Raw genomic sequence first — 890029 nt, 5'->3', positions numbered from 1 at the left:
CATGATCAAACTCTTCAGTTCAATACTGCTTGGGTTTTTAAGAAACCCTAAACTTGGCTCAGCAATCTCAAATGACTATGTGATTTCTCGCATGGTCACTTGTGATGCTGATAATCTTTGTGACTATCAGTCCGTACTCACAAGCACCCACACGAATTGCTTGATTCGATTTGTTAAAGAGCGTTTGGTTAAGAGCTTTTCGTCTCAACCGAGGCGCGCATTCTACGCTTTCCTCATTTGCTGTCAAGCGTTTATTTTGAAGTTTTTTGCGAGAAACTCGTTTAGCTTCAAACACTTGGCAACGCTGCGATCTCTCGTAGCGGGAGGCGAATCATACAGCGTTTAGAAGCGCTGTCAACCACCATCTTAACCGCTATCGATCATTCGATCGAAGCACCTCCAGTACTACCTGGCTCGATTAACTCTTTGAATCTCAAGGAGTTTCTCGTTCCGACTACGCTGGAAGTGGGGCGCATTATAAGGGGATTCGAGAACCGGTCAAGGGTTAATTTCATTTATTTGAAATATCCTGGGCGAAGACCGTTTCGAAGCCGCTTAGTGCATGCCACGACATCTACTGCCCCCCTGAGATCTGGTGTACACCCTTGCCCCTACCCCAGCAATTGCGCACTATAGTGCACACCCGCCCTACCCTCCTCAAGGATTGCCTCCCGCAAATGAACACCCAGCCTCGCAGCCTGGCCACAACGCTATTCCCCATCGGCCTGCTGCTCATCGCCATGGCATCCATACAGTCCGGCGCCTCATTGGCCAAAAGCATGTTCCCGATCGTTGGCGCACAAGGCACTACGACCCTGCGCCTGGTTTTCGCCAGCATTATCATGCTGATGATCCTGCGCCCATGGCGTGTACGCATGACGGCAACCACACTGCGCAATGTGGTCATCTACGGCATGGCCCTGGGGGGAATGAACTTCCTCTTCTATATGGCCCTGCAGACCACGCCACTGGGTATCGCCGTGGCCTTGGAGTTCACCGGACCGTTGGCCGTGGCGCTTTTCGCCTCGCGTCGCGTGCTCGATTTCCTGTGGATTGCACTCGCAGTTGCTGGCCTGCTGCTGCTCATTCCCGTCGGTCAAACTGGCCAATCCCTCGACCTGGTTGGCGTGGGCTATGCGCTGGGGGCCGGTGTCTGCTGGGCACTGTACATTCTATTCGGCCAGCGCGCCGGCGCGGAGCACGGTATTCAAAGCGCTGCGCTGGGTGTCGTGGTGGCCGCCCTGTTCGTGGCGCCCATTGGTATCGTTCATGCCGGCAGCGCATTGCTCACACCTGCGCTCATCCCGATGGCGCTCGGTGTTGCCATTCTCTCGACAGCATTACCCTACAGCCTGGAAATGGTTGCCCTGACCCGCATGCCGGCACGCACCTTCGGCACATTGATGAGCATCGAACCTGCAATTGGTGCACTTTCAGGGTTGCTGTTCCTCGGCGAAGTACTGACTACGACACAATGGCTGGCGATTCTCGCCATCATCGCGGCTTCGGCAGGCGCCACGCTTTCAATGGGCCGCGACAGCAACCCAGCCGTTGCTGCCGACTGAGTTGAGAAATATTTCCATTTGCCGCAGGATTAACCATTGTGGCGACTCGCCCCGCTGATTAAGCTGTCACACAAGCATCATCTTCACGCTATCTACTTGATGCACATGGATGCCGGGGAATATTCAGGTAGCACCGAAGCGATAACGACAGGGTAAGGCGTGTGCTCCGCCCTGCAATTAAGGACAGGAATGAAACGTATTTTGCTCATCCTGGCGGTCCTGGTCATTGCTGGATGTGCCGCTACGGCCAAGACCGAGGTCAAAAAAGGAAAAAAGGGCCTGCATATCAATTGCTCGGGCCTGTCCTCGTCGTGGGACAAGTGCTACAGCAAGGCTACCGCGGCCTGCAGCACACGGGGCTACAAGGTCATCGCGCGCTCTGGGGATACTGACGAAGAGCCGGGCGACTACCTGTTCGGCATCAACCCGGCCGGTTATACCAGCCGTAGCATGATCATCATCTGTAAGTAACAAGAAGGGCAGCCTGTGAGCTGCCCTTCTTTCATTCCATTCCCGCTACGCCCTTCACAGCGGTGCTGTGCGAACTTGCAGCCATTCCAGTGCAGCACCTTCAAGTAATGGCGCGAGGCGCTCGCGCACGGTCGCGTGATAACGATTGAGCCAGTCGCGCTCTTCCTGTGCCAGCAACTCCGGCACCAGACAGCGAGTATCGATAGGACACAGCGTCAAGGTCTCGAAACTCAGGAAGTCGCCGAACGCCGTTGTACCGGCCTCACGGTTCACTACCAGGTTCTCTATACGCACGCCCCAGGCGCCTGGTCGGTAAGTGCCTGGCTCGATCGAGCTGATCATCCCGGCCTGCATAGCTGTCTGAGGAGTGGCTGCCGCCTGGTAGGCGATCACCTGCGGCCCTTCATGCACGTTCATGAAGTAGCCCACGCCATGCCCGGTACCGTGGCCATAGTCGACCTGATCCGCCCAAATCGGCGCACGCGCAATGGCATCGAGCAGCGGAGAGAGGATCCCGCGAGGAAACGTGGCACGCGACAGTGCGATCATCCCTTTCAACACTCGCGTGCAATCCTGCTTCTGCTCAAGGGTCGGCGCACCCACCGGAATCATCCGGGTGATATCAGTGGTCCCGCCCAGGTACTGCCCTCCCGAATCGATCAACAGCAGGCCGTTACCTTCGATCACCGCGTGGGACTGCTCGGTTGCCCGGTAATGCGGCATCGCGCCGTTTCCGTTGAAGGCGGCAATGGTGGAGAAACTCAACGAAACGAAATCAGGTCGACGGGCCCGCGCAGCACTCAATTGCTCATCGACGGTCAGCTCGGTAATGACCTGCTCGCCCAGATGCGCTTCGAACCAGGCGAAGAACTCGCACAGCGCTGCGCCATCCTGCTCCATGACCCGGCGGATATGCACCAGCTCTTCTTCGGTTTTACGTGATTTACTCAGCGTGGTCGGGTTCAGCCCCTCGACCAGCTGCACCTGGGCATCCAGGTTTTTCAGCAAACCGTAGGTCACCCGCGCGGGGTCGACCAGCAAACGGCTGGCCGGCGACAAGGCTGCGAGTGCCTGGTTAACCTGTGAGTAATCACGCACTTCAATGCCGTCGGCCTGAAGCACATGACGCAAGTGCTCATCGAGCTTATCCGCCCCGACGAACAAAATGGCCTGCGCCTGGCCGATCAGCGCGAAGGAAACGAACACTGGGTTGTAGGAAACATCGCTGCCGCGCACGTTGAACAGCCAAGCGATGTCATCAAGGGTCGCGAGGAAGTGCCAATCGGCCCCCTTCTCCTTCAAGGTGCTGCGCAACTGGGCGAGCTTTTCCGCCCGACTGACCGTGGCGTAGGGCGCAAGGTGCTGGTAGACCGGGTTACCTGGCAGTGCCGGACGCCCCTCCCAGACCTTGGCCAACACGTCGTTGTCAGTCACCAGGCGGATGCCACGAACGGCCAAGCGCTCTTCGAGCTGACGCGCCGAGGCCAGGGCCATGACCGCGCCATCCACCGCAACGGTGCCCTGGGTGACGACATTATCGCCCAACCATTCCAGTGCACCCGGCTTGCCTGGCTGCAGCTTCATGAGCTCGATACCACTGCCAGCCAGCTCTTTCTCGGCTTGCTCCCAGTAGCGGCTGTCGGCCCACAGACCGGCAAAGTCGGCAGTGACCACCAGGGTCCCCACCGAACCATGGAACCCGGACAACCAGCGGCGCCCCTGCCAGTAGCCCGGCAGGTACTCGGACAGATGGGGGTCGGCCGAGGGCACCAGCAGGGCATCGATGCCCTCCTCGGCCATCACTTGGCGCACACGCGCCAGGCGCTCCGGCACACTCTGCTGAATCGTGGTCTGAACGTTCATGCGCACTCCTGCGGATAAATCGTGGTTAATCCAGGATGACGATAATGGAACAGCCACCCCAGCGCTGCAATCGTGGCGACCTGGGCACGGCCCGCAAAGCCTGGACGCACCTGCAAATAGGATCATTCCTACAGGTACACCGATACCTTCGATCGACTTCAGCTGAACTTCCCGCCAACCCAAGCTTCACAACCAGTACATTCCTTGCAGACAGGTCGATGCCCATGCCCAGCGCTTGCGACCCGAAGAATGCTGTCGTTCTCCTTGATACCCGCGAGCACACCCCGGAACACGAGCACGCGGTTCATCTCAAGCTCGCTGCCGGCCTCGCGCAATTGCTGGGTTGCGCAGTCGTGCAACCCGCGCAACCACCCAGCAGTGCGGACAACTACTATTACCTGCCTACTGAAACATTGATCGGCCCGGACCGCCATGCCGCGATGGGGATCCGCACCGAACAGGACTTGTTCGGCGGCCTCGTCAGTCATCCGTATATGGCCACCAAAGCGATCTCCCACCCCTTGCCGGCTAATGCCAGCTTCCCGCCAGGCTGGACCGACGCCTTCGCGCTGCAAGCCAGTGATGCCCTGCTGCGTGGCTACACCGTGTTCAGTAAAGCCGATGCCCGCCGCGCGGCGCAGTTACTGCTGCTCGAAGGGCCACTGCGGCTCAAACCCGTGCTGGCCTGTGCCGGGCGCGGGCAGCAGGTGCTCACCCAACTCGATGAGCTGGAACCCCTACTGGCCAACATCGATGACCAGGAACTGGCGCTCTGGGGCCTGGTGCTGGAGGAGGACCTGAGCGATGTACAGACGTTCAGTGTCGGCCAGGTCAGTGTCGCCGGGCTGACGTGCAGCTACCACGGCACCCAGCAATTGACCCACGACCATCAGGGTATCGAAGTCTACGGCGGCTCCGAGCTGGTGGTGGTACGCGGCGGTTACCAAGACTTGCTGCAGCTTGCGCTGGAGGACCACCTGCGCCTGGCGATCAACCAGGCCATCACCTACGAGCAGGCAGCAGAGCAGCACTTTCCTGGCTTCATCGCATCCCGGCGCAACTATGACATCGCGCGTGGCAACAACCCGCAGGGCCATCTGCGCAGTGGCGTGCTCGAACAGTCCTGGCGCCTGGGCGGGGCGAGCAGTGCAGAACTCCTGGCCCTGCAGGCATTTGCCGCAGACCCCGCCTTGCAGCGGGTACGTGCGTCCACCCACGAGGTCTTCGGCACACCCGATCTACCCGCTGACGCCACCCTCTTCTACCAAGGAAACGACAGTGAACTCGGACAACTCAGCAAATTCGCGCGGATTCGCGAGCATGACCATTCAGAGTGAAACCGTAGAACTGCAAGTGGAAAACGACAGCATCGTCGGCACGCTGGTCAGCCCCGGCAGCAAGATGCCAGGCATTCTGTTCGTCCACGGCTGGGGCGGCAGCCAGCAGCGTGACCTGGCCCGTGCCCGGCATATTACCGGGCTGGGATGCGTATGCATGACCTTCGACCTGCGCGGCCACGAGAAAACTGAAAGCCAACGGCTGACCGTCACCCGCGAGCAGAACCTCAATGACCTGCTTGCTGCCTACGACTGCCTGGCCAACCACCCCTCGGTGGACAGCACCGCCATCGCCATCATCGGCAGCAGCTATGGCGGTTACCTGGCCACCCTGCTGACCCTCCAACGACCGGTGAAATGGCTGGCCATGCGGGTACCGGCAATGTATTGGGATGAGGAATGGGACACCCCCAAGCAGACCCTCGACCGCCAGCGCCTCAATGCCTACCGCCAGCGCCAGCTCTGCCCGGCCGATAACCGAGCGCTTGCGGCCTGCGCGGAATTCACTGGCGATGTGCTGCTGGTAGAGTCCGAGCAGGACGACTATGTGCCGCACACCACGCTGATGAGCTATCGCTCTGCATTCGTCAGTGCCCACTCGCTCACCCACCGTATCGTCGATGGTGCAGACCATGCGCTCTCCAGCGAAGAAAGCCAGAAATCCTACAGCTCAATTCTGGCTGCATGGATCAGCGAGATGGTGATTGGCGCGCGCCTGGATCGCTACCCGCACTACGCGCCGTGGTACGCCTGAAGCTCGCCGACCTGGCAATGCAAGCCGCCATCGACGTCGCGCACCAGGCTGCGTAGCGCCTGATAGGCGGTAAAGTTCACGCTGCGCGCCTGATGCCGGCTGAGCAAGTCGAGAAAAGGTTCATCGGCAAAGATTTGCGCCGCCGTTGCCCACGCCTGGCGCGACTGCCACTGCAAGTACTGCAGCACCCGACTGCCGTCATCACTGGCCTGGACACTGACCCCTTGCAGCCCCTCGCAACGCAAGGCCAGTTCTTCGCTGCGCGTGACCAGAGCCTCGGCCAACGCCGCCTGGCGAGAAACCGGTACCTCATATTCGATCATCTGGGTAAACCACAGGGAATGCGGCGTGGCCGTCATGGTCAGTCTCCTTGCTCTGAACGCTTGCAGCGCGATGGCCAGCAGGGTAAAACCTCGAGTTAACTCAAGGTCAAGAGCTTTTTCCACATGCCACGCAAATCGACCGAAGCGCAGGAAAAGCAGCTCAGCGTCGGCCAGTTGGCCGCACGCAGCGGCGTGGCCGTCACTGCCCTGCACTTTTATGAAACCAAAGGACTGATCCACAGCAGCCGCAATACCGGTAACCAGCGCCGGTACCCGAGAGCGATGCTGCGGCGGGTGGCGGTCATCAAGATGGCCCAGCGCCTGGGTATCCCGCTGGTGGATATCGCCACCGCGCTGGCCACGTTGCCGAGCGACCACACGCCTACTGCCGAGGATTGGCAACGATTGTCAGCGCGCTGGCGTGAAGACCTTAGCCGCCGCATCGAAGAGATGACCCTCCTGCGCGACCAGCTGGATGGCTGCATTGGCTGTGGCTGCTTGTCACTGAAGGAGTGCCCACTGCGCAACCGCCAGGATCATCTGGCCCAAGTGGGACCTGGGCCACATCCGCCAGCGCATCCAGAGCCGCTGTGAAGGTGCGATTACTTTGCGGCAGCGCGGCTGTGAAGCGCCTATAACTAGCGTCTAGCCACAACAATTGCCTCAGGAGGCGACATGAGCAAGCAGGCGTTGATCATCATCGACATCCAGAATGACTATTTCCCAGGCGGCAAATGGACCCTCGACGGTGCCGAGCAGGCAGCCGACAATGCCGCACGACTGCTGGCGGCAGCCCGCCAGCGGGGCGACCTGGTGGTGCATGTGCGGCATGAATTCGAAAGCGCCGACGCACCGTTCTTCGCCCCCGAATCGCAAGGCGCGGCCATTCACAGCAAAGTCTTACCGCTGGACGGCGAACCCGTGGTACTCAAGCACAAGGTCAATGCGTTTCGCGATACCCCACTCAAGAGCACCCTGGAGCAACACGGCATCCAGGTGCTGACCATCGTTGGCAGCATGAGCCATATGTGCATCGACGCAGCCACGCGAGCCGCCGCCGATTATGGTTATGACGTCACCGTCGCACATGACGCGTGTGCCACGCTGCCGCTGGACTTCGACGGCAAGCAAGTACCGGCGGCTGATGTGCATGCCTCGGCAATGGCCGCACTGGCGTTTGCCTATGCCAAAGTTGTGAAGACTGACGAGTTGCTGGGCCTCTGAACGCGAGTATCGTCCGTGCCGCCCCTTCACCGGCATGCCCGCGAAGCGGTCGGCACAGAGTCGCGCTCAAATCACCACGTTACGCACGAAGCGCGTGATCACTGCACCATCGTTGCGGTAAGCGTAGTGACAGTCGCTGGGAAACACGTGGAACTGGCCAACCTGCAGACAACGCTCGACCCCTTCGATGATCAAAGTAAGCTGCCCTTCGGCCACGTAGATCTGCTCGCTCCAGCCCTCGGCATCGGCCTCGCTGACATAGCACTCCCCAGGAGCCAGGGTCCATTCCCAGATTTCCACTTCCCGCCGGGCCGCGCTACTGGCCAGCAGCACAGCCTTGCTCTGCGGATGCTCTCCAGCCCAGGCCAACTCGTCGATGCGACCGGGGTCACGCTGGTCGGGCGCCTGGATCAGCGTGCTGAAGGCTACACCGAGGGCTTCGGCAATCAGGTCAAGGGTCGTCAGGCTGACATTCTTCTCACCAGCCTCGATCGCCACCAGCATGCGCCGGCTGACTCCTGAGCGCTCCGCCAGGGTTGTCTGGCTCATCGAAGCGGCGTTGCGCAGGCTACGGACATTGAAGCTGACATGCTGCAGCACCGACGCGCGATGCATGGAATCTTTGTGCACTATATTGCTCACTTACCCAGGTTGCGCAGTATACTGCCCACTTTGCGCCGATTGTGCGCCGCCCCCTTCGAGTGTGCAAGTGCATGAACCAGCCGACCAGCAGCCCAAAGACCTCCCTGTCCTTTCGCCTGAGCAAGGCCGAGATGGTGCTGGTATTCATCACCATGCTGTGGGGCGGCACCTTCTTGCTGGTGCACAACGTCATGACCGTCAGCGGCCCGATGTTCTTCGTCGGCCTGCGTTTTGCCGCAGCGACATTGTTCGTGGGCCTGGTGTCGGCGCGCTCGCTGCCTGGGCTGACCTTCACCGAACTGAAGGCCGGTGTGCTGATCGGCATCACCATCATGCTCGGTTACGGCTTGCAGACCATGGGCCTGCAGACCATCAGCAGCAGCCAGTCGGCGTTCATCACCGCGCTCTATGTGCCGTTCGTGCCGCTGCTGCAGTGGCTGGTGCTGGGTCGACGCCCAGGGTTGATGCCGAGCATCGGCATCTGCCTGGCGTTCATCGGCCTGATGCTGCTGGCCGGTCCCGAGGGGGGTGCACTGCACTTCAGTGAAGGCGAAGTGGTAACGCTGGTAAGTGCCGTGGCCATCGCCGGCGAAATCATCCTGATCAGTCGCTACGCCGGCCAGGTCGATGTCCGCCGGGTCACCGTGGTGCAACTGGCCACCGCCTCGTTGCTGTCTTTCCTGATGATCGTTCCAACCCAGGAGCGTCTCCCAGATTTCTCGTGGCTGCTGCTGCTCAGTGCCCTCGGCCTAGGCGCGATGAGCGCGGTGATCCAGGTAGCGATGAACTGGGCCCAGCAATCGGTTTCGCCTACCCGGGCCACGTTGATCTACGCCGGTGAACCGGTATGGGCCGGGGTCGTCGGGCGCATCGCCGGCGAGCGCCTGCCAGGGGTGGCGCTGCTGGGCGGGCTGTTGATCGTGATGGCCGTTGTGGTGAGCGAACTGAAAATCCGACGCAGTCGTGAGACTGCCGAAGAAATCGAAATCGCACATGACCGAGAACGCGAACCCGGTCTGTAAACCGCGCAACTGCAGCTATGCTTCGTAAAAAACTGTTATAAAAAAGCTGCTTGTCACACCCTGTTTGTATGATTCTGCGACAGCTTGCGTGTTGGTGATCAACTGCTCGGCACGTATGATCCTTGCAAACCTCTCCAGAATAGAACGCTATGTCATTGATAGTGCTACTGCTTCTGCCGTTCGTGGGCAGTTGCCTGGCAGCCGTGCTGCCGCACAACGCACGTAACGCCGAGTCCATCCTCGCAGGGCTCGTGGCCCTGGTCGGCACGGTCCAGGTAGCACTGCTGTACCCCCAGATCGCCCATGGCGGGGTCATCCGCGAAGAATTTCTCTGGTTGCCCAGCCTGGGGTTGAACCTTGTGCTGCGCATGGACGGCTTCGCTTGGTTGTTCTCGCTGCTGGTGCTGGGCATCGGCGCACTGGTGTCACTGTATGCGCGCTACTACATGTCGCCACAGGACCCGGTACCGCGCTTCTTCGCATTCTTCCTGGCGTTCATGGGGGCGATGCTCGGCCTGGTGATTTCCGGCAACCTGATCCAGCTGGTGTTCTTCTGGGAACTGACCAGCCTGTTCTCGTTCCTGCTGATTGGCTACTGGCACCACCGCGCTGACGCCCGCCGCGGGGCCTACATGGCCCTCATGGTTACCGGCGCCGGCGGGTTGTGCCTGCTGGTGGGCGCCTTGCTGCTTGGGCATGTGGTCGGCAGCTACGACCTGGACAAGGTCCTGGTCGCCGGCGAGACCGTCCGCCAGCACGCGTTGTATCCGGTGTTGCTGCCTTTGATTCTGATCGGCGCGCTCAGCAAGAGTGCGCAGTTTCCCTTCCAGTTCTGGCTGCCCCACGCCATGGCGGCGCCGACACCGGTTTCTGCCTATTTGCACTCGGCGACCATGGTCAAGGCCGGGGTATTCTTGCTGGCGCGGCTGTGGCCAGTGCTTTCCGGCAGCGAAGAGTGGTTCTGGATCGTCGGTGGTGCCGGCGCGCTGACGCTATTGCTGGGCGCCTTCGCGGCCATGTTCCAGAACGACCTCAAAGGCCTGCTGGCTTACTCCACCATCAGCCACCTCGGCCTGATTACCCTGCTGCTGGGCCTCAACAGCCCGCTGGCAGCCGTGGCCGCGGTGTTCCACATCCTCAACCATGCCACGTTCAAGGCCTCGCTGTTCATGGCCGCCGGCATCATCGACCACGAAAGCGGCACCCGCGACATTCGCCGCCTGAGCGGCCTGATCCGACTGGTTCCGTACACCGCGACGCTGGCCATGGTGGCCAGTGCCTCGATGGCGGGAGTGCCACTGATGAACGGTTTCCTGTCCAAGGAAATGTTCTTTGCCGAAACCGTGTTCATCTCCTCCACTGCCTGGGTCGAAGCCACGCTTCCAGTCATCGCCACCCTTGCCGGCACCTTCAGCGTCGCCTACGCCCTGCGCTTTACCGTCGATGTGTTCTTCGGCCCTACCGCGCAAGATCTGCCGCACACACCCCATGAACCGCCACGCTGGATGCGCGCCCCCGTCGAACTGCTGGTGCTCACCTGTCTGGTGGTGGGTATTTTTCCTGCCCAGTCGGTCGGCCCGCTGCTGGCTGCCGCCGCATTGCCCGTGGTAGGCGGCACGCTGCCGGAATACAGCCTGGCCATCTGGCATGGCTGGAACGCCCCGCTGATCATGAGTCTGGTGGCCATGAGCGGTGGTGTCGTGCTGTACCTGCTGCTGCGCAACCAGCTGCGCCTCGGTCGCTTCCCCTACCCGCCGCTGATCGAGCGCTTCAATGGCAAGCGCCTGTTCGAACACGGCCAGGCGCGCCTGATGCTGTTGGCCCGACGGGCCGAGAGGCTGCTGACCAGCCGCCGGCTGCAATCGCAGCTGTTCATGCTGGTACTGGCAGCGTTTCTCGCCGGGCTCACGCCCATGCTGTACAGCGGCCTTAGCTGGGGGGATCGACCGAAAATTCCTGGCTCCGGCGTGTTCGTCGCGCTGTGGCTGATCGCCATTGCCTGCGCCATCGGGGCCGCCTACCAGGCCAAGTACCACCGCCTGGCCGCCTTGATCATGGTCGGCGTCTGCGGCCTGATGACCTGCATCACCTTCGTGTGGTTCTCGGCGCCCGACCTGGCGCTGACCCAACTGGTGGTGGAAGTGGTCACCACGGTGCTGATCCTGCTCGGCCTGCGGTGGCTGCCACGCCGTATCGAAGGCGTCTCGCCCCTGCCAGGCAGCCTGGACCGTGCGCGCATTCGGCGCCTGCGCGACCTGTTGCTCGCCGTGCTGGTCGGCACCGGCATGGCCGTACTGTCCTACGCTATGCTGACGCGACCGACACCCAACGATATTTCCTCGTTCTATCTGAGCCGGGCCCTGCCCCAAGGCGGCGGCACCAACGTGGTCAACGTGATGCTCGTTGACTTCCGTGGCTTCGATACCCTCGGTGAGATCACTGTGCTGGTAGCCGTGGCGATCACCGTATTCGCCTTGCTGCGCCGCTTCCGCCCTCCCAAGGAGAGCATGCAGCTGCCAGCCCAGCAGCGTCTGCTGGCACCCGACGTGGTAACCGACCTGATCAACCCGCGGCATGCCAGCGACACCGCGCTGGGCTTCATGATGGTGCCCGCGGTGCTGGTGCGCTTGCTGCTGCCGATAGCCCTGCTGGTTTCGATGTACCTGTTCATGCGTGGCCACAACCAACCAGGCGGTGGTTTCGTCGCCGGCCTGGTCATGTCGGTGGCGTTCATTCTGCAGTACATGGTCGCCGGCACCCAGTGGGTCGAGGCCCAGATGAGCCTGCGGCCGCTGCGCTGGATGGGCACCGGCCTGCTGTGCGCCACTCTGACCGGGGTGGGCGCCATGCTGCTGGGCTACCCGTTCCTCACCACCCACACCGCCCACCTGCACCTGCCGTTGCTGGGCGATGTTCACGTGGCCAGTGCGCTGTTCTTCGACATCGGCGTGTACACCGTGGTGGTCGGCTCGACCCTGCTGATCCTCACTGCCCTGGCGCACCAATCGGTACGCGCCTATCGCCCGGGCAATCCGTCGAAAACCAGTCAAGCAGGAGCCGCCTGATGGAAGAAGTCATCGCAGTCGCCATCGGCGTACTGGCCGCCTCGGGGGTGTGGTTGATCCTGCGCCCACGAACCTACCAGGTGATCATGGGCCTGTGCCTGCTGTCGTATGGAGTCAACTTGTTCATCTTCAGCATGGGCAGCCTGTTCATCGGCAAGGAACCGATCATCAAGGACGGGGTGACCCAGGACCTGCTGCATTACACCGACCCGTTGCCCCAGGCGCTGGTACTGACCGCGATCGTCATCAGCTTCGCCATGACCGCCCTGTTCCTGGTGGTGCTGCTGGCATCGCGCGGCCTGACCGGTACCGACCACGTGGATGGCCGGGAGCGTGACGAATGACAGGCATGGGTCAACTGATCGTCGCCCCCATACTGCTGCCGCTGCTGACTGCGGCGCTGATGCTGTTGCTAGGCGAGAAGCATCGCCAGCTCAAGGGGCGCCTCAACCTGCTGTCCACCTTCACCGGCCTTGTCATTGCAGTCTGCCTGCTGTTGTGGGTACGCACCCAGGGCCAGGCGGAATCGATCGGCGTCTACCTGCCCGGCAACTGGCCGGCGCCGTTTGGCATCGTGCTGGTGCTTGATCACCTTTCGGCACTGTTGCTGACCCTGACCGGGGTCATCGGTGTCTGCGCGCTGCTGTTCGCACGCGTCCGCTGGGCCAGTGCCGGCGCGAGCTTTCATGCCTTGTTCCAGATCCAACTGATGGGCCTGTACGGCGCCTTCCTCACCGCCGACCTGTTCAACCTGTTCGTGTTCTTCGAAGTGCTTCTGGCGGCCTCATACGGCCTGCTGCTGCATGGGTCGGGCCGAGCGAGGGTGCGGGCAGGTCTGCATTACATTGCCATCAACCTGTTTGCCTCGTCGCTGTTCCTGATTGGCGCAGCCATGCTCTATGGCGTTACCGGCACCCTCAACATGGCCGACCTGGCCCTGAAGATTCCGCTGGTACCGGAAGCCGACCGCGGCCTCCTGCACGCTGGGGCGGCGGTGCTGGCCATGGCGTTCCTGGTGAAGGCCGGGATCTGGCCGCTGAACTTCTGGCTGGTCCCCGCCTACGCCTCGGCCAGCGCGCCGGTGGCAGCGCTGTTCGCCATCATGACCAAGGTCGGCCTGTATGCCGTACTGCGCTTGTGGACCTTGCTGTTCTCCGGGCAAGCAGGTGCATCGGCACATTTTGGCGGGCAATGGCTGGTCTACGGTGGCCTGGCCACCCTGGCCGTAGCGGCAGTGTCGATACTGGCAGCCCAGCGGCTGGAGCGAATGGCCGCGCTGAGCATCCTGGTCTCCGCAGGCACGCTGCTCGGGGCTGTCGGCTTCGCCCAACCGGCCCTGACAGGCGCGGCGCTGTTCTACCTGGTGAACTCAACCCTGGCGTTGTGCGCACTGTTCCTGCTCGCCGAACTGGTCGAGCGCTCGCGCTCGGCCAATGAAGCACCGCTGGATGAAGAAGAGGACGCCATTCCATCGCCACTCGAGTCATTGCACCCACCCAAGGGCATCAACCTCGACGACGACCAGAAGGTTGTGATCGGCCAAATCATCCCCTGGACCATGGCCTTCCTCGGCCTCAGTTTCATCGCCTGCGCCCTGCTGATCATCGGCATGCCGCCACTGTCCGGCTTCGTCGGCAAACTCAACCTGATGAGCGCGCTGTTCAATCCGCTTGGGCTGGGTGTTCCAGCCGATAAGCCGCTGTCCGCGGCCGGCTGGGGGTTGGTTTCCTTGCTCGTTTTGTCGGGCATGGCTTCGCTGATCGCATTCGGCCGCGTGGGCATCCAGCGCTTCTGGAAACCCGAAGAGCGCCCTTCGCCTGTGCTGCATCGCAATGAATGCCTGCCGATCGTCATTCTGCTGGGCCTGTGCATCATTCTCAGTTTCAAGGCCGAGCCGTTGCTGCGCTACACCCAGGACACCGCCGCCAGCCTGCAAACGCCGGATCGCTACATAGAAGCGGTGATGGCGGCGCGTCCCATTCCCGGCCCGACCACACTCGACGAACAGGTGCAGCCATGAGCCGATTGTTCCCCGCTCCGCTGCTGTCCATCTCGTTGTTCTTCTTGTGGTTGCTGCTGAACCTGTCGGTCAGCCCTGGCAACCTGCTGCTCGCTGCCGCACTGGCAGTGCTTGCCCCACAACTGATGGCGCCACTGCGCCCGCAGCACGCCCATGTGCGCCGGCCGCTGGTGATCGCAAAGCTGATAGGGCGGGTAGGGCTAGACGTGATCCAGTCCAATCTTATGGTGGCACGTGGCGTACTGCGTGCTGGCCAGCAACCGCCGCGTTCGGCCTTCGTTCACATCCCGCTGAACCTGCGCGATGCCCACGGCCTGGCGGCGCTGTCGATGATCACCACCGTGGTACCGGGTACGGTCTGGTCGGAATTGGCTCTGGATCGCAGTGTGCTACTGCTGCACGTATTCGACCTGAAGGACGAAGTGGCCTTCATCGAGCATTTCAAACACACCTATGAACGCCCGCTGATGGAGATTTTCGAATGACAGGGCTGCTCGCCAATGCCGTTCTCGCCAGCCTGTTCATCTTCGCCCTGGCCATGGGGCTGACGCTGATACGGCTGTTTCGCGGCCCATCCGCCCAGGACCGGGTACTGGCGCTGGACTACCTGTACATCCTGGGCATGCTGATGATGCTGGTGCTGGGTATTCGCTATGCCAGTGACACGTACTTCGAAGGCGCCTTGCTGATTGCCCTGTTCGGCTTCGTCGGCTCGTTCGCCCTGGCCAAGTTCCTGCTGCGTGGCGAGGTGATCGAATGAACCAAACCCTTGAACTACCGTTCTGGCTGGAACTGGTCACCGCCGTACTGTTGCTACTTGGCAGCCTGTTCGCCTTGATCGGTGCGGTCGGCCTGCTGCGGCTCAAAGATTATTTCCAGCGTATGCACCCGCCAGCGCTGGCCTCGACCCTTGGCACCTGGTGTGTATCGCTGGCTTCGATCATCTATTTTTCTTGGCTCAAGCAAAGCCCGGTGCTGCATGCCTGGCTTATCCCCATTCTGCTGTCCATCACCGTCCCGGTCACTACGCTGCTGCTTGCCCGGGCAGCGCTGTTTCGCAAGCGCATGGCCAAAGAAACGGTGCCGGAAGAAATCAGCAGCGGTAAACATCGCGGCAAGTGAGTGGCACCCGCCTCACTGCTGGGTGAGGCGCTGCAATTCTCGCCGCACCATGGCGGCATAAGGTGGTGGGCTGAGCTGGTACAGTTGAGCCGCCACCCAGTTCAACCAGGCACCCTGCATCGTTTCACGCCGGGCCAACAGGGATTCGGCCAGGGCTGTTGCCCCCGCCTGATGCTGCTGATGGAACGCGGCGCGAGTGCCCGGTTCCTCGCCTCGTTCACTCATTCACTGGCCTTGAACGTGGTCAGTTCGCCCTTGCGCCATTTCGCGACCTTGCCAGTGACAGCCTTCAGCAATTTACCCAGGCCTTCCTGCACTTGCTGTTGAGCCGCGAAAACCAGCATGACGCCCTGCCCGTCTCGGAACACGATGCCTTCGCCTTCCGGCACCGAAACGAATGCGTAGTCGCCCACGCCATAGACATTGAGCTTGATTTCACGAAAACGCATTTCCAGCTTGCCACCTTCCCGGCTGGGCAAGACGGCCGCGCGAAAATGATCGCCCACCTTCAACTCAAGGCGCTGCTTGTCATCGACTACCAAGGCACTCTCGGTGTCGATTTCGGCCATGTACAGGCCTTCGGGGTTTTGTTCGGTGACATAAACGAAACGACCTTGAAACAGCTTGGCCAACTTACCGCGCAAATCGCCAAGTGCAAACAAGGCGTGGGTATCAAGTGTACTGACTGCCAATGAAGTAATCCTCAGATCGGTGACATCCGCCCCCACTCGACCTTGGTGAGGTGCGGCCATTGTTCAATTCGATAGGCAAAAAGAGTAATAAAGCGATGCGCGAAACGTCTGTGCCTGCTGGCGATGCAGCACGCAGGAAACTTTACACGAGCTTGTCAGACCCGGCCGTTATGAGGCCGCTCGACATGATCCCTGAACGGGAAGCGTTTGCCTGACAAATACATCCGCCAGAAAGATGCGATAGATAACTGCAGACCCCTCGGCAGATCGGGCGCAGGCATCAAGTAGCGCATTACCGGGGATTAAATATGCACGAAAACACCGAAATCCGTCGAGCGCTAAAAAGCATTTCTTGCTCCGCACTCAAGCGGCCAGGCCCTTCTGCAACTGCTGCAACCAGGCTGACTGGCACTCTAGCGCCTCCTCACGGGTGGCGAATGCCGTACCACGGCGCTCACCGTTGACCAACACTACCCAGCAAATGCGCTTGCCCAACGCCTGCAGCGCTGCTGGCACACCTGTACCGATCATCACGGCTACATCGACTCGGCTATTCATCATTCCCTCCGGAATATAATTAGCACCCTAACGATATAGCCATGATACCCCCGCCAGCCGGGGAGAAACAGCGCATTGCGGTACAGCAGCGTTACACCACGAGCAACAAATGCCGTACACACGTATCCCGCAAGAAACGCAAAAAGCCCCAAGGACTGCTCCATGGGGCTTGGCACACACCGCGCGGTCAGATCTGCCGCTGGTGGCGATCGAGCTGCTCGTGGCGCTCCTGGGCTTCGATGCAGTATTTGGTGGTCGGGCTGATCAGCAGACGCTTCAGACCAATCGGCTCACCACTGTCATCGCACCAGCCGAAGCTCTCGTCGGTAATCCGATCCAGGGCCATTTCCAGCTGCGGCAACAAGCGCTGGTCGCGGTCAATGGCATTGACCAACCAGCTACGCTCTTCCTCGACCGAAGCCACATCGGCAGGGTCCGACGGGGTGTCCAGGCCCTCGATGGTGGCGCGGCTCAGCTCGATGCGTTCATGGGTTTCGACTTTCATCGCCTGCAGCAGGGCAGTGAAGAATGCCAGCTGTTCAGCGTTCATGTAGTCATCGGCCGACATGGCCAGCAACTGTTCCTTGGTCATCGATTTCTCTATGAAAAAATGTGCATTTGGGCGATTCGGGTGCCGCCGAGGCCTGAGCCTGGGCAGCGGAATTCTTCAAGCGCCAACCGGCACTCTTTTACAGGGGGCGGCAGTCTAAGGCGCCGCGTCGTCAGGGGCAACACCAATGACGGAGGAATTGACCGAAATGACGTGGAATCCGCCTGCCGGCCGTCATTTCCCGATCAGCCGCCATGCGGCAGTAGACCTGTAATACCCCGAGCCACTGCGCTGGCGGCCCAATGGCGGGGTTTTCATGACCTGAGTTCGCCGCCATGCCCACCTCCCGAAGACTCCCCCGCAGTGCGCTGCTGCCTTGCGATACCGCCAGAAGATTCAGCAACCGCCCAACCCTGTTCGAAGTCGCCGCAAGCCTGCTGCTGGAGCAGTGGCCAATCTACGGGCTCGACACCAGCCTCGACCCCCTTGACCTGCACCTGGCCAGTTTCGGCCCCGTAGACGGACTGGCCTATGTACGCCCGCTGTACCACCTGCTGGTCGAGCGCTTCTGCCTGCGCACTTCGCTCAACATGACCCCTGGCCAGGACGTCGTCTGCCGCGAACAGCGCGTCGAGCCCGAGCAACCTGTGCCGGTCGACCTGGCGCAGCTCGAAGCATTGATCAACGATTGCGGCCCACTGTTGCTCGACAGCTTCAGCCAAGCCCTTGTCGACTTCTGGTGCGAAGCCGACAGCAAAGGTGAAACGCCCTGGTCGTGGTTCGCCAGCCACCTTCAAGCATTGCTGGGCATCGCCCTGGCCCAAGCCGATGCAAGCGGTCAAGCAGCAGACGCCAAAGCCTTGCTGCAAGCCTTGTCAGAGGGGCCCGCCGAACTCGACGACTTGCTCGAACTGAATACGACCCAAGGCATCACCGTGCAGACGCTGGTCTCGAATTTCTCCGCCGATTGGCAACTGGATCCGTACCTGGCCAGCGCACTGTTGATCGAGCGCGGTGAAGCACCTGGCAGAGCGCCTTTCACCCTCTTGTTCACCCCCGTGGGTCGATTGTTGTCGTTCCCTTCCCGAGAGCGCTTGCTGGAGAGCATCACGCAACATTGGCCCGCCCTGCTGGCCAAATCGCCCCCCAGCGTGAAACTGGGCACCCCAGACCGCCAATTGTTCCAGGCCCAGGCCGTCAACTTGCTGATGCAGCAGCTCGAAGGCATCGAGATCGCCGCGACCGCCTTCCACACCCAGGGCAGCGCACAACAACTTGCCGATGCCCTGGACCACCTGACGTCCCTGACTCACCTGTGCAGCGTCGATGACCAGGCCAGCCACGCATCGCTGTCCGAGCAGTTACCGTCGTGGGTACGCCAAGGCGAACCCACGGCACTGATCGTGTACAGCTCGATGCTCACCGAAGTGGCCCGCAGTTCGTCCGATGCCGATGGCAGGAGTTGGCTGGACGGTGTGCCGAGCGCACAGGTGTTTGCCTGCGAGCGCCTTACCAGCCTGATCCACCGTGACCACCCGCAATCGACCCTGGACCCTGCGTCGATACGGGTCATCAACCACCAGACCACGGCAACTGCAATACCCTCTGCAGGCCAGGTGATCAGCGAGGGCACCACGATACCGGTGACGTTCACCCTGCCTCAACTGGCCATCGCCAACCTGGGCCTGCTCAAACCGGGTCGCGTGTCGCTGGAAAGCGTCGACGGCCAACCCATTGCGGCCTGGTTCGACACCTCGACCCTGCGCAGCCTCATCACCGAAGCGGACATCGGCGCGACTTATCCCAAACGCCTGCGCGCACTGCTGCTCGATGATCCCCTGGCGCGCGCCAACCGCGAACGGCTACTGGCCGACCAGTTGCACAGCCAACTGCCCGCGCAGGTCATGAACAGTTACCTGAAAGATGAGCAACCCTCCCTGCAAGCGATCGTCGCCCTCGAACACGTATTCGCGCCCATGGCCGACGAGCACGGCAACTGGGTGCTGCGGCCACTGGGGTTGTTGCGAACGATGGATGCAACGCCCGATCATCCACTCAATGCCTGGCTGATCGAGAACGATGGCTCGACTGGCGCCAGCTGCCTGCTGTATCGCCCCCTGCACCGTGAACCGATCGTGGAGTTCGCCGATCGTCTGGCCCTGCTGGTGGCAATCAGTGAGCCCGGCGACCTGCAAAACGACATACTCCACCGGCTGGCGCAGGAAGACCGACGCATCTATGACCACGGAGGCTTCAAGGAGCCGCACCTGTTCCACCCGCTGGACGACGACTGGGCAGTTCCACTGTTTACGCCAGCCCCCGTGACCCTGTCACGCGAGGCGGCGATCAGCGACCCGGTCCAGGCCATCTACAAGGCCTGTGTCGAGGAAACCGTGAGCAATTTCAAAGCGCAATCCACCAGCAGCGAGGCAACCCGTTGGCAACGCTGGGAAGAACTGGGCTGGTTGCTGCTCAACAGTGTCTTGCCATTCGTCGAAGGACCGTTCGCCGAGGCCGCCTGGTTGGTACAGATGGAAACCGCCTTCGCCCGCCTGGTGGACGCCAAGGAGCAAGCGCAGCCGGGCGACCGTACCGGTGACTGGATCGAGTTGTTAATCAATGTCGCCTTCCTGATTTTCAACCACGCGATGCAGCGCCTGGAGCTGGAGCATCCGCTGGACGCCGCGGTTCCCCGGGGCCCAAAGCCCCCCTTGGAACCCGCCCCGGTGGTGATCACAAGCACAGCCGAGGCGCAGATCGATTTCAGTTGGTCCCAACCCTCGCTGAAGCTCGACAAACCGCAGACCGAAGCCCTCGCAGCCCTGCAGGCACCCCTTTCGCCAGCCGCCCTCGGTTTCCCCATCCCGGCGGGGCCGATTGGCGGCTTGTACCTGAGCGCGGACCTGCTTTGGGCGGTGATCGAGGGCAAGGTATTCAAAGTGCAACTCGATACGCTGACCGATCAAGTGCGCATTGTTGACGCCGCGGATGATCGAACGCCAGGCCCCTGGCTCAGGCGCGACGAGGCTGGGCGCTGGCAGCTCGATCTCCGGCTGCGCCTGCGCGGCGGCATGCCCCCCTCGAAGCGAATCGCCCAGTTGCAGGAGGAGCGCAAGAAGAACACCGAGGCGCTGTTCAATCGTGTGATGGACGACTCGAAAAGCATCGTCGAACAGATTCCCGGCATCAAGAAGATATGCACGCTGGGCCAGCGCTCCGACGATACGCGCGTAATGCGCAGTTGCCTGGAAAAGCTGCAGGCATTCGAGGCGTTCGTCGCCGAGCATATCCAGCGGCTGCACGACCTGAATGTGCAGACACCCATAAACGACTACAAGACCAAACGCGCCGGCACACTGTTCCAGCAACTCGATTGCCAGCTGCACATCCGCGAGCTGTTGATGCGCCTGTTCAAACCCGAACGCGTTCATCTTCTGCAGATGGTCGAACATCAGGCCGAGCCGACGCTCCAGGACGAAGCTATTCTCGCCAGGCGCCTGAGCACCTTGACGACGCTGGTCGATAGCCTGTTCGACAATGCCAGCGCGTTCGAACAGAGTTTGGAGCAACTGCGCAAACTGGCCAGCCCCTCCCTGCCGAAAACCATGGAGATGCTGGACAAGGTCGAACGGCAAAAAGGCAGCTGGACGCCCCTGTACTGGCGCTTCATGCGTATCGAGACCTCGGTCAACCGCATGACCCTGGTGCAGATGGACGAAAGCGCAGTTTTCTGGCTTGACCGTACTTGGGACAGCATCGAGCTGGCCATAGGCCAACGGCTGCAGCTGGGCAAACGGGCGAATGCCAGCGACGAAGTCAAACGGCGCTTGCTGGAAAACATCGCGCAGCACCTGGCAACCGCCCAGCGCCGTTTGCTGACCCTGCACCAGTGCTTCGAACCCGCCGCGGTGCCCGCCCCGCTCAAGCAACTGCGCACCGACATCAACGACATGAGCACGGGCGTTGCCGGCGAACTGGCGGAATACCCGGACCTGCCCCAGCGCAGCACGGTGACGCAATTGAGCCGGCAATTACCAGGGCTGATCGAAACCCGCGAAGACGGCCTGCTTCTTGGCCAGCCGCGTGCGGACGATGCCAGCATCGTCGATATACCAGGGGCTCAGGAGGGCTCGGTCACCCGCAGCTACAAGCGCGAACACGAGCGCTGGGTAGCGGTCGAGGTCCAGTCCGCTAAAACAGCCTCACAGTCCCCAGGCAAGTTCAAGGCACTGCTCAAGGAAAGCACTCGCCTGTTGGCCAGCGCACGCAAGGATCTGGGGTTGATGCAGAGCGCCAGGGCCAACAGCTACCTGCCCGTCGATATCGAAGACATCCTGCTCCAGCACCGTGCTGGCCTTGAGCGTCATCGGGCCGCCATCGAGCTACGCCTGACCCGCGACAATGAAACCGATGAAGGTACCGCCGAGGGCGATGCAGCCTTGAACATCAAGGCGATAGAGGACATGTCAGCGACATTGGCCGGGCAGGCGATCGAACAGCGTGCGCGGGTCGCGCTGCTGCAAAAACCCAGGATGGGCGAACTGTCCGTCCTGCTCGACAACCAACAAGTGGCCATTCACTCGACCGGCCCGCGTCGGCCGCTGGCAAAAATCGCCGGGCGTACCGACGACTACCTGGAAGAATTCGCCATCTGCCATGCAGGTACCGACCTGTGGTACGCCCATTTCCATTATTCCAGCAGGGATGCGGCGCAAACCGCCTATACCGCAGGCCATCTGAAAACCGCCGAACAGCGCTATGCCCAAGGGCAATTCAGCAGGGACGCCGCCGGGCATGAGGTGGCGGTTCATCGCAGCCCCATCGACCTGGCCTCGGCGAAGCAATACTTCTTCGCCAGCTGAGTCGACAGGGCAACGAGGCTCAGCGGTCTTTGAACTGCGCTTCGCGCTTGGCGATGAAGGCCGCCATGCCTTCCTTCTGGTCTTCGGTGGAAAACGCCGCATGGAACACCCGGCGTTCGAAGCGCACACCTTCGCTGAGGGTGACTTCGAACGCACGGTTGACGCTTTCCTTGACCATCATGCTCACCGGGATCGACTTGCTGGCGATGGTCGCCGCCACTTTCAGGGCTTCCTCGACCAGCTCGGCCTGCGGCACCACACGGGCCACCAGCCCGGCACGCTCGGCTTCCTCGGCGCCCATCAGGCGGCCGGTCAGGCACAGTTCCATGGCCTTGGCCTTGCCCACCGCACGGGTCAGCCGCTGGGTACCGCCCATGCCCGGCAGCACGCCGAGGTTGATCTCGGGCTGGCCGAACTTGGCGTTGTCGCCCGCGAGGATGAAGTCGCACATCATGGCCAGCTCACAACCACCACCGAGCGCGAAGCCGGACACGGCAGCGATGATCGGCTTGCGCCGGTTGGCGATGCGGTCGGAGTCGCTGAACAGATCGTCGACGTAGATCTGCGGATACTTGAGTTCGGCCATTTCCTTGATATCGGCCCCCGCCGCGAAGGCCTTGGCGGAACCGGTCAGCACCACGCAGCCGATGTTCGGGTCCCTTTCCAGCTGGTCCAGGGCCTGGTTGATCTCCGCGATGATCTGCGCGTTGAGCGCGTTGAGCGCCTGGGGCCGATTGAGGGTGATCAGGCCGACCTTGCCGTGGATGTCCAACAGGATGGTTTCGAATGCCATGCAGACTGCTCCTTCAAAGATTACGCGCAATGACCATGCGCTGAATGTCGCTGGTGCCTTCGTAGATCTGGCAGACACGCACGTCGCGGTAGATCCGCTCCAGCGGGAAGTCGCTCAGATAGCCATAACCGCCGAGCGTCTGCAAGGCATCCGAACAGACCTTTTCGGCCATTTCCGAGGCGAAAAGCTTGGCCATCGATGCTTCCACCAGGGCCGGGCGCCCGGCATCGCGCAGCGCCGCGGCGTGCAGCACCATCTGCCGGGCCACGGCAATTTTCGTCGCCATGTCGGCCAGACGGAAGGCCACGGCCTGGTGTTCGATCAAGGGTTTGCCGAAGCTCTGCCGCTCTTTGGCATAGTCGCGCGCCACCTCGAACGCGGCGCGGGCCATCCCTACCGACTGCGAGGCGATGCCGATGCGGCCGCCTTCGAGGTTGGCCAGGGCGATCTTGTAGCCCTGCCCCTCTTCACCCAGGCGGTAGGCCACCGGCACACGCACATTGTCGAAGACGATCTGGCAGGTATCGGAGGCATGCTGGCCAAGCTTGTCCTCGACCCGCGCCACCTGGTAGCCCGGCGTATCGGTGGGCACGATGAAGGCCGTGATGCCGCGTTTGCCAGCGTCCGGGTCGGTGACGGCAAAGACGATCACCACCCCGGCGTTCTGCCCGGAGGTGATGAACTGCTTGCTGCCGTTGAGCACGTAATGGTCACCGTCCAGGCGTGCACGGGTCTTCAGGCTGCTGGCGTCGGAACCGGCCTGGGGTTCGGTGAGGGCAAAGGCGCCGAGCATCGCGCCACTGGCCAACGGGGCGAGGAACTGCTGCTTCTGCTGCTCGCTGCCGAACTTGAGGATCGGCACGCAACCCACCGAGTTGTGCACGCTCATGATCGTCGAGCAGGCACCGTCGCCGGCCGCGATCTCCTCCAGCGCCATGGCATAGGCCACGTAGCCTGTGTCGCTACCGCCGTACTGCTCCGGTACCAGCATCCCGAACAGGCCCAGGCCGGCCATCTCCTCGATGGCTTCTTTCGGGAAGCGATGGTCCTTGTCCCATTGCTCTGCGAACGGCTTGAGCCGCGCTTGGGCAAAGCCACGGACGGCGTCGGCGATCTGTTGTTGCTCGTCAGTTACCAGCATGGTTCACCTCAGTACAGGCATTCGACAGCCATGGCCGTGGCCTCGCCACCGCCGATGCAGATGGCCGCCACGCCACGGCGCAGGTTGTTCTGGCGCAGGGCCGACAGCAGGGTCACCAGGATGCGCGCGCCCGAGGCGCCGATCGGGTGGCCCAGGGCGCAGGCGCCGCCGTGGATATTGACCTTGTCATGGGGCAGGTCGAGGTGCTTCATGGCGGCCAGGGTGACCACGGCGAAGGCTTCGTTGATCTCGAACAGATCGACCTCGGACAGGCTCCAGCCTGTGCGCTTCATCAGCTTGTCGATGGCACCGATCGGGGCGGTGGGGAACAGTGCCGGGGCATCGGCGAACGCGGCATGGCCATGGATCACGGCCAGGGGCTTCAAGCCACGTTTTTCGGCTTCAGAGCGGCGCATCAACACCAGTGCCGCAGCGCCATCGGAGATCGAGCTGGCGTTTGCCGCAGTCACCGTGCCGCCTTCACGGAAGGCCGGCTTGAGCTGCGGGATCTTGTCCAGGCGCGCCTTGGGCGGCTGCTCGTCGTCCTTGACCAGGCGCTTTTCCTTACCTTCGGTTACTTCCACCGGGACGATCTCGGCGCTGAAGCGGCCGTTGCTGATCGCCTCCTGGGCGCGGGTCAGCGAGGTGATGGCGAACTGGTCCTGGGTTTCGCGGCTGAAGCTGCCGGCCTGGGCACAGTCCTCGGCGAAGGTGCCCATCAGGCGGCCCTTGTCGTAGGCGTCTTCGAGGCCGTCCATGAACATGTGGTCGATGATCTTGCCATGGCCCATGCGGTAGCCACCGCGCGCCTTGTCCAGCAAGTAAGGGGCGTTGGTCATGCTTTCCATGCCGCCGGCGACGATGACATCGGCGCTGCCGGCCAGCAGTTGGTCGTGGGCCATGATCGCGGCCTGCATGCCCGAGCCGCACATCTTGTTCAGCGTGGTGCAGGTGGTGTGTTTGCCCAGGCCCGCGCCCAGCGCTGCCTGGCGTGCCGGTGCCTGACCGATGCCAGCCGGCAGGACACAGCCGAACAGCACCTGCTCGACGCTGGCGGCATCGATACCGGCACGCTCGACGGCGGCGCGTATCGCCGCGGCACCCAGCTGTGGCGCGGTCAGGCTCTTGAGGTCACCCTGCAGCCCGCCCATGGGCGTGCGCACGGCGCTGACGATGACGATTGGATCGTTGGCAAGGGTCATGTTCGTTTCTCCTTACTTGGCAGCCATGCGCAGCGCACCGTCGAGGCGGATCACCTCGCCGTTGAGCATGCTGTTCTCGATAATGTGACGAGCCAGCGCCGCGTACTCGACGGGGCGGCCCAGGCGTGGCGGGAACGGCACGCCGGCGGCCAGCGAGTCGCGTACTTCCTGGGTCATGCCGGCCATCATCGGGGTTTCGAAAATGCCTGGGGCGATGGTCATCACCCGAATACCGAAGCGCGCCAGCTCCCGAGCAGTGGGCAAGGTCAGGCTGGCGATGGCGCCCTTGGAAGCGGCGTAGGCGGCTTGACCGATCTGCCCGTCGTAGGCGGCAATCGACGCGGTGTTGATGATCACCCCCCGCTCGCCCTCGGCGTTGGCTGCGCCTTCGGCCATGGCCGCGGCGGCCAGACGCAGCAGGTTGAAGCTGCCGATCAGGTTGACGTTGATGACCTTGGCGAAGCTGGCCAGCCCGTGCGGGCCTTGTTTGCCCAGCACCTTCTCGGCCCCGACGATACCCGCGCAATTGATCAGCCCGTGCAGGCTGCCGAAGGCGGCCACGGCAGCATCCACGGCAGCCTTGGCCGCCTGTTCGTCGCTGATGTCGGCGACTGCGAACCGCGCATTGTCACCCAGTTCGCGCGCCTTGGCCTCGACGGCCTGTGCATTGAGGTCGACCAGCATGACCTTGGCGCCGGCTTCGACCAGCATCTGCGCAGTGGCGGCACCCAGGCCCGAGGCCGCGCCGCTGACGATGAAATTGCTGTTGGCTATCTGCATGATGGGTTCCTTCAGGCGCTGGCGCGGTTGGCCAGCGCAGCTTGTTGTAGGGCGATTTCCTGATTGCGCAGGATGAAGCGTTGCAGCTTGCCGCTCGGCGTCTTGGGCAGCTCGCTGACGAATTCGATTTCCCGGGGGTAGGCATGGGCGTAGAGGCGCTGGCGCACATGCTGGCGCAGCGTCTCTTCAAGCTCCGGGGTGCCACTCACACCCGCGGCCAGCACGACGAAGGCCTTGATCAGCTCGGTACGCTCAGGGTCCGGCTTGCCGATCACCGCCGCCTCGATCACTGCAGGGTGCTCGATCAGTGCGCTTTCCACATCGAACGGGCCTACCCGGTAGCCGGAAGTGGTAATCACATCGTCACTGCGACCGACGAAGCTGATGCTGCCATCCGGGTTGAGCTCGACGGTGTCGCCGCTGAGGTAGTACTTGCCGACGAAGCTCTTGGTTGGCAGGCCGTGGTAACCGGCAAACCAGCACAGGGGCGACTGCTCGCGATCCACCGCGAGAATGCCTGGCTGGCCCGCCGGCAGCTCGGCACCCTGCTCGTCGAGCACGACGATGCGGTGACCCGGGATGGCAAAGCCTGCCGAACCAAGATGAACCGGGTGCTGCAGGCCATGATGATTGCACAGCACCATGCCCAGCTCGGTCTGGCCGTAATGGTCATGGATGGTCACGCCCAGCTCGTCGGCGAACCAGCGAATGACTTCGGGGTTGAGCGGCTCGCCGGCGCTGCTGACCACCCGCAGGCGGCCCTGAATCGGCGCCGAGAATTCGCGCCCGGCAGCGATCAGCAAGCGGTACGCCGTCGGCGAGCCCGCCAGATTGGTGATGCCGAGCTTGTCGATGACCCGCGCGCAGCTCTCGACGCTGAAAGGGCCGTCGTAGAAGGTGGTGGCGTGGCCCAGCGACAGCGGGCCCGTAACGGCATAGTAGAGCCCGTAGGCCCAACCCGGGTCGGCCAGGTTCCAGAAGTTGTCTTCAGGGCGCAGGTCGATGGCTTCGCGCATGTAGCCCTGAAACGCAACGATCGCCCGCAGCGGCACTTCCAATGGTTTGGCCGGGCCGGTGGTGCCCGAGGTGAACATCAGCAGGAAGGGGTCGTCGCCGCCGCGCAAGACCGGCTCGCAGGCGGGCAATGCCGCATCGAGCAAGCGCTGGAAGTCCAGCTCGCCTTCGCCAGCGTTGACGGTGATGGTGACCGGGCACGCAGCCAGGTCATCGAGTTTGGGACGGTTGCCCCGGTCGGTGACCACGACCTTGGCCCCGGACTGTTCCAGGCGGTGTTCGATGGCCTTGGGGCCGAAGGCGGTGAACAGTGGCTGATACACCGCCCCCAGGCGCCAGGTGGCGAGAATGGTCACCAGCAGTTCGGGGGTGCGCGGCAACAGGCCGGCAACCCTGTCGCCCGGGCCTACGCCCTGATCCTTGAGGGCATTGGCGAAACGGCTGGCCAGGGCTTGCAACTGCTCGAAACTGAAGCGTTTGCCGTTGCCGTCGCGATCTTCCCAGACCAGGGCTGTCTTGCCCTCGCCCACATGGCGATCACAGCATTCGACACAGGCATTGAGGCCCTTGAGGTTGCCCTCCAGCGCCGTGCTCACGGCATTGGCATAGGCGAACGAACGGACGGCCTCGGCGTAATCGCGCATCGTCAGACTCCTGGTTTTTTATTGTTGGAATCGCACCATAGGTCTGACGATGGTCACGCCAAGGCCGCGCGCGGACAATGGCCAAAGCTGTCAATCTGGATGAGCGGTTTGGCCGCTGGCAGCGAATGCGGCAGGCCTGTGGGCCTTAGCCTTCCTCTGCCGCCAGTTCCAACGCCTCCCGTGTCAGCATCAGTTCAAGCGCCTGCTCTGCGCTGTCGCGCTCGCATTTGAGTTCATTCCAGCGCTGGGTGTAGACGTCGCTGGTCAAGGTATCGACAATCTCATCGAGCGCCTCGCCGCGTGCGTCGAAATCGCTGGCGATTACGGCGAAGGGCTCGGGGTGCTGGCGACGCAGGTAGGTGGTCCAGAATTCCTGGCGGGCAATGCTTTGTACGACCGCCTCTGGCGTTTCAGCCGCACATACGGCGTTCAGCGCCTCCTGGGCGCGCTCGACGGTGATGTCGGCCAGGCTACGGAAGCGCATGGTCTGGGGCTGGCAAGGCAGGTCGAGCACCTGCGCCAGGCTGATGCGGTAGCCCAGCACGATCTCCAGGTCATCCAGATCAGGGTCCTCCAGCCGCCGCACTTCTACAGCCTCAAAGGCAAAGCGGTCGAGCGCTTCGAGGCGAAACAGCCGACGCCCCAGCGCCAGCAGTGCCGGCCCTGCGTCGGCTTCGGCACTGCGCTGGGTGGCTTGATGCACCAGCACCTGAATCTGCAGCCGGCTGAACCGCTCCGCCGAGCTGTCCACACAGCCCATGGGCTCGCGGGCACTGTCGAAGATCTGCGTGCGCAAGGCTTCATCCTGATCGATGGCGGTCAGCAACCCCCACACCTGATCACTCAGGTAACTTCTCGCGCTGCTGAAGTCAGCTCCCTCCGTCAGGTGCTGTAGCAGCTGATACAGCTCGGCGCTGTTTGCATCCCCGTGCAGCCGCCGCCACAACTCGGTGCGTGCCAGCTGCCGCGCTTCTGGCTGGTCACCCAGCCAAGGCGCCAGCTGCGCGTCGGTGATGACAGGCAAGTGCAGCTCTCCACCGTGGCGTTGATGGGCCAGCCCGTATAACCGTTGACGCTCGGCGGTGGACAGCGGATTACGGTTCAGATTGAGCCGCGCTCGGAAGCTCCAGGGCATGCGCACCAGTTCGGGAGGGATCGTCTCGATCTGGTTGTCGCTCAGGTCAGCGAAGTCGAGGAAGCCGCAGCGCTCCAGGCCGGTCGGCATTGCCTGCAGGCGGCAATGGCCCAGCCGCAGGGTGCGCAGTTCCGGCAGCTCGGTGAAACGCAGGTCCAGCGTGCGCAAGGGGTTGTGGCTCAAGTCCAGGGTATGCAGATAGGACATCGTTCGCAGCAGCTCCTGGCTCTGGCCGTCGATGCGAATACGGTTGGCCATCAACCGCAGGGTACGCAGCTCTGTCAGGTAGGAAAGGCCGAAGGGCAGCGCCGTGAGGCGATTGTTGGTGAGCACCAGCGTATGCACGTGGGGGAAGCAGCGCAGGAAGCCGGCCGGTACCTCGTCCAGGTTCATACCCGCCAACATCAATTCGCCGACCAGGCTCATGTCGACCTCGGCAGGCAGCGAAGGCAGCCGCCCGATGCGCCAGCCGCTGAGGTTTATCCGCAAGCGCCCATCCGCCGATTCATAGTCGACCTCCCCCACACCTCGCCAGGCTCCGCGTAGCTGGTTGGCAAAATGCTGCCGCTGGTTGGCCATGGCGGGATCGGTGGAGCGGGCAGTCCATTGGGTGAGCGTCTGATCGAGCTGTGCATAGTTGTGCTCGTGCTCGAGCAGATCATCGAATGGCGAGCCGCCGGCCAGCATCAACTGATCGAAGAAATCCCGCACCCGTTGCTCGTTGAAGTTCGGGTACAAGGCGCGGATACGGTCGAGCAGGGTTCTCGTGGAGTATTCCCGGGATGAGTGGCGACCGCCCAGGGTGTAACCCACTCGGCCATCCGCCAGCCGCGTGCCAGGGTTGAACCAGGGCGCCTGGTTGCGCCAGCCCAGCAGGTTGAAGACGCCTTGACGCTGCGACGGTATGGCGGCGGCCAGTTGATCGCGCAGTTGTTGGGCCGCGTCTTGTTCCGACAAGCCAAGCGCCGCAAGCTGGGGCGTATCGAGCATGGCCACCAGTGCATCGAAGATGCTGGCCGGTTCGGCGATGTCCAGGTCTCGTTGCAAGCCTTCGTTGTCGTACAGTTGGAAACGGCCTTGGCGAAAGACCATGACCGTGCGCAGCCGGTCCTCACCCTGTGGGTCCAGTACGGCCAACAAGCGTCCGCTCTCAGTACTCTTGCGCAATTCCAGGTTGAGGTTGCGCGGCCAACCCGGCAGTTTACGCAGCAACGCGAACACCAGTTCACCACCGTCATCGCTGTAGGCACTTGGCAAGTACAGAACCTCAAGTGCGCGATTGACCCGGGCCAGTTGCAACAACGAACGCACTTTTGTTGCCAAGGGCAGAGGAATGCGCTGCTCCTGCACCGCCACGTTACGCACGGTCGGGTCCAGATCGAGCAACGCCTCCCGTGCATAGGCATCCGGCAGGCCAGGGAAATCGCGCTTGAGCAGGGACAGCACGGCATCCTCCTGCGGGGCCAGCGCGGCAAGGTGCTCCAGCAACCGGCCACGCCACAGCAGCTCATCATCGAGCAATTCGCTACCGATCTCTGTGTCGGCCAGACGTTGCAGGTCAGGATGCGCCTTGCACCAGGCGAGAACATCGGCATCGATGAACGCCGCCGGTGTCCGGCGCAAGGCATCGAGCAGCCGAGTGATGCGTTGATCGGCCTCGAAGCGGCGCAATGTATCGCGCAAGTTGACCGGCAATTGGCGGTTTTCTACCAGCAGCCCGCGTAACTCATCTTTGTCGACACCCGATACCTGCAGAATCTGCGCTACCTGCGCCTCACTGCGCGCAGGCTCGCTCGGCCACAGGCGCTCCAGCATCCGCGCACTGTCGTCCCACTCCAATGGGCGCTCCAGACGCAGCCGCCAGCCGCGCTCACCATTGCTCACCAGGGCAGGCTCGAAGGCGTCGGTGCGCGACGGGTGGCGCAGCCGCCACGGCCCGTGCTGTTGTGGTCGGTGCACCTCGTAGTAGCGCGAATCGATGCGTACCAGGCGGCGAGTGCCCTCGCGGTACAGGCCATCCTCCTCCAACACCGCCATGCCCCGGGTCACCTCGTACGGGCTCAGGTCGTGGTTCCACAAGCGCGCCTCTTGCTCATCGATGCTCACCGGCTCCAGGGCATCGACGAACTCACTGCGCGTAAAGCCCCTGATCACCATCCCCGTGCCGACCACGGTCAGCGCCGTGAAGGCGACCATCTCCGCCACACCCAGCAATTGTTCCGCCGCGTCATGCTGATGGCCCTGGGCCCAGTCGCTGATGCCATCGTAGGTTTCCCCGGTAACCTGCGCCGCCAGCTGCGCGAGCAGCAAGGCCCCCAGTTCCGGGACGAACAGGCCGGCAATGCCCAATGCCCCCATGCCGATGCCCTCCCAGCGGGCCAAGCGCTCACTGGCTTCGCCCTTGTCTGCATCAGCCGTGGTCACCAGAAGCATCCTGGCGTCGTCCCGCAACCGCTGCACATGTACATCGGCCAGATGGGCGAATACATCGCCGTCGATGGTCGTGCCTTGCGGCTGCAGATCGGTCACGTCGTCGAGGACGCGCTTCTCCAAGGTTTTCTTGAATTCGGCACGGGCGTGCAGTGGCACCCATGTGTAGAACAGCGACCGTGTTTCCGGTGTCTTCAGTTCCTCGGCCAATGCCTGATTCAGCTTTTCCAGCCCGTCGAAATGGCGCAACGCATGCTGCGGATCGGCCGGCAGGTACAACACCACGCCACCCTCCCCGCCCTGGCTGTCACGCAGCTGGATCAGCAAGGCATCGTGAACGGGGCACTCCAGAACTTTCAACTGGCCCGTGTAGGCACGCGGCAGTTTTTCTCCGTGCTCACCCGTCAACACGGCGCGCAGGGCCGCTTGCTGGACCCCATCAACCTGCCCTTTCAGCGCTGCCAGTTCCAGCGCCAGGGTGAAGCCGGTGCGCTTGTGCTCTGCCAGCCGCGTGCGCGTGGTATCGGTGATCGTGCGGCTGAGCATTTCCTGGTACTGGCGCCCTGCGTCCAGTTGCCGGCACTGACGGGAGAATGCGTTCACGTCTTCTTCCAGCACCGTCATCTGCCCTTTGGCCACCAGACCGCTGCCGGTGTAGAACGGATCGCCTCCCGGGAAGTTCTGCATCAGCCTCATCAGGGCCGGGGTGCGCAGGTAAGTGATTTCTTCCTCGGGCAGGGTGATGCCGGGCTTTACCGTGAAGCGACGGCGCACTTCGATCCATTCGAGTTCATCCAGGCCCAGCGCCGCCGCAGCCTTGCCCAACTGGGCGGTGAAGAGCTTGCGGGCGAAGGCTTGCGGTGTCACCAGGTCAGCGAGTTTCTTGTTCAGTTCAACATGGCTCTGGCGATGGGCCTTGTAGCTGTCGCGCAGCTTGTTGATCTGCCCCTGGGAAGCCTGCTTGAGCCACTGGGGCAGACGTTTTGCAAGAAACTTGTCGCCATGATCGTCGAGTTGAGTGACTTTTTCTGGATTTTGCTGCATGGGTTGCACCTCCTCGGGTCGAAAAGCCGACACAGTGAGGCAGGCCAGCCCGCCACCGCAGAGGGAACAACATCAAGGGCGATCAACCTCGCCCGCGCTCCAGCCCATGGAGAAACTGCCGGGTCAACTCCTGCATCAACAGCTGCAATTCCGCCGTCTGCTGTTCGGCCAGCGCCTCCCGCTGCCCCTCCAGTGCATCTGCGGGCAACGGCGGTACCTGCGCCGTCAGTTGCTCGATCCGCTCGGCATAGGTCTGTTCGATGGCCGCGAAAGCAGCGTCATGGCGATTGCGCAGATAGCGTTGCCAGAACCCTCGCTGGCACAGGTCGCGCGCCATTGCCTGAGGTGTCTCGGCGTCCTGCACCGTTGCCAGCGCCTGGGCGATGCGTGTGGGTGAAACATCGGCGGCGTCGACATGCCGCATCGTGTGAGGCTGCCCCGGCAAGCTCAGTTGCTGGCGCAATCGCACCCGATACAACAGGCTGACCGCGTCACGGTCCACAGGCAGGCGGGCTTCGACCCGCAAGCGGATATCGTTCAGGGCAAACCGCTCCAGACGCTGCAAGCGGAACAGCCCACGCCCCAATGCCAGCAGCTCGTTTGCGCGCTGGCCGACCTCGGCGACCTGTTCCGCCCGCGCCACCGCCAGCCGGACCTGCAATGCACTGAACCGGTCCGCGATGCTGTTTTCGCACGTGGTGGACTGCCCCGCCAGTTCATGAACCTGCTGACGCAGCCCGGCATCCTGCTCGATGGCCCCGAGCAAGTCCCACACCCGCGCCGTGAGGCTGGCACGGGCCTGGGCGAAGTCGCTGGTGTGCTCCAGCAGACCGAGCAAGCGGAACAATCCCGCGCTGTCGGGTATCGCCCGCAAGCTGTCCCACATCTGCCCTTGCGCAGCACTGTTGGTCGCCGTCACCCACAAGCCGCGCGTTCGCAAGGGATCGATCACATGCACCGCTTCAGGGCTGTGCAGATGCTCCTGGATCGAGTCCAGGGCGAACAGGCGCATCACCTCCATCCTCGGCAGGGGGTTGCCATCGACCAGGAATAGCCGGCGAAACGCATGGGGCATCTGCAGGATAGCCGCAGGCACAGTGGTGAGCTGGTTACTGCGCAGATCGGCCCATTGCAGGAATCCGCACAACTCGACCCCCGTTGGCCAGGCCCCCAGGCCACAGTGGCGCAGGTTCAACTCGACCAGATGCGACAGCTGGTTGAAACGCAGTTGCAGCGCCCCGATGGGGTTGTGGCTGAGATCCAGGTGGCTGAGTTTGGGCAGGCCGATCAACGTTGCCATGGCCTGGCTGTCCAGGCGGATGCGGTTGTGCCCCAGGCGCAGGTTCTGCAGGTTGACCAGGTAGCCGATCTCGACCGGCACCCGCAGCAGCTGGTTGTTGGCCAGGTTCAGCTCGCGCAGGGCTTCAAAGCAGCGCAGGAAATCCCCGGGGATGGCGCTGATGGGTGTGTCATTGAGCACCAGCTCTGTGACATGGGGGAAACCGACCTGCCCAGGCAACTCCGGCAAGGTCCGCACCGGCAGGTTGGTCAGGTTCAGCCGCTGCCCATCATTGCCCCGCGCCGGCTCGCCTTGCCGGCGCCAGGCTCGGCGAACGGCGGCGGAAAATCGCTGGCGAATCACCTGGCGGCTTTCCTGCAGGTCGGCGCCGACCCACTGCTGCAGTTGACGTTCCAGTTGCTGGTAGTCGTCCTCGCGTTCGAGCAGGCGTGCGAAGGTCGGGCCCTCTTCAGCCAGCAGTGTTTGCAGCTCCTGTTCGAGTTCGGCATCGGCCATGCCGGGATACAGGGCACGCAGGCGGTCGAGCAGGGTCTGCCTGGCGCCAAGCTGGCCCGGTGCCCTGCCACTGAGGGGGTAGCCTATCCGGCCATCCGGCATACGCCGGCCTGGGTTGAACCAGCCCGTCTGCTCGCGCCAACCGAGCAGTTGCAACCGCTGCGTGGTGCTCTCTGGCAGCGCTTGGCGCAGCAGTTCACGCAAGTGGCCAGCCGGTTGCGTGTCGCCCAGGGAAAGCGCCTTTCGCTGCGCGGACGACAGCAATGCAGTGATGGCCTCGAACAGACCGGCCGGGGCATCGATCTCGGTTTCGAGGGCAAGCCCTTGGCTGTCATACGGCTGGTACTGACCTTGGCTGCGGACCAGAACCGTAGTGGATGCCGCTTCGGCCTGAGGATCGATCACCGCCAGGCGGCGACCGAATGGTGAGCCTTCGTGCAAGGCCAGGTTGACGGTGGCCGGCCAGCGCGGCAAGCGCGCCAGCAATGCAAGCGTCAGTGCGGCGGTTTCATCACCGCAGCCACTGCGCGAGTAAAGCCCTTCGACACTGCGGTTCAAGCGGGCCATCTGCAACAGCGAGCGGGCCTTGTCGGCGACCGACAGCGGCAACTTCGATTCAGCGATCGCCAATCGGCGTTGAATGTTGCTGACTTCAGGCAGCAGCTCGACGGCATAAGCCTCGGGTAGACCGGGGAAGTCCCCGACGCAGCAGCTTGAGCAAGGGGTCATGGTTTTCAGGCGGCCGTACAAGGTGTTCGAGCAACGGCTCACGCAAGCTGGCTTCAGCGGCCAGCAGCCCAGGCCCCACCTGCGCTTCATCGAGGCCCTTGATACCCTCCTGCTGCATGCACCATGCCTGGATCTCGCTGTCTTGCGCAGTGGCCGCATCCTGCTCGAGATTGCGGAAGAAGCGCTCGATCCGCGCATCCGCTGCCAGGCGCCGCAGGGATTCACGCAGGTTGACCGGCAGCATGCGGTTCTCCACCAGCACACCGCGCAGTTCATCCTGGCTCATGCCGGCCACGCGCAAGGCCTGGTCGGCCTGCTGCGCATCCAGCGCAGGCTGCTGCGGCCACAGGCTGTCGAGCATCTGTGCGTTGTCCTGCCATTCCAGCGGGCGCGTCTGGCGTAGCCGCCAGCCACGCTCGACATTGCTTTCGACGATGGGGCCATAGGCCTCGACTCGCCGTGGGTGCCGCAAGCGCCACGGGCCGTTCGGCTCAGGCCGGTGCAACTGGTAGCATCGGCCGCCCAGCCGCAGCCAGGGACGGGTCTGCTGGCCAACCACGCCGTCCGACAGCTCACCGACAGCCGGCAGCCCTTCATAAAAGCTCAGGTCATTGCACCACAGCCGCTTGCGTCCACCCACGATGACTGGCTCCAGGGCTTCGACAAAATGGCTGCGAGCAAAGCCCGAGGCCACCACGCTGGCGCCACCCGCCACTGCGGCATTCACGGCCAGTACTTCGGCGACCCCGAGCATGTGCTCCAGGGCCTCGTGCTGATGCCCTTGATGCCAGTCGCTGAGCCCTTCGTACACCTGCACCGTGGTCTGGGCGACCAGTTGCCCCAGCAACAGCTCGCCCACAACGGGAATGAACAGGCCTGCCAGGTTGGCCAAGGTCATGCCGGCGGCCTGCCAAGCCTGCAAACGCTGCCTGGTCGCATGCTGGTCCGCATCGGCGGTGGGCACCAACAGCAAGCGCGCATCGTCCTTTATCCGTTGCACCTGATGTTGCACCAGCGCGGCGAAGATATCGCCCTGCACAATGACCTGTTCAATCGCGAGATCAGGCTGGTCATCCTTCAGCCGCTTGGCCAAGGTATCGATGAACGTGCTGCGCTCACCGATCGCGATCAACTGGCTGAAGAACTGCCGGTAACCTTCGGCCCGGAGTTCACTCACCAGGCCCTGCTTCAGGGTTGCCCAGCTGTGGTACCAGCGTAGGGCCGTTGTGGGCGCGCTTGGCAGGTAAAGCATCACGCCTTTGTCCGCCCCCTGGTTGTCGCGCAGTTGCACGACCATGGCATCGGCAACGGCGCAGCCCAGTACCTTGAGGGTTTTCACCGAGCTGCGCAGCCCTTCCTCGGCCAGCGCCTGATGTGCGTCCGCCACCTCACGCAGGGCGATCTGCTCGAAAGCCTTCAGATGGCCTTGCAAGGTGGCAATCTCGATGGCCAGCTTCAGGCCTGCACGCTTGTCCTCGGCCAGCAATGCGCGTGTCGAGGCATCGAATACCTTGTCGAGCAGTGCCTGGTAGCGCCTGCCGGCATCGCGTTCACGCCAGGCGGCGACCAGGGAGGCGGTATCGCCCGACAGCACCCGATAGCCCCCGGCAATTACCAGGCCCGTGCCCTCGTAGAACGAAACACCTTCGGCGAAGTTCTGCATCAGGCGCAGGATGCCGTGCTGGCGTTTGTAGGCTGGCTGGTAGATCGGCCACAACGAGCCGGGCATACGCTCGAAGCGTGGCATGACTTCAAGCCATTGCAACTGCTCAAGGGAGACGCCGTCGGCTAGCCGCTCGGCGAGCAGGCTGCCGAGTTCCTCCAGGGCAAAGCGTTGCAGCGGAATCAGCTCGAGGGTGGCCTTGCGCACCAGGTCCTGGCTGGCCTGGTGCGCCTTGAACCGTTCGCGCAGGCCGCGAAGCTGGGCAGGCGACGCCTGCCGTATCCAGGTGGGTAGAAGATGGCCGATGAAATCATCGGTGGCCGTGGCGGTGGTTTGCGGCATGGGCTGGGCTCCAGTGGGCTGAAAGCGCCCAACCCTGAGCCGTGAGGTGCCCGACTTGCATCCGGAAAGTGTCGCCCCTCAGGCCGCCCCGTCTCCCTGCAACACCAGCGTGCGGTAGTGCCCTGGGTTGCAGCCGAACCACTTGCGAAACGCCTTGTAGAATGAGCTGCTGTCGGCGAACCCGAGGCGCTCGGCGACCTGCCCGAGGCCAAGCTCGGCGTCGGCCAGCCAACGAATCGCCAGCTCCCGGCGCACGCTGTCCTTCAGGCCCTGGTAAGTCTGCCCCTCCTCCGCCAGCCGGCGACGCAGGGTGGATGCCGACATGCACAGCTCCAGCGCCAGGCGCTCTGCGTCTGGCCAGCCGGCCGGGTCATGCTGGCGCAGGTCATGGCGAATGCGCCGGGCCAGGCTGTCCGGGTCGCGGTACTTGACCAGGATGTTACCGGGCGCCTCTGCCAGAAAGCGTTGCAGGTCTTCGGCCGTGCGCCTGGGCGTCAGCGCCAGGCAATCGGCGGCAATGATCATGCGCGTGCGCGGGCGGCCGAACTGCAGGTTTTCGGAGAACATCACCCGGTAATCGTCGCAGAACGGCGGCTCTTCGCAGCGCAGGTCGATGGCCAGGATCGGGATGCGTCGCCCGGCCAGCCAGCAGGCCACGCCGTGCACGATCATCCAGAAGGTGAAGTAGGTGAAGGCCCGTCGCGGCTGTTCGCGAGGCTCGCCGATGACGATCTCGGCCAGGCTGTCCTGGCGCACCAGCACCGGCTGCAGGTCTTCGAGCATCAGGCCAAGGAAGCCCAGGGCCACGTCCAGCGCTTCGCCCAGGCTGGGCTGGGCCATGGCTGCGCGGGCCAGCAGGGCCAGGCTGCCACCGCGCAGGCCGCGCGGGTCCATGGCGAAGAATTCGTCATTGCAGCGCTGCGACAACAGCCGCCACAAACGGGCGTAGGCACCGGCAGCCACCCGTGCATCGGCCTGTTCGAGCAGGCTGGCGTCGATCCCGGCGCGCCGCAGCAGGGCGCCGGCTGCGTCCCGGTCAGGGCAACTCTGCAGCAGTGCTTCACGCACCAGCTGCATGGAAATCGTGTCTTTCTCGCTCATCGGCCATCCGGCGCCAGGTTGCTCTCTGGCGGCCATCTTACGGCAAGCGGGCCCGGCCTCACAGGCTTGCCGCCAGGCCGAGGAAGGCCTGGATCAGGCGCAGTTCGCGGCGCCGCTCCAGGCAGCCGATCATGTGCTGGTTGCGCAGACCCTGCCCGGCCAGCGGCCGCGCCACCACGCGCGGGTCATGGGCCACCTCGGTCGACGAGACCACGCCAATGCCCAGCTCCGACGCCACGGCCTCGGTCACTGCCTCACGGCTGTCCAGTTCCAGCAACACCCGTGGCTGCACCTGTGCCTGGGCGCAGGCCTTGTCGAAGGTGCGCCGGGTAGTCGAGCTCGGTTCGCGCAGCACCATGATCTGCTGATGCAGCGCCGCCAGCGGCAGGTCACCCTCGCCTCGGGTCCAGTCGTGCCCAACCGGCAACAGCGCGCACAAGCGCGACTCACACAGGTTCTGCAGGTGCAAGCCCTTGCGTGGCTCGATCTCGGTCAGCACGGCCACGTCAGCATGCTCCGACAGCAGCGCGGCCAGGGTTTCCTGGGCGTTGCCCAGGCGCAGGTTGACGGTGATGCCCGGGTAGCGCTCGCGCAGCAGGGCGAGCATGGGCATGACCCGGTGCGGCCCGTCGGCCGCCACTTCCAGGCGCCCGGTGAGCAACTGGCGGTTGGCCTCGAGCATGGCCTGGGCTTCTTCGGCCAGGCCGAACATGGCCCGGGTGATGGCGGCCAGACGCGTGCCCTCCTCGGTCAGCTCTACGCGCCGGGCGGTACGCCGCAACAGCGTGATCTGGTAGTGCTCCTCGAGCGCCTTGACGTGCCCGGTGACCGCCGGCTGGCTGATGAACAGCCGCTCGGCGGCACGGGTGAAGCTGCCCTCCCGGGCGACGGCATCGAAAGCACGAAGCTGGAACAAATTCATTTTGTATCGGCCTGACTTATGGCTGGCATAACAACAAACAATTTGATTGATAGCTCAGCGAATTGCAACCTAGGCCCCGTAGTTTCAGCGCCCACCCAACCGGCGAAACCTGCAGCTTGAGAGGAACCACGGAATGAGCAACGCCCCGATTCTGCTGACCCCCGGCCCACTGACCACATCCCTGCGCACCCGCCAAGCCATGCTGGTGGACTGGGGTTCCTGGGACCGCGATTTCAACCAACTGACCGCCAGCGTCTGCGAGCAACTGCTGGCGATCATCGACGGCAGCGCCAGCCACCACTGCGTGCCTCTGCAAGGCAGCGGCACCTTCGCCGTTGAAGCCGCGATCGGCACCCTGGTGCCGCGTGATGGCAAGGTCCTGGTACTGATCAACGGCGCCTACGGGCAACGCCTGGCGAAGATCTGCAAAGTGCTGGGTCGCACCTACAGCACCTTCGAAACCGCCGAAGACCAGCCGACCACCGCCGCCGACGTCGACCGCCTGCTGGCCGCCGACCCGGCCGTGACCCACGTGGCACTGATCCACTGCGAAACCAGCACCGGCATCCTCAACCCGCTGCCAGAGATCGCCCAGGTGGTCAAAGGCCACGGCAAACGCCTGATCATCGACGCCATGAGCTCGTTCGGCGCACTGCCGATCGATGCCCGCGAAGTGCCTTTCGAGGCGCTGATCGCCGCCTCCGGCAAGTGCCTGGAAGGCGTACCGGGCATGGGTTTCGTGTTCGCCGAGAAAACCGCCCTGGCCGCCGCTGCAGGCAATGCCCACTCGCTGGCCATGGACCTGCACGACCAGCACGCGTACATGGCCAAGACCGGCCAATGGCGCTTCACCCCGCCCACCCACGTGGTCGCCGCCCTGCACGAAGCGCTGCAGCAGTACAGCGAGGAAGGCGGCCTGCCCGCGCGTCACCAGCGCTATGCCGACAACTGCAAGACCCTGCTCGATGGCATGGCCGCCATTGGCCTGCGCAGCTTCCTGCCGGCCGAGATCCAGGCGCCGATCATCGTCACCTTCCACGCACCGGATGATGCCCGCTACCAGTTCAAGGACTTCTACGAGCGGGTCAAGGCCAAGGGTTTCATCCTCTACCCGGGCAAGCTGACCCAGGTCGAGACCTTCCGCGTCGGCTGCATCGGCGTGGTCGGAGCCGATGGCATGCAAGCCGCTGTGAATGCCGTGGCCGAAGTGCTGCGGGAAATGGAAGTGCTGGACATCTGACCCTCTGCCCAACCAATTTCAGGAAAACGCGCACATGAACTACAGCAATCCTACCCAGCTGCAAGCCGCCATCCTCGACTGGGCCGGCACCGTGGTCGATTTCGGCTCCTTCGCCCCAACCCAGATCTTCGTCGAAGCCTTCGCCGAGTTCGACGTGCAGGTATCGATCGAGGAAGCCCGCGGCCCGATGGGCATGGGTAAGTGGGACCACATCCGCACCCTGTGCGACGTACCGGAAATCGCCGAGCGCTACCGCAAGGTGTTCGGCCGCACCCCGACCGACGACGATGTCACTGCCATCTACAACCGCTTCATGCCGCTGCAGATCGAGAAGATCGCCGTGCATTCGGCCCTGATCCCCGGTGCCCTGGACACCCTCACCGGCTTGCGCCAGGACGGTTTGAAGATCGGCTCGTGCTCGGGCTACCCGAAAGTGGTGATGGACAAGGTCGTAGAGCTGGCGGCGCAGAACGGCTATGTCGCCGACCATGTGGTGGCGACCGATGAAACCCCGAATGGCCGCCCATGGCCGGCCCAGGCGCTGGCCAACGTGATTGCCCTGGGCATTGATGATGTGGCGGCGTGCGTCAAGGTCGACGACACCGTGCCGGGTATTCTCGAAGGGCGCCGTGCGGGTATGTGGACCGTGGCGCTGGTGTGCTCGGGTAATGCCCTGGGGCTGACCTGGGAAGGCTACCAGGCACTGAGCGTGGAAAAACTGGAAAGCGAGCGCAAGCGTATTCACACGCTGTTCGAAGCGTCGCGCCCGCACTACCTGATCGACACCATCAATGATTTGCCCGAGGTGATTGCCGACATCAACCGTCGCTTGGCCAAGGGTGAGATGCCGCAGGCCTTCTGACAGACCTGAGTTGCAGCTATCGCCGGCAAGCCGGCTCCCACAGGTACAGGCAGGCTTCAAGGCCTGCGCCGTACCTGTGGGAGCCGGCTTGCCGGCGATAAGGCCGCCTCAGACAGCCCGGTTCAGCTTCACCCAGGACGCAAACTTGTCGATGAACCCCTGCAGGAACGGCCGAGTCTTGTCGCTGAGCTTGCCACTGTCTTCAAACAGGTTCGCCGCCCCACCCAGATAAGCCTCGGGCATCTGCATGCAGGGCATGTCGAGGAACACCAGCGACTGGCGCACGGCATGGTTGGCACCAAACCCGCCAATCGCCCCCGGCGATACACTCACCACCGCGGCCGGTTTGCCACTCCAGGCACTCTGCCCATAGGGCCGCGAGCCGACGTCGATAGCGTTTTTCAGGCCGCCCGGCACCGAGCGGTTGTACTCAGGGGTGACGAACAGCACCGCGTCACTGCGACGGATTTCGTCGCGAAAGCGCTTCCACGACTCGGGCACACCAGCGGCCTCGACGTCTTCGTTGTACAGCGGCAGGTCGCCGATCTCGACAATCTTCAGGGCAAGACTGGACGGTGCCAGCTCTGAAAGTGCGCGGGCGACCTTGCGGTTGTAGGAATCCTTGCGCAAGCTGCCGACGACAACCGCTACCGAATACACCTGGCTCATGGCGATTTCCAACCTTTGCTGGCTTAAGAGACGTTCTAGTTATAGATGACCGTTCCTCGGCCCCAAGGTTTTTTTTGCCGGCAACGTAAACTCCGGCCTTGTTGTACGGTCTATCGGTCCAGACAATTCCTACGTATTTCAGAGGTTTTCACCTAAATGGCAGCAGTAATGGTCGGCCAGTTCCACGCCCGAGACGCCGAAGGCCGCATCTACCCCGTTCACGAATTCCAAGAGTCGACCCTGCAGACCGACGGCAGCGTCATAGGCGCGCCGATCACCACCTATCGCCTGGCCATTGGCGACCGCGTCAATCACCTGGGTGCGGACCGTTTCGAGCTGGCGCGCACCGGCGTCGAGATCATTCGTATTCCTTGATGCAGTCCACGGTGTACTGGCCGCTTTCGTTCTGCAGGCCGTGTACATCGGCCACAAAGCCCGGAAAGCCACTGTTGAAGGCGCGGGCGAACGCCAGGTAGTCGAGAATCGAGCGGGTCGCTTCGGTGAACCGCTCGCCCGGCATGATCAACGGAATGCCCGGTGGGTAGGGCACCAGCATGACCCCTGCGACCCGCCCCAGCAGCGCCTCGATCGGTACCGCCTCCACTTCGCCGCGCACCATCAGGTCGTAGGCCCGCGCCGGGGTCATGGCCACCTGAGGCAGACGCGTGAACAGCCGCTTGAGCTGCTTGGCCGTGGCATTGGTGCGGTAGCAGGCGTGCAGTTGGTCACACAGGTCGCGCAGGCCCATGCCCTGATAGCGTGACGCGTCGACCGCGACGATGCTGGGCAGGCTGGTGCCGAGCGAAGTATTGCCGTCATAGTGGCGCTTGAATTCCAGCAATTCGGTCAGCAGCGTGCTCCACTTGCCCTTGGTGATGCCCATCGAGAACAGCACCAGGAAGCTGTAAAGGCCGGTCTTCTCCACTACCAGGCCTCGCTCCCAGAGGAACTTGCTGACCACCGCCGCCGGTATGCCGTGCTCACCCAGTACGCCACCGGCGCTCAAGCCAGGCATCACCAACGTCACCTTCAAGGGGTCGAGCAGTACGTAGTCGTCGGCCACCTCGCCAAAGCCATGCCACTCGGCGCGTGGCTGCAACAGCCAATCCTGGGCATCGAGGCGCTGGATACCCTCCGCGGCCGGCGGCTGCCAGATGCTGAACCACCAATCATCGGCCGCGATATGCTCGCGCAGGTTGGCCAGGGCACGGCGAAAGCTCAAGGCCTCGTCGAACATCTCCTGCAACAGCGAACGCCCCGCCGGCCCCTCCATCATCGCCGACGCCACATCCAGCGAGGCGAGGATGCTGTATTGCGGCGAGGTGGAGATGTGCATCATGAACGCTTCATTGAACCGGTCGCGGTCCAGCTGCCGTTGCGCGCCATCCTGCACATGAATCATCGACGCCTGGCTGAAGGCGGCGAGCAGCTTGTGGGTGGAATGGGTGCTGAACACCAGCGGGCTTTGCGCGTTGCACAGGGTGCCCATGGCGTAGCGCTCGGCGAAAAAGTCGTGGAAGGCCGCGTAGGCGAACCAGGCCTCGTCAAAATGCAGTACTTCGACACTGGGCCCCAGCACCTGTTTGATCAGGCCTGCGTGATAGCACAGGCCGTCGTAGGTCGAGTTGGTCACCACCGCCAGCTTGATTCGTGGCTCACGCCCCTGCGCCAGGGGGTTGGCGTGTATTTTTGCCTGGATCGCCTCGGGGGTGAATTCGCTGAGCGGGATCGGCCCAATAATGCCCAGCTCGTTACGCTCGGGGCAAAGATAGAGGGGGATGGCGCCGGTCATGATGATGGCGTGCACCACCGACTTGTGGCAGTTGCGGTCCACCAGCACCAGGTCGTCACGGCCGACCATCGCATGCCAGACGATCTTGTTGGCGGTGGAGGTGCCATTGATCACGAAAAACGTATGGTCGGCGCCGAAGTTGCGCGCTGCCCGGGCTTCGGCCTGGGCCAGCGGGCCAGTATGGTCGAGCAGAGAGCCCAGCTCCGGCACCGATACGGACAAGTCCGAGCGCAGGGTGTTTTCCCCGAAGAACTGGTGAAACGCCTGGCCCACCGGGCTTTTGCGGTAGGCCACGCCACCGCCGTGGCCGGGGGTATGCCAGGAATAGTTGGACTGCGCGGTGTGCTGCACCAGGGCTTTGAAGAACGGTGGCAACAGGCCGTCGAGGTAATTGTGCGCTGCACGCGCCACCTGACGGGCGAGAAAGGGCACGGTGTCTTCGAACAGGTAGAGAATGCCGCGCAACTGGTTGAGCTCGCCCATGGCTTCGGCGGGAGCGTTCTCCAGGGTGACCTGCTCGCCAAGGGCGAAGATCGGCAGGTTGGGCGCACGAGCACGGGCCAGGCGGATCAGTTCGGCGATGTTTTCCAGCAGGTGTGTATTGGCACCGACGCCTTCGGCAGCAATCAACATGCAGGCCAAACCGTGGTGGGTGGCGGCGACCAGGCGCGCTTCGGCGTGGTCGGCGGCGGCGAGGATGTCGAAGCCGTCCTGGCGCAGTTCCTCGGCGATGCCACGGATGCGCTCGCCGGCGACGCTGTCGGCCTTGATGGCGCGGTGGACGATGAGGATGGGGAACTTGAGGTCCTTGTACATCAGGCGGCTACCTCCGAAGGACGGATCGTCCCTCTCAGGGTAGTAGAGCCTGATGGTTACAGTACCGCCCCCATCGCCGGCAAGCCGGCTCTCACAGGAGGTAAGCGGTGAACCTTGTGGGAGCCGGCTTGCCGGCGATAGGGCCGGTACAGACGAAGAATCAGCCAGCCGGCGTCTCGGTCAACGCCTGCCACATCGAAGGCCCACCCGCCGACTTGGCAATCGCCGCCAAGCGTTCGGCATGCGCCTCAAGCTCCTCGGCACTGGCCACGATCACCCGCCCCGGCGCACGCCCGGTAATCCGGCGGATCTCGCTGCCACTGCCCTGCCCTTCGCTGTCACCATCAGCCCCGTGCCCAGCCAGCGACAAGCTGGTCTGGCCTCCGGTCATCGCCAGGTAGACGTCGGCCAGCAGTTCCGAGTCAAGCAACGCGCCGTGCAGCTCACGGCCCGAGTTGTCGATGTCGTAGCGTTTGCACAACGCATCGAGGCTGTTGCGCTGCCCCGGGTGGCGGGCGCGGGCCAGCAACAGGGTATCGAGGATGGTGCAGTGGTTCGAGATATCGGCGCGGTCGCCCTGACCCAGCAACGCGAACTCGTTGTTGATGAAGCCAACGTCGAACGCCGCGTTGTGGATGACCAGCGTGGCGCCCTGGATGAATTCGAAGAATTCCTCGGCAACCTCTGCGAAACGCGGCTTGCCGACCAGGAAGGCATCGGTGATGCCGTGGACGTTGATGGCGCCCTCGTCACTCTCGCGGTCAGGTTGCAGGTAGACGTGGAAATGTCGCCCGGTCAGGCGTCGGCCAATGACCTCGACGCAGCCGATCTCGATGATCCGGTGGCCTTCGCTGACCGGCATGCCCGTGGTTTCGGTATCGAGAATGACCAGGCGTTTATCTTGCTGCTGCTCCACGCGGGGCGCTCCAACTTGCATCAATTACTGAGCCGCGGATTGTACCCCAGCTCAACGCTTGGCGCGCACTTCCTCGACGCCGCGGTTGGCCAACTGGTCGGCGCGTTCGTTGCCAGGATGGCCGATATGGCCGCGCACCCACTTCCAGGTGACCTTGTGGCGGTTGACCTGCTCATCCAGCAGCTGCCACAGGTCGGCATTCTTCACCGGCTCTTTCGCGGCGGTTTTCCAGCCGCGTTTCTTCCAGTTGACCATCCATTCGTTGATGCCCTTCATCACGTACTGCGAGTCGGTGGTCAGCACCACCTCGCATTCACGCTTGAGGGCCATCAGCCCCTGGATCGCCGCCATCAGTTCCATGCGATTGTTGGTGGTTTCGCGCTCGCCCCCCCACAGTTCCTTCTCGACGCCCTTGTAGATCAGCAGGACGCCCCAGCCGCCCGGGCCAGGATTGCCCTTGCAGGCACCATCGGTATACAGCTCGACGCTATCGCTCATGTACCACTCATGTTCAGTGCTTTTCGGTATCGGGATTGACGGCGGTGCGGTTGACCTTGGCCAACGGCAATGGCAGCAGCTTGCCCATCGGCTCGCGACGCTCCGGGCGCAACGGCCGAAGGCCCACCACCATCTTGCGCGCCACCAGCAGGTAGACCCCGCCGCCGGAACCCTGCCAGCCACCCGCCAGCCGTTCCCAGCCCGCCAGGCGTTGTTGCCAGGCCGGCGAGGCAAGCGGCGGACGATAGCACCCGAAGCGGCGTTTCTCCAGCGCGAAGCCCAGCAGATTCAACCAGTCGCCGACACGTGACGGCGGAATGCAACGGGCCTTGCGCAGCGCGCCATGGCTGAAGAAATGGCGCATGCCCCAGCTGCTCCAGGGATTGATGCCGACGATCAGCAAGTGCCCGCCCGGACGCACGGCACTGGCGGCCTCGCGCAGCAAGCCATGGGGCGACAGGCTGAAATCCAGGCCGTGCTGCAGTACCACCACGTCGGCGGCATGCTCGCTGAGCGGCCAGGCCTGTTCCTCGCAGACGATCTCCACCCCTGGCAACGGCGCGCCGAGACGCACGTTGCGCTGCACCTGGGGGGCGCTGGGCGGTGCTTCGGCGCAGGGGCCGTAGTGCACCAGGTAACCACCGAAGAAGCGCCCGAGCTCTTCTTCCAGCAGTTTTTCCTCTTCCTTGAGCATCAACTGGCCAAGAGGGCCGTTGAACCATTCACGTGCCAGGCAGATCAGCTCGACCCAGTCGGGGTCGGCCTGGGCGAAGGCTTGGTCGGTCATTGCGCTCTCCCTCGAAGGTTCTCGCACCGCGCCATCGCGGCTAAGATGCCCTCATGTGCCACGCTAGGCGAATCGGATCCGCACCATGATACAGATCGATGCTCTCCCCGCTTTCTCCGACAACTACATCTGGTTGTTACAGGATACTGCCAAACGCCGTTGTGCGGTGGTCGATCCCGGCGACGCCAGCCCGGTGGAGGCCTGGTTGGCCGCCAACCCCGGCTGGGTACTCGCGGACATCCTGGTCACCCACCACCACAACGACCATGTCGGTGGCGTCGAACGCCTCAAGCAGTTGACCGCTGCCCGGGTCTGCGGCCCGGCCAACGAGCGCATTCCCTGCCGCGACCTGGCGCTGGACGACGGCGACGAGGTGACGGTGCTGGGCGTGACTTTCAAGGTGATGGCCGTGCCCGGCCATACCCTGGGCCATATCGCCTACTTCAGCGATCAGCCCGCGACACCGCTGCTGTTCAGTGGCGACACCCTGTTCGCCGCCGGCTGCGGGCGCATGTTCGAAGGCACACCGGCGCAGATGCAGCCCGCCCTTGCCCGTCTGGCGGCGCTTCCCGAGCAGACCGAAGTCTATTGCGCCCACGAATACACCCTGAGCAACCTGCGTTTTGCCAAGGCCGTGGAGCCCACTAATCTGCACGTTCAGCAACGGTTCGAAGACGTTACCCGGTTACGCGCCGACAATCGCATCACTTTGCCATCAACCATCGGCCTGGAACGCCTCACCAACCCCTTTTTGCGTACCTCTGAAACATTAGTTAAACAAAAAGCAGACGAATGGAAGGGACATTCAAACGATACGCAGGTCACTGTTTTTGCTGCCTTGAGGTCTTGGAAGGACACATTTTGATAACCTCAAGATATATCGCAGCGGGGTAACAACGGTTGACCAGTCGGGTAGCGGTTTCTAGAATCGCCGAAATTTTTCGCCCGGAAACCTGTCCCCGCCGATGTCTTCCCGTAGCCGCAGAACCGCTCATTCAGTCGCCCTGAGGCGCCTGGCCCAGATCAGTGCACTGGCGCTGGCCGCCACCCTGGTCGGCTGCCAGAGCACCCGTCAGCTCGACGATGCCGAAAGCGTTCGCGCGCACAACTATCAGGCGCGCCTCAAGCACAAGCCTGCCCCGCTCGTGGTCAAACCCGTCGAGCAGGCGCCGCAGGATGTGTGGGAACGCATGCGCCTGGGCTTCGCCTTGCAGGACAGCATCGACGTCAACCCGCGCATCGAGCAGCAGCGCCTGTGGTTCGCCAGCAACCCGTCGTTCCTCGAGAACGCCGGCGAGCGCGGCAGCCTCTACCTGCACTACATCGTCGAACGCCTCGAAGAACGCGACATGCCGCTGGAGCTGGCCCTGCTGCCGGCGATCGAGAGCGCCTACAACCCGATGGCCTACTCGCGCGCCCATGCCGCCGGCATGTGGCAGTTCATCCCGTCCACCGGGCGCCACTTCAACCTGCGTCAGACCAACTTCTACGACGGCCGCCGCGACATCACCGCTTCGACCAACGCCGCGCTGGACTACCTGACCCGCCTGCACGACATGTTCAACGGCGACTGGCTGCTGGCCCTGGCCGCCTACAACGCCGGCGAAGGCACCGTCAGCCGGGCGATCGAGCGCAACGAAAGGCTGGGTCTGCCGACCGATTACTGGAACCTGCCACTGCCGCAGGAAACCCGCGACTACGTGCCCAAGCTGCTGGCCCTGTCGCAGGTGGTCTCGACCCCCGAGGCTTATGGCGTGAACCTCAACCCGATTGCCAACGAGCCCTACTTCGAAGCGGTCGCCATCAACGAGCGCCTCGACCTGTCGCGGGTTGCCGCCTTCGCCAACATCGACGAAGACGAGCTGATCCAGCTCAACCCGGCATTCAAGAAGCGCATGACCGTGGACGGCCCCAAGCAACTGCTGGTGCCGACTGCCAAGGCGCAGTTGCTGACCGACCTCAAGCCTGAGCAGATTGTCAGCCTGCAGCCGAACAAGGCCGTGTTCGACCGCGCCCTGGCCGAAGCCAAGGCGCCGGCAACGGCACGCAGCTATCGGGTCAAGCGTGGCGACAACCTGAGCGCCATCGCCAAGGCCAACCGGGTGTCGGTCAAGGACATCCAGCGCTGGAACAAGCTGTCGGGCAACCGGGTGAAGGCCGGCCAGGTACTGGCACTGCGGGGCGGGAACGCGCCGAGTGCAGCGGGCAACCGGGTGGCGGCATCCGGGAAGCGTTCGACCCAGTACAAGGTGCGCAAGGGTGATTCGCTGTATTTGGTTGCCAAACGTTTCAATGTCGAGATGCAGCACCTCAAGCGCTGGAACCCGCGCAGCGGGCATGCGCTCAAGCCAGGGCAGACGCTGACGGTTTACCTATCGCATTGATGCGCCGTGTGCAGGCACAAGGCAGATGCGCCTGCACATAAACTGAGTTTGACGAAAGTACTTGCACTATCTGAATACCACCGCCCCCGTTTTCGACAGGCAGAACATTCAGCCTCGATCACTGCGACGAGGTATTGAAAAGTGACTGATGCAAATACAATTTTCACACTCGAACGATCAGATTACGGGCACCGTGCCGACGGCAGCTTGGATCTTGACCTGTATAGGTTACGCTTCAAGGATCTCAGCCTGCGCATAGTGAAAACAACTGAACACCTATTGGGCTCCAATGGTTCGCCCCCTCGCCCACAGACAGGGAAGCCTTTTCATGCAACCAGTACCGAATACCGTCCTGCTAGGCTTCCCAGGTGGTACTGTCACTATATTCTTTACGCTTTCCCTGCGGGGCCGCAAACCACCCTCTCGCTTCATAATGTAGAAGTTACTGTCAACACGCAGCCCGGCCAGATGTATGCGTTGCGCGCATCACTCAATTCGGGGTCGCGTATAAACATAAAGAATGTCGAAACTTATTGGATCATCACCGACCAAAACAACAAGGAATACAAAATCAGGTTAGTGCCTGCAGATAAGGGCAATACTATCCAACTGGCCAGCTACCCTTAGCAACTCCAGAGAGCGCCCTCCGAGGCGCTCTTTTTCCTTTCCCTGCAAGCTGTTACTGTACCCCGACCAAAGCCCAACGCCTCTGGATCGGATGCCGACTTGATACGTCCCCTCCTGCTGTCACTCAGCCTGGCCTTGAGCTTTCCCGCAGCCGCGATGGTGAGCGAAAGCCACGGATACGCGCAGTTCGGCACGCTCAAGTACCCAGCCACCTTCACCCACTTCGACTGGGTCAACCCGCAAGCGCCCAAGGGCGGCACCTTGCGGGCCATGGCATTCGGCACCTTCGACACGCTCAACCCCTATACCTTCAAGGGCAGCAGCCCGGTGACCACGCCGAACTTCCTGCAGTACGGCGTCAGCGAGCTGAACGAAACCTTGATGGTCGGCACGGGCCAGTACGACCCGTCGGGCGACGAAGCCACTTCCAGCTACGGCCTGATCGCCCGTACGGTCGAGTACAGCGAGGACCGCAGCTGGGTGGTGTTCAACCTGCGCCCGGAGGCGCGCTGGCATGACGGCAAGCCCATTACCTCGGCAGATGTGGCGTTTTCCTACCGCACGCTGCTCAAGGAAGGCCATCCGATCTACCGCACCAACCTGCAGGAAGTTCAGCGCGTCGATGTGCTCGGCCCGCTGCGCATCCGCTTCGTCTTCAAGCGCGCCGGCAACCCGCTGCTGATCCTGCGCCTGGGCGAAATGCCGGTGCTGCCCAAGCACTATTGGCAAGGCCGAGACTTCAAGGCCACCACCTTCGAGCCGCCGCTGGGCAGCGGCCCCTACCGCATCACCCAGGTACAACCGGGCCGGCGCCTGGTGTTCGAGCGGGTGAAGGACTACTGGGGCAAGGACCTGGCGGTAAACCGCGGCAAGTACAACTTCAAGCGCGTCGAGTACGAGTTCTACCGCGACGCCACAGTGGCCTTCGAAGCCTTCAAGGCTGGCGAGTTCGACATCTATATCGAGCACCAGGCGAAGAACTGGGCCAACGGCTACACCTTCCCGGCCGTGCGCCGTGGCGAGGTGATCAAGGCGCAGATCCCGCACCGCATCCCGACCCAGACCCAAGGCCTGTTCATGAACAGCCGCCGCGCATCCTTCAGCGATGCCCGGGTGCGCCAGGCGCTGGGCCTGATGCTCGACTTCGAGTGGACCAACCGCGCCCTGTTCAGCAGCGCCTACCGCCGCGCGACCAGCTACTACCCCAACAGCGAGTTCGCTGCCAGAGGTACGCCCACCGGCAAGGAATGGCTGCTGCTCGCGCCGTTTCGCGACCAACTGCCGGAAAAACTGTTCACCCAGCCCTACCAGGTCAGCCACACCGACGGGCGCGGCATCAGCCGCCAGACCCTGCGCCAGGCCCTGACCCTGCTCGGCCAGGCCGGCTGGAAACTCGACGGCCAACGCCTGGTGGACAAGAAGGGCCAGCAACTGCGCATGGAGTTGCTGCTGGTGAACCCCAACCTGGAACGTATCCTGCAGCCCTATGTCGAAAACCTGGCGAGCATCGGTATCGATGCTCACCTGCGCACTGTGGACCGCGCCCAGTACAAGCAGCGCTTGGACCAGTTCGACTTCGACATGATCCTGATGACCCTCAACCAGACCTTGAGCCCCGGCCTCGAACAGTGGCTGTACTTCCATTCAAGCCAGGCCTCGACCAAGGGCAGCAAGAACTATGCTGGGGTCAAGGACCCGGTGGTCGACCACCTGCTCGACACCTTGCTCGCCGCGCGCACCCGCGACGACCAGGTCGCCGCCGCCCGCGCCCTGGACCGGGTGCTCTCATGGCAGTACTACATGATCCCCAACTGGTACCTCGACAATCACCGTCTGGCCTACCGCAACCGGTTCGCCTTCGTCACCACGCCGCCCTACACCCTCGGGCTGAACAGCTGGTGGATAAAGCCTTCGGAGAAAGCCCAATGATGCCCATGCCCCGCCTGCGCCAGCTGGCCGGCAGCCTGTTGCTCGCCTGCCTGAGCCTGCCGGCCCTGGCCGCGCCGCAGCACGCGCTGACCCTGTACGACGAGGCGCCGAAATACCCGGCCGACTTCAAGCACTTCGACTTCGTCAACCCGGACGCGCCCAAGGGCGGCACCTTCCGCCAGTCCAGCTTCGGCGGCTTCGACAGCCTCAACCCGTTCATCAACAAGGGCGTGCCGGCCGAAAACGTCAGCATCATCTACGACACCCTGATGCGCCAGAGCCTGGACGAGCCCTTCACCGAGTACGGCCTGGTGGCCGGCAAGATCGAGAAGGCCCCGGACAACAGCTGGGTGCGTTTCTACCTGCGTCCCGAGGCACGCTTCCACGACGGCCATCCGATGCGCGCCGATGACGTGGTGTTCACCTTCAATGCCCTGATCAAGGACGGTGCGCCGCTGTACCGCCAGTACTACGCCGACGTCGCCGAAGTGGTCGCCGAAGACCCGCTGCGCGTCTTGTTCAAGTTCAAGCACAAGAACAACCGCGAACTGCCGCTGATCCTCGGCCAGCTCCCCGTGCTGCCCAAACACTGGTACGAAGGGCGCGACTTCAACCGTGGCAACCTGGAAATCCCGCTGGGGAGCGGCCCCTACAAGATCGCCGAGGTCAAGGCCGGTCGCTCGATCCGCTATGAGCGGGTCAAGGACTACTGGGCCAAGGACCTGCCGATCAACCGCGGCTTCTACAACTTCCACGCCATGACCTTCGACTCCTACCGCGACAACACCGTCGCCCTCGAAGCGCTCAAGGCTGGCCAGTTCGACTATGGCCTGGAGACCAGTGCGAAGAACTGGGCCACCGCCTACAACGTGCCCGCGGTCCGCGACGGCCGCCTGATCAAGGAAGAGTTGCCCAACGGTAACCCCACCGGTATGCAGGGCTTCATCTTCAACCTGCGCAAGCCGGTATTCCAGGACGTACGCGTGCGTGAGGCGCTGAGCCTGCTGCTGGATTTCGAATGGACCAACAAGCAGCTGTTCAATGGTGCCTACACCCGCACCGGCAGTTATTTCGAGAACTCCGATATGGCGGCCAAGGGCCTGCCTACGCCAGGCGAGCTGAAAGTCCTCGAACCGCTACGCGGCAAGGTGCCTGAGCAGGTCTTCGGCGAGGCCTTCCATAACCCGGTCACCGACGGCAGCGGCATGATCCGCGAGCAGCAACGCCAGGCCTACAAGCTGCTGCAAGCGGCCGGCTGGAAGATCGTCGATGACAAGATGGTCGACAAGGACGGCAAGCCGGTGTCCATCGAGTTCCTGCTGGCGCAGACCGAGTTCGAGCGCATCCTGCTGCCATTCAAGCGCAACCTGGCGGACCTCGGCATCGAGCTGAACATCCGCCGTGTCGACGTCTCGCAATACATCACTCGCCTGCGTTCACGCGACTTCGACATGATCGTCAGTGGCTTCTCGCAGTCCAACTCGCCCGGCAACGAGCAGCGCGAATACTGGACCAGCACCGCCGCCGACAACCCCGGCAGCCGCAACTTCATCGGCTTGCGCGACCCGGCCATCGATCAACTGGTGGAACAGCTGATCAACGCCGATTCCCGGCAAAGCCTGATCGACCACACCCGCGCACTCGACCGCGTGCTGCTGTGGGGTTACTACGTGATTCCCAACTGGCACATCAAGACCTGGCGCGTGGCCTACTGGAACCACATCGGCCACCCCGAGGTGTCGCCCAAGTACGATATCGGCATCGACACCTGGTGGATCAAGCCCGGCGTCACCCCGGCGGTGACCGAAGCGCCTGCGCAAGAGGCCCACTGACATGCTGGCCTATATCCTGCGGCGCCTGCTGCTGATCATCCCCACCCTGCTCGGCATCCTGGTCATCAACTTCATCATCGTCCAGGCCGCCCCCGGCGGGCCGGTGGAACAGATGATCGCCAAGCTCGAAGGCTTCGAGGGCGCCACCAGCCGCATTGCCGGTGGCGGTGCCGAAGTGTCGGTGGCCGGCTCCAACTACCGTGGCGCCCAGGGCCTGGACCCAGCACTGATCGCCGAGATCGAGCGCATGTACGGCTTCGACAAGTCGGCGCCCGAGCGTCTGTGGATCATGGTCAAGAACTACGCCCAGCTGGACTTCGGCGACAGCTTCTTCCGTGACGCCAAGGTCATCGACCTGATCGTCGAGAAGATGCCGGTATCGATCTCGCTGGGGCTGTGGAGCACACTGATCATGTACCTGGTGTCGATCCCGCTGGGCATCGCCAAGGCGGTGCGCCACGGCAGCCACTTCGACGTGTGGACCAGCTCGGCAATCATCGTCGGCTACGCCATCCCCGCGTTCCTGTTCGCCATCCTGCTGATCGTGCTATTCGCCGGCGGCAGCTACTTCGACTGGTTCCCGCTGCGCGGACTGACCTCGAACAACTTCGACGAGCTGTCCACCACCGGCAAGGTGCTCGACTACTTCTGGCACCTGGTACTGCCGATCACCGCGCTGGTGATCGGCAACTTCGCCACCATGACCCTGCTGACCAAGAACAGCTTCCTCGACGAGATCAACAAACAGTACGTGGTCACCGCCAAGGCCAAGGGCCTCAGCCGTCCGCGAGTGTTGTACGGGCACGTGTTCCGCAACGCCATGCTGCTGGTGATCGCCGGGTTCCCGTCGGCATTCATCGGTATCTTCTTCACCGGCTCCCTGCTGATCGAGGTGATCTTCTCCCTCGACGGCCTGGGCCTGATGAGCTTCGAAGCGGCGATCAACCGCGACTACCCGGTGGTCTTCGGCACCCTGTTCATCTTCACCCTGCTGGGGCTTGTGGTGAAACTGATCGGCGACCTGACCTACACCCTGGTCGATCCACGCATCGACTTCGCCAGCCGGGAGCACTGACATGGCCTTGTCCCCTCTCAACCGTCGGCGCTTCGAGCGCTTCAAGGCCAACCGCCGTGGCTGGTGGTCGCTGTGGCTGTTCCTCATCCTGTTCGGCCTGAGCCTGGGCGCCGAGCTGATCGCCAACGACAAGCCGATTGCCGTGCGTTACGACGGCGAATGGTACTTCCCGGCGTTCAAGCGCTATCCGGAAACCACCTTCGGCGGTGAGTTCCCGCTGGAGGCCAACTACAAGAGCCCGTACATCCGCGAGCTGCTGGCCAAGAAGGACAGCTTCGTGCTGTGGGCGCCAATCCCGTTCAGCTACCAGAGCATCAACTACGACCTGCGCGTACCCGCCCCCGCGCCGCCGTCGACGGACAACTGGCTGGGCACCGACGACCAGGGCCGCGACGTACTCGCACGGGTGATCTACGGCTTCCGCATTTCGGTGCTGTTCGCCCTGACCCTGACCATCCTCAGTTCCATCGTCGGCGTCATCGCCGGCGCCCTGCAGGGCTTCTACGGCGGTTGGGTCGACCTTGCCGGCCAGCGCTTCCTGGAGATCTGGTCCGGCTTGCCGGTGCTGTACCTGCTGATCATCCTGGCCAGCTTCGTGCAGCCCAACTTCTGGTGGCTGCTGGGGATCATGCTGCTGTTCTCGTGGATGAGCCTGGTGGACGTGGTGCGCGCCGAGTTCCTGCGCGGGCGCAACCTCGAATACGTGCGCGCGGCACGGGCACTGGGCATGCGCAATGGCGCGATCATGTACCGGCACATCCTGCCCAACGCGATGATCTCGACCATGACCTTCATGCCATTCATCCTCACGGGCGCCATTGGCACCCTGACTGCGCTGGACTTCCTCGGCTTCGGCCTGCCGCCCGGCGCACCGTCGCTGGGTGAGCTGGTGGCCCAGGGCAAGTCCAACCTGCAGGCGCCATGGCTGGGCATCAGTGCCTTTGCCGTGCTGGCGATCATGCTGAGCTTGCTGGTGTTCATCGGCGAGTCCGCCCGCGATGCCTTCGACCCGAGGAAGTGAAATGACCGAACAGAATCTGATCGAAGTGCGCGACCTGGCCGTGGAATTCGTCACCGGCGAGCAGGTCAACCGCGTGGTCGACGGCGTCAGCTTCGACATCCGCAAGGGCGAAACCCTGGCGCTGGTCGGCGAAAGCGGCTCGGGCAAGTCCGTCACTGCCCACTCGATCCTGCGCCTGCTGCCCTACCCCCTGGCCCGCCACCCCAGCGGCAGCATCCGCTTCGAAGGCAAGGATTTGCTGCAACAGAACGAAAAGGCCATGCAGCGCATCCGCGGCAACCGCATTGCGATGATCTTCCAGGAGCCGATGACCTCGCTGAACCCGCTGCACTGCATCGAGAAGCAGATCAACGAGATCTTGCTGATCCATAAGGGCCTGACCGGTAAAGAGGCCACCGCACGCACGCTGGAACTGCTGGAACTGGTGGGTATTCCCGAGCCACGCAAGCGCCTGAAGGCCCTGCCCCATGAACTCTCCGGTGGCCAGCGCCAGCGGGTGATGATTGCCATGGCCCTGGCCAACGAGCCGGACCTGCTGATTGCCGACGAGCCGACCACGGCGCTCGACGTGACCGTGCAGTTGAAGATTCTCGACCTGCTCAAGGAGCTGCAGGCGCGGTTGGGCATGGCGTTGTTGCTGATCAGCCATGACCTCAACCTGGTGCGACGCATCGCCCACCGGGTGTGCGTGATGCAGCGCGGACAGATCGTCGAGCAAGCCGATTGCGCGACGCTGTTCAGCGCACCGCAGCATCACTACACGCAGATGCTGATCAATGCCGAGCCCAGTGGCTTGCCGGCGCATAACCCGGTGGGCGCGCCACTGTTGGAAGTGAACGACCTCAAGGTCTGGTTCCCGATCAAGAAAGGCCTGCTGCGACGCACCGTCGACCATGTGAAGGCGGTGGACGGCATCAATTTCAGCCTGCCCCAGGGGCAGACGCTGGGGATCGTCGGCGAGTCCGGGTCGGGCAAGTCCACCCTCGGGCTGGCGATCTTACGGCTGATTTCGAGTCGGGGCGGCATTCGCTTCCACGGGCAATCGCTGGAAGGCATGAACCAGAAGGAAGTGCGGCCACTGCGCAGGGAGATGCAGGTGGTGTTCCAGGACCCGTTCGGCAGCCTCAGCCCGCGCATGTGCGTGGCGGATATCGTCGGCGAAGGCTTGCGGATTCACCGCATCGGCACGCCTGCCGAACAGGAAGCCGCGATCATTGCAGCGCTTGAGGAAGTGGGGCTGGACCCGCGCACGCGCCATCGCTATCCCCACGAGTTTTCCGGAGGGCAACGCCAGCGCATTGCGATTGCCCGGGCGTTGGTACTCAAGCCTGCGCTGATTCTGCTGGATGAACCGACTTCGGCGCTGGACCGCACGGTGCAGCGGCAGGTGGTGGAGCTGCTGAGGAATCTGCAGCAGAAGTACAACCTGACCTACCTGTTCATCAGCCATGACCTGGCGGTGGTCAAGGCGCTGAGCCATCAGCTGATGGTGATCAAGCATGGGCATGTGGTGGAACAGGGGGATGCGCAGTCGATCTTCCATGCGCCGCAACATGCCTACACGCAGCAGTTGCTGGAGGCGGCGTTCTTGCAGCCGAATGGGGAAAAGAATCAGTTTTAAGCTCTATCTTGTAGGACATTTCCCAAAGATACTCTTACCGCCATTTTTCCGTTGCGGTCGTTCTGGCAGGGCCCTAGGCTCGGTGTGTCGTTGCAAATCAACGATACAGCTTTGACAGGCTGTGACGGGTAAATAGTGTATGGCTTGTCGCTATGGCGGCTGTACGTGCGGGCACGCTTGCGTGCGCCGGAATTTTGCTATTTTCCGCCGGTCTGTCAACCCACGTACAGCTGCCACCCTTCTGTTTGACAGCAGAGAGGTGGCGGCACCATAACGGTAAAATAGCCATGTTAAAGATTGTCCCCGATCCCCCGCACCACCACTCCCTCGAAGACACCCTCATCCAGGCCACGGACTACGCCCTGTGCGCGCAGACCGTGATCCATCAGGCACTCCTGCTGCAGCCCAAGTCACCGGCTTCGATTCTGATCATGGCGTCGATGCATGAAATGGAGGCGCTGCGCGTCATGCTCGAATCCATGTTGATCCAAGTGCAGGTGCCGACTGAGCCGCGGACGTTGCATTAGGCCATAGTGATGTGTTGCCTGTTCTGGCCCTTCGCGGATGAATCCGCTCCTACAGGATCGCGCCGCCTTGTAGGAGCGGATTCATCCGCGAAGGGCCGGCCCAGGCTGCGAAAATTTCAGGGAGATTGACCAATGACCAGAGACGACACCCATTTCACCGTCGGCAAGACCACCTTCTTCCAAGGCGAAAACCACACCCACCCCCTGTTCCGCATCGAACCCGGCATCCCCTGCCAGGACGCCCGCGAGCAAGCCTCGGAGCTGATGGGCTACGTCCGCGACATGACCATCGCCGGCCTGATGGACGACAACCCCCAGTTGATCTGGGCCTCGCACTACTTGAGCGCACTGGCCAAGGCCCTCATGGATGATGCCGAACTGGGAATGATGCACTGAATCTCGTACTGCGGGCTTGTGGGAGCGGGCTTGCCCCGCGAACCAGGGCGTAGCCCTGGCCATACACCGCTGGTGCCAGGGCTGACCTCTTCGCGGGGCAAGCCCACTCCCACAGAGGTTTTCCCGGCTCAGGCAGCTCAGCCGGCTGGTGCCACCAGCCTGTAACCGACCCCTGCCTCGGTAATGATGAAACGCGGTGCCGTAGGGTCGTCCCCAAGCTTCTGCCGCAGATGCCCGACCACGATCCGCAGATAATGGGTGTTCTCCACATGGCTTGGCCCCCAGATGTCCTTGAGCAGTTGCTGCTGGGTAATCACCCGCCCCGGATGCCCGGCCAACAGCGCCAGCAGCGCATACTCCTTGCGGGTCAGCGCCACCTCCACGCCCTCCAGGGTCACCTTGCGAAAGGCAAAGTCGACGGTCAGCGGCCCGAAGCTCGCCGCCACTTCTCCCCCGCCGGATTGCGGCACCTGGCGCAACAGCGCGCGCACCCGTGCGAGGAATTCCTGGATGCCGAACGGCTTGGTCACATAATCATTGGCCCCACCATCCAGCGCATCGACCTTCTGCACTTCACTGGCCCGCACCGACAGCACCATCACCGGCACCGAACTCCACTCGCGCAACTCACGCAGCACCTGCTGGCCGTCCATGTCCGGCAGGCCCAGGTCAAGCACCACCAGGTCGGGCTTGGCCAATGCAGCCTGGGTGAGCCCTTCACCGCCGGTGGCCGCCTCGATCACCTTGTAGCCCTGGGAAGTCAGGCTGATACGCAGAAACTTGCGGATCTGCGGTTCGTCGTCGATGACCAGGAGGGTGGCGGAATGGCTCATGGGGCTTCGCTTTCGTCTTCGGGTTGCTGGGGCAGCGGCAAGCATAGAGTGATGCAGGTGCCCTGGCCATCGATGCCTTCGCTGACCAGGATCTGCCCGCCGTGGGCGCCGATCATGCCCTGGCAGATCGCCAGGCCCAGGCCAGTGCCCTGCCCGCCTCGGTCGCCCCGGGCAGCGGTGTAGAACATGTCGAAGATCTTCTCGCGCTCAAGCACCGGAATGCCGGGGCCTTGGTCGCTGACGGCAAACCGCAGCTGCTCGTCGCGCACCGACACCTGCAATTCCAGGCGGCCTTGGGCGGGGGAAAAGCGTGCGGCGTTTTCCAGTACGTTGATCAGTGCCTGCTCGATCAGGGCGGCATGCACGAACAGCAGTGGCAATTCGGCGGGCACGTCGGTGTGCACGCGCAACGGCGCCAGCACCACCCGCAGGCGGTTCAGGGCACTGCCGACGATATCGGCCGGGGCAACCCAGTCGCGGGCGAGCTTGAGGCCACCGTGGCCGAGGCGGGTCATGTCGAGCAGGTTCTGGATGTAGCGGTCGAGGCGCTCGGCTTCGTCGCGAGTGCCTTCCAGCAGCTCGCGACGGTCTTCGGCGGGGATGGCTTCGCCCAGCGCCAAGAGGCTGTCGATGCTGCCGCGCATGGCAGTCAGCGGGGTGCGCAGGTCGTGGGACACCGACGCCAGCAAAGCGCTGCGCAGTTGCTCGGTTTCACCATGCAGGCGCGCGGCCTCCAGTTGCTCGGCCAGGCGGGCGCGGGCCAGCGCCTGGGCCAGCGGTTGGCCGAGGGCCTGGAGCAGGCGCCGGCGCTGGGCGCTGAGGGGTTCGCCGGATTGCGGACGCACGCCGAGCAGCGCCAAGGGGTGGTCGTCGACGGCCAGCGGCCACCACCACCAGCGGCCATTGGGCAAGGTGTCGCTGCCATGCCCGGCGGCCTGACCGTGCTGCCAGGCCCATTCGGCGGCGGCGCGTTCGTTGTCGCCCAGGACGTGGGCTTCGCCGCTGGCCAGGTGCAGCAGGCCTTCGGCGTTGCGTTCGAGCAGGCACACTTGCACGTCCTGCCAGCCGTTGAGGTGCTGGCCGGCAGCGTCGAATACCGCCTGGCGGTCGGTGGCGACGGTCAGGCGGCGTGACAGGTCCAGCAGTTGGCTGGTCTGCGCCTGGGTCTCTCGCAGGGCCTGTAGCTGGCTGCGCTGGCGGGCGGCCAGGTTGCCGGTGAGGGCGGCCATGAGCAGGAAAAACACCAACGTCAGCACGTCTTCTTCGCGCTGGATGCTGAACGAGAAATTCGGTGGGATGAACAGGAAGTCGTAGGTCAGGAACGACATGGCCGCGCAGGCCAGCGCCGGGCCCAGGCTGCTGCGCACCGCCACCAGCAGCACGGCGGCGAGAAACACCAGGGAGATATTGGGCAGTGCCAGCACGCTCGACACGGCCCATGCCAGCCCTGCCGCCAGCACGGTCGCGAGCAGTGCGAGCAGGTAGTGACGCCACACCCACACCCGCTGCACGGCGGCCTTGGCAGGCACCGGCTGAACGTCGCGGTCGAGCACGTTGATTTCCAGGCCATGGCTTTCACGCAGCAGCCGCGCCGCCACCCCGGCGCCGAACAAACGCCGACGCAGTCGGTCACGGGACTGCCCCACCAGCACCAGGCTGGCGCGGCGCTCGGTGGCGTGCTGGATCAGCGTGCGCGCCACTTCGCCGGCACGCAGCACCACCACTTCGCCCCCGAGCCGCTCGGCCAGCTGTTGCGCAGCCTGCAGGCGATGGCGGGCGGTTTCGTCACGCAGTCGGCCGTTGTCCACGTGGACCAGGCTCCAGGGCAGATGGCGCCGCTGCGCTACCCGGCTGGCATGGCGCACCAAGCGCTCGGCCTGGTCGTCACCGTCGACGCCGACCAACAGCCGCCCCCGCAGGGCAGGCGCTTCCTGGCCCCGCTGGCGGTAGCCATGGGCCAGATCGGCGTCGACCTGGGCCGCGGCCGTCTGCATGGCCAGCTCTCTCAGGGCAGTGAGGTTGGTTTGCGAGAAGTACGCATCGATGGCCGCCCTCGCCTGCTCGGGGACATACACCTTGCCTTCGCGCAGGCGTTCGAGCAGTTCACGCGGCGGCAGGTCGATCAGCACCAGCTCGAAGGCTTCCTGCAGCACCCAGTCCGGCAGGGTTTCGCGTACTTGTACGCCGGTGATGTCGCGGACCTTGTCGTTGAGGCTTTCCAGGTGCTGGACGTTGACCGTGGTGTACACGTCGATGCCGGCAGAAAGCAGTTCCTGAACGTCCTGCCAGCGCTTGGCGTGGCGGCTGCCGGGGGCGTTGGTGTGGGCCAGTTCGTCGACCAGGGCCAGGGTGGGCGCGGCCTTGAGCAGGCCGTCGAGGTCCATTTCTTCAAGGGTGACACCGCGGTACTCGCTGCGCAGCGGCGGCTGCTGGAGCAGGCCGCCGAGCAAGACTTCGGTTTCGGCGCGGCCGTGGGTTTCGACCACCCCGGCGAGCACGTGCACGCCTTGGCGTTGCTGGGCATGGGCGGCCTGGAGCATGGCGTAGGTCTTGCCGACGCCGGGGGCAGCGCCGAGGAAGACCTTGAGCCTGCCACGGCCTTCGCGCGGGAGGTTGGCCAACAGCGCGTCGGCGCGGGCTGCGTTACTCATGTTTCATCCTTCAGTTGTGCAGCAATCTGCAACATGGCGCGACCACTGTAGGAGCGGCCTTGTGTCGCGAAAGGGCTGCAGAGCAGCCCCAGGGTTGCGCGGCGCCTCGAAAATTGCCGGGGCCGCTTTGCGGCCCTTTTGCGACACAAGGCCGCTCCTACAATCAGCGCGGTGCCAGGCGCTCCACGGACTGATTCAACGCCAGCACGTTGACCACAGGCGGCCCGATCAATGGGTGGAGGGTGGCCTCTTCGAGCAAGGCTTGCAACCTCTCCACCGGCACTTGCCGCGCCGCGGCCACGCGGGGGATCTGATAGGCCACGGCCTGCGGCGGCAAATGCGGGTCCAGACCGCTGCCAGAAGTGGTCAGCAAAGCCTGCGGCACCGGCCCCTGCCCAGCCTGATACAGCTTCGCAGCATCACCGGCCACTCGCTCGGCCAATGCCGGGTTACTCGGCGCCAGGTTGCTGGCACTGCTGGCCACGGTGGCATAAGCCCCCGCCGAAGGCCGCGAATGGAACCAGCCATCACCCTGGAAATCCTGGGCGATCAGCGCAGAGCCACGCACCTCCCCCTTCTCATCGCGCACCAGGCTGCCATTGGCCTGTTCCGGGAAGGCCACCTGAGCGATCCCGGTCACCGCCAGCGGATAAAGCGCACCGGTGACCACGGTCATCAGCAGGATCAGGCTCAGCGCCGGACGTACATAAGTGTTCATGGTTGGCCTCCTCAGACCAGGTGCAGGGCGTTGAGCAGCAGGTCGATCAACTTGATCCCGGCGAACGGCACGACGATGCCGCCCAACCCGTAGATCAGCAGGTTGCGCCGCAGCAGGTGCGCCGCGCTCGCCGCTTGCACGCGCACGCCGCGCAGGGCCAGGGGGATCAGCACGATGATGATCAGCGCGTTGAACACGATCGCCGAGAGGATCGCGCTCTGCGGGCTGGCCAGCTGCATCAGGTTGAGCACACCGAGCTGCGGGTAGATGGCGGCGAACAGCGCCGGCAGGATGGCGAAGTACTTGGCCACGTCGTTGGCGATGGAAAACGTGGTCAGCGCGCCACGGGTGACCAGCAGCTCCTTGCCGACCTGCACTACATCCAGCAGCTTGGTCGGGTCGCTGTCCAGGTCGACCATGTTGGCCGCTTCGCGCGCGGCCTGGGTGCCGTCGTTCATGGCCATGCCGACGTCAGCCTGGGCCAGCGCCGGCGCGTCGTTGGCGCCGTCGCCACACATGGCCACCAGGCGGCCGTCGTTCTGCTCCTGGCGGATGCGCGCCAGTTTTTTCTCCGGGGTGGCTTCGGCGAGCACGTCATCCACACCGGCTTCGGCGGCGATGGCCGCAGCGGTCAGCGGGTTGTCGCCGGTCACCATCACGGTGCGGATGCCCAGCTTGCGCAGTTCGGCGAAGCGTTCGCGGATGCCTGGCTTGACCACGTCCTTGAGGTGAATCACGCCAAGCAGGCGCTTGTCGACGCAGACCAGCAGCGGCGTGCCACCGCTCTGGGCGATGCGCTCGACTTCGCGGGCCAGCGCGGCCGGCATTTCCAGGCGTTGCATGCCAACGAAGGCCAGCACCGCGTCGACCGCCCCTTTGCGGTAACGATGTTGCTGGAAGTCGATGCCCGACAGGCGCGTCTCGGCGCTGAAGGCAATGGCTTCAAATTGCTCGGCGGACGGTTCGACGAAGTCGTGCAACTGGCGCAGGTACTCGACGATCGACTTGCCTTCGGCGGTGTCATCGGCCAGCGACGCGAGCAAGGCGCCCTCGCCCAGCTCCTTGGCGGTGACACCGGTGGCGGCATGCAGCGCACTGCAGCGGCGGTTGCCGAAGGTGATGGTGCCGGTCTTGTCGAGCATCAGGGTGTGCACGTCACCGGCCGCTTCCACCGCGCGGCCGGAGCGGGCGATCACGTTCAGGCGCACTAGCCGGTCCATGCCGGCGATACCGATGGCCGACAGCAGACCACCGATGGTGGTCGGAATCAGCGTCACCAGCAGCGCGGCGAGGAAGATCAGCGGCAGGCTGCCACCGGCGAAGTGGGCGAACGGCTGCAGGGTCACCACCACGATCAGGAAGATCAGGGTCAGGCCGATGAGCAGGATGTCGAGGGCGATCTCATTGGGGGTCTTCTGCCGCTTGGCGCCCTCGACCAGGGCGATCATGCGGTCCAGGGTCGACTCGCCGGGGTTGCTGGTGACCCGAATCAACAGCCAGTCGGAGACCAGCCGGGTGTTGCCGGTCACCGCCGAGCGATCACCGCCGGACTCACGAATCACCGGCGCAGATTCACCCGTGATGGCCGACTCGTTGACCGCCGCGATGCCTTCGAGCACTTCGCCGTCCGCAGGGATCATCTCGCCCGACACGACCCGCACAACGTCGTCCTTGCGCAGCTGGGCAGCGGCGACGGTTTCGAACGAACCATCACCCCGGCGGCGCTGCGCGGTGAGGCCTTGGCTACCGGCCTTGAGGCTGTCGGCGCGGGCCTTGCCGCGCCCTTCGGCCAGGGCTTCGGCGAAGTTGGCGAACAGTACGGTAAACCACAGCCACAGCGCGATCTGCACGGCAACCGCCGTGCTCACGCCATTGCCGGGAGCGAAGCACAGCACGGTGGTCAACACGGCCGTCAGGGCCACCACCAGCATCACCGGCGAACGCTTGAGCTGGCGCGGGTCGAGCTTGACGAAGGCTTGCACCAGCGCCGGGCGCCAGAGTGCGGCGAAGCGCGTCTGGTCCTTGGCGCTGTGCTGGGCGTTCACTTCAGGAATGGGCATGTTCATGGTCGGATCCTCAGAAACCCAGGCTCAGGTGTTCGGCGATTGGCCCCAGGGCCAGGGTCGGCAGGAAGGTCAGTCCACCGACCAGCAGGATGGTCATTAGCAGCAGGCCAGTGAACAGCGGGCCGTGGGTGGGGAAACTGTTCAGCCCCTGGGGCGCGCTTTTCTTCGCCGCCAGGCTGCCGGCCAAGGCCAGGATCGGCAGGATGTAGCCGAAGCGGCCAATGAGCATGGCCAAGCCGATCATCAGGTTGTGGAACACCGTGTTGGCACCGAAACCGGCGAACGCCGAACCGTTGTTGGCGGTGCCTGAGGTGTAGGCGTACAGCAACTGGCTGAAGCCATGGGCGCCCGGGTTGCTCACCGCACCCGCCGGGCCAGGCAGGCTGGCGGCGATGGCGCCAAGCACCAGCACGCCGACCGGCATCACCAGCAAGGTAGCCACCAGCAACTGCACCTCTCGCGCCTGCAGTTTCTTGCCCAGGTATTCCGGGGTGCGGCCGATCATCAAGCCCGCCAGGAACACCGCGATCAGCACGAACAGCAGCATGCCGTAGAGCCCGGCACCCACGCCGCCGAAGATCACCTCGCCAACCATCATGTTGACCATCGCCACCATCCCGGTCAGCGGGTTCAGGCTGTCATGCATGGCATTGACCGAACCGTTGGACGCGGCGGTGGTAGTCACCGTCCACAGCGCCGAACCGGTGGTGCCGAAGCGGCTCTCCTTGCCTTCCATGGGCGCCTCCTGCTGAACCTGAGCACTCTGCAGAGCCGGATTTGGCTGGTACTCCGACCACAGTGCAGTGGCACCGCCCATCAGGAACAGGCCCAGCATGCAGGCCAGGATCGCCCGGCTCTGGCGCAGGTCCTTGACGTAATGGCCGAAGGTGAACACCAGCGCGACCGGGATCAGGATGATCGAAGCGACTTCGAAGAGATTGCTCCAGGCCGTGGGGTTCTCGAACGGGTGCGCCGAGTTGACGCCGAAGAAGCCACCGCCGTTGGTGCCCAGTTGCTTGATGGCGATCTGGCTGGCGGCCGGGCCGAGCGGGATGCTCTGTTCGGCGCCTTGCAGGGTCACGGCATGGGCGTAGTCGGCGAAGGTTTGCGGCACGCCCTGCCACACCAGCAGCAACGCCAGCACCAGGCACAACGGCAACAGGCCGTAGAGGGTGGCGCGGGTCATGTCTACCCAGAAGTTGCCAAGGCTTGTGGTCGAGCGGCGGGCGATGCCACGGCACAGGGCCACCAGCACGGCCAAGCCGGTGGCGGCGCTGACGAAGTTCTGCACGGTCATGCCCAGCATCTGGCTCAGGTAACTGACCGAGGCCTCGCCGCTGTAGGCCTGCCAGTTAGTGTTGGTGACGAAGCTCACGGCGGTGTTGAAGGCCAGTGACCATTCCTGGCCCGGCAGGTGTTGCGGGTTCAGGGGCAGGTAGCCTTGCAACAGCAGGACAGCGAACAGCAGGAGGAAGCCGGCCAGGTTGAAGGCCAGCAGCGCCAGGGCGTACTGCTTCCAGTTCTGTTCCTGTTCGGCGCGGACCCCGGCAAGCCGGTAACAGCCTTGTTCGACGGGGCCGAGCAGTGGCGTCAACCAGGTACGCTGACCCTCCATGACCTTGTAGTAGAACCGTCCGAGCCAAGGTGCCGGCAGCAGCACGATGGCGAAGAACGCCAACAGCAAAGCGAAGTCGTAACTGTGCATGGCCACTCCCTAGCTGCGATCGGCGCGCAGCAGCGCCACCAGCAGGTAAATCGCCAATGCCACTGCCAGAAGCAGTGACAGCCCGTCGAGCATGTGCATGAGTGGAACTCCCCGTGTGGCGGCTTGGGCCGCTTTGGGGAAATTGTCCGTGGGAGGGGCGTAAAGGGGCGAGATCGAGGGAGGGGGATGAGGATAAAGAAAGCGTAAAGATTGGGCTTCTGAGGTGGCAGTACCGGCCCTTTCGCGGGGCAAGCCCGCGAAGGGGCCGGCACAGAATTAACGCTGCGGCGTCTGCTGCCCCGCGTTGCGGCTCCAGTCCAGCAGCAGGCTGTACCCCACCGCCAGCAAGGTCGGCCCGATGAACAGGCCAATGAAGCCAAAGGCAATCAACCCACCGAATACACCCAGCAGCACGATCACCAACGGCAAGTTGCCGCCCCGGCTGATCAGGTAAGGCTTGAGCACGTTGTCCACGCCACTGATGACGAAGGTGCCCCACAGGCCCAGGAACACGGCCATGCCGTACTCACCCTTCCACACCAGCCAGCCGGTCGCCGGTACCCAGGCCAGCGGCGGCCCCATGGGGATCAGACTGAGCATGAAGGTGACCAGGCCCAGCACGATGGCCCCCGGCACCCCGGCGATCAGGAAGCCGATCAGCGCCAGCAGCGCCTGGGCCGCGGCAGTGCCGATCACGCCGTTGACCACCCGTTGCACGGTACCGGCCACCAGCTCCAGGTAGTATTCGGCGCGCTCACCCGCCAGCCGTTGCAGCAGGCGCAGGACGAACGCCGCCAGGCGCGGGCCGTCTCGATAGAAGAAGAACACGAAGACCAGGCTCAAGGACAGCTCCAGCATCCCGCTGCCGATCTGTGCACTGCGTGCCAGCAGCCAGTTACCGACCTGGCCGAGGTGAGGCTTGATCGAGGCAATCAGCGCAGCGCCCTGCTGATCCATGGATTGCCACCAGCGCACCAGACGCTCGCCGACCAGGGGTATGCCCCCCAGCCAGTCCGGCGCCTCAGGCAGGCCACCGACCTGCACGTCACGCACGAAGGCGGTGGCATCGCGTATATGGTCCGCCAGGTTGAAACCCAGCCATACCAGGGGCAGTGCCACGATCAGGATCCAGGCCAGGGTCAGCAGGCTCGCGGCAAGGGTTTCACGCCCGCCCAGCACCCGCGTCAGCAAGCGCATCAACGGCCAGCTGGCAAAGGCCAGGATGGCGCCCCACAACAAGGCTGAAATGAAGGGGGCCATCACCCAAAGTGCAGCGCCGAGCAAGGCCAGCAGGACGATCTGGATCAACAGGCGGTCATTGTTGGCCATGGTGGCACTCGTTCAACGGATCAGTTCCAGGTGCAGGCCATCGGTTGGGGTGCTGCCGACTTCGAGCCGATTGCTGCGCACCCCGGCCTTGACCAATTGCTCGCGCCAGGCCTCGGCCTGGGCGCCGCTGAGGCTGGCGCGCAAGGTGCTGTCCAGGTTCAGGCTGCGGCTGAGCAACGCCACCCAGGTCGGCTGTGGGACGCTCAGGTCAGGGTAGTCGAGCTTGCCGGTGTCGCGCATTTCGCGCAGCACCGTGGCGGCCGTGGGCAGCAGGTCACCGAGCGGGCTGCCGGCGACGAACTCCTCCACGTGCAGGTAGGCGCGGCGGTTGCCACGGGTGACGCTGTACAGCGCGACCAGGGTGTCGGCCTCCTCGGCGGAGCGGCGCAGCAGGATGAAGGCCTGCTGCTCGTCCCCGCCGTTGAGTCGGGCGTTGCCGAACACATCGTTCGCCCACAGGCTGGCTTCGCCACAGTCGCGACCCTGGCACCAGAACAGCGGGTAGCCACCGGCGTGCTGCAGTTCTTCGCGAGCACTGGTGAACGCTTCGCGCGCGGTGCGCTCGACGGGCAGTTCATAGGTCACCGAACTGACCTGGCCACGGCTTTCGACCTTGTCGTCGACGCGCAGGCGGCCGCTGATCTTGCGCAGCGGGCCCATGGGGTAGATGCGTTCCTGCTCCACGGCAGGGCGTTGGTCGACGACCTTGCCATCCACCGGAACGGGCAGGCTGCCGGCCCACAGCAACGGGCTGGCCAGCCCCAGGCAGCCGGCGATGAGAACTCGAATGCTCATCGGCCACCCATGCCGCACGCGGCGCCGGTGAAAAGTTGATGGATGTCTGGCATGTACATGGTTGTCTCCCTGTTCAACCCGCCAAGCCTCGACACTTGTCCGATGCAAGTCAAGCAAAGCCAAAGAAGCGATTGAAACAGTCTGCAACAAGGGTCGCGCCCTGTTCATCGTTCAAGTGCAGGTGATGCCCGCCGGGCAACACGGTCTGCGCAAAGGGTAGCTGCTCCAGCAACTCGGTGTGGCGCGCCAGCATGCCATCGGCGGCCACCACCAGGCTGGCCGGGCAGCTCACCCGGCGCACATAGGCCATCGCCTGGGCCTGGCTCAGGCGCAGCGGGGATGGCAAGGTCAGGCGGCTGTCGCTGCGCCAGCTGTAACCGCCAGGCACCGGCATCAGCCCACGCTGGGCCAGCAGCTCGGCAGCCTCACGGCTGACGGCGACCATGCCTTTCATGCGCGCCTGCACGCCCTCTTCCAGGGTCTGGTAGACCGACTTGCGCTTGCCATCCAGGCGCAACTGGGCCTGCAAGGCCATGCCCAGCCGTTCGCCGGCATCCTGCTCGGCACCGGTCGGCGGAATGACCCCGTCGATCAAAGCCAGATGGCTGACCCGCTCGGGCAGCGCGGCGGCCAGTTGCACCGAAATGATCGCCCCCAGCGAATGGCCGAGCAGTGCAAAACGCTGCCAACCCAGCTGTTCGGCAACCCGCAGCACGTCGTGGGCGTAGTCGGCCAAGGCATAACCGGCCCCCGGCGGCCGGTGTTCGGAGTAACCATGCCCGGCCAGATCGATGGCAACGATGCGCAGGCCCTTCAGTTGCGGTGCCAGGCGGGCGAAACTGTTGGCGTTGTCCAGCCAGCCGTGCAGGGCGATCACCGGCAGGCCGTTCTCGGGGCCGAACAGGTGAGCGGCCAGCTCGATATGACCAAGGCTGAGGCGGATTTCCTCGACCTGCGCGCTCATGCCTGGTTCCAGCGGTCGAACAGGCCTTTGATCAGGCTGGCGGTGTCGGTCGGCCGCTCCAGGGGGAACATGTGGCCACCGGACACGCTGTGGTATTCGCCCTTGGGCATGCCACGCACGGCCAGCGTGTGATGGCGGCGAATCACCTTGCTGCGATCGCCATGCACCATCGCCAGCGGCACCTGCAACTGCCGCGCGGGAGCGGGGCTTGCGTGGGGAATGCTGCGGTAGATGCTGATTTCGGTGGCCGGATCGAAGCGCAGTCGCAGCCCCTGCTCCGCCTCCTCCAGGCCATGCTGCAAATACGCTTCGAGGCAGTCGGGGTCGAAATGGCGGAACAGGCGCTTGCTGGCGAAGTAGTCGCGCGCACTGTCGCGGTCGGTGAAGACCTCACGCCGCCCCAGGGTACGCCCTGCCGCGGTGATGCGGTCGATGAAGCCGAAACGCTTGGCGGTGCGCAGCAACCATTGGTCGGCACGGGTCAGCACCGGCGAATCCAGCATCACTACACCCCGGTAATACTGCGGGCAGCGCAAGGCCGCATGCAGGTGCAGCACGCCCCCCAGGGAGTGGCCCACACCCCACACCGGCGCATCCTGCCGGGCCAGGTGGTGCAGGAGTTCATCCACCAGGTTCTGCCAGTTCTCGTTCACCGGGAAGCGTGGGTCATGGGCATGCTGGGCCAGGTATCCGACCTCGTAGTCCGGCGCCAGGGCAGCGAACAGCTTGCCGTAGGTGGCCGAGGGAAAACCGTTGGCGTGGGCGAAGAAGATCTGCTGCGACATGGCGCCTGGTCCGGACCGAGAAATGTTGGCCCATTGTCGGCATCCTGCCGCCACTCGGCAACGTCCGGAAAGGTCATCGCCAAGGGTGATAAGGTCAGGTACTGCTGTCGAAACTGGCCAGTGAGCGCCGCAAACAGGCCTGCATGTAGGCCAGTTGGCTCTCCAAGGCCTCGCGAGCCAGGCGCTGGTCCTGATGGTCCAGTTGCAGGCCTCGCAACGCCAGGCAGCTGACCTGCAACAGGTGGGTGACACGTAGACAGGCATCCTGCAGCTTGCGCAGGTTCTCTTCGCCTTGCCGGTTGCTCGCCTCAGCCTGCTGGCTGGCGCTGCACACCTTGGCCAGCAGGTGATACAGCTTGGCGTCTGCCGACTCGCGCAGCAGGCTGTACTCGACAAAGTCCAGTACCGCACCTTCGCCGATCTTTTCCACCATGGGCTGCAGGTCCAGCGAACGCAACAGCTCTGGCATCAGACCACTCATCAAAGACTCCCTGCCAGGTTCAGCGACTGATTGACCTGAGGGCAACGCTAGCAAGGGTACCGATGCGGCGACAACTGACAAAAATGCCAGTGGCCGCCGATCAGGCTGGCGAACTGACCGCGCGCAGGGTCATCAGCCCGGCCAATGGCCAGTCGCCCTCAAGCTCCGCCAGGCTGGCGGTGCTCATGGGCGGTGATTGCTGACCGTGGCCATGCTCGAGCATGCCGACCAGCGTACTCACCAGTGGCTGGTGACTGACCAACAGCACCTGGTCCAGGCCCAGCCGCTCGATCTCTGCGATCACCTTTTGCACATCGCTGTCAGGCGTCAGCCAGGGCACGGTGCGCACGGGCTCGGCAAAGCCCAAGGTGTCATGCACCAGCGCCGCGGTCTGCTGGGCACGCACGTAAGGGCTGGCGATGATCGCTTGCAACGGTTGGCCGAGCAGCCGCGCGGCACTGTGCAGCACCTGTTCGCGGCCGTGGGCCGTCAGCCGCCGCTCGGCGTCGGTGTTGGCACGCGGCTCCGCTTCACCATGGCGCAAAATCCACAGCTTCACAGCTTCGGTTCCTCATCGCGCACCGGATGCGGTGCAGGGGCCACGGCGTGCGGTGCTTCACCTTCAGGCGCACGCGGGGCCGGCCAATCGGCGAACGGCCAGGGCTTGATATCGGTGTGGAAAGTGCCAAAACGGCCGATCTGCGCCAGGTACTGGCTAAGGCTGTCGCCGAAGTTCATCAGGCTGGCGCTCGGTGCGCCATAAATCAGCCGGTAGATGAGCTGGACCAGCACCAGGCCGCCCAGCAGCAGCTCGGCCAGTTGCCAGACCACCAGAAACACCAGCATCCACAACACGCGCAAGATGATCGATTCGCGCTGCGCGCGCTCGGGGGTATCGTTCATGTATCGCTCCTTGGCTGAAGGCAACTCAATGCGCTGCAGGCTCAGTTGAAACCGCTGGTGGAAATGAAGTCGACGTCGGTCTTGGGTTCGGCGCGCATCAGGTGTTCGATCACCTGGTTCAGTGTACGACCCTCGAACAGGATGGCGTGCAGGCCGGCTACCAGCGGCATGTAGACCTGCATCTCCTGGGCCTTGGCCTTGAGTACCTTGATCGTGTTGACCCCTTCGGCCACCTCGCCCAGACGATTGACCGCCTGCTCCAGGCTCAGCCCCTGACCCAGGGCATGGCCGACCTGGTAGTTGCGACTCTTGGGCGAGGAACAGGTGACGATCAGGTCGCCGACCCCGGCCAGGCCGAGGAACGTCATGGGGTTGGCACCCTGACTCACGGCAAAGCGGGTCATTTCGGCCAACGCGCGGGTAATCAGCATGCTCTTGGTGTTCTCGCCCATGCCCAACGCCACGGCCATGCCAGCGATGATGGCGTAGACGTTCTTCAGCGCGCCGCCAAGCTCCACGCCAAAGCGATCGCTGCTGGCATAGACCCGGAAGGTGCGCCCGTGCAATACGTCCTGAACGCGCTGGCAGAGCGCTTCGTCCTCGCTGGCGACCACGGTGGCAGTCAGCGCATGCTCGGCGATCTCGCGGGCCAGGTTCGGCCCTGACAGCACGCCGATGCGCGCCTGGGGCGCGATCTCTTCGAGAATCTGGCTCATCAGCTTGAAACTCTGCGCTTCGATACCCTTGGTCAGGCTGACCAGGCATTTGCCACGCAGCAACTCGGCGTGCGGTGCCAGCACGCTGCGCAGGGCGCTGGAGGGCAAGGCAACGAAGATCAGGTCACTGACCTTCACGGTAGCCAGCAGGTCGTTGACCGGCTCGACCCCGTCGTGCAGACGGATGCCTTTAAGGTAGCGTGGGTTCTCGCGATTGACGCGCATCGCCTCGGCTTGCTCAGGGTCGCGCATCCATTGGCGCACCGGCACACCGTTCTCGGCCAGCAAGTTCGCCACGGCGGTGCCGAAGCTGCCGCCTCCCAGAACTGCAACAGGTTGCTGTTCAGTCATATTCAATCCGTTAAAGCCATAAGTTAAGTGGCGACCTGGCCATTATACGGCGCGCCTGCGTCAGAACCAGTAGCAGCGCCGACCCTTTCACAGAACGGTGATTTGCCGCACTGGCAAAACCCCCATGGTCAGTTAACATGCCTGTTTCAACTCTGAGACAAGGCCGTACCGTGGTCCCTGGCACGCCCCCCTACCCTCGCCTGCTGCTGCTGACCGCCCTGCTCGGCGGCCAGGCAGCAGCCAACGACCTGTTCATCGACAACGCCGATCTGCCTCAGGTTCTGACCGCCACGCGACTGAAACAATCCCCGGCAGCGGTGCCGGGCAGCATGACCGTGCTGGACAGCGAACTGATCCGCGCCAGCGGTGCCCGCGACATCCCTGACCTGCTGCGCCTGGTGCCCGGCATGATGATCGGCTACGGCGCTGGCAACCAGCCAACCGTCAACTACCACGGCACCAACGTCAACGAAGCACGGCGCATGCAAGTGCTGATCGATGGCCGCTCGGTGTATCGCGCGGGCCTGGCCACGGTGGACTGGAGCGACATCCCGGTGGCGCTGGAAGATATCGAGCGCATCGAGGTGTTCCGCGGCCCCAACACCGTCAGCTACGGCGCCAATGCGCTGATGGCGGTGGTCAACATCCTGACCCGCAACCCGGCCGACAGCCACGGCACACGTATAAAGCTGACCCGCGGTGAGAATGGCATCGACGACTACTACCTCAGCCACGGCCTGGGCTGGGACGGCGGCGACCTGCGCCTTTCGGTGTCGGGGCAGAAGGACGACGGTTTCGATGAAAACCAGTTCGGCCAGGACTACCGTGACAGCCGCCGTCTGAACCGCTTCAACCTCAGCGTCAGCCATACCCTGGCGCCGAACCAGACCCTGGAATGGCAACTGGCGGCAAAGGAAGGCAGCAACCAGCGCCCCTACACCTACCAACCCGTGTTCGGCCGCTATGCAGCGGGCAACGACGCCGATGTCAACGCCAAGGATTACGCCGGCTCAGTGCGCTGGAACGTCGACTTCAATCCAGAGCACAGCCTGTACATCCAGGGCTCGGCCCAGCACTTTGACCGCCAGCAGGTCTGGCGGGCCTGCGATGCCCTGATGGCGTTCAGCCCGGCATTGACGCAGCTCTGGCAGCTGAACCCGGACTTCGCCGAAAAAGTGGCACGCAATCTGTCGACAGGCAATTTGCCAACCACTACCGACCCCCGGCTCGGCGCACTCCTGACACAGGCAAAGGCGCAATGGAGCCAAGGCGGCAGTGATACCGTTTGCGGCGATGTCGACCAGAGCACCCGGGAAACCCGCTACGACCTGGAGATCCAGGACACCCTGAGCCTCACCGACAGCCTGCGCCTGCTCAGCGGCATGAACTTTCGCTATGATCGCGCCGATTCGCAGACCTACTTCAATGGCAGCCTCGACGACCAGACCTGGCGCCTGTTCGGCCAGCTCGAATGGCGCGCCGACGAGCACTGGATCCTGCAGGGCGGCGCGATGCTCGAAGACTCGAAGTTGTCTGGCAGCTCCCTGACCCCGCGCATGGCGGTGAACTACTTGATCACCCCGCGCCACGGTTTGCGCGCGGTGTACTCCGAGGCGGTGCGTTCGCCTGACATGTTCGAGAACAACGTCAACTGGAGCTACACGGTCAAGAACCTGACCCCCAATCGCTTCGGCGAGCAGCATGGCGAATACTTCGTCAAGACCCGTGGCCCTGGCGACCTCGACCAGGAGCGCATGCGTTCTCGCGAGCTGGGCTACAACGGCCAGTTCACTGAACTGGACCTGAGCATGGATGTGAAGCTGTTCTACGACGAAATCACCGGAATGATCAGCGAGCCCTTGCGCAACAACCAGTACATTGCCAGCAACGCCAACAAGGCCCGGTTCAGCGGCAGCGAAGCCCAGCTGGACTGGCGTGCGACCCGCCGCGACCGCCTGCGTTTCACCTATGCCTACGTCGACGCCTGGGCCAGCAACCCCGCTGACAGCGCCAACACCGCCCGCAACAGCGGCTCGGCCGGCTGGATGCGCGAATGGGGCGAGGGCTGGTCGAGCGCGCTGTTCTACTATGGCGACGATGCCCTCAATCAGTACCGCTACGAGCGCCTCGACCTTCGCCTGGCCAAACGGTTTCGCATCCAGAGCAGCAACCTGGAGCTGGCCGCCCTGTGGCAGCAACGCCTGGACGATGAGCCGACCACCACCGAGCAGAACCTCTACGACAGCCGCCACCGCCTGAGCGTGAGCGTGGAGCTGGAGTTCTGATGGCCCGCCTGCTGTGCCTGCTGCTGTTCTGCCTGTGGCCACTGGGTTCGCTGTCCGCCAGCGAGATCCTGGTGGTCGGTGGCGAGGATCAGCCTGGCATACGCAGCTTCGCCACAGCCCTTGAAAGTCGTCGCAGCCATGACAAGGTGAGGTTCCAGACCGTCGCCGAGCTGCCCCGCCCCAGTCAGCTGAAGCCCGACCTGCGCCTGGTGCTGCTCGACAGCGCCGCGCTGGAGTGGCGCCTTGGTGAAGCCGCCGGCCCCCCCGCCCTGGCCATGCGTATCAGCCGGGTACAGGCTCATCAGCGCCTGGGAAAGTCGCGTCCCGCCTACCTGACCCTGCTCTGGAGTGACCCGCCCCTGGCCCGGCAACTGCGCCTGGCCCGCTACCTACTGCCCCAGGCCCAGCGCATTGGCGTCCTGTATGGCGAGCAGAGCCATTTCCTCCTCGACGAGCTGCGCTTGGCGGCGCGCCCGCTCGGCCTGGAGATCGTCGCCCAGGACTGGCCGGACCAGCGCGACAGCAGGCCACTGCAGCATCTGCTGGGCAGCAGCGATGTGCTGCTTGGCCTTGACGACGCTGGCTTGTACAACTCCAAGACCGCGAAAAACCTGCTGCTCAGCAGTTACGGCCGGCAGATGGCGCTGATCGGCCCGAACGCGGGCTTCGTCCGCGCCGGCGCCCTGGCCAGCACCTACAGCGATCAGGAAGACTGGCTGAGGGTGCTCGACCAGTTGCTTGACCTTGCGCCCGCACGCTGGCCGCGCGGCCTCTACCCGGCACATTTCAGGGTCAGCGGCAACCAACAGGTAGCCCGTGCCCTGGGCCTTGAACCGATCGATCAGAAGGCCACTGCCAAGGCCCTGGCAGAAGGAGAACCCAACCCATGAGCAAACGCCTGAGCTGGGACATCCATACCCGCACCCAGATCATCAGCCTGGGCCCTGCACTGCTGTTGACCCTGCTGCTGATCAGCTTCTTCACCTTCGTGCGCATTCAGGATTTGCGCCAGGAGCTCAACCACACCGGGCAACTGATCGCCAACCAGCTGGCGCCCGCCTCCGAGTACGGGGTGATCTCCGGCAACAATGAGGTGCTCGAAGGCCTGATGCGCGCCACCTTGAGCATTCCCCATGTGCGCTTCCTGGAAGTGCAGGACGGCCGCAACCACATCCTGGTGTACGTCGAGCAGTCCGATGAAAGCAACAATCGGGCGCAGCGGGTGGAAGTGTTCCAAGCGCCGATCCGGCTGCAGCAGATCCGCCTCGACAACGACTTCCTGCAGCAAGGCAAGACACCGCCAACGTCCATCGGTGACGACTACCTGGGGCGGGTCATCGTCGGCATGTCGGATGACGCGTTCAGCCAGCGCCAGCAGGAAATCGTGATCAAGGCCGGGATCCTGGCCCTGTTCGCCCTGCTGTTCACCTTCCTGCTTGCCCGCCGCCTGGCACTGAGCCTGGCCAAGCCGATCAGCGACATGGGGCACGCGGTCAAGGCCATCCAGCAGGGTGAATACGATGCGCCGCTGCCGGTGGTCGACGACAGCGAGCTGGGCCACCTGGCCCGCCACATCAACAACCTGGCCAGCGCCCTTGAGCAGGCCAGCATCGAACAGAAGCAGGCAATTGCCCAACTGATCCAGGCCCGCGAGGAGGCCGAGCAGGCCAACGGCGCCAAGTCGGAATTCCTGGCAATGATGAGCCACGAGCTGCGCACGCCCATGAACGGCGTGCTGGGCATGCTGCAACTGCTGGAAACCACCCAGTTGACCAGCGAACAGGCCGACTACACGGCAGTCGCCAGCGAATCCACCGGGCACCTGCTGAAGGTGATCAACGACATCCTCGATTTTTCGCGTATCGAGCGCACCAACCTGGAGCTGGAACACATCGACTTCAACCTGGGCGAGCTGATCGCCAGCAGCGTGCAGTCGTTCCAGCACAGCGCGCAGCAGCGCGGCCTGGCGTTGCACCTGCAATTGCCTGCCGACGCCGAGCGGCTGCAGGTGGTTGGCGACCCGACCCGGATACGTCAGGTGCTCCTCAACCTGGTCGGCAATGCCTTGAAGTTCACCGAACGCGGCCAGATCATGGTTGAAGCACGCTGGCAAATGCTCGACCGCCAGCAACTGTGGTTTACCTGCAGCGTGCGCGACACCGGCATCGGTATCGACAACGAACGCCTGGAAATGATGTTCATCGCCTTCCAGCAGGCCGACAGTTCGATTTCTCGCCGCTATGGCGGTACCGGTCTGGGCCTGTCGATCGCCCGTACCCTGGCCGAACGCATGGGCGGCAAGCTGCGCGGTGAAAGCCGCGAAGGCTTGGGGTCGACCTTTACCCTGGAAATGCCACTGACCCTGGCCAGCGCCACGCCGGCGACCTTGTCAGGCAGTGCGCTGGAATTGGAGCCGATGGCAGAGGGCGAACGCATCCTGCTGGTGGAGGACAATCCGGTCAATCAAAGTGTCATCGAGGCCATGTTGCGCAGCCTGGGCCTGGAAGTCAGCGTGGCCCATGACGGCATACAGGCGGTCGACCAGGTCAGCCAGCAGCGCTTTTCCGCCGTGCTGATGGACTGCCGCCTGCCCCAGGTGGACGGCTATGAGGCCACCCGACGCATCCGTCTGCTGCCCGGCACGGCCCAGCTACCGATCATCGCCCTGACCGCCAACGCGTTGCAGGGCGACCGAGAGCGCTGCCTGGCCGCCGGCATGAACGATTACCTGAGCAAACCGTTCCGCCGCACTGACCTGCAGCGGGTATTGCAGCGCTGGTTAACCCGGCCAGACAGCCGCGACTGGCGATAAATGCTAAAGTGCGGCAGTCTTAAGGACTGGACAGGACCCTCGTCGGCCCTGAAAATAGACGTTTCAGTGCACACCTGTACTTCTTTCGCCAGGTGCGCTGTGACTTTCACCACAACGCAATAGTCTACCTGTAGGCTGCCGCCCGGAGAGATGCCGGGTTGGCCGGGAAGATTCATCCCCTGCCACAGGGGGTTATTGAGGAGCTCGCATGACCAAACAACACGCCTTTACTCGGGAAGACCTGCTGCGCTGCAGTCGCGGTGAGCTGTTCGGCCCAGGTAATGCGCAACTGCCCGCGCCGAACATGCTGATGGTCGATCGCATCACCCATATCAGCGAAGAAGGTGGCAAGTACGGCAAGGGTGAATTGGTCGCCGAGCTGGATATCACCCCGGACCTGTGGTTCTTTGCCTGCCACTTCGAAGGTGACCCGGTGATGCCAGGCTGCCTGGGCCTCGATGCCATGTGGCAGCTGGTCGGCTTCTTCCTCGGCTGGCAGGGTCTGCCAGGCCGCGGTCGCGCGCTGGGTTCGGGCGAAGTGAAGTTCTTCGGCCAGGTCTTGCCTACTGCCAAGAAAGTCACCTACAACATTCACATCAAGCGCGTCCTGAAGGGCAAGCTGAACATGGCCATCGCCGATGGCTCGGTCAGCGTTGACGGCCGCGAGATCTACACTGCCGAAGGCCTGCGGGTCGGCGTGTTCACCTCCACTGACAATTTCTAAGGGTTATTCGCATGCGCCGCGTCGTTATCACTGGTCTGGGCATCGTATCGTGCCTGGGCAATGACAAAGCTACCGTCACCGAAAACCTGCGCAACAGCCGTCCGGGTATCCGTTACAACCCGGAATACAAGGAACAGGGGCTGCGTAGCCAGGTTTCCGGCTCCATCGACCTCAACCTCGAAGAACTGATCGACCGCAAGGTCTTCCGCTTCGTCGGCCACGCTGCTGCCTACGCCTACCTGGCGATGCAGGACGCGATCAAGGACGCCGGTCTGACCGAAGAGCAGGTTTCCAACCCGCGTACCGGCCTGGTGGCTGGCTCCGGCGGCGCCTCGACCCTGAATCAGATGGAAGCGCTGGACACCCTGCGCGAGAAAGGCGTCAAGCGCGTCGGCCCCTACCGCGTCACCCGTACCATGGGTAGCACCGTGTCGGCGTGCCTGGCCACTCCGTTCAAGATCAAGGGCCTGAACTACTCGATCTCGTCGGCCTGCGCTACCTCGGCACACTGCATCGGTACCGCGCTGGAGCAGATCCAGTGGGGCAAGCAGGACATCGTCTTCGCCGGCGGCGGTGAAGAAGAGCACTGGAGCCAGTCGTTCCTGTTCGATGCCATGGGCGCCCTGTCGACCAAGCGCAACGACACCCCGGAACTGGCCTCGCGCGCCTACGACGCTGACCGTGATGGCTTCGTCATCGCTGGCGGTGGCGGCATGGTGGTGGTCGAGGAGCTGGAGCACGCTCTGGCCCGTGGCGCCAAGATCTACGCCGAAATCGTTGGCTACGGTGCCACTTCCGACGGCTACGACATGGTCGCCCCGAGCGGCGAAGGCGCCATCCGCTGCATGCAGCAGGCGCTGGCCACCGTCGACACCCCGATCGACTACCTGAACACCCACGGCACCTCGACTCCGGTCGGTGACGTTGCCGAGATCAAGGGTGTTCGCGCGGTATTCGGCGACAAAGCGCCGAAGATCAGCTCGACCAAGAGCCTGTCCGGTCACTCGCTGGGCGCCGCTGGCGTGCACGAGGCGATCTACTGCCTGCTGATGATGGAGAACAACTTCATCGCCGGCTCCGCCAACATTGACGAGCTGGACCCGGAGGTCGCCGACCTGCCGATCCTGCGCAAGACCGAAGAGAACGCGAAGATCGACACGGTCATGAGCAACAGCTTCGGCTTTGGCGGCACCAATGCCACCCTGGTGCTCAAGCGCTGGGAAGGCAAGTAAGGCCTTGATGCAGTAAATGAAAACGCCCCGACTGGTTCGGGGCGTTTTTTTTGCACTGACTGCACCGGCCCTGTCGCCTGCTTGCCGGCGACAGGGCCCGCACAGGCAGCCTCTACCTCTGCTTGGGCAACACCGCCAGAAAGTTATCCCGCGCCACCTTCTTCGCCACGGCTTCCGGCAACGCATCCAGAAACGGCCTGAACCCGTGCATCTGCTCCTTCAGACTGTCAAACCGCCCAACCACATCCGACCCCAACATGAACCGCTCCGGGTACTTCACCACCAGCTCGACCCACCCCTTGCGCGGCACGCCCTGCTCATCCAGCAGATAAGGCTCCAGCACACTCCACGACAAGTCGACATACAGGTTCGGGTAATCCCCGAGCAAGCGCGTCAGCACCGGCAGCAGAAAGTCCATCTGCGTCTGGTGCCGGTGAATCTCCACGCTGCTGCCCGCGTGGGCCCAGATGAACCGGGTGTGCGGGTGGTTGCGCAGCGGCTCCTCGATCTCGGCCAGGTACAGCGGGTTGCGTTCACGCTTGGAGGTGATGTTGGAATGCAGCAACACCGGCATATCGCGCTCGGCCGCCAGGTGATAGATCCGCGCCATCGCCTCGTTGTTCGCCCGCGGCGTATCGCCAGTGGTCAGGGCGGTTAGGTCGTCGTGGCGGGTGAAGACTTCGCCAATGCCCTGCCAGAGTCCGGGATAGAGATCGAGCATGCGCTCGATATGGCTGACCGCGTTCTTGTCCACCGGATTGAAGCCGGTGAGAAACGGATGAAAGCGCTTGCGCTGGTCTGCGGGCAGCTGCAGCAGAGCCGCCGCCACGTAGGTATCGGTGGCGCTGTACCAGTAGGCATCGGCATCGTCACCCGCGTAGTAACGGGGGCGCTTGGGTTCGTCCTCGTGCCATTTCTTGGCCACTGGGATACCCGAAATCATCGATTGCTCGACGCCGGCGTCGTCCATGGCCTTGAGCAACACCTGCATGCCTTCGGTTTCCTGGAAAAAGTCCACATAGTGCAGGTGGGCGTCACTGTAGCGGTAGTCACGCGCCTGCGCCGCCTGGCACAGCCATCCGGACAACAGCACGCAAGCGAGCGCTTTGACGATCATGGGCAGCTTCCTTTTGCGAATACCAGCAAGGTAGACCGGCCGCCTGGCAAGGCGGTTCAGCTCTGCCCGCCGAACCGCTATGCTGGGGGGACTTACTCCCCCCTGGAGCCCACCATGAGCAGCCCCCTGGTCATCCGCCCGCGCGCCGAATCGGTCGAGGGCCAACCGATCCTGCGCCCGCTACCTTCGGCCCAGTGCCGCAGCGTCGGCCCGTTCGTGTTCTTCGACCACATGCTCGAAACCGACTACGCGCCGGGACATGGGATGGATATTCGCCAACACCCGCATATCGGGCTGTCGACCCTGACCTACCTGTTCGAAGGGGCCATCTTGCACAAGGACAGCCTGGGCTCGGAGCAGCGCGTGCTGCCCGGTGACGTCAGCTGGATGACCGCCGGCAGCGGCGTGGCGCATGTCGAACGCACGCCTGCGGACGCCATGGCCCACGGTTCGCGCCTGCACGGGCTGCAGGTATGGCTGGCTTCGCCGCGCGAGCTCGAGCAGGGTGCGCCAAGCTACAGCCATCACCCGGCGGCAAGCCTGCCGGTCAGCGACAGCCTGGGGGTACGCATCTGCATGATTGCCGGTAGCGGGTTCTGCCTGGAATCTCCGGTGCCGGTACTCTCCCCCACCCTCTATGCACAGGTTCGAATGCAGCCGGCGACCACGTTGCTGGTACCCAACGAGCATGATCAGCGGGCGCTGTATCTGCTCGACGGCGAGCTGATGATCAATGGCGAGGAGGAAGTGGAAGCCTGCAGCCTGCTGGTGTTACCGGAGGGCGAAGAGATCACCTTGTATGCCGAAGGTGAATGCCATCTGGTGCTGATCGGCGGGGCGCCGCTGGATGGGCCGCGGCGGATGAACTGGAACTTTGTCGCCAGTGACCCGGAATTGATCGAGCAGGCCAGGGCGAAGTGGGCTGCGGGGGATTGGCCGGTGGTACCGGGAGAGATCTCGCGGATCGAGTTGCCCCGCTGAGTGGGGCCGCTTTGCGGCCCTTTCGCGACACAAGGCCGCTCCTACTGTGGATCGCGCCCTGCCTGTAGGAGCGGCCTTGTGTCGCGAAAGGGCTGCGCAGCAGCCCCCTGCACCATCAGTGCTGGAACACTTCGGTGAACAGATTGTGCATCGAGCGGAACGCCCGCTCCGCGGTGCGGCGGTCATACTGCATCTTGCCCGGCACGTTGGCATTCGGGTCGGTGAACGAATGCACCGCGCCACCGTAGCTCAGCAACTGCCAGTCGACCTTGGCCGCGTTCATCTCCTCCTCGAACGCCGGCAACTGCTCCTTCGGCACCAGCGGATCGGCGGCACCGTGCAACACCAGCACCGAGCCCTTGATGCGCTTGGCATCTTCCGGGTTCGGGGTATCCAGCGTCCCGTGGAACGACACTGCCGCCTTCAGGTCGGCACCGGTGCGGGCCAACTCCAGGGCGCAGCAACCGCCAAAGCAGAAGCCGAAGGTGGCCACCTTGCCTGGCTCCAGCAATGCCTTGGACTGCCCCAGCAGTTGCGCCAGGGCCTCCTGCATGCGTTTGCGCAGCTCGGCCCGATCATTCTTCAATGGCATCATCGCCGCCCCCGCCTCATCGGCATTGGACGGGCGTACCGATTGCCCGTACAGGTCGGCAATCAGCACCACATACCCTTTTTCAGCCACTTCCTTGGCAATGCGCTCGGCGCCTTCGCCAATACCCATCCAGTTCGGCGCCATGACCAGGCCAGGCCGGCCCAACGCACCTGGCTCGTAGACCAGGCGGCTTTCATAGGCTTTGCCGGAGAGGTGATAGACCAACGATTCGACGATTACCTTGCTCATCAAGCACTCCTTAGCTACTGACCATTAAAAAAGCCCGCCGAAGCGGGCTTTCTGTGCATCAACTCAAGCAGACAGCTCGACCAGCAGCTTGTTCAGGCGACGAACGTAAGCCGCCGGGTCCTTCAAGCTGTCACCGGCCGCCAGGGCCGCCTGATCGAAGAGGATGTGCGACAGCTCGGCGAAGCGGTCTTCGCTCTGCTCGTGGTCGAGCTTCTCGATCAGCGGGTGGGTCGGGTTGAATTCGAAGATTGGCTTCGAATCCGGCACTTTCTGCCCACTGGCTTCGAGAATCTGGCGCATCTGCAGGCCCAGGTCCTGTTCGCCGATGGCGAGAATCGCCGGCGAGTCGGTCAGGCGGTGCGAAACGCGTACCTCGGCGACGCTGTCACCCAGCGCACCCTTCAGGCGTTCGACCAGGCCTTCTTTTTCCTTGGCCACTTCTTCCTGGGCTTTCTTGTCCTCTTCGGAGTCCAGCTTGCCCAGGTCCAGGTCGCCACGGGCGACGTCGACGAAGGCCTTGCCGTCGAATTCGTTGAGGTAGCTCATCAGCCACTCGTCGATACGGTCGGTCAGCAGCAGCACTTCGATGCCTTTCTTGCGGAAGACTTCCAGGTGCGGGCTGTTCTTGACCTGCGCGTAGGTCTCACCGGTGAGGTAGTAGATCTTGTCCTGACCTTCCTTGGCGCGCGCCAGGTATTCGGCCAGGGCAACGCTCTGCTCGCCACTGTCGTCATGGGTAGAGGCGAAGCGCAGCAGGCCAGCGATCTTCTCCTTGTTGGCGAAGTCTTCGGCCGGGCCTTCCTTCAGCACCTGGCCGAAGTTCTTCCAGAAGCCTTTGTATTGCTCAGGCTCGTTCTTCGCCAGCTTCTCCAGCATGTCCAGCACGCGCTTGGTCAGCGCGGTCTTCATCGAATCGATGATCGGATCCTTCTGCAGGATCTCGCGGGAGACGTTCAGCGACAGGTCGTTGGAGTCGACCACACCTTTGATGAAACGCAGGTACAGCGGCAGGAACGACTCGGCCTGGTCCATGATGAATACGCGCTGCACATACAGCTTCAGGCCGCGTGGCGCTTCGCGCTGGTACAGGTCGAACGGCGCACGGGCTGGCACGTACAGCAGCGAGCTGTACTCGAGCTTGCCTTCGACCTTGTTGTGGCTCCAGGCCAGCGGGTTCTCGAAGTCATGGCCGATGTGCTTGTAGAACTCCTGGTATTCCTCGTCCTTGATCTCGGTACGCGGACGGGTCCACAGGGCGCTGGCGCGGTTGACGGTTTCCCATTCTTCGGCTGGCTGCGCTTCGCCTTCGGCGGCAGCCTGCTCTTTCGGCAGCTGGATCGGCAGGGCAATGTGGTCGGAGTACTTCTTGACCACGTTGCGCAGGCGCCAGCCATCGGCGAACTCCTGCTCGTCCTTCTTCAGGTGCAGGACGATGCGGGTGCCGCGCTCAGGTTTTTCGATGGTAGCGACTTCGAACTCGCCTTCGCCCTTGGACGACCAGTGCACGCCTTCGGCGGCCGGCTGGCCGGCGCGACGGCTGTAGACGTCGACCTTGTCGGCGACGATGAACGCCGAGTAGAAGCCCACGCCGAACTGGCCGATCAGGTGCGAGTCTTTCTTCTGGTCACCGGTGAGGTTCTTCATGAAGTCGGCGGTGCCGGACTTGGCGATGGTGCCCAGGTGGGCGATGACGTCTTCCCGGCTCATGCCGATGCCGTTGTCCTCGAGGGTCACGGTCCCGGCGTCCTTGTCGAAGCTCAGGCGGATCTTCAGATCGGCATCGCCCTCGAACAGCTCTGGCTTGGCCAAGGCTTCGAAGCGCAGCTTGTCGGCGGCGTCGGAGGCGTTGGAGATCAGCTCACGCAGGAAGATCTCTTTGTTCGAATACAGCGAATGAATCATGAGGTGCAGCAGTTGCTTCACCTCGGTCTGGAAGCCCAGGGTTTCCTTTTGTGTTTCCACACTCATGGTCTTCAAAACTCCGATCTGATGGCAGGTGGCGCCTGGCGGCCGATTCGGCCCGCGTTTACGGCGGATGTCATGCAGATGGGGGCTGCCCGGGTGATTTCAAGGGCTTTTCCGGTTCGATCTTGAAATGCGCACGTGCGGTGGCGATCGGTGACTGCCTGTCACCCTGCCAGGCGGTGATCGCCACGTTGGTCACCCGCCGGCCCTGACGCCACAGCTGGCACTGGGCGTAAGTGTCGCGGTAGTGCCCGGCGCGCAGGTAGTCGATGGAGAAATCGATGATCTTCGGGATGCTCGCGCTCTCGCTGTAGATCAACAGGTAAAGCGCCGCCGAAAGCTCCATGAAGCCCGCGATGACACCCCCATGGATGGCCGGAAGCAACGGGTTGCCGATGTTGTCCTGGTTGGCTGGCAGGAGGAACAGCAGGTCATCGCCCTGACGCTCGCAGGTGATGCCGATCAGGGACGCATAGGGAATCAGCGCCAGCAATGGCTGGTAGTCGCCAACGGCATGGGCTGCATTGAGGCGTTGACGCACGTCTTGGGGGATCATGCACCGCCCTCCTTCAGGGTGTTGCCGAAGCGAATGCCGCCCTTGATCTCTTGCCCCAGGCGCATGAACGTGCCCACCACCTGGCAGATCGGCTGGTTGGGGTCATCCTGGTAAGCCGTGCCTCGGGTGAAGATGACATCACGGGTAACCCGGTAGCACTGGGCATGGCCGTAGATGGCCTTGCCTGCTTCAGCCGGGTGCATGTAGTCGATCCGCAGGTCCAGGGTTGGGCAGACCTCGAAACGCGGTAGCACACACAGCGTGGCCATGCCGCAGGTGGTGTCCATCAGCGTGGTCAAGGCCCCGCCATGCACCGCGCCGGTCTGCGGGTTGCCAACAATGGCGGGTGACCAGGGCAGCATCAGTGTCATACCTTCGGCATCGGCATGGGCCACGCGCATCTGCAACACCTGGCAATGTTTAAGCGCCGACAAGAAGCGTTCGGCCATGGCCACCAAGCTGGAATCGCTCATCCGTACTTCCCCTGATAACAGTCGCGCCGGCATAAAATCGGTAAAAAGTCTATATAGATCGGGGCTTTATATATGTGCAAACTCTGCGGAACTTATCCGCTGTGGATGAACTCGAAGGAACAAGTCACTTATTCCACCAAGGAGATACACCCCCATGCGTAAACCTTTTGCTTTTGCTCTGATGCTGGCTGCTGCCATGGGCCTGGCTGCTTGCGATAAAGCGAGCGAAGACAAAGCCCAAGACGCACAGCAACACGCCGAGCAAGCCCAGGAAAAGATGGGCGAAGCTCAGGATAAGATGAACGAAGCCGCCAAGGAAAACGCCGAAGCCGCCAAAGATCAGGCCGAAGCCGAGAAGAAGGCTGCCGAAGAAGCCGCTCCGGCAACTCCGGCGCCGGAAACTGCTCCAGCCGAGCCTGCCAAGCAGTAATCGAGCCGCACAAAAAAACCCGACAACTGTCGGGTTTTTTTGTGCCTGTAACTTCGGATTAAACGTTTCAGGTACTAGCAATAGTTTCTTTGCCGGCCTCGGTAGGCGCACTCTCGGTTGGCGTGAATACCATGACTTCGAGCACATCGGAATGAAACTCGCGGCGGTACAGCACCAGCACAACCCCCACACTCACGACCATGAACAGCCAAGGGCTGATGAACCAGGTGAGCATGGCCATGCCGAAATAATAAGAACGCAGGCCGAAGTTGAACTGGTTGGCCGCCAGCGACAATACCCGTGCCGCTCTTGAAGCAAAGGCCTTGCGCTCCAACTCATTGACCAGGCGTTCACCAATCATGGGGGCCGAACCCACCAACACGGCAGCGAAGTTGTATTGGCGCATGCACCAGCTAAAGGTGAAGAAGGCATAGACGAACACCATCGCCAGACACAGCAACTTGATTTCCGACATGCCCTGGGATGCCTGCTGTACCAACGGCAGATCAGCCAGCAATGACAGTGCACGGTCCGAAGCCCCCAGCACAGTGAGAATGCCGGCCAGGATGATCAGGGTACTGGAGGCGAAGAACGACGCATTACGCTCCAGGTTACCGATCACGCTGGCATCGGCGATACGGTTGTCGCGCAGCAACATGCGTCGCATCCAGTCTTCGCGGTACATGTGCAACACGCTGGCCAGGCACGCGGTGTCGCGCCCCTTCCAGATGGCGTAGCGGGTGTAACCACCCCAGCAGAGTGCGAACCAGCAGACGGCCAGCAAGTTGTGGAAGTTGTTTTGGATGAAGTTCATGCAGGTTTCCCGAAGGCAAGGTGCATAAAGAATAGGAACCGGATTTCGACGTCGGCAAGTCGGTAAAGACACACATTCGGCACAAAATGTTCCTTGCCTGATCCGGCTTGCCGGCGATGAGGCCCGTGCAGACAAACAAAAACCCCGCATCCTTGCGAATGCGGGGTTTTCTGGTCTCCACCTGCGGCGTGCACCCTACGGCTTGTGGCCGGTGCCGCCCCCAGGCTTCAACGCATCAGGCCAACGCTTCGCGCGGCTTGCCGAGCATGCGGTCGCAGGCCACGGCGCCAACCAGCGTCACCACCGAAGGCACCAGCCAAGCCAGGCCCTGGTCGCTCAGCGGCAGGTGCGCCATGAAGTCTGGCAGCACGTGGGCAATGGTGCTGCCCTTGATCGCGTCGATCACGCCGAACAGCAGCGACACCGCCATTACCGGTGCCAGGATTCGGGTCGGCGAATGCCACAGCTCCTTCACGAAGCTCAGCCCCACCACCACGATGCAAGGCGGATAGATGGCGGTCAGCACCGGAATCGAGAACATGATCAGCTTGGTCAGACCCAGGTTGGAGATCACCAGCGAGAAGCCCGCCAGGATCACCACCAGCGCACGGTACGACAGCGGCAGGATCTGGCTGAAGTACTCGGCGCAGGCGCAGGTCAGGCCAACAGCGGTCACCAGGCAGGCCAAGGCGATCAGCACCGCCAGGAAACCGCTGCCCAGCGAGCCGAAGGTGTGCTGCACATAAGCATGCAATACCGCCGCACCGTTGGTGGCATCCGCGGCGATCTCGTGGCTGCTGGCCCCAAGACGGAACAGGCTGACGTACACCAGCGCAAGGCCGACGCCGGCGATCAGGCCAGCGATGATGGCATAGCGGGTGATCAGCTTTGGCGACTCGACACCGCGCGAGCGGATGGCGTTGACGATGACGATACCGAAGACCAGGGCGCCAAGCGTATCCATGGTCAGGTAGCCATCGGAGAAGCCCTTGGAGAATGCGGCGGCGGCATAGGCCGGCTGCGCTTCACCAATGGTCCCTGCTGGCAGCGCGAACGCTGCAATGCCGAGCACGGCCAGGGCGATGATCTTCAGCGGCGCGAGGAAGCGACCCACGGTATCGAGCAACTTGCCCGGATACATGGACACTGCCAGCACTACGAGGAAGTACACCAGGCTGTAGATGAACAGCGCCAGCGGGCTTTCGCCGGTCAGCGGTGCCACACCGACTTCGAACGACACGGTCGCGGTCCGCGGGGTAGCGAACAGCGGGCCGACCGACAGATAGCACACGGCCGCCAACAGGCCACCGAAGAACTTGCCGATAGGACTGCTCAGGGCATCCATACCGCCACCGACCTTGGCCAGCGCGACCACGGTGATGACCGGGAGGCCTACCGCGGTTACCAGGAAGCCCAGGGCAGCCATCCATACGTGTGGACCGGATTGCAGGCCAACGATAGGCGGGAAGATGATATTGCCGGCGCCCACGAAAAGCGCAAACGTCATAAAGCCAAGTGCCAGGATATCCTGGCCTTTTAAAACTTTCATTTAGGGTAGTACCACACTGCTGAAATCGGGATTCGAGAAGGGATTTCCCCATGGATGAGGGAAATGCTGCCCGGCTTGATAGGCCAGACCCGTTTAGCGTGTCGTTCCCTTTTGGGGTACGGGCACAGAGTGAACGCGTAGATTAACCGTTTTACCGGGTAAACGCACTGCAACGGTACTGCTTGTCCGATGTGCGTACATGTTTGTCGTCTGCGTGACCGATGACAGTAGGAATTATCCCAGACATGGGAAATTCGTCTGTGTGAAAAAACCTATCAAACCTATCGAAAAATCGTTGCTGTCTGCGCCGGCGATAGGGCCAGTGCAGGCAATACTAATCCCAGAAACGACAGAGGCCACCCGAAGGTGGCCTCTGTGCGCGTGGGGGTACTGCGTGTTACTTACTTCTTGACTTCCCAGCCAGTCAGCTCGGCCAGGGCCTTGCCGATGTCAGCCAGGGAACGCACGGTCTTCACACCAGCGTCCTGCAGGGCGGCGAACTTCTCGTCCGCAGTGCCCTTGCCGCCGGAAATGATGGCGCCAGCGTGGCCCATGCGCTTGCCCGCAGGTGCGGTAACACCCGCGATGTAGGAAACGACCGGCTTGGTCACGTTGGCCTTGATGTAGGCCGCGGCTTCTTCTTCAGCCGAACCGCCGATCTCACCGATCATGACGATCGCTTCGGTCTTCGGGTCTTCCTGGAACAGCTTCAGGATGTCGATGAAGTTGGAGCCCGGGATCGGGTCACCACCGATGCCGACGCAGGTCGACTGGCCGAAGCCGGCGTCGGTGGTCTGCTTCACGGCTTCATAGGTCAGGGTACCGGAACGCGAAACGATACCGACCTTGCCTGGCAGGTGGATGTGACCTGGCATGATGCCGATCTTGCACTCGCCCGGCGTGATCACGCCTGGGCAGTTAGGGCCGATCAGGGTAACGCCCAGCTCGTCGCACTTGACTTTGGCGTCCAGCATGTCCAGGGTCGGAATGCCTTCGGTGATGCAGACGATCAGCTTGATGCCGCCGAAGGCCGCTTCCAGGATCGAGTCCTTGCAGAACGGAGCCGGAACGTAGATGACCGAAGCATCAGCGCCGGTAGCTTCCACGGCTTCCTTGACGGTGTTGAACACCGGCAGGCCCAGGTGGGTGGTGCCACCCTTGCCTGGGGTTACGCCGCCGACCATCTTGGTGCCGTAGGCGATGGCTTGTTCGGAGTGGAAAGTACCCTGCGAGCCGGTGAAGCCCTGGCAGATGACTTTGGTATCTTTATTGATCAGGACGCTCATTACTTGCCCTCCGCAGCTTTGACAACTTGTTGAGCAGCGTCGGTCAGGCTGGTTGCCGCAATGATGTTCAAACCGCTTTCTGCCAGTACTTTAGCGCCCAGTTCGGCGTTGTTGCCTTCAAGGCGAACGACGACCGGAACCTTGACGCCGACTTCTTTCACTGCACCGATGATGCCTTCGGCAATCATGTCGCAGCGAACGATGCCGCCGAAGATGTTGACCAGAACGGCCGCGACATTGCTGTCGGACAGAATGATCTTGAACGCTTCGGTAACGCGCTCTTTGGTGGCACCGCCGCCTACGTCGAGGAAGTTGGCTGGCTTGCCGCCGTGCAGGTTGACGATGTCCATGGTACCCATGGCCAGGCCAGCACCGTTGACCATGCAGCCGATGTTGCCTTCCAGGGCCACGTAGTTCAGCTCGAAGCTGGCAGCGTGGGCTTCACGAGGATCGTCCTGCGACGGGTCGTGGAAGGTTTTCAGCTTAGGCTGACGGTACATGGCGTTTGCGTCGATGTTGATCTTCGCATCCAGGCAGTGCAGGTCGCCGTCGGCCTTGATGACCAGCGGGTTCACTTCCAGCAGGGCCAGGTCGTGCTCTTTGAAGAGCTTGGCCAGGCCTACGAAAATCTTGGCGAACTGTGCAACTTGCTTGCCTTCCAGACCCAGCTGGAATGCCAGTTCACGACCCTGGAACGGCTGAGCGCCGACCAGCGGATCGATAGTAGCCTTGATGATCTTCTCAGGAGTTTCGTGAGCGACTTTCTCGATGTCCACGCCACCTTCGGTGGAAGCCATGAACACGATACGGCGGCTCGAGCGATCGACTACAGCGCCCAGGTACAGCTCTTTGGCGATGTCAGTGCAGGATTCGACCAGGATCTTGGTCACTGGCTGACCGTTGGCGTCGGTCTGGTAGGTCACCAGGCGCTTGCCCAACCATTGCGCAGCGAACGCCTTGGCGTCTTCCTTGCTGCGAACCAGCTTGACGCCGCCCGCTTTACCGCGACCACCTGCGTGAACCTGGGCTTTTACAACCCATTCGGAACCGCCGATCTTGTCGCAGGCTTCTGCTGCGGCTTCAGGGGTGTCGACTGCGAAACCCTTGGAAACTGGCAGGCCGTATTCAGCGAACAGCTGCTTACCCTGATACTCGTGAAGATTCATGCTTTTTACCGTCTTCGTTAGGTACTGCGCTTCGGCGCTGCGCCATTGCTGGCGCCGCACCACCTGTGACCGTTGTTAACCCCGGGTTTTCCCGTGTGATTCGGTCCGGCGGACGTTCCGCGGTGAGTCATGCACGCAAGACTCACGACGGGCAGCCCGCCGTGGTTTCTTATAATTAACGCTTCTTACGGTTGGCCACGTGAATGGCGCCGCCATTCACTGCCAGCGCTGCTTCATGCAACGCTTCGGACAGGGTTGGATGGCTGAAGACCATCATGCCCAGATCCTCGGCACTGGTGCCGAATTCCATTGCGATTGCGCCCTGCTGTACCAGTTCGGCAGCCGATGGGCCAATCACGTGCACACCCAGTACGCGGTCGGTCTTGGCATCGGCGATGACCTTGACGAAACCACCGGTGTCGTTGGCTGCCATCGCACGGCCGCTGGCCGCGAACGGGAAGGTGCCTACGTTAACCTCAACACCCTCGGCCTTCAAGGCTTGTTCGGTCTTGCCGACCCACGCGATTTCCGGGTGGGTGTAGATAACCGACGGGATCAGGTCGTAGTTCATCTGGGCTTTGTGGCCCTTGATGCGCTCGACGACCATGATGCCCTCTTCCGAGGCCTTGTGCGCCAGCATCATGCCACGCACCACGTCACCGATGGCGTAGACGCCCGGTACGCTGGTAGCGCAGTGATCATCGACGAAGATGTAGCCACGCTCGTCGATGGTCACGCCGCTGTCGGCGGCCAGCAGGTCAGTGGTCACCGGGCGACGGCCGACCGCGACGATCAGCTTGTCGAAGGTGATCTTCTGCTCGCCGTTGGCGTCGGTGTAGGTCACTTCGACTTCGTTGCCGTTGACTTTCGAGCCGGTGACGCGAGCGCCCAGCTTGATGTCCAGGCCTTGCTTGGTCAGGGTCTTCTGGGCTTCTTTCGACACGGCGGTGTCGGCAGCCATCAGGAAGGTGTCCAGGGCTTCCAGGACGGTGACCTGGGCACCCAGGCGCGACCATACCGAACCCAGCTCCAGGCCGATGACGCCAGCGCCGATCACGCCCAGGCGTTGTGGCACGGTCTGGAATTCCAGGGCGCCGGTGGAGTCGACGATGACGTTCTGGTCGACCGGAGCCGGCGGAATGTCGATCGGACGCGAACCGGAGGCCAGGATCACGTTCTCGGCTTCGATGACTTCGGTGGTGCCGTCAGCCTTGGTGACTTCGACTTTCTTGCCAGCCAGCAGTTTGCCGTGGCCTTGGATCGAAGTGACGCCGTTGGCCTTGAACAGCGTGGCAACGCCACCGGTCAGGTTCTTGACGATGCCAGCCTTGCGGCCAACCATCGCGGCGACGTCCATCTTCACTTCGCCAGTGGAGATACCGTGGACGTTGAAGCTCTCTTTGGCTTCCTTGTACTTCCAGGAGCTGTCCAGCAGCGCCTTGGACGGAATGCAGCCTACGTTCAGGCAGGTGCCGCCCAGGGCCAGCTTGCCCTCGGCGTCGGTGTACTTCTCGATACAGGCAGTCTTCAGACCAAGTTGGGCAGCCTTGATGGCAGCCACATAGCCGCCAGGACCTGCACCAATCACCACTACGTCGAATTTCTGGGTCATAAAAGATTCCTTATCAGCTACAAGCTACAAGCCGCGAACCGCGCGGCCCCGCTTCTTTCGAAGGCAGGGGCCGAACGGTACGCAGCCAGAGGGTTAGATGTCCAGCAGCAGGCGAGACGGATCTTCCAGCAGGTTCTTGATGGTGACCAGGAAGGTTACCGCTTCCTTGCCGTCGATCAGGCGGTGATCGTACGACAGCGCCAGGTACATCATCGGGCGGATTACCACTTGGCCATTGATGGCCATCGGACGCTGGATGATGTTGTGCATGCCGAGAATGGCAGCCTGCGGCGGGTTGACGATCGGGGTCGACATCATCGAACCGAAGGTACCACCGTTGGTGATGGTGAAGGTGCCGCCGGTCATTTCTTCGATCGACAGCTTGCCGTCACGGGCCTTCTTGCCGAAGGTCGCAATGCCGTTCTCGATTTCAGCCAGGCTCATCGACTCGGCGTTACGCAGAACCGGTACCACCAGGCCACGGTCGCTGGAGACGGCAACGCCGACGTCGGCGAAGCCGTGGTAGACGATGTCGTTGCCGTCGATCGAGGCGTTGACTGCCGGGAAGCGCTTCAGTGCTTCGGTGGCGGCCTTGACGAAGAACGACATGAAGCCCAGGCGCACGCCGTTGTGGGTCTTCTCGAACAGGTCCTTGTACTTCGAACGCAGGGCCATGACTTCGGTCATGTCGACTTCGTTGAAGGTGGTCAGCATCGCCATGTTGGACTGGGCTTCGACCAGACGCTCGGCGATCTTGGCACGCAGACGGGTCATCGGCACGCGCTTCTCGGTGCGGTCGCCAGCGGCGGTCACAACCGGAGCAGCGGCGGCAGCGGCAGGCTTGGCAGCAGGCGCCGATTTCTTGTTGGCCACTGCAGCGACCACGTCTTCCTTGGTCACGCGACCGCCTTTGCCGGTACCGGCAACGGTGGCCAGGTCGATGCCGTTCTCTTCAGCCAGCTTGCGCGCGGCTGGAGCGGCGACCGGGTCGTCTTCGCCAGCGTCGGCAGCAGCGGCAGCCGGAGCAGCAGCGGCCGGGGCAGCGGCTGGAGCGGCAGCAGCGCCGCCTTCAACGATCGAACCCAGCACTTCGTCGGACAGGACGGTTTCGCCCTCGCCCTTGACGATGTCACCCAGCACGCCATCGGCGGTAGCCAGCACTTCCAGGACGACCTTGTCGGTCTCGATGTCGACGATCAGTTCGTCACGCTTGATGGCTTCGCCCGGCTTCTTGTACCAGGTGGCAACGGTGCCGTCGGCGACCGATTCCGGGAAGGTTGGGGCTTTGATCTCGATAGCCATTATCAGTATTTCCTTAAATTCGGTTTCAGGTGCGCGAAGGCGTTAGACAGTGAAGGCGTCTTGCAGCAGTTTTTCCTGCTGTTCGGCGTGCTTCGATGCGTAACCACAAGCTGGCGCGGCAGAAGCGTCGCGACCGGCGTATTCCAGGACCAGCGCCTTGTTGTGGCGGCCCAGGATACGGCGCATGTGGTGCTGACTGCTGTACCAGGCGCCCTGGTTCATCGGCTCTTCCTGACACCAGACTGCATGCTTGAGGTTGCTGTACTGCGCCAGGATTTCGACCAGGTCGTCCTCGGGGAACGGATACAGCTGCTCGATACGCAGGATCGCGATGTCTTCGCGGCCTTCGGCACGGCGTTTTTCCAGCAGGTCGTAGTAGACCTTGCCGCTGCACAGGACCAGGCGCTCGACTTTGGCCGGGTCGATTGCATCGACTTCCGGGATCACGGTCTGGAACGAACCTTCTGCCAGGTCTTCCAGGGTCGAGATGGCCAGCTTGTGGCGCAGCAGCGACTTCGGCGTCAGGACTACCAGCGGCTTACGCAGCGGGCGGATGACCTGACGACGCAGCAGGTGGTAGATCTGTGCCGGGGTGGTCGGTACGCAGACCTGGATGTTGTGCTCGGCGCACAGCTGCAGGTAACGCTCCAGACGCGCGGAGGAGTGCTCCGGGCCCTGCCCTTCATAGCCATGTGGCAGCAGCATGGTCAGACCGCACAGACGGCCCCACTTGTGCTCACCGCTGGTGATGAACTGGTCGATCACCACTTGCGCACCGTTGGCGAAGTCGCCGAACTGGGCTTCCCAGATCACCAGCGCGTTCGGCGTGGTGGTCGAGTAACCGTATTCGAAGGCCAGTACCGCTTCTTCCGAGAGGAAGGAGTCGTACAGGTCGAAGCGCGGCTGGCCCGGGAACAGGTTCTGCAGCGGTACGTAGGTGCTGGCGTCCTTCTGGTTGTGCAACACCGCGTGGCGGTGCGAGAAGGTGCCACGGCCGATGTCCTGGCCGGTCATGCGGATCGGGTGACCTTCGAACTGCAAGGTGGCGTAGGCCATGGTCTCTGCATAACCCCAGTTGATCGGCAAGCCACCGGCCTGCATCTTCTGACGGTCTTCGTAGATCTTCGACACCTGACGCTGGACGACGAAGCCTTCCGGCAGTTCCAGCAGCTTGGCCGACAGTTCCTGCAGGGTCTTGAGGTCGAAGCGGGTGTCGTGACGCGCGGTCCAGGCATGACCCAGGTACGGACGCCAGTCGACGAACAGCTCGCGGTTCGGCTCCTTGACCAGGCTCTTGACCACGTGCAGACCGTTGTCCAGCGCGTTGCGGTACTCGTCGATCTTGGCCTGGGCGCGCTCGGCGTCGATGCGACCGGCCTGGATCAGCGACTCGGCGTACAGCTCGCGGGTGGTGCGCTGCTTGCTGATCTGCTGGTACATCAGAGGCTGAGTACCGTTCGGCTCGTCAGCCTCGTTGTGGCCGCGACGGCGGTAGCAGACCAGGTCGATGACCACGTCACGCTTGAACTGCATGCGGTAATCGATGGCCAGCTGGGTCACGAACAGCACCGCTTCCGGGTCATCGCCGTTCACGTGCAGGATCGGCGCCTGGATCATCTTGGCGACGTCGGTAGCGTACTCGGTGGAACGCGAGTCCAGCGGGTTGCTGATGGTGAAACCAACCTGGTTGTTGATCACGATGTGCACAGTACCGCCGGTCTTGAAACCGCGGGTCTGCGACATCTGGAAGGTTTCCATGACCACGCCCTGGCCGGCGAACGCAGCGTCACCGTGGATCGAGATCGGCAGCACCTTGTCACCCACGGTATCGTTGCGACGGTCCTGACGGGCGCGCACCGAACCTTCCACCACTGGCGAGACAATTTCCAGGTGGGACGGGTTGAACGCCATGGCCAGGTGAACTTCGCCACCAGGGGTCATGACGTTGGAGGAGAAGCCCTGGTGATACTTCACGTCACCGGAGCCCAGCTCGTTCATCTTCTTGCCTTCGAACTCGTCGAACAGCTCGCGCGGGTTCTTGCCGAAGGTGTTCACCAGCACGTTCAGACGGCCGCGGTGGGCCATGCCGATGACAACTTCCTTGGTGCCGTAGGAGCCGGAGCGCTGGATCATTTCGTCCAGCATCGGGATCAGGCTTTCACCACCCTCCAGGCCGAAGCGCTTGGTGCCTGGGTACTTGGTGCCCAGGTACTTCTCAAGGCCTTCACCGGCGGTCACGCGCTCGAGCAGGTGAGCCTGCACGTCGGCGGAAAACTCCGGACGGCCGCGCACGCTTTCCAGGCGTTGCTGGAACCAGCTGCGCTGCTCGGAATCGGTGATGTGGGTGAATTCGGCGCCAATGGTGCGACAATATGTCTTCTGGAGTGCCTCGAAGATGTCGCGTAGGCTCGCTTCCTCTTTGCCGATGAACAGGTCGCCGGCACGGAAGGTCGTATCAAGATCGGCATTGGTCAAGCCGTAGTGATTGATCGACAGGTCTACGGGCGCAGGGCGCTGCCACAACCCCAACGGGTCGAGCTTGGCAGCCTGATGGCCGCGCATACGATAGGCCTGGATCAGTCGCAGTACTTCAACCTGCTTCTTCTCGTGTTCTGTGCTCACGCTCCCGGCGGATACCGGTTGGGCGCGGCGCTGGTTCTTTGCCAGCAGTACGAAATGGTCGCGGATCGTCGAGTGCGATACATCGGTAGCGGTGCTGCCATCAGCAGGCAACTTCTGGAAGTAAGTGCGCCACTCTTCTGGCACAGCGTTAGGGTCGTGCAGGTAGAGCTCGTAGAGCTCTTCCACATATGCAGCGTTACCACCTGAAAGGTGGGCGCTTTCCCACATGCGCTGCATCACGCTTTCTTGCATGCTTGGTCACCCTCGGTTAGGGGACTGATCGGCGAGAGCCAGAGCAAACCTGGAAAAGTCCGAACACAGCGACTGAACCACGCCACTTGGATCCTGCTGATTTTCCGGGTACCAGCCCGGAAAGCCCCTGCTGGTCTCATATCTTCATAGGTATCGAGCGCAGGCTTTGTAGGCCCTTGCTCAGGTTTTACCTCAGTGCGGGCTCACCACCCGCACCTCGGCTTACTGCAGTTACAACGCTTTGAATCAGGTGCCGCTTTGCAGCAGCATGTTACGTACGTGGCCGATTGCCTTGGTCGGGTTCAGACCCTTCGGGCAAACGTTCACGCAGTTCATGATCCCGCGGCAGCGGAATACGCTGAACGGGTCATCCAGGGACGCCAGGCGCTCCTGGGTCTTGGTGTCACGGCTGTCGGCCAGGAAGCGATAGGCCTGCAGCAGGGCGGCGGGGCCCAGGAACTTGTCCGGGTTCCACCAGAACGACGGGCAGGAGGTCGAGCAGCAGGCGCACAGGATGCACTCGTACAGACCGTCCAGCTTGTCGCGATCTTCCGGCGACTGCAGACGCTCGATAGCCGGAGCCGGCGTATCGTTCTGCAGGAATGGCTTCACCTTCTCGTACTGCTTGTAGAAGATGCTCATGTCGACCACCAGGTCACGAATGACCGGCAGGCCTGGCAGCGGACGCAGAACCAGCTTGTTGCCCTTCACCACACCCGACAGCGGGGTGATGCAGGCCAGGCCGTTCTTGCCGTTCATGTTCATGCCATCGGAACCGCACACGCCTTCACGGCAAGAACGACGGTACGAGAAACCCTCGTCCTTTTCCTTGATCAGCGCCAATACATCCAGAACCATCAGGTCCTTGCCGCCGGTATCGACGTCGAACGACTCCATCTTGGGCGCCGAGTCGGTGTCCGGGTTGTAACGATAAACTTCGACTTTCAACATAGCAGCCACCCTTAGTAAGTCCGGACTTTTGGTTCGAAGGCTGGAACAGTCTTCGGCGCAAAGTTGACGCCACGCTTGGCAACGCGCTTCTCACCCGGGTAGTACAGGGTGTGGCACAGCCAGTTTTCGTCGTCACGGTCTTCGAAGTCTTCACGGGCGTGAGCGCCGCGGGACTCTTTACGGGCTTCGGCCGCAATGGCGGTCGCTTCGGCAACTTCCAGCAGGTTCTGCAGCTCCAGCGCTTCGATACGCGCGGTGTTGAAGGCCTGGGACTTGTCGTTGATCTTGACGTTGGCGATACGCTCGCGCAGGCCAGCCAACTGCTCGATACCCTTCAGCATGTATTCGCCGGTACGGAATACACCGAAGTAGTTCTGCATGCAGCTCTGCAGCTCGCGCTTGAGGCTGGCAACGTCTTCGCCAGTGGAGCGCTCGTTGAGCTTGTTCAGGCGGCTCAGGGCAACATCGATATCGGTGTCGCTGGCGTCGAGATGCTCGATGCCGTCGCTCAGCGCCTTCTCCAGGTGCAGGCCGGCAGCACGGCCGAACACCACCAGGTCGAGCAGCGAGTTGCCGCCCAGGCGGTTGGCACCGTGAACCGATACGCACGCCACTTCACCTACGGCGAACAGGCCAGGGATGATGTGATCCTTGCCTTCGTCGTCCATGGTGATGGCCTGGCCATGAATGTTGGTGGCAACACCACCCATCATGTAGTGGCAGGTTGGAACGACCGGGACCGGCGCGACGACTGGGTCGACGTGAGCGAAGGTCTTGGACAGTTCGCAGATACCTGGCAGGCGGCTGTGCAGCACTTCCTCGCCCAGGTGGTCCAGCTTCAGCAATACGTGGTCCTTGTTCGGGCCCACGCCGTTGCCGGCGATGATTTCCTTGACCATGGAACGGGCGACAACGTCGCGGCCGGCCAGGTCTTTCGCGTTCGGCGCGTAACGCTCCATGAAGCGCTCGCCGTGGGCGTTGATCAGGTAGCCACCTTCACCGCGGCAACCTTCGGTGACCAGTACACCGGCGCCGGCGATGCCGGTCGGGTGGAACTGCCACATCTCGATGTCCTGCACCGGTACGCCTGCACGCAGGGCCATGCCGATACCGTCACCGGTGTTGATCAGGGCGTTGGTGGTCGAGGCGTAGATACGGCCCGCACCGCCAGTGGCCAGCACGGTGGCCTTGGACTTGATGTACATGGTTTCGCCGGTTTCGATGCAGATCGCGATCACACCGACGAAAGCGCCTTCCTGGTTCTTCACCAGGTCGACAGCGTAGTACTCATTAAGGAAGGTGGTGCCGGCTTTCAGGTTGCCCTGATAGAGGGTGTGCAGCAGCGCGTGACCAGTACGGTCGGAAGCGGCGCAGGTACGGGCAGCCTGGCCACCCTTGCCGAAGTCCTTGGACTGACCACCGAACGGACGCTGGTAGATACGGCCGGTTTCGGTACGCGAGAACGGCAGGCCCATGTGGTCCAGCTCGAAGACCGCGGCCGGGCCTTCCTGACACATGTATTCGATAGCGTCCTGGTCACCGATGTAGTCGGAACCTTTGACGGTATCGTACATGTGCCAGCGCCAGTCATCGTTCGGGTCGGCCGAAGCGATGGCGCAGGTGATGCCGCCCTGGGCGGAAACAGTGTGCGAACGGGTCGGGAAGACCTTGGTGACCACAGCGGTCTTGTGGCCGCCCTGGGCCAGCTGCAGCGCTGCGCGCATGCCGGCGCCGCCGCCACCAATGATGATGGCGTCGAAAGAAATGGTTGGAATGCTAGCCATGGATCAGATACCCCAGAGAATCTGCACACCCCAGACGAAGTAAGCGAACATCGCAACGCCGCATACCGCCTGGAACAGGAAACGAATCGCAGTCGCCGACTTGCCGAACGACATCGGCGTCAGGTAGTCGGTGGCGATGGTCCACATGCCGACCCAGGCGTGAGCGCCCAGGGCAACGAGGGCCAGCAGACTGAAGATCCGCATCGCGTTGTTGGAGAACAGACCGTGCCACTGGGTGTAGTCGATGCCTGGGTGGGCGACCACGTAGCCGATCAGGAAGATGAAGTAAGCCGCGAGAACGACCGCCGAGACGCGCTGCGCCATCCAGTCATAGAGGCCCGAACGCGACAGGTTCGTGACATTGGTTACCATACCCAAACTCCCACCAGAACGATCAGCACCACGGAGATGACGATCACGATTTTCGAGCCCAGCTTGCCGCCTTCCAGCGTCTCACCGATGCCCATGTCCATGATCAGGTGGCGTACACCTGCCACGAGGTGATAAAGCAGGGCGGATAGCAGGCCCCAGGTCACGAACTTGGCCAGCGGGCTGGTCAGACACGCCTTCACCTCGCCGAAGCCTTCCTCGGAACCCAGCGACTTGCCCAATGCGTAAAGCATGATGGCAAGGCCGATGAACAGGATGACGCCGGAGATACGGTGCAGGATGGACGTGTACGCAGTGACAGGGAGCTTGATGGTCCTTAGGTCTAGGTTTACAGGTCGTTGGCTTTTCACGGCTTTTTTCACACTGAAGAGCCCCTAGCGAATCAGGGCAAAGTTGTTGGTAAGTGTACTGGTCAGGTACCCACCACCCAGGGAACGGCGACCCCCAGCAGTTCGGGCTTGCAAGCCCCTGGCGGTCGGGTGCCGAGTATAGACAGTTAGGCTGCTTATGACAACGTGAGGGGGTAGCCCAAATAGCGCATTGCCTTTAGCGAGCAAAAGGCGTAAATGGGCGAGAATTTCGTGAAAAATCAGGCCTGCAGGCCGCTTTCAAGCAGCCTTTAGGCAAATTGACATTCGAATTTACTTCTCTATAGTGGTGCGGGCCCTGCGTGGGGGGTCTGTCTGATGATTTCAAGCATTAATAGGAGGCCACATGGCTGACAAAAAAGCGCAGTTGGTCATCGAGGGCGCTGCCCCCGTCGAGCTGCCCATTTTAACCGGCACCGTTGGTCCTGATGTAATCGACGTCCGCGGGTTGGGGGCCACTGGTCACTTCACCTTCGACCCCGGTTTCATGGCGACTGCCTCGTGCGAGTCGAAGATCACCTACATTGACGGCGACAAGGGCGTGCTGCTGCACCGCGGCTACCCGATCGAACAGCTCGCCGAGCAATCGGACTACCTGGAAACTTGCTATCTGCTGCTCAACGGCGAACTGCCGAATGCCGAGCAGAAGGCTCAGTTCGTCAGCACCGTGAAGAACCACACCATGGTTCACGAGCAGCTGAAGTCGTTCTTCAACGGTTTCCGCCGCGACGCTCACCCGATGGCGGTGATGTGCGGTGTGGTCGGCGCCCTGTCGGCGTTCTACCACGACTCCCTGGACATCAATAACCCGCAACACCGCGAAATCTCCGCGGTGCGCCTGGTCGCCAAGATGCCGACCCTGGCCGCGATGGTTTACAAGTACTCCATGGGCCAGCCGATGATGTACCCGCGCAACGACCTGTCGTACGCGGAAAACTTCCTGCACATGATGTTCAACACCCCGTGCGAGATCAAACCGATCAGCCCGGTGCTGGCCAAGGCAATGGACAAGATCTTCATCCTCCATGCCGACCATGAGCAGAACGCCTCCACCTCCACCGTGCGCCTGGCTGGGTCTTCGGGTGCCAACCCGTTCGCCTGTATCGCCGCCGGTATCGCTGCTCTGTGGGGCCCTGCCCACGGCGGTGCGAACGAAGCCGTATTGACCATGCTCGATGAAATTGGCGATGTCTCGAACATCGACAAGTACATCGCCAAGGCCAAGGACAAGAACGACCCGTTCAAACTCATGGGCTTCGGTCACCGCGTGTACAAGAACCGCGACCCGCGCGCCACCGTGATGAAAAAGACCTGCGACGAAGTCCTGGGCGAGTTGGGCATCAAGAACGACCCGCAGCTGGAACTGGCCATGCGCCTGGAAGAGATCGCCCTGACCGATCCTTACTTCATCGAGCGCTCGCTGTACCCGAACGTCGACTTCTACTCGGGTATCATCCTGAAGGCGATCGGTATTCCGACCAGCATGTTCACCGTGATCTTCGCCCTGGCACGTACCGTGGGCTGGATCTCGCACTGGAAAGAAATGCTCTCCAGCCCGTACAAGATTGGCCGTCCGCGCCAGCTGTACACCGGCGAGCTGCAGCGCGACATCGTCGACCTGAAAGACCGCAAGTAAGCTCACCGAGCCGAACGCAAAAAGGCTGCCCTCGGGCAGCCTTTTTTATTGATCTACAAGCCTGCTCTACCTTCCTTTCTGTAGGAGCGGCCTTGTGTCGCGAAAGGGCCGCAACGCGGCCCCAACAATCCATGCCTCGCCGCTACATTCCTGGGGCCGCGTTGCGGCCCTTTCGCGACACAAGGCCGCTCCTACAGAAACGCAAATTGGTAATCCGGGCTTCAGTTCTTCTCAGCCCGCTCGCGCAACCCCTTCAGGGTATTGAACGGCGCATCCACCACGAACTTGTTGGCCACCATCGCCGGCACACTACCACCCGGCTCGGTGTGCACCTGATAGGTCACTTCCGTACTGTCCCCCTTGGGCACCAACTTCCAGAAGCCTTCGACTTTCGCCACCCGTACAAACCCCTTCTCTTCCGGAATGTAGGTCGGCTCTTCCTGCAAGTTTCGCGTCAGGCTGCCATCAGCATCCTTGACCGTGGTGATATGCAGCACCGAGTCCCGCGGCGTCACCGGCCACGGCGTATTGAACTGGGTGTAGGTCCAGCTCTGGTCACCCTCGTGCTTGAGCAGCTTCTGCGATTTGCACTCATGCACCCAGGCGCATGCCCCAGCCACATCTTCCTGCAGCGCCTGGACCTTGGCCAAGGGCGCCTTGATCAGAGTCACGCCACGGTAGGCCTTGTACTTGGAGCCCGGCACTTCGCTGAGGGAGATCTTGATCCCCTCCGCTTCCTTGGCCACTTGCCAGTTTTCCGCCCAGGCCATCGGCGACAGCAGAACACCCACGCCACACAGCAGTGCAATACGCTTGAACGATCTCATCATATTTATCCTTGTTGTCGAAGATCCAGCCTTGTCACGCCGCCGTCATCTGCTCCCACCAACCGAGAATCCTGATCGCCTCTTCACGGTCACTGCCGCACACCTCGACATCCGCCTGGAACCCCCCACACACCGCCGGCCGCTCGGGCTTGCCGAACAGGTCGCAGAGGTTGTCGACGGTCAGGTGCAGGCAGCGCTCACCGGCCGGCTTGCCCTCAGGCATGCGCGGCATCGCCGAGCTGATGGATGGGGCGATGCAGCAGGCACCGCAACCCTCACGACACTTCATGGAAACAGGACTCCCTGGAACAAAACGGGACGAGCGTCCCTGGATAGTAACCGCTCAAACATACGTTTGAAATTGCTGGCCCGATGAAATCCGCCATGACTCGACAGTCAGTTCGACCGGGCTATTGGCGGAACTCGAATTCGATGGCTGCGCCTTCCACTTCGCGGCGACTGTCGTTACGCAACTGCAGCTGCATCTCGTTGTTGATCAGGCGACCATTGAGCTGAAACGGGCTGTCGTCCGTTTCCGGCTTTTCGGTGAACATGGGCGGCAGCAAAGGTTTGCGTCGTGTCGTGGAGCTACCAACATTGGGCTCCAGCTCCCTCACCATGTCGACAGGCAAGCTCAGATCCAGCTTGGCCTTAGGTAGTGGCTGGCGCACCTCCTGACTGACCGGTTTGTGCGCAGGCTTGGCCTTGCGCTTGACGGGCTTGGCCGGTTGCTTAGCTGCAGACTTGGCCGTCTTGCCCTGCTCCTGAGCGGCAGGTTGCGCAGCCTGGGCCACACCAGCCGGCAGGCACAGCGGCGCAAGACAAACGATCAGGGCAAAACTACGCAACAGGTTCATCGACATCGGCAGGCAGACCGGAAAGGTGCGTATGCTCACCGTTCCGCGGGCGCCTGGCAAGCCTCACTAAAATGCGGTTACAGACTCTCTGCACAATTGCTGAGCCAACAAGCCCAAGGTGATCACCGCCCGCTCAGCTTCCTTGTTCCAGGGAATTCCACAATTGAGGCGAATGCAGTGGTTGAACTGCTCGGTATTGCTGAAGATCAGCCCCGGCGCAATGCTGATCCCCTGCTCCAGCGCGCGCACGTGCAGCTCCTGGGTATTGACCCGCCCCGGCAGGCTCACCCAAAGAATGAAACCACCGGTAGGCCGGGTCATCTGCGTGCCTTCGGGGAAGTGCTGCTGCACCGCCAGCTGGTAGGCACTGAGGTTCTTACGGTATTCCTGGCGAATGTAGCGCAGGTGGCGGTCGTAACCGCCGTTTTCCAGATAGGCCGCCACACCCATCTGCGTCACGCTGCAGGCCGAATGGGTGGTGAACGTCTGCAGACGCTGGATTTCTTCCTGGTAGCGTCCCGCCACCATCCAGCCGACCCGCACACCGGGCGACAGGGTCTTGGAGAAACTCGAGCAATAGATGACCCGATCGAGCCGATCGAATGCCTTGAGCGCTTTGGTCTTGCCCTGCTCGAACATCAGCTCGCCATAGATGTCGTCTTCGACAATCTGGATGTCGAAGTCCGAGGCCAGGCGCAAAAGCTGTTTCTGCCGCTCTTCAGGGATGGTGCCACCCAGCGGATTGCTCAGGCGCGCGGTCAGCACCAGCGCCTTGATCGACCACTGGTTGGCCGCCAGCTGCAAGGCTTCGAGGCTGATACCCGTGGAGGGATCGCTGGGGATCTCGATGACTTTCAGCCCAAGCAAGTCCGCCAACTGCAGCAAGCCATAATAGGTCGGCGACTCGGCGGCAATCAGATCCCCAGGACGGGTCAGCACCCGCAGCGACATCTGCAGCGCGTCGACGCAACCATGGGTGACGATCACCTCGCGCGGATCGACCAGCACACCGGCATCGCGCATGCGGATCGCGATCTGGCGCCGCAGCGGCTCGAAGCCAGGGCTGAACATGTAACTGAAGGCACGCGGGCTGTGGAACCGGGTGACCTTGGCAATCTGCTGATGCAGGGCGCGCACCGGCAAGTAGTCGACGTGGGGCACGGCAGCCCCGAAGGGGAACACACCGTCACGCCGCGCCTCGGTCAGCACTTGCTGGATGATGCTCGCGCGGGTGACCAGGCCAGGGCGTTCTACCCGGGCGATGTCCGGCGTCTGCGCGGTCAGTGCCGGGGTCTGGTGGACGTAGTAACCCGATTGCGGCCGGGCACGGATCAGCCCCTGGTCTTCAAGGTTGGCATAGGCCTGCAGCACCGTGGCATGGCTGACATTGAGCTGGGCGCTCATCTTGCGCACGGACGGTACGCGCTCGCCTGGCTGGTAGACACCACGGCGGATGTCATCGGCCAGTTGCTGGGCGATACGCTGGTACAGCAGCAGGTTGGTCATGGCGGACGGCTCATTGTTCTTGTGCGACTCACTGTCGGCAGAGGATACCGTAACAGTTGCAAAGTGTACTGGGACAGATTGCAGAATAGTCGACATTACAGTTGTGTGGCACCTGTCCAGGCGCTATCGCCGGCAAGCTGGCTCCCACAGGTACAGCGCAGCGTTCAGAATCTGCGCAGCACCTGTGGGAGCCGGCTTGCCGGCGATAGGGCCGGGGGAGTCAGCGCGCCGGCGCGAGCTTGCCCTTTTCGTCGGAAAAGACGATTTCCACCCGGCGATTCTGTGCCCTGCCCCGTTCCGAAGCATTGGCCTCGACCGGGTACTGGTCACCATAGCCCTCGACCTGCATGCGCTTTTCGTCGATACCGAGATCGACCAGCATGTCAGCCACCGCCTGGGCACGATCACGCGACAGCTTGAGGTTATCCTCAGGCGCTCCCGTGCTGTCGGTATAACCCTCGATACGCACCACCCGGCGTGGGTTGAGCTGGAGGAACTGCACCAGCTTGAGCACCGTGCGACTGGCCGAGCTCCTCAGGTCGGCACGGCCGGTGTCGAACAGCACATCGCCCAGGGTCATCACCAGACCACGATCGGCCTGCTCCGAAGCCATCGCGGCAATCTGCGTTTCGACCCACTTGCCCTGCTGCTGCACGCTGGCAAGCTTCGCCTCACGCAAAGCCAACTGCAGGCGTTGGCGCTCGAGTTCGAGCTTGGCCACGCGCTCCTGATTCAGCGCCAACTTGGCGTGCTCACTGGCGATTTCGCTGTAGCGCTGGCTGAGGTAGGCATAGTGGCGTACATCACTGCCGGTGCCGATGTAGCTCGACAGCCGATCGGCACGGGCCAGCGACTCACCTGCACGGATCACGTCACGCGGCGCACTGCGCAGCACATTGGAATCGTCCTTCACTTTCTGGAACGCCACCGTGGCATCGTCCAGTGCCGCCGTACTGCGCTGGCTGGCACACCCCTGCAATCCCGCCACCAGTGCCAGCAAGGTCAATGCGGCCATCGGTTTACTGCGCATCATGGCTGCACCTCCAGTTGCTTGCGCAGGCGATTGACCCGCGACTGCAACTGTTCGAGCTGCTCGTCACTCTTCTGGTTCAGCACCTGCGCTTCGGCCAGGCGCGCATCCAGCTCGGCCTGTTCGGCACGCATGCGGGCGTCCCGGTAGTCCTCGGTCAGCATGTTGGTCTTGGCCCGAGCGAACTTGCCTTCGGCCAGCTTCAGCGCCTCGACCTGGTCGGTGGCACCGACCGCCTTGGCCTGTTCCAGCGCCTGCTCGGAAATACGCATCTGCTCATTGGGCGCCGGGTCGTTGGCGCAACCGGCCAGGCCGAGCACAGCCACGGCAAGGATCAGTGATTGGGTCTTCACGCACTCTTCCTACTGTTTGGGGGCGTCCGCCTGCAAATGTACCTGCGCTTTCCAGCGCTCGACATTACGCTGCAGCACGGCTTCGGACGCACCGGAGATCGGCAATTCTGTCAGTTTTTTCGCCAGTTGCCCACGCAGCCAGGCGTCATTGCAGGCTGAGTTGTGCGAGACGGCCAGATACAGGCCTGGTCGATCCACCGGCAGGCCGCGGGCGATCAGGTGGCTGTTCATGCCCAGGCTCTGCGTGATGGCCATGCCCGAGTAGCGCCCGGCCAGCACGTAATCGACCTGCCCCAGCACCAGCTTCTGGAAGGCCTGGGTCAGGTTCTGCGCCGGCTCCAGCTTTAGCTGCGCCTCGGCGAAGGCACTGAACGCCGGGGTCAGGCGGGCACGCTCCGACAGGCTGCCACGGTACTTGGCCAAGTCCGCCGGGCCGTCAAACACCAATTCCGCGTCATGGCGCGTCCACACCAGGTACTCATTGAGCTGCAAGGGTGGGTGAATGTAATCCAGCGCGGTCAGTTGCTCCACTTGCATCGGCGTGTCGAGCAGCAGGTCGATACGTCCGCTGCGCACTTCTTCCAGCGCCTGGTCGCGTCGGCCGGCATTCAGCACTTCCACCTGCACACCGAGCTCGCCGGCCACCTGCCTGAGCAAGTCGACATTGGCGCCGATCAGGTGCTTGGGGTCTTTCGGATCCTGCCATGAATAAGGGGGAGCATCCGGGCTACCGGTCGCCACCAGGCGCTCGCACTTGCCCGCCGCCATGACCAGCGGCGAGAACATTGCCACCGTGCACGCCAGCACCCTGCTCGCTTTGCGAAACGCCATCCATCACTCCTTGCCCGGCAAAAAAAAGCCCGGCCCTCAGTGCGAGGGCCGGGCTTCTTTATAAGTGAAGCAGGCGGATCAGACCAGCTTTTCCAGCTCCGGAACCGCTTCGAACAGGTCAGCGACCAGGCCGTAGTCAGCCACCTGGAAGATCGGCGCTTCTTCGTCCTTGTTGATCGCAACGATCACCTTGGAGTCTTTCATACCCGCCAAATGCTGGATCGCGCCGGAGATACCGACGGCGATGTACAGCTGTGGCGCAACGATCTTGCCGGTCTGGCCGACCTGCATGTCGTTGGGCACGAAGCCTGCGTCGACCGCAGCGCGCGAGGCACCGACGGCAGCGCCGAGCTTGTCGGCCAGGCTGTACAGGTGCTTGAAGTTGTCACCGTTACCCATGCCACGGCCGCCGGAAACGACGATCTTGGCAGCAGTCAACTCTGGGCGGTCGGACTTGGCCAGCTCTTCGCCAACGAAGGCAGAGATACCGGCGTTGTGCGCGGCAGCAACCGCTTCAACGGCAGCGGAACCACCCTCGGCGGCAACGGCGTCGAAACCGGTGGTACGCACGGTGATGACCTTGACCGCAGCGCTCGATTGCACGGTGGCAATGGCGTTACCGGCATAGATCGGGCGCTTGAAGGTGTCAGCCGATTCTACCGAGATGATCTCGGAGAGCTGGTCGACGTCCAGCAGCGCAGCAACGCGCGGCAGGATGTTCTTGCCGTTGGTGGTGGCCGGGGCCAGCACGTGGCTGTAACCGCTAGCCAGCTCGACGATCAGCGGCGCGACGTTTTCCGGCAGGACGTGGGCGTAGGCGGCGTTATCGGCCACCAGCACCTTGGCCACACCCGCGATCTTGGCAGCGGATTCAGCGACGCCACCGACGTTCTGGCCTGCGACCAGCACGTGCACATCACCACCGATCTTGGCGGCTGCGGCGACAGTGTTCAGGGTAGCCGGGGCAACGGCACCGTTTTCGTATTCAGCGACAACCAGGATAGTCATTTAGATTACCTTCGCTTCGTTCTTCAGCTTCTCGACCAGTTCGGCCACCGACTTGACCTTGATGCCCGCGCTGCGAGCAGCCGGTGCTTCGACTTTCAGGGTCTTGTTGGTGGAGGCGAGCGATACGCCCAGCGCGTCTGGAGTAAAGGTCTCCAGCGGCTTCTTCTTGGCCTTCATGATGTTCGGCAGCGACGCGTAGCGCGGCTCGTTCAGGCGCAGGTCGGTGGTGACGATCGCCGGCAGGTTCAGCGAAACGGTCTGCAGGCCGCCATCGATTTCACGGGTGACGTTCAGCTTGTCGCCAGCAACGATGACCTTGGAGGCGAAGGTGCCTTGGGCGTAGCCGGTCAGCGCGGCCAGCATCTGGCCGGTCTGGTTGTTGTCACTGTCGATGGCCTGCTTGCCGAGGATGACCAGCTGCGGCTGCTCTTTATCGACAACGGCTTTCAGCGCCTTGGCCACGGCCAGGGAATTCAGCTCATCGGCGGCTTCGACCAGGATGGCGCGATCAGCACCCAGCGCCAGTGCGGTACGCAGCTGTTCCTGGGCAGTGGCCGGACCGACGGAGACGACCACGATCTCGCTCGCAACGCCCTTCTCTTTCAGGCGCACGGCTTCTTCCACGGCGATTTCGCAGAAGGGGTTCATGGACATCTTGACGTTTGCAAGGTCGACGCCGGAGTTGTCCGCCTTGACGCGAACCTTGACGTTGTAGTCGACCACTCGTTTGACAGCTACAAGAACCTTCATGGATTCCTCGTTACTCTCCGGTGAATAGATAGTCGCCTGGGCTAAGCCCTGCGATGCGCGTGGGTACAAGGGCACCTCTAAAAACGTACCGGGAAGCGCAATCTTCACAGTGACCAAGCAGTCCTGTTCAGAAGCTTTAACGGCAAAACCCGCGAGTCATTTTCTGTCGTGGCGTGTAGACTCCACTACAAAATCGGGTCTGGCCCGAAAACCCTGCGCTACGCCTGGTTTTTAGGGGTGCACCTGCGCCCGACGGTCAGGCTACGGCGAACGTAAAACCGCTCGTATCTTGACCGTAACACCCAATCCGGTCAATACGGCAAATCGGTCACCCTTCAGCCGCGTTCCTGTGAGTTTACTGGCCTGCGGCAAATTCAAACAAACGTTTGTATTGGACCCGCCGAGTGGTGTAGATATAATGCGCGGCCAAGACAAAACGGTGTAGTCCATCCTTTGCGTAGCTACAGGTTCGCTCCCGTGACGATCCGCTGCACGCAAGCACCCCAATAAGACCAAGCAACAGCACGAGCCTTGATGAGTAGGAGAGAACCAGTGGAACGCGAATACATGGAATTCGACGTGGTCATCGTCGGCGCCGGCCCGGCGGGCCTGTCCGCCGCCTGCCGCCTGAAGCAGAAGGCCGCCGAAGCCGGTAGCGAGATCAGCGTCTGCGTGGTCGAAAAAGGCTCTGAAGTCGGCGCCCACATCCTCTCCGGCGCCGTGTTCGAACCGCGCGCCCTGAACGAACTGTTCCCCGACTGGAAAGAACTCGGCGCGCCGCTCAACACCGAGGTCAAGCGCGACGATATCTACGTGCTCAAGGATGCTGGCAGCTCGACCAAGGTCCCCGACCTGTTCGTGCCCAAGACCATGCACAACCACGGCAACTACATCATCTCCCTGGGCAACCTGTGCCGCTGGCTGGCCCAGCAGGCGGAAAACCTCGGCGTTGAAATCTACCCAGGCTTTGCCGCGCAAGAAGCGCTGTTCGACGAAAACGGTGTGGTGCGCGGCATCATCACCGGCGACCTGGGTGTCGACCGGGAAGGCAACCCGAAGGACGGCCTGTACACCCCGGGCATGGAACTGCGCGCCAAATACACCCTGTTCGCCGAAGGCTGCCGTGGCCACATCGGCAAGCAGCTGATCAAGCGCTTCAACCTCGACAGCGAGTCCGACGTCCAGCACTACGGCATCGGCCTCAAGGAAATCTGGGAAATCGACCCGTCCAAGCACGAGCAAGGCCTGGTGGTGCACACCGCCGGTTGGCCGCTGGACGTGATGAGCCCCGACAACACCGGCGGCTCGTTCCTCTACCACCTGGAAAACAACCAGGTAGTGGTTGGCCTGATCGTCGACCTGTCCTACGCCAACCCGTACCTGTCGCCGTTCGACGAGTTCCAGCGCCTCAAGCACCACCCGGTGATGAAGCAGTACCTCGAAGGCGGCAAGCGCATCAGCTACGGTGCCCGCGCCATCTGTAAGGGTGGACTGAACTCGCTGCCGAAGATGGTCTTCAACGGCGGCGCGCTGATCGGTTGCGACCTGGGCACCCTGAACTTCTCCAAGATCAAGGGCAGCCACACGGCAATGAAGTCCGGCATGCTCGCAGCCGACGCCGTGGCCGACGCACTGATCGCCGGTAGCGAGGGCGGCGATGCCCTGAACACCTACGTCGAAGCCTTCAAGGCCAGCTGGCTGCATGAAGAGCTGTTCGCCAGCCGCAACTTCGGCCCGGCCCTGCACAAGTTCGGCCCGCTGATCGGTGGTGCGTTCAACTACATCGACCAGAACTGGTTCGGCGGCAAGCTGCCGTTCACCCTGCACGACACCAAGCCGGACTACGCCTGCCTGAAGCTTGCCGCCGACTCGAAGAAGATCGACTACCCGAAACCGGACGGCAAGCTCAGCTTCGACAAGCTCAGCTCGGTATTCCTCTCCAGCACCAACCATGAAGAGGAACAACCCTGCCACCTGAAGCTGACCGACCCGAACGTGCCGATCGCCAGCAACCTGCCGCTGTACGACGAGCCGGCTCAGCGTTACTGCCCGGCAGGCGTTTATGAAGTGGTCACTCAGGAAGACGGCAACAAGCGCTTCCAGATCAACGCGCAGAACTGCGTGCACTGCAAGACCTGCGACATCAAGGATCCGGCCCAGAACATCACTTGGGTCACCCCTGAAGGCGCGGGCGGGCCGAACTACCCGAACATGTAAGCCCCTGCCCTTGCGGTAAAGAAAAGCCCCCTGGCCTCACGGCCCGGGGGCTTTTTCGTATGCTGGGATATCAGGCAGTCCTGACTTCCTCGAACAGTTCCGGATGTCGATCCAGCAGCTTGAACAGCTTGACCAGCGCCACGGGCGGCCGAGTTTTACCATTCTCGTAGCGGGAGAAGGCATTGACGCCGCCACCGAAGATTTCGCCGGCCTCACGCTGGTCGAGGTCGAACTTCTTGCGCACCGAGGTGATGAAGCCGGGATCGACTACCGCCGCGTTGACCTGTCGATTGAAGACCGACATCAGCTCGCTGATGCGTATGGCTTCATCATGGCTCAATACAGACTCACCACACACCGAGCAATAATCGCCTTTGACATCAGCAATTACAGTCGACTCACCTTTGTAGGTATACGGCATATCCTGCATGTCTGGCGCTAGCTCAGCTCCACCGCAAATTGGGCATCTCATGGTCACAACTCCTTGAACGACACGATGAGCATGTCATCTACAACGGACAGCTTCAGGTAAACGTAACCCACTGCCGTGATTGGGCGATATACATCCTGCCAGATGCGGTGATCGACGTGACTGGTCATGCTTTTGTAGAAATCACTGCGCTACAAACTCATGATGACTTCGAGCATGCCGAAGTAATCCATCCCAAGCGCTTGAGCGCCCCGTAAAGCGATACCTGTGGGGCTTACACGCCCCGCCGCAATCAATGCCCTTACCCGCTCCAGCGGACAATGCGGCGTTCTCTTTTCCATGAGAAATTAACCTTCTAGGTTAAATTTGGCTAATAGGTTATTCCAATAGCCTCCAACCTGAAGTCTGCCTCACCGCCCTCAGCCACTATCGGCTCATTTGTCACCACACATGATCGGCATCGGCTCCGCCGCGAACGCCAGCGGCTCGCGGCGCCCGTAGTAAAGTGCCGTCAGCAGCCCGACCGTGCCCATGATCAGACAGAACCCGACACACACCCACGGGCTCCAGGGCATCAGCGCGATCAACGCCAGCGGTGTGGTACTGGCCCACAGGGCATAAGCGATGTTGTAGGTGAAGGAAATCCCCGACACGCGGATCTCGGCCGGGAACAACCCGACCATCACCGACGGCACCACACCCACCACGCCGCAGCTCAACCCCGCCAGCGCATAAGCCAGCCACGTCATGCCCCACTCCCCGACCAGGCTCGCATACAGCGCACCGATGCCCAGCGGCAGCAGCAGGCTGTAGATCATCAAGGTGCGCCAGGCGCCCAGACGATCGACCAGCAGCCCCGCCAGCACACAGCCGATATTGAGGAAGACGATGCCCACACTGCTCAGGGCGAAGGTGTGCCCGGCACTCATGCCGAAGCGTTGCTGCATCACCGTCGGAGTGATGACGACCAGCACCACCACCGCCGAGGTCAGCACGCAGGTCAGCAGCGCCGCCGGGATCAACGCCGAACGATGCTCGCCCAGCACCCGCCGCAGTGGGTACTTCACCGGCTGTTCCTGACGCTCGCGCAAGGCCAGGAAAACCGGGGTTTCACTGAGCCAGCGGCGCAGCCATACACCGATCACGCCGAACACCCCACCGAGCAGGAACGGATAACGCCAGGCGTAGTCGAGAATCTCCTGCGCCGTGAACACTTGCGCCAGCACCGTCGCGGTCAGCGCACCGAGCAGGTAACCGAAGGTCAACCCCGCCTGCAGGAAACCCAGTGCATAGCCGCGCCGTCCAGGTGGCGCGTGCTCGGCGACGAAGGTCCAGGCGCTCGGCACCTCGCCGCCCACTGCGGCCCCCTGCAGGATGCGCAGCGCCAGCAGGATCAACGGCGCGGCATAGCCGATGTCGGCATAGGTCGGCATCACCCCGATCAGCAGGCACGGCAGGGCCATCATCAGGATACTCAGGCTGAACACCCGCTTGCGCCCCAGGTGGTCGGCGAAGTGGGCCATCAGGATGCCGCCCAGCGGCCGCGCCAGATAGCCGGTGACGAAGATGCCGAAACTCTGCAGCAGGCGCAGCCACTCAGGCATTTCTGGCGGGAAGAACAACTGGCTGAGGGTCAGGGCAAAGAACACGAAGATGATGAAATCGTAGATTTCCAACGCGCCGCCCAGTGCCGCCAGGCCCAGGGTCCGATGGTCGCCGCGGCTGAACCGGGGCGGGCGAGCGGTATCGATGGCAGTCATGGCAGGAGTCCGCAGATCGGCAAAGGGCAAGAGGATAGCAAATCCCCGCCCGGCCCTGCCCTCCCCGGTTAGCGGTTGAACACCGTGTGCGCGAAGTTCCTGCGTGGCGGGGCCTGCTTGCCACCCGCGCGCATCCCTGGCGGCAGCTCCAGTTTGCCGATGACCACCGGTGCATCGATGATCGCCATGAATGAGAGCAGCGCGTCGTTATCCGGCACCTGAGGCAAGCTGACGTTCACCGCCTGCCGCTCGGCCTGGGGCACCGCAGGCACTTTCAGATGTTGGGAGTGGTACAGCAGAGCATGCTGAATTTGCGCGCTGACCCGACAGAAGCGCGCCAGGTCGACGCCGGCGTGGCTGCCCAGTTCGTAGTTGCCAAGCAGCAGATTGAACGGCTCCAGTGCGCAATGCACCAGGCGCTGCAATTCGTCGAAGCTTTCCACCGGGGCGATCCGGTAATAGCCCAGGCCATTGAGCAATTTCTCCAGCTGCAGGCGCTGGCACGGATGCTCGTCGGCAATCAGGATGCGCAGGGTCTTGTTGGTCATTATCGGACCTGGGCAGTCGGGTGAATTGGGACACGCTCCCTGACCAAACTACGCCAGTGACAGGCGACCGCCAGGAAATTCCTGGAGGGGTCAATTTAGATAGTTGTCGGGAAACAGTGAGAAATCAAGTTGCCAGCACATAGAATTTTCACCGGCTTACGACGACTTTTTCAGGATTCCCATTGGCGCATGCGCACCCGGCAGTGCTTCATGGCATTGACGATGTGCTTTTCCACCAGGCTGCGGGAGATGCCCAGGCGCTCGGCGATCTGCTGATGCGACAGGCCCTCCAGCTTGCGCAACAGGAAGCTGTCGCGGCAGGGCTTGCTCAATTCGTCCAGGGCTTTGCGCATCAGCGCCAGGCGTTGGTCGAGCTGCAGGTTCAGGGTAGGCGCCGCCGTGTGCCAGCGCTCGTCCTCGTCCAGCACCTCCAGCGGCTCGGACTGGCGCAGCAGGTGGCGCCGATGACGGTCGATCACCAGATTCAGCGCGGTGCGGTAAAGGAAAGCGCGGGGGTGCTCGATCGGCTGCGTGTCGGTACGTTCCAGCACCCGCAGGTAGGCATCGTGTGCAATGTCCTCGGCCGCCTGGCGATTGCCCAGGCGGGCAGAAAGGAAGCTCACCAATTCACGATAGTAGTGTTCCACGACGGCACCTGGGGTCGTCCTGACAGGCCGGGACAGGGTCTGAGTGATATCAGCGTGGGATATTACAAATTATAATTATTCTCAGCAACACTCCGCTGGGCCCCGATCTAAATCCGCCGCGCCTGCCTTCGTCTTACTGGCACCTCCCTGCGCGCCCCGCTCTGGCCGCGTGTGGCCCACCCTTGGCTGGAAGTCCGCATGAGACGCTTACCCAACACCCGCCGCCGCATGATCCTAGGCAGCCTTGGCCTGTTCGCCCTGGGCAGCCTGCTGGCCTGGAAAGCGCTGCCCTTCGGCGCCCTGCCGGTCAGCACCGTTGCCGTCGCCCGTGGCGACATCGAAAGCAGTGTCACCGCCCTCGGCACCCTGCAGCCGCGCCGCTATGTCGATGTGGGTGCCCAGGCCTCCGGGCAGATCCGCACCTTGCACGTGGAAGCCGGCGATGAAGTTCGCAAAGGGCAGCTGCTGGTGGAGATCGACCCGTCGACCCAGCAGGCCAGGCTCGACGCCGGGCGTTTCTCGATCGACAACCTCAAGGCCCAGCTGGCCGAGCAACAGGCCCAGTACCTGCTGGCCCAGCAACAGAACCGACGCCAGCGCGAACTCGCCGCCGCGGGCGCCACGCGCGCAGAAGACCTGCAGGCCGCCGACGCCCAGCTCAAGGTGACCCAGGCCCGCATCGACATGTACCAGGCGCAGATCCGCCAGGCCCAGGCCAACCTGCGCAGCGACGAAGCCGAGCTTGGCTATACCCGCATCTACGCGCCCATGGACGGCACCGTGGTGGCCGTGGATGCCCGCGAAGGCCAGACCCTCAACGCCCAGCAGCAGACGCCACTGATCCTGCGCATCGCCAGACTGTCGCCCATGACCGTCTGGGCCCAGGTCTCCGAAGCCGACATCGGCAAGGTCAAGCCGGGCATGACCGCCTATTTCACCACCCTGTCCGGCGGCAAGCGCCGCTGGCACAGCACGGTGCGCCAGATTCTGCCGATCCCGCCCAAACCCCTGGCACACGCAAGCCAGGGCGGCGGCAGCCCGATCAGCGCCGGTTCCGGCGTCAGCCAGGTGGTGCAGTACACCGTGCTGCTGGACGTCGACAACCCCGATGGGGCGCTGATGGCCGACATGACCACCCAGGTGTTTTTCGTCGCAGGCCACGCCAGCCAGGTGCTGACCGCACCGCTGGCCGCCCTGGACGAGGGGGCCGGCGAAGGCCTGCGCCTGGCTCAAGTACTGGGCAAGGATGGCAAGGTCGAACAGCGCCAGGTGCGCATCGGCCTCAGCGACCGCCTGCGCGTACAGGTCCTCGACGGCCTCGACGAAGGCGAGCGCCTGGTCATCGGCGCGCCAGCTGCCAGCGGAGGTTGAATGTCCATTCCCCTGATCGAGCTGCGGGACATCCGCAAATCCTATGGCGGCCACGACACACCCAAGGTCGAGGTGCTGCGCGGCATCAGCCTGAGCATCCAGCCGGGCGAGTTCATCGCCATCGTCGGCGCCTCGGGTTCGGGCAAGTCGACCCTGATGAACATCCTCGGCTGCCTCGACCGCCCCACCTCCGGCAGCTACCTGTTCGCCGGCAAGGACGTTGCCCAGCTCGACGGTGACCAACTGGCCTGGCTGCGCCGCGAGGCCTTCGGCTTCGTGTTCCAGGGCTATCACTTGATCCCCTCCGGCTCCGCCCAGGAAAACGTCGAGATGCCCGCGATCTATGCCGGCACCCCGGCCGCCGAACGCCATGCCCGCGCCGCCGCCCTGCTCACGCGCCTGGGCCTGGCCAGCCGCCTGGGCAACCGCCCGCATCAGTTGTCCGGCGGCCAGCAGCAGCGCGTGTCGATTGCCCGGGCCTTGATGAACGGCGGCCACATCATTCTCGCCGACGAGCCGACCGGCGCCCTCGACAGCCACAGCGGCCGTGAAGTCATGGCCCTGCTCGACGAGCTGGCCAGCCAGGGCCATGTGATCATCCTGATTACCCATGACCGTGCAGTAGCGGCACGCGCCCGGCGGGTGGTGGAAATCCGCGACGGCCTGATGATCAGCGACTCCGCCGCCGACCAGGCGCCCGAGGCCCAGAATCAGAGCCTGCAGGCCGACGAGCTGCGCCAGCGCCTGGACCGTGGCGCCACCCAGCACGGTGCCTGGCAAGGCGAACTGCTCGAAGCCCTGCAGGCCGCCTGGCGGGTGATGTGGATCAACCGCTTCCGCACTGCGCTGACCCTGCTCGGGATCGTCATCGGCGTGGCCTCGGTGGTGGTCATGCTGGCCGTGGGCGAAGGCAGCAAACGCCAGGTGATGGCACAGATGGCCGCGTTCGGCTCCAACATCCTCTACCTCAACGGCCGCGAGCCGACCCTGCGCGATCCGGGCGGGATCGTCACCCTCGATGACGTTGCGGCCATCGCCGAGCTGCCCCAGGTGCAACGCGTGATGCCGGTGATCGGCAGCGACATGATGGTGCGCCACGGCAACAACAACCAGAAGTTCTATGTCGGCGGCAACAACGTCGAGTTCCCGCACATCCTCAACTGGCCCGTGGTCGAAGGCAGCTTCTTCAGCGAGGCCGACGCGCTCAGTGGCGCCGCCGTGGCGGTCATCGGCCAGAAGGTCAGCGACAAGCTGCTCGGCCCCGGCAGCAACGCGCTGGGCGAGTTCCTGCTGATCGGCAACGTGCCGTTCCAGGTGGTCGGCGTGCTCGCCGGCAAGGGCGCCAGCTCCGGCGACCAGAAGAGCGACGAGCGCATCGTCGTGCCCTACTCCGCCGCCGCCACGCGCTTGTTCGGCAGCCATGACCCGGAATACGTGATCATCGCCGCCGCCGACTCGACCCGCGTCGCCGACAGCGAAGCGGCGATCGAACGGCTGATGCGCAAGCGCCACCAGGGCAAGGCCGACTTCGAGCTGACCAACGACGCAGCGCTGATCCAGGCCGAGGCGCGCACCCAGAACAGCCTGTCGCTGATGCTCGGGGCGATTGCCGCCATCTCGCTGCTGGTCGGCGGTATCGGGGTGATGAACATCATGCTCATGACCGTGCGCGAACGTACCCGCGAAATCGGCATTCGCATGGCCACCGGCGCGCGCCAGCGCGACATCCAGCGCCAGTTCATCAGCGAAGCGGTGATGCTGTCGATGGTCGGTGGGGTCACCGGCATCGTCCTGGCCCTGGCGATCGGCGCTGCGCTGGCCCTGGCGCAGGTGGCCGTGGCCTTCGCCCTGCCCGCCATCCTCGGCGCGTTCACCTGCGCCGTCGTCACCGGCATCGTGTTCGGCTTCATGCCGGCCCGCAAAGCCTCCCGACTCGACCCGGTCAAGGCCCTTACCAGCGAATAACCCATGACATTGCCAAGCCGCATCAGCCTGTTGACCCTGTGCCTGGGCCTTGCCGCCTGCAGCACGCCGCCCCCGCCCGCCAGTGGCATCGCGCCGCCGCCACGCTGGCAGGGTGATACCGCCTCCTCCACGCTCGACCTGCCGTCGGCTGGGTGGTGGCAGGCCTTCGCCAGCCCCGAGCTGGACCAGTTGATCGAACGTGCCCTGCGCAATGCCCACGACCTGGCCGCGGCCACGGCGCGGGTTCGCCAGGCCCAGGCCCGCGCCGTGATCGCCGGCGCCCCGCTGCTGCCCGAAGTGCAGGTGGGCGGTGACGGCAGCCGCCAGCGCCTGCTGCACGGCGAAGGCTCCGACCAGCTGGACGTCAGCCGCAGCGAGCCGACCTATACCGCGTTCGGCACCCAGCTCAGTGCCCGCTACGAGCTGGACTTCTGGGGTGGCCTGCGCGCAGCCCGGGCCAGCGCCCTGCACGGCCTCGATGCCAGCCGCTTCGACCGCCAGACGGTGGAACTGACCCTGGTCGCCGCCGTGGCCGACAGCTACTTGCAAGGCCTGGCCCTGGCGGAACAACGGCGTATCGCCCAGCTCAACCTGAGCAATGCCCAAGGCGTGTTGCACCTGGTCGAAACCCGTGAGCGCGCAGGCTCCGCCACGCGCCTGGAGCTTGCCCAGCAACGCAGCCTGGTGGCCGCCCAGCAGCGCCAGCTGCCGCTGCTCGAACAACAGCTGCAAGACAGCCGCGTAACCCTGGCCACCTTGCTCGGCGACCCGGTCCAGACGCTGCCCGCCAGCCGCCAATCGATCACCCGCGTGCTGTGGCCTGCCATTGGCAGCGGCGTGCCCAGCGAACTGCTGACCCGGCGCCCGGACATTGCCGCCGCCGAAGCCCGCCTGGCCGCCGCCAGCGCCAACGTGCAAGTGGCCAGGGCGGCGATGCTGCCGAAACTGACCCTCGGCGCCAACCTGGGCACCGGCGCGAATACCTTCGCCGAGGTTTTCGACAGTTCCTACTACACGCTGACCGCAGGCCTGGTCGCGCCGGTGTTCAACAACGGACGGCTGCGCGCTTCGAAGCAACTGGCCGAAGCCGAGCAGGACGAGTTGCTGGAGAGCTACCGCAGCAGCATCCTGGCGGGCTTCGCCGATGTCGAAAAGGCCCTCAACGCCATCCACGGCGTGGACCGCCAACGGCAATGGCAGGATGAGGAGGTGTTGCAGGCGCGTCAGGCGTTCGATCTGGCGCAGCAGCGCTATGGCGCTGGCGCCGAGACCCTGTTGAGCGTGCTCGAAACCCAGCGCACCCTGTACCTGGCCCAGGACCAGCAGGCGCAGCTGCGCCTGGCCCGGTTGCAAGGCAGCGTGGCGTTATACAAGGCGCTGGGAGGTGGTTGGCGGGTCGGGCAGTGAAGGGGGTTGTCACAACATCTTTAGTGTTGATGAGATCGAGCGCCGCCCGCGCGGCGCATCGCGGATAAATCCGCGATGCGCCGCGCGGGCGGCGCTCGATCTACCAGGCGCCACATTCGTCCCGCCAAACACTCAAATCCCCCGCTGCACCACCTTCAGATTGCGTGCATACCACGGCCGCTGGGGCACTTTCGGCTTCAACTTTGCAAACAAATCGTCATCACCAAAAACAATACGCAACGCCAACTTCATCGTTTCCGGATCCATCTCCACACTGCGCCCCGGCCGCAGCCCTGGCACCGTCGAGCAGCCATGGGTATCCGGCCCCAGCCACGGGTCGGCCACCTCGACCCAGGGCCCCTGCGCGAACCACGGCACGCCGTTGACTTCGGTGCGCTGCACCTGGCCTGGGTGCATGCGCTCGTGGGCCCGAAACCAGTCCTCGATTCGGTCATCGATCCACCCGTGAAAATGCCAGAACACCGGGTTCACATGGGACGAGAACGGGTCGCCGAGAAAATCGTTCTGCGCCTCGAACCAGCGCGCGGCAAAGTCTTCCGGTGCACGTGCGAACGGCACCGGCATGCCATTGGACGGGTCACGCGGCACCGAGGCCCAGCGCATGTGCAGCCAGTCGTGCAGGCCCAGTTCCATTTCCGAGCCGAACTGCCCAAGCGTGAGCGTGCTCAGGTAGTGCGGGTCGCTGTAGCGCGACTCCCAGACCTGGAAGTTGCCGTGGTAGGTGTCAGGCGTCTTGATGTCGCGCACCCACTGGGTGTACTGCGCATCGCTCGGCGCCAGCCAGGTGGGCGGCAAGGCATTGCCATCCTGGTTGTCGAAATAGCGCACGAAACCGGCCCGGTCGCGTTCCAGCTCCGGCTGCGGCAGCGGAAAGCGCGGCCACGCCGGCAGGTCCTGCACGGCACGGGCGGCGCGCAGCATGTGCCGGTGCATGAAGAAGAAGTCGATACCCGAACCGTTGCGATCCTTGTGCCGGCCGCGTGCATCACGCTCCAGGTCACGCGGTCCTGGCTGCCAGCCCAGGCCCCGCAGTGCCGCCTGCTTGTCCTTGTCCAGCTTGTGCCACTTGTCGCGCGAGGCATGCCACAGCTGGTGGAACAAGCGGTGCTCCGGCGCGACCAACATGGCCAGCAAGGCCGGTGACAACGGAGTGCGCTCGCGGGGCTCGGGGAAGGTGCGCTTGACCGCCAGAAACTGGTTGTCCTGCACGGGCAGGGTCAGGGCCCGATCGAGCCGGGCGATGCGCCCACTGAGGCTGGCCGGCCCGGCATTGCCGAGCCCGCCCCAGACTTCGTCGAGCACCACCAGGCATTCGTAGTGCGCCTGCGAGTCGCCTGACTGGGTGGAAAACAGCCGCCAGCGCAACGTCCCCGGTTTTTCCGCCAACAGGTCGCCCAGCACCCGATAGCGCGGCTCTCGCTCACCACGCAGGCGCTCGGGCGTGTCCAGGAAGCCGCGCAAGCCACGGCCACTCGGGGCGACGTCGAGCAACAGCTCCAGTTCGCCCTTGGGCAATCCGTGCACGCCGGCATCCTCGCCATGCGAGGTCCAGCGCCAGATGCCACGCAGGGTATCGCCCAACTGCTGCAGCGTTGCATCGGCCAGTTCGACCACCGCCTCGCCCGGGGTTTCCGGGAACTGCTCGTCGAACTGCTGGCGCTGCACATGCCGCGCATACAGCGCACCGGGTACTACCACCCCCGTCAATGCCACACCGGCGATGAACCCGCGTCGTGAAATCGTCATTGCCACTACCTGAGCATTCGTTGCGGCCATGGAGCACGGCCTGTCCAAGGCTAGAACGTTGCTCACGGGTTGAAATTTAGCGCCCCGGCCCGCTGCAGCGGCGGCGATAAATTTGCCCCGCCGTCGTTCGTCCAACCTGATACCCAAGCCCTGGCCGCGCCACAGCCGCTGCAGCGCAAGGCCCACCCGATCAACGCGCAACGAGATGGCAATGACCAAGACCCGCTCCCGCAAAGCCCTGTACATCGGCCTACCCCTGGCCCTGACGGTCGCCCTGGGGAGTGCCGCCGGCTACTTCTACTGGCGGCACCTGCACGCAGGCTACCCGCTGAAGATCGTCCAGCAGGCCGACGCGCTGCACGATCACATGCTCTCGTTCGACAGCCACCTCACCGTGCCGCTGGCGCTGGGCAGCGCCGGCCATGAAGCGGACAAGGACGGCCCCGGCCAGTTCGACCTGGTCAAGGCCAACCGCGGTCGCCTCTCGGGCGCGGCGCTGACGGTGTTCGGCTGGCCGGAAATCTGGAACGGCCCGAACGCCCCACACCGCCCAACGCCGGGCTTCGTGGACGCCGCCCGACAAGAGCAGGAGGCGCGTTACAAGATCATCACCGGCATGGTCCGCGACTTCCCCAACCAGGTCGGCATCGCCTACACACCCGACGACTTCCGGCGCCTCAACGGCGAAGGCAAGTTCGCCATCTTCATCAGCATGCTCAACGCCTACCCGCTGGGCCACGACCTGTCGCAGCTCGACCTGTGGGCCGCGCGCGGCATGCGCATGTTCGGCTTCAGCTATGTGGGTAACAACGACTGGGCCGATTCCTCGCGGCCGCTGCCGTTCTTCAACGACAGCGCCGATGCCCTCGGCGGCCTGTCACCGATAGGCGAACAGGCCGTGAAGCGTTTGAACGACCTGGGCGTGATCATCGACGTCTCGCAGATGTCCACCCTGGCGCTGGAAGACGTCGCCCGCCTGTCGCGCGCGCCGCTGGTCGCCTCGCACTCGGCGCCACGGGCATTGGTGGACATCCCGCGCAACCTCTCGGACAAGGAAATGCAGCTGATCAAGGACAGCGGCGGGGTGATCCAGGTGGTCGGCTTCGGCCAGTACCTCAAGCCCCTGACCCAGCCCGTGGTGAACAAGCTCGACGCCCTGCGCGCGCGCTTCGACCTGCAGCCCCTGCAGGGTCTGGCCAATGCCCTGATGCCGGGCGATGCGGTGATTGCCATCTGGCCGGAAGCGCGCTTCGGCGAGTACGCCAGCGCCCTCTACAGCATCCTCGACGAAGAGCCCAAGGCCACCCTCAAGCAGTATGTCGACGCCATCGACTACACGGTCAAGAAGGTCGGCATCGACCACGTCGGCATCGCCTCGGACTTCAACGACGGCGGCGGCCTGGACGGCTGGAAGGACGTCAGCGAAATCCGCAACGTCACCGCCGAGCTGCTCACCCGTGGCTACAGCGAAGCCGACATCGCCAAGCTCTGGGCCGGCAACTTCCTGCGCGCCTGGGCCCAGGTGCAAAAAGCCGCCCTCCCCGTCGCCACCCGTTGAAGCGAGCCCGTCCCACCATGAGCAACCGCCGCACCTTTCTCAAGCAGGCCGGCCTGCTGGCCGCCAGCCTGCCCCTGCTGCCCGAGGCCCTGGCCAGCACCGACACGCCGCTCACGGGCGCGGACAAATGGCGCAACCTGCGCACGCTGTTCCCGCTCGACCCGCAGATCGCGCATTTCGCCAACTTCCTGGTCACCGCCCACCCGCGCCCGGTGCAGGCGGCCATCGACCGCCACCGCGCCGACCTCGACCGCAACCCCGCCGCCCTGATGGACTGGGAAAGTCAGTACGAATGGAAACGCGAAGACGAAGTGCGCGAATGGGCCGGCCGCTACCTGCAAGTGCAGCCACGCCAGATCGCCCTGACCGGCAGCACCACCGAAGGCCTGGCGATGATCTATGGCGGCCTCAAGGTAGGCGCCGACCAGGAGATCCTGGTCACCGAGCATGAGCACTACTCCGCCCACAAGGCACTGGCCTTCCGCACCCAGCGCCAAGGCACCAAGGTGCGCAAGATCCGCCTGTTCGACGACCCGTGGACGGTTTCCACCGACCAGGTGCTGAGCACCCTGGACAAGGCCATCGGCCCGCAGACCCGCGTACTGGGCATGACCTGGGTGCACTCGGGCAGTGGCGTCAAGCTGCCGGTGGGCGAGATCGGCGCGCTGGTGCGCCAGCACAACCGCAACCGCAGCGAAGCCGAGCGCCTCCTCTACGTGGTCGATGGCGTGCACGGTTTCGGCGTGGAGAACGCGCGCTTCGCCGACTTCAACTGCGACTACTTCATCGCCGGCACCCACAAGTGGATGTTCGGCCCGCGCGGCACCGGCATCATCTGCGCCGCCTCCACCGGCATGGAGCACCTCACGCCGACCTTCGCCACCTTCTCCCGCGACGAAGACTTCGCCACCATCATGACCCCTGGCGGCTACCACGCCTTCGAGCACCGCTGGGCAGCCGGCGAAGCCTTCAAGCTGCACCTGGCGCTGGGCAAGGCCGAGGTGCAGCAACGCATCCACCAGCTCAACAGCCTGCTCAAGGAGCGGCTCGCCGAGCACCGCCAGATCCAGCTGGTGACCCCGCGCAGCGAGCGCTACTCGGCGGGCTTCACCTTCTTCCGTATCAAGGACCGCGACGCCGACGCCATCGCCGCCCACCTCACCGCCAACAAGGTGATGTGCGACGCCGTGTACCGCGACGTCGGCCCGGTGATCCGCCTGGCCCCCAGCCTGCTCAACGACGAGCAGCAGATCGATCGGGCCATGGCCCTGATCACTCGAAACCTGTGAACAAGGCATGCCCATGACCGCTTCCCTGTACCGCCTGACCCTGGCCGCCCTGCTGGCCACCTGCAGCCTGCCGGCCCTGGCCGCGCCCGGCGCCGACACTCCCGGCACGGTGTTCCGTGACTGCGACACGCTCTGCCCGGAAATGGTGGTGCTGCCCGCCGGCACCTACACCATGGGCACCCCGGCCGACGAAACGGGCCGCCAGGACGACGAAGGCCCGCAGCACCCGGTCACCTTCTCCAAGCCCTTCGCCATCAGCCGCTTCCAGGTCACCGCCGGCGAATGGGATGCCTACCTCAAGGCCACCGGCACGCGCATCGAAGATGGCGACGACCGCCCCGGCCGCCGCTGCACCGCCAGCAAGCCCAGCTACAAGCAAGGCCCTCGGCAACCGGCGGTGTGCATGAGCTACCACGATGTCCAGGACTACGTGGCCTGGCTGTCGAAGAAGACCGGCAAGCACTACCGCATGGTCAGCGAAGCCGAGCGCGAGTACGCCGCCCGTGGCGGCAGCACGGGCATGTTCCCCTTCCCCGTCGATCCGGACACCACCCTGGAAATCAGCCGGCACGCCAACGTCTACGGCCCCAAGGACGGCTTCAGCTTCAGCTCGCCGGTGGGCAGCTACACGGCCAATGCCTTCGGCGTGTACGACATGCACGGCAACGTCTACGAATGGGTCGCCGACTGCTACCACGACAGCTACCAGGGCGCGCCTGCCGACGGCAGCGCCTGGGGCCAGGCCAGTCGTGCCGGCGACAGCTGCAAGGTGGTGAGCATCCGCGGCAACGACTGGGGCGAGGCGCCGGTGTTCTCCCGCTCGGGCAACCGCAACACCAACACCCCGGGCCGCCTGGGCGACTGGCTGGGCTTCCGGGTGGTCCGCGAGCTGTAGGGCTAGCCCTTAAATTGCCTTTCGGGCCACTCGTCCTATCGGTGTACTCACGCCTCTGATCCAGGAATCCAACATGACCTCCAAACCCCGCGGGGCCCTGAGCGAGCTGTTCACCCTGCTCAAACCCTTCTGGCCGATCGTCACCCTGTCGATTGTCATGGGCATGGTCGGTGGCCTCAGCGTCACCGCGCTGCTGGCCACCATCAACAGCGGCCTGCACGCCGACGGTGGCCTGAGCAACAGCGTGGTGCTGGGCTTTGCCGGGCTGTGCGCGCTGGCCCTGGCCAGCGCGATCTGCTCGGACATCGGCACCAACTATGTCGGCCAGCACATCATCGCCAAGCTGCGCAAAGCCCTGGGCGAGAAAGTGCTGTCGGCGCCCATCGAGCAGATCGAACGCTTTCGCAGCCACCGCCTGATCCCGGTGCTGACCCACGACGTCGACACCATCAGCGACTTCGCCTTCGCCTTCGCGCCCCTGGCCATCTCGCTGACCGTGACCCTCGGCTGCCTGGGCTACCTGGCCACGCTGTCGCTGCCGATGTTCCTGATGATGCTGCTGGCGATCGGGATCGGCAGCGTCATCCAGTTCATTGCCCGCGGCCGTGGCATCAAGGGCTTCATGGCCGCGCGCGATGCCGAAGACCGCCTGCAGAAGCACTACCATGCCGTGGCCGAAGGCGCCAAGGAACTGCGCATCCACCGCCCACGTCGCCAGCGCATGTTCCGCCAGGGCATCCAGGACACCGCCGACGAGATCTGCGCCACCCAGGTGCGCTCGATCAACACCTTCGTGATCGCCAAGAGTTTCGGCTCGATGCTGTTCTTCGTGGTCATCGGCCTGGGCCTGACCCTGCAGTTCCTCTGGCCGAGCGCCGACCCCAAGGCGATCAGCGGTTTCGTCCTGGTGCTGCTGTACATGAAAGGCCCGCTAGAGCACCTGATCGGCACCCTGCCGGTGGTCAGCCGCGCGCAGATCGCCTTTCGCCGCATCGCCGAGCTGTCCGAGCAGTTCTCCTCGCCCGAGCCGCACCTGCTGCTGGAAGACCACGGCAGCAAGCCGGTGGCGGTCGACAGCCTGGAGCTGCGTGAGGTGAGCTACGCCTACCAGCCAAGCCCCGGCGCCCAGCCGTTCCAGGTAGGGCCGGTGAACCTGCGCATCGCCCAAGGGGATATCGTCTTCGTGGTCGGTGAGAACGGCTGCGGCAAGACCACCCTGATCAAGCTGTTGCTCGGTCTGTACCCACCGCAGCACGGGCAGATCCTGCTCAATGGCCAGGCCATCGACGCCGCCGTGCGCGACGACTACCGCCAGCTGTTCACCACGGTGTTCGCCGACTACTACCTGTTCGATGACGTGGTGCAGGGCGACACGCACATCCCGGAGGATGCCAACCGCTACCTCGAACGCCTGGAGATCGCCCACAAGGTCAAGGTGCAGGACGGCGCCTTCAGCACCACCGACCTGTCCACCGGCCAGCGCAAGCGCCTGGCGCTGATCAACGCCTGGCTGGAAGAGCGCCCGGTGCTGGTGTTCGACGAATGGGCCGCCGACCAGGACCCGACCTTCCGGCGCATCTTCTACACCGAGCTGTTGCCCGACCTCAAGCGCCTGGGCAAGACCATCATCGTCATCTCCCACGACGACCGTTACTTCGACGTCGCCGACCAGTTGGTACGCCTGCAGGCTGGCAAAGTGCTGGTCGAAGCCGCTCCCGCCCTCGCCTGATACCCACCTGGCGCGCCCCTGTGCGCGCCAGGTGCGGCTGTTGCACCGCCCGCCTAAATCACCCCCGTGCCCTTTCGTCTCTCTCAGTACGCTTAATTCTCCAGTGATGGCGAGACCGAGATGACATCCCACGATCAATCCACCGATGACGCGCTGCTGGCCCTGCTCTGCGAGCTCGACGAGCCCACCGCCACCCCCGCCGGCATCGTTGCCCAGGGCGAAGGCGACGCCCCACTGTCCTTCGCCCAGGAGCAGCTGTGGCTGCTCGCCCAGCTCGACCCCGACGCCGCCACCTACAACCAGCCGCGTGCCTTCCTGCTGCACGGCGCGTTGCGCGCCGCCGACCTGCAGCAGGCGCTGGACCGGGTCATCGATCGGCATGACATCCTGCGTTCGCGCATCACCGAAGTGCAGGGCCAGCCCCGCCTGCTGATCGAGCACGAGGCGCGCCTGAACCTGCGCAGCGTCGACTTGCGCGGCCAGCCGCAAAACGTGCTGCAAGCCGCCCTGGATGCAGACGCCACCACCCCGTTCGATCTCGCCCAGGCACCGCTGCTGCGCGCCTGCCTGTACCAACTGGACAGCCACCGCCACGTACTGACGCTGACCAGCCACCACAGCATCAGCGACGCCTGGTCCAACCCGCTGCTGCTGCGCGACCTGGCGCAGGCCTACGCCAGCGGGCAAAGCCTGCCGCGCCCGGCCGTGCAGTACCACGACTACGCCCATTGGCAGCGCGGCGCTTACCTGACCAGCCCGGCGCAGGCCCAGGCAGCGGCTTACTGGCGCGAGTATCTGCAAGGCGGCATTACCCTGCTCGAAATGCCCACCGACCACCCGCGCGACAGCCGCCCGCCCGTGGCCGCCGGGGCCTGTGAATTGACCGTCGAGCCGGCCCTGTTCGAGCAGCTGCAGGCCGCCTGCCGCACCCATGGCCTGACCCCGTTCATGGTGCTGCTGGCCGCCTGGCAAGTGGTGCTCGGCCGCCACAGCGGCCAAAGCGACTTCATCCTCGGCGTGCCCAACGCCGGGCGCAACCAGGCCCAGGTCCAGGACCTGATCGGCTACTTCGTCAACAGCCAGATCCACCGCGCCCGCCTCGACCCACGACAGACCGTCGCCGGCCTGCTCGATCAGGTTCGTCGCCATGCCCTGGCCTGCCTGGAGCACGCCGACCATCCGCTGGAGCAGGTGCTTGGCGAGCAGCGCCAGGGCGCCAGCGGCGCGCTGTTCCACTGCCTGTTCAACTGGACCAGCGACAACGCCGAGCAGGCCGCACCTGGCTTCGCCGGCCTGCGCATCGAGCCGCTGCCCAGCGCGCCCGCCAACGCCAAGTTCGACCTCAGCCTCAACGTCCAGGCTGGGCGCGAGCAATTGCGCATCACCCTGGAGTACGACGCCGCACTGTTCGAAGCCACCAGCGCCCAACGCCTGGGCCAGGACTGGCTGGCGCTGCTGCAGGCCATGCTCGACCACCCACACTGCGCGCTCGGCGAACTGCAACTGCGATCCACCGCCCAGTGCCAGCAGCTGCAGGCGCGCTGGAACGCCACCGCCCACGCCTACCCCGCCGCGCCGTCGATCCACGCCCTGGTCGAGGCCCAGGCACGCAGCACCCCCGACGCCACCGCGCTGCTGCTCGGCGAAGCCACGCTGACCTACGCCCAGCTCAACCGCCAGGCAAATCAGTTGGCCCATAGCCTGATCGCCCAGGGCGTGCGCCAGGACACCCCGGTCGGCATCGCCGCCGAGCGCAGCCTGGAGCTGGTGGTCGGCCTGCTGGCGATTCTCAAGGCCGGCGGCGCCTATGTGCCGCTGGACCCTGAATACCCTGCCGAACGCCTGAGCTACATGTTCGAGGACAGCGGCATCGGCCTGCTGCTAACCCAGTCGCACCTGCTTGAACGCCTGCCGCTGCCGGCGGGCCTGGCGGTGCACCTGCTCGACCAGGCACCGGCCGCGCAGCCCGAGCACGACCCGCAACTGCCGAGTACGCCCGAGCAGTTGGCCTACGTCATCTACACCTCCGGCTCCACCGGCCGCCCCAAGGGCGCCGGCAACAGCCACCAGGCCCTAGCCAACCGCCTGCAGTGGATGCAGGCAACCTACGGCCTGGACGCCAGCGACACGGTGCTGCAGAAGACTCCGTTCAGCTTCGATGTATCGGTGTGGGAGTTCTTCTGGCCGCTGATGACCGGCGCCCGCCTGGCCATCGCCGCGCCCGGCGACCACCGCGACCCGGCGCGCCTGGTGCAGCTGATCGAACGGCACCAGGTCACCACCCTGCACTTCGTGCCCTCGATGCTGCAGGCGTTCCTGCTCGACGACCAGCTGGCTCGCTGCAGCAGCCTGCAGCGCATCGTCTGCAGCGGCGAAGCCCTGCCGGTGGACGCCCAGCAGCAGGTATTCGAGCGCCTGCCACAGGCGCGACTGTACAACCTCTATGGCCCCACCGAGGCGGCCATCGACGTCACCCACTGGACCTGCCGCGACGAAGGCAAAACCCACGTGCCGATTGGTACGCCCATCGCCAACCTGGCCTGCTGGGTCCTCGATGCCGGCCTGCAGCCGCAAGCGGCCGGGGTGATCGGTGAGCTGTACCTCAGCGGCGTGGGCCTGGCCCGCGGCTACCACCAGCGCCCGGCGCTGACCGCCGAACGCTTCGTCGCCTGCCCGTTCCAGCCCGGTGCGCGCATGTACCGCACCGGCGACCTGGCGCGCTATCGCGCCGACGGGGTGATCGAATACTGCGGGCGCATCGACCACCAGGTGAAGATCCGCGGCCTGCGCATCGAGCTCGGCGAAATCGAGGCGCGCCTGATGGAGCATCCGTCCATCCACGAAGCCGCCGTGCTGGCGGTGGACAACCAGCTGGTCGCCTACCTGGTGGCCAAGGCCGGCGAACCGGCGCCACAGCGCCAGCAACTGAGCCAGGCGCTGCTGGCCCAGCTGCCCGACTACATGGTGCCCAACCACTGGCTGTTCCTCGACGCCATGCCGCTGAGCCCCAACGGCAAGCTCGACCGCAAGGCCCTGCCGCCGGTGGGCGAGCCGATTCAGCAGGCCGAGTACCTGGCGCCGACCAGCGCCCTGCAACAGCATGTCGCGGCCACCTGGGCCGAGCTGCTCAAGGCCGAGCGAGTGGGCCTGGCGGACGACTTCTTCGCCCTCGGCGGTCACTCGCTGCTGGTAGCCCGGGTGGTCTCGCGCCTGCGCCACGAGCTGGCCCTGGAGTTTCCCCTGCGCCTGCTGTTCGACCAGCCCTGCCTGGGCGATTTCTGCCAGGCGCTGGCCAACCTGCAAAGCGCCAGGCCCAGCGCCATCCAGGCTCAGGCTTCGCGCGAGCACCTGCCGTTGTCCTTCGCCCAGGAGCGCCAGTGGCTGTTGTGGAAGCTCGACCCGAGCAGCAGCGCCTACCACATCCCCAGCGTGCTGCGCCTGCATGGCCCGCTGGACGTCGCCGCGCTGAACCAGGCCTTCGACCAACTGATCGCCCGCCACGAAACCCTGCGCACCGTCTTCACCCTCGACGGCGAGCAGCCACGCCAGCAGATCGTCGCCCCATGGTCGCTGAACCTGCAGGCACAGAACCTGGATGAAGCCGCGCGCGAGGCCTTCGTCAGCGGCCTGCTCGGTCAGCCCTTCGACCTGGCCAGCGGCCGCCTGCTGCGTGTGGGCCTGGTGCGCGTGGCCGCCGATGAACACCTGCTGGTGCTGGTGCAGCACCACATCGTCTCCGACGCCTGGTCGATGCAGGTGATGGTTGCCGAATTGAGCGCGCTCTACCGGGGACAGGCCCTGCCGCCACTGACGCTGCAATACGCCGACTTCGCCGCCTGGCAACGCGGCTGGCTCGAAGCCGGCGAGCGCGAGCGCCAGCTGGCCTACTGGCGCACGCGCCTGGCCGGCGAGCAGCCGGTGCTTGAGCTGCCTTATGACCACTCGCGCCGCGACGGCTCGCAACGCCTGGCCGGGCGCCTGCAACTGGCCTTGCCGACAGCGCTGGGCGAATCTCTGCAGCGCTTCGCCAGTGACCGCCAAGCGACATTGCCGATGATCCTGCTGGCCGCCTGGCAAGCCGTGCTGCACCGCTACACCGGCCAGGCGGACATCCGCATCGGCGTGCCGGTGGCCAACCGCAACCGCCTGGAAACCGAGCAGTTGATCGGCTTCTTCGTCAACACCCTGGTGCTGCGCGCCGATTGCAGCGCCGACCTGTCCTTCGCCGGGCTGCTGGCACAAACCCGACAGGCGATGATCGAGGCCCAGGACCACCAGGACCTGCCCTACGAGCAACTGCTCGAAGCGCTGCTGCCCCAGCGTGGCGCGCAGCAGTCGCTGTTCCAGGTGCTGTACAACCACCATCAGGCAACTGACGCCGCCGAGCTCGGCGCCTTGCGCCTGGAAGCCGTCGACAGCCAGCCGCAGCAGGCCCAGTTCGACCTGGCCCTGAGCACAGCCCAGGGTGAGCACGGCCTCAGCGCCGCCTTCACCTACGACCGTGACCTGTTCGACGCCGCCACCCTGCAACGCCTGGCCCAACACTGGCTGAACGTGCTCGAACAGGCTTTGGCGCACCCCGAGCTGCCACTCGCCCGCCTGGCCATACTGGACCCGACCGAGCGTCTGCAGGCCCAGCAAGCGTGGAATGGCGAACCTGTCTCGCACCCACAAACGCAGCCCCTGGCCGCCCGCATCGAAGCCCAGGCACAGCGCCTGCCACAGGCCACTGCCTTGCGTTATCAAGGGCAGTCCCTCAGCTACGCCGAGCTCAACCTGCGCGCCAACCGCCTGGCCCATCGTCTGATCGCCGCAGGTGTAGGCGCCGATGTGCCGGTGGGCCTGGCGGCCGAGCGCGGCTTCGAGATGATCGTCGGCCTGCTGGCGATCCTCAAGGCCGGAGGCGCCTACGTCCCGCTCGACCCAGCGCACCCGGCCGAGCGCCTGGCCTTCGTGGTGGCCGACAGCGGCATCCCGGTGCTGCTTGCCCAGCCCGGCCTGCTGGCCGAGCTGCCAGGCCACGATGGCCTGCTGCGCCTGGACCTCGACGCCCCCTACGCCGACCTGCCTGAGCACAACCCGCCGACGCGAAGCGGCATCGACAACCTCGCCTACATCATCTACACCTCCGGCTCCACCGGCCTGCCCAAGGGCACCCTGCTCAGCCAGCGCAACGTGCTGCGGCTGTTCACCGCCTGCGACCGCTGGTTCCGCTTCGACCATCAGGATGTCTGGACCCTGTTCCACTCCTTCGCCTTCGATTTCTCGGTGTGGGAAATCTTCGGCGCCCTGCTGCATGGAGGCCGTCTGGTGATCGTCCCGCAAACCCTCAGCCGCGACCCCCAGAGCTTCCTGCAACTGTTGGTGGACGAACGCGTCAGCGTGCTCAACCAGACGCCTTCGGCGTTCAAGCCACTGACCCAGGTCGCCTGCGCCAGCGCCTCGCCCGACCTCGCCCTGCGATTAGTGATCTTTGGCGGTGAAGCCCTCGACGTGGCAGCCCTGCGCCCCTGGTTCGAGCGCTTTGGCGACCAGCGCCCGCAGCTGGTGAACATGTACGGCATCACCGAAACCACCGTGCACGTCACCTACCGCCCGATCGGCCTTGACGACCTCACACGCAGCGTCAGCCCGATTGGCGAACTGATCGACGACCTCAGCGGCTACCTGCTCGACGGCGAACTCGAACCGGTGCCACTCGGCTGCGTCGGCGAGCTGTACATCGGCCAGGCGGGCCTGGCCCGTGGCTACCTCAACCGCGCCGGGCTCAGCGCCACACGCTTCATCGCCAACCCGTTCGCCAGCGAACCCGGCAGCCGCCTGTACCGCACCGGCGACCTGGCGCGCCGGCGCGGGGACGGCACCCTCGAATACATCGGACGGATCGACCAGCAGGTGAAGATCCGCGGCTTCCGTATCGAGCTCGGCGAAATCGAGGCCCGGCTGCTGGCGCAACCGGCGGTGGCCCAGGCGGTGGTGATCGCCGACCAGGGCCCGGCCGGCACCCGCCTGCTGGCGTATCTGGTGGCCCACCCCGGCCAGGCCCAGGACAGCGCAGCCCTGCGTATTGCGCTCAAGGCGCAGATGCCCGACTACATGGTCCCGGCGCAGTGCGTATGGCTCGACCAGCTGCCGCTGACCGTCAACGGCAAGCTCGACCGCAAGGCCCTGCCGGCACCGCCCGACAGCAATGCCGAACGCCCCTTCCGCGCCCCGCAGACGCCACTGCAACAGCAGTTGGCAGGTGTCTGGCAGCAGGTGCTGGGGGTTCAGGCCGTTGGCCTGGACGACGACTTCTTCGAGCTGGGCGGCCACTCGCTCTTGGTGATCAACGCCGTCTCGCGCATCCAGCTGGAGCTGGGCCGGGAACTCACCCCGCAGGCCCTGTTCCAGCACCCGACCCTCGAAGCGCTGGCGCTTCATCTGGACACCACGACAACCGCGGTCGATGAAAACAAGCTCGACACCCTCGAAGCCTGGCTCGACGAAATGGAGGAACACTGATGGACAGCACTACCGCTTCGAGGATTGCCAAGCGCTTCGTGCTGCTACCGCTGGAAAAGCGCCGGCAGTACCTGTTGAAAATGCGCGAGGAAGGCCTGTCGCTGGCCAGCCTGCCCATCCCGCGGGTGCGCGAGGAATTCGTGCGCCTGCCCTTGTCCTTTGCCCAGCAGCGCCAGTGGTTCCTGTGGCAGTTCGACCGCCAGTCCAGCGCCTACCACATTCCCTGCGCCCTGCGCCTGCGCGGCAGGTTGGATCAGGCCGCCTTGCAGGCCAGCCTGGAACAACTGGTGCGCCGCCATGACAGCCTGCGCACCCGCTTCGTCGAGGATGAACTGGGTGTCGCGCAACAGGTTGCAGCAGCAGAACACCTGCCGTTGAAGGTGACCACGCTCGACGAGGCGGCCCTGCAGGGCTACATTCAGGACCGCGTGCGCGAACCCTTCGACTTGGCCAGCGGCGCCTTGCTACGGACCGAACTGCTGCAACTGGGCAGCGACGACCATGTCCTGCTGCTGGTGCAGCACCACATCGTCAGCGATGGCCGCTCGATGCAAGTGATGGTCAAGGAACTGACCCACGGCTACGCCCACTTCAGCAAGGGCCTGCCCAGCCCGTTGGCCGAACTGCCACTGCAGTACACCGACTACGCCATCTGGCAGCGCCACTGGATGGAAGCAGGCGAACAGGAGCGCCAGCTCGACTACTGGCGCCAGCGCCTGGGCAACGAAGTGCCTGTGCTGGAGCTGCCGTTGGACCGCCCGCGCCCCAGCGTGCAACGTTTCGAAGGGGCGCGCCTGCCACTGGCCATCTCGCCTGCCCTGGCCCAGGCCGTGCGCCAGCTCGCCCAGGCGCGCCAGGCCACGCCGTTCATGGTGCTGCTGGCCTCATTCATGGCCTTGTTGCACCGCTATACGCGCCAGCAGGACATCCGCATCGGCGTGCCCAGCGCCAACCGCAACCGGGTCGAAGTCGAAGACCTGATCGGTTACTTCGTCAACACGCTGGTCATCGATGGCCAGTGCCAGCCGACCCTGTCGTTCAACCAGCTGCTCGACCAGGTCAAGGCCACCACCCTGCAGGCCCAGGCGCACCAGGACCTGCCGTTCGAGCAACTGGTCGAGGCGCTGCAACCGGAGCGCAACCTCAGCCACAACCCGCTGTTCCAGGTGATGTTCAACCACCAGGTGGGGGCGCCCCAACAACAGGCGCCGAGCGACCACGGCCTGGACATCGAGCCGTTGACACTCGCCGGCGAAACCGCGCAACTGGACCTGACCCTCAACACCCACGAGGATGCACAGGGGCTTGGCGCCAGCCTCACCTACGCCACCGCGCTGTTCGACCACGCCACCGTCGAGCGCCTGGGCCAGCACTGGCTGCGGCTGCTGGAGCACCTGGTCACGGCGCCCGACCAGGCCATTGGCGAAGCCGACCTGCTGGCCACCGACGAACGCCAGCAACTGCTCGAACAATGGAACGACACCGCCCACAACTACCCGCAAACGCCTTCGATCCATGCCCTGTTCGAAGCGCAGGCCCGCCGCTCGCCAGACGCCCCCGCGCTGCTGTTCGGCGAGGCCACGCTGACCTACGCCCAGCTCAACCGCCAGGCAAATCAGTTGGCCCATAGCCTGATCGCCCAGGGCGTGCGCCAGGACACCCCGGTCGGCATCGCCGCCGAGCGCAGCCTGGAGCTGGTGGTTGGCCTGCTGGCCATTCTCAAGGCCGGCGGCGCCTATGTGCCGCTGGACCCGGAATACCCTGCCGAGCGCCTGAGCTACATGTTCGAGGACAGCGGCATCGGCCTGCTGCTGACCCAGTCACACCTGCTTGAACGCCTGCCGCTGCCGGTGGGTCTGGCGGTGCACCTGCTCGACCAGACGCCAGCCGCGCAGCCCGAACACAACCCACAACTGCCCTGCACGCCCGAGCAACTGGCCTACGTCATCTACACCTCCGGTTCCACCGGTCGGCCCAAGGGCGCCGGCAACAGCCACCATGCGCTGACCAACCGTCTGCAGTGGATGCAGGCGGCCTACGGCCTGGATGCCAGCGATACGGTGCTGCAGAAGACTCCGTTCAGCTTCGACGTGTCGGTGTGGGAGTTCTTCTGGCCGCTGATGACCGGCGCCCGCCTGGCCATCGCCGCACCGGGTGACCATCGCGACCCGGCGCGCCTGGTGCGGTTGATCCACCAGCATCGGGTGACCACGCTGCACTTCGTGCCCTCGATGCTGCAGGCCTTTTTGCTCGACGATCAGGTCGCCAGTTGCAGCAGCCTGCAACGCATCGTCTGCAGTGGCGAAGCCCTGCCGGTGGAAGCCCAGCAACAGGTGTTCGCACGCCTGCCAAGGGCAAGCCTGTACAACCTCTACGGCCCCACCGAAGCGGCCATCGACGTCACCCACTGGACCTGCCGCGACGAGGGCGCGACAGCGGTGCCGATCGGCACGCCGATTGCCAACCTGGCCTGCTGGATCCTCGACGCTGGCCTGCAGCCACAGCCCGCCGGGGTCATTGGTGAGCTGTACCTGGGCGGCGATGGCCTGGCCCGCGGCTACCACCAGCGTCCGGCGCTGACCGCCGAGCGCTTCGTGGCCTGCCCGTTCCAGCCCGGTGCGCGCATGTACCGCACCGGCGACCTGGCGCGCTACCGCGCCGACGGCGTGATCGAATACTGCGGGCGCATCGACCACCAGGTGAAGATCCGCGGCCTGCGTATCGAGCTGGGCGAAATCGAGGCACGGCTGATGGAGCAGCCAGCCGTTCACGAAGCGGCGGTGCTGGCCGTGGACAACCAGCTGGTCGCCTACCTGGTGGCCAAGGCTGGCCAGCCAGCGCCGCAGCGTCAGCAACTGACTCAGGCACTGCTGGCCCACCTGCCCGACTACATGGTGCCCAACCACTGGGTGTTCCTCGACAGCATGCCGCTGAGCCCCAACGGCAAGCTGGATCGCAAGGCCCTGCCCAAGCCCGGCATGGCCCAGTCCCAGACCCGCTACAGTGCCGCCGAGAATGAATTGCAGGCGCGCCTGGTACAGCTCTGGCAGCGGGTGCTCAAGCGTGACCGGGTCGGTATCGACGACAACTTCTTCGAACTGGGTGGCGACTCGATCGTGTCCATCCAGCTGGTCAGCCAGGGGCGCCGTGACGGCCTGCACTTCAGCCCCAAGGACCTGTTCAGCCACCAGACCGTGCGCACCCTGGCGCAGGTTGCGCAAACCCAGGTGCAGCAGGCCCAGGCCACGCACCTGCCCGCCCGTGGCAACAGCCTGCTGCTGCCGATGCAGCAGCAGTTCTTCGCCCAGGCCATGCCCGAGGCGCAGCGCTGGAACCAGTCGGTGATGCTCAAGGCCAACCTGGCGCCGGAGCCGGCCCACCTTCGCCGCGCACTGCATGCCCTGGTAGCGGCCCACGATGCCCTGCGCCTGCGTTTCCAGGCGGCACAAGGTGCGTGTCAGGCGCACTTCGACGAGCAGGCGCCGGGAGGCGATCTGCTCTGGCAATTCGATGCCCGCCAGGGGGAAACCTGGCAGGCACTGTGCGACCGCGCCCAGGGCAGCCTCGACCTGGCCCACGGCCCCCTGCTGCGTGCAGTCCAGGGTGAGGTCGAGGGCGAACAGCGCCTGCTGCTGGTGATTCACCACCTGGCAGTGGACGGCGTGTCCTGGCGCATCCTCCTCGAAGACCTGCACACCGCCTACACCCAGGCCAGTGCCGGCCAGGCCTGCGAGCTGCCGGCACGCACCCTGTCGGTGCAGGACTGGGCCCTGCGCCTGCAGGCCCACGCGCAGAGCCCGGCGGGCGAGCAGGAAGCCGCGTTCTGGCAAGGCCAGAGCAGCGGTATCGATACCACCCTGCCCGCACGCGACAGCCGCGCGCCGCTGCGCGTGCGTGACAGCCAGAGCGTGGCCACCCACCTGGATGCCGACACCACCGCGCGCCTGCTCAAGGACTGCCCGGCAGCCTACCGCACGCAGATCAACGACCTGCTGCTGGCCGCACTGGCCCGCGTGCTGCAACGCTGGACCGGTGCCCGCGACCACCTGGTCGAACTCGAAGGCCACGGCCGCGAAGCCTTCGCCGACGACGAAGCCGACCTGACCCGCACGGTCGGTTGGCTGACCAGCCTCTACCCCGCACGTATCAGTGCCGGCGACTCGCTGGCCGAAGCGATCATGCTGACCAAGGAGCACCTGCGCGATCTGCCCGCCAAGGGCGCGTTCTTCGGTGCCCTGCGCAGCTACGCCAGCCCGGCGCTGCGCGAGGCCCTGGCCGCGCTGCCCACGGCCCGCATCACCTTCAACTACCTGGGCCAGTTCGACAGCGGCAATGGCGATGACGCCGCGCTGTTCCGACCGGCCCCGGCAGACAAAGGCCGTGAGCACAGCCCGGACGCACCGCTGCAGAACTGGCTGGCCCTCAACGGCCAGGTGTTCGACGGCGAGCTACGTCTGAACTGGAGTTTCAGCCCATTGATGTTCGAGCCGGTGCAGCTGCAGCAACTGGCCGACGACTACGCCCGCGAGCTGCGCGCCGTGGTCGCCCTGTGCGGCCAGGGCACACGCCGTGGCCTGACCCCGTCGGACGTGCCCCTGGCGCGGCTGACCCAGGCCCAGCTGGCCTTGCTGCCCTTCCCCTGTGAGCAGGTCGAGGACATCTACCCGCTGTCCACCGTGCAGCAGGGCATGCTGTTCCACACCCAGGACAATGGCGGTGGCGACTTCTACATCAACCAGACCAGCGTCGAGGTCCAGGGCCTGCAGGCATCGCGCTTCATCGCCGCCTGGGGCCAGCTGGTGCAGCGCCACGAGATGCTGCGCAGCGCCTTCTGGCAGGCACCGCAACTGCGCGAACCGCTGCAGGTGGTGCTGCGCCAGGGCCAGCTCGATGCCCGTGAACAGGACTGGCGCGGCCAGGCCGTCGACCCGGCGCGCCTGGCGGCGGCCGCCGAGGGCGAACGGCGCCGGCCCTTCGACCTGCTCGCCCCGCCCTTGCTGCGCCTGCTGCTGGTGCGCCTGGACGATGAGCGCCACCAGCTGATCCTGACCAGCCACCATATCCTCATGGACGGCTGGAGCCAGTCGCGCCTGCTCGGCGAGTTGTTCCAGTGCTATGCCGGCCAGCCACTGCCGCCCCAGCAGGGCCGCTACAGCGATTACATCCGCTGGCTGCAGGCCCCGGCCCAGCAAACCAGCGAAGCTTTCTGGCGGCCACGCCTGGCCGAGCTGCAGGGACCAACGCAACTGGCCGGTGCCACCGGCACCCGCAATGCGTCAGGCGCGCAAGGCCACGACGCGCTGTACCTGCACTGGGACGAGCAGCGCACCACCTGGCTGCGCGAACAGGCCCAGCGCCTGCGGGTCACCCCCAACACCCTGGTGCAAGCGGCCTGGGTACTGTTGTTGCAGCGCTACACCGGGCAGCCGACCGTGTGCTTCGGCGCCACGGTGTCCGGGCGCCCGGCGAGCCTGGCGGGTGCCGACAGCCTGCTGGGGCTGTTCATCAACACCTTGCCGATCATCCAGGCCCCGCACCCGGCGCAACCGGTACAGGCCTGGCTGCAGCAGCTGCAGACCTGCAACCTGGAAGTGCGCGACCACGAGCACACGCCGCTGGTGGACATCCAGCGCTGGGCCGAAAGCAACGGCCAGGCGTTGTTCGACAGCATCATCGTGTTCGAGAACTACCCGATCGATGAACGCCTGCAGAGCGCCGGCACCGCCGGCCTGCAATTCGGCGAAGCGCAGCTGCGCGACGTCACCAACTACCCGATGGACCTGGCCGTGCACCTGAACACGCGCCTGCGCATCGAGTTCCTGTACCGCCTGGACCACTTCCAGGCGCACCAGGTCGAAGCCATTCGCAGCCACTTCGAGGCCCTGCTGGAGCGCTTGCTGGACAACCCCGAAGCCGCTGTCGGCACGCTCGGCCTGCCGGTGGACGCTGCCCGGCCGTTGCCGCCAGAGACTGCCGAACAGCCCGACCTGGCCGCCCTGATCGGCCGCCACGCCGAACAGCGCCCGGACCAGGTCGCGGTACGCTGCGACGGTCGCCAGCTGACCTACGCCGAGCTGGAGCAGCAGGCCAACCGCCTGGCCTGGAGCCTGATCGAGCGCGGCATCGGCCGCGAGGACCGGGTGGGCATCGCCCTGGGCCGTTCGGTGGACACCCTCGTCGCCTTCTACGCCGTGATGAAGGCCGGTGCCGCCTACGTCCCGCTGGACATCGACTACCCCGCCGAACGCCTGCAATGGATCATCGGCGACGCCGACGTGGCCCTGCTGCTGACCGAGCAGGCCATCGGCGAGCGCCTGGGCGTGGCCCCGGCGCGCCGCCTGGACCTGGACCACTGCGCGCTGTCCTTGAAGGACCACGACCCAGGCCGCCAGGCGCTGGACGATCAGCTCAGCTACATGATCTACACCTCCGGCTCCACCGGTAACCCCAAGGGCGTCGCCGTGGCGCGCGGCCCGCTGCGCATGCACTGCCAGGCGATCATCGAACGCTACGAGATGAACCCATCGACCCGCGAACTGCTGTTCATGTCGTTCGCCTTCGACGGTGCCCAGGAGCGCTGGTTGTCGACCCTGATCAGCGGCGGCCAACTGGTGATCCGCGGCAACACCCTGTGGACCCCGCAGGAAACCTGGGACGTGCTGCACGCCGAGGCGATCAGCATCGCCTGCTTCCCACCGGCCTACCTGCAGCAACTGGCGGAGTATGGCCAAGGCCAGCCGACCCCACCGCCGGTGCGCATCTACTGCTTCGGCGGCGATGCGGTGGCTGACGCCAACTTCGAGCTGGTCAAGCAGGTGCTCAAGCCCCAGTACCTCACCAACGGCTATGGCCCAACCGAGACAGTGGTCACCCCGCTGCTGTGGAAGGCCCCCGTCAGTGCACACTGCGACGCGGTGTATGCGCCCATTGGCGAGGCCGTGGGCAATCGCACCCTGTACGTGCTCGACGATTGCCTCAACCCACTGCCGGTTGGCTTTGCCGGGGAGCTGTACATCGGCGCAGAAGGCCTGGCCCGTGGTTACCACAACCGCCCTGACCTGAGCGCCGAGCGCTTCGTTGCCGACCCGTTCAGCACCTGCGGCGGGCGGCTGTACCGCACCGGCGACCTGGTGCGCCAGCGCCCGGACGGCGTATTCGACTACCTGGGCCGCCTGGACAACCAGGTGAAGATCCGTGGTTTCCGTATCGAGCTGGGCGAAATCGAAGCGCGCCTGCGCGATGTCCCCGGCGTGCTCGATGCGGTGGTGGTGGCGCGCGAAGCGGCCACTGGCAAGCAACTGGTGGGCTATGTGGTGCGCAGTGAGGGCGAGCGTGCCACTGCGCCGCTGCTCGACCACCTGCGCCAGGTGCTGCCGGACTACATGGTGCCGGCTCAATTGATGGTGCTCGATGCCCTGCCCCTGACCCCCAACGGCAAAGTCGACCGCCGCGCGCTGCCCGAGCCGCGTCTGGCCGAGCGCAGCTATCAGGCCCCCGCCGATGAACGCCAGCACGCGCTTGCCGCCATCTGGGCCGATGTCCTGGGCCTGGAGCAGGTCGGCGTGACCGACCACTTCTTCGAACTCGGTGGCGATTCGCTGGGTGTGCTGAAGGTGCTGTCGCGCCTGCGCAACCAGCCCGAGCTGGGCCTGAACCTGAAGCTGCGCGACCTGATCGCACGCCCGACCATCGCCGAGCTGTGCCCGGCCAGCGACCAGCCGCAAGCCGCGCTCGACCCGCTGCTGTTGCTCAACCGCAAGGTCGAGCAACAGGCGCCGCTGTTCTGCCTCCATGCCGGGTTCGGCACGGTGTTCGACTACCGCCCACTGGCCCAGCGGCTGGACGGCCTGTGCAGCGTCTACGGCCTGCAAAACCGCATGCTGCTCGACCGCCAGTGGCAGGACGAATCGCTGGAGGCCATGGCCATCGACTACGCCCAGTACATCCGCCAGAAGCAACCGCAGGGGCCGTATCGCCTGTTGGGCTGGTCGCTGGGCGGGACGCTGGCGATGCTGGTCAGCCGCGAACTGGAAAGCCAGGGGCAACAGGTCGAGCTGCTGGGCCTGGTGGACACCTACCTGCCGGGCGAAGCCGGCGAGGCACTGGAAGACGACTGCGGCGGCGACTTGCGGGCTTTCCTCGCGGTGGTCAGCGGCAGACCTGCGGCCAGCCTGCCGTTGTTGTCGGCACCGGCAGAGGCCGAGGCGGCACGGTTGCAGAAGCTGATCGAACAGAGCCTGGCCGGTGTGCAGGCAAGCAGCCTGCCGTCGAGCGAAGAACTGGCTCGCACCTTCTCTGCGGCCATGACCCTCAAGCGCCTCTCGCTGAAGTTGCACGCCTTGCCCGCCGTGGCCGCGCGCCTCGACTGCTGGTGGGCCGACAGTGGCGATGCCGGCCCTGCCCAGGCCTTCGAGGCGAACCGCGCGGTTCGCTCCAGCCAGCGCCTGGATGCAGACCACTACGCCATCGTCAGCCATGCCGCACTGCTCGACGCGCTGCATGAGCGCCTGCACAGGGTGACCGCGCCAGCCGTCTGAACCGACGCCCGGCCACGCTCTGCGGCCGGGCCTTTCTCATCGATTTGCAAGGAATACCTGAATGTCCCTGGACTGCGATCTGGAAGCGTTCCTGGAATTGGCCGAACTCGGCCGCCTGACCGGCAAGAGCCTGCCCATGCATCAGCTGAGCGTCGCCCAGGCACGCGCGGAGTTCGAAAATGCCTCACGCCTGCTCGACCCCGACCCACCCGCACAGATCGAGGTGAGCGCGCTGCAGTTCGACACCCGCGAAGGCGCGCAATTACCCGCCCGCCTGTACCGCCGCCCGGGTATCACACCCAAGGCCACGCTGGTGTACCTGCATGGCGGTGGCTATGTGGTCGGCAGCCTCGATTCGCACGATTGCGTCTGCCGTCGCCTGGCCTGCCTGGGTGACTACGCGGTGTTCGCACCGGAGTACCGACTGGCGCCGGAGCGACCGTTCCCGACCGCCCTGCACGACTGCGAGGATGCTGTCCAATGGCTGCAGCGCAACGCCGGCGTGCTCGGATTGCAGGCGACGGACCTGGTGCTGGCCGGCGACAGCGCCGGGGCGACGCTGGCCACGGTGTTGGCGATCGCGGCGGCAGAACGACCGCAGGCCATGGCGGTGAAGGCGCAGTTGCTGTTTTATCCGGTAGCGGAAAGCAATACCCGACGCAGCTCGCACCAGCGGTATGCGGAAGGTTACCTGCTGGAAAGTGCGACGTTGGACTGGTTCTACGCACACTACCTGGGCAGCACCCAGGCACACGGCGACTGGCGCGCCTCGCCGCTGCTGCATCCGGCGCTGCCGGCCATGGCACCGGCGTACGTCAATTTGGCCCAGTACGATCCGCTGTTCGATGAAGGGCTGGAGTATGCGGGCAAGCTGGAAGCCAGCGGCACGCCGACCACGCTGCGCATCGAGGCGGGGTTGACCCATGACTTCTTGCGGATGTCGGGGATTACGGGGGCTAGCGCCGAGGTTTATGCGGCAGCTGGGCAGTGGTTGGAGGAGGTTTTGGATTAGGCAGGTGCCTGCTTCATTGCCTGAACCGGCCCCATCGCTGGCAAGCCAGCTCCCACAGGGACTCCACCGCTCTTGAGACTGGTGGTGTACCTGTGGTGCTCCCACAGGGCCTCCACTGTTCTTAAGACTGGTGGTGTACCTGTGGGAGCCGGCTTGCCGGCGATAGGGCCCTTGAGGTCAATGCAACCGGTTCTTGGCCATCTCGATATCGTTCATCAATGCCTTGGCCAAGGCGCTCAAGTAGTCTGCTGCACCGAGCAACTTGTGGTCATCCTCCATGTCGCCCTCGCGCACCAGGTGCTTGATGTAGCCCAGCAGTATCGAAACCTGCTCATAGGCATCATCGATCGGAATGCCCGGCTGTACCCGCAGCAGATCTACCGGCGGGTTGCCGACATCGAGGAATGTCTCCACGCCGGCTGTGGTGAGAATCTTGGATTCATCCGCCATGTCATCACCTCTGAGCCTGTTGGCCATACAGCCGAGCGTGCACATGCTCCACCAACGCAAACGCGATCTCGCTGGCATGCATCGCATTGCCCAGCATGCTCAGGCCGTGTTCACCAGCGCGGGCGCGGCAGTGTTCGTCGAGGGTTTCGATGACGCCACGTAGCAGCTCGCTGACGTGAGCCAGGGCGTCGGGTGGGTACATGTCGGATTGGACGGTGAAGAAAGGGGTAGTGAGAGGCTTACGGCGGGGAGGATCGGGGACGATCTTCTTCATGGTGATTTCCCTTCGCTTACTTAAAGGAACCACCACCTGAACCTTCTCACGAGTTTAGGTGGCAGCCGTACGCGGGGTGAGAAACCGAGGAAGCAAAGGAAAACTCGGCCAGACCGAAGTCTGCCCGCGCACGGCCGCCATGACAGCTGGCCGAAATTGCTTATCGTCGGGTTCTCACGCCCGGTCGCCGGAACGACTCGAGAACGTTATCCGTGAGGCATTTCCCCGACAACAGCGAAACTTCAGCAGCGCTCGTAGGATAATTCCCAAACTAGCGAATCCTGAAGCATTTGGTTTCAGATTCAGAAATGTCTTACACCTGACCTGCGGAGCACTAGAGCTGAGCCAACCGTTTTCTCAAAAAACCGACAAAGCCTTACACGGCCCTCGTCACATGCCGTCCCTCCTCCAATTGCATCAGGCGCAGGCTAACCGATTGCGAGTCAAGTGCCAGCGGTTAGGCGGCGATGCGACAGGCAGTCACAGAATTCAAAGTGCATTTGCAGTGAGTCAGTCCTGAGAAAACCCGCCTAGGCGGGTTTCCTATTTGGGTAGTGGCCCACATGCTTCGATAGATTTACCGTCAGTGCGGCTATCGACAGCACCATCTGCCCCGATGTAAACATCGGTATTCGGCCACTTCGGCTTAACCCGAATGCAGTGCGATTTCCCCCTGTTGTTCCAATCGAACTCCATGAAGAACTGATCTTTCGGAAAAATGTGCCCTGCACCACCCGTGGCTCCACCTGGGTAGATCTCACCTTTTGAGATATCGTGCTGAACATTCAAAATGTACCCGAGGCGCCCTTGTCCTTTGTCAGAGAAATGGAAACTCACTTGGGGTGTGGCGACATACCAAAAGATGATGGGCGCGAGTAATAGCGCCGTCATCCAATGCCAGAAATGCCGTTTCGGCTTATTTGCAGACGTGGTCACGTATGCCATCTCCCCAGCTTGAACGAGGCAATGCTAAAACTTCGTCCATGAGTATCTTTGCCGTAATCCCGCCGTTAGGGTGCTTTTTGTACAGGTTGACACCAATGCTGATAGCGATTCGGTCACCTATATCATCCCAAGCCCTCAGCCCTTCGATGTCTGTGGAGCGCTGTGGCCCTTTTCGCTCGTCCCACTTTTGAACTTTCCGAATGGAGTCTGATGCAATCTGTTCAAGCCCCGCGCCGTCCAGAAGGGCGCTTTCAGATAGGCCGCCAGCGCGCCCTACGTAGCCATAGTGGATGTTCGACCAGATATCGTAGAAGTAGTCGACCTGGCCTTGCTTCTGCCAAGGCCCACCGAACTGTTGTCCAATCGTCATCTTATGGTCCCAGGGCCTATTTTGACCCACCCTCTCAGCCCAAAGGGCCATTGCAGCAGCAGTATTGCCAAGCGCCATTGCTTGGAACTTAGGAGGTAAAAGGCGTGCATACCAAGGTAGCTTTTGAAACTTTGCATTTTCTTCTGCCGCGTCAAAGCTGATTAGCTTCTTCATTTTCAGTACGGATGGGTGAGTGATATTGCGGTTCATTTCACCGGCAATATAGATGGCCACCTGTTCCATCAAGTCAGGGTCTTTGCAAGTGACAGGTTTCGATTTCTTTTCTGCTAGCGTAGGTTTGATGGGGCGGGTAAAGCTGGCCTGACCTGTTGTTGCCGCCTGGCTCGCCGGCCCTGTAGCTGAGGGGCTTGCCACATCGCCAGGCCCGCCCATGGCCAGAACCCGGTTTCTCCCCGCTGGGCATTTGCACGCCACCAACGCCCCATCAACCACCGCCGGGCGGCCTTGGATCACGAAGTTTTGTACGCCCTCCACGAGCGTTCCGACTTCACCACAGACAGGGCAAGGGGTGGTCTTGTCCTGCACCCGTAATGCCTCACGCCCATGCCCTTTGAATCCGGTGCCGCTGGCCAGACATACGGCCCCTGTAGTGGTGCGGTCCCCATTCAAGGCCTGGTTCCTGCCTTGGATCCTGAAACGTGCCATGCGCTATCTCCTCGAGTGAAAGCCGGGAAACTAGCACCCACCAAGAGCCAGAAAATCACCCCAAAACACAGCAAGAGCGATCCTACAAAGCACGCTGAAATTTCCTACACGCCTGTTCTCAAATAGTCACTTTCAAAGAGACAGTCGCTCACCAAGCCACAGATTTTTAACGCCCAAGCTGACAGTTAAACGTCTCCCATCAACAGCCCAAAAGCCTTCCAGACCGCGGCGTTGCCGGGGATGCCTTGATCTGAGTTGTGGATGTAAAGGTCCCATCGCTTGCAAGCCAGCTTCTCTGGTGCCCTTAAGATCGAGCGCCGCCCGCGCGGCGCATCGCGGATGAATCCGCTCCTACATTTGTTGCAACGTGCCGCAGTCTGTCAGGCCATGGTTGTCCGCCCTTGGCGCCCAGCGAACATTCGGGTGGGCATCCGCGCCAACCCAATAATCACGTCGTACCAACAAGGCAGGCAACCATGGCCCATCAGACATAGGCACGTTGCAACAAATGTAGGAGCGGATTCATCCGCGATGCGCCGCGCGGGCGGCGCTCGATCTCAAGGGCGCCAGAAAACCCACGACAAGCACAAAAAAACCGGAGCAAGCTCCGGTTCTCTTGTTCACACCCTCAGCACTTCAGTACGTAGCCCGCACTGTCAGCATGAAGTTGCGCGGATCGCCATAGTAGTTGCCATAGGTCGAGGTACCCACCGTCTGGTAGTACTTCTTGTCGAACAGGTTGTTGCCATTGAGCGCCACGTTCCAGTGCTCGTCGATGCGGTAGTCGACCATCGCGTTCCAGATCGCGTAGCCGCTCTGCTCGTACTCGAACGGTACGTTGGCTTGCACCACATTACCCTGGCCGTCGAAGGTCGCCGCGGTACCGCTGACCTTGGTCGCGCTCTGGATATCCACACCACCGCCAACGCGGAAGTCATTCAGCACGCCCGGCAGGCGGTAGGTGGTGAACACCTTGGCCATGTGCTTGGGCGTGACGGTACTCAGCGCCGAGTCGGTGTCGCGGTTCTTGTTCAGGTTGAGGGTGTAGCTGGCCATCATCATCCAGTCCGGCAGGATCTCGCCGGAGATCTCCATGTCGACGCCCTTGCTGATCGTCTCGCCACCGTTGACGTAGCAGCAGTTGCCACCGAACGCGACCTGGGTCGGCGGATAATTCGCGTCCTGCACGGCCTGGTCTTCACGCTTGGTGTAGTACAGCGCGATGCTGGTGTTTACCGCTCCCCCGAACAGCTCGCCCTTGATACCGGTTTCGTAGGTCTTGCCGGTCATCGGGTCCAGCGTGCTGCCCGAGTTGGGCGGGCCGGCCATCAGGTTCTGCTGCGGTTTGTAGATTTCTGCGTAGCTGGCATAGGCCGCCCACTCGTCTGTCAGGTCGTAGACGATGCCGCCGAACGGGGTGACCTTGGTCGGCTCGTGCATGTCGACGCGCGACTGCTGGGTCCAGACGCCCGCTGCGTTGGCAGTCTGGTAAGTCTGTTCGAACTTGTAACGCTGTACCCGGGCACCGAGGATGACGTGCAGCGGCTCGGCCACCTGCAGGCGCAGGCTCGAGTACAGGCCGTACTGGGTCTGGCTGTTGGGCTTGTAGTCACGGCTGATGGGCGGGCGCGCGCCTGGATCGTCCCAAGGCGTGGAATCAGGGTCGAAGACGTTGACCGGGCCACCGGCGGTGGTGAAGCGGCCGGTACCTTGCCAACGGCTGTCGATCTCCTGGTAATCGCCACCGACCACCAGACGGTGATTCAGGCCGAACATGCTGAAGTCGCCCGAGATGTTGGCGTCATACAGGTTCTGCTCGCTCCACTGGGTGACCCAGGTACCGTAGCGGGTCACTCCGGTGCCGGTGATCGGGTTGACCGAGCCCAGGGTGGTGGCGTTGTTGGTATCGATGGTGTCGTAGATGTTGGTGTAGCTGAGGTTGAGCTTCCAGTCGTCGTTCAGGCGATGGTCGACCTTGGCGAAGTACTCGCGGGAATAGCCGTCGGCATAAGCCCAAGTGGTGGACAGGCCGGTGTGGCGCGGTAGCCCCAGGTCGGCACCGTCGCTGTAGCGCGGTACGGCCGAGGCGGTACCGGTTTCATGCACCTTGTTGAAGCGCATGCCGCCGGTGAGCATGGTGTCGTCGGTCACATCGGCTTCGAGCACACCGTAGAAGAACGGCTTGTCGGTGGCGCGGTTGTCGACGAAGTACTGACGATCCTGGTAAGCCACCACCGCCCGGCCACGCAGCTTGCCATCGAAGCCCAGCGGGCCGGTCACGTCCAGCTCGCTGCGGTAGTTGTCCCAGCTGCCCGCGGAGGCGGTGAACTTGAGCTGGTAGAAGTCCAGCGGGCGCTTGCGCACCAGGTTGATGATGCCGCCCGGGTCGCCGGTGCCGCCGAACAACGCACTGGAGCCGCGCAGCACTTCGACGTGGTCGAATTCGGCGATGTCGTAGATGTTCGATGAATAGAAGCTGCCTGCAGTGGTGCCCAGGGCCATGGGCGCTGCACCGTCGAGCTGGATGTTCTGGATCGGGAAGCCGCGCGAGTAGAAGTCCTGGATGCGGAACGTGGAGCTCTGCACGGTCACGCCCGGCACGGCCTTCATCGCATCGTTGATGTCGGTGATCTGGCGGTCTTCGATCAGCTGGCGGGTGACGACCGACACCGACTGCGGGGTTTCCTTCAGCGAGGTCGGGCTCTTGGAGCCGACGCTGGTCAACCCCGGCGTGTAGGAGCCGGTGTTCTCGGTGGCCTGGCCCATCCCCTGGCCCATGATGGTGGTTTCGCCAATGACCATGGCGCCGGCACCGATGTCGCTGCTGTCAGTGCTGATCAGCATCACCGAGTTGTTCTCGATGCGGTAGGTCAGGCCAGCGCCGTCCAGCAGTTGCGCCAGGGCCTGGTCGGGCTCCATGGTGCCGCTGACCTTGGGCGCACGCTTGCCGGTGACCAGGTCGGGCGAATAGACCATCTGCAGGCCGGTCTGCTTGCCAAGGGCAACCAGCGCCTGGTCCAGCGGCTGGGCCGGAATGTCCACGGCAACCGGCTTGGCGTGCGCATGCGCCATGGCCAGGCTCAGCACCAGAGCCGAAGCCCGCAGGCTCCACTTCGCTGGACCGGCGGCCAAGGCTGCCCCCTTGTTTCGCATACGTTTGGACTTCATGTGCGCAACTGACTCCGAATGATCTATGAGTGTTTGGTTGACGGTCTCTGGGGGCCGTTTCAAGTGAGAACCACGCGGATGGAACAACGCGTTTGGTGAGGCTCACTAGTAAGACGCACGAACGTAAAAAAAACTGATAACTTTTTTCATTAACGTTTCCGAATGGTCTACGCGGCCATGAAAAAAGCAGCCCGAGGGCTGCCTTCTTCACCTGCCGTGTCGCCGCGCTAGGCCGTGGCGTTGTTGGCCTTGGCCAGCAGCCGGGCCTTTTCTTCCGGGCTCATGCGCTCCAGTTGCAGGCGTGCCTGGGCGATCTTCTGCAACTGCCCCTTGTTCACCTCGGCGGCCTGCAACGCGGCCGCCAGCCCCGCCACCGTGGGGTGCTCGAACACCAGCGCGGGGGCCATCTCGCAGTTGAGCAACTTGCGGATGCCGGCCACCAGCTTGATGATCAGCAGCGAATGGCCGCCGGCGGCGAAGAAATCGGTGTGGATACCGATGCGCGCTCGCCCGAGCAACTGCGCCATGCGCTGGGTCAGCAGTTGCTGCAAGGCATCCTGCGGCGCGTCCTGCTCATCGCCCTGCCCAGCCTGTGCCGGCAGCTGCGCCAGGGCACGGCGGTCGACCTTGCCGTTGGCCAGGCGCGGCAGGCTCGACAGCTGGCGCAGCTGCGCCGGCACCATGGCCGCTGGCAGGCTGACGCCCAGGCGTGCGCGCAGCGCCGCTTCATCGAGGCCCTGGGCATCCGCGTGCACGCTGTAACAGGCCAGCAGCTCCAGCTGGCCGGGCTGCGTTTCGAGTGCCACCACCGCCCCTTGGGCAACCCCGTCGATTTCCAGCAGGCGCGCTTCCACTTCGGCCAGCTCGATGCGGAAACCACGGATCTTCACCTGATGGTCCTGGCGGCCCTGCAGCAGGATGCTGCCGTCGGGCTGATAGCGCCCCAGGTCACCGGTGCGATAAAGCCGCTCGCCGGGCTGCAGCGGGTTGTCGATGAAGCGCGTCTCGCCGCCATCCCCGCCCAGGTAGCCGCGGCACAGCTGGCGTCCGCCCAGGTGCAGCTCGGCCAGCTCGCCGACGGCGGCCAGTCGACCCGCGGCAGTCAGCAGGTACACACGGTTGCCGGCCAGCACCCGGCCGAGGCTCAGCTGCGGCGCCGGGGCTTGCAGCGGTTGAACCAACACGCCGACGGTGGCTTCGGTGGGGCCATAGTGGTTGAACACCCGCGCCTGCGGCGCTACCCGCTGAATGCGTTCGAGCAATGGCCCTGACGGGGCTTCGCCGCCCAGCACCACGGTGGACGGCAGGCACGCCTCGGCACCGTCGAGCAGCGCGGCCAGGTGCGACGGCACGATCTTCAGGCAGTCGATAGCGTTATCGCGCATGAACGCAGCGAAGGCCGCTGGATCTTGCATCTGCGCATCGCTGGCCACATGCAGGGTGGCACCGACCTGCACGGCGCCGAACAGGCTGGTATGGCCCAGATCAGCCGCCACCGTGGCACTGAAGGCGAAGTGTTTGCACGCCGCCAGGCCAAGCGCCTGCTCCGCTGCCTGCAGATAGCTGGCGAGCTGGCCATGCTCGATGACCACGCCCTTGGGCTCGCCGGTCGAGCCCGAGGTGAACAGCACGTAGGCCGCGGTATCGGCCGTCAGCGGTCGCGCCTCGAAGGGCTGCGAAGTGCCTTCGAGGCGTTCGATCAGCGCCCCATCGATCTGCACCTGCACCCCGGCCAGGCGACTGACCTGCTCGCGTCGCGCGGTAGGCCAGGCGGGGTCCAGCGGCAGGTAGGCGGCTGCACACTTCCAGCAGGCCAGCACGGCCGCCAGCCAGTGCGCCGAGCGCGGCAACAGCAGGCCGACCACGCTGCCACTGCCCACGTCCTGGGCCTGCAGCTGTGCGGCCAGGGTACTGGAAAGTTGATCGAGCTGTTGCCAGCTCCAGCCCTGCCCCTGGTCGACGATCGCCAGTGCCTGCGGTTGTTCACGCAGCCAGCGCGCGACCTGTGCCGGCAACAGTGGTCCAAGTGCAGGCGCTTCGACATTGCCCGCCAGCACCAGGCGTCGCTGCTGCTCGCCCAGCAGGCCGAGGCTGGCGAGGCTGGCATCAGGGGTAGCGGCGATGCTGGCCAGCAGCGTGAGGTACTGTTCGAGCAGCACCTGCGCCAGTGCCGGGCTGTGCAGCGATGCCCAGTGCTGCAACGTCACCTGTGGCCCTGCCGGGTCGCAATCGACCTGCAGCGCCAGCTCGGCAGCGGACGCTGGCGCCTGATGCGTCAGGATTTGCCACCCACCCGCCAGTGCCGGCCGTGCCGGCGCCAGGCTGAAGCCGATGGCGGCGGGCTGCAGTGCCGGGGTCAGCTCGGGCGTGTAGTACTCCTGCCAGGCCGCATGCTGCTCCAGCTGCGCGGCCAGCGCCTGCAGCCAGACGCGCAGTGGCTGTTCGGCCTGATAGCCGATGAGCAGCGGCAGCTGCTTGTGATAGACGCCCGCGCTGTCTGCGAAATACGCATAGTCAACACGGCTGTCATGCCACCAGTTCACCACCTGCGCCGGCTGGCCATCGAGCCGCGCCAGCAGCAACCACCAGGCGGCCTGCAACACCATGGGCAATGGCGAGCCAAGCTCGCCGAGGCGTTGCACGACGACAGGGTCGAGCGCCGCGCGGGTGTGTTGGCGATCGCAGCGTGCGCTGCCGGGCAACGCCCGCCAGGGCAATTGCTGGGCGCTCGCGGCCTGGCCGTTGCACGCGCTCCAGTAGGCACGGGCGGTGGCGGCGTCCTCATCGACCAGCACTTCGCTGCGCCAGTGCAGGTACTGATCGAAGTCACCCTCGCCGGCATCGGCCAGCTGGCCGTGGAAGATCTTCGCCAGGCTCGCCGCCAGCAGCGGCAGGCTGGCTTCGTCGGCCACCGCTGCCAGCACGCCCAGCACCAGCTGGCAGCGGCCTTCGGCCTGTTCGCAGAGCAGCACGGCCACGGGTGCGTCGGCCTGCACGTCGACCAAACGTTCGAACCAGGCTTCACGGCCGGCCTCGTCGCCCACGCCCAGCGGGGTCACTGGCACGGCCGCGCCTTCGGCCTCGACGAACTGGCGCAGGCCGCGATAACCCGGCGCCTGGCCAATGCGCAGGCGCAGCACAGCGTGCTGTGCCTGCCACTGCTGCAAGGCGGACTGCAGAGCGCCGGGTGCCGGCACGCTGCTCAGTTGCACGCCGATGCAACGCGCCACCTCGCGCCAAGGCGCCGGCTGCGCGGGCAGCGCGAGCGCTTGCAGGGGCAACAGCGGCAGGCCGCTGGCTTCGACGGTCATGTTCATGCTTGCTCTCCGGTACGGTTCAAGGTCAGGGCTTCGAGGTCGTCGCGGGTCATCATGTCGCCCATGGCGACGACGATCTTGCGGGGGCCCTGGAACGGGTCGCGGGCGTGGGCGGCGAGCATGTTGTCGAGCAGGATCACGTCACCCGCCTGCCAGTCGAAGCGCACCGCGCAGGCCTCGTACAGTTCGCCGATCAGGGCCATGTCGGCATCCTCGATCGGGCTGCCATCGCCGTAGTACACATGGCGCGGCATGCGCTCCAGGCCGTAGAGCGCCAACAGGTCCTCGCGCACGTCGGCATCCAGGCAGAACACATGGTGCAGCTGCACCTGGTTGAAGAAGCTCTTCTGGCCGCTGACCGGGTGCTCGATCACTGCCGGGCACGGCGTGCGGATCTGCAGCTCGTCGTTGTCCAGCCAGCGCCACTGGATACCCGACGCCTGGCAACGGCGCTCGACCTCGGCACGCGACTCGGTCTTGAAGAAGTGCTGCCAGGACACGTCCAGCTTGTCGGTGAAGGTGCGCACGTACAACAGGCCCTTGTCTTCGAAGCGCTGGCGCAAACCCTCGGGCAGGCGCTGGTACATCAGCCGGCAATCCACCACCGGCGTGGCACCACCGACCGGCGACGGCAGCTCGCAGAAGAACAGCTGCTTGCGCGGCCAGCGGTCCTGGTGGGCGCTTTCGTTGTGGAACAGGATCATCTTCTGCTCCGGGTACGGCGTTGAGCGGTAGGTGTTCTTGCCGCCCTCCTTCTTCGGCAGGTCGCCGTACTGGCCATACAGGCCCGGCTGCACCGCCTCGGCAAAGGCCTCGAAGTCCTGCGGGGTCTGCAGCCCGAAGCCACGGAACAGGAGGCCGCCATGGCTGACCAGCTTGCGCTCGACCTCGGCGCGGTTGGCCACCACCCAGTCGGTCAGGCTGATACCCGGGTCGACCGGTTCGACCAGCAGCGGGAAGGCCTGGCCCGGCACCATCGCCTGCTCGCGCACCACGCTGGCGGGCTTGACCGCCGGCGCCGCTGCGCCACGCTTGAGGAAACTGCCCAGCTTGTCCTTGCGCGGCAGCGCGCTGCCCGCTGCAGGCGCCGCGACGATTTCACTGTGAACCGACATAGTGATCTCTCTCAGTTGGATATGTGGGTTGCCCAGTACCTGGTCGAGGATGTCCAGCCAGCCACGCAGCAGGGCCTGAATCCGTTCTGCCTTGAACAGCGCGGTGGCGTACTGCCAGGTGACGCGCCAGCCGGCCGCGACCGGGTCGATGAACAGCGCCATGTCGAATTTCGAATAGCCGCCCGCCTGGGGCAGCACCTGCACCTGCAGGTCGGCCAGGTCGCTGTGCGAAAGCGGCATGTCGTTCATCACGAACAAGACCTGCACCAGCGGGTTCATGCCGGGATGGCGCGGCGTGGCGGCGGCCTCGACGATCAGGTCGAACGGCAGCGCCTGCTGGGCGCTGGCATCGAGCAAGGTAGTGCGGGTACGCGCCAGCCAGGCGGCGAAGTCCAGTTGCTCGTCCAGTTGCGAACGCAGCGGCAGGACGTTGACGAAGAAGCCGATCAGCGCCTCCAGGTCAGGGTGCTCGCGGCCGGCGACGTCGGCGCCGAGCAGCAGGTCGTGCTGGCCGCTGGCGCGGTGCATCAGCAACTGGAACGCCGCCAGCAACAGCATGTAGGGCGTTACGCCCAACTGCGCGGCGCGGGCGCGCACCCGCTCGACCGTGGCCTGCGGCAGGTCGAAGTTGAGGTTTTCGCCGGCCTGCGAAGCCTGGGCCGGACGCGGCAGGTCGGTGGGTAGCGCCAGCCGCCCGCTGCTGCCGTGCAACGCCGTGCGCCACCACTGCGCCGGTGCCTGCAGCAGCCCGGCACGCTCGCATTCGGCCTGCCACAGTGCGTAGTCCGAGTACTGCAGCGGCAAGGGTGCCAGCGCAGGCGCCTGCCCCTGGGCGAAGGCGCTGTAGCTGGCGATCAGCTCGTTGACCATCAGCGCCATGGACCAGCCATCGGAGATGATGTGGTGCATGTTCAGCAGCAGCACATGGGCCTCGCCGGACAAGCGCAGCAGGCCGGCACGCAGCATCGGTGCCTGGTCCAGCGGGATCGCCTGGCGCACATTGGCCAGTTGCGCCTCCAGCACGTGCAGCTGCTGTTCGGCGGCGCCAAGCCGGGACAGGTCCTCACACGGCAGCGCGATGCTCACCGCCGAGTGGATCAGCAGCAGCGGTTCGCCCTCGTCGTCACACTCGACCGCGCTGCGCAGCACCTCGTGACGTTGCACCAGTGCCTGCAGTGCCTGGTGCAGGCACTCGACCTGCAGCGGGCCCGCCAGGCGCAGGGCCAGCGGCATGCCGTAGGCCCCGCTGCCCTGGCTGAACTGCTCGGCGATCCACAGCCGGCGCTGGGCCAACGACAGCGGCGCGCTGACCTTGTCGCCCAGGGCCCGCAACTGCGGCCCGGTGACGGCAGCCGGCTGCGCCTGGCGCAGGCAGTCGGCGAAATCGCACAGGCGCGGGTGGCTGAACAGCTCGCGCACGCCAATGCTGGTGTGGCCGGCACGGTGCAGCCGCGCCACCACCTGGGTGGCCAGCAACGAATGGCCACCGGCCTCGAAGAAATGCTCGAAACGCCCGACCTCGGCCATGCCCAGCACCTCGGCCCAGGCTTGGGCGACTTCCTGTTCGAGGGCGTCCACCGGCGCACTGAAGGCCGCAGCGCTTTCGTCGGTGATTTCTGGCAGTGCCTTGCGGTCGACCTTGCCGTTGGGGTTCAGCGGCAGCCGGTCGAGCAACTGCAGGCGTGCCGGCACCATGTAAGCCGGCAGGCTGGCACGCAGGTCGTCTAGGATGCGCTGGCGCAGGCCACTGTCGTTGACCAGATCCTCGGCCGGCACCAGCCAGGCCGCCAGGTGCAGGTCGGCGCCCTGCCCGCGCGGCATCACCACTGCCTCGCGCACATCGGCGCGGGCCAGCAGGCAGGCTTCGACCTCGCCGGGTTCGACGCGGAAGCCACGGATCTTCAGCTGATGGTCGAGGCGGCCAAGGAACTCCAGCTCGCCATCGGCCTGCTGGCGTACCAGATCGCCGCTGCGATACAGCCGCCCGCCGCCGACCGGGTCGAACGGATCGGGCACGAAGCGCTCGGCGGTCAGCGCCGCCTGGCCGAAGTAGCCACGGGCCAGGCATGGGCCGCCGATGTACAGCTCACCGGCGTTGCCGGCATCCAGCAGCTGCAGGGCGGGATCGAGCAGGTAGGCACTGCGCCCCGGCACCGGCGTACCGATGGGCGCGTAGCCGGTGTCGATGCGGGTATCGCCATCGGCCTGCCACAGCAGCGGCGTGATCACCGTTTCGGTAGGGCCGTAGCCGTTGACGATACGCTGCGGCCGTACATGCGCCTGGAGCCGCTCGAAGCCTTCGCGCGGCAGTGCTTCACCCGCCACGTTCAGGCAGCGCACCGGCAGTTGCCGGCCTTCCTGACGGGCCCATTCGGCCAGCTGGCAGGCGTACTGGGTAGGGAAATAGACCACGCTGGCGCGTTCGCGCTCGATCACCTCGAACGCCTGGGCGGCGGTCCAGATCTGGTCGCCGCGCAGGATGCAGCAGGCGCCCTGGCTCAGTGGCAGCAGCCACTGCTCGGTGCCCCAGTCGAAGTTGATCGAGGCGAAGTGCACGAAGCGGTCCTGCGCCGTGACCTGGTATTGCTCGGCCATGGTCTGCAGGTGCGCGGCGATGACCCCGTGGCTCAGGGCCACGCCTTTTGGCCGGCCGGTGGAACCGGAGGTGTAGATCAGCGCCAGCAGGTTGTCAGCGGATGCACGTGGAGCTGGGTTGTCGGCCAGCGGCGCCTGCGGCTGGTCCAGCCACAGCCAGTCGGCAGCGGTCAGTTGCAGCGGCTGGGCGGCAGCACGGGTAGCCAGTACGAGTTTCACCGCGCTGTCGTCGAGGATGTCCTGCAGGCGTTGGCGTGGGTACTGGGGGTCCAGCGGCACGTAACCGGCACCTGCCTTGAGGATCGCCAACAGGCCAACGACCATGGCCAGGCCGCGCTCGCTGCACAGCCCCACCAGGTCATCCGGCCCGACACCTCGGGCGATCAGCTGCTGCGCCCAGGTATTGGCCAGGCCATTGAGCTGGCCGTAATCGAGCGTGCCGTCCTCGGCGATCAGCGCCGTGGCCCGTGGGTTGCGCGCCGCCTGGGCTTCGATCTGCTGGTGCACGGCCAGCGTTGCCACAGGGGCCCTATCGGCCTGCCACTGCTGTTGGCAGCGCAGCCGCGCGCCGGCATCGAGCAAGCCCAGTTCACCGAGGCATGGGTTGCCCGGTGTGGCGATGGCCTGCAGCAGATGACCGAACTGCACAGCCAGGCGCTGCACGTCGGCCGGCGCGAAGGCGTCGTGGCGGAACCGATAGTCGACCTGCAGGGCATCGCCCATGCCCACCGACAAGGTCAGCGCATAGTGCGGTTGCTCGTGGCTCTCCGGCACGCCGAAACGCGGGCCGTCGCCAGCGGCCTGCAGCACCTCGGCCACCGGGTAGTTCTCGAACGCCAGCAAGGTATCGAACAGCGCCTCGCCGGCCCTGCCGGCCCAGCGCTGGATGTCGGCCAGCGGGGTGTACTCGTGCTCGCGGATGGCCAGGTTGCTGGCCTGCAACTGCGCCAGCCAGTCGTCCAGGTGCTGTTCCAGACGCGGCGCGGCAACCACCGGCACGGTGTTGATGAACAGCCCCAGCTGCGCCTCGATGCCCGGCAGCTGCGCAGGTCGCCCGGCGACCGAGACGCCCAGGCACACCACGTCCTGTCGGCAGTGGCGTTGCAGCAGCAACAGCCAGGCGGCCTGAACCAAGGTATTGACCGTGACCTTGCGCGCCCGCGCCGAGGCCTTGATCTGCGCCGATGCCTCGGCGCTCAAGCGCTGTTGCCAGAGCCCCTGCCCGGCCGACTCGACGCTGCGGCGTTGGCGGGCGAGTAGCGAAGGCGCCTGCAGACCTTGCAGTTGGGTCTGCCAGAACTGTTGATCCAGCTGCTGATCACGGGCCTGCAGCCAGGCCAGGTAAGTGCGTGGGTGGGCCACCGCCTGACGCGGCAGCTGGCCGCGATAGCGCTGCATCACCTCGGCAAGCAGTTGCGCATGGCTCCAGCCGTCGAGCAGCAAATGGTGATGGGTGTAGATCAGGTGCCAGCGTTGCTCGCCCAAACGTACCAGGGCAATGCCGAGCAATGGCGCCCGGCCGGTCGCGGACAGCGCCAGGCGTTGCTGCTCGGCCAGGGTCTGCAGGCGCGCCTCGTGCGCCGAATCGTCGCGCCAGTCGTGCAGGGTGAACGGCAGTTGCAGTTGGCGGTGAATCACTTGCAGCGGCTGCTGCGCACCGGCCGGCCAGTGGAAGCTGGCACGCAGGCCCGGGTGGGCATCCAGCGCGGCCTGCCAGGCAGCCACGAAGCGCTGTGGCTCCAGCCCGTCGATGTCCAGGCGCAGCTGGTTGATGTAGTCGCCGGCCTCGGCCACGTGCAGGCAGTGGAACAGCAGCCCCTGCTGCAGCGGCGACAGCGGCAGGATGTCTTCGACCGTGCCCAGGTTCAGTTCCAATGCGGCCAAACCGGTGCTGTCCAGGCCGCTCAACGGGAAGTCCGACGGCGTGGCGCTGGCCACGCCCGGTTGCACGCAGTGTTCGACCAGCGTACGCAACTGGTGGGCGAAATTAGCGGCCAGGGCCTCGATGGTAGTGGTGTCGTACATGGCCTGGCTGAAGCCGAAGCTGATGCCCAGCTCGCCCTGGTAGACCTGCCCTTCGATGCTCAGCCAGTTGGCCAGCGGCGCGTCGTCGTCCTGGCCCTGGCCGGCACCTTGCGGGTCAGGCTGCCACAGCGCGCCGGCGTCGAACTGGCTGTCGAACTGGCCCAGGTAGTTGAAGGTGACCCGCGGTTGCGGCAGGCGCGCCAGTTGCTCGCGCACAGCTGTAGGGCCCAGGTAGCGCAGTACGCCATACCCCAGGCCACGGGCCGGCACGGCGCGCAACTGTTCCTTGACTGCTGCGATGCAGGCGCCAGGCTCGGTTTGCGGACGCAGGGCGACCGGGTACATGCTGGTGAACCAGCCCACGGTACGGGTCAGATCGATGTCCTCGAACAACGCTTCGCGGCCATGCCCTTCGAGCTGCACCAGCACCTGGCGCTGGCCGCTCCAGTCGCACAAGGCACGGGCCAGGGCCGCCAGCAGCAGGTCGTTGACCTGGGTGCGGTAGGCGCTGGGCGCCTGTTGCAACAGGGCCTGGGTAAGGGCCGGCGGGAAGCTGACGCTGACCTTGTGCTCATCGGCTACGCGGGTTTGCGTCACCGCACGGTCACGCGGCAGCGCTGCGACCTCACCTACCGCTTGCCAGTGTTCGAGCTGCGCCATGCAGGCATCGGCATGCCCGGCCAGGCGCTCGGCCCAGGCTTGGTAGCTGCTGGTTCTGGCCGGCAGCGGCTGGCCCAGGCAAGCCTGTTGCAAATCTTCGAGCAGGATGCGCCAGGACACGCCATCGACCACCAGATGGTGGATCACCAGCAACAGCCGCTGGCTGCCATCGGCCATGGCCACCAGTACCGCCGCCAGCAAAGGACCTTGGTCGAGGCTGAGGCTGCGCTGGGCTTCATCGCACACGGCGGCGAGCGCTTCGTCGCTTTCGGCCTGGCGCTGCCACAGCACTGGCGCGGCCTGTGGCGCATGGGCCTGCTGCCATTGACCATCGGCCTGGGTGAAGCGCAGGCGCAGGGCGTCATGCTGCGCCACCACCTGGACCAAGGCTTGCTCCAGTTGCTCGGCTTGCAACGGTTGGCGCGGCACCAGCAGCAAGGCCTGGTTCCAGTGCTGACGCTGCGGCATGGGTGTTTCGAAGAACTGCTGTTGTACGGGGGTCAGCAGTGCCGGTCCTTCGGCTGGGCGCTGGTCAATCTGCACACTGCTCACGCTGCCGGCGGCCTGCGCCAGGGAGCGCAGGGTCTGGTGCTGGAACAGGTCACGCGGGTTGAGTGCCAGACCGGCCTGACGGGCGCGGCTGACCACCTGGATGGCGATGATCGAGTCGCCGCCCAAGGTGAAGAAGTTGTCGTCCAACCCCACCTGGGCCACGCCCAGTACCTCGCTCCAGATCTGCGCCAGCTGGCGCTCGGCGTCGCTTTCCGGGGCCATGTAGGCTGACTGCGCCGTGGCCTCGGGCTGCGGCAGGGCCTTGCGGTCGAGCTTGCCGTTGGGGGTCAGCGGCAGGCTGTCGAGGGCCATGAGGTGGCTGGGCACCATGAACTCGGGCAGGGTCTGCAGCAGCCAGTCCTTGAGCGTGCCCTGCCAGCCCTCGGGCTGCGCGTTGAGCACCAGGTAGGCCACCAGTAGTCGGCCATCGAGGGCCAGCACCACGCACTCGCGAACGCATTCATGCTCGGCCAGGCGCGCCTCGATCTCGCCCAGTTCGATACGCAGGCCACGGATCTTTACCTGATGGTCGAAGCGGCCGAGGTATTCGATGACGCCGTCGGCGCGCTGGCGCACGCGGTCGCCGGTGCGGTACAGGCGGCCACCTTCGCCGAACGGGTCGGCGACGAAGCGCTCGGCCGTCAGCCCTGGCCGGCGATGGTAGCCACGGGCCAGGCCGATGCCGCCCAGGTACAGCTCCCCAGAAACGCCCGGGGCGACCGGCTGCAGTCCGGCGTCAAGCACATAAGTGCGGATGTTGGCGATCGGCTGGCCGATCGGCACGCTGTCCTTGCCTTCCTCCACACAGGTCCAGTGGGTCACATCAATGGCGGCCTCGGTGGGGCCATACAGGTTGTACAGGCCAGCACCCGGCAGCCGGGCAAACACCTGACGCTGGGCATCCACCGGCAGCGCCTCGCCGCTGCAGACGATGCGCGTCAGTGTGCGGCAGGCTTCGACGCCCGGTTCGTGGATGAACGCCTGCAACATCGAAGGCACGAAGTGCAAGGTGGTGACGCCATGGCGCTGGATGCGGGCGATCAACCGCTGCGGATCGCGGTGCTCGCCGGGTGCCGCCACGGCCAGGCAGGCGCCGGTCATCAGCGGCCAGAAGAATTCCCACACCGACACATCGAAGCTGAAGGGGGTCTTCTGCAGCACCGTGTCGCTGGCATCCAGCCCGTAGGCCTGTTGCATCCAGCACAGGCGATTGGTCAGGGCCTGATGGCTGTTGCCGGCGCCCTTGGGGCGACCGGTGGAGCCAGAGGTGTAGATGACATAGGCCAGTTGCGCAGGTTCCAGCGCCAGCGCAGGCGAGCTGGCGGGCTGGTCGTCGAGGGCCAGGGTGTCGAGGGCCACGCATTGCACGCCGGCCGGCAGCGGCAGGCTGCCAAGCAGCATCTGCTGGGTCAGCAGCAGGCGAATGCCGCTGTCCTCGATCATGTAGGCCAGGCGCTCCTCGGGGTACTCCGGGTCCAGCGGCACGTAGGCGCCACCGGCCTTGAGAATCGCCAGCAAGGCGACGACCATCTCGACACTGCGCTGGGCCGAGACGCCGACCAGGGTGTCGGTGGTCACGCCCTGGCCACGCAGGTAATGGGCCAGGCGATTGGCGCGCTCATCCAGCTCGGCGTAGCTCAAGGTGCTGTCGCCAAAGCGCAGCGCAGGTGCTTGCGGGGTGCGCTGCGCCTGGGCTTCGAACATCTGGTGCACGCCCTGGTGCAACGGGTAGCCAGTGGCTGTGGCATTCCATTCATGAAGCTGGGTGCGAAGGCTTGCCGGGTCGAGCATGGGCAGTTGCCACAGCGGCCGCGTCGCGTCCGCCACCAGCTCGCGGAGCAAGGTGAACCAGTGCTCGGCCATGCGCTCGACAGTGGCCGCATCGAACAGGTCGACCGCGAAGGTAAAGGCAGCGCGCAGCACACCGCCCTGCTCATAGGTGTCCAGGCTCAGGTCGAACTGGGTGGTGCGGCTGCGCCACGCCAGTGCCGACAGCTCCAGGCCCGAGGCCAGGGTCACCGCCGAAAGGTCGGCCACCTGTGGCTGGTGGTTGTACATCACCTGGAACAGGGGCGCGTGGCTGAGGTTGCGCTCGACCTTCAAGGCATCGACCAGGCGTTCGAACGGCAGGTCCTGGTGGGCCTGGGCGCCCAGTACGGTCTGCCGCACGGCCTGCAGATAGCTCAGTGCATCACGCTGGGCATCGGGCTGCAGGCGCAGCACCTGGGTGTTGACGAACAGGCCGATCAGCCCTTCGATATCGGCGCGGTTGCGGTTGGCCACCGGGCTGCCGATGCGCAGGTCGGACTGGCCGGTATAGCGCTGCAGCAACAGCCCGAAGGCGCCAAGCAGGAGCATGAACAGGGTCAGGTTGTGGCGCGCGGCGAAACTGCGCAGTTGCTGGGCCAGCTCGCTGTCCACCTGCAGCTCCAGGCGCTCGCCGCTGAAACTCGGGCTGGCCGGCCGTGGGCGGTCCAGCGGCAACTCCAGCACCGGCTGCTCGTCGCCCAGGGTGGCCTGCCAGTAGGCCAGCTGGCGCTCCAGTTCGCCGGCTTCGAGCCAGCGGCGCTGCCACAGGGCGTAGTCGACGTACTGGATCGGCAAGGCCGGCAACTGCGGCTGCGCCCCGGCGGCGAAGGCGTCGTAGCAACGGCTGAATTCGTCGATCAGCACATTCATCGACCAGCCATCGGAAACGATGTGGTGCAGTGTGAGCAGCAGCACGTGCTCCTGCTCGGCCAGTTGCAGCAGGCGAATGCGCAGCAGCGGGCCGTGTTCCAGGTCGAACGGGCACAGCGACTCGGACTCGACCTCAGCCTGCACCCGTGCCTCGCGGGTTGCTTCGCTCAGCGTGCGCAGGTCCAGGCGCTGGATCTGCGGCGGCGCTGGGCGGTGTATCTGGTGCAGGCGCTCGTCGGCCTGCTGCTGGAACACGCAGGCCAGGCTTTGGTGGCGTTCGAGCAGGCACTCGAACGCCTGCTGCAGGGCCGCCTGGTCGAGCGTGCCCTTGAGCCGCACCGCGCCCGGCAGGTTGTAAGCACCGCCTTGCGGGTCCAGCTGCCACAGCACCCACATGCGTTGCTGGGCGTAGGACGGCGCCAGGCGGTCTTCGGCCGCAACATCGACGGGGATCGGGAACTGGGAAAAGTCGATGCCCTCGCGGGTCAGGGTCTCAAGGAACAGGCGGCGCTTGTCCAGCGGCAATTCAATGAAACGGCGGGCCAGTTGCAGGGACTTTTCGGGATTCATCGGCTTGCTTTCCGTACGAGTGAGGTACCACGGGCAGTGCCCGGCTATCCCTACGAAACGGATACAACCAGGAAAAAATTAACGCTGGCGGATGGGGGGGATCGAGGTGAGCGGACGGTCGCGCAGGGATGAGAGGCGGCACGTGTGCCGCCTCTGCAAGGAAGGATTCGAAGAGGGCCGCGACGCGGCCCCGAGGGATCAGACTGCAGCAGCCAGCGCCTCGGCGAAGCGCTGGGCCACCTCATCGACCTGCGGTGCGGTGATGATCAGCGGCGGCAGGAAGCGCACCACCGCGCCGTGACGGCCACCCAGTTCGAGGATAAGCCCGCGCTTGAGGCATTCGCGCTGCACCTTCGGCGCCAGCTCGCGGTTGGCCGGCGGGTGCCCCTGTGCATCGAGCGGGCCATTCGGGTCGACCAGCTCCCCCCCCAGCATCAGGCCGCGGCCACGGATGTCACCCAGCTGTGGGTACTGGCGCTGCAGGCTCAGCAGGTGCCCGCGCAGGCGCTGGCCCATGGCTTCGGCATGCTCGGCCAGGCGATGCTCGACCAGGTAGTTGATCACGGCGGAGCCTGCGGCCATGGCCATCTGGTTGCCACGGAAGGTGCCGGCGTGAGCACCTGGCTTCCAGGTATCGAGCCAGTCGCGGTAGACCACCACCGCCAGCGGCAGGCTGCCGCCAATGGCCTTGGACAGGGTGACCACGTCCGGCACGATGCCGGCGTGCTCGAAGGCGAACATCCGCCCGGTGCGGGCGAAGCCGCTCTGGATCTCGTCGACGATCAGCGCCACACCGGCCTGTTCGGTGATGCGCCGCACGCCTTGCAGCCAGGCGATGTCGGCGGGAATTACACCGCCTTCGCCCTGCACCACTTCGAGGATGACTGCCGCCGGCAACGGCACCCCGCCTTCCGGGTCGAGCAGCAGGTTTTCCAGGTAATGCAGGCTGGCCTTGACCCCGGCTTCGCCGCCCAGGCCGAACGGGCAACGGTAATCGTAGGGGTACGGCATGAACTGCACGCCATTGCCGAGCAACGCGCCCAGCGGTTGCTTGGGCGCGTGGCTGCCCATCAGGCTCAGCGCACCCTGGCTCATGCCGTGGTAGGCGCCCTGGAAGGCCAGCACGGTGCTGCGCCCGGTGGCGCTGCGCACTAGCTTGAGCGCCGCTTCCACGGCATCGGTGCCGGTCGGACCGCAGAACTGCACCTTGGCCTCGCGGCGCAGCGCCTCGGGCAGTACGCCGAACAGGTCCTGGACGAAGCGGTCCTTCACCGGCGTGGTCAGGTCCAGGGTATGCAGGGGCAATTCGTCGGCCAGCACGCGCTGGATCGCCTCGATCACCACCGGGTGGTTGTGGCCCAGGGCCAGGGTGCCGGCGCCGGCCAGGCAGTCGATGAACTGGCGACCCTCGACGTCCTCGACATGGATGCCACGGGCGCGCTTGAGCGCCAGCGGGATGCGCCGGGGGTAGCTGCGGGCGTTGGATTCCTGTTGTTGCTGGCGTTGCAGCAAGGGTGAGTCGGTGAACTCGTACAGCGGTTGCGGCGCGCTGGCCGGCAGGGCCTGGGCAAGGCTGGAAGCGATCGACATGGGTGAATCCTCGCAAGCAAGCGAATGTGCGGGTAGTGGTCGCTTGGGAAACGCTTGGGTGGGGGGAGGATTTAGCGCTTGCTGTGGGATTTTTTGGGGGCTGTGGTGGCCCTTTCTTGGGCTAGCCCGCGTTCACGGGTGGCTTGAGAACGTCAAACCACGGGCTTCGAGAAAGCCCGCCAGGTAGTCGATGAACGCCTGTACCTTGCGCGTCGCTCGGCGATGGCTGGGGTAAACGGCGAGGATCAGCGGGCCGAAAGCGTCCGGGTCGAAGTCGTACGCGTTCATTACCTGCAGCAACTGGCCGCTCTCAAGGTAAGGCTGCACGCTCCACAACGGACACGCGTGCAGGCCCAGGCCCAGTAGGGTATTGGCCAGCAGCAGGTCGTAATTGTCGCTCAGCAGGCGCGCCTGCGGTTGCGGGACACGCATGCGCACCCCAGCCAGGGATACCCACCAGTAGCTCGGGTCCAGGGCCGGATGGCGGTAGATCAGCCACTGGTGACGGTCGAAGGTTTCCGGGCTCACCGTCAGCGGATGGGCCGCCAGGTACGCCGGGCTGGCACACAGGACGATGCGGTTTTCTCCCAAGGGTTTGACGATCAGCCCTGGCAGGTCGCTTCGCCCTTCACGCAGGGCCAGGTCATAGCTCCCATCGCCAAGGTCGACGAAGGTATCGCTGAGGTCTACGCGCAGCTTGATCTGCGGATGGGCGACGAGAAAGCCCGCACAGGCCTGATCGAGAAAGGCCCGTCCAAAGGCCAGCGGCGCGGTCAGCCTGAGGTTGCCGTGCAGACCGTGCTGCAACTGGCCAATCTCCTCACCCGCCTCATGCAGGCGCTGCAATACCTGGCGGGCGGTTTCCAGGTAGAGCCGGCCAGCCTCGGTCAGCACGGTGCGCCGGGTGCTGCGCTCGAACAGCTTTGCGCCAAGGTCGGCCTCCAGGTGGCTGACCGCCTTGGTCAGTGCCGAGGGCGTCTTGCCCAACTGCTCGGCCGCCCGACTGAAACTGCCGTGCTCGGCGGTGGCGACGAACATGCTCAGGGCGCTGAGCGTATCCATGCAGTTTTTCCTGTTTGGCAAAAAGGTTTTGCTTGCCGGCGATATTCTGCCCGCCTGCGCCATTCGTTAGTCTCGCGTGGAGTCCAATAAAAACTAAAGGCCGCCTCGATGCAACGATTTATCCCGAACGTTTTGATCAGCGCCATGGCTTTTGCCTCAATGGAAGCCATGGCCGCACCCGATCTGCTGTTTTTCAATGGCAAGGTGTTCACTGCAGAGCCTGGTCAAGCACTGGCGCAGGCCGTCGCCGTGGAAAACGGCAAAATCCTCAAAGTGGGGAGCGATGCCGAGATCAAGGCCCTCGCAGGCACCTCGACCGAGGTTGTCGACCTGGGCGGCAAGGTGCTGATGCCGGGCATGATCGACGGTCACAGCCATCCGATCATGGCCGCCCTCGATAGCCTGGGCTCGAACCTGCTCGACGAAGTCAAACCGTTACCTGAACTTGAACAGTGGATCATTGCCGAGGACAAGGCCGGGCGTGCCCGTCGCGCCGACGTGATCAGCATTGCCGGCGTCAGCTCGGCCTACTGGGAGCAGGACCAGGCGCTCGGGCAGCGCTTCAACCAAGGCCGCTGGGCCGAACAGCCACTGGTTCTGAACGGTATCGACGGGCACACCGGCTGGGCCAACCAGGCCATGCTCAAACGCCTGAAAATCGACGCTGCCCTGGTCAAAGGCCTGCCGGAGAAGGAGCGCAACTACATTGCCCATGAGGCCGATTTCACGCCCACGGGTTACCTCGCCGAAAACGGCTGGGACCGCGTGCGCAGTCAGCTGCCCGAGCACAGCGAAGACATGATGCTGGAGGCTACCCGCCAAGCGGTGAAGATCAACAACCAATATGGCGTTACCGCCTGGATGGACGCGGCCTCCAATGCCGGTGCCGGCGACTCGCTGTTCGAACTGCGCCCGACCGAGCAGAACGTCGGCGTGCTACCGCTCTACCGTAAGCTGTCGGAGCTGGGCGAACTGAATGCCCACGTTGCCGCCCTGCTGATTGCCTACCCAAAAAGCAAGCCCGGAGAGCTCGAGGCGTTGGCCAAGGTCATGCGGCAGTTTCAAGGTGTGCCGAACCTGACTTTCCCCGGCCTGAAGGTCTTCGCGGACGGCATCCTGGAATTCCCGGGCCAGAGCGCCGCGGTGCTTGAGCCCTACAAGAACAGTCAGAAAAAGGGTGAACTGCTGATCGACCCGGCGAACTTCGGCACATTGGTCGCAGCCGCAGAAAAGCACGACTGGATCGTGCATGTGCATGCCGTCGGCGACCGTGCCGTGCGTGAAGCACTCAATGGCTTCGCGTATGCCCGCAAGCTCAACCCCACCCCGCCGCCGCACAGCATTGGCCACATTCAGCTGATTGACCCAAAGGACTTCCCACGCTTCAATCAGCTCGGGGTGATTGCCGACATGCAACTGCTCTGGGCCACTGCCGAGTCCTATACCGAGGAACTGGTGAAGCCCTATATCAGCGACTGGGCCTACCGCTACATGTACCCCGCCCAGTCCTTGCACAAAGCTGGCGCCGTGATTGCCGGTGGCAGCGACTGGCCGGTATCGAGCCCCAACCCGTGGAACGCCATCGCCCAGGCCAGCACCCGCAAAGGCCCGCTTGGGGTGCTCAACAGCAGCGAAAGCCTCGACCGCGAAACCATGTTCTACGCCTACACCCTCAACGCCGCCAAAGCCCTGCGCCTGGACCGGCAGATCGGCTCCCTGGCGCCCGGCAAGCAAGCTGACCTGATTGTTCTGGACCGCGATGTGTTCAAGGTCAGCGACGAAGAACTGTTCGACACCCAAGTGCTGAAGACCTACTTCGCGGGTAAGCAGGTATACGCCCCCGAATCCTGATACGACGGGTACCAGCGCCCGGCTCCGTGCATTGCACGGGGCTCGGCGCAGCATTGCCGCATCTGCCAACACCCATAAGAACAGGAAGATCCGTATGCGCACGTTACCCGCCCTGCTCATGGCTGGCCTTGTGCTGGTGCCGCTGAGCCGTATTCAGGCGTTCGAGCTGAATGATCAGTTTCGCCTCGATGTGACGCCCACGCTGGTCAGCGATTACCGCTCCAGTGGCCTTTCGCAAACCCTCGGCGACCCCGCCGCGCAGTTGAATATCGTGCTCAGCCACGCCAGCGGCCTGTACGCCGGTGTGTGGACCTCGAATGTCGACTTCGGTCACGACACCCGCACTCGCCAGGAAATCGAGTACTACGCGGGTTACTTCTGGCAAATGACGGACAACATCAGCCTTGACACGTACTACACAAAATACGACTACCCCCGCGAAAGCGACTTCAACCAGAGCGACGTGCAGGCACTGCTGGATGTCTACGGCGTACTGGTCGGTGCCAAATATGTCCGTAACGCTTTGGGGCCGGAGGTCTGGGACGAAGCTGAAGAGCACCTCATTCACCCCGCAGGCAAAGACGAGGACCTGGCCTCGTTCCTGATCGGCTATCGCACCCTGTTGCCGGCAGAGGTCGGTTTCGAAGCCCGCTACGAATACGTCGACTACAAGGATGATGTCTTTTTCAGTAACGATGGCAGCGGCCGCTCCAGTTACCGCAACTGGGAGATCAAGCTGAGCCGTGATCTGGTCGGGGTGACATGGGGGCTTGGCTACGTTGATACCGATTTGTCCAAGACCGAGTGCCAGAGCTTTACCGGTTACGACGACTTGTGTGGACCTGCTGTAGTTGCCAGTGCCAGCAAGACATTCTAGGTAGGGTGCGGGGAACGGGCTTGTCCCGCGAATTGGCTTCAGGTTTAGAAGTTTCTTATGGCTACTGGCCCTATCGCTGGCAAGCCAGCGATAGGGCCCTTGAGGTCAATGCAATCGGTTCTTGGCCATCTCGATATCGTTCATCAATGCTTTGGCCAAGGCACTCAGGTAGTCCGCTGCACCGAGCAACTTGTGGTCATCCTCCATGTCGCCCTCGCGCACCAGGTGCTTTATGTAGCCCAGCAGTATCGAAACTTGCTCGTAGGCATCATCGATCGGAATGCCTGGCTGTACCCGCAGCAGATCTACCGGCGGGTTGCCGACATCAAGGAACGTCTCCACGCCGGCGGTGGTGAGGACTTTGGGTTCATCCGCCATGTCATCACCTCTGAGCCTGTTGGCCATAAAGTCGAGCGTGCACATGCTCCACCAACGCATAAGCAATCTCGCTGGCATGCATGGCATTGCCCAGCATGCTCAGGCCAGATTCGCCAGCGCGGGCGCGGCAGTGTTCGTCGAGGGTTTCGATGACGCCGCGTAGCAGCTCACTGACGTGGGCCAGGGCGTCGGGCGGGTACATGTCGGATTGGACGGTGAAGAAAGGGGTAGTGATAGGTTTACGGCGAGGGGGATCGGGGACGATCTTCTTCATGATGAAACTCCATTTCTCGAGAACAGGAGCTACCACCTGAATCTTTCTCACGGATTGGGTGGCAGCCGTACGTGGGGTGAGAAAACCGAGGAGAAATTGGTAAAGACTCGGCCAGGCAGAAGCCTGCCCACGTACGGCCACCATAGAGGCGCTACCAAAATCTACCTTTCAGGTTCTCACACCCGGTCGCCGGAGCGACTCGAGAACGTTATCCGTGAGACATTTCCCCGACAACAGCGAAACTTCAGCAGCGCTCGTAGGATAATTCCCAAACTAGCGAAGCCTGAAGCATTTGGTTTCAAGTTCAGAAATATCTTACGGCTGATGGCCCTATCGCGGATAAATCCGCTCCTACAGGGACCGCGCCGAACCTGTAGGAGCGGATTTATCCGCGATAGGGCCAGTGCAGGCGAAGAAAATCAGTGACCCGACCGCGCCGGCACCTGCAACAACACCCGCAACCCATCACTGCGGCTGTCGAACTTCAAACTACCCGCACAGCGCTGCACAATCGCCTGCACAATCGCCAACCCCAACCCGCACCCACCACTCTGCCCATGGCGCCAGAATCGCTCGGTCAGGTGCTGCAGATCCCCTTCGGCAATCCCCGGCCCATGGTCGCGGACCATGAAACCCACCTGCCCCGCCGCCATCTGCACCTCCAGCTCCACCTCACTGTCACCGCCATGGCGCAAGGCGTTGTCCAGAAGGTTGCGCAAGGCCGCCACCGCCAGCGGTGCGGGCATGCCCAGGTAGATCTGCGTGGCCTCTTCCGGCAAGCGCAGCACGATGCGACGGTTGTCGCCGCCACCGGCATCCTGCACCGCCTGCCGCGCAACCTGCTCGGCGCTGCACTGCACGCCGTCTTCGAACGACAGGCTGCCTTCGACCCGCGCCAGCATCAGCAACTGCTCCAGCGTACGGTGCATGCGGTCGGCGCCCTGCTCGGCATGCTCCAGCGCCTGCTCGCGCACCGCGCCGTCGGTCATGCGGGCCACCTGCAGGTGGGTCTTGATCGCCGTCAGCGGGCTGCGCAGTTCGTGTGCGGCATCGTCGGTCAGGCGCCGCTCGCGCTCCAACGCCTGGCCGATGCGCAGGAACAGCTGGTTCTGGGTTTCGAGCAAAGGCTGCAATTCACTCGGCAGGCCGGACACCTGCAGGGGCTCGACGCTGTCGGCCCGCCGTCGTCGCAGGGCGTCGCGCATGCGGTTGAGCGGCTCCAGGCCTTTGCCCAAACCAATCCAAACCAGCCCCAGGCTGCCCAGCAAGGCCATTAGCACCGGCGCCGAGGCCGCCAGCAGAATGGACTGGTTGAGCGCCTCGCGCTCCATGTGGCGGTCGGCGGTGGTGATGCGCACATCGCCGTGGTTGTAGGTGAAGGTGCGCCACAGCGCGCCGTCGATGGTCTGGTCGCGAAAGCCGCTCTGCTGGTCGTCCATGGCGCCGTCATGCTTGTGGTTGCTGGCCAGGATCTCGCCGCGCAGCGAGGTGACCTGGCAGGCCATGCCATCGGGCACGCTGAACTGGTCGGCCGAGAAATGCGCTTCTTCGCCCTTGGCGGTCAGCGGCGGCAACTGGTCGATCAGCCCGGCGACCATCCGCGCCGAGGCCACCAGGCGCTGGTCGAGGGAGAACATCATCTGCTGGCGCAGGTCGCGCAGCATCCAGGCGGCAGCCAGCACCCAGATGATGATGAAGGCGCTGCCCAGGATCAGGCTCAGGCGTACCCGCAGGCTCATGATGCGCTGTCCTCCGGCGCCTGCGCCGGCCCCAGGCGGTAGCCCAGGCCACGCACGGTCTCGACGATGCTGTTGCCGAGCTTGCGGCGCAGGTGGTGGATATGGACGTTCAAAGCGTTGCTCTCGACCTCGTCGCTAAAGCCATACACGCAGTCCTTGAGCTGCTCGCTGGACAGCACCCGGCCAGGGTTCTGCAGCAGGGCCTGGAGCAAGGCCTGCTCGCGCCGCGACAGGTCGACCGACTGGCCGGCCAAGGTCGCTTCGCAGCTGCTGGGGTCATAGCGCAGCGGGCCATGCTCGATCACGTTCACCGCCCGCCCGGCGACACGCCGCAGCAAGGTGTGCAGGCGCGCGGCCAGCTCGCGCAGGTCGAAGGGCTTGAGCAGGTAGTCGTCGGCGCCGGCCTGCAGGCCGTCGACCCGGTCGGTCACCGCATCGCGGGCGGTGAGCACCAGCACCGGCAGGTCGATGCCCTGCTGGCGCAGGCGGCGCAGCAGCTTGAGGCCGTCTTCGTCGGGCAGGCCGAGGTCGAGGATCATCACATCGAACTGCGCCGCCTGAAGCATGGCCCGGGCAGCGCCGGCGTTGGCCACGCGGTCGACGGTCAGGCCCTGGGCGGTAAGGCCGGCGCAGATGCCGCTGGCGATCAGGTCGTCGTCCTCGCAGAGCAGAACGTGCATGGTCAAGAGCTCCCGGAATGGTGTGCGTGGCATTGCACTATGGAGGGATTAACTGAGGATTATGGGCCTTGTTCACCGGTTGGTGTGAGATCTTCGCCCTGGGCATTGAGTGAAAAGCCATCACCTCATGATCGAAGCGTTTCAGCGTTTTTCGGCGAACTTTGGGAAATTTCCTACATGCTTTAGGGAAATTTCTTTGATTCATATGTGGTGAGATTTCCCCCTGTACGCGATGTCAGGGAGACACCACATGAATCTGGATTACCTCGTGCCCTCGTGGTTCGAGATCGAATCACGCGTTACCGATCACATGGGCTATCAAGGAGGCGCCCATTTTCGAACCTACAGCAACGAACCGGTTGCCTCACTGGCCCTCAACCTGCGCCGCGTGGACAGCGTGCGCAAAGCCTTTATCCACGCCGAATGGCAAGCGGCGCACCTGCTGCGGCAACGCTTTGCCGAGCTCGACATCAACAGCATCGTCGATGAGCTGATCGACGTTGTGAAGCAGATGGCGATGATCGTCGCCGGCAGCGCCATTACCGGCGGCTTGCTGGGCGCGGGGATCGGCGCCTTTGGCGGTGGCGCTGGCGCCTTCCCCCTCGGGGCTGCAGGGGCGGCGATGGGGCTCAAGGTCAGCGGCTGGATCCTTGGTGTGCTGGGGCTGTCGTCTATCGCCGAGTTCTTTATCGACGGATTGCCACGGATTGGCGAGTACTACCTCGATGGCATCCGCATTGCCTGGGAGGGCACGCGGGACGAGGGATTTAACCCGTTCGGTCGGGACGATCCGCATGCTATTTCCAGTGCTGCCCATCATATTGCCTTGGGCCATGTGGAAGTCGTGGTGCTGCTGTTGGGGGCGATCGTTTCGTACCTCACCCGCGGGCGCGGCGATGCCCGGGTGCTGGCGCAGGAGATGGCGGCTAGCAGCAAGGGGGCACGGCTGGGGCAGTGGATGCTCAAGCATGAGGAGAGGTTGAAGAAACGGCCGGATTTACAGGTGCCGGAGCGGCGTAAGGGCGTATTCGATGATCAACAGCCTGTGCAACCGGGCCGACCGGACAACAAAGACAGAGTACCCACTAAAGGTAAAGCCGGCATTATGGCTTTGCACAATGTAGAGTGTTTCAAAACAGGTAAGCTACCCACATCAAAATTTGGAGAGTTCGAGCGGCAACTGGGAGGCCAGGAAAAGGGGATGAACCGTTTAACTGTCGACGAATTCTTAAAGAATATTGCTGACCCCGTTTTAAGAAACCCGGCAAACGCCAAGCAGGCCCGGAGAGATCAAGAAGACGCTTTCATAAATCGTTTTCTCGAAGAGCTTTTGGAAGACTACGACTTCATTGAGGCTGAGGACATTGCTATCAAAAAAGCCAAGTCAGAGATGTCAACCATTGCAGCCTTACACAATCCCGATCTGGTTGCCGGCGGCAAAGACGCTATCACTGACTTTGGCGACAGGCAGGTAAACTCCACCATTGGCCCCCAGTGGAAAAGCAAGATTCACAACCTCGCCATCGCCGCTGAATCAGTGCCTGAATCAATGCGAAGCACAACATTTATGAATGTGAAATTACACAAATGCTAACCAATCAAGGAGATAATGATGGACAGATTATTTAGCAGATTCATTGAGAAACTCGGAACACCCACCTGCCAACTACCGGTTGCAGATCCGAGCATTGACCTCTACACAGGGAGATTACCCCACCAACTTCTTGATTACTGGTCTCAACATGGCTGGTGTGGTTTTGGCAAAGGTATTTTCTGGCTGGTCAACCCCCAAGAGTACGACTGCGTCGTCAACGCCTGGTTAGAAAACACAAAATTCGCGAAATATGACAATTATCATCTCATTGCACGCAGCGCTTTTGGCGACCTCTACTTCTGGGGAGAAAAAACCGGGGCCTCACTTAAAATAAGTAGCATTCTTTCGCGATATGTAACCCGCACATCCATGTACACCGGCGACCAGCTTGATAAAGGCTTTCCTGCTTTTCTTTTATCCATAAGCACAGACTCTAACAATTACGGTGACTTGTTCGAACCAGCCTATCAAAGGCTTGGCCCTCTCGCACCGGACGAAATGTACGGCTTTGTCCCAGCCATAATGCTGGGCGGCCCTAACACACTTGAACATCTTGCGAAACTTAAGGCCGTAGAGCACCTGATCTTACTATCTCAATTAGCAAGCCTTCAGGGTTACGACCAATGAAATCTTAAAACACATACAGGCCTGAAAAACCAACTGCCCCGAGACATGCAATGGATAATTTTTTCACTAGATTCGTTGAAGCCTTCGGCCCACCAATCGACAGCCGAGAAGTACCCGCCTCAACAATTGAGCGATACAGAGATACGCTCCCTCCCAAATTATTGGAGTATTGGTCAGAGCATGGGTGGGCTGGCTATGGAAATGGCATATTCTGGCTGGTCAATCCACAAGAATACGATGCCGTGGTTTCATACTGGCTAGAAAATACCAATCTCAGTTCGCACGACACCTACCACTTGATTGCACGAAGTGCCTTCGGAGACCTGTACCTGTGGGGTGAAAATACGGGTTTCTCCTTGAAGATAACAAGCGTTGCCTCCCGATTCGTATTTCACAATAAGCACTTCACAAAGGAACAGCTCAACACCGAAGTTCAAGGCTTTATCCTATCAAGAAAAGTCGACTCGAACGATTTTAACGACCTATTCGAATCCGCACGAGAAAAGCTTGGCAATCTCAACCATGACGAGATGTACGGCTTTTTCCCGGCCCTCATGCTAGGTGGTTCCGACTCTCTGGAACACCTCAAAAAGGTCAGCGCCGTTGAGCATTTGGTCTTCTTGGCACAGCTGACAGACCTTGAACCCTACCCCTTCTCCGCCAGACCGGCCTAGTGCCGCTGCTTTTTTGACATATACCCAACAACTAAAAAGGAATTAACCAATGAACGTAGTCTTCTCCATCTTCCTCGAAACCTTCGGCAACCCCATCGGCCACCAACCCGTCCCGGAGTCCGCCCTCGAATATTACAAAGACAAACTCCCCAACCAACTCCTCGACTACTGGAAAGAACACGGCTGGTGCGGCTACGGCGGCGGTCTTTTCTGGCTGGTCAACCCAGGTGAATACGAATCCGTAGTCGATTCCTGGCTCGGCGGCACCGCCCACGACACCTATCACCTCATCGCCCGCAGCGCGTTCGGCGAGTTGTACCTGTGGGGTGAGAACACCGGCTCGATGCTGACCATTGCGGCCTACCACTCCCGGTACTTCTTGAGTGCCCCAAGCGCCAACAGCGAAGAACGGGACAACAAGATCCAGAGCCTGCTCATGTGGGCCATGACCGAAAACATCGGTCTGGGTCTTTTCGACGAGGCCCGGGAAACATTGGGCGATTTGCAAGCCAACGAGATGTACGGTTTCGTGCCCGCCCTGGTGCTGGGAGGCTCTGCCACGCTGGATCGTCTTCAGCGACTCGATGCCGAAGTGCATTTGGTTCTGCTCTCGCAGATGGCTGAACTTGAACCGTATGAACTCGATGATGAGGAAGAAGAAGCTGAATAGGCAGAACGAACGCCCTCAGCGGTAAACCGCTTCAGGCCGATCCACATCCTGCAATATCCCGGCGTCCTGCACTTCAAGCCTGATGCAACTCGCCGGGTGCGCCTTCACTACCGACCTTGCCCCTTCATCACCCGTGAGGCGTGAAAGCGCCGACCAGAAATCGCGCCCGAACAAAACGGGATGCCCCTGCTGCCCGTCATGCTGTGGCAAGACGATGGTGGATGCACCCGCAGCCGACACCAGCTGGCCAAAAGTGGCCGGTGCGATCCAAGGCATATCGCCCAACAGAATCGCCACCGCCTGTGCATCACTGTCGATCAACGAAGCCGCCCCAGCCGCCAGGCTATGCCCCATCCCCAACCCGGCATCCGGGCTGGCAATGATCCGGCATTCACCCGGCAACCCGAGATCTTCGCCCCGCTCGCCATCACGCAGTACCACGCGCACATCGCTGAACACCGAGCAGGCTCGCTCGACGCTATGCACCAGCAAGCTGCGCCCGTCGTCCAGCGTGGCCCGGCGCTTATCGCCGCCGAAGCGCACGCTGCTGCCGGCCGCCAGCACCAACGCCACCACCCTCACAGAGCTGCCCGCTCGATGCCGTTGCGCTGGCGTAGGATATCGGCGAGCACCGCCAGGGCGATCTCCGCCGGTGTCTTGCTGCCCAGGTTCAGGCCGATCGGTGCATGGATACGGGCCAGCTCGTCGGCGCCCAGGCCGCCAATCCGGTGCAGGCGTTCGCGACGCTTGTCGGAGGTGGCCCGGGAACCCATCACACCGATGTAGAACGCTTCGGTGCGCACGGCTTCGAGCATGGCCAGATCGTCGATCTTCGGGTCATGGGTCAGCGCCACCACGGCCGTGTCGGCATGGCAACCGCCGTTGGCGATGAATTCCGACGGCAGCTCCCGGCGCACTTCGATGCCGTTCAGCACCACGCCGTCGAGCACCTCTTCGCGCGGGTCGCACAGGATGACCTCGAAGCCCATGCCCTTGCCGAACTCGGCGCAGTAATGGGCGACGCTGGAATACCCTGCCAGCAGCAGACGCTGGGCAGCACCGATCCGCAAGTACACACGACTGGCTTCACGCACGACCCGTGGGCCTTGAGCCGTGTCGTCGCTGAGCCGGCGATCGCCTTGCGGCAAACTCACCTCGCGCAGCAAACGACGCTGGCCCTGCAAGGCGCTTTCCAGCGCACGCAAATGCGCCTGCACCTCGCAGTCGGACGACAGGTTTTCTACCAGCACCTCGAGCACGCCGCCACACGGCAGGCGAATGTTCGAGCGCCGGTCGCTGCCGTCGCCATAGCGCACGATGGCCACCGGCTCGGGGAACTCGCCCAAGGCCACGCGTTCGAGAAAATCATCTTCCACGCAGCCGCCCGACAGCGAGCCAACCCACTGCCCGCTGTCGTTCACCGCCAGCAACGAGCCCGGCGCGCGGGGCGCCGAGCCGTAGGTGGCAAGCACCGTGCACAACCAGACCCGCTGGCCGTTGCAGGACCACTGCAACGCCTGGCGTATGACCTGTAGATCGAGATGCTGCACCGTTTACTCCGCCTTCAGCTCGGCGAGCTGCTGCACGCTCAGGTCACCGGGCAATCCACCCCAGGCCTGGCGCAGGTAGTTGACCATGTCCGTCAGTTTCTGGTCATCGAGCTTGTCGGCAAAGCCTGGCATCGGCTGCATGCGCTCGAAGCCAGTGAACTGCTGCTCGCGGATGCCGTCAACAATCGCCTTGACCAGGTTGCGTGAGTCACCCTGGCGCAGCACGGTGTTGCCCTGCATGGCTACCGCGATGTGCGGCTTGCCCTCGCCGTCGACGCCGTGGCAACCGGCGCAGACGTTGAGGTACTGCTGGCGGCCGCGCTTGGCGCTGTCGCTGAGCTGCTCCAGCGGCACTTCCTTGATGACCTTGGCCGCTGGCGGCTGTTCGCCCAGCAGGTAAGTGGCCATGGCCGCGAGGTCAGCGTCTTCCAGGTGCTGGGTGCTGTGGTGCACCACCGGGAACATCTCGTTGAACATGCTGCCCTGGGCACTGATGCCGTGCTTGAGGAAGGTGGTCAGGTCCGGCTGGGTCCAGCCTCGGTCGGCCAGGTCCTGGGCCAGCAGGCTCGGCGCCAGGTAGCCGTTTAGCAGGCCTCCGGTCAGGCGCTTGTCCTGCTGCAATGCACCGATCGGGTTGCGCGGGGTGTGGCATTCGCCGCAGTGGCCCATGACTTCGACCATGTACTGACCGCGCTGCCAGGCCGGGCTCTTGCCCTCGGCAGGCTGCAGCTGGACGCTCTTGCCATAGAGCATGTTCCAGCCGGACAGGCCCGTGCGCACGTTGAACGGGAAGCTCAGCTTGGTCTCCGGCGCCGGGCGGTTGATCGGCGGGATGGTCATCAGGTACGCCAGGATCGCGTCGGAGTCTTCCCGACTGATCAGGTGGTACGAGGTGTACGGCATGGCCGGGTACAGGTTGGCGCCATCCTTGCGCTTGCCTTCGGTAACGGCCGCGAAGAATTCGTCGGCGCTGTAGTTGCCGATGCCGTACTGCTTGTCCGGGGTGATGTTGCTGCCGTAGATGGTGCCGAACGGCGAATGGATCGGCAGACCACCCGCATACGGTGCGCCGCCCTCGGCGGTGTGGCACGCCATGCAATCGGCGGCGCGGGCCAGGTATTCACCACGCTTGACCTGCGCGTCATCGGACGCCTGGGCAGCCAGCGAGATGGCAAGACCCAGCGCCAGCGCCAGGCCGGAACGAACGAAGCCCATGCTCAACCCTCCTTGACCAGGCCAAGATCATTGAGCACCGTGCGCGTGGCGTCGTAGTAACGCACGTAACCGGTACAACGGCAGATGTGGTGACCCAGGCTTGCCTCGATGCTGTCTTCCACTTCGCTTTTCTTCAGGGGCTGACGCTGGGCCTTTTCCACCAGCACGGTGGCGGCGTTGACGAAGCCCGGTGCGCAGTAGCTGCACTGGAAGGCGAACAGGTCGACGAACTTCTGCTGGATCGGGTTCAGCGTCATGTTGCCGGCCTCGTCCTGCTTGGCGTGACCTTCGATGGTGCGCACTTTCTTGCCGGCGAAATAATGGACGCCGGTGATGCAGGTGCGCACCTCTTCGCTGGTGCCGTCGGGGTTGTCGACGATCACCACGCAGGCGTGGCAGATGCCCTGGCCGCAACCCAGGCGGGAACCGGTGAGGTTCTGGTGTTCGTGCAGGTAGTCGTTCATCGACAGGTCATCGGGGACCTCGACCGGGCCGACCGGTTGACCGTTGAGGGTCAGTTGAAGCGAACGGTTAGCCATTGAGGGCCTCCTTGATACGGGCTGGAGTAATCGGAAGATCGCGTACACGTTTGCCAATGGCATGGGCCACGGCGTTGCCGATGGCACCGACCACCGGGATCATCACCACCTCGGCGATGCCTTTGGACGGGTCGGTCGGCGACAGCGGCGGCAGGATTTCGGACGTCTGCTGCCAGACCGCCACATCCTTGGCGAACGGTAAGCGATACCGGTTGAAGTTCCAGTCGCCCTCCCCTGGGCCACCTTCATGCAGGGGCATCTCTTCGGTCAGCGCATGGCCGATGCCCATGGCGATACCACCTTCGAGCTGGCCCTTGACCAGTTCCGGCACCAGCACGCGACCACATTCGACCCAGCTGTGGTGGTTGAGCACCTGCACTTCACGAGTGCCTTTGTTGACTTTCACCTCGACGATGGTCGCCACCGGACTGTAGTAGGTGACCATGGCGTTGTTCAGCTGGGTCGCCGGGTAACCGGCGTTCTGTCGGTCGAGCAGGTGGTAGCCGTCGCTGCTCATCTGGGCTTTCTTGGCGTTGGGCGCGCCGTCGCCATACTTCACCGCCATGGCATCGAGCGGGAAGCGCTCGCGCACGCCGTCGATGACGAAGTCGGCCTCAGCCCAGCTCCAGCGGTTGAAACCGTGCACGCTGACGCCAGTCACCAGGCCCATTTCGTGGGCTTTCTTCGCCAATTCGGCGAACGGGATAGGCGACAGGCCGTTGCCGGTCAGCTCGCCGTTGACCCACACCGCGTTCTCGCGGCGCACCACCAGCGGGTTGGCCTGGCCACCGAACGGGCCTTTGCTCCACAGCGCCATGGCGGCAGGCCACAGGCCGTGGTTGAACAGCACGCGCGCCGCTTCCCGGGTGGCGTGGCTGAAGTAGAAGGCCGAGTTGGTCGCCGACGAAGGCGAGGCCAGCTTGGCGACCCAGCGCGGGTTGCGCAGCGCGGCGTCTTGTTCGGCCTGGCTGATCAGGTACGGGTTGCCGCTGGTACTCAGCTGCAGTTCCGGCCATTCGGTGACGGCGGTTTTGACCTCATCGGCCGAGCGGCCGAGGAAGTCGCTGACCACCAGGGCCTGGGAGGTGGACATGCCAGTACCCAGCTCGGTGCCGATATGGCGCAGGCTGATGCGGCCATCCGGGGTGAATTCGATGCTGGCCATCGGCGCTTCGGCGCCGGTGCCGAAGTCTTTCTGGGTGATGGCAAAACCTACGCCGTACCAGTGATCCGGGTCCTTGGCGTCCATCGCCTGCTTGCGCGCGGCGCGGTTGCGCCACCACTCGTGGGCGGCGGCCTTGTCGAGGATCTCGTACAGGCGCAAGGCGCCGGCCGGCACCGCGCCCTGGGTGTTCTTCATGCCCGACTTCAACGCGTTAGCGCGGCGAAGTTCGATGGCATCGACGCCCAGGCGGTCGGCGATCTCGTCGACCATCATCTCGGTGGCAGCCATGCTCTGCAGGGTGCCGTAGCCGCGCATGGAGCCGGCCTCGACGCCACGCGAGTGGTAGGCGGTGACGGACAGATCGTTCTGCGGCATGTAGTAGATCGACTGGGCCGCCGTTGCACCCACTGCAGCCACCGACGGGCTGTAGTTGATCCGGCCACCGCCGTCACAGCTCATGTCGGCGCGGAAGATCTTGAAGGTGTTGTCCTTCTTGTCCACGGCCAGTTGGTAGCGGATGTCGAAGGCGTGGCGCTTGATGCCGCTCTGGAACTGCTCGTAGCGGTCGTTGGCCAGGCGAATCGGCACACCGGCGCCATACAACGCGGCAACCGCGGCGTAGAACACGAAGATGTTGTTGTCCTTGGAGCCGTAACCCACGGTGTAGCCAGGGTGCATGTTCAGGTGCTGCAGGCCGAAGCGTGACGGCTTGATCATGTGCACGCATTCCTGCGCCGCTTCGAACGGGCACTGGGTAGCGACCACGAAGTGCAGCGTACCGCTGGTCGGGTCGTACCAGCCGTTGCCGTTGTCCGGCTCCAGCGCCGCCGGCTCGATGGACGGGGTCTTGTAGCGCTCGTCGAACACCAGCCAGTCCTGCGGCGGGTTGTCCAGCTGCTCGCCCATGCGCTTGGCGTAGAACAGGCCCTGCTCGGTCAGGTCGCCGTGCTGGTTGGGCTCCTTCGACCACACCGGTTTGCGGTTGAGGATGGTCGGGAACAGCATCGAGTTCTTCAGGCTGGAGAACTCGTCGTCGTCGAACGGCGTGGCGCCGCCGACACGCACGAAGCGGAAGCTGCCATAGGGGTCGCGCTGGTACAGCGGCGCCTGGGCGCCGTAGCGGATCGCCTTGTCGTTGAACTGCAGCTGGCGCTTGGCCTGGCGGTAGCGCTCGAAGTCGTGCCAGATCAGGATCGCCACTGGGTGGCCGATGAACATCGGCACCTTGCCCGGGGGCAACAGCGGGTCGGGCGAGTGGGCTTCAGGCCAGGCGATGCCATCCTTTTGCAGGTCGGCGGCCGTGACGATGCGGTCCGGCTGCAGGTCGGCGCCCAGCCAGTCGAGGTCGTAGCCTGCGTAGATGCGGTCGGCCTTGGTGATCTTGAGCAACATTGCGTGGCCTTGCTGGGCGGGCCAGCCGGGCATGTCCTTGGCGCGGATGTCGCGGGCGAAGACCTTGTTGCCACACACCTTGGACAAGGCGTCGTTACGGAAACGCGCCTTGCCGTCGTGGTTCATCCACTTCTGCGGCGAGGTGGTGACACGGTCTTCCATCAGGGCGGCAAAAGCCTGGCTGCCAAGCGGCGCCATGGTCACGCCGACACCGGCGATCAACCCACCTTGCAGGAAGGAGCGCCGGGATATATCACGGTTGGACATGCTGGATCCTCTGGGCAGAAATAGAGGTCTGCCCATCTTTTGATTTCTTGATTCTAGATGCAGGGAAAATCGGGAAGGGGGAAAAGCCTGAAAGCTGACTATAAAGTCAGTTTTATATCAGGAAAAAGCCGCTTTGGCAAAGTCAAGCGGACAGTATGTCGCGGTATGTCTGAATCGACCGGCGCCATTTGTAGGAAGCGGGTTAACCTTGGGTTAATCGACCCACGCCAGCATGGCCCCACTTCACGTACTGCCAAGGCGAAGACATGCGCGTCCTTCTACTCTTCCTGACATTGCTGCTGGCCGGCCCACTGCAAGCCAACCCCTTCGACGTCAAACCCGACTTCCTGCCGGTGGACCAGGCCTTCGTGCTGACCCACGACCGCCAGGCCGACGGCCAGATGCGCCTGTTCTTCCAGATCAAGCAGGGGTACTACCTGTACCAGAAGCGCCTGAAGTTCGACGGCCTGTCCGCCGACCAGCAGCCGCAACTGCCGACTGCCCTGAACCACCACGACGAGTACTTCGGCGACAGCGCGGTGTACCGCGACCAGCTCGAACTGCTGCTGCCGGCCAACGCCCAGGGCCAGCTGCGCCTGGGTTGGCAGGGTTGCGCCGACGCGGGCCTGTGCTACCCGCCGCAGACCACCGTGATCGAGCTGGGTGGCAAAGCCCTCCCCGCCACCCTCCCCGCCAGCGACCAGGCCAGCGACCAGGCCCTGGCCAGCGGCTTGCAGAGCGCCAGCCTGGCCTGGAGCCTGCTGGCGTTCTTCGGCCTTGGCCTGCTGCTGGCGTTCACCCCCTGCTCGCTGCCGATGCTGCCGATCCTCGCCGGCATCGTCCTGGGCAACGGCGCCAGCGCGCGGCGTGGCTGGGTGCTGGCGGGTGTCTACGTCCTGAGCATGGCACTGGTATACGCGGCACTGGGCGTGGTCGCCGCCCTGCTGGGCGCGAGCCTTCAGGCCTGGCTGCAACAACCTTGGCTGCTGGGCAGCCTGGCGGCATTGTTCGTGCTGCTGGCCTTGCCGATGTTTGGCGCTTTCGAGCTGCAACTGCCTGCCGCCTTGCGCGACCGCCTGGACCGTGCCGGGCAAGGCACCCAGGGCGGCAACCTGTTTGGCGCCGCGTTGCTGGGCGCGTTGTCCGGGTTGCTGATGGGCCCGTGCATGACCGCGCCGCTGGCCGGTGCGCTGCTGTATATCGCCCAGAGCGGTGATGTGCTGCAGGGTGGGCTGGTGCTGCTCAGCCTGGGCCTGGGCATGGGCGTGCCGCTGCTGTTGCTGGTGACCCTGGGCAACCGTTACCTGCCGCGCCCTGGCGCCTGGATGAACCGCGTCAAAGGGGTGTTCGGCTTCGTGTTCCTGGCCATGGCCCTGTACACCGTGCGCGGCCTGCTGAGCGCCCCGCTGCTGCTGGCCTTGAGCGGCGCCTGGCTGATCGCCCTGGGCTGGGCCACCTGGCCTGCCCTGCAGCGTTTGCCTGCGCTGCGCGCGGTGCCACTGCTGGGTGCACTGTGGGGTGGCTTGCTGCTGGTCGGCGCCGCAGCCGGTGGCGATGACCTGTGGCAACCGTTGCGGCCATTCGCTGGCAGCGGCGCCGCGCCGGCTGCCGCGCAGCACGGCGAAGACGCATTCGTGACGGTCAGCAGCCCGCAAGACCTGCAACGCGAACTGGACGCTGCCAAGGCCCGCGGCCAGTGGGTGATGCTGGACTACTATGCCGACTGGTGCGTGTCGTGCAAGGTCATGGAAAAGCAGGTGTTCGCCCGCAACGAGGTGCAGGCCAGCCTGGCCGACGTACACCTGTTGCGCCTGGACGTGACCGCCGACGCGCCGGCCAGCCGCGAGCTGCTGCAGCGCTACCAGGTACCCGGCCCGCCGAGCATCATCTGGCTCGGCCCGGAAGGCGAGGAACGCCGTGCGCGGCGCATCACCGGTGAAGTGGACGCCGCCGCGTTCCTGCAACACTGGACCCAGACCAGGAGCCAAGGCTGATGCTGACCGTCACGCTGGGGCCATTGACCATGGCCCTCAACCACCTGTTGATGCTCGCCGCCCTGGGCGTGGCCAGCCTGGTCGGATGGTGGGCCGCCCGGCGTGGCGGTGAAAGCCCGGAGTCGGCGCTGTTCAACCTGTTCCTGATCGGCTTGCTGTGCGCCCGCCTGGGCTTCGTCGTGGCCTACTGGCCGATGTACCGTGACGACCTGCTGCAGGTGATCGATATCCGCGATGGCGGTTTCCTGTTCTGGTCGGGGCTGGTCGGCATCGTCCTCGCCGCCCTCTGGCAAGGCTGGCGCCATCCCGGGCTGCGCCGCCCATTGGGCTGGGCGTTGTTCAGTGGCGCGCTGTTCTGGGGCCTGGCCAGCCTGGGCGGCCACCTGTACAGCAAGGGCACCGAGCTGCCCGAGCTGAGCCTGCGCAATGCTGGTGGCCAGTCGGTGGCCCTGCACAGCTACCGCGGCAAGCCGCTGGTGATCAATATCTGGGCCACCTGGTGCCCGCCGTGCCGGCGCGAGATGCCGGTGTTGCAGCAAGCCCAAGGCGAATACCCTCACGTGACCTTCCTGTTCGTCAACCAAGGCGAAACGCCGGAGAACGTCAGCACCTTCCTCGCCACCACCGGCCTGAGCCTGACCCATGTGCTGTTCGATGGCACCGGTGTGCTGGCCCAGCGGGTCGGCTCGATGGCGTTGCCGACCACCTTGTTCTACGACGCTGACGGCCGCCTGATCGGCAGCCACCTCGGCGAGCTGTCCCGGGCCAGCCTGCGTCATGCCCTGGAACCCTTCCAACGGGCCGCCGCGCCCGCCCCTGCCGCACAAGGAAATTGACATGCGATTGACTGCACTGCTGCCCCTCTCCCTGGCCCTGCTGGCCGCCCCACTGGCGCAAGCCGAAGAGTTGCCGAAGGCGATCCAGCAACTGCAAGCCAAAGGTGCCGTGATCAAGGGCAGCTTCGATGCACCCGACGGCCTGCGCGGCTACGCCGCCGAATACCAGAACAACGGCATCGCCTTCTACCTCACGCCGGATGGCAAGCACGTGCTGGTCGGCAGCCTGTTCGACGAACAGGGCAACGACATGAGTGCCGAGCCACTGGAAAAGCTGGTGTACGGGCCGATGTCCAAGGCCATCTGGGCGAAGCTTGAAAACACCAGCTGGATCGCCGATGGCAAGGCCGATGCACCGCGCAAGGTGTACCTGTTCAGCGACCCGAACTGCCCGTACTGCAACATGTTCTGGCAGCAGGCGCGGCCGTGGGTGGAGTCGGGCAAGGTGCAGCTGCGGCATATCATGGTTGGCATCATCCGCGAGGACAGCCCGGGCAAGTCGGCGGCGCTGCTGGCCGCGAAAGACCCGGCCAAGGCGCTGCAGCAGCATGAGAAAGCTGGCAAGGCGAGCACGCTGAAGGCGTTGGACAAGGTGCCGGAAGCGGTGCAGAAGAAGCTTGAGGCGAATCTGGCGTTGATGGATGAGATGGGGTTGCAGGCGACGCCGGCGATTTTCTATCAGGATGAGCAGGGGAACCTGCAGAGCCAGCAAGGGGCGCCGCGGCCGGAGCTGCTGGGGCAGATTCTCGGCAAGCGTTGAGGATTCGGTAGTCTGTACCGGCCCTATCGCCGGCAAGCCGGCTCCCACAGGTATGGCGCAAGGCTTGAAGCCAGCGCTGTCCATCTGGGAGCAACTGTCTTGCTCAACTTCTAGAAGTTGATGCGATTCCTGTGGGAGCGGGCTTGTCCCGCGAACACCGGCGAAGCCGGTGCCATACTCCGCGCTGCCTGTTTCGCAGGGCAAGCCGGCTCCCACAGGTATGGCGCAAGGCTTGAAGCCAGCGCTGTCCATGTGGGAGCCGGCTCGCCGGCGATTGGGGCGCAAAGCGCCCCCACCCGCTACAGCCCCTTCGCCTTGACCACCGCCTCGCAGCGAATCGGGAAATTGACCGAGTTGGCGATGAAGCACTCATGATGGGCCTCGTCATGCAGCCGCATGGCCAGCTCCACATCGGAATCGGCAGTCACCACAACCTGAGGCCGCAGGACGGCATCGACGAAATGCCCTTTGCGCTGGCCCTCGCCTTCGACCATGCGCCCCTCTGCACCATCGACGTATTCCGCGACGGTCACATTGTTCACTGCACAAAGGTGCAGGTACCACAGCTTGTGGCAGGCCGAGATCGAGGCGAGCAGCAGGTCTTCTGGGTTCCAGCGGCCAGGGTCGCCACGGAATGCAGGGTCGGCCGAGCCGAGCAGCTGTGGTTTGCCCTGGGTCTGGACGGTGAAATCGCGCTTGTAAGCCTGGTACCCGGAAGTCCCCTCTCCGGTGTTACCTGTCCAAACCACTTTGACCGCGTATGTATGTGCCTTCATGCCAGCTCCTCGGCTGCCGGTTTTTGTAGGCCCTACAGCATAGGTGAAGGGGCTGCGCGTCCCACTGAATTACTGAGTTTGCGTACTGCCCTATCGCCGGCAAGCCGGTTCCCACAGGTATGGCGCAAGGCTTGAAGCCAGCGCTGTCCATGTGGGAGCCGGCTTGCCGGCGATTGCTTTTACATGTTCTGAAGCAGTTTTATTGGACATGAAGACCTAGACACTTCCGATTCAAAAAAGAGAAAACTCTTACGCACAACCGGAAGTAGCACAATGAAATTACTATCCTGCAACAGCACTCCTACAGAACTTTCCTACACAACAGCTTCTTATCTAAACACAGCAAGACTTCAATTCACCCACCCGAAATATCGACTAGTTGACAAACCTTCCATCCAGCATTAGACCTCCAGTCACTCCGTTCACCGGCGCATCAAACAAAAAGAAGGAGGCATCTATGAAAACTCAATTTCAAATCACACCAATGCAAACAATTTATAAGCAGACGCCCCGCAATCTTCTGGGGGCACCCGCACCACTGCGAAGGTGTCGAGATGAAATACTTAAGAACTTACAACTACGAAATACTCAACTTCCACATCGAACCAATGGCCACCACAACGATTCGAGAACCCATAGAGCCTGAGGGTGCAAGTCTTGAGTTTTGTAGTGCGGCGCAAATCGAGCGCCGCCCGCGCGGCGCATCGCGAGCAAGCTCGCTCCTACATTTGTTGCAACGTGCCACGGTCTGTCAGGCCATGGTTGTTCGCCTTTGGCGCATGGCGATAAATGGGGATAGGCGCCAGCGCCAACTCTAAAACCGAGCTGTAGGAGCGGATTTATCCGCGATGCTTCACCGGCCTCTTCGAGGGACAAGCCCGCACCCACAGACACCCCACTGTTCTTGCGGGCGGTGTTTACCTGTGGGAGCGGGCTTGTCCCGCGAATGGGGCGCAAAGCGCCCCCGCCAATCACAACCCCTCCAACTCCGCCATCAAATCACTCAGCCGATCCACCTTCTCCTCATCCAGCGCACTGTCCTGCAACCCGCGCACATACGCCGCCAACGCCTCCACCGTGCTGCACTCGAACATCGCCCGCAGCGGCACATTAAGCTGCAACTGCTTCTGTACCCGCGACGCAATCTGCGTAGCCAGCAACGAATGCCCGCCCAGCTCAAAGAAGTTGTCGTGCACCCCTACCCGCTCGGCCTTGAGCACATCGGCCCAGATGCCGGCGAGCACCTCTTCCAGCTCATCACGCGGCGCCAGGTAGGCCTGGCTGTGCTGCCCGCCGATATCGATGACCGGCAGGGCCTTGCGGTCGAGCTTGCCGTTGGCGTTGTGCGGCAGGCTGTCGAACCAGCCCCAGTGCAGCGGTACCATGTATTCCGGCAATTCGGCGCGCAGGCGTTGCTTGACCTGCTCAAGCAGGGCGGCATCGGCGCTGACACCTTGGTGAGCCACCAGGTAGCCAACCAGATGCTTGCCATTGACGCCTTCCTGCACGCCAACGGCCGCATCACGCAGTTCGGGCTGCTCATGCAGACGGGCCTCGATCTCGCCCAGTTCGATGCGGTAACCGCGAATCTTCACCTGATGGTCGATACGCCCGACATACTCCAAGACTCCGTCCGGCCGCTGCCGCGCCAGGTCACCGGTGCGGTACAGCCGCTCGCCCGGTGCACCGTGCGGATGCGGGATAAAGGCCAGCGCAGTACGCACCGGGTCACCGACATAGCCACGCCCGACGCCGGTACCCGCAACGCACAGTTCGCCCACGGCACCCAGCGGCACCAGGGCCTGGTCCTCGCCGTACAGGTACAGGCGGTTGTTGTCGGTCGGTGTGCCGATCGGCAGGTAGCTGCCGCGGGTCGACTCGCGGTCGACACGGAAGAACGCCACATCGTCCGAGCACTCCGCCGGGCCGTAGGCGTTCACCAGGCCAATCCCCGGGTAACGCTGCAGCCATTGCGCCGCCAGCTCCGGTGGCATGGCCTCACCGGTCGGCAACATCCAGCGCAGGCCGTCCAGGGCCTGGTGGTCGTTGGCCAGCATGCCCTGGATCAGCGACGGCACGCTTTCCAGCACGGTAATGCCGGTGGCCTGCACATGGGCCAGCAGGCCCTGCGGGTCGTGGGCGATGGCGTTCGGCACGATCTCGACCTTGGCGCCGAACAGCGGTGCGGCAAGGAACTGCCATACCGAAATATCGAAGCTCTGCGAGGCGGTCTGGGCGATCACGTCATGCTCGCTCAAGGCCAGGTACGGCACCTTGCTCAGCTGATTGTTGAGCATGCCGCGCTGTTCGACCATCACGCCCTTGGGCAGGCCGGTGGAGCCGGAGGTATAGATCACATAGGCAAGGTTGTCAGGCCCACTGTGAATGCCGGGGTTGTGGCTGGCGATGTGGCTGCTCTGGACCTCTTCCCACACCAGCAGCTGCGGCCGGGCCACGCCCGCCAGTTCGTCCAGTAGCTGACGCGCCTGTTCGGCACAGGCCGCGCTGCACACCAGCACCGGGGTGCGGCTGAGCTCGACGATGCGCTGAAGGCGCGCCGAGGGCAGGCCCGGGTCCAGCGGCAAGTAGCCGGCCCCGGCCTTGAAACTGCCGACGATCATGCCCAGCAGCGGCAACCCACGCTCGGCCAGCAACGCGACCGGCTGGTCGATGGCCACACCGGCCGCGACCAGGGCATGGCCCAGACGGTTGGCCGCGAGGTTCAGCCCGGCGTAGTCATAGGACGCCTCCAGGCAACGGGCGACCGTGCGCTCGGGGTGCGCGGCGACCTGCGCTTCGAACAGCGCGACATAACTCTGCTCCAGGGCATAGGCCTGCTCAGTGCGGTTGCAGTCGTCGAGCAGGAAGCGCTGTTCCTCATTGCCGAGCAGCGGCAGCTCGCTCACCTCGCCGTCGAAGCCTTGCACCAGCGCCAACAGCAGGCGCTTGAACTCGGCCAGCAGACGTTCGATGGTCGGGAAGTCGAAATAGCGCTGGTCGAACGACAGGTGCAGGCCCAGGTCGTCACCCGGGTAGCACACCGCCGTCAGCGGGAAGTTGGTGTGGGTACGGCCCGAGTCGGAGCTGGCGTTCAGGTGCTGGGCATGGTCGAGCACCGCGCTTTCCACCGGCGCGTTTTCGAACACGAACAGGCTGTTGAACAGTGGCTGGCCCTTGGGCAGTTCGCTGCACGCCTGAATCGCCACCAACGGCAGGTACTCGTACTCGCGCAATTCCATGTTGCGCTCCAGCAGGCTTTGCAGCCACTGGCGCACACTGCGCCGCTGGCCCGGCTCGGGCAGCTGCACGCGCAGGGCGATGCTGTTGATGAACAGGCCGACCGTGCGCTGCATCTGCGGCAGGCTCACCGGGCGCCCAGCCACGGTTACGCCGAAGGCCACGTCGCGGTCGCCGCTGTAGCGTGCCAGCACCAGTGCCCAGGCCGCCTGGGCGAAGGTGTTGATGGTCAGCTGGTGGGCCTGGGCCAGTTCGCGCAGGCGCACGCCGTCGCAGGCCTCCAGACGGGTGTAGCAGTCGCCGACGACCATGCCTTCGCCGGTGTGGTCATTGCGCAGCGGGCGGTCGCTGGGGATGGCCGTGGCGCGTTCGAAGCCGGCCAGGTTGGCCTGCCACCAGCCACGTGCCTCGTCCAGGTCCTGGCGTTGCAGCCAGCCGATGTAGTCACGGTAGCGCGGCGGCACCGGCAGCTGCGCCTGGCGGCCTTCGCCGAGGGCCTGGTAGAGCGCGAAGAAGTCGTTCATCAGCAACGAACGGCACCAGGCATCGATGAGGATGTGGTGATTGCTCATCATGAACCAGTAGCGCTCGTCGTCGACCCGCACCAGGCGCAGGTGGAACGGCGCCTCGCGCAGCAACTCGAAGCCGGCCTCGCGTTCTTCTTTGTGCAAGGCTTGCAGGCGCTGTTCCTGGGCCGCCGCGTCGAGGCCGCGCCAGTCCTGGTAATCGACCGGCGTATTGCCCGGCTTGTGGATGATCTGCAGCATCGCTTCGCCGGCGTTCCAGCTGAACGACGCTCGCAGGGCTTCGTGACGCGCCACCACAGCCTGCCAGGCCTGGGCGAAACGCTGCGGGTCGAGCGCGCTGTTGATCCGGTAGCGATCCTGCATGTAGTAGATGCCGGTGCCCGGCTCCAGCAGGGTATGCAACAGCAGGCCTTCCTGCATCGGTGTTAGCGGGTAGACGTCCTCGATCTCGGCAGCCGGGATCGGCAGCGCGTCGATCTGCTCCTGAGTCAGGTGCGCCAGCGGGAAGTCCGACGGCGTGAAACTGCCGTTGCCATCGGCCAGGCAATGCTCGACCAGGGCCAGTAGCTCCTGGCGATAAGCCTCCGCCAGTTGCGCGATGGTCTGCTCGTGGTATCGCTCGCGGCTGTAGGTCCAGCGCAGTTGCAAGGCACCGCCATAGACCTGGCCGTCGACGCTGAGCCAGTTCGGCAGTGGCGCATCGAGGTCGTGGGCCAGGCCCGCCGGAGCATCCAGCGGCTGGAACAGCGCGCCAGCATCGAACTGCTGGTCGAACTGGCCCAGGTAGTTGAAGGTGATCCGCGCCTGTGGCAGCGCCGCCATGCTTTCCCGCGCGGCGTCGTCGGCCAGGTAGCGCAGCACCCCATAACCCTGGCCTTTGTGCGGCACCTGGCGCAGTTGCTCCTTGATCCGCTTGATCGACGCGGCGCGCGCGGCATCGTCCTCGCCGGCCTGAGGGTCGAAGCGCAGCGGGTAGGCGTTGGTGAACCAGCCGACGCTGCGGGTCAGGTCCATGTCTTCGAACAGGCCGTCACGGCCATGGCCTTCGAGCTGCACCAGCACTTCCTGATCGCCAGTCCAGCGGCACAGGGTGCGGGCCAGGGCAGTCAGCAGCAGGTCGTTGACCTGGGTGTGATAGGCCGCCGGGGCCTGCTGCAGCAACTGCCGGGTCTGCTCGACATCCAGGCCGATGGCAACGGTGTCGGCGTGGCGATGCAGGTTGCCGCCCTGCGGGTGATCGCACGGCAGTTCATGGCGCACGCTGGCCAGTTGGCCTTGCCACCAGCCGAGCTCGTCACGCAGCGAGTCGCTGCCGGCGTAGCTGCCCAGGCGCGCGGCCCAGTCGGCCATGGCGTGGGACTTGGCCGCCAGCGGCTGGCCACGGTACAGCGCCTGCAGGTCTTCGAGCAGTACGCGCCAGGACACACCGTCGACCACCAGGTGGTGGATCGCCAGCAGCAGACGCTGGGCGCCCTGCCCGTCCGTTACCAGCAATGCGCGCAGCAAGGGGCCTTGCTCAAGATCGAGGCTGCGTTGCACGTCGCTGTACAGCGACTGGCAGTCGTCGAAGTCGGCCACCGTGGCGGTCCACAGCAGTTGCACATTGGCAGGCGCGGCGAACTCGCCCTGCCAGCGACCATTGGCCTGGGTGAAGCGCAGGCGAAGGCTGTCGTGGTGCTCCAGCAGCGCCATCAGTGCCTGTTCGAGCTGAGCCTTGTCCAACGTCTGGCGCACGTGCAGCAACACCGCCTGGTTCCAGTGCTGGGGCTGGACCACCTCGCTGTCGAAGAACCAGTGCTGGATCGGCGTCAGTCCGGTCTTGCCCTGCCGCGCCCCCTGCTCGATGCCGCTGGCCACTTCGCTGTGGGTGACCACGGCGGCAAGCGTCTGAATGGTCTGGTGCTGAAACAGGTCGCGCGGCGTGAACTGCAGCCCCAGTTGGCGGGCACGACTGACCACCTGGATGGACAGGATCGAATCGCCGCCCAGTTCGAAGAAGTTGTCCTGCACACCCACGCGGGACACGTTGAGCACATCACGCCAGATCTGCGCCAGTTGCGCTTCCAGCACGTTGGCCGGCGCCTGGTACTGCTGGCCCGTCTGCTCCAGATCAGGCAAGGGCAAGGCCCGGCGGTCGAGCTTGCCGTTGCCCATCAGTGGCAGGCTGCCCAGCAGCACCAAGTGCGCCGGCACCATGTAATCCGGCAGGTGCAGGCGGGCATCGGCCTTGACCGCTTCACGCAGTAAGGCCTGGGCGTCGCTGTCGGCGCTGGCCTGCTTGCACACCAGGTAACCTACCAGCTGTTTGCCACCCGGCAGGTCGAGTGCCAGGACCACGGCCTCGTCGACATCGGCATGTTCCTGCAGGCGACTTTCGATTTCGCCAAGCTCGATGCGAAAGCCTCGGATTTTCACCTGCTGATCGGCACGGCCGACATACTCCACCAAGCCATCGGCGCGCAGGCGCACCAGGTCGCCGGTGCGATACAGGCGCCCGCCGTCAGTGCTGAACGGGTCGGCGACAAAGCGCTCGGCGCTCAACCCTGGGCGGTCGTGGTAGCCCTGGGCGAGGCCAGCGCCGCCGACGTACAGCTCGCCGATGCCCCCTTGGGGCAGCAACGCCAGGTCTTCATCGAGGATATAGGCGCTGCGGGCGCCGATTACCCGGCCGATCGGCACACTGCCGGCGTCGGTAGGCAGGGTGTCGGGCGCCAGGCACGCCAGCGGCATGACCACCGTCTCGGTCGGGCCGTAGGCGTTGAAGAACTGCTGCGGCGCGAAGGCCTGGCGGATGCGCTGCAGGTGCTCGCCGGTCAGCGCTTCGCCGCCGGTGATCACCAGGCGCACCGGCAACTGCTCGCCCTGCCCGGCCAGGTACTGGGCCAGCTGGCTGCCGTAGCTCGGGGTGAAACCGAGAATGCTCACCTGCTGCTCGCGCACCAGCTGGCAGATGTCCTCGGCGCCCCACTGGCCCTGGGCCCGCAGTACCACGCGCGCACCACACAGCAGCGGCACCAACAGGCGTTCGCTGGCGGCGTCGAAGTTGATCGAATAGAAGTGCAGCTCGCAGTCGTCGCTGCGCATGCCGAAGGCTTCGATCACCGCCTGGCAGTGCATGGCGATTTCACCGTGGCTGACCACCACGCCCTTGGGCTTGCCGGTGGAGCCGGAGGTGTAGATCAGGTAGGCCTGGTGCTGCGGCAGGTTGAGGTTGTCCAGCGCTGCATCGCTGTAGGCGGACAGGCTGGCGGCGTCGTCTTCCAGACTCCAGCGCTGCACGCCGGGCGGCAGCTCGCCGAGGGTTTCGAGCAGGCTGCGCTGGCTCAGCAGCAGGCCGATACGGCTGTCCTCGATCATGTAGCGCAGGCGGTCGAGCGGGTATTCCGGGTCCAGCGGCACATAGGCGCCACCGGCCTTGAGGATGGCCAGCAGGCCGACCACCATTTCCAGCGAGCGCTCCAGGGCCAGACCGACACGTACCTGCGGGCCGACACCGCGTTCGCGCAGCGCACGGGCCAGGCGGTTGGCCTGCTGGTCCAGCTCGGCGTAGCTCAGGTGTTCGCCTGCGAACGTCAGCGCGCCGGCTTGCGGCGTGCGTGCAGCCTGGGCGGCGAACAGGCCATGGATCGTCTGGTCGAGCGCAGGGTGGTGCTCGCCCTGCAACTGGCTGATCAATACCTGCTGCTCGGCGTCCGCCAGCATCGGCAGTTCGCACAGGCGCTGCTGTGGGTCGTCGAGCAGGCCGGCCAGCAGCTGCTGCCAGTGTTCGGCCATGCGCGCGATGCGCGGTGCGTCGAACAGGTCGCGGCTGTAGGTCAGGCAGCAGCCCAGGCGGCCATCGAGGTCAGTGACTTCCAGGTACAGGTCGAACTTGGTGGCACTGGCGTCGTTGACCAGGTAGTCCACCTGCATGCCGGCCAGCTCACGGCTTTGCTGGAAGGCCCAGCGCTGCACGTTGCACATCACCTGGAACAGCGGGTTGTAGGCGCTGCTGCGCGGCGGTTGCAGGGCTTCTACCAGTTGCTCGAACGGCAGGTCCTGGTGCGACTGGCCTTCGATGGCGGCCTGGCGCACCTGGTCGAGCAAGGCGGCGGCGCTCATCTGCCCGTCCAGCTCGCAGCGCAGCACCTGGGTGTTGAGGAAGGCGCCGATCAGGCCTTCGCTCTCGGGGCGAATGCGGTTGGCCACCGGCGCACCGATGCGCAGGTCGCGCTGGCCGCTGTAGCGGTGCAGCAAGGCGGCCAGGGTGGCGGTCATGGTCATGAACAGGGTCAAGCCGCGCTGGCTGTTGAAGGCGTGCACGCGGGCGACCAGCGCCGGGTCGAGGTCGAAGCGGTACAGCTCGCCACGGTGGCTCTGCACCGCCGGGCGTGGTCGGTCGGCGGGCAGCGCCAGCACGGGGTGTTCATCGCCCAGGCGAGTTTTCCAGTAGGCCAGCTGGCGGGCGCCCTCGCCGCTTTCCAGCCATTGCCGTTGCCACACGCTGTAGTCCAGATACTGCACCGGCAGCGGCGCCAGGGGCGACTCGCGGTCATCGACGAAGGCTTCGTACAGCTCGCCCAGTTCGCGGGCGAAGATGTCCATGGCCCAGCCTTCGGTGACGATGTGGTGCAGGGTCAGCACGAAGTAATGTTCGCGATCTTCGGCCTTCACCAGGCAAGCGCGCAGCAGCGGGCCACGCTCCAGGTCGAACGGCTGGTGCGCCTGCTCGTCGGCCAGTTGCTGCAGACGCTGCTGACGGGTGGCGTCGGGCAAGGCGCTGAAGTCCTGCCAGTCCAGTTGCAGCTGGCCGTCCTGGGCAACGCACTGGTAGGGCACGCCGTCGATGGCCGGGAAGGTCGTGCGCAAGGTTTCGTGGCGCACGATCAGCGCCTGCAGGGCACGCTCGAAGGCATCGACATGCAGCGTGCCGCGCAGGCGCGCCATGCCGCCAACGTTGTACGCCGGGCTGTGCGGTTCCATCTGCCAGAGGAACCACATGCGCTGCTGGGAGTACGACAACGGCACGGCCTGGCGGCGGTCGACGCGGGCGATCTCACCCTGCAGGTTGTGCTCGCCGGCTTCCTGGATGCGCGCGATCTGCGCGCAGAAGGCGCCTAGCTCGCTGGCCTCGAACAGCACTTTCAGCGGCAGCTCGACATCGCAGGCCTGGCGGGTGCGCGAGACGATCTGGGTGGCCAGCAGGGAATGGCCACCCAGGGCGAAGAAGTCGTCGTGCAAGCCGATGCGTGGCAGGTTCAGCACCTCGCGCCAGATCGCCGCGACCTGCTGCTGCAGCGCGGTCTGCGGCTCGACATGTTCACGCAGCTGCCAGACCGGCGCAGGCAGGGCCTTGCGATCAACCTTGCCGCTGGGGCCCAACGGCATGTGTTCAAGGGCGATCAGCTGCACCGGCACCATATAAGCAGGCAGGCGCTCGGCCAAATTGGCCAGCAGCGCATCCGCCGCTGCTGTGCCGCTGTAATAGCCGACCAACTGCGCGCCAACCGCGTCCTGGTGGATCAGCACCAGTGCCTGTTCGACCCCTGGCTGGCCTAGCAGGCACGCCTGCACTTCTTCAGGTTCGACGCGGAAACCTCGTACCTTCACCTGCTGGTCGAGGCGGCCAAGGTATTCCAGGGCTTCGGCCTGCACCTGCCAGCGGGCACGGTCGCCACTGCGGTACAAACGCGTACCGTCGCCATCGGCCTGGGGCACGAAGCGCTCGGCTGTCAGACCTGGGCGACCGAGGTAACCGCGGGCCAGTCCCGCACCGCCCAGGTACAGCTCGCCCGGTACGCCCGGGGCAGCCAGTTGCAGCTCATCATCCAGCACGCGGCAGAGCACGTTGCCCAGCGGCCGGCCAATCGGCGAGCGGGCGCCATCCTCGGCCCGGCAGTGCCAGTGGATGACGTTGATGGCGGTTTCAGTCGGACCGTAGCGGTTGTGCAATTGCACCTGCGGCAGCAGTTGCAGCACGCGGTCGCGCAGGCTCGCCGACAGTGCCTCGCCACCGGAGAATAGCCGGCGCAGGCTGGTGCAGCCCGCCGCCAGGGGTTCCTGGACGAACACTTGCAGCAGCGGCGGCACGAAGTGCAGCGTAGTGACGCCATGCTGCTGCACCAGCGCGGCGATACGCTGCGGGTCGCGGTGCTCACCAGGGCCGGCCAGCACCAGCTTGCAGCCGGTGATCAGCGGCCAGAAGCATTCCCACACCGACACGTCGAAACTGATCGGCGCCTTCTGCATCAGCACGTCGCTGTCGTCCAGCGCGTAGGTGGCCTGCATCCACTGCAGGCGCTCGGCCAGCGCCGCATGGGAGTTGCCTACGCCCTTGGGCTGGCCGGTGGAGCCAGAGGTGTAGATCACGTAGGCGAGGTTGTCGCCGTGCAGGTGCAGGCCCGGCGCGTGGCTTGGCCAGCTGTCCAGGTGCAGCTGGTCGAGGGCGATGGCGCTGACCCCGTCGACCTGCGGCAAGGTGGCGAGCATGCCGCTGTGGCTGAGCAGCAGGCTGGCCTTGCAGTCGCGCAGCATGTAGGCCAGGCGCTCGGCCGGGTAGTCGACGTCCAGCGGCACATAGGCACCGCCGGCCTTGAGGATGGCCAGCAAACCGATCAGCAGTTGCGGCGAACGCTCGACGGCGATGGCCACGCAGGTGTCGGGGCCGACGCCTTTGTCGCGCAGGTAATGGGCCAGGCGGTTGGCCTGCTGGTGCAGCTCGGCGTAGTCGAGGCTGCCACCTTCCCAGGCCAGCGCCGTGCGCTGCGGGGTCTGGCGCGCCTGCTCGTTGAGCTGCTCGACCACCAGGTTCTCGGGCGCGGGCGCAGGCGCCTGGCCCCAGGCAAGCAGTTGCTGGCGGCCTGGCTCATCGAGGAGGTCGACATCACCCAGGGCCAGCTGCGGTTGCGCGCACACTTGCGCCAGCAGTGCCAGCAGGTGCTGGGCCAGACGCTCCACGGTGCCGTGTTCGAACAGCTCGGCCGCGTAGTCGAAGGCCAGGCTCAGGCGACCCTGATGGTCTTCTTCGCTGTGCAGTTGCAAGTCGAACTTGGCTTCGCGGCTGTGCCACGGCAGCTCTTCGGCCAACAGGCCCGGCAGGCGGCGCAGGGCCGACAGGTCGCGCTGCTGATGGTTGAACATGATCTGGAACAGGCCTTGCTCACGGGCTTCGGGCAGGGCTTCGAGCAGCTGCTCGAACGGCAGGTCCTGGTGGGCCTGGGCGTCGAGGGTGGTTTGGCGTACTTGCGCCAGCAGCTGGGCGAAGGGTTGGCGGCTGTCCAGTTGCGCGCGCAGCACCTGGGTGTTGATGAAGAAGCCGACCATGCCCTGAGTTTCCTGGCGCGGGCGGTTGGCATTGGGCACGCCGATGCGGATGTCGGCCTGTCCGGTGTAGCGGTGCAGCAGGCCTTGCCAGGCCGCCAGCAAGACCATGAACAGGCTGGCCTGTTGCTCGCGGGCCAGGCCTTTGAGGGCCTCGGTCAGCTTGGCCGGCACTTTCAGGTTCAGGCGTGCGGCGCGGTTGGTGTGCTGGCTGGAACGCGGCTGGTCAGGGTAAAGGTCGAGAACCGGCAATGCATCGCCCAGCCGGGCCTTCCAGTATTCCAGTTGACGCGCGCTTTCGCCTTCGGCCAACCACTGGCGCTGCCAGTTGCCATAGTCGGCGTACCCCAGCGACAGCGGGGCCAACGAGGCTTCAAGGCCTTGGCAGCGGGCGGCATAGAGCTTGGCGAACTCGTCGAGCAGGATGTTCAGCGACCAGCCATCGGCAACGATGTGGTGCAAGGTCACCCACAGTTGATGGTCTTCGTCGTCCAGTCGCGCCAGGGTCACGCGCAGCAGCGGGCCTTGGCCCAGGTCGAACGGTTGCTGCGCTTGCGCTTCGCGGCGCTCGGTTACGGCTGCGGCATCCAGCCCTTGCAGGTCGAGGCGGCGAAGCTTGAACGGCTGCTCGGGCAGGATCCGCTGCAGGGCCTGACCGTCTGCTTCGCAGAACACCGTGCGCAGCGCCTCGTGACGCGCTACCAGCGCCTGGAACGCTGCCTCCAGCGCGGCCTCGTCCAGTTCGCCGCGCAGGTGCAGGCCGGCGGGGATGTTGTAGGCGGCCGATTGCGGTTCGAGCTGCCACAGCAACCACAGGCGGTTCTGCGCCAGCGACTGTGGCAGCGCCAGGCCACGGTTCAGGGATGCAATGGCCGTGTTTACGCCACCCCCCTCTTTGATGATTGCCGCCACGGCCGCGCTGTATTCGGCAAGGGTCGGCGCTTCGAACAAGGCGCGCAGGTTCAGTTGAATACCGAGCTCATCGGCCAGGCGCGCGGTGACCTGGGTGGCGGCGATGGAGTTGCCTCCCAGCAGCAGGAAGTGATCGTCGGCGGCTACCGACTCGACCTTGAGGATCTCGCACCAGACACCGGCGATGCGTGCCTGCAGGCCATCGCCGGCTGCGGTGGCCTCGGTCGATTCGGTAGCGGCCGGGAAACGGGCGTAGATATCGAGGCTGCCGTCATCCATGCGCAGGCGGCAGGCCGAACGCTGCAGCTTGCCGCTGGAGGTCTTGGGCAGTGCGCCCGGGTTGAGCAGCAGGACCACGGCCGGCGCCTGGCGACAGGCATCGGCGATGACCTGGCGCAGGGTCTTGATCAGCGTCTCGGGCTGCATGGCCTTCTGCACATTGCGGCTGATTTCCACCGCTACGCCGATCCCCTCCTCGCCCTGATCGTCCACGGCGAACACGGCCACACGGCCTTTGCGCAGCTGCTCGACCTCACGTTCCAGGGTCTTTTCCAGATCCTGCGGGTAGAGGTTCTGGCCGCGCACGATCAGCATGTCCTTCAGGCGCCCGGTGACGAACACTTCGCCTTGGCGCATGAAGCCGAGGTCGCCGGTGCGCAGCCAGGTCTGTCCGTCCATTTCCACGAAGGTGCGGGCGGTGGCCTCGGGGTTGCGCCAGTAACCCAAGGCGATACTCGGGCCAGCGGCCCAGACCTCACCCACCTGGTCGTCCTCCAGCCTTTGCTGGTGTTGAGGCTCGACGATGCGCACGGCGTGCCCCGGCTGCGGGTAACCACAGCTCATCAGCACGCTGCCCTGCCCGGCTTGGGCGTGGTTGGCGGCCAAGGCCTCGGCATCCAGCTCCAGTGCCGGGATGCCCTGCCCACGGCGGCTGCCGCTGACGAACAGGGTGGCCTCGGCCAGGCCGTAGCTGGCGAAGAAACTGCTCGGCTGGAAGCCACAGGCGGCGAACTTCTCGGCGAAGGTGTCGAGGCTGTCCTGGCGGATGGGCTCGGAGCCGGAATAGGCCACGCGCCAGCGGCTCAGGTCGAGGCCGGCCAGGGCCGCTTCGCTGACCCGCTCGCTGCACAGACGGTAGGCGAAGTCCGGCCCGCCACTGATGGTGCCGCCGTATTCGCTGATCGCCTGCAGCCAGCGCAGCGGTCGGGCCAGGAAGTAGCCCGGCGACATCAGCACACAAGGCACGCCGCTGAAGATCGGCTGCAGCAGGCCGCCGATCAGGCCCATGTCGTGGTACAGCGGCAGCCAGCTGACGATCACGTCGTCGGGGTTCAGGTCGATGCCAAAGCCGTGGCGGATCAACTGCTCGTTGGCCACCAGGTTGCCGTGGCTGACCTGCACGCCCTTGGGCAGCGCCGTGGAGCCGGAGGTGTACTGGAGGAAGGCGATGTCGTCGCCGGTCAGCGTCGGCTCGCGCCAGGCCTCCGCCAAGCTCGGGCCCAGGGTGTCCACCGCCAGCAGTGCGGGGGCGTTGTCACCAGCCAGGGCTTCGAGGCCCTGCAAGCTGTCGTGCAGCGCCGCCACGGTCAGCAGCAGACGCGGCTCGGCGTCGTCGATGATCGACAGCAGGCGCTCCTGATGGTGACGGCGCGACGACTCCGGCGGATAGGCCGGCACGGCGATGACACCGGCATACAGGCAGCCGAAGAACGCCGCGACATAGTCCGGGCCGCTGGGGAACAACAGCACGGCGCGGTCGGCGAACCCCGCTTGGGCCTGCAAGGCGGCGGCAATGGTGCGCGCGCGACGGTCCAGCTCGCGGTAACTGAGCACGGCCTGCTCGCCGGGGGCGTCGGCCAGAAAGCGCAGGGCTATGCGGTCCGGGGTGTGCGCGGCACGTTGCGCCAGTGCCTGGACCAGCGAGAGCGGGAGTTCGAAGGCGTCCGTCATGGGGTGTTCCTGCCAGTGTCTGGGTAAGTCGGGCCGGCTGCCTCGCGCAAGGGCGGCGGGCAGCATGCGGCGGCCGGATGTACACAGGGGAACGGATGGGCAACGGAAGAAATTAACGGCGAAACGCGGTGCCGGAAGGAGCAGAAAGTGAACTGCATCACGCCTGTCGGCTTAGAACCGAAACTAATGGATACTGATTAACTTTCGTATTTGACAATCATTATCATTCTGAATAGTTTGTCGCACGTCGCAGGAAGCTTCCCCGCCAGGGGGGCTCCCTTTCCCTTCCGAGACAAGGTGATTTCCATGGCGGAACAGCTATCCACAAGTAAGTGCGATTCACCATTACTCCAGGCGTTCGTCGACAACCGCAGCATTCTGGTGAAGATCGCGGCACGCATCACCGGTTGCCGCTCGCGCGCCGAAGACGTGGTGCAGGACGCTTTCTTCCGGCTCGGTTCCGCCCCCCACATCACCTCGTCGTTCAAGGCCCAGCTCAGCTACCTGTTCCAGATCGTGCGCAACCTGGCCATCGATCACTACCGCAAGCAGGCGATGGAGCTGAAGTACTCCGGCAGTGAAGAGGAAGGCCTCAACGTCGTCGTGCTCAACGCCTCGCCGGAAGCCACTCATATCAATCTTGCCGCCCTGGAGCACATTGCCGAGGCGCTCAACGAACTGCCCCCGCGCACCCGCTATGCGTTCGAGATGTACCGCCTGCATGGCGTGCCGCAGAAGGACATCGCCAAGGAGCTGGGGGTGTCGCCGACCTTGGTCAACTTCATGATTCGCGATGCGCTGGTGCATTGCCGCAAGACCGCTAACCGGCAGGGTTGAGGTTCGGCGTCGCCTTCATCGCGGATAAATCCGCTCCTACAAGATCGCCGCAGGCCTGTAGGAGCGGATTTATCCGCGATGAAGACAACTCGGTCTCAGACCAGCTTGCAACGCTCGAAGAACCGCTCCCGCCCCAGAATCATCAGCGCTGCCCGCTTGTGCGGGAAATCGAACTCTTTCTCGCAATGGAAGCACTGGTCGTGCATGTAGCCGATCATCTTGCCATTGTCGGCACGCGGCTCGGCCACCACCCGCTGGGTGCGCGGGTCATCGAGGAACAGGTAGTGCACCAGCGCCGACAGCCAGCTGGCGACCTTGTGCGGCCCGCGGTGGCTCTCCTCGCCCACCAGCATGTGCACGCCACGGTCGTAGTCGTCGGTCGGGTAGAACGGTGCAATGCGGTCTTCCTTGGCCCAGTAGGCCTCGAAGTAGGCGAACGGCTGGTCGTCGAAGCTGCCGATCAGGGTCAGGGTGTGCGGGTCGGCTTCGAGCTTGGCCAGATACTCCCTGTGCTGCTCCAGCGAGCCGCCTTCCTTCCAGAACTTCTCCACCCGCGGGTTGTTCTGCCAGCGGTTGAATCGCGCCAGGTCCTGGTCGATTTCCAGCGTCCGCAACGACACCCAGCTGCCCAGCCGGGCATCGAAACGGCGATAGACCTCGCCACGCGGCTTGGGCGCCCGGCGAGGGTGACGCTTGCCATCGCTCAGCTGCATCTGCTGTGGGTAGGCGGTGGTCGACGTGTGACCCAGCCAGGGATGCGGCAACTGCCAGAACAGTGTGCGCTCGCACCGGTACACGCCTGGCCTCTCGCCCATCACCAGCAGCCCGCTGGCCAGCGCCTCGGGTTGCGGTTGCGGCAGGTGCCAGGCCAGGCGCTGGCAGGCCGGGTCGCGTGACAGCAGCCAGTAGCAGGCGGCCCACAACGCTTGCTGGGGGCGCTCGGGGCAAAGGCTTTCAATATGGACCTCAAGGGTTTCGCCCGGCACCAGGCGCACCTGGATCAGGGGACGGTCCTCCAGCGTCAGGCTCAGCCAGCGGTCGCCTTGGTCGGCGCTGAGGCTGTGCCAGCGAGGCAGTGACAACGGCTGCGAAGCGGCATCGAACGGCATGGTCTTGGCTCACGGTGAGTGAAAGAAAGGCTCACGGGTGAAACGTGGCCGCGACCTCGGAATTTACTCGGCGGGCGCCGCGACGGTGATCCGATAGGGTTGGAAGATCCGCGTCAGTTCGCCGGTCTCGCGCAGGTAGCGCAGCAGCGCGGAGAACTGCTCGGCGCTGATGGGAGCGCCTGGACGCAGCAAGGCGTAGTGGTGGTAGACCTGGTCGATACGCTCGGAAGCCATCAGCGTGTCCAGGCTGGTGGGGTTGCGCACCAGGAAATCGCTGAGGTAGGAGCGCGTGACCAAGGCGATGTCGGCGCGCCCGGCCTGGACCATCAGCAGGTTGCTGTCATGGGAATAGGTCAGGGTCGCGTTGTAGGTCTCGCGCAGGTGGTCAGGGTCGGGGTCGAAGCGGGCGAAGGCGTAGTGATAGCCATTGAACAGCGCCAGGCGCTTGCCCTGCAGGTCAGCGAAGTAGTGCTGGTCACGGCCGACGACCTTTTTCGCGACGAACACCTCGGCATCTTCCAGGCCCATGTCCACGGTCTGGTGCGGAATCTGCTGCCACCCCCAGGCAGGGTTCTCGAAGATCGCCATGTCGGTACGGCCTTGCTGCAAGTCGCCGAAGCGCCGCTGAATGGACGTGGGCACCAGCACAAAGCGGTAATCCGCCTGCAAGTCGTTCAAGGCCTGGACCAGTTGCGGCAACAGCCCGCTGTCAGCCCCCTGCTCCGGGCGCACGGTATAGGGCGGGAAATGTGCGGCACCGATCTTCACTTCGATGGCGTCGACAGCCCATGTCGGTGCTGCCAGCCCGGCAACGGCCAACAGCAACAGGGTGGCAAAAACCTTCAGGCCGGGTGCAGGAGTCAAGACGGGCACTCATCACGGTTCATACCTGGTTGCGCTTAAGCTAGGCGTTTTCAAAAAACGGCACAACCGCTGGAAACGCCAAAATGAGGGCATTTTGCCAGAGGGTGCCATGAGGCCAGACATTGGCTACGCTGCTCTAGCAAGTATGGCGAGGGAGCCTGGTATGGGCCACTGGTTGGTGATCGACCTGGAAGCCACCACCGATGACGGTGGCTGGCCGGTCACGGAGATGGAAATCATTGAAATTGGCGCCAGCCTGGTGACCCGCGAGGGCCGCGAGGTGGACCATTTCCAGCGCTTCGTGCGGCCGCGTCGGCGGCCCCAGCTGACGCCGTTCTGCCGCCAGCTGACCAAAATCAGCCAGGCCAGCGTCGACAGCGCTGCGGCGTTTCCGGAGGTGTGGGCGCGCTTCGAGCGCTGGCTGGGGCACCATCGCGGGCAGTTGCAGGCCTGGGTCAGTTGGGGTGACTACGACCGCCAGCAATTGTTGCAGGAATGGCAGCAGCATGAGCTCGACAGCCTGTTGCGCAACCTGCCGCACATCAACCTCAAGCAGCGCTTCGCCAAGGCCCGCCACCTGCAACGCCCGACCGGGCTCAACGGTGCCCTGCACCTGGCCGGCATGCACTTCAGCGGCCAGCAGCACCGGGCGCTGGAGGATGCGCGCAATACGGCACGGTTGCTGCCCTTGAGCCTGCCGGGCCTTTGACGGCGGAGGCGCCTGAAAGCAGATGACGGCGTGAATGGGCTTGGGCATACTGGCCAGCCCTTTTTCATCCCCCCTCTCTTTTCAGGAGTCGCCCCATGTTCAAGGTCAACGAGTACTTCGATGGCACCGTCAAGTCGATCGCCTTCGAAGGTGCTGAAGGTCAGGCCACCGTCGGCGTGATGGCCCCGGGCGAATACGAGTTCGGCACTGCCAAGCGTGAAATCATGCACGTGGTTTCCGGTGCGCTGACCGTGAAGCTGCCGGGTAGCGACAACTGGGAAACCTTCAACGCTGGCGACAAGTTCAATGTGGCTGCCGACAGCAAGTTCCAGTTGAAGGTGGCGGTGGATACCGCTTACCTGTGCGAGTACCGCGACTGATCGTTGCTGCACACGGTCGCTTGTAGGAGCGGCCTTGTGTCGCGAAAGGGCTGCGAAGCGGCCCCAAAATCGATGCACCCCAAAGAATGCTGGGGCCTCTACGAGGCCCTTTCGCGACACAAGGCCGCTCCTACAGGCGTCAGCCTCTCAGGAAATTAGCCACCTTCTCGGCCGCCGCCTGCATATGCTGCGCATGGCTGAACCCCGACGCCTTCAGCGGCTTCAGGTCATGATCCCCCGCCACCAGCCAGCTCACCTCGATCGACGGTGACAGCGCATACCCCTGCACCGCCTCCCGGTTTCCCAACGCATCCCGCTCGCCCTGCACGATCAACGTCGGCGTCTTCAATTGCGCCAGGTGCTCCACGCGCGGCTTCTCGGGCTTGCCCACCGCATAGAACGGATACCCCAGGCACACCAGCGCATCGGCACCCAGCTCGTCAGCCAGCAGGCTGGCCATACGCCCGCCCATGGACTTGCCGCCAATCGCCAGCTTTCCCGTGACCAAAGGTCGCACCTGCCGGTACACCTCGCGCCAGCATTCAAGCAGCACCTTCTGCGGATTGGGCGGCCGTTTGCCGCCCCCGCCCCTGCGCTCGGCCATGTAGGGGAACTCGAAGCGCACCACGCCAACCCCAAGCGCCGCCAGCCTTTGCGCCATTTCGTTCATGAAGTCGCTGTCCATTGGCGCCCCTGCGCCGTGGGCCAGGATCAGGCACCCCGCAGGTGCGCTATGTCCCTGATTCGATGGGGAATCGCAGCGCAAGCCTGGGACATTTCCGATCTTCGCCCATTGATCCCCGTCAATACAGGCACTTTGCCCATTAATCATGCTTGCCTCGCTATAAAGCCTGCCAAATAACCGTGGATGGGAACCCATACATGAACACAACCAGCAGTACCGCCTATAACTACAAGGTGGTCCGCCAATTCGCCATCATGACGGTGGTGTGGGGAATCGTCGGGATGGGGCTCGGCGTCTTCATTGCCGCCCAGCTCGCCTGGCCTTCCCTGAACTTCGACCTCCCCTGGACCAGCTTCGGCCGCCTGCGTCCCCTGCATACCAATGCGGTGATCTTCGCCTTCGGCGGCTGCGCGCTGTTCGCCACCTCCTATTATTCGGTGCAACGTACCTGCCAGACCACCCTGTTCGCACCTAAGCTTGCCGCGTTCACCTTCTGGGGCTGGCAGCTGGTCATCCTGCTGGCAGCCATCACCCTGCCGCTGGGCTACACCAGCTCCAAGGAATACGCCGAGCTGGAATGGCCGATCGACATCCTGATCACCATCGTCTGGGTGTGCTACGCCATCGTGTTCTTCGGCACGATGATGAAGCGCAACACCAAGCACATCTATGTCGGCAACTGGTTCTTCGGCGCCTTCATCCTCACCGTGGCGATGCTGCACATCATCAACAACCTGGAGTTGCCGGTCAGCCTGACCAAGTCGTACTCGGTGTATGCCGGCGCGACCGATGCCATGGTGCAATGGTGGTATGGCCACAACGCGGTGGGCTTCTTCCTGACCGCAGGCTTCCTGGGGATGATGTACTACTACGTACCCAAGCAGGCCGAACGCCCGGTGTATTCCTATCGCCTGTCGATCGTCCACTTCTGGGCGCTGATCACCCTGTACATCTGGGCCGGTCCACACCACCTGCACTACACCGCGCTGCCCGACTGGGCGCAGTCGCTGGGCATGGTGATGTCGCTGATCCTGCTGGCCCCGAGCTGGGGCGGCATGATCAACGGCATGATGACCCTCTCCGGTGCCTGGCATAAGCTGCGCAGCGACCCGATCCTGCGCTTTTTGGTCGTGTCCCTGGCGTTCTACGGCATGTCCACCTTCGAAGGCCCGATGATGGCCATCAAGACGGTCAACGCCCTGTCCCACTACACCGACTGGACCATCGGCCACGTACACGCCGGTGCCCTTGGCTGGGTAGCAATGATCTCGATCGGTGCGCTGTACCACACCATCCCGAAAGTGTTCGGCAAAGAGCAGATGCACAGCATCGGCCTGATCAACGCGCACTTCTGGCTGGCGACCATCGGCACTGTGCTGTACATCGCCTCGATGTGGGTCAACGGCATTGCCCAGGGCCTGATGTGGCGGGCGGTGAACAGCGACGGCACGCTCACCTACTCGTTCGTCGAAACCCTGGTGGCCAGCCACCCTGGCTTCATCGTGCGCTTCGTCGGTGGTGCGATCTTCCTCAGCGGCATGTTCCTGATGGCCTGGAACACCTGGCGCACCGTGCGAGCCCCGGCCGCCGTCGCCGCCCCTGCCAACGCGCAACTGGCCTGAGGAGACCTGCCTGATGAAACATGAAGTGATCGAGAAGAACGTCGGCCTGCTGGCCTTGCTGATGGTGTTCGCCGTCAGCATCGGCGGCCTGACCCAGATCGTCCCGCTGTTCTTCCAGGACGTGACCAACAAGCCGGTCGAAGGCATGAAGCCCTACACCGCGCTGCAGCTGGAAGGCCGCGATATCTACATCCGCGAAGGCTGCGTCGGCTGCCACTCGCAGATGATCCGCCCGTTCCGCGCCGAAACCGAGCGTTACGGCCACTACTCGGTGGCCGGTGAAAGCGTGTGGGACCACCCGTTCCTGTGGGGCTCCAAGCGTACCGGTCCGGACCTGGCCCGGGTCGGTGGCCGCTACTCGGACGACTGGCACCGTGCGCACCTGTACAACCCGCGCAACGTGGTGCCGGAGTCGAAAATGCCGTCCTACCCGTGGCTGGTCGCCCAGCAGGTCGACAACAGCCACACCGACACCAAGATGCGCACCCTGCGCACCCTCGGCGTACCGTACAGCGACGACGACATTGCCGGTGCCCGCGAGGCGGTCAAGGGCAAGACCGAGATGGATGCCCTGGTCGCCTACCTGCAGGTGCTGGGCACCTCGATCAAGAACAAGAGGTGAGTGCGATGGAAATGGACATCGGCATGATCCGTGGCTTGGGCACCCTGGTGGTGATGATCGCCTTCATCGGCCTGACGCTGTGGGTGTTCAACCGCCGCCGTGACCGTGATTTCGCCGAAGCGCGCCTGCTGCCCTTCGTCGACGACCGCCTGCCCCCCGCCGGGCAGGAACCTGCTGCCATGACTGCTGCGATGAGGAGTAAAGGGCAATGACCACCTTCTGGAGTACGTACATCAGCGTACTGACCATCGGCAGCCTGATCGGCCTGGCGTGGCTGTTGCTTTCGACCCGCAAGGGCCAGAGCAAGAACACCACCGACCAGACCATGGGGCACAGCTTCGATGGCATCGAGGAATACGACAACCCGCTGCCCAAGTGGTGGTTCTGGTTGTTCGTCGGCACCCTGGTATTCGGCGCCGGCTACCTGGTGCTCTACCCGGGCCTGGGCAACTGGAAAGGCATCCTGCCCGGTTACGAGAACGGCTGGACCGGCGTCAATGAGTGGCAGAAGGAAATGGACAAGGCCGACGCCAAGTTCGGCCCGATCTTCGCCAAGTACGCCGCCATGCCCATCGAGGAAGTGGCCAAGGACCCGCAGGCACTGAAGATGGGCAGCCGCCTGTTCGCCTCCAACTGCTCGGTGTGCCACGGCTCGGACGCCAAGGGTGCCTATGGTTTCCCCAACCTGACCGACAAGGACTGGCGCTGGGGTGGCGAGGCGCAAACCATCAAGGCCTCGATCATGAATGGCCGCCACGGCGTGATGCCGGCCTGGTCTGAAGTGATCGGCGAACAGGGCGTGGCTGATGTGTCCGCCTATGTACTGACCAACCTCGATGGCCGCAGCCTGCCGGAAGGGATCAAGGCTGACGCGGCGAAGGGCAAGGAGATCTTCGCGGCCAACTGCGTGGCTTGCCACGGACCTGAGGGCAATGGCACCCCGGCCATGGGGGCGCCGAACCTGAACCATCCGCAGGCGTTCATCTATGGGTCGAGCTTTGCCCAGCTGCAGCAGACCATTCGCTATGGCCGCCAGGGGCAGATGCCGGCCCAGGCGGAGATTCAGGGGAATGACAAGGTGCATTTGCTGGCGGCTTATGTGTACAGCCTGTCGCAAGGGGACGCTGCTGAGGTCGTGACTGCTCAGTGAGTTCGACGTAAGAGATATTTCGTCTGTGGGATCGAGCGCCGCGCGGGCGGCGCTCGATCTACGCCACACCATCAATATCAAGCCACCCCCCCGCCTTGCACCACCCCCCAACCGAACTAAGCTTGTTGCCTCAGTGGGCTTCGCTGCCAATCCAGCGAAGCAGACGCGGCGCATAGCCTGACGCCGCCCGCAGAAAAAGCTTGACCGATCGATCAGAAAAAGGCGAAAAACGGTACACATTACAAATATTTATTTGTGTACAATCGTCCGCACCTTGTTGCCGCGGGACATCGGCAACAGGGTCCGGACACGGGTCGGCGCAGGTGTCCTTGCGTTGCCATAACCCTGGTGGTTAACGATACTGGCGCCGATTTTCCAACCAACAAGAACACCAAAACCGTGGAACCTTAGCAATGAGCACAGCAATCAGTCCGACTGCTTATAACTACAAGGTCGTCCGCCAGTTCGCCATCATGACGGTGGTCTGGGGGATCCTTGGCATGGGCCTCGGCGTCTTCATCGCCTCGCAGCTGGTGTGGCCACAACTGAACCTGGACCTGCCCTGGACCAGCTTCGGCCGCCTGCGTCCGCTGCACACCAACCTGGTTATCTTCGCCTTCGGCGGCTGTGCGTTGTTCGGCACCAGCTACTACGTGGTGCAGCGAACCTGCCAGACCCGGCTGATCTCCGACAGCATGGCCGCCTTCACCTTCTGGGGCTGGCAGGCGGTGATCCTCGGCGCGCTGATCACCCTGCCGATGGGCTACACCACCACCAAGGAATACGCCGAGCTGGAATGGCCGATCGCAATCCTCCTGGCCGTGGTCTGGGTGACCTACGCCCTGGTGTTCTTCGGCACCATCGTCAAGCGCAAGACCAAGCACATCTATGTCGGCAACTGGTTCTACGGCGCCTTCATCGTGGTCACCGCGATGCTGCACATCGTCAACCACATCTCGCTGCCGGTGAGCCTGTTCAAGTCGTACTCGGCCTACTCCGGCGCCACCGACGCGATGATCCAGTGGTGGTACGGCCACAACGCCGTGGGCTTCTTCCTCACCACCGGCTTCCTGGGGATGATGTACTACTTCGTGCCCAAGCAGGCCGAGCGGCCGATCTACTCGTATCGCCTGTCGATCGTGCACTTCTGGGCGCTGATCACCCTGTACATCTGGGCAGGCCCCCACCACCTGCACTACACCGCCCTGCCTGACTGGGCGCAGTCGCTGGGCATGGTGATGTCGATCATCCTCCTGGCACCGAGCTGGGGCGGCATGATCAACGGCATGATGACCCTGTCCGGCGCCTGGCACAAACTGCGCACCGACCCGATCCTGCGGTTCCTGGTGGTGTCCCTGGCGTTCTATGGCATGTCCACCTTCGAAGGCCCGATGATGGCCATCAAGACCGTGAACTCGCTGTCGCACTACACCGACTGGACCATCGGCCACGTCCACGCCGGCGCCCTCGGCTGGGTAGCGATGATTTCCATCGGCGCGGTGTACCACATGATCCCGAAACTCTACGGCCGCGAGCAGATGCACAGCGTCGGCCTGATCAACGCGCACTTCTGGCTGGCCACCATCGGCACCGTGCTGTACATCGCCTCGATGTGGGTCAACGGCATCACCCAGGGCCTGATGTGGCGCGCCATCAACGATGACGGCACGCTGACCTACTCCTTCGTCGAAGCCCTGCAGGCCAGTCACCCAGGCTTTATCGTCCGGGCCCTGGGCGGCGCGTTCTTCGCCTCCGGCATGCTGCTGATGGCCTACAACGTGTTCCGCACTGTACGCGCCGCCAACCCGGCGCAGGCTGAAGAAGCCGCCAAGATCGTCGTCGTGGGAGCGCACTGATGAAGCATGAAGCCGTCGAGAAGAACATAGGCCTGCTGGCCTTCTTCATGGTCATCGCCGTGAGCATCGGGGGGCTGACCCAGATCGTCCCGCTGTTCTTCCAGGACGTGACCAACAAACCCGTCGAAGGCATGAAGCCGCGCACCGCGCTGGAGCTTGAAGGCCGTGACATCTACATCCGTGAAGGCTGCGTCGGTTGCCACTCGCAGATGATCCGCCCGTTCCGTGCCGAAACCGAGCGCTACGGCCACTACTCGGTAGCCGGCGAAAGCGTCTGGGACCACCCGTTCCTGTGGGGCTCCAAGCGTACCGGTCCGGACCTGGCGCGCGTCGGCGGCCGCTACTCCGACGACTGGCACCGCGCGCACCTGTACAACCCGCGCAACGTGGTACCGGAATCGAAGATGCCGTCCTACCCGTGGCTGGTCGAGCACAAGCTCGACGGCAAGGACACCGCGAAGAAGATGGAGGTGCTGCGCACACTCGGTGTGCCATACACCGACGCCGACATCGCCGGCGCCCACGACGCGGTCAAGGGCAAGACCGAAATGGACGCCATCGTTGCGTACCTGCAAGGTCTTGGCACCATCATCAAAAGCAAACGGTGACGCTGATGGATATCGGGATGATTCGCGGCCTGGGCACCGTGGTGGTGATGGTGGCCTTCGTCGGCCTTGCGCTGTGGGTGTTCAACCCACGGCGCAAGCGGGAATTCGACGAAGCCACGCAACTGCCCTTCGCGGATGATCCCGAGGCCAAAAAGCACGTCGAGCAAGCGCAAGCAAAAGCTGCTGGGAGCAAACAACAATGACAACCTTCTGGAGTCTGTACGTCACCGTCCTGACCCTGGGCACCATCTTCTCGTTGACCTGGCTGCTGCTGTCGACCCGCAAGGGCCAGCGCGAAGAGGTCACCGACGAAACCGTCGGGCATGCCTTCGATGGCATCGAGGAATACGACAACCCGCTGCCCAAATGGTGGTTCTGGCTGTTCGTCGGCACCATTATCTTCGCCCTCGGCTACCTGGTGCTGTACCCGGGCCTGGGCAACTGGAAAGGCATCCTGCCGGGCTATTCGTACCTGGATACCGAAAAGCAGACCGAGTTCAGCAATGGCCAGCCAGGCTGGACCGGCGTGCACGAGTGGGAAAAGGAAATGGCCAAGGCCGACGCTCGCTTCGGGCCGATCTTCGCCAAGTTCGCGGCCATGCCCATCGAAGAGGTGGCCAAGGACCCGCAAGCACTGAAGATGGGCGCGCGGCTGTTCGCCTCCAACTGCTCGGTGTGCCACGGCTCCGACGCCAGGGGTGCCTACGGCTTCCCTAACCTGACCGACAAGGACTGGCGCTGGGGCGGCGAGCCGGAAACCATCAAGACCACCATCATGGGGGGGCGCCATGGGGTGATGCCGGCCTGGTCGGAAGTGATCGGCGAGCAAGGGGTGGCCGATGTCGCGGCCTTCGTGGTCAGCAAGCTCGATGGCCGCAGCCTGCCGGAAGGCGCCAAGGCCGACGCCGAGAACGGGCAGAAGATCTTCGCTGCCAACTGCGTGGCCTGCCACGGACCGGAGGGCAAGGGCACGCCGGCGATGGGTGCGCCTGACCTGACCCACCCGCAGGCGTTCATCTACGGTTCGAGCTTTGCCCAACTGCAGCAGACCATTCGCTATGGTCGCCAGGGGCAGATGCCGGCGCAGGAACAGCTGCAGGGCAATGACAAGGTGCATTTGCTGGCGGCTTATGTGTACAGCCTGTCGAACCAGGCTGAGCCGGCCAAGGCTGAGTAAGGCAGGCCTGGCACTATCGCCGGCAAGCCGGCTCCCACAGATGCCTCCCTGTGTTGTGGAGACCTTGTGGGAGCCGGCTTGCCGGCGATGAGGCCAGTGAATCCACCCGCTTCATGACCTGCATCAATTGACACCCGCCATATCACGATTCCTATCGTGAACCCAATGCGACAAAAGGTCGCAATGCGACCCCAGTGTGCCATCACCGGCGTATCATGGATCGCAGCGCGCCAGCAGACGGCGCGAGACTGCGGTCGGCACGCACTGGCCGCGGCGTTTCTCCACTGCCGTGGGACTTGATGATGAGCAAGCAAATTCCGGTACATGACGTCACCCCGCCTGCCAGCAAAGGGAAGGACTCCGTCGACCTCTACGCCTCTCGCGAGAAAATCTACACCCGCGCCTTCACCGGCGTGTTCCGCAGGCTGCGCATCGCCGGCGGGGCGCTGTTGTTTCTGCTGTACTTCGGCACCGTGTGGCTGAACTGGGGTGGCCACCAGGCCGTGTGGTGGAACCTGCCCGAACGCAAGTTCTATATCTTCGGCGCCACCATCTGGCCGCAGGATTTCATCCTGCTTTCGGGCATCCTCATCGTCGCCGCCTTCGGCCTGTTCTTCATCACCGTTTTCGCCGGCCGCGTCTGGTGCGGCTACACCTGCCCGCAGAGCGTGTGGACGTGGATCTTCATGTGGTGCGAAAAAGTCACCGAGGGTGACCGCAACCAGCGCATGAAGCTCGACCGGGCCCCCATGAGCGGCAACAAGTTCCTGCGCAAGTTCGCCAAGCACAGCCTGTGGCTGCTGATCGGCTTCGTTACCGGCATGACCTTCGTCGGCTATTTCTCACCGATTCGTGAACTGGTCATCGAATTCTTCACCGGCCAAGCCGATGGCTGGGCGTATTTCTGGGTCGGCTTCTTCACCCTCGCCACCTATGGCAATGCCGGCTGGCTGCGTGAGCAGGTGTGCGTGTACATGTGCCCCTATGCGCGCTTCCAGAGCGTGATGTTCGACAAGGACACCCTGATTGTCTCCTACGACCCGCGCCGCGGCGAAACCCGTGGCCCGCGCAAGAAAGACCTGGACTACAAGGCCAAGGGCCTGGGCGACTGCATCGACTGCACCATGTGCGTGCAGGTGTGCCCGACCGGCATCGACATCCGCGACGGCCTGCAGATCGAATGCATCGGCTGCGCCGCCTGCATCGACGCCTGCGACAGCATCATGGAGAAGATGAACTACCCCAAAGGCCTGATCAGCTACACCACCGAGCACAACCTGTCGGGGCAGAAAACCCACATGGCACGCCCACGCCTGATCGGCTACGCGGTGGTGCTGCTGGTGATGATCGGCGCCCTGGCCACCGCCTTCGCCACCCGTTCGCTGGTGGGCTTCGACGTCAGCAAGGACCGCGTGCTGTACCGCGAGAACGCCCAGGGGCGAATCGAGAACGTGTACAGCCTCAAGGTCATGAACAAGGACCAGCGCGACCACGTCTACGTGCTGGACGCCACCGGCCTGCCCGACCTGCGCCTCGAAGGCCAGCGGGAAATCCGCGTGGCCGCCGGCGATATCGTCAGCCTGCCGGTGCAATTGTCGGTCGCCCCGGAAAAACTGCCCTCGACCACCAACGAAATCACCTTCATCCTCAAGAGCGCCGATGACAGCGCCTCCGAGGTCAATGCCAAGAGCCGTTTCATCGGCCCACAGATCCGCTGAGAGAGAACACTGACAATGCCCGCCACCGCCGCCAGCCCCTGGTACAAGCACCTCTGGCCCTGGATCATCATCGGCATCCTCACCACCTCGGTGTGCCTGAGCCTGACCATGGTCAGCATCGCCGTGAACAACCCGGACAACCTGGTCAACGACAACTATTACGAAGCGGGCAAGGGCATCAACCGCTCGCTCGATCGCGAGCTGCTGGCACAGACCCTCAACCTCAAGGCCACCGTGCACCTCGACGAGCTGACCGGCGAAGTGGACGTGCGCCTGACCGGCGAAAGCGACCCACAGAGCCTGGAACTGAACCTGATCTCGCCGACCCAGCCGGACAAGGACCGCAAGGTGTTGCTCAGCCGGGCCGAGGCGGGGCGCTATGTGGGACAGCTGAATGACAAGGTCGAGGGGCGGCGCTTCGTCGAGCTGCTGGGCAGTCAGGATGGACATGTGTGGCGGTTGTTCGAGGAGGAGAAGGTGGCGCATGGGGTGACCCTGGCATTGGGCGATGAGGCGCTTCAAGGGGCCGAGCATCAACAATGAATTCACGCACCTTGGGGGGCGCTTTGCGCCCCTTTCGCGACACAAGGCCGCTCCTACAGGTGATCGCGTACGCCTGTAGGAGCGGCCTTGTGTCGCGAAAGGGCTGCAAAGCAGCCCCGGCAATCCCTCGACATAAGATTGTTCCAACATGACCCAACCCACCCCCTGCTACCACTGCGCCCTGCCCGTCCCGGCTGGCAGCCGCTTCACTGCCGTGGTCCTCGGCGAGCCCCGGCAATTCTGCTGCCCGGGCTGCCAGGCAGTGGCCGAATCGATCGTCGCCGGCGGCCTGGAGCACTACTACCAGCACCGCAGCGACAGCAGCGCCAACCCCGAGGCCCTGCCCAGGCAACTGCAGGACGAACTGGCCCTGTACGATCGCAGCGACGTGCAGCAGACCTTCGTCCGCCATGCCGACGAACGCGCCGAGGCCACACTGATGGTCGAGGGCATCAGCTGCGCCGCCTGCGGCTGGCTGATCGAAAAGCACTTGCGCAACATCCCCGGTGTCGCCGAGGCCCGCCTGAACCTGTCCAACCACCGCCTGCTGCTCAACTGGGACGACCAGCAACTGCCGCTGTCCAGGCTGCTGGCCGAGCTGCGCCAGATCGGCTATGCCGCCCACCCCTACCAGCCCGACCAGGCTGCCGAGCAATTGGCCCGGGAAAACCGCAGCGCCCTGCGCCGCCTGGGCGTGGCGGGACTGCTGTGGTTCCAGGCGATGATGGCGACCATGGCCACCTGGCCGGAATTCAACATCGACCTGTCGCCCGAGATGCACACCATCCTGCGTTGGGTCGCACTGTTTCTCACCATTCCGATCGTGTTCTACAGCTGCGCGCCATTTTTCAAGGGCGCCGCCCGCGACCTGCGTACCCGACACCTGACCATGGACGTGTCGGTCTCGCTGGCCATCGCCCTGGCCTTCGGCGCCGGAATCTGGACCGCCGTCACCGGCAGCGGCGAACTGTACTTCGACACCGTGGGCATGTTCGCCCTGTTCCTGCTCACCGGCCGCTACCTGGAGCGCCGCGCCCGCGAACGCACGGCGGCGGCCACCGCACAGCTGGTCAACCTGCTGCCGGCCTCGTGCCTGCGCCTGGACGCGTTCGGCCAGACCGTGCGCATCCTGCTCGGCGAGCTGCAACGCGGCGACACCGTGCAGGTGCTGCCAGGGGCAGTGATCCCGGCCGACGGGCGTATCGTCGAGGGCCGCTCCAGCGTCGACGAGTCGCTGCTGACCGGCGAGTACCTGCCACAGCCTCGACAGACTGGCGAGCGGGTCACCGGCGGCACGCTGAACGTAGAAAGCACCCTAAATGTGCAGGTCGAAGCCTTGGGCCACGACTCACGCCTGTCGGCCATCGTTCGCCTGCTGGAGCGCGCGCAGAGCGAAAAACCGCGCCTGGCGGAAATCGCCGACCGCGCCTCGCAGTGGTTTCTGCTGTTCAGCCTGGTGGCGGCGCTGGCCATCGGCCTGTGGTGGTGGTACCTGGACCCGGCGCGGGCGTTCTGGATCGTCCTGGCCATGCTGGTGGCGACCTGCCCGTGCGCCTTGTCGCTGGCCACCCCCACCGCCCTGACCGCCGCCACCGGCACCTTGCACAAGCTCGGCCTGCTGATTACCCGCGGCCATGTGCTGGAAGGCCTGAACCAGATCGACACGGTCATCTTCGACAAGACCGGCACCCTCACCGAAGGCCGCCTGGCCCTGCGCAGCATTCGCCCGCTCGGCACGCTGCCCGCCGACCGCTGCCTGGCCCTGGCTGCCGCCCTCGAAAACCGCTCCGAACACCCCATCGCTCGCGCCTTCGGTCGCACCGCCAGCGCCGCCGAAGACGTGCAAAGCGTGCCTGGCCTGGGCCTGGAGGGCCAGGTCGAAGGCCAGCGCCTGCGCATCGGCCAGGCCACCTTCGTGTGCGCCTTGAGCGGTGCCGAAATCCCCAGCGTGCCGGAACCGCGCGGCCAATGGCTGCTGCTCGGCGACCGCCAGGGCCCGCTGGCCTGGTTCGGCCTCGACGACCGCCTGCGCGAGGACGCTCCTGCCCTGCTCGCTGCCTGCAAGGCACGCGGCTGGCGCACGCTGCTGCTGTCGGGTGACAGCTCGCCGATGGTCGCCGAGGTGGCCGCGCAGCTGGGCATCGACCAGGCCATTGGAGGCCTGCGCCCGGACGACAAACTGGACCGGCTCAAGGCGCTGCAAGCGGCTGGGCGCAAGGTGCTGATGCTGGGCGATGGGGTCAACGATGTACCGGTGCTGGCCGCCGCCGACATCAGCATCGCCATGGGCAGCGCCACCGACCTTGCCAAGACCAGTGCCGACGCGGTGCTGCTCAGCAACCGCCTGCAGGCACTGGTGCAGGCGTTCGACCTGGCCCGCCGCACCCGCCGCAACATCCTCGAAAACCTGCTCTGGGCAACGCTGTATAATGGCCTGATGTTGCCGTTCGCTGCGCTCGGCTGGATCACTCCGGTGTGGGCAGCCATCGGCATGTCGGTCAGTTCGCTGATCGTGGTGCTCAACGCCTTGCGCCTGACCCGCCTGCCTGCCGGCGCGGGCCTGCCGGCGAGCGGCGTTGCACAAACCGAAAGGAAATCAGCATGCCCGCCCTCTATGTCATGATCCCGGCTGCCCTGCTGCTCGTCGGGGTTGCCGTCTACATCTTCTTTTGGGCGGTAGACAGCGGCCAGTACGACGACCTCGACAGCCCCGCCCACAGCATCCTGTTCGATGACCAGGACCCACGCCACCAGGCTGCCGTGAAAGACGACCCAGCCAACCCCGAAGACAAGGAAACACCGCCCCGTGCCTGACCTGCTTGCCCTGCTTGGCTCGGCACTGATCCTTGGCCTGCTCGGCGGCGGCCATTGCCTGGGCATGTGTGGCGGGCTGATGGGCGCGCTGACCCTGGCCATCCCACCCGAACAACGCGCCAGGCGCGCGCAACTGTTGCTGGCCTACAACCTTGGACGCATCCTCAGTTATGCCTGCGCAGGCCTGCTGCTGGGCCTGGCCGGCTGGGCCGTGGCCAGCAGCCCGGCCGCCTTGGCGTTACGGGTAGTGGCCGCGCTTTTGCTGATTGCCATGGGCCTGTACCTGGCGGGCTGGTGGAGCGGCTTGACCCGCATCGAGGTGCTGGGCAGGGGCTTGTGGCGGCATATCCAGCCGGTGGCTTCGCGCCTGTTGCCGGTTTCCAGCCTGCCGCGGGCCCTGCTGCTGGGGGCGTTGTGGGGTTGGTTGCCGTGCGGGCTGGTGTACAGCACCTTGCTATGGGCGGCCAGCCAGGGCAATGCGGGGTATAGCGCAGCGTTGATGCTGGCGTTCGGCTTGGGGACCTGGCCAGTGCTACTGGCCACGGGGCTGGCGGCGGAGCGGGTGAACAGCCTGTTGCGTCGGCGTAGTGTGCGGATGGCGGGCGGCTTGCTGGTGATCCTGTTTGGCCTTTGGACGATGCCCGGCCCTCATCAGCATTGGCTGATGGGGCATTGAGGGGGCTGCTACGCAGCCCCAATGCCTTTTGATACAAATCAAAAAACAGCTTCCTGGCCCGCACAGCGGCCCCGATGCCTTTTGATACAAATCAAAACAGCCCCTTCCAGACTGCCATAGACTCCGGACACTGCTGCTCATTCCGGGGACCGCCCACATGCTCGAAGATCTACGCTGGGATGCCGACCTGATCCGCCGCTACGATCTGGCCGGCCCGCGCTACACCTCCTACCCCACTGCCGTGCAACTGCACAGCGAAGTGGGCTCGTTCGACCTGCTCCACGCCCTGCGCGAAAGCCGTCGGGCCGTACGCCCGCTGTCCTTGTACGTGCACGTGCCGTTCTGCGCCAACATCTGCTACTACTGCGCCTGCAACAAAGTCATCACCAAGGACCGTGGCCGCGCCGCGCCTTACCTGCAGCGCCTGGAGCAGGAAATCCAGCTGATCGCCTGCCACCTGGACCCGAAACAACGGGTCGAGCAGCTGCATTTCGGTGGCGGCACGCCCACCTTCCTCAGCCATGTCGAACTGCGCCAACTGATGGCCACCCTGCGCCAACACTTCAACCTGCTGGACGATGACTCCGGCGACTACGGCATCGAGATCGACCCGCGCGAAGCCGACTGGTCGACCATGGGCCTGCTCCGCGAACTGGGCTTCAACCGCGTCAGCCTCGGTGTGCAGGACCTGGACCCGGCGGTGCAACGCGCGGTCAACCGCCTGCAGAGCCTGGAACAGACCCGCACCCTGATCGAAGCGGCGCGCACCCTGCAATTCCGCTCGGTCAACCTCGACCTGATCTATGGCCTGCCCAAGCAGACCCCGGAAGGTTTCGCGCGCACGGTGGAAGAAGTGATCCGCCTGCAGCCCGACCGCCTGTCGGTGTTCAACTACGCTCACCTGCCCGAACGTTTCATGCCCCAACGGCGCATCGACAGCAACGACCTGCCAGGACCTGGGGCGAAGCTCGAGATGCTGCGCAAAACCATCGAGCAACTCACCGCTGCCGGCTACCGCTACATCGGCATGGACCACTTCGCCCTGCCCGACGACGAACTGGCCGTCGCCCAGGAGGAAGGCACACTGCAGCGCAACTTCCAGGGCTACACCACGCACGGTCATTGCGACTTGATCGGCCTCGGGGTGTCGGCGATCAGCCAGATCGGCGACCTCTACTGCCAGAACAGCAGCGACCTGAACACCTACCAGGACAGCCTCTCCAACGCCCAGCTGGCGACCCAGCGCGGGCTGCTGTGCAACCAGGATGACCGGATACGGCGGGCGGTGATCCAGCAGTTGATCTGCCATTTCGAGCTGGACTTCGAATCGATCGAGGAGGCCTTCACCCTCGATTTTCGCGGTTACTTCAACGAACTCTGGCCGGAACTGCAGACCCTGCAGCGCGACGGCCTGATCAGCCTCGACGACAAAGGCATCCGCATCCTGCCGGCCGGGCGCCTGCTGGCCCGCTCGGTGTGCATGCTGTTCGATGCCTACCTGGCGATGCACAACCGTCAGCGCTTCTCGCGAGTGATCTAGCTGCACGAGTCGTTTGACCGCATGGACAAGCGGCCTTCTCAGGCACACTATGGGCAAGCACGAACCCCCGGCATCATGCAGCTGGGGTTCGGCCAGGGCGCACCACAAAAGCGCACGCTGGCCTACACCCTATGCCGTAGGTTACCCTTACGACTTATGTGTGCTTTCCGAGAAGGATCGATTCAAAATGTCCGAGCCAGTCAAACTGCGCCAACATAACCAGGCCCATTGCAAGGATTGCAGCCTGGCGCCTCTGTGCCTGCCTCTTTCACTCAACCTGGAAGACATGGACGCACTGGACGACATCGTCAAACGCGGACGCCCGCTGAAGAAAGGCGAATTCCTGTTCCGCCAGGGTGACAATTTCGGTTCGGTCTACGCCGTGCGCTCCGGCGCCCTCAAGACCTTCAGCCTGAGCGACAGCGGTGAGGAACAGATCACCGGCTTCCACCTGCCGAGCGAACTGGTCGGCCTGTCCGGCATGGATACCGAAGCCTACCCGGTCTCGGCCCAGGCCCAGGAAACCACGTCGGTGTGCGAGATCCCGTTCGAACGCCTCGATGAGCTCTCGGTGCAATTGCCGCAGCTGCGCCGCCAGCTGATGCGGGTGATGAGCCGTGAAATTCGTGACGACCAGCAGATGATGCTGCTGCTGTCGAAAAAGACCGCCGACGAGCGCATCGCCACGTTCCTGGTCAACCTGTCCGCGCGATTCCGTGCCCGTGGCTACTCGGCCAACCAGTTCCGCCTGAGCATGTCGCGCAACGAAATCGGCAACTACCTCGGCCTGGCGGTGGAAACCGTGTCGCGAGTGTTCACCCGTTTCCAGCAAAATGGCCTGATTCGCGCCGAAGGCAAGGAAGTTCACATCCTCGACCCGATCCAGCTGTGTGCGCTGGCCGGTGGTGCGATCGAGGTCTGAAAGCTGCGCTAAGAAGGTATACTGGCGCAATCGTTTTCCCCAGGATACCCGCAATGATGCACAGCGACGCTTTCGACCTCAAAGCCCTGATCCGTCCGGTAGTGGACTTTCCCAAACCGGGCGTGATCTTCCGCGACATTACCCCGCTATTCCAGTCGCCACGCGGGCTGCGCTATGTGGCCGACCAGTTCATCGAGCGTTACGTGGAGGCTGAATTCAGCCACATCGGCGCCATGGACGCGCGGGGCTTCCTGATCGGCTCGATCATCGCCCACCAGTTGAACAAGCCCCTGATCCTGTTCCGCAAGCAGGGCAAGCTGCCGGCCGATGTGTTGTCGGAGGGGTACCAGACCGAGTACGGCGAGGCCTTCCTGGAAGTGCATGCCGACAGTCTGTGCGAGGGGGATTCGGTGCTGATCTTCGATGACCTGATTGCCACTGGCGGTACGTTGCTGGCTGCGGCGAATCTGGTGCGTCGCACTGGGGCTCAGGTGTTCGAGGCGGCGGCGATCATTGATCTGCCCGAGCTGGATGGGTCGCGCCGGCTGCAGGCGGCGGGGGTGCCGACCTTCTGTCTGACCGAGTTCTCGCTGAGCGAATATTGAGTGATGCCGGGGGGCGCTTTGCGCCCCTTTCGCGACACAAGGCCGCTCCTACAGGGGTTCGTTCGCATATACCTGTAGGAGCGGCCTTGTGTCGCGAATGGGCCGCAAAGCGGCCCCCAAATGCTCAAATCACAACGAAATCGGCCTACGCCCGGCAAAGGCATGCGCCAACGTCCCACCATCGACCAGCTCCAGCTCGCCGCCCAACGGCACACCATGGGCAATCCGCGAAGCCACCAAGCCTTTCTCGGCCAGCAACTGCGCAATGTAGTGCGCCGTCGCCTCCCCTTCCACCGTCGGGTTGGTCGCCAGGATCACCTCGGTGAAGCTGCCCTGCTCTTCGATCCGCGCCATCAGCTGCGGCACACCGATTGCCTCCGGCCCCAGGCCGTCCAGCGGCGATAGATGCCCCTTGAGCACGAAATAGCGGCCGCGATAGCCCGTCTGCTCCACCGCATACACATCCATAGGCCCTTCCACCACACACAGCTGCGTGTCGTCACGGCGTGGGTCGGCACACTGCGGGCACAGCTCCTGCTCGGTCAGGGTACGGCACTGACGGCAATGGCCAACCCCTTCCATGGCCTGGCTCAGCGCCTGGGCCAGGCGCAGGCCACCACTGCGGTCACGCTCAAGCAGCTGCAAGGCCATGCGCTGGGCGGTTTTCTGACCAACACCCGGGAGGGTGCGCAAGGCGTCGATCAGTTGGCGGATCAGAGGGCTGAAGCTCATGTAGGCAGGCCTGCAAGTCAGGGGAACAGAATGAACAAGGGAGCAACGACCTTAAGGCCATTGCTCCCCATTTGACACAAAAGATCAATCAGAACGGCATTTTGAAACCCGGCGGCAGCTGCATGCCAGCCGTCATGCCACCCATTTTCTCCTGGCTGCTCTGCTCGACCTTGCGCACGGCGTCGTTGAGCGCGGCGGCGATCAGGTCTTCCAGCACTTCCTTGTCGTCTTCGTCGGTCGACATCAGGCTCTGGTCGATGCTGACGCGCTTGACGTCATGACGGCCGGTCATTACCACGCTGACCAGGCCACCGCCGGATTGGCCGGTCACTTCGGCGTTGGCCAGCTCTTCCTGCATCTTGGCCATTTTTTCCTGCATCTGCTGGGCCTGCTTCATCAGGCCGGCCATGCCACCTTTCATCATGGGGGTATACCTCGATTGGGTCATGTGATGCGGCCTGGCAAAGGGCCGGCCGCACGGTTATCCGTTACTGCTCCTGGCTGACCAGGGCGTCTACAGGCTCAATAGTATCCTGCCGCACCGTTGCACCGAACTGCTTGATCATCTGTTGGATCAACGGATCCTGCTCGATTGCACTCACGGCATCCTGCTGGCGTTCGGCCCGCTTGCGTGCCGCGGCCTGGGCCGGGGTTTCCTGCTCGGGGCGGATCAGCTCGATTCGCAGGTTCAACGTGCGCCCCAGGTGCTGGTTGAGCGCTTCGTTCAGGCGACGTTGCTGGGTGGCGTTGAACAGTGCGCCCTGGCCGGGGTCCAGGTGCAGCAGCCAGTCGTCGCCGTCGACGGCCATCAACGTACAGTTTGCGGCGATGTTGCCTGTCATCCCGGATACAGGCAACTGTGGGAATAATTCCAGCCATTGCAGGGCCAGCCCGGTCGCCGGCATGGCGGCAGGCATAGGCTCGGGCGCGACGACAGGCGCCTCTTCCTGTACGTGCTCGGCCAGCTCATCGAGGTAGCTGAAACCGACCGGGTCGCTGTCGCCGACGTAGTAGTCTTCGTCCATCGGCGGTTCGTCATCGCGATCCATGCCGGCCGGGGCGTAGGCAGACGGGTCGAACGGCGGCTGGTCGAAGGCCGGTTCGGGGGCTGGCGCCGGGGCGGGCGCAGGCGCTACCGCTGGCGCAGCAGGTTCGGGCTCCACACTGACAGGCATGGGCGCGGCGGCGGGCTCCTCCCAGGGCAGGTCGGTCACCTCCTCTGCTACCGGCGCGGGTTCGACGACCTCGGGCTCAGGCGCATGCACCGGCGCGGGAACAGGCGCTGCCTGCACCACAGGGGCAACGGCAGCAACGACAGGCGCCACAACCGCTGGCGCTGCCACTGGGGTTGCTGGATCAGCTGTGGCCTGGCTGATCCCCACCGGCTTTAGTACCGGCTTCGGCGCATCGTCAGCGTCGGCCGGACGGAAGGCCAACATGCGCAGCAGGACCATTTCGAAGCCACCCCGCGGATCCGGCGCCAACGGCAGGTCGCGACGGCCGATCAGGCCCATCTGGTAATAGAACTGGACGTCTTCGGCTGGCAAGGCCGAGGCCAGCGCCAGCACCCGGTCGCGGTCGCCCTGGCCGTTGTCGACCGCTTCCGGCAGGGCTTGAGCGATGGCCACCCGGTGCAGCACATTGAGCATTTCCGCCAGCACGCCACTCCAGTCCGGCCCCTGTTCGGCGAGGTTGCGCACCGCTTCCAGCAGCGCCCGCGCATCGCCTTCGAGCAGCGCCTGCAGCACGCCATAGACCTGGCCGTGATCGAGACTGCCAAGCATGGCGCGCACGTCGGCGGCCAGCACCTTGCCCTCGCCGAAGGCGATGGCCTGGTCGGTCAGGCTCATGGCATCGCGCATCGAACCATCGGCGGCGCGGCCGAGCAGCCACAGGGCATCCGGCTCGAACGGCACGTTCTCTGCCTGCAGCACATGGCTCAGGTGCTCGACCACCCGCTCCGGGCTCATGTTCTTCAGCGAGAACTGCAGGCAGCGCGAAAGAATGGTGGCCGGCAGCTTCTGCGGGTCGGTGGTGGCGAGGATGAACTTGACGTAGGGCGGCGGCTCTTCCAGCGTCTTGAGCAAGGCGTTGAACGAGTGGGTGGAGAGCATGTGCACTTCGTCGATCAGGTAGACCTTGAAGCGCCCACGGCTCGGCGCGTACTGCACGTTATCGAGCAGCTCGCGGGTGTCCTCGACCTTGGTGCGGCTGGCGGCGTCGATCTCGATCAGATCGACGAAACGGCCCTCATCGATCTCGCGGCAGACCGAACAGGTGCCGCAGGGCGTCGAGGTGATGCCGGTTTCGCAGTTCAGGCATTTGGCGATGATCCGCGCGATGGTAGTCTTGCCCACGCCGCGCGTGCCGGTGAACAGATAGGCGTGGTGCAGGCGCTGGTTGTCCAAGGCATTGATCAAGGCCTTGAGCACATGGGCCTGGCCGACCATTTCGCGGAACGAGCGCGGACGCCATTTACGTGCAAGAACCTGATAACTCATCGAAAAACCATCGCAGCCTGATCGAGCGGAAGATCGCTAATGCTAGCGGAGCGGGGCCGAAATTGCACCCTGCGTGGTTCGTCTAAGCTTAGGAACTGGCACGCCGTTCAAGGAGGATGTGTATTGCGAAGACTGCTGGCCCTCATGCTGCTCTGGTCCACCCACAGCCTGGCAGACCCGCCGGTGCTGCGTTTTTCCGTGGTCGAGAGCTGGAGCATGCCGCTGGTGCGGGTCGAGGGCGACCAGCCGGTGGAAGGCTTGATGTTCGACCTGATGCAAGCCATGGCCCGCGAAGCCGGCGCCCGTCCTGAGTACCACGTGCTGGCCCGGCTGCGCATGCAACAGGCGATGGACGATGGCGAAATCGATGTGCGTTGCTATGTGAGCACCCAGTGGTTCAATGACCGGCCGGGGAATTTCGTCTGGAGCATTCCGTTGTTTCGCCAGCGCGATGTGCTGGTCGGGCGGGCGAGCGACAATGGGCCTACCCGCCCGGAGCAGTTGCCACAGCAGGCCATTGGCACCGTGCTGGGGTATGCCTATGGCACGCTGGAGCCGTTGTTCGCGCGGGGGCAGTTGCGCCGAGAGGACAGCCGCAGCCAGGAACTGGCGCTGCAGAAGCTGCAGATTGGGCGTTATCGGCATGCGGTGAGCAATGAGCTGTCGCTGCACTGGTTCAATCAGCGATTGCCTGCCGAGCAGCGTTTGCAGGTGCTGGCGGTGCTGGAGGAACAGGCCTTGGGGTGCATGGTGCGTGATGACCCGGCGATACCGACGCAGGGGGTGTTGCGGGCGTTGGTGAGGATGAAGGAGTCGGGGGAGATCGAGCGGATTGTGCAGCGGTATGGGGCGACTGGGTATTCGGAGAAGGTCTCGGCGGCTCGGCCGTGAGGTTGTGGCGTTTGTGGGTGTTCGCCTTGAGGGGGTGGTCGTGTTCAAGATCGAGCGCCGCCCGCGCGGCGCCTCGCGGATAAATCCGCTCCTACATTTGTTGCAACGCGCCATGGCCTGTCAGGCCATGGTTGTCCGCCTTTGGCGCACGGCGAAATATCGCGGCACGCCACCCGCACCAACCCAAAAATCACGTCGCGCCCACAAGGCAGGCAACCATGGCCTATCAGACATAGGCACGTTGCAACAAATGTAGGAGCGGATTTATCCGCGATGCGCCGCGCGGGCGGCGCTCGATTCAATGGCCGCCACAACCCTTAAGGCGAGCCCCCGCCCTACCGCTGCCGCTCCACCGCCAATGTCACAGCATCCGCCTGCCCCCAGGCAATCTGCAGAGCCCGCAGCCCATGCTGCAGCTGCTGCCGTGCCTCTTCATCCTCGATACGCTCAAGCGCCCGCCGGCTGTCGCTATAGGCGAACATCAGGTAGTGCGAGACATTCATCAATACGAACTCCATCGGGACGATGCCTTCGCTGATGGCTCGGGAGAGGGTTTTTCCTGGAGGAAGGTCGAAGGTATAGGGTGGATCGGGAACAATTTTTTTCATGACAACTCCGTGCTGGCTGAGCTGCGCCCTTTCTGCTTCCACGCATTAGGGTGGCAGCTGTACGCGGGGTGGAAGACCAGGTGCACGGTAACCCCGGCAGGTACGAATACCTCCCGCGCGCAGCTGCCATAACTGACGTCTGCCCTGTGCACCTCGCGGGCTTCCACACCCGATCGCTGAACCGACAGCGACCGCAAAAGCCTAAAGGGCGGGGTTTCCAGGGACAATCAGACGGGTGTCGACAGGATGCGTAGGATATTTCGTCAGCCTTAACTTTGTTGTAGGACGTTTCCTAAATTCAAGTAGGACCACACCAACTGAAGCTTCGCAGCCCGCGCAAATCGAGGTCTCCAAGTCGATCGACCTACAGCCGCATCTGAAGTGAACGATTTCCACCGAAGGCTCAACGGCGCACACTACCTGCAATCAAAACCCAGCTACCGCCAGCGGAAAGGATCCCGATGCGTCAAGACGATCGACACAACCTGGAACTCGACCAACTCCAGCTTGAAAATCGAAAGCTTACTGCGGAAGCGAGCAAGTTCACCGCTGAGGCACGCAAGCTCAGACACGAAGCGCTTTGCTACCCCATGATTGTCGGGTCAGCCTTCGTCACAGCCGTTGCCGCCATCATCAACCTTCTGCTCAAACCTTGAACTGCAATCTAGACAAGAGGGAACGTCATGCGCCGCATCACTCAAGAGAGTGCTGAGCAATTCCAGCGCGAACTAAAGGAGCTGGATGAAGAGATACGCAAGGCCAGAACATTTTCAGCCTGGGAAACTCTGCTACCACTGGGATTGGGTGCCGGATTTGCCTTGCTAGTGATGGTCGCCTGCACCCTGATACTACGAATGGGCTGAGCCCAAGTCTTCGGCTTGTCCAATGACCGTTGCGCTTTCCCAATGCCTATACAGCCGCGATCAGCGCTGCGCTCAAGAACAGCCCCACCCCAAACACTAAGTGCGTAACCACGCTCTTCAGACAGTTACGCACAGGCGTCGGCGTTCTCGATGCAAAGAATCCTGCCCCCATCGCTGGCTGCATGAAGCACAACGGCGCCACGACCGTACCCATGCCGATAACAACCGCAGGCCACAAGGTGGGGGCCTGCAACCAACCCTCCCCTACAATTACCACCAGCAGCATCGCGAACAGCACGCCGATGCCGTAGTGAATTACCCCCCCCACACACGCTCATGCCGAACCGGCTCGGCCTTGGCAATCGCCTGGTGCCGCATACGCCCCTGAAACAAATGCCCCGCCCAACGCCCGACCATGGCGAAGTTCAGCGTGGCAACACCCAACCGCCTCAGCAGCAGCCCCCACAGGTCCATGACTCCCGTGGCACCAACACCTATCGGCAACGCAGCTATAAACATCGCGGTAAACGTCATTGAACAGGCCCTCGAAGATTGACGATCATCACCCTGCCGCGCAGCATAGAAGTTGAAGTCAACTTCAAGTCAAGGGCCCGAAATGGACATTGCCGATGTCGCCAAACGCACAGGTGTACCCGCATCGACACTGCGTTACTACGAGAAGAAAGGTTTGCTCAAATCACTCGCCGGGCGCGGCCAGCGGCGGCAGTTTGCAGCCGATGTGGCAGACAGGCTGGCACTGATCGCCTTGGGGCAGGCGGCGGGATTTTCGCTTGATGAAGTAGGAGCGATGCTGGTGGACCAGCAAGTCGACCGGCAGCTGCTGCTGGCCAAGGCGGATGAACTGGATGCGCGGATCAGGCGGTTGCAGGCGATGAGCAAAGGATTGCGACATGCGGCGCAGTGCCCTGAGGAGGATCATCTGGCCTGCCCGAAATTCCGACGACTGATGAAGGTGTCGGCGGCAGGACATGGAAAAAACAGGACAGGTTTTTGAGCGAGAATTCCTTGAGAGCTCAAGGACTGGCGTAATGGAGGCGGCCCCACCAGCCACACCCCGGCACTCGATGTTCCCGCTATGGCTGCTCCCTTCCGGGCCTGACCAGGTTAACGGGTAATCAATGCGGGGGGACCGATGGGGCCACCACTACACGGCTCGCTGAGCAGCGAGTGGCGCCATTGTACCGGTCTTGGGAGTAGATACAACCTCTGCGGGAGAAAAAGTCATCATTTCTCAATGACTTGTCCGGGGGTGAGGGTGTTCGGGAGGGCCTCATCGCCGGCAAGCCGGCTCCCACAGGCTCACCACAAGCATTGTATGCAGTGATGCCCCGGTGGGAGCCGGCTTGCCGACGATGAGGCCAGCGCAGTCAGACGGCGATGCCCTGCTCACCCAGAAACACGACAAACGCATCCTCATCCAGCACCTTGACCCCCAGCTCACTGGCCTTGGCCAGCTTGGAGCCCGCACCAGGGCCGGCCACCACGCAGTAGGTCTTGCCCGATACCGAACCGGCCACTTTGGCACCCAGGCTCTCCAGCTTCTCTTTGGCAAGGTCGCGGCTCATGCGCTCCAGCGTGCCAGTCAGCACCCAGGTCTGCCCAGCCAGGGGCAAGCCTTCGGCAACTTTCTTCTCGCTGCTCCAGTGCATGCCGAACGCCTGCAACTGAGCCTCGATGTCGCGGGCCAGCTGCTGGTTCGCCTCGTCCTTGAAGAATTCCCGCACCGCCTCGGCCTGCTTCGCCGCCAGCGCCTGGCGCAGATCGATACCGTCTGCCTCGATGATCTTCTCCAAGCTGCCCAGCTTGGCCACCAACTTTTCCGCCCCGGTCGGTCCGACCGAAGCGATATCGAGCTTGGCAATCAGTCCGGCCAAGGTAGTGCTGGCAGCGAACTCGGCCGCCAGCTCACCCTCGTCCTGCAACTGCATGCCACAGGCCAGCAACTGCTCGATCACCTTGCGGTTGTGATCGTCTTCGAAGAAGTTGTGGATTTCATGGGCCACTTCCAGCCCGATGTCCGGCAGGTAGGTCAGTACCTGCGGCAGTGCCTGCTGCACGCGCGCCAAGCTGCCCAGCGAGCGGGCCAGCACCTTGGCGGTCTCCTCGCCCACATCCGGGATGCCCAGCGCGTAGATGAAGCGCGCCAAGGTCGGGCGCTTGCTGGCTTCGATGGCATCCAGCAGCTTCTTGCTCGATACCTCGGCGAAGCCTTCCAGCCCGACGATCTGGTCGAATTCCAGCTTGTACAGGTCTGCCGGCGAGCCGATCAGTCCTTCGTCCACCAACTGCTCGACACTCTTCTCGCCCAGGCCATCGATGTCCATGGCGCGGCGCGATACATAGTGAATGATCGCCTGCTTGAGCTGAGCACCACAGGCCAGGCGGCCTACGCAGCGGTACACCGCACCTTCGCTGGTGACTTCCTTGCCCTTGCTGCGTTTGATCAACTGGGTACGCTCGACCTGCGAGCCGCACACCGGACACTCGCTCGGTACCTCTACCGGACGCGCATCCTCGGGACGCCGCTCGAGCACCACCTGCATGACCTGCGGGATAACGTCGCCAGCACGGCGGATGATCACCGTGTCACCGATGCGCAGCCCCAGTCGGGCGATTTCGTCCATGTTGTGCAGGGTGGCGTTGGACACCGTCACACCGGCCACCTTGACCGGCTTGAGGCGTGCCACCGGCGTTACCGCGCCGGTACGGCCAACCTGGAACTCCACGTCCAGCACTTCGGTGAGCTCCTCCATGGCCGGGAACTTGTGGGCGATGGCCCAGCGCGGCTCACGGGCGCGGAAACCCAGCTCGCGCTGGGCCGCTAGGCTGTTGACCTTGAACACCACGCCGTCGATCTCGTAGGGCAGGCTGTTGCGCCGCTCGCCGATGTCGCGGTAGTAGGCCAGACACTCCTCGATCCCCGCCGCATGCTTGAGCTCGCGGCTGATCGGCAGGCCCCACTGTTTGAGTTGTTCGAGAATGCCGATATGGCTCTCGCCGATGCTGGCAGACACCTGCCCCACGCCGTAGCAACAGAATTCCAGCGGTCGGCTGGCGGTGATCTTCGAGTCCAGCTGGCGCAGGCTGCCGGCAGCGGCGTTACGCGGGTTGGCGAAGGTCTTGCCACCGGCCTGGGCCTGAGCGGCGTTGAGGCGGTCGAAACCGGCCTTGCTCATGAACACCTCGCCGCGCACTTCGAGCACAGCAGGCCAACCCTCGCCTTGCAGCTTCAGTGGAATATTGCGCACGGTGCGCACGTTGGCGCTGATGTCCTCGCCGGTAGTGCCGTCGCCACGGGTGGCGCCTTGCACCAGCTGGCCATCACGATACAGCAGGCTGACCGCCAGGCCGTCGAGCTTGGGTTCGCAGCTGAAGTCGACCGCACCGGGCTGGTCGAGGCCATCCACCACACGACGCCCGAATTCACGCAGGTCAGCTTCTTCGAAGGCGTTGCCCAGGCTGAGCATGGGCACTTCGTGGCGCACCTGGCTGAACGCCGCCAGGGCTGCACCGCCGACGCGCTGGGTGGGCGAGTCAGGGGTCACCAGGTGCGGGTGCTCGGCCTCCAGCGCCTTGAGTTCGTTGAACAGGCGGTCGTATTCGGCGTCGGGCACGCTTGGTTCATCGAGCACGTAGTAGCGGTAGTTGTGCTGGTCGAGTTCGGCGCGCAGTGCGTGGATTCGGGATTCGGCGTTCATATTTCAGGCTCTCTTGCAAAGCAAAAGAGCAGCCCTTGGCTGCTCTTGCGCTTGTAACGGGGCGAGCAGGACCCAGACAAGGTCCGCTCGCTAAACTCCATCAACGTTTCTGGGTCAGCGCACGGCGCTCGAACTCGACGATGCGCTGGCGGTAATGCTCGATGGTCTGGGCGGTCAGCACGCTGCGCTGGTCATCCTTCAGCTCACCATTGAGCTCGTGTGCCAGCTTGCGCGCCGCGGCCACCATCACGTCGAAGGCCTGCTTCGGATGACGCGGGCCCGGCAGGCCAAGGAAGAAGCTCACCGCACGGGTGCTGAAGTGGTCGATGTCGTCCAGGTCGAAAATGCCGGGCTTGACCGCGTTGGCCATGGAGAACAGCACCTCGCCGTGGCCGGCCATGCTTTCGTGGCGGTGGAAGATGTCCATTTCGCCAAAACGCAGCCCGCTTTCGAGAATATTCTGCAGCAGCGCCGGGCCCTTGAAGCCGCCTTCGTCACGGGAGATCACGCTGATGACCAGCACTTCTTCCACGGGCGGCAGGTCCTTGGCGGCAGCATTGCCGGTCGCCGTGAAACCGTTGCTACGGTTGTTGTCGGCGGCGAAATCGTCGTCGGCATCGGCGAACAGGTCCGACTCACGCGGCTCGGCGGCCAGGTTGAGGTCACCCTGTGCCTGCACGGGGGCTTCGGCGACACGCTTGCCGCGCTTGCTGGCCTTGGCCGGCTTCGGCTCACGCTCGCGCTCTCGCGCAGGGGCGCTCATCGAAGGCAGGTCGCTTTCGTCCAGCTCCGGCTCTTTATGGGTATCCAGCACCCGCGGCGGGCCCAGCACTTCAGCGCCGCCCTCCTCGTCCGGGACGTTGGAGTAACTGCGATCCAGACGGAATTTCAACTTGCCTTTTCCGCCGCGCATGCGGCGCCAGCCGTCGAAAAGAATACCGGCGATGACAATGATGCCGATGAGGATCAGCCACTCGCGCAGACCGATTTCCATGTAATCCCGTGCCTCTATAAAAATATGCTTGAAAACAAAGGCTTCAAAGCCCTTTAACACGTGGCGCCAACTCTATGTTCTGACAGGCGTTTTACCCACGCAAAAAACGAGTGACATTAAGCTAGCACGACCAAAGACAACTTTACACCGTCTGTCGCACGTGGCGGGGGGCATTTACCTACAGAATGCGCCGCATCTTCGCTAATCAGGCCTCAACCATGGCTAGCGCTTCCTCCACGTCGACTGCCACAAGACGTGAACAACCGGGTTCATGCATGGTCACCCCCATCAATTGGTCCGCCATTTCCATGGCAATCTTGTTGTGGGTGATGTAGATGAACTGCACGCTTTCACTCATTTCCTTTACCAGCCGGGCGTATCGCCCGACGTTGGCGTCGTCCAGCGGCGCATCGACCTCGTCGAGCATGCAGAACGGTGCGGGGTTCAGCTTGAAGATGGCAAATACCAGCGCCAGCGCGGTCAGTGCCTTCTCGCCACCGGACAGCAGATGGATGGTGCTGTTCTTCTTGCCCGGTGGTCGCGCCATGATCGTCACCCCTGTATCGAGTAGATCTTCGCCCGTCAGTTCCAGATAAGCGCTGCCGCCACCGAAAACTTTTGGGAAAAGTGCCTGTAATCCGGCATTTATCTGATCAAAGGTATCCTTGAAACGGTTGCGGGTTTCTTTGTCGATCTTGCGGATGACGTTTTCCAGGGTCTCCAGCGCCTCGACCAAATCGGCATCCTGGGCGTCCAGGTAGCGCTTGCGCTCGGACTGCTGCTCGTATTCCTCGATGGCCGCCAGGTTGATCGCGCCCAGGCGCTGGATGCGCCCCTCGACCTGCTCCAGCTCCTGCTCGGTCCCCTGCTCGCTGGCATCGGCCTCGACAGTGGCGAGCACGCCCTGCAGGTCGTAGCCATCGGCCAACAACTGTTCCTGCAAGGTCTTGCGACGCACATCCAGGCCCTGGCATTCCAGGCGCAGCTGCTCCAGCTGGCCGCGCAGCAGCTGTGCCTGTTGCTCGGCCTGGGTCCGGCGCTTCTCGGCATCGCGCAAGGCACGGTCGGCTTCGTCCATGTGCAAACGGGCAAGGCGCATTTCCTCGTCGACGCTCATGCGCCGCTCCAGCAGTTCTTCGAGCTTCAGACGCAGCTCTTCCTGCGGCGCCTCGCCCTCCTCCAGGTTCAGGCTCAGTTGCTCCTGACGCTCGCTGAGGCGCGCAGCCTGCTGCTCCAGGCGTTCCAGGGCCTGGCGGGTGGAATCGTGCTGGGCCCGCAACGAGCCCAGGCGCACCGCCAACTGGTGGCCATGGTCCTTGTGCTGGCGGGCCTCCTGGCGGATGCGGTCGAGGCCTTCGCGCAAGGTATCGCGACGGGCCATCAGTTGCTCGCGCTGCTCGGTGTCCTGGGCCATCAGCTCAAGGGCTTCCTGCAGCAACAGCCGCGCCTCGCCCAGTTGCTCATGCTCCAGGGCGTGCTGCTCCTGGAGTTCGCTCAATTCTTCCTGGAGGCGCCGGCGACGCAATTCGACCTGCTCGGCGCGGGCGCGTCCAGCGCTGAGGCTGGCGTTCAGCTCGCCATGCTGGCGGTTTTCTTCCTGGGTACGGCGGCGTAGCTGTTCACGCTGTTCTTCCAGGCCCAACTGCTGTTCACGCAGCTCATGCAGCTGCTGATCCAACTGTTCCCGCGCGGCTTCCTGCTGCAGCTGTTCCTCGCCGAGGCGCTCGATTTCCTGGCCACGGGCCAGCACACCGCCCTGGGCCTCTCCTCCCCGGCTGACACGCAGGAAATGCCGGCCGACCCAATAACCATCGCGACTGACCAGGCTTTGCCCTTCGCCAAGCGCGGCACGCTGTGCCAAGGCCTGGGCGAGGTCTTCGACCGGCTTCACCTGGCCCAGCCAAGGCACCAGGTCGGTGCGTCCCTGGACCTTGTCGAGCAGGCTGCCGGGTTGGCGCGGTGCTTCGTCGGCCGCCAGCAGCAAGCGCAGTTCACCTTGCTCCAGGGCGCTGAAATCAAGGCTCGCGAACTCATCCACCAACACCGCCTGCAAGTCGGCGCCCAGCACGGTTTCCACCGCCAGCTCCCAACCCGAGTCAACGCGCAGCCCTTCAGCGAGGCGTGGTCGCTGCTCAAGGCCCTGGCCGCGCAGCCAGTCTGCGGCGCCAGCACCCGGTTCCAGCGCCGCCTGCTGCAGCGCTTCCAGGGAGGCCAGACGGCCGCCGAGGCGCTGCAGCTCGCCCTGTTGTTGCTGCTGCGCCTGGGTTGCCTGCTGCAGTTGCTCGCGGACGGCCTCCAACTGCTCGACCATCTGCCCTTCCGACAGCTGCAGCGCTTCCAGCAGCATTTCACTGCTGGCCAGTTGCTCTGCCAGCTCGATCATCGCGGCATCTTGCGGATCGGCACCGAGCTGGTCACGTTCCTCCGCCATTTTGCGCTGGCGCTCGGCCTGACGCTCCAGGCTCGCCTCCAGTTGCTGCAGGCGCGCCTGCTGCACCTCGGCCTGGCGCCGTGGTTCGGCAGAGCGGGTGTTGAAACTGTCCCATTGCTCCTGCCAGCCGTGCATGCCCAGCTCGGCTTCTTCGAGGGCCGCAGCGGCTTCCTCGGCAGCGGCCAGGGTCATTTCCTGTTCGGGCTCGAGCATGGCCAGCTCTTCGCCCAGAGTGGCCAGCAAGGTGCGATCGTGGCCCAGGTGCGACTCGGTTTCCTGGCGCGTGCGCTCGGCTTCCTTGAGGTCGTCCTGGAGCTGGCGCAAGCGCTGCTGGCCGTGCTGGATGCTCTGCTCGACCCGGGCAATATCGCCGGCCACCGAGTAAAAGCGGCCCTGTACCTGATTGAAGCGTTCGGACAGCTCATGGTGGCCATCGCGCAGGTGCTCGATGCTGGCATCGGCGTTGCGCTGCTCGGCGACCAAGGCCTCGTGGGCCACGCCCTGGTCACCGATCACCGCCTCGCGCTGGCGCACCCGTTCATCCAGGTCGCGCCAGCGCAGGGCCGACAGGCGCGCCTTGAGCTGACGCTCCTGGGCCTTGTATTCCCGGTATTTCTCGGCAGCCTGGGCCTGGCGGTGCAGGCGTTCGAGCTGGCGCTCCAGCTCTTCGCGCAGGTCGGTCAGCCGCGCCAGGTTCTCCTGGGTGCGGCGGATGCGGCTCTCGGTCTCGCGGCGGCGCTCCTTGTACTTGGAGATGCCTGCCGCTTCTTCGATGAAGTTGCGCAGTTCCTCGGGCTTGGCCTCGATCAGCTTCGAGATCATGCCCTGCTCGATGATCGAGTAACTGCGCGGACCCAGCCCGGTGCCGAGGAAGATGTCGGTGATATCACGCCGCCGGCATTTGGTGCCGTTGAGGTAATAGGTGTTCTGCCCGTCGCGGGTGACCTTGCGGCGGATGGAAATCTCGGCGTAGGCGGCATACTCGCCCAGCAGCGTGGTTTCGCTGTTGTCGAAGATCAGCTCGATGCTGGCCTGGCTCACCGGTTTGCGGCTTGTGGAGCCGTTGAAGATGACGTCGGTCATCGACTCGCCGCGCAGGTTCTTCGCCGAGCTTTCGCCCATCACCCAGCGCACCGCATCGATGATGTTGGACTTGCCACAGCCATTGGGGCCGACCACGGCCGCCATATTGCTGGGGAAGTTGACCGTGGTCGGGTCGACGAACGACTTGAACCCGGCCAGGCGAATGCACTTCAGGCGCATCGGTCAGCCTCGGGCCAGCGCCGCCAGCACCAGTTCGCAGCTGCGCTGGCAGTAGGCGGTGAGCACCTCGCGAATGCGCGGCAGGTCGCGAGCGACCACGGCGTCGAGCAGGCGGGCGAACAGGTCCAGGTAGTCGAGCATGTTGGCCTGGCGCTGATCCAGGGCCAGGTAATAGGCACGGCTCATGGCCGGCTGCAGGTTTTCCACGGTTTCCTGCAGGTACGGGTTGTCGGCGAACGGATAGGCGGCGCGCATCACCGCGAAGCTTTCGGCCACGAAGGACTTGATGTCCTGCTGCTCGCGCGCCTGCTGCAAGCGCTGCTGGATCTCCAGGAACGGGCGCAGATCGGCGTCCGTGCGCCATTTTTGTGCAACGGCATTGCCCAGCAGGATGTAGAACTCACCCATCAAGGCGCACAGGCTGCGCACGCTGCGCTCGTCGAGCCGGGTCACATGGGCGCCGCGACGCGGCAGGATCGCCACCAGATGGCGACGTTCGAGGATCAACAGCGCTTCGCGCACCGAACCACGGCTGACATTCAGTGCCTGGGTGACCTTCTGCTCCTGGATGCGCTCGCCGGGCGCGAGTTCGCCGCGAATGATGCGCTCGGCCAGGTAGTCGGCAATTTGCTCGGAGAGGCTGTCCGGCGCCTTGAACGTCATGGTTTTCCTTCAAAATCATTGAGCTTACACAAGTGGCGGATTGTAGCGCACTTGCCCAGCCCTCGCGCAGAGGGGCACGGCGCTTTATTTGGGCCTTCAGGCAACCTGCCACGCGGCGCGATCTATGCTTGATATATCGGCAGAGTGTTCGGTCGGGCGTAGGCGCGTGCATTTTCCTGACCTCAAAGTCAGAAAAATATTGACCAGTTCGTCAGGTCTGCTTATTGTCCGCTCAACAACAATAAAACCATTGCGAGGCCTTCCCCGTGATCCAGTTTCTCGTCAACCAGGAGCTGCGTAGTGAGCACGCCCTGGACCCGAACATGACGGTGCTGCAATACCTGCGCGAGCACCTGGGCAAACCCGGCACCAAGGAGGGCTGCGCCAGTGGCGACTGCGGTGCCTGCACCGTGGTGGTCGGTGAGCTGACCCAGGATGAACAAGGCCAGGAGAGCCTGCGCTACCGCAGCCTCAACGCGTGCCTGACGTTCGTCTCGTCCCTGCACGGCAAGCAACTGATCAGCGTCGAAGGGCTCAAGCACCAAGGTGAGCTGCACAGCGTGCAACAGGCCATGGCCGACTGCCACGGCTCGCAATGCGGCTTCTGCACCCCTGGTTTCGTCATGTCGCTGTTCGCCTTGCAGAAGAACACCCAGGGCCATGACCTGCACAAGGCTCAGGAGGCCCTCGCCGGCAACCTGTGCCGCTGCACCGGCTACCGGCCGATCCTCGATGCCGCCGAGCAGAGCTGCCGCCAACCCTGCCGCGACCAGTTCGATGCGCAGCAGGCGCAAACCATCAGCCGCCTCAAGGCCATCGCCCCGACCCAGACCGGCGAACTCAACAGCGGCGACAAGCGCTGCCTGGTGCCACTGACCGTGGCCGACCTTGCCGACCTGTACAGCTCGCACCCCGAGGCACGCCTGCTGGCCGGCGGCACCGACCTGGCGCTGGAAGTCACCCAGTTCCACAAGACCCTGCCCGTGATGATCTACGTTGGCCACGTCGCCGAGCTCAAGCGTATCGAAAAGACCGCCAGCCACCTGGAAATCGGCGCTGCCACCCCGCTGACCGACTGCTACGGCGCGCTCAACGAGGAATACCCCGATTTCGGCGAGCTGCTGCACCGTTTCGCCTCGCTGCAGATCCGCAACCAGGGCACGCTCGGCGGCAACATCGGCAACGCCTCGCCGATCGGCGACTCTCCACCCCTGCTGATCGCCCTGGATGCGCAGATCGTCCTGCGCCAGGGCGAGCGCCAGCGCAGCATGGCGCTGGAAGACTACTTCATCGACTACCGCATCACGGCCCGTCAGGACAGTGAGTTCATCGAGAAGATCATCGTGCCACGTGCCAGCAGCGACTGGGCCTTCCGTGCCTATAAAGTGTCCAAGCGCCTGGACGACGACATCTCGGCGGTGTGCGCCGCCTTCAACCTGAGCATCGAAGACGGCGTGGTCAGCGGTGTACGGATTGCCTTCGGTGGCATGGCCGCGATTCCCAAGCGCGCCCGCGCCTGCGAGGCGGCCCTGCGCGGCAAGCCCTGGAACCAGGCCAGCATCGAACGCGCCTGCCAGGCCCTGGCCGAAGACTTCACCCCACTCAGCGACTTCCGCGCCAGCAAGGAATACCGCCTGCTGACCGCGCAGAACCTGCTGCGCAAGTACTTCATCGAACTGCAAACGCCGTACATCGAAACCCGGGTGACCGACTATGTCTAACCATCACGCCGTCAAGAGCCAGGCCGAGATGGCCGAACTGTTCAGCCAGGACCTGACCACCGGGGTCGGTCGCAGCGTCAAGCACGACAGCGCCGACAAGCACGTGGCCGGGGAAGCTGTGTACATCGACGACCGCCTGGAATTCCCCAATCAGCTGCACGTCTATGCGCGCACCGCCGACCGTGCCCATGCACGCATCCTGCGCATCGACACCACGCCGTGCTATGCCTTCGAAGGTGTGCGCATCGCCATCACCCACGAAGACATTCCTGGCCTCAAGGACATCGGCCCGGTGGTCGCCGGCGACCCGCTGCTGGCCATCGACAAGGTCGAGTTCTTCGGTCAGCCGGTGCTCGCCGTCGCTGCCCGCGACCTGGACACTGCCCGCCGCGCGGCCATGGCCGCGATCGTCGAGTACGAGGACCTGGAGCCGGTGCTGGACGTGGTCGAGGCGTTTCGCAAGAAGCACTTCGTGCTCGACAGCCACACCCACCAGCGCGGCGATTCGACCACGGCCCTGGCCAGCGCCCCGCACCGCCTGCAGGGTACGCTGCACATCGGCGGCCAGGAGCACTTCTACCTGGAAACGCAGATCTCGTCGGTAATGCCGACTGAAGACGGCGGCATGATCGTCTTCTGCTCCACGCAAAACCCCACCGAAGTACAGAAGCTGGTCGCCGAAGTGCTCGACGTGCCGATGAACAAGGTGGTGCTCGACATGCGCCGCATGGGCGGCGGCTTCGGCGGCAAGGAAACCCAGGCCGCCAGCCCCGCCTGCCTGTGCGCGGTGATCGCGCGCCTGACCGGCCAGCCGACCAAGATGCGCCTGCCGCGTGTCGAAGACATGATGATGACCGGCAAGCGCCACCCGTTCTACGTCGAATACGACGTGGGCTTCGATGACAACGGCCGCCTGCACGGCATCAACTTCGACCTGGCCGGCAACTGCGGTTACTCGCCGGACCTGTCCGGCTCGATCGTCGACCGCGCCATGTTCCACTCCGACAACGCCTATTACCTGGGCGATGCCACCGTGCATGGCCACCGCTGCAAGACCAACACCGCCTCCAACACCGCCTACCGCGGCTTTGGCGGCCCGCAGGGCATGGTCGCCATCGAGCAGGTGATGGACCACATCGCCCGCCACCTGGGCCGCGACCCGCTGGCGGTGCGCAAGGCCAACTACTACGGCAAGACCGAGCGCAACGTCACCCATTATTACCAGACTGTCGAGCACAACATGCTCGAAGAGATGACCGCAGAGCTTGAGGCCAGCAGCGATTACGCCGAGCGTCGCGAGTCGATCCGCCGCTTCAATGCCAACAGCCCGATCCTCAAGAAAGGCCTGGCGCTGACCCCGGTGAAGTTCGGCATCTCGTTCACCGCCACCTTCCTCAACCAGGCCGGTGCGCTGATCCACATCTATACCGACGGCAGTATTCACCTGAACCACGGCGGTACCGAGATGGGTCAAGGCCTGAACACCAAGGTGGCGCAGGTGGTGGCGCAGATCTTCCAGGTCGACTTCAGCCGCATCCAGATCACCGCCACCAACACCGACAAGGTGCCCAACACCTCGCCGACCGCGGCCTCCAGCGGCGCCGACCTGAACGGCAAGGCGGCGCAGAATGCCGCCGAGATCCTCAAGAAGCGCCTCACCGAGTTCGCCGCGCGGCACTACCAGGTGACCGAGGAAGACGTGGAGTTCCGCAACGGCCATGTGCGCGTGCGCGACCAGATCGTCAGCTTCGAACAGCTTGTGCAGCAGGCCTACTTCGCCCAGGTGTCGTTGTCCACTACGGGCTTCTATCGCACGCCGAAGATCTTCTACGACCGCAGCCAGGCGCGCGGTCGACCGTTCTACTACTACGCCTTCGGCGCCGCCTGCGTCGAAGTGATCGTCGACACCCTGACCGGCGAATACAAGATGCTGCGCGCCGACATCCTGCACGACGTGGGCGATTCGCTGAACCCGGCCATCGACATCGGCCAGGTGGAAGGCGGCTTCATCCAGGGCATGGGCTGGCTGACCACCGAAGAACTGGTGTGGAACGCCAAGGGCAAGCTGATGACCAACGGCCCGGCCAGCTACAAGATCCCGGCGGTGGCCGACATGCCGCTGGATTTGCGGGTGAAGCTGGTGGAAAACCGCAAGAACCCGGAAGACACGGTGTTCCACTCCAAGGCCGTGGGCGAACCGCCGTTCATGCTCGGCATCGCCGCCTGGTGTGCGATCAAGGATGCCGTGGCCAGCATGGCCGACTACAAGGTGCAGCCGAACATCGATGCGCCGGCGACGCCGGAGCGGGTGCTGTGGGGCTGCGAGCAGATGCGCCAGGCGGTGGCTCGACAGCAAGCCGCCGACCAGGAACTGGAAACCGTGACTCACTGACATCGCAGGGCCCTTGTAGGAGCGGCCTTGTGTCGCGAAAGGGTCGCAAAGCGGCCCCAGGATCTCGAGTGCTACATGCATTTTGGGGCTGCTGCGCAGCCCTTTCGCGACACAAGGCCGCTCCTACAACGGACCACGTCGATCCTTAAAGAGGTTGAATCATGCACCAATGGATCAACGCCCTCGCCGACCACCAGTCCCGTGGCGAAGCCTGCGTACTGGTGACCATCATCGAGGAACGCGGCTCGACGCCGCGCAACGCTGGCTCGAAGATGGTCGTCAGCGCCACCGGCCTGTACGACACCATCGGCGGCGGCCACCTGGAATACAAGGCGCTGCACATCGCCCGGCAGATGCTCGAAGAGCACCGCACCACCCCGCACCTGGAGCGCTTCAGCCTCGGTGCCAGCCTGGGCCAGTGCTGCGGCGGCGCCACCGTGCTGCTGTTCGAGCCGATGGCCGCCGTGCAAGCCGAGATCGCCGTATTCGGCGCGGGCCATGTCGGCCGTGCTCTGGTACCCTTGCTCGCCGCGCTGCCCTGCCGGGTGCGCTGGATCGATTCGCGTGAACAGGAATTCCCCGAACTCATCCCCAACGGGGTGACCAAGGTGGTCAGCGAGGAACCGGTCGACGAAGTGGCCGAGCTGCCCGCCGGGTGCTACTGCATCGTCATGACCCACAACCACCAGCTCGACCTGGAGCTGACCGCCGCCATCCTCAAGCGCAACGATTTCACCTGGTTCGGCCTGATCGGCTCTAAGACCAAACGGGTCAAGTTCGAGCACCGCCTGCGCGAGCGCGGCTTCGATGACGCCGTGATGGCGCGCATGCGCTGCCCAATGGGCCTTGCCGAGGTCAAGGGCAAGCTGCCGATCGAGATCGCCGTGTCCATCGCCGGCGAAATCATTGCCACCTACAACGCCTGCTTCGGCCAGCACGACGCTGCCGTCAACGCCGGCCCCATTGCCCAACTGCTGCCGCCTTCCCGGCGCAGCCAAGCCCTTTGACGAGTGTGTTATGACCCTTACCCGCAAAGCCTACCGTGCCGCCATCCTGCACAGCATCGCCGACCCGGCCGAGGTGGGCCTGGAAGCCTCCCATGAATACTTCGAGGACGGCCTGCTGGTGATCGACGATGGCCGCATCAGCGCCCTTGGCCATGCCAGCGAGCTACTGCCGACCCTGGATGCCGACATCGAAGTGGTGCATTACCAGGACGCGCTGATCACCCCTGGCTTCATCGACACCCACATCCACTTCCCGCAGACCGGCATGATCGGCTCCTACGGCGAACAGTTGCTGGACTGGCTCAACACTTACACCTTCCCGTGCGAAAAACAGTTCGCCGACAAGGCGCACGCCGACAAAGTGGCGAAGATCTTCCTCCAGGAGCTGTTGCGCAACGGCACCACCACCGCCCTGGTGTTCGGCAGCGTGCACCCCGAGTCGGTCAATGCCCTGTTCGAAGAAGCCGAGCGCCTCGACCTGCGCCTGATCGCCGGCAAGGTGATGATGGACCGCAACGCCCCGGACTACCTGACCGACACCGCCGAAACCAGCTACACCCAGAGCAAGGCATTGATCGAGCGCTGGCATGGCAAGGGCCGCCTGCACTATGCGGTGACCCCACGCTTCGCCCCGACCAGCACCCCCGAACAGCTGTCGGTGGCCGGCCAGTTGCTCAAGGAGCACCCGAGCGTTTACCTGCACACCCACCTGTCCGAGAACCTGAAGGAAATCGACTGGGTCAAGTCGCTGTTCCCGGAACAGAAGGGCTACCTGGACGTCTACGACCACTTCGAGCTGCTCGGCGAGCGTTCGGTGTTCGCCCATGGCGTGCACCTGTGCGACGAAGAGTGTCAGCGCCTGTCGGAAACCGGTTCGGCCATCGCCTTCTGCCCGACCTCCAACCTGTTCCTGGGCAGCGGCCTGTTCAACCTGCCGCAAGCGGAGAAGTTCAAGGTCAACGTGGGCCTGGGCACCGATGTCGGCGCCGGCACCAGCTTCTCGCTGCTCAACACCCTGAACGAGGCGTACAAGGTCATGCAGCTGCAAGACGTGCGCCTGCACCCTTACAAGTCGCTGTACCTGGCCACCCTCGGCGGTGCCAGGGCACTGCGCCTGGACGACCGTATCGGCAGCCTGCGCCCCGGCAATGATGCCGACTTCGTGGTGCTCGACTACAAGGCCACGCCGCTGCTGGACTACCGCATCCAGCAGTCCGGCAGCATCGAAGAGACCCTGTTCGTGCTCACTACCCTAGGCGACGACCGCACCGTGCGCGAAACCTACGCCGCAGGGCGTTGCGTGCACCAGCGCTAAGGTGCTTTCGCCAGGCCCCGATAGAGTGCGCCGCCGATCGCAGCCCCGATCAGCGGCGCCAACCAGAACAGCCACAGCTGCTGCAGCGCCCAGCCACCGACGAACAGCGCCGGCCCCGTACTACGTGCGGGGTTGACCGAAGTATTGGTCACCGGGATCGAGATCAGGTGGATCAAGGTCAGGGCCAGGCCGATGGCGATGGGGGCGAAGCCTGCCGGTGCGCGCGAATCGGTGGCGCCCATGATGATCACCAGGAACATGGCGGTCATCACCACTTCACTGACGAACCCCGCCGCCAGCGAATAGCCACCCGGCGAATGCTCGGCATAGCCGTTGGAGGCCAGGCCCGACGACAGCTCGAAACCGGCCTTGCCGCTGGCGATGAAGTAGATCACCGCCGCCGCCAGAATGGCCCCTATCACCTGGGCGATCACGTAGGGCAGCAACTCTTTGGCCGGAAAGCGCCCACCCACCACCAGGCCGAACGACACGGCAGGGTTGAGGTGGCAACCGGAAATGTGGCCGATGGCGAATGCCATCGTCAGGACTGTCAGGCCGAACGCGAAGGCGACCCCCAGCACGCCGATGCCGAGGGGGGAGCTGGCAGCCAGTACCGCACTGCCACATCCGCCCAGGACCAACCAGAAGGTACCGACCAGCTCGGCACCCATACGCACACCCAAAGACGTCGTCATTGACCTTTCCTCAGTAGTTGAACGCAGTTAATGCGCAAGCCCAACTACTTTGAAAGGGGTTTGCAAGTAGCAAATTTATCAGGGATTTGGCGAAAGGCCAGTAAACGCAAGCCCGCTCCCACCAGCCCAGGCAAACGATCAACCCTTGGCGGACGCCTTGGGCTTCTTCAGCAGGTGGGAAAACACCGCATGCAAGTCGTCCGAGGCGCTTTCCTCGTCGAGGTTCAACTTGCTGTCGATATGGTCCATGTGGTGCATCATCAGGCTTACCGCCTGCTCGGCGTCACGCGCCTCGATGGCATCGATCAGTTGCATGTGCTCATCGTAGGAGCAGTGCGAACGGTTGCCGCTTTCGTACTGGGCGATGATCAGCGACGTCTGCGACACCAGGCTGCGCTGGAAGCTGACCAGCGGGGCATTACCGGCCGCCTCGGCCAGCTTGAGGTGAAATTCACCGGAAAGACGGATGCCAGCGCCGCGATCGCCACGGGAGAAGCTGTCGCGTTCTTCGCGCACCATCTGCCGCAACTCGTTGAGTTGCTCCAGGGTGGCATGCTGCACGGCCAGTTCGGTGATCGCACGCTCGACCATGCGCCGCGAGAAGAACACCTGGCGCGCCTCTTCCACCGTTGGGCTGGCCACCACTGCGCCGCGGTTGGGCCGCAGCAGCACCACGCTTTCATGGGCCAGGCGCGACAGTGCGCGGCGGATGATGGTGCGGCTTACGCCAAAGATCTCGCCCAGCGCTTCCTCGCTCAACTTGGTGCCCGGCGCCAGTCGCTGTTCGAGGATCGCCTCGAAGATATGCGCGTAGACGATGTCGTCCTGGGTACCACTGCGGCCAGCCTTGCCGGCACGTGCAGGTTTCTTCAGAGGTTGCAGCTGTTCGTTCATGAGCTCTCGAAGCACGAAGGAAAGTATGGCGCCATTGTACACAGGCTGAGCCGTTTCTGCAGGTAGGCATTTACCTATATAGCCGTTGCACGGCGGATTGTGCGCACAAAATATAAAACATTATTTGCATTCTTTGTACACAAAAGCATAATCCATCGGGCGACATCTTGACCCGCGAGTCAACAAACCGGTCAGACGTCTGCCATCCCCTCGCGGAGCCACCAAGTGCATTGCGCAGGTCACTGGCTCCAAGAACAACAAGAAAGACTTGAGGAGTACTCGCTGTGGAAAGCCGCAAATCCGACGCACCTACGCTGGATCTCGCTCCACCGCTCGAAACGAGTTGGCTGGAACGGATTTTCAAACTCAAGCAACACGGCAGCACTGTCAGAACCGAGATGATCGCCGGGGTGACCACGTTCATCACCATGGCCTACATCATCTTCGTCAACCCCAACATCATGGCCGACGCCGGCATCGACCACGGTGCGGCGTTCGTCGCCACCTGCATCGCCGCCGCCCTCGGCTGCCTGTTGATGGGCCTGTACGCCAACTGGCCAGTGGGCCTGGCACCGGGCATGGGGCTTAACGCCTTCTTCACCTACACCGTGGTCGGCACCATGGGCTACAACTGGGAAACCGCGCTGGGGGCGGTGTTCGTCTCGGGTGTGCTGTTCATGTTCCTGACCTTGTCCAAGGTCCGCGAGTGGCTGCTCAACAGCATCCCGGTGAGCCTTCGGCACGCCATGGGCGCCGGCGTCGGATTGTTTCTCGGACTGATCGGCCTTAAAACTGCGGGCATCATCGTCGACAGCCCGGCCACCCTGATCAAGCTGGGCTCGCTGCATGAGCCAGGCCCTCTGCTGGCGGCAATCTGCTTCCTGCTGATCGCCATCCTCAGCTACAAGCGCGTGTTCGGCGCGATCCTGATCAGCATCATCGGCGTGACCCTGGCTGGCTGGGGCCTGGGCCTGGTCAAGTTCGGCGGGGTGATGTCGATGCCGCCGAGCCTGGCACCGACCTGGATGGCCATGGATGTGGCGGGCGTGTTCAACGTCAGCATGATCAGCGTGGTGCTGGCGTTCCTCTTCGTGCACATGTTCGACACCGCCGGCACCCTGATGGGCGTGGCGCAGCGGGCCAACCTTGTGGCACCTGACGGGCGTATCGAGAACCTGTCGCGGGCGCTGAAGGCCGACAGTGCTTCCAGCGTATTCGGTGCCGTGGTCGGCGTGCCGCCGGTCACCAGCTATGTGGAAAGTGCTGCGGGTGTAGCGGCGGGCGGTCGTACTGGCCTGACGGCAGTGGTGGTCGGCCTGCTGTTCATCGCCGCGATGTTCTTCGCCCCGCTGGCCGGGATGATTCCAGCCTACGCAACGGCCGGTGCGCTGATCTACGTGGCGATGCTGATGATGGGCAGCATGGCGCACATCCACTGGGACGAAGCCACCGACAGCATTCCGGCGATTGTCACAGTCATCATGATGCCGCTGACCTTCTCGGTAGCGGATGGTATTGCCCTGGGCTTCATCAGCTATGTGGCATTGAAGGCGGGTACCGGCAAATACAGGGAAATCTCTGCCAGTCTGTGGGTCCTGTGCGCAATCTTCATTGCGAAGTTCGTCTTCCTCTGACGCCTAGCCTCCGCAAGGGGCGCTTAGGCGCCCCTTGCCAGAACTCAGTGTGCATCGATCACTGCGCGGGCAAGGCGCTTGATGCGCAACCCGCGCCTAATGAAGTGTCAAGAGCCAAAAGCTCGGATGAACTTCGCATCAACACCGAGCTTTTCCAAGACATCATTCAATTCATACAGGTTCTCGAAGCGGGGCTGAAAGTGGCCAGAATGATTATTGAAAGAAATTTGACCACCGTCACCGATGACGATATAGCCTGCGCTGATCACACTCTCGCCAAGACCTTTCGTACCAAACCCACGCCCAGAAAATTCAGCGAGGCTGCCGTGACTTGGCATCGTGAGGTCATCCTTGCTGCTGAACACGACCAACCTGTTCTCTTTGGTGAGTGCAAATTTGTGGTTCCACCCCGGCTCGAGCTGCTCGAAGCCGTTTTTGCTGGTTATCTCCCTGAATAATGTCGTGCTCTGTTTTATTTGCTTATTCGCATAGCCCATCTCTTCGCCCATATTCCGGTATTGATTGTTCGTGAGCCCCTCTTCCCAGGTAAGGGCTTTATAACGACTGGCTGCCTGCTCAACAAAACCCAAAATCTTTCTAGCGGCATGCCTGAAAATGCCATTTTTTCCACTGGGATCCTGCCCGTTGACAGGATCATTCAGGCAGTAGGCATAGGCGTTGATTCCGCCCTTGTTAAAAGGGCTCAAGCCGTCCGGGCTGATAAATCGCATGAGGCGAGGGTTGTATACGCGGTGACCATTTCCGAGCGCATAGCCTTCCAGTGCAGACTGAAAAAACTGACCATTGAAGCCTAATGCGTCGGTCGACGCCGTTTTAGCGCTTCGATAACCATAAGGCGAATACACGTTGCTTGTGCTCATCGGAAGAGCCCTCAGGCGCCACACGAAGTCCAATCTTTCCAAATGAGCCCATGAATGGCTACTGGCAAAAATGTCAGTCGAAGGGCTGATTTCAAATGAAAATACAAAAACACCAGACGAAAAAAAGCCCGCCAGTGTGAGAGCGGGCCAAGGACCTACGAAGATTCTTCTAGCGACCAACTAGCTCCCGCGATAGGTCGAATAGCTGTACGGCGAGATCAGCAGCGGCACGTGGTAGTGCTCCTGCTGCTCGTCGATGCCAAAGCGCAGCACGACAACATCCAGAAACGCCGTATCCGGCAGCTGTACGCCGCGAGCACGGTAATAAGCGCCAGCGCTGAACTGCAGCTGGTAGACGCCAGTACGGTAGTCGTCACCCTGCAGCAGCGGGGCGTCGACGCGGCCATCGCTGTTGGTCAGGGCGGTGTTCACCAGCTCCAGCTGCTGGCCTTCGACGCGATACAGCTCGACCTTGATCGAGCTGCCCGGGCAGCCGTGAGCGGCATCCAGTACGTGTGTGGTCAAACGTCCCATTGCTTGTCGCCTCTTGTTCAATCTGTGGGCAAAAAATACACAGCCATCACCACGGCAAAGGGCCTGCGATGGGCGGGAATGGCGTTATTAAGACATTTAAGCCGCAGATTGTACACAATTTTTTGAGCCCACCCGTCGCAGCCCCTCGCTCACTGCTTTCTGTCGCGAAATCAGGCCCTGTGCAGACCCTCCTGGGATTAGCTGACCAATCAGGCAGGTTTCTTGCAACCCATTCTCAGGCGACAAAAGGGAAGAAATGCGGAAAAACAGGCTTACAAAAGATTTCAGAAGTTGTATACAATCAGCCCATCCGGTGGTGCGACATACCGACGCGGCCCGCCCACCCCGCACTAACACACAAGAAGGAAGACTGCAGTGAGCGCTGACTACCCTCGCGACCTGATCGGTTACGGCAACAACCCTCCTCACCCGCAATGGCCGGGCAACGCTCGCATCGCGCTGTCTTTCGTCCTCAACTACGAAGAAGGCGGCGAACGCAACATCCTGCACGGTGACAAAGAGTCCGAAGCCTTCCTGTCCGAGATGGTCGCTGCCCAGCCACTGCAGGGCCAGCGCAACATGAGCATGGAATCGCTCTACGAATACGGCAGCCGCGCCGGTGTATGGCGCCTGCTCAAGCTGTTCAAGGACAGCGGCGTACCGCTGACCGTGTTCGCCGTGGCCATGGCCGCCCAGCGCCACCCCGACGTAATCCGCGCCATGGTCGAAGCCGGCCACGAGATCTGCAGCCACGGCTACCGCTGGATCGACTACCAGAACATGGACGAGGCCCAGGAGCGCGAGCACATGCTCGAAGCCATCCGCATCCTCACCGAACTGACCGGCGAGCGCCCGCTGGGCTGGTACACCGGCCGCACCGGCCCGAACACCCGCCGCCTGGTGATGGAGGAAGGCAACTTCCTGTATGACAGCGACACCTACGACGACGACCTGCCGTACTGGGAGCCCAACAACCCGACCGGCAAGCCGCACCTGGTGATCCCCTACACCCTGGACACCAACGACATGCGCTTCACCCAGGTCCAGGGCTTCAACTGCGGCGAGCAGTTCTTCCAGTACCTCAAGGACGCTTTCGACGTGCTCTACGCCGAAGGTGCCGAGGCACCGAAAATGCTCTCCATCGGCCTGCACTGCCGCCTGGTCGGCCGCCCGGCCCGTCTGGCCGCTCTCAAGCGCTTCGTCGATTACGCCAAGAGCCACGACCAGGTCTGGTTCGCCCGTCGCGTGGACATCGCCCGCCACTGGCACACCACCCACCCGTACAAGAAAGAGAACGCCTGATGACCGCCTTCAAGTCCCTCAAGCCATCCGCCCTGGACCGTGACGCCTTCGTCAAGGCCTTCGCCGACATCTACGAGCACTCGCCGTGGGTCGCCGAAAAAGCCTATGACCTGGGCCAGCTGGGTGAACTGGACGAGATCGAGGCGCTGCACCAGCGCATGAGCGACATCCTGCTCAGCGCCAACCACGCAGACCAGCTGGCACTGATCAATGCTCACCCGGACCTGGCCGGCAAGGCCGCCATCCAGGGCGAGCTGACCGAATCGAGCACCAACGAGCAGGCCGGCGCCGGTATCCACCAGTGCACCGCCGAAGAGTTCGCCCGTTTCACCGAACTGAACGACGCCTACAAGGCCAAGTTCCAGTTCCCGTTCATCATGGCGGTCAAGGGCAGCAACCGGCACCAGATCCTCGCCGCCTTCGAAAAACGCATCCACAACGACGCCGATGCCGAATTCAAGGAAGCCCTGGCGCAGATCAACCTGATCGCCCTGTTCCGCCTGCTGCAGCTGTAAGCAACAGCCGAACCTTTATCAGTACAACGAACATATAAGAGAGACCCGCATGCGCACCCTGATGATCGAGCCCCTGACCAAAGAAGCCTTCGCCCAATTCGGAGACGTGATCGAAACCGACGGCAGCGATCACTTCATGATCAACAACGGCTCGACCATGCGCTTCCACAAGCTCGCCGCGGTCGAGACCGCCGAGCCTGAGGACAAGGCGATCATCAGCATCTTCCGCGCCGACGCGCAGGACATGCCGCTGACCGTGCGCATGCTGGAACGCCATCCGCTGGGCAGCCAGGCTTTCATCCCGCTGCTCGGCAACCCCTTTCTGATCGTGGTCGCGCCAGTTGGCGATGCACCTGTATCAGGCTTGGTCCGTGCCTTCCGTAGTAATGGCAGGCAGGGCGTCAATTACCATCGCGGCGTCTGGCACCACCCGGTGCTGACGATCGAAAAGCGGGATGATTTCCTGGTGGTTGATCGCAGTGGTTCTGGCAACAACTGCGATGAGCATTACTTCACCGAGGAACAGATGCTGATCCTCAATCCCCACCAATAAGAAAAGGTCAGTCATCTAACGGTGACTGGCAGAGGTACATACTGTGGAAGCACACCTTCACGAATGGCTGAACCTGAGCATTCGCTGGGTTCACATGATCACCGGTGTCGCCTGGATCGGTGCATCGTTCTACTTCGTCTGGCTGGAGAACCACCTGAACCGAAGCAACCCGCGCGATGGGTTGTCGGGTGATCTCTGGGCAATTCACGGCGGTGGTATCTACCACCTGGAGAAATACAAACTCGCACCCCCGAAAATGCCCGAGAACCTGCACTGGTTCAAATGGGAAGCCTACTTCACCTGGATGTCCGGTATCGCCCTGCTGTGCGTGGTGTTCTACTGGAACCCGGCCCTGTACCTGCTGGCACCTGGCAGCACCCTGAGCGGTGCCGAAGGCGTGGCCATCGGTATCGGCTCGCTGATCGCCGGCTGGTTCATCTACGACTTCCTGTGCGACTCGCCCCTGGGCAAGAAGCCAGCGCTGCTCGGCGGTGTACTGTTCGTGCTGATCATCGCCGCCTGCTGGGGCTTCAGCCTAGTGTTCAGCGGCCGTGGTGCGTACCTGCACACTGGCGCGATCATCGGCACCATCATGGTCGGTAACGTGTTCCGCATCATCATGCCGGCCCAGCGCCAGCTGGTGGCGGCGATCGAGAACAACCAGACGCCCGACCCGGTACTGCCGGCCAAAGGCCTGCTGCGCTCGCGTCACAACAACTACTTCACCCTGCCGGTGCTGTTCATCATGATCAGCAACCACTTCCCGAGCACCTACGGTAGCCAGTACAACTGGCTGATCCTGGCCGGTATCGCAGTAGCCGCGGTTCTGATCCGCCACTACTTCAACACCCGCCACGACAGCAACAAGTACGCCTGGACCTTGCCTGTCGGCGCTCTGGCAATGATCTGCCTGGCTTATGTCACCGGCCCCAAGCCGATGGCTGTTGCGCCTGAGCAGGCTGCGGCGAAGGTCGAGTACCAACCGCTGCCGGCAACCGCAGTGGGTGGCAAGACCGCTGCCGAGCAGCGTGCCGAAGACGCCGCCAAGGCCGCCGAAGCGCCTGCCGCACCGGCAGAAGCACCGGCCCAGGCCACTGCGCAAGCAGCTGGCGGCGCCTTCGACAAGATCCACACCGTCATCCAGGAACGCTGCACCGTGTGCCACTCGCAGAAGCCGACCAGCCCACTGTTCAGCGCCGCCCCTGCCGGCGTGATGTTCGACACCCCGCAGCAGATCCAGGCCCAGGCCGCGCGCATTCAAGCGCAAGCGGTCGCCAGCCAGATCATGCCGCTGGGCAACATCACCCAGATGACCGCCGAAGAGCGCAAGCTGGTCGGTGACTGGATCGCCAAAGGCGCGCAGGTCAACTGATACACCTCTCCCACCGGGGCGTCCGCGCGTCCCTGTGGGAGCGGCCTTGCGCCGCGAATGGGCCGGCACTGCCGGCCCAAGTTACAAGAAACACGCAACAAGCAAGCATCGAGCGACCAGGCCTGAGCCTGGCGCTTGGATCCGAGAATAAAAACAAAACTCGAGGTGCTGCATGTCCGAGTCACGCAAGGCGTACATTCCCGTTGCGCCGCCGCGAGAGCCTCTGCCCCTGTTCCAACTGATCCTGGTAGGCCTGCAACACGTTCTGCTGATGTACGGAGGTGCGATTGCCGTGCCTTTGATCATTGGCCAGGCGGCCGGATTGTCCCGTGAAGAAGTCGCTTTCCTGATCAACGCCGACCTGCTGGTCGCCGGCGTCGCCACCATCATCCAGTCGTTCGGTATCGGCCCGGTAGGGATCCGCATGCCGGTGATGATGGGCGCCAGTTTCGCTGCCGTCGGCAGCATGGTGGCCATGGCCGGCATGCCCGGCGTAGGCCTGCAGGGGATCTTCGGCGCGACCATCGCTGCCGGGTTCTTCGGCATGCTGATCGCGCCGTTCATGTCCAAGGTGGTGCGCTTCTTCCCACCGCTGGTCACCGGTACCGTCATCACCTCGATCGGCCTGTCGCTGTTCCCGGTCGCGGTCAACTGGGCCGGCGGCGGGCATGAGGCCGAAGCCTTCGGCTCGCCGATCTACCTGATGGTGGCTGGCCTGGTGCTGGCGGTGATCCTGCTGATCAACCGCTTCATGCGCGGTTTCTGGGTCAACGTCTCGGTGTTGGTGGGCATGGGCCTGGGCTACATCCTGGCCGGCTCCATCGGCATGGTCGACCTGTCTGGCCTGAATGAAGCACCGTGGCTGCAAGTGGTGACCCCACTGCACTTCGGCATGCCGACCTTCAGCCTGGCGCCGATCCTGTCGATGTGCCTGGTGGTGGTGATCATCTTCGTCGAGTCCACAGGCATGTTCCTCGCCTTGGGCAAGGTGACTGATCGTGAAGTGACACCCGGGATGCTGCGTCGTGGCCTGCTGTGCGATGCCGGTGCGTCGTTCATCGCCGGTTTCTTCAACACGTTCACCCACTCCTCCTTTGCCCAGAACATCGGCCTGGTGCAGATGACCGGGGTACGCTGCCGCTTCGTCACCATCGTGGCCGGCGCGCTGCTGATCCTGCTCAGCCTGCTGCCCAAGGCGGCCTTCCTGATCGCCTCGATCCCGCCCGCGGTACTGGGCGGCGCGTCCATCGCCATGTTCGGCATGGTCACCGCCACCGGGATCAAGATCCTCCAGGAAGCCGACATTGGCGACCGTCGCAACCAGCTGCTGGTTGCGGTCAGCGTCGGCTTTGGCCTGATCCCCGTGGTCCGGCCGGAGTTCTTCGCGCAGATGCCGCAGTGGATGGAACCCATCACCCACAGCGGCATCGCCATGGCCACGGTCAGTGCCCTGGTCCTGAACGTGCTGTTCAACATCCTCGGTGGTGCCGACCGCGCCGCACACAACGACGCCTGTCACCAGCATTGAGCCCGACGGGGCGGCACAGGTTGCCGCCCCTGCTCATACCCGAAAACGCTGCACCGTCGGCCCGCCGGAATGGGCCGCCCGGGGCGCCTGCGCGCCAAAAAAACCGCCAACAAAAACAATAAGTCCGGGAATCACAACATGAAGCGCATCGCATCAAGCCTGCTGTTGGGCAGCAGCCTGCTGGCCACCCTCCCCGCCCACGCAGGCGAATGGCTGCTGTGGCATGGCGAAAGCCTGACCTATCTGTACGGCAAAGACTTCAAGGTCAACCCCGACATCCAGCAGACCATCACCTTCGAGCACGCCAACAAATGGAAGTACGGCGACACGTTCATGTTCGTCGACAAGATCTTCTACAACGGCAAGCCCGACCGCAACAAAGGCGTGACCACCTACTACGGTGAGTTCAGCCCGCGCCTTTCGTTCGGCAAGATCCTCGACCAGAAGCTGTCCTTCGGCCCGATCAAGGACGTGCTGCTGGCCATGACCTACGAAAGCGGCGAAGGCGACAACGAGGCCTACCTGATCGGCCCCGGCTTCGACCTGGACATTCCCGGCTTCAACTACTTCACCCTCAATTTCTATGTACGCAACACCGAAGGCAGCCGCCCAGGCGACAACGTCTGGCAGATCACCCCCGGCTGGTCGTACACCCTCCCGGTGGGCAAATCCGACATTCTGATCGACGGTTACATGGACTGGGTGACCGACAACGACGAAACCCGTCGCGGCACCTACCACGCCAACCTGCACTTCAACCCGCAGGTCAAGTACGACCTGGGCAAGGCCCTGAACCTGGGCGCCAAGCAGCTCTACGTGGGCTTTGAGTACAGCTATTGGAAGGACAAGTACGGCATCGACAGCCGCGGCAACCTGGAAAGCAATCAGAGCGTGGCCAGTGCGCTGATCAAGGTGCATTTCTAAAAATCTGACCGATTGCACAAGTTTGATCTACCCTGCTCCAGGATGGAGCACTTGAGGCCGGGCGCGCAAGCCAGTAATCTGCGCGCCCCCTCGATCAGGGCAGGACGGATTCTGCCTGCGTTTACTGACCGCTCAGTCAATGAATTCGGGCGGTTGGCCAACGTGTTGCCAGCCTGAAATACCCATTTTCATCCGTTCAGAACGAGTCGAGCAGGACCGTTGTAGCCAGCCCGGAAAAGTTGGCGCAACTCTTGCCAAACAGCTGTGGCCTATCGAAAAAAGCTGACTCAAAAGACAAGAACAGCGCCTTTACGAGCGCTGACAACAGATCAAAACAAGGGAGCGACTCTCGCAATGCGTACCATCAACAGCCTGATTCTCGCGGGCGGCCTGTTGGCCTGCGGCACCACCTTCGCCGGCGACCTGCTGCAGTGGCAGAACAACAGCCTGACCTACCTCTGGGGCAAGAACTTCAAGGTCAACCCCGAGATCCAGCAGACGGTCACCTTCGAGCACGCCGATGGCTGGAAGTACGGCGACAACTTCTTCTTCGTCGACAAGATCTTCTACAACGGCCAGAAGGACTTCAACAACGGCGACAACACCTACTACGGTGAATTCAGCCCGCGCCTGTCGTTCGGCAAGATCTTCGACCAGAAGCTGGAGTTCGGCCCGGTCAAGGACGTGCTGCTGGCCATGACCTACGAGTTCGGCGAGGGTGACACCGAGTCCTACCTGATCGGCCCTGGCTTCGACCTGGCCATCCCGGGCTTCGACTACTTCCAGCTGAACTTCTACAATCGCACCACCGACGGCAGCCGCGCGGGCGACAACGTCTGGCAGATCACCCCGGTGTGGTCCTACACCATTCCTGTGGGGTCGTCCGACATCCTCATCGACGGTTTCATGGACTGGGTAGTCGACAACGACGAGAACAGCCGCGGTGAATACCACGCCAACCTGCACTTCAACCCGCAGGTCAAGTACGACCTGGGCAAGGCGTTGCACCTGGGCGAGAAGCAGCTGTACGTCGGTTTCGAATACGACTACTGGAAGAACAAGTATGGGATCAAGGATTCCGATGCGTTCACCACCGACCAGAACACTGCAAGCTTCCTGGTCAAGGTTCACTTCTGATCTTTTGGGGCCGCTTTGCGGCCCATCGCCGGCAAGCCGGCTCCCACAGCTATTGCGCAATGCGAGGTACATGTGGGAGCCGGCTTGCCGGCGATCCGGGGCCTCGCCCCGGCCATTCACATCAGGTTGCAGGCTTTACAGCCCGCCACAGCTTCCCAGCCACCGCCACGACCGCCAACACCACGGCACCCGCGACAATCCCCACGCCACCATTGAGCAACGCCCCGGTCAGCGCCCCGCCCCGCCCTGCGCTGAATGCCTCGATGGCGTGATGCAACGGCTCGATCCCGTGCACCAGAATCCCGCCACCGACCAGAAACATCGCCGCGGTGCCGATCACCGACAGGCTCTTCATCATGTACGGCGCTGCACGCAGGATGCCATTACCTACCGCCTGGGCAACTTTCGAAGCCTTCTGGGTCATCCACAACCCCAGGTCATCGAGCTTGACGATGCCCCCCACCAGCCCGTAAACGCCGACGGTCATGATGATGGCGATCCCCGACAGCACGATGATCTGCTGGCTCAGCGGCGCATCCGCCACCGTGCCCAGGGTAATGGCGATGATCTCTGCCGACAGAATGAAGTCGGTGCGCACCGCGCCCTTGATCTTGGTCTTCTCAAAGGCCACCAGGTCGACATTCGGATCGGCCACGGCCTCGGCCCGCACGCTGTGCTCCGCCGCCTCCTCTTGCTTGCTGTGCAAGAACTTGTGCGCCAGCTTCTCAAAGCCTTCGAAGCACAGGTAGGCACCGCCGATCATCAGCAACGGCGTCACCGCCCAGGGGATGAACGCGCTGATCAGCAGCGCTGCCGGTACCAGGATCGCCTTGTTGATGAACGAGCCCTTGGCCACCGCCCAGACCACGGGGATCTCGCGCTCCGCGCGCACGCCGGTGACCTGCTGGGCATTGAGCGCCAGGTCGTCGCCGAGCACGCCTGCGGTCTTCTTCGCCGCCATTTTGGTCATCAGCGAGACGTCGTCGAGTACCGTAGCGATGTCATCGATCAGTACCAGTAGACTGCTGCCTGCCATGTTTGTCGCTTCCCGTTGAATGAATGGGCCGGAGTCTAGCCGAAAGTCGCTGCCTTGAGCGCTTGTCGAAGGCGGTGCTACCATGGCCGGTCACCTTAGAGGTGGCCAGACACGAGGAAGATCCCCGACCATGAGCACCATTCGCGAGCGCAACAAGGAACTGATCCTGCGCGCGGCCAGCGAGGAATTCGCCGACAAGGGCTTCGCTGCCACCAAGACCAGCGATATCGCCGCCAAGGCCGGCCTGCCCAAGCCGAACGTGTACTACTACTTCAAATCCAAGGACAACCTCTACCGCGAGGTCCTGGAGAGCATCATCGCGCCGATCATGCAGGCGTCGACGCCGTTCAATGCCGACGGTGATCCGAAGGAAGTACTGAGTTCCTACATCCGCTCGAAGATCCGCATCTCGCGCGATCTGCCGCATGCCTCGAAGGTGTTCGCCAGCGAGATCATGCATGGTGCGCCGCATTTGTCGCCCAATCAGGTCGAGCAGCTCAACGAACAGGCACGCCACAACATCGAGTGCATCCAGCGCTGGATCGAGCGTGGGCAGATCGCCCATGTCGACCCGCATCACCTGATGTTCAGCATCTGGGCGGCGACCCAGACCTATGCCGATTTCGATTGGCAGATTTCGGTGATCACCGGCAAGGCCAAGTTGGCCGACAGTGATTATGAAGCGGCGGCGGAAACCATCATTCGCCTGGTGCTCAAAGGGTGTGAGCCTGAGGCGGCCTGATAGGGCCTAGGCGCCCTCATCGCCGGCAAGCCGGCTCCCACAGGAGGGCAGTGGTGTCCCTGTGGGAGCCGGCTTGCCGGCGATGAGGCCAGTACAGCCAAAAGCTTTAGGCAGCCACCCCCGCATCCGCCTTCAACCCCACCTCCTCGATCGCACTGATCGCGCACTGCTCGTCAATATCCGACGTATCACCGCTGATCCCCAGCGCACCCAGCACCTTGCCGTCCTGATCACGAATCAGCACGCCACCTGGCGCCGGCACCACCGGCCGTTCACCCAGACCATTCAACGCCGCGAAAAACGCCGGCCGCTGCTGGGCATCCAACGCCAGCAGGCGCGAGCCCTTGCCCAGGGCAATTGCCCCCCAGGCCTTGCCCGTGGCCACTTCCGGCCGAATCAGGCTGGCCCCATCCTCGCGCTGCAGCGCCAGCAGGTGCCCGCCGGCATCCAGCACCGCCACCGTCAACGGTGCGGCGTTGATCTTGCGGCCCGCCGCCAGCGCGGCATTGACCAGGCTGACAGCGACTTTCAGGTTCAAAGCGTTCATGGAAAGGTCCTCTTCTTGTTGTGAGAAGCCCTGAGGGCAGGTGAAAAATCGATTGCACAAATAGAACACAACGCGGAATATTTTTGTATACAATATTTTGAAACGATCGTGCACGATCAGACGAAGCGCAGTTCTTACGGGCGCTCCGACGAAAGCCACCTCCCCCGATGAAAATCCATTGACCTAGCCCGCCAGCCGTGAATACACTCTGGCACAAAGCAAGTTGTATACAATTACAAAATCGATGAGGCACAACCCATGAGCAAAATGAGAGCAATCGATGCAGCCGTTCTGGTCATGCGCCGTGAAGGTGTAGATACCGCGTTCGGCATCCCGGGGGCTGCAATCAACCCGTTGTACTCGGCCCTGAAGAAAGTCGGTGGCATCGATCACGTCCTCGCTCGCCACGTCGAAGGTGCCTCGCACATGGCCGAGGGCTACACCCGCGCCAACCCGGGCAACATCGGCGTGTGCATCGGCACTTCCGGCCCTGCCGGCACCGACATGGTCACCGGCCTGTACAGTGCGTCGGCCGACTCCATTCCAATTCTCTGCATCACTGGCCAAGCCCCGCGTGCCCGCCTGCACAAGGAAGACTTCCAGGCCGTCGACATCACCAGCATCGTCAAGCCGGTCACCAAGTGGGCCACCACGGTTCTGGAACCCGGCCAGGTGCCGTATGCCTTCCAGAAAGCCTTCTATGAAATGCGCACCGGCCGTCCAGGCCCTGTGCTGATCGACCTGCCGTTCGACGTGCAGATGGCCGAGATCGAATTCGACATCGACGCCTACGAGCCGCTGGCGGTGAACAAGCCGTCCGCCACCCGCGTACAGGCCGAAAAAGCCCTGGCCCTGCTCAATGACGCCGAGCGCCCACTGCTGGTAGCCGGTGGCGGCATCATCAACGCCGACGCCAGCGACAAGCTGGTGGAGTTCGCCGAACTGACCGGCGTGCCTGTGATCCCGACCCTGATGGGCTGGGGCACCATCCCTGACGACCACGAGCAAATGGTCGGCATGGTCGGCCTGCAGACCTCGCACCGCTACGGCAACGCCACCCTGCTCAAATCCGACCTGGTGTTCGGTATCGGCAACCGCTGGGCCAACCGCCACACCGGTTCTGTCGATGTCTACACCGAAGGCCGCAAGTTCGTGCACGTCGATATCGAACCGACCCAGATCGGCCGTGTGTTCACCCCGGACCTGGGTATCGTTTCCGATGCCGGCAAGGCGCTGGACGTGTTCCTCGAAGTGGCCCGCGAGTGGAAAGCCGCTGGCAAGCTGAAGTGCCGCAAGGCCTGGCTGGAAGAGTGCCAAGAGCGCAAGGCTACCCTGCAGCGCAAGACCCACTTCGACAACGTGCCGGTCAAGCCGCAGCGCGTGTACGAAGAGATGAACCAGGTCTTCGGCAAGGACACCTGCTACGTCAGCACCATCGGCCTGTCGCAGATCGCCGGCGCGCAGTTCCTGCACGTGTACAAGCCACGTCACTGGATCAACTGCGGCCAGGCCGGCCCGCTGGGCTGGACCATCCCTGCCGCGCTGGGCGTGGTCAAGGCCGACCCGAAACGCAAAGTGGTCGCGCTGTCGGGTGACTACGACTTCCAGTTCATGATCGAAGAGCTGGCGGTGGGCGCGCAGTTCAACCTGCCTTACGTCCACGTGCTGGTGAACAACGCCTACCTGGGCCTGATTCGCCAGGCGCAGCGTGGCTTCGACATGGATTACTGTGTACAACTGGCGTTCGAGAACATCAACTCCACCGATGCCGCCACCTACGGTGTCGACCACGTCGCCGTGGTCGAAGGCCTGGGCTGCAAGGCCATCCGCGTGTTCGAGCCGAACGATATCGCCCCTGCCCTGCTCAAGGCGCAGAAAATGGCCGAAGAGTTCCGCGTACCGGTGGTGGTCGAGGTGATTCTCGAGCGTGTGACCAACATTTCCATGGGCACCGAGATCAACGCGGTCAACGAGTTCGAAGACCTCGCCCTGGTCGGAAACGACGCGCCAACCGCCATCTCGCTGCTCGACTGATCGCCTGACGCCCCCAGGGCTGCTCTGGGGGCCTTCATCGCAAGGAGACAACTCATGCCTCGCTTCGCTGCCAACCTGTCCATGCTGTTCACCGAACAGGACTTCCTGGCCCGCTTCAAGGCTGCTGCCGACGCCGGTTTCAGCGGTGTCGAATACCTGTTCCCCTACGACTTCAGCGCAGCTGAAATCAAGGCCCAGCTCGACGCCCACGGCCTGACCCAGGTGCTGTTCAACCTGCCTGCCGGTGATTGGGCCAAAGGTGAGCGTGGCATCACCTGCCACCCCGACCGCGTCGAAGAGTTCCGCGCCGGTGTCGACAAGGCCATCGAGTACGCCAAGGTGCTGGGCAACACCCAGATCAACGCACTGGCCGGCATTCGCCCGCAAGGCCCGGATTGCGCCACCGTGCGCAAGACCTTTGTCGAGAACCTGCGTTACGCCGCCGACAAGCTGAAGGCTGCCGGTATTCGCCTGGTCATGGAAATGATCAACACCCGCGACATCCCGGGCTTCTACCTGAACACCACCCAGCAGGCCCTGGACATCCAGGCCGAAGTGGGCAGCGACAACCTGTTCCTGCAGTACGACATCTACCACATGCAGATCATGGAAGGTGACCTGGCTCGCACCATGGAAGCCAACCTGAACCTGATCAACCACATCCAGCTGGCCGACAACCCAGGCCGCAACGAGCCAGGCACCGGTGAGATCAACTACCGCTTCCTGTTCGAACACCTGGACCGCATCGGTTACCAGGGTTGGGTGGGCGCGGAGTACAAGCCGCTGACCACTACTGAAGCGGGCCTTGGCTGGCTGAAGACTCATAACGCAATTTAAGAACCCGCGCTGAACCTGTTGTAGGAGCGGCCTTGTGTCGCGAAAGGGCTGCGCAGCAGCCCCGGCAATATTCCAGCGTGGCTGAGATCGTGGGGCCGCTGCGCGCCCCTTTCGCGACGCAAGGCCGCTCCTACAGAGGCCAAGTCGCCTGTTCATACAATTACAAAGAGGTAAGTTCTCATGGCTAAAATCGGATTCCTCGGCACCGGCATCATGGGCAAGCCCATGGCTCAGAACCTGCAGAAAGCAGGTCACAGCATCTTCGTTTCCACCCACCACGACGCCGCCCCGGCTGACCTGATCGCCGCTGGCGCCGTGGCCCTGGCCAACCCGAAAGAGGTTGCCCAGGAAGCCGAATTCATCATCGTCATGGTCCCGGACACCCCGCAGGTCGAAAGCGTGCTGTTCGGTGAGAACGGCGTCGCCGAAGGCGTCGGCCCGAACAAGGTGGTGATCGACATGAGCTCGATCTCGCCGACCGCCACCAAGGCCTTCGCCGAGAAGATCAAGGCCACCGGCGCCGCCTACCTGGACGCCCCGGTGTCCGGTGGCGAAGTCGGTGCCAAGGCCGCGACCCTGAGCATCATGGTCGGTGGCTGCCCGAAAGCCTTCGAGCGCACCCTGCCGCTGTTCGAAGCCATGGGCAAGAACATCACCCGCGTGGGTGGCAACGGCGACGGCCAGACCGCCAAGGTCGCCAACCAGATCATCGTCGCCCTGAACATCCAGGCCGTCGCCGAAGCCCTGCTGTTCGCCGCCAAGAACGGCGCCGACCCGGCCAAGGTACGTGAAGCACTGATGGGCGGCTTCGCCTCGTCGAAGATCCTCGAAGTGCACGCCGAGCGCATGATCAAGGGCACCTTCGACCCAGGCTTCCGCATCAACCTGCACCAGAAGGACCTGAACCTGGCCCTGCAAGGCGCCAAGGAACTGGGCATCAACCTGCCCAACACCTCCAACGCCCAGCAAGTGTTCAACACCTGCCAGGCCCTGGGCGGCGGCAACTGGGACCACTCGGCGCTGATCAAAGGCCTGGAGCACATGGCCAACTTCTCGATCCGCGACGACAAGTGATTTGAAGCATGGGGCTGCTTTGCAGCCCCATCGCCGGCAAGCCGGCTCCCACAAGGACTGCACACCCTCCCCTGTGGGAGCCGGCTTGCCGGCGATGAATTGCACACCGATGAACCTGCGACCACAGGTCCATGGGTGACACCGAGCAACACCCGCCCCTGGTTCGGCCTGCACGGAGGCAGTTCCAGGGGCGTTTTCGATTTTGAGAACAACAAGAATTCTGGGAGCCTGCCATGTCGGTCGATCCGCAAAAACTTCTGGGCGAGCTGTTCGACACAGCCATCGCCGCCGCCCACCCGCGCCAAGTCCTCGAACCCTACCTGCCCGCCGACCGTAGCGGCCGGGTCATCGTCATCGGTGCCGGCAAGGCCGCTGCCGCCATGGCCGAAGTGGTCGAGAAGAGCTGGCAAGGCGAAGTCTCCGGGCTGGTCGTGACCCGCTACGGCCACGGCGCCAACTGCCAGAAGATCGAGGTGGTCGAAGCCGCCCACCCGGTCCCCGATGCCGCCGGCCTGGCCGTGGCCAAGCGCGTGCTGGAGCTGGTCAGCAACCTCGATGAAGACGACCGCGTCATCTTCCTGCTCTCCGGCGGCGGTTCCGCCCTGCTGGCCCTGCCGGCCGAAGGCCTGACCCTGGCCGACAAGCAGCAGATCAACAAGGCCCTGCTCAAGTCCGGCGCCACCATCGGCGAGATGAACTGCGTGCGCAAGCACCTCTCGGCGATCAAGGGCGGGCGCCTGGCCAAGGCCTGCTGGCCGGCCACCGTCTACACCTATGCGATTTCCGATGTCCCGGGCGACCTGGCCACGGTCATCGCCTCCGGCCCCACCGTGGCCGACCCAAGCACTTCGGCCGATGCCCTGGCGATCCTCAAGCGCTACAACATCGAAGCCCCCAAAGCCGTCATCGACTGGCTGAACAACCCCGCCTCGGAAACCGTCAAGCCCAACGACCCGGCCCTGGCCCGCAGCCACTTCCAACTGATCGCCAAGCCCCAGCAGTCGCTTGAGGCCGCGGCCGTCAAGGCGCGCCAGGCAGGCTTCAGCCCACTGATCCTCGGTGACCTGGAAGGCGAATCGCGCGAAGTGGCCAAGGTGCATGCCGGTATCGCCCGGCAGATCGTCCAGCACGGCCAGCCGCTGAAAGCGCCGTGCGTGATCCTGTCCGGTGGCGAAACCACCGTGACCGTGCGCGGCAATGGCCGTGGCGGGCGCAATGCCGAGTTCCTGCTCAGCCTCACCGAAAGCCTCAAGGGCCTGCCGGGCGTGTACGCCCTGGCCGGTGACACCGACGGCATCGACGGCTCGGAAGAGAACGCCGGCGCCTTCATGACGCCAGACAGTTACGCCCGCGCCGAGGCCCTGGGCCTGTCGGCCAGCGACGAGCTGGACAACAACAACGGCTACGGCTACTTCGCAGCGCTCGACGCGCTGATCGTCACCGAACCGACCCGTACCAACGTCAACGACTTCCGCGCCATCCTGATCCTCGAGACTGCCCAATCATGACGCCTGATAAAAAAGTCAAAATCCTCGCGACCCTCGGCCCTGCGATCAACGGCATCGACGACATTCGCCAACTGGTCGAAGCCGGGGTGAACATCTTCCGCCTCAACTTCAGCCACGGCGAGCACGCCGACCACGCCCTGCGCTACCAGTGGATCCGCGAAGTCGAGCAGCAGCTGAACTACCCGCTGGGCATCCTCATGGACCTGCAGGGCCCGAAACTGCGCGTGGGCCGCTTTGCCGAAGGCAAGGTCCAGCTGCAACGCGGCCAGGCCCTGCGCCTGGACCTGGACAAGACCCCGGGCGACAGCCGTCGGGTCAACCTGCCGCATCCGGAAATCATCGCCGCGCTTGAACCCGGCATGGACCTGCTGCTGGACGATGGCAAGCTGCGCCTGCGGGTCACCGCCAAGCACAGCGACGCCATCGACACCGAAGTGCTGGCGGGCGGTGAGCTGTCCGACCGCAAGGGCGTCAACGTGCCCCAGGCGGTACTCGACCTGTCGCCGCTCACTGAAAAAGACCGCCGCGACCTGGCCTTCGGCCTGGAACTGGGCGTGGACTGGGTGGCGCTGTCGTTCGTGCAGCGCCCCGAAGACATCACCGAGGCCCGCCAGCTGATCGGCGACCGCGCCTACCTGATGGCCAAGATCGAGAAGCCATCGGCCGTCGAGCAGCTGCAGGCCATCGCCGAGCTGTCCGACGCGATCATGGTCGCCCGTGGCGACCTGGGCGTGGAAGTGCCGGCCGAAAGCGTGCCGCAGATCCAGAAGCGCATCATCGGCACCTGCCGCCAGCTGGGCAAACCGGTGGTGGTGGCCACGCAGATGCTTGAATCCATGCGTTTCTCGCCAGCGCCGACCCGCGCCGAAGTCACCGACGTGGCCAATGCCGTGGCCGAAGGTGCCGATGCGGTGATGCTGTCGGCCGAGACGGCCTCGGGTGACTATCCGCTGGAAGCGGTGCAGATGATGAGCAAGATCATCCGCCAGGTGGAGAATGGCCCGGATTACCAGGCCCAGCTCGAGGTGGGCCGGCCGAAGGCCGAAGCCACCGTGTCCGATGCCATCAGCTGCGCGATCCGCCGTATCAGCGGCATTCTGCCGGTGGCGGTGCTGGTCAACTACAGCGAGTCGGGCGCCTCGACCCTGCGTGCTGCGCGTGAGCGGCCACGGGCACCGATCCTCAACCTGACGCCGAACCTGAATACCGCTCGCCGCCTGAGTGTGGCCTGGGGTGTGCACTCGGTGGTCAACGACCGCCTGCGCCAGGTGGATGAGGTTGTCTCCACGGCGCTGGAGATCGCCCAGGCCCAGGGCATGGCCAGCCGTGGCGACACGCTGCTGATCACCGCCGGCGTGCCTTTCGGCAAGCCAGGTTCGACTAATACGCTGCGGATCGAGACATTGATCTGAAATCGCCGGGGGCGCTTTGCGCCCCTTTCGCGACACAAGGCCGCTCCTACAGGCGACCGCAAAACCCTGTAGGAGCGGCCTTGTGCCGCGAAAGGAGGGCAAAGCCCTCCCCTTGCACCAATGTAGAAAAGCTGCGGAAAACCCGAGGCCCAAAGAGGCCCACCGCGCCCCCATCAACCTAACCGACTGCCCATGTACACCAAAAATTTCGTCAACCCGTGCCCCGACTGGGCCACGGCCTTGCTCAACGGCTTCAGCCAGGTGCTGCTGCTGCGCAGCCCCCTGTGCGGCTTGTGTTGCCTGCTGGCCATCCTGCTGACTGCCCCCAACCTGGTCGGCGGCGCTTTGCTCGGCGCGCTCGCCGGCCTGCTCACCGCCCAGCGCCGCGGCTATGACCGCGCCGACCGCCAGGCCGGGCTGTACTCCTACAACGGCGTACTGATCGGCATCCTGATCAGCGCCGTGCTGCCCTGGTCGGCGATCATGCCGCCCCTGATCATCGCCGCCGGCGGCCTGTCCAGCATCATCACCCACCAGTGGCGCAAGCGCGGCGGCAAATTGCTGATCGCCTACACCGCGCCCTTCGTACTGCTGGGCTGGGCCACCCTGCTGCTGGCCACACCTTCGCCCAGCGGCTTCGTCGAAGCCGAACCGCTGTACGCACTGGCGCGCGGTGTGGGGCAGATCTTCCTGCTCGACCAGCCATTGGCCGGGTTGCTGATCATCGCCGGCATGTTCATTGCCAACCCTTACGCGGCCATGTGGGCCGTGATCGGCTCGGCCATCGGCGGTGGCGTGGCGCTGCTGGCAGACCAGGCCCAAGCCGCTTGGTTGGGGTTGTATGGTTTCAATGCGGCCTTGGCCGCGCTGGCCTTCAGCCGCCAGGGCGAACGCCCCTGGGTGACACTGCTGGCGATCGCCCTGGCCTTGCTGTTGCAGCCGCTGTTCAAGCTGCTGCCGGTGGCCGGGCTGACCGCGCCCTTCGTCGTCGCCTGCTGGCTGATGCACTTGGGCAACCACCTGACGCAACTCAACCAGCGCAGCAACGCCAGCCGCTTGCACAGCTGAAAGCCAGCCCCTAGGCTCAGGCCATCGCCCAATGGAACGAGCCCATGAACAACCCTGCGAGCCTGCGCGAGCGGCTCTACGTCATCGTCTTCCAGACCGACACCGTGGCTGGAAGACGCTTCGACAAGATCCTCTTGCTGATCATCCTCGCCAGCCTGGTCACGGTGATCCTCGACAGCATCGACGAGGTGCACCGCAGTTATGCGGGCCTGTTGGCCGGCATCGAGTGGGGCTTCACCGCGATCTTCCTGGTCGAGTACCTGGCCCGCCTGTACTGCTCGCCCAAGCCCTTGCGCTATGCCTTCAGCTTCTACGGCCTGGTCGACCTGCTGGCGATCGTGCCGGGGGTCATCGCCCTGTACTACAGCGACGCCCAGTACCTGCTGATCATCCGGGTGATCCGGATGCTGCGGATCTTCCGCGTGCTCAAGCTCAGCCCCTACCTCAAGCAGGCCCACTACCTGATGGAGGCGCTGCGCGGCAGCAAGCAGAAGATCATCGTGTTCCTGGTCAGCGTATCGACCCTGGTCACCGTGTTCGGCACCCTGATGTATGTGGTCGAAGGCCCGGAGCATGGCTTTACCAGCATCCCCAAAGGTATCTACTGGGCCATCGTCACCCTGACCACCGTGGGCTTCGGCGACATCGTCCCGAAGACGCCACTGGGCCAGGTGCTGTCGTCGCTGGTGATGATCACCGGTTACTCGATCATCGCCGTGCCCACCGGCATCTTCACCGCCGAACTGGCCAACGCCATGCGCGGCGAGCAGTTGCAGCACGACTGCCCGACGTGCCGCAAAGCCAGCCATGAGCACGGCGCGGCTTTCTGCTCGCGCTGTGGCAATGCGCTGTTCAGGAAGAGCGACTGACCGCCGCCAATGCCTCGCGGGTCATCTCCAGGAGCAAGGCGTGCCGGGCCGCCTGGCGCTCGCTATTGATTGCCCCGACCCGGGCCAGGTACTCGGCTTCAGGGACTGAACCGGCACCCTCCAGGAGTGCCTGCAAACGTTCGTGGAACGGCGCATCGGCCGCTTCCAGGCGGGCTGCCTGGGTGCGCTCCAGATGGTCCTGCCAGAACTCGCGCTGAGCCAGCGAGGCCGCCACCTGCTCATCGGTCTCGGCACGCTGCACACGCTCGCGAGCCTGTTCGAGGCGTGTGTCATCGACGCCGGACACCACGGCGAAAAACATGTCACCCGGCTGCGCCGGCAGATCGAGCGACTCGCGCAGCCCCAGTCGATAAGCCAACCCGACCTCGATCTCATCAGGGTTCGCACCTTGGGCGCGGCGCGTGCGGATATCGTCCAGGGCAATGCGATCGACCTCGTCCAGCCGCCACAGCTGCCGGCCCAGGTGCAACAACGCACTCTGCTGGCCATCCGCGCCCGCATCGACCCGCGCACGCCACACCAGCATGCGCAGCTCCAGGTCGCTGAAGCACAAGGCCACGCTGTCCTGGCAGGTCAATTGCCGAGTGACCTGGCTGAACAACTCTTCCCGCAGGCCGGCATGGTCACGCATTGCCTGCAGCATGACGAACACCCTGTCCGCCAGGGCCTCGCCACGCTGGGTGAAGTCCGCGGTTTCCAGCAGGCGACCGAGCAGGTGGAAGAAGTCCTCGCTGCCGGGCTCCATCTCCACTTCCTGCCAGCTCGACGACAACGCGTCACGCCCCAGGCTGCTGACGCTGTCGAGCCAGCGTTGGCGGACGTAGGTCGCGCCCTGTTCCACGGGCTGCCCCATGCCCAGTTGCGGCAGCGGCGCTTGCAGGTTCTGCAGGTCACTCGCACTCAGCGGGTTACCCCACAGCATGATCATGCGCCGGGTCCACACCGGGGCCTGGTGGTAACTGGCCGGCAACGCGGAGATCTGGTTGTCGCGCAGGTCGACCTGCAGCAGATCCGGGCAGGTCAGCAGGGCTGCCGGCAGGTTGCGCTGCTGGGTACTGCGCATGTACAACCGGCGCAAATGGGTCAGGCGCTGCAGATCAAAACCGCGCCCCAGCGGGTTGAACGACAGGTTGAGGTATTCCAGCGATTCGCAACTGGCCAGTACCTCGGCCTGCTCTGCGTCCAGCACGATGCGGTTGTTGAACACGTCCAGCTCACGCAAGGATTCCATCTGCGCGATGGCCGCAGGTATTCGTGTCAGGCGGTTGCCATTGAGTTCAAGGATGCGCAGGTTCGGGAACGCCCAGAGAAATGCGGTGGGTATGTCTTCCAGTTCCATACCCAGCAAGGCCAGCTCGAAAACATGGGCAAAACTGACCTGCGCCGGCAGCTCGGGCAGGTTGCCCGGCGCGGCGGCAAAAATGGCAAAGCGATAGTTCTGCGGCGCTGGCACAGGGGCGGTCGCCACTGTAGCCCTGCGCTGCCAGCACTGGATCAAGCTGCGCCTGAAGTAACGCCGCTCATCGCGCAGCTCGCCGCGCGGTGCCTGGTGCACCCACTGCCCCAGGCGCTGGTCGAGTGCTGTCAGTTCGCTGCCGAGCCGGCTGATCTCGGCCTGCACATCGACGCCGCTGTCGCGCAGGTCCTCGACCCAGGCCAGCACCTGGGCATCGGAAAAGGTCGGATACAGTGCGCGCACCATGGCGAACAAGCCCATGGGCCGTTGACGGCCGGCGCCTGCGCCTTGGCCTCGGCCGCTCAACGGATAGCCGAGCCGACCATCGAGCAGGCGTTGCGGTGGGCGGAACCAGCCAGCGGCAGCGCGCTGCCCCAACACCTCTGCCATCTGTTCGCGCTGCTCCGCCGCCAGACGCGTGAGCAGCACCCGCAGGTTGTGGGCAAAGGGTTCTCCCACGCCCAGGGCAACGCGCTGGTGATCGTCGTAGGCACCGGCGATGACGTCGAACAGCTCGCCGGCTTCGCCCTGCGCGTTACCTTCAGCATCCAGCAGGTGAAACTGGCCGTCCTGGTAGCGCAGCCCATATCGAGATGCGCCACCCTCACCCGTCACCAGCAGCGGCGCCAGGGCGTCGCCGTCGTACAGCGACCAGCGCACCTGCGCGCCAGAAGGCAAGTGTTCGAGCATGGCCAGCGCGACACGGGCAAGGTCTGCATGCTGGGGCGTCACCAGGTAGAATGCCTCGAACACGCGTGCCTGGCGGATACGCATGGCCTGGAGGCGCGCCGCTTCGGCCACCCGCAGCGGCACCCGCCCGGTCTCGGCTAACTGATGGCGGTCGCTAACCCGCGCATCGCGCAGCAAGGCAAGCGCGGCAGGTTCATGCAAACTCGGGAAAGCCCGGCGCAATGCTGCGCTCTCGGTACTCGACGGCCTTTGCATGGCATCGTAGGCACGCTGGAACAGCAACCGACGATGGCCGGACGCCCACTCGGCCAACTGCTGATCCGAAAGCCCCTGCGCGCCAGGCAGGTTGCGGGCCTGCTGCAGCACCAGGGCATCATCGCGCTGTTCGCCGGCGCGCAGGCTCTCGATCAGATCACCGATGCGTCGGTCCAGGCGGAACCGCTCGACGCTGTCGGCCAGGGCCGCCTCCGGCGCACGCCCCTCGACATGCCACGCACGCATTGGGTCGGCGCTCAGGCCGTGAGCGACCAAGGCCTGGTCGATCTGCTCGTCATCCAATTCACGGAATGTCCCGCCAAAACGCCGGAACAGGTAGTAGTCATCCTCCCACTGCGCGGGCTGTTCGTACCACAGTCGCCAACCGCCGCCGGCATCGTTGCTGCACAGCCTCGGGCCGTATTCGGCACGCGGTCGCAGTTGCCACTGGCCGCCTTCGGCACCTTGCGTCACCGGGTAGTAATGCCCGTCCATTGCGACCCACGCCTGGTCTTCGAGGCGATACACACCCTCCTCGTCTACCTGCGCCTGCGCCGGGGGCGGCGCACTGCGATAATCGGCTGGCACCGGGTTGCACAGCCGGATGCTGCCCTCTTCCAGCTGTTCCGGCACCAGGCTGTCGACAAAGGCCGAGCGTTGCCATGCACGCTGGGCAACGCCAACGCCGACAGCGGTCGCTCCCATCAAGGCCAGGTCGGTGGCGACATTACTCAGGTGATCGAGCGCTTCACGGCTGTCGCCCAGGCGCCAGGCCTCGACGCCGTGATACACCTCGCCGAGCAGCTCCCAGGCAGTGACCGCCAACAGGCCGGCCCCCACTACCGGAATGAACAGGCCTGCCAGGTTGAGCAATGCCCAGCCCTCTGCGGCGAGCCGCCGGTCATGGGCCTGCTGCAGCTCACGGTCGAGCTCCGCGGTGGGCACGGCGATCATCGCCGCATCATCCTTGATCTGCCTGATGCGCGCATGGCCGAGCACCTCGAACAGCGGGCGTCGGTAGCCGATCACATGTTCTTCGAGGTCGTAGTTGGCCCAGATCGCCAGGTCGGCATACGCCTCGCTGACGATGGTGAAGAACGGTTGGCTGTCGCGGCGTCGCACGAAACGGCTGAAAAAACGTTGGTAGTCGCGCTTGCGCATGCGCCGCCCCAGGTCATTGGCCAGCCGCCTCAGGCTGCTGAACACACTCCACGGCCCGGTGGGGTCGCCCGGTACGTACGCCAGCACCCGGCGGGTGGTGTTGCGCAACAGCCCTTCCTCGATCACATCCAGCACCACGATCTGTTCGAGGTTGCAGCCCAGCAGGCGCAGTTGCCTGGCCACCACCGGGTACCCCTGCAGGCGGGGTAGCACACCGTCGCGGCACAGGCCGACGATCAGTTGCAGCTCCTCCTCGTCGAGCACACCGGTGTAACGGGCCTTGCAGGCGTCGAGCAGCATCTGCTGGCGTTGTGCATCGCCCAGCAGGACGGCCACGTTGTCGGTCAGTACGCTGTCGAGGTGGCGCTGGTACTGCCCACCCAGGTCCAGTTGGCGGCAGAGGCTGGCGAAGTCGAGCGCCGAGGGCGGCTTGATCGCGCCCTGGCGGGCGCTGGTCAGGCGATTGCCACGCGGCTGGCCGCCGGGTTCGGTCTGCTCGGGGGTGAAATTGCGCAAGGCTGCTTCCAGCAGCGGCATGTCGGCATACACCACCTCGGTGAGGTGAGCCCCCACCGGCTGACTGTTGATTACCGGCTCCCGACGCCCCGCGATGAACGACCACTGCCTGACGTTGAAAGTCGCGTCGCAACGCGCCTCCAGCGCCTGCTCCAGCCTTGTGTGAGCAAAGCTCTCGACCCCCTCGATACGCGCCAGCACCGCACTGAGCTGATGGCGAATACTCAAGCTCTGGTGCAGCGCCTCGGCCATCGACGAGAGGTGTTGCGCGCTGGCTTGACGCAGCCACGGTGGCAGGCGCCCGGAGATGAACCGGTCCTGGAATGCCTGCTCAAGGTGGGGGTGGTATGCCTCGTCGGCGTTCAGGTTGCGTGTGGTATCCATGGTCGGCTCGTCCTCCGGTAATGAAGGCGCGAGCTTAAGTAGCCCGGTGCGCTGGCAGTGGCTAGATACCTAATGCCGATGGGTGCAAAAAGCAGCCCATGCAAAGCGCATAAGCAAAGAGCCATTCGGTCTTTAAGCGGCGCATAGCGAAACGCTATAGTCGCTGGCAAATGGCCAAACCTTTGAACCAGAACAAGGAATGCTTCGTGAAAAAGCTCTTCAGCGCCTCGCTGCTGGCCGCAGGCCTGGCCCTGGGCAACCTCGCCCAGGCCGCCCCGACCCTGCTCAACGTGTCCTACGACGTGATGCGCGACTTCTACAAGGACTACAACTCGGCCTTCCAGAAGCACTGGGAAGCCGAGCACAAAGAGAAGGTCAATGTGCAGATGTCCTTCGGCGGTTCGAGCAAGCAAGCGCGCGCGGTGATCGATGGCCTGCCGGCCGATGTCATCACCATGAACATGGCCACCGACATCAATGCCCTGGCCGACAACGGCAAGCTGGTGCCGGACAACTGGGTAACGCGCCTGCCGAACAACAGCGCACCGTTCACCTCGGCCACCGTGTTCATCGTGCGCAAGGGCAACCCGAAAGCGCTGAAGGACTGGCCAGACCTGCTCAAGGACGGCGTGCAGGTGATCGTGCCCAACCCCAAGACTTCGGGTAACGGCCGCTACACCTACCTGTCGGCCTGGGGCTACGTGCTCAAGCAAGGCGGCGACGAAACCAAGGCCCGCGACTTCGTCGGCAAGCTGTTCAAGCAGGCACCGGTGCTCGATACCGGTGGCCGCGCCGCCACCACGACCTTCATGACCAACCAGATCGGCGACGTGCTGGTGACCTTCGAGAACGAAGCCGAGATGATCGCCCGCGAGTTCGGTCGCGATCAGTTCGAGGTGGTGTACCCGAGCGTCTCGGCCGAAGCCGAGCCGCCGGTGAGCGTGGTCGACAAGGTAGTGGCCAGGAAAGGCACGCAGGCCGTGGCCGAGGAGTACCTGAAGTACCTGTGGTCGCCGCAGGCCCAGGAAATCGCTGCGCAGAACTACCTGCGCCCGCGTGATGCGACGGTGCTGGCCAAGTACACCGACCGCTTCCCGAAAGTCGACTTCCTGTCGGTGGAGAAGACCTTTGGTGACTGGCGCACCGTGCAGAAGACCCACTTCAATGACGGTGGCGTGTTCGACCAGATTTATACCAACCAGTAAATGATGCAGGTCGTACCGGCCTGATCGCCGGCAAGCCGGCTCCCACAGGGACGCCACCGACTTCGAGACGTGTGCAATACCTGTGGGAGCCGGCTTGCCGGCGATAGGGCCTGAGAATTCCATCGAACTTTCCCCGCCCAACGCCCATCAGTTCCTTGAGTAACCCTGCCCCGCTCACCCCGGCCCAAGGAGTACTCCAGTGCTGCGCTACTTCACCACCCTGCTGCTCGGCTGCCTGCTGAGCACCCACCTGCTCGCCGCAGACCCTGCCCCCAGCGAAGAACAACCCGCCGACCCCGAGCCCATGCTCCAGGGCGGCCTGCTGGGTGCCCTGGCCGACGGCCTGGACAGCGCCGCCCAGGAGCTCGACCTCGACGCCCACCTGATCGACGCCTGGCGCCTGCGTACCGACCGCGCCAGCAAGGAAGTGGTACGCCTGGTCGATCGCCACAACGCCGACGATACGCTGCAACTGGCCGGCAACTTCCTGCTGCTGACCCTCGCCTGGGCCGTCAGCTTCACCGTGCTCACCCGCGGTGGCCGCTGGCTGGCCAAACGCAGTGCAAACGGGGCTTGGCTGCGCCAGCGCAAACGCGCCAGCAGCCTGCTTGGGTATCTGTTGCCGTACACGTTGCCCGCCCTGGCCAGCTTGCCAGTCACCCTTTACGTCAGCCGCTTTCTCGACCCGTCGGTGGCCCGCGCGCTGGGCCTGAGCCTGGCCTACGCCACCAGCAGCGGCCTGTTCTCGACCTCGATCATTCTGTGTCTGGTCACCCTGTTCGATGCCGGCCACAAACGTGCTGCCGTGGCGGTGATCAAACGCCTGGCTCCGCGCCCGCTGTTTCTGATCGGCTTTCTCGCCGCCTGGAGCGATGCCCTGACCAGTCCGCAGATCGCCCGCCAGCTGGGCGGCAACATCACCGCCAGCATCGCCGTGGCCACCGGCCTGGTTGCCACCTTCATCTTCGCCAGCCTGGTGATCCGCCTGCGCCGCCCGGTCGCCCACCTGATCCGCAACCGCGCCCTCCAGGACCGTCAGCAACACCGCGCCGTGCAGGAGACCCTGCGAATCTTTTCGGTGCTGTGGTACCTGCCGATCCTGCTGATGATCCTGGTGTCGGCCATCCACCTCATCGGTGCCGGCGAAGAAAGCCAGAAAGCCTTGCAGAAGGCGCTGCTGACGACCGTGCTGCTGGTCTCGACGGTGTTCCTCAGCACCTTGCTGCAACATCTGCTGGCCGCCGGCCAAGTGGATGCCATGCAACGGGTGCGGCCCTACAAGGAACTGTTGCGCAGCCTCGCCCACGCGTTGCTGCGCATTGTCATGGCCGTGGCCTTCATCGAACTGCTTGGGCGTATCTGGGGCTTCTCGGTGATCGACTTCGCCCTGAGCAACAGACTGGGCCAGGCGATCAGCAACTCGCTGTCGAGCATCGGCCTGATCCTGCTGGTGACCTGGCTTCTGTGGGTGGTGCTCGACACTGCCATCCAGGAAGCGCTCAAGCCGGCGGTCGGCCGCCGCGCGGCACGCCAGCCCAGCACAAGGGTACGGACCATCCTGCCCATGCTGCGCAACGCCATCAAGGTGGTGCTGGTCATCATCTGCACCATCACCACCATGGCCAACCTGGGTATCAATGTGGCGCCGTTGCTGGCCGGTGCCGGGGTGATCGGCCTGGCCATCGGTTTTGGTTCGCAACAGCTGGTGCAGGATGTGATCACCGGTCTGTTCATCCTGATCGAAGACACCATTTCAATCGGTGACTGGGTGGTGCTCGACTCCGGCCACGCCGGCACGGTCGAGAGCCTGACCATCCGCACCCTGCGCCTGCGCGATGGCAAGGGCTTCGTGCACTCGGTGCCGTTCGGCCAGATCAAGGCCGTCACCAACCAGTCGCGGCAGTTCGCCTATGCGTTCTTCTCGGTGCAGTTCACCTACGACAGCGATGTGGATGAATCGCTGGCGTTGATCCATCAGGTGGGCCAGTCGATCAGTGACGACCCGCTGCTGCGCATCAACCTACAGGGGCCGCTGCAGGTGTTTGGGGTCGATCGGATGGATTTGAACGGGTTTGTGCTTACGGCGCAGTTCCGCACCATTTCCGGGGGGCAGTATGCGGTGAGTCGGGCGTTCAACGAGCGGCTGAAGAAGCGTGTGGACCAGACCGAGAATGTGAGTTTTGCCCAGGTGTACCCGATGGCGGTGCGTGGGATCTCAGCTTGATGTGATCAGTACTGGCCCTATCGCCGGCAAGCCGGCGATAGGGCCAGTACTAACAACATCAACCCTGGCGGAATACCAAAGCCTTCAAGCCCCCCGCCGGATCGGCATCAGGAAACTCCGGCGGGTTCTCCAACCGCTCGACAAAGGCCAGCGAAGGCGCCTGCTCAGCCATCCCCTCGATCAGAAACGCCGGCCCAATCCCCGGGTCGTTCACACACGCCAGCACAGTCCCCCCCGCGCTCAGCAACTCTGGCAAACGCCGCAGGATCTTCGCGTAGTCCTGAGTCAGCACGAAACTGCCCTTCTGGAACGTCGGCGGATCGATGATGATCAAGTCATACGGCCCGTACTTGCGCACCTTGCCCCACGACTTGAACAGCTCATGCCCCAGGTACGCCACCCGCGACGCATCGTGGCCATTGAGCCGATGGTTATCGCGGCCACGCGACAGCGCCGACTTGGCCATGTCCAGGTTGACCACCTGCTCGGCACCGCCGGCAATCGCCGCCACCGAGAAGCCACAGGTGTAGGCGAACAGGTTGAGCACCCGCTTGCCTGCGGCCTGTTCGCGCACCCAGCGCCGGCCATAGCGCATGTCGAGGAACAGGCCATTGTTCTGCCGCACGCCGAGGTCGAGCAGGTAGCTCAGGCCGTCCTCGACCACTTCCCGTTGCTGGCACGGCTCGCCCCACACCCATTGGCCTGGGCTGTCGGGCAAGTAACGGTGCTGGATCAGCATGGCCTGGCCGGCCCATAGCGGGTGCGCTGCAAGGCGGCCGAGCATGGCTTCGAGCTCCGCCAGTTGGCCTGGCAGCGGCTCGCGAAACAGCGCCACCGACAGCACGCCCTGCAGCCAGTCGACCGTTACCTGTTCCAACCCCGGCCAGCAACGGCCGCGGCCATGGAACAGGCGGCGGGTTTCCTGCGGGGCGGGGTCGAGGGCAGTGAGCAGGAACTGTTCGAGGGTCTGGATCGGCGAAGTCATGGCGGGTCGCAAGCAAGTAAAAGAGGGCATTCTACCCTTTGGCTACCACCTGCGCCGAACGGAACCACCAACCCTGCTGCATGCCCGCCGCCGCCACCAGGATCAACGCCACGCCCAGCCACTGCAACGGCGCCAAGCGGTGCCCGAACGCCAACCAGTCGACCAGGATCGCCGCGATCGGGTAGACGAACGACAAGGCCCCGGTCAGCGCCGTGGGCAACCGCTGGATGGCGCTGTACAACAGCACGTACATCAACCCCGTGTGCACCATGCCCAGGGTCACCAGGCTGGCCAGTGCCGAGGGCTCGCCAGGCAGCCCGCCCAGCTTGACCCAAGGCGCCAGCAGCAGCACGCCGGTGACCACCTGGATCAAGGCGATCAGGTGCGGTGGCGTGCCTTTCAGGCGCTTGATGATCAGCGCGGCGATGGCATACAGAAACGCCGCCCCCAGGGCCAGGGCAATACCCAGCAGGTACTCGTCGCCACTGGACTGCCCGGCACCATGGGCGCTGACGATGGCCAGCATGCCGAGGAAGGCCACACTGAGCCAGGTGACCTTGGGCAGGGTGATCTTCTCGCCGAGGAACAGCGCCGCCAGCCCCACCAGCATGAATGGCTGGACGTTGTACACCGCCGTGCCAATGGCGATGGACGCCCGCGAATAGGAAGCGAACAGCAATACCCAATTGCCGACGATGGCCACGCCGCTGAGAATCGCCAGGAGCAAGGCGCTGCGGCTGATGACGCCAGGCTTGAGGAAACCGAGCGTTGCGCAGATCACCAGCAAGGTGCCGGCGCCGAACACGCAGCGCCAGAACACCACCTCCAGCACCGGTTGGCCCGAGACCAGCACGAACCAGCCGATGGTCCCGGAAATCAGCATGGCGGCGACCATTTCCAGCGAGCCACGGCGCAATGAACTGTCCATCTCACACCTCCCGTTGACGATGGGCCTAGTATGCGGAGGGTAGCGGCTTGCCTTCCAGCGGATAACCAAGGCCATGTGACTCGTTCGCCTTTACTATCAAGGCAAATCCGCAATCACGCCTAACGAGGTGCCCATGACCGATGCCATTGACCAACTGCTGATCAATGCCCTGATGGAAGACTCACGCCGTTCGCTCAAGGCACTGGCGCAAATCAGCGGCCTGTCGGCCCCCAGCGTGAGCGAACGGCTGCGGCGCCTGGAAGAGCGAGGCGTGCTGCGGGGCTACACGGTCGATGTCGACCCGCGCAGTTTCGGTTACCAGTTGCAGGCCATCGTGCGTGTCCGCCCGCTGCCAGGGCAACTGCAGGAGGTGGAACGGCAGATCATCGCCATCCCGGAGTTCACCGAGTGCGACAAGGTCACGGGTGAAGATTGCTTCATTGCCCGGCTGCATGTGCGGTCGATGGAACAGCTGGACACCTTGCTGGACCGGATCAATGTGCTGGCCGAGACCAACACGGCGATCATCAAGAAGTCGCCGGTGAAACGGCGGTTGCCGCCGATGGATTGAGGTTTTCTGCACCGGCCCTATCGCTGGCAAGCCAGCGATAGGGCCAGCACAGAAAAAAGCCGACCAATCTTTGTACACAAGAATGTCACCATAGGTGCCATTTTTGTGTGCACTTCCCCAAGTAACGCCCCAATCCGTTACACATTTCGTTTAACTAATTCTGACCAATCGATCAACTAAATCACCCACTAAAAAATTAAACCTGTTCACTTGGTCAGTTTATATTTCCGCCATTTCATTAACTTAACTTTCAACTAGATAGATTCAGAATAATGGCCACCCGCAGGCCGTTTTCCGCCTGGCACGGAACTCGCTTTTGTGTGTTCGTGTTTTGTATACAAGTTTTGCAAAACATAAATACACAATAACTCGCGACGCTGACCCAAAAGTCAGCCGTCGCGCCCAGAACCCAGTGATGCCAACGCTGCACCGACGAGATGGCGAGCCCGTGCGCATGCCCGCTCATCGCAGTCCACGTGCATCAGGAGCCTGCCGGAATGAGTACCAGCCTCGACCTTGCCCCTGAACTATCCGTCGCCAGCACCACCCCCTCTTCCACCCTCGTCGGTGAACTTCCGTTACTTGAACTGAGCCCACGCCTGCATAACCGCGACCTCGCGCCAACCCGTATCAAAGGCCGCCGCTGGGGGCGCTACAGCATCTTCGCGCTGTGGACCAACGATGTGCACAACATCGCCAACTACTCCTTCGCCATGGGTCTGTTCGCCCTCGGCCTGGGTGGCTGGCAGATCCTCCTGTCGCTGGCGATCGGTGCAGCGCTGGTGTACTTCTTCATGAACCTGTCCGGCTACATGGGCCAGAAGACCGGCGTGCCGTTTCCGGTGATCAGCCGCATCGCCTTTGGCATCCACGGCGCGCAAATCCCGGCGCTGATCCGCGCAGTCATCGCCATCGCCTGGTTCGGTATTCAGACCTACCTGGCCTCGGTGGTGCTGCGCGTGCTGCTCACGGCCGTGTGGCCGCCACTGGCAAGCTTCGACCACGACAGCCTGCTGGGCCTTTCGAGCCTGGGCTGGGTGTGCTTTGTGGCGATCTGGCTGGTGCAGCTGGTAATCCTTGCCTACGGCATGGAGATGGTGCGCCGCTATGAGGCCTTCGCGGGTCCGGTGATCCTGCTGACCGTGGCCAGCCTGGCGCTGTTCATGTACTTCAAGGCCGATGCACGCATCGCCTGGTCGGTGACCGAGCCACTGACCGGTGCCGAGATGTGGCGCAACATCTTTGCCGGCGGCGCCCTGTGGCTGGCGATCTACGGCACCTTGGTGCTGAACTTCTGCGACTTCGCCCGCTCCTCGCCGTGCCGCAAGACCATCCGCGTCGGCAACTTCTGGGGCCTGCCGGTGAACATCCTGGTGTTCGCCATGATCACCGTGGTGCTGTGCGGTGCGCAGTTCCAGATCAACGGCCAGATCATCGACAGCCCAACCCAGATCGTCGCCAGCATCACCAGCACACCGTTCCTGGTACTGGGTTGCCTGGCCTTCCTGATCGTCACCGTGGCGGTCAACATCATGGCCAACTTCGTCGCCCCGGCGTTCGTGCTCAGCAACCTGGCGCCGCGCCACCTGAACTTCCGCCGCGCGGGGCTGATCAGCGCCACCCTGGCCGTGCTCATCCTGCCGTGGAACCTGTACAACAGCCCGCTGGTGATCGTGTACTTCCTGTCCGGCCTGGGCGCCCTGCTTGGCCCGCTGTACGGGGTGATCATGGCCGACTACTGGTTGCTGCGAAAAGGCTGCATCAACGTGCCGGAGCTGTACAGCGAGCACCCGGCCGGCGCCTACCACTACAGCAAGGGGATCAACCTGCGCGCCGTGTCCGCCTTCGTGCCGGCCGCCCTGCTGGCCATCGTCCTGGCCCTGGTGCCCAACTTCCATGCCATTGCGCCGTTTTCCTGGCTGATCGGTGCCGGCATCGCCGCCGCGCTGTACCTGCTGATCGCCCCGCGCAACCGCCAATACCTCGATGTCAGCGGCGAATGCATTGCCGTCGACCACAGCAGCCACTGAATCAGGGAGGAATGTCCATGCGTATTCTGATCGCCAACGTCAACACCACCGCTGCCATCACCGAGGCCATCGCCGAACAGGCGCGTAGCGTGGCGTCGCCCGGTACTGAAATCATCGGCCTGACCCCGTGGTTCGGGGCCGAGTCGGTGGAGGGCAACTTCGAGAGCTACCTGGCCGCCATTGCCGTGATGGACCGTGTACTGGCCTATGAAGGCCCCTACGATGCGGTGATCCAGGCCGGCTACGGCGAGCATGGCCGCGAAGGCCTGCAGGAGCTGCTCGACGTGCCGGTAGTGGACATCACCGATGCCGCCGCCAGCACGGCGATGTACCTGGGCCATGCCTATTCGGTGGTGACTACCCTGGACCGCACCGTGCCATTGATCGAGGACCGCCTGAAACTGTCCGGCCTGTATGACCGCTGCGCCTCGGTACGCGCCAGTGGCCTGGCCGTGCTGGAACTGGAGGCCGACCCGCAACGTGCGGTTGAGGCGATCGTCGAGCAGGCTGAACGGGCGGTGCGCGATGACAAGGCCGAAGTGATTTGCCTGGGTTGCGGCGGCATGGCCGGGCTGGATGAACAGATTCGCCAGCGCACCGGGGTGCCGGTGGTGGATGGCGTGAGCGCGGCGGTGACCATTGCCGAGTCGCTGGTGCGCATGGGGTTGAGTACCTCCAAGGTGCGCACTTATGCCACGCCACGGGTGAAGAAGGTGGTGGGCTGGCCGATGCGGTTCGGGCGGTAAGGTTTTTGTAGGCTTTGCTGGCCCTATCGCCGGCAAGCCGGCTCCCACAGGAATGGCGCAATGCTTAAGGGCTGTGCTGTAACTGTGGGAGCCGGCTTGCCGGCGATAGGGCCGGTACAGTCAACGCAGCAGCCGGGCCAACCGCTCTGCACTGCCACAGGCCAGGGTAAATCCCAAAGCCCCATGCCCCAGATTCACCCAAAGATTCCGATAAGCCGTAGCCCCAATGATCGGCACGCCCGTCGGCGTCGCTGGCCGCATCCCCGCCCACTCCACCGCCTGCCCGTAATCCGCCGCATTGGGCAGTGTCTCCAGCGCCAGCCGGCGCATGCTTTCCAGCCGGCGCGCATCCACCGATTCGTCGAAGCCAACGATATCCACCATCGCCGCGACCCGCAGCTGCTGATCGAGCCGTGCATAGACGATCTTGCGTTCATAATCGGTAATGCTGACTTCCGGCGCCCGCTGCGCCGTGCCGATCGGCGCGGTCAGGCTGTAGCCTTTGAGCGGATAGACCGGCAGCCTCAACCCCGGCAACGCCATCCCGGCGCTACGGTGCCCGGCGCACAGTACCAGACGCTGCACTTCGCGCTGCGCTTGCCCCACCTGCAGCGCAACCACCTGGTCATTGCGGCTGAGCAGGCGCGTGACCGATTTGCCGAGCAACCATTGGCATTGCCCAGAGGCGCGCAAACGCTCAGCCAGGCGCTCGCAGAAGCGGTAACAGTCGGCCACCTCTTCTGCCGCCGTGAAAACCCCGCCAATGAAAGGCGCCTCGGTCAGCGCGGGCTCCAGCGCTTTCAGTTCGAATGTGTCGAGCACTTGCTGATGCGCAGGGTCGAGCAGCTGTTCACGGCCATGGGCAAAGGCGCGCTCACTGCGAAATGCGACCAGCTTGCCATTGCGCCGCCAGGCGAAATCCGACAGGCCGTCTTCTTCGCGCCAGCGCGCCAAGGTGGCCTGGCTGTGCAGCGCCAACTCCAGCAACTGGGCGCCATTGCGGCGATTGACGCTTTTCCGGCAGGCCAGCAGGAAGCCCAACAACCAACGCCACTGCGCCGGGTCCAGGCGCAAGCGCAGCCGCAGCGGCGAATCCCCCTGCAGCAACCAGCCAAGCGCCTGCCAAGGCACGCCCGCGTCCGCCAACGGCGCCACATAGCGATATGACAGCTGTCCGCCATTGGCAAAGCTGGTGGCTGACGCCACGCTGTCGCGCGCGTCGATCAGGTCCACCGAAAGCCCCTCGCGCACCAGTGCATAGGCCGTGGTCAGGCCGATCACTCCCGCGCCAATTACCGTTACCCGTTGTTTCATGCTGCTTCCCTGTCACGGCTTCCTGGCCAAGACAGTAGCAGCCGATCAGGTCGGGCAGCTATGGGCTCCGCCGTTCAGGCCCTGTCGCACGCTGCGGCTGAGCAGGCTGGCCTTGCCGTCTTGCCAGGTCAGGGTCAGGACGTAGAGGCTATCGAAATCATCACCGCTCCAGTCCTCGGTAATGACACGCTCCTCACCCAGGGCCTTGCCGGCCACCGCGTTGATCAGCTCCGGCAGGTAACCGTGGGACCAGGCCGTATAGACCGTGGCGTTGCGGTACTTGTCGCTGAGCAGTTCTTCGGCAAGTTCGTCGGTGTCATTGGCAGCGAAATCGATGTTCACCGGCAACCCCAGGCGAATGGCGCTGGGGGTGATGGTCATCAACGGGCGGATATAGCTGTAGCTCTGGTCCTGGCTACCTTCCTCGACTTCCCGCGTAGGGTTGGCCGCGAACACGTAGTCCGCATTGCCGAAGCGTTCTGGCAGCAGCGTGGCCAGGTCCAGCGCGCGATTGAGGCCCTGGCAGTTCAACTGCCCGAGGCCCTCGCCCGGTTTTTCGGCATGGCGCAGGAAGACCAGGGTCTGGGTACCGTTGACCGGCTGCGCCCGGCTTTCGACCACATCCAGCGCCAGGGGCACCGCGGCGGCGACCAAGGCCAGGCACGTCAGCAGGAGGCGACGACGCCGAAGGAAAGATGGCAACTTCATGAAAAGGCGGGCTCTTGTGGCAAAAAGTATCGGATTGACTCGCCACATTGCCCAACGGCACAAGGCCAAGGCGTCCGTGTAGTGGATGCCGTCCCTGGCAACGAGTAGGGCTCAGAGTGCCATCGCCCCGTTTGGTTCCTTCCTGAGTGTGGATGCCGTTCCCTAGGCAAGGATTATCATAAGGGAATTTTGTTGCTGGATTATTTCCTGTGCGGCCAGGACTCATGGCGATGAGGGCCGTTCCTCTGCACCGCCTGCAGCAATCGAGTCGATTATGCGTATATCGAAAACCTGTTCGATCACCTGTTTCGGACCTTGATTCAGGCTCCATGTGAAGAACACAAGAAATCCGAGCAAGAAGACGAAAAGGACTGACCCAACCAGGCTCTGTGCCACACCAAGCCAGAATCCCGGCTTGGCATTTCTGATCTCACTACTGGCCTTGTCTGAGTAATATTGCTCAAGCTCTATCGCCTGCGCAGAGATCGAGGCATCGAGAAAGCCTTGAACCAATTGGCTCGCTTGGTTTCGATAGATTTCGAGCTGTGTGGGGCTGTTGCTCACATCGTGGAAAGGCGCCAGGTCTTCATCCTTGGGCTCCCTCTCATGCTTGGTTTTGAACGCCTTGATGAATTCGATTTTTTGCCTTTTGTATAGCGAATAAGCAATGATCCCGAGAGTATCCTGCTCATTTTCCACAAGTATCGAGTAAATATGGTTGTAGCAGCCATCGGCCATCAGACAGTTATTCCTTGCGTAACTGGCAATAGGCCGATTCGAATGCTGCTTTCAACTCCGAACGCGTCTTTCTGGTACTTGTGACCACCCCCGCCAACTCACGCGGCAAGGGTATTTCCATTCGAGCACCTGACGCGACCAGCAAAGCGTTTGCTTCACGAACCACGCGAGAGGAAAAATAGGATTTCGGGGACATATGGCCTTCCTCGTTCAAAACAGCTGGAAGGTTAACCGCTTGGATTATCGGTCTCAATCAGACGGTAACCGACTCGATGCGTAGTCCAATTCCAACCAGTTGTAGGACTCGGACTACTCAATCATCCCGCGTCAACACTTCCAGCACCTCGATTTCGAACGTCAGGTCCGAATTCGGCGGAATCGCGCCAACGCTGCGTTCGCCATACCCTAGGTGCGCCGGGACCTGCAGCTTGCGCTTGCCGCCGACGCGCATGCCCATCAGGCCCTGATCCCAACCTTTGATCACGCGACCCGTGCCAATCACGCACTGGAAGGGTCTGCCCCGCGACCAGGATGAATCGAACTCGCTGCCGTCCGCCAGCCAGCCGGTGTATTGGGTAGTGATCAAAGCGCCCTTGACGACGGCTTTGCCGTCGCCTTCGACGAGGTCGGTGATTTGCAGTTCGCGGCTCAAAGGCATGCTCCAACGCTGAATTTCAAGACCGCCCTTTTCGCAGGAATGCATGGGTTTGGCAAGCCAGTTAGGTCAACCCAGTTGCTCGAAGGCCTGCTGGCCGGTCAGTTCCTTGGTCTGGTTGGCGAAGCAGTACCAGGCAGGTTTCTGCTCGACGAAGATCTGCAAGTCGAAGGCCCAGGCTTCGTCGCCGTCGAGCAGACCCACCGGCACCGCGCAGAAGTCTTTGGCCTTGAGCCGATAGTAGAGGTGCGTGCCGCACTTGCCGCAAAAGCCGCGCTGGGCCCAATCGGACGAGTCGTAGACACTGGGCTCACGCCCCTCGAAGACGGGAGGCTGGCTGCAATCCACTACCAGCAGCGGACCGCCGGTCCATTTGCGGCACATGCTGCAATGGCAGGCGCTGATATGGGTGTTGTCGACAGTGACGCGCAGTTGAGTTTCGCCACACAGGCAGCTGCCGCGTTTTTCCAGGGTCATGGTGGGGCTCCTTGCGAGGGGTGGGTGCTCAAGTATAGAACGGGCCCCAGCAAGGGCCCGCCGACCCACCCGCAGGCTCAGATGAAGACGCTACCGCGCAGGTACAACGCCGCCCGTCCGCTGATGATGACCCGGCCATTGTCCGGCACCTGGCAGTGCAGCTGGCCCTTTCGTGCACCGCCCTGCTCGCAACTCAGCGCGTGCTTGCCCAGTCGCTCCGCCCACAAAGGCGCCAGGGAGGTATGAGCGGAACCTGTGACAGGGTCTTCGTTGACGCCCACCCGAGGGCCGAACCAACGGGTAACGAAATCGTGACCGCGGCCCGGCGCCGTCACCGCGATACCGCGCACATCGAAGGCGGACAGGGCAACGAAGTCGGGCTTGAGCGGGTCGAGCAAGGTGGCGTCGTCGATCATCACCACATAGTCGTCCGAGCGGTAGACAGCGCTGGCAGCACGCAAGCCCAGTGCCTCCAGCAAGCCTGCCGGCGTCTCCACGGCAACCGGCTGCTTGGCCGGGAAGTCCATGGCCAGCAGTCCGTGCGCGTCTCGGCTGACCCGCAGTTCGCCGCTGCGGGTGTTGAAACGCAGCACGGCCGCCTGCTCACCCAGTTGCTCGAACAGCACATAGGCCGACGCCAGGGTGGCATGGCCGCACAGGTCGACTTCCACCGTCGGGGTGAACCAGCGCAGGTCGAAGGTTTCGCCGTTGCGCACGAAATAGGCGGTTTCGGAGAGGTTGTTCTCTTCGGCAATGCGCTGCAGCACGGCATCCGGCAGCCAGTGTTCAAGGGGGATAACCGCCGCGGGATTGCCACCGAACGGCTCGGCGGAAAAGGCATCGACCTGGAAGATCTCGAGTTGCATGCACACTCTCCTTGAGGCCCGACCAGCGCCGGGCAGTATTGAAAGCGAAAGTTACCCGCGAACCGGAGTCAGCACCGGTTCGCCGGCAAAAAAAGCCTGCAGGTTGCGCAGTACCAGGGTCACCGTGTCTCGCGCAGCCTCAGGCGACTGGCCAGCCACATGGGGGGTGAGCACGGTGTTGCCAAGAGCCTTGAGGGCTTCTGGAACGGCGGGTTCATCGTCGAACACGTCAAGCGCCGCGCCCGCGATCCGACCCTGCTGCAACGCTGCGACCAGCGCCTGGGTATCCACCACGCTGGCGCGGGCGATATTCACCAGGTAGCCCTCGGCGCCCAGCGCTTCGAGCACCTGGGCGTCGACCAGGTGACGGGTGTGGCTACCGCCGGGGGTGGCCACTACCAGGATGTCGACCGCATCGGCCAGCTGCTGCGGGGTGTCGTACCAGGTGTAGGGCACGTCCTGGCGCGGGGTGCGGCTGTGGTAGCTGACGCTCATGTCAAAACCGAGGCCGGCACGTTTGGCGATCGCCTGGCCGACTGCACCCAGGCCGAGGATGCCCAGGCGTTTGCCGCTGACCGAAGGGCTGATGACCCGATTCCACTCGCCACGGCGGGTGCTGGCATCGGCGCGGGGGATATCGCGCAGCAGCGCCAGCAGCATGGCCAGGGTGTGGTCGGCAACGGCGGCGGCGTTGGCACCAGCGCCGTTGGTGACGGTGATACCGCGGGCAGCGGCGGCGGGCAGATCGACCTGCTCGTAACCGGCGCCGATCACGCAGATGATCTGCAGCGCCGGCAGTGCCTGGATTTCGGCAGCGGTCAGGCCCAGGGGGCCGCGGGTCAGCACCGCGTCGATCTCGGTGGCATGGCGCTGGATCGCGTCTGCGCGCAGCTGTGGGGTCGGCGCGCGAATCAGGTGATAACCGGCCTGTTCGAGCAGTGGCAGGTAATCGTCGACGGTTTCCACCAGCACCAGGACTGTCTTGCGCATGCCACCTCCTTGAATATCAGGGGGGCATTATGCGGAGTCAGTGGGCGGCACAGTCAATCGCAAATACAGGGTCGAACTGTACTGCATGGGTGTTCAGGGATTTGTTTGTCTGTATTGGCCTCTTCGCGGGACAAGCCCGCTCCCACAAACTCATTGCTGCACTCAAAGGGGGTAGTGAAGCTGTGGGAGCGGGCTTGTCCCGCGAAGAGGCCGGTACAGGCGCTTCGCAAATTACTGGGCGAAAGCCCGCCCCAGACCGCCCGGCACGCCACTGCTGTCAGTCTCCTGCCATGGCCCATCCGGGTTCAGCGACCAGCTCCAGCCATTGTCATACCGGTAGTAGGTACGCTGCCGATAGAACGTGTTGGGCTGCTTCTCCAGCACGTAGACGCCAAGCTTGGGGTCCCAGTGGCTGGCACCGCCCGGTGGCGGCGCGAAGCTGGCGGAAGTACGCGGCATCGGTTTGGGGATCGCCGCCGGCTTGCTCGGTTGCGTCGATGGCTGACCACCCGGCAAGGGCTTGACCACCGGCCCTGGATGCGACGGAACCGTTTCGATCGGCGGCGAGGGCTGCTCATACGGCTCACGCACTGTACACGCGGATAAACCCAGGGCCAGGGTGATCAAGGTGAGGCGAACGGTACTGTGCATGGCAGGGTTCTCTTACGGGTCGGGGCTGTCGATGATCAGCTGCTGGGTGGCCTGGGTCGAAGTGGCCAAGGGTGCGCCCTTGCCGATCCACTCACCTTGGGTGGGCTTGCCGGCGCGGGACACACGTGCAACCAGTTGGACTTCGGCAAAGTCCGACAGTTTCATCTGCGGCATCATCGCATCGGCGTCGGACAGCTCGACTTCCAGCGGCAACTGCGCCACGGTCACCCGCTTGGCCGCCAGCGGCATGGGCGGCCCATTGCTGGCCCGGGCGAAGATGAACACGGTGTCGTCGGGCTTGACCTTGTCCTTGAGCGCCGCCGCCAGCTCCACCCGCACCTTCAGGCGCGCGGCGGCAGGTTTGCTGACGTTCCCGCCCAGGCGCTCTGCGGCGCGGTCGATGCCACCTTGCAGGGCCGCGCGCGAGGCATCGCCTTCAGGCAGCTGCGTCAGCAGGCGCGTCCAGTAATCAATCGCTTCCTGGTAGCGCTCGCCTTCGAACGCGGCGATACCCCGCAGGCCAAGGCTGGTGACCTCATTGGGATCAGCCTTGAGTGCCTCGTCGGTCAGCGCCTGCACCTGCGCGTTCCATTGCTTGTTGGCAGCGAAGTACAGCGCCTGCGCCCACTGCCCGAGCAACTCGGGCTGGCGACCGGCCAGCGCCACGGCGCGCTCGTAGGTGCGTGCGGCATCCGCCGGACGCTCCTCGGCCATGTAGGCGCGACCGAGGAAGTACAAGCCTTCGGCGGAATCGGGCTGGGCTTCGACCGCTCGCTCCAGGCGCTGGGTCATTTCTTCCAGGGTTTTCGGTGCATAGCCGAATTCCTGGGTCAGCTGAACCTGGTCGGCCGCACCAAAGTGCAGGTACATGCCCAGCCCCAGCGCCGGCACCAGCACCGCTGCCAGCAAAGGCAGGGCTTTGCCCAGGTGCCCCTGGCGCGAGGTGTCGGCACCTTCGGTGTCGGCCAGCAGTTCCCGCGCGGCCTCGTCGCGACCCACGGCCAACTGCGCGTCGTCGAGCACGCCGGCGGCCTGCTGGGCCGCCAACTCAGCGACACGCTCCTGGTACAGGGCCACGTTCAAGGCCGTACGGTCTTCTTCCTGCTGCTGGCGACGGCCACGCAGGATCGGGATCAGCAGAAAGCCGAGGGCAGCGAGCAACAGCAGGCCCGCGCTAAGCCAGAATTCAGTCATGGTTCTGTTCTTTTTCCAGCAGTTTGGCGAGACGCTCGCGTTGTTCCACGGACAAGTGCTCCGCGCCCTGGGCAATCGGTGCCCGGCGCCGGCGAACGATCACCGCCAACACCGTGAAGCCACCTACCAGCAAGATCCCCGGGCCGAACCACAGCAGCCAGGTACGCCCACTGAGCGCCGGCTTGTAGCGCACGAAGTCACCATAGCGGTCGACCATGAAGTCGACGATCTGCTGGTTGCTTTTGCCCTCGCCAAGCATGCGGAAGATCTCCCGGCGCAGGTCGGCGGCGATCGGTGCATTGGAGTCGGCGATGTCCTGGTTCTGGCATTTGGGGCAGCGCAGTTCCTTGGTCAGTTGCTGATAACGCTCACGCTCGGCGTCATCACGGAACTGATAGGTATCGATGGCCGCCTTGGCCACGCCGGCCAGGCTCATGCCCAGCACGGCGGCTGCAAGCCAGCGCTTCATGGCCGGGCCTCGTCGACCAGGCCCTGGTACAGCGGCGCCAGCTGCTCGCGCCAGACCGTGGCATCGACCACGCCTACGTGCTTGTAGCGGATGACGCCCTTGGCATCGATCAGGAAGGTTTCCGGCGCGCCGTACACGCCCAGGTTCAGCCCCAGGCTGCCCTGCTCGTCGCGGATATCCAGCTGGTACGGGTTGTGGAACTCGGCCAGCCACTTCAAGGCAGCGGCATTGTCGTCCTTGTAGTTGATGCCGTAGATCACCACGCCCTGCCCGGCCAACTGGTTGAGGTACGGGTGTTCGACCTTGCACGACGGGCACCAGGTGGCCCAGACGTTGACCAACGCCGGACGGCCCTGCAGGTCGGCCTCGGTGAGGGTGCGATCACCTTGGGTCGAGGCCAGGGAAAATGCCGGGAATGGCTTGCCGATCATTGCCGAGGGCAGCTCGTCGGGCTTGAGGAACAGTCCTTTGTACAGAAAGACCGCCAGCAGCAGGAACACTGCCAAGGGCACCACCATGATCCAACGCTTCATGCAGCTGCTCCAGACACGCCCAGGACATCACGCACCCGGGTCTTGACCTTGACGCGGTAGCGCCGGTCGAGGGCCGCCAGCAAACCACCCAGGCCGGTCAGCAGACCGCCCAGCCAGATCCAGCGAACGTAAGGCTTGATATGCACCCGCACCGCCCAGGCGCCGTTTTCCAGCGGCTCGCCAAGGGCTACGTACAGGTCGCGAGTGAAGCCGGCATCGATACCCGCCTCGGTCATCATCGACTGCTGCACGGTGTACAGGCGTTTTTCCGGGTGCAGGGTGGTCACTTCACGGCCGTCGCGGCTGACCACGACGGTGCCCTTGTCGGAGATGAAGTTAGGCCCTTCGAAGTGCTTGGCGCCCTGGAACAGGAAGTGATACCCGCCAAGCTCCACGCTTTCGCCGGGTGCCATGCGCAGGTCGCGCTCGGCACTGTTGTTGCTCGACAGCACCACGCCCAGGGCGCACACCGCCAGGCCCAGGTGCGCCAGCTGCATGCCCCAGTAGCTGCGGGTCAGGCCGCGCACGCCTTTGGCCAGGCCCTTGTGGCGGGTCTTGTCGAGAATGTCGCGCAGCCCGCTGAGCACCACCCAGGCAGCCAGTGCGAAGGCCGTCAGGGTCGGCCAGTCGAAGTCGTCGACGATGAAGCCGGCCAGCGGTGCCAACACGGCGCTGCCGATCAGGACCGGGGTCATCATGCTCGCCAGCCACTTGCCTGGGGTGTCTTTCCAGCGCACCACCACGCCAATGCCGAGCACCACCATCAGCAGCGCCATCAGAGGCAGGAACAGGGCGTCGAAGTAAGGCGGCCCGACCGACAGCTTGGCCCCGGTCAGGGCATCGAGCACCAGCGGGTAAAGGGTGCCGAGCAGGATCATCGAGGCAGCCACCACCAGCACCAGGTTGTTGGCCAGCAGCAGTGTCTCGCGCGACCACAGGGCAAAGCCCACCTGGCTCTTGACCACCGGCGCGCGCAGGGCGAACAGGGTCAGCGAGCCGCCGACCACGAACAGCAGGAAAATCAGGATGAACACGCCGCGCGCCGGGTCGGAGGCAAACGCGTGCACCGAGGTCAGCACACCGGAACGCACCAGGAAGGTGCCCAGCAGGCTCAGGGAGAACGCGGCGATCGCCAGCAGCACCGTCCAGCTCTTGAACACCCCGCGCTTTTCGGTCACCGCCAGCGAGTGGATCAGCGCCGTGCCCACCAGCCACGGCATGAACGAGGCGTTTTCCACCGGGTCCCAGAACCACCAGCCGCCCCAACCGAGCTCGTAGTAGGCCCACCAGGAGCCCAGGGTGATGCCCACCCCGAGAAACGCCCAGGCGACGATGGTCCATGGCCGCGACCAGCGCGCCCAGGCGGCATCCAGGCGCCCGCCGAGCAGTGCGGCGATGGCGAAGGCGAAGGCCACCGAAAAGCCCACATAGCCCATGTACAGCATCGGAGGGTGAACGATCAGGCCAAAATCCTGCAGCAGCGGATTGAGGTCGCGACCGTCCATCGGCACTTGCGGCAGCAGGCGCTCGAAGGGGTTGGAGGTAACGATCAGGAAGCTCAGGAAGCCCACGCTGATCATGCCCATCACCGCCAGCACCCGGGCCAGCATCACTTGCGGCAACTGCCGCGAGAACACCGACACGGCGAAGGTCCAGCCCCCGAGGATCAAGGCCCAGAGCAGCAGCGAGCCTTCGTGCGCGCCCCACACGGCACTGAACTTGTAGTACCAGGGCAAGGCGCTGTTGGAGTTGCTGGCCACATAGGCCACCGAGAAGTTGTCGGTCATGAAGGCATGGCTGAGGCAGGCGAAGGCAAAGGCCAGGAAGGCGAACTGCCCCCAGGCTGCCGGGCGCGCCAGGCCCATCCACAGGCTGTCGCCGCGCCAGGCGCCGAGCAGCGGCACGGTGGCCTGCACGGCGGCGAAGCAGATCGCCAGGATCATCGCCAACTGGCCGAGTTCGGGGATCACCAGGGCCGCGTTCATGGCTTGGCCTCCGCCTGGCCGCTTTCCTTCAAGGCCTTGGTGACTTCAGGCGGCATGTACTTCTCGTCGTGCTTGGCCAGCACCTCGTCGGCCACCACCACGCCTTCGCCATTGACCTTGCCCAGGGCGACGATGCCCTGTCCTTCACGGAACAGGTCCGGGAGGATGCCGCGGTAGGTGATCGGCACCGACTTGTTGAAGTCGGTGACCACGAAGCGCACGTCGAGCGAGTCGGCCGAGCGCTGCACCGAGCCCTTCTCGACCATGCCGCCCGCGCGAATGCGTGTGTCCTGCGGTGCCTCGCCATTGGCGATCTGGGTGGGGGTGTAGAACAGGTTGATGTTCTGCTGCAGGGCGCTCAAGGCAAAGCCGACGGCCACCGCGACCCCGGCCAGCAGGCCGAGGATCAGGAACAGGCGTTTCTTGCGCTGCGGATTCACAGGTTGTTCTCCCGGCGCAGACGGCGCGCCTCTTCTTGCAGGTAGCGACGGCGGGCCAGCATGGGCGCTGCGACATTGACCGCCAGCACCGTCAGGCAGATGCCATAGGCCGACCAGACGTACAGGCCATGGTGGCCCATGGCGAGAAAATCGCCGAATGAAGAAAAGCTCATCACGCGGCCCTCCGACCCAGGCTGTTCAACACTTCATCCTTGACCCAACTGGTACGCGCCTCGCGCTTGAGCACTTCAAGGCGCATGCGCAGCAACAGCACCGCGCCGAAGAAGCAATAGAAGCCCAGTGCCGTGCACAGCAGCGGCAGCCACATTTCGACTGGCATGGCGGGCTTTTCGGTGAGGGTGAAGGTGGCCCCCTGGTGCAGGGTGTTCCACCACTCCACCGAGTACTTGATGATCGGAATGTTGATCACACCGACGATGGCCAGCACCGCGCAGGCCTTGGCCGCGCTGTCACGGTTGGTGATGGCCTGGCCCAGGGCAATGATGCCGAAATACAGGAACAACAGGATCAGCATCGAGGTCAGGCGTGCATCCCAGACCCACCAGCTGCCCCAGGTCGGTTTGCCCCAGATCGCCCCGGTAACCAGTGCCACAGCGGTCATCCAGGCGCCGATGGGGGCCGCGCATTGCAGGGCGACGTCGGCCAGCTTCATCTTCCATACCAGCCCGACCACCCCGGCCACCGCCAGCAGCACGTAGCACGATTGGGCGAGCATGGCCGCCGGCACGTGGATGTAGATGATGCGGAAACTGTTGCCTTGCTGATAGTCCTCTGGGGCGAAGGCCAGGCCCCAGATCACGCCGGTGGCCAGCAGCAGGATGGCGGAGACGGTCAGCCACGGCAGCATGCGGCCGCTGATGGCATAGAACCATTTGGGGGAACCCAGTTTGTGGAACCACGTCCAGCTCATTTTCATCAGGGTACATCCAGGGTATTAGCCGGGCTTGAAAGCCCGGGACTCGTTATTCGCCGACGCTGATCTTCAGGCCGGCCGCTATCGCAAAGGGTGCCAGGGTTACCGCCAAGGCAGTCAGGCTCGCCAGCCACAGCAGATGGCCGGTAGCCGGCATATTCTGCAACGCCGCCTGCAACGCACCACTGCCCAGGATCAATACAGGGATATACAACGGCAGAATCAGCAACGCCAGCAGCAAACCACCGCGCTTGAGACCGACCGTCAGCGCCGCGCCGACCGCGCCCAGCAGGCTCAACACCGGCGTACCCAGCAACAGTGAGCCAAGCAACACCGGCAGGCAATGGCTCGGCAAGCCCAGCATCAGCGCCAGCAGTGGCGCCAACAATACCAGTGCCAGGCCAGAAAAGATCCAGTGCGCCAACACCTTGGCCAGCACCAGCATGGCCAAGGGGTGTGGCGACAGCACCCACTGCTCCAGCGAGCCATCCTCGAAATCGCTGCGAAACAGGCCATCGAGCGACAGCAGCACGGCCAGCAGCGCCGCGACCCAGACCAGTCCCGGTGACAAGGTTTGCAACAATTGGCTTTCTGGGCCTACCGCCAACGGGAACAACGCCACGACGATGGCGAAGAATACCAACGGGTTGGCCAGCTCGGCCGGGCGGCGGAACAGCAGGCGCGCTTCGCGGCGCAACAACAGGATGAATACGCTCATGCTGCCCATTGCCCCAGGTTGAGTTCACGGTAACCGGAGGGCTTGCGTTCCAGGGTGTGGTGGGTGGTCAGCACCACCGTACCGCCCTGCTCGCAATGGGCCGCCAGGTGCGCTTCGAGCTGCGCCACGCCTTGCTTGTCGAGCGCAGTGAAGGGTTCATCGAGGATCCACAGCGGCGGGCTGGCCAGGTGCAGACGGGCCAGCGCCACGCGGCGCTGCTGGCCGGCCGACAAGGTATGGCAAGGTACATCTTCGAAACCGCGCAGGCCAACGGCTTCAAGCGCCGACCAGATTGCATCGCGGCTGGCCGGCTGGTGCAGGGCACAGAGCCAGGTGAGGTTCTCCTCGGCAGTGAGCAGGTCCTTGATGCCCGCCGCGTGGCCGATCCACAGCAGGATGCTGGCCAGCGCATGGCGCTGCTCGGCCAAGGGCTGGCCGCCCAGCAGGATCTGCCCGGCAGTGGGTTGCATCAGCCCGGCCAGCAGGCGCAGCAGGCTGGTCTTGCCGCTGCCGTTGGGGCCGCTGATCTGCAGCATGTCGCCGGGCCGCAGTTCGAAATGCAGGTGCTCGAACAGCAGGCGCCAGTCGCGCTCGCAGGCCAGGCCCACGGCTTGGAGGTGAAAGGTCACGGTTTCGCCTTATGCAGTGTCTCAAGTCGCCCGGCTCGCTGCCGTTACAGTGGCAATGGCGGACGGCCGGCATTATTACATGCGCGGCCTCGCTGCCAAGAGGGCGGGCTCGACAGGTTGTATACAATCATGACTGAAATCAATAGTCTCGGCGCACAAACCGCGGTCAATTCCCAGGCGATCAAGGCGGCGATGACTGGCGAGCTGCTCAACCTGACCCAGGCGCAGCCCGGCCTGCTCAAGCCAGGCGAGACCGCGCAGGCCGAGGTGTTGACGCTGAAACAGAGCGGCAGCGAGTTCCAGCTGGTGCTGCGGCTTCTCCAGGCCAACGGCAACCAGGCCCAGGTGCAGGCCAGTGCCAGCCAACCGCTTGCCCCCGGCAGCCAGGTCACGGTCAGCCAGCCGCAAAGCAATCGCCTGGCCGTGATGGTGCAACAGGCCAATGCCAGCAACGTCGCCACCCTGACCCAGCTCGATACCGGCAAAGTCCCGGTCGGCACCCTGCTCCAGGGCAAGGTGCTGACCAGCCAGTGGCTGCAGAACCCAGGCGCAGCGGCCACCTATCGCTCGCTGGTCAGCCTGCTCAACACCGCCCTGGCCGGCGCGACCCTGACCCTCGACAGCCCTCGCCCCTTGGCCGTCGGCAGCCTGCTCAGCGCCTTGGTGCAGGGTGATCAATCGCTACGTTTCGTGCCCTTGAGCGGGCGCCAGGAGCAACTGAACATCACCCAGCAACTGGCCAGCCAACAGGGGCGACAAGCTTCCCTCACGGGGCTGCTCGATGCGCTGCAGCAGTTGGCCCGCAGCGGCGATGGCGAATTGCGCGGCAGCGCCGAACGCCTGCTGGCCAGCCTGCCGGATGCCCGTCAACTGGGGGATGCCAAGGGCCTCGCCCAGGCGCTGAACAACAGTGGTGCGTTTCTCGAAGCCAAGTTGCTGGGCGGGCTGGCGACGGGCGCGGACATCAAAGCCCAGTTGCTGCGTCTAGTGGGGCAAGCGTCAGGGAATGGCGCGCCAGCCTTCAACAATCTTTCGACCCTGGCCCAGGTCATGCCAGCCATGGCCCGCAGCGCCTTGGGCATGCTCAAGCGCGCTACTCCACTGCAACCACCTGGCGCCTTTCCGCTACCCTCGCGGCTGCTGCAGGCGATGGAAAACGAAGGCGACCTGCAACAACTGCTGCGCCTGGCCGCTGCTGCTGTGTCGCGCCTGCAAAGCCACGCACTGAGCAGCCTGCAACAGACCGGCACGCTGGAAAACGGCAACCTGCAGACCACCTGGCAAACCGAAATTCCGGTTCGTCACGGCCAGGAGTTCATCCCGCTGCAAGCCAAACTGCAGCGCGAAGAGACTCCGGAGCAGCAAGCCGACCCCAGGCGCGAACAACGCGACCCGCTGGAATCGCTGTGGCGCATCGAACTGGCCTTCGACCTGCCACCGCTGGGGCCGCTGCAGGTCCAGGCACAGTTGAGCCAGGGCCGCCTCAGCGGCCAGCTATGGGCAGAAATCCCCAACACCGCGCGCCTGATCGACAGCCAATTGGGCACCTTGCGCGAACGCCTGCTGGCCCGGGGCCTGGAGGTCGGCGACCTGGCCTGCCACCCTGGCACGCCGCCACAAGGCCCGCGCACTCGCCTCGAACAACGCTGGGTGGACGAAACCGCATGACCGACAGTCTCCCCCGCCAGGCGATTGCCCTGACCTACGACGGCCAACAGGCCCCCACCTTGAGCGCCAAGGGCGACGACGCGCTGGCCGAGGCCATACTCGCCATTGCCCGCGAACACGAAGTGCCGATCTACGAAAACGCCGAGCTGGTGCGCCTGCTGGCGCGCCTGGAACTGGGCGAGCAGATACCCGAGGCGCTGTACCTGACCATCGCCGAAATCATTGCCTTCGCCTGGCACTTGCGCGGCAAGGTGCCCGCCGGCTTCAACGATCAGGCCAGTGACCCGCGTGACATCACGCCGCCACTGCTGCGCCTGCCGCCCAGCTCTAGCACTATGTAGCACCTGGCTCTGGGGTTGGCACTGAACCCTTGCGTTCCCTTTACGCAACAGGTGAATCCCATGCCAACGACTTATGTCAACGCAGCCGGTGTGCAATTGGTGCGCGACCTGCTCGCCCATGTTCCCAGGCCCGACCGCGAAGCCAGCCGCCGCATCGGCGAGTGGGCCCGCAGCACCCAGGGGCTGGAGCTCGACCCCGACAAGACCGATGTGGTCACGCTGCACTACCGTGGCCAGCAGGCGGTTGTCGCAAGCAAGATGTCGCTGACCCAGGCCATGCTCTCGAACTGGCAAGGCGAATCGAACAACAATCTGATCGGTGGATTGATCGGCGCACCCTGGGCCGGCTATTTCCCAGAAGGACAGCTGCAGATCGTCGATGCCCTGCCGCCTGCCGACCGGTTGTCCAATGGCGCTGCGTATTCAGTCTTCAATGGCCTGTTCCGCAGGACCGACCCCCTCGTCTACGACGCCAGCACCCACCTGCCGATTCGCGCAGAAGCCTTGCAGCAGTTCATCTGGAAGCTGGATTTCCACACCGGCTTCAAAACCATGCTCGATGACTACTGGGGCCAGCACCTGGCCGATCACCGCCTGGCCGCGAAAATCAGCTTCGTCGCGGCTTGCAACAAGCAAGTCGGCCAAGGCTCGCTCAGCGAAGCGGGACGCGAGCTGGCCTGGCAGGCCGCAGGGCTGTCGAAACGCTCGCCGGGGCTGAAAATCCGCCCACTGAACATCTATGGCTACGTCGCCACCGATGTGCTGTGTATCGCTGACCGCACAGGGCCAACGGTGCTGTTGTATCTGCCGGGCAATGCCTCGCCGCTGCACGCGTTCGACGGCATGGGCGCGATGAAGGACTGGGTAGCCCAGCAATGCCGAAGCGCCGACACACGTGAAGCGCTACGCAGCCACTTCCGCCTCGCCGACATCCCTGACGGCCTGGATTTCAGCGGCCTGGACACCGCGCTGGATGGCCTGGCGGCCTACCCCGGCATTCACCATCGCTCGCCCAACCGGCCTGGCTTCACCACCGATGGCCGCTGGGCGCCTGCCGACTACGTGAACTACCGCGTCGACAAGTACAGCCCATCCGTTCGCGGTGACCTGTTCCAGGCGATGAGCGAGTACCAGCGCCAACGCAGTCATGACGACGCCGATTTCATCATCACCAGCGACAGCGAGGTGACCAAAGCGAAGTGGAAAGGCTACGTGGCAACCTCCCTCAATCTGCTTGCGCCACTGGCCCTGCTGGTGCCCGAGCTGGCCCCTTTGTTCGCCATCGGCGGCATCGCCCAGTTCGGCCTTGGCCTCGACCAGGCCATCCATGGCAAATCGCTGGATGCCAAGGTCGAGGGTGTGAACACCCTGGAATTCGGTCTGCTCAATGCCTTGCCGCTGGCAGTGGCCAGCGGGCTGAAGGCGAGCGAGCTGTTCACCCTCAAGCGCGACGGTTTCGTCTTCCCCCGATGGATCAACGAGCAATGGGGCTACCCGCTGAGTCCGGTATCGCCCCCGCATTTACCCGAACTGGAGATCGCCGACTACTTCATCGCGGATGACAGCATCAGGCCATTGCCCGGTGGCGACCCAGCCGTTGCGGCATCGATCATCCGCCAGCCACAGTTCAACGGTGAAGCGGATCAATTGATCGCCTCCAGCGGTGGTTATGGCTTCAACGTGATCTATGACCTTGAGCGCGATGCCTTCATCGCCGAAGACGACATCAACGCCGTAAGCCCAACGTTCTACATTGCGATGGAGGGCCGAAAGGATCTGGTTGCCATCGACGCCATGGCACGCCCGGTCACCCATCAGATGCGCATGAACACCTTGCGTTCACTGGGCGTCGATCTGCCATTGCCGTTGGAAATACCCGTGCTGGACAGCGCACAGTTGCGGCCGATCCCGAAAAAGATCTCCTCGATCTGGGTAGGCGACAAGGTGATCGATGCCAAGCTCGTGGATAACCTCGCCGCCAATGCGCGGCGCCTGGCCAACAGCGAGTACCGCTACCGTCTGTTCCTGTCCAAGGCATCGCCCTCGGCGTTCGAGGCCAACAGCCGCTTGCTGGCCGAGCAGGCACCAGGCCTGGAAGTGCTCACGCTGGAGGAGCAACCGTTCTATCATTCATTCAAGGAAAGCCCGTATTTCGCACAGTACCGGCATGCGATCGACGGCAATGGTGGCGTTGCCTGCAATTTCTCGTCGGCATCCGATGTACTGCGCTATCCATTGCTGGACCATGAAGGCGGGCTTTACATGGATACCGATGACACCTTGCTCAGTGCCCATGAGGATCCCCTGCGCGACCCCGAGCAGCAGACACCCGAGGACGTGGCGGCAATTGATACCCTGGTGCTGACCACCACACCCGAAGGCCTGCTGCTGCCCCCGCCCATGAGCAACCAGCGCCTGGACATGCAATGGGAATACAACACCAGCCTGATCGGCAGCCATCCTGATAATCCGACCCTGCGGGTGATTTCCGAGGAAATGCGCACACGCTACCTGGCTGATCCTGAGTTCTATGACAGCAGGCCAAGCTTCAGGGACGACCCTGCAGGCTCCAATCGCTATTCAGCGCGACTGAATCGAATGACCGGCCCCCAAGTACTGACTTCTGTGGTCGACCAGCGCCTGCCCAATCTGCGAACGTTGCGCCAGGTCTTCAACCTGTATGCGATGAAACGGCTGAACAGCTGGATGTTCGTGCCCCAGGATACCTTCCAGCAAGCCTGGCGCAGCCAGCTGCCATTGGGGCGCATCGCCAGGACGGGCGGCAACAACTCCTGGGCCAACACCTGAGGCATCGTCCGGGCCGCCGCGCGTCCCGGACACCGACCTCAATCGCTACGGTGCAGCTTGCTCATCAACTCCGCCTCGGCCCGGGTCAGCCCACAGGTTTCGGTCAGCTCCGACACGCTCGCGCCCATGCCCACCAGCCGGGCGGCCTGGGTGAAGGTGACATTGCTCGGGTCGCGCTGCTCCAGCCGTTCCAGGCGGTCAGGCAGGGTCGCCAGCGTCGTGCGCAATTCATGGATGGCCTCGCCCATGCGCACCGTGCCGTTCTGGTAGTCTTCCAGGCTTTTTGCCAGGTCCTTGATGCGCTGGTCACGCAGCGCATCACCGATCGCCTGCTGGGCAGCCAATTCTCGTTGGCGCTTGCTGTAGTTGAGGAAGAACCACAGGCTCAGCGCCCACAGCAGCGCCAGTAAGATGACAGCAACCTCGAAAATCAACTCAGATGTTCTCCAGCTCGGACCACTCTTCCTCGGTCATCATCTTGTCCAGCTCGACCAGGATCAGCAGCTCGCCGTTCTTGTTGCACACGCCCTGGATGAACTTGGCCGACTCATCGTTGCCGACGTTCGGTGCGGTTTCGATCTCCGACTGGCGCAGGTAGACCACCTCGGCCACGCTGTCGACCAGGATACCGACCACCTGCTTGTCCGCCTCGATGATGACGATGCGGGTGTTGTCGGTCACATCCGAAGGCATCAGACCAAAGCGCTGGCGGGTGTCGATCACCGTCACCACATTGCCGCGCAGGTTGATGATGCCCAGCACGTAGCTTGGCGCGCCCGGAACCGGGGCGATCTCGGTGTAGCGCAGCACCTCCTGCACCTGCATGACGTTGATGCCGTAGGACTCGTTGTCCAGACGGAAGGTTACCCATTGCAGGATCGGATCTTCGGAACCTTGTGCAGACGACTTTTTCATTCCCCTAGCCCTCAAATGCCGCCATTGGCGGTGTGTTCGCAGTTATTGGTGTTTGCCATGCATCTGCTTGACCGCGCCGCTGGCGATCAGCTCGGCCAGTTCGGCAACGTCCAGCAGTGCACACATGTGTTCGATGACCGTGCCGGCCAGCCACGGGCGCTGGCCACGCTGGCTGCGCCATTTGATCTCCGACGGGTCCAGGCGCAGCGAGCGGCTGACCTGGTGCACGGCCAGCCCCCATTCGTAGCCCTGCACCGAAATCACGTAGTTCAGGCCCTGGCGGAAGTCGTCGCGGTAGCGGTCGGGCATGACCCAGCGCGCGGTGTCCAGTACCTTGAGGTTGCCCGCCTGGCAGGTGAGGATGCCGAGAAACCAGTCCGGCTGGCCGAACAACGGCGTCAGTTCCTGCCCCTCCAGGCTGTAGATCGAGCCCAGGCACACCAGCGGCACCGCCAGGGTCAACCCGGCGACGTCGAACAGCAGGCACTCGAAGGGCTCGGTAGCCCAGGCCGGACGACCCTCCACCGTGGCAGGCGGCGACGGTACGTCCGCCGCCGGCAGGTGGACTTCGACCAGCGGCGCGACCGGCTCTGGCGCTTGCACCTCGGTCAGTACCGGGATGCTGGCTTCGGCCACCACTACCTGGGCCTCGACCACGGCCACCACCGGCTCTTCGACGGGCAGCACGGTCGGCAATACCCTCACGTGTGGCTCGGCGAAAGGCTTGGGCGCGATGCTCGCCACAGGTGCCGACGGCTGGGCGTCACGGGCCTGCTCCTCGCGCACGGCAGCGGCGAATTCGTCGCCCGGCGGCAGCTCAAGCACATCGTCGGCTTCGGTGGCTTCCTGCAGCAGGCCGTCCAGGTAAGACTGCAAGGCCATCTGTGGCCGGGTGCCGCTCTTCAAGGTCATGACACCACCTGCACTGCGCTCTTGTAGGTAAGCAGGTGCTTGAGCAGCGCCCGGTAGGCAATCACGCCACGGCTCTTGCCATCGAACTGCGACGGCGTGAGGCCGTTGCGGCTGGCATCGCGCAGGCGCGTATCGACCGGGATATAGCCCTGCCAAACCTGCTGTTCATAGGCATCGCGCAGCACCTTGAGCGTGCCCAGGGAGGCCTGGGTACGGCGATCGAACAAGGTCGGCACGATTTGATAAGGCAAGGCCTGCTTGCGCGAGCGGTTGATCATGGCCAGGGTGCCGATCATGCGTTCCAGGCCCTTGACCGCCAGGAACTCGGTCTGCACAGGGATCACCAGCTGCTGGCTGGCCGCCAGGGCATTGACCATCAGCACGCCGAGCAGCGGCGGGCTGTCGATCAAGGCGAAGTCGAAATCCTGCCAAAGCTGCGCCAGACTCTTGGCGATCACCAGGCCCAGGCCACTTTGCCCCGGCGACTGGCGCTCCAGCACCGCCAGTGCGGTGCTCGACGGCAGCAGCGAGATACGTTCGTCGCTGGTGGGCAGCAACAGCTGCCCGGGCAAGCCCTGCGGCACCTGCCCCTTGTGCAGGAACAGGTCGTAGCAGCTGTGCTCCAGGGTATCGGGGTTGTGCCCGAAGTAGCTGGTCATCGAGCCATGCGGGTCGAGGTCGACGACGACCACGCGCTTGCCCGCCTCGGCCAGCAAACCGGCCAGGGCGATGGTGGTGGTGGTCTTGCCGACCCCGCCTTTTTGATTGGCTACTGCCCAGACTCTCATAAGGACAACTCTTGACTCATTGATTTAGCGCCGACCCTTGTGGGAGCGGGCTTGTCCCGCGAACACGGGCATAGCCCGTGCCATCCACAGAGGTCCCTGCTTCGCGGGGCAAGCCCGCTCCCACAGGGACCGCGCTCTTCCAAGCAAGACAGTATGCGGTGACAGAGAATTGACGAGTTATTGCCCCGCCCCCGTTGCTGGCGTTGCCGGTGCACTTTGTGTGCCAGCACGCCGCAGGGCGGCGTCCGGGCTGGCGTTGGCACTGCCGGTTGCGGTCAGGCTGCGGCGCACTTCAAGGTTGCGTGAGATCACCAGCACCACCCGACGGTTACGGGCGCGGCCTTCGGCGGTGTCGTTGCCGGCCACCGGCTGGTACTCGCCATAGCCCACCGAGGCCATGCGCGCCGGGCTCACCCCGTTCATGGCCAGCAGGCGGACGATGCTCGCCGCACGTGCCGACGACAGCTCCCAGTTGGTCGGGTACTGCGCCGTGCGAATCGGCAGGTTGTCGGTGAAGCCTTCGACGTGCACCGGGTTGGCGAACGGCTTGAGGATGTGCGCCACCTTCTCGATGATGGCGAACGCCTTGTCGCTGGGCATGGCGTCACCGCTGCCGAACAGCAACGATGAGTTGAGTTCGATCTCGACCCACAGCTCGTTGCCGCGCACGGTCATCTGGTCGGACTTGATCAAGTCGCCAAAGGCGTCGCGCACGTCGTCGCTGATGGACTTGAGCGGGTCGACGCTGGTTTGCGAAAGGCCCGCGTCGGTCTGCTCGCTGTCCTTGATCAGCGGGTCGGCCGGTTTGACGCTGAGCGGCTGTTCATCGCCGATGGGGATCGGCTTCATGCTCCGCTCGGGGTCGTTGAATACCCCCAGCAGCGCTTGCGAGATGACCTTGTACTTGCCCTCGTTGATCGAGGAAATCGAGTACATGACCACGAAAAAGGCGAACAGCAAGGTGATGAAGTCGGCATACGACACCAGCCAGCGCTCATGATTCTCGTGTTCCTCGGTGTGACGACGGCGACGCATGGGTTACTCCATGAAGCCTTGCAGCTTCAGCTCGATCGAGCGCGGGTTCTCGCCTTCGGCAATCGACAGCAGGCCTTCGAGCAGCATTTCTCGGTAGCGCGACTGGCGCAGCACGATGGCCTTGAGCTTGTTGGCGATCGGCAGCAGGATCAGGTTGGCGCTGGCCACGCCGTAGATGGTGGCGACGAAGGCCACGGCGATGCCGTTGCCCAGCTGCGACGGGTCGGCCAGGTTGCCCATCACATGGATCAGGCCCATCACCGCGCCGATGATGCCGATGGTCGGCGCATAGCCGCCCATGCTCTCGAACACCTTGGCGGCTTGGATATCGCGGCCTTCCTGGGTCAGGAAGTCGACTTCGAGGATGCTGCGGATCGACTCCGGCTCGGCGCCATCGACCAGCAGCTGCAGGCCCTTGCGCGCATACGGGTCAGGCTCGGCATCGGCCACGCCTTCAAGGCCCAGAAGGCCTTCCTTGCGCGCCGTCAGGCTCCAGTTCACCACCCGGTCGATACCACCGGCCAGGTCCACCCGGGGCGGGAAGATGATCCAGCGCAGAATCTGCAGGGCGCGCTTGAACGACGACAGCGGCGCCTGCAGCAAGGCCGCCGCCAGGGTGCCGCCGAGCACGATCAACGCCGCCGGGCCATTGAGCAGCGCACCGACGTGGCCACCTTCGAGGAAATTGCCGCCGACGATGGCGACGAAGGCCAGGATCAGGCCAATCAGGCTAAGGACATCCATCAGACACAGGCCTCTACCAGGTGCTTGCCGATTTCGTCCAGGCTGTACACCGCATCGGCCAGGTTGGCCTTGACGATGGCCATGGGCATGCCATAGATCACGCAGCTGGCTTCATCCTGGGCCCACACGGTGCTGCCGCCCTGCTTGAGCAGGCGCGCGCCTTCACGGCCATCGGCGCCCATGCCGGTGAGCACCACCGAGAGCACCTTGTCGCCATACGACTTGGCCGCCGAACCGAAGGTGATGTCCACGCAGGGCTTGTAGTTGAGGCGCTCGTCGCCGGGCAGGATCTTCACCGTGCCGCGGCCGTCGACCATCATCTGCTTGCCACCGGGGGCCAGCAGCGCCAGGCCTGGGCGCAGCACATCGCCGTCCTCGGCTTCCTTGACGTTGATCCTGCACAGCTTGTCGAGGCGCTCGGCGAAGGCCTTGGTGAATGCCGCCGGCATGTGCTGGATCAGCACGATCGGTGCCGGGAAGTTGGCCGGCAGCTGGGTCAGCACCCGCTGCAGGGCCACCGGGCCGCCCGTGGAGGTGCCGATGGCCACCAGTTTGTAGGGCTTGCGCTTGGGGGCTGGCGAGTGAGCCTGCGCCGGTGCCGCCGCACGCGCAGGCAATGGCGCGCGCGCAGGTGCCGGGCTGGCCAGGCTGCTGGCCGGTGCAGGGGCGGCAGGTGCTGGCGGGGCGACCGGTGCGGGGCTTGCATAGCTGCCAAAGCGGCGGTTGCTGCGCGAAAGCGTGTGCACCTTCTCGCACAGCAACTGCTTGACCTTGTCCGGGTTGCGCGAGATGTCCTCGAAGTTCTTCGGCAGGTAATCCACCGCACCGGCGTCCAGCGCGTCGAGGGTGACCCGGGCGCCTTCGTGGGTCAGCGAAGAGAACATCAATACGGGCGTCGGGCAGCGCTGCATGATGTGCCGCACCGCGGTGATGCCATCCATCATGGGCATTTCGTAGTCCATGGTGATGACATCGGGCTTGAGCGCCAGTGCCTGGTCGATCGCTTCCCTGCCGTTGGTCGCGGTACCCACGACCTGGATCGTCGGATCCGCCGAGAGGATTTCCGAGACGCGGCGGCGGAAGAAACCGGAATCATCCACCACCAGGACCTTGACTGCCATAAACACTCCATTAGGCAGCGCAGCCCGCCAGGGTGCGCCACCGAAAATCAAATACGCCGTGCCGCGTAACGCTTGAGCATGCTCGGCACGTCGAGGATCAGCGCGATGCGACCGTCGCCGGTGATGGTGGCGCCGGACATGCCCGGGGTGCCCTGCAGCATCTTGCCCAGCGGCTTGATCACCACCTCTTCCTGGCCGACCAGCTGGTCGACCACGAAGCCGATGCGCTGGGTGCCCACCGACAGGATCACCACATGCCCCTCGCGCTGCTCTTCGTGCACCTGGCCCTGGACCAGCCAGCGCTTGAGGTAGAACAGCGGCAGCGCCTTGTCGCGCACGATCACCACTTCCTGGCCATCGACCACGTTGGTGCGCGACAGGTCGAGGTGGAAGATCTCGTTGACGTTGACCAGCGGGAAGGCGAACGCCTGGTTGCCCAGCATCACCATCAGGGTCGGCATGATCGCCAGGGTCAGCGGCACCTTGATGACGATCTTCGAACCCTGGCCTTTGGCCGAGAAGATGTTGATCGAACCGTTGAGCTGAGCAATCTTGGTCTTGACCACGTCCATGCCGACGCCACGGCCGGACACGTCGGAGATTTCGGTCTTGGTCGAGAAGCCCGGGGCGAAGATCAGGTTGTAGCAGTCCGACTCGCTCAGGCGCTCGGCGGCGTCCTTGTCCATCAGGCCTTTTTCCACCGCCTTGGCACGCAGGATATTGGGGTCCATACCCTTGCCGTCGTCGGAGATCGACAGCAGGATGTGATCGCCTTCCTGCTCGGCCGACAGCACCACGCGGCCGGTGCGGGCCTTGCCGGCGGCTTCGCGCTCATCGGGCATTTCCACGCCGTGGTCGACGGCGTTGCGCACCAGGTGCACCAGCGGGTCGGCCAAGGCCTCGACCAGGTTCTTGTCGAGGTCGGTCTCTTCGCCGACCAGCTCCAGGTTGATCTCTTTCTTGAGCTGGCGGGCCAGGTCGCGGACCAGGCGCGGGAAGCGGCCGAAGACTTTCTTGATCGGCTGCATGCGGGTCTTCATCACCGCGGTCTGCAGGTCGGCGGTGACCACGTCGAGGTTGGACACCGCCTTGGACATGGCTTCATCGCCGCTGTTCAGGCCCAGGCGTACCAGGCGGTTACGCACCAGCACCAGTTCGCCGACCATATTCATGATCTCGTCCAGGCGTGCGGTATCGACGCGCACTGTGGTTTCCGCTTCGCTGACCGCGTGCTTTTCGGCCGCAGGCGCAGCCGGACGGGGCGCTGCGGCAGGTTTGGCAGCGGCCGCAGGGGCAGCAGGCGTCGGAACCGGCTTGGCCACGGGCTGGCTTTCGGCCTTGGCAGCGACCGGTGCGGCAAGCGCAGCAGGCGCCTGGGCAGCGACGCTGTCACCGGAGAACTTGCCCTTGCCATGCAACTGGTCGAGCAGCGCCTCGAACTCGTGGTCGCTGATTTCGTCGCTGCTGGCTGGGGTCTCGCTGGCCACCGCCGCGACGCCAGGCAGCGCATCGGCCTGGAAGGTGCCCTTGCCATGCAGCTGATCGAGCAGCGACTCGAATTCCTCGTCGGTGATCTCGTCGCTCACCGGCGCACTGGCGGTGGCAACCTGCGGCTCGGCAGCGGCGACTTCGGGCGAAAACTGGCCCTTGCCGTGCAACTGGTCGAGCAGCGATTCGAACTCGGCGTCGGTGATTTCGTCGCCCGATCCACTGAGGGCCTCGCCTTGCAGTTGCTCGGCGGCAGCCTCGGCCTCGGCCTTGACCGCGTCGAGCGAGTCGAGCAGCTGCTCGAACTCACTGTCGGTGATGTCCGCCTCGGCAACGGGCGCCTCGACCACCGGCGCGGCCACGGCCGCTGGCGCCTCGACCCCGGCCGGCTCGGCCAGCCGCGACAGGGCCGCCAGCAGTTCTGGCGTGGCCGGGGTCACGTCATTGCGCTCGCGCACTTGGCCGAACATGCTGTTGACCGTATCCAGGGCCTCGAGCACCACATCCATCAGTTCCGCATCGACCCGGCGCTCACCTTTGCGCAGGATGTCGAACACGTTCTCGGCGATATGGCAGCACTCCACCAGCTCATTGAGCTGAAGGAAGCCGGCGCCCCCTTTTACAGTGTGGAAACCGCGAAAGATCGCATTGAGCAGGTCGGCATCGTCGGGCCGGCTTTCCAGCTCGACCAGTTGCTCGGACAGTTGCTCAAGAATTTCGCCGGCTTCTACCAGGAAATCCTGGAGGATTTCTTCATCGGCGCCGAAGCTCATCAAACGTGCTCCTTAAAAACCCAGGCTGGACAGCAGATCATCGACATCGTCCTGACCGGACACGACGTCTTCACGCTTATCGGCATGAATCTGCGGACCTTCACCCCGAGTCGGATGTTTTTCTTGATCTTTTTCAGCGCGCAGCTGCTGGTGGTCGTGTTCGATGCCGGCAAAACGGTCGACTTGACTGGCCATCAGCACGAGCTTGAGCAGATTGCTTTCGACTTCGGTCACCAGCGCGGTCACGCGCTTGATCACCTGGCCGGTCAGGTCTTGGTAGTCCTGGGCCAGCAGAATGTCGTTGAGGTAGCCGGAGACCTTGCGGTTACCCTCGGCGCTGTGCGTCAGGAAACTGTCGACGCGCTTGACCAGCTCGCGGAATTCCGGCGCGGCGACTTCGCGGCGCATGAATCGCTGCCAATCCACGCTCAGGCCCTGCGCCTCGGCCGCCAGGTCATTGAGCACGGGCGTGCTCTGTTCCACCAGGTCCATGGTGCGGTTGGCGGCGCCTTCGGTGAGTTTGACCACGTAGGACAGGCGCTCGGTGGCGTCGGTGATCTGCGAGACCTCCTCGGCCTGCGGCATGCTCGGGTCGATCTGGAAGCTGACGATCGCGCTGTGCAGCTCACGGGTGAGCTTGCCGACCTCCTGGTACAGGCCACGGTCGCGGGTCTGGTTGAGCTGATGAATCAGCTGCACCGCCTCGCCGAAACGCCCCCGCTCCAGGCTTTCGACCAGCTCCTGGGCATGCTTCTTCAGGGTCGATTCGAACTCCCCCAAAGATGTTTGTGTTGATTCCATGGCGCCCCCTGACGTGACTCAGCCGTTGACGCGTTCGAAGATCTTCTCGATCTTTTCTTTGAGCACCTGGGCGGTGAACGGCTTGACCACGTATCCATTGACGCCGGCCTGGGCCGCTTCGATGATCTGGTCGCGCTTGGCTTCGGCGGTCACCATCAGCACCGGCATACCCTTCAGGCGCTCGTGGGCGCGCACCTTGCGCAGCAGGTCGATGCCGGACATGCCAGGCATGTTCCAGTCGGTCACCAGGAAGTCGTAATGGCCGTTCTCGAGCATCGGCAGCGCCGTGGTGCCGTCGTCGGCCTCGTCGGTGTTGGTGAAGCCAAGGTCACGCAACAGATTCTTGATGATCCGCCGCATCGTCGAAAAATCGTCAACGATGAGGATTTTCATGTCTTTGTTCAATTAGACCTCCAAGCAGTCTCAAACGCGCTCGGCCCCGAGCGCGCATTCAATCAATTCAGTGCAACATGGAAAACGCACGTGGAAAACGACTGCAACGACCCCAGGCTCAGCGAGCCCGCCATTCTCCCAGGCGGCTGCGCAGGCGCGCGGCACACTGGCTGTGCAGCTGGCTGACACGCGATTCGCTGACCCCCAGCACCTCACCGATTTCCTTGAGGTTCAGCTCTTCGTCGTAGTACAGCGCCAGCACCAGCCGCTCACGCTCCGGCAAGTTGGCAATGGCATCGGTCAGGGCGACCTGGAAGCGCTCGTCTTCCAGGTCGCGCGATGGCTCGACCTGGCCACTGGCGCCGTCCTCGTGCAGCCCTTCGTGCTCGCCGTCCTGCAACAGGTCGTCGAAACTGAACAGGCGGCTGCCCAGGGTATCGTTCAAGATCCCGTAGTAATCATCGAGACTCAATTGGAGTTCGGCAGCAACTTCATGATCTTTAGCGTCGCGGCCGGTTCTGGCTTCAACGGCGCGCATCGCGTCGCTGACCATGCGGGTGTTGCGGTGCACCGAACGCGGCGCCCAATCGCCTTTGCGCACCTCGTCGAGCATGGCGCCGCGGATGCGGATACCGGCGTAGGTTTCGAAGCTGGCGCCCTTGCTGGCGTCGTACTTGTTGGCGACTTCCAGCAGGCCGATCATGCCGGCCTGGATCAGATCTTCGACCTGCACATTGGCAGGCAAACGCGCCAGCAGGTGATAGGCAATGCGCTTGACCAACGGGGCGTAGCGTTCGATCAATTCGTACTGGGCGTCCTTGGACGCCTTGCTGTACATCTTGAAACCGCTCGCGTTCATAGCACAGGCCCTGCACTGGTGGGTTGCACCAGGCGCTCGACGAAGAACTCCAGGTGACCGCGCGGGTTGGCCGGCAGCGGCCAGCTGTCGACCTTCTGGGCGATAGCCTTGAAGGCCAGCGCACACTTGGAGCGCGGGAAGGCTTCATACACGGCCCGCTGCTTCTGCACCGCCTTGCGCACGCACTCGTCGTAAGGCACGGCACCCACGTATTGCAGGGCGACGTCGAGGAAACGGTCGGTGACCTTGGTCAGCTTGGCGAACAGGTTGCGCCCTTCCTGCGGGCTCTGCGCCATGTTGGCCAGCACGCGGAAACGGTTCATCCCGTAGTCGCGGTTGAGCAGTTTGATCAGCGCGTAGGCGTCGGTGATGGAGGTCGGTTCGTCGCAGACCACCAGCAACACTTCCTGGGCGGCACGAACGAAACTGACTACCGACTCACCAATACCGGCGGCGGTGTCGATCACCAGCACGTCGAGGTTGTCGCCAATCTCGCTGAACGCCTGGATCAGCCCGGCATGCTGGGCTGGCGCCAGGTGCACCATGCTCTGGGTGCCCGAGGCCGCCGGCACGATACGCACACCGCCCGGCCCCTGCAGCAGCACGTCGCGCAGCTCGCAGCGGCCTTCGATCACATCGGCCAAGGTGCGTTTCGGGGTCAAGCCCAGCAACACGTCGACATTGGCCAGGCCCAGGTCGGCGTCCAGCAGCATGACCCGGCGGCCGAGTTCGGCCAGCGCCAGGGACAGGTTCACTGAAACGTTAGTTTTGCCGACGCCACCTTTACCACCGGTCACGGCGATCACCTGTACGGGATGCATGCTACCCATGTTTGTTGTTTACCTTGTCTCGCTTGGACCCAAGCCACACGAGGGGCATTACAGCAGCCCCTTTGGTGTAGGTATTTTGCACACGCTTCATCATCTTCAACCCGCTCGCCGTGGGTTGTGATAGAGATCAGCGAACATGTCGGCCATGGCCTCTTCGCTGGGCTCGTCCTGCAGCTGCACATTCACGGCGCGGGTCACCAGCTGGTGCGGGCGCGGCAAATGCAGGTCGTCAGGAATGCGCGGGCCGTCTGTGAGGTAGGCCACGGGCAGTTCATGACTGATGGCCAGGCTCAGCACATCGCCGAGGCTCGCCGTTTCATCGAGTTTGGTCAGGATGCAACCGGCCAGGCCGCAGCGCTTGTAGCTGTGGTAGGCGGCCGTCAGCACCTGCTTCTGGCTGGTGGTGGCCAGCACCAGGTAGTTCTTCGAGGCGATACCGCGCCCGGCCAGGGTTTCCAGCTGCATGCGCAAGGCCGGGTCGCTGGCCTGCAGGCCGGCGGTATCGATCAGCACCACGCGCTTGCGCAGCAGCGGCTCCAGCGCCTGGGCCAGCGACTGGCCTGGGTCGACGTAGGTCACCGGTACATTGAGAATGCGGCCAAGGGTCTTGAGCTGCTCCTGGGCGCCGATACGGAAGCTGTCCATGCTCACCAGGGCCAGGCTCTGCGGGCCGTACTTGAGCACGTAGCGCGCCGCCAGCTTGGCCAGGGTGGTGGTCTTGCCCATGCCGGCCGGGCCCACCATGGCGATCACCCCGCCCTCCTCGATTGGCTCGACCTCGGGTACTTCGATCATCCGCGCCAGGTGTGCCAGCAGCATGCGCCAGGCATGGCGCGGCTCTTCGATCTCGCCGGTGAGGTCGAGCAGTTCGCGGGCGATCGGCCCGGACAAGCCGATACGCTGCAGACGACGCCACACGTTGGCCTGCGCCGGCTTGCTGCCCTGCAGCTGGTTCCAGGCCAGCGAACCGAGCTGCACTTCAAGCAGCTCGCGCAGGCCCGTGAGCTCCGAGCGCATGGCATCGAACAGGCGTTGGTCGACCGCTGCCGGCGCAGGCGCGGCAGCAGCGGCGGGCGCCTCCACGTGCGGCTCGATCAGAGGCTCCGAGGCAGTCAGCGACTGGCCGGCGAACAATTGGCGGTTGCCTTCGCTGGCATCTTCGCGGTTGTCCAGCTCGGCCTGGGCGGTGGCGATGCGCGTCTGGGTCTTGCGCAGCTCTTCTTCGAGCTCGACGTTGGGCACACGCGGGGCCAGCGCGGACAGCTTGTAGTCCAGCGCCGCCGTCAGTTCGACACCGCCGGCGATGCGGCGGTTACCGATGATGGCGGCATCGGCGCCCAGCTCATCACGGACCAGCTTCATGGCCTGACGCATATCGGCGGCGAAAAAACGCTTAACTTGCATAACCCACTACCTCAGCCATTGGGGCCCACGGTGGCAACGATGGTGACTTGCTTGTTGTCAGGTATTTCCTGATACGCCAGAACATGCAAATTCGGTACAGCCAGGCGACCGAAGCGCGACAGCATGGCGCGGATCGGGCCGGCGACCAGAAGGATGGCCGGCTGCCCTTGCACCTCCTGGCGCTGGGCCGCTTCGATCAACGAACGCTGCAGCTTTTCGGCCATGCTCGGTTCCAGAAGAACACCGTCTTCCTGACCTTGCCCGGCCCTTTGCAGACTATTGAGCAAAATCTGTTCCAACCTTGGCTCAAGGGTGATGACAGGCAGCTCGGACTCAACGCCGACAATGCTTTGCACGATGGCGCGACACAATCCGACGCGCACTGCCGCCACCAGCGCGGCGGTATCTTGACTCTTGCCGGCATTGTTCGCGATGGCCTCGGCAATGCTGCGAATATCACGCACCGGTACTTGCTCGGCGAGCAACGCTTGCAGGACCTTGAGCAGCCCTGACAAGGAAATGACACCCGGCACCAACTCCTCGGCAAGTTTAGGCGAAGCTTTGGACAATACCTGCAGCAATTGCTGGACTTCCTCGTGACCGATCAGTTCGTGACAGTGCTTCTGCAGGATCTGGTTGAGGTGGGTGGCAACCACGGTACTGGCATCGACCACGGTATAGCCCAGCGACTGCGCCTGGGCACGCTGGCCGACATCGATCCACACCGCCTCCAGGCCGAACGCTGGGTCGCACGCAGCGATGCCGTTGAGGGTGCCGAACACCTGGCCCGGGTTGATCGCGAGTTCCCGGTCCGGGTAGATCTCGGCTTCGGCCAGGATCACCCCCATCAGTGTCAGGCGGTAGGCGCTCGGCTGCAGGTCGAGGTTGTCACGGATATGCACGGTGGGCATGAGGAATCCCAGGTCCTGGGACAACTTCTTGCGCACGCCCTTGATCCGCGCCAGCAACTGGCCGCCCTGGTTGCGGTCGACCAGCGGAATCAGCCGGTAGCCGACCTCCAGGCCGATCATGTCGATGGGCGTCACGTCGTCCCAACCCAACTCTTTGGTTTCCAGGGCACGTTGCGGCGAGGGCAGCAGGTCTTGCTGGCGCTGCACCTCCTGCTGCGCCGCCAGCTTGGCCTTCTGTTGTTTCTTCCACACAAGGTAAGCGCCGCCACCGGCCAACAGGCCAAGGCTGAGGAAGGCGATATGCGGCATCCCCGGCACCAGGCCCATGACGATCATCAGCGCGCCGGAAACAGCCAGGGCCCGGGGCGAATCGAACATCTGCCGGTTGATCAGCTTGCCCATGTCTTCGGAGCCCGAGGCACGGGTGACCATGATCGCAGCGGCGGTGGACAGCAGCAGTGATGGCAATTGCGCCACCAAACCGTCACCGATGGTCAGCAGGGCATAGACCTTGCCGGCGTCGCCGAAGCTCATGCCGTGTTGCAGCATGCCGATGAGCATGCCGCCGATCAGGTTGATGAACAGGATCAGCAAGCCGGCGATGGCGTCACCACGGACGAACTTGCTGGCACCGTCCATCGAGCCATAGAACTCGGCCTCCTGGGCCACCTCGGCGCGGCGCGACTTGGCCTGGGCCTGGTCGATCAGGCCGGCGTTGAGGTCGGCGTCGATGGCCATCTGCTTGCCGGGCATGGCGTCGAGGGTGAAACGCGCGCTCACTTCGGAGATACGCCCGGCGCCCTTGGTCACCACCACGAAGTTGATGATCATGAGGATGGCGAACACCACCGCACCCACGACATAGTTACCGCCGATGACCACTTCACCGAAGGCCTGGATCACCTTGCCCGCGGCGCCATGGCCTTCCTGGCCGTGGAGCATGACCACGCGCGTGGAGGCGACGTTCAGGGCCAGGCGCAACAGCGTGGCGACCAGCAGGATGGTGGGGAACGCGGCGAAATCCAGCGGGCGCAGGGCGTACACGCAAACCAGCAGGACCACGATCGACAGGGCGATGTTGAAGGTGAAGAACACGTCGAGCAGGAACGGCGGTATCGGCAACATCATCATTGCCAACATCACCAGCAGCAGCAGCGGCACCCCCAGGTTGCCCCGGCCGAGACCGGCCAGGTTGTGGCGGGCGTTGCTGATTAACTGAGTGCGATCCACCGCGAGTCCTCTTCATGCAAAACTTTGACGCCCAAGGGGCGCTTGGGCGTGGCTCTGCAAGAAGCCTTCCAACTTTGGATGTGTGGGGGTTTTGAGATCGAGCGCCGCCCGCGCGGCGCATCGCGGATAAATCCGCTCCTACATTTATTGCAACGTACCTATGCCTGATAGGCCATGGTTGCCAGCCTTGGGGGCACGACTCGATATCTCGGCGGACGCTAAAGGCGAACAACCATGGCCTGACAGACCGTGGCTCGTTGCAACAAATGTAGGAGCGGATTTATCCGCGATGCGCCGCGCGGGCGGCGCTCGATCTCACGGCCAACACACCTCTAACGCCAAGCCCATGGCAGCCAACCCCACTCAACTGTCGCGGCGCAGGTCCGGCGGAATCGGCAGGTCTTCCTTCAACGGCTCCGGCCGCTTGCCCTTGCCAGAACGGTACTGGCGAATCTGGAACACATAAGCCAGCACCTGCGCCACCGCCAGGTACAACCCCGCCGGGATCTCCTGCTCGACTTCGGTGGAGTAGTAGATCGCCCGCGCCAGGGCCGGCGATTCCAGAATCTGCACCTTGTGCTCCACGCCGATCTCGCGAATCTTCAAGGCGATGAAATCAGTCCCCTTGGCCAGCAGCAACGGCGCCGCCCCGCCCTTCTCCGGGTCGTACTGCAACGCCACTGCATAATGCGTCGGGTTGGTGATGATCACATCGGCCTGGGGCACCGCCGCCATCATGCGCCGCTGTGAAACCTCGCGCTGCAGCTGGCGGATCCGTTGCTTGACCTCAGGTTTACCCTCGCTGTCCTTGTACTCGTCCTTGATCTCCTGCTTGGTCATCTTCAGCTTCTTGTGCGTCTGGTACAGCTGGAACGGCACGTCCGCCGCCGCGATGATCAACAGCCCAGCTGCCATCCACAGGGCACTCCAACCCACCACCTGGACACTGTGGATGATCGCCTGCTCCAACGGCTCGTTGGCGATGGCCAGCAGCGCTTGGCGGTCATTGCCGAGCACCACCAGCGCCACGATCAGGATCATGAAGAACTTGGCCAGCGCCTTGAGCAGCTCGGTCAGCGAATTCAGCGAAAACATGCGCTTGATGCCCGACAATGGGTTCATGCGACTGAACTTGGGCTGCAGCAGGCTCCCGGAAAAGATGAACCCGCCCAACGCGATGGGCGAGACGAGCGCGATCACGAATAGCAGCACCAAGATCGGCTGGGTCGCCCAGATGGCCATCTTGCCCGAGGCCAGCAGGAACAACCCCATGGAGCGCTCATCGATCAGGACCTCGCGTGACAGCGAGAAATTCAGGCGCATCAGCGCCATCAATGTCTCGGCCAGGTTGCCGCCAAAGGCCAGCAAGGCCCCGGCACCGGCCAGGGTCACCGCCACCGTGTTCAGCTCCTTGGAACGGGCGATCTCACCCTTTTCGCGCGCGTCGCGCTTGCGCTTGTCGGTGGGCTCTTCTGTCTTGTCCTGACCGCTCTCGCTCTCCGCCATGCTCAGCGCGCCCTTGCCAGTTCACGCAGCCATTGCAGCGCTTCGCTGGCCAATGCCTGGTAGTGGGAAAGAATATCGGCCAGGCCGACCCAGAAGATGCCGATCCCCAGCACCAGGGTCAGCGGAAAACCGATGGAGAAGATATTGAGCTGCGGCGCCGCACGGGTCATCACGCCGAAGGCGATGTTCACCACCAGCAGCGCGGCGATGGCCGGCAGGATCAGCAACAGCCCGGCGCCGAACACCCAGCTCAGGCGCCCGGCCATTTCCCAGAAGTGGTTGACCACCAGCGCATTGCCCACCGGCAAGGTGGTGAAGCTCTCGGTCAATACCTCGAAGACCACCAGATGGCCGTTCATCACCAGGAACAGCACGCTCACCAGCATGGTCATGAACTGGCTGACCACCGCCACGTTGACGCCGTTGGCCGGGTCGACCATCGAGGCAAAGGCCATGCCCATCTGCACCGCGACGATCTGCCCGGCGATGACGAAGGCCTGGAACAGCATCTGCAGGGAAAACCCGAACAACGCGCCGACGATCACCTGTTCACCGCACAGCAGCAGGCCGCGCAAGCTCAGCGGGTCGAACTCGGGCAGCGGCGGCAGCGCCGGCACGATCACCACGGTGATCGCCACCGCCACGTACAGGCGGATACGCGCCGGCAGCATGCGCGTACCGAAAATCGGCATGGTCATGAGCACTGCCGTCACCCGAAACAGCGGCAGGATGAAGGTGGCGACCCAGGTGCCGATCTGCGCGTCGGTCAGCTCCAGCATGGCGGCTTCAACCGATCAGCTGCGGGATGCTGGTGTACAGCCCGGTGATGTACTCCATGAACTTCTGCACCAGCCAGGGGCCGGCGACGATCAGCGTCACCAGCATCACCAGCAGGCGCGGCAGGAAGCTCAGGGTCTGTTCGTTGATCTGCGTAGCGGCCTGGAACATCGCCACGATCAGGCCCACCAGCAGGCTCGGCACTACCAGGATGGCGACCATCAGCGTGGTCAGCCACAAGGCATCGCGGAACAGGTCGACTGCAACTTCAGGGGTCATGCAGGGCTCTCCTTGACGGCGTCAGACGCCGCCGAAACTGCCGGCCAGGGTGCCCATGATCAGCGCCCAGCCATCGACCAGTACGAACAGCATGATCTTGAACGGCAGCGAGATGATCAGCGGCGACAGCATCATCATGCCCATGGCCATCAGTACACTGGCCACCACCATGTCGATGATCAGGAACGGGATGAAGATCATGAAGCCGATCTGGAACGCGGTCTTGAGCTCGGAAGTGACGAACGCCGGCACCAGGATGGTCAGCGGCACCTGATCGGGGCCGGCGATGTCGGTGCGCTTGGACAGGCGCATGAACAGGTCCAGGTCGCTCTGCCGGGTCTGCGCCAGCATGAAGTCCTTGAGCGGCCCCTGGGCCTTGTCGATGGCTTGCTGGGCGGTCATCTGCTCCTTCAGGTACGGCTGCACGGCGTCCTGGTTCACCCGGTCGAACACCGGGGCCATGATGAACAGAGTCAGGAACAGCGCCATGCCGGTCAGCACCTGGTTCGACGGCGTCTGCTGCAGGCCCAGGGCCTGGCGCAGGATCGAGAACACGATGATGATGCGGGTGAAGCTGGTCATCAGGATGACGAACGCCGGAATGAAGCTCAGCGCGGTCATGATCAGCAGGATCTGCAGGCTGACCGAGTATTCCTGCTGGCCGTCCGGGCCGTTGGACAGGGTGATGGCCGGGATCGACAGCGGGTCGGCGGCCAGGGCCAGTGGCGCGGCCAGCAGCAGCGCGACTGGCAACAAGGTGCTCAACAAAATGCGCAGGGCGCCGCTCATCACTTCTTGTCCTTCTGATCCTTGCCCATCAGCTCCATCAGCCGCTGGGCGAATTCCGGCGTCGCCTGGCGGGCACTGGCGGGCACCTCGACAGGCTCGGCCAGCACATGCAGGGCCTCGATGCTGCCGGGGGTGTGGCCGATCAGGATCTGCTCCTTGCCCACCTGCACCAGCAGCAGCCGGTCACGCGGGCCGATGGCGCGGCTGCCGACGACCTCTATCACCTGGCCGCCCTTGGGCGCCGCGCCTTGCATGCGGCGCAGCGCCCAGGCGAGGAAGAAGATCAGCCCGACCACCAACAGCAGGCCGAGCACCATCTGCACCAGCTGCCCGCCCAGGCTGCCGGGTGCGGCGGCGGGCGGCGTGGCCGGTGCGACGGTGGCCGCGGCAATCGCCACCTCACTGGCCAGCAGCGTGGCCAGGGCCGTCATGGCCCGCATCGTGCCCCTCACTCAGCGCAGCTTCTTGATGCGTTCGCTGGGGCTGATCACATCGGTCAGGCGGATGCCGAACTTCTCGTTGACCACGACCACTTCGCCATGGGCGATCAACGTGCCGTTGACCAGCACGTCGAGCGGCTCGCCCGCCAGGCGGTCGAGTTCGATCACCGAGCCCTGGTTGAGCTGCAACAGGTTGCGGATGTTGATTTCGGTGCTGCCGACTTCCATGGAGATGTTCACGGGAATATCCAGGATCACGTCCAGGTTCGGGCCTTCGAGGCTGACGTTTTCCTTCGGCCTTGGGGAGCTTGCGAATTCCTCCATCGGCAGACGGCCAGTGCCGGCGCTGCCGACGTCGCCGCCCAGCAGCGCGTCGATGTCGGCCTGGCCGGCGTCACCGGTTTCTTCCAGTGCCGCGGCCCACTCGTCGGCCAGGGCCTGGTCCTCGGGGGAGGTGATCTCGTTTTCGTTAGCCATGATGTCCTCGACAGGCATTCAATTCGTAGTGAGCGACCGGCACGCCTTCAGCGGCGTTCGATCGGGTCGATGATCTGCAGGGCCAGGTTGCCCTTGTGCGAGCCCAGGCGCGCCTTGAACGACGGTACGCCATTGGCGCGCAGCACCAGGTGCTCGGGCAGCTCCACCGGGATCACGTCGCCGGCCTGCATGTGCAGGATGTCGCGCAGCTTCAGCTGGCGGCGGGCGACCGTGGCGGTCAGCGGCACGGAGACATCCAGCACGTCCTCGCGCAGGGCCTTGACCCAACGCTCGTCCTGATCGTCCAGGTCGGACTGAAAGCCCGCGTCGAGCATTTCCCGCACGGGCTCGATCATCGAGTACGGCATGGTCACGTGCAGGTCGCCGCCACCGCCGTCCAGCTCGATGTGGAAGGTCGACACCACCACCGCCTCGCTCGGGCCGACGATGTTGGCCATGGCCGGGTTGACCTCCGAGTTCATGTACTCGAAGTTGACCGGCATGATCGCCTGCCAGGCTTCCTTGAGGTCGACGAAGCACTGGTCCAGCACCATGCGCACCACGCGCAGCTCGGTCGGGGTGAATTCACGGCCTTCGATCTTGGCGTGACGGCCGTCTCCGCCGAAGAAGTTGTCCACCAGCTTGAACACCAGCTTGGCGTCGAGGATGAACAGCGAGGTGCCGCGCAGCGGCTTGATCTTGACCAGGTTGAGGCTGGTCGGCACGTACAGCGAATGCACGTACTCACCGAACTTCATCACCTGTACGCCGCCAACCGCCACGTCGGCCGAGCGGCGCAGCAGGTTGAACATGCTGATGCGGGTGTAGCGAGCGAAGCGCTCGTTGATCATTTCCAGGGTCGGCATGCGACCCCGCACGATACGGTCCTGGCTGGTCAGGTCGTAGCTTTTGATGCTGCCGGGCTCGGCAGCGCTCTCGGTCTGTACCAGCCCATCGTCGACGCCGTGCAACAGGGCGTCGATCTCATCCTGGGACAGCAGGTCCTGTACGGCCATGACGGACTCCTACTGCAATACGAAATTGGTGAACAGCAACTGGTCGACCACCGGCTTGCCGACTTCTTTCTGCGCCACTTCCTGCACCACCGCGGTGGCTTTCTGACGCAGCATCTCCTGCCCCACCGGACTGCCGGCCAGGGTGTCGAAGCCCTGCCCGGAGAACATCATCACCAGGTTGTTGCGGATCACCGGCATGTGCACCTTGAGGGCGTCCAGGTCGGCCTGGTTACGGCCTTGCAGGGTGATGCTCACCTGCATGTAGCGCTGGCGGCCGTTCTGGTTGAAGTTGACCACGAAGGCGGGGGTCAGGGGCTCGTAGAGCGCCGCCGGCTTGACGTTGGCCGCCGCCGGGTCGGCAGCCGGGGCCGCATCGCTCTTGTGCATGATGAACCAGGTGGCGCCCACCGACAGGCCGACTGCCAGCAGCAGGGCCAGCACCAGCAGCAGGATCAGCTTGAGTTTGCCTTTAGCGGCGGGGTCTTTCACTGCGTCGCTCTTCGCCATGCCAATAATCCGTCGTCCCGCGGGGTTTCAAAGAAGGATGACGTGGCTTGAGCAAGTGTTATGCCAGGTTTTGGGGAGGTATGGCGTGAGTATTGTTGTGGGGTTGAGATCGAGCGCCGCCCGCGCGGCGCATCGCGGATGAATCCGCTCCTACATTTGTTGCAACGTGCCTATGCCTGATAGGCCACGGTTGCCAGCCTTGTTGGCTCGACGCAATGTTTCGGCGGGCGCCAAAGGCGGAAAACCATGGCCTGACAGACCGTGGCACGTTGCAACAAATGTAGGAGCGGATTCATCCGCGATGCGCCGCGCGGGCGGCGCTCGATTTCAACCCCAACATAAATCTCAAGCGTAAAAATCAACCGCACTATCACCAATGACCACCTGCCGCTCCACCGGCCGGGAAGCATCGGCAAGCTCACCCGGCTCCACCCCTCCCCCATCCTGCCCACGCCGCGCCGCCACCCCGGACAACTGTGCCCCCTCCTGCTGCGCCTGCTGCTGCTGCCCGCGCGACTGGTCGGCGACGTTGACGTCCGGCTGCGCCAGCCCCTGCTGGGCGAACAGTTCGCGCAGGCGGTGCACCTGGCTGTCCAGCGCGTCACGCACACCCGCATGGCCACTGATGAAGGTGACCTGGGTCGACTGGTCCGCCGCCAGGTTGACGCGAATGTCCAGGCGCCCCAGTTCGGCCGGTTCCAGCTGGATATCCGCCGACTTGAGGTTCTGGCTGGACAGGTACATGACCCGATTGACCAAACCTTCGGCCCAGGCGTTCTGGTTCATGGCCAGCGGCTGGTGCAAGGGGCTGGCAGTCACCGGCACGGCGTTGGCGGTCTTGGCCGTGGCGGCCTGGGTCAGACTGGCAAGGCGGTCGGCGAAGTCGTCGATGCGGGTATCGCCAGCGGCGCCCTTGGTGTCTTTGAGGCCCTCTTCGAGCAATGCACCGAAGGCCTTGTCACCCGCCTGCGACTGACCGGCCTCGCCCTCGACGTTGTCGATCAGGTTCGCCAATGGATTGACGGTAACTGGGCCGTCCTCAGCCTGCTGCGAAGCATCGGCCGCATGTGCCGAAGTCGTGCCTTTGGCCTGGGCGCTTTGCTCCAATGCCAGGCGCAGCGTCGGCATATTGGCCAGCGGGTCGGCATTGGGGTCGAAGGTTTCGTCCGGGGCTGTCTCAGGCAAAACCTGCTGCGCCGCTGCCTGCAACACCGGCGACACCGTCTGGGCCTGAGCCTGCAGCAATTGGGCGCCCGGCTGCGCATCGGTGACCTGACCCGCCACCAGATTGGAATCTACCGAGTTCGACGCAGCGTCGCTGCTGTCTTGCGCCTGATCGGCGTTAGGCAATTCGTTGCCGTCATCGGCAACGGCCGGCTTGTCGGCTGCCTCCTGCTTGCCGCTCGAAGGCGCGTCTGGCTTGTCCTTGGGCTTGATCTTGTCGTCGTGCATCGACGGCTTCTCGCGCCCCTGGCTGGCCATGAGCTGATCGAAGCCGCCGCCCTGCCCGCCCGCCGCCTGCAGCGGCTTGTCCACCCGCGCGAAAGCCGCGCTCGACGGCTTGCTCGGGGTGTTGGCTTGCATCAAAGGATTGGGTGCGACAGGCATTGAAAGGTCTCCGCGCCAGAAACATGAATATCGTTCTGGCACAGACAGGCAAGACTCGCGCCAACCTGTCGGTCAGCTGGCAGACACCCGTTCACGTTCACTGTGATAGAAGCGCTGCACCACCAGGTATTCCTGATCGATCCGGTGGATCAGCTCCTCGATGCCGTAGGGCGACCGCTCCTTTATCCGCTCTTCCAGTTGCTGGCAAAGCTGGGCCAGGCCGACAGCGCCCATGTTGCCGCTGCTGCCCTTGAAGCTGTGCGCGGCCATACCGAGCTCGTTGGCGGTCCTGGCACCGTGCAACTGACTCAGGCGCTGCTCGGAGTCTTCGAGAAAGGTTTCCAGCAATTGCAGATAACCTTCCTCCATGACCTCCTGCAGGTCCCTGAGCACGCTGTGATCGATATGCATGTCTGTCACTTGTTCACTCCTTGATCAAGCCGGATTATGCCCGAGCCTTCAGGCGGCTCACCATTCAAACTGCACCTGCGCACAACGCCCGCCCTCATGCCATTGGGCACTGCTGCCAAGCCGCCGCACCAGACTCAGACCTCGACCGCTCAGACCCTGATCCTCCGGGGGGCGCGAGAGCACCTTGTGCACATCGAAGCCCGCGCCACTGTCACGGACCTCGATCGTCAGACGCCCGCCAGCAGCCAGCGGTTCCACTTTCAGGTCGATACGCACGAAGCCATCGACCAATTCACTCAGCCGCCGGGCGCGCTCCTGATAGTAATGGGCAAAGCCCTGCACATCACGCTTGATCCAGGAATCCAGACCCAGCACCCCATGCTCCAGGGCATTGGAATACAGCTCGCTGAGCACGCTGTGCAAGGCGCCAGTCAGCGACCGCAAGCCCTGGATCTCTTGCAGCAACTGCACCAGGTAAGGCACCGGGTTGAAACGCTTGAGGCTTTCACCGCGCAATTCATAGCCTAGCGACCAATCCAGCGCACTGGAGCGCCCGCTGTCGGAGTAGAGGGTCGGTGCCGGAACCCGCTCTTCGGGCGCGAACATGCGGATATCACACAAGCTGATGTCATCCCGCGGGCGCCCGCCAAAACGCTCCAGGGCCTGCATGACCTCACCGAACAACTGCGCCGGGTCGCGGTTGGCCGTCAGCACGTCATGCAAGCGTTCGACGCCGAACAAACGCTCTTGCTCGTCGGCCGTATCGACCACGCCATCGGACAGCAGCAACAGCCGCTCTCCCGCCGCCAGCGGCAACACCTCGGTACTGTCGTCGAAACGCTCGGCGCTGAGGACACCCAGCGGCAAGTGGCGCGAGGCCAGGGGCGAGAGCACCTGGCCCGAGGTCGACAGCAAGTAGCCGTCCGGCATACCGCCATTCCACACCTCCACCGTGCCGCGCTGCATGTTCAGGTTGAGCAGCAGCGCGCAGCAGAACATGTCGACCGGCAGTATGCGTTTGAGCTTGGCGTTCATCTCGCGCAGCATCTGCGCCAGGTCGTAGCCCTTGGCGGTCATGCCGTAGAACACTTCGGCCAGGGGCATGGCGCCGACGGCTGCGGGCAAGCCATGCCCGGTGAAATCGCCGAGCAGCACATGCATGTCGCCCGACGGCGTGAACGCCGCCAGCAGCAGGTCGCCGTTGAACAACGCGTAGGGCGACTGCAGGTAGCGGATGTTCGGCGCCGTGATGCAACCGGAATGGGCGACCTTGTCGAACACCGCCTTGGCCACCCGCTGCTCGTTGAGCAAGTGATGGTGATGCCGGGTAATCTCGTCGCGCTGTTCGAGCACGGTCGCCTGCAAACGGCGCAGGCGGTCCATGGCGCGGATCTTGGCGCCGAGGATCACCGCACTGTAGGGCTTGGCCATGAAGTCGTCGCCCCCGGCCTCCAGGCAGCGCACCAGGGCACCCTCCTCGTTCAGCGAGGTCAGGAAAATGATCGGCACCAGCGCCTCGCCGGCCAGTGCCTTGATTTGCCGCGCCGCTTCGAAACCGTCCATCAACGGCATCAGGGCATCGAGCAACACCAGTTGCGGGCGCTTTTCGGCAAACAGCGCCACGGCCTGCTCACCGTTCTCGGCGGTGAACACCTCGTGCCCCTGACGGCGGACGATCTGCGCCAGCAACAGGCGATCGGTGGCGCTGTCTTCGGCCACCAGCACGGTCAACGTCAGTTCGGCCGGCATCTGGGCAGTCAACTGATGTCGAACAGCTTTTCGAAATTGGAAATCGCCAGGATCTTGCGCACGTCGGAGCTGGCATGTACCACACGCACGTCCGAGTCGTCGCCGCCCGCGTGATCGCGCAGCAACAGCAGCATGCCGAGCGCGGAGCTGTCCAGGTAGGTGGTGTCCTTCAGGTCGACTACCACCGAGTCGGGCCGCTTGGAATGGCGCTCGTAGGCATCGCGAAACTCCTGATGCTTGCCGAAATCGAAACGCCCCTTGATCTTGATCGTGAGTTTTTTCCCGTCCTGCGAAAAATCAGTCTCGACTGCCATGCTAGCGATTCCTTCGATGATGGCGGATGCAACTGTTCAAGGTTTAGCAGGCGGGGGCAGTGGGCGCAAATTGATACCAATGTAGGAGCGGCCTTGCGTCGCGAAAGGGCTGCAGAGCAGCCGCAGGATTTCAGCTTCGCAGTAAAGATGGCCGGGGCCGCTTTGCGGCCCTTTCGCGACACAAGGCCGCTCCTACAGATGCCCCTGCCTGGGCAACCGCTGGGACAGTTCATCCAACAAGCGCTGCTCGCGCTTGTCTTCGGCACGCCGCGCTTCGTCCATGTACCGCTGCACCAGCTTGCGCAGCCCCTCGACCCTGGCATAGGCCTGCTGCCAGGTGCCACGGGCATTCTTCAAATTGTTCTGGTGCCAGGTCAGGCTCTGCCGCTGCTGGGTCATGGCCGTCTCCAGCTGACCCAGGAAGCGCTGGTAGTTGACCAGCCAGCTGCCATTGACCCCCTGGCCGCCGCGGTCGATCCATTGCGCCTGGTAACCTTCGCGAAACGACTCCAGTTCGCTCAGCTTGGCCTGGGCCTGGGCCACCTGCTGCTGGAAATGCCCCACACGCTGCGCGGCCTTGCGCTCGGCCTCCTCGGCCATGTTCACCACCGGCGCCAGGCGCGCGGCACGGCTGGGCATGCTCATGGCCTATCGACCATTGCTGGGGGGCACGAAGATCGCCCCCAGCTGCTGGCGACTCTGGCCCATGCCGACATTCTCGTCCAACCCCTGGCGCAGGAAATCCACCAGCTTGGGCTGCAGGGCAATGGCCAGGTCGGTTTCCGGGTCACCGCCGGCGACATAGGCACCGACGCTGATCAGGTCGCGGCTTTGCGACAGGCGCGACCACAGCTGCTTGAACTTCTGCGCCTGGCGCAGGTGGTCGGCATCGACCACCTGGGGCATGACCCGGCTGATCGAGGCCTCGATGTCGATGGCCGGGTAATGGCCTTCTTCGGCCAGGCGCCGGGACAGCACGAAGTGGCCGTCGAGCACGCCGCGTGCCGAGTCGGCGATCGGGTCCTGCTGGTCGTCGCCTTCGGACAGCACGGTGTAGAACGCAGTGATCGAACCACCCCCTGGCTCGCCGTTGCCGGCGCGCTCCACCAGCTTCGGCAGCTTGGCAAACACCGACGGTGGATAGCCACGGGTGGCCGGCGGCTCACCAATGGCCAGGGCAATTTCACGCTGGGCCTGGGCAAAGCGAGTCAGCGAGTCCATCAACAACAGCACGTTCTTGCCCTTGTCGCGAAAGTACTCGGCGATACGCGTGCAATACATGGCCGCACGCAGGCGCATCAGCGGCGCATCGTCGGCAGGGGATGCGACCACCACGGAGCGCTTGAGGCCTTCTTCGCCCAGGATGTGCTCGATGAACTCCTTGACCTCCCGACCCCGCTCGCCAATCAGCCCGACCACGATGATCTCGGCCTCGGTAAAACGGGTCATCATGCCCAGCAGCACCGATTTACCCACACCGGTACCGGCGAACAGGCCCAGACGCTGGCCACGCCCGACGGTCAACAGGCCGTTGATGCTGCGGATGCCCACATCCAAGGGCTGGCTGATCGGGTCGCGGTTGAGCGGGTTGATGATCGGGCCATCCATCGGCACCCAATCCTCGGCCTTCATGCCGCCCTTGCCGTCGAGGGCGCGACCGGCGCCATCGAGCACCCGACCGAGCATGCTCATGCCCATGGGCAAGCGACCGCTGTCATCCAGCGGCACCACGCGCGCGCCGGGGGCGATGCCGGCGATGCTGCCGACCGGCATGAGAAACACCTTGTTCCCGGAAAAGCCCATGACCTCGGCCTCGACCTGCACCGGGTGGTAACTGTCGTCGTTGATCACCAGGCAGCGCCCGCCTACCGCAGCACGCAGGCCCTCGGCTTCGAGGGTGAGGCCGACCATGCGCAGCAGCCGACCTTCGACCACCGGCTGCACGGGCAGCTCGATCGCCTCGGCGTAGCCGCCCAGGCGCTTGCCGAAGCTGGTGCGATCAAGGCGCATGGTTGCCGTCCAGCTCGACCGCGATGTCCGGCGCCGCCGGGTGCAGGGCCTGGTCGTGCAACTGGTCGAACAGCTGGGCGACGGCCTTCTCGATGCGGGTTTCCATGGTCGCGTCGATGCGGCTGTGCAAGGTCTCGATACGGCAACCACCGGGCAACAGCGCCTCATCTTCGAGCAGCTTCCAGTGCTCTTCGTGGCGTTCGCGCAGGGCCTTGGCCAGTTCGAAGTCCTGGGGATTGAGGTGAATGCGGATATTGTCGGCGCCCATGGGCAGCAGCTTCAGGGCTTCGCGCAGTACCTGGGTGATCTGGCTGGAATCGCTACGCAGCTCGCGGCCGATGACCTGACGGGCCATGTGCGAAACCAGGTGCACCAGGGTCTTTTCGATCTGGGTGTCCTGCTCGGCGATCGGCTCGAGCAAATGCCCCATCAGCTGCTCCAGGCTGGCCAGTTTGGCTGCGAGCGCCTCCTCGGCCTCCTGGCGCACCTTGAGCTGGGTGCTGTGAAAGCCCTCGCGCTCGCCGGTGGCAAAACCTTCGTTGTAGGCTTCTTCGCGGATCGCCTCGAGCTCTTCGAGGGTCAGCGGCTGGACTTCCTCCAGCGGCACCTCTTCGACTTCTTCCTCGACGACTTCAGGTTCCGGCTCAGGCTCAGGTTCCGGCGCGGGGTCGAAGCTGGGCAATGCCCACACGTCGACGCCCACGAGGTCGCGGGCGCGGATCAGGTCACTGGGGTGGGATTCTTTAGTGGGCATGTTCTCAGGTACTCAAAAACCCTGTTCGACCAATGCGCCCCCTGTAGGAGCGGCCTTGTGTCGCGAAAGGGCTGCGAAGCGGCCCCGGCAATTTATGCAGCAACATTGAAATTCTGGGGCTGCTTCGCAGCCCTTTCGCGACACAAGGCCGCTCCTACAGGCCTGCGCCGTTGACAGGATCAGATCATTTCCTCGGCACCCTTGCCACCGAGCACGATCTCGCCGGCCTCGGCCATGCGGCGGGCGATGGTGAGGATTTCCTTCTGCGCGGTTTCGACGTCGCTGACGCGCACCGGGCCCTTGGCTTCCAGGTCGTCGCGCAGCAGTTCCGAGGCACGCTTGGACATGTTCTTGAAGATCTTGTCCTTGACCCGCTCGTCGGCGCCCTTGAGCGACACTACCAGCACGTCGGAGGACACCTCGCGCAGCAGCGCCTGGATACCGCGGTCGTCGACATCGGCCAGGTTGTTGAAGACGAACATCAAGTCCTCGATCTGCTCCGACAGGTCGTTGTCGACCTCGCGGATCGAATCCATCAGTGCGCCTTCCACGGAACTGTCGAGGAAGTTCATGATATCGGCGGCACGCTTGATGCCACCCAGGGTGGTGCGCGCGGCATTGGAATTGCCCGAGAACTGCTTCTCGAGAATCTGGTTCAGCTCCTTGAGCGCCGCCGGCTGCACGGTATTGAGCGACGACACGCGCAGGATGATGTCCAGGCGCACCTTGTGGTCGAAGTTGCTCAGCACTTCGCCCGCCTGGTCGGGGTCGAGGTAGGCGACCACGATGGCCTGGATCTGCGGGTGCTCGTAGCGGATCACGTCGGCCACCGCGCGCGGTTCCATCCACTTGAGGCTGTCCAGGCCGCTGGTGTTGCCACCGAGCAGGATGCGGTCGATCAGGCCATTGGCCTTGTCTTCGCCCAAGGCCTGATTGAGCATCTTGCGGATATAGCCATCGGAGCCCACGCCCAGGCTGGTCTGGTCGCCGACGATCTCGACGAATTCGCTCATGACCTGCTCGACCTGCTCACGGTGCACGTTGCCCATCTGCGCCATGGCCACACCGACCCGCTGCACTTCTTTCGGGCCCATGTGTCGCAGCACTTGCGCAGCATCGGTCTCACCGAGCGACAGCAGCAGGATCGCTGCCTTGTCGACGCGGCTGAGCTTGGCGGTAATGGCTCGATTGTCACTCATCGGCGTTGATCCACTCTTTCACGACCTGGGCCACGCGACCCGGGTCTTCGGCCACCAGGCCTTTGATTGCGTTGAGCTGCGCCTCGTAACCCTCGTTCGGGCTTGGCAACAGAATGCTTGTCGGGCCACCCAGACTGACGCGGTCGTTGGCCAGTTCGCCATCCAGACCGATCATGCCGCCCAGCTCCATGTCGCCATCCGTCGCAGCAGCTTGCTTGCCGCCGCCAGTAATATTGTTGAGCACCGGGCGCAACACGCCGAACACCAGCACCAGGATGAACAGCACGCCCAGCACCTGCTTGACGACATCCCAGAACCAGGGCTGCTGGTAGAAGGCGATGTCGGCGATCTCTTCGCCACGGTCGGCGGCGAACGGCACGTTGATCACCGTCACGCTGTCGCCGCGGCTCGCATCGAAGCCCACGGCGTCCTGCACCAGGCGGGTGAAGCGTGCCAGATCTTCGGCAGCCCAGGGCGCACGGGTAGTCTCGCCGTTGGCGCCGACCTTGGCCTGGTCATCGACCACCACTGCGACCGACAGACGGGTCAGGCGGCCCTGCTGTTGGCGGGTGTGGCTGATGGAGCGGTCCAGCTCGAAGTTCTTGGTGGTTTGCAGGCGCTTGTCCGCTGGGTACGGTGCGAGCATCGGCTGGCCAGTGGCCGGGTCCATGATCTGCTGGCCGTTGGCATCCACCAGCGGCTGGCCCGGCTGGATAGCGCCGGCGGGCGCTGCGCTGCCACCGGTCGTCTGCGGCGCCGAGGCTGGGCCCGGCGGCTGATTGCTCAAGGCACCCGGCACACCTTGCGGGCCTTGGCTACTGGCGCGCTGCTCGTTGACCGACTGCTCGCTGCGCAGCGCCGGCTGGTCCGGGTTGAACTGCTCGGAAGTCGACTCCACGGCGCTGAAGTCAAGGTCAGCGGACACTTCCGCCTTGTAACGGTCGTTGCCCAGCACCGGCTGCAGGATGTTGTGCACACGCTGGGTGAGCATGCCTTCCATGCGGCGGCTGTAGTCGAACTGCTTGCCGGCCATGGTCAGCGCAGTGTCCTGCAACTGTTCGGAGAGCAGGTTGCCCTTCTGGTCGACCACGGTGACCTGCGACTTGTCCAGCTCCGGCACGCTGGTGGCGACCAGGTTGACGATGGCCATCACCTGGCCCGCTTCCAGCGCGCGGCCCGGGTACAGCTCGACCAGTACCGAGGCGCTGGGTTTGCGCTCATCGCGCACGAACACCGAACTTTTCGGGATGGCCAGGTGCACGCGCGCGGCCTTGACGTTGTTCAGGCTGGAGACGGTACGCGCCAGCTCGCCTTCGAGGCTGCGACGGTAACGGGTGGCTTCCATGAACTGGCTGGTGCCCAGGCCCTGCTCCTTGTCGAGCAGTTCGAAACCGACGTTGCCGTCGCTTGGCGCCACGCCAGCGGCTGCCAGTTTGAGGCGCGCCCGGGAGAGGTCGTCGGCCTTGACCAGCAGAGCGCCAGAATTGGGCTCGACGTTGTAGGGAATATCGGCAGCGGCCAGGGTATCCATGACCTGCTTGGTGTCCATCCCTGCCAGGCTGCCATACAGCGGGCGGTAATCCGGCTGCTGCGACCACAGCACCACGGCAAAACCGATCGCCACGCTCGCGGCCAGCCCGACCAGCAGGCCAACCTGGCGCAGCATGGGCATCTGCGAGATGTTTTCCAGAAACGCCATGCCGAACAGCGGCGGTTTGCTCGCGGGCGAACCGCTCTTGGCGGGGGCGTTTTCGACGACTGCTTCAGCCATGACTCACTTCCGTCCTCAAACCGGCATCTGCATGATGTCCTGGTACGCCTGGACCAGCTTGTTGCGTACCTGGGTCAAGGCCTGCATGGACACGCTGGCTTTCTGCGAGGCGATCATCACGTCAGTCAGGTCGACACCGCTCTTGCCGATCTCGAAGGCATTGGCCAGCTGGGTGGACGCCTGCTGGGTTTCATGCACCTTGCCAATGGCCTGGCCGAGCATGTCGGCAAAGCTGCTCTGCCCAGGCGCCAGCTCCGGCGCGGCAGTGGCCTTGGACGCAGACATGGCTTCTGCCTGCATGGCCCGCATGTCCAACATCAGACGATTGAATTCAACACCTTGGCTCATGAACTTCTCTCTCCGGCGGCCGCATTTTTTTGACACTCATGCGGCGGATAGCCCAGAACTAGCAACAAAAGTGCCAGCCCGCTGCGCAACTTTGCAAAAGCCTGCTTCAGCCGAACAGACTGGCTTCCACGTCGAGCCCGGCATCACGCATCTGCGCCAGCTTGTAGCGCAGCGTGCGCGGGCTGATGCCGAGCCGTTCGGCCGCTTCCTTGCGGCGCCCACGTTCGGCGCGCAAGGTGTCGATGATCAACTGGAATTCGAGGCGGCGCATGTCGTCGCCCAGGCCGCCGGGGTCGTCCACGGCAACCACTGGCACTGGCGCGGCCGACACGGCGCTCGACAGGGGAATGGCGCCCGCCAGACAGAAATCCGCCGCCTCGATGACCCCGCCTTGCTGCAGGATCAATGCCCGCTGCAAGGCGTTGTCGAGCTCCCGGACGTTGCCCGGCCAGGCATGAGCCTGCAGGCAGGCCCGGGCCTCGGCAGAGAGGCGCACCGGCGCATGCTTCATCTTCGCCACATGCCGCGCCAGCAAACGCTCGGCCAACGGCAGGATGTCACCCGGGCGCTCGCGCAGCGGCTGCCAGGCCAAGGGGAACACCGACAACCGGTAGAACAGGTCTTCACGGAAACGCCCTGCCGCCACCTCGCCCGCCATGTCGCGGTTGCTCGTGGCCAGCACGCGGATATCCAGCGCAATCGGCTTGCGCCCACCCACCCGCTCCACTTCACGCTCCTGCAGCACACGCAACAACTTCGCCTGCAGCCCGAGGGGCATCTCGGAGATCTCGTCGAGCAGCAACGTGCCCCCTTCGGCCTGCTCGAACTTGCCGGGCTGGGCGGCGATGGCGCCGGTGAACGCGCCCTTTTCGTGGCCGAACAGGGTGGCTTCGAGCATGTTGTCCGGGATTGCCGCGCAGTTGATCGCGACGAATGGCTGCGCCGAGCGCGGCGACTGCTGGTGGATGTAGCGTGCAAGCACTTCCTTGCCAGTCCCCGACTCGCCGGAGATGAGCACGGTGGAATCGCTACGCGCGACACGCGCGGCCAGCTCCAGCAGTTGTCGGCTGGCGACCTCGCAGGCCACTGGCCCCTCATCTGCAGCCAGCCGCCCGGCCGCATGGCGTTCGACCAGGCTCAGCAGCGCCTTGGGCTCGAACGGCTTGACCAGGTAATCCACCGCCCCTTGGCGCATGGCCTCGACGGCACGTTCAACGGCCGCGTGGGCGGTCATCAGCAGCACGGGCAGCTGCGGTTGATGGCGGCGCAATTGCGCCAGCAACTGGTGGCCGTCCATGCCCGGCATGTTCACATCACTGACCACCAGGCTGAACGCATCGCCCACCACCGCCTCCAGCGCCTCTTCGGCACTGCCTACGGCCTGGTAGGCGAAGCCGCCGATTTCCAGGGTATCGCCCAACGCTTGGCGCAGGGCGCGGTCGTCCTCGACCAGCAGCACCTTGATAGGCATCACACCACCTCCACAGACTGACCGTCGATCAACGGCAGCACCACGCTTACGCAGGTGCCACGGCCAACCTTGGAGCGCAGCTGAAAGCTGCCCTGGTGCGCACGCACCACAGCCTTGACCACCGCCAGCCCCAGCCCGGTGCCGGTGGCCTTGGTGGTGAGGAAGGGCTCGCCCAGGCGCCCCAGCAGCTCTGGCTGGATGCCAGTGCCGGCATCGCTGATGCACAAGTGCAGGCTGTACTGACGACGGAACAGGTGCACCTTGAGGCGCGCAGGGCTTTCGCTGGCCTGCAGGGCGTTTTCGATCAGGTTGAGCAAGGCGCCGACCAGGGTATCGCGATTGCACAGCAACTCCCCCAGGTGGGTGTCGCACTGCCAGCGCACGGCATGCCCCTGGGCATGCACCTGGGCCGCCTGCTGCAGGGCCTGGAACAAGCCCTTGGGGGTCAGCCGGTCAGTCAACGGCAGCTCGCCACGGGCAAACACCAGCATGTCACGCACCTGATGCTCCAGCTCGTGCAGGCGCTCCTTGAGGCTACCGGCAAAACGTTGACGGGTCTCTGGCGCGAGCTCGCGCTCGCCATCGGCCAGGTGGCTGGCATACAGCATGGCCGCCGACAGCGGCGTGCGAATCTGGTGGGCCAGCGAGGCCACCATGCGCCCCAGCGCCGACAGCCGCTCATGGCGCGCCAGCTGGTCTTGCAGGCGACGGGTCTCAGTCAGGTCGTTGAGCAGCACCAGCTGGCCGGGTTCGGCGTCCAGCGAGCGGGTGGCGATGGACAGGCGGCGACCGTCACGCAGCGACACCTCGTGGCCGTCATCCTTGCGCGGGGCGAAGCTACGGGCGATCACCTGGCGCCACAGCTGGCCGAGCAAGGGCTCGCCCAGCAGCTCGCGGGCTGCCGGGTTGGCTTCGCGCACCAAGCCCTGGTCGTCGATCACCACCACCCCGCCGGGCAGCAGGTCGAGCAGGTTCTGCAGGCGGTTGGCCAGGCGCTCTTTCTCGTTCAGTTCAGCCATGCGCTGGGCACCGACCACGGCCAGCTCACCCTTGAGCTCGCTGACGCGGGCCTCGAGCATGCTGTAGGACTGGTTGAGCTGGGTGGATACCTGATTGAACAGGGCGAATGCCTGCTCCAGCCCCTCTCGACTCTCCTGTTCGACCGGGGAACGCCCCTGCGGATCAAGGGCTCGGGGAAAGTGGGCGGCTTGGGGCATCGTGCTCTCTCGCGTGGCGGACCGTCATAAAAACGGTGTGGTGCCTGCGGTGTAGCAATAGCCGTGCCGGGGATAGGGTTTTGTGCTTGGCAGGTCCGGCCCTATCGCCGGCAAGCCGGCTCCCACAGGTACTGCACATGACTTGAATACTGTGCAGTACCCTGTGGGAGCCGGCTTGCAGGCGATAGGGCCGGAACGGGCAAATCAGTCTTCGGCCTGTTCCTCGCCGCCCTGGCGGCTCATGCCGTACTTGCGCATCTTCTCCACCAAGGTGGTACGGCGAATGCGCAAACGCTCGGCCGCCCGCGCCACGATACCGTTGGCATCGTCCAGCGCCTGCTGGATCAAGCCCTGTTCCAGGCTGCCCAGGTAGTCTTTCAGGTCCAGCCCTTCTGGCGGCAACATGGCCTGGCTGGCGAAGTTCGGTACATGCCCATTGATCGCCACGCGCTCTTCGAGGTCGCTGCGCAGGGTGTCGACCAGGTGCTCGTCCTCGTCGTCGATGTAGCGGAATTTCTTCGGCAACTCCGACACGCCGATCACCCCGTAGGGGTGCATGATGGCCATGCGCTCGACCAGATTGGCCAGCTCGCGAACGTTGCCTGGCCAGCCGTGACGGCACAGCGACATGATGGCTGCGGAGTTGAAGCGGATCGAGCCGCGCTTTTCGTGCTCCATGCGCGAGATCAGCTCGTTCATCAGCAGCGGAATATCTTCCACCCGCTCACGCAACGGCGCCATCTCGATGGGGAACACATTGAGGCGGTAGTACAGGTCTTCGCGGAACGTCCCTTCCTCGATCATGGTCTCGAGGTTCTTGTGGGTCGCGGCGATGATGCGCACATCGATGCTCTGGGTCTTGTTGCTGCCCACCCGCTCGAACGTCCGCTCCTGCAGCACGCGCAGCAGCTTGACCTGCATCGGCAGCGGCATGTCGCCGATTTCGTCGAGGAACAAGGTACCGCCGTTGGCCAGCTCGAAGCGCCCGGCGCGGCTGGTGATAGCCCCGGTGAACGCGCCCTTTTCGTGGCCGAACAATTCACTTTCAAGCAGCTCGGCCGGAATCGCACCGCAATTGACCGGCACGAACGGCGCTTCGCGGCGCTTGGAGTGATAGTGCAGGTTACGCGCGACGACTTCCTTGCCAGTGCCTGACTCACCCAGGATCAGCACACTGGCGTCGGTATCGGCCACCTGTTGCATCATTTGCCGCACATGCTGGATGGCACGGCTGGTGCCCACCAAGCTGCGGAACAGATTCGGCTCGCGCTGGCGACCGCGCTCGCGGGCCTGGTCGTACATCTCGCGATAGACCTGGGCACGGTGCAGCGAATCGAGCAATTGGCTGTAGCTGGGCGGCATTTCCAGGTTGAACAGCACGCGACGGCGAAGCTCTTCCGGGTAGTCCGCAGAAGAAATTTCACCAATCAGCAAAATCGGAAGGAACTCATCCCACCCTGCCACTGTCTTAAGCAGCCCAAGCACCCCGCCTGGAGCATTCACAGTACCGAGCAGCACGCAGAGCACTTCACGACTGGAAGACAATGACGCTACCCCCTGCTCCCAGTCCTGGCTGGAGCACGAGAGGTTTTCTTCACCGAGAAAGTTCAGGACCACCGCCAGATCGCGGCGGCGGGCGCTGTCGTCATCGATCAGGAGAATCTTGGTTTCACGCCACATGCAATAGCAACTTCCCTAGTCATATCGGCGCCCGAAGGCTTGCACGACATCATTCCGACTGAATGGTCAGTGTTCGGACGTCTGAAATTCGAAAACAGCCACTAGTAAAGTCAAAAAAACGCATACAGTCAAATTAATGGCGCACGGCTTTTTGCACATCTGTGGTCAACTGAACAGATGGTATACCTTGGCCGCGTTTTTCGCCTGACGGATTTGCGTCATCTCGTCGACTATTGATTGACGCTCGCCACTTGCAACCTCAATCAATTGCCGATAGACCTGCAGGAGCTGCTCCAGGCTATCGCGCACGCCAGCTTCATTGCCACGCGCCTCCGTGAGCACATCGTCGATGCGCAGGCGGCATTGCAGATCGAGCTCTCCCACCGTATCCCAGTCGCGACTGGCCAGCGCGGCCAGCAGCAACTCGCGGGTCTGTTCGATTCGGGCGATAACCTCACTCATGTCCTGCTCCTCGATCAGGAAGCCGACGACGGGTCGCCGATCGCATCCCAACCTTCTTTGACGGTAATGAGCAAGCGCGCCACTTCGTCGATGATCGCGGGATCGCTCTTCACGTTGGCCTCGACCAGGCGGCGGCTCATGTAGGTATACAGACTGTCCAGCTCGGCCAGGCTTTCAGCATGGTTTTCCAGGTCCAGACCTTCACGCAGGCCACCGATGATGTCGATGGCCTTGCCAATGAGAATGCCCTTCTGAGCGATGTCATTCCGCGCAATAGCGCCCTTGGCCTGGGCCATGCGGTCAAGGCCACCTTGCATGAGCATCTGTACCAGCCGGTGCGGACTGGCCTCTGATGTCTGCGCCACGCCATTGACTTTCTGGTATTGCCGAAGGGCCAACATCGGGTTCATGGATCTACCTCGTTGCTGCGAAAAAGGTTGCTTGTACCTTGTGTATCGCCGGGACGTCAAAAAACTTTAGGGGAAAAGCAAAAAGCCCGGAGTGTCAACTGGACACTGCCGGGCTTTTGGCACACTCAGACGATCAGGAGTTCTTGGCCTGCGCGTTGATTGCGTCGAAAATCGAAGTGATCTGGTCGGCTTGCGCTCTCATCTTGCCCAGCGCAGTGTCCAGAGCCACATATTTCTTGGTCAGCGACTCGGTCAGCGATTCAGTACGACGATCAAGAGCAGCCTGCTGCTCAGCCAGATTCTTAGCGACCTTGTCCAGTGCAGTACTGCGACTAGCCAAGCTACCATCAGTTGCATTGTAGGGCTCGATCGCTTTGTTCATTCGCTCGAAAATGCCATTGGTGCCGGTGAACAACTCCTGCACTTCCGCCCCCAGCTTCTTGTCATTCAACGCCGCCGTGAATTTGGTGGTGTTGAACTCCAGCGTACCGTCCTTCTGGGTGTTGATCCCCAGCTGGCTCAAGCTGGTCAAGCGATCGCCCGCGCCAACTTCCGACAACACTTTCCGAATGTCACCGAGCAGAGAGCGCGTCGTCGGGTCGTTGGTCAGCGAGCCCAAGACGGTATTGCCATCATCATCGGTGCTGGTGCTGGTGAGATTGGTAATCGCTTTCTGCAAGGTATTGTAGGCGTCGACGAAGCTTTGCACCGAGGTCTTCAGGCCGTCGTTGTTACCCGTCACAGTCACCTTCGTCGCCGCATCGGTGGCACTCTTAGCGGTTAGCTCCAGCGTGATACCACTGATCGCATCCTGAATGCTATTGGAGGCACTGGTGACGTCAAGGCCGTCGATCTTGACCAACGCATCCTGAGCGGGCGCCTCGATGTAACCAGCACCTTCGGTGGCCATCGATTTCGTGCCATCGATCTTCAGGTCGTCAATCCCACTGACCGAAATGTCGCTAAGCGCCCCTGTCGTGGTGGAGCCCAACACCAAGCGCGCACCATCCTTGCCATTGATGATGTTGGCAGAGATGCCGCTCTCAGCCAGCTCGTCGTTGATCTGGTCGCGCACGGTTTGCAGCGTGGCATCATCACCTACGGTGATCTTGTATTCCTTACCGCCTTGAGAGATGGTCAACTCACCTGCGGCGATGGACTTGCTCGGGCCTTCTTCAAAGGCTTGGCTCGCCACTTTCGAACTGGTGGCAAGGTTCTTCACCTCGACACTATAAGTGCCCGGCACTGCGGTATTACTGGCCGTGGCCTTGACCACACCGTCGTTCGCCGAGGTCGCCGCATAGGCCTTGAAAGACGGCGAGGTTTTGTCATTCAGCTTGCTCATAGCGGTAGTAAAAGCAGTGAGCGCACTGCGCAGTGCACCAACCCCAGAAATGTAGGCGGCATTGTTACTGGTCTGCCGCGTGATTTGCGCTTTTTTGGCCGCGGTATCGGAGCTGACCAACGCATTGACGATCTCGGTGATGTTAAGACCGGATCCAAGGCCTGTACTGGAAGTAATTGGACTCGCCATGCTGCTCACCTCTCTTCATTGCGCCAAAGATCGCTCCTGCGAACCAGGCCTGCACTACATCGTATTATTCTCGGCCCATCATACCTTGGCGTCGAACAGAAGACTGTTTACATCGCTCAGACTATTGGCGATTCGCAATGCTTCCTCGGAAGGCAGTTGTCGAATCAACTCGCCGGTTTCGCTGACGATGACTTTCACTACAATCCTGCCCGATTGCTCGTCGGTAGAGAATTGCAGATTGCGCTTGGTCGAATTCAGGAACTTTTCGATTTCAGACACCGCATCCTTGACCTTGTCGGCATCTTCTGCAGCTGATTCGGTCCTGGGTCCGCTGACAGGATTTGCCTCTACCGAATGGACAAGCAACTTTTCGGCATCGGACTTTTCAACACTGTGCTCAGTCACACGTGGAGCCGGGTAGGACAAATTAAGCTTTACACTCATGTCCATTTCCACCACCTCTCTATGAAAAGACGGGAGAGCGCTTTAGAGCACTCCCCCGCTGGCAACTACACAGAGCGATTAGCCCAGCAGTTTCAGAACAGACGATGGCAGCTGGTTGGCTTGAGCCAGAACCGAAGTCGAAGCTTGCTGGAGGGTCTGCTGCTTGGTCAGCTGAGCAGTTTCAGCAGCGAAGTCAGTGTCCTGCACACGGCCGCGAGCAGCTTCGGCGTTCTCGTTGATGTTCTGCAGGTTGTTAACGGTGCTGGTCAGACGGTTTTGCGCGGCACCCAGGTCAGCACGGGTGGTGTTGATGCTCTGCAGCGCCTTGTCGATGTTATCGACAGCTTTTTCGAAGTTGGTCTTGTTCGCGGCATCGTCGGCGCCCGAAATTGCGATGGTGGCGCTGTCGACGGACAAGGTAGTGGCCTTGAGGTCTTTCAGTTTGATGTCGATCTGGTTTTCGGTACCCGTGTTGGAGCCGACCTGGAAGGTCATGGTGACGCCGGAGTTCAGCAGGTTCTTGCCGTTCAGCTGGGTGCTGTTGGCAATACGGGTCAGTTCGTCGGACATCGCCGCGAATTCGGTGTTCAGCGCGTCACGGTCGTCTTTGCTGTTCGAGCTGTTGCGCGACTGGATGGCCAATTCACGCATACGCTGCAGAATGTTGGTCTGCTCCTGCATCGCGCCTTCAGCGGTCTGAGCAACCGAGATACCGTCGTTGGCGTTTTTGATCGCCATGGTCTGACCACGAATCTGCGAAGTCATGCGGGTGGCGATTTGCAGGCCAGCAGCGTCGTCTTTGGCGCTGTTGATTTTCAGGCCGGAAGACAGACGGGTCATGGAGGTGGCCAGTGCGTCGGAAGCGCGGTTCAGGTTTTTCTGAACGCCCAGCGAAGTGGTATTGGTGTTTACAGTCAAAGCCATGACGAATTCCTCGTTGGATTGGATACTACGGCTTCCGGCCCTGGCATCCGCCGGGTGTGGCCTAGAGAACCTTCGTAATAGTTATCGTCGGCGCCGCCAGTTGCTTTAGGGCATCTGCAAAAAAAATTACTGGCATCCTGCTATCCCATGAAAATCAGTGGATTGGCCGCTAACCATCACGGCGCCAACCATGCCTTGGCCCATGCTGCGAGGCTGGTTTCGTCAAAAATCCACTCGTGAATGACCTGTTCGCGCAGCCTCGCGGCTTGTCGAAGAGAAGCATTCGGGGCGTCGAGATGGCTGCTGATCGCCTCAACCCAACGCGCAGGTGTATTGGCCACCCGGGTGACGTCCAGATCATTCTGATAAGCAGGGGTATCGCTGCAGATCACCGGGAACCCACAGGCACCGAACTGTAGAAGCGGCAAAGGGGACCGGCAACCATCCAGCCCACTGACGCCTAGAGGCGCTAGTGCCAGATCCAGACGCAATGCAAGCAATTGCTGCGGGTTATTTTGCAGCGCACCGTCATGCACTTCACACGCCAGGCCATGTAAAGGTACAGAAACATCACCCCACAGCACCCAATCAACGCGGTCCGCAAAGTGCTCAACCAGCGTGACCAACAGCTGCGGGTCAAGGCTGGTGGAGGCTTCCACAGCGCAGCCGACACGCACCCGCTGCTGCCGAACGGCGCAGCTTGGCAAATCGCGCCATGCCTTGCCCAAGCGGGTCTCCAGCACCTGGATATCCGAGTGCAAAGGCGCGAAAGCGTCGGCCAGGGCACGGGTAGGAACCACCACACGATCCGCCAGACTGGCCGCCTCGCTCAAGTGTTGCCAGCGCTGCTGCGGGTCAAGCTGGGCAGCCTCTGGCGAGTGGCCAAGAAAAGCCTGCACTTCCAGGACGACAAAGGCGTCGGACAAGGCTCTGACCTGACGCATCGAGTCCAACGGGAAATTGAACAGGTCATCCTGGTATACCACGACCTGAGGATCGAGGCGCCGCACTTCAGCGGGATTGAGCACGTCATGGCTCCATGCTCCGTCAAGCATTCCCGCCTCCTGCAAAGCCTGGAAAGGCGTGATGATACGCGTGCCGGCCTGCTCCTCGGAACCCAGTGGAAGCGCCAGCACAACTGGAAGCGGCCGCCATTTCAGCGGCATCCAGTTCAGCCAAACGCGAGGCTCCAACTCGAATGCGGCACCGCGCAGCGAACAGTTGGGGTTGTAGGATGGATCATTGGCCAGCACGTCGAGCCAGCGCGCAAAAAAAAGGTCGCTTTCTACAAGTTTCGAAGGCAGATCGTGCGCAATGTCCTGCAACAGCATCGCGTGTGGCGTCCAGACCGCCAGGTAGCCTAGCCGAGCAACCCGAAGGCAGAAATCAGCCGCCCCCAGCTGCCCGACTTGCAGCGCGGCATCGAACCCTTCCACCTCCTGATAAATGCTTTTGCGCACGAGCATGCACGCACTGGGCAGGGTGCTGAAGTTCTGATCGACGGTCAGCCGCTGCATGTATCCCAACTGGTTGATCTTCACCGTATCAAACGCCGGCCCGACTGCCCCTCGTAGCCCACCAATCAAGCCTGTGTGACGAATACTGCGGTCAGCACCCACCAAACTACCTGCAACGATGGCAACTTCATCACGCAGGCCATGATTGAGCAATTGATCGAGCCAATCATCCTGAATGACCACTGCGCTGCTATCGAGCAAGACAAGGTAATCACCCTGCGCCTGAGCGACGGCATGATTGACGGCGTCCGCCAGCGTCACGCAAGCCTGCGCCTGTATCACACGCAGCTTGGCCCCCATGTCACGCAAGCTTCGCAGCCAGCTGCGCACGGAGCTATCAGCGGGTTGATGATCAATGATCAGGATTTCAAAAAAGGGATAGCGCGTAAGGGCCAGCACACTTTCCACACAGCGGTGCAGTAAATGCTGTGGGTAACAAGCTGACAGGATGATCGAAACGACCGGCTGCTTCGCATGCGCGAAGCTGATGCGATAGCGCCTGCTGGCCTCCTGCGTAACGTATGCATCCTGATAACCGCGACGCCGCAGATGGCGTGTGATACTTGCGACTTCGTCAGGGTTATCGGTCCAATCCTGGGCATCGCGAACAAGCAGCGGTTCAGCCAAGTGACTGATCACCTGCAGCCCCTGAGCTTCGATCGAACGAAGAATCAGATCCAATTCGATAGCGCCGGGCAAACTGGCATCAAACCCCCCGCCATTGTTGATGCACTCCCGGTGCATTAGCCAATGGCCAGCCATCAACGCCGGAAGGCTCAAGAGATAGTCATAATTTGGCTCGGGGCGCAGCATGATCTCAAGGTCATGCCTCGTCCGGCAGAACTCATCGCAATAAATCAACCGCATGCCGCCAGAGTTGGCAAGCGCCTGATCCAGCATCCAGGCACCGCTGGGCAGCACAACGTCTCCCGCCCGAAGAATCAATACCCAATCGGCCTCACTACGGGCGACGATCTCGTTCAGACGCACCACCCAACTGCTATCAGCACCAACATTCGTGATGGTGTGCTGCTCGATGCCTGTGGTGTGATTTGCCGCCCAATCCTGCAGGCTGGCACAGGTAGCATCCAGTTCAGATTGCCCCAGGCAGTCGAGCACAATCACCGCCACGCATGCCCGGCCGGCGATGTTCGCCCGGTGCTGCTCGACCAGGCGCTGCTGCACAGGCGTCAATACACGCTGTGCCAGCCAGTCTTTCACCGGTGTAAGTTTTGCACTGGGGTGAGCCCACGCCTGCAGGCTATCGTTACCCATGGGAAGCACACCACCCGATACGAAATAATCACCCAGGTGAAGGTCGTGGAAGCGCTGCGGCTCAACAAGCGTTGCTACTTTGACAGTACCATTGCGAGCATCAGGCCGAGCCCAGCCCAACGCCTTGATTGCCGCGCGGAAGCGCGCGTAGGGCTCGTTCGCGACATGCGGCGTCTCGCGAGCAAGCTGGCTGGTTTGTATGGTAGATACGCGAAAACAGCCCAAGGTGTCGCGGAGCATGACCAAGTCGCCTTGCTGCAGCAACTTGACGTAGAGCGCCAGATCACCAACCCACTCCATCAGCGTGCCGTCAAGGTCCATGATGCCCGCGCCTAACGCCAACGCATCGGCTCGACGACACATGACGGATGAGGGTTCACCGATAAAGTTGTAAATGTACTGCCCAAGGAACGACGCCAACTCCCTCCCATCGATGATGACATCGTGCCTGAAAGGAAAAATGGTCAGAAGGCTTTCGCCGTAAGGCTTGTCGTCTTCGTCAATGACCCGCCTCCTCGCAGTTGCAAGACTGGCACCTGGGTATTGCTGCAGTGCTTGCAACAAAAGACGAACCGCATCCGGCATCAACAAGTCGTCATCATAGAGAAACTTGACGAACTCACCACTCGCCTCACGCACGCCGCGGGCCAAGTTACCTGGCTCCATCAAAGGCATTTCATTGCGGAAATAGCGGATCGGAAATTGGCTATTTTTCTGAACACGCTCAACAATTGCGGCGATTGCATCCGTGCGGCAATCGTCACATACCACAATTTCGACATTTTCATAATCTTGCAGCATCGCGCTGATCAACGCTTTCTCGAAGAATTGCGGCTTGTAAGCCGGAATTACAATACTGACCAGTGTCGCGTTGCTCATGATTTGACCTGAGGAAAAGGATGTTGTGGCACGACCGTGTCGAACACACGCTGCACGCATCGGTCGTCATCTATCGACGCTGTCGTGGAAGTAGCCCCTCGCGCCGTCAACGCGATGTCGATAATCCGCTGCTGCAGTGCAGCATCCAGATGCGGATAAATAGGCAAGCACAAGACTTGCCGGGAAATGCGTAATGCATGGGGTTGAGCCCCAAGCACGGCACTGGGCAAGCCGCGATACATCGGAAACTCAGTGATCAGCGGGTAGAAATAGCGACGCACCAGTATCCCTTGCTCGCGGTACAACTCGTACAGATGATCGCGACTGCATCCCAACGCTTGCTCATCGATCAAAATGGGGCAATAAGCATAATTCCAATCCAGGCCGGCTGGCGGCTCGAGCAGGCTGATACCCTTGACCCCACTTAGCGCCTGGTGATATCGGAAAAAAACCGCTTGCCGACGGGCCAGTGCACCGTCGATATGGCGTAACTGCAATAAACCGAATGCAGCCTGGACTTCATTCATCTTGCCGTTGATGCCAGGCGCCATGACTGTCGTTTCGTCCGCGAAACCGAAGTTCTTCAAGTAATCAATGCGCTGCTTGATCTTGGCATCGGGGCAAATGATGGCGCCCCCTTCGAAGGTGTTGAACACTTTGGTCGCATGGAAGCTTATGATCGACAAGTCACCACGATTCAAAATGCTCTGCCCGCCCTGACGAACGCCGAAGGCGTGGGCAGCATCGTAAATGACCTTCAGGCCATAAGTGTCCGCCACCCGCTGAATTCCTTCGATATCACAAGGCACTCCATAGCAATGCACCGGCAGAATCGCTGTCGTTGCAGGTGTGATTGCTTCTTCGATACGCCTAGGGTCAAGGTTATTGCTCACAGGGTCGATGTCGACAAACACCGGCTTTAGATTATTCCAGAGCAATGAATGCGCGGTGGCGACGAACGAGTACGGTGTGGTGATGACTTCGCCTGTGATGCGCAACGCCTGGAGGGCGGCGACCAACGCCAGGGTGCCATTACAGAACAACGAAAGATGCTGCACGCCCAGGTAATCAGCCAGTTCCCGCTCCAACCGCTCATGGAAGGGCCCACCATTGGTCAGACGCTTGCTCTCCCAAATCTCCTCGAGATAAGGCAAGAACTCTTCAAGAGGCGGCAGTAATGGACTGGTGACAGGGACGAATTCGGCCATGCGGTGGGTCGCTCGTGATTGCTGAGAGATGACAGGTGTGGACGATCAGCGTCATGAACCTGACGAATCACAGAAGCGAGCAAAAAACCGGCCAACATTCTCCAGCGAGGGAGGGCTAGGGATAAGACTCGCCCTCAATCCCCCCATTACAACCGCACTGCGCGATGAACTGCTGCTCCACCGCTAAAAGAGTGCGCTGTCGCTCCTTGATACGCCTGACTGGCACCCCAGAGTAGATGCCAAATGCAGAACAGCGTTTGGCTACCAAGCTCAATGCCCCAACCGCTACTCCCTCCTCCAGCACAGCACCGGGTAGCAAGACACTTCCGGAGCCGACGATGACATGCCTGCCTATGCATACATCGGCACTGGCTACGGACTTGAATTGATCTGGAATTGTCGGGTTGGTCAGGCTAGCGCCACTGTAGTCGTCGCTGCTGCTGTAAACAGACACCCGAGAAGACAATCCGCTGAAATCACCCAGCACAATCTTTCCCGCGCCTGTTAAAAGACTGAACACTGCTATATGGACATGGCTCTGGATTTCGATGCCGCCTAGCCCTGCCGACAACACGCAAAAATCATCGATACGAACGTTGTCACCAATGGCAATATTCGCGCAGTTGTAAAAAGAGGCCTTATCAGAAAGCAGAGGGTTCTTGCCCACTCGGGCAAAACCCAGGGTTTCGATTTGCGCTCGACTCAAAAAAGCCATTCCCATCTCCCGCTCATCTTCCAGAATGGAGTCCGGACGCTGCTCGCGACCTTTAGTTACAAAGATCCCGCCATAAAAATAGCGCGCGACAGGGCGCTACACGGACGGTCACTCAGCTTGAGCAAGGTATAGCCCACCGCCTCGCTCTGATCGATCAGGGCCCGCCCCCTACTCAGAGCCGTTGCAGCACATAACTGTTCTCAAAGCCCGCTATCGTGCCCAATATACTGAAGCCCTTGAAGTACCCCATAGCGCGCAACAGATCGACGGCCGGGCCAACTTCGGGAGAATACTGGTGGTCACCATAATCGTCGAAGACAACGAAACCACCGGGCACCACACTTGGCGAATACAACAGGAAGTCCAGCAGCACATTGCGCCCAGCGTGACCACCATCGATATGCAACAGGGCAACCTTCGGCGCCAGGGCATGGAAACGCTCGATACAAAGCTCCGAATACCCCCGCAGGATATGCGCGTCAGGCAGCAGTAACGACTGGTAGTGACTGAACTCTTCAAACTGATTGGGCAGCTCGAACGGATCGATGCCTATCACCCGGCGCTCGCGATTGCACACTTCGTTCATCAGCACCAGCGACTTGCCCTTCCAGACGCCGATTTCCACAACGTCACCCGGTACGTCGTCAAGCAACAGGGCCAGGTAACCCAGCAATTTCACATGGTCATGGAACGACAGCTCAGAGCGGCTCATCGCCTGCTCCGGCGGCAGCGCCCGCTGCGCCTGCTCGTAGTGTTGCCCAATCAGCGCCCAAACCTGGGAAATGCTGCAGACCAGATCTGGATTACTGATGAAACTCTTTAGATCCTGGAGGGAAATCATACGGGCTGAAAGTCCTTGGCAGATACCGATCCAACGGTAATTGAAAGTCTGCGGTCACGAATCCACGCCCGAACCGCATTCAATATTGTTGTATCGGCCGTATCACATCATTCTTAAGGGAATCCTGTCACAGTCGCGCTAAGCGCCCCGAACAAAAAAGCCGCCATATGAATGGCGGCTTTTAAACACTGGACGAGGCCTCAGCCCTTTCGCTGCAAGATCGCAGACCCCCAGGACAACCCCACACCAAATCCACTGACCGCCACTCGCTTGAACGTGGAATCGAGCACATGCTTTTCCAACAGCAGTGGAATGCTCGACGACACCGTGTTGCCGGTCTCGAGCATATCCTTGATGAACTTCTCCGGGTCAGCCTGCTCAAAACGTCGCGCCACCGCATCGACGATCGCAGCACTACCCTGATGAATGCAGAAAGCATCCACGTCATCCGCCTTCAAGCCGGACGCCTCCAACAGTTCCTGCAAGTGCGCAGGCACCTTCAGCAGCGCAAAGTTGAAGACCTGACGTCCATTCATGAAAAATTTCTTGCCTGCAACTTTCAGGTGGGCCGCACCAGAACCGTCCGTGCCAAAGCTGGCTTTGCCCAGCTGCCATTCAGCCCCCTCACCCATCCAGGTCGCGGTCGCAGCATCACCGAACAACATGGCCGTGTTGCGATCTTCGATGTCGATGATCTTGGAGTAGGGGTCGGCGGTGATCAACAGGCCGTTCTTCAACCCGGCAGCTTCCATGAACCCCTTGAGCGCATACAGGCCATAGACATAACCCGAACACCCCAGAGAAACATCGAATGCCGCCACGCGGGTCGTCAACCCGAGTTTCTCCTGCACGATGGCAGCCGTGTGAGGCAGGCCTTCTTCGTCACCGTTCTGAGTCACCACGATCAACGCGTCGACTGACTCTCGCGATAGCTGTGGATTGGCCATGAACAGGGCGTTTGCAGCCGCGACACACAGGTCAGAGGTTTCCTGATTATCATCTTTGCGCGGCAAGAATGCCGAACCGATCTTGCCCAGAATGAATTCTTCGTCCTTGCCGAAGCGTGCACCCTGTGCGTAATTATCCATGCCTTGTGATGGCACGTAGCTCGAAATGCTCTTGATGCCAATCATTATGGCTTCCCAATAAAATTAGCTGCTCTATAACACTGTCCGGGATCGAGCATGTCACATGCGACATGCCCATCAGCAAACAGGGGCGGGAGCCGACCGACAACACGGACCAGCCGGACCCCCTGATAATGGTATAGAGATGCACCGAGTGACTTCAAAGTCACGCCTTTGGCCTAAGATCGCATATTTCATTGGGCGACGCATCTCCCAAGTGCCTTCGCAACCGCACACCGGAGGCGCTCCTTTAGTGCTAAGCAAGGCACGCTGCCAAGATCGCAGCAGGCCTTTCTCGCAGCCCACCCTGCTCCGACGACGACCGCTTGGTCGAACCGACAAATTCAAGCGGCGCCGGCACCACATGGATATCAGCATGCAAACCGGCAAGCGCCTGAGCGGCAGACTCGTCAGCTACCAGCACACGATCTACCAGTCGTATCGTTTGGGTTATGTGATCCGGCAGGCCATCGCCCTGCTCCCAACCCAACTGGTCGAGGGCGCAGAGGTCAAGGATCTTGAGCCCAGGGAAATAGCGCTGATAGTGACCCAACGTTTGCGAATCCAACTGACACATCGCACCAGGTATCACCAATACATCGGGTGCTGTGCGCAACAGGTCGGCAATCTGCAAGCGCTGATGCACCACTGCAACGCAGGCCTCGCGACCCAGGGCTTCCCATGCTTGAGCCAGCTCAACGCGCTGTCCGGGTAGAGCGACCATAAGCACCAAGGGGCGATCACGCAGATCGGCCTCGATCAAGGGCTTGTCATCAATTTCAAAGCCGTTACCGCTCAACGACAAATTGCGGTTATAGGCGGGATCGTTGATCAGAATCGGCATCCAGCGCGCATAGAATGCGTCCTGCTCCCCGACGAAACGCAAGCGTTTGGCACTCACACTAAGCGGATCGACGGTTGCCTGGCTGACACTGCCTTCATGCATGACGACCGAGCGCGATGCCCAGACGTTGAGGTAGCCTGCCTGGCCGACTTTCAAACACAGGTCGACATCATTATAGGAAACCGCAAACGCCACCTCATCGAGCCCATCGACCTGTTCATATACCTTCTTGCGAATCATCAGGCACGCCGCAGTCACGGCACTGAAGTTCTGATCAAGCTGGCTACGCCCCATGTAGCTAGGCGCCTGTGGCGCTCGACGCAACCACGGGTGCTCTGCGGGCCCACGTAACCCCAGCACCACACCGGCATGCTGCAGCGTCCCGTCAGGGTAATGCAAGCGCGCACCGACAATGCCAACTTCCGGGCGCTGCGCATGATTGAGCAATTCATCCAACCAATTGTCGTCGATGACAGCAGTGTCGTTATTCATCAACACCAGGTACTCACCGCGCGCCTCTGCGACAGCCAGATTATTCATGGCCGAATAATTGAACGGGTGTGGATAACGCAGCACGCGCAGCTTGTCGTCAGCCATCGACTCGATAGCATCAAGCCAACCCTTGGCATCCTCCGCCTCGCTGAGGTTATCGACAAGAATGATCTCGTAATGCTTGTAGCGGGTGCGTTGGATTATTGTTTCGACGCAGCGCGAGACCAGCCCGAACTGATCACGGGTTGGAATGATGATGGACACCAGCGGCCGTTCGGCATGCACGTAACGCACGTGATAGGCACGGGGTCGATTCTGCAACACCGTGGCCCGCTCGTACCCCCGTACATTCAAATGGCGACGCAGGGTGTTGAGCTCGTCTTGATTGTGTTCAGCACGATCTTCATCACAGACCAACAGCAGCTCATCGATATGGCCAATGCCCGACATTGCGCCACACTCGATCATGCGCAAGATCAGGTCGAACTCCATGGCCTGCGAATAGTGCGCGTCATACCCACCCAAACTCAGGAACACATCACGGCGCACCAGCCAGTGGCATGCCATGGTGACAGGGGAGGACAACAACAGGTCCAGATTGAAGGAAGGCCGGAACAGCGATGTTAGAGTCCCCGACGGCAACCGTTGTAGCTCATCGCAATACACGGCACGACACTCGCCGGCATCCAGCAACTGCAGGGCCACTTTCAACAAACCGGATGGGCTGAGACAAACACCCACTTCAATCCGCAACATCCAGTCCCAATTAGCCCGTGCCATCAGCTCACTGAGTAGTTTCGTCCACCCCACCCGTTGAACGTGTACAAAGTGCAGTCGGTCGCTTTCGCGAGTCACCACCGGAGGGCGTGCGGTCGTAAGCACAACAATCTGATAACGGGTGTAGTAACTCTCCAGAATGCTGTCCAGGGTCAACTGCAACTTGTCGAGATCGTCGTCCAGGTCCAGCACTACCAACCCGATCACGGGACCGCCTTGATGCGCTTTGAATGTTTCGGCAATCGAATTCTGCTGCGAAGGGGTCGGGTTCCAAGCATGAAAACGCGCGTGAAGCCGCCCACTCAACGTATCTTGCAGCGCACTCACCCACCCTTCTGGCTGCACCTGCTCCAAGCGCTGAATCCACAACTGCAACTGAGCGACATACTGCTGCTCGGGCTGCTCAAGCAGATGGGCGAGCAATCGGCGAGCCAGCTCGACATTGAAAGGATGCGCCTCGAACGCTTGCTGGACGCGCCAGTATCCGTCGTCCTCAGTTTCAGCCCTTCGTACGCGCGCGAGCTCTTGCTGATTTAGCAAGATCGGCTCAAGCGATTGCAGATGCGCTCTATCGGCGGGCAACGACTGCAGCAGAAAACCGATCCGCTCCAAAATGGTGAAAAATGCCTCGTTGTAGAACGGCATCTCGACGAACTGAGTGGGGCTGAAGCTGAATTGCACACCTTCTCGCCAGTCATAATGCGCGCTGACGATCCGCTCATGCGCCAGTGACACCCGATCACGCAAACAGCCCTCGATGTTGTTCAGCACACGTTGCAGGCATTCATTGCGAGAGGCCAGTACAGGCCCCAGCCCAGGTAGAACCTCTGCCATCTGCTGGACGAACGCGTTCCGCTCATCTTTGTCAGCTTGCGTGTCTCTCGCCAGTTTCACCTGGATACCGGCTTCAGGCTCATTGTCTGGATAATAGGATTTGCGTGCACCATAGGCTACCGGGAGCACGCGCGCCTTCGCATTGGCGAGTAGATAGATGGTATGGCCGAGCGTTGCGAACTCGGGGCCCATGTTGGGCGCCACCTGCTGCCAGCGCTGCAGTAAATCGGTCCGGGTGACTGCGTGGAATGCCGGCAGGAAGTGCGAGGCTAGCTCATCCAGACGCGTTTCGGCATCGTCACTGCCGAAGTCTTGCTGACCTTTGCGATCGCGGTAGGCGTACTCGACCATCGCGCCTCTGGCGCTATACATCAAGCCGTATCCCTGGCAGTAGCCGTAGTCCAGGTTCTGCTCAAGGAACGCCAAGCATCGCTCAAGCGCCTCCAACGCCAAAAAATCTCCGTCGGTTACAAACACGACGTAGGGCGTGCCCACGCTAGCCGCAGCATAGGCCAGCTTCTGCGAGGCGAAGTTACCCGCCACGCCGGGCAAATGGCGGTAATCGACCTGGGCTTCTTGCTCAACGAGCCCTTTTGACGGTTGTGCCGATGAGTCCAGTACGAGAATGTCGAAGGGGTGACTGCGGTAGAAAGCCAATGCACGGCGCAGCGCAGCAGGCTGATCATGAGTGAGTAGCACCAACGTCAAGCGCGGGTCACGCATGGAATACCCGGAATGGTCTTGCATAGATTAAGTTCACCCCTTCAGAAATGACGCCAGCCCTTTCGATCGCCAGGCGCTGGAATACAACAATGTTTGCCGACTACCACGGTCTAGCGCAGGGTGGGTTTTATGGCGGCTGACGCCACTTATTGCAGGATCCGCGCCAGCCCCTGCGCTCGATTTCAAGCCAACCAACCCCACACCCACTGCTGAAGATGACGATCACGCAGCACATAATCGCGCAACACCGCCTCACGTAGCGCATCGCCCATGCGATAGCTGGCGGCTGGATCGCTCAGATGCATGCGAATCGCGGCCAGCCACTCTTCGGTGCTGTTGCTGTAAACCCGGGTACAAGGCAAATTGCCGCGATAGGCTTCGGTGTCGGTGCAGACGACGGGATATCCACAGGCGCCATACTCCAACAACCGCAGATTGCTCTTGCAGTCGTTGAAGATGTGGAACTCCAATGGTGCAAGCGCAAGGTCCAGGTTAAGACTGGCCAATTTCCCGGGGTAATGTTGCAGGCCGATCACCGGGTGGAACTCATGTATGTATGGCTTGAGCTTCTCCGGGCACATGCCGAAAAACACCCACTCCACCTCGTCTGCCAACTCACGCACCACATCCGCGATTATTTCCAGGTCACCGCTGTGGCTGGTGCCCCCGCCCCAGCCCACGCGGGGCTTGCTCGAAACGCCACGGCGGCTTTGCAGCCCCAGCCACAAGTCCGCTGCCAGCATGTTCGGCACCACACGGATATCGCGATGCATGTCAGAAAGAGCATTAGCCAGCGCATGCGTGGTTACCACGACACGATCACATTGAGCGATGCTCTTGCGCAGATGCAGCTCGATATCGGCCGGTTTGTTACGTGCGTGGGTGTTTTTGAGAGGTGCGCTAAGCACATAATCATCAATCTCGAAAATGCGTCGCGCATTGGAGAAGCACGACATACGCTCGATATCTGCTGCAGCCCCTGCACTGTGGCGCAGCTGCAACACGATGGCATCTGGATCCATGCGCGCCAGTTGCACAACCGTGGGGGTTTCAAAGGCCAGACGCCCTACCACCATGCCTGCGGACTCCAACTCATGGAATGGCTGCGTCACACGATAATGGCCCACGGCAGAGGCATTGATGGGCAAACCCAGTACGGATGGCAGGGATCGGGCACACATCGGATTCCAACCGCCAAGCAGGCCGGCGTCGAGGCTGAAGTTGGCGGTGATCAAGCTGAGGTTCGGGTTGTAGGCCGGGTCACGAATGACGCTGGGCAGCCAGCGCTGGCAAAACGACTGTTCCTGCAAGGGCGAATGTACCCTGCGTTCTTTCAGAGAAGCACGATCCACGCAAAGATTGGCATACGGCGTCCAAACCACCAGGTAACCCGCGGCACGCGCCTTCAAGCAAAGGTCTAATTCGCTCAGCCCCCAAGCAAACTGCTGTGTATCGAGGCCACCCAACTCATCGAACACCTGCTTGCGAACCATCAGGCAATCGCCCGATACCGCACTCCAATTCTGAGTGACCTGTAAGCGCTGCAGGTAACCACGCGCTTGCGCATCCTCACCGGCACAAACGGCGCCTGCGGCATTATCCACACCCAATACCAGCCCAGCGTGAACGATCTTGCCAAGTTCGTTGACCACCCTGGCTCCAACCACGGCAACCTCAGGCCGCTGAGCATGCAACATCAACTCATCCAGCCACTGCCGATCGAACGCCTTGACCCTGGCCGACAAAAGAAGCAGATATTCACCGGCGGCCTGGGCGGCGGCCAAATTGATCAACTCAGCCGTATCACGCACATGCGACAGCGTGATGATTTTGAGTGTCTCGCCAACCAGATCCGCAATCGCTTCGATCCAGTTGCGTGTCGCTGTATCACACTCCCCGCCTTCGACCAACAACAGTTGATAGTTGCCGTGGCGAGTATGCTCCATGACACTCAACACGCATTGCTGCAGCACCTCCAGCGGCGCATCACAGACAATCACGATGGATACCGATGCCTGATGCGGGTGAAGGTACTCAACTCGATTGAGCACCGGCAGCTCCCCCCGATGGACACGGTGCGCCACCCCAAGCCGATTCAGGTGTGCGGCGACAACCCGCTCACTTTGCTCGACCACGGCATCGACGGAAAGCCATTGAGCGAAATGGCCATGCGACTGTAACTGGATCTCGGCGATATGCTCAATGACCTGCGGGCCTTGCGATTCCACCAAGCGCCAGAGCAGGTCATGGGGTGCCAGCTCACCAAAGGACGCGTCGAACCCTCCTGCCGCATTCACGGCCTGACAATCGAATGCCAGCGAACGGCCCACGTAGGGGTAACTGCGCATGAGGTCGATATTGAAGTCAGGCTTGAATACCGGATCCACTGGCTCGCCATCGATCAGAGCCCCCTCGTCGCTATATACGCAGGCAAGCCCGGGCAATACCGCAACCCGCTCAGCCAGCAACAGCAGAGCGGACTCGCCAAGACAATCACCTGCCCTAAGCAGATAGATCCAATCAGCCTCTGCAAGCCCCCCTACCAAGCGATTCACCTGAACGACCCAGTCGCTTTCCACATCAAACTGATCGGCCGCCAATGTTGTGCCGATCTTGACACTGGACAGCACTATGCTGCGATGAGCGGGGTAAAGCTGCGCCGCCAAACTGTGCAATGTTTGCTCAAGCCCCTGCGTATCGCCCTCAAGATCAAGAACGATGGGTACGATGCGCGGCTGGCTGGGCCAACGGTTGATCGTCTGAGGCAACAAACGACGCTGAACGGCACTCAGGCGACGTACGCCCAACCATTGCTGATAGAGTTCGCCGTAACTTTCGCAATCAGTGCCAACCCGACCAACCATGCAGGTTTGCCAGTTGCTCAAGATCAACACCAAACTCAGTTCCTGCCATACTCGTGGAACATCTTTCGCCTGATCCAGTGCTACATGGCGCACCCAACCATTTGCAGGTGCCTCATCCCCACCCCGTTGCGCAAGCATTTGCTGAAGCCAACGCCACTCCTGCTCCGCCGCTTGAACCACGACAGGTTGTTTGCTCATCTGCTGCGGATGGAACCGTTCGATCACCGATACGTCACTTAGCATCACCAGATTTCCAAAGCGCATCAGGCAAAGGAACAAAGCTTGATCGAGCAATGCAACGAAGCGCTGCTCGGCCTGGGTCAAAGCGCGCAGGAAGCCCAGCGCCTGTTCCCGACGCATCAGCGCAGCCGAAAAGTTGCCCAGGAAACTGAACGGCCGCCCATCCAGGACCGAGAGAATGTCGTCACCCTTGAACAGGGCGTCCACTTCTACGAAACGCGCATTGGAAAGGCGCATTGGCAGAATGTAGTTGTCGGCGTCGGCAAAAACCCTTTGTGTCAGCACCAGGCTGACATCGCCGTGCTCCAGCAACACATCCGCCTGCTGCTCGATGCAAAGAGGTAATAGCCGATCATCATCACAAAGCACCTTTACCAGATCGCTCGAAGCGAGGGTCATGCATTGCACGAGGTTGCTTACGAACCCCAGCCGCTGATCATTGCGAACGTACCGGACTGTGCGATTGGCTTGTTTTTCCAGATCACGGACAAGGGTCTCGATTTCGTCGCCTTCGCTGTCATCGCATACCAGAATCTCCAGCGCCTGGTAACTCTGGTTCAAAGCGCTTTGCAGTGCCAGGGCAAAGAAATTCGGGTTATAGGCAGGGATGACAATGCTGACAAGCGGCTTCTGGTTCACGATAACGACCTTAACAAGTGCGCCATGCCCGAGGGTAACGACGCACATTCACCTTGCATGAAGACGATCAGATGTAATTGACCAACGACAACCCAGCTACCTTGGCATAAGCCTGCAACGACGCCTGCAACATGTTGGTCTGCATCTGCAGACGCAACATCACCTCAGCCGGATCGCTCTCGCGGATCGAGCTCTGGGTCTTGGCGTTCTCGGTGCTCAGCGCCTCGTTGGTTTCGGTCTGAACGTCAAGGGCCTGGCCCCGACCACCGACGGCGCTGACCGACGAAGACACTTGGTTGATGGCACTGCCGATGTTACCGACTGCCGAATCCAACGAAGCCAGTAAGTTCTGCCGCGCAGCCTGGTCACCATCGACCGGGGCAGTCAATGCCGTGCGCAACTTGCTGATGGTGTCGAGCACGTTCTGGGTCTGGTGCGTATCCACCTTGACCGCAAACGTATCACCCGCGTTCGGTGCCCCCGAGAGCTCAAAGCTGACACCCGCAGCAGTGGCGGTAGTGCCGTTGGGCCCACCTAGCGCACCTGAGGCGACCGGACGGCTATCGGCGGTCACCGGTGTTGCATACAGCTCGAACGCATTGGTACCGGTGAACTTGAGCAGCGCACCACCCGCGGGGAACGCGGCCTTGTAGGCGGCCTGGTCGGTGATGGTTGCGCCAGTGATCTGTTCGGAAGAGCCATTGCCTGGGCTTCGCGTACCCGACACCGAATCTGCCTTGGAGCTCAAGCTGAAGCTATGCCCAGCGATGACAGCGTCTTCGTTGCCCTTGTCGCCATCCTTTAACGTGATGTCCAGACGCAGGTCGACGCCACGGAAGCTGATCGTGCCATTCTCGGCATTCGGGTCGAACTTGCCGCCCTGACTGGCCTCCAACGTGACATCCTGGCCGCTGGCATCCAGGATCTTGTATTCAGTGCTGCTGGTGAACTCGATGCTGTAAGGCTCGCCACTGCGGAAGCGGTCGTTATAGGTCGAGCTGCCCGACACCTGGCCATTGGACAGGCTCACACGCCCATCGTCCGTAGCCGGTGCGGTCATCTTGGTCTCACTGCGGCTGGTATTGAGTGCCTGCTCGAAAGCGTCAAAGCCCGTCTCGTTGGCCGCCAGGCTGAGCATATCCCCTACCTGCAGGTCCAACTTGCCCTGGTCGCCCTGGTAGCTGTAGGTACCATCGGCGTTACGCACATAGGGCGCAGTATCTCCCTTGGAGCCCGAGAACAGGTACTTGCCGTTCTCGTCCTTGCTGTTCATCAGCGAAAACAGCTGGTCTTCGAGCGATGCCAGCTCATCCGCGTTGGCCTTGCGATCGGAGTCGGTGAAGGCGCCGTTGCCCGAGCTCACCGCCAGCTCGTTGACCCGCTGCAAGATATTGCCGATCGAGGTCAAGGTGCTTTCGGCAGTGCCCAGCGCATTGCGCACGTTCACGGTGTTTCTGCTGTACTGCTCCAGCATGTTCTGCTGCTGCTCCAACTGCAGCAGGCGCGCAGCCCCGACCGGGTCGTCCTTGGCCGAGCGCACGCGGATACCATCGCTGGCCTCCTGCTGAGCCTTCACGGCGTTGGCGAAGTTGCGCTGATAGTTGGCCTGGTTGGTGTTGTAGAACTGCGAAGTAGAGATGCGTACGCTCACGATCTACGGCTCCTTAAAGACTGCTGATCAGGGTGGCGAAGGTTTCCTGGGCCGCCTTGATGATCTGCGACGACGCGGTGTAGTACTGCTGGAACTTGATCAGGTTGCCGGTCTCTTCGTCGATCGACACACCCGAGAGGTTGTTGCGGCTTTCCAGGGCCGAGGTGTGCAGCGCCGTGGTGGCATCGCTGTCCATCTGCGCCTGGCCGGCCTTGCCGCCGACGTTGGATACCAGCTTGGCGTAGGCGTCGGTGAAGCTGATGCCCTTGCCGTCGGCGCCGACCTCGACGGTGGATTTGGTCTGCAGGTCGATCACCGACTGGGCGTTACGGTTGTCGGCGGAGCCGGCAGCGGTCATGCCGACGGTGAAGGTGTCGCCGTTCTTCGGTGCACCGGAGACGTTCATCTCGAAGGTGAAGCTGCTGCCCAGCGAGTTGCCGCTGGCATCGACCATCGGCACCGACAGCTGCAGGGTATTGTCCTGGCCCGGCACGATGGTGCCGCTGCCGATCTCGGTGCCCTTGGCGTCGTACATCTTGTAGGCCTGGGGCGAGCTGGTGTCGTCGCCGAACACCAGCTTGACCGGGGTGGAGTACTTCAGGCCGGTCTGCAGCTGCGCGCGCTGGGCCGAATCGTAAATGTCCAGCTTCGACGTCAGGTTCGGCTGGGTGATGGTGCCGGTGCCTTTGTTGCCCGAGCCGCTGGTACCGGTCAACGGCGCCGCCATGGCCAGACGCTTGGGGTCGGTCAGGGTGGTTTCGATGTTGGCCGCGGCATTGCGCGTCGGGGTGATCTTGAAGCTGTCACCGGCACTCAGGCCACCGCCGTTGAGCGACAGAGTGAAACCATCGATGACCGGCGGCGGCGTATCGCTGAGGTCGAAGCTGCCCATGTCGGTGCCTTCGGGCAACTTGCGCACGCTGTAGCCGGTGGCGCTGGTGAAGGTCACCTGGTAGTCGCTGGCGCTCAGCTTGCCGGTGTCCTTGATGGTCACGTCGAGGTTGCCGGAGCCGGCACTGTTGCTGCTCTTGGCAATGCTGCGCTCGCTGATGGCCTTGGCGCTGTTGATGTCGCCGAACAGCGCGGCGCCGAATTCACCGTTCTTGTCGATGCCCTGGGCCAACTGGCTGTTGATCGCGTCGGCCACCACCAGGGCTACGCGGCCCAGCTCGTTGAGCGCAGGGTCGAGGGTTTCGCTGCGATAGCGAATCAGGCCGCCCAGCTCGCCACCGGTGGCGCTGCTGGTGATGTCCATCTTGGTCGAGCCGCGGTTGAGGATCAGGCTCATGCGCGTGGGATCGGTCGCGCTCGGAGCGACGCCCAGGGTCTGGGTGGTCTTGCCCAGCACCAGGGACTGGCCGTTCTTCAGGTAGATGTCGTAGTTGCCGTCGCGCTCGACCACGTCGGTGCCGATCAGCTTGTTCAACTCGCGCACCGCGCCATCGCGCTGGTCGAGCAGGTCGTTGGGCTGGCCGGTCACGGTGCTGACCCGGGAGATCTGGTCGTTGAGCTCGGCGATGGTCTTGGTCAGGTTGTTCACCTGATCAGCCAGCGCGGTCATGTTGCTGTTGATGTTGCTGTTCTGCTGGTTGAGCTGCGCCGACAGGGTATTGAAACGCTTGCTCAGGGACTGGGCGCTGGTCAACAGCAGCTGGCGCGAAGCGTCCTCGGTGGGCTTGGCCGCGGCGTCCTGCATGGCGCTGAAGAAGCTCTGCAGCGCGGCGGTGATGCCGGTGTCGCTGCCAGACAGGGCGGTATCCAGCGGCGTGATCTGCTCCAGGTACGAGGACGCGTCGCTGCTCAGCGAGGTCGTGGTGCGCAACTGGTTCTCGAGGAACGCGTTGTACACCCGGCGCACATCGGCCAGCGTGGTGCCGCTGCCCATGAAGACCTGGCCGACCTGCTGGCCGCCCTTGGTCTTCTGCACGTTCTGCTGGCGCGAGTAGCTCTCGACGTCGGCGTTGGCGATGTTGTTGCCGAGGGTGTACATCCCCGACTGCGCGGCGCCAAGCCCCGACATGCCAATGTTGATCAGACTCGCCATGGTTCCATACCCTTAAAGTTTCGTTGTGGTACCGAGCGCTGCGTATTGCTCGTACGACTTCATCTGTCTTGCGATCTGCGAGATCTTGCTGGCGTAATTCGGGTCAGTGGCGTACCCAGCCTTTTGCAACTCTTGCACGAACTGTTCTGGTTTATCGGCCGACTTCACCGCATCTTGATAGCGGGCGTTGTTCTGCAGCAGGCTGACCAGGTCGTGGAAACTGTCCTGATAGGAAGCGTAGGAACGGAACGCCGCCGTCTCTTTGACGAACTGGCCGTCGCGAAACTCGCTGGTGATCGCCCGCGCCGAATCGCCTTCCCAGTTGCCGGTGGCCTTGATGCCGAACAGGTTGTGGCTGCTGCTGCCATCGCTGTTGCGCATGACCGACTTGCCCCAACCGGTTTCCAGCGCCGCCTGGGCCACCAGGTAGCGCGGGTCGACGCCGATGCGCTTGGCGGCCTGTTCGGCCATTGGCAGCATGGTGGCCACGAACGCGTCGCTGTCGGCGAAGGCTTTGTTCGGCGCCAGCGGCGGCTGGGCCACGGCGCGGCCGGTGATACGCAGACCGCGCTCTGGCACGGCAAAGGTTTTCGCCACTTGCTGACCGTCGCGGACCGGCACGGCGGCGCTGTTGGTGGCCGCTGCCGGGTTACCCGCCGACGGCACGATGCCGGCCAGCAAGCGGTCGGTGAGCTTGCTCGGCAAGGCCAGGCGCCGCGAATTGAGCGCGGCCACGTCGTTGCGCGAGGCCGACTGCGCGGCATGCACCGGCTCGGCCACCTTGTTGCCCCACAGCGTCGGGGCATTGCCCTCGATCCGCGGGAACGGGCTGGTATTGACCGGGGCGCTCTTGTTCTTCGACAGCTGGCGTACCAGCACGTCCTGCAGGCCGATACCGCCGCCCTCGCGGGACATGCTCACGGCCAGCTGCTGGTCATACATGTCGCGGTACTGCTTGACCGTCGCGCTGTTCATCGGGTTGTCGTCGGCCAGCACATCGCTGGCCTTGCGCGAGGCCTTGAGCATCTCGCTGATGAACAGCGACTCGAACTCCTGGGCCACCTTGCGCACATTGGCATCGCTGTCGCGATCGCCGTGCTTGAGCGAGCTCAGGCGATTGAGGTCGGTATAGGCGCCGCTGTCGGCAGTGCTGGATACCAGGCTCTTGGAGTTCATCGGCAACGTCCTCAGATCACGATCAGGTCGGCTTGCAAGGCGCCGGCCTGCTTCAGGGCTTCGAGGATGGCCATCAGGTCGCTCGGCGCGGCGCCGACCTGGTTCACCGCGCGGACGATCTCATCCAGCGTGGTGCCGGGGCCGAACTTGAACATGGGCTTGGCTTCCTGTTCGGCATTGACCCGCGAGCGTGGCACCACGGCGGTCTGGCTGTTGGAGAACGGCCCCGGCTGGCTGACGATAGGGTCTTCGGTGATGGTCACGGTCAAGCTGCCGTGGGTCACCGCCGCCGGCGAGACCTTGACGTTCTGGCCAATCACGATGGTGCCGGTGCGCGAGTTGATGATGACCTTGGCGACCGCCTGGCCCGGGTCGATCTCCAGGTTTTCCAGGATCGACAGGTAGTCGACGCGCTGGCTCGGGTCCATCGGCGCGCTGACCCGTACCGAGCCACCGTCCACGGCCTGTGCCACACCAGGGCCGAGCAGGTCGTTGACCTTGTCGACGATGCGCTTGGCGGTGGTGAAGTCCGGGCGGTTCAAGTTCAGGGTCAGGGTATTGCCCTGGTTGAAACCGCTCGGCACCGCGCGTTCGACCGAAGCACCGCCAGGAATGCGGCCGGCCGACGGAACGTTGACGGTGATCTTGGAACCATCGCGACCCTCGGCGTCGAAGCCACCGACCACCAGGTTGCCCTGGGCGATGGCATAGACGTTGCCGTCGATACCCTTGAGCGGCGTCATCAGCAGGCTGCCGCCACGCAGGCTCTTGGAGTTGCCGATCGACGAGACGGTGATGTCCACCACCTGGCCCGGCTTGGCGAAGGGCGGCAGGTCGGCATGCACCGACACCGCGGCGACGTTCTTCAGCTGCACGTTGCCCGAGCCCGGCGGCACCTTGATGCCGAACTGCGACAGCATGTTGTTGAAGGTCTGCAGGGTGAACGGCGTCTGGGTGGTCTGGTCACCCGTGCCGTTGAGCCCCACCACCAGGCCGTAACCGATCAACTGGTTGGAACGCACGCCAGAAATGCTGGCGATGTCCTTCAGGCGCTCGGCATGGGCGCCGAACGCGCAGGACAGGAGCAAGGTTGCGGCAATCAGCTGCCTTAGGTTGAACATGTTCATCCGTACTCAGAAAGGCCAGAGCGGGCTGATGAAGAAGCGGTCCAGCCAGCCCGGCTGGCTGGCGTCGGCGAACGAGCCGGTGCCCGAATAAGTGATGCGTGCATCGGCCACCCGGGTCGAGGGCACGGTGTTGTCGGTGGCGATGTCGTCGGCCCGCACCATGCCGGCAATGCGCACCAGCTCTTCGCCGGTGTTCAGGGTCAACCATTTTTCGCCGCGCACGGCGATGATGCCGTTGGGCAGCACCTCGGCGACGGTGACGGTGATCGAGCCGGTCAGAGTGTTGCCCTGGGTCGCCTTGCTGTCGCCCTTGGTGGCGCGGTCACCGCTGTAGCCGGCTTCGAGGCTCAGGTCACCACTGCCGAACGGGTTGTTGGTGCTCGGGGTGGTGCCGAACAGCGAGGTCAGGCCGATGTCGGCCTTGCTGTTCTTCTGGATCTGCGAGCCGGCATTCTTGCTCGCCGAGGTCTTCTCGTTGAGCGTGATGGTGATGATGTCACCGACCCGGAAAGCCTTGCGGTCGGTGTACAGGCTCTGCTCGAAACCGGCCTGGTAGATCGAACCGTTGTTGGCCGCCGCCGGCAACGGGGTGCGCGGCAGAACCGGCGCATAGTACGGGTCGTTGGGCTTGGGCGTCGGCGCGACGCAACCAGCCAGCAACACCGCCCCCCCCAGGGCGAAGACGGACAACGAACACTTCATGACACTTACCTCACGGTGTAACAGGGACTAGGGCCTTGGGCTTACAGCTGCTGGGTGACGAACGACAGCATCTGGTCGGCGGTGGAGATGACCTTGGAGTTCATCTCGTAGGCACGCTGAGTGGTGATCATGTTCACCAGCTCCTCGACGGTGCTGACGTTGGAGTTTTCCAGGGTCTGCTGCAGGGTGGTGCCGAAGCCGTTCAGGCCCGGGGTACCGACCTGGGGTGCGCCGCTGGCGGCGGTTTCCAGGAACAGGTTGTCGCCGATCGCCTGCAGGCCGGCCGGGTTGATGAAGTCGGCGGTCTGCAGGTTGCCAATCACTTGCGCGGCCGGGTTGCCGGCGGTGGTGATCGACACGGTGCCGTCCTGGCCGACGGTGAAGGTCTGGGCGTCGTTCGGCACCACGATCGCCGGCTCAAGGGCAAAGCCGTTGGCAGTGACGATCTGGCCGTCGGAGTTCAGGTGGAAGGTACCGTCACGGGTGTACGAGACGGTGCCGTCCGGCTGCAGCACCTGGAAGAAGCCACGGCCGTTGACGGCCATGTCCAGGGGGTTTTCGGTGGTCTGCAGGCTGCCGGTCTGGAAGTTTTTCTGGGTGCCGACGATGCGCACACCGGTACCGACCTGCAGGCCCGAGGGCAGCTCGCTGTCCTGGGTGGACTGGGCGCCTGGCTGACGCTTGATCTGGTACAGAAGGTCCTGGAATTCGGCGCGATCACGCTTGAAGCCGGTGGTCGAAACGTTGGCCAGGTTGTTGGAAATGACCGTGAGGTTGGTGTCCTGGGCGGACAGGCCGGTTTTAGCGACCCAAAGAGCCGGAAGCATCAGTTTTCTCCTCGTGCGCCTGTTTTACGGCACCCGTTCAAATGTGGTTAGCCGAGCTGCAAGACACGCGCCATGGCTTCGTCGCCTTCCTTGGCCGCGTTCATCATCTTGACGTGCAGTTCGAATTGGCGGGACAGCGCCAGCACCGAGCTCATCTCTTCCACGGCGTTGACGTTGCTGCCCTCCAGGAAGCCCGAGACCACCCGCACGTTGACGTCGGCAGCGGCCGGCTGGCCATCCTCGGTGTGGATCAGCCCGTCCAGGCCCTTGTTCAGGCCCTTGATGTCGGGATTGACCAGCTTGATGCGGTCGACTTCGGCCATCACCCGCGGGTCTTCGCCCATGGAGCGGATGCTGATGGTGCCATCGGCGCCGACCTCGACTTTCTGCTCCGGCGGAATGGCGATCGGGCCGCCGTTGCCGATCACCGGCATGCCGTTGCCGGCGCGCAGTACGCCGAGGGCATCGATGTTCAGGCTGCCGGTACGCACATAGGCTTCGCTGCCATCGGGTGCCTGCACGGCGATGAAGCCCTGTCCGGCCACGGCCACATCCAGTTCACGCCCGGTCTCGACCATCGGGCCTTCGCTGAAGTCGGTGGCCGGGCGCTCGGTCATGGCGAACGCACGTGACGGAAAGCTGTCACCAAACACCGGCATCGAGCGCGCCTGTTCCAGGTCGCGCTGGAAGCCGTTGGTGGAAATGTTCGCCAGGTTGTTGGCGTGGGCCTTCTGCGCCAGCGCGTTCTGGCTGGCGCCGGTCATGGCCACGTAAAGCATCTTGTCCACAGTCATCCTCCGCTGCACTGGCGAGCGTTTGCCGCTTGCCGTTGCTATGCAGGCACTAAAGCAAGTTCCGAACCAACTTCTTGAATGCGAGAAAAAGCCCGTGAATACGGGCTTTTGGGGGTTTTGGCCGAGAAACGAACGCCGGTTATCCGGCGCCGACTTGCCGGTATCGGCAATACACTGCACCGGCCTCTTCGCGGGACAAGCCCGCGAAGAGGCCGGCACTGAAAGTCACCGGTCGCGACAGCCACCATTGTCGTAAGGCCCGGCGAAGCGCTTCCAGCCCTCCCCCGGCGGCCATTGCGAGCACACCAGCCGCCCATCCACCTGGCTCTCCCAGCGCCACCACGGCGCAGTCCCGGCCTGGGCCTGGTACAGGCAAAACGCGGCGAGCAATGCGACAAGCAGCTTTTTCATGTGTCCTCCGGCAAAAACGACGAACCCCTTCACGACAAAGGGGTTCGCCCACACGCCATCAGCCAGCGACCATCAAGCCATCTGGATGATGGTCTGCATGACGGTACTTTCGGTGGAGATGGTCTTGGCGTTCGCCTGGTAGTTGCTCTGCGCCTTGATCAGCTCGACCAGCTCCTGGGTCAGGTTGACGTTGGAGCCTTCCAGCGCATTGGACTCGACGCCACCCAAGGTGCCGGTCTTCGGCGCATCGATGCCCGGAATGCCCGAGGTGTAGGTCTCGGTCCAGCGCGTACCGCCAATCTGCTGCAAGCCCTGCTCGTTGGCAAAGCTGGCCAGGGCCACCTGGCCGATGGCGCGCGACTGCTGGTTGCTGAAGCTGGCGAACATCACGCCGGTCGAGTCGATGCTCAGGTTCGACAGGATGCCGGTGGCATAACCATCCTGGGACTGTGACATGCGCGCGGTCTCGGTGTTGTAGGAGGTGGTGCTGCTCATCGACAGCTTCATGCCCTCGGCGTTGCCAGCAGCACCGTTGCCCGCCCAGTTACCCGAAGAATCTTCCACCGCAGGCACCCAGCCAGTCATGGTGAACGTGCTGTCTTTCACCGTGAACGACGCACCCGGCGGCAGGCCGGTGTTATTAGCCGTCATGCTGGCAACCGAGCCATCGCTGTTGAAGCTGATGGTACCGCTGAGCGGGGTGGTCGATGACGGGTCGAACGGGTTGCGCCCATCGATCAGGGTGTACGAGGTCCACTCGTTGGTACCGGTCTTGCGGTAGTACTGCTCCATGGTGTGCTCGTTGCCCTGACTGTCGTACACCTTGGTCGGGAACGATTTGGTATAGGTGGATTCGTCAGACGGGTCGAATGCCTTGTTCGGCACCATGTTGCCGGTGCCATCGTCGACCAGCAACGGGATGTCGGCGGCCGAGGAGTTCAGGTTGATGCCCTGGTCGATCAGGGTGGTGGCCTTGGGCTGCAGCGCGGAGGTGTCGATCTTCAGGTCGGTCAGCACGCCTTTCTGGATCTTGCCGCTGGAATCGGCGGCATAGCCTTGCAGGCGCAGGCCGTCCGAGGTGACGACGAAATTGTCCTTGTCGGCCTGGAAGGCACCGGCACGGGTATAGACACGCGAACCGTTGTCCGACAGGACGAAGAAGCCTTGCCCCTGGATGCCCATGTCCAGCACGTTGCCGGTGGTGTTCACATCACCCTGGGTGAACTGCTGGGAAATAGCGGCCAGGCGCACCCCGGCGCCCACCTGGTTCTTGCCTACGCCAAGGCGGTTGGCGCCGGCGTAGACGTCGGCGAACTCGGCGCGCGACGACTTGAAACCGGTGGTGTTGACGTTGGCAATGTTGTTGCCGGTAACGTCCAGTTGTTTTTCTGCTGCGTACAGACCGCTAAGGCCGACGTTGAAAGACATGAATTCGCTCCTGTGCCGCGCTAGCGGGCCTTAGATACCGATGGTTTGTACGTCGGAGAGGGAAACCTTGCCGACACCTGCGAGGTTGAGCACCATTTCGCCGGTGGCGTTGAAGCTGACGCTGGTCACCTTGGCCGGCAGCAGGGTGTTCATCTGTACCGCCTGGCCATCGACGGTGGTGCTGGCGGTGAAGGTATAAGTGCCTGGGTCGACTTTCTCGCCGCTGGCATTGGTGCCGTCCCAGATGAAGTCGGCATAACCGGCTTTCTGTTCGCCCATTTCGATGGTCTTGACGGTGTTGCCGTCCTTGTCCTTGATGGTGATCTTCGCTTCGCTGATCGCCTGCGGCACGATGAACTGGCCGTTGAAGCTTTCAGCGGTATCGACCACTGCCTTGTCGTTCTGCACGATCACCGAACGGCCCACCAGCGACGAGGCTTGCAGGGCCTGGGACGACGCCATCGCATTGGTGATGCTGGTGACCGAGTCGTTCAGGTTGGTGATGCCTTCAAGGCTGCTGAACTGCGCCAACTGGGCGACGAACTCGCTGTTGTCCTGGGGATCGAGCGGGTTCTGGTTCTGCATCTGGGTAACCAGCAACTGCAGGAACGCGTCCTTGCCGAGCGTGTCGGAACCGGTCTTGGAAACGGTATCGGTGGTCTTCTTGGTGGGCGTACCGACACCCGATGCCGTGAGGACTTCGTTGAGGTTTACACCGCTAGTGCTATCGACTGCCATGGTCTGGATTCCTTATCACTGACCCAGGGTCAGGACTTTCTGCATCATGTTCTTGGCGGTGTTCATCAGCTCGGCGTTGGTCTGGAACGCGCGGCTGGCGGAGATCATGTCGGCCATCTCCTCGACCACGTTGACGTTCGGGTAGTAGACGTAGCCGTCCTTGTTCGCCGCCGGGTGGTTCGGCTCGTAGCGCGCTTCGAGGTTGCTCTGGTCTTCGACGATGCCTTTGACCTGCACGCCCTGCCCGGCCTCGCCCTGGTCTTCGAACAGCGACTGGCTGCTGCCAGCCTGGGCGTCCTGGAAGGTGGTGGCGAACACCGGGTGACGGGCGCGATAGGTCTGGTCGATGCTCGACGACACGGTCTCGGCGTTGGCAATGTTGGAGGCCACGGTATTGAGGCGGGTGTTCTGCGCACTCATGCCGCTACCGGCGATGTTGAAGACACTGGCAAGGGACATGGTCATTCTCCGCGCAGGGCCGAAACCAGCCCTTTGAATTTACTGTTGAGCAAGGTGAAGCTGGCCTGGAAACCGATGGCGTTTTCGGTGTAGTTCGATTGCTCGATGTGCGCGTCCACGGTGTTCTGGTCGATCGACGGCTGCGTCGGGGTGCGGTACTGCAGGGTCTCGTCGTTCATCGCCAGGCCTTCGGCCTCGATGTGGCGGCTGTTGGTACGCTCCATGGCGAAGCGGCCACCGCTTTGCTGCTTCTGGCTTTCGGCGGCGAGCACCGAGGAGAAGTCCATGTCACGCGCCTTGTAGTTGGGCGTGTCGGCGTTGGCGATGTTGTTGGCCAGTACCTCGGCACGCTGGGCGCGAAAGCCCAGGGCTTTTTCGTGGATACCAAGTGCCTTGTCGAAACTGATGCTCATGTCGGGGAAACCTTCGAAGGTTGACCGGAATGTCGTTGGCGAAGGTATAGCAAGGGCTGTGCCAAGGTTTTGAAAGCCCGTGAATGCGGGGCCGTGGGGGCGGTGTGAGCGAGGGTCATGCCAGAAAAGCGGCAAAGTGCTTCCGCCTGGCCATGGGAAAGCGGCAAATGGCGGGTGGCAAAAGCGGCAAAACAAAAAATTGACGGCAGTTGTGGTGCATGCCGCGAGGTTGATGGTGGGGCGAATACCGAGCGCCGCGCGGGCGGCGCTCGATCTCAAGGCCGCCGCAACACTGCCGCCATGCGCCACAGGCCCAATCACTTGCCATGACAATGCCCCATTCACAATCGACGACTTTCAGCCTGAATAGGCGAAATTTGGGAAATTTCCTACATGCTTTAGGGAAATTTCTTTGATTCATATGTGGTGAGATTTCCCCCCTGTACGCGATGTCAGGGAGACACCCCATGAATCTGGATTACCTCGTACCCTCGTGGCTCGAGATTGAATCACGCGTCACCGATCAGATGGGCTATCAGGGAGGCGCCCATTTTCGTAACCACCTCAACGAACCGGTCGCCTCACTGGCCCTCAACCTGCGCCGCCTGAAAAGCGTGCGCAAAGCCTTCTGCCACGCCGAATGGCAAGCGGCGCACCTGCTCCGGCAACGCTTCGCCGAGCTCGACATCAACAGCATCGTCGATGAGCTGATCGACGTTGTGAAGCAGATGGCGATGATCGTCGCCGGCAGCACCATCTCCGGTGGCTTGCTGGGCGCGGGCATCGGCGCCTTTGGCGGTGGCGCTGGCGCCCTCCCCCTTGGCGCTGCAGGGGCGGCGATGGGGCTCAAAGTCAGCGGCTGGATACTGAGTGTACTGGGACTTGCCTCCATTGCCGAGTTCTTCATCGAAGGCCTGCCCCGCATCGGCGAGTACTACATCGATGGCATAAGCATCGCCTGGGAGGGTACGCGGGACGAGGGCCTTAACCCATTTGGGCGGGACGATCCGCATGCGGTTTCCAGAGCTGCCCACCATATCGCCTTGGGTCATGTGGAAGTCGTGGTGCTGCTGTTGGGGGCGATCGTCTCGTACCTCACCCGCGGGCGCGGCGATGCCCGGGTGCTGGCGCAGGAGATGGCGGCCAGCAGCAAGGGGGCGCGGCTCGGGCAGTGGATGCTCAAGCATGAGGCGGGCTTGAAGAAACGACCGGACTTGCAGGTGCCGGAGCGACGCAAGGAGGCGGTGCATGATCAGCAGCCCGTTCAGCCGAATCGGCCCGCAGATAAGGACAAGGAGCCTTCTACCGGCAAGCCCGGTAGCATGCCGCTGCATACGGTAGCGTGCTTCAAGGCGGACAAACTGCCGAACTCCAAGCATGGTGAGTTTGAACGGCAGCTAAAAGGGCAGCAAGATGGCCTGAACCGGCTGACAGTTAAAGAGTTTTTGGAGAATGTCGCCAATCCGGTAAAGCGCGATCCGAGTGTTGCGCGCAAGGCCCGCAGGGAACTGCAAAAGGATCTGGAGGAGAGAATTCAGGAAGAGCTTTCGAGCGTAATGAGCCCTGCCAAGGCAAAGAAAGAGGCTATAAAACAAGCAAAAGAGACAATGGCAACCATCGCAGCGCTGCACAATCCGGACCTGCGCGCCGGCGGCAGGGATGTCATATCGGACTTTGGCGATAGGCAAGTCAACTCCACTATCGGCCCTCAGTGGAAGAGCAAAATTGATGCAATGAAGAACGCCGCCGAGCGGGTGGCCTCGGACAATGACTCAGCCTTTATGAACGTCAAACTACACAAATGTTGATTTAAGGTAGGAATTCTTGATGGACGAAGCATTCTCCATATTCATCGAATCAATGGGACAGCCCGTATATCGACAGGAAGTCCCCACATCAAGCCTTGACCGCTACAAGGGTAGAGTGCCAGGTCAGCTCCTTGAATATTGGGCAGAGCATGGCTGGTGCGGGTATGCAGATGGATTATTTTGGACTGTTAACCCCCAAGAGTATGAAGGAGTTGTAGCTGCATGGATCGAGGGCACCCAGCTTGCCGCCCGAGACACATACCATTTGATTGCCCGAAGCGCTTTTGGTGACCTTTATTTTTTTGGAGAACAAACAGGATTCTCGTTAAAAATTATTGGCCAGCTATCTTGCTATGTAGGAAAGGAAAGGAAAATCGCCAACATGGACAGGCATGTACAGAACTTCTTTACGATGCGAGATCGGGAAACCGATGATTTTGAGGATCTGTTTGAGCCTATCAAGAATAGCTTAGGCGTATTGAAGCACGATGAGATGTATGCCTTTGTCCCCGCCTTGCCGTTTGGGGGAACCGCTACGCTTGACCATGTCGAAAAGGTAAAAGCTATAGAGCACCTTGTTTTTCTATCCCAGATAGCACCTCTTGAGCCTTATAGCTTTTCGGATTTTTAGTTTAGGCATGCTTTAGAACGACCAGGGATTTACTGCGGGGGCTGCATAGCAGCCCCCGGTCATTTAAAAAATTTCTCTACTTGGCCTGGTAGATGATCCCCGGGCTGCACTGCACCATCTGATAATGGTCCGGCAACCCGTTGAGCGCCTCGGACGCCCCGAGGAACAGATACCCCCCCGGTTTCAGCGTGCTGTGAATCCGCAACAGAATGTCCTTCTTCACCTGCGCCGAGAAGTAGATCAGCACATTGCGGCAGAACACGATGTCGAACTTGCCCAGGGCCGCGTAGCTGTCGAGCAGGTTGAACGAGCGGAACTCGACCCGACTGCGAATCGCCGGCTTCACCGCCCAGCGCCCCGGCCCCTTGGTGTCGAAGTAGCGCTGCAAGCGCTCCTGGGACAAGCCGCGGGCAATCGCCAGGCTGTCGTACTCACCGGTCTTGCAGTTGTTCAACATCGAACCGGAGAGGTCGGTAGCGACGATCTGCGCGCCCATCTTCAACTGGCCCAGGTTGCTGCGCTCGAACTCATCGATGGCCATCGAAATGGAATACGGCTCCTGGCCCGACGAGCAGGCCGCCGACCACATGCGCAGGCGCTGGCCGGGATTGTTCCTGATGAACTCGGGGATGACCTTGTTCTTCAGCACTTCGAACGGGTAGCTGTCGCGAAACCACAGGGTCTCGTTGGTGGTCATGGCGTCGACCACCTGCTCGCGCAAGCCGCCACGCGGCTGGGTCTGGATGCGCTGCACCAGTTCGCCCAGGCTCTTGATACCCTGTTGTTCCATCAGCTTGTTGAGACGGCTGGAAACCAAGTACTGCTTATTCTCCCCCAGCAGGATGCCACAGGCTTTCTCCAGGAAGACCCGGAACTGTTCGAACTCCAAATTACCCGTAGACACTACTGCCGCCTCTTTTCAATCTCTGGTGCCGGGAGCGCGCCCCCGGCTGCTTCAATGCGCCGCCTTGATCCGGTCGACCACGCGTTGGGCCAGGTCGTCCGGCTTGAACTTGGCCAGGAAGTCATCGGCACCGACCTTCTTGACCATCGCCTGGTTGAATACCCCGGACAGGGAAGTATGCAGGCAGATGTGCAATTTTTGCATGCGCGGATCGTTGCGGATCTCCGCGGTCAGCGTATAGCCGTCCATTTCTGGCATTTCAATGTCCGAGATCATCATCAGGAACTCTTCTTCCGGCCGCTTGCCCTCGTCCGCCAGCTTGCGCAGGTAGTTCAGTGCCTGGCGACCGTCGTTGAGCGCCACCACTTCCACGCCCACCGTCTGCAGGCAGCGACTCACCTGCTTGCGTGCCACCGACGAATCGTCGACGGTCAGCACCCGCAACAGCACGGCCTTGTCCTGAACCTCGGCATCCACCACACCCGCAGACACCTGCTCGGAAGACGGCGCCACCTCGGCCAGCACCTTCTCCACGTCGATGATCTCGACCATGCGGTTGTCCACGCGAGTGACCGCCGTCAGGTAGTGGTCGCGGCCGGTGCCCTTGGGTGGCGGATGGATCTCTTCCCAGTTCATGTTGACGATGCGCTCGACTGAATGCACCAGAAAGCCCTGGGTCTTGGTGTTGTACTCGGTGATGATCACGAAACTGTTGCGCGTTTCTTCCTGCAGCCCTGGCAGGCCGGTGGCCATCGACAGGTCAAGGATCGGAATGGTCGCCCCGCGAATGTTGGCCACGCCGCGCACCACCGGGTGCGATTTGGGCAGCACGGTCAGGGCCGGACACTGCAGCACTTCGCGAACCTTGAACACGTTGATGCCGTAGAGCTGCTGGCCATTGAGGCGGAACAACAGCAATTCCAGGCGATTCTGCCCAACCAGCTGCGTGCGCTGGTTGACTGAATCCATTACCCCCGCCATGCCTGACTCCTTCTGTTTTCTGCCTGTTGGTTAGCGACTCGATCAGCGAGTCGGCACGGGCTTTGCTTTTTTGAGCGCCATGTACATGAAAACGACAATTTTCCGACGACTGACGCCGCTACTGAGCGGTGCGCTGGCCGCATTGTGCCTGCTGGCACCCGGCGTTCGCACGCTGGCGGACGCGGTTACCTTGCCTGAACAGCTTATCGGCGTCACCCAAGGGTTTCTTGAATTCGCCGTCGAGGACTACCTGGCCACCACCCAGACGGCCGGACGCTACGAAATCCAGGTCAGCCCGCTCGACCCACGCCTGCGCATGCCGCTGTGCAGCCAGCAGTTGGACGCCTCGCTGGAAAGCCCGTCGCAACCGGTGGGCCGCGTGACCGTGCGGGTGCGTTGCGATGGCGCCGCCCCCTGGACACTGTTCGTACCGGCGACGGTGCGGCTGTTTCGCGATGTGGTCGTGGTTACCCGCCCGCTCAAGCGTGACAACGTGATCGGCGAAGGCGACGTGGCCCTGCGCGAACGCGATGTGGGCACCTTGACCCAGGGCTTTCTCAACGACCTCGACCAGGCGGTGGGCATGAAGATGGTGCGCTCCACGGTGATCGACCAGGTGCTCACCCCTCAGCACCTGGAGCAGGCCGAGGTGGTGCGCAAGGGCGATCATGTGGTCATCACCGCCCACAGCGGCAGCCTCAGCGTGCGCATGCCGGGCGAGGCGCTGGCCAAGGGTGGCCAGGGCGAGCAGATTCGGGTGCGCAATCTCAATTCGAAACGGGTGGTCAAGGCACGCGTCACCGGCCCCGGCCAGGTCGAGGTGGCCATGTAAATGGGCTGGCGGTGCGCGGGCGGTTTTCCTAAACTGTGTCGGAAACGGGTACACGGGCTTGCCGACAGGCGGCTGTGCATTTGTGCCTAAAGTTTTATTCGGGTTGGCCGAAAACAAGGCAAGCGTCCAAATACCCAGAGGTTTCTGATCATGGTCATCGACTTCAGTCGTTTGAATAACTCTCCGTCGGTCACCGGCGGCGTTCGCGGCAATGCCGCGCCGGGCACTGCCGACAAGGCGGGCGAGCCGGTCGAAGCACCGAAAAGCGCCAGCGGAGAAGCGGTACACCTCAGTCAAGAGGCCCAGCAGTTGCAGAAGATCAGCGACAAGCTGCGCGACCAGCCCGTTGTCGACAGTGCCCGCGTGGCGCAGTTGAAGCAGGCGATCGCCGATGGCAGCTACAAGGTCGATGCCGGCCGGGTCGCCAGCAAACTGCTCGATTTCGAAGCTCAGCGCTGACCGTTCGGCGCGCTGACTTCACGGACGCTATAAAAGCCAAGAGTTAGCCATGCACGACATCACTTTGCTGCAACTGATCGAAGACGACCTCGCCCCGACCCAGGAACTGCTCGACCTCCTGCAAAAAGAGGCCGTGGCCCTGCACAGTCGTGACCTGGCGCCGCTGGAAGGCATCCTCGCCCGCAAGCAGTCGCTGATCGTTCTGCTCGAGCAGCAAGGCCTGCGCCGCAACAATCTGCTCGCCAGCCTCGGCCTCAGCGCCGATCGCGCCGGGGTGCAAGCGGTGGCCGCGCAGTCGCCGAACGGCGACGTGATCATGCAACAGCTCAATGTGCTCACCCAGCTGATGGATGCCTGCCAGAAGGTCAACGAGACCAATGGCCGGATCATCCAGGTGCAACAGCACGTCACGGCCAACCAGGTCAGAATCCTCATGGGCGGCGATTCTCCGTCGCTCTACGACAACCGTGGCACCACCTCGCCACTGGCCAAGCCCCGGGCGCTAAGCCAAGTTTGATTATTCCTATTCAAGGCACAGAACATACTGGCAAAATGCCGTTACTTGCGTGTGTCGTTTTTTGCCTGGAGATTGATAACCCGTGTTCAATGAAACCGATGCTCCGCAGCCGCCCAAGGTGCTGAACACTCCTATGGAGATCGCCGCCAACCTGCGCCAACTGCAGGAGAGCCATGATCCCTTGATCATCACTTTCCACGAGCGCAGCCAGCGATTCCAGAGCTATGTGGTGCACGTGGACCGCGAGAGCAACACCCTGGCGCTGGACGAAATGATTCCGCGCGATGGTGAAAAATTCATCGAAAACGGTGAAGCGTTCCGTGTCGAAGGCTTCCACGATGGCGTGCGCATCGCCTGGGAATGCAACCACGAACTGAAGATCACCGAGGTCGACGGCCACCGCTCGTACCGGGGTGCCCTACCGGAAGAAGTGACCTACCACCAGCGCCGCAATGCCTTCCGCGCCGCGCTGAAGCTGTCACAACTGGTCGACATCATTCTCGACGGCAGCCACCTCAAGGGCAACGGCGCCCTGCGTGGCAAGCTGCTGGACATCTCCGCCACCGGCTGCAAACTGCGCTTCGAAGGCAATGTCGAAGAACGCCTGCAGCTGGGCCAGGTGTATGAACGCTTCAAGGCGGGTAACCCGCTGGGCCTGGTGGACTGCATGGTCGAGTTGCGCCACCTGCATTACGAAGAGCGCATCAACACCACCTTCGCTGGCGTGCGTTTTCACAACCTCAGCGGCCAGGCGCAACGCAAGATCGAGAGCTTCGTGTACCAGCTGCAGCGTGAAGCGCGGCGGTTCGATAAAGACGATTATTGATCGCCTGCTGGATGTAAAAAAAACGCCACCCATTGGGTGGCGTTCTTGTTTGTGTCTGTTACGGCCCTATCACCGGCAAGCCGGCGATAGGGCCGGTACAGGCAACCCTAGTTTCTATTCAGCTCGACCGACTCTGCAGCCTCTGCCGGCTCAGCCTTCTCTTCCACCTCGGTATCCTCGGCCGCCACCGGCGTCTGCATCACATCCTGCACGGTCTGCTCATCCACCCGAGGGTCAAGCGCCGCCGACAAAGGCGAACCCGCCGCCGGCATCGCCACGTGTCCCAACGGCGCGTCCTGCACCTGATGAAGCCCGGTAACCGCCTTCGGCCGAATGCGCCACACCAGCACCAGGGCGAAGAACGCGAAGAAGGCATAGAGCATCTGTGCGCCCAGCACCTTCATCAACACCCCTGCCGCCAGCGGCCCGATACAGGCGCCCACACCATAGGTCACCAGCAACATGGCGGTCAGCGAAACCCGTCGCTCGCTTTCCACATGGTCATTGGAAAACGCCACCGCCAGCGGATACAGGCAGAACTGCAGCAACGAAACCAGGAAGCCCATGCCGAACAGCAACTCCAGCGGCACGTTGGGCAGGAATGCCAGCGGTGCGGAGGCCAGCGCCAGCCCCACCGCCACACTGCGGATCAACACCGCCCGATCGTAGCGATCGGACAGCCAGCCCAGCGGCCACTGCACCACCAGGCCGGCGAAGATGCAGCAGCCCATGAACAGACCGATCTGCTCGGTGGTCAACCCTTGGCTGGTGGCATACAGCGGCGCCAGGCCGTAGAACGAACCGACGATCAACCCCGAACCCAGCACCGTACTGAGCGACTGCGGCACCCGCTTGATGAAGAACTTCGGCTCCATCGGTGCCGGGCGCAACGGTGCCGGGTGGATGCGCCGGGTCATCGCCACCGGCACCAGGCACAGGGCAAAGCACATGGCGACCAGCATCAGCAACTCAGGCCCCAGCTGCGGATGCACCACCAGGATCAACTGGCCGAGCACCAGCCCCAGGTAGGAGGCGATCATGTAGCCACTGAACACCGCGCCACGGTGCTTGGCATCGGCCTGCTCGTTCAGCCAGCTCTCGATGACCATGTACTGGCACATCATCCCCAGGCCGACGATCATCCGCAGCCCGACCCAGGCCGGTAGCCAGCTGGTCAGGCCATGGCCAAGCACCGCCGCGCCGACGATACCGGCGCAGGTGGCATAGGCGCGGATGTGCCCTACCCGCCCGATGAGCCGGTGGCCGACCTTGCCGCCTACGGCAAGACCGAAATAGTTGGCCGCCATCAACGCACCGACCCACAGGCTGTCGACATGGTCGGCCGCCAGGCGCAGTGCCAGATAGGTACTGAGCAGGCCCGAGCCGATCAGCATCATCAAGGCCGCGAAATACAGCGACTGAAAGGGCTTCCAGATGTTTCGCATACGTCCCCTTGGGCTCCCTGGTCAGGTGGCGTTGACCTGGCAAGCATAAAAGCAAATGCGCCGTGGCGCAGGCCCCCCATGGCGAAATACTTGGCCAGGGGCGCGTCCAGTAGCGCTCGTGTCGCGATCAGGCTTGTGCCGCCAGCACCCGACGCTCCCAAGGTGTGATCTCGTCGAAGAAGTCGGACAGTTCCATTGTCTTGCTGGCCACGTAACCTTCGATGAATTCGCTGCCGAACAGTTGCTGCGCCAGTGTGCTGCGTTTCAGGCGCTCCAGCGCAGCGTGCAGCGTGCAAGGCAGGCTTAGATCCTCCGGCACCTCGAACTCGCCCTGAATGGCCGGCGCCGGCTGCAGGCGCTGCTCGATACCGTGCAGGCCAGCTGCCAGGCTGGCGGCAATGGCCAGGTAGGGGTTGGCGTCGGCACCAGGCAGCCGGTTTTCCACGCGCCGCGCCACCGGGGCGCTGGCCGGAATGCGCAAGCCCGCGGCACGGTTGTCATGGGACCAGCAGGCATTGTTCGGCGAGGCATAGGGATGGCACAGGCGCTGGTACGAGTTGACGTTGGGGGCGAACAACGCGGTGAAATCGGCCAGGCAGGCCTGCAGGCCGCCAATGAAATGATGGAAGGTCTCGGTCGCTTGCCCGTGTTCGTCGTTGAACACATTTCGCCCGCTGGCCGTATCGACCAGGCTCTGGTGAATGTGCATGGAACTGCCGGGCGTGTGCGCCAGCGGCTTGGCCATGCACACCACGATCAGGCCATGCTTGAGCGCCACTTCCTTGAGCAGGTGCTTGAACAGGAAGGTCTGGTCGGCCAGCAGCAGCGGGTCGCCATGCAGCAGGTTGATCTCGAACTGGCTGACGCCCATCTCGTGCATGAAGGTATCGCGCGGCAGGCCCAGTGCGGCCATGCACTGGTAGACCTCCTGGAAGAACGGGCGCAGGCCATTGTTGGAGCTGACGCTGAAGGCCGAGTGACCAAGCTCGCGGCGGCCGTCCTTGCCGAGCGGCGGCTGGAACGGTTGTTGCGGGTCGCTGTTGGGCGCGAAGACGAAGAACTCAAGCTCCGTCGCCACCACCGGCGCCAGGCCAAGGGCCGCGTACCGGGCGATCACCGCCTTGAGCTGGCCGCGGGTGGACAACGCCGAAGGCCTGCCATCGAGTTCGACGGCATCGCAGATGGCCAGGGCCAAGCCCTCTTCGCTCCACGGCAACCGGTGGATTTGCGCGGGCTCTGCCACCAGCGCCAGGTCGCCATCATCGCTGCCGTAGAAGCGCGCCGGCGGGTAGCCGCCCATGATGCATTGCAGCAGAACGCCGCGGGCCATCTGCAGGCGCCGGCCTTCGAGGAAGCCTTCGGCGGTCATCACCTTGCCGCGGGGCACGCCGTTGAGGTCGGGGGTGATGCATTCGATCTGGTCGATGCCCTTGAGGTACTCGGCGAGGGGGCGTTGGGCGGCGCTGGTCATGACACTTGTCCTTGTTGTTATCAGCTGGCAACAACATAGGCTGGGGGTGTTTAAAATATCAAGCAGCCTGCACTGGCCCTATCGCCGGCAAGCCGGCTCCCACAGGGACCGGGGACACCACAGATCCAGTGCGGGAGCCGGCTGCCACCCGCTATTCCCGCAACGTCATCCCGTTCGAAGGCAACGGCAGCGCCGTCTTGTACCGCACCTGCTTCAAGGCAAAACTCGAACGAATATTGGCCACCCCCGGCAACCGCGTCAGGTAGTCGAGAAACCGCTCCAGCGCCTGAATGCTCGGCAGCAGCACCCGCAGCAAGTAGTCCGGGTCGCCCGTCATCAAGTAGCACTCCATCACTTCCGGCCGCTCGGCAATCTCTTCCTCGAAGCGGTGCAGCGCCTGCTCCACCTGCTTCTCCAGGCTGACATGGATGAACACATTGACATCCAGCCCCAGCACTTCTGGCGACAGCAAGGTCACCTGCTGGCGAATCACGCCCAACTCCTCCATGGCCTTGACCCGGTTGAAACAGGGCGTGGGCGACAGGTTCACCGAACGCGCCAGCTCCGCGTTGGTGATGCGAGCGTTGTCCTGCAGGCTGTTGAGAATGCCGATATCGGTACGATCCAGTTTGCGCATGAGACAAATTCACCGGTTTTTTGTGTTTATTCAGAATGTTTATCTGCAGTGCGCATCAAAGGCAATCAACTTGAGAGAAAAATTCTCCCGGGCTGTCACTACTATGTAACTGACGCTGACCTACCAGTCACAAGCCGGTACTCAGCGGCGACCGCTTCAGAGCTCACAAAAACAACACCCGAGCGAGCGTAAAAAGCATGAACGAGTACGCCCCCCTGCGTTTGCATGTGCCCGAGCCTACCGGCCGGCCAGGCTGCCAGACCGATTTCTCCTACCTGCGTCTGAACGATGCGGGTCAAGTCCGTAAACCCCCGATCGATGTCGACGCTGCCGACACCGCCGACCTGTCCAAGAGCCTGGTCCGCGTGCTCGACGAGCAAGGCAATGCCCTGGGCCCCTGGGCCGAAGACATCGACCCGCAAATCCTGCGCCAAGGCATGCGAGCCATGCTCAAGACGCGCATCTTCGACAGCCGCATGGTGGTCGCCCAGCGCCAGAAGAAAATGTCCTTCTACATGCAGAGCCTGGGCGAAGAAGCCATCGGCAGCGCCCAGGCGCTGGCGCTCAACCGCACCGACATGTGCTTCCCCACCTACCGCCAGCAGAGCATCCTGATGGCCCGCGACGTGTCGCTGGTGGAGATGATCTGCCAGTTGCTGTCCAACGAGCGCGACCCGCTCAAGGGCCGCCAGCTGCCGATCATGTATTCGGTGCGCGAGGCCGGCTTCTTCACCATCAGCGGCAACCTGGCGACCCAGTTCGTGCAGGCGGTCGGCTGGGCCATGGCCTCGGCGATCAAGGGCGATACCAAGATCGCCTCGGCCTGGATCGGCGATGGCGCCACTGCGGAATCCGACTTCCACACCGCCCTGACCTTCGCCCACGTGTACCGCGCGCCGGTGATCCTCAACGTGGTCAACAACCAGTGGGCGATCTCCACCTTCCAGGCCATCGCCGGCGGTGAGTCGACCACCTTCGCCGGGCGTGGCGTGGGCTGTGGCATCGCCTCGCTGCGCGTCGACGGCAACGACTTCGTCGCCGTGTACGCCGCCTCGCGCTGGGCCGCCGAACGCGCCCGCCGTGGCCTGGGGCCATGCCTGATCGAGTGGGTCACCTACCGCGCCGGCCCGCACTCGACCTCCGACGACCCGTCCAAGTACCGCCCAGCCGATGACTGGAGCCACTTCCCGCTGGGCGACCCGATCGCCCGCCTGAAGCAGCACCTGATCAACATCGGCCACTGGTCCGAGGAAGAACACCAGGCGGTCAGCGCCGAGTTCGAGGCCGCGGTCATTGCCGCGCAGAAGGAAGCCGAACAATACGGCACCCTGGCCAACGGCCACATCCCGAGCGCGGCCTCGATGTTCGAGGACGTGTACAAGGACATGCCCGACCACCTGCGCCGTCAGCGCCAGGAACTGGGGGTTTGAGATGAACGACCACAACAACAGCATCAAACCGGAAACCGCCATGGCCACCACCACCATGACCATGATCCAGGCCCTGCGCTCGGCCATGGATGTCATGCTTGAGCGCGACGACGACGTGGTGATCTACGGCCAGGACGTCGGCTACTTCGGCGGCGTGTTCCGCTGCACCGAAGGTCTGCAGAACAAGTACGGCAAGTCGCGCGTGTTCGACGCCCCGATCTCCGAGAGCGGCATCGTCGGCACCGCGGTGGGCATGGGCGCCTATGGCCTGCGGCCGGTGGTGGAAATCCAGTTCGCCGACTACTTCTACCCGGCCTCCGACCAGATCGTCTCGGAGATGGCCCGCCTGCGCTATCGCTCGGCTGGCGAGTTCATCGCCCCGCTGACCCTGCGCATGCCTTGTGGCGGCGGCATCTACGGCGGCCAGACCCACAGCCAGAGCCCGGAAGCGATGTTCACCCAGGTCTGCGGCCTGCGCACGGTGATGCCGTCCAACCCGTATGACGCCAAGGGCCTGCTGATCGCCTCGATCGAATGCGACGACCCGGTGATCTTCCTGGAGCCCAAGCGCCTGTACAACGGCCCGTTCGATGGCCACCACGACCGCCCGGTGACCCCGTGGTCCAAGCACCCGCAAAGCGCAGTGCCGGACGGCTACTACACCGTACCGCTGGACAAGGCGGCGATTACCCGCCCCGGCAACGATGTCACCGTGCTGACCTACGGCACCACGGTCTACGTGGCCCAGGTGGCTGCCGAGGAAACCGGTGTCGATGCCGAAGTGATCGACCTGCGCAGCCTCTGGCCGCTGGACCTGGAAACCATCGTCGAGTCGGTGAAGAAGACCGGCCGCTGCGTGGTGGTGCATGAAGCCACGCGCACCTGCGGCTTCGGTGCCGAACTGGTGTCGCTGGTGCAGGAGCATTGCTTCCATCACCTCGAAGCACCGATCGAGCGCGTCACCGGCTGGGACACCCCTTACCCGCATGCACAGGAATGGGCGTATTTCCCAGGCCCATCGCGGGTAGGCGCGGCATTGAAACGGGTCATGGAGGTCTGAATGGGCACGCACGTCATCAAGATGCCGGACATTGGCGAAGGCATCGCGCAAGTCGAGCTGGTGGAGTGGTTCGTCAAGGTCGGCGATGTGATCGCCGAAGACCAGGTGGTGGCCGATGTCATGACCGACAAGGCCACGGTGGAAATCCCTTCGCCGGTCAGCGGCAAGGTGCTGGCCCTGGGCGGCCAGCCAGGTGAAGTGATGGCGGTCGGCAGCGAGCTGATCCGCATCGAAGTGGAAGGCAGCGGCAACCATGTGGATGTGCCGCAGGCCAAGCCGGTGGAACCGCAGGCGGCCCCCATCACTGCCCAACCGGAACCGCGTGTCGAAGCGCAACCGGCGGCCAGCCAGCCAGCCGCGGCTTGCAGCGCAGCGCCCATCGTGCCGCGCCAGGCCAACGAAAAACCACTGGCCTCCCCCGCCGTGCGCAAGCGCGCCCTGGATGCCGGTATCGAGCTGCGCTACGTGCATGGCAGCGGCCCGGCCGGGCGCATCCAGCACGAAGACCTCGATGCCTTCATGAGCAAGCCGCAGAGCACTGCAGGTCAAGCGCCTGGCGGATACGCCAAACGCACGGACAGCGAGCAGGTGCAAGTGATCGGCCTGCGCCGCAAGATCGCCCAGCGCATGCAGGATGCCAAACGCCGCGTGGCGCACTTCAGCTATGTCGAGGAAATCGACGTCACCGCGCTGGAGGCCCTGCGCCAGCAGCTCAACAGCAAGCACGGCGACAACCGTGGCAAGCTCACCCTGCTGCCGTTCCTGGTCCGCGCACTGGTCGTGGCCTTGCGCGACTTCCCGCAGATCAACGCCACCTATGACGACGAAGCCCAGGTCATCACCCGCCACGGCGCGGTGCACGTGGGCATCGCCACCCAGGGTGACAACGGCCTGATGGTGCCGGTGCTGCGCCACGCCGAAGCCGGCAGCCTGTGGGGCAACGCCAGCGAGATTTCCCGCCTGGCGACGGCCGCGCGCAACAACAAGGCCAGCCGCGAAGAGCTGTCCGGTTCGACCATCACGCTCACCAGCCTGGGCGCCCTCGGTGGGATCGTCAGCACACCGGTGGTCAACACCCCGGAAGTGGCGATCGTCGGTGTAAACCGCATGGTCGAGCGGCCGATGGTGATCGATGGCCAGATCGTGATTCGCAAGATGATGAACCTGTCCAGCTCGTTCGACCACCGGGTGGTCGATGGCATGGATGCCGCGCTGTTCATCCAGGCCGTGCGTGGCCTGCTCGAACAACCCGCCTGCCTGTTCGTGGAGTGAGCATGGACCAGACTATCGAAACCACCCTGCTGATCATCGGTGGCGGCCCTGGCGGCTACGTGGCCGCCATCCGCGCCGGGCAGCTGGGCATTCCCACCGTGCTGGTCGAAGGCCAGGCCCTGGGCGGCACCTGCCTGAACATCGGCTGCATTCCGTCCAAGGCACTGATCCACGTGGCCGAACAGTTCCACCAGACCTCGCGCTACAGCGGCGAGTCCGACCTGGGCATCAGCGTCTCTTCGCCGCGCCTGGACATCGGCCGCAGCGTGGCCTGGAAGGACGGCATCGTCGACCGCCTGACCACGGGTGTGGCGGCCCTGTTGAAAAAACATGGGGTCAAGGTCATCCATGGTTGGGCGAAGATCCTCGACGGCAAGCAGGTCGAGGTCGACGGCCAGCGCATCCGCTGCGAGCACCTGTTGCTGGCCACTGGTTCGAACAGCGTGACGCTGCCGATGCTGCCGTTGGGCGGGCCGATCATCTCGTCCACCGAGGCCCTGGCACCCAAGGCCCTGCCCAAGCACCTGGTGGTGGTGGGCGGCGGTTATATCGGCCTGGAGCTGGGCATTGCCTACCGCAAGCTAGGTGCTCAAGTCAGCGTGGTGGAAGCGCGCGAGCGCATCCTGCCCACCTATGACAGCGAGCTTACCGCGCCGGTGGCCGACGCGTTGAAGAAGCTGGGCATCGCCCTGCACCTGGGGCACAGCGTCGAAGGTTATGCCGACGGTTGCCTGCTGGCCCGCGATGGCCAGGGTGCACAGTTGCGCCTGGAAGCCGACCAGGTGCTGGTGGCCGTGGGCCGCCGACCGCGTACCCAGGGCTTCAACCTGGAATGCCTGGATCTGAAAATGAACGGCGCCGCCATCGCCATCGACCCGCGCTGCCAGACCAGCATGCGCAACGTCTGGGCGATCGGCGACGTCGCCGGAGAGCCGATGCTGGCCCACCGGGCCATGGCACAAGGCGAGATGGTCGCTGAAATCATTGCCGGCAAGACCCGGCGCTTCGAGCCGAGCGCCATTGCGGCGGTGTGCTTTACCGACCCCGAGGTGGTGGTGGTTGGCCAGACACCGGAGCAGGCCAGCCAACAAGGCCTGGACTGCATCGTTGCGCAGTTCCCGTTCGCCGCCAATGGCCGGGCCATGAGCCTGGAGTCGAAAAGCGGCTTCGTGCGGGTGGTGGCACGGCGGGATAACCACTTGATCGTGGGCTGGCAGGCGGTGGGCGTGGCGGTTTCGGAACTGTCCACGGCCTTTGCCCAGTCACTGGAAATGGGCGCGCGGCTGGAAGATGTGGCCGGCACCATCCACGCCCATCCGACTTTGGGCGAGGCGGTACAGGAAGCGGCACTGCGCGCGTTGGGACACGCTTTGCATATCTGACACTGAAGCGGCTGTGGCCGATTTTGGCCCGCGTTGCCTGTCCGGCATCGCGGGTCTTTTTTTAGCCTTCGTTTGCCTGCTCCGGCCTCATCGCCGGCAAGCCGGCGATTGGGGCCGAACAGCCCCCACAAAGCGCCAGTCGACTCACTCGCTGATGGCGTCCTTGCCTGCCCCCTTGGCCCGGTACAACGCCTCGTCCGCGCGCACCAGCAGTTCATGCTGGGACTCCCCATCCTGTCGTATGACCACCCCATAGCTGAGGGACAGCGCGTATTCCTCCACAGGCTCGACCTGCGCCATCGCCCGTCGCAGCTGTGCCGCCACTTCGAGTGCCTCGGCCAGCGAGGTGTGCGGCAGGACCATGACGAACTCGTCCCCGCCCCAACGCGCCAGCAGGTCCTGCTCACGCAGGCAGCCACGCAGCGTTTCCACCACCTGGATCAACGCTGCATCCCCTCGGACATGACCATAGCGATCATTGATCGGCTTGAAGTCATCCACATCCATGGCAATCAGGGCCAAGGGCTGGCGAAAACGCTGGGCGCGCTCGCATGCTTGCTTCAGGGCCTGCTCCAGACGGTAGCGGTTAGCGACCCGAGTCAGCGCATCGCGCTCGGCCAGCGCGCGGTTTTCGTCGAGCTGGCACTGCAACTGCTGATTGACCCACGACAGCTCGCGGGTGTGTTCGGCCACCAGGGTTTCCAGCGACTGGTTCTTCAGTTGAAGCTCGGCCACCAGGCGTTTGCCGGCGTCGATATTGCGGTGGGCGCCGAGCATGCGGGCCACGGAGCCATCATCGTTACGGGCGATGATGTAGCCACGGTCCTCGACCCAAAGGTAGCTCCCGTCCTGGCACAGGCAGCGGTATTCGACGAGATAGCGCTCGGCGCGCTGGTCGATGTAGGCCTCGAAGTGCTCCATCACCCGGGGGTAGTCTTCCGGGTGGATGACGCCCTCCCAGGTCAGCACGGTGTTGGCCATGGAATGGCTGGCGTAGCCAAGCATGCTGTACCAGCCTGGATTGCGATAGACGTAGCCAGTATTGGCGTTCCAGTCCCAGATGCCGTCGCTGATCAGCTCGAACAGCATGTGCAGCTGTTCTTCGCTGAAGCTGGCAGGTATCGGCCTTGATTCCTCACTCATCGGACGCTCTCCCTAGTGTCCAGGATCTGCGCTACGTTCGGGTAGCGCGGGTATTCGTCGCAGGCGGCAGGGTTGCACCCCGGCCTGGCAAGCATATGCCTGGCAGCCCTTCACGCCAACTGCATCAGCGCGTCTTCCACTGCAGCCACGCGTGAATTGCGCAAGGGGCGCAACGATTGAGGCACTGCATACTGTAAGCGCATGACTTGAAGTTCGTGGGACGTTTCTTCATTCACCACCGCTAGGCCGTATAATCGCGCGCCCACCCCTTCGATGATGTTTTCTCATGAAGAAACTGCTGTACGTCGTAACCCTCGCCCTCGCCGCCATACCCAGCGCCTTCGCCACTCCCCCCGCGACTTTTACCGAAGCCAAAGTCATCGCCAAGCAGAAGGTCTACCTCGACCAGGCCAACAGTGCCATGGGCGACCTGTACTGTGGTTGCAAGTGGACCTGGGTCGGCAAGTCCGGTGGCCGCGTCGACCTCAAGTCCTGCGGCTACGAAACCCGCAAGCTGCAGACACGTGCCGAACGCACGGAATGGGAACACATCGTGCCGGCCTGGACGTTCGGCCACCAGCGCCAATGCTGGCAGAGCGGCGGGCGCGAACACTGTGTCGACACCGACCCTACCTTCCGCGCCATGGAAGCCGACCTGTTCAACCTGTACCCCTCCGTGGGCGAAGTGAACGGCGATCGCAGCAACTTCAACTATGGCATGGTCTCGGGTGTTGCCCCCCAATACGGCCAATGCACGACCAAGGTCGATTTCCAGCAGAAAGCCGCAGAGCCGCGTGACGAAGTGAAGGGGCTGGTGGCGCGCACCACGTTCTACATGTTCGACCGCTACCGACTGAGCATGTCTCGCCAGCAGCAACAGTTGCTCATGGCCTGGGACAAGCAGCACCCGGTGTCTGCCTGGGAAAAAGAGCGTGACCAGCGCATTGCCAGGATCATGGGGCACTCCAACCCGTTCGTCACGGGCGAACGTAACTGGACACTCGGCTACAAGCCTGCGGGCGCTGCTGACGTAGCCACCACCGCAAGCCCGAAATCGGCAGCCAAGCCAGTGCCTCAACCTACCCTGGCGAGCGCATCGACCGAGGGTGCGATCATCGGCAACCGCAACAGCCATGTGTATCACCTTGCCAGTGGCTGCCCCGGATACAGCCAGGTGTCGCAAAAGAACCAGGTAACCTTTGACAGCGAAGCGCAAGCGCTGTCTGCCGGGTATCGCAAGGCTGGGAACTGCAAGTAACCCAGCGGCCCGGCGGCCACCGCCCCACATGGGCGGTGGCTTTCGGTGGTTCAGCGAAATTCAGAAAGATCCAGACCCTGACCCGGCGCGCGCGCTCAAACCCACGTCGTGTATTCGAACCACACATACCAATCGACATGATGTGCGATCGGCCATAGGGCGACTCGTCGCGATGCTATGGCAGCTAGAGGCAACGATGAGCAGAAATGTACTTGAAAGAGTGGCGTCCCAGGGCAGGTTCGAACTGCCAACCTTCCCCTTAGGAGGGGGATGCTCTATCCAATTGAGCTACTGAGACACAAGAACCGGCAGCGAACGCTGCACGGTAGGACGGCGAGCATGTTAACCAGCGGGCTGCCGTTTGTCAGCCTTAATCGGGCCTTTTGCACGTAGGTTTTTTCTGCGCCTCAACCGATCAGCTTTTCCTCACGCAGAAGCTGGAGCAGCCCTTCCACCGCAGTAGCCAACGATCCCGAGTTGTCCAACAGGTGTACCGTCGAATCCTGGTCAAGCCGCATCCCGGCACTGCGCGCCAGGCGTTCGTCGATTTCCTGCAGCGTCTCCCGCCCTCTTGCGAGCAGGCGTTCGCGCAGTACCTCGGGCTTCACCACCAGGCACACGGCCAGCAAGTCAGGGTAACGCAGGCGCGCCTGGGGTAGATAAGCACGCGAACCATTGACCAGCACCGAATGCCCTTGCGCCAGCCACTGGTCCACCTGCGCCGGAATGCCGTATTCCAATCCATTGGCCCGCCAATGCATGGCAAATTCGCCGGCTGCACGCATCGCTTCGAAGCGCTCGGGGGTGACGCCATGGGCGGCTTCACCCTTGGCTTCGGCAGAACGGGTAATCACCCGACGGGCAATTTCCACCCCCGCTGCGGCCAGTGGCTCACGCGATTGTTCGATCAAGGAATCTTTTCCCGATCCGGAAGGTCCTATCAGAAATATCAGGCGGCCTGAGGCTTTGCCTTGGGCGCTTGCGTCATGTTGCATAGCCACTATGCTCTATGGAAGGAAACCCGCGCATTTTAGGGGTTTTCTCTACCCTTTGCTGTGTTTTACGGGTTTTTGACGGCAAGGGGCTGACGCAAGGCTGAGCCGGAATATGTAAAACTTTTCAAACCAGTACTCATTTCTGATAATTGGTACTGGCAAAAAGCCTGTATCCGGCCCACTATTTGTCACAGAATTGACGCCAAGGAAACGGCGACCATGGGCAAAAATGAGCACCAAATTTTCCTGTCGGTTGAACATTTTGTCGTCGCCACGGTCGTACCACCATCCCGTGCGGCCAATTTGCGAACCGCTTCCCCTGAACCAAAAACCGGTCAATTTATATGCGCCCAATGAAACAGGCTATTTATTCGAGCCGTACCGCTGACAAGTTCGTCGTCCGCCTGCCAGACGGGATGCGTGAGCGCATTGCCGAAGTAGCGCGCAACCATCACCGCAGCATGAACTCCGAGATCATCGCACGCCTGGAGCAGAGCCTTATCCAGGAAGGCGCGCTGGGTGACGAGCTGAGCATGCGCCTGGACAGCCCTGAGCTATCGCTGCACGAACGCGAGTTGCTGCAGCGCTTCCGACAGTTGTCACATCGACAGCAGAACGCACTGGTGGCCCTCATCGCTCACGATGTGGAGATGGCTGCCGACGCCTCCTGAGGCTAACTCACGGCCAGCACATCCAAGGCCCTGCCCTGCAGCAGGCCTTCGAAAGAAACGCCCGGTGCCCCGCATCGGGCGTTTCTTTTTCCAGCACCCGTAACCCTGCACCACATTGCCTTTTCTCTCGGCAGCAGAATGGACGACTCGTTCGCACAGTTGCTCAGGAGAAACAGCATGCAGAACCTACAGAAAGACGCTTCGACCCTCGCCAGGGAAAAGGAAATTCTCGATGCTCTACAGCATCTCGTTGGCACTGAATACAGCACTGGGGTAAAGGACACCGTTGCGGCCGTCAGCCACTTCGAAATCGACAATGTCATTGGTCCTGACGACGCTGCAGCAATGACTTATCAGTTGTATATCCACACCGATAAAGACCGCATGATTACTGGATTTGGCTTTACCCAGTGACTGCGGACGCAAAAAAGCCAGCGTAAGCTGGCTGTTTTGTCTGTTCCGACCCTATCGCCGGCAAGCCGGCTCCCACAGTGATTGCAGGGGCCTTGAAACCTGTGGGAGCTGGCTTGCCAGCGATAAGGGCTGCGCAGCAGCCCCTGGCTTTGCCTGGCTTACAGCAGGAACACCGTTGCCAATCCCAGGAAGATGAAGAAGCCGCCACTGTCGGTCACTGCCGTGATCATCACGCTGGAACCCATCGCCGGGTCGCGCCCTAGCCGCGTCAGGGTCATCGGGATCAACACGCCCATCAATGCTGCCAACAGCAGGTTCAAGGTCATCGCAGCCGTCATCACCAGGCCCAGCGACCAGCTGCCATACAACCAGAACGCCACCGCACCGATCACACCGCCCCAGATCAGGCCATTGAGCAGCGACACCGCCAGCTCCTTGCGCATCAGGCGGCTGGTATTGCCCGGCGAGACCTGGTCCAGCGCCATGGCGCGAACGATCATGGTGATGGTCTGGTTGCCGGAGTTGCCGCCAATTCCTGCAACGATCGGCATCAGCGCCGCCAGTGCCACCAATTTCTCGATCGAGCCCTCGAACAGGCCAATCACCCGCGATGCGACGAAGGCCGTGATCAGGTTGATGGCAAGCCAGGCCCAACGGTTGCGCAGCGAACGCCAGACCGAGGCGAAGATATCTTCCTCTTCGCGCAGACCGGCCATGTTGAGGACTTCGCTCTCGCTTTCCTCACGGATCAGGTCGACCATCTCGTCGATGGTCAGACGACCGATCAGGCGATCGCTCTTGTCCACCACCGGCGCCGAGACCAGGTCGTAACGCTCGAAGGCCTGGGCAGCGTCGTAGGCATCTTCCTCGGGGTGGAAGGACACAGGGTCAGTCGCCATGACCTCCGCTACCTTCTTCTCCGGGTCGTTGACCAGCAGACGCTTGATCGGCAACACACCCTTGAGAATGCCGTCATAGTCGACCACGAACAGTTTGTCGGTATGGTTGGGCAGCTCTTTCAGGCGGCGCAGGTAGCGCAACACCACTTCCAGGCTGACGTCTTCGCGGATGGTGACCATCTCGAAGTCCATCAGCGCACCCACCTGCTCCTCGTCGTAGCTCAACGCCGAGCGAACACGCTCACGCTGCTGGGCGTCGAGGCTCTCCATGAGCTCGTGAACCACATCGCGTGGCAGCTCAGGCGCCAGGTCGGCCAGTTCGTCGGCGTCCATTTCCTTCGCCGCAGCGAGGATTTCGTGATCGTCCATGTCGGCGATCAGCGATTGGCGAACGGCGTCGGATACTTCAAGGAGAATGTCGCCGTCACGATCCGAGCGCACCAGCTGCCAGACCGTCAAGCGGTCTTCCAGGGGCAAGGCTTCGAGGATGTAGGCGATGTCTGCAGGGTGCAGGTCGTCGAGCTTGCGTTGCAGCTCGACCAGATTCTGGCGGTGGACGAGGTTTTCCACCAGGTCATGGTGATGACCTTCCTGACGGTGGGTCAGGTCCTCTACCACGCGCTGGCGCTGCAGCAGTTCGACCACCTGGGCCAGGCGATCCTGCAGGCTCTCTTGCGCTTTCTTTACTTCTACTTCGGTCATAGGCGAACTCCACTCCCAGCAGCGGAGCACGCCGGGAGAATCAATCGGTCAGATCAATCTGTATGTAGCTTGTTAAGGAGTAACTACTGGGTAAGTCCATGGTGGTATTCCACAAGCCCCGGCGGGGCTGACGGGCGCAATCATACACTGCCTAAGCTGTCAGATCGCTTAAAATTTTGGCCAGAACAATCGTTTGCGCGATAAAGCTAGGACAACGCTCGAAGCCATCAGTGCGACGGCGGGCGCGGAACAAAGAACACATCCGCCGCACAAAAGAATGTCGGACCGGTTTCTTTGCAGTCTAGTCAGGCATCACCGACAAAGCGGTGAAAACAGAAAACAAAAAGCCCGCTCAAATGAGCGGGCTTCTTGATGTATGGCGGACTCAGCAGGATTCGAACCTGCGACCGCTCGGTTCGTAGCCGAGTACTCTATCCAGCTGAGCTATGAGTCCGTGGTTGGTAGTTTTAGACCAGATTACCACTGGCTTGTTGAAGTGCCTTTGCAAGCAGAGCCACTTCAAAAGTGGCGGACTCAGGAGGATTCGAACCTCCGACCGCTCGGTTCGTAGCCGAGTACTCTATCCAGCTGAGCTATGAGTCCGTAGTTGGTAGTTTTAGACCAGGTTACCACTGGTTGGTTTGAAGCAGCTTCTTAAGCAAAGCCACTTCAAAAGTGGCGGACTCAGGAGGATTCGAACCTCCGACCGCTCGGTTCGTAGCCGAGTACTCTATCCAGCTGAGCTATGAGTCCGTGTCTTGCCGCGCATTATAGGTCGCTAAATCATTTTAGCAAGAACTTTTTTCGTTTAATTTCAACGACTTAGCGTTCTTACCGATTACAGCGCCCTAAGCGAATAATGGCGGTGAAGGGGGGATTCGAACCCCCGATACCCTTATGAGGTATACTCCCTTAGCAGGGGAGCGCCTTCGGCCACTCGGCCACCTCACCGCAACACGAGGCGAATATTAAACAGGCTCTTCCTCGTTTGCAACCCTTTTTTTTAAAAAACTTCAAAAAAATTAAAGGCTTGGCTCTTCATCCTTCTCTTTCTTGATCCGCAGGTAGATTTCCTCGCGGTGAACGGCCACTTCCTTGGGCGCGCTGACGCCAATACGCACCTGGTTGCCTTTTACACCGAGCACCGTCACGGTGATCTCGCCGTCTCCAATGATCAGGCTCTCGGCGCACCGACGAGTCAGAATCAACATAGCTTTCTCCTTACGCAAAACAATTCAGGGATAACAGTCTGGGAATGCCAGGCCATGGCCGCGGACAACCGCACAAGGCCTGGATGATCGCCACGCCGACAGGACAGGGCCTGCGTGGCGAGCAGAAACGCGAAGGGCGCGGCTTAGCCGCGCCCTTCAGGCAAAGCCTTACTCACCCTGTCGGGCAGGCGCATCGAGCTCGAACGCGGTGTGCAGCGCGCGAACGGCCAGCTCCAGGTACTTCTCTTCGATCACTACCGAAACCTTGATCTCGGAAGTGGAGATCATCTGGATATTGATGCTCTCCTTGGCCAGGGCTTCGAACATGCGGCTGGCAACACCTGCGTGGGAGCGCATGCCAACGCCGACGATCGACACCTTGGCGATCTTGATGTCGCCGACCACTTCGCGGGCACCGATTTCACGTGCAGTGTTTTCCAGCACGGTGTGGGCCTTCTCGTACTCGTTGCGGTGTACGGTGAAGGTGAAGTCGGTGGTGTTATCGTGCGAAACGTTCTGCACGATCATGTCCACTTCGATGTTCGAAGCGCTGATCGGGCCGAGGATCTTGAAAGCGACGCCCGGGGTGTCCGGCACGCCACGAATGGTCAGCTTGGCTTCATCACGGTTGAAGGCGATACCGGAAATGATCGGCTGTTCCATGGATTCCTCTTCATCAATGGTAATGAGGGTACCCGGACCCTCCTTGAAGCTGTGCAGCACGCGCAGCGGAACGTTGTACTTGCCGGCGAACTCCACCGAACGGATCTGCAGCACCTTGGAACCGAGGCTGGCCATTTCCAGCATCTCTTCGAAGGTGATCTTCTCCAGGCGGCGCGCCTGCGGCACGACACGCGGGTCGGTGGTGTAGACGCCATCGACGTCGGTATAGATCTGGCACTCGTCAGCCTTGAGCGCGGCCGCCAGGGCCACACCGGTGGTGTCGGAGCCACCACGACCGAGGGTGGTGATGCTGCCGTGCTCGTCGACGCCCTGGAAACCTGCGACCACCACCACGCGCCCGGCCTTCAGGTCGGCGCGAATTTTCTGGTCGTCGATCTGCAGGATGCGCGCCTTGTTGTGCGAGCTGTCGGTGAGAATGCGCACCTGGTTGCCGGTGTAGGACACCGCCGGCACGCCACGCTTGATCAAGGCCATGGCCAGCAAGGCAATGGTGACCTGCTCGCCGGTGGACACGATCACGTCCAGCTCACGTGGAACCGGCTGGTCGGTAATCTGCTTGGCCAGGTCGATCAGGCGATTGGTTTCTCCGCTCATGGCCGACAGCACAACCACCAGGTCGTCGCCCGCCTCACGGTGTTTCTTGACCTTGTCGGCAACCTGCTCGATCCGCTCGATGGAACCGACAGAGGTACCGCCAAATTTCTGTACGATCAACGCCATTTCAATGGTGCCTCAGCCCATACAGGGCCCCAAAAAAACCATCCAACATGAAGGGGCGACGACTAGACCGCCGCCCCCTCATCTCAAAGTCCCTGCTCAGCGAACGGCACAGCCAGCGCCAGGGCCTGGTCCAGCGCAGCGACGTCGACGCCACCACCCTGGGCCATGTCCGGACGGCCACCGCCCTTGCCACCCACTTTTGCCGCGGCTTGTTTCATCAGGTCGCCAGCCTTGAGTTGGCTGGAGAGGTCTTTGGTCACGCCGGCCACCAGCACGACCTTGCCCTCATGCTCACTGCCCAGCAGGATCACTGCGTGGCCGAGCTTGTTCTTCAGCTGATCGACGAGGGCCAGCAGTGCCTTGCCATCCTGCCCATCCAGGCGGGCGGCAAGCACCTTGGCACCCTTGACCTCAACAGCCGCGTTGGAGAGATCATCCCCGGCGGCGCTGGCGGCCTTGGCCTGCAGCTGTTCCAGCTGCTTCTCCAGCTGACGGTTGCGCTCGAGCACCGCCGACAGCTTGTCGATCAGGTTGTCACGATTGCCCTTGACCAGCTGCGCGGCTTCCTTGACCTGCTCTTCGGCAGCGTTCAGGTAGGCCAGCGCGGCGGCACCGGTAACCGCTTCGATGCGGCGCACGCCCGAGGCCACGCCACCTTCGCTGATGATCTTGAACAGGCTGATATCGCCGGTGCGCTTGGCGTGGATACCGCCGCACAGCTCGACGGAGAAATCGCCACCCATGCTCAGCACGCGCACGGTGTCACCGTACTTCTCGCCGAACAGGGCCATGGCGCCCTTGCGCTTGGCGGTTTCGATATCGGTCAGTTCGGTTTCGACCGGGGTGTTCTTGCGCACTTCGCGGTTGACGATGTCTTCCAGGGCCTTGATCTGCGCAGGCGTCACCGCTTCGAAGTGGCTGAAGTCGAAGCGCAGGCGCTGGCTATCGACCAACGAGCCCTTCTGCTGCACGTGATCGCCCAGCACCTGACGCAGCGCTTCGTGCAGCAGGTGGGTGGCGGAGTGGTTCAGCGAAGTGGCGTGCTGCACCTCGGCATCGACCTTGGCTTCAACGGGCGCGCCAATGACCAGTGCGCCGCTGGCGACCACGCCGTGGTGCAGGAAGGCACCGCCGGTCTTGGTGGTGTCGCGCACGTCGAAACGCACGGCACCGGACTGCAGGTAGCCGGTGTCACCGACCTGACCACCGGACTCGGCGTAGAACGGGGTGCGATCGAGGACCACGACGCCCTGCTCGCCTTCACCCAGTTGGTCGACCGACTGACCATCCTTGTACAAGGCGATGACCTTGCCCTGGCCTTCGGTGGCGTCGTAGCCAAGGAAGTCGGTCGCGGTGTCGACCTTGACCAGGCTGTTGTAGTCCATGCCGAAGGCGCTGGCGGAACGGGCACGCTCACGCTGGGCGTCCATCTCGCGCTCGAAGCCGGCTTCGTCGATGGTCAGCTCGCGCTCGCGGGCGATGTCGGCGGTCAGGTCCATCGGGAACCCGTAGGTGTCGTACAGCTTGAACACCACGTCGCCCGGCACCACGTCGCCTTGCAGCTGCGCCAGGTCCTGCTCGAGGATGCGCAGGCCCTGCTCCAGGGTCTTGGCGAACTGCTCTTCTTCGGCCTTGAGCACGCGCTCGATGTGCGCCTGCTGGCCCTTCAGCTCAGGGAAGGCCTCGCCCATTTCGGCTGCCAGGGCCGCGACGATCTGATAGAAGAAGCTGCCCTTGGCGCCGAGCTTGTTGCCGTGACGGCAGGCGCGACGAATGATGCGACGCAGCACGTAGCCACGGCCTTCGTTGGACGGCAGCACGCCGTCGGCGATCAGGAAGCCGCAGGAACGGATATGGTCGGCGACTACTTTCAGCGAAGCCTGGCCGTCGTTGCTGCAACCGATGGCCTTGGCCGCGGCAGTCAGCAGGTTCTGGAACAGGTCGATCTCGTAGTTCGAGTGCACGTGCTGCATCACCGCACTGATGCGCTCCAGGCCCATGCCGGTGTCCACCGACGGCGCTGGCAGCGGGTGCAGCACGCCATCGGCCGTGCGGTTGAACTGCATGAAGACGTTGTTCCAGATCTCGATGTAGCGGTCGCCGTCTTCTTCCGGCGAGCCGGGTGGGCCGCCCCAGATGTCGGCGCCGTGGTCGTAGAAGATTTCGGTGCACGGGCCGCACGGGCCGGTGTCGCCCATGGTCCAGAAGTTGTCGGAGGCGTACGGGGCGCCTTTGTTGTCACCGATGCGCACCATGCGCTCGGCCGGCACGCCGACTTCCTTGGTCCAGATGTCGTAGGCTTCGTCGTCGCTGGCGTAGACGGTGACCCAGAGCTTTTCCTTGGGCAGGTTCAGCCACTGGTCGGAGGTCAGGAAGTTCCAGGCGAAGGTGATCGCATCGCGCTTGAAATAGTCGCCGAAGCTGAAGTTGCCCAGCATTTCGAAGAAGGTGTGGTGACGCGCGGTGTAACCGACGTTTTCCAGGTCGTTGTGCTTGCCGCCGGCGCGCACGCATTTCTGGCTGCTGACGGCGCGCGTGTAGGCACGCTTCTCTGCACCGAGGAAGCAGTCCTTGAACTGGTTCATGCCTGCGTTGGTGAACAGCAGGGTCGGGTCGTTGTTCGGGATCAGCGAACTGGAGGCGACTCGGGTGTGTCCCTGCTCTTCGAAGAAGCGAAGGAAGGCTTCACGGATTTCTGCGCTTTTCATAGGTTCTTCCACGGAAACGGCGGCCCTTGGGGCAAACGCGTCGACGAAACGACGGCAAAGGGCCGCATTATATCGGTCCTGCAGTCTCGGTGCAGTGTGTTTATGCGATAGAAAGCGTCGAACGGATGGCTTTTCAGCTCATGCAAACGAAAAAGACATTACCGGATGCTAAATGCTGGCTTTTGCCGCTGGCAAGCCAATTACCGCCCAAGGGAAGGGAAAATGGAACAGACGGTGAATTCAGTTCGCTCAAGGGGTGGATTGGGATCCAATTGTGCCTGTTCGGGCCCTATCGCCGGCAAGCCGGCTCCCACAGGGAGAGTGCAGAGCCTGAGGGCGGTGCTGTACCTGTGGGAGCCGGCTTGCCGGCGATAGGGCCCCAGAAATCAACCCAGCCGCTGGCCCGAGTCCGGCACGATGAGAATCCCGGCGCGCAGCCCATTCTTGACCCGGGGATTGGGGAAGATGATCCGCGCCCCCTCCTCCTCGACCACCCAGCGCATTTCCGCCAGGTCCTCGGCCAGCAGGTAGCCCTTGCTCAGCTCGGAGAAGTTCTCGATATCCGCCGGCAGGTGCAGGTGGAAGCTGTCACTGTGCTTGATGATCTCGCGGGCGACACTGAACAGCTTCAGCCCCTCCAGCGATTCATCGATCTCGGGCTCGGTGTCCTCGATGATGCGGATCAGCCGCTCTTCGAGCTTGTCGAGGTTGACCTGCTCGTTCTGCCCGAACGGTCGCGCCTTGCCCAGCTCCAGGGTAAACGCCTCGGCATCGAGCTGTTCATAGGTGAAGGCACTGAAGGTGATCGACGACTTGCTCTGCAGCAGCACCGCCTCCATGCCGGCCGCCGCCAGGCGAGCCAGCTCGCGGCGAGAATGCTTGCGCCCCTCTTTATAGGGGTACAGGGCGAACTGCTCGATCTTCGAACCACGAATCGCGGTATGCAGGTCGTAATGCAGGCGGGTGCGCTCAGGCTTGCTGAAGAACACCCGGGCGAACTGTTCCAGCTCCGCCGCCCTCAATGCCTCGAAACCACTGGACAGCTCATGGCGGCCGTTGAACAGGCGGTTGATGTCCTGCTCGATGAAGCGCTCGCCCTTGCGGATCGCCACCGGGTTGCCGAACAGAAACAGAAGCCGCGCACGCGGCTTGATCTTGCCGTTTGCCACACCGTGCAGCAGCCGTTCGAGCAGTTCGATCGGCGCTGTCTCGTTACCATGGATACCGGCCGAGAGCAGCAGGTCCAGCCCGCAATCCTCGCCTTCCGGAGGGCGCACTTCCAGTGCGCCCTCGCCCAGCCAGCGCAAACGCACGCCCTTGGGTGTCACTTGGGTCTTCTCGGCCGGCTCGTGATCGGTCAGGGTCAGCTCAAGCAGTTTGCCAAGGGCAAGCATAGGCACTTCCTTAGTGGTGGTGGCCGCAATCGGGGCCATGGACGTGATCGTCGCCTTCCTCGACCTCCGCCGGTTCCATTTCCAGCTGCAGGCTGACCAGGTTGGTGGCCATTGGGCGCAGCAGCAGGTTGGCGTACTCGGCGGCGTCTTCCTCGACGTCCACGCCGATCAGCAGCTGGCCGCGGCCATCCTGCTGAATCCACACTTCCTTGCCTTGCCAGACCACGGCAAAGCGGGTGCAGGAGGTTTCCAGCTGGGTGCCGTCGGTGTCTTCGAGGATCAGGCGCATGGCGTCGGTCATTACAGGTTCTCTCTTCAAGGTTGGCGTTGGAACGGATAGACCGAACCCAACTTCAGGATCTGGGTCAACTCATCCAGCGCGGTACGGCACTCCACCAGCAACTGCGGATCAGCAAGGTCCGCTTCGCCAAGGCGGTCGCGGTAGTGCTTGTCGACCCACTGCAGCAGCGTGTCGTACAACGGGGCGGTCATGATAACGCCTGGATTGACCGCTGCCAGTTCCGATTCCTTCAAAGCCACGCGCAAGCGCAGGCAAGCCGGGCCACCGCCGTTCTGCATGCTCTGCTTGAGGTCGAATACCTTGACCTCCTGTACTGCGCCCCCCTGGGCGGTCAACTGGTTCAGGTACGTCCAGACCCGCTCGTTGTTGCGGCACTCTTCCGGGACCACCAGCAGCATGGAGCCGTCATCGCGGCTGAGCAGCTGGCTGTTGAACAGGTAGGAACGCACTGCATCCTCTACCGTCACTGCCGCGCGTGGCACGCGGACGGCCTGGAAACGGCCGCCCTTGCTGGCCAGTTTAGCTTGTAGTTGGCCAAGCACCGCGTCGGTCTCGAGGAAGGCATCTTCGTGGTAGAACAGCACCTCGCCGTTGCCCACCGCAATCACATCGTTATGGAACACACCCTGGTCGATCACCGCCGGATTCTGTTGAGCGTAGACCACACCGTCGTCGCTCAGGCCATGCAGCCGCGCTACGGCCTGGGAGGCTTCCAGGGTCTGGCGTGCCGGGTATTTCTGTGGCGCGGGGTAGCGGCTGTCGAAGGCGCTGCGGCCATAGACGAAGAACTCGACGCCCGCCTCGCCATAGCGGCGGCAGAAGCGCGTGTGGTTGGCGGCGCCCTCGTCGCCGAACTGCGCCACGGCCGGCAGTGCCGGGTGATGGGCAAAGTGCTTGTCGTCGTTGAACATGGCCGCCAGCACGCGACTGGTGGTCGGGTGCTCGATGCTGCGGTGGTACTTGCAGTTGAGGTTGGCGGCAGTGAAATGCACGCGGCCATCGGCGGTGTCGGCGCTGGGGCTGACGGTGGCCGCATTGGCCACCCACATGCTCGACGCCGAGCAGCTGGCGACCAGCAGGGGCATGGCCTCCTTGGCCGCACGCTGGATCACTTCGGCATCGCTTCCACCAAAGCCCAAGCGGCGCAGCGCAGCCACGTCCGGGCGCTCCTGGGGTGCCAGCACGCCCTGCTGGAAGCCCATGTCGGCCAGCGCTTTCATCTTCGCCAAGCCCTGACGCGCCGCTTCACGCGGGTTGGAGGCCTGCTGGCTGTTGCTCTGCGAAGCCACGTTACCGTAGGACAGGCCGCCGTAGTTGTGGGTAGGCCCCACCAGGCCATCAAAATTCACTTCATAGGATTTCATCGGCAAGGCTCCGTGACCTGTTGTTATAGGGTGACGCCCGGCGTCAGGGACGCCGGCAAGGCAAGGCTGGCGGTCTCCAGCGAAGCCACGGGGTAAGCGCAGTAATCGGCCGCGTAGTAGGCACTTGCCCGATGATTGCCGCTGGCGCCCACGCCACCGAACGGCGCGCTGCTGGCGGCACCGGTCAGTTGCTTGTTCCAGTTGACGATGCCGGCGCGGCTGCGCAGCCAGAAGTACTGGTAGCGGGCACGGGAATCGGACAGCAGGCCAGCGGCCAGGCCGTACTGGGTGTTGTTGGCTTCGTCGATGGCGGCGTCGAAGTCGGCGTAGCGGATCACCTGCAACAGCGGGCCGAAGAACTCTTCATCGCGGCGCTCGGCCACGCCAGTGACATCGAGGATGCCGGGGGTCAGCAGCGCAGCATTCGCCTGCGGCTGGGTCAGCGGCAACAACGCCACTGCGCCCTTGTCGAGCAGTTCGGTCTGGGCCGCCACCAACGCCTGCGCGGCCTGCAGCGAGATCACCGCTCCCATGAATGGTGCAGGCTGCTGATCGAATGCACCGACAGTGAGGCTTTTGCTCACCTCGACCAGTCGCGCGATCAGCGCATCACCCCAGGCACCGTCGGGTACCAGCAGCCGCCGGGCGCAGGTGCAGCGCTGGCCAGCGGAGATGAAAGCCGACTGGATGATGGTGTACACCGCGGCGTCGAGGTCTTTGACCTCATCGACCACCAGCGGATTGTTGCCGCCCATTTCCAGGGCCAGAATTTTGTCCGGGCGTCCGGCGAACTGCTGGTGCAACAGGTTGCCGGTACGGCTGGAGCCGGTGAAGAACAACCCATCGATACCGGGATTGGCAGCCAGTGCCACGCCGGTTTCGCGGGCGCCCTGAACCAGGTTCAGCACACCGGCCGGCAGGCCGGCGGCGATCCAGCAATTGACGGTCAGCTCGGCGACCTTTGGGGTCATTTCGCTGGGTTTGAACACCACGCAGTTACCCGCCAGCAGCGCGGGCACGATATGGCCGTTGGGAAGATGGCCGGGGAAGTTGTAGGGGCCGAATACGGCCACCACACCATGAGGCTTGTGGCGCAACACCGCCGTGGCATCGGCCAGCGGGCCGCTTTTTTCACCCGTGCGCTCGCGATAGCTCTGCACCGAGATCGCCACCTTGTTGACCATGCTGGCGACTTCGGTAGCCGACTCCCACAGTGGCTTGCCGGTTTCCTCACCAATGCAATGGGCCAACGCTTCGGCGTGTTGCTTGAGCTGTTCGGCGAACTTTTCCAGCACGTCGATACGCGCTTCCAGGCTCAACTGCGCCCAGGCCGGGAAGGCCTGGCGAGCCGCCTGCACGGCGGCCTCGACCTGATTGGCAGCGGCGCCCTGCCCTTGCCAGATGACGGCTTGGGTGACCGGGTTGAGTGACTGCAGGGGTTCGCCCTGGCCGGCCTGCCAAGTGCCGGCAATGTAATGCGTGGTCATTTACTGGGCCTCCCGTTTGCCGACAGCGGCACGGCGCGCACGTTGTCGCCTGCGCCCATGCGCAGGCGCTTGGCAGTCAACGGGTCGACCACCAGGGTGCCGGCGGCCAGGCGCGCGGGCGCGGCGGTGATGCGGCAGTCGTCGCGCTTGCGGTTATGGATGATGTAAGGGGTAGCGTCATCGCCTGGCGTGCCGACGGCCAGCACCAGGGTCTGGCTCTCACGCACGGCGCGAATCTTCGAGGTTTCGCATTCGATGGCAGGGCCGGCGTCGAAGATGTCGACGTACCCCTGGTAGCTGAAGCCTTCCTGCTTGAGCATGGCCAGCGCAGGCTCGGTGTCGGTGTGCACACGGCCGATGACACTGCGCGCCGCCTCCGAGAGGAAGCAGGTGTACAACGGGAACTTGGGCATCAGCTCGGCAATGAACGACTTGTTGCCCACGCCGGTGAGGTAGTCGGCCTGGCTGAACTCCATCTTGAAGAAGTGCCGACCGAGGCTTTCCCAGAACGGCGAGTGCCCATGTTCGTCGGACATGCCGCGCATCTCGGCGATGATCTTGTTGCCGAACAGTTCAGGGAACTCGGCAATGAACAGCATGCGCGCCCGCGACAGCAGACGGCCATTGAGGCCGGAACGATGATCGCCGCGCAGGAACAGCGAGCACAGCTCGGAGTTGCCGGTGAGGTCGTTGGCCAGGAACAGGGTCGGAATCTCGCGGTAGATGCCCAGCTCCTGGGAAGCGCTGACCGTCAGGCCGACCCGGTAGTTGTACCAAGGCTCGCGCAGGCCGACAGCGCCGGCGATGGCACTGATACCGACCACCAGGCCTTCGTCGTTCTCCATCACGAACAGGTAGTCGGTGTCGCCACGCTCGGCTTCGCCACGGAAGCTCTTCTCGGCCCAGCCGACGCGATGCCCGAGGCGTTCCTCGTTGGCCGGCAAGGTGGTCAGCCCGGTGGTGCCGGTGCTGCGAGCCAATTCGATCAGCGCGGGTAAATCGCTGCTGCGTACAGGACGAACGATCATGCTATCTCCTTGTGCGGCAGCGAGCGCTGCCGCAAAACTCTGTTCCCAGGCTTCAGACCGCGACCAGGCGCACGCTGGCGCCCTCGCCCACACCCAGCGCATCGGCCGCTTCGGCGCTCAGGCCGACCGGCTTGCCCGGCGCCCAGTCCAGCTCCAGCAGCACCGCGCGGTAGTCCTGCAGCTGGCCGTTGCACACCAGGTACTGACGCCCGCCCTTGGCCGGCGCCTCTTCAAGCTTGACCGGCACCACTCGGCTCTGGGCGATCGAGCGAATACCCGAAGCCCGTGCGTGCAAAGTCGGCCCGCCATCGAAGATGTCGATGTAGTGCTCGGTCTCGAAACCTTCGCGCATGAGAATGTCGAAGGTGATCTGCGCGCGCGGATGGACCTGGCCCATGGCCTCCTGCGCGGCATCGGGCAACAGTGGCACGTAGATCGGGTAGTGCGGCATCAGCTCGGCGAGGAAAGTGCGGCTCTTCAGGCCGCACAGGCGCTCGGCGTGGGCGTAGTTGAGGTCGAAGAAGTTGCGGCCAATGGCGTCCCAGAATGGCGACTCGCCCTGCTCGTCGCTGTAGCCGACGATCTCGGTGACCACCGACTCGGCAAAGCGCTCCGGGTGCGAAGCCATGAACAGCAGGCGTCCGCGCGAGTTGAGCTCGGCCCAGCCGCTGTCGACCAACTCTGGCAGCACGTAGAAGCTGGTCAGCAGGCTGTTGCCGGTGAGGTCGTGGCACAGCGACAGGACGTGGATCTTGTTATGGATCTTCAGCTCGCGCGAGGCGTGCACGAAGGTTTCGTTACGGAAGCTGTAGAACGGCTCGGAATAGCCGGCCGAGGCGACGATGGCCGAGCAACCGGCGAGTTTGCCGGTGGCGCTGTCCTCGAGCACGAAGAAGTAGCTCTCCTCGCCGTTGAAGCTGACTTCGGCAGCGAACGATGTTTCCGAGGCGGCGATCTTGTCGCCCAGACGGGCAGCGTCGTCCGGCAGCGAGGTGACACCAACGGGGCTGTCCGCAGCCATGCGCTGCACTTCGTTCAGATCAGCCATTTGCGCGGGGCGCATCACCAGCATGGTGTCACTCCTTTGGAAAAACTGGCCGTGCACGACGGCGCGAAAAAACGGCGAGCGCCTGCAAGCACGCACCCGCTGTGGAAATCGGGGTTCGCCGGCGCCACCAGGCGCCGGCGAGGATCGCAGGCGAATCAGCCCTTGATCAGGTTGCCCACGGCACGCTCGAAGCGGTCCAGGCCTTCATCGATGTCGGCGTCTTCGACCACCAGGCTCGGTGCGAAGCGCACCACGTCCGGGCCTGCCTGCAGCACCATCACACCTTCTTTTTCGGCGGCGTTGAGGATGTCCTTGGCCTTGCCCTTCCAGGCATCGCTCAGTACACAACCAATCAGCAGGCCGACACCGCGTACCTGGGTGAACAGGCCGGTCTGCTGGCCGATCTTCTCCAGGCGGGTCTTGAAGCGTTCGTGCTTGGCCTTGATACCGGCCAGGGTCTCTGGGGTGTTGATCACGTCCAGTACGGCGCAAGCCACGGCGCAGCCCAGCGGGTTGCCACCATAGGTGGTGCCGTGGGTGCCGACGGCCAGGTGCTTGGCGATTTCACTGGTGGTGAGCATGGCACCGATCGGGAAACCACCGCCCAGGCTCTTGGCGCTGGTGAGGATGTCCGGGGTCACGCCATAGTGCTGGTAGGCATACAGCGAGCCGGTACGGCCGACGCCGGTCTGCACTTCGTCGAAGATCAGCAGTGCATTGTGTTCGTCACACAGCTTGCGCGCGCCTTCCAGGTAGGCCTTGTCGGCCGGCACCACGCCGCTCTCGCCCTGGATTGGCTCGATCACCACGGCGCAGGTCTTGTCGGAAATCTGCGCTTTCAGCGCTTCCAGGTCGTTGTACGGCACATGGCTGATACCGGTGATCTTCGGGCCGAAACCGTCGGAGTACTTCGGTTGGCCACCGACGCTGACGGTGAACAGGGTGCGGCCGTGGAAGCTGTTCACGGTAGCGATGATTTCGTGCTTGTCCGGGCCGAAGCGGTCATGGGCCACGCGACGGGCCAGCTTGAAGGCGGCCTCGTTGGATTCGGCGCCGGAGTTGCAGAAGAAGGCACGCTCGGCAAAGGTGGCGTCGACCAGCTTGTGCGCCAGACGCAGGGCCGGCTCGTTGGTGAAGACGTTGGATACGTGCCAGAGGGTATTGGCCTGTTCGGTCAGGGCCTTGACCAGCGCCGGGTGGCAGTGGCCCAGGGCGTTCACCGCGATGCCGCCGGCAAAGTCGATGAGCTCACGCCCCGACTGGTCCCACACGCGGGAGCCCTCGCCTCGCACAGGAATGAAGGCCGCCGGAGAATAGTTGGGAACCATGACCTGGTCGAAATCGGCACGTTGCACCGGGGCTTGCTCAACGGACATCTGAGTCTCCTGAAGAGGAACGCTGGCCTGAAAATGGCGAGCGATGGGGGGATTGTAAGGACTGATCCGCGCCTGTCCTTGCGGCCAAGCGACAACTTGTTACAGCGCAAAACCCAGTTTTAGCCAGGCTTTCGGCAATGCGACAAACACTGTCGCAATCGCGCAGTGTAACGGCAGCGGGGGGCTGGGTGAACGGGTGTTCACATAAGAAAGGACGGTGGCTGTACCGGCCCTGTCGCCGGCAAGCCGGCTCCCACAGGAACCTGCGGCACCGCGATCATTGTGGGAGCCGGCTTGCCGGCGATAGGGCCCGACTGGACAGCCGAAGTTTCAGCCCTTCTCCGCAGGCGCCGAGCTCAGCTCGAACGGGCTGCTGCTACGCCGCTGGTTGCGGTCTTCGCGCGGTGTGGCGCCAAAGAAGTTGCGATAGGCACTGGAGAAATGCGGCCCCGAGGAGAATCCGCAAGACAAGCCAATCTGGATGATCGACTTGCTGGTCTGCATCAGCATCTGCCGTGCCTTGTTCAGGCGCAGCTCCAGGTAATACTGGCTTGGCACGCGATTGAGGTACTGCTTGAAGATCCGCTCAAGCTGGCGCCGCGAAACGCACACATGCTGGGCGATTTCGTCGGTGGTCAGCGGCTCTTCGATGTTGGCTTCCATCAACAGCACCGCCTGGGTCAGCTTCGGGTGGCTCGAACCCAGCCGATTCTGCAGGGGAATACGCTGGCGCTCGCCGCCCTCGCGAATGCGCTCGACTACCAGCTCCTCGGACACCGCACCCGCCAGCTCCGCGCCGTGGTCGCGGGCCAGCACCGCCAACAGCAGGTCGGTAACCGCCATGCCGCCACAGGCGGTGAGGCGATCGCGGTCCCAGTCGAACAGGTGGCTGGTGGCAATGACCTTGGGGAAGCGCTCGGCAAAGTCGTCCTGCCAACGCCAGTGCACGGCGGCACGGTAGCCATCGAGCAGGCCCAGCATGGCCAGCGGGTATACGCCGGCAGACAAGCCGCCAATCATGCAGCCGCTGCGCGCCACTTGCTTGAGCGCCGTCGACAGCGTCGAACCCACGGACTGTGGCAGCTCATCGGCCAGCAGAAACAGCTTGTGGCACCCTTCCAGGCGGCCAGTCCAGGGCTCGCCTGGAAGGCGCCAGGCACCTTCTTGAGCAGGCTCGGCCTGAAGGAAGACCAGTTCGTAGGCCACATCCGGATGCACCCGCTGGGCCACCTGCAATACCTCTTCCGCCAGCGCCAAGGTCAATGGCTTGGTGCAAGGCCAGATGAGAAAACCGATTCGCTGGGTGGTCATAGGGTAAGGTCCGAAACCTGAGGTCGTTCGCGTCTGTGGCGCCGGGGGCAAGCCGCGCTCGCTGCGCAGCATGCCCTATTCTGGTGCAAAGATGCAGCCTTTACTTCAAGCTGCCCGAGAGAAACTGCTTGAGCCGCTCGGATTGCGGATTGGCCAGCACTTCGCGTGGGCAACCGGTTTCTTCGACCAGGCCTTTGTGCAGGAACACCAGCTGGTTGGACACTTCGCGGGCAAAGCCCATCTCGTGGGTCACCACCACCATGGTGCGGCCTTCCTGGGCCAGGGCCTGCATGACCTTGAGCACATCACCCACCAGCTCCGGGTCGAGCGCCGAGGTCGGCTCGTCGAACAGCATCACCTCGGGCTCCATGGCCAGGGCCCGGGCAATCGCCACGCGCTGCTGCTCGCCACCGGACATGTGCCCGGGGAAGGCGTCCTTGCGGTGCGCGACACCGACCTTGGCCAGGTAGTGTTCGGCCTTCTCCAGGGCTTCCTTCTTGCTCACGCCGAGCACATGCACCGGGGCTTCGATGATGTTCTCGAGCGCGGTCATGTGCGACCACAGGTTGAAGTGCTGGAACACCATCGACAGGCGCGAACGCATGCGCTGCAGCTGGCGCGGGTCGGCCGCCTTGAGCGCGCCATCCTTGCCGGCGACCATCTTCAGCTCTTCGTTGTTGAGCAGGATCTTGCCCGCGTGCGGCTGCTCGAGCAGGTTGATGCAGCGCAGGAAGGTCGACTTGCCCGAACCGCTGGAGCCGATGATGCTGATCACATCGCCTGCCTTGGCCGCCAGGGAGACGCCCTTGAGCACCTCATGGCTGCCATAGCGCTTGTGCAGGTCTTGGACTTCGAGTTTGTACATGCTGTCGGTTCTCACAGAGCGTTCAGTGCTTGCGCGGCGCCAGGTAGCCGAGCCAACGGCGTTCGGCCAGCTTGAACAGGCGCACCAGGATGAAGGTCAGGCACAGGTAGAACACGCCCGCCGTGATGTAGGCCTCGAAAGGCAGGTAGTACTGGGCATTGACCGTGCGCGCCGCACCGGTGATGTCGATCAGGGTCACGATCGACGCCAGGCTGGTGGTCTGCAGCATCATGATCACTTCGTTGCTGTACTGCGGCAACGCCCGACGCAAGGCCGAAGGCAGCAGGATGCGGCGGTACATTTTCATGCGTGACATGCCCATGGCCTTGGCCGCCTCGATCTCGCCATGGGGCGTAGCCTTGAGGCTGCCGGCGATGATCTCGGCGGTGTAGGCGCTGGTGTTGACGGCGAAGGCCAGGCACGCACAGAAGGTCGCGCTGGACAGCCATGGCCAGAAGATACTCTCGCGCACCGCCTCGAACTGGGCCAGACCGTAGTAGATCAGGAACAGCTGCACCAGCATCGGCGTGCCGCGGATGACGTAGGTGTACAGCCAGGCGCTGATGTTCACCAGCGGATGCTTGGACACGCGCATCAGCCCCAGCGGCACAGCCGCCAGCAGGCCGAACAGCAGCGACAGCGCCAGCAGCTTGAGGGTGGTGAACAGGCCGCCAATGTACAGCGGCATGGCCTCCCAGATGACGTTGTAGTCGAAGATCATAGTTCAGCCACCTTGACTCCCACCGAGTAGCGCCGTTCGAGATACTTCAGGGCCAGCAGCGAGACGCTGGTGATCACCAGGTACAGTGCCGCCACCGCCAGGAAGAAGGTGAAGGGTTCGCGCGTGGCGTCCGCCGCCTGTTTGGCCTTGAACATCATGTCCTGCAGGCCGACTACCGAGATCAGCGCCGTGGCCTTGGTCAACACCAGCCAGTTGTTGGTGAAGCCCGGGATCGCCAGACGGATCATTTGCGGCACCAGGACGCGGAAGAACACCTGGCGGTTGCTCATGCCATAGGCCACGCCGGCTTCGGCCTGGCCCTTGGGAATACCGAGGAATGCACCGCGGAAGGTTTCCGACAGGTAGGCACCAAAGATGAAGCCCAGCGTACCGATACCCGCGACCAGCGGATTGAGGTCGACGTAATCGTCATAGCCGACCAGCGGCGCCAAGCGGTTGATGATGTCCTGCCCGCCGTAGAAGATCAGCAGGATCAATACCAAATCCGGAATACCACGGATCACCGTGGCATACATATCGCCCAACCAGGCCAGCCAGCGCACAGGCGACAAGCGCAATGCCACGCCAATCAGGCCGAGCACGATGGCCAGGGCCATCGACGACAGGGCGAGCTGCAGCGTCAGCCACGCCCCGTCGAGGATGACTGCCCCGTAGCCTTTCAACATGATGAGGTCCTCGACCTAGAGAATGAAAAATGGTGCAAACCTCAGAGCCTCTGCTGTTTGCACCATTGAACAGGTGAAACTCGACGTCTTACTTCGAGTCTGGACCGTAGATGTCAAAGTTGAAGTACTTGGCTTCAATTTGCTTGTACTTGCCGTTGGCACGGATGGCGTCGATGGCCGCGTTGATGCGGTCGGCGTTGGCCTTGTCACCTTTGCGCACAGCGATGCCCACGCCATCACCAAAGTACTTCACGTCGGTGAACGATGGACCCACGAAGGCGAAGCCCTTGCCGGCGTCGGTCTTCAGGAAGCCATCTTCGAGCAGGGTGGCATCGGCCACGGTGCCGTCCAGGCGGCCGGCGGCGACGTCCAGGTAGATTTCGTTCTGGGTACCGTAAGGCACGACGGTGGCACCTTTGGGCGCCAGTACTTCCTTGGCGAAACGGTCATGGATCGAGCCGCGCTGCACACCGATCTTCTTGCCCTTCAGCTCATCCAGGCTTTCGCTGACGGTGCTGCCTTCCTTCATGACCAGGCGCGCCGGGGTCAGGTAATAGCGCTTGGTGAAGTCGACCGACTTCTTGCGGTCTTCGGTGATCGACATGGACGACAGGATGGCGTCGATCTTGCGCACTTTCAGCGCCGGGATCAGGCCGTCGAATTCCTGCTCGACCCAGGTGCACTTGGCTTTCATTTCTTCACACAGGGCGTTGCCGATGTCGTAGTCGAAACCGGCGATGCTGCCGTCGGGCTGCTTGAAGGCGAAGGGTGGGTAGGCGGCTTCGATACCGATCTTCAACGGCTTTACATCATCGGCCTGCGACACCAGGGAAAACACGGAAAGCGCCAGGGCGCCAAGCAGTGCGAGCTTCTTCATCAGGTAACTCCATCGGTACGGGGCATTACAAGGCAGGGTAACAACTGCCCGATATGCGAATGGGTACAACGCGAGCCGCGCAGGGTTCGACCAAGGTCGCAGACCACGAGCGAGTGAGTGGCATTTTAACGACAGCCCGGTAGTCGATATTTCTTCAAAGCGACAACTACTTACAGAAGCGCCTGAAACCGCTGCGGGCGATGTTGACAGCCATTGCAAGATATGCAAGAGCGCAAGAAATAGAACCCATAGGACTAGCAATTACTGGGCCTATTATTGGCAAACCCTTGTGCTACGGCAAGTGCAGCGTGCTGCGTCGCACAAAACACCCACATGAACGCATCGAAATGGGGCATGAAATGTTTCCCTGCGCCTCGTTTTCGTGCGAAGCCGGTGACAGAAGAGTTACCGATGAATGTCGGGTAACAGTAAAGCAAAAACCCCGCCGGTTGCCTGGACGGGGTTTTCTTTGTTTAGAGAGGGGCTGCTTTGCAGCCCCAAAAGCCTCAAGCAGTCGCCAGGCTCATCGCCTTGTGCGTGTCGATCAGGTGCTGCACCACCCCCGGGTCGGCCAGGGTCGAAATATCACCCAGCGCACCGTATTCCCCCGTGGCGATCTTGCGCAGAATCCGCCGCATGATCTTGCCCGAGCGGGTTTTCGGCAGACCCGGCGCCCACTGGATCACATCCGGCGAGGCGATCGGACCGATCTCCTTGCGCACCCAGTTCTTCAGCTCCAGGCGCAACTGCTCGCTCGGCTCCACCCCAGCATTGAGGGTGACATAGACATAGATGCCCTGCCCCTTGATGTCGTGCGGCACGCCCACCACTGCCGCCTCGGCCACTTTGGCGTGGGCGACCATGGCACTTTCGATTTCGGCGGTGCCCATGCGGTGGCCGGACACGTTGAGCACGTCATCCACGCGGCCGGTGATCCAGTAGTAGCCATCCTCGTCGCGGCGAGCACCGTCACCGGTGAAGTACATGCCGCGGAAGGTCTTGAAGTAGGTATCGACGAAGCGGTCATGGTCGCCGTACAGCGAACGCGACTGACCTGGCCAGGAATCGAGAATCACCAGGTTGCCTTCGGCAGCGCCCTCGATCAAGTTGCCCAGGTTGTCCACCAGGGCTGGCACCACACCGAAGAACGGACGGGTCGCCGAGCCTGGCTTGAGGGCCGTGGCACCCGGCAGCGGGCTGATCAGCACGCCGCCGGTCTCGGTCTGCCACCAGGTGTCGACGATCGGGCAGCGCTCCTTGCCCACGGTCTTGTAGTACCAGTTCCAGGCTTCGGGGTTGATCGGCTCGCCCACCGATCCAAGCAACCGCAGGCTGGAACCATCAGCACCGGCCACGGCGGCCTCGCCCTCGGCCATCATCGCGCGGATGGCGGTCGGGGCCGTGTAGAGGATGTTGACCTTGTGCTTGTCGACGATCTTCGACACCCGGGTGATGTCCGGGTAGTTCGGCACGCCTTCGAACAGCAACGTGGTCGCGCCGTTGGCCAGCGGGCCGTAGACGATGTAGCTGTGGCCGGTCACCCAGCCGACGTCGGCGGTGCACCAGTAGACTTCGCCCGGGCGGTAGTCGAACACCCGCTCATGAGTCAGCGCGGCGTACACCAGGTAACCGCCAGTGGTGTGCAGCACGCCCTTGGGCTTGCCGGTGGAACCGGAGGTATAAAGGATGAACAGTGCTTCCTCGGCGCCCATCTCTTTCGGCGCGCAGTGGCTGGACGCGACTTTCATCAGGTCTTCGTACCAGATGTCACGGTGCTGGTGCCAGGCGATGTCGCCGCCAGTGCGCTTGCACACGATGATCTTTTGCACGCTGTTGGTTTCAGGGTTGGTCAGCGCCAGGTCGACGTTGGCCTTGAGCGGGGTACGACGGCCACCGCGCACACCTTCGTCGGCGGTGATCACCACCTTGGAGCGGCAGTCGATGATGCGTCCGGCCAGCGCTTCCGGCGAGAAGCCGCCGAAGACCACCGAGTGAATGGCACCGATGCGGGCACAGGCCAGCATGGCTACCACCGCTTCCGGGATCATCGGCATGTAGATGGTGACCACGTCACCACGGTGCACATCCTGGCCGCGCAGGGCGTTTGCAAATTTGCAGACCTGCTCGTGGAGTTCGCGGTAGGTGATGTTGCGGTGCTCTGAGGGGTCGTCGCCCTCCCAGATGATTGCCAGCTGGTCGCCGCGGGTTTCGAGGTGGCGGTCCAGGCAGTTGGAGGAAACGTTCAGAGTGCCATCGGCAAACCACTTGATATCGACATGGTGATCGTCGAAGGAAGTCTGCTTGACCTTGGTGAATGGCTTGATCCAGTCGAGACGCTGGGCCTGCTCGCGCCAGAAGCCGTCCGGGTTGATCACCGATTGCTGGTACATGGCCTTGTAGGTGGCCTCGTCGGTCAGGGTAGTGGCCGCAACCTCGGGACGAACGGGATACAGTGGAGCCGCACTCATCTGTGTTACCTCGGTGTAATTGTTTTTGTATGGAATCGTTTGTAACTGTACCAGAGCGGCAAAAGCCATTCGACGATGGTAGTAGCGCGACGGGAAAAATCTTCGGGGTTTGGGGGGGACAGCTCTAGCCCGCGGCCGGCGGCCCGGCGAGGTAAAAATGAGGAGGAGCTTGCCGGGGATTGTTACAGATTCTGTCAAAAGGCAAAAAAACTTTATCAAAACACTATCTGTTTCCCTTAGTTGCCGAGGCATAAGATTCACCTCGCCAGCAACGGCAAGGCGATTAACTACCGGCAACAGCCCCCACGAAGGCACACGTTAATCCCTCTCTAATCCCGAAAGTTAAAACTTGGCTGTACTCGCGGCGTCACAAGCGCCGCGTGCCCCCTCACGACCTTAGACAGGTAAATTGAAGATGAAAGCTTTACTGGTATTGGTACTTGGCGGTCTTTGCAGCGCGGCAATCGCCGGCGAGGCAAATGATGTCGAGCAGATTCCGGTTGAACAGTACAGTTACTCGCAGCACCTGGACATCGCTCGCGTCATTTCCATGAGCGAAGTGCCAAATGTCTGCGAAGTCGTGCCCGCTCGGATGACCTACGAGGACTCCCAGGGCCAGAAGCACATTCTTGAATACCGCGTGATGGGGAACGGTTGCTCCAACGGCTGAGGCTTGCAATCTAGCAGGTTGCGCCCTGTGGGAGCGGGCTTGCCCCGCGAACCAGGGCGAAGCCCTGGCCATACACCTTTATTGCCCTGGCCGACCCTTTCGCGGGACAAGCCCGCTCCCACAGAGTATTTTGAAACTCTCAGCTAACAGGCTGTAACTTTACTCACCCGACTTGCCAAGGGAATAGTCCCGCAACTTATTGGCAATGGTCGTGTGCGAAACACCCAATCTTTTGCCCAACGCACGGCTACTTGGGTATTCACCCATCAAACTTTCCAACACCGCCTTTTCAAATCGTCCGACAATCTGTGAAAGATCCCCGTCCAGGGAAAATTCGCCCAAAGGTTGCCGCACGCCATAATCCGGCAAACGGATGTGCTCGCTTTTAACCACCCCGCCTTCACAGAGCGATACCGCCTGGAACAATACGTTTTCCAGTTGCCGCACATTGCCCGGCCAATGATATTGCGCCAGTTTGTCCATCGCCGCCGGTGCCAGGCGCGGCATGGCGCAGCCGATTTGCCGGCTGGCCTGGTCGAGAAAGTGCTGCACCAACCCTTCGAGCCCGTCCATGCACTCACGCAGCGGCGGAATATGCAGCGACAGCACGTTGAGGCGGTGGTACAGGTCCTGGCGAAACTCGCCGCGGGCGCACAGCTCGGACAGGTCCACCTGAGTGGCGCAGATCACTCGAACATCGAGGTACACCTCTTCATCGCTACCGACTCGACGAAAGCAGCCGTCCTGCAGAAAACGCAGCAGTTTCACCTGCAGGCGCGGGCTCATCTCGCCGACCCCGTCGAGGAACAACGTGCCGCCGGCGGTCAGCTCCAGCAGCCCTAGCTTGCCTTCGGCGCGTGCGCCCTCGAATGCCCCAGGGCCGTAACCGAACAGCTCGGTCTCGGCCATGGATTCCGGCAGCCCGGCACAGTTGAGCGCCATCAGCGGTGCCTGCCCGCGCGGGCTGGCCAGGTGGCAAGCACGGGCCAGCAGCTCCTTGCCCGTACCGGTTTCGCCTTCGATCAGCAGCGGTGCATCCAGTGGCGCCATGCGCCGCGCCTCACGCACGACTGCAGCCATGACCCGTGAACTCTGGAAGATGCTGTCGAAGCCCCGCAGCTCCTGCTTGCGCACGTTATAGATGCGCTCGCCAATGCGATCGGCGCGATGCAGGGTAAGTACCGCACCCGCCAGGGCCTCACTGTCATCGTGCTCGGACTGCAACGGTGCGATGTCAGCCAGGAACACATCACCCTTGACCTTGATGCGCAGGCCATTGATCCGTGACTTGTTGGCCCGGACCAGCTCCGGCAGATCGAAATCCTCCACATAGCGCGCCAATGGCATACCTGGCACTTCGTCGACGCGCACGCCGAGCAACTGCGCAGCGGTGCGGTTGGCGGCGACGATACTGCCGCCCATGTCCACCGACAGCACCGGGAAGTCCAGGGCACCCAGCAGTGCATTGAGCTCCATGTGCCGCCGCTCGCTGGGCATCAGACCGACACGCTTGACCCCGAACACCCCGGCGATCGACTCGAACTTGGGCCGCAATGCCTGGAACTGCAAGTTGATGAGATTCGGGCAGTGCAGGTAGATGGCATTGCCATGGTCCCCTCCCACCTCGCCGCGCAGCACGTTGATACCGTATTCCACCAGCAGGTTGAGGATGTCGCGGAGGATGCCGATGCGGTTCTGGCAATGCACTTTGATACGCATGATTGCTCTCGAAGCGGCGAAGTATTTCAACCTCGCCTGGAAAATTCGTAAAGATAAGCTGACAAAATTGAAGCTTTCATCAGCGCGATGTGCCGAATTTTCCGGCATGCTGCCTACTTTGTAAAATAATCGTTACGAAATGAAGATCGGCGGGCCCGCTGCGCTACCTGCCAACCCCGTGCAAATCATACGGATGCGGGATATTTCTGGTGTATGTCGTGGACATAACAAGAATGCCCTCACCAGGAGAGCCACATGAAACAGACGCAATACGTGGCACGCGAGCCCGATGCGCATGGTTTTATCGACTACCCGCAGCAAGAGCATGCGGTGTGGAACACGCTGATCACCCGCCAGCTTAAGGTCATCGAAGGCCGCGCGTGCCAGGAGTACCTGGACGGCATCGACCAGCTCAAGCTGCCCCATGACCGTATCCCGCAACTGGGCGAGATCAACAAGGTGCTGGGCGCCACCACCGGCTGGCAGGTTGCCCGGGTACCGGCACTGATCCCCTTCCAGACCTTCTTCGAATTGCTGGCCAGCAAACGCTTCCCGGTCGCCACCTTCATCCGTACACCAGAAGAACTGGACTACCTGCAGGAACCGGACATCTTCCACGAGATCTTCGGCCACTGCCCGCTGCTGACCAACCCTTGGTTCGCCGAATTCACCCACACCTACGGCAAGCTGGGCCTGGCCGCGACCAAGGAGCAACGCGTGTACCTGGCGCGGCTGTACTGGATGACCATCGAATTCGGCCTGATGGAAACCCCGCAAGGTCGCAAGATCTACGGCGGTGGCATCCTCTCCTCGCCCAAGGAGACCGTCTACAGTCTGTCAGGCGAGCCGGAGCACCAGGCTTTCGACCCGATCGAAGCCATGCGCACCCCGTACCGCATCGACATCCTGCAGCCGCTGTACTTCGTGCTGCCAAACCTCAAGCGGCTGTTCGACCTGGCCCACGAAGACATCATGGGCATGGTTCAACAAGCCATGAAGCTGGGGCTGCATGCGCCGAAGTTTCCACCCAAGCAGGCTGCCTGAGCCCTCTCGATAACAACTCGAACCGGAAAAGTACCCATGAATGCCTTGAACCAAGCCCATTGCGAAGCCTGCCGCGCCGATGCGCCGAAAGTCACCGACGACGAGCTGGCCGAGCTGATCCGCGAGATCCCGGACTGGAACATCGAAGTACGCGACGGCCACATGGAGCTGGAGCGCGTGTTCCTGTTCAAGAACTTCAAGCACGCCCTGGCCTTCACCAATGCCGTGGGCGAGATCGCTGAAGCCGAAGGCCACCACCCAGGCCTGCTGACCGAGTGGGGCAAGGTCACCGTGACCTGGTGGAGCCACTCGATCAAAGGCCTGCACCGCAACGACTTCATCATGTGCGCACGCACAGACAAGGTTGCCGAAACGGCTGAAGGCCGTAAGTAACCTGAAAAAGGGCCGCACAGCGGCCCTTTTTCATTGGGAACAATGTCCGGTATCCGCACGCAAAACCGACAAGCGACCGGGAATTAATTACAAACTGTCATCCAGACTTGTGTATCCTGCCCCAGCTTTCCGAAGCTCGAACCGCGCCTGCCGCAGACTTTTCACTCACACTTGCGAGGAACGACGAGATGCATGAGATCCCGAATTTTCCCTTCCCAAGCCTGAACCCCGAAGAGCCAACCGTTGCCGCCCACTCCGAACCGACGCCTGCCGTCGAGGATGGCGACGAACAATCCAGCGCTGATCAGGAATAACTGCGCACTCCCATCGGCTGTGTGAAAACGGCTGACCTGCGGGCCTCCCCCGTCATCTAAGTTTTCACACCGTCCAGCCTCGACCAGCAGCCTGCTGGCACAGGCATTCTTCATGCAAGCCCCTCCCACAGATCATCCCTGGGTAGTTATCATCGCAGGGTTCACGCCTGCCTATTGTCCATTGGATTCTTCATGTCCGCGCCTGCCCCCTCCCAGCTTGCGATCACCGCGCAAGTCGTTTCCATCGTGCTGTTCACCTTCATCGGCTACCTGAACATCGGCATCCCCTTGGCCGTGCTGCCGGGTTATGTGCACAACGAGCTGGGCTTCAGCGCCGTGGTCGCGGGCCTCGTGATCAGCGTCCAGTACCTGGCGACCCTGCTCAGCCGCCCTACCGCCAGCCGCATCATCGACAACCTGGGCAGCAAGAAGGCAGTCATGTACGGGCTGTTCGGCTGCGGCTTGAGCGGCGTGTTCATGCTGGCCTGCGCCTTTCTGACCCACTTGCCCTGGGTGAGCCTGGCCTGCCTGCTGGTGGGCCGCCTGGTGCTGGGCAGCGCCGAGAGCCTGGTGGGCTCTGGCTCGATTGGCTGGGGTATCGGCCGGGTCGGCGCCGAGAACACCGCCAAGGTCATTTCCTGGAACGGCATCGCCAGCTATGGCGCACTGGCCGTCGGCGCGCCACTGGGCGTGCTGATGGTCAAGAGCCTGGGCCTGTGGAGCATGGGCGCGAGCATCATCCTGCTGGGTGTGGTCGGCCTGCTGCTGGCCTGGCCCAAGCGCGCTGCACCGGTCGTCAGTGGCGTGCGCCTGCCGTTCCTGCGGGTGCTGGGCAAGGTGTTCCCGCATGGATCGGGGCTGGCCCTGGGCTCGATCGGCTTCGGCACCATCGCCACGTTCATCACCCTGTACTACGCCAGCCGCGACTGGGGCAACGCCGCCCTGACCCTGAGCCTGTTCGGCGCCAGCTTCATCAGTGCGCGGTTGCTGTTCGGCAACCTGATCAACCGGATTGGCGGGTTTCGCGTGGCCATTGTCTGCCTGGCGGTGGAAACACTGGGGCTGCTGATGCTGTGGCTCGCGCCCAGCGCAGAGATGGCGCTGGCCGGTGCGGCGCTGAGCGGGTTTGGTTTCTCGTTGGTGTTCCCGGCGCTGGGGGTGGAGGCGGTGAACCAGGTTTCGGCGGCCAACCGCGGGGCGGCGGTGGGGGCGTATTCCCTGTTCATCGACTTGTCGCTGGGGATTACCGGGCCGCTGGTGGGGGCGGTGGCGTCGGGGTTCGGGTTTGCTTCGATGTTTCTGTTCGCGGCGGCGGCGGCCTGTTGCGGGTTGGTGTTGAGCTTGTATCTGTACAGGCAGGCGCGGAGGCAGCGGGAGCGTTAGAAGCTGGGGGCGCTTTGCGCCCCTTTCGCGACACAAGGCCGCTCCTACAGAAGCACGGGGCCTCTTGTAGGAGCGGCCTCGTGTCGCGAAAGGGCTGCAAAGCAGCCCCCAGGGCCCTGAAGGTCAGCGCTGCGCGTACTGCAACACCACTTCCAGCGGGTGACGCATCTGCCGTTCGGTCATGCGCTTGACCTGGCTGCGGCACGAATAACCGGTCGCCAGTGCCTCACCCTCCTTGTCCAGCTTGGTCGCCCACGACTGCTCGAAGATCGTCCGCGAGGTATCCTGGTTGCGCGCCTCGTGCCCATAGGTGCCGGACATGCCGCAGCACCCCGTGGCCTCGGTCACCAGCTTCAGGCCCAAGCGGGCGAACACCTGCTCCCATTGCTTGGTACTGGCCGGCACGTTGGTCTTCTCGGTGCAGTGCGCCATCAGGCGGAAGTTGCCTGGCGCGGTCGGTGCCTGCTCTGGCAGAACGTCCATCAGCCATTCCTGTGGTAGCAGCACGTTCGGGCTGCCCTCAAGCCCCGGCACCTTCTGGTATTCCTGGCGGTAGACCAGGGTCATCGCCGGATCCAGGCCCACCAGCGGCACGCCGCAGTCGGCCAAGGCCTTGAGCTGGGTGGCGTTGCGGATGGCGGCCTTGGCGAAGGCACCGAGGAAGCCCTGCACATGCAGCGGCTTGCCGTTGGCGCTGTAAGGCGCCAGGAACACCCGGTGACCAAGGCGGTGGGCCAGCTCGATGAACGCAGCCAGCAGCGGCGTCTCGAAGTAGCGAGTGAAGGCGTCCTGCACCAGCACGATGCTGCGCTCGCGCTGGGCTGGCGTCAGTTCGCGCAGCGCTGGCACGCTGGCCACGCCGACCCGGCAACGGGTCAGGGTGGACTGGAAGTTGAAGCGGCTGATCAGTGGGCTGTCGACCATGCCGACCTGCTCCGCCAACAGCCTGCTCACCCACTTCGAACCCATCACCGCGTTGTAGAGCCCCGGCGCATGGGCCAGGTAAGGGATGGTGAATTCCAGCGAGCCGATCAGGTAGTCACGCAGCGGGCGCTGGTAGCGGCCGTGGTACAGCTCGAGGAAACGCGAGCGGAAGTCCGGCACGTTGACCTTGATCGGGCACTGCCCCGCGCACGATTTGCACGCCAGGCAGCCAGCCATGGCGTCGTACACTTCATGGGAGAAGTCTTCCTGCCCCTGGCTGCGCGCGCGGTTATTGCGCAGACGCGCCGGCAGGCCCTTGAGCCACGACACCTTGTTGCGCGCCGCGGCGAGCACGTCGATGTTCGCTTCGCCTTGCAGGCGCAGCCACTCGCGCATCAACGAGGCACGGCCCTTGGGCGAATGCTGACGTTCACGGGTGGCCTTCCACGACGGGCACATGGCGTCGTTGGGGTCGTAGTTGTAGCAGGCGCCGTTGCCGTTGCAGTGCACGGCACTGGGGAAGTCCTGCCACACACGCTCGTCGATGGTGCGGTCGAGATCACCGCGCAGGGTCACGCCGTCAACCTTGGTCAGGCCCTCGGCACTGTCCGGCGGAGTGCAGATCTTGCCGGGGTTGAGCTGGTTGTGCGGGTCGAATGCACCTTTCAGGCGCTGCAGTGCGGGGTACAGCTCGCCGAAGTATTCCGGCACGTACTCTGAACGCAGGCCCTTGCCATGCTCGCCCCAGAGCAGGCCGCCATAGCTTTTGGTCAACGCCGCCACGGCATCGGAGATCGGCTTGACCAGCGCGGCCTGGGCCGGGTCTTTCATGTCCAGCGCCGGGCGTACGTGCAACACGCCGGCATCGACGTGGCCGAACATGCCGTAGGCCAGGCCGTAGCCGTCGAGCAGCGCACGGAAGTCGGCGATGTAATCGGCCAGTTGCTCCGGCGGCACGGCGGTGTCTTCGACAAACGGCTGCGGCCGCACTTCGCCCTCGACGTTGCCGAGCAGGCCCACCGAGCGCTTGCGCATGGTGTAGACGCGGGTCACCGCCTCGGCACCTTCGGCCAGGGTATGGCCCAGGCGCTCGACGCCGGTATCGCGCTGCAGGTGCTCGATGAAGGCGTCGACCCGGGCATTGACCTCGGCCGGCTCGTCACCGCAGAACTCCACCAGGTTGATACCCAGGGTCGGGCGCTCGGGGTCGGCCGGGAAGTATTCGGCAACGCTGTGCCAGACGATGTCCTTCATCGCCAGCATCAGCACCTTGGAGTCCACCGTCTCGATCGACAATGGCTTGTGCGCCATCAGCGCATTGGCATCGCGCAGGGCGTCCATGAAGCTTGCGTAGCGGACGTTCACCAGCACCGCGTACTTGGGAATCGGCAGCACGTTGAGCTTGGCTTCCACCACGTAGCCCAACGAGCCTTCGGCACCGCACAGCACGCTGTTGAGGTTGAACCGGCCCTGTTCGTCGCGCAGGTGCGCCAGGTCATAACCGGTCAGGCAACGGTTGAGCTTGGGGAAGGTGCTCTCGATCAGCTCGGCCTGGGTTTCCTGGATTTCCCGGGCCATGCGGTACACCTCGCCGACCCGGCCGCTGGCGGCACAAGCCTGTTCCAGCGCGGCATCATCGATCGGCAGGCTATGCAGGCGCTCGCCACCGAGCAGCACGCTGTGCAGTTCGAGCACGTGATCGCGGGTCTTGCCGTAGGTGCAACTGCCCTGGCCGCTGGCGTCAGTGTTGATCATGCCACCGACGGTGGCGCGGTTGGAGGTGGACAGCTCGGGCGCGAAGAACAGCCCGTGCGGCTTGAGCGCGGCATTGAGCTGGTCCTTGACCGTACCCGCCTCGACCCGCACCCAGCGTTCCTCGACGTTGATTTCGAGGATCTTGTTCATGTGCCGCGACAGGTCGACGATGATGCCGTCGGTCAGCGACTGGCCGTTGGTACCGGTGCCACCGCCACGCGGGGTCAGCTTGACCTGCTGGAAACGCGGCTCGCCCATCAGCGTGGCGACCCGCGCCACGTCGTCGGCGTCCAGCGGGAACACTGCTGCCTGGGGCAGGCGCTGATAGATCGAGTTGTCGGTGGCCAGCACGGTACGGGTGCCGTAGTCGGCACTGATCTGGCCACGGAAGCCGCTGTTGCGCAGGGCTTCGAGGAATTCGGGGTAAGCGGCGGTCGGCGCAAGGGTCGGCAGCTGGGCGATCATCGAAGGATGGCCTCTTGATATGGGCTAATTCACGGGAATCCTGTCATCCCGGCATAGGTCGATGCAGGCAGGGATGACGTATAGGCCAATGTTCCTGTAGTTTCGCCTCAGGGGCAAACGGATAATCCTGCCGCTATCGATGACTTTTGTGAATGAATTACCGCCACCTGACACCGTCCATGTCACTGCTGCTGGCTTTCGAGGCCGCTGCCCGGCATGAAAGCTACACCCGTGCCGCCGCCGAACTGTCCCTGACCCAGAGCGCGGTCAGTCGCCAGGTGCAGGCGCTGGAGCAGCAACTGGGGCTGACCCTGTTCCGTCGCGAAGGCCGGCAGGTGCAACTGACTGATGTCGGCCGGCTGTACCAGCGCGAGCTGAGCGAAGCATTGGGGCGCATCCGCAGCGCCACGCTGCAGGCCCTGGCTTATCAGTCCGGGGTCGGCACCCTGCGCCTGGCCACTTTGCCCACCTTCGGTTCCAAGTGGCTGCTGCCGCGCCTGCACGCGTTCTACAGCGCCCACCCGGGGATGCTGGTGCATATTCATTCACGGATCGAAGCCATCAACTTCGACACCAGCGAGATCGATGCTGCCATTGGCGTGGCCAGCCATGACCTGCCCGGATTGATCTGCCATCGCCTGCACGCCGAGGAACTGGTGGTGATCCTGCCCCCGCAAGCTGGCGCGCAAGCCCAGGACTGGCCGCCCGTGCGGATCAGCGAAGAGGTATTGCTCAACGTCGCCAACAACCCGCATGCGTGGGGCGAATGGTTCTCGCATCATGGCTTGCCGCACCGGGCGATGCGCCTGGGGCCAAGTTTCGAATTGACCTCGCATTTGATCCAGGCAGTGCGGGCCGGGATCGGGATCGGGTTGGTACCGCGGATTCTGGTGGAGGAGGAACTGGCCAAGGGTGAGCTGTTCAACCCCGGGGCGGCGTTTGCCAGCCAGCGCAGTTATTACCTGATCTACCCGCCGAGGAATGAGGCGCTGCCTTCGTTGCGAGCGTTTCGTAGCTGGTTGCTCGAACAGATCTGAATGCTTCATTGCCAGATCCGGCCCTTTCGCGGGACAAGCCCGCCCCCACAAGTACTCCACTGCTCTTGGGTTCAGTGGAGTACTTGTGGGGGCGGGCTTGTCCCGCGAAAGGGCCAGTGCAGGCAACAAAAAACCCGATGCCAGTCACCTGACATCGGGTTTCGTCTACTGCCCGCAGCCTTTACTTGGCCGCAGTACCAGCCGTTGTGCCATTGACCTGCGGCCGGCGCTTGGACTTGACGGCATACGCCAGGAACATCACCAGCAGCCACACCGGAATCGCATACACCGACACCTGGATACCCGGGATCAGCAGCATGATGCCCAGAATCAGCACCACGAAGGCCAGGCAGATGTAGTTGCCGTACGGGTACCACAGCGCTTTGAACAGCGGCTTCTGGCCAGTGCGATCAAGGTGCTGGCGGAACTTCAGGTGCGAGTAGCTGATCATCGCCCAGTTGATCACCAGGGTCGCGACCACCAGCGACATCAGCAGCTCCAGCGCATTCTGCGGGATGAAGTAGTTCAGCAGCACCGCAATCAGGGTCACGGCTGCCGACACCAGGATCGAGCGCACCGGCACACCGCGCTTGTCGACCTTGGCCAGGGCCGCCGGGGCGTCACCCTGCTCGGCCATGCCCAGCAGCATGCGCGCATTGCAATAGGTGCCGCTGTTGTACACCGACAGCGCCGCAGTCAAGACCACGAAGTTCAGCAGGTGCGCCGCCACATCGCTGCCCAGCAGCGAGAACACCTGCACGAACGGGCTGCTGCCGTAGCTGCCGCCGGACGCGTCGATGCTGGCGACCAGGTTGTCCCATGGGGTCAGCGACAACAGCACCACCAGCGCACCGATGTAGAAGATCAGGATGCGGTAGATGACCTGATTGATCGCCTTGGGGATCACGGTTTTCGGCTTGTCGGCCTCGGCTGCGGTGAAGCCGAGCATTTCCAGGCCGCCGAAGGAGAACATGATGAACGCCAAGGCCATGACCAGGCCGCTGACGCCATGCGGGAAGAAGCCGCCATGGGCCCACAGGTTGGTCACCGAAGCTTCGGGGCCGCCGCTGCCGCTGGTCAGCAGGTAGGCACCCAGGCCGATCATGCCGACGATGGCTGCCACCTTGATGATGGCGAACCAGAACTCGGCTTCGCCGAAGACCTTCACGTTCATCAGGTTGATGGCGTTGATCAGCAGGAAGAAACCGGCCGCCGTCACCCAGGTCGGGATTTCCGGCCACCAGTAGTGAATGTACTTGCCAACCGCCGTGAGCTCCGACATGCCCACCAGGATGTACAGCACCCAGCAGTTCCAACCCGACAGGAAGCCGGCGAAACCGCCCCAGTACTTGTGGGCGAAGTGGCTGAACGAACCGGCCACCGGCTCTTCGACGATCATCTCGCCAAGCTGGCGCATGATCATGAAGGCGATGAAGCCGCAGATGGCGTAGCCGAGGATCATCGACGGGCCGGCGGATTTCATCACGCCTGCCGAGCCGAGGAACAGGCCGGTACCAATCGCGCCGCCAAGGGCGATCAACTGGATATGGCGGTTCTTCAGGCCCCGCTTGAGCTCGCCTGAATGCATGTTTTGTTCACTCATGAACGAAGTCACCTGCATTGTTTTTATCTGTGACGGAATCGGACCCACCGCGCTCGTGGCGCAGCGGAATGGGCAAGGTGGTTACCTTGGGTTTCTTGCACACAGGCGCCGCCAGGGCGGATCAACCGGGTGTGAGCAAGAGTGCGCGGTACGCAAAAGGGTCACAGGTAAAACGCGGCGCACTGTATACCCCTGCGAGCGCGCAGGCGTCAACGCGTTGCGTCAATTCCCGGGGGAAAAACGCAGCGGTCCTGTGGTGGATGCCTTCAAAGGCGAGGTGATCGGCGTACATGGCGCCTCCATTTGTTGTTCTATGTGCCCGACTCTGTGGACGGGCTTGTGCACATGGCAATGGACGCTATAACAGCGTGGGGACGGGGGTTTGAGCAATAGGGGGAGGGACTTAGGCGCAGGCTTTTGAGGGTGGGCGCGGCAAGATCTGTTTACAGAAAACCAGACCGACCAAGGAAAGCTGGGGAATTTGTACAAATTTCTTTACAGGGCGGTTTGAAAACTTGCCAGTCGTCCGAAAAATTGTTTTTTCTCAATATCTTGGGCCGCTTTGCGGCCAATCGCCGGCAAGCCGGCTCCCACAGGGACCGCAGGTGTCCCTGGAAAACAGGCACAAAAAAGCCAGCCCGAAGGCTGGCTTTTGATCATGGCCGATGCAGATCAGCCGCGCGGCTTGCCGCGACCGCGACCTGCTGGCTTGCCACCATCAGGCTTGGCTGGGCGCTTGCGCATGTCGCTCGGGCGCTCGGCAACGGCGCTGCCACGGCTCTTGCGTGGCGCTTCTTCACGCGGCTGGCGTGCAGGGCGCTCGGCAGGAGCAGCAGCACCGGCTTCATGCGACGGGCGCAGGTTGCGCACGCGCTCGCCACGGCCCAATGGACGGCTCGACTTGCGCTGCAGGCGCTCCATCTTGTCCTTGGCCTTGAGGTTCATGGCAGGCAGCGCCACCGGCTGCAGGCCCACTTCGGCGGCCAGGATGTCGATCTCGCCCTGGCTCATTTCACGCCAGCGGCCCATCGGCAGGTCGGAGTTGAGGAACACCGGGCCGAAGCGCACGCGCTTGAGGCGGCTGACCACCATGCCCTGGGATTCCCACAGGCGACGGACTTCGCGGTTGCGGCCTTCCATCACCACGCAGTGGTACCAGTGGTTGAAGCCTTCGCCGCCCGGCGCCTTCTGGATGTCGGTGAACTTGGCCGGGCCGTCTTCGAGCATCACGCCCGCTTTCAGGCGCTCGATCATCTCGTCGTCGACCTCGCCACGCACACGCACCGCGTACTCGCGGTCCATCTCGTAGGACGGGTGCATCAGGCGGTTGGCCAGCTCACCGTCGGTGGTGAACAGCAGCAGGCCGGTGGTGTTGATGTCCAGGCGGCCGATGTTGATCCAGCGGCCTTCTTTCGGGCGCGGCAGGCGGTCGAACACGGTCGGACGGCCTTCCGGGTCGTCACGGGTGCAGATCTCGCCATCGGGCTTGTTGTACATGATCACCCGGCGGGTGGCCTCGGCGGCCTCCTCACGCTTGATCAGCTTGCCGTCGACGGCGATGGCGTCATGCAGGTCGACGCGCTGGCCGAGGGTGGCCTCGACGCCGTTGACCTTGATGCGGCCCTGGCTGATCCAGGCCTCGACGTCACGGCGCGAGCCCACGCCGATACGCGCCAGCACTTTCTGCAGCTTTTCGCCGGCTGGCGGGGTGATTTCGGTATTTTGCAGGTCTTGCTCACTCATCTGGGCACCTCCCGGTGTAGGAATGAAAAATCAGGTTCTGGCGACGGACGCGCCAAAAGGCCGCGCATCATACGCGGTTCGGTGGGGGAACGCACTGGAGGGTAGTGGGTTTTGTCAGGGTGGGCGTGATTATCTGCCCAGTGGTTTGCGGAGCCAGTACCGGCCTCTTCGCGGGACAAGCCCGCTCCCACAGGGCAACGGAGAACCTGTGGGAGCGGGCTTGCCCCGCGAAAGGGCCGGCGATGACAACAGAAAGCTCAGGGCTGCAACTTGCCCTCGTCCTCCACCCAGGCCTCGGGCTCTTCTTCGCGTAAATCATCGAAATCGGTCTTCAGCCCCTCTTCCATGGCATCCAGTTCCACCAGCAGGCTGCGGAAACTGGTCTCCTCCTTCGGCTCCTCACCCCCCTCATCTTCACCCAGGCTGGCATCGGCCAGCGCCTGCAGGTGCGCTGGCACCGGCGCGTCATCCGGGTCGAGCAGCGGCTCCGGCTCCATCTCTCGCAGCTCTGCCAATGCCGGCAACTCCTCAAGGCTCTTGAGGTTGAAGTGATCGAGAAACGCCTTGGTGGTGGCGAACATCGCCGGCCGACCCGGCACTTCACGGTGACCGACCACGCGAATCCACTCGCGCTCCATCAGGGTCTTGATGATATTGCTGTTGACCGCCACGCCACGCACATCCTCGATCTCACCGCGGGTGATCGGCTGACGGTAGGCAATCAAGGCCATGGTCTCCAGCAGCGCACGGGAGTAACGCTGTGGACGCTCCTCCCACAAGCGGCCTACCCAGGGCGCGAAATTTTCACGGATCTGCAGCCGATAGCCGCTGGCCACTTCCTTGAGCTCGAACGCACGGCCAGCGCAGGACTTGCCCAGCACTTCCAGGGCCTTCTTGAAGACTTTCGGCTCGGGGCGCTCGCCCTCCTCGAACAACTCGTACAGGCGCTCGAGGGATTGCGGCTTGCCCGAGGCGAGCAGAAAAGCCTCGATCAGCGACGCCAGGTCGCGGGGGTCATTCAGGTTCATCGGTTTCTTCGACAGACTCGGCGCGCAGCCGCACATGGATGGGCGCAAAAGGCTCATTCTGCACCAGTTCGATCAGCGACTCCTTGACCAGTTCGAGGATCGCCATGAAGGTCACCACCACGCCCAGCTTGCCCTCCTCGGCGCCGAACAGTTCGACGAAGGGCACAAAACCTCCACCCTTGAGGCGCTCCAGCACATCACTCATGCGCTCGCGGGTGGACAGGGTCTCGCGGGTGATCTGGTGGCTTTCGAACAGGTCGTTGCGGCGCATGACCTCGGCCATGGACACCAGCAGCTCCTCCAGGCTGACCTGCGGCAACAGCTTGCGCACCTTGGCCTGGGGTGCTTCAAGACGCGGCACGACGACATCGCGGCCGACCCGGGGCAGCTCGTCGAGGCCCTCGGCGGCGGCCTTGAAGCGCTCGTACTCCTGCAGCCGACGGATCAGTTCGGCGCGCGGGTCGCCCTCTTCTTCCTCGATCGCGGTCGAGCGCGGCAGGAGCATGCGCGACTTGATTTCGGCCAGCATAGCGGCCATCACCAGGTATTCGGCGGCCAGCTCCAGGCGCACGCTCTTCATCAACTCGACGTAACCCATGTACTGGCGGGTGATCTCCGCCACGGGGATGTCGAGGATGTCGATGTTCTGCTTGCGGATCAGGTACAGCAGCAAATCGAGCGGGCCCTCGAAGGCTTCGAGGATGACTTCCAGGGCGTCCGGCGGGATGTACAGGTCCACCGGCATCTCGGTCAGCGCTTCGCCGTAGACCAGGGCCAACTGTAACTGCTGCGGCGATTCGGCTTCGATGCCAGGTGCCTCAGGGGTGTCCAGCTGGCTCACGCGCTGACCAGGAACGGCGTGGGGTCGCCGCAGCCTTCGCGAATCAATGCAGGCTCATCGCCGGTCAGGTCGATGATGGTGGAGGCCTTGAGATCACCGAAGCCGCCATCGATGATCAGGTCGACATGGTGCTCCAGGCGCTGACGGATCTCGTAGGGATCGGTCATGGGTTCTTCGTCGCCCGGCAAGATCAGGCTCACGCTCATCAACGGCTCGCCCAGTTCTTCGAGCAGCGCCAGGACTATCGGATTGGACGGTACGCGCAGGCCGATGGTACGGCGCTTCTCGTGCATCAGCAGCCGTGGTACTTCCCGGGTGGCATTGAGGATGAAGGTATAGGGCCCAGGAACATGCGCCTTGAGCAGGCGGAAGGTGGAGGTATCGATCTTGGCGAACAGCCCCATTTGCGACAGGTCGCAGCACAACAGGGTGAAATTGTGTTGCTTGTCCAGTTGGCGCAAGCGGCGAACCCGTTCGATCGCGTTCTTGTCGCCAATCTGGCAGCCCAAGGCGTATGCCGAGTCGGTGGGATACACCACCACGCCGCCCTTGCGAATGATTTCGACGGCCTGTTTTATCAGGCGCGCCTGCGGGTTCTCCGCATGAATCTGGAAAAATTGGCTCACGTAGTCGTCCTGTTCATACCGCCAAAGGCTGTTCATGGCTAAATCGGCGCCACAGAGGTGGCAGGTCCTCGGGCAATGGCCGGTAGGCACCGATCTCGCCCCAGGTGCCGGGGCCGTGGAAATCGCTGCCAGCGCTTGCCAGCAGGCCGAACTCACGGGTGAGGATGGACATCGTGCCCACCTGCTCGGCCGGCATCATCCCATTGACCACCTCAAGCGCCTGCCCGCCTGCCTGAATATAGTCGGCAATCAGCCGCCTGCGCTTGCTGCGGGTCAGATCGTAGTGCATGGGATGGGCCAGGCTCACCCAGGCATTCGACTGGCGCAGGGTGGCAACAGTTTCTTCAAGGGTCGGCCAGTGCAGCTTGACGTCGCCGAGCTTGCCCGCCCCCAGCCACTTGCGGAAGGCTTCACCACGGTCCTTGACGTGCCCGGCACGCACCAGGAACTCGGCGAAATGTGGCCGCGCAGGCGCGTTGCCGCTGTCGCCCAGCTCCTGCTGCACGGCGCGCGCGCCGTCGAGGGCACCCGGCATGCCTTTGGCGGACAGCCGTTTGTCGATTTCTTCGGCGCGCAGCCAGCGACCACGGTGCAAAGCCGTGATGGCATCGAGCAACGGTGGGGCGTCGAGCGGGAAGTCATAGCCCAGCACATGGATGGTCGCGCCACCCCAGGTGCACGACAATTCCACGCCACTGACCCAGCGCATGCCCAGCTCGGCACACGCCTGGCGCGCCTCTGGCAGGCCTTCGAGGGTGTCATGGTCGGTCAGGGACAAGGTCTGCACCCCGTGCTCATGGGCCCGGGCGACCAGGACCGCAGGCGACAGGGCGCCATCGGAGGCCGTGCTGTGACAGTGCAGATCAACATTCATGGAGGAGCGCTTTCGCTGGAATCGATGTTTGTTATTATGCCGTCACATCCTGATTCTGGCTGCCATTGTGAAACAATTCATCGATTTCATCCCGCTGCTGCTGTTCTTCATCGTCTACAAGCTCGACCCGCGCCCGATGGAAGTCGCTGGCCACAGCTTCGAGTTCGGCGGCATCTACAGCGCCACGGCGATGCTGATCGCCAGCTCGCTGCTGGTGTACGGCGCGCTGTTCCTGCGCCAACGCAAGCTTGAGAAGGGCCAGTGGCTGACGCTGATCGCCTGCCTGGTGTTTGGCGGCCTGACCCTGACCTTCCACAGCGAAACCTTCCTCAAGTGGAAGGCGCCGGTGGTCAACTGGCTGTTCGCCCTGGGCTTTGCCGGCAGCCATTTCATCGGCGACCGGGTGCTGATCAAGCGCATCATGGGCCATGCCCTGACCCTGCCCGACGCCGTGTGGACACGCCTGAACCTGGCCTGGATCGCCTTCTTCCTGTTCTGCGGCGCGGCGAACCTGTTCGTCGCCTTCACCTTCCAGGACTTCTGGGTCGACTTCAAGGTATTCGGCAGCCTGGGCATGACCGTGATCTTCCTGGTGGCGCAGGGTGTGTACCTGTCGCGCCACCTGCACGACGACCCTTCCACCTCCAAGACCAAGGATTGACATGCTCTACGCCATCATCGCCAGCGACGTCGCGAACTCCCTGGAAAAACGCCTGGCCGCGCGCCCGGCGCACATCGAGCGCCTGCAGCAGCTCAAGGCAGAAGGCCGCGTGGTGCTGGCCGGCCCGCACCCGGCCATCGACAGCAACGACCCAGGTGTTGCCGGTTTCAGCGGCAGCCTGATCGTCGCCGAGTTCGATTCGCTCGCCGCCGCCCAGGCCTGGGCCGATGCCGACCCGTACATTGCCGCCGGCGTATATGACAACGTCATCGTCAAGCCATTCAAGCAAGTCTTGCCATAACCGAAGAATTGGCGGCGCCTGCTGTATCTTTGCCACTGGCGCATACGTCAGACGCCGTCGATTTGAATTGAGTGAGTCATGAGCGAGCTGTTACTGATTGATGACGACCAGGAACTCTGCGAGCTGCTCGGCAGCTGGCTGACCCAGGAAGGCTTTACCGTGCGTGCCTGCCACGACGGCCAGAGCGCACGCAAGGCCCTGGCCGAGCACGAACCCGCGGCCGTGGTGCTGGATGTGATGCTGCCCGACGGCAGTGGCCTGGAGCTGCTCAAGCAGCTACGCAGCGAGCATGCCGAGTTGCCAGTGCTGATGCTTTCGGCCCGTGGCGAGCCGCTGGACCGTATTCTCGGCCTGGAACTGGGTGCCGACGATTACCTGGCCAAACCTTGCGACCCCCGTGAACTCACCGCACGCCTGCGGGCCGTGCTGCGCCGCAGCCACCCGACGGCCGCCACCACGCAACTGGAGATCGGTGACCTGGCCTTCAGCCCGGTACGTGGCGTGGTCAGCATCGACGGCCGGGAGATGAGCCTCACCCTGTCCGAAAGCCGTATTCTCGAAGCTCTGCTGCGCCAACCCGGCGAGCCGCTGGACAAGCAGGAACTCGCGCAAATCGGCCTGGGCCGCAAGTTGACACTGTATGACCGCAGCCTGGACATGCACGTGAGCAACCTGCGCAAGAAGATCGGCCCGCACGCCGACGGCCGCCCGCGCATCGTGGCCCTGCGCAGCCGTGGCTATTACTACAGCCTCTGACCTGCGCATCTTTACCGAGCCTTTACCCTTCCCTGACCGCGCTTGACCTTGATCTCCCTAGACTGAGCTCATCCGGTAACCACCGGCCTATGAAAGGAGAGACACCATGCGCAAGACCCTTATCGCCCTGATGTTCGCCGCCGCCCTGCCGACCGTGGCCATGGCCATGCCTGAAGGCGGCTCGCGCCACGACGGCCCGCATCATCGCGGTGATGCGCCTTTCGCCCAACTGGACCTGAGCCGCGAGCAGCGCCAGGAAATCCGCAAGCTGATGGGCGAGCAGATGAAAAACCGCCACGACATCACCGAACGCTACATGGCCAAACTGCCAGCCGCCGAACAGAAAGCCATGAAGGACGAGCTCAAGGCCAGCCACGACAAGACCGAAAGCCAGGTCCGCGCGCTGCTCAAGCCAGACCAGCAGAAGAAGTTCGACGAACTGCAGAAAGCGCGTGAAGCACGCAAGGCTGAATGGAAGGAATTCCAGGCCTGGAAAGCTGAAAAAGGCAACAAGGCCCAGTAAGCTGCCCCACCGACGCCCGGCCCGCGCCCTCGCGGGCCGGGCTTTTCCCGTTTACAGGAGGTGCTCTTGCGTTCTCTGTTCTGGCGCATCCTGGCCAGCTTCTGGCTGGCCATCACCCTCGTCGCTGGCTTGTCGATCCTGCTGGGCCATATGCTCAACCAGGACGCCTGGATCCTCAGCCGCCACCCAGGCCTCAACACCCTGGCCAGCCACTGGGCCAAGCACTACGAACAGGAAGGCGAAGCGTCTGCGCAGATGTTTCTGGAACGACGCAGAGAACGTTTCAAGATCGACGTGCAGGTGCTCGATGACAGTGGCGAGGCGGTGGTGCCCGGAACATTCCCGCGCCGTGCTGCAGCGTTCGAGGCGCGCCAGCACAATGACCAGCGCCGCCTGCCGTGGCGCCGCCTGACCGAGGAATACACCAGCCCCGAGAGCGGTGAAACCTACCTGCTGATCTACCGTATCCCGCACCCTGAACTGGACGCCTGGCACCGCGAGAGCCTGCTCTGGCCACTGAGCGCCCTGGGCATTGCCCTGGTGGTGTTGACCCTGTTCAGCCTGCTGGTGACCCTGTCCATCACCCGTCCACTGAGCCGCCTGCGCGGCGCCGTGCACGACCTCGGCCAGGCCAGCTACCAGCAGAACAGCCTGGCCCGCCTGGCGGCCCGGCGCGATGAGTTCGGCGTGCTGGCCAAGGACTTCAACAAGATGGGGGCCCGTCTGCAGAGCCTGATCGGCAGCCAGCGCCAGTTGCTGCGGGATGTTTCCCACGAACTGCGCTCCCCCCTGGCCCGCCTGCGCATCGCCCTGGCCTTGGCCGAACGGGCCGAGGCCGATCAACGCCAGGCGCTGTGGCCACGCCTGACCCGCGAGTGCGACCGCCTGGAAGACCTGATCAGCGAGATCCTGACCTTGGCCCGGGTCGATGCCGAACAGGCGCATGCCGAGCCCGTCGACCTGAATGCCTTGCTCGGCAGCGTGCGCAAGGATGCCCAGCTCAGCGCACCGGAGCAGGAGGTGAAGCTGGAGGCGCAGCCAGGGCTGACCCTGCAGGGCTGGCCGACCTTGATCGAGCGGGCCGTGGACAACCTGCTGCGCAACGCCTTGCGCTTCAATCCGCCGGGGCAGCCGATCGAGGTTCGCGCCGAGCGTGAGCAGGATCGGATCGTGGTGAGCGTGCGCGACCATGGACCGGGGGTGGCTGCGGAGCATCTGGCGCAGTTGGGTGAGCCGTTCTTCCGCGCGCCGGGGCAGGATGCGGCGGGACATGGGTTGGGATTGGCGATTGCGCGCAAGGCGGTAGAGCGCCATGGCGGCAGCCTGGTGCTGGAGAATCATCCGCAGGGTGGGTTCCTGGCCCAGCTGGAATTGCCGCTAGCAGTGGAGATTGGCAGCTGAATTGATGCCAGGTTTTCCGGCCTCTTCGCGGGACAAGCCCGCTCCCACAAGTACCCTGCTGACCTCAAGCTCAGTGGAAAACCTGTGGGAGCGGGCTTGTCCCGCGAAGCAGTCAGCACATCACTCGCCCCAGGCGCTGACGAACGCTGCAGTCTCCAGCACCGGCGCCGTGCGCGGCTCGGCCAGCGGCGTACCGACATACAGGTAACCGATCACCTCCTCGTTCTCGGCCATCCCCAGTCCCTTGTGCACAAAGGCATCGAAGGCCATGTCGCCGGTGCGCCACACCGCGCCGATGCCCTGGGCATGGGCGGCGATCAGGATGCCATGAGCCGCACAGCCCGCCGCCAGGCGCTGCTCGGACTTGGGTACCTTGAAGTGGTCCTGCAACTTGGCGATCACCACGATCAGCAACGGCGCACGCAACGGCATGGCACGTGCCTTGTCCAGCGCAGCCTGGCTCGCTTCGCCCTTGTTCTGCAGCGCCTGGGCGAACAGCTCACCGAGTTTCTCGCGGCCCTGACCCTCGATGGTCAGGAAGCGCCACGGCCGCAGTTGACCGTGGTCTGGCGCCCGCAGCGCCGCCTGGAACAGCGCCTCGCGCTGGGCAGCATTGGGCGCAGGTTCGGTCAGGCGTGGCACGGAAACACGGTTGAGCAATGCGTCGAGAGCCTCCATCGGCTACCCTCCTGGCTGGTAAATGTGCGGCCATTCTAGCGTTTACATCACCAGACCCATAGGTAGAATGGCGCCCTTCCGTTCAGAGTCAGAGCAGATCACATGGCCTTGCCGACCTTAAGGATCATTGGTTTCATCATCGGCATCTTCCTCATCACCCTGGCAGTCAGCATGGTCGTACCCATGGCGACCCTGGTGATCTTCGAGCGCACCGGCGACATGCCGTCGTTCCTCTGGTCGAGCCTGATCACCTTCGTCGCCGGCCTGGCGATGGTCGTGCAGGGCCGACCGGAACATGTGCACCTGCGCCCGCGCGACATGTACCTGCTCACCGTCAGTAGTTGGCTGGTGGTGTGCGTGTTCGCTGCCCTGCCCTTCCTGCTGACCCAGCACATCAGCTACACCGATGCCTTCTTCGAGAGCATGTCCGGCATCACCGCCACCGGCGCGACAGTGCTCAGCGGGCTGGACACCATGTCGCCGGGTATCCTGATGTGGCGCTCGATGCTGCACTGGCTCGGCGGCATCGGCTTCATCGCCATGGCCGTGGCGATCCTGCCGCTGCTGCGCATCGGTGGCATGCGCCTGTTCCAGACCGAGTCCTCCGACCGCTCGGAAAAGGTCATGCCGCGCTCGCACATGGTCGCCAAGTCGATCGTCGGGGTCTACGTCGGTTTTTCGGTGCTCGGCGCCGTGGCCTTCTGGTGGGCCGGCATGAAACCGTTCGATGCGATCAACCACGCCATGTCGGCGATCTCCACCGGTGGGTTCTCCACCTCGGACCAATCCCTGGCGAAATGGGACATCCCGGCGGTGCACTGGGTCGCCGTGGTGGTCATGATCCTCGGCAGCATGCCGTTCACCCTTTACGTGGCCACCCTGCGCGGCAACCGCAAGGCGCTGATCCGCGACCAGCAGGTCCAGGGGCTGCTCGGCATGCTGGTGGTCACCTGGCTGGTGCTGGGCACCTGGTACTGGGCCACCACCAACCTGCACTGGCTGGATGCCTTGCGCCATGTGGCGCTGAACGTGACATCGGTGGTCACCACCACCGGCTTTGCGCTGGGCGACTACAGCCTGTGGGGCAACTTCTCGCTGATGCTGTTCTTCTACCTGGGCTTCGTCGGTGGCTGCTCCGGCTCCACCGCCGGCGGCATCAAGATTTTCCGCTTCCAGGTGGCCTACATCCTGCTCAAGGCCAGCTTGAACCAGTTGATCCACCCGCGCGCGGTGATCAAGCAGAAATACAACGGCCACCGCCTCGACGAAGAGATCGTGCGTTCGATCCTGACGTTCTCGTTCTTCTTCGCCATCACCATCTGCGTGATGGCTTTGCTGCTGTCACTGCTGGGCGTGGACTGGATGACCGCGCTAACGGGCGCCGCTGGCACCGTCTCGGGTGTCGGCCCGGGCCTTGGCGAAGTGATCGGCCCTTCGGGCAACTACGCCTCGCTGCCGGATGCCGCCAAGTGGATCCTCGCCAGCGGCATGCTGCTCGGTCGCCTGGAGATCATCACGGTGCTGGTGTTGTGTATGCCGGCGTTCTGGCGTCACTGAGTACCATGGGTTCCGCGCCCAGACGGGAGCGGAATTCGCTTGGGGTAACGTCGAACCAGCGACGGAACGCCCGGTAGAAGTTGCTGGGGTCGGCAAAACCCAGCAGGTAGGCGGTTTCCAGCAGGGTCATGCCTGGCTGGGCGAGGTATTGCTCGGCCAGCTCGCGGCGGGTGTCGTCCAGCAGCGCCTGGAAACTGGTGCCCTCTTCCTGCAAGCGGCGCTGCAAGGTGCGCTGGGACAGGTGCAGGGCCTGGGCCAGGGTCTCCCGCTTGGGCTCGCCCTGGGGCAAGATGCGGCACAGCACCTGGCGTACACGGTGGGTTACCCGACTTTCGGAAAAACGCGCCAGGTATTCGCCGGCGAAGCGGTCATGCAGCACCGCCATCGCTTCGTTGGCAGTTGGCAGCGGGGCTTCCATGTCGGCGCGTTCGAATATCAGCGCATCGTGGGCGGCTCCGAACACAAGGGGCGAATGGAACGCCACCTTGTACGGTTCGATGTTCTTCGGTTGCGGCCCCTGGATCAGCACCCGCCTGGGCTGTATGGGGCGGCCGCTGAGCCACTTGCTCAGGGCCAGTGCGCACGCCAGCGATGCCTCCGAGCTGTGCCGGGTCGTCGGCAGATGATCGCCATGCACGGTAAGGATCAGGGAATAGCCTTCGGGGCCCAGGCGGAAGCTCAGGTCTGAACTTTCGGCGATGATGCGCTGATAGCGCACCAACCGTTCGAAACCTTCGGCCAGGGTGCGACTCGACATCAACGCATAGCCCACCACATGGAACGATGCCGGCCGCACCACCCGCGCCATGTTCAGGCCGATGGCTTCATTGCCGGACAGTTCCACCGCCAACTGCCACAGGCGGGTCATGGAGTCTTGCGGAAAACGCGCATCCGGGTCATCGAGGGCGGCGAAGTCGAGCCCGAGTTGCTTGAACATGGCACGGCAATCGAGCCCTTCCAGCTCGAGTGCCTTGACGATCCCTGATGCCCAGCTGGCTGACGTGGTTCTCTCACTCATGACAGGCTTCTTATGCTGACCGCTTCATGCGGTGAACCTAAGGATACTCAATTGGCGCCTATTGTCACTGGCCGGCTCCGTCAGTGACTCTAGACTCGATTCAGGCTCCACGCCGTGTATCCTGTCAAAAAGTGATAATCCCGGAGCATTGCGATGAACAGCACAGCGCAGTTTCGCAGTTTTGCCGAGTTCTACCCGTACTACCTGGGGGAGCACAGCAACCCCACCTGCCGACGCCTGCACTTCGTCGGTACCAGCCTGGTCATTGCCCTGCTGGCCTACACCATCGGCAGTGGCAAGTGGTTGCTGCTCTTGGCCGTGCCGCTGTTCGGCTATGGCTTCGCCTGGGTCGGGCACTTCTTTTTCGAGAAAAACCGGCCGGCCACCTTCAAGCACCCGCTGTACAGCCTGATCGGCGATTTCGCGATGTTTCGCGACATCCTGCTGGGCCGCATCAGCCTCTAGGGCGCCTCAGGCAGGTTCGCGCAGCGCGGCAGCCTGCTCGGCATGCCGCGCCTGAGCATCGGCCAGCCGATACAACTCGATGCTGCCGTCCCAGTGCTCGATCAATGCCGTGCATGACTCGACCCAATCGCCACAGTTGAGGTACTCCACCTCGCCGACCCTGCGGATTTCGGCATGGTGGATATGCCCGCACACCACCCCGTGAAAACCCCGCCGGGTGCATTCGTGGGCAATGGCGTCCTCGAAGTCGCTGATGAAGTTCACCGCGCCCTTGACCTTGTGCTTGAGGTAGGCCGACAGCGACCAGTAGCCATAGCCGTAGCGCGCCCGCCAATGGTTGAGCCAGCGGTTGAGTACCAGGGTGACCTCGTAGGCACGGTCGCCAAGGAAGGCCAGCCAGCGGTGATAGCGGGTAATCACGTCGAACTGGTCGCCGTGGATCACCAGCAGCCGGCGGCCATCTGCCGTCAGGTGCTCGGCCTCGTCCACCAGCTGAATGTTGCCAAGCATCAACTTCGAATAACGGCGCAGAAACTCGTCGTGGTTGCCCGTGACGTAGATCACCTCGGTGCCACGCTTGCTCATGGTGAGCAAACGGCGGATCACATTGGTATGGGCTTGCGGCCAGAAGATACCGCCGCGCAATTTCCAGCCGTCGATGATATCGCCGACCAGGTAGATGCGATCGGCCTGATAAGCCTTGAGAAACTGCGACAAGTGTTCAGCCTGACAATCACGGGTGCCCAGGTGAACGTCGGAAATCCACAACGTGCGCACACGTTGCTTGCGTGAAGGGCGAGAGAGTTCGACGTGGGTCATGGGCGGGCTCCGGCGCTGTTTGCTGGAGACTGGCAGGCCCAGGTGACAGGTTGGTGGCAGCGATGTGACGGGTGATGAGGGGTCGGGAATGGGGCACAATGGTTGCCTGCCCTGCGAGGACGCCCATGACCGCCGGCCCGATTCTTTCCCTGCGCCATTACCGCGACGACCTGATCGCCCACAGCCACGAGCACCCACAACTGGTGTTCGGCCTGCAGGGTCGCCTGGATTTCGAGGTGCAGGGGCAAGGGGCGCGGGTCGCTCGCCAGGGCCTCATGGTCGTACCTGCCGGCACTCATCACAGCTGTGGTAGTGACACCGGCAGCCACTGCCTGGTGCTCGATGTGCCAGGCGATCATTGGTTGCACGAGCAACTGGGTGAGCATGCCGACGCCAGTCGCCGCCTGCTCGACCGCCCTGCGGCCCTGGGCCTGGACAACCGTCAGCAGCAACTGGTGGACTGGCTGGCGGCAAGCCCGGTGGACGACCCGCTGATTGCCCGCCAAGGTGCGGTGCTGCTGTTGGCCAGCTTGAATCCCACGGCTTCGGCCACGGTTACGCCCAGCCATCGGCTGCCTTATGCCGCGTTCGACAGCCATATCGAACGCCACGCTGCATACCCGCTGCAGGTCGCTGATCTTGCGCGTATCGCAGGGCTGTCCAGCGCCCGGCTGCATGCGCGCTTCACCGTCGAATGCGGGATGACGCCGATGGACTATATCCGCCAGCGGCGGTTGCTCAAGGCGCGGCAGTTGGTGCGACAGACTGCGCTGCCGATGGGGGAGATCGCGGCGCAGGTTGGCTACAGTTCGCAGAGTGCGTTCTCGGCGGCGATGCTGCGCGCGTTCGGCTGTTCGCCAGTGGCGTTGCGGCGAGAGTCTGGCGACAACTGAGGCGAGTCTTGCGACAGACCGAGCAAGCCTGAGGTTTTACACTGCGCCTGTACCGGCTCTATCGCCGGCAAGCCGGCTCCCACAGGAACATCACAAGCTTGAGGACTGTGCTGTACCTGTGGGAGCCGGCTTGCCGGCGATAGGGCAGGCAAATACAACGAAGATCGCAAGGACCACCATGAACCACCGCACCGCCCTCGGGGCCCTGCACATCGGCGCACTGTTCTTCGGCCTGACCGGCGTGTTCGGCAAACTGGCCGCCAGCGCCAGCCCGGCCATCATCGTCTTTGGTCGCGCCGCTTTCGCCGTGCTCGCGCTGGCCCTGTTCGCCAGCCTCACCGGCCCCGGCTGGCAACGCCTGAGCGGGCGCGACATGCGCCGCCTGCTGCTCGGCGGCGTGCTGCTGGCCGGCCACTGGGTCAGCTTCTTCATCGCCGTCAAGGTCGCCGGTGTGGCGATCGCCACCCTCGGCTTCGCCAGCTTCCCGGCATTCACCGTGATCCTCGAAGGCTTGCTGTACCGTGAACGCATCCGCCGCAACGAAGCCGTACTGGTGGTGCTGGTCAGCATCGGCCTGATCCTGGTGACGCCGTCCTTCGACCTGGCCAGCGAAGCCACCGGCGGGCTGCTCTGGGCCCTGCTCTCGGGCCTGCTGTTCTCGCTGCTGTCACTGACCAACCGTGCCGGCTCCGGGCGCTTGCCCGCCGTGCAGGCAGCGCTGTGGCAGAACCTGGTGGTCGGCCTGTGCCTGCTGCCGGTGGCCGCGCCAGGCCTGGGTGCGGTGGCGACCAAGGATTGGCTGTGGATCGCCCTGCTCGGCATCTTCTGCACCGGTGTCGCCCACAGCCTGTTCGTCGCCAGCCTGGCGGTGATCAAAGCACGCACCGCCGCCGTGGTATTCGGCATGGAGCCGGTCTACGGCATTGCCGTGGCCTGGGTGGTGTTCGCCGAGACACCAACCTTGCGCATGCTGCTTGGCGGTGCGCTGATCATCTTCGCCATCGTGCTGTCCAGCCGCCTGGCCGCCGAACCGTCAACCAAACAGCCCACGCTGGCCGAGGGCGCCTGATCAGCGATCGTTGTGGCCCAGGTCGCGCTGCGGGTCGATCTGGTCTCGCACCCGCTGCTTCAGCACCTTGGCCTCGGGGAAGCCACCATCGGCCTTGCGCTCCCAGATCTGCACGCCTTGGCAGGTAATACGGAAGACCCCGCCCGTGCCAGGTTCCAGCGCCACCCGGGCAAGGTCGTCGGAAAAGGTGCTGAGCAGCTCCTGGGCCAGCCAGGCCGCGCGCAGCAGCCACTGGCACTGGGTGCAATAGGTGATGACAATTTCCGGCTTGCTGTGGGCCATGGTCAAGGTTCTCCAGGTAGGGGCCGCTTATACTAGCGGTCTTTAGCCCAGGTTTTGAGACTCACGATGCACCGCCTGCTGTTCTGCCTTCTGCTGACGCTCACCTCCATCACCGTGCTCGCCGCCGAGCCAGTCCGCCCCAAGGTCGGCCTGGTGCTCTCCGGTGGTGCTGCCCGGGGCCTGGCCCATATTGGCGTGCTCAAGGCCCTGGAAGAACAGGGCGTGCGCATCGATGCCATCGCCGGCACCAGCATGGGCGCGGTGGTTGGCGGGCTGTATGCCTCCGGCTACAGCGTCGAGGAGCTGGAGAAACTGGCCACCACGCTCGACTGGCAACAGGCGCTGTCCGACGCACCGCCGCGCAAGGACGTACCGTTCAGGCGCAAGCAGGATGACCGCGACTTTCTGGTCAAGCAGAAGCTGAGCTTTCGCGATGACGGCAGCCTCGGCCTGCCGCTGGGTGTGATCCAGGGCCAGAACCTGGCCCTGCTGCTGGAAAGCAAGTTGGCCCACACCGCCGACACCCGCGACTTCGACAAATTGCCGATCCCCTTTCGCGCCGTGGCCACCGACATCGCCAGTGGCGAGAAAGTGGTGTTCCGCAAGGGTCACCTGCCCCAGGTGATCCGCGCCAGCATGTCGATCCCGGCGGTGTTCGCGCCGGTAGAGTTGGATGGCCGTCTGCTGGTGGACGGTGGCATGGTCGACAACATCCCCGTGGATGTGGCCCGCGACATGGGCGTTGACCTTGCCATCGTGGTCGATATCGGTACACCGCTGCGCGACCGCAAGCAGCTGGCCACGGTGGTCGATGTGCTCAACCAGTCGATCACCCTGATGACCCGGCGCAATTCCGAGGAGCAACTGGCCAGCCTGCACCGCGACGACATCCTTATCCAACCGCAGCTGGCGGCCTTCGGCGTCACCGATTTCGGCCGTGCCCACGACATGATCGAAGCCGGCTACCGCGCCGCGCAGCTGCTCGAACCACGCCTGGCCGCCCTTCGCCAACCCGAAGGCGATGCAGAGCTTGCGGTGGCGCGTTCGCCACGCCAGCGCACGCCCGTGATCACCGCCATTCGGGTGGAGAACGACTCCAAGGTCAGTGACGACGTGATCCGTTACTACATCCGCCAGCCAATTGGCGAGCCGCTGGAACTCGATCGCCTGCAGACTGACATGGGTACCCTGTATGGCCTGGACTACTTCGACCGGGTGCAATACCGCGTGGTGCATAAAGGCGATGACAACACCCTGGTGATCAACGCCCGTGGCAAGCGCAGCGGCACCGATTTCCTGCGTCTGGGCCTGAACCTGTCGGATGACCTGCGCGGTGACAGCGCCTTCAACCTGGGCGCCAGCTACCGGGTCAATGGCATCAACGAGCTTGGTGCCGAGTGGCTCACCCGCGCGCAGATCGGTGACCAGCAAGAACTGTACAGCGAGTTCTACCAGCCGCTGGACGTTGGCTCGCGTTATTTCATCGCACCTTATCTGGACTTCAGCTCACAAAACATCGAAGCGACCCTGGACGACGACCCGATCGCCGAATACCGGCTGGAACGCTACGGTTTCGGCCTCAACTTCGGCCGGCAGATCGGCACCTATGGCGAAGTGCGCCTGGGGGCCGGCAAGGCCTGGGGCGAAGCCGAGGTGCGCATCGGTGACCAGGACCTGCCCAAGGTCAGTTTCAACGAAGGCTTCTATGAGCTGAAATATTCGTTCGACACCCTCGACAACGTGTACTTCCCGCACAGTGGCGAGGACATCGGCCTGACCTTGCGCAAGTACGACAAGTCGCTGGACTCCGACAACGCGTACCGACAATGGCTGTTCAATCTGGACAAGGCCTTCAGCAGCGGGCCGAACACCTGGGTAGTCGGTGGACGCTATGGACGCACGCTGGACGAAACCGATGTGGTGACGTCGAGCTTCGTGATTGGTGGTGCACGGGAGCTGTCGGGGTTCCGCCAGGATTCGGTATCAGGGCAAAACCTGAGCCTGATGCGCATGGTCTACTACCGCCGCCTGACACCGCGCGCCTACGTGCCACTGGACTTCCCGCTGTATATCGGGGGTTCGCTGGAGCGTGGGCGGGTCTGGAACAACGACAACGAATTCGACAGTGGCTATATCAATGCGGCCAGCATCTTCCTGGGGCTGGAAACGCCGTTGGGGCCGCTGAACCTGAGTTATGGCGCCAACAGCGCGCATGAGCAGGCGGTGTATCTGAACCTGGGGCATACCTTTTAGATCGCAATCGCCGGCAAGCCGGCTCCCACAGGGCTCGGTGCGATCCTTGTGGGAGCCGGCTTGCCGGCGATTGGGCCGTTGCAGGTTCAGGTTTTTTCCAGGTTGCCCAGAATCTTCGCATGCACCCGCATGCACACCTGCAGATCCGCCTCGTCCACCCCGGTAAACAGCTCCAGGCGCAAGGCATTGGCAATGGTCTCGATCTGCTCGATCAACGGTTTGGCCGGCGGGCACAACAGGATCTTCTTGGCGCGGCGATCTTCCAGCACCGCCTGGCGGCGCACCAACCCCTGATTCTCCAGGCTGTCGAGCAGGCGCGCCAGGGTCGGGCCTTCGACGCCGACACTCTGGGCCAGTTCGCGCTGGGTGGGCGCCTCTTCGAAACGGGCAAGGTGCAGCAACACCAGCCAGCGCGCCTGGGACAGGTTGAGCCCAGCCAGGCGGCGATCCAGTTCGGCACGCCAGCCCCGGGACATCTGGGCCAGCTGCATGCCAAAGCGGTGTTGGTTGTCGGTCAGGGGCATAAGTAACTCATGGACTAGAACTAATTATTAGCCAGCTAACCATGTCCCGTGCCATCAGGCAAGGCTGGGCGCCTCACAAACGGCCGATATTCGTCAAAAAGGGTGTCTCAGGTCAGTAGATGTCCGAAATGTCTTCAATCACAACTCGAATTCCGCCGCCAATGCTGAGCGCACGCAGTGCAGCACCCCGTCCGGTACCCGAGCGCCGAACAGGGGCGCAATGGCCGACACCGGCGGCAGCTCCCCTTCGCCATCGAGGAAGGCATCCTGCACCTCCATCAGCAAGTCTTCCGGCAGATCCAGTGCCTGATCCAGGCTCAGTTCCCGACGGCCGATGGCTTCGGCCAGCAGGCTGTAGACGTTCTTCTCGCTGCAGTTGAGCTGACCGGCGATCTGCGCGGGGGTCATGCCGGCGCGGGCCAGGCTGACCAGCTCGTGGCGCAGGTCGAGCACCACTTTCGGGGCCTCCTCGGTGCCACCGGCACCGTTGAGCACTTCGAGGAAGGCCTGGCCGTAACGCTCCAGCTTGCGTGCGCCCACACCGCTGACCTGGGCCATGTCGCTGAGGCTGGTGGGCTGGCTGCGCAGCATCTCCAGCAAGGTGGAGTCGGGGAAAATGACGTAAGGCGGCACGCTGTGTTCCTCGGCCAGCTTGCGCCGCAAGGTGCGCAGGGCCTCCCACAGTTCGCGCTCCTCGGCCCGCACCAGCTGGCTGGCCGGGCTGCCGCCGCTGGAGGACGCCTTGGCCACGGTCTGCGGCTTGAGGTCGCGGCGCAGCTGCAGGGTGACCTCGCCACGCAGCAGTGGCCGGCAGCTGTCGGACAGGCGCAGGCCGCCGTAGCCTTCCAGGTCGATGTCGACCAGGCCGCGCGCCACCAGCTGACGGAACAACGAACGCCATTCAACCTCGGCGAGCGTCTTGCCGACGCCGAATACCGAGAGTTTCTCGTGGCCGAAATTGCGCACCTTTTCGGTGTCCTTGCCCAGCAGTACATCGACCAGGTGACCCACGCCATAACGCTGCCCCGTGCGGAACACCGCCGACAATGCCTGGCGTGCAGGCTCGGTAGCGTCCCAGGTCTGGATCTGGTCGACGCAGTTGTCGCAATGCCCGCACGGCTGCTCGAGCACCTCGTCGAAGTAGGCCAGCAACGACTGCCGGCGGCAGCGCGTCTCTTCGCACAGGGCCAGCATAGCGTCGAGCTTGTGCTGCTCGATGCGCTTGTGGCGCTCGTCACCCTCGGAGTTCTGCAGCATCTGCTTGAGCATCACCATGTCCTGCAGGCCGTAGGCCATCCAGGCGTCGGATGGCAGGCCATCACGGCCGGCACGGCCGGTTTCCTGGTAGTAGGCTTCCAGCGACTTGGGCAGGTCGAGGTGGGCGACGAAACGTACGTTGGGCTTGTCGATCCCCATGCCGAAGGCAATGGTGGCGACCATGATCAGCCCTTCTTCATTGAGGAAGCGGTGCTGGTTGGCGGCACGCGTTTCAGCGGCCAGGCCTGCGTGGTAGGGCAACGCCGGGAAGCCTTGCTCGCAGAGGAATGCCGCGGTCTCGTCGACCTTCTTGCGAGACAGGCAGTAGACGATGCCGGCATTGCCACGGCGCTCGCCCAGGAAGGCCATCAACTGCTTGCGCGGCGACTCCTTGGGGACGATGCGGTAGAAGATGTTCGGCCGGTCGAAACTCGACAGGAAGCGTTCGGCCCCCTGCAGGTGCAGGCGCTGGACGATCTCCTCGCGGGTACGCATATCGGCCGTCGCGGTCAGGGCGATACGCGGCACATGCGGGAACAGTTCGGCCAACTGGCCGAGCTGCAGGTATTCAGGCCGGAAGTCGTGGCCCCATTGCGACACGCAGTGGGCCTCGTCGATGGCGAACAGGGCGATGTCCATCTCGCGCAGGAACTCCAGCATACGTGGCTGCACCAGGCGCTCCGGCGCCAGGTAGAGCATCTTCACTTCGCCACGGCGCAGGCGCCCGGCCAGGTCGCGCTGCTGCTCCGCGCTCAGGGTGGAGTTCAGCGCCGCGGCGGCGACGCCCAGCTCGTCCAGCGTGGCGACCTGGTCGTCCATCAGCGCGATCAGCGGCGACACGACCACCGTCAGCCCCGGGCGCAGCAACCCCGGCACCTGGAAGCACAACGACTTGCCACCGCCAGTGGGCATCAGCACCAGCGCATCGCCGCCGCTGGCCACGCATTCGATGATCGCTGCCTGGCGCCCACGGAAACTGTCGTAGCCGAAGATATCCTTGAGAACGCGCTGAGCCTGTTCGAGCATGTGCAACTCCAAATCGCCGTACCATCCTGGACACAGGCTGGACGAAAAAACCGCTCCGCACACGCCAAATGCGTAAGCGGCTTTTGCCAGATGGCCGGGAAACCCCGCCCCTGCATGAAAAATCGCGGAGTATACCGCAGTGCCGCTTCACGCAGGATGCCCGGGTGACAGACGTTCCCTTTGCACCGCCGTCGCTGCAAGGTGCTAGAATTCACTATCGTTTATTCCCCCAAGGTAGCCCTGTAATGTCCTTCGCCGAGCAACTGACCCGCCTGCAAGCCTTCCTCGACGCCGATGAGCTGCACGAAGAAGCGCTGGACTACGTCGCCGCCCACGGCTACCTGACCGCGCTGTCGATCTGCTCGGAAGACGTCCCCGAGCGTGAATGGATCGACGCGCTGTTCGCCGAAGAGCCCCATTACGCCAGCGATGCCCAGCGCACCGAGATCGAAGCGACCCTGGTAGCACTGAAGGGCCACATTGCCCGCCAGCTGGCCAGCGACGAAGAATTCGACCTGCCCTGCGACCTGGACCTGACCGACGAGCCGGACGATTCCGACCTGCGCGGCTGGTGCATCGGTTTCATGGAAGGCGTGTTCCTGCGCGAGGAAGCCTGGTTCGAGAACGCCGAAGAGGAAGTCAGCGAGATGCTGCTGCCGATCATGGTTGGCTCGGGCCTGTTCGACGAGCAGCCAGAGTTCGCCGACATCGCCAGCAATGCCAACCTGCAGGACGACATGATCGTGCAGATCCCCGAGGCGCTGAGCGCACTGTTCCTGCTGCTGCACGCCCCTGACGAGAAGCCGGCGCTGCTCAAGCCACGCCACCACTGAGTCGGCCGTGCGCTACCTGTTGCTGGCCATCGGCTGGCTCAGCGTCGCGCTGGGGGTGCTGGGGATCTTCCTGCCGGTGTTGCCCACTACCCCCTTCCTGCTGCTGGCGGCCGCCTGCTTCGCTCGCAGCTCGCCCCGCTTTCACCATTGGCTGGTCAACCACCCAAGACTTGGGCCGTGGATCCGTGACTATTTGAGTGGCGAGGGCATTCCGCTCAAAGGCAAGGTCTACGCCATCGGGCTGATGTGGGCGAGCATTGGCCTGTCCTGCTACCTGGTGCCGCTGTTCTGGGCGCGGGCGTTCATGCTCACCAGTGCGGTGCTGGTGAGCTTGTACATCCTCAAGCAGAAGACCTTGCGCAGGCCTGGCTGAGCTGCGTTGTCTGCACTGGCCCTATCGCCGGCAAGCCGGCGATAGGGCCATTAGCTTCACACCGTATCCACCTTCAACGAATGATCATTGAGCATCCCGTTGATGATGGTCGCCGTGTCATGCCCCGCCGAGATCACCCCACCCGCCCCCGCCGTCACCCCGTAATGCTGGGCCAGATCCACACCCGCCAGGTCGATGGTCTGTACCGGTGCCGCGCCTGCCGTGCTGCTGACCTCGATGGTCGACACCACATTGGTTCCCGCACCGCTGACCTTGAAGTGCAGGTAATCGTCCAGCGACGTCGCCGTGGCGTGCTCGCCCTGCAGCAGCTGCGACAGGTCAAGCTTGTCGCTACCCGGCGTGAAGTCGGTGACCGTGTCATGACCGCTGTCACCTTTCTGCCAGACGAAGGTGTCGTTGCCGCTGCCCCCCGTCAGGGTGTCGTTGCCTGCCCCACCGATCAGAATGTCGTTGCCTTTGCCGCCGTCGATCAGGTTGTCGTGGCTATCGCCGATCAAGGTGTCGCCGTAGTCCGAACCGATCAGGTTATGAATGCCATTCAAGGTCTGGATGCCTGCACCTCCGGTGTCCTGCGCCCCTTCGTGGCTCAGGTCGACGGTCACTGCGCCCTTGGCCTGGACGAAGGTGGCCGTGTCATGTGCCCCCTGATGAGTGGGCTCATGGCTTTCCTGCGACGCGACATCCATCGCGCTGGAGAGGCCTGCAGCGCCATGCTCACTGGCACCACCGTCATGCGAGGCCGGCTGTTGCGCATTGGCGTAGTCGAGGACCAGGCTCAGCCTGACGCTTTCCCCCACCTGGCTGGCAGCCGCCGGGGTGCTCAACTGAATGCTGTACACCCCGTCGTGACTGGCCGTGAAGCTGTCGCCAGCCGCAATGGCCTGATAGCTGCCACCACCGTCCTTCCATTCCATCAGCACATTGCCATCGTGCTGGTCATGGTTCAGCTGCAAGGTTTCACCCTTGCGCAGGCTGACAGTGAACACCTCTTCAGCGCTGCCCTGAGCGCTGCCCATCGCCCCCAGGTAACCCAGCACCACCAGCGCTGCAGTCATGCTGCTGGCATCGAAGCTGAATGCGCCGCGCTCGACCACCCGCTCCTGCCCCCGTCCATAGCCATCACTGCACCCGGAGATCGAGTAGTCATGCACATTGACGGTGATGGTCGTGGTGCTTTCGTCGCCATCGCCATCGCGGAGGGTGTAGACGAATTTGTCGATCGCATCACGCGGCGCGGCGACGTTGGGGTCGGAGTGGTAGACCGCATTGCCCCTGGCATCCAGGGTGAGGTAGCCGTACTGCCCATACACGTGGGTGCCGAGCTGGCCGATGGCCGAGGTGGAGGTATCGCTGCCGGCGCGCACACCGACCACGTAGCCGCAGTCGCTCGGCACGTCGGCGCCGATCACGTCGTTGCTCAGCACGTTGCCACTGACCTCGCCACCCTTGCCGACACTCGCAAAATCGCAATGGGCCTGCGGTACGTCGTCGACGATGGTGATGTTGACGGTGCTGGTGGTCCAGTTCCCTACCGTGTCTTCAACGCGGTAGATGAAGGACTCGGTTACCGTGTTCGCACCGTCATTGGCATGCACCGGTGAATTCGCCGGCGACGTCAGGGTGTAGGTGTAGGATCCATCGGCATTCAGATGGATCTGCCCGTACAGACCCACGGCGCTGCCGATCAGGGTGTAGGTCAGCGCCCCCACGCCACCACCGACCTGTCCGACCAGGCTGCCGGTCGCGGTTTCAGCGGTCGAGCAAGGGTCACTGCCGTTGACATTGCCAGCCGCCAGGTCATGGCCGTCCTGGTAGTAGTCCAGCGCCTTCTCGTACACCGCCACGCCACCGTCGCCGCAAGGGTTCAGCGAGTGGTCGTGGACATTGATGGTCACGGTCGCCGTGCTCTCGTCGCCATCGGCATCACGAATGGTGTAGACGAAGGTGTCGAGTGCATCGCGCGGTGCCACGGCATTGGGGTTGGAATGGTATTCGGCGTTGCCCTGGGCATCGATGGTCAGGTAGCCGTACTGACCTTTGACCTGCATGTTGAGCTGGCCGATGGCCGAGGTCGAGGTATCGCTGCCGGCACGCACACCGATCACATACTGGCCGTCATGGCGAACATCGGCACCGACCACGTCGTTGTACATCACATTGCCGCGTACCACGTCGCCCTTGCCCACGCTGACGAAATCGCAATGGGCCTGCGGCACGTCATCGACAACGGTGATGGTCACGGTACTGGTGGTCCAGTTGCCCACCGTGTCCTCCACGCGGTAGGTGAAGGACTCCGTGACGGTATTGGCGCCATCGTTGGCATGGGTCGGCGAGTTCGCCGGCGATGTCAGGGTGTAGGTGTAGGAGCCGTCCGCGTTCAGGTGCATCTGGCCATACTGGCCCACCGCATTACCGACCAGGGTGTAGGTCAAGGCCCCGACGCCCCCTGCGACCTGTCCGACCAGGCTGCCACTTGCGGTTTCGCGGGGCGAGGTCGGGTCACTGCCCGTGACGCTGCCGGCGGCCAGGTCGTTGCCGTCCTTGTGCAGGTCCAGGGCGCTCTCGTAGACCGCCACGCCGCCGTCGGTGCAGGGCTGCAGCGAGTGGGTGTGCACGTTGATGGTGACGGTGGTGGTGCTCTCGTCGCCGTCGGCATCGCGAATGGTGTAGACGAAGGTGTCGAGCGCATCGCGCGGTGCCACGGCATCGGGGTTCGAGTGATACTCCGCGTTGCCCTGGGCATCGATGGTCAGGTAGCCGTACTGACCTTTGACCTGCATGTTGAGCTGGCCGATGGCCGAGGTCGAGGTATCGCTGCCGGCACGCACACCGATCACATACTGGCCGTCATGGCGAACATCGGCACCGACCACGTCGTTGTGCATCACGTTACCGCGCACCACGTCGCCCTTGCCGACACTGACAAAATCGCTGTTGGCTGTCGGCACGTCGTCGACGATGGTGATGACGATGCTGCTGGTGGTCGAGTGGCCGAGCGAATCCTGCACCTGGTAGGTGAAGGTTTCGGTCACCGTGTTAGGCCCATCGTTGGCGTGGGTCGGCGAATTGGCCGGCGAGGTCAGGGTGTAGGTGTAGGAGCCGTCGGCATTGAGGTGAATTTGCCCATACTGGCCCATGGCATTGCCGACCAGGCTGTAGGTCAGCGCGCCGACCCCGCCACTGGTCGAACCGGCCAAGGTGCCGGAAGCGGTCTCCTGGGTAGAGCCCGGGTCACTGCCCGTGACACTGCCGGCGGCCAGGTCGTTGCCATCCTTGTACGTGTCCAGCGCCTTTTCGTAGACCGTGACGTCGTGGTCTTCGCAGGTCATCAACGCGCTGTGCACATTGATGGTGATGGTGGTGGTGCTCTCGTCGCCGTCGGCATCGCGAATGGTGTAGACGAACGTGTCGATGGCATCCCTGGGCGTAGCGATGTTGGGGTTGGAATGGTACTCGGCGTTGCCCTGGGCATCGATGGTCAGGTAACCGTACTGGCCGTTGACCTGCATGTTCAGCTGACCGATGGCCGAGGTCGACGTATCGTTGCCGGCGCGCACGCCGACCACGTACTGGCCGTCATGGCGAACATCGGCACCGACCACGTCGTTGTCCATCACGTTGCCGCGCACCACGTCGCCCTTGCCGACGCTGGCGTAGTCGCAATGGGCCTGCGGCACGTCGTCGACGATGGTGACGGTGATGGTGCTGGTGGTCCAGTTGCCCAGCGCGTCCTCGACCCGGTAAGTGAAGGTTTCCGAGACGGTATTGGCACCGTCGCTGGCATGGGTCGGCGAGTTCGCCGGTGAGGTCAGGGTGTAGGTGTAGGAGCCATCCGCGTTCAGATGGAGCTGACCGTACTGGCCCACGGCATTGCCGACCAGGCTGTAGGTCAGCGCACCGACACCGCCACTGGCGGCCAGTGTCCCGGTGGCCGTTTCGCCGGTCGAACCAGGGTCGCTACCGGTGACGGTGCCTGCGGCCAGGTCATTGCCGTCCTTGTGCAGGTCCAGCGCCTTCTCGTAAACCGTGACGTCACGGTCATCGCAGGCCATCAACGAGTTGTGCACGTTGATGGTGATGGTGGTGGTGCTCTCGTCGCCGTCGGCATCGCGGATGGTGTAGACGAAGGTGTCGAGCGCATCGCGAGGCGAAGCGATATTGGGGTTGGCGTGGTACTCGGCGTTGCCCTGGGCGTCGATGGTCAGGTAACCGTACTGGCCGTTGACCTGCATGTTCAACTGACCGATGGCCGAGGTCGAGGTGTCGTTGCCGGCACGCACGCCGACCACATACTGGCCGTCGCTGCGGGTGTCGGCACCGACCACGTCGTTGTACATCACGTTGCCGCGTACCACATCGCCCTTGGCCACGCTGACGTAATCGTCATGAGCCTGCGGCAGGTCGTCGACGATGGTCACCTGCACGCTGCCAGTGGCCTGGCTGCCGTCGATATCCTGGGCGATCACCTGGAACTGCTCGGTGATGACGTTGCTGCCCTCGCCGGCGGGGTGCTGTTCGTTGTCCAGCAAGGTGTAGCTGTAGCTCACCACGCCGGTGCCGGGGTCGTAGCCGGTAATCGTCAGGGTGTTGCCTTCAGGGGTGACGATCGATTGCGGGAAGCCCACCGCCACGCCACCGCTGACCACACTGATGCCACCCACACTCAGGCTCTGCAGGCCGTCTGGCGCAGTGACCTTGAACGTGCCTTGCTGGGTCAGGGCGCTGGCATCGGGTGCGCTGCCGTCGTGCAGGTTCTTCTCGTAGACGGTCAGGCGGCCACCTTGCGTGTCCAGGCCATCGATCTGCACCCCGTCGTCGAGGTTGCTGATGTTCAGGGTCAGGGTCGCGCTACTGGTGTCGCCGTCGGCATCCTTGATGGTGTAGGTGAAGGTTTCCACCCCATGTCCGCCGCCGCCCAGGTGCTTGAAGCCCGGGTCGCTGGTGTTCAGGGTGTAGGTGTAGGTGCCGTCCGCGGCCAGCACCAGCGTACCGTAAGCGCCGGTGTAGGTGCCGGCGATCACCGGGCCTCCCGGTACCCGGTCGGCACCCTGGATGTCATTGCCCAGCACGTTGCCGGTCAACTCGGTGTGCTGCTCGCTGGCGTTGACAGGGTTGCTGTCATCCACGGCCCTGGGCACGTCGTCGCGAATGCTGATTTGCAGCGAGCCTTGGGCCACATCGCCGTCGCTGTCGCTGACCAATACCTGCAGGTATTCGTTCAGCGAATTGGTTCCGGCGCCATCGGCATGCTGCTCGGCACCGGTCAGGGTGTAGCTGTAGGTCACTACGCCGGTTGCCGGGTCGAAGCCCGTGATGACCAGGGTATTGCCAAGGCCCGTGGTGATCGACTGACCAACACCAGTAACCACACCGCCCGTCACCACGTTGATGCCACCCACGCTGAGGTTGAACACACCGTCCGGCGCCAGCACGGTGAAGCTGCCGTGCTGGGTCAGGGCCGCTGGGTCGCTCGCCGAACCCAGGGGCAGGTTGGCCTCGTTCAGCTCCGAGCCACCGGGGGTGAGCTGCAATTCAACCGGGTGGTCTGGGTCGACAGGTGTCACCGGAGGATTGGGGTCCACGGGTGGATTGGGATCGACAGGGGGATTGGGATCGACAGGGGGATTGGGGTCGACAGGGGGATTGGGGTCGACAGGGGGGGTGGGATCGCCGGGCGGATTGGGCTGACCAGGTGGCAAGCCGCCGTCGGGCCCGGTGCCCTCTCCGTTGCCATCGCCGCCATTGTCGATACCTGGGCCTGGCAGGTTGCTGCCCTGGTCGTTTCGCAGGTCACCGACATAGCGATTGGCAAGCTCTGGGATGCCATTGAAACCCGCCGTCGGGAAGCCCACCACCGGATCGACATGGGCCCCCACTTCACTCAGCATCACGAAACTGTGCCCGCCGCCCAGTGCGCCCGGAGCGCCGGTACCAGTGGGCCCGGCAGCAGTCGCTTCACCCACGTCGCTGGGGTCGGCACCCGCGGCAATCGCCTGCTGGATGCGTTCCACATCACTCAGTTGCGCCTGGCTTGGTGGTCCGTCCTGGACCTGTGCAGGGGTGGCCTGGCTGGCCAGCAGGTCCGGGGTCATCTGCAGGCTGCTGTCACGCCCCAGCGTCAATTCGGCGCCGCTCTGCAAGTGCACGGCCACCGCGCCGGCGGCACCGGTCTGCAACTGCTCGCCCGCGAACAGGCGATCACCTTCGATCAAGGGACGGCGGCTACCGTCACTGCCAACGGCATAAACCTGACCAATCACCTTGCTGACCACACCGACCAACTTCGCCATGACACACGCCTCCCCTAACCGACTGGCTTGTTCAGCCAGTGAAATCGCGGGTGGGGCGGCAGCGCCTGGAGTTGCGACTGTCTCAACGGTGAGAATCGTTCTCTCAAGCTACTACTTTGGCGATAGGACTAATGTAATTTGGCCATCAAAATCTGCCAAATTTTTGTCGCCAAATTCCGCTTTCACCACTTCATCCCGCGTCCTTAGCCGTAAAAAATCTGGAACTCTCTCGGAAGCTTGAAAACCGCGTCTTCCAGCGGCTTCCAAATTTACTTGAATGAAACAATGTCTTGGTTTCGATAGACCGCATAAGTTTTTTTTCGCATAGGATTTATGAAGAAATCTTCTTAGCTCGCGCGTTAAATGTTCTTAGCTCTGTTGTTACAAACATGAAACGGTTTGAACAATAAATATCGTCATTTTTTTGGCGAACGCAGGAACTTTTGAGATCAGGGAGAAGTACCCCATGCGCGTATTCAACCCCATCACCAGCGCAATTCTGTTGGCCATGGCGTGCGCCAACGTTCAGGCGATGTCACTCAGCGAAGCCGTCCAGAACGCCGTGGACCATCACCCGGAAATCAGCGCCAGCCGTAACAACCGGCTGTCGGCGGACGAAGATGTGAAATTCGCGCGTGGCGGGTACTACCCATCGGTCGACCTGGTTGCCGGCTATGGCCGCCAGCGCTCGGACAACATCAACACCCGCCGCCTGAACCCCGACGGCACCACCGACCACAACAAGGAAACCCTCAACTACACCCAGTCGGAGCTGCGCCTGCGGCAGATGCTGTTCGACGGGTTCAACACCCCCAATGAAGTCGGCCGCACCGAAGCCGTGGTCAATTCGCGCGCCTACTACACCCAGGCCACCGCCGAAACCGTAGCCCTGCGCGCCATCGAGGTGTACCTCGAAGTGCTCAAGCGCCGCGAGCTGGTGACCCTGGCCAAGAACAACCTGCAAGCCCACCTGCGGGTCAACGACCAGATCGGCTTGCGCAGCGAGCGGGGGGTCGGCAGCACCGCCGACCTCGACCAGTCCCGTGCCCGTCGCGCGCTGGCCGAAAATAACCTGGATACCGCCGAAGTCGACCTGGCCGACGCCGAAGCCAACTTCTACAGCGTCGTCGGGCGCATGCCCGACGAGCTGGACACCCCGGTCACCATCAAGGGCGAAGTGCCTACCGGCCTCGACCTGGCGCGCCAGGGCATGCTGGAAAACAACCCTTACCTGAAATCGGCCCAGGCCGACGTCAACGCCGCCGAGCAGCAGTACGAAGTGGCCAAGTCGCCCTTCTACCCGCGACTGGATGCCGTGCTGGCCACGGGCGCCAACAACAACATCGGCGGCGAGAAAGGCCACAGCAACAACGATTGGCAAGCCGGCGTCGAACTCAGTTACAACCTGTTCCGGGGTGGCAGCGACAAGGCCCGCCTGCAATCCGACGCGCACAAGATCAACCAGGCCATGGACATCCGCAACAACGCCCTGCGCGAGCTGACCGAAAACCTCAGCCTGGCCTGGAACGCCATGAACAACGCGCGCAAGCAAACCCCGACCGCCCGCGAATACGCCGAAACCACCCAACGCGTGCGTGCGGCCTACCAGGACCAGTTCGGCCTCGGCCAGCGAACCCTGCTCGACGTGCTCGACAGCGAAAACGAGCTGTACAACGCCAACCGCCGCTACACCGAAGTGCGTTACACCGAGGAGTACTCGATGTACCGGGTGCTGGCGACCATGGGTGAGCTGCTGAGCAAACAACGCATCTCGCTGCCACCGGAAGCCATCGCCCAGAGTGAAGTACGCAATCAGGCGAAGCTGCCCGACATGCGCTAAGCGCCAGGCGTCACACCCCATCCACCGAGGCGGGAGTAGTTCATCGTGACCAGTATGCAAAGCGCGCAGCCGCGCCCCGATGTCGATGACCCGCTGCTCGATGGCTTGCTGATCCTGTGCCGCCTGCATGGCTGCGCGGCCAGCCGCACCAGCCTCAGCAGCGGCCTGCCCTTGGCCCAGCAGCGCCTGAGCGCGGACCTGCTGCCCAGGGCGGCGGCCCGTGCCGGCTTGCAAGGGCGCGTGCTGGCGCGTGAACTGGATGCCATCTCCGCGCTCAACCTGCCCGTGCTGCTGCTGCTCAACGATGGCCGCAGCGCTGTGCTGCAGCGCTGGGGTGAAGATGGCCGGGCGCTGATCCTGCCCTGCGAGGCCGGCGGTGGCGAGCAGTGGATCGAACGCGAGGCGCTGGCCCAGGCCTACACCGGGCATGCCCTGTTCGCACGGCCACGGCATACCTTGGAGAACCTGCGCTCGCCGTTGCTGCCACGGGTCGACGCCTGGTTCCGCGACACCCTGCGCCATTCCCGCTGGCTGTACGGCGATGCCCTGCTGGCCAGCCTGCTGATCAACCTGCTGGGCCTGATGGTGCCGCTGTTCGTCATGCAGACCTACGACCGCGTCGTGCCCAATCAGGCGCTGTCGACCTTGTGGATGCTGGTCGCCGGCCTGTTCATCGGCACCGCTTTCGAACTGGTGCTGCGCATGGTCCGCGCCCATTTGCTGGACCAGGCCGGCAAGAAGACCGACCTGATCCTCTCCGCCACTCTGTTCGAACGCATCACCGGCATGGCCATGAAGGCCAAGCCCGCCACCATCGGCGGCTTCGCCCAAAGCATCCATGACTTCCAGGGCCTGCGCGAATTCCTTACCGCCGTGACCCTGACCAGCATCATCGACCTGCCGTTCGTTGCCCTCATGCTGCTGGTGATCGGTTTGCTGGGCGGCTGGCTGGTGCTGATCCCGCTGATCGCCTTCCCGCTGGCGGTGGGCTTCGCCCTGCTGATCCAGGCACGCCTGCGCGATACCGTGCAAAAGAGCCTGAGCCTCGGCGCGGTACGCCAGGCGCTGTTGATCGAAACCCTCGGCGGCCTGGAAACCCTCAAGGCCTGCGGCGCCGAGAGCGAGCGCCAGTACCAGTGGGAACACACCAACGGCGCCATCGCCCGGCTCGACGCCCACGCCCGCAACCTGTCGTCGCTGGCCAGCAACGGCACCTTGTTCATCCAGCAGTTCTGCGGCATGGCGACCATCGTCGCCGGGGTGTACAGCATCATCGCCGGCAACCTCAGCGTCGGCGCCCTGGTCGCCAGCTACATGCTCGGCAGCCGCGTGCTGGCACCGCTTGGCCAGATCGCCGGGCTGATCACCCGTTACCAGCAGGCGCAATTGACCATGCGCAGTACCGACGCGCTGATGGCCCTGCCCCAGGAACGCCAGACCGAGCAGCAGGCCCTGGAGCACACCACGCTCAAGGGCGGCCTGGCCCTGAGCCATGTCAGCTTCCGTTACCCGGGGCAAACCAGCCCGGCACTGCAGGACGTGAGCCTGACGATCAAGCCCGGCGAGCGCATCGGCATCATCGGCCGCAGCGGTTCGGGCAAGAGCACCCTGGGCCGCTTGCTGATGGGTTTCCATCACCCTGACGAAGGCCAGGTCCTGCTGGACAACCTCGACCTGCGCCAACTGGATATCGCCGACCTGCGCAGCCAGCTTGGCTATGTCGCCCACGACCTGCCGCTGCTGGCCGGCAGCCTGCGCGACAACCTGATCCTGGGCGCCCGCCACGTCAGCGATGCGCGCATGCTCGAAGTGGCCGAACTGACCGGCGTCAGCGAGCTGGCCCGGCAGCACCCGCACGGCTTCGACCGCCCGGTGGGCGAGCGCGGCCAGCTGCTTTCCGGCGGCCAGCGCCAGGCCGTGCTACTGGCCCGCGCGCTGCTGCTGGAGCCGCCGATCCTGATCCTCGACGAACCCACCAGCCATATGGACAACAGCAGCGAAGAGCAGCTGCGCCAGCGCCTGTCGACCTGGGTGCCGGGCAAGACCCTGCTGCTGGTCACCCACCGCACCTCGATGCTCAATCTGGTGGACCGGCTGCTGGTGCTGGACAACGGCAAGATCGTCGCCGACGGGCCGAAGGATGCCGTCATCGACGCCCTGCGCAAGGGCCGCATTGGCGCGGCGTTGTAATGCTGATGCCGAAAGGCTCCCACACGAATCGCGTCAGCTTTTAGACATTGAGCAAGACAGTTGCTCCCACAACCGGCCCCGCTGGGTCAATCCGTTATGTGCTGTTCTATGAGAGTTAGGCCATGAACCCAAGCCATAGCGTGCGCAGCTCCCACACAGGCTCCGACAAGCGCGCCGAGCGCGACTACATGCCGGAACTGGCCGGTGCCACCCTGCAGGATTCGCCCCGCCTGTCGCGCCTGACCGTATGGCTGGCGGCGGCACTGCTGCTGGTGGCGCTGGCCTGGGCCAGCCTGGCGGTGCTCGACGAAGTGACCGTTGGCGAAGGCAAGGCGATCCCGTCGAGCAAGGTGCAGGTGGTGCAGAACCTTGAAGGCGGCATCGTGACCGAGATTTTCGTACGCGAGGGGCAAATGGTCGAAAAAGGCGCCACGCTGTTGCGCCTGGACGACACCCGATTCAAGTCCAACAAGGGCGAAAGCGAAGCCGATCGTTATGCCTTGACCGCCCAGGTGGAGCGGCTGTCAGCAGAATCCGAAGGCCGCCCCTTCGTGCTCTCCGACGAAGTGCGCGCCAAGGCCCCCCAGGTGGCCGAGGACGAGACCGCCCTTTACGACTCGCGCCAGCGCCGGCTGGCCAGTGAAAAGCAGACCCTCAACGAACAGCTGCGCCAGAAGACCCAAGAACTGGCCGAATTTCGCTCCAAGGTCGAGCAATATCGCTCCGCTGTTGGCCTGCTGCAGCAGGAGCTGGACATGTCAGCGCCGCTGGTGAGCAAGGGTGCCGTTTCGCCGGTGGAGATCCTGCGCCTCAAGCAGCGGACGGTCGAAGCCCGCGGCCAGCTCAACGCCACCAGCCTGGCCATCCCCCGCGCCGAGGCGGCGGTGGCGGAGATCCGCAGCAAGATCCAGGAGTCCGATGCGAGTTTCCGCTCGGACGCGGCCAAGGATCTCAACGAGAAGCGCACGGAGCTGTCGAAGATCACCGCCACCAGCATCGCCATCGACGACCGGGTCAACCGCACCACGGTGGTGTCGCCGGTACGCGGTATCGTCAAGCTGCTCAAGGTCAACACCATCGGCGGCGTGGTGCAGCCGGGCAGCGACCTGGTGGAGATCGTGCCGATCGAGGACAACCTGCTGATCGAGGCCAAGGTGCGGCCGCAGGATGTGGCGTTTCTGCACCCGGGACAACCGGCGATGGTCAAGTTCAGTGCCTATGACTACACCATCTATGGCGGGTTGAAAGCCAAGCTTGAGTTGATCGGTGCCGACACCGTCACCGATGACAAGGGCAATGCGTTCTACCTGATCCAGGTGCGGACCGACAAGAACCACCTGGGTGGGGATAACAAGCCGCTGCTGATCATCCCGGGGATGGTGGCCACGGTGGATATCATCACCGGGCAGAAGAGTGTGCTGGATTACCTGCTCAAGCCCGTCCTAAAGGCCAGGACCGAGGCATTACGCGAGCGCTGAGTTGTCATCACCGGCCCTATCGCCGGCAAGCCGGCTCCCACAGGTTCACCGCGGTTCGCGAGAACGGCGCTGTACCTGTGGGAGCCGGCTTGCCGGCGATTAGGCCGTACCAGATTCGCCATGATTTCGTTCGAACGTTTCTATTCCCATGGCTCTGATCTGCCCCTCGATCAACGCTTCGAATGGCCGTAGCAACTCATCGAAACACGCCGGTTGTTCCAGCACATTCAACGCCTGCACCACAGCTTCGATGGTAGAAAGCGCCTCTGGCGCCGGCGCCTTGCGCAAGCGATAGCGTGACGGTTGCTTTACTTGCAGCATCATTCTGGGCAATGCCTGCAGTTGCGGATTCAACTGCAGCAATTTGCGCGCAGTACGCCAGGTGCCGTCTGGCACGATGAGCAGCAGCGGCAGGTCTTCGGCAGGGGGAGCGCTACTGAGTATCTGCGCCTGATCACCAGGAAATAGCACAACCGGCTGATAACCGGGGGTTGCCAGCCAGCGGTCAAGTTGCTCGAACACCACACCAACGTGCAATTGGGCGTTGGCGAGGCCCAAGGCAGCCAGATGGGCGGTATTCAAAGCATGGGACTTTTCCCTGATATGTTGCAGGATCAACACCCGGGTACGGCTGTCGAGGTTAGGCACATGGGCACACAAGCAATGGGCACGCGGTCGCTTGCAGCGCTCGCAACGGGAACTGGGCATCGACTCTTCCTTGGCAAGGGCAAAGAGTCGAACCTACTGATGCCAGAGCTACCTTGCTGCCGGAAAAGACCTGCAGGGCACCGGAACAAGTGAACATCCATACTCTGGATCAGTTGTCCCCATGGTTACGCTTGAATGTCTCTTCTCCCATGGCCGCGATCTGCGTCTCGATCAGCGCTTCGAATGGCCGCAGCAAGTGGTCGAAATTCACCGGTTGCTCCAATACATTCAACGCCTGCACCACCGCCTCGATGGTTGACACCGCCCCCGGCTCCGGCGCCTTGCGCAGGCGGTAGCGTGACGGTGCGATCTGCGCCAGCGTGACCCTCGGCAGCGCCTCCAGCAACGGATTCACGTACAACAATTTACGCGCTTTGCGCCAGGTGCCGTCGGGGACGATCAATAGCAATGGCGTGTCGTCCGCTTCGCCATAGGCCGTCAGTACTTGGGCGTGATCGCCCGGGAACAGCAGCACAGGCCGATAACCTGGCGTGGCCAGCAGCTCGCCGAGGTCTTCGAACACTTCGCCGATGCGCAACTCGGCATTCACCAGGCCAAGTGCGGCCAGGCGGGCGGTATTCAGGGCATGGGCGGTTTCACTGGGGTGCTGCAGCAGGACGACGCGGGTGCGGCTGTCGAGCGAGGGGATCAGTGGGCAGAGGCAGTGGTCGAGCGGGCGCTGGCAGCGCTCGCAGCGGGGTCTTGGCATGGGGTTCTCCTTACCCGGCGCAGTTTGCCACAGAGCGGGGGGCTGCGGGGTTCGGCTCGAATGCGGTGTCGCCTATCAGACCGAGCGCCGCCCGCGCGGCGCATCGCGGATAAATCCGCTCCTACATTTGTTGCAACGTGCCATGGCCTGTCAGGCCATGGTTGTCCGCCTTTGGCGCCCGACGCAAAATCGCGGTGAGCCCCGTGCCAACCCAAAAATCGCGTCGAACCAACAAGGCTGGCAACCATGGCCCATCAGACATAGGTACGTTGCAACAAATGTAGGAGCGGATTTATCCGCGATGCGCCGCGCGGGCGGCGCTCGATCTAATAGCCGATGCAGACGCAATGCCCCACACAGTGAATCAGCCAACATTGAGCTGGCTTTTCAGCAGATCGCGAAAGGTCTGAATCAACGGTTCACGACTCCGCCCCCGGCGAATGATCAACGAAAATGGCGCCTGATAGCCGAAAGTAGACGGAGAAAGCACCCGCAGATCCCCTTTGTCGACCCAGGCCTGAGCGTAATGTTCGGGCAGGTAGCCAATATAGGCACCCGACAGGATCAGGATCAGCTGCGCCTCCATGCTCTCCACCGTCGCCGCACTGTGCTTGAAGCCATGCCTGGCCAGTTCCGCTTGGCTCCAGTAGCCGCGCCCGACCATGCGCTGCTGGGTCACCACCGGCTCTGGAATACGCCGCTCGACGAACAACGGGTGACGGCTGCTGCAGTACAGCCAGTGCTGCTCACGGTACAGCGGCTGGTAGACCAGACCACTCATGCGTGAGGAGAACGCGCCGATGGCCAGGTCCAGGCGGTTGTCCTGCACCCCGAGCTGCAGCTCATAGGGGCTGGACACCGACAGGTGCAAGTGCACGGCGGGATGCTCCTGACTGTAGGCCCCGATGGCCTCGGCCAACGGCAGCGCCCGGTCGCCGACCGTCGAGTCGATCACGCCAAGGTTGAGCGTGCCGCGCAACTCGCCCTTGAGCGCTGCGGCGTACTGCTCGAAGCCATCGAGCTCGGCCAGCAGTCGCAAGGTCTCCTGATGGAACAACTCGCCCTTGCTGGTCAGGCTGAAACCGCCGCGCCCGCGATGGCACAGGACAATGCCCAGCGCGCCTTCGAGCTGGCTCATGTAGGTGCTGATGGCCGACGTCGACAGGTTGAGCTCGCGCTGTGCATTGGCGAAGCCCTGGTGGCGCACCACGCTGATGAAGATGCGCAGCAGTTTCAGGTCGGGCAAGGTCGAGGCCATGGTGCAACGGTTCCGCAGGAGTATTTTCGCGCAGTCTAACCGCTACGACGGCCTTTAGTTTAGAAATTCCTGAAGTAAGTATTTGCCGGTAGCGATTTTTCCCGGGCACTACCTTCAGCAGACTTGGCCGAAATGTCCCTGCCCGCCGGCAAAACCCCACTCAAGGCGCGCGGCGGCACAGGTTCGAACAAACAAAACAATCGACCGACTGATGAGGCCCACCGTGGACAAAGTTCTCCACCAACCACTGGGCGGCAACGAAATGCCGCGTTTCGGCGGCATCGCCACCATGCTCCGTCTCCCCCACCTGCAAAGTGCCCAAGGCCTGGACGCCGCGTTCATCGGCGTGCCCCTGGACATCGGCACCTCGCTGCGCTCTGGCACCCGTTTCGGCCCACGGCAGATCCGCGCCGAATCGGTGATGATCCGCCCTTACAACATGGCCACCGGTGCCGCGCCCTTCGATTCGCTGTCGGTCGCCGACATCGGTGACGTGGCGATCAACACCTTCAACCTGCTTGACGCCGTGCGCATCATCGAAGAAGCCTACGACGAGATCGTCGAGCACAACGTCATCCCCATGACCCTGGGTGGCGACCACACCATCACCCTGCCGATCCTGCGCGCCCTGCACAAAAAGCACGGCAAGATCGGCCTGGTGCACATCGACGCCCACGCCGACGTCAACGACCACATGTTCGGCGAGAAGATCGCCCACGGCACCACCTTCCGTCGCGCCGTGGAAGAAGGCCTGCTCGATTGCGACCGCGTGGTGCAGATCGGCCTGCGTGCACAGGGCTATACCGCCGACGACTTCAACTGGAGCCGTCGCCAGGGCTTCCGCGTGGTCCAGGCCGAAGAGTGCTGGCACAAGTCGCTGGAGCCCCTGATGGCCGAAGTGCGTGAAAAAGTCGGTGGCGGCCCGGTGTACCTGTCGTTCGACATCGACGGTATCGACCCGGCCTGGGCCCCAGGCACCGGCACTCCGGAAATCGGCGGCTTGACCACCATCCAGGCGATGGAGATCATTCGCGGCTGCCACGGCCTGGACCTGATCGGCTGTGACCTGGTCGAAGTCTCCCCGCCTTACGACACCACCGGCAACACCTCGCTGCTCGGTGCCAACCTGTTGTTCGAAATGCTCTGCGTGCTGCCAGGCGTGGTGCGCCGCTGACCCCTGAGAGGCGTCGCTGGCAAGCCAGCTCCCGCACACCCTGTGGGAGCCGGCTTGCCGGCGATGCAGCCAATGCGTTGCGGCAGAAGTAATACCCTGGCAGGAGCCATCTGGGAGGGCCACTGAGGCCCGCCAACACAAGACTAGGCCGACGGGCGCCGTGAACACGCCTGCGCGGTCGATCTCGCCATAATAAAGATAATCGGGAGACCCCCAATGGCCTTGGACATCATCGTTGTAATGATCTATACCGCCGGCATGCTCGGGCTCGGCTGGTATGGCATGCGCCGCGCGAAAACCCACGAGGACTACCTGGTGGCTGGGCGCAATCTGGGCCCGACCCTGTACATGGGCACCATGGCCACCACCGTGCTCGGCGGCGCCTCCACCGTCGGCACCGTACGCCTGGGCTACGTCCACGGCATCTCCGGCTTCTGGCTCTGCGCGGCCCTGGGCCTGGGCATCATCGCCCTCAACCTGTTCCTCGCAAAACCCCTGCTGCGCCTGAAGATCTTCACCGTGACCCAGGTGCTGGAGCGTCGCTACAACCCCATGGCGCGCCAGGCCAGCGCAGCGATCATGCTGGCCTACGCGCTGATGATCGGGGTCACCTCGACCCTGGCCATGGCAACCGTACTGCAAGTGCTGCTGGACCTGCCTTTCTGGATGTCGTTGCTGCTCGGCGGCGGCGTGGTGGTGGTGTACTCGACCATCGGCGGCATGTGGTCGCTGACCCTCACCGACATCGTCCAGTTCGTGATCAAGACCGTGGGCCTGATGTTCATCCTGCTGCCGGTGTGCCTGTACAACGCCGGAGGCTGGGACACCCTGGTCGCCAAGCTGCCAGCGGCCAGCTTCAGCTGGACCACCATCGGCTGGGACACCATCATCACCTACTTCCTGATCTACTTCTTCGGCATCCTGATCGGCCAGGACATCTGGCAGCGGGTGTTTACCGCCCGTGACGAGAAGGTCTGCCAGCGCGCCGGCACCACCGCCGGTGTGTACTGCGTGCTGTACGGTCTGGCCTGCGCCCTGATCGGCATGGCTGCCCACGTGCTGATGCCGGATCTGGCCAACCCGAACAACGCCTTCGCCGAGATGATCAAGAGCCAGTTGCCTGACGGCATCCGCGGCCTGCTGATGGCCGCGGCCCTGGCGGCGATGATGTCGACCGCCAGTGCCGGCCTGCTGGCCGCCTCGACCACCATCACCGAAGACCTGCTGCCCAAGCTGCGGGGTGGCAAGCAATCGAGCCTGGGCGTCAGCCGCCTGTTCACCCTGCTCACCGGTCTGGTGGTGCTGGGTATCGCCCTGGCGGTGAACGATGTGATCAGCGCCCTGACCCTGGCCTACAACCTGCTGGTTGGCGGCATGCTGATCCCGCTGATCGGTGCAATCTTCTGGAAGCGCGCGACCACCGCAGGGGCCATCGCCAGCATGTCGCTGGGCTTTGCCACCGCGCTGCTGTTCATGTTCAAGGATGGGCTGGATGCCAATACGCCGATCTACTACAGCCTGGCGGTCGGACTGGTGAGCTTTGTCATGGTGAGCCTGCTGTCGCGCAAGCCACTGGCTGAGCTGAAACTGGCCTGATCACAGGCCCCATCGCCGGCAAGCCGGCTCCCACAGGTACAGCACTCATCTCGAGGGCAGTGCCATCCCTGTGGGAGCCAGCTTGCCGGCGAGAGGCCGGTGCAAGCAACCTATAATCCGAGAGCAACAAAAAGGCCGCGGCATCAACACTGATGCGGCGGCCTTTTGCTTTTCAGCGGCGACGCGGCTGACGCCGGCGCTGCTCTTCATCAGTCGGGATCGGCACCGGCTGCAGGGGTGGTGGAATCAGCCCCAGCGCGACAGCCAAGTCATGGAGCCAGTTGAACATTTGGTTTTTCATAGTGCCCCCTTGACGGGTCAGCCTCACGGTCAATCAATCCTGCGATGTTTCATACAGATCATAGCCCGATGTCCTGTATTACGCATGCCCTAGTTCCTACAGATATGGCCGAGTTTGACCCGGATCAAGCGGAAACGGCGCATTCCGACGACTGGTTAATCGTTTCGCTTTGTTGCAAATCGACCCACGCCTGCAAATTCGCCCCGCGCATACCCTGGCGCCACATCAACCAGGTTTGCGCCTGATCGAACGGCGCTTGCAGGCGGTGAGCCCGCACCCGGTCACGCCCCGGCAGGCTGTCGAGCATCGATTGCGCCATCAGGGCCACGCCCGCGCCGGCGATGACGCAGGCCAGCATGCTCTGGTATGACTCGATTTCCATCACCCTGCCCATGGGCGTGTGCGCATGGGCATACCAGGCCTCCAGGCGCATCCGGTAGGAACAGCCCTGGCGAAACGTGAACACGGCTTTGCCGGCCACATCCCGGGCACTGTGGACCGCTGGGTGTTCAGGGCTGGTGATCAGCACCAGTACCTCGTCGCACAGCAGCACACCATCGAGCCCGGCCAGGCTCGGCGGGCCATCCACCAAGGCCGCATCCAGGCGATGGCCGAGCAGGCCTTCGAGCAGCTCGCCGCTGGGCGCCGCCTGCACTTGCAGGTTCACCGCCGGGTAGGCCTGATGATAGCGGGCCAGCAGCGCCGGGAGGTGGATGGCCGCCGTGCTGTACATGGTGCCCAACACGAAATCGCCGGCCGGCTGGCCACCCTGCACGGCCGCCATCGCTTCATCACGCAGCGCCGCCAGGCGGTTGGCGTAATCCAGCAGCACCTTGCCCGCAGGCGACAACTGCAGGCGCTGGCGTTCGCGCACGAACAGTTCGACACCCAGTTGCTCCTCCAGCTGACGCAGGCGCGTCGACAGGTTCGACGGTACCCGGTGCAAGCGTTCGGCCGCTCGGGTCACCGAACCTTCTTCGGCGACGGCCTGAAAGATGCGCAGTTGGCTGAATTCCATGTTGTTCTCCAAAACAGAATAACTTGATCATCATTATTCAATTTTATTGAAAGTCAATCCGCCCTAACCTGCCATCCATCGCTTACCGTTTCCCGCAGGAGTGCCCCATGTCGCCGCTCGTACAACTGCTCGCCAGCGCCGTGGCCCTGATGATGGCCATGGGCATCGGCCGCTTTGCCCTCACCCCGCAACTGCCGCAACTGATCGCCGAAGGCCAGTTCGACTTGACCGCCGCCGGCCTGGTGGCAGCAGCCAACTACCTGGGTTACTTCCTTGGCGCGGCGGACGCCATGTTCGCCCGCAGGCCGAACCAGGTCAGGCTGCGCCTGCACGGCGGGCTGTGGCTGTGCGTGCTGCTGACCCTGGCCTCATGGCTGGCCGACGGCTTCTGGAGCCACCTGCTGCTGCGCTTTGGCACCGGTGTGGCCAGCGCCTGGGTGTTGGTGATGATCACCAGCCTCAGCCAGCAGATAGCCAATGCCAGCAACCGTCAGCGCCTGGGTGCCCTGGTGTTCGCAGGGCCCGGCCTGGGCATCGCCCTCACGGGTCTGCTGGCGCTGGCTGCGCACCTGCTGGGGCTGAGTTCAGCGGCGTTGTGGCTGGTGTATGCGGTGGCCGCGCTGGTCATGCTGCTGGCCGTGCGCCCGTGGTTGCCGCGCGCGCTGGAGCCCGCCGTAGTCCCGAGCACCGTGCAAGCGGGCTCGACGCGCAGCGTCGGTATCGGCCGCCTCGGCCTGGTGTATGCCTTGTATGGCGTGGGCTACATCCTGCCGGCCACGTTCCTGTCGCAGATGGCCAGCCAGCAGTTCCGGGGCCACTGGATGGCCGACCTGTTCTGGCCGGCCTTCGGTGTAGCGGCTGCGTTGGGCGTGGTGCTGGTCAGTGCGCGGCGTGCGGGTCGCACCTCAGCCTGGCTCACCACCACGCTGTGGTTGCAAGGCCTGGGCGTGCTGGCCTGTCTGATGGGGGGTGGCATTGGCCTGGCCCTGGGCGTGTTGCTCTGCGGAACCCCCTTCCTGGCCTGCATGCAGTTGGTGATGCAGCGCTCACGGGAGATTGCGCCCCATGCGACGCAACGCAATGCCGGGCTGCTGACCGCTTGCTTTGCCCTGGGACAGTTGAGCGGGCCGCTGTTGGCCGCCTTGAGCAACCATTACAGCGGGAGCCTGCAGCCGGCGCTGGTGCTGGCAGCTGCAGGTCTGGGGCTGGCGGGGGTGTTGGTGCTTACGGGGACGCGCAGTGCTCGGGGCTGCCCGGTTGCTGGGCGGGTAGCTTCATGAATCGCGGCGGCCCTATCGCCGGCTTGCCGGCGATAGGGCCGGAACAGACAACCTTTATCCCACAAACCTGCGCAACTGCTGCTTCACCCAGGGCTCCGCGCTCACCAGAACCACCCCCAGCAACACCATCACCGCCCCAAGCACAAAGTTCACGCTCAAAGGCTCATCCAGCAGCAACACACCAAAGGTCACGCCGAACAACGGCGTAATGAACGAAAACACCGCCAGGTTCGAGGCCAGGTACTTGCGCAGCAACCAGAACCAGGTCAGGTAGCTGACGAACGAAACCACGATGCCCTGGAACAGCACACTGCCAATCGCCAAGGGCGTCCACGACACCTGGTCGATCTGTCCGCTGAGCAGGGCAATCAGCAGCAACCCGACAAAACCCACCGCCAACTGGTAGAACAGGGTCAGGGTCGCCGGTGCCTCGGACAATCGCGAGCCGCGCACCACCACCGTCGTCGCGCCCCAGGCCAAGCCGGCCAGTACACCAAAGGCATCACCGAGCAGCATGCGCCCATCCATGTCCTCGAACGACATGCCGCCGGCAAACGCCGTGGCAATCCCGCCAAACGCCAGCAATATGCCCAGCCATTGCAGCAAGCGCAGGCGCTCGCTGGGCAACATGAAGTGCAGCCCGAGTGCCGTGAACACCGGTGCGGTGTAGAGGAACACCGACATGTGCGCAGCCGATGTCAGCTTCAGCCCCTCGGCAATGAACAGAAATTCAATACCAAACAGCCCGCCGGCCAGCAGGCCGCCACGCCATGTCGTGCTCACCTGCCCCCAGCCACCGCGCCAGCAGATCACCCCACCTACCAGTACCGCTGCCAGGCAGTTGCGCAGGGCCGCCTGCATCACCGGTGCGATATCGACGGCGGCCGTCTTGATCAAGACCTGTTGGCAGCCCCAGATCAGACACAGCCCCAGCATGACTTGAAAGGCAAAGGCATCGGGGTTCTTGCGGGCCGCGCTCATGGGCGGCCCTCCAGGGTGATCGATGGCATGGCAAAGGCTCGGCAGTTTTCAAGAAGGACCGATTATCGGTTTTCCTGGACCACCCTTGCCAGCCTCAAAACGACCTCAAGCGATTTGTGCCTTGGCGGACACCCGATCAAACGTGGCTTCGTCCAGGGCATCTTCCTGCTCGTCCAGCACCTGGCGCGGGTGCTCGAACCCGGGGATGCTGCTGTCGAGCAGGCTAAGCAACCGCGAACCGCGCTCGGTGAGCACGAAGTTTTCACCCGTGCCGCCATCCTCCGGCGACCGACTGTCGATGAAGCCGCGTTCGAACAGCAGCTTCTCGTATTCGCAAGCACGGGTTTTCAGATGGTCGATGTCACCCACCGGCTGCCCCTTGGCGGCCAGCGCCGCAGCGTGCTGCTCGGCATAGGGGCGCGGCGTGAAGTTGTGACCAGCGCCGTTCTGCACTTCGTGCAGCAAGCGCTCGATCAGGTCCCAGTCGTAGGTGATGCTCATGGCGATGGCCTCTTGCTGTGGACGAATGGGGTACACAGCTTGGGACCTGTCGGTGGTCGATAGCGTTCAGATTGCATGCAGCAACAGGAAGAAATCATTTGCGGCATGCTTAACCTGTAGTTTATAAACTACATTCGGCCGATGAAGAAAATCGAATCCAGTAGTTTCAGGAATTGGCTGATCGGACTTCGTGATGCCTCAGCGAGGGTCAGGATCATCGCTCGCATCAACCGCTTGATGGAGGGCCTGCCAGGGGATGTATCTCCGGTTGGCCATGGCGTAAGTGAGCTTAGGATTCACTATGGTCCGGGCTACCGCGTGTATTTTCACCAATCGGGGGATACGTTGGTGATTCTGCTTTGCGGCGGAGACAAGGGCAGCCAGCAACGAGACATCAAGGCAGCCCACCAAATTCTGCGTTCGTGGAGGATGCAAAATGACTGAAACGTTCCATGAATTCGATGCTGCACAGTACCTCACTACGCCTGAAGCTATTGCGCAGTTCATGACTGACGCCCTGGAAACGGGCGATGCCACCTATGTGGCCAAAGCCGTAGGCGTCGTAGCACGCGCCAAAGGTATGGCAGAGCTGGCTAAAGAGACTGGGCTTTCGCGTGAACAGCTTTATCGCTCCTTCAGCCAACACGGCAACCCAACGCTGAAGTCGTTTCTTGCTGTAATGAAAGCGCTCGGAATAGACATGGCTGCCAAACCTCACCTTGCCCACTAGTGCTCCACCGGTCACTGGCACTGAACTTCACGTGCTTAGCGCGCCTCCATCAGGCATAACCCCGTCGGAGGTAGTAAGGATGAAATCGCTGCTGCGTATCGCCTGTGCCACTGCCCTGTTCTGCGCCCTGCCCGCCTGGGCTTGCACGCCAGAAGAGGCCACCCAGAAACGTGAAGAGCTGGCCGGGCTGGTAAGCCAGTTGACCGAGCAGAACCCGCAGAAAGCCAAGGAGATCAATGATGAGCTCCAGGGGATGGAGTTGGGGACAGCGAGCAAAGACTTGCCCGACAAGTGTCAGCTGATCGACAAACGGATCAAGGAACTGAAGACAGCGGAGAAAAAGGCTGATTGATGGATTGCTGTGGCGAGCCTATCGCCGGCAAGCCGGCTCCCACAGGACACCACACGTTTCGAATACTGTGGCGTACCTGTGGGAGCCGGCTTGCCGGCGATAGGGCCTAAAGCTGATTACTCAGCCGCAGGCTTGCGCTTCTTCAGCGGTGCCAGGCCGTCGGAGCTGGCCAGTGGTGCATTGGCCTTCGGCTTGGCGGTAGGCTTGCGCTTGACTGCGGTCTTCTTGTCGCCGCCCTTCTTCTCGACCTTTTTCTTCTTGGTGCCGACAGCCTTGCCCGACGCCTTGACCTTCTTCGGCCCGTTGTAGGTGCCTTTGACTTCCTTGATCACCCGGCGCTCGAACTGCTGCTTGAGGTAGCGTTCGATGCTGGACATCAGGTTCCAGTCGTTGTGGGTGATCAGCGAAATCGCCAGACCTTCGCCACCCGCACGGCCCGTACGGCCGATACGGTGCACATACTCGTCGCCGCTGCGCGGCATGTCGAAGTTGATGACCAGGTCCAGGCCGTCGATGTCCAGGCCACGGGCCGCCACATCGGTGGCCACCAGCACCTTGGAGCTGCCTTGCTTGAAGCGCTCGATCGCCAGTTTGCGGTCTTTCTGGTCCTTCTCGCCGTGCAGGACGAAGGCCTTCACATCCTTGGCGACCAGGTGGCCGTAGATGCGGTCAGCCAGGGCGCGGGTGTTGGTGAAGATGATCGCCTTGTCGAAGGTTTCATTGGCCAGCAGCCACTGCACGATCTGCTCTTTGTGCTGGTCGTGGTCGGCAGTGATGATCTGTTGGCGAGTGCCTTCGGCCAGCTGCGAGACGCTGTTGAGCATGAGGTGCTCAGGGTCTTTCAGTACCTTGCCGATGATGTCGCGCAGGGCCGCACCACCGGTTGTGGCGGAGAACAGCAGGGTCTGCTCACGGTTCTCGCATTCCTTGCACAGGCGCTCCATGTCTTCGGCAAAGCCCATGTCGAGCATACGGTCGGCTTCGTCGAGGATCAGCACCTGCACGTGGGACAGGTCGAGGTTGCCCGCGTTGAGCTGCTCGAGCAGGCGGCCTGGGGTGCCGATCAGCACGTCCGGCACCTTGCGCAGCATGGCGGCCTGCTCCTTGAAGTCTTCACCGCCGGTGACCAGGCCCGCCTTGATGTAGGTGAACTGCGAGAACAGTTGCACTTGCTTGAGGGTCTGCTGGGCCAGTTCGCGGGTCGGCAGCAGGATCAGCGAGCGGATCTCGACGCGCCCGCCTTTCAGGTCGACCAGGCGGTTGAGCAGCGGCAGGACGAAGGCTGCGGTCTTGCCGCTGCCAGTCTGGGCCGTCACACGCAGGTCACGCCCTTGCAGGGCCAAGGGGATGGCCGCGGCCTGCACCGGGGTTGGCTCGACAAATTTAAGCTCGGCCACGGCTTTAAGCAGGCGTTCATGCAGGGCGAATTGGGAGAACACGGAGGTAACCTCAGGCAAGTGCGGGGAAATTCAGTTGCATAGGGTAACGTTTTCTGCCGCAAGAGCCGAATTTCTTTTGGCAACTTTGTCGCCATCCGCGCTCTAATGCCTCCTCGTTTCGCAAGAAAAGACCGTTTCAAGCTTATGGATATGCAAAAAATCTGGCGTGACAGCCTCGACCTGTGGGGCACCCTCGACCAACACCCCATGCTCCACGCCGCTATCGGCCTGGCCGTGCTGCTGCTGATTTCCCTGGTGATCGGCCGCCTGGCGCGCTTCCTGATCCTCCACGGCACCCGCCTGCTGGCTCGCCAGCCGGCGCTCAAATGGCTCGACGACCTGCGCCACAACAAGGTTTTCCACCGCCTGGCGCAGACCACACCCTCACTGGTCATCCAGTTCGGCCTGAAACTGGTGCCGGAGCTGTCCGATACCGCCGATCACTTCCTTGGCAATGTCGCCCTGGCATTCACCCTGTTGTTCATGACCCTGGCGCTGTCGTGCCTGCTCGATGGGCTGCTGGACATCTATGCCCGCACCGAGCACGCCCGCACCCGCTCGATCAAGGGCTATGTGCAGTTGGCCAAGATGATGCTGTGGATCTTCGCCTCGATCGTCATCGTCGCCACCCTGATCGACCGCTCGCCGCTGTTGCTGCTGTCGGGCCTGGGTGCGATGTCGGCGGTGCTGCTGTTGGTGTACAAGGACACCCTGCTGTCGTTCGTCGCCAGCGTGCAGCTGACCAGCAACGACATGCTGCACGTGGGCGACTGGATCGAAATGCCCCAGGTCGGTGCCGATGGCGATGTGGTGGACATCACCCTGCACACGGTGAAGGTGCAGAACTTCGACAAGACCATTGTTTCCATCCCCACCTGGCGCCTGATGAGCGAGTCGTTCCGCAACTACCGCGGCATGCAGCAATCGGGCGGGCGGCGGATCAAGCGCAGCCTGTTCATCGACGCGGCGGGCGTGCGCTTTCTGACCCAGGAAGAGGAACAGCGCCTGGGCCAGGTACGCCTCCTGGGCGACTACCTGGCCACCAAGCGCCAGGAGCTGCAAGCCTGGAACGAGGCACTGGGGCCGCTGCCGGAGCTGGCGGCCAACCGCCGCAAGCTGACCAACATCGGCACCTTCCGTGCCTTTGCCCTGGCCTACCTGAAGAATCACCCCAATGTGCACCAGGGCATGACCTGCATGGTCCGGCAGATGCAGACCACGGCCGAAGGCGTGCCGCTGGAGATCTACTGCTTCACCACCACCACGGTGTGGGCGGATTACGAGCGGATTCAGGGGGATATCTTCGATTACCTGCTGGCGGTGTTGCCGGAGTTTGGCTTGAGCTTGTATCAGCAGCCGAGCGGCAATGACATGCGGGTGGGGTTGGCTGGTCGGATGCCGCGCCGGCTTGAGGAATTGAGCGAGGCTTGAGATTGCCGGGGCCGCTTTGCGGCCCTTTCGCGACACAAGGCCGCTCCTACAGGGGGGCGCGTTCGTCTGTAGGAGCGGCCTTGTGTCGCGAAAGGGCTGCGCAGCAGCCCCCAATCACCCCGCATACCCGAGCAAGTACAACAACCCAGTCAAAGTCCCCAACGAAGCCACGGTCGACAACAGAATCGTCCGCGAGATCAGCCCCGCCTCCCTGTTGTAATACTCCGCCAACATGAACGGCCCAGTCCCGGTCGGCAGCGCCGCCAGCAGCACCGCCGACGCCGCCCACATGGTCGGCAGGCTGAACACCTTGAACGCCAGCACCCAGGTCAGCGCCGGCTGCCCCACCAGCTTCATGGCCACCAACGGCCAAGGGCTGGCCTGCGCGCCAGTACGCTTCTCTGCCAGAAATGCTCCCAACGACACCAACGCGCAAGGCGTGGTGGCCAGCGCCAGCATGTCGAGAAAATGCATCACCGGCTCCGCCAGCCCCAGCCCGGACACAGCCCAGGCCGCCCCCACCAGCGGCGAGATCACCAGTGGGTTCTTCGCCAGCGCCTTGCCCACCACGACAACCGCGCGCCCAATCTGCCGCTCTTCCTGCAAGCCGATCTCGATCAATGTCAGGGAAATCGCGAACACCAGGCAGACCACGAGCAACGAAGAGATCAGCGCCGGCTGCAGGCCCGGCTGGCCAAACAGCAGCAGGCACAGCGGAATGCCTATGTAACCGGTATTGGCATACCCCGCACTGAGCCCATCGATACTTGCCGCGACCAGGCCGTGACCACCGTGCAGGCGCCAGGCCAGGATGACCACGAACATCGCCAGCGCCCCCGTGCCGAACGCCACGATGAAGCCGGGGTGCCAGATCTCGCTCCAGGTCGCGGTGGCCGTCACCTTGAACAACAACGCCGGCAAGCACAGCCACACCACCATCTTGTTGATCTCGGCAGCGGCCTTGTCGCCAAGCTTGTTGGCGCGGCGGCACAGGTAGCCGACCAGGATCAGGGCAAAGATCGGTGCGACGATGACGAAGATGGTATGCATGTCAGGCCTTGCGCGTCAGTGGCGCCTCGGCACGGTTGCCCAGGCGGCTCAGCCAGACCGACGCCAGAATGATCGCACCACCGATGAACAGCCGCCCCAGTGGCTCGTGCTGATTCCAGATCAGCAAGTTGAGCAGCAAGCCCACAGGCACGTGCAGGTTGTTCATCACCGCCAGCGTGCCGCCGGAAACCAGGCAGGCGCCCTTGTTCCACCAGTACAAGCCCAGCGCCGTCGGGCAAAGGCCGAGGAACAACAGCACCAGCCACTGCACGTCGGTGCTCGGCAGATGCTGGGTGTTGCCGAACAGCAAGAAGGCCGGCAGCACGACGATCAACGCACCCAGGTAGAAGTAGCCGAAGCGTTTGTAGTGCGGCAGGTCGCTGGGGTGGCGGGCGACCAAGTGGCGGTACAGCACCTGGCCAGCGGCATAGGTGAAGTTGGCCAGTTGCAGCAGCAGGAAGCCGATGAAGAAGTCGCCGCTGATGCTGTCGAAGCGGATCACTGCGGCGCCTGCCACCGCGACCAGGGCGGCGAGCAGTGCCCAGGGGTTGAAGCGCCGGTTGAGGGCATCCTCGATCAACGTCACATGCAACGGCGTGAGGATGGTGAACAGCAGCACTTCCGGCACCGTCAACACGCGGAAGCTCAGGTACAGGCAGACATAGGTGATGCCGTACTGCAACGCACCGATCAACAGCATCGAGCGCATGAAGCGTGGCTCGACCTGACGCCAGCGGGTCAGCGGCAGGAACACCAGGCCGGCCAGCAGCACGCGTGCGAGGACGGCGAAATAGCTGTCGACGTGCCCGGCGAGGTACTCGCCGATCAGGCTGAAGGAAAACGCCTGGATCAGCGCGACGATAATCAGGTAGCCCATGGTTGCCTCTCGTGGATCAAGGCGGCGACCTTAGCGGGTTGCGGGGGCTGTGTTCAACCATGAGGAATGTGGGGGCTGATCTGGCCCTATCGCCGGCAAGCCGGCTTGCCGGCTTGCCGGCGATCAGGCCCGAACAGGCATAAAAAGCCCGGCCATGCAGGCCGGGCAGGTACACCCAAAGGAGCAAACAAGGTGTCAGGGTTGGGAATTCGTTGAAGCTCAGGCCACCGCAGCCAGCTTGGCCTTGGCCTGGTTGATGCCTTTCTCGTGGAAGTCACCGCTCATGTTCAGGCCTTCGGCATGAATGAAGTTCACATCATGGATGCCGATGAACGCCATCACCTGGCGCAGGTAGGGTTCCTGGTGGTCGCTGGTGGCACCGGCGTGAATGCCGCCACGGGCCGTCAGAACGATCGCGCGCTTGCCAGTGAGCAGGCCTTGCGGACCGGTCGGCGTGTATTTGAAGGTGATGCCGGCGCGCAATACGTGGTCGAGCCAGGCCTTGAGCGTGCTGGGGATGGTGAAGTTGTACATCGGCGCAGCCATCACCAGCACATCGGCGGCCAGCAATTCATCGGTCAGTTCGTTGGAACGGGCCAGGGCATCCAGCTCGGCGGCGCTGCGCTGCTCTTCAGGCTTCATCCAGCCGCCCAGCAAGTTGGCATCCAGGTGCGGCACAGGGGTCACGGCCAGGTCGCGCACGTTGATCTCATCGGCCGGGTGCGCCGCCTGCCACTGCTGAATGAAGTCGCGGGTCAGTTGACGGGATACGGAATCCTGCTGGCGGGCGCTGCTTTCGATGATCAGTACGCGGGACATGGCTGCCTCCATCGGCAAAAAGGGTTGCGATTCGATGGAGGTGAGATTAAGGCTTGACCTATCGATAAAAAAGCGTAAAAAGCGGGTTAAACGTATCGATTAATCCGTTTTATTCGGCTTTGCAGTTCAGCGCGATGCGCAGCTTGATGATCTGCCGGTTGAACTTGGCCGTCACGTCTACGCTCTTGCCGGCCGGTACATTGACCCGCCGCACCCGAGGCGCCTCCGGGCCATTACGGAACATCACCTTGCAGGCCGCCGGCACTTTCCCATAGTTGTTCAGGGTAATGGCACCGATATCGTAGGCGGTATCGTAGGCGGTGTAGTCCAGCTTGACCCCGGTCAGTTCCTTCTCCACGTCGATGGGGTAAGCCATGGCCCCAAGGGGTAGGCACATCAGTATTGCCGCACAACATTTCTTCATGGGGCGTTCTCCTTGAAAGAGCGCAGCTTAGGACAACAGGAGCCAAAGATGAAAGCGCCGCGCGTAACCCTGGATCAGTGGCGAACCCTGCAGGCAGTGGTCGATCACGGTGGGTTTGCCCAGGCTGCCGATGCCCTGCACCGGTCGCAGTCGTCGGTCAGCTATACGGTGGCGCGCATGCAAGAGCAACTGGGCGTACCCCTGCTGCGCATCGACGGGCGCAAGGCCGTGCTCACCGACGCCGGCAACGTGCTGCTGCGCCGCTCGCGGCACCTGGTCAAGCAGGCCAGTCAGCTCGAAGACCTGGCCCACCACATGGAGCAAGGCTGGGAAGCCGAGGTGCGCGTGGTGGTCGATGCCGCCTACCCCAGTGCCCGCCTGGTACGCGCCCTGGCCGCGTTCATGCCGCAGAGCCGCGGCTGCCGGGTGCGCTTGCGTGAGGAAGTGCTGTCCGGCGTCGAGGAAGTGATGCACGAAGGCATAGCTGACCTTGCCATCAGCAGCTACAGCATCGGTGGCTACCTGGGCGCCGAACTGAGCGCGGTGGAATTCGTTGCCGTCGCCCACCCTGAACACAGCCTGCACCGCCTGGGCCGTGAACTGACCTTCCAGGACCTGGAGAGCCAGCTGCAGGTGGTGATCCGCGACTCCGGCCGCGCACAGCCGCGCGATGTCGGCTGGCTCGGCGCCGAGCAGCGCTGGACCGTGGGCAGCCTGGGCACCGCCACCACCTTCGTCAGCAGCGGCCTGGGCTTTGCCTGGTTGCCACGGCACATGATCGAACGCGAGTTGGCCGAAGGCGTGCTCAAACCCTTGCCGCTGGATCAGGGTGGCAGCCGCCACCCACTGTTCTACCTTTATTCGAGCAAGGAAAAGACCCTGGGCCCAGCCACGCAGATTCTCATCGACCTGCTGCGCAATTTCGACACCGCGCCGCTGGACGTGCCCTTCGCAGCCCCCCCACAAGCCTGAGAGGACCTCGACCTTGGCCTATTTCGAACATGAAGGATGCTCGCTGCATTATCAGGAATACGGCCAGGGCGAACCCTTGGTGCTGCTGCATGGCCTGGGCTCCAGCAGCCAGGACTGGGAACTGCAGGTACCCGAGCTGAGCCGCCACTACCGGGTGATCCTGATGGATACGCGTGGCCACGGCCGCTCCGACAAACCCCGCGACGGCTACCAGATCGCCACCTTCAGCGCCGACCTGCTGGCCCTGCTCGAACACCTGCAGACTGGCCCGGTGCATCTGGTGGGCCTGTCCATGGGCGGGATGGTCGGTTTCCAGTTCGCCGTCGACCATCCGCAATGGCTGCGCAGCCTGTGCATCGTCAACAGCGCCCCCGAGGTCAAACGCCGCACCCGCAGCGACTGGGTCTGGTGGGCCAAGCGCTGGGGCATGGCGCGCATCCTGAGCATGGAAACGATCGGCAAGGGCCTGTCCGCGCGCCTGTTTCCCAAGCCTGAACAAACCGATCTGCGGCACAAGATGGCCCAGCGCTGGGCGCGCAACGACAAGCGCGCCTACCTCAAGAGCTTCGACGCCATCGTCGATTGGGGCGTGCTGGAACGCATCGGGCAGATCCACTGTCCCACGCTGGTGATCGCCGCCGACCATGACTACACGCCGGTCAATCTGAAACAGCGCTATGTCGCCCTGATGCCCCAGGCAACGCTAGCGGTCATCGACGATTCCCGGCACGCTACGCCCCTCGATCAACCCGAGGTCTTCAACCAGACCGTGCTGCAATTCCTCGCAGCCGCTTCCACCTCTCAAGGATCTTTGAGCCCATGCTGAAAAAACTCCTGCTCACCGCCTGCTCGGTCGCCTTCGCCACCAGCGTCATGGCTTCCGACAAGACCCCGCACGTACTGCTGGACACCAGCTTCGGCCAGGTCGAAATCGAGCTCAATGCCGAGAAGGCGCCGATCAGTACCAAGAACTTCCTCGAATACGTCGACAGCGGTTTCTACAACAACACCATTTTCCACCGTGTGATCCCGGGCTTCATGGTCCAGGGCGGCGGCTTCACCGAGCAGATGGTGCAGAAACCGACCAACGACCCGATCCGCAACGAAGCCAGCAATGGCCTGCAGAACACCCGCGGCACGCTGTCGATGGCGCGCACCTCCGATCCGAATTCGGCCACCAGCCAGTTCTTCATCAACGTGGCCGACAACGACTTCCTCAACCCGGGCCGTGACCGTGGCTACGCGGTGTTCGGCAAGGTCACCAAGGGCATGGAGGTGGTCGACCAGATCGTCAACTCGCCGACCACCGTCAAGAAAGGCATGCGCGATGTACCGGCCGATCCGGTGTTCATCAAGTCTGCCAAACGCATCGACTGATCGCAGGTTTCACAAGGACGTGAAGCCGCCTGAGGTCGGGTAGCACAGGAGTCTCGTCACCCATGCTGTACCGCCGCTTCGAGCAATTGATCGATATCTTTCGCGACGCCCCGAGCGAATCGCCGCCGACCCAGGTGTGGCCGTTCTACCTGTACTACCTGCGCCAGGTGTGGCCGAGTTTTCTCGCCCTGCTGGTGGTCGGCCTGGGCGCCTCCTTGATCGAAGTGGCGATGTTCAGCTACCTGAGCCGTATCATCGATCTGGCCCAGGGCACCCCCAACGCCGACTTCTTCAGCGAGCACAGCGGTGAGCTGATCTGGATGCTGGTGGTGATCCTGCTGCTGCGGCCGATCTTCTTCGGCCTGCATGACCTCTTGGTGCACCAGACCATCAACCCCGGCATGACCAGCCTGATCCGCTGGCAGAACCACACCTATGTGCTCAAGCAGAGCCTGAACTTCTTCCAGAGCGACTTCGCCGGGCGCATCGCCCAGCGCATCATGCAGACCGGCAACTCGCTGCGCGACTCGGCGGTGCAGGCGGTCGATGCCTTGTGGCATGTGCTGATCTACGCCATCACTTCGCTGGTGCTGTTCGCCGAGGCCGACTGGCGCCTGATGCTGCCCTTGCTGGCGTGGATCGCCGCCTATGTCGCTTCGCTGTTCTACTTCGTGCCCAGGGTCAAGGAACGCTCGGTGATCTCCTCCGATGCACGCTCCAAGCTGATGGGCCGCATCGTCGACGGCTACACCAACATCGCCACCCTCAAGCTGTTCGCCCACACCGACTACGAACAGCAATACGCCCGCGAAGCGATCCGCGAGCAAACCGAAAAAACCCAGCTGGCCTCGCGCGTGGTCACCAGCATGGATGTGGTCATCACCACCCTCAATGGCCTGCTGGTGGTTGCCACCACCGGCCTTGCCCTATGGCTGTGGAGCCAATCGCTGATTACCGTCGGCGCCATTGCCCTGGCCACCGGCCTGGTGATTCGTATCGTCAACATGTCCGGCTGGATCATGTGGGTGGTCAACGGCATCTTCGAGAACATCGGCATGGTCCAGGACGGCCTGCAGACCATCGCCCAGCCGGTCACCGTCACCGACAAACCCCAGGCCCCGCCGCTGAAAGTCAGCCGCGGCGCGGTGCACTTCGATGATGTGGACTTCCATTACGGCAAGGGTGGCAACGTCATCGAAGGGCTGAACCTGAACATCCGCCCGGGCGAAAAGATCGGTCTGATCGGCCCCTCCGGTGCCGGCAAGTCGACGCTGGTCAACCTGCTGCTAAGGCTCTATGACGTGCAGGGTGGGCGCATTCTGATCGACGGGCAGAACATCGCCGAGGTCAGTCAGGCCAGCCTGCGCGCGCAGATCGGCATGATCACCCAGGACACCTCGTTGCTGCACCGCTCGATCCGCGACAACCTGCTCTATGGCCGGCCTGACGCCAGCGAGGCGGCGCTGCATGAAGCCGTGCGCCGTGCGCGGGCCGACGCGTTCATCCCGCTGCTCTCCGATGCCCAGGGGCGCACAGGCTTCGATGCCCATGTCGGCGAGCGCGGGGTCAAGTTGTCAGGTGGTCAGCGCCAGCGCATCGCCATTGCCCGGGTGCTGCTGAAGAATGCGCCGATCCTGGTCATGGACGAGGCCACTTCGGCCCTGGACTCGGAAGTGGAAGCTGCGATCCAGGAAAGCCTGGAAACCCTGATGCAGGGCAAGACGGTGATTGCCATCGCCCACCGGCTGTCGACCATTGCCCGGATGGACCGGCTGGTGGTGCTGGACAAAGGGCATATTGTCGAGAGTGGCAGCCACAGCGAATTGCTGGAACAGCAGGGGTTGTATGCCCGGTTGTGGCATCACCAGACCGGGGGGTTCGTCGGGGTCGACTAACGCCTGTGAGGACCCTATCGCCGGCAAGCCGGCGATAGGGCCCCAGACGCTTCAATCCCTGCGATAAGGCAACATCCCCCACGCCTCCTCGGCATACCCCCTCACCCCTTCCCGCTCCTGGCGCAGAAAGTCCTCCACCGCCCGCCGCAGCCCTGGATGCAGCAGGTAATGCCACGACCGCGTCAGCACCGGCTCGAACCCGCGAATCAGCTTGTGCTCCCCCTGCGCCCCCGCGTCGAACCGCTGCAGCCCTTCGGCAATCGCAAAGTCCATACCCTGGTAGAAACAGGTTTCGAAGTGCAGCCGGTCGAACTCATCCAGGCAGCCCCAGTAACGTCCGAACAAACTGTCTCCACCCACCAGACTCAAGGCCATGGCCACATCGCGCCCGCCCTGCCTGGCCATCACCACCCGTATCGCTTCAGGCATGCGCTCGGCCAGCAGGCTGAAGAACTCTCGGGTCAGGTACGGCGAACGCCTGCGCACGGCATAGGTGTTGGCATAGCACAGATAGATGAAATCCCATTGGGCCTCATCCAGTTCATCGCCACGGTACCAGCGAAAGTCGATGCCGTGCCCGGCCACCTGCTCACGCTCCTTGCGCATCTGCTTGCGCTTGCGTGAGCTCAGGCTGTCGAGAAAGTCCTGGAAGTCGCGGTAGCCGCGGTTGCGCCAGTGGAACTGGCACCCCAGGCGCTCCATCCAGCCTGGCAAGCCGGCCATCTGACCGTCGAGGCTGGCGTCGGTGAAGTTGATGTGGGCACTGGAGAGTCCGCCCTTGCTCAGGTACTCCGGCAAAGCCTGCAGCAGCAGCAGGCCATCGGCAGGGTCCGTGGCCAGCAAGCGTGGGCCGCTGACCGGGCTGAAGGGCACTGCCCCCAGCAGTTTGGGGTAGTAGGCGATACCGGCGCGCTCGCAGGCATCGGCCCAACCGTGGTCGAACACATACTCGCCATACGAGTGCCACTTGCGGTAGGCCGGCAGCAACGCCCGAACCTGCCCGTCACGCTCCAGTACCAGGTGTTCGGCGGCCCAGCCGCCAGCGGGGGCCACACTGCCGCTGTCTTCCATCGCACTGAGAAAGGCATGGCGCAGGAAGGGTTGGCCGTCGGGCACCAAGGCGTCCCAGGTCGCCGTGGGCAGGTCGCGCAGATGGGCAAGGCTGTAGAGGCTGGTCACGGTGTCGACTCTTGGCTGAACGCCCTCAGTATTGCGGAAGGACCCTTTAATACTCAATTACTTAACCGCAGTGCCACTAATTAGACATTATTCTGTCATTCGCCCTCGCAATACTTGCGCCTGTTTTCCGGAACCCCAGAACCTGTCTATTCAGGCCCTTTCCGAAGACATGCCAACCTGGGGGCGGCGCTGAGCCTCCCCAATATTTTTCAGTAGGGAGAACCTTATGCGTCTTGTTTCTACACTTACCGGAGCGAGCCTCACCGGCATGATGCTGGCTCTTAGTACTCCGGCCAGTGCTGCTGTCGACGCCAAGCTGCTCGAAATGCTCCGCGCCAATGGCTCGATCAACCAGGCGCAGTACAACGAACTGCAAGGCGACCTGGCAAAAGAAACCAAGGAAAAGGCCGACCAGAAAGCTCAGTCCGAACGCATGAGCGCCTTCGAACAGAAAGTGGCATGGGCCGCCAAGACCCAGATCAAGGGTGATGTGCGCCTGCGCTACGAAGACGTCAACGTCGACAACCCGAACTCGCGCAGCGGCAACCAGGACCGTGAACGCGTCCGTGCCCGCGTTGGCTTCTACAGCGAAATCAACCCACAGGTCGACGCTGGCGTGCGCGTGGCCACCGGCAGCAGCGCCGATGCCCGCTCGACCAACCAGAGCCTGGACAACTACTTCGAGAAGAAGTCGCTGTGGCTCGACCTGGCCTACCTCGACTGGCACCCCACTGCCCTGCCGAACCTGCACCTGATCGGCGGCAAGATGCTCCAGCCTTGGGTAAGCATGGGCGACATCATCTGGGACAGCGACATCAACCCCGAGGGCGTGGCCGTCACCTACAAGACCAACCTTGGCCCGGCCGAGGTGTTCGGCAGCGCCGGTCACTACAACCTGAAGGACAACGTCGACGGCGACGGTGTGCAGTACAAGCATGACGCTCAGCTGTACCACGGCCAGTTGGGCACCAAGTTCAATGTCGCCGATACGGTCAAGATGACCGTCGGCGGCAGCCTTTATGCCTATGACAACGACGAAGAATCGGCCGCCCTGCGCTCGCTGGGCAACACCACCGACCAGTTCAACCTGGTGGAAGGCTTCGGCCAGGTGGACTTCACCGGCTTCGCCATCCCGCTGTCGGCCTATGGCCAGTACGTCAAGAACACCCAGAGCACCGATGGCAAGGACATCGGCTGGCTGGCGGGCCTGAAGAGCAAGCTGGGCGCCTGGAGCCTGGACTACAACTACCGCGACGTGCAGCGTAACGCTGTGGTCAGCCTGTTCACCGATTCCGACTTCGGTAACGGCTTCACCGGCTCGCGCGGCCACAAGTTCAAGGTTGGCTACGAGATCGACAAGAACTTCGCCCTTGGCGCGACCTACTTGATGGCCAAGACCGATTACTCCAACCTGCCGAACAGCGATGCTGACGTAGATACGCTGCAGGTCGATCTGGAAGCCAAGTTCTAAGCTTTAGCTCCCCTGTGTTACGCAGGCGGGAAGCACCGACCCCATCCGGTGCTTCCCGCCTTTTTTTGTCTGCCAGAAATGCGCCGGCCTCTTCGCGGGGCAAGCCCGCTCCCACAGGTACGCCACTGTTTCTGAATTCAGCAGTGAACCTGTGGGAGCGGGCTTGTCCCGCGAAGAGGCCGGAACAGACAGCCTGAAAATCAGCGCTTGCGCAGAATCACACTCCCAATCGAATACCCCGCGCCAAACGAGCTCAATACGCCCAGCGCGCCCTTGGCCAGATCATCCTGGTACAAGTGGAAGGCAATCACCGACCCCGCCGAACTGGTGTTGGCATAACGGTCGAGAATCACCGGTGCGTCTTCCTCGGCCACTTCACGCCCCAGCAGCTTCTTCACGATCAGGTGGTTCATGCTCAGGTTGGCCTGGTGCAACCAGAAGCGCTTGACGTCGGACGGTTGCAGGTCGTTCTCGCCCAGGTGCTTGCCGATCAGTTCGGCGACCATCGGGCAGACTTCCTTGAACACCTTACGGCCTTCCTGCACGAACAGTTTGTCGCGCGCGCCGATGCCCTCTTCCGCCGTGCGGTTGAGGAAACCGAAGTTGTTGCGGATGTTGTTGGAAAACGCCGTCAGCAACTTAGTGCCGACGATGTCGAACTGGTGTGCCGAGGTAGCCAGGTCGGCACGCTCGACCAGCACCGCCGTAGCAGCGTCCCCGAAGATGAAGTGGCTGTCGCGGTCGCGGAAGTTCAGGTGCCCGGTGCAGATTTCCGGGCTGACCACCAGCAACGCGCGGGCCTGGCCCAACTGCACGCTGTTGGCGGCGGTCTGGATGCCGAAGGTGGCCGACGAGCAGGCCACGTTCATGTCGAAGGCAAAGCCCTGGATACCCAGTGCCTGTTGCACCTCGATGGCGATGGCCGGGTACGGGCGCTGCAGGTTGGAACAGGCGACGATCACCCCGTCGACATCGGCTGCGGTCCGACCGGCACGCTCCAGCGCCTGGCGGGCTGCGGCCACGCCCATCTCGCACAGGATCGACTGCTGGTCATTGGCGCGTTCCGGCAGGCGTGGCTTCATGCGCTGCGGGTCGAGGATACCGGCCTTGTCCATGACGAAGCGGCTCTTGATGCCCGACGCTTTCTCGATGAAGGCGACATCGGACAGCGGCGCGGCTTCAACCTCGCCGCGCTCGATGGCCGCAGCGTTGTCGCGGTTGAATTGCTGCGACCAAGCGTTGAAGGACTCCACCAGTTCTTCGTTGGAAATGCTTTGGGCCGGGGTATACAGGCCGGTGCCGCTGATCACGACGTTATGCACGGTGGTTCCTCTGGTCAAAGGCCATCGCCCTGGGCGTTGGCTGAAAAATGGACAGTGGCACTTCAGTACCAATTCTGGAGCGAGGACGTTGCCCTCTATCGCAGGCAAGCGCGCTCCTGCAAAGGAACGCGCTTGCCTGCGAAGCAGCCGCAAATTGCATCAATATTGCCACAACTTCGAGTGTTTAGGCTTCCACCTGAGACCACTGTTTGCTGAGGCGCTTGTCGGAAATTGGCACTTTTGTGCCCAACTGTTGAGCGAACAGCGACACCCGATACTCCTCAAGCAACCAGCGGTACAGGGTCAGCTGCTCGTCGCGCTTGCCCTCCTGGGCATGCTTGTCGGCACGCGCCTTGTACTGGGCCCAAAGGTTGCTCAACTCACCGCTCCACACCCGGTCCTTCTGCACCTGGCTGCCGAGTTTTTCCAGGCGCAGTTCCACCGCCTTCAGGTAACGTGGCAACTCCTTGAACCAGGCATTCGGCGTCTCGCGCACGAAGCCCGGATAGACCAGATTGGCCAACTGCTGCTTGATATCGTTCAGGGCCACGGCCTGGCTCAGGTCGATCTTGCCCTTGAAGCGCTTCTGCAGGCCATGCCACAGCTTGAGCACCTCCAAGGTCTGCCGCGCCAGACGCTCGGCATGCTCGGCCCAACTGCCGCGCTTGCGCTCGGCCAGCCCGGCCAAGGCCGCGCCATCGCGTGGCAGGCTCGCTTCACCTTCGAGGATGCAGGTGTCCAGGCTGGCCAGCAGGATGTCTTCCACCAGCGCCTCGACGCGCCCAAGTTCACGGTACAGCAAGCCCAATTCGGTCAGGCCCGGCAGCTTGCCCCGCAGGAACTTGGCAGGTTCGGCCAACTGCTGCAGCAACAGGCGCTGCAAGGCGCGGCGGTGCTGGAACTCGGCTTCGGCCTGGGTCGAGAATCGACCTTCCCGCACGCTGCCGTTCTCTTCCACCAACGCCGGATACACCGTCATCGACAACCCGGCGATCTTCTGCTGGGCAGTCTGCTTCACCTCGCTGAAGGCCTTGGCCTGCACCGGCTGTTCGGCCCTGTCGTTGCGCGGCACCGCCAACGCTGCCTGGCTGGCGGCGGCAAAGCGCGCGGTCAGCTCGGCCAAGTCGCGGCCCTCGCCGAGGAACTTGCCCTCACCGTCGACCACTTCGATGTTCATCCGCAAATGGCCTTCGACCAGGCTGATGGACTCTTCCCAGGCCTCGTCGGACACGCGGACGCCGGTCATGCGCAGCAGCTCCTGGCCCAGCGCCTGGGGCAGCGCCCCTTGGCCGAAGGTCATGCGCGCCAGGGCGGCCTTGACGAAGTCCGGCACCGGCACGAAATTCTTGCGCAGGGCCTTGGGCAAGCTGCGCACCAGGGCCACGCACTTGGCCTCCAGCAAGCCTGGCACCAACCACTCCAGGCGCTCGCCCGGCAGGCTCGGCAACAACGGCGCCGGCACCCGCACGGTGACGCCGTCACGTGGGTGACCGGGTTCGAAGTGATACGTCAGGGGCAGGCGCAGTTCGCCCACCTGCAGGCTGTCGGGGTATTGCGCGGCGGTGACTTCACTGGCCTCACGGGCCAGCACGTCTTCCTCGCGCATGATCAGCAGGTTGGCGTCCTTCTGGCTGCCCATGCGGTACCAGCTGTCGAACGTAGCGGTCTGGTGGATCTCGGCCGGCAAGCGCGCTTCGTAGAAGCCGTACAGGGTTTCTTCATCGGCCAGGATGTCGCGTCGGCGGGCCTTGGCCTCCAGCTCGTCGAGCGCTTCGAGCAGGCGCTTGTTGGCCGCCAGGCACTTGGCGCGCGACTGGATCTCGCCACCGACCAGGCCCTCGCGGATGAACAACTCACGCGAAGTGACCGGGTCGATCGGGCCGTAATGCACGGGGCGACGGCCGACCAGAATCAGGCCGTACAAGGTGATCTGCTCGTAGGCCACGACCTGCCCGCGCTTTTTCTCCCAGTGAGGCTCGAAGTGGTTCTTCTTCACCAGGTGGCCGGCCAGTGGTTCGATCCAGTCGGGTTCGATCTTGGCCACCATGCGCGCATACAGCTTGGTGGTCTCGACCAGCTCGGCGGCCATCAGCCACTGCGGCCGCTTGCGGCCGATGCCCGACGACGGGTGCACCCAGAAGCGCCGCTGGCGCGCGCCTTGATAGTCGCCTTCTTCGGTCTTCTGGCCGATCTGGCTGAGCAGGCCGCTGAGGATGGCCTTGTGCATTTTCTGGTAGTCGGACGGTTCCTTGTTCACCGCCAGCTGCAGCTCACGGCAGATCAGCGCCAGCTGGCGATGGGCATCGCGCCATTCGCGCAGGCGCAGGTAATTGAGGAAGTGCTTGCGGCACCAATTACGCAGTGGGTTGGCCGTCAGTTCCTGGCGTTGTTCCTCGAAACCACGCCACAGGTTGACCAGCCCAGCGAAGTCGGAGTCGACATCCTTCCACTGTGCGTGCGCCTGGTCAGCGGCCTGCTGGCGCTCCGGCGGACGCTCGCGCGGGTCTTGCACCGACAGCGCACTGGCGACGATCAGCACTTCCTGCAGGCTGCCCTGGCGGGCGCCTTCGAGCAGCATGCGACCCAGCCGCGGGTCGATCGGCAGGCGTGCCAACTGGCGGCCGAGTGGGGTCAACTGGTTCTCGCGGTTGACCGCCGAAAGCTCCTGCAACAGGTTGAAACCATCGCTGATGGCCTTGCCATCCGGCGGCTCGATGAACGGGAATGCGTCAATGTCACCCAGGCGCAGGTGCAGCATCTGCAGGATCACCGCCGCCAGGTTGGTACGCAGGATTTCAGGGTCGGTGAACGCCGGCCGGCCGTTGAAATCCTCTTCGCTGTACAGGCGGATGCAGATGCCGGGTTCGACCCGGCCGCAACGGCCCTTACGTTGGTTGGCGCTGGCCTGGGACACGGCCTCGATCGGCAGGCGCTGAACCTTGGCGCGGTAGCTGTAGCGGCTGATGCGCGCAGTGCCGGTGTCGATCACGTAGCGGATGCCGGGCACGGTCAGCGAGGTTTCGGCGACGTTGGTCGACAGCACCACGCGGCGCCCGGTGTGCGTCTGGAAGATGCGCTGCTGTTCGGCCGGTGACAGGCGGGCGTACAGCGGCAAAATTTCGGTATGACGCAGTTGCGCCTTGCGCAGGATCTCGGCGGCATCGCGAATTTCACGCTCGCCCGGCAGGAACACCAACACATCGCCCGGGCCCTTGCCCTCGCTGCGTTCGTGATGGGCGATCTCGTCGAGGGTGGCGAGGATCGCCTGGTCGACGGTGAGATCGTCCTCGACCTGGTTGCCCTCTTCGTCCTGCTCGCTGGTCAGCGGGCGATACCAGGTGTCGACCGGGTAGGTACGACCGGACACCTCGATGATTGGCGCGTCATCGAAGTGCTTGGAGAAGCGCTCCAGGTCGATGGTCGCCGAGGTGATGATCAGCTTCAGGTCTGGCCGGCGATGCAGCAGGGTCTTGAGGTAGCCGAGGAGGAAATCGATGTTCAGGCTGCGCTCGTGCGCTTCGTCGACGATGATCGTGTCGTAGCGTTCGAGGAAGCGGTCATGCTGGGTCTCGGCCAGCAGGATGCCGTCGGTCATCAGCTTGACCAGGGTATTGGCGTCACTCTGGTCTTCGAAACGTACCTGGTAACCGACCAGCCCGCCGAGCGGCGTGCCCAGTTCTTCGGCCACCCGCGCTGCCACGCTGCGCGCGGCGATTCGGCGTGGCTGGGTGTGGGCGATCAGGCCATGGCTGCCACGGCCCAGCTCCAGGCAGATCTTGGGCAGTTGGGTGGTCTTGCCCGAGCCGGTTTCGCCGGCGATCACCAAGACCTGGTTTTCTGCCAGTGCTTTCTTGATTTCGTCGCGCTTGGCGGCTATCGGCAGGCTGTCGTCGTAGCGAATGTGCGGCACGCTTTGCTGGCGCGCAGTGACCTGGGCGCAGGATGCCTGGACCTTCTCCACCCACTGGGCAAGCTTGGCCTCGTCGGGGCGCTTGCGCAGTTCATGGATCTGCCGACGCAGACGATGACGGTCGGCGATCATGGCGTGGTCGAGGTTTTGCAGCAGTTTGTCGATGGCGTGGTCAGTCATGGGGCTTTTTAGTGATGCAGGTGGGCCTGCTTTTTCATGATCGGCATTCGTGAGAGCCGCGATTGTCGCAGATTTGCCGGTTGTTTGCTGTCTGTACCGGCCCTATCGCCGGCAAGCCGGCTCCCACAGGGGCCGGCGCTGGCCTGCTCTTTGTGGGAGCCGGCTTGCCGGCGATAGGGCCAGTGGCGACACCACGAATGTTTAGCCAAGTCCGATCTGAAGGTTGCCATTCACTGCTTTAATCAACCTTGAGCCGCATGTGAGTATCAAAGGCATGACCCCCGCACCGACCATCGCCCCGCCGCTGTCCCGCCCTTCGCTACCGAAGGCCAGGACCTGCGCCGGCGAAAATCCGCTGGTCCATGTGATCCTCGCCTTCTGGGCCCTGTGGCACTGCCGCCACGCCCGCCCACCGGATACTTCGCTCTCGCCTCTCTGAACATACCCGGCCGTCCCTCGGCCGATTGACTCAGCCGGACCGCAGCCAAGCGGCGGTCCTGTGTGCCCACGAGCGAATCCATCATGCACTTTGCACCCGTAGAGCAAGCCAGCCGTTTTCTCGCCGACAACCCGGACATCGAGCTGTTCGAACTGTTCATCCTCGACGCCAACGGCGTACCCCGCGGCAAGCTGCTGCACCGCGAGGAACTGCTGGCGGTGTACCAGAGCGGCCGCCCGCTGCCCAGCACCATCCTGGGCCTGACCCTGAACGGCGATGACGTGGAGAACTCCGGCCTGGTCTGGGACGTCGGCGATATCGACTGCCGCGCCTACCCCCTGGACGGGAGCCTGGTGCGCCTGCCCTGGCGCCGTGTGCCGACCGCTGCCGTGCAGGTCAGCATGCACCCCAGCGAAGGCCTGCCGGCCAGCGTCGCCGACCCGCGCCATGTGCTGCTGCGCACCGTCGAAGCCCTGAAGGCCGATGGCTACCACCCGGTGATGGCCTGCGAGCTGGAGTTCTACCTGCTCGACCAGAAGCGCGATGCCCAGGGCCGCCCGCAACCGGCTTTGGACAACGACGGCGGCCGCCCGCGCAGCACTCAGGTCTATGGCCTGCGCGAGCTGGAGCAGATCGAGCCGTTCCTCGCCGACCTCTACGCGGCCTGCAAGGCGCAAGGCATCCCGGCCCGCACGGCGATCTCCGAATACGCCCCGGGCCAGGTGGAAATCACCCTGGAGCATGGCGATGCACTGGAGGCCATGGACCAGGCCGTGCGCTACAAGCGCCTGGTCAAGGGCGTGGCCCATGCCCATGGCATGCAAGCCTGTTTCATGGCCAAGCCCTTCGCCCAACTGGCCGGCACCGGCATGCACATGCACCTGAGCCTGGCCGACAGCGCCGGCAACAACCTGTTCGCCAGCGAGGACAAGGCCGGCACCCCGCTGCTACGCCAGGCAGTGGCGGGCATGCTGCGTCACCTGCGCGACTCGCTGTTGCTGTTCTGCCCCAACGCCAACTCGTTCCGCCGCTTCCAGGCCAACAGCTACGCGCCGCTGGCCCCGACCTGGGGCGTCGACAACCGCACCGTGAGCCTGCGCGTGCCCGGCGGGCCGGCCAACAGCCGCCATGTGGAGCACCGCATCTGCGGCGCCGATGCCAACCCTTACCTGGCAGCGGCAGCCATCCTCGCCGCCAGCCATCGCGGCATCCGCGAGCAGCTCGACCCGGGCGCACCCGTCGAAGGCAACGGCTACGCCCAGGCCACCGAGCACCTGCCCACCGACTGGCTGACCGCCCTCGACGCGCTGGAGCGCTCGGAGTGGGCCCGGGAAGCGCTCGGCGAAGCCTTCCTTGGCGTGTACCTGAAGGTCAAGCGTGCCGAATACCGCCAGTTCATGGCCGAAGTCAGCGAACAGGACTGGCGCTGGTACCTGCACCAGGCCTGAGCCCTACCCTATTCAGAACAAGGAATACCCATGAACGCAGCAGTGAACAACGGCCCGGCCCAGCGCGCGCCGTCCTACTACAGCGCCTCGCTCAACGACCACACCGAGTACCCACAACTCAAGGGTACGGTGCAGGTCGACGTGGCCATCATCGGCGGCGGCTTCACCGGCGTGGCCACCGCCGTCGAGCTGGCCGAGCGCGGCCTCAAGGTGGCGGTGGTGGAAACCAACCGTATCGGCTGGGGCGCGAGCGGGCGTAACGGCGGGCAAGTCACCGGCAGCCTGTCGGGCGACGAGGCCATGCGCACGCAGATGCGCCAGCGGTTGGGCAGCGATGTCGACGACTTCATCTGGCACCTGCGCTGGCGCGGGCATCAGATCATCGAGCAGCGCGTCGAGCGCTATGGCATCGACTGCGACCTCAAGCGTGGCCACCTGCACGCGGCAATGAAGCCTGCCCATATGGACGAGTTGCGCGGTTTCCAGGCTGAGGCCCAGCGCCGCGGCATGGGTGAGCAGGTGCAACTGCTCGACCGCACTGCCGTCGCCGATCATCTGCAGAGCCCGTTGTACCTCGGCGCGCTGAAGAACCTGCGCAACCTGCACCTGCATCCGCTCAACCTGTGCCTCGGCGAGGCTCGCGCCGCCCACAGCCTGGGTGCGCTGATCTTCGAGAATTCCGAGGTGCTGGACATCGTCCACGGCCCACGTCCGGCGGTGGTCACTGCCCAGGGCCGGATCGAGGCACGCCAGGTCATGCTGGCTGGCGACGTCTACCACAAGCTGGAAAAACGACAGCTCAAGGGCAAGATCTTCCCAGCCATGGGCGGCATCGTCACCACGGCGCCGCTAGGTGAGCTGGCCGAGCAGATCAACCCGCAGGACCTGGCGGTGTACGACTGCCGCTTCGTCCTCGATTACTACCGCCTGACGGCGGACAAACGCCTGCTGTTCGGCGGTGGCGCCAATTATTCGGGCAAGGATTCGCGTGATATCGAAGGCGAACTGCGGCCGTGCATCGAGCGCACCTTCCCGGCGCTCAAGGGTGTGCCGATCGAGTTCCAGTGGAGCTGCGCGATGGGCATCGTGGTCAACCGCATTCCGCAGTTGGGCAAGCTCTCGGACAATGTCTGGTATTGCCAGGGCTATTCGGGGCATGGCATCGCTACCAGCCATATCATGGGCGAGATCATGGCCGAGGCGCTGACCGGGACGCTGGAGAAGTTCGATACCTTCGCGGCGTGCAAGCACATCAAGGTGCCGATGGGGGATCTGCTGGGGAATCCGCTGTTGGCGGCGGGGATGTGGTACTACCAGATGCTGGAAAAACTGCGCTGATTCTTCAGGCCAGCACCCTCATGTAGGAGCGGCCTTGTGTCGCGAAAGGGCCGCGCAGCGGCCCCAGATTCTCAGCTATTTGCCTAGAATGCTGGGGCCGCTGCGCGGCCCTTTCGCGACACAAGGCCGCTCCTACAGCAATCGCACAGGGCCAGATCAGGCGATCTTCTTCAGCCCCTGCTTCTTCAACTCTTCATCACGCAGTTCGCGACGCAGGATCTTGCCCACGTTGGTGGTCGGCAAGGCATCACGGAACTCGATGAAACGCGGCACCTTGTAACCGGTGACGTTGGCACGCATGTGCTCCATCACCTGCTCCTTGGTCACGGTCATGCCTGGCTTGACCACGATGAACACCTTGATCACCTCACCCGACTTCTCGTCCGGCACGCCGATCGCGGCGCACTGCAGCACACCCGGCAAGCCCGCAAGCACGTCTTCCAGCTCGTTGGGGTACACGTTGAAGCCCGAGACCAGGATCATGTCCTTCTTGCGGTCGACGATGCGCATGTAGCCGTCGGGCTGGATGAGGGCGATGTCACCGGTCTTCAGCCAACCTTCGGCATCGAGGATCTCGGCGGTGGCATCTTCACGCTGCCAGTAGCCCTTCATCACCTGCGGGCCCTTGACGCACAGCTCTCCCGTTTCGCCCAGCGGCAGTTCATTGCCGCTGTCGTCGATGATCTTGCACAGGGTCGACGGCACGGGGATACCAATGGTACCGACCTGGTTGGCCTCGGCCGGGTTGACCGCCGCCACCGGGCTGGTCTCGGTCATGCCGTAGCCTTCGCAGATAGCGCAACCGGTGACCGTCTTCCAGCGTTCGGCCACGCTCAACTGCAAGGCCATGCCACCGGACAAGGTGATTTTCAGTGCCGAGAAATCCAGCGCGCGGAACGCCTCGTTGTTGCACAGGGCAACGAACAAGGTGTTGAGGCCGACGAAGCCGCTGAACTTCCATTTGCTCAGTTCCTTGACCATCGCGGGCAAGTCGCGCGGGTTGCTGATCAGCACGTTGTGGTTGCCGATCAGCATCATTGCCATGCAATGGAAGGTAAAGGCGTAGATGTGGTACAGCGGCAACGGGGTGATCAGGATTTCGCAGCCTTCGTGCAGGTTCGCACCCATCAGCGCACGGCACTGCAACATGTTGGCCACCAGGTTGCGGTGGGTCAGCATCGCGCCCTTGGCAACGCCGGTGGTACCACCGGTGTACTGCAGCACCGCCACGTCGTTGGCCTGCGGGTTGGCTTCGCTGACCGGCTGACCTTTACCCAGCGCCAGGGCGTCGTTGAATCGCACGGCACGCGGCAGGTTGTAGGCCGGTACCATCTTCTTCACGTACTTGATGACGCTGTTGATCAGCAGGCGCTTGAGCGGCGGCAGCAGGTCGGCCACTTCGGTGACGATGACGTGCTTGACCTGGGTCTTGGGCACCACCTTCTCGGCCAGATGGGCCATGTTGGCCAGACACACCAGGGCCTTGGCACCGGAGTCGTTGAACTGGTGTTCCATCTCCCGTGCGGTGTACAGCGGGTTGGTGTTGACCACGATGAGCCCGGCGCGCATGGCGCCAAATACCGCTACCGGATACTGCAGGACATTGGGCAGTTGCACGGCAATGCGATCACCCGGCTTGAGGTCGGTGTGCTGCTGCAGCCAGGCGGCAAAGGCACCCGACAGCGCGTACAACTCGCCGTAGGTGATAGTCTTGCCCAGGTTGCTAAAGGCCGGTTTGTCGGCAAAGCGTTGGCAGGATTGCTTCAATACCGCCTGGATATTGGGGAATTCGTCAGGATTGATTTCCGCCGTAATCCCGGCTGGGTATTTATCCTTCCAAAAATGTTCGATCATGGAAGCCCACTCCTTCAGCAACAGCGAAGTTCGATTCACGCGTCGATGCGCTTATTATTGATATGTGATGGCGGTTCATTGCAAACCGAATCATCTGAAAGCGCGCCGAGAGTAACAGCTTTGCTTGGGGTCGCCTAGAGGCCAAATTTGGCCTTTACGGTCACGAAAGTGACTCAATGAACGATACAAGTCATTTTTAGAGTATTTATCCAAAATGTCGCGGAATGGCTGGAATTTCTGGTCAGGAGTGGCATTTTAGAGCGGCTGAGGGCCCCATCGCCGGCAAGCCGGCGGTGGGGCCGCCGCGAATTCAAGCGATGTCGCGCAACTCGCGCCGCAGAATCTTGCCCACCGGCGTCATCGGCAACGATTCACGCAACACAATGTGCTTGGGCACCTTGTACCCCGTGAAGTTGGCCTTGCAGTAGGCCTTGAGCTCATCCAGGCTGAGACCGCCCTCGCGCGCCACCACGAACAGCTTCACCGCCTCCCCGGAACGCTCGTCCGGCACCCCGATGGCCGCGCAGTTGGCCACTTGCGGATGGCCCATGATCACATCCTCGATCTCGTTGGGGTACACGTTGAAGCCCGAGACGATGATCATGTCCTTCTTGCGGTCGACGATGCGGGTGAAGCCGTCCGGGTCGATCACCGCGATGTCGCCGGTCTTGAACCAGCCTTCAGCGTCCAGCGCCTGGGCGGTGGCTTCGGGTTGCTGCCAATAGCCCTTCATCACTTGCGGCCCCTGGATGCACAACTCGCCCCGCTCACCCACCGGCAACTCGTTGCCCTCGTCGTCGATGACCTTGAACGCAGTGCCCGCCACGGGCATACCCACGGTGCCCAGGCGCGCCAGCTGGCCATAGGGGTTGGTGCTGGCCACAGGCGAGGTTTCGGTCAGGCCATAGCCTTCGACGATGCGGCAGCCGGTGAGGCTCTCCCAGCGCTCGGCAGTGGCCTTGACCAGCGCCGTACCGCCCGAGTTGGTGACCTTGAGCGCAGAGAAATCCAGCTGACGGAAACCGGGATGGTCCATCAAGGCAACGAACAAGGTGTTCAAGCCCAGCAACCCCGAGAAGCGCCATTTGCCGAGTTCCTTGATGAAGCCGGGAATATCGCGCGGGTTGGTGATCAGTACGTTGTGGTTGCCGGTGACCATCATGCACATGCAGTTCGCGGTAAAGGCATAGATGTGGTACAGCGGCAGCGGCGCGATCATCACCTCCTGGCCGTCCTTGATCATCTTCTGCCCGTCCGGGCCGTGCTGGGAGAAGCAGGCCAGCACCTGGAGCATGTTCGCCACCAGGTTGCCGTGGCTGAGCATGGCCCCCTTGGCCAGCCCGGTGGTGCCGCCGGTGTATTGCAGCACGGCGATGTCGTCGAGGGTCAAGGGTACCGGCTTGTGCACCAGGCCGCGGCCCTCGCGCAGTACCTGCTTGAACGAAACCGCCTGTGGCAGGTGGTAGGCCGGGACCATTTTCTTCACCTTGTCGACCAAGGTGTTGACCAGCCAGCCCTTGGCCGTGGGCAACAGGTCGCCCATCTTCGCCTCGATCAAGTACTCGATGCCGGTATCCGGCAGTACCTCCTGCACGCGCTTGCCGAACATGTTCAGGTACACCAGCGCGCGGGCACCGGAATCCTTGAACTGATGGCGCATCTCGCGCTCGGTATACAGCGGATTGGTGTTGACCACGATCAGCCCGGCACGCAAGGCACCGAACACCGCGATGGGGTATTGCAGGACGTTGGGCATCTGCACCGCGATGCGGTCGCCCGGTACCAGGTCGGTATGCTGCTGCAGCCAGGCGGCGAAAGCCGCGGAATGGCGCTCGAGCTCGGCATAGGTCAGGGTCACGCCAAGGTTGCTGAACGCCGGGCGGTCGGCGAAGCGCTTGCAGGAGCGCTCGAACACCTCGACGACCGAGGTGTATGCATGGATGTCGATGGTGGAAGGTACGCCCGCCGGGCGCTTGTCATTCCAGAAGTCGGCTTGCATTTATTGTTGTTCCTCTGCCTTGACCTGCATGATCCCTTGCCTCGTTTGCCTGATGGCAAAAAGGCGTTGAACCGACGTTAGCAGGTAAGCCGAAGGTGGCATATACGCCAAGTGCCGCCATTAACATTGTGAATCTTATTTGTGCCCTTCCTGCAATCCGGGCGGTTGTGCATACACTGTGCTCGTACCCCTGCGCAAAGGATTCGCCATGCCCCACGACGCCTTCTGGCTGCCCGCCAGCGAGCATTGCAGCCTGTACGTGCATCAATGGCTGCCAGCCACGCCGGTCAAGGCGGTGGTGCTGCTGGCGCACGGCATGGCCGAGCATGCCGGCCGCTACCAGCGTCTGGGACATGCCCTCAGCGAGGCCGGCTACGCGCTGCTGGCACCCGACCTGCGCGGCCACGGCCGTACCGCCGAGCTCGGCAACCTTGGCCTGTTCGCCCGAAAGCATGGCTGGAATGCCGTGGTCAACGACCTCGGTTTGCTAGCCCAGCACATCGGCCAGCAGTTTCCCTGCACTCCGCTGTTCCTGTTCGGCCACAGCATGGGCAGCTACATCGCCCAGGCCTACCTGATGCACCACAGTGGCAGCGTGCATGGAGCGGTACTCAGTGGCTCCAACCTGCAACCGCCGGCGCTGTACCGAGCGGCGCGCCTGATTGCCCGCCTGGAAACCTTGCGCCAGGGGCCATTGGGCAAAAGTGCCTTGATCGACTGGCTGTCGTTCGGCTCGTTCAACAAAACCTTCAAGCCCAATCGCACGACTTTCGACTGGCTAAGCCGCGATCCTGTCGAAGTCGACAAGTACGTCGAAGACCCGCTGTGCGGCTTTCGCTGCAGCAACCAGCTGTGGCTCGATCTGCTGCAGGGCCTGGCGCAGATCAGCCAGGCCAGGAATTTGGCGCAGATCGACCCGAACCTGCCGTTGCTGGTAATTGGCGGCGAATGTGATCCGGTGAGTGCCGGCAAGCGTCTCACTCATCTGGCCGACGCCCTGCGCGCGACCGGCAATCGACATGTACAGCTGCGCGTCTATCCTGAGGCGCGGCACGAAGTGCTGAATGAACTCAACAAAGACGAGGTCACCGCCGATATCCTCGCTTGGCTGGAGCAGGCGCTGGCCCTTGGCCGCCCTGCTCGCAGTGAATGATGGCTGCCTCGTCCTTTCATCAAGGAAACGCCAATGACCCAGGTCACCAACACGCCGTACGAAGCTCTTGAAGTGGGCCAGACGGCCAGTTACGAGAAGTCCGTGGAAGAACGCGACATCCAGCTGTTCGCCGCCATGTCCGGTGACCACAACCCGGTGCACCTGGATGCCGAGTTCGCCGCCAAGAGCATGTTCCGCGAGCGCATTGCCCATGGCATGTTCAGCGGTGCACTGATCAGCGCCGCCGTCGCCTGCACCTTGCCCGGCCCTGGCACCATCTACCTGGGCCAGAAGATGAGCTTCCAGAAGCCCGTGAAGATCGGCGACACGCTGACCGTGCGCCTGGAAATCCTCGAGAAGCTGCCCAAGTTCAAGGTGCGCATCGCCACCAACGTGTACAACCAGAACGATGAACTGGTGGTCGAGGGCGAGGCCGAGATCCTGGCGCCGCGCAAGCAGCAGACCGTTGAACTGGTGTCGCCGCCGAATTTCGTTGCCCGCTGATTGATTCCGTCAGTACCGGCCCTATCGCCGGCAAGCCGGCTCCCACAGGTACCCCACTGAACCCAATAACGGTGGCATCTCTGTGGGAGCCGGCTTGCCGGCGATAGGGCCGGTACAGCCACCTCATCCCAACGCCTGCAATCGCTGTTCGATATGCCGCCGCTCCGGCGCCTGCCGGGTCAGCTCCAGCGCCCGCCGCCAGGCCGCCCTGGCCTCTTCGACATTGCCCAGTTGCTGGTGCAGCTCGGCCCGCGCCGCATGCGCCAGGTGATACTCACTCAAGTCCCCAGCCCGCAGAATCGCCTCGACCTCACGCAACCCCACCTGCGGCCCATCCCGCTGGGCCAGCGCCACGGCCCGATTAAGCGCCACCACGGGTGAAGGCCAATGCTGCTGCAGCACATCGTAAAGCCCGACGATTTCCACCCAGTCCGTTTCATCGGCGCTCGGTGCCTCGGCATGCACTGCAGCGATCGCCGCCTGCACGGTATAGGCCCCGAACGCGCGGCTGCGCAACGCCAGCCGCACCAGCTCGCAACCTTCGCTGATCTGTTCGCGGTCCCAAAGGCTGCGATCCTGCTGGTCGAGCAGCACCAGGTTGCCCTCGGCATCACTGCGCGCCCGCTGCCGCGATGCCTGCAACAGCATCAGCGCCAGCAGGCCGACGGCCTCCGGGTCCGGCAACAGCTGCACCAGCAGACGTCCGAGGCGAATCGCCTCATCGCTCAGCGCCTGTTGCAGCACCTCCTCGCCGGAAGACGCCGAGTAACCCTCGTTGAACACCAGGTAGATCACGCGCAACACACTCTCCAGCCGCTCCGGCAGCTCGTGCAGCTCCGGCACCTGGTAAGGAATGCACGCATCGCGGATCTTGGCCTTGGCGCGCACGATGCGCTGGGCGATGGTCGCCGGGCTCTGCAGAAACGCCCGGGCAATCTGCTCGGTGGTCAGGTCGCAGACTTCGCGCAGGGTCAACGGCACCTGAGCATCGGCGGCCAGGGCCGGGTGGCAGCAGGTGAAGATCAGCCGCAGGCGGTCGTCGGCGAGCAATTCCTCCTCGCTGGGGTCTTGGCCCTGGCCCTCGATGAGCATGATCAGGTCTGCCTGGGAGCGGTCGAACCGTGCGCGCCGGCGCAGCGCGTCGATGGCCTTGAAGCGGCCGGCCGACACCAGCCAGGCGCGCGGATTGTCCGGGATACCATCGCGCTGCCAACGCTCCACGGCAATGAAGAAGGCATCGTGCAGGGCCTCCTCGGCCAGGTCGAAATCGCCCAGCAAACGGATCAGCGTCGCGAGAATGCGCCGCGAGTCGCGGCGGTACACCGCCTCGACTTCAGCACGCACCGCGCTCACCTGCACCATCAGTCCGGCATCCGCTGGGTCACGACCTCCACCAGGCGGTCCAGACTTTCTCCCCAGCCCTGGTAGAAGCCCATTTCTTCATGGGCACGGCTGTCGGCAGCGTTCCAGTGCCAGGCGCGGGCGGTGTAACGGGTCTTGCCCTGTTCCTCGTCAAAGGTGATGACCGCCGTCATGAAGGCTTTGTCCGAAGGCACCCAGCCCGGGCCGAACGCATCGGTGAATACCAGCCGACGTGGGGCGGCGATTTCCAGGAACACGCCCTGGGTTGGGTACTCGGTGCCATCTGGCGCGCGCATCAAGGTACGCAAGAGGCCGCCGACCCACAGCTGCATCTCGCATTCCGGTGTCGTCATGCCATGCGGCCCCCACCACTGCATCAGCCATTCGGGCTCGGTCCAGGCACGGAACACTTTGGCCGGTGGCGCATCGATCAGGCGGCTGATGGACAATTCGTGCTGCGCTTGCGCAGGCTGGGCAAGGCTCATGCTGGTTGTTCTCCGTGGCTGTCAGGGCTGCAATTCGCGCACTGGCCGTACTTCAACGCTGCCGACCCGCGCAGCGGGGATGCCCTTGGCGATGTTGAGCGCCTCGTTGAGATCGCGGGCATCGACCAGGTAAAAGCCCGCCAATTGTTCTTTGGTTTCCGCGAACGGACCATCGGTCAGGCTCATGCGCCCTGCGCGCATGCGCACCGTGGTGGCGGTCTGCACAGGCTTGAGCGCCTCCGCTGCGAGCATGCGCCCGGAGCCGTGCAGCGCTTCGGCGTAGGCCATGCATTCGGCATCTTCCGGGCTGTCGGGCAGGCTGTGCAGCAGCCCTTCGTCACAATAGACCAGGCACAGGTATTTCATGGTCGTCTCCAGGGCATCGGCAAAGTGCGTTTGGCGATAGCGGCTCAGGGCTTGAGATCGAACAGTGCTTTCTGGGTTTCCATGTCGAACGGTGCCGACCAGTGTTCGTGGATCACCTGCCACTGGCCGCCTACCTTGCGATAGCCCACGGTGGCGCGCATGAAGCCGCACTGGCTTTCATCGTCTGACGGGCCACAGCGGTTGAGCCAGTGGGCCAGGCCCAGGTCGCCATCGGCATGCACGGTGAGCTCGGCCAGTTCGAAGACCATGGGGCCGGTGCAAAAGCCCATGCACATTTCCCAATGCGCCTGGTACACGGCCTTGCCCTTGAATTGCAGTTCCTTGATGGCATCGAAGGCGACGATATCGTCGGCGTAGGGCGCGACGATGTTTGGGATGTCACGGTCGCGCACGGCCTGCATCCAGCGCTCGATCAGTTGGCGGATTTCGGATTCGGCTTGGGAGTTCATCGGGTTCTCTCCGAAGTAGTGAGTGGCCACGGCGTTTGCGGGGCCTTCAACACTGGTCGAACGGAGGAGCAGAAAATCGACATGAATGGCATGGCGGTCGATGGACGGTGATGCGCGAAGTGTTCGCCATGCCATTTTCAGGGGGTTCAAGATCCAGCGCCGCGCGGGCGGCGCTGGATCTGGAGGGCGCCAAAGCGCTAAAACCGTGCCCCTCGCACCCACACCACGATCACTGCCTACACCACCGGGCTGGCCAGGATAAATTCACGGTAGCCCGAAACGATGACATACACCGCGAAGTAGCAAAAAATCGCCGCCGACAACAGGTACGACCAGGTCAGCAGCCGATCACCCAGCAAGCGCCCCCCATGGCTGGCAATGCCGCACAGGCTCATGCACCAGACCAGCCCGGCAGCGAAGAAGCCGCCAAGAAACAATCCCGCATCCAGCAAGCTGCCGCCGCCGGAGCGGGAAATCAGTACGCCCCCTACCGCAGCGAACCACAGAATCGCACTGGGCGACGACATGGCCAGGAAGATACCGCGCAAGAACTCGCGCCATCCCGACTCCACCACCACCTCTGCTCGCGTCTCCATATGCCCACCGCGCCAGGCAGCCATCAGCATCTTCAGTGCGAACCAGACCAGTAACGCCGAGCCACCCAGCCACAACGTCCAGCGCACGCTTTCGAACTGCAACAGCACGGTCATGCCGGCAAGCGCCGCAATCGCGTAGACCAGGTCGCCGACACAAGTGCCAAGGCCGAGCCAGAACCCTTGAAGGAAGCCGCGCTGCATGGCCAGGGTGATCATCGCGATGTTGGCGATACCGATATCGAGGCACAGGGACAGGCTGAGGAGAAAACCGTTGGAGAATGGCATTGAGTACTCGGTGGCTGACCAATGAGGCGCGGTAGAGCCTGCCACGAGTGAAGTGGGGATTGGAAGCGAGGTGTTCGGTCAGGCGAAAGCCGCCTGTTCGAACACCTCATCTGCCCACTGGTTCAAGCTCTTGCCGGCAGCACGAGCGGCAATGCTGGCAGCTGCATGCACCTCCGGCCGGATACGCAGCATGACCTTGCCCGATGCGGGCTTTTCAGGGGTGATGCCTTGTTCGGCGCAGTCGGCCAGATAATCCTCCAACGCTTCACCGAAGGCTTCATGAAGCTCGGGGACAGAGCTTGCGTGAAAGCTGATGATGTCGCGCATGCCAAGCACGCGGCCGACGAAAATATCGTCACGTTCATCGTATTCGATTCGGGCGGCATAGCCCTTGTAGCGCATGCAACTCATAGGCTGACTCCTGCCCGCAACAAGAATTCGCGGGCTTCTTCAATCTGATACCGCCTGGCTTCCTTGCCTGGATGGGGGCGATGGCATCTCCAGCACTGGCCGCCAAGCATCAGCTTGACCCTGGACCCTTGCCGCTCCAGCACCTCGCCGCCGAGGTGAAGCACCCGTGCTTCGATCTCGGAAAAGGCCAATGACGATGTGGTTGGCGTCCGGTGGATGGCATCGAAAATCTTTCGGTATCGAGTGTTCATGGAAAAATGCTATCAAAATGAGATAGCACTTTTTCCTCAATATTCATTCAGTATTTTTCGCCCCCTGCCAGCACCTGCGCATAGCGCGCACGGTCCACATTGGCCCCGCTCAGCACCACCGCCACCCGTTTGCCCCGTTGGCTTTCGCGCTCTTGCATCAATGCCGCCAGCGCGGCAGCTCCCGCACCTTCGGCGGTGTTGTGGGTGGCCTCGTGGTAGAGCCGCATGGCCTCGGCGATTTCGTCGTCGGTGACCCGCACGATCCTCGCAGCATGCTGGCGAACCAGGGCAAACGCATCAGGGTGCGGCACCCGGCAGGCCATGCCATCGGCGAAGGTCTCGGCGCTGCGGGTGGTGACGATGCGCCCTTGCTCGAAACTTTGCGCGTAGGCATCGGCCGCGCTGGAAACCACCCCTACTATCTCGGTCTGCAAGCCCAGCAGGTTGCGCGCCTGGATCAGCCCGCAGATGCCCGATCCCATGCCGATCGGCACGTAGACGCAGTCCAGCGCCTGCACGGCTTCGAACAGCTCCAGGGCATAGGTGGCCACGCCACGCACCAGTTCCGGGTGGAACGACGGGACCATGTCATAGCCCAGGGCCTCGGCCAGTCGGGCAGCCTCCTCGCGGGCCACATCGAAATCCACGCCGTGTTCGACCAACTCGGCGCCGAGTGCGCGCATGGCGGCGTTCTTCTCTTTCGAATTGCCTTCGGGCACCACGATCACCAGCGGCACACCCGCCTGGCGCGCGGCCAGGGCCATGCTCTGGCCGTGGTTGCCACGGGTGGCGGTGACCAGCCCGCGGGGCGGCTCGCCAGCGGCCAGCAGCGAGCGCACGTAGACCAGGCCGCCACGTACCTTGAACGCCCCGGTGGGCGCGTGGTTCTCGTGCTTGACCCAGACCTCGCAGCCCAGCCGCTCGGCCAGCAATGGCCAACGGTACTGCGCGGTAGCGGGAACATGCTGGTGGACGAAGGCGGCGGCTTCACGCAGGGCGGCAAGGTCGAACATGGCGGTCATCCTTTATCGGTACGAGGTTGAATCGATCCTAGGCGCCGGGCATTGTATGGGTAAATCCTTATATTGCATGGGCGGCAATTTCATGTGGATGCCTCAACTGGCCGACGATGGCCAGCCCCGCTACCTGGCACTGGTCGACGCCATCGCCAGCGCCATCGAAGCCGGCACGCTCAAGGTCGGTGAGCGCCTGCCACCCCAGCGCCGCCTGGCCTGGAAGCTCGGGCTCAACCCCAGCACGACCCAGCAGGCCTACCGTGAAGCGGCCGCCCGACACCTGGTAGCGGGCGAAGTCGGGCGCGGCACCTATGTATTGGCGGGCAGTCGAGAAGCCACGCTGTTTCGCCTCAAGCAGCACGACAGCCCGGGCGCTCTGATCGACCTGTCGACCAACGTGCCGGTAGCCGACCCTGCCAACCAGGACCTGCAGACAAGCCTGCAGGCCTTGCTGGCTCAAGGTCAGACGCAGCTGCTCGATCATTACCTTGGCCCGCAGCAACTGTTGCTGGGCCGCCTTCAGGGTGCTCGCTGGCTGAGCAATCGCGGCCTGGCCCTGTCGGCGGAGCAGTTGCTACCTTGCGGCGGCGCCCAGCAGGCCCTGACCCTGTTGCTGCAGTCGTTCTGCCAGGCCGGTGAACCGGTGCTGCTCGAAGCCCTGACCGCACCCGGCATCAAGGCCGCGTGCCGGCAACTGCGCCTGCCGGTACACGGGGTCGCACTCGATGCCCAGGGCCTGCTGCCGCAGGAGCTGGACCGGGTCGCCCGGGCCAGTGGCGCACGGGTGCTGGTGACGACGCCTGCCCTGCACAATCCCACCGGTGCCTGCATGGGCGACGCACGCCGCCAGGCCATCGCCGAGGTGGTCAGGCGCCTGGGGCTGCGGGTGATCGAGGATGATGTGTACGGCGCACTCAGTGACCATGCCCCGCTTTATCCGCTGCTGGGAGACCACGGCATTCTGATCAGCAGCCTGTCCAAGACCGTGGCCGCCGGGTTGCGCCTGGGGTGGATCGTGGCCAGCCCGGGACTGCTGGAGCAGGTCGATCCGCATGCGGGGGCCAGCCATTGGCCAGTGTCGCCACTGAACCTGCACATCGCCTGCCAGTGGATCGAAGACGGCACCGCGGCGCGGCGGCTGGCCTGGCAGCGCAGGGAGGTGGCCGTGCGCTGGCGCCTGGCGCACCAGTTGCTGGGGGATGCGTTGCAAAACGCCAGCGAGCCCTCACCGCATGTGTGGGTGGCGGCTTCGCGGGGAGCTGACAAGGTGGTGGCGCAGTGCCGGGCGCAAGGCGTGGAGGTGGTGCCGGCGAGTGTCTTCGCGATTGGCGCGAGCGAGGTACAGGCGGTGCGTATCAGCTTGTCGGCGGCGACAAGCCGGGCCGAGCTGAAGCGAGGGTTGGAGGTGGTGCGACAGGTGTTGGCAGGGGGGCAAACAGCCTGAAGCAGATGTTGCAAACAGCGCTGCCCCTGTGGAAGCCGGCTTGCCGGCGATAGGGCTGGAACAGGCTTACAAGGCGAAAGTCTTCTGCCTGCTCCGGCCTCATCGCCGGCAAGCCGGCTCCCACAGGGATTTGCGTCAACTTTGGGATTTTGGAAGCTGGACGCTTGTGTGGATCAACCTTGCTGGCAGCCCTCGCCCATGGCCCGGTACTGAATGGTGTGCACTTGGCCTTGATGGTCTTCATAGGTCATGGTCGCAGGCACCACTTCGCAGACATTGGGAATCGTCGACAAGTTGATCACCCGTTTGATGTCCAGGTTCATGGAGTAGTCGTACTGCTGGGCCACAGGCTCGGTGGAGACAGGCTTGGCCTCATCCGCCAGGGCGAACGAAGACATACCGACCAGTGCAAGAATCAGTAATGGTTTCATGGTGTTTGGCCTTTAAAGCAATCAAGCTGATCGATTGACTTCATGTGCCGTCATTGGCGCGGAGAAGTTGTCATCGACTGCGAAGATGACACGAAGTACCGATCCCGCTTTGTCGTACTGCCAGGGGGAATGAGTAAAATTCTACTCCCGGATAGGAATAGTTGAACCCCGACGTCGGACATTCACCCTTGTGTGATTTGCAACAATCTGCAACAGAAAACGCCTGAAAATAGCGCCCCAGAGCCTCTGCCACGGCTTCATGCGCGCCCTTGTCGCAAAATGCTTTTTTACTGGAAAACCCATGACTCCGCTGGACTGCACACAACTGATTGGCGCCGAACGCCGCCTGCTCGACCATTTCTACCGCCAGCAGGGCTCGCGCATGCGTGCAGACAATGAAGGGCAACTTTGGGTGGCGCGCGCCTCGGGCATCGTTGCGGGCCTGAGTCTCAGGCCCGTCGACGACGGCCATTGGCTTACCGGTCTGTTCGTTGCCCCGCAGCTGCGGGGCCATGGGGTGGCCGGGCAGCTGGTCAACGCTGCGTTGGCGCAGACGCAGGGCAGTACCTGGCTGTTCTGTCATCCCGAGCTTGTCGCTCTGTATGAGCGCCTTGGCTTCGAACACGCCGCCACGCTCCCGCAAGCCTTGGCAAGCCGACTTTCACGCTACCAACGCAGCAAGCAGTTGGTCGCCTTGGTGCGTGCTCAGTCGTCGCTGGCGTCCAGCCCGGGGAACAGCACCTCGGTGTAGCCGAACTTGCTGAAATCCTGGAGGCGCGACGGGTAAAGCCGCCCGATCAGGTGGTCGCATTCATGCTGCACCACCCGCGCATGGAAGCCATCGGCAAAGCGATTGATCGGTTGGCCCTGCGGATCGATGCCCGCATAACTGATGTGTTTGTAGCGGGGTACCACACCGCGCAGGCCCGGGACTGACAGGCAGCCCTCCCAGCCTTCCTCGATCTCGGTCGACAGCGGCGTGATCACCGGATTGATCAGGATGGTCTGCGGTACCGGCTCGGCATCCGGGTAACGCTCGCTGCGCTCGAAACCAAAGATCACCAGCTGCAGGTCGATGCCGATCTGCGGCGCTGCCAGCCCTACCCCACCGACATGCCGCATGGTTTCGAACATGTCGTCGATCAGCTGCTGCAGCTGGGCACTGCCGATCAGGTGGTCGGGGACCGGAGGGGCAATGCGCAGCAGGCGCTCGTCGCCCATCTTGAGAATGTCACGGATCATCGCGGGTTCGGCTCGGACGGTTGGGGCTCTACGGGGTGCTCATGGCCGAGCACGGTGATGGTTTCCTTGGCCTTGCTGCCCTCGAAATCCTTCTCGCCAGGGTTCTTGCCCTCGGTCGACATGTGCTCGATCACGGCATTCATTTCTGCGCCCAGAAGCAACACGGCCGCAGAGATGTAGAAATACAGCAAAAGCACGATGATTGCACCGATGCTGCCGTACATGGCGTTGTAGTCGGCGAAGGTCTTCACGTAGTAGGCAAAGCCCAGCGAGGCGATGATCCAGACCACCACCGCCAGCACCGAACCTGGCGTGATGAAGCGAAACTTCTGCTTCACATCGGGCATCACGTAATAGATCAACGCGACCGCCACCATCATCAGGATGATGATTGCCGGCCAGCGCAGAATCGTCCAAACCGTCACCACCACCTCTTGCATGCCGACCTGGGCGGCAATCCATTCCATCACCTGCGGCCCCAGCACCATCAATGCTGCCGTCGAGAGCAACATGCCGGCGATGCCGACGGTGTAGAAGATCGACAGTGGAATGCGTTTCCATACCGGGCGGCCCTCGGGCACGTCGTAGGCGGCGTTCATGGCGCTCATCATCAGGCGCACGCCGGCAGAAGCGGTCCACAAGGCGATCACGATACCCACCGACAGCAGGCCACCCTTGGACTGTTGCAACTGGTCGATCACCGGGTTGACCTGCTCAAGCGCCTGGGGGGGCAGTACCAGCTCCGATTGCAGGCGCAACCAGGAGAAGAAGTCGGGCAGGTGCAAAAAGCCGATCAAGGCAATCAGGAACAGCAGGAACGGGAACAGCGAGAACAGCATCTGGTAGGCCAGCGCAGACGCATAGGTAGACATCTCGTCATCGAGAAATTCCTGGACGGTGCGTACCAGCACGCGGTGCAAGGGCAGGCCGCGCAGGTCGGGGAAAATCATAGCGTCTCCTTTCGCCGCTTGATCAATACAACAGGGAAGTCTAATAGACCACGCGACTGATGTACTGCTCCCTACCGTACTAGAAGAAGTTGCCTGCTTGAACTGTTCCGGCCTCTACGAGCAAGAGGCCGGCCCAGTCAGTGCATCATCAAGGCTTCTTCACCGCATCCTTGACGTTGCCCTTGATCTGCTGCGCCTCGCCCTTGAGTTCCTGGGCCTTGCCTTCGGCGCGCAGCTTTTCGTTGTCGGTGACCTTACCGACACCTTGCTTGATGTTGCCTACAGCTTCGTTGGCCAAGCCTTTCGCTTTGTCTTTGGTGCCGCTCATGGCAAATCTCCTGCAAATGGAGACACGGGGACCGTGTCGACAGTCGGTGGACCGAGCCTCTGCGCCAGGAGTTTCAAACAATTTGCCCCGCTCAAGCCGAGCGGTGAATCTGCGGGCGAATACCGCACCAAATCAGCCCCGGGCCGCTGCGCCCCGTCAACCTGCTCCCCTAGAATCGCGGGCAAACGGCAACCCGAAGCAGGCTGCCAACCGACAAGAACAACCATTATCGGAAACCCGCACCCATGCGCCTCATGCCTTTGCTCGCGGCCTTGCTACCGCTATTGCCTTTGCCTGCACTCGCCGCCGCACCGGCCAGTGAAACCCTGCTGGTGAACCGTTATGCCGACGATGGTCAGCCCGGCACCTTGCGTTGGGCCATCGAGACCAGCAACCAGCACCCCGGCCACTACCGCATCGAAATCGCCGCGGTCGGCCGGGCTCCGTATGTCATCCGCCCGACCCGCGCCCTACCGGAAATCAAGGGCCCGGTGCGCATCACCGGCCAGTCCTGGGCGCGAGACGGGCAATACATCGCCATCGACGGTTCGGGCTATATCAAGGACCAAGGTGTACGCACCTGCCCCGGCGCCCTGCCCGGCCAGTTCGGCACCAATGTGCGAACCACCACCAACCCCGGGCTGGTACTGCGTGATACCCAGGGCGTGCACTTGAGTGGCCTGGAGGTGCGCAATTTCTGCATCGGCATCCTGGTCAACCGTGCCAGCGGCAACGTCATCGAAGACAACCGTATCGTCGCCAACAAGGGCGGTGCGGGCATCATGCTCACCGGCGACGACGGTGCCGGCAACCCCACAGCCACCACCACGATCAACAACAAGGTGCTGCGCAACCAGCTGATCGACAACGGCGACGGCCTGGAGCTGACCCGAGGCGCGGCGTTCAACCTGGTGGCCGACAACCTGTTCCGCTCAACCGCCGCCAACCCCGAGCCGTCACAAGGCATCGAGATCTTGCTGGGCAACGACAACACGGTGGTGCGCAACCGCTTCGAGGACTACTCGGACGGCTTGCAGATCAACTGGGGCAAGCGCAACTACCTGGGCGCCAATACGTTCAGCGGCAACTCGATCGGCGTCAGCGTGACCGGCGAAGGCAACATCCTCGATGGCAACCTGATCCACGGCAATCGCATCGGCGTCGCCCTGCGCCCGGAACCGGACCTCACCGCCACGCGCTTGAGCGGCAACCGTATCTGGGGCAACAGCCAGGATATCCGCCGCTGCGAGGCGGGCGGATCGTGTGTGGCGGATCAGCGCACGGGCGCCATCGTCTTCGGAGTGCCGGCTCAGGCCCATGCGTTGTACGTCGGCTCGCGCGGCGTGGGTGCGGACCTGCCCAAGCAGGACCAGGCGATCATCTGCGATGCCCAGGGCGAACCTAAGCCGTGCCAGCCACTGCCCAACCACAATCAGCAGCCGCCACGGCTAGTGGCGCTGGACGGCAATGTGCTGCGTGGCGAGGTACAAGGGCCGGCGTCGAGCCTGTTGCGGATCGAGGTGTTCGGCAATGCCGAGGCCGAGGGGACTGAAGCGCAGCAGTATCTGGGGGAAGTGCTGGTGAACAGCGATGACAAGGGCCAGGCGCGGTTTGCCCAGCCTTTGCAGAATGCCGGAGGGTTGCGCAGCTTTACCGCGACGGTGACCACGGCCGAGGGGGCGACTTCGGAGTTGAGCCTGCCGGTTCGTCGCTGAGGCTACTGGCCCTATCGCCGGCAAGCCGGCTCCCACAAGGACAGCACAGGTTCTGAAAACTGTGGAGTACCTGTGGGAGCCGGCTTGCCGGCGATTAGGCCAGCAGACCTTGCCCCGCTACCCGCCACCCCTCACAATGCAGCCCTAATCAAGCGTCAACCCGCAGGAACCTGCATGAAACTCGACAAACCCGCCGCCATCGCCCGTCGCAACCAGGCCCTGGCCAAACCGGTACTCACCAGCGCCAACTGCCTGTTCGCCATCCTCGACCGCAAACGCAACCTGTGGTGGTTCGAAGTGCCGGTGGCACTGCTGCGCAAAGGCCAGCCGGACTGGGTCAACCTGCTGCTGCACACCCCCGAAACCGATGAGTTGCAGCACCTCAAGGTACCCACCAACTTCATCAAGGCTCACCAGGAGCAGATGGAAGTACGCAACCCCGGCAAGCGCCGCTCGACCATCAGCCTGGCACTGAGCGCCGACCGCGACTCGCTGCTGCGCGACACCCGCCCAGGTGGCGACCAGCTCGACTTCAAGCCCTTCGTACAGGCCTGATTTCAGGTCCGCTCGATGCGATCGTCATGGATGACGATGCGGCCTTGCTTGAACAACGCGCCAATCGCCTTCTTGAAGTTGCCCTTGCTGACATTGAACATGCGGCTGATCACTTCCGGGTCGCTCTTGTCGCACACCGGCAATACCCCGCCCTCGGCCTCCAGGCGCGCCATGATCTGCTCGTTCAGGCCTTCGGCCAGGGCCTGGCCGACCGGCTGCAGGCTCAAGGCGATCTTGCCATCGTGGCGCACTTCCTTGATGTAACCCTTCTCGTGCATCCCCGAACGCAGGAACTTGAACACTTCGTTCTTGTGGATCAGGCCCCAATGGCGGTTGTTGATGATCGCCTTGAAGCCCATGGGCGTCTGCCCGGCGACCAACAGCTCGACCGGCTGGCCGACCGGGTACTCGGCCGGCGTACGGTCCAGGTAGCGGTCCAGGCGTGAGGTGGCGGTGATGCGGCGGGTGCGCTTGTCGAGATAGACGTGCACCACGCAGTAGTCACCCACCTTCAACGGCCGGGCCTCCTCCGAGTACGGCATCAGCAAGTCCTTGGACAGGCCCCAGTCGAGGAAGATGCCCGCACCGTTGATGTCCTTGACCTTGAGGCTGGCGAACTCGCCGACCTGAACCTTGGGCTTCTCGGTGGTGGCGATCAGCTGGTCTTCGCTGTCCAGGTAGATGAACACGTTCAGCCAGTCGTCGATTTCGGTTTCGGCGTCCTTCGGGATGTAGCGCCCGGGCAGCAGGATCTCGCCGTCAGCGCCGCCGTCCAGGTACAGGCCGAATTCCACGTGTTTCACGATTTGCAAACTGTTGTAACGCCCAAGCAGAGCCATTTCCGATGTTCCTCAAGACAAGACGGCTATTCTACACCTGAAGCCCGCACACCGCCCCACCGCTGATTCGGCGGAACCGTCGCGCGGCCCTTGCGTCTACCGAGTGGCCAGCCACTGCAAGGATCAGCACATGCCTCTACGCCTGTCCAAAGCCCTGCTCATCACCCTCGGCTGCGCCCTGGTATTGGTTGCCTGCAGCCGCATCGACCTGGCCTACCGCAACCTTGACCGGCTGGTGCCGTGGTCGCTGGGCGAGTACCTGGCCATGAACCGCGAGCAGAAAACGCTGCTCGACGAACGGCTCAAGCAGCACCTGGCCTGGCATTGCCAGACCCAACTGCCCGGCTACATCGACTGGCTGGACCGCGTGCGCGACATGGTGGCCGAGGACCAGGTGACCGACCAGACCCTGCAGCAGCGCACGGCCGAAGCCCGCCAGGCGATCGGCCGCGTCGCCGAACAGATCACCCCTTCGGCCACCGAACTGCTACGCGGCATGAGCGATGCCCAGGTGGCGAAGATGCGCGAAGCCTTCCGTGAAGACATCAGCGAGCGGCAGAAACTGTATACCGATACGCCCCTGCCCAAGCAAATTGCCCGCCGCGCCGAGCGCATGGAAAAACGCCTTACCCCCTGGTTCGGCGAACTCACTGCCGCCCAGCGCCTGCGGGTGCTGAGTTGGTCGCAGGCGCTGGGCGACCAGAACCGCCAGTCAATTGCCAACCGTGCCCATTGGCAGCAGCAGCTGCTGTTGGCCATGAACCAGCGCAGCGATGCCAGCTTCGAGCCGCGCCTAGCGCAACTGCTGCAGCGCAAGGAGAGCCTGTGGACGCCGGAGTACCGTATTGCCTTCCAGAACAGCGAGCAGCAGGCGCGCAGCCTGGTCATCGACTTGCTGCACCAGAGTACGCCAGCGCAGCGTCGCTACCTGCAGGATCAGCTGGCCAAGGTGCGAACCGACTTCAGTGAGCTCAAGTGCATGAGCGGTTGACTGCTGGCGATAGAGCTAGGCCAGACACAAAAGCATCACCGCCCCTTACGCCGATAGGGAAACACATCGATCACCTTCCCCTCCCGTATCGCCGCCTGCAGCCCCTTCCAGTAATCCGCGTCGTACAGCTCCCCATGCAAGCGACTGAACAACCGCCGCTGCCCCATATCGGCAAACAGAAACGGCGGAAACTCCTCGGGAAACACATCGTGCGGCCCGATCGAGTACCACGGCTCGCCCGACATCTCGTCCTCCGGGTAGCGCGGCGGCGGGATATGGCGGAAATTCACCTCGGTCAGGTAGCTGATTTCGTCATAGTCGTAGAACACCACCCGGCCATGCCGGGTGACGCCAAAATTCTTCAGCAGCATGTCACCCGGAAAGATATTCGCCGCCGCCAGTTGCTTGATGGCCAACCCATAGTCCTCCAGCGCTTCGAGCACCTGTGCTTCACTGGCCTGCTCCAGGTAAAGGTTGAGCGGCACCATGCGCCGTTCTGTCCAGCAGTGGCGGATCAGCACCGTGTCGCCCTCAAGGGCCACGGTAGACGGCGCCACTTCGAGCAATTCGGCCAGGCACTCGGGCTCGAACTTGCCACGCGGGAAGCGAAAATCGGCGAACTCCTGGGTATCGGCCATGCGCCCTACGCGGTCGACACTCTTCACCAGGCGGTACTTGTCGATCACCGTGGCACGGTCGACGGTTTTCGACGGCGAGAATCGGTCCTTGATGATCTTGAACACCGTGTTGAAACCCGGCAGGGTGAAGACGCTCATGACCATCCCGCGTACGCCGGGGGCCATGACGAAACGGTCGTCGCTACTGGCCAGGTGGTTGATCAGCGCCCGGTAGAATTCCGACTTGCCATGCTTGTAGAAGCCGATCGAGGTGTACAGCTCGGCAATGTGCTTGCCCGGCAGGATGCGTTTGAGAAAGTTGACGAACTCCGCCGGCACCGGCACATCGACCATGAAATACGAGCGGGTGAAGGAGAAGATGATCGACACGTCGGCCTCGTCGGTGATCAGCGCATCGGCCTCGATGCCATGGCCCTCACGGTGCAGCAGCGGGATCACCAGCGGCCACTGCTCGTCAGCGTTGTACAACCGGCCGACCAGGTAGGCGCCCTTGTTGCGGTACAGCACCGGTACGAACAGCTCGACGGTCAGCGCCGGGTCCTTGCACACCCAGTCCGGCAGGCTCTCGCGCAATTGCTCTTCGAGGCGTGACAGGTCGCCCTCAAGATCACCGTAGGTGAATGCATGGTCGGCGAAGATCGCCCGCAACAGCGCCTTGAGACTGCCTTCGAGCCGATAGGTACGGGTCTGCGCGGCCCGTTCGTGGCCGCGCATCGATGGCCGCGTGGTGTGGATGAACATGCAGCCATCGCTGATCTGGTCATGGCTGAACAGGCTGCAGAACAACGAGTTGTACCAGGTCTCCGACAGTTCATCGTCCAGGCGCGGGTCGATCAGACTGATATAGGCACTCTTGACCAGCGGCCATTGCGCGACCTGCAGCAACACCTCGTCATCGAACCCATCGCGCAGCCAACTGTTGACCTCGCCGACCTTGCGCTCGTAGAGGTTGATCCGCGCGGCTGCCGCCCGCTGGCTCTCCTGCCAGCGGGCCTGCTCGAAGCGCTCGCGGGCACCGAGGGTGATGCGGCGAAAGTGTTCGCGGTAGTCGTCGAAGCCGTCAAGAATCATCCGGGCGATTTCGCCGGCAGGCCAGTGCTCGGTCATGCATGACACCTCGGTGCGGGGTGAGATAGACAGCTTAGTCGGCCCATGCGTTTTGAGAAGCCTGGGCGGGCCTCTTCGCGGGACAAGCCCGCTCCCACAGATACACCGCTTTTCTTGAAACAGCGATGTATCTGTGGGAGCGGGCTTGCCCCGCGAAGAGGCCGACACAGATTTACACCGCAAGAAAGCACAAGAACCACCCCGCCCCCTCGCGTACACTCACGCCCTGCCTTGTACCTGGAGACCGCTGTGAGCCCCATCGCCCTGACCCGCCTGCTGACCCTTGCCGCCGTCTGGGGGGCGAGTTTCCTGTTCATGCGGATCATCGCCCCCGAACTGGGCACCGTGCCGACCGCCTTCTTCCGCGTATCCATCGCCTGCCTGGGCCTGATCGTCATCCTCGCCGCCGCCCGCGTGCGCTGGAATTTCCAAGGCAAGCTAGGCGCGTGCCTGGTACTGGGCATGATCAACTCGGGTATTCCGGCCACCTTCTACTCGGTGGCAGCACAGGTGCTGCCAGCAGGCTATTCGGCAATCTTCAACGCCACCACGCCGCTGATGGGCGTCGTGATCGGTGCGCTGTTCTTCCGTGAGGCGATGACTCTGCCGAAACTGTGCGGCATCTTTCTCGGCCTGTTCGGCGTGGGCATTCTCAGCGGCGCAGGTCCCGTAGCCTTGGACATGGCCTTGCTGCAGGGCGCCCTGGCTTGCCTGGCCGCCACCACCTGCTACGGCTTCGCCGGCTTCCTGGCACGCCGCTGGGTCAGCGGCCTGGATAGCCGCCTCTCGGCCTTGGGCAGCATGCTCGGTGCCACGCTGATGATGACGCCACTGTTTGCCTGGAGCGCACTGACCCAGCCGCCAGCAAGCTGGGGCGGCTGGCAGGTGTGGTTGTCGCTGCTGGGCCTGGGGCTGGTCTGCACCGCCTTCGCCTATATCCTGTACTTCCGCCTGCTGGCCGAGATCGGGCCGGTCAAGGCCAGTACCGTGACCTTTCTGATTCCGGTGTTCGGAGTGCTGTGGGGGGCCTGGCTGCTGGACGAGTCGTTGTCCATGGGACACGTGTACGGTGGCGTGCTGATTGGCCTGGCACTTTGGCTGGTGCTCAAACCAACCCGGCGTACTGCCGGCGATGAGGCCAGTACAGACAACACAGCAAAATCGCATTACGATAGGCGGCCCTCCTGACCTGTAATGCCCCAATGCCCCCTGAGCAAACCTCAGCCTACAAGATCGTGCTCTGGCGCCTGGAGCAGGACGCCCAAGGCTACCCTCCCGCGTCGGTCGAAGGCCTGTGGGCAAAACGCACCGAAACTGGTTACCAGGTCGACAGCACCCCCTTCTACGCCTACGGCATCGCCCCGGGCGACATCATCAGCGTCAGCGAAGATGGCGAACAGAGCTGGTTCGAAGCCTTGCAACACAGCGGCGGCGCGTCGGTGTTCCGCGTGCTGGTGAAAGCTGCGGGCGACCTCGATCAGGTCCGTGCGGCGCTCGAGGATTTCGGCTGCCCCAGCCAAGTCGAAAAGGCGGTAAGGATGCTTGCCGTCGAGGTCCCGCCCTCGCATTCACTCGACACACTGCTCTACTACCTGCTGACCCAACGCGAAGCCGGCACCCTCGACTTCGAGGAAGGCGTGCTGCGCCACGCCATCCCCGAAGAGTTTCGCTAAAGCGCCCTACGCTTCAGCCAAGCGCGCTGCCGGCTTGCGGAACACGAACAGCAAACCGACCACGATCAAGCCCATGCCCAGCAAGCTGAGCGGGGCCAGGCGATTACCGAAGATCAGGAAATCCATCCCCGCGGTCACCGCCGGCACCAGGTAGAACAAGCTGGTGACGTTGACCAGGTTGCCTTTGGCGATCAGCCGGTACAGCAGCAGGGTCGCCAGCAGCGAGACCACCAGCCCCATCCACAGCAGCGCACCGATGAAGCTGCCGTTGCATTCGACGTGCAGCGGCTGCAGCGGCGCGAACACCGCGCACAGGGCAAAGCCTGCCAGGTACTGCAGCGGCAGCGTGCCCATGGGGTTGTCGGTGATGCGCTTCTGCAGGATCGAGCCGAAGGTCATGCTGGCCAGGGCCAGCAAGGCGAACAGCATGCCGAGCAACGACACACCGCCAAGGTTGATGCCCTGGTAGACCACCATCACCAGCCCACCCAGCCCCAGGCCCAGACCGAACAGCCGGCTCCAGGAACGCTGACGCTCCATCAGCACCACCGTCAGAATGGGTTGCACGCCCATCACCGTGGCCATCACGCCAGGGGTGACATGGGTATTGAGCGCAAGCAGGTAGAAGATCTGGTAGGCACCGAGCAGTACACAACCGGTACCCAGGGCTCGCAAGATCGCCCCCCGGCTGCGCGGCCAGCGCAGGCCCAGCAACGGGCCGATCAGCAGCAGCCCAGTGAGCGCCAGCGCCGAGCGCAGCAGCAGGAAGGCGAAGGGGCTGGCATGGGCCAGGCCGAGTTTGGAGACGATAGCGCCGCTGCTCCACAGCAGGACGAATAGGCTGGTGGTGGCCGCCGAGGCCACGGATGCTTTGGTAAAGACAGACATGTATGCACCTGTATTCGGGCAAATAAGCCGAACGGTGGGCGTGTGCTTCAGTGAGGGAAGTAGCCGACCGTGTTCAGTAGGTTGCGTGTGTGACGGGATGCGGCCAGAAGCCGATCAGCGCAGCACAACCACGCAGCGAGGCGGAGCTACGCCGCCGACGACGCCACTGACAGGTGGTGGGTAATGACTGATCATGACCGGCTGCTGGCTGCCACGCACGACCATGCCCGCGACTGGCGCGAGGGCAAAGCTTGTGGTGGAAGGGATGGCTGGCATGAACAGGGTCTTCGAGGAAGTGAGTGCACTGGACTATAGCGAGGGATTCTGCCTGCGACAAGCAGCCGATGAGCGGCGCTTGATTGTAGGAGCGGCCTTGTGTCGCGAAAGGGCCGCGCAGCGGCCCCAGGATATCAACGACGCAGCACAGTACAGGGGGCCGCTGCGCGGCCCTTTCGCGACACAAGGCCGCTCCTACAACAGTGCCGCGGCGGAATCAGAACAGCCAGTGATACAGCAGGTAAGCCACAACCACCGCCGCCACGGGCCGCAGGATGCGGTAGGCCTTGGGGTTGGCACGCTTGAACTGCTTCACACGGCCACTGATCTTGTTGCTGAAGCGCTTGCTCCAGGCATACGCCTGGTTGATCCCGCCAACGCGCTCGTCATCGGTATTCTGCGGCGCAGTGGCACGCCCGAGGAAGGCACTGACCTGGCGGTTGATGCGGGTCATCAGCGGGCTGGTCAGCGGCCGCTCGACGTCGCAGAACAGAATCACCCGAGTGACGTCGGTTTCGTTCTTCACCCAGTGCACATAGGTTTCGTCGAACATCACGTCCTCGCCGTCACGCCAGGCGTAGACCTGGCCATCGACGTAGATGCGGCACGCATCGGAGTTCGGCGTGGACAGGCCGAGGTGGTAGCGCAGGGAGCCGCCGAACGGGTCGCGGTGCGGGTTCAGGTGGCTGCCACCGGGCAACAAGGCGAACATCGCGCCCTTGACGTTGGGAATGCGACTGACCAGTTCGACGGTCTTCGGGCACAGCGCCTCGGCCGACGGCAGTGGCTTGTCGTACCACTTCAGGTAAAAACGCTTCCAGCCCTTCTTGAAGAACGAACCGAAACCGGCGTCATTGTCCTTCTCGGCAGCGCGGATATAGCCCTCGTCGAACAGGTGCATCGCCTCTTCCCGAATGACCTCCCAGTTATCCTTGAGCACATCCAGTTCCGGAAAGCGCTGGCGGTCCAGGTAAGGCTTGGACGGCACGCCGGAGAACAAGTACATCAGGCTGTTGTAGGGAGCGAACAGCGCCGAGTGGTTGACGAACTGGCGTAATACCGGCAGGCGCGCCTTGCCGCGCAAGTGCACGAACAGCACACTGCCAAAGAACACCAACAGGACACCCGCCTTGGCCGCGAAGGAAACAGTCATGCAACACTCCTTTGAAAGGAAGCAGGCTTGCGCTGTCCTGCTCCCAGTTAAATCATCCTGCCATCATAGACCCATCCCGCCCCAGTAAAAAACCACCTGGGCGGGATCTCACTGTTGAGGATTTTGCAACAAACCAGGCCGCCGACCGTTGCGCCGGATCAGCGGCCCTGCCGGATTACTGCTGGTTTTCCTGCTCACTGAACAGATCGCTGAACAGCATGCTCGACAGGTAGCGCTCACCGGAGTCTGGCAGAACCACCACGATGGTCTTGCCCTGCATCTCTGGTTTTTCGGCCAGACGCACTGCCGCCGCCATCGCCGCGCCACAGGAAATGCCACAGAGGATGCCCTCTTCCTGCATCAGGCGAATGGCCATGGCCTTGGATTCTTCGTCGGTCACCGTCTCGACCTGATCGACGATCGACAGGTCAAGGTTCTTCGGCACGAAGCCAGCACCAATACCCTGGATCTTGTGCGGGCTGGGCTTGAGTTCTTCGCCGGCCAACGTCTGGCTGATCAGAGGCGATGCCGCCGGCTCGACCGCCACCGACAGGATCGCCTTGCCCTGGGTGTGCTTGATGTAACGCGAAACACCGGTGATGGTGCCGCCGGTGCCGACACCGGCCACCAGCACATCGACCGCACCGTCGGTGTCGTTCCAGATTTCCGGGCCGGTGGTCTTCTCATGGATGGCCGGGTTGGCCGGGTTTTCGAACTGCCCAGGCAGGAAATACTGAGCAGGGTCCGAGGCGACGATCTCGTTGGCCTTCTCGATCGCGCCCTTCATGCCTTTGGCCGGCTCGGTCAGCACCAGTTCGGCGCCCAGGGCCTTGAGCACCTTGCGCCGCTCCAGGCTCATCGATGCCGGCATGGTCAGGATCAACTTGTAGCCACGCGCTGCGGCGACGAAGGCCAGGCCGATACCGGTATTGCCCGACGTCGGCTCGACGATGGTCATGCCCGGCTTGAGCTTGCCGCTGCTCTCGGCATCCCAGACCATGTTCGCGCCGATCCGGCACTTCACCGAATAACCGGGGTTGCGCCCCTCGATCTTGGCCAGGATGGTCACACCACGCGGGGCGATACGGTTGATCTGTACCAACGGCGTGTTGCCGATGGAATGGGCGTTGTCTGCGTAGATACGGCTCATGGCAGGTTCCTTGGCATGAAAAAGCAGGGAAAGACTTAAAGGGTAAGCCTGCCCCGGAAGCCAGTAAAGCCTGTTCGAACTCCCCGCCAGATACTGCGGTCAACCGTGCAACCCGCCTTGGAAAGCTATCGATGAACGCTCGCTACCGCTGGCCGTTGGTCGGCCTCGCCAGCCTGGTCGTGCTGCTGGTGGCCTTGCACCTGGCGCTCCCTTACCTGGTGCGGGACTACCTCAACGACAAACTGGCCAACATGGGTGAATACCGCGGCCAGGTCGCCGACGTGGACCTCGCCTGGTGGCGCGGCGCCTATCAGATCAACGGGCTGAAGATCGTCAAGACCAGCGGCAAAGTGCCGGTGCCGCTGCTCGACGCGCCGCTGATCGACCTGTCGGTGAGCTGGCATTCGCTGTGGTACGACCGTGCCGTGGTGGCCGAGGTCACCTTCGTGCGCCCCGAACTGAACTTCGTCGACGGCGGCAGCAAGCAGGCCTCGCAGACGGGCCAGGGCACCGACTGGCGCCAGCAACTGGAAAAACTGCTGCCCATTACCCTCAACGAAGTGCGCATCGACAATGGCACACTGACCTTTCGCAATTTCACTTCTAAACCCCCGGTCGACCTCAAGGCCACTCGCCTGGATGCCAGCATCCGCAACCTGACCAATGTGCGTGACAAGAAAGGCCGGCGTGACGCCAGCTTCGAGGCCAATGCCCTGATGCTTGGCGACGCCAAGGTCGAGAGCCGCGCCACCTTCGACCCGTTCAGCGATTTCGACGATTTCCAGTTCCGCCTGCGTGCCACCGGCATCGAGTTGCGCAGGCTCAACGATTTCGCCAGCGCTTACGGCAAGTTCGATTTCAACGCCGGGCACGGTGACGTGGTGATCGAAGCCCAGGCGCAGAACGGTCGGCTCAGTGGCTATATCAAGCCACTGCTGCGCGATGTCGACGTATTCAATTGGCAGCAGGACGTGGAGAACAAGAACAAGGGCTTCTTCCGCTCGGTGTGGGAGGCCCTGGTGGGGGGCAGCGAAACGGTGCTCAAGAACCAGCCGAAGAACCAGTTCGCCACCCGGGTGGAGCTCAGCGGCAGCGTGCACAAGCAGGACATCAGCGCCTTCGAGGCGTTCTTGCAGATCCTGCGCAACGGTTTCATCCAGGCGTTCAATGCACGCTATGAGCAGGCGCCACCCGATTCCGACTGAACGGGTGTGACGGGCCATTCAGGGACTGAATACCCGGTCTGCGTTTCCAGCTGCCGAGGCCCGCGTTATAGTCGTTGGCAAATTACAAACATATGTTGCCTGTTGCGGCGCTATCGCCGGCAAGCCGGCTCCCACAGGTACCCCACAGATTTCAGACTTGTGGAATACCTGTGGGAGCCGGCTTGCCGGCGATAGCGCCAGTACAGGCATGCACCCCACAGAGGACACTCCCAATGAAGTTCGAAGGCACCCGCGACTACGTCGCCACAGACGACCTCAAACTGGCGGTCAACGCGGCCATCACCCTCGAACGCCCGTTGCTGGTCAAGGGCGAACCCGGCACCGGCAAGACCATGCTCGCCGAACAGCTCGCCGCGTCCTTCGGCGCCCGCCTGATCACCTGGCACATCAAGTCGACCACCAAGGCCCATCAGGGCCTCTACGAGTACGACGCGGTCAGCCGCCTGCGTGACTCGCAGCTGGGCGTGGACAAGGTCCATGACGTGCGCAACTACCTGAAGAAAGGCAAGCTCTGGGAAGCCTTCGAGGCCGAAGAGCGGGTGATCCTGCTGATCGACGAGATCGACAAGGCCGACATCGAGTTCCCCAACGACCTGCTGCAGGAACTCGACAAGATGGAGTTCTACGTCTACGAAATCGACGAGACCATCAAGGCCAGGCAGCGCCCGATCATCATCATCACCTCGAACAACGAAAAAGAGCTGCCCGACGCCTTCCTGCGCCGCTGCTTCTTCCACTACATCGCCTTCCCCGACCGCAACACCCTGCAGCAGATCGTCGATGTGCACTACCCCAACATCAAGCAATCGCTGGTCAGCGAGGCGCTGGATGTGTTCTTCGACGTGCGCAAGGTCCCGGGCCTGAAGAAAAAACCGTCCACCTCCGAACTGGTCGACTGGCTCAAGCTGCTGATGGCCGACAACATTGGCGAAGCAGTCCTGCGCGAGCGCGATCCGACCAAGGCCATTCCACCGCTGGCCGGCGCTCTGGTGAAGAACGAGCAGGACGTGCAACTGCTCGAACGCCTGGCCTTCATGAGCCGGCGCGGCAATCGCTGACAGGAGCCGGCCATGCTGCTCAACCTGTTCAATGAAATGCGCGCGGCCAAGGTGCCGGTGTCGGTACGTGAACTGCTCGACCTGCTGAATGCCCTGCAAAAGCGCGTGGTGTTCGCCGACATGGACGAGTTCTACTACCTGGCGCGGGCCATCCTGGTGAAGGACGAGCGCCATTTCGACAAGTTCGACCGGGCGTTCTCGGCCTACTTCAAGGGCCTGGAGAACCTTGACCGGCACCTGGAGGCCCTGATCCCCGAGGACTGGCTGCGCAAGGAGTTCGAGCGTTCGCTCACCGATGAAGAACGTGCGCAGATCCAGTCCCTGGGCGGCCTGGACAAGCTGATCGAGGAGTTCAAGAAACGCCTCGAAGAGCAGAAGGAACGCCATACCGGCGGCAACAAGTGGATCGGCACCGGCGGCACCAGCCCCTTCGGCTCAGGCGGATTCAACCCCGAAGGCATCCGCGTGGGCGAGGCCGGCAAGCGCCAGGGCAAGGCGGTGAAGGTGTGGGATCAGCGCGAGTACAAGAACCTCGACGACCAGGTCGAGCTGGGTACGCGCAACATCAAGCTGGCCCTGCGCCGTCTGCGCAAGTTCGCCCGTGAAGGCGCCGCCGAAGAGCTGGACATCGACGGCACCATCGACCACACCGCACGCGATGCCGGGCTGTTGAACATCCAGATGCGCCCGGAGCGGCGCAACACGGTGAAGCTGCTGTTGCTGTTCGACATCGGCGGCTCGATGGACGCCCACGTCAAAGTCTGCGAAGAGCTGTTCTCGGCCTGCAAGACCGAGTTCAAGCACCTGGAGTATTACTACTTCCACAACTTCGTCTACGAGTCGGTGTGGAAGAACAACATGCGCCGTACCTCGGAGCGGTTCTCCACGTTCGACCTGCTGCACAAGTACGGCGATGACTACAAAGTGATCTTCGTCGGCGACGCGGCCATGGCGCCCTACGAGATCACCCAGCCGGGTGGCAGCGTGGAGCACTGGAACGAAGAGGCCGGCTACGTGTGGATGCAGCGCTTCATGGAGAAGTTCAGGAAGATCATCTGGATCAACCCGTATCCGAAGCAAGCCTGGGATTACACCGCGTCGACCCATCTGGTGCGGGACTTGATCGAGGACAAGATGTATCCGCTGACCTTGCAGGGGTTGGAAGAAGGGATGCGCTACTTGTCCAAGTAGTTGTCTGTTGGGGGCGCTTTGCGCCCCTTTCGCGACGCAAGGCCGCTCCTACAGAAGATTGCCGTCGCCTGTAGGAGCGGCCTTGTGTCGCGAAAGGGCTGCAAAGCAGCCCCCAAACGTCAATTCCAACGCATGTTATGCCGCTGCAAATCCAGCCAAGCCTCATCCTGCACCACCGCCCTGAACCGCACCGCCGCCCCCGGCATGCACTGCGCCAGCTGCGCCAATGCCAACGGCGTCAACGCCCCCAGCCGCGGATAGCCGCCAATGGTCTGCCGATCATTGAGCAGCACGATCGGCTGCCCGTCCGGCGGCACCTGAACCGCCCCCAGCGGAATCCCTTCGGAGATCATCGGGGCACCCTGATAGACCAGCTGCGGCCCAAGCAAACGGATACCCATGCGATCGGCCCGGCTGTCCAGCGTCCAATCACTGTTGAACGCCTCGAACAGGCTGGTTCCGCTGAAATCGCCAATTTGCGCGCCCATCACCAAATCGAGCAGGGGCTTCTGCGGATAACCCGGCCGCAGCGCCTCGGGCACCTCGCGCAGCGCTGCCAGGCTACCGGCGAAGCTCAGCACCTGCCCTTTGCCCAGCGCAGCCCCCAGCCCATCGATGCCACCCAGCGCTTCACGCACCACCGTGGCACAGCTGCCCAGCACCGCTTCGCCGTGGAACCCACCCGGCGCCGCAAGGTAGGCGCGTACGCCCTGCTTCGGCTGCCTCAAGGTCAAACGCTGCCCCTTGCCCAGGGTGAAGCTGCGCCAGCCTGCCAGAGGCTGGTCATCGACCCGTGCATCCAGATCCGCACCGGCCAGGGCCAGCACACAGTCCTGTTCGGCCAACACACTGAAACCGCCCAATGCCACTTCGATCACCGGTGCATCCAGCGCGTTGCCCAACAGCCAGTTGGCCCAGTACATCGCTACCCAATCCAGCGCCCCGCCCTGGGTCACGCCCAGATGGCGCACGCCGAAACGTCCCCCGTCCTGCAATTGGCACAGCGGCGTGCTGGCCTCGATCATCAGCTGCTTCATGCACCCGCCTCCAACGGACTGTCATCACCGCCCAACGCCAGGAACTCGGCATGGGAAACGGCCACGAAACGCACCCGGTCGCCGGGTTGCAGCAGGCTGTAACCTTCGCGCTCACGGTCGAACAGGCGCACCGGTGTACGCCCGATCAGGTTCCAGCCACCCGGCGAAACCGCCGGGTATGCCGCCGTCTGGCGCTCGGCGATGCCCACGCTGCCCGCCGCCACCCGCTTGCGCGGGGTGCTCAGGCGGGGCGTGGCCAGTTGTGGGTCCACCAGGCCCATGAAGCCGAAGCCTGGCGCGAAGCCCAGGGCGAACACAGGATAGTCGCGCTCGCTGTGCAGGCGAATCACCTCGTCCTCGCTCAAGCCGCTGCGCGCTGCCAGTACGGGCAGCTCAGGGCCGACACTGGCGTGGTACCACACCGGGATCTCATGGCGACGACCCGCGCTGCCGGTGTCCGGCTGCAGACCGTCCAGCGCCTGGACGATCAGCGCCTTGGCCTCGGCTGGCGGCAGATCGAACTGCACCATCAGCGTGGTGTAGGACGGCACCAGGTCCAGCAGGTGCGTGCCCAACGCCGCACTCAGGCGCTGGCTGGCCGCGAGCATCCACGGCATGTTGGCTTCATCGATGCTGTCGAACAGGCGCACCATCAGGCTGTCGATGGCCACGACTTCGATGCGTACTTTCATGCTTGCTCCAACCCATCGAGTGCCTGACGAATCTGCCGTACCGCCGCCACCGAACTGTCGTTGTCGCCGTGCACGCACAGGGTGCTGGCCTGAAGGCGCAAAGCACTGCCGTCGTCGGCCACCAGCGCATAGCCACGGGCCAGGCGCAGGGCCTGCTCGACCACCAGCGACGGGTCGTGATGCACCGCACCTGGCAGGCTGCGCGAGCGCAGATGGCCGCTGGCGGTGTAGGCACGATCGGCGAAAGCTTCGAACCACAACGGCACGCCGATTTCATCGCCCAGCGCCTGAGCCGCGCTGTTGTCGGCGGTGGCCATCAGCATCAACGGCAGGCCACTGTCGTAGGCGGCCATGGCTTCGAGCACGGCGCGCAGCTTGAGCGGGTCAGCCATCATGTCGTTGTACAACGCACCATGGGGTTTGACGTAGGCCACCTGGCCGCCGAGGGCTTTGCAGATGCCCTGCAGGGCGCCGATCTGGTAATGCAGCAGGTCGCGGATTTCGTCGTTGCTGCAGGCCATGGAGCGACGGCCGAAACCGACCAGGTCCGGGTAGGCCGGATGGGCGCCGATGGCGACCCCGTGCTGCAACGCCAGGGCCACGGTGCGGCGCATGGTGCCGGGGTCGCCCGCATGGTAGCCGCAGGCGATGTTGGCGCAGTCGATGTAGGGCATCACCTCGGCATCGCGGCCCATGCGCCAGCTGCCGAAACTTTCGCCCATGTCGCAATTGAGTAGCAGGCGTTTCACCTGGCGGGTTCCCGTGTCGATGTTCATGTGCCTACCTCAGCGCGCCTTGAGTTGTTTGCCGCAGGTTTCCGGCAGGCTCAAGGCCGCCAGGATCACCACACCGTAGGACACCGCGGAGAAGGCGCCAATCCCCAGGCCCAGCGGTACTTTCTGGCTAAGCAGGCCGATCAGCAACGGGAACACGGCCGCGATCACCTTGCCGATGTTGTAGCAGAAGCCCTGCCCCGAACCGCGGATGCGGGTGGGGAACAGCTCGGTGAGGAACGCACCCATGCCACTGAAGATACCCGAGGCGAAGAAGCCCAGCGGGAAGCCCAGCCACAGCATCAGGTCATCGCTCACCGCCATCTGCGTGTAGAGCAGCACGATGATGAACGAGCCCACGGCGAACAGGATGAAGTTCTTCTTGCGCCCCAGGATGTCGGACAAGTACGCGCTGATCACGTAGCCCACGTAGGAGCCGACGATCACCATCGCCAGGTAGCCGCCGGTGCCCAGCACGCTCAGGCCACGCTCGTTCTTGAGGAAGGTTGGCAGCCACGAGGTGATGGCGTAGTAGCCACCCAGCGCACCGGTGGTCAGCAAGGACGCGCGCACGGTGGTCCAGAGCATGCCGGGGGCGAAAATCTCGTAGAAGTGCGAAGGCGCTGCGGCCTCTTCCACCGCTTTGGCCTGGCGATACACCTCCGGATCCTTGACCAGGCGGCGGACGAAGATCACGAAAATGGCCGGTACCAAACCGAGCAGGAACAGTGCGCGCCAAGCCTGCTCAGCAGGCAGCCAGGAGAACAGCAGCGCATAGAGGATCGCCGTCAGGCCCCAGCCCAGGGCCCAACCGGACTGCACCATGCCGACCGCCTTGCCACGGTCCTGGGCGCGGATCACTTCGCCGATCAGCACCGCACCTGCGGTCCACTCGCCGCCGAAACCGAAGCCCATCAGAGTACGGGCGATCAGCAGTTGTTCGTAGTTCTGGGCAAAGCCGCACAGGAAGGTGAAGAAGGCGAACCACAGCACTGTCAGTTGCAGGGTGCGCACCCGGCCGATGCGGTCGGATAGAATGCCGGCGATCCAGCCACCGACGGCCGAAGCGATCAGGGTGCTGGTGTGGATCAGGCCGGCTTCGGTGGTGCTGATGCCCCACATCATGATCAGCGTAGGGATGACGAAGCTGAGCATCTGCGTGTCCATGCCGTCCAGGCCATAGCCGATCTTGCAGCTCCAGAAGGTGCGTCGTTGCTGGGAGTCGATATCGCGGTACCAGGCGAAAGGCCCGCTGGAAGATGAGGGCGAAACCTGTTGCTGCACGCCGGTGGGGTTCATGCTTGCCTCGGCTTGTTGGTATTGTTTTATGGGCGACGTCTGGCGTCGCGGCCTGCCATCATTGTTCAGAGGCCGCGCCAGATGCGTCCAACGAGAAAAACCGCCGGTCTGGAACAAGAAAAACTGATCATGAACCTTCGCTTCCTCGAAACCTTCGTCTGGGTCGCCCGGCTCAAGAGCTTTCGTCTCACCGCCGAAAAGCTGTTCACCACCCAGGCGTCGGTCTCCAGCCGCATCGCTGCGCTGGAGGCCGACCTTGGTGTGAAGCTTTTGCTGCGCGACTCACGGGGCGTCAGCCTGACCCCGGAGGGCGCCAAGGTGCTGGAGTACGCCGAGCGCATACTCGATACCGCCAAGGCCATGAAACAGTCGCTGGACAGCGACCGGGCCAAGGTCGGGCGCATTCGCCTTGGCGTGATGGACACGGTCATTCACACCTGGATGAGCGCGCTGGTGGCGGAACTTACCGAGCGCTACCCCCAGGTAGAGATCGAACTGGTCGCCGATACCGCGCTGAACTTGCGCGAACAGCTGCAAAAAGGCTTTCTCGACGTGATCCTGCAGACCGACCTGCTGCGCGAGCAGTCGATCCGCAGCCTGGACCTGGCGCGCTACCCCATGGGCTGGGTGGTGGCTGCCGGTGCCGCCCAGCACCGCGATTACGCGTCCCTGGCCGAACTGGCCCGCGAGCGGATCGTGACCTTCTCGAAGAACTCGCGGCCCCACCAGGAAGTGCTCAGCATGCTGCAGGCCGCAGGCGCCCAGGCCCCGCGTCTGAACTGCGTGAACTCGGTGGCGGCGATTACCCGCCTGCTGCGCGATGGCTTCGGCATCGGTGCGTTGCCGCCGGCGCTGGTCGGTGAAGAGCTGAGCCGCGGCGAACTGGTGCTGCTCGAAGGCTTGCAGCCACCACCGAGCCTGGAACTGGTCGTCGCCTGGCAGACCGGGGTGGCGTTGGTGGATGAGGTGGTCGGGGTGTGCCGGCAGGTGCTGGAGCGGTACGCGCGGGATGTCGGGGCGCAGAGGATTGTGCTGGTCTGATGGTTTTCCAGTGCCAGTACCGGCCCTATCGCCGGCAAGCCGGCTCCCACAGGTACGTGAACTGTGCGGTCTCTGTGGGAGCCGGCTTGCCGGCGAATGGGCCGCTCGGCGTTCATGGCCAGCAACTGGAGCAAGCTGGAACGCTACGTCGAGCATGGCTATTTGCCGATCGACAATAACGCTGCAGAACGCGCGATCCGCCCATTTGTGATCGGCAGAATGAACTGGTAGTTCAGCGATACGCCAAAAGGCGCAACGGCCAGTGCTCAACTCTATAGCTTGATCGAGACGGCCAACGCCAACGGCAAAGAGCCTTATGCGTGGCTGCGCCACGCACTGGAGCGCCTGCCCCAGCGTCCTCAGTGGAAGACTTCGAGGCGCTCCTGCCGTGGAACTGCACGCCGCGACCGCATAGCTAATCGCACTGCGATCTTTGGTCTGGTGGGGTTTATGGGCGCTTACGAAGCTCCGGACGTACCACCTCTTCAAACTCATGATCAGGGAAGTCCAGAGGAGCGTAACGCAATAAAAGTTGGAGCCGGAAAGCCCCAACTTTTATCCAGGCAATATTATACCGCCTCAGTTACATCAATAAGCCGATTTTCCGTGCAAAGAACCAGCCATGCTTGATCTGAATTGCGTACCCCAATGACCGTCGACATTGGTAATAATGTAGAAGGAGTCAAAAGTATGACCGGGGATCGGGTTACCCGCTTTGTCAAGGCGTGTAAATGAAAGCGCGACGTGATATTTGTTTGCGTTTCCTTTGCCATCACTGCCGGATTGAACAACATAACGGTAGTCCCAGCGTGTATTCTCCCAGCCAATTTCCTTTGCAAGCTGCTGCAGGTTTTGATCTTTGGCATAAGCTTCAGGGGTTTGCCAAACAGTGACTTGGTTACCGGACATGCGCACGTGCGGGTAATTCAATGTCTTGGCCCAAGCCAATTCATCTTTAGCATTGAATGTTGTCAGGAAGTTATCCAAGGCTTTACAGGGAACATCATATTCCTGGCTATAGTTCCCCTTCGCATCTTTCGCACAACTGTCTGGCAAGGCAGTGTTAGTCGGCGCTGCAAAAACCGGGGAGGCTGCAATCCCTGCGGCCAAAAACAAAGAAACTTTCAATGCAGGATTCATAATTATTCCTTGTTATAGTTTACGTTAAACATTTGGCATGCCCTGCCATAAAACAGGACTTATCTACTTCGCTTGAAAAATCAAGCTCTTCACGTGCGAGACACCCTCACGATGCATCACAAATTCCCTTATAAACTCGCGAGCGTTTCCAAACCCACTCTGCGAATTGAACCATCCGTGAGCAGCTTTGACTGTTCGGGATCATGCCCGTACAGTACAAATGCGCCTTTAGATTGAAGCCGCTTAAACAAGTTAAAATTGTTAATCATTCCCTGAGCATCATTCACCACCATGGCATCGGGAAGCGTCATTTTTTCAAGAGAGGCCTTCAAGTAGCAAGCATCTGCGGTAATGATGACATCTTTACCCTCTACGTTGACTTTAAGCGATTGGTGCCCGGGCGTGTGTCCATAACTAGGAATCAGCACAACCGAACCATCACCAAACAGATCATGTTCGCCATCAATCTCAAGGCGCTCATGACCTAAATCATAATGGCGAGGTGAATAGATTTCTTTTTCGATGTTTTCTTCATTTTTTGCAGCCTCCCACTCACGCTTTTGGATCACCAACCGCGCATTAGGAATGCAAGCATTGCCACCACAATGATCAAAATGCAGATGAGAATTAATGATGAAGTTTATTTTCAGGGGGTCGACACCAAAAGCCTCCAACCGTTTAGCGACATCTTCACCAGGCACAAAGTTGACCGTCGTGAGATCAGCAAAAACCCCGAGTGATTTTTTTACCACCGCCGGATCTTCCGATTGCAAAGGCAACTCCAGCCCCGTATCAAACAACACCGTACCTTTCGGATGTTCGATCAAATAGCATGGCACAGGAATGGCCAGATCCCCTGTTTCACCTGCCATGAAAAACCCATAAGGCATGGTAATCCAGCCACATGTCATTGCATATAATTTAACGTCTTCCATAGCAATAGCCCTTTAAACCATGACGGTAAGATTTCAGACACCGAGACCTTTCAGTACGGCTCTGCCACACCACACTAAATATTTAACGACTAAGCCTCAAAGACTGAACTCATTAAATAGCACTCTAACAAATTGACGCTCAAAACAAAAACCAACTCCCCATTACCAGGCAGATCGATAGATCGCCTCGATATCTGCGGCCGTGAGCTTGCGGGGATTATTGCGCATCAAGCGGTCAATGTTGCTGGCCTCCTCGGCCATGGGTGCCAAAGCGTCCTCTGGAACGTTGAAAGCGCGAAGGCCGGCAGGAATGTCTACGGCAGCGCACAGTTCAGCCATCGCATCGACACTAGCGTCTGCAGCCTGGCTATCGCTCAAGCCCACGACATTCACGCCCATTGCCTGTGCGACGTCGCGAAGACGCTCCGCACAGGCAAGCTTGTTCCAGCGCATTACATAGGGCAGCAGCAAAGCGTTGCTGACGCCGTGTGCTATTTTGAAGCGCCCGCCGAGCGGATAGGCCAGCGCATGTACTGCCCCCACGCCTGCGTTTCCAAATGCCATGCCACCCATCAGACTCGCCGTCGCCATGTCTTCGCGAGCAACAAGATCATCCGGGTTGGCATACGCTTTGGGCAAAGCCCGAGCTATCACCTTGATCGCTCCAAGCGCAATGGCATCGGTAATCGGCGAGCGATTGATCGAAAGGTACGCTTCGATCGCATGCACGAGCGCGTCGACACCGCTGGCAGCGGTCACGCTGCGAGGACAAGTGAGCGTCATGACCGGACTCACGAGAGCCACATCAGGCAGCAGGTAGTCGCTCACGATGCCTTTCTTGAGCTGTGCCTGTTTGTCGGAGAAGATCGCCACGTTAGTGACCTCCGAACCTGTGCCCGCTGTAGTAGGAATGGCGATCAGCGGGGGGCCTTTGCGGCGTACTTGATCGACGCCGAACAGCTCGGCCAACGCGCCATCGTGACCGGCGAAGGCGGCGACACCTTTGGCGATGTCGATAGCACTTCCTCCCCCCAGCCCAATGAGCCCGTCATGGCCACCCTCGCGAAAGGCACGAGTACAGTCTTCGACCAAACTGATTTCAGGCTCTGGTTGAACCTGGTCATAGAGACCATAGCGGCGGCCACCCAGGTGGGCCAAAGCGAGGTCAACGGTGCCCGACTTGACCAGGATCGCATCGGTCACGATTAAAGGATTATCAACCTTCAGCCGGGTCAATTCAGCGTCCAGCTGATCAACCGCGCTGGGGCCGGTCAGGAGTTTATTGGCGATTTGAAAGGCAGCAACACTCATCGACTCATCCTCATTTTTTTTATTGAGATGAACGAAGAGATAACAAAACATGTGCCAATTTCTTGGAAGGCCCGTGTTTGCTGGGTTTTGCCTCGCTATGGCTAGCCTGCGACACGAACTGGCGATCACGATTTCAATCGGAAAAACGGCTGCCGATCAGAAACCTAATCAGATCTCTCCCAGCGTTTCATCTTCTGAACGACGGTAGCCTGGCTGACACCCAGCGCTTTGGCTGCCAGCCGCGTGGTCTTGTGGACGCGCATTGCTGAAAGGATTGCGCTGCGCTCTGCGTTTTCCAGAACTTTGCGCAGCGGCAGGCGGTTTTGATCCAAGCGATCATCATGAAGGTTGAGGATTTCCTCAGGGAGATCCAACGCCTCGATCGTGTCACTTTCGCAGATGACGACCAAACGCTCGACCAAATTGATCAGCTCACGGATATTTCCAGGCCATGCGTACTCACAGAGCAGATCGAGGGTTTCCAGCCCCCACATCATCTTGCGCCCATAGCGTTCGTTGAAGTGCCCCAGGTAATGCTCCAACAGCGTGGGGATCTCTCCGGCGCGCTCACGAAGCGCGGGAATGTGGATGGGCACCACGTTCAGTCGATAGTACAGGTCAGCACGGAACAACCCCTGCTCGACTCTCTGTCGCAAGTCATGGTGGGTGGCACTTATGATTCGGATATCTACTTCGCGTAGTTCAAGCCCACCCACCGGAATGAACCGCTTCTCCTCGATAACTTTCAGAAGCTTGACCTGAAGCGACAACGGCAGATCGCCAATTTCGTCAAGGAACAACGTCCCGTGGTTCGCCAGCTCCAGGAGCCCTCGCTTCCCTTTGGCCGCTGCGCCAGTGAACGCCCCTGGCGCGTAGCCAAACAATTCCGCCTCGATCAGGTTTTCTGGCATTGCTCCGCAGTTGAGCGGTATGAAAGGCTCGTTGGCCCGAGCGCTGGCATTGTGAATGTACTGAGCGACGAGACTTTTGCCGACACCGGTTTCACCTAGCAGCAGCACCTTCACGTCACTGCCTGCTACACGTCGTGCCTGCGCGAAAAGCGAACCTGTTTGCGCCAGGTCAAAGACCAGCGAAGACTGAGCCAGTTTTTCATATTCACCCGCATGCAACTGCGCAGTGCTCTGACGCAGCTTCTTGAGCCCAGCAAGCTCATCCCTTTCATGCTTCATGCGCAGAAGCTCGGTCATGTCCCGTACGGCGCTGACAACGTAACTGATGCGGCGATTTTCAAAGATAGGCGTTGCGCTCACCAACAGCTTCTTGCCGTTACCGAGGCTCTGCATAACGGAAACCGGAGCGCCTTGCTGGAGTACGCGTAAGGATGCGGATTGCGAAACGACACCGTCGCGTACCAGGTCGTGCATGCTGCGACCGATGAGCTGTTCGCTCTGCAGTCCGGTAAGACGCTCGTACGCGCTGTTTACCTTAACGGTAATCCCTGCACCATCCGTGATGTAAACGCCGTCGTGCAGTGCGTTCAGAATCGTATCGAAGGTTTGATCAGTGAAGTTCACAGCAACGCTCTGAGCTAGCAAAAACGTCAGTGTAAGACGTTTGCTGACGCAGTGGCCTTAATCTTTCAGAGAGAACGGCAAGTGCGAAGTCTCGTGAATCGCCGTTGGTTTCCCGGGCCATCATGAATCAACGCCAGCTCTCCTTGACCGCCTTGCGCCGCCCACCCAAAAGCACCCAGCCAATCCCCAGCAACAGGCTCTCGACCACGAACGCCAGCACAAACCCTGCCCCAACGCCCCAGCCTATCGCCTCGGGTACCAGCAGAATCTGATAGCTGTACCCCTTGAGCGTCTCTTCGCGCAACTGCGGATCCGGCTGCACCAGCACATGCCAGGTCGTCGTCAACCACGACCCCTGCAGCACCTGCCACTCGTTCTCCAGCAACTGGTTGCGGATCAACAGGCTCTCGATACTGTTGGCATCGCTGTTGAACACTGGGTCGTCACTGCTGCGGTAATGGCGCACCAACGCCTGCAGGTCGCCCTTGAAGAAACGCTCGGCGGTCTGCTTGAAACCATCGAGCGCCTGGCGTGATTCGAACAGGTGCGCCTCGACCCGTTGGCTGTAGTCCTTGACCAGCCCCGGGACCTGGATACCGGCCAGCAGGCCGAAGGTGAACAGCAGCAACCGCAAGTAACTTCTGAACATTCAGCGTCCTTAGCTCTGGCCGTGCGAAACGCACTCCCCGTGCCGCCACAGGCCCCATTGGCCGGGCTCGTAGCGCCGCCAGGTCTCGTTCTCGGTCAAGGCCTCGGTGGCGATCACCGTCACCACGTCGTTGGGCGTGGTCTCGGTGTGAAAATCGACGATCAGGTCGACATCTTTCAATCGCGCAGCACCAAACGGGGCGCGGCGGGTGATGTGGACCAGCTTGGTCGAGCAGAAGCAGAACAACCAGTCGCCGTCGCTGAGCAGGCAGTTGAACACGCCCTTGCCGCGATACTCGGCACAGGCTTCGACCAGCACAGGGAGCAGCTGTTCCACTTCCACAGGCTCCGGAAAGGCCGCGCGAATGCGGTTGAGCAGGTCGCAGAAGGCCGCTTCGCTGTCGGTATCGCCCACGGGGCGGTAGAACGTTGCCTCGCCCTTGAAGTCGCCGAGCTGGCCGTTGTGCGCGAAGCACCAGTTGCGGCCCCACATTTCACGGACGAACGGGTGGGTGTTGGACAGGCACACCCGGCCGACGTTGGCCTGGCGGATGTGGCCGATGACCACTTCGCTCTTGATCGGGTAGCGTTGCACCAGATTGGCCACTTCCGACTCGCTGCTCGCCGCCGGGTCCTGGAACAGGCGCAGGCCGCGGCCTTCGTAGAAGCCGATGCCCCAACCGTCACGGTGCGGGCCGGTGCGGCCGCCGCGCTGCATCAGGCCGGTGAAGCTGAAGACGATATCGGTAGGGACGTTGGCGCTCATGCCCAGCAGTTCGCACATGTTCGCTGTCTCCGCTTACAAACGGGGCTCGACCCGACCACCGCCGGATGGCGCTGCAGGCGGCAGGTCATCGCGGTAACGGTCGCGGCGTTCGGCGGCCAGTGGCGCGCCGGCGTCGAGCCGGGCGTCCTCGGCGGCCTGGCGCTGGGCAGCGGCCTCGGCCTGTTCGCGGCGCTCGCGGGCACGTTTTTCCAAGGGCCAGCGCAGCAGCACGAACAGCGCATACAGCGCAAAGGCGATCATGCCGTACATGGCAAAGTCGGAAACCGCTCGCCAGGCGTTGTTGCCTACCTTGAAGGCAAGGTCCAGGGTGGTGATGGCGATGGCCGGGGCAACCGCATCCTTGGCCGGGTCGACCACGGTCGGGGTCAGCAGCAGGACCGCCAGGATCACCCGCAGCGGCTCACGCAGCCAACGCCACATCCAGCCAGTGATTTTGAAACCCACCCACAGGCAGCCCAGGGCGGCCACCGCGTAGAGGCCCCAGGCGAGGGTATAGTCGTTCTCGGTCATGGTGATCGTGCAAGCCAGGCAAAGAGACGCCTATGATAAACACTTTTCCGGGCGCAGGCGCCCCCCAGCCAAGAGAACACCGATGCCCAACGCGCTTCAGCCCCCTATCGCCCGCCAGGACCAGGGCGCCGATCCCTACGCCTGGCTGCAACAGCGCGACACGCCCGAAGTACTCGACTACCTGCAGGCGGAAAACGCCTACCAGGAGGCCTGCCTGGCCGACCAGGCGCCCCTGCGCGAGCAGTTGTTCGAGGAAATCAAGGGTCGCATCCTCGAAACCGACCTGTCGTTGCCCTCGCCTTGGGGCCCGTACCTGTACTACACGCGCACCACGGCAGGCGACGAGTACCCGCGCCACTACCGCTGCCCGCGCCCGGCGGATGATTCCAATACCGTGGACGAGCAGCAGGAACAGCTGCTGCTCGACCCCAACGCCCTGGCAGGCGGTGGCTTCCTGGCCCTGGGTGCCTTCAGTGTCAGCCCCGACCACCGCTTGCTGGCCTACAGCCTCGACACCAGCGGCGACGAAATCTACACCCTGTACGTCAAGGACCTGGCCAGCGGCAGCCTGACCACCCTGCCCTTCGACGACTGCGACGGCAGCCTGACCTGGGCCAACGACAACCAGACGCTGTTCTTCGCCGAACTGGACGACACCCACCGCCCTTGGCGCCTGCGCCGCTACACCTTGGGCGAGGATGACGCGCAGAACGTGTTCGAAGAGCCCGATGGCCGGTTCTTCCTGCACTGCTATCGCACAAGCTCCGAACAACAGCTGGTACTGCTGCTCAACAGCAAGACCACCAGCGAAGCCTGGGTGCTCGATGCCCTCACCCCGCAGGCCGCCTTCACCTGCCTGGCGCCACGGGTGGAAGGCCACGAATACTTCCCCGACCACGGCCAGCTCGACGGCCAGTGGCGCTGGTTCATCCGCACCAACCAGGACGGCATCAACTTCGCCCTGTATCAGGCCCCGGTCGAGCAGGTACCGACCCGCGCGCAGTGGCAGCTGCTGGTGGCACACCGCGACGACATCATGCTCGAAGGCCTCAGCCTGAATGCCAGTGCCCTGACCTTGAGCCTGCGCGAAGGCGGCCTGCCGATCATCGAGGTTCGCCCGCAAGGCCTTGCCAGCTACCGAGTGGAACTGCCTGACGCGGCCTACAGCCTATACGTGCAGGACAGCCTGGAATTCGTCAGCCGCCGCGTGCGCCTGCGCTATGAAGCGCTCAACCGCCCCGCGCAGGTCCGCCAGCTGGAACTGGCCACGGGCGCCCAGGTGGTGCTCAAGCAGACTCCGGTGCTGGGCGAATTCGATGCCGACGACTACGTCAGCGAGCGCCTGTGGGCCACCGCCGCCGATGGCACCCAGGTGCCGATCAGCCTGGTCCGTCGCAAGCAAGACCAAGGCAAGACCGTGCCGCTCTACCTGTACGGTTACGGCGCCTACGGCGAGAGCCTCGACCCGTGGTTCTCCCATGCCCGCCTGAGCCTGCTGCAACGCGGCGTGGGCTTTGCCATCGCCCATGTGCGCGGCGGCGGCGAGCTGGGCGAAGCCTGGTACCGCGCCGGCAAGCAGGAACACAAGCACAACAGCTTCAGCGACTTCATCGCCTGCGCCGAACACCTGATCGCCCAGGGCGTGACGTCGTCCGATCGCCTGGCCATCAGCGGCGGCAGCGCCGGTGGCCTGTTGATGGGGGCGGTGCTCAACCAGCGCCCTGAGCTGTTCCGCTGCGCCATTGCCGAAGTACCGTTCGTCGATGTGCTCAACACCATGCTCGACCCCGAGTTGCCGCTGACCGTCACCGAGTACGACGAATGGGGCAACCCCGAGGAGCCCGAGGTGTACGAGCGGATCAAGGCCTACGCGCCCTACGAGAACGTCAGCGCCCAGGCCTACCCGGCCATGCTGGTGGTCGCCGGCTACAACGACAGCCGCGTGCAGTACTGGGAAGCGGCCAAGTGGGTGGCACGCCTGCGCACGCGCAAGACCGACGACAACCTGCTGCTGCTCAAGACTGAGATGGGCGCCGGGCACGGTGGCATGAGCGGGCGCTACCAAGGGCTGCGGGATGTGGCGCTGGAATATGCGTTCGTCTTCAATGAGCTGGGCGTGGCGTAAGACGCGCGCTTGATCGCGGGCCCTATCGCCGGCAAGCCGGCGATAGGGCCCGCAACCGTTCCGCTAGTCCTCCTCCACCACCGGTTTCGCCGGTTCCTGCCGCAACCCGGGCAGCGGCTGGTCCTTCGGCGGCCCCGGCACCGGCATCGGCGGCAACAGCGGCGCACCTGGTTTGTTGTCATAGGCCTTGGGCGGCGTACTCGGGGTGATTTGCGGGTACGGCGTGGGCGTCGGCGTGCCGGGCGCACCGGGCACGGGGGTATTCAAGCGTGGTGGCGTGCTCGCCGCCTCGGCCAGGGGCATGGCGGCGACAAGCAACGCGGCGAGGATCGCATGAAACATCAGCAACCTCCTGTCGGGAACCTTCCTACAGGCTACGCCGTTATTGGCGTTTTTGCCTGTCCGCTTGCCCTGCAAGCGCGCTAGACTCATTGGTGTAACCGTCACATGCCTGATCAGAACAAAGGAAACACCATGAGTTCGGCTTCCACTTCCGCCGCCACCGCCCGCCTCGACCGCATCCTCGCCGACGCCAAGCGCGACAAGGAGATGGGCTACCGCGACAAGGCCCTGAAGATGTACCCGCACGTCTGCGGCCGCTGCGCCCGCGAGTTCGCCGGCAAGCGCCTGAGCGAGCTGACCGTGCACCACCGTGACCACAACCACGACAACAACCCGCAGGACGGTTCCAACTGGGAGCTCCTGTGCCTGTACTGCCACGACAACGAGCACTCGCGCTACACCGACCAGCAGTACTTCAGCGAAGGCTCCCTGAGCACGCCGAGCATCGCCAAGGCCACGCACAACCCGTTCGCCGCGCTGGCGGGGATGCTCAAGAAGGACTGACCGTCGATACTTCCCATCGATGCTTCCCATCGATACGGCCCCCGCTGCTGCCGGCAAGCCCGTATAATCGCGCTTTTTTTGCGAAAGGCCCCGGCACGTGGCAAACAAACGGTACAGCTGCATCGGCCTGTTCAACCCCAAGTCTGCGGAGAACGTCGGTTCGGTGATGCGCGCAGCGGGTTGCTACGGCGTCAACTCGGTGTTCTACACCGGCAAGCGCTATGAACGCGCGCGCGATTTCGTCACCGATACCAAGCGGGTGCATTACGACATTCCGCTGATTGGTATCGACGACCTGCAGCGCATCATTCCCCTGGGCTGCACACCGGTAGCCGTTGAGCTGGTTGACGGCGCCCGGCCGTTGCCCGAGTACACCCACCCGGACCGCGCCATCTACATCTTCGGGCCGGAAGACGGCAGCTTGAGTGCCGATGTGCGGGCGTGGTGCGAAGAGACCATCTACATTCCGACCGAGGGTTGCATGAACCTGGCGGCGACGGTGAATGTGGTGCTGTATGACCGGTTGGCCAAGGGCTTGAATACCCGGTCTGGGCCGAAGTTCAAGTAAAAAGCCGCCATTGTGGTGTCAGCACTGGCCTCATCGCCGGCAAGCCGGCTCCCACAGGGTCAGGCCAATGCGCGATACCCCAAAAGCAAGCCTTCGAGGGCTGATGCACGACCGCCCGGCATGCCGAGTGAACGGCGCCCGCCGGCCACGGGTCAGCTGCTTACACATCACAGGGAGGCTTGGCCATGCTTGATATCCATTCTGCTTCGGGGGCTTCGGCGCACAACGTGCGGGGGCTGGAACGGGTCGGTTCACTGGCCGGAGGGGCGCTGATGTTCAGCAAGGGGCTGCGCCATGGTGGGCTGGTCGGGCTGCTGCAGATGGTGGTGGGCGGCCTGGCGGTGGCGCGTGGGGTCAGCGGGCATTGTTCGACCAAGGCCTGGTGGCAGCAGCATCGCCAGGAATATCACCGCTTGCGTTCGGACATCGAGCGCAGTGCGGTGGAGCTGGAGGCGCTGCAGCGCAGTGCCCGGGCGGCTACCCGAGGGGTGACGGTGATCGGTGAGTGAAGGGTTGCCGGCGATAGGGCCAGTGCGGACTCTGGATACTTACTGCAGTGCCTTGCTCTGCAACACCTCGGAGCGGCGCCCCAGCACGTTCTCGCTGATCTGCACGAACTCCTCGGTGCTGACACTCGGCAGGCGCATCAGCGCACGGGTCACATCATCCAGCGAGCGCTTGGCCTGGGTATGGATGCGGATTTCCTTGTCCAGCGCCTGTAACAGTTGCACCCCTCGCGCCACCTGCGCCGGGCTGGCCTTGGCGGCGCGCAACTGGGTGACCTTGGCGCCCTGCTTCTGCAGCCGTGCCTGCCACACCTGATAACGGTCATCGCTTATCCCGCCAGCGCGGCGCAACAGTTCATTGGCGTAGTAATCGGTCAGGCTCTGGCCCAGCCAGTCACTGTTGTCGCGCACCCGAATCTGCGCGAAAAGTTGCACCAGCTCGCGCAACAGGGGGCTGCTGCCGTTCTCGCTGACCATCGGCCGACCACTGTGCAGGTACAGCGAACCGTGCGCCGCCATCGCCCCGCGCCACATGCCATCGCGCGCGCCGACCAGCAGCAGCTTCGGCGGGTTGCGCGGGAACATCGCCTGCAACTGCGGCCAGACGAACGTCAGCAACGTCAGGTTGTCCATCCGCCGCATGCCCTGCCCCACCGGTGCGGCCACGGTCACGTCGGTTTCACCCAGCCGTGCGCGGCGGCTGCCAAGGTCGCCGGCGAGCATCCAGCCGGTTGGGCGATCGAACAGGCGTGACACGTTATCGATGCGAAACTTGTCCTTGCCAATGCGCGGCCAGGCCGTTTCGATACTCTGCCAGCCCTCGGGCAGGTCGACCGACAACCGGGCCACCAGTTCGGTGCCGTCCTGCTGGTCGAGGCGCGCGGGCGGGACCAGCTGATCGCCCTGGAACAGCGCCCAGTGCGGCGTGATGCGGGAGGTATAGGCGCCGCTGCGCTGCTTCTGGTCCAGCTTCACCCGGTAGCTGAGGCTGGTCTTGCCCGCTGCCGGGTGCCAGACACCCCGCTCGCCCTGCTGCTGCCACTGGCCGTCAGCCTGGAAACCGCTGTAGGCATTCGCCTTGCCAAGGTCGAAGTCCAGGCTGCGCACCGCGCTGCCTTCACCCAGCGTCAGGCGCACTTCGGCCTGGCCACTGGCGGGCAACAGGCGCACCTGGTAGTCGAGGTCGACTTTCTTCGCCCAGGCCGGCGAACAGGCTACAACGCCCAGTAACAGCAACAGCTGGCAACGCATACAGAAACTCCTTGTTCCCCAGAGGCGACGGGCCAGACCTGCTCAGCTGGCGCGGAAGATCAGGTGCTCTTCCCAGTCGTCTTCATCCACATCATGCTCACTGAGCATACGCCCCGACTGGGAAATGCGCTGTTCATGGACCTGCTTGCGGTCACCGCAGACCAGCGGGTGCCAGGCCGGTAGATCCTTGCCCTCGCTGACCAGCCGATAACCGCAGGTGCTCGGCAACCACTTGAACTGGTCGGCCTTGCCTGGGGTCAGCTGGATGCAATCGGGCACGTGGGCGAAGCGGTTGGGGTAGTCGCTGCACTGGCAAGTGTCGAGGTCCAGCAGCTTGCAGGCGATACGCGTGTAGTAGACGCTGTTGTCGTCTTCATCCTCGAGTTTTTGCAGGCAGCACAGGCCACAGCCGTCGCACAGCGACTCCCATTCCTGCGGGTCGAGTTGTTCGAGGGTCTTGCGCCGCCAGAACGGCGCGCTGTCAGCGATCATCACACGGGTTTCCTGCATTCATTCCGGCGCCGCGGCGCGCGGCGGCGCCAGTCTAGAGCCTGGCCTTCGGCAACGCCAGACCGCTTGTCAGTGGCGAGTGGACGCAGTAGCGTGCGGAGTTTCCCGTCCCCTTGCAGGAGCAGCCATGAGCGCCACCCCCCGCATCGCCGATTACGCGATCAACGAGCAGTTCATCAACCGTTGGTCGCCACGTGCTTTCACCGCCGAGCCGATCAGCGAAGAGACCCTGTTGAGCTTCCTTGAAGCCGCGCGCTGGGCGCCGTCGGCTTACAATTCGCAGCCGTGGCGCTTCCTCTATGCCCGCCGCGACACGCCGAACTGGGCGCGTTATCTGGAACTGCTGGTGCCGTTCAACCGCAGTTGGGCGCAACAGGCATCGGCGCTGGTGCTGGTGATTTCCAAGACGACCTTTGCAGCGCCAGGCGCCAGCGAAGAGAAACCCGCCCTGTGGCACACCTTCGACACCGGCTCTGCCTGGGGCCATCTGGCGTTGCAGGCGAGCATCAGCGGCTGGCATACCCACGGCATGGCCGGGTTCGACAAGGAACTGGCGCGTACCGAGCTGAAGGTGCCTGAGGGCTATGAGCTGCATGCCATGGTGGCGATCGGCAAGCTGGGCGACAAGGCCAGCCTTGACGAGGCCCTGCAGGCGCGTGAAGTGCCGAGCCCGCGCAAGCCGCTGAGCGAGCTGGCGGCGGAAGGTAATTTCAGCCTGTAAGCCTTATGTTACCTGTACCGGCCCTATCGCCGGCAAGCCGGCTCCCACAGGTACTGCAGTGCCATCTCTGTGGGAGCCGGCTTGCCGGCGATAGGGCCGGTACAGACATAAAGTGCTAGTAGCCCCGGGCGAAATCCACTTCCCCGCGCAGCCCCTGCCCCGCCGCATAAGCCCGCAGATTCTCGACGAACAACCGCACCATCGCCGCCGGCGAAGTAGGCGCCGAGCTGTGCCCGGTCAGCAACAACCCCCACGCCGTCCAGAACGGATGCCGCTGCGGCAATGGTTCCTGCCGGCAGACATCGATCACCGCGCCCGCCAGGTGCCCTTCCTTCAACGCCTCGACCAGGTCGGCATCGACCACTGCCGCGCCACGCCCGGCATTGATGAACAGGGCGGTGGGCAGAAACTGCTGGAACAGCGCCGCATCGTACAGGTCATGGGTGGCCGGCGTATCCGGCAGCAGGTTGAGGACATAGTCCACCTGCCCGACCAGGCGCGGCAGCTCCGAAAGCCCCGCCACCTCGACGAACGGCGCCTGGCTGCGCGCACTGCTCGCCACACCGTACAAGATTACGCCAAACGGCACGAGGAATTCGGCCACGCGCTGGCCGATGTCACCAGTGCCGACGATCAGTACCTTGCGCCCCTCCAGCGTGCGCCCGGGGCGGTCGTCCCAGCGCCGCTCGACCTGGCTGACCAGGCGCGAAAGCACCTCGCGCTCGTGGCCCAGCATGTAGGTGAGCATGTACTCGGCCATCACCTGGCCAAAGATGCCCACTGCGCGGCTGAGACGGTAATCACGCGGCAGGCCCTCGCCCAGCAACGGCGTGATGCCTGCCCAGGTCGACTGCATCCAGGCCGGCTTGTGGCCCTGACGCAGCAGGCTTGCCAGCAGGTCTGGCCGGCCCAGCCACACCGGGCATTGCGCAGCCTGCCCGGCCAGCTCGGCGGAGTCGCCGCTGGTCAGGATTTCCAGGTCTGGGGCCGCTTCGGCGAGCAACTGGGCGTAATGGTCGTGGCTGTGTTCAGCGATCAGAACGCGCATGGTCAGACAGGGTCGTTACGGCGCAGCAACTCTTCGGGCAGGTGCTCGATGTACTCATCGTCCGGCGGCGGCATCTGCAGGTGGTAGCCCTGGTTGTCGAGGTTCTCCAGCACCTTGGCGATGTCCTCGCGGGCCAGTTTGCGCTCGGGGCTCAACACCAGGTCGAAGGCGTGCTTGGGGGTACCGAAGAACGGCAGCAAGCCCTCGGGCACGCGCTCCAGGCCGTCGGCCTTGAGCACGTAGAGGTACATTTCGTTCTTGCGGGGGCTCTTGTAGATCGAGCAGATGCGTTTCATCGGGTTTCTCCGGCGCCTGACAGGTCGTCCAGCAGGGCCTGGCCCATCCGCTCACGGCGCCAGCCGCGCAGCGAATCGGGCAGTTGATAGGGGCCATCGGGGTAGCCGCTCTTGAGCAGCGCTTCCAGGGTTTTCTTGCGCAGCATCAGCTCTGGGGCGATGCCCAGTCGCTCGCCTTCGGCCTGGCCGATGGCGCGCAGGCGCTTGAGGATGCCAGAGGCTTCGATCGGCAGCGGCTCGGGCAACGCCGATGGCCATTGCTCAGGCGGCAGGCTGGCGGCGCGCTTGATCAGCTCGATCAGGTGGGCACCGTCCTGGCGAATGGTGCGCGGGTGCATTTCCTCGATCTTGGCCAGCGCCGACAGATTGTCCGGCTGCATCTTGGCCATGGGCCACAGCGAGTGTTCCTTGAGGATGCGGTTGCGTGGCACATCACGGCTGCGGGCCTCGCGCTCGCGCCAGGCGCACAGCTCGCGCAGCACGGCCAACTGCTGGCGGCTCAGCTTCCAGGCCAGCTTGACATCGCGGTACAGGGTCTCTGGCTCGACTTCGCGGCGCAGCGCTGCGACCAGTTCGGCGCCGTCCTCCAGCACCCAGGCGTATTTGTCGTCGGACAGCCGTGGTTGCAGGGCCGAGAACAGCTCGGCCAGGTGCACGGCATCCTCGGCGGCGTAGCTGACCTGAGTATCCGACAGCGGCCGCTGCAGCCAGTCGGAGCGGGTCTCGCCCTTGGGCAGCTCGATGGCCAGCACCTCCTGGACCAGACGCGAATAGCCCATGGAGAAGCCCAGGTTCAGGTAACCGGCCGCCAATTGTGTGTCGAACAGCGGCTGCGGCAGCTTGCCGGTCAGGCGCAACAGCACCTCGAGGTCTTCGCTGCAGGCATGCAGAACCTTGACCACGCCACTGTCGTCGAGCAGATCGGCCAGCGGTTGCCAGTCATTGATCAGCAGCGGATCGATAAGGAAAGCGCACTGGCCGTCGCCGATCTGGATCAGGCCGGCTTTGGGGTAAAAGGTGTCGACCCGCATGAATTCGGTGTCCACTGCCACGAAGGGCAGTTCACGCCACTTGCGGCAGCCTTCGGCCAGGGTCTGGTCGTCACGGATCCAGTGTATTTCGATGGCCACGAGGCTCTCCCACTAACATTGGCGCGCAGTATATACGGCGCGGGCGCTGTGGGTGAAACCTGGCGACCACCGCGCCTTCGATGGACTGTTGGCAGGAAGGGTTCAGCGCTTGGCGGCCAGCCAAGGGCGGCAGCTGGCGAACATGTCCAGCGACTGCTGGTAGACCTCGGTGCGCACCTGCAACAGGCCGAGCATCGAGTGGAACAGGTTGTCCTGCGACAGCGGCGCACTGCTGAGCTTGGACAGGCAGTCGGTGTCCAGGCCGAAGTCTGCTTTGTAGCTGTCGGAGAACCAGGTCAGCAGCGGCACGTGCTTCTGCTGCTCCGGGGCGATGGTGTAAGGGGTGCCGTGGAGGAACAGGTTGTACTCGCCCAGCGACTCACCGTGGTCGGACAGGTAGATCATCGCCGTGTCGACCTTGTCCTGCTTGCTGCGCAGGGTGTCGATCAGCGACGACAGCACCTTGTCGGTATAGGCCAGGGTGTTGTCGTAGCCGTTGATGATCTCCTGCTCGCTGCACTGGTTCAGGGCATTGCTCTGGCACACCGGGGTGAAGCGTTCGCCAGCGCTGGGGTAGCGCTTGAAGTACTCGGGCCCGTGGCTGCCCATCTGGTGCAGCACCAGCACGGTGTCCTTGTCGAGGTTGTCGATCAGCTCGCCCAGGCCCTGCAGGAGGATTTCGTCATGGCATTCATTGTTGGCGCACAGTGCCGGATCTTTCAGGTTGCTGACGTCGATGAACTGCACGCGGTCGCAGGTGCCCTTGCAGCCGGATTGGTTGTCGCGCCACTGCACCGCCAGACCGGCGCGCTGGAGGATGTCGAGCAGGCCCTCACGGTTCTTCGCCACGCGGGCGTCGTAATCCTTGCGCGGCATGCCCGAGAACATGCAAGGCACCGACACGGCTGTTTCAGTGCCGCAGGAATGCACATCGGAGAACGCCAGCAGGCCCTGCTGCTTGGCCAGGTTCGGCGTGGTATCACGCTCATAGCCCAGGACGCCGAAATGATCAGCCCGCGCACTTTCACCCACCACCAGCACCGTCAGCGACTTGCGTTCATGATGCTGCCAGGCAGTATCGCGCTTGGCATCTTCGCCGTAGTTCTGGAAAGGCCGGGCAGCCGTGCCGACGCGCTCGTTGACATAACCGATAGAGGCACCAACGATGTTGCTCGGGGTGAGCATCAGGCGCAGTTCGTGGTGATTGCGAAACAGCGACGACAGGCCTTGATAGTTGACCAGCGCTACCGAGCCCAGAGCGACGACACAGGCACCGCTGACCACCAGTTTGCCGAGCAATTCCCGGTGCCAGGCGCGGTAGGCGATCGGCGCTTTCCACAGCAGAACCGACGGCAACACCCCAAGAAACAAGATATAGGCGGCAAACTTCAAAGACAGCAAGTCACGCACTTCCGTCATATTGGTCTCGGCCATGTTGCGGAACATGCCGGCATCAATAAGCACGCCATATTGGTTCATGAAGTAAGCGACGCCCGCGCCACTCATGAACAACACGACCAACAAGGGTTTCAGCACATAACGAAACGCGAACAGGGTCAATATCAAGTTGAACGCGAACAGCATCAGCGTGGCGTACGCCAAGCTCAGCCACAGCCCAGGCAAACCGGCGGGCACCATCTGTTGCAGGTGCTCCCAGAGAAATATGTTGAAGCCGATAAGCAGGTACAGGCTGGCCAGCAGCGTGACCCATTCAGTCCGCAGGGATTTCATGTTGAGCATGGTGTTCGCATTCAAGAGTTGTTATCAACCCGCCGGATGACGGCACCGCGGGAAAGTGTGCGAACTCTAGAAAGCGCACCATCAATATTTTGTGAAAAAGACGCCAACAAATCCGTGAAACAGCGCCTTTGGGCAATTAAATAAACTTCACTCAGTTGCCATTCAGCCTGGCAGGCGAAGCTTTGCATAAGGCTCGCGGTCGATATCGAGCACTTCCACGCACAGCTGAAGGTCCACGCCGGGCTGCTCCGGGATGGCTTCACGCAGCACCTCCAGCAGGCTGTGGGACAGTTGTTGCTTGACCTCGGACGAGCGCCCGCTGAGGATCGCCAGGCGCACGTGGGCGAACGCCCGCTCACCTGGCGCAATGCCCACCCGGTACTGCTGGAAAGCCTGGGCACGGCTCTTGATATCCGCCTCGTCGGCGAACTGGCCGCTGCCGACCAAGGTGTGGTTCAAGCGCAGCAGCAGCACGTCGACATTCAGTGCCGGCAGGTTGTCGCTGTATTCCAGGTTCAGGTGCGGCATGGCGCGGGTTCCAGGCGTGGGGGGATGCGACAGCCTACCCCAGTCCCCTACCTGCGCAAAGGCGGCTATCCTCAAAGGTCAGGACTCAACGACAACCCTGACAGAGGTGAAGAAATGCCAGTTCCGCATGATCTGCTCGCTGACTTGCACGTTACCGCTGACGCATTCCAGGCACTGATAGACAAGGACCAGGACCTTCACAAGCTGCACAAGGAATACAACGCCAAGGACAAAGAGGTGGTGGCCGCCGAAGGCAATGGCACCAACGACGAAACCGTCACTCGCCTGCGCAGGGAGCGCCTGCTGATCAAGGACAAGATCGAACGGATCATTCATCCGCCGAAGTCCTGATGGATTTCTGCTGAATCAACCGGCCCTATCGCCGGCAAGCCGGGTCCCACAGGACAGCGCAAACCTCAAGGGTTGTGATATCCCTGTGGGAGCTGGCTTGCCAGCGATAGGGCCAGCAGCCATCACACCCCAGCCGAAGCCTTCAACGCCCCATCCAGATCCTCGATCAGATCCCGATAGTCCTCGATCCCCACCGACAGCCGCAGCAGGTTCTCGCCGATCCCCATCGCCCCTTTCTGCTCCGGGCTCAAGGAATTGTGCGACATGCTCCAGGAGTGGTTGATCATGCTCTCCACCCCGCCCAGCGAGTCGGCCAGGACAAAGATCCGCAAAGCCTCCACCAGGCGGTTGAGCGCCGCCCGGTCAGCACCCTTGACCTTCATCGCCACCACCGCCCCGCCCGCGCGCATCTGACGCTTGCACAGCTCATGCTGCGGGTGGCTTTCCAGCCCCGGGTAATAGACCTGCTCCACCTGCGGGTGGCCTTCGAGGAAGCGCGCCACCTGCAGCGCGTTGGCGCACTGGCGCTCCATGCGCACGTCGAGGGTCTTCAACCCGCGCAGCGCCAGGTAGCAGTCGAACGGGCCCTGGATCGCGCCGACGGCCATGCTGATCTTGCGCAGGCGCGCCAGCAGCGCGTCGTTGGCCGCCACCACCACGCCGCCGGTCAGGTCGGAGTGGCCGCCGATGTACTTGCTGGCCGAGTGCATCACCAGGTCCACGCCGAGGGTGATCGGGCGCTGGTTCCACGGCGAGCAGAAGGTGTTGTCGATGCAGGTGAGGATGCCACGCGCCCGCGCCAGGTCGCAGACGGCCTTGATATCGACCAGGTGCAGCAACGGGTTGGTCGGCGACTCGATCCAGATCAGTTGGGTCTCGGGCCTGATCGCTGCGGCCACGGCCTCCAGGTCGTTGAGGTCGACGTAGGTGGTGGTCAGGCCCGAGGTGCGGCCACGGTAGTCTTCGAGGATGCGGAAGGTGCCGCCATACACACCGTTCATCACCACCACGTGGGCATCCTTGGGCAGCAGCTCGAGCACGGTGGCCGTGGCGTTTACCCCGGAGGCGCAAGCGACCGCGCCAACGCCTTCTTCGAGCGCTGCGACACAGGTTTCGTAGGCATGCCGGGTGGGGTTGCCGACACGGCTGTAAGCGTACTCGGGGTTATCGTCCAGGCTGCGCTTGATGTAGGAGCTGGCGGTGTAGATCGGCGGAAAGATCGCATTGTCAGCGACGCTGGACTGCTCGCCGGCGTGAATGGCTAGGGTGGCGAAATTGCGCGGCTTGTCGGACATGGTCAGGCCCATTGGCAGTGAGGGTAAGGCTGCAACTATCGCACAACCAGGGACCGCGACAACGCCCACACCGGCAGGAAATTTTTCTAATGCTGCGGTAGGCTGGGGAATATTTTTCTTACCGGTTCCCGATCGATATGGACAGCTTCGACCAGCACATCCTTACCCTGCTCCAGCGCGATGCCTCGGTCTCGCTCAAGGACCTGGCCGAAGCCGTCAACCTGTCGACCACGCCGTGCTGGAAACGGGTCAAGCGCCTGGAAGAAGACGGCTACATCGTTGGCCGCGTCGCCCTGCTCGACCCCGAGCGCCTCGGGCTGGGGCTGACGGTGTTCGTCCAGCTCAAGACCCAGCGCCACGACAGCGCCTGGCTGGAGCAGTTCGCCACGACGGTGACGGGGTTCGAAGAGGTGATGGAGGTGTATCGCATGTCCGGGGACTGGGACTACATGCTGCGGGTGGTGGTGGGGGATATTGCCGCGTATGACCGGTTCTACAAGAAGCTGATCACCAGTACCGATGGGCTTTCCAACATCACCTCCAGTTTTGCCATGGAGCAGATGAAGTACACCACGGCCTATCCGGTGCATAGAACCTGATGGGGGCTGGCTGTGCCGGCCCCCCATCAATCAGCGGCAAGCACCGCCTCGATCCGGTTCCCCGCCCTGGCCTTCTCCAATCGAATGGCCACAAACTTCGAAGTCGGTGTATAGGTCCCTTCCCCATAACTGTCCAACGGCACCAAAGGATTGGTCTCCGGGTAATACGCCGCCGCCTGCCCATCCGGAATGTCATAAGGCACCAGTCGGAACCCCGACACCCGCCGCTCCACGCCATCTTCCCACAGCGACACCAGGTCCACGTGCTCGCCCGGCTCGAAGCCCAGCCGACGGATATCCGCCTCGCTGACGAACACCACCTCACGCAAGCCGAACACCCCGCGGTAACGATCATCGAGCCCGTACAGCGTGGTGTTGTACTGGTCATGCGAGCGCATGGTCTGCAGGATCAGGTCTGGCTTGTCGCCCCGCGCCAGCACCTTGGCATTGACCAGTTGCTCAGGCAGCGGGCTGGGGCTGAAGCGCGCCTTGCCGGTGGCGGTACGCCAATTGCGTTGCGCCGCGCTGTTGCCCAAGTGGAAGCCGCCGGGATGCTGCAGGCGCTCGTTGAAATCGGCGAAGCCCGGGATGACATCGGCGATCATCGCGCGAATACGGCTGTAATCGGCGACCGCATATTCCCAGTCGATCGGCTTGTTGCCCAAGGTGGCCTTGGCCATGCCGGCCACGATCCACGGTTCCGAACGCAGGTGCGGCGAACGCGGACGAAGCTGGCCGTGGGAGATGTGCACCATGCTGAACGTGTCTTCCACAGTCACCCCCTGCGGGCCGTCGTCCTGCAGGTCGATCTCGGTACGGCCCAGGCAGGGCAGGATCAACGCATCGCGGCCGGTGACCAGGTGTGAGCGGTTGAGCTTGGTGGAGATCTGCACGGTCAGCGCGCAGTTGCGCAGGGCCGCGTGGGTGCGTGGCGTGTCCGGCGTGGCCTGGGCGAAGTTGCCACCGAGCCCGATGAACACCTTGGCCCGCCCCTCCTCCATGGCCTTGATCGCCAGCACCGCGTTATGCCCGTGGGCACGCGGCACGCGGAAGTGAAACCGTTTTTCCAGGGCATCGAGCAGCGCCGCCCTAGGCTTCTCGTCGATGCCCATGGTGCGGTCGCCCTGCACGTTGCTGTGGCCCCGCACCGGCGACAGCCCGGCCCCCGGCTTGCCGACGTTGCCGCGCAGCAGCTGCAGGTTGACGATTTCCTGCACGGTCGCCACCGAGTGGCGGTGCTGGGTCACGCCCATGGCCCAGCACATGATCACTCGCTGGGCCTTGCGGTACATGCGCGCGGCCAGCTCGATCTCGGCCAGGGTCAGGCCCGATTGCGCGACGATATGCGCCCACGGGGTGGCGTCCACCGCTTCCAGGTAGGCGTCCACGCCACTGGTGTGCTCGGCGATGAAGGCATGGTCGAACACCGCCGGCTCGCCCTTGGCCTGGGCCTCGCGCTCCCACTGCAGCAGGTATTTGGCGATACCGCGCATGGCCGCCATGTCGCCGCCCAGGGCAGGGCGGAAGTAGGCGCTGGTGGTCGGTTCCGAGCCGTTGCTGAGCATTTCGAACGGGTGCTGCGGGTGCTGGAAGCGCTCCAGGCCACGCTCCTTGAGCGGGTTGAAACACACCACCTGAGCACCGCGCTTGACCGCTTCACGCAGCGGTTCGAGCATGCGCGGGTGGTTGGTGCCAGGGTTCTGGCCGATGACGAAGATCGCGTCGGCCAGCTCCAGGTCATGGAACACCACCGTGCCCTTGCCTACCCCGAGCGTTTCCGACATGCCCACGCCGCTGGCTTCATGGCACATGTTCGAGCAGTCGGGGAAGTTGTTGGTGCCGTAGGCGCGCACGAACAGCTGGTACAGGAACGCCGCCTCGTTGCTGGCCCGGCCCGAAGTGTAGAACTCGGCCTGATCGGGCGAGTCAAGCGCCTGCAGGTGCCGGGCGACCAGGGCGAACGCTTCTTGCCAGGTGGTTTCGACGTAATGGTCGGTGGCCGCGTCGTAGCGCATGGGGTGGGTCAAACGGCCCTGGAACTCGAGCCAGTAGTCGGTCTGCTCGGCCAGGGCACTGACGCTGTACCTGGCGAAGAAGGCGGGGTCCACCGAACGCCCGGTGGCCTCCCAGTTGACCGCCTTGGCGCCGTTCTCGCAGAACTTGACCATGTCGCTTTCCGGCGACTCGCCCCAGGCACAGCCCGGGCAGTCGAAGCCGCCGTTCTGGTTGGTCTTGAGCATGGCCCGCAGGTTCTTGAAGGCGTTCTCGCTGCCCAGCCAGCTCTTGGTCACGCTCTTGAGCGCACCCCAGCCCGCGGCGGGGCCTTTGTAGTCCCTGATGTGTTGGTCCTGGCTCATGGGGGTGAATCCTCACGCGGGCGTGTAAAAGATGCAGCGGGTCGTAGCCCGGTGCTTTTTTCCAGCCTAGGGAGGGCGGTGTAGAGCCGTCCAATCGATATGGCTTACGGTGTGATAAACCGCGTCGATCACGGTTTTGATGCTCGGTTTTTTTCAAGTCGCGGGAATGCGATCAAGGCTTCGGCATACAAGGGCTGCAGCCGTGATAGAGGATATTGATCGAACAGTCGGGCAAAGCAATTTGACGGGGGGCCCGGCAGGTAATAGCTTGAACCTAACACCCCAACCCTGCCGAGCGCCCACGTGGAACAGACCAGCCGCCCCCTGATCGACGGCTTCAACCGCAAAATCGACTACCTGCGGATGTCGGTGACGGACCGCTGCGACTTCCGTTGTGTCTACTGCATGGCCGAAGACATGCAGTTCCTGCCGCGCCAGCAGATCCTCAGCCTCGAAGAACTGTTCCAGGTGGCCGAGCGCTTCGTCGCCCTGGGCACCCGCAAGATCCGCCTGACCGGTGGCGAGCCGCTGGTGCGCCAGGGCATCGTCGACCTGTGCGGGCGTATCGCCGCCCTGCCCGGCCTGCGCGAGCTGTGCATGACCAGCAACGGCTCGCAACTCGGGCGCCTGGCCCAACCGCTGTTCGATGCCGGGCTGTCGCGCCTGAACATCAGCCTCGACAGCCTGGATGCCGAGCGTTTCAAGCAACTGACCCGCACCGGCGACCTGCAGCAGGTGATCGCCGGCATCGACGCCGCACGCCGTGCCGGCTTCCAGCGCATCAAGCTCAACTGCGTGGTGCTCAAGGGCCGCAACGACCATGAACTGGTCGACCTGGTGCGCTTTGCCATCGACCGCGAACTGGACATCACCTTCATCGAGGAAATGCCGCTCGGGGTGATCAGCGAGCATGAGCGCGGCGAGTCGTTCTGCTCCAGCGATGAAGTGCGCGCGCGCCTGGCCGAGCACTTCACCTTGATCGAGTCGACCGAATCGTCACAGGGCCCGGCACGCTACTGGCGCCTGGCTGAAGCCGCGCACACCCGCGTCGGCTTCATCTCGCCGCACAGCCACAACTTCTGCGCCACCTGCAACCGCGTGCGCCTGACCGTCGAAGGCCGCCTGCTGCTGTGCCTGGGCAACGAACATTCGGTGGACCTCAAGCAAGTGCTGCGGGCTCACCCGGGCAATGCCGAGCGCCTGGAACAAGCCATCCGCGACTCGCTGCACCTCAAGCCCTACCGCCACCACTTCGAAGTGGGTGGCGATGTGCAGATCCTGCGCTTCATGAACATGACCGGCGGCTAACCCACTGCCATTGGAATTCCATGATCGTCCACCCCCATCCCGATGTCCTGCGTGTGCTGTTCACCCTCAAGGGATCGATCGTAAAGCGCATCGCTATGCGCTGCCTGATGGTCACCTTGTTGGCTGCACTGATCGTGCTGGTCGAACGTCACTTCCCGGCATTCTTCTACCCGGTCAGTGCCACGCCCTTCACCTTGCTCGGCCTGTCGCTGTCGATCTTCATGAGCTTTCGCAACAACGCCTGCTACGACCGCTGGTGGGAAGGGCGCAAGGCCTGGGGCAAGCTGATCATCGAAACCCGCTCGTTCGTGCGCGAAAGCGTGGTGATCGACGATGCCCAGCTTCGTACCCAGCTGCTGCGCAACCTGTGCGGCTTTGCCCACGCCCTGAGTGCGCGGCTACGCAACGAGGACGAAGCGCGCGCCGCGCGGCCTTGGCTGGGCGACGACGCGCGAGTGGCCGCGCACAACGTCTGCGATGGCATCCTGCGCGAGATGGGCGAGCATTGTTCACGGCTGGCCGGGCAGCAACGCATCAGCGAATGGCGCTACACCCTGCTGGAGCAGCGCCTGGCCGGCCTGACCGAGGTCCAGGCGACGTGCGAACGGATCAAGGGCACGCCACTGCCTTTCCCCTATACCTTGCTGCTGCACCGCACCATCTACATCTTCTGCCTGCTGCTGCCGTTCGCCCTGGCCGAGCCGCTGGGCTGGCTGGCACCGCTGTTCACCACCATCGTCGGCTATACCTTCTTTGGCCTGGATGCGATTGGCAATGAGCTTGAGGACCCGTTCGGGCGGGACGAGAACGACCTGCCGATGGATGCCATGGTGCGCACGGTCGAGCGGGATGTGCTGGGGGCATTGGGGGTCGAGCCGCTGCCACCGGCGTTGCAGCCCGTGGATCATGTGTTGAGTTGAGGGCCCCATCGCCGAGGCGTCCAATCGATATGGCGAACCAGCCGATCAATGACATCTATCGCAGACTTGGTTAAGGTCTGCCCAACCAACCCCAGGCCCCCCCATGGACATCAAGCAGCTCAAGTTCCTCATCGCCCTCGACCAGACCCGCCACTTCGGCCAGGCCGCGGCGCTGTGCCACATCACCCAGCCGACCCTGTCCATGCGCCTGCGCAACCTGGAGGACGAGCTGGACCTGATGCTGGTCAAGCGCGGCCAGCGCTTCGAAGGCTTCACCGAAGCCGGCGAGCGTATCCTGGCCTGGGCCCGCACCCTGCTCGCCGCCCATGACGGCCTGCAGGCCGAGGCCGCCAGCTGCCGTGGCCAGGTGGTCGGCAGCCTGCGCCTGGGTAGCGTGCCGCTGGCCAGCTTCAACACCATGAGCCTGCTGATGCCACTGCGCGAGAAATACCCCGAGCTGCAGTACCAGCTCAGCACGCACAGCACCGAACAGATCATGGATGGCCTGAGCCGCAACCAGCTCGACCTGGGGATCTGCTACCTGGACCAGGTCAACGCCAGCTTCTTCGAAGTGATCGAGCTGGGCACCACCACCATGGGCCTGTTGCACGATACCCGGCACTTCCAGCTCGATACCCCGCAACTGCAATGGAGCGAACTGGCTGACCTGCCGCTGGGCCTGCTCAGCAAGGGCATGCACTACCGCCAGTCGCTGGACCTGAGCTTGCGCAGCCGTGGCCTGGAACCCATGGCCGTGCTGGAAAGCGACTCCAGCTTCCAGCTGATCCAGGCCATCACCGCCGGCGTGTGCTGCGCGGTGATGCCGCTGAACTTCGGGCTGGAAGACTTGAGCGAACACCTGCGCATCATCCCCATCGCCGACGCCAGCATCCACAGCCCGGTCGGCCTGCTGCTGCGCCGCAGCGAGCCGCGCTCGGCGATTGCCGAGCAGTGCTTCACCGAGGCGCGTGCCCTCTTTCAAGCCTCCTGAAGCGCCGTCGCCTGGCGGTACTGGCGGGGGGTAAAGCCCGTCAGTTGCTTGAACTGCCGGCTGAACGCGCTGTGGTCGGTGTAGCCGCATTGCAGGGCCACCTCGGTGATCGGCAGGTCGCTGTGCAGCAGGCGATGGGCCTTCTCCAGGCGGGCCTTGTGGATCATCTGTCGCGGCGTGAGGTGGAATACCCGCTTGCAGTAGCGCTCCAGCTGCGCCACGGAAATCCCAGCGATGCGGGTCAGTTCGCCCATGCTGATCGGCTGGTGGAAATGCTGGCGGATGTGCTCGTCCACGGCCGCCAGGCGCTGGTAGGCGGGATGGGTGTCGGCGGCTGACTGCAGGTCGACGGAGATGCCTACCAGGCCGATGATCGCGCCCGCGGGGTTGTACAGCGGGCGCTTGTGGGTCAGGCACCAGCCGGGTTCGCGGCTGCCGTACAGGTGCAGTTCCAGCTGGTCCTCCAGCACCATGCCTTGTTGCAACACTCGGCGATCCTGCTCGGTGTAGCCGGGGCCCAGCTGCGCCGGGAAAACCTCGGCGCTGGTCTTGCCCAGCAACGGCTGCAGACGCTTGAGGCCGCAGCGCTGGACCAGCGTGGTGTTGGCCAGCACGTAGCGGGCGTCGGGGTCCTTGATGAAGATCGCGGCGTTGGGGATGGCGTCGAGGATTGGCAGCAGCAGGGAGACACTGGCGAGCAGGGCCTCGAGGGTGGCGGGGCGGTGCTGTTCGAGGGACTGGTACAGGGTTGCCAGGAGCGCTTGTGTCATATCGATTCTCGAAGGTGAGGCTACTGGCCTCTTCGCGGGACAAGCCCGCTCCCACAGATCCCCCACTGTCTTCAGGCACGGTGTGATACCTGTGGGAGCGGGCTTGTCCCGCGAAAGGGCCGGCAGCTTCACCACACCTTTACAGCCCTTATCTACTGTGTCCTCCAGCCTATCCACCGAGCCCACCCGGCCGCCAGCGTTTTCTGCAACTGTGCCGATTTCGTCATCCAGCTTGCAGAAAACCATCAAGAACCGACGCCCCCGCCCGGTCCACTCTATGCCCCACGCAAGCCGCCCCATCCCTACAAGAGCGCGGCCGTACAAGCCGTATCACGTGACATCAGACCTGCCTATCCAAAACCTACAAAAAGGCGCACCCATGTCAGGCAAATTCAAGAAACAGCTGTCATTGCTCGACCTCACCTTCATCGGCCTCGGCGCCATCTTCGGCTCCGGCTGGCTGTTCGCCGCCAGCCACGTGTCGGCCATCGCCGGCCCGGCCGGTATCCTCTCCTGGTTCCTCGGCGGTTTCGCCGTGTTGCTGCTGGGCATCGTCTACTGCGAGCTCGGCGCCGCCCTGCCACGTGCCGGCGGTGTGGTGCGCTACCCGGTGTACTCGCACGGCCCGCTGCTCGGCTACCTGATGGGCTTCATCACGCTGATCGCCTTTTCCAGCCTGATCGCCATCGAAGTGGTCGCTTCCCGCCAGTACGCCGCCGCCTGGTTTCCCGGGCTGACCAAGGCCGGCTCCAGCGACCCCACCGTGCTCGGCTGGCTGGTGCAGTTCGCCTTGCTGGGGCTGTTCTTCTTGCTCAACTACCGCAGCGTGAAGACCTTCGCCAAGGCCAACAACCTGGTCAGCGTGTTCAAGTTCATCGTGCCGTTGCTGGTGATCGGCGTGCTGTTCACCTTCTTCAAGCCTGAGAATTTCGAGGTCCAAGGGTTTGCCCCGTTCGGCCTGTCCGGCGTGGAAATGGCGGTGTCGGCCGGTGGCATCATTTTCGCCTACCTAGGCCTGACGCCGATCATCTCGGTGGCCAGCGAAGTGAAGAACCCGCAGCGCACCATCCCGATCGCGCTGATCCTCTCGGTACTGCTGTCCACCGCGATCTATGCCCTGCTGCAACTGGCCTTCCTCGGCAGCATCCCGACCGAAATGCTCGCCAACGGCTGGGCTGGCGTGACCAAGGAACTGGCCCTGCCCTACCGTGACATCGCCCTGGCCCTGGGCGTCGGCTGGCTGGCCTACCTGGTGGTGGCCGATGCGGTGATCTCGCCCAGCGGCTGCGGCAACATCTACATGAACGCCACCCCGCGCGTGGTCTATGGCTGGGCGCAGACCGGTACCTTCTTCAAATACTTCACCCGTATCGACGAGCAATCCGGCATCCCGCGCCCTGCCCTGTGGCTGACCTTTGGTCTGTCGGTGTTCTGGACCCTGCCGTTCCCGTCCTGGGAAGCGCTGATCAACGTGGTTTCCGCCGCCCTGGTGCTGAGCTACGCCGTGGCCCCGGTCACCGTCGCCGCCCTGCGCCGCAACGCACCGGACATGCCGCGCCCGTTCCGGGTCATGGGCATGGGCGTGCTCGGCCCGCTGTCGTTCATCATCGCCGCGTTGATCGTCTACTGGTCCGGCTGGAACACCGTGTCGTGGCTGCTGGCCCTGCAGATCGTGATGTTCGTGCTGTACCTGCTGTGTGCCCGTTTCGTACCTACCCAGCACCTGTCGCTGGCCCAGCAAGTGCGCTCGTCGGCCTGGCTGATCGGTTTCTACGCGGTGACCATCCTGCTGTCCTGGCTCGGGAGCTTTGGCGGCCTGGGCGTGCTTGCTCACCCGTTCGACACCCTTGCCGTGGCCGCCTGTGCACTGGGCATCTACTACTGGGGCGCGGCCACCGGGGTGCCGGCTCACCTGGTGCGCCTGGAGGGCGAGGATGAAAGCGAAGCCAGCCACGAGGTGCCGGCAGCCAAGCGCCCGGCTGCACTGGCTTCTTGAAGGCTGCTGGCCCTATCGCCGGCAAGCCGGCTCCCACAATGCCTGCGCTGTACCTGTGGGAGCCGGCTTGCCGGCGATGAGGCCCGCAAGCGCACCAAATATTCGGAGATGTCCATGAAACACGTTCACGTCATCGACTCCCACACCGGCGGCGAACCCACCCGCCTGGTGATGAAGGGCTTCCCCACCCTCAACGGCCGCAGCATGGCTGAGCAGCGCGACGAACTGCGCGAGCTGCACGACGACTGGCGCCGTGCCTGCCTGCTGGAGCCACGCGGCAACGACGTGCTGGTCGGCGCGCTGTACTGCCCACCGGTGTCGGCCGACGCCACCTGCGGGGTGATCTTCTTCAACAACACCGGCTACCTGAACATGTGTGGCCACGGCACCATCGGCCTGGTCGCCTCGCTGCAGCACCTGGGCCTGATCGAACCCGGCGTGCACAAGATCGACACTCCAGTCGGCCAGGTCAGCGCCACCCTGCATGAAGACGGTGCGGTCACCGTCGGCAACGTACCGGCCTACCGCTACCGCCAGCAGGTGCCGGTGGACGTTCCAGGCCACGGCGTGGTGCACGGCGACATCGCCTGGGGTGGCAACTGGTTCTTCCTGGTGTCCGAGCATGGCCAGCGCATCGCGCTGGACAACCGCGAAGCCCTCACCGAGTACACCTGGGCCATGCTCAAGGCCCTCGAAGCCCAGGGCATCACCGGCGAGCACGGCGCCCTCATCGACCATGTCGAGCTGTTCGCCGATGACGCCAACGCCGACAGCCGCAATTTCGTCATGTGCCCCGGCAAGGCCTACGACCGCTCTCCCTGCGGCACCGGCACCAGCGCCAAGCTGGCGTGCCTGGCCGCCGACGGCAAGCTCGCCGAAGGCCAGACCTGGGTCCAGGCCAGCATCACCGGCAGCCAGTTCCACGGCCGCTACCAGCGCGAGGGCGAGCGCATTCGCCCGTTCATCACCGGCCGCGCCTACATGACCGCCGACAGCACCCTGCTGATCGACGAACAGGATCCGTTTGCCTGGGGCATCTGACGCCCCTGGCCTTTTTCTTCGCAACCCCGACTGAATACTGCAAGGAGTGACACCCATGAGCGACAACATCTTCACTGGCTGCATGCCCGCCCTGATGACCCCGTGCACCGCCGCGCGCAAACCGGACTTCGACGCCCTGGTGCGCAAGGGCCTTGAGCTGATCGAAGCCGGCATGAGCGCGGTGGTGTACTGCGGCTCGATGGGCGACTGGCCGCTGCTGACCGAGGCCGAGCGCCAGGAAGGCGTGGCGCGCCTGGTGGCCGCCGGCATCCCGACCATCGTTGGCACCGGCGCGGTGAACACCCGCGAGGCCGTGGCCCATGCTGCCCATGCCGCCAAGGTCGGCGCCGCCGGCCTGATGGTCATCCCCCGCGTGCTGTCGCGCGGTGCCTCGCTGATCGCCCAGAAGCACCACTTCTCGGCGATCCTCGCGGCCGCGCCGAAGCTGCCGGCAGTGATCTACAACAGCCCCTACTACGGCTTCGCCACCCGCGCCGACCTGTTCTTCGAACTGCGTCGCGAATACCCGAACCTGATCGGTTTCAAGGAATTCGGTGGCGGCGCCGACCTGCGCTATGCCGCCGAGCACATCACCTCCAAGGATGACGACGTGACCTTGATGGTCGGCGTCGACACCCAGGTGGTGCATGGCTTCGTCAACTGCAACGCCACCGGCGCCATCACCGGCATCGGCAACGCCCTGCCGCGTGAAGTGCTGCAACTGGTGAGCCTTAGCAAGCAAGCCGCCAAGGGCGATGCCCGGGCCCGCCGTCTGGCGCGTGAGCTGGAGTCGGCGCTGGCGGTGCTGTCGTCGTTCGATGAAGGCTGCGACCTGGTGCTGTACTACAAGCACCTGATGGTGCTCAACGGCGACACCGAGTACAGCCTGCACTTCAATGAAACCGACGAGCTCACCGACGCCCAGCGCAACTACGCCGAGCAGCAGTACGCGCTGTTCCGCAGCTGGTACGCCAACTGGTCGGCCGAGCAGCACCTGGCCTGATCCGTGGGGCTGCTTCGCAGCCCATCGCCGGCAAGCCGGCTCCCACAATCTGAAACCTGTGATGACCTTGTGGGAGCCGGCTTGCCGGCGATGGGCCGCGCAGCGGCCCGCTTTCTGAACCCAATTCCCAAGGATGCCCCATGTCCCTGACAGGCAACCTGCTGATCGGCCAGCGCGCCGTGACCGGCAGCCAAGCAGCCATCCGCGCCATCGACCCGGCCACCAACCAGGCGCTGGAACCCGCTTACGCCGGTGGCACCGGCGAGCACGTTGCCCAGGCCTGCGCCCTGGCCTGGACGGCGTTCGACCGCTACCGCGAGACTTCACTCGAACAACGTGCAGCGTTTCTCGACACCATCGCCGACCAGATCGAAGCGCTGGGCGACGCCCTGATCGACCGCGCCGTGGCCGAAAGCGGCCTGCCCAAGGCGCGTATCCAGGGCGAGCGCGGCCGCACCTGCACGCAACTGCGGACCTTCGCCCGCGTGGTGCGCGACGGCGAGTGGCTGGATGTACGGGTCGACAACCACCTCCCCGACCGCCAGCCCCTGCCCCGCGCCGACCTGCGCCAACGCCAGGTGGCCCTGGGCCCGGTCGCCGTATTCGGCGCCAGCAACTTCCCCCTGGCCTTCTCGGTGGCCGGGGGCGACACCGCCTCGGCCCTGGCGGCCGGTTGCCCGGTGGTGGTCAAAGCCCACGGTGCCCACCCCGGCACCAGCGAACTGGTCGGCCAGGCCGTGGCACGCGCCGTGCAACTGTGCGGGCTGCCCGAGGGCGTGTTCTCGCTGCTGTATGGCGCGGGCCGTGAAGTCGGCATTGCCCTGGTCAGCGACCCACGCATCAAGGCCGTCGGTTTCACCGGTTCGCGCAGCGGCGGCATCGCCCTGTGCCAGGCCGCCCAGGCGCGCCCGGAGCCGATCCCGGTGTATGCGGAAATGAGTTCGATCAACCCGGTTTTCCTCTTCGATGCGGCCCTGCAGGCACGGGCCGAGTCGCTGGCCCAAGGCTTCGTCGCTTCGCTGACCCAGGGGGCCGGCCAGTTCTGCACCAATCCTGGCCTGGTCATCGCCCGCCAGGGGCCCGCGTTGCAGCGCTTCATTGCCGCCGCCAGCGAGCAAGTGCGCCAAGCCGCTGCGCAGACCATGCTCACCCCAGGCATCCACAGCGCCTATGCAGCCGGTATCGCTGCCTTGGCCGACAACGCCAATGCCCAGGTCGCCGCCAGCGGCCAGCCGCAGCACGGTCCCAACCAGTGCCAGGCGCAGCTGTTCGTTACCCAGGCGGGTGCATTCCTCACCGACCCGGCGCTGCAGGCCGAAGTGTTCGGCGCCGCCTCGCTGGTGGTCGCCTGTGAAAACGACGCGCAAGTGCACCAGGTTGCCGAGCACCTGGAGGGTCAGCTGACCGCCACCCTGCACCTGGACGACGGCGACCTGGACAGCGCCCGCGCCCTGCTGCCGACCTTGGAACGCAAAGCCGGACGCATTCTGGTCAACGGTTGGCCAACGGGGGTGGAAGTGTGCGATGCCATGGTCCACGGCGGGCCGTTCCCGGCCACGTCCGATGCCCGCAGCACCTCGGTGGGCACGGCGGCGATCCTGCGTTTCCTGCGCCCGGTGTGCTACCAGGACTTCCCGGATGCCCTGCTACCGCAGGCGTTGAAGCACGGCAACCCGCTGCAGCTGCGGCGTTTGCTCGACGGCAAGCGGGAACGCTGAATCATGCTCGATGCCTCCCCTGAAACCGATATCGCCGTGGTCGGCGCCGGCATCGTCGGCGTCGCCTGCGCCCTGCAACTGGCCCGCCAGGGCCGCCGGGTGCTGCTGATCGACCGCCAGGCGCCGGGCCACGGCGCGTCCTACGGCAATGCCGGGCACCTGGCCACCGAGCAGGTATTCCCCATCGCCGACCTGTCGATCCTCAAGCGCCTGCCACGCATGCTGCTGGACCCGATGGGCCCGCTGCGGCTGGACTGGAAGTACCTGCCAAAAGCGCTGCCCTGGTTCACCCGCCTGCTGCTCAACCTGCGCCCGGCCCCGTTCCAGCGCAGCGTGTCGGGTATTCGCGCGTTGAACGAGGGCAGCCTCGGGGCCTGGCAACGTTTGCTGGGCTCGATCGGGCGTAGCGACCTGTTCAAAGAGGATGGTTCGCTGCTGGTGTTCGAACGGCCCGAGTCGCGCCAGGCGCTGGAAGCCTTGCGCACACGTATGCAGCAACAGGATGTGGCGGTGGACATGTGGTCGGCCGGCGCCGTGCACGAAGCCGCGCCGCAGCTGAACCCTTCGCTGCTCGGCGGGCTGTTCTTCCCTGGTACCGGGCATTTTCTGGACCCCTATCGGGTGGTTTGCGAACTGTTCGAGGCGGCCAAGGCCAGTGGCGTGCGTTTCGTCCAGGGGCAGGTCGACGGCGGGCAGCTGGACGGTCAGGGCGTCAAGCTGGCCAGTGACCGTGGATTCTTCAGTGCGCGCCAGGTGCTGATCAGCTGCGGCGCCCATTCTGCGCAGCTGACGGCCACGCTGACGGGCAAGCGCGTGCCACTGGACACCGAGCGCGGCTATCACCTGATGTTGCCTGGCGAGCACCAGCGCCTGCCGTTCGCGGTGACCTCGCTGGAGCGCAAGTTCATCATGACGCCGATGGCTGACGGGCTACGCCTGGCGGGCACGGTGGAATTCGCCGGGCTGGAGGCGCCACCGAGCATGCAACGGGCGTGGCAGTTGCACCGGTTGAGCAAGGGGTTGTTCAAGCGGGATCTGGAGATCGAGGGGGCTACACCGTGGATGGGGTTCAGGCCTTCGCTGCCGGATTCGTTGCCGGTGATCGATCGGGTGTGCGATGGGCGGGTGTTGCTTGCGTTTGGGCATCAGCACCTGGGGTTGACCCAGGCGGCGGTGACGGCGCAATGGGTGGGGCGGTTGGCTGAGCGGGAGGCTGGCGCGGATCTTGGGGCTTATCGGCTGGATCGGTTTTGAGGCGGGGGCCGCTGTGCGGCCCCGCCTTCACTCAGCGATAACGCTCAAGCCAATGCGCATACGGCGCAGGCAAGGTCCACGCCGCTTTATCCACGCCCAACGCCTTGGCCGCAAAATACGCCCAATGCGGGTCGGCCAAATGCGCACGCCCCACCGACACCAGGTCGAGCTGATTGGCCTGCAGCGCCGCTTCCGCCAACTGCGGCGTACCAAACCCCCAAGCCGAAGTCACCGGCAACCCCGCCTCGCGGCGCACGCGCTCGGCAATCGGCCCCATGAACGCCGGGCCCCATGGAATGCTGGTTTCAGGGATGGTGAAACCGACACTCACACTCAGCAGATCAAGGCCACCTGCCTTGAACATACGCGCCAGCTCAATGGATTCATCCAAGGTCTGCTCATCCCGACCGTCATACTCCAGCACACCAAAACGGGCCGTCAGCGGCAGGTGTTCCGGCCATACCTCACGCACGGCAGCCAGGGTTTCCAGCAGGAAGCGGCTACGGTTCTCGAAGCTGCCGCCATAAGCGTCAGTACGCTGGTTGGAATGTTCAGAGAAGAAGCTCTGGCCCAGGTAACCATGGGCAAAGTGCAGCTCGATCCACTCGAAGCCGGCGTCCCGCGCACGGCGGGCGGCATCGGCGAAGTCCTGCTTGACTCGGGCGATATCGTCCAGGGTCATTTCGCGCGGCACTTTCGGCAGGTGCGCACCAAAGGCGATGGCCGAGGGGGCGATGGTTTCCCAGCCACGGGCATCGTCAGCGGCGATATGGTCGTCACCTTCCCACGGGCGGTTGGCGCTGGCCTTGCGCCCGGCATGGGCGATCTGGATACCGGGCACCGAGCCCGCGGCCTTGATCGCCTGCACCACCGGCACGAAGGCCTGGGCATGGGCGTCGCTCCAGATACCGGCGCAGCCGGGGGTGATGCGCCCTTCCGGCGCCACTGCAGTGGCCTCGACCACCATCAGGCCGGCGCCACCCCGTGCCAAGCTGGCGTAATGCACCTGGTGCCAGTCGTTGATCATGCCGTCCTCGGCCATGTACTGGCACATCGGCGGAATGGCAATGCGGTTGCGCAGGGTGACGTCCTTGAGGGTATAGGGTTCGAACAATGCAGACATGAGCAGACTCCAGGGTCTTTCGAATACGATTGTTCGATCATATTCGAACTATGGCAATTTGTGAAACCCCCGTTATCATGGCGACCATGCGAGCCTACAAACATCCCAACCCCGAAGACCTGATCCTCGAGCGCGTGCTCTATGCGCTGAGCGACCCCGTGCGCCTTGAGATCGTGCGCCACCTGGCGGGCGTGACCGAAGCCAGCTGCGGTGAGCTGGACGGTGGCCGGCCGAAGTCGAGCATGTCGCACCATTTTCGCGTGTTGCGCGATGCGGGGCTGGTGCATACGCGCAATGTGGGGACCACCCATATGAATTCGCTGCGCAGTGAAATGCTCGACGGGCGGTTCCCTGGATTGCTGGCGTGCATCCTGCGACAGCAGTGATGGCTGCTCCCACAGGGATCGGGTTTTCTTATCGAGTGTCGTGCTTGCGCAGCGCGAAGCGGCAAACCTGGCCGCCACGCAGCATGCATTCCTGATGTTCCACCTCTCCCCCACCCAAGGCCCCGATCAGCGCAAGGTCCAGCTCGCAGACCACCGGGTGCGCCTTGGCCAGGTGATGAAACACGCAGTTGTGCGCAACGATCTGCGGTTCCCCGCCTGAGCGAAAGAACACTTCGGCTTCATACCCGGCTGCATTCATGTGCTGCACGATCTGCCCTTCATCGACCACCTCGGGCTGCAGGTCCTTGGCCAGCTTGCGCCCTAGTTGGCGCATCAGCGCCAGCAGCGCCGGCTCGCCCAGCAGGCCGGCGACTTCACCGATCAGCAGGTTGGCTAGCAGCGGGTACTGGCGGGGAAACAATTCACGGCCCTGCTCGGTCAGCTGGTGCAATTGCTCTGGGCGTCGGCCGGTAGGGCGTGTAGCACCCCGCATGACCAGCCCGTCGCGCTCCAGTGCGGCCAGGTGCTGACGCACGGCCGTGCGGGTGACGGACAGGGCCTGCGCCAGGTCGTCGATGCTCATGCCGGTTGGCTGACGCAACAACGCATGGAGCAGGTCCTGTTGGGTACGGCCCAGTCCTTCGAGCATCAGAACTTGTCCGGGAACTGCTTGACCAGCGCCGCGGCGAGGGCGTCGGACAAGGCCAGGATATGCTCGCGCATCATCGCCCAGGTGCGCGCCTCGCCCGTGTAGTCAGCGGCGGCCAACTGGTCGATCTGGGCAACGTGATGGCCACCGTGGGCGCTGAGCAGCGTGAGCAGGGTCGGCTCGGGCAAATAGGGGTTGGCCTTGGCCAGGAAAGCAGCGATGGCCTTGGCGTTGCTGGTCAGCTCATCGACGGCGGCCTGCTGGCCTTTCTTGTCTTTGCCCACAGTGGCATCGCTGTAGTGCTTGATCGCCCCCCAGTGACCGGCGAGCAACTTGAGCAATTGATCGGCGGCGGGCTTGCCGTAGAGCGGGGCGATGCTGTTGGCTATCTTGGTGGCGTCGGCGACGACTTCATTGGCGGCGACGGCAGACTGCTTGGCATTGCCGGCCTGGTTGGCGACAGCGTAGTTGCGGACCCAGAAAATGTGCTCGACCCACAGGTCGCGCAGAGCCAGGCGCGTGTTCAGTGCAGCGGATTCGGCGGGTTTGGCGGCGGGGGTTGCGGTGGAGTAGCTCGCGCTCCACGCCGGTTGGGCGCACAGGGCGAACAGCAGTAAGGCGGCAATCTTGAGGTTCATGACGGCACCCTCCTTGAGGGGATCGGCTGACAAGATAATTTAAGCATCAAAATATGTTTTTATTGGACTTGGGCTGAATTTCCGATCAGTGGTGGCAACAAAAAAGCCACGAGGTCACCCCCGTGGCTTTCGATCCCAACAAGGCAGCTGCTTACAGCGCCATGTCGTTCTCAGGTTTGCTCTCAACCGGCTGGCTGGCAGCAGTGCTGGTACCGACGCTCTGGTCGATGACCGGCGGCTTGGCCAGCTGCAGCACCTCAGCGGTGTAGTTCCACTCTTTCTGGGTAGCGGCAGCCGAATCATTCAGCTTGGTACCGTAGCTCGGCACGATCTCTTTGATCTTGGCCTGCCACTCCGGGGTCGCGACCTTCTCCTTGAACACGGTTTCCAGGACGGTCAGCATGATCGGTGCAGCGGTCGAAGCACCTGGCGATGCACCCAGCAGGCCGGCGATGGTGCGGTCCTGCGAGGCCACCACTTCGGTGCCCAGCTTCAGCACGCCGCCCTTCTCTTCGTCACGCTTGATGATCTGCACGCGCTGGCCGGCCTGCCACAGCTTCCAGTCTTCCTTCTTGGCGTTCGGGAAGTAGGTGCGCAGCGCTTCGAAACGGTCGTCGTCAGACTGCATCAGCTGACCGGCGAGGTATTCCACCAGCGGGTACTGGTCGATACCGACCTTGGCCATCGGCCACACGTTGTGCGGGGTGGTGCTTTTCAGCAGGTCCAGGTACGAGCCGTTCTTCAGGAACTTGGTCGAGAAGGTGGCGAATGGCCCGAACAGGATCACGCGCTTGCCATCGAGCACGCGGGTGTCCAGGTGCGGGACCGACATGGGTGGCGCGCCGGTCGAAGCAATGCCGTAGGCCTTGGCCATGTGCTGCATGGCCACGGTCGGGTTCTCGGTCACCAGGAACGAACCGCCAACCGGGAAGCCTGCGTATTCCTTGGCTTCAGGAATGCCCGACTTCTGCAGCAGCTTGAGCGCGCCGCCGCCGGCACCGATGAACAGGAACTTGGCGTCGGTGGCCGTTTCGGTACCGTCCTTCAGGTTCTTGTACTCGACGTGCCAGGAGCCGTCCTCGTTGCGGGTGATGTCCTGGACTTCGCTGGACAGCTGCAGATTGAAGTTGTCCTGGGTCTTCAGGTGGCCAACGAACTGGCGGGTGATCTCGCCGAAGTTGACGTCGGTGCCGATCGGCGACCAGGTCACGGCCAGCTTCTGGTTCGGGTCGCGGCCTTCCATCATCAGCGGGACCCACTTAGCGATCTGCGCGTGGTCCTCGGAGTACTGCATCGAGCGGAACAGCGGGCTGGCCTGCAGCGCGTCGTAACGCTTCTTGAGGAACTTGATGTTGTCATCGCCCCAGACGAAGCTCATGTGCGGGGTGGTGTTGATGAACGAATGCGGGTTCTTCAGCACACCCTGGCGCACTTGCCAGGCCCAGAACTGACGGGAAATCTGGAAGGATTCGTTGATGTCGATGGCTTTGGAGATGTTGACGTTGCCGTCTTTGTCTTGCGGGGTGTAGTTCAGCTCGGCCAGGGCGGAGTGGCCGGTGCCGGCGTTGTTCCAGCCGTTGGAGCTTTCTTCGGCGACGCCGTCCAGGCGCTCGACCATTTCCATCGACCAGCTTGGCTCCAGCTCGTGCAGCCACACAGCCAGGGTGGAGCTCATGATGCCGCCGCCGACCAGCAGCACATCGACTTTCTTGGTTTCTGCGGCATGTGCTTGCATGAAGCTCGCCGCAACAGCCAGACCCAGCAAGGTCTTGCCAGCTTTCTTGAACATTGATCAATTCCAGTCTGTAGAACGGAGGACGGGCCCGTGGCTGGCCCAGGTGTTTCATGTTCTTCCGCGCAGGCTTGTTGTGGTCATTGTTCAGCGGCCAGAGAAACAGAAAACGACCCAGGCTATTGTCGAATTGACCGACAGGGCTGAATCGTTTCGCTGATTGTATCTTAAATGCCAGCACAAACAAATTGCGTGGCCAGAGGCAAGACGGCAGGTTGTCCCAGCGGCAGGTTGTCACGCCCGAGAAACAAAAACCCCCGGGCATCTGCATGACCGGGGGTCTTGGATCAGGTCGCAAGCGACGCGATCAGGGTATCGCCAAGATTACTGCGGCTGAGGCAGTTTATCGATCGGGCCGCAGCCACCGATAACCTTGGAAATGGAAACCGAAGGGTGGAACAGGTAGTCGTACGAGCAGTTTTTCTGCTGGTTGTAGACTTGACCCGTGCAACCGGACAGCAGGGCAACGCCGGAAACGACAGCAACGGCGACGGTGGCCTTGAACAGCTTTTTCATTACTCAGTCCTTTAAATGAATCATCGGCCATCTTTCTGATGGCGGCGGGATGATACAGAACCGAAGCATTGGATCCAAGTTTCGTGGGCAATGGGCTTGATTGTTGAAAAGCAGGCCGGCGCAAACGATAGTTCCTGTCTGTGCCTTTGCTCTGCCCTACGACAGGAGTTCCCCCCATGCTCGGCGTCACCGACTACGGCGCGTTCGTCATTGCCTTCATCATCGTGCTGGCCATTCCCGGTCCGGGTAACTTCGCCCTGATCACCGCCACCGGCAAGGGCGGCATCAAGGCCGGCCTGGCCGCGACATGCGGGGTGATTCTCGGCGACCAGGTGCTGCTGTGGCTGGCGGTGGCGGGCGTTGCCACCCTGCTCGCGGCCTACCCTGCCGCCTTCCACGTCGTGCAGTGGGCGGGCGCTGCGTACCTGGCCTACCTCGGGCTGCGCATGCTGCTGAGCAAACCCGGTGGCGCCCCACGCGCCAGCCGCATGGACAACGGCCACTACCTGCGTCAGACCATGCTCATCACCCTGCTCAACCCCAAGGCGATCATGTTCTACATGGCGTTCTTCCCGCTGTTCGTCGACCCGGTGAAGCATCAGGGGCTGGTGACCTTCGGCTTTCTCGCCGCGACCGTGGCGGTGGTGACGTTCCTGTATGGATTGATCGCGGTGGTGCTGACCCACCACCTGGCCGAGCGCATGCGCGCCAATCCGCGTATTTCCAACCTGTTCGAACGTTTGGCGGGGGCATGCCTGGTGGGCTTTGGCATCAAGCTGGCGGCGATGCGCTGAACGACAGGCCGTGGCTTCGACCACGGCTTTCAACCCTGCCTTGGCCGAAACGCTGTAGGCCAATTCGTAAAATTGTCGGTTACCCCATCAAGTAATTGCTTGAGCATCTTAGTCACCCTAGCCTCGTTAGCCCCAGTCTGACAGGAAGTAGCTAGTAGGCTACAATCGACAATGACGAATGAGATCGGCAGCACGCCCGACTTCGATAAATGGCTCAATGGTGTCAACGACTCCATCGGCAAGGCTGCAATCCTTGGCCGTATCAGCCGAGCAGAATGCGGAAACTTTGGCGACACAGAGCCAGTGGGTGATGGTGTCAGCGAAATGCGTGTGTTCGTTGGGCCCGGTTACCGCATGTACTACGTACGAACGGGTCAAACCCGCTATCTGATGCTCTACGGCAGTGACAAAACTGACCAAGGCAGAGGCATCAAACGAGCAAAGGAAATCCTGGACAACCTGCGAGGTGGAAAAGATGAGCGATAAATACAGCCATGAAGAAATGCCAATCCTCGATCTGGACCTGAGCAACACGCAGCGCTTTGAAGCTTCCCGCTTTCTCGATAGCCCTGAAACCATTGCTGCCTTCTTGGCAGAAGCACTGAAAACCAACGACACACACGTCCTGATGCATGCAATGGGGGAAGTGGCAAAGGCGAGAGGCGTAAACAAGCTCGCTCAGGACGCAGGCGTCAATCGCGAGTCTCTCTACAAGACCTTCAAGGGAGGCAGCAAGACACGCTTTGATACCATCCAGAAGCTTATGCTGGCCTTGGGTGTAGAGCTGACCGTAAAACCGCTGGCTGACCCGGTTCTTTCGCCTGCGACCAAATAGCCGCGCTCACCTGCGAGTCAGCCAGCCCTCATCAGAACAACTTGACCGTATAACTCAGGATCAAGCGGTTCTCGTCGATGTCGGTCCGATAGTTCGAGCGGGCCATCACATTGCGCACCCGCACCCCCAACCCTGCCAGGGGGCCGCTCTGCACCACGTAGGCAAGGTCCAGGTCGCGCTCCCGGTCACGCCCTTCGAAACCCAGGCCGGTCTCGACGTCGCGCCCCTTTACATAGCGCAGGGTCGAGGTCAGCCCCGGGATCCCCAGCGCGACGAAGTTGTAGTCGTGCCGCACCTGCCACGAGCGCTCCCCCGTCGCCGAGAATTCATAGGTGGGCAGCGTATTGCCCATCGGGTTGGTGTTGGCACCGACCTGGATGAACCCGTCGTCCCCGCCGATCTGCTGATACCCCACATAGAAGGTGTGCCCACCGGTCTTCGCCGAGAACAGGCTGAACAGCGCATGGTTGTCGTAATTACCAGCGATCTGCCGACCATCCTCCTGGGCAACGAAGTAGCCGGCATTCACCCCCAGCGTCCAGTCACCCACCGGCTGGGCGTGCTTGAGGCTGTAAAAGCGCTGCTGGTAGATATCTTCCAGTTGCGCCTGCCACACGCCGACACTGGTGCGGTTGTCGTTGAAGGCATAGTCGGCGCCGACATAGTTGAAGCGGTCACTGGTGAACCGCGCCAGCCGCGCCGGATTGATCGGGTCGTTGACCAGCGCATACATCTTCTGGCTGTTGGACGAATCACGCAGGCTGGTCGACCGGAACTGCCCCGCGCTCAGGGTCAACCCGGGGAACTCGCGGGACTCGAGCATCGCGCCCTGGTAGGTCGGCGGCAGCAGGCGCAGGTCGCTGAACAACAGCACGGGCAGGTTAGGCATCAACTCGCCCACTTTCAGTTCGGTGCGGGAAGCCTTGAACTTGATCGCTGCGCCCATGCGGCTGTATTCGTCTGCCGACTTGCCGCTTTCAAGGCTGGGCAACAACCCCGACTTGGCATGCTCCGGGCTGCTGTCGAGCTTGAGACCGAGCAGACCGATGACGTCGACACCCATGCCGATCATGCCCGGGGTATAGCCGGAGGTGGCATTGAAGATGAAGCCCTGGGCCCACTCCTGGGTACGCGACTGGGTACTCGGGCCTTTGATATCGGCATAGTCACGACTGAAAAAGTAATTGCGTGCTTGCAGCGTAGCGCTGGCGCCCGCGATGAAACCTGGCTCTTCGGCCGTCGCCTCGGCGCACAGGGCGGCGGCGATGCAGCCACCGGCCAGGCGAGCGGTCGGGGAATAACGCTGTGGCATGTAACCGAGCATGAAAGCAACTCCTGGATGCGGGCAACAGCAGCCCGCCGCGGCGGCCCAGGGGCCATCCTCGTCGGGTTGCGTTGAAAGGGATCGGCAGGCGAGCTAGGTGCCCGCCTGCGCTGCCGTCAAAAGAAGCGCTGGACCGTTAACGGTTGACCAGCTTTGCCGGCAAGGCGATGACCAGGAAGCAGCTGAGCAGCAGGCACAGGGCAAACACCCACAAGGCCGCGTGGGAGGTGCCGGTCAGATCGGTGACCATGCCCATCAGCGAGTTGCTCACCAGCCCCGCGATATTGGCCACCGAGCACGCGAGGGCAAAACCGGTAGCGGCCGCGGTGCCCTTGAGGAAGGTCGCCGGCAGGCTGAAGAACACCGGCACCGCACCGATGATCGCCGCCGAGGCGATCGCAAACAGCACCACCGTCATCACCAGGTTCTGGCTGAACAGGGTGCTGCTGGCCATGGCGATCGCGCCGATGATGAACGGCACGATGATGTGCCAGCGGCGTTCGCGATGCCGGTCGGAACTGGCACCGATCATCAACATGCCAGCCAACGCCGCCAGGCTCGGAATCGCCGTGAGCAGGCCGATGTGGAAGGTATCGCTGACACCCGCGTCGCGAATGAAGGTCGGCATCCAGAAGCCCATGGCATAGGCGCTGAGCAGGATCGAGAAATCGATGCCACCGAGCATCCACACCTTGAGGTTGAAGAAGCCATCGCGGAAGCTGTGCTTGCTCTCCTTGCCCTCGGCATCGTCGGCGGCCAGGTCCGCTGCCAGCTGCGCCTTGTCGTCATTCGACAGCCATTTCGCCTGCTGGAAATTGTTCGGCAGCGCCCAGAACGTCAGGATGCCCAGCAGCACGCTGGGGATCGCCTCCAGCAGGAACAGCCACTGCCAGCCATGCAGGCCGTGTACCTGGTCGAAGTGGCCCATGATCCAGCCAGAGATCGGCCCGCCAATCACGCTCGACAGCGGCAGCCCGATCATGAACAGGGCAATGATGCGCCCGCGTCGGTAGGTCGGGTACCACATGGTCAGGTAGAACAGCACACCCGGCAGGAAGCCCGCTTCAGCCGCGCCGAGCAAAAAGCGCAGGATGTAGAACTGCGTGGTGCTGGTGACGAACATGGTGCAGGCCGAGAGCAGGCCCCAGGTGATCATGATGCGGGCGATCCAAAGCTTGGCGCCGACACGCTGCAGGATCAGGTTGCTCGGGACCTCGAAGATGATGTAACCGACGAAGAACAGCCCGGCCCCCAGGCCATAGGCCGCGGTGCTGAATTGCAGGTCTTCGAGCATCTGCAGCTTGGCGAAGCCGACATTGATGCGGTCCAGATAGGCTGCGAGGTAGCAGAAACACAGGAAGGGGATGAGCTTCCAGGTGATCCTGCGGTAAAGCGCTTGAGTACCCCGGTCGACTTCAACGTGGACCGCGGTTGCATTCGCAATTGGCATTTCCTGTCTCCTGGCGGGCGACTTTGTGGTTGTTTTAAGGCCAGCAGTTTTCGACGCTCTGGGCGCGCCGCGCACTATACGCGGCACGCCTGGGGGGCGTCACAAGACCCCGAGTGCTCCTGCGGGGCGACCGCCTGGACAGCGGACGGTCATGGAACGGGCTTCCCGCGCCGTTACTTGATTGTTATGGGTGCAAGGTGACCGGTTGATTCAGTTCTCCAGGCGTTGAAGCTGCTCCATGGCCTCCTGCCGGCTGACGACATCGCCGTACTTGCTGTCGATGTCGAACAGGTTGGCTTCATGGGGATCGTTGTGGCGATCACCGACACATTCGCGCACCACGATGGTTCGGAAACCGTGCTGCAGGGCATCCACCGCACTGGCGCGGATGCAGCCACTGGTGGAGCAGCCGGCCAGCACCACGGTATCGACGCCTTGTGCATGCAGCAGCGAGGCCAGGCTGGTACCGAAGAAGGCGCTGGCGTACTGCTTGCTGAGCACCACTTCATCCGCCCGTGGCACCACGGCCTCGCAGAATGCCGCCAGCGAGTTGCCTTCGACCATGTCCTTCATCACCGGCGCCTTGCGCACCCACACGCCGCCGTCGGCGAAGTGCGGGGCCTGGTAGCGGATGTTGGTATGGACCACCAGCGTCCCGCAGTCTCGGGCCAGGGCCAGCAGGCCGGCGGCCTGCTCGACGGCCGTCACCACGCCGGGAGCGTAGAGCGGCGCACCAGGGGTGGTGTAGCCCTGCATGAAGTCGATCATCAGCAGGGCCGCCTTGCGGCCGAAGCCGATGCGCTGGCCCCATACGCCCTGGTAGTTGTCGCTGGCGCTTTGTGCGTCGCTCATGTTCGTCTCCCGATTCAGTAAGCGCCCGACAGCAATGCGCCAGCGCCTGGAACCACCGGTTCCAGGTCCAGCGCCTTGAGCATGGCGTAGGTGGTGGCGATGGCGGCGGTGACCACCGGCTTGCCGGTTTGCGCCTCGACCTTGGCGACCGCCGGCAGCGATTGCATCTGCACGCAAGCCGAAAGCACCACCACATCGACGCCTTCAAGGTTCATGCCGGCGACGATGCCCGGCAGGTTGGCCGGGTCGTGGCGGGCCACGGCGAGGTTGTCGGGGATTTCCAGCGCGCGCCAGTCCTGCACTTCGAAGCCTTCCTCGCGGATGTAGTTGACCACAAGTTCGGTCAACGGCTTCATGTAGGGCGCGACGATGGCGATGCGCTTGGCCTTCATCACATGCAGGGCCTCCACCAGCGCACCCGCACTGGTGATCACCGGCGCCAGCGCGTCGTTGTCAGCGGTGGCTTTCTGCAGTCGTTTCTCCGACTGACGGTGATAACCCAGCCCCATGGCCATGATCGCCACCAGGCAGGCATAGCCGAGCACGTCAACCTTCGCGTCGGACAACTCCACCGCGCAGCGGTCGGACTCGCCATCCATCGCTGCCAGTTCTTCCTTCTTCACCTGCTTCATGCGCATGCGGCTGGAGTGGAAGGTGAAGCGTTCCGGGCGGATCGCCTGGCGCGCCAGGAGCATCGCCGGGATCTCGGTTTCCATGGTGGTGTTCGAGCTCGGCACGATCTGGCCGATCCGGTAAATCTTGCTCATGTGTTGTGCTCCGTCAGTCGAAGGTGTGGTCGAGGAAATCACCAAAGGCGGCGAAGAAGCCTTCGAGGTCATCCCAGGGGATCATGTGGCCGGCGTTGTCGACCTGCGCGACCTGGATGTCCGGCTTGAGCTCGCGGATTTCGGCGATGTCCTGGGACCGGATCACGCCGCCCCGCCCGGCCACCATCAGCAGTGCGGGCTGGCGCACGCGGGGCAGGTCCTGATGGATGTCCACCTGGTGGAAATCGTTGAAGGCACGCACGATCGCCGGCTCATGGCAGGTGTGCAGCCACTCGGCGCGCAGGGCCAGTTGCTCATCGGTCCAGGTCGCGCAGAAGGCGCGCATGTCATCGCCGCTCATGCCAACGGTGGCCTGGCGAATCGAGTCGACGTACCACGGCAGCTTGCTCGGGTACTCGCGCCGACCAGGCCCGGACACCGGTGGGTCGACCAGCACCAGGCGCTGCAGCCCTGGTGCGCCTTGGGCAGCGGCGCGGATGGCGAAACGTGCCCCCATCGAGTGGCCGACCAGGTGATAGCGCTCCAGGCCCAGCGCCGCCGCGAAGGCCGGAATGTCCGCCGCGCAGGCATCGGTGCCGTAGTCCAGCTCAGGGCCGCTCGAAGACAGGCCGCGGCCACGCACATCCAGCACATAGGTGTCGAAGTGCTGACCAAGGCGCTCGGCGACGAACCCCCAGGTGATCGCTGGGCTGGTGATGCCCGGCACCAGGATCAGCGCATGGCCTTTGCCGCCGTAGCGCAGGTAATGCTGGCGGATGCCGTTGGCGCTGACGTTACCGCCGGCGACGAAGGTGCTCATGCCGCCTCCCCGCTTTTCAGTTCCTGGCCGTAGAGGTCATAGCCATAAACCCAGGCCGGGTCTTCCTGGTTGTAGAGGAAGGTGTTGGCGTTGGATACCGCCTGCACCCGCGATGCGCGTTCCTTGCGGTTGGCCTCGTACAGCGCGAAGGCGGTGCGGTGGTCGGACAGTCCGGTCTCTTGCAGGCAGCGGGTCAGCATCGCCGCATCTTCGATCGCCATGCACGCGCCTTGCGCCATGTGCGGTTTCATCGGGTGGCAGGCGTCGCCCAGCAGCACCAGGCGGCCACGGCTCCACAGCGGCAGCGGGTTGCGGTTGCGCAGCGGCCACTTGGTAATCGATTCGGTGGCGCCGATCAGCTTCTGCACGGTGGGGTGGTAACCCTCGAAGGCCGCACGCATTTCTTCCTGGCTGCTGTCGACGAAGGCGCCCTGGAAGTCCCAGGCCTCGTGCGGTACGCCGGTGACGAAGTAGTACTCGTCGCGCTTGCCAGTGGTGTAGTAGACCATCATGTGGCGGTCTTCGGTCCACCACTTCACGCAGTCCTCGAACACGTCGGCATGCTGGGCCAGGTGTTCGCCGCGGATCAGCGCACGGTGGGCGACCCAGCCGCTGTAGATCGGCGCTTCGACACCCAGCAGCTCTTCGCGGATCTTGGAGTGGATGCCGTCCGCGCCAATGACGATATCGGCCACGGTGTGGGTACCGTCGGCGAAGTCCAGGCGCACCTGGTCGCCCTCATCGACAATCTTTTCCAGGCGCTTGCCGAAGTGCACGGTGCCCGGCTTGATCGCATCGATCTGCAGTGCGTGCAGGTCGCCGCGGTGAATGGTGATGTACGAGGCGCCGTACTCACGGCGGGCGAACTCACCGAGCGGGATGCGCGACAGGTAGTCGCCCGTGTTGCCGTCGCGGCTGAACCAGAAGTCCGGATGCGAGCTCATCAGCTCCAGCTTCTGCTCCAGCCCCATGCGGCGGAAGATCTTCATCACGTTGGGGCCGATATGGATACCCGCGCCAAGGCGGGTGAATTCCGGTGCCTGCTCGTACACGTCGACCTCGAAGCCGGCCTGTTGCAACAGTGTGGCGGCTGCTGCACCACCAAGACCTGCACCGACGATTGCGATTTTCTGCCTGCCCCGCATAGGTATATCCCCTCTTGTTCTGTGATGTGGTCAGCGGTTCGATCACCTGACGATTTAGAGTGTATACGCTGTATTTTTTTAATTGGAAGGGCATGACTCAAATATTTTCAAACAACTGATCGAATGTAACAAACGGCCTTGTGTAACCGATTTATCTAGGGCTTGTGTGAAATGGTAACGTTTGGAAGTACGGCTTGCGCTTGTCGAACGGATGCGATTACATCTACAAGAATATGGCGTATACACTATTAATTCGCACCGAGATGACGCGCCATGCACCGCCGCAGTGCAGCATCTCGAGCCCACCAAGGCCTGCCCAGGAGAAAGCCGATGCCCGTTAGCAACGCAGAACTGACCCAGATGTTCGAACACGTGCTGAAACTGTCCCGTGTGGATGAGACGCAGAGCGTCGCCGTGCTCAAGAGTCACTATTCCGATCCACGTACGGTGAATGCCGCGATGGAAGCCGCGCAGCGGCTCAAGGCAAAGGTCTACGCGGTGGAACTGCCGTCGTTCAACCACCCCACTGCCATGGGCAACGACATGACCGCCTACTGCGGCGACACGGCCCTGACCGGCAACCTGGCGGCACAGCGGGCACTGGAGGCCGCCGACCTGATCGTCGACACCATGATGCTGCTGCATTCACCTGAACAGGAGCAGATCCTCAAGACCGGCACGCGCATCCTGCTGGCCGTCGAGCCCCCGGAAGTGCTGGCGCGCATGCTGCCCAGCGAGGACGACAAGCGCCGCGTGCTGGCCGCCGAAACCCTGCTCAAGCAGGCGCGCAGCATGCATGTGCGCTCCAAGGCCGGCAGTGATTTTCGCGCCCCGCTCGGCCAATACCCGGCCGTCACCGAATACGGTTACGCCGACGAGCCCGGCCGCTGGGACCACTGGCCCAGCGGCTTCCTGTTCACCTGGCCGAACGAGGACAGCGCCGAAGGCACGCTGGTGCTGGATGTCGGCGACATCATCCTGCCGTTCAAGAACTACTGCCGCGAGCGCATCACGCTGGAGATCGAGAAAGGCTTCATCACCGGCATCCATGGCGGCTTCGAGGCCGAGTACCTGCGTGACTACATGAAGTATTTCAACGACCCCGAGGTCTACGGCATTTCCCACATCGGCTGGGGCCTGCAGCCACGCGCGCAATGGACCGCCATGGGCCTGCACGACCGCAACGACGGCATGTGCATGGATGCCCGCGCGTTCTATGGCAACTTCCTGTTCTCCACCGGCCCCAACACCGAAGTCGGTGGCAAGCGCAAAACCCCCTGCCACCTGGATATTCCGCTGCGCAACTGCGATATCTACCTGGACGACAAGGCCGTGGTCCTGGCCGGCGATGTGGTCGCACCTGAGGAGTCCAAGGCACGATAGTGGTTATACTGGCCCGGCGCTCCACTTCGGGGCCCGGCCAGCCCAACCCATACAGCCCAAGCCCTCCCATGTCGAAGAAAACCACTGAAGCGCCCGCTGCACCTGACACCGCCCCCTATGACGTTACCGAACAGGTCGGCCACCTGCTGCGCAAGGCGTATCAGCGGCACACCGCGATTTTCCAGCAGCAGGCGTGCGACCCGCAGTTGACCTCGATCCAGTTCGTCACCCTGTGCGCCTTGCGCGACCACGGGCCCAGCTCCCAGGCCGAGTTGATCAAGGCGACCGCCGTCGACCAGGCGACCATTCGCGGCATCGTCGAACGGCTCAAGGCGCGGGAACTGGTGAAGCTGTCGCCGGACCCTGATGATCGACGCAAGGTGATCGTCGAGCTCACCGACAGCGGCGCGGCATTGCTGGATGCGATGATTCCCTGCGCCCGGCAGATCAGTGAACTGAGCATGGGTTGCCTGAATGCTGCGGAGCGGGTGGCGATTCTGTTTTTGCTGCGCAAGATGATCGATGGGGATGAGATGGCGGGGTGATCGCGGCGCCTCGCTTTGGATTTGTGGTGATGCGTAGATCGAGCGCCGCCCGCGCGGCGCATCGCGGATAAATCCGCTCCTACATTTGTTGCAACGTACCTATGCCTGATAGGCCATGGTTGCCTGCCTTGTTGGTACGACACGATTTTTCGGTGGACGCCAAAAGCGGACAACCATGGCCTGACAGACCGTGGCACGTTGCAACAAATGTAGGAGCGGATTCATCCGCGATGCGCCGCGCGGGCGACGCTCGATTTCAACGGCACTAAAAATCTCAAACCCTGCACTTCGCGATACACCCCACCCCCCAAAATTCATCCCTGGCCTGCTTCTTGCCTGACCCTTTCATGTAGTGAGTACTTACCGAAACAAGCGCCCCCGTTGAGTGGTTTGGTAGCGCGCTGGTACTCGCTTTCGAATGGCAAGCAACTTCCAGAGATGATCCAACAATGCAAACAACCATCTCCCTGCGGATCAACGGCCAGAGCATCGAAGTCAGCGCCATGGCCGACACGCCCTTGCTGCTGATCCTGCGCAACGACCTGCGCCTGAACGGCCCCAAGTACGGCTGCGGCCTGGGCGAATGCGGCGCCTGCACGGTGATCATCGACGGCGTCGCCGCGCGCTCCTGCGTGATCCCCCTGTCCGGCGCCGCGAACCGCGACATCACCACCCTCGAAGGGCTGGGCAGCAAGGCCGCGCCGCACCCCGTACAGCAAGCGTTCATCGATGAGCAAGCCGCCCAATGCGGCTACTGCATGAACGGCATGATCATGACCGCCAAGGCCCTGCTCGACCGCATCCCGGACCCCAGCGACGAACAGATCCGCAACGAGCTGTCCGGCAACCTCTGCCGTTGCGGCACCCACGTCGAAATCCTGCGCGCCGTGCGCCGCGCTGCCGGCCGCCAGGCCTGAGAACCGGAGAAGAGCATGAACCACTCGCAACACGTTCCCACCCGCGACCAGTTGCTGGGCAAAACCGGCGTCCTGCTGATCGTCGATGAGATCACCCCGCCCTCGGGCCCTGTGGCCAAGGGCGTGACGCCCACGGTCAAGGCGCGTGAGCTGGCGTTGTTCCTGGCGGTCAGCGATGACGGCAGGGTCTACGCCTTCAACGGCCACGTCGACCTGGGCACCGGCATCCGCACATCTCTGGCGCAGATCGTTGCCGAAGAACTCGACCTGCGCATGGACCAGGTGCACATGGTGCTCGGTGACACCGAGCGCGCGCCGAACCAGGGCGCCACCATCGCCAGCGCCACCCTGCAGATTTCCGCCGTGCCGCTGCGCAAGGCGGCGGCCACCGCGCGACGCTTCCTGCTGCAACAGGCGGCGCTGCGCCTGGGCTGCCAGGCCAATACGCTGCGCATGGAAGAAGGCACGCTGATCGCCAGCGATGGCCGCACACTGCGCTTTGCCGAACTGGTGCAGGGGGAGAATCATCAACTGCGCATTGCCGACGATGCGCCGCTCAAGGCCATCGAGGACTACCGCCTGGTCGGCCGCAGCGCTGCGCGGGTGGATATCCCCGGCAAAGCCACCGGCGAGCTGACCTACGTCCACGACATGCGCCTGCCCGACATGCTCCACGGCCGCGTGATCCGGCCGCCCTACGCCGGCCACGACAGCGGCGATTTCGTCGGCAAGAGCTTGCTGGCAGTGGACGAATCCTCCATTGCCCATGTGCCTGGCGTGATCGCGGTGGTGGTCATCCGCGACTTCGTCGGCGTGGTCGCCGAGCGCGAAGAGCAGGCGATCCGCGCCGCCGAGGATTTGAAAATCAGCTGGAGGCCGTTGACCGGCAAGCTGCCCGACCTCAGCGATGTCGCCCAGGCGATCCGCGACAACCCCCGGGTGCAGCGCACTGTGCTGGACAAGGGCGACGTCGATGCCGGCATCGCCAATGCCAGCCAGCGCCTGAGCCGCAGCTATCTCTGGCCGTATCAACTGCATGGCTCGATCGGCCCGTCCTGCGCCCTCGCCGACTTTACCGAAGGCCAGATCCGCGTCTGGTCCGGCACCCAGAACCCACACCTGCTGCGCGCCGACCTGGCCTGGCTACTGGCGTGTGACGAACAACGCATCGACATCATTCGCATGGAAGCGGCCGGCTGCTATGGCCGCAACTGCGCCGATGATGTCTGCGCCGACGCGGTGCTGTTGTCACGCGCGGTAGGCCGCCCTGTGCGGGTGCAACTGACCCGCGAGCAAGAGCATGCCTGGGAGCCCAAGGGCACTGCACAGTTGATGGAAATCGATGGCGGCCTGAACGCCGACGGCACTGTCGCCGCCTACGACTTCCAGACCAGCTACCCCTCCAATGGCGCCCCCACCCTCGCCCTGCTGCTGACAGGCGCGGTGGAACCGGTACCGGCATTGTTCGAGATGGGCGACCGCACCTCGATCCCGCCCTATGACTATGAGCACATGCGCGTCACCATCAATGACATGACGCCGCTGGTGCGCGCCTCGTGGATGCGCGGTGTGTCGGCCATGCCCAACAGCTTCGCCCATGAGTCGTACATCGACGAGCTGGCCTTTGCCGCCGGGGTCGACCCGGTCGAGTACCGCCTCAAGCACCTTTCCGATCCGCGTGCCATCGACCTGGTCCAGGCCACCGCCGAACGCGCCGGCTGGCAGCCGCGTACCGAGCCCATGCAGGTGCCCGCTGAAGGTGATGTATTGCGCGGTCGCGGTTTCGCCTACGCGCGCTACATCCACAGCAAGTTCCCCGGCTTCGGCGCCGCCTGGGCGGCCTGGGTCGCGGATGTCGCGGTGGACCGGCGCACCGGTGAGGTAGCCGTGACGCGCGTGGTGATTGGCCATGACGCCGGCATGATGGTCAACCCCGAAGGGGTGCGGCACCAGATCCATGGCAACGTGATTCAGTCCACCAGCCGCGTGCTCAAGGAACAGGTGAGCTTCGAGGATTCAAAGGTGGCGAGCAAGGAATGGGGTGGCTACCCGATCCTGACCTTCCCCGAGGTGCCGGCCATCGATGTGATGATGCTGCCGCGCCAACATGAACCGCCGATGGGCAGTGGCGAGTCGGCCTCGGTGCCGAGCGCAGCGGCCATTGCCAACGCCATCTTCGATGCCACCGGGATACGCTTTCGCGAGCTGCCGATCACTGCCGAGCGGGTGCGCGCGGCACTGGGCGCAGAAGGCCCCCGCGCCGACGGACCGCCGCCAGCGCCGCCCGCGCCGAAACGCTCGAAATGGTGGTTCGGCTCGCTCGCCGGTGTGTTCGGTGCCGCGCTGGGCATGGCGGCCACCGCCCTGCCCTGGCGCGCCGAAATCGCCCCGGTAACGCCACCCGCCGCCGGTAGCTGGTCGGCCTCGATGCTCGAACGCGGGCGCCAAGTGGCGGCTGCCGGCGACTGCGCAGTGTGCCATACGGTCAGCGGCGGCAAGGTCAATGCCGGTGGGCTGGCGATGGAGACACCGTTCGGCACGCTCTACAGCACCAACATCACCCCCGACCCGGAAACCGGCATTGGTCGCTGGTCTTTCGCCGCGTTCGAGCGGGCCATGCGCGAGGGCATCAGCCGCGATGGCCGCCACCTGTACCCGGCCTTTCCCTATACCTCGTTTCGCAACATCACCGATGCCGACATGCAGGCGCTGTACGCCTACCTGATGTCACAGACGCCAGTACAGCAGGAGGCACCCGCCAACCAGATGCGCTTCCCTTTCAACCAGCGCCCGCTGATGGCTGGCTGGAACGCACTGTTTCTCTCGCGCGGCGAATACCAGCCCGACCCGCAGCGCAGCGCGCAATGGAACCGTGGCGCCTATCTGGTCGATGGCCTGGGCCACTGCACGGCGTGCCATTCGCCGCGCAACCTGATGGGCGCGGAGAAAAGCGGCAAAAGCTACCTGGCCGGCGGCATGGTCGATGGCTGGGAAGCGCCTGCGCTCAATGCCTTGAGCAAGGGGTCGATACCGTGGAGCGAGAACGAATTGTTCACTTACCTGAGCACCGGTTTCTCCGACAAACACGGCGTCGCTGCCGGCCCCATGGGGCCGGTGGTCAGCGAACTGGCGACACTACCGCAGAGTGATGTACGCGCTATCGCGCACTACCTGGCGTCGCTCGACGGCACGCCGCAGACGCTTGCAGCCAAGCCAGCGCCGCCAGTCGATCCGCAGGTTTCGCTGAGCAATGGCGAGCGGGTGTTCAAGGGCGCGTGCATGGCCTGTCACAGCGACGGACTTGGACCGAAGCTGTTCGGGGTCAGCCCATCCATGGCGGTCAACAGCAATGTCCATAGCGAGCTGCCGGACAACCTGCTGCGCATCGTGCTGCACGGCATTCCAACGCCGGCCACACGCGACCTGGGTTACATGCCGGGGTTCAAGGGCAGCTTGTCGGACCGTCAGGTCGCGGACCTTGCCGCTTACCTGCGCCAGCGCTTTGCGGCCGACAAACCGGCCTGGGAGGGGCTGATGGCCAAAAGCGCTCAAGTGCGCGCCAACCCTGGCAGCCATTGAATCTCAGCAGCGCAGCCCGCGCAGGGCGAGATCGCTGATGAAGTCCAGCCAGTCGGACTTGGCCTGCTTTTCGGCCAGGTCCACGGCCAGGAACGAACTCAGCGTGTAGAGGTTGGAGTTATAGAAATAGCAGAGCGAAGCGATCATCAGGTAGGTGTGCTTGATATCGATATCCGCGCGAAACAGGCCCTTGGCCTGGCCGGCCTCGATGATCGGCCGCAGCACACCGAACGCCTCGCCGGACAGTTCCTTGAGGTTCGGCGACTTCCTGGCATGTTTGCCCTGATGGAGGTTCTCGGTGGCCAGGATGGTGACGAACTCGGGATGGCGCACGTAGTAGTGCCAGATGAATGCGACCAGTTCGCGCAGCGCGCCCTCGGGGTCGGAGAGGTCCAGGCGCAGCTTGGCTTCGGCCTGGTTGAAGCTTGCGTAGATGTGCTCCAGCACGCAGATGAACAGCTTTTCCTTGCTGCCGAAGTAGTAATAGATCATTCGGTCATTGGACTTGGCCAATGAGGAGATCTGCTCGATGCGCCCGCCGGTAAAGCCTTCCTTGCTGAAGACCTTCACGGCAGCCTGGAGGATGTTTTGCTTGGTGCGGTCGGCCTGCTGGGCGCGAACACCGGTTTTACGAATTTGCATGGGCAATCACTGTGGAGCTGGCCAGAACGCTAACACTGCCACAGACGTTGGGCCTTTGCGCGGCTTTTTCAGGTGTGCTGTCAACCCTTGGAACGAGGTAGCGGAACATGCAGCATCTTGACCTGCAGGTGATCGACCAGGCCCTGCAATGGGCACAAGCCGGCCAGACGATCTGGCTCTGCACGGTGCTCTCCACCTATGGCTCGGCACCGCGCTCGCCCGGGGCGATGCTGGTCAGCAATGGCGGCGTGGCGTACGTCGGATCGTTGTCGGGCGGGTGTGTTGAAGAGGAGTTTCTGCAAAGCCTCTGGCGCGGAGAATTCAGGCAGGTGGCGCAGGTGGTGCGGTATGGCGACGGGCAGGCGCAAAGCCGTCGCTTGCGTTTGCCGTGCGGCGGCGTGCTGGTCGTGCTGGTTGAGCGACGCGAGCCGAACGACCTGTGGCTGGCGCACTTGCAGGTATTGCGTGCTGCGCTGCTGGGCCAGCAACGCGTGACGCGCAAGGTCGGATTGGCAACGGGTGACATCGAAGCCCATGGTGACAACAGGGTTGCCGTGCAGATGAGCGAAGATGCCGTGCATATCGGCATCGGCCCTGCCTTGCGTGTGTTGCTGGCCGGGCTGTCACCCGTGGCTGAAGCGTGCGCCGCCATCGCCCGCACGCTGGGCTGCGAGGTCGTTGCCTGCGACCCGCGCGAGGAGATGGCGCATGTGCATCTCGAGGGTGTGCGGATGCATCGCGTACTGCCCTCGCTGTACATCGCCGAGGGGGGTTGCCATGCAGCCACTGCGGTGGTGGCGCTGACCCACGACCCGAAGATCGATGACCTGGCATTGATGGAGGCGGTGAACACCCCGGCGTTCTACATCGGCGCCATGGGCTCGGCAGCGACTTCGGCCAAGCGCGCCGAGCGCTTGCGACGCATTGGCGGGCTGTCGCAAGCGCAGATCGAGCGGTTGCACATGCCCATCGGTCTGGACCTGGGCAGCAAGTCTCCGGCAGAGATCGCACTGGCGGTGATGGCCGACGTCTTGCGGGTGTACAGGGGGAAGGCGCGGCACGCCTTATAGCTGCGTCAACCAGTACGCCACATCCACCTCGTCGATCTGCTCCTCCCGCAAAAACCGCTCGGCATACTGCCGATACACACCGCTGCTCAGAAACAGTCGCAGTAGCTGCCCGTCGATGTGGTTGCCCCGCGCCATGGACACCATGATCTTCACCGATTCGGACAAAGTCTTCGGCGCCTTGTACGGCCGGTCGGCAGCCGTCAGTGCTTCGAAGATATCGGCGATCGCCATCACCCGCTCGGCGATGCTCAGGTCAGCTTTGCCCAATCGCCTCGGATACCCGCTGCCATCCATCCTCTCGTGGTGGTTGCCGGCGATGTCCGGCACCCGGCGCAGATGACGCGGGAACGGCAAGCTGGAAAGCATGATGATGGTCTGCACGATATGTTCGTTGATCTTGAAGCGCTCCTCGTCGTTCAACGTGCCGCGGCGGATCGACAGGTTGTACAACTCGCCCTGATCGCTGGCATTGGCCGGCAGGCTCATGTCGAAGCCCCAGGCATTGCGCGGATCGCCCTTGACCACCGGCGGCTTGCGCGCGCCCCAGGGCAACCGATGCTCGGGGCGGTCGGCTAGGAGCGGCTCATCCACCGGCAATGGCAGCGCGGGTACGCCCTTGAAGCGTTCCTCTTCGTCGCGGGAAATGCCCAAGCGGTTGTCGAAATGCCGCCGCCAGCGGCGCTGGCCGATCTGCTGCAAGCGTTCGATATCGCCCTCGTCCATGAGCTCGCTACCAATATTGGCCCTGGCAACGAACGCGAAGTCCTCCTGCAACTGGGCATGGCAACGCGTCAGGGACGCCTGCAGCACCTGCTGCTCTGCGCCACCTGCCAACCCTTGCCAATAAGCCAGCTCGGCATCGCGCCAGAGCACCTCGAAGCGCATACGGATTTCGTGGATGCGGTTGTACAGGCCCTCCAGCTTGGTCGCCTTGTCCACCACATACTCGGGGCTGGTGATCTTGCCGCAGTCGTGCAGCCAGGCGGCTACCCGGAACTCGTAGCGTTCGATCTCGGTCATGCTGAAGCTGGCGTAGGGGCCACTGTCGGCCTGCACGGCCTGGTCCAGCAGCATCTGCGCCAGTTGCGGTACCCGCTCGCAGTGGCCGCCGGTATACGGACTCTTGGCATCGATGGCATCGGCCAGCAGCTTGATCATGGCGTCCAGCAGCCGTTGCTGGGCTTCGGCCAGTTGCCGCGTCTCGATGGCCACCGCCGCAGCACCGGACAGCTCCTCGACGAATTGCCGGAACGGCTGGCCCGCTTCGTCACCGGCCTGCCCCTCATCCAGCTGCAGTACCAGGATACCCAGCAGCACTTGGCCACGGTCCCGGAGCACCACCGCAAGGCTGCGCCCACGCAGCTCCAGCGCGTGTTTCACGACAGCCACCAGGTGCTCGTGCTCATGCTCGGCGACCGCCAGTTCGTCCGGGTAGTCCTCGCCCCGGCATGAAGCGGCCAGACGCAGCAGGGATTGGTCGTCATCGAACAGGTAAACCGCACCCGCCTTTACCCCGGCGGCGTCCACCAGATGCCTGAGCACACCCTCGAGCATGCGCTCCAGCTGGTTTTCCCGGCTGAGCGTAAGCGTGATCGCCTGGAAATTGCGGATGGTGCCGGACATGCGGCTGAGCACCTGGCTCAGTTCACGCACCTCGGACACCTGTGACGTCACCCCCACCTCGCGGCTGAAGTCGAAGTTGGCAAGGCCGCGCACCTGCTCGGCCAGCAGGCGCAACGGGCGGCCGATGCGCTGGCCAAGCACTGCGCCCAGCAGCAGTAGCAAGGCCATCAGCGCCGCCGCCCAGAGCAGCTGCTCGAACAGCACCTGGCGTGCACCGGCCAGCAACTCGTCGCCCGGCACGGCGATCAGCACCTGGAAGTCCTCGCCGACCAGCGTGGTGAGCGGTATGCGCATGCCATACCAGGTCTTCCCTTGCACCTGATAGGGTTGCGGCCGGTTGTCCTGGAGCGGGTTGGCGTGGATGCGCGCCAGGCTGGGTATCCCCAGTTCGTCGATACGCGACAGGCGAACCGCCGCTCCCTCCTGCAGGATGACCCGCTTCAGGTCCGGGTACGCCACCACACTCCCCCGCTCATCGATCACGGCGGTCTCGGTGCCAGGGGTCATGCGCAGGTCCTGGCTCTCGCTGGCCAGATCATTGACCGAAACATCCATGCCGATCACCGCCGCGCCGTCGACGCTGCGCTGGGCCATGGTCACCCCGACTTCACGGGTGGTGAAGAAGACGTAAGGGTTGGTAAGCACGGTGGACGAACGCCCTGAGGCTTCGATGAACCACGGGCGCTGGCGCGGATCGTAGTGATAGTCCGGCTTGACCTGGGTTTGCAGCAAGGTCAGCTGCGGATCGTAGAAACGCCACTCGCCCAGGCTTGTACCGTCATCGCCCTTGCTGATGCTCTGAACCAGAAAGCCGGTTCCGGCTGGCGCAGCGTAGCGCTGAAGCGATTGCGGGTCGTGCAACCGACGGACCAGCAGGAATTCGCCATTGGGGTAGCCGACGTAAGCGGCGCTGAGCATCTTGTTGGCGTTCAGGCTCTCGACCAGTTGCGGCAACCGCTCCAGGCGCTGAGCCAAGGTACTGGCGGCCGGGTTGAAAGCGAGCAGCCGGATGCTGCTCTGCGCCGGGTCGAGCAAGCGCCGGGCGCGTTCGTCGATGGTCTTGCCCAGCTGCTGGGCGGAATCGCCGGCGGCAGCCACCAGTGCCTGCTGGGTGCCACGATAACCCTGCCAGGCCAAGCCCATACCGAGCAGCAGCATGCCCAGCAAGATGGCCAGGGTCACCAGCAGTTGTAGCGAGATGCTACGTCCTTGGTCATTCATGGCTGCAGGGTCTGCTAGTACGCATTTCCGGCAGCGGGAGCCGGAAACACTGAGTACCTCACCCGGAAATTTGCCAACCCGGCATCGTGACCAATCAACACATAGCCCATCCAAGGTGCTCCATGTGCAGCGAGTTCATCAGCGTTATCTGCCACATCGTCATGCCGGCTTTACACCTACCGCGAGGAGCTTAGCTGCTATGGCGCACAATCGTCAGAGAAGATGAACTAGCCCTTAGCCATCACCACGGGGCGATGGTTTGAAAGCACGACGAGCAAGGGATGCAAAGCGTGCCCGGAAAACCGAATACTGAAACGACGAAGCCCCCGAAAACTCAAGGTTTTCGGGGGCTTCGACTACTTCGCGTATGGCGGAGAGATAGGGATTTGAACCCTAGGTACTGTTGCCAGTACAACGGATTTCGAATCCGTCCCGTTCGACCACTCCGGCATCTCTCCAATGCCGCGCATCATACCAGCGAATTCTGAAAACGCAAACCTTTATTTTCAAAAAAATCGCGTGGTATCAGGCGCTTGCGTGAACGCGCGCCTTACAGCGGCACGCCCAGGCGCTTGGCAACTTCTTCGTAGGCTTCGATCACGTCGCCCAGACCCTGGCGGAAGCGGTCCTTGTCCATCTTCTTGCGGGTTTCTTTGTCCCACAGGCGGCAGCCGTCCGGGCTGAACTCGTCACCGAGGACGATCTGGCCGTGGAACACGCCGAACTCCAGCTTGAAGTCGACCAGCAGCAGGCCGGCGTCGTCGAACAGCTTGTTCAGCACTTCGTTGACCTTCAGCGACAGCTTCTTCATCTCGACCAGCTGCTCGGCGGTGCCCCAGCCGAAAGCGACAACGTGGGATTCGTTGATGAAGGGATCGCCCTTCTCGTCGTTCTTCAGGAACAGCTCGAAGGTGGACGGCTCCAGCTTGATGCCCTCCTCCACGCCCAGGCGCTTGACCAGGCTGCCGGCGGCATAGTTACGCACCACGCACTCGACCGGGATCATGTCCAGCTTCTTCACCAGGCACTCGTTGTCGCCCAGCAGCTTGTCGAATTGAGTCGGCACGCCGGCTTCTTCGAGCTTTTGCATGATGAAGGCGTTGAACTTGTTGTTCACCATGCCTTTGCGGTCGAGCTGTTCGATGCGCTTGCCGTCGAACGCCGAAGTGTCGTTACGGAACAGCAGGATCAAGCGGTCGGCGTCGTCGGTCTTGTAAACCGATTTGGCTTTGCCGCGGTAGAGTTCTTCGCGTTTTTCCATGATGGAGGGCTCCGCTTGCTTGAGTGTTGGGCTAGGCGATTTCGCGCCAGTCGAGCCCATGTTCCTGATTCGCCACCTGGAGCCAGTCCGGATCGCACCCGAGGGTGTCGACAAAGCACTGGCGGGCCAGATGTGGCAGGTTGTTCTTGCTGCTGAGGTGGGCCAGCACCAGGTGTTGCAGGTTGCTCCAGCCCAACTCCTCCACCAGGCGCGCGGCCTGGTGGTTGTTCAAATGACCTTGCATGCCGCCCACGCGCTGCTTCAGGAAGTACGGGTAGTGCCCGCGCGCCAGCAGGTCGCGGCAGTGGTTGGCTTCGATCAGCAGGGCATCCAGGCCTTGGTAGCGCTCCAGCAACCGGGCATCGTAGGAGCCCAGGTCGGTGAGCATGCCAAAGCGCCGGCGGCCGTCGCTGAGCACATACTGCAGCGGCTCGTAGGCGTCGTGCTCGACCCGCGCCGCACTCACGTCCAGGCAGCCGATGCGCAGGGTGTCGCCGCAGGCGAGAAAACCGGCCACCTCCACCGGCTTGCGCAAGCCGCGCAAGGTCCCTTGGCTGAGGTAGACCGGTACATTGTAGCGCCGTGACAGCAAGCCCACCCCATGCACATGGTCGGCATGTTCATGGGTGACCAGCACCGCGCTCAACTGGGCCGCCGACACGCCGAGCAGCGCCAGGCGCCGCTCGGTTTCGCGCAGGGAAAAACCGCAATCGACCAGGATGAACGTGTCACCACTGGCGATCAGCGTGCCATTTCCCTGGCTGCCGCTTCCGAGTACCGCGAAGCGCACTTAGCCCAGGTGGTCCTGAATGGCGCTCAGCACGCGGCGGGCGACATCGGCCGGTGCCACGGTGTTGATGTTCTTCTCGACGGTAACCTGCACGCTCTCGCCAACCTTGCTCAGACGGACCTGGTAGCGCTCGGCACGGGCTTCACGCTCTTCCTTGGACGGCTCGCTGCCGAACATCCGGCTGAAGAAGCCCGGCTGGTTCTGCTTGTCGTCTGGTTTTTCCGACAGGTTGATGTAGTACAGGCCCAGGCTGCGGTTGATGTCCTCGACGCGCCATTCGCCGCCCTGCTCCAGGGCACGGCCTACGCTCGACCAGGCACGGTCAAGGTCGGCACCCAGGTACAGCACCGGGTTGCCGCTGCCGTCCTCGCTCAGGCTGACGCGGCTCGGCGCGTCGAAGTCGCGCGCGGCCAGCAGCGACACCGAACCGCCCTTCTCGGCGCTACGGTTCATGCTGGCGAGCATTTCGTCGACCAGCAGCGCATCGGCGCCGGTGTTGCTGGAAGTGGACGGGAACGCTGTATCGGCGGTGCTGCCTGCCGGACGCTCGACGCTGACGATGTACACCTCGGAGGTGTTGCGCTGCACGCCAGGCTCCATGCGCACGCGAACGCGCACTTCGCTGTCAGCGCTGCTGGCAGTGCTGGCCAGGCGTTGGCCGAGCGATGCCGACAGTTCGTCGAAACGCTGCCAGGTGGTGGTGAATTCACCGGTTTGCGGGCGCTCTTCAGCCACGCGGAAACCGTTGTCCTCAAAGAACTGACGCGCTACCGGCCAGACTTCGGCAGGCGAACGCTGGGCCAGCACCCAACGGCTGTTGCCGCTGCGCTGCAGGCTGAAATCGCTGACTTCGGCACCGCCTACCAACGGTTGCGGGCGCGGCACTTCGAACTCGCCAGCGACGCTGTCGTCGGCCACGTTGCGCGGGATCGGCAGCAGCGGATCAAGGCGCTTGGCGCTGCTGGCATCCGGCGGCAATTGCATTGGCGCGGTGGGGTGGGCCTGCAGGTAATCACTACCGCGGTCGCGGAAATAGCCATCCTCGCCCCACAACCAGCCACACCCACTGGTGCTGGAGATGATCAGGGCGAGTGCGGAAAGACCAGCCAGTCGCTTCATGCGGTGTACTTCCTCTTAAACCAGTACGCCGGACTGGCGCAAGGCAGTACGGACTTTTTCGTGGCAGCCTTCGCTCAGCCAGGTCAGCGGCAGGCGAATGCCTTTGTGCATCAGGCCCATCTCAACGAGCGCCCACTTCACCGGAATCGGGTTGGCTTCGCAGAACAGGTCTTTGTGCAGCGGCATGAGTTTTTCGTTGATCGCGCGGGCCTTCTCGGCATTGCCCGCAAGGGCGGCCTCGCACAGATCGGCCATTTCGCGCGGGGCGACGTTGGCCGTGACGGAGATGTTGCCCTTGCCGCCCATCAGGATCAGCTCGACGGCGGTCGGATCATCGCCGGACAGCACGAGGAAATCTTCGCTGACGCCCTCGAGGATGGCCTTGGCGCGGACCAGGTCGCCGGTGGCTTCCTTGATGCCGATGATGTTCGGCACGGTCGACAGGCGGATCACGGTCTCGGCCTGCATGTCGCAGGAGGTGCGGCCGGGTACGTTGTAGAGGATCTGCGGGATGTCGACGGCTTCGGCGATGTGCTTGAAGTGCTGGTACAGGCCTTCCTGGGTCGGCTTGTTGTAGTACGGCACGACCAGCAGGCAGGCGTCGGCGCCAGCGTTCTTGGCGTTCTGGGTCAGGTGCACGGCTTCGGCAGTGGAGTTGGCACCGGTACCGGCGATGACCGGAATGGGGTTCTTGCTGTGCTTGACGCGCTCGACCACATGCTTGATGACCAGGATGTGTTCTTCGACATCCAGCGTGGCGGACTCACCGGTGGTGCCGACTGCGACGATCGCATGGGTGCCGTTTTCCAGGTGGAAGTCTACAAGTTTGTCGAGGCTGCCCCAGTCAAGACGCCCTTGTGCATCCATGGGTGTGACCAATGCCACCATACTGCCCGCAATCATGTAACTGCTCCTGCCGGAAAAAGAGAGCGGTAATGGTACTGGGGGCATCGACCTTGCACAAGCGAAGCAGGCGGGCGGAGCATTCCCCTCGGCGCCTTATTTCGCTACCCTTGATCCTTTGATCGGTGCAGCGCGGCCCGCCGGGCCGTCGACCTTGCTCCCCGGCCTGCGTCCACGTCCTCGCTTGCGAGCCCCGGGCCCTGCCGACAGGAGGCTTTTGCCCGTCCTGTGCCGACCGCTCATCGCTTTAGGAATGCTGCATGTCCACCCCCACCGTCCGCGAACAATTCCTCGTCATCAGCGCCTTGGGCCCCAATCCCATGGAGCTGGCCAATGTCCTCAGCCGCGCTGCCTTCGAAAACCGCTGCGCGGTCGTCACCTCGCGCCTGAGCCGGCATGGCGAGACCAGCGCCCTGGTCTTGCAGGTGGGCGGCAGCTGGGACGCCCTGGCGCGCCTCGAATCCACCCTGCCGGGCCTGGGCAAGAAACACGGCCTGACCCTCGACGTGGTGCGCAGCGCCGACCAGGAGGTGCGCCCTCAAGCCCTGCCTTATGTGGCCTACGTCAGCGCCGCCTATCGCCCGGACATCATCAACGAACTGTGCCAGTTCTTCCTCGACCACCGTGTCGAGCTCGAAGCCATGACCTGCGACACCTACCTGGCGCCGCAGACCGGTAGCAGCATGCTCAATGCCCAGTTCACCGTGATCCTGCCGGCCGGTACCCAGATCAGCTGGCTGCGCGACCAGTTCCTCGATTTTGCCGACGCCCTGAACCTGGACGCCCTGATCGAGCCTTGGCGCCCACAGAACCCCGTGTAAGGAACCCCGTCATGGCTGTAGCACTCGACCAACCCGTCGCCGACTTCCAGGCCCAGGCCACCAGCGGCCAGACCGTCAGCCTGAGCGAGCTCAAGGGCCGCCAAGCAGTGGTGTACTTCTATCCGAAGGACAGCACCCCGGGCTGCACTACTGAAGGTCAAGGATTCCGTGACCAGCACGCGGCCTTTGAAGCGGCCAACACCGTGGTGTTCGGCGTGTCGCGCGATGGCATCAAGTCGCACGAGAACTTCAAGGCCAAGCAGGGCTTCCCGTTCGAGCTGATCAGCGACAAGGACGAGGCCCTGTGCCAGCTGTTCGACGTGATCAAGCTGAAGAAGCTGTATGGCAAGGAATACATGGGCGTGGACCGCAGCACCTTCCTGATCGACAAGGACGGTGTACTGCGCCAGGAATGGCGTGGGGTGAAGGTGCCCGGGCATGTGGATGCCGTGTTGGCGGCGGCTCAGGCGCTGAACAAGGCTTGAGATCGAGCGGGGCCGCTTCGCAGCCCTTTCGCGACACAAGGCCGCTCCTACAAGGATTGCGCTGTACCTGTAGGAGCGGCCTTGTGTCGCGAAAGGGTCGCGAAGCGGCCCCGACTACGTTCAAAGTATCGGTGAAACACTAGGCTCCTGCCGCGGCCAGGCATCCAGCACAGCCTTGATCAGCGTCGCCAGCGGAATCGCAAAGAAAATCCCCCAGAACCCCCACAGCCCGCCAAACAGCAACACCGCGCAAATGATCGCCACCGGGTGCAGGCTCACCGCCTCGGAGAACAGCAGCGGCACCAGCACGTTGCCGTCCAGTGCCTGGATGATCGCGTACACCGTCATCAGATAGATGAACTGGTCGCCCCAGCCCCACTGGAACAACGCAATCAGCGTGACCGGCACGGTGACCACCACCGCCCCCACATACGGCACCACCACCGACAACCCCACCAGCAGCGCCAGCAAGGCAGCGTAGTTGAGCCCGAGGCTGATGAACGCAATGTAGGTGGCAATCCCGCAGATCAGGATCTCGATCCCCTTGCCGCGGATGTAGTTGGCGATCTGCCGGTTCATCTCACTGCCCACCCGGTTGAGCAGGGTACGCTGGCGTGGCAGGTAGCCGCTGACCCAGCGCCCGATCTGCTCACGGTCCTTGAGGAAGAAAAACACCAGGATCGGCACCAGCACCAGGTAGATCATGGCGCTGACCAGCAACGGCAGGCTCGACAACGAGAAGGTCAGCGCCCACTGGCCGAACTTGCCGATCTCGCCACGCACCGACTCGATGGCGCGCAGCACCTGTTCGTCCGATACCAGGTGCGGGTAACGCTCCGGCAACAGCAACAGCAGCGACTGCCACTTGCCGAGCATGCCCGGCAACTCGTTGAACAAGGTGATCAGCTGATGCCACAGCAGCGGCACCAGCACCAGCAGGAACACCGCCAGCGCCCCCATGAACAGGGTGAACACCAGCATGACCGCCAAGCGTGTCGGCACCCGGACGCGCTCCAGCGCATTGACCAGCCCCTGCATCAGAAACGCGAGCACCATGCCGGCCAATACCGGCGCGAGCATGCCACCGAGGGTCAGGACCGTGGTAAAGGCCAGGAACAGCAGCACCGCCAGCACCACTGCCTCCTCGTCGGAGAAGTAGCGATGCAGCCAGTCGCGAAGCACTTTGAACATTGACGATCCTTGATTGAGACTCAGGCCTTGCGCAGCCAGTAGGTATAGGTACCGGCCTCGGCCGTTTCACGCAGCAGCGTATGACCGGCCAACTGGGCAAAAGTGCGGAAGTCGCGCTGGGAACCGGCGTCGGTGGCGATCACCTTGAGCACCGCACCGCTGGCCAGGCGATTGAGCTCCATCTTCGCCTTGAGCAAGGGCAACGGGCAGTTCAGCCCGCTGGCGTCGAGTTCGGCGTCGCAGGTCAGGGTGTCACTCATCGGGGCTTTCTCCACAAGCGGGGCAGACAGGTTGGCTAGGATACCGCCACTGGTCGTCAACGTGTGAGCCGGCTACAGTAGAGCCTTTATCCGACGCGAGCTTCATGCATGAATCTACTGCGCCCTACCCTGCTGACGCTGGCCTGCCTGATGGCCCTCCCCGGCCATGCTGACGACCTGCCGTCATTGGGCGACGCCAGTTCCGCAATCGTCTCGCCGCAACAGGAACATCAGCTTGGCCGCGCCTGGCTGAGCCTGTTGCGCGGTAACGTCAACCAGTTGAACGACCCGCAGCTCAAGGACTACGTCGAGACCACCGTGTACCGCCTGGCCGAAACCAGCCAGCTGCAGGACCGGCGCCTTGAGTTCATCCTCATCGACAGCCGTGAACTCAACGCCTTCGCCGCCCCCGGCGGAATCGTCGGGGTCAACGGTGGCCTGTTCCTCAATGCCCGTACCGAAGGTGAGTACGCCTCGGTGCTGGCGCACGAACTGGCGCACTTGTCGCAACGCCATTTCGCCCGCGGCGTCGAAGCCCAGCAACGCATGCAGTTGCCGATGATGGCGGCGTTGCTCGCCGGTATCGTGATGGCTGCAGGTGGCGCTGGCGATGCCGGTATCGGCATGATTGCCGGCACCCAGGCGGCGGCGATCCAGGAACAGCGGCGCTTCTCGCGGCAGAACGAACAGGAAGCAGACCGTATCGGCATCCAGAACCTGGAAAAGGCAGGTTACGACCCGCGCAACATGCCGACCATGTTCGAACGCCTGGCGCAGCAGTACCGTTACGGCGCCAAGCCGCCGGAATTTCTGCTGACTCACCCGGTGACCGAATCGCGTATCGCCGATACCCGCAACCGCGCCGAGCAGGCGCCCAAGGGCGGCGTAGAGGACAGCCAGCGTTACCAGCTGATTCGCGCTCGCGTGGCCCTCATTTACGAAGAAACGCCGGGCCTTGCGGCCAAGCGTTTCCGCACCCAGCTCGAAGATGACCCCAAGCTCGATGCTGCCCGCTACGGGTTGGCGCTGGCCCAGATCAAGGGCGGCCAGCTCAATGAAGCGCGCGAGAACCTCAAGCCGCTGCTGGCCAAGGCGCCCAACGACATCACCTACAACCTGGCGCAGATCGACCTGGACATCACCAACAACCGCCTGGCCGATGCCCAGCAGCGGGCCCAGCGCCTGCAAGGCTTGTATCCGGGCAACTACCCCCTGAAGCAGGTGCGCGCCGACCTGCTGGTCAAGCAGAACAAGCCAGACGAGGCGGAGAAGGTACTGAACGACCTGATCAAGAGCCGCCCGGACGACCCGGACGTGTGGTACGACATGGCCGAGGTGCGCGGTTTGTCGGGCAATACCATTGGGCTGCACCGGGCGCGGGCCGAGTACTTCACCTTGGTGGGGGATTTCGACCAGGCGATCCAGCAGCTGGATTACGCCAAGCGCCGTGCGGGCAGCAACTTCCCGCTGGCCTCGCAGATCGACCAGCGTCAGCGGGAGATCCTGGAACAGCGGCGCATGGTTCAGGAGATGATGGGGCGTTGAGCATTTTGGGGGCGCCTTGCGCCCCTTTCGCGACACAAGGCCGCTCCTACAAGGGCTGCAGCGTCTGTGTAGGAGCGGCCTTGTGTCGCGAAAGGGCCGCAAAGCGGCCCCAACAATATCAAGCGTTACCGGAAAGCTTCAGCCGAGCCGCCTGGGTAAAGTCCAGCATCCGGTTCAAAGGCTTGATCGCCTTCGGCACCAGCGCCGGATCAACAAAGATCTCGTTGCTACCCGTGCGCAAGCAATCCAGCACCCGCTCCAGGGTATTCATCGCCATCCACGGACAATGCGCGCAGCTGCGGCAGGCCGCGCCGTTACCGGCAGTCGGCGCCTCGACGAACGCCTTGTCCGGGCACAACTGCTTCATCTTGTAGAAGATGCCGCGGTCGGTGGCGACGATGAAGGTCTTGTTCGGCAGCGTCTGCGCCGCCTTGATCAGCTGGCTGGTGGAGCCAACCGCGTCGGCCAGTTCGATCACCGACTCCGGCGACTCGGGGTGCACCAGAATCGCAGCATCCGGGTACAGCGCCTTCATATCGGCCAGCTGGCGCGACTTGAACTCTTCGTGGACGATGCAGGCACCGTCCCACAGCAGCATGTCGGCACCGGTCTGCTTCTGGATATAGCGGCCCAGGTGCTGGTCCGGCCCCCAGATGATGGTTTCGCCGTTATCCATCAGGCTTTCGACGATCTCTAGCGCGCAGCTGGAGGTCACTACCCAGTCAGCCCGCGCTTTGACGGCAGCCGAGGTGTTGGCGTAGACCACCACGGTACGCTCGGGGTGCTGGTCGCAGAAGGCCGAGAACTCTTCGACCGGGCAACCCAGGTCAAGCGAGCAGGTGGCCTCCAGGGTCGGCATCAGCACGCGTTTTTCCGGGGTGAGGATCTTGGCCGTTTCACCCATGAAGCGCACGCCGGCGACGATCACGGTGTCAGCCGGGTGGTTCTTGCCGAAGCGGGCCATTTCCAACGAGTCGGATACGCAACCACCGGTTTCTTCGGCCAGCGCCTGGATGACCGGATCGCAGTAGTAATGGGCGACCAACACGGCATTCTGCGCCTTCAGCTCGGCAGCGATGGCCGCACGGTATTCGGCCTCCTGCTCGGCGGTCAGCGGGTTGGGCTGCTTGGCATCAAGGTGGGCCTGAACCAACAGGCGTTCGGAAATCTGGGTCATGATCGCTGGACCTGCAGGCGCGCGTGCGCGTCAAATCGAGTGTACCACCCGGCCCTGACAGATCGGCTAAGGGTGCCGGACGGCTAGCACGCCGCCACGGCCCTCTGCGGGCGCGGATTATTATCGGACGCCGAAGGCTACAGACAATCAAGGGATTTCTAAAGGGGTTTTTGTGTTGCCTGCAGGGGCCCTATCGCCGGCAAGCCGGCTCCCACAGGGATCGCACCGAGCCATCGGGCAGTGTTGTACCTGTGGGAGCCGGCTTGCCGGCGATTGGGCCCTACAGATCAGCCCTGAGGCTGCATCGCCGCAAAGTGCGCCGCCAGGATCATGGCAAACGCCTCGACGGTCATCTTCTTGCCGTTGAAGTCGACCATGCCGTCGGCATAGTGCAGGCTCGACACCACCTCATTGCCCTGCACGGTGGCCATGCCGCTCTGCAGCGCCATCATGCCGACCATCTCACCGGCCTGGCTGGACTGCATGGCAATCGCCTGAGCGTCGGTCTGCCCTTCCAGCAAGGCCTGCAGGGTCGCCAGGTCACCGATCATCGGCTTGGACAGCGAGAGCTTGCTCTTGACCTGGGTGATCAACTGCTTGCTCAGCTGGTCAGGCGGCAAATCGAAGGAGGTCGGGCTGGCGAAATCCATCGACAGGTTGAAACGGCTCTCGCCATTGGCGGTCTTGAACGACAGGTTCTCTACCGCCACCTGCGGCTTGGACGCCAGCAACTGCTGCAGGTTACCCTGGAACTTGGCCTTTTCCACCTCGTCCATCTGGATTTCCGGCACCGGCTGGCCCGCTGCAGCCGCCGCCTCGAACTCCGGCAAATGCGCCTGGTACCACAGCGACAGCGCCTGCAAGGCCGGGGCATTGAGCGACTTGATGCTCACCGCCATCTGCCCGCTGCCGACCGCGCGGCCGTCCCAGGTAATGTCCGACACCTTGTAATCCACTCGCCCACCGACGGTGTTGGGGCCATCGAGGGTCTGCACGACATTCTGCTCGAGCCCCTTGAGCAACAGCACTTGCTGCTTCGGCCCCAGGGTGGCTTTGGCCTGCGCCAGGTGCAGGTCGATATTGCCGACGTAAATCATTTCATGCTCGGTAGCCGCCAGCTTGCCGTCGATCTTCAAGCCCTGGAGCTCGAAGGTCGCCGGCGGGTGGTCTTCGCCCACCAGCCTGATGTCCAGACGCTCGGCGGCACCCTGGAACTTGGATGCCTTGCCATCCTTGTCACCCGTGGCCTCCAGCTTCAACCCCGAAAAATCGATGCTGCTGCCGTTGGCATGGTTGACCTTGAACGGCGCCAGCTCGATGGTGCTGTCAGCACTGCCGCCATAGCTCAGGCTGACATGCGTGGTGATTGGCGGCTGTTCACCGGTGGCGGCGAACCAAGGGGCCGTGAAGTCGTCTTTCTGCAGCACAGTGTTGCTGGTGGCCATTACCGGCATGAGCTTCAGCGCCTTGACCCGCGACCAGGGGAATGGGCCATGCTCGATCTGGTCGGTGAAGCCGACTTCGAAGTTGACCGCATCGCCACTGCCATCGCCAAGGTTGATGTCCTTGGCCTTGAGCCGGTACTGCGCAGTACTGGTGAAGAAGTGCTGCTCCAACCCGACCCGCTCGATGATCATGCTGCCGCCAGTCCCCACCAGGACCTTCTTCAGCTCGGCATTGGCAAGGTTGACGGAGCGCTCCAGTTCCGTGGGCAGCTGCTTGCCGGTGTACCAGGCGCCAGCGGTGGTTGCGACGGCAATGGCGATGGCCAGGCCGGAAAGGATGCCTACTGATTTCTTCATGAATAGAACCGTTCGATGTCCATATGGCTTGCACGCGACCCGATGGTCGTGCAGAGGGCAAAAGAATATCACTGCAGCTTCGATCCGGTGCTCGCAGCTGAAGCAAATTCGCGCTTCAAGAAATGCCCTACGCAGGACGGGAACCCCCCCAGTCGTTCATTTTTACGAACATCAAAGTCGATTCAAATCCGCAAAAAACCGCGTGCAAAGTGAACATTTCGGCCTTTTAATCGATAAAAATTTCAATTTCGTAACATCTTGTCATGTTTAACTTGACACCCATGGGCCCATCGTTTTTTATTTTCACCACCTCGCCCAGCGCCCGATCCACGAAGAAGAAAAAGTCGCGCCGTCATGATGCTCGGATGCCCCTGCCCGCACGCTTCACTCTCCTCGTCAAGGTACTGCCAGCCTGACATCGGCGCCTAGCCCGCGCCTACCTCTGCTCCAAACAAAAAAGGTGAACAACATGGAGCCACACCAGCATGCAGACTGACCACAACGCCACCGGCAACGGCCAATTCCGTAAATCCCTGCGCCTCTGGCACGTGGTCATCATCGGCTTGGCATACCTCACGCCAATGACCGTGTTCGACACTTTCGGCATCGTTTCCGGCATTACTTCCGGTCACGTTCCAAGCGCCTACCTGCTGGCCTTGGCCGGCGTCCTGTTCACTGCCGTGAGTTACGGAACCCTGGTGCGTCGCTTCCCACAGTCGGGTTCGGCCTACACCTATACCCAACGCGCCATCAACCCACACGTAGGTTTCCTGGTCGGCTGGTCGTCGCTGCTCGACTACCTGTTGCTGCCCATGGTCAACGCGCTGCTGGCCAAGCTCTACCTCTCGGCCATGTTCCCTGAGGTGCCGGAATGGATGTGGGTGGCCGGCTTCGTCACCCTGATCAGCCTGATCAACATGCGCAGCATCAACCTGGTGGCGCACTTCAACCTGCTGTTCGTGGTCGTGCAACTGGTGATCATGTCGGTGTTCATCTACCTCTGCGTGCGCGGCCTGGGCCAAGGCGAAGGGCTGGGCACCACCTGGAGTCTGACACCCTTTACCGACTCGCAGACGCAGCTCAGCGCCCTGGCTGCCGGCGCGACCATCCTGTGCTTCTCGTTCCTGGGCTTCGACGCGGTCACCTGCCTGTCGGAGGAAACCAAGGACCCGGGCAAGATCATCCCGCGGGCAATCTTCCTCACCGCCCTGATCGGCGGCGTGGTGTTCATCGCGGTGTCGTACTTCATGCAGGCGTACTTCCCCAACAACGCCCGCTTCCACGACCCGGAAGCGGCCTTGCCGGAAATCGCCTTGTACGTCGGTGGCAAGCTGTTCCAGTCGATCTTCATCGCCTGCACCGTGATCAACACCATCGCCTCGGGCCTGGCCTCGCAGACCAGCGTGTCGCGCCTGCTGTACGTCATGGGCCGTGACAACGTGATCCCCAGCAGCGTGTTCGCTCGCCTGCACTCGCGTTACAAGACCCCGGTGGTGAACATTGCCGTGGTCGGCGTGATTGCCCTGTCGGCCATCTACTTCGACCTGGTGACCGCCACCTCGATCATCAACTTCGGCGCGCTGGTGGCCTTCAGCTTCGTCAACCTGTCGGTGATCTGCCACTGCTACCTGCGCGAAGGCAACCGCCAAGGGCTGGCCAACAAGTTGAAGTACCTGGTGCTGCCGACCATCGGCTTCTGCATCATTGCCAAGCTCTGGCTCGACCTCAATGAGCACTCGCTGGTGTTTGGCGGCCTCTGGGCGTTGCTGGGGCTGGTGTACCTGGCCTGGCTGACCAAGGCCTTCCGGGTCGCACCGCCGAACTACGTCGCCGAATGACACTCGCCACCGACAACGCCCGCGCCTGAACGCGGGCGTTGTTCATCTTCGATAAGGAAAGCCAAGATGCCGCTGCGCCGCCTGTCCATCCAATGGAAGATCACCCTGCTCGCCGGCCTCTGCCTGCTGGCCATCGTCGCCTTGCTGGTGGCCACCTCGCTGACCCAGGCTCGGCGTAGCGCGACCCTGGTCAGCCAGGCCAACAGCGAAATGCTCGATCACAGCGCTCGCCTGCGCCTGCAGGCCCACGCCGAAACCCAGGCCCTGCGTATCCAGCGCTATTTCATGGATGGCTACCAGTACGCCAATGGCTTTGCCCGCCTGACACAGGTACTCAAGGCCCGTGGCGGCAGCGACCTGCGCGCCGAGCTGACCCGCCAGGCCCACGCCAGCCTTGCCGGCAACCCGGATGTGATCGGCCTGTACCTGGTGTACCAGCCCAACGCACTGGATCATCAGGACAGTCAATTCGTCGGCCAGGACGCGCTCGGCAGCAACGAAAGCGGGCGCTTCTCGCTGTACTGGTCGCAACCACGCCCAGGCACGCTGGAACTTGAGGCCATGCCCGAATCGATGCTCAACGACGGCAGCCTCGGCACCAACGGCGCCCCCAAGAACCGCTGGCTGACCTGCCCTGAGGAAACGGCCAGAGCCTGCGTGCTGGAACCCTACCTGGACGAGGTCAATGGCCGCCAAGTGCTGATGACCAGCATTGCCCTGCCACTGCTGGAGCATGGCAAGGTGGTCGGCGTCGTCGGCCTGGACATCGGCCTGGACAACCTGCAGCAGTTGAGCCTGGAAGGCCGCCAAGACCTGTTCGACGGCCAGGGCCAGGTCAGTATCGTCAGCGCCAGCGGCCTGCTGGCCGGCCACAGCCGCGACAGCTCAAAGCTGGGCGCACCGCTGGACCAGGCCGTGGCCAGCGGCCTGTTGCGGGTCGCCCGGCCGTTCTCGCCGATCCCCGACGCAGCCCCTTGGCAAGTGTTTCTGGAGCTGCCTGAGGCCGTGCTCCAGGCGCCCGCCGTGGCCCTCAACCAGCGCCTGGACGCGCACAACCAGAGCGCCAACCTGAACGGCCTGCTGATCGGCCTTGGCGCTGCGGTACTCGGCCTGCTGCTGGTCTGGCTGACGGCACGTGGCGTGACTCGGCCAATCCTGGCCGTGGCCGCGCGGCTGGAAGACATCGCCAGCGGCGAAGGCGACCTCACCCGCCGCCTGGAATACGCCCGACAGGATGAATTGGGCCAGCTCAGCGGCTGGTTCAACCGCTTCCTCGACAAGCTGCAACCGGTGATTGCCCAGGTCAAAGGGTCGCTGCTCGAAGCCCGCGGCACCGCTGACCAGTCCGCAGCCATCGCCAGCCAGACCAGCAGTGGCATGCAGCAGCAGCAACGCGAAATCGAGCAGGTAGCGACGGCCGCCAATGAAATGAGCGCTACGGCCCAGGATGTCGCCCACAACGCCGCCCAGGCAGCTCAGGCCGCACGCGGTGCCGACCAGGCCAGCCGCGAGGGCTTGCAACTGATTGCCAGCACCCGCAAGGCCATCGACCAGCTGACGGCCGGGATGAATACGGCCGTGGATGAGGCCCGCGCTTTGGAGAGTCGCAGCGAGCAGATCGGCTCGGTACTGGAGGTGATCCGCTCCATTGCCGAGCAGACCAACCTGCTGGCACTCAACGCGGCCATCGAAGCGGCGCGCGCCGGGGAAGCCGGGCGCGGCTTCGCTGTGGTCGCCGACGAGGTGCGCACCCTGGCCCGGCGCACCCAGGTATCGGTGGAAGAGATCCGCCAGGTGATCGAAGGCCTGCAACAAGGCACCCAGGATGTGGTCGGCGCGATGCACGCTGGCCAGCGTCAGGCGCAGGCCAGTGCAACGCGCATGGAGCAGGCGCTGCCGGCCTTGCAACGGATTGGCGAAGCGGTGGCGGTGATCAGCGACATGAACCTGCAGATTGCCTCGGCGGCGGAGGAACAGAGCGCTGTGGCCGAGGAAGTGAACCGCAACGTGGCCGGGATCCGCGATGTGACAGAATCGCTGTCGGGACAGGCGGATGAATCGGCGCGGATCAGTCAGGCATTGAACCGATTGGCCAATCAGCAACAGGCTTTGATGGAACAGTTTCGCGTCTAGTCTGTACGGGCCCCATCGCCGGCAAGCCGGCTCCCACAAGTACGGCACAGGTTTTGACTACTGTGCCTTACCTGTGGGAGCCGGCTTGCCGGCGATAGGGCCACAACCTTTTGAATGAGTTTTACCCATGGAATCACCCAACAAACCACCCTTCTTCGACATCACCAGCGAACAGGGCCTGCTACGCACCTCGATCGCCGTCACCCTGTTCATCGCCACCATCGGCATCGCCTTCGGCCTGGCCTCAGGCTCGTTCTCGATCGTCTTCGACGGCGTCTACTCGCTGGTCGATGCCAGCATGAGCGGCCTGTCCCTGGTGGTGGTCAAGCTGATCACCTCGCACGCCACCAGCCTGCAGCTGTCACGCAAGCTGCGCGAGCGCTTCACCATGGGCTTCTGGCACCTGGAACCGATGGTCCTGGCACTCAACGGCATCCTGCTCAGCGGCGTGGCCATCTATGCGCTGATCAACGCCGTCAGTAGCCTGCTCGAAGGCGGCCGCCACCTGGAGTTCGGCATCGCGATGATCTACGCGGTACTGACCGTGATCGCCTGCGCCACCATCGCCGTGGTCGAGAATCGCGCCAACCGCAAGCTGCAGTCCGACTTCGTACGTATGGACGTCAAGGGCTGGATCATGTCGGCGAGCATTACCGCAGCCTTGCTGATCGCCTTCTGCTTCGGCTACGCGGTGCAGGGCACGCAGTGGGAATGGGTGTCGCCTTACATTGACCCGGCGGTGCTGGCACTGGTGTGCCTGGTGATCATCCCGCTGCCGCTGTCGGTGGTGCGCCAGGCCATGTCGGAAATCTTCCTGGTCACGCCAGGCGACCTCAAGCAGCACGTGGACGAAGTGTCGCGGGCGTTCGTCAGCAAGCACGGGCTGCAGTCCTACCGGGCCTATGTGGCCAAGGTTGGGCGTTCGCGGGAAATCGAACTGTATTTCATCGTGCCCAAGAGCATGGGCGCCAAGACCATCGATGAGTGGGACGCTTTGCGCAACGAGATTGGCGACGCGGTGGGTGGCGAAGGGCCGGATCGTTGGATCACCGTGGTGTTCACCGGGGATCCGGAGTGGGCGGAATAAGGGCCGCTCTGCGGCCCAATCGCCGGCAAGCCGGCTCCCACAGGATCTGCACAGCCATTGAGAGCAGTGATTCCCCTGTGGGAGCCGGCTTGCCGGCGATGAGGCCACGACAGAACGCCAGAAACGACAAAGCCCGCCACCGTTTCCGGTAGCGGGCTTTGACTTACTGCATATGGTGGGTCGTGTAGGATTCGAACCTACGACCAATTGGTTAAAAGCCAACTGCTCTACCAACTGAGCTAACGACCCGTTGGATGGCGCGTATAATACTGATTTCTAACGAGAAATCAACACCCCATCGTAACTTTTTTCAAAAATAACGAGTTGGGTCGTCTACGCCGGCAGCCTTGAAGCCGTCCGCGCGCAGGCGGCAGCTGTCGCACTTGCCACAGGCGCGACCTTCGTCGTCGGCCTGGTAGCAGGAAACCGTCAGGCTGTAGTCGACACCTCGCGCGATACCCGCCTGCACGATCTGCGACTTGCTCAGGTTCTGCAGCGGCGCCTGGATACGGAAGCCCTGCCCTTCGACACCGGCCTTGGTGGCCAGGTTGGCCATGCGCTCGAACGCTTCGACGAACTCTGGACGGCAGTCCGGGTAGCCGGAGTAGTCCACGGCATTCACACCAATGAAGATATCGCGTGCTTGCAGCACTTCCGCCCAGCCCAGCGCCAGGGACAGAAACACCGTGTTGCGGGCCGGCACGTAAGTGACCGGGATGCCCTCGCCCGGGGTTTCCGGTACGTCGATGCTGCTGTCGGTCAGGGCCGAGCCGCCGATGCCGTCGAGGCTAAGGCCAATCACCTTGTGCTCGACCACACCCAGGTCGCGGGCGACGCGAGCGGCGGCGTTCAGCTCGGCACGGTGGCGCTGGCCATAGTCGAAGCTCATGGTGTAGCAGCTGTAGCCCTCGGCCTTGGCCATGGCTACAACGGTGGCCGAGTCGAGGCCGCCAGACAGCAGGATTACCGCGCGTTTCTCAGTCATGTGCTCTTACTCTCAATCAACGTCCGGGTTCGTCGTTCCACAGCAGCTTGTGCAGCTGCATCTGGAAACGCACGGGCAGGTTGTCGGCAACGATCCAGTCGGCCAGTTCACTGGCGTTCACCTGATGGTGGCTGGGCGAGAACAGTACCTCGCCAGCACGCTCGGCGAGGTTGTACTGGATCAGCTTGGACACTGCCCAGTCATAGTCCTCGCGGGAGCAGATGACGAACTTGACCTGGTCGTTGGCGGTCAGGTGCTCGATGTTCGCGTAGAGATTGCGATGGGACTCTTCAGAGCCTGGGGTCTTGAGGTCGACCACGCGGCTGACGCGCACGTCGGTCGCCGAGATATCCAGCGCGCCGCTGGTTTCCAGCGAAACCTCATAGCCGGCATCGCACAGGCGCTGCAGCAGGGGCAAGGCGTTCGGCTGGGCCAACGGCTCGCCACCGGTGACGCAGACATAGCGCGGCTTGAAGCCCGCCACCTGCTCCATGATCGAGTCGAGGGTGCGTACGGTGCCGCCACTGAAGGCGTAGGCACTGTCGCAATACTGACAGCGCAGGGGGCAACCGGTCAGGCGCACGAAGACCGTGGGCAGCCCAGCCGTTCGCGTTTCACCCTGCAACGAGTAAAAGACTTCGGTGATGCGTAGTGTTTCTTGCATGATCGCCACGGGCGTGACAGCTAAACAGGCTGTCCGCCTCCGTCAGGCACTGCAGCGAACTCGACAAGGCGTTATCCGCGGCAGCGTGTTTACGAAAAAAGGGCAGTGATTCTAACGAAAAAACCCGCGGCTAGCGCGGGTTTCTTTCCAAAGGCACGTCTCAGAGCTTCTGCAGGTCGCGTTGCGCCAGCTGCGCGGCAGAGGTGCCGGGGTACTGGGTGATGACTTGCTGCAGGATACCCTTGACCTTGTCGGTGTGGCCCATGCGGCGCTCGACGTCGGCGAGCTTGTACAGGGAATCCGGCACCTTGCTGTGCTTGGGGTACTTCTGGCTGACCTGGGCGAAGGCCTGGCTGGCAGCGGGAAGATCGCCCTTGGCCAGGTTCACCTCGCCCAACCAGTACTGGGCATTGCCGGCGTACTGGCTGTTGGGGTACTTGCGCAGGAAGGCATTGAAGGCCTGGCTGGCCTTGTCGAAGTCCTTCTGCTTGATCAGGTCGAAAGCTGCGTCGTAATAGAGCTTCTCTTTCGCCGGATCGCCCGGCTCGCTGCTGGCGGCCGGTTGTTGTGCAGCAGCGCCTGCGGCGCCTGCTGCGGCACCGGCGGCGGCATCGGGAGCTGCACCGGTGGAGGAATTATCGGGGGTCGCGGCAGGCGCGCCACCACTGTTGATGCGACGGTCCAGATCCTGGTAACGCTCCAGGTTTTCCTGCTTCATGCGAGACACATCGTTCTGCAACTCTTCGATGATGCCTTGCTGGCGGGAGATCTGGTCCTGCATCTGTTGCAGCTGCATGAACAGCTGGCCCTGTGCCGAGGCAGGGGTCGAAGCCCCTGCCCCGGCATAGGCGCCGCTCGTGCCATAACCCGAAGGTGGGTAAGCACCTGCGTTGTCATCTACTACAGGAACCGCAGCCCACGCTGAAAGCGGAAGGCTGAGTGCGAGGACGGTTACAGCACGACGGCACTTATGCATAGGAACTTACTTACGCAGTTCTACGCGACGGTTCTGAGCCCAGGACTGCTCGTCGTTGCCGGTGGCAACTGGACGCTCTTCGCCGTAGGAGACCAGTTCCAGCTGAGCAGGGGAAACGCCCTGCAGAACCAGGTAACGTTGAACGGCCTTGGCACGACGCTCACCCAGAGCCATGTTGTACTCGCGGGTGCCGCGCTCGTCGGTGTTGCCTTCCAGAACAACGCGGTTGCCGTTGGACTTCAGGTCCTTGGCGTGAACGTCCAGAGCGCGCATGGCTTCTGGCTTCAGGTCCGAGCTGTCGTATTCGAAGTAGAAGGTGGTGATTGCGCGCAGGGCCGCTTCTTCGCTCAGGGAGCCGTCGACAGCACCGGTGTTGGCGCCGTAACCAGCGTTCGGATCAACAGCGCCTTCACCAGCGTTGTCACCGCCTTTCGAGGAGCAACCTACAGCTACGGCCATGGCCAGAGCCAGCGCAGCAAATTTACCAAACTTCAGCATTTCCATCGTGAAACTCCTAATGAAACCCCAGTGTGTTAAGCAAAAGTATTACGCCGCAATCAGTTCAGGTAAGGGGACCAGGACGGTTCTCTGACTTCGCCTTGAGCGGTAGGAAGTGGGAGCCTCACGCGGCCATTAAGCGACACGAGCATCAAGACTCCCCGGCCCTGCTGGCGGGTGGCGTAGATTAGCATGGTGCCGTTTGGCGCGACAGTGGGAGACTCGTCAAGACTGGTCTCGGAGAGAATCTTTACACTTCCGCGTTGCAAGTCTTGTGCCGCCACTTTGAAGTTGGTGAAACCCTGCTGGCGATGAATCATTACCAGGGTTTTTTCGTCCGCCGAAAGTTTCGGGTTGGCGTTGTAGTTACCCACGAAAGTCACGCGCTCGGCACCACCACCGCTGACCGACTGTTTGTAGATCTGCGGCTTGCCGCCACGGTCGGAGGTGAAGTACAGGGTGTTGCCATCCTTGCCCCAGAACGGCTCAGTGTTGATACCTGGGCCGGCGGTGACACGGCTGATCTGGCGAGAAGCCACGTTCATCACGTAGATGTCCGGGTTGCCGTCCTTCGACAGCACGAACGCCAGGCGCGAACCGTCAGGCGACCAGGCCGGCGCACCGTTCAGGCCCTCGAAGTTGGTGACCTGCTCGCGGCGACCGGTATCGATGTGCTGGACGAAGATGCGTGGGCGCTTCTGCTCGAACGAGACATAGGCGATACGCTTGCCATCCGGAGCGAAGCGCGGCGACAGGATCGGCTCGCGCGACTGCAGCAGCGTCACTGCACGGGCACCGTCGTAGTCCGAACGCTGCAGGGTGTAGCGGGTATTGTTGGTCGAGAAGCGCTCGGCAGTCACGTACAGCATGCGGGTGGAGAACGCACCCTTGATGCCGGTGAGCTTCTCGAACGACTGGTCGGCGATGTAGTGCGACATGTCGCGCAGCTGGTCGGTGGTGCCCGCGACGCTACCGGTCAGCACTTGCTGCTCGGTGGCGACGTTGAACAGCGCGTACTGCACCTGCAGGCGGCCGCCCGACGGCACGATGCTGCCAACCATCACGTACTGGGCGCCCAGGGCTTTCCAGTCGCGGAAGATGACTTCGCTGGCCTGGGTTGGCTGGCTGATCATGTTCTGCCGCGGAATCGGCGAGTAGTAGCCGGAGTTGCGCAGGTCGTTACCGATGATGTCGGCCATGTCTTCCGGCAGTACGCTGCCACCCTGCAGACCGAACGGCACTACCGCGATGGGCGTAGCCCGATCGCTGCCGCTGGTGACCAGGATGTTCTTTTCCTCTGCCATGGCCATGCCAGCCACGCAGCAGAGCATGACCAACATTCCTCGAAGGAGTTTAATCACAACGCTAGATCCTCAGGTGTAAATGTCATCTTGAACGAACGATAACGATTGAAATCGCTCGGTTTCATACCCTGCATCTCGGTCAAACGACCAATGTTCTTGACCGCAGCCACCGCCGAACTGTCAAACGGACCGTCCCCACTGGAGCGGATCACGGTAACACCGGTGATGGTGCCGTCCGGCAACATGTTGACCTGCAGGGTCACCGTCATGCCCTTACGCGCGGAAGGTGGTCGCGCCCAGCCCTCGGCCGCGCGCAAGCGGATCAGGTCGTCGAAGTCGCCGGCCACCTGGTCACCCTGCTCGTCGGCCAGCGCTTGCTGCCGCTCGGTGGTGTCGGACAACAGCTCGGCCAGGGCCTGGGCTTTCTTGTCTTCCGCCGCCTTGCGGGCCGCTTCCTGTGCCTTTTTCTTCTGGGCGTCCGCAGCGGCCTTTTTCTTGGCCTCTTCAGCTGCCTTCTTCTTCGCTTCCTCGGCCGCCGTCTTCTTCTTGGCGTCCTCGGCTGCTTTCTTCTTCGCTTCCTCGGCGGCCTTTTTCTTGGCCTCCTCGGCGGCTTGTTTCTTGGCTTCTTCTTCGGCCTGCTTCTTGGCCTCTTCTTCAGCTTTCTTCTTGGCGATGTCGGCCTGCTGCTTCTCGGCGGCCTTCTTCGCCTCCTCGGCCTTCTTGGCTTCGGCGGTTTTCTTGGCTTCCGCGGCCTCGGCTTTCTTCGCCTCGGCAGCTTCGCGAGCTTCCTCGGCCTTTTGAGCCGCGTCAGCTTTCTTTTGTTCCGCCGCCTTGATGGCCTCCTGCTCGACCTTCTTCTGCTCCAACTGCTCGACTTCGGTCTGGCGCGAGGCGGTTTTCTTCGCTTCCCCGGCAATCTTCTGATTGGTCTGGGTAGTCGCCTGGCTCTTGGACTTGAGCTGATACAGGGTAGCCTGAACGATCGGCTTGGAAGGCGGCAGCTCTGGCGTCATGGCAAAGCTGACGAACAGCATCGCGAACACCAGCACATGCAGGCCGATGGCCCAGACGCTGGGCCAGAAGTAGCTTTCCGAGGCGGATGGCTCTCGCTGTTGCATCAGGGCGCCTCGGTAATCAGGCCAACGTTACCGACACCGGCCTTCTGCAACCCGCCCATGGCACCCATGACCGCGCCGTAGTCGACAGCCTTGTCGCCACGAATGAAGACCTGGGTCTGCTTGCCCTGGTCGCGACCGGCGGCAATGATCTTGGTCACCGCGCTGGTCATGTCGGGCAAGGTCATGGCCTTGTCCATCTGTTTGTCGGTATCGACTTCACTGCCGAGGTTCCAGTAGTAGGTCTTGTCGGCTTTGATGGAGATGGTGAGGATCTGGACGTTGTTGTCCTGCGGCAAGGCTTCACTGGAAACCTTGGGCAGGTCGACCTTCACCCCCTGGTTGAGCATGGGGGCCGTCACCATGAAGATGACCAGCAGCACCAGCATCACGTCGATGTAAGGCACCACGTTCATCTCGGCGACCGGCTTGCGTTTGTGGCGAACTCGGGCCATGGGTTTCTACCTGATTACTCTTCGCTGGTGTGCACTTTGCGGTGCAGGATCGCCTGGAACTCGTCGGCGAAGGTGTAGTAACGGCCGATCAGCACTTCGCTGCGGGCAGCGAAACGGTTGTAGGCGATTACCGCAGGGATTGCCGCAAACAGGCCGATGGCGGTGGCGATCAGTGCTTCGGCGATACCCGGAGCAACAGTGGCCAGGGTGGCCTGCTGTGCGCTGGCCAGGCCGCGGAAGGAGTTCATGATGCCCCAGACGGTACCGAACAGGCCGATGTACGGGCTGGTGGAACCGACGGTGGCGAGGAACGGCAGGCTTTGCTCGAGCTTTTCTTCTTCGCGCGAAATGGCCACGCGCATGGCACGGCCTACACCTTCCATGACGGCATCAGGGTCGACGCCCGGCTGCTGGCGCAGGCGCGAGAATTCCTTGAAGCCGGCACGGAAGACCTGCTCCACACCCGAATCCGGGTCTGGGTTGCTGCCTGCCTGACGGTACAGCTTGGACAGGTCGATACCCGACCAGAAGCGCTCCTCGAAGGCATCCAGCGCACGACGACCGGCGCGCAGCATAGTGCTGCGCTGGAAGATCATGATCCATGAGGTGACCGAGGCGGCCACCAGGATCAGCATTACCAGCTGTACCACCACGCTGGCATTGCTGACCAGACTCCACATGGAGGTATGGTCGACGACGTTAGCTTCCACGCTTATTCTCCTGCATTCGATTGAGTACCCGAGCCGTCCGCCACATAGGCGTCGCGCAGCTCCGGGGGTAAGGCTCGGGGTTTGAAAGTGTCGGCGCGCACGGCGGCCACCAGGACCTGCCCTTCGCAGAGCAGCGTTTCATCCTTTTCTCGCCAGACCTGCTGTGAAAAACGCAGGCTGGCGCGATTGAGTTCAAGTACTTGCGCGGTCACCCGGAGTTCATCGTCCAGGCGCGCCGGCGCGTGATAGCGCGCTTCGCAGGAGTGGACCACCAGCAACAGATTTTCTCCGGCCAGTATCTGCTGGGAAAAGCCCATGTGCCGCAGCCATTCGGTGCGCGCGCGCTCCATGAATTTCAGGTAGTTGACGTAATACACCACGCCACCGGCATCGGTATCCTCGTAATAGACGCGATAACGGTGTGCGAAAGGTTCCAGGCCATTTTGCGCGCGCATACTCTAGTGCTTACTCCTCAGCTTGCCAATCCGCTGCGGCAACTGTTTTTTGCTCATTAATGTCGAATTGCCAGCGCGCCCAGGGCATGCCAGCGGTAGGACCACGAAAAGCCGGTTTCGATCTGTCATTCATCGCCTGCTTCGGAAAAATCTCCCCCCTCGCCCAGGCGCCCGGGAACATTCAGACCAAAGTGCAGGTAGGCATGCCGGGTGACCACACGGCCGCGCGGCGTGCGCATGATGTAGCCTTGCTGGATCAGGTAGGGTTCGAGCACGTCCTCGATGGTGTGACGCTCCTCGCTGATCGCCGCCGCCAGGTTGTCCACCCCTACCGGGCCACCGTCGAACTTCTCGATCATGGTCAGCAGCAGGCGTCGGTCGGAATGGTCGAAACCGCGCTCGTCGACATCCAGCAGGTTCAGCGCCAGGTCGGCCACCGCCTTGGTGATCTGCCCTTTGCCGCGCACCTCGGCGTAGTCACGCACACGGCGCAGCAGGCGGTTGGCGATACGCGGCGTGCCACGGGCGCGACGAGCGATCTCATAGGCGCCCTGGTCCTCGATGGTCAGGCCGAGAATGCCGGCCGAGCGGCTGACGATGGTCGCCAGGTCCTTGTCGCTGTAGAACTCCAGGCGCTGGACGATACCGAAGCGGTCGCGCAACGGGTTGGTGAGCATGCCCGCACGAGTGGTGGCGCCGACCAGGGTGAAAGGTGGCAGGTCCAGCTTGATCGAGCGCGCCGCCGGGCCCTCGCCGATCATGATGTCGAGCTGGAAGTCCTCCATGGCCGGGTACAGCACCTCCTCGACCACCGGCGAGAGCCGGTGGATCTCGTCGATGAACAGCACATCGTGGGGTTCGAGGTTGGTCAGCATGGCCGCCAGGTCGCCCGGGCGCTCCAGGATCGGCCCGGAGGTACTCTTGACCGACACGCCCATTTCCTGGGCGATGATGTTGGCCAGGGTGGTCTTGCCCAACCCGGGCGGGCCGAAGATCAGGGTGTGGTCGAGCGACTCGTTGCGACCGCGCGCAGCCTGGATGAACAGTGCCATCTGCTCGCGCACCACCGGCTGGCCGATGTATTCGTCCAGGCGCAGCGGGCGGATCGCACGGTCCTGGACTTCTTCACGGTCGCGGCCACTGGCGGCGATCAGGCGGTCGGCTTCGATCACTTGGTAATCATCCCTTTAAGGCTGCGGCGGATCAGGTCTTCGCTGCTCAGGCCGGCCTTGTCCTTGATGGCGGACACCGCCTTGCTCGCTTCCTGTGGCTTGTAGCCCAGGGAAACCAGGGCACTGACGGCGTCAGCCTCGGCCGTGGAGGCACTGCTGACCGGCACCGGGCCATCGGACACCAGGGTGAACATGGCCGGGGATGTTTCCCAGGCCTTGAAGCGGTCCTTGAGCTCGACCAGCAAGCGCTCGGCGGTCTTCTTGCCGACGCCGGGCACGCGCACCAGCGCCGAGGTGTCCTGGGCCTGCACGCAGCGCACCAGCTCGTCTGCCTCAAGGCCCGACATCAGCGCCAGCGCCAGCTTCGGACCCACGCCGTTGAGCCGGATGAGCTCACGGAACAGCTCACGCTCGCGCTTTTCATGGAAGCCGTACAACAGGTGGGCATCTTCACGCACCACCAGGTGGGTATGCACGGTCACGCTTTCGCCCACCTTGGGCAGGCGATACAGGGTGGTCATGGGCACTTCGAGCTCATAGCCCACACCGTTGACATCGATAACCAGGTGCGGTGGCTGCTTTTCCGCCAGGGTGCCGCGCAAACGTCCAATCACGTTCCGATCCTTCCTCTCGGGGCCGGTCAAAGACCGGTCAACCCTATCAGCAAATGCAACGGGTGAACGGTTCACCCGGACAAAAAATGTATCAGCGCATGAAGCGCCTACAGACGCAAGCGCCCGCCACGCCGGCGTGCCGTGGCCAAGCCGTGGGGCACCAGGCTGGAGCGGGTATGGGCATGGCACAGGGCGATGGCCAGGGCATCGGAGGCGTCGATCTGCGGTTTCTGGGTGAGCTTGAGCAGGTGCATGACCATCAGCATCACCTGTTCCTTGTTGGCGCCGCCGGTACCGGCGACAGCCTGCTTGACCTGACTGGCACTGTATTCGGCGATTTCCAGCCCCGCTTCGGCGGCGGCGACGATCGCTGCACCACGTGCCTGGCCGAGCTTGAGCGCGGAATCAGCGTTGCGCGCCATGAACACGCGCTCGATGCCCATGGTCACGGGCTCATGGGTGCGAATAATTTCGCTGACACCGCGAAATACGATCAGCAAACGCTCGTGCAATTCGCCGCTACCGGTGCGGATACAACCCGACGCCACGTACTCGCAACCGCGGGCATTCTGGCGCACTACGCCATAACCGGTGATGCGCGAGCCGGGGTCGATACCAAGAATCAGAGTCATAACGCCTATCGTACAAGGGGATGCATTTTTGCAAACTGCGCCGGCCCTTTCGCGGGACAAGCCCGCTCCCACAGGGCACTCCACTGTACTCAGGAGCAGTGGATACCCTGTGGGAGCGGGCTTGTCCCGCGAAAGGGCCGGAACAGGCGCCGGAAAACTCACAAGCCTGACTGCAAGCGCCAGAACACCTTAGCCGAGTTTTTCCATGATCTCGTCGGAAATCTGCGCATTGGAGTAGACGTTCTGTACGTCATCCAGGTCTTCGAGCATGTCGATCAGCTTGAGCACCTTCTCGGCACCCTCCTGATCCAGCTCCGCGCTGGTGGTCGGCTGCATGACGATTTCCGCGTCAGCCGCCTTGAAGCCCGCTTCCTCCAGCGCATTGCGCACGGCATAGAAGCTGTTGAACGAAGTGAACACCTCGAACGAACCGTCATCATTAACCACCACGTCGTCGGCATCGGCTTCCATCGCCGCTTCCATCAACGCATCTTCGTCGATGCCCGGCGCGAAGCTGATCTGCCCCTTGCGCTCGAACAGGTAAGCCACCGAGCCATCGGTACCGAGGTTGCCGCCACACTTGGTGAAGGCATGGCGCACGGCAGCCGCAGTCCGGTTGCGGTTGTCGGTCATGGCCTCGACCATGATCGCCACGCCGCCCGGGCCGTAACCCTCGTAGCTGAGCTCTTCGACGTTGTCGCTCTCATTGGTGCCGGCACCACGAGCCACGGCGCGATCGATGATATCGCGGCTCATGTTGGCACCCAGGGCCTTGTCCAGCGCCAGGCGCAGGCGCGGGTTGGAGGCCGGATCGGCGCCACCCTGCTTGGCCGCGACCGTCAGCTCACGGATCCACTTGGTGAAGATCTTGCCTCTCTTGGCATCCTGGCGCTCTTTGCGGTGCTTGATGTTCGCCCACTTGGAATGACCAGCCATAACAACTCCAAATCCTTGAAACACAAACAATTACGCCCCGAACGGGGCGCAACGACAAATTCCTGCGCCGTAACGCAAAGGCGCATCCATGTGGATGCGCCCGGGGTCCGCTTACTCGACCTTGGTCTGTTCGCGCAGACGGATGTGCAGCTCGCGCAGGGCCTTGGCGTCGACCATGCCAGGGGCCTGGGTCATGACGCACGCGGCGCTCTGGGTTTTCGGGAAGGCGATCACTTCACGGATCGACTGGGCGCCGGTCATCAGCATCACCAGGCGGTCCAGACCGAAGGCCAGGCCACCGTGAGGTGGTGCACCGAACTTCAGTGCATCGAGCAGGAAGCCGAACTTCTCTTCCTGTTCTGCCGCTTCGATACCCAGCAGACGGAACACCGCCTGTTGCATCTCTTTACGGTGGATACGGATCGAACCGCCACCCAGCTCGGTGCCGTTCAGGACCATGTCGTAGGCACGGGACAGGGCCGTGGCCGGGTTGGCCTCGAGCTCTTGCGGGGTGCACTTCGGCGCGGTGAACGGGTGGTGCAATGCAGTGAAGCTGCCGTCTTCGTTCTCTTCGAACATCGGGAAGTCGACGACCCACATCGGCGCCCACTCGCAGGTCAGCAGCTCGAAGTCGTGACCCAGGCGGATACGCAGCGCGCCCAGGGCTTCGCTGACTACCTTGAACTTGTCGGCACCGAAGAACACGATGTCGCCGTCTACAGCGCCAACGCGGTCGAGGATGTTGTTGAGGTTGGCCTCAGGGATGTTCTTGACGATCGGCGACTGCAGACCTTCGACACCCTTGGCGCGCTCGTTGACCTTGATGTAGGCCAGGCCCTTGGCACCATAGATGCCGACGAACTTGGTGTACTCGTCGATCTTGCTGCGCGGCATGCTGGCGCCGCCTGGCAGGCGCAGGGCGGTCACGCGGCACTTCGGATCGTTGGCGGGACCGGCGAAGACCTTGAAGTCGACATCCTTCAGCTGGTCGGCGACGTCGACCAGTTCCAGCGGGATACGCAGGTCAGGCTTGTCGGAACCGTAGCGGCGCATGGCTTCTTCGAAGGTCATGTGCGGGAATTCGCCGAATTCCAGGTCCAGCACTTCCTTGAACAGCTTGCGGATCATGTTTTCGGTCAGGCCCATGATCTCGGACTCGTCGAGGAAGCTGGTCTCGATGTCGATCTGGGTGAATTCCGGCTGGCGATCGGCACGCAGGTCTTCGTCACGGAAGCACTTGGCGATCTGGTAGTAGCGATCGAAGCCAGCGACCATCAGCAGCTGCTTGAACAGCTGCGGCGACTGCGGCAGGGCGAAGAAGCTGCCCGCGTGGGTACGGCTCGGTACCAGGTAGTCGCGCGCGCCTTCCGGAGTAGCACGGGTCAGGATCGGCGTTTCGACGTCGAGGAAGCCGTTTTCGTCCAGGTAGCGACGGATGCTGCTGGTGATGCGCGAACGCAGGCGCAGCTTGTCGGCCATTTCCGGACGACGCAGGTCGATGAAGCGGTAGCGCAGGCGGGTTTCCTCGCCGACGTCGGAGTATTCGTTCAGCGGGAACGGCGGGGTTTCAGCTTCGTTGAGCACGGTCAGCTGATAGCCGAGGATCTCGATGGCACCGGAGGCCATGTTGGCATTCACCGCACCTTCAGGGCGCTTGCGCACCTTGCCGGTGATCTGCACGACGTATTCGCTGCGCACGCGGTCGGCGGCGGCGAAGGTGTCGGCGCGGTCCGGGTCGAACACGACCTGGGCCATGCCTTCGCGGTCACGGATGTCGAGGAAGATCACCCCGCCGTGGTCGCGGCGACGATGGACCCAGCCGCAAAGGGTGACTTCCTGGCCGTCCAGGCTCTCGTTCAGTTGGCCGCAATAATGGCTGCGCATCATGATGGTGGTTTCGCTTCTCGTGATTCGTGTATTCGGTGGAGGCCTTGCCCAGAGGGTTAATACTGCAAGACCCAGCTACTGCATTCAACTCAGTCGGCCTTGTCGCCGCCTGCCAGATTCTTTTTTGCCCCGGTCTTGAAGTCGGTTTCGTACCAGCCGCTACCGCTCAGGCGAAAGCCAGGGACCGACAGCAGTTTCTTCAATGCCGGCGCTTCACAGGCCGGGCAATCGGTCAGCGGTGCGGCGCTGATCTTCTGCAGCACCTCCATCTGGTGATTGCAGGCAGCACATTGATAGTCATAAAGGGGCATGGACGTCTCTCGTCAACCACTACGCGGGCTGCCTGGGCAGCAAAAAGCGAGATTATATATGGTTAACAAGCACTGCGCAGCCCGCCCGGCGATCAGCGTACACTCGGCGGGTCGAGCAACCAGGCGACGCAGATCACCCGGATGAGCCCGCTGAAGTTACGCACCCCGCCCTGGCGCAGGTGCACCTCACGGTCCACGTACGACAATACGGCGCTGACCGAGCAGTCATTGGCCTCGGCGATACGGTGGAGAATCATCCAATAGATCGATTCCAGGCGCAAACAGGTAGAAAAACCGTTGAGCCGGACCGAACGTGACACTGGCTGAACCTGCAACATGTCGAAATCCGCCTTGAACGGATCGATGCACTGCTTGCCTGGCCATCGCCCCAGGCTTTCCCGCCGCTTATTCGCTTGCATCACGCGCCCCACTAACTGGCTACCACCGAAATCCCTGCGCAACCCGCGCAGGGCCCAGGGGCTAAATCAAGCGCGCACAAACGAACACAAAGCAGCGGCAAAGCCTTCCTGCACAAACGAAAAAGCCCGGTCGAGGAGTAATCGACCGAGCTTTAGGACAGCGCCTACAACAATTTTCGATTATTCGCCGTCGAGCAGCACCCGCAGCATCCAGGCCGTCTTCTCGTGCACTTGCATGCGCTGGGTCAGCAGGTCGGCAGTAGGTTCGTCACTGACCTTGTCCACCACGGGGAAAATACTGCGCGCGGTGCGCACCACGGCTTCCTGACCCTGAACCAGCTGGCGAATCATCTCGTCCGCAGCCGGCACCCCCTCCTCCTCCTTGATCGAGGAATGACGGGCATAGAAGGCATAAGACCCAGGTGCCGGAAAGCCCAGCGCGCGAATCCGCTCGGCGATCGAGTCGACCGCCAGCGCCAGCTCGTTGTATTGCTCCTCGAACATCAAGTGCAGGGTACGGAACGACGGACCCGTGACGTTCCAGTGGAAGTTGTGGGTTTTCAGATACAGCACGTAGGTATCCGACAACAGGCGGGAAAGCCCTTCGACGATGGACTTGCGATCTTCTTCACTGATACCGATATCGATTGCCATGAAGTTCCCCTTTCCATTTGGCTTGATGATCAAGCGGGCCTGAAACACTGTATCAACACTTTGACCAACCCGCCCATGACCCAGGGCAAACCATCGCCATCCGCCTCGTGCGTTTGAGAAGGCCCGGCCTTTGCTGTTAAATAGGCAAGGTGCCACCCGTGCGGACTGTTATTGCCGGGTGCATAGGCTGGCGTGCTGCGTGTTCGCGCTCTACACCTCATGCGCACCGTGCCGCCAGCTCTTCCTGTGATCGGCCTTATCAACTGTGAGCCAACCCATGTTCAAGATCGTCCACCTGGTGACGGGCGTTGCGGCTTTGCTGCTCTCGCTCATGCCCAGCCTGAAAACCGATGCAACACCCTTCCTGCAGCAACCCGATGCGGTCTACCTGGGCCTGCTCGGCCTGCTCAACCTGCTGCTGGCCCCGGTCGTGCCACTGTATTACCGTGGCGCACGCCAACAACTGCAACACCTGGCCTGCGCCCTCCTGGTAGTGGCCGTGGTTCTGCAAACCTTGACCCTGCTTGCGCGCCCGGAAATGGGCAACCTGGCCGCGCTGGTCTGCGCAACCCTGGCGGTCGCCCTGCACCTGGCGGTCGGCTTCGCCCGCAGCAGCCGCAAATCGCGCACCAGCCAACCCACCCCACTGGACGCCGGCAAGCGCGATACCGGCACCGTGAAGTGGTTCAACACCTCCAAGGGCTTTGGTTTCATCTCGCGCGATTCGGGTGACGATATTTTCGTCCACTTTCGCGCCATTCGCGGTGAAGGCCATCGCATTCTGGTCGAAGGCCAGCGTGTGGAGTTTTCGGTGATGCACCGTGACAAGGGCCTGCAGGCCGAGGACGTGGTTGCGGTACATCGCCGCTGACCACTGTCAGCCCTGGGGCTCCCAGGGCTGCATCCCTTCTATCTATTCTATTTAGTAGTGCGGTGGAGGCGCCTCTTCGCCTTCATTGCCGTAATGACCGACCATTTCTTCGTAGCGCTTGATCAGCTCGGCCATTTGCAGTTGCAGGCGCTCGATCACCTGCCCCTGCGCGACCACAACATCATTCAGTGCTTGAATGGTGTCATCCTGGAACGCCAGCCGGGTCTCCAACTCGATGACGCGCGATTCCAACGGCATGTCAGGCCTCCTCGTAACCGGATTTGAGCAAATCGCGCAAGCGCAGCCGGATAGCCTCGACCTGCCCCGGCCCATACTCGACAGCGGGCACCTTACCCCAGACCGGCGCCGGCCATGCAGCGTCATGCTTATGGCGAACGATGACATGCATGTGCATCTGGCTGACCACATTGCCTAGCGTGGCAACATTCATCTTGTCTGCTGCAAACTCGCTTTTCAGCGTTTCAGCCAGGTAGGTGGTTTCTTTCCAGAGCTGCGCCTGATCTTCCTGGCTCAAGTCGAACAGCTCACTCACGCCCGCACGCTTGGGCACCAGAATGAACCAAGGGTAGTTGGCATCTTTGCTAACCAGCAGACGGCACAGCGGAAAATCGCCAAGCACGTAGGAATCTTGCTGCAGACGCGAATCCATCACAAACACGGTAAACCTCCATCAAGCGAAACAGCCCGCGACCGCGGGAACTTGGGCGCAAGGATACATGGCTGCACGCTTTCAGTTCATCAAAGACTGACGCCTGCACATAGGCGGTAACACAGCGCTACTTTTCGCACCAAAATGAGGCCGCAAACGTGCTCGCCACTACGCTTCTACTCACTCCATCCACAGAACTTCAACAGTTCCCGGTAACACATTGACTTTTATGACAGCCTTGGACTTTTTCTGCCCCATACGATTTGGCATACCATCAGACAAGCGACACCCCGTGTTTTCGGCGCTTTCCGCGCTCCCGCCATGACGTTTGTGAAAATTTCATAAAGCGTTGTTAATTTTGAGCACGCTTGTTGCATTCCTTTCACGCCAAGTCGGCACGACACCTGCATGAAGCGGTGTACGCAACAAATAACGACAGCTGCATTGGACACACCAGGGAGTTTCTCTAGCCGCAATCGACACTTAGCGATTGCACAACGGTGACAGGAACAGCGCTGGGGTTGCACGCCCGAGAATCCGGAGCGTGATTTGCGACATGGAGATACTTAAAAGCGACAGGGCCATAAAGTTCCCGAAAGGATCAATATGCCCATATCGCCAACAACAGTCTGCGTGCTATACATTTCCGCCGACATAACAAGAAAGAGCTGCCCCATATAACTAAAAGACTTGGGCGCAGCAGTACTCTTCCTAAAAACCAAAGGAGCAAGTCACGATGCGCGTGATGAAGTGGAGCATGATCGCCCTGGCCGTTTCGGCAGGGACCTCGCAATTGGCCCTGGCCTCTTCCCAGGACGAGTCCAAGGGATTCATCGAAGACAGCCAGCTGAGCGTCAAGACTCGCATGCTGTACTTCAGCCGCGACTTCCGTAACAACCCGGCCGGCAGCCAGAGCCGCGTCGAGGAAACCGGCCTGGGCTTCCTGGGTACTTATGAGTCGGGCTTCACCCAAGGCGTCGTCGGCGTCGGTGTAGATGCCATCGGCATGCTCGGCATCAAACTGGACAGCGGCAAAGGCCGCCACTCCACCGGCCAGTTCCCGACAGACTCCGACGGCAGTGCTCAAGATGAGTTCTCCGAAGGCGGCGGCGCGGTAAAACTGCGCTTCTCCGATACTGTGCTGAAGTATGGTACCCAGTTCACTGCCCTGCCAGTCCTGGCCACCGACGACAGCCGACTGCTGCCGGAAACCGTCGAAGGCGCCCTGATCACCAGCAACGAAATCAAGGGCCTGACCCTGCACGCTGGTCATTTCACCGCCCTGAACGCCCAGTCTGAAACCGACCACGACAGTCTGCACCTGACCCAGGCCGATGTTGTCGGTGGCACCTACGCCTTCACCGACAACCTCAGCACCAGCCTCTACTACTCCAAGGTCGAAGACTACTGGCGCAAGTACTACGGCAACATCAACTGGGCACTGCCGATTTCCGACAAGCAAGGCCTGGTGTTCGACTTCAACATCTATGACACCAAGAGCGATGGCGCCGCGCTGTACACCGCGTTCGATGGCGAAGAACTCGACAACACCGCCTTCAGCTTCTCGGGCGCGTACAACATCGGCGCCCACACCTTCACCCTGGCGTACCAGAAAGTCACCGGCGACGGCGACTACGGTTACGGCGTGGACGGCGGCGGCACCATTTTCCTGGCCAACTCCGTTGCCCGCTCCGACTTCAACGCCGAAGACGAAAAATCCTGGCAAGCACGCTACGACCTGAACTTCGCCGAGTTCGGCGTACCAGGCCTGACCTTCATGACCCGTTACGTGCGTGGTAGCGATGCCAACGTCACCGGCACCAGCAACGGCAAGGAATGGGAACGCGACATCGACGTCAAGTACGTGCTGCAAGAAGGCCCTGCCAAGGACCTGAGCTTCCGCGTACGTCAAGCCACCTACCGTTCTTCCGATGGCGTCTACTACGGTTCCCCATCGCTGGACGAACTGCGCCTGATCGTCGAGTACCCGCTGAGCATCCTGTAAGCCTGGCTTATAGCGTGCCCCGCACCTGAAAAAGCCCGGCGAACCCGCCGGGCTTTTTCTTGGCTGACAACTGCCCCCGCCTGGGGCATTCTGTACGCCTTCGTTTCGCCCCCGTACAATGCGGGGTCATTTCAATGTCTTAGGCAATCGACACGGCTAACCATGCGCACCAGTCAATATCTGCTCGCCACCCAGAAAGAAACCCCTGCCGACGCAGTGGTCATCAGCCATCAGCTCATGCTGCGTGCCGGCATGATCCGCAAACTGGCCTCCGGCCTGTACACCTGGCTGCCGATGGGCCTGCGAGTCATGCGCAAGGTCGAAGCCGTGGTGCGCGAGGAAATGAACGCCGCCGGCGCCCTGGAAGTGCTGATGCCGAGCATCCAGCCTGCCGAACTGTGGCAGGAATCCGGCCGCTGGGAGCAGTACGGCCCAGAGCTGCTGCGCCTGAAAGACCGCCACAACCGTGATTTCTGCGTCGGCCCGACCCACGAAGAAGTCATCACTGACCTGGCCCGCAACGAGCTGTCCAGCTATAAACAGCTGCCGCTCAACATGTACCAGATCCAGACCAAATTCCGTGACGAGATTCGTCCGCGCTTCGGCTTGATGCGTGGCCGCGAATTCATCATGAAGGACGCCTACTCCTTCCATGCCGACCAGGCTTCCCTGCAGGAAACCTACGACCGCATGCACCAGGCGTACTCCAACGTCTTCACCCGCCTGGGCCTGGATTTCCGCCCAGTGCAGGCCGACACCGGCTCCATCGGTGGCAGCTACTCGCATGAATTCCACGTACTGGCCGATTCCGGCGAAGACGACGTGATCTTCAGCGACAGCTCCGATTACGCTGCAAACATCGAGAAGGCCGAAGCCATCCCGCGCGAAACCGTGCGCTCGGCACCTACCGAAGAACTGCGCCTAGTCGACACCCCGGATGCCAAGACCATCGCCCAATTGGTCGAGAACTTCGGCCTGCCGATCGAAAAGACCGTCAAGACCCTGATCGTGCGCGGCGCCGAGGAAGGCAAGCTGGTAGCCCTGGTGGTCCGTGGCGACCACGAGCTCAATGAAATCAAGGCAGCCAAGCTGGAACAGGTCGCCGACCCAGTGGTCATGGCCACCGACGCCGAACTGCGCGAAGCCATCGGTGCCGGCGCAGGTTCGCTCGGCCCGCTGAACCTGCCGCTGGAATGCGTGATCGACCGTTCGGTCGCCCTGATGAGCGACTTCGGCATTGGCGCCAACATCGACGACAAGCACTATTTCGGCGTCAACTGGGAGCGTGACCTGCCAGTACCTCAGGTCGCCGACCTGCGTAACGTCGTCGAAGGCGACCCGAGCCCGGACGGCCAGGGCACCCTGGTGATCAAGCGTGGCATCGAGGTCGGCCACATCTTCCAACTCGGCACCAAGTACAGCGAGGCGCTCAAGTGCCAGGTACTGGGCGAGAACGGCAAGCCAGTGACCTTGGCCATGGGCTGCTACGGTATCGGCGTGTCCCGCGTGGTCGCCGCTGCCATCGAGCAGAGCTATGACGAGAAAGGCATCATCTGGAACGACGCCCTGGCACCGTTCCAGATCGCCCTGGTGCCGCTGCGTTACGAAACCGAAATCGTGCGCGAAGCAACCGACAAGCTGTATGCCGAACTGACTGCCGCCGGCTTCGAAGTCCTGCTGGACGACCGGGACAAGAAAACCAGCCCAGGCATCAAGTTTGCCGACATGGAGCTGATCGGCATCCCGCACCGTATCGTCGTCAGCGACCGCGGCCTGGCCGATGGCAACCTTGAATACAAGCATCGCACCGAGCAGGACGCCCAACCGCTGCCGCTCAATGAAGTGCTGAGCTTCCTGCAGGCCCGCGTTCGCCGCTGATAACCAATGCACGAGTGATCATGTCCAAGCGAAGTACCTTTACCCTGGGGGGTGCCGCACTGTGCGGCACCCTGCTCGTCAGCGGCTGCGCCAACCAGATGTCCCAGCGCAGCGAGCATGAAGAGCGCGTCGAGCGCAAACTGCTCGAACACACCCTGCAGATCGATGTCGGCGAGCCGAAGGTAATGGAGCTTCCGCAACGACGTGTGCGCATCCATGAACAGAAGCGCTTCGAAATCACCGAATTCGAAGTCACCCGTCGCTACGATCGCTATACGCCATACCAGCCCTGGCGGGAGATCTACGAGATTCCGCTGGGTGCAGTTGCCGTGGTGGCCGGCGTCGGCGCCAACGTGGTCAATGTCTTCGCCTTGGGCAACCTGCCCGAGAGCGTGACTCACGACTGGTTCAGCTATGGCGTGGCCGGGCTCAACCCGTTCATGAACGTGCAGTCCAATGGTCGCGCCCAGCAGAACCTGGCGGGCATCAGCGAAGTGCAGAAGGACAAGCGCGAGGAATACACCAGCCTGCCGTGGAGCGAACGCCTGGTCGAAGTGAAGGCCGGCAAGCTGTCCCACGAACTGACCACCGACAGGAACGGCATCCTGCGCCTGAACCTGCTGGACAGCCCGTTCTCGGAGCAGCACCTCAACCACGTCGGCACCCTGCACTTGCAGGTGGTCGATGAGGAAAATGCGGTGCGCGGCGATGCCAGCCTGCTGGTAAGCGCCACCTTGCGCAACAAGCTGCAAGAAGCCCACGAGCTGATCTTCGACGATCTCGAAGACGACGATGTCGGCCAGTGGGTGCACCGGGTCAAGCGCCTGTCGGAGCTGGGCCTGGAAGAGGAAGCCAGCGAGATGGAGCAGAGCCTGGTCGAGCTGACCCGCAACGACCCCGAGCTGCAACAGGAGTTTTTGCAGACACTGACCAAGGCCACGGGTCGGTTGGTAGCCGATCCGGGCGTGCAATAATTGAAAGGGCTGCCTCAGGCAGCCCTTTTCATTTATCCGAGAACAACTCCAGCTGCTCGTGCGCACCGCGCAAATCCCGCAACCTCACCCCTACCCCCAACAAACGTACCGGTTTGCCACCCCGGGCGAAGGCCTGGCGCATCAACTGCCGATAACTCTCCAAGTCCCGCCCTGCCCCCGCCTGCTCCAGCGTGGTCTGGCTGAAATCATGGAACTTCACCTTGACGAAGGGTTTTTCCGGGCGGTAGCTGTCGTCCATGCGCGCAATCCGCTGGTTGAGGCTGTCGAGAAGCTCCGGCAAACGTTCCAGGCAACTGGCCAGGTCCGGCAAATCCGTGTCGTAGGTGTTTTCCACGCTGACCGACTGCCGCCGGCTGTCATTGTGCACAGCCCGATCGTCGATGCCCCGCGCCAGCCCCCATAGCCGCTCGCCAAAACTACCGAACTCGCGCACCAGCGCCAGCCGAGACCATGCCCGCAGGTCCAGGCAAGTGTCGATCCCCAGCCGCGTGAGCTTGTCAGCCGTCACCTTGCCCACGCCGTGCAGCCTGGCGACGGGCAAGGCCGCGACAAAAGCCTCGACCTGGTCCGGCGTTATCACGAAAAGCCCATTGGGCTTGCGCCAGTCGCTGGCGACCTTGGCCAGGAACTTGTTGGGCGCTACGCCGGCCGAGACCGTGATATGCAATGTGCGGGCAACGCGCCGACGAATGTCTTCGGCGATGCGCGTAGCGCTACCGGCGAACCACTGGCTGTCACTGACATCCAGGTACGCTTCGTCCAGCGACAACGGCTCGATCAGCTCGGTGTAGTCACGGAAAATCGCGTGGATCTCACGCGAGGCTTCGCGGTAGGCCTCGAAGCGCGGCTTGACGATGAGCAGATCAGGGCAGAGCTTGAGCGCATGGCGCGATGACATTGCCGAGCGCACACCGTAGGCGCGGGCCTCATAGTTGCACGTGGCGATCACCCCGCGGTGGTCGGGCGAACCGCCGACAGCCATGGGCCGCCCCGCCAGACGCGGGTCGTCACGCATCTCGATGGCGGCGTAGAAGCAATCGCAGTCGATATGAATGATCTTTCGCAAAGACATGGACGACCGTCAGTACTGTAAATTCATACAGATAGTAGCGCATGCAGCCCCATGGCTCACAGCCCACCACGATAATCGGCCTGAAAGCCCCGCCGCGCCTAAGCTGCGGGGCTTGAGCAAGCGCTAAACGTTTGAAGGAAAAAGGTTTTTTTGAAGTAAATGCTTGACATAGGGAAGTAAATCCGTAGAATTCGATCTCACAGGCGCGGGATGGAGCAGCCTGGTAGCTCGTCGGGCTCATAACCCGAAGGTCGTCGGTTCAAATCCGGCTCCCGCAACCAGATTTAAAGAAAAGGCCACTGTTTATACAGTGGCCTTTTTCTTTGGCCTCAAGAAACCCACGCTGAAGAAATTGCCTGGTAAACTGCGAAATAGCTTGACCACCAGGCGTGAAGCTGTAGAATGCGCCCCTCTGACGCGGGATGGAGCAGTCTGGTAGCTCGTCGGGCTCATAACCCGAAGGTCGTCGGTTCAAATCCGGCTCCCGCAACCATATTCGTCAGAACAAACCCCGCCTGTGTAACAGCAGCGCGGGGTTTGTTGCATTTCATCGCCTTAAAAACTGTCCCCTCCCCCTTTGCCGTCCGCCAACCCGCAGGTTTGACAGCTCGTCCCCCAGGATGAACTATCTTTAACCGTGCCGGACGACTGAAAGTCACGTTACCCGGAGTAATATCTGGATACGTTTTTCAAAGGGACTTCCACTTGGCCGCACCTTTCCCGTACCTCGCGCTGTATGCCCGGGGTAATCCATGACTTCCCAGAACCCCGATCCCCAGGCTCCACTTGCCGCCGTGTTGCCCACGGCTGCGCAGCGCCTGCCTTGGCTCGAACGCGTGAGTCGCTATCGCCAGCCGATCGGCCTGGGCGTGACCCTGTTGCTGTTTGCCATGGCATTGATTGCCTGTCGCCACCTGTTGAGCGAACTGGACATCTATGCGCTGCACGACGCCATGCTCAGCGTACCGACCCAGTCACTGCTCGGCGCGTTGCTGGCGACGGTCATCGGCTTTGTGATCCTGCTCGGGTACGAATGGTCGGCAAGCCGCTATGCCGGCGTGAAACTGCCTGGGCGAACCTTGCTGCTCGGTGGGTTCAGCGCGTTCGCCATCGGCAATGCCATTGGCCTGTCCATGCTCTCAGGTGGCTCGGTGCGCTATCGCCTGTATGCCCGCCAAGGCCTGGGGGCCGCTGAAGTCGCGCGCATGACGGTGTTTGCCAGCCTGTCCCTGGGTTGTGCACTACCGCCCCTTGCCGCGCTGGCGACCTTGAGCAACTTGCCGGCTGCGGCCGCAGCCTTGCGCCTGCCCTCCAGCGTTTTGGCCGGGATCGCCAGCGCGGTGCTGGCGCTGACAGCCGTACTGGTGATTGGTTTGTACCGTCGGCGCCAGGCAGAGCAGCCATTGGCAGACAACCTGCTGGTTCAACTTGGCCGACGTACCTTGCGCCTGCCGGGCGCCCGCCTGGCTGCACTGCAACTACTGATTACCGCCCTGGACGTCGCGGCCGCAGCCACTGTGCTGTACCTGTTACTGCCCGAGGCGCCACCTTTCGGCGCGTTCGTGCTGGTCTACCTGCTGGCCCTGGCCGCCGGCGTGCTGAGCCATGTACCAGGCGGCGTCGGAGTGTTCGAGGCGATCCTGCTGGCGGCCTTCGCCGACCAACTGGGCGCCGCGCCACTGGCAGCCGCCTTGCTGCTGTACCGCCTGATCTACGTTGTGCTGCCCTTGCTTCTGGCCTGTGCGCTGCTGCTGGCGAACGAAGCGCGTCGCCTGCTGTTCGCCCAGCAGGCGATCAAGGCCGCGTCCGGGCTGGCTGCGCCGATCCTGGCCATCCTGGTGTTCCTGTCTGGGGTGGTACTGCTGTTCTCCGGCGCCACTCCAGAGATCGACACCCGCCTGGAGCACATGGGCTTCCTGGTACCGCATCGCCTGATCGATGCCTCGCACTTCGGCGCCAGCCTGATCGGTGTGCTCTGCCTGCTGCTGGCACAAGGCCTGCGCCGCCGCCTGTCCGCAGCCTGGCTGCTGACCACCGTGCTGCTCTTGGTGGGCGCCCTGCTATCACTGCTCAAGGGCTTCGACTGGGAAGAGGCCTGCCTGCTGACTGCCACCGCCGCACTGCTGGCGTTGTTCCGACGCTCGTTCTACCGCCCGAGCCGCCTGCTGGAGCTGCCCTTCTCGCCCATTTACCTGGTGGCCAGTGCCTGCGTGCTTGGCGCTTCGGTATGGTTGCTGTTGTTTGCCTACCAGGATGTGCCCTACAGCCATCAGCTGTGGTGGCAGTTCACCCTTGATGCCGACGCCCCGCGTGGCCTGCGGGCCGCCATGGGCAGCGCCGTGCTGCTGGTCATCGTCGCCCTGACCTGGCTGCTGCGCACTGCCCGCCCGACCATTCACCTGCCCGATGCCGACGAATTGCAGCGCGCCAACCGGATTCTGCTGGCGTCCGACCAGCCCGACGGCGGTCTGGCCCTGACCGGCGACAAGGCCCTGCTATTCCACCCCAGCGACAACGCCTTCCTCATGTACGCCCGCCGCGGCCGCAGCCTGGTGGCGCTGTACGACCCGATCGGCCCGGCCCAGGAGCGCGCCGAGATGATCTGGCAATTCCGCGACCTGTGCGACCTGCACCACGCCCGCCCGGTGTTCTACCAGGTGCGCGCGGAGAACCTGCCGTTCTACATGGACATCGGCCTGACCGCGCTCAAGCTCGGCGAGGAGGCCCGGGTCGACTTGCGCCGCTTCGACATCGAAGCCAAGGGCAAGGAGATGAAAGACCTGCGCTACACCTGGAACCGTGGTGGACGCGACGGCCTGAGCCTGGAAATCCACGAACCCGGCAAGGCCCCGCTGGCGGAGCTCAAGGAAATCTCCGACGCCTGGCTCGGCAGCAAGAACGTGCGCGAGAAAGGCTTCTCGCTGGGGCGCTTCAGCCCCGAGTACCTGCAACATTTCCGCATCGCCCTGATTCGCTTCCAGGGTCGCCCGGTGGCCTTTGCCAACCTGCTGGAAACCCACGGCAACGAACTGGCCAGCCTGGACCTGATGCGCGCGCATCCCGAGGCGCCGAAGCTGACCATGGAATTCATGATGATCGGCCTGATTCTGCACTACAAAAGCCATGACTATGGCCGTTTCAGCCTGGGCATGGTCCCGCTTTCCGGGCTGCAGCCACGGCGTGGCGCCCCCCTGACCCAGCGCCTGGGCTCGATGGTGTTCCGTCGCGGCGAACAGCTTTACAACTTCCAGGGCCTGCGGCGCTTCAAGGACAAGTTCCAGCCGGACTGGGAACCTCGTTACATGGCCGTGCCGGCCGGGCTCGACCCGCTGGTGGCACTGGCTGACACTGCCGCCCTGATCGCTGGCGGCCTGACTGGATTGGTGAAACGTTGATGATCCGACGCTATTGGCTGTACGTACTGATTCCCCTGCTCGCGGCTGCCCTGGTCGGTGCTGCGGTCTTCTGGCTGTGGGCCCGCCCCGCCCCGCAAGCGCGCCTGGAGCAACTGACCCTTGATGGCACCAGCATCACCCGCGTCACTCCCGGCGTGCATGCCAAGGCCCGGGTGGCCATCGGCGTGCCACAGGACCAGGCACTGAGCGACAAGCAGCTGCTCGACCTGAGCCAGGCCGGCGAAGCACAGCTGGTACAAGTGATCCTGCCGCCAAGCGACTGCAGCAAGCAGCAGCAGGCCATGGACCAGGCGCTGACCCAGCTGTCCGACAAACCTACCCTGGTCGCGGGTATTGGCCCAGGTGGCGCCCAAGCCTGGCGCTGGCTGGCGGTACAGCGCGATGACAAGGCCAGGGCCATCTCGGTCGACTTCAGCGTCGAACAGCCCGGCTGTGCCACCGCGCTGCCGAAATCCGCCGCGCACGGCCACTGGAACGTGGCCTGGAACGACAACCCGGATGACGCCAGCGCCGCCTTCGTGCGTGACCAGGCCAATGCCGAAACCAGCATCAGCGACTACGACATCCACCTGCCACAAGTGCTCAAGGCGCAGCTCACCCAGGCGCTGGTAGGCCGTGACGGCAACGCCCTGGCCATTCCGGTCGTCGAAGTGCCTGCTGGGCAGACCACCGACACCGTCACCCTGTTCCTCTCCGGCGACGGCGGCTGGCGCGACCTCGACCGCGACGTGGCCGGCGAGATGGCCAAGCTCGGCTATCCGGTGGTGGGCATCGACACCCTGCGTTATTACTGGCAGCACAAGACGCCGGAGCAAAGCGCCGCCGACCTGTCGGAGCTCATGCAGCATTACCGGCAGAAATGGGGCACCAAGCGCTTCGTGCTGACCGGTTATTCGTTCGGTGCCGACGTGCTGCCCGCCATCTACAATCGCCTGCCCACCGAAGACCAGCAGCGCATCGACGCCGTGATGTTGCTGGCCTTCGCCCGCAGCGGCAGCTTCGAAATCGAGGTAGAAGGCTGGTTGGGCAAAGAAGGTCAGGAAGCGCCAACCGGGCCGGAAATGGCCAAGCTGCCGGCGTCCAAGGTGGTGTGCGTATATGGCGTGGAAGAGACCGACGAGAGCGGTTGCACCGACAAGACGGCAGTGGGCGAGCGCATGAAGCTGCCGGGTGGGCACCACTTCGACGAAAACTACCCGGCACTGGCCAAGCGTTTGATTGGTGAGATCGAGACCCGCCAAGGCAAATCCAGCGTGGCGGACAAGAATTGAGGTGAGCCCTGGGGGCGCTTTGCGCCCCTTTCGCGACACAAGGCCGCTCCTACAGGACGGCGCTTACCTGTAGGAGCGGCCTTGTGTCGCGAAAGGGCTGCAAAGCAGCCCCAGGTTTCACTCAAATCTCGACCTGCGTCCCCAGCTCGATCACCCGGTTGAGCGGCAGGTTGAAGAAGCGCAGGTTGCCGTTGGCATTCTTCAGCAGAAACGCAAACAGATTCCCGCGCCAGCGCGACATCCCCTCCAGACGCGACGCAATCACCGTTTCACGGCTAAGGAAGTAGGTCGTGCGCATCGGGCTGAAATCCAGCTCATCCAGATGGCACAGCTTCAGCGCTGCCGGCACATCCGGCTCGTCCATGAAACCAAAGTGCAGCAACACCCGGAAGAACCCATCGCCATACGCCTCCACCTCGAAGCGCTCCTGATCAGGCACCCGCGGCCGGTCTTCGGTGACCACCGTCAGCAACACGACCTGGCTGTGCAGCACCTGGTTGTGCAGCATGTTGTGCAACAGCGCATGGGGCACGGCATCTGGCCGCGCAGTGAGGAACACCGCAGTGCCTTCGACCCGGTGTGGCGGCTGCACGCGAATGCTGCCGATGAACACCGGCAGCGGCAATCCGCCTTCGTCGATACGGTCGACCAGGATCTGCTTGCCACGCTTCCAGGTACTCATCAGCAGGAACAGCACGCCCCCTGCCAGCACCGGGAAGGCGCCGCCCTGGACGATCTTCGGCACGTTCGCAGCAAAGAACAGCCCGTCGACGAACAGGAAGCCCAGCAAGATCGGCACCGCCACCATCGGCGGCCACTTCCACAGCAGCAGCATCACCGAAGACACCAGAATCGTGGTCATCAGCATGGTGCCGGTCACCGCCACGCCATAGGCCGCGGCCAGGGCGCCGGACGACTCGAAGCCGATCACCAGCAGCACCACCGCGACCATCAGCGTCCAGTTCACCGCACCGATGTAGATCTGCCCCTGCTCGTCGCTGGAGGTGTGCTGGATCTGCATGCGCGGGATGTAACCGAGCTGGATGGCCTGACGCGTCAGGGAGAAGGCTCCCGAAATCACCGCCTGCGAGGCAATCACCGTGGCCATCGTCGCCAGGCCCACAAGCGGCAGCAAGGCCCAGCCCGGCGCCAACAGGTAGAACGGGTTGCGTGCGGCATCAGGGTTCTGCAGCAGGATCGCGCCTTGGCCGAAGTAGTTGAGCACCAGGGCTGGCAGCACCAGGGCGAACCAGGCGCGGGCGATCGGCTTGCGGCCGAAATGGCCCATGTCGGCGTACAGCGCCTCGGCACCGGTCAGTGCCAGCACCACGGCGCCGAGAATGGCCACACCCATGCCCGGATGGACCACGAAGAAATGGACACCCCAGGCCGGGTTGAATGCCTTGAGCACTTCGGGGCTCTGGGAAATGCCATGCACGCCCAGCGCGCCCAGCACCAGGAACCAGATGACCATGATCGGTCCGAACGCCTTGCCGATCTTTTCCGTGCCGTGCTTTTGCACCAGAAACAGCGCCACCAGCACCACCAGCGAGATCGGCACCACCCAATGGTCGATGCCATCGAACGCCAACCCCATGCCCTCCACGGCCGACAACACCGATACCGCCGGGGTGATCATGCTGTCGCCATAGAACAACGAGGCGCCTATAAGCCCGCAGATGACCATCAGCGTGCGCAGCCGCGGGTAGGCAGCCGTGGCCCGACGCGCCAGCGCGATCAGGGCCATGGTGCCGCCTTCACCCTGGTTATCGGCGCGCAGGATGAACATCACGTATTTGAACGACACTACCCACAGCAGCGACCAGAGGATCAGCGACAGGATCCCCAGCACGCCATCGTGGTTGACTGGCACTCCATAGCCGCCGCTAAAGACTTCCTTGAGGGTATACAACGGGCTGGTACCAATATCGCCATAGACCACCCCAACAGCTGCCACCAGCAGGCTGATCGAGCGTGTCGCCCCCTGCCCGCCCTCGGCGTGACTGCTTGCCTGAACCATCGACCACTCCCGCGAACGGCCATAACGGCCTGTAGAAATTCACTCCCACGCCAAGGCATCACAGATACCCGGACGCAACGGCGCGAAGCATAGCGCAGCGTTCGTCGCTTTTGTGCTGGTCAAGCGACCTTGCGCTCGCTAGAATTGCGCACTTTTTGATCAGAGGCGCCCACAGCGCCCGCCAGGATCGCCCTGCCACCGGCCGGGCGATCTGCATTCAATACCGAGGTTAGTCATGTCCACCACTCCCGCCACCCCTAAGGTCGGATTCGTCAGCCTCGGCTGCCCGAAGGCTTTGGTCGATTCCGAGCGCATCCTTACCCAGCTGCGCATGGAAGGCTATGAAGTCGTGCCCACCTACGAAGACGCCGATGTGGTGGTGGTCAACACCTGCGGCTTCATCGACAGCGCCAAGGCCGAATCGCTGGAAGTGATCGGCGAAGCGATCAAGGAAAACGGCAAGGTCATCGTCACCGGCTGCATGGGCGTCGAGGAAGGCAACATCCGTGACGTGCACCCGAGCGTGCTGTCGGTCAGCGGCCCGCAGCAATACGAGCAGGTGGTCAACGCCGTGCACGAAGTCGTGCCGCCACGCCAAGACCACAACCCGCTGATCGACCTGGTGCCGCCGCAGGGCGTCAAGTTGACCCCGCGCCACTACGCCTACCTGAAGATTTCCGAAGGCTGCAACCACAGCTGCAGCTTCTGCATCATCCCGTCGATGCGCGGCAAGCTGGTCAGCCGCCCGGTCGGCGAAGTGCTGAGCGAGGCCGAGCGCCTGGTCAAGGCGGGGGTCAAGGAAATCCTGGTGATTTCCCAGGACACCAGCGCCTACGGCGTCGACGTCAAGTACAAGACCGACTTCTGGAACGGTCGCCCGGTCAAGACCCGCATGCTGGAGCTGTGCGAAGCGCTGAGCAGCCTGGGTGCCTGGGTGCGCCTGCACTACGTGTACCCGTACCCGAACGTCGACGATGTGATCCCGCTGATGGCCGCTGGCAAGATCCTGCCGTACCTGGACATCCCGTTCCAGCACGCCAGCCCCAAGGTGCTCAAGTCGATGAAGCGCCCGGCCTTCGAAGACCGCACCCTGGCGCGCATCAAGAACTGGCGCGAGCAGTGCCCTGAGCTGGTCATCCGCTCGACCTTCATCGTCGGCTTCCCGGGCGAGACCGAAGAAGACTTCCAGTACCTGCTGGACTGGCTGACCGAAGCCCAGCTCGACCGCGTCGGCTGCTTCCAGTACTCGCCTGTCGAAGGTGCGCCGGCCAACGACCTGGGCCTGGACGAAGTGCCGGACGACGTCAAGCAGGAACGCTGGGACCGCTTCATGGCCCATCAGCAGGCGATCAGCGCCGCACGCCTGCAACTGCGCATCGGCAAGGAAATCGAAGTGCTGATCGACGAAGTCGAGGAGCAGGGCTCGGTTGGTCGCAGCTTCTTCGATGCCCCGGAAATCGACGGCAGCGTGTTCATCGATGGCGACCATGGCTTCAAGCCGGGCGACAAGGTGCGTTGCCGGGTGGTCGATGCCGACGAATACGACATGTGGGCCGAGCCTGTCTGAGCCGTGCACATGTGACCAAGCCCCGCCCACTGGCGGGGCTTTTTTTTGCATCTATGGTTTCCTCAACGGTCACAGAGGATCACCAGCATGCATTCGGCGCTGACGCTGCAAACACCCCACCTGCATGACTACCCGGAGCTGGTCCAGGTCTGGGAGGATTCGGTACGCGCGACCCACGATTTCCTGCCCGATGCCTACATACTGCTGTTGCGCGAGCATGTACTGCGCAGATACCTCGACGCCGTGATGCTCATCTGCTGCAAGGATCACCGACGCATCTGTGGCTTCGCCGGTGTCGCCAACGGCCGTGTCGACATGCTGTTCGTCGCCCCGGCCTATCGTGGCCGAGGCGTCGGCAAGCGCTTGCTGCGCTATGCCATCGCCGAACTCAACGCCGAAACCCTGGACGTCAACGAACAGAACCCACAAGCCTTGGGCTTCTATCTGCACGAGGGCTTCGAAGTGATTGGCCGCTCGGACACCGACGGCTTGGGGCAACCCTATCCCTTACTGCACATGCAGCTAATTCGTACAGCACCCTAGGACAATGTCGCAGGAAGCCGTGCCTTGCGTCCTAAATGGCGCATTTGACACAGATTCCCATCATCAAGCGGCCATGGGCAGGTACAATGTAGGTCTTTTCCTGCCTTGCGAACCGCCCCCCATGTCCGAACCCATCCGCCTGTCCAAACGCCTCATCGAGCAGCTCGGCTGCTCCCGCCGAGAGGCCGAGCTGTATATCGAGGGGGGCTGGGTCACGGTCGATGGCATCGTGGTCGAGCAACCGCAATTCAAGGTGGAAAACCAGCGCGTCGAGCTGTTGCCGGGCGCCAAGGCCGAAGCCCTTGAACCTGTGACCCTGCTGCTCAACCAGCAGGCAGGCATCGACAGCGAAACGGCCCGCGCCGGTATCAACCTGGGTAGCCTCAGCGAAGCCCATGGCGAAGGCGTGCGGCCACTCCATGGGCACTTTGCCAAGCTATCCTGCATCGCACCGCTGGAACGCGGCGCCAGCGGCCTGCAGGTCTTCACCCAGGACTGGCGGGTAACCCGCAAGATCGAAGCCGACCTGCGCAAGCTGGAGCAGGAATACATCATCGAAGTGCGTGGCGAAACCACGCCTCAGGCACTGGAGCGCCTGGCCCGCGGGGCAACGCGCAATGACCGGGAACTGCCCAAGGCCAAAGCCAGCTGGCAGAACGAGACCCACCTGCGCCTGGCCCTGAAGAACCCACAACCCGGGCAGATTTCCGAACTGTGCGCCTACCTGCGCCTGGAAGTGCGGGGCATGCGCCGCATCCGCCTGGGCGGCGTGTCCATGGGCAAGCTGCCCTTGGGGCAATGGCGCTACCTGGCCAGCACCGAACGTTTCTAAGCGATACGCCGCGCCAAGGCGCGGCATCTGAACAGGATTTTTCAGCAATGAACCACAATGATGTACTGCGCAGCTTGCGCTACATGCTCAAGGTGAACGATGCCAAGATGGCCGAAATCATCGCGCTGTCCGGCGTCGAAGTGAACCCGGTGGTGCTCGCCACCTACCTGAAGAAAGAAGACGAGGCAGGGTTTGTACGCTGCCCGGAGCGGATCATGGCGCACTTCCTTGACGGCCTGGTGATCCATCGCCGCGGCAAGGACGACAGCCGCCCTCCTCAACCGGTCGAGTTGCCGGTGACCAACAACACCATCCTGAAGAAGCTGCGGGTAGCCTTCGAACTGAAGGAAGAAGACCTGCACGTGATCCTCAAGTCGGTCAATTTCCCGGTGTCCAAGCCTGAACTCAGCGCGCTGTTCCGCAAGGTCGGCCATGACAACTACCGGCCTTGCGGCGACCAGTTGCTGCGCAACTTCCTCAAGGGCCTGACCCTGCGCGTGCGCGGCTAAGTGGCCATGCCGCATACGATCACGCCGGTCGGCATCGTGCACTCCTGCTTCAAGGAAAAGTTCGCCATCCCACGCCAGCCACAGCTGGCACCGGCGGCGCGCGGCGTACTGGAGCTGCTGCCACCATTCGACCAGGGTGATGCGGTGGAGGGCCTCGAGCAGGTCAGCCATGTCTGGCTGCTGTTTCTGTTCCATCAGGCCCTGGAAGACAAGCCACGCCTGAAAGTGCGCCCGCCGCGCCTGGGCGGCAACAAGAGCATGGGGGTGTTCGCAACCCGTGCGACCCACCGGCCGAACGGCATCGGCCAGTCGGTGGTGCGGTTGGAAGGGGTTGAACCAGGGCGGCTGCTGCTGTCCGGGATCGACCTGCTCGATGGCACACCGGTGATCGATATCAAGCCTTACGTGCCCTACGCCGACAGCATCGCCGGGGCCAGCAACCTGATGGCCAGCGCTGCGCCGAATGCGATTGCCGTACAATGGAGCGACGACGCTCTGCCCCAGGCCAAGGCCCACGCACTGCGCCTGGGTGAACCTCTCGTGGAGCTGATCGAGCAGTGCCTGGCCCAGGACCCTCGGCCGGCCTACCAGGTGCCGGCACCGGAGCGTGTGTACGGCGTGAAGTTCTGGGATGTGCAGGTCAGGTGGCAATATCCGCAGGCCGACGTCATTCGGGTGCTGGAAGTGGTGCGCGAAACCTGAAGTTCTTAAGCTTTGGGCCATAAAAAAACGCAGGCCGAGGCCTGCGTTTTTTTATGGCTGCGTTCGTCTTACTTCTCGACGAAGGCTCGCTCGATCAGGTAGTCACCCGGCTCGCGCATACGCGCGGAAATCTTCAAGCCGAAGCTGTCGAGCACTTCACTGGTCTCGTCGAGCATGCTCGGGCTACCGCAGATCATCGCGCGGTCGTCCTGCGGGTTGATCGGCGGCAGGCCGATGTCGCTGAACAGCTTGCCGCTGCGCATCAAGTCGGTCAGACGGCCCTGGTTTTCGAACGGCTCGCGGGTGACGGTCGGGTAGTAGATCAGCTTGTCACGGACCGCCTCACCGAAGAACTCGTTCTGCGGCAGGTGCTCGGTAATGAATTCGCGGTAGGCCACTTCGTTCACGTAACGCACGCCGTGCACCAGGATCACCTTCTCGAAACGCTCGTAGGTTTCCGGGTCCTGGATGACGCTCATGAACGGCGCAAGGCCAGTGCCGGTGCTCAGCAGGTAGAGGTGCTTGCCCGGGTTCAGGTCATCGAGCACCAGAGTACCGGTAGGCTTCTTGCTGATGATGATCTCGTCGCCTTCCTTCAGGTGCTGCAGCTGGGAGGTCAGCGGACCGTCCGGCACCTTGATGCTGAAGAATTCCAGGTGCTCTTCCCAGTTTGGCGACGCGATGGAATAGGCGCGCATGAGCGGACGGCCATTGTCCTGTTGCAGGCCGATCATCACGAACTGACCGTTCTCGAAGCGCAGGCCCGGATCGCGGGTGCACTTGAAGCTGAACAGGGTGTCGTTCCAGTGATGCACACTGAGGACACGTTCGTGGTTCATGTTGCTCATCTATGGGGCTCCTGAAGAAAAACGCAGCGCGCAAAACGCACAGTTGCGCGATAGTTTAGGGGCAGCGACAATATCTGTTAACTGAATTATCAAGATATGTGTTATCGGTTATATAGATATGCGATTTACACTTCGTCAGCTTCAAGTCTTCGTTGCCGTGGCCCAGCACCAAAGCGTCTCGCGGGCCGCCAGCGTGCTGGCGTTGTCGCAATCGGCCGCCAGTACGTCGATCACCGAACTCGAGCGGCAATCGAGCTGCCAACTGTTCGACCGCGCGGGCAAGCGCCTGGCGCTCAACGCGCTTGGCCATCAGTTGTTGCCCCAGGCGGTCGCGCTGCTGGACCAGGCCAAGGAAATTGAAGACTTGCTCAATGGCAAGTCAGGGTTCGGGTCGCTGGCGGTGGGCGCCACGCTGACCATTGGCAACTACCTCGCCACCCTGTTGATTGGCAGCTTCATGCAGGTGCACCCGGAAAGCCAGGTGAAGCTGCACGTGCACAACACAGCGCATATCGTGCACCAGGTGGCGCAGTACGAAATTGATCTAGGTCTAATTGAAGGCGACTGCAGCCACCCGGACCTGGAGGTGCAGCCTTGGGTCGAAGACGAGCTGGTGGTGTTCTGTGCACCGCAACACCCGCTCGCCAAGCTGGGCCGAGCGGACGTCGAAAGCTTGTCTCATGAAGCCTGGATCTTGCGCGAGCAAGGCTCCGGCACGCGCCTGACCTTCGATCAGGCCATGCGCCATCATCGCGCCAACCTGAATATCCGCCTGGAGCTGGAACACACCGAAGCGATCAAGCGTGCCGTGGAGTCGGGGCTGGGCATCAGCTGCATCTCGCGCATGGCCCTGCGCGATGCTTTCCGTCGAGGCAGCCTGGTGCCGGTGGAGACGCCGGAGCTGGACCTGATGCGGCAGTTCTATTTCATCTGGCACAAGCAGAAATACCAGACTACGGCGATGCGCGAGTTTCTCGAGCTGTGCCGCAACTTCACTGCGGGCTTTACCCGCAGTGATGAAATCGTGTTGCCGCCAATCGCTTAAAGCAGGATCACGCCCCAGACCAGCGCAACCATGGTCAGCGCCACCAGCTGAGCGGCGCTGCCCATGTCCTTGGCATTCTTCGACAACGGGTGGCGCTCCAGCGAGATGCGGTCAATGGTCGCCTCTACCGCAGAGTTGAACAGTTCGACGATCAAGCCGAGCAGGCACACTGCGATCATGATCGCCCGCTCGGCACGGCTGACCGGCAGCCAGAAGGCAATCGGAATCAGCAGGACGTTGAGCAGCACCAGTTGGCGAAATGCGGCTTCGCCCTTGAAGGCTGCGCGCAAACCGTCCAGCGAGTAGCCGGCGGCGTTGAAGATGCGTTTGAGGCCGGTTTGGCCCTTGAATGGCGACATGGGTGTCATTTCACAGATAAAAGGCCAGCAGAGTAGTCTGGCGCGGGTCAAAAAAGCGTGAAGACGCAGGCAGTCAATTGCTTGCAACCGATTCAAGTTGTTGCAGCAACAAGGCCGCCTGAGTCCGGGTGCGCACGCCGAGCTTGCGGAAGATCGCGGTTACGTGCGCCTTGATGGTCGCTTCCGAGACACTCAGCTCATACGCGATCTGCTTGTTCAACAAGCCCTCGCAGACCATGGTCAGCACACGGAACTGCTGTGGCGTGAGGCTGGCAAGGCCTTCGCTGGCGGCCTTGGCCTCGGCCGACACATCGACTTTCTCGAAGGCCTGCGGTGGCCACCAGACGTCACCATCGAGCACTTTGCGTACGGCGTCCTGAATGACTTCGAGGCCACTGGATTTGGGAATGAAACCACTGGCACCGAATTCACGCGACTTGACCACCACCGCAGCCTCTTCCTGGGCCGAAACCATTACCACAGGGATCTGCGGATACTGGCCACGCAACAGGACCAGTCCGGAGAAGCCATAGGCACCCGGCATGTTCAGGTCCAGCAGCACCAGGTCCCAATCGGATTTTTCGCTCAGGCGGGTTTCCAGCTCGGCGATGCTCGCCACCTCAACCAGACGCACATCCGCGCCCAGGCCGAGGGTAACAGCCTGGCGCAGAGCGCTACGAAACAGCGGGTGGTCATCGGCAATCAGGATTTCGTAAGTGGCCATCGATCTATGGATCCTGTTCTGTGCCAGGCGCATGCGGGGGAGTAATAGCGCCTGGCGGGGAATCGGCGCCAAGGATGCCGAGCACGGCTGGGGGTGGTCAAGCCAATCGCCCTGCCGTCTCGCCCACCCTGGCTGCCAGCTCGGTCATTATGAACCAAAGCGCAGCGGCTGCCCCTTGGACTATAGGAAGGTATGCAAACGCTGGTGGGTATCATCCTGCTCATCCAGGGGCAGGCGGCGCTTGCCACTGAGGTAATGCAGGCTGAATACGTCCAGGTAGGCATCCAGGGCTTGAGAGGCCTGGCTGTCACCCGCCAGATCCAGGCACATGGCAGCCACTTCCGCCGTGCAGAAATGGTCGTCGCGCTTGGACCGGCGCAGGCGATAGCGCGACATCTGCTCGGCCTGCAGGCTCAGCACCGGAAAACGATCGAGATACGGACTTTTGCGGAACATCTTGCGCGCTTCGGTCCAGGTTGCATCAAGCAGGATGAACAACGGGCGCTTGCCCGGCTGACGTTGCACCTCGTTCACCACACGCTCCTGGGCCACGAATTCACCGGGGAAGACGATGTAGGGCTGCCATTGAGGATCGTCGAGCAGCGCCAGCAAGCGTTCGTCCACCGAGGTGCGCAACCAGCCAAAGGCGGAAGTATCTTCGATCAGGTCGGCAATCAGCCAGCCGGTATTGGTCGGTTTCAGAGGCTCGGTGTCATGCATCAGCAAGCAGACACCCGAGTCGGCCTGCACCCGAGGCTTCCAGGCACACAGGCAATGGGTCGCGATGACTCGACAGCCCGTGCACCGCTCGGCGCGTGAACCCCGCGCGATGAACGGTTTGTTACTGCGCGCCAGGCGTTCCGCGCGCAGGCGCGCTACCGCATGGCTCATTCTGGCAAGCCTCTGCAAAAAATCTGACTGAACACTGCGAAAACTCGGATTGAACAAAGCGCCAGTCTACCAGAGCGGGCGTCATTTGCCGTGCAGCAGGACGGATTGGTCCCTTATAATCCCAAGCTTTGGCGGCCGGATTTTGCCTGTAAAGCTGCGTTTCTCATGGAACGCCGGCCATCAGCGCATGTCAAAGCGCCAGTCATCGAACCAGGAGAGATTCATGCTGCGTCTTATCGTCCCGACCCTGAGCCTGTTGCTCGCACTGCCCCTCGCCGCCCAGGCAGCTTCCAAGCAGGAGTTCGAGTTGAACAAGGTGCTGCAGAAAGTCGCCCAGGAGAGCAGCGTCGGCACCCCACGCGCCATCAATGAAGATATTCTCGACCAGGGCTACACCGTCGAAGGCAAGGCGTTGGTCAACCACCTGAGCGTACGTGCCGAGCATGCTGCGCGCATGCAGGAAAACCCCGCCCAGGTTCGCAGCCAACTGGGTGACAGCGTATGCCGCAACAGTGGTTTTCGTAATTTGATGTCCAAAGGCGCCGTGATGGTCTACCGCTTCACCGTCTATAAAACCAATCAGCCGGTCATGGACCAGGCCTTCGATGCCGCCAGCTGCACCGCCGGCAACAAGAAGAAGTGATCAGGTAACCTGCACACCTTCGGCGCGCTGGGTCTCTTCCTCGGCGCGCATCTCCGCCAGCAGCGCCTGCAGGTAGCGCGACTGGCACTCCAGCGTAGCCAACCTGCGGCGACACTCCTCTTCCAGGCTCACATGATGATCCTGCGCGGCATTTTCCAGTTGCTCATAGAGCTCGCGGTCCACCTCGATGACCAAGCGATGCATATGGCCACCCTCCTGCCTTCTAGACGTTTCGCTTCTCCAGTTAACCAAACCCTCGACGCCGATGGTCAAGCCCCGACGAGCGGCCCCCTCACTATCCTCCCTGCACGATTTGACGCGAAGGTCTAGATTGATAGCGAAGACCGAAAAAACAACAAGATGGACCCAAACCCTGCATCACGGCCTGAAGGCCAACTGCAATGCTCGGGATGCATACTCGAGCCAGAGCAGCCAGCGACACACGCAGTGTCGCGGCCGAGCCATGCCATCGGTTCGGTCAGAGGTTTTGCTGCAGAAGGAGACGTTGAATGCCTTACCAATCGAGTGAACATCTGTTCAATCACTTCAGGGACAGCGGCATCGACCTGAGCAAGATCGACGAACAACTGCAATTGGTCGCGCCTGACAGCCCCAACCTGCCGCTGTACCGCGACATGATGCTGACCGTTTTGCGCATGGCCCACGATGACAGTGACCGCTGGAGTGCCAAGATCACCCTGCAGGCGCTTCGCGAACTGGACCATTCTTTCCGCACCTTGCAGCGCTACAAGGGGCGACGCAAGGTCACCGTCTTTGGCTCGGCGCGCACCCCGCTGGAACACCCGATGTATGCGCTGGCACGCGAACTGGGGGCTACCCTGGCCCGTTCTGATCTCATGGTCATCACCGGTGCCGGCGGCGGCATCATGGCAGCAGCCCACGAAGGCGCTGGCAGCGATCACAGCCTCGGTTTCAACATCACCCTGCCTTTCGAGCAGCATGCCAACCCGACGGTCGACGGCACCGACAAGCTGCTGCCCTTCCACTTCTTTTTCATCCGCAAGCTGTTCTTCGTCAAGGAGGCCGATGCACTGGTGCTTTGCCCAGGTGGTTTCGGCACCCTCGATGAAGCGCTGGAAGTCCTGACGCTGATTCAAACCGGCAAGAGTCCACTGGTGCCCGTGGTGCTGCTGGACTCACCAGGGGGCACGTTCTGGCGCGATTGCCTGGACTTCATCAGCCGTCAATTACAGGAAAACCGCTACATCTTGCCCAGCGACTTGAAACTGGTGCGCCTGGTGCACAACGCCGACGAAGCGGTGGAAGAGATCAACCACTTCTACAGCAATTATCACTCCAGCCGCTGGCTGAAGAATCAGTTCGTGATTCGCATGCACCATCGGCTCAGCGATGCCGCGCTGTATGAAATTCAGGAATCCTTCGCCGATTTGCGCCTGAGCGGCAAGTATCACCAGCAGGCAGACAGTGGTGCAGAGCATGAGGTGGGTAATTACAGCCATCTGACTCGCCTGACCTTTGCCTTCAACGGCCGCGATCAGGGTCGCCTGCGTGAGCTGGTGGATTTCATCAATCTGCCGGAGAACTGGGCAAAGCCACAGCCGATGCATACCACGCAGCGAGCGCGAGAGGCGTTGAAGGTTAGCTAGAGTCCTTCGCAACCACTGTAGGAGCGGCCTTGTGTCGCGAAAGGGGCGCGCAGCGGCCCCAGCAGTTCAGCGGTGATGTCGATATCCTGGGGCCGCTGCGCGGCCCTTTCGCGACACAAGGCCGCTCCTACTAGTCGTACAAATCCCGGCCGCTGAGCAGGCGACCGATCATGTCCATGGGAAATCCACGGTAGGCGAGAAATCGACTCTGCTGGACACGGCTGCGGGGGTCATGCGGGCGTTGGCCGGCAAACTTTCGCTGCCAGGCCTCCTGTAACCGTTCCGCCCAGTCCACACCGCTGTCACGCAGTGCCTGGTCGATGTCGCCACGGTTCAGGCCACGCTGGCTCAGCTCCTCGCGAATGCGCGCGGGGCCATAGCCAGCGTTGGAACGGTATCGAATGAAACTCTCAAGATAGCGGGCTTCGCTAAGCAGCCCTTCTTCGGTGAGCCGATCGAGCTCTGGCTCGATCAGTTCATCCGAAGCGCCGCGCTGACGCAGTTTGCGCGTCAGCTCGACGCGACCATGCTCGCGGCGCGCGAGCAGGTCCATGGCTGTCCGCCGAACGGCGACGGGGGTGTCGAGGACGACGGACATACAGGTACTCTACAAACGCTGATCAGTAACCGGCGTCGGCATCAGCCATGTCGCCGGCATCGGCTTCAGCGGCAGCGGCCTTGCCGGCAGCAGCAACGGCACCCGTGTTGAGCAGCTTCTCGCGGATCTGCTTCTCGATCTCTGCACCGATGGCCGGGTTCTCTTGCAGGTACTTGGCGGCGTTGGCCTTGCCCTGACCGATCTTGTTGCCTTGGTAGCTGTACCAGGCACCGGACTTCTCCACCAGCCCTTGGGATACACCCAGGTCGATGATTTCGCCGTTACGGTAGATACCTTTGCCGTAGAGGATCTGGAACTCGGCCTGACGGAACGGTGGCGAAACCTTGTTCTTGACGATCTTGACGCGGGTTTCGCTGCCAACCACTTCGTCGCCTTCCTTCACCGCGCCGGTACGGCGGATGTCCAGACGCACCGAGGCGTAAAACTTCAGGGCATTACCACCGGTAGTGGTTTCCGGGCTGCCGAACATCACACCGATCTTCATACGGATCTGGTTGATGAAGATAACCAGGCAGTTGGCGTTCTTGATGTTACCGGTGATCTTGCGCAGGGCCTGGGACATCAGACGAGCTTGCAGGCCGACGTGCATGTCACCCATCTCGCCTTCGATTTCGGCTTTGGGTACCAGGGCAGCCACGGAGTCGACGATGATCACGTCAACCGCGTTGGAACGCACCAGCATGTCGGTGATTTCCAGGGCCTGTTCACCGGTGTCCGGCTGCGAGACCAGCAGGTCGTCGACGTTGACGCCCAGCTTGCCGGCATATTCAGGATCGAGCGCGTGCTCGGCGTCGACGAAGGCGCAGGTGGCACCGTTCTTCTGGGCCTCGGCGATGACCGACAGGGTCAGCGTGGTCTTACCCGACGATTCTGGGCCATAAATTTCGACGATACGACCTTTTGGCAGGCCGCCAATGCCGAGGGCAATGTCCAGGCCCAGCGAGCCAGTGGAAATGGCCGGGATACCCTGACGCTCGTGATCGCCCATGCGCATGACAGCGCCTTTGCCGAATTGGCGTTCGATCTGACCCAGGGCCGCAGCCAAGGCGCGCTTCTTGTTGTCGTCCATTGAAATCCTCACGTGTTCGACTTGGCCCTGACGGCCGGAATAACTGTATAAGTAGCCAGTATTATTCCACAGGCAAGCGCTTGAGCAAACCCCTGTCGTCGAATTACTCGGCGCCAAGCTGTAACAAGCCGTCTAACGCGGCGATCACCGTCTGTCGGCGCACACTTTCGCGGTCGCCGTCGAAGTGGCGCCGCTCACTGAACACGCGATCGCCATCGGCCCAGGCCAGCCAAACGGTGCCCACCGGCTTTGCCGGCGAACCGCCATCGGGTCCCGCGATGCCACTGACAGCGACTGCAAAGCGGGCACTGCTGGCGGCCCGGGCACCACGAGCCATGGATTCGACCACCTCCTGGCTCACTGCACCGACCTCGATGAACAGGGCCTCGGGCACATTGAGCTGGCGGGTTTTCTGGGCATTGGAATAGGTGACGTAACCCGCCTCGAACCAGGCCGAACTGCCAGGCACGCGAGTAATGGCCTCGGCGATGCCGCCGCCGGTGCAGGATTCGGCGGTGGTCACCTGGGCGTTGAGGCGGCGCAGGTGTTCGCCCAGGCGGGTGGAGAGAACGGTGATTGGGTCCATGGTGGGCTCCTTCGGGATTACGGGACACCGTAGCATTTGGCGAAGGGTAGCGGGATATGTCCCAGGGCATATCTTGCAGTGGAAGGCTCCAGGTGCATGGCTTGAGTTTTTTAGCACCGTTGAAATCGAGCGCCGCCCGCGCGGCGCATCGCGAGCAAGCTCGCTCCTACATTTGTTGCAACGTGCCACGGTCTGTCAGGCCATGGTTGTTCGCCTTTGACGCGCGGCGAAATATCGTGTCGACCACCCGCGCCAACCGAAAAATCGCGTCGTGCCAACAAGGCTGGCAACCATGGCCTATCAGGCATAGGTACGTTGCAACAAATGTAGGAGCGGATTCATCCGCGATGCGCCGCGCGGGCAGCGCTCGGTCTCACGAACGCTACAGAACTGATGACAAGCGCTCAACACAAAACCTCGCGCGCCCGCGCCCAGAGCGTAAGGCGGTCCTTCAACCCATTGAGCCCCCCATTGATATGGCGCGTGATGCTGTTGAACTCGCCCCGATCAGCCAGGCCATTGAGTCCGCGCGAATGCCAGAACCACGCCGCCGACTCACAGGCCCAACGCGGTTGCTCGAGCAGTTGCGGTTGTGCCAGCAGGCGCTCGTCGCCGAACAGCGCATGGCTGCAGGCCCGATAGTTGTTGCGCCCAGTGACCTGGATCAGGCCGCGCCCGCAGTACAACTGGCCATCGCCATCCGCCTGCGGCGTATTGCCCAGGCGCAAGGCCAGGCTACTGGTGTCATAGCGGGCCAGATAGCGATCGCTGCCCAGTTCCTTTACATAGCGGAACTGCCCGGACTCATGGCCCACCTGGGCGATGAACGCCGCGACACGCTTGGGGTTGTCGATGTCCCAACGTGGCAATGTGACATTCAGCGCAGCAAGAAAAACGCCCGCGACGGGGCGAGCGTTGGGCAAAATCTGTAGCAATTGCGTTTCTGTAAGCATGGTTGATCTCCTCGCTATTGCTCATCGGACTGCGCGCTGTCGCACAACCCCAGACGCCGAACCGCCCAGCGCTCATACATCCGCATGGCCACGTCGGCACCCCCTACCGCGGTCATGCAGCCAACTGCACTGGCCGCCCAGATCGACAGGCCGCCGGCATACAGCAGCATCACCGTCGATACCCCGCAGACCATGCATGCCCCGGAGCGCAGCACCAACCGTCGCAACAGCGACCAGCCTTTGGCGCCAGCCTTGTCGGCCCGCCACATCTCACCGCTCAGGCCGCCCAGCAATGCCAGGACGATTACCAGCCAGAGCGGCATTTCCAATAACGCTTGTTGTGCGTTCATCGCTGTCCTGCCTCCTGCGTGATGCCTGCCGGCACTGGCCAACAGGTCCGTTGTGGGTGAACTCGGCATTCCAGCTTTACGCTGTACACCCGGGCCAGTTGCCAGCCCCTGGACAGTTGAGGCCTGCCCATCACTGGCTGCGTCACAACCAGTATGCGTCCGGCTTGAAATACACGATATGCATCAATGCATAAGCAGTCAATGCGTTTCTGGAAATATCTATGCACTACTTTTTGCTGATATGCATGAAGGCTGTGCGCGATCGGGCTTGTAGGGATTTTCTGCAGGCGAAAAAAAACCCGCCGGGGCGGGTTTTTCCTCAGGCCGGGGCTGTCAGCGGGCGTACATCCCCCACCAGAACACATGCCCGAGCAGGCTGATCTGCTCGTCCTGCATCTGCTGGAAGCTGTAGTCCTCATCGGGGTGCTCGTCGCGGTTGAAACTGCGCAGGCGAATACCGGTAGGCAGGCGGTAGACCTGCTTCACGCGCAACTGGCCATTGTGGTTGATGGCATAGAGGTCGCCATCGATGATGTCACCGATCGAGCACTTTCCAGTATTCACCCCGACCGTGGCACCATCGCGCAGCACCGGCAGCATGCTGTTGCCGCGTACCGTCACACATTTGGCCTGATCGAACTGCACGCCATTGTGCCGCAGGCTGCGCTTGCCGAAGCGCAGGCGCGCGCGCTCGCTCTCTTCGATGACGAATCTTCCTGATCCTGCTGCCAACTCGACCTCGCGAAGAAAAGGTACCGACACCTCGTCGTCCTCGACGGGGGTTTCATCGTCCCACAGGCTAATGTCGCTGAGGTCCGCGTGGCCATGGGCCGGCAGTGCGGCCTCGCGCGGCTGGCCAAGTTCGGCACGGCCACGCAGCTGCTCGGTGCTGACACCGAAGTAGTCGGCGATCTTCGACACATGCTTGTCCGAAGGGTCGACGATCTTGCCGCCGAGAATACGCGACAGGGTGGATTGCGGTACGCCCGTGCGCCGGTGCAGCTCCGTCGGGGACAGGCCGTGGCGATCGAGCAGTTCTCTAAGTACGATGGCTACATTGCGTTTTTGCATAGCGTGCATAATGCAAGGGCGCCACACGAAATGCAACGTACCCGGGTACGCACGCACGCCCAAGGGCGTCTGCCTGCATCTCGTTGAAAAAGCCTGTACCATTGCCGGTTTCATAATCGCCAACCAGATCACCCGCTGTAAGGCCCTGAATGTCTGATCTTTCCGCACACACCCCGATGATGCAGCAGTACTGGAAGCTGAAAAACCAGCACCCGGACCAGCTGATGTTCTACCGCATGGGCGACTTCTACGAAATCTTCTACGAAGATGCGAAAAAAGCCGCGAAACTGCTGGATATCACCCTGACCGCGCGCGGTCAGTCGGCCGGCCAGTCGATCCCCATGTGCGGAATTCCGTTCCATTCGCTGGAAGGCTACCTGGCCAAACTGGTCAAGCTTGGCGAGTCGGTGGTGATCTGCGAACAGATTGGCGACCCCGCCACCAGCAAAGGCCCGGTCGAGCGCCAGGTGGTGCGCATCATCACCCCTGGCACGGTCAGTGACGAGGCGCTGCTGGACGAGCGCCGCGACAACCTGATCGCCGCGCTGCTGGGTGATGAGCGCTTGTTCGGCCTGGCGGTGCTGGACATCACCAGCGGCAACTTCAGTGTTCAGGAAATCAAGGGCTGGGAGAACCTGCTGGCCGAGCTTGAACGCCTCAACCCGGTCGAGCTGCTGATCCCCGACGACTGGCCGCGCGACCTGCCGGCCGAGAAGCGACCGGGAGCACGTCGGCGCGCCCCCTGGGACTTCGACCGCGACTCAGCGCGCAAGGCGCTGTGCCAGCAATTCGCGACCAAGGACCTGAAAGGCTTCGGCTGCGACAAGCTGACCCTGGCCATTGGCGCTGCCGGCTGCCTGCTGACCTACGCCAAGGAAACCCAGCGCACTGCCCTGCCCCACCTGCGCAGCCTGCGTCACGAACGCCTCGATGATACGGTGATCCTCGACGGCGCCAGCCGCCGCAACCTCGAGCTGGATATCAACTTGGCCGGCGGGCGGGACAACACCCTGCAGTCGGTGCTCGACCGCTGCCAGACCGCCATGGCCAGCCGCCTGTTGACGCGCTGGCTGAACCGCCCGCTGCGCGACCCCAAGGTATTGCAAGCGCGCCAGGATTCGATCCGCTGCCTGCTCGATGGCTATCGCTTCGAAAAACTGCAGCCGCAGCTCAAGGAAATTGGCGATATCGAGCGGATTCTCGCCCGTATCGGCCTGCGCAATGCCCGCCCGCGTGACCTGGCGCGCCTGCGCGATGCCCTCTGTGCCCTGCCTGAGCTGCAAAACGCCATGGCCGAGCTGGAGGCCCCGCACCTGGCGCGCCTGGCCGCCATCACCGGCACTTACCCAGAACTTGCCAGCCTGCTGGAGCGGGCGATCATCGACAACCCGCCGGCAGTGATTCGCGACGGCGGTGTGCTCAAGGCCGGGTACGACAACGACCTGGATGAATTGCTGGCCATCAGCGAAAACGCCGGCCAGTTCCTGATCGACCTGGAAACCCGTGAGAAAGCCCGCACCGGCCTTGCCAACCTGAAGGTCGGCTACAACCGCGTGCACGGCTACTTCATCGAACTGCCCACCAAGCAGGCCGAACAGGCACCGGGCGACTATATTCGCCGGCAAACGCTCAAAGGTGCCGAACGCTTCATCACGCCCGAACTGAAAGCGTTCGAGGACAAGGCACTGTCGGCCAAGAGCCGTGCCCTGGCCCGCGAAAAAATGCTCTATGACGCGTTGCTGGAAACCCTCATCAGCCATCTCGCACCGCTGCAAGACAGCGCCGCCGCCCTGGCCGAGCTGGATGTGCTGAGCAACCTGGCCGAGCGTGCGCTGAACCTCGACCTCAATTGCCCGCGCTTCGTCGACGAGCCTTGCCTGCGCATCGACCAAGGCCGTCATCCGGTAGTCGAGCAGGTGCTGACCACCCCGTTCGTGGCCAACGACCTGAGCCTGGACAACAGCACGCGCATGCTGATCATCACCGGTCCGAACATGGGCGGTAAGTCCACTTACATGCGTCAGACCGCACTGATCGTGCTGATGGCACATATCGGCAGCTTCGTTCCGGCGGCCAACTGCGAGCTGTCGCTGGTCGACCGCATCTTCACCCGCATCGGCTCCAGCGACGACCTGGCCGGTGGGCGTTCGACCTTCATGGTCGAGATGAGCGAAACCGCCAACATCCTGCACAACGCTACCGACCGCAGCCTGGTGCTGATGGACGAGGTCGGCCGCGGCACCAGTACCTTCGACGGCTTGTCACTGGCCTGGGCTGCCGCCGAGCGCCTGGCGCAACTGCGCGCCTACACCTTGTTCGCCACCCACTACTTCGAGCTCACCGTACTGCCGGAAAGCGAACCCCTGGTGGCCAACGTGCACCTGAACGCTACCGAGCACAACGAGCGTATCGTGTTCCTGCACCATGTCCTGCCTGGCCCCGCCAGCCAGAGTTATGGCCTGGCCGTGGCGCAACTGGCAGGCGTACCCTCCGTGGTTATTCAACGCGCGCGCGAGCATCTGGGCCGCCTGGAAACCAGCAGCCTGCCGCATGAATTGCCCGTTACCAAGAAAGCCAAAGGCGAGCCACAGGCACCGCACCAGAGCGACCTGTTCGCCAGCCTGCCACATCCAGCCATCGAGAAGCTGGGCAAGCTGGACTTGGACGACATGACGCCGCGTCAAGCTATCGAAACGCTATATCAACTAAAAAACCTGTTATAACGGCGCCCACTACAAGCTGGTAGAATCCGCCGCGGTTTGCTGGTGCTGCAGGTTATTAGCCTGGCCTGCAGCCATGTACCCGTAAACCGCGCGGCCCTGAGAGGAAGGGCCGCCGCCGTCGCCTGAGGAGAAAACTAGAAATGACCTTCGTCGTCACCGACAACTGCATCAAATGCAAATACACCGACTGCGTGGAAGTCTGTCCGGTGGACTGCTTCTACGAAGGCCCGAACTTCCTGGTCATTCATCCCGATGAGTGCATCGACTGTGCACTGTGCGAGCCTGAATGCCCCGCCCAGGCGATTTTCTCGGAAGACGAAGTGCCTGCGGGCATGGAAAACTTCATCGAGCTCAACGCCGAGCTGGCAGAGATCTGGCCGAACATCACCGAGCGCAAGGATGCCCTGCCGGACGCCGAAGAGTGGGATGGCAAAACTGGCAAGATTGCCGATCTGGAACGCTGATAGCACCCAGATAACAAAAAAGGCCCGCAACGGGCCTTTTTTCATTTCTTGCAGGCAAAAAAAGGGGCGGTTTGACCCGCCCACATTTTTCCGTAGTCCCTGCTTGTCCCAAACATCGTCCTGATGAATCGCTTCTTGCGATGTCCTTGGCCTTCTTCCTGAAAGCCTGTGCGTGTCCGTGTGCACAGTTCGAATACTAGCGACTTCCGCTGGGCAGGCAACTGAGAAACCTCACAAGACATTACCGGGGACACATTTCCACATATTCAGAAAGTTGTTTATTTTCAGATAGATGCGAATTTTATGGATCTGGAAACGACAATGATTTACTAGCCCCTACATCAATGGCTTACACCACGAGTAAGCAAAGGCTTACACGCAATGCATCTGCGCTAGCGCGATTCATGAAATTTGCGTTCTCTGCACCGGCCCTTTCGCGGGTCAGGCATACACAAAAAGCACAAACAAAAACGCCCCGAGGTCATCGGGGCGCTCTGCATTCGGGAATCATCGCTTACTGGAACAGCGACTCGCTGGACAGCCCATTCTTTTCGAGAATCTCACGCAGGCGCTTGAGCCCCTCTACCTGAATCTGCCGTACCCGCTCGCGAGTCAGCCCGATTTCCAGGCCAACGTCCTCCAGGGTGCTGCTCTCATGACCGCGCAGGCCGAAACGGCGCACTACCACCTCACGCTGCTTGTCGGTCAGCTCGCCCAGCCACTGGTCGATGCTCTGCGACAGGTCGTCATCCTGCAGCAACTCACAAGGGTCGGTTGGGCGGTCGTCGGTCAGGGTATCGAGCAGGGTCTTGTCCGAATCCGGCCCGAGGGACACATCCACCGAGGAAACCCGCTCGTTGAGACCGAGCATGCGCTTGACCTCGGCAACAGGCTTCTCCAGCAGAGTGGCGATTTCTTCCGGCGAAGGTTCGTGATCGAGCTTCTGGGTCAGCTCCCGCGCGGCGCGCAGGTAGACGTTGAGCTCCTTGACCACGTGGATCGGCAGGCGAATGGTGCGGGTCTGGTTCATGATCGCCCGCTCGATGGTCTGGCGAATCCACCAGGTCGCATAGGTCGAGAAACGGAAACCACGCTCCGGGTCGAACTTCTCGACGGCACGGATCAGCCCCAGGTTGCCCTCCTCGATCAGGTCGAGCAGCGACAGGCCGCGATTGACGTAACGACGGGCGATTTTCACAACCAGGCGCAGGTTGCTTTCGATCATGCGCTTGCGGCCAGCAGGGTCGCCCTTTTGCGACAAGCGCGCAAAGTGCACTTCCTCTTCCGGCGAAAGCAGCGGTGAGAAGCCGATTTCATTGAGATACAACTGGGTAGCGTCGAGCGCCCGGCTGTAATCGATGTACTTATGCTGTTTGAGCGAAGAGCCTGATTTGGCCCTGGTCCGAACCGACGGTACAGCAGGTTCGTCTGACACCACATCCGTTTCCAAAACGATGCCCGTCTCCATCAGGAGGACGTCATCGTCGATGTCAAACTCCGGCGCTTCTTTATTGAGAGCCATTGTTATAGTCCCTTTGCTGAGTTCGAACTCAGACTCGAGCGGCGCCTGTATCCCTGGCAACGCAGGAGCCTGTCCCCTCTACATCACAGGAACAGGCCGGGTACAACGGTCAACGACGTGGCAGGAACTGGAGTGGATCGACGGGTTTGCCCTGGCGGCGAATCTCGAAATGCAGCTTCACCCGATCAGTGCCCGTGGACCCCATTTCAGCAATCGACTGCCCTGCCTTGACCTGCTGCCCCTCCCGAACCAACAGCCTGCGGTTATGGCCGTAGGCACTGACGTAGGTGTCGCTGTGCTTGATGATGATCAGTTCGCCGTAGCCCCTCAAACCACTCCCGGCGTAAACCACCGCACCATCAGACGCAGCAAAAACAGGCTGTCCCAAATCACCGGCGATATCAATGCCTTTATTCAAACTACCGTTTGAAGCAAATTTGCCAATCAGCACGCCATTGGCAGGCCAGGTCCAGCCCCCTACGGCGCGCTCTGCAGCGGGCACCGTGGTAACCACCGGGGTAGGCGTGGCGGGCGTTGTTGGCGTCGGTTTTCCGGCGTTGGCGGGCGGAGTGATAGGCGCAGTAACAGGCCGACGAATGACGGTGGTCTTGCTTGAAGACGACGGGCTGGAGACCACCGTGGTGGTGCCCGTCGATGCGCTGCTGAAGCGTATCGGCTGACCTGGGCGGATCGTGTAAGGGGCAATGATGCCATTGCGCGCGGCCAGCTCCTTGTAATCCCAGCCATAGCGGAAGGCGATGGAGAACAAGGTATCGCCCGGTTTGACGATGTATTGACCCGAGGTCACGGTTGGCCGCTTGGGCGCCGCATTATTGTTGCGGTCGACCACGCGCGCACCGCTCGAGCCGGTGCTGGAGCAACCTGTCAGCAGGGTGCCAATGGCCAGAGCAGCCACCAGAAGCTTGAAACCCGATTGATCCTTGCGCTGCAGAATGACTGTGTGCCCCACCCGCGCTCCCCTCATGGTGCCGAAATCGATAAAACGACCAGAAATGCAATATTGTTGCAATTATAACCGAGCCCACCGTCTCTGCGAGGAAGGCCAAGGCCTGCCCGCCCCCTTGACGGTATCGGCATACCCCGCCAGATAGACAGGGCGAAACGGCAAGAATTCTTCGCCGCTGGAAATATTCCGTCTGGCTCAGGCCAACGGGCCATTGAGCAATGGCACGAAACGCACCGCGCCCAGTACGCGCTGGGAAAAACCCTGCTCTTCACGGACGATCAGCATCAGGTGTTGCACCTCGCCAGCCGGCCCCACCGGGATCACCATGCGACCGCCGGGTGCCAGTTGGTCAAGCAGGGCCTGCGGCACTTCCGGGGCCACCGCCGTGACGATGATGCCATTGTAGGGAGCCAGCGCCTGCCAGCCATCGCAACCGTCGCCCCAGCGAAATACCACGTTGCGCAGGTTGAGCTCGAGCAGGCGTTCCTTGGCCCGGTCTTGCAGGACCTTGATCCGCTCTACCGAGAAAACCCGTTCGACCAGCTGGGCCAGGATCGCGGTCTGATAGCCAGAGCCGGTGCCGATCTCCAGCACCTTGTCCAGCGGCCCGGCCTCCAGCAGCAGTTCGCTCATGTGCGCAACCATGAACGGCTGGGAGATGGTCTGGTTGTGCCCGATCGGCAACGCGGTGTCTTCGTAGGCGCGATGGGCCAGGGCCTCATCGACGAACAGGTGGCGCGGGGTACGGCGGATGGCATCGAGTACCTTGGGGTTGGACACCCCTTCCTCGCTCAGGCGCTGGATCAGGCGCTCCCGGGTTCGCTGGGAGGTCATGCCGATACCACGATGCTGCAGATCGTCCTGTTCACGCATCAGAGCAGGCCCTCCAGCCAACCGTGGAGCTGCTCGAAGGCATCATTGAAGGTGCGGTCCAGCTGCAACGGGGTAATAGACACGTAACCTTGCATCACCGCATGGAAGTCGGTGCCAGGCCCGCCATCCTCGGCATCGCCGGCCACCGCAATCCAGTATCCCTCTTTGCCACGCGGGTTGACCACCTTTGTCGGAGCCGCCGCCCGCGCCCGATGACCGAGGCGGGTGAGCTGGATACCACGGATGTGCTCCAGCGGCAGGTTGGGGATGTTGACGTTGAGCACGGTGCGCGGGGGCAGCTCCAGGCGCGACTGCGCTTCCACCAGGCGGCGGGCGATGAAGGCCGCGGTCGGCAGGTTGTCGGGCAAGCGCGACAACAGCGAGAACGCCAGCGACGTGCCCCCCAGGAAGCGCCCTTCCAGTGCGGCGGCGACCGTGCCGGAATAGATCACGTCATCACCCAGGTTGGCGCCCAGGTTGATGCCCGAAACGACCATGTCCGGAGGTTCAGGCAGCAAGCCGTTCAACCCCAGGTGCACGCAATCGGTGGGCGTGCCGTTGAGGCTGATAAAGCCGTTGGCCAAGGTCTGCGGGTGCAGCGGCCGGTCCAGCGTCAGCGAACTGCCGGCGCCGCTCTTGTCTTGATCTGGGGCGATCACCACGCACTCGGCATAATCCGCCAGCGCACCATGAAGTGCGGCGAGGCCGGGTGCGGTAACACCGTCGTCATTCGAAATCAGAATACGCATGGGCTGTCCGTCTGCCCTGCCGGCACCAGATCGACGAGTTCGCGCACCACCACGGTGGCGAAGCATCCGGCCGGAAGGACGAATTCCAGTTGCAGGATATCAGGCTCGGGATAATGCCACGTCAAGCCGCCAATAGGGAGCCGCAGGATTCGCCGTTCGTGACTCATGCCTGCATTGGCCAGCCATTGGCAAAGAGCCGGGTGCTGCGCGGCGATCGCCGACTCCAACGTGCCGGTGCCACCGGCCGCAGGCGAAGGCCCTTCACCCCACATGGCGCCGGTCGGATGCAAGTCGAGAATGGCCAGACGCGGATCGGAGCATTCCTCTTCACCTGCCGGAAAGAAACTGCGGCTGTCGGTGAACGCCAACAGGTCGCCGACCTGGGCGCGCTGCCAGCTGCCATCGGCAACACGCGCCGCCAGCACCTGGTTGAACACATAACTGCGCGCCGCCGAGAGCAGGCGCGAACGCACGTTGCGCTGCTCTGGCAGGGCCTTGCGCGCAGCCCAGTCCTGGGCATCGTGAACGTTGCCGCCGCCATGGCCGAACCGCTGGCTACCGAAGTAGTTGGGTACGCCGTGTTGCTTGAGCCATTCCAGCCGCGCATCCAGTGCCTGGTGATCAGCCGCCAACCCGGTCAGGCGCAGGGTGAAGCCGTTCGCCGAATGGGCCCCGCGTTGCAGTTTGCGCTGGTGGCGCACCTGCTTGAGTACGCGCAGGGTTTCGTCTTCGGCACGCGACAGATCGGGGTCGGCCTTGCCTGGCAGGTGCAGGCTGAACCACTGGCGGGTCAGGGCCTGGCGGTCCTTGAGGCCGGCATAGCTGATGGCCCGCGCCGGCACACCTGCAGCACGCGCCAGGCGACGGGCCGCTTCTTCGGTGTTGAGGTCGCGCTTCTCGACCCACAGCCACAGGTGCTCGCCCTGGCCGGACAATGGAATGTCCAGGACTTCGTCGACCTGGAAGTCTTCCGCCACCGCCTTGAGCACGGCGCTGCCCAGGGATTCGCCCGATGCGCGCGGGCCCAGCAGATCCAGTTCGGTCATGCTGGCAGCAGCAGGGCGACCGCATGCACGGCGATGCCCTCCTCGCGACCGGTGAAGCCGAGTTTTTCGGTGGTGGTCGCCTTGACGTTGACCTGGTCGAGTTCGACCTGCAGGTCTTCGGCGATCAGTTGGCGCATGGTTTCGATATGCGGGGCCATCTTCGGCGCCTGGGCAACGATGGTGGCGTCGACGTTGCCGACCTTCCAGCCCTTGGCCAGAACGATGCCGACTACGTGGCGCAGCAGCACGCGGCTGTCGGCGCCCTTGAACTGCGGATCGGTGTCGGGAAAGTGCTTGCCGATGTCACCCAGCGCCGCAGCGCCAAGCAAGGCATCGCTCAGGGCGTGCAGCAGCACGTCGCCGTCGGAATGGGCCAGGAGGCCGTATTTGTGGGGGATACGCACCCCTCCCAGGGTAATGAATTCACCGTCGCTGAAACGGTGCACATCGTAGCCGTGGCCAATACGCATAGAAAAACGCCCTGATAGAGTCAGGGCGCAATTCTACCTGCTTTATGCAGTATTGGGGCTGCTTCGCAGCCCATCGCCGGCAAGCCGGCCCCCACGCCGATCGGGGCCTACAGGCGGCCCAGTGCCATCGCATGATGGCGCAAATGCTCATCGATGAAACTGGCGATGAAGTAATAGCTGTGGTCGTAGCCAGGCTGAAGGCGCAGGGTCAGTTCATGCCCGCCTTTGCGTGCCGCCTGCTCCAGCGCTTCAGGCTTGAGCTGCTTCTCCAGGAAATCATCACGATCACCCTGGTCTACCAACATCGGCGGGCACTCGCCCGCCGGGGTTTCGGCCAGCAGCACACTGGCATCCCACTCGCGCCAGCGGGCACGGTCTTCACCCAGGTAACGGCTGAAGGCCTTCTCGCCCCACGGGCAGTCCATCGGGTTGCTGATCGGCGAAAACGCCGACACCGAGCGGTAGCGCCCCGGGTTGCGCAAGGCGCACACCAATGCGCCGTGCCCACCCATGGAGTGGCCACTGATACTGCGCTGATCAGAGGCCGGGAAATGCGCCTCGATCAGTGCCGGCAGCTCCTGCACCACATAGTCGTGCATGCGGTAGTGCTGCGCCCAGGGCTGCTGGGTGGCGTTGAGATAGAAGCCCGCACCCAGGCCAAAGTCCCAGGCCCCGTCTGGGTCGCCCGGCACCTGCTCGCCACGCGGGCTGGTGTCGGGGGCAACGATGATCAGGCCAAGTTCGGCAGCCAGGCGCTGGGCGCCGGCCTTCTGCATGAAGTTCTCATCGGTACAGGTCAGGCCGCTGAGCCAGTACAGCACCGGCAGCTTCTCGCCCTGCTCGGCCTGCGGTGGCAGATAGACGGCGAACACCATGTCGCACCCCAGCACCTTGGAGTGATGCCGGTAACGCTTGTGCCAGCCACCGAAGCTCTTCTGGCAGGAAATGTTATCCAGGCTCATGACGGACCTCAGAAGTGAATCACGCTGCGGATGCTCTTGCCTTCGTGCATCAGGTCGAAGGCTTTGTTGATGTCTTCAAGGCCCATGGTATGGGTGATGAAGGTATCCAGTGGAATCTCGCCCTTCTCGGACATTTCCACGTAGCTTGGCAGTTCGCTGCGGCCACGCACGCCACCGAAGGCCGAACCGCGCCAGACACGCCCGGTCACCAGCTGGAATGGACGTGTAGCGATTTCCTGGCCGGCACCGGCCACGCCGATGATCACCGACTCGCCCCAGCCCTTGTGGCAGCATTCCAGGGCCGCGCGCATCAGTTGCACGTTGCCGATACATTCGAAGGAGAAGTCCACGCCACCGTCGGTGAGGTCGACGATCACTTCCTGGATCGGACGGTCGTAGTCTTTCGGGTTGATGCAGTCGGTAGCGCCCAACTGACGGGCGATTTCGAACTTGGCCGGGTTGATGTCGATGGCAATGATGCGCGAGGCCTTGGCCTTGACCGCGCCGATCACGGCCGACAGGCCGATGCCACCCAGGCCGAAGATGGCCACGGTGTCACCGGGCTGGACCTTGGCGGTATTGAGCACCGCACCGATACCGGTGGTGACGCCGCAGCCGAGCAGGCAGACCTTCTCCAGCGGAGCTTCCTTCTGGATCTTGGCCACGGAAATTTCCGGCAGCACGGTGTACTCGGAGAAGGTCGAGGTACCCATGTAGTGGAACAGCTGCTGCCCCTTGTAGGAGAACCGCGTGGTGCCATCCGGCATCAGGCCCTTGCCTTGAGTGGCGCGGATGGCCTGGCACAGGTTGGTCTTGCCCGAGCGGCAGAACTTGCACTGACCGCACTCGGGGGTATACAGCGGGATCACGTGGTCGCCAACGGCCACCGAGGTGACACCCTCGCCCACTGCCTCGACGATCGCGCCACCCTCATGGCCGAGGATCGACGGGAAGATACCTTCAGGGTCGGCACCGGACAGGGTGTAGGCATCGGTATGGCAGACACCACTGGCCACCACGCGCAGCAGCACTTCGCCAGCCTTGGGCATGGCTACGTCCACTTCGACGATTTCCAGGGGTTTCTTGGCCTCGAAGGCAACGGCAGCACGGGACTTGATCATGGGGGTCTCCAGGCAGAGGTTCAGTTCAGTCTTCCAGTGTAATTGATGCTTATTTGATGAATAATCCAGGCAAAGACAAAACATTATTGCCATTCAGGGATAATCGATGAGCAGTCGCTGGGAAGGGATCGACGAATTCGTCGCCGTGGCCGAGTCTGGCCAGTTCACTGCGGCGGCCGAGCGCCTGGGCGTGTCGTCGTCGCATATCAGCCGGCAGATCGCCCGGCTGGAAGAACGCCTGCAGACGCGATTGCTGTACCGCAGCACCCGACGCGTGACCTTGAGCGAAGCCGGGCAGACGTTCCTGCAACATTGCCAGCGCCTGCAGGACGGGCGCGAGGAGGCATTGCGGGCCATGGGTGACCTCGCCAGCGAGCCCAAGGGGCTGCTGCGCATGACCTGCGCGGTGGCCTACGGCGAGCGTTTCATCGTGCCATTGGTGACGCGTTTCATGGCGCTGTATCCACAGTTGCGGGTCGAGGTTGAGCTGAGCAATCGCACCTTGGACCTCCTGCACGAAGGCATGGACCTGGCCATCCGTCTGGGCCGGCTCGCCGACTCTCGGCTGGTGGCTACCCGCCTGGCACCACGGCGCATGTACCTGTGCGCGTCACCTGGCTATCTCGAACGGTACGGCAGGCCGCACAGCCTGTCGGAACTGGCCCGGCACAACTGCCTGGTGGGGAGTTCCGACCTGTGGGCGCTGCAGCAGGATGGCCGTGAAATCAGTCAGCGGGTACAGGGCAACTGGCGCTGCAACAGCGGGCAGGCGGTGCTGGATGCGGCGCTATTGGGCATGGGGTTGTGCCAGTTGCCGGATTACTACGTGCTGGAGCATCTGAACAGTGGTGCGCTGGTGTCGCTGCTAGAGGCGCATCAACCGCCGAATACGGCGGTGTGGGCGTTGTATCCGCAGCAACGGCATCTATCGCCGAAGGTCCGGCGGCTGGTGGACTATCTGAAGGATGGGTTGGCGGGGTTGCCGGAGTATCGGGGGGGGCTGATGGCATGAGCTGGATTTGCTGGCCTCTTCGCGGGGGACAATCCCGCTCCCACAGGGCTTGCATGTCCTTGTGGGAGCGGGCTTGTCCCGCGAAGAGGCCGGTACAGACTACTCAGCGACGCCCGGCCCAACGCTGGCGCAACCACTCCAGGTCTTCCGGCCGGGTCACCTTGATGTTGTCGCTGCGCCCTTCGATCAGCCGCGGTGCCTGGCCGGACCATTCGATGGCGGACGCTTCATCGGTCACCACCACATCGGACACCAGACACTCGGCCAGTGCCCTGTGCAAGGCCCCTAGGCGGAACATCTGCGGCGTATACGCCTGCCAGATGGTGCTGCGATCGACGGTAGCACTGACCCGGCCTTTGGCGTCCGCGCGCTTGAGCGTATCGCGCGCGGGAACTGCCAGCAGTCCACCTACCGGATCATCAGCCAATTCCGACAACAAACGGTCCAGGTCCGTGCGCGCCAGGTTCGGCCGCGCCGCATCGTGCACCAACACCCAGTCGCTGTCCGCGGCCCCTTGGGCATGCAGCATCAGCAAGGCATTGAGCACCGAGTCGGCACGCTCGCGTCCACCCGTTGCACGCTGGATGCGCGGGTCGCTGGCACAGGGCAAGCCAGGCCAGTAAGGGTCGTCTTCAGCAATGCTGACCACCACGCCCTTGAGCGCGGGATGGCCGAGAAAACAGTCGAGACTGTGCTCGAGAAGGGTCTGCCCCGCCAGTTGCAGGTATTGCTTGGGGCGGTCGGCAGCCATGCGAGCACCTACGCCCGCGGCAGGAATCACGGCCCAGAAGGCCGGTAGCGTTTCATTCATTTTTGCGGCAGCTGGAAGAGGGTTTCGCCCTCTTTGACCATTCCCAATTCATGACGAGCCCGTTCTTCCACGGTCTCCATACCTTTCTTGAGCTCCAGCACCTCGGCGTCGAGCACGCGGTTACGCTCCAGCAGCCGCTCGTTCTCGGCATGCTGCTCGTCGATCTGCTGCTTGAGCTCGGTCACTTGCGCCAGGCTGCCATTACCCACCCAAAGGCGGTACTGCAGGCCACCGAGCAGCAGGAGCAGGACAAGGAACAACCAATAGGGACTGCGCATCAAGGTATCCAGGTTAAAAAGACCACCGCAACGGGGCAAGTCTCAAATAGCACAAAGCCTGGCCGAGGCCAGGCTTCGTAGACAGAAACCCGCTTGAAGCGCCGGAAAATTCAGCACGAAAGTTCCGACAGCCTCGGCTGCTGTCTTTTTACCATCTCTTGCTTAGCCGCGAAACTCGGCACGACCACGGTAAACCGCTTTGGCACCCAGTTGCTCTTCGATGCGCAGCAGCTGGTTGTACTTGGAAACGCGGTCGGAACGGCACAGCGAGCCAGTCTTGATCTGGCCAGCAGCGGTACCTACGGCCAGGTCGGCGATGGTCGAGTCTTCGGTTTCACCGGAACGGTGCGAAATCACCGCGGTGTAGCCAGCAGCCTTGGCCATCTGGATGGCTTCCAGGGTTTCGGTCAGCGAGCCGATCTGGTTGAACTTGATCAGGATCGAGTTACCGATGCCCTTCTCGATGCCTTCCTTGAGGATCTTGGTGTTGGTCACGAACAGGTCGTCACCGACCAGCTGGACTTTCTCGCCGATCTTGTCGGTCAGGATTTTCCAGCCAGCCCAGTCGGACTCGTCCAGGCCATCTTCGATCGAGATGATCGGGAAGCGCTCGGTCAGGCCTTTCAGGTACTCGGCGAAGCCTTCGGCGTCGAACGACTTGCCTTCACCGGACAGGTTGTACTTGCCATCTTCGTAGAATTCGGAAGCCGCGCAATCCAGAGCCAGGGTCACGTCGGTGCCCAGCTTGTAGCCGGCTTTCTCGACGGCTTCGGCAATGGCAGCCAGAGCGTCTTCGTTGGAAGCCAGGTTCGGGGCGAAGCCACCTTCGTCACCCACGGCGGTGTTCAGGCCACGAGCCTTCAGCACAGCCTTGAGGTGGTGGAAGATCTCGGTGCCCATGCGCAGGCCATCGGAGAAGGTCTTGGCGCCAACCGGCTGAACCATGAACTCCTGAATGTCGACGTTGTTGTCGGCGTGCTCGCCACCGTTGATGATGTTCATCATCGGAACCGGCATCGAGTACTGGCCAGGGGTGCCGTTGAGGTTGGCGATGTGCGCGTACAGCGGCAGGTCCTGGTCCTGGGCAGCGGCCTTGGCGGCAGCCAGGGAAACGGCCAGGATGGCGTTGGCGCCCAGCTTGGCCTTGTTCTCGGTACCGTCCAGTTCGATCATGGCGCGGTCCAGGGCCTTCTGGTCGGAAGGGTCCTTGCCCAGCAGCAGGTCACGGATAGGGCCGTTGATGTTGGCGACTGCCTTCAGCACGCCCTTGCCCAGGTAACGGCTCTTGTCGCCATCACGCAGCTCCAGCGCTTCGCGCGAGCCGGTGGAAGCACCGGACGGCGCGCAAGCGCTGCCGATGATGCCGTTGTCGAGCAGTACATCGGCTTCCACGGTGGGGTTGCCACGCGAATCGAGAACTTCACGACCTTTGATGTCGACGATTTTTGCCATTGTTGTAAGCACTCCAGAATTGACGAAAACAACGCAGCTTTAGGAAATTCTTGCCTTGTGCCAGGCGGATATGCAGCAGGCAGGCCTGGCAGAAGCAGCCCCTGACCGGCGGGTCAGGGGCAGAACGGGCGGTACTTTACCCGAGAAATGAGCTTTGCGCGGTTTCTACCGTCGGAAAACTCATCAAAGCCTGAGGTCAGGCCTTGTTCTTCTGGGCCAGGGCCGCCTTGACGAAGCCGCTGAACAGCGGGTGGCCGTCACGCGGGGTGGAGGTGAACTCCGGGTGGAACTGGCAGGCAACGAACCATGGGTGGTCCTTGGACTCGACCACTTCGACCAGCGCACCGTCTTCGGAACGGCCCGAAACCACCAGGCCAGCGTCGACCAGTTGTGGCAGCAGGTTGTTGTTCACTTCGTAGCGGTGGCGGTGGCGCTCGGTGATCACGTCCTTGCCGTAGCAGTCATGCACCTTGGAACCGGCAGTCAGCTGGCAGTCCTGCGCACCCAGGCGCATGGTGCCACCCAGGTCGGAAGCTTCGGTACGGGTCTCGACGGCACCGGTGGCATCGGCCCACTCGGTGATCAGGCCGACTACCGGGTGGCCGCCGTTGCGGTCGAACTCGGTGGAGTTGGCGTCTTTCCAGCCCATCACGTTACGGGCGAACTCGATCACGGCCACCTGCATCCCTAAGCAGATACCCAGGTACGGCACCTTGTTCTCACGGGCGTATTGCACCGCGGTGATCTTGCCTTCCACGCCGCGCAGGCCGAAACCGCCCGGTACCAGGATGGCGTCGGCGCCTTCCAGCAGGCTGGTGCCCTGGTTCTCGATGTCTTCCGAGTCGATGTAGCGCAGGTTGACCTTGGTGCGGTTGGTGATGCCGGCGTGGCTCATCGCTTCGATCAGCGACTTGTACGCGTCCAGCAGCTCCATGTACTTGCCGACCATGGCGATGGTCACTTCGTGCTCAGGGTTGAGCTTGGCATCGACGACCTTGTCCCATTCGGACAGGTCGGCGCCATTGCATTGCAGGCCGAAGCGCTCGACGACGAAATCGTCCAGGCCCTGGGCATGCAGCACACCCGGGATCTTGTAGATGGTGTCGACGTCTTCCAGGGAGATGACCGCACGCTCTTCGACGTTGGTGAACAACGCGATCTTGCGGCGCGACGAAGCATCGACCGGATGGTCGGAACGGCAGATCAGCACGTCAGGTTGCAGGCCGATGGAGCGCAGCTCCTTGACCGAGTGCTGGGTCGGCTTGGTCTTGGTTTCGCCAGCGGTAGCGATGTAAGGAACCAAGGTCAGGTGCATCAGCATGGCGCGCTTGGAGCCCACTTCTACGCGCAGCTGACGGATCGCCTCGAGGAACGGCTGCGACTCGATGTCGCCCACGGTACCGCCGATTTCCACCAAGGCCACGTCGGCGTCGCCGGCACCCTTGATGATGCGACGCTTGATTTCGTCGGTGATGTGCGGGATGACCTGGATGGTCGCGCCCAGGTAATCACCACGGCGCTCCTTGCGCAGCACGTGCTCGTAGATACGGCCCGTGGTGAAGTTGTTGTTCTGGGTCATGGTGGTGCGGATGAACCGCTCATAGTGGCCCAGGTCAAGGTCGGTCTCGGCGCCGTCGTGGGTGACGAACACCTCACCATGCTGGAACGGGCTCATGGTGCCAGGATCGACGTTGATGTACGGATCCAGCTTGAGCATGGTGACCTTGAGCCCCCGCGCTTCCAGGATGGCCGCCAGGGAAGCCGAGGCAATGCCTTTCCCCAATGAAGAAACAACACCGCCCGTGACGAATATGTAGCGCGTCATGAAAAACCCTAGAAGTCTGCGTTAAGGCGGTTTGCGCCGCCGGAGAAAGCGAAGGAAGGCCGAAGCCCCCGATCACCTGCGTCAATCACAGTGCATCTCGAAAAACTGCCGCGTCTGTACAGACCAGGGGTATCCCCGGCATGGAGCTCGCTCGTCATTTCCAGAATCAGCCCAGCAAAAAACTGCGTGGTAATCGGCAACTGCCGTGTTTCCGAGGAAGCCACAGAAGTTGTATCAAGAAGGGAGGGTAGTCTACCGGAATGTACCCTTCAGCTCAAACCTTGCGCGTTCGTCGGCGGCTGCCAGTGCAGCTGGCAATCCGCCTGCCCGAGCGCAGGCAGGTTGGCCACCGCCAGCAAGCGCTCGCCGCAGTACAGCAAGGGCAAGCGCGGGCGCACGAAGTGCGGCACCTGCAACTCGTTAAGCAGGCGCTTGAGGTCGCGTCGGCCGCGGCCTGGGACGTCCAGCCATTCGCCGCCCTGACGGTAGGCGATATGCAGATTGCCATGGGCATGGCCCTGCAGTTGGACACGGCCGTTGCCGGGCAACGACAAAGGGGTTTCGGGCTGGTCCCAGCACAGAGCCCCAGTGACAGGCTGCAACCAGTCACCACTGAGCCACCAGATCCGGCCGTGACTGCGCACAAGGTGACCGTCTGTCAGCTGCCACACGGGTCGGGCGTCGATTGCAGCGTCGCGCAGATCCGCCCAGCCGGCCCAGTGACGGGTATCCGGCAACCGGGTTCGCGGGGCTAGCCAATACTGCAACGCATTACGCTGGCGCGCAGGCGACAACGCGACAAGCGGCGCAAGTTCGAGGGAATCCAGCCCTGGCCAGTTATCGGGTGCGCTCTCCCCGGCCAGTGCCAGGTCGCCCTCGGCTAGCTCGTCGAGCAGCCCTTGTGCCTCGCTCAGGTGCTCGGCACTGCGGGCAAGGTTCTGGCTGGCCTGTGGCCAACGCTGCTGCAGCAGCGGGAACACTTCGCCGCGCAGGAAATTGCGAGCAAAGGTCGTGTCGCTGTTGGAAGGGTCCTCGATCCAGATCAACCCGTGGGCTTGCGCATAGGCGTGCAGCTGTTTGCGTGAAATCGTCAGCAACGGCCGGACCAGCCTGCCCGGCCCCAGCGGACGCTGCTCCGGCATCGCGGATAGCCCTCGCAGGCCGGCACCGCGCAAAAGGCGGAAAAGCAGGGTTTCGGCCTGATCTTCGCGATGTTGGCCGGTGAACAGCACCTCGCCGGGGCCGAGAATGCGCTTGAATGCCGCGTAGCGGGCATCGCGGGCCGCTTGCTCAAGACTGGGGCCGGAGGCGACCTGGACGCGGATGACCGTGAGCTCGATGCCCAGCCGTTCACAGACAGCCTGGCAATGGTCTGGCCAGCTATCGGCGGCGCTTTGCAGGCCGTGGTGGACGTGGATGGCGTGCAGCCCAGGGGTTGCGTGGCTGCGGGCGTAGTCGGCCAGCAGGTGCAGGAGGACGGTGGAATCGAGGCCGCCAGAGAAGGCGATGTGCCAGGCAGGGGCATTGAGCCAGGAGGTGAGGTTGATCATGGGGGCCTCACTTGGCTTGAGATTGCCGGGGGCGCTTTGCACCCCAATCGCCGGCAAGCCGGCTCCCACACGTCCTTCCCCTGTGGGAGCCGGCTTGCCGGCGATTGGGGCGCAAAGCGGCCCCAGGCTCTATCAGAGGCCGTAGCTCATCAGGCGCTCGTAACGACGGGCCAGCAGCGCGTCGTGGTCGAACTTGCCGAGCATGTCCAACTGCTGGACCAGGTCGGCGCGGATGCTTTCGGACATCTTCGCCGGGTCACGGTGGGCGCCGCCCAACGGCTCCTGGATGACCTTGTCGACGATGTTCAGGCTCTTCAGGCGCTCGGCAGTAACACCCATGGCTTCGGCCGCGTCAGCCGCACGGTCGGCAGTCTTCCACAGGATCGAGGCGCAGCCTTCCGGCGAGATCACCGAGTAGGTGGAGTACTGCAGCATGTTCAGCTGGTCGCAGACACCGATGGCCAGTGCACCGCCGGAGCCACCTTCACCGATCACGGTGGCGATGATCGGGGTTTTCAGGCGCGCCATGACGCGCAGGTTCCAGGCGATCGCTTCGCTCTGGTTGCGTTCTTCGGCGTCGATGCCCGGGTAGGCGCCCGGGGTGTCGATGAAGGTCAGGATCGGCATCTTGAAGCGCTCGGCCATTTCCATCAGGCGGCAGGCCTTGCGGTAGCCTTCAGGGCGCGGCATGCCGAAGTTGCGGCGAACCTTTTCGCGCACTTCGCGGCCCTTCTGGTGGCCGATGACCATCACCGGCTTGCCATCCAGGCGCGCGGTACCGCCTACGATGGCGGCGTCGTCGGAGAAGTGGCGATCGCCGTGCAGCTCTTCGAACTCGGTGAAGATGTGATCCAGGTAGTCCAGGGTGTAGGGACGACGCGGATGGCGAGCCAGGCGCGCGATCTGCCAGCTGGTCAGGTTGCCGAAGATGCTTTCGGTCAGGGTGTTGCTCTTGTCTTGCAGACGGGCAATTTCATCGCTGATGTTCAGCGAGTTGTCGTTGCCTACCAGGCGCAGCCCTTCAATCTTGGCTTGCAGGTCGGCAATCGGCTGTTCGAAATCGAGAAAATTCGGGTTCATAGTCATCCGTCTTGGGTCTACGGCCAGGCGGCCGGCCGGTTGATCCGTTTGGCGCCTTACCTTAAGGGATCAGGCGCATTCAGGTCGAGATTAAATTTGGTCGGTTCAACGATATTGCAGGAAGACGTTCTCACGCCCGAACTGGTCACGCAGCGCCTGAATCAGGCCATCGGCCGGGTCGATCGACCATTGGTCGCCGAACTGCAGCATGGCCTTGGCGTCGCTGCCTGTGTATTCGAGCGTGATCGGGCATCCGCCGCGGTGACGAGTGATCAGCTCGCCCAGCCAGTTCAGGCGATCGCCCTTGAGGGCATCATGGGCCACCTTCAGGCGCAGGCTCTCGGCCAGCTTGGTACGGGCATCCTCCATGGTCATCACCTGCTTCACGCGCAGGCGCAGGCCACCGGAGAAGTCGTCATTGCTGACCTCGCCCTCGACAACCACCATCGCATCGTTCTGCAACAGCGCCTGGGCGCCCATGAAGGCATCGGCGAACAGCGACGCTTCGATGCGTCCAGAGCGGTCGTCCAGGGTGACGAAGCCCATCTTGTCGCCCTTCTTGTTCTTCATCACTCGCAGCGCAATGATCATCCCGGCGATGGTCTGCGTCTCGCGAGACGGCTTCAGGTCGATGATGCGCTGGCGTGCGAAGCGGCGGATCTCGCCCTCATATTCATCGATCGGGTGGCCGGTGAGGTAGACGCCAAGGGTGTCCTTCTCGCCCTTCAGGCGCTCCTTGAGGGTAAGTTCGCGCACCTTGCGATGGTTGGCGTAGACGTCGGAGTCCTCCTCGACGAACAGCCCGCCGAACAGGTCGACGTGACCGCTGTCAGCGGTGCGCGCGGTCTGCTCGGCAGCCTTGATGGCTTCTTCCAGGGCCGACAGCAAAGTGGCGCGATTGACGTCGATACTGGCGTGGTAAGCCTTGATCTCATCATGGAAGTGCGGCCCGAGGCGGTCCAGCGCGCCACTGCGGATCAGTGCATCGAGGGTACGCTTGTTGACGCGCTTGAGGTCGACGCGCTCGCAGAAGTCGAACAGGTCCTTGAATGGCCCGCCCTGGGTGCGCGCTTCGACGATAGCCTCCACCGGGCCTTCACCGACACCCTTGATGGCGCCCAGGCCATAGATGATGCGGCCGTCGTCATTGACCGTGAACTTGAACTCGGAGGCATTCACGTCCGGCGCATCGAGGCGCAGCTTCATGCTGCGCACTTCCTCGATCAGCACCACCACCTTGTCGGTGTTGTGCATGTCCGCCGACAGTACCGCGGCCATGAACGGCGCCGGGTAGTGAGTCTTGAGCCAGGCGGTCTGGTAGGAGACCAGGCCATAGGCCGCCGAGTGGGATTTGTTGAAGCCGTAACCGGCGAACTTCTCTACCAGGTCGAAGATGTTACCGGCCAGGTCCGCTTCGATATTGTTGGCGACACAACCTTCGATGAAACCACCGCGCTGCTTGGCCATCTCCTCGGGCTTTTTCTTACCCATGGCCCGGCGCAGCATGTCGGCGCCGCCAAGGGTATAGCCGGCCATGACCTGGGCAATCTGCATCACCTGTTCCTGATACAGGATGATGCCGTAGGTCGGAGCCAGCACAGGCTTGAGCCCTTCGTACTGGTAGTCGGAGTGCGGGTAGGCCAGCTCGGCGCGGCCGTGCTTACGGTTGATGAAGTCGTCCACCATGCCCGACTGCAGCGGACCGGGGCGGAACAGTGCCACCAGTGCGATGAGGTCTTCCAGGCAGTCGGGCTTGAGCTTCTTGATCAGCTCTTTCATGCCGCGCGATTCGAGCTGGAACACTGCCGTGGTCTCGGCCTTTTGCAACAGCTCGTAGGTCTTGCGGTCATCCAGCGGAATGAAGTCGATGTTGAGGTCGGGCAGGTTGTTCTTGGCCTGCTCGCGGTTGATCGTCTCCATCGCCCACTTGATGATGGTCAAGGTACGCAGGCCGAGGAAGTCGAACTTCACCAGGCCCGCCGCCTCGACGTCGTCCTTGTCGAACTGGGTCACCAGGCCGCCGCCCTCTTCGTCACAGGCGATCGGCGAGAAGTCGGTGAGCTTGGTCGGGGCGATAACCACACCACCGGCGTGTTTGCCGGTACCCCGGGTGACGCCTTCGAGCTTGAGCGCCATGTCCCAGATTTCGCGGGCATCTTCGTCGCCCTTGAGGAAGTCGCGCAGGATTTCTTCCTGCTCGTAGGCCTTCTCCAGGGTCATGCCCACTTCGAACGGAATCATCTTCGACAGACGGTCGGCCAGGCCGTAGGACTTGCCCTGCACCCGCGCCACGTCTCGCACCACCGCCTTGGCAGCCATGGTGCCGAAGGTGATGATCTGGCTGACCGCGTTGCGGCCATAGGCTTCGGCCACGTAATCGATCACCCGGTCCCGGCCATCCATGCAGAAGTCGACGTCGAAGTCGGGCATGGATACACGTTCAGGGTTGAGGAAGCGCTCGAACAGCAGGTCGTAGGCCAGCGGATCCAGGTCGGTGATCTTGAGCACGTAGGCCACCAGGGAACCCGCACCCGACCCCCGGCCAGGACCGACCGGCACGCCGTTGTTCTTGGCCCACTTGATGAAGTCCATAACGATCAGGAAGTAACCGGGGAAGCCCATCTGGATGATGATGTCCAGTTCGAACTTCAGGCGATCCAGGTAGACCTGTCGCTTCTCTTCGTAATTCGGCGTGGTTTCCTTGGGCCAGAGCACCGCCAGACGCTCTTCCAGGCCTTCGTGGGAAACGTGGCGCAGGTAATCGTCGATGCCCATGCCATTGGGCGTCGGGAAGTCAGGCAGGAAGTACTTGCCCAACTGCACCTGGATGTTGCATCGCTTGGCGATCTCGACCGTGTTGGCGATGGCGTCGGGCAGGTCGCTGAACAGCTCGGCCATTTCCTCGGCCGACTTCAGGTACTGCTGGTCGCTGTAGCCACGCGGACGGCGCGGGTCGTCGAGGGTCCAGCCTTCGCCGATGCAGACACGGGTTTCGTGGGCATCGAAGTCGGACTGCTTGATGAACCGCACGTCGTTGGTCGCCACCAGCGGCGCATCGAGCTTGTCGGCCAGGGCCACGGCAGCGTGCACGTACTCTTCGTCACCGGCGCGGTTGGTGCGCTGGACCTCGACGTAGAAGCGCTCGGGGAACATGCGCATCCAGTCGCTCAGCAGCGCTTCGGCTTCGCCGTCTCTGCCGGCCATCAGGGCCATGCCGATATCGCCTTCCTTGCCCGCGGAAAGGGCAATCAGGCCCTCGCTGGCCGAGGCGATCCAGTCACGCTGGAGGATGACCAGACCATTGCGCTGGCCGTCGGTCCAGCCCCGCGAAATCAGCTCGGTGAGGTTGCGATAGCCCTTGGGGTTCATCGCCAGGAAGCAGATACGCGAAAGCGGCGCCTCCGGGTCGGCGCCGGCCAGCCACAGGTCGGCACCGGAGATCGGCTTGATACCGGCGCCCATGGCGGTCTTGTAGAACTTTACCAGCGAGCACATGTTGCTCTGGTCGGTGATCGCCACCGCCGGCATGTTCATCCCCGCCAGCGCCTTGGCCAGCGGCTTGATCCGCACCAGGCCGTCAACCAGCGAGAATTCGGAATGGACGCGCAGGTGAACGAAGGGAACCGACATGGATGATCCTGTAGCAGTGCTGAACGACAAGGGCGGGATTGTAGCGTAAATGCGAGGGGGGGGTTGGGGCTGCAAAGCGGCCCTGATCGACTAGATCAGAGAATCGGTAACGCCTTCACGAGCTTCCCAGGCAGCCCGTACCGGTGCAAAGGAGCGCCGATGAATGGGCGTAGGCCCCAGTCGCGCCAGGGCTTCGAGGTGCACCGGCGTCGGGTAGCCCTTGTGCCCACCGATCCCGTACCCCGGATAGATCAGCTCGAACGCGCTCATCTCACGGTCACGGGTCACCTTGGCCAGAATCGACGCGGCGGCGATCGCCGGGACCTGGCTATCGCCCTTGATCACCGGCGCAGCCGGCACCGCCAGCTTGGGGCAGCGATTACCGTCGATCAGCGCGAGCTTGGGCGTAACACTCAACCCTTCAACCGCACGCTGCATGGCCAGCATCGTGGCTTGCAGAATATTCAGCCGGTCGATCTCCTCCACCTCGGCGCGAGCGATGCAAAAGCTCAGGGCTTTTTCGCAAATCTCGTCGAACAGCGCTTCACGCTTGGCTTCGGTCAGCTTCTTCGAATCGTTCAGGCCAAGAATCGGCCGCGCAGGATCAAGAATCACCGCGGCGGTCACCACCGCGCCACACAGCGGGCCACGGCCCACTTCATCGACACCGGCGACCAGGTCTTCGACCAGGTTGAAATCCAGTCCTATCTGCATATCAGCGAACCTTGAGCAAAGCCAGCACCGCATCCGCCGCCTGGTTGGAGGCGTCGCGGCGCAGGGTGCGGTGAATCTCGTCGAAGCGTTCGGTCTGCTGGCTGCCATCGGCCACCAAGGGCGCCAGGGCCGTGGCCAGGGCTTCACTGGTGGCGGCATCCTGCAGCAGCTCGGGCACCAGTTCGCGCTGGGCGAGCAGGTTCGGCAACGACACGTAGGGGCTTTTTACCAGACGCTTGAGAATCCAGTAGGTCAGCGGCGCAAGGCGGTAGGCCACGACCATCGGCCGCTTGTACAGCAAGGCTTCCAGGGTGGCAGTACCGGAAGCGATCAGTACCGCGTCACAGGCAGCCAGCGCCTGATGTGACTGGCCGTCCAGCAAGGTCAGTGGCAAGTCGCGTCCTGCGAGCATCTGCTCGACCTGCTCTCGCCGCGCGGCATTGGCACAGGGGAGCACGAAACGCACACCCGGCACCTGCTCGCGCAGCCGCTGCGCCGCATCGAGGAACAACGCGCCCAGCCTGCCGACTTCGCCGCCGCGACTGCCGGGCATCAATGCCACCAGCGGCCCTTCGGCCAGGCCAAGCGCCTGACGTGCTGCCAGACGGTCGGCGTCCAGCGGAATGGTATCGGCCAGTGGGTGGCCGACGAAACGCACGGGCACGCCTTGCTCTTCATAGAAGCGCGCCTCGAAAGGCAGCAAGGTCAGCATCAGGTCACAACCCTCACGGATCTTCAGCACGCGCTTCTGCCGCCAGGCCCAGACCGAGGGGCTGACGTAGTGCACGGTCTTGATCCCGACCTGGCGCAATTTCAGTTCGATATTGAGGGTGAAATCAGGAGCATCGATACCGATGAACACATCGGGCTTTTCGGCGATCAGCGTCTGGATCAGCGCTTTGCGCCGCTTGAGCAACTCGCGCAGGCGCCCGAGCACTTCGACCAGGCCCATGACCGCGAGGCGCTCCATGGGGAAGTACGACTGCAGGCCTTCGGCTTCCATCAGCGGGCCGCCGACACCAATGAATCGCACATCGGGATGGCGCGCCTTGAGGGCGCGCATCAAACCGGAACCGAGAATATCGCCGCTGGCCTCACCCGCGACCAGGGCTACGCAAAGCTGCGCCATGTCAGCGGGTGATGCCGCGAGCGGAATTCACGATCGACTGGCGGAACAGGTCGACCTGGGGGTGTTTGCTGGCGAGCTCGTCCAGCTCCTTGATCGCCTCTTCGACGGTCAGGCCCTGGCGGTAGACGATCTTGTAAGAGCGGCGAAGCGCGTGGATCACCTCGTCGCTGAAACCGCGTCGACGCATGCCTTCGAAGTTCATGCTGCGCGCTTCTGCGGGGCTGCCGAAGACCGTGACGAACGCTGGCACGTCCTTGCCGATCGCCGTGCCCATACCGGAAAACGCATGCGCACCGATGTGGCAGTACTGGTGCACCAGGGTGAAGCCGGACAGGATCGCCCAGTCACCGACATGCACGTGGCCAGCCAAAGCCGTATTGTTGACCAGGATGCAATGGTTGCCGATCACGCTGTCATGGCCGATGTGGGCATAGGCCATGATCAGGTTGTGGTCACCCAGGGTGGTCTCATAGCGGTCCTGGACCGTGCCACGGTGGATGGTCACACCCTCCCGAATCACATTGTGGTCGCCGATCACCAATCGCGTCGGTTCACCCTTGTACTTGAGGTCAGGGGTGTCTTCGCCGATCGAGGAAAACTGGTAGATGCGGTTGTGCTTGCCAATCCGCGTCGGCCCCTTCAGCACCACGTGCGGGCCGATAACAGTGCCCTCGCCGATTTCCACGTCGGGGCCGACAATCGACCACGGGCCAACCTCGACACCCGCGGCCAACTTGGCCGAGGGGTCGATGATCGCCCGCGGATCAATCGAACTCATAGGGAGCGTTCCGCGCAGGTGATTTGTGCCGAGCAGACCGGCTTGCCGTCGACCAGGGCGCGGCATTCGAACTTCCAGATCATGCTCTTGCGGCTGAGGAACTTGGCTTCCAGCACCAACTGGTCGCCCGGCAGCACCGGCTGGCGGAAGCGCAGCTTGTCGGAGCCGACGAAGTAGTACAGGGTGCCATCGGCTGGCTTGGCATCAAGCATCTTGAAACCAAGGATACCGGCCGCCTGGGCCATCGCTTCGATGATCAGAACGCCCGGCATGATCGGATGCGCCGGGAAATGGCCATTGAAGAACGGTTCGTTGATGCTGACATTCTTGTAGGCACGAATGCTCTGGGCCTCGAAATCCAGATCCGTCACGCGATCCACCAGCAGGAACGGGTAACGGTGAGGCAGGTATTCGCGAATCTCGTTGATGTCCATCATTTCGGGGGGAAGCCTGTAATAAGAATAGGGAGCGCAGGTGCTGACCACACGCTCCTTTTGCAAATCCAAAGAGGAGCCAGCTAGCGACTGATCACTCTTGCTCAGGAAATGGTATCAGCCTTCTGATGTCGGCTGGTCACCTGAGGTCACGGTATCGACGCGTTTTTCCAGCTGCTGGAGACGCTTGGCCATCTCGTCCAGCTGTCGGATACGCGCGGCGCTCTTGCGCCAGTCAGCCAGTGGCTGCATGGCAGTGCCGGAAGAATAGGCACCCGGTTCGGTGATCGAACGGGTCACCATGGTCATCCCGGAAACGAATACGTTGTCGCACACATCGATGTGGCCGACCATGCCAACGCCGCCGGCAATGGTGCAGTGCTTGCCGATGCGCGTGCTGCCGGAAATCCCGACGCATGCGGCCATGGCAGTGTGCTCACCGATCTGTACGTTGTGGGCGATCTGGATCTGGTTGTCGAGCTTGACCCCGTCGGCGATCCGCGTGTCGGACAGCGCACCACGGTCAACGGCGGTGTTGACGCCGATTTCCACGTCGTCACCGAGGGTGACGCCGCCGATCTGGGCGATCTTGCGCCATACGCCTTTCTCGTTGGCGAAGCCGAAGCCTTCGCCGCCGATTACCGCGCCAGACTGAATGACCACACGCCTGCCGATGGTCACGTCGTGATACAACGTCACCCGCGGTGCCAGCCAGCCGCCTTCGCCCACCACACACCGGGCACCGATCACGCAATGCGCGCCGATGCTCACATTGGCGCCGATGCGCGCACCGCTCTCGATGACCGCGAACGGCCCGATACTGGCACTGGCATCCACCTGGGCGTCCTCGGCGACCACGGCGCTGGGATGAATACCCGCCTCAGCCTTGGGTTTTGGATCGAACAGGTGAGAAATGCGTGCGTAAGCCAGGTACGGGTCGGGCACGATCAGGGCATTGCCGGCAAAGCCTGCAGCGTCCGCAGCCTTGAGCAACACTGCAGCTGCCTGGCTGTTGTCCAGGAATTTGCGGTATTGCGGGTTGGCAAGGAAGCTCAATTGACCGGGGCCAGCCTCTTGCAAGGTGGCCAGGCCGGTAATCTGCAGCGCCTCAGGGCCTTGGAGTGTGGCCCCGAGGGCCTCGGCCAGTTGGCCGAGCGTCATGGTCACGGTCATATCAACGGGCTTGGTTCATGCGCTCGATGACTTGGCGGGTGATGTCGTACTGAGGCTTGACATCGATGACCGCGCCACGCTCGAGGACCAGGTCGTAACCGCCCTTCTTGATCACTTCCTCGACGGCACCATCGAGCTTCGGCTTCAGTTGCTTGAGCATGTCGCGGTCGGCAACGGCCTTGGCTTCGTTCAGCTCCTTGGACTGGAACTGGAAGTCACGGGCTTTCTGCTTGAACTCAAGCTCCAGTCGCTCGCGCTCCGGCTGCGCCATCTTGTCGCCGCCCTTGATCAAACGGTCCTGGATGCCTTTGGCGCTGCTTTCCAGGCTCTTGAGCTTGGTCAGCTGCGGGCCGAACTTCTTCTCGGCATCAACCGCGTACTTCTTGGCAGCATCGGATTCGAGCAGGGCCATCTGATAGTTCAGGACGGCAACCTTCATTTCGGCGAAAGCCGGGGTGGCGACCAGCGCCGCGGCCAATACGGCCAGTTGAGTCAACTTACGCACGATGCACTCCTGGATAAACCGTTGTCGTTAAGCTAGGGCCGACCTTAGAAGGTCTGGCCCAGAGAGAATTGGAACACCTGGGTATCGGCATCGTCCGGCTTCTTCACCGGCATTGCCAGGCTGAAGCTCAACGGGCCCAGGGCCGTGATCCAGGTGACCCCCAGGCCGACCGAACTGGCCATACCCGAGAAACCGACCTTTTCGCAATCCGGCTTGCTACCGCAATTGCTGTCGAACACGTTACCCACGTCCCAGAACACGGAGGTGCGCAGCGAACGCTGGTCCTTGACGAACGGCAGCGGGAACAGCAACTCGACACCACCTTGCACCAGCACGTTGCCACCGAACGGCAGCGGATCTTGATCCGGGTCGGCGATGGTGCCCGGGTTCTTGCCGGTACTTGGCGTACTGCGTGGACCCAGGCTGCTGTCCTTGAAGCCACGGACAGAGTTGAAACCACCAGCATAGTAGTTCTCGTAGAACGGCAGGCCGGAAGTGCCACCGTAACCATCGCCATAACCGAGTTCGGTGTGCAGGCGCAGGGTGTAATTGTTGGTGATTGGCTTGAACAGCTGGCCGCGGTAGTCGAGCTTGTAGAACGACAGGTCGCTGCCAGGGATGGTCGATTCCAGGGTCAGGCTCTGGGAGTGACCTCGGGTCGCCAGCACGCCCTTGTTCAGGGTCGATTCGGACCAGCCGATCGAGGCCTTGAAGTTCGTAAAGTTGTCACCCTCTTCTTCGAGGAAGTCGAAGATCTCGTCGACGGTGTACTGGCCAGTCTTGATCTTGTCCTTCTGCACGCTCAGGCCGTAGGTCAGGCGCGAAGTCTCGCTGATCGGGTAGCCCAGGCTGACACCTGCACCGTAGCTGTCGACCGCATAGCTGGCCACGTCGACGTCGAGGTCGTCGTAGTCGGTGCTGCGGTAGAAGGCGTTGTAACCCAGGCTCACACCGTCGGCGGTGAAGTAGGGATCAACGAAGCCGAAGTTGTAGCGGGTCTGGTACTCGGAACGAGTCAAGCCGATGGAGACCTTGTTACCGGTACCCAGGAAGTTGGTCTGGCTGATCGAACCACCGAGGATCAGGCCGGCGTCCTGGGCGAAGCCCACGCTGGCGGTGATCGAGCCGGAAGCCTGCTCTTCGACGCTGTAGTTGACGTCGACCTGGTCGTCGGTGCCTGGCACCGCCGGCGTTTCGACGTTGACTTCCTTGAAGAAGCCCAGGCGCTCGAGGCGGGTCTTGGACTGGTCGATCAGGTAGGTCGAAGCCCAGCCACCTTCCATCTGACGCATTTCACGGCGCAGGACTTCGTCTTCGGTCTTGGTGTTGCCGCGGTAGTTGATGCGGTTGACGTAGGCACGCTTGCCCGGGTCGACCACGAACATGATGTCGACAGTGTGGTCCTGGTCGTTCGGCTGTGGCACGCCGTTGACGTTGGCGAAGGTATAGCCTTCGTTGCCCAGGCGGCGGGTGATCAGTTCGGAAGTGGTGGTCATCACCTTGCGCGAGAACACCTGGCCCGGCTGCACCAGCAGCAGCGACTTGACCTGGTCTTCCGGCACCTTGAGGTCACCGGAGAGCTTCACGTCACGGACGGTGTACTTCTCGCCTTCGTTGACGTTGACAGTGATGTAGACGTGCTTCTTGTCCGGGGTGATCGACACCTGGGTGGAAGCGATGTCCATGTTGATATAGCCGCGGTCCAGGTAGTAGGAACGCAGGCGCTCCAGGTCACCGGAGAGCTTCTCGCGGGCATACTTGTCGTCGTTCTTGAAGAACGAAAGCCAGTTGGTGGTCTTCAGCTCGAACAGCTGCGACAGCTCTTCATCGTCGAACACGGTGTTGCCGACGATGTTGATGTGCTGGATAGCAGCGACCGTGCCTTCGTTGATCTTGATCTTCAGCGCCACCCGGTTGCGCGGCTGCGGCACGACTTCGGCATCGACCTCGGCCGAGTAGCGGCCCTGAGCCACGTACTGGCGCTGCAGCTCGTTACGCACACCTTCGAGGGTGGCACGCTGGAAGATCTCGCCTTCAGCCAGGCCCGATTGCTTCAGGCCTTTCATCAGGTCTTCGGTGCTGATCGCCTTGTTGCCTTCGATCTCGATGCTCGAAACCGACGGGCGCTCGACCACGTTGATGATCAGGACATTGCCGTCGCGGTTCAGCTGGATGTCCTGGAAGAAGCCGGTCTTGAACAGCGAACGGGTGGATTCCACCAGGCGGCGGTCATCGGCCTGGTCGCCGACGTTGAGCGGCAAGGCACCGAAGACGCTGCCGGCGGATACCCGCTGCAGGCCATTGACACGAATATCGGAGATGGTGAAGGACTCGGCGTGAACTTCAGCGATCATCAGTGCGGAGAGGACCGCAGTTAGCAGCAGACGTTTCATGAAGTCCTTTTATTCCAACTGGCAATAAACAACCTGCCGCAAGTGGCGGCAGGTTCGCAATGCGAAGCTTTTATAGTCGACCCAGATCGTTGATCAGGGCGAGCAACATCACCCCTATGACCAAACTGATACCGATCTGGACCCCCCAACCTTGTACTCGATCCGACAGCGGACGACCGCGCGCCCACTCGACCAGGTAAAACAGCAAATGCCCCCCATCCAGCACAGGAATGGGCAGCAGGTTAAGAACCCCCAGGCTTATGCTCAGGTAGGCCAGGAAATTCAGGAAATCCCCCACGCCGGACTGGGCCGAAGCGCCCGCCACTTTAGCAATGGTTATCGGTCCGCTCAAGTTTTTTACCGAGAGCTCCCCGAACAGCATTTTCTTCAGCGATTCGAGGGTCAGCACGCTCATGTTCCAGGTGCGCGAGAGGCCCTCGCCCACGGCTTCCAAGGGGCCATAGCTGACTTCACGGAGCATGCTGGCGGGCCATTCGGCGCCCTTCACACCCGCCCCGAGGTAGCCACCAGAAGCCTTGCCTTCACCCTTGCGAGCCAGTGTTACCGGGACATCCAGAGCTGCACCGTCGCGCTCGACACGAACCACGATCTTGGCTTCTGGACGGGCACGAACGCTGTCGACCACCTGCTGCCAGTCATTCAGGGTCACGCCATCGAGCGTCAGCAGCCTGTCGCCTGTTTTCAGGCCGGCAGCGGCGGCCGGACCCTTGGGGTCGATCTCGGCCAGCACCGGCGCAACCGCCGGACGCCAAGGGCGCAACCCCAGGGACTGGATCGGATCGGGCTCATCTGCGCCCTTGAGCCAGCTGTCGAGCTTTATCTGCAGCTGGCGCTCGGCGCTGGCGCCTTCGTCGCGCACGCCAACCTGCAAGGTTCCGCTCTCACCCAAGCGGCGAACCAGCTGCAGGTTGACTGCCGACCAACCGCTGGTCGGTTTGCCATCTACAGATACAATTTCCTGGCCAGCCATCAGGCCGGCCGACGCCGCCAGGCTCCCCGACTCGACCGCACCGATCACGGGACGAATCTGCTGGGTACCCAGCATCGCCAGCAGCCAGAAGAACACGATGGCCAAGAGGAAGTTGGCAATCGGACCCGCGGCAACGATGGCAATCCGCTGGCGCACCGACTTGCGATTGAACGACTGGTCGAGCAGCGCAGGCGGCACTTCGCCTTCGCGCTCATCGAGCATTTTCACGTATCCGCCCAGCGGAATCGCCGCCACGACGAACTCCGTGCCGCGCTTGTCATGCCAGCGCAGCAACGGTGTACCGAAGCCTACGGAAAAGCGCAGTACCTTCACGCCGCAGCGACGGGCCACCCAGAAGTGGCCGAATTCGTGGAAAGTGACCAGTACACCCAGGGCCACCAGGGTGCCGATAATCATGTAGAGCGCAGTCATGTCTATCTCCGAATGACGTTCAGCAAAACCCTGGGCCAGGCATCAGCGACCGTGACGCCGCAGCCACTCACGAGACAGCTCGCGGGCGCGCTGGTCGGCGGCGAACACTGCATCGAGCGACGACAGTGGCACCACAGTTTCCTGATCGAGCACCTGTTCGATCATACCCGCGATCTCCGGGAAGCGGATACGCCCCTGGAGAAACGCCTCGACCGCGACCTCGTTGGCCGCATTGAGTACTGCCGGGGCACTGTTGCCCGCCTCGGCAGCCTGCCGCGCCAGGCGCAGACAAGGGAAGCGTTGCTCGTCGGGTGCCTGGAAGTCCAAGCGCGCGATGGCGAACAAGTCCAGCGGTGCGACCCCGGAATCGATCCGCTCAGGCCAGGCCAGCGCGTTGGCGATGGGCGTGCGCATGTCCGGGTTACCCAGCTGGGCCAGCACCGAACCGTCGATGTAATCCACCAGGGAATGGATCACGCTCTGCGGGTGCACCACGACTTCGACCTTGGCCGGCGCCGCATCGAACAGCCAGCAGGCCTCGATCAGCTCCAGCCCCTTGTTCATCATGCTCGCCGAGTCCACCGAAATCTTCCGACCCATGGACCAGTTCGGGTGCGCGCAGGCCTGCTCTGGCGTGACATCGGCCAGCGCAGCCTGCGGGGTTTCGCGGAACGGCCCGCCCGAGGCGGTCAACAGGATACGGCGCACGCCCACCTGGCTCAGGCCTCGACCGTAGTCGCCCGGCAGGCATTGGAAGATCGCATTGTGTTCGCTGTCGATCGGCAGCAGCACGGCCCCGCTCTGCCGCACGGCCTCCATGAACAGCGCGCCGGACATCACCAGCGCCTCCTTGTTGGCCAGCAGCACCTTCTTGCCTGCCTGTACAGCCGCCAAGGTCGGGCGCAGGCCAGCAGCGCCGACGATGGCCGCCATCACCGCATCCACCTCGGGTGCAGCGGCAACTTCGCAGAGCCCTGCTTCACCCTCAAGCACCTCGGTCGCGCAGCCTGCCGCAGCAAGACCTTCGCGCAGGCGCTGGGCCGCTTCGGCATTCGGCACCACGGCATGAACCGGACGATGCCGCACGCACAGGGCCAGCAGTTCGTCGATACGCGAGTAACCGCTCAACGCGAACACCCGGTAACGCTCAGGGTGACGCGCGATTACATCCAGGGTACTCAGGCCGATCGACCCGGTCGCCCCCAGCACGGTAATGCGCTGCACCGCACTCACATCACACCCCACTCGGCAGCCCACAACAACACCGCGAAGATCGGAATGGCCGCGGTCAGGCTGTCGATGCGGTCAAGCACGCCGCCATGACCCGGCAGCAGATTGCTGCTGTCCTTGATCCCGGAACGGCGCTTGAACATGCTCTCGGTCAGGTCACCGACCACCGAGACCATGACCACCAGTGCCGCGCCCAGCAACCCCAGCAGTATCTGGCCGATACCCCAGTCACGACTGATGCCGACCACCAGGGTCACCACCAGACTGACCGCCAGGCCGCCATACACGCCTTCCCAGCTCTTGCCAGGACTGACCAGTGGCGCCAGCTTGCGCTTGCCAAAGGCCCGCCCCGAGAAATAGGCACCGATATCGGCAGCCCACACCAGCACCATGACCGACAGGATCAGCCAGTTACCCAGTTGCCAGTGCTTGAGCAGCACCAGCCCTTGCCAGGCCGGCAGCAGGATCAGCAGGCCGATCAGCAAGCGGCAGGCAGCGCTGGCCCAAAGCTCGCTGGTGCGCGGATAGGTCAGCACTAGCCAGGTGGCCAGCGCCCACCAGATCACGGCAGCGCCAAGCACCCATGGCGCCAGGTCTGGCATCAGATAGAGCAGCATCAGCGCTCCAGCGACCACGGCCGCGTAGGCAATGCGCAAGGGCTGGGTCATCAGACCGGCCAGGCGCGCCCACTCCCAGGCACCGAGGGTCACCACGAAGCCGATGAACAGGGCGAAATCCCCCCCCTCGAGCAGGAAGAAACCACCCAGTGCGATCGGCAGCAGGATCAGCGCAGTAATGATGCGTTGTTTAAGCATTAAGCACGAGCTCCAGCTTCGACCTGCTCGCTGGTCTTACCAAAGCGGCGCTGGCGTGAAGCGAAATCGGCCAGCGCAGTGCGCATGGCCTCGTGTTTGAAGTCCGGCCAGTACAGGTCGGAGAAGTACAGTTCGGCGTAGGCCAGCTGCCACAGCAGGAAGTTGCTGATGCGGTGCTCGCCACCGGTGCGGATGCACAGGTCGGGCAACGGCAGCTCGCCCGTGGCCAGGCAGGTCTGCAACAGGCCCGGGGTGATGTCGTCCGGGCGCAGGTGCCCGGCCTGAACTTCACGCGCCAAACGCTGGGCGGCCTGGGCAATATCCCACTGACCACCATAATTGGCGGCGATCTGCAGGATGAAGCGATTATTGCCCGCAGTCAGCGCTTCGGCCTCACGCATGGCGGCCTGCAGCTCTGGATGGAAACGCGAACGGTCGCCGATGATGCGCAGGCTGATGTTGTTCTCATTGAGGCGCTTGGCCTCACGGCGCAGCGCCGAGAAGAACAGCTCCATCAACGCCCCTACCTCATCGGCCGGGCGCTGCCAGTTCTCGCTGGAGAACGCGAACAGGGTCAGCACCTCGACGCCGGATTTGGCGCAGACTTCGATCACCGCACGCACGGCATCCACGCCAGCCTTGTGCCCGGCGACGCCGGGCAACAGGCGCTTCTTCGCCCAGCGATTGTTGCCATCCATGATGATAGCGACGTGACGCGGCACCGAGATTGGTGCCGCCAGCTTGGTCTTTTCCATTAAAAAACCTCGGCCTTAGACGGCCAACAGGTCCTTTTCCTTGGCTTTGAACGCAGCGTCGATTTCGGCGACGAACTTGTCGGTCAGCTTCTGGATCTCGTCAGCGGCACGACGTTCTTCGTCTTCGCTGATTTCCTTGTCCTTGGTCAGCTTCTTCAGGTCGGCCAGTGCATCGCGACGCACGTTGCGCACGGCAACCTTGGCATCTTCGGCAACGGCGCTGGCCTGCTTGGTGTAACCCTTGCGGGTTTCCTCGGTCAGGGCCGGCATCGGTACGCGGATGGTGGTACCGGCGCTGGAAGGGTTCAGACCCAGGTCGGAGGTCAGGATGGCCTTCTCGATGGCAGCGCTGAGGTTCTTGTCGTGGGCGACGATTTTCAGGGTGCGGGCATCTTCAACGGAGACTGCAGCTACCTGGTTCAGCGGCATTTCGCTACCCCAAGCCGGGACTTTCACGCTGTCCAGGATGCTCGGGTGGGCGCGACCGGTACGGATGGACGCCAGGTTGCGACCCAGCGCCTCGATGGACTTGCCCATGCGATCCTGAGCGTCTTTCTTGATGTCGTTGATCATTTTTGAACTTCCTCGATCAGAGTTCCTTCCGCGCCGCCATGCACGATGTTCAGCAGGGCGCCGGGTTTGTTCATGTTGAAGACGCGCAGCGGCATCTTGTGGTCGCGGCACAGACAGATTGCCGTCAGGTCCATCACGCCCAGCTTGCGATCCAGCACTTCATCGTAGGTCAGATGATCGAACTTCTCGGCATGCGGGTCCTTGAATGGATCTGCAGTGTATACACCATCGACCTTGGTTGCCTTCAATACCACGTCGGCATCGATTTCGATGGCGCGCAGGCAAGCGGCGGAATCGGTGGTAAAGAACGGGTTGCCGGTACCGGCAGCGAAGATTACGACTTCTTTGGCGTTCAGGTGGCGCATGGCTTTGCGGCGATCGTAGTGATCGGTCACGCCAACCATGGAAATCGCCGACATGACGATGGCGGTAATGTTCGCCCGCTCCAGCGCATCGCGCATGGCCAAGCCATTCATTACGGTTGCCAGCATGCCCATGTGGTCACCGGTGACGCGATCCATGCCGGCTGCACTGAGCGCCGCGCCACGGAACAGGTTGCCACCACCGATCACCAAACCTACCTGTACACCGATGCCGACCAGTTGGCCGACTTCCAGCGCCATGCGATCCAGGACCTTGGGGTCGATCCCGAACTCTTCCGAGCCCATCAGGGCCTCGCCGCTAAGTTTGAGTAGAATGCGTTTATAGCGAGCCTGATAACCACTGCCCTGCTGAGCCATTGCGAATCTCTCCTGCGGCGTTTGTAAAATTCTGGCGGGCTGCTTGAGCCTGCGTGTAACTCTAACGTGACGCAGCGACTGCGTCAGCGAGCAACGGCCTTGAAAACCGCTCCCGCTTTGACAAAGAGGCTGCGCGCGTGAGCGGGCAGCCTCTTTGGGGCGACAGACGAGTCTGTCTTACTGCTTGGCAGCTGCTACCTGAGCGGCAACTTCAGCAGCGAAGTCGTCAACCGGCTTCTCGATGCCTTCGCCTACTTTGAAGTAGGTGAAGGAAACGATTTCAGCACCGGCTTTCTTGGCCAGTTCGCCGACCTTGACTTCCGGGTTCATGACGAAGGCTTGCTCTTTCAGCGAGGCTTCGGCTTTGAACTTGGTGATACGACCGTTGATCATGTTCTCAACGATGTTTTCCGGCTTGCCGGCGATCTTGTCAGCGTTCAGCTGCAGGAAGACGTTCTTCTCGCGCTCGATGGCCTCGGCGGAGATTTCCGACGCATCCAGGAACTCTGGGTTCGACGCTGCAACGTGCATGGCGATGTTCTTGGCCAGCTCGACGTCGCCGCCTTTCAGGACAACGACAGCACCGATCTTGTTGCCGTGCAGGTAGGCGCCGACAACGTCACCTTCAACGCGCACCAGGCGACGGATGTTGACGTTTTCGCCGCACTTGGCAACCAGGGCTTCACGAGCTGCTTCACGCGAAGCGATCAGCGGAGCGGCGTCGGTCAGCTTCTGGGCGAAGGCTTCTTCGAGGCTTTCAGCGACGAAGTTCTTGAAGTCGTCTTGCAGGGCCAGGAAGTCGGTCTGCGAGTTCACTTCCAGCAGGACGGCGGATTTACCGTCGGTCTTGACGGCGATAGCGCCTTCAGCAGCGACGTTGCCAGCCTTTTTGGCGGCCTTGATGGCGCCCGAGGCACGCATGTCGTCAATGGCTTTCTCGATGTCGCCGCCGGCCTTTTCCAGGGCCTTTTTGCAATCCATCATGCCTTCGCCGGTACGCTCGCGCAGTTCTTTCACCAGCGCTGCAGTAATTGCTGCCATTTCAAAATCCTCTTGGAAAGTTTTTCAACCATTCCACCCGCTCGTCACGGGCGTTCAATTCTGCAAATCCGCTGTTGTTGATTCAGCCGGCCCATGATGCGGGACGCAAGCTGACAGCAGGATTTCAAGGTGGCAAAAAGGGGGCAAAGCCCCCTTTTCGCGTGCCAAGTAGACGCTAGCGCCTATTACTCAGCAGCTGGTGCAGCCGCTTCTTCAGCGTAGACTTCGGTGCCGCCAGCAACGTTGTTGCGGCCGCGGATGACGGCGTCAGCCATCGAAGTCATGTACAGCTCGATAGCGCGAATGGCGTCATCGTTACCTGGGATAACGAAGTCAACGCCTTCTGGGCTGCTGTTGGTATCGACAACGCCGATGACCGGGATGCCCAGCTTGTTGGCTTCGGTGATAGCAATGCGCTCGTGGTCAACGTCGATCACGAACAGGGCATCAGGCAGGCCGCCCATGTCCTTGATACCACCCAGGCTGCGATCCAGTTTTTCCAGATCGCGCGAACGCATCAGGGCTTCTTTCTTGGTCAGCTTGGCGAAGGTGCCGTCGTCGGCCTGGGTTTCCAGGTCGCGCAGACGCTTGATCGAAGCGCGGATGGTCTTGTAGTTGGTCAGCATGCCGCCCAACCAACGGTGATCAACGTATGGCGAACCGCAACGAGCTGCTTGCTCGGCGACGATCTTGCCGGCGGAACGCTTGGTGCCGACGAACATGATCTTGTTCTTGCCCTGAGCCAGACGCTCTACGAACGCCAGAGCGTCGTTGAACATTGGCAGGGTTTTTTCCAGGTTGATGATGTGGATCTTGTTACGCGCGCCGAAAATGTACTTGCCCATTTTCGGGTTCCAGTAACGGGTCTGGTGGCCGAAGTGCACACCGGCCTTCAGCATATCGCGCATGTTGACTTGGGACATGATAGTTCCTTGATAAGTCGGGTTGGGCCTCCACGTATCCCAATGACCAACCCACGGACTCGAAAATCCAGGGCACCCAGGTCATCGTGTCGACACGTGTGTGGGTTTAGGCTGACGGGGTCATCCCCGAAAGCGGCGCATTTTATACCACAGACCGCAAGCGAACGGAACCCGAATACAGGCGCGTCCGTCAGCGGTTTTTGCAGCACCCCGCCAAAGAGGCCAGAATGCCTTCTGTAGCTGGCAGTTTCCCGGGCATTTGGGGCCGCTACGCGCCCCATCGCCGGCAAGCCGGCTCCCACAATGATACCGCGATCCTTGTGGGAGCCGGTTTGCCGGCGATGGGCTGCGCAGCAGCCCCAATTCTCTATCTGTATCCCGACCGATCGGCGCCCTGCTCTGCTAGAATCCGGCCTTTCCCGTTTGTTCGCGCCGTGCACGGCGCCGTAGAGAGCCTGTAATGACCGTCACCATCAAGACTGCAGAAGACATCGAGAAGATGCGCATCGCCGGCCGCCTGGCCGCCGAAGTGCTGGAGATGATCGAAGAACACGTCAAGCCCGGTATCACCACCGAAGAGCTGGACCGCCTCTGCCACGACTACATCGTCAACGTCCAGCAGGCCATCCCGGCGCCACTCAACTACAAGGGCTACCCCAAGTCGATCTGCACCTCGATCAACCATGTGGTCTGCCACGGCATCCCCAACGACAAGCCGCTCAAGGACGGTGACACGCTCAATATCGACGTCACCGTGATCAAGGACGGCTACCACGGCGACACCAGCCGCATGTTCCACGTCGGCAACGTGCCGGTATGGGCCGAGCGCCTGTCCAAGGTCACCCAGGAATGCATGTACAAGGCCATCGAGCTGGTCAAGCCGGGCTGCCGCCTGGGCGACATCGGCGAAGTGATCCAGAAGCATGCTGAAAAGAACGGTTTCTCGGTGGTACGCGAGTTCTGCGGACACGGCATCGGCAAGGTGTTCCACGAAGAGCCGCAGATCCTTCACTACGGCAAGGCCGGTACTGGCATGGAGCTCAAGGAAGGCATGACCTTCACCATCGAGCCGATGATCAACCAGGGCAAGGCCGACACCAAGGTGCTGGGCGACGGCTGGACCGCCATCACCAAGGACCGCAAGCTCTCCGCCCAGTGGGAACACACCCTGGTGGTGACCGCGACCGGCTACGAGATCTTCACCCTGCGCAAGGACGACACGATCGCGCGCACCTCGGCCTGAATTCGCCGCGGATTTCGCTGCTGATTCGCTCAAGGCAACCCTACGACAGGAACGCGACGCGATGCCCCAGGTGGATCCCGAGCTGTTCGACCGCGGCCAGTTCCAGGCGGAACTGGCCCTCAAGGCGAGCCCCATCGCCGCCTTCAAGAAAGCCATCCGCCAGGCCGGCGAGGTGCTCGACAGGCGTTTTCGCGAAGGCCGTGAAATCCGCCGCCTGATCGAGGACCGCGCCTGGCTCGTCGACAACATCCTGCAGCAGGCCTGGAAGCAGTTCGACTGGGGCGACCCTAGCGGGATCGCCCTGATCGCCGTCGGTGGCTACGGGCGCGGCGAACTGCACCCGCACTCGGACATCGACCTGCTGATCCTGCTGGATGCCGCCGAGCACGAGCAGTACCGCGATGCCATCGAACGCTTCCTCACCCTGCTCTGGGACATCGGTCTTGAAGTCGGCCAGAGCGTGCGCACCGTCGACGAATGCGCCGAACAGGCCCGTGCCGACCTGACCATCATCACCAACATGATGGAAAGCCGCACCATCGCCGGCCCCGAAGCCTTGCGCCAGCGCATGCTGGAGGTCACCAGCACGGCGCACATGTGGCCGAGCAAGGACTTCTACCTGGCCAAGCGCGCCGAGCTCAAGGCCCGCCACCACAAGTACAACGACACCGAGTACAACCTCGAACCCAACGTCAAAGGCTCGCCAGGTGGCCTGCGCGATATCCAGACGGTGCTGTGGGTGGCCCGCCGCCAGTACGGCACGCTCAACCTGCACGCACTGGCCGGCGAAGGGTTCCTGCTGGAAAGCGAGAACGAGTTGCTGGCGTCCTCCCAGGACTTCCTGTGGAAGGTCCGCTACGCGCTGCACATGCTTGCCGGGCGCGCCGAAGACCGACTGCTGTTCGACCACCAGCGCAGCATCGCCGCCCTGCTCGGCTACAGCGACGAAAACCCCAAACGCGCCATCGAACAGTTCATGCAGCAGTACTACCGGGTGGTGATGAGCATCAGCCAGCTGTGTGACCTGATCATCCAGCACTTCGAGGAGGTCATCCTCGCCGATGACGACAGCGGCACCACCCAACCGCTGAATGCCCGCTTCCGTCTGCACGACGGCTATATAGAAGCGGTCAAACCGAACGTGTTCAAGCGCACCCCGTTCGCCATGCTGGAGATCTTCGTGCTGATGGCCCAGCACCCGGAGATCAAGGGCGTGCGCGCCGACACCGTGCGCCTGCTGCGTGAGCATCGGCATTTGATCGATGACACCTTCCGCCACGACATTCGCAACACCAGCCTGTTCATCGAGCTGTTCAAGTGCGAGATCGGCATCCACCGCAACCTGCGGCGGATGAACCGCTACGGCATTCTCGGGCGCTACCTGCCCGAATTCGGCCTGATCGTCGGGCAGATGCAGCACGACCTGTTTCACATCTATACGGTCGATGCGCACACCCTGAACCTCATCAAGCACCTGCGCAAACTGCAGTACACCCCGGTGTCCGAGAAATTCCCGCTCGCCAGCAAGCTCATGGGCCGCCTGCCCAAACCCGAGCTGATCTACCTGGCCGGCCTTTATCACGACATCGGCAAGGGTCGCCAAGGCGACCATTCGGAAATCGGCGCGGTGGACGCGCAGAAGTTCTGCGAAAGGCACCAACTGCCCGCCTGGGACAGCCGCCTGATCGTCTGGCTGGTGCTGAACCACCTGGTGATGTCCACCACCGCCCAACGCAAGGACCTTTCCGACCCGCAGGTCATCAACGACTTCGCCCTGCACGTAGGCGATGAAACGCGCCTGGACTACCTCTATGTGCTGACCGTGGCCGACATCAATGCCACCAACCCCAGCCTGTGGAACTCCTGGCGTGCCAGCCTGCTGCGTCAGTTGTACACCGAGACCAAGCGCGCCCTGCGCCGCGGCCTGGAAAATCCGCTGGACCGCGAGGAGCAGATTCGCCAGACGCAAAGCGCCGCATTGGACATTCTGGTACGCGAAGGCACCGACCCGGACGACGTGGAGCAGCTCTGGTCGCAACTGGGCGATGACTATTTCCTGCGTCACACCGCCGCCGACGTGGCCTGGCACAGTGATGCCATCCTCCAGCAGCCGGCCGATGGCGGGCCGCTGGTTTTGATCAAGGAAACCACCCAGCGCGAGTTCGAGGGCGGTACGCAGATTTTCATCTACGCCCCCGACCAGCACGATTTCTTCGCCGTGACCGTGGCGGCCATGTCGCAGCTGAACCTGAACATCCATGACGCACGGATCATCACCTCGAGCAGCCAGTTCACCCTCGACACCTATATCGTGCTGGACAACGATGGCGGCTCGATTGGCGACAACCCGCAACGGGTCAAGCAGATCCGCGACGGGTTGACCGAAGCGCTGCGCAACCCCGAGGACTATCCGACGATCATCCAGCGTCGAGTGCCGCGCCAGCTCAAGCACTTCAACTTCCCGCCGCAGGTGACCATCCTCAACGATGCCCAGCGACAGGTGACCATCCTCGAAATCACCGCGCCAGACCGCCCCGGGCTGCTTGCTCGGCTCGGGCGCATCTTCCTGGAATTCGACCTGTCGCTGCAGAACGCCAAGATCGCCACCCTCGGCGAACGCGTCGAAGACGTGTTCTTCATCACCGATGCCGACAACCAGCCGTTGTCCGATCCGCAGCTGTGCAGCCGCCTGCAGGAGGCCATCGTGCAGCAGCTGCAGGCCGGCCAGGCCAGCGAATCCAGCCCGACCCGCATGACCTTTTAACGATTAGACGATTGACGAGACCTTGCGCCGATGAACCACGCCTTGACCCAGCTTCAGCCCTACCCGTTCGAGAAACTCCGCGCCCTGCTGGGCAGCGTGAAACCTGCTGCGGACAAACGCGCCATCGCCCTGTCGATCGGTGAGCCGAAGCACGAATCGCCGGCCTTCGTCGCCAAGGCCATGGCCGACAACCTCGACAAGCTGGCGGTCTACCCCAGCACCCTCGGCCTGCCGGCGTTGCGCCAAGCCATCGGCCAGTGGTGCGAACGTCGATTCGGCGTGCCGGCCGGCTGGCTGGATGCCGACCGCCACATCCTGCCGGTCAACGGCACCCGTGAAGCGCTGTTCGCCTTCACCCAGGCCGTGGTCAACCGGGCCGATGATGGCCTGGTGGTCTGCCCCAACCCGTTCTACCAGATCTATGAAGGCGCGGCCCTGCTCGCCGGCGCCACGCCGCATTACCTGCCGTGCCTGGAAAGCAATGGCTTCAACCCTGACTTCGATGCCGTGTCGGCCGAAGTCTGGCAGCGTTGCCAGATCCTGTTCCTCTGCTCGCCGGGCAACCCCACCGGCGCGCTGGTGCCGATGGATACCCTGAAGAAGTTGATCGCCCTGGCCGACGAGCATGACTTCGTGATTGCCGCCGATGAGTGCTACAGCGAGCTGTATTTCGACGAAGATGCGCCACCGCCAGGCCTGCTCAGCGCTTGTGCGGCGCTGGGCCGTAGCGACTTCAAGCGTTGCGTGGTGTTCCACAGCCTGTCCAAGCGTTCCAACCTGCCAGGCCTGCGTTCGGGCTTTGTCGCCGGTGACGCCGAGATCATCAAGCCGTTCCTGCTGTACCGCACCTACCACGGCTGCGCGATGCCGGTGCAAACCCAGCTGGCCAGCATCGCCGCCTGGCAGGACGAGGCCCACGTGCGCGAGAACCGCGACCAGTACCGCGCCAAGTACGACGCCGTGCTGGACATCCTGCAACCGGTGCTGGACGTGCAGCGGCCGGACGGCAGCTTCTACCTGTGGGCCAAGGTGCCGGGCGGCGATGCCGAGTTCACCCGTGACCTGTTCGAGGCCCAGCATGTGACCGTGGTGCCTGGGTCATACCTGTCGCGTGAAGTCGATGGCGTGAATCCAGGGGCCGGGCGCGTGCGCATGGCGCTGGTTGCGCCGCTGGCCGAGTGCATCGAGGCCGCGGAGCGGATTCGCGCATTCCTGCAGAATCGCTGATTGAGCCGGGGGCCGCTCTGCGGCCCATTCGCGGGACAAGCCCGCTCCCACAGATACCCCACAGCACTCAAGGGCAGCGGGGTATCTGTGGGAGCGGGCTTGTCCCGCGAATGGAACACCGCCGATCTACTTGACCGCCCCCAGGTTCGCCTCGCTCATATCCAGCTCCCCCAACACCTGCCGCACCACCTCATCGCCCACCAGATGCTGGCGATGCAGGTTATACAATTCCAACCGCTGCGCCCGCAGCGCACGCAAGCGCAAACGCCGCTCCAGCAAGTCCATCTGGTCGGCCAGGGCCCTTGCCTCGGCAGTGTCGTTGTAGCTGTTGAGCTCATCGCGATACTCCGCCATCAGCCGCGCCTTGAGTTCGGTGGCCATGGTCGCCTGCGCCGCATCCTGTGGTGCGCTGGCGTCAATCACCTCCTCCGCCTCCAGCGCATGAATCGCGGCCTCGACCGTACGCCGCCAAGCGTCCAGCACCTCTTGATGCAGCCGCTCATCGGGGCTCCTGGTCACCCCGCGCAGCAGGAATGGCAAAGCAATGCAGGCACTGATCAACGACAGCAGGATGACGCCAGCGGCAATGAAGATCTGCAAGTCACGTTCGGGGAATGCCTGGCCTGCGCCGATCAGCAACGGCACCGACATCACACCCGCGAGGGTCACCGCCCCACGTACGCCACCCAAGGTCAGCAACCAGCAGGAGCGGGCCGTGGGCATCAGCAATAGCGCCGGCTTGCCGCGCCAGCGCCGGACCACGCCGATCGCCCGCCAGATGCTCTGCACCCAGATAAAGCGCAACAGGATCAACGCTGCGAAGATCGCCAGCACATCCAGGCAACGGTAGGCCAAGGTCGGCCAAAGGGTGGCTTCATGGCTGACCACCGCCTTGATGATGTCCGGCAGCTGCAGCCCCAGCAGCAGGAAGATCAGGCCGTTGAAGGCGAACTCCAGCAGCGACCAGACGCTGCGGTTGAGCAGGCGAGTACTGGTCTGGCGCGGCAGCAGGTCGAGCCAGCTTTGCATCATGCCGGCCGCTACCGCCGAGAGGATGCCGGAAACGCCCAGCCGCTCGGCCAGCACATAGGCGGCAAAGGGCAGCAGCAACATGAACACCACGTGGGTTGCCGGGTCATCCCAGCCGCGGGCGATCATCCAGGCCCGCAGACGGCCGATCAACCAACTCAGGGCCACGCCCACCGCCAGGCCACCCAAGGCGACCAGGACGAAACTGAAACTGGCGTCTGCCAGCGAGAACACCCCGGTAATGGCTGCAGCCAGGGCGAACTTGAAGGTCACCAGGCCCGAGGCGTCGTTCATCAGTGCTTCGCCCTGCAGCATGTGCATCAACGGTGTAGGCAAACGGTCCTGGGTAATGGCTGAAACCGCCACGGCGTCGGTTGGCGAGAGCACCGCCGCCAGCGCGAAGGCCACCGGCAGCGGGATCGTCGGCAGCAGCCAATGGATGAAGTAACCCGCCACCACCACCGTGAACAGCACCAGCCCCACAGCCAACGCCACCACGGGGCCGCGGATGCGCCACAGTTCGCGCTTGGGCATGCGCCAACCGTCGGCGAACAGCAGCGGTGGCAGGAACAGGAAGAGGAACAGCTCCGGGTCCAGGGCGACGTGCAAGCCCAGGGTCGGCCACGCCAGCAAGGCGCCAGCGGCGATCTGTACCAGCGGCAGGGGCAGCGGAATGACCCGTCCGACCAGCTTTGACACGCTTACCAGCGTCAGCAGGATCAGGACGGTATAGGCGGACTGCATCCGTGAAAGCTTCCTTTGTGAACCAATAACTACAGCGGGGCGAAACATCGCCATTGAAACAATATGTTAGCGGTGTGATGGGAAATGCGACCGCTGCACGATAGTCGCAGGTGGCGGATGAATATGTAACATGATGATACTTAGCGTCTGGGGATGTGGGTCGAGTTTTGCGGTGTCGCGGAAACCGATCGCCGCGCGGGCTGCGACCGATCTGCAAATCACTGCAAAACCCAAGGCATGCACCTAGAAGCCATCAATCCCCCACACCCGTGGCGCTCAAAGAATCGATCCCGCATAATCCCGCGACTGACATTCGAAAATGGAGAAATTGGGGAAACCTTTGACCCCAATGCACACAATGACCCATACGCTCTACGGTATCAAAGCCTGCGACACCATGAAAAAGGCGCGTACCTGGCTCGAAGACCAGGCCATCGCCTACGAATTCCACGACTACAAGACTCAAGGCATCGACCGTGACAGCCTGAACCGCTGGTGCGACGAGCACGGCTGGGAAGTCATCCTCAACCGTGCCGGCACCACCTTCCGCAAGCTCGACGAGGCCAGCAAGGCCGACCTCGACCAGGCCAAGGCCGTCGAACTGATGCTGGCCCAGCCGTCGATGATCAAGCGCCCGGTGCTCGACCTTGGCGCGCGTACCCTGGTCGGCTTCAAGCCCGACCTGTATGCCGCTGCCCTGGCCTGAGCCCCTACCCTATTTCGCACGAGGTAATCACATGTCCAATACCCTGTTCAGCCTGGCCTTCGGCGTCGGCTCCCAGAACCGCCAGGGCACCTGGCTGGAAGTCTTCTACGCACAGCCGCTGCTCAACCCGAGCGCCGAGCTGGTTGCCGCGGTAGCCCCGATCCTGGGTTACGAAGCTGGCAACCAGGCCATCACCTTCAGCAATGCCCAGGCCGCTCAGCTGGCCGAAGCCGTCAAAGGTATCGATGCCGCCCAGGCAGCGCTGCTGACCCGACTGGCCGAGAGCCACAAGCCGCTGGTTGCCACCGTGCTGGCCGAAGACGCAGCCCTGACCTCCACCCCGGAGGCCTACCTCAAGCTGCACCTGCTGTCGCACCGCCTGGTCAAGCCACATGGCCTGAGCCTGGCTGGTATCTTCCCGCTGCTGCCGAACGTGGCCTGGACCAACCAGGGCGCCGTCGACCTGAGCGAACTGGCCGAGCTGCAACTGGAGGCACGCCTCAAAGGCGAGCTGCTGGAAGTGTTCTCGGTGGACAAGTTCCCGAAGATGACCGACTACGTGGTCCCGGCCGGCGTGCGTATCGCCGATACCGCCCGTGTGCGCCTGGGCGCCTACATTGGCGAAGGCACCACCATCATGCACGAAGGCTTCGTCAACTTTAACGCTGGCACCGAAGGCCCGGGCATGATCGAAGGCCGTGTCTCGGCTGGCGTGTTCGTGGGCAAAGGTTCTGACCTGGGCGGCGGTTGCTCGACCATGGGCACCCTGTCCGGTGGCGGCAACATCGTCATCAAGGTCGGCGAAGGCTGCCTGATCGGCGCCAACGCCGGTATCGGCATTCCGCTGGGCGATCGCAACACCGTCGAAGCCGGCCTGTACATCACCGCCGGCACCAAGGTGAACCTGCTGGACGAAAACAACCAGCTGGTCAAGGTGGTCAAGGCCCGTGACCTGGCTGGCCAGACCGACCTGCTGTTCCGCCGCAACTCGCTGAACGGTGCCGTCGAGTGCAAGACGCACAAGTCGGCCATCGAGCTGAACGAGGCGCTGCACGCCCACAACTGAGAACTCCCCGCGGGTTCGAAGTGTTAAGATCGGGTCTGGCGCACACACGCCAGACCCGATTTTCATTCCAGGCCCCGTGATCATGTTCCAGCCCTCCCCCTGGCGTGCCGACTTCCCCGCCATCGCCGCCCTGCAACGGCAGCACCAGACCTACCTGGACAGCGCCGCCACCACCCAGAAGCCCCAAGCCTTGCTCGATGCCCTGAGCCATTACTACGGCCATGGCACGGCCAACGTGCACCGCGCCCAGCACCTGCCCGGTGCCTTGGCGACACAGGCGTTCGAGGGAAGCCGGGACAAGGTTGCCGCTTGGCTCAATGCAGCGCAATCGCGGCAGATCATCTTCACCCACGGCGCCACCTCGGCCCTGAATCTGCTGGCCTATGGCCTGGAGCACCGCTTCGAGGCGGGCGACGAGATCGCCATCAGCGCCCTGGAGCACCACGCCAACCTGCTGCCCTGGCAGCAACTGGCACGCCGGCGCAACCTGCGTTTGGTCGTGCTGCCGCTGGATGCCCATGGCCGTATCGACCTGGAGCAAGCGCTGCAGCTGATCGGGCCACGCACCCGACTGCTTGCGCTCAGCCAGCTGTCCAACGTGCTCGGCACCTGGCAGCCGCTTCCCGCGTTGTTGGCCCATGCCCACGCCCAGGGCGCGCTGACCGTGGTCGATGGTGCCCAGGGCGTGGTCCATGGCCGCCATGACGTGCAGCAACTGGGGTGTGATTTCTACGTGTTCTCCAGCCACAAGTTGTACGGGCCCGAAGGCGTCGGCGTGCTGTACGGGCGCAGCCAGGCGCTGGAATTGCTGCGCCATTGGCAGTTCGGCGGGGAAATGGTGCAACTGGCCGACTACCAGGACGCCAGTTTCCGCCCCGCACCGCTGGGCTTCGAGGCAGGCACCCCGCCGATTGCCGGGGTGATCGGCCTGGGCGCGACCCTGGATTACCTGGCCAGCCTCGACGGCCATGCCGTCGAAGCGCACGAAGCGCATCTGCATCAGGCGCTGCTACGCGGGCTTGCCGACCGCGAGGGTGTGCGTGTACTCGGCACACCGCAAACCGCCTTGGCCAGCTTCGTCATCGAAGGCGTGCACAACGCCGACATCGCGCACCTGTTGACCGAGCAAGGGGTTGCCGTGCGCGCCGGTCATCACTGTGCGATGCCGCTGCTCAAGGGCCTGGGTCTGGAAGGCGCGATTCGCGTGTCGCTGGCGTTGTACAACGACAGTGATGACCTGCAGCGGTTCTTCGACGCGCTCGATCAGGGCCTGGAGCTGTTGCGATGAGTTTGCCGGTAGAAGCCCAGGAGGCATTGGCGCGTTTCGAGCAGGCCCGTGGCTGGGAGCAGCGTGCGCGGCTGCTGATGCAGATGGGCGACACCCTGGAACCGCTTGGTGAGGCGGACAAGTCCGAAGACAACCGCGTGCATGGCTGTGAAAGCCTGGTGTGGTTGGTGGCTGAGCAGCACGATGGCCAATGGCGGTTCAAGGCCGGCAGTGATGCGCGATTGTTGCGCGGGTTGTTGGCGTTGCTGCTGGTGCGGGTGCAAGGGTTGTCCAGCACTGAGCTGGCTGGCCTGAATCTGCAGGGCTGGTTTAACCAGCTTGGGCTGGAGCGCCAGCTGTCGCCATCACGCAGCAATGGGCTACATGCGGTGTTGCAGCGCATGGCAGAGCTGGCATCCTCGCACTGAACCCAAGCCGGACGCGACCCTGTAGGAGCGGCCTTGTGTCGCGAAAGGGCTGCGTAGCGGCCCCAGGATTTCAGCGGCGCAGCTAAGTACAGGGGGCTGCTACGCAGCCCTTTCGCGACACAAGGCCGCTCCTACAAAGCCTTCACCCGCTCCGACGGCCGTCTGGCACCGGCAACCAGTTTCTCCACCGCCTTGCTCGCCGCCACCATGCCAAAGGTCGCGGTCACCATCATCACCGCGCCAAAGCCCCCCGAGCAGTCCAGGCGCACGCCCTCGCCAACGAAGCTCTTCTGCAGGCAAACACTGCCATCCCCCTTGGGATAACGCAGCTGCTCACTGGAAAACACACACGGCACACCGTAGTTGCGGCTGACATTGCGCGAGAAGTTGTAGTCACGGCGCAAGGTCGAACGCACCCGTGAAGCCAGTGGGTCGTTGAAGGTCTTGTTGAGGTCGCCGATCTGGATCTGCGTCGGGTCGATCTGCCCCCCCGCCCCGCCGGTGGTCACGATGGCGATCTTGCGACGCCGGCACCAGGCGATCAGCGCCGCCTTGGCCATCACGCTGTCGATGCAATCGATGACGGCATCGAGGTTTTCGGTGATGTACTCGGCCATGGTGTCACGGGTGACGAAATCGGCCACTGCATGCACCGTGCACGCCGGATTGATCGCCCGCAGACGCTCGGCCATCACCTCGACCTTGGGCCGCCCGACCTGGCCCTCCAGGGCATGGGCCTGGCGGTTGGTGTTGCTGACGCAGACATCGTCGAGGTCGAACAGGGTGATTTCGCCCACACCACTGCGCGCCAGGGCCTCGGCCGCCCACGAGCCGACCCCGCCGATACCGACGACCGCCACGTGGGCCTGGCTCAGGCGCTGCAGGCCGTCGTCGCCGTAAAGCCGGGCGACGCCGGCAAAGCGTGGATCTTCTGTGCTCATGTGACTATCCCGAAGCTCATACCGCAAAAATCGGCGCGCATTATAGGCCAGCGACCGCCACCCGCTCCATCGTTAGGAAACAGCCTACCAATACTGCTTTAATGTCCTATCACCTGGACAGAACTGGATCACAATGTCTTCACGCAAATTCGGCCTCAACCTGGTGGTGGTGCTGGCCATCGCCGCACTGTTCACCGGGTTCTGGGCGCTGGTCAATCGCCCAGTGTCGGCGCCTGCCTGGCCAGAGCAGATCTCCGGCTTCTCGTACTCGCCATTCCGCCTCGGGGAAAGCCCGCAAAAGGGCCAGTACCCCAGCGACGACGAGATGCGCCAGGACCTGGAGCAGATGAACAAGCTGACCGACAGCATCCGCATCTATACCGTCGAAGGCTCCCAGGCCGACATTCCGCGGCTGGCCGAGGAATTCGGCTTGCGGGTAACCCTGGGCATCTGGATCAGCCCCGACCTGGAGCGCAACGAGCGCGAGATCGCCACAGCCATCGAGCTGGCCAATACCTCGCGCAGCGTGGTACGCGTGGTTGTGGGCAACGAAGCCCTGTTTCGTGAAGAGATCACCCCCGAAGCCCTCATCCAGTACCTGGACCGGGTGCGTGCCGCGGTCAAGGTGCCGGTCACCACCAGCGAACAGTGGCATATCTGGAAGGAACACCCGGAGCTGGCCAAGCACGTCGACCTGATCGCCGCGCACATCCTGCCCTACTGGGAGTTCGTGCCGATGCAGGACTCGGTGGCGTTCGTCCTCGACCGCGCCCGCGAGCTCAAGCAGCAGTTCCCGCGCAAGCCCCTGCTGCTTTCGGAAGTCGGCTGGCCGAGCAATGGCCGCATGCGCGGCGGTGCCGACGCCACCCAGGCCGACCAGGCCATCTACCTGCGCACCTTGGTCAACACCCTCAACCGCCGTGGCTACAACTACTTCGTCATCGAAGCCTACGACCAGCCGTGGAAAGCCAGTGACGAAGGCTCGGTGGGGGCCTACTGGGGCGTGTTCAACGCCGAACGCCAGCAGAAGTTCAACTTCGAAGGGCCCGTGGTGGCGATTCCGCAATGGCGTGCGCTGGCGGTCGCCTCGGTGGTGCTGGCGATGATCGCCCTGACCGTGCTGCTGATCGACGGCTCGGCCCTGCGCCAGCGCGGGCGAACCTTCCTCACCTTCATCACCTTCCTTTGCGGTTCGGTACTGGTGTGGATCGGCTACGACTACAGCCAGCAGTACAGCACCTGGTTCAGCCTCACCGTCGGTGTATTGCTGGCACTGGGCGCGCTGGGCGTGTTCATCGTGTTGATGACCGAGGCCCATGAACTGGCCGAGGCGGTGTGGATCCACAAACGCCGCCGAGAATTCCTGCCGGTGCAGGGCGACACCGCCTACCGGCCGAAAGTCTCGGTGCATGTGCCGTGCTACAACGAACCGCCGGAGATGGTCAAACAGACCCTGGACGCCCTGGCCGCGCTGGATTACCCGGATTACGAAGTACTGGTGATCGACAACAACACCAAGGACCCGGCCGTGTGGGAGCCGCTCAAGGCTCACTGCGAAAAGCTCGGCGAACGTTTCAAGTTCTTCCACGTAGCGCCGCTGGCCGGTTTCAAGGGCGGCGCGCTGAACTACCTGATCCCGCATACGGCCGAAGATGCCGAAGTGATCGCCGTGATCGACTCGGACTACTGCGTCGACCGCAACTGGCTCAAGCACATGGTGCCGCACTTCGCCGACCCGAAAATCGCCGTGGTGCAATCGCCGCAGGACTACCGCGACCAGCACGAAAGTGCCTTCAAGAAACTGTGCTACAGCGAATACAAGGGTTTCTTCCACATCGGCATGGTCACCCGCAACGACCGTGACGCGATCATCCAGCACGGCACCATGACCATGACCCGGCGCAGCGTGCTCGTAGAACTGGGCTGGGCAGAATGGTGCATCTGCGAGGATGCCGAGCTGGGCCTGCGCGTGTTCGAGAAAGGCCTGTCGGCCGCCTACGCCCACAACAGCTATGGCAAGGGCCTGATGCCCGATACCTTCATCGACTTCAAGAAGCAGCGTTTTCGCTGGGCCTATGGCGCCATCCAGATCATCAAGCACCATGCCGCGGCCTTGCTGCGTGGCAAAGGCAGCGAGCTGACCCGCGGCCAGCGTTACCACTTCCTGGCCGGCTGGCTACCGTGGATCGCCGACGGCATGAACATCTTCTTCACCGTCGGCGCCTTGTTGTGGTCGGCGGCGATGATCATCGTGCCCCATCGGGTCGACCCGCCGCTGATGATCTTTGCCATTCCGCCCTTGGCGCTGTTCTTCTTCAAGGTGGGCAAGATCATCTTCCTGTACCGCCGTGCGGTGGGGGTGAACCTGAAGGATGCCTTCGCGGCGGCGCTGGCCGGCCTGGCGCTGTCGCACACGATCGCCAAGGCGGTGCTGTACGGGTTCTTCACCAGCAGCATGCCGTTCTTCCGCACGCCGAAGAATGCCGATAGTCACGGGTTGCTGGTGGCGATTTCCGAAGCCAGGGAAGAGCTGTTCATCATGTTGCTGCTGTGGGGCGCGGCGGCTGGCATCTATCTGGTGCAAGGGCTGCCGAGCTCGGACATGCGCTTCTGGGTGGCGATGCTGCTGGTGCAATCGTTGCCGTACCTGGCGGCGCTGGTGATGGCGTTCTTGTCGTCGTTGCCAAAGCCTGCGGACAAGGTCGCAGAACCGCAGCAGGCTTGAGATTGCTGGGGCTGCTTTGCAGCCCAATCGCCGGCAAGCCAGCGCCCACAGGATTCTCGCTACCTTGAGAACTGCGCAGCACCTGTGGGCGCCGGCTTGCCGGCGATTGAACCGCAAAGCGGCCCCATTGGCCCGTGCCGACGCCCCTTGTTTGATATAAGATAACGCCCCTCGTTTTCCCGCCTTGCCTTGCCCCGGAGTCCCCCATGACGGCCCCAGCCGAGCTCTCGCCCACCCTTCAACTGGCCTGCGACCTGATCCGTCGCCCCTCGGTCACCCCCGTCGACGCCGACTGCCAGGCACAGATGATGAATCGACTGGCCGCCGTGGGCTTCCAGCTCGAGCCGATGCGCATCGAAGACGTCGACAACTTCTGGGCCAGCCATGGCAATCAGGACGGACCGGTGCTGTGCTTTGCCGGCCACACCGACGTGGTCCCCACCGGCCCGGTGCAGCAGTGGCAACACGAGCCGTTCGAGGCGCTGATCGATGCCGACGGCATGCTCTGCGGCCGTGGCGCCGCCGACATGAAAGGCAGCCTGGCGTCGATGGTGGTGGCCAGCGAGCGCTTCGTGCGCGACTACCCTGACCACCGCGGCAAGGTCACCTTCCTGATCACCAGCGACGAAGAAGGCCCGGCGCACCACGGCACCAAGGCCGTGGTCGAGCGCCTGAAGGCGCGTAACGAGCGCCTGGACTGGTGCATCGTCGGCGAGCCTTCGAGCACCACCCTGCTCGGTGACGTGGTCAAGAACGGACGTCGCGGCTCGCTGGGCGCCAAGCTGACTGTGCGCGGCAAGCAGGGCCACGTGGCCTATCCGCACTTGGCGCGCAACCCGATCCACCTGGCCGCCCCCGCCCTGGCAGAACTGGCTGCCGAGCACTGGGACGAAGGCAATGCGTTCTTCCCGCCGACCAGCTTCCAGATCTCCAATCTCAATTCCGGCACCGGCGCCACCAACGTCGTCCCGGGCGAGCTGACTGCGCTGTTCAACTTCCGCTTCTCTACCGAGTCGACCGTCGAAGGCCTGCAAGCACGGGTTTCGGCAATCCTCGACAAGCATGAACTGGACTGGTCGATCGACTGGGCGCTGTCGGGCCTGCCCTTCCTCACCGAGCCGGGCGAACTGCTCGATGCGGTGGCAGCCAGCATCAAGGGCGTCACCGGCCGCGACACCCAGCCGTCCACCAGCGGCGGCACCTCCGATGGCCGCTTCATCGCCACCATGGGCACCCAGGTGGTCGAGCTGGGCCCGGTCAACGCCACCATCCACCAGGTCGACGAGCGCATCCTGGCCAGCGACCTCGACTTGCTGACCGAGATCTACTACCAGACCCTGGTCCGGTTGCTCGCCTGATGCTTGCCTGCCCTATCTGCCAGGCCGCCCTCACGCGCCTCGACAACGGAGTGGTGTGCCCGGCAGGCCACCGCTTCGACCGTGCCCGCCAGGGTTACCTGAACCTGCTGCCGGTGCAGCACAAGAACAGCCGTGACCCAGGCGACAACCAGGCCATGGTCGAAGCCCGCCGCGACTTCCTCGACGCCGGCCACTATGCCCCCGTGGCCCGCCGTCTGGCTGAGCTGGCCGCCGAGCGCAAGCCTGGCGCCTGGCTCGACATCGGCTGCGGCGAGGGCTACTACACCGCGCAACTGGCCCAGGCCCTGCCACAGGCCGACGGCTATGCCCTGGACATCTCCCGCGAAGCGGTCAAGCGTGCCTGCCGCCGCGACCCTGGCGTGACCTGGATGGTCGCCAGCATGGCCCGCGTGCCACTGGCCGATGCCAGCTGCCAGTTCATCGCCAGTGTGTTCAGCCCGCTCGACTGGGCCGAAGCCAAGCGCCTGCTCAGCCCCGGTGGTGGCCTGATGCGGGTTGGCCCGACCAGCGGGCACCTGATGGAACTGCGCGAAGTGCTCTACGATGAAGTTCGTCCCTACGCTGACGACAAGCAGCTGGCCCTGGTGCCGGAGGGCATGGCCCACGCCCACGGCGAAATCCTCGAATTCCGCCTGAGCCTGGCCGAACCCAAGGCCCGCGCCGACCTGCTGGCAATGACCCCTCACGGCTGGCGAGCCAGTGCCGAGAAGCGCGCGCGGGTGATCGACCAGCCCGAGCCGTTCGAGGTCACGGTTTCCATGCGTTATGACTATTTCGTGCGCCAAGACTGAGCACACCCGGAGCCCTTATGCGCCAACCTGATATCGAGATCTACCTGAAGGACGCCGACGTCGACCACCAGCAACTTGCCAAGTGGCTGACCGAGGCCATCGGCCCGTGCAGCGAATGGCAGCAGAAAGGTCAGACCTTCAAATGCCAAGCCGGTAACATTCCAGTCACTTGGTTACCGAAGGCTGTAGGGAAATGGAACAGCCTGTACCTGGAAAGCGACCAGACCCCCTGGGCCGATGACATCGCCTGCGCCCGCGCCGCGTTCGCCGCACTGGGCGTCGAAGTACGCTGTGCACCCGGTGGCTGGGTCGAGGAAGACGGGGAAGAAGATGCCGACCGTTGGGTCCGCATCAGTGCCGACGGTGAAGAGGAAATCACCTGGCGTACATGAGCGCATAACGCTCTTTGTGGGAGCCGGCTTGCCGGCGATGCAAGCACCGCGGTATCCGCCGCTGATCGCCGGCAAGCCAGCTCCTACAAGCTCAGAGGCCTACTACGTCCTCGGCTTGCAGGCCTTTCTGGCCCTGCACGCAGGCGTATTCCACCCGCTGCCCTTCGACCAGGGTACGATGCCCCTCACCGCGGATCGCCCGATAGTGGACGAACACATCCGCACCACCTTCGCGCTGAATGAAGCCATAGCCCTTGGCATCGTTGAACCACTTTACATTCCCAGTCTCACGAGACGACATCTGAACTACTCCGAATTTTTATTGTGAAGATCGCCTTGCAGGCACAAGGTCTTCACCCCGTGCCGACGCCGCTTGATGAAATATCCTGCAAGTGGCAGGCCGAGTATATGACACCGAACAAATAAATTTCATGACTGCGGCGCCGCTCGCAGGATTTTGCTGAACTTGCGCAGATACGGCAGACTAATTGGCTGCACTCGCAAAAAATCATCACCTGTCATCACACCCAGGGCACACACCCCATGACCCGTTCCCCCCTGCGCCGCCTGATCTTCGGCGCCTTGCGTCGCCTGTTGTACCTGTGGGTGCGCTCCGAGACCATCAACCAATCGTCGATGAGCCTCAACCTCGACCGCAGCCGGCCGGTGTTCTATGCCCTGCCCTCGCCCTCGCTCAGCGACCTGGCGGTACTTGATCATGAGTGCACCAAGGCCGGCCTGCCGCGCCCTGTACTGCCGGTGGCCGTGGGCCCGTTGCACGAACCCGCCGGGTTCTTCTACCTCACCCCCGACCCGGACTGGCTGGGCCGCCATGACAAACGCGGCGCCCCGCCGACCCTGGAGCGTCTGGTCGCCGCCGTGAGCCAGCACGCCGAAGAAGACGCGCAAATCATTCCGGTCAGCGTGTTCTGGGGGCAGACTCCGGCCAGCGAATCCAGCCCGTGGAAACTGCTGTTCGCCGACAGCTGGGCAGTCACCGGGCGCCTGCGCCGGCTTCTGACCATCCTGATCCTGGGCCGCAAGACCCGCGTGCAGTTCTCCGCCCCCATCCACCTGCGCGAGCTGGTGCAGCACAACAAGGGCCATGAACGCACCGTGCGCATGGCCCAGCGCCTGATGCGCGTGCATTTCCGCAACCTCAAGACCGCGGTGATAGGCCCGGACATCTCGCACCGGCGCAACCTGGTCAAAGGCCTGGTGCATGCCCCGCTGGTCCGTCAGGCCATCGCCGAAGAGGCGCAACGCGAGAACATTCCCCAGGCCAAGGCCGAAGCCCAGGCGCTGCGCTATGGCAACGAGATCGCCTCGGACTACACCTACACCGCGATCCGCTTCCTCGAAGTGGTCCTGAGCTGGTTCTGGAACAAGATCTACGACGGCATCAAGGTCAACCATATCGAGCAGGTGCAAGGTATCGCCCCGGGCCACGAAGTGATCTACGTGCCGTGCCACCGCAGCCACATCGACTACCTGCTGCTGTCCTACCTGCTGTTTCGCAACGGCCTGACGCCGCCGCACGTGGCCGCCGGTATCAACCTCAACATGCCCGGCATCGGCGGCCTGCTACGCCGTGGCGGCGCCTTCTTCATGCGCCGCACCTTCAAGGGCAACCCGCTGTATACCTCGGTGTTCAACGAATACCTGCACACCCTGTTCAGCAAAGGCTTCCCGGTGGAGTACTTCGTCGAAGGCGGGCGCTCGCGCACCGGGCGCATGCTGCAACCCCGCACCGGGATGCTGGCCATCACCCTGCGCAGCTTCCTGCGCTCGTCACGCATGCCAATCGTCTTCGTCCCCGTATACATCGGCTACGAACGTGTGCTGGAAGGCCGCACCTACCTGGGTGAACTGCGGGGCGCGAGCAAGAAGAAAGAGTCGATCTTCGACATCTTCAAGGTGATCGGTGCACTGAAACAGCGCTTCGGCCAGGTCTACGTCAACTTCGGCGAGCCGATCCGCCTGGCCGGCTTCCTCGACCAGCAGCAACCCGGCTGGCGCGAGCAGGATCATGGCCCGCAGTTCCGCCCGGCCTGGCTCAATGAGACCACCACCCGCCTGGGCGAAACCGTGGCCCGGCGCCTGAACGAGGCGGCGGCGATCAACCCGGTCAACCTGGTGGCGCTGGCACTGCTGTCCACCAGCCGCCTGGCCCTGGACGAACAGGCCCTGAAGCGGGTGCTCGACCTGTACCTGGCGCTGTTGCGCAAGGTGCCTTACTCCGAGCACACCACCTTGCCTGAAGGTAACGGCCAGGCGCTGATCGAACACGTCAGGCGCATGGACCTGCTGGCCGAGCAGAAAGACGCCCTGGGCCGCATCCTGTACCTGGATGAAGCCAACGCGGTACTGATGACCTATTACCGCAACAACGTCCTGCACATCTTTGCCCTGCCGGCCTTGCTGGCGAGCTTCTTCCACAGCAGCTCGCGGATGAGCCGCGAACTGCTCGGCCAGTACGTGCACGCGCTGTACCCGTACCTGCAGGCCGAGTTGTTCCTGCGCTGGGAGGTTGCGCAACTGGACGAAGTGATCGACCAATGGCTGGCCGCGCTGGTCGAGCAGGGCCTGCTGCGCCAGGAGGGCGAGATGTACATCCGTCCCGCCCCGAGCTCGCGCCAGTTCGTCCTGCTGACCCTGCTCGCCCGCACCATCACCCAGACCTTGCAGCGCTTCTACATGGCGACTTCGCTGCTGCTCAACAGCGGCCAGAACACCCTCAGCGCCGAAGAACTGGAAGACCTCTGCGTGATGATGGCCCAGCGCCTGTCGATCCTGCATGGCCTGAACGCCCCGGAGTTCTTCGACAAGACCCTGTTCCGGCATTTCATCCAGACCTTGATCGAGCAAGGCGTGCTGCGCCCAGGCAGTGACGGCAAGCTCGGCCACCATGAAAAACTCGGCGAACTCGCCGAGGGTGTGGCCAAGCGCGTGCTGTCGGCCGAGCTGCGCCTGTCGATCCGCCAGGTCGCACTGCATCGCGACGAGGCAGCGCCGGCCTTCGCAGGGTAAGGTTTGTCGCTGCCGCAAGGCGCGCCGATGGGATGAGGATGGGTCCGCTGGACCCTTCCCATCCAATTCGGAGTACCAACATGAGCGACACTTCCATTCAATCGCTGAATATCGAAATCGTGGCCTCGAACGACGGCACCTTGCCGCCTTCGGCGCTCGTGCAAGTGAGCCTGGAGGATGTGTCCATGCTGGATGCACCCGCCATCTGCCATGCCCAACTGCGCCTGCGGTGCGCCGGCACGATGCCGATCAACCTGCACCTGAACTATGACAGCCGGCAAATCGACCCGCGCAACACCTATGCGCTGATGGTGCGTATCGAACAGGATGGCCAGCTGCTGTACATCAACAGCAGTAGCCATGTGGTCGAACCCGACAAGGTCAAAGGCACGGTCCGGGTAACCGTCGACAAGATCGACTCGATGTCCGACGAAATTCATGACGGCAACTGGGACCTCCCGCTGGCGGAACATTGAGCACATCCATTGCTCCCTGCTCAAGAAATGCCCTCCATGACCTCAAGGAAAACGACTGTCACTGATGGCATCCACGGCGGCAACCTACCCCCAAGCGCCGAGGGCTTTCAGAGTGGTAAGCGCAAGGGTTGACGACCCCACCGGCAAAATCCGCTAAAGTCCTCGGGGTTGGCCAAAAGCCAGCCCCAAGGACACCGGAGATTCCATGAAAAAACTCTTTATGCTGTGTTGCGCATCCCTGCTCGCAGCCTGTTCCAGCCAAACACCCTCGAACCAGGCCAGCCTGGACGGTGAAGTCTTCTACCTGCAGCGCATCGCCCTGCCACCTGCCGCTACCTTGAATGTGAGCCTGCAGGACGTTTCGCTGATGGACGCCCCCGCCGTGACCCTGGCCAGCCAGGCCGGCCCGGTCAAGGGCAACGTGCCATTGCCATTCCACCTCAGCTATGACCCGGCCCAGATCAAGCCCGGCCACCGTTATGCGGTCAGCGCCCGCATCGAACTGGACGGCAAGCTGTTGTTCATCAATACCGAACACCACGGCGTCAAGCTCGACGGCAGCGACCCACAGCCCGTGCGGATCAAGGTCGATCCGGTGCGCTGACGCGCTTTTGTTTTCGTTCAGAAGGAACGCCTCATGATTCGCTCTTCCCTGCGCTTCACCACGCTATGCGCCGGCCTGCTGTTGTCGGCCAGCGCCCTGGCCCTGTCGCTCGGCGACCTGAGCCAGAAAGACGCCACCGGCGGCCTGAAGGACGCCCTGACCCAGGGCGCCCAGTTGGCCGTCAAGCAACTGAGCACTCCGGGTGGCTTCAGCAACGACCCGGACGTGCGCATCGAACTGCCGGGCAACCTCGGCAAGGCCGCCAAGGCCATGAAGATGTTCGGCAAAGGTGACCAGGTCGAAGCCCTGGAAGCCAGCATGAACAAGGCCGCCGAAGCTGCAGTGCCGCAGGCTCAGGCGATCCTGGTCGATGCGGTGAAGAACATGAGCGTCACCGACGCCAAGGGTATTCTCAGTGGCGGCGACGATTCGGCTACCCAGTACCTGAACAAGAGCAGCCGCGAGCAGATCCGCGCCAAGTTCCTGCCCATCGTCAAGCAGGCCACCGACAAGGTCGGGCTGGCCCAGCAGTACAACAGCTTTGCAGGCCAGGCCAAGGGCCTTGGGCTGATCAAGGATGACGCCAATATCGAGAACTACGTGACCGAGAAGGCCCTGGACGGGTTGTTCGAGATGATTGGCAAGCAGGAGCAGAGCATTCGCCAGAACCCGGCCCAGGCGGCTACCAGCCTGGCCAAGAAGGTATTTGGCGCGCTTTGAAGAATTGGGGGCGCTCTGCGCCCCTTTCGCGACACAAGGCCGCTCCTACAGGGGATCGCGTACCCCTGTAGGAGCGGCCTTGTGTCGCGAAAGGAGGGCAAAGCCCTCCCCCGCGATCTTCAGCCCTTCCTGACCCTGAACCACGCCGCATACAACGCCGGCAGGAACAACAGCGTCAGCACGGTAGCGACAATCAACCCCCCCATGATCGCCACCGCCATCGGCCCATAGAACACACTCCTCGACAACGGAATCATCGCCAGCACAGCCGCCAACGCCGTCAGCACGATCGGCCGGAAGCGCCGTACCGTAGCCTCGATGATCGCCTGCCAGCGGTCCATCCCCGAAGCAATGTCCTGTTCGATCTGGTCCACCAGGATCACCGAGTTGCGCATGATCATCCCCGCCAGGGCAATGGTGCCGAGCATGGCGACGAAACCGAACGGCTGGCGGAACACCAGCAGGAACAGGGTCACGCCAATCAACCCCAGGGGCGCGGTGAGGAACACCATCACCGTGCGCGAGAAACTACGCAGTTGGATCATCAGCAGGCTGAGCACCACCACGATGAACAAGGGCATGCCGGCATTCACCGACTTCTGCCCACGCTCGGAATCCTCGACCGTACCGCCCACCTCCAGCAAGTAGCCCTCGGGCAGTTTGTCCTTGATCGCCTGCAGGGTCGGGGCAATCTGCTTGATCAGGGTCGCCGGTTGTTCCTTGTCGTAGATATCGGCGCGCACGGTCACCGTCGGCAAGCGGTTGCGGTGCCAGATGATGCCTTCCTCGAAGCCGTACTCCAGGGTTGCCACCTGCGACAGCGCCACGCTCTGGCCGCTGTCGGTGGGCAACGCCAGGCTGCCGAGGTTGCCCAGTTCGCTGCGCGCCTGCTGGGTGCCGCGCAGGAGGATCTCGATCAGCTCGTTGTCCTCACGGTACTGGCTGACCGTAGCGCCAGTCAGCGAGCTCTGCAGGAATCTCGACAGCTGCGCGGTACTGACGCCAAGGGCCCGCGCGCGGTCCTGGTCGATTTCCAGGAACACCGCCTTGCTCGGCTCTTCCCAGTCCAGATGAACGTTGACCACATGCGGGTTCTCGCGCACCTTGTCCGCCACTTCACGGGCCAGCTCACGGGCCTTCTCGATATGTTCGCCGGTGACCCGGAACTGTACCGGGTAACCCACGGGCGGACCGTTTTCCAGCCGCGTGACGCGGGCGCGCAGATCAGGGAACTGTTGGTCCATGGTGGTGATCAGCCAACTGCGCAGGCGTTCGCGGTCTTCCATCGACTTCGCCAGCACCACGAACTGGGCGAAGCTGGCGGCGGGCAGCTGCTGGTCCAGCGGCAGGTAGAAGCGTGGCGAGCCCGTGCCGACATAGGCCACGTAGTTGTCGATGCCTTCCTGCTGCTTGAGCAACGCTTCCAGTTGCTTGACCCGCTCGGCGGTATTGGCCAGCGAAGCGCCTTCGGCGAGCTTGAGGTCGACCATCAGCTCTGGGCGCGCGGAGGCCGGGAAGAACTGCTGGGGGACGAAACGGAACAGCAGGATACTGCCGACGAAGGCCGCGATGGTCAGCAGGATGACCGTCTTGCGCCGCCGCACGCACCACTCCACCACGCGCCGCACGCGCTGATAGAACGGCGTGCCATAGGGGTCTGGCGCTTGCCCATCCTTGCCGTGGCGGGCCGCATGCAACTTCGCCAGGTCCGGTAGCAGGCGCTCCCCCAGGTAGGGCACGAAGACTACGGCCGCCACCCATGAGGTCAATAGCGCGATGGTCACCACCTGGAAGATCGAACGGGTGTACTCACCGGTGCTCGATGCGGCAGTGGCGATTGGCAGGAAGCCGGCGGCGGTAATCAGCGTACCGGTGAGCATCGGGAAGGCCGTGCTGGTCCAGGCGTAACTGGCTGCCTTGAGCCGATCGAAGCCCTGCTCCATCTTGATCGCCATCATTTCCACGGCAATGATCGCGTCGTCCACCAGCAAGCCCAGGGCCAGCACCAGCGCCCCGAGCGAAATCTTGTGCAAACCGATACCGAAGTAGTGCATCGCGGCGAAGGTCATGGCCAGCACCAGGGGAATCGCCAGCGCCACCACCAGGCCTGTGCGCAGGCCGAGCGAGAAGAAACTCACCAGCAGCACGATGATCAGCGCTTCGACCAGCACCTGTACGAACTCGCCGACGCTGGCCTTGACCGCCGCTGGCTGGTCCGAGACCTTGCGCAGTTCCATGCCGGCCGGCAGGTTGTGCGCCAGGCGCTCGAACTCGCCCTCCAGGGCCTTGCCAAGCACCAGGATGTCGCCACCGTCCTTCATCGACACGGCCAGACCAATGGCGTCTTCGCCCATGAAGCGCATGCGCGGCGCGGGCGGGTCGTTGAAGCCGCGGTGCACCTCGGCGACATCCTGGATACGGAAGGTGCGGTCACCGACTCGAATAGGGAACTGGCGAATCTGCTCGACACTGTCGAAACGCCCGCTGACCCGTAACTGCAGGCGCTCACTGGGCGTCTCGAAGAAGCTGGCGGCGCTCACGGCATTCTGGTCACTCAGCGCCTGCTGCACAGACTCCAGCGGTACGCCGAGCGTAGCCAGCTTGAGGTTGGACAGCTCGATCCAGATCTTCTCGTCCTGCAAGCCCACCAGCTCGACCTTGCCCACGTCCTTGACCCGTTGCAGCTGGATCTGGATACGGTCGGCGTAATCCTTGAGCACCGCATAGTCGAAGCCAGCGCCAGTCAGCGCATAGATATTGCCGAAGGTGGTGCCGAACTCGTCGTTGAAGAACGGCCCCTGGATTTCCGGCGGCAAGGTGTAGCGGATATCCGCGACCTTCTTGCGGATCTGGTACCACAGCTCGGGAATGTCCTTGGAGTGCATCGAGTCACGGGCCATGAAGGTGACCTGCGATTCACCTGGCCGGGAGAACGAGACGATCTTTTCGTACTCGCCGGTTTCCATCAGCTTTTTCTCGATGCGCTCAGTGACCTGGCGCGACACTTCCTCGGCCGTGGCCCCCGGCCACAGGGTGCGGATGACCATGGCCTTGAAGGTGAACGGTGGGTCTTCGCTCTGACCCAGCTTGGTGTAGGACATGGCGCCAATGGCTGCCAGTAGGATCATCAGGAACAGTACGATCTGGCGATTGCGCAGCGCCCAGGCGGAAAGGTTGAAACCCATCGGGACTTACTCCTTGGCCGTCAGGTTCACTACACGGTTGGTGCGATCCACGGGGCGCACCTGTTGCCCCTCATGCAGCACATGGCCACCCGCGGCGACGACCCAGTCGCCAGGCTTGAGGCCGTCGAGCACCGGCACGCTCTCTGCGCCATACGCGCCGAGGCGCACCGCGGCACGCTCCAGACGGCTGTCCTGATTGACCCGCCAGACATAGGCCTGGCCGTTCTCGGCCGTCACCGCCGACAACGGCACCGCCAACGGGATCACCCCGTCATGGGCGATGAACACCCGGGCACTCTGGCCGAGCTCGGCTGGCGCCTTGGTCGAAGTGAAGGCAATGCGCGCGGCGAAGGTACGCGAACGCGGGTCGGCAGCAGGCGACAACTCACGGATACGCCCCTCGAACCGCTGGTTGGGGTGCGACCACAGTTCGACACTCACCTGCTGGCCCACGGCGAAGCGGGCGAACTGCTGTTCCGGCAGGCCAATGGCAACCTCGCGCTCGCCATCGGCGGCCAGGGTGAACACCGTTTGCCCGGCGGCGACCACCTGGCCGACCTCGACCTGACGCTTGGCGATGACCCCGGCCTGCGGCGCGCGCAACACGGCATATTCAGCCTGGTTGCCGGCCACGTCGAACTCCGCCTTGGCCTGCTTCAGGCGAGCCAGGCCAGCGCGATAGAGGTTTTCGGCATTGTCGTATTGCGAGTGGCTGACCATCTGCCGCGCCAGCAGCTTCTGGTAGCGGTCACGCTCGGCGCGCACCAGCGACAGGTTGGCTTCGGCGGCAGCCATCTGGGCGCGGTTGGCTTCCAGTTGCAGGCGCACGTCCTGAGGGTCGAGCTCGGCCAGTGGCTGATCGGCCTTGACCCGTTGCCCCTCCTCGACCAGCCGTTTGCTCACCTTGCCGCCGATGCGGAAGGCCAGCTCCGGCTCGAAGCGCGCACGCACTTCACCGGGGTAACTGTCGGCAGCCGCTTCGGCCGGCTGCGGCTGGACCACCAGGGCTGGGCGCGGCGCGGTGGGCGCAGCGGCTTCCTGCCCGCAGGCCGCAAGGAGCAGCACCGCAGCGGCGGGCAAAGCGAGGGACAAGGCATGACGCAACATGATGAATCCTTTCGCGACGGGCGCATTGAATATTTATACTGATGAGTATATTAAATCAGGGAACCGAGGCCGGGAAGCCAGCGTCGGAAAGAAAATCAACATCAACGATTGGTCGCGCCGCTACAGCCGCAAGCCCTCTTAGCCGGTAAGATGTGCGCCCCTTCCACCAGATGCGGACTCCAATGCCCAACGACGCACCCATCGGCCCAGGCCGGCCCAAGGACCTGGCCAAGCGCGAGGCAATCCTCGAGGCCGCCAAGACACTGTTCCTCAGCCTTGGCTATGCCAACACCAGCATGGATGCGGTCGCTGCGGCGGCAGGTGTTTCGAAGCTCACCGTCTACAGCCACTTCAACGACAAGCAGACATTGTTCGGCTCGGCGGTCATGGCGACCTGCCAGAACCAGCTGCCTGACCTGATCTTCGAGTACCCCGAAGGCGCGGCGGTGGAGGATGTGCTGCTGACTATCGCCCGGGGCTTCCAGGCACTGATCAGCAGTGACGAGGCAGTCAAGCTGAGCCGCTTGATCATGGCCCAGGGCAGTCAGGATCCGAGCTTTGGCGAATTCTTCTACGAGGCCGGGCCCAAGCGTGTGCTGACGGGGATGGAGGCGCTGTTGCGCGGAGTGGATGAGCGCGGGCTGCTGCGCATCGACAATCCGTTGCGCGCGGCGGAGCACTTCTTCTGCCTGGTCAAGGGCGCGCCGGATTATCGCTTGCTGTTGGGGTGTGCGGGGCCGCTGGAAGGGGATGAGGCCGAGGCGCATGTGCGGGAAGTGGTGGGGGTATTTGTGCGGGCGTTCCAACCCTAGACAGCTTACAAAGCTGATTTAGGTTAACCTGCCAGTCTCTGCCCTTTGAGCGCATGCCTGCAAAGGGCAGAGTGAATCCTTTGATTCTAATCTATGGCGTTTAGCCGACGCGCCGCCTAACTTCGGCGACCAAGACGTCCTGGATCATCAAATCTTTTGATGATCCCGCGCCCAACATTCGCTTGTTAACTGCATCCAACTCATGCGTTAGCTTGTCAAGCGTTAGCGCACGGGCATGTTCATTTACCAAATTCCGTTGTTTATTCAAAGATTCCCCATATCGTTGTGCGGCTTGGACATCCTTGGATGACCCATGCGACTGCATATATCTATTATTTTTTGCTAAGGGCAAGTTTCTGGACACCCCAATCTGCTCAAACAATTGATACTGCTCAGCAATTTCATAATCGGTGAACAACTTCTCAAGTGGAATGGCATCACCACCCGTCACTACACCCTTTGGCGATGCGCTGCCAGCGCGACTATCTGGAATCGTGGTTATCTTCGCCGCTGGACTGACAGGTGCAACTTTCGGCGCCTTCGGCTTCATACCGAAAACTCTCCTGGCGAATTTCCCTATACCCCAGAAGTGTCCTGTCGGGTCATTACGATTAGTGGGGTCTCCTGCGCAATAAGAATATGCATTCAACCCTCCGGCACCAAACGGACTCCAACTGTCCGGACTGCAGAACCGCATCATGACCGGGTTAAACTGTCTATAGCCTTTCCCCAAGTGATAATGCCCAGTCACCTCATCCGGCCGTTCGCCATTGAAGGCAAGCAACGACAGCAAACCGTCAGCACGAGAGTGATGCCCGTAAGGTGAGTAAGCCTGTCCCCCCAAGCGATCACCGTCATACATCGACAATACTGACCTTTGTTGGTCGCATGTTACGAATGTGCTGGACAAGCTCGAAGTATCTTGTTTTTTTTGTGCCAAGAAATGGCCGTCAGCCTGGAGGATACTCCAGCTGGACTGGCCATTGATCTCAGTTGACAAAAATCCTTTGCAGTAAAAACGCTTGAGGGAATTTTTCCTGGCATGGTGAGCGGCATGGTTCGACATAATCCAACTCCAATACGAATGTGAGTATTCATATATACGCGCCGCCCCCCCCAATGACTACTAGCAGATTTAACAGGTCAAGTTTGTCTAACGTGTACTGTTCAGTACACGATCGCACTCTTGGTAGAAGCGGACTTTCGGCGCACACAACCCACTCGCTCAGAGTCAACGGTGCGCTCACAGGCGTTGTTTTCTACGCGGCAGCGCAGCCGAAATAGCTGGGCGATTTCCTACAATGACCACGCTAACCGCCCTAGTTGAGGCCGCTCAACCCCTCAACGCCTTCTTCGGATAAATGTCATAGCGGCTCGACTTGCCTTCCAGGCTATGGCTCGGCTTCGGCCCGTCAATGATCGGCGCCTTGCGCGGCCGCTTCACCACCACCCGGTGGCTGGCCAGCGCAAGGGCCGCTTCGAGCAACGCGGGCGCATCCAGGTCATCACCGACCAGCGGCCGGAACACGCGCATTTCCTTCTTCACCAGCGCACTCTTGTCACGGTGCGGGAACATGGGGTCGAGGTAGATCACCTGCGGCGCCTCCCCTTCCCAGGCGCGCATGCGCTCGATGGCGTTGCCGGTCAGCAGGCGCATGCGTCCGACGATAGGCCCCACCTCTGCATCCGACCGGGCTCGCGCCAGGCCGTCCTCCAGCAATGCAGCGATCAGCGGCTGGCGTTCGATCAGGGTCATCTGGCAACCCAGGCTGGCCAGCACGAACGCATCCTTGCCCAACCCTGCCGTGGCATCGAGCACCTGCGGCCGTACACCTTGGGAAATGCCCACGGCCTTGGCGATCATCTGCCCGTTGCCACCGCCAAACTGGCGCCGGTGCGCTGCCTGGCCTTCGACGAAGTCCACGCGCACCGGCCCGGGCGCCTGCGGGCCCAGCTGCTGGATCTGCAAGCCTTCAGCGCCCACCTGCACGGCGAAGCCGGCGGCATCGTCCTGCAGCGGCAGGCCCAGGCGCTCGGCCCATACCGTGGCCTGTTGCGCATACTCAGCCGCCATCGCTTCGACCCTGATACCCGTACCTTGCTCTTCCATCGTCCACACCTGAAAAATCAAACCAAGCCATTAATGAATCGGCAGCATCGGCCGATACAGGCAATATCCCGCTATTCTGCCAGAGCACAACGCGCGCGACTGCCATGACAGATACTCTTCCCATCGGCTTGACCTACCTGTCGCCCGTCGGCAACTACGGTCGGCAGAATACCCAGGCACTCGGGGGCGTCAGTCACCTGTGGCAGGATTTCTTCGCCCGCGCCATGGCCGAGCAGCAAGCGCAAGAGCCCGATAGCGTCAGCCAGGCGCTGGTGCAGTACGACAAGGACAGCGCAGAGCCGATCGGCGGGGCCAAGGCCCTGGCCCTGATCGACGCCCAGCGCGCCTGCCCCGTGCACGACACCGTCGTCGCACCGCCCGAACCGCTGTTCCTGCCCAAGGCAGAGCTTGAGGCCAACTTGCTGGAGCCGGCGCCCGAGCCGTTCAGCACCGCCGAGATGATCCAGCAGCAGCGCCAGCTCGACATCAGCAACACCTGGCTGCGCCCGGTGGTCATGAGCCAAGGCCACCCTCTCCCGCAGCCAGGCCCCGCACCCTCACCGCGCCCACTGCACCTGCCGATTGCCGAATTCGAGATGGACCTGCTCGACCCGGCGCCGGAACCCTACGCCGAAACGGCCCTGGCCCGGCAGCAGAACGACCTGGAATTCGACATCCATTGGGCACGCCCGGTGGTGCTGAACAACATTCGCGTCCACGCCTGAGATCAGCGGCAGACCTGCCAGCGCCCCATGTCCAGGTGAAAGTGGTTGTGGTGGGCGGCATTGTAGTCCGGGCCCAGCACCGTACTGAAGCTTTCGCACGCGGCCTGCTGAACCTGGCGCAGGAACTGCGCCTTCTGCCCGCCCGCCTGCCAGTCGCGCGCCAGCACGATGCGCTGGCCGTCCTGCAAGCGAAAACCGCTGATATCCAGGGCATTGGCTGTGGCGTGCTGGCTCAGCCGGCCCTGCTTGCGGTGGTAGACGTTGCGGCAAGCAAAGCTACCCAGATGATCGACCTGCGTCACGGCCTGGCCAAAGACCTGTTGCGCTACAGGTTGCAGGCCGTGCTCTTCGAACAGCGCATAAGCCACCGCCAGCGGGCAGCTGGCGAGGAAACTGCTGCTCAGTCGCGCCTGTCCTTGTTCGATACGCCATACGTTCTGCAGCGGGCAGTTGGCCGCTGCTGGGCTGTCGGCCTGCGCCCTGTAGCGCAGGCGTGTAGTCTCAAGCGCCTGTCGGCACAAGCCTGGGTCCTTGCGCAAACGGGCCAGCTTGTAGGGCGTCAACAGGTTGGGCGGTTGGCGGACGTCCAGCGCCGCCCAGGGGTTCCAGGCGTCCGGCAGGCGCCAGCCGTATAGCCAGGCCAGGCCCGCCGCGAGCAGCAGGCCGCACAGCCAGGCCAGCGCGCGCACGCCCCCTCAGCGACGGAACAGATCGTTGAGCTGGGCGAAGGGCAATGCCTGCTCCCCGTAACTGAACGTACCCTGATCACGGATCTCCAGGGCCGCACGCTGGAACGCCCCCAGCGCCGCACGGGCCAACGACGAGCCCACGCTGATACGGCGCACACCCAGGTCCTGCAGCTGGTTGACGCTCAGTGGCACACCCGCCAGCCCCATCAGCACGTTCACCGGCTTCGGCGCCACCGCCTGCACCACCGCGCGAATCTCATCGACGCTGCGCAGTCCCGGCGCATACAGCACATCGGCCCCCGCCTCGGCATAGGCCTGCAGGCGCAAAATGGTGTCGTCCAGGTCCATGCGCCCGTGCAGCAGGTTTTCCGCACGGGCGCAGAGGGTGAACGGGAATGGCAGGCTGCGCGCGGCCTGCACGGCGGCACGCACCCGCTCCACGGCCAGGCCGAAGTCATAGATTGGCGCGTCACTACGGCCACTGGCATCTTCGATCGAGCCGCCCACCAGGCCCGTTTCCGCGGCCCGCAGAATGGTCTGGGCACAGTCTTCGGGCAGGTCGCCAAAGCCATTTTCCAGGTCGGCGGCGACCGGCAAGGCGGTGGCGTCGACGATGAGCCCGGCGTTGTCGAGCGTCTCGTCCAGGCTCAAGGCGCCCTCGGCATCCGGCCGCCCGAGGCTGAAGGCAAGCCCGGCACTGGTCGTGGCCAGCGCCTCGAAGCCCAGGCTGGCCAGGAGCTTGGCAGAGCCGGCGTCCCAAGGGTTGGGGATGACGAAGGCGCCATCACGCTCGTGCAGCGCCTTGAAGGCTTCGGCACGCAGGGTTTGTACATCCATGGTCACAACCTCCGGCTGGTCGGGGAATGGTCAGAGTAGTCCCAGTTGTTCGACCTCGGGGGCGCGCGGCAATTCCGGCAAAGCGGCAAGGCCCGGCAGGCGCGCCATCAGCCGCTGGTGGAAACGCTGGGCCAGTGCGGCGGCCAGGCGGTTATCGGAGGTGTGCAGGAACACATAAGGGCTGCGTCCTTCCTCGATCCAGGCCGCGATCTTGTCCACCCAGGGTGTGAGAAAGGTTTCGTTGGCCTCAAGCTCGGGATGGCCGATGAAGCGCACCTGCGGATGCTGACTGAAGGCGGCAGGCCGTGGCGGAACCTTGGGTTTCTTCGACTGCGCGTGAAGCACGGCGGGATCGCGCGAGGTGCAGCTGAACAGCGCACGTGGGTCGAGGCAGATGCGCTCGACGCCACGCTCATGCAGCAGACGGTTGAGCAGCCGCTCCTCCTCGCCTTTGGCGAAGAAGGCCTGATTGCGCACTTCCACGGCCACCGGCACGCCGATCTCGTCGAGAAAGTAGCCGAGCTCGCCTAACCGCGCCGGCCCGAACTGGGCCGACAGCTGCAGCCAGTACGGCGACACTCGCTGGCCCAAGGGGGCCATCAGGCGGGTGAATTCGAAAGCAGGCTCGAGTTGATCACGCAGGTCTCCCTCATGGCTGATATCCCTGGGAAACTTGGCAGTGAAGCGAAAGTGTGCGGGCATGACCTGCGCCCAGCGCGCGAGGGTGCCGGGGGCGGGACGGGCATAGAAGGTGGTGTTGCCCTCGACGGCGTTGAACACCTGGCTGTAGAAGCCAAGCATTTCACCGCTGCTGGCATCGGCGGGATACAGGTAGTCGCGCCAGGCGTTTTCGCTCCACGACGGACAACCAAGGAAATAAGGCAGGGGGGATGAACTCATCCCTCAAATGTACAGGTCGAGCCCCAGTACTTCCATGTCCCAATCGGTAAAACCGGCGGTGCTGAGGTAGCTGGCCAGCGCCGTAGCCGTGCGGCGGTCGCGGGCGCGGGGGAAGACCATGTCCTGCTGGCGGGCCGGCAGGCCAGCACCACGCAGGCGCGGCGCGGATTCCTGAGCGACTTCGCGCTCTTCGATCAGTTCGGCATCGTCGATGGCTTGATCGCGCACCCCTGCTTTGCGCGGTGCGCGCTTGACCGGGTAGGACTGCGATGAGAAACCGTCGATACGCATGGTGTGAGCACTCAGAACCGATGATGGCAATTTAGCAGCATCAGAGTTCCATCGCTAATGCTCGAGTGATAACTGGACCACAGATCACGCCAAAGGTTTATCGACAACCGCGATAACCGACGAACAGCACTCAGCGTGCCTTGGGCGTGGCTACATTATCGCGCAGGTAGACCGGTTGCGCCTGTTCGGCAGGGATGGCCTCGCCGCGTGCCCAGGCGAAGCGGGCCAGGCTCAGGATGTCCAAGGCATTGGGCAGCGCCGCCGGGTTGCTGGCACTGACCTGCACGGCCAGGCGCTCGGCGTAGCCCCAACCGGTGCCCGCGCCGTACCAGTCGCCGCTGCAGCCTTGCGGCAAGGCCACGCGCTCCGGCGGCAGCACCGCCTCCAGGCCTTGCAGGCGCATTTCGCCGGCCTCTTCCTTGTAGCACCCCCAGTAGACCTCATCCATGCGCGCATCGATGGCCGCTGCCACCTGCTGCGCGCCATGCTCGCGCAGCGCACCCTGGGCCAGCGCGGCCAGGTTGGACACTGGCAGCACCGGGCGCTCCAGGGCAAAGGCCAGGCCCTGCACCACACCGATGGCAATGCGCACGCCGGTGAAAGCGCCCGGGCCACGGCCGAACGCGATGGCGTCGAGGGCGTTCAATGCCACACCGGAATCGCCCAGCAGCTGCTTGATCATCGGCAGCAGCTTCTGCGCGTGCATGCGCGGGATCACCTCGTAATGGCTGGTTACCTTGCCATCATGCAGCAGCGCAACGGAACAGGCTTCGGTGGCGGTATCCAGGGCCAGCAGGGTGGTCATCGAACGGGTATCCAGGTGCAGAGGGAAAAGAGCGGCAGTATAGAGGAGGCGCGGCGTTGTGTCGTCAAGGGGCCGCTGTGCGGCCCCTAAACGACAACGGCCCGCAAGCGGGCCGTTGTAAAGCGCGGTGCTGGATCAGCTCAGGGCTGCCAGGACCTTGCCGGTGATCGCTTCGACCGAGCCGACGCCTTCGATGTGGCTGTACTTCGGCTTGCCAGCGTTGGCGGCCGAGAGCTTCTGGTAGAAGTCCACCAGCGGCTTGGTCTGGCTGTGGTAGACCGACAGGCGATGACGCACGGTTTCTTCCTTGTCGTCATCGCGCTGGATCAGTTCTTCGCCAGTGACGTCGTCCTTGCCTTCCACTTTCGGCGGGTTGTACTGAATGTGGTAGGTGCGGCCCGAGGCCAGGTGCACGCGACGGCCTGCCATGCGGCCGACGATTTCTTCGTCGTCGACGGCGATTTCGACCACGGCATCGATATCGACACCGGCCGCGACCATGGCTTCGGCTTGCGGGATGGTCCGCGGGAAGCCGTCGAACAGGCAGCCATTGGCGCAATCAGGCTGAGCGATGCGCTCCTTGACCAGGCTGATGATCAGCTCGTCGGAGACCAACTGGCCAGCATCCATGACTTTCTTCAGTTCCAGGCCCAGCGGGGTGCCTGCCTTGACGGCGGCACGCAGCATGTCACCGGTGGAGATCTGTGGAATACCGAACTTCTCGGTGATGAACTTTGCCTGAGTACCTTTACCGGCCCCGGGAGCTCCCAGCAGAATTACGCGCATCTCGTGCTCCTCAAATTTTTGTATGAAATTCAATGGATTCGGCAATCAGGGCCAAGTCCGGAAAATCGGGTATGACCATAAATCGGTCAGAAGGCTGCTCAAGATACACAGCGCTCGGCAGCCAGACAAGCGCCACAAAGTTGCAGGAATGTGCCATCGGCAACCTCGGTTGCGGGTGGTTGCGCCCGTCGCAACCACCCTCTTCACCCTGCCCTGGCCCAGGCTATGCACCAGGACCGTGGCATGCCTGCATGCTCTTAGCCGGTGTTGCGAAGACCCGCCGCAATGCCCGCAACGGTCACCAGCAAGGCCTGCTCCAGCGGGCTGTCCAGAGCGGCTTCACGGCTGCGCGAACGCGCCAGCAACTCGGCCTGCAAGCGGTGCAGCGGGTCCAGGTAGGTGTTGCGCAGGCTGATGAATTCCAGGGTCTCGGGGCTGTGCGCCAGTAGCACCGGCTGCCCGGTCAGGCCCAGCACCACCTGGCAGGACTGCGACAATAGGTCGCGCAGGTGCACACCTAAAGGAAGCAAGTCCGGTTGCACTAGACGTTGGTCGTAGGCCTCGGCGATCTGGGCATCGGCTTTGGCCAGGACCATCTCCAGCATGTCGATGCGGGTGCGGAAGAACGGCCATTGTTCGCGCATCTGCGTCAGCAGCTCGCCCTGCCCGCGTGCCAGGGCATTGCTCAGTGCCGTTTCCCAGCCCAGCCAGGCGGGCAGCATCAGGCGGGTCTGGGTCCAGCCGAAGATCCACGGAATCGCCCGCAGGCTTTCTATGCCACCGGCGCGACGCTTGGCCGGGCGGCTGCCCAGCGGCAGGCGCCCGAGTTCCTGCTCGGGCGTGGACTGGCGGAAGTACTCGACGAAATCCGGGTTGTCCCTGACCACGCCACGGTAGGCCTTGAGGCCGTCGGCCGCGAGTTGGTCCATCAGCTCGCGCCAGGCCGGCTGTGGCGGAGGGGGTGGCAGCAGGGTGGCTTCGAGCACGGCCGCCAGGTACAGGTTGAGGTTCTGCTCGGCGATGCCCGGCAAGCCGAACTTGAAGCGGATCATCTCGCCCTGCTCGGTGGTACGGAATCGACCAGCCACCGAGCCCGGTGGCTGCGACAGGATCGCCGCGTGGGCCGGACCGCCGCCACGGCCCACGGTGCCGCCGCGGCCATGGAACAGCAGCAGCTCGACCTGATGCTCCTGGCAGATGCGCACCAGGCTTTCCTGGGCGCGGTACTGGGCCCAGGCGGCAGCGGTGGTGCCGGCGTCCTTGGCCGAGTCGGAGTAACCGATCATCACTTCCTGCGGCCCGCGCAGGCCGGCACGGTAGCCCTGCAGGCCCAGCAAGCGCTGCATGACCGGCCCGGCGTTGTCCAGGTCGGCCAGGGTCTCGAACAGGGGGACCACGCGCATGGGCCGGGTCAGCCCTGCTTCCTTGAGCAGCAGTTGCACCGCCAGCACATCGGAGGCGGCGCCGGCCATGGAGATGACGTAGGAACCCAGCGAGGCACCCGGCGCGGCAGCGATTTCACGGCAGGTGGCAAGCACTTCGGCAGTGTCCGCCTGGGGCTGGAAATGCGCAGGGAGCAAGGGCCGGCGGTTCTTCAGCTCTGTCTGCAGGAACGCGATGCGCTGCTCTTCATCCCAGTCGCCATAACTGCCCAGCCCCAGGTAATCGGTGATCTCCGACAGCGCATCACGGTGCCGGGCGGCATCCTGGCGCACGTCCAGGCGACCGAGGAACAGGCCGAACGTCACCGCACGGCGCAAGCTGTCGAGCAGCGGACCATCGGCGATGACGCCCATGCCGCATTCATGCAACGACTGGTAGCACAGCTGCAGCGGGGCGATCAGGTCGCGGTTGTCCACCAGCACGTCGGCGCCGGCCGGCTGGCTGCTGGTCAAGGCGCTGTGCGCCCAGGCGCGGGTGGCGCGCAAGCGGTCGCGCAATTGCTTGAGCACGGCCCGGTAGGGTTCGGCGCTGTCGCCGACCTGTTCGCGCAGCGCGCTGCTGGCCTGCTGCATGGACAGCTCGGCGGCCAGCGCATCGATATCACGCAAGAACAGGTCGGCCGCCATCCAGCGTGCCAGCAGCAGCACTTCACGGGTCACGGCAGCCGTGACGTTAGGGTTGCCGTCGCGGTCCCCGCCCATCCATGAGGCGAAGCGGATCGGCGCAGCTTCCAGCGGCAGATGCAGGCCAGTGGCTTCGAACAGCGCCTTGTCGACCTTGCGCAGGTGGCTGGGGATGGCCTGCCACAGGGAGTGCTCGATGACCGCGAAGCCCCATTTGGCTTCATCCACCGGCGTGGGCCGGGTGCGGCGGATTTCTTCGGTGTGCCAGGCCTCGGCGATCAGCCGGCGCAAGCGCTCGCGTACCTGTTGGCGCTCGGTGGGCGTCAGGTCGCGATGGTCCTGCACTGCCAACTGGCCGGCAATGGCGTCGTATTTCTGGATCAGCGTGCGGCGAGCCACCTCGGTGGGGTGCGCGGTCAGCACCAACTGGATATCGAGCTTGGCCAGCTGCCGGGCCAAGGCATCGTCCTTGTGCCCCGCCTGCTTGAGGCGCGTCAGCAGCTCGGGCAACACCCGTGCCTCGAAGGGCTCCCCCTGCTCGGCATCGCGCCTGCGAATCAGCTGGTACTGCTCGGCCATGTTCGCCAGGTTGAGGAACTGGTTGAAGGCTCGCGCCACCGGCAGCAAGTCTTCCTCGGCAAGGTCCGCCAGCGTCGAGCTCAATTGCTCGCCGGCCCCCCGCCGGTCGGCCTTGGCACTGTGGCGTATGTCCTCGATCTTCTGCAGGAAGGCCTCACCGTGCTGCTGGCGAATGGTTTCGCCGAGCAACTCTCCCAACACATGGACATCTTCACGCAAGCGCACATCGATATCGGTCATTGGCCCTCTCTTTGGCGCGGCTCGCCCGCGCATCGCCCAGGTAACAGCATGTCCCAAGAGTGCCCACAGCCAGGGCGCCATGGCAAGCCGCGATCGGGCAAAGCAAACTAAAGTAAGAGCAGAGCAGTCCGATGAATGCAGCCATTCCAGGCGTCGACAGAGGTCACCATGAAAATCCGCGAACTCGCCCAGCACTGGGAGCAGAATGCCGCAGGCACCCTGAGTCCCACCGGCCACACCTTGCACCTGGACCTGGAGTCCGAGGCCCGCCTGGCCGCGCTCATCGACATGTACCCCAAACGTACCGCCGAGGAACTGCTTGGCGAACTGGTGGCCGCCGCGCTGGAGGAACTGGAAGCCAGTTTCCCCTACGTGCAAGGCCAGAAGGTCATTTCGACTGACGAACAAGGCGACCCGCTGTACGAAGACATCGGCTCCACCCCGCGCTTTCTGGCCCTCTCGCGGCGCCACTTGCATGGCCTAAGCACCCCAGGCGAAGACACCGGCAATTGATAGCCCTCTCCACTGCTCCGGGCTTCCCCATGGCCCGGAATACCCCGTGTCGCCCTTGAAAGTTCCCCGTCACGACCACTGACCATGCAGTCAGAAATAGTCGCCCAGCCTTGGCAATTTTTCTGAACCATTCAAAAAACCCCTCAGTCAGAGCCAATAGCCATCACGCTAAAACCCTGCACAACTGCCGTCGTGCATCGTTCAGCGCTAGTGCGGACAGGGGCCAGGGATTGAGCGATGGACTTCTACGGATATCGTCGTTTTCAGGAGTGATCCAATGGAGCTGACCATCATGAAAACCCGCACCGCGAAAATTTCATCCCCCCACGTGCACGGACTCAAGCTGGCCGCGTTGGCGCTGGGCAGTAGCCTGGTCCTGGCCGGCTGTGCCGGCAATCCGCCCAGCGAGCAGTACGCCGTGACCCAATCGGCCGTGAATTCCGCCGTCAGTGCAGGCGGTACCGAGTTCGCCGCCGTGGAAATGAAAGCGGCTCAGGACAAGTTCAAGCAAGCCGAAATCGCCATGCACGACAAGCAGTACGACGAAGCCAAGCGCCTGGCCGAACAGGCCGAATGGGACGCTCGCCTCGCCGAACGCAAGGCACAGGCGGCCAAGGCCGAGAAGGCCGTACAGGAAGCCCGCCAGGGCGCCCAGGATGTGCGTCAGGAAGGCCTGCGCAGCGCTCAGTGAGCGCGCCACGCCTACCTCAGCCTTCGCAACCGATCAAAGGATGAACACCATGCGCAATCACATCATGATTCCCGCCCTGCTGGCCCTGAGTGTCAGCCTCGCTGCCTGTTCCCACGACCCGAACCCGAACCTGGAGTCGGCCCGCACCAACTTCTCGGCGCTGCAGAGCGACCCGCAGTCGAGCAAGGTCGCGGCGCTTGAAACCAAGGATGCCCAGGATTCGCTGAACAAGGCCGACAAAGCCTTCATGGAGCGCGAGGACACCCAGCAGGTCGATCAGCTGGCCTACCTGACCAACCAGCGCATCGAAGTGGCCAAGCAGACCATCGCACTGCGCACTGCCGAGAACGAGCTGAAGAACGCCTCGTCCGAGCGCGCCAAGGCCAAGCTCGATGCCCGCGATGCGCAGATCGCCAAGCTGCAGGACAGCCTCAACGCCAAGCAGACCGACCGCGGCACCCTGGTCACCTTCGGCGACGTGCTGTTCGACTTCAACAAGGCCGAGCTCAAGAGCAGCGCCTTGCCCAACGTCACCAAACTGGCCCAGTTCCTCCAGGAGAACGCTGAGCGCAAGGTGATCGTCGAGGGTTACACCGACAGTGTAGGTTCGGCCAACTACAACCAGACCCTCTCGGAACGCCGCGCTGCTGCCGTGCGCATGGCGCTGGTGCGGGCCGGCGTGGACCCTGCGCGGATCGTCGCCCAGGGTTACGGCAAGGAGTACCCGGTGGCGGACAACTCGAGCAACTCGGGGCGTGCGCAGAACCGTCGGGTGGAGGTGACCATCTCCAACGACAACCAGCCGGTGGCGCCGCGCTCGGTGAGCCAGATCCAGCAATAAGGCTGACTGAAATGAAAAGCCCCGGCAGCGATGCCGGGGCTCTTTTGTTGGGGGGCTTGTCTTGGGTTCTAGGGTGTTGCGTAGATCGAGCGCCGCCCGCGCGGCGCATCGCGGATAAATCCGCTCCTACATTTGTTGCAACGTGCCACGGGCTGTCAGGCCATGGTTGTCCGCTTTTTGGCGCCCACCGAAAAATCGTGACGTACCAACAAGGCAGGCAACCATGGCTTATCAGACATAGGCACGTTGCAACAAATGTAGGAGCGGATTTATCCGCGATGCGCCGCGCGGGCGGCGCTCGATCTACGCCGCAGCACAATTCCCACGCCGAACACCCCGCCCTGAATCACTGCACCTGCTGCGGCGTGTCCTCACCCATGCAGCGCACCGCGCGCTTGCGGTTGTCCACCAGCACCCCGGTCAGGCCCTTCTGCTGGGTATCGAACAGCACCAGCACGCCATCCATACACTGCGCCACCTGTGGGGCCGGCTCGAGGGAGACCTTGTAGTCCTCGCCGGGAATGGTCTTGAGCATGGTGAAATCCTGCAGCAGCAGGGCATCCTCGGGTTTGGCGAAATGCAGGTAACCGTAGTACCAGAGGGCCCCCACCGTCACGATGATGCTGCCGACACCGGTCAGGATCAGCGGGATGGCGTTGCGTTCTTCACTCATTGCTTGCTCTTCTCGTCAGGGTAGTTGGGCACTTCGGCAAGCCGCCGCAGGCCGTTGAAATGGCTGGGGTCATCCAGGAAACGCAGCATCACCTGGCGCCAGACCGGGTCGGCGAAGGTCTGCACGTGGCCTCCGCGGGTCAGTTGCAGCACGCGCGGCGGCGGCGCGTGCTGATACAGGCGGATGCCGCTGTCCATCGGCACCAGGTTGTCGTCGATGCTGTGGAAAAACAGCTTGGGTGGGGTGCTCAGGCGCTCGACGGAGCGAATCGCGCTATCGCCGTCCGGCACCAGCCAGGACAGCGGCACCTGCAACGGCCAGGTCATCCACGACGTACTCAAGGCGTAACGGCCGACATCGCGATAACTGGCCGGCACCCCATCGAACACCAGGGCACTGAAGCGCTGTTGCTGCTCAGGATGGGCGGCCAGGTAATGAATGGCCATCGCGCCACCGAGGCTCTGGCCCAATAAAACCAGGGGTTTGCCCTTTACTTCGGGGGCCTTGTCGAGCCAGGCCATGGCTGCGGCGATGTCTTCATAGACCTCCGGCAAAGCGGGTTCGCCCTGGGACAGGCCATAGCCGCGGTAATCGATCATCAGCACCTGATAACCCTGCTCCGGCAACCAGTAGCTGCCGCCCAGGTGCCAGGCCAGGTTGCCGCCGTTGCCATGCAGGTGCAGCACCGTACCCTTGACCACGACGCCCGCCTTGGCCGGCAGCCACCAACCGTGCAGGCGCACGCCATCGGCGGTGGTGAGGGTGATATCGCGGTATTCGAGCTTGGCCCGCTCGGGGGTGAACGGCTGGCCGGGTTCGGGGTAGAACAGCAAGCTGCTGCATCCGCCGAGCCCCAGCAGGATCAAGCCCAGGGCCAGCAAGCGGCAGCGCTCAGAGAATGTTCGCGTAGTCGGCTTCAATGCGATCCAGGCTCAGGTGGTTGAGGAAGTTGGAGAAGCACATCCATGCCGACAGGGCGTTGAGGTCGCGGAACTGTTCAGGCAAGTACTTGGGCGGTTCGACCAGGCCTTCTTCGACCAGCTGGCGCAAAGTGCGCATGTCTTCCAGGGTGGTCTTGCCGCAGAACAGCAACGGAATCTGTTCGAGCTTGCCCTTCTTCACGGCCAACTGAATGTAGTTGTAAACCATGATGAAGCCCTTGAGGTAGGACAAGTCCTTGGTGAATGGCAGGCCATTGGGCACCGAGCCGCGGAACACCCGACTGGCATTGCTGTAGCTCTGCGCCATTTCGAAGCCCTGGTCGCGGAAGAATCCGTACACCTGCAGGAAATCGGCCCCCTCCTCGACCATGTGGATGGCGCGGGTACGGTTGGTGAGCTTGCGCAGGCGGCTGGGGTAGGAGGCGAAGGCAATCACCTCCATGAGGATCGCCAGGCCTTCCTGCGTCACCGTCGACGAAGGCGGGCCCTTGGCCAGGAAGGTGCAGATCGGCTGGTTGAGGCCATTGAGCGTGGTGCCCACGTGCACCAGCCCTTCATGCACCTCCAGCGCGCGCACATCGCGGGTGTTGAACATGGCGTCGGCGCGAATCTTGATGTAGTCGGCCCCCGCCGCCGCGTCGGCGACGATACCGTCGGACTCGAACACGCGGATGGTTTCTTCCGCCTCGCCGAACACTTTGTTCAGGCGGTGCTGGAGGATATTGACGGTTTCCTTGGCGGTGAGGTTCTTCGGCTCGTCCTTGAGGTCGCCGCGGCCATCGATGTTGTTCAGGTAGTCCGAAAACATCAGCCCCAGGTCGGCCAGGGTCGGGTCACCGGCGTGGAAGGCATCGGAGGCGGCGCCATACAGTTCCTGGGAAATCAGGCCGAAGTCCTCGGTGCCGCGCGCTTCGAGCATGCGCACCACCATCCGGTACTCCTTGCACATGCGCCGCATGATCTGCCCGACCGGGTTGAACTGGCCCAACTGGCGGGTGATGTCGCGCTCGATGCTCTGGAATTCTGCCTTGACCGCGCTGGAATCGAACGACAGCGGGCGCGACTGGTAATAGGCACGGTCCACCGCGGGCGGCTCCGTGCCCTTGGCCTTGAGGAAGCCCTGGCGGATGCTGTCGTCCCACTTCACCGCGTCGAGCACGCGGATTGGGGTCTGCGCCGCGACGATGCGGTCGGACAGGGTGCGGATGGTTAGCTGGTACTCGTCCACCGGGGACTCCTTTCTAGAACTGGGCGCCTTTACCGGCCCTATCGCCGGCACGGTCATTTGCCAGAGCGCTGGAAGCGCGCCACCTCGACGAACAGGTCGGAGTTGGCCGGGTCATCCAGATAAGCCAGCACCCGCGCCGCCGGGCTGTCGATCAGTACGCCGTCGCCGTTGTCCTCCGGCACCACGGTGCTGCGCCCGGTCAGCTCTTTCTTCTCCACCGCCTGCTGCACCTGCTCGACGTCGAGGTTGTAGACCACCAACTCCTTGCCATCGACGATGTCGAAACCGCCAATCAGGAAGTTGCCGCCCAGGCGCTTGGGCACCCCGGCCGACAGGTACCAGCGGTTGCCGTGTCGCGAGACGGTGAACACATACTCTTCGGGCTTCTTGCCCTTGGCCGTGGCCACTGCCTTGTAGGCATCGGCGCCACTGCGGCTGATCATCAGTTGCAGCGGCTCGCCCCAGGCGTCCTTGCTGCGCCACTTGCCAAGCAGGGCCTTGGGCGCCGCCTGGTTGCTCGGCAAGGGCTCGTGGAAGGTCACCAGACAACCGCCCAGCAGCAGGAATGACAACGTCAACAACACCACACGCCAGGCTTTCATCAGGTTCTCCTTGAAGGGTCGATCTCGTCTCAGGCCGATGCCAACACCAGGTGCAGGTAACGGGTAAGCATAGCGAGCATCTGCCCATCGGCCTGTGCATCGGCATCCTTGAGCAGGCCCTGATATTCCATCTGCTCGATTATCGCCGTCAACATCTGGGCGTCCTGTTCGGGCTGCCGCGAGCCTACGACCTGCAGCAGTTGCCGCGTGCCATGCAGCAGGATCTGCTCATGGGCACACACCAGTTGCGCCAGGCGCGGGCACAACAGCGCTTCCTGGCGGAAGGCCTGCTCGGCCATGAGGAAGTCGCGGCGGGTGAGCAGTTGACGCGAAACATAGTCGGCGGTCATGCGCGCCACTTCGTCGGCCAGCCGCGCCCGCGATTGCGCACTGCCGTCGCCCTGGGCGAGCAACTGGCGCAGCACCACCTCGGTGTTGGCCCAGAGCTTGGCCATGTAGGCGGCGCTGCGCTCGACGTACTGGGCGAAGGTATCGGTGAGCAGGTCCTCGATATCCTTGAAGTAATAGGTGGTGGCGGACAGCGGCACGCCGGCCTCGGCCGCTACCGCGCGGTGACGCACGCCGCGCACGCCATCGCGTACGACGATGCGCATGGCGGCGTCCAGAATCAGCTGGCGACGCTGTTCGCTGCCCTGGCGGGCAGTCTTGCGACCTTGGTATTGCACACTTTCGGCGACGGCGCTGGCGATGCCGGCGGCGCCTTGCTGGGCCATGGGGGGTGTCACTCTGATTACCTCATGAACAGTGGTTTGTCAGTGCCCCGCGAAGAGGCCGGCACTGCCATACAAGACTAAAGCTTCAGGCAATAAAAAGCCGCCTCGAAAGGCGGCTTGTTCAATTCACTCAGGCCTGTGGGCGCATGTGCGGGAACAGGATCACATCGCGAATCGACGGCGAGTTGGTCAGCAGCATCACCAGGCGGTCGATACCGATGCCCTCACCTGCGGTCGGCGGCATGCCGTACTCCAGCGCGCGAACGAAGTCGGCGTCGTAGTGCATGGCTTCGTCGTCACCGGCGTCCTTCTCGGCCACCTGGGCCAGGAAGCGTTCGGCCTGGTCTTCGGCATCGTTGAGCTCGGAGTAGGCGTTGGCGATCTCGCGGCCACCGATGAACAGCTCGAAACGGTCGGTCACGGCCGGGTTGTCGTCGTTGCGACGCGCCAGCGGCGAGACTTCGAACGGGTACTCGGTGATGAAGTGCGGCTGCTCCAGCTTGTGCTCGACCAGCTCTTCGAAAATCATCACCTGCAGCTTGCCCAGGCCTTCGTGGCCGAGCACCTTGGCACCGGCCTTCTTGGCGATCTCGCGGGCGCGGTCGACGTCCTGCAGGTCGGCAGCGGTGAGCTCCGGGTTGTACTTGAGGATCGAGTCGAACACCGACAGGCGCACGAACGGCTCGCCGAAGTGGAACACCTTGTCGCCATACGGCACGTCGGTGCTGCCCAGCACCAGCTGCGCCAGCTCGCGGAACAGTTCCTCGGTGAGGTCCATGTTGTCGCGGTAGTCGGCGTAGGCCTGGTAGAACTCCAGCATGGTGAACTCGGGGTTGTGCCGGGTCGAAACGCCTTCGTTACGGAAGTTGCGGTTGATCTCGAAGACTTTCTCGAAGCCACCGACAACCAGGCGCTTGAGGTACAGCTCAGGCGCGATGCGCAGGAACATGGCCATGTCCAGGGCATTGTGGTGCGTTTCGAACGGCTTGGCCGCGGCGCCGCCCGGAATGGTCTGCAGCATAGGCGTCTCGACTTCGAGGAAGTCGCGCTCGATGAGGAACTTGCGGATGTGCGAGATCACCTGCGAGCGAATGCGGAAGGTGTTGCGGGTTTCTTCGTTGACCATCAGGTCGACGTAGCGCTGGCGGTAGCGCTGCTCGGTGTCGGTCAGGCCGTGGTGCTTGTCGGGCAGCGGGCGCAGCGACTTGGTCAGCAGGCGCACGTTGGTCATCTCGACGTACAGGTCGCCCTTGCCGGAACGGGCCAGGGTGCCTTCGGCGCTGATGATGTCGCCCAGGTCCCAGGTCTTGACTGCGGCCAGGGTTTCTTCCGGCAGGGTCTTGCGGTTGACGTAGACCTGGATACGGCCGGTCATGTCCTGGATCACCATGAACGAGCCACGGTTGAGCATGATGCGGCCGGCGACCTTGACCGGAATCGCTGCAGCTTCCAGCTCTTCCTTGGTCTTGTCCGCGTATTGCTTCTGCAGGTCGTTGCAGTAGCTGTCGCGACGGAAGTCGTTGGGGAAGGCATTGCCCTTGGCGCGCTCGGCGGCAAGTTTTTCCTTGCGCAGGGCGATCAGGGCGTTTTCTTCCTGTTGCAGGTCTTGCGCTTCGGTCTTGAGGTCGCTCATGTCGTCATTCTTTCCATCAGGTGTTCATTGCCCTTTTCGGGCAGGGCACGCGATACCGGCAAGCGGCCAGGTATCGCGGCGGTGGTGTGCGGCTTACAGTCCCTGCTTGAGGCTCGCTTCCAGGTACTGGTCGAGGTCGCCGTCCAGAACCTTCTGGCAATCGCTGCGCTCGACGCCGGTACGCAAGTCCTTGATGCGCGAGTCATCCAGCACGTAGGAGCGGATCTGGTGGCCCCAGCCGATGTCCGACTTGCTGTCTTCCAGCGCCTGGGAAGCGGCGTTGCGTTTCTGCATCTCCAGCTCGTACAACTTGGCCCGCAGCATTTTCATGGCGGTGTCCTTGTTGGCGTGCTGGGAACGTTCGTTCTGGCAGGCCACCACGGTGTTGGTCGGCACGTGGGTGATACGGACCGCCGAGTCGGTGGTGTTCACGTGCTGACCACCGGCACCGGAGGAGCGGTAGGTGTCGACGCGCAGGTCTGACGGGTTGATCTCGATCTCGACCTTGTCGTCGATCTCAGGCGACACGAACACCGCCGAGAACGAGGTGTGGCGACGGGCACCGGAGTCGAACGGGCTCTTGCGCACCAGGCGGTGCACACCGATCTCGGTGCGCAGCCAGCCAAAGGCGTACTCGCCCTTGATGTGCACGGTGGCGCCCTTGATGCCGGCGACTTCACCTTCGGAGAGCTCGATGATGGTGGCGTCGAAGCCGCGCTTGTCGGCCCAGCGCAGGTACATGCGCAGCAGGATGTTGGCCCAGTCCTGTGCCTCGGTACCGCCAGAGCCTGCCTGGATGTCCAGGTAGGCGTTGTTCATGTCCATCTCGCCGCTGAACATGCGACGGAACTCGAGCTGGGCCAAGGATTCTTCCAGGCTCTGCAACTCGGTCACGACGTCGCTCACGGCGCCTTCGTCATTTTCCTCGACGGCCATGTCGAGCAGGTCCTGGCAGTCGGCCAGGCCGTTGGACATCTTGTCCAGGGTCTCGACGACCTGCGCCAGCATGGCGCGCTCGCGGCCCAGGGCCTGGGCATACTCGGGCTTGTTCCAGACGGCCGGGTCTTCCAGCTCGCGGTTGACTTCGATCAGGCGGTCATGCTTGTGATCGTAGTCAAAGATACCCCCGAATGGACTGGGAACGCTCGGTGAGGTCCTTGATGGTGTTCAGGATCGGTTGGATTTCCATGGGCTGGCTACTCGCGCGAATTCGGTGAAAAGTCGGGGAGTATAACCGAGTCTGGAGCATGGCGGCAGACCCGCCGGGCGGTAGAAATCCTCTGGGCCTATCGCCGGCAAGCCGGCTCCCACAGGTTGGGCGCCAATCTCAGGCACACGCTGTACCTGTGGGAGCCGGCTTGCCGGCGATGAGGCCCGTTCAGGCGATCCCGACCTGGTTGCGCCCGCTGTGCTTGGCCAGGTACAAGCCCTTGTCCGCCGCCAGTATCAGTTGCCGGCAATGGCTGCCAACCGGCGGTGTATGGGTCGCCAGGCCAATGCTCACGGTCAGACGCGAGTCGGCCTGCGGTGCACTGTGCGGGATATTGAGGCCGAGCACGGTCTGGCGCAGTTTCTCGGCTACCAACCGCGCACCGCCTGGGGAGGTGTTGGGCAGCACCAGGGCGAACTCTTCGCCGCCATAACGCGCCGGCAGGTCGGTAGGCCGCGAGCACGAGCCACGGATGGCCTCGGCCACCTGGCGCAGCGCTTCGTCACCGGCCAGGTGGCCGAAGCTGTCGTTGTAGACCTTGAAGTAGTCGACATCGATCATCAGCAATGACAACTGCTGCTGCTCACGCATGGCCCGGCGCCATTCCAGCTCCAGGTATTCGTCGAAATGGCGGCGGTTGGACAGCCCGGTGAGGCCGTCGGAGTTCATCAGCCGCTGCAGCATCAGGTTGGTGTCGAGCAACTGTTGCTGGCTGACGCGCAAGGCACGGTAGGCCTCGTCGCGTTGCAACAGGGTCAGGTACGAGCGCGAGTGGTAGCGGATACGTGCCACCAGCTCGATGGTGTCGGGCAACTTGACCAGGTAGTCGTTGGCCCCGGCGGCAAATGCCGCGCTCTTGACCAACGGGTCTTCCTTGGTCGACAGGACGATGATCGGAATGTCCTGGGTGGCCGGGTTGTTGCGGTATTCGCGCACCAGGGTCAGGCCATCCAGGCCAGGCATGATCAGGTCCTGGAGGATCACCGTTGGCTTGATGCGCATGGCCTGGGCCACGGCCTGGTGCGGGTCGGCGCAGAAGTGGAAGTCGATGTTCTCTTCGTGGGCCAGGCCACGGCGCACGGCTTCGCCGATCATCGCCTGATCGTCGACCAGCAGGACCATCGCCGAGTTTTCGTTGGCGGTCGCGAAACCTTCGATCGGTAAATCAGTCATCCGTTTTCACCTGATCACTGCAGCCTGGGCCGCGTGATTCAATACATGTCGTCATTTTGCAAAGATTTCCATCAAGCGCCCGGCGATTCGCTCCAGCGGACGGATTTCCACCGCCGCGTCGATTGCCGCGGCTGCCTTGGGCATACCGTAGACGGCGCTGCTGGACTGGTCCTGGGCAATGGTCAGGAAGCCCTGCTGGCGCATCAGTTTGAGGCCCTGGGCACCATCGCGGCCCATGCCGGTGAGCAGCACGCCCACCGCATCGCCGCGCCAGTAGCGCGCCACGCTCTCGAAGAACACATCGATCGAGGGCCGGTAGATTTCGTTGACAGGTTCAGCAGTGTAGGCCAACTGGCCACCCTGTAGCAGGCGGATATGGTGATTGGTGCCCGCCAACAGCACTTGCCCCGGCTGCGGAGGCTCGCCCTCGCAGGCCAGGCGCACCGGCAGCCCGCAGGCACTGCTGAGCCATTCGGCCATGCCGGCGGCGAACACCTGATCCACATGCTGAACCAGCACGATGGACGCCGGAAACGCCCTGGGCAAACCCTTGAGCAGCACCTCCAGGGCGGCAGGCCCACCCGCCGAAGAACCGATCGCCACCAGGCCCCGGCTCTGGACGGCGTCACGCAAGGGCGCGGCCACCGGTTTCGTCGCACTGGGCCGCTGCTGGCCTATCAGCCAGCTAATGTTGAGAATCTTGCGCAGCAGCGGCGCCGCTGCCTCGCGCGCATCGCCCGCGCCGAGGGCGGGGGTATCGACCACATCCAGGGCGCCATGGCCCATGGCCTCGAACACCCGGTGCACGTTCTGCTTGCGATCGACGGTAACGATGAGGATGGCGCAGGGCGTCTCGGCCATGATCCGCCGAGTGGCTTCGACGCCGTCCATCACCGGCATGATGAGGTCCATGAGGATCAGGTCGGGGGTGACCTCGGCACACTTGCGCAGCGCCTCGGCGCCATTGCCGGCCACCCAGATCACCTCGTGCGCGGGCTCGAAGGCCAGGGCCCGGCGCAATGCCTCCACGGCCATGGGCATGTCGTTGACGATGGCGATCTTCATCCTTGAGCACCTCCGATCAATTCAACCACAGCATCCAGCAACGCATCGTCGTGGAAACTGGCCTTAGCCAAATAGTAGTCGGCTCCGGCGTCCAGGCCACGGCGTCGATCTTCTTCACGGTCCTTGTACGACACCACCATCACCGGCAGTGACTGCAGCCGCTGGTCGCGGCGCACCAGCGTGACCAGCTCGATACCGTCCATGCGCGGCATGTCGATATCGGTGATCAGCAGGTCGAAGTCCTCGCCGCGCAGGGCGTTCCAGCCGTCCATGCCATCGACGGCGACGGCCACTTCGTAGCCGCGATTGCTCAACAGCTTGCGTTGCAGTTCGCGCACGGTCAGGGAGTCGTCGACCACCAGGATGCGTTTGCGGGTCACGCCACGGCCCATCTGGGCGCCACGTTCGATACGTTCGAGGCGGCCAGTGCTGAGCAGCTTCTCGACCGAGCGCAGCAGGTCTTCGACATCGACGATCAACACCACCGAACCATCGTCCAGCAAGGCCCCGGCGGAGATGTCCTGGACCTTGCCCAGGCGCGGGTCCAACGGCATCACCACCAGCACGCGCTCGCCGATCAAACGCTCCACGGCCACCCCGTAAAGCTGTTCGCGTTCGCGGATCACCACCACCCGCAAGCTGCCGCCCTCACCGTGCTCCGCAGGCCGGTTGAGCAGCTGGCTGGCGGCCACCAGGCCGATATGCCGGCCCTCGTGCCAGAAATGCTGGCGCCCTTCGATCTGCACGATCTGCTCGGCGGCGACCTCCAGGGTGCGTTCGATATGCGCCAGCGGGAACGCGTAAGCCTCACCGCCGACCTCCACCACCAGACTGCGTACCACCGACAGGGTCAGCGGCACTTCCAGGTGGAAGCGGCAGCCTTGACCGGCCACGTGGGTCAGCTCGATCGAACCCCGCAGCTCGCGGACCATGTGCTGCACTGCATCCAGGCCGACGCCACGGCCAGACACCTCGGTGACCTTGTCGCGCATGCTGAAGCCCGGCAGGAACAAGAAGGTGAGCAGCTCTGCCTCGCTCATCTGCTCCACCGTGTCGGCTGGCGACAAGCCCCGCTCGACAATGCTGCGGCGTAACCGCGCGATATCGATACCGGCACCGTCGTCGCTCAGTTCGAGGATCAGCAGGCCCGCCTGATGGGACGCGCGCAGGCGTATTGCGCCCTCCTCCGGCTTGCCGGCCAACAGGCGCTGTTCGGGCCGTTCAATGCCATGGTCGACGGCATTGCGCAGCAAATGGGTCAGGGGCGCATCGAGCTTTTCCAGCACATCGCGGTCGACCTGGGTCTTCTCGCCGTCGATCTGCAGGCGCACCTGTTTCCCCAGCGAGCGCCCCAGGTCGCGGACCATGCGGCTCTGGCCGGTGAGCACGTCGGCGAACGGGCGCATCCGGCAGGCCAGGGCGGTGTCGTAGAGCAACTGTGCGCGCTGGCTGGCCTGCCAGCCGAATTCGTCGAGGTCGGCCGCCTGCTGTTGCAGGATCTGCTGGGTTTCCAGCAGCAGCCGCTGGGTCTGGGCCAGGGCTTCGAGCACTTCCGGGCTCTGGCCGCTGTCCTCCAGTTGGGTCTTGAGCCCATCGAGGGCGCGCATGCCTTGGCCGTGCATGCGTTTGAGGCGCTGCAAGGTGGCCAGGTAAGGCTTCAGGCGCTGGGTCTCGACCAGCGACTTGCTGGACAGATCGAGCAGGCTGTTGAGGCGGTCGGCGGTCACCCGCAGCACCCGCTCGCCCCCTTCCCCACCGCGTTTGCCGGCCTTGCGCAGCGCCGGCAGTTCGCTCTCGGGCTCAGCGTCGAGCAGTGCCGGTTCGGCTGGCGCTGGCGATGGCACCGGCGCAGGCATCGACACGGCGGGTTCGGCCATGGGCGTCGGCGTCGGCGTCGGCGTCGGCGTCGACGTCGACGTCGACACCACGGGAGCAGCCCCCGGATCGATCAAGCCGGCCATTTGCACGAGGAATGCCGGCACGCCAGCCTCGCCCTGCGGATCACCGGGCGTGGCGATATGCAGCAACAGGTCGGTACCGCGCAGCAGTGCATCGATATGCTCGGCACGCAGCAGCAGCCGGCCTTCCTGGGCCGCCACCAGGCAATCCTCCATCACATGGGCAACGTTGACCCCGGCATCGAGACCGACGATCCGCGCCGCGCCCTTGAGGGAGTGAGCGGCGCGCATGCAGGCTTCCAGTTGATCGGCCTGGGTCGGGTTGCGCTCCAGCGCCATCAGCCCGGTGCTGAGCACCTGTGTCTGGGCTTCGGCCTCCAGGCTGAACAGTTCGAGCAACGATGCGTCGCGCATTTGCTCAGGGGTCATGACAGGCTCCGCTGCACGGCAGACAGTAGTTGTTGGTCGTCCAGCACGCGCACACTGCGCCCGCGCCACTGCATCACAGCCGCCGTGAAGGGTGCCGTTTCCTCGCTGGTACCTGTCAGCGCGAGGTCCAGACGGTGGATGCCATCGATCTCGTCCACGGCCATCACCACCGGGCCTCCCGTCGCTGCCAGGATCAACAGGCGCGGCATCGCCCGGCCACTGCGCGACTGATCAGGCACATGCTCGCCCCCCAGCAGGTCGCTCAGGGACAGGCACGGGACCAGGGCGCCGCGTACGTTGGCCACACCCTGCAGAACGCGCGAGCGCTGATGGGGCAGTGAATGCACCGGCTGAACCGGGGCGATTTCGGCCAGGCAGGCGGTGGCCAGGGCCAGCCATTCCTCACCCAGGCGGAACAGCAGCAGCGAGCGACCAGCAACGGCCTCGCTCTCCTGAGCTTCGTGCACCTGCTCGTCCTGACCCAGCGCATAGCGGTCCAGCAGGCGCGTGGCGGCAGCGGCGTAGACGTCACAATTGCGACAGTGGATGTGCCGTTCCAGCAGCGGGCACTGCTTGTCGCCATGCACGCCGATACGGTTCCAGCAATCGTCGATGGCCTGATCGTCCTTGGCGAGCAGCCCGATCGCGTGTTCGACGCTCATCGTTCAGACTCCCTTCCGACGCGCGCCGCACGTTCCTGCAGGCGGCGGGCGCCCGCGCTATCGCCTTGGGCGGCCAGCAACGTGGCCAGGTGCAGCAGCGCTTCAGGGTGCTGCGGCTCCAGGTACAAGGCCTTGCGGTAATGGCTCAGCGCTTGCGCGGCGTCGCCTTCGGTATCACTGAGCAGGCCCAGCCAGTAATACACCTGAGCTTTCGGCGCGAACTCGCGCAGGTAGCGCTGGCAGCTGGCGCGCGCTTGCACACTGTCACCGGCATTGGCTTGTCGCGCGATGCTGGCCAGCAACTCGCTTTCGCGCTCGCGTGGCGCGACCACGGGGGCAGCGAGCGGTGTCGCCAGTCGCGGTCGCGGCGCAGGTGCAGGCCGGCCCGGCGCGATCGGGGCCGCCGTCGGGGGCGGGGAAGCGCTGCGCAGGGGCTGAGGTGCGGCAGTGGGGGCATCCGCAGGCTGACGCACATAGGCAAATGACTGGGCAAGCCCCAGCGGACGCATGCCCAGGCGCGCCAGCAGGCTGCCTTCGGCAGGCCCGATGAACAGCACGCCCTCGGCATGTACCAGGCGCTTGAGCACCTCGAAGACCCGTTGCTGCGTCGGCACATCGAAGTAGATCAGCAGGTTGCGGCAGAACACGAAATCGTACTGGCCATTGCGGCTGGCCAATATCGGATCGAGCACGTTGCCCACCTCGAACCGCACCTGTTGACGTACCCGGTCATCCAGCTGATGGCTGTCGCCGGCATCAACGAAGTGCCGCTCGCGAAACGCCAGGTCGCTGCCACGGAACGAGTTGCGTCCATACACGGCCTGCACGGCCCTGGCCACCGAATTGGGGCTGATGTCCATGGCGTCGATCTGGAAGGTGGCGGGGTTCAGCCCCGCATCCAGCAGCGCCATGGCCAGCGAATAAGGCTCTTCACCGGTGGAACACGGCAGGCTGAGCAAGCGCAACGGCCGCTCGCCGGCCAGTTCGGCCAGGCGCTTGTGGGCCAGGCCGGCCAGCGCGGTGAACGACTCGGGATAGCGGAAAAACCAGGTCTCCGGAACGATCACCGCTTCGATCAAGGCCTGCTGCTCGTCTGCCGATTGCTGCAGGCGCAGCCAGTAGTCGTCCAGGTCGGCGGCATTGAGCGCGACGCAGCGCTGGCGCAGGGCACGCTCGACCATCGGTACACCCACCGACTCGACGTCCAGGCCTATTCGCTCTTGCAGAAAACGGAAAAAGCGTTGCTGGCTCATGACCACACCTGCTGCTGGCCTGACGGGTTCGGGAACAACAGCTGACGCACGGCATCACTGAGCAGGTCATCCACCTCGATGCGCTGCAGCAGCCCCTGTGCATCCTGGCGCACCGGCCCCAGGTAAGGCGCTTCGCCGTTATCCAGGCCATAGGGCTGGAATTCCTCCGGGCGGCAGCGCAGGGTCTCGGTGGCCTGCTCCAGGATCAGCCCAAGTTGATGTTCCTTGCGGTAATGCACCAGCACCAGGCGCGTGCTGGTGCGCTCGGCGGCGGGCTCGGCAAAACTCAAGGCACACAGGTCGACCACCGGCACCAGCACACCCCGGTGGGCGAGGATACCGGCGACCCAGGCCGGTGCCTGGGCAATCGGCTTGAGTGGCCGGCGTGGCAGCACCTCGATCACCTCGTGCACATTCAGGGCGAAGCGCTGCTGGCCGAGTCGAAACTGCAGGTACAGCGTGCCCTTGGCGCGGGCCGCCGCTGCCGTATGCGGATGCAGGTCGGTCATGACGATCAGACTTTGAAGCGCGATACGCCGCCGCGCAGGCCTGCGGCCACCTGGCTCAGCTCATCGATGGCAAAGCTGGCCTGGCGCAGCGACTCCACGGTCTGGGTGCTGGCGTCGCTGAGCTGGGCCAGGGCCTGATTGATCTGCTCGGCACCGGTGGCCTGGGCCTGCATGCCTTCGTTGACCATCAGCACCCGTGGCGCCAGCGCCTGGACCTGATGGATGATCTGGCTAAGTTGCTCGCCGACCTGCTGCACCTCGAACATGCCGCGGCGCACTTCCTCGGAGAACTTGTCCATGCCCATGACTCCGGCCGACACCGCCGACTGGATTTCCCGCACCATCTGTTCGATATCGTAGGTCGCCACGGCCGTCTGGTCGGCCAGGCGACGCACCTCGGTGGCGACCACCGCGAAGCCACGGCCGTACTCGCCGGCTTTCTCGGCTTCGATGGCGGCGTTGAGCGACAGCAGGTTGGTCTGGTCGGCGACCTTGACGATGGTCACCACCATCTGGGTGATGTTGCTGGCCTTTTCATTGAGGATCGCAAGCTTGGCGTTGACCAGGTCGGCGGCGCCCATGACCTGGTGCATGGTTTCTTCCATGCGCGCCAGGCCTTGCTGGCCAGAACCGGCCAGGCTCGACGCCTGGTCGGCGGCGCTGGTGACTTCAGTCATGGTGCGCACCAGGTCGCGCGAGGTGGCGGCAATTTCACGCGAGGTGGCGCCGATTTCCGTGGTGGTGGCCGCCGTTTCGGTGGCCGTGGCCTGCTGCTGCTTGGAGGTGGCGGCAATTTCGGTCACCGAAGTGGTCACCTGCACCGACGAGCGCTGGGCCTGGGACACCAGGTTGGCCAGTGCTTCGGCCATTTCGTTGAAGCCACTTTCGATGGCGCCGAACTCATCCTTGCGGTCCAGGCTCAGGCGCATGCTCAGGTCGCCCGAGCGCAGCTTGTCGAGGGCATGCACCACACGCTGCACGGGTGCAGTGATGGCCCGCATCAGCAGCAGCCCGCAGATACAGGCTGCAATGATCGCCAGCAACAGCGAGATCATCATGCTGCCTTTGGCCGTGCTCACGGCGCTGCCGATTTCGTGGGTGGCGGCGTCGGCCGACTCGCGGTTGTGCTCGATCACCGCGTTCAGGTGCTGGCGCCCGTCGACCCAGGCCGGGGTCAGGACATCGCTGATCAGCCGCTCGGCTTCGCTGTAGTTGTGCTGGCGATAGGCGTCCAGCACCTCGCCGATGAGCTTGATGTAGGTTTCTTCCATCTGCACGAAGTCATCGAACCTGGCCTGGTCGTCACTCGCCTGGATGGTGGCCTGGTAACTGGCCATGTGTTGCTTGAGGCGTGTCTCGAAACTCTTGAACAGCTCCATGTCTGCCGGGGTCACTTCACGGCGGTTGGACAGCCCCACCAGCTGCTGGCTGGTGATATAGCTGTCGACCCAGGCACTGCGGATCATCGAGCTGTAGTAGACCCCTGGAATGCTGTCGGTCCCCACTGCCTCTTCGGCCTTTTCGATCGCCATCAGCCGCGAGTAGGCGGCGACGATCATCAGCAGCATGATGGCGATGATCACGGCGAAACTTGCCAGGATCCGTTGGCGCAAGGTCCAGTTCTTCACATTCAGCCCTCAGGAATTCACAACGAGCGGGAAAAATCGTCGAAGTATAGCGTAGGCGCCCTACGCTTTTGCGGCTGAAATGCGCGGAAAATGTGGTCTTTACCGATATACAAACCATCGCCGGCAAGCCGACTCCCACAGGCTCAGCTCTGCCCTTGTGGGAGCCGGCTTGCCGGCGATGGGCTGCAAAGCAGCCCCGAGGCCCCTGTCACTGCCCAGCAGCAAGCCTCACCTGGTTCTCCAGCTCCTGGCGCAACGCCGGTTCCAGGCGCAGCTGGCGGGCCAGTTCATCCAGGTAGGCGCGCTCCATGAAATTCTCCTGATCGACCATCATCACGCTGGCCAGGTACATCTCGGCCGCCATCTCCGGGGTTTGCGCCGCGCGGGCGACTTCGGCCGGGTCCAATGGTTTGTTGAGCTCCGTGTGCAGCCATTGCTGCAGCTCACCGTCGCTGTCCAGTCGAGTGAATTCGCCTTCGATCAGTTGGCGTTCGCGCTCATCGATATGGCCATCGGACTTGGCCGCCGCCACCAGCGCACGCAGTACCGCCTGGCTATGCACCTCGGCCTGGGCCGGGGGCAGCCGGTCGAGTGTCTGCGGCGCGGTGCCCTGCCCTGCGCCCTGGCTCGCCTGCCAGTTGCCGTAGGCCTTGTAGGCGAGCACGCCCAAGGCGGCCAGCCCCCCGTAGGTCAGTACTTTGCCGCCCACATTGCGCGTTTTCTTGTTCCCCAGCAGCATGCCCATGACCCCGGCGGCCAACGCCCCGCCGCCAGCCCCGGACAACAAGCCGCCGAGCCCACTTGCGCCCGCCGAGGGTTTGCCGGCGCCTGACTGTTTGTTCAGCAGATCCTGGCCGGATTTGAGCAATTGATCGAGCAAGCCACGGGTGTTCATGAACAGGTCTCCACGTTGCGAAATGTAACGGCCAGAGTAAGGCCTGCCGTGTGCCGGGCCACCCCTGGATTTGCTTCCAGATGTTGCTTTAGCTGGCAAAAAGCCAACTAGACTCGATATCGCCAACATCCTGCGCAAGCGCACTACGCTCATAACAATTGCATCACTGCTTTCTTGATGACTGCCCCGACCAAGATCTCCAAGAAGAAGAGGGAACACCATGTCAGTGCACAAGACCGCATTGCTCGGCGCCGTGACCGGCGCGCTGCTGGCCAGCGCCGGCCTGCAGGCCGCCGAGCTGCCCAAGGCCCTGGGCGCCACTGAAGGCCGGCTGGATATCGTCGCCTGGCCCGGCTACATCGAGCGCGGCGAGAGCGACAAGGCCTATGACTGGGTCAGCGGCTTCGAGAAGGAAACCGGCTGCAAGGTCAGCGTCAAGACCGCCGCCACCTCCGATGAAATGGTCAGCCTGATGAACAAGGGCGGGTACGACCTGGTCACCGCCTCCGGCGATGCCTCGCTGCGCCTGATCGTCGGCAAGAAGGTGCAGCCGATCAACACCGCGCTTGTCCCCAACTGGAAGAACATCGACCCGCGCCTGCAGAACGGCGGCTGGTACGTGGTCGACAAGCAGGTCTATGGCACCCCGTACCAGTGGGGCCCTAACGTGCTGCTGTACAACACCAATACCTTCAAAGAGGCGCCGACCACCTGGGGGGTAGTGTTCGAGCCGCAGGACCTGCCTGATGGCAAGCCGAACAAGGGCCGTGTGCAGGCCTATGACGGTCCGATCTACCTCGCCGACGCGGCGCTGTACCTGAAATCGGCCAAACCGGAACTGGGCATCCAGGACCCCTACGAGCTGAACGAAGCCCAGTACAAGGCGGTGCTCGACCTGCTGCGCCAGCAGCAACCGCTGATTCACCGCTACTGGCATGACGCCACGGTACAGATGAGCGACGTGAAGAACGAAGGGGTAGTCGCCTCCAGTTCCTGGGGCTACATGGTCAATGGCCTGAAGGCCGAGAACCAGCCGGTAGCCTCGACCATTCCGAAGGAAGGCGCCACGGGCTGGGCCGACACCACCATGCTGCACGCCGAGGCCAAGCACCCCAATTGCGCCTACAAGTGGATGGACTGGTCGTTGCAGCCGAAGGTGCAGGGCGATGTGGCGGCCTGGTTCGGCTCGTTGCCAGCGGTGCCGGCGGCGTGCACCAGCAGCGAGTTGCTGGGGGCCGAGGGATGCAAGACCAACGGCTTCGACAACTTCGACAAGATCGCTTTCTGGAAAACCCCGCAGGCCCAGGGGGGCAAGTTCGTGCCGTATAGCCGATGGACCCAGGACTACATTGCGATCATGGGAGGGCGCTAGTGTAGGCCTACAAGGGTTTTTTTTGCTGACGAAACTGGGGCTGCTGCGCAGCCCTTTCGCGACACAAGGCCGCTCCTACAGGGGCCTGCGCGGTTTCTGTAGGAGCGGCCTTGCGTCGCGAAAGGGGCGCACAGCGCCCCCCGATTCACCGTGGAGTCGCCCATGCCCCTAGCAGTCCAGTTCACCCAGGTCTCGCGCACCTTCGCCGAGGTCAAGGCCGTCGACCAGGTCAGCATCGACATCGAGGACGGCGAGTTCTTCTCCATGCTCGGCCCTTCGGGCTCGGGCAAGACCACCTGCCTGCGCCTGATCGCCGGCTTCGAGCAACCCGACAGCGGCTCGATTCGCATCCATGGCAGCGAAGCCGCCGGCGTGCCGCCCTACCAGCGCGACGTCAACACGGTGTTCCAGGACTACGCCCTGTTCCCCCACATGAACGTGCGCGACAACATTGCCTATGGCCTCAAGGTCAAGGGCGTGGCCAAGGCCGAACGCCACACACGCGCCGAAGAGGCACTGGCCATGGTCGCCCTGACCGGCTACGGCGAGCGCAAGCCGGCGCAGCTTTCCGGCGGTCAGCGCCAGCGCGTCGCCCTGGCCCGCGCCCTGGTCAACCGGCCGCGGGTGCTGTTGCTCGACGAGCCGCTGGGCGCGCTCGACCTGAAACTGCGCGAACAGATGCAAGGCGAGCTGAAGAAGCTGCAGCGCCAGCTGGGCATCACCTTCATCTTCGTCACCCACGACCAGACCGAAGCCCTGTCGATGTCCGACCGCGTGGCGGTGTTCAACCGCGGCCGCATCGAACAGGTCGACACCCCGCGCCAGCTCTACATGAAGCCCGCCACCACCTTCGTCGCCGAGTTCGTCGGCACCTCCAACGTGGTGCGTGGCGACCTGGCCGAGCAGCTCAGCGGTGGCCGCTCGCCCTTCTCCATCCGCCCCGAACACATCCGCCTCGGGGACACGCCCAGCAGCGGCCAGGACGTTCAGCTCAGTGGCCTGCTGCGCGACATCCAATACCAGGGCAGCGCCACGCGCTTTGAGGTGCAACTGGACAACGGACAGCTGCTGGCGGTAAGCCAGGCCAACGATCGCTGGCAGGACCAGCCCCAACCCTGGCAGGCTGGCCAGCGGGTGCAGGTGCGCTGGCCACGTGAAGCGATGACGGCGCTGCAGGAAACCGTGCTGGTCGAGGGCCGCTGAAATGAGCCTGGCCCAGCCACCTTCAAGCCCGTTGCGCCGGCTGTCCAACCTGCTCTACCGGCGCCCCAACCTGTACCTGTTACTGCTGCTGATCCCGCCGCTGACCTGGTTCGGCGCCATTTACCTGGGTTCGTTGCTCAACCTTTTGTGGCAAGGTTTCTACACCTTCGACGACTTCACCATGGCGGTGACGCCGACGCTGACCCTGGGCAACTTCGCCGCGCTGTTCAACCCGGCGAATTTCGACATCATCCTGCGCACCCTGGCCATGGCCGTGGCGGTGTCGCTGGCCAGCGCGGTGCTGGCCTTCCCCATCGCCTACTACATGGCGCGCTACACCACCGGCAAGACCAAGGCCTTTTTCTATATCGCGGTGATGATGCCGATGTGGGCCAGCTACATCGTCAAGACCTACGCCTGGACCCTGCTGCTGGCCAAGGGCGGCGTGGCCCAGTGGTTCGTCCAGCAGCTGCACCTGGATGGGTTGCTGCAAGCCGTGCTGGCGATACCCGGGGTGGGTGGCAGCACGCTGTCGACCTCGCACCTGGGGCGCTTCATGGTGTTCGTGTACATCTGGCTGCCGTTCATGATCCTGCCGATCCAGGCCTCGCTGGAGCGCCTGCCGCCGTCGTTGCTGCAGGCCTCGGCGGACCTCGGCGCGAGGCCAGGGCAGACCTTCTGGCAAGTGATCCTGCCTCTGTCGATCCCCGGTATTGCCGCGGGCTCGATCTTCACCTTCTCGCTGACCCTGGGCGACTTCATCGTGCCGCAACTGATCGGCCCGCCCGGCTACTTCATCGGCAGCATGGTCTACGCCCAGCAAGGGGCGATCGGCAACATGCCGATGGCCGCCGCGTTCACCCTGGTGCCCATCGTGCTGATCGCGATCTACCTCTCCATCGTCAAGCGCCTGGGAGCCTTCGATGCACTCTGAAAAAGCCTCGACCGGCCTGCGCCTGGCGGCGTGGGGTGGTTTGTTGTTCCTGCACTTTCCGATCCTGATCATCGTGCTGTACGCCTTCAACACCGAAGATGCGGCGTTCAGCTTTCCGCCCCAAGGCTTCACCCTCAAATGGTTCGCCGTGGCCTTCGCCCGCCCCGACGTGCTCGAGTCCATCAAACTGTCGATCCAGGTGGCCTGCCTGGCCACGCTGATTGCCCTGGTGCTCGGCACGCTGGCTTCGGCGGCGTTGTACCGGCGCAACTTCTTCGGCAAGGAGGGGATTTCGCTGATGCTGATCCTGCCGATCGCCCTGCCCGGGATCATCACCGGCATCGCCCTGCTGTCGGCGTTCAAGAGCCTTGGAATCGAGCCCGGGATATTCACCATCGTGGTCGGTCACGCCACCTTCTGCGTGGTGATCGTCTACAACAACGTGATCGCGCGGCTGCGCCGAACCTCGCAGAGCCTCATCGAAGCCTCGATGGACCTGGGCGCCGATGGCTGGCAGACGTTCCGCTACATCATCCTACCCAACCTCGGTTCGGCACTGCTGGCCGGCGGCATGCTGGCCTTTGCCCTGTCGTTCGACGAGATCATCGTCACCACCTTCACCGCCGGGCACGAACGCACGCTGCCGATATGGCTGCTCAACCAGCTCAGCCGCCCGCGCGACGTGCCGGTGACCAACGTGGTCGCCATGCTGGTGATGCTGGTGACCATGCTGCCGATCCTCGGCGCCTATTACCTGACCCGCGGCGGTGAGAGCGTCGCGGGCAGCGGCAAATGACCTACAAGGAGCCCCCATGCAAATCAACATGCTGATCAACGGTCGCCTGGTCGCTGGCGAAGGCCCTGCCTGGACCGTCCTCAACCCCGCCGAGGGCAACGCCCTGGTACAGATCAACGAAGCCAGCGAGGCCCAGGTCGATGCCGCCGTGCGCGCCGCCGACCTGGCCTTCGACAGCTGGTCGCAGACCAGCCCCAAGGAACGTTCGCTGGCCCTGCTGGCGCTGGCCGACGCCATCGAAGCGCACGGCGATGAACTGGCCAGGCTGGAATCGCAAAACTGCGGCAAGCCTTTCGCCGCCGCCCTCAACGACGAAATACCGGCCATCGTCGACGTATTCCGCTACTTTGCCGGCGCCGCCCGCTGCCTGGGGGGCTCGGCGGCAGGCGAATACCTGCCGGGCCATACCTCGATGATCCGCCGCGACCCGCTAGGTGTGGTCGCCTCGATCGCCCCCTGGAACTACCCGCTGATGATGCTGGCGTGGAAGGTCGCCCCGGCCCTGGCTGCCGGCAATACCGTGGTCATCAAGCCGTCCGAGCTGACCCCGCTGACCGCCCTGCGCTTTGGCGAGCTGGCCAAGGGCCTGCTGCCTGCCGGCGTGCTCAACATCCTCTTTGGCCGTGGGCAAACGGTCGGCAACCCGCTGGTCACCCACCCCAAGGTGCGGATGGTCTCGCTGACCGGCTCGATCCCTACCGGCGCGCACATCATTGGCTCTACCGCCGACAGCGTGAAGCGCATGCACATGGAGCTGGGTGGCAAGGCCCCGGTACTGGTGTTCGACGACGCCGACATCGATGCCGCCATCGACGGCATCCGCACCTTCGGCTTCTACAACGCCGGCCAGGACTGCACGGCGGCCTGCCGTCTGTATGTGCAGGAGGGCATCTACCAACGCTTCGTCGAGCGCCTGGGCAAGGCCGTGGCGAGCCTCAAGCCCGGCGTGCAGGACGCCGAGGACACCGAGCTGGGCCCACTGATCAGCGCCCAGCACCGTGACAAGGTGGCGGGCCTGGTGAACCGCGCCATTGCCCAGCCGCACATCCGTCTGATCACCGGCGGCAAGGCACTGCCAGGGGATGGGTTCTTCTTCGAGCCAACGGTGCTGGCCGACGCCCTGCAGGACGATGAGATCGTGCGCAATGAGGTCTTCGGCCCCGTGGTATCGGTGACGCGCTTCACCGACGAAGCCCAGGCACTGGAGTGGGCCAACGATTCGGAATACGGCCTGGCCTCATCGGTGTGGACCCGCGACACCGGCCGCGCCCACCGCCTGGCGGCGCGGTTGCAGTATGGCTGCACCTGGGTCAACACCCACTTCATGCTGGTCAGCGAAATGCCCCATGGCGGGCAGAAGCATTCGGGGTATGGGAAGGACCTGTCGATGTATGGGCTGGAGGATTACACCTGTGTGCGACATGTGATGATCAAGCATTGAATCTGGGGTGATGTTCCCGGCCCTATCGCCGGCAAGCCAGCTCCCACGGGTACAGCGCAAGCCATAAGAGCAGCGCTGTACCCGTGGGAGTGCGGTTCTTCAATTTCGCGAAGATTCTTTCAATCCTTAGCCCTGCGTCCTACAGCCAACTCGTTGCCTGGTATCATATTCTGATACCATGAACAATTACCAAAGATCGACCCTTCAGGCCATCTTCAAAAAACCGGTCCCCAGGACATTGGAATGGGTGCGCGTGGAATCACTGCTGATATCGATTGGCGCCAACGTGATCGAAGGACGTGGATCGCGCGTGCGCTTCGAGCTCAATGGCGTGGTTGCCACATTTCATCGACCTCATCCGGACAAGCATGCCAAGCCTTATCAATTACACGGCGCCCGCCAGTTCCTTGAGCAGGCAGGAGTGACACCATGAATGTAATGACCTATCGCGGTTATGCCGCACGAATCGAGTACAGCGACGAAGATCAGCTGCTGATTGGCCACGTTGCGGGCATTCGCGACGTCATCGGTTTTCACGGGGAATCGATAAGCGAATTACGACACGCGTTCCAGGAGGCAGTGGATGACTACCTCGAGACCTGCGCGCGCCTGGGCAGAGAGCCGCAAAAGGCTTACTCCGGAAAATTGAGCCTGCGCCTGGAGCCTACCCTCCACGCCAGCGTGGCAGCCAAGGCCGAGCTGGCGCAGAAGAGCATCAACCAATGGGTAAGCGACATCCTGAGTCAGGCTGCCTACCATTGAGGCAACCGATCAATCCCGCAAATCGGACTCATGAATCGGGTTTGCCCGGCTGGTCGCGCGTTGGTACTGCGCCGGCCAGGTCGCCTTGTTGCCGCCCAGGTCGTCATCGGCATGCAGCGGCCAGTACGGGTCGCGCAGCAGTTCCCGGGCCAGGAAGATGACATCGGCCTGCCCGGTACGCAGGATGTGTTCGGCCTGGGCCGGCTCGGTGATCATGCCCACCGTGCCGGTGGCGATTTCAGATTCCTTGCGCACGCGCTCGGCGAAGCGGGTCTGGTAGCCGGGGCCGGTGGGGATCTCGGCGTTGACCGAAGTACCGCCCGAGGACACATCGATCAGGTCGACTCCGAGCGCGCGCAGGCGGCGGGCCAGTTCGACGGTTTCGTCCGGGTTCCAGCCATCTTCCACCCAATCGGTCGCCGAAACCCGAACGAACAGCGGCAGCTCCTGGGGCCAGATCTTGCGCACCGCCTCGGTGACTTGCAGGGTCAGACGGATACGGTTTTCGAAGCAGCTGCCGTACTCGTCGCGGCGCTGATTGCTCAGCGGCGAGAGGAACTGGTGCAGCAGGTAGCCATGGGCAGCATGGATCTCGACCACCTTGAAACCCGCCTGTAGCGCCCGTTCGGTGGCAGCAACGAACGCGCTGACAACGTCCTGGACTTCGTCCTTGGTCAATTCACGCGGGGCGGTGTGCTGCGGGTCGAAGGCAATCTTGGAGGGCCCCACGGGCTGCCAGCCCCCCTCATCGAGCTTGACGCTGCCTTGCTTGCCCAGCCAGGGCCTGAAGGTGCTGGCCTTGCGCCCGGCGTGGGCCAGCTGGATGCCCGGCACGGCGCCCTGGGCGGTGATGAAACGGGTGATGCGCTGCAACGGGGCGATCTGTGCATCGTCCCACAGGCCAAGGTCTTCGGCGGTGATACGGCCATCGGCGGTCACCGCCACCGCTTCAGTGATGACCAGACCGGCACCGCCCACGGCGCGGCTGCCCAGGTGAACGAGGTGCCAGTCGTTGGCCAAGCCATCGACGGCGGAATACTGGCACATTGGCGAAACCGCGATGCGGTTGGGCAGGGTTAGCTGACGCAGGGTGTAAGGCTCGAGCAGCAGGCTCATGAGGGCACCTCCCAAGGACTCCAATGGTGATCCGGCCCGGACACTCATGCACGACGCTGGTCCGGTATCGGTCATTAATCAGACTAGACCAGATTGGTAGGGGGGAAGGTTCCTCGGGAATTGGGGGTGCCTTTAGGGCCCTATCGCCGGCAAGCCGGCGATAGGGCCCTGGAGGTCAGCGCGGCTCCATGTGGGCAATCATCAGCTGCACGCTTTCGTTACCTCGGAACTCGTTCACATCCAGTTTGTAGGCCAGTTCCACCCAACGCACGGTCGGGTTCGGCCATACCTCGCGGTCGATGCCAAAGGCGATGCCATCCAGGCGCACCGAGCCACATTCGCTCTTGAGCACCACCTTCAGGTGCCGCTCTCCCACCACGCGCTGCTCCACCAGCTGGAACACGCCATGGAACAACGGCTCGGGGAAGTGCTGGCCCCAGGGCCCGGCGTGGCGCAGGGCTTTGGCCAGGTCGAGGTGGAACTCTTCCACGGCCAGGCTGCCGTCCGACAGCAGGCGCCCGGTCAGGTCTTCTTCGCGCAATTGACGGCGCACTTCTTCATCGAACGCCTCGGCAAACGCCGGGAAGTTGCCTTCGGGCAAGGACAACCCGGCCGCCATGGCATGCCCGCCGAACTTGCTGATCAGCTGCGGGTGGCGCGCCGCCACCGCATCCAGCGCATCGCGAATATGAAAGCCCGGCACCGAACGCGCCGAGCCCTTGAGCATGCCGTCACCGGCATCGGCAAAGGCGATGGTCGGCCGGTGGTAACGCTCCTTCAGGCGCGAGGCGAGAATACCGATCACACCCTGGTGCCAGTCGGCATCGAACAGGCACAGACCATACGGCATGGACTCGACCGGCAAATCCTTGAGCTGGGCCAGGGCCTCGCGCTGCATGCCTTGCTCGATCGACTTGCGGTCCTGGTTCAGGTCATCCAGCTGCTGGGCCATGTCCTGGGCCAGCGCCTCGTCCTCGCACAGCAGGCATTCAATACCCAGGCTCATGTCGTCCAGGCGCCCGGCAGCGTTCAACCGTGGGCCGAGGATGAAACCGAGGTCGGTGGAGGTAATGCGCCGATGATCGCGACGCGCCACTTCCAGAATGGCTTTCAGGCCCGGCCGTGCGCGGCCCGCGCGGATGCGCTCCAGGCCCTGGTGCACCAGGATGCGGTTGTTGGCATCCAGCGGCACCACGTCGGCGACACTGCCCAGGGCCACCAGGTCGAGCAGCTCGCCGATGTTCGGCTGTGGCTGCGTCTCGTAGCGCCCCAGGCTGCGCAAGCGCGCCCGCAAGGCCATGAGCACATAGAAGATCACCCCGACGCCCGCCAGCGACTTGCTGGGGAACGCGCAGCCCGGCTGGTTCGGGTTGATGATGGCGTCGGCCTGCGGCAGTTGCGCGCCCGGCAGGTGGTGGTCGGTGACCAGTACCTTGAGCCCGGCCGCCTTGGCCGCGTCCACGCCTTCGACACTGGAGATGCCGTTGTCGACGGTGATCAGCAATTGTGGTTGGCGCTGCAGGGCTACCTGAACGATTTCCGGGGTCAGGCCGTAGCCGTACTCGAAGCGGTTGGGCACCAGGTAGTCGACGTGGGCCGCGCCCAGCAGGCGCAGGCCCAGCACGCCAACGGTACTGGCCGTGGCGCCATCGGCATCGAAATCGCCGACGATCAGGATACGCTGGCGCTGGTCGATAGCCTCGACCAGCAGGTCCACGCCGGCTTCGATACCCTTGAGCTGCTGGTACGGCAACAGCCGCGCCAGGCTCTTGTCCAGTTCGGCTTCGCTCTGCACGCCGCGGGCGGCGTACAGGCGGGTCAGCAAAGGTGGCAGGTTCCCCAGAAATGGCAGGGTCGATGGCAGCGGGCGAGGTTCGATACGCATGGGGGTTTGGGCTCAGCCACGCTCGCCGAGCAGCCACTCGAGCTGCACTTCATGCTGACCACGGTCGTCGGTGACGAATACCGTGCCTTCGCTGATCATCACGTCCCACTTGATGGTGCGGGGCATGTCGGTGGCCAGGACTTCCAGGACCTCCTGCGGTACGGCGGCGATATTCAGGTTCTTCAGCCCTTTGACCGCGTCCACGACCTTGTTCTGCCACACCCGCAGGCTGCCGTAGGCCAGCAGGCTGGTGCGCTCGGTACGGCGCGAGCACCAGGTCAGGCGCTCGGCGTCGGGCTGGCCGACTTCGATCCAGTGCAGGATGCGGTCGTCCAGGCTCTTTTCCCACAGCGCCGCTTCATCGACGTCGGACAAACCACGGCCGAACGACAGGTTCTCGTTGTACCACAGCGCGTAGGCCAGCAGGCGCACGGCCATGCGCTCTTCGGTTTCCGAAGGATGGCGGGCAATGGTCTGGCGGACGTTCTCGTACACGCCACGATCGAGATCGGTGAGGTTCAGTTCGAATTTGTAGGTGGTGGACGGCTGGGCCATGGTCGACTGGGCTTCGTGCAAAGAGAAAAGTTGCCTAGTCTAACTGATCCTGCCCAGGCTTGCGCCGCAGCAGTATCTGCCGCTGAAGACCTATGATAAAACCACCGCTCTGCCTTGTCGCCACGGATGCCACATGCCTACGCCCAGCAAACCCCTCGCCGGACTTAAAGTCATCGAACTCGGCACCCTGATCGCCGGCCCGTTTGCCTCACGCATCTGCGCCGAGTTCGGTGCCGAGGTGATCAAGGTCGAGTCCCCCGACGGGGGTGACCCGCTGCGCAAATGGCGCAAGCTGTACGAGGGCACTTCGCTGTGGTGGTTCGTTCAGGCGCGCAACAAACAGTCGCTGACGCTTAACCTCAAGCACCCTGAGGGCCGCGAAATCCTCAAGCGCTTGCTGGCCGAGGCCGACATCCTGATCGAGAACTTCCGCCCTGGCGTGCTGGAAAAGCTCGGCCTGGGCTGGGATGTACTGCATGCGCTCAACCCGCGCCTGGTCATGGTCCGCCTGTCGGGTTTCGGCCAGACCGGGCCGATGAAGGACCAGCCGGGCTTTGGTGCGGTGGGCGAATCCATGGGTGGCCTGCGCTACATCACAGGCTTCGACGACCGCCCGCCGGTGCGCACCGGGATCTCCATCGGCGATTCGATTGCCGCGTTGTGGGGTGTGATCGGCGCGCTGATGGCGCTGCGTCACCGCGAAGTCAACGGCGGCGAGGGCCAGGTGGTGGATGTGGCCCTGTACGAAGCGATCTTCGCCATGATGGAAAGCATGGTCCCGGAATTCGACGTGTTCGGGTTCATTCGCGAGCGTACCGGCAACATCATGCCGGGCATTACACCCTCCTCCATCCACACCACTGCCGATGGCAAGCATGTGCAGATCGGTGCCAACGGCGATGCGATCTTCAAGCGCTTCATGCAGGCCATCGGTCGCACTGACCTTGCCGAAGACCCGTCGCTGGCCAGCAATGATGGCCGCGACGCGCGCCGTGACGAGCTGTATGGCGTGATCGACCGCTGGGCCAACGGCCTGCCGCTGGAACAGGTCATGCGCACACTCAACGACGCCGAAGTGCCCGCCAGCCGTATCTTTTCGGCCGAGGACATGTTCAACGATCCGCAGTACCTGGCGCGGGAAATGTTCCTGCAGGCTCGTCTGCCGGACGGCAAGCCGTTCAAGATGCCCGGCATCGTGCCGAAACTTTCCGAAACGCCAGGCTCCACCGAGTGGGTCGGCCCGGCCTTGGGCGAACATACCGATGCGTTGCTGGCCAGACTGGGTTACGACACGGCCGCTATCGCCAGCCTGCGCACCGCGGGCACCGTCTGAGATCGCCCTTGCCCATGCGCGCCCGGTCCTTGCTCTGCGGCCTGTTGCTCTCCATGGCCCTGGCGCCGGTGCAGGCCAGGGAACGCCTGCTGTGGCTGGTCCGCGACCTGCCGCCTTTCACCATTTTCGAGGGCACGGAAAAAGGCCAGGGCGTGGTCGACCAGATGTTGCCGCTGCTGATCGAACAGATGCCCGAGTACGACCACGCCATCGTGCGGGTCAACCGTGCCCGCGGCATCCAGATGCTGCAGGACCGAAGCAGTTTCACCTGCGACCCGACCCTGCTGTGGACGGCAGAGCGCGCCAAGTTCGTGCACTTCTCGGTGCCGACCTTGGGCGTGATGAGCGGCGGCCTGGTGGTTCGCAAGCATGGCGAAGCACTGCTGGCACCTTTTCTAGAGGGCCAGCAGGTCGACTTGAAAGGTTTGCTCGACAGCACGCAATTGAAGTTGGGCATCGTCGCCGGACGCAGCTACAGCACGCAGATCGATGACATTCTGCGCCAGCTGCCCGATACCGTATTCAGCCGCCATTACGGTAACGATGCCACCGCCAGCCTGCTGCAAATGCAGCAACTCGGTCGCCTGCAACTGGTACTCGGCTATTGGCCAGAGGTGCGTTACCTGATTCAGCAACAGGGGGGCTCGCTGGACGATTACCGCTTCCACCCGATCCAGGGCGTGAACCGCTATCAGTTCCTGCATGTGGGCTGCTCGGACTCGCCACTGGGGCGCGAGGCCATTGCCCATATCGACCAGCTCTTGCCGGCGTTACGTCGCGATACGCTGCCGGCACTGTATGCCCGCTGGCTGGACCCGGAATTGCGCGGAGACTACCTGCAACAGAGCAAGCAGTTTTTCGAAAAGCGCTAGAAAAAAGAAACCCCGGAACGCTGGGGAAGACGTCCGGGGTCAAGCGAAAGTCCTTACGGGCTTCCCGTGACAACCTGCCTGCACCGGAGCTGTGTGCAAGTGGGTTGCCCTACTGCGTCTGATAAGCCAATCAGGCAAAGGTTCCCTGCGGTTGCATACGCTGTTGCAACGCCGCGATCACACAGGGCTGCAAACGCCCCTCGACAATCTGCAAGTCACGGTGCAAACCGTCTACCAAGTCGATCAGCAGGCTTTGCTCCTGCAATTGGCGCAGGCTGACAGAGCGGCGCAATGCCGTGCCACCGAGGCCCTCGTAAACGATCAATTGGCGGTTGCCGCTGGTATCGGCGGCGTCAAGGTGGGTTCGATAAGGCGACAGGGCGTCGTTGAGCAGTCTGCAGATTCTTTCCATCCGGATCACTCGCGCAGGTAGTGGGACATACAGTAACTGACCAACAAGCGCAGCGGAAAGTTCGCCCGGCTGCGGCTGGTTCATTGAGCATGCTTGGGCGATGTGACGGTTTGAATACACCGTATGGCCTGTTGCCAGCGCGGCATGGGTAATGGCCAGGGCAGCTCGGCGAGCACCCAGAGGCCTCGCTTGCGAGCCTCTTCAGCAAGGTCCGGACCCTGGGCACTGGGACAGCCGGTGAACAACACAGCGCGCAATGAGCGGTCACGCTCGATGCGCTTGAGTAAGGTCAGGCCATCGCTCATTGAATGATCAAGGATCAGCAAGTCGGCTTTGCGCGGGCGCGCAAGGCAAGCGCCGAGGTCGGCAAGATCGGCGGTGACACGCACGTCGAAAATGCCCTGGGCATTGCACGCCTGGTGCAGGAGGATCTGGTGGGAAGGCCGAGACTGGTGAATCAACACGTAGGGCTGACGCATGAGCCGCTCCTTTGGAAAAGGGCGGCAACTCTATGCAAGTTTCAGCATGATTTATGTAGGACGATTCTGAACAAGACTGAAGAAGGTGCCACAAAAAAGGGCCGCTGCGCGCCCCAATCGCCGGCAAGCCGGCTCCCACAGGCCACCACAGTCTTGAATACAGTGGTTTTCTTGTGGAAGCCGGCTTGCCGGCGATTGGGCCGCACAGCGGCCCCTTCGACTTCCGCTTAAAGCGGCTTGCCGCGATTACCGTGCTGGCTGACGAAGGCCTGCATTGCCTTCAGGTCGTTGGCCAGTACCGTGCAGCGCTCTTCGCGGCTGAACAGGTCGCTCAAGTGTTCTGGCAGCTCCAGCGCCTTGCCGATGCCGGCCTTCTCCACCGCTTCCGGGAACTTGACCGGGTGCGCAGTGCCCAGTACCACCATCGGCGTGTCCAGGCTGCGGCGGCACTCGCGGGCGGCCTTGACGCCGATCGCGGTGTGCGGGTCGAGCACTTCACCGGTGCTGGCAAAGACTTCAGCGATGGTCTCGCAGGTTTGCTCATCGCTCACGGCCAGCGAATCGAACAGCTTGCGGGCTTCGGTCCAGCGGTCTTGCTCGACGCTGAAGCCGCCGCCCTGCTTGAAGTTGGCCATCAGTTCGCCGATGGCGGCGCCGTTGCGGCCATGCAGGTCGAACAGCAGGCGCTCGAAGTTGGACGAGACCATGATGTCCATCGACGGCGACAGGGTCGCGTGCAGGGTTTCCTTGACGTACTGGTTGCCGCTCATGAAGCGGTGCAGGATGTCGTTGCGGTTGGTTGCCACCACCAGCTGGCTGATCGGCAGACCCATGTTGCGCGCCAGGTAACCGGCGAAGATGTCGCCGAAGTTGCCGGTCGGTACCGAGAACGCCACCGAACGGGCCGGGCCGCCCAGCTGCAGAGCAGCATGGAAGTAGTAGACGATCTGGGCCATGATCCGCGCCCAGTTGATCGAGTTGACCGCCACCAGGCGAGTGCCCTTGAGGAAGGACTGGTCGGCGAAGCTGGCCTTGACCATTTCCTGGCAGTCGTCGAAGTTGCCTTCGATGGCGATGTTGTGGATGTTCTCACCGAAGATGGTGGTCATCTGCCGACGCTGCACTTCCGACACACGCTGGTGCGGGTGAAGGATGAAGATGTCGACGTTGTCGCAACGGCGGCAGCCTTCGATGGCGGCGGAACCGGTGTCACCACTGGTGGCACCGATGATCACCACGCGCTCGCCGCGCTTGGCCAGCACGTGGTCGAGCAGGCGGCCGAGCAGTTGCAGGGCGAAGTCCTTGAACGCCAGAGTCGGGCCGTGGAACAGCTCCATGACCCACTCGTTGCTGTTCAGCTGACGCAGCGGTGCAACGGCGGCATGAGCGAACTCACCGTAGGTTTCTTCGAGGATCTTCTTGAAGTCGGCGTCGGCAATGCTGCCGGTGACGAACGGGCGCATCACCCGGAAGGCCAGCTCGTGGTACGGCAGGCCGGCCCAGGAGGCGATTTCTTCCTGGGTGAAGCGTGGCAGGTTCTCGGGTACGTACAGGCCGCCGTCGCTGGCAAGGCCCGCCAGCAGGACGTCTTCGAAATTCAGGGCCGGTGCCTGGCCGCGGGTGCTGATATAACGCATGGCTACAAACCTTCGATGCTGGGCCCGGGCCGCCGTCGCGGCCCGTGGGGGAAATTAGTTGAGCTGTTCGACGCGGATGCGCACGACCTTGCCGACCACGTCCTGCAGGGCTTCCAGGGCGACGATGGCGTCATTGATGCGCTGCTCGACCACACCGTGGGTCAGCAGGATCATCGGCACCAGGCCATCCTGTTCCTCGGCTTCCTTCTGCATGATCGACTCGATGTTGATGCCGCGCTCCGACAGGATGCTCGCCACCTGGGCCAGTACGCCCGGGTGGTCCTTGGCCTGGATGCGCAAGTAGTAGGCACTTTCGCAGGCTTCGATCGGCAGGATCGGGTGGGCCGACAGCGAGTCCGGCTGGAAGGCCAGGTGCGGCACACGGTTTTCCGGGTCGGACGTCATGGCGCGGACCACATCGACCAGGTCGGCGACCACCGAGGAAGCCGTCGGCTCCATGCCGGCACCGGCGCCGTAGTACAGGGTGGAACCGGCAGCGTCGCCATTGACCATCACGGCGTTCATCACGCCATTGACGTTGGCGATCAGGCGGTCGGCCGGAATCAGCGTCGGGTGCACGCGCAGCTCGATGCCCGCGTCGGTGCTGCGGGCCACGCCCAGGTGCTTGATGCGGTAGCCCAGGGCTTCGGCGTAGTTCACGTCAGCAGTGGTCAGTTGAGTGATGCCTTCGGTGTAGGCCTTTTCGAACTGCAGCGGGATGCCGAAGGCGATGGAAGCCAGGATGGTCAGCTTGTGCGCCGCATCGATGCCTTCGACGTCGAAGGTCGGGTCGGCTTCGGCATAACCCAGCGCCTGGGCTTCGGCCAGCACGTCGGGGAAGGCACGACCTTTCTCGCGCATCTCGGTGAGGATGAAGTTGCCGGTGCCGTTGATGATCCCGGCCAGCCAGTTGATGCGGTTGGCCGACAGGCCTTCGCGGATCGCCTTGATCACCGGGATGCCGCCAGCCACCGCAGCTTCGAAGGCGACGATGACGCCCTTCTCGCGGGCCTTGGCGAAGATTTCGTTGCCGTGCACGGCGATCAGCGCCTTGTTGGCGGTGACCACGTGCTTGCCGTTTTCGATGGCCTTGAGCACCAGGTCACGGGCCACGGTGTAGCCACCGATCAGCTCGATGACAATGTCGATCTCCGGGTTGTTCGCAACGTCGAACACATCAGCGGTAATGGGGGTACCGGTAATCTGGCAGTTCGGGTTCTGCGAGCGCATGGCGATCTGTGCCACTTCAATACCGCGCCCGGCACGGCGGGCAATCTCCTCGGCGTTGCGCTGAAGTACATTGAAGGTACCGCCACCGACGGTCCCCAACCCACAGATGCCTACTTTGACCGGTTTCACTGTGAACTCCCCATTGAACGGCCGGCACCTGCGCCGACCGTGAAACATGCCGTCACCCCATGACGACGGCGTACTGAATGAATTACTTGGCGGCCTGCTGCTGGCCAGCCAGGGCCAGCTTGGCCACTTGTGGCGCAGGCTGGTAGCCCGGGATCACCTGGCCGTTCTCGAGCACGATCGCCGGGGTGCCATTGACCCCGATCGACTGGCCCAGCTGGAACTGCTTGCTGACCGGGTTGGCGCACTTGGCGGCCTTGATTTCCTTGCCTTCGACCATCTTGTCCAGCGCCGCGCGGCGGTCGCTGGAGCACCACACGGCCTGCAACTGCTCATCACCCGACGAACCGAGGCCCTGGCGCGGGAAGGCGACATAACGCACTTCGATACCGCGACGGTTGAGCTCCGGGACTTCGGCGTGCAGCTTGTGGCAGTACGGGCAGGTCGTGTCGGTGAATACGGTGATGTGCGACTTGGTTTCGCCCTTGGCAGGATAAACCACCATCTCGGCGGCTGGAATGCCGTTGATGAGCTTGGCGATGCCCAGGCGTTCGGTCTTTTCAGTCAGGTTGACCGGCTTGCCGTCCTGGATCTGGAACAGATAGCCCTGCATGACGAACTGGCCGTCGCCGCTGGCGTACAGCACGCGACCGCCCTGCAGCTTCACTTCATAGAGGCCGCTGACCGGGCTGCTGGCCACGCTTTCCACGGGCACTTCCAGTTCGAGGTTCTGCAACGATTTGCGGATGGCCTGCTCGGCAACGGCATTGCTATCGGTCGCCGCGGCAACGGCGAAGGTACTGGCCAGCGCCAACGCGGCGGCGGCGATCATCTGGGTCAAACGCATGGGAACTCCTGAAGGCGGACAGGGGCCGGAGGGCGTCACCCGCGGAAAAACCGCGGCGACCGTGCGGCCCTTGGTGCAAACCGCTCAAGCCTACCACATCACACCGTCAATGAAGGGGTCTGCAGGTACCGGCCGGCGGAACATGAAAATCATTCATCCACGCGGGTGATGCTGGGCATGCAACTGCTGCAAACGGGCCTTGGCCACATGGGTGTAGATCTGCGTGGTCGACAGGTCGCTGTGGCCCAGCAGCATCTGCACCACGCGCAGGTCGGCGCCGTGGTTGAGCAAGTGGGTGGCGAAGGCGTGGCGCAGGGTGTGCGGCGACAAGGACTTGTCGATGCCCGCTACCCGTGCATGGTGCTTGATGCGGTGCCAGAAGGTCTGGCGGGTCATCTGCTCGCCGCGCTGACTGGGGAACAGCACGTCGCTCGGCCGGCCATTGAGCAGCTCGGTGCGACCGTCCCGCACATAGCGCTCCAGCCACAGCACCGCCTCCTCGCCCATCGGCATCAGGCGCTCCTTGCTGCCCTTGCCCATTACCCGCAGCACACCCTGGCGCAAGTTGACTTGGTCAAGGGTCAGGCTCACCAGCTCGGTCACCCGCAAGCCGCACGCGTAGAGCACTTCGAGCATCGCACGGTCGCGCTGGCCGATGGCTTCGCCAAGGTCCGGGGCTTGTAACAATGCCTCGACATCGGCTTCCGACAGCGATTTGGGCAATGGCTTGCCCAATTGCGGCATCTCGACCTGCAAGGTGGGGTCGACGGCTACTAGCTTTTCCCGCAGCAGGTAACGAAAGAAGCCGCGCAGGCCCGAGAGAAAGCGTGCCGTGGAACGCGGCTTGTAGCCCTGGTCGAGGCGCCAGGCCAAGTGGTCGAGAATCAACTCGCGGCCGGCGTCGGGCAGGGTCACCGAATGCTCCTGCAGCCAGCCATTGAACAGTGCCAGGTCGCTGCGGTAGGAAACACGGGTGTTGTCGGACAGGCCTTTTTCCAGCCACAGGGCGTCGAGGAACTGGTCGATCAGAGGGTGGTCGAGGGCAGGCATGAAAACTCGGTGGAAAACGACGAAATGGCGCTTAGTCTTTCATAACCACGCCGGCATAGGGAGCCCGCATGAACGAACAGCAGATCCTTCTCAGCGTCGGCGGTATCGGCGCTGCCGCCTTGGCCTGCCAGTGGCTGGCCTGGCGCCTGAAATTACCCGCTATCCTGTTTCTGCTGCTGGCCGGCATCCTCGCCGGGCCGATCCTTGGCTGGCTCGACCCGCAAGCACTGTTCGGCCCATTGCTGATGCCACTGGTGTCGCTGGCGGTGGCGCTGATCCTGTTCGAAGGCAGCCTGACCCTGCACCTGTCGCAGTGGCGCGACATCGGCAGCGTGGTGCACCGGCTGGTGACCGTGGGCGCACTGTCGACCTGGCTGGTGATCGCGCTGGCTACCCACTGGCTGCTGGGCTTCGACTGGCCCTTGGCGATCCTGTTCGGCACCCTGACCCTGGTCACCGGCCCCACCGTGATCGTGCCGATGCTGCGGGTGGTGCGGCCCAAGGCGGCCATCGCCAACATCCTGCGCTGGGAAGGCATCATGATCGACCCGATCGGTGCCCTGCTGGCCGTGGTGGTGTACAGCTTCATCATCGCCAGTGGCGCTGGCGATGGCCTGACCCAGAGCCTGGTGACCTTCGCCGGGGTGATCTTCTGCGGCAGCGCCCTGGGGGCGGCAGGCGGCTGGCTGCTCGGGCAGATCATGCGGGAACAGTGGCTGCCGGAATACCTTCACAACCTGGCCTCGCTGGCTGCGGTGCTGGGCATTTTCATCGCCGCCAACCAGATCGTCCACGAATCCGGGTTGCTGGCCGTCACGGTGATGGGCATGTGGCTGGCCAACATGCGCGGGGTCGATGTGCGGCAAATCCTGCACTTCAAGGAAAACCTCAGCGTATTGCTGATCTCCGGCCTGTTCATCCTGCTCGCCGCGCGCCTCGACCTGCACGCCATGATCGGCCTGGGGCCCGCTGTGCTGGCGCTGCTGTTGGTGATCCAGCTGCTGGCGCGACCGCTCAATGTGGCGCTGTCGACCCTGGGCTCATCGCTGAACTGGCGCGAACGCGCCCTGCTCGCCTGGGTCGCGCCACGCGGCATCGTCGCCGCGGCGGTGTCGGCGATCTTTGCCATCCGCCTGCACGAGGCCGGCCACCAGGGCGCCCTGCTGCTGGTGCCGCTGACCTTCGCCGTGATCATTGGCACCGTGGTCATACAGAGCGCCACGGCACGCCCCCTGGCACGCCTGCTCAAGGTCGCAGAGCCGGCGCCCAGCGGCTTTCTCATCGTCGGCGCCAACGAGCCGGCCCGGGCCATCGGCAAGGCGTTGCAGCAACTGGGCTGTCGCGTGCTGCTGACCGATTCGAGCTGGGAAAACATCCGCGCAGCGCGCATGGATGGGCTGCCCACCTATTTTGGCAACCCGGCCTCGCAGCATGCTGATGCGCACCTTGACCTGGTCGGTCTGGGCCATCTGCTGGGGTTGTCGCCTGCGGGCGAGATCAATGCCCTGGCCTGCGCACGCTTTCGCCATGACTTTGGCCACGGCCGCTTGTTCGTGCTGGCCAGCGGCCTGGAGAAGCAGCGCAGCGACAAGCACCGGGCCGCCGAAGAGCACCGCGGGCATCTGCTCGGTGCAAGCCCGATGACCTATCTGCAACTGGCCAACCGCCTGCATGAAGGCGCGCAGTTCTACAGCACCACACTCACCGAAGGCTTCGACTGGGAGGACTACCGGGCCCTGCATGGTGAACGGGCACACCTGCTGTTCGCACGTGACGAACACGGTTGGGTGCATGTCGCCAGCCCTGACGAACCACTGCAACCCCAAGCAGGCTGGACATTGGTGGCGCTGGTGGAACCCGCAGTCGCGGAGTTGAGTCAGGCCTGAGGCAGCACGGGCACCGGGCGCTTGTCCTCGTCGATGGCAACGAAGCTGAACACACCATGAATCGCTCGCTCGCGGCCATCGAGGTACATGTTCTCGACGAACACATCGACCTGCACTTGCAGGCTGGTATTGCCAACCTTGATCACCGTGCCGACCAGCTCGACGATCGAGCCCGCCGGGATCGGGTGCTTGAAGTCGATGCGGTCGGTGGACACGGTCACCAACGGCAGGCGGCAGAAGCGCGTGGCGGCGATGAACGACACTTCGTCCATCCAGGCCAGCGCAGTGCCGCCAAAGAGGGTGTTGTGGTGGTTGGTGGTGTTGGGGAATACGGCTTTGGTCACGCGGGTCACCGAAAGCTCGGTGCGGCGCTGGATTTCCTGATCTCGGGCAGTCATGTCTGTCACATTGCGGGGTTTCAAAAAGCAAAAAAGCAGCCCGAAGGCTGCTTTTTTCTCGCTAGGCGGCCTGGGCCACCGGGCAAACTGTACTCAGGACAGTTTTTCCTTGATGCGAGCGGCTTTGCCGGACAGGTCGCGCAGGTAGTACAGCTTGGCTTTACGCACGTCACCACGACGTTTCACGGCCAGGCTGTCGATCTGCGGGCTGTAGGTCTGGAAGGTACGCTCTACGCCAACGCCGCTGGAGATCTTGCGCACGGTGAAGGCGCTGTTCAGACCGCGGTTACGCTTGGCGATAACGACGCCTTCGAACGCCTGCAGACGGGAACGCTCACCTTCCTTCACTTTAACCTGAACGACAATGGTGTCGCCTGGTGCGAAGGTTGGGATTTCCTTGCTCATCTGCTCGGCTTCGAGCTGCTGGATGATCTTGTTGGTCATGCTGTGCTCCTAAGATGGATACTTGATCCACCATCGATACGTTTAACTATCGTCCCGCTCGCGGAGATATTCCTCGAGCAGCTTCTTCTCTTCTCCAGAAAGCGAGCGACTTTCCAGAAGATCGGCGCGTCGTTCGAAGGTCCTACCAAGGGACTGCTTCATCCTCCAACGCCGGATGTGTGCATGGTTGCCACTTAGCAACACGTCGGGAACGCGCTGATCCGCATACACCTCGGGTCGGGTGTAATGCGGGCAATCGAGCAGACCGTCGGTGAAGGAATCTTCTTCCGCCGAGTCCACATGCCCTAAAGCTCCGGGCAGCAGCCGCGTAACCGCATCGATCAGTACCATGGCCGGCAGCTCGCCACCGGAAAGCACATAGTCGCCAATCGACCACTCCTCATCGACATGAGCCTCGATAAAGCGCTCGTCGATGCCTTCATAACGACCGGCGATCAGGATCAACGATTCCTGCTCTGCCAGGCCTTTGACCGCCTGCTGGGTAAGCTTGCGGCCTTGCGGCGAAAGGTAGATCACCTTTGCCGATGCTCCGGTCGCTTGCCTGGCGCTAACCAGGGCGTCTTCCAGAGGCTTGATTTTCATCACCATGCCCGGACCACCGCCAAACGGCCGATCATCCACCGTGTGGTGACGATCTGTGGTGTAGTCCCGCGGGTTCCAGCAAGTCACCTGAAGCAACCCCTGTTTCACCGCGCGGCTGGTAATGCCGTACTCCGTGATGGCCGAGAACATCTCGGGGAACAACGTGATGACGTCTACGCGAAGGTTACCCATCGTCTAGAAGTCCGCGTCCCATTCAACCCGCATCACGCCTGCTTCCAGGTCGACGTTGAGCACGCATTGCGCCGTATAGGGCAACAGACGCTCGCGATCATCCAGGCTGCCTGCGCAGGGTTTGACCACCATTACATCGTTCGCACCGGTCTCCAACAGGTGATCGACCTTGCCGAACAGGTGTTCGTCCTGGTTGATGACCTTCAGGCCCTGCAGCTGGTACCAGTAGTACTCGTCTGCGGCCAGGTTGGGCAAAAGGCTCCGCGCAATGCAGATCTCGTAACCACTCAGAAGACGGGCTTCATCGCGATCATCGAGGCCTTTCAGTTTCACGACCAGGCCCTTTTGGGAGCCACGACCGCTGACCAGCTCGACCTGCTTTACCGTGCCTTCGTGCCGAAGCATCCAGCGCGGATAATCCAACAGGTTTTCAATCGGATCGGTAAAGGAATACACCTTCACCTCGCCGCGAACGCCGTGAACCGAAAAAATCTTGCCAACGACGATGAGGTCGTCAGCCTTTTCTGGCGTCGCGTTCATACTGTTCAGGCAGCGGCCTTGGCAGCGTCCTTCAGCAGCTGAGCAACGCGCTCAGACGGCTGTGCGCCCTGGCTCAGCCAGTAGGTGACGCGCTCTTGGTTGACCGACAGCTTGACTTCGGCGCCCGATGCGATCGGGTTGAAGAAGCCAACGCGCTCAACGAAACGGCCGTCACGGGCGTTACGCGAGTTGGTCACGGTCAGGTGGTAGAATGGGCGCTTTTTCGAGCCGCCACGGGCCAGACGAATGGTTACCATGTGAACATCGTTCCTATAGTCGGTGTTGCAGTTTGTACTGCAAATCTGAATGCCAAATAGGCACACGGGTGCCCAAAAGGCCGCATATTCTCGGGGAATACACGGACATTTGCAAATGACTTTTTCGGCAAGGCATTGCCCCACCGTCCAGATTTGCCGGTTTAGCCGCGAAATTCACGGCAGTTGCCCCGCCACGGCGGGGGTTCTGGAAGCCTGCCCAGCTAAAGGCCGGCTCCCGGAATAGGGGTTACAGCTTCGGCATGCCGCCGCCTGGCAGCATTCCGCCCAGGCCACGCATCATCTTGGCCATGCCGCCCTTGGCGGAGAATTTCTTCATCATCTTCTGCATTTGCTTGTGCTGCTTGATCAAGCGGCCGATGTCCTGCACCTGGGTACCGGAACCGAGGGCGATACGGCGCTTGCGCGAACCACTGATCAGGTCAGGGTCGCGACGCTCGGCCGGCGTCATGGAGTTGATGATCGCTTCCATCTGCTTGAACTGCTTCTCGGCCGCGCCCTGGGCGTTGCCCATCTGCGACAGATTGACCCCGCCGATGCTCGGCAGTTTGTCCATCAGGCCGCCCAGGCCGCCCATGTTCTTCATCTGCTGCAGCTGGTCGCGGAAGTCTTCGAGGTCGAAGCCCTTGCCCTTCTTCAGCTTCTTGGCCAGCTTGTCGGCCTTGGCCTTGTCGATGGTCTGCTCGGCCTGCTCGATCAGGCTGAGCACGTCGCCCATGCCGAGGATGCGTGAGGCGACGCGGTCCGGGTGGAAGGGCTCGAGGGCCTCGGTCTTCTCGCCCATACCGATGAACTTGATCGGCTTGCCGGTGATGGCACGTACCGACAGCGCAGCACCGCCACGGGCGTCACCGTCGACCTTGGTCAGCACCACGCCGGTCAGCGGCAGGGCTTCGCCAAAGGCCTTGGCGGTGTTGGCGGCGTCCTGGCCGGTCATGGCGTCGACCACGAACAGGGTCTCGATCGGCTTGACCGCAGCATGCAGCGCCTTGATCTCGGACATCATGTCGGCGTCGATGTGCAGACGACCGGCGGTGTCGACGATGACCACGTCGATGAACTTGAGCTTGGCCTCGCGGATGGCTGCCTCGGCAATGGCCACCGGCTTCTGGCTGATGTCGGACGGGAAGAAGGTCACGCCGATGTCGTTGGCCAGGGTTTCCAGCTGCTTGATCGCCGCTGGGCGATAGACGTCGGCCGACACCACCATCACGCTCTTTTTCTTGCGCTCCTTGAGGAAGCGCGCGAGCTTGCCGGCGGTGGTGGTCTTACCGGCGCCCTGCAGGCCCGCCATCAGTACCACGGCAGGTGGCGCGGCATTCAGCGCGAGGTCTTCGTTGGCCGCGCCCATCAGGCTTTCCAGCTCGGCCTGGACGATCTTCACGAAGGCCTGGCCAGGGGTCAGGCTGCGCGACACTTCGGTGCCGACCGCACGTTCCTTGACGCTGTTGACGAAATCCTTGACCACCGGCAGGGCAACGTCGGCCTCGAGCAGGGCCATGCGCACTTCGCGCAACGTGTCCTTGATATTGTCTTCAGTCAGCTTGGCCTTGCCGGTGACATGGCGCAGCGTCTGTGACAGGCGGTCGGTCAGGTTTTCGAACATGGTGATCCTTTCAGGCCCAGTAAAAGCCGAGGTTTGTCAGGCGCCCAGGTGAAAATGTAAACGCGCTGGGCACAGCAAGGCGGCGATTATAGCGAAGAGCGGCGGCGCCGCACACCTTGCTGGCGGCCTGGGGGATATTCGGTGGCCCTATCGCCGGCAAGCCGGCTCCCACAAGGACCTCACCGGCTTCCATGCGGGAGCCGGCTTGCCGGCGATAGGGCCCTGGCAGACTTCCTTGCCAGTGACGATCTATGCCAAACTCCGTCTCTTTAAGGCTCGCCAACCAGGACTTATGGTCTCCTCACCCAGCCTCATCCCTACCCTGATCGCCGCCGGCCTCTATATAGCTGCGACCGTGTATCAAGGTTTGCACCTGGCCCAGTCGGACAAAGCCGACAAGCGGCTGCTCGGCCTGCTCGGTGCCATCGCCGTGCTCGCCCAGACCGGTGCGCTGTTCTTCCAGCTGATCACCCCGCTGGGCCTGAGCCTCGATTTCTTCAGCGCCGCCAGCCTGATCGCCGTGGCGGTCATCGCCCTGACCCTGCTGGCCTGCCTGCGCATCCCGGTGGAGAACCTGCTGGCGCTGCTGTTCCCGCTCGGTGCGATCACCGCACTGCTGGCCCAGTTCGCCACGCCCGGCACCGTGCCGCTGATCAACGAAGAGCCAGGCATCCTCGCGCATATCCTGCTGTCGATCCTGGCCTACGGGCTGTTCACCATTGCCGTGTTCCAGTCGCTGCTGCTGCTGTTGCAGGATCACCAGCTCAAGAACAAGCACCCGTCCGGTCTGATCCGCAACTTCCCGCCCCTGCAGACCATGGAAAGCCTGCTGTTCGGCTTCCTCTGGGCAGGGTGGTGCCTGCTGTCGCTGTCGCTGATCTCCGGCTGGTTGTTCCTCGACAACCTGTTCGCCCAGCACCTGGTGCACAAGACCTTGCTGGCCTGTGTCGCCTGGATAGTGTTCAGCGTGCTGCTGTGGGGCCGCACGCGCCTGGGCTGGCGAGGGCACAAGGCCATCCGCTGGACCCTGGCCGGTTTCTGCCTGCTGATGCTGGCCTATTTCGGCAGCAAGCTGGTTCGCGAATTCATCCTGCATATCTGACGGTCGCCCATGGACACCCTGCCGTACGCTCCGCTATTCGGCACTCTGGCACTGGCGCTGCTGTGGTCGGCGCTGTTCACCGCGGTGGATGCCGCCCGCCTGCAACTCAACGGCTCGCTGCGCAACGGCGACGACGGGCAGCCGCCACTGCCGGCCCAGGCCCTGGTGCTCTGCGCCAGCCTGGGCAAGCTGCTGGTCCTGGGCCTGGCGTGCCTGATCGGTCAGCGCTACAGCGGCGAGCATGGCTTCTGGCTAGCCGGCCTGGGGGCGACCCTGACCCTGCTGATCCTTGCCGAATACCTGCCTCGGCGCCTGGCACGGCGCAACCCGCAAGCGTTCGTCAGCCTCGGTGTCAGCCTGCTCAAGCCACCACTCACCCTGCTCCAACCCCTGGCCTGCCTGCTCGATGGTTGCGCCAAACTGCTGCTGCGCCCGTTCCGCGCGCAACCCACAGCGGTCGCCCTGCACCCGCAGGAAGCTGACGATTTCGACGAGGACGACGAACTCGACTCGCCTCGCCACGGCTTGCTGGACGGCCTGCAAGCATTGGACAAGATCACCGTCAACGACATCCTGGTTCCGCGCAACGAGGTCGACGGCATCAACCTGGACGAGCCGATCGAACGCATCATCGAGCAGTTGATCGTCAGCCGCCACACACGCCTGCCGGTCTACCACAACGACATCAACCAGGTCGAAGCAATCCTCAACACCAAGCTCATCAGCCACTTGCTGCCCAAGGCCGAGCTGACCCTGGAGGCACTGCACAGCGCCTGCTACGAACCCTACTTCGTTCCCGAAAGCACGCCCCTGCAACTGCAACTGCTGAACTTCCACAAGCAGCAACGGCGCCTGGGCGTCGTGGTGGACGAATACGGCGAAGTACAAGGCATCGTCACCCTGGAGGACATCCTCGAGGAGATCGTCGGCGAGTTCGAGGACGAGCAAAGCCTCGACAACCCACACGTCCACCCCCAACCCGACGGCACCTTCGTCATCGAAGGCACCGCCTCGCTGCGGGAAATCAACCGCACCCTGGGCTGGCACCTGCCCTGCGACGGCGGCCCGAAGACCCTCAACGGGCTGGTCACCGAAGCGCTGGAAAGCATCCCGGAAAGCGCCGTTTGCCTGAAGATCGGCCGCTATCGCCTGGAAATCCTCGAAACAGAGGACAATTGCGCCAGCAAGGTACTGGTGTGGACCGTGACCCGCTAGCTATACTCGGGTCACGCTTACCCAGCCCCGCCGTCCCGCCTGCTACCCGCAACCGGCGCCACACGGCCAGTCCGCTCCACTGACACGCCCCGTGGTCCTGCTTCAACACCCCGAACAGTACCCGCTCCCACCCCTACCCCCCTTGGGCTATCGTCAGTCGGGCGAACACAAGAACAATATGCTCCGGCGTCCGCAAAGACGTGCCTGCAAGGCGCTGCGGGCAAAGCCCATGGAGCGGAATCAGACTGTTAGGGACCTACTTAATGACAACCAGCAGCACCTACGCCGAAGCGCCTGCCGCGCCGGTCAACTCGCCTGCGCGGGTGGCCACTGCCAGTTTCATCGGCACTGCCATCGAGTTTTACGACTTCTACGTTTACGCCACCGCCGCCGCGCTGGTGATCGGCCCGGTGTTCTTCCCGTCCGGGTCGGGCACTGCGCAGATGCTCGCGGCCTTCCTCACCTTTGGTATCGCCTTCCTCGCCCGCCCGCTGGGCTCGGCGCTGTTCGGCCACTTCGGCGACCGTATCGGGCGCAAGTCGACGCTGGTCGCCTCGTTGCTGCTGATGGGGGTATCTACCACCCTGATCGGCGTGCTGCCGGGCTATGACAGCATCGGCGTCTGGGCACCGATTCTGCTCTGCGTGCTGCGCTTCGGCCAAGGCTTGGGCCTGGGTGGCGAATGGGGTGGCGCGGCGTTGCTGGCCACCGAGAACGCGCCGGAAGGCAAGCGCGCCTGGTTCGGCATGTTCCCGCAGCTTGGCCCATCGATCGGATTCCTGGCGGCCAATGGCTTGTTCCTGACCTTGGCGCTGGTGCTCAGCGATGAACAGTTCCGTGAATGGGGCTGGCGCATTCCGTTCCTGCTCAGCGCCGCGCTGGTACTGGTGGGCCTGTACGTGCGCCTGAAACTGGAAGAAAGCCCGGTGTTCGCCAAGGCGGTAGCCCGTCATGAGCGGGTGAAGATGCCGGTGGTCGACCTGTTCGCCAAGTACTGGCTGCCGACCTTGCTGGGCGCGGCGGCGATGGTGGTGTGCTACGCGCTGTTCTACATCTCGACGGTGTTTTCGTTGAGCTACGGGGTAACCACCCTGGGCTACAGCCGCGAAACCTTCCTCGGCCTGCTGTGCTTTGCCGTGGTCTTCATGGCCCTGGCCACGCCGCTGTCGGCCTGGCTCAGCGACCGCTACGGGCGCAAACCGGTGCTGATCGTCGGTGGCCTGCTGGCGGTGGCTTCGGGCTTTACCATGGAGCCGTTGCTGACCTCGGGCTCGACCACTGGCGTGGCGCTGTTCCTGGCCATCGAACTGTTCCTGATGGGGGTGACCTTTGCGCCGATGGGCGCATTGCTGCCGGAACTGTTCCCCACGCACGTGCGTTATACCGGTGCTTCGGCGGCCTATAACCTGGGCGGGATCGTCGGGGCCTCGGCGGCGCCGTTTTTTGCTCAGAAATTGGTGAGCATGGGCGGGCTTAGCTGGGTGGGGGGTTATGTGTCGGTGGCGGCGGTGATCAGCTTGATCGCTGTCCTGTGCCTGAAAGAGACCCGCGACAGCAAGCTTTGAGTGGGCTGGGGCTGCTTTGCAGCCCTTTCGCGACACAAGGCCGCTCCTACAGGGGAACGCGTAATCCCTGTAGGAGCGGCCTTGTGTCGCGAAAGGGCCGCGAAGCGGCCCCCGCAATTTCAGTTCAGAACTCGACCTTGACCGCCTGCGAAGCCCGGGTCGCCTTGGCCCGCGCCGCTTCCACCGACTCGTCACGCGCCAGGCACACACCCATGCGGCGCTGGCCATTGATTTCCGGCTTGCCGAACAAACGGATCGCGGTATCCGGCTCACTCAGCGCCGCGCCCAGGTTGGCAAAGCTGGTCTGCTGCGACTGCCCCTCAGGCAAGATCACCGCCGAAGCCGAAGGCCCGAACTGGCGCACCACCGGAATCGGCAGGCCGAGGATGGCGCGGGCATGCAGGGCGAACTGCGACAGATCCTGGGAGATCAGGGTGACCAGGCCGGTGTCATGCGGACGTGGCGAGACTTCGCTGAACCACACCTGGTCGCCCTTGACGAACAACTCCACACCGAACAGACCGCGCCCACCCAGTGCATCGGTGACGGCCTTGGCCACGCGCTGCGATTCGGCCAAGGCCTTCGCGCTCATGGCCTGGGGCTGCCAGGATTCCTGGTAGTCGCCTTTCTCCTGACGGTGGCCGACCGGCTCCAGGTACGTGGTGCCGCCCACGTGGCGCACGGTCAGCAGGGTGATTTCGTAGTCGAAATCGATGAAGCCCTCGATGATCACCCGGCCCTTGCCGGCACGGCCGCCTTCCTGGGCGTAGTCCCACGACTTCTGCAAGTCGGCATCGCTGCGCAGCAGGCTCTGGCCCTTGCCCGACGAACTCATCACCGGCTTGACCACGCATGGGTAGCCGACGTCGGCCACCGCCTTGGCGTAGTCCTCGAAGGTGTCGGCAAAGTGGTAGGGCGAGGTTGGCAGGTCCAGCTCTTCGGCCGCCAGGCGGCGGATGCCTTCGCGGTTCATGGTCAGCTGGGTGGCGCGGGCGGTCGGCACCACGTTGAAGCCTTCGTTCTCAAGCTCCACCAGGGTGGCGGTGGCGATGGCTTCGATTTCAGGGACGATGTAATGCGGTTTTTCAGCTTCGATCACCGCACGCAGGGCCACGCCATCGAGCATGTTGACCACGTGGCTGCGGTGCGCGACCTGCATCGCCGGGGCATTGGCGTAGCGGTCCACGGCGATCACCTCGACGCCCAGGCGCTGTAGCTCGATCACCACTTCCTTGCCCAGCTCGCCACAGCCGCAGAGCAGTACTCGGGTCGCGGTGGGCGACAATGGGGTTCCGATACGGGTCATTTCAGGTCCTCGAAGGCGTCCGGGGTCGCACCAGGCTTGGCGCAGCCCGCTGAAAAAGGACCGGTATTCTACACCATCAGCCAGCGACGGCGGCCCGCCGCGCACGAAATGCCATGGCCAGCCACACCGCAGTCACGCCGGCGAATTTCGAGGCCATGGCGGTGCCGATGACGGCGGGCGCCAGGGCGCCGATCATGCCGAAGAAGATGAACGTGTCGATCGGAATGCTCAGCGCCGAGCTCAGCCACAAACGGTCGCGCAAAGGCCGGCGGGTGATGCTGAACACCAGCCAGTCGATCAGTTCGGAGACGAAGAATGCCGTGGCGCTGGCCAGGGCGATGGCAGGTTCCGAGGTGACATACGACAGCACCAGGGCCATCAGCATGGCGATCAGCGCGCCATGGCCGTAGCGGGTCTGCACCATGTCGCGCAGGATGAACACCAGCCCGCCCCAGGCGGACCAGATCACGTCCAGGTGCGGGGCGCTGGAGAAGGCGTAGTTGATCAGCACTACGCTGGCGATGTAGGCGATGAGAAAGAACATGGGCAGTGACCGTCGGGCAAGCGGTACAGATTACTTGATTTTCGAGTCAGCCGCAGCGCCTACCCTGTAGGAGCGGCCTTGTGTCGCGAAAGGGCCGCAAGGCGGCCCCAGTTTTTTCCGCGGTGCTTCGAGAATTGCTGGGGCTGCTTCGCAACCCTTTCGCGACACAAGGCCGCTCCTACAAGATCAACCCTGCAGCCACCGCTCGCTCATGGCACAACTTCAGCACCGCCCGGCGCTCGCTGTTGTCCATCCGCCCCCACCGGCCAATCTCGGCCACGGTGCGCTGGCACCCGGTGCAGATATCCTGCTCATCCAATGCACAGATGCTCACGCAAGGCGAAGCGACTGGCCGTTCAACGGCAACCGCCTCACTCATCGTCGACCACCAGCTCCCGCGCATAGCGCTCGGCATTGTGCACATAGTGGGCGGCGCTGGCCTCGAGCATACGTTTTTGCTGCTCGGTCAGTTCGCGCACCACCTTGCCCGGCGACCCCATCACCAGCGAGCCATCGGGAATTTCCTTGCCTTCGGGGATCAGCGCATTGGCGCCGATGATGCAGTGCTTGCCGATGCGCGCACCATTGAGGATCACCGCATTGATGCCGATCAGGCTGTAGTCGCCAATGCTGCAGCCATGCAGCATGGCGTTGTGGCCGATGGTCACGCCCTTGCCGAGGGTCAGCGGCGAACCCATGTCGGTGTGCATCACCGTACCGTCCTGGACATTGCTGTCCTCGCCGATGTCGATAAGCTCGTTGTCGCCCCGCAGTACCGCGCCAAACCACACGCTGGCGCGCGCCTGCAGGCGCACGCGGCCGATCAGCGTGGCATTCGGTGCGGCCCAGCTGGTGGGATGGCTTTCGACCCGCAGGTCGCCCAGGCGGTATTTCATGTTCGCTCCTCAGGATGGCAACGGCGGCGGGGTGTGCCCCGCTCAGATCTCTATATAGCGCTCAGGGGGCTGGTGCAGACTGATACCGGCGTCATAGAGCAGGTTGACCAGTTCGACGATCATGATCGCCGACAGCCCCCAGATCTTGTATTCGCCATAACGATAGCTGGGCACATACCAGCTGCGGCCCTGGTAATCGATACGGTGGGTGTGGTCACGCGGGTCCTGGCGGAAAAATTCCAGCGGCACGCTGAATACTGCCGCGATCTCCGCATCATTGGCGTGATATTCGACGAAATCGGGGATCAGCCCGACGAATGGCGTCACCTTCAGGCCATGCAGGGAAATCAACGGGCTCAGGGGGCCGATCACCTCTACCAGACCAGGCGGCAGGCCGATTTCTTCTTCGGCTTCGCGCAAGGCGGTGAACACCAGGTCCGGGTCTTCCGGGTCGCGGCGACCGCCCGGGAAGGCGACTTCGCCGCCGTGGGTCGAGAGGCCCTTGGCACGCAAGGTCAAGACAAGTTCAGGCGCTTCGCTGCGGGTAATGGGCAAAAGGACCGCCGCTTCGGGGAACCGTCGGTCGGTTTCCAGCGAAGCCGGTTGGTGGTTGCTCATTCGGCGAAGTAGCTCGTCCAGCATTGCGCACTCTCGTTTCCAAGGCCTGCCGTGCATGATGCACCAAAAGCCACGCAGCACCCAAGCCCCGCACGCTTGCGGCAGCACTGCCTGGCGCGCCAAGATAACCGCAACGAAAGGGAGACAGCATGAAATTCTGCAACGCGTGCGGCCAGCCAGTCATACAGCGGATCCCGGAAGGCGACAGCCGCCTGCGGTACGTCTGCGACCATTGCCAGACCATCCACTACCAGAACCCCAATATCGTCGCCGGGGTGCTGCCGACCTGGGGCAGCCAGGTGCTGCTGTGCCGCCGCGCGATAGAGCCTCGTCGCGGCTTCTGGACCCTGCCCGGCGGCTTCATGGAAAACGGCGAAACCCTGGACCAGGCCGCCCGTCGCGAAACCGTCGAGGAAGCCTGTGCCCGGGTAGGCGCGATGGCCCTCTACCAGCTGTTCGACCTGCCGCACATCAACCAGGTGCATGTGTTCTTCCGCGCCGAACTGGTGGACCTTGACTTCGCGGTTGGTGTCGAAAGCCTGGAGGTGCGGTTGTTCGAGGAGCACGAGATCCCGTGGGACCGCCTGGCTTTCCGGACCGTCATACGCACACTAGAATGCTACTATCGCGACCGCATCGGGCAGCACTACCCCGTAGGCCATGAGTACCTGCCACCGATGACCGTCTCGCCCATTACTTAAAGCCTTCAGGGATACCGTTACATGCGCTGGTTGCTTGCCCTTTTCTGCCTTTGCGTTACCTCGGTGTCCCAGGCGGCCTTCACCGAGACCATCATTCGCAAGCCGTTGCCACCGGTACCGCAGCAATCGCAATCGCAAGCTGCCATGCAGCCGCTGATCGACAAAGTGCTGGTGATCAAGTCCCAGCGCCGCCTGCAATTGATCAGCCGAGGCGAACCGCTCAAGACCTACCGCATTTCCCTGGGCAAGCAACCCAAGGGCGCCAAGGAGCGCGAGGGCGACAAGAAGACCCCGGAAGGCCTGTACTGGCTGGACTGGCGCAAGGAAAGCGACCGCTTCAACCTGTCCATGCACATCACCTATCCGAACATCACCGACGCCGCCCGCGCCACCCGCGAAGGCGTGAGCGCCGGCAGCATGATCATGATCCACGGCACACCGGTTAACGACGATTACCCCGAGTGGTACTTCCACACCCTCGACTGGACCGATGGCTGCATCGCCATGCGCAACCGCGACATGCAGGAAGTGTGGGAGTTGGTGCGAGATGGAACGTTAATCGAGATTCGGCCCTGACAATCCGCCGTTGCAATTAAAGCTGTAGGAGCTTTCGCACCACAGTTCCACTCCCGTCCTACGCCGGCGTAGGCAGGAGACGGCATCCAACTGGATGAGCAAATTCTTAGCATTCACGCAAACAAGTACGTAAGCCGTACTGCCTTTGCGGGGTGCTTCCATGCCGTTCCTCTTGCGCCACATTGCCGCCGTCTGCATCGCCGGTTGCCTGACCGCATCAACGGCGTTTGCCGACGACCCTGCCAGCCAGCAGCTGCGCGACCAGCAGCAGACCCTGCGGCAACTGGAACAGCAACAACGGCTGCAGCGCTGGCATCGTGCGCCCTCGGCCAGCGCCGACGACGCCGACGCCCCCACCGCCCCCGAAGGCAGCCCCTGCCTGGCAACAACCGGGGTACGGCTGGCCGGCAATCAGCGCGTACCTACCCAGGCCCTTGAGCCCACCGTACTCAACCTGATGCGCCCCTGCATGGGCATCAGCGATATCAATCGACTGTTGAAGGCCATCACCCAACGCTATGTCGAGGCCGGTTACCCAGCCAGCCGCCCCTACCTGCGCCACCCTCCCCAGGCAGACGCACCGCTCGATATCGTCATCCTCGAAGGCTTCGTGGAGTCGATCGAGCTCGCCGCCGACCTGCCCCTTTCGCTTCAGGGCGCGTTCCCCGCGCTGCTTGGGCAGCCCTGCACCTTCCACAGCTCGAACAAGGGCTGGACCAGCTCAACCGCCTGCGTGCTTATGAACTGAGCGCCGACCTGCTGCCTGGCGAGCTGCAAGGCGGCACCCGCGTGCTGCTGCAGGGCAGTCAGGTCGCCCCACGCTGGCACCTCGACAGCCGCTTCGACAACCGCGGTAGCGAGCTGACCGGACGTCACCGCATGAGCCTCGGGCTCGGTGTAGACAGCCCGTTTGGCAGCAACGGCGACCTGCGTCTGTCACTGGCCAGGACGGTAATCGACGCCCCCGGCCACAGCCAGGGCGTGACGCTCTACTACAACATCCCCTATGGCCCCTGGTCCTTCGCCCTCAACGCCAGCCAGTTGCAGTACGCCGCGCCCATCGCGCAAGGCCAGCACCACGTCAGCGGCAACAGCAGCTACCAGGGCGTCAGTGCCGAACGCCTGCTGTGGCGCAACCAGCACGGCATGCTCAGCGCCAGCGCCCGACTGGACCGCAAGCAACTGACCAACCGTACCAACGGCGTCGTGATGGGCATCCAGAGCCCGACCTTGAGCACCGTGGAAGCCGGCTTCAACCTGCTTTGGCTGGATGCTGGACTTTGGAGCGGCTACCTCGGCGTCTCCCAGGGCACCGCCTGGCTCGGCGCCGACCGTCCAAGCCAGCGTGCGGGTGCGCCGCGGCCGGACTTTCGCAAGTACCGCGCCAACCTGCTGTACCTGCGCCAAGGCCCTGCACAGTGGCCGTGGCGCTGGCAGAGCGAACTGGCCCTGCAGTACAGCGAGGATGAACTGCCGGCCATCGAGCAGTTGCTGCTCAGTGACGACGCGGCCATGCGCGGCTTTCGCCAGCACACCTACACCGGCGCCAGCGCTGCCGTCTGGCGCAACACGTTCAGCCAGCCGCTACCCCTTCACTGGACCCACCCCGTACAGATCCGCCCCTACCTTGGCCTGGATCGCGGCTGGGTGCGCCTTGATCGAAGCCACTCCGCGCAGCGCCTGACCGGCATGGCAGCCGGCGTCGAACTGACCCTGCCGCACAACCGCCTGCGCCTCGATTACCAGCGCGCTCTGCAGGCCAGCAACCTGCCCCGCCAGTCACTGGAACCCGGCTTCTGGGTACTGGAGTGGGCCCTCACCCTTTGATTCACCCACAACAAAGAGAACGAGAACATGCAAACACTCTCGCCGTTACCGTCTATCCGCCCCGACGCCTTGCGCTGGACCATCTTCCTCACTTTGCTCAGCACCAGCCACGCGCTGGCCAGTGGCGCCCTACAGGCCACCCATGGCCCCGGTGGCACGCCCCTGATCAACAACGACCACGGGGTACCGGTGATCGACATAGTCGCACCCAATGCCAGCGGTCTGTCGCACAACCAGTTTCTCGACTACAACGTCGGCCCCCCCGGCGTGGTGCTGAACAACGCCGTGCAGGCCGGGCAATCGCAGCTGGCCGGCGCGCTGGCCGCCAACCCGCAGTTCCAGGGCCAAGCCGCCTCGACCATCCTCAACGAGGTCATCAGCCGCAACGCCTCCTTGATCGAAGGCCCACAGGAAATCTTCGGCCGCCCCGCCGACTACATCCTCGCCAACCCCAACGGCATCACCCTCAATGGTGGCAGCTTCATCAACACGACCCGCGCCGGGTTCGTGGTCGGTACACCGCAAGTGCAGGAAGAACAGTTGAAAACCCTCAGCACGCTCAATGCCAGTGGCACCCTGCAAGTGCTGGCAGGCGGCCAGAGCAACGCCGAAGGGGCGCTGGACCTGATCGCGCCCAAGCTGGACAGCAACGGCCTGCTCATGGCCAGGCACGACCTCGCAGTGACCGTTGGCCGTAACCGCATCGGCTACAACGATGGGCAGGTCATCGAGCACCTGCCCGGTACCCCGTCGAGCATCGACGCCAACCTGTTCGGCGCCATGCGTGCCGGGCGCATTCGCGTGGTCAGCACCGCCGAAGGGGCCGGGGTGCGCGTCGGGCCGGTGCAGATCAACGCCGATGAAGGCATCACCCTTCAGTCAGCAGGCGCGATGCAGGTCAGCGGCAATGTCGACCAACCAGGCGAAATGACCACAACGCGCGGCGCATTACTCCTCACGGCCGCCGATGACCTGACGCTGAGCGCCGTCGACGGCCGGGCCGAGCGCATCGAAATCAAGGCAGGCAAGAAGCTCACTCTGGACGCCGACAGCCGCGAGCGCATCGCCCGCGAGCATGACAGCTGGAACAAGAAGTTCCTGTTCGTCACCCGCGAGACCTACAAACGTGAACGCACCACCACCGACCAACAACTGCGCGGCACCCAGTTGCAGGGCAGTGACAGCGTATCGCTGCAGTCCGGCGCCGACATGCGCCTGGTGGCAGCTGACGTGAAGGCGGAGGGCGAACTGACGCTCGACAGCGGTGGCAACCTGGATATCCTCGCCGGTACCGAAAGCTTGCGTGTCGAAGAGCAGGTTCGCCACCGCAAGGACTTGTGGCGCGGGGACACCGATACGACGCAGTACAGGGAATCGGCACAGGGCAGCACGCTGAATGCCGAGCGCATGACGGTCAAAGCCAAGGACACACTCACTGTGCAAGGCAGCAAGCTGCACAGCCGCAGCGATCTGGACCTCAACGCACAGCAGGTCGAAATCGGCACGACTGCCCTGCAGGAGAACGGCACACACCGCAACTACCGTGGCGACCTGGTGTCCGGCACCTTCTTCGCGGACCGCAAAGGCGACGATAGCCAAGGCCAAAGCGTTGTCGGCAGCAGCGTCACGGCGGATGGCAAGCTGAACATGAGCGCCGATCAGGTGAGCATCAAGGGCAGCACCGTGCATGGTGAGAAAGATTCGGTGCTCTATAGCGAAAACGGCACCCTGGCGATCGAGGCAGGCCATGGCACCACCACCTCCACCAAACGCGATAGCAGCAGCAAGCTGTTCGGCCTGATCGGCAGCGACGATGAACGCACCGACCGCAACCAGCAGGTGCTGGTCAGCGATGTCAGCTCCTCCAGCAACTTGCGCCTGGCCAGTGCCGAAGAGATACGCATCCGTGGTGCCAAAGTCGAGGCTGGCGGACATCTGCAGGTCGATGCCAAGGGTGACGTGCTGATCGACAGCGCACAATCGGTCCATGACAGCGAAATCTCCAACCAGCAACGCGGATTCACAGCCAGCGCCAAACAGACCCAGAACGCCGAGGACGGCAAGCCCGACTCCCGCCAGTACGCTGCCGGCGTGGCTTACGACATCGTCACCAGCACCGCCAAACAGCGCGAGACTTCGCAGGTGGCCAGCGAGCTGAAGGGCGCAACGGTTGGCCTGAACAGCGGCGCACACTTGCAAGTGAACGGCTCCAAAGTCCAGGCCAGTGCGGGCGATCTGGACGTCCAGGCCAAACAGGTAAGCCTCGGCGCGACCCGCAACGAGCGCGAATCGTCCAGCATGACCAGCAGCAGCGGTGGCGGCCTGACGGTGACGGGGGGCATCGATCGACTGGGCAGCCTGTTCGAGGGCCATCACAAGGTCGAGGAACTCTCCGAGCGAGACAGCAAGGTGCAACGCAGCGAGTTGCAGGCCAGTGGCGACCTGAAACTCAAAGCAGACGAGCTGGTCACCGAGGCTGCCCGGGTGACTGCAGGCAACACGCTCAAAGTAACCGCCACGCACATCGAGAACCGCGCCGTGCAAGATACCCACGAGCGCGAAACGCTGCGCAACGAGTGGTCAGGCAGCCTCGGTGCCAGCGTGGAATACCGCGATCTGACCCGGCCAATCGAACGGCTGGTTCAAGGCGAGGAAGCCGCACGTTTTCAGCAAGCTTCACCTGAGGATGCCATGGTGGCGCCCAGTGTCGGCGCCGACATGACTGTCGACCACCTCAAGCGTCTTGAAAACCAGCGCCGCGGCTTTGCCCAGGTCAGCGAGCTGTCCGCAGCTGAGGTCGAAGTCAAAGCCAAGACCATCGATGATCAGGGTACCGCCTGGCGCGCCAACGCCGGCGCGTTGAAGATCGACGCCGAACAGCACCTCCTGCGCGCCGCGCAAAACATGCAAGAGGATACGGTGCAGCGCCTGGCCTATGGCGGTGACCTGCGCGTGGACACCAGCACCGGCAACGATGTGAACGTGCGCGCCTCCGGCAAGGGCGGTTCGCTGGACAAGCAGAGCACTGCCAGCACAGCAGTGCCGGGCACCCTGTACGGGCAACAAGGCATCCAGGTGCAGCTGGGTAGCGATGGACAGTACGAAGGCACCCGCATCGACGGTGGTGAAGGCAACGTGGTCATCGAGAGTGCCGGCACACTTTCGCTGACCCAGGCCACCGACCACGCCCAGCAGATTGCACGCCAGCTCGATGGCAACGCCTGGGCCAAGATCGGCAACCGCCCCGGCAGCACCGGTGTCGACGGACGTGCCTATCTCGACCATGGCCAGCAACAGGGCTCGCAAACCAAGGCCCAAGTGGCGCAAATCGATGGCAAAGGCGAAGTGCGCCTGAGCAGCGCGGGCGACCTGCTGCTCGAAGGTACCCGCATCGGTAGCCGCGAGGCCAAGGTCGGCGACACGCTCGTGCAAAGCGGTGGCCGGCTGCAGGTCAAGGCTGCCAGCGATACCCAACAGGCCGATGGTGGCAGCCTTGGCGGTGGCCTGGAGCTGGCCGCCAAGCGCGGCACCACCCAAGGCGGCGCAATCGGCGGCCACTTCAACCACGGGAAAAAGCACGAAGATGCCCGTCAGGCAGTCGACGCACAGATCCACAGCGCGGGCAAACTGACCCTCAGCAGCCGTGCCCGTGAAGAGATCGCCGTGCACCTGCAAGGTCTGCAGGCCTCGGCGCAACAAATCGACATCAATGCTGCCAGCGGCGGCGTGCTGATCGAAGCCTCATCCAACGTCGAGCGGCGAGACAACCTCGACATCACCGCCGGCGCTGGCTTCAACCAGTCCAAGGGTGCCACCGATACCCGCGGCCTGCATGGCCGGGCACAGGTCAACCTGGACAAGCGCGACAACCTCACCTGGAACGCCGGTAACCTGCGCGCCGAACGTATCGACCTGCAAAGCCGTGGCGACACACGGATCGAAGGTGTCAGCCTGGACGCCGGGCGCATCGGAGGCGAAATCGACGGTGACCTGCACATTGCCAGCCGCAAGGACAGCGTCGATAGCCTGAGCGTAAAAGCTGACGCACGGCTGAGCCAGGAGAAGAACCCACAGGGCTACGTCAACGCTGCCAGTTCCGTCGCAGGGCCGCTGGGAAGCAAGGTCAGTGAAAAGGCAGGTTCCGCCTTGAGCAAGGCAGACCCCGGTCTTTCGCCGACCTTGAGCGTTGAGGTCTCGCGCGAGCAGCGCGATACCGTGGCCCACCAGGCGACGCTCAAAGGCAGTGAAGGGATCGACCTGAGGGTAGGGGGTGACGCTCACCTGGTGGGTGCAAAGTTGCAATCGGCGAAGGGCGATGTCGCGCTGAACGCCAACACAGTGTCTAGGGAGACATTGAGCGGCAGTGACTACCGTCGGGATGTGTCGATCGATGCCTCCAACTCGCCGGTAGACCTGGGCACTGCCATTGCCGAGATGGCCAAAGGCAAAGGTGCGGCGGACGGGGAGCAATCGCTGGACCTGGGGTTGCTGCGCACCAGTGGGCACAGCCGCAGTGAGCGATGGACATCGACCGTACAGGGCAAGGACGACTGATACGCGCCAATCGCCAAGCGAGAAGACCTCACTGCAGGTCTTCACGCTGGCGCGTGAAAGGCCCATTCATATCGCTGTAAAGAAATCATCATACTTGCGCTCTAAAGTCGCGGTTTCCTCTAACTCAGCCAACATAAGGACGCCTTGATGAGTCGAGAAACCGGCGACAACCGGGACCGCAACCACAGCGGCAACCTGCCGATGGCCAGCATCATGGACGTTTACCTAAGCCGGCGCAGTGTGATGCGAGGCAGCCTCGGTGCTGCCGTCGCCATGATTGTCGGTACGGGCCTGACGGGCTGCTTCGACAGCGCGGGTGGCGCCGACAGCGACACGGCGCTAGCCAAGCCACCTGTGACAGACCCTGGGTCGAAACTGGCGCTGGGCTTCCAGTCCATCCCAGGCTCGCGCACCGACGGCTGTGTGGTCGCCGCCGGCTACAGCGCTTATGTGCTGGCGCCGTGGGGCACCCCGCTCAACAGCCAAGGCAACCCCTGGAAAGCGGACGGTAGCAACACATCCAGCGACCAGGCCAATGCCATGGGCATGCACCATGACGGCATGCATTTCTTCCCGATCGATGGCAGCGCCGAGGATGGGCTGCTGGCGATCAATTTCGAATACATCGATACCGCCGCGCTGCACCCCAACGGCCCGACCACCGACGTCGATGGCAAGCGCCCGGCCGAGGAAGTACGCAAGGAAATCAACGCCCACGGTGCCGGCGTGGTACGTCTGCAGAAGCGCGGCGGTCGCTGGCAGGTGGTCGACAACGACCCGCTCAACCGCCGCTTCACCACCGCCTCGCGCATGCAGATCAGCGGCCCGCTACGTGGCAGCGAGCACGTCAAGACCAAGTATTCGACGGCTGGCACCCACTGTCGTGGCACCAACAACAACTGCGGCAACGGCTACACCCCATGGGGTACCTACTTGACTTGCGAAGAGAACTGGCCGGGCATCTTCGTCAACAAGGGCACCCTCTCGGCAGACCAGCGCCGTATCGGTGTTGGCACCTCCAACGGCCTGTACAAGTGGGAGAGCGCTGCCGGCGACAGCACCGAGGTGGACGACGAATTCGCCCGCTTCGACGTGACCCTCAAGGGCGCCAGCGCCACGGACGATTACCGTAACGAAGCCAGCACCTTTGGCTACATCGTCGAAATCGACCCGTACAAAAGCAATACCCTGGCGACCAAGCGCACCGCCCTCGGCCGCTTCCGTCACGAAGGCTGCTGCCCGGCCCAGCCGGTAGTGGGCAAGCCCGTGGTCTGGTACATGGGCGACGATTCCAACAACGAATACCTGTACAAGTTCGTCTCCACCGCCCTGTGGGAGGCCGCCGACGCCACCCCCGCCGACCGCCTGGCTACCGGTGCCAAGTACATGGACCAGGGCAAGCTCTACGTGGCCCGCTTCAATGCCGATGGCACCGGCGCCTGGCTGTTGCTGGACGTTGCCACGGCGACCCAGGATGGCAGCACCCTGGGGGCACTGTATGGCGACCTGCCGGGCATCATCCTCAACACTCGCGGTGCGGGCGATGCCGTGGGCGCGACGCCGATGGACCGCCCGGAGTGGACGGCGGTCAACCCGCTCAACGGCGATGTCTACCTGACCCTGACCAACAACAGCGTGCGGTCACCGGAAAAGGTCGACGCGGCCAATCCGCGTGGCCCCAACCGCCACGGCCACATCATCCGCTGGCACGACAGCGACGACCACTCGAGCTTCACCTGGGACATCTTCGTGTTCGGCGCCAACGCTGCCGGCAGCGCCGATATCAACCGCTCGGGCCTGACCGAACTCAACCAGTTCGCCAGTCCCGACGGGATGCGCTTCGATAGCCGTGGCGTGCTGTGGTTCGAGACCGACAATAGTGAAACCACGTTGACCGACTACACCAACGACCAGCTGCTGGCGGTGATCCCCACCGACCTGGTGGATGCCACGGGCAAGCAGGTGCCGGTCAATGCCAGGAACCAGGTAGATTTGCGGCGCTTCTTCGTCGGGCCGAACGGCTGCGAAGTGACGGGGATCGCCTTCACGCCGGATAACAAGACCCTGTTCGTGAACATCCAGCATCCTGACAACTGGCCGTCTACCGGCAAGGCAACCGATGTCACACCGGCGGGGACCAAGGTGCGGCCGCGGGCTTCGACAGTGGTGATTCAGCGGGATGATGGCGGGGAGATCGGGACGGTTTGAGAGATTGTGGCGGCCCCGATCGCCGGCAAGCCGGCTCCCACAGGGACCGCACCGTTTTCAAGGGCAGTGCAGTACCTGTGGGAGCCGGCTTGCCGGCGATCGGGGGCTACGCGGTCTAGAACTCAGCGAGTCGCCAGACCTCATAGGCCGGCGTCTCGTAGGGATGGCTGTGCTTGAGCGCAGCGACGACCTGGACAATCAGTTCGTCGGCCACCACCAGCTCCACCTTCCACTCCTCGACCACCTCGACCTGGCCAGCTTCCCCGAGGTACGGCTGGCTGCCGTCCAACGGGCGGAACTGGCCCTGGCCCAAGGTCTGCCAGGCGCAGTGGTCGTAGTCGCCGATACGCCCGCCACCGGCGGCGAACACGGCGGCCTTGACCACGTCGACGTGGCTGGCCGGGACGAAGAAGGCGAGCTTGTACACCCTTAGTTCACCCACACCCGCGCATTGCGGAACATGCGCATCAGCGCGGCGTCTTCCTGCCACTCATCCGGGCGCCAGGAGTTCTGCACAGCGCGGAACACACGCTCCGGGTGCGGCATCATGATGGTCACGCGGCCGTCGCGGCTGGTCAGGCCGGTGATGCCACGCGGCGAACCGTTCGGGTTGGCCGGGTAGGCTTCGGTGACCTTGCCGTGGTTGTCGACGTAGCGCAGGGCCACGCAACCGGACAGGTCGGCTGCCAGCAGTGCCTCTTCGCTGGCGAACTCGGCATGGCCTTCACCGTGGGCGATGGCGATCGGCATGCGCGAACCGGCCATGCCCTGCAGGAAGATCGAATTGGACTTCTGCACCTCGACCATGGCCACGCGCGCTTCGAACTGCTCCGAGCGGTTGCGCACGAAGTGCGGCCAGTGCTCGGTGCCCGGAATCAGCTCGTGCAGGTTGGACATCATCTGGCAACCGTTGCACACGCCCAGGGCGAAGCTGTCGGTACGCTCGAAGAAGGCCTGGAAGGCATCACGGGCACGGGCGTTGAACAGCGCCGACTTGGCCCAGCCTTCACCGGCGCCCAACACGTCACCGTAAGAGAAACCACCGCAGGCGACCAGGCCCTTGAAGGCTTCGAAGTCGACACGGCCGGCGAGGATGTCGCTCATGTGCACGTCGATGGCGGCGAAGCCGGCGCGGTCGAAGGCAGCAGCCATCTCGACCTGGCCGTTGACGCCCTGCTCGCGCAGGATCGCCACTTGCGGGCGCACGCCTTTCTTGATGTACGGCGCGGCGATGTCGTCATTGACGTCGAAGCCAAGCTTGGCGGTCAGGCCTGGGTTGTCTTCTTCGAGCAGCAGGTCGAATTCCTGATCGGCGCAGTCGGCGTTGTCACGCAGGCGCTGGATCTGGTAGCTGGTTTCGGCCCACTGGCGCTGCAGCATGCGGCGATCGTCGTCGAACAGCACTTCGCCGTTGAGGCTGATGGACACTTCAGCGTTGTTGACCGGCTTGCCGATCACCGACACGCAACCTTCGCCCAGGCCGGCGGCGCTGAACTGCGCCAGCACGTCCGGGGTGGCATCCTGGCGAACCTGGATGACCGCGCCCAGCTCTTCGTTGAAGAGGATGGCCGGCACGTCCCTGCGGATGTCCGTCAGCGGGTCGAGGTGCAGGTCGAGGCCGCAGTGGCCGGCGAACGCCATTTCCAGCACGGTGGTCAGCAGGCCGCCATCGGAACGGTCGTGGTAGGCCAGCAGGTGGCCGTCGGCGTTCAGGCCCTGGATCACGGCGAAGAACGCCTTGAGGTCTTCGGCGTCGTCGACGTCTGGGGCAAGGGCCGCGATCTTGCCGTAGGTCTGGGCCAGGATCGAGGCACCCATGCGGTTCTTGCCGCGGCCCAGGTCGATCAGGATCAGGTCGGTCTCGCCCTTGTCCATGCGCAGTTCGGGGGTCAGGGTCTTGCGGATGTCGGTGACCGGGGCGAAGCCGGTAATGATCAGCGACATCGGCGAGGTGACGCTCTTGTCGACACCCTCTTCGCTCCACTTGGTCTTCATCGACATCGAGTCTTTGCCGACCGGAATGGTAATGCCCAGCTCCGGGCACAGCTCCATGCCGACAGCCTTGACGGTGTCGTACAGGCGGGCGTCTTCACCCGGGTGACCGGCGGCGGACATCCAGTTGGCCGACAGTTTGATGTCGGACAGCTTCTCGATACGCGAAGCGGCCAGGTTGGTCAGGGTCTCGCCGATCGCCATGCGCCCGGACGCCGGGGCATCCAGCAGCGCCAGCGGGGTACGCTCGCCCATGGCCATGGCTTCACCGGTATAGACGTCGAAGCTGGTGGCGGTGACGGCGCAGTCGGCCACCGGTACCTGCCACGGGCCGACCATCTGGTCGCGGGCAACCAAGCCGGTGATGGTGCGGTCGCCGATGGTGATCAGGAAGCTCTTGCTGGCCACGGCCGGGTGGTTAAGCACGCGCTGCACGGCGGCGTCCAGGTCCAGCTCGCTCGGGTCGAAATCATCGCCCAGCTCGGCTTCGCGGGTGACCGAACGGTGCATGCGTGGCGGCTTGCCCAGCAGCACGTCGAGCGGCATGTCCACCGGCGTGTTGCCGAAGTGGCTGTCGCTTACGGTCAGGTGCGGCTCTTCAGTGGCTTCACCGACCACCGCAAACGGGCAACGCTCACGCTCACAGATGGCCTGGAAGCGCTCGAAGTCGACAGCGCTGACAGCCAGCACGTAGCGCTCTTGCGACTCGTTGCTCCAGATTTCGTGCGGGGCCATGCCCGGCTCGTCGTTGGGCACGTTGCGCAGTTCGAAGCGGCCACCACGGCCACCGTCGTTGACCAGTTCAGGGAAGGCGTTGGAGATACCGCCGGCGCCAACGTCATGGATGAAGGCGATCGGGTTGTTGTCGCCCAACTGCCAGCAGCGGTCGATGACCTCCTGGCAACGGCGCTCCATTTCCGGGTTTTCGCGCTGCACCGAGGCAAAATCCAGGTCAGCCGAGCTGGCACCGGTGGCAACCGACGAAGCGGCGCCGCCGCCCAGGCCGATCAGCATGGCCGGGCCGCCGAGCACGATCAGCTTGGCGCCGACGGTGATCTCGCCCTTCTGCACGTGATCTTCACGGATGTTGCCCATACCGCCAGCGAGCATGATCGGCTTGTGGTAGCCGCGCACCTCTTCACCGTGCGGGGTGTTGATGGACTGCTCGAAGGTACGGAAATAGCCGGTCAGGGCCGGGCGACCGAATTCATTGTTGAACGCGGCGCCGCCCAGGGGGCCTTCGATCATGATGTCGAGGGCGTCGACGATACGCTCCGGCTTGCCATAAGCCTGCTCCCACGGCTGTTCGAAGCCCGGGATCCGCAGGTTGGACACGGTGAAGCCGGTCAGGCCAGCCTTGGGCTTGGCGCCACGGCCGGTCGCGCCTTCGTCGCGGATTTCGCCGCCGGAGCCGGTGGAGGCGCCGGAAAACGGGGCGATGGCGGTCGGGTGGTTGTGCGTCTCGACCTTCATCAGGATATGCACCGGCTCCTGCACCGCGCCGTACTGGCGGGTTTCAGGGTTCGGGAAGAAACGGCCGGCAACGTTGCCGACGATCACCGAGGCGTTGTCCTTGTACGCAGACAGCACACCTTCGTTGTGCATCTGGTAGGTGTTCTTGATCATGCCGAACAGGCTCTTTTCCTGAGCCTGGCCGTCGATGTCCCAACTGGCGTTGAAGATCTTGTGGCGGCAGTGCTCGGAGTTGGCCTGGGCGAACATCATCAGTTCGATGTCGTTCGGGTTGCGCTTGAGGCCCTGGAAGGCATTGACCAGGTAGTCGATCTCGTCTTCGGCCAGGGCCAGGCCCAGGTCGATGTTGGCCTGGGCCAGGGCGTCGCGGCCACCGGCGAGGATGTCGACCGAGGTCATCGGCTTGGGCTGGGCATGACTGAACAGGTCGGCGGCTTGCTCGAGCTGGCCCAGCACGCGTTGGGTCATGCGGTCGTGCAGCTCGGCGGCGATCAATGCGGCGTCAGCGTCGCTCAGGTTGCCGGCAACGTAGTAGGCGATGCCGCGCTCCAGGCGCTGGATCGACTGCAGGCCGCAGTTGTGGGCGATGTCGCTGGCCTTGCTGGCCCATGGCGAGATGGTGCCCAGGCGCGGTACGACCAGGAACAGGCGGCCGGTCGGCTCCTGTACCGGCACGCTCGGGCCGTATTTGAGCAGACGGCCCAGCACCTGCTGCTGGTCGGCGGTCAGCTCGCCGGCAACATCGGCGAAGTGGGCAAATTCGGCATACAAACCAGTAACAGCGGGGACTTTCTGGCTCAGTTGCTCGAGTAATTTACCGTGGCGAAAGGCAGAAAGGGCAGGAGCGCCGCGCAGGATCAACATCGTCGGGACAGCCTCAGGAAGGGGTGTGCTTAGAGGCCGTGCATTCTAGCCTAATTCCGCAGTTTTCGGCACCCGCTCTAAGCCATGCCTGCCGGGCGGTGGAACCGGACTTTCGGGTCAAAAAAATTGCCTGGTTTTGCCGGGTCCGGCCCTGTCGCCGGCAAGCCGGCTCCCACAGCGACCGCGCTGCGCCCAAGGCGAGTGCAGCCGGTGCAGCACAGAACGCGCTAGCAGACAAGCTAACCGTTGTCGAGATATGGCTGTGCCAGTCCTTTGCGTATACTGCAACCTATGTTCGCCCACACTGCTTTGCGCCAGCGTTGCGCCAAATGGCTCTTCGCAACCGGACTCTTTCTAATGCTCGGTGCCTGCGTTGAAAAACCCAGCACCCTCGAGCGCGTGAAGGAGGATGGCGTGCTGCGCGTCATTACCCGCAACAGCCCGGCCACCTACTTCCAGGATCGCAACGGCGAAACCGGTTTCGAGTATGAACTGGTCAAGCATTTCGCCGACGATCTCGGCGTCAAGCTGCAGATCGAGACTGCCGACAACCTCGACGAGTTGTTCGATGCCCTCGGCAAGCCGTCCGGCCCGGTGCTGGCTGCGGCTGGTCTGGTCAGCAGCGAGCGGCGCAATGCCCAGGCCAAGTTCTCCCACCCCTACCTCGAAGTGACCCCGCAGGTCATCTACCGCAATGGCCGCCCTCGCCCCACCGAGGCCAAAGGCCTGGTGGGCAAGAAGATCATGGTGCTCAAGGGCAGCAGCCACGCCGACCAGCTGGCCGAGCTGAAAAAACGCTATCCGGGCCTGCAATATGAAGAGTCCGACGCGGTAGAGGTGGTCGACCTGCTGCGCATGGTCGATGAAGGCCAGATCGACCTGACCCTGGTCGACTCCAACGAACTGGCGATGAACCAGGTGTATTTCCCCAACGTGCGGGTTGCCTTCGACCTGGGCGACGCGCGCGACCAGCGTTGGGCGGTGGCTGCCGGCGACGACAACAGCCTGCTCAACGAGGTCAACGAGTACCTCGACAAGGCGCAGAAGAACGGCACCCTGCAACGCCTGAAAGACCGCTACTACGGCCATGTCGATGTCCTGGGGTATGTCGGTGCCTATACGTTCGCCCAGCACTTGCAGCAGCGCCTGCCCAAGTACGAAAAGCACTTCAAGAGCTACGCCAAGGTCGAGCAGGTCGACTGGCGGCTGCTGGCGGCAATCGGCTACCAGGAGTCGATGTGGCAGCCGGAAGTCACCTCCAAGACCGGCGTGCGCGGCCTGATGATGCTGACCCAGCGCACCGCCCAGGCCATGGGCGTGTCCAACCGACTGGACCCCAAGCAAAGCATCCAGGGTGGCGCCAAGTACTTCATGAAGATCAAGGCTGAGCTCGCCGACAGCATCCAGGAACCGGACCGTACCTGGTTCGCCCTGGCCGCCTACAACGTCGGCAGCGGCCACCTGGAAGACGCCCGCACGTTGGCCAAGCGCGAAAAGCTCAACCCGAACAAGTGGCTGGACGTGAAGAAGATGCTGCCGCGCCTGTCGCAGAAGCAGTGGTACCGGCAGACCAAGTATGGCTATGCCCGCGGCGGAGAGCCGGTGCACTTCGTGGCCAACATCCGTCGCTACTACGACATCCTCACCTGGGTGACCCAGCCGCAGCTCGAAGGCCAGGTGGCCGAGGGCAACCTGCATGTGCCAGGGGTGAACAAGGACAAGCCGGCGGAGCAGTCGCCGCCGATGTGAACCTCCTGGGCCCTATCGCCGGCAAGCCGGCTCCCACAGTGGGCCTAGGTGATCCTTGTGGGAGCCGGCTTGCCGGCGATGAGGCCTGTGCAGGCTACCCCTTTGCCCGGCGGGCCTTGAAGAAGTCACTCAAGATCTGCCCGCACTCTTCGGCCAGCACCCCACCCTCGAACATCACCCGATGATTCAGGAACCCCTGACTGAAGAACTGCCCCTGGCTCTGCACGATCCCTGCCTTGGGCTCCAGCGCCCCATACACCACCCGCGCCACCCGCGAATGCACGATCAACCCCGCACACATGCTGCAAGGCTCCAGCGTCACATACAGGGTGCTGCCCGGCAGGCGGTAATTGCTGGCGGATTTCGCCGCCGCGCGGATCGCCACCATCTCGGCATGGGCGCTGGGATCGCTGTCGATGATCGGCCGGTTGAAGCCCTGCCCGATCACCTGGCCATGCTGCACCAGCACTGCGCCCACCGGCACCTCGCCCAGTGCGGCACCTTCTGCCGCCAGGCTCAGGGCCAGACGCATGAATTCCTGATCGCGGCTGCGATCGATGATTTGTGGCCGCATCACACCACCGTGATCGCGGCCATCAGACCGGTTTCCATGTGGTCGATGACATGGCAGTGGAACATCCAGGTGCCTGGGTTATCCGCCACCAAGGCCACCTGCGCGCGCTCGTTCTTGCCCAGCAGGTAGGTATCGGTGAACCACGGCTCGACGATCTTGTGCCGATTGGAGGCAATCACCTTGAAACTCATGCCATGCAGGTGGATCGGGTGCTGGTACTGGGTCATGTTCTTCAGCTCGAAGATGTAGCTCTTGCCCTTCTGCAGCGTTGCGATCGGGCGGTCGGCGCAGGTCTTGTCGGTGATGTCCCAGGCCTGCCCGTTGATCTGCCACAAGCTCGGTGGTCTGCCATCCTCGGTATTCACCGACACCTTGCCGACCCATTCGAAATTGAAGTTCAGCTTTTCGGCATGCTCCAGGTCCGGCTCGGCCACAGGGTTCGGTGGCAGTGCCGGCGGCCAATTGCCCGGCGCATCGTTGCTGGCAACCGAACGCAAGGTGCCCAGGCGCACGAAACCGTCACGCAAGGAGATTTCCTCGCCCGCCTCGGGGATGCGCAGTGCCAGGCAAATGCGCATGCCGGGCCCGAGCCAATAGTCGTCCTCCAACGGGCGCGGGGTGACCGGGTTGCCGTCGAGGGCATAGATCATCGCCTCGCAGTTGCCCTTGAGGTTCAGGCGGTAGGTCCAGGTATTGTCCAGGTTCAACAGACGCAGACGCACCACCTGGCCGGCTGGCAGCTCGGTTACCGAATCGGCCTGGCCGTTGATGGTGATCAAGCGCCCGGCAGTGCCATTGCGCGCCGCCTCACGGGGAATGCTGAACGGCAGCCAGGCGCCCTGCTCGTCGACATGCCAGTTTTTCAGGCTCAGGGTGCGCTCGTGGAGGAAGCCGGTGGGCTCGCGCTCCTCGACGATCAGCGGCCCGACCAGGCCACGACCGAGCTCCTCGGAGCTGCTGACATGGGGGTGGTACCAGAAGCTACCGGCATCCGGCACGCGGAACTTGTAGTCGAAGTACTCGCCGGGCTTGACCGGTAACTGCGACACATAGGGTACGCCGTCCATTTCCAGCGGCAGGCGGATGCCGTGCCAGTGGATCGTGGTTTCCACTGGCAGGTGGTTGATGAAGCGCACGCGCAGCCAGGTGCCCTGGCGAACCCGCAGCTCGGTGCCCGGTGCCGAAGGGCCGAAGGCCCAGGCCTCGGTCTTGAAGCCGGGCACCAGTTCAACGTCCAGCGGTGCGGCGATCAGCTCGTAATCGTGCCCGGCATTCTCGTCCTCTACCTTGCCCAGCCAGTAGCGCGCGGCGCCTCCGGCGCCCAGGCCTACCACAGCAAGGCCGGTCAGGCCCTTGAGCATTTGTCGACGGGTAAAGGACATCGGTGCGGGTACCTCGTGTTCTGCGCAATCAGTCTGCCAGCAGTGGCCAGCGATGAAGGGCGAATACGATACACCTGCAAATGGGAAAGATTAAGTGAAGTCTTGTCGCAGCCTCGGTAAGCGGCCGTGAACACCCGCTCGCCCTGCCCTGTTCCGTGGGCAAGCGCTTGATGCGCCTGGGTGGACTTGCTCAAACAGGGGCAGGCTGCTTAAGTTCAAGCAGATGGGCGCTGGCCGCTGGCGTTCTGCCCACCTATCACCCAAAAAGAAGCCTGCTTCCTGAATGCGAGGGCTCGACAACATGTGGAAACGGAATTCTTTATTACACATTTCTCTGCTGCTCGCCGTTGCCCTTCTGCTCGTGCCGAAGATCATCCTGATCGAGTTCTTCTCCTACCGATGGGTGGACACCGGCGTTCTCGATATTGCCCTGTACGTATTACAAGATGTAATTCTCGCGGCAGCCCTCTATGTGGTCGCCGTCAACACCCTTACCCGGCATAAATACAACTTCTATCTGTTGAGCATCGCCTCAGGCGCCTTGTTGCTGTTCCTGCTGATGGATATGCGTGTCCGGGAACTGTGGCTGAAGCCTCTGAACTGGCAACTGATCAGCTACAGCCTGCAAAACGCAAGCAACCTGACCTCCGGGGCCGAAGCTTTCTTCAAGCAATCTGCCGGTTTTGGGCTCACCTTCAGGTTCATTGTCTTCGTACTCTTTCTGGCTTACCTGGCGGCGTGGTCGTTCGTTGGGCTGGCAACCTACATCGCCTATAAAGCACAGCGCACAGACGTCACCAGGAAGAAAAGATACTACTGGGCTCCCCTGCTGGTGATAGGTGCCCTGCTCATCGGTTCCCTCTCTGCCAAAGACGCGCGCTACGATTTGAACAAGAATATTGTCATCAGCCCGCTGGTCACCGCGCTCAGAAGCGCCACGTTCCTGAACGCTGCTCCGCACAAACCAACGTTACCGTTCGAGCAACCCGCCTACCCGCTCTCCAGCGTAAACAACATCGAAAAACTACAGTCGCAAGCCACGCCAAACTTCAAGAACCTGGTTTTCATCGTCCTGGAATCGGTTCGCTGGAACAGCATTTTCGCTGCGGACATCAAGACCGCTGAAAAGTACCCGACATTCGAAAAGCTCTCCCGGGAAGGCATGCTGTTCAAATCGTACGTATCGGTGCCTCACTCGTCCAAAGGCTATCACTCGATCCTGACCGGGCAGCACGCCTACCCCGACGTCGAGATCAAAGAGGCCATGTTTCTAAATCAACCTAGCGTCATCCATGAACTGAAAAACAAGAACAACATGGAAGCCGTCGCCTTCAGCTCATTGTTTCTAGAGTTCGAAAATATGCGGGGTTTCTTGAAATCCATCGGCGTATCGAATGCCTATGAGCTCTCGGACATCATCACCAGCGAGAACCACCCAGAGAATGCCAATAGTTTCGGGGAGAGTGACGAACAGCTGTTTTCGTCCAGCATCCCTTACCTGGAGAACATCAAGAAGAACGGCAAAGGTTTCGTTGCATTGTACTTCCCAAGCGCAGCCCACTATCCCTATGAATGCAGCCACGGCTCCGCCTTGCAGAGCGAATTGGAAAAGTACGAAAACTGCATAGCAAAAACCGACCACGTGCTGGCTGAAATGCTGGAGTCGTTTGACAAGTCCGGCCTTCTGGACTCGACGTTATTCGTACTCGTGGGTGACCATGGCGAGTCGTTCGGTGAGCACGGCTTGTTCATTCACAACGCGTCCATGCATGAAGAAGAAGTTGCCGTACCCCTGATATTCTGGGCACACGGCAAGGCGCTGGCCAAACCCGGCTCAACGACAAGTCACCAGACCGATATTGCCCCTACGGTTGCCGATTTCTTTGGCGTTACCGAGTCGCCCCTATCTGTACAAGGCGTTAGTTTGTTGAGAGCGCAGGGTAAGCGTGCGTACTTCATGTCCACATTCTTCGACCATTTGGCGTCAGCCTTGGTGGAGCCTCCCTACAAATACATTTACGAATTCAGCTCGGACACCCTGACAAAATACAATATCGAAGACGACCCCCAGGAAAAGAACCCGCAACCCGTGCAGGGGGATGAGTTCACCGCCGTCAAGAACAGGCTGCTTGCCTTCAATTTTTACCAGAAAGCGCTATTCGCCCAAAAGCTTGAGCAAGCTGAATGAACAAAAACCAAAAAGCCCGCAATCATGCGGGCTTTTTGGTGTATCCATGCTTGTCGGTGCCAGCCTAGGCCGGCTATCCGATCATTCCCACTCGATGGTGGCCGGCGGCTTGCTCGACACGTCGTAGGTGACGCGCGAAATACCGTCGATTTCGTTGATGATACGGCCGCTGACGGTTTCCAGCAGCTCGTACGGCAGGTGAGCCCAACGCGCGGTCATGAAGTCCACGGTCTCGACAGCACGCAGTGCGACAACCCAGGCGTAGCGGCGGCCATCGCCAACCACACCGACCGACTTGACCGGCTGGAACACCACGAAGGCCTGGCTGGTCTTGTGGTACCAGTCGGCTTTACGCAGTTCTTCGATGAAGATGTGGTCGGCACGACGCAGGATGTCGGCGTATTCCTTCTTCACTTCACCGAGGATACGTACACCCAGGCCCGGGCCCGGGAACGGGTGGCGGTAGACCATGTCGTACGGCAGGCCCAGCTCCAGACCGATCTTGCGCACTTCATCCTTGAACAGCTCACGCAGTGGCTCGACCAGCTTGAGGTTCATTTCCTCTGGCAGGCCGCCGACGTTGTGGTGGGACTTGATCACGTGGGCCTTGCCGCTCTTGGCGCCAGCCGACTCGATCACGTCCGGGTAGATGGTGCCCTGGGCGAGGAACTGGATGTTGTCCAGCTTGCTGGCTTCGGCATCGAAAATGTCGATGAAGGTGCGACCGATGATCTTGCGCTTCTTCTCCGGGTCGGCTTCGCCTTCCAGGTTGTCGAGGAACTGCTTCTCGGCGTCGGCGCGGATCACCTTGACGCCCATGTTCTCTTTGAACATGGCCATCACCTGGTCGCCTTCGTGCAGGCGCAGCAGGCCGTTGTCGACGAATACGCAGGTCAGTTGGTCGCCGATGGCGCGGTGCAGCAGCGCAGCGACCACGGACGAGTCGACACCGCCGGACAGGCCGAGCAGGACGTTGGCCGAACCTACTTGCTCACGAACCTGGGCAATGGCGTCTTCGACGATGTTGGACGGGGTCCACAGGGCTTCGCAGCCGCAGATGTCCTGCACGAAGCGGGACAGGATGCGACCGCCCTGCTTGGTGTGGGTCACTTCCGGGTGGAACTGCACGCCGTAGTAGCCGCGGGCATCGTCGAACATGCCGGCGATCGGGCAGCTCGGGGTGCTGGCCAGCACGTGGAAGTCGCCAGGCATCTGGGTGACCTTGTCGCCGTGGCTCATCCACACATCCAGGCCCAGTACGCCGTCATCGTCGACGTGGTCTTCGATGCCGTCGAGCAGGCGGCTCTTGCCGACCACGTCGACGCGGGCATAACCGAACTCACGCAGGTCGGAACCTTCGACCTTGCCGCCCAACTGCTCGGCCATGGTCTGCATGCCGTAGCAGATGCCCAGCAGCGGTACGTTCAGGTCAAACACGGCCTGCGGGGCACGCGGGCTGTTGGCTTCGTGGACCGACTCGGGGCCGCCAGCGAGGATGATGCCGCGCGGGTTGAATTCGCGGATCGCTTCATCGTCCATGTCGAACGGATGCAGTTCGCAGTAGACACCAATCTCGCGCACGCGGCGGGCGATCAGCTGGGTGTACTGGGAACCGAAATCGAGGATCAGGATGCGGTGAGCGTGAATGTCGAGGGCCATGACTCAATCTCGTCAGTGGAAATCGGAAACGACGCGGGGCTGTCGTGACAGCCCCGCATGCAAATGTTGCTTGAAGCCTCAGCCTACGCGGTAGTTAGGGGCTTCTTTGGTGATCTGCACGTCATGCACGTGGGACTCGGCCATGCCGGCACCGGTGATGCGTACGAATTCCGGCTTGGTACGCATCTCTTCGATGGTCGCGCTGCCGGTGTAGCCCATGGACGAACGCAGGCCGCCCATCAGCTGGTGGATGATCGCGGCCAGGGCGCCTTTGTACGGCACGCGGCCTTCGATGCCTTCCGGAACCAGCTTCTCGGCGCCGGCCGAGGAGTCCTGGAAGTAACGGTCGGACGAGCCTTGCGCCTGTGCCATGGCACCCAGCGAGCCCATGCCGCGATAAGCCTTGTAGGAGCGGCCCTGGAACAGCTCGACTTCGCCCGGCGCTTCTTCGGTACCGGCGAACATCGAACCCATCATCACGCAGGAAGCACCGGCGACGATGGCCTTGGACAGGTCACCCGAGAAACGGATGCCGCCGTCGGCGATCAGCGGCACACCGGTGCCTTCCAGAGCGGCGGCGACGTTGGCGATGGCGCTGATCTGCGGCACGCCGACACCGGCGACGATGCGGGTGGTGCAGATCGAGCCTGGACCGATACCGACCTTGACGGCATCGGCGCCGGCTTCAGCCAGGGCCTTGGCCGCAGCACCGGTGGCGATGTTGCCGCCGATCACCTGCACTTGCGGGTAGGTTTCCTTGACCCAGCGAACGCGGTCGATCACGCCTTTGGAATGGCCGTGGGCGGTATCGACGACAACCACGTCAACGCCAGCGGCAACCAGGGCAGCAACGCGCTCGCCGGTGTCCTTGCCGGTGCCGACCGCAGCGCCGACGCGCAGGCGACCCTGGTCGTCCTTGCTGGCCAGCGGGTAGGCCTTGGCCTTTTCGATGTCCTTGACGGTCATCATGCCCTTGAGGCTGAACTTGTCGTCGACGATCAGGACTTTTTCCAGGCGGTGCTTGTGCAGCAGCTCGCGGACTTCGTTCTTGTCGGCGCCTTCGCGGACGGTGACCAGACGCTCTTTGGGCGTCATCACGTCGCGCACCTTGGCATCCAGGCGGGTTTCGAAGCGCACGTCACGGGAAGTGACGATGCCGACCAGATCGCCGTTCTCCAGCACCGGAACACCGGAGATGTTGTTCAGGCGGGTCAGGTCGAACAGGTCGCGTACGGTGGCGTCGGCCTCGATGGTGATCGGGTCCTTCACCACGCCAGCTTCGAACTTCTTGACCTTGCGTACTTCGCCGGCCTGCTGTTCGATGGTCATGTTCTTGTGGATGATGCCGATACCGCCTTCCTGGGCCATGGCGATGGCCAGGCGCGCTTCGGTCACGGTATCCATGGCGGCGGAGACCAGCGGAATGTTCAGCTCAATGCCACGGGTCAAACGGGTCTTGAGACTGACTTCATTAGGCAGTACCTCGGAATAGCCAGGTACAAGGAGAATATCGTCGAAAGTCAGGGCTTCTTGGCTGATACGCAACATCGCGGGGGCTCCCGGGCGGGAAAAATGGAAGCGCGCCATTATACTCATCCACGGCGCGCCGCTCAATGCAAAATAAGGGCCTTCGGTCAGCGTTCTGGCAGTTTTACCTGCACCACCGCCACCGGCTGGTCGAGCCAATCGGCGAAGCTGTCGAGAAAGGCCTGGGTAAACCCGGCCTCGCCCCAGTTGTTGAAGATGAACCCCAAGTTGGAAAAGGCACATGGCTGCAGGTAAATGAAGCCATTGATGTCGTCCTCGAAACCGCACAGCGGGCAGGTGAAGTTGTCGCTTACACCGGGCATCCACTCTTCCAGGCTTTCGAACAACGGCTCGCCCACCTCGCGGCGGCACTCCGGGCAGCCGGCCTCTTCGAGAAACCCCTCGGTGGGGGTATAGATGCAACGCTTGAGCATCACTTCCAGGCCATTGACCTGCTCGCCGAACGGCAGCTTCTGCGGATGCAGGGCGACCTTGCGCGCGCCTGCGGCCAGGGCATGGCCCATGCGGTTGCCGGTGCGCCCGCAGGTGGTCATTTGCTCCTCGACGATTTTCTCGCGCACCAGCCAGCGCAGGATTGCCCGGGCGCGGGCTTCGTGCACCGGCACAGTGGATAGTTTGGGGACGATGATGCTCTGGGTGGTCATTGGCGAAACGGGCCTGGGGATTGCGGTAATGCTGCAATTCTACCCCGGTAGGTCCTCGCTGTAATGCAGGGCTGCAGGCCCTATCGCCGGCAAGCCGGCGATAGGGCCGGGACAGACAAGCGGCCCTTATGTCCTTTATGATGCCCGCCATGATCAAAGACCCCTTCGAACGACTCGGCCTGGACCGCGAGGTCCTCACCGTCAGCCAACTCAACGGCCGCGCCCGCGTGCTGCTGGAAGACGTGTTCCGCAGCGTCTGGGTGGAAGGCGAGATTTCCAACCTCGCCCGCCCGGCCTCCGGCCACATGTATTTCACCCTCAAGGACAGCGGCGCCCAGGTGCGTTGCGCACTGTTCCGGCAGAACGCCACCCGTGTGCGCCAGGCCCTGCGCGACGGTCTGGCAGTGCGGGTGCGCGGCAAGGTTTCGCTGTTCGAAGGGCGTGGCGACTACCAGCTGATTCTCGACACGGTCGAGCCGGCCGGCGACGGCGCCCTGCGCCTGGCCTTCGAAGCACTGAAGGAAAAGCTCGGTGCCGAGGGGCTGTTCAGTGCCGAACGCAAGAAGCCGCTGCCGGCCCATCCACAGCGCATCGGCATCATCACTTCGCCCACCGGCGCGGTGATCCGCGACATCATCAGCGTGTTCGGCCGCCGCGCGCCGCAGGTCGAACTGAACCTGATTCCCACCGCCGTGCAAGGCCGCGAGGCGATCAACCAGATCGTGCGCGCCTTGCAGCAGGCCGACCAGCTTGGCTTCGATGCCCTGATCCTGGCCCGTGGCGGCGGCTCGCTGGAAGACCTCTGGTGCTTCAACGAGGAAGCCGTGGCGCGCGCCGTGGCGGCCTGCGTGACGCCGATCGTCAGTGCCGTGGGGCATGAAACCGACGTGTCGATCAGCGACTTCGTCGCCGACGTGCGCGCCCCCACGCCGTCGGCCGCCGCCGAACTGCTGGCCCCCGACAACAGCGGCTTGCAGCAGCGCCTGGACGGCCTGCAACGGCGCCTGCTGCTGCGCATGCAAAACCGCCTGACCCATGACCGCCTGCGCCTCGATTCGCTGACCCGGCGCCTGCGCCACCCCGGCGAGCGCCTGCGTCAGCAGGCCCAGCGCCTGGACGACCTGGACATGCGCCTGCGCCGCGCCTTCATGCTCAACCTCAACCAGCGCCGCGAGCGCCTGGCGCGCCTCGACACCCGCCTGGCCGCGCAGCATCCGGGGCGCACCCTGAAACTGCTGGGCCAGCGCCTGGACAGCCTCGCCGAGCGCCTGCCACGGGCCATGCGCGAAGTGCTCAAGGACCGCCGCCAGCGCTTCCAGGCCCAGTTGCAGACGTTGCAGGTGGTCAGCCCGCTGGCCACCCTGGCGCGTGGCTACAGCATCCTCCTCGACGAACGTGGCCAAGCCATCCGCAGCGCCGAGCAGACCCACAACGGCCAGCGCCTGACTGCCCGCCTGAATGAAGGCGAGCTGCGGGTGCGGGTCGAGGACAACCACCTGACCCCGGTCACCCTTTCCCTACTGGACTGACACATGCCCCGCCTGTTCGCGCCCCTGCTTGCCCTTTCCCTGTTGTTGCTGGCGGGCGGCGCCCAGGCCAGCTACATCACCCGCACCTTGAACAAGCCGGTACCCGGTGGCGTCGCCGTGGTCGACCTGGGGCCTGCGGCCACTGCACCGAACGCGCGCTTCGATGGCAAGCCGGTGCTGGTGGTCAAGGAGCAGGACAACTGGCTGGCCATCGTCGGCATCCCGCTGACGCAAAAGCCCGGCACGGCCGTGCTGAGCCAGGAGGGTCGCAACCTGACGTTCAGCGTGGGGAGCAAGAAGTACCCGGAGCAGCACATCACCTTGAAGAACAAACGCCAGGTCAACCCCGACCCGGCCGACCTCAAGCGCATCGACCGTGAACTGGCCGAACAGATCAAGGCCTACCGCAGTTTCAGCCCCAACCTGCCAAGCAACCTGGTGCTCGACAAGCCCGTCAGCGGGCCGCTGTCGAGCAAGTTCGGCGTGCGCCGATTCTTCAACGGCGAAGAACGCAATCCCCATGCGGGGCTGGATTTTGCGGTGCCGGCGGGTACACCGATCAAGACACCTGCCAATGGCAAGGTGATTCTGGTGGGGGACTACTTCTTCAACGGGCGCACGGTGTTCGTCGACCATGGGCAGGGCTTCATCAGCATGTTCTGCCATATGTCGAAGATCGATGTGGCGGTCGGGCAGCAGTTGCGCCGGGGCGAGGTGGTCGGCCGGGTCGGCTCGACCGGGCGGGCTACCGGGCCGCATATGCACTGGAATGTCAGCCTGAACGATGCGCGGGTGGATCCGGCGATCTTCATTGGCGCGTTCCAGCCCTGAGACCGCAGCGCCTGCATCGCCGGCAAGCCGGCTCCCACAAGGATCACCGCCGACCTTGTGGGAGCCGGCTTGCCGGCGATGAGGCCAGCCCCCTCGACATCACTTCCCCTGTCTTGCGCGATCAAAAAATACAGCGCAACACGCCAAAAGCTTGAAAAGAATCCAAGCTATAAAATCTCGCCATTAGGCTTTTTTTAAGCATTCCTCTCAATTTTCCGCGAACACTTGCCATCCCCCACCCCACTGGTTAGGGTTGAAGGCATGAAAACCCACAGCACCCTCATCCTGCTCCGACAACATCGCAGCCTCTGCCTGGTCAGCGCCCGACTACCAGGCTGAATCGCGTCGCCTCGCCTTTTCATCTCGTTATTGCTCGGCAGGCCCGATCTCGGCCGCACACAAAAGGATTGCTTCCATGACCATGCTCAAAGACCCCTCGAAGAAGTACCGCGCTTTCCCGACCATCGACCTGCCTGACCGTACCTGGCCGTCGAAGACCATCACCCAGGCGCCAATCTGGTGCAGCTCCGACCTGCGTGATGGCAACCAGTCGCTGATCGAGCCGATGGACTCCGAGAAGAAGCTGCGTTTCTGGAAGACCCTGGTGCAGGTTGGCGTGAAGGAAATCGAAGCCTCGTTCCCGTCCGCTTCGCAGACCGACTTCGACTTCGTGCGCTCCCTGATCGAAGGCGGCCACATTCCGGACGACACCACCATCCAGGTGCTCACCCAGGCCCGTGAAGACCTGATCGCGCGTACTTTCGAGTCGCTGCGCGGCGCCAAGAAGGCGATTGTCCACCTGTACAACGCCACCAGCCCGTCGTTCCGCCGCATCGTCTTCAACCAGGACAAGCAAGGCGTGAAGGACATCGCGGTGAATGCGGCCAAGCTGTTCGTCAAATATGCCGCCCAGCAGCCGGAAACCCACTGGACCTTCCAGTACTCGCCCGAGACCTTCAGCGCCACCGAGCTTGAGTTCGCCAAGGAAGTCTGCGACGCGGTCATCGAGGTATGGAACCCGACGCCTGAGCACAAGGTCATCCTCAACCTGCCGGCCACCGTGGAAGTCGCCACGCCGAACATCTACGCCGATCAGATCGAGTGGTTCTGCCGCAACATCAACCGCCGTGACAGCGTGATCATCAGCCTGCACTGCCACAACGACCGTGGCACCGGCATCGCTGCCACCGAACTGGGCCTGATGGCCGGTGCCGACCGCGCCGAAGGTTGCCTGTTCGGCAACGGCGAGCGTACCGGCAACGTCGACCTGGTGACCCTGGCACTGAACCTCTATACCCAAGGCATCGACCCTGAGCTGGACTTCTCCGACATCGACGGCGTGCGCAAGGTGGTCGAAGAGTGCAACCAGCTGCCGGTGCACCCGCGTCACCCGTATGTCGGCGACCTGGTCCACACCGCGTTCTCCGGCTCGCACCAGGACGCCATCCGCAAGGGCTTCGCCAAGCAGCAGGACAGCGAGCTGTGGGAAGTGCCGTACCTGCCGATCGACCCGGCCGACATCGGCCGCAGCTACGAGGCGGTGATCCGCGTCAACAGCCAGTCCGGCAAGGGCGGTATCACCTACCTGCTCGAACAGGAATACGGCATCAGCCTGCCACGCCGCATGCAGATCGAGTTCAGCCAGGTGGTGCAGGGTGAAACCGACCGCCTGGGCCTGGAAATGACTGCCCAGCAGATCTACAGCCTGCTGCACAAGGAATACCTCCAGGCCAACGCCCCGTATGCGCTGGTCAGCCACCGCCTGCAGGAAGAGAACGGCCACAGCGCCGTGGAAGTGGAAGTCGCCGGTGAAGGCGAAACCACCCTGCACTGGCGCGGCAAGGGCAATGGCGCCCTGGAAGCCCTGGTGGCCGGCCTGCCGATCGCCGTGGAGATCATGGACTACAACGAGCACGCCATTGGTGCTGGTACCAATGCCAAGGCGGCGGCCTATATCGAACTGCGTGTGGCTGGGGGTCGTCCGGTACATGGCGTGGGTATCGATGAGAACATCACCACTGCGAGCTTCAAGGCGCTGTTCAGTGCGCTGAACCGGTCGCTGAGCCAGGAAGAGGCTAAAGCGGCGTAAGCTGTTAGTTGGTGTTCAAGAGCCCGCATCCATGATGCGGGCTTTTTTATTGCCTGTACCGGGCCTTTCGCGGGACAAGCCCGCGAAAGGCCCGCGTCTGCGACACAAAAGCTGCAGACAAAAAAAGGGGCGCCGACCAAGCGCCCCATAAGCCGTAAAGCACACAACAAATTCAGTTTCAGTCCAGCAAGGCCATCGCCTCGGCGCTGCACGCCTCGATCCGCGCCCAATCGCCATTCTTGATCCAGCTACTGTCGAGCATCCAGGTACCGCCCACGCACATCACATTGGGCAGCGCCATGTAATTGCGCACATTGGCAGGGTTAACCCCCCCAGTCGGGCAGAAGCGAACATCACCAAACGGCCCGGCAAAGGCCTTGATCGCCGCTACGCCACCGCTGATTTCCGCCGGAAACAGCTTGAAGCGGCGGTAGCCCAGCGCATAACCCATCATGATTTCCGACGGCGTGCTGATGCCGGGCAACAGCGGGATCTCACTGTCCACGCCCGCTTCGAGAATGTCCTGGGTAATGCCCGGGGTAACGACAAACTGCGCACCAGCCGCTTCAACGGCAGCGAACATGTCGCGGTCAAGCACGGTGCCGGCGCCCACGCACAGCTCCGGACGCTGCTCGCGCAACACCTGGATGGCCTTCAGGCCATGCTGCGAACGCAGGGTCACTTCCAGCGTACGGATGCCGCCAGCTGCCAGGGCATCGGCCAGGGGCAGGATGTCTTGCTCACGGGCGATGGTGATTACCGGCAGGATGCGCGCCGCGCCACAGATCGCGTCGATCCGGGTCGCTTTCTCGGCCATCGAGAGCTTGGGCTGTGGGCGTTCGAGGGTGGTCATGACAGTGGATCCTTTGCTCATGGGCACCAGTAGATGTCCAGGGGGTCGTGAAGAAAGGCGCGAATCGGCATTTCGGAAAGATCATTGCCCGCCAGCGCGGCGCGCAGGGTAGCGAGTTTGCCCGGGCCTTGCACGGACAGTGCGATGAAAGCGGCGCTGGCCAACAGCGAGCGTGTCATCGACAGGCGCTGGTGCGGCACGCTCGGCGCCAGCATCGGCAGGCAGCGGCGCGGGCTGTTGCGGTCGAGCCCGGCGGCCAGGTTGGGGCTGCCGGGGAACAGCGACGCGGTATGACCATCGTCGCCCATGCCCAGCACCAGCACATCGATAGCTGGCAACGCAGCCAGGGCCTGGTCGGCGCTGTCCGCTGCAACGTCGAGCTGCTCGGCTTGTCGATAGAGACCAACGAAACGGGCCTTGGCCGCCGCACCCTGGAACAAGTGGCGGGCCAACAGGCCAGCGTTGCTGTCGGCATGCTCCACCGGCACCCAGCGCTCGTCAGCCAGGCTGACGGTGACCTTCGACCAGTCCAGCGCCTCGGTCGCCAGCTGCTCGAGGAACGGCACTGGGCTGCGACCACCCGACAGCACCAGGCAAGCCTGGCCCTTGGTAGCGATCGCGGCGCGCAGGCGCTTGGCCACGTCCGCAGCCAGGGTCGTCGAGAGCGCCTTGGCATCAATCAACTGATACGCCTTCACGTTCGCCGGCAATTGCAGGTCAGATATCTCCATACCACGCCCTCCCATCGCGTGTGATCAGTGCGATCGAACTCATTGGCCCCCACGATCCCGCCGCGTACGGCTTGGGGGCATCGCCCGCGTTGCGCCAGCCAGCGATCAGCTGGTCGCACCACTGCCAGGCATGTTCGATCTCGTCCTTGCGCACGAACAGGTTCTGGTTGCCGCGCATCACCTCAAGCAAAAGGCGTTCGTAGGCATCCGGAATCCGCGCGGTGCGCCAGGTGTCGGAAAAATTCAATTGCAGCGGGCCGCTGCGCAGCTGCATGCCCTTGTCCAGACCTTGCTCCTTGGTCATCACCCGCAAGGAAATACCTTCGTCCGGTTGCAGGCGGATGATCAGCTTGTTACCGATCTGCAAACGTTGTTCCGGGGCGAAGATGTAGTGCGGCGTTTCCTTGAAATGAATGACGATCTGCGAAAGCTTCTGCGGCATGCGCTTTCCGGTACGCAAATAGAACGGCACGCCGGACCAGCGCCAGTTGCGGATGTCGGCGCGCAGGGCGACAAAGGTTTCGGTGTCGCTCTGGGCGTTGGCGTTGTCTTCTTCCAGGTAGCCAGGTACCGCCTTGCCGTCGCTGTAGCCGGCAATGTACTGGCCACGCACCACACGGGTGCTCAGCCCATCGCCAGTGATCGGCGCCAGAGCCTTGAGCACCTTGACCTTCTCGTCGCGGATGCTGTCGGCCGACAGATCGCTGGGCGGGTCCATGGCGATCAGGCACAACAGCTGCAGCAGGTGATTCTGGATCATGTCGCGCAGTTGGCCGGCCTTGTCGAAATAGCCCCAGCGGCCTTCGATACCGACCTTTTCGGCCACGGTGATCTCCACGTGGGAAATCGAGTTCTGGTTCCACTGGGTTTCGAACAAGCTGTTGGCAAAGCGCAGGGCGATCAGGTTCTGTACCGTCTCTTTGCCCAGGTAATGGTCGATGCGATACACCCGGCTTTCCGGGAAAAAGCGCGCCACGGCATCATTGACCCGGCGTGACGACTCCAGGTCGTGACCAATGGGCTTTTCCAACACGACCCGGGTGCGCGCGACCAGGCCGGCCTTGTCCAGGTTTTCGCAGATTGCGCCATACACGGCGGCAGCCGTGGCAAAGTAGGCGATCAGCGGCAAATCGCCGGCCACCTGTTCAGCCAGGGCCTGGTAGCCCTCAGGCTGCAGGAAGTCCAGGTGCTGATAGCGCAGGCGGCCGAGAAAACGCCCCAGGGCCGCAGGCTCCAGGTCTGCTGGGGCAACGTGCCGGCGCAGGTGGGCTTCGATGGTGCTCAGGTGCTCCTGGGCGCTGCCAGGCTCGCGGGCCAACGCCAGCAAGCGCGTATCGGCGTGCAGCAGATTGGCGCGGTCGAGCTGGTAGAGCGCAGGAAACAGCTTGCGCAGTGCCAGGTCGCCCAGGGCGCCAAACAGGGCAAAGGTGCAAGGTTCGACACTGATCGCAGCCATGATGTTGGTTCTTTCCTAAAGTTGATCTAGAAATACCGCTTTCACATAGGGTTTTCAAGAAATAATGTAGTAAAAACCACAACATTACACACAAAGATTACAGACAAGTGGTGCACCACCCGCACCGCCAGTACGATAGACGACCCTGCAAGAGGCCTGCTGCTCCGTCAGCCGGCTGTCTTCCCGACCCAAGGACACCCCCATGGACCGCGTGCGAAACCTCCTGGAGCAGATCCAGGGACGCCTCGACGAGCTGAACAAGGCCGAACGCAAAGTCGCCGAAGTCATCCTGCTCAACCCGCAACAAGCGACCCGCTTCAGCATTGCCGCGCTGGCCCAGGCGGCCAAGGTCAGCGAGCCGACCGTGAACCGCTTCTGCCGCTCGTTCGGCGTCAGCGGCTACCCTGAACTGAAACTGCAACTGGCGCAGAGCCTGGCCAGCGGCGCGGCCTATGTCAGCCGCGCGGTGGAGGCCGACGACGACCCGGCGGCCTATACCCAGAAAATCTTCGGCAGCGCCATCGCCTCGCTCGACGCTGCCTGCCAGCAGCTCGACCCGCAACAGGTCAGCCGCGCCGTGGACATGATGATCCAGGCCCGGCAGATCCATTTCTTCGGCCTCGGCGCCTCGGCCCCGGTGGCCCTGGACGCCCAGCACAAGTTCTTCCGCTTCAACCTGGCGGTGTCGGCCCATGCCGACGTACTGATGCAGCGCATGCTGGCCTCGGTGGCCCACACCGGCGACCTGTTCGTGATCATCTCCTACACCGGCCGCACCCGCGAGCTGGTCGAGGTGGCGCGCCTGGCCCGCGAAAACGGCGCCTCGGTACTCGGCCTGACCGCCGCCGGCTCGCCGCTGGCCCAGGCCTGCAGCCTGAGCCTGCATATCCCGCTGCCGGAAGACACCGACATCTATATGCCGATGACCTCGCGGATCATCCAGCTGACCGTGCTCGACGTGCTGGCCACCGGCATGACCCTGCGCCGTGGCGTGGACTTCCAGCCGCACCTGCGCAAGATCAAGGAAAGCCTCAACGCCAGCCGCTACCCGATCGAGGACGACGACCTCAACTGAGCCGGTGCGCCTGCAGTCGCAAGTGGGCGCGCTGCCCTGGCGCCAGGCTCAGGCCTTCATCGCTGCCGCTGGCCGCCTCGACACAGACGAAGCCCAGGCACTCGCGCCCAGTCACGCCCATCAAGGGGCGGTTGCCGGGGTGCCAGACCACGGTGTCATCGCTGTCGCCGGTATCGATGCACAGCTCGCGCTGCCAGGCCGGGTCCTGCAACTGCACCCGTGGCGTACCCGGGTAGACCTTCTGGCAACCGCCCTTGAGTTTCAAGGCGCCGCCCTCACGGCAGGCCTGACGATTCAGGCGGTCGTAGCCTTCGATATCCTCCAGCCCAGACAGCGCTATCTCGGAAACGTCACTGATACGCCAGTAAGCCAGCAGCGCATGGCTCAGCTGGCAAGGCTCGCTGTCCTGGTGTTCGGTGCTCAGGCTCAGTTCCATGCGGCTGCCCAGCCGTGCGTGCAAGTCCACCTGCCAGTCGCACAGGTCCAGCCGCCACTTCAGGGTCACGCCCTCCTCGTCCCCGCGGCTGTCCAGCAGCTTCCAGTCCAGCAACCGTGCCCAGCCATGGGCAGGCCACAGGTCCTCGCTGGGATGGCGGCCATACCAGGGCCAGCACACCGGCACACCACCGCGAATCGCCCCGACCTGCGGCCACTGCTCGGCACACCACAGCCACGGCCGTTCGCCGGCGGGTTGAAAGTGCAGCAACTGCGCGCCCTGACGGCTGAAAACTGCCTGGCAACGGGGGTGATCGATGATCAGCACATCGCGCTGCTGGTAACGCTCCCACTCGAATGTCGGCCGGGGCCGTTGCGAGGAAAAGAAGCGATGTAGCGGATGTTCGGGCATGGTTCCAAGCTCTTGTTGTTTGAGATAGCGCTGTCTCGGCCTACCCCCGACAACCACTGCAAACCAGTGGATGCCGGAAGCCGAAATTGGATTGGCGTAAATTTACAACAAATGGGCTCAGAATGACGACTGAATCTTCAGGCCGGCGACCAGCGCGTTATCCACCTCGTCCACCCCGCCCGGGCTCTTGATGTACTGCAGGTTGGGCCGCACGGTCAGCCAGTTGGTGACGTGGAAGCCATAGTAGAGCTCGGCGTTGTACTCGGTACGTTGCAGCGGCACGAAGCCTGGGTTGTCATAGTCATCGATGCCGCTCTGGGCATTTAGCAGCTCGGCGCGCTTCTTGACGTCGTCGTTCACATGGATGCGGGCCACGCCGAAGCCGATATCGTCCTTGGGCCGGGCATCGAAAGCGCCCTTGTAGACCAGGCCAACCTGCTGGTAGTTGTCGACCACGTTGGTAGCCTGGTCATGCACGGTGAAGTTGGCGAACAGGCTCAGCCCGCGGTTGACGTCGCCGCCATGGGCAGTGACCTGCTGCTGGGCCACCACCCACCAACCGTGCTTGCTCGAATGCGATTTGAAATCCCCGCCGGTGAGCGCCTGCGGGTTGCCATTGACGTCGTCGAACACGTCGTCGGCCTTGGCCGTGCTGTAGTAGTAGCCCAGGCGGTACTCGCCGGGCAGGTCATTGACCTTCGGCGACCAGACCATCTCCACCGGCAAGATCGCACCCTCGGTGCCGCTGCCGCTGAGCTTGAAGCCGTTGCCCGTCTCAAGGTTCGAGGGGTTCTGCTCGAAGGCGCCGACCTGGACGAAGAATTCCGGGGTGATGTTGTACTTGACCCGCAGCGCCCACTGGCTGACCGGCCAGTTGTACCAGATGCCGCCGACCCAGTTGCCCACCTGCGAGCCGCAAAAGGCCAGGTTCTGGAAGTCGCAGGGGAAACTGTTGAAGTCCTCCCCTTCGCCGAAGCGGCCGAATTTCACGTCCAGGGCACCGTCGAAGTACTTCTGCTTGATCCACATCTGGGTCAGGCGCCAGGTCTGGCCACGGCCCCACACCTCCTGCACGGAGCTGAACTGCCCGGCACGCGGGTCGCTGATGCGGTCGTTGGACAGGTTGCGCCCGCTTCGCTCGGTGATCGCCAGCTTGAACTCAGCATCGTGCCAGCCAAGGATCTTCTGCAGGTCAAGGTGCGCGCCAAGGGCGAACTGGTCGCTGTAACGGGCGGTCTTGTCGTCGTTGTAACCGCCATCGAGGTTACCGGCCACCTCACCGACGTAGTCGAGGGTGAAGTCGTAGCCTTTTTCCAGCAGCTCGGTGCGGGTGCCACCCCAGTCGCCGGACATCCATTTCGATTCGCTGGAGAAGGCCTCGGCGGCCTGCAGGCCACTGCTGCCGACCATGGCAAGCAAGGCCAGCGAGCCCAAGGTCCAGGTGCGATTGCGCTGTTCCATCCCTTTGCGTCCTCTTTTTTCTTATTGATGGTGTAGACGATGTCAACGGCTCTTGAAGTGAGCCACGTTGTCTTTCAGTGATGCGTTGCCAGCGCCCAGGCCCAGGCGTTCACCGCTGGCGGCATCGAACAGCAGCACCCGCGCGGGATCGAACTGCAGGTTCAGGCTGTCCCCGACCTTGCACGTGATGTCCGGTGCCAGGCGGCAGCAGACCTTGGTCTGATTGAGGGTGACGAACACCAGCAAGTCCGGCCCAGTAGGCTCGGTGACCTGCACTTCGGCGCGAATACCCGGCAGGCCATTGCCCTCCCCCGAGCCCTGAGTGATCTGTTCCGGGCGAATGCCAAGGATGATTTCACGGCCCTCCAATCCTTCTGCGGCCACCCCCAATGGCAACTCGCAACGCGCCTGGCCACTGTCGAGCAAAGCCAGCAGACGCCCGTCCTGTTTAGCCAGACGTACGGGGATGAAGTTCATCGGCGGCGAGCCGATGAAGCTGGCGACGAACTGGTTGGCCGGGTCGTTGTAGATCTGCTGCGGGGTGCCGAACTGCTGGATGATGCCGTCCTTCATGACCGCCACCTTGTCGCCCAGGGTCATGGCCTCGATCTGGTCGTGGGTGACGTACACCGTGGTGGTCTTCAGGCGCTGGTGCATCAGTTTCATTTCGGTGCGCATCTCGACCCGTAGCTTGGCGTCGAGGTTCGACAGCGGTTCGTCGAACAGGTAGAGCTTGGGCCGGCGCGCCAGCGCCCGGCCCATGGCCACCCGCTGCTGCTGGCCCCCGGACAGCTGCGCCGGCTTGCGCGCCAGCAGGTGCTCGATCTGCAGCAGCTTGGCCACCCGCGCCACTTCCTCGTCGATGGCCGCCTGGGGCATCTTGCGGATCTTCAGGCCGAACTCGATGTTTTCGCGCACGCTCATGGTCGGGTACAGCGCGTAGGACTGGAACACCATGGCGATGTCGCGATCCTTGGGGCTCATGCCACTGACGTCCTGGTCGTCGATGAGGATCGCGCCGCCAGTGATGTTCTCAAGGCCGGCGATGCAGTTCATCAGGGTCGATTTACCACAGCCCGAAGGGCCGACCAGGATCAGGAACTCGCCGTCCCTGATCGACAGCTGGATGTCCTTGAGGGTGTCCGGCAGTCCACTGCCGTAGGTCTTGTTCACATTACGAAGTTCAAGCGTTGCCATGACTTACCCCTTGACGGCGCCGGCCGTGAGCCCGCGGACGAAATACTTGCCTGCCACCACGTAGACCAGCAGGGTTGGCAGGCCGGCGATCATCGCCGCCGCCATGTCGACGTTGTATTCCTTGGCCCCGGTGCTGGTGTTGACCAGGTTGTTCAGGGCCACGGTGATCGGTTGCGAGTCGCCGCTGGAAAACACCACGCCGAACAGGAAATCGTTCCAGATCTGGGTGAACTGCCAGATCAGGCAGACCATGATGATCGGCGTCGACATCGGCAGGATGATGCGGCGCAAGATGGTGAAGAAGCCGGCGCCGTCCAAGCGCGCCGCCTTGACCAGCGCATCGGGCACACTGACGTAGAAGTTGCGGAAAAACAGCGTGGTGAACGCCAGGCCGTAGACCACATGCACCAGCACCAGGCCGCCAGTGGTACTGGCCAGGCCCAGCTTGCCGAGGGTGAACGAAGCCGGCAGCAGCACGGTCTGGAACGGCAGGAAGCAGCCGAACAGCAGCAGGCCGAAGAACAGCTGCGAACCGCGGAAGCGCCACATGGACAGCACATAGCCATTGAGCGCGCCGATGGCGGTGGAAATCAGCACCGCCGGCACGGTGATCATGATCGAGTTCCAGAAGTACCCGCTCACCGTCTCCCAGGCCTTGACCCAGCCGATGCCGGTGACCACCACCGGCCAGCTCAGCAGGTTGCCGCTGCCGATGTCTTCCGGGGTCTTGAAGCTGGTCAGCAGCATCACCACCAGCGGCACCAGGTACAGCAGCACGGCGCCCAGCAACACGGCGTGGATGGCGAGGCGGCTCAGGCTCATTCTTGCGGCAGGGCTATGCATGGCGTTTGCTCCGCAACTCCGAGTACAGGTAAGGCACGAGGATCGCCAGGATCGCCCCGAGCATCAGGATGGCGCTGGCCGAGCCCATGCCCATCTGGCCGCGGCTGAAGGTGAACGAGTACATGAACATCGCCGGCAGGTCGGACGAATACCCCGGCCCGCCGGCGGTCATTGCCGCGACCAGGTCGAAGCTCTTGATGGCGATGTGCGAGAGGATCATCAGTGCGCTGAAGAACACCGGGCGCAGGCTCGGCAGCACCACGGTCCAGTAGATGCGCGGCAGGCTCGCACCGTCGATCTGCGCGGCGCGGATGATCGACGGGTCAACGCCGCGCAGGCCGGCAAGGAACATCGCCATGATGAAGCCCGAGGCCTGCCACACGGCAGCGATCACCAGGCAGTACACCACGCGGTCGGGGTCGATCAGCCAGTCCAGGCGAAAGCCCTCCCAGCCCCAGTCGCGCAGCAGCTTGTCCAGGCCCATGCCGGGGTTGAGCAGCCACTTCCAGGCAGTGCCGGTGACGATCATCGACAGTGCCATGGGGTAGAGGTAGATGGTGCGAATGAAGCCTTCGCGGCGGATACGCTGGTCGAGCAGCACCGCCAGCAGCACGCCGATGGCCAGGCTGATGGCGATGAACAGGCCGCCGAACACCAGCAGGTTCTTGCTCGCCACCCACCAGCGGTCGTTGTCGAACAGCCGGGCGTATTGCGCCAGCCCCGCCCACTTGTAGGTCGGCAGGAAGGTCGAGGTGGTGAAGGACAGGACGAAGGTCCACAGGATGTAGCCATAGAACCCCACCAGGACGATGAACATGCTCGGCGCCAGTACCAGTTTCGGTAGCCAGCGCTGAAGCGCGTCCAGGGGGGAGGCCCGCAGTTGGGCGGTTGCTGTAGTCATGGGTCACCTTGCTCAGAAAACCAAGTAGCGTGCGCGATCCCTGTGGGAGCGGGCTTGCCCCGCGAACACCGGCTCAGCCGGTGCCAGGCAACGCGGTGCATGCTTCGCGGGACAAGCCCGCTCCCACAAAGGGCGGTGCAGCCTCTGAAGTGCCTACTTGGCCGCCTTGACCGCCGCCGCCAGCTTCTTCGCCGCATCGGCCGGGTCGGCCTTGGGGTCGTTGATGTAGTTGGTCACCACATCGAAGAACGCGCCCTGCACGGCCAGCGTGGTGGCCATGTTGTGCGCCATGCTCGGCTGCAGGCCGCCGGTCTTGGCGTCGGCCAGGAAGTCTTTTGCAGAGGTCTGGGCGCAGGCATCGAAGCCGTACTTGCCCATGTCGGCGAGCATGTCGTTACGCACCGGGATCGACCCCTTGTTGGTGCTGAAGACTTTCTGGAAGTCCTGGCCGAGGACCTTGCGCGCGATGTCCTGCTGGCCGGCGGCCGTGCCCGGGTCCTTCTGCTTGAACACCACCAGCGAGTCGATGTTGTAGAGGAAGGCCTGGTCGGTACCGGGGAACGCCACGCACTGGTAGTCCTTGCCGGCGACCTTCTTGGCCAGGGTCCACTCGCTCTTGGCCCAGTCGCCCATGATCTGCATGCCGGCCTTGCCGTTGATGACCTTGGCCGCTTCCAGGTTCCAGTCCTGGCCCTTGCCGTCCGGGTCCATGTAGGTGGCGACCTTCTTCAGCTCGGTCAGCGCCTTGACCATTTCCGGCCCGGTCAGCGCCGCATTGTCGAGGTCGACCAGCGCCTTCTTGTAGCCGTCCACACCCATCACCGACAGCACCACGCTTTCGAACACGGTGCTGTCCTGCCAGGGCTGACCACCATGGGCTAGCGGGATGAAACCGGCGGCCTTGAGCTTGTCGGCCGCAGCGTAGAATTCGTCGAGGGTGGCCGGCGCCTTGTCGATGCCGGCCTTCTTGAACACTTCGGGGTTGATCCACAGCCAGTTGATGCGGTGGATGTTCACCGGCACGGCGACGTAGTCACCTTCGTACTTCACGGTGTCGGCGACTTTCTTGTCGAGCAGCGTGTCCCACTGCTCCTGTTTGGCCACATCCTTGAGCACGTCGGCATCGAGCAGGCCGGTGGCTGCCCAGTCCTGGATATCCGGGCCCTTGATCTGGGCCACACCAGGTGGGTTGCCAGCCACGGCGCGGCTCTTGAGCACGGTCATCGCCGTGGCGCCGCCACCACCGGCGACCGCGCCGTCTTTCCAGGTGAAGCCATCCTGTTCGACCTGGGCCTTGAGCACATCGACCGCGGCTTTTTCACCGCCTGAGGTCCACCAGTGCACCACCTCGACGCTGCCTTTCGAATCGGCGGCCATGGCACTGAGCGGGAAGGCAGAGGCAAGGGAGATCGCGGCAGCGAGACGGAGCGTGGAATTCATCGGAATACCTTTCTTGTTGTTATGCGGGCAAGTCGGTCGCTTGCATTGCATGGAGTCTAAACAGAGTGCCGGCTGCGCCAGGTAACGAAGCGATGCGTGAATGTCATCGTTTGGTGACATTACGCGCCAAACCCGCCGCCAGGCTGGGCGCCAGCGCCAGCCCTGGCAGCAGCACGGCTTGATAGGCATGGTAGAGATCCGGCTTGCCGGCCCAGAGGGTCGCGGCAGGCCGATTCGCCGGGTCCAGCTGGTGATGCCAACTGCCGGCACTGCGGTCGATGAAATAGCGGTCGATGAACTGCCAGAAGCACTGGTACCACACCGCATACGCTGGCTCGCCGGTGCGCCGCAGCAGAGCTGCGGCACTGGCGCAGGCTTCGGCATGCACCCAGTGCAGGCGCTCACGCACCAGCGGCCGATCATCCCAACCGAGGGTGTAGACCAGGCCTGCTTCACCGTCGACGTTCCACGCCAGCCGGCAGGCGCTGTCGAACAGGCCACGGGCACACTCCAGCAGCCATTCGGGCGTCGACAGCCCGGCCAAGCGCCGCGCCGCCTCCAGGTGCAGAAGCAGGCGCGACCATTCGAACCCGTGGCCTGGCGTGACGCCATAGGGGCGAAAGTGGTCGGCAGGGTTATCGCGGTTGTAGTCGACCAAGGGTCGCCAGTGCGTATCGAAATGCTCGTTGACGCGAAAGCCGTTGACAGCGGCATGGCGGTAGATGATGCGCTCGGCGATGAGCAGGGCGCGCTCCAGCCACAGGGTATCGCCGGTGACATCGGCCAGGGCGAGGAACGCTTCGGTGGCGTGCATGTTGCTGTTGGCGCCGCGGTAGGCTTCGGGCCGTTGCCAGTCACTGGCATAGGCTTCACACAATGCCCCCTCCTCTTCGTCCCAGAAATGCGCTTCGATGACCCGGATGGCGTCCACCAGCAAACCTTGCGCGCCATTGGCGCCCGCCACCACGGCGGAGCTGGCGGCCAGGGCGACGAAGGCATGCAGGTAGGCTGCCTTGCCGTTGTCGCCCTGGCCGAAGGGGGCGGCGAACCAGCCACCGTTCCGGGCATCGTGCAAAGGCCCGCGCAGGGCGCTGACGCCGTGTTCGGCCAAGGCCAGGCAATCGGGCTCACCCTGCAGGTGGGCGAGGGCGAAGCTGTGGGTCATGCGCGCAGTGATGAGGGTTTCGGCCGTGGCCGTGGGCGGCAGCTGGCCGTGCGCGTCGAGGCTGGCGAAGCCATGGGGCACACGCGAGGCCTTGGCGAAAGACAGCAGGTGCTGGCCTTCGGCTTTGAGCCAGGGCTCTGTGGGGAAATCCAGGAGGTTCATGTACGGCTTCATCCATGCCTGAGGATTGCTGAGTCTAGCCAGCCGCCCTGGCTGGAATGTCACGAAGACCGGTGGGTAGGTCACCTGGCAGTGACATTTGTGTTGCCGGCGATAGGGCCAGTGAATTCAATCCACCCCTCGCGGCAGATACAACGTCACCCGCAACCCACCCTCGCGCAAGTTCAGCAAACTCACTTCGCCACCATGGCTATGGGCAATGTTGCGCGCGATCCCCAGGCCCAGCCCGTACCCCTGCTGCTGCCCGGCCAGCCGGAAATGCGGCTCGAACACCTGCTCCAGACGCTGCTGCGGAACCCCCGGCCCCTGATCATCCACCTGCAGCACGAAGGCATCGGCGCTGTCGATGATGCGCAGGCGCGCCCGCTCGCCATACTTGATGGCATTGTCGATCAGGTTGCCGATGCAGCGCCGTACCGCCAGTGGCTTGCCCGGGTACGGCGCCACGGCCCGGCCCTCGACCGTGATTCGGCCATCGCCCAGGTAAGGCTCGGCGAGGATTTCCAGCACCTGGTTGAGGTCGATCGGCTCGATGTTCTCGTGGATGTCTGTATCCTTCACGCATTGCAGTGCGCCTTTGACCAGCAGCTCCAGTTCGTCCAGGTCCTGGCTGAACTTGGCCTGCAGGCGCTCGTCTTCCAACAGTTCCACCCGCAGCCGCAACCGCGTGATCGGCGTGCGCAGGTCATGGGAAATCGCGCTGAACAATTGCGAACGCTCGGTAAGGTAACGGCTGATGCGCTCGCGCATGCTGTTGAAGGCCCGCCCCACCTCGACCACCTCGCTGCCGCCGCCTTCTGCCACCGGTGCCACATCGGCGCCCAGCGACAGTTCCCGCGCAGCGCGGGCCAGGCGCTTGAGCGGCCAGCTCTGCCAATGCACCAGCAGGCCAATGAACAGCAACAGCAAGGCGGTGGTGAGCACGATGAATCCGATCTGCTGGCGCGGCAGGCGCTCGGCCTCGAGGCTGGTGTAGGGCTCGGGCAACAACGAGGCGATGTACAGCCACTCGCCTTCATCCAGGCGAATCTGGGTGACCAGTACCGGCGGGTTGAGCGGCTCCAGGGTCAGCGAATAGTGCGCCCAGGACCGGGGCAGCTCATCGAGCTTCAGGCCACTGTTGAAGATGCGCAGGTCATCGGGGCCGACGAACTCCACGGAGATGTCCATCTGCGCGCCCAGGCGCTCGTGCAGCACGTGCTGGAACACCTCGACGACCGCCTGCTTGCGCGGCGTGACGGGCAATACCGGCATGTCCAGCGGCTTGTCGTTGAGCGAGACGAAAAAGCGCGTGCCGCCCATGCTGCGCAGCTGGTCGAGCACCATGGGCCGATAGGCCACCGGCAAGGAGCGGAAGTAGCTGACACTGGCGCTCATGGAGTGGGCCAGGCTGCTGGCGCTGGCGCGCAAACCCTGCAACTGGCTGGCGCGCAGCTGGGCGACCCAGATCACGCTGGACAAGCCCTGGGCCAGCAGCACCACCAGCAGGGTCAGCAGCAGCATGCGCCCCAGCAGCGAGCGTGGCAGCAGGCGCCAGCGCCGCTCAGCAGGTGCCGACATGAGCCGCCAACAGGTAGCCACTGCCGCGCACGGTGCGGATCAGCCGCGGTGGTTTTTCGGTGTCGCGCAGGCGCTGGCGCAAACGGCTGACCGCCATGTCGACGATGCGGTCCAGCGGCATTGGCTCGCGGCCACGGGTGGCATTACCGATGGTGTCGCGGTCGAGGATCTGCTGCGGGTGATCGAGGAACAGCTTGAGCAAGGCGAAGTCGGCGCCCGAGAGGATGACCTCTTCACCATCGCGGTGAAAGAGGCGGTGGCTGACCGTGTCCAGACGCCAGTCGTCGAAGGCCAGCACGGCGCTGGCCGGCGCCGCCTGGCCGAACTCTGCGCGGCGCAGCAGGGCCTTGATCCGTGCCTGCAGCTCGCGCGGGCTGAACGGTTTGCCCAGGTAGTCGTCGGCGCCCAGCTCCAGGCCGATGACGCGATCGGCTTCGTCGGAGCTGGCCGTGAGCATGATGATCGGCACCCGCGACTGGCGGGGGTGCTGGCGCACCCAGCGGCACAGGCTGAAGCCGTCTTCGTCGGGCAGCATCACATCGAGGATGACCAGGTCGCAGGGGGTGTTTTCCAGCGCCTGGCGAAAGCCCTGGCCGTCGGCTTCGGCGTGCACCTGCAGGCCCGCGCGGCTCAGGTAGGTTTGCAGAAGCTCACGGATTTCCTGGTCGTCGTCGACCATCAGGATCGTTTTTCCGGCAGTGCTCAAGGTGTCCCGCCCCTATTGTTGTCGCAGGTCTTTTTGCCTGCTGTTGCCATTTGGGGCTGCTTTGCAGCCCTTTCGCGACACAAGGCCGCTCCTACAGGCGACCGCGATCCCTTGTAGGAGCGGCCTTGTGTCGCGAAAGGGCCGCAAAGCGGCCCCATTCTCAAATCAATGATCCAGCGCCTGCTGCAAAGCCACGCCAGCCCCCAGCAGCCCAGAAAACTCCGCCGTCACCAGCCACACCGGCACCCCGTCGAAGTACCCACTCATGCACCCCTTGTCGGCAAAGCTCGCAGCAAAGCCGCTGCGCAGGAACAGCTCGGCAAAGCGCGGAATCACCCCGCCGACAATATAGACCCCGCCCCGCGCGCCCAGGGTCAGCACATTGTTCCCCGCCACCCGGCCAAGGAAGCGGCAGAACTGCTCGACCACCGCCAACGCCCGAGGCTCGCCCCCCAAGGCAGCGTCGGTAATCTGCGCCGGAGTCTTGTGCCGCGCCGTGTCACCGTCCAGCGCACAAATGGCCTGGTACAAACGCACCAGCCCCCCACCACTGAGCACCGTTTCGGCGCTGACGTGGCCGATCTGCTGGTGGATCTGCTGATGGATCGCCGCCTCGCGGGCATTGCCCACGGGCAGGTCGACATGCCCACCTTCGCCCGGCAGCGCTTGCCAGTGCCGCTCGCCGAGGCGCAGCAGGCTGCCAACGCCCAGGCCTGTACCCGGGCCAATCACCAGCGCAGGCCGCGACGGATCGGCCTGGCCGGGGCACACTTGGCGAAATTCTCCGTGCTGCAGGCGGGTCATGCCCAAGGCCATGGCCGAAAAGTCGTTGATCAGCAGCAGTCGCTCGACCTGCAAGGTCTTGCAGAAGGCGCTGCGGCTCAACCGCCAATGGTTGTTGGTGAAGCGAAACTCATCGCCATCGACCGGCCCGGCCACCGCCAGGCACACCGCCGACAAGCCACCGCGAGCGATACCCTGGTCGTCCAGGTAAGCCTCGATGGCCTGCTCGGGGCTGGTGTAGTCCGCCGTGGCGAAGACCTTCACCTCATGCAGCTGGTTGTCACGCCACAACGCAAAACGGGCATTGGTGCCGCCGATGTCGCCAACCAGCAAGTCCTTCATTTGAGGTTCTCCAGGCCCGAGGTGAAGGCGCTCGCACCCTGCTCTGCCGGGCTGAACGCCATGCGCATGAAACCGAACAGCTCACGGCCGCAACCCAGGTCGTTGCCCTGGGGCGGCGCCGGCAGGTCGCGGCTGGCCAGTTCCTCGGCCGACACCAGCACCTGCAAGGTGCCTTCGACACCATCGACCCGCACCCTATCACCATCGCGCACCCGTGCAAGCGGGCCGCCGTCGAACGCTTCCGGGCAGACGTGGATGGCCGCCGGGATCTTCCCCGACGCGCCGGACATGCGCCCGTCGGTCACCAACGCCACCTTGTAGCCGCGGTCCTGCAGCACACCCAGGAACGGCGTCAGCTTGTGCAGCTCGGGCATGCCGTTGCAGCGCGGCCCCTGGAAGCGCACCACGGCGACGAAGTCACGCTCCAACTCGCCGGCCTTGAACGCATCGGCCAGCGACTGCTGGTCGTGGAAGACCCGTGCCGGGGCCTCCACCACCTGGTGCTCGGGGGCCACAGCGGAGACTTTCATCACCCCACGGCCAAGGTTGCCTTCCATCACCCGCAGGCCGCCTTCGGCCGAGAACGGTCGCGCCACAGGACGCAGGATGCTTTCGTCCAGGCTCTGGTGTGGCCCTTCGCGCCAGACCAGCTTGCCGTTGTCGAGGAACGGCTCCTGGGTGTAGCGGCGCAAGCCGCGGCCGGCCACGGTATTGACGTCCTCGTGCAGCAGGCCGGCATCGAGCAGCTCACGGATCAGGAAGGCCATGCCACCTGCGGCCTGGAAGTGGTTGATGTCGGCTTTGCCGTTTGGATAGACGTGGGACAGGGTCGGCACCACCTCGGACAGGTCGGCCATGTCCTGCCAGGTCAGCTGGATGCCGGCCGCCTGGGCAATCGCCGGGATGTGCAGGGTATGGTTGGTCGAGCCACCGGTGGCATGCAAGGCGACGATCGAGTTGACCAGCGCCTTCTCGTCGACGATCTCGCCCAGCGGCATGAAGCTGCCACTGGCCTTGGTCAGGCGCGTGACCTGCTGCGCGGCCTCGGCGGTGAGGGCGTCGCGCAGCGGGGTGTAGGGGTTGACGAACGAAGCGCCTGGCAGGTGCAGGCCCATCACTTCCATCACCAGCTGGTTGGTATTGGCGGTGCCATAGAAGGTGCAGGTGCCGGGGCTGTGGTAGGAATTCATCTCCGACTCCAGCAGCTCCTCGCGGCTGGCCTTGCCCTCGGCATAGCGCTGGCGCACATCGGCCTTCTGCTTGTTGGAAATGCCCGACACCATCGGCCCGCCGGGCACGAAGAGGGTCGGCAGATGGCCAAAACGCAGCGCGCCCATCATCAGCCCGGGGACGATCTTGTCGCAGATGCCGAGCATCAGCGCAGCGTCGAACATGTTGTGCGACAGCGCCACCGCGGTGGACATCGCAATCACTTCACGACTGGCGATGGCCAGCTCCATGCCGGGCTCGCCCTGGGTCACGCCATCGCACATGGCCGGCACGCCGCCGGCGAACTGGCCAACCGAGCCGACTTCGCGCAGGGCTTGCTTGATCTGTTCGGGAAAGTGCAGGTACGGCTGGTGAGCAGACAGCATGTCGTTGTAGGCCGACACGATGGCCACGTTGGCCGCGTTCATCAGCCGCAGGCTCTGCTTGTCTTCGGCGCCGCACCCGGCCACGCCGTGGGCGAAGTTGGCGCATTGCAGACTGGCCCGCATGGGTCCGTCACTGGCCGCGCCGCGAATCAGCTGCAGGTAGCGTTCACGGGTGGCACGGCTGCGTTCGGTCAGCCGTTGGGTGACCTCAAGGATGCGCGGGTGCATGTACTGGACTCCAGGCTAACGATTAGGGCGGTTTACCGGACATTTCCCCTCCAAACGATTGCGACCTAGGCTCTAGGTAAAGGGCCCGGTGCAACGGCGCAGAGGGATCGCCCGACCACTCGTTGTATGTTTAAACAAAATACTGCCAGTAAAAACGCTTGTTTTCTATCGCTCAGTGAATAATCTTGTAATTCCAACAACAAAACCGTTTCAGTGAAGCTACTTTGTGCCACAGGTTTCACTCGGACCGCCAGAGGTACTGCCATGACCCTACGCATCGCCATCAACGGATTCGGCCGCATCGGGCGCAACATCCTGCGCGCACTGTATACCCAAGGCTACCGCCAGGACCTGCAGGTCGTCGCCATCAACGACCTGGGCGATAGCGCGATGAACGCCCACTTGCTCAAGTTCGACAGCGTGCACGGCACATTCGCTGCATCGGTCGAGTCCGATCACGAGAGCCTGACGGTGAACGGTGACCGCATCGCCGTGAGCGCCATTCGCAACCCGGCCGAACTGCCCTGGAAGGCCGAGGCGATCGACGTGGTGTTCGAATGCACCGGGCTGTTCACCGACCGCGCCAAGGCGGCCGCGCACCTGGCGGCGGGGGCCGGCAAGGTGATTGTCTCGGCGCCGGCCAAGGGTGCCGACGCCACGGTGGTGTACGGGGTCAACCACGACATCCTGCGTGCTTCGCACCAGGTCATTTCCAGCGCCTCGTGCACCACCAACTGCCTGGCCCCGATCGCCCAGGTGCTGCACCGCGAGTTCGGCATCGAGCAAGGTTTGATGACCACCATCCACGCCTATACCAATGACCAGGTGCTGACCGACGTTTACCACGGCGACCCGTACCGTGCCCGCTCCGCCACCCAGTCGATGATCCCCAGCAAGACCGGCGCCGCCGAGGCCGTGGGCCTGGTGCTGCCTGAGCTGGCCGGCAAACTGACCGGCATGGCGGTGCGGGTGCCGGTGATCAACGTGTCGCTGGTCGACCTCACCGTCAACCTCAAGCGCGAGGCCACCGCCGAGCAGGTCAACCAGCTGTTCCTGGAGGCCAGCCTGCACTCCAAGGTACTCGGTTACAACGCCTTGCCGCTGGTGTCGTGCGACTTCAACCACAATCCGCTGTCGTCGATCTTCGATGCCAACCACACCCGCGCCAACGGGCGGATGCTCAAGGTGCTGGCCTGGTACGACAACGAGTGGGGTTTCTCCAACCGGATGCTGGATAACTGCCTGGCGTTGTGTAGCGCTCGCTGATACCCCGTAGCTGTTGTTGTAGGAGCGGCCTTGTGTCGCGAAAGGGCTGCGGAGCAGCCCCAGGATTTTTGCAGCGCTGCTGATATCTTGGGGCCGCTCTGCGGCCCTTTCGCGACGCAAGGCCGCTCCTACAGACAATCTTTACCTTTTCCTAACACATCCAGGCTTGACCAACAGGCAAGATGATAAGCATTATCATTCACCTTTCGTCGGCCAGGTCCCCTTGTGAGTCAGTCCCGGTTCAATTCCGTCTTCCTCGTCCAGCGCCTTTCCCTGCTGCGTACCCTGCAGCGCATGGTGGGCAACCCCAGCACTGCCGAGGACCTGCTGCAGGAAACCTACCTGCGGGTTTCCCGTGCCCTTGGCGAACGGCCTATCGAGCACCTCGAACCCTTCGTGTTCCAGACTGCCCGCAACCTGGCCCTGGACCATTTGCGCACGCGCCGGGTGCAATCGCGCATGCTGGTCGACGATGTGCCCGACGAGGTCCTGCACAATGTCGCGGCACCGCTTGGCAGCAGCGAAGACGCCGCGCATGCCGAACAGCTGCTCAAGCACCTGAGCGTCAGCCTCAACCAGCTGACCGAGCGCCAGCAGCGGATTTTCATCCTCAGCCGCCTGCACGGCGCCAGCTACCTGGAAATCGCCGAACAACTGAAGGTTTCGGCCAGCACGGTTCAGAAGGAACTGAAACTGATCATGGCCATTTGCATGGGCGTGGCCGACCGCCTCAAATGAGCCGACCGTTGGCCGCCTGAGTGAGCCGAAGCCCTTGCCACACTGCGCCTTAGCCTTGATCATTCGAAAAAATCAATTCAAGGACTCCCCGTGACCGACAGCCCCGTCACTCGCCCGTCTGCCGCCGGGCCCGACGCCCGCGCCCGTGCGATGGATGAGGCACTGGACTGGCTGGTTCGCCTGCAATGCGCCACCGACGCCGATACCCTGGCCTTCGAACAGTGGCTCAGCGCGGCACCGGAAAACGCCGAGGCCTACGTCGAGGCCGAGGCCTTGTGGAACGGCACGCCCCTGCGCCAGGCCGCCACGCAGATGCACCAAGGCCGGCGCAAGTCCCTGCGCGGGCGGCTGCGCAGCCATTGGAAACCGCTGGCCACCGCCGCCGTGCTGCTGGTCGGGCTGCTCACCTTCGGCAACCTGCCGGTGCGCCTGCAAGCCGACCACCTGACCGTGGTAGGCGAACGCCAACGCTTGCAGCTCGACGATGGCGCCAAGGTGCTGCTCAACACCAACTCGGCATTCGCCAGCGACCTGCGTGAAGGCCGCCAGGTGGCGCGCCTGCTGCAAGGCGAGGCGTATTTCCAGATCGCCGCCGGCGGGCAATTGCCGCTGGAAGTGCAGGCCGGCCCCCTGCGCGCCCAGGTACGCGACACCGATTTCGCCGTGCGCTACCTCGATGGCGAGGCGCAGGTTCGCGTGCAACGCGGTGACGTCGACCTGCAAGCGGACAGTGACCAGCGCATCCGCCTCAGCGCCGGCGACAGCATCAGCGTCGGCCCCCAAGGCTTCGGCCAGCGCCAGCGCGCGGACATGCACAAGGACCTCGCCTGGGTCGATGGCCGCCTGGTCTTCGAAAACTGCCCGTTGAGCCAGGTACTGGCCGAAGTGCGCCGCTACTACCCCGGTTGGATCATCAACCGCAACAGCCACCTCGACGACATGGCCGTGACCGGCAACTACCGCCTCGACCAGCCGCTGGAGACCTTGCGCGCCCTGGCTCACATCACCTCGGCGCAGCTGCACGAATATCCGGCCGTGGTCATCCTCAACTGACCTGAATATTATTTTTACGCGATCGCGCTACCCCGCCCGTCTCGTTATAGCCAATGCAACTGATTCTTGTTTCAAAACAGGAACAGTCATCACCTATAACAGTTCGCGCGTCAGGGAGCGCTTTCGATGTCCACAGGTCCAACTCGCCCGTCCCCCCGTACCCGCCGTACAGGGCAACTGTCTCTGCTGACCCTGGCCCTGCTCGCCAGTGGTGCCTGCAGCCTGCCGGCGCTGGCCGCCGAACATGCCCAAGCCAGCAGCCCGCGCATGGGTGACTACCGCTTCAGCATTGCCCAACAGCCCTTGGTCGAGGCGATCAATGCCTTTAGCCAGGTCACCGGTTGGCAGGTTGGCTTCAGCGCCGAACTGGCCGACGGCGTGGCGTCACCCGGCGTGCAAGGTTCGCTGTCGCCGGAGGCGGCACTCAAGCGCCTGCTGCAAGGCACGGGCCTGGGCTATCGCAAGATCGGCAACGGCAATGTGGTGCTCGAGCGCCAGTCAGCGGGCAGCGTTATCGCGCTGCAGCAGATGACCGTCAGCGCCACCCGTAGCGCCCAGGACGTAAGCCAGGTGCCCAGCACCGTCAGCGTGCAGACCCGCGAGCAACTGGACCGGCAGAACGTCAACGACATCAAGGATCTGGTGCGTTACGAGCCCGGTGTGTCAGTGGGTGGCGTGGGCCAGCGCAGCGGCCTGAACGGCTACAACATCCGCGGCATCGACGGCGAGCGGATCCTCACCCAGGTCGATGGCGTGTCGATCCCGGACAGCTTCTTCTACGGCCCCTACGCCCAGACCCAGCGCAACTACGTCGACCCGGAAATCGTCAAGCGCGTGGAAATCCTCCGTGGCCCGGCCTCGGTGCTGTACGGCAGCAACGCCATTGGCGGCGCGGTGAGCTACTTCACCCTCGACCCGGACGACATCATCAAGCCTGGCAAGGATGTGGGTGCGCGCCTCAAGACCGGCTACAGCTCGGCCGACGAAAGCTGGCTGACCTCGGCCAGCGTGGCCGGCCGCCAGGGCGACTTCGACGGCCTGCTGCACCTGAGCCAGCGCAACGGCCACGAAACCGAATCCTATGGCGAGCACGGTGGCACCGGCCTGTCCCGCACCGAAGCCAACCCTGAAGATGTGCGCACCACCAACGTGCTGGCCAAGCTGGGCTGGAACTACGCCGACGACGCGCGCCTGGGGTTCACCTACGAGCGCTACAAGGATGACCGCGACCAGAACATCCTCAGCGCCGTGGGCGGCCCGTTCATTCCAGGATTCGGCGCCATGAACTCCTACCGCATGCGCCAGGGCAACGACACCGTCACCCGCGAGCGCTTTGGCATCAACCACGAGTTCGGCCTCGACAGCCTGGTCGCCGATCACGTCAAGTGGAGCCTCAACTACCAGATCGCCAAGACCGACCAACGAACCGATGAGCTGTATGTCGCCTCGGGACGGCAAGTGTTGCGCGATCGCCAGACCACCTACAAGGACCGCCAGTGGGTGTTCGACGCCCAGTTGGACAAAGCCTTCAACATCGGCCAGACCGATCACCTGCTGACCTACGGCACAACCCTCAAGCATGAAGAAGTGACCGGCTCACGCAGCGGCACCGGCACCTGCGTGGCCATTGGCGGTGGCTGCACCGCCATCGGGCAGGACAGCCCGCGCGACGGCCAGGCGCTGGTCAGCGACTTCCCGGACCCGACGGTCAACACCTACAGCCTGTTCGTGCAGGATGAAATCCGCTGGAACAACTGGACCTTCCTGCCAGGTGCCCGCTACGACTACACGCGCATGGAGCCGAAGTTCACCGACGAGTTCCTGCGCGGTATCCAGGGTTCGGGCACAGCGCCCAGCAACCTCGACGAATCGGACAAGAAGTGGCACCGCGTGTCGCCGAAGTTCGGCCTGACCTACGCCTTCAACGACAACTACACCTGGTATGGCCAGTACGCCGAAGGCTTCCGCACACCGACCGCCAAGTCGATGTACGGCCGCTTCGAAAACCCGGGCCTGGGCTACAGCGTGCGCGGCAATCCGGACCTGGAGCCGGAGAAGAGCAAGAGCTACGAAACCGGCCTGCGCGGCAACTTCGATGCCGGTAACTTCAGCGCCGCCGTGTTCTACAACAAGTACCGCGACTTCATCGACGAAGACGCCGTGCAGTCGGCCAACCTGGGCACCACCTTCCAGGCCAACAACATCAAGCACGCCACCATCAAGGGCGCCGAGGTCAAAGGCCGCCTCAACCTCGACCACTTCGGTGCACCGCAGGGCCTGTATACCCAAGGCTCGATCGCTTACGCCAACGGCCGTAACGACGACAACGGCCAGCCGCTCAACAGCGTCAACCCGCTGACCGGCGTATTCGGCCTGGGCTATGAGCAGCCGAATTACGGCGGCCTGCTGAGCTGGACCCTGGTCAAGCGCAAGACCCGCGTCGACGACACCACCTTCTTCGCCCCCGATGGCGCCAGCTCGCAGTTCCGCACGCCCGGTTACGGCGTACTGGACCTGAGCGGCTTCTACAAGGTGACCGACGACGTCACGGTCAATGCCGGGCTCTACAACCTGACCGACAAGAAGTACTGGCAGTGGGATGACGTGCGCGGCTACGACGGCCAAGGCGAGGCCGCCGTGACCCAGCCGGCCAACCTCGACCGCCTGACCATGCCGGGGCGCAACTTTGCCATCAATGTGGTGTGGGATATCTGATCTGAGCTGAATCACGACGTTCAGCGCTGGCCCTATCGCGGATAAATCCGCTCCTACAAGGCGGTTTATCCCGTAGGAGCGGATTTATCCGCGATAGGGCCAGCGCCGAACTTCTTTTTTTACTGTCCCCACCCCGCTGTTTCGTCTTGTCACTAGACGCCCTCATTTTCCAAGGACACCCCCATGACCGACCGCCCTGCCCTGCGCTCGCAACGCCTCAACCAGGTCACCCACGCCCCGCACACCGAGCTCGACGCCCTGGTCAAGTCGCACAAGCCGTTCGACAGCCGCGAAAGCTTCGCCCGTTTCGTCGTCGCCCAGTACCTGTTCCAGTCTGAGCTCCAGGCCCTGTACACCGACCCGCAGCTGATCGCCATCGTCCCCGACCTGGCCGAGCGCTGCCGCGCCGAGCAGGCCCGCCTGGACCTCGCCGACCTCGACACCGAAGTCCCGGCAGCGGTCCCCGGCGCCCTGCAGAAACCGAGCCTGGGTGAGGCATTGGGCTGGATCTTCGTCTCCGAAGGCTCCAAACTGGGCGCTGCGTTTCTGATCAAGCGTGCCGTGGCGCTGGAGTTGTCGGACAGTTTCGGTGCCCGTCACCTCGGCGAACCGGCCGGTGGTCGCGCCGAAGGCTGGAAGCAGTTCACCCGTATCCTCGATGGCCTGGCGCTGTCGGCCGAAGAAGACGCTGCTGCCGAACGCGGTGCAGTCGCTGCCTTCGAGCGCTTCACCGAACTGCTCAAGCATGCCTACGCCGCAGACGCCGCGCTGGCCTGACACGCATCACCCGGCCGCCCCTCCGGTGGCCGGACCGTTCTACGCAGTGAGCCCATGACCCGACCTGCCCGCTCGAAACTGTCGCGCCTGCTGTACGGCATCCTGGCCTACGTGAGCCTGGGCATCGGCCTGGTGGCGATTGTCATCCCCGGCCTGCCGACCACCGAATTCATCCTGCTCGCCGCCTGGGCCGCGACCCGCAGCTCGCCGCAGCTGTCGGCCTGGCTGGAGAATCACCGGTTGTTCGGGCCGATCCTCCATAACTGGCGCAACGGCAAGGTGATCCAGCGCCGGGCCAAGGTCAGCGCGACCGTCAGCATGCTGCTGTGCGCAGGCTTGATGCTGACGTTCCTCGAACATCACTGGCCGGTGTTCCTGGCCATCGCCGGCATGACCCTGGGCAACCTGTGGATCTGGTCCCGTCCGGAACGGCCATGCCCTGCCGTGTCACAAGCTCAACAGCCCTGAATACAGCAAGTAGGCGGCCAGCACCGCACCGGCCAGCACCGCCGCGAAAATCAGCTTCTCCCAGGTGGTGAACAGGGGCTGGCCCTCCTCGCGCTTGGCCCGGGCGAACAGGATCACCCCCGGCGCGTAAAGCAACGCTGACAACAGCAGGTACTTCAGGCCGCCGGCGTACAACAGCCAGATGGCGTAGATCAATGCGATGGCGCCGATGAGCAGGTCCTTGCGCCGCAGCGCCGGCTGCTCGGCGTAGCTCTCACCGCGCACGGCCAGCAGCACCGCATAGGCAGCCGACCACAGATAAGGCACCAGGATCATCGACGACGCCAGGTAGATCAGGCTGGTGTAGGTGCCCGCCGACACCAGGGTGATCAGCAGGAAGCCCTGGATCATGCAGTTGGTCAGCCACAGTGCGTTGGCCGGCACATGGTTGGCGTTTTCCTTGGCCAGGAAGCGCGGCATGGTCTTGTCCCGCGCCGTGGCGAACAGGATCTCGGCGCACAGCAGCGCCCACGACAGCAGCGCGCCCAACAGCGAAATGGCCAGGCCGATACTGATCAGCAAGGCGCCCCAGGGGCCGACGATGTGCTCGAGCACCGTGGCCAGTGACGGGTTCTGCAGCCCAGCCAGCTCCGGCTGGGTCATCACCCCCAGCGACAGCACGTTGACCAGTACCAGCAGCGCCAGCACGCCAACAAAGCCGATCACCGTGGCCTTGCCCACGTCCGAGCGGCGCTGCGCCCGCCCGGAATACACACTGGCGCCTTCGATACCGATGAACACGAACACCGTCACCAGCATCATGTTGCGCACCTGATCCAGCACATTGCCGAACTGCGGGTTGCTCAGGCCCCAGATATCGCGGGTGAAGATGTCGGCACGGAAGGCGAACGCTGCGATGACGATGAAGATCAGCAGCGGCACCACCTTGGCCACGGTGGTGACCTGGTTGATGAACGCGGCTTCCTTGATGCCCCTGAGCACCAGAAAATGCACCGCCCAGAGCAACAGCGAGGCGCAGCCGATGGCGACCGGTGTGTTGCCCTCACCGAAAATCGGAAAGTAAAAGCCCAAGGTGCTGAACAGCAGCACGAAGTAGCCGACGTTGCCCAGCCAGGCGCTGATCCAGTACCCCCAGGCCGAGGAAAAGCCCATGTAGTCACCGAAACCGGCCTTGGCGTAGGCATACACCCCCGAGTCCAGCTCAGGTTTGCGGTTGGCCAGGGTCTGGAAGACGAAGGCCAGCGCCAGCATGCCGACCGCGGTGATACCCCAACCTATCAGCACGGCACCGGCATCGGCGCGTGCTGCCATGTTCTGCGGCAGCGAAAAGATCCCGCCACCGATCATCGAACCGACCACCAGCGCGATCAATGCACCAAGGCGCAGCTTTTGTCCTGGTTCGCTCATGGCGCTCCTTTTTTCCTGTGTTGTCATACGTTTGAAACAGCCTCGGGGGCCATATGAGTACGCTTGCTTATATAAAAGCTGATTATGAAGGCAAAGCGCTCATAACTGCTTTATCTATCGACCCTACCTGTAAAAATTAGCAGCTATGAAGCAACTAGAAAAGAAACTGATAAAACTCAATATTCTTGTCAAAAATTTGCGAAAGCCCCAAAAACGGCTAGCTTCAGACATCGCGGGCGCAACAGAGCGTTTGCTCTAGAAGGACATGGAGGTGCCGGTGCATAAGGCCTGCAGCAGAGCTGTCGGCACTCTCCAGGAGTTGCGTGAAGGAAATTTCCTACATCACGCGACCATGAACTGATCTAGGTCATGTCATGGCCTCGGCGTCGGAACTAATCTGTCGTCAACTTTCTCCTGGCAGGAGTTGTTAAATGTCTGATTCGTCCGGAAAACTAAAACTCGGCGCTCTAGTTGCACTTGTCGTCGGTTCAATGATTGGTGGCGGGATCTTCTCGCTTCCGCAAAACATGGCAGCAAGCGCCGGTGTCGGCGCGGTGCTGATAGGTTGGGGTATTACGGCAGTCGGCATGCTGATGCTGGCATTCGTGTTCCAGACCCTGGCCAACCGAAAGCCTGATTTGGACGGCGGGGTGTATGCCTACGCCAAGGCCGGCTTCGGTGACTACATGGGCTTCTCTTCGGCCTGGGGCTACTGGATCAGTGCCTGGCTGGGCAACGTCGGCTACTTCGTGTTGCTGTTCAGTACCCTCGGCTACTTCTTCCCGATCTTCGGCGAAGGCAATACCCCGGCGGCCATCATCGGCGCCTCGGTCCTGCTCTGGGCAGTGCACTTCCTGGTGCTGCGCGGTATCAAGGAAGCAGCGTTCATCAACCTGGTCACCACGGTAGCCAAGATCGTACCGCTGGTGCTGTTCGCGTTGATCTGCCTGTTCGCCTTCAGGCTCGACATCTTCACTGCTGACATCTGGGCCACCGGTACACCGGAGCTGGGCAGCGTGATGAATCAGGTTCGCAACATGATGCTGGTCACCGTCTGGGTGTTCATCGGTATCGAAGGCGCGAGCATCTTCTCGTCACGGGCGGAAAAACGCTCTGACGTGGGTAAGGCCACCGTCATCGGCTTCATCACCGTGCTGCTTTTCCTGGTGCTGGTCAACGTGCTGTCGCTGGGCGTGATGACTCAGCCAGAGCTGGCCAAGCTGCAGAACCCATCCATGGCTGCCGTGCTTGAGCACGTGGTCGGCCACTGGGGTGCGGTGCTGATCAGCGTCGGCCTGATCATCTCGCTGCTCGGAGCCCTGCTGTCGTGGGTGCTGCTGTGCGCCGAGATCATGTTCGCCGCCGCCAAAGACCACACTATGCCGGAGTTCCTGCGCCGCGAAAACGCCAACCATGTGCCGGCCAATGCCCTGTGGCTGACCAACGCCATGGTGCAGATCTTCCTGGTCATCACCCTGTTCTCCAGCAGTACCTACCTGTCGCTGATCTACCTCGCCACCTCGATGATCCTGGTGCCTTACCTGTGGTCGGCGGCCTATGCGTTCCTGCTGGCCATGCGCGGCGAAACCTATGAGCAAGCTGCGAAAGAGCGCAGCAAGGACCTGCTCATCGGCGCCATCGCATTGATCTACGCCATCTGGCTGCTGTATGCCGGCGGCATGAAATACCTGCTGCTCTCCGCCCTGCTGTATGCCCCGGGCGTGATCCTGTTCGCCAAGGCCAAACATGAAATTGGCCAACCGATCTTCACCAACGTGGAAAAACTGCTCTTCGCAGCCGTTGTCATCGGCGCCCTGGTAGCGGCCTATGGTCTGTACGACGGCTTCCTGACCTTGTGATCCCACGTATTCGCACTAATGGAGGAATGAACAATGTCCACTGAAAAACAGAAGTACGGTGTCCACTCCGAAGCAGGGAAGCTGCGCAAGGTGATGGTTTGCTCGCCGGGACTGGCGCACAAGCGCCTGACGCCGAGCAACTGTGATGAATTGCTGTTCGATGACGTGATCTGGGTCGACCAAGCCAAGCGTGACCATTTCGACTTCGTCACCAAGATGCGCGAGCGCGGTGTGGATGTGCTGGAAATGCACAACCTGCTGACTGATATCGTGAAGGACAAAGCGGCACTGAAGTGGATCCTCGACCGCAAGATCACGCCTGATACCGTAGGCGTGGGCCTGACCAACGAAGTACGCAGCTGGCTCGAAGGTCTTGAGCCACGCCAATTGGCCGAGTTCCTGATCGGCGGCGTCGCAGGCCAGGACCTGCCGACAAGCGAAGGCGCCGACGTGGTCAAGATGTACAACGACTACCTGGGCCACTCCAGCTTCATCCTGCCACCGCTGCCCAACACCCAGTTCACCCGCGACACCACCTGCTGGATCTACGGTGGCGTGACGCTGAACCCGATGTACTGGCCAGCGCGACGTCAGGAAACCCTGCTGACCACCGCCATCTACAAATTCCACAAGGAATTCACCGACGCTGAGTTCCAGATCTGGTACGGCAGCCCGGACGAGGAACACGGCAACGCCACCCTCGAAGGCGGTGACGTGATGCCGATCGGCAAGGGCATCGTGCTCATCGGCATGGGCGAGCGCACCTCGCGCCAGGCCATTGGCCAGCTGGCACAGAACCTGTTCGCCAAGGGCGCGGTCAAGGAAATCATCGTCGCCGGCCTGCCGAAGTCCCGCGCAGCCATGCACCTGGACACCGTGTTCAGCTTCTGCGACCGCGACCTGGTCACGGTCTTCCCGGAAGTGGTGAAAGAGATCGTGCCGTTCATCATCCGCCCGGACGAGAAAAAGCCTTACGGCATGGACGTGCGCCGCATCAACAAATCGTTCATCGAGGTGGTTGGCGAGCAGCTTGGCGTCAAGCTGCGGGTGGTCGAGACCGGCGGCAACAGCTTCGCCGCCGAGCGCGAACAGTGGGATGACGGCAACAACGTGGTGGCCGTGGAGCCTGGCGTGGTCATCGCCTACGACCGCAACACCTACACCAACACCCTGCTGCGCAAGCAGGGGATCGAGGTCATCACCATCAGCGCCGGCGAGCTCGGCCGGGGCCGTGGCGGCGGCCACTGCATGACCTGCCCGATCGTCCGCGACCCAATCGACTACTAACGTCCATACGCCCGGCCGCGCCCACGAAGCAGCGGCCGGGACCCTCACCGAATTCAAGGAGAAACTGTCATGGCGTTCAACATTCATAACCGCAACCTGCTCAGCCTCGAACACCACACCACCCGCGAGCTGAAGTACCTGCTGGACCTGTCCCGCGACCTCAAGCGCGCCAAGTACACCGGCACCGAGCAGCAGCACCTGAAGGGCAACAACATCGCCCTGATCTTCGAGAAGACCTCGACCCGCACCCGTTGCGCCTTCGAAGTCGCCGCCTATGACCAGGGTGCCAACGTCACCTACATCGACCCCAACTCCTCGCAGATCGGCCACAAGGAAAGCATGAAGGACACCGCCCGCGTGCTCGGGCGCATGTACGACGCTATCGAGTACCGTGGCTTCAAGCAGGAAATCGTCGAAGAGCTGGCCAAGTTCGCCGGCGTACCGGTCTTCAACGGCCTGACCGACGAGTACCACCCGACCCAGATGATCGCCGACGTGCTGACCATGCGTGAAAACAGCGACAAGCCGCTGCACGACATCAGCTATGCCTACCTGGGCGATGCCCGCAACAACATGGGCAACTCGCTGCTGCTGATCGGCGCCAAGCTCGGCATGGACGTACGCATCGCCGCACCGAAGGCCCTGTGGCCACATGACGACCTGGTCGAGCGCTGCAAGAAATACGCGGAAGAAAGTGGTGCACGCATCACCCTGACCGAAGACCCGAAAGCGGCGGTCAAAGGCGTTGACTTCGTGCACACCGACGTCTGGGTATCGATGGGCGAGCCGATCGAAGCCTGGGGCGAGCGCATCAAGCAGCTCAAGCCTTACCAGGTGAACAAGGAGCTGATGAAGTCCACCGGCAACCCTCGCACCAAGTTCATGCACTGCCTGCCGGCGTTCCACAACTCCGAAACCAAGGTCGGCAAGCAGATCGCCGAACAGTACCCTGAGATGGCCAATGGCATCGAAGTGACCGACGACGTCTTCGAGTCGCCAGCCTGCATCGCCTTCGAGCAAGCGGAAAACCGCATGCACACCATCAAGGCGATCCTCGTCTCGACCCTGGCCGACCTCTGACAGCGCACCTCGCCCCCCTTGTGGGGGCGAGCTGCTTTCCCCTCTTCTGCTCTTTCTGCATAGGACATTCCCCATGCGTATCGTTGTTGCATTGGGCGGCAACGCCCTGCTGCGCCGCGGCGAACCCATGACCGCTGACAACCAGCGCGCCAATATCCGCACCGCCACCGAGCAGATCGCCAGGGTTCACCCCGGCAACGAACTGGTCATCGCTCACGGCAACGGCCCGCAGGTTGGCCTGCTGGCCCTTCAAGGGCTCTCCTACAAGCCTGACGAAGCCTACCCGCTGGACGTGCTGGGTGCCGAAACCGAGGGCATGATCGGTTACATGATCGAACAGGAACTCGGCAACCTTCTGCCCTTCGAAGTGCCGTTCGCCTCACTGCTCACGCAAGTCGAGGTCGACCCTAACGACCCTGCCTTCCAGGACCCGACCAAGTTCATCGGCCCGGTCTACGAAAAGGAAGAGGCGCTGCGTCTGGCGGCTGAAAAAGGCTGGAAAGTCAAACCCGATGGCGACAAGTACCGCCGTGTGGTGGCCAGCCCCAAACCGATCCGTATCTTCGAGATCAAGCCGATCACCTGGCTGCTGGAACGCGGCACCGTGGTGATCTGCGCTGGCGGGGGCGGTATCCCCACCATGTACGACCCTGACAAAACCAAGCGCACATTGAAAGGTATCGAAGCGGTCATCGACAAAGACCTGTGTTCGGCACTGCTTGCCCGGGAACTGCGCGCAGACCTGCTGGTGATCGCCACCGACGTCGATGCCGCGTATATCGACTACGGCAAGCCTACCCAGAAAGCCATCGCCGAAGCGCATCCGGACGAGCTGGAGCGCCTGGGCTTTGCGGCGGGCTCCATGGGCCCGAAAGTCCAGGCGGCTTGCGAGTTTGCCCGCTTGACCGGTAGGGTTGCGGTGATTGGTTCGCTGGAGAACATCGAAAAGATCGTTCAAGGCACTGGCGGCACGCGTGTCAGCATTGCCAAGCCAGGAATCAGCTACCGTTGAATGCAGTTGGCGGGCTACCGTAGCCCGCCATTTTCACTTTCCAAAGGAGCCTGCCATGGCGACGTATGAGCCAGGTCATGTACATATCCAGCGTGCCGCGCTTAACCCGGCTGACCACAGTTACGACCTGAACATCGACTATGAAGCGACTACGGATGCCAAGGAAGGTCGGGGCATCCAGTTCCGCATGCATGGCAGCATCGAAGGCAAGGCGGTGGACGAGAAGTTCTTCCTGCCCAAGGACCAGGCGCTGCCCAGCTTCCTGATGGTGCTGAGCCGCAAGGCCCAGGCCCACCTCGCTGCGCCCAAGAAGTTCGAAAACCTAAGCTCCCCGCACAAGATCTACGACCATATGTTCGAAGACATCCGCGAAAAGCTGGATGTGAAATCCGGCGACCCGATCAAGAACGAAAGTCCCGAATGAATTCATCGCCGGCAAGCCGGCTCCCACAGGTACAGCGCTGAAACCTGTGGGAGCCGGCTTGCCGGCGATTGGGCTTCACCCATGAGCCAAGGCATACTACTGCCCTCCCCCGGCCATGACCCCGCCTCCCCATGCGCATCCACGTCAGCTTCATCGACCGCGTCGGCATCACCCAGGAAGTCCTGGCCCTGCTCGGTGCCCGCAACCTCAACCTGGACGCCGTGGAGATGGTCCCACCAAACGTCTACATCGACGCCCCGACGCTCAGCCCGGCGGTGCTCGAAGAGCTGCACGACGCCCTGTTCGAAGTGCACGGCGTGCAATCGGTGGACGTGGTCGACATCCTCCCTGGCCAACGCCGCCACCTGCAGCTGGACGCACTGCTGGCCGCCATGAGCGACCCGGTCCTGGCGGTGGACAGCGCAGGCCTGGTGCTCTTGGCCAACCCCGCGCTGATCGCCCTGTGCGGCCGCGAATCGGCCGGGCGTTCGGTGGGCGAGCTGTTCGGCGATCCGGCCTTGTTGCAGGCCCTGCTGGACAACAACTTCCACCTGCCGATGCGGGAAATGCAGCTCAACGGCCAGAGCCTGCTGCTGGACGCCACGCCCATCACCAACGCCGGCGGTCTGCTGACCCTGTACCCGCCCAATCGCATGGGCGAGCGCCTGTCGGCCTTGCACCACGATCATGCCGAAGGCTTCGATGCCTTGCTCGGCGAATCTCCGGCGATCCGCACCCTCAAGGCCCGCGCCCTGCGCGTGGCGGCGCTCGACGCTCCGCTGTTGGTACATGGCGAGACCGGCACCGGCAAGGAGCTGGTGGCGCGTGCCTGCCACGCGATCAGCAGCCGCCATGCGGCGCCGTTCCTTGCCCTGAACTGCGCCGCGCTGCCCGAGAGCCTGGCCGAGAGCGAACTGTTCGGCTACGCCCCCGGCGCCTTCACCGGCGCCCAGCGTGGCGGCAAGCCGGGGCTGATGGAGCTGGCCAACCAGGGCACGGTGTTTCTCGACGAAATCGGCGAGATGTCGCCCTACCTGCAGGCCAAGCTGCTGCGCTTTCTCAGTGACGGCAGCTTCCGCCGCGTAGGCGGCGACCGCGAAGTGAAGGTCGATGTGCGGATCATCAGCGCCACTCACCGCGACCTGGAGCGCATGGTCAGCGAAGGCACCTTCCGTGAAGACTTGTTCTACCGCCTGAACGTACTCAACCTGCAGGTGCCGCCCCTGCGCGACCGTGGCCAGGACATCCTCATGCTCGCGCATTTCTTCATGCAGCAGGCCTGCACCCAGATCCAGCGCCCGCCTTGCCGGCTGACGCCCGCCACCCACTCGGCACTGCTGGCCAACCCTTGGCCGGGCAACGTGCGCCAGCTGCAGAACGTGATCTTCCGTGCCGCGGCCATTTGCGAAGGCAACCTGGTGGACATCGGCGATCTGGACATCGCCGGCACTTCGGTGGCGCGCGGGCAGGATGGCGAAGTGGCAAGCCTTGAGCAGGCGGTGGGCGATTTCGAGCGCGAGCTGCTGCAGCGGTTGTATGCCAGCTACCCATCGACACGGCAGTTGGCCGGGCGGTTGCAAACCTCGCATACCGCGATTGCCCAGCGCTTGCGCAAATACGGCATTCCTAAGGTTAATTCCTAGCGAATTGCAGAATTTTCCTACTCATATCAAGCCAGTTTCCACACGAAAATAGAGGACCGTTCACGCCCGAATACAACAAAGAGTTACATGAATGCTTGAGCTTGATTTCTATGGAACCCTGGTCGCCGCCTCACTGGTACTTCTGCTCGGCCGCGGCCTTGTCACCCGCATCAATTTCCTGCGTCTGTACAACATCCCCGAACCCGTAGCGGGCGGTCTGGTCGTTGCGCTGATACTGCTAGGCCTGCGCAGCCTCGACGTTCAGGTGCAGTTCGACACCTCGCTGCAGTCGCCCTTGATGCTGGCCTTCTTTGCCACCATCGGCCTGAATGCCGATCTGGCCAGCCTGAAGAAGGGCGGCCGTGTGGTCGCCATTTTCCTGTTTGCAGTCACCGGCCTTCTGGTGGTGCAGAACGCCATGGGCATCGGGCTCGCCACGGCACTGGGGCTCGACCCTCTGATGGGCCTGCTGTCAGGCTCGATTTCCCTGGCCGGCGGCCACGGCACAGGCGCTGCCTGGGGGGCGACCTTCAGCGAAAAGTATGGGCTGGCCTCCGCCACGGAACTGGCACTGGCTGCGGCAACCTTCGGCCTGGTGCTGGGCGGTCTGATTGGCGGCCCGGTCGCCCGCCTGCTGATAAACCGCGTGCAGACACCCGGCCTGGAACAGGAAACCCCGCGCTTGCCCAAGGGCTTCGAGCAACCGAACAAAGAGCGATTGATAACCCCCTTCTCGATGGTGGAATCCCTCGCCCTCATCTCGGTCAGCTTGATGGGCGGCTCTTTGCTCAACAGCCTGTTGCTGGGCACCGCCTTTGAATTGCCGACCTTCGTCTGCGTCCTGTTCACAGGCGTGGTGGTGCGTAATGGGCTTGCAGCGTTCGGCCTGTATCAAGTGTTCGAGCGGGAAGTGTCGGTCCTGGGCAATGTCAGCCTGTCACTGTTCCTGGCAATTGCCCTGATGTCGCTGAAACTGTGGGACCTGGCTGCACTGGCATTGCCGTTCTTCATCATCCTGGCGGTACAGACCCTGGTCATGGCGTTGTTTGCCATCTTCGTAACCTTCAGGATCATGGGCAGCAACTACGACGCGGCAGTGCTGGCCGCAGGGCACTGTGGTTTCGGCCTGGGCGCCACGCCCACGGCGATCGCCAACATGCAGGCCGTGACCCAGCGCTACGGGCCTTCGCAGATCGCCTTCCTGGTAGTGCCGATGGTGGGTGCTTTCTTCATCGACATCATCAATGTGATCGTGATCAAGCTGTACCTTGCATTGCCCCTTTTCACCGCTTTCTGAGGCAGGAAACACTGTTGTAATGTTCTCAATGCGTAGTTCTAAACATTACATAGTTGCGATGCACCATCCCGCTTAGCGGATTAAGCCACTAAGCGGGATGGTGAAGTGAATCATGAAGACGGATTTAACGGTGATTCAATCCTGGCGGAACCCGGGCTTTCCATTTGCAGCGAGCCACTCTTTCAAAACCGAAATGACTCCGGCGGGGCTGTCTTCTACGCCCTCTGCAGGATAGAAGATCAGACCGCTTTTATCTGGGTGATCGGTAAGGCTTTCAAAATGACCGGTCAATCGGTTGATATGTTCCCCCAGCTCGTCTCCTTTGAGCTGGCTAGGATTTTCGAAAAACTCGTTCAGAAACTCAGTGAATTCAGTTTCTGAGTACTCTTCAATTTTGTTCTTGAGAATCATTGATCGACACCTTTATTCCTGTGTATCCGCACGTGATTTTTTGGAGTTGTAATTCTCAGATTGTCGATATCGTAAACTGCGCCGCCATCTCTCAAAGGGATCACATGATGGATTTCAAAGGCTCTATTTGATCCGGCGTGCTCGCTAGGTATCGCGCTCGGCGCGTAGCCATTGCGCAAGAGGGTTTTATTTGACTTACTGAACTGACTCATCAGGATCGGATCCTCACTGACTGCAACCCATATTGCTTCACGTGCACGCCTCCAGCTACTGAAATTTCTTCCTCTTAATTTGTCAGCAATGCGAGGTGGAATGGCAACTCCCTGACCTTGATTGGCGCCTGCAAGCCAGACAGTTGCGTCGGGGTGGCCGAATCCAGTAATTGTACCAGGCTCCTCCCGCCGATCCCTGAACATCACATACAGCGGCGGTAACCCCGAGTCTGCCGGAAAAACGATGATGTAGTCATCCAGGCTCGCGTCGGCGAGGCCTGGATAGCCGTCGATTCTCACCTCGACCGGTGTCAAGGTCGCCCCTTCGTATACCGCTGACTCCGGTTGCTCGGCAGGCAAGCCGGTCGAGGCATTGGCCGGTTGTGCGATAGGTGTCCAAATAAAGGTTCGGGGCGGCACATCTGCGGTAGTGGCGCTATAGAGCTTACCCTGTCGATCATGAGTAGCAGCCAGGACTCGCACTTGCGAAGGCACGACCTGCCCGTCGGTCTTCACGACGAGTATCTCAGAGTCACCTGCCTCGGTGGCTTGAGAGCTGAAGCGATAGGGGAGTTCGGCATGGCTGCCAATCGCATTACCGGGTGCCAGTGCCAAAACAATTTGAGGATCCAGCGTCTCCAGAGGCGTTTGCAGGACATAGCGTTCCGGCAGTTCACCGTTGCCAAGACGAGAGGACTACAAGAGTGCCGAGACACCAGCGACAAATGGGACTGCCACGCCGGCAGCAGCTCCACGAAGAGCCGCCAATGCTGCCCCGATTGAAGCTGACAAAGAAGTGTTCAAGGCTGTTGAAACAACATGCCCGACAGCGGTGGCGACCAATGGCCCCCCGATAGCGGTGGCCCCGGACATTGTAAAAGTGTTTGCCAGGCGGGTAGCTTCCGCCTGTGCCCTAGCTTGGACCGCAGCTTCCTCCTCTGCCTTGGCTCTGGCCGCAGCTTCCTCCTCTGCCTTGGCTCTAGCCGCAGCTTCCTCCTCTGCCTTGGCTCTGGCCTCTGCCTCGGCTTGTGCAAGTGCTAGTGCTTCGGCATTGGCAATGGCCTGATGCAACGTTCCGATCTGCGTCTGAAGCATTTGTATCTCAGCTTCATCCAACTGAGCCGAATAAGCAGCATGGTAGGCACTCTTCAAAGCTTGCTCCAAGGCCGGAGGCCGCATACGCATTTGTATCGTCAAACGATGCGTGGCAACTGCATATTCAACTGGGCCTTTGCCGAACGGGGTCGAACCAAAATAACTATCTGCAGCCGCACGATGCCTGCTTAAATCTTGTGTTTTTCGCTCGACAAGCAAATTTCTTACAGTGACGTCTCGCCTCAGCACATCAATATGAGTTTGTGGCTGGCCACCCAAGCTCTGGCTAAGGGCTTGTGCATCCAAATCAATGCGCTGCGACGCAGTTGCCAACTTTGTCACAAAGTCATTTTTCGCTTCATCATTAGCCGCCTTCATGACATAAGGCGCTTTATTGAAATGCGCCAACTGTTGCTTGGCTTCTTTACTTCCAGAACTCAGCCTCCTCAACCAGTCGCCATGAGGATTATTACCCAAGGGTGGTAGGGGCCCAGAATAACCGGGAGGAAGTGTAATTACACCCTCAGGCGGTTTTCCCTCCACCCAAGTGCTGGGTAACTCAATTTGCCTGCGCTTTCTGGACATCCGTATTTCCTCGGAAACGTGTGTTCGAATGTGAATCTGCTATATCCCGGCATACTTTCCCGCTTGAACAACACTTCAACCGAGCACCCGATCATCAGCAGCCAGCGAAGAATCTGAACTAAAAAAAAGAGTAAGTTTCAGCAGGCAAAGCTACCCATTAAAAGACAGAAGATGATAACTATTGAAGCCAAGTAAGAAAGCAAACAACGTAAGGCAGAAACTTCCTACACGAACTACTCAATGCACACCTTCACTTATTCCTATCGCCCGCCGAATTCTGGTCGTAACGATTTCGATACACCGTACTGAATTCATTACATTCATGCTTTGCCTAGTAACGGCAAGGCCATGATTACAAGGCGTGTTTCGGTAGCGACAGCTATTGGAACGATTTCATTACACAGAGCTCAATCGCGACAATCGAATTTCTCACAAGTAGTTGATTTATATATTTTTTTTGTATTTGGCTGCATTTTTGCATAGCTATCCCAACCCAAGAGCGCGAACCCACCGCGCCCCACGCCCTGCCCCTTGAGGATTCCCCATGAGCGAGTTGCGTTTCACTGAAGATCACGAATGGCTGCGCACCGAAGCCGACGGCAGTGTCACCGTGGGCATCACTGCCTACGCCCAGAACGCCCTGGGTGATGTGGTCTACGTGCAACTGCCCGAGCTGCAGCCGTACGAAAAAGGTGCCGAAGCCTCCACCGTCGAATCGGTGAAAGCCGCCAGTGGCGTGTACATGCCTTTGACCGGTGAAGTGGTCGCCGTCAACGACGGCCTCAACGACAGCCCGGAGCTGGTCAACGAAGATCCGCTGGGCGAAGGCTGGTTCTTCCGCTTCATCCCCGCCGACATCAACGAAGTGGCCGCCCTGCTCGACCAGGACGCCTACGACCGCCTGATCAAAGCCAACGACGACGCCTGAGGAACCTGACCATGACCCACAACCTCGGCACCGCCAACGAATTCATCGCCCGTCATATCGGCCCCCGCGCCGCTGACGAGCAGGCCATGCTGGCCACCCTGGGCTTCGATTCGCTGGAAGCCATGAGCGCCGCTGTCATCCCCGACAGCATCAAGGGCACCAGCGTGCTCGGTGCCGAAGACGGCCAGAGTGAAGCCGATGCACTGGCCGCGCTGAAAGCCATCGCCGGCAACAACCAGCTGTTCAAGAACTACATCGGCCAGGGCTACTACAACACCCACACGCCGGCACCGATCCTGCGCAACCTGCTGGAGAACCCGGCCTGGTACACCGCCTACACCCCGTACCAGCCAGAAATCTCCCAAGGCCGCCTGGAAGCGCTGCTGAATTTCCAGACCCTGATCAGCGACCTGACCGGCCTGCCAATCGCCAACGCCTCCCTGCTCGACGAAGCGACTGCCGCTGCCGAGGCCATGACCTTCTGCAAGCGCCTGTCGAAGAACAAGGCCAGCCATGCCTTCTTCGCATCAAGCCACTGCCATCCGCAGACACTCGACGTGCTGCGCACCCGTGCCGAGCCGCTGGGTATCGAAATCGTGGTCGGCGACGAGCGCGAGCTGAGCGATGTCAGCGCCTTCTTCGGCGCCCTGCTGCAGTACCCGGCCAGCAACGGTGAAGTGTTCGACTACCGCGAGCTGGTACAGCGCTTCCATGCCGCCAACGCCCTGGTGGCCGTGGCCGCCGACCTGCTGGCCCTGACCCTGCTGACCCCGCCAGGCGAATTCGACGCCGACGTGGCCATCGGCAGCGCCCAGCGCTTCGGTGTTCCGCTGGGCTTCGGTGGCCCGCATGCGGCCTACTTCGCCACCCGCGACGCCTTCAAGCGCGACATGCCAGGCCGCCTGGTCGGTGTGTCGATCGACCGCTTCGGCAAGACTGCCCTGCGCCTGGCCATGCAAACCCGTGAGCAACACATCCGCCGCGAAAAGGCCACCAGCAACATCTGCACCGCGCAGGTCCTGCTGGCCAACATCGCCAGCATGTTCGCCGTCTACCACGGTCCGGCCGGCCTCAAGCGCATTGCCGAACGCACCCACGCACTGACCGCGATCCTCGCCGCTGGCCTGAAGACCCTGGGCATCGATGTGATCGGCGAAACCGCCTTCGACACCCTGACCCTGGCCACGGGTGCCGCCACCGCAAGCCTGCACGACAAGGCCCGCACCCAGCGCATCAACCTGCGCCAGATCGATGCCGACAAGCTTGGCCTGTCGCTCGACGAAACCACCACCCAGGCCGATGTCCAAGCCCTGTGGCAGCTGTTCGCAGGCGACCAGGCGCAACCTGACTTCGCGGCCCTGGCCGCCAGCACTGCATCGCGCCTGCCTGCCGCCCTGCTGCGCCAGTCGGCGATCCTCGAACACCCGGTATTCAACCGCTACCACAGCGAAACCGAGCTGATGCGCTACCTGCGCCGCCTGGCCGACAAGGACCTGGCGCTGGACCGCAGCATGATCCCACTGGGCTCGTGCACCATGAAGCTCAACGCCGCCAGCGAAATGATCCCGGTGACCTGGGCCGAGTTCGGCAACCTGCACCCGTTCGCCCCGGCCGAACAGAGCCAGGGTTACCTGCAGATGACCCGCGAGCTGGAAGCGATGCTGTGCGCCGCCACCGGCTATGACGCCGTGTCGCTGCAACCCAACGCCGGTTCCCAGGGCGAGTACGCAGGCCTCCTGGCGATCCGCGCCTACCACCGCAGCCGCGGCGAAGCCCATCGCGACATCTGCCTGATCCCGTCCTCGGCCCACGGCACCAACCCTGCGACCGCGCACATGGCGGGCATGCGTGTGGTGGTCACTGCCTGTGACGCACGTGGCAACGTCGATGTGGAAGACCTGCGCGCCAAGGCCATCGAGCACCGCGAGCGGCTGGCCGCGATCATGATCACCTACCCGTCGACCCACGGCGTGTTCGAGGAAGCGATCGGCGAGATCTGCGCGATCATCCACGACAACGGCGGCCAGGTTTACATCGATGGCGCCAACATGAACGCCATGGTGGGGCTGTGCGCCCCAGGCAAGTTCGGTGGCGATGTCTCGCACCTGAACCTGCACAAGACCTTCTGCATTCCCCACGGCGGCGGCGGCCCGGGCGTTGGCCCGATCGGCGTCAAGTCGCACCTGGCCCCTTTCCTGCCGGGCCACGCCCAGCTGGAAAACCGCGAAGGCGCGGTGTGCGCAGCGCCGTTCGGCAGTGCCAGCATCCTGCCGATCACCTGGATGTACATTCGCATGATGGGCGGTGCCGGGCTCAAGCGCGCGTCGCAGATGGCGATCCTCAACGCCAACTACATCGCCCGTCGCCTGGAAGAGCACTATCCTGTTCTGTACACCGGCGGTAATGGCCTGGTCGCCCACGAGTGCATCCTCGACCTGCGCCCGTTGAAGGACACCAGCGGCATCAGCGTCGACGACGTGGCCAAGCGCCTGATCGACTTCGGCTTCCACGCCCCGACCATGTCCTTCCCGGTAGCCGGCACGCTGATGATCGAACCGACCGAAAGCGAGTCCAAGGAAGAACTGGACCGCTTCTGCGACGCCATGGTCCAGATCCGCGAAGAAATTCGCGCCGTGGAGAATGGCAGCCTGGACAAGGACGACAACCCGCTGAAGAACGCCCCGCACACGGCGGCCGAGCTGGTTGGCGAATGGACCCACGGCTACAGCCGCGAGCAGGCGGTGTACCCGCTGCCGAGCCTGGTGGAAGGCAAGTACTGGCCGCCGGTCGGGCGAGTGGACAACGTGTTCGGCGACCGCAACCTGGTCTGCGCCTGCCCGTCGATCGAGAGCTACCAGGACGCCTGAGGCGGTCTGTAAAAGGCTGGGGCTGCTACGCAGCCCTTTCGCGACACAAGGCCGCTCCTACAGGCGGCGCTTGTCCCTGTAGGAGCGGCCTTGCGTCGCGAAAGGGTCGCAAAGCGACCCCCAGCGTCTTCAGGAGGAACCACCATGTCCCTGAGTGTCTTCGACCTGTTCAAGATCGGCATCGGTCCCTCCAGCTCCCACACGGTCGGCCCGATGCGCGCCGCCGCGCGTTTTGCCGAAGGGCTTCGCCGCGACGGCCTGCTAGCCAGTACCACCAGCGTCAAGGCCGAACTGTATGGCTCGCTCGGCGCCACCGGCAAAGGCCACGGCAGTGACAAGGCGGTCTTGCTCGGCCTCGAAGGTGAGCACCCTGATACCGTCGACACCGAAGCCATCCCCGCCCGCCTGCAAACGATCCGCGACAGCGGCCACCTGCGCCTGCTCGGCGAGCACGACATCGTCTTCGTTGAAAAGCAGCACCTGGCGATGATCCGCAAGCCGCTGGCTTATCACCCCAACGGCATGATTTTCCGCGCCTTTGACCAAGCCGGCCTGCAGATCCGCAGCCGCGAGTACTACTCGATAGGCGGCGGTTTCGTGGTCGACGAGGACGCCGCCGGCCACGACCGTATCGTCGAGGACAGCACCGTACTCACCTACCCGTTCAAGACCGCCAAGGAACTGCTCGGGCACTGCACCGCACAACAGCTGTCGGTGAGCCAGGTCATGCTGGCCAACGAAGCGGCCTGGCGCCCGGAGGTCGAGACCCGTGCCGGCCTGCTGCGGATCTGGCAAGTGATGCAGGATTGCGTCGAGGCCGGCTACCGGCATGAAGGCATCCTGCCGGGCGGGCTCAAGGTCAAGCGACGGGCGCCGGCGCTGTATCGCCAGCTCAGCCAGCACCCGGAAGCCAGCCTGCGCGATGCGCTGTCGGTGCTCGACTGGGTCAACCTCTATGCCCTGGCAGTGAACGAGGAAAACGCCTACGGCGGCCGTGTGGTCACGGCACCGACCAATGGCGCGGCAGGCATCGTCCCGGCGGTACTGCACTACTACATGCGCTTCGTGCCGGGTGCCAGCGATGACGGCGTGGTGCGCTTCCTGCTCACCGCGGCCGCGATTGGCATTCTGTACAAGGAAAACGCTTCGATTTCCGGGGCGGAAGTCGGCTGCCAGGGCGAGGTCGGCGTGGCGTGCTCGATGGCTGCGGGAGCCCTGTGTGAAGTGATGGGTGGCACCCCACAGCAGGTCGAGAACGCTGCCGAGATCGGCATGGAACACAACCTCGGCCTGACCTGCGACCCGATCGGCGGCCTGGTCCAGGTGCCGTGCATCGAGCGCAATGCCATGGGCTCGGTGAAGGCCATCAATGCCGTGCGCATGGCCCTGCGTGGCGACGGGCAACACTTCGTGTCACTCGACAAGGTCATCCGCACCATGCGCCAGACCGGCGCCGACATGAAAAGCAAATACAAGGAGACCGCCCGCGGCGGTCTGGCCGTCAACATCATCGAATGTTGACCCGACAATAAAACCAAGGAGTCATCGATGTCCGAAACACTGCAAAAGACCCCGCTGCACGCCCTGCACATCGAACTGGGCGCGCGCATGGTGCCGTTCGCTGGCTTCGACATGCCGGTGCAGTACCCGCTCGGCGTGCTCAAGGAGCACCTGCACACCCGCGAACAGGCCGGCCTGTTCGACGTCTCGCACATGGGCCAGATCATCCTGCGCGGCAAAGACGCAGCCCTTGCCCTGGAAAGCCTGGTGCCGGTGGACATCGTCGACCTGCCGGTGGGCATGCAGCGCTACGCCATGTTCACCAACGAACAAGGCGGCATCCTCGACGACCTGATGGTCGCCAACCTGGGTGACGACACCCTGTTCCTGGTGGTCAACGCCGCCTGCAAGGACCAGGACCTGGCCCACCTGCAAACGCACATCGGTAGCCGTTGCGAAGTACAGCCGCTGTTCGAGCAGCGCGCCTTGCTGGCCCTGCAAGGTCCTGCTACGGCCAAGGTGCTCGAGCGCCTGGCACCGGAAGTGGCCGGCATGACCTTCATGCAGTTCCGCCCGGTCACACTGCTCGGCGAACACTGCTTCATCAGCCGTTCGGGTTACACCGGCGAAGACGGTTACGAGATCTCGGTGCCGGTTGAAGCTGCCGACGCCCTCGCCCGTCGCCTGCTGGCCGAACCTGAAGTACAACCGATCGGCCTGGGCGCACGCGACTCGCTGCGCCTGGAAGCCGGCCTGTGCCTGTACGGCCACGACATGGACACCGGCACCACGCCCATTGAAGCCAGCCTGCTCTGGGCCATTTCCAAGGTTCGCCGTGCCGACGGCGCCCGCGCCGGCGGTTTCCCCGGCGCCGAGGCGATCTTCGCCCAGCAGCAACAGGGTGTAGCGCGCAAGCGAGTCGGCTTGTTGCCGCAGGAACGCACCCCGGTACGTGAAGGCGCCGAGATCGTCGATACAACCGATAAAGTGGTAGGCAAAGTGTGCAGTGGCGGTTTCGGCCCGACACTCGGCGCGCCTGTTGCGATGGGCTATGTCGATATCGAACATGGCGCACTCGACACAGCACTTTATGCCATGGTGCGAGGAAAGAAGGTTGCCTTGAAAGTCAGCAAAATGCCTTTTGTTCCGCAGCGTTACTACCGTGGTTGAAGGCACTGTATGAGGTTTTGCGGCAGGTTCGAGATATTCGATTTCGAACCTGCCCAATAACTTTTGAACATGCCGCCAGGCCAGGCACCATGCCCTTTCCAACAAATCGGGCGGTTACCGAAAAAAGCCTGATTTTCCATACGACCAAGGGCTTGTTTTTCTCTTGGGAGTTGGCGTAGAGTCACTGCACTGTGTTTGCATGGGTCGCAACAGTTCGTGACCTGGGCCAGTAGCCGCAATCTGCTACAACCCGTACGACGTCTCTTACTTTCCTGCAACCCAGCCCAGTACTCTTTCACTCTTTTATAACGTGAAAGAAACTGTCATTAAAATTTAAGCTTCATAGGAAATAAGACAATGGCTGAGCGTCAGAACGGTACCGTCAAGTGGTTCAATGACGAGAAAGGTTACGGCTTCATCACCCCAGAAAGCGGTGCTGATCTGTTCGTGCACTTCCGTGCCATCGAAGGCAATGGTTTCAAGAGCCTGAAGGAAGGCCAGAAAGTCACCTTCGAAGCAGTTCAGGGCCAAAAAGGCATGCAGGCTGACAAGGTACAAGTCCTCGGCTAAGCCGATCCCGACTTCGAAGAAAAGCCCCTGCCCAGTGCAGGGGCTTTTTTTTGCCCGTAGAATACCGGCTTCGCCTTCTGGAGCCGTTTTGCATGTCCAAGCCTATGCTTTCACCCCAGGGTGATTTCCCCCCGGTCGGCCTCGGCCGGCGCCTGGCGGCGATGTTCTATGACTTCTTGCTGTGCACGGCACTGCTGATCGTCACTGCGGGCGCCTACAAGATGATTCAGATGGCGATCATTGGCGAGGCACGCATGCGTGAGCTGACCGAAGCCGGTGCGCTGGATGGCGACCCACTGCTGTCGACGGTGCTGCTCTTCGTGCTGTTCGGTTTCTTTGCCAAGTTCTGGACCCATGGAGGGCAAACCCTGGGCATGCAGGTGTGGGGCGTGCGGGTGCAGAACGCCGATGGCAGCGCGATCAGCCTGTGGCAGGCACTGCTGCGCTTCGTGGTCTCGATCGCCTCGTGGCTGTGCCTGGGGCTGGGGTTCTTCTGGTCGCTGATCGACAAGCGCAAGCGCGGCTGGCACGACATCTATTCGGACAGCCAGCTGGTGCGGGTGCCGAAGCGGAACAAATAGCGATAGGGTCCCCATGAAAAAGCCGACCTCAAGGTCGGCTTTTTTGTATCAGTCAAACCGTCATCCGGCCCGGCGCAGCAACCAGATGCCAGCCAGTGCACAAACCCCCGCCGGGATCACCACCGCCAGCAACGGCGGGAAGCCGAACACCTGGCTCGAAGGGCCTAGCAGGTCGCCAGCGATGCGGAACACGAAGCCCACCAGCACACCGGTGAACACGCGCTGACCCAGGGTCACCGAACGCAATGGACCGAAGATGAAGGAAATCGCCATCAACACCAGCGCCGCGGTCACCACCGGTTGCAGCACCTTGGTCCAGAACGCCAGCCAGTAGCGGGAGTTGTTCAGGCCCTGGTCGGACAGGTAGTGGATGTAATCCCACAGCCCGCTGATGGACAGCGACTCAGGCGCCAGGATCACTGTGTTGAGCAGCTCGGGCGTCACCGACACATCCCAGCGCTCCTCAGGGGCCTTGACCACTTCGGTATGGTCGCCGCGGAAATACGTGGTGCTGACATCGCTGAGCAGCCAGTGGTCCTGGTTGTATTGGGCACGGCGGGCGAAGCTCGAGGTCACGATCTTGCGGTCGCTGTCGAAGCGATAACGGGTCACACCCAGGAGCAGGCCATTGGGCTGTACGGCGTTGATGTGCACGAACTCTTCGCCCTGGCGGTGCCACATGCCGCGCTTGGAGCTCTGCGCTTCACCACCGCCCTGGGCCAGGGAACGATCGGCCTGGGCCGTGTTCTCGGTAACCGGCGCCACGTACTCGCCAATCAGCACACCGGCCAGCATCAGCACCAGCATCGGCTTCATCACTGCCCAGACGATACGGCCGATGGAAACCCCGGCGGCACGCATGATGGTCAGCTCGCTGCTGCTGGCCAGGCTGCCCAGGCCGATCAAACAGCCGATCAGCGCGGCCATCGGCAACATGTCGTACAAGCGCCGTGGTGCGGTCAGCAACACGAACTTGCCGGCATCCAGCACGGTATAGGTGTCGCTCAGGTCGCTCATCTCATCGATGAAGGCAAACAGCGAAGCCAGGCCGAGGATGATCCCCAACACGGCCAGAATGGCCAGCAGCACGCTCTGGCCGATGTAGCGATCGAGCTTAGCCATGGGCCACCTCCGCACGACGGGCGGCAAGCTTCAGGCGCAGCGGCTCCCAGTACATCAGCCCAAGGCCGATCAACAGGAACAGGCCATGCACCCACCACATGCCCAGGGCGATCGGCAATTTGCCCTTCTCCAGAGCACCGCGTACGGAAATCAGCATCGTCAGGTAAGCCATATACAGAAGAATCGCCGGCAACAGCTTGAGGAAGCGGCCCTGACGCGGGTTGACCCTGGACAGCGGCACCGCCAGCAGGGTCACGACGAACACCAGGATCGGCAGCGAGATACGCCATTGCAGCTCGGCACGTTCGCGCAGGCCCTCCTGGCCAATCAGCTGCGAGGTCGGGATCGCTTCACGCTCGGTCACTTCCTCGCTGACTTCCGGCTTTGGCAGCAGCACGCCGTAAGTGTCGTATTTGATGGCACGGTAATCGGCCTGGCCGGGGTTGCCGTCGTAGCGGTAGCCATTTTGCAGCACCAGGTAACGATTGCCGTCGGCCTGCACTTCCTGGTGGCCTTTTTCGGCGACCAGCACCGAAGGTGCGCGGTCCTTGGTCTTGTCCTGGTTGAAGCGTTTCTCGGAGATGAACACCCCGGCGAGGTTGCTGCGGTCATCCGACAGCTCTTCGGTGTAGGTCACCCGCGAACCGTCGCGCAGGGTCTGGAAGCGGCCGGGCACCAGGGTATCGAACTCGGTCAGGGCATCCTGCTGACCAATGATCTGCTGCACCTGGGCCACGCCCTGGGGCGCCAGGCTCAGGCTCAGCCAAGCTACCAGCAACGCCACCAGGGCGGCCGGAGCCATGGTCATGCCGAGCAGGCGTTGCTGGCTCATGCCGGTGGCCGACAGTACGGTCATTTCGCTTTCAAGGTACAACCGGCCGTAGGCCAGCAGGATGCCGAGGAACAGCCCCAATGGCAGGATCAGTTGCAGGAAGCCTGGCAGACGGAAACCCATGATCAAAAACAGCACGCTCGGGTCGAGCACGCCCTGGGCCGCCTGGGCCAGGTACTTGATGAAACGTCCGCTCATGATGATCACCAGCAGCACGGCGCTGACGGCGCTCAAGGTCAGCAAGACCTCGCGGGACAGATAACGAAAGACGATCAAGCCAGACACTCCTGGGTTGTCAGGGGCGGATTGCCAAACAAAGGCTTACGACAGCCAAGACCAATGCCGGTTCGCCGGGGGCGAACCTCCATGTAAAGTGCGCGCATTATCCTGTGATTGGCCGCGCCTGTCACTTGGCCGCGCATGAAGGCAGACAACGGGGTTGTCAGCACGCTTGCCAGAGGCTCAAACTGGCAGCTTTTCCACTGGTACGCGAGCACGCGGCCAGTCCCGTCCAGAGCGCGAGACCTCCAAGCGCCAACTGCACAGATCATTCGGGGATCCTGACATGGAACTGGTTGTAAAAAGCGTAGCTGCTGCATCCGTAAAAACCGCCACACTGGTCGTACCGGTAGGCGAAGGTCGCAAGCTTGGCGCCGTTGCCAAGGCCGTCGACCAGGCCACCGAAGGCGCCATCAGTGCCGTGCTCAAGCGCGGCGACCTGGCCGGCAAGGCTGGCCAGACCCTGCTGCTGCAAAGCCTGCCGGGCCTGAAGGCCGAGCGCGTGCTGCTGGTTGGCAGCGGCAAGGACGAAGCCCTCGGCGACCGCGCCTTGCGCAAGCTGGTCGCCAGCGTGGCCGGCGTGCTCAAGGGCCTCAACGGCAGCGATGCGGTACTGGCGCTGGACGACATTGCCGTCAACAACCGCAATGCTCATTACGGCAAGTACCGCCTGCTGGCCGAGACCCTGCTCGACGGCGAATACGTGTTCGACCGTTTCAAGAGCCAGAAAGCCGAGCCACGCGCGCTGAAAAAGATCACCCTGCTGGCCGACAAGTCGGGCCAGGCCGAGGTCGAGCGCGCCGTCAAGCATGCCAGTGCCATCGCCACCGGCATGGCGTTCACCCGCGACCTGGGCAACCTGCCACCTAACCTGTGCCACCCGAGCTACCTCGCCGAGCAAGCCAAGGACCTGGGCAAAGCCCACAAGGCCCTGAAGGTCGAAGTGCTGGACGAGAAGAAGATCAAGGACCTGGGCATGGGCGCGTTCTACGCCGTGGGCCAGGGCAGCGACCAGCCGCCACGCCTGATCGTGCTCAACTACCAGGGCGCCAAGAAGGCCGACAAGCCCTTCGTGCTGGTCGGCAAGGGCATCACCTTCGACACCGGCGGCATCAGCCTCAAGCCGGGCGCCGGCATGGACGAGATGAAGTACGACATGTGCGGTGCCGCCAGTGTGTTCGGCACCCTGCGCGCGGTGCTCGAACTGCAGCTGCCGATCAACCTGGTGTGCCTGCTGGCCTGTGCCGAGAACATGCCCAGCGGCGGCGCCACCCGCCCGGGCGACATCGTCACCACCATGAGCGGCCAGACCGTGGAAATCCTCAACACCGACGCCGAAGGCCGTCTGGTGCTGTGCGACACCCTCACCTACGCCGAACGCTTCAAGCCACAGGCCGTGATCGACATCGCCACCCTGACCGGTGCCTGCATCGTTGCCCTGGGCAGCCATACCTCGGGCCTGATGGGCAACAACGACGACCTGGTCGGCCAGCTGCTGGACGCCGGCAAGCGTGCCGATGACCGCGCCTGGCAGTTGCCGCTGTTCGACGAATACCAGGAGCAGCTGGACAGCCCGTTCGCCGACATGGGCAACATCGGTGGACCGAAGGCCGGCACCATCACCGCCGGTTGCTTCCTGTCGCGCTTCGCCAAGGCCTATGACTGGGCGCACCTGGACATCGCCGGCACCGCCTGGATCAGCGGCGGCAAGGACAAGGGCGCCACTGGCCGTCCGGTACCGCTGCTGACCCAGTACCTGCTGGATCGCGCCGGCGCCTGATGGCGCAAGACCGGTGGCGCCTGAGGGCGCCGCCGGTCGGCAGAGAGAACCATGAGCAAAGTCGATTTTTACATCCTGCCCACCGACTCGCTGTCGGCGCGGCTGGATTTCGCCTGCAAGCTGTGCGAGAAGGCCTGGCGCCTCGGTCACCGGGTCTACCTGCATTGCCAGGACGCCGAACAGCGCGATGCGCTGGACCAGCGTTTGTGGCGCTTCAAGGGCGAGGCATTCGTTCCCCACGACCTGGCGGAGGCCCATGCCGATGCCAAGGTGGCCCTGGGCCTGGCCGACGATGCCGGTGACCACCGCGACCTGCTGATCAACCTGGGTGCCAAGGTGCCCGGGTTCGCCGGCCAGTTCGAGCGGGTCGCCGAGATCGTGGTCGAGGAGCCCGGCATCCGCCTCTCGGCCCGTGAACGTTTCCGTTTCTACCGCGAACAGGGCTATGCTCTGCAAGACCACCGCTTACAGCGACTTTAATGACGATGGACAAGCCTTCCGCCTTACCCGATTCCGCCAATCTGCTCGACGACCTGGAGTCGATTCGCCAACTGCTGGGCGATGCTGACCTGCAGCCACCGTTGCTGACCGAGACGGTCGAGCAGATTCCGCTACTGCTGGACACACCGACCGGCAATCCAGCGCCCATGCCCGAGCAGGTCAATCCTGAGCCCGAGCCTGAGGAAGACCCGCAAACCCGTCGCCAGGACACCTTGCTGCACCTGGAAGCGGAACTGCGCGCCGCAGCGCAGTTGATCATGCAGGACGTGATCAACGACTTCACCCCGCATATCGAGACCGAGATCAAACGCCGGCTCGATGCGCGTATCGAGCGGTTGATCCAGCGTTCGGAATAAAAACCAGGGGGCGCTTTGCGCCCCTTTCGCGACACAAGGCCGCTCCTACAAGAACCGCGTTGCTCTGTAGGAGCGGCCTTGTGTCGCGAAAGGGCTGCAAAGCAGCCCCCGCCCTGTCGCCTGCGGCCCCCAGCTTGGTTATACTGCCCGGCTTTCCCGAATATATGCCATAGGGTCCCGCCGAGCATGGATAAGACCTACCAGCCGCACGCTATCGAAACTTCCTGGTACAACACCTGGGAGGCCGAAAACTATTTCGCCCCGCAAGGTGCAGGCGAGTCCTACACCATCATGATCCCGCCACCGAACGTGACGGGCAGCCTGCACATGGGCCACGGTTTCAACAACGCGATCATGGACGCCCTGATCCGTTTCCGCCGCATGCAGGGCCGCAATACCCTGTGGCAGCCAGGCACCGACCACGCCGGTATCGCCACCCAGATGCTGGTAGAGCGCCAGCTCGAAGCCAAGGGCCAGAACCGCCACGACCTGGGTCGCGAAGCCTTCCTCGACAAGATCTGGGAATGGAAAGAACAGTCCGGTGGCACCATCAGCCGCCAGATCCGTCGCCTGGGCTCGTCGGTCGACTGGAGCCGTGAGCGCTTCACCATGGACGACGGCCTGTCCGAAGCGGTCAAGGAAGCCTTCGTGCGCCTGCACGAGGACGGCCTGATCTACCGCGGCAAGCGCCTGGTCAACTGGGACACCAAGCTGCACACGGCGATCTCCGACCTCGAAGTGGAAAACCACGACGAGAAGGGCCACCTGTGGAACCTGCGCTACCCGCTGGCCGACGGCGCCAAGACCGCCGAAGGCAAGGACTACCTGGTGGTCGCCACCACCCGTCCGGAAACCCTGCTGGGTGATGCCGCGGTCGCGGTCAACCCGAACGACGAGCGCTACCAGGCACTGATCGGCAAATTCGTCGAACTGCCATTGGTCGGCCGTCGTATCCCGATCGTCGCCGACGACTACTGCGACCCGGAATTCGGCACCGGCTGCGTGAAGATCACCCCGGCCCACGACTTCAACGACTATGAAGTCGGCAAGCGCCACAACCTGCCGCTGCTGAACATTTTCGACAAGAACGCGCTGGTGCTGTCCGCCGCCCAGGCCTTCAACCTCGACGGCAGCGTCAACGAGCAGGTCGACACCAGCCTGCCTGCCCAATACGCCGGCCTCGACCGCTTCGTCGCGCGCAAGCAGATCGTCGCCGACCTGGACGCCCAGGGCCTGCTGGTCAGCATCGACGACCACGCGCTGAAAGTGCCGAAGGGCGACCGCTCCGGCACCGTCATCGAGCCGTGGCTGACCGACCAGTGGTATGTCTCCACCAAGCCGCTGGCCGAGCCTGCGATCGCTGCCGTGGAAGACGGCCGCATCCAGTTCGTGCCCAAGCAGTACGAGAACATGTACTTCTCCTGGATGCGTGACATCCAGGACTGGTGCATCAGCCGTCAGCTGTGGTGGGGCCACCGCATCCCGGCCTGGTACGACGAGGCCGGCCAGGTCTATGTCGGCCGTGACGAAGCCGAAGTCCGCGCCAAGCACAAGCTCGGTGCCGACGTCGTCCTGCGCCAGGACGACGACGTGCTCGACACCTGGTTCAGTTCCGGCCTGTGGACCTTCTCCACCCTGGGCTGGCCACAGCAGACCGAATTCCTCAAGACCTTCCACTCCACCGACGTGTTGGTCACCGGTTTCGACATCATCTTCTTCTGGGTTGCGCGCATGATCATGCTGACCATGCACCTGATCAAGAACGAGGATGGCACCCCGCAGGTCCCGTTCAAGACCGTGTACGTGCACGGCCTCGTGCGCGACGGCCAGGGTCAGAAGATGTCCAAGTCCAAGGGCAACGTCCTCGACCCGCTGGACATCGTCGACGGCATCACCCTCGACGCCCTGCTGGAAAAACGCACCAGCGGCATGATGCAGCCCAAGCTTGCCGAGAAGATCGCCAAGCAGACCAAGGCCGAGTTCCCGGAAGGCATCGCCAGCTACGGCACCGATGCCCTGCGCTTCACGTTCTGTTCGCTGGCCTCCACCGGCCGCGACATCAAGTTCGACATGGGCCGCGTCGAAGGCTATCGCAACTTCTGCAACAAGATCTGGAACGCCGCCCGCTACGTGCTGGACAAGGGCGAGGACTGCGGCCAGAACGGCGAAGCCTACGAGCTGTCGCTGGCTGACCGCTGGATCATCTCGCAGCTGCAGCGCACCGAAGCCGAAGTGACCCGCCAGCTCGAGCAGTTCCGCTTCGACCTGGCCAGCCAGGCCCTGTACGAGTTCATCTGGAACCAGTACTGCGACTGGTACCTGGAGCTGTCCAAGCCGGTACTGTGGGACGAGAACGCTCCGGTCGAACGCGCCCGTGGCACCCGCCGTACCCTGGTGCGCGTGCTGGAAGTGGCCCTGCGCCTGGCGCATCCGTTCATGCCGTTCATCACCGAAGAGATCTGGCAGCGCATCGCGCCGCTGGCCGGCATCGACGGCAAGACCATCATGCTGCAGCCGTGGCCGGTGGCTAACGAAGCCCGCATCGATGTGGCGGCCGAAGGCGATATCGAATGGCTGCAACAGCTGATGGTCGGCCTGCGCAACATCCGCGCCGAAATGAACATCGGCCCAGGCAAGCCACTGCCGCTGTTCCTCAAGAACGCCAACGCCGACGACCAGCGCCGCCTGCAAGAAAACGAGGCGCTGCTGAAGAAACTGGCCAAGGTCGAGTCGTTCACCGTACTCGGCGATGCCGACGAAGCCCCGCTGTCGGCCACCGCACTGGTTGGTGACCTGCAGGTGCTGGTGCCGATGGCCGGCCTGATCGACAAGGACGCAGAGCTTGCGCGCCTGAACAAGGAAATTCAGCGCCTGCAAGGTGAAGTGCAGCGCGTGGGCGGCAAGCTGTCCAACGCCGCCTTCGTCGACAAGGCACCGCCTGCGGTGATCGAGAAGGAGCGCGCCAAGCTGGCTGAGTCCGAGCAGGCGCTGGCCAACTTCACCGAGCAGCATGCGCGGATTGCAGCGCTGTAACCTCGTGAAGCTATAAGCGGGCTGCTTTGCAGCCCATCGCCGGCAAGCCGGCTCCCACAAGTACAGTACAGTGCTGTACCTGTGGGAGCCGGCTTGCCGGCGATGCTTTTTCAGGACCTCACCATGACCCAGAAACCCACCCTGCACCCGCGTAACCGCCACCAGGGCCGCTACGATTTCCCCAGCCTGATCAAGGCCCACCCTGACCTGGCTCGCTTCACCATCACCAACCCCCACGGCAAACCCAGCATCGACTTCGCCAACCCCGAAGCCGTGCGGGTATTCAACCGCGCCTTGCTCAAGGCCCAGTACGGCATCCAGCACTGGGACATCCCCGCCGATTACCTGTGCCCGCCCATCCCTGGCCGCGCCGACTACATCCATGTGGCCGCCGACCTGCTGGCCGATGACAACGCCGGCGAAGTGCCCAAGGGCGCCCAGATCAAGGCCCTGGACATCGGTGTCGGTGCCAACTGCATCTACCCGCTGCTCGGCCATAGCGACTACCGCTGGCGCTTTGTAGGCAGCGACATCGACCCGGTGGCGCTGGCCTCGGCCAAGGCCATCGTCCAGGCCAACGGCCTGGCCAAGGGCATTGCCCTGCGCCAGCAAGGCGACCGCAAGCACATCCTCAGTGGTTTGCTGCAGGCAGACGAACGCTTCGACCTGACCCTGTGCAACCCACCCTTCCACGCCTCACGCGAGGAAGCCACCCGTGGCAGCCAGCGCAAGTGGAAGAACCTCGGCAAGCAAGACCCCAAGCGAAAACTGCCTGTGCTCAACTTCGGCGGGCAGAACAACGAACTGTGGTGCGAGGGCGGCGAGATTCGTTTCGTCACACAACTGATCGGTGAAAGCGTGCAGTACGCGCAGCAGGTGCTGTGGTTCACCAGCCTGGTGTCCAAGGTCAGCAACCTGCCCGGCATCGAGGCGGCCCTGAGCAAGGCCGGCGTCAAGGCCCGGCGCATCGTCGAGATGGGCCAGGGGCAGAAGCAGAGCCGTATGATCGCCTGGAGCTTCCACGACGAAGGGGCACGCCAGGCCTGGCATGCCCAGCGTAAATCGCAGGCATGAAAAAACCGCGCCCGGGCAAGCCGGGCGCGGTTTCGTCAACGCCTCAACAATTACTTGTTGATGGAGTCGCTCAGGGCTTTGGCCGGAACGAACTTGACGACTTTCTTGGCAGCGATTTCGATGGCGGCGCCAGTCGAAGGGTTGCGGCCGGTACGGGCAGGACGCTCGGAGACTTTCAGCTTGCCAATGCCTGGCAGGGTGATTTCAGCGCCGTTTTCCAGTTGGTCGGCAACGATCTGGCCCAGTTGCTCCAGTGCGTTGCGAGCAGTGGTTTTCGGCGCGTCGATAGCTTCGGCGATGTCGGCAATCAGTTGGTCTTTGGTCAATGCCATGGTGATGTTCCTTCCCTATCAAATTCAGTGGTTATGCAGCGTTCTACGACGTTATCGGGCCAGCCCCTGAAAAGTGGAGGGCCGCGCCAATCGCGCATGTAGATACGCAAATCGGCGTTTGGTTCGACACGGCGTGAGTACGCTGCCAGCAATGCGCCACCCGAGGTGCGCAAGACCGCGCAAAGCTACCACAGGAATGGATAAATATCCGCTGCCCGCTTCGTTTTTATGCAGGTTTTTCGGGGGTTTCAGCCGAAAACGCGCAAAATTGAACAAAAAACGAACAACAGGCATTTCAGCCAACATCCGGCCACTGCGCCACCTGTGACCTGGGGTAAACTTGACCCCTTTTGCAGCGCGGCCCCTGACCGCCCCAGACTCGCCGAGACCCCCATGCCAATCCGTCACTGCATCGTTCACCTGATCGACAAGAAGCCCGATGGCAGCCCCGCCGTGCTCCACGCACGGGACACGGAGCTTGCGGCATCGGACGCCATCGAGAACCTGCTGGCCGACCTCAACGACAGCTACAACGCCAAACAGGGCAAAGCCTGGGGATTCTTCCACGGCGAATCGGGCGCCTACCCACTGAGCGGCTGGCTCAAGCAATACCTGGAAGACGAAAAGGACTTTGCGGCCTTCAGCCGGGTAGCCGTCGAACACCTGCAGAAGCTGATGGAAGAATCCAACCTCTCCACGGGCGGCCACATTCTCTTCGCCCACTACCAGCAAGGCATGACCGACTACCTGGCGATCGCCCTGCTGCACCACAGTGAAGGTGTGGCGGTGAACGCCGAACTGGATGTGACACCCTCGCGCCATCTGGACCTGGGCCAGTTGCACCTGGCGGCGCGCGTCAACTTGTCGGAGTGGAAGAACAACCAGAACTCCAAGCAGTACATCTCGTTCATCAAAGGCAAGAACGGCAAGAAAGTCTCCGACTATTTCCGCGACTTCATCGGTTGCCAGGAAGGTGTCGATGGCCCAGGGGAAACCCGCACCCTGCTCAAGGCATTCAGCGATTTCGTCGAAAGCGAGGACCTGCCCGAAGCGTCTGCCCGTGAAAAGACCCAGACCCTGGTCGACTACGCCACCACCCAGACCAAGCTGGGCGAACCGGTGACCCTGGAAGAACTGTCCAGCCTGATCGACGAGGACCGCCCCAAGGCGTTCTACGACCACATCCGCAACAAGGACTACGGCCTGTCGCCGGAAATCCCGGCGGACAAACGCACCCTCAACCAGTTCCGCCGCTTCACCGGCCGCGCCGAAGGCCTGTCGATCAGCTTCGAAGCGCACTTGCTGGGGGACAAGGTGGAATACGACGAGACCGCCGGCACCTTGATCATCAAGGGGCTGCCGACGCAGCTGATAGATCAGCTCAAGCGCCGCAAGGACTGATCAGCTGCCCGCATAGGAGGCGACCAACGCCTCCTTCGCCGACTTGCGCAGTTTCTTCACCAGGCGCTCCTGACGCAGGGCCTCGCCCTTGTCCGGCCACTGCTCGACATAGACCAATGCCTGCGCCGGGCTGGTCTTGAAATAACGCGCCCCCTGCCCCTTCTGGTGCGCCACGAAGCGCCGCTGCGGGTCATCGCTGATGCCGCAGTACAGCGAGCCGTTGGCGGCCCGCACCAGGTAGACATACCAGGGTTTCGCTACCTGTTCCGGCAGTTGTTCACTCACGACGCTTGCTCTTTCCATCATTAATTTGGTGAGCCCCCACTTGATCGAGGGCTTCATCATGTACCGCACACTAGCGCAACTGCTGCTCCTGACAACGTTGTCAGCCCCTGCAAACGGCGCCAATGCATCGATCGGCGCACAGACCGCACAACACCTGCAGCAGAACTACGACGCCACCCCGCAACAATGCCCAGGCAATGCTGTGCCTGCCCATGCCTGTTCCGGCGTGCTGTTGAGGTCGACGCTCCCCTCCCCGAAGTATCACACCTGGCACCACAGCCCGAACTCCAGGGTCAAGGGTGGCGTGTCATTCTCCTACCTGCGCGCCGATATTCCCACTCCCCAACTCGCCGCAGACGGCCGCAGTGGCTTCACCCTGTACCCGTTGCTGCAACGCCCCCAAGGTTCATTGCACTATGAAATGCTGTGCGCCTTCCCTACCGATGGGGATACCTGGGAGCGTGACAGCCGAGGCTGTGGTGACAACCGGCAGAGCGCCGAACGGGAAAAGCCCTGCCACGCGCTAGGCATTACCAAAGCTGAGGATTGGATTGCACAGTACCGGCTCACGGGTGACTACAAGCGCCAATGTGCATTCGATATCCAACGATCGCGGGTACCCGAACGGGCAGATGCGTTTTTCCAGAGCTTGCGCGTCAAGCAACTGTTCGCCGCTGAACTGCCGTTCCCGTGGAACGAAGTGATGATCGGCGCGTGGGACGAGGCGCAATCGAGCAAGCTGCCGATCCAGTCGTTCTTCTACATCGAAGGACCAGACGCCGCACTGGAACAGGCCCAGGCGGACCAACGCGACTGGTATGAGACCAACGACACCTTCATACCGGTCATTCGCATTCGCCTGCCACGCTCACTCGAGGATCGCACAGCCTTCAGCTACCACGATAGCGATCAAGCCGTTGCCGTCCCCTGACGCTGCTGGAAATCGCGCAGGCCTTTGAAGGCCTGCTGACGTACCTTGTTCTGCAGCATGGGCGACCAGCCAAGCAACACACCAGGCATGCCCAGCGCCTGCCGCGACCAGCGCCACAGGTCAAAGCTGTCGTCATGCTCACAGATAAGGCCGTCACGGATGACGAAGCGCGCCTGGATATCGTTGATGACAATGCGGCCCGTCTGGCTGAACAGGTAGGTCGCCACCCAGTGGGCGCAGCCGCTGCCCGCGTCGGCACGGACCTGATCGAAGGTCAGGGAAAACTCCTTGGCCCGGGCGGTGAGCATGCGCCACATGTCACCGGCATCACGCCCACGCAAGGTGCCGAAGACAGGGTCGCTGAAGACGATGTCGTCGCTGTAGCAGGCCACCATCGCCTCGGCATCCAGACGCTGGAAGGCCTGGTAGAAGCGGGTGATCAGGTCACGATTGGCGTCGCTCATGGGCGAGGCCCTCCTGGCGGTTGAAAGCAGCACGATAATCTGCCCCGCATGTGTATGCCAGTACCGGCCCTATCGCCGGCAAGCCGGCGATAGGGCCTGACAGACCTCAGAGTTTTTCGCAAGTCACCTGCACATGCAGCGCCCGCCCAGCCCCAAGCCCGAACACGATGGCCCCCACCCCCAGCACGGCGAAAATCCACCCCACCGCGTCCCAGCCGCCGGTCAAGTCATGCACCAGCCCCACCGCGAACGGCCCCATGGACGCCAGCGTATAACCCACACCCTGCGCCATGCTCGACAGGTTCGCCGCCACATGGGCGTCCTTCGAGCGCAACACGATCAGCGTCAATGCCAGGGCGAAGGTACCGCCCTGCCCCAACCCCAGCAGTACCGCCCAGCCCCACAGCCCTTCGATTGGCGCATACAGGCAACCGAACAGGCCCGCCAGGGTGACCAGCATCACGATCACGATAGCCAGACGCTGGTCCTTGCCCCGCGTCGCCAGCCACGGCGCACTCAGCGAGCTGATCAGCTGCACGATCACCGAGCCGGACAGCACCAGCCCGGCCTCGGTCGGGCTCAGGCCGCGACCGATGAGGATCGACGGCAACCAGCCAAAGACGATATAGGCCAAGGATGACTGCAAGCCCATGTACAGGGTGACTTGCCAGGCCAGCGGATCACGCCACAGCCCGCGCACCCGATAGGCCACCTTGTGCAGGCCATGGCCCTGGCGCGCCTGGGGCAGCCAGACCAGCATCGCCAGCAGCGCCGGCAGCATCCAGAAACCCAGGCCAAGTGCCCAGCTGTCGGCGAAATGCGTGCTCAGCGGCACCGTGGCGCCAGCAGCCATGGCCGCGCCCAGGCACAGGGCCATGGTATAGACCCCGGTCAAGGTCCCGGCATGCTGCGGGAAATCGCGCTTGACGATACCCGGCAACAACACGCCGATGATGCCGATGCTGGCACCAGCCATCAGGCTACCCACGAACACCCCGACCGCGCCCAGCGCACTGCGCACCAGGATGCCCAGGGCCAGGATCAACAAGATGCCAAGGATCACCCGCTCGCTGCCAAAGCGCCGCGCTAGGACCGGCGCCAGCGGTGCGAACAGCCCCAGGCAGAGCACCGGCAGGGTGGTCAGCAGGCCGGCTTGCGAGGCGCTCAAGCCCAAGCCCTCGGACACCTGGCCGAGTACAGGCGCCATGCTCGACAGCGCTGGGCGCAGGTTCAGTGCCACCAGCACCAGCCCCAGCAGCAATAGCCAGGGCCGGCGCAGCACAACAGCCTGTTGCTGCACTTGCTCATCGTCGGCTTCGGCATCGATCAGCAGTTCATCGAGCTCTCGCTCGCGGGTCATTGGTTCAGCCATGGCCTTCTCGTGGTCAGGATTCTATGAGCGTGCGGCTCAGGCGCTTGGCCTGCTCCGCATCGCGTTGTTCGATGGCAGCGAGGATCTGCCCATGCAGGTCGAAAGTCGCCTGGCAGCGTGGCACGGTGGCCATGTTGTGCTGCAACGCCGCGCTGACGACACCCGAGAAATAACGGTACAACTCGCTCAGCGCCGGATTGTGCGCGGCATCGATCAAGCGCTGGTGAAACACCAGATCGCAGCTGACATAGGCATTGACGTCGCCATGAAAGTGCCCCGCGCTGGCCTGCAGGGCTTCACGCAAGCCGCGCAAGTCCTCGTCTGTGCGTCGCAGCGCCGCCAGGCCAATGGCTTCGCTTTCCAGAATGTGCCGGGTTTCCCGAGCCTGCTCGGGCGTACAGCGAGACATGGCCAGCACGGCTTGCAACGGGTCCTGGCAGGTACGCAGGTAACTGCCGTCACCCTGACGGATTTCCACCAGGCCGCTGAATGCCAACACGCGCATGGCTTCGCGCACGGTATTGCGGCTGATGCCCATCTCAACCGCCAGCACAGGCTCGGTCGGCAATCGCTCGCCCACTTGCCAGTCGCCCTGAAGGATGCGTTCGCGCATGCGTTCGACGGCCAGCTCGACCAAGGAACGCCGGGGCAATTCGCTGCTCATGATACTCAACCAATCATCCGATGAATTTGAGAAGCTTACTGAAACACTCCACAGACTTCAATGCAACTGGCATTTCCATCAGTTGCGGCTGCTACGTTTTGTTGTAACCCTCGCGGCTACACACTCAGGGAGACATCGCCATGCGGATGACCAGCTTGCTGGTGGCTTGCCTACTGCTCGCAGCTTGTGGTGCAGAGCCTGCGACCAAGCACCCCAAGACGCTACTGATCGGCATCGATGGCGTTCAGCTTCAGCAATACGAGGCACTGGGTGACGACACTCAGCTCAAGCGGCGCCTGCATTACACCCTGGCCTATACCGGCGGCATCACTGGGCAAGCCAGTGAGCAGGCGACGCTCAGCGGCCCCGGCTGGATGACCTTGCTCACCGGCGTTTGGGCGAACAAGCATGGCGTCACCGCCAATATCGAGTCACAGCGAGTCAACCCTGCATATCCCAGCCTGTTCAAACGGCTGCACCAGGCGCTGCCCAATGCCTATCTGGCCAGCGTGGTGAACTGGTCACCCATCAATACTGCATTCTTGCTTGAGGATGCCCGGGACAACGATGTGCGCGAAAGCGGCTTGAGCGATGAACAGGTGACCGTGCGGGCACTGCAAATCCTCGACAGCCAAGCGGCGGACTTTACCTTCATCCATCTCGATGAACCCGATCAGGTTGGCCACAGCAGCGGCTTCGGCGCAGGTTATCAATTGGCCCTGCGCGAGGCTGACGACCGGGTTGGGCGACTGCTGGACAAGGTCGAGGCACGTGCCAACAAGCAGCCCCAGGAAGATTGGCTGGTGATCGTCAGCACAGACCATGGCCGCGACTCACGGGGCAAAGACCATGGCGGCGCCACGGAGCAGGAAAAGACCGTATTCATTGCCAGCAACAAGGCACTGAACGCAGGGTTGAGCGCTCCCGGTAACGGCGAAGACAACCCTGGTTTCAACGGTCTGTACCGGCATGCCGCGCAAACGTCGGTTGCACCGACCGTGCTGCGACATATGGGGATTGAGCTACTGCCTGAATGGGAACTCGACGGCACGCCGATCGTGGATGAAACGGGCCCACACAACGCAGGTTTGAAGGTGAACGGCAGCGCCGGAAATGGCCACTGAGCATCGGGGCCGCCGGGCGGCCCCGATGACAATCAAGCCAACGCGTCGATCAACGCCTGGTTCATTTCCGGCGTTCCGATGGTGATGCGCAGGAACTGGGCAATGCGCTGCTGCTTGAAGTGGCGCACGATCACCCCCTGTTCACGCAGGCGCGCAGCCAACTGCGCCGCATCCTGCTGCGGATGGCGGGCGAAGATGAAGTTGGCGGCCGACGGCAGCACCTCGAAGCCCTTGGCTGTCAGCTGCTCGACGAGCACCTCGCGGCTCTCGATCACCTGGCGGCAAGTCGCTTCGAAATAGGCCTGGTCTTCGAAGGCCGCAGCGGCGCCAACGATCGCCATGCGGTCCAGCGGGTAGGAGTTGAAGCTGTTCTTGATCCGTTCCAGCGCCTCGATCAGGTCTGGGTGGCCGACCGCCAGGCCAACGCGCAAACCGGCCAGCGAGCGCGATTTCGACAGGGTCTGGGTAACCAGCAGGTTGTCGTAGCGCCCCACCAGGCTGATGGCCGTCTCGCCACCAAAGTCGATGTAGGCTTCGTCCACCACCATCACCGAATCACGGTTGGCCTGCAGCATCTGCTCGATCGCCTGCAGCGGCAACAGGCAACCGGTCGGCGCGTTGGGGTTGGGGAAGATGATGCCGGCGTTGGGCTTGCTGTAGTCCTGCACACGGATCTGGAACTGCTCGTCCAGCGGCACCTGCTCGAACGGGATGCCGTACAGGCCACAGTACACCGGGTAGAAGCTGTAGCTGACGTCCGGGAACAGCAGCGGACCGCCGTGCTGGAACAGGCCGTGGAAGATGTGCGCCAGCACCTCGTCCGAACCGTTGCCGACGAAAACCTGTGCGGGCGTTACATCGTAATACTCGGCCACTGCCTGCTTGAGCCGGTCGCTGTTAGGGTCCGGGTACAGGCGCAGGTTGTCGTTGAGTTCGGCACGCATGGCTTCCAGCGCCTTGGGCGACGGGCCATAGGGGTTCTCGTTGGTGTTCAGCTTGACCAGCCGGGCCAGCTTGGGCTGCTCGCCCGGCACGTAAGGCACCAGGTCCTTGACGAAGGGGCTCCAGAATCGACTCATGCTCAGTTCCCCTTGTCTTGGGTCAGGATACGGTATTCGGCGCTACGGGCGTGGGCGGTCAGCGATTCGCCGCGGGCCAGTACCGAAGCGGTGTGGCCAAGTTCGGATGCGCCCTGCTCGGAGCAGAAGATGATCGACGAACGCTTCTGGAAGTCGTAAACGCCCAGCGGCGACGAGAACCGCGCAGTGCCGGAGGTCGGCAGCACGTGGTTGGGGCCGGCGCAGTAGTCGCCCAGCGCTTCGCTGGTGTGGCGACCCATGAAGATCGCGCCGGCATGGCGGATCTGCGGCAGCCAGGCCTGCGGGTCGGCAACCGACAGCTCCAGGTGCTCGGGAGCGATACGGTTCGCCACCTCGATGGCCTGCTGCATGTCGCGTACCTGAATCAGCGCACCGCGGCCATTGATGGATTTCTCGATGATCTCGGCGCGTTCCATGGTCGGCAGCAACTTGTCGATGCTGGCGGCTACGCGGTCGAGGAATGCCGCATCAGGGCTGACCAGAATGGCCTGGGCATCTTCATCGTGCTCGGCCTGGGAGAACAGGTCCATGGCGATCCAGTCCGGGTCGGTCTGGCCGTCGCACACCACGAGGATTTCCGAAGGGCCGGCGATCATGTCGATACCGACCTGGCCGAACACATGGCGCTTGGCAGTGGCCACGTAGATGTTGCCCGGGCCGACGATCTTGTCCACCTGCGGTACGCTTTCGGTGCCGTAGGCCAGCGCCGCCACTGCCTGGGCACCACCGACGGTGAATACGCGGTCGACACCGGCAATGCAGGCTGCGGCCAGCACCAACTCGTTGATCTCGCCACGCGGGGTCGGCACCACCATCACCACTTCGGTGACGCCAGCGACCTTGGCCGGAATGGCGTTCATCAGCACCGACGACGGGTACGACGCCTTGCCGCCCGGTACGTACAGGCCGGCACGGTCCAACGGGGTGACTTTCTGGCCCAGCACGGTGCCGTCAGCCTCGGTGTACTGCCAGGAGTCCTGCTTCTGCCGCTCGTGGTACATACGCACACGGTCAGCAGCCTTCTCCAGCGCTTCGCGCTGGGTTGGCGTGATTCGAGTCAGGGCCAGCTCCAGGCGCTCGCGACCCAGGATCAGGTCGTCGATGGATTTCGCATCGACACCATCGAAACGCTGGGTGAACTCCACCAGCGCCGCATCGCCACGCTCGCGCACGGCCTTGATGATGTCGAGCACGCGCTGGTTGACCGCGTCATCGGACACACTTTCCCAGCTCAGCAGATGATCCAGATGTCGGGCGAAATCCGGATCAGCAGCGTTGAGACGGGCAATTGCAGTGGACACGGTCATGGCGAGGGCCTCGATTATTAGCGAATGCTCAGGCGCCCTAAGCTACCAGTCCATCCGCGCGGGCACCCGAGAAAAATGGCTATGACGCGGATAGACGGGCGCGACAGCGAAGGTCGCGCACAGAAGTCAACCGCGGTGTCGGGATTCGACCGCTTTGCGCAGGGTGTCGATCAGGCTCTGGATCCGGGCGTGCTGCATCTTCATGGAGGCCTTGTTGACCACCAGGCGCGAGCTGATCGTGGCGATCATTTCCTGGGGTTCCAGGCCGTTGGCGCGCAGGGTGTTGCCGGTGTCGACGACATCGATGATCTTGTCGGCGAGGTTGATCAGCGGTGCCAGCTCCATCGAGCCGTACAGCTTGATGATGTCGACCTGGCGGCCCTGCTCGGCATAGTAACGCTTGGCTACGTTGACGAACTTGGTGGCCACGCGCAGGCGACCCTTGGGCTCCGGTGCACCGACCACGCCAGCGGTCATCAGTTTGCAGCGGGCGATCTGCAGGTCCAGCGGCTCGTACAAGCCCTGACCGCCGTACTCCATCAGCACGTCCTTGCCGGCCACGCCGAGGTCGGCGGCCCCATGCTCGACATAGGTCGGCACATCGGTGGCGCGCACGATCAGCAGGCGCACGTCTTCCTGCGTGGTGGGGATGATCAGCTTGCGGCTCTTGTCCGGATTCTCGGTCGGCACGATACCGGCCTCGGCCAGCAACGGCAGGGTATCGTCGAGGATGCGGCCTTTGGAAAGCGCGATGGTCAACATTGGAACGTCGGTCCTTAAGCGGCTACTGCCAGCCGGGCCTGGGCCCGGCCGCATTCAATTCGTGTGTGGAAGCGGGCTTGCCCCGCGAACACCGGCAAAGCCGGTGCCATGCGCAGCGGTGGATGCTTCGCGGGGCAAGCCCGCTCCCACACCCTGCTCCCAGGCAGATGACTAGCCCGGTACGCGACGGATCTTCGCGCCCAGCATCTGCAGTTTTTCTTCGATGCACTCGTAGCCACGGTCGATGTGGTAGATGCGATCGATGAGGGTATCGCCTTCGGCGACCAGCGCCGACAGCACCAGGCTGGCGGAAGCACGCAGGTCGGTGGCCATCACCGGAGCGCCCTTGAGCGTCGGTACGCCAGTAACGATGGCGGTGTTGCCCTCGACCTGGATCTGCGCGCCCATGCGGTGCATTTCGTACACGTGCATGAAACGGTTCTCGAAGATCGTCTCGATGACCGCACCAGTGCCTTCGGCAATGGCGTTGAGCGAGATGAACTGCGCCTGCATGTCGGTCGGGAACGCCGGGTACGGAGCAGTACGCAGGTTGACGGCTTTAGGCCGCTTGCCGTGCATGTCCAGCTCGATCCAGTCTTCACCGGTGGTGATGTCGGCACCCGCTTCCTTGAGCTTCTCCAGCACCGCTTCGAGGATGGTCGGATCAGTGTCCTTGACCTTGACGCGACCACCGGTCACGGCAGCGGCAACCAGGTAGGTACCGGTCTCGATACGGTCTGGCATGACGCGATAGTTGGCAGAGTCCAGGCGCTCCACGCCATCGATGGTGATGGTGTCGGTGCCAGCGCCCTGAACCTTGCCGCCCATGGCGTTGATGAAGTTGGCCAGGTCGACCACTTCCGGCTCGCGCGCGGCGTTTTGCAGGACGCTGCGGCCCTTGGCCAGGGCAGCGGCCATCATGATGTTCTCGGTACCGGTCACGCTGACGGTATCGAAGAAGAAGTGCGCGCCACGCAGGCCGCCTTCAGGCGCCTCGGCCTTGATATAGCCGCCTTCCACTTCGATCTTCGCACCCATGGCCTCAAGGCCGCGGATGTGCAGGTCGACTGGACGCGAACCGATGGCGCAGCCACCCGGCAGGGCGACTTCGGCCTTGCCGAAGCGCGCGACCATGGGGCCAAGCACCAGGATCGAGGCGCGCATGGTCTTGACCAGCTCGTAAGGCGCGACCAGGGTCTTGATGGTGCGCGGATCGATCTCCACGGCCAGCTTTTCGTCGATCACAGGCTCGATGCCCATGCGCCCGAACAGCTCGATCATGGTGGTGATGTCATGCAGGTGTGGCAGGTTGCCCACGGTGACCGGGCCATCGGCCAGCAGGGTCGCCGCCAGAATCGGCAGGGCCGCGTTCTTCGCGCCCGAAATGCGGATCTCGCCATCGAGGCGAGCACCGCCAGTAATAATCAGTTTGTCCATTGGAGTCTCGCCGCCAAGTTGGCTCAGGTGCGCTCAGCCCAGGCTGCGCTGCTGAAAAATTTCATGGTTACCGCATGGATGCTGCCATTGGCGATCCAGGGATTCAGGTGAGCATAGATTGCCTGCTGGCGCTTGACCGGGCTCAGGCCAGCCAATTCGTCGCTGATCACGTTCAACTGGAAGTTGCAGCCTTCGCCTTCAACTTCGACCCGGGATCCCGGCAATTTCTCTTCAAGGAAGCTCTTAACTTCTACGGCCTGCATGCTCAACCTCAATCGGCGCCCGATGCGCACGGGTCGGCCATCATACAAAAAAGCCCCTCGCCTGCGAAGCCCACTGAGTGAGCGCGCTGACCGAGGGGCCCTCCATCAGTGACGAGCCATCAGCTCGCCAGTACTTCGTCGAGGTCATAGACCTCGGCAATTTCCCGCATGTCTTCCGGCATGCCACGTACTTCGCAAGCCTTGCCAGCGGCCTGGGCGTCACGCATGAACGCCAGCAGCAACGACAGGCCGACGCTGGACGACTTCTCGACCGACGAACAGTCAAGCACCAGCTGCGTCTCGCGGGCTGCGGCGATCAGCGCCTTGCCCTGCTTGCGCAAGACCGGGCCGCTGCGGTAGTCCAGCACGCCGGCCAGGCGCAGCACGCCCGGCTCGACCATGCTCACGCCGGCCTCGCTCATTTCACTTCCTTGTCAGGAGAGGTTTCGGCGGTTTGCTTGGCCTTGGCCACTTCGCCGGCCCAGCCGTCGATGGTCTTGTCCAGGTTGTTGCCGTTGCGCTGCATGGCGTCGGCGAATTGATCACGGAACAGCTTGCCGACATTGATACCGTTGACGATGACGTTACGGACCTTCCACTCGCCGCTGAGGTTCTCGAGGGTGTATTGCACCGGGTACACGGCACCGTTGTTGCCGGTGACCTTCATGCCGACGCTGGCGCGCTTGCCGTCATCAGCCTTGGCCGGATCGACGACGATGCCCTGGTTGTTGTACTCGAGCAGGGCGTTGCCATAGAACTGCATCAGGCTGCGCTTGAAGTTTTCCTGGAAGCGCTGCATCTGCTCAGGGGTGGCCTTGCGCGAGTACTTGACGGTCATGATGCTCTTGGAAATGCCATCGGCATCGACCACCGGGCCCAGGATGCGGTTGAGCGCATCGTAGAAGGCGTTGGGGTTGGTCTTGTACTGCTCCTTGTTGGCCTTGAGATCGCTCAGCAGTTCATTGGTGGTGCTCTGCACTACCTCATGGGGTGTTTGCGCTGCCAGGGTCAGCAGGGGGAAAGCTGCCAGCAGGACCAGCAGGCCACGTCGCAAGATCGAAATCATGGAAACTCCTTAATTAGCCGGTTGCGCTTCTTTCGGTTCCTTGCCAACGGAGTTGAGCAGGAACTTGCCAATCAGATCTTCCAGCACCAGGGCCGACTGGGTGTCATGGATGGTTGCACCTTCCTTGAGCACTTCTTCTTCGCCGCCGACACTGATGCCGATGTATTTCTCGCCAAGCAAACCGGCGGTCAGGATCGAGGCAGTGGAGTCGGTCGGCAGGTTGTCGACCGTTTTGTCCAGCTGCAGCGTCACCCGACCGGTGTAGGAATCACGGTCCAGATCGATGGCGGTGACCTTGCCGATCGTCACACCGGCCATGGTCACTTTAGCTCTGACCGTCAAACCGGCAATATTGTCGAAGTACGCATAAACTTTATAGGTATCGCTGCTCGGGCTGGCCGACAGCCCGCTGACTCGCAGGGCCAGCAGCAGCAACGCCAGGATCCCGGCCAGCAGGAACAGGCCGACACCGATTTCCAGGGTGCGGTTTTGCATCAGAAATCTCCAAACATCAAGGCGGTCAGAATAAAGTCCAGACCCAGTACTGCCAATGAGGCATAGACCACGGTCTTGGTGGTGGCACGGCTGATCCCTTCTGAGGTGGGCTCACAGTCGTACCCCTGGAATACGGCGATCCAGGTCGTGACGAAGGCGAACACCAGGCTCTTGGCCAGCCCGTTGAGCACGTCGTCGGTAAAGGAAACACTGTTCTGCATGTTCGCCCAGAACGAGCCTTCGTAGACGCCCAGCCAGTCCACCGCGACCCACGAACCACCCCAGATGCCAACCACGCTGAAGATCAGCGCCAGCAACGGCAAGGAAATGAAGCCGGCCCACAAGCGCGGTGCGACGATGTACTTGAGCGGGTCGACGCCGATCATCTCAAGGCTCGACAGCTGCTCGGTGGACTTCATGTTGCCGATCTCGGCCGTCAGTGCCGAACCTGCCCGGCCGGCGAACAGCAGCGCGGTGACCACTGGCCCCAGTTCGCGCAGCAGGGTCAGGGCGACCATCTGCCCGACCGCCTGCTCGGAACCGTACTTGGTGAGGATACTGTAGCCCTGCAGGGCCAGCACCATACCAATGAACACACCGGACACGACCACAATCGCCAGCGACAGCACGCCCACCGAATACAACTGCTTGGTCAGCAGTTGGAAACCGCCACCGATGCCGCCACGGCCGACCAACGCATGGAACAGGAACAGGCAGGAGCGCCCGAGCACCGCCAGCACGTCGATAGCCGAGCGGCCCAGCAGGCGAATTCGTTCCAGTAAGGATTTTCTACGCATCAACGCGCCCCCAACAGATCGGCGCGGTAGTCAGGCGCAGGAAAATGGAACGGCACCGGGCCATCCGGGTCGCCTTTCATGAACTGGCGAATGCGCGGATTGTCCGACCCCATCAGCTCATCAGGAGTACCTTGGCCCAGCACCTGCCCATCACCGACCACGTAGATGTAGTCGGCGATGCTGGCGGTTTCGGCCAGGTCATGGGACACCACGATGCTGGTGATGCCCAGCGCATCGTTGAGCAGACGGATCAGGCGCACCAGCACGCCCATCGCGATCGGGTCCTGGCCGACGAACGGTTCGTCGTACATGAGGATCTGTGGATCGAGCGCAATTGCCCTGGCCAGTGCCACCCGGCGCTTCATCCCACCGGACAATTCGTCGGGCATCAGGTCGATGGCACCGCGCAGGCCCACGGCCTGCAGCTTCATCAGGACGATGTCACGGATCATCTCGTCCGACAGCTGCGTATGCACACGCAACGGGAAGGCGACGTTCTCGAACACATCGAGGTCAGTGAACAGCGCGCCGCTCTGGAACAGCACACCCATCTGCTTGCGTGCGTCGAACAGGTCGCTGCGCGAGAGGCTCGGCAGGTTCTGCCCGGCCACCCACACTTCGCCGCTGGCCGGGCGCAGTTGCGCGCCCATCAGGCGCAGCAGCGTAGTCTTGCCGCAACCCGACGGCCCCATGATGCCGGTGACCTTGCCACGCGGAATGCGTATGTCGACATTGCTGAAAATGCTGCGCGAACCGCGCTTGAAGGTGACACCCTTCAACTCGACCGCGTAGGCGCTATCCACACTCATCTAGACTCCTTGCTAGTGCAGCCTCGTCCTTATGGACGCCGGCCCCCATCAGGAAGGCACACGCGCCCCTGGCAGGCCGAATAGCGGCGAACTATAGCACCGGTAACAGGGCGGCCCCAAGGCCATGGAACGAGTCGTTCAGGCCAATGACAGTCTTTGCCGACATTTCCGATGGCAATCGAAAGGATGAGGCTTTCTTCCATTGCGGCTATAATCGCCGCCTTTTCATCAGGCATCGTTTTTCAACATGAGCCAATCCAGCGAGTTGATCCAATCCGCACAGCGAACACTGCGCCTTGAACTCGAGGCCGTAGAAGGCCTGATGGCCCGTATCGACGCCAACTTCGTCAAGGCTTGCGAACTGATCCTGGCGAGCAAGGGCCGCGTCGTGGTGGTCGGCATGGGCAAGTCTGGGCATATCGGCAACAAGATCGCCGCGACCTTGGCCAGCACCGGCACACCCGCATTCTTCGTGCACCCGGCCGAAGCCAGCCATGGCGACATGGGCATGATCACTCGCGACGATGTCATTCTCGCCCTTTCCAACTCGGGCAGTACTGCCGAGATCGTCACCCTGTTGCCGTTGATCAAGCGCCTGGGCATCCAGCTGATCAGCCTGACCGGCAATCCGGATTCGCCTTTGGCCCAAGCCGCCGAGGTCAACCTCGACGCCCGTGTCGCCCAGGAGGCCTGCCCGCTGAACCTGGCGCCCACCTCGTCCACCACCGCAGCACTGGTGCTGGGCGACGCCCTGGCCATCGCACTGCTCGAAGCCCGTGGCTTCACCGCCGAGGACTTCGCCTTCTCGCACCCAGGCGGAGCCTTGGGCCGACGCCTGCTGCTCAAGGTCGAGAACGTCATGCACGCGGGCGACGAGCTGCCACAGGTGCAACGCGGCACGCTGCTCAAGGACGCGCTCCTGGAAATGTCCCGCAAGGGCCTGGGCATGACCGTGGTCCTGGAAGCGGATGGCAAGCTGGCCGGGATCTTCACCGACGGCGACTTGCGCCGCAGCCTGGATCGCAGCATCGACATTCACACCACCTTGATCGACCAAGTGATGACCGTGCACGGCAAGACCGCACGCGCCGAAATGCTCGCGGCCGAGGCGCTCAAGATCATGGAAGACCACAAGATCAACGCCCTGGTGGTCGTCGACAAGGACGACCGTCCTACCGGCGCCCTGAACATGCACGACCTGCTGCGCGCAGGCGTGATGTAAAGGAGAACTCGTAATGACCCAAGATCTGCTGCAACGCGGCAAAGCCATCAAGCTCGCCGTATTCGATGTCGACGGCGTGCTCACCGACGGACGGCTGTACTTTCTCGAGGACGGCAGCGAGTTCAAGACCTTCAATACCCTCGATGGCCACGGCATCAAGATGCTCATGGCCGCGGGCGTAACCACGGCCATCATCAGCGGACGCAAGACCCCGGTCGTCGAGCGTCGAGCGAAAAACCTCGGCATCCCGCACCTGTTCCAGGGCCGCGAGGACAAATTGGTAGTGCTCGACGGCCTGCTCGCCGAACTGGGCCTAAGCTATGAACAGGTTGCCTATCTGGGCGATGACCTGCCAGACCTGCCGGTGATTCGCCGAGTGGGCCTGGGCATGGCGGTCGCCAATGCCGCGCCATTCGTTCGCCAGCACGCCCACGGCGTGACCCAGGCGCGCGGCGGCGAAGGTGCCGCCCGCGAGTTCTGCGAACTGATCATGCAGGCCCAGGGCACCCTGGACGCTGCCAATGCCAATTACCTTTAAGGCCGAACATGTTCAGCAAGAAAGCCCGCAATATTGTGCTGCTCGCGCTGATCGCTGCCCTGCTGGTGGCGATCGGGTACTGGAATGTCAGCCCTGAAAGCTTCCTCGACCAGCCCGTGGCGCAGGTTGATGAAAGCGCCATCGACTATTACGCGATCAACGCCCATAGCCTGCAGTTTCTTCCCGATGGCAAGCTGCAGTACGAAATGACCGCCGACAAAGTCGAACACCTCAAGGCCAGCGAAGTCACACTGGTGACCACGCCCGACCTGCACATGTACCGCGGTACCGAGTACCCGTGGCACGTGCAGAGCGTACGCGCCGAGGTCAACCCCGACGGCAGCGAAGTCGAACTGATTGACAAGGTGCGTGTCGCACGCACTGACGAAAAACAGCGCGAAACCATCATTACCAGCTCGCGCATGACCGTATTCCCACAGAAGCAATATGCGCAGACCGAGCAAGCCGTTAGAATCGACGGCGCCGGTGGCACGACCACGGGCAAGGGAATGAAAGCGTATTTGAAAGAAGGCAGGATGGACCTGCTCTCTAACGTAAGAGGACAGTATGAGGCTCGTTAAAACCCTCCCCCTTTTGCTCAGCCTGAGCGCAGCACTGGGAAGCGCGAGCGCCTTCGCCCTGCCGACCGACCGTGACCAGCCTATCCGCATCCAGGCCGACAACGCGCACCTGGACGACAAGCAAGGCGTGGCCACCTACACCGGTGACGTGATCATCACCCAAGGCTCGATGATGATCAAAGGCAACACCGTGACCATGACCCGCGCCGCCAACGGCGACATCGATGTGGTGACCTCGGTGGGCAACCTGGCCTACTTCGAGCAACAGCAGAGCACCGCCAAGCCTGACAAGATGAAGGGCTGGGCCGTGACCATCCAGTACCAGGCACAGAAAGACACGGTGATCCTCACCGACCGTGCCAAGGTCGAGAACGAAGGCAACACCACCGAAGGCGAGAAGATCGTCTACAACACCAAGTCCCAGGTTGCGACCGCCGGTCGCGGTGGCAACGTGACTCAACCACGTCAGCGCATCGACATGGTGATCCAGCCGAAGAAGAAGGCCGAGTAAATGGCAACCCTCAAAGCCCAGCACCTGGCCAAGAGCTACAAAAGCCGGCAAGTCGTGCGCGACGTCAGCCTGTCGATCGACAGCGGCCAGATCGTCGGCCTGCTCGGCCCCAACGGCGCCGGCAAGACCACCTGCTTCTACATGATCGTCGGCCTGGTCCAGGCCGATCAGGGCCGGGTTCTGATCGACAACCTCGATGTCAGCCATCAGCCGATGCACGGCCGTGCCCGCGCCGGTATCGGCTATCTGCCGCAGGAAGCTTCTATCTTCCGCAAACTGTCAGTGGCCGACAACATCATGGCGATCCTCGAAACGCGCAAGGACATCGACCGTGACGGCCGGCGCAAGGAGCTGGAAAGCCTGCTGCAGGAGTTCCATATCAGCCATATCCGCGACAACCTCGGCATGAGCCTGTCTGGTGGCGAACGCCGCCGCGTCGAGATTGCCCGCGCACTGGCGACCGCACCGAAGTTCATCCTGCTGGACGAACCCTTTGCCGGCGTCGACCCGATTTCCGTTGGCGACATCAAGCAGATCATCTACCACCTCAAGGCTAAGGGCATCGGTGTACTGATCACCGACCACAACGTCCGCGAGACCCTGGATATCTGTGAAACCGCCTACATCGTCAACGATGGCCAGCTGATCGCCGAGGGCGATGCCGAGACCATCCTGGCCAACGACCTGGTCAAGGAAGTTTACCTGGGTCACGAGTTCCGACTCTGAGCCCAGATGTGCCTGGAGCACTGGCAAACCGCTCCTGACGGGGCTTAAGTTGTTACAGCGCTCTAGGCAAACGCTACAATTTAAGGCATAAAACTTGCTTGAATTAGGCGCTCCGGCGCCCTCATGTAGTGGATGGCGCATGCGCGCCGGCGAACAAGGTATTTAGCCCCAGCCATGAAACCATCGCTCGTCCTAAAAATGGGCCAGCAACTGACGATGACTCCTCAGTTGCAACAGGCCATCCGCCTCCTCCAGCTTTCCACCCTGGACCTGCAGCAGGAAATCCAGGAAGCGCTGGAGTCCAATCCGATGCTCGAACGTCAGGAAGACGGCGAAGACTTCGACAACAGTGACCCGATGGCGGACAACGCCGAAAACAAGCCGGTTACCGAAGTCCAGGACAACAGCTTCCAGGAAAGCACCAGCAGTGCCGAAAACCTGGAGGACGGTGAGTGGAACGAACGAATCCCCAACGAGCTTCCGGTCGATACCGCCTGGGAAGACATCTACCAGACCAGCGCCAGCAGCCTGCCGAGCAACGATGACGACGAGTGGGACTTCACCACCCGCACATCGGCCGGCGAGAGCCTGCAGAGCCACCTGTTGTGGCAACTGAACCTGGCACCGATGTCCGATACCGATCGCCTGATCGCCGTCACCCTGATCGACAGCATCAACGGCCAGGGCTACCTGGAAGACACGCTCGAAGAGATTTGCGCAGGCTTCGACCCGGAACTGGATATCGAACTCGACGAGATCGAAGCTGTGCTGCACCGCATCCAGCAGTTCGAACCTGCCGGCGTCGGCGCCCGCTGCCTCGGCGAATGCCTGCTGCTGCAGCTGCGCCAGCTACCCTCCAGCACACCCTGGATGAGCGAAGCCCAGCGCCTGGTCAGCGATTTCATCGACCTGCTCGGCAGCCGCGACTACAGCCAGCTGATGCGCCGCATGAAGCTCAAGGAAGACGAACTGCGTCAGGTGATCGAGCTGGTGCAGAGCCTCAACCCGCGCCCGGGTTCGCAGATCGAGTCCAGCGAACCTGAATACGTGGTGCCTGATGTGATCGTGCGCAAGGACAGCGAGCGTTGGCTGGTCGAGCTGAACCAGGAAGCGATCCCGCGCCTGCGGGTCAACCCGCAGTATGCCGGCTTCGTCCGCCGCGCCGACACCAGCGCCGACAACACCTTCATGCGCAACCAGCTTCAGGAGGCACGCTGGTTCATCAAGAGCCTGCAGAGCCGCAATGAAACACTGATGAAGGTGGCCACCCAGATCGTCGAGCACCAGCGTGGTTTCCTCGACCACGGTGACGAAGCGATGAAGCCGCTGGTACTGCACGATATCGCCGAAGCGGTAGGCATGCACGAGTCGACCATTTCGCGTGTCACCACGCAGAAATACATGCACACGCCTCGCGGCATCTACGAACTGAAATACTTTTTCTCGAGCCACGTCAGCACCGCCGAAGGCGGAGAATGCTCGTCCACGGCGATCCGCGCGATCATCAAGAAACTGGTTGCGGCGGAAAATCAGAAAAAGCCATTGAGTGACAGCAAGATCGCTGGTTTACTGGAGGCACAAGGCATCCAGGTAGCCCGTCGCACCGTCGCCAAGTATCGCGAGTCCCTCGGCATCGCACCGTCGAGCGAGCGCAAGCGACTGATGTAGCCCCTGGGTGTGCCACAGCGTTTGTGGGGCAGGTGCAATACCTGCCTCTTTATGCACGGGCAACAAAGGAGAAGCTGTATGCAAGTCAATATCAGTGGACAGCATGTAGAAGTCACCCAGCCGCTACGCGATTACGTGCTGGAAAAGCTCGCCAGGGTGGAGAGTCACTTCGACAAGATCACCAACGTGCAGGTCATCATGAAAGTCGAGAAGCTGCAGCAGAAGGTCGAAGCGACCCTGCAGATTCCCGGCGGCGAAGTGGTTGCCAACGCAGAACACGAAGACATGTATGCAGCGATCGACGCCTTGGCCGACAAGCTCGACCGCCAACTGAAAAAACACAAGGAAAAACAGCAAAGCTTGCTGCAAGGTGCAGCCGCCCGCTGATCCCCCTCATCCATGATCCGACTTGAAACTATCCTGACCCCCGGCCGTTCCCTGGTGAACGTGCCGGGCGGCAGTAAGAAGCGCGCCCTTGAAAAGGTCGCCAACCTGATTGCCGAACAAGTACCCGAGCTGGAGATGCAAGACGTCTTCGAAAAGCTGATCGCGCGGGAAAAGCTTGGCTCCACTGGCTTCGGCAATGGCATCGCCATTCCCCACTGCCGGCTTGAAGGGTGTTCTTCACCCGTCAGCGCCCTGCTGCACCTGGATGCTCCGATCGACTATGACGCCATCGATGGCGCGCCGGTCGATCTGTTGTTCGTCCTGCTGGTGCCGGAGGCTGCTACTGATGCCCATCTGGAACTGCTGCGCCAGATCGCCAGCATGCTCGACCGCAAGGAAGTTCGCGAGCGCCTGCGTGCCGCCCACAGCAGCGAGGCCCTGTTCCAGGTTGTCCTGGACGCACAGAACGAGCACTGAACATGCGCCTGATCATCGTCAGTGGCCGGTCCGGCTCCGGCAAGAGTACCGCCCTCGATGTGCTGGAAGACAACGGCTTTTACGTCATCGACAACCTGCCGGCCGGCTTGCTGCCGCAACTGGCGGAGAATGCGTTGATCAACACCGAGCTGCTGCAACCGAAAGTGGCCGTCTCGATCGATGCGCGCAACCTGCCCAGCCATCTGTCACGCTTCCCCGAACTGCTTTCCGAAGCCCGCGGCCGCCATATCCAGTGTGATGTGCTGTTTCTCGATGCCGACGAAGAAACGCTGCTTAAGCGCTTCTCCGAAACCCGCCGTCGCCATCCGCTGACCAACGCCGACCGCTCGCTGGCCGAGGCGATCCGCGTGGAAAGCGAGCTGTTGGGGCCGATCTCCGATCTCGCCGACCTGAAGATCGACACCACCAGCCTCAACCTTTATCAACTGCGCGACACGATCAAGCTGCGCCTGCTCAATCAACCCGAGCCAGGCACCGCTTTCCTGGTCGAGTCGTTCGGTTTCAAGCGCGGTATGCCGGTCGATGCCGACCTGGTGTTCGATGTACGCTGCCTGCCCAACCCGTACTGGAAGCCCGAGCTACGCGAGCACTCCGGCCTCGAACAGCCGGTCATCGACTACCTCGCCGCTCAGCCGGACGTCGAGGAAATGTTCACCGACATTTCCAGCTATCTGCTCAAATGGCTGCCACGCTTCGCTGCCAGCAACCGCGCTTATGTCACCATCGCCATTGGCTGCACTGGCGGTCACCACCGTTCGGTCTATATCACCGAACGCCTTGGGAAGTTGCTGCAGCAGTCTCTGAAAAACGTCCAGGTCCGCCACCGCGACCTCTAGCCCACAGGATCCGCCCCACGATGCCCGCCCGCGAAATCACCATCATCAACAAGCTGGGGCTGCATGCCCGGGCGGCAGCCAAGTTCGTTGGCGTGGCCGGGCGCTTCCCTTGCCAGGTGCGGGTGGGGCGTGCGCCAGACAAGCTGGTGGACGGCAAGAGCATCATGGCCGTGATGATGCTGGCGGCGGGCAAAGGCACCCAGGTGCACCTGCATACCGAAGGGGAGCAGGACAACGAAGCGCTTGAAGCGCTGGTGGCGTTGATCAACAACTATTTCGACGAAGGCGAGTAACTCGCTCGCATCCTGGCTGACTACAATGGCCCTATCGCCGGCAAGCCGGCTCCCACAGGAATCGCACTCGCTGCCTGACCCTGTGGGAGCCGGCTTGCCGGCGATAGGGCCAGTAGATCCAATTCAAGACATCGCCGTATCCATCACCATCATCAGGCAAAAGCCGATGCACAGCCCCAGGCTGGCCAGCCGGTGATGCCCATTGCTGCGCGACTCGGGGATGATCTCCTGGGTCACCACCAACAACATCGCCCCCGCTGCACAAGCCAGGCCCAACGGCAGCAGCATCTCGGCAAAATTCACCAGCCAGGCACACAGTACCGCCGCCAACGGCTCCACCAGGCCCGATGCGGCCCCGATCAGAAACGCCTTGAACCGCGGCATGCCCGCCCCCGCCAGCACCAGCGCAATCACCAGTCCCTCGGGCACATCCTGCAAGGCAATGCCCATCGCCAGACTGTCGGCATCGGCCATGCCACCACCGGCCGATACGCCGATGGCCATGCCTTCGGGAATGTTGTGGGCAATGATGGCGATCACGAACAGCCAGATCCGCGCCGCAATCACGGGTTGCCGATCATTACCGACCAGCGCCTCGGGCGATGCGCCCGACACCTTCAAATCGACGGCGAACAGGCACAACGCTCCGAACAGCAAGCCGAAGCTGATCAAGCCACCCGCGCCCCACGGGCTGAAACCGATTGACCGGGCAGCGTCGAGCCCCGGAATGATCAAGGAAAACGCGGTGGCCGCCAGCATCACGCCGGCACCGAAACCCAACAAGGTATCGGCCAGGGCCACCGGCATGTTGCGAATCACCAACACCGGTACAGCACCCAGCGCCGTACCCAGCGCACACAGTGCGCCACCCTCGAGGGCGCGCAGCATGCGCGGCTCCAGGTCCAGCCAGGCAATACCCCGCGCCATCAGCAGAGCCGTGCCGACCAATAGCAGCAGCGTACCTATTGCCAACCGGAACAGGCGCACACTACTGACAGACATCACCTCCGAGCGCATACCGGATCGACTCACTTCAGGGCTTCGAGATAACGACGTTCCACTTCCGCCCAGTCGATGACGTTGTAGAAGGCGCCGATGTATTCCGGGCGACGGTTCTGATACTTCAGGTAGTAGGCATGCTCCCAGACATCAAGGCCAAGAATCGGCGTATTACCGTGCATCAAGGGGCTGTCCTGGTTGCCGCTGCTTTCCACCACCAGCGACTTTTGCGGGGTAACGCTCAGCCAGGCCCAACCACTGCCGAACCGGGTCAGGGCGGCCTTGGTGAAGGTATCCTTGAACGCTTCAAAACCACCCAGCTCGGCCTCGATGGCCTTGGCCATCTGCCCCTGCGGCTGGCCACCGCCCTGCGCTGACATGATGGTCCAGAACAGCGAGTGGTTGGCATGGCCGCCACCATGGTTGACCACCGCGCCTTGCAGCTTTTCCGGCAATTGCTTGACCGCACCGACCAGCTTCTCGACCGGCCACTCGGCCCATTCGGTCCCTTCGACGGCCGCGTTCAGGCCGTTGACGTAGGTCTGGTGATGCTTGGTGTGGTGGATCTCCATGGTCTGGGTATCGATGTGCGGTTCCAGCGCGTTGTAGGCATAGGGCAACGCAGGCAAGGTATAGGGCATGTCAATGGATTCCGTAGACGGGGGTTCGAGGTGCCGCTTCACCCTGGGTGGCCAGTTCGCTGCCCCCCGGGGCTTGGCGGTTGAGCAAGCGCTCGGTACGCGGGTACTGGCCGTACTCGGCGATGAAACTGAGCAACTCGGTGTAGGTGCGCCCGCTGTGGCGCAGCGCTGCATCACGCAACGCCTGCGACAGACGCGGCTCCTGGCTGGCCTGCAGCAAACGCTGGTGCGCAGCGCACAGGTAGTCGGCGCTTTCATGCGGCTGGTTCAGGCGCAGGTGCAGGTCGGCCAGGTTGTGGTGGGCGATGACGAAGGCCGCCACCGCTTCGTCGACGTCATGCCAGCGCTCGAACAGCACCTGAGCCAGGGCCAAGGCTTGCAGGTAATGTTCCCGGGCGTCCACCAGCTCGCCCTGCTCGAACAGGCGGTTGGCAGCTTGCGTGGTGCGTTTCCAGTGCTGCATGGCGTATCTCCTGGGCGCTGACGCGGGTCAGATGCCGCCAGCGGTGAGTTTTTCCGGGTTCAGCAGCGCTTCGAGCTGGTCGCGCGACAGATCGGTGTGCTCCAGCGCCACGTCGATGATCGGCCGGCCCTGCTGATAGGCGGTCTTGGCGATCTCGGCGGCCTTGAGATAACCAATGATCGGGTTCAGCGCAGTGACCAGGATCGGGTTGCGCGCCAGGGCTTCCTTGAGCTTGCCCTCGTTGACCTTGAAGCTGGCGATGGCCTTGTCGGCCAGCAGTCGGCTGGCATTGGCCATCAGCTCGATGCTCTCCAGCAGGTTGCGGGCGATGACCGGCAGCATCACGTTGAGCTCGAAGTTGCCCGACTGGCCGGCAATCGCGATGGTTGCGTCGTTGCCGATCACCTGGGCGGCAACCATGGCAGTGGCCTCAGGGATCACCGGGTTGACCTTGCCCGGCATGATCGAAGAACCCGGCTGCAGACCTTGCAGTTCGATTTCACCAAGGCCGGCCAGCGGGCCGGAGTTCATCCAGCGCAAGTCGTTGGCGATTTTCATCAGTGCCACGGCGGTGGTCTTGAGCTGGCCGGACAACGCCACGGCAGTGTCCTGGGAGCCGATCAGGGCGAACAGGTTCTGGCCGGGGGTGAACTCGACCTGGGTCAATGCGCTGAGCTGACGCGCGAAGCAGGCAGCGAATTGCGGGTGGGCGTTGATGCCGGTGCCCACGGCGGTGCCACCCTGGGCCAGGGCCTGCAGGCTCGGCAGCGTGGCTTCTAGGTGCGCCTTGGCGCCGTTGATCTGTGCTGCCCAGCCATCGAGGACCTGGCTCATGCGCACCGGCATCGCATCCATCAGATGGGTACGGCCGGTTTTCACGTACTGATGCACCTGCGCCGACTTGCTTTCAATCACCTGCACCAGGTGGCGCAGCGCCGGCAGCAATTGCTCATGCAGGGCCAGCGCGGCACTGACGTGAATGGTGGTGGGGATGATGTCGTTGCTGCTCTGACCACAGTTGACGTGGTCGTTGGCGTTTACCGGCTCGCCGAGTACGCGACTGGCCAGCGTGGCAATCACCTCGTTGGCGTTCATGTTGGAACTGGTGCCGGAGCCGGTCTGGAACACTTCCACCGGAAAGTGCTGGATGAAGCCTTCTGCCAACAGCTGCTCGACTGCCTTGACGATAGCCTGGCCCTGCCCTGCCGAGATCTGCTCCAGTTCGATGTTTGCCTTGGCTGCCGCAGACTTGGCCAGCAGCAAGGCGCGAATGAACTGGGCCGGCATGCGCTGCCCGCTGATCGGGAAGTTGTCGACCGCGCGCTGGGTCTGGGCGCCGTACAGGGCCTGGGCCGGCACCTGCAGTTCGCCCATGCTGTCACGCTCGATACGGGTATCACTCATCATCAAATCCTTGCATCAGTTCATCGGGAGAAATCGACGGCAGCAACCGGCAATTGGCCAGTTGCAGTGCATAGGGCTGCCAGCGCTGGTTCTGTTCGCGGCGATCGAGATTGCGCAGGTCGAGCAATGGGCGCCAGGCCTGGTCGAGGCACAAGCAGCGCCAATGCCACGGCAACATGCGATCGCTGGCGGTATCCAGGAGCAGGCGGAAAGCGGTCAATGCCACCGTCCATGGCGAGGTTTCGGTGCAGCACACCAGATAGCGGCCTTCGGCCAGGTAGTGCTCGATCAGGCGTGGCTCGTCGGGTTCGAGCGCACAGCGGATGCGCCGGCTGAGCCAGCGCCAGTTTTCCAGGTAGGGCAGTTCGCGCAGGACGGGTTTCATGAACATCATCGCCGGGGTTACTGGATAATGATATTCATTATTAAGTGATAAATAGAATCACTTCAAGTAGGGTGCGACGAAAGTAAAAAACCCGGCGCGGGGCCGGGTTCTGTAAATCAGCTCGAATTTGCAGTGAATGTACCGGCCTCATCGCGGGCAAGCCCGCTCCTACAGGTACGGTGGAGTATCTGTAGGAGCGGGCTTGCCCGCGATGAGGCCGGTACAGAGAAGAATCAGCTGCCGGCGACCGTCATCCGCTCGATCAGCACCGACCCTGTGTGAATATTGCTGCGGGTCTCAAGATCGCTACCAATGGCGACAATTTGCTGGAACATATCCTTCATGTTGCCGGCAATGGTCACTTCCTGAACGGCATGCTGGATCTCGCCATTCTCCACCCAGAAGCCCGCCGCACCACGGGAGTAGTCCCCGGTCACCATGTTCAGGCCATGGCCCATCAACTCGGTCACCAGCAGACCACGCCCCATGCGGCGGATCAGCGCCGCCTGGTCTTCCACACCATGGGTGACATAAAGGTTGTGCACACCGCCGGCATTCGCCGTGCTCGGCAGCCCCAGCTTGCGCCCGGAATAGGTGCCCAGCAGGTAGGACACCAGCTCGCCTTTGTCGACGAACGGCTTGGCATAGGTTGCCAGGCCATCACCATCGAACGCAGCGCTGCCCAGCGCGCGAGGAATATGCGGACGTTCATCGAGGGTCAGCCAGCTGGGGAACAGGCGTTGCCCCATGGCGCCGTCGAGGAACGACGACTTGCGGTACAGGTTGCCGCCGGAAATGGCCGACAGGAAGCTGCCGAACAGGCCCCCGGCCAGCTCGGCGGAAAACAGCACCGGCACCTCGCAGGTCGGTACCGGGCGAGCACCGAGGCGGCTGGCGGCGCGCTGCGCGGCACGCAGGCCGATGCTGCGTGGGTCGGCCAGCAGGTTGCCCTGGCGATTCACGTCGTACCAGTAGTCACGCTGCATCTGCCCATCGCCCTCGGCGATCATCACGCAGCTCAGGCTGTGTCGGGTGGAGGCGTAACCGCCGATGAAACCATGGCTGTTGCCGTATACCCGGCAGCCTTGGTGGGTGTTCAAGGTCGTGCCATCGGCATTGAGAATGCGCGGATCGGCGTCGAACGCCGCGGCCTCGCAGGTCAACGCCATTTCAATCGCCTGCTCCGGCTCGATATCCCAGTCATGGTAAAGGTCGAGGTCGGGAATCTCGCGGGCCATCAGCGCGGCATCGGCCAGGCCCGAGCATTCATCCTCGGAAGTATGCTTGGCAATGGCGAGGGCGGCGGCAACGGTTTCGCGGATCGCATCCGGGCCACTGGCCGAGGTGCTGGCCGAGCCCTTGCGCTGGCCGACATAGAGGGTGATACCAAAGCCCTGGTCGCGATTGAACTCGACCGTCTCGACTTCACGCTGGCGCACCGTGGTGGACAGGCCCTGCTCCAGCGACACCGCCACCTCACAGGCGCTGGCACCTTGCCGGCGCGCCTCGGCGATGATCGCTTCGACCTGCTCCTGCAACGCTGGCAGGTCCTTGGGGCCTACGCTCTGGACTGCACTCATGGTTTTCTCCACTCAAATTCTGCGTTCGGCGAGGGTCATTCTACGACCGGGCCGGACAAGCGGCCCCCGACTGGTTATCATGGCGGCGATTTCTAGCGGACTGCCACCATGGTTGATTCATACGACGACGCCTTCGACGGCGAAAAAAGCAAAACCCAGATCAAGCGCGAGCTGCATGCGCTGGTCGAACTCGGCGAGCGCCTGACCACGGTCAAGGCCGATACCCTGGCGCGCCTGCCGCTGACCGACGAGTTGCGCAAGGCTTTGGCCGAGGCCTGCAAGCACACCGCCCATGGCGCGCGTAAACGCCACATGTCGTTCGTCGGCAAGCTGATGCGCGACCAGGACCTGGACGCCATCCATGCGGTGCTCGACCAGATCGACAGCTCCAGCCGCCAGTACAACGAGCGTTTCCACAACCTGGAACGCTGGCGCGACCGCTTGATCGACGGCAATGACGAAGACCTCGAGCGCTTCGTCAACGAGTACCCCGACACCGACCGCCAGCAACTGCGTTCGCTGATTCGCCATGCCCAGCACGAAAAAGCGCGGAACAAACCGCCCGCTGCTGCCCGCAAGGTGTTCAAGTACATCCGCGACCTCGACGAAATTCAGCGCGGCCTGCGCTGAAGGCTGGCGTGTAGGAGCGGCCTTGCGTCGCGAAAGGGCTGCGCAGCAGCCCCGGCTATTTCTGCCGTGTCGCTGAGACCGTGGGGCCGCTTTGCGGCCCTTTCGCGACGCAAGGCCGCTCCTACAGGCAGCCCGTGTCATCAAGCGCCGGTACCACCGACGGTGATGGCATCCAACTTCAAGGTCGGCTGTCCAACCCCTACCGGTACCGACTGCCCATCCTTGCCACACGTGCCCACGCCACTGTCCAGCGCCAGGTCGTTGCCGACCATCGATACCCGGCTCATGGCCTCAGGACCGTTGCCGATCAACGTCGCGCCTTTGACCGGAGCGGTGATCTTGCCGTCCTCGATCAAGTACGCCTCGCTGGTGGAAAACACGAACTTGCCGCTGGTGATGTCCACCTGGCCACCACCGAGGTTGGCGCAGTAGATGCCTTTCTTCACCGAAGCGATGATTTCCTGCGGATCGCTTTCACCCGCGCGCATGTAGGTGTTGGTCATGCGCGGCATCGGCAGGTGCGCATAGGATTCGCGGCGACCGTTGCCGGTCACGGCCATACCCATCAGGCGGGCATTGAGCTTGTCTTGCATGTAGCCCTTGAGAATGCCGTTCTCGATCAGCGTGGTGCATTCGGTCGGGGTACCTTCATCGTCCACGCTGAGTGAGCCGCGGCGGCCTGCGAGGGTGCCATCGTCGACGATGGTGCACAGGCTCGACGCCACCTTCTCGCCCAGCCGGCCACTGAACGCCGAGCTGCCCTTGCGGTTGAAGTCGCCTTCCAGGCCATGGCCGACCGCCTCGTGCAGCAACACCCCGGACCAGCCGGAACCGAGCACGACCGGCAAGGTGCCCGCCGGCGCCGGGATCGCCTCCAGGTTCACCAATGCCTGGCGCAACGCTTCGCGGGCATAGCCCATGACCTTTTCTTCGGTGAAGAAACGGTAGTCGGTACGCCCGCCGCCGCCCTGGCCACCGCGCTCGCGGCGGCCATTCTGTTCGACGATGACGCTGACGTTGAAGCGCACCAGCGGCCGCACATCGGCGGCCAGGCTACCATCGGCGGCCGCCACCAGAATGCGCTCCCAGACCCCTGCCATGCTCACGGTGACCTGCTGAATACGCGGGTCCAGCGCACGGGTGGCGGCATCGACGCGCTTGAGCAGCTCGACCTTCTCTGCACGGCTGAGCACATCCAGCGGGTTATCGGGCGCATACAAGGCCGCCACGTCCTGGCTGCGGAAGGCCTGCACCTTGCCATTCTGGCCGGCCCGGGAAATCGAACGCGCAGCGCGCGCCGCCGAGGTCAGCGCTTCGAGGTTGATCGCGTTGCTGTAGGCAAAACCGGTCTTCTCACCGGACTGGGCGCGCACGCCCACGCCTTGGTCCAGGTTGAAGCTGCCTTCCTTGACGATGCCGTCTTCCAGCGCCCAGGTTTCCGAGATCTGGCCCTGGAAATACAGGTCGGCGGCGTCGATGCCTGGGCCGGCCAACTCGCCCAGCACAGCTTGCAGGCTGTCCAGGGTCAGTCCGCCTGGGGCCAGGAGCTGCTCGCTGACGGTGGATAACATCTGGCTCATAGTCACTCCGAGGTGTGCGCAGGCCGCAAGGCGCCCTGCGAGAAAAAGCGCCGGTGCGAAACCACCGGCATGCGCGCCCGTATGGACGCTTGTTCATCAGTGTCGCGCGTGGCCAGCAGAACCGCTTCGCCATGCGCCTGTTCGGCGACGATCCGCCCCCATGGGTCGATGATCGCCGCATGTCCGTGGGTTTCACGCGGGCCTGGATGGGTACCGCCCTGGGCGGCTGCCAGCAGGTAGCATTGGGTTTCGATGGCCCGTGCGCGAATCAGCACTTCCCAGTGCGCTGCCCCTGTGACCGCGGTGAACGCGGCAGGTGCCGTAATCAGTTCCGCACCGGCATCGCGCAAGGCGCTGTAGAGCTCGGGGAAGCGCAAGTCGTAGCAGACACTGAGCCCCACGCGCCCCACCGGTGTATCGGCTACCACCACCTGAGCGCCATGGGCATAGTCGTCGGACTCGCGGTAGCGGCCACGGTTATCGGCCACGTCGACGTCGAACAAATGCAGCTTGTCATAGCGCGCCACCACCTCCCCGTGTTCGTCGATCAGCAACGAGCAGGCGTGGGCCTTCGCTTCGGGACGATCTGCGGGCGGCAGCGGCAAAGTGCCGGCGACTATCCATAATCTGAGGTCGCGGGCGGTGCGCTTCAACCAGGGCAGGATCGGCCCCTCGCCCAGCGCCTCGGCCAGGCCGATGGCGGCGGCGTCCTTGCGGCCCATGGCCGCAAAGTTCTCAGGCAGCACCGCCAGGCGTGCGCCGCCGAAGGCAGCCTGTTCAAGCAGAGCGCCCGCCCGCTGCAGGTTGGCCAGCACATCGTCCTGGCTGACCATCTGGATTACCGCTGCCTTCATGGGCACTCCCAAGACTACTTGTTGAAGGGTTTCACAAAGGTGATTCTAGGCTCTTTCCACGGCCCCTCGACGCGATAATGCACACTGGCAAAGCGCGATACCCGGTCACCTATCAGGCGATCGACGAGGAACAGTGCCCCGCCGACCGCCGGCGCGCCAACGATCAACGCCGCCAATGGCAGGTTGTTGGTCACCGGCAGCGTCACTTGCAGCTTGGCGTCGATCCGGTCACGGACCATATCCAGGGTGCCATCGAGCTCGAAGTTGCTCGATGGACCGGTCACCGTGATCGGCTCGCGGGTCACATAGACCCCGTCGCTGGCCACTAGCAGGCCCTTGACCCGGTCGTAGGCCAAGCCCTTTTCGAACAGGTCGGAGAAGTCCAGGCGCAGGCGCCGGCCGATCGAGTTGAAGTTGAGCAGGCCAAATACGCGCAGGGCCTGCGCACTGCCCTCCACTTCGACGAACTGGCCGCTGCGCAAGGCCGCATCCATGCTGCCCGAGAAGCGCTTGAGGCCTACCCAGGCCGGTGAACCCGGCCAGCGGCCATCCACGTCCAGGCGAAAATCACGACTGGTCACAGTGGGGGCGAAGCCCCAGGCCTTGAGTATGTCGGCGAGGTTCTTGCCATCCAGGCGGCCCTTGTACCAGCTGCTGGTCGCGCCGGGGTTGCCCTCCCAGCCGCCGCTGCCGTCGACGTGCAGCCCCTTGAAGTCCAGCTCGATATCCTGCGCGGCCACGCCGCGCGCGGTCGGGCGCAGTTTCAGCGCCGCATTGCCATACAGGTCGTCGCCGCGGTACAGCTTGTCGATGGTCAGGTCCAGCGCCGGGACTTTGCGGGGGTCGAATGTCGCCAGCGGATCGGGGCCTTCCTCGGGCTGGGCCGGGGTCACCTCGGCAGCAGGCAGGCGCAAGGTCTGCAACCGTACGTTCATCGCTGCGGCCTTGGCATCCGGCAGACGGGCGTTACCGATCACCTCCTTGCTGTCCAGGCGCAGGTTCCAGGCCGGACCACTGCGTGCCAGACGCACCACCGCCTGGTTCAGGTCCATGCCGAAGGCTTTCAACTGACCGATGCTGAGGTCGACGCTCTGCAGGTTCTGCCGGGCATTGCCACCCGGGTCATTACCGGCCAGGCGCGACATCTGCTCCTGCCAAGGTGCCAGGTCCAGCTTTTCCAGGCGCCCGCGTACCCGCAGGCCCTCGCCAGCGGGCAGCTGCGCATCACCGGTACCCAGCAGCAGCTCGCCACGGCCCTGGCCCAGCTTGTCCGCCGGTGCGGCATAGGTGAAACGGGCCACATCGGTGTACGCAACATCGAAGCGCCGCTCCGCCCCTTGCAGGTTCATGCTGAAACGGGTGTCGCGGCTATCCTGCGCGGCCTTGCCGAACGGTGCCGGCAGGTCGATGGCCAGCCCTTGGAGTGACGAGTTCACGCTCAAGCTGTTGTCACGACTGCCCAGGTTGACTTGCAACTGGTACGGCAGGTCGCCCGAGGCAGGCAACGCCTGCTTGAATTGCAACCAATCGGTCAGGGCCTTGAGCGATGCCTGGCCCTTGGCATTGATGCGTGTCTGCATCTGCCCGGCCTGCCCCTCGGCGGTGATCTGCGCGGTAACCGGCTTGCCGAACGCCTGCAGGGCAATGTTCTTGCCGCTCAGCCCTTTGTCGAAATCGAAGCTGAAATCACCCTTCAGGCGGCTCAGGTCCAAGCTCGGTGGCGCTACCTTGAGACGGGCATTGGCAGTGGCGAAGTCGACTTGCACTTTCGGACGCTCGCCATGGGCCAGGGGAATGTCGAGCTTCACCTTGCCCTTGAGCGGCCCTTCGCCCTCCCAACCGGCGAAGATCTCACCCGTACCGATCGGCGCCTCTTTGAGAATTTTCAAGCCATCGCCGAGCGTGCCGTCGAAATCACCGTCCAGGAACAGGTGGCTGTGCTGATTGCCGTCGACGTGGGGAATATCGACACTGACATCAGTGACCTTGGTGTCCAGCAGCAGACCCTTGCTGGCCTTGATGCGCACGCCGCTGTCTTCGATCAGCACATCGCCATCGACATGCTGTACCTGGGGCCAGCCAGGCTGGAAGTCCAGCGCCGCGTCACGCACCTTGAAGAACAGGCTGATGCTGCGTGCCTCCGGCGTCGCGCCATGGTTGAGCGAGCCCTGGTACTGGAAATAGCCCTGGTCCACATTGCCTTTGACGATGGCGCTGCGCAGCCAGTCGTCGAGGGCCGGGCTGAGCACCTCCGGCAGGTACTTGGCGGTATAGCGACCGTCGCCTTCGGTCAGGCCGACGCGCAGGTCCATGTAGCTCTCGGCGCCTTCGGTGAACAGCAGGCGAATCAGGAAATCGCCGGCGATCCTGCCCTCTTCGCCCAGTACCTTGAGGTAGGGGGCGATCAGGGTGAAGCCGTCTTTGTCGAGGGCGTAGGTCAACCGGGCATTGGCTTTCTGGTAGTGCCAGGGTTTGGCGAAGATTGGGTACAGATGCAGCATGAACGCATTAGTATCCAAGCGCAGTTCACCGTGCCCCAGGTCGCCGCTGATACTGCCGCTGACATTACCGGCGGCAGGTGCACCGTGATAGGCATCGAAGCCGACTTTCTCCAGGTTGGCGGCGAATTGCAGCCGCTGGTCGCCTTCAGCCTTGGGCCGCACCTCCAGCCGCACGTTGCGCACCGCGCCGGTAACCTTCAACCCATCGACCACGGCCCTGAGTTTCTCCGGCAGCGGCGCGAGTGCGTCGATCAGCGGGGTCAGCGGGGTCAGGTCCAGACGGTCAGCCTGCAGCTGCCAGCTTTCACCCGCAGGATCTTCGCCAGGCCGCTGACGCAGTTGCAGGTGCGTTTCCCAGCGGGTTTTGCCGATGTTGGCAGCCAGGGAATCGACCACCACATCGAAACCCTGATCCTGACGCTGGAACCAGGCGGACAGTGCCAGGTTATCCAGGGTGACAGCCTTGCGCTCGGCGTAGGCACCGCGCAACTGAGGGGCATTGAGGCGAACCACGGCCTGCTGCAGCTGCCCTCTGCTCCAGTCGACCCAGAATTCGCCACCGGCGCGCAGTGATTCTGAATGCCACTGGCCCATCAGGCGAGGTGGTAGCCAGTTCGCCCAGTCGCTTTGCGGCAGGCTCAGGTAGGCCTCGACCTGGCCATCGCGCCAGGCCTTGGCCGTTGCTCGGCTGCGCAGGTTGACCGCCAGCGGCTGGCCATCGGGCAAGGTTGCGCGCAGGTCGAGGGCCTGGCGCGAGGCGCCAGCTTGCAGGCCGAGGCTCACGTAGGTGAGGGTCAGCGGGTCACGCTGCCAGGGGTGCAGGGTGACCTGGCTGTCGAACACATCGATACGCCCCAGTTGGCGCAGGCGCTGCAGCACCTCGGCCGGGTCCACAGGCGCGTCGTCTTTTTTCGGCAGGCCTTCGAGGGCCCATGCACCCTGCTCGTTCTCGCGCAGGATCAATTGCAGGCCACCGAGCTGGATATGCGCCAGGCGCAACTCGCGCGAGGTCAGGCTGGCCCACATGTCGGGCACCAGTTTCACCTCATCGAGGCGCAAGGCCGCGGCACCCTCGCCCACCTGCAGGTCCCGCACACGCAGCACCGGCGCCAGGCCACTCCAGCGACCTTCCAAAGCCCCCACATGCACGGGCAAACCCAATGCCTGCTCGGCTTTGCTTTCAACGTCGGCACGGTACTCCGCCACCAGCGGTACCAGTTCGCGACCGAGGCTGACATACAACGCCACCAACACGGCCAACAGGGCGCAGATGCCCAGGCCCCAGCGGGTCAAGGCAACAAGAACGCGGGTCAGACGTCCCATGGCCATGGCCCTCCGGTTGGTTTATCCATGATGGCCGCTGGCGTCGCTTTTGCCAGCCCGGCCATCACGTGGTGTGCATCAGAAGGCCTCAGAGCAGCACCACATCGTATTGTTCCTGCGAGTACATCGACTCGACCTGGAAGCGGATGGTTCGGCCGATGAAGGCTTCCAGTTCTGCCACATTACCGGATTCTTCGTCGAGCAGACGGTCGACCACCTTCTGGTTGGCCAGTACCCGGTAGCCTTCGGCCTGATAGGCGCGGGCTTCACGGAGAATCTCGCGGAAGATTTCGTAACAGATGGTTTCAGGCGTCTTCAGCTTGCCACGGCCCTGGCAGGCGACGCAGGGTTCACACAGGACCTGTTCGAGGCTTTCACGGGTGCGCTTGCGGGTCATCTGCACCAAACCCAGCTCGGTGATGCCGATGATGTTGGTCTTGGCGTGATCGCGCTCGAGCTGCTTCTCCAGGGTACGTAGTACCTGGCGCTGGTGCTCTTCGTCTTCCATGTCGATGAAGTCGATGATGATGATCCCGCCGATGTTGCGCAGGCGCAGCTGCCGGGCAATGGCGGTGGCCGCTTCGAGATTTGTCTTGAAGATGGTTTCTTCGAGGTTGCGGTGACCGACGAAGGCACCGGTGTTGACGTCGATGGTGGTCATCGCCTCAGCCGGATCGACCACCAGATAGCCACCCGACTTGAGCGGCACCTTGCGCTCCAGTGCACGCTGGATTTCGTCCTCGACCCCATACAAGTCAAAAATCGGTCGTTCGCCAGGGTAATGTTCCAGACGATCGGCAATCTCCGGCATCAATTCGCCGACGAACTGCGTGGTTTTCTGGAAGGTCTCCCGCGAGTCGATGCGGATCTTCTCGATCTTCGGGTTGACCAGGTCGCGCAGGGTGCGCAAGGCAAGACCAAGGTCTTCGTAGATGACCGTGGGCGCACCGCAGGTCTGGATCTGGCTGCCGATCTGCTCCCACAGGCGGCGCAAGTAGCGGATGTCCTGCAGGATTTCTTCGGCGCGCGCGCCCTCGGCGGCGGTACGCAGGATGAAACCGCCGGCGTCCTTGATGTTCTCGTTGTTCATGCAGTCGCTGACCACCTGCTTGAGGCGATCACGCTCGGCTTCGTCTTCGATCTTCAGGGAAATACCGACATGGCTGCTGCGCGGCATGTACACCAGATAGCGTGAGGGTATCGACAGCTGGGTGGTCAGGCGCGCGCCCTTGGTCCCGATCGGGTCCTTGGTCACCTGAACCACCAGGGCCTGGCCTTCATGTACCAGGGCAGTGATGGTCTCCACCGCCGAGCCTTCACGCTGGGAAATTTCCGAGGCATGGATGAACGCCGCGCGTTCCAGGCCAATATCGACGAACGCCGCCTGCATCCCCGGCAACACGCGTACAACCTTGCCTTTGTAGATATTGCCGACGATGCCGCGGCGCAGGGTGCGCTCTACATGCACTTCCTGCAGCACCCCGTTTTCCACCACCGCCACACGTGACTCCATCGGGGTGATGTTGATCAGGATCTCTTCACTCATGGCAGGCTCTCGTCAAAGGTCTTCGGTAATGATGGATCGCGCGTGCCAGGCTGGCTACCGCTGGTTTTTTACCTCTGGCAAAGCGCCGGTACCTGCCAGCAGGCGATACCGAATTGGGCGAGCAAGTCTGCCGTTTCGCTCAAGGGCAGGCCGACCACGGCGGAGTAGCTGCCCTCAAGCCCGGTCACGAACACCGCACCCAGGCCTTGGATGGCGTAGCCCCCGGCCTTGTCCGCCGGTTCGCCGCTGGTCCAGTATCGTTGTGCTTCTGCTGTGCTGATCGGGCGAAAACGCACGTTGCTGCTGACACACAGGCTCTGGCTGCGTGAGCCATCGCTCAGCGCTACCGCGGTCAGTACCTGATGTTCACGGCCCGCCAGTTCGGCCAGCATGGCCAAGGCATGTTCGCGGTTTTCCGGTTTGCCGAGAATACGACCATCGAGCACCACCGCCGTGTCTGCCCCAAGCACCACGGCCGGGCCGGCCAGGTTGGCGAGACCGGCTTCGGCCTTGGCCAGGGCCAGGCGCTCGACGTAAGCCTCGGCGCTTTCGCCAGGCAGCGGGGTTTCATCGATCGGGGCAGTGGTGACCGTGAACGGCACGCCAATCTGGGTCAGCAGTTCACGCCGACGGGGGGAGCCGGAGGCCAGGTAAAGTGGGTTCATGCAGACATCTCCCTGTCAGTCGCGGCAGCGCCGTCAGTTGATATGCAAGCGCCGGCGCAAGTCGCGCAGGGCAAAACTGATCCATGGCCAGAGCAAGGCGCTGATCACCGCTGACCAGACCAGTGCCAGGGTCGGCAAGCGGTTGCCGGTGAGCGCGCTGAGCCACAGCTGGATCAACTGGGCGATACCGAAGATCACCAGAATCACCAGGCACTGCTGCCACATCGGGAACATACGCAAGCGCTGCTGCAGGGAGAGCACCAGGAAGGTGATCAGGGTCAGGATCAGGGCGTTCTGCCCGAGCAGGGTGCCGTACAGCACATCCTCGGCCAGACCCAGCACGAAGGCGGTGGTCATGCCGACCTTGTTCGGCACCATGAGCGTCCAGAACGACACCAGCAGCGCCAGCCACATGGGCCGGAACACTTCGAGAAACTGGGGCATGGGCGAAACGCTGAGCAGCAGGCCGATGGCGAACGTCAGCCAGATGACCCAACCGTGATTACGGCGCGACTTGGCCATCATTGCCTCCGAGGATGAGCCGGCGCTGCGGGCGCCGGGGCTGGGCTGGCGGGGACGGCTGCCGGAGCAGGTGCCGCCGCGGCGGGGGCCGGAGCGCTGGCAGGCGCGGCCTGCTCGCCACTGGCAGCAGGCGGGGTCAGGCTCGTCGCGCCCTTGCGGTCAGCTTCTTCCTGGGCAATCGCGGCGTCGGTGGCGCGCTGTTCCGGCGTGCGTCGGTCGCTGAACACCAGCAGCATGTAGCGGCTGCGGTTGAGCGCGGCGGTTGGGATGGCGCGAACGATGGCGAAGGGCTGGCCGGAGTCGTGGATCACTTCGTTGACCGTGGCCACCGGGTAGCCGGCCGGGAAGCGCTGGCCCATGCCAGAGCTCACCAGCAGGTCGCCTTCCTTGATGTCGGCAGTGTCGGCCACGTGACGCAACTCCAGGCGCTCCGGGTTTCCGGTGCCGCTGGCGATGGCACGCAAGCCGTTGCGGTTGACCTGCACCGGAATGCTGTGGGTGGTGTCGGTGAGCAGCAGTACGCGCGAGGTGTACGGCATCAGCTCGACCACCTGGCCCATCAGGCCGCGGGCATCGAGCACCGGCTGGCCGAGGAACACGCCATCGCGCTCGCCTTTGTTGATCAGGATACGGTGGGTGAACGGGTTCGGGTCGACCCCGATGAGTTCGGCCACTTCAACCTTTTCATTGACCAGCGCCGAGGAATTGAGCAGCTCGCGCAGGCGCACGTTCTGCTCGGTCAGGGCCGCCAGCTTCTGCAGGCGCCCCTGCAGCAGCAGGGCCTCGGTCTTGAGCTTTTCGTTTTCAGCGATCAGTTCGGTACGGCTGCCGAACTGGCCGGCCACACCTTGCCACATGCGCTGTGGCAGGTCGGTGATCCAGTACGACTCCATCAGCACCAGCCCCATCTGGCTGCGCACCGGCTTGAGCACGTCGAAACGCGCATCCACCACCATCAGCGCGACCGACAGCACCACCAATACCAGCAGGCGAACGCCCAGCGAAGGGCCCTTGGAAAAAAGCGGTTTAATGGGCCGTTCCTCGTGGACGACTCAGGAGGTCATTGGACATGGAAAGACGCACCAGCCTGGTTGCGGGTTGACGGAAACGACGCCCGGAAGGACGCCAGCCCAGCGCATACAGGTAGCACTGCGCGTGCTACCTGTAAACCGGGCACTCGAAAGCTGCGCAGATCACTCGCTCGAGAGCAGGTCCATCGCGTGCTTGTCCATCATTTCCAGCGCGCGACCGCCGCCACGGGCGACGCAGGTCAGCGGGTCTTCGGCGACGATCACCGGCAGGCCGGTTTCCTGGGCCAGCAGTTTGTCCAGGTCACGCAGCAGCGCACCACCACCGGTCAGCACCAGGCCGCGCTCGGCGATGTCGGAGGCCAGTTCCGGCGGCGACTGTTCGAGGGCGCTCTTGACCGCCTGAACGATGGTCGCCAGCGATTCCTGCAGGGCTTCCAGCACTTCATTGGAGTTCAGGGTGAAGGCGCGTGGGACGCCCTCGGCCAGGTTACGGCCACGCACGTCGACTTCGCGCACTTCGCCGCCCGGGTAGGCGGTGCCGATTTCCTGCTTGATGCGCTCGGCGGTGGATTCGCCGATCAGGCTGCCGTAGTTACGGCGCACGTAGGTGACAATGGCTTCGTCGAAGCGGTCGCCGCCCACACGCACGGACTCGGCATAGACCACGCCGTTCAGCGAGATCAGCGCGATTTCGGTGGTACCACCGCCGATATCGACGACCATCGAGCCACGTGCCTCTTCGACCGGCAGGCCGGCACCGATGGCTGCGGCCATCGGTTCTTCGATCAGGAACACTTCACGGGCACCGGCACCCAGGGCCGACTCGCGAATCGCGCGGCGCTCTACCTGGGTCGACTTGCACGGCACGCAGATCAGCACGCGAGGGCTGGGCTGCAGGAAGCTGTTCTCGTGAACCTTGTTGATGAAGTACTGCAACATTTTTTCACAAACGCTGAAGTCGGCGATGACGCCGTCCTTCATCGGACGAATGGCAGCAATGTTGCCAGGCGTACGGCCCAGCATACGTTTGGCCTCGGTACCGACAGCGACGACGCTTTTCTGATTGCCATGGGTACGGATGGCAACAACCGAGGGCTCATTCAGGACGATACCGCGCTCACGCACGTAAATAAGGGTGTTGGCAGTACCCAGGTCGATGGACAGATCGCTGGAAAACATGCCACGCAGTTTCTTGAACATGGGAAAGTGACCCTGGGGAAAGCGTGGGTAAAAAAGTGCGGCAAACTCTAACAATGGCGGGGATTTTGGGCAAGGAGCCAATATGTTAAATTGGTCGTTTTTCCGAGCATGCCAGCCGATGATCGCGGCCGTATGACCGCCAGAAAGCTGACATGTTCCTCATCACGGACCCTTTTCCGTTCTTTGTTTCCCCTGGAGATTCCCATGGCGCTTGAACGCTGCGACGTGGAAAAGATCGCCCATCTGGCCCGCCTGGGCCTGCATGAAGGCGAACTGCCACGCATTACCGACGCCCTGAACAGCATTCTCGGCCTGGTCGACCAGATGCAAGCGGTCGACACCACCGGCATCGAGCCCCTGGCCCATCCCCTGGAGGCCAGCCAGCGCCTGCGCCCGGACCAAGTCACCGAAAGCAACCAGCGCGACGCCTACCAGGCGATCGCACCGTCGACCGAAAGCGGTCTGTACCTGGTTCCCAAAGTCATCGAGTAAGGGATAGAGCCTGCCATGCATCAATTGACCCTGGCCGAGATCGCCCGCGGACTCGCCGACAAGTCGTTTTCCTCCGAAGAGCTGACCGGCGCCCTGCTGGCGCGTATCAAGCAGCTCGACCCGCAACTCAACAGCTTCATCAGCGTCACCGAGGAACTGGCCCTGGGCCAGGCCCGTGCCGCCGACGCCCGTCGCGCCGCTGGCGAGACCGGCACGTTGCTGGGTGCACCCATCGCCCACAAGGACCTGTTCTGCACCAACGGCGTACGCACCAGCTGCGGCTCGAAGATGCTCGACAACTTCAAGGCGCCGTATGACGCCACCGTGGTCGCCAAACTGGCCGAAGCCGGCATGGTCACCCTGGGCAAGACCAACATGGACGAATTCGCCATGGGCTCGGCCAACGAGTCCAGCCACTACGGCGCGGTGAAGAACCCGTGGAACCTGGAGCACGTGCCCGGCGGCTCGTCCGGCGGCTCTGCCGCGGCCGTGGCTGCGCGCCTGCTGCCGGTCACCACCGGCACCGACACCGGCGGCTCGATCCGCCAGCCGGCGGCCCTGACCAACCTCACCGGCCTGAAACCGACGTACGGTCGTGTTTCGCGCTGGGGCATGATCGCCTACGCCTCCAGCCTCGACCAGGGCGGCCCGCTGGCCCGCACTGCCGAAGACTGCGCCCTGCTGCTGCAAGGCATGGCCGGCTTCGACGCCAAGGACTCCACCAGCATCGACGAACCGGTGCCGGACTACAGCGCCAACCTCAATGCCTCGCTGCAGGGCCTGCGCATCGGCCTGCCGAAGGAGTACTTCGGTGCCGGCCTCGACCCGCGCATTGCCGAACTGGTGCAGGCCAGCGTCAAGGAGCTGGAAAAGCTCGGCGCGGTGGTCAAGGAAATCAGCCTGCCGAACATGCAGCACGCCATTCCGGCGTACTACGTGATCGCGCCCGCCGAAGCCTCGTCCAACCTGTCGCGTTTCGACGGCGTGCGCTTCGGCTACCGCTGCGAAGAGCCGAAAGACCTCACCGACCTGTACAAGCGCTCCCGTGGCGAAGGCTTCGGCGCCGAAGTGCAGCGACGCATCATGGTCGGCACCTACGCCCTGTCGGCTGGCTACTACGATGCCTACTACGTCAAGGCTCAGCAGATTCGCCGCCTGATCAAGAACGACTTCATGGCCGCCTTCGAAGGCGTCGACCTGATCCTCGGCCCGACCACGCCGAACCCGGCCTGGAAGCTCGGCGCCAAGAGCAGCGACCCGGTCGCCGCCTACCTTGAAGACGTCTACACCATCACCGCCAACCTGGCGGGCCTGCCGGGCCTGTCGATGCCAGCCGGCTTCGTCGATGGCCTGCCGGTCGGCGTGCAGCTGCTGGCCCCGTACTTCCAGGAAGGCCGCCTGCTCAACGTCGCGCACCGTTACCAGCAAGTCACCGACTGGCACACCCGCGCCCCTAACGGCTTCTGAGGAATTCACACATGCAATGGGAAGTTGTGATCGGGCTGGAGATTCATACCCAGCTGGCCACCCAGTCGAAGATCTTCTCCGGCAGCGCCACCACCTTCGGTTCCGAGCCGAACACCCAGGCCAGCCTGGTTGACCTGGGGATGCCCGGCGTATTGCCGGTGCTGAACCAGGAAGCCGTGCGCATGGCCTGCATGTTCGGCCTGGCGATCGATGCCGAAATCGGCAAGCGCAACGTGTTCGCGCGCAAGAACTACTTCTACCCGGACCTGCCCAAGGGCTACCAGATCAGCCAGATGGACCTGCCGATCGTCGGCAAGGGCCACCTGGACATCGCCCTGGAAGACGGCACCATCAAGCGCATCGGCGTGACCCGTGCGCACCTGGAAGAAGACGCCGGCAAGAGCCTGCACGAAGACTTCAGCGGTTCCACCGGTATCGACCTGAACCGTGCCGGCACGCCGCTGCTGGAAATCGTCTCCGAACCGGACATGCGCAGCGCCAAGGAAGCCGTGGCCTACGTCAAGGCGATCCATGCCCTGGTGCGCTACCTGGGCATCTGTGACGGCAACATGGCCGAAGGCTCGCTGCGTTGCGACTGCAACGTCTCGATCCGGCCGAAAGGCCAGACCGAGTTCGGCACCCGCTGCGAGATCAAGAACGTCAACTCGTTCCGCTTCATCGAGCGCGCCATCAACAGCGAGATCCAGCGCCAGATCGACCTGATCGAGGACGGCGGCAAGGTCATTCAGGAAACCCGCCTGTACGACCCGAACAAGGACGAGACCCGCTCCATGCGCAGCAAGGAGGAAGCCAACGACTACCGTTACTTCCCCGACCCGGACCTGCTCCCGGTGGTCATCGAGGACAGCTTCCTGGAAACCATCCGCGCCGGCTTGCCGGAGCTGCCGCCGCAGAAGGTCGAGCGCTTCCAGAGCCAGTACGGTCTGTCGGCCTACGACGCCAACGTGCTGGCCTCCAGCCGTGAACAGGCAGACTACTTCGAGCAGGTGGTGAAGATTGGCGGCGACGCCAAGCTGGCTGCCAACTGGGTCATGGTCGAGTTGGGCAGCTTGCTGAACAAGCTGGGCATCGAGATCGACCAGTCGCCGGTCAGCACCGAGCAGCTCGGTGGCATGTTGCTGCGCATCCGCGACAACACCATCAGCGGCAAGATCGCCAAGACCGTGTTCGAGGCCATGGCCGCCGGTGAAGGCGATGCCGACAGCATCATCGAAAGCAAAGGCCTGAAGCAGGTCACCGACACCGGTGCGATCGACAAGATGCTCGACGAGATGCTCGCCGCCAACGCCGAGCAGGTCGAACAGTACCGTGCGGCCGACGAGGCCAAGCGCGGCAAGATGTTCGGCTTCTTCGTCGGCCAGGCGATGAAGGCCTCCAAAGGCAAGGCCAACCCGGGGCAAGTGAACCAATTGCTCAAGGCCAAGCTCGAAGGGTGAGCTTTGTAGGAGCGGCCTTGTGTCGCGAAAGGGCTGCGAAGCAGCCCCAGCGGTTTACGCAGAAATCTGACCATGGGGCCGCTCTGCGGCCCTTTCGCGACACAAGGCCGCTCCTACAGCCCCGCGCCGCCAAGCGCGCCCAACGGCAGCACCGGAGCTTCCATCTTGCTAATACGATCCCTGGGCACCCTGGCCCTCTTCTCCCTCCTGGCCGGCTGCGCCAGCCATGACATCGATTCCAGCGGTTACGACAAGACCGGCACCGCCTCGTATTACGGTTCTCGCCACCACGGCAAACGCACCGCCAGCGGCGAAGCCTTCAACCAGAACGGCCTCACCGCCGCCCACCGCTCCCTGCCCTTCGGCAGCCGGGTGCTGGTCACCAACCTCGCCAACAAACGCAGCGTGGTCGTCCGCATCAATGACCGCGGCCCCCACACCCGTGGCCGATTGATTGACCTGTCACGGGCTGCGGCAGAAAAAATCGGCATGGTCCGTAGCGGAACGGCGCGCGTCCGGGTACAAGGTCTGAGCGACTGACGCCACTGGAGCCCCGACCATTTTCGACCTGGCCACCCTCCCCACCTTCAGCCTCCTGCAACTGGGCACTGCCCTGCTGTTGCTGGTGGCCGGCGCCGAGCTGATGGTGCGCGCGGCCCTGCGCCTGGCCTTGCGCCTGCATGTGCGCCCACTGATCATCGGCCTTAGCCTGGTGGCGTTCGGCAGCACCGCACCGCAGCTGACCGTGAGCCTGCAGGCCGCCTACCAGGGCGCGCCCGACGTGGCCGTGGGCAGCGTGGTAGGCAGCAATATCTTCAATGTGCTGGTCATCCTCGGCCTGGCGGCCCTGATCATTCCCCTGCGGGTATCCCGCCAGCTGGTGCGCCTGGACATTCCGCTGATGATCCTTGCCAGCGGCCTGGTGTACGCGCTGGCCAGCAACGGCCACCTGGGCCGGCTGGAAGGCTTGCTGATGCTGCTTGGCCTGGCGGGCTACCTGGCCATGCTCTGGCACCAGTCGCGCCACTATGCCCGCACCTATCCCGCACCACGCCCGCTCGCCAGCAGTAACGCTCGCTTCTGGTCAGGCACCTTGCTGCAGGTGCTGTTCGGCCTCGTGCTGCTGAGCCTGGCTGGCCATTTGCTGTTGGAGGCCGCCGTCGAGGTGGCGACCGACCTGGGCCTGTCCGAGCGCATCATCGGCCTGACCGTGGTGGCGGTGTGCACTTCCCTCCCCGAACTCGCCGCAGCACTGATCGCCGCGCTGCGTGGCGAGCGGGAAATTGCCGTGGGCACGGTCATCGGCAGCAACCTGTTCAACCTGTTGGCGGTATTGGGCATGACCGCGCTGATCACCCCCGAGCCGCTGACCATCTCACCCAACGCGCTGGATTTCGACCTGCCGGTGATGCTTGGCGTCGCCGTCCTGAGCCTGCCGGTGTTCTACTCCGGCTACCGGATCACCCGCGCCGAAGGGCTGGTGTTCCTGTGCCTTTACCTGGCCTACGGCCTGCACGTGGTGGCATTCACCACCGGCATGCCCCTGGCCGGCCGCCTGGAGCGGTTGATGCTGTTCTATGTCCTGCCAGTGCTCGGCGTGGTGCTGCTGTTCACCACGGTTCGCGCCTGGCGCCGCCAACACTAAGGAAAACAACATGGCTGAAAGCAAGACCGGCGAACAGATTCGCCGCCAGGTAATGGGGGATGCGTTCGTCGACCGCGCCCTGGGCAACGCCACCGACTTCACTCAACCGCTGCAGGACTTCGTCAACGAACACGCCTGGGGCAGTGTCTGGGCGCGTGACGGCCTGCCGCTGAAAACCCGCAGCCTGATTACCCTGGCTACCCTGACGGCGCTCAAGTGCCCGCAGGAGCTCAAGGGGCATGTGCGCGGGGCATTGAACAATGGCTGTACGGTGGAGGAGATTCGCGAGGCGCTGCTGCATTGCGCGGTGTATACGGGGGTGCCGGCGGCGATCGATGCGTTCAGGGCGGCGCAGGAAGTGATCGACAGTTACCAGGCTTGATTGATTGGGGGGCAGTACTGGCCCTATCGCCGGCAAGCCGGCTCCCACAGGGATCAATGTGGGAGCCGGCTTGCCGGCGATAGGGCCAGTGCAGTCTCAGACCTTGGCCTGTCGAGCCTTCTTCAGGCGGAACGCCACATACAGCACGGCAATCCACGCCGGAATCAGCATCACCGAAATGCGAATCGGCGGGGTCAGGTACATCACCACCAGAATCAGCACGATGAACGCCAGGCACAGGTAATTGGAGAACGGGTGCCACAAGCTGCGATAGAAAGGCGTGATGCCCGCCGCCAGCTTGGCCTTGCGGAACTTCAGGTGAGTGATGCTGATGCTCGCCCAGTTGATCACCAGCGCCGACACCGCCAACGCCATCAGCAGGCCGAACGCCTCACCCGGCATCAGGTAGTTGATCAGCACACACATGCCCGTAGCGAACGCCGATACTCCCAGCGCAGTCAACGGCACACCGCTGCGGCTGACCTTGAGCAGCTGGCGCGGCGCATCGCCCTGGCTGGCCAGGCCGAACAGCATGCGGCTGTTGGCGTAGACGCAGCTGTTGTAGACCGACAGCGCGGCGGTCAGCACCACGATATTGAGGATGGTCGCCACCAGGTCGCTGTCCAGTTCGTGGAAGATCATCACGAACGGGCTGCCGCCCTGCACCACTTTCTGCCACGGGTACAGCGACAGCAGTACCGCCAGGGCACCGATGTAGAAAATCAGGATGCGGTACACCACCTGGTTGGTGGCCTTGGGAATGCTGTGGCGTGGGTTGTCCGCCTCGGCCGCGGTGATACCCACCAATTCCAGGCCGCCAAAGGAGAACATGATCACCGCCAAGGCCATCACCAGTCCGGTGACGCCATTGGGGAAGAACCCGCCGTATTGCCACAGGTTGGCCACACTGGCATCCGGGCCACCGTGGCCACTGCCCAGCAACCAGGCGCCGAAGCCAATCATGCTGACGATGGCCACCACCTTGACCAGGGCGAACCAGAATTCCATTTCGCCGTAGACCTTCACCTGGGTCAGGTTGATGAGGTTGATCACCACGAAGAAGATCGCCGCCGTCGCCCAGGTCGGGAACTCCGGCCACCAGTACTGCACATAGATGCCCACGGCGGTGAGTTCGGCCATGCCTACCAGCACGTACACCACCCAGTAGTTCCAGCCCGAAACGAAGCCTGCGAACTCGCTCCAGTACTGATGGGCGAAGTGGCTGAAACTGCCGGCCACCGGCTCTTCGACCACCATTTCGCCAAGCTGGCGCATGATCAGGAAGGCCATCAGGCCGGCAATGGCGTAACCCAGCAAAACGGAGGGGCCGGCCAGCTGGATGGTCTGGGCGATGCCCAGGAACAACCCGGTGCCAATGGCCCCACCCAGCGCGATAAGCTGGATATGGCGGTTCTTCAGCCCGCGCTGCAAGCGCTCGGGCGTGCTCTGGTCTTGCATGAAGTGTCCTTTAGCTCAGTGAGGCAGTGTTTTTGTGTTGTTTGCAGTCAAGGATCTAGATCCATCCGCCCCACTGCAAGATGAAAATCCCAATATTGGTGGTGATCGCCGCCATTAGCGTAGTAATCACGATGATCGAAGCGGCCAGCTCGTGGTTGCCGTTGGCGGCACGCGCCATGACATAGCTGGCCGCAGCGGTCGGGCTGCCGATGTACAGGAACAGGATTCCCAACTCGGCCCCGCGAAAGCCGCAAAGCCAGGCACCCAAGGTACCGACCAGCGGCAGCCAGACCATCTTCACCAGGCTGGCATCGATGGCCAGCTTGCCGCAATCGCGCAGCGCCGCCAGCGATAGGGTGCCGCCAATGCAGATCAACGCCAGGGGCAAGGTCATCTGCGCCAGGTAGTCGCCCGAGGTGAGCAGCCAGTTGGGCAGCGGCACCTGGCCGTAGGCCATGGGTGTTGCCACCAGCACGCTGATGATCAGCGGGTTGCTGAGGATGCTCTTGCAGATGCTCCACGGGTCGGACTTGAGGTCGGGGCTGTACACCGCCAGCACCACCGCCGACAGCGAGTTGTACATGAGGATCACCAGGCCGGCGAGTACCGCGCCCAGCGAGATGCCGTAGTCGCCATACAGGCTGGCGGCCAGGGCCAGGCCAATCACGCCGTTGTTACCGCGAAACGCCCCTTGGGTGTAGATGCCACGGTCGGCCAGCGGGCTGCGCCAGATCGCCATGCCCCAGGCCACGGAGAAACCGACCAGGGTGGCGGCGACGAAATAGAGGAGCACGCCAGGTTTGACGGCGGTAGCCAGGTCGGCGTGGTAGATGCCGAGAAACAGCAGTGCCGGCATGCACACGTTGAACACCAGCTGCGAGGCCACCCGGTTGAAGTTGTCGTCGATCAGGTGGATGCGTTTGAGCAGCACGCCCATGAACAGCATGGCGAAGACGGGCGCCGTGATGTTCAGCGTCTGGATGAGAAGGGCGAGCATGCGCAAGCGATCCTGGGAGGGTTGCCGTTAGGCGGCTAATGATACGTCAACGGCTGCGAGTTGCGGGGATCAGGGTGCGATAAAGGAAAGTGTCTGACAGTACCGGCCCTTTCGCGGGACAAGCCCGCGAAGAAGCCGACGCCGATTCAGCGCCGCACCGGGCGCTTCTGCAGCTTGCGCTGCAAGGTCCGCCGGTGCATGCCCAGCGCCCGCGCCGTGGCGGAAATATTGCCCTCGTGCTCGTTCAGCACCCGCTGAATGTGCTCCCACTGCAGACGGTCCACCGACATCGGGTTTTCCGGTACCAGGGAGTCCAGGTCGGTGTGCTCCGACAGCAACGCCGCCAGTACATCATCGGCGTCCGCCGGCTTGCACAGGTAGTTGCACGCACCGCGCTTGACCGCTTCGACCGCGGTGGCAATGCTCGAATAACCGGTCAGGATCACCACGCGCATTTCTGGGTCCAGCTCCAGCAGCTTGGGCAGCAGCACAAGGCCCGAGTCGCCTTCCATCTTCAGGTCCAGCGTGGCGTAGTCCGGCAGGTCCTGCTGGGCCAGGATCAGCCCCTCCTCGGCGGAGCTCGCCGTGCTCACGCGGAAACCGCGACGGCTCATGGCCCGGGCCATGACCCGGGTGAAGGTGGCATCGTCATCCACCAGCAGCAGGTGCGGCAGTTCTTCGCTTTCGACCTGGTTTTCTTCGCTCATCATTCATCTCCTCGCTTGCCATGGGGCAGGCGCAATTCGGTCAGGGTGCCACCCTGTTCATGACTATAGAGTTTCACCGAACCGCCCGCACGGGTCACGCTGGCCTTGCTCAAGAACAGGCCCAGGCCGAAGCCTTTGCCCTTGGTGGTAATGAAGGGTTTGCCGATCGCTTCGGCAATGGCCGGCGGTACGCCCGGGCCATGGTCACGGATGCTGATGACGATGTCGTGGGCATCCCAGTCCAGCTGCACTTGCAGGTCATCGGGGCAGGCATCGGCGGCATTGTTCAACAGGTTGAGCAGCGCCTGGGTCAGGTCAGGCGGCGGCGTCAGGCGCGGCACCTGGCCGTCGCGCAGGCGCTGGAAGCGGTAGCTGGCCTCCGGGCGCATCAGGTGCCAGCGGTCGAGTGACTCATCGAGCCAGGCGGTGACGTCCTGCTCGACCACCGCCAGGCGGCGATTGGCCTCGGCGGCGCGCACCAGCTGCTGCAGGGTTTCCTTGCACAGCTTGACCTGGTCCTGAAGGATCTGCAGGTCTTCCTGCAGCAGCGGGTCTTTATGGTCCTGGCGCATTTCGTTGAGCAGCACGCTCATGGTCGCCAGCGGCGTCCCCAGCTCATGGGCAGCACCGGCGGCCTGGGTCGCCACGGCCAGCAGTTGTTCATCGCGAAGGCTTTCTTCGCGCCGCTCGGAACGCAACTGCTCCTGGCGGCGCAACTCCTCGGCCATGCGCGCGGCGAAGAAGGTGATGACCGCGGCCGCCAGGGCGATGCTCAGCCACATGCCGTAGACCTGCATCTTGTCCCGCGCCATCGGCAGCCCTTCGAGCGGATAGAACTGCACCAGCAACAGGCTGTAGGCGGTCAGCGCGATGCCCGAGAGAATCAGCGAATACAGCCACGGCAAGGTCACCGCGGCAATCGCCAGCGGCACCAGGTAATAGGACACGAACGGGTTGGTCGACCCCCCCGAGTAATAAAGCAAGGCACTGTGGATCAACAGGTCGCAGGCCAGTTGCAGGGCGTATTCGAGCTCGGTGACCGGCAGCGACAGGCGCAGACGCAGCGCCGTGAAAGCACACAGCAAGGACGACAGCGCCAGGGTTGCGGCCAGCGAGAGCCAGGGCAACGGCAGCAGTTCGGTCCAGTAGGCCACGCCCACGGAGCCAGCCTGAGCGGCGAGGACCAGAACGCGAATGACGGTCAGGCGCCAGAGATTCTGGCGTGTAGCGGACAGCGGTTGTGCGGCGGCGAGCATGAGCTCTCCTGATGAGTGCTCCAGAAAAATCGGCTGGAGTATACCGAAGCCAGGCCCTTCACTGCAGTGATGCGGCAAACCGCCACACTTTGACACAGGTTCATGATGGCACTTTTGAACCCACTACACTGGATTCGGTCTGATCGGCCATGCGTGGAATGGATGGCCAGACCCCACGCCTTTTGATGCCAAGGAGTAACCCATGCAAATCCCACGTCGCAGCGCGGCTCTGATCCTGTCTTGCGGCATGCTCGCCAGCCTGCCCGCGTTGGCAGCCGATGAGCCACGCTTCAACCAGGTATCGCTGCGCGCCGAAGTCAGCAAGGAAGTGCCGCGCGACCTGATGGTCGTGACCCTGTACAGCGAAGCGCAGGACAACGACCCAGGCAAGCTCGCCAAGCAGATCACCGAGACCATGAACAAGGCCGTGCAGCAGGCGCGCCAGGTCAAGGATGTGAAGATCAGCCAGGGCAGCCGCAACAGCTATCCGATCTACGACAGCAAGGGCCAGAAGATCACGGGCTGGCGCGAGCGCGCCGAATTGCGCCTTGAAGCTGCCGACTTCCCGGCCTTGTCCCAGCTCACCGCCGAGCTGCTGAAGGACCTGAAGATGGGCGGCATGGACTTCTCCATTGCCCCCGCCACGCGCAAGGCCAGCGAAGATGCGCTGCTCAAGGATGCGGTCGAGGCTTTCAAGGCCCGTGCCCAGTTGGCCACCGAGGCCCTGGGTGGCAAAGGCTATAAAGTGGTCAGCCTCAACCTCAACAGCAGCGGCTACCCACGCCCGTACCTGCGCAGCGCACCAATGGCGATGAAGGCCATGAGCGCCGATGAAGCGGCGCCTGCGCCGGATATCGAAGCGGGCACCAGCGAAGTCAGCATGAATGCCGATGGGCAGATCGAAGTGCTGATGCCTTAAGCGACGACAAGGGGCCCTGTGGGAGCGGGCTTGCCCGCGAAGAAAGCGACGCGGTGAATGGCACCGGCGTTGCCGGTGTTCGCGGGGCAAGCCCGCTCCCACACGCACTCGCGCACAGCTGTTACAGATATTTCCTACGCACTATTTAAGTGCCTCCTACAAAATCCCCCGCCTCGAAATATTCTGCAAAAAGCCATCATTATGCCTGCGCAAACGTTCAACTTCTTCGAAAGTTATACGGATGCGACATCTATGTACGCTCGTACTACTTTTCTGACGCCAACTATCCTTCTGATGGTTGCATTGGGAATCCCCCCTGCATAAGTATCCGCAGGTCGGCTCACGAGGCCACCTCAAACCAAAAATGACAACAATGAGGCCACCATGCTCAAACACGCAGTCATTCCGTTCCTGCTCGGTGCAGGCCTGCTAGCCGGCGCACCGCTAGCCCATGCCGCATCCAACCTGGTGTTCTGCTCCGAAGGCAGCCCGGCGGGCTTCGACCCGGGGCAGTACACCACCGGAACCGACTTCGACGCCTCGGCCGAGACCGTGTTCAACCGCCTGACCCAGTTCGAACGGGGCGGCACCGCCGTCATCCCGGGCCTGGCGACCCAGTGGGACGTGTCCGACGACGGCAAGACCTACACTTTCCACCTGCGCGAAGGCGTGAAGTTCCACACCACCGACTACTTCAAGCCCAGCCGCGAATTCAACGCCGACGACGTGCTGTTCACCTTCGACCGCATGCTCGACAAGAACCACCCGTTCCGTAAGGCCTACCCCACCGAATTCCCCTACTTCACCGACATGGGCATGGACAAGAACATCGCCAAGGTGGAGAAGCTCGACGATCACACGGTCAAGTTCACCCTCAACGAAGTGGACGCCGCGTTCATCCAGAACCTGGCCATGAGCTTCGCCTCGATCCAGTCGGCCGAGTACGCCGACCAGCTGCTCAAGGGCGGCAAGGCCGCCGACATCAACCAGAAGCCGATCGGCACCGGCCCGTTCGTGTTCAGCAAGTACCAGAAAGACGCGCAGATCCGCTTCAAGGGCAACAAGGACTACTGGAAGCCCGAAGACGTGAAGATCGACAACCTGATCTTCGCCATCACCACCGATGCCTCGGTGCGCATGCAGAAGCTGAAGAAGGGCGAGTGCCAGGTCACCCTGTTCCCGCGCCCGGCCGACATCGAGCCGCTCAAGGCCGACAAGAATCTGCAGATGCCGCAGCAGGCCGGCTTCAACCTCGGCTACATCGCCTACAACGTGATGGACAAGATCAAGGGCAGTAACGAGCCCAACCCGATGGCCAAGCTGGAAGTGCGCCAGGCACTGGACATGGCCGTCGACAAGAAGAAGATCATCGAGTCGGTGTACCAGGGCGCCGGCCAGCTCGCCGTCAATGGCATGCCGCCTACCCAGTGGTCCTACGACGACAGCATCAAGGACGCCGCCTACGACCCGGAAAAGGCCAAGGAACTGCTGAAGAAAGCCGGCGTCAAGGAGGGCACCGAGATCACCTTGTGGGCCATGCCCGTGCAACGCCCCTACAACCCCAACGCCAAGCTGATGGCCGAGATGCTGCAATCGGACTGGGCCAAGATCGGCATCAAGGCCAAGATCGTCAGCTACGAATGGGGCGAGTACATCAAACGCTCCAAAGGCGGTGAACAGGGCGCCATGCTGATCGGCTGGAGCGGTGACAACGGTGACCCGGACAACTGGCTGGGCACCCTGTACGGTTGCGATGCCGTTGACGGCAACAACTTCTCCAAGTGGTGCTACAAGCCCTACGACGACCTGATCAAGCAGGCCAAGGCCACCTCCGACCAGGCCAAGCGCACCGAGCTGTACCAGAAGGCGCAGCACATTCTCAAAGAGCAGGTGCCGATCACCCCGATCGCCCACTCCACCGTGTACCAGCCCATGAGCACCAAGGTGAAGGACTTCAAGATCAGTCCGTTCGCATTGAACGCGTTCTACGGCGTCAGCGTGGACAAGTAGCACCGAGCCACCCTCACCCATTCCCGTAAACCACACCCACCCCGACGCTACCCGCGTCGGGGATGGGCCCCTGTTGCCGCCATTCGTACCCCGAGGCGGCGAAACAGACGGAGAAGGACCTGCACATGCGCCACATCACACTGCTTTCCAGCCTGCTCGGCCTCGGCCTCATGGGCCAGGCCCCTGCCCTGCTGGCCAACAACCTGGTGTTCTGCTCCGAGGGCAGCCCCGCTGGCTTCGACACGGCCCAGTACACCAGCGCCACCGACAACGACGCCGCCGAACCGATCTACAACCGCCTGGTGGAATTCGAACGCGGCGGTACCGCCGTGCACCCCGCGCTGGCAACGCAGTGGGAGGTGTCCGACGACGGCCTGCGCTACACCTTCCACCTGCGCCAAGGGGTGAAGTTCCACACCAGCAAAACCTTCACCCCGAGCCGCGAGTTCAACGCCGACGACGTGCTGTTCACCTTCAACCGCATGCTCGACAAGACCCACCCGTTCCGGCAGGCCTACCCCACTGAGTTTCCCTACTTCGTCAGCATGGGCCTGGACAAGAACATCGCCGCCGTCGAAAAGACCGACCCGCTGACCGTGGTGTTCACCCTCAACAAGGTCGACGCCGCCTTCGTGCAGAACCTGGCCATGAGCTTCGCCTCGATCCTGTCTGCCGAATACGCCGAGCAACTGCTGGCCAGCGGCCGACCCAGCGATATCAACCAGCAACCGATCGGCACTGGCCCCTTCGTGTTCCAGCGCTACCAGAAGGACTCGCAGATCCGCTTCAAGGGCAACAGGGACTACTGGGCGCCCGACGAGGTGAAGATCGACAACCTGGTGTTCTCGATCAATACCGACCCTTCGGTACGCATCCAGAAGCTGCGCCGCAACGAGTGCCAGGTCACCCTGCACCCGCGTCCGGCCGACCTGCCGGCGCTGCGCGCCGACAGCAAGCTGCAGGTGCTGCAGCAACCGGGCTTCAACCTCGGCTACATCGCCTACAACACCCAGCACCCGCCGTTCGATCGCCTGGAGGTGCGCCAGGCCATGGACATGGCGGTGAACAAGCAGGCGATTCTGCAGGCGGTGTACCAGGACTCCGGGCAGTTGGCGGTCAATGCCATGCCGCCAACCCAGTGGTCCTACGACAACAGCCTCAAGGACGCCCCCTTCGACCCGGAAAAAGCCAAGCGGCTGCTCGAACAGGCCGGGGTCAAGCCAGGCACTGAAGTCACCCTGTGGGCCATGCCCGTGCAGCGCCCCTACAACCCCAACGCCAAGTTGATGGCCGAGATGCTCCAGGCCGACTGGAGCAAGCTTGGCTTCAAGGTGCGGATCGTCAGCTACGAGTGGGGCGAATACCTCAAGCGCATGAAAAACGGCGAGCACGACATCGCGCTGATTGGCTGGACAGGTGACAACGGCGACCCGGACAACTGGCTGGGCACCCTCTACAACTGCGACGCCATTGGCAGCAACAACTACTCGCTGTGGTGCGACCCGCAGTACGACAGCCTGGTCAAGCAGGCCAAGCAAGTCACCGACCAGGCCCAGCGCACCGCCCTGTACCAGCAGGCCCAGCAGCGCCTCAAGCAACAGGTACCGATCACCCCGGTGGCGCATTCCACGGTGAACCAGCCGATCAGCGTCAAGGTCGCCGATTTCAAGGTAAGCCCCTTTGGCCGCAATGACTTTTCCGGTGTGAGTGTTGATTGATTTTCAGCCTTCATTGGCCCTTCGCGGATAAATCCGCTCGTACAGAGCCTGCGCGGTTCCTGTAGGAGCGGGTTTACCCGCGATGAGGCCGGCACACCTCACACAACTCCCCCGATTTTGCCCGGCGATCCCGTGGCAACCCTGGCAACACCGCAGCAAACACCCGGCCCACAAGGCCAGGCAATAACTACAAAAACAGAAAGGGAGCTTTAACCTTGAGACTTTTCACTCTCACCGCACTGGCCTTGGCCATCAGCGCCTATTGCGCCACAGCCCAGGCCGACACCCAGAGCCAGGACTACGTGCCATTCAGCCTCAAAGCCGCCAGCGAGCAAGACCAGGCCCAAGGCTTGATCGACGGCCAGAGCCTGTCCGGCAGCACCCGCAACTGGTACGCCCGCGAACGCGCCACCCGCGCGCCGCTGTGGAAGTACACCAAGAGCGACGGCACGCGCCACGACACCCACAGCCGCGACAACTGGGTGCAGGGCACCATCCTCAACTACAGCTCGGGCTTCACCCAGGGCACCGTGGGTTTTGCCGTGGAAGCCGCCGGCTACAACGCCATCGCCCTGGAACAAGGCCGCGCCGCCGTGGCCGGGCCGAACAACCGCACCCTGACCCACAGCGACGGCGACCCCATCGGCCAGTGGAGCAAGATGGGCCTGGCCAACCTCAAAGCGCGGGTGTCCAACACCACCCTGACCGTGGGCCGCCAATCGGTGGACACGCCGATGATCGCCTACATCGGCAACCGCGCCCTGCCGTCGAGCTTCCAGGGTGCGTTCCTGCACAGCGCCGAATTCGACAACCTGTCGTTCGACCTGGGCACCTTCGACCGCGTCTCGCCACGTACCGAACAAAGCCTGAGCAAGTTCCGCAGCGAATACAGCGCCACCGGCGTGGAAACCGACCGCGCCAGCACGACCGGGGTCAACTACCAGCCGTTCAAGAGCCTGACCACCAGCCTCTATGCCAGCAAGGTCGACGACTTCTGGAACCAGTACTACTTCGGCGCCAACCACGTACTGGGCGACAGCGCGGTACTGAGCCTGAGCACCGGTCTGAACTACTACAAGACCGTGGACGAAGGCAGCAAGAAGATGGGCGAGATCGACAACGACACTTACAGCCTGTCGCTCGGCCTGACCCACCAGGCGCACACCGTCACGGCCTCGTGGCAGCAGGTCAACGGCAACGAATACTTCGACTACCTGCACGAAACCAATGGCATCTACCTGGCCAACTCGCTGCTGTCGGACTTCAACGGCCCCAACGAGAAATCCGTGCAGCTTTCCTATGTGCTGAACATGGCGCCCTACGGCGTGCCGGGCCTCAAGTTCAACCTGTACAACGCCCGTGGCTGGGGCATCGACGGCACCCATTACCGTGGCACGGCCTATGACGTGAACGGCCTCGATGGCGAGAACCACTACGAGTGGGGCATCGGCACCAGCTACGCGGTGCAGAGCGGGCCGCTGAAGGACACCAGCATC

The 890029-nt window shown here is 63.2% G+C and carries 771 protein-coding genes, 9 tRNA genes, 1 other RNA gene and 9 pseudogenes (1 of these 790 cut by a window edge); 310 read left to right on the top strand and 480 right to left on the bottom strand.

Going from position 1 to position 890029, the window contains the following annotated elements:
• Positions 1-677: 677 nt before the first annotated feature.
• Positions 678-1565 carry a threonine/homoserine exporter RhtA gene (gene rhtA, locus ACIPZG_RS04980; RefSeq protein ID WP_400642203.1) on the top strand — a complete coding sequence of 296 codons (888 nt, stop codon included), beginning with the start codon at positions 678-680 and terminating at the stop codon, positions 1563-1565.
• 189 nt (positions 1566-1754) lie between these two features.
• The gene (locus ACIPZG_RS04975) at positions 1755-2036 is read left to right on the top strand and encodes a hypothetical protein (protein ID WP_008099549.1); all 282 of its coding nucleotides are present in this window, start codon (positions 1755-1757) and stop codon (positions 2034-2036) included.
• 54 nt (positions 2037-2090) lie between these two features.
• On the opposite strand, the gene ACIPZG_RS04970 is transcribed toward ACIPZG_RS04975, so the two are convergent.
• Positions 2091-3899 (bottom strand): aminopeptidase P family protein, encoded by a 1809-nt coding sequence (locus ACIPZG_RS04970; protein ID WP_400710825.1) that lies wholly within the window; start codon positions 3897-3899, stop codon positions 2091-2093.
• A gap of 218 nt (positions 3900-4117) precedes the next feature.
• On the opposite strand from ACIPZG_RS04970, the gene ACIPZG_RS04965 reads away from it, so the two are divergent.
• Together ACIPZG_RS04965 and ACIPZG_RS04960 are read left to right on the top strand one after the other, a co-directional pair.
• Positions 4118-5236 carry a DUF3182 family protein gene (locus tag ACIPZG_RS04965; RefSeq protein ID WP_400710822.1) on the top strand — a complete coding sequence of 373 codons (1119 nt, stop codon included), beginning with the start codon at positions 4118-4120 and terminating at the stop codon, positions 5234-5236.
• Entirely contained in the window at positions 5220-5990 is a 771-nt protein-coding gene (locus ACIPZG_RS04960) for an alpha/beta hydrolase family protein (RefSeq protein ID WP_400710819.1), read from the top strand. The genes ACIPZG_RS04965 and ACIPZG_RS04960 overlap by 17 nt, the downstream gene beginning before the upstream one ends.
• On the opposite strand, the gene ACIPZG_RS04955 is transcribed toward ACIPZG_RS04960, so the two are convergent.
• Positions 5969-6349 carry an antibiotic biosynthesis monooxygenase gene (locus ACIPZG_RS04955; RefSeq protein WP_400710816.1) on the bottom strand — a complete coding sequence of 127 codons (381 nt, stop codon included), beginning with the start codon at positions 6347-6349 and terminating at the stop codon, positions 5969-5971. The two genes, ACIPZG_RS04960 and ACIPZG_RS04955, sit on opposite strands and share 22 nt — an antisense overlap.
• An 87-nt stretch (positions 6350-6436) precedes the next feature.
• Here ACIPZG_RS04955 and soxR point away from each other — a divergent pair, with 87 nt between their 5' ends.
• Both soxR and ACIPZG_RS04945 read left to right on the top strand, forming a co-directional pair.
• A complete protein-coding gene (soxR, locus tag ACIPZG_RS04950; RefSeq protein WP_400710813.1) occupies positions 6437-6907 on the top strand; it encodes a redox-sensitive transcriptional activator SoxR in 471 nt (156 codons plus the stop codon).
• Between the two features lie 81 nt (positions 6908-6988).
• The gene (locus tag ACIPZG_RS04945) at positions 6989-7537 is read left to right on the top strand and encodes a cysteine hydrolase family protein (RefSeq protein ID WP_400710810.1); all 549 of its coding nucleotides are present in this window, start codon (positions 6989-6991) and stop codon (positions 7535-7537) included.
• A 66-nt stretch (positions 7538-7603) separates the two neighbouring features.
• On the opposite strand, the gene ACIPZG_RS04940 is transcribed toward ACIPZG_RS04945, so the two are convergent.
• The gene (locus tag ACIPZG_RS04940; RefSeq protein WP_400710807.1) at positions 7604-8167 is read right to left on the bottom strand and encodes a helix-turn-helix domain-containing protein; all 564 of its coding nucleotides are present in this window, start codon (positions 8165-8167) and stop codon (positions 7604-7606) included.
• 83 nt (positions 8168-8250) lie between these two features.
• On the opposite strand from ACIPZG_RS04940, the gene ACIPZG_RS04935 reads away from it, so the two are divergent.
• From ACIPZG_RS04935 to ACIPZG_RS04905, 7 genes are all read left to right on the top strand, one after another.
• Positions 8251-9201 (top strand): DMT family transporter, encoded by a 951-nt coding sequence (locus tag ACIPZG_RS04935; protein WP_400710804.1) that lies wholly within the window; start codon positions 8251-8253, stop codon positions 9199-9201.
• Positions 9202-9350: 149 nt separating this feature from the next.
• On the top strand, positions 9351-12266 hold the full coding sequence (locus ACIPZG_RS04930; RefSeq protein ID WP_008099532.1) for a monovalent cation/H+ antiporter subunit A: 2916 nt from the start codon (positions 9351-9353) through the stop codon (positions 12264-12266).
• A complete protein-coding gene (locus tag ACIPZG_RS04925) occupies positions 12266-12610 on the top strand; it encodes a Na+/H+ antiporter subunit C (protein ID WP_003250128.1) in 345 nt (114 codons plus the stop codon). Before ACIPZG_RS04930 ends, ACIPZG_RS04925 begins: the two co-directional genes overlap by 1 nt.
• Positions 12607-14286 carry a monovalent cation/H+ antiporter subunit D gene (locus ACIPZG_RS04920; RefSeq protein ID WP_400710801.1) on the top strand — a complete coding sequence of 560 codons (1680 nt, stop codon included), beginning with the start codon at positions 12607-12609 and terminating at the stop codon, positions 14284-14286. Before ACIPZG_RS04925 ends, ACIPZG_RS04920 begins: the two co-directional genes overlap by 4 nt.
• Positions 14283-14771 carry a Na+/H+ antiporter subunit E gene (locus ACIPZG_RS04915; RefSeq protein WP_400710798.1) on the top strand — a complete coding sequence of 163 codons (489 nt, stop codon included), beginning with the start codon at positions 14283-14285 and terminating at the stop codon, positions 14769-14771. Before ACIPZG_RS04920 ends, ACIPZG_RS04915 begins: the two co-directional genes overlap by 4 nt.
• Positions 14768-15046 carry a K+/H+ antiporter subunit F gene (locus ACIPZG_RS04910; protein ID WP_008099518.1) on the top strand — a complete coding sequence of 93 codons (279 nt, stop codon included), beginning with the start codon at positions 14768-14770 and terminating at the stop codon, positions 15044-15046. The genes ACIPZG_RS04915 and ACIPZG_RS04910 overlap by 4 nt, the downstream gene beginning before the upstream one ends.
• The gene (locus ACIPZG_RS04905; protein ID WP_400710795.1) at positions 15043-15408 is read left to right on the top strand and encodes a Na+/H+ antiporter subunit G; all 366 of its coding nucleotides are present in this window, start codon (positions 15043-15045) and stop codon (positions 15406-15408) included. The genes ACIPZG_RS04910 and ACIPZG_RS04905 overlap by 4 nt, the downstream gene beginning before the upstream one ends.
• A 12-nt stretch (positions 15409-15420) precedes the next feature.
• On the opposite strand, the gene ACIPZG_RS04900 is transcribed toward ACIPZG_RS04905, so the two are convergent.
• The 4 genes from ACIPZG_RS04900 to ACIPZG_RS04885 form a co-directional block, all read right to left on the bottom strand.
• Positions 15421-15633, bottom strand: a complete 213-nt coding sequence (locus ACIPZG_RS04900) for a hypothetical protein (protein ID WP_008099514.1) — start codon at positions 15631-15633, stop codon at positions 15421-15423.
• Positions 15630-16100 carry a hypothetical protein gene (locus tag ACIPZG_RS04895; protein WP_008099512.1) on the bottom strand — a complete coding sequence of 157 codons (471 nt, stop codon included), beginning with the start codon at positions 16098-16100 and terminating at the stop codon, positions 15630-15632. Before ACIPZG_RS04895 ends, ACIPZG_RS04900 begins: the two co-directional genes overlap by 4 nt.
• 363 nt (positions 16101-16463) lie before the next feature.
• Positions 16464-16658, bottom strand: coding sequence for a hypothetical protein (locus ACIPZG_RS04890; protein WP_400710792.1), 195 nt, complete (start codon positions 16656-16658; stop codon positions 16464-16466).
• A gap of 187 nt (positions 16659-16845) precedes the next feature.
• Positions 16846-17250, bottom strand: a complete 405-nt coding sequence (locus tag ACIPZG_RS04885; protein WP_008099509.1) for a TraR/DksA family transcriptional regulator — start codon at positions 17248-17250, stop codon at positions 16846-16848.
• Positions 17251-17543: 293 nt separating this feature from the next.
• Between ACIPZG_RS04885 and ACIPZG_RS04880 the strand changes: the two genes are divergently transcribed.
• Positions 17544-22070: a hypothetical protein gene (locus tag ACIPZG_RS04880; RefSeq protein WP_400710789.1), complete on the top strand. Its 4527-nt coding sequence runs from the start codon at positions 17544-17546 to the stop codon at positions 22068-22070.
• 19 nt (positions 22071-22089) lie between these two features.
• Here ACIPZG_RS04880 and ACIPZG_RS04875 read toward each other — a convergent pair whose 3' ends face one another.
• The 10 genes from ACIPZG_RS04875 to ACIPZG_RS04830 form a co-directional block, all read right to left on the bottom strand.
• Positions 22090-22863 carry an enoyl-CoA hydratase gene (locus ACIPZG_RS04875; RefSeq protein ID WP_008099503.1) on the bottom strand — a complete coding sequence of 258 codons (774 nt, stop codon included), beginning with the start codon at positions 22861-22863 and terminating at the stop codon, positions 22090-22092.
• 13 nt (positions 22864-22876) lie between these two features.
• Positions 22877-24004 (bottom strand): acyl-CoA dehydrogenase, encoded by a 1128-nt coding sequence (locus tag ACIPZG_RS04870; RefSeq protein ID WP_400710786.1) that lies wholly within the window; start codon positions 24002-24004, stop codon positions 22877-22879.
• A gap of 8 nt (positions 24005-24012) precedes the next feature.
• The gene (locus ACIPZG_RS04865; RefSeq protein WP_400710783.1) at positions 24013-25206 is read right to left on the bottom strand and encodes an acetyl-CoA C-acyltransferase; all 1194 of its coding nucleotides are present in this window, start codon (positions 25204-25206) and stop codon (positions 24013-24015) included.
• 12 nt (positions 25207-25218) lie between these two features.
• The gene (locus ACIPZG_RS04860) at positions 25219-25986 is read right to left on the bottom strand and encodes an SDR family NAD(P)-dependent oxidoreductase (protein ID WP_400710780.1); all 768 of its coding nucleotides are present in this window, start codon (positions 25984-25986) and stop codon (positions 25219-25221) included.
• An 11-nt stretch (positions 25987-25997) separates the two neighbouring features.
• Positions 25998-27644 carry an acyl-CoA synthetase gene (locus ACIPZG_RS04855; RefSeq protein ID WP_400710777.1) on the bottom strand — a complete coding sequence of 549 codons (1647 nt, stop codon included), beginning with the start codon at positions 27642-27644 and terminating at the stop codon, positions 25998-26000.
• A 145-nt stretch (positions 27645-27789) separates the two neighbouring features.
• A complete protein-coding gene (locus ACIPZG_RS04850) occupies positions 27790-32253 on the bottom strand; it encodes an NEL-type E3 ubiquitin ligase domain-containing protein (RefSeq protein ID WP_400710774.1) in 4464 nt (1487 codons plus the stop codon).
• Positions 32254-32335: 82 nt separating this feature from the next.
• Positions 32336-34777, bottom strand: coding sequence for an NEL-type E3 ubiquitin ligase domain-containing protein (locus ACIPZG_RS04845; protein WP_400710771.1), 2442 nt, complete (start codon positions 34775-34777; stop codon positions 32336-32338).
• Positions 34701-36782 carry a dermonecrotic toxin domain-containing protein gene (locus tag ACIPZG_RS04840; RefSeq protein ID WP_400710768.1) on the bottom strand — a complete coding sequence of 694 codons (2082 nt, stop codon included), beginning with the start codon at positions 36780-36782 and terminating at the stop codon, positions 34701-34703. The genes ACIPZG_RS04845 and ACIPZG_RS04840 overlap by 77 nt, the downstream gene beginning before the upstream one ends.
• Before the next feature lie 78 nt (positions 36783-36860).
• Positions 36861-37883, bottom strand: coding sequence for an AraC family transcriptional regulator ligand-binding domain-containing protein (locus tag ACIPZG_RS04835; RefSeq protein ID WP_400710765.1), 1023 nt, complete (start codon positions 37881-37883; stop codon positions 36861-36863).
• Positions 37884-37941: 58 nt separating this feature from the next.
• Positions 37942-38805 carry a LysR substrate-binding domain-containing protein gene (locus ACIPZG_RS04830; protein ID WP_400710762.1) on the bottom strand — a complete coding sequence of 288 codons (864 nt, stop codon included), beginning with the start codon at positions 38803-38805 and terminating at the stop codon, positions 37942-37944.
• A 133-nt stretch (positions 38806-38938) separates the two neighbouring features.
• Here ACIPZG_RS04830 and ACIPZG_RS04825 point away from each other — a divergent pair, with 133 nt between their 5' ends.
• Positions 38939-40045 carry a 2-aminoethylphosphonate--pyruvate transaminase gene (locus ACIPZG_RS04825; RefSeq protein WP_400710759.1) on the top strand — a complete coding sequence of 369 codons (1107 nt, stop codon included), beginning with the start codon at positions 38939-38941 and terminating at the stop codon, positions 40043-40045.
• 34 nt (positions 40046-40079) lie between these two features.
• Positions 40080-40907, top strand: a complete 828-nt coding sequence (gene phnX, locus ACIPZG_RS04820; RefSeq protein WP_008099482.1) for a phosphonoacetaldehyde hydrolase — start codon at positions 40080-40082, stop codon at positions 40905-40907.
• A 108-nt stretch (positions 40908-41015) separates the two neighbouring features.
• Here phnX and ACIPZG_RS04815 read toward each other — a convergent pair whose 3' ends face one another.
• Complete coding sequence (locus ACIPZG_RS04815; RefSeq protein ID WP_400710756.1) at positions 41016-41576, bottom strand: NADPH-dependent FMN reductase; 561 nt, start codon at positions 41574-41576, stop codon at positions 41016-41018.
• A gap of 156 nt (positions 41577-41732) precedes the next feature.
• On the opposite strand from ACIPZG_RS04815, the gene ACIPZG_RS04810 reads away from it, so the two are divergent.
• Positions 41733-41951: a hypothetical protein gene (locus tag ACIPZG_RS04810; protein WP_400710753.1), complete on the top strand. Its 219-nt coding sequence runs from the start codon at positions 41733-41735 to the stop codon at positions 41949-41951.
• On the opposite strand, the gene ACIPZG_RS04805 is transcribed toward ACIPZG_RS04810, so the two are convergent.
• From ACIPZG_RS04805 to ACIPZG_RS04790, 4 genes are all read right to left on the bottom strand, one after another.
• Positions 41935-44184 carry an Orn/Lys/Arg decarboxylase N-terminal domain-containing protein gene (locus ACIPZG_RS04805; protein ID WP_400710751.1) on the bottom strand — a complete coding sequence of 750 codons (2250 nt, stop codon included), beginning with the start codon at positions 44182-44184 and terminating at the stop codon, positions 41935-41937. The two genes, ACIPZG_RS04810 and ACIPZG_RS04805, sit on opposite strands and share 17 nt — an antisense overlap.
• A gap of 160 nt (positions 44185-44344) precedes the next feature.
• Complete coding sequence (gene dnaQ / locus ACIPZG_RS04800; protein ID WP_400642172.1) at positions 44345-45100, bottom strand: DNA polymerase III subunit epsilon; 756 nt, start codon at positions 45098-45100, stop codon at positions 44345-44347.
• Positions 45101-45151: 51 nt separating this feature from the next.
• The gene (gene rnhA, locus ACIPZG_RS04795) at positions 45152-45598 is read right to left on the bottom strand and encodes a ribonuclease HI (RefSeq protein ID WP_008091240.1); all 447 of its coding nucleotides are present in this window, start codon (positions 45596-45598) and stop codon (positions 45152-45154) included.
• A gap of 13 nt (positions 45599-45611) precedes the next feature.
• Positions 45612-46385: a class I SAM-dependent methyltransferase gene (locus tag ACIPZG_RS04790; protein ID WP_400710748.1), complete on the bottom strand. Its 774-nt coding sequence runs from the start codon at positions 46383-46385 to the stop codon at positions 45612-45614.
• A gap of 85 nt (positions 46386-46470) precedes the next feature.
• On the opposite strand from ACIPZG_RS04790, the gene gloB reads away from it, so the two are divergent.
• From gloB to ACIPZG_RS04745, 9 genes are all read left to right on the top strand, one after another.
• On the top strand, positions 46471-47250 hold the full coding sequence (gene gloB / locus ACIPZG_RS04785) for a hydroxyacylglutathione hydrolase (protein WP_400710745.1): 780 nt from the start codon (positions 46471-46473) through the stop codon (positions 47248-47250).
• A gap of 100 nt (positions 47251-47350) precedes the next feature.
• Positions 47351-48769 carry a LysM peptidoglycan-binding domain-containing protein gene (locus ACIPZG_RS04780; protein ID WP_400710742.1) on the top strand — a complete coding sequence of 473 codons (1419 nt, stop codon included), beginning with the start codon at positions 47351-47353 and terminating at the stop codon, positions 48767-48769.
• Between the two features lie 726 nt (positions 48770-49495).
• Complete coding sequence (locus ACIPZG_RS04775) at positions 49496-51325, top strand: extracellular solute-binding protein (protein ID WP_400710739.1); 1830 nt, start codon at positions 49496-49498, stop codon at positions 51323-51325.
• The gene (locus ACIPZG_RS04770; protein WP_400710736.1) at positions 51322-53157 is read left to right on the top strand and encodes an extracellular solute-binding protein; all 1836 of its coding nucleotides are present in this window, start codon (positions 51322-51324) and stop codon (positions 53155-53157) included. Before ACIPZG_RS04775 ends, ACIPZG_RS04770 begins: the two co-directional genes overlap by 4 nt.
• A 1-nt stretch (position 53158) precedes the next feature.
• Positions 53159-54232 carry a microcin C ABC transporter permease YejB gene (locus ACIPZG_RS04765; protein WP_400642162.1) on the top strand — a complete coding sequence of 358 codons (1074 nt, stop codon included), beginning with the start codon at positions 53159-53161 and terminating at the stop codon, positions 54230-54232.
• A 1-nt stretch (position 54233) separates the two neighbouring features.
• Positions 54234-55253, top strand: coding sequence for an ABC transporter permease (locus ACIPZG_RS04760; protein ID WP_400710733.1), 1020 nt, complete (start codon positions 54234-54236; stop codon positions 55251-55253).
• Between the two features lies 1 nt (position 55254).
• Complete coding sequence (locus ACIPZG_RS04755) at positions 55255-56874, top strand: ABC transporter ATP-binding protein (RefSeq protein WP_400710730.1); 1620 nt, start codon at positions 55255-55257, stop codon at positions 56872-56874.
• A gap of 287 nt (positions 56875-57161) precedes the next feature.
• Positions 57162-57401, top strand: a complete 240-nt coding sequence (locus ACIPZG_RS04750; protein ID WP_400710727.1) for a hypothetical protein — start codon at positions 57162-57164, stop codon at positions 57399-57401.
• A 132-nt stretch (positions 57402-57533) separates the two neighbouring features.
• Positions 57534-57797: a DUF3077 domain-containing protein gene (locus tag ACIPZG_RS04745; protein ID WP_008091257.1), complete on the top strand. Its 264-nt coding sequence runs from the start codon at positions 57534-57536 to the stop codon at positions 57795-57797.
• Between the two features lie 137 nt (positions 57798-57934).
• Here ACIPZG_RS04745 and ACIPZG_RS04740 read toward each other — a convergent pair whose 3' ends face one another.
• The 14 genes from ACIPZG_RS04740 to ACIPZG_RS04675 all read right to left on the bottom strand — a co-directional run bounded on the left by ACIPZG_RS04740 (position 57935) and on the right by ACIPZG_RS04675 (position 72094).
• Entirely contained in the window at positions 57935-58630 is a 696-nt protein-coding gene (locus ACIPZG_RS04740; RefSeq protein ID WP_400710724.1) for a response regulator, read from the bottom strand.
• A complete protein-coding gene (locus tag ACIPZG_RS04735) occupies positions 58627-61281 on the bottom strand; it encodes a DUF4118 domain-containing protein (RefSeq protein WP_400710721.1) in 2655 nt (884 codons plus the stop codon). Before ACIPZG_RS04735 ends, ACIPZG_RS04740 begins: the two co-directional genes overlap by 4 nt.
• A 163-nt stretch (positions 61282-61444) precedes the next feature.
• Entirely contained in the window at positions 61445-61999 is a 555-nt protein-coding gene (gene kdpC, locus ACIPZG_RS04730) for a potassium-transporting ATPase subunit KdpC (RefSeq protein ID WP_400710718.1), read from the bottom strand.
• 11 nt (positions 62000-62010) lie between these two features.
• The gene (kdpB, locus tag ACIPZG_RS04725) at positions 62011-64065 is read right to left on the bottom strand and encodes a potassium-transporting ATPase subunit KdpB (protein ID WP_400710715.1); all 2055 of its coding nucleotides are present in this window, start codon (positions 64063-64065) and stop codon (positions 62011-62013) included.
• Between the two features lie 10 nt (positions 64066-64075).
• Positions 64076-65770, bottom strand: coding sequence for a potassium-transporting ATPase subunit KdpA (kdpA, locus tag ACIPZG_RS04720; RefSeq protein ID WP_400710712.1), 1695 nt, complete (start codon positions 65768-65770; stop codon positions 64076-64078).
• A 9-nt stretch (positions 65771-65779) separates the two neighbouring features.
• The gene (kdpF, locus tag ACIPZG_RS04715) at positions 65780-65869 is read right to left on the bottom strand and encodes a K(+)-transporting ATPase subunit F (RefSeq protein ID WP_008089084.1); all 90 of its coding nucleotides are present in this window, start codon (positions 65867-65869) and stop codon (positions 65780-65782) included.
• A gap of 177 nt (positions 65870-66046) precedes the next feature.
• Positions 66047-67099: an AI-2E family transporter gene (locus tag ACIPZG_RS04710; protein ID WP_400710709.1), complete on the bottom strand. Its 1053-nt coding sequence runs from the start codon at positions 67097-67099 to the stop codon at positions 66047-66049.
• A 12-nt stretch (positions 67100-67111) separates the two neighbouring features.
• On the bottom strand, positions 67112-67894 hold the full coding sequence (locus tag ACIPZG_RS04705; RefSeq protein ID WP_400710706.1) for a DUF4892 domain-containing protein: 783 nt from the start codon (positions 67892-67894) through the stop codon (positions 67112-67114).
• A gap of 109 nt (positions 67895-68003) precedes the next feature.
• Positions 68004-68858, bottom strand: a complete 855-nt coding sequence (locus tag ACIPZG_RS04700; protein WP_400710703.1) for an alpha/beta fold hydrolase — start codon at positions 68856-68858, stop codon at positions 68004-68006.
• Positions 68855-69643: an alpha/beta fold hydrolase gene (locus tag ACIPZG_RS04695; protein WP_400710700.1), complete on the bottom strand. Its 789-nt coding sequence runs from the start codon at positions 69641-69643 to the stop codon at positions 68855-68857. Before ACIPZG_RS04695 ends, ACIPZG_RS04700 begins: the two co-directional genes overlap by 4 nt.
• Positions 69644-69737: 94 nt before the next feature.
• Positions 69738-70112, bottom strand: coding sequence for a hypothetical protein (locus tag ACIPZG_RS04690; protein WP_400710886.1), 375 nt, complete (start codon positions 70110-70112; stop codon positions 69738-69740).
• Between the two features lie 112 nt (positions 70113-70224).
• Positions 70225-70683 (bottom strand): phosphohistidine phosphatase SixA, encoded by a 459-nt coding sequence (sixA, locus tag ACIPZG_RS04685; protein WP_400710697.1) that lies wholly within the window; start codon positions 70681-70683, stop codon positions 70225-70227.
• Complete coding sequence (locus tag ACIPZG_RS04680) at positions 70680-71027, bottom strand: DUF4389 domain-containing protein (protein ID WP_400710694.1); 348 nt, start codon at positions 71025-71027, stop codon at positions 70680-70682. Before ACIPZG_RS04680 ends, sixA begins: the two co-directional genes overlap by 4 nt.
• Positions 71028-71068: 41 nt before the next feature.
• Positions 71069-72094, bottom strand: a complete 1026-nt coding sequence (locus tag ACIPZG_RS04675; protein ID WP_400710691.1) for an NAD(P)H-dependent glycerol-3-phosphate dehydrogenase — start codon at positions 72092-72094, stop codon at positions 71069-71071.
• Between the two features lie 137 nt (positions 72095-72231).
• On the opposite strand from ACIPZG_RS04675, the gene ACIPZG_RS04670 reads away from it, so the two are divergent.
• The 5 genes and pseudogenes from ACIPZG_RS04670 (at position 72232) to fabB (ending at position 79147) form a co-directional block, all read left to right on the top strand.
• Entirely contained in the window at positions 72232-74379 is a 2148-nt protein-coding gene (locus tag ACIPZG_RS04670; RefSeq protein ID WP_400710688.1) for a TonB-dependent receptor plug domain-containing protein, read from the top strand.
• Entirely contained in the window at positions 74379-75269 is an 891-nt protein-coding gene (locus tag ACIPZG_RS04665) for an ABC transporter substrate-binding protein (protein WP_400710685.1), read from the top strand. Before ACIPZG_RS04670 ends, ACIPZG_RS04665 begins: the two co-directional genes overlap by 1 nt.
• A pseudogene (locus ACIPZG_RS04660) lies at positions 75266-77198 on the top strand (ATP-binding protein). Before ACIPZG_RS04665 ends, ACIPZG_RS04660 begins: the two are co-directional and overlap by 4 nt.
• A gap of 201 nt (positions 77199-77399) precedes the next feature.
• Positions 77400-77915, top strand: a complete 516-nt coding sequence (fabA, locus tag ACIPZG_RS04655) for a 3-hydroxyacyl-[acyl-carrier-protein] dehydratase FabA (RefSeq protein ID WP_008089108.1) — start codon at positions 77400-77402, stop codon at positions 77913-77915.
• An 11-nt stretch (positions 77916-77926) separates the two neighbouring features.
• Positions 77927-79147, top strand: a complete 1221-nt coding sequence (gene fabB, locus ACIPZG_RS04650; RefSeq protein WP_008089110.1) for a beta-ketoacyl-ACP synthase I — start codon at positions 77927-77929, stop codon at positions 79145-79147.
• Between the two features lie 112 nt (positions 79148-79259).
• On the opposite strand, the gene ACIPZG_RS04645 is transcribed toward fabB, so the two are convergent.
• Positions 79260-80264: an amidohydrolase family protein gene (locus ACIPZG_RS04645; RefSeq protein ID WP_400710682.1), complete on the bottom strand. Its 1005-nt coding sequence runs from the start codon at positions 80262-80264 to the stop codon at positions 79260-79262.
• A gap of 114 nt (positions 80265-80378) precedes the next feature.
• On the opposite strand from ACIPZG_RS04645, the gene ACIPZG_RS04640 reads away from it, so the two are divergent.
• Positions 80379-81245, top strand: coding sequence for a pirin family protein (locus ACIPZG_RS04640; RefSeq protein ID WP_400710679.1), 867 nt, complete (start codon positions 80379-80381; stop codon positions 81243-81245).
• Positions 81246-81360: 115 nt separating this feature from the next.
• On the opposite strand, the gene ACIPZG_RS04635 is transcribed toward ACIPZG_RS04640, so the two are convergent.
• The 4 genes from ACIPZG_RS04635 to ACIPZG_RS04620 all read right to left on the bottom strand — a co-directional run bounded on the left by ACIPZG_RS04635 (position 81361) and on the right by ACIPZG_RS04620 (position 85080).
• Complete coding sequence (locus ACIPZG_RS04635; RefSeq protein ID WP_400710676.1) at positions 81361-82086, bottom strand: dienelactone hydrolase family protein; 726 nt, start codon at positions 82084-82086, stop codon at positions 81361-81363.
• Positions 82087-82149: 63 nt separating this feature from the next.
• Positions 82150-84054 carry a molecular chaperone HtpG gene (gene htpG, locus ACIPZG_RS04630; protein WP_400710673.1) on the bottom strand — a complete coding sequence of 635 codons (1905 nt, stop codon included), beginning with the start codon at positions 84052-84054 and terminating at the stop codon, positions 82150-82152.
• Positions 84055-84124: 70 nt separating this feature from the next.
• A complete protein-coding gene (locus ACIPZG_RS04625; protein ID WP_400642137.1) occupies positions 84125-84607 on the bottom strand; it encodes a PaaI family thioesterase in 483 nt (160 codons plus the stop codon).
• The gene (locus ACIPZG_RS04620) at positions 84604-85080 is read right to left on the bottom strand and encodes a PaaI family thioesterase (protein WP_400710670.1); all 477 of its coding nucleotides are present in this window, start codon (positions 85078-85080) and stop codon (positions 84604-84606) included. The genes ACIPZG_RS04625 and ACIPZG_RS04620 overlap by 4 nt, the downstream gene beginning before the upstream one ends.
• A gap of 154 nt (positions 85081-85234) precedes the next feature.
• Here ACIPZG_RS04620 and ACIPZG_RS04615 point away from each other — a divergent pair, with 154 nt between their 5' ends.
• Positions 85235-85510 carry a hypothetical protein gene (locus ACIPZG_RS04615; RefSeq protein WP_008091929.1) on the top strand — a complete coding sequence of 92 codons (276 nt, stop codon included), beginning with the start codon at positions 85235-85237 and terminating at the stop codon, positions 85508-85510.
• 67 nt (positions 85511-85577) lie between these two features.
• On the opposite strand, the gene ACIPZG_RS04610 is transcribed toward ACIPZG_RS04615, so the two are convergent.
• From ACIPZG_RS04610 to sdhC, 11 genes are all read right to left on the bottom strand, one after another.
• Positions 85578-86324: a DUF599 domain-containing protein gene (locus ACIPZG_RS04610; RefSeq protein WP_400710667.1), complete on the bottom strand. Its 747-nt coding sequence runs from the start codon at positions 86322-86324 to the stop codon at positions 85578-85580.
• 235 nt (positions 86325-86559) lie between these two features.
• The gene (brnQ, locus tag ACIPZG_RS04605; RefSeq protein ID WP_400710664.1) at positions 86560-87873 is read right to left on the bottom strand and encodes a branched-chain amino acid transport system II carrier protein; all 1314 of its coding nucleotides are present in this window, start codon (positions 87871-87873) and stop codon (positions 86560-86562) included.
• A gap of 401 nt (positions 87874-88274) precedes the next feature.
• The gene (sucD, locus tag ACIPZG_RS04600) at positions 88275-89159 is read right to left on the bottom strand and encodes a succinate--CoA ligase subunit alpha (RefSeq protein ID WP_004376004.1); all 885 of its coding nucleotides are present in this window, start codon (positions 89157-89159) and stop codon (positions 88275-88277) included.
• The gene (gene sucC / locus ACIPZG_RS04595) at positions 89159-90325 is read right to left on the bottom strand and encodes an ADP-forming succinate--CoA ligase subunit beta (protein WP_008091914.1); all 1167 of its coding nucleotides are present in this window, start codon (positions 90323-90325) and stop codon (positions 89159-89161) included. The genes sucD and sucC overlap by 1 nt, the downstream gene beginning before the upstream one ends.
• A 175-nt stretch (positions 90326-90500) precedes the next feature.
• The gene (gene lpdA / locus ACIPZG_RS04590; RefSeq protein WP_008091912.1) at positions 90501-91937 is read right to left on the bottom strand and encodes a dihydrolipoyl dehydrogenase; all 1437 of its coding nucleotides are present in this window, start codon (positions 91935-91937) and stop codon (positions 90501-90503) included.
• Positions 91938-92030: 93 nt separating this feature from the next.
• Positions 92031-93239 (bottom strand): 2-oxoglutarate dehydrogenase complex dihydrolipoyllysine-residue succinyltransferase, encoded by a 1209-nt coding sequence (odhB, locus tag ACIPZG_RS04585; protein ID WP_400710661.1) that lies wholly within the window; start codon positions 93237-93239, stop codon positions 92031-92033.
• A gap of 42 nt (positions 93240-93281) precedes the next feature.
• Entirely contained in the window at positions 93282-96113 is a 2832-nt protein-coding gene (locus ACIPZG_RS04580) for a 2-oxoglutarate dehydrogenase E1 component (protein ID WP_400710658.1), read from the bottom strand.
• 246 nt (positions 96114-96359) lie between these two features.
• Complete coding sequence (locus tag ACIPZG_RS04575; RefSeq protein ID WP_012315348.1) at positions 96360-97064, bottom strand: succinate dehydrogenase iron-sulfur subunit; 705 nt, start codon at positions 97062-97064, stop codon at positions 96360-96362.
• Between the two features lie 11 nt (positions 97065-97075).
• A complete protein-coding gene (gene sdhA, locus ACIPZG_RS04570) occupies positions 97076-98848 on the bottom strand; it encodes a succinate dehydrogenase flavoprotein subunit (RefSeq protein ID WP_400710655.1) in 1773 nt (590 codons plus the stop codon).
• 3 nt (positions 98849-98851) lie between these two features.
• Positions 98852-99220, bottom strand: a complete 369-nt coding sequence (gene sdhD / locus ACIPZG_RS04565; protein WP_008091903.1) for a succinate dehydrogenase, hydrophobic membrane anchor protein — start codon at positions 99218-99220, stop codon at positions 98852-98854.
• The gene (sdhC, locus tag ACIPZG_RS04560) at positions 99214-99600 is read right to left on the bottom strand and encodes a succinate dehydrogenase, cytochrome b556 subunit (RefSeq protein WP_008091902.1); all 387 of its coding nucleotides are present in this window, start codon (positions 99598-99600) and stop codon (positions 99214-99216) included. The genes sdhD and sdhC overlap by 7 nt, the downstream gene beginning before the upstream one ends.
• Before the next feature lie 352 nt (positions 99601-99952).
• On the opposite strand from sdhC, the gene gltA reads away from it, so the two are divergent.
• Positions 99953-101242 (top strand): citrate synthase, encoded by a 1290-nt coding sequence (gene gltA / locus ACIPZG_RS04555; protein ID WP_008091889.1) that lies wholly within the window; start codon positions 99953-99955, stop codon positions 101240-101242.
• Between the two features lie 221 nt (positions 101243-101463).
• Here the strand turns inward: gltA and ACIPZG_RS04550 are convergent, their stop codons facing one another.
• From ACIPZG_RS04550 to ACIPZG_RS04510, 9 genes are all read right to left on the bottom strand, one after another.
• On the bottom strand, positions 101464-102069 hold the full coding sequence (locus ACIPZG_RS04550) for an START domain-containing protein (RefSeq protein WP_400710652.1): 606 nt from the start codon (positions 102067-102069) through the stop codon (positions 101464-101466).
• 34 nt (positions 102070-102103) lie between these two features.
• Entirely contained in the window at positions 102104-102358 is a 255-nt protein-coding gene (locus tag ACIPZG_RS04545) for a YkgJ family cysteine cluster protein (RefSeq protein ID WP_008091885.1), read from the bottom strand.
• A gap of 121 nt (positions 102359-102479) precedes the next feature.
• Positions 102480-102926 (bottom strand): hypothetical protein, encoded by a 447-nt coding sequence (locus ACIPZG_RS04540; protein WP_400710883.1) that lies wholly within the window; start codon positions 102924-102926, stop codon positions 102480-102482.
• 66 nt (positions 102927-102992) lie between these two features.
• The gene (locus tag ACIPZG_RS04535; RefSeq protein ID WP_008091881.1) at positions 102993-104432 is read right to left on the bottom strand and encodes a PLP-dependent aminotransferase family protein; all 1440 of its coding nucleotides are present in this window, start codon (positions 104430-104432) and stop codon (positions 102993-102995) included.
• A gap of 220 nt (positions 104433-104652) precedes the next feature.
• Positions 104653-105465 carry an OmpA family protein gene (locus tag ACIPZG_RS04530; protein WP_400710649.1) on the bottom strand — a complete coding sequence of 271 codons (813 nt, stop codon included), beginning with the start codon at positions 105463-105465 and terminating at the stop codon, positions 104653-104655.
• On the bottom strand, positions 105462-105815 hold the full coding sequence (locus ACIPZG_RS04525) for a DUF4398 domain-containing protein (RefSeq protein WP_008093324.1): 354 nt from the start codon (positions 105813-105815) through the stop codon (positions 105462-105464). The genes ACIPZG_RS04530 and ACIPZG_RS04525 overlap by 4 nt, the downstream gene beginning before the upstream one ends.
• A 9-nt stretch (positions 105816-105824) precedes the next feature.
• Entirely contained in the window at positions 105825-106646 is an 822-nt protein-coding gene (locus ACIPZG_RS04520; protein WP_400710646.1) for a substrate-binding periplasmic protein, read from the bottom strand.
• 78 nt (positions 106647-106724) lie between these two features.
• Positions 106725-107654 carry an electron transfer flavoprotein subunit alpha/FixB family protein gene (locus tag ACIPZG_RS04515; protein WP_400642129.1) on the bottom strand — a complete coding sequence of 310 codons (930 nt, stop codon included), beginning with the start codon at positions 107652-107654 and terminating at the stop codon, positions 106725-106727.
• The gene (locus ACIPZG_RS04510; protein ID WP_400710643.1) at positions 107655-108404 is read right to left on the bottom strand and encodes an electron transfer flavoprotein subunit beta/FixA family protein; all 750 of its coding nucleotides are present in this window, start codon (positions 108402-108404) and stop codon (positions 107655-107657) included.
• A 534-nt stretch (positions 108405-108938) separates the two neighbouring features.
• On the opposite strand from ACIPZG_RS04510, the gene ACIPZG_RS04505 reads away from it, so the two are divergent.
• Positions 108939-110621 (top strand): electron transfer flavoprotein-ubiquinone oxidoreductase, encoded by a 1683-nt coding sequence (locus ACIPZG_RS04505; protein WP_400642128.1) that lies wholly within the window; start codon positions 108939-108941, stop codon positions 110619-110621.
• Between the two features lie 70 nt (positions 110622-110691).
• Here ACIPZG_RS04505 and ACIPZG_RS04500 read toward each other — a convergent pair whose 3' ends face one another.
• The 5 genes and pseudogenes from ACIPZG_RS04500 to ACIPZG_RS04480 form a co-directional block, all read right to left on the bottom strand.
• A complete protein-coding gene (locus ACIPZG_RS04500) occupies positions 110692-111093 on the bottom strand; it encodes a type II toxin-antitoxin system MqsA family antitoxin (protein WP_400710640.1) in 402 nt (133 codons plus the stop codon).
• Between the two features lie 2 nt (positions 111094-111095).
• A pseudogene (locus ACIPZG_RS04495) lies at positions 111096-111392 on the bottom strand (type II toxin-antitoxin system MqsR family toxin).
• A gap of 93 nt (positions 111393-111485) precedes the next feature.
• Positions 111486-112811 carry an MFS transporter gene (locus ACIPZG_RS04490; RefSeq protein ID WP_400710637.1) on the bottom strand — a complete coding sequence of 442 codons (1326 nt, stop codon included), beginning with the start codon at positions 112809-112811 and terminating at the stop codon, positions 111486-111488.
• A gap of 68 nt (positions 112812-112879) precedes the next feature.
• Positions 112880-113359, bottom strand: a complete 480-nt coding sequence (locus ACIPZG_RS04485) for a histidine kinase (RefSeq protein ID WP_400710635.1) — start codon at positions 113357-113359, stop codon at positions 112880-112882.
• Between the two features lie 170 nt (positions 113360-113529).
• Positions 113530-114006 carry a sigma-70 family RNA polymerase sigma factor gene (locus tag ACIPZG_RS04480; RefSeq protein WP_400710632.1) on the bottom strand — a complete coding sequence of 159 codons (477 nt, stop codon included), beginning with the start codon at positions 114004-114006 and terminating at the stop codon, positions 113530-113532.
• A 198-nt stretch (positions 114007-114204) separates the two neighbouring features.
• Between ACIPZG_RS04480 and ACIPZG_RS04475 the strand changes: the two genes are divergently transcribed.
• From ACIPZG_RS04475 to ACIPZG_RS04465, 3 genes are read left to right on the top strand one after another with little or no spacing between them, the layout of a single operon-like run.
• Positions 114205-115377 carry an efflux RND transporter periplasmic adaptor subunit gene (locus tag ACIPZG_RS04475; RefSeq protein ID WP_400710629.1) on the top strand — a complete coding sequence of 391 codons (1173 nt, stop codon included), beginning with the start codon at positions 114205-114207 and terminating at the stop codon, positions 115375-115377.
• Complete coding sequence (locus tag ACIPZG_RS04470; RefSeq protein ID WP_400710626.1) at positions 115378-117342, top strand: MacB family efflux pump subunit; 1965 nt, start codon at positions 115378-115380, stop codon at positions 117340-117342.
• A 3-nt stretch (positions 117343-117345) separates the two neighbouring features.
• The gene (locus ACIPZG_RS04465; RefSeq protein ID WP_400710623.1) at positions 117346-118749 is read left to right on the top strand and encodes an efflux transporter outer membrane subunit; all 1404 of its coding nucleotides are present in this window, start codon (positions 117346-117348) and stop codon (positions 118747-118749) included.
• 132 nt (positions 118750-118881) lie between these two features.
• On the opposite strand, the gene ACIPZG_RS04460 is transcribed toward ACIPZG_RS04465, so the two are convergent.
• Positions 118882-120516 carry a PvdJ/PvdD/PvdP-like protein gene (locus ACIPZG_RS04460; RefSeq protein ID WP_400710620.1) on the bottom strand — a complete coding sequence of 545 codons (1635 nt, stop codon included), beginning with the start codon at positions 120514-120516 and terminating at the stop codon, positions 118882-118884.
• A 211-nt stretch (positions 120517-120727) separates the two neighbouring features.
• On the opposite strand from ACIPZG_RS04460, the gene pvdM reads away from it, so the two are divergent.
• The 7 genes from pvdM (at position 120728) to ACIPZG_RS04425 (ending at position 142040) form a co-directional block, all read left to right on the top strand.
• Positions 120728-122074: a pyoverdine-tailoring dipeptidase-like protein PvdM gene (pvdM, locus tag ACIPZG_RS04455; protein ID WP_400710617.1), complete on the top strand. Its 1347-nt coding sequence runs from the start codon at positions 120728-120730 to the stop codon at positions 122072-122074.
• Positions 122075-122091: 17 nt separating this feature from the next.
• Positions 122092-123363, top strand: a complete 1272-nt coding sequence (locus ACIPZG_RS04450) for an aminotransferase class V-fold PLP-dependent enzyme (protein ID WP_400710615.1) — start codon at positions 122092-122094, stop codon at positions 123361-123363.
• Positions 123364-123376: 13 nt separating this feature from the next.
• Positions 123377-124258, top strand: coding sequence for a formylglycine-generating enzyme family protein (locus ACIPZG_RS04445; protein WP_400710613.1), 882 nt, complete (start codon positions 123377-123379; stop codon positions 124256-124258).
• 73 nt (positions 124259-124331) lie between these two features.
• Positions 124332-125987 (top strand): cyclic peptide export ABC transporter, encoded by a 1656-nt coding sequence (locus ACIPZG_RS04440; RefSeq protein ID WP_400710610.1) that lies wholly within the window; start codon positions 124332-124334, stop codon positions 125985-125987.
• 120 nt (positions 125988-126107) lie between these two features.
• Positions 126108-132491: an amino acid adenylation domain-containing protein gene (locus ACIPZG_RS04435; RefSeq protein ID WP_400710607.1), complete on the top strand. Its 6384-nt coding sequence runs from the start codon at positions 126108-126110 to the stop codon at positions 132489-132491.
• The gene (locus ACIPZG_RS04430) at positions 132491-141028 is read left to right on the top strand and encodes an amino acid adenylation domain-containing protein (protein ID WP_400710604.1); all 8538 of its coding nucleotides are present in this window, start codon (positions 132491-132493) and stop codon (positions 141026-141028) included. Before ACIPZG_RS04435 ends, ACIPZG_RS04430 begins: the two co-directional genes overlap by 1 nt.
• Positions 141029-141089: 61 nt before the next feature.
• Positions 141090-142040 carry an alpha/beta hydrolase gene (locus tag ACIPZG_RS04425; protein ID WP_400710601.1) on the top strand — a complete coding sequence of 317 codons (951 nt, stop codon included), beginning with the start codon at positions 141090-141092 and terminating at the stop codon, positions 142038-142040.
• 177 nt (positions 142041-142217) lie between these two features.
• Here ACIPZG_RS04425 and ACIPZG_RS04420 read toward each other — a convergent pair whose 3' ends face one another.
• The 9 genes from ACIPZG_RS04420 to ACIPZG_RS04380 all read right to left on the bottom strand — a co-directional run bounded on the left by ACIPZG_RS04420 (position 142218) and on the right by ACIPZG_RS04380 (position 164078).
• A complete protein-coding gene (locus ACIPZG_RS04420; protein WP_400710598.1) occupies positions 142218-142490 on the bottom strand; it encodes a DUF3077 domain-containing protein in 273 nt (90 codons plus the stop codon).
• 4 nt (positions 142491-142494) lie between these two features.
• Positions 142495-142764, bottom strand: coding sequence for a hypothetical protein (locus tag ACIPZG_RS04415; protein ID WP_400710595.1), 270 nt, complete (start codon positions 142762-142764; stop codon positions 142495-142497).
• A 543-nt stretch (positions 142765-143307) separates the two neighbouring features.
• Positions 143308-143700 carry a hypothetical protein gene (locus tag ACIPZG_RS04410; RefSeq protein WP_400710592.1) on the bottom strand — a complete coding sequence of 131 codons (393 nt, stop codon included), beginning with the start codon at positions 143698-143700 and terminating at the stop codon, positions 143308-143310.
• On the bottom strand, positions 143681-144745 hold the full coding sequence (locus tag ACIPZG_RS04405) for a polymorphic toxin type 44 domain-containing protein (RefSeq protein ID WP_400710589.1): 1065 nt from the start codon (positions 144743-144745) through the stop codon (positions 143681-143683). The genes ACIPZG_RS04410 and ACIPZG_RS04405 overlap by 20 nt, the downstream gene beginning before the upstream one ends.
• Before the next feature lie 636 nt (positions 144746-145381).
• Positions 145382-147913, bottom strand: coding sequence for a TonB-dependent siderophore receptor (locus ACIPZG_RS04400; RefSeq protein WP_400710586.1), 2532 nt, complete (start codon positions 147911-147913; stop codon positions 145382-145384).
• Positions 147914-148140: 227 nt separating this feature from the next.
• Positions 148141-151230 carry an amino acid adenylation domain-containing protein gene (locus ACIPZG_RS04395; protein ID WP_400710583.1) on the bottom strand — a complete coding sequence of 1030 codons (3090 nt, stop codon included), beginning with the start codon at positions 151228-151230 and terminating at the stop codon, positions 148141-148143.
• A complete protein-coding gene (locus ACIPZG_RS04390; RefSeq protein ID WP_400710581.1) occupies positions 151227-161426 on the bottom strand; it encodes an amino acid adenylation domain-containing protein in 10200 nt (3399 codons plus the stop codon). The genes ACIPZG_RS04395 and ACIPZG_RS04390 overlap by 4 nt, the downstream gene beginning before the upstream one ends.
• Positions 161427-161624: 198 nt before the next feature.
• Complete coding sequence (locus ACIPZG_RS04385) at positions 161625-163016, bottom strand: aspartate aminotransferase family protein (protein WP_400710578.1); 1392 nt, start codon at positions 163014-163016, stop codon at positions 161625-161627.
• A gap of 132 nt (positions 163017-163148) precedes the next feature.
• On the bottom strand, positions 163149-164078 hold the full coding sequence (locus tag ACIPZG_RS04380; RefSeq protein WP_400710575.1) for a LysR family transcriptional regulator: 930 nt from the start codon (positions 164076-164078) through the stop codon (positions 163149-163151).
• 108 nt (positions 164079-164186) lie between these two features.
• On the opposite strand from ACIPZG_RS04380, the gene ACIPZG_RS04375 reads away from it, so the two are divergent.
• Both ACIPZG_RS04375 and ACIPZG_RS04370 read left to right on the top strand, forming a co-directional pair.
• On the top strand, positions 164187-165929 hold the full coding sequence (locus ACIPZG_RS04375; protein ID WP_400710572.1) for an amidohydrolase: 1743 nt from the start codon (positions 164187-164189) through the stop codon (positions 165927-165929).
• A gap of 94 nt (positions 165930-166023) precedes the next feature.
• Complete coding sequence (locus tag ACIPZG_RS04370) at positions 166024-166806, top strand: TorF family putative porin (protein WP_400710569.1); 783 nt, start codon at positions 166024-166026, stop codon at positions 166804-166806.
• A gap of 105 nt (positions 166807-166911) precedes the next feature.
• Here the strand turns inward: ACIPZG_RS04370 and ACIPZG_RS04365 are convergent, their stop codons facing one another.
• The 4 genes from ACIPZG_RS04365 to ACIPZG_RS04350 form a co-directional block, all read right to left on the bottom strand.
• Positions 166912-167184 (bottom strand): DUF3077 domain-containing protein, encoded by a 273-nt coding sequence (locus tag ACIPZG_RS04365; RefSeq protein ID WP_400710566.1) that lies wholly within the window; start codon positions 167182-167184, stop codon positions 166912-166914.
• 4 nt (positions 167185-167188) lie between these two features.
• Positions 167189-167458, bottom strand: a complete 270-nt coding sequence (locus tag ACIPZG_RS04360) for a hypothetical protein (RefSeq protein ID WP_400710563.1) — start codon at positions 167456-167458, stop codon at positions 167189-167191.
• 419 nt (positions 167459-167877) lie between these two features.
• Positions 167878-169197, bottom strand: coding sequence for an ATP-binding protein (locus ACIPZG_RS04355; RefSeq protein WP_400642100.1), 1320 nt, complete (start codon positions 169195-169197; stop codon positions 167878-167880).
• Positions 169194-169877 (bottom strand): response regulator, encoded by a 684-nt coding sequence (locus tag ACIPZG_RS04350; protein ID WP_400642099.1) that lies wholly within the window; start codon positions 169875-169877, stop codon positions 169194-169196. The genes ACIPZG_RS04355 and ACIPZG_RS04350 overlap by 4 nt, the downstream gene beginning before the upstream one ends.
• Positions 169878-170127: 250 nt before the next feature.
• On the opposite strand from ACIPZG_RS04350, the gene ACIPZG_RS04345 reads away from it, so the two are divergent.
• Genes ACIPZG_RS04345 through ACIPZG_RS04330 form a run of 4 tightly spaced genes read left to right on the top strand, consistent with a single transcriptional unit; the run spans position 170128 to position 173442 of the window.
• Entirely contained in the window at positions 170128-171471 is a 1344-nt protein-coding gene (locus ACIPZG_RS04345; protein ID WP_400710560.1) for a DUF6861 domain-containing protein, read from the top strand.
• Between the two features lie 18 nt (positions 171472-171489).
• Positions 171490-172098, top strand: a complete 609-nt coding sequence (locus ACIPZG_RS04340; protein WP_400710557.1) for a GAD-like domain-containing protein — start codon at positions 171490-171492, stop codon at positions 172096-172098.
• A 50-nt stretch (positions 172099-172148) separates the two neighbouring features.
• A complete protein-coding gene (locus ACIPZG_RS04335; RefSeq protein WP_400710554.1) occupies positions 172149-172772 on the top strand; it encodes a GAD-like domain-containing protein in 624 nt (207 codons plus the stop codon).
• Positions 172773-172821: 49 nt separating this feature from the next.
• A complete protein-coding gene (locus tag ACIPZG_RS04330) occupies positions 172822-173442 on the top strand; it encodes a GAD-like domain-containing protein (protein WP_400710551.1) in 621 nt (206 codons plus the stop codon).
• A gap of 15 nt (positions 173443-173457) precedes the next feature.
• On the opposite strand, the gene ACIPZG_RS04325 is transcribed toward ACIPZG_RS04330, so the two are convergent.
• From ACIPZG_RS04325 to ACIPZG_RS04305, 5 genes are read right to left on the bottom strand one after another with little or no spacing between them, the layout of a single operon-like run.
• The gene (locus ACIPZG_RS04325) at positions 173458-174024 is read right to left on the bottom strand and encodes an NTP transferase domain-containing protein (protein ID WP_400710548.1); all 567 of its coding nucleotides are present in this window, start codon (positions 174022-174024) and stop codon (positions 173458-173460) included.
• Complete coding sequence (locus tag ACIPZG_RS04320; RefSeq protein WP_400710545.1) at positions 174021-174992, bottom strand: XdhC family protein; 972 nt, start codon at positions 174990-174992, stop codon at positions 174021-174023. The genes ACIPZG_RS04325 and ACIPZG_RS04320 overlap by 4 nt, the downstream gene beginning before the upstream one ends.
• Before the next feature lie 3 nt (positions 174993-174995).
• Positions 174996-176207, bottom strand: coding sequence for a c-type cytochrome (locus tag ACIPZG_RS04315; protein ID WP_400710542.1), 1212 nt, complete (start codon positions 176205-176207; stop codon positions 174996-174998).
• Positions 176208-176209: 2 nt separating this feature from the next.
• Complete coding sequence (locus ACIPZG_RS04310) at positions 176210-176746, bottom strand: (2Fe-2S)-binding protein (RefSeq protein WP_008097052.1); 537 nt, start codon at positions 176744-176746, stop codon at positions 176210-176212.
• Positions 176739-179570, bottom strand: coding sequence for a xanthine dehydrogenase family protein molybdopterin-binding subunit (locus ACIPZG_RS04305; protein WP_400710539.1), 2832 nt, complete (start codon positions 179568-179570; stop codon positions 176739-176741). The genes ACIPZG_RS04310 and ACIPZG_RS04305 overlap by 8 nt, the downstream gene beginning before the upstream one ends.
• A 266-nt stretch (positions 179571-179836) precedes the next feature.
• Here ACIPZG_RS04305 and dsbD point away from each other — a divergent pair, with 266 nt between their 5' ends.
• The 3 genes from dsbD to dsbG are packed head-to-tail and all read left to right on the top strand — an operon-like array spanning position 179837 to position 183160.
• A complete protein-coding gene (gene dsbD, locus ACIPZG_RS04300) occupies positions 179837-181564 on the top strand; it encodes a protein-disulfide reductase DsbD (RefSeq protein ID WP_400710536.1) in 1728 nt (575 codons plus the stop codon).
• Entirely contained in the window at positions 181564-182400 is an 837-nt protein-coding gene (locus tag ACIPZG_RS04295; RefSeq protein ID WP_008097055.1) for a TlpA family protein disulfide reductase, read from the top strand. Before dsbD ends, ACIPZG_RS04295 begins: the two co-directional genes overlap by 1 nt.
• A gap of 1 nt (position 182401) precedes the next feature.
• A complete protein-coding gene (dsbG, locus tag ACIPZG_RS04290; protein WP_400710533.1) occupies positions 182402-183160 on the top strand; it encodes a thiol:disulfide interchange protein DsbG in 759 nt (252 codons plus the stop codon).
• 299 nt (positions 183161-183459) lie between these two features.
• Here the strand turns inward: dsbG and ACIPZG_RS04285 are convergent, their stop codons facing one another.
• On the bottom strand, positions 183460-183936 hold the full coding sequence (locus tag ACIPZG_RS04285; RefSeq protein WP_400710530.1) for an OsmC family protein: 477 nt from the start codon (positions 183934-183936) through the stop codon (positions 183460-183462).
• A gap of 971 nt (positions 183937-184907) precedes the next feature.
• A complete protein-coding gene (locus tag ACIPZG_RS04280; RefSeq protein ID WP_400710527.1) occupies positions 184908-197861 on the bottom strand; it encodes a non-ribosomal peptide synthetase in 12954 nt (4317 codons plus the stop codon).
• Positions 197862-198167: 306 nt separating this feature from the next.
• On the opposite strand from ACIPZG_RS04280, the gene ACIPZG_RS04275 reads away from it, so the two are divergent.
• Positions 198168-198698 (top strand): RNA polymerase factor sigma-70, encoded by a 531-nt coding sequence (locus ACIPZG_RS04275; RefSeq protein ID WP_008093474.1) that lies wholly within the window; start codon positions 198168-198170, stop codon positions 198696-198698.
• Positions 198699-198793: 95 nt separating this feature from the next.
• Here ACIPZG_RS04275 and ACIPZG_RS04270 read toward each other — a convergent pair whose 3' ends face one another.
• Positions 198794-199807, bottom strand: a complete 1014-nt coding sequence (locus ACIPZG_RS04270; RefSeq protein WP_400710524.1) for a GNAT family N-acetyltransferase — start codon at positions 199805-199807, stop codon at positions 198794-198796.
• A gap of 63 nt (positions 199808-199870) precedes the next feature.
• Positions 199871-200671, bottom strand: a complete 801-nt coding sequence (locus tag ACIPZG_RS04265) for a substrate-binding periplasmic protein (protein WP_400710521.1) — start codon at positions 200669-200671, stop codon at positions 199871-199873.
• 163 nt (positions 200672-200834) lie between these two features.
• Between ACIPZG_RS04265 and ACIPZG_RS04260 the strand changes: the two genes are divergently transcribed.
• Both ACIPZG_RS04260 and ACIPZG_RS04255 read left to right on the top strand, forming a co-directional pair.
• A complete protein-coding gene (locus ACIPZG_RS04260; RefSeq protein ID WP_400710518.1) occupies positions 200835-201380 on the top strand; it encodes an exonuclease domain-containing protein in 546 nt (181 codons plus the stop codon).
• Positions 201381-201475: 95 nt separating this feature from the next.
• Positions 201476-201760: a pyrimidine/purine nucleoside phosphorylase gene (locus ACIPZG_RS04255; protein ID WP_008093478.1), complete on the top strand. Its 285-nt coding sequence runs from the start codon at positions 201476-201478 to the stop codon at positions 201758-201760.
• 139 nt (positions 201761-201899) lie between these two features.
• On the opposite strand, the gene ACIPZG_RS04250 is transcribed toward ACIPZG_RS04255, so the two are convergent.
• Entirely contained in the window at positions 201900-202592 is a 693-nt protein-coding gene (locus ACIPZG_RS04250) for an alpha/beta family hydrolase (RefSeq protein WP_400710880.1), read from the bottom strand.
• A 50-nt stretch (positions 202593-202642) separates the two neighbouring features.
• Here ACIPZG_RS04250 and ccoN (ACIPZG_RS04245) point away from each other — a divergent pair, with 50 nt between their 5' ends.
• The 16 genes from ccoN (ACIPZG_RS04245) to ACIPZG_RS04170 all read left to right on the top strand — a co-directional run bounded on the left by ccoN (ACIPZG_RS04245) (position 202643) and on the right by ACIPZG_RS04170 (position 218298).
• The gene (gene ccoN, locus ACIPZG_RS04245) at positions 202643-204067 is read left to right on the top strand and encodes a cytochrome-c oxidase, cbb3-type subunit I (protein ID WP_008093480.1); all 1425 of its coding nucleotides are present in this window, start codon (positions 202643-202645) and stop codon (positions 204065-204067) included.
• 13 nt (positions 204068-204080) lie between these two features.
• Positions 204081-204689, top strand: coding sequence for a cytochrome-c oxidase, cbb3-type subunit II (ccoO, locus tag ACIPZG_RS04240; RefSeq protein ID WP_400710515.1), 609 nt, complete (start codon positions 204081-204083; stop codon positions 204687-204689).
• A gap of 5 nt (positions 204690-204694) precedes the next feature.
• Positions 204695-204901, top strand: a complete 207-nt coding sequence (locus ACIPZG_RS04235) for a cbb3-type cytochrome c oxidase subunit 3 (protein ID WP_008093482.1) — start codon at positions 204695-204697, stop codon at positions 204899-204901.
• Entirely contained in the window at positions 204898-205839 is a 942-nt protein-coding gene (gene ccoP, locus ACIPZG_RS04230) for a cytochrome-c oxidase, cbb3-type subunit III (RefSeq protein WP_400710512.1), read from the top strand. The genes ACIPZG_RS04235 and ccoP (ACIPZG_RS04230) overlap by 4 nt, the downstream gene beginning before the upstream one ends.
• A 413-nt stretch (positions 205840-206252) precedes the next feature.
• Positions 206253-207695 (top strand): cytochrome-c oxidase, cbb3-type subunit I, encoded by a 1443-nt coding sequence (gene ccoN / locus ACIPZG_RS04225; protein ID WP_400710509.1) that lies wholly within the window; start codon positions 206253-206255, stop codon positions 207693-207695.
• Positions 207695-208303 (top strand): cytochrome-c oxidase, cbb3-type subunit II, encoded by a 609-nt coding sequence (gene ccoO, locus ACIPZG_RS04220; RefSeq protein ID WP_008093485.1) that lies wholly within the window; start codon positions 207695-207697, stop codon positions 208301-208303. Before ccoN (ACIPZG_RS04225) ends, ccoO (ACIPZG_RS04220) begins: the two co-directional genes overlap by 1 nt.
• 5 nt (positions 208304-208308) lie before the next feature.
• On the top strand, positions 208309-208506 hold the full coding sequence (locus ACIPZG_RS04215) for a CcoQ/FixQ family Cbb3-type cytochrome c oxidase assembly chaperone (protein WP_043273373.1): 198 nt from the start codon (positions 208309-208311) through the stop codon (positions 208504-208506).
• Positions 208503-209480 (top strand): cytochrome-c oxidase, cbb3-type subunit III, encoded by a 978-nt coding sequence (gene ccoP / locus ACIPZG_RS04210; protein ID WP_400710506.1) that lies wholly within the window; start codon positions 208503-208505, stop codon positions 209478-209480. Before ACIPZG_RS04215 ends, ccoP (ACIPZG_RS04210) begins: the two co-directional genes overlap by 4 nt.
• Positions 209481-209782: 302 nt before the next feature.
• Positions 209783-211198, top strand: a complete 1416-nt coding sequence (gene ccoG, locus ACIPZG_RS04205; RefSeq protein WP_008093488.1) for a cytochrome c oxidase accessory protein CcoG — start codon at positions 209783-209785, stop codon at positions 211196-211198.
• Between the two features lie 15 nt (positions 211199-211213).
• Positions 211214-211741, top strand: coding sequence for a FixH family protein (locus tag ACIPZG_RS04200; protein ID WP_400710503.1), 528 nt, complete (start codon positions 211214-211216; stop codon positions 211739-211741).
• A gap of 148 nt (positions 211742-211889) precedes the next feature.
• Positions 211890-214364, top strand: a complete 2475-nt coding sequence (locus tag ACIPZG_RS04195) for a heavy metal translocating P-type ATPase (RefSeq protein ID WP_400710500.1) — start codon at positions 211890-211892, stop codon at positions 214362-214364.
• Positions 214343-214555 carry a cbb3-type cytochrome oxidase assembly protein CcoS gene (ccoS, locus tag ACIPZG_RS04190; protein WP_400710497.1) on the top strand — a complete coding sequence of 71 codons (213 nt, stop codon included), beginning with the start codon at positions 214343-214345 and terminating at the stop codon, positions 214553-214555. Before ACIPZG_RS04195 ends, ccoS begins: the two co-directional genes overlap by 22 nt.
• On the top strand, positions 214548-215231 hold the full coding sequence (locus tag ACIPZG_RS04185; protein WP_400710494.1) for a sulfite exporter TauE/SafE family protein: 684 nt from the start codon (positions 214548-214550) through the stop codon (positions 215229-215231). Before ccoS ends, ACIPZG_RS04185 begins: the two co-directional genes overlap by 8 nt.
• A 157-nt stretch (positions 215232-215388) precedes the next feature.
• Positions 215389-216771, top strand: a complete 1383-nt coding sequence (gene hemN, locus ACIPZG_RS04180) for an oxygen-independent coproporphyrinogen III oxidase (protein ID WP_400710491.1) — start codon at positions 215389-215391, stop codon at positions 216769-216771.
• Positions 216772-216958: 187 nt separating this feature from the next.
• A complete protein-coding gene (gene fnrA, locus ACIPZG_RS04175; RefSeq protein WP_008093497.1) occupies positions 216959-217693 on the top strand; it encodes a Crp/Fnr family transcriptional regulator FnrA in 735 nt (244 codons plus the stop codon).
• A gap of 56 nt (positions 217694-217749) precedes the next feature.
• The gene (locus ACIPZG_RS04170; protein WP_009683910.1) at positions 217750-218298 is read left to right on the top strand and encodes an adenine phosphoribosyltransferase; all 549 of its coding nucleotides are present in this window, start codon (positions 217750-217752) and stop codon (positions 218296-218298) included.
• 129 nt (positions 218299-218427) lie between these two features.
• Here ACIPZG_RS04170 and recR read toward each other — a convergent pair whose 3' ends face one another.
• From recR to dnaX, 3 genes are all read right to left on the bottom strand, one after another.
• Positions 218428-219030 (bottom strand): recombination mediator RecR, encoded by a 603-nt coding sequence (gene recR / locus ACIPZG_RS04165; RefSeq protein ID WP_008093500.1) that lies wholly within the window; start codon positions 219028-219030, stop codon positions 218428-218430.
• An 88-nt stretch (positions 219031-219118) separates the two neighbouring features.
• Positions 219119-219454: a YbaB/EbfC family nucleoid-associated protein gene (locus ACIPZG_RS04160; RefSeq protein ID WP_008093501.1), complete on the bottom strand. Its 336-nt coding sequence runs from the start codon at positions 219452-219454 to the stop codon at positions 219119-219121.
• Between the two features lie 64 nt (positions 219455-219518).
• Positions 219519-221531, bottom strand: coding sequence for a DNA polymerase III subunit gamma/tau (dnaX, locus tag ACIPZG_RS04155; RefSeq protein WP_400710488.1), 2013 nt, complete (start codon positions 221529-221531; stop codon positions 219519-219521).
• Positions 221532-221654: 123 nt separating this feature from the next.
• Between dnaX and ACIPZG_RS04150 the strand changes: the two genes are divergently transcribed.
• Positions 221655-222422, top strand: a complete 768-nt coding sequence (locus ACIPZG_RS04150) for a substrate-binding periplasmic protein (RefSeq protein WP_400710485.1) — start codon at positions 221655-221657, stop codon at positions 222420-222422.
• A gap of 335 nt (positions 222423-222757) precedes the next feature.
• Here the strand turns inward: ACIPZG_RS04150 and ACIPZG_RS04145 are convergent, their stop codons facing one another.
• Positions 222758-223030 (bottom strand): hypothetical protein, encoded by a 273-nt coding sequence (locus ACIPZG_RS04145; RefSeq protein ID WP_400710482.1) that lies wholly within the window; start codon positions 223028-223030, stop codon positions 222758-222760.
• A gap of 461 nt (positions 223031-223491) precedes the next feature.
• Between ACIPZG_RS04145 and ACIPZG_RS04140 the strand changes: the two genes are divergently transcribed.
• Both ACIPZG_RS04140 and ACIPZG_RS04135 read left to right on the top strand, forming a co-directional pair.
• Positions 223492-223686 carry a hypothetical protein gene (locus tag ACIPZG_RS04140; protein WP_400710479.1) on the top strand — a complete coding sequence of 65 codons (195 nt, stop codon included), beginning with the start codon at positions 223492-223494 and terminating at the stop codon, positions 223684-223686.
• A 27-nt stretch (positions 223687-223713) separates the two neighbouring features.
• On the top strand, positions 223714-223893 hold the full coding sequence (locus tag ACIPZG_RS04135; RefSeq protein ID WP_400710476.1) for a hypothetical protein: 180 nt from the start codon (positions 223714-223716) through the stop codon (positions 223891-223893).
• Between the two features lie 46 nt (positions 223894-223939).
• On the opposite strand, the pseudogene ACIPZG_RS04130 reads toward ACIPZG_RS04135, so the two are convergent.
• Positions 223940-224427, bottom strand: a pseudogene (locus tag ACIPZG_RS04130) (DUF2938 domain-containing protein).
• An 82-nt stretch (positions 224428-224509) separates the two neighbouring features.
• Between ACIPZG_RS04130 and ACIPZG_RS04125 the strand changes: the two are divergent.
• Positions 224510-224908 carry a helix-turn-helix domain-containing protein gene (locus tag ACIPZG_RS04125; RefSeq protein WP_400710473.1) on the top strand — a complete coding sequence of 133 codons (399 nt, stop codon included), beginning with the start codon at positions 224510-224512 and terminating at the stop codon, positions 224906-224908.
• A 44-nt stretch (positions 224909-224952) separates the two neighbouring features.
• On the opposite strand, the gene ffs is transcribed toward ACIPZG_RS04125, so the two are convergent.
• The 5 genes from ffs to ACIPZG_RS04100 form a co-directional block, all read right to left on the bottom strand.
• An RNA gene (gene ffs / locus ACIPZG_RS04120) (signal recognition particle sRNA small type) lies at positions 224953-225049 on the bottom strand.
• Positions 225050-225281: 232 nt separating this feature from the next.
• Entirely contained in the window at positions 225282-227612 is a 2331-nt protein-coding gene (ligA, locus tag ACIPZG_RS04115; RefSeq protein ID WP_400710470.1) for an NAD-dependent DNA ligase LigA, read from the bottom strand.
• 100 nt (positions 227613-227712) lie between these two features.
• Positions 227713-228606, bottom strand: a complete 894-nt coding sequence (zipA, locus tag ACIPZG_RS04110; protein WP_400710467.1) for a cell division protein ZipA — start codon at positions 228604-228606, stop codon at positions 227713-227715.
• Positions 228607-228811: 205 nt separating this feature from the next.
• On the bottom strand, positions 228812-232300 hold the full coding sequence (gene smc / locus ACIPZG_RS04105) for a chromosome segregation protein SMC (RefSeq protein WP_400710464.1): 3489 nt from the start codon (positions 232298-232300) through the stop codon (positions 228812-228814).
• A 3-nt stretch (positions 232301-232303) separates the two neighbouring features.
• Complete coding sequence (locus ACIPZG_RS04100; protein ID WP_400641859.1) at positions 232304-232963, bottom strand: GntR family transcriptional regulator; 660 nt, start codon at positions 232961-232963, stop codon at positions 232304-232306.
• 266 nt (positions 232964-233229) lie between these two features.
• On the opposite strand from ACIPZG_RS04100, the gene xdhA reads away from it, so the two are divergent.
• The 4 genes from xdhA (at position 233230) to guaD (ending at position 239398) form a co-directional block, all read left to right on the top strand.
• Positions 233230-234684 carry a xanthine dehydrogenase small subunit gene (gene xdhA, locus ACIPZG_RS04095; RefSeq protein ID WP_400710461.1) on the top strand — a complete coding sequence of 485 codons (1455 nt, stop codon included), beginning with the start codon at positions 233230-233232 and terminating at the stop codon, positions 234682-234684.
• Entirely contained in the window at positions 234677-237076 is a 2400-nt protein-coding gene (gene xdhB / locus ACIPZG_RS04090) for a xanthine dehydrogenase molybdopterin binding subunit (protein WP_400710459.1), read from the top strand. The genes xdhA and xdhB overlap by 8 nt, the downstream gene beginning before the upstream one ends.
• Positions 237077-237237: 161 nt before the next feature.
• Positions 237238-238083 (top strand): xanthine dehydrogenase accessory protein XdhC, encoded by an 846-nt coding sequence (gene xdhC / locus ACIPZG_RS04085; RefSeq protein ID WP_400710457.1) that lies wholly within the window; start codon positions 237238-237240, stop codon positions 238081-238083.
• A 10-nt stretch (positions 238084-238093) separates the two neighbouring features.
• Complete coding sequence (guaD, locus tag ACIPZG_RS04080) at positions 238094-239398, top strand: guanine deaminase (RefSeq protein WP_400710454.1); 1305 nt, start codon at positions 238094-238096, stop codon at positions 239396-239398.
• Here guaD and aqpZ read toward each other — a convergent pair.
• A complete protein-coding gene (gene aqpZ, locus ACIPZG_RS04075; protein ID WP_400710451.1) occupies positions 239395-240093 on the bottom strand; it encodes an aquaporin Z in 699 nt (232 codons plus the stop codon). The genes guaD and aqpZ overlap by 4 nt on opposite strands.
• 138 nt (positions 240094-240231) lie before the next feature.
• Positions 240232-240987: a GntR family transcriptional regulator gene (locus tag ACIPZG_RS04070; RefSeq protein WP_008091638.1), complete on the bottom strand. Its 756-nt coding sequence runs from the start codon at positions 240985-240987 to the stop codon at positions 240232-240234.
• 284 nt (positions 240988-241271) lie between these two features.
• On the opposite strand from ACIPZG_RS04070, the gene ACIPZG_RS04065 reads away from it, so the two are divergent.
• A complete protein-coding gene (locus tag ACIPZG_RS04065; protein ID WP_400710448.1) occupies positions 241272-242621 on the top strand; it encodes an NCS2 family permease in 1350 nt (449 codons plus the stop codon).
• A 107-nt stretch (positions 242622-242728) separates the two neighbouring features.
• Here the strand turns inward: ACIPZG_RS04065 and ACIPZG_RS04060 are convergent, their stop codons facing one another.
• Together ACIPZG_RS04060 and uraH are read right to left on the bottom strand one after the other, a co-directional pair.
• Complete coding sequence (locus ACIPZG_RS04060; protein WP_400710445.1) at positions 242729-243502, bottom strand: RHS repeat-associated core domain-containing protein; 774 nt, start codon at positions 243500-243502, stop codon at positions 242729-242731.
• Positions 243503-243682: 180 nt separating this feature from the next.
• Positions 243683-244036 carry a hydroxyisourate hydrolase gene (uraH, locus tag ACIPZG_RS04055; RefSeq protein WP_008091641.1) on the bottom strand — a complete coding sequence of 118 codons (354 nt, stop codon included), beginning with the start codon at positions 244034-244036 and terminating at the stop codon, positions 243683-243685.
• Positions 244037-244411: 375 nt separating this feature from the next.
• Here uraH and puuE point away from each other — a divergent pair, with 375 nt between their 5' ends.
• From puuE to ACIPZG_RS04020, 7 genes are all read left to right on the top strand, one after another.
• Positions 244412-245338, top strand: coding sequence for an allantoinase PuuE (gene puuE / locus ACIPZG_RS04050; protein WP_008091642.1), 927 nt, complete (start codon positions 244412-244414; stop codon positions 245336-245338).
• Positions 245338-245853: a 2-oxo-4-hydroxy-4-carboxy-5-ureidoimidazoline decarboxylase gene (uraD, locus tag ACIPZG_RS04045; RefSeq protein WP_400710442.1), complete on the top strand. Its 516-nt coding sequence runs from the start codon at positions 245338-245340 to the stop codon at positions 245851-245853. The genes puuE and uraD overlap by 1 nt, the downstream gene beginning before the upstream one ends.
• Positions 245854-245902: 49 nt before the next feature.
• Positions 245903-246406, top strand: a complete 504-nt coding sequence (locus ACIPZG_RS04040) for an ureidoglycolate lyase (protein ID WP_008091644.1) — start codon at positions 245903-245905, stop codon at positions 246404-246406.
• A 43-nt stretch (positions 246407-246449) separates the two neighbouring features.
• Positions 246450-247778: a urate hydroxylase PuuD gene (locus tag ACIPZG_RS04035; protein ID WP_400710439.1), complete on the top strand. Its 1329-nt coding sequence runs from the start codon at positions 246450-246452 to the stop codon at positions 247776-247778.
• Positions 247779-247950: 172 nt separating this feature from the next.
• On the top strand, positions 247951-249306 hold the full coding sequence (locus ACIPZG_RS04030; RefSeq protein WP_008091647.1) for a nucleobase:cation symporter-2 family protein: 1356 nt from the start codon (positions 247951-247953) through the stop codon (positions 249304-249306).
• A gap of 138 nt (positions 249307-249444) precedes the next feature.
• On the top strand, positions 249445-250230 hold the full coding sequence (locus ACIPZG_RS04025) for an outer membrane protein OmpK (protein WP_400710436.1): 786 nt from the start codon (positions 249445-249447) through the stop codon (positions 250228-250230).
• A gap of 354 nt (positions 250231-250584) precedes the next feature.
• Positions 250585-251367 carry an outer membrane protein OmpK gene (locus ACIPZG_RS04020; RefSeq protein WP_400710433.1) on the top strand — a complete coding sequence of 261 codons (783 nt, stop codon included), beginning with the start codon at positions 250585-250587 and terminating at the stop codon, positions 251365-251367.
• Positions 251368-251488: 121 nt separating this feature from the next.
• Here the strand turns inward: ACIPZG_RS04020 and ACIPZG_RS04015 are convergent, their stop codons facing one another.
• Entirely contained in the window at positions 251489-252403 is a 915-nt protein-coding gene (locus ACIPZG_RS04015) for a DUF808 domain-containing protein (protein ID WP_400710430.1), read from the bottom strand.
• Positions 252404-252533: 130 nt separating this feature from the next.
• Here ACIPZG_RS04015 and ACIPZG_RS04010 point away from each other — a divergent pair, with 130 nt between their 5' ends.
• Positions 252534-253145: a TetR/AcrR family transcriptional regulator gene (locus ACIPZG_RS04010; protein WP_008091651.1), complete on the top strand. Its 612-nt coding sequence runs from the start codon at positions 252534-252536 to the stop codon at positions 253143-253145.
• A 106-nt stretch (positions 253146-253251) separates the two neighbouring features.
• On the opposite strand, the gene ACIPZG_RS04005 is transcribed toward ACIPZG_RS04010, so the two are convergent.
• Positions 253252-253692 carry a heme-binding protein gene (locus ACIPZG_RS04005; protein ID WP_400710427.1) on the bottom strand — a complete coding sequence of 147 codons (441 nt, stop codon included), beginning with the start codon at positions 253690-253692 and terminating at the stop codon, positions 253252-253254.
• Between the two features lie 258 nt (positions 253693-253950).
• Here ACIPZG_RS04005 and gcl point away from each other — a divergent pair, with 258 nt between their 5' ends.
• The 7 genes from gcl to ACIPZG_RS03970 all read left to right on the top strand — a co-directional run bounded on the left by gcl (position 253951) and on the right by ACIPZG_RS03970 (position 262494).
• Entirely contained in the window at positions 253951-255726 is a 1776-nt protein-coding gene (gcl, locus tag ACIPZG_RS04000) for a glyoxylate carboligase (RefSeq protein ID WP_400710424.1), read from the top strand.
• A 54-nt stretch (positions 255727-255780) separates the two neighbouring features.
• On the top strand, positions 255781-256563 hold the full coding sequence (hyi, locus tag ACIPZG_RS03995) for a hydroxypyruvate isomerase (RefSeq protein WP_400710422.1): 783 nt from the start codon (positions 255781-255783) through the stop codon (positions 256561-256563).
• Between the two features lie 180 nt (positions 256564-256743).
• The gene (locus ACIPZG_RS03990) at positions 256744-257637 is read left to right on the top strand and encodes a 2-hydroxy-3-oxopropionate reductase (RefSeq protein ID WP_008091658.1); all 894 of its coding nucleotides are present in this window, start codon (positions 256744-256746) and stop codon (positions 257635-257637) included.
• A 233-nt stretch (positions 257638-257870) separates the two neighbouring features.
• On the top strand, positions 257871-259145 hold the full coding sequence (locus ACIPZG_RS03985; RefSeq protein ID WP_400710419.1) for a glycerate kinase: 1275 nt from the start codon (positions 257871-257873) through the stop codon (positions 259143-259145).
• Positions 259142-260557, top strand: coding sequence for a pyruvate kinase (gene pyk / locus ACIPZG_RS03980; RefSeq protein ID WP_400641841.1), 1416 nt, complete (start codon positions 259142-259144; stop codon positions 260555-260557). The genes ACIPZG_RS03985 and pyk overlap by 4 nt, the downstream gene beginning before the upstream one ends.
• A gap of 192 nt (positions 260558-260749) precedes the next feature.
• Entirely contained in the window at positions 260750-261625 is an 876-nt protein-coding gene (locus ACIPZG_RS03975; protein WP_400710416.1) for an urea transporter, read from the top strand.
• Positions 261626-261669: 44 nt separating this feature from the next.
• A complete protein-coding gene (locus ACIPZG_RS03970; protein ID WP_400710413.1) occupies positions 261670-262494 on the top strand; it encodes an ion transporter in 825 nt (274 codons plus the stop codon).
• Here ACIPZG_RS03970 and ACIPZG_RS03965 read toward each other — a convergent pair.
• Positions 262478-266977, bottom strand: coding sequence for an NEL-type E3 ubiquitin ligase domain-containing protein (locus tag ACIPZG_RS03965; protein ID WP_400710410.1), 4500 nt, complete (start codon positions 266975-266977; stop codon positions 262478-262480). The genes ACIPZG_RS03970 and ACIPZG_RS03965 overlap by 17 nt on opposite strands.
• A 206-nt stretch (positions 266978-267183) precedes the next feature.
• On the opposite strand from ACIPZG_RS03965, the gene ACIPZG_RS03960 reads away from it, so the two are divergent.
• Both ACIPZG_RS03960 and ACIPZG_RS03955 read left to right on the top strand, forming a co-directional pair.
• A complete protein-coding gene (locus ACIPZG_RS03960; protein ID WP_400710407.1) occupies positions 267184-268182 on the top strand; it encodes a sulfate ABC transporter substrate-binding protein in 999 nt (332 codons plus the stop codon).
• 199 nt (positions 268183-268381) lie between these two features.
• On the top strand, positions 268382-270406 hold the full coding sequence (locus ACIPZG_RS03955) for a mechanosensitive ion channel family protein (protein WP_400710404.1): 2025 nt from the start codon (positions 268382-268384) through the stop codon (positions 270404-270406).
• A gap of 58 nt (positions 270407-270464) precedes the next feature.
• On the opposite strand, the gene ACIPZG_RS03950 is transcribed toward ACIPZG_RS03955, so the two are convergent.
• A complete protein-coding gene (locus ACIPZG_RS03950; protein ID WP_400710401.1) occupies positions 270465-271421 on the bottom strand; it encodes a class I SAM-dependent methyltransferase in 957 nt (318 codons plus the stop codon).
• Position 271422: 1 nt separating this feature from the next.
• On the bottom strand, positions 271423-272319 hold the full coding sequence (locus tag ACIPZG_RS03945; RefSeq protein WP_400710398.1) for a DMT family transporter: 897 nt from the start codon (positions 272317-272319) through the stop codon (positions 271423-271425).
• A gap of 133 nt (positions 272320-272452) precedes the next feature.
• On the opposite strand from ACIPZG_RS03945, the gene ACIPZG_RS03940 reads away from it, so the two are divergent.
• From ACIPZG_RS03940 to ACIPZG_RS03930, 3 genes are all read left to right on the top strand, one after another.
• A complete protein-coding gene (locus tag ACIPZG_RS03940) occupies positions 272453-272890 on the top strand; it encodes an Lrp/AsnC family transcriptional regulator (protein ID WP_008096305.1) in 438 nt (145 codons plus the stop codon).
• 497 nt (positions 272891-273387) lie between these two features.
• Entirely contained in the window at positions 273388-274920 is a 1533-nt protein-coding gene (locus ACIPZG_RS03935; protein ID WP_400710395.1) for an NCS1 family nucleobase:cation symporter-1, read from the top strand.
• Between the two features lie 17 nt (positions 274921-274937).
• The gene (locus ACIPZG_RS03930) at positions 274938-275666 is read left to right on the top strand and encodes an aspartate/glutamate racemase family protein (protein WP_400710392.1); all 729 of its coding nucleotides are present in this window, start codon (positions 274938-274940) and stop codon (positions 275664-275666) included.
• Between the two features lie 120 nt (positions 275667-275786).
• Here the strand turns inward: ACIPZG_RS03930 and ACIPZG_RS03925 are convergent, their stop codons facing one another.
• The 17 genes from ACIPZG_RS03925 to ccmA form a co-directional block, all read right to left on the bottom strand.
• Positions 275787-276980 (bottom strand): D-amino acid dehydrogenase, encoded by a 1194-nt coding sequence (locus ACIPZG_RS03925; protein WP_400710389.1) that lies wholly within the window; start codon positions 276978-276980, stop codon positions 275787-275789.
• 45 nt (positions 276981-277025) lie between these two features.
• Positions 277026-277688, bottom strand: a complete 663-nt coding sequence (locus ACIPZG_RS03920) for a histidine phosphatase family protein (RefSeq protein ID WP_400641830.1) — start codon at positions 277686-277688, stop codon at positions 277026-277028.
• Positions 277689-277910: 222 nt separating this feature from the next.
• Positions 277911-278426 carry a hypothetical protein gene (locus ACIPZG_RS03915; RefSeq protein WP_400710386.1) on the bottom strand — a complete coding sequence of 172 codons (516 nt, stop codon included), beginning with the start codon at positions 278424-278426 and terminating at the stop codon, positions 277911-277913.
• A gap of 313 nt (positions 278427-278739) precedes the next feature.
• Positions 278740-279078, bottom strand: a complete 339-nt coding sequence (locus tag ACIPZG_RS03910) for an FKBP-type peptidyl-prolyl cis-trans isomerase (RefSeq protein ID WP_400710383.1) — start codon at positions 279076-279078, stop codon at positions 278740-278742.
• A gap of 72 nt (positions 279079-279150) precedes the next feature.
• A complete protein-coding gene (locus tag ACIPZG_RS03905; RefSeq protein WP_400710380.1) occupies positions 279151-279558 on the bottom strand; it encodes a GFA family protein in 408 nt (135 codons plus the stop codon).
• A 77-nt stretch (positions 279559-279635) separates the two neighbouring features.
• A complete protein-coding gene (locus tag ACIPZG_RS03900; protein ID WP_400710377.1) occupies positions 279636-280424 on the bottom strand; it encodes a PhzF family phenazine biosynthesis protein in 789 nt (262 codons plus the stop codon).
• Between the two features lie 51 nt (positions 280425-280475).
• Positions 280476-281414 (bottom strand): 2-hydroxyacid dehydrogenase, encoded by a 939-nt coding sequence (locus ACIPZG_RS03895; protein ID WP_400710374.1) that lies wholly within the window; start codon positions 281412-281414, stop codon positions 280476-280478.
• A gap of 231 nt (positions 281415-281645) precedes the next feature.
• Entirely contained in the window at positions 281646-282065 is a 420-nt protein-coding gene (locus tag ACIPZG_RS03890; protein ID WP_400710372.1) for a hypothetical protein, read from the bottom strand.
• A 12-nt stretch (positions 282066-282077) separates the two neighbouring features.
• On the bottom strand, positions 282078-283259 hold the full coding sequence (gene ccmI, locus ACIPZG_RS03885; protein ID WP_400710370.1) for a c-type cytochrome biogenesis protein CcmI: 1182 nt from the start codon (positions 283257-283259) through the stop codon (positions 282078-282080).
• Positions 283252-283728: a cytochrome c-type biogenesis protein gene (locus tag ACIPZG_RS03880; RefSeq protein WP_400710367.1), complete on the bottom strand. Its 477-nt coding sequence runs from the start codon at positions 283726-283728 to the stop codon at positions 283252-283254. Before ACIPZG_RS03880 ends, ccmI begins: the two co-directional genes overlap by 8 nt.
• Complete coding sequence (locus ACIPZG_RS03875; RefSeq protein ID WP_400710364.1) at positions 283725-284261, bottom strand: DsbE family thiol:disulfide interchange protein; 537 nt, start codon at positions 284259-284261, stop codon at positions 283725-283727. The genes ACIPZG_RS03880 and ACIPZG_RS03875 overlap by 4 nt, the downstream gene beginning before the upstream one ends.
• Positions 284258-286231, bottom strand: coding sequence for a heme lyase CcmF/NrfE family subunit (locus ACIPZG_RS03870; RefSeq protein ID WP_400710876.1), 1974 nt, complete (start codon positions 286229-286231; stop codon positions 284258-284260). The genes ACIPZG_RS03875 and ACIPZG_RS03870 overlap by 4 nt, the downstream gene beginning before the upstream one ends.
• Positions 286232-286242: 11 nt before the next feature.
• Complete coding sequence (ccmE, locus tag ACIPZG_RS03865; RefSeq protein WP_400710361.1) at positions 286243-286686, bottom strand: cytochrome c maturation protein CcmE; 444 nt, start codon at positions 286684-286686, stop codon at positions 286243-286245.
• Positions 286683-286859 carry a heme exporter protein CcmD gene (gene ccmD / locus ACIPZG_RS03860; protein ID WP_008096275.1) on the bottom strand — a complete coding sequence of 59 codons (177 nt, stop codon included), beginning with the start codon at positions 286857-286859 and terminating at the stop codon, positions 286683-286685. Before ccmD ends, ccmE begins: the two co-directional genes overlap by 4 nt.
• Positions 286859-287623 carry a heme ABC transporter permease gene (locus ACIPZG_RS03855; protein ID WP_008096272.1) on the bottom strand — a complete coding sequence of 255 codons (765 nt, stop codon included), beginning with the start codon at positions 287621-287623 and terminating at the stop codon, positions 286859-286861. The genes ccmD and ACIPZG_RS03855 overlap by 1 nt, the downstream gene beginning before the upstream one ends.
• Positions 287624-287669: 46 nt before the next feature.
• Positions 287670-288338, bottom strand: coding sequence for a heme exporter protein CcmB (ccmB, locus tag ACIPZG_RS03850; RefSeq protein WP_008096270.1), 669 nt, complete (start codon positions 288336-288338; stop codon positions 287670-287672).
• On the bottom strand, positions 288335-288967 hold the full coding sequence (gene ccmA, locus ACIPZG_RS03845; protein ID WP_400641822.1) for a cytochrome c biogenesis heme-transporting ATPase CcmA: 633 nt from the start codon (positions 288965-288967) through the stop codon (positions 288335-288337). Before ccmA ends, ccmB begins: the two co-directional genes overlap by 4 nt.
• A gap of 129 nt (positions 288968-289096) precedes the next feature.
• Here ccmA and ACIPZG_RS03840 point away from each other — a divergent pair, with 129 nt between their 5' ends.
• From ACIPZG_RS03840 to ACIPZG_RS03830, 3 genes are read left to right on the top strand one after another with little or no spacing between them, the layout of a single operon-like run.
• A complete protein-coding gene (locus ACIPZG_RS03840; RefSeq protein ID WP_400710358.1) occupies positions 289097-290635 on the top strand; it encodes a flagellar hook-length control protein FliK in 1539 nt (512 codons plus the stop codon).
• Positions 290632-290976 (top strand): EscU/YscU/HrcU family type III secretion system export apparatus switch protein, encoded by a 345-nt coding sequence (locus tag ACIPZG_RS03835; protein ID WP_400710355.1) that lies wholly within the window; start codon positions 290632-290634, stop codon positions 290974-290976. Before ACIPZG_RS03840 ends, ACIPZG_RS03835 begins: the two co-directional genes overlap by 4 nt.
• A gap of 60 nt (positions 290977-291036) precedes the next feature.
• A complete protein-coding gene (locus ACIPZG_RS03830) occupies positions 291037-293784 on the top strand; it encodes a dermonecrotic toxin domain-containing protein (RefSeq protein WP_400710352.1) in 2748 nt (915 codons plus the stop codon).
• Between the two features lie 38 nt (positions 293785-293822).
• On the opposite strand, the gene ACIPZG_RS03825 is transcribed toward ACIPZG_RS03830, so the two are convergent.
• From ACIPZG_RS03825 to flgB, 59 genes and pseudogenes are all read right to left on the bottom strand, one after another.
• Positions 293823-294218, bottom strand: coding sequence for a DUF2802 domain-containing protein (locus ACIPZG_RS03825; protein ID WP_400710349.1), 396 nt, complete (start codon positions 294216-294218; stop codon positions 293823-293825).
• Between the two features lies 1 nt (position 294219).
• Positions 294220-294699, bottom strand: a complete 480-nt coding sequence (locus ACIPZG_RS03820; RefSeq protein ID WP_008096258.1) for a chemotaxis protein CheW — start codon at positions 294697-294699, stop codon at positions 294220-294222.
• A 42-nt stretch (positions 294700-294741) separates the two neighbouring features.
• Positions 294742-295611, bottom strand: coding sequence for a CheW domain-containing protein (locus ACIPZG_RS03815; RefSeq protein WP_400710346.1), 870 nt, complete (start codon positions 295609-295611; stop codon positions 294742-294744).
• On the bottom strand, positions 295608-296399 hold the full coding sequence (locus tag ACIPZG_RS03810) for a ParA family protein (RefSeq protein ID WP_008096256.1): 792 nt from the start codon (positions 296397-296399) through the stop codon (positions 295608-295610). Before ACIPZG_RS03810 ends, ACIPZG_RS03815 begins: the two co-directional genes overlap by 4 nt.
• A 177-nt stretch (positions 296400-296576) precedes the next feature.
• Positions 296577-297434 (bottom strand): flagellar motor protein MotD, encoded by an 858-nt coding sequence (gene motD, locus ACIPZG_RS03805; RefSeq protein ID WP_400710343.1) that lies wholly within the window; start codon positions 297432-297434, stop codon positions 296577-296579.
• A 3-nt stretch (positions 297435-297437) separates the two neighbouring features.
• Positions 297438-298178 (bottom strand): flagellar motor protein, encoded by a 741-nt coding sequence (locus ACIPZG_RS03800; protein WP_008096251.1) that lies wholly within the window; start codon positions 298176-298178, stop codon positions 297438-297440.
• The gene (locus ACIPZG_RS03795; protein ID WP_400710340.1) at positions 298178-299299 is read right to left on the bottom strand and encodes a chemotaxis response regulator protein-glutamate methylesterase; all 1122 of its coding nucleotides are present in this window, start codon (positions 299297-299299) and stop codon (positions 298178-298180) included. Before ACIPZG_RS03795 ends, ACIPZG_RS03800 begins: the two co-directional genes overlap by 1 nt.
• A 47-nt stretch (positions 299300-299346) precedes the next feature.
• Positions 299347-301560 (bottom strand): chemotaxis protein CheA, encoded by a 2214-nt coding sequence (locus ACIPZG_RS03790; RefSeq protein ID WP_400710337.1) that lies wholly within the window; start codon positions 301558-301560, stop codon positions 299347-299349.
• A 12-nt stretch (positions 301561-301572) separates the two neighbouring features.
• Positions 301573-302361 (bottom strand): protein phosphatase CheZ, encoded by a 789-nt coding sequence (locus tag ACIPZG_RS03785; RefSeq protein WP_008093264.1) that lies wholly within the window; start codon positions 302359-302361, stop codon positions 301573-301575.
• An 18-nt stretch (positions 302362-302379) separates the two neighbouring features.
• Positions 302380-302754 carry a chemotaxis response regulator CheY gene (locus ACIPZG_RS03780; protein ID WP_085988521.1) on the bottom strand — a complete coding sequence of 125 codons (375 nt, stop codon included), beginning with the start codon at positions 302752-302754 and terminating at the stop codon, positions 302380-302382.
• Between the two features lie 118 nt (positions 302755-302872).
• Positions 302873-303613 (bottom strand): RNA polymerase sigma factor FliA, encoded by a 741-nt coding sequence (gene fliA, locus ACIPZG_RS03775; protein WP_008093268.1) that lies wholly within the window; start codon positions 303611-303613, stop codon positions 302873-302875.
• The gene (fleN, locus tag ACIPZG_RS03770; protein ID WP_008093270.1) at positions 303610-304443 is read right to left on the bottom strand and encodes a flagellar synthesis regulator FleN; all 834 of its coding nucleotides are present in this window, start codon (positions 304441-304443) and stop codon (positions 303610-303612) included. The genes fliA and fleN overlap by 4 nt, the downstream gene beginning before the upstream one ends.
• Before the next feature lie 96 nt (positions 304444-304539).
• The gene (gene flhF, locus ACIPZG_RS03765) at positions 304540-305847 is read right to left on the bottom strand and encodes a flagellar biosynthesis protein FlhF (RefSeq protein WP_400710334.1); all 1308 of its coding nucleotides are present in this window, start codon (positions 305845-305847) and stop codon (positions 304540-304542) included.
• Between the two features lie 11 nt (positions 305848-305858).
• Positions 305859-307988, bottom strand: coding sequence for a flagellar biosynthesis protein FlhA (gene flhA, locus ACIPZG_RS03760; RefSeq protein ID WP_400710331.1), 2130 nt, complete (start codon positions 307986-307988; stop codon positions 305859-305861).
• A 363-nt stretch (positions 307989-308351) separates the two neighbouring features.
• Positions 308352-309494: a flagellar biosynthesis protein FlhB gene (flhB, locus tag ACIPZG_RS03755; RefSeq protein ID WP_400710328.1), complete on the bottom strand. Its 1143-nt coding sequence runs from the start codon at positions 309492-309494 to the stop codon at positions 308352-308354.
• 2 nt (positions 309495-309496) lie between these two features.
• On the bottom strand, positions 309497-310273 hold the full coding sequence (gene fliR / locus ACIPZG_RS03750; RefSeq protein ID WP_008093280.1) for a flagellar biosynthetic protein FliR: 777 nt from the start codon (positions 310271-310273) through the stop codon (positions 309497-309499).
• Positions 310274-310280: 7 nt separating this feature from the next.
• Positions 310281-310550: a flagellar biosynthesis protein FliQ gene (gene fliQ, locus ACIPZG_RS03745; protein ID WP_008093282.1), complete on the bottom strand. Its 270-nt coding sequence runs from the start codon at positions 310548-310550 to the stop codon at positions 310281-310283.
• Between the two features lie 21 nt (positions 310551-310571).
• Positions 310572-311339 carry a flagellar type III secretion system pore protein FliP gene (gene fliP / locus ACIPZG_RS03740; RefSeq protein ID WP_400710325.1) on the bottom strand — a complete coding sequence of 256 codons (768 nt, stop codon included), beginning with the start codon at positions 311337-311339 and terminating at the stop codon, positions 310572-310574.
• Entirely contained in the window at positions 311339-311779 is a 441-nt protein-coding gene (fliO, locus tag ACIPZG_RS03735) for a flagellar biosynthetic protein FliO (protein ID WP_400710322.1), read from the bottom strand. Before fliO ends, fliP begins: the two co-directional genes overlap by 1 nt.
• 12 nt (positions 311780-311791) lie before the next feature.
• Positions 311792-312256, bottom strand: a complete 465-nt coding sequence (gene fliN, locus ACIPZG_RS03730) for a flagellar motor switch protein FliN (RefSeq protein WP_400710319.1) — start codon at positions 312254-312256, stop codon at positions 311792-311794.
• A 47-nt stretch (positions 312257-312303) separates the two neighbouring features.
• Complete coding sequence (fliM, locus tag ACIPZG_RS03725) at positions 312304-313272, bottom strand: flagellar motor switch protein FliM (RefSeq protein ID WP_008093288.1); 969 nt, start codon at positions 313270-313272, stop codon at positions 312304-312306.
• Positions 313273-313281: 9 nt separating this feature from the next.
• Positions 313282-313779, bottom strand: a complete 498-nt coding sequence (gene fliL / locus ACIPZG_RS03720; RefSeq protein WP_400641805.1) for a flagellar basal body-associated protein FliL — start codon at positions 313777-313779, stop codon at positions 313282-313284.
• A gap of 345 nt (positions 313780-314124) precedes the next feature.
• The gene (locus ACIPZG_RS03715) at positions 314125-315387 is read right to left on the bottom strand and encodes a flagellar hook-length control protein FliK (protein ID WP_400710316.1); all 1263 of its coding nucleotides are present in this window, start codon (positions 315385-315387) and stop codon (positions 314125-314127) included.
• 72 nt (positions 315388-315459) lie between these two features.
• Positions 315460-315807: an Hpt domain-containing protein gene (locus tag ACIPZG_RS03710; protein ID WP_400641803.1), complete on the bottom strand. Its 348-nt coding sequence runs from the start codon at positions 315805-315807 to the stop codon at positions 315460-315462.
• 48 nt (positions 315808-315855) lie between these two features.
• Positions 315856-317547: a SpoIIE family protein phosphatase gene (locus ACIPZG_RS03705; protein WP_400710313.1), complete on the bottom strand. Its 1692-nt coding sequence runs from the start codon at positions 317545-317547 to the stop codon at positions 315856-315858.
• Between the two features lie 8 nt (positions 317548-317555).
• Positions 317556-317861, bottom strand: coding sequence for an STAS domain-containing protein (locus ACIPZG_RS03700; RefSeq protein ID WP_400641802.1), 306 nt, complete (start codon positions 317859-317861; stop codon positions 317556-317558).
• Between the two features lie 192 nt (positions 317862-318053).
• On the bottom strand, positions 318054-318506 hold the full coding sequence (fliJ, locus tag ACIPZG_RS03695) for a flagellar export protein FliJ (RefSeq protein ID WP_043273943.1): 453 nt from the start codon (positions 318504-318506) through the stop codon (positions 318054-318056).
• A gap of 3 nt (positions 318507-318509) precedes the next feature.
• Positions 318510-319871, bottom strand: a complete 1362-nt coding sequence (fliI, locus tag ACIPZG_RS03690; RefSeq protein ID WP_400641800.1) for a flagellar protein export ATPase FliI — start codon at positions 319869-319871, stop codon at positions 318510-318512.
• Positions 319861-320625: a flagellar assembly protein FliH gene (gene fliH, locus ACIPZG_RS03685; RefSeq protein ID WP_400710310.1), complete on the bottom strand. Its 765-nt coding sequence runs from the start codon at positions 320623-320625 to the stop codon at positions 319861-319863. The genes fliI and fliH overlap by 11 nt, the downstream gene beginning before the upstream one ends.
• Before the next feature lie 179 nt (positions 320626-320804).
• A complete protein-coding gene (fliG, locus tag ACIPZG_RS03680) occupies positions 320805-321824 on the bottom strand; it encodes a flagellar motor switch protein FliG (RefSeq protein ID WP_008097328.1) in 1020 nt (339 codons plus the stop codon).
• Positions 321817-323595 (bottom strand): flagellar basal-body MS-ring/collar protein FliF, encoded by a 1779-nt coding sequence (gene fliF, locus ACIPZG_RS03675; RefSeq protein ID WP_400710307.1) that lies wholly within the window; start codon positions 323593-323595, stop codon positions 321817-321819. The genes fliG and fliF overlap by 8 nt, the downstream gene beginning before the upstream one ends.
• A gap of 15 nt (positions 323596-323610) precedes the next feature.
• Positions 323611-323943: a flagellar hook-basal body complex protein FliE gene (gene fliE, locus ACIPZG_RS03670; protein WP_400710304.1), complete on the bottom strand. Its 333-nt coding sequence runs from the start codon at positions 323941-323943 to the stop codon at positions 323611-323613.
• A gap of 106 nt (positions 323944-324049) precedes the next feature.
• Complete coding sequence (locus ACIPZG_RS03665; protein WP_400710301.1) at positions 324050-325414, bottom strand: sigma-54-dependent transcriptional regulator; 1365 nt, start codon at positions 325412-325414, stop codon at positions 324050-324052.
• Positions 325414-326631 (bottom strand): sensor histidine kinase, encoded by a 1218-nt coding sequence (locus tag ACIPZG_RS03660; protein ID WP_400710298.1) that lies wholly within the window; start codon positions 326629-326631, stop codon positions 325414-325416. Before ACIPZG_RS03660 ends, ACIPZG_RS03665 begins: the two co-directional genes overlap by 1 nt.
• A 204-nt stretch (positions 326632-326835) precedes the next feature.
• Positions 326836-328311, bottom strand: coding sequence for a transcriptional regulator FleQ (gene fleQ, locus ACIPZG_RS03655; protein WP_400710295.1), 1476 nt, complete (start codon positions 328309-328311; stop codon positions 326836-326838).
• Positions 328312-328476: 165 nt separating this feature from the next.
• The gene (locus tag ACIPZG_RS03650) at positions 328477-328773 is read right to left on the bottom strand and encodes a flagellar protein FliT (RefSeq protein WP_400710292.1); all 297 of its coding nucleotides are present in this window, start codon (positions 328771-328773) and stop codon (positions 328477-328479) included.
• A gap of 14 nt (positions 328774-328787) precedes the next feature.
• Entirely contained in the window at positions 328788-329183 is a 396-nt protein-coding gene (fliS, locus tag ACIPZG_RS03645; RefSeq protein ID WP_400710289.1) for a flagellar export chaperone FliS, read from the bottom strand.
• Between the two features lie 133 nt (positions 329184-329316).
• Positions 329317-330717: a flagellar filament capping protein FliD gene (fliD, locus tag ACIPZG_RS03640; protein WP_400710286.1), complete on the bottom strand. Its 1401-nt coding sequence runs from the start codon at positions 330715-330717 to the stop codon at positions 329317-329319.
• A gap of 78 nt (positions 330718-330795) precedes the next feature.
• A complete protein-coding gene (locus tag ACIPZG_RS03635; protein ID WP_400710283.1) occupies positions 330796-331167 on the bottom strand; it encodes a flagellar protein FlaG in 372 nt (123 codons plus the stop codon).
• A 72-nt stretch (positions 331168-331239) separates the two neighbouring features.
• Positions 331240-332085, bottom strand: a complete 846-nt coding sequence (locus ACIPZG_RS03630) for a flagellin domain-containing protein (protein WP_400710280.1) — start codon at positions 332083-332085, stop codon at positions 331240-331242.
• Positions 332086-332261: 176 nt separating this feature from the next.
• Complete coding sequence (locus ACIPZG_RS03625; RefSeq protein WP_400710277.1) at positions 332262-335756, bottom strand: glycosyltransferase; 3495 nt, start codon at positions 335754-335756, stop codon at positions 332262-332264.
• A 101-nt stretch (positions 335757-335857) separates the two neighbouring features.
• A pseudogene (locus ACIPZG_RS03620) lies at positions 335858-336964 on the bottom strand (DegT/DnrJ/EryC1/StrS family aminotransferase); the annotation flags it as partial.
• A gap of 115 nt (positions 336965-337079) precedes the next feature.
• Positions 337080-337679 carry an acyltransferase gene (locus ACIPZG_RS03615; RefSeq protein WP_400710274.1) on the bottom strand — a complete coding sequence of 200 codons (600 nt, stop codon included), beginning with the start codon at positions 337677-337679 and terminating at the stop codon, positions 337080-337082.
• A 172-nt stretch (positions 337680-337851) separates the two neighbouring features.
• Complete coding sequence (locus ACIPZG_RS03610; RefSeq protein ID WP_400710271.1) at positions 337852-338520, bottom strand: class I SAM-dependent methyltransferase; 669 nt, start codon at positions 338518-338520, stop codon at positions 337852-337854.
• Positions 338521-338720: 200 nt separating this feature from the next.
• Positions 338721-339653: a ketoacyl-ACP synthase III gene (locus ACIPZG_RS03605; RefSeq protein ID WP_400710268.1), complete on the bottom strand. Its 933-nt coding sequence runs from the start codon at positions 339651-339653 to the stop codon at positions 338721-338723.
• 250 nt (positions 339654-339903) lie between these two features.
• Positions 339904-343317 carry a glycosyltransferase family 2 protein gene (locus tag ACIPZG_RS03600; RefSeq protein ID WP_400710265.1) on the bottom strand — a complete coding sequence of 1138 codons (3414 nt, stop codon included), beginning with the start codon at positions 343315-343317 and terminating at the stop codon, positions 339904-339906.
• A gap of 182 nt (positions 343318-343499) precedes the next feature.
• Positions 343500-347060, bottom strand: a complete 3561-nt coding sequence (locus ACIPZG_RS03595; protein ID WP_400710262.1) for a glycosyltransferase — start codon at positions 347058-347060, stop codon at positions 343500-343502.
• A gap of 67 nt (positions 347061-347127) precedes the next feature.
• Entirely contained in the window at positions 347128-348711 is a 1584-nt protein-coding gene (locus ACIPZG_RS03590) for a flagellar hook-associated protein 3 (protein WP_400710259.1), read from the bottom strand.
• A gap of 13 nt (positions 348712-348724) precedes the next feature.
• The gene (gene flgK / locus ACIPZG_RS03585; RefSeq protein ID WP_400710256.1) at positions 348725-350755 is read right to left on the bottom strand and encodes a flagellar hook-associated protein FlgK; all 2031 of its coding nucleotides are present in this window, start codon (positions 350753-350755) and stop codon (positions 348725-348727) included.
• 12 nt (positions 350756-350767) lie between these two features.
• A complete protein-coding gene (flgJ, locus tag ACIPZG_RS03580) occupies positions 350768-351931 on the bottom strand; it encodes a flagellar assembly peptidoglycan hydrolase FlgJ (RefSeq protein WP_400710253.1) in 1164 nt (387 codons plus the stop codon).
• 11 nt (positions 351932-351942) lie between these two features.
• A complete protein-coding gene (locus ACIPZG_RS03575; RefSeq protein WP_400710250.1) occupies positions 351943-353052 on the bottom strand; it encodes a flagellar basal body P-ring protein FlgI in 1110 nt (369 codons plus the stop codon).
• 12 nt (positions 353053-353064) lie between these two features.
• Positions 353065-353760 (bottom strand): flagellar basal body L-ring protein FlgH, encoded by a 696-nt coding sequence (gene flgH / locus ACIPZG_RS03570; protein WP_400710247.1) that lies wholly within the window; start codon positions 353758-353760, stop codon positions 353065-353067.
• A gap of 41 nt (positions 353761-353801) precedes the next feature.
• Positions 353802-354587, bottom strand: a complete 786-nt coding sequence (gene flgG / locus ACIPZG_RS03565) for a flagellar basal-body rod protein FlgG (protein WP_008098720.1) — start codon at positions 354585-354587, stop codon at positions 353802-353804.
• 47 nt (positions 354588-354634) lie between these two features.
• Entirely contained in the window at positions 354635-355375 is a 741-nt protein-coding gene (locus ACIPZG_RS03560; protein ID WP_008098718.1) for a flagellar basal body rod protein FlgF, read from the bottom strand.
• A 231-nt stretch (positions 355376-355606) separates the two neighbouring features.
• On the bottom strand, positions 355607-355792 hold the full coding sequence (locus tag ACIPZG_RS03555) for a hypothetical protein (RefSeq protein ID WP_400710243.1): 186 nt from the start codon (positions 355790-355792) through the stop codon (positions 355607-355609).
• A 72-nt stretch (positions 355793-355864) separates the two neighbouring features.
• Positions 355865-357220 carry a flagellar hook protein FlgE gene (gene flgE, locus ACIPZG_RS03550; RefSeq protein WP_400710240.1) on the bottom strand — a complete coding sequence of 452 codons (1356 nt, stop codon included), beginning with the start codon at positions 357218-357220 and terminating at the stop codon, positions 355865-355867.
• Positions 357221-357250: 30 nt separating this feature from the next.
• Complete coding sequence (gene flgD, locus ACIPZG_RS03545) at positions 357251-357958, bottom strand: flagellar hook assembly protein FlgD (protein WP_400710237.1); 708 nt, start codon at positions 357956-357958, stop codon at positions 357251-357253.
• Positions 357959-357973: 15 nt separating this feature from the next.
• Complete coding sequence (gene flgC / locus ACIPZG_RS03540) at positions 357974-358417, bottom strand: flagellar basal body rod protein FlgC (RefSeq protein ID WP_008098709.1); 444 nt, start codon at positions 358415-358417, stop codon at positions 357974-357976.
• 2 nt (positions 358418-358419) lie between these two features.
• A complete protein-coding gene (gene flgB, locus ACIPZG_RS03535) occupies positions 358420-358830 on the bottom strand; it encodes a flagellar basal body rod protein FlgB (protein ID WP_400710234.1) in 411 nt (136 codons plus the stop codon).
• Between the two features lie 467 nt (positions 358831-359297).
• Between flgB and ACIPZG_RS03530 the strand changes: the two genes are divergently transcribed.
• Together ACIPZG_RS03530 and ACIPZG_RS03525 are read left to right on the top strand one after the other, a co-directional pair.
• The gene (locus ACIPZG_RS03530) at positions 359298-360638 is read left to right on the top strand and encodes a DUF6861 domain-containing protein (protein WP_400710231.1); all 1341 of its coding nucleotides are present in this window, start codon (positions 359298-359300) and stop codon (positions 360636-360638) included.
• A gap of 19 nt (positions 360639-360657) precedes the next feature.
• The gene (locus ACIPZG_RS03525; protein WP_400710228.1) at positions 360658-361269 is read left to right on the top strand and encodes a GAD-like domain-containing protein; all 612 of its coding nucleotides are present in this window, start codon (positions 360658-360660) and stop codon (positions 361267-361269) included.
• Between the two features lie 76 nt (positions 361270-361345).
• Here ACIPZG_RS03525 and cheR read toward each other — a convergent pair whose 3' ends face one another.
• Complete coding sequence (cheR, locus tag ACIPZG_RS03520; protein WP_400710225.1) at positions 361346-362173, bottom strand: protein-glutamate O-methyltransferase CheR; 828 nt, start codon at positions 362171-362173, stop codon at positions 361346-361348.
• Positions 362174-362224: 51 nt separating this feature from the next.
• Positions 362225-363154 carry a chemotaxis protein CheV gene (locus ACIPZG_RS03515; RefSeq protein WP_400710222.1) on the bottom strand — a complete coding sequence of 310 codons (930 nt, stop codon included), beginning with the start codon at positions 363152-363154 and terminating at the stop codon, positions 362225-362227.
• A gap of 79 nt (positions 363155-363233) precedes the next feature.
• Here ACIPZG_RS03515 and flgA point away from each other — a divergent pair, with 79 nt between their 5' ends.
• From flgA to ACIPZG_RS03495, 4 genes are all read left to right on the top strand, one after another.
• Entirely contained in the window at positions 363234-363986 is a 753-nt protein-coding gene (gene flgA / locus ACIPZG_RS03510; RefSeq protein ID WP_400710219.1) for a flagellar basal body P-ring formation chaperone FlgA, read from the top strand.
• 150 nt (positions 363987-364136) lie between these two features.
• Positions 364137-364445 (top strand): flagellar biosynthesis anti-sigma factor FlgM, encoded by a 309-nt coding sequence (gene flgM, locus ACIPZG_RS03505; protein ID WP_008098699.1) that lies wholly within the window; start codon positions 364137-364139, stop codon positions 364443-364445.
• 49 nt (positions 364446-364494) lie between these two features.
• Positions 364495-364962 (top strand): flagella synthesis protein FlgN, encoded by a 468-nt coding sequence (locus ACIPZG_RS03500; protein ID WP_400710216.1) that lies wholly within the window; start codon positions 364495-364497, stop codon positions 364960-364962.
• Positions 364963-365044: 82 nt separating this feature from the next.
• Positions 365045-365788 (top strand): flagellar brake protein, encoded by a 744-nt coding sequence (locus tag ACIPZG_RS03495; protein ID WP_400710213.1) that lies wholly within the window; start codon positions 365045-365047, stop codon positions 365786-365788.
• A 107-nt stretch (positions 365789-365895) separates the two neighbouring features.
• Here ACIPZG_RS03495 and ACIPZG_RS03490 read toward each other — a convergent pair whose 3' ends face one another.
• The 3 genes from ACIPZG_RS03490 to bkdR form a co-directional block, all read right to left on the bottom strand.
• Positions 365896-367233, bottom strand: a complete 1338-nt coding sequence (locus tag ACIPZG_RS03490; protein WP_400710210.1) for an MFS transporter — start codon at positions 367231-367233, stop codon at positions 365896-365898.
• A gap of 127 nt (positions 367234-367360) precedes the next feature.
• Entirely contained in the window at positions 367361-368602 is a 1242-nt protein-coding gene (locus ACIPZG_RS03485; RefSeq protein WP_400710873.1) for a glutamine synthetase family protein, read from the bottom strand.
• 253 nt (positions 368603-368855) lie between these two features.
• Positions 368856-369341, bottom strand: coding sequence for a Bkd operon transcriptional regulator BkdR (gene bkdR / locus ACIPZG_RS03480; protein WP_012315571.1), 486 nt, complete (start codon positions 369339-369341; stop codon positions 368856-368858).
• Positions 369342-369538: 197 nt separating this feature from the next.
• Between bkdR and ACIPZG_RS03475 the strand changes: the two genes are divergently transcribed.
• The 4 genes from ACIPZG_RS03475 to lpdA (ACIPZG_RS03460) are packed head-to-tail and all read left to right on the top strand — an operon-like array spanning position 369539 to position 374485.
• Positions 369539-370771, top strand: a complete 1233-nt coding sequence (locus ACIPZG_RS03475) for a 3-methyl-2-oxobutanoate dehydrogenase (2-methylpropanoyl-transferring) subunit alpha (protein ID WP_400710207.1) — start codon at positions 369539-369541, stop codon at positions 370769-370771.
• A 1-nt stretch (position 370772) separates the two neighbouring features.
• Positions 370773-371831 (top strand): alpha-ketoacid dehydrogenase subunit beta, encoded by a 1059-nt coding sequence (locus ACIPZG_RS03470; protein ID WP_008098685.1) that lies wholly within the window; start codon positions 370773-370775, stop codon positions 371829-371831.
• Positions 371832-373103 (top strand): dihydrolipoamide acetyltransferase family protein, encoded by a 1272-nt coding sequence (locus ACIPZG_RS03465; protein ID WP_400710204.1) that lies wholly within the window; start codon positions 371832-371834, stop codon positions 373101-373103.
• A 2-nt stretch (positions 373104-373105) separates the two neighbouring features.
• Positions 373106-374485 (top strand): dihydrolipoyl dehydrogenase, encoded by a 1380-nt coding sequence (gene lpdA / locus ACIPZG_RS03460; protein ID WP_400710201.1) that lies wholly within the window; start codon positions 373106-373108, stop codon positions 374483-374485.
• A gap of 144 nt (positions 374486-374629) precedes the next feature.
• On the opposite strand, the gene ACIPZG_RS03455 is transcribed toward lpdA (ACIPZG_RS03460), so the two are convergent.
• On the bottom strand, positions 374630-375628 hold the full coding sequence (locus ACIPZG_RS03455; RefSeq protein WP_400710198.1) for a diguanylate cyclase domain-containing protein: 999 nt from the start codon (positions 375626-375628) through the stop codon (positions 374630-374632).
• 286 nt (positions 375629-375914) lie between these two features.
• Between ACIPZG_RS03455 and ACIPZG_RS03450 the strand changes: the two genes are divergently transcribed.
• Positions 375915-376886 carry an endonuclease gene (locus ACIPZG_RS03450; protein ID WP_400710195.1) on the top strand — a complete coding sequence of 324 codons (972 nt, stop codon included), beginning with the start codon at positions 375915-375917 and terminating at the stop codon, positions 376884-376886.
• Positions 376887-377107: 221 nt separating this feature from the next.
• On the opposite strand, the gene ACIPZG_RS03445 is transcribed toward ACIPZG_RS03450, so the two are convergent.
• Together ACIPZG_RS03445 and phnN are read right to left on the bottom strand one after the other, a co-directional pair.
• Positions 377108-377184: transfer RNA gene (locus ACIPZG_RS03445), tRNA-Arg, on the bottom strand.
• 109 nt (positions 377185-377293) lie between these two features.
• Complete coding sequence (phnN, locus tag ACIPZG_RS03440) at positions 377294-377881, bottom strand: phosphonate metabolism protein/1,5-bisphosphokinase (PRPP-forming) PhnN (protein ID WP_400710192.1); 588 nt, start codon at positions 377879-377881, stop codon at positions 377294-377296.
• Between the two features lie 344 nt (positions 377882-378225).
• On the opposite strand from phnN, the gene ACIPZG_RS03435 reads away from it, so the two are divergent.
• Both ACIPZG_RS03435 and ACIPZG_RS03430 read left to right on the top strand, forming a co-directional pair.
• Positions 378226-378552, top strand: a complete 327-nt coding sequence (locus ACIPZG_RS03435) for an Arc family DNA-binding protein (protein ID WP_003254499.1) — start codon at positions 378226-378228, stop codon at positions 378550-378552.
• A 177-nt stretch (positions 378553-378729) separates the two neighbouring features.
• Positions 378730-378966 (top strand): hypothetical protein, encoded by a 237-nt coding sequence (locus ACIPZG_RS03430; protein ID WP_400641747.1) that lies wholly within the window; start codon positions 378730-378732, stop codon positions 378964-378966.
• Between the two features lie 158 nt (positions 378967-379124).
• Here ACIPZG_RS03430 and mgtE read toward each other — a convergent pair whose 3' ends face one another.
• From mgtE to acs, 21 genes are all read right to left on the bottom strand, one after another.
• Positions 379125-380567 carry a magnesium transporter gene (gene mgtE, locus ACIPZG_RS03425; protein ID WP_008098671.1) on the bottom strand — a complete coding sequence of 481 codons (1443 nt, stop codon included), beginning with the start codon at positions 380565-380567 and terminating at the stop codon, positions 379125-379127.
• 377 nt (positions 380568-380944) lie between these two features.
• A tRNA-Arg gene (locus tag ACIPZG_RS03420) sits at positions 380945-381021 on the bottom strand.
• A 72-nt stretch (positions 381022-381093) separates the two neighbouring features.
• Positions 381094-381170 (bottom strand) — tRNA-Arg (locus ACIPZG_RS03415).
• A gap of 73 nt (positions 381171-381243) precedes the next feature.
• A tRNA-Arg gene (locus tag ACIPZG_RS03410) sits at positions 381244-381320 on the bottom strand.
• A 107-nt stretch (positions 381321-381427) separates the two neighbouring features.
• Positions 381428-381518 (bottom strand) — tRNA-Ser (locus ACIPZG_RS03405).
• Positions 381519-381589: 71 nt separating this feature from the next.
• Complete coding sequence (gene csrA, locus ACIPZG_RS03400) at positions 381590-381778, bottom strand: carbon storage regulator CsrA (protein WP_003254503.1); 189 nt, start codon at positions 381776-381778, stop codon at positions 381590-381592.
• A 168-nt stretch (positions 381779-381946) separates the two neighbouring features.
• A complete protein-coding gene (locus tag ACIPZG_RS03395) occupies positions 381947-383182 on the bottom strand; it encodes an aspartate kinase (RefSeq protein ID WP_400710189.1) in 1236 nt (411 codons plus the stop codon).
• Positions 383183-383265: 83 nt separating this feature from the next.
• Positions 383266-385890 carry an alanine--tRNA ligase gene (alaS, locus tag ACIPZG_RS03390; RefSeq protein ID WP_400710186.1) on the bottom strand — a complete coding sequence of 875 codons (2625 nt, stop codon included), beginning with the start codon at positions 385888-385890 and terminating at the stop codon, positions 383266-383268.
• Between the two features lie 386 nt (positions 385891-386276).
• A complete protein-coding gene (gene astE / locus ACIPZG_RS03385) occupies positions 386277-387284 on the bottom strand; it encodes a succinylglutamate desuccinylase (protein WP_400710184.1) in 1008 nt (335 codons plus the stop codon).
• A gap of 10 nt (positions 387285-387294) precedes the next feature.
• Positions 387295-387585, bottom strand: coding sequence for a topoisomerase II (locus ACIPZG_RS03380; RefSeq protein WP_400641743.1), 291 nt, complete (start codon positions 387583-387585; stop codon positions 387295-387297).
• Positions 387586-387599: 14 nt separating this feature from the next.
• A complete protein-coding gene (gene astB / locus ACIPZG_RS03375; RefSeq protein ID WP_400710182.1) occupies positions 387600-388949 on the bottom strand; it encodes an N-succinylarginine dihydrolase in 1350 nt (449 codons plus the stop codon).
• 23 nt (positions 388950-388972) lie between these two features.
• Positions 388973-390436, bottom strand: a complete 1464-nt coding sequence (gene astD / locus ACIPZG_RS03370) for a succinylglutamate-semialdehyde dehydrogenase (protein ID WP_400710179.1) — start codon at positions 390434-390436, stop codon at positions 388973-388975.
• Positions 390433-391464: an arginine N-succinyltransferase gene (gene astA / locus ACIPZG_RS03365; RefSeq protein WP_400710176.1), complete on the bottom strand. Its 1032-nt coding sequence runs from the start codon at positions 391462-391464 to the stop codon at positions 390433-390435. The genes astD and astA overlap by 4 nt, the downstream gene beginning before the upstream one ends.
• Before the next feature lie 52 nt (positions 391465-391516).
• Positions 391517-392536: an arginine/ornithine succinyltransferase subunit alpha gene (aruF, locus tag ACIPZG_RS03360; protein WP_400710173.1), complete on the bottom strand. Its 1020-nt coding sequence runs from the start codon at positions 392534-392536 to the stop codon at positions 391517-391519.
• 131 nt (positions 392537-392667) lie between these two features.
• Positions 392668-393888: an aspartate aminotransferase family protein gene (locus ACIPZG_RS03355; protein WP_400641740.1), complete on the bottom strand. Its 1221-nt coding sequence runs from the start codon at positions 393886-393888 to the stop codon at positions 392668-392670.
• Positions 393889-394218: 330 nt separating this feature from the next.
• A complete protein-coding gene (gene argR, locus ACIPZG_RS03350) occupies positions 394219-395199 on the bottom strand; it encodes a transcriptional regulator ArgR (RefSeq protein ID WP_400710170.1) in 981 nt (326 codons plus the stop codon).
• Between the two features lie 100 nt (positions 395200-395299).
• Positions 395300-396064, bottom strand: a complete 765-nt coding sequence (locus tag ACIPZG_RS03345) for an ABC transporter ATP-binding protein (protein ID WP_008096710.1) — start codon at positions 396062-396064, stop codon at positions 395300-395302.
• Positions 396065-396086: 22 nt separating this feature from the next.
• Entirely contained in the window at positions 396087-396785 is a 699-nt protein-coding gene (locus ACIPZG_RS03340; RefSeq protein ID WP_400641738.1) for an ABC transporter permease, read from the bottom strand.
• Positions 396782-397471 carry an ABC transporter permease gene (locus tag ACIPZG_RS03335; protein WP_400641737.1) on the bottom strand — a complete coding sequence of 230 codons (690 nt, stop codon included), beginning with the start codon at positions 397469-397471 and terminating at the stop codon, positions 396782-396784. The genes ACIPZG_RS03340 and ACIPZG_RS03335 overlap by 4 nt, the downstream gene beginning before the upstream one ends.
• 88 nt (positions 397472-397559) lie before the next feature.
• The gene (locus ACIPZG_RS03330) at positions 397560-398348 is read right to left on the bottom strand and encodes an ABC transporter substrate-binding protein (protein ID WP_400710167.1); all 789 of its coding nucleotides are present in this window, start codon (positions 398346-398348) and stop codon (positions 397560-397562) included.
• Between the two features lie 506 nt (positions 398349-398854).
• Entirely contained in the window at positions 398855-400816 is a 1962-nt protein-coding gene (acs, locus tag ACIPZG_RS03325) for an acetate--CoA ligase (protein ID WP_400710164.1), read from the bottom strand.
• 415 nt (positions 400817-401231) lie between these two features.
• Between acs and ACIPZG_RS03320 the strand changes: the two genes are divergently transcribed.
• The gene (locus ACIPZG_RS03320) at positions 401232-401486 is read left to right on the top strand and encodes a DUF2790 domain-containing protein (RefSeq protein ID WP_008096716.1); all 255 of its coding nucleotides are present in this window, start codon (positions 401232-401234) and stop codon (positions 401484-401486) included.
• A gap of 159 nt (positions 401487-401645) precedes the next feature.
• On the opposite strand, the gene ACIPZG_RS03315 is transcribed toward ACIPZG_RS03320, so the two are convergent.
• Positions 401646-403205, bottom strand: a complete 1560-nt coding sequence (locus ACIPZG_RS03315) for a sigma-54-dependent transcriptional regulator (protein ID WP_400641732.1) — start codon at positions 403203-403205, stop codon at positions 401646-401648.
• Positions 403206-403460: 255 nt separating this feature from the next.
• On the opposite strand from ACIPZG_RS03315, the gene phhA reads away from it, so the two are divergent.
• The 4 genes from phhA (at position 403461) to ACIPZG_RS03295 (ending at position 406339) form a co-directional block, all read left to right on the top strand.
• On the top strand, positions 403461-404249 hold the full coding sequence (phhA, locus tag ACIPZG_RS03310) for a phenylalanine 4-monooxygenase (RefSeq protein WP_400641730.1): 789 nt from the start codon (positions 403461-403463) through the stop codon (positions 404247-404249).
• A 36-nt stretch (positions 404250-404285) separates the two neighbouring features.
• On the top strand, positions 404286-404642 hold the full coding sequence (locus tag ACIPZG_RS03305) for a 4a-hydroxytetrahydrobiopterin dehydratase (RefSeq protein ID WP_008096719.1): 357 nt from the start codon (positions 404286-404288) through the stop codon (positions 404640-404642).
• A 188-nt stretch (positions 404643-404830) separates the two neighbouring features.
• Positions 404831-404956 carry a hypothetical protein gene (locus ACIPZG_RS03300; RefSeq protein WP_400710161.1) on the top strand — a complete coding sequence of 42 codons (126 nt, stop codon included), beginning with the start codon at positions 404831-404833 and terminating at the stop codon, positions 404954-404956.
• 192 nt (positions 404957-405148) lie between these two features.
• Entirely contained in the window at positions 405149-406339 is a 1191-nt protein-coding gene (locus tag ACIPZG_RS03295; protein ID WP_400710158.1) for an MFS transporter, read from the top strand.
• Between the two features lie 123 nt (positions 406340-406462).
• Here ACIPZG_RS03295 and ACIPZG_RS03290 read toward each other — a convergent pair whose 3' ends face one another.
• Entirely contained in the window at positions 406463-409483 is a 3021-nt protein-coding gene (locus ACIPZG_RS03290) for an FAD-binding and (Fe-S)-binding domain-containing protein (protein ID WP_400710155.1), read from the bottom strand.
• A 152-nt stretch (positions 409484-409635) separates the two neighbouring features.
• On the opposite strand from ACIPZG_RS03290, the gene ACIPZG_RS03285 reads away from it, so the two are divergent.
• Positions 409636-410520, top strand: coding sequence for a LysR substrate-binding domain-containing protein (locus ACIPZG_RS03285; RefSeq protein ID WP_400710152.1), 885 nt, complete (start codon positions 409636-409638; stop codon positions 410518-410520).
• A 181-nt stretch (positions 410521-410701) separates the two neighbouring features.
• On the opposite strand, the gene ACIPZG_RS03280 is transcribed toward ACIPZG_RS03285, so the two are convergent.
• The 6 genes from ACIPZG_RS03280 to ACIPZG_RS03255 form a co-directional block, all read right to left on the bottom strand.
• The gene (locus ACIPZG_RS03280) at positions 410702-412123 is read right to left on the bottom strand and encodes an amino acid permease (protein WP_400710149.1); all 1422 of its coding nucleotides are present in this window, start codon (positions 412121-412123) and stop codon (positions 410702-410704) included.
• Positions 412124-412795: 672 nt separating this feature from the next.
• Positions 412796-413866, bottom strand: a complete 1071-nt coding sequence (rluB, locus tag ACIPZG_RS03275; RefSeq protein ID WP_008091813.1) for a 23S rRNA pseudouridine(2605) synthase RluB — start codon at positions 413864-413866, stop codon at positions 412796-412798.
• Positions 413867-414123: 257 nt separating this feature from the next.
• Positions 414124-414894, bottom strand: coding sequence for an SMC-Scp complex subunit ScpB (scpB, locus tag ACIPZG_RS03270; RefSeq protein WP_400710145.1), 771 nt, complete (start codon positions 414892-414894; stop codon positions 414124-414126).
• On the bottom strand, positions 414881-415606 hold the full coding sequence (locus tag ACIPZG_RS03265; RefSeq protein WP_162130460.1) for a ScpA family protein: 726 nt from the start codon (positions 415604-415606) through the stop codon (positions 414881-414883). The genes scpB and ACIPZG_RS03265 overlap by 14 nt, the downstream gene beginning before the upstream one ends.
• 125 nt (positions 415607-415731) lie before the next feature.
• Positions 415732-416361 (bottom strand): L-threonylcarbamoyladenylate synthase, encoded by a 630-nt coding sequence (locus ACIPZG_RS03260; protein WP_043273139.1) that lies wholly within the window; start codon positions 416359-416361, stop codon positions 415732-415734.
• Positions 416362-416374: 13 nt separating this feature from the next.
• Positions 416375-417235 carry a PHP domain-containing protein gene (locus ACIPZG_RS03255; RefSeq protein WP_400710141.1) on the bottom strand — a complete coding sequence of 287 codons (861 nt, stop codon included), beginning with the start codon at positions 417233-417235 and terminating at the stop codon, positions 416375-416377.
• 67 nt (positions 417236-417302) lie between these two features.
• Between ACIPZG_RS03255 and ACIPZG_RS03250 the strand changes: the two genes are divergently transcribed.
• The 5 genes from ACIPZG_RS03250 (at position 417303) to ACIPZG_RS03230 (ending at position 420877) form a co-directional block, all read left to right on the top strand.
• Entirely contained in the window at positions 417303-417896 is a 594-nt protein-coding gene (locus tag ACIPZG_RS03250) for a septation protein A (RefSeq protein WP_400710139.1), read from the top strand.
• Between the two features lies 1 nt (position 417897).
• Positions 417898-418197, top strand: a complete 300-nt coding sequence (locus tag ACIPZG_RS03245; RefSeq protein WP_400710136.1) for a YciI family protein — start codon at positions 417898-417900, stop codon at positions 418195-418197.
• Between the two features lie 78 nt (positions 418198-418275).
• The gene (locus ACIPZG_RS03240) at positions 418276-418953 is read left to right on the top strand and encodes a response regulator transcription factor (protein ID WP_400641709.1); all 678 of its coding nucleotides are present in this window, start codon (positions 418276-418278) and stop codon (positions 418951-418953) included.
• Between the two features lie 106 nt (positions 418954-419059).
• Positions 419060-419476 (top strand): Spy/CpxP family protein refolding chaperone, encoded by a 417-nt coding sequence (locus ACIPZG_RS03235; protein ID WP_008091828.1) that lies wholly within the window; start codon positions 419060-419062, stop codon positions 419474-419476.
• Between the two features lie 60 nt (positions 419477-419536).
• Complete coding sequence (locus ACIPZG_RS03230; RefSeq protein WP_400710133.1) at positions 419537-420877, top strand: sensor histidine kinase; 1341 nt, start codon at positions 419537-419539, stop codon at positions 420875-420877.
• A 120-nt stretch (positions 420878-420997) separates the two neighbouring features.
• Here the strand turns inward: ACIPZG_RS03230 and ACIPZG_RS03225 are convergent, their stop codons facing one another.
• On the bottom strand, positions 420998-421555 hold the full coding sequence (locus ACIPZG_RS03225) for an NAD(P)H nitroreductase (RefSeq protein ID WP_008091830.1): 558 nt from the start codon (positions 421553-421555) through the stop codon (positions 420998-421000).
• Between the two features lie 102 nt (positions 421556-421657).
• Here ACIPZG_RS03225 and ACIPZG_RS03220 point away from each other — a divergent pair, with 102 nt between their 5' ends.
• Positions 421658-423112, top strand: a complete 1455-nt coding sequence (locus ACIPZG_RS03220) for a TrkH family potassium uptake protein (protein WP_400710129.1) — start codon at positions 421658-421660, stop codon at positions 423110-423112.
• Here the strand turns inward: ACIPZG_RS03220 and ACIPZG_RS03215 are convergent.
• Positions 423069-424130, bottom strand: a complete 1062-nt coding sequence (locus tag ACIPZG_RS03215; protein ID WP_400710126.1) for an AraC family transcriptional regulator — start codon at positions 424128-424130, stop codon at positions 423069-423071. The genes ACIPZG_RS03220 and ACIPZG_RS03215 overlap by 44 nt on opposite strands.
• 153 nt (positions 424131-424283) lie before the next feature.
• On the opposite strand from ACIPZG_RS03215, the gene ACIPZG_RS03210 reads away from it, so the two are divergent.
• A complete protein-coding gene (locus tag ACIPZG_RS03210; protein ID WP_008091834.1) occupies positions 424284-424595 on the top strand; it encodes a DUF962 domain-containing protein in 312 nt (103 codons plus the stop codon).
• Between the two features lie 6 nt (positions 424596-424601).
• On the opposite strand, the gene ACIPZG_RS03205 is transcribed toward ACIPZG_RS03210, so the two are convergent.
• Complete coding sequence (locus ACIPZG_RS03205; RefSeq protein ID WP_400710123.1) at positions 424602-425414, bottom strand: UDP-2,3-diacylglucosamine diphosphatase; 813 nt, start codon at positions 425412-425414, stop codon at positions 424602-424604.
• A gap of 125 nt (positions 425415-425539) precedes the next feature.
• On the opposite strand from ACIPZG_RS03205, the gene ACIPZG_RS03200 reads away from it, so the two are divergent.
• Both ACIPZG_RS03200 and ACIPZG_RS03195 read left to right on the top strand, forming a co-directional pair.
• Complete coding sequence (locus tag ACIPZG_RS03200; protein ID WP_400710120.1) at positions 425540-426307, top strand: AraC family transcriptional regulator; 768 nt, start codon at positions 425540-425542, stop codon at positions 426305-426307.
• A gap of 178 nt (positions 426308-426485) precedes the next feature.
• Positions 426486-427376: a DMT family transporter gene (locus ACIPZG_RS03195; protein WP_400710117.1), complete on the top strand. Its 891-nt coding sequence runs from the start codon at positions 426486-426488 to the stop codon at positions 427374-427376.
• Here ACIPZG_RS03195 and ACIPZG_RS03190 read toward each other — a convergent pair whose 3' ends face one another.
• Positions 427377-427658 (bottom strand): SelT/SelW/SelH family protein, encoded by a 282-nt coding sequence (locus ACIPZG_RS03190; protein ID WP_008091843.1) that lies wholly within the window; start codon positions 427656-427658, stop codon positions 427377-427379.
• Between the two features lie 66 nt (positions 427659-427724).
• Here ACIPZG_RS03190 and ACIPZG_RS03185 point away from each other — a divergent pair, with 66 nt between their 5' ends.
• Positions 427725-429911, top strand: coding sequence for a patatin-like phospholipase family protein (locus ACIPZG_RS03185; RefSeq protein ID WP_400710115.1), 2187 nt, complete (start codon positions 427725-427727; stop codon positions 429909-429911).
• 86 nt (positions 429912-429997) lie between these two features.
• Here ACIPZG_RS03185 and ACIPZG_RS03180 read toward each other — a convergent pair whose 3' ends face one another.
• Positions 429998-430435 (bottom strand): MarR family transcriptional regulator, encoded by a 438-nt coding sequence (locus ACIPZG_RS03180; RefSeq protein ID WP_008091847.1) that lies wholly within the window; start codon positions 430433-430435, stop codon positions 429998-430000.
• A 138-nt stretch (positions 430436-430573) separates the two neighbouring features.
• The gene (gene recQ / locus ACIPZG_RS03175) at positions 430574-432718 is read right to left on the bottom strand and encodes a DNA helicase RecQ (RefSeq protein ID WP_400710113.1); all 2145 of its coding nucleotides are present in this window, start codon (positions 432716-432718) and stop codon (positions 430574-430576) included.
• Positions 432719-432963: 245 nt separating this feature from the next.
• Here recQ and ACIPZG_RS03170 point away from each other — a divergent pair, with 245 nt between their 5' ends.
• Positions 432964-433551, top strand: a complete 588-nt coding sequence (locus ACIPZG_RS03170) for a YecA family protein (protein WP_012315632.1) — start codon at positions 432964-432966, stop codon at positions 433549-433551.
• Between the two features lie 7 nt (positions 433552-433558).
• On the top strand, positions 433559-433924 hold the full coding sequence (locus ACIPZG_RS03165) for a YbaN family protein (RefSeq protein WP_008091853.1): 366 nt from the start codon (positions 433559-433561) through the stop codon (positions 433922-433924).
• A 56-nt stretch (positions 433925-433980) separates the two neighbouring features.
• Here ACIPZG_RS03165 and ACIPZG_RS03160 read toward each other — a convergent pair whose 3' ends face one another.
• On the bottom strand, positions 433981-440235 hold the full coding sequence (locus ACIPZG_RS03160) for a retention module-containing protein (RefSeq protein WP_400710110.1): 6255 nt from the start codon (positions 440233-440235) through the stop codon (positions 433981-433983).
• A 466-nt stretch (positions 440236-440701) separates the two neighbouring features.
• Between ACIPZG_RS03160 and ACIPZG_RS03155 the strand changes: the two genes are divergently transcribed.
• The 3 genes from ACIPZG_RS03155 (at position 440702) to ACIPZG_RS03145 (ending at position 445743) form a co-directional block, all read left to right on the top strand.
• Entirely contained in the window at positions 440702-442075 is a 1374-nt protein-coding gene (locus ACIPZG_RS03155) for a TolC family outer membrane protein (protein WP_400710107.1), read from the top strand.
• Between the two features lie 54 nt (positions 442076-442129).
• Positions 442130-444265 (top strand): type I secretion system permease/ATPase, encoded by a 2136-nt coding sequence (locus tag ACIPZG_RS03150; protein ID WP_400710870.1) that lies wholly within the window; start codon positions 442130-442132, stop codon positions 444263-444265.
• A gap of 122 nt (positions 444266-444387) precedes the next feature.
• The gene (locus ACIPZG_RS03145; protein WP_400710104.1) at positions 444388-445743 is read left to right on the top strand and encodes an HlyD family type I secretion periplasmic adaptor subunit; all 1356 of its coding nucleotides are present in this window, start codon (positions 444388-444390) and stop codon (positions 445741-445743) included.
• A gap of 99 nt (positions 445744-445842) precedes the next feature.
• Here the strand turns inward: ACIPZG_RS03145 and ACIPZG_RS03140 are convergent, their stop codons facing one another.
• The 3 genes from ACIPZG_RS03140 to ACIPZG_RS03130 form a co-directional block, all read right to left on the bottom strand.
• Positions 445843-446451: a tRNA-uridine aminocarboxypropyltransferase gene (locus tag ACIPZG_RS03140; protein WP_400710101.1), complete on the bottom strand. Its 609-nt coding sequence runs from the start codon at positions 446449-446451 to the stop codon at positions 445843-445845.
• Positions 446452-446560: 109 nt separating this feature from the next.
• Entirely contained in the window at positions 446561-447160 is a 600-nt protein-coding gene (locus tag ACIPZG_RS03135) for a tRNA-uridine aminocarboxypropyltransferase (protein WP_400710099.1), read from the bottom strand.
• Positions 447161-447524: 364 nt separating this feature from the next.
• A complete protein-coding gene (locus ACIPZG_RS03130; protein WP_400641677.1) occupies positions 447525-448418 on the bottom strand; it encodes a LysR family transcriptional regulator in 894 nt (297 codons plus the stop codon).
• Positions 448419-448641: 223 nt separating this feature from the next.
• Here ACIPZG_RS03130 and speB point away from each other — a divergent pair, with 223 nt between their 5' ends.
• Positions 448642-449592, top strand: coding sequence for an agmatinase (gene speB / locus ACIPZG_RS03125; protein ID WP_008090804.1), 951 nt, complete (start codon positions 448642-448644; stop codon positions 449590-449592).
• Positions 449593-449808: 216 nt separating this feature from the next.
• Positions 449809-451188 carry a sodium:solute symporter gene (locus ACIPZG_RS03120; protein WP_400641675.1) on the top strand — a complete coding sequence of 460 codons (1380 nt, stop codon included), beginning with the start codon at positions 449809-449811 and terminating at the stop codon, positions 451186-451188.
• Between the two features lie 172 nt (positions 451189-451360).
• Here ACIPZG_RS03120 and ACIPZG_RS03115 read toward each other — a convergent pair whose 3' ends face one another.
• Both ACIPZG_RS03115 and ACIPZG_RS03110 read right to left on the bottom strand, forming a co-directional pair.
• The gene (locus tag ACIPZG_RS03115) at positions 451361-451489 is read right to left on the bottom strand and encodes a PA1414 family protein (RefSeq protein WP_008090807.1); all 129 of its coding nucleotides are present in this window, start codon (positions 451487-451489) and stop codon (positions 451361-451363) included.
• A 124-nt stretch (positions 451490-451613) separates the two neighbouring features.
• Positions 451614-452507 carry a putrescine utilization regulator PtrR gene (locus ACIPZG_RS03110; protein WP_008090809.1) on the bottom strand — a complete coding sequence of 298 codons (894 nt, stop codon included), beginning with the start codon at positions 452505-452507 and terminating at the stop codon, positions 451614-451616.
• Positions 452508-452614: 107 nt separating this feature from the next.
• Here ACIPZG_RS03110 and ACIPZG_RS03105 point away from each other — a divergent pair, with 107 nt between their 5' ends.
• Positions 452615-453787 (top strand): MFS transporter, encoded by a 1173-nt coding sequence (locus ACIPZG_RS03105; RefSeq protein WP_400710095.1) that lies wholly within the window; start codon positions 452615-452617, stop codon positions 453785-453787.
• Positions 453788-453841: 54 nt separating this feature from the next.
• Here ACIPZG_RS03105 and ACIPZG_RS03100 read toward each other — a convergent pair whose 3' ends face one another.
• Positions 453842-454768 (bottom strand): DMT family transporter, encoded by a 927-nt coding sequence (locus ACIPZG_RS03100; RefSeq protein ID WP_400710092.1) that lies wholly within the window; start codon positions 454766-454768, stop codon positions 453842-453844.
• 105 nt (positions 454769-454873) lie between these two features.
• Positions 454874-455269 carry a transcriptional regulator gene (locus ACIPZG_RS03095; RefSeq protein WP_400710089.1) on the bottom strand — a complete coding sequence of 132 codons (396 nt, stop codon included), beginning with the start codon at positions 455267-455269 and terminating at the stop codon, positions 454874-454876.
• Positions 455270-455410: 141 nt separating this feature from the next.
• Here ACIPZG_RS03095 and ACIPZG_RS03090 point away from each other — a divergent pair, with 141 nt between their 5' ends.
• The 3 genes from ACIPZG_RS03090 (at position 455411) to ACIPZG_RS03080 (ending at position 456351) form a co-directional block, all read left to right on the top strand.
• A complete protein-coding gene (locus tag ACIPZG_RS03090) occupies positions 455411-455713 on the top strand; it encodes a type II toxin-antitoxin system RelE/ParE family toxin (RefSeq protein WP_400710086.1) in 303 nt (100 codons plus the stop codon).
• A complete protein-coding gene (locus tag ACIPZG_RS03085; protein ID WP_400710083.1) occupies positions 455706-455999 on the top strand; it encodes an addiction module antidote protein in 294 nt (97 codons plus the stop codon). Before ACIPZG_RS03090 ends, ACIPZG_RS03085 begins: the two co-directional genes overlap by 8 nt.
• A 79-nt stretch (positions 456000-456078) precedes the next feature.
• Positions 456079-456351, top strand: a complete 273-nt coding sequence (locus ACIPZG_RS03080; RefSeq protein WP_400710080.1) for a hypothetical protein — start codon at positions 456079-456081, stop codon at positions 456349-456351.
• A gap of 116 nt (positions 456352-456467) precedes the next feature.
• Here ACIPZG_RS03080 and ACIPZG_RS03075 read toward each other — a convergent pair whose 3' ends face one another.
• Positions 456468-457790 carry a DEAD/DEAH box helicase gene (locus ACIPZG_RS03075; protein ID WP_400710076.1) on the bottom strand — a complete coding sequence of 441 codons (1323 nt, stop codon included), beginning with the start codon at positions 457788-457790 and terminating at the stop codon, positions 456468-456470.
• Positions 457791-457934: 144 nt separating this feature from the next.
• Between ACIPZG_RS03075 and ACIPZG_RS03070 the strand changes: the two genes are divergently transcribed.
• Positions 457935-459221, top strand: a complete 1287-nt coding sequence (locus ACIPZG_RS03070) for a mechanosensitive ion channel family protein (RefSeq protein WP_400710073.1) — start codon at positions 457935-457937, stop codon at positions 459219-459221.
• A gap of 114 nt (positions 459222-459335) precedes the next feature.
• Here the strand turns inward: ACIPZG_RS03070 and ACIPZG_RS03065 are convergent, their stop codons facing one another.
• The 4 genes from ACIPZG_RS03065 to ACIPZG_RS03050 form a co-directional block, all read right to left on the bottom strand.
• Entirely contained in the window at positions 459336-460271 is a 936-nt protein-coding gene (locus ACIPZG_RS03065) for an AEC family transporter (RefSeq protein WP_400710070.1), read from the bottom strand.
• A 1-nt stretch (position 460272) separates the two neighbouring features.
• Positions 460273-461148 (bottom strand): carboxylate/amino acid/amine transporter, encoded by an 876-nt coding sequence (locus ACIPZG_RS03060; RefSeq protein ID WP_008091714.1) that lies wholly within the window; start codon positions 461146-461148, stop codon positions 460273-460275.
• 219 nt (positions 461149-461367) lie between these two features.
• Complete coding sequence (locus ACIPZG_RS03055; RefSeq protein WP_008098960.1) at positions 461368-461967, bottom strand: FMN-dependent NADH-azoreductase; 600 nt, start codon at positions 461965-461967, stop codon at positions 461368-461370.
• A gap of 109 nt (positions 461968-462076) precedes the next feature.
• Positions 462077-462391 (bottom strand): hypothetical protein, encoded by a 315-nt coding sequence (locus ACIPZG_RS03050; protein ID WP_008098958.1) that lies wholly within the window; start codon positions 462389-462391, stop codon positions 462077-462079.
• A 48-nt stretch (positions 462392-462439) separates the two neighbouring features.
• Between ACIPZG_RS03050 and ACIPZG_RS03045 the strand changes: the two genes are divergently transcribed.
• The 4 genes from ACIPZG_RS03045 to ACIPZG_RS03030 all read left to right on the top strand — a co-directional run bounded on the left by ACIPZG_RS03045 (position 462440) and on the right by ACIPZG_RS03030 (position 466635).
• Positions 462440-463363: a LysR family transcriptional regulator gene (locus ACIPZG_RS03045; RefSeq protein ID WP_008098956.1), complete on the top strand. Its 924-nt coding sequence runs from the start codon at positions 462440-462442 to the stop codon at positions 463361-463363.
• Positions 463364-463376: 13 nt separating this feature from the next.
• Positions 463377-464189: an alpha/beta fold hydrolase gene (locus tag ACIPZG_RS03040; RefSeq protein ID WP_400710067.1), complete on the top strand. Its 813-nt coding sequence runs from the start codon at positions 463377-463379 to the stop codon at positions 464187-464189.
• Entirely contained in the window at positions 464183-464740 is a 558-nt protein-coding gene (locus ACIPZG_RS03035; protein ID WP_400641653.1) for a peptidylprolyl isomerase, read from the top strand. Before ACIPZG_RS03040 ends, ACIPZG_RS03035 begins: the two co-directional genes overlap by 7 nt.
• A 62-nt stretch (positions 464741-464802) precedes the next feature.
• Entirely contained in the window at positions 464803-466635 is a 1833-nt protein-coding gene (locus tag ACIPZG_RS03030) for an ABC transporter ATP-binding protein (RefSeq protein WP_400710064.1), read from the top strand.
• Positions 466636-466686: 51 nt separating this feature from the next.
• Here the strand turns inward: ACIPZG_RS03030 and ACIPZG_RS03025 are convergent, their stop codons facing one another.
• Entirely contained in the window at positions 466687-467814 is a 1128-nt protein-coding gene (locus ACIPZG_RS03025; RefSeq protein ID WP_400710061.1) for a GNAT family N-acetyltransferase, read from the bottom strand.
• Positions 467815-468040: 226 nt separating this feature from the next.
• On the opposite strand from ACIPZG_RS03025, the gene ACIPZG_RS03020 reads away from it, so the two are divergent.
• Positions 468041-469285, top strand: a complete 1245-nt coding sequence (locus tag ACIPZG_RS03020) for a putative porin (protein WP_400710058.1) — start codon at positions 468041-468043, stop codon at positions 469283-469285.
• Between the two features lie 200 nt (positions 469286-469485).
• Here the strand turns inward: ACIPZG_RS03020 and ACIPZG_RS03015 are convergent, their stop codons facing one another.
• On the bottom strand, positions 469486-470607 hold the full coding sequence (locus tag ACIPZG_RS03015; protein ID WP_400710055.1) for a beta-ketoacyl-ACP synthase III: 1122 nt from the start codon (positions 470605-470607) through the stop codon (positions 469486-469488).
• A 184-nt stretch (positions 470608-470791) separates the two neighbouring features.
• A complete protein-coding gene (hrpA, locus tag ACIPZG_RS03010) occupies positions 470792-474697 on the bottom strand; it encodes an ATP-dependent RNA helicase HrpA (protein WP_400710052.1) in 3906 nt (1301 codons plus the stop codon).
• Positions 474698-475219: 522 nt separating this feature from the next.
• Between hrpA and ACIPZG_RS03005 the strand changes: the two genes are divergently transcribed.
• Both ACIPZG_RS03005 and ACIPZG_RS03000 read left to right on the top strand, forming a co-directional pair.
• Complete coding sequence (locus tag ACIPZG_RS03005; RefSeq protein WP_400641641.1) at positions 475220-476584, top strand: glutamine synthetase family protein; 1365 nt, start codon at positions 475220-475222, stop codon at positions 476582-476584.
• A 30-nt stretch (positions 476585-476614) separates the two neighbouring features.
• The gene (locus ACIPZG_RS03000; RefSeq protein WP_400710049.1) at positions 476615-477922 is read left to right on the top strand and encodes an NAD(P)/FAD-dependent oxidoreductase; all 1308 of its coding nucleotides are present in this window, start codon (positions 476615-476617) and stop codon (positions 477920-477922) included.
• A 156-nt stretch (positions 477923-478078) separates the two neighbouring features.
• Here ACIPZG_RS03000 and fadD1 read toward each other — a convergent pair whose 3' ends face one another.
• Complete coding sequence (gene fadD1, locus ACIPZG_RS02995; RefSeq protein WP_008097998.1) at positions 478079-479776, bottom strand: long-chain-fatty-acid--CoA ligase FadD1; 1698 nt, start codon at positions 479774-479776, stop codon at positions 478079-478081.
• Positions 479777-480086: 310 nt separating this feature from the next.
• On the bottom strand, positions 480087-481775 hold the full coding sequence (gene fadD2 / locus ACIPZG_RS02990; protein ID WP_400710046.1) for a long-chain-fatty-acid--CoA ligase FadD2: 1689 nt from the start codon (positions 481773-481775) through the stop codon (positions 480087-480089).
• Between the two features lie 208 nt (positions 481776-481983).
• Between fadD2 and ACIPZG_RS02985 the strand changes: the two genes are divergently transcribed.
• Both ACIPZG_RS02985 and ACIPZG_RS02980 read left to right on the top strand, forming a co-directional pair.
• Positions 481984-482928 carry a lysophospholipase gene (locus ACIPZG_RS02985; protein ID WP_400710043.1) on the top strand — a complete coding sequence of 315 codons (945 nt, stop codon included), beginning with the start codon at positions 481984-481986 and terminating at the stop codon, positions 482926-482928.
• Positions 482929-482961: 33 nt separating this feature from the next.
• Positions 482962-483432 (top strand): MaoC family dehydratase, encoded by a 471-nt coding sequence (locus ACIPZG_RS02980; RefSeq protein WP_400710040.1) that lies wholly within the window; start codon positions 482962-482964, stop codon positions 483430-483432.
• A gap of 123 nt (positions 483433-483555) precedes the next feature.
• On the opposite strand, the gene ACIPZG_RS02975 is transcribed toward ACIPZG_RS02980, so the two are convergent.
• The 8 genes from ACIPZG_RS02975 to ACIPZG_RS02940 all read right to left on the bottom strand — a co-directional run bounded on the left by ACIPZG_RS02975 (position 483556) and on the right by ACIPZG_RS02940 (position 488671).
• Positions 483556-484794 (bottom strand): RNA polymerase sigma factor, encoded by a 1239-nt coding sequence (locus ACIPZG_RS02975; RefSeq protein WP_400710037.1) that lies wholly within the window; start codon positions 484792-484794, stop codon positions 483556-483558.
• Positions 484794-485279 carry an SRPBCC family protein gene (locus ACIPZG_RS02970; RefSeq protein WP_400710034.1) on the bottom strand — a complete coding sequence of 162 codons (486 nt, stop codon included), beginning with the start codon at positions 485277-485279 and terminating at the stop codon, positions 484794-484796. The genes ACIPZG_RS02975 and ACIPZG_RS02970 overlap by 1 nt, the downstream gene beginning before the upstream one ends.
• Positions 485280-485300: 21 nt before the next feature.
• Positions 485301-485645: a YciI family protein gene (locus ACIPZG_RS02965; protein ID WP_008098803.1), complete on the bottom strand. Its 345-nt coding sequence runs from the start codon at positions 485643-485645 to the stop codon at positions 485301-485303.
• Between the two features lie 44 nt (positions 485646-485689).
• Positions 485690-486115: a YybH family protein gene (locus ACIPZG_RS02960; protein ID WP_400710031.1), complete on the bottom strand. Its 426-nt coding sequence runs from the start codon at positions 486113-486115 to the stop codon at positions 485690-485692.
• 236 nt (positions 486116-486351) lie between these two features.
• Entirely contained in the window at positions 486352-486996 is a 645-nt protein-coding gene (locus ACIPZG_RS02955) for a LysE family translocator (RefSeq protein WP_400710028.1), read from the bottom strand.
• A 78-nt stretch (positions 486997-487074) separates the two neighbouring features.
• On the bottom strand, positions 487075-487407 hold the full coding sequence (locus ACIPZG_RS02950) for a type II toxin-antitoxin system HicB family antitoxin (protein ID WP_400710025.1): 333 nt from the start codon (positions 487405-487407) through the stop codon (positions 487075-487077).
• Positions 487404-487658 (bottom strand): type II toxin-antitoxin system HicA family toxin, encoded by a 255-nt coding sequence (locus ACIPZG_RS02945; protein ID WP_400710022.1) that lies wholly within the window; start codon positions 487656-487658, stop codon positions 487404-487406. The genes ACIPZG_RS02950 and ACIPZG_RS02945 overlap by 4 nt, the downstream gene beginning before the upstream one ends.
• Before the next feature lie 47 nt (positions 487659-487705).
• Positions 487706-488671, bottom strand: a complete 966-nt coding sequence (locus ACIPZG_RS02940) for a threonine dehydratase (protein ID WP_400710019.1) — start codon at positions 488669-488671, stop codon at positions 487706-487708.
• Positions 488672-488762: 91 nt separating this feature from the next.
• On the opposite strand from ACIPZG_RS02940, the gene ACIPZG_RS02935 reads away from it, so the two are divergent.
• On the top strand, positions 488763-490118 hold the full coding sequence (locus ACIPZG_RS02935; RefSeq protein ID WP_400710867.1) for a PLP-dependent aminotransferase family protein: 1356 nt from the start codon (positions 488763-488765) through the stop codon (positions 490116-490118).
• Positions 490119-490291: 173 nt separating this feature from the next.
• Here ACIPZG_RS02935 and ACIPZG_RS02930 read toward each other — a convergent pair whose 3' ends face one another.
• Positions 490292-490549: a DUF2790 domain-containing protein gene (locus ACIPZG_RS02930; protein WP_008098787.1), complete on the bottom strand. Its 258-nt coding sequence runs from the start codon at positions 490547-490549 to the stop codon at positions 490292-490294.
• A gap of 301 nt (positions 490550-490850) precedes the next feature.
• On the opposite strand from ACIPZG_RS02930, the gene ACIPZG_RS02925 reads away from it, so the two are divergent.
• Entirely contained in the window at positions 490851-491300 is a 450-nt protein-coding gene (locus ACIPZG_RS02925) for a GNAT family N-acetyltransferase (RefSeq protein ID WP_400710016.1), read from the top strand.
• On the opposite strand, the gene def is transcribed toward ACIPZG_RS02925, so the two are convergent.
• The 3 genes from def to ACIPZG_RS02910 all read right to left on the bottom strand — a co-directional run bounded on the left by def (position 491255) and on the right by ACIPZG_RS02910 (position 493069).
• Positions 491255-491791, bottom strand: a complete 537-nt coding sequence (gene def / locus ACIPZG_RS02920; RefSeq protein ID WP_400710013.1) for a peptide deformylase — start codon at positions 491789-491791, stop codon at positions 491255-491257. The two genes, ACIPZG_RS02925 and def, sit on opposite strands and share 46 nt — an antisense overlap.
• Positions 491788-492741, bottom strand: coding sequence for a YihY/virulence factor BrkB family protein (locus tag ACIPZG_RS02915; protein WP_008098781.1), 954 nt, complete (start codon positions 492739-492741; stop codon positions 491788-491790). The genes def and ACIPZG_RS02915 overlap by 4 nt, the downstream gene beginning before the upstream one ends.
• Positions 492742-492889: 148 nt before the next feature.
• Positions 492890-493069: a CsbD family protein gene (locus ACIPZG_RS02910; protein ID WP_008098780.1), complete on the bottom strand. Its 180-nt coding sequence runs from the start codon at positions 493067-493069 to the stop codon at positions 492890-492892.
• Positions 493070-493314: 245 nt separating this feature from the next.
• Between ACIPZG_RS02910 and ACIPZG_RS02905 the strand changes: the two genes are divergently transcribed.
• Both ACIPZG_RS02905 and ACIPZG_RS02900 read left to right on the top strand, forming a co-directional pair.
• Positions 493315-494784: a nitrous oxide reductase family maturation protein NosD gene (locus ACIPZG_RS02905; protein ID WP_400710010.1), complete on the top strand. Its 1470-nt coding sequence runs from the start codon at positions 493315-493317 to the stop codon at positions 494782-494784.
• Between the two features lie 174 nt (positions 494785-494958).
• Positions 494959-495339, top strand: coding sequence for a hypothetical protein (locus ACIPZG_RS02900; RefSeq protein ID WP_400710007.1), 381 nt, complete (start codon positions 494959-494961; stop codon positions 495337-495339).
• A 2-nt stretch (positions 495340-495341) separates the two neighbouring features.
• Here the strand turns inward: ACIPZG_RS02900 and ACIPZG_RS02895 are convergent, their stop codons facing one another.
• Complete coding sequence (locus ACIPZG_RS02895; protein WP_008098773.1) at positions 495342-496178, bottom strand: S1 RNA-binding domain-containing protein; 837 nt, start codon at positions 496176-496178, stop codon at positions 495342-495344.
• Positions 496179-496308: 130 nt separating this feature from the next.
• Here ACIPZG_RS02895 and ACIPZG_RS02890 point away from each other — a divergent pair, with 130 nt between their 5' ends.
• A complete protein-coding gene (locus ACIPZG_RS02890) occupies positions 496309-497169 on the top strand; it encodes a DUF6279 family lipoprotein (protein ID WP_400710004.1) in 861 nt (286 codons plus the stop codon).
• A gap of 35 nt (positions 497170-497204) precedes the next feature.
• Here the strand turns inward: ACIPZG_RS02890 and aceK are convergent, their stop codons facing one another.
• Positions 497205-498914, bottom strand: a complete 1710-nt coding sequence (gene aceK / locus ACIPZG_RS02885) for a bifunctional isocitrate dehydrogenase kinase/phosphatase (RefSeq protein ID WP_400710001.1) — start codon at positions 498912-498914, stop codon at positions 497205-497207.
• 249 nt (positions 498915-499163) lie between these two features.
• On the opposite strand from aceK, the gene ACIPZG_RS02880 reads away from it, so the two are divergent.
• Positions 499164-500102, top strand: a complete 939-nt coding sequence (locus tag ACIPZG_RS02880; protein ID WP_400709998.1) for a DMT family transporter — start codon at positions 499164-499166, stop codon at positions 500100-500102.
• Between the two features lie 14 nt (positions 500103-500116).
• Entirely contained in the window at positions 500117-500587 is a 471-nt protein-coding gene (locus ACIPZG_RS02875) for a DUF4265 domain-containing protein (protein ID WP_400709995.1), read from the top strand.
• A gap of 6 nt (positions 500588-500593) precedes the next feature.
• Here the strand turns inward: ACIPZG_RS02875 and ACIPZG_RS02870 are convergent, their stop codons facing one another.
• The 4 genes from ACIPZG_RS02870 to cysK all read right to left on the bottom strand — a co-directional run bounded on the left by ACIPZG_RS02870 (position 500594) and on the right by cysK (position 504054).
• On the bottom strand, positions 500594-501475 hold the full coding sequence (locus tag ACIPZG_RS02870; RefSeq protein ID WP_400709992.1) for a DMT family transporter: 882 nt from the start codon (positions 501473-501475) through the stop codon (positions 500594-500596).
• A gap of 114 nt (positions 501476-501589) precedes the next feature.
• Positions 501590-501751, bottom strand: coding sequence for a hypothetical protein (locus ACIPZG_RS02865; protein ID WP_400709989.1), 162 nt, complete (start codon positions 501749-501751; stop codon positions 501590-501592).
• Between the two features lie 217 nt (positions 501752-501968).
• Complete coding sequence (locus tag ACIPZG_RS02860; protein ID WP_400709987.1) at positions 501969-502904, bottom strand: aspartyl/asparaginyl beta-hydroxylase domain-containing protein; 936 nt, start codon at positions 502902-502904, stop codon at positions 501969-501971.
• Positions 502905-503079: 175 nt separating this feature from the next.
• Positions 503080-504054, bottom strand: a complete 975-nt coding sequence (gene cysK, locus ACIPZG_RS02855; RefSeq protein WP_400709984.1) for a cysteine synthase A — start codon at positions 504052-504054, stop codon at positions 503080-503082.
• A 131-nt stretch (positions 504055-504185) separates the two neighbouring features.
• Between cysK and ACIPZG_RS02850 the strand changes: the two genes are divergently transcribed.
• The 3 genes from ACIPZG_RS02850 to ACIPZG_RS02840 all read left to right on the top strand — a co-directional run bounded on the left by ACIPZG_RS02850 (position 504186) and on the right by ACIPZG_RS02840 (position 507529).
• Complete coding sequence (locus tag ACIPZG_RS02850) at positions 504186-505259, top strand: DUF748 domain-containing protein (RefSeq protein ID WP_400709981.1); 1074 nt, start codon at positions 504186-504188, stop codon at positions 505257-505259.
• Positions 505260-505492: 233 nt separating this feature from the next.
• Positions 505493-506338 (top strand): MoxR family ATPase, encoded by an 846-nt coding sequence (locus tag ACIPZG_RS02845; RefSeq protein ID WP_008093435.1) that lies wholly within the window; start codon positions 505493-505495, stop codon positions 506336-506338.
• A gap of 12 nt (positions 506339-506350) precedes the next feature.
• Complete coding sequence (locus ACIPZG_RS02840; protein ID WP_400709978.1) at positions 506351-507529, top strand: VWA domain-containing protein; 1179 nt, start codon at positions 506351-506353, stop codon at positions 507527-507529.
• A 119-nt stretch (positions 507530-507648) separates the two neighbouring features.
• On the opposite strand, the gene ACIPZG_RS02835 is transcribed toward ACIPZG_RS02840, so the two are convergent.
• From ACIPZG_RS02835 to ACIPZG_RS02820, 4 genes are read right to left on the bottom strand one after another with little or no spacing between them, the layout of a single operon-like run.
• The gene (locus ACIPZG_RS02835; protein WP_400709975.1) at positions 507649-508566 is read right to left on the bottom strand and encodes a biotin-dependent carboxyltransferase family protein; all 918 of its coding nucleotides are present in this window, start codon (positions 508564-508566) and stop codon (positions 507649-507651) included.
• A complete protein-coding gene (gene pxpB / locus ACIPZG_RS02830) occupies positions 508563-509258 on the bottom strand; it encodes a 5-oxoprolinase subunit PxpB (RefSeq protein WP_008093442.1) in 696 nt (231 codons plus the stop codon). Before pxpB ends, ACIPZG_RS02835 begins: the two co-directional genes overlap by 4 nt.
• Positions 509255-510034: a 5-oxoprolinase subunit PxpA gene (locus ACIPZG_RS02825; RefSeq protein WP_400709972.1), complete on the bottom strand. Its 780-nt coding sequence runs from the start codon at positions 510032-510034 to the stop codon at positions 509255-509257. The genes pxpB and ACIPZG_RS02825 overlap by 4 nt, the downstream gene beginning before the upstream one ends.
• A 9-nt stretch (positions 510035-510043) precedes the next feature.
• On the bottom strand, positions 510044-511330 hold the full coding sequence (locus tag ACIPZG_RS02820) for an MFS transporter (protein ID WP_008093447.1): 1287 nt from the start codon (positions 511328-511330) through the stop codon (positions 510044-510046).
• A gap of 129 nt (positions 511331-511459) precedes the next feature.
• Between ACIPZG_RS02820 and ACIPZG_RS02815 the strand changes: the two genes are divergently transcribed.
• Both ACIPZG_RS02815 and ACIPZG_RS02810 read left to right on the top strand, forming a co-directional pair.
• Positions 511460-512371 carry a LysR family transcriptional regulator gene (locus tag ACIPZG_RS02815; protein WP_400709969.1) on the top strand — a complete coding sequence of 304 codons (912 nt, stop codon included), beginning with the start codon at positions 511460-511462 and terminating at the stop codon, positions 512369-512371.
• Between the two features lie 111 nt (positions 512372-512482).
• A pseudogene (locus ACIPZG_RS02810) lies at positions 512483-512790 on the top strand (transposase); the annotation flags it as partial.
• Between the two features lie 169 nt (positions 512791-512959).
• Here ACIPZG_RS02810 and ACIPZG_RS02805 read toward each other — a convergent pair.
• The 7 genes from ACIPZG_RS02805 to ACIPZG_RS02775 all read right to left on the bottom strand — a co-directional run bounded on the left by ACIPZG_RS02805 (position 512960) and on the right by ACIPZG_RS02775 (position 519237).
• Positions 512960-513511: a hypothetical protein gene (locus ACIPZG_RS02805; protein ID WP_400641570.1), complete on the bottom strand. Its 552-nt coding sequence runs from the start codon at positions 513509-513511 to the stop codon at positions 512960-512962.
• Between the two features lie 128 nt (positions 513512-513639).
• Positions 513640-514446 (bottom strand): N-acyl homoserine lactonase family protein, encoded by an 807-nt coding sequence (locus ACIPZG_RS02800; protein WP_400641568.1) that lies wholly within the window; start codon positions 514444-514446, stop codon positions 513640-513642.
• A 162-nt stretch (positions 514447-514608) separates the two neighbouring features.
• Complete coding sequence (locus ACIPZG_RS02795; RefSeq protein ID WP_400710864.1) at positions 514609-515757, bottom strand: iron-containing alcohol dehydrogenase; 1149 nt, start codon at positions 515755-515757, stop codon at positions 514609-514611.
• Positions 515758-515921: 164 nt separating this feature from the next.
• The gene (locus ACIPZG_RS02790) at positions 515922-517292 is read right to left on the bottom strand and encodes a sigma-54 interaction domain-containing protein (protein ID WP_400709966.1); all 1371 of its coding nucleotides are present in this window, start codon (positions 517290-517292) and stop codon (positions 515922-515924) included.
• A 127-nt stretch (positions 517293-517419) separates the two neighbouring features.
• Positions 517420-517941, bottom strand: coding sequence for a DUF2937 family protein (locus tag ACIPZG_RS02785; RefSeq protein ID WP_400709963.1), 522 nt, complete (start codon positions 517939-517941; stop codon positions 517420-517422).
• A gap of 9 nt (positions 517942-517950) precedes the next feature.
• Positions 517951-518724 (bottom strand): class II glutamine amidotransferase, encoded by a 774-nt coding sequence (locus ACIPZG_RS02780; RefSeq protein ID WP_400709960.1) that lies wholly within the window; start codon positions 518722-518724, stop codon positions 517951-517953.
• 15 nt (positions 518725-518739) lie between these two features.
• A complete protein-coding gene (locus tag ACIPZG_RS02775; RefSeq protein ID WP_008093454.1) occupies positions 518740-519237 on the bottom strand; it encodes a hypothetical protein in 498 nt (165 codons plus the stop codon).
• 82 nt (positions 519238-519319) lie between these two features.
• On the opposite strand from ACIPZG_RS02775, the gene ACIPZG_RS02770 reads away from it, so the two are divergent.
• Entirely contained in the window at positions 519320-521362 is a 2043-nt protein-coding gene (locus ACIPZG_RS02770) for a S9 family peptidase (protein WP_400709957.1), read from the top strand.
• A 63-nt stretch (positions 521363-521425) separates the two neighbouring features.
• On the opposite strand, the gene ACIPZG_RS02765 is transcribed toward ACIPZG_RS02770, so the two are convergent.
• Positions 521426-521704, bottom strand: a complete 279-nt coding sequence (locus ACIPZG_RS02765; RefSeq protein WP_400709954.1) for a hypothetical protein — start codon at positions 521702-521704, stop codon at positions 521426-521428.
• Positions 521705-521836: 132 nt separating this feature from the next.
• Here ACIPZG_RS02765 and ACIPZG_RS02760 point away from each other — a divergent pair, with 132 nt between their 5' ends.
• From ACIPZG_RS02760 to ACIPZG_RS02750, 3 genes are all read left to right on the top strand, one after another.
• Complete coding sequence (locus tag ACIPZG_RS02760) at positions 521837-522208, top strand: YajD family HNH nuclease (RefSeq protein ID WP_008095668.1); 372 nt, start codon at positions 521837-521839, stop codon at positions 522206-522208.
• A gap of 97 nt (positions 522209-522305) precedes the next feature.
• The gene (locus tag ACIPZG_RS02755; RefSeq protein WP_400641554.1) at positions 522306-522776 is read left to right on the top strand and encodes an RNA methyltransferase; all 471 of its coding nucleotides are present in this window, start codon (positions 522306-522308) and stop codon (positions 522774-522776) included.
• 185 nt (positions 522777-522961) lie between these two features.
• Positions 522962-523285 (top strand): DUF2892 domain-containing protein, encoded by a 324-nt coding sequence (locus ACIPZG_RS02750; protein ID WP_400709951.1) that lies wholly within the window; start codon positions 522962-522964, stop codon positions 523283-523285.
• A gap of 39 nt (positions 523286-523324) precedes the next feature.
• Here ACIPZG_RS02750 and ACIPZG_RS02745 read toward each other — a convergent pair whose 3' ends face one another.
• Both ACIPZG_RS02745 and ACIPZG_RS02740 read right to left on the bottom strand, forming a co-directional pair.
• A complete protein-coding gene (locus ACIPZG_RS02745) occupies positions 523325-524533 on the bottom strand; it encodes a hypothetical protein (protein WP_400709948.1) in 1209 nt (402 codons plus the stop codon).
• Positions 524534-524575: 42 nt separating this feature from the next.
• Positions 524576-525025: a YcgN family cysteine cluster protein gene (locus tag ACIPZG_RS02740; RefSeq protein ID WP_400641548.1), complete on the bottom strand. Its 450-nt coding sequence runs from the start codon at positions 525023-525025 to the stop codon at positions 524576-524578.
• Positions 525026-525170: 145 nt separating this feature from the next.
• Between ACIPZG_RS02740 and ACIPZG_RS02735 the strand changes: the two genes are divergently transcribed.
• Positions 525171-525764 (top strand): nitroreductase family protein, encoded by a 594-nt coding sequence (locus ACIPZG_RS02735; protein ID WP_400709945.1) that lies wholly within the window; start codon positions 525171-525173, stop codon positions 525762-525764.
• Positions 525765-525879: 115 nt separating this feature from the next.
• On the opposite strand, the gene ACIPZG_RS02730 is transcribed toward ACIPZG_RS02735, so the two are convergent.
• From ACIPZG_RS02730 to ACIPZG_RS02710, 5 genes are all read right to left on the bottom strand, one after another.
• A complete protein-coding gene (locus tag ACIPZG_RS02730; protein WP_400709942.1) occupies positions 525880-526812 on the bottom strand; it encodes a D-2-hydroxyacid dehydrogenase in 933 nt (310 codons plus the stop codon).
• Between the two features lie 2 nt (positions 526813-526814).
• Positions 526815-527108: a YcgL domain-containing protein gene (locus ACIPZG_RS02725; RefSeq protein WP_400641545.1), complete on the bottom strand. Its 294-nt coding sequence runs from the start codon at positions 527106-527108 to the stop codon at positions 526815-526817.
• Positions 527105-528238 (bottom strand): ribonuclease D, encoded by a 1134-nt coding sequence (gene rnd, locus ACIPZG_RS02720; RefSeq protein ID WP_400709939.1) that lies wholly within the window; start codon positions 528236-528238, stop codon positions 527105-527107. Before rnd ends, ACIPZG_RS02725 begins: the two co-directional genes overlap by 4 nt.
• Before the next feature lie 102 nt (positions 528239-528340).
• Positions 528341-529978: a phosphoethanolamine transferase gene (locus ACIPZG_RS02715; protein WP_400709936.1), complete on the bottom strand. Its 1638-nt coding sequence runs from the start codon at positions 529976-529978 to the stop codon at positions 528341-528343.
• A 162-nt stretch (positions 529979-530140) separates the two neighbouring features.
• Positions 530141-530506, bottom strand: a complete 366-nt coding sequence (locus ACIPZG_RS02710) for a 5-carboxymethyl-2-hydroxymuconate Delta-isomerase (protein WP_400709933.1) — start codon at positions 530504-530506, stop codon at positions 530141-530143.
• 114 nt (positions 530507-530620) lie between these two features.
• On the opposite strand from ACIPZG_RS02710, the gene ACIPZG_RS02705 reads away from it, so the two are divergent.
• Positions 530621-530857 (top strand): YdcH family protein, encoded by a 237-nt coding sequence (locus ACIPZG_RS02705; RefSeq protein WP_400641538.1) that lies wholly within the window; start codon positions 530621-530623, stop codon positions 530855-530857.
• A gap of 122 nt (positions 530858-530979) precedes the next feature.
• Here ACIPZG_RS02705 and ACIPZG_RS02700 read toward each other — a convergent pair whose 3' ends face one another.
• Positions 530980-532164 carry a trans-sulfuration enzyme family protein gene (locus ACIPZG_RS02700; protein WP_400709930.1) on the bottom strand — a complete coding sequence of 395 codons (1185 nt, stop codon included), beginning with the start codon at positions 532162-532164 and terminating at the stop codon, positions 530980-530982.
• A 125-nt stretch (positions 532165-532289) separates the two neighbouring features.
• On the opposite strand from ACIPZG_RS02700, the gene ACIPZG_RS02695 reads away from it, so the two are divergent.
• A complete protein-coding gene (locus tag ACIPZG_RS02695; RefSeq protein WP_400709927.1) occupies positions 532290-532751 on the top strand; it encodes an Lrp/AsnC family transcriptional regulator in 462 nt (153 codons plus the stop codon).
• 26 nt (positions 532752-532777) lie between these two features.
• Here the strand turns inward: ACIPZG_RS02695 and ACIPZG_RS02690 are convergent, their stop codons facing one another.
• Complete coding sequence (locus tag ACIPZG_RS02690; protein WP_400709924.1) at positions 532778-535108, bottom strand: FdhF/YdeP family oxidoreductase; 2331 nt, start codon at positions 535106-535108, stop codon at positions 532778-532780.
• A gap of 303 nt (positions 535109-535411) precedes the next feature.
• On the opposite strand from ACIPZG_RS02690, the gene moaA reads away from it, so the two are divergent.
• From moaA to ACIPZG_RS02675, 3 genes are all read left to right on the top strand, one after another.
• Entirely contained in the window at positions 535412-536416 is a 1005-nt protein-coding gene (gene moaA / locus ACIPZG_RS02685) for a GTP 3',8-cyclase MoaA (protein ID WP_400709921.1), read from the top strand.
• A gap of 20 nt (positions 536417-536436) precedes the next feature.
• Positions 536437-537336: a bestrophin family protein gene (locus ACIPZG_RS02680; RefSeq protein WP_400709918.1), complete on the top strand. Its 900-nt coding sequence runs from the start codon at positions 536437-536439 to the stop codon at positions 537334-537336.
• 103 nt (positions 537337-537439) lie between these two features.
• Complete coding sequence (locus ACIPZG_RS02675) at positions 537440-538327, top strand: LysR family transcriptional regulator (RefSeq protein ID WP_400639348.1); 888 nt, start codon at positions 537440-537442, stop codon at positions 538325-538327.
• Here ACIPZG_RS02675 and ACIPZG_RS02670 read toward each other — a convergent pair.
• Positions 538315-539097 carry a helix-turn-helix domain-containing protein gene (locus ACIPZG_RS02670; RefSeq protein ID WP_400709915.1) on the bottom strand — a complete coding sequence of 261 codons (783 nt, stop codon included), beginning with the start codon at positions 539095-539097 and terminating at the stop codon, positions 538315-538317. The genes ACIPZG_RS02675 and ACIPZG_RS02670 overlap by 13 nt on opposite strands.
• A gap of 379 nt (positions 539098-539476) precedes the next feature.
• On the opposite strand from ACIPZG_RS02670, the gene ACIPZG_RS02665 reads away from it, so the two are divergent.
• From ACIPZG_RS02665 to ACIPZG_RS02645, 5 genes are all read left to right on the top strand, one after another.
• A complete protein-coding gene (locus ACIPZG_RS02665; RefSeq protein ID WP_400709912.1) occupies positions 539477-541093 on the top strand; it encodes an APC family permease in 1617 nt (538 codons plus the stop codon).
• A gap of 114 nt (positions 541094-541207) precedes the next feature.
• Positions 541208-542134 (top strand): 4-hydroxyproline epimerase, encoded by a 927-nt coding sequence (locus ACIPZG_RS02660; protein WP_008100641.1) that lies wholly within the window; start codon positions 541208-541210, stop codon positions 542132-542134.
• A gap of 55 nt (positions 542135-542189) precedes the next feature.
• Positions 542190-543137 (top strand): dihydrodipicolinate synthase family protein, encoded by a 948-nt coding sequence (locus tag ACIPZG_RS02655; protein WP_400709909.1) that lies wholly within the window; start codon positions 542190-542192, stop codon positions 543135-543137.
• Positions 543138-543277: 140 nt separating this feature from the next.
• Positions 543278-544855 (top strand): aldehyde dehydrogenase (NADP(+)), encoded by a 1578-nt coding sequence (locus ACIPZG_RS02650; protein ID WP_400709906.1) that lies wholly within the window; start codon positions 543278-543280, stop codon positions 544853-544855.
• A 3-nt stretch (positions 544856-544858) separates the two neighbouring features.
• Positions 544859-546109, top strand: coding sequence for an NAD(P)/FAD-dependent oxidoreductase (locus tag ACIPZG_RS02645; protein WP_400709903.1), 1251 nt, complete (start codon positions 544859-544861; stop codon positions 546107-546109).
• A 31-nt stretch (positions 546110-546140) separates the two neighbouring features.
• Here the strand turns inward: ACIPZG_RS02645 and xenA are convergent, their stop codons facing one another.
• Entirely contained in the window at positions 546141-547232 is a 1092-nt protein-coding gene (gene xenA, locus ACIPZG_RS02640) for a xenobiotic reductase XenA (RefSeq protein WP_400709900.1), read from the bottom strand.
• A gap of 50 nt (positions 547233-547282) precedes the next feature.
• Between xenA and ACIPZG_RS02635 the strand changes: the two genes are divergently transcribed.
• On the top strand, positions 547283-547618 hold the full coding sequence (locus tag ACIPZG_RS02635) for an ArsR/SmtB family transcription factor (protein WP_400709897.1): 336 nt from the start codon (positions 547283-547285) through the stop codon (positions 547616-547618).
• Positions 547619-547646: 28 nt separating this feature from the next.
• Here the strand turns inward: ACIPZG_RS02635 and ACIPZG_RS02630 are convergent, their stop codons facing one another.
• The 4 genes from ACIPZG_RS02630 to ACIPZG_RS02615 form a co-directional block, all read right to left on the bottom strand.
• Complete coding sequence (locus ACIPZG_RS02630) at positions 547647-548267, bottom strand: helix-turn-helix transcriptional regulator (protein WP_400709894.1); 621 nt, start codon at positions 548265-548267, stop codon at positions 547647-547649.
• Positions 548267-548905 (bottom strand): hypothetical protein, encoded by a 639-nt coding sequence (locus ACIPZG_RS02625; protein ID WP_400709891.1) that lies wholly within the window; start codon positions 548903-548905, stop codon positions 548267-548269. The genes ACIPZG_RS02630 and ACIPZG_RS02625 overlap by 1 nt, the downstream gene beginning before the upstream one ends.
• A 151-nt stretch (positions 548906-549056) precedes the next feature.
• A complete protein-coding gene (mqo, locus tag ACIPZG_RS02620) occupies positions 549057-550694 on the bottom strand; it encodes a malate dehydrogenase (quinone) (RefSeq protein WP_400709888.1) in 1638 nt (545 codons plus the stop codon).
• 327 nt (positions 550695-551021) lie between these two features.
• Positions 551022-551213, bottom strand: a complete 192-nt coding sequence (locus ACIPZG_RS02615; RefSeq protein WP_008097338.1) for a DUF4223 family protein — start codon at positions 551211-551213, stop codon at positions 551022-551024.
• A gap of 176 nt (positions 551214-551389) precedes the next feature.
• Between ACIPZG_RS02615 and ACIPZG_RS02610 the strand changes: the two genes are divergently transcribed.
• The 3 genes from ACIPZG_RS02610 to ACIPZG_RS02600 all read left to right on the top strand — a co-directional run bounded on the left by ACIPZG_RS02610 (position 551390) and on the right by ACIPZG_RS02600 (position 552842).
• A complete protein-coding gene (locus ACIPZG_RS02610; RefSeq protein ID WP_008097339.1) occupies positions 551390-552007 on the top strand; it encodes a LysE family transporter in 618 nt (205 codons plus the stop codon).
• Positions 552008-552178: 171 nt separating this feature from the next.
• Complete coding sequence (locus ACIPZG_RS02605; RefSeq protein WP_400709885.1) at positions 552179-552493, top strand: type II toxin-antitoxin system RelE/ParE family toxin; 315 nt, start codon at positions 552179-552181, stop codon at positions 552491-552493.
• Entirely contained in the window at positions 552483-552842 is a 360-nt protein-coding gene (locus ACIPZG_RS02600) for an addiction module antidote protein (RefSeq protein ID WP_400639335.1), read from the top strand. The genes ACIPZG_RS02605 and ACIPZG_RS02600 overlap by 11 nt, the downstream gene beginning before the upstream one ends.
• A gap of 31 nt (positions 552843-552873) precedes the next feature.
• Here ACIPZG_RS02600 and ACIPZG_RS02595 read toward each other — a convergent pair whose 3' ends face one another.
• The 6 genes from ACIPZG_RS02595 to nicC form a co-directional block, all read right to left on the bottom strand.
• Entirely contained in the window at positions 552874-554166 is a 1293-nt protein-coding gene (locus ACIPZG_RS02595; RefSeq protein WP_400709882.1) for an OprD family porin, read from the bottom strand.
• 136 nt (positions 554167-554302) lie between these two features.
• Positions 554303-555616, bottom strand: coding sequence for an MFS transporter (locus ACIPZG_RS02590; protein WP_400709879.1), 1314 nt, complete (start codon positions 555614-555616; stop codon positions 554303-554305).
• A gap of 210 nt (positions 555617-555826) precedes the next feature.
• Positions 555827-556468, bottom strand: coding sequence for an N-carbamoylsarcosine amidohydrolase (locus ACIPZG_RS02585; RefSeq protein ID WP_400709876.1), 642 nt, complete (start codon positions 556466-556468; stop codon positions 555827-555829).
• 14 nt (positions 556469-556482) lie between these two features.
• On the bottom strand, positions 556483-557235 hold the full coding sequence (locus ACIPZG_RS02580; protein WP_008097345.1) for a hypothetical protein: 753 nt from the start codon (positions 557233-557235) through the stop codon (positions 556483-556485).
• A gap of 13 nt (positions 557236-557248) precedes the next feature.
• Entirely contained in the window at positions 557249-558055 is an 807-nt protein-coding gene (gene nicD / locus ACIPZG_RS02575) for an N-formylmaleamate deformylase (RefSeq protein ID WP_400709873.1), read from the bottom strand.
• A complete protein-coding gene (gene nicC / locus ACIPZG_RS02570) occupies positions 558052-559200 on the bottom strand; it encodes a 6-hydroxynicotinate 3-monooxygenase (RefSeq protein ID WP_400709870.1) in 1149 nt (382 codons plus the stop codon). The genes nicD and nicC overlap by 4 nt, the downstream gene beginning before the upstream one ends.
• A 330-nt stretch (positions 559201-559530) precedes the next feature.
• Here nicC and ACIPZG_RS02565 point away from each other — a divergent pair, with 330 nt between their 5' ends.
• The 4 genes from ACIPZG_RS02565 to ACIPZG_RS02550 all read left to right on the top strand — a co-directional run bounded on the left by ACIPZG_RS02565 (position 559531) and on the right by ACIPZG_RS02550 (position 565624).
• A complete protein-coding gene (locus ACIPZG_RS02565) occupies positions 559531-560583 on the top strand; it encodes a 2,5-dihydroxypyridine 5,6-dioxygenase (RefSeq protein ID WP_400709867.1) in 1053 nt (350 codons plus the stop codon).
• Positions 560584-560651: 68 nt separating this feature from the next.
• Positions 560652-561128: a MarR family winged helix-turn-helix transcriptional regulator gene (locus ACIPZG_RS02560; RefSeq protein WP_008097349.1), complete on the top strand. Its 477-nt coding sequence runs from the start codon at positions 560652-560654 to the stop codon at positions 561126-561128.
• A 449-nt stretch (positions 561129-561577) separates the two neighbouring features.
• Positions 561578-562045, top strand: a complete 468-nt coding sequence (locus ACIPZG_RS02555) for a (2Fe-2S)-binding protein (protein WP_400709864.1) — start codon at positions 561578-561580, stop codon at positions 562043-562045.
• A 15-nt stretch (positions 562046-562060) separates the two neighbouring features.
• Positions 562061-565624 carry a molybdopterin cofactor-binding domain-containing protein gene (locus ACIPZG_RS02550; protein WP_400709861.1) on the top strand — a complete coding sequence of 1188 codons (3564 nt, stop codon included), beginning with the start codon at positions 562061-562063 and terminating at the stop codon, positions 565622-565624.
• A gap of 3 nt (positions 565625-565627) precedes the next feature.
• Here the strand turns inward: ACIPZG_RS02550 and ACIPZG_RS02545 are convergent, their stop codons facing one another.
• Positions 565628-566266 (bottom strand): TetR family transcriptional regulator, encoded by a 639-nt coding sequence (locus tag ACIPZG_RS02545; RefSeq protein ID WP_400709858.1) that lies wholly within the window; start codon positions 566264-566266, stop codon positions 565628-565630.
• Between the two features lie 107 nt (positions 566267-566373).
• On the opposite strand from ACIPZG_RS02545, the gene ACIPZG_RS02540 reads away from it, so the two are divergent.
• A complete protein-coding gene (locus tag ACIPZG_RS02540; RefSeq protein WP_400709855.1) occupies positions 566374-567336 on the top strand; it encodes an XdhC family protein in 963 nt (320 codons plus the stop codon).
• Here ACIPZG_RS02540 and ACIPZG_RS02535 read toward each other — a convergent pair.
• From ACIPZG_RS02535 to dapA, 6 genes are all read right to left on the bottom strand, one after another.
• Positions 567331-570180 (bottom strand): HD domain-containing phosphohydrolase, encoded by a 2850-nt coding sequence (locus ACIPZG_RS02535; protein WP_400709852.1) that lies wholly within the window; start codon positions 570178-570180, stop codon positions 567331-567333. The genes ACIPZG_RS02540 and ACIPZG_RS02535 overlap by 6 nt on opposite strands.
• A gap of 368 nt (positions 570181-570548) precedes the next feature.
• Positions 570549-570638, bottom strand: a tRNA-Ser gene (locus ACIPZG_RS02530).
• Positions 570639-570730: 92 nt separating this feature from the next.
• A complete protein-coding gene (purC, locus tag ACIPZG_RS02525) occupies positions 570731-571441 on the bottom strand; it encodes a phosphoribosylaminoimidazolesuccinocarboxamide synthase (protein ID WP_008097517.1) in 711 nt (236 codons plus the stop codon).
• A 31-nt stretch (positions 571442-571472) separates the two neighbouring features.
• Positions 571473-572231, bottom strand: coding sequence for an MBL fold metallo-hydrolase (locus ACIPZG_RS02520; RefSeq protein WP_008097515.1), 759 nt, complete (start codon positions 572229-572231; stop codon positions 571473-571475).
• Entirely contained in the window at positions 572232-573350 is a 1119-nt protein-coding gene (gene bamC / locus ACIPZG_RS02515) for an outer membrane protein assembly factor BamC (RefSeq protein WP_008097513.1), read from the bottom strand.
• Positions 573351-573365: 15 nt separating this feature from the next.
• The gene (dapA, locus tag ACIPZG_RS02510; RefSeq protein WP_400709848.1) at positions 573366-574253 is read right to left on the bottom strand and encodes a 4-hydroxy-tetrahydrodipicolinate synthase; all 888 of its coding nucleotides are present in this window, start codon (positions 574251-574253) and stop codon (positions 573366-573368) included.
• A gap of 260 nt (positions 574254-574513) precedes the next feature.
• Between dapA and ACIPZG_RS02505 the strand changes: the two genes are divergently transcribed.
• Both ACIPZG_RS02505 and ACIPZG_RS02500 read left to right on the top strand, forming a co-directional pair.
• On the top strand, positions 574514-575074 hold the full coding sequence (locus ACIPZG_RS02505; RefSeq protein ID WP_008097509.1) for a glycine cleavage system protein R: 561 nt from the start codon (positions 574514-574516) through the stop codon (positions 575072-575074).
• Positions 575075-575085: 11 nt separating this feature from the next.
• Positions 575086-575559, top strand: a complete 474-nt coding sequence (locus ACIPZG_RS02500) for a peroxiredoxin (protein ID WP_400709845.1) — start codon at positions 575086-575088, stop codon at positions 575557-575559.
• Between the two features lie 120 nt (positions 575560-575679).
• Here the strand turns inward: ACIPZG_RS02500 and ACIPZG_RS02495 are convergent, their stop codons facing one another.
• Both ACIPZG_RS02495 and ACIPZG_RS02490 read right to left on the bottom strand, forming a co-directional pair.
• Positions 575680-576750 (bottom strand): AI-2E family transporter, encoded by a 1071-nt coding sequence (locus ACIPZG_RS02495; protein WP_400709842.1) that lies wholly within the window; start codon positions 576748-576750, stop codon positions 575680-575682.
• 20 nt (positions 576751-576770) lie between these two features.
• A complete protein-coding gene (locus ACIPZG_RS02490; protein ID WP_008097503.1) occupies positions 576771-577010 on the bottom strand; it encodes a sulfurtransferase TusA family protein in 240 nt (79 codons plus the stop codon).
• A gap of 108 nt (positions 577011-577118) precedes the next feature.
• On the opposite strand from ACIPZG_RS02490, the gene ACIPZG_RS02485 reads away from it, so the two are divergent.
• Positions 577119-578555, top strand: a complete 1437-nt coding sequence (locus ACIPZG_RS02485) for a M48 family metalloprotease (protein ID WP_400709839.1) — start codon at positions 577119-577121, stop codon at positions 578553-578555.
• A 118-nt stretch (positions 578556-578673) separates the two neighbouring features.
• Here ACIPZG_RS02485 and nadA read toward each other — a convergent pair whose 3' ends face one another.
• Together nadA and ACIPZG_RS02475 are read right to left on the bottom strand one after the other, a co-directional pair.
• A complete protein-coding gene (nadA, locus tag ACIPZG_RS02480; RefSeq protein WP_400709837.1) occupies positions 578674-579732 on the bottom strand; it encodes a quinolinate synthase NadA in 1059 nt (352 codons plus the stop codon).
• 287 nt (positions 579733-580019) lie between these two features.
• A complete protein-coding gene (locus ACIPZG_RS02475) occupies positions 580020-581534 on the bottom strand; it encodes a YdgA family protein (RefSeq protein WP_400709835.1) in 1515 nt (504 codons plus the stop codon).
• 485 nt (positions 581535-582019) lie between these two features.
• Here ACIPZG_RS02475 and ACIPZG_RS02470 point away from each other — a divergent pair, with 485 nt between their 5' ends.
• The 4 genes and pseudogenes from ACIPZG_RS02470 to ACIPZG_RS02455 all read left to right on the top strand — a co-directional run bounded on the left by ACIPZG_RS02470 (position 582020) and on the right by ACIPZG_RS02455 (position 586592).
• Complete coding sequence (locus ACIPZG_RS02470) at positions 582020-583372, top strand: APC family permease (RefSeq protein WP_008093462.1); 1353 nt, start codon at positions 582020-582022, stop codon at positions 583370-583372.
• A gap of 66 nt (positions 583373-583438) precedes the next feature.
• Positions 583439-584647, top strand: a pseudogene (locus ACIPZG_RS02465) (HAMP domain-containing protein); the annotation flags it as partial.
• A gap of 102 nt (positions 584648-584749) precedes the next feature.
• The gene (locus ACIPZG_RS02460; RefSeq protein WP_400710861.1) at positions 584750-585505 is read left to right on the top strand and encodes a methyl-accepting chemotaxis protein; all 756 of its coding nucleotides are present in this window, start codon (positions 584750-584752) and stop codon (positions 585503-585505) included.
• A gap of 127 nt (positions 585506-585632) precedes the next feature.
• Positions 585633-586592, top strand: a complete 960-nt coding sequence (locus ACIPZG_RS02455) for a cation diffusion facilitator family transporter (protein WP_400709833.1) — start codon at positions 585633-585635, stop codon at positions 586590-586592.
• 173 nt (positions 586593-586765) lie between these two features.
• On the opposite strand, the gene ACIPZG_RS02450 is transcribed toward ACIPZG_RS02455, so the two are convergent.
• The 18 genes from ACIPZG_RS02450 to ACIPZG_RS02365 all read right to left on the bottom strand — a co-directional run bounded on the left by ACIPZG_RS02450 (position 586766) and on the right by ACIPZG_RS02365 (position 600379).
• Positions 586766-586841, bottom strand: a tRNA-Lys gene (locus ACIPZG_RS02450).
• A gap of 61 nt (positions 586842-586902) precedes the next feature.
• On the bottom strand, positions 586903-587577 hold the full coding sequence (queC, locus tag ACIPZG_RS02445; protein WP_400709831.1) for a 7-cyano-7-deazaguanine synthase QueC: 675 nt from the start codon (positions 587575-587577) through the stop codon (positions 586903-586905).
• A gap of 16 nt (positions 587578-587593) precedes the next feature.
• Positions 587594-588241, bottom strand: coding sequence for a 7-carboxy-7-deazaguanine synthase QueE (gene queE, locus ACIPZG_RS02440; protein ID WP_008090233.1), 648 nt, complete (start codon positions 588239-588241; stop codon positions 587594-587596).
• A 160-nt stretch (positions 588242-588401) separates the two neighbouring features.
• On the bottom strand, positions 588402-589217 hold the full coding sequence (gene ybgF, locus ACIPZG_RS02435; RefSeq protein ID WP_400639314.1) for a tol-pal system protein YbgF: 816 nt from the start codon (positions 589215-589217) through the stop codon (positions 588402-588404).
• A 6-nt stretch (positions 589218-589223) separates the two neighbouring features.
• Positions 589224-589721, bottom strand: coding sequence for a peptidoglycan-associated lipoprotein Pal (gene pal, locus ACIPZG_RS02430; RefSeq protein ID WP_008090230.1), 498 nt, complete (start codon positions 589719-589721; stop codon positions 589224-589226).
• Between the two features lie 53 nt (positions 589722-589774).
• Positions 589775-591046: a Tol-Pal system beta propeller repeat protein TolB gene (gene tolB, locus ACIPZG_RS02425; protein WP_008090225.1), complete on the bottom strand. Its 1272-nt coding sequence runs from the start codon at positions 591044-591046 to the stop codon at positions 589775-589777.
• Between the two features lie 26 nt (positions 591047-591072).
• Positions 591073-592137 (bottom strand): cell envelope integrity protein TolA, encoded by a 1065-nt coding sequence (gene tolA / locus ACIPZG_RS02420; RefSeq protein ID WP_400709829.1) that lies wholly within the window; start codon positions 592135-592137, stop codon positions 591073-591075.
• Positions 592137-592589 carry a protein TolR gene (gene tolR, locus ACIPZG_RS02415; RefSeq protein ID WP_008090221.1) on the bottom strand — a complete coding sequence of 151 codons (453 nt, stop codon included), beginning with the start codon at positions 592587-592589 and terminating at the stop codon, positions 592137-592139. Before tolR ends, tolA begins: the two co-directional genes overlap by 1 nt.
• Before the next feature lie 14 nt (positions 592590-592603).
• Positions 592604-593299: a protein TolQ gene (gene tolQ, locus ACIPZG_RS02410; protein WP_008090219.1), complete on the bottom strand. Its 696-nt coding sequence runs from the start codon at positions 593297-593299 to the stop codon at positions 592604-592606.
• Between the two features lie 2 nt (positions 593300-593301).
• Entirely contained in the window at positions 593302-593754 is a 453-nt protein-coding gene (gene ybgC, locus ACIPZG_RS02405) for a tol-pal system-associated acyl-CoA thioesterase (protein WP_400709827.1), read from the bottom strand.
• A gap of 125 nt (positions 593755-593879) precedes the next feature.
• Positions 593880-594926, bottom strand: coding sequence for a Holliday junction branch migration DNA helicase RuvB (ruvB, locus tag ACIPZG_RS02400; RefSeq protein WP_008090215.1), 1047 nt, complete (start codon positions 594924-594926; stop codon positions 593880-593882).
• Positions 594923-595540, bottom strand: a complete 618-nt coding sequence (gene ruvA / locus ACIPZG_RS02395) for a Holliday junction branch migration protein RuvA (protein WP_400639310.1) — start codon at positions 595538-595540, stop codon at positions 594923-594925. The genes ruvB and ruvA overlap by 4 nt, the downstream gene beginning before the upstream one ends.
• A gap of 107 nt (positions 595541-595647) precedes the next feature.
• The gene (gene ruvC, locus ACIPZG_RS02390; protein ID WP_008090211.1) at positions 595648-596172 is read right to left on the bottom strand and encodes a crossover junction endodeoxyribonuclease RuvC; all 525 of its coding nucleotides are present in this window, start codon (positions 596170-596172) and stop codon (positions 595648-595650) included.
• Between the two features lie 189 nt (positions 596173-596361).
• Positions 596362-597108: a YebC/PmpR family DNA-binding transcriptional regulator gene (locus ACIPZG_RS02385; RefSeq protein WP_400639309.1), complete on the bottom strand. Its 747-nt coding sequence runs from the start codon at positions 597106-597108 to the stop codon at positions 596362-596364.
• Positions 597109-597219: 111 nt separating this feature from the next.
• Positions 597220-598995: an aspartate--tRNA ligase gene (aspS, locus tag ACIPZG_RS02380; RefSeq protein WP_400709825.1), complete on the bottom strand. Its 1776-nt coding sequence runs from the start codon at positions 598993-598995 to the stop codon at positions 597220-597222.
• An 89-nt stretch (positions 598996-599084) separates the two neighbouring features.
• Entirely contained in the window at positions 599085-599306 is a 222-nt protein-coding gene (locus ACIPZG_RS02375; protein ID WP_400709823.1) for an FmdB family zinc ribbon protein, read from the bottom strand.
• Positions 599307-599398: 92 nt separating this feature from the next.
• Positions 599399-599725 carry a ribbon-helix-helix domain-containing protein gene (locus ACIPZG_RS02370; protein ID WP_400709821.1) on the bottom strand — a complete coding sequence of 109 codons (327 nt, stop codon included), beginning with the start codon at positions 599723-599725 and terminating at the stop codon, positions 599399-599401.
• Between the two features lie 180 nt (positions 599726-599905).
• Positions 599906-600379 carry a Dps family protein gene (locus ACIPZG_RS02365; protein ID WP_008090202.1) on the bottom strand — a complete coding sequence of 158 codons (474 nt, stop codon included), beginning with the start codon at positions 600377-600379 and terminating at the stop codon, positions 599906-599908.
• Positions 600380-600656: 277 nt separating this feature from the next.
• On the opposite strand from ACIPZG_RS02365, the gene ACIPZG_RS02360 reads away from it, so the two are divergent.
• A complete protein-coding gene (locus tag ACIPZG_RS02360) occupies positions 600657-601250 on the top strand; it encodes a cold shock domain-containing protein membrane protein (RefSeq protein WP_400709819.1) in 594 nt (197 codons plus the stop codon).
• A 51-nt stretch (positions 601251-601301) separates the two neighbouring features.
• On the opposite strand, the gene ACIPZG_RS02355 is transcribed toward ACIPZG_RS02360, so the two are convergent.
• Together ACIPZG_RS02355 and ACIPZG_RS02350 are read right to left on the bottom strand one after the other, a co-directional pair.
• On the bottom strand, positions 601302-601508 hold the full coding sequence (locus ACIPZG_RS02355; RefSeq protein WP_400639304.1) for a SlyX family protein: 207 nt from the start codon (positions 601506-601508) through the stop codon (positions 601302-601304).
• A 1-nt stretch (position 601509) separates the two neighbouring features.
• Positions 601510-601929 (bottom strand): HIT family protein, encoded by a 420-nt coding sequence (locus tag ACIPZG_RS02350; protein WP_400709816.1) that lies wholly within the window; start codon positions 601927-601929, stop codon positions 601510-601512.
• A gap of 727 nt (positions 601930-602656) precedes the next feature.
• On the opposite strand from ACIPZG_RS02350, the gene ACIPZG_RS02345 reads away from it, so the two are divergent.
• The 3 genes from ACIPZG_RS02345 to ACIPZG_RS02335 all read left to right on the top strand — a co-directional run bounded on the left by ACIPZG_RS02345 (position 602657) and on the right by ACIPZG_RS02335 (position 606777).
• Positions 602657-603925 (top strand): OprD family porin, encoded by a 1269-nt coding sequence (locus ACIPZG_RS02345; protein ID WP_400709813.1) that lies wholly within the window; start codon positions 602657-602659, stop codon positions 603923-603925.
• 162 nt (positions 603926-604087) lie between these two features.
• Positions 604088-605803: a proline--tRNA ligase gene (locus ACIPZG_RS02340; protein WP_400709810.1), complete on the top strand. Its 1716-nt coding sequence runs from the start codon at positions 604088-604090 to the stop codon at positions 605801-605803.
• A 20-nt stretch (positions 605804-605823) separates the two neighbouring features.
• On the top strand, positions 605824-606777 hold the full coding sequence (locus tag ACIPZG_RS02335; protein ID WP_400709807.1) for a hypothetical protein: 954 nt from the start codon (positions 605824-605826) through the stop codon (positions 606775-606777).
• A 28-nt stretch (positions 606778-606805) separates the two neighbouring features.
• Here the strand turns inward: ACIPZG_RS02335 and dinB are convergent, their stop codons facing one another.
• Positions 606806-607864, bottom strand: coding sequence for a DNA polymerase IV (gene dinB / locus ACIPZG_RS02330; protein ID WP_162130456.1), 1059 nt, complete (start codon positions 607862-607864; stop codon positions 606806-606808).
• Between the two features lie 210 nt (positions 607865-608074).
• On the opposite strand from dinB, the gene ACIPZG_RS02325 reads away from it, so the two are divergent.
• The 4 genes from ACIPZG_RS02325 (at position 608075) to ACIPZG_RS02310 (ending at position 612557) form a co-directional block, all read left to right on the top strand.
• Positions 608075-608151, top strand: a tRNA-Met gene (locus ACIPZG_RS02325).
• A gap of 135 nt (positions 608152-608286) precedes the next feature.
• A tRNA-Met gene (locus tag ACIPZG_RS02320) sits at positions 608287-608363 on the top strand.
• A 259-nt stretch (positions 608364-608622) separates the two neighbouring features.
• Positions 608623-611265, top strand: a complete 2643-nt coding sequence (mprF, locus tag ACIPZG_RS02315) for a bifunctional lysylphosphatidylglycerol flippase/synthetase MprF (protein ID WP_400709804.1) — start codon at positions 608623-608625, stop codon at positions 611263-611265.
• Positions 611265-612557 (top strand): virulence factor family protein, encoded by a 1293-nt coding sequence (locus ACIPZG_RS02310; RefSeq protein ID WP_400709801.1) that lies wholly within the window; start codon positions 611265-611267, stop codon positions 612555-612557. Before mprF ends, ACIPZG_RS02310 begins: the two co-directional genes overlap by 1 nt.
• Positions 612558-612678: 121 nt before the next feature.
• Here ACIPZG_RS02310 and ACIPZG_RS02305 read toward each other — a convergent pair whose 3' ends face one another.
• Positions 612679-614577, bottom strand: a complete 1899-nt coding sequence (locus tag ACIPZG_RS02305) for a potassium transporter Kup (protein ID WP_400709798.1) — start codon at positions 614575-614577, stop codon at positions 612679-612681.
• A gap of 235 nt (positions 614578-614812) precedes the next feature.
• On the opposite strand from ACIPZG_RS02305, the gene rimO reads away from it, so the two are divergent.
• The 5 genes from rimO (at position 614813) to tsaA (ending at position 618730) form a co-directional block, all read left to right on the top strand.
• A complete protein-coding gene (gene rimO / locus ACIPZG_RS02300; protein ID WP_008094690.1) occupies positions 614813-616144 on the top strand; it encodes a 30S ribosomal protein S12 methylthiotransferase RimO in 1332 nt (443 codons plus the stop codon).
• 87 nt (positions 616145-616231) lie between these two features.
• A complete protein-coding gene (locus ACIPZG_RS02295) occupies positions 616232-616687 on the top strand; it encodes a GNAT family N-acetyltransferase (protein ID WP_008094691.1) in 456 nt (151 codons plus the stop codon).
• Between the two features lie 121 nt (positions 616688-616808).
• Entirely contained in the window at positions 616809-617519 is a 711-nt protein-coding gene (locus ACIPZG_RS02290; RefSeq protein ID WP_400709795.1) for an rRNA pseudouridine synthase, read from the top strand.
• Between the two features lie 47 nt (positions 617520-617566).
• Complete coding sequence (locus tag ACIPZG_RS02285) at positions 617567-618028, top strand: DUF1456 family protein (RefSeq protein WP_008094694.1); 462 nt, start codon at positions 617567-617569, stop codon at positions 618026-618028.
• Positions 618029-618034: 6 nt separating this feature from the next.
• The gene (gene tsaA / locus ACIPZG_RS02280) at positions 618035-618730 is read left to right on the top strand and encodes a tRNA (N6-threonylcarbamoyladenosine(37)-N6)-methyltransferase TrmO (protein WP_400709792.1); all 696 of its coding nucleotides are present in this window, start codon (positions 618035-618037) and stop codon (positions 618728-618730) included.
• A 68-nt stretch (positions 618731-618798) separates the two neighbouring features.
• Here tsaA and fpr read toward each other — a convergent pair whose 3' ends face one another.
• Positions 618799-619578, bottom strand: a complete 780-nt coding sequence (gene fpr, locus ACIPZG_RS02275) for a ferredoxin-NADP reductase (protein WP_008094696.1) — start codon at positions 619576-619578, stop codon at positions 618799-618801.
• Positions 619579-619696: 118 nt separating this feature from the next.
• Here fpr and finR point away from each other — a divergent pair, with 118 nt between their 5' ends.
• Entirely contained in the window at positions 619697-620623 is a 927-nt protein-coding gene (gene finR / locus ACIPZG_RS02270; protein WP_400639291.1) for a LysR family transcriptional regulator FinR, read from the top strand.
• Here the strand turns inward: finR and ACIPZG_RS02265 are convergent.
• From ACIPZG_RS02265 to ACIPZG_RS02255, 3 genes are all read right to left on the bottom strand, one after another.
• Positions 620620-620991 (bottom strand): diacylglycerol kinase, encoded by a 372-nt coding sequence (locus ACIPZG_RS02265; protein ID WP_400709789.1) that lies wholly within the window; start codon positions 620989-620991, stop codon positions 620620-620622. The genes finR and ACIPZG_RS02265 overlap by 4 nt on opposite strands.
• Before the next feature lie 64 nt (positions 620992-621055).
• Positions 621056-621706, bottom strand: coding sequence for a response regulator transcription factor ErdR (erdR, locus tag ACIPZG_RS02260; protein ID WP_008094699.1), 651 nt, complete (start codon positions 621704-621706; stop codon positions 621056-621058).
• A 180-nt stretch (positions 621707-621886) separates the two neighbouring features.
• Positions 621887-622597: a tRNA-uridine aminocarboxypropyltransferase gene (locus ACIPZG_RS02255; protein WP_400709786.1), complete on the bottom strand. Its 711-nt coding sequence runs from the start codon at positions 622595-622597 to the stop codon at positions 621887-621889.
• 223 nt (positions 622598-622820) lie between these two features.
• Between ACIPZG_RS02255 and ACIPZG_RS02250 the strand changes: the two genes are divergently transcribed.
• Positions 622821-623240, top strand: coding sequence for a quorum-sensing-regulated virulence factor family protein (locus tag ACIPZG_RS02250; protein ID WP_008094701.1), 420 nt, complete (start codon positions 622821-622823; stop codon positions 623238-623240).
• Here the strand turns inward: ACIPZG_RS02250 and ACIPZG_RS02245 are convergent, their stop codons facing one another.
• On the bottom strand, positions 623241-623444 hold the full coding sequence (locus ACIPZG_RS02245) for a hypothetical protein (RefSeq protein WP_400709783.1): 204 nt from the start codon (positions 623442-623444) through the stop codon (positions 623241-623243).
• 305 nt (positions 623445-623749) lie between these two features.
• Here ACIPZG_RS02245 and ACIPZG_RS02240 point away from each other — a divergent pair, with 305 nt between their 5' ends.
• Positions 623750-624868, top strand: coding sequence for an LOG family protein (locus tag ACIPZG_RS02240; protein ID WP_400709780.1), 1119 nt, complete (start codon positions 623750-623752; stop codon positions 624866-624868).
• Positions 624869-624998: 130 nt separating this feature from the next.
• Here ACIPZG_RS02240 and recX read toward each other — a convergent pair whose 3' ends face one another.
• The 6 genes from recX to ACIPZG_RS02210 form a co-directional block, all read right to left on the bottom strand.
• Complete coding sequence (gene recX, locus ACIPZG_RS02235; RefSeq protein WP_400709777.1) at positions 624999-625466, bottom strand: recombination regulator RecX; 468 nt, start codon at positions 625464-625466, stop codon at positions 624999-625001.
• Positions 625467-625488: 22 nt separating this feature from the next.
• Positions 625489-626556: a recombinase RecA gene (gene recA, locus ACIPZG_RS02230; protein ID WP_008101027.1), complete on the bottom strand. Its 1068-nt coding sequence runs from the start codon at positions 626554-626556 to the stop codon at positions 625489-625491.
• Between the two features lie 103 nt (positions 626557-626659).
• Positions 626660-627142 (bottom strand): CinA family protein, encoded by a 483-nt coding sequence (locus ACIPZG_RS02225; protein ID WP_400709774.1) that lies wholly within the window; start codon positions 627140-627142, stop codon positions 626660-626662.
• A gap of 404 nt (positions 627143-627546) precedes the next feature.
• A complete protein-coding gene (locus ACIPZG_RS02220) occupies positions 627547-628095 on the bottom strand; it encodes a glycoside hydrolase family 19 protein (protein WP_400709771.1) in 549 nt (182 codons plus the stop codon).
• Positions 628096-628109: 14 nt separating this feature from the next.
• Entirely contained in the window at positions 628110-628445 is a 336-nt protein-coding gene (locus ACIPZG_RS02215) for a phage holin family protein (protein ID WP_400709768.1), read from the bottom strand.
• 333 nt (positions 628446-628778) lie between these two features.
• Entirely contained in the window at positions 628779-629516 is a 738-nt protein-coding gene (locus tag ACIPZG_RS02210; protein WP_400709765.1) for a helix-turn-helix transcriptional regulator, read from the bottom strand.
• A gap of 149 nt (positions 629517-629665) precedes the next feature.
• Between ACIPZG_RS02210 and mutS the strand changes: the two genes are divergently transcribed.
• Together mutS and fdxA are read left to right on the top strand one after the other, a co-directional pair.
• Positions 629666-632239: a DNA mismatch repair protein MutS gene (mutS, locus tag ACIPZG_RS02205; RefSeq protein WP_400709762.1), complete on the top strand. Its 2574-nt coding sequence runs from the start codon at positions 629666-629668 to the stop codon at positions 632237-632239.
• Positions 632240-632379: 140 nt separating this feature from the next.
• Positions 632380-632703 carry a ferredoxin FdxA gene (gene fdxA / locus ACIPZG_RS02200; RefSeq protein WP_004375459.1) on the top strand — a complete coding sequence of 108 codons (324 nt, stop codon included), beginning with the start codon at positions 632380-632382 and terminating at the stop codon, positions 632701-632703.
• A 514-nt stretch (positions 632704-633217) separates the two neighbouring features.
• Here the strand turns inward: fdxA and rpoS are convergent.
• From rpoS to ACIPZG_RS02160, 8 genes are all read right to left on the bottom strand, one after another.
• A complete protein-coding gene (gene rpoS, locus ACIPZG_RS02195) occupies positions 633218-634225 on the bottom strand; it encodes an RNA polymerase sigma factor RpoS (RefSeq protein ID WP_008099655.1) in 1008 nt (335 codons plus the stop codon).
• Positions 634226-634334: 109 nt separating this feature from the next.
• The gene (locus ACIPZG_RS02190) at positions 634335-635195 is read right to left on the bottom strand and encodes a peptidoglycan DD-metalloendopeptidase family protein (RefSeq protein WP_400709759.1); all 861 of its coding nucleotides are present in this window, start codon (positions 635193-635195) and stop codon (positions 634335-634337) included.
• A 192-nt stretch (positions 635196-635387) separates the two neighbouring features.
• Positions 635388-636026 (bottom strand): protein-L-isoaspartate(D-aspartate) O-methyltransferase, encoded by a 639-nt coding sequence (locus ACIPZG_RS02185; RefSeq protein ID WP_400639368.1) that lies wholly within the window; start codon positions 636024-636026, stop codon positions 635388-635390.
• Positions 636027-636064: 38 nt separating this feature from the next.
• Positions 636065-636814: a 5'/3'-nucleotidase SurE gene (gene surE, locus ACIPZG_RS02180; RefSeq protein ID WP_008099650.1), complete on the bottom strand. Its 750-nt coding sequence runs from the start codon at positions 636812-636814 to the stop codon at positions 636065-636067.
• On the bottom strand, positions 636802-637860 hold the full coding sequence (gene truD, locus ACIPZG_RS02175) for a tRNA pseudouridine(13) synthase TruD (RefSeq protein WP_400709756.1): 1059 nt from the start codon (positions 637858-637860) through the stop codon (positions 636802-636804). Before truD ends, surE begins: the two co-directional genes overlap by 13 nt.
• On the bottom strand, positions 637857-638330 hold the full coding sequence (gene ispF, locus ACIPZG_RS02170) for a 2-C-methyl-D-erythritol 2,4-cyclodiphosphate synthase (protein WP_400709753.1): 474 nt from the start codon (positions 638328-638330) through the stop codon (positions 637857-637859). The genes truD and ispF overlap by 4 nt, the downstream gene beginning before the upstream one ends.
• Before the next feature lie 107 nt (positions 638331-638437).
• Complete coding sequence (gene fghA, locus ACIPZG_RS02165) at positions 638438-639292, bottom strand: S-formylglutathione hydrolase (RefSeq protein WP_400709750.1); 855 nt, start codon at positions 639290-639292, stop codon at positions 638438-638440.
• Positions 639293-639300: 8 nt separating this feature from the next.
• Positions 639301-640413 carry an S-(hydroxymethyl)glutathione dehydrogenase/class III alcohol dehydrogenase gene (locus tag ACIPZG_RS02160; RefSeq protein WP_400639277.1) on the bottom strand — a complete coding sequence of 371 codons (1113 nt, stop codon included), beginning with the start codon at positions 640411-640413 and terminating at the stop codon, positions 639301-639303.
• Between the two features lie 106 nt (positions 640414-640519).
• Here ACIPZG_RS02160 and ACIPZG_RS02155 point away from each other — a divergent pair, with 106 nt between their 5' ends.
• On the top strand, positions 640520-641425 hold the full coding sequence (locus ACIPZG_RS02155; RefSeq protein WP_400709747.1) for a LysR substrate-binding domain-containing protein: 906 nt from the start codon (positions 640520-640522) through the stop codon (positions 641423-641425).
• A gap of 103 nt (positions 641426-641528) precedes the next feature.
• Here the strand turns inward: ACIPZG_RS02155 and ispD are convergent, their stop codons facing one another.
• From ispD to rpsB, 22 genes are all read right to left on the bottom strand, one after another.
• Complete coding sequence (gene ispD, locus ACIPZG_RS02150) at positions 641529-642236, bottom strand: 2-C-methyl-D-erythritol 4-phosphate cytidylyltransferase (protein ID WP_400709744.1); 708 nt, start codon at positions 642234-642236, stop codon at positions 641529-641531.
• The gene (gene ftsB / locus ACIPZG_RS02145; protein WP_008099637.1) at positions 642233-642514 is read right to left on the bottom strand and encodes a cell division protein FtsB; all 282 of its coding nucleotides are present in this window, start codon (positions 642512-642514) and stop codon (positions 642233-642235) included. Before ftsB ends, ispD begins: the two co-directional genes overlap by 4 nt.
• A gap of 162 nt (positions 642515-642676) precedes the next feature.
• Entirely contained in the window at positions 642677-643966 is a 1290-nt protein-coding gene (eno, locus tag ACIPZG_RS02140; protein ID WP_008099635.1) for a phosphopyruvate hydratase, read from the bottom strand.
• Between the two features lie 196 nt (positions 643967-644162).
• The gene (locus tag ACIPZG_RS02135; protein WP_008099634.1) at positions 644163-645791 is read right to left on the bottom strand and encodes a CTP synthase; all 1629 of its coding nucleotides are present in this window, start codon (positions 645789-645791) and stop codon (positions 644163-644165) included.
• A gap of 269 nt (positions 645792-646060) precedes the next feature.
• On the bottom strand, positions 646061-647341 hold the full coding sequence (gene tilS / locus ACIPZG_RS02130) for a tRNA lysidine(34) synthetase TilS (RefSeq protein WP_400709742.1): 1281 nt from the start codon (positions 647339-647341) through the stop codon (positions 646061-646063).
• A 132-nt stretch (positions 647342-647473) separates the two neighbouring features.
• Entirely contained in the window at positions 647474-648421 is a 948-nt protein-coding gene (locus tag ACIPZG_RS02125) for an acetyl-CoA carboxylase carboxyltransferase subunit alpha (protein WP_400709740.1), read from the bottom strand.
• A 105-nt stretch (positions 648422-648526) separates the two neighbouring features.
• Positions 648527-652051 carry a DNA polymerase III subunit alpha gene (dnaE, locus tag ACIPZG_RS02120; protein ID WP_400709737.1) on the bottom strand — a complete coding sequence of 1175 codons (3525 nt, stop codon included), beginning with the start codon at positions 652049-652051 and terminating at the stop codon, positions 648527-648529.
• Positions 652052-652141: 90 nt separating this feature from the next.
• A complete protein-coding gene (gene rnhB, locus ACIPZG_RS02115) occupies positions 652142-652765 on the bottom strand; it encodes a ribonuclease HII (RefSeq protein ID WP_008094890.1) in 624 nt (207 codons plus the stop codon).
• A gap of 1 nt (position 652766) precedes the next feature.
• Complete coding sequence (gene lpxB / locus ACIPZG_RS02110) at positions 652767-653894, bottom strand: lipid-A-disaccharide synthase (protein WP_400709734.1); 1128 nt, start codon at positions 653892-653894, stop codon at positions 652767-652769.
• A gap of 1 nt (position 653895) precedes the next feature.
• Complete coding sequence (gene lpxA / locus ACIPZG_RS02105; protein WP_400709732.1) at positions 653896-654672, bottom strand: acyl-ACP--UDP-N-acetylglucosamine O-acyltransferase; 777 nt, start codon at positions 654670-654672, stop codon at positions 653896-653898.
• Entirely contained in the window at positions 654669-655109 is a 441-nt protein-coding gene (gene fabZ / locus ACIPZG_RS02100; protein WP_008094893.1) for a 3-hydroxyacyl-ACP dehydratase FabZ, read from the bottom strand. Before fabZ ends, lpxA begins: the two co-directional genes overlap by 4 nt.
• Positions 655110-655223: 114 nt before the next feature.
• Positions 655224-656279, bottom strand: coding sequence for a UDP-3-O-(3-hydroxymyristoyl)glucosamine N-acyltransferase (gene lpxD / locus ACIPZG_RS02095; protein WP_400709730.1), 1056 nt, complete (start codon positions 656277-656279; stop codon positions 655224-655226).
• A gap of 1 nt (position 656280) precedes the next feature.
• Positions 656281-656784 (bottom strand): OmpH family outer membrane protein, encoded by a 504-nt coding sequence (locus ACIPZG_RS02090; RefSeq protein ID WP_008094900.1) that lies wholly within the window; start codon positions 656782-656784, stop codon positions 656281-656283.
• A 44-nt stretch (positions 656785-656828) separates the two neighbouring features.
• Positions 656829-659177 (bottom strand): outer membrane protein assembly factor BamA, encoded by a 2349-nt coding sequence (gene bamA, locus ACIPZG_RS02085; RefSeq protein ID WP_400709728.1) that lies wholly within the window; start codon positions 659175-659177, stop codon positions 656829-656831.
• A 70-nt stretch (positions 659178-659247) separates the two neighbouring features.
• Positions 659248-660600, bottom strand: coding sequence for an RIP metalloprotease RseP (gene rseP, locus ACIPZG_RS02080; RefSeq protein ID WP_400709725.1), 1353 nt, complete (start codon positions 660598-660600; stop codon positions 659248-659250).
• 42 nt (positions 660601-660642) lie between these two features.
• Positions 660643-661833: a 1-deoxy-D-xylulose-5-phosphate reductoisomerase gene (ispC, locus tag ACIPZG_RS02075; protein WP_400709722.1), complete on the bottom strand. Its 1191-nt coding sequence runs from the start codon at positions 661831-661833 to the stop codon at positions 660643-660645.
• The gene (locus ACIPZG_RS02070) at positions 661830-662645 is read right to left on the bottom strand and encodes a phosphatidate cytidylyltransferase (RefSeq protein WP_400709719.1); all 816 of its coding nucleotides are present in this window, start codon (positions 662643-662645) and stop codon (positions 661830-661832) included. The genes ispC and ACIPZG_RS02070 overlap by 4 nt, the downstream gene beginning before the upstream one ends.
• Complete coding sequence (gene uppS / locus ACIPZG_RS02065; RefSeq protein WP_400709716.1) at positions 662645-663400, bottom strand: polyprenyl diphosphate synthase; 756 nt, start codon at positions 663398-663400, stop codon at positions 662645-662647. The genes ACIPZG_RS02070 and uppS overlap by 1 nt, the downstream gene beginning before the upstream one ends.
• A 15-nt stretch (positions 663401-663415) precedes the next feature.
• Entirely contained in the window at positions 663416-663973 is a 558-nt protein-coding gene (gene frr / locus ACIPZG_RS02060) for a ribosome recycling factor (protein ID WP_008094910.1), read from the bottom strand.
• Entirely contained in the window at positions 663970-664713 is a 744-nt protein-coding gene (gene pyrH, locus ACIPZG_RS02055; RefSeq protein ID WP_008094912.1) for a UMP kinase, read from the bottom strand. Before pyrH ends, frr begins: the two co-directional genes overlap by 4 nt.
• 177 nt (positions 664714-664890) lie before the next feature.
• Positions 664891-665754, bottom strand: a complete 864-nt coding sequence (tsf, locus tag ACIPZG_RS02050) for a translation elongation factor Ts (RefSeq protein ID WP_008094914.1) — start codon at positions 665752-665754, stop codon at positions 664891-664893.
• Between the two features lie 185 nt (positions 665755-665939).
• Complete coding sequence (gene rpsB, locus ACIPZG_RS02045) at positions 665940-666677, bottom strand: 30S ribosomal protein S2 (RefSeq protein ID WP_008094915.1); 738 nt, start codon at positions 666675-666677, stop codon at positions 665940-665942.
• 460 nt (positions 666678-667137) lie between these two features.
• Between rpsB and map the strand changes: the two genes are divergently transcribed.
• From map to dapC, 3 genes are all read left to right on the top strand, one after another.
• Entirely contained in the window at positions 667138-667920 is a 783-nt protein-coding gene (gene map / locus ACIPZG_RS02040; protein ID WP_400709713.1) for a type I methionyl aminopeptidase, read from the top strand.
• Between the two features lie 61 nt (positions 667921-667981).
• The gene (locus ACIPZG_RS02035) at positions 667982-670684 is read left to right on the top strand and encodes a [protein-PII] uridylyltransferase (RefSeq protein WP_400709710.1); all 2703 of its coding nucleotides are present in this window, start codon (positions 667982-667984) and stop codon (positions 670682-670684) included.
• 30 nt (positions 670685-670714) lie between these two features.
• Positions 670715-671911, top strand: a complete 1197-nt coding sequence (gene dapC, locus ACIPZG_RS02030; RefSeq protein WP_400709707.1) for a succinyldiaminopimelate transaminase — start codon at positions 670715-670717, stop codon at positions 671909-671911.
• Between the two features lie 126 nt (positions 671912-672037).
• Here dapC and ACIPZG_RS02025 read toward each other — a convergent pair whose 3' ends face one another.
• Complete coding sequence (locus ACIPZG_RS02025; protein ID WP_400709704.1) at positions 672038-673684, bottom strand: Na+/H+ antiporter; 1647 nt, start codon at positions 673682-673684, stop codon at positions 672038-672040.
• 358 nt (positions 673685-674042) lie between these two features.
• Here ACIPZG_RS02025 and ACIPZG_RS02020 point away from each other — a divergent pair, with 358 nt between their 5' ends.
• The 4 genes from ACIPZG_RS02020 to ACIPZG_RS02005 all read left to right on the top strand — a co-directional run bounded on the left by ACIPZG_RS02020 (position 674043) and on the right by ACIPZG_RS02005 (position 677151).
• Positions 674043-674390, top strand: a complete 348-nt coding sequence (locus tag ACIPZG_RS02020) for an ArsC family reductase (RefSeq protein WP_400709701.1) — start codon at positions 674043-674045, stop codon at positions 674388-674390.
• Between the two features lie 31 nt (positions 674391-674421).
• Positions 674422-675456, top strand: coding sequence for a 2,3,4,5-tetrahydropyridine-2,6-dicarboxylate N-succinyltransferase (dapD, locus tag ACIPZG_RS02015; protein WP_400709698.1), 1035 nt, complete (start codon positions 674422-674424; stop codon positions 675454-675456).
• A gap of 82 nt (positions 675457-675538) precedes the next feature.
• On the top strand, positions 675539-676744 hold the full coding sequence (locus ACIPZG_RS02010; RefSeq protein ID WP_400709695.1) for an aminotransferase class V-fold PLP-dependent enzyme: 1206 nt from the start codon (positions 675539-675541) through the stop codon (positions 676742-676744).
• Positions 676741-677151, top strand: coding sequence for a SufE family protein (locus ACIPZG_RS02005; RefSeq protein ID WP_400709692.1), 411 nt, complete (start codon positions 676741-676743; stop codon positions 677149-677151). The genes ACIPZG_RS02010 and ACIPZG_RS02005 overlap by 4 nt, the downstream gene beginning before the upstream one ends.
• Before the next feature lie 131 nt (positions 677152-677282).
• Here the strand turns inward: ACIPZG_RS02005 and tcdA are convergent, their stop codons facing one another.
• Positions 677283-678092, bottom strand: coding sequence for a tRNA cyclic N6-threonylcarbamoyladenosine(37) synthase TcdA (gene tcdA / locus ACIPZG_RS02000; protein WP_400709689.1), 810 nt, complete (start codon positions 678090-678092; stop codon positions 677283-677285).
• A gap of 133 nt (positions 678093-678225) precedes the next feature.
• Here tcdA and ACIPZG_RS01995 point away from each other — a divergent pair, with 133 nt between their 5' ends.
• The 4 genes from ACIPZG_RS01995 to ACIPZG_RS01980 all read left to right on the top strand — a co-directional run bounded on the left by ACIPZG_RS01995 (position 678226) and on the right by ACIPZG_RS01980 (position 683379).
• Positions 678226-680817: a glycosyltransferase gene (locus ACIPZG_RS01995; protein WP_400709686.1), complete on the top strand. Its 2592-nt coding sequence runs from the start codon at positions 678226-678228 to the stop codon at positions 680815-680817.
• Between the two features lie 206 nt (positions 680818-681023).
• Positions 681024-682175, top strand: a complete 1152-nt coding sequence (gene dapE, locus ACIPZG_RS01990; protein ID WP_400709683.1) for a succinyl-diaminopimelate desuccinylase — start codon at positions 681024-681026, stop codon at positions 682173-682175.
• Positions 682175-682987, top strand: a complete 813-nt coding sequence (locus tag ACIPZG_RS01985; RefSeq protein ID WP_400709680.1) for a putative RNA methyltransferase — start codon at positions 682175-682177, stop codon at positions 682985-682987. The genes dapE and ACIPZG_RS01985 overlap by 1 nt, the downstream gene beginning before the upstream one ends.
• Positions 682988-683004: 17 nt before the next feature.
• Positions 683005-683379: a hypothetical protein gene (locus ACIPZG_RS01980; protein ID WP_400709677.1), complete on the top strand. Its 375-nt coding sequence runs from the start codon at positions 683005-683007 to the stop codon at positions 683377-683379.
• A gap of 91 nt (positions 683380-683470) precedes the next feature.
• On the opposite strand, the gene ACIPZG_RS01975 is transcribed toward ACIPZG_RS01980, so the two are convergent.
• Positions 683471-683680, bottom strand: coding sequence for a cold-shock protein (locus ACIPZG_RS01975; RefSeq protein WP_003252255.1), 210 nt, complete (start codon positions 683678-683680; stop codon positions 683471-683473).
• A 242-nt stretch (positions 683681-683922) separates the two neighbouring features.
• On the opposite strand from ACIPZG_RS01975, the gene plsB reads away from it, so the two are divergent.
• The 4 genes from plsB to ACIPZG_RS01955 all read left to right on the top strand — a co-directional run bounded on the left by plsB (position 683923) and on the right by ACIPZG_RS01955 (position 688209).
• Positions 683923-686409 carry a glycerol-3-phosphate 1-O-acyltransferase PlsB gene (plsB, locus tag ACIPZG_RS01970; protein WP_400709674.1) on the top strand — a complete coding sequence of 829 codons (2487 nt, stop codon included), beginning with the start codon at positions 683923-683925 and terminating at the stop codon, positions 686407-686409.
• A gap of 80 nt (positions 686410-686489) precedes the next feature.
• Complete coding sequence (locus ACIPZG_RS01965; protein ID WP_400709671.1) at positions 686490-686885, top strand: YbaY family lipoprotein; 396 nt, start codon at positions 686490-686492, stop codon at positions 686883-686885.
• A gap of 205 nt (positions 686886-687090) precedes the next feature.
• The gene (locus ACIPZG_RS01960) at positions 687091-687489 is read left to right on the top strand and encodes a YbaY family lipoprotein (protein WP_400639239.1); all 399 of its coding nucleotides are present in this window, start codon (positions 687091-687093) and stop codon (positions 687487-687489) included.
• A gap of 33 nt (positions 687490-687522) precedes the next feature.
• Positions 687523-688209, top strand: coding sequence for a DUF4197 domain-containing protein (locus ACIPZG_RS01955; protein WP_008094956.1), 687 nt, complete (start codon positions 687523-687525; stop codon positions 688207-688209).
• A 119-nt stretch (positions 688210-688328) separates the two neighbouring features.
• On the opposite strand, the gene ACIPZG_RS01950 is transcribed toward ACIPZG_RS01955, so the two are convergent.
• Positions 688329-691394, bottom strand: coding sequence for an efflux RND transporter permease subunit (locus ACIPZG_RS01950; RefSeq protein WP_400709668.1), 3066 nt, complete (start codon positions 691392-691394; stop codon positions 688329-688331).
• 6 nt (positions 691395-691400) lie between these two features.
• On the bottom strand, positions 691401-692501 hold the full coding sequence (locus ACIPZG_RS01945) for an efflux RND transporter periplasmic adaptor subunit (RefSeq protein ID WP_400709665.1): 1101 nt from the start codon (positions 692499-692501) through the stop codon (positions 691401-691403).
• Here ACIPZG_RS01945 and ACIPZG_RS01940 point away from each other — a divergent pair.
• Both ACIPZG_RS01940 and ACIPZG_RS01935 read left to right on the top strand, forming a co-directional pair.
• Positions 692500-692643 (top strand): hypothetical protein, encoded by a 144-nt coding sequence (locus tag ACIPZG_RS01940; protein WP_400709662.1) that lies wholly within the window; start codon positions 692500-692502, stop codon positions 692641-692643. The two genes, ACIPZG_RS01945 and ACIPZG_RS01940, sit on opposite strands and share 2 nt — an antisense overlap.
• Before the next feature lie 28 nt (positions 692644-692671).
• Positions 692672-693313 (top strand): TetR/AcrR family transcriptional regulator, encoded by a 642-nt coding sequence (locus ACIPZG_RS01935; protein ID WP_400710858.1) that lies wholly within the window; start codon positions 692672-692674, stop codon positions 693311-693313.
• A gap of 100 nt (positions 693314-693413) precedes the next feature.
• Here ACIPZG_RS01935 and ACIPZG_RS01930 read toward each other — a convergent pair whose 3' ends face one another.
• Both ACIPZG_RS01930 and ACIPZG_RS01925 read right to left on the bottom strand, forming a co-directional pair.
• Positions 693414-694379 (bottom strand): RHS repeat-associated core domain-containing protein, encoded by a 966-nt coding sequence (locus ACIPZG_RS01930; protein ID WP_400709659.1) that lies wholly within the window; start codon positions 694377-694379, stop codon positions 693414-693416.
• A gap of 267 nt (positions 694380-694646) precedes the next feature.
• Positions 694647-695423 (bottom strand): class I SAM-dependent methyltransferase, encoded by a 777-nt coding sequence (locus ACIPZG_RS01925; protein WP_400709656.1) that lies wholly within the window; start codon positions 695421-695423, stop codon positions 694647-694649.
• A 104-nt stretch (positions 695424-695527) separates the two neighbouring features.
• Here ACIPZG_RS01925 and ACIPZG_RS01920 point away from each other — a divergent pair, with 104 nt between their 5' ends.
• Positions 695528-696148: an energy transducer TonB gene (locus tag ACIPZG_RS01920; protein ID WP_400709653.1), complete on the top strand. Its 621-nt coding sequence runs from the start codon at positions 695528-695530 to the stop codon at positions 696146-696148.
• 2 nt (positions 696149-696150) lie between these two features.
• On the opposite strand, the gene ACIPZG_RS01915 is transcribed toward ACIPZG_RS01920, so the two are convergent.
• The 7 genes from ACIPZG_RS01915 to ppc form a co-directional block, all read right to left on the bottom strand.
• A complete protein-coding gene (locus tag ACIPZG_RS01915) occupies positions 696151-696837 on the bottom strand; it encodes an extensin family protein (protein WP_400709650.1) in 687 nt (228 codons plus the stop codon).
• A 6-nt stretch (positions 696838-696843) separates the two neighbouring features.
• Positions 696844-697674: an oxaloacetate decarboxylase gene (locus ACIPZG_RS01910; protein WP_400709643.1), complete on the bottom strand. Its 831-nt coding sequence runs from the start codon at positions 697672-697674 to the stop codon at positions 696844-696846.
• A 30-nt stretch (positions 697675-697704) separates the two neighbouring features.
• Positions 697705-698574, bottom strand: a complete 870-nt coding sequence (locus ACIPZG_RS01905; RefSeq protein ID WP_400709640.1) for a DUF72 domain-containing protein — start codon at positions 698572-698574, stop codon at positions 697705-697707.
• 3 nt (positions 698575-698577) lie between these two features.
• On the bottom strand, positions 698578-698865 hold the full coding sequence (locus tag ACIPZG_RS01900; protein ID WP_400709638.1) for a hypothetical protein: 288 nt from the start codon (positions 698863-698865) through the stop codon (positions 698578-698580).
• A 130-nt stretch (positions 698866-698995) separates the two neighbouring features.
• Positions 698996-699670 (bottom strand): tRNA (adenosine(37)-N6)-threonylcarbamoyltransferase complex dimerization subunit type 1 TsaB, encoded by a 675-nt coding sequence (gene tsaB / locus ACIPZG_RS01895; protein WP_400709635.1) that lies wholly within the window; start codon positions 699668-699670, stop codon positions 698996-698998.
• Positions 699671-699805: 135 nt separating this feature from the next.
• Complete coding sequence (adk, locus tag ACIPZG_RS01890; RefSeq protein ID WP_400709632.1) at positions 699806-700456, bottom strand: adenylate kinase; 651 nt, start codon at positions 700454-700456, stop codon at positions 699806-699808.
• A 257-nt stretch (positions 700457-700713) separates the two neighbouring features.
• Positions 700714-703341, bottom strand: coding sequence for a phosphoenolpyruvate carboxylase (ppc, locus tag ACIPZG_RS01885; protein ID WP_400709629.1), 2628 nt, complete (start codon positions 703339-703341; stop codon positions 700714-700716).
• A gap of 168 nt (positions 703342-703509) precedes the next feature.
• Here ppc and ACIPZG_RS01880 point away from each other — a divergent pair, with 168 nt between their 5' ends.
• From ACIPZG_RS01880 to ACIPZG_RS01870, 3 genes are all read left to right on the top strand, one after another.
• Complete coding sequence (locus ACIPZG_RS01880; protein ID WP_400709627.1) at positions 703510-703854, top strand: pilin assembly protein; 345 nt, start codon at positions 703510-703512, stop codon at positions 703852-703854.
• Positions 703855-704131: 277 nt separating this feature from the next.
• Positions 704132-704545: a DUF4398 domain-containing protein gene (locus ACIPZG_RS01875; RefSeq protein ID WP_400639223.1), complete on the top strand. Its 414-nt coding sequence runs from the start codon at positions 704132-704134 to the stop codon at positions 704543-704545.
• A 49-nt stretch (positions 704546-704594) separates the two neighbouring features.
• On the top strand, positions 704595-705386 hold the full coding sequence (locus tag ACIPZG_RS01870) for an OmpA family protein (protein ID WP_400709624.1): 792 nt from the start codon (positions 704595-704597) through the stop codon (positions 705384-705386).
• A gap of 346 nt (positions 705387-705732) precedes the next feature.
• Here ACIPZG_RS01870 and ACIPZG_RS01865 read toward each other — a convergent pair whose 3' ends face one another.
• The 15 genes from ACIPZG_RS01865 to ACIPZG_RS01795 form a co-directional block, all read right to left on the bottom strand.
• A complete protein-coding gene (locus tag ACIPZG_RS01865; protein ID WP_008101153.1) occupies positions 705733-706059 on the bottom strand; it encodes a hypothetical protein in 327 nt (108 codons plus the stop codon).
• Entirely contained in the window at positions 706056-706979 is a 924-nt protein-coding gene (locus ACIPZG_RS01860; protein WP_400709621.1) for an alpha/beta hydrolase, read from the bottom strand. The genes ACIPZG_RS01865 and ACIPZG_RS01860 overlap by 4 nt, the downstream gene beginning before the upstream one ends.
• Complete coding sequence (locus ACIPZG_RS01855; protein WP_400709618.1) at positions 706951-708285, bottom strand: flavohemoglobin expression-modulating QEGLA motif protein; 1335 nt, start codon at positions 708283-708285, stop codon at positions 706951-706953. The genes ACIPZG_RS01860 and ACIPZG_RS01855 overlap by 29 nt, the downstream gene beginning before the upstream one ends.
• Positions 708282-708830 (bottom strand): hypothetical protein, encoded by a 549-nt coding sequence (locus ACIPZG_RS01850; protein ID WP_008094028.1) that lies wholly within the window; start codon positions 708828-708830, stop codon positions 708282-708284. The genes ACIPZG_RS01855 and ACIPZG_RS01850 overlap by 4 nt, the downstream gene beginning before the upstream one ends.
• Before the next feature lie 29 nt (positions 708831-708859).
• Complete coding sequence (locus ACIPZG_RS01845) at positions 708860-709564, bottom strand: TetR/AcrR family transcriptional regulator (RefSeq protein WP_400709615.1); 705 nt, start codon at positions 709562-709564, stop codon at positions 708860-708862.
• Between the two features lie 130 nt (positions 709565-709694).
• Positions 709695-711197: a lysine--tRNA ligase gene (gene lysS, locus ACIPZG_RS01840; RefSeq protein ID WP_400709612.1), complete on the bottom strand. Its 1503-nt coding sequence runs from the start codon at positions 711195-711197 to the stop codon at positions 709695-709697.
• Between the two features lie 93 nt (positions 711198-711290).
• Positions 711291-712386 (bottom strand): peptide chain release factor 2 gene (gene prfB, locus ACIPZG_RS01835; protein WP_400709609.1). Its coding sequence is split into 2 segments (ribosomal slippage): positions 711291-712313 and positions 712315-712386, totalling 1095 coding nucleotides; the frame shifts between segments, so codons are not numbered across the junction.
• A gap of 189 nt (positions 712387-712575) precedes the next feature.
• Positions 712576-713580, bottom strand: a complete 1005-nt coding sequence (gene wspR, locus ACIPZG_RS01830; RefSeq protein ID WP_008094032.1) for a Wsp signal transduction system regulator diguanylate cyclase WspR — start codon at positions 713578-713580, stop codon at positions 712576-712578.
• A gap of 51 nt (positions 713581-713631) precedes the next feature.
• Complete coding sequence (locus ACIPZG_RS01825; protein WP_400639219.1) at positions 713632-714645, bottom strand: chemotaxis response regulator protein-glutamate methylesterase; 1014 nt, start codon at positions 714643-714645, stop codon at positions 713632-713634.
• Positions 714642-716972, bottom strand: coding sequence for a hybrid sensor histidine kinase/response regulator (locus tag ACIPZG_RS01820; protein WP_400709606.1), 2331 nt, complete (start codon positions 716970-716972; stop codon positions 714642-714644). Before ACIPZG_RS01820 ends, ACIPZG_RS01825 begins: the two co-directional genes overlap by 4 nt.
• Entirely contained in the window at positions 716969-717634 is a 666-nt protein-coding gene (locus ACIPZG_RS01815; RefSeq protein ID WP_400709603.1) for a chemotaxis protein CheW, read from the bottom strand. Before ACIPZG_RS01815 ends, ACIPZG_RS01820 begins: the two co-directional genes overlap by 4 nt.
• On the bottom strand, positions 717631-718887 hold the full coding sequence (locus ACIPZG_RS01810) for a CheR family methyltransferase (protein WP_400709600.1): 1257 nt from the start codon (positions 718885-718887) through the stop codon (positions 717631-717633). The genes ACIPZG_RS01815 and ACIPZG_RS01810 overlap by 4 nt, the downstream gene beginning before the upstream one ends.
• Positions 718884-719396: a chemotaxis protein CheW gene (locus ACIPZG_RS01805; protein WP_400709597.1), complete on the bottom strand. Its 513-nt coding sequence runs from the start codon at positions 719394-719396 to the stop codon at positions 718884-718886. Before ACIPZG_RS01805 ends, ACIPZG_RS01810 begins: the two co-directional genes overlap by 4 nt.
• A 5-nt stretch (positions 719397-719401) precedes the next feature.
• The gene (locus ACIPZG_RS01800) at positions 719402-721024 is read right to left on the bottom strand and encodes a methyl-accepting chemotaxis protein (RefSeq protein WP_400709594.1); all 1623 of its coding nucleotides are present in this window, start codon (positions 721022-721024) and stop codon (positions 719402-719404) included.
• Positions 721025-721232: 208 nt separating this feature from the next.
• The gene (locus ACIPZG_RS01795) at positions 721233-721919 is read right to left on the bottom strand and encodes a tellurite resistance TerB family protein (RefSeq protein ID WP_400709591.1); all 687 of its coding nucleotides are present in this window, start codon (positions 721917-721919) and stop codon (positions 721233-721235) included.
• Positions 721920-722139: 220 nt separating this feature from the next.
• On the opposite strand from ACIPZG_RS01795, the gene ydcS reads away from it, so the two are divergent.
• The 7 genes from ydcS to ACIPZG_RS01760 all read left to right on the top strand — a co-directional run bounded on the left by ydcS (position 722140) and on the right by ACIPZG_RS01760 (position 728427).
• Entirely contained in the window at positions 722140-723291 is a 1152-nt protein-coding gene (gene ydcS / locus ACIPZG_RS01790; protein WP_400639212.1) for a putative ABC transporter substrate-binding protein YdcS, read from the top strand.
• A gap of 162 nt (positions 723292-723453) precedes the next feature.
• Positions 723454-724494, top strand: a complete 1041-nt coding sequence (locus ACIPZG_RS01785; RefSeq protein WP_400709588.1) for an ABC transporter ATP-binding protein — start codon at positions 723454-723456, stop codon at positions 724492-724494.
• 1 nt (position 724495) lies between these two features.
• On the top strand, positions 724496-725428 hold the full coding sequence (locus ACIPZG_RS01780; RefSeq protein WP_400709585.1) for an ABC transporter permease: 933 nt from the start codon (positions 724496-724498) through the stop codon (positions 725426-725428).
• Positions 725418-726224: an ABC transporter permease gene (locus ACIPZG_RS01775; protein ID WP_400639209.1), complete on the top strand. Its 807-nt coding sequence runs from the start codon at positions 725418-725420 to the stop codon at positions 726222-726224. Before ACIPZG_RS01780 ends, ACIPZG_RS01775 begins: the two co-directional genes overlap by 11 nt.
• 16 nt (positions 726225-726240) lie before the next feature.
• The gene (locus tag ACIPZG_RS01770; RefSeq protein WP_400709582.1) at positions 726241-727665 is read left to right on the top strand and encodes a gamma-aminobutyraldehyde dehydrogenase; all 1425 of its coding nucleotides are present in this window, start codon (positions 726241-726243) and stop codon (positions 727663-727665) included.
• A 178-nt stretch (positions 727666-727843) separates the two neighbouring features.
• The gene (locus tag ACIPZG_RS01765) at positions 727844-728098 is read left to right on the top strand and encodes a type II toxin-antitoxin system HicA family toxin (protein ID WP_400709579.1); all 255 of its coding nucleotides are present in this window, start codon (positions 727844-727846) and stop codon (positions 728096-728098) included.
• Positions 728095-728427: a type II toxin-antitoxin system HicB family antitoxin gene (locus ACIPZG_RS01760; protein ID WP_400709576.1), complete on the top strand. Its 333-nt coding sequence runs from the start codon at positions 728095-728097 to the stop codon at positions 728425-728427. The genes ACIPZG_RS01765 and ACIPZG_RS01760 overlap by 4 nt, the downstream gene beginning before the upstream one ends.
• A gap of 9 nt (positions 728428-728436) precedes the next feature.
• Here the strand turns inward: ACIPZG_RS01760 and ACIPZG_RS01755 are convergent, their stop codons facing one another.
• The 3 genes from ACIPZG_RS01755 to ACIPZG_RS01745 form a co-directional block, all read right to left on the bottom strand.
• The gene (locus ACIPZG_RS01755) at positions 728437-729543 is read right to left on the bottom strand and encodes an NADH:flavin oxidoreductase/NADH oxidase (RefSeq protein WP_008098359.1); all 1107 of its coding nucleotides are present in this window, start codon (positions 729541-729543) and stop codon (positions 728437-728439) included.
• 175 nt (positions 729544-729718) lie between these two features.
• Positions 729719-731428, bottom strand: coding sequence for a single-stranded-DNA-specific exonuclease RecJ (recJ, locus tag ACIPZG_RS01750; protein WP_400709571.1), 1710 nt, complete (start codon positions 731426-731428; stop codon positions 729719-729721).
• 12 nt (positions 731429-731440) lie between these two features.
• Positions 731441-731983 (bottom strand): YaeQ family protein, encoded by a 543-nt coding sequence (locus ACIPZG_RS01745; protein ID WP_008100080.1) that lies wholly within the window; start codon positions 731981-731983, stop codon positions 731441-731443.
• 133 nt (positions 731984-732116) lie between these two features.
• On the opposite strand from ACIPZG_RS01745, the gene ACIPZG_RS01740 reads away from it, so the two are divergent.
• Both ACIPZG_RS01740 and ACIPZG_RS01735 read left to right on the top strand, forming a co-directional pair.
• On the top strand, positions 732117-733316 hold the full coding sequence (locus ACIPZG_RS01740) for a CaiB/BaiF CoA-transferase family protein (protein ID WP_008100082.1): 1200 nt from the start codon (positions 732117-732119) through the stop codon (positions 733314-733316).
• 14 nt (positions 733317-733330) lie between these two features.
• Positions 733331-734188: a TIGR02285 family protein gene (locus tag ACIPZG_RS01735; protein WP_400709568.1), complete on the top strand. Its 858-nt coding sequence runs from the start codon at positions 733331-733333 to the stop codon at positions 734186-734188.
• A 130-nt stretch (positions 734189-734318) separates the two neighbouring features.
• Here ACIPZG_RS01735 and ACIPZG_RS01730 read toward each other — a convergent pair whose 3' ends face one another.
• From ACIPZG_RS01730 to xerD, 6 genes are all read right to left on the bottom strand, one after another.
• Positions 734319-734600, bottom strand: a complete 282-nt coding sequence (locus ACIPZG_RS01730; protein WP_400710855.1) for a DUF3509 domain-containing protein — start codon at positions 734598-734600, stop codon at positions 734319-734321.
• 80 nt (positions 734601-734680) lie between these two features.
• Positions 734681-735079: a histidine kinase gene (locus tag ACIPZG_RS01725; protein WP_400709565.1), complete on the bottom strand. Its 399-nt coding sequence runs from the start codon at positions 735077-735079 to the stop codon at positions 734681-734683.
• A 227-nt stretch (positions 735080-735306) separates the two neighbouring features.
• Positions 735307-736716, bottom strand: coding sequence for a threonine synthase (thrC, locus tag ACIPZG_RS01720; protein ID WP_400709562.1), 1410 nt, complete (start codon positions 736714-736716; stop codon positions 735307-735309).
• A gap of 54 nt (positions 736717-736770) precedes the next feature.
• Positions 736771-738075, bottom strand: a complete 1305-nt coding sequence (locus tag ACIPZG_RS01715) for a homoserine dehydrogenase (RefSeq protein WP_400639202.1) — start codon at positions 738073-738075, stop codon at positions 736771-736773.
• Between the two features lie 82 nt (positions 738076-738157).
• Positions 738158-738919: a thioredoxin fold domain-containing protein gene (locus ACIPZG_RS01710; RefSeq protein ID WP_008094498.1), complete on the bottom strand. Its 762-nt coding sequence runs from the start codon at positions 738917-738919 to the stop codon at positions 738158-738160.
• A gap of 153 nt (positions 738920-739072) precedes the next feature.
• Positions 739073-739969 carry a site-specific tyrosine recombinase XerD gene (gene xerD, locus ACIPZG_RS01705; RefSeq protein WP_400709559.1) on the bottom strand — a complete coding sequence of 299 codons (897 nt, stop codon included), beginning with the start codon at positions 739967-739969 and terminating at the stop codon, positions 739073-739075.
• A 68-nt stretch (positions 739970-740037) separates the two neighbouring features.
• On the opposite strand from xerD, the gene ACIPZG_RS01700 reads away from it, so the two are divergent.
• Positions 740038-741855 (top strand): cation:proton antiporter, encoded by a 1818-nt coding sequence (locus tag ACIPZG_RS01700; protein ID WP_400709556.1) that lies wholly within the window; start codon positions 740038-740040, stop codon positions 741853-741855.
• Here the strand turns inward: ACIPZG_RS01700 and ACIPZG_RS01695 are convergent.
• The 6 genes from ACIPZG_RS01695 to ffh form a co-directional block, all read right to left on the bottom strand.
• Entirely contained in the window at positions 741846-742253 is a 408-nt protein-coding gene (locus ACIPZG_RS01695; protein ID WP_008094490.1) for an acyl-CoA thioesterase, read from the bottom strand. The two genes, ACIPZG_RS01700 and ACIPZG_RS01695, sit on opposite strands and share 10 nt — an antisense overlap.
• 93 nt (positions 742254-742346) lie before the next feature.
• Positions 742347-742697, bottom strand: a complete 351-nt coding sequence (gene rplS / locus ACIPZG_RS01690) for a 50S ribosomal protein L19 (RefSeq protein WP_008094487.1) — start codon at positions 742695-742697, stop codon at positions 742347-742349.
• Between the two features lie 42 nt (positions 742698-742739).
• A complete protein-coding gene (gene trmD / locus ACIPZG_RS01685; RefSeq protein WP_008094486.1) occupies positions 742740-743492 on the bottom strand; it encodes a tRNA (guanosine(37)-N1)-methyltransferase TrmD in 753 nt (250 codons plus the stop codon).
• Between the two features lie 3 nt (positions 743493-743495).
• Positions 743496-744032: a ribosome maturation factor RimM gene (gene rimM / locus ACIPZG_RS01680; protein ID WP_008094485.1), complete on the bottom strand. Its 537-nt coding sequence runs from the start codon at positions 744030-744032 to the stop codon at positions 743496-743498.
• Between the two features lie 5 nt (positions 744033-744037).
• Entirely contained in the window at positions 744038-744289 is a 252-nt protein-coding gene (gene rpsP / locus ACIPZG_RS01675; protein ID WP_008094480.1) for a 30S ribosomal protein S16, read from the bottom strand.
• Between the two features lie 247 nt (positions 744290-744536).
• Complete coding sequence (gene ffh / locus ACIPZG_RS01670) at positions 744537-745913, bottom strand: signal recognition particle protein (RefSeq protein ID WP_400709553.1); 1377 nt, start codon at positions 745911-745913, stop codon at positions 744537-744539.
• A gap of 292 nt (positions 745914-746205) precedes the next feature.
• On the opposite strand from ffh, the gene ACIPZG_RS01665 reads away from it, so the two are divergent.
• The 3 genes from ACIPZG_RS01665 (at position 746206) to ACIPZG_RS01655 (ending at position 749795) form a co-directional block, all read left to right on the top strand.
• Positions 746206-747015 carry an inner membrane protein YpjD gene (locus ACIPZG_RS01665; protein WP_400709550.1) on the top strand — a complete coding sequence of 270 codons (810 nt, stop codon included), beginning with the start codon at positions 746206-746208 and terminating at the stop codon, positions 747013-747015.
• A 9-nt stretch (positions 747016-747024) separates the two neighbouring features.
• Positions 747025-748230 carry a transporter associated domain-containing protein gene (locus ACIPZG_RS01660; protein WP_400709547.1) on the top strand — a complete coding sequence of 402 codons (1206 nt, stop codon included), beginning with the start codon at positions 747025-747027 and terminating at the stop codon, positions 748228-748230.
• A 263-nt stretch (positions 748231-748493) separates the two neighbouring features.
• Positions 748494-749795, top strand: coding sequence for an MFS transporter (locus tag ACIPZG_RS01655; RefSeq protein ID WP_400709544.1), 1302 nt, complete (start codon positions 748494-748496; stop codon positions 749793-749795).
• 124 nt (positions 749796-749919) lie between these two features.
• Here ACIPZG_RS01655 and purT read toward each other — a convergent pair whose 3' ends face one another.
• The 5 genes from purT to ACIPZG_RS01630 form a co-directional block, all read right to left on the bottom strand.
• The gene (gene purT, locus ACIPZG_RS01650; RefSeq protein ID WP_008094474.1) at positions 749920-751101 is read right to left on the bottom strand and encodes a formate-dependent phosphoribosylglycinamide formyltransferase; all 1182 of its coding nucleotides are present in this window, start codon (positions 751099-751101) and stop codon (positions 749920-749922) included.
• 76 nt (positions 751102-751177) lie between these two features.
• Entirely contained in the window at positions 751178-751645 is a 468-nt protein-coding gene (locus tag ACIPZG_RS01645) for a preQ0 transporter (protein WP_400709541.1), read from the bottom strand.
• A 178-nt stretch (positions 751646-751823) separates the two neighbouring features.
• The gene (locus tag ACIPZG_RS01640; RefSeq protein WP_400639195.1) at positions 751824-752024 is read right to left on the bottom strand and encodes a DUF1289 domain-containing protein; all 201 of its coding nucleotides are present in this window, start codon (positions 752022-752024) and stop codon (positions 751824-751826) included.
• Positions 752017-752541: a gamma carbonic anhydrase family protein gene (locus ACIPZG_RS01635; protein WP_008094469.1), complete on the bottom strand. Its 525-nt coding sequence runs from the start codon at positions 752539-752541 to the stop codon at positions 752017-752019. Before ACIPZG_RS01635 ends, ACIPZG_RS01640 begins: the two co-directional genes overlap by 8 nt.
• 42 nt (positions 752542-752583) lie before the next feature.
• The gene (locus ACIPZG_RS01630) at positions 752584-753183 is read right to left on the bottom strand and encodes a CoA pyrophosphatase (RefSeq protein WP_008094467.1); all 600 of its coding nucleotides are present in this window, start codon (positions 753181-753183) and stop codon (positions 752584-752586) included.
• A 125-nt stretch (positions 753184-753308) separates the two neighbouring features.
• Here ACIPZG_RS01630 and ACIPZG_RS01625 point away from each other — a divergent pair, with 125 nt between their 5' ends.
• The 5 genes and pseudogenes from ACIPZG_RS01625 to ACIPZG_RS01605 all read left to right on the top strand — a co-directional run bounded on the left by ACIPZG_RS01625 (position 753309) and on the right by ACIPZG_RS01605 (position 763025).
• Positions 753309-753860, top strand: coding sequence for an NUDIX hydrolase (locus ACIPZG_RS01625; RefSeq protein ID WP_400709537.1), 552 nt, complete (start codon positions 753309-753311; stop codon positions 753858-753860).
• A 21-nt stretch (positions 753861-753881) separates the two neighbouring features.
• Positions 753882-754436 carry a murein L,D-transpeptidase family protein gene (locus tag ACIPZG_RS01620; RefSeq protein WP_400709534.1) on the top strand — a complete coding sequence of 185 codons (555 nt, stop codon included), beginning with the start codon at positions 753882-753884 and terminating at the stop codon, positions 754434-754436.
• Positions 754437-754596: 160 nt separating this feature from the next.
• Positions 754597-756263, top strand: a pseudogene (locus ACIPZG_RS01615) (ShlB/FhaC/HecB family hemolysin secretion/activation protein).
• A 27-nt stretch (positions 756264-756290) separates the two neighbouring features.
• Positions 756291-760817: a hemagglutinin repeat-containing protein gene (locus tag ACIPZG_RS01610; protein WP_400709532.1), complete on the top strand. Its 4527-nt coding sequence runs from the start codon at positions 756291-756293 to the stop codon at positions 760815-760817.
• Between the two features lie 147 nt (positions 760818-760964).
• Complete coding sequence (locus ACIPZG_RS01605; protein WP_400709529.1) at positions 760965-763025, top strand: PhoX family protein; 2061 nt, start codon at positions 760965-760967, stop codon at positions 763023-763025.
• A gap of 115 nt (positions 763026-763140) precedes the next feature.
• Here the strand turns inward: ACIPZG_RS01605 and ACIPZG_RS01600 are convergent, their stop codons facing one another.
• Both ACIPZG_RS01600 and purL read right to left on the bottom strand, forming a co-directional pair.
• On the bottom strand, positions 763141-763452 hold the full coding sequence (locus ACIPZG_RS01600) for an NGG1p interacting factor NIF3 (protein WP_400709526.1): 312 nt from the start codon (positions 763450-763452) through the stop codon (positions 763141-763143).
• A 2-nt stretch (positions 763453-763454) separates the two neighbouring features.
• Positions 763455-767354, bottom strand: a complete 3900-nt coding sequence (purL, locus tag ACIPZG_RS01595; RefSeq protein ID WP_400709523.1) for a phosphoribosylformylglycinamidine synthase — start codon at positions 767352-767354, stop codon at positions 763455-763457.
• A gap of 291 nt (positions 767355-767645) precedes the next feature.
• On the opposite strand from purL, the gene mltF reads away from it, so the two are divergent.
• The gene (gene mltF / locus ACIPZG_RS01590; protein WP_043273522.1) at positions 767646-769103 is read left to right on the top strand and encodes a membrane-bound lytic murein transglycosylase MltF; all 1458 of its coding nucleotides are present in this window, start codon (positions 767646-767648) and stop codon (positions 769101-769103) included.
• A gap of 94 nt (positions 769104-769197) precedes the next feature.
• Here mltF and tadA read toward each other — a convergent pair whose 3' ends face one another.
• Positions 769198-769677, bottom strand: a complete 480-nt coding sequence (gene tadA / locus ACIPZG_RS01585; protein ID WP_400709520.1) for a tRNA adenosine(34) deaminase TadA — start codon at positions 769675-769677, stop codon at positions 769198-769200.
• Positions 769677-771059, bottom strand: a complete 1383-nt coding sequence (locus ACIPZG_RS01580; RefSeq protein WP_400709517.1) for a multicopper oxidase family protein — start codon at positions 771057-771059, stop codon at positions 769677-769679. The genes tadA and ACIPZG_RS01580 overlap by 1 nt, the downstream gene beginning before the upstream one ends.
• A gap of 301 nt (positions 771060-771360) precedes the next feature.
• On the opposite strand from ACIPZG_RS01580, the gene ACIPZG_RS01575 reads away from it, so the two are divergent.
• Positions 771361-773247: an LTA synthase family protein gene (locus ACIPZG_RS01575; protein WP_400710852.1), complete on the top strand. Its 1887-nt coding sequence runs from the start codon at positions 771361-771363 to the stop codon at positions 773245-773247.
• Between the two features lie 81 nt (positions 773248-773328).
• Here the strand turns inward: ACIPZG_RS01575 and guaA are convergent, their stop codons facing one another.
• The 3 genes from guaA to ACIPZG_RS01560 all read right to left on the bottom strand — a co-directional run bounded on the left by guaA (position 773329) and on the right by ACIPZG_RS01560 (position 777098).
• Entirely contained in the window at positions 773329-774906 is a 1578-nt protein-coding gene (guaA, locus tag ACIPZG_RS01570) for a glutamine-hydrolyzing GMP synthase (RefSeq protein ID WP_236236826.1), read from the bottom strand.
• A 78-nt stretch (positions 774907-774984) separates the two neighbouring features.
• Positions 774985-776454: an IMP dehydrogenase gene (guaB, locus tag ACIPZG_RS01565; RefSeq protein ID WP_008094438.1), complete on the bottom strand. Its 1470-nt coding sequence runs from the start codon at positions 776452-776454 to the stop codon at positions 774985-774987.
• A gap of 86 nt (positions 776455-776540) precedes the next feature.
• A complete protein-coding gene (locus tag ACIPZG_RS01560) occupies positions 776541-777098 on the bottom strand; it encodes a sugar ABC transporter ATPase (RefSeq protein ID WP_400709514.1) in 558 nt (185 codons plus the stop codon).
• Positions 777099-777247: 149 nt separating this feature from the next.
• Here ACIPZG_RS01560 and xseA point away from each other — a divergent pair, with 149 nt between their 5' ends.
• The 3 genes from xseA to leuA all read left to right on the top strand — a co-directional run bounded on the left by xseA (position 777248) and on the right by leuA (position 781547).
• The gene (gene xseA / locus ACIPZG_RS01555; RefSeq protein ID WP_400709511.1) at positions 777248-778627 is read left to right on the top strand and encodes an exodeoxyribonuclease VII large subunit; all 1380 of its coding nucleotides are present in this window, start codon (positions 777248-777250) and stop codon (positions 778625-778627) included.
• Positions 778628-778630: 3 nt separating this feature from the next.
• Positions 778631-779458, top strand: a complete 828-nt coding sequence (locus tag ACIPZG_RS01550; protein WP_400709508.1) for a peptidoglycan DD-metalloendopeptidase family protein — start codon at positions 778631-778633, stop codon at positions 779456-779458.
• A gap of 415 nt (positions 779459-779873) precedes the next feature.
• A complete protein-coding gene (gene leuA / locus ACIPZG_RS01545; RefSeq protein WP_400709505.1) occupies positions 779874-781547 on the top strand; it encodes a 2-isopropylmalate synthase in 1674 nt (557 codons plus the stop codon).
• A gap of 178 nt (positions 781548-781725) precedes the next feature.
• Here leuA and ACIPZG_RS01540 read toward each other — a convergent pair whose 3' ends face one another.
• The 3 genes from ACIPZG_RS01540 to zwf are packed head-to-tail and all read right to left on the bottom strand — an operon-like array spanning position 781726 to position 784587.
• Entirely contained in the window at positions 781726-782400 is a 675-nt protein-coding gene (locus ACIPZG_RS01540) for a bifunctional 4-hydroxy-2-oxoglutarate aldolase/2-dehydro-3-deoxy-phosphogluconate aldolase (protein ID WP_400709502.1), read from the bottom strand.
• A 17-nt stretch (positions 782401-782417) separates the two neighbouring features.
• Positions 782418-783131, bottom strand: coding sequence for a 6-phosphogluconolactonase (gene pgl, locus ACIPZG_RS01535; RefSeq protein WP_400709499.1), 714 nt, complete (start codon positions 783129-783131; stop codon positions 782418-782420).
• Positions 783118-784587 carry a glucose-6-phosphate dehydrogenase gene (gene zwf / locus ACIPZG_RS01530; RefSeq protein ID WP_400709496.1) on the bottom strand — a complete coding sequence of 490 codons (1470 nt, stop codon included), beginning with the start codon at positions 784585-784587 and terminating at the stop codon, positions 783118-783120. Before zwf ends, pgl begins: the two co-directional genes overlap by 14 nt.
• Positions 784588-784798: 211 nt before the next feature.
• Here zwf and hexR point away from each other — a divergent pair, with 211 nt between their 5' ends.
• Positions 784799-785662: a DNA-binding transcriptional regulator HexR gene (gene hexR, locus ACIPZG_RS01525; RefSeq protein ID WP_177324908.1), complete on the top strand. Its 864-nt coding sequence runs from the start codon at positions 784799-784801 to the stop codon at positions 785660-785662.
• On the opposite strand, the gene ACIPZG_RS01520 is transcribed toward hexR, so the two are convergent.
• The 11 genes from ACIPZG_RS01520 to edd form a co-directional block, all read right to left on the bottom strand.
• Positions 785655-786509 (bottom strand): D-hexose-6-phosphate mutarotase, encoded by an 855-nt coding sequence (locus tag ACIPZG_RS01520; protein WP_400709493.1) that lies wholly within the window; start codon positions 786507-786509, stop codon positions 785655-785657. The two genes, hexR and ACIPZG_RS01520, sit on opposite strands and share 8 nt — an antisense overlap.
• Positions 786510-786626: 117 nt before the next feature.
• Entirely contained in the window at positions 786627-787919 is a 1293-nt protein-coding gene (locus ACIPZG_RS01515) for a carbohydrate porin (RefSeq protein ID WP_400639364.1), read from the bottom strand.
• Between the two features lie 93 nt (positions 787920-788012).
• The gene (locus ACIPZG_RS01510) at positions 788013-789167 is read right to left on the bottom strand and encodes an ABC transporter ATP-binding protein (RefSeq protein WP_400709490.1); all 1155 of its coding nucleotides are present in this window, start codon (positions 789165-789167) and stop codon (positions 788013-788015) included.
• 3 nt (positions 789168-789170) lie between these two features.
• A complete protein-coding gene (locus ACIPZG_RS01505; protein ID WP_400709487.1) occupies positions 789171-790010 on the bottom strand; it encodes a carbohydrate ABC transporter permease in 840 nt (279 codons plus the stop codon).
• Positions 790003-790911, bottom strand: a complete 909-nt coding sequence (locus tag ACIPZG_RS01500; protein ID WP_400639174.1) for a carbohydrate ABC transporter permease — start codon at positions 790909-790911, stop codon at positions 790003-790005. The genes ACIPZG_RS01505 and ACIPZG_RS01500 overlap by 8 nt, the downstream gene beginning before the upstream one ends.
• A 153-nt stretch (positions 790912-791064) precedes the next feature.
• Complete coding sequence (locus tag ACIPZG_RS01495; RefSeq protein ID WP_400709484.1) at positions 791065-792351, bottom strand: ABC transporter substrate-binding protein; 1287 nt, start codon at positions 792349-792351, stop codon at positions 791065-791067.
• 103 nt (positions 792352-792454) lie between these two features.
• A complete protein-coding gene (locus ACIPZG_RS01490; RefSeq protein ID WP_400709481.1) occupies positions 792455-793678 on the bottom strand; it encodes an AGE family epimerase/isomerase in 1224 nt (407 codons plus the stop codon).
• A gap of 126 nt (positions 793679-793804) precedes the next feature.
• Complete coding sequence (locus ACIPZG_RS01485; RefSeq protein ID WP_400709478.1) at positions 793805-795256, bottom strand: ATP-binding protein; 1452 nt, start codon at positions 795254-795256, stop codon at positions 793805-793807.
• On the bottom strand, positions 795240-795935 hold the full coding sequence (gene gltR / locus ACIPZG_RS01480; RefSeq protein ID WP_400710849.1) for a two-component system response regulator GltR: 696 nt from the start codon (positions 795933-795935) through the stop codon (positions 795240-795242). Before gltR ends, ACIPZG_RS01485 begins: the two co-directional genes overlap by 17 nt.
• Before the next feature lie 192 nt (positions 795936-796127).
• On the bottom strand, positions 796128-797087 hold the full coding sequence (locus ACIPZG_RS01475; RefSeq protein ID WP_400709475.1) for a glucokinase: 960 nt from the start codon (positions 797085-797087) through the stop codon (positions 796128-796130).
• The gene (gene edd, locus ACIPZG_RS01470; protein ID WP_400709472.1) at positions 797084-798910 is read right to left on the bottom strand and encodes a phosphogluconate dehydratase; all 1827 of its coding nucleotides are present in this window, start codon (positions 798908-798910) and stop codon (positions 797084-797086) included. The genes ACIPZG_RS01475 and edd overlap by 4 nt, the downstream gene beginning before the upstream one ends.
• 264 nt (positions 798911-799174) lie before the next feature.
• On the opposite strand from edd, the gene gap reads away from it, so the two are divergent.
• From gap to ACIPZG_RS01440, 6 genes are all read left to right on the top strand, one after another.
• A complete protein-coding gene (gene gap / locus ACIPZG_RS01465; RefSeq protein ID WP_400709469.1) occupies positions 799175-800176 on the top strand; it encodes a type I glyceraldehyde-3-phosphate dehydrogenase in 1002 nt (333 codons plus the stop codon).
• Positions 800177-800401: 225 nt separating this feature from the next.
• Entirely contained in the window at positions 800402-800914 is a 513-nt protein-coding gene (locus tag ACIPZG_RS01460; protein WP_008094228.1) for an RNA polymerase sigma factor, read from the top strand.
• A 90-nt stretch (positions 800915-801004) separates the two neighbouring features.
• Positions 801005-801967: a FecR family protein gene (locus ACIPZG_RS01455; protein WP_400709466.1), complete on the top strand. Its 963-nt coding sequence runs from the start codon at positions 801005-801007 to the stop codon at positions 801965-801967.
• 126 nt (positions 801968-802093) lie between these two features.
• Positions 802094-804682, top strand: coding sequence for a TonB-dependent receptor (locus ACIPZG_RS01450; protein ID WP_400709463.1), 2589 nt, complete (start codon positions 802094-802096; stop codon positions 804680-804682).
• A gap of 183 nt (positions 804683-804865) precedes the next feature.
• A complete protein-coding gene (locus ACIPZG_RS01445) occupies positions 804866-805459 on the top strand; it encodes a biliverdin-producing heme oxygenase (protein ID WP_400639165.1) in 594 nt (197 codons plus the stop codon).
• Between the two features lie 54 nt (positions 805460-805513).
• Complete coding sequence (locus ACIPZG_RS01440) at positions 805514-805927, top strand: YbaN family protein (protein WP_400639164.1); 414 nt, start codon at positions 805514-805516, stop codon at positions 805925-805927.
• Here the strand turns inward: ACIPZG_RS01440 and arcD (ACIPZG_RS01435) are convergent.
• Positions 805907-807334, bottom strand: a complete 1428-nt coding sequence (arcD, locus tag ACIPZG_RS01435; protein WP_400709460.1) for an arginine-ornithine antiporter — start codon at positions 807332-807334, stop codon at positions 805907-805909. The genes ACIPZG_RS01440 and arcD (ACIPZG_RS01435) overlap by 21 nt on opposite strands.
• Before the next feature lie 431 nt (positions 807335-807765).
• Here arcD (ACIPZG_RS01435) and arcD (ACIPZG_RS01430) point away from each other — a divergent pair, with 431 nt between their 5' ends.
• The 7 genes from arcD (ACIPZG_RS01430) (at position 807766) to gltS (ending at position 815936) form a co-directional block, all read left to right on the top strand.
• Entirely contained in the window at positions 807766-809193 is a 1428-nt protein-coding gene (gene arcD / locus ACIPZG_RS01430) for an arginine-ornithine antiporter (protein WP_400709457.1), read from the top strand.
• Positions 809194-809226: 33 nt separating this feature from the next.
• On the top strand, positions 809227-810480 hold the full coding sequence (arcA, locus tag ACIPZG_RS01425) for an arginine deiminase (protein ID WP_400709454.1): 1254 nt from the start codon (positions 809227-809229) through the stop codon (positions 810478-810480).
• 69 nt (positions 810481-810549) lie between these two features.
• On the top strand, positions 810550-811560 hold the full coding sequence (locus ACIPZG_RS01420; protein ID WP_400709451.1) for an ornithine carbamoyltransferase: 1011 nt from the start codon (positions 810550-810552) through the stop codon (positions 811558-811560).
• Between the two features lie 73 nt (positions 811561-811633).
• Positions 811634-812572, top strand: coding sequence for a carbamate kinase (gene arcC, locus ACIPZG_RS01415; protein WP_008094245.1), 939 nt, complete (start codon positions 811634-811636; stop codon positions 812570-812572).
• A gap of 55 nt (positions 812573-812627) precedes the next feature.
• Complete coding sequence (locus ACIPZG_RS01410; RefSeq protein WP_400709448.1) at positions 812628-812996, top strand: DUF5064 family protein; 369 nt, start codon at positions 812628-812630, stop codon at positions 812994-812996.
• A 131-nt stretch (positions 812997-813127) separates the two neighbouring features.
• The gene (locus ACIPZG_RS01405) at positions 813128-814639 is read left to right on the top strand and encodes a sigma-54-dependent transcriptional regulator (RefSeq protein WP_008094249.1); all 1512 of its coding nucleotides are present in this window, start codon (positions 813128-813130) and stop codon (positions 814637-814639) included.
• Between the two features lie 91 nt (positions 814640-814730).
• A complete protein-coding gene (gene gltS, locus ACIPZG_RS01400) occupies positions 814731-815936 on the top strand; it encodes a sodium/glutamate symporter (RefSeq protein ID WP_400709445.1) in 1206 nt (401 codons plus the stop codon).
• Positions 815937-816071: 135 nt separating this feature from the next.
• Here gltS and ACIPZG_RS01395 read toward each other — a convergent pair whose 3' ends face one another.
• The 3 genes from ACIPZG_RS01395 to ACIPZG_RS01385 form a co-directional block, all read right to left on the bottom strand.
• Positions 816072-816347, bottom strand: a complete 276-nt coding sequence (locus ACIPZG_RS01395; protein ID WP_400709442.1) for a bacteriocin immunity protein — start codon at positions 816345-816347, stop codon at positions 816072-816074.
• Positions 816344-817174, bottom strand: coding sequence for an S-type pyocin domain-containing protein (locus tag ACIPZG_RS01390; protein WP_400709439.1), 831 nt, complete (start codon positions 817172-817174; stop codon positions 816344-816346). Before ACIPZG_RS01390 ends, ACIPZG_RS01395 begins: the two co-directional genes overlap by 4 nt.
• An 81-nt stretch (positions 817175-817255) precedes the next feature.
• Positions 817256-818239, bottom strand: a complete 984-nt coding sequence (locus ACIPZG_RS01385; RefSeq protein ID WP_400709436.1) for a hypothetical protein — start codon at positions 818237-818239, stop codon at positions 817256-817258.
• Between the two features lie 544 nt (positions 818240-818783).
• Between ACIPZG_RS01385 and gcvH the strand changes: the two genes are divergently transcribed.
• From gcvH to ACIPZG_RS01355, 6 genes are all read left to right on the top strand, one after another.
• A complete protein-coding gene (gene gcvH, locus ACIPZG_RS01380) occupies positions 818784-819167 on the top strand; it encodes a glycine cleavage system protein GcvH (protein ID WP_400709433.1) in 384 nt (127 codons plus the stop codon).
• A gap of 11 nt (positions 819168-819178) precedes the next feature.
• A complete protein-coding gene (gene gcvP, locus ACIPZG_RS01375; RefSeq protein WP_400709430.1) occupies positions 819179-822034 on the top strand; it encodes an aminomethyl-transferring glycine dehydrogenase in 2856 nt (951 codons plus the stop codon).
• 144 nt (positions 822035-822178) lie between these two features.
• Complete coding sequence (locus ACIPZG_RS01370) at positions 822179-823555, top strand: L-serine ammonia-lyase (protein WP_400709427.1); 1377 nt, start codon at positions 822179-822181, stop codon at positions 823553-823555.
• Between the two features lie 27 nt (positions 823556-823582).
• On the top strand, positions 823583-824704 hold the full coding sequence (gene gcvT / locus ACIPZG_RS01365; RefSeq protein WP_400709424.1) for a glycine cleavage system aminomethyltransferase GcvT: 1122 nt from the start codon (positions 823583-823585) through the stop codon (positions 824702-824704).
• 357 nt (positions 824705-825061) lie between these two features.
• Positions 825062-825274 carry a cold-shock protein gene (locus ACIPZG_RS01360; RefSeq protein WP_008094261.1) on the top strand — a complete coding sequence of 71 codons (213 nt, stop codon included), beginning with the start codon at positions 825062-825064 and terminating at the stop codon, positions 825272-825274.
• Positions 825275-825366: 92 nt separating this feature from the next.
• Positions 825367-825855: an RDD family protein gene (locus ACIPZG_RS01355; protein ID WP_400709421.1), complete on the top strand. Its 489-nt coding sequence runs from the start codon at positions 825367-825369 to the stop codon at positions 825853-825855.
• Positions 825856-825915: 60 nt separating this feature from the next.
• On the opposite strand, the gene lptG is transcribed toward ACIPZG_RS01355, so the two are convergent.
• Both lptG and lptF read right to left on the bottom strand, forming a co-directional pair.
• Positions 825916-826977 carry an LPS export ABC transporter permease LptG gene (gene lptG / locus ACIPZG_RS01350; RefSeq protein WP_400639153.1) on the bottom strand — a complete coding sequence of 354 codons (1062 nt, stop codon included), beginning with the start codon at positions 826975-826977 and terminating at the stop codon, positions 825916-825918.
• Positions 826970-828085, bottom strand: a complete 1116-nt coding sequence (lptF, locus tag ACIPZG_RS01345; protein WP_400639152.1) for an LPS export ABC transporter permease LptF — start codon at positions 828083-828085, stop codon at positions 826970-826972. The genes lptG and lptF overlap by 8 nt, the downstream gene beginning before the upstream one ends.
• Before the next feature lie 289 nt (positions 828086-828374).
• Here lptF and ACIPZG_RS01340 point away from each other — a divergent pair, with 289 nt between their 5' ends.
• From ACIPZG_RS01340 to rlmF, 5 genes are all read left to right on the top strand, one after another.
• Positions 828375-829868 carry a leucyl aminopeptidase gene (locus ACIPZG_RS01340; protein ID WP_400709418.1) on the top strand — a complete coding sequence of 498 codons (1494 nt, stop codon included), beginning with the start codon at positions 828375-828377 and terminating at the stop codon, positions 829866-829868.
• A 51-nt stretch (positions 829869-829919) separates the two neighbouring features.
• Positions 829920-830348, top strand: a complete 429-nt coding sequence (locus ACIPZG_RS01335) for a DNA polymerase III subunit chi (RefSeq protein ID WP_400709415.1) — start codon at positions 829920-829922, stop codon at positions 830346-830348.
• 5 nt (positions 830349-830353) lie between these two features.
• Entirely contained in the window at positions 830354-830725 is a 372-nt protein-coding gene (locus ACIPZG_RS01330) for a DNA polymerase III subunit chi (protein WP_400709412.1), read from the top strand.
• 186 nt (positions 830726-830911) lie between these two features.
• Positions 830912-833758 carry a valine--tRNA ligase gene (locus ACIPZG_RS01325; protein ID WP_400639148.1) on the top strand — a complete coding sequence of 949 codons (2847 nt, stop codon included), beginning with the start codon at positions 830912-830914 and terminating at the stop codon, positions 833756-833758.
• A gap of 123 nt (positions 833759-833881) precedes the next feature.
• Positions 833882-834832, top strand: coding sequence for a 23S rRNA (adenine(1618)-N(6))-methyltransferase RlmF (rlmF, locus tag ACIPZG_RS01320; protein ID WP_400709409.1), 951 nt, complete (start codon positions 833882-833884; stop codon positions 834830-834832).
• A gap of 50 nt (positions 834833-834882) precedes the next feature.
• Here the strand turns inward: rlmF and ACIPZG_RS01315 are convergent, their stop codons facing one another.
• Positions 834883-835164, bottom strand: a complete 282-nt coding sequence (locus ACIPZG_RS01315; protein ID WP_008098055.1) for an HU family DNA-binding protein — start codon at positions 835162-835164, stop codon at positions 834883-834885.
• Between the two features lie 393 nt (positions 835165-835557).
• Here ACIPZG_RS01315 and yejK point away from each other — a divergent pair, with 393 nt between their 5' ends.
• Entirely contained in the window at positions 835558-836565 is a 1008-nt protein-coding gene (gene yejK, locus ACIPZG_RS01310; protein ID WP_400709406.1) for a nucleoid-associated protein YejK, read from the top strand.
• On the opposite strand, the gene ACIPZG_RS01305 is transcribed toward yejK, so the two are convergent.
• Positions 836566-836868 (bottom strand): GIY-YIG nuclease family protein, encoded by a 303-nt coding sequence (locus ACIPZG_RS01305; RefSeq protein ID WP_400709403.1) that lies wholly within the window; start codon positions 836866-836868, stop codon positions 836566-836568.
• A gap of 40 nt (positions 836869-836908) precedes the next feature.
• Between ACIPZG_RS01305 and ACIPZG_RS01300 the strand changes: the two genes are divergently transcribed.
• Positions 836909-837781, top strand: a complete 873-nt coding sequence (locus tag ACIPZG_RS01300) for a hypothetical protein (RefSeq protein ID WP_400709400.1) — start codon at positions 836909-836911, stop codon at positions 837779-837781.
• Here ACIPZG_RS01300 and ACIPZG_RS01295 read toward each other — a convergent pair.
• From ACIPZG_RS01295 to ACIPZG_RS01285, 3 genes are all read right to left on the bottom strand, one after another.
• Entirely contained in the window at positions 837760-838245 is a 486-nt protein-coding gene (locus tag ACIPZG_RS01295) for a nuclear transport factor 2 family protein (RefSeq protein WP_400709397.1), read from the bottom strand. The genes ACIPZG_RS01300 and ACIPZG_RS01295 overlap by 22 nt on opposite strands.
• 106 nt (positions 838246-838351) lie before the next feature.
• Positions 838352-839617, bottom strand: a complete 1266-nt coding sequence (locus ACIPZG_RS01290) for a CynX/NimT family MFS transporter (protein ID WP_400709394.1) — start codon at positions 839615-839617, stop codon at positions 838352-838354.
• A gap of 13 nt (positions 839618-839630) precedes the next feature.
• Positions 839631-840281 (bottom strand): FadR/GntR family transcriptional regulator, encoded by a 651-nt coding sequence (locus ACIPZG_RS01285; RefSeq protein WP_400709391.1) that lies wholly within the window; start codon positions 840279-840281, stop codon positions 839631-839633.
• 140 nt (positions 840282-840421) lie between these two features.
• On the opposite strand from ACIPZG_RS01285, the pseudogene ACIPZG_RS01280 reads away from it, so the two are divergent.
• Positions 840422-841366 (top strand): annotated as a pseudogene (locus ACIPZG_RS01280) (alkaline phosphatase family protein); the annotation flags it as partial.
• 71 nt (positions 841367-841437) lie between these two features.
• On the opposite strand, the gene hisC reads toward ACIPZG_RS01280, so the two are convergent.
• From hisC to ACIPZG_RS01230, 10 genes are all read right to left on the bottom strand, one after another.
• A complete protein-coding gene (gene hisC / locus ACIPZG_RS01275; protein ID WP_400709388.1) occupies positions 841438-842484 on the bottom strand; it encodes a histidinol-phosphate transaminase in 1047 nt (348 codons plus the stop codon).
• A 2-nt stretch (positions 842485-842486) separates the two neighbouring features.
• Positions 842487-843812 carry a histidinol dehydrogenase gene (hisD, locus tag ACIPZG_RS01270; protein WP_400639141.1) on the bottom strand — a complete coding sequence of 442 codons (1326 nt, stop codon included), beginning with the start codon at positions 843810-843812 and terminating at the stop codon, positions 842487-842489.
• Between the two features lie 126 nt (positions 843813-843938).
• On the bottom strand, positions 843939-844574 hold the full coding sequence (gene hisG, locus ACIPZG_RS01265; protein ID WP_400639140.1) for an ATP phosphoribosyltransferase: 636 nt from the start codon (positions 844572-844574) through the stop codon (positions 843939-843941).
• Positions 844575-844745: 171 nt separating this feature from the next.
• Positions 844746-846011, bottom strand: a complete 1266-nt coding sequence (murA, locus tag ACIPZG_RS01260; protein WP_008092432.1) for a UDP-N-acetylglucosamine 1-carboxyvinyltransferase — start codon at positions 846009-846011, stop codon at positions 844746-844748.
• 23 nt (positions 846012-846034) lie between these two features.
• A complete protein-coding gene (locus ACIPZG_RS01255; protein WP_003255121.1) occupies positions 846035-846274 on the bottom strand; it encodes a BolA family protein in 240 nt (79 codons plus the stop codon).
• Positions 846275-846393: 119 nt separating this feature from the next.
• A complete protein-coding gene (locus tag ACIPZG_RS01250; protein WP_400709385.1) occupies positions 846394-846696 on the bottom strand; it encodes a lipid asymmetry maintenance protein MlaB in 303 nt (100 codons plus the stop codon).
• Complete coding sequence (locus tag ACIPZG_RS01245; RefSeq protein ID WP_400709382.1) at positions 846693-847340, bottom strand: phospholipid-binding protein MlaC; 648 nt, start codon at positions 847338-847340, stop codon at positions 846693-846695. The genes ACIPZG_RS01250 and ACIPZG_RS01245 overlap by 4 nt, the downstream gene beginning before the upstream one ends.
• A gap of 9 nt (positions 847341-847349) precedes the next feature.
• Positions 847350-847835: an outer membrane lipid asymmetry maintenance protein MlaD gene (gene mlaD, locus ACIPZG_RS01240; protein WP_008092458.1), complete on the bottom strand. Its 486-nt coding sequence runs from the start codon at positions 847833-847835 to the stop codon at positions 847350-847352.
• Positions 847835-848632 carry a lipid asymmetry maintenance ABC transporter permease subunit MlaE gene (gene mlaE, locus ACIPZG_RS01235; RefSeq protein ID WP_008092460.1) on the bottom strand — a complete coding sequence of 266 codons (798 nt, stop codon included), beginning with the start codon at positions 848630-848632 and terminating at the stop codon, positions 847835-847837. Before mlaE ends, mlaD begins: the two co-directional genes overlap by 1 nt.
• Positions 848632-849441: an ATP-binding cassette domain-containing protein gene (locus ACIPZG_RS01230; protein ID WP_008092462.1), complete on the bottom strand. Its 810-nt coding sequence runs from the start codon at positions 849439-849441 to the stop codon at positions 848632-848634. The genes mlaE and ACIPZG_RS01230 overlap by 1 nt, the downstream gene beginning before the upstream one ends.
• A 247-nt stretch (positions 849442-849688) precedes the next feature.
• On the opposite strand from ACIPZG_RS01230, the gene ACIPZG_RS01225 reads away from it, so the two are divergent.
• The 10 genes from ACIPZG_RS01225 to ACIPZG_RS01180 all read left to right on the top strand — a co-directional run bounded on the left by ACIPZG_RS01225 (position 849689) and on the right by ACIPZG_RS01180 (position 856701).
• The gene (locus tag ACIPZG_RS01225) at positions 849689-850663 is read left to right on the top strand and encodes a KpsF/GutQ family sugar-phosphate isomerase (RefSeq protein ID WP_400709379.1); all 975 of its coding nucleotides are present in this window, start codon (positions 849689-849691) and stop codon (positions 850661-850663) included.
• A gap of 13 nt (positions 850664-850676) precedes the next feature.
• Positions 850677-851201, top strand: coding sequence for an HAD family hydrolase (locus tag ACIPZG_RS01220; RefSeq protein WP_008092466.1), 525 nt, complete (start codon positions 850677-850679; stop codon positions 851199-851201).
• Positions 851202-851209: 8 nt separating this feature from the next.
• Entirely contained in the window at positions 851210-851782 is a 573-nt protein-coding gene (lptC, locus tag ACIPZG_RS01215; RefSeq protein ID WP_400709376.1) for an LPS export ABC transporter periplasmic protein LptC, read from the top strand.
• Complete coding sequence (gene lptA, locus ACIPZG_RS01210; RefSeq protein WP_008092470.1) at positions 851769-852293, top strand: lipopolysaccharide transport periplasmic protein LptA; 525 nt, start codon at positions 851769-851771, stop codon at positions 852291-852293. The genes lptC and lptA overlap by 14 nt, the downstream gene beginning before the upstream one ends.
• Positions 852294-853019: an LPS export ABC transporter ATP-binding protein gene (gene lptB / locus ACIPZG_RS01205; protein ID WP_008092472.1), complete on the top strand. Its 726-nt coding sequence runs from the start codon at positions 852294-852296 to the stop codon at positions 853017-853019.
• A gap of 174 nt (positions 853020-853193) precedes the next feature.
• Complete coding sequence (locus tag ACIPZG_RS01200; RefSeq protein WP_400709372.1) at positions 853194-854687, top strand: RNA polymerase factor sigma-54; 1494 nt, start codon at positions 853194-853196, stop codon at positions 854685-854687.
• A 78-nt stretch (positions 854688-854765) separates the two neighbouring features.
• Positions 854766-855074 (top strand): ribosome hibernation-promoting factor, HPF/YfiA family, encoded by a 309-nt coding sequence (gene hpf, locus ACIPZG_RS01195; protein WP_003255135.1) that lies wholly within the window; start codon positions 854766-854768, stop codon positions 855072-855074.
• Positions 855075-855086: 12 nt separating this feature from the next.
• Positions 855087-855551: a PTS IIA-like nitrogen regulatory protein PtsN gene (gene ptsN, locus ACIPZG_RS01190; protein WP_008092481.1), complete on the top strand. Its 465-nt coding sequence runs from the start codon at positions 855087-855089 to the stop codon at positions 855549-855551.
• A gap of 2 nt (positions 855552-855553) precedes the next feature.
• Positions 855554-856408: an RNase adapter RapZ gene (rapZ, locus tag ACIPZG_RS01185; protein ID WP_400639134.1), complete on the top strand. Its 855-nt coding sequence runs from the start codon at positions 855554-855556 to the stop codon at positions 856406-856408.
• A gap of 20 nt (positions 856409-856428) precedes the next feature.
• Positions 856429-856701 carry an HPr family phosphocarrier protein gene (locus ACIPZG_RS01180; protein ID WP_008092485.1) on the top strand — a complete coding sequence of 91 codons (273 nt, stop codon included), beginning with the start codon at positions 856429-856431 and terminating at the stop codon, positions 856699-856701.
• A gap of 123 nt (positions 856702-856824) precedes the next feature.
• Here the strand turns inward: ACIPZG_RS01180 and ACIPZG_RS01175 are convergent, their stop codons facing one another.
• The 6 genes from ACIPZG_RS01175 to pmbA form a co-directional block, all read right to left on the bottom strand.
• Positions 856825-857718: a ZIP family metal transporter gene (locus tag ACIPZG_RS01175; RefSeq protein WP_400710846.1), complete on the bottom strand. Its 894-nt coding sequence runs from the start codon at positions 857716-857718 to the stop codon at positions 856825-856827.
• 11 nt (positions 857719-857729) lie between these two features.
• Positions 857730-858341 carry a superoxide dismutase gene (locus ACIPZG_RS01170; RefSeq protein ID WP_400709369.1) on the bottom strand — a complete coding sequence of 204 codons (612 nt, stop codon included), beginning with the start codon at positions 858339-858341 and terminating at the stop codon, positions 857730-857732.
• Between the two features lies 1 nt (position 858342).
• On the bottom strand, positions 858343-858804 hold the full coding sequence (locus ACIPZG_RS01165; protein WP_400709366.1) for a hypothetical protein: 462 nt from the start codon (positions 858802-858804) through the stop codon (positions 858343-858345).
• 27 nt (positions 858805-858831) lie between these two features.
• Positions 858832-860208 carry a class II fumarate hydratase gene (locus tag ACIPZG_RS01160; protein ID WP_400709363.1) on the bottom strand — a complete coding sequence of 459 codons (1377 nt, stop codon included), beginning with the start codon at positions 860206-860208 and terminating at the stop codon, positions 858832-858834.
• Complete coding sequence (locus ACIPZG_RS01155) at positions 860201-860602, bottom strand: FagA protein (RefSeq protein WP_400709360.1); 402 nt, start codon at positions 860600-860602, stop codon at positions 860201-860203. The genes ACIPZG_RS01160 and ACIPZG_RS01155 overlap by 8 nt, the downstream gene beginning before the upstream one ends.
• Positions 860603-860826: 224 nt before the next feature.
• Positions 860827-862173: a metalloprotease PmbA gene (pmbA, locus tag ACIPZG_RS01150; RefSeq protein WP_008092498.1), complete on the bottom strand. Its 1347-nt coding sequence runs from the start codon at positions 862171-862173 to the stop codon at positions 860827-860829.
• 108 nt (positions 862174-862281) lie between these two features.
• On the opposite strand from pmbA, the gene yjgA reads away from it, so the two are divergent.
• Positions 862282-862803 (top strand): ribosome biogenesis factor YjgA, encoded by a 522-nt coding sequence (gene yjgA, locus ACIPZG_RS01145; RefSeq protein ID WP_400709357.1) that lies wholly within the window; start codon positions 862282-862284, stop codon positions 862801-862803.
• A gap of 140 nt (positions 862804-862943) precedes the next feature.
• On the opposite strand, the gene tldD is transcribed toward yjgA, so the two are convergent.
• From tldD to mreB, 8 genes and pseudogenes are all read right to left on the bottom strand, one after another.
• Positions 862944-864383: a metalloprotease TldD gene (gene tldD, locus ACIPZG_RS01140; RefSeq protein WP_400709354.1), complete on the bottom strand. Its 1440-nt coding sequence runs from the start codon at positions 864381-864383 to the stop codon at positions 862944-862946.
• A 2-nt stretch (positions 864384-864385) separates the two neighbouring features.
• Positions 864386-865237 carry a carbon-nitrogen hydrolase family protein gene (locus ACIPZG_RS01135; RefSeq protein ID WP_400709351.1) on the bottom strand — a complete coding sequence of 284 codons (852 nt, stop codon included), beginning with the start codon at positions 865235-865237 and terminating at the stop codon, positions 864386-864388.
• Between the two features lie 14 nt (positions 865238-865251).
• Positions 865252-869067, bottom strand: a complete 3816-nt coding sequence (locus ACIPZG_RS01130) for a YhdP family protein (RefSeq protein WP_400709348.1) — start codon at positions 869065-869067, stop codon at positions 865252-865254.
• Positions 869068-869149: 82 nt separating this feature from the next.
• On the bottom strand, positions 869150-870607 hold the full coding sequence (gene rng / locus ACIPZG_RS01125) for a ribonuclease G (RefSeq protein ID WP_008092503.1): 1458 nt from the start codon (positions 870605-870607) through the stop codon (positions 869150-869152).
• A gap of 54 nt (positions 870608-870661) precedes the next feature.
• Positions 870662-871272, bottom strand: a pseudogene (locus ACIPZG_RS01120) (Maf family protein).
• 33 nt (positions 871273-871305) lie between these two features.
• On the bottom strand, positions 871306-871794 hold the full coding sequence (gene mreD, locus ACIPZG_RS01115) for a rod shape-determining protein MreD (protein ID WP_008092508.1): 489 nt from the start codon (positions 871792-871794) through the stop codon (positions 871306-871308).
• The gene (gene mreC, locus ACIPZG_RS01110; RefSeq protein WP_400710843.1) at positions 871794-872825 is read right to left on the bottom strand and encodes a rod shape-determining protein MreC; all 1032 of its coding nucleotides are present in this window, start codon (positions 872823-872825) and stop codon (positions 871794-871796) included. The genes mreD and mreC overlap by 1 nt, the downstream gene beginning before the upstream one ends.
• A 162-nt stretch (positions 872826-872987) precedes the next feature.
• Positions 872988-874025 carry a rod shape-determining protein MreB gene (gene mreB, locus ACIPZG_RS01105; protein ID WP_003255163.1) on the bottom strand — a complete coding sequence of 346 codons (1038 nt, stop codon included), beginning with the start codon at positions 874023-874025 and terminating at the stop codon, positions 872988-872990.
• A 204-nt stretch (positions 874026-874229) separates the two neighbouring features.
• Here mreB and gatC point away from each other — a divergent pair, with 204 nt between their 5' ends.
• From gatC to ACIPZG_RS01075, 6 genes are all read left to right on the top strand, one after another.
• A complete protein-coding gene (gene gatC / locus ACIPZG_RS01100) occupies positions 874230-874517 on the top strand; it encodes an Asp-tRNA(Asn)/Glu-tRNA(Gln) amidotransferase subunit GatC (protein ID WP_008092515.1) in 288 nt (95 codons plus the stop codon).
• Positions 874518-874532: 15 nt separating this feature from the next.
• The gene (gene gatA / locus ACIPZG_RS01095) at positions 874533-875984 is read left to right on the top strand and encodes an Asp-tRNA(Asn)/Glu-tRNA(Gln) amidotransferase subunit GatA (protein ID WP_008092517.1); all 1452 of its coding nucleotides are present in this window, start codon (positions 874533-874535) and stop codon (positions 875982-875984) included.
• A gap of 11 nt (positions 875985-875995) precedes the next feature.
• Positions 875996-877441, top strand: a complete 1446-nt coding sequence (gene gatB / locus ACIPZG_RS01090) for an Asp-tRNA(Asn)/Glu-tRNA(Gln) amidotransferase subunit GatB (protein WP_400709344.1) — start codon at positions 875996-875998, stop codon at positions 877439-877441.
• Between the two features lie 165 nt (positions 877442-877606).
• On the top strand, positions 877607-877981 hold the full coding sequence (locus ACIPZG_RS01085; RefSeq protein WP_400709341.1) for a septal ring lytic transglycosylase RlpA family protein: 375 nt from the start codon (positions 877607-877609) through the stop codon (positions 877979-877981).
• 61 nt (positions 877982-878042) lie between these two features.
• Positions 878043-879086: a calcium/sodium antiporter gene (locus tag ACIPZG_RS01080; protein ID WP_400710840.1), complete on the top strand. Its 1044-nt coding sequence runs from the start codon at positions 878043-878045 to the stop codon at positions 879084-879086.
• A 10-nt stretch (positions 879087-879096) separates the two neighbouring features.
• Positions 879097-879468 carry a carboxymuconolactone decarboxylase family protein gene (locus ACIPZG_RS01075; RefSeq protein WP_400709338.1) on the top strand — a complete coding sequence of 124 codons (372 nt, stop codon included), beginning with the start codon at positions 879097-879099 and terminating at the stop codon, positions 879466-879468.
• Positions 879469-879564: 96 nt separating this feature from the next.
• Here the strand turns inward: ACIPZG_RS01075 and ACIPZG_RS01070 are convergent, their stop codons facing one another.
• The 4 genes from ACIPZG_RS01070 to ACIPZG_RS01055 all read right to left on the bottom strand — a co-directional run bounded on the left by ACIPZG_RS01070 (position 879565) and on the right by ACIPZG_RS01055 (position 883886).
• Positions 879565-880926 carry an amino acid permease gene (locus ACIPZG_RS01070; protein ID WP_400709335.1) on the bottom strand — a complete coding sequence of 454 codons (1362 nt, stop codon included), beginning with the start codon at positions 880924-880926 and terminating at the stop codon, positions 879565-879567.
• Between the two features lie 55 nt (positions 880927-880981).
• Positions 880982-881923, bottom strand: coding sequence for an AEC family transporter (locus ACIPZG_RS01065; RefSeq protein ID WP_400709333.1), 942 nt, complete (start codon positions 881921-881923; stop codon positions 880982-880984).
• Between the two features lie 146 nt (positions 881924-882069).
• Complete coding sequence (locus ACIPZG_RS01060; protein WP_008092529.1) at positions 882070-882630, bottom strand: response regulator transcription factor; 561 nt, start codon at positions 882628-882630, stop codon at positions 882070-882072.
• Positions 882630-883886, bottom strand: a complete 1257-nt coding sequence (locus ACIPZG_RS01055; protein ID WP_008092531.1) for an ATP-binding protein — start codon at positions 883884-883886, stop codon at positions 882630-882632. Before ACIPZG_RS01055 ends, ACIPZG_RS01060 begins: the two co-directional genes overlap by 1 nt.
• Positions 883887-884088: 202 nt before the next feature.
• On the opposite strand from ACIPZG_RS01055, the gene ACIPZG_RS01050 reads away from it, so the two are divergent.
• The 4 genes from ACIPZG_RS01050 to ACIPZG_RS01035 all read left to right on the top strand — a co-directional run.
• Positions 884089-884805: an SIMPL domain-containing protein gene (locus ACIPZG_RS01050; RefSeq protein WP_400709330.1), complete on the top strand. Its 717-nt coding sequence runs from the start codon at positions 884089-884091 to the stop codon at positions 884803-884805.
• 384 nt (positions 884806-885189) lie between these two features.
• Complete coding sequence (locus tag ACIPZG_RS01045) at positions 885190-886815, top strand: ABC transporter substrate-binding protein (RefSeq protein WP_400709327.1); 1626 nt, start codon at positions 885190-885192, stop codon at positions 886813-886815.
• 125 nt (positions 886816-886940) lie between these two features.
• A complete protein-coding gene (locus ACIPZG_RS01040; RefSeq protein ID WP_400709324.1) occupies positions 886941-888533 on the top strand; it encodes an ABC transporter substrate-binding protein in 1593 nt (530 codons plus the stop codon).
• Between the two features lie 215 nt (positions 888534-888748).
• Positions 888749-890029, top strand: partial view of an OprD family porin gene (locus ACIPZG_RS01035; protein WP_400709321.1) — the 5' portion only. Its footprint extends 99 nt past the window's final position; only the first 1281 of its 1380 coding nucleotides appear in the window; it begins with the start codon at positions 888749-888751; the stop codon falls past the right edge of the window.

Source organism: Pseudomonas sp. NPDC089395 (assembly GCF_044749525.1).
Taxonomy (GTDB): Bacteria; Pseudomonadota; Gammaproteobacteria; order Pseudomonadales; family Pseudomonadaceae; genus Aquipseudomonas.
The sequence above is the reverse complement of the archived record's forward strand: the minus strand, read 5'-3'. Positions and strand labels throughout refer to the sequence as shown.

Excerpts from the sequence above, each read along its gene's own strand:
- ACIPZG_RS02695 (WP_400709927.1), top strand. The coding sequence starts at position 532,290 with ATGGACAGCTTCGACCAGCACATCCTTACCCTGCTCCAGCGCGATGCC.
- purT (WP_008094474.1), bottom strand. The coding sequence starts at position 751,101 with ATGACCCGTATCGGAACCCCATTGTCGCCCACCGCGACCCGAGTACTG.
- ACIPZG_RS03915 (WP_400710386.1), bottom strand. The coding sequence starts at position 278,426 with ATGGCCGATGGCTGCTACAACCATATTTACTCGATACTTGTGGAAAAT.
- ACIPZG_RS02915 (WP_008098781.1), bottom strand. The coding sequence starts at position 492,741 with ATGATTTTCCCCGACCTGCGCGGCCTGCCCTTGCACCGCGTGCTGGTA.
- ACIPZG_RS04425 (WP_400710601.1), top strand. The coding sequence starts at position 141,090 with ATGTCCCTGGACTGCGATCTGGAAGCGTTCCTGGAATTGGCCGAACTC.
- brnQ (WP_400710664.1), bottom strand. The coding sequence starts at position 87,873 with ATGAAAGTTTTAAAAGGCCAGGATATCCTGGCACTTGGCTTTATGACG.
- dapA (WP_400709848.1), bottom strand. The coding sequence starts at position 574,253 with ATGATTGCGGGCAGTATGGTGGCATTGGTCACACCCATGGATGCACAA.
- sucD (WP_004376004.1), bottom strand. The coding sequence starts at position 89,159 with ATGAGCGTCCTGATCAATAAAGATACCAAAGTCATCTGCCAGGGCTTC.
- ACIPZG_RS03100 (WP_400710092.1), bottom strand. The coding sequence starts at position 454,768 with ATGAGCGCGGCCCGCAAGAACCCCGATGCCTTTGCCTTTCAAGTCATG.
- ACIPZG_RS01315 (WP_008098055.1), bottom strand. The coding sequence starts at position 835,164 with ATGGCATTGACCAAAGACCAACTGATTGCCGACATCGCCGAAGCTATC.
- ACIPZG_RS01225 (WP_400709379.1), top strand. The coding sequence starts at position 849,689 with ATGAGCCAATCCAGCGAGTTGATCCAATCCGCACAGCGAACACTGCGC.
- ACIPZG_RS04500 (WP_400710640.1), bottom strand. The coding sequence starts at position 111,093 with ATGAGATGCCCAATTTGCGGTGGAGCTGAGCTAGCGCCAGACATGCAG.
- ACIPZG_RS02590 (WP_400709879.1), bottom strand. The coding sequence starts at position 555,616 with ATGCCAATTGCGAATGCAACCGCGGTCCACGTTGAAGTCGACCGGGGT.
- ACIPZG_RS02770 (WP_400709957.1), top strand. The coding sequence starts at position 519,320 with ATGCCCAACGCGCTTCAGCCCCCTATCGCCCGCCAGGACCAGGGCGCC.
- ACIPZG_RS02240 (WP_400709780.1), top strand. The coding sequence starts at position 623,750 with ATGCCTTACCAATCGAGTGAACATCTGTTCAATCACTTCAGGGACAGC.
- ACIPZG_RS02595 (WP_400709882.1), bottom strand. The coding sequence starts at position 554,166 with ATGCTCGGTTACATGCCACAGCGTTATTCCCCGACCGCTCGCCTGGCC.
- zwf (WP_400709496.1), bottom strand. The coding sequence starts at position 784,587 with ATGGCTGCGATCAGTGTCGAACCTTGCACCTTTGCCCTGTTTGGCGCC.
- ybgF (WP_400639314.1), bottom strand. The coding sequence starts at position 589,217 with ATGCATAAGTGCCGTCGTGCTGTAACCGTCCTCGCACTCAGCCTTCCG.
- ACIPZG_RS04200 (WP_400710503.1), top strand. The coding sequence starts at position 211,214 with ATGCCCGCCACCGCCGCCAGCCCCTGGTACAAGCACCTCTGGCCCTGG.
- ACIPZG_RS04945 (WP_400710810.1), top strand. The coding sequence starts at position 6,989 with ATGAGCAAGCAGGCGTTGATCATCATCGACATCCAGAATGACTATTTC.
- ACIPZG_RS03120 (WP_400641675.1), top strand. The coding sequence starts at position 449,809 with ATGGCCTTGGACATCATCGTTGTAATGATCTATACCGCCGGCATGCTC.
- ACIPZG_RS01880 (WP_400709627.1), top strand. The coding sequence starts at position 703,510 with ATGAAAATCCGCGAACTCGCCCAGCACTGGGAGCAGAATGCCGCAGGC.
- xenA (WP_400709900.1), bottom strand. The coding sequence starts at position 547,232 with ATGTCTGCATTGTTCGAACCCTATACCCTCAAGGACGTCACCCTGCGC.
- rplS (WP_008094487.1), bottom strand. The coding sequence starts at position 742,697 with ATGACCAACAAGATCATCCAGCAGCTCGAAGCCGAGCAGATGAGCAAG.
- ACIPZG_RS03700 (WP_400641802.1), bottom strand. The coding sequence starts at position 317,861 with ATGGCAGTCGAGACTGATTTTTCGCAGGACGGGAAAAAACTCACGATC.
- ACIPZG_RS02135 (WP_008099634.1), bottom strand. The coding sequence starts at position 645,791 with ATGACGCGCTACATATTCGTCACGGGCGGTGTTGTTTCTTCATTGGGG.
- ACIPZG_RS03320 (WP_008096716.1), top strand. The coding sequence starts at position 401,232 with ATGAAAGCTTTACTGGTATTGGTACTTGGCGGTCTTTGCAGCGCGGCA.
- ACIPZG_RS03280 (WP_400710149.1), bottom strand. The coding sequence starts at position 412,123 with ATGAGTGAACAAAACATGCATTCAGGCGAGCTCAAGCGGGGCCTGAAG.
- arcD (WP_400709457.1), top strand. The coding sequence starts at position 807,766 with ATGTCTGATTCGTCCGGAAAACTAAAACTCGGCGCTCTAGTTGCACTT.
- ACIPZG_RS01395 (WP_400709442.1), bottom strand. The coding sequence starts at position 816,347 with ATGATTCTCAAGAACAAAATTGAAGAGTACTCAGAAACTGAATTCACT.
- ACIPZG_RS04420 (WP_400710598.1), bottom strand. The coding sequence starts at position 142,490 with ATGGCGGATGAATCCAAGATTCTCACCACAGCCGGCGTGGAGACATTC.
- ACIPZG_RS04810 (WP_400710753.1), top strand. The coding sequence starts at position 41,733 with ATGGCAGCAGTAATGGTCGGCCAGTTCCACGCCCGAGACGCCGAAGGC.
- ACIPZG_RS04475 (WP_400710629.1), top strand. The coding sequence starts at position 114,205 with ATGAGACGCTTACCCAACACCCGCCGCCGCATGATCCTAGGCAGCCTT.
- ACIPZG_RS03240 (WP_400641709.1), top strand. The coding sequence starts at position 418,276 with ATGAGCGAGCTGTTACTGATTGATGACGACCAGGAACTCTGCGAGCTG.
- ACIPZG_RS01175 (WP_400710846.1), bottom strand. The coding sequence starts at position 857,718 with ATGCGCTCGGAGGTGATGTCTGTCAGTAGTGTGCGCCTGTTCCGGTTG.
- ACIPZG_RS01485 (WP_400709478.1), bottom strand. The coding sequence starts at position 795,256 with ATGTCGGCACCTGCTGAGCGGCGCTGGCGCCTGCTGCCACGCTCGCTG.
- ACIPZG_RS03665 (WP_400710301.1), bottom strand. The coding sequence starts at position 325,414 with ATGCCTATCAAGGTGCTGCTGGTCGAGGACGACCGCGCCCTGCGCCAA.
- ACIPZG_RS02600 (WP_400639335.1), top strand. The coding sequence starts at position 552,483 with ATGAGCGATAAATACAGCCATGAAGAAATGCCAATCCTCGATCTGGAC.
- ACIPZG_RS03190 (WP_008091843.1), bottom strand. The coding sequence starts at position 427,658 with ATGGCCCACAGCAAGCCGGAAATTGTCATCACCTATTGCACCCAGTGC.
- queE (WP_008090233.1), bottom strand. The coding sequence starts at position 588,241 with ATGCAAGAAACACTACGCATCACCGAAGTCTTTTACTCGTTGCAGGGT.
- ACIPZG_RS02385 (WP_400639309.1), bottom strand. The coding sequence starts at position 597,108 with ATGGCTGGTCATTCCAAGTGGGCGAACATCAAGCACCGCAAAGAGCGC.
- ACIPZG_RS02125 (WP_400709740.1), bottom strand. The coding sequence starts at position 648,421 with ATGAACCCGAATTTTCTCGATTTCGAACAGCCGATTGCCGACCTGCAA.
- ACIPZG_RS03225 (WP_008091830.1), bottom strand. The coding sequence starts at position 421,555 with ATGGAGGCTCTCGACGCATTGCTCAACCGTGTTTCCGTGCCACGCCTG.
- ACIPZG_RS01980 (WP_400709677.1), top strand. The coding sequence starts at position 683,005 with ATGCGCCAACCTGATATCGAGATCTACCTGAAGGACGCCGACGTCGAC.
- ACIPZG_RS01870 (WP_400709624.1), top strand. The coding sequence starts at position 704,595 with ATGCGCAATCACATCATGATTCCCGCCCTGCTGGCCCTGAGTGTCAGC.
- ACIPZG_RS03515 (WP_400710222.1), bottom strand. The coding sequence starts at position 363,154 with ATGGCGGGGGTAATGGATTCAGTCAACCAGCGCACGCAGCTGGTTGGG.
- ACIPZG_RS04625 (WP_400642137.1), bottom strand. The coding sequence starts at position 84,607 with ATGATCCCCCAAGACGTGCGTCAACGCCTCAATGCAGCCCATGCCGTT.
- ACIPZG_RS01610 (WP_400709532.1), top strand. The coding sequence starts at position 756,291 with ATGCAAACACTCTCGCCGTTACCGTCTATCCGCCCCGACGCCTTGCGC.
- ACIPZG_RS04215 (WP_043273373.1), top strand. The coding sequence starts at position 208,309 with ATGGATATCGGGATGATTCGCGGCCTGGGCACCGTGGTGGTGATGGTG.
- ydcS (WP_400639212.1), top strand. The coding sequence starts at position 722,140 with ATGTCAGTGCACAAGACCGCATTGCTCGGCGCCGTGACCGGCGCGCTG.
- ACIPZG_RS02560 (WP_008097349.1), top strand. The coding sequence starts at position 560,652 with ATGTCGAAGAAAACCACTGAAGCGCCCGCTGCACCTGACACCGCCCCC.
- ACIPZG_RS02255 (WP_400709786.1), bottom strand. The coding sequence starts at position 622,597 with ATGAGCCATGCGGTAGCGCGCCTGCGCGCGGAACGCCTGGCGCGCAGT.
- ccoO (WP_008093485.1), top strand. The coding sequence starts at position 207,695 with ATGAAGCATGAAGCCGTCGAGAAGAACATAGGCCTGCTGGCCTTCTTC.
- ACIPZG_RS03555 (WP_400710243.1), bottom strand. The coding sequence starts at position 355,792 with ATGAAAAAGCTGCTTGTCGCATTGCTCGCCGCGTTTTGCCTGTACCAG.
- ACIPZG_RS02690 (WP_400709924.1), bottom strand. The coding sequence starts at position 535,108 with ATGAGCCAGGACCAACACATCAGGGACTACAAAGGCCCCGCCGCGGGC.
- ACIPZG_RS03030 (WP_400710064.1), top strand. The coding sequence starts at position 464,803 with ATGCTGTACCGCCGCTTCGAGCAATTGATCGATATCTTTCGCGACGCC.
- fdxA (WP_004375459.1), top strand. The coding sequence starts at position 632,380 with ATGACCTTCGTCGTCACCGACAACTGCATCAAATGCAAATACACCGAC.
- ACIPZG_RS04255 (WP_008093478.1), top strand. The coding sequence starts at position 201,476 with ATGTTCAAGGTCAACGAGTACTTCGATGGCACCGTCAAGTCGATCGCC.
- ACIPZG_RS03635 (WP_400710283.1), bottom strand. The coding sequence starts at position 331,167 with ATGGACATGAGTGTAAAGCTTAATTTGTCCTACCCGGCTCCACGTGTG.
- ACIPZG_RS01820 (WP_400709606.1), bottom strand. The coding sequence starts at position 716,972 with ATGACCCCTGAGCAAATGCGCGACGCATCGTTGCTCGAACTGTTCAGC.
- pyk (WP_400641841.1), top strand. The coding sequence starts at position 259,142 with ATGACGCCTGATAAAAAAGTCAAAATCCTCGCGACCCTCGGCCCTGCG.
- map (WP_400709713.1), top strand. The coding sequence starts at position 667,138 with ATGACCGTCACCATCAAGACTGCAGAAGACATCGAGAAGATGCGCATC.
- phnX (WP_008099482.1), top strand. The coding sequence starts at position 40,080 with ATGAACTACAGCAATCCTACCCAGCTGCAAGCCGCCATCCTCGACTGG.
- gcl (WP_400710424.1), top strand. The coding sequence starts at position 253,951 with ATGAGCAAAATGAGAGCAATCGATGCAGCCGTTCTGGTCATGCGCCGT.
- ACIPZG_RS03455 (WP_400710198.1), bottom strand. The coding sequence starts at position 375,628 with ATGAGTGAGGAATCAAGGCCGATACCTGCCAGCTTCAGCGAAGAACAG.
- ACIPZG_RS01985 (WP_400709680.1), top strand. The coding sequence starts at position 682,175 with ATGCTTGCCTGCCCTATCTGCCAGGCCGCCCTCACGCGCCTCGACAAC.
- ACIPZG_RS03150 (WP_400710870.1), top strand. The coding sequence starts at position 442,130 with ATGCAAAGCGCGCAGCCGCGCCCCGATGTCGATGACCCGCTGCTCGAT.
- ispF (WP_400709753.1), bottom strand. The coding sequence starts at position 638,330 with ATGCGTATTGGCCACGGCTACGATGTGCACCGTTTCAGCGACGGTGAA.
- ACIPZG_RS02070 (WP_400709719.1), bottom strand. The coding sequence starts at position 662,645 with ATGCTTAAACAACGCATCATTACTGCGCTGATCCTGCTGCCGATCGCA.
- ACIPZG_RS01965 (WP_400709671.1), top strand. The coding sequence starts at position 686,490 with ATGAGCGACACTTCCATTCAATCGCTGAATATCGAAATCGTGGCCTCG.
- rseP (WP_400709725.1), bottom strand. The coding sequence starts at position 660,600 with ATGACTGCGCTCTACATGATTATCGGCACCCTGGTGGCCCTGGGTGTA.
- fliP (WP_400710325.1), bottom strand. The coding sequence starts at position 311,339 with ATGAGCGGCGCCCTGCGCATTTTGTTGAGCACCTTGTTGCCAGTCGCG.
- ACIPZG_RS02160 (WP_400639277.1), bottom strand. The coding sequence starts at position 640,413 with ATGATCAAGTCCCGTGCTGCCGTTGCCTTCGAGGCCAAGAAACCCCTG.
- mltF (WP_043273522.1), top strand. The coding sequence starts at position 767,646 with ATGTTCGCCCACACTGCTTTGCGCCAGCGTTGCGCCAAATGGCTCTTC.
- ACIPZG_RS01955 (WP_008094956.1), top strand. The coding sequence starts at position 687,523 with ATGATTCGCTCTTCCCTGCGCTTCACCACGCTATGCGCCGGCCTGCTG.
- ACIPZG_RS04285 (WP_400710530.1), bottom strand. The coding sequence starts at position 183,936 with ATGAAGGCACATACATACGCGGTCAAAGTGGTTTGGACAGGTAACACC.
- mqo (WP_400709888.1), bottom strand. The coding sequence starts at position 550,694 with ATGTTCAAGAAAGCTGGCAAGACCTTGCTGGGTCTGGCTGTTGCGGCG.
- mreD (WP_008092508.1), bottom strand. The coding sequence starts at position 871,794 with ATGGCCAAGTCGCGCCGTAATCACGGTTGGGTCATCTGGCTGACGTTC.
- ACIPZG_RS02945 (WP_400710022.1), bottom strand. The coding sequence starts at position 487,658 with ATGAACACTCGATACCGAAAGATTTTCGATGCCATCCACCGGACGCCA.
- ACIPZG_RS01065 (WP_400709333.1), bottom strand. The coding sequence starts at position 881,923 with ATGCTCGCCCTTCTCATCCAGACGCTGAACATCACGGCGCCCGTCTTC.
- ACIPZG_RS03945 (WP_400710398.1), bottom strand. The coding sequence starts at position 272,319 with ATGGACAGTTCATTGCGCCGTGGCTCGCTGGAAATGGTCGCCGCCATG.
- ACIPZG_RS02775 (WP_008093454.1), bottom strand. The coding sequence starts at position 519,237 with ATGACCGAGAACGACTATACCCTCGCCTGGGGCCTCTACGCGGTGGCC.
- ACIPZG_RS04545 (WP_008091885.1), bottom strand. The coding sequence starts at position 102,358 with ATGAAGTGTCGTGAGGGTTGCGGTGCCTGCTGCATCGCCCCATCCATC.
- ACIPZG_RS03135 (WP_400710099.1), bottom strand. The coding sequence starts at position 447,160 with ATGCCAAGACCCCGCTGCGAGCGCTGCCAGCGCCCGCTCGACCACTGC.
- erdR (WP_008094699.1), bottom strand. The coding sequence starts at position 621,706 with ATGGCCACTTACGAAATCCTGATTGCCGATGACCACCCGCTGTTTCGT.
- ACIPZG_RS04135 (WP_400710476.1), top strand. The coding sequence starts at position 223,714 with ATGCGCCGCATCACTCAAGAGAGTGCTGAGCAATTCCAGCGCGAACTA.
- ACIPZG_RS01255 (WP_003255121.1), bottom strand. The coding sequence starts at position 846,274 with ATGCAGGCCGTAGAAGTTAAGAGCTTCCTTGAAGAGAAATTGCCGGGA.
- ACIPZG_RS03940 (WP_008096305.1), top strand. The coding sequence starts at position 272,453 with ATGACCGATGCCATTGACCAACTGCTGATCAATGCCCTGATGGAAGAC.
- ACIPZG_RS03305 (WP_008096719.1), top strand. The coding sequence starts at position 404,286 with ATGAATGCCTTGAACCAAGCCCATTGCGAAGCCTGCCGCGCCGATGCG.
- ACIPZG_RS03050 (WP_008098958.1), bottom strand. The coding sequence starts at position 462,391 with ATGAAGAAATGTTGTGCGGCAATACTGATGTGCCTACCCCTTGGGGCC.
- ACIPZG_RS03285 (WP_400710152.1), top strand. The coding sequence starts at position 409,636 with ATGAATTACCGCCACCTGACACCGTCCATGTCACTGCTGCTGGCTTTC.
- aqpZ (WP_400710451.1), bottom strand. The coding sequence starts at position 240,093 with ATGACGACGTCTTTGGGTGTGCGTATGGGTGCCGAGCTGGTCGGTACC.
- ACIPZG_RS04005 (WP_400710427.1), bottom strand. The coding sequence starts at position 253,692 with ATGAACGCTTTGAACCTGAAAGTCGCTGTCAGCCTGGTCAATGCCGCG.
- kdpC (WP_400710718.1), bottom strand. The coding sequence starts at position 61,999 with ATGAACACTTATGTACGTCCGGCGCTGAGCCTGATCCTGCTGATGACC.
- ACIPZG_RS02680 (WP_400709918.1), top strand. The coding sequence starts at position 536,437 with ATGATCGTCCACCCCCATCCCGATGTCCTGCGTGTGCTGTTCACCCTC.
- leuA (WP_400709505.1), top strand. The coding sequence starts at position 779,874 with ATGACCATGCTCAAAGACCCCTCGAAGAAGTACCGCGCTTTCCCGACC.
- ACIPZG_RS03875 (WP_400710364.1), bottom strand. The coding sequence starts at position 284,261 with ATGAAGCGTTGGATCATGGTGGTGCCCTTGGCAGTGTTCCTGCTGCTG.
- dnaX (WP_400710488.1), bottom strand. The coding sequence starts at position 221,531 with ATGAGTTATCAGGTTCTTGCACGTAAATGGCGTCCGCGCTCGTTCCGC.
- ACIPZG_RS04935 (WP_400710804.1), top strand. The coding sequence starts at position 8,251 with ATGAACCAGCCGACCAGCAGCCCAAAGACCTCCCTGTCCTTTCGCCTG.
- ACIPZG_RS03715 (WP_400710316.1), bottom strand. The coding sequence starts at position 315,387 with ATGCCTGTCGCACCCAATCCTTTGATGCAAGCCAACACCCCGAGCAAG.
- ACIPZG_RS01575 (WP_400710852.1), top strand. The coding sequence starts at position 771,361 with ATGTGGAAACGGAATTCTTTATTACACATTTCTCTGCTGCTCGCCGTT.
- ACIPZG_RS04450 (WP_400710615.1), top strand. The coding sequence starts at position 122,092 with ATGAGCAACCGCCGCACCTTTCTCAAGCAGGCCGGCCTGCTGGCCGCC.
- ACIPZG_RS04615 (WP_008091929.1), top strand. The coding sequence starts at position 85,235 with ATGCGTAAACCTTTTGCTTTTGCTCTGATGCTGGCTGCTGCCATGGGC.
- ACIPZG_RS02895 (WP_008098773.1), bottom strand. The coding sequence starts at position 496,178 with ATGGCTCTGCTTGGGCGTTACAACAGTTTGCAAATCGTGAAACACGTG.
- ACIPZG_RS04025 (WP_400710436.1), top strand. The coding sequence starts at position 249,445 with ATGAAGCGCATCGCATCAAGCCTGCTGTTGGGCAGCAGCCTGCTGGCC.
- ACIPZG_RS03800 (WP_008096251.1), bottom strand. The coding sequence starts at position 298,178 with ATGGATGTCCTTAGCCTGATTGGCCTGATCCTGGCCTTCGTCGCCATC.
- ACIPZG_RS04340 (WP_400710557.1), top strand. The coding sequence starts at position 171,490 with ATGGACAGATTATTTAGCAGATTCATTGAGAAACTCGGAACACCCACC.
- rpsP (WP_008094480.1), bottom strand. The coding sequence starts at position 744,289 with ATGGTAACCATTCGTCTGGCCCGTGGCGGCTCGAAAAAGCGCCCATTC.
- ACIPZG_RS03600 (WP_400710265.1), bottom strand. The coding sequence starts at position 343,317 with ATGCGTGACCCGCGCTTGACGTTGGTGCTACTCACTCATGATCAGCCT.
- ACIPZG_RS01200 (WP_400709372.1), top strand. The coding sequence starts at position 853,194 with ATGAAACCATCGCTCGTCCTAAAAATGGGCCAGCAACTGACGATGACT.
- ACIPZG_RS04580 (WP_400710658.1), bottom strand. The coding sequence starts at position 96,113 with ATGCAAGAAAGCGTGATGCAGCGCATGTGGGAAAGCGCCCACCTTTCA.
- ACIPZG_RS02505 (WP_008097509.1), top strand. The coding sequence starts at position 574,514 with ATGTCCACCCCCACCGTCCGCGAACAATTCCTCGTCATCAGCGCCTTG.
- ACIPZG_RS04445 (WP_400710613.1), top strand. The coding sequence starts at position 123,377 with ATGACCGCTTCCCTGTACCGCCTGACCCTGGCCGCCCTGCTGGCCACC.
- ACIPZG_RS03965 (WP_400710410.1), bottom strand. The coding sequence starts at position 266,977 with ATGGATACCACACGCAACCTGAACGCCGACGAGGCATACCACCCCCAC.
- ACIPZG_RS01825 (WP_400639219.1), bottom strand. The coding sequence starts at position 714,645 with ATGAAGATCGCCATCGTCAACGACATGCCCATGGCCGTGGAGGCATTG.
- fliM (WP_008093288.1), bottom strand. The coding sequence starts at position 313,272 with ATGGCCGTACAGGACCTGCTGTCCCAGGATGAGATCGACGCCCTGTTG.
- ACIPZG_RS02925 (WP_400710016.1), top strand. The coding sequence starts at position 490,851 with ATGACTCCGCTGGACTGCACACAACTGATTGGCGCCGAACGCCGCCTG.
- ACIPZG_RS04295 (WP_008097055.1), top strand. The coding sequence starts at position 181,564 with ATGCTGACCGTCACGCTGGGGCCATTGACCATGGCCCTCAACCACCTG.
- ACIPZG_RS04920 (WP_400710801.1), top strand. The coding sequence starts at position 12,607 with ATGACAGGCATGGGTCAACTGATCGTCGCCCCCATACTGCTGCCGCTG.
- ACIPZG_RS04390 (WP_400710581.1), bottom strand. The coding sequence starts at position 161,426 with ATGAATCCCGAAAAGTCCCTGCAACTGGCCCGCCGTTTCATTGAATTG.
- ACIPZG_RS01725 (WP_400709565.1), bottom strand. The coding sequence starts at position 735,079 with ATGCGTCAGCCCTACGTGTTGATTCACCAGTCTCGGCCTTCCCACCAG.
- fabA (WP_008089108.1), top strand. The coding sequence starts at position 77,400 with ATGACCAAACAACACGCCTTTACTCGGGAAGACCTGCTGCGCTGCAGT.
- adk (WP_400709632.1), bottom strand. The coding sequence starts at position 700,456 with ATGCGCGTAATTCTGCTGGGAGCTCCCGGGGCCGGTAAAGGTACTCAG.
- ACIPZG_RS03020 (WP_400710058.1), top strand. The coding sequence starts at position 468,041 with ATGCGTCTTGTTTCTACACTTACCGGAGCGAGCCTCACCGGCATGATG.
- kdpA (WP_400710712.1), bottom strand. The coding sequence starts at position 65,770 with ATGCACAGTTACGACTTCGCTTTGCTGTTGGCGTTCTTCGCCATCGTG.
- ACIPZG_RS03170 (WP_012315632.1), top strand. The coding sequence starts at position 432,964 with ATGTCCTTCGCCGAGCAACTGACCCGCCTGCAAGCCTTCCTCGACGCC.
- ACIPZG_RS04735 (WP_400710721.1), bottom strand. The coding sequence starts at position 61,281 with ATGAGTAACGCAGCCCGCGCCGACGCGCTGTTGGCCAACCTCCCGCGC.
- ACIPZG_RS02305 (WP_400709798.1), bottom strand. The coding sequence starts at position 614,577 with ATGGTTCAGGCAAGCAGTCACGCCGAGGGCGGGCAGGGGGCGACACGC.
- ACIPZG_RS01960 (WP_400639239.1), top strand. The coding sequence starts at position 687,091 with ATGAAAAAACTCTTTATGCTGTGTTGCGCATCCCTGCTCGCAGCCTGT.
- ACIPZG_RS03130 (WP_400641677.1), bottom strand. The coding sequence starts at position 448,418 with ATGGCCTCGACCTTGCCCGACCTGAAACTGCTGCGCATCTTCATCAGC.
- ACIPZG_RS01660 (WP_400709547.1), top strand. The coding sequence starts at position 747,025 with ATGGACACCCTGCCGTACGCTCCGCTATTCGGCACTCTGGCACTGGCG.
- fliG (WP_008097328.1), bottom strand. The coding sequence starts at position 321,824 with ATGAGTGACAATCGAGCCATTACCGCCAAGCTCAGCCGCGTCGACAAG.
- ACIPZG_RS01740 (WP_008100082.1), top strand. The coding sequence starts at position 732,117 with ATGCCTACGCCCAGCAAACCCCTCGCCGGACTTAAAGTCATCGAACTC.
- ACIPZG_RS03235 (WP_008091828.1), top strand. The coding sequence starts at position 419,060 with ATGCGCAAGACCCTTATCGCCCTGATGTTCGCCGCCGCCCTGCCGACC.
- yejK (WP_400709406.1), top strand. The coding sequence starts at position 835,558 with ATGCCAATCCGTCACTGCATCGTTCACCTGATCGACAAGAAGCCCGAT.
- ACIPZG_RS04145 (WP_400710482.1), bottom strand. The coding sequence starts at position 223,030 with ATGAAAAAAATTGTTCCCGATCCACCCTATACCTTCGACCTTCCTCCA.
- ACIPZG_RS01635 (WP_008094469.1), bottom strand. The coding sequence starts at position 752,541 with ATGAAATACCGCCTGGGCGACCTGCGGGTCGAAAGCCATCCCACCAGC.
- ACIPZG_RS02545 (WP_400709858.1), bottom strand. The coding sequence starts at position 566,266 with ATGCAAATTCGTAAAACCGGTGTTCGCGCCCAGCAGGCCGACCGCACC.
- lpxA (WP_400709732.1), bottom strand. The coding sequence starts at position 654,672 with ATGAGTTCGATTGATCCGCGGGCGATCATCGACCCCTCGGCCAAGTTG.
- ACIPZG_RS02705 (WP_400641538.1), top strand. The coding sequence starts at position 530,621 with ATGCCAGTTCCGCATGATCTGCTCGCTGACTTGCACGTTACCGCTGAC.
- ACIPZG_RS03255 (WP_400710141.1), bottom strand. The coding sequence starts at position 417,235 with ATGAATGTTGATCTGCACTGTCACAGCACGGCCTCCGATGGCGCCCTG.
- edd (WP_400709472.1), bottom strand. The coding sequence starts at position 798,910 with ATGCACCCGCGCATCCTTGAGGTCACCCAACGGCTGACCGAACGCAGC.
- ACIPZG_RS02540 (WP_400709855.1), top strand. The coding sequence starts at position 566,374 with ATGCAGCATCTTGACCTGCAGGTGATCGACCAGGCCCTGCAATGGGCA.
- fliH (WP_400710310.1), bottom strand. The coding sequence starts at position 320,625 with ATGCCCACTAAAGAATCCCACCCCAGTGACCTGATCCGCGCCCGCGAC.
- mlaD (WP_008092458.1), bottom strand. The coding sequence starts at position 847,835 with ATGCAAAACCGCACCCTGGAAATCGGTGTCGGCCTGTTCCTGCTGGCC.
- acs (WP_400710164.1), bottom strand. The coding sequence starts at position 400,816 with ATGAGTGCGGCTCCACTGTATCCCGTTCGTCCCGAGGTTGCGGCCACT.
- astA (WP_400710176.1), bottom strand. The coding sequence starts at position 391,464 with ATGATCGTTCGTCCTGTACGCAGCAGCGATTTACCCGCGCTGATCGAA.
- ACIPZG_RS01710 (WP_008094498.1), bottom strand. The coding sequence starts at position 738,919 with ATGCGTTTGACCCAGATGATCGCCGCCGCCGCGTTGGCGCTGGCCAGT.
- ACIPZG_RS03660 (WP_400710298.1), bottom strand. The coding sequence starts at position 326,631 with ATGCCCCAAGCCGCCCACTTTCCCCGAGCCCTTGATCCGCAGGGGCGT.
- ACIPZG_RS01760 (WP_400709576.1), top strand. The coding sequence starts at position 728,095 with ATGAATGTAATGACCTATCGCGGTTATGCCGCACGAATCGAGTACAGC.
- ACIPZG_RS02245 (WP_400709783.1), bottom strand. The coding sequence starts at position 623,444 with ATGCATCGCTTGGTCATCGAGGTGGACCGCGAGCTCTATGAGCAACTG.
- flhF (WP_400710334.1), bottom strand. The coding sequence starts at position 305,847 with ATGCAAGTTAAGCGTTTTTTCGCCGCCGATATGCGTCAGGCCATGAAG.
- ACIPZG_RS04010 (WP_008091651.1), top strand. The coding sequence starts at position 252,534 with ATGAGCACCATTCGCGAGCGCAACAAGGAACTGATCCTGCGCGCGGCC.
- ACIPZG_RS01850 (WP_008094028.1), bottom strand. The coding sequence starts at position 708,830 with ATGAAAGCCTGGCGTGTGGTGTTGTTGACGTTGTCATTCCTGCTGCTG.
- ACIPZG_RS03925 (WP_400710389.1), bottom strand. The coding sequence starts at position 276,980 with ATGAAACAACGGGTAACGGTAATTGGCGCGGGAGTGATCGGCCTGACC.
- ACIPZG_RS04030 (WP_008091647.1), top strand. The coding sequence starts at position 247,951 with ATGTCCGAGTCACGCAAGGCGTACATTCCCGTTGCGCCGCCGCGAGAG.
- ACIPZG_RS01385 (WP_400709436.1), bottom strand. The coding sequence starts at position 818,239 with ATGTCCAGAAAGCGCAGGCAAATTGAGTTACCCAGCACTTGGGTGGAG.
- ACIPZG_RS04610 (WP_400710667.1), bottom strand. The coding sequence starts at position 86,324 with ATGAACTTCATCCAAAACAACTTCCACAACTTGCTGGCCGTCTGCTGG.
- ACIPZG_RS01935 (WP_400710858.1), top strand. The coding sequence starts at position 692,672 with ATGCGGACTCCAATGCCCAACGACGCACCCATCGGCCCAGGCCGGCCC.
- ACIPZG_RS01950 (WP_400709668.1), bottom strand. The coding sequence starts at position 691,394 with ATGGGTTTCAACCTTTCCGCCTGGGCGCTGCGCAATCGCCAGATCGTA.
- ACIPZG_RS01450 (WP_400709463.1), top strand. The coding sequence starts at position 802,094 with ATGTCCACAGGTCCAACTCGCCCGTCCCCCCGTACCCGCCGTACAGGG.
- astE (WP_400710184.1), bottom strand. The coding sequence starts at position 387,284 with ATGCTTGCCCTTGGCAAACTGCTTGAGCTGACCCTGACCGATCACGAG.
- ACIPZG_RS02850 (WP_400709981.1), top strand. The coding sequence starts at position 504,186 with ATGAACGCTCGCTACCGCTGGCCGTTGGTCGGCCTCGCCAGCCTGGTC.
- ACIPZG_RS03115 (WP_008090807.1), bottom strand. The coding sequence starts at position 451,489 with ATGAAAAACCAAATGTTCAACTGGCTCCATGACTTGGCTGTCGCGCTG.
- ACIPZG_RS01625 (WP_400709537.1), top strand. The coding sequence starts at position 753,309 with ATGAAATTCTGCAACGCGTGCGGCCAGCCAGTCATACAGCGGATCCCG.
- ACIPZG_RS03785 (WP_008093264.1), bottom strand. The coding sequence starts at position 302,361 with ATGGAATCAACACAAACATCTTTGGGGGAGTTCGAATCGACCCTGAAG.
- ACIPZG_RS02615 (WP_008097338.1), bottom strand. The coding sequence starts at position 551,213 with ATGAAAAAGCTGTTCAAGGCCACCGTCGCCGTTGCTGTCGTTTCCGGC.
- ACIPZG_RS01900 (WP_400709638.1), bottom strand. The coding sequence starts at position 698,865 with ATGCGTATCGACGGTTTCTCATCGCAGTCCTACCCGGTCAAGCGCGCA.
- ACIPZG_RS04805 (WP_400710751.1), bottom strand. The coding sequence starts at position 44,184 with ATGTACAAGGACCTCAAGTTCCCCATCCTCATCGTCCACCGCGCCATC.
- queC (WP_400709831.1), bottom strand. The coding sequence starts at position 587,577 with ATGACTGAGAAACGCGCGGTAATCCTGCTGTCTGGCGGCCTCGACTCG.
- ppc (WP_400709629.1), bottom strand. The coding sequence starts at position 703,341 with ATGACCGATATCGATGTGCGCTTGCGTGAAGATGTCCATGTGTTGGGA.
- ACIPZG_RS03295 (WP_400710158.1), top strand. The coding sequence starts at position 405,149 with ATGTCCGCGCCTGCCCCCTCCCAGCTTGCGATCACCGCGCAAGTCGTT.
- flhB (WP_400710328.1), bottom strand. The coding sequence starts at position 309,494 with ATGGCGGAGAGCGAGAGCGGTCAGGACAAGACAGAAGAGCCCACCGAC.
- ACIPZG_RS02750 (WP_400709951.1), top strand. The coding sequence starts at position 522,962 with ATGCTTGATATCCATTCTGCTTCGGGGGCTTCGGCGCACAACGTGCGG.
- ACIPZG_RS04260 (WP_400710518.1), top strand. The coding sequence starts at position 200,835 with ATGGGCCACTGGTTGGTGATCGACCTGGAAGCCACCACCGATGACGGT.
- ACIPZG_RS01055 (WP_008092531.1), bottom strand. The coding sequence starts at position 883,886 with ATGCTCGCCGCCGCACAACCGCTGTCCGCTACACGCCAGAATCTCTGG.
- fliI (WP_400641800.1), bottom strand. The coding sequence starts at position 319,871 with ATGCGCCTTGATCGCACCAGCTTCGGCAAGCGCCTGGGCGGCTACGCC.
- guaD (WP_400710454.1), top strand. The coding sequence starts at position 238,094 with ATGACCCTTACCCGCAAAGCCTACCGTGCCGCCATCCTGCACAGCATC.
- fadD2 (WP_400710046.1), bottom strand. The coding sequence starts at position 481,775 with ATGCAAGCCGACTTCTGGAATGACAAGCGCCCGGCGGGCGTACCTTCC.
- ACIPZG_RS03625 (WP_400710277.1), bottom strand. The coding sequence starts at position 335,756 with ATGAGCAACGCGACACTGGTCAGTATTGTAATTCCGGCTTACAAGCCG.
- ACIPZG_RS04470 (WP_400710626.1), top strand. The coding sequence starts at position 115,378 with ATGTCCATTCCCCTGATCGAGCTGCGGGACATCCGCAAATCCTATGGC.
- ACIPZG_RS03330 (WP_400710167.1), bottom strand. The coding sequence starts at position 398,348 with ATGAAGAAGCTCGCACTGCTTGGCGCCCTGGCGCTTTCCGTGTTTTCC.
- truD (WP_400709756.1), bottom strand. The coding sequence starts at position 637,860 with ATGACCGAACTGGATCTGCTGGGCCCGCGCGCATCGGGCGAATCCCTG.
- ACIPZG_RS01975 (WP_003252255.1), bottom strand. The coding sequence starts at position 683,680 with ATGTCGTCTCGTGAGACTGGGAATGTAAAGTGGTTCAACGATGCCAAG.
- arcD (WP_400709460.1), bottom strand. The coding sequence starts at position 807,334 with ATGAGCGAACCAGGACAAAAGCTGCGCCTTGGTGCATTGATCGCGCTG.
- ACIPZG_RS03070 (WP_400710073.1), top strand. The coding sequence starts at position 457,935 with ATGGATATGCAAAAAATCTGGCGTGACAGCCTCGACCTGTGGGGCACC.
- ACIPZG_RS03525 (WP_400710228.1), top strand. The coding sequence starts at position 360,658 with ATGGACGAAGCATTCTCCATATTCATCGAATCAATGGGACAGCCCGTA.
- ruvC (WP_008090211.1), bottom strand. The coding sequence starts at position 596,172 with ATGACTCTGATTCTTGGTATCGACCCCGGCTCGCGCATCACCGGTTAT.
- ACIPZG_RS01855 (WP_400709618.1), bottom strand. The coding sequence starts at position 708,285 with ATGACCGTGCCGGCGATAGGGCCGGTAAAGGCGCCCAGTTCTAGAAAG.
- astB (WP_400710182.1), bottom strand. The coding sequence starts at position 388,949 with ATGAAATCCTATGAAGTGAATTTTGATGGCCTGGTGGGGCCTACCCAC.
- ACIPZG_RS03650 (WP_400710292.1), bottom strand. The coding sequence starts at position 328,773 with ATGAGTGAGGTTATCGCCCGAATCGAACAGACCCGCGAGTTGCTGCTG.
- fliQ (WP_008093282.1), bottom strand. The coding sequence starts at position 310,550 with ATGACCCCTGAAGTTGCAGTCGACCTGTTCCGCGATGCCTTGTGGCTG.
- ACIPZG_RS04840 (WP_400710768.1), bottom strand. The coding sequence starts at position 36,782 with ATGCCGCAAACCACCGCCACGGCCACCGATGATTTCATCGGCCATCTT.
- ACIPZG_RS02495 (WP_400709842.1), bottom strand. The coding sequence starts at position 576,750 with ATGTTCAAAGTGCTTCGCGACTGGCTGCATCGCTACTTCTCCGACGAG.
- ACIPZG_RS01745 (WP_008100080.1), bottom strand. The coding sequence starts at position 731,983 with ATGGCCCAGCCGTCCACCACCTACAAATTCGAACTGAACCTCACCGAT.
- ACIPZG_RS01695 (WP_008094490.1), bottom strand. The coding sequence starts at position 742,253 with ATGACTGCCCGAGATCAGGAAATCCAGCGCCGCACCGAGCTTTCGGTG.
- ACIPZG_RS04635 (WP_400710676.1), bottom strand. The coding sequence starts at position 82,086 with ATGAGCAAGGTAATCGTCGAATCGTTGGTCTATCACCTCTCCGGCAAA.
- hisG (WP_400639140.1), bottom strand. The coding sequence starts at position 844,574 with ATGTTGACCATCGCGCTTTCCAAAGGCCGCATCCTCGACGATACCCTG.
- ACIPZG_RS03975 (WP_400710416.1), top strand. The coding sequence starts at position 260,750 with ATGTACACCAAAAATTTCGTCAACCCGTGCCCCGACTGGGCCACGGCC.
- ACIPZG_RS03355 (WP_400641740.1), bottom strand. The coding sequence starts at position 393,888 with ATGTCCGTTGAGCAAGCCCCGGTGCAACGTGCCGATTTCGACCAGGTC.
- ACIPZG_RS01490 (WP_400709481.1), bottom strand. The coding sequence starts at position 793,678 with ATGAACCTCCTGGATTTCCCCACAGAGCCCTGGCTCAAAGCCGAAGGC.
- rnhB (WP_008094890.1), bottom strand. The coding sequence starts at position 652,765 with ATGCAGATAGGACTGGATTTCAACCTGGTCGAAGACCTGGTCGCCGGT.
- fliL (WP_400641805.1), bottom strand. The coding sequence starts at position 313,779 with ATGGCGAAGAGCGACGCAGTGAAAGACCCCGCCGCTAAAGGCAAACTC.
- ACIPZG_RS03920 (WP_400641830.1), bottom strand. The coding sequence starts at position 277,688 with ATGAAGTTGCCATCTTTCCTTCGGCGTCGTCGCCTCCTGCTGACGTGC.
- phnN (WP_400710192.1), bottom strand. The coding sequence starts at position 377,881 with ATGCAACATGACGCAAGCGCCCAAGGCAAAGCCTCAGGCCGCCTGATA.
- kdpB (WP_400710715.1), bottom strand. The coding sequence starts at position 64,065 with ATGAACATGCCCATTCCTGAAGTGAACGCCCAGCACAGCGCCAAGGAC.
- tilS (WP_400709742.1), bottom strand. The coding sequence starts at position 647,341 with ATGATCAACCTCACCTCCTGGCTCAATGCCCCTGCCTGGCACATCGCC.
- ACIPZG_RS01250 (WP_400709385.1), bottom strand. The coding sequence starts at position 846,696 with ATGAGCGAGGCCGGCGTGAGCATGGTCGAGCCGGGCGTGCTGCGCCTG.
- dnaE (WP_400709737.1), bottom strand. The coding sequence starts at position 652,051 with ATGTCGGTTCCCTTCGTTCACCTGCGCGTCCATTCCGAATTCTCGCTG.
- rluB (WP_008091813.1), bottom strand. The coding sequence starts at position 413,866 with ATGAGTGAGCAAGACCTGCAAAATACCGAAATCACCCCGCCAGCCGGC.
- ACIPZG_RS01420 (WP_400709451.1), top strand. The coding sequence starts at position 810,550 with ATGGCGTTCAACATTCATAACCGCAACCTGCTCAGCCTCGAACACCAC.
- flgD (WP_400710237.1), bottom strand. The coding sequence starts at position 357,958 with ATGGCAGTCGATAGCACTAGCGGTGTAAACCTCAACGAAGTCCTCACG.
- ACIPZG_RS01520 (WP_400709493.1), bottom strand. The coding sequence starts at position 786,509 with ATGCCCGAACATCCGCTACATCGCTTCTTTTCCTCGCAACGGCCCCGG.
- gap (WP_400709469.1), top strand. The coding sequence starts at position 799,175 with ATGACCCTACGCATCGCCATCAACGGATTCGGCCGCATCGGGCGCAAC.
- ACIPZG_RS03530 (WP_400710231.1), top strand. The coding sequence starts at position 359,298 with ATGAATCTGGATTACCTCGTACCCTCGTGGCTCGAGATTGAATCACGC.
- ACIPZG_RS01550 (WP_400709508.1), top strand. The coding sequence starts at position 778,631 with ATGCCCCGCCTGTTCGCGCCCCTGCTTGCCCTTTCCCTGTTGTTGCTG.
- cysK (WP_400709984.1), bottom strand. The coding sequence starts at position 504,054 with ATGAGCCGTATCTACGCAGACAACGCCCATTCCATCGGCAACACGCCG.
- ACIPZG_RS04760 (WP_400710733.1), top strand. The coding sequence starts at position 54,234 with ATGGCCTTGTCCCCTCTCAACCGTCGGCGCTTCGAGCGCTTCAAGGCC.
- ACIPZG_RS01655 (WP_400709544.1), top strand. The coding sequence starts at position 748,494 with ATGACAACCAGCAGCACCTACGCCGAAGCGCCTGCCGCGCCGGTCAAC.
- dapD (WP_400709698.1), top strand. The coding sequence starts at position 674,422 with ATGTCCAATACCCTGTTCAGCCTGGCCTTCGGCGTCGGCTCCCAGAAC.
- aspS (WP_400709825.1), bottom strand. The coding sequence starts at position 598,995 with ATGATGCGCAGCCATTATTGCGGCCAACTGAACGAGAGCCTGGACGGC.
- ACIPZG_RS02975 (WP_400710037.1), bottom strand. The coding sequence starts at position 484,794 with ATGGTGCAGGTGAGCGCGGTGCGTGCTGAAGTCGAGGCGGTGTACCGC.
- uppS (WP_400709716.1), bottom strand. The coding sequence starts at position 663,400 with ATGGAAAAGACCAAGCTGGCGGCACCAATCTCGGTGCCGCGTCACGTC.
- ACIPZG_RS02955 (WP_400710028.1), bottom strand. The coding sequence starts at position 486,996 with ATGCCATTCTCCAACGGTTTTCTCCTCAGCCTGTCCCTGTGCCTCGAT.
- ACIPZG_RS04510 (WP_400710643.1), bottom strand. The coding sequence starts at position 108,404 with ATGAAGGTTCTTGTAGCTGTCAAACGAGTGGTCGACTACAACGTCAAG.
- ACIPZG_RS04900 (WP_008099514.1), bottom strand. The coding sequence starts at position 15,633 with ATGAGTGAACGAGGCGAGGAACCGGGCACTCGCGCCGCGTTCCATCAG.
- ACIPZG_RS04345 (WP_400710560.1), top strand. The coding sequence starts at position 170,128 with ATGAATCTGGATTACCTCGTGCCCTCGTGGTTCGAGATCGAATCACGC.
- ACIPZG_RS03705 (WP_400710313.1), bottom strand. The coding sequence starts at position 317,547 with ATGCCGGCCGAACTGACGTTGACCGTGCTGGTGGCCGAAGACAGCGCC.
- ACIPZG_RS02780 (WP_400709960.1), bottom strand. The coding sequence starts at position 518,724 with ATGTGCGAACTGCTGGGCATGAGCGCCAACGTCCCTACCGATATCGTC.
- ACIPZG_RS01510 (WP_400709490.1), bottom strand. The coding sequence starts at position 789,167 with ATGGCAACGCTTGAACTTCGTAATGTGAACAAGACCTACGGCAGTGGA.
- ACIPZG_RS02250 (WP_008094701.1), top strand. The coding sequence starts at position 622,821 with ATGCTGCGTCTTATCGTCCCGACCCTGAGCCTGTTGCTCGCACTGCCC.
- ACIPZG_RS03160 (WP_400710110.1), bottom strand. The coding sequence starts at position 440,235 with ATGGCGAAGTTGGTCGGTGTGGTCAGCAAGGTGATTGGTCAGGTTTAT.
- ACIPZG_RS02580 (WP_008097345.1), bottom strand. The coding sequence starts at position 557,235 with ATGAGCAAGATTTACCGGATCGGCCAGATCGTGCCGAGCTCGAACACC.
- ACIPZG_RS02215 (WP_400709768.1), bottom strand. The coding sequence starts at position 628,445 with ATGAACGCACAACAAGCGTTATTGGAAATGCCGCTCTGGCTGGTAATC.
- ACIPZG_RS04875 (WP_008099503.1), bottom strand. The coding sequence starts at position 22,863 with ATGGCATTCGAAACCATCCTGTTGGACATCCACGGCAAGGTCGGCCTG.
- ACIPZG_RS03065 (WP_400710070.1), bottom strand. The coding sequence starts at position 460,271 with ATGCATACCATCTTCGTCATCGTCGCACCGATCTTTGCCCTGATCCTG.
- ACIPZG_RS01735 (WP_400709568.1), top strand. The coding sequence starts at position 733,331 with ATGCGCGCCCGGTCCTTGCTCTGCGGCCTGTTGCTCTCCATGGCCCTG.
- lpdA (WP_008091912.1), bottom strand. The coding sequence starts at position 91,937 with ATGACCCAGAAATTCGACGTAGTGGTGATTGGTGCAGGTCCTGGCGGC.
- fliJ (WP_043273943.1), bottom strand. The coding sequence starts at position 318,506 with ATGAGCATGCCCAGCCGTGCCGCGCGCCTGGCGCCGGTGGTGAACATG.
- rng (WP_008092503.1), bottom strand. The coding sequence starts at position 870,607 with ATGAGTGAAGAGATCCTGATCAACATCACCCCGATGGAGTCACGTGTG.
- murA (WP_008092432.1), bottom strand. The coding sequence starts at position 846,011 with ATGGACAAACTGATTATTACTGGCGGTGCTCGCCTCGATGGCGAGATC.
- ACIPZG_RS02935 (WP_400710867.1), top strand. The coding sequence starts at position 488,763 with ATGTGGATGCCTCAACTGGCCGACGATGGCCAGCCCCGCTACCTGGCA.
- arcC (WP_008094245.1), top strand. The coding sequence starts at position 811,634 with ATGCGTATCGTTGTTGCATTGGGCGGCAACGCCCTGCTGCGCCGCGGC.
- rlmF (WP_400709409.1), top strand. The coding sequence starts at position 833,882 with ATGACCCAGAAACCCACCCTGCACCCGCGTAACCGCCACCAGGGCCGC.
- pgl (WP_400709499.1), bottom strand. The coding sequence starts at position 783,131 with ATGGAGATATCTGACCTGCAATTGCCGGCGAACGTGAAGGCGTATCAG.
- ACIPZG_RS04460 (WP_400710620.1), bottom strand. The coding sequence starts at position 120,516 with ATGACGATTTCACGACGCGGGTTCATCGCCGGTGTGGCATTGACGGGG.
- hisC (WP_400709388.1), bottom strand. The coding sequence starts at position 842,484 with ATGAGTCGATTCTGGAGCCCCTTCGTCAAGGACCTGGTGCCTTACGTG.
- ACIPZG_RS03215 (WP_400710126.1), bottom strand. The coding sequence starts at position 424,130 with ATGAGTGAGAGAACCACGTCAGCCAGCTGGGCATCAGGGATCGTCAAG.
- ACIPZG_RS04195 (WP_400710500.1), top strand. The coding sequence starts at position 211,890 with ATGACCCAACCCACCCCCTGCTACCACTGCGCCCTGCCCGTCCCGGCT.
- ACIPZG_RS04575 (WP_012315348.1), bottom strand. The coding sequence starts at position 97,064 with ATGTTGAAAGTCGAAGTTTATCGTTACAACCCGGACACCGACTCGGCG.
- rimO (WP_008094690.1), top strand. The coding sequence starts at position 614,813 with ATGTCCACCACTCCCGCCACCCCTAAGGTCGGATTCGTCAGCCTCGGC.
- ACIPZG_RS02900 (WP_400710007.1), top strand. The coding sequence starts at position 494,959 with ATGAAACTCGACAAACCCGCCGCCATCGCCCGTCGCAACCAGGCCCTG.
- ACIPZG_RS04700 (WP_400710703.1), bottom strand. The coding sequence starts at position 68,858 with ATGAGCGCGCAGGTCGAGGAAATCCGCCTCAGCCTTGGTCATATCGAG.
- uraH (WP_008091641.1), bottom strand. The coding sequence starts at position 244,036 with ATGGGACGTTTGACCACACACGTACTGGATGCCGCTCACGGCTGCCCG.
- rapZ (WP_400639134.1), top strand. The coding sequence starts at position 855,554 with ATGCGCCTGATCATCGTCAGTGGCCGGTCCGGCTCCGGCAAGAGTACC.
- recA (WP_008101027.1), bottom strand. The coding sequence starts at position 626,556 with ATGGACGACAACAAGAAGCGCGCCTTGGCTGCGGCCCTGGGTCAGATC.
- ACIPZG_RS02860 (WP_400709987.1), bottom strand. The coding sequence starts at position 502,904 with ATGACTGTTTCCTTCGCGGCCAAGGCGGGTGTCCTGTTGGTGTTCTTT.
- ACIPZG_RS01300 (WP_400709400.1), top strand. The coding sequence starts at position 836,909 with ATGTACCGCACACTAGCGCAACTGCTGCTCCTGACAACGTTGTCAGCC.
- smc (WP_400710464.1), bottom strand. The coding sequence starts at position 232,300 with ATGCGCCTGAAGTGCATTCGCCTGGCCGGGTTCAAGTCGTTCGTCGAC.
- ACIPZG_RS04520 (WP_400710646.1), bottom strand. The coding sequence starts at position 106,646 with ATGGCGTTTCGCAAAGCGAGCAGGGTGCTGGCGTGCACGGTGGCAATG.
- ACIPZG_RS02605 (WP_400709885.1), top strand. The coding sequence starts at position 552,179 with ATGACGAATGAGATCGGCAGCACGCCCGACTTCGATAAATGGCTCAAT.
- ACIPZG_RS04690 (WP_400710886.1), bottom strand. The coding sequence starts at position 70,112 with ATGCCAGAGCTGTTGCGTTCGCTGGACCTGCAGCCCATGGTGGAAAAG.
- uraD (WP_400710442.1), top strand. The coding sequence starts at position 245,338 with ATGACCGCCTTCAAGTCCCTCAAGCCATCCGCCCTGGACCGTGACGCC.
- ACIPZG_RS03985 (WP_400710419.1), top strand. The coding sequence starts at position 257,871 with ATGTCGGTCGATCCGCAAAAACTTCTGGGCGAGCTGTTCGACACAGCC.
- ACIPZG_RS01775 (WP_400639209.1), top strand. The coding sequence starts at position 725,418 with ATGCACTCTGAAAAAGCCTCGACCGGCCTGCGCCTGGCGGCGTGGGGT.
- recJ (WP_400709571.1), bottom strand. The coding sequence starts at position 731,428 with ATGCGTATCGAACCTCGCCCGCTGCCATCGACCCTGCCATTTCTGGGG.
- ACIPZG_RS04665 (WP_400710685.1), top strand. The coding sequence starts at position 74,379 with ATGGCCCGCCTGCTGTGCCTGCTGCTGTTCTGCCTGTGGCCACTGGGT.
- fliA (WP_008093268.1), bottom strand. The coding sequence starts at position 303,613 with ATGAACGCGAGCGGTTTCAAGATGTACAGCAAGGCGTCCAAGGACGCC.
- ACIPZG_RS04125 (WP_400710473.1), top strand. The coding sequence starts at position 224,510 with ATGGACATTGCCGATGTCGCCAAACGCACAGGTGTACCCGCATCGACA.
- ACIPZG_RS04845 (WP_400710771.1), bottom strand. The coding sequence starts at position 34,777 with ATGACCCCTTGCTCAAGCTGCTGCGTCGGGGACTTCCCCGGTCTACCC.
- ACIPZG_RS01405 (WP_008094249.1), top strand. The coding sequence starts at position 813,128 with ATGCGCATCCACGTCAGCTTCATCGACCGCGTCGGCATCACCCAGGAA.
- ACIPZG_RS04955 (WP_400710816.1), bottom strand. The coding sequence starts at position 6,349 with ATGACGGCCACGCCGCATTCCCTGTGGTTTACCCAGATGATCGAATAT.
- tldD (WP_400709354.1), bottom strand. The coding sequence starts at position 864,383 with ATGAGCCAGATGTTATCCACCGTCAGCGAGCAGCTCCTGGCCCCAGGC.
- ACIPZG_RS04405 (WP_400710589.1), bottom strand. The coding sequence starts at position 144,745 with ATGGCACGTTTCAGGATCCAAGGCAGGAACCAGGCCTTGAATGGGGAC.
- ACIPZG_RS03605 (WP_400710268.1), bottom strand. The coding sequence starts at position 339,653 with ATGATTGGCATCAAGAGCATTTCGAGCTACGTGCCATCACAAGGCATG.
- fghA (WP_400709750.1), bottom strand. The coding sequence starts at position 639,292 with ATGAGCCTGGATAACATTTCCTGCCAGAAGAGCTTCGGTGGCTGGCAC.
- xdhB (WP_400710459.1), top strand. The coding sequence starts at position 234,677 with ATGTCTAACCATCACGCCGTCAAGAGCCAGGCCGAGATGGCCGAACTG.
- ACIPZG_RS03815 (WP_400710346.1), bottom strand. The coding sequence starts at position 295,611 with ATGACCTTGAAGAGCGGCACCCGGCCACAGATGGCCTTGCAGTCTTAC.
- ACIPZG_RS03195 (WP_400710117.1), top strand. The coding sequence starts at position 426,486 with ATGAACCACCGCACCGCCCTCGGGGCCCTGCACATCGGCGCACTGTTC.
- ACIPZG_RS02550 (WP_400709861.1), top strand. The coding sequence starts at position 562,061 with ATGAACCACTCGCAACACGTTCCCACCCGCGACCAGTTGCTGGGCAAA.
- ACIPZG_RS01505 (WP_400709487.1), bottom strand. The coding sequence starts at position 790,010 with ATGCATAGCCCTGCCGCAAGAATGAGCCTGAGCCGCCTCGCCATCCAC.
- ACIPZG_RS04310 (WP_008097052.1), bottom strand. The coding sequence starts at position 176,746 with ATGGCTAACCGTTCGCTTCAACTGACCCTCAACGGTCAACCGGTCGGC.
- pal (WP_008090230.1), bottom strand. The coding sequence starts at position 589,721 with ATGGAAATGCTGAAGTTTGGTAAATTTGCTGCGCTGGCTCTGGCCATG.
- ptsN (WP_008092481.1), top strand. The coding sequence starts at position 855,087 with ATGATCCGACTTGAAACTATCCTGACCCCCGGCCGTTCCCTGGTGAAC.
- ACIPZG_RS04830 (WP_400710762.1), bottom strand. The coding sequence starts at position 38,805 with ATGAATTTGTTCCAGCTTCGTGCTTTCGATGCCGTCGCCCGGGAGGGC.
- ffh (WP_400709553.1), bottom strand. The coding sequence starts at position 745,913 with ATGTTCGAAAACCTGACCGACCGCCTGTCACAGACGCTGCGCCATGTC.
- ACIPZG_RS02890 (WP_400710004.1), top strand. The coding sequence starts at position 496,309 with ATGCCTCTACGCCTGTCCAAAGCCCTGCTCATCACCCTCGGCTGCGCC.
- ACIPZG_RS03470 (WP_008098685.1), top strand. The coding sequence starts at position 370,773 with ATGAACGACCACAACAACAGCATCAAACCGGAAACCGCCATGGCCACC.
- ACIPZG_RS01995 (WP_400709686.1), top strand. The coding sequence starts at position 678,226 with ATGTCTTCACGCAAATTCGGCCTCAACCTGGTGGTGGTGCTGGCCATC.
- ACIPZG_RS02960 (WP_400710031.1), bottom strand. The coding sequence starts at position 486,115 with ATGAACTCCCAAGCCGAATCCGAAATCCGCCAACTGATCGAGCGCTGG.
- ACIPZG_RS04385 (WP_400710578.1), bottom strand. The coding sequence starts at position 163,016 with ATGTCGATCGCTTCCAGCCTTGCCCAGGCCCTGCCGGCCAGCGCGCCG.
- ACIPZG_RS01580 (WP_400709517.1), bottom strand. The coding sequence starts at position 771,059 with ATGTCCTTTACCCGTCGACAAATGCTCAAGGGCCTGACCGGCCTTGCT.
- ACIPZG_RS01445 (WP_400639165.1), top strand. The coding sequence starts at position 804,866 with ATGACCGACCGCCCTGCCCTGCGCTCGCAACGCCTCAACCAGGTCACC.
- ACIPZG_RS04850 (WP_400710774.1), bottom strand. The coding sequence starts at position 32,253 with ATGCAGCAAAATCCAGAAAAAGTCACTCAACTCGACGATCATGGCGAC.
- ACIPZG_RS04355 (WP_400642100.1), bottom strand. The coding sequence starts at position 169,197 with ATGAGCCTGCGGGTACGCCTGAGCCTGATCCTGGGCAGCGCCTTCATC.
- ACIPZG_RS02535 (WP_400709852.1), bottom strand. The coding sequence starts at position 570,180 with ATGAATGACCAAGGACGTAGCATCTCGCTACAACTGCTGGTGACCCTG.
- flgM (WP_008098699.1), top strand. The coding sequence starts at position 364,137 with ATGGTCATCGACTTCAGTCGTTTGAATAACTCTCCGTCGGTCACCGGC.
- mprF (WP_400709804.1), top strand. The coding sequence starts at position 608,623 with ATGACTTCCCAGAACCCCGATCCCCAGGCTCCACTTGCCGCCGTGTTG.
- ACIPZG_RS02005 (WP_400709692.1), top strand. The coding sequence starts at position 676,741 with ATGAGTTTGCCGGTAGAAGCCCAGGAGGCATTGGCGCGTTTCGAGCAG.
- surE (WP_008099650.1), bottom strand. The coding sequence starts at position 636,814 with ATGCGTATTCTGATTTCGAATGACGACGGTGTTACCGCACCCGGCCTC.
- ACIPZG_RS03490 (WP_400710210.1), bottom strand. The coding sequence starts at position 367,233 with ATGCGAAACATCTGGAAGCCCTTTCAGTCGCTGTATTTCGCGGCCTTG.
- ACIPZG_RS02800 (WP_400641568.1), bottom strand. The coding sequence starts at position 514,446 with ATGGAAGACGTTAAATTATATGCAATGACATGTGGCTGGATTACCATG.
- ACIPZG_RS03180 (WP_008091847.1), bottom strand. The coding sequence starts at position 430,435 with ATGCCCCTGACCGACAACCAACACCGCTTTGGCATGCAGCTGGCCCAG.
- gcvH (WP_400709433.1), top strand. The coding sequence starts at position 818,784 with ATGAGCGAGTTGCGTTTCACTGAAGATCACGAATGGCTGCGCACCGAA.
- ACIPZG_RS02735 (WP_400709945.1), top strand. The coding sequence starts at position 525,171 with ATGAGCGCCACCCCCCGCATCGCCGATTACGCGATCAACGAGCAGTTC.
- ACIPZG_RS02340 (WP_400709810.1), top strand. The coding sequence starts at position 604,088 with ATGCGCACCAGTCAATATCTGCTCGCCACCCAGAAAGAAACCCCTGCC.
- ACIPZG_RS03890 (WP_400710372.1), bottom strand. The coding sequence starts at position 282,065 with ATGCACAGTACCGTTCGCCTCACCTTGATCACCCTGGCCCTGGGTTTA.
- ACIPZG_RS03630 (WP_400710280.1), bottom strand. The coding sequence starts at position 332,085 with ATGGCTTTGACTGTAAACACCAATACCACTTCGCTGGGCGTTCAGAAA.
- fnrA (WP_008093497.1), top strand. The coding sequence starts at position 216,959 with ATGTCCGAGCCAGTCAAACTGCGCCAACATAACCAGGCCCATTGCAAG.
- ACIPZG_RS02035 (WP_400709710.1), top strand. The coding sequence starts at position 667,982 with ATGCCCCAGGTGGATCCCGAGCTGTTCGACCGCGGCCAGTTCCAGGCG.
- ACIPZG_RS01910 (WP_400709643.1), bottom strand. The coding sequence starts at position 697,674 with ATGGATGTACAAACCCTGCGTGCCGAAGCCTTCAAGGCGCTGCACGAG.
- trmD (WP_008094486.1), bottom strand. The coding sequence starts at position 743,492 with ATGGGTAACCTTCGCGTAGACGTCATCACGTTGTTCCCCGAGATGTTC.
- ACIPZG_RS03395 (WP_400710189.1), bottom strand. The coding sequence starts at position 383,182 with ATGGCGTTGATCGTACAGAAATTTGGCGGTACCTCTGTCGGTTCCATC.
- alaS (WP_400710186.1), bottom strand. The coding sequence starts at position 385,890 with ATGAAAAGCGCAGAAATCCGTGAAGCCTTCCTTCGCTTCTTCGAAGAG.
- ACIPZG_RS02285 (WP_008094694.1), top strand. The coding sequence starts at position 617,567 with ATGAACCACAATGATGTACTGCGCAGCTTGCGCTACATGCTCAAGGTG.
- fliN (WP_400710319.1), bottom strand. The coding sequence starts at position 312,256 with ATGGCTAACGAAAACGAGATCACCTCCCCCGAGGACCAGGCCCTGGCC.
- ACIPZG_RS02815 (WP_400709969.1), top strand. The coding sequence starts at position 511,460 with ATGAACCTTCGCTTCCTCGAAACCTTCGTCTGGGTCGCCCGGCTCAAG.
- ACIPZG_RS03900 (WP_400710377.1), bottom strand. The coding sequence starts at position 280,424 with ATGCAACTCGAGATCTTCCAGGTCGATGCCTTTTCCGCCGAGCCGTTC.
- ACIPZG_RS03935 (WP_400710395.1), top strand. The coding sequence starts at position 273,388 with ATGAGTACCAGCCTCGACCTTGCCCCTGAACTATCCGTCGCCAGCACC.
- ACIPZG_RS01335 (WP_400709415.1), top strand. The coding sequence starts at position 829,920 with ATGAGCAAAGTCGATTTTTACATCCTGCCCACCGACTCGCTGTCGGCG.
- gatA (WP_008092517.1), top strand. The coding sequence starts at position 874,533 with ATGCATCAATTGACCCTGGCCGAGATCGCCCGCGGACTCGCCGACAAG.
- ACIPZG_RS01665 (WP_400709550.1), top strand. The coding sequence starts at position 746,206 with ATGGTCTCCTCACCCAGCCTCATCCCTACCCTGATCGCCGCCGGCCTC.
- ACIPZG_RS02365 (WP_008090202.1), bottom strand. The coding sequence starts at position 600,379 with ATGGCAATCGATATCGGTATCAGTGAAGAAGATCGCAAGTCCATCGTC.
- hisD (WP_400639141.1), bottom strand. The coding sequence starts at position 843,812 with ATGACCGTGTCCACTGCAATTGCCCGTCTCAACGCTGCTGATCCGGAT.
- flgJ (WP_400710253.1), bottom strand. The coding sequence starts at position 351,931 with ATGAACTCCAAGAGCCTGGTATCCAGCACTGCCGACAGCGGCGCCTAT.
- csrA (WP_003254503.1), bottom strand. The coding sequence starts at position 381,778 with ATGTTGATTCTGACTCGTCGGTGCGCCGAGAGCCTGATCATTGGAGAC.
- ACIPZG_RS01605 (WP_400709529.1), top strand. The coding sequence starts at position 760,965 with ATGAGTCGAGAAACCGGCGACAACCGGGACCGCAACCACAGCGGCAAC.
- pxpB (WP_008093442.1), bottom strand. The coding sequence starts at position 509,258 with ATGAAAGTACGCATCGAAGTCGTGGCCATCGACAGCCTGATGGTGCGC.
- xdhC (WP_400710457.1), top strand. The coding sequence starts at position 237,238 with ATGCACCAATGGATCAACGCCCTCGCCGACCACCAGTCCCGTGGCGAA.
- hpf (WP_003255135.1), top strand. The coding sequence starts at position 854,766 with ATGCAAGTCAATATCAGTGGACAGCATGTAGAAGTCACCCAGCCGCTA.
- ACIPZG_RS01920 (WP_400709653.1), top strand. The coding sequence starts at position 695,528 with ATGACAGATACTCTTCCCATCGGCTTGACCTACCTGTCGCCCGTCGGC.
- ACIPZG_RS03155 (WP_400710107.1), top strand. The coding sequence starts at position 440,702 with ATGCGCGTATTCAACCCCATCACCAGCGCAATTCTGTTGGCCATGGCG.
- ACIPZG_RS03145 (WP_400710104.1), top strand. The coding sequence starts at position 444,388 with ATGAACCCAAGCCATAGCGTGCGCAGCTCCCACACAGGCTCCGACAAG.
- fliD (WP_400710286.1), bottom strand. The coding sequence starts at position 330,717 with ATGGCGAGTCCAATTACTTCCAGTACAGGCCTTGGATCCGGTCTTAAC.
- ACIPZG_RS01940 (WP_400709662.1), top strand. The coding sequence starts at position 692,500 with ATGATGAATCCTTTCGCGACGGGCGCATTGAATATTTATACTGATGAG.
- finR (WP_400639291.1), top strand. The coding sequence starts at position 619,697 with ATGCGATTTACACTTCGTCAGCTTCAAGTCTTCGTTGCCGTGGCCCAG.
- ACIPZG_RS02745 (WP_400709948.1), bottom strand. The coding sequence starts at position 524,533 with ATGCGTTGCCAGCTGTTGCTGTTACTGGGCGTTGTAGCCTGTTCGCCG.
- dsbG (WP_400710533.1), top strand. The coding sequence starts at position 182,402 with ATGCGATTGACTGCACTGCTGCCCCTCTCCCTGGCCCTGCTGGCCGCC.
- ccoP (WP_400710512.1), top strand. The coding sequence starts at position 204,898 with ATGACCACCTTCTGGAGTACGTACATCAGCGTACTGACCATCGGCAGC.
- ccoP (WP_400710506.1), top strand. The coding sequence starts at position 208,503 with ATGACAACCTTCTGGAGTCTGTACGTCACCGTCCTGACCCTGGGCACC.
- ACIPZG_RS02660 (WP_008100641.1), top strand. The coding sequence starts at position 541,208 with ATGAAACACGTTCACGTCATCGACTCCCACACCGGCGGCGAACCCACC.
- ACIPZG_RS04670 (WP_400710688.1), top strand. The coding sequence starts at position 72,232 with ATGCCTGTTTCAACTCTGAGACAAGGCCGTACCGTGGTCCCTGGCACG.
- ACIPZG_RS03110 (WP_008090809.1), bottom strand. The coding sequence starts at position 452,507 with ATGGAATTCAGCCAACTGCGCATCTTTCAGGCCGTCGCCGAAGAAGGT.
- ACIPZG_RS04395 (WP_400710583.1), bottom strand. The coding sequence starts at position 151,230 with ATGAACATGACCGTCGAAGCCAGCGGCCTGCCGCTGTTGCCCCTGCAA.
- ACIPZG_RS02795 (WP_400710864.1), bottom strand. The coding sequence starts at position 515,757 with ATGAGTGTTGCTGCCTTTCAAATCGCCAATAAACTCCTGACCGGCCCC.
- recX (WP_400709777.1), bottom strand. The coding sequence starts at position 625,466 with ATGTCCGTCGTCCTCGACACCCCCGTCGCCGTTCGGCGGACAGCCATG.
- ACIPZG_RS01815 (WP_400709603.1), bottom strand. The coding sequence starts at position 717,634 with ATGAGCGTCGAACACGCGATCGGGCTGCTCGCCAAGGACGATCAGGCC.
- ACIPZG_RS03345 (WP_008096710.1), bottom strand. The coding sequence starts at position 396,064 with ATGTACAAACTCGAAGTCCAAGACCTGCACAAGCGCTATGGCAGCCAT.
- ccmI (WP_400710370.1), bottom strand. The coding sequence starts at position 283,259 with ATGACTGAATTCTGGCTTAGCGCGGGCCTGCTGTTGCTCGCTGCCCTC.
- ACIPZG_RS01700 (WP_400709556.1), top strand. The coding sequence starts at position 740,038 with ATGAACGAACAGCAGATCCTTCTCAGCGTCGGCGGTATCGGCGCTGCC.
- ACIPZG_RS02825 (WP_400709972.1), bottom strand. The coding sequence starts at position 510,034 with ATGAACATCGACACGGGAACCCGCCAGGTGAAACGCCTGCTACTCAAT.
- ACIPZG_RS02375 (WP_400709823.1), bottom strand. The coding sequence starts at position 599,306 with ATGCCCCTTTATGACTATCAATGTGCTGCCTGCAATCACCAGATGGAG.
- ACIPZG_RS04825 (WP_400710759.1), top strand. The coding sequence starts at position 38,939 with ATGAGCAACGCCCCGATTCTGCTGACCCCCGGCCCACTGACCACATCC.
- ACIPZG_RS04160 (WP_008093501.1), bottom strand. The coding sequence starts at position 219,454 with ATGATGAAAGGTGGCATGGCCGGCCTGATGAAGCAGGCCCAGCAGATG.
- ACIPZG_RS04430 (WP_400710604.1), top strand. The coding sequence starts at position 132,491 with ATGGACAGCACTACCGCTTCGAGGATTGCCAAGCGCTTCGTGCTGCTA.
- ACIPZG_RS02295 (WP_008094691.1), top strand. The coding sequence starts at position 616,232 with ATGCATTCGGCGCTGACGCTGCAAACACCCCACCTGCATGACTACCCG.
- ACIPZG_RS03140 (WP_400710101.1), bottom strand. The coding sequence starts at position 446,451 with ATGCCCAGTTCCCGTTGCGAGCGCTGCAAGCGACCGCGTGCCCATTGC.
- ACIPZG_RS01340 (WP_400709418.1), top strand. The coding sequence starts at position 828,375 with ATGGAACTGGTTGTAAAAAGCGTAGCTGCTGCATCCGTAAAAACCGCC.
- ACIPZG_RS03045 (WP_008098956.1), top strand. The coding sequence starts at position 462,440 with ATGAAAGCGCCGCGCGTAACCCTGGATCAGTGGCGAACCCTGCAGGCA.
- lpdA (WP_400710201.1), top strand. The coding sequence starts at position 373,106 with ATGGACCAGACTATCGAAACCACCCTGCTGATCATCGGTGGCGGCCCT.
- ACIPZG_RS01070 (WP_400709335.1), bottom strand. The coding sequence starts at position 880,926 with ATGCAAGACCAGAGCACGCCCGAGCGCTTGCAGCGCGGGCTGAAGAAC.
- ACIPZG_RS04330 (WP_400710551.1), top strand. The coding sequence starts at position 172,822 with ATGAACGTAGTCTTCTCCATCTTCCTCGAAACCTTCGGCAACCCCATC.
- ACIPZG_RS02655 (WP_400709909.1), top strand. The coding sequence starts at position 542,190 with ATGAGCGACAACATCTTCACTGGCTGCATGCCCGCCCTGATGACCCCG.
- ACIPZG_RS04880 (WP_400710789.1), top strand. The coding sequence starts at position 17,544 with ATGCCCACCTCCCGAAGACTCCCCCGCAGTGCGCTGCTGCCTTGCGAT.
- ACIPZG_RS03485 (WP_400710873.1), bottom strand. The coding sequence starts at position 368,602 with ATGACCGCCGAAGGCTTCCTCGAAGGCCGGCGCCTGCAGATGGCCCGC.
- ACIPZG_RS02360 (WP_400709819.1), top strand. The coding sequence starts at position 600,657 with ATGTTCAAGATCGTCCACCTGGTGACGGGCGTTGCGGCTTTGCTGCTC.
- ACIPZG_RS02665 (WP_400709912.1), top strand. The coding sequence starts at position 539,477 with ATGTCAGGCAAATTCAAGAAACAGCTGTCATTGCTCGACCTCACCTTC.
- ACIPZG_RS03430 (WP_400641747.1), top strand. The coding sequence starts at position 378,730 with ATGCAGAACCTACAGAAAGACGCTTCGACCCTCGCCAGGGAAAAGGAA.
- ACIPZG_RS01045 (WP_400709327.1), top strand. The coding sequence starts at position 885,190 with ATGCTCAAACACGCAGTCATTCCGTTCCTGCTCGGTGCAGGCCTGCTA.
- ACIPZG_RS03905 (WP_400710380.1), bottom strand. The coding sequence starts at position 279,558 with ATGACCCTGGAAAAACGCGGCAGCTGCCTGTGTGGCGAAACTCAACTG.
- gltA (WP_008091889.1), top strand. The coding sequence starts at position 99,953 with ATGGCTGACAAAAAAGCGCAGTTGGTCATCGAGGGCGCTGCCCCCGTC.
- ACIPZG_RS02155 (WP_400709747.1), top strand. The coding sequence starts at position 640,520 with ATGAGCAGTCGCTGGGAAGGGATCGACGAATTCGTCGCCGTGGCCGAG.
- argR (WP_400710170.1), bottom strand. The coding sequence starts at position 395,199 with ATGACCACCCAGCGAATCGGTTTTCTCATCTGGCCTTGCACCAAGCCA.
- hrpA (WP_400710052.1), bottom strand. The coding sequence starts at position 474,697 with ATGACTGACCACGCCATCGACAAACTGCTGCAAAACCTCGACCACGCC.
- ACIPZG_RS02310 (WP_400709801.1), top strand. The coding sequence starts at position 611,265 with ATGATCCGACGCTATTGGCTGTACGTACTGATTCCCCTGCTCGCGGCT.
- ACIPZG_RS02710 (WP_400709933.1), bottom strand. The coding sequence starts at position 530,506 with ATGCCGCACCTGAACCTGGAATACAGCGACAACCTGCCGGCACTGAAT.
- ACIPZG_RS02345 (WP_400709813.1), top strand. The coding sequence starts at position 602,657 with ATGCGCGTGATGAAGTGGAGCATGATCGCCCTGGCCGTTTCGGCAGGG.
- ACIPZG_RS03210 (WP_008091834.1), top strand. The coding sequence starts at position 424,284 with ATGAACAGCACAGCGCAGTTTCGCAGTTTTGCCGAGTTCTACCCGTAC.
- ACIPZG_RS02870 (WP_400709992.1), bottom strand. The coding sequence starts at position 501,475 with ATGTCTGTCTTTACCAAAGCATCCGTGGCCTCGGCGGCCACCACCAGC.
- hemN (WP_400710491.1), top strand. The coding sequence starts at position 215,389 with ATGCTCGAAGATCTACGCTGGGATGCCGACCTGATCCGCCGCTACGAT.
- ACIPZG_RS02370 (WP_400709821.1), bottom strand. The coding sequence starts at position 599,725 with ATGCAAGCGAATAAGCGGCGGGAAAGCCTGGGGCGATGGCCAGGCAAG.
- ACIPZG_RS04890 (WP_400710792.1), bottom strand. The coding sequence starts at position 16,658 with ATGAATAGCCGAGTCGATGTAGCCGTGATGATCGGTACAGGTGTGCCA.
- ACIPZG_RS03085 (WP_400710083.1), top strand. The coding sequence starts at position 455,706 with ATGACTGAAACGTTCCATGAATTCGATGCTGCACAGTACCTCACTACG.
- ACIPZG_RS04365 (WP_400710566.1), bottom strand. The coding sequence starts at position 167,184 with ATGGCGGATGAACCCAAAGTCCTCACCACCGCCGGCGTGGAGACGTTC.
- ACIPZG_RS02635 (WP_400709897.1), top strand. The coding sequence starts at position 547,283 with ATGGCAATTTGTGAAACCCCCGTTATCATGGCGACCATGCGAGCCTAC.
- tadA (WP_400709520.1), bottom strand. The coding sequence starts at position 769,677 with ATGCGGCCACAAATCATCGATCGCAGCCGCGATCAGGAATTCATGCGT.
- ACIPZG_RS04515 (WP_400642129.1), bottom strand. The coding sequence starts at position 107,654 with ATGACTATCCTGGTTGTCGCTGAATACGAAAACGGTGCCGTTGCCCCG.
- ACIPZG_RS02730 (WP_400709942.1), bottom strand. The coding sequence starts at position 526,812 with ATGCGCGTTCTGATCGCTGAACACAGCCACGACCATTACGCCCAGTTG.
- xerD (WP_400709559.1), bottom strand. The coding sequence starts at position 739,969 with ATGCCTGCCCTCGACCACCCTCTGATCGACCAGTTCCTCGACGCCCTG.
- ACIPZG_RS03880 (WP_400710367.1), bottom strand. The coding sequence starts at position 283,728 with ATGAAGCGCTGGCTTGCAGCCGCCGTGCTGGGCATGAGCCTGGCCGGC.
- thrC (WP_400709562.1), bottom strand. The coding sequence starts at position 736,716 with ATGCGTTATATCAGCACCCGCGGCCAGGCACCGGCCCTGAATTTCGAA.
- ACIPZG_RS04415 (WP_400710595.1), bottom strand. The coding sequence starts at position 142,764 with ATGAAGAAGATCGTCCCCGATCCTCCCCGCCGTAAGCCTCTCACTACC.
- ACIPZG_RS03895 (WP_400710374.1), bottom strand. The coding sequence starts at position 281,414 with ATGCGCAAGACAGTCCTGGTGCTGGTGGAAACCGTCGACGATTACCTG.
- ACIPZG_RS02265 (WP_400709789.1), bottom strand. The coding sequence starts at position 620,991 with ATGACACCCATGTCGCCATTCAAGGGCCAAACCGGCCTCAAACGCATC.
- aruF (WP_400710173.1), bottom strand. The coding sequence starts at position 392,536 with ATGCTGGTGATGCGCCCCGCGCAAATGGCTGATCTGAACGAAGTGCAG.
- rpsB (WP_008094915.1), bottom strand. The coding sequence starts at position 666,677 with ATGTCCCAAGTCAACATGCGCGATATGCTGAAGGCCGGTGTGCACTTC.
- ligA (WP_400710470.1), bottom strand. The coding sequence starts at position 227,612 with ATGAACGCCGAATCCCGAATCCACGCACTGCGCGCCGAACTCGACCAG.
- recQ (WP_400710113.1), bottom strand. The coding sequence starts at position 432,718 with ATGCTCGAACAGGCTCAGCGCGTTCTCAAGGATATCTTCGGCTACGAC.
- ACIPZG_RS02725 (WP_400641545.1), bottom strand. The coding sequence starts at position 527,108 with ATGAAACGCATCTGCTCGATCTACAAGAGCCCCCGCAAGAACGAAATG.
- lysS (WP_400709612.1), bottom strand. The coding sequence starts at position 711,197 with ATGAGCGACCTCAAGACCGAAGCGCAAGACCTGCAACAGGAAGAAAAC.
- wspR (WP_008094032.1), bottom strand. The coding sequence starts at position 713,580 with ATGACTGATTTACCGATCGAAGGTTTCGCGACCGCCAACGAAAACTCG.
- odhB (WP_400710661.1), bottom strand. The coding sequence starts at position 93,239 with ATGGCTATCGAGATCAAAGCCCCAACCTTCCCGGAATCGGTCGCCGAC.
- sdhA (WP_400710655.1), bottom strand. The coding sequence starts at position 98,848 with ATGGCTAGCATTCCAACCATTTCTTTCGACGCCATCATCATTGGTGGC.
- ACIPZG_RS04855 (WP_400710777.1), bottom strand. The coding sequence starts at position 27,644 with ATGCGCGATTACGCCGAGGCCGTCCGTTCGTTCGCCTATGCCAATGCC.
- ACIPZG_RS04755 (WP_400710730.1), top strand. The coding sequence starts at position 55,255 with ATGACCGAACAGAATCTGATCGAAGTGCGCGACCTGGCCGTGGAATTC.
- ccmB (WP_008096270.1), bottom strand. The coding sequence starts at position 288,338 with ATGAGCGTATTCATCCTGTTGTTGCGCCGCGAAGCGCGCCTGCTGTTC.
- ACIPZG_RS01630 (WP_008094467.1), bottom strand. The coding sequence starts at position 753,183 with ATGCTGGACGAGCTACTTCGCCGAATGAGCAACCACCAACCGGCTTCG.
- ACIPZG_RS04440 (WP_400710610.1), top strand. The coding sequence starts at position 124,332 with ATGACCTCCAAACCCCGCGGGGCCCTGAGCGAGCTGTTCACCCTGCTC.
- flgK (WP_400710256.1), bottom strand. The coding sequence starts at position 350,755 with ATGGCGAGTCTGATCAACATTGGCATGTCGGGGCTTGGCGCCGCGCAG.
- fliS (WP_400710289.1), bottom strand. The coding sequence starts at position 329,183 with ATGAACCCGATGTTGGCCCTTCGGCAATACCAGAAAGTCAATGGCGTG.
- gatB (WP_400709344.1), top strand. The coding sequence starts at position 875,996 with ATGCAATGGGAAGTTGTGATCGGGCTGGAGATTCATACCCAGCTGGCC.
- ACIPZG_RS03035 (WP_400641653.1), top strand. The coding sequence starts at position 464,183 with ATGCTGAAAAAACTCCTGCTCACCGCCTGCTCGGTCGCCTTCGCCACC.
- ACIPZG_RS03855 (WP_008096272.1), bottom strand. The coding sequence starts at position 287,623 with ATGAAAATGAGCTGGACGTGGTTCCACAAACTGGGTTCCCCCAAATGG.
- ACIPZG_RS04540 (WP_400710883.1), bottom strand. The coding sequence starts at position 102,926 with ATGAACCTGTTGCGTAGTTTTGCCCTGATCGTTTGTCTTGCGCCGCTG.
- ACIPZG_RS04915 (WP_400710798.1), top strand. The coding sequence starts at position 14,283 with ATGAGCCGATTGTTCCCCGCTCCGCTGCTGTCCATCTCGTTGTTCTTC.
- ftsB (WP_008099637.1), bottom strand. The coding sequence starts at position 642,514 with ATGCGCAGTCCCTATTGGTTGTTCCTTGTCCTGCTCCTGCTGCTCGGT.
- ACIPZG_RS01360 (WP_008094261.1), top strand. The coding sequence starts at position 825,062 with ATGGCTGAGCGTCAGAACGGTACCGTCAAGTGGTTCAATGACGAGAAA.
- ACIPZG_RS01930 (WP_400709659.1), bottom strand. The coding sequence starts at position 694,379 with ATGTCGAACCATGCCGCTCACCATGCCAGGAAAAATTCCCTCAAGCGT.
- ACIPZG_RS04280 (WP_400710527.1), bottom strand. The coding sequence starts at position 197,861 with ATGACGGACGCCTTCGAACTCCCGCTCTCGCTGGTCCAGGCACTGGCG.
- ACIPZG_RS03990 (WP_008091658.1), top strand. The coding sequence starts at position 256,744 with ATGGCTAAAATCGGATTCCTCGGCACCGGCATCATGGGCAAGCCCATG.
- mlaE (WP_008092460.1), bottom strand. The coding sequence starts at position 848,632 with ATGCGTAGAAAATCCTTACTGGAACGAATTCGCCTGCTGGGCCGCTCG.
- ACIPZG_RS03840 (WP_400710358.1), top strand. The coding sequence starts at position 289,097 with ATGACTGAAATCAATAGTCTCGGCGCACAAACCGCGGTCAATTCCCAG.
- ACIPZG_RS02565 (WP_400709867.1), top strand. The coding sequence starts at position 559,531 with ATGCCCGTTAGCAACGCAGAACTGACCCAGATGTTCGAACACGTGCTG.
- ACIPZG_RS04305 (WP_400710539.1), bottom strand. The coding sequence starts at position 179,570 with ATGTCCAACCGTGATATATCCCGGCGCTCCTTCCTGCAAGGTGGGTTG.
- plsB (WP_400709674.1), top strand. The coding sequence starts at position 683,923 with ATGACCCGTTCCCCCCTGCGCCGCCTGATCTTCGGCGCCTTGCGTCGC.
- ACIPZG_RS04360 (WP_400710563.1), bottom strand. The coding sequence starts at position 167,458 with ATGAAGAAGATCGTCCCCGATCCCCCTCGCCGTAAACCTATCACTACC.
- flgA (WP_400710219.1), top strand. The coding sequence starts at position 363,234 with ATGTACATGAAAACGACAATTTTCCGACGACTGACGCCGCTACTGAGC.
- ACIPZG_RS01325 (WP_400639148.1), top strand. The coding sequence starts at position 830,912 with ATGGATAAGACCTACCAGCCGCACGCTATCGAAACTTCCTGGTACAAC.
- ACIPZG_RS02630 (WP_400709894.1), bottom strand. The coding sequence starts at position 548,267 with ATGCTCGAAGGACTGGGCCGTACCCAACAGGACCTGCTCCATGCGTTG.
- ACIPZG_RS04695 (WP_400710700.1), bottom strand. The coding sequence starts at position 69,643 with ATGTCGCAGCAGATCTTCTTCGCCCACGCCAACGGTTTTCCCTCGGCC.
- def (WP_400710013.1), bottom strand. The coding sequence starts at position 491,791 with ATGATCCGTGACATTCTCAAGATGGGCGACGAGCGCCTGCTGCGCATT.
- ACIPZG_RS01925 (WP_400709656.1), bottom strand. The coding sequence starts at position 695,423 with ATGGAAGAGCAAGGTACGGGTATCAGGGTCGAAGCGATGGCGGCTGAG.
- gloB (WP_400710745.1), top strand. The coding sequence starts at position 46,471 with ATGATACAGATCGATGCTCTCCCCGCTTTCTCCGACAACTACATCTGG.
- ACIPZG_RS03105 (WP_400710095.1), top strand. The coding sequence starts at position 452,615 with ATGTCGCCGCTCGTACAACTGCTCGCCAGCGCCGTGGCCCTGATGATG.
- ACIPZG_RS02290 (WP_400709795.1), top strand. The coding sequence starts at position 616,809 with ATGTCCGAACCCATCCGCCTGTCCAAACGCCTCATCGAGCAGCTCGGC.
- ACIPZG_RS04490 (WP_400710637.1), bottom strand. The coding sequence starts at position 112,811 with ATGACTGCCATCGATACCGCTCGCCCGCCCCGGTTCAGCCGCGGCGAC.
- ACIPZG_RS01160 (WP_400709363.1), bottom strand. The coding sequence starts at position 860,208 with ATGAGTGATACCCGTATCGAGCGTGACAGCATGGGCGAACTGCAGGTG.
- ACIPZG_RS04335 (WP_400710554.1), top strand. The coding sequence starts at position 172,149 with ATGGATAATTTTTTCACTAGATTCGTTGAAGCCTTCGGCCCACCAATC.
- ACIPZG_RS04865 (WP_400710783.1), bottom strand. The coding sequence starts at position 25,206 with ATGACCCTTGCCAACGATCCAATCGTCATCGTCAGCGCCGTGCGCACG.
- ACIPZG_RS02950 (WP_400710025.1), bottom strand. The coding sequence starts at position 487,407 with ATGAGTTGCATGCGCTACAAGGGCTATGCCGCCCGAATCGAATACGAT.
- ACIPZG_RS04620 (WP_400710670.1), bottom strand. The coding sequence starts at position 85,080 with ATGAGCGATTCCAGCTTGGTGGCCATGGCCGAACGCTTCTTGTCGGCG.
- ACIPZG_RS04060 (WP_400710445.1), bottom strand. The coding sequence starts at position 243,502 with ATGAGCACAAGCAACGTGTATTCGCCTTATGGTTATCGAAGCGCTAAA.
- hyi (WP_400710422.1), top strand. The coding sequence starts at position 255,781 with ATGCCTCGCTTCGCTGCCAACCTGTCCATGCTGTTCACCGAACAGGAC.
- ACIPZG_RS04040 (WP_008091644.1), top strand. The coding sequence starts at position 245,903 with ATGCGCACCCTGATGATCGAGCCCCTGACCAAAGAAGCCTTCGCCCAA.
- ACIPZG_RS04815 (WP_400710756.1), bottom strand. The coding sequence starts at position 41,576 with ATGAGCCAGGTGTATTCGGTAGCGGTTGTCGTCGGCAGCTTGCGCAAG.
- tcdA (WP_400709689.1), bottom strand. The coding sequence starts at position 678,092 with ATGAGCACAGAAGATCCACGCTTTGCCGGCGTCGCCCGGCTTTACGGC.
- htpG (WP_400710673.1), bottom strand. The coding sequence starts at position 84,054 with ATGAGTGTGGAAACACAAAAGGAAACCCTGGGCTTCCAGACCGAGGTG.
- ACIPZG_RS01355 (WP_400709421.1), top strand. The coding sequence starts at position 825,367 with ATGTCCAAGCCTATGCTTTCACCCCAGGGTGATTTCCCCCCGGTCGGC.
- ACIPZG_RS02875 (WP_400709995.1), top strand. The coding sequence starts at position 500,117 with ATGCCCCCTGAGCAAACCTCAGCCTACAAGATCGTGCTCTGGCGCCTG.
- ACIPZG_RS02025 (WP_400709704.1), bottom strand. The coding sequence starts at position 673,684 with ATGCAGTCCGCCTATACCGTCCTGATCCTGCTGACGCTGGTAAGCGTG.
- ACIPZG_RS01640 (WP_400639195.1), bottom strand. The coding sequence starts at position 752,024 with ATGAGTGAGGCGGTTGCCGTTGAACGGCCAGTCGCTTCGCCTTGCGTG.
- ACIPZG_RS04790 (WP_400710748.1), bottom strand. The coding sequence starts at position 46,385 with ATGACCGACCAAGCCTTCGCCCAGGCCGACCCCGACTGGGTCGAGCTG.
- ccoN (WP_400710509.1), top strand. The coding sequence starts at position 206,253 with ATGAGCACAGCAATCAGTCCGACTGCTTATAACTACAAGGTCGTCCGC.
- ACIPZG_RS02490 (WP_008097503.1), bottom strand. The coding sequence starts at position 577,010 with ATGAGTGACACCCTGACCTGCGACGCCGAACTCGACGCCAGCGGGCTG.
- tolA (WP_400709829.1), bottom strand. The coding sequence starts at position 592,137 with ATGCAACAGCGAGAGCCATCCGCCTCGGAAAGCTACTTCTGGCCCAGC.
- ACIPZG_RS01305 (WP_400709403.1), bottom strand. The coding sequence starts at position 836,868 with ATGGAAAGAGCAAGCGTCGTGAGTGAACAACTGCCGGAACAGGTAGCG.
- ACIPZG_RS04250 (WP_400710880.1), bottom strand. The coding sequence starts at position 202,592 with ATGATTAATGGGCAAAGTGCCTGTATTGACGGGGATCAATGGGCGAAG.
- ACIPZG_RS04275 (WP_008093474.1), top strand. The coding sequence starts at position 198,168 with ATGGCGGAACAGCTATCCACAAGTAAGTGCGATTCACCATTACTCCAG.
- astD (WP_400710179.1), bottom strand. The coding sequence starts at position 390,436 with ATGACCACGCATTACATTGCCGGCACTTGGCAGGCCGGCCAGGGCGAA.
- ACIPZG_RS02225 (WP_400709774.1), bottom strand. The coding sequence starts at position 627,142 with ATGGACCCAATCACCGTTCTCTCCACCCGCCTGGGCGAACACCTGCGC.
- ACIPZG_RS04970 (WP_400710825.1), bottom strand. The coding sequence starts at position 3,899 with ATGAACGTTCAGACCACGATTCAGCAGAGTGTGCCGGAGCGCCTGGCG.
- ACIPZG_RS04705 (WP_400710706.1), bottom strand. The coding sequence starts at position 67,894 with ATGAGCATTCGAGTTCTCATCGCCGGCTGCCTGGGGCTGGCCAGCCCG.
- ACIPZG_RS02965 (WP_008098803.1), bottom strand. The coding sequence starts at position 485,645 with ATGAAATACCTGTGCCTGGTCTATTGTGACGAAGGGCTGCTGCACAGC.
- ACIPZG_RS02865 (WP_400709989.1), bottom strand. The coding sequence starts at position 501,751 with ATGCCAGCCATCCCTTCCACCACAAGCTTTGCCCTCGCGCCAGTCGCG.
- ACIPZG_RS02010 (WP_400709695.1), top strand. The coding sequence starts at position 675,539 with ATGTTCCAGCCCTCCCCCTGGCGTGCCGACTTCCCCGCCATCGCCGCC.
- ACIPZG_RS03245 (WP_400710136.1), top strand. The coding sequence starts at position 417,898 with ATGCTCTACGCCATCATCGCCAGCGACGTCGCGAACTCCCTGGAAAAA.
- ACIPZG_RS02740 (WP_400641548.1), bottom strand. The coding sequence starts at position 525,025 with ATGATCGCTGACAGCGCGCCGTTCTGGCGGCGCAAGACCCTCGAACAA.
- ACIPZG_RS04505 (WP_400642128.1), top strand. The coding sequence starts at position 108,939 with ATGAGTAGGAGAGAACCAGTGGAACGCGAATACATGGAATTCGACGTG.
- ACIPZG_RS01295 (WP_400709397.1), bottom strand. The coding sequence starts at position 838,245 with ATGAGCGACGCCAATCGTGACCTGATCACCCGCTTCTACCAGGCCTTC.
- ACIPZG_RS01560 (WP_400709514.1), bottom strand. The coding sequence starts at position 777,098 with ATGACCACCCAGAGCATCATCGTCCCCAAACTATCCACTGTGCCGGTG.
- mgtE (WP_008098671.1), bottom strand. The coding sequence starts at position 380,567 with ATGACCGAAGTAGAAGTAAAGAAAGCGCAAGAGAGCCTGCAGGATCGC.
- ACIPZG_RS03340 (WP_400641738.1), bottom strand. The coding sequence starts at position 396,785 with ATGATCTTCGACTACAACGTCATCTGGGAGGCCATGCCGCTGTACATT.
- ACIPZG_RS01410 (WP_400709448.1), top strand. The coding sequence starts at position 812,628 with ATGGCGACGTATGAGCCAGGTCATGTACATATCCAGCGTGCCGCGCTT.
- ACIPZG_RS04375 (WP_400710572.1), top strand. The coding sequence starts at position 164,187 with ATGCAACGATTTATCCCGAACGTTTTGATCAGCGCCATGGCTTTTGCC.
- ACIPZG_RS03795 (WP_400710340.1), bottom strand. The coding sequence starts at position 299,299 with ATGGCAGTCAAGGTCCTGGTGGTGGATGATTCCGGTTTCTTCCGCCGC.
- gcvT (WP_400709424.1), top strand. The coding sequence starts at position 823,583 with ATGTCCGAAACACTGCAAAAGACCCCGCTGCACGCCCTGCACATCGAA.
- ACIPZG_RS03575 (WP_400710250.1), bottom strand. The coding sequence starts at position 353,052 with ATGTTCAACCTAAGGCAGCTGATTGCCGCAACCTTGCTCCTGTCCTGC.
- ACIPZG_RS01780 (WP_400709585.1), top strand. The coding sequence starts at position 724,496 with ATGAGCCTGGCCCAGCCACCTTCAAGCCCGTTGCGCCGGCTGTCCAAC.
- dapE (WP_400709683.1), top strand. The coding sequence starts at position 681,024 with ATGACGGCCCCAGCCGAGCTCTCGCCCACCCTTCAACTGGCCTGCGAC.
- aceK (WP_400710001.1), bottom strand. The coding sequence starts at position 498,914 with ATGACCGAGCACTGGCCTGCCGGCGAAATCGCCCGGATGATTCTTGAC.
- ACIPZG_RS04485 (WP_400710635.1), bottom strand. The coding sequence starts at position 113,359 with ATGACCAACAAGACCCTGCGCATCCTGATTGCCGACGAGCATCCGTGC.
- ACIPZG_RS03185 (WP_400710115.1), top strand. The coding sequence starts at position 427,725 with ATGCACCGCCTGCTGTTCTGCCTTCTGCTGACGCTCACCTCCATCACC.
- ACIPZG_RS04745 (WP_008091257.1), top strand. The coding sequence starts at position 57,534 with ATGACCAGAGACGACACCCATTTCACCGTCGGCAAGACCACCTTCTTC.
- ACIPZG_RS02785 (WP_400709963.1), bottom strand. The coding sequence starts at position 517,941 with ATGTTCAGAAGTTACTTGCGGTTGCTGCTGTTCACCTTCGGCCTGCTG.
- ACIPZG_RS03810 (WP_008096256.1), bottom strand. The coding sequence starts at position 296,399 with ATGAGAGTCTGGGCAGTAGCCAATCAAAAAGGCGGGGTCGGCAAGACC.
- ACIPZG_RS04905 (WP_400710795.1), top strand. The coding sequence starts at position 15,043 with ATGAACCAAACCCTTGAACTACCGTTCTGGCTGGAACTGGTCACCGCC.
- ACIPZG_RS03500 (WP_400710216.1), top strand. The coding sequence starts at position 364,495 with ATGCACGACATCACTTTGCTGCAACTGATCGAAGACGACCTCGCCCCG.
- ACIPZG_RS04885 (WP_008099509.1), bottom strand. The coding sequence starts at position 17,250 with ATGACCAAGGAACAGTTGCTGGCCATGTCGGCCGATGACTACATGAAC.
- ACIPZG_RS01180 (WP_008092485.1), top strand. The coding sequence starts at position 856,429 with ATGCCCGCCCGCGAAATCACCATCATCAACAAGCTGGGGCTGCATGCC.
- ACIPZG_RS04860 (WP_400710780.1), bottom strand. The coding sequence starts at position 25,986 with ATGCAGATAGCCAACAGCAATTTCATCGTCAGCGGCGCGGCCTCGGGC.
- ACIPZG_RS02455 (WP_400709833.1), top strand. The coding sequence starts at position 585,633 with ATGGAATCACCCAACAAACCACCCTTCTTCGACATCACCAGCGAACAG.
- ACIPZG_RS01495 (WP_400709484.1), bottom strand. The coding sequence starts at position 792,351 with ATGAATTCCACGCTCCGTCTCGCTGCCGCGATCTCCCTTGCCTCTGCC.
- ACIPZG_RS04780 (WP_400710742.1), top strand. The coding sequence starts at position 47,351 with ATGTCTTCCCGTAGCCGCAGAACCGCTCATTCAGTCGCCCTGAGGCGC.
- ACIPZG_RS02940 (WP_400710019.1), bottom strand. The coding sequence starts at position 488,671 with ATGTTCGACCTTGCCGCCCTGCGTGAAGCCGCCGCCTTCGTCCACCAG.
- ACIPZG_RS02670 (WP_400709915.1), bottom strand. The coding sequence starts at position 539,097 with ATGACACAAGCGCTCCTGGCAACCCTGTACCAGTCCCTCGAACAGCAC.
- ccoN (WP_008093480.1), top strand. The coding sequence starts at position 202,643 with ATGAACACAACCAGCAGTACCGCCTATAACTACAAGGTGGTCCGCCAA.
- ACIPZG_RS04465 (WP_400710623.1), top strand. The coding sequence starts at position 117,346 with ATGACATTGCCAAGCCGCATCAGCCTGTTGACCCTGTGCCTGGGCCTT.
- mutS (WP_400709762.1), top strand. The coding sequence starts at position 629,666 with ATGTCTGATCTTTCCGCACACACCCCGATGATGCAGCAGTACTGGAAG.
- ACIPZG_RS03000 (WP_400710049.1), top strand. The coding sequence starts at position 476,615 with ATGAACGCAGCAGTGAACAACGGCCCGGCCCAGCGCGCGCCGTCCTAC.
- fliR (WP_008093280.1), bottom strand. The coding sequence starts at position 310,273 with ATGCTGGAGCTGACCGACGCGCAGATCGGCACCTGGGTCGCCACCTTC.
- nicC (WP_400709870.1), bottom strand. The coding sequence starts at position 559,200 with ATGCGGGGCAGGCAGAAAATCGCAATCGTCGGTGCAGGTCTTGGTGGT.
- mreB (WP_003255163.1), bottom strand. The coding sequence starts at position 874,025 with ATGTTCAAGAAACTGCGTGGCATGTTTTCCAGCGATCTGTCCATCGAC.
- yjgA (WP_400709357.1), top strand. The coding sequence starts at position 862,282 with ATGGTTGATTCATACGACGACGCCTTCGACGGCGAAAAAAGCAAAACC.
- ACIPZG_RS01770 (WP_400709582.1), top strand. The coding sequence starts at position 726,241 with ATGCAAATCAACATGCTGATCAACGGTCGCCTGGTCGCTGGCGAAGGC.
- ACIPZG_RS03780 (WP_085988521.1), bottom strand. The coding sequence starts at position 302,754 with ATGAAAATCCTCATCGTTGACGATTTTTCGACGATGCGGCGGATCATC.
- tsf (WP_008094914.1), bottom strand. The coding sequence starts at position 665,754 with ATGGCAGCAATTACTGCAGCGCTGGTGAAAGAACTGCGCGAGCGTACC.
- motD (WP_400710343.1), bottom strand. The coding sequence starts at position 297,434 with ATGCGTCGCCGTCGTCACACCGAGGAACACGAGAATCATGAGCGCTGG.
- gcvP (WP_400709430.1), top strand. The coding sequence starts at position 819,179 with ATGACCCACAACCTCGGCACCGCCAACGAATTCATCGCCCGTCATATC.
- flgG (WP_008098720.1), bottom strand. The coding sequence starts at position 354,587 with ATGCTTCCGGCTCTTTGGGTCGCTAAAACCGGCCTGTCCGCCCAGGAC.
- rpoS (WP_008099655.1), bottom strand. The coding sequence starts at position 634,225 with ATGGCTCTCAATAAAGAAGCGCCGGAGTTTGACATCGACGATGACGTC.
- kdpF (WP_008089084.1), bottom strand. The coding sequence starts at position 65,869 with ATGCACATGCTCGACGGGCTGTCACTGCTTCTGGCAGTGGCATTGGCG.
- flgH (WP_400710247.1), bottom strand. The coding sequence starts at position 353,760 with ATGAAGTGTTCGTTGTCCGTCTTCGCCCTGGGGGGGGCGGTGTTGCTG.
- ACIPZG_RS02475 (WP_400709835.1), bottom strand. The coding sequence starts at position 581,534 with ATGAAGAAATCAGTAGGCATCCTTTCCGGCCTGGCCATCGCCATTGCC.
- ACIPZG_RS04235 (WP_008093482.1), top strand. The coding sequence starts at position 204,695 with ATGGAAATGGACATCGGCATGATCCGTGGCTTGGGCACCCTGGTGGTG.
- ACIPZG_RS02585 (WP_400709876.1), bottom strand. The coding sequence starts at position 556,468 with ATGAGCGACGCACAAAGCGCCAGCGACAACTACCAGGGCGTATGGGGC.
- rnhA (WP_008091240.1), bottom strand. The coding sequence starts at position 45,598 with ATGAGCGATAGCGTCGAGCTGTATACCGATGGTGCCTGCAAGGGCAAT.
- ACIPZG_RS03380 (WP_400641743.1), bottom strand. The coding sequence starts at position 387,585 with ATGACCGACGCCATGCGCCTGATCCTCGAAGACACCGACGGCACCCAG.
- ACIPZG_RS03060 (WP_008091714.1), bottom strand. The coding sequence starts at position 461,148 with ATGGGCTACCTGATTATCGTCGCGCTGATCCAGGCGTTTTCCTTCAGC.
- ACIPZG_RS04770 (WP_400710736.1), top strand. The coding sequence starts at position 51,322 with ATGATGCCCATGCCCCGCCTGCGCCAGCTGGCCGGCAGCCTGTTGCTC.
- ACIPZG_RS03080 (WP_400710080.1), top strand. The coding sequence starts at position 456,079 with ATGAAATCGCTGCTGCGTATCGCCTGTGCCACTGCCCTGTTCTGCGCC.
- nadA (WP_400709837.1), bottom strand. The coding sequence starts at position 579,732 with ATGACCCAGATTTCCGAACGCCTGTTGGTTCAGGCCCACCTTGATGCC.
- ACIPZG_RS01865 (WP_008101153.1), bottom strand. The coding sequence starts at position 706,059 with ATGAGTGAAGAACGCAACGCCATCCCGCTGATCCTGACCGGTGTCGGC.
- tolB (WP_008090225.1), bottom strand. The coding sequence starts at position 591,046 with ATGCTCTGCTGCGTGGCTGGCATGGCCATGGCAGAGGAAAAGAACATC.
- ACIPZG_RS03930 (WP_400710392.1), top strand. The coding sequence starts at position 274,938 with ATGCGTATTCTGATCGCCAACGTCAACACCACCGCTGCCATCACCGAG.
- ACIPZG_RS04550 (WP_400710652.1), bottom strand. The coding sequence starts at position 102,069 with ATGAGATCGTTCAAGCGTATTGCACTGCTGTGTGGCGTGGGTGTTCTG.
- ACIPZG_RS01165 (WP_400709366.1), bottom strand. The coding sequence starts at position 858,804 with ATGCAGCACTGGAAACGCACCACGCAAGCTGCCAACCGCCTGTTCGAG.
- ACIPZG_RS03970 (WP_400710413.1), top strand. The coding sequence starts at position 261,670 with ATGAACAACCCTGCGAGCCTGCGCGAGCGGCTCTACGTCATCGTCTTC.
- ccoS (WP_400710497.1), top strand. The coding sequence starts at position 214,343 with ATGCCCGCCCTCTATGTCATGATCCCGGCTGCCCTGCTGCTCGTCGGG.
- bkdR (WP_012315571.1), bottom strand. The coding sequence starts at position 369,341 with ATGCGCAAACTGGATCGTACCGATATCGGCATTCTCAACAGCCTGCAG.
- ACIPZG_RS04380 (WP_400710575.1), bottom strand. The coding sequence starts at position 164,078 with ATGGATACGCTCAGCGCCCTGAGCATGTTCGTCGCCACCGCCGAGCAC.
- fadD1 (WP_008097998.1), bottom strand. The coding sequence starts at position 479,776 with ATGATCGAACATTTTTGGAAGGATAAATACCCAGCCGGGATTACGGCG.
- zipA (WP_400710467.1), bottom strand. The coding sequence starts at position 228,606 with ATGGAAATCGGTCTGCGCGAGTGGCTGATCCTCATCGGCATCATTGTC.
- tsaB (WP_400709635.1), bottom strand. The coding sequence starts at position 699,670 with ATGACCACCCTGCTGGCCCTGGATACCGCCACCGAAGCCTGTTCCGTT.
- ACIPZG_RS04315 (WP_400710542.1), bottom strand. The coding sequence starts at position 176,207 with ATGGGCTTCGTTCGTTCCGGCCTGGCGCTGGCGCTGGGTCTTGCCATC.
- ACIPZG_RS01285 (WP_400709391.1), bottom strand. The coding sequence starts at position 840,281 with ATGAGCAGCGAATTGCCCCGGCGTTCCTTGGTCGAGCTGGCCGTCGAA.
- ACIPZG_RS03290 (WP_400710155.1), bottom strand. The coding sequence starts at position 409,483 with ATGATCGCCCAGCTGCCGACCCTTGCGCCGACCGCCGCTTACCCCGAA.
- ACIPZG_RS01130 (WP_400709348.1), bottom strand. The coding sequence starts at position 869,067 with ATGGCCATGGGACGTCTGACCCGCGTTCTTGTTGCCTTGACCCGCTGG.
- ACIPZG_RS01155 (WP_400709360.1), bottom strand. The coding sequence starts at position 860,602 with ATGATGTTCATGAAACCCGTCCTGCGCGAACTGCCCTACCTGGAAAAC.
- ACIPZG_RS02645 (WP_400709903.1), top strand. The coding sequence starts at position 544,859 with ATGCTCGATGCCTCCCCTGAAACCGATATCGCCGTGGTCGGCGCCGGC.
- ACIPZG_RS04435 (WP_400710607.1), top strand. The coding sequence starts at position 126,108 with ATGACATCCCACGATCAATCCACCGATGACGCGCTGCTGGCCCTGCTC.
- ACIPZG_RS02210 (WP_400709765.1), bottom strand. The coding sequence starts at position 629,516 with ATGCAAAAACGCAATGTAGCCATCGTACTTAGAGAACTGCTCGATCGC.
- ACIPZG_RS02460 (WP_400710861.1), top strand. The coding sequence starts at position 584,750 with ATGCAGCAGCAGCAACGCGAAATCGAGCAGGTAGCGACGGCCGCCAAT.
- ACIPZG_RS02910 (WP_008098780.1), bottom strand. The coding sequence starts at position 493,069 with ATGAGCGGCACCAAAGACAAAGCGAAAGGCTTGGCCAACGAAGCTGTA.
- ACIPZG_RS04530 (WP_400710649.1), bottom strand. The coding sequence starts at position 105,465 with ATGATGCGCAGTAAACCGATGGCCGCATTGACCTTGCTGGCACTGGTG.
- lptG (WP_400639153.1), bottom strand. The coding sequence starts at position 826,977 with ATGGCTAAGCTCGATCGCTACATCGGCCAGAGCGTGCTGCTGGCCATT.
- ACIPZG_RS04270 (WP_400710524.1), bottom strand. The coding sequence starts at position 199,807 with ATGCCGTTCGATGCCGCTTCGCAGCCGTTGTCACTGCCTCGCTGGCAC.
- ccmD (WP_008096275.1), bottom strand. The coding sequence starts at position 286,859 with ATGAGCTTTTCTTCATTCGGCGATTTTCTCGCCATGGGCCACCATGGC.
- fabZ (WP_008094893.1), bottom strand. The coding sequence starts at position 655,109 with ATGATGGACATCAACGAGATTCGCGAATACCTGCCTCACCGTTACCCG.
- ACIPZG_RS04925 (WP_003250128.1), top strand. The coding sequence starts at position 12,266 with ATGGAAGAAGTCATCGCAGTCGCCATCGGCGTACTGGCCGCCTCGGGG.
- scpB (WP_400710145.1), bottom strand. The coding sequence starts at position 414,894 with ATGAACCTGAATGACCCCCGCGACCTGGCGTCGCTGATCGAGGCTTTT.
- ACIPZG_RS02715 (WP_400709936.1), bottom strand. The coding sequence starts at position 529,978 with ATGCTCAACATGAAATCCCTGCGGACTGAATGGGTCACGCTGCTGGCC.
- ACIPZG_RS02985 (WP_400710043.1), top strand. The coding sequence starts at position 481,984 with ATGCCCCACGACGCCTTCTGGCTGCCCGCCAGCGAGCATTGCAGCCTG.
- guaB (WP_008094438.1), bottom strand. The coding sequence starts at position 776,454 with ATGTTGCGTATCAGCCAAGAAGCCCTGACTTTCGACGATATTCTCCTT.
- ACIPZG_RS01050 (WP_400709330.1), top strand. The coding sequence starts at position 884,089 with ATGCAAATCCCACGTCGCAGCGCGGCTCTGATCCTGTCTTGCGGCATG.
- ACIPZG_RS04960 (WP_400710819.1), top strand. The coding sequence starts at position 5,220 with ATGACCATTCAGAGTGAAACCGTAGAACTGCAAGTGGAAAACGACAGC.
- ACIPZG_RS01515 (WP_400639364.1), bottom strand. The coding sequence starts at position 787,919 with ATGGTCGGCAGCAGTGGCCTGCAGGCCGCCGAGGCCTTCTCCAGCGAA.
- ACIPZG_RS02020 (WP_400709701.1), top strand. The coding sequence starts at position 674,043 with ATGACCCATACGCTCTACGGTATCAAAGCCTGCGACACCATGAAAAAG.
- ACIPZG_RS03615 (WP_400710274.1), bottom strand. The coding sequence starts at position 337,679 with ATGGCTTTTTTGAGTCGAGCGCAAATCGAAACCCTGGGTTTTGCCCGA.
- bamC (WP_008097513.1), bottom strand. The coding sequence starts at position 573,350 with ATGAAGCGACTGGCTGGTCTTTCCGCACTCGCCCTGATCATCTCCAGC.
- ispD (WP_400709744.1), bottom strand. The coding sequence starts at position 642,236 with ATGAATGAAACGCTACCGGCCTTCTGGGCCGTGATTCCTGCCGCGGGC.
- ACIPZG_RS02470 (WP_008093462.1), top strand. The coding sequence starts at position 582,020 with ATGCAGACTGACCACAACGCCACCGGCAACGGCCAATTCCGTAAATCC.
- ACIPZG_RS03950 (WP_400710401.1), bottom strand. The coding sequence starts at position 271,421 with ATGCCCTCTTTTACTTGCTTGCGACCCGCCATGACTTCGCCGATCCAG.
- ACIPZG_RS04640 (WP_400710679.1), top strand. The coding sequence starts at position 80,379 with ATGAGCAGCCCCCTGGTCATCCGCCCGCGCGCCGAATCGGTCGAGGGC.
- ACIPZG_RS02840 (WP_400709978.1), top strand. The coding sequence starts at position 506,351 with ATGCTGCTCAACCTGTTCAATGAAATGCGCGCGGCCAAGGTGCCGGTG.
- sdhD (WP_008091903.1), bottom strand. The coding sequence starts at position 99,220 with ATGGTAACCAATGTCACGAACCTGTCGCGTTCGGGCCTCTATGACTGG.
- fleN (WP_008093270.1), bottom strand. The coding sequence starts at position 304,443 with ATGGGTAGCATGCATCCCGTACAGGTGATCGCCGTGACCGGTGGTAAA.
- ACIPZG_RS01135 (WP_400709351.1), bottom strand. The coding sequence starts at position 865,237 with ATGAAGGCAGCGGTAATCCAGATGGTCAGCCAGGACGATGTGCTGGCC.
- purL (WP_400709523.1), bottom strand. The coding sequence starts at position 767,354 with ATGTTGATCCTGCGCGGCGCTCCTGCCCTTTCTGCCTTTCGCCACGGT.
- ACIPZG_RS02500 (WP_400709845.1), top strand. The coding sequence starts at position 575,086 with ATGGCTGTAGCACTCGACCAACCCGTCGCCGACTTCCAGGCCCAGGCC.
- ACIPZG_RS01370 (WP_400709427.1), top strand. The coding sequence starts at position 822,179 with ATGTCCCTGAGTGTCTTCGACCTGTTCAAGATCGGCATCGGTCCCTCC.
- flgB (WP_400710234.1), bottom strand. The coding sequence starts at position 358,830 with ATGAGCATCAGTTTCGACAAGGCACTTGGTATCCACGAAAAAGCCCTG.
- recR (WP_008093500.1), bottom strand. The coding sequence starts at position 219,030 with ATGAGCTTCAGCCCTCTGATCCGCCAACTGATCGACGCCTTGCGCACC.
- pmbA (WP_008092498.1), bottom strand. The coding sequence starts at position 862,173 with ATGAGTGCAGTCCAGAGCGTAGGCCCCAAGGACCTGCCAGCGTTGCAG.
- ACIPZG_RS02675 (WP_400639348.1), top strand. The coding sequence starts at position 537,440 with ATGGACATCAAGCAGCTCAAGTTCCTCATCGCCCTCGACCAGACCCGC.
- ACIPZG_RS04535 (WP_008091881.1), bottom strand. The coding sequence starts at position 104,432 with ATGACCAACCTGCTGCTGTACCAGCGTATCGCCCAGCAACTGGCCGAT.
- ACIPZG_RS03095 (WP_400710089.1), bottom strand. The coding sequence starts at position 455,269 with ATGAGCATCACCTACGACTGGGACCTGATCGAGCGCTTGCTGCACGAA.
- ACIPZG_RS03205 (WP_400710123.1), bottom strand. The coding sequence starts at position 425,414 with ATGACCCACGTCGAACTCTCTCGCCCTTCACGCAAGCAACGTGTGCGC.
- ACIPZG_RS03200 (WP_400710120.1), top strand. The coding sequence starts at position 425,540 with ATGACCGCCGGCCCGATTCTTTCCCTGCGCCATTACCGCGACGACCTG.
- ACIPZG_RS02805 (WP_400641570.1), bottom strand. The coding sequence starts at position 513,511 with ATGAATCCTGCATTGAAAGTTTCTTTGTTTTTGGCCGCAGGGATTGCA.
- ACIPZG_RS01230 (WP_008092462.1), bottom strand. The coding sequence starts at position 849,441 with ATGAGTGTGGATAGCGCCTACGCGGTCGAGTTGAAGGGTGTCACCTTC.
- flgC (WP_008098709.1), bottom strand. The coding sequence starts at position 358,417 with ATGTCCCTTGCCAGTGTCTTCAACATCGCCGGTAGCGGCATGAGTGCG.
- ACIPZG_RS04750 (WP_400710727.1), top strand. The coding sequence starts at position 57,162 with ATGTTAAAGATTGTCCCCGATCCCCCGCACCACCACTCCCTCGAAGAC.
- ACIPZG_RS01845 (WP_400709615.1), bottom strand. The coding sequence starts at position 709,564 with ATGGCCCAGCAAGGCGCCGCCGGCATCGCCAGCGCCGTCGCCGAAAGT.
- ACIPZG_RS03475 (WP_400710207.1), top strand. The coding sequence starts at position 369,539 with ATGAACGAGTACGCCCCCCTGCGTTTGCATGTGCCCGAGCCTACCGGC.
- ACIPZG_RS01075 (WP_400709338.1), top strand. The coding sequence starts at position 879,097 with ATGGCTGAAAGCAAGACCGGCGAACAGATTCGCCGCCAGGTAATGGGG.
- ACIPZG_RS01220 (WP_008092466.1), top strand. The coding sequence starts at position 850,677 with ATGACCCAAGATCTGCTGCAACGCGGCAAAGCCATCAAGCTCGCCGTA.
- ACIPZG_RS04765 (WP_400642162.1), top strand. The coding sequence starts at position 53,159 with ATGCTGGCCTATATCCTGCGGCGCCTGCTGCTGATCATCCCCACCCTG.
- ACIPZG_RS02845 (WP_008093435.1), top strand. The coding sequence starts at position 505,493 with ATGAAGTTCGAAGGCACCCGCGACTACGTCGCCACAGACGACCTCAAA.
- ACIPZG_RS02555 (WP_400709864.1), top strand. The coding sequence starts at position 561,578 with ATGCAAACAACCATCTCCCTGCGGATCAACGGCCAGAGCATCGAAGTC.
- xseA (WP_400709511.1), top strand. The coding sequence starts at position 777,248 with ATGATCAAAGACCCCTTCGAACGACTCGGCCTGGACCGCGAGGTCCTC.
- dapC (WP_400709707.1), top strand. The coding sequence starts at position 670,715 with ATGAACCACGCCTTGACCCAGCTTCAGCCCTACCCGTTCGAGAAACTC.
- ACIPZG_RS01755 (WP_008098359.1), bottom strand. The coding sequence starts at position 729,543 with ATGAGCCTGCTGCTCGAGCCTTACACCCTGCGTCAGCTAACCCTGCCC.
- ACIPZG_RS04140 (WP_400710479.1), top strand. The coding sequence starts at position 223,492 with ATGCGTCAAGACGATCGACACAACCTGGAACTCGACCAACTCCAGCTT.
- ACIPZG_RS01795 (WP_400709591.1), bottom strand. The coding sequence starts at position 721,919 with ATGAACACCCGTGGCTTGCTCGATCAATTGCTCAAATCCGGCCAGGAT.
- rimM (WP_008094485.1), bottom strand. The coding sequence starts at position 744,032 with ATGAACGCGACGCCAGAAAAGGCTGACGACCTCATCGTCGTTGGCAAG.
- ACIPZG_RS02930 (WP_008098787.1), bottom strand. The coding sequence starts at position 490,549 with ATGAAACCATTACTGATTCTTGCACTGGTCGGTATGTCTTCGTTCGCC.
- ACIPZG_RS03315 (WP_400641732.1), bottom strand. The coding sequence starts at position 403,205 with ATGCGTATCAAAGTGCATTGCCAGAACCGCATCGGCATCCTCCGCGAC.
- fliE (WP_400710304.1), bottom strand. The coding sequence starts at position 323,943 with ATGAGCCAAGGTGTTGAATTCAATCGTCTGATGTTGGACATGCGGGCC.
- frr (WP_008094910.1), bottom strand. The coding sequence starts at position 663,973 with ATGATCAACGACATCAAGAAAGACGCTCAGGATCGCATGGGCAAGTCC.
- ACIPZG_RS01905 (WP_400709640.1), bottom strand. The coding sequence starts at position 698,574 with ATGAGTTCATCCCCCCTGCCTTATTTCCTTGGTTGTCCGTCGTGGAGC.
- ACIPZG_RS03055 (WP_008098960.1), bottom strand. The coding sequence starts at position 461,967 with ATGTCCCGCGTACTGATCATCGAAAGCAGCGCCCGCCAGCAGGATTCC.
- ACIPZG_RS02485 (WP_400709839.1), top strand. The coding sequence starts at position 577,119 with ATGAATCTACTGCGCCCTACCCTGCTGACGCTGGCCTGCCTGATGGCC.
- ACIPZG_RS04400 (WP_400710586.1), bottom strand. The coding sequence starts at position 147,913 with ATGAAGTCCAAACGTATGCGAAACAAGGGGGCAGCCTTGGCCGCCGGT.
- guaA (WP_236236826.1), bottom strand. The coding sequence starts at position 774,906 with ATGGCCCTCGACATTCACGCTCACCGCATCCTGATCCTCGATTTCGGT.
- ACIPZG_RS03220 (WP_400710129.1), top strand. The coding sequence starts at position 421,658 with ATGGCCTTGCCGACCTTAAGGATCATTGGTTTCATCATCGGCATCTTC.
- gltS (WP_400709445.1), top strand. The coding sequence starts at position 814,731 with ATGCTTGAGCTTGATTTCTATGGAACCCTGGTCGCCGCCTCACTGGTA.
- lptA (WP_008092470.1), top strand. The coding sequence starts at position 851,769 with ATGAGGCTCGTTAAAACCCTCCCCCTTTTGCTCAGCCTGAGCGCAGCA.
- ACIPZG_RS04975 (WP_008099549.1), top strand. The coding sequence starts at position 1,755 with ATGAAACGTATTTTGCTCATCCTGGCGGTCCTGGTCATTGCTGGATGT.
- ACIPZG_RS01730 (WP_400710855.1), bottom strand. The coding sequence starts at position 734,600 with ATGGAAAGAATCTGCAGACTGCTCAACGACGCCCTGTCGCCTTATCGA.
- ccoG (WP_008093488.1), top strand. The coding sequence starts at position 209,783 with ATGAGCAAGCAAATTCCGGTACATGACGTCACCCCGCCTGCCAGCAAA.
- ACIPZG_RS03300 (WP_400710161.1), top strand. The coding sequence starts at position 404,831 with ATGCATGAGATCCCGAATTTTCCCTTCCCAAGCCTGAACCCCGAAGAG.
- ACIPZG_RS03610 (WP_400710271.1), bottom strand. The coding sequence starts at position 338,520 with ATGATTTCCCTCCAGGATCTAAAGAGTTTCATCAGTAATCCAGATCTG.
- ACIPZG_RS04020 (WP_400710433.1), top strand. The coding sequence starts at position 250,585 with ATGCGTACCATCAACAGCCTGATTCTCGCGGGCGGCCTGTTGGCCTGC.
- ACIPZG_RS02765 (WP_400709954.1), bottom strand. The coding sequence starts at position 521,704 with ATGTTTCATGCGATCCTCGCCGCGTTGCTTGTCGCCGCCATGCCCCTG.
- ACIPZG_RS02835 (WP_400709975.1), bottom strand. The coding sequence starts at position 508,566 with ATGAAGCAGCTGATGATCGAGGCCAGCACGCCGCTGTGCCAATTGCAG.
- nicD (WP_400709873.1), bottom strand. The coding sequence starts at position 558,055 with ATGAGCACCTTCGTCGCCGGCGGTAACGTCAGCGCCAACGGCATCCGC.
- ACIPZG_RS01945 (WP_400709665.1), bottom strand. The coding sequence starts at position 692,501 with ATGTTGCGTCATGCCTTGTCCCTCGCTTTGCCCGCCGCTGCGGTGCTG.
- ACIPZG_RS02335 (WP_400709807.1), top strand. The coding sequence starts at position 605,824 with ATGTCCAAGCGAAGTACCTTTACCCTGGGGGGTGCCGCACTGTGCGGC.
- fleQ (WP_400710295.1), bottom strand. The coding sequence starts at position 328,311 with ATGTGGCGTGAAACCAAGATTCTCCTGATCGATGACGACAGCGCCCGC.
- ACIPZG_RS02970 (WP_400710034.1), bottom strand. The coding sequence starts at position 485,279 with ATGAGCCTTGCCCAGCCTGCGCAAGCGCAGCACGAATTGTCCATCAGC.
- ACIPZG_RS01170 (WP_400709369.1), bottom strand. The coding sequence starts at position 858,341 with ATGCCCTATACCTTGCCTGCGTTGCCCTATGCCTACAACGCGCTGGAA.
- gatC (WP_008092515.1), top strand. The coding sequence starts at position 874,230 with ATGGCGCTTGAACGCTGCGACGTGGAAAAGATCGCCCATCTGGCCCGC.
- ybgC (WP_400709827.1), bottom strand. The coding sequence starts at position 593,754 with ATGCGCGCGCAAAATGGCCTGGAACCTTTCGCACACCGTTATCGCGTC.
- ACIPZG_RS04370 (WP_400710569.1), top strand. The coding sequence starts at position 166,024 with ATGCGCACGTTACCCGCCCTGCTCATGGCTGGCCTTGTGCTGGTGCCG.
- ACIPZG_RS02980 (WP_400710040.1), top strand. The coding sequence starts at position 482,962 with ATGACCCAGGTCACCAACACGCCGTACGAAGCTCTTGAAGTGGGCCAG.
- ACIPZG_RS01765 (WP_400709579.1), top strand. The coding sequence starts at position 727,844 with ATGAACAATTACCAAAGATCGACCCTTCAGGCCATCTTCAAAAAACCG.
- ACIPZG_RS04170 (WP_009683910.1), top strand. The coding sequence starts at position 217,750 with ATGCACAGCGACGCTTTCGACCTCAAAGCCCTGATCCGTCCGGTAGTG.
- fabB (WP_008089110.1), top strand. The coding sequence starts at position 77,927 with ATGCGCCGCGTCGTTATCACTGGTCTGGGCATCGTATCGTGCCTGGGC.
- ACIPZG_RS02700 (WP_400709930.1), bottom strand. The coding sequence starts at position 532,164 with ATGGGCCTGACCATGTCCGACAAGCCGCGCAATTTCGCCACCCTAGCC.
- ACIPZG_RS01810 (WP_400709600.1), bottom strand. The coding sequence starts at position 718,887 with ATGAGCCAGCAACGCTTTTTCCGTTTTCTGCAAGAGCGAATAGGCCTG.
- purC (WP_008097517.1), bottom strand. The coding sequence starts at position 571,441 with ATGGAAAAACGCGAAGAACTCTACCGCGGCAAAGCCAAATCGGTTTAC.
- flgE (WP_400710240.1), bottom strand. The coding sequence starts at position 357,220 with ATGTCTTTCAACGTCGGCCTTAGCGGTCTGTACGCAGCAGAAAAACAA.
- ACIPZG_RS01500 (WP_400639174.1), bottom strand. The coding sequence starts at position 790,911 with ATGACTACAGCAACCGCCCAACTGCGGGCCTCCCCCCTGGACGCGCTT.
- phhA (WP_400641730.1), top strand. The coding sequence starts at position 403,461 with ATGAAACAGACGCAATACGTGGCACGCGAGCCCGATGCGCATGGTTTT.
- ACIPZG_RS01645 (WP_400709541.1), bottom strand. The coding sequence starts at position 751,645 with ATGTTCTTTCTCATCGCCTACATCGCCAGCGTAGTGCTGATCAACTAC.
- ACIPZG_RS01290 (WP_400709394.1), bottom strand. The coding sequence starts at position 839,617 with ATGGCTGAACCAATGACCCGCGAGCGAGAGCTCGATGAACTGCTGATC.
- ACIPZG_RS02650 (WP_400709906.1), top strand. The coding sequence starts at position 543,278 with ATGTCCCTGACAGGCAACCTGCTGATCGGCCAGCGCGCCGTGACCGGC.
- ACIPZG_RS01805 (WP_400709597.1), bottom strand. The coding sequence starts at position 719,396 with ATGACCGACCTGCATCCGCATACGGCAGCGGCGGCCCGCGCCAAGGGC.
- tsaA (WP_400709792.1), top strand. The coding sequence starts at position 618,035 with ATGCCGCATACGATCACGCCGGTCGGCATCGTGCACTCCTGCTTCAAG.
- ACIPZG_RS04675 (WP_400710691.1), bottom strand. The coding sequence starts at position 72,094 with ATGACTGAACAGCAACCTGTTGCAGTTCTGGGAGGCGGCAGCTTCGGC.
- ACIPZG_RS02760 (WP_008095668.1), top strand. The coding sequence starts at position 521,837 with ATGAGTTCGGCTTCCACTTCCGCCGCCACCGCCCGCCTCGACCGCATC.
- ACIPZG_RS04350 (WP_400642099.1), bottom strand. The coding sequence starts at position 169,877 with ATGCACGTTCTGCTCTGCGAGGACGACGACCTGATCGCCAGCGGCATC.
- ACIPZG_RS01540 (WP_400709502.1), bottom strand. The coding sequence starts at position 782,400 with ATGACCACCCTCGAACGCCCACAGCCCAAGCTCTCGATGGCCGAGAAA.
- bamA (WP_400709728.1), bottom strand. The coding sequence starts at position 659,177 with ATGAAACGTCTGCTGCTAACTGCGGTCCTCTCCGCACTGATGATCGCT.
- ACIPZG_RS01620 (WP_400709534.1), top strand. The coding sequence starts at position 753,882 with ATGCGCTGGTTGCTTGCCCTTTTCTGCCTTTGCGTTACCTCGGTGTCC.
- ACIPZG_RS03090 (WP_400710086.1), top strand. The coding sequence starts at position 455,411 with ATGAAGAAAATCGAATCCAGTAGTTTCAGGAATTGGCTGATCGGACTT.
- fliO (WP_400710322.1), bottom strand. The coding sequence starts at position 311,779 with ATGCGGGCCATGACGGCCCTGGCCACGCTGCTGGCCAGTGAGGTGGCG.
- ACIPZG_RS01245 (WP_400709382.1), bottom strand. The coding sequence starts at position 847,340 with ATGATTTCGATCTTGCGACGTGGCCTGCTGGTCCTGCTGGCAGCTTTC.
- arcA (WP_400709454.1), top strand. The coding sequence starts at position 809,227 with ATGTCCACTGAAAAACAGAAGTACGGTGTCCACTCCGAAGCAGGGAAG.
- ACIPZG_RS04835 (WP_400710765.1), bottom strand. The coding sequence starts at position 37,883 with ATGAGCGAGAAAGACACGATTTCCATGCAGCTGGTGCGTGAAGCACTG.
- ACIPZG_RS03005 (WP_400641641.1), top strand. The coding sequence starts at position 475,220 with ATGCACTTTGCACCCGTAGAGCAAGCCAGCCGTTTTCTCGCCGACAAC.
- ACIPZG_RS04710 (WP_400710709.1), bottom strand. The coding sequence starts at position 67,099 with ATGGCCAACAATGACCGCCTGTTGATCCAGATCGTCCTGCTGGCCTTG.
- gltR (WP_400710849.1), bottom strand. The coding sequence starts at position 795,935 with ATGGTCGACGACGACCAGGAAATCCGTGAGCTTCTGCAAACCTACCTG.
- ACIPZG_RS04645 (WP_400710682.1), bottom strand. The coding sequence starts at position 80,264 with ATGATCGTCAAAGCGCTCGCTTGCGTGCTGTTGTCCGGATGGCTGTGC.
- ACIPZG_RS03435 (WP_003254499.1), top strand. The coding sequence starts at position 378,226 with ATGCGCCCAATGAAACAGGCTATTTATTCGAGCCGTACCGCTGACAAG.
- ACIPZG_RS03820 (WP_008096258.1), bottom strand. The coding sequence starts at position 294,699 with ATGAAAAAGTCGTCTGCACAAGGTTCCGAAGATCCGATCCTGCAATGG.
- dsbD (WP_400710536.1), top strand. The coding sequence starts at position 179,837 with ATGCGCGTCCTTCTACTCTTCCTGACATTGCTGCTGGCCGGCCCACTG.
- ACIPZG_RS03835 (WP_400710355.1), top strand. The coding sequence starts at position 290,632 with ATGACCGACAGTCTCCCCCGCCAGGCGATTGCCCTGACCTACGACGGC.
- ACIPZG_RS01875 (WP_400639223.1), top strand. The coding sequence starts at position 704,132 with ATGGAGCTGACCATCATGAAAACCCGCACCGCGAAAATTTCATCCCCC.
- ACIPZG_RS01440 (WP_400639164.1), top strand. The coding sequence starts at position 805,514 with ATGACCCGACCTGCCCGCTCGAAACTGTCGCGCCTGCTGTACGGCATC.
- lpxB (WP_400709734.1), bottom strand. The coding sequence starts at position 653,894 with ATGGCGCAGCTTTGCGTAGCCCTGGTCGCGGGTGAGGCCAGCGGCGAT.
- ACIPZG_RS04100 (WP_400641859.1), bottom strand. The coding sequence starts at position 232,963 with ATGACGTTCAAGGCGCCGGACAGCCTCTCCGAGCAAATTGCCGACTAC.
- lpxD (WP_400709730.1), bottom strand. The coding sequence starts at position 656,279 with ATGACCGTGACCATGACGCTCGGCCAACTGGCCGAGGCCCTCGGGGCC.
- ACIPZG_RS02355 (WP_400639304.1), bottom strand. The coding sequence starts at position 601,508 with ATGCCGTTGGAATCGCGCGTCATCGAGTTGGAGACCCGGCTGGCGTTC.
- ACIPZG_RS04740 (WP_400710724.1), bottom strand. The coding sequence starts at position 58,630 with ATGAGCCATTCCGCCACCCTCCTGGTCATCGACGACGAACCGCAGATC.
- sucC (WP_008091914.1), bottom strand. The coding sequence starts at position 90,325 with ATGAATCTTCACGAGTATCAGGGTAAGCAGCTGTTCGCTGAATACGGC.
- fliF (WP_400710307.1), bottom strand. The coding sequence starts at position 323,595 with ATGGCTGAAGCAGTCGTCGAAAACGCCCCCGCCAAGAGCGGTTCGCCC.
- ACIPZG_RS01785 (WP_400709588.1), top strand. The coding sequence starts at position 723,454 with ATGCCCCTAGCAGTCCAGTTCACCCAGGTCTCGCGCACCTTCGCCGAG.
- ACIPZG_RS03450 (WP_400710195.1), top strand. The coding sequence starts at position 375,915 with ATGAAGAAACTGCTGTACGTCGTAACCCTCGCCCTCGCCGCCATACCC.
- fpr (WP_008094696.1), bottom strand. The coding sequence starts at position 619,578 with ATGAGCAACATGAACCACGAACGTGTCCTCAGTGTGCATCACTGGAAC.
- ACIPZG_RS02220 (WP_400709771.1), bottom strand. The coding sequence starts at position 628,095 with ATGCTTACAGAAACGCAATTGCTACAGATTTTGCCCAACGCTCGCCCC.
- ACIPZG_RS03335 (WP_400641737.1), bottom strand. The coding sequence starts at position 397,471 with ATGTTGAAAGGCTACGGGGCAGTCATCCTCGACGGGGCGTGGCTGACG.
- ACIPZG_RS02185 (WP_400639368.1), bottom strand. The coding sequence starts at position 636,026 with ATGACCTCCCAGCGAACCCGGGAGCGCCTGATCCAGCGCCTGAGCGAG.
- ACIPZG_RS04015 (WP_400710430.1), bottom strand. The coding sequence starts at position 252,403 with ATGGCAGGCAGCAGTCTACTGGTACTGATCGATGACATCGCTACGGTA.
- lptC (WP_400709376.1), top strand. The coding sequence starts at position 851,210 with ATGTTCAGCAAGAAAGCCCGCAATATTGTGCTGCTCGCGCTGATCGCT.
- ACIPZG_RS03790 (WP_400710337.1), bottom strand. The coding sequence starts at position 301,560 with ATGAGCTTCGGCGCCGATGAAGAAATCCTCCAGGATTTCCTGGTAGAA.
- ACIPZG_RS04070 (WP_008091638.1), bottom strand. The coding sequence starts at position 240,987 with ATGAACGAACAGCTGCAACCTCTGAAGAAACCTGCACGTGCCGGCAAG.
- ACIPZG_RS02610 (WP_008097339.1), top strand. The coding sequence starts at position 551,390 with ATGCTCGGCGTCACCGACTACGGCGCGTTCGTCATTGCCTTCATCATC.
- ACIPZG_RS04870 (WP_400710786.1), bottom strand. The coding sequence starts at position 24,004 with ATGCTGGTAACTGACGAGCAACAACAGATCGCCGACGCCGTCCGTGGC.
- pvdM (WP_400710617.1), top strand. The coding sequence starts at position 120,728 with ATGACCAAGACCCGCTCCCGCAAAGCCCTGTACATCGGCCTACCCCTG.
- lptB (WP_008092472.1), top strand. The coding sequence starts at position 852,294 with ATGGCAACCCTCAAAGCCCAGCACCTGGCCAAGAGCTACAAAAGCCGG.
- ACIPZG_RS01330 (WP_400709412.1), top strand. The coding sequence starts at position 830,354 with ATGGACAAGCCTTCCGCCTTACCCGATTCCGCCAATCTGCTCGACGAC.
- rhtA (WP_400642203.1), top strand. The coding sequence starts at position 678 with ATGAACACCCAGCCTCGCAGCCTGGCCACAACGCTATTCCCCATCGGC.
- soxR (WP_400710813.1), top strand. The coding sequence starts at position 6,437 with ATGCCACGCAAATCGACCGAAGCGCAGGAAAAGCAGCTCAGCGTCGGC.
- ACIPZG_RS03465 (WP_400710204.1), top strand. The coding sequence starts at position 371,832 with ATGGGCACGCACGTCATCAAGATGCCGGACATTGGCGAAGGCATCGCG.
- ACIPZG_RS04680 (WP_400710694.1), bottom strand. The coding sequence starts at position 71,027 with ATGAACGATACCCCCGAGCGCGCGCAGCGCGAATCGATCATCTTGCGC.
- ACIPZG_RS02820 (WP_008093447.1), bottom strand. The coding sequence starts at position 511,330 with ATGAACCCCACCGGCGTGCAGCAACAGGTTTCGCCCTCATCTTCCAGC.
- pyrH (WP_008094912.1), bottom strand. The coding sequence starts at position 664,713 with ATGGCTCAGCAGGGCAGTGGTTATCAGGCTCGCTATAAACGCATTCTA.
- eno (WP_008099635.1), bottom strand. The coding sequence starts at position 643,966 with ATGGCAAAAATCGTCGACATCAAAGGTCGTGAAGTTCTCGATTCGCGT.
- ACIPZG_RS03830 (WP_400710352.1), top strand. The coding sequence starts at position 291,037 with ATGCCAACGACTTATGTCAACGCAGCCGGTGTGCAATTGGTGCGCGAC.
- ACIPZG_RS01040 (WP_400709324.1), top strand. The coding sequence starts at position 886,941 with ATGCGCCACATCACACTGCTTTCCAGCCTGCTCGGCCTCGGCCTCATG.
- ACIPZG_RS04965 (WP_400710822.1), top strand. The coding sequence starts at position 4,118 with ATGCCCATGCCCAGCGCTTGCGACCCGAAGAATGCTGTCGTTCTCCTT.
- ACIPZG_RS02905 (WP_400710010.1), top strand. The coding sequence starts at position 493,315 with ATGCGCCTCATGCCTTTGCTCGCGGCCTTGCTACCGCTATTGCCTTTG.
- ACIPZG_RS04930 (WP_008099532.1), top strand. The coding sequence starts at position 9,351 with ATGTCATTGATAGTGCTACTGCTTCTGCCGTTCGTGGGCAGTTGCCTG.
- ACIPZG_RS01475 (WP_400709475.1), bottom strand. The coding sequence starts at position 797,087 with ATGAAGGACTTGCTGGTTGGCGACATCGGCGGCACCAATGCCCGTTTT.
- ACIPZG_RS01060 (WP_008092529.1), bottom strand. The coding sequence starts at position 882,630 with ATGAGCGAAGAAAACCAGGTCGAAAGCGAAGAACTGCCGCACCTGCTG.
- tolR (WP_008090221.1), bottom strand. The coding sequence starts at position 592,589 with ATGGCCCGAGTTCGCCACAAACGCAAGCCGGTCGCCGAGATGAACGTG.
- ACIPZG_RS02625 (WP_400709891.1), bottom strand. The coding sequence starts at position 548,905 with ATGAACCTCAAGATTGCCGCCTTACTGCTGTTCGCCCTGTGCGCCCAA.
- ACIPZG_RS04910 (WP_008099518.1), top strand. The coding sequence starts at position 14,768 with ATGACAGGGCTGCTCGCCAATGCCGTTCTCGCCAGCCTGTTCATCTTC.
- ccoO (WP_400710515.1), top strand. The coding sequence starts at position 204,081 with ATGAAACATGAAGTGATCGAGAAGAACGTCGGCCTGCTGGCCTTGCTG.